The following is a 917,119-nucleotide window of genomic DNA, read 5'->3' on the forward strand; positions in this document are numbered from 1 at the left end:
AGACCGCCGCGCAGATCACCGCGATCGCCGCGGCGCTGCTGGCGAGCGCGAGCGGCCCGGTGCTCGCCACCCGGGTCGGCGCCGAGGCCGCCGCGGAGGTCCTGGCGGGCCTGCCCGGCGGCGCCTACGACCCGGGCGCCCGGCTGCTGTGCTGGCGCCCGGCCGCGCCGGGCCTGCGGCCCTTCCGGGTCGCGATCGTCACCGCCGGCACCTCCGACCAGGCCGTCGCCGACGAGGCGGCCGGGACCGCCCGCGCGCTCGGGCTCGCCGTCGAGCCGATCCGCGACGTCGGCGTGGCCGGCATCCACCGGCTCCTGGCCCACACCGATCGGCTGCGCGCCGCCGACGCCGTCGTCGTCATCGCCGGGATGGAGGCCGCCCTCGCCAGCGTCGTCGGCGGCCTGGTCGACGCCCCGGTGATCGCGGTGCCGACCTCGACCGGCTACGGCGCCGCCCTCGAGGGCGTCACCGCGCTGCTGGGCATGCTCAGCTCCTGCGCCGCCGGCATCACGGTCGTCAACATCGACAGCGGGTTCGGCGCGGCGATGGCCGCCTTCCGGCTGAGCCGGGCCCACCGGCGGGCGCCGGCATGATCGTCTGGCTGAACCCGGTCGGCGGCGCGAGCGGCGACATGCTGCTCTCGGCGCTGCTCTCGCTCGGCGCGCCGGCCGGCGCGGTGCGCGACGCCGTCGCCTCCACCGGCCTGCGCGGCTGGGAGCTGGAGGTCACCACCCGCGACGCCGGCTCGATCCTGGCCACCGGGGTCCGGGTCCGCACCGTCGACACCGCGACCGCCCGCTCCGCGCGCGAGGTGCTCGACCTCGTCGCCGCGGCCCGCCCGGAGCCCGTCGCCCGGCTGGCCGTCCGCGCCGTGTCGGCGATCGCCGCGGCCGAGGCCGGCCTGCACGGCGTCGGCCTCGACGAGCTGCACCTGCACGAGCTGGGCGGGCACGACACGATCGTGGACATCGTCGGCGTCGCCGCGGCGCTGCACGCGCTCGACGTGACCGAGATCGTCTCGGCCCCGCTGCCGCTCGGCGCCGGCCTGGTCGACTCGCGGCACGGCCCGCTGCCCGTCCCGGCCCCCGCGACGCTGCGGCTGCTCACCGGGATGGCGGTGACCGGCGCGCCGGTACAGGCCGAGACCGTCACGCCGACCGCCGCCGCGCTGCTGCACGCCGCCGAGGTCCGCTTCGCGCCGATGCCGCCGATGGTCGTGCGGGCCAGCGGCTGGGGCGCGGGCACCCGCACCCTGCCGGACCGCCCGAACGTGCTCGGCGCCGTGCTGGGCGAGCCCATCGGCCGCACGGAGGGCGGGCTTTCGCCGATGACCCTGATCGAGACCACGGTCGACGACGTGACCGGCGAGGTGCTCGCCTACACCGTCCAGGTCCTGCTCGGGCTCGGCGCCGCCGACGTGTGGATCGTCCCGGCCATCGGCAAGAAGGGCCGCCCGGCGCAGGTGGTGTGCGTGCTCGCCCCGGACGACCTCGTCGGCGCGCTGGAGGGCCGGCTGCTGGCCGAGACCGGCAGCCTCGGCGCCCGCCGCACGCGCGTGGAGCGGCACGCGCTGCCCCGCTCGGCGGGCGCCGTGCCGGTGGCCGGCACGGCGGTGGATGTCAAGCGCGGGCCGCACCGCGCCAAGCCGGAGTACGAGCGGCTCGCCGAGCTCGCCCGGGCCACCGGCCGGCCCCTGCGGGAACTGGCGGCCCTGGCCGAGGCGGCCGCGGCGGAGGAACGGGAGACCGGCGGATGAACAACGGCGCGATCTACGACGTCTACGCCCTGCGGCAGGCGACGTCGTCGCGGCTCCCGCTGAGCCGCTGGTACCACCGCTACGACGTCTACGGGGAGCCGGACGGGCCGTGCCCGATGGACTTCTCGTTCTGGGTCGCGCGCGGCGCCGGCCGCACCGTGCTCGTCGACTGCGGGCTCGGCGCGGAGGTGGCCCGCCGCAAGGGCATCGACGGCGCCATCGACGCCGCCGAGCTGCTGGCGCGGGTGGGCGTCGACCCGGCGAGCGTCGACCACGTCGTCCTGTCGCACCTGCACTTCGACCACGTCGGCAACGTGGACCTCTTCCCCAACGCGACCTTCACCCTCGCGCGGCGCGAGCTGGCCTTCTGGACCGGGCCGGCCGGCGACCTGCCCGCGCTGTCCACGCCGGTCGTCGCCGAGGAGGTCCGCGCCGTGCTCGGCCTGCGCCGCGACGGCCGGCTGCGGCTGGTCGAGGACGCGGAGACGCTCTTCGACGGCATCCGGGTGACCCGGGTCGGCGGCCACACCCCCGGCCAGCTCGTCACCGAGGTCGACACCCGCGCCGGGCGGATCGTGCTCGCCTCCGACGCCGTGCACTTCTACGACGAGCTGCGCCGCAACCGCCTGTTCGCCGGGTGCAGCTGCGTCGAGGAGCAGCTGGACACCTACGACCGGCTGCGCCGCGCGGCGGACGAGCCCGGCACGACCGTGGTCCCCGGCCACGACCCGGCCGTGGCGAGCGGGTTCGAGCTCGTCGCGCCGGACTGCGTAGACCTCACCCGCCCGCGATCCGGTGCCGCCGATCGACGCGCGTAGCCTTGAGGTTGCCCATGGACGTACCTTCCAAGCGTGGCGACCGGGCGGCGCGTTCACCGCTGCGGCGACGGGTGTCGTCGTACCTGTTGCCGGCGGCTCCCCCGCCGATCGCGACCGGGATCGCCGTCGCCGCGCTGCTGATCACGCTGGAAACGCTCGTGCCCGTGGTGGTCGGGCACCCGTCGGAGGAGGCCGAGCGGGCCGCGCTCTACCTCGTCGGCGTCGTGGTCACGGCGAGCGTGTGGGGCGCGGCGCTGGGGATCGCGACCGGCGTGGTCAGCACGATCGCGTTCAACGTCTTCCACGTGGCGCCGGTCGGGCAGCTGCACCTCACGCCCGAGCGCGACCTGGTCCAGGCGACAATCTCCGCCGTGGCGGCGCTGCTGGTCAGCGGGCTGGCCCGGCTGGCCCGGACCCGGGTGGCGGAGGCGGACCGGCGCCGCACCGAGGCCGACTTCGCCGCCGAGCTCACCCGGCTCACCCTGAGCCACGACGATCCCGGGACCGGCCTGCGGGCGGCGTCGCAGCGCCTGGCATACCAGTTCGGCCTGCGGTACGCCGCGATCGACCTCGCCGGCTCCGGCCCCGGGCCGCCCGAGGGCGCCACCGTGTTCGGGCTGTACAACGGCCAGGTCCCCATCGGCACGCTGAGCGTGCCCGCCGACACGCCCGCCGCGACGCTGCAGCGCATCGAGTACCGGCTGGTGCCGTCGCTGCAGGCGGCGATCCGCGCCGCGCGCGACCGGCAGGACATGGTCGCCTCCCTGCGCCGCAGCCAGCGCGAGACCGCCGCCCTGCTGGACGAGCAGGCGGCCCTGCGCCGGGTGGCGACGCTGGTGGCCCGCGGCAGCGCGCCCGACGAGGTGTTCGCCGCGGTCACGATGGAGCTGCACCGCCTCCACAACGGCCTCCGCACGGCGCTGCTGCGCTTCGAACCCGACGGCACGGTGACCCGCCTCGCCGGCTGCGACGAGCACGGCCACACCGTGACCCCCGGCGACAACTGGCCGGTCACCGGCGTCAACGTCAGCGGCGCGGTCCGGCGCACCGGCCGCTCCGCCCGGGTCGACAACTACGACGCGACGTCCGGGCCGATCGCCCGCGACCTGGTCGGCCAGGGCATCCACTCCGGCGTGGGCGTGCCGGTCGTGGTCGAGGGCGCGCTGTGGGGCGTCACGCTGCTCACCTCCTCCCGCTCTCTGCGCCCGACGATCCCGGCCGACGCCGAAGCGCGGCTGCGGGGCTTCACCGAGCTCGTCGCCACCGCGGTCGCCAACGCCGAGAACCGCGCGCAGCTAATCGCCTCCCGGGCCCGGCTGGTCACCGCGGCCGACGAGGCCAGGCGGCGCATCGAGCGGGAGCTGCACGACGGGGTACAGCAGCGGGTCATGTCCCTGGCCCTGAACCTGCGCCTGTCCGAGGGCTCGGTCGCCCCCGACCAGCCGGCGTTCCGGCACCTGCTCTCCAGTACCGTGCAGGCCCTCAACGAGATCCACGACGACATGCGCGAGCTGGCCCGCGACATCCACCCGCAACTGCTCTCGCAGCGCGGCATCGTCCCGGTGCTCAAGACCCTCGGACGGCGCTGCAGCGTGCCGGTGGAGCTCGATCTGCACATCGAGCAGGAACGGCTGCACGAGCGGACCGCCGTGGCCGCCTACAACGTCGCGTCGGAGGCCCTCACCAACGTCGCCAAGCACGCCAAGGCCTCGGTGGTCAGCGTGGTCGCGGAGACCGACGCCTCGACGATCCGCCTGGCGATCCGCGACGACGGCGTGGGCGGCGCGGACCCGGGGCGCGGCGGCGGGCTGACCAGCCTGCGGGACCGGGTCGAGGCGCTGGGCGGCCGGATGACGATCGTCAGCCCGCCGGGGCGCGGCACCACGCTGACCGTGACGCTCCCCCTGGCCGCCACCCAACCCGCGGACCCGGACCACACCGACGACCCTTCCGCCGGCCGCGACGCCGCCCCGGCGGACCCGCACGGCACCGCTGCCCCCTCGAACCGTGGCACGCCGCCGGCAGCGACCCGACCCGCGGACCCGCCAGGCGCCGACCGCCCGCCACCTCTCCGCCACCCACCTGCCGGCCCGGACGGCGCCGACCACGCTGCCCCGCTCGAACCGTGACACTCCCCGCGCCGCCACCTAACCCGCGGACCCGCACGACGCCGACCACGCTCCGCCTCGCTACCCACCCGCCAGCCCGACGGCGCCGACCACGCTGCCCCTGGCCGCCACCCCCTGACCGCGTCGGCGGACCCGCAGACACGGAGCGCGCCGAGCGTGGCGAGACCCGCCCCGGCGCGCGGCTGCGACCGGAAGTCTCCGCGATCATGCCGGACCGGGCACCGACACCACCGGTTTCTCATGATCACGGAGCGAACGTGTACACCTGCGTACCGTAAGTCTCCACGATCATGGCAAACCCGCGGTGCGGACGCGGCACGACGCATGATCGTGGAGACTTCCTGTCGCACATCGCGCCGTTATCGGACTTTTCGCCTGTCGGGGTATAAATCCGAAAAGTCGTGGCGCGGAGCGCCCGACTTTTCGGTGGGCTACGCCGGAGGGGCGGTGCTGTCGCGGACGACCAGCTCGGTGGCGAGTTCCAGGCGGGGCGTCTCGATCTCCTCGCCCTGCACCAGGCGCAGGACGGTGCGGGCGGCGAGCAGCCCCATCTCGGCGAGCGGCTGGCGGACCGTGGTCAGCGGCGGCGAGGTCCACCGGCTCTCCGGCAGGTCGTCGAAGCCGACCACCGACACGTCGTCCGGCACGCGCAGCCCGCGCCGGCGGACCGCCTCGTAGGCGCCGAGCGCCATCTGGTCGCTGGAGGCGAAGATGGCCGTGGGCGGGCGGTCCAGCCGCAGCAGGGCGTCGGCGCCGGACCAGCCCGACTCGTGGTAGAAGTCGCCCGGCTGGATCAGCTCCGGGTCGACCTCCAGGCCCGCGGCGGCCAGACCGGCGCCGTAGCCGTCGAGCCGGGCGCGGCTGCACAGCAGGCGCTTCGGGCCGGCGATGAAGCCGATCCGGCGGTGGCCCAGCGACAGCAGGTGTTCGGTGGCGCTCAGGCCGCCGGCCCAGTTGGTCGCGCCGATCGTCGGCACGTCGGTCGGGCCGACGCCGGCCGGGTCGACCACGGTGAGCGGGATGTTGAGCCGGCGCAGCTCGGCCTGCATCGGCGGGGTCACATCGGAGGTCACGAAGATGACGCCGTCGGTCGCGCGGGCGCGCAGGTTCGACAGCCACTGCCGGGCCGAGGCGGACCGGCCGTGGATCGCCGAGACGACGGTACCGATCCCGGTGGCGTGCGCGACCTCCTCGACGCCCCGGATGATCTCCACCGCCCACGGGCTGTCGAGGTCGTTGAAGACCAGGTCGATCAGGCCGGCGCCGACCCGGTTGCGAGTGGCGCGGCGGCGGTACCCGTGCTCGCGCAGGATCGCCTCGACCCGCTCCCGGGTCTGCGGCGCGACATCGGAGCGGCCGTTGAGCACCCGCGACACGGTCGGCACCGAGACGCCGGCCTCGCGCGCGATCGCGGTGATGGTGACCCTGCCTGCGTCGCCGACGGTCACGACCATCCCTCCCCGCATCTTTCCGGAAAGGGATCCGGAAGGTCGTCGCGTACGCGCCGACCATACCGCCCTGGACACGGCCGGGGCCACACGCGCTGGGCGCGACGGTCTTCCGGAAGCCTTCCGGGAATCGCTGACTGCCCGACCGCGGCGGCTCAATACCGACGCCACCGGCAGACCTCAACGACTGTCGATCCGGGACGCCCGCCACGCCCCCGATCCTCCGGCCGCCGGACGCAGGCGGCCGGGCCCGGGGGCGGGGCGCCGCAGCGGCGCACGATCGCGGCGGCGTCCTCGCCCCCGGTCAGGCGGCGGCATGGCGCAGGGTGCCGGTGAAGGGGCCGTGGCCGGTCAGCTCGGCGGTGCACGCGAAGCCGCGGACGCCGTCCATGAACTGCCAGATATAGCCGGAGGTGTACCGCCGGTCGCCGGCTCCCGTCCACGCCGCCACGGCCGGCGGGCAGAGCTCGTCCTGCAGGTCACGGATCTGCCCGCCCGTCGGCGCGGTCATGAAGACCGGGGTCAGGTCGCGGACCAGGGTCACCTCGTCGGTGTGCGGGCCGGAACAGGGCACGATGATGATCGTGGTCAGGTCCGTCGTCTCGGCGAGGCAGGAGCCGACCTTGAGCGTGGCGAAGACCTCGGGCAGCTTGGCGTCCGGGCCGCCGTCCGGTATCGAGGTGACCGGAGTCCACGGCAGCCGGGCGGCGGTGGTTTCCGGGACGGGCCCGCGCGTCGCGACGGTGGCGGCCGGGGCGGCCGCGTCACCGGACTCCGGCGCGACGACCGCGGGCGCGGCGGGCCCGGTGGGAGCGGCGGCGGTGGGAGCGGCCTCGCGCCTGGCCCGGTTCTCGGCCGCCAGCAGCCCCAGCCCCGTGCAGCCGCAGATGATGGCGACCACGATCGCCGCCACGATGGCCAGGTAGCCGCCGACCCCGATCCCGCCGCCCTGGACCGGCATCGGCTGGGGCGGCGGGGTCCAGGTGCGCCAGGGCGCCGGGACCGGCTGGGGCACCGGTGTCTGGTGCCGCCGGATCTCGGCCTCCGAGACCTTCGCGTCCTGAACCCAGGCCTCGTCGAAGACCGGGCCGTCGGGCTCCTCCATCCGATCATGATCGCCGCGGCTACCCCGCGTGCGCAGCCCCGATCCGCCCGCCGGCGCAACTGCTCATCGGCTTGTCATTCGGCGTTCAGCGGGCCGGGTCCGCCTCGGTTCGCGGGTCGGTGGCCAGCAGGGACCAGACCTCGGAGTCGTAGCGGGCGCCGCCGTGCACGTACGACCCGCGCAGCACCCCGTCGCGGCGCATCCCGACCCGCCGGGCCACGCTGGAACTCGCCGTGTTGTCCGGGCGGCAGCGCCACTCGACCCGGTGCACCCCGCGGGTGCGCAGCGCCCAGTCGATCAGCACCCGCACCGCCGCGGTGACCAGGCCACGGCCCTGCCCGGCCGGCTCCGCCCAGCAGCCGATCTCGCACACGCCGGCCGCGACGTCGAAACTCACGAACATCGTGCCGCCGACGAGCGTGCCGTCGAGCCAGATGCCGTACAGCCGCCCAGCGTCGGCCGCGGCGAGGTCCGCGTAGCGCTGCAGCGTCACCCGCGCCGAGGCGAGGTCGGTGCTGCGCGCGGCCCACGGGATCCAGGGGTCGACGTTCGCCCGCGCACGATCGATGTGCGCGAGGAACTCCTCGGCCTGCCACGGCTCCAACGGGCGCAACTCGGCCCCGCCACCGAGAGGGACGCTGAACATGATCCTGACCGTACCGTGCCCGCTCCCCCGCCCGGCCCCCGCCGTCGCGGCGGCCTCATCCGCCGGATCCCGCCGCCCGCACACCCGGGCCGCGCCCTGCGTTCGCCACCGTTCCCGCGCCACGCGTGGGCGCGTGGCGATCCAGGGCGGGCGCCACCCTCGGGCGAGCGATGGATCGCTTGACTCCAGCGGGCATCGCGACCAGAACCGTCCGCGATCATGCTGCAGCCACCGCCCGTATCGCGAGTTTTTCGTGATCGCGGAAGATCGATGTACTCATAGGTACCTTATGGTTCCGCGATCATGAGAAACCCGCCTCACGGCAGCAGGATTCGCATGATCACGGAGAGATTCGTTCGCTTCGACCACGGCCGGCCGGTGCCACCGGTGCCACCGGGGGCGCCGGGGGCGCCGATGCCATCGGCGCCGCCGGCAAACGCGGCCAGCGCCGCGGCAAACGCGGCCGAGGCCGCCGGGCCCGCCAGCCGGCGCCATCGATGCCGCTGACCAGGGCCGCCGGGCCCGCCGGTAAGTCACGACGCCTGGCGGCGTCATGACTTACCGGATTTATCCCCTGACAGGGTATAAGTCCGAAAAATCAGGACACGAAGTGTCTGGATTTTTCGCCCGAACGGCGCGGAAGCCCACCAGCCGGCGCTACACCGCAGGCCAGACGAGCAGCACCGCGCAGGGGGCGTGGTCCACGACGAAGCGGGTCCCGTGGCCCAGGCTGTGCGGGCCCGGATGACCCGGATCGCCGTCCCGCGCGACGATCAGCAGGTCGGCACCAAGCTCGGCGCAGGCCGCCACCACCGTCCGCTCCCCCGGCCCCGGAAGCGCCACCGCCGTGGCCGGCCGGGCCAGGCGAGCCGCCGCCGCGGCGAGCAGGTCCTCCTCGGCCGCCCGGGTCAGCGCCGAAAGCGCCGCCGACGGGTCCGGGTGGCCGCGGCCGAGCAGCCCGGTGAAGGCTCCCCGCACGTCGTCGGGCAGCGCCGGGTCAGCGGCGTGCAGCAGGGTGATCCGCGCATCGGGCGGGGCATGCCGGGCGGCGGCGTCGACGGCCGCCTCCCAGACGCCCTCGACCAGCCAGACGAGCACGTTCATAGCCCCGAGACTCGCAGACCCGCCCACAGCGCCGCCACCGCCGCGACTAGGCCGGCCGGCACGGTGAGGGCGCCGAGCCGCAGGAACTGCGCCGCCGAGGGTGCGGCGTCCCGGGCATGCAGAATCTGCCGCCACAGCAGCGTCGCCAGGCTTCCGGTGTACGTCAGATTCGGCCCCACGTTCACCCCGATGAGCACCGCGAGCAGCAGGGCGGGCGAGTGCTGCACCGCGGGCAGCAGGACGAGGGTGGCCGGCAGGTTGTTGAGCAGGTTGGCCAGCAGCGCGGCGAGCCCGGCCGCGGCGAGCAGGCCGAGCAGGGTGGGTGCGGCGGGCGCGGCCGCGTCCACCAGGCCGCCGAGGCCGTGGCGGCGGACGGCCAGCACGACGACGCCGAGGCCGAGGACGAAGGCGCAGAAGGCCGGGTTCGCCGCCCGTACCACATCCGTGGCCCGCAGCCGGCCGCGGCGGGCGAGCGGGACGGCGAGCGCGATCGCCCCGGCCAGGGCCGAGAACGCCGGGTGTACCCCCACCGGCTCCCCGGCCGCGAACCCGGCGAGGGTCGCGGCGAGCACCACGAGCGCGTAGCGGGGCGGCGGGACCGGCGAGCCCGGCTCCGGGTGCGCGCCGACGGCCAGGTCGGCGGCGAAGAACCGGCGCAGGACGGCGTACTCGACGGCGACGACGGCCAGCCACGGGGCGGCCATCAGGCCGGCGAACGCGGCGAAGCTCAGGCCGCTGGCCGCGAACGCCAGCAGGTTGGTCAGGTTCGACACCGGCAGCAGCAGCGAGGCGGAGTTGGCCAGGTGCGTGCAGGCGTAGACGTGCGGTGCGGGCCGGGCGCCGATGCGCAGCGCCGCGGCCAGGACCACGGGGGTGAGCAGCACGACGGTGGCGTCGAGGCTGAGCACCGCGGTCACCAGGGCGGCCGCGGCGAACACCGCGGTCAGCAGGCGCCTGGGCCGTCCCCGGCTGTGCCGGGCCGCACGGTCGCCGATGTACGCGAACACGCCGTGCGCCTCGGCGAGGTACGACAGCAGCAGCACGGCCGCGAGGAACCCCACGGTGGGGCCCAGCGCGCGCAGCTGGGAGACGGCCTCGCCGGCCGGGACCAGTCCGGCGACGACCGCGACGCCCGCCGCCGGCACCGCCGCGACCGCCTCGGGCAGCCCGAACGGCCGCGCGATCGCGAACCCCAGGACCGCGACCAGCAGCACCACCGCGACGACGACCGGCATTGGTAGTCAGGGGCGCGGTGCCCTTGCGGGTCCGTCTCCCCATCCCCCTTTCAATTCCGTGCATGCGGTTTTCCCGCACACGGCTTACCGATGATCTTCCTGACTGTGCTACGCGGTCCTTGGATATCGGACGGTGCCACGTAACCGGTGCAGGCCCAACCCGTTGAACCAGTCCTCGGTCCACTGCCAGGCCTGCCGGGCACGCAGGCTGCGACCACGCTTCTTGATCATCAAGCGTTGCAGCCGCCACACCACGTACTCGTCAACCTGACGGAACTTGGAAGCAGCATTGCCGGTCCGGAAGTAGTTCCCCCAGCCACGCAGGATCGGGTTCAGGTCCTCGATGACGATCCGAATGTCCCGCACACCGAGCCTGTTCCGCCCGGTACGAGCCCTGACCTTCTCCCGCACCCGCTGCATCGCCCGCTGAGCGGGCCAGCGGTGCAGGTAGTAGCGACGCACTCGCCGCTGCTCCCACAACCTGCCCGACATCCGGGCGCGGAAATGGCAGCCAAGAAAATCGAACCCTTCCCGGCCTTCTCTGAGATCTACTATCCGAGTCTTCTCCGGGTGCAGCCGCAACCCCAGATCGGCCAGGATCTGCCCAACCGCGTCCAGAGCCGCTCTGGCCTGCGCCGCACTGCGGCACAACACCACACCGTCATCGGCATAGCGCACCAACTCACCCACCCCACGGGCGGACAGTTCGGTGTCCAGAACGTGCAAGTAGATGTTGGACAGCAGCGGCGAAATCACTCCACCCTGCGGCGTGCCAGCGACCGTCCGCTCGACACTCCCGTCCACCATCACACCCGCCTGCAACCACAGACGGACCAGCTTGAGCACCCGCCGGTCCGACACCCGCCGCCCCACCAACTCGATCAACCTGGCATGGTCGATCTCGGTGAAGAAACTCCGGATGTCGAACTCCGCGACAAACGTGCAACCCTCGATGAAGCCAGTACGCACCCGCTCCATCGCCTGCGTCGCCGACCGCTTCGGCCGGAACCCGTACGACACCGACAGAAAATCAGCCTCGAAGACCGGTTCCAACACGAGCTTGGCCGCCTGCTGGGCCACCCGGTCACGGACGGTGGGGATACCCAACGGCCGCCTACCACCATCTGGTTTCGGAATATCCACCCGGCGCACCGGCGCCGGACGGTACGTGCCCGCGCGGAGGTCACAGGCCAACTCCTCGAGCATCCGCTCGACCCCGTACTCCTCCACCGCGTCCAGGGTGACCTTGTCCACCCCGGCCGCGCCACGATTGCTCAGCACCCGCCGCCACGCCTCCCACAGGACGTCACCCCTGTGAACACGGTCATACAGGGCGTGGAAACGCCGCTCCGAGGACTGCTTGGCCGCAGCCCATAGCTTGCGTTGCAGTTCTCGCACCTTCCCCACCGACGGCAACAACCGCCACCGGCCGGGATCGGCAGGCGAAGACCTGCCGGGGTCGTTGGACCGGGCGGTCCCGGTCATGCCCTGACGCTTACCCGCTCCCCAAGCACGATCAAAGTGAGGGCCCTTCCCTCCCGGCGCGTTCTGCTGCACGCCGATCCCCGGTACTACGACCCCCTCGGACTCCCGCTGCACTCCGGACGACTTCACCATCGGCTTATACGCCCGGTCTCTTGCCCGACGAAGGCGTGCGCAGACGGGCCTCTCCTGTTCCGGACCAGACCGTGAACGCGTGCCACTCCCCCTACCCCGGAGGGACCCAACAGGCTTAACCCCGGAACGAGGCCCGCCAGGCATGGCCTTCGCCGTGAAATGAGCGGCTCGGCTCCCCCATTGTGGCTGTGACGAGGCTGCAGGATTCGCTTCACGCTGCGGCCCGCGTTCTTGCTCCCTCCAAAAAGGCTTTCGACACCCCGCTCAGCCCGCCACCTCTCGACGACGAACCGGGGCCTGCTACCGGGCGCTCCGGTACCTACCCGGACGGGACTCACACCCGCTGGCCTGATCCAGCTTCCAGGACGCACCACCGCGGCAGCCTACGGCCGCTCCCCCGACGCCGCCCGCCGGACCCGGTCAGCCGGTGGCCAGGGTCACCAGGAGGGCCGGGTGGTCGGTGGAGAGCGCCATGTCGATCGCCGTGCCGGCGGCGACCGTGAACTCCTCGCTGGCCAGCACGTGCTGCACCGCGCCGTCGTCGGCCCGCCGGTAGCCGGGGACGCAGGAGGCGGCGGCCTGCGGCAGGTTGAGGTCCCCGGCCACGACCGTCGGCACGTAGCCGCCAGCGGCCCGGACCGCGGGGACGGCGACGCCGAGCAGGTAGCCGCACTGGGCGAGGGCCACCGCCCGGCTGGTGTTGGCGAGGTGGGTGGTACAGGCCTGGAAGCCGCCCGGGGCGTGCACGCACAGCCAGGCGCGCTCCTCCGGGTCGTGCCGGTCCTGGTCGTCGTCCGGATACAGCCCGCCGTGCACCGTGTAGTCGCGCAGCGGCGCCGGCAGGCGGGCCAGCAGCCCGATGCCGAACGACCGGCCGTTGCGGCACTGGAACGCCGCCCCGGTGCGCCGGTCGCCGGCCGCCTGGAAGGCCCGCACGACGGTCTCGCCCGGGTAGAGGCCGGCCAGCACCGCCCCGATCGCGTCGACGTCGTCCTGGCAGATCTCGTTGAGCGTGACCACGTCGGGTCGCTGCGCCCGCACCGCACCGGCCGCGGCCGGCACCGCCCGCCCGGTGTAGCAGCCGGCCCAGCCGCTGTCGCACAGGTTCATCTGCAGCACCCGCAGCGGCCGCCGGCTCGCCGAGCCCGGCACCGGCGTCGCGAACAGCACGGCGGCCCCCACGCACAGGAGCAACGCCGCCAACCGCCGCACCCCGCGCCGGACCATGGCGGAAGTGTATCGATGTCTAGCCGGGCCGCGGGGTGGGTAATGGTCCGGACGTGAACGATGACGACCCGCGCGAGCGCCTGGAGGCGCTGCCCGACGACGAGCCGGACGACGCCGACTTCGCCGCCGAGCACGAGGACAGCACCTTCGCCGACGAGACCCGGGGCGGGCCGGAGCGGTCCGAGGAGCCCGAGAGCCCGCGCGGGCGGGCCGGGATGGACTGAGCCCGCAGCCTAGGACGGCAGGCCGGCGGCGGCCTGGCGGAGCCGGTCCGCCGTGCGCGCCGCGCCGAGGGCGGCCATGGTGTCGTCCAGCGGCGGCGACACCGGCTTGCCGACCAGGGCCAGGCGCGCGGTCATGAACGAGCGGCGCCGGTTCAGGCCGAGCTCGCCGACCACGCGGTCCAGGGTCGGGGTGATCTGGGCCGGCTCGAACGGGTCGAGCTGCTCCAGGTTCTTCGCGAAGGCCTCGAGCGCGGTGCGGGCATCGGCCGGGGGCAGGCCGTGCTTGGCCAGGTCCGCGGGCAGGATCTCGACGGCGTCCGCGGCGAGCCAGTCGAGCTGATCGGCCAGCTCCGACAGCTTCTTCGTCCGTTCCCGCAGCGGTACGACCAGAGTCCGGACGTCGTCGACGCCGAGCCCGGCGGGCAGGAACGGCTCGGCCGCCCGCAGGAACTCCTCGTCGCCCAGCGCGCGCAGGTAGTGGCCGTTGAGCCAGTTCAGCTTGTCGATGTCGAACACCGGGCCGACCGGATTGACGCGGGCGAAGTCGAAGGACTCCACGACCTCGTCGAACGTGAAGATCTCCCGCCCGTCGGGCATCGAGTAGCCCATCAGGGCGAGGAAGTTGACGAGCGCTTCCGGAAGGTACCCCTCCTCCTGGAACCACTTCAGCCGGGCCGCCGGGTTCTTCCGCTTACTGATCTTGGACCGGTCGACGTTGCGGAGCAACGGCATGTGGGCGTAGACCGGCACCGGCCAGCCGAGCCAGCCATACAGCAGCAGATGCTTGGCGGTGGAGCTGATCCACTCCTCGCCGCGGATCACGTGCGTGACGCCCATCGCGTTGTCGTCGACGACGACCGCCAGGTGGTACGTCGGGAAGCCGTCCGCCTTCAGCAGCACCTGGTCGTCGGGCTGCGGCGGGGTGATCTCGCCGCGGATGAGGTCGGTGAAGGAGATCCGGGCCTCGTCCGGCACCAGCATGCGGATGACCGGCGTCTCGGTGAAGCCGGGCAGCTCCGCGCGCTCCTCGCGGGTCTTGCCGTAGCACATCCGGTCGTAGCCGGTCGGCATCTTCAGCTGCTGCTGGCGGTTGCGCATCTGGGTGAGCCGCTCGGACGAGCACCAGCAGTGGTACGCGTGCCCCGCGGCGAGCAGGCGCTCGGCCACCTCGCGGTAGGTGGGCAGCCGCTCGGACTGCCGGTACGGCGCGGCCTCCCCGCCGACGTCGGGCCCCTGGTCCCAGCCGAACCCGAGCCAGTGCAGGGTGTCGAAGACCTGCTGCTCGCTGCCCTCGACGTAGCGGGTGCGGTCGGTGTCCTCGATGCGCAGGATGAACTGCCCGCCGTGGCGCCGCGCGAACGCCAGGTTGAACAGGGCGGCATACGCGGTCCCGACGTGCGGGTCGCCGGTCGGCGACGGGGCGATGCGGGTGCGTACTTCTCGCTCGGTCCCAGGTGTGCTCACCAACGTAACAATACGGCGGGCCCACGTGCGGCCCGGCGCCGGGCCGTCGCTGTCAGCTTCGCGGGTCAGCCGAATATCACCACCGCGGGCAGCATGGTCCGCAGCGGCTCGCCGACGTCGTCGACGCCGCGGCCCTCGAACATCAGCACCAGCGTGATGTCCTCGGCGACCCACGCGCAGACCGTCAGCTTGGCGCCGCCGCGGTCGGCCGGTGAACACTCGGCGACCCCGCCGATGAACCCGGGGTCGACCGGGGTGTGGGCGGTGACGGTGCCGCCGGTGATCTCCCCGGCGAGGCGGGCGGCGAACGGGCCCACCTGCCAGAGCCACCCGCTGCCGAGCGCGTTGGCGCTGCCTCCGGCGAGCAGGGCGGACTGACCGGACGGGTCCTTGTACGTGGCGGCGACCGGGTCCGGGACGCCGTCCTTCGCCAGGGCCTGCCGCACCTGATCCTCCTGGGCACCGCCCGGCGCCTTCTTCCAGGAGCCGATCGTGTCCGGCGTGACGAGCCGCAACCGCTTCGAACCGCTACCGCCGCCGCTGCTCGCCGCGACCGGCACCGATGCGGCCGGGCCGTCGTCCCGGCCCGCCAGGATGGTCCCGACCCCCACCCCGGCCGCCACGACCACCACGGCGGCCGCGATGGCCAGCCCCACGATGAGCCCCGTCCGCCGCCGCGGCGGCACGACCGCCGGCGGCGCCCAGACGGGCGGCGGCCCGTAGCCCGGGTAGGCCGGATACCCCGCCGGGGCGGGATAGCCCGGCGGGACAGGATAGCCCGGCTGCGCGGGATAGCCCGGCGGGACGGGATAGCCCGGCTGCGCGGGAAAGCCTCCCGAAACCGGCTGCGCCGGGTAGCCGGGCTGCGCCGGATAAGCCGCCGTGCCCGGCTGCGCCGGATAAGCCGCCGTGCCCGGCTGCGCCGGATAAGCGCCCGGCACCGGCTGCGCCGGATAGGCCGCCGCGCCAGGCTGCACCGGCTGCGCGGGATAGGCGGCCGGAGCCGGCTGCGCCGGGTGAGCCGCTGTGTCCGGCTGCGGCGGCGGGGCCGGCTGCGGTGGGTTCGGGTCGGCCATGGACGGGCTCCTCGATCGGGATCCGGCGGCGCGGTCCGCCGAATCATAGAGGCCCGCCGGGCTTTCAGCGTGCCCGATCGCGCGTGATGAAGAAGCCGCGAATCGCCCACAGGGCGCCGAGCACGACGGCGCCGACGATGGCGAAGGTGCCGATCGCGGACGAGTCCAGCACCGCCAGGATGGCGCAGACGGCGCCGTAGGCGACGGACAGGGAGAGCATGATGCGCATCGTCAAACGTGGATTCATGCCGACCATGCTGGCCGCCCGGGGGCGCGGCGCGCTGCGGCCGGTGGTCGGCGATCGATATCCGACGACGGTTGGATGCGCGAGCGGTGGCCGGCGCGCGATCCTGGAGTGATGACCACCGTCGAAGCCGGCGCCGACCCCGGGCAGCACGAGTGGCACCGGCTGGCCGTCGCCTGGCACGCGGCGTTCGCCGGGCTCACCGCGCTCACCGCGGCGCTGATCGCGGTCGACGACTCGCTGGGTCCGGGCCGCCGGGCGCTCGGCGTCGTGCTGGTCGCCGCGCTCGCCGGCTGGTATCCGCTGGCCGGCGCCCGGCTGCTGCGCCGGCCGCGCACCGGCGGCGGCTGGCTCTACGTGGCGGTAGCCGTGGGCCTGTCCACCGCCGTGTTCGCCGTCGCGCCGGCCGGCGCGGTCCTGCTGTTCATGCTGTTCCCACACGTGTGGGCGATGCTGCCGCCGCGCCAGGCGGTGGCCGGCTCGGCGGTCGCGGTGGCCGCCGACGGCGTGGTCATGGCGGTGCGGGTGGCGACGCCGTCGCGGATCCTCGGCGAGGTCGTGGTGCCGATGGGTCTGGCCCTGCTCACCGCCCTCGCCGTCGGCCTGTGGATCAGCCGGATCATCGAGCAGAGCGCGCGCCGGGCCAGCCTGCTCGCCGAGCTCGAGGCCACCCGGGCCCGGCTGGCCGAGGTGAGCCACCGGGCCGGCGCGCTGGCCGAGCGGGAGCGGATGGCCCGCGACATCCACGACACCGTCGCGCAGGGCTTCACCAGCGTTCTGCTGCTGCTCGACGCGCTGGAGGCGGAGCTGGCCGAGGGTCAGGACGCGGCCCGCGGCTACCTGGAGCGGGCCCGCGACACCGCCCGGGAGAACCTGGCCGAGGCCCGCTCGCTGATCGAGGCGGCCACCCCACCGGCGCTGGCCGGGACGTCGCTGCCCGGGGCGCTGCGCCAGGTCGTCGCGCGGGTCAGCCCCGACCTGCCGGCGGGCGCGGCGCTCACGGTTGCCGGCTCCCCGCGCGCCCTGCCACCCGACCGCGAGGTGGTCCTGCTGCGCGCCGGCCAGGAGGCCCTGGCCAACGTGCGCCGGCACGCGGGGGCGACGAGGGCCGAGGTGCACCTGGAGTACACCCCGAGCGGACTGATCCTGCGGGTGAGCGACGACGGCCGCGGGTTCGACCCGGCCGCCTCCCCCGGCGGCTTCGGCCTGTCCGGCCTCCGCGAACGCGTCACCGCCGCCGGCGGCGCCCTGGACGTGCGCAGCAGCGCGGGCGCGGGCGCCACGGTCACGGTAGAACTGCCGGCATGAACACCGCCACGGACCCGCGAAGCCCACTCGACCCGCGCACCAGCCCGGGCGCGACGGGCGACGCGCGAATCCCGCGCGGCAGCACGGGCGTGCCGGAGCGGCGGGCATGAGCGCGGCCGGGGACGTGCGGATCCTCGTCGTCGATGATCATCCGATCGTGCGGGAGGGACTGCGGGCGGTGCTGGAGCGCGAGCCCGGGCTCACCGTCGAGGCGGACTGCGGCAGCGGCCTGGAGGCGGTACGCCTCGCCGAGCGCCTGCGCCCCGACGTCGTGCTCATGGACCTGCGCCTGCCCGACCTCGACGGCATCGCCGCCATCGAGCGCATCGCCGGCCGCGGCCACGGCGCGGTGCTGGTGCTCACCAGCTATGACACCGACGGCGACGTGGTGCGCGCGGTGGCCGCCGGCGCGATCGGCTACCTGCTCAAGGGCTGCAGCCGCGAGGAGCTCACCTCCGCCGTGCGCACCGCGGCCCGAGGCGGCACCGCGATCGCCGCGCCGGCCGCGACCCGGCTGATCCGCGGCATGCGCGGCGACGTGCCCCGCCTGACCGCCCGCGAGCTGGACGTGCTCCGGTGCATCGCCCGCGGCCTGTCCAACCCGGAGACGGGCCGCGAGCTGTTCGTGAGCGAGGCGACGGTGAAGAGCCACCTGATGCGGATCTTCGACAAGCTCGGGGTGAAGGACCGCACCGCCGCGGTGACCGAGGCCATCGCCCGCGGCCTGCTCCCCCCGCCCACCGCCGGCCGCTGACCATTCCGCGGGCCGGCCCGCGCCGCCGGCACGTCATGCCGGATTTTCGCCCGTCAGGCGAAAAACCGGACCCGGCAGCCAGGCCCAGTGCCGTCATAGCCGAGCGCCGCCGACCCGACGTGCGCCGCGGACGCCGCGGGTGGAGGGCGCGAGCCGACAAGGGCCGGTGAACGACGGGCGTCACCCGCAGGCGGTGAGTTCACCAACCCGAAACCCATGACGGGTAGCGCACCCGATAGAGTCCCGCCATCTTTGACGACGTTGATCCCTTCATCGGTACCGCCGCGACCGACCTGCCGCCCGCGCACGGTCTGGCCGCCACATGGTGGTGGCCGAAGCCGCAGGTCGGCAACACGCACCCCGGCGCCACCTCGCCCATGGGCATGGTCTCCGCCTGTGCGTACTCCGGGGCGTACCCGACCGGATACGGCCGGTACACCAAGAACACCGAGGGCGTGCCCGAGGAGATGTTCGACCGGCTGCAGGCCTCCGGCTTCACCCACTTCCAGCAGTCCGGCACCGGCGCCATCCGCAAGTACTACAACTACGTCCGGGTCACCCCGATGGTGCAGCAGCTCGACGAGCTCGGCAGCTCCTGGCCGCTGTACGACGAGGTGGCCGAGGCCGGCTACTACGCCGCGACCCTCGACACCGGCGTCCGTTGCGAGATCACGGTCGGCACGAAAGTGGCCGTGCACCGGTACACCTTCCCCGAGCACAGCAGCGCCCGCGTGGTGATCGACCTGTCCTGCGGCGGCCTGGCCATCGATCTGGGCCGGACCGTCCCGCTGCGCGCGCACGCGGAGAGCCTCGGCCACGGCCACGTGCAGGGCACGGTGGTCATGGAGGGGGTACCGCTCTCCGTGCACGCCGAGCTCGACAGCCCGGGCTGGCGGCAGATGCTGTGGTACGACCGCCGGCTCATCGACGGCGGCACCCGGCTGGACTTCGACAGCATCCGGCCCACCACGCTGCGGCCCTTCGGGATGCTGTACATGGGCCCGACCGTGGCCGGGCAGACCGTCGAGCTGCGGCTGGGGTTCTCGCTGCGCGGCTGCGAGCAGGCCCGGCGCAACCTGGAGCAGGAGTGCGGCCAGGCGCGGCGCGCGTTCGACCGGGTCCGCACCGGCACCCGGGAGCGCTGGCACGACCACCTCGAGCGGGTCAAGGTGGAGGGCGGCACGCCGGCCCGGCGCACGGTGTTCTCGACCGCGATGTACCACTCGCTGATCAAGCCCTGCTTCGCCGACGACGAGAGCCCGTGGTGGCCCGCCTCCGGGCCGTTCGCGTTCGACGTGTGCACGATGTGGGACATCTACAAGACCCAGCTGCCGCTGCTCGGCGCGATCGCCCCGGACCGGTCGCGCGACCTGCTCGAGTCGCTGCTCCGGGTGTGCGAGGAGGACGGCAACTTCCCGATCGGCTACCGGATGGCCCGCGGCGCGGACCGGTTCTTCCGCCAGGCCAGCGCGCTGGCGCACACGGCGCTGGCCGACGCGCACGCGCTGGGGCGGCCGGGGCTGGACTGGAGCTGGGCGCTGGTGCACATGGTCGACGACCTGCGCCGGCTCTACGGCGAGGACTTCTTCGAGCACGGCGTGGTCCACCCGATCACGCACACCCTCGACCTGGCCTTCGCCCACTACTGCACCGCGAAGGTGGCCCGCTCGCTCGGCGACGCCGGGCTCGCCGACGACCTCGAGCGGCGCAGCCGGGGCTGGGTCAACGCCTTCGACCCGGGCACCGGGCTGCTGCGCGACTCGGAGTTCTACGAGGGCGGCAAGTGGAACTACTCGTTCCGGCTGCTGCACGACATGGCCGCGCGGATCGCGCTGGGCGGCGGCGACGAGGCGTTCGTGGCCAACCTGGACCGGTTCTTCGGCTACGACGCCGCCCCGGTGAAGCAGCCCGGCCAGCGCCCGCAGCCGGCGGAGATGGCGGCCGGCTACGCGCTGAACCGGTTCGAGGGGCTCAACAACGAGCCGGACATGGAGGCCCCGTGGGCCTACCACTACGCCGGCCGGCCCGACCGCACCACCGAGATCGTCCACGCGGCGCTGACCTGGCAGTTCGGCACCGGCTCGGGCGGGCTGCCGGGCAACGACGACTCCGGCGGGCTGAGCTCGTGGTACGTCTGGGCGTCGCTCGGGCTGTTCCCCGTCGCCGGGCAGAGCCTGTTCCTGATCAACGCGCCCGCCTTCGAGCGCGGCGCGATCCGGGTCGGCGAGCGGGAGTTCGTCGTGGAGACCAGCGGGCACCGGGAGAAGCCGATCGGCGCCGACGGGATCGACTACGACCCGGCGCCGCAGTACGTGCAGTCGGTCACCCTGGACGGCCGGCCGCTGGAGGCCACCCACCTCACCGCCGCCGAGGTGCACCGCGGCGGCGTGCTGCACGTGCGGCTGGGCCCCAAGCCGACCGCCTGGGGGCGGCGGGTGCGCCCGCCGTCGTCGTCCGATCCACGAGACAGGGCCGAGGAGCCGAGATGACGTACCCCAGCCGCCGTCTCGTCATCGTCGTGCGGGCCGACCCGGTCATCTGCGGCCACGCCGGCGAGGCGCGCAACCTCGCCGAGGTGGCGCTGACCCGCGGCTTCGACGACGTGCGGCTGCTGACCTGGCCGATACCGGCGCTGCAGGCGGCCGGGCTGCCGCTCAAGCCGCTGGACCGGCTGCTGCCGTACAGCCCGGGCATCACCGTGGAGCGGCCCGAGCCGGTCGGCGACTACCGGGTGCCCGACGGGCGGCATCTGGCCGGGCTCACCGGACGGCTGGTCGAACTGCTGGCCGAGCCGGTGCCGACCACCTGCCTGTCGATGTACCTCGTGCCGCACGCCGCCGTGGTCGCCGACGCGCTGAGCGCCGCCCGGGCCGCCGGGTTCGACCCGGACGTGCGGACCATCGCCAAGGCGGTCGGCTCCGACGTGACCAACGTGATCCGCTCCTGCCTGCGCGAGGACCGGCTGGGCGCGGCGATCGCCCTGTTCACCACGTTCCTGGGCAACGACCGGCTGGTCGCGGTGTCGCAGTACACCAAGGATGAGATCGTCGCCGCCGCCGAGCAGGTCGACGCCCGGTGCGGCACCGGGTTCGCCGAGCAGTCGCGCCGCCGGGTGGAGATCGGCTACCCGCCGATCGACGTCTCGGCGTACCTCGACCTGGACGAGGCCGACGTCGACGCGGCCCTCGCCGCGCGCGGCCTCGAGCGCGACGGCTACATCCTGTTCCTGTCCCGGGTGGCCCGGGCCAAGGGCATCTACGACCTGGTGATCGCCTACGGCCAGATGCACTGCCGGTCCCGGGTCAAGCTGGTCGTGGCCGGCACCGGCCCGGCGCTGGAGCACGTGCGGGCGATGGCGAAGGAGGACGACCGGGTCATCTTCCTCACCGACGTCGACGACGAGGAGAAGCCGCTGCTCATGCGCGGCTGCGCGGCGTACGCCCTGCCCACCCGCCCGGAGCCGGACTTCGTGGAGACGTTCGGCATCGCCCTGGCCGAGAAGCTGCTGGCCGGCGGCGGCCCGGTGGTCACCACGCTGACCGGCGGCACCGGCGAGGCGATCGGCGACGCCGCGGTCATCGTCGAGCCCGGCGACGTGGGCGGCCTGGCCGCGGCCCTGGACCGGGTGGTGCTGGAGATGTCCGACGCGGAGCGCAAGGACCTGGAGATCCGCGGCCGGGAGCACGCGATGTCCTTCGAGCGCACCGCGGTCTTCGACCGGCATTTCCCGCCGGCCTGAGCGTACCGTTGACCCGGGAGGCATCATGATCGTCACCCGGGATGCGATGCCGGTGGGCGTGCCGCCGATGGCCGCCTACGAGCACCTGCTCCACCTCAGCGAGCTCCCCCGGTTCGGGTCGGGGGTGATGAGCCTCGCGGCGCTGGACGAGCGCAGCGCCCACCTGGTGCTCGACCTCGGCGGCCGGCGGATCGAGTTCGTCGCCGAGGTCGCCGAGGCGGAGCCGGGCCGGTTCGTGCGCCGGCGGGCCCGCGGCACCGCGGCGCTGGTCGAGTCCTTCTGGCTGGAGCCGCTCGGGGACGGGCGGACCAACGTGGTCGCCGTCGTGGAGCTGGATGAGGCCCAGATCGCCCTGTCCGACGCGCCGACGGTGCTGCACAACCGGCTGTTGGAGGACCTCAAGGGATTCCGGCGCTTCTGCGAGGAGTTCGCCGCCACATAACCGGAGACAGGATCTCCTCTTTGCCGTACGATACCGGAGACGACATCTCCGGTATCGCGGTGAGGGGACGACCATGACGGAAACGGTGCTGGTCACCGGCGGCACGGGCTACGTGGCCGGCTGGTGCATCGCGGCGTTGCTCCGGCGGGGGTACGACGTGCGCGCCACCGTGCGCGGCCCGGCCAAGGAGCAGGCCGTGCGCGACGCGGTGGCGAGCGTCGCCGACCCCGCCCGGCTGAGCTTCGCCACGGCCGACCTGACCGCCGACGCCGGCTGGGACGAGGCCGTCGACGGCGTCGCCGGCGTGCTGCACGTCGCCTCGCCGCTCGGCGACGACACCGCCCGCGACCCCGGCGCGCTGATCGTGCCCGCCCGCGACGGCGCCCTGCGGGTGCTGCGCGCGGCCGCCGCGCACGGCGTGCGGCGGGTGGTGCTGACCTCGGCCGCCAACGCGGCGAGCCCCGGCTCGTACCGCAGCGAGGGCGTCACCGACGAGACACTGTGGACCACCGACGGCCCGGCGCTGCCGGCGTACCGCCGCTCGAAGACCCTGGCCGAGCGCGCCGCGTGGGACTTCGCCGCCGCCCACGGCGGCACCGAGCTCACCACCGTGCTGCCGGGCGCGGTCTTCGGGCCGATCCTGTCCACCGCCACGCTCGGCTCGGTGCGCATCATCGAGCGGATGGTCCGCGGCGACCTGCCCGGCGCGCCGCGGATCGGCCTCGAGGTCGTCGACGTGCGCGACGTGGCCGACCTGCACGTGCGCGCCATGCTGTCGCCCGACGCCGCCGGGGAGCGTTTCCTGGGTACCGGTGAGTTCATCTGGATGCGCGACATCGCCCGCATCCTGCGCGAAGGCCTCGGCCCGGCCGGCGCCCGCGTCTCCACCCGGCAGATCCCCGACGCGCTGGTCCGCCTCGCCGCGCTGCGGGACCGCTCGCTGCGCTCGATCACGGTCTCGCTGGGCCGCCGCAACCGGCACACCACCGCGAAGGCGGAGCGCCTGCTGGGCTGGCGGCCCCGCCCGGCCGCGGAAACCGTCCTGGCGTGCGCGCGCAGCCTCATCGAGCACGGCGTGGTACACCCGGAATAATCGCCCCATGACCGAACGGGCCCCGCGCAAGGACTCCGCCCGCAACCGGGCCCGGCTGCTGGCCGCGGCCCGGGAGGTGTTCGCCGCGCGCGGCTTCGAGGCCACCCTCGACGACATCGCCCGGCACGCCGGCGTCGGCACCGGCACCGCCTACCGGCACTTCCCCAACAAGCAGGCGATCGCCGCCGAGGTCCTGGCCGACGCCACCGCGGCGATCCGCGACGACGCCACCGAGGCGCTGGCGCTGCCCGACCCGTGGGCGGCGCTGGCGGCGTTCTTCGAGCGCACCGCCGCCCGCCAGGCCGCCGACCGCGGCCTGTACGAGACCCTGACCGGCCAGGGCAACCCGGACGAGCAGGCCCGGATCTGGCCGCAGGTGATCGCCGCGGTGACCCAGCTGTTCGACCGGGCGCACGCCGCGGGCGCGATCCGCGCGGACGCGGCGCCGCAGGACATCGCCGCCGTCTTCGCCATGCTGGGCCCGGTCTTCGACATGAGCCGCACGACCGGCGTCGATTTGTGGCGGCGGTACCTCACGCTGCTGCTCGACGGCCTCCGCCCGGCGACCGCGACCCCGTTCCCGGTGCCGCCACCCCCGCCGGAGCTCCTCGACGCCCTGCTGCGCTCCGGCAAGCACCGCGGCTGACCGGCAGGCCGCGTCGCACCGCCGCTCAGGCGCCGACGACGAAGTCCTCCATCTCGTGCAGCAGCGTGCGCAGGTCGGGCAGCGACAGGGAGCGGGTGTCGACGTCGACGGTCATGCGTACCACATCAGGCACGTCCTCGACGGTGACCATGAGCTTCGGGCCCAGGAAGGTCAGCGGCTCCTCGGCCAGCACCCGGGTCTCGGCCGGCGCCGGGCCGGGGTCGCCCGGCGCCGGCGGGCGGGGCCCCCGGCGGTCGTTGTAGAGGCAGGTCAGGTCCAGGTGCTCGGCCCGCTCCCGGATCATCCGCTCGGTCAGGTCGGCCCGGGCCGCCGGGTCGTAGTAGGCATACTTCGACGCGCTCATCGATGCCGTGCGGGCCCGGGCCACCGCCTCCGCGGCGCTCACCCCGGCCACGTCGAGCACGCACAGGCCGTCCTGGGTGATCGGGCTGACCACGTCGCGCAGGCCCGGGCGGAAGCGGTTGCTGATGATGCCGATGGCGACGAACGGCCCGTGGCCGGGCCGGACCCGCTCGAAGCCGGCGGCGAACGCGGCGAGCAGCACCCAGGCCGGGTCGGCGCCGAGCCGGGCGCAGAGGGCGTCGGAGGCGAGGTGCATGGCGCGGGACTGCCAGCGCAGCCGGCAGAAGATCGGGTCGCCGCGGTCGACCGGGTCGCCGAACATGCTGGCCGGGATGGTGCGCAGGTGCGCCTCCCAGTACCGCACGGCGGCCGCGGTCTGCCGCGCCGACGCCGGCTCGAGTTGGCGGCGGGCCAGGTCCAGCGGCTGGTCGGCGGTGTACGGCCCGGCCGGCTCCCCGGTGCGCGGGTCACGCCCGGCCAGCTCGCGCATCATCACCGCGATGCCGCCGAGGTCGGCCGCGATGTGGCAGATGAGCACGACGACGTGGGTGACGGCGCCGCCGCGGCGGACCACGCCCATCCGCAGCGGCCACTCCTGCTCGTAGTCGAACTTGCGCTGCCGCCACTCGTCGGCCAGGGCCTCGGCGACCGCCGCCGGGTCCGGCCCGCCGTCGGCGTCGACGACCTCCAGGGCGGTCTCGCCCGAGCCGTACACCTCCTGCGTGACGGTGCCGTCGTCGGCGAAGCGCAGCAGGGTGCGCATCGCGGCGTAGCGGCTCATGAAGAAGCGCAGCTCCGCGGCGAAGTCCCCGGTCGTGCGCCGGTCGGTGACCTCGACCACGCCGCCCATGCTCATCGACGAGTCGGACTCCACCATCGCCGCCCAGACCTGCCGCTGCCCCCAGGCCAGCGGCCCGCTCCCGGCGCCGGGCCCCTCGAACGGCACGATGATCCGCTCCGACAACTCCTGCGCTCCCAGCTCCCCGCGGTGTCCCGGCCGGCGGTCCGGCATTCGCTCTGGTGGATGCTCGCACACGACCCGGCCGCTGTGATCCGCCGTTCGGCGGTTGTTCACCGGCCGGCGGGTGTGCGCGGCTCGCAACGGCGCGGTAATCGGCAAAGACATCGACGTTCATGAACGGAAAGCACGATCGGTCGATGGTCACCCGGCGCAGCTTTCTTCAATCGGTAGGCGTCTCCGGCGGGGCCGGTGCGCTGTTCGCCACGATGGGCGCCCTCGGGCTGGCGCCGACCGAGGCGCAGGCCGCGCCGCCGTTCCGCGCGCCCTCGCCGGCCGACTTCCGCCTCACCGGGCGCTCGGCGCGCAAGGTGGTGGTCCTGGGCGGCGGCATCGCCGGCCTGACCACCGCCTACGAGCTGGGCAAGGCCGGCTACAGCTGCACCGTGCTGGAGGCCCGCCCGCGCACCGGCGGCCGGAACTTCACCGTGCGGGGCGGCACCGAGCAGAGCGACCTCGACGGCTACGCCCAGCGCGCCCGGTTCTCCGACGGCATCTACATGAACGCCGGGCCGGCCCGCATCGCGCAGTGGATGGTCACCCTCGACTACTGCCGCGAGCTGGGCGTGCCCGTGGAGGTGTTCACCAACCAGAACGCGAGCGCGTTCATCTACAACGAGTCGGCCGGCATGACGCCGGGCAACGCGGTGCGGTACCGCACCGCCAAGGCCGACGTCTACGGCTACGTCTCCGAGCTGCTCGCGAAGGCGACCGACCAGGGCGCGCTGGACGCCCGGCTCACCGCCGACGACAAGAGCCGGCTGCTGTCGTTCCTGCAGAGCTTCGGCGCGATCGGCGGGCCGGCGAGCGGATTCGCGTACACCGGAACCGAACACCGCGGCTATGTCAGCGATCCGGGCGCGGGCAACGACGCCGGCGTCGTGCTCGGGCCGCCGCCGTCGCTGTCGGACGTGTTCGCCAGCAACGTGGGGCGGTACTTCTCCTTCGAGTTCGGCTACGACCAGGCCATGCTGATGTTCCAGCCGGTCGGCGGGATGGACCAGATCCCGCGCGCGCTGACCAGGGCGATCGGCGAGCACAAGATCGAGCTCGAGGCCGTCGTCACCGGGCTGACCGGCACCGCCACCGGCGTGGAGGTCACCTACACCCAGCACGGCCGGGCCCGGCGCATCACGGCCGACTACTGCGTGGCGACCCTGCCGCCGCACCTGCTCGCCCGCATCCCGCACAACCTCGGCGCCGACATCACCGCCGCGCTGAGCGGCTTCCGGGTCACCAACGTCGGCAAGATCGGCCTGGAGTACCGCAGCCGCTGGTGGGAGACCGACTACAAGATCTTCGGCGGCATCACCGAGACCGACCTGGACCTGCAGCACATCTGGTACCCCTCCTACGGCCACCTCGGCGAGCGCGGCCTCGTCATCGGCTACTACAACACCGGCAGCGCGGCGAACGTCTACAGCGCGCTGTCCCCGGCCGACCGCGAGGCCCGGGCGGTCATGCAGGGCGTGAAGATCCACGGCGACAAGTACCGCACGGAACTGGCCCACTCGTTCTCGGTGGCCTGGCACCGCACCCCGTACCTCGAGGGCGGCTGGACCTCACCGCCCTACTCGGCCCCGGGCTACCAGCTGCTCCTGCAGCCCGCGGGCCGGGTCTACTTCGCCGGCGACTGGCTCAGCCACTCGGTGGCCTGGCAGCACGGCGCCTTCGTCTCGGCCCGGGCCACGGTCGGCGCCCTCCACCAGCGGGTCATGACCAGCTAGCGCCCGGCCCCGGCAGGCTGCGCAGCGCCGGGAGCACGTCGCGCGCCACCTGCTCCAGCACGGTCTCGCTGCCGGCGTACCAGCTGTCCGCCCGCGGCCAGTGGGTGATCACCTCCGTGAAGCCCAGCTCGGCCGCGCGGCCGGCGGCGTCGGCGAAGAACTGCGCGCTGGACAGGGAGAACACCGGCGCGGCGTCGAGCGACAGCAGCCGGTCCAGCTCGCCCGGCCCGCGCCCGGCCCCGGCCTCCGCCTCGCCGAACCGCTTGGTCAGCTCGTCCACCGAGCGCCACCACTCGGCCAGGTCGTCGCCGCGCCGCCCGGTGGTCACCCAGCCCCGGCCGAACCGGGCGGCGAGGCGCATGGAGCGCGGGCCGTTCGCCGCCACGACGAACGGCACCCGGGGCCGCTGGACGCAGCCGGGGGTGCTGCGGGCGTCCACCGCGCGGAAGTACCGCCCGGCGGCGTCGGCCTGCCCGTCGCGCAGCAGCCGGTCGAGCAGGGTCACGAACTCGGCGAAGCGGTCCACCCGCTGCCGGGGCGACAGCTCGGGCAGGCCCAGCACCGCGGCGTCGTAGCCCTCGCCGCCGGCCCCCAGGCCCAGCGTGACCCGGCCCGCGGAGATGTCGTCGAGCGCGGTCACCTCGCGGGCGAAGTGCACCGGATGGCGGAAGTTGGCCGAGGCGACCATGGTGCCGAGCCGGACCCGCGAGGTGACCGCCGCGGCGGCCGTCAGCACCGGCACCGCGTCGAACCACGGGCCGTCGACCAGGTCGCGCCAGCCGATGTGGTCGTACGTCCACGCGCTGTCGAACCCGAACTCCTCGGCCATCCGCCACTGGCGCGCCGCCTGCGCCCACCGGCGGTCGGGAAGGATCACGATGCCCACTCGCACAGCGGACACGCTACCGCCAGGCCCCGGCGGGCGGGCGGCGGCGCGGCCGGGCATAGTCTGGAGCGCATGGCCGACGCCGACGACGTGCGCAGGCTGGCGCTCGGCCTGCCCGACGTGGTCGAGATCGACAGCGAGGGCTTCGACTTCCGGGTCGCCGACAAGGGTTTCGTGTGGTCGTATCCGGAGCGGCAGCCGGGCAAGCCGCGGGTGATCCGCACCGACGTGGCCGTGCTCTACGTCGGCGACGAGGCGGAGAAGCAGGCGCTGCTGCTCGGCGAGCCGGAGCGGTTCTTCACCACCCCCGCCTACGACGGGCTGCCGCTGGTCATGCTGCGGCTGGCCGCGGTCGACGGGGAGCGGCTCGCGGAGCTCGTCACCGACGCCTGGCGCATGCGGGCCGACCGCTGAGCCGGCCGCGTCACGGGCCGGCCAGGGCGGCGCGCCACGGGTGAGCCGGGGCGGTCAGCGCGAGCCCGTCGTCCAGCCAGCGCCGCTGGTCCGGGGCGAGCAGCGGCAGCACGCCGCGGAAGTCGGCCTCGTCCTTGTCCCGGGCGTGCTTGGCCTTGAACAGCAGCGCGATCTCCGGGATCAGGTACGGCACGCCGTCCGGGGTGCGGCGGATGATCTCCGCATACGGGCGGCGGATGCGCGCGTCGCGCCGGCAGATCCACACGTCGCCGGCGTGCGGCTCGCGGAACACGTCGAGGCGCCAGCGGGCGGCGGCGCGGTCCCAGGCCCAGGTCTGGTGGCTCACGGCCAGCGCCTCGGGAGTGGCCGGGACGACCGCGCCGTCGTCCGCGACGTAGAAGTCGCAGTCGGGGAAACGCTCGGCGACCCGGGCGAAGCCGGCGGCCGGCACGGCGATCTCCAGGTCGCCGTGCGGGCGGGACGGCGCGCCGCGGAACAGGTCGAGGGCCCAGCCGGCCGCGACGCACCACGGCAGGTCCAGGCCGGCGAGGCGGTCGGCGACCGCCCGCGGCGGCCACGCGTCCCAGGCATCGAGGTCCGGCGTCACCCGAGGACCGTACCTGGCGTCGCCGGCGCCGCCCCGAGGCGGTGGCAGGGCGGACGTATGTCTCCGTGATCATGCTGCCCACGATGGCCGCACCCCGGGTTTGCCATGATCCCGGAGACTTTCGGTACACAGGCGTACATCACCACTCCACGATCATGAAAAACCGTTGGTGTCGGCGGTGGGTGCGGCATGATCGCGGAGACTTCCGGTCCCTGCGCCGTGCTCCGCGGCCGCCGGCGCCCGGCATCGGGACGCGATCGCCGACCGCGCCCCGCCCAGCGCGTCGGGAGCGCGGCACGCCGTGCCCGACCGGCCGGGCACCACCGGATGCGTCCCGCACTCAGGCGGGGACGGGCGCGGCGAGCAGCGCGGCGAGGCGGTCGGCGGGCACCGGGCGGCAGAAGTGGTAGCCCTGGGCGTAGCGGTAGCCGAGCTCGTGCAGCCGCCGGGCCTGCTCGGCGGTCTCCACGCCCTCGGCGACCGCGTCGACGCGCAGGCCGTCGGCGATCTGCAGCAGCGCGGTGGCGATGACCGCCGGCGGGCCGCCGGCGCAGATCTCCTCCACGAAGCTGCGGTCGACCTTGATGACGTCGACCGGGCAGGTGCGCAGCAGGCCGAGCGAGGAGTGGCCGGTGCCGAAGTCGTCCAGGGCGATGCGCAGCCCCATCGCGGCCAGGGCGCGGACCGACGTCAGGGCCAGCTCGTCGTCGAAGACCGCGGTCTCGGTCACCTCGATCGTCAGCCAGGCCACGTCGGCGCCGCTCTCGGCGATGATCCGCCCGACCGTGGCCGGGAAGTCGGGGTCGCGCAGCTGGCGGGCCGAGACGTTGACCGACACCGTGACCGGCCGGCCGCCGGGGCCGGCGGCGCGCAGCCGGACCGCCTGGGCGCAGGCGCTGCGCAGGACCCACTCGCCGAGCGGGGCGATCAGGCCCGTGCGCTCGGCGACGGGGATGAACACCGACGGCGGGACGGCGCCGCGATCCGGGTGCGACCAGCGGACCAGGGCCTCGACGCCCGTCGTGGCGCCGGACGGCAGCGTCACGATCGGCTGGTACACCATGTGCAGCTGACCGGCGTCCAAGGCCCGGCGCAGCTGCGCGCCCAGCCGGGCGTCCTCGGCGGCGGCCCGGTCCAGCTCGGGCGTGAACCGCGCGATGCGGTGCTTGCCCCGGTCCTTGGCGGCGTACATCGCCACGTCGGCGCGGCGCAGCAGCTCCGGCGCGTCCACGGCGGCGGCCGCGTAGGCGGTGGCGTCGGTGAGGCCGATGCTGGCCCGGACCATCAGCTCGGCGCCGCCGGCGGCGAGGGGGTGCTGCAGCGCCTCCGCGACCCGGGCGACGAGCGCGTCGGCATCGGCCGGGCCGGCGTCGGCGAGCACGGCGAACTCGTCGCCGCCGAGCCGCACGACCGTGCCGAGGTCGCCGACGACGCCGGTGAGCCGCTCGGCGACGGCCCGCAGCAGCTCGTCGCCGACGTTGTGCCCGAGCCGGTCGTTGACCAGCTTGAAGTCGTCGAGGTCGATGAGGGCGAGGTGCAGCCGGTGCGGCGGCACGCCGGCCGCGCCGTCCATGCACTGCTGCAGCATCCGCCGGTTGCCCAGGCCGGTGAGGGTGTCGTGGGTGGCCTGCTGCTCGAGCAGGTCGTGGGCCTCGCGCAGCTGCGCCACGGTGCGGTCGACGGTGGCCAGCAGCCGGGCGTTGACCCGGAAGGCGTGGATCTGGCGGACCACGACCACCATCGTGAGCAGCACCGCGCCCGCGGTGAGCACGCGGGTGTCGGTGCCCGGGTCGGCGAAGAGCAGCAGGCCGTTGGCGGCGGCGACGGCGAGGTACGGCGCGATGCTCCACCGCCGCGCCCGGGCCGGCGGCGGGGGCAGCGCGGCGGCCCGGCGCTGCCGGTCCGCGGCTAGGAAGATGAACACGCAGGCGACCGGCACCGTGATGTGAGCGTCGCCGATCGCCGGGAAGGACACCAGCGCCGGCGCGAGGGTCCCGGACGCGGCGGAGGCGGCGGTGGCCAGGGCCAGCATGCGCAGCGCGCCGCGCTCGATCGCGCCGATGCCGGTGGCGGACAGCTTGACGAACACGGCGATGGACGCGCAGCCGCAGACCACGGCCACGACGGCCGGCCACACCGAGCCGACCACCCGGCCCCAGGCGTCGCCGTGGCGGAACGACAGGTGCCAGGCGAACAGCGCGACGGTCACCATGACCGTGCCGCTGTCCAGCACCAGCTGCAGCGGGCCGAGGCGCTGCGCGGCGGTGCCGGGCAGCCGCAGCAGGCCCCACTGGGTGACCGCGGAGGCGGCCATGAAGCAGCCCAGCGTGAGCGCGCTCAGGTGCTGCGACGGTGCGCCGGGGCCGGACAGGGCGTCGTGGGCGTTGCTCAGCGCGCCGGCGCCCAGCATCACGCCGGCCAGCGCCACGCACCGCCAGAAGTTGCGTGCGGCCCGGCTCAGCCCGGGCGCGGCGGACGCCCGCCAGCACTGCCACGCCGTCGCGCCGGCCAGCACCGGCATGGCCACCCAGCCGACCAGCGGCGCCTCCCACCGGCGCAGCAGGGCCCCGGCCAGCCAGGCCGCGAGCACCGCCGCGGCCGCGGCGCCGACCAGCATCGACCCGGTGGGCCGCAACGGCCGCACCATCCGCTCGTCGACTGCCACCGCACGATCCTCTCCGACAACCTGGTCCCCCGGTAATCGGCCGGTGCGGCAGCAAGCTAAGGGGTCCCGGGGCCGGTCAGGCCCGAGCGCAGCACGGCCGCCGCCCGGCGCAGGTCGGCGGTGACCGCCGAGCGCAGCCGGGCCGAGGTGGCGGCCCGGCCGAGGTGCCGGCCGATGCTGCGGAACTGCACCGGCCACAGCCCGAGCAGGGCGGTGGCGGCGGCCTGCGGCCCCGGGTCGTCCGCCCGGCCGCCCCACCGGGCGGCGAGCCGCTCGGCGGCGACGGCGACCAGCCGCTCGGCCATGTCGCGCTGGTAGGCGCGCAGGGCCGGGGTGGACTGGATCAGCGCCCCGAACCGGCGGAACCGGTCGGCGGCCACGGCCCGGTCGGGCTGGTCGTCGAGCCAGGCACACAGCGCGGCGAGCTCGTCGCCGAGCACGCCCACCGCCGCGTCGAGGGGCTCGGTGTCCGGATCGGCCAGCGCGACCCGCAGTGCGGCCTCGGTGGCGTCCGGGTGGTCGAGGATCAGCGACTCCTTGGTCGGGAAGTAGTTGAACACCGTCTTCTGCGACACGCTGCACGCGGCGGCGATCTCGGCGACGCTGACGTTGTCGAAGCCGCGCTCCAGGAACAGCTCGGAGGCCGTGTCGGTGAGCAGCTGGCGGGTCTGGCGCTTCTTGCGCTCGCGCAGGCCCTCGGCGCCGCCCGGGTCGGCCGCCGGGCCACGCAGGCCCGCCCAGTCCACGGTTCGCGCGTTCACGGCGTCAATCCTAGCGTTGCGTCATTTTTATAGCGGCCACAAAGTTCCGCGCACGGCGTCAGGGGGCGGCGAGGGCCTCCGTCGGGGAGAGGCGGGCGGCGCGGACGGCCGGGTAGGCGCCGGCGAGCGCGCCCACGGCGGCGGCCAGGGCCGGGGCCAGGGCGGCGACCCCGGCCGGGATGGCCACCGGCCAGCCGCGCCAGGCCGAGTAGGCCGCGGCGGCCAGGGCGCCCGCCGCCGCGCCGGCCAGGCCGCCGGCGCCGCACAGCACCACCGCCTCGACGAGGAACTGGGCGCGGATGTGGGCGCGGCTCGCGCCGAGGGCGCGGCGCAGGCCGATCTCCCGGCGCCGCTCCAGCACCGACAGGGCCATGGTGTTGGCCACGCCGACGCCGCCGACGGCGAGGGCCACGCCGGTCAGGGCGAGCAGCAGGGTGTCGAACGCGTCGCGGGTCAGCCGCTGGGCGGCCAGGGCGTCGGACGGGCGGCCGACCAGGACGCCGTTGCCGTACGTCGGCGGCGACAGCGTCCGCGGCAGGACCGCCCGCACGTCCTCGACCGCGTCGTCGCGGGCCCGCACGTAGACGACCGTGGGGTGGCCGTCGAAGCCCAGCTCGGCCTTGGCCGCCGGCCAGCCGACGAGGGCGGCCCGGTCGAGGTCGGGGGCGAGCGGCAGGGGGGCGAGGACGCCGATGACGGTGAACCAGCGGCGGCCGATCCACACCTGCGGCCCGCCGCGGGCGGAGGTGATGCCGAGGCGGGTGGCGGCGACGCTGCCGAGCACGACGGTCGGCAGGGCGTCGGTGGCCGGGCCGAGGAACGCGCCGGAGTAGACGGTGCCGCCGAGCGCGCCGAGCAGGTCGCCGGTGCCCGCGAGGACCGCGACGCCGGTCGCGTCGCCGGTCGGGACCAGGTCGGAGCGGCCGATCGGGGCGTGGGTGTTGCCCACCGCGGCGGCGTGCGTGACCGGCGGGATGCGCCCGGCCCACGCCACCGCCTCCTCGGGCAGGCTGACCGGGGTCACCGTCTGCTGGGCGGGCTCGGCCCGCAGCAGGTTGGTGCCGAGCGCGGCGAGCTGCCGCTCCAGCGCGCCCTGTCCGGCCGCCGGGATCGCGGTGACGAGCAGCATGGTGGCGGCCCCGACGGCGATCGCGAGGCCGGCCAGGAACGCGCGCAGCGGCCGGGTGCGCAGCTGCAGCACGCCGAGGGCGAGCAGGTCGATCACCGCCGCTCCTCCCCCACGATGTGCCCGTCGCGCAGCTCGATCCGCCGCGGCAGGGCGGCGGCCAGGGCCAGGTCGTGGGTGATGACGGCGATCGTGGTGCCCTGCGCGTTGAGCTCCATCAGCAGGTCCAGCACGGCCCGGCCGGTGGCGGTGTCCAGCGCGCCGGTCGGCTCGTCGGCGAGCACGACGTCGGGGCCGTGCACGACGGCCCGGGCGATCGCGACCCGCTGCCGCTCGCCGCCGGACAGCTCGTGCGGGCGGTGATCGGCGCGGTGGCCCAGCCCGACCCGCTCCAGCGCGGCCCGGGCGAGCCCGGCCCGGTGGCGGCGCGGCACGCCGGCGTAGAGCAGCCCGGCCGCGACGTTGGCCGCCGCGGTCAGCCCGTCGGCGAGGTGGAACTGCTGGAAGACGAAGCCGATGCGGCGGCCGCGGAGCCGGGACAGGGCCGTGTCGCCCAGCGCGGTCACCGGTTGTCCCGCGATGGATACGGTACCGGTGGAAGGCCGGTCGAGCGTCCCGAGCACGTGCAGCAGCGTGGACTTGCCCGAGCCGGACGGCCCGACGATGCCGAGCAGTTCGCCGGCTTCGACGGCGAGCGTGACGCCGTCGAGGGCGCGGACGCCGCCGGGGTACACCCGGGAGACGTGCTCGGCGTGCAGTACCGGCGTCACGAGGCCACCACCACGGACAGGCCCTCGCGCAGGCCCGGGCCGCTGACCTCGACCAGGCCGCGGTCGAACATGCCCAGCTGGACCGGCACGAGCGGGCCGCCGGTGAGCTGGACCGCGTAGCCGCCCTCCCGCAGCGCGACCAGCGCGCCGACGGGGACGGCGAGCACTCCCTCGCGGTGCCGGCCGGCGAAGCGGACCCGCACGTCGGGGCCGGCGAGCCCGTCCGGCGGCGGGCCGTCGAGCGCGACGACCACGGCGGCGGTGGACTTGCCGCCGGCCGGGTCGGCGACCGGCGGGCCGACCTCGCGCACCGATCCGCCCGCGGTCGCGCCGCCGGACAGGACGACCTGAACCTTGGCGCCGGCCGGCACGCCGTGCGCCTCGGCGGCGGCCATCGGCACGGTGACCACGGTTTCGGTGCCGGTGACGGTCATGACGGTGTCCCCGGCGGCCGCGCCGACCTGGGTCTGCACGGTGGCGACGCGCACCGGTGCGGGCTGCACGACGACGTCGCCGGCCGTGACGATCCCGGTCTCGGGCACGCCGAGGGCGCGCTGCCACTGCTTGACGGCGGTGATGGTCTCCGGGGTGAGGTGCTCGTCGGGCAGCCGGCCGGGGCGCAACCCGAGCGCGGTGAGGTTCTCCTCCAGCACCTGCACGTCGGGGCCGTCGAGGCCGGGCTTGTCGAGGGTGCGGTAGAGCGGGGTGGCGCCGACGAACAGCACCACCGGTCTGGCGTCGACGGCGTAGAGGCGCTCGCCGCGGCCGATCCGCGTGCCGGGCGCCGGCAGCCAGGTGATGGTGCCGGTCAACTTTCCGGGCAGCGGTCGTTCCGGGCCATAGCCGATGCTGCCGTCGTACTCGTGGGTGTCGGTCAGGTCGGTGCGCACGACGGCGGCGGAGGCGGCCGGCCGCGGCCCCTGGGCCGGCGGCGGTCCGGCCGGGCGGTGGTGCAGCAGCGCGACCGCGGCCGCGGCGACGAGCAGCGCCGCGGCCGGCAGCGGCCAGAGCCGTCTCACTTGGCGAACGCCTGGGTCTCGCACGCCTTGCTGACGGTGTCGAACGTGTCCTCCGGCGTCTCGGCGTTGATCCCGGCCTTGTCCAGGCATTGCTGGTACTTGTGGTGCTGCTCCTCGTAGTCGGGGTTCTTGGCGGGATCGAGCTGCGGCGGTTCGATCGGCTTCTTGCCCTCGCACGCGGCGAGCGCGGCCTTGTCCTGCTCGGTGGGGCCGTTGGCCATCATCCGGCGCAGGTCGGCGACGCCGTTGGTCTTGAGGCAGTCGAGGTACGCCTGCTGGATCTGCTTGCGCTCGGCCATGCTCATGTCCAGCCGCAGCTGCACGCCCGTCTCGGCCGAGGTGCTGGGCCGGGCCGGGGCCGGCGCGCCGGCGGAGGTGGTGACCAGGGTCGGCACCTGCGGCTGCTGCTCGGCGGGCCCGGCGCAGGCGGCGAGGGCGCCGGTGCACAGGGCGGCGAGCGCGAGCCGCGCGATCTTCGTTGGCATGCCGGGAAGGCTGCCGGGCGGTTATGAAGAACCTGTTGTCGTCCTGTGCGCATCCGATGCTCCGGCGGGCAGCCGCAGCTCGAACGTGGCGCCCCGCCCCGGCGCGCCGCGCGCGGCGACCGAGCCGCCGTGGGCGAGCGCGATGCCGCGCACGATGGCCAGGCCCAGGCCGCTGCCGCCGGTGGCCCGGCTGCGGGACGGGTCGGCCCGCCAGAACCGCTCGAAGACCAGCGGCAGCTGGTCGGCATCGAGGCCGGCACCGGTGTCGGCGACCTCGAGGACGACCTCGTCGCCGGCCCGGCGGCCGCGCAGCGTGACGGTGCCGCCGGGCGGGGTGTGCCGCAGCGCGTTGCTGAGCAGGTTGCCCAGCGCCTGGCGCAGCCGCACCGGGTCGGCGCGGACCGTCAGGCCCGGCTCGGCGTCGGCGGACACGGTGACCCCGCCGGCCGGGTAGGCGGCGGCGACCTGGCCGAACAGGTCGGCGACGGCGACCGGCGCCGGGTGCACGGCCAGGGCTCCGACGTCGGCGAGGCTCACGTCGCGCAGGTCGTCGACGAGCCGCTGCAGCAGCAGGGTCTCCTCCAGCAGCGACGCGACCAGCTTGGCGTCCATGGTGGTGAGCCCGTCCTGGGTGGCCTCCAGCCACAGCCGCAGGTTGGACAGCGGCGCCCGCAGCTCGTGCGAGACGTCGCTGAGCAGGTGCCGGCGCTGCTCCTCGGTGCGCTGCAGGTGCTCGGACATCTCGTTGAACGCCGCGGTCAGCTCGCCGACCTCGCCGCCGGCGCGGGCCGTCACCCGAGCCGTGCGGTCCCCGGCCCGCATCCGCCGCACCGCGCCGGTCAGCGCCCGCACCGGCCGGGCCAGCCAGCCGGCCAGCGCCACGGCGACCAGGATCGCGCAGGCCAGGATGGCCGCGGAGGCGCCGGCCAGCTGCAGCCGGGCGGCCCGGGGCAGGCCGGACGCGGCAGGGGCGAGGCCGCCGGGCCCGGCGAGGTAGAGCAGGGCGGCCGGTGCCACGTAGGGTCGCAGCTGCTCGCGGCGGGCGGCGGCGAGGCAGTCGTCGACCGCCGCGCGGTCGGCCGGCGACGCGGCGGCCGCGACCCGCCACTGCCGGTCGAAGCTCAGCCGGACCCCGTCCAGGCCCTGCCGGTGCAGGCAGCCGGTGGCCAGGTCGGTGAGCGCCTGCAGGGCGTCGTTCTCGGCGGCGGTCGGCCGCTGCTTGGGGGCCGGGCAGGAGCCGGGCCGGGTCAGGTCGGGCTCGACCCGGGCCCGGCCGGTCGGCCCCTCCACCACCTGCACGGCGAAGCCGATCCGGCGCAGGCAGGCGGCGTCGGCGTCGACCGCGGTGCGGGTGGCGGCGCGGTCGGCTTCGGAGAGCCGGAACGGGCCGGCCGCCCGCGGGTCGATGCGGTCGCCCGGGTCCGTGGGCAGCAGCGCCACGTCGACCGAGAGCGGGTCGACGACCGCGGCGGGCACCGACGGTACCCCCGCCGGATCCTGCGCAGTGTCGGCGATCGTCCGCCCGTCGCGGGTGCGCAGCACGACCCGCCGCCCGGTGGCCCCGGCGAGGTCGTGCACGATCGGCGCGACCCCGTCCCAGCCCGGGTGCGTGGCCGCCCAGCCGAGCAGCACGTCGTAGACGTGCGTGTCGCCGGCGAGCGACTCGCCCTGTTCCTGGCGCAGCACCTCGGTGGTGCGCGCCACGGACACCCAGGCCGTCGCCCCGATCGCGAACACGGCCAGCGCCACGACCCCGGCCAGCGTCCGGCCGAACAGCCCGATCCTCATCGGTCGTTGAGCTTGTACCCGACGCCGTACACGGTGACCAGCCGCGCCGGCCGGTCCGGCTCGGGCTCGATCTTGCGGCGCAGCTTCATGACGTGCACGTCGACGGTGCGCTCGGTGATGAAGTCGCCGAGGCCGTGCACGGCGGCGAGCAGCTGCCGGCGGGAGAACACCCGGCCCGGCTGCGCGGCGAGGGCCGCGAGGATCGCGAACTCGACCGGCGTGCAGTCCACCAGCCGCCCGTCGACGGTCACCTCGTGCCGGGCCGCATCGACGTGGACCGGCCGCCGGCTCGCCGCGGGCCGGGCCCGGCGCAGCAGCGTGCGCACCCGCGCGACCAGCTCGCGGGCGCTGTACGGCTTGGTGACGTAGTCGTCGGCGCCGACATCGAGCCCGAGCAGCAGGTCGTCCTCGGTCGACCGGGCGGTCACCATGATGATCGGCACGTCGGACTCGCGGCGCAGCGTGTGGCACACGGCCAGCCCGTCGACGCCGGGCAGCATGAGGTCGAGCACGAGCAGGTCGGGCGGGCGCCGCCGGGCCGCGTCGAGCGCGGTGCGCCCGTCGCCGGCCACGTCGACGGCGTGGCCCTCGCGCTCGAGGTACAGCCGCACCGCCTCGGCCTGCTTGGGGTCGTCCTCGGCCACCAGGATGTACGCGCACACGCCCGCGAGCCTACGGGGAACCCTCAGCCGCGGCCGTGCCGTGCCGATAGAGCGGTGGAGACCGCCGGTCCGGGGGCCGGCGGCGCGGGGAGGGGACCATGGCCGAATCGTCGCGCCGGTGGACGCTGTGGTCCAGGAGCGGCTACCGGGGGCCGAGCGACCTCAGCCCGCACCACACCGGCTTCGCGAGCCCGCCGCCGGCCGACGCCCCGCCGGTGCCCGCCCCGGCCGCGCCCGGGAGCTTCAGCGCCCTGGTCGCGCCGGCCACGGCGGTGCCGGCGACCGTGCCGGCGACGGTACCGGCGATGTCCGCCCAGCCGGCGATGCGCCCCGCGGTGCGCGCGGCCGCGGCCGGGGCGTCGCTGATCGACCAGATCATCGACGCCCGTGCGGTGCAGATGCAGTTCCAGGCGGTGCACGACGCCGACTCGGCGCAGGTCGTCGCGTTCGAGGCGCTCGCCCGCGGCCCGGCGGGGCCGCTGCACTCGCCGCTGCAGCTGCTGTCCGCCGCCCGGGCCGTCGGCCGGCTCGGCGAGCTGGACTGGGTGTGCCGGACCGCAGCGTTCCGGGCGATGCTCGACGCGGGCCTGCCGTCGTCGGTGTCGCTGCTGGTCAACGTCGAGTCGGACTCGCTGATCGAGCCGTGCCCGCCCGACCTGCTGCCGATCGTCGCGGAGGCCGAGCGCAAGCTGCGGGTGTTCGTCGACCTGTCCGGGCGGGCGGTCTCCCGCTACCCGTGCCAGGCGCTGGAGACCGCGCGCCGCGCCCGGGCCGCGAACTGGGGAGTCGCCATCAACGACGTCGAGTTCAGCGCGGGCGGCGCCGCGCTGCTGCCGACGCTGGAGCCCGACGTGGTCAAGCTCAACCACCACCTGATCGCCAGCGGGCTGCCGCAGGCCAACGCCGCGCTGCTGGCCGCGATCGGCGAGGCGGAGCGCACCGGCGCGGCGGTGCTGGTCGAGCAGGTGGAGACGACCGACGCGGCGATGGTGGCCCGGGCCGCCGGCGCCCGCTACCAGCAGGGCCACCTGTTCGGCACGCCCGGCGGGCTGCCGGCGCACCTGCCGCAGCCGGTGGCGCCGCTGCCGCTGCTGCACGAGGACGGCGCCCCGACCGCGGCGACGCCGTGGGAGATCCTGGTCGAGCGCGGGGCCCGGTCGATCGCCGAGGTCGGCCAGGCCGGGCTGGACCACCTCATCATGGCCACCGCGACCCAGGTCACCGGCGGCGACCAGCCGCCGGTGGCGGCCCTGGTGACGCCGGCCGGAGCCGAGTTCGAGCCGGCCCGGCAGGCGATGTTCGCCATGCTGCTGGAGCGGTGCCCGCTGATCATCGCGCTGGGCCAGCACGTCGCGGCCTGGAACGACTGGCGGGTCCGGGCGGCCGACCTCACGCCCGGGCATCCGCTGACCGACGAGACCTGCTTCGCGCTGCTGTCGCCGAGCGTCGCCGTGGTCGTCGCCGCGCGGCAGCGGCAGGCTCATCGCGGTACCCCCGAAGTCTGGGACGTCGCGGTGAGCCAGAGCCCGGACCGCTGCCGCGCGGTGATGCGCCAGCTGCTGGCCACCGTCGACACGCTCGCCGGCGGAGTGCACAGCTATTGGTGAGCGGTTCAGACGGCCTTGCCGGGGTTCAGGATGCCGTGCGGGTCGAACAGCCGGCGCAAGCCCTGCTGGAGCTCGTGGCTGCGCGGGCCGAGCTCGTCGCCGAGCCAGCGGCGCTTGAGCGCGCCGACGCCGTGCTCGCCGGTGAGCGTGCCGCCGAGGTCCAGGGCGAGCCGGAACACCCGCGACGCCGCCTCCCACGCCTGCGGCGGCAGCTCGGGCGCGGACCGGTCGACGACGATGATCGGGTGCAGGTTGCCGTCGGCGGCGTGCGCGACGGTGTGGATCGCCACGCCGGTGTCCGCGGCGATCGCGGCGATGCGCCGCACCGCCTCCGCCAGCCGCGACCGCGGCACCGCGATGTCCTCGATCAGCGGCCGGCCGAGCGCCTCCAGGGCGGGCAGGGCGCGGCGGCGGGTGGCGACCAGCGCGTCGGCCTCGGCCGGCCCGGCCGCCCGGGTGACCGCCCCGCCCGCCTCCGCGAGCAGCTTCTCCACCGCGTCGGCCTCGGCCTCGGCGGCGGCGCCGTCGGTCTGCACGAGCAGGAACGCGCCGCCGCGCCGGTCGCCGAGCGCGGCCAGGGTGGCCGCGTCGAGCAGCTCCGCGACGGCGGGCACCACGCCGGCCTCGGCGATGCGGGTGACGGCGCCGGCCGCGTCCTCGACGGTGCCGAAGTACGCGGCGAGGGTCGCGGTGGCCACCGGGACCGGGCGCAGCCGCAGGGTGGCCCCGACGATGACGCCGAGGGTGCCCTCGGAGCCGACGAAGAGTCCGGTCAGGTCGTAGCCGGTGACATTCTTGAGGGTACGGCCGCCGGTGTGCAGCAGCGTGCCGTCGGCGAGCACGACGTCGAGGCCGAGGACCGCGTCACGGGTGACGCCGTACTTGGCGCAGCGCAGCCCGCCCGCGTTGGTGGCGATGTTGCCGCCGATGGTGCTGATCTCCAGGCTGGCCGGGTCGGGGGCGTAGCGCAGCCCGTGCGCGGCGGCGGCCCGGTCGAGGTCGGCGGTGATGACCCCGGGCTCGACGACGGCGACCCCGTCGGCCGGGGAGATCTCGCGGATCCGGTCCAGCCGCCGCACGTCGAGCACGACGCTGCCGGCCGGGGCGGCGGCGCCGCCGGACAGGCCGGTGCCCGCGCCGCGCACCACCACCGGCGTCCGCCGCTCGTGCGCGGCCCGCAGCACCTCCTGCACGTCCGCGACGCTCGCGGCGAACGCGACCGCGCTCGGCCGGCCGCCCGGGTCCCAGCCGGACCGGTCGAGCCGGTGCGCGTCCAGGACCTCGGGGTCGGTGCTCCACTCCACCGTCACGCCGCCGCCCGCGGGTCCGGGCCGGTGGCGACCGGCCGGCCGGGGTCGTTCGACCAGGCCGACCAGGAGCCGGGGTAGAGGGCCGCGGCGAAGCCGGCGACGGCCAGCGCCGCGATCTCGTGCGCGGCGGTGACGCCGGAGCCGCAGTACACGCCGACCGGCCCGGCGCCGGTGACGCCGAGCGCGGTGAAGCGCTCGCGCAGCTCGCCGGCCGGGCGCAGCAGCCCGTCGGGGCCGAGGTTGGCGGCGGTCGGGGCGCTGCGGGCGCCCGGGATGTGGCCGGCGCGCGGATCGACCGGCTCGGTCTCGCCGCGGTACCGCTCGGAGGCCCGCGCGTCCAGCAGCACCCCGTCGCGGGCCAGGGCGGCCGCCTCGTCGGCGGTGAGCGTGGGCAGGTGCCCGCCGGACAGCGTCACGTCGCCGGGCGGCGGGCTGACCGGGCCGGACTCGACGTCGAGGCCGGCCGCGGTCCAGGCGGCCAGGGCGCCGTCGAGGATCCGCACGTCGGCGACGCCGGCCCAGCGCAGCAGCCACCAGGCCCGGGCCGCGCTCGTGCCGCCCGCGTCGTCGTACACCACGACCGCCCGGCCGTCGGTGAGCCCCCAGCGGCGGGCCGCCGTCTGCAGCGCCTCGACGGCGGGCAGCGGGTGCCGGCCGTCGCGGGGCTCGCCGTGCCCGGCCAGCTCGGTGTCCAGGTCGACGTAGACGGCGCCGGGGATGTGCGCCGCGGCGTGGTGCTCGCGGCCGTGCCGGTCGCCCAGGGCCCAGCGCACGTCCAGCAGCAGCGGCGGGTTCGCCCCGGCCAGCTCGTCGTGCAGCCCCTTGGCGTCGACCAGCACGGCGGGCTGGGCGCCGGGCAGCCCGGGCAGGGTCCGGGCCAGGTCGTCGTCGCCGAGGCTGCCGGGCGGGGTGCCCTCGCGGGCGGCCCGGGCGAGGCGGGCCTGCACGGCGGCGTTGTACGGCGCGTCGTGGCCGTGCAGGCGGGCCAGCAGGACAATCTCGCCGGCGAGGAAGTCGGCCTCGCTGGGCACCGCGCGGGCCAGGCTCTGCCAGGTGGAGCTGCCGCCGCGGTCGTACCCCTGGATCGGCCGGATCTCCAGGTTGCCCTCCGGCGCGGCGGTGTCGACGCCGGCCGCCGCGAAGACCGCGGCCGCCTCCTCGCGCAGGGCGGCCGCGGCGGCGGTGCGCAGCGGGCTCGGCCGGTAGAGGGCGTCGAGGTTGTAGGCGAGGTTGCCCAGCAGCTTGCCGGCCTTCCAGCGGGCGATGTCGGGCACGACCCGCACCGCCCAGCGGCCCGCCCGCAGGTCCTTGGCGACCACGGCGACCCGCTGGCCCGAGCCGTGGCTCGCCGCGCCCAGGTAGACGGTGCCGACGGTCGGCTCGGCGGGCGAGACGACCTCGCCCGGGGTGACGTAGGTGGCCGGGATGAGCACGGCCGCGTCGATGACGTGGGCGAAGCGGCGCAGCGCGGGGCGGACGTTGTCGAGGCCGTTCTGCAGCAGTACCACCGTGAGCTCCTCGGCGGCGGCCCGGGTGGTGCCGGCAACGGGCCGCCACGCCCAGGCGGCCAGCGCCGCCTCGGTGTCCTGCGACTTGACGGCCAGCAGCAGCACGTCGCCGGGGCGCAGCTCGACCTCGTCCGGCCCGCCGGCCACCGGCACCGGCAAGCGGTGCACGCCGTCGGGCCGCACGTAGTCCAGGCCGCGCTCGCGCAGCAACTCCAGGTGCCGCCCGCGGGCGATGAGCAGCACGTCCCGGCCGGCCCGGTGCAGCTCGGCCGCGGTGGTCGCACCCACCGCACCGGCGCCGACGACGATGTAACGGGTAAGGGTCATCAGGGTCCTTCACGGGGCTCGGTGGGCGGCACGAGGTGAACCCTATCGGACTAGTAGGAGTTTTGATAGGCTCAGCTCGTTCGCAGCACCGCCAGCGGAAGGCAGGACCGAGCCGAATGAGTGCGCCGACCGTGTTGTCCCCCACTGACCTGCGCCGGGTGTTCGGCGCGTTCCCGACCGGCGTCACCGCCGTCGCCGCGATCGTCGACGGCACGCCGGTGGGCCTCGCCGCGAGCTCCTTCACGTCCGTTTCCCTGGACCCGCCGCTGGTCTCGGTGTGCATCGCGCACACCTCGACCACCTGGCCGGTGCTGCGCCGGGCACCCCGGCTGGGCGTGAGCGTCCTCGGCGCCCACCAGGAGCACCTAGGCCGCCAGCTGGCCCAGCGCACCGGCAATCGCTTCGCGGGCGCGACCTGGCGGGCCAGCGTGGCCGGCGAGATCCTGCTCGACGGCGCCTGCGCGTGGCTGGACTGCAGCATCTACGACGTCTTCCGGGCCGGCGATCACGACATTGTGGTACTCCGGGTGCACGACCTCGACGCCGACCACGACGTGCCGCCGCTGGTGTTCCACCGCAGCTCCTTCGGCCGCCTGGGGTAGCGCTCCTGTTTGTCGTACCCCCGGCTTTTGTCGTGCCCGGTTTTTGTCGTACCCCCGGAGCACAATCCACCGTGCAGACGATGGAGGGGAGCACGACATGATCGGCACCTTGGAGATGGTGGTCCTCGACGCCGCCGACATCACCGGCCTGGCCGCGTTCTACCGCGCGCTCGCCGGCTGGGCGGACACCGAGGACACCGACGAGACCTGGATCACGCTGAGCACGCCGGACGGCTGGCGGGTAGCGTTCCAGTCCGCCCCCGACCACCGCCCACCGCAGTGGCCGGGCCAGGAGCGCCCCCAGCAGGCCCACCTCGACCTGCAGGTCCCCGACCTGGAGGCGGCCCTGACCCACGCGGAGTCCCTGGGCGGCACCCTGCTGCGCCGCAACGAGACCTGGCACACCGTCGCCGACCCGGCCGGCCACCCGTTCGACCTGTGCCTCAACCCCGGCACTCCCGCCGTTACCTTGATGGGCGTGATGCTGGACTGCCCCGACGCGAAGCAGCTGAGCCACTTCTACGCCGACCTGCTCGGCAAGGCCCTGACTTACGAGTCCGACACGGCCGCGATGATCGGCACCCCCGACGCCCAGCCGCTCCTCTTCCAGCAGGTCACGGACTACTCGGCGCCCCGCTGGCCCGACCCGGCGTTTCCCCAGCAGTTCCACCTGGACGTGGCCGTCGAGGACATGGACTCCGCCGAGCGCGCCACGCTGGCCCTGGGCGCAACCAGGCTACCGGGCGGCGGCCGAGAGTTCCGCGTGTTCGCCGACCCCGCCGGCAAGCCCTTCTGCCTCACCAAGCACGAATCCTGACCACCCACGCCTCCCCGCCGCCCACACCTCCCAGCCCACCGCGCCTCCCCGCCGCCCACGCCTCCCAGCCCACCACGCCTCCCCGCCGCCCACGCCTCCCCGCCACCCGCGCCTCCCCGCCACCCGCGCCTCCCCGCCGCCCGCGCCTCACAGCCACCCGCGCTTCCCAGCCGCCCGCGCCTCGGCGACGCACTCGAGGCCCTCGACGACGGTGGGCCGCGAGCGCGAGCGTGCGCGGCCCAAGCCCACCGCGGCCCAAGCCCACCGCGGCCCAAGCCCACCGCGGCCCAAGCCCACCGCGGGCCCGGACCATCCACGGCGCCTAGCCACGGCCGGCCCGGGCCGCCCATGGCTGGTAGCCGCCCGCGGCCCAGACCACCACGGCTCCTGGCCGCCCGACCCGGCGCCGTGACTTCCGGTCGCGGATACCCGGCACCGATGCCCCGACCACGGGCCGCAAGCCCACCACGGGCGACCAGGGGCGGCAGGCTCACCGGGCCGGGGAGTCACCGCGCGCCACAAGCCCACCGCGCGCCACAAGCCCACCGCGCGGACAGCAGGCTCACCGTGGGCCACAGGGTCACCACGGGCCGCAAGCCCACCACGGGCCGCGGGCGACGACCGGGCAAGGGCCGCTGCGGGGCCGGCCGCGCGCTACGGGCCGCCGGGCGCCCGGGGCGACAGCGGACCACTGGCCGCCGGGCCCCGACCGCCGCGAAGGACGGCGCAGCGACCGGAAGTCTCCGCGATCATGCCGAACCCTGCACCGACACCAACGGTTTTTCATGATCACGGAGTGCTGATGTACACCCGTGTACCAAAAGTCTCCGGGATCATGGCAAACCCGTAGCACGGCCACCGCGAGCATCATGATCACGGAGACATACATCCGGCTGTCCGCTGCCGAGGCCGGCGATCCGGCCGTGGAGGGACGGCACCAAGCCATTTCCGGAACCCAGCGCGTGCCGGGTCGAGCCGCGAAGAAGCTCGCCCCCGCCGCGCAGCCGCTGCAGTGCCCGGTGCCGGAGGCGCGGCAAGGGAGCGGTAGCCCTCGCATGGGTAGCGACCATCGCCAATGTCGAATGGGTGGGGAAAGTCCGGGGGAAACGATTCCGTATGTAAGTTTCATGCGGGGTCCTGGAATGCCCGGGTGGCCATCCTGGCGGGGGCCGAACGGCGGTGGTACGGAAACTGTTCAGCCACAAGGATCGATCTGGTCAGTCGTCGTCGCACGGGAGTGTCGATGGTGCAGTTGATCCCGCTCGATCCGGTGCCCGTGCGGTTTCAGGGGTGGCGGGCGGCCGCCGGGCCGCTGACCGTCGGGCAGCTCAACATCGGCAAGTGGCTCGCCGATGCGCCGCACGCACCGGCGGCGATGCTTGACCAGGCGTTCGTGGTGCCGGACGGGGTCACCGTCGGTGATGTGGCCGAGTGCTTCGGGGTGCTGCTGTGCCGGCACGAGGCGCTGCGCAGCCGGTATCTGCTCGGCGAGCCCGGCGAGCAGCGGGTGCTGACCGCCGGCGAGGTGCCCATGGCGGTGTACCGGGCGGCGCCGGGCGAAACGGCCGCGTCGGTCGCGGAGCGGATGGTGGCGCTGACCCGGGAAAAGCCGATCGACGTGGCGGTGGAGGCACCGGTGCGGATAGCGGTCGCCGTGCGCGAGGAAACCACACGCGAGCAAACCACACGCGAGGGAACCACACGCGAGGAAGCCGCACACGAGGAAGCCGCACACGAGGAAGCCGCACACGAGGAAGCCGCACGCGAGGGAGCCAAGAGCGAGAAAGCCAGGCGCGGAGCCGTGCGCGAGGGAGCCGCGCGGGACGGGGGCGTGCGGGACGGGGGCGTGCGGGACGGGGGCGTGATCGCCGCCGTGGCCGTGTACTCACATCTGGCCGTCGACTTTCAAGCCCTGGTGATCCTCGGCCACGAGTTCGACGTGATGATCCGCGACCCCGCGGCCCGGGTGGTCGGAGAGGCCCGGCAGCAGCCGCTCGACCGGGCCACCGTGGAGCGCAAGCCGTCGCACCGGCGCCGGCTCGACCAGGCGCTGCGCTACTGGGCGCGGCAGATCGCGGCCGCGCCGGCCCACCTGTACGCCCGGCCGCGCGTCCGCGCCGCGGGCGGCTCGGGGGCGTGCGGCATGTCGTCGGCGGCGGCCGCCAGGGCGCTCGACCACATCGCCGCGCGGACGCAGGTGAGCCGGCCCACGATCGTGCTCGCCGCGGTGTGTGCGCTGCTGTCGCGGCGCACCGGGTACGGCACCACCCAGTTCGTGATGCTGTCGGCGAATCGGTTCGAATCGAGCCTGCGCGGGTACGTCGGCACGCTCGCCCAGTCGACGTACGTGTCCGTCGAGGCGGGCGAGGCCGGCTTCGACGAACTCGTGCGGCGCTGCTTCGGCGCGGTGCTGCAGGCCGGGCTCCACGGGGCGTACAACGTCCACCGCCAGCACGAGCACGCGACCTGGCTGGCCAACGAGCGCGGCATCGCGCCGACCTACGAGCCGCTGTTCAACAGCGTGGTCGTGGACACCCGCGGGTTCGACTTGCCCGGGGCGGACGGTCCGGCCACGCCGACCCGGCTGGAGTGGGCGGACCTGCCGCCGACCGACATTCTGCTGCGCTTCGATCTCGGCCAGGTCGACGGCGAGGTGATCGCCCGGGTGTGGAGCGGCGACACCGGCAGGGTGACCCGCGAGGAGGCCACCGACCTGCTGCTGGCGCTGGAGCGGCTGCTCGTCGCGGCGGCCGGCGGCGACCTCGATCACGCGGCGACCGTCGCGGCGCTGGGGCTGCCGCCGATCGAGCGGCCGACGGGCTGGCTGCTGGTCGACCACTGCTGGGTGGATCTGGCGGAGGTACAACTCCTGCTGGACGAGGCCGTCGCGCCGGCGCCGGCCCGGGTCTTCGCCGACGCCGGCGGCGAGCCGCTCGTTGCGTTCGTCGCGGCCGCCGGGGACGGGCCCGCCACCCCGGCCGAGGCCCACCGGCGCTGCCTGGAGCTGCTGGCGGGCCGGCACGCCGCGATGGCGCCCCGGCGGTACGTCATCACGGACGACGCCCCGGCGGACGTCACCAGCCTGGAGGCGTGGCAGGCCCGGGCGGTGCACGCGGAGGGCCCCGGCCGCCGCTGAGCCCGGGCGGTCGGCGATGCTGGATTGGCACCGACCGGCCGGCACCGAGGAGTACCGCATGATCTTCATCACCGTCAAGTTCCGTGTCCTGCCCGAGCACGCCGACGCGTGGCCGTCGATCACGGCGGACTTCACCGCGGCGACCCGGCGCGAGCCGGGCTGCCTGTGGTTCGACTGGTCCCGCAGCCTGGACGACCCGAACGAATACGTGCTCGTCGAGGCCTTCCGCGACGACGCCGGCGCCGCGCACGTCGGATCGGAGCACTTCAAGGAGGCGCAGCGCACGTTGCCGCGGTACCTCGCCGAGACCCCGCGGATCGTCAACGTCACGGTCCCCCAGGACGACTGGTCGGAGCTCGGCGAGCTCGCCGTCGACCGCTGAGCGCGCCGGCGGCCGGTCAGCGGACGGGGACCCAGCGATACTCGACCTCGGGGCGGCCGGCGCCGCGGTAGCGCAGGTGGCGCACGACCGCGCCCTGCTCGGCGAGGTGCTCCAGGTAGCGGCGGGCGGTCACCCGGGAGGCCTGCAGGCGCTCGCCGACCTCCGCGGCCGACATCCCGGCGGAGGCGGCCCGGACCAGGCCGGCGACGGCGGTCAGCGACTCGGGGCTCATCCCCTTGGGCAGGTGGGCCGGGTCCTGGCCGCGCAGTGTGGCGAGCAGGCCGTCGACCTCCTGCTGGCCCGTGACGGCGTCGGCGGTGGCCAGTTGCTCCCGATATTGGCGGTACCGCTCGAGCTTGTCCCGCAGCGCCGCGAAGGCGAAGGGCTTGAGCAGGTACTGCACGATGCCCTGGGACACGGCGGCGCGGACCACGTCGAGGTCGCGGGCGGAGGTGACGGCGATGACGTCGGCCGGGTGGCCGGCCGCGCGCATCGCCCGGACCAGGTCGAGGCCGTGCATGTCGGGCAGGTTGAGGTCGAGCAGCACGAGGTCGACCGGGGCCTTGCCGAGGGTGCGCATCGCTTCGGCGGCGGTACCGGCACGGCCGGCGACCGTGAACCCGGGCACCCGGCCGACATACATGACGTGGGCGTCGGCCGCGATCGGCTCGTCCTCCACCACCAGCACCCGGATCACGCGGCACCGACCGAGGGGCGGTGCAGCCGGACGGTGAAGACCGCGCCGTCGACGTCGATGCCGCCGCCGTGGCGGTGCACGGCTTGGCCGACGAGGGCCAAGCCGAGGCCGCGGCCGGCCGGGCCGCCGGCGGGCTTGGTCGACCAGCCGCGCTCGAAGGCGCGGGCCACGTCGGCCGGGTCGAGGCCGGGGCCGCTGTCGGCGACGCGCAGCACCACGTCGCCGTCGCGCAGCGCGGCGGAGAACTCGACCCGGCGCGGCGGCGGGGCGGCGACCGCCGCGTCGATGGCGTTGTCGAGCAGGTTGCCCACGATCGTGACGAGGTCGCCGGCGGGCAGCACGGCCTCGGGTACCTCCGCGTCGGGAGCCACCACGAGGTCCACCCCGCGCTCGCTGGCCTGGCTCGCCTTGGCCAGCAGCAGGGCGGCCAGCACCGGCTCGCGCACGGCGCCGACGACCCGGTCGGTGAGCCGCTGCGCGACCGCGAGCTCCTGGGCGGCGAAGTCGAGGGCCTGCCCGGGCCGGCCGAGCTCGATCAGCGACAGCACGGTGTGCAGCCGGTTCGCGGCCTCGTGCGCCTGCGCGCGCAGCGACTCGGCGAAGCCGCGCACCGAGTCCAGCTCGCCGGTGAGCGCCTGCAGGTCGGTGTGGTCGCGAAGGGTCACCACCGTGCCGCCCTCCCCCGCGGACGCCTGGTTGATCACCAGGATGCGGTCGCCGGCCAGGTGGATCTCGTCGGTGCGCGGGCGGCCGTCGGCGAGGGCCTCGGCGAGGGCGCCGGGCAGGCCGGCCGCGTCGACGGGCCGGCCGAGCGCGGCGTCGCCGAGGCCGAGCAGCCGCCGGGCCTCGTCGTTGGCCAGCAGCAGGCGGCCGTTGCGGTCGAGCAGCAGCAGTCCCTCGCGGACGGCGTGCAGGACGGCGTCGTAGAACTCGTACATCCGGGCCAGCTCGGCCGGGCCCAGGTCGTGCGTCTGGCGGCGCAGCCAGCGGCTGATCAGCCACGACCCGGCGCCGGCGACGAGCAGGGCCAGGCCGGCGGTGACGATCAGCGACGGCAGCCGGTTGCGCACGTCGCGGGCCACGGAGGTGAGCGTGATGCCGACCGAGACCAGGCCGATCACCTGGTCCCCCGAGCGGACCGGGACGACGGCGCGCATCGACGGGCCGAGGGTGCCGGTGTAGGTCTCGGTCAGCGCCCGGCCGCGCACGGCGTCGTCGATGCTGCCCAGGAAGTGCCCGCCGATCTGGCGGGGGTCGGGGTGGGTGTACCGGATGCCCTGGGTGGTCATGATGACCACGAAGTCGACGGCGGCGTCGCCGCGGACCCGCTCGGCGAGGGGCTGCAGGGCGGCGGTTGGGTCGGCGGCGGCGAGGCCGGCCCGGACCGCGGGCGAGTCGGCGACGCTCCACGCCACGCCGAGCACCTTCTGCCGGGCGGCGTCGAGGCCGGCCCGGTCGGCCTGCACGTAGGCGCCGACCAGGGTGCCGCAGACGAGCACGGTGATGACCGTGAGCTGGAGGCCGAGCAGCTGGCGGGCCAGGCTCCAGCGCCGCGGGGCGAGCGAGCGGGACATACGGGATGGTGACACGCCGGTCGTGCGCCAGTCACGTGTACGAAATGAACGAAATAGTGACCCAGGTCACTGCTGCTTCCATGCTCGGGCGCATGGCAACCGCCGATATCGCGCCCGCGCCGCCCCGCCGGCGCGACCGCACCCACATCTTGTATCTCGCCGTCATCGTGGCGGTGATCGCCGGTGCCGCCTTCGGGCTGCTCGCGCCGCACGCCGCGCTGCAGCTGAAGCCGCTCGGCACCGGCTTCGTCAACCTCATCCGCATGATGATCAGCCCGATCATCTTCTGCACGATCGTGCTCGGCGTCGGCTCGGTGCGCAAGATCGCGCGCGTGGGCAAGGTCGGCGGGCTCGCCCTGGGGTACTTCCTGGTCATGTCGACGGTCGCGCTGGCGATCGGCCTGGTCATCGGCAACCTGCTGCACCCCGGCGCGGGCCTGGACCTGACCGCGGCCGGCAAGGCGGCGGCGGCGAAGCAGGCCGCGAGCGGCTCCGGCTCGACCGTCGACTTCCTGCTGGGCGTCATCCCGACCAGCCTGTTCTCCGCGCTGACCTCCGGCGCGGTGCTGCAGACGCTGCTGGTGGCGCTGCTGGTGGGCTTCGCGCTGCACAGCATCGGCCGCTCCGGCGAGGTGATCCTGGCCGGGATCGGCCACCTACAGCGGCTGGTGTTCCGCATCCTCGCCATGATCATGTGGCTGGCCCCGATCGGCGCGTTCGGCGCCATCGCCGCGGTCGTCGGCGCCGGCGGCTGGAAGGCCCTGGAGAGCCTGCTGCAGATCATGGCCGGCTTCTACCTGACCTGCTTCCTGTTCGTCTTCGTGGTCCTCGGCGCGCTGCTGCGGGTGGTGGCCGGGGTGAACATCCTGTCGCTGCTCAAGTACCTGGCCCGCGAGTTCCTGCTGATCCTGGGCACCTCGTCGTCGGAGTCGGCGCTGCCGCGGCTGGTGGCGAAGATGGAGCACCTGGGCGTGTCGCGCACGGTCGTCGGCCTGACCGTGCCCACCGGGTACAGCTTCAACCTCGACGGCACGGCCATCTATCTGACCATGGCGTCGCTGTTCATCGCCGACGCGCTGGGCCGGCCGCTGAGCATCGGCCAGCAGATCTCGCTGCTGCTGTTCATGATCATCGCGTCCAAGGGTGCGGCCGGTGTCACCGGCGCCGGCCTGTCCACGCTGGCCGGCGGCCTGCAGGCACACCGGCCGGAGCTGGTCGACGGGGTGGGCCTGATCGTGGGCATCGACCGGTTCATGTCCGAGGCCCGGGCGCTGACCAACTTCGCCGGCAACGCCGTCGCCACGGTCCTGGTCGGCAAGTGGACCGGCGACTTCGATCGGGACCGCTGCGCCGAGGTCCTGGCCGGCCGCGCGCCGTTCGACGAGCGCACCATGCTCGACGATCCCCATGAAGACCCGGCGGCGGTACCCCCGAAAGAACCCGCCCTCGCCTGACTCCCACCGCATCCATCTCACGGCTCCGGGTCCTTTCGGCCCGGAGCCGTGTCGTGTTCAATTCCCGGCGGTGCGGAACTGCGCGACCAGGACCTCGATGCGGTCGGCGGCATGTCCCGGGCGTAGCCGGTCGTTGCGGCCGAGCATGGCCAGTCCGTGCAGCGCCGCCCACAGGACCTCGGTGAGCGTGTCGACGTCGCGCGCGGTAGCAACGGTGGCGACCGCCGCGCGCAGTTCACTGAACGCCTCGGACAGCGGCGCCGGGGTGTCCTGCGCGGCGAAGCGCAGTCGCGTGGACCGGGTGAACATCGCGTCGTAGAGCGCGGGGTTCGTCGCGGCGAAGTCGCTGTAAGCGGCGGCGGCCCGGCCGACCTCGTCGCCGGGCGCGGCGCCGCCGCGGCGGGCCGCGCGCAGCGTCTCGGCGAGTTCGCCGAAGCCCTCCAGTGCGACCGCCTCGACGATGTCCTCCATCGACCCGAAATGCTTGTACAGCACCGGCTGGCTGTACTCGATCTCGGCGGACAGCCGGCGCGTGGTGACCGCATCCCAGCCTTCACGCTCGGCCAGGGTGCGTGCTGTCGCCGTGATGAGCCGGCGACGGGCGATGCGCTCGCGCTGCCGGCGGTCCTCGATAGCCATACCCGACTGTAGCACTGCTAGCCATACTAGCGGCGCTATTGACGCGAGCGCGTCGGGTGGTTAGCGTTGCTAGCGCTAGCAACGCTAACCGTCATGAGGAGACCGCCATGACCACACCCGAACACCGGCTCGCCGACCTCTTCGTCGAGATGATCAACACCCACGACCCGGACGTGGTGGACCGATTCGTCGCCGAGGACTACCGCAACCACAACGATTTCGTCGCCGACGGACGCGAGGCCAACCGCCAGTTCTGGACCGCGTTCCTCACCGGCCTGCCCGACGTGAGCGTCACGATGGAAGACCTGGTCGTCTCCGGTGACCGCGTGGTGGGCCGCTTCATCTACCGCGGCACCCACACCGGGGACCTGCTGGGCTTTCCCGCCAGCGGCAAACCCGTCGAGATGCGCAGCATCGACATCTGGCGCGTCCAGGACGGCATGTTCGTCGAGCACTGGGACGAGCTGAACCTCATGCAGATGTTCCAGCAGATCGGCGCCCTGCCGCCGCTCGGCGGCCCGGAGGCCCGGGCATGACACTGCTCTCGCAACTCGCCGCGCTCCTGGCGATCGTGAGCACCGGGATCGTCTACGGCACCGATGCTTTCTGCGCGATCGTCCAGCGACCCGCCCTCGCGCGGGTCGACGACACCACCCTCACCGCGATCATGGGCAACGTGCACCGCTTCGGCGACCGGCGAATGCCGGCTCCCGGAATCCTCGGCCTCGTCGTCGCCGCCGCCGCAGCCGTGCTCGCCGCAGTGGCCGGCCACCCCGCCGGATCGGCGACCGCGGGAGCGGCGTTCCTGCTGCTGGTCGTCTGGGTGCTGCTCTACCTGCGCATCAGCGCACCCATCAACCGCCGGCTCACCGCGGCCGCCGACGCCCACGAAACTCCCGCCGACGCCCGCGCCTGGCAACGGGACTGGGACCGCATCATCGTCCCCAGAGCGGTCCTGCAGGGCCTGGCCGTCCTCGCCCTGGGCGTCAGCCTCATCAGCTGACCCGGCACCCTGTCCGCGCTGAAATGGGTGTGATCGCCGCCTTCACGGCGGCGCATCACACCCCTGCGGACGGTCAGTCCCAGACGACGTAGGAGCAGTAGCGGTTGGCCTTGGCGCGGTACATCGCGAGGTCGGCGCGGCGGATCAGCTCGGCGATGGTAGTGGTGCCGCCGTCCGCGGTGGCCACGCCGATCGAGGCGGTGACCGTCAGCTCGGTGTCGTCGATGGTCATCGGCTCGGCGATGGCGTCGGCGATCGCGCTCACCGGAGCCGTCCAGTGCCCACCCGGGCCGGGCCCGGCGGGCGGCGTCTCGGTGAGGATCGCGGCGAACTCGTCGCCGCTGAGCCGGACCGCCAGGTCGTTGCCGACGCAGCGGGACAGGCGGCCGCCGACCGTGCGCAGCACCTGGTCACCCACGGCGTGGCCGTAGCGGTCATTGATCGGCTTGAAACCATTCAAATCGAGCACGACGACGGCGCACCGACCGGTGCGGCCGAGGAGCTTCGGACCCAGCGCGTTGAGGCGCCGGCGGTTGGCCAGGCCGGTCAGCTCGTCGTGATTGGTCTCCCACCACAGGGCCGCGCGCTCGGCCTCCAGCAGCGCCACCTGGGCCCGCAGCCGGGCCAGCTCCGCTTCGACTCCAGCGTCGCCGGCCTGGTCGCCCTCCGGCGCGGCCACGACGCCGCGGTGGGCCTGGCTGAGGATATCCATCGATGTCCTCTCTGATCCGCTGCGAAGGGGGGCGACCGGATGACAGACGGTCCGGCGGGCCTGGGGGCCACACCGGATCACGACGGTTATCATCGCGCGGCAGCTTCCAGCATGCAAGATTTCACGGAGGAAGAGTTCTAAGCGACATTTTGGTGCTGGATCTTGATCGCTTACGCTCGGTACGCAAAAATTTCACGACGAACGAAGAAAACCGAGCTATCCCGATCTTACGCACCAAGTTGTCCGATTTTGTACCGCGCCAAGGACACCCCCAGTAACTGAGCGTGACAGGCCCTAAACGCTCGCTACAGGCCCGCGGCGCGGAGCGGCGTCGGACACCCCTGGCCTAAAGGAGAACAGCAGGATGCACGGCGACAGCAAATGGATCATGTCGAGCCGGTCGACGGGCAACGGCGGCAGCTGCGTGGAAGCGCGCCGGCACGCGGGCCAGATCGAGGTGCGCAACAGCAAGCGGCCCGACGAGAGCACCGTGTGGTTCACCGTCGAGGAGTGGGACTCGTTCCTCGACGGCGCGAAAAAGGGCGAGTTCGACGGGCTGCTGACCGACTGAACCGCGGCCGGCGTCAGGGCTTCTTGCCCACGCCCGCCCAGATGCCGCCCGGCCCGGCCGGCTGCGGCTGACCGGACGCGGGCCCGGGGCTCCACTCCTGCGCCCAGACCACGCCGGGCTCCTGGATGTCGACGCCGGCGAAGAGCCGCTCGACCTCCGCGCGGGTGCGGGTCGTGCCGGGCGTCGCGGTCCGCCGCTGGTAGACGTTCTCCGTGATCGTGCTCTGGTCGATGGCGGAGAACGTCTCCTTGGCGGTGTGCGACACCACCAGGTAGCTGCCGGACGGCAGCGCCGCGACCAGCTCGGCGGTGGCCTCCTCGCCGACGCGGTGGTCGGGGATGAAGTGCAGCACGGCGGCCAGCAGCAGGCCGATCGGCTCGCCGAAGTCGAGGATCCGGCGCACCTCGGGGTGCTCCAGCAGCGCCCGCGGCGCCTGCAGGTCGCCGCGCACCGCCGCCGCCAGCCCGTCGTCGGCGAGGATCTCCTGGCCCTCGGCCACGGCGACCGGGTCGATGTCGGCGTAGACGACCCGGGCCTCCGGCTGGATCTTGCGCGCGACGGAGTGCACGTTGTCGACGGTGGGGATGCCCGCGCCCACGTCGAGGAACTGGCGGACGCCCTCGCCGGCCAGGTACCGCACCGCGTTCACGACGAAGCCGCGGTTGGCCCGGGCGGCGTCGCGCACGAACGGGAACATCTTGACGACCGCGTCGGCGGCCGCCCGGTCGGCCGGGAAGTTGTGGATGCCGCCGAGGTAGTAGTCGTACATCCGGGCGGCGGTAGCTGCTTTGCGGGCGGCCGATGAGGACTGCTCGTGCATGCTGGTCATTCCGCCCGTTCCGTCGGCGAGGCAGCGGTGCTGCTGGTGGTGGTCGTGTTCATCGAAAATCCGTGATCGGCACCGACGCCTCGCAGATCAGCGAGAACACCCGTCGATACTCCTCCACCTCGGCCGGCTCCTCGAGATAGAGGGCGCCAAGGTGTGATTCGAGGTACACCACGTCGGGGTCCTCGGGATCCTCGAAGTCCATGATCCGGAACGCGCCGGCCATGGCCGCGTGCGCGCCGGCCGACCAGGGCAGCACTCGGATCTCCACATTCTGCTGCTGGGAGGCCTCGCGCAGGTGCTCGATCTGCGCGGCGAGCACCTTGGGGCCGCCGACCTCCCGGCTCAGCACGCCCTGGCCGAGCACCGTCGTCAGCACCGGCTTGGGGTTGCGCGCGGCCAGCGCGGCCTGGCGCTGCATCCGCAGCTTCACGTGCCGGTCGGCCGCCTCGGCCTCGACCGCCTGCTCGGCGCCGTAGACGGCGCGGGCATACTGCTCGGTCTGCAGCTCGCCGGGGACGACCTCGCCCTCGTAGGTGCAGATCCGCTTGGCGCTCGCCTCGAGCCCGACGTAGAGCTTGAACCAGTCGGGGATGACCGGGTTGGCGTCCCACCACTCCTCCTGGGACGTGCCCAGGGCGAGCTCGGACAGCGCGTCGGTGATGCTCTCGTCGACACCGTAGAGCCAGCACAGCGCCCGCACGTTGGCCACGGTCACCGGCGTCTTGCCCGTCTCGATGCGGTGCAGGGTCGGCTCGGAGATGCCGAGCTTGGCCTCGGCCACCTCACGCCGGCTTTTGCCGGTCGCCACCCGCAGCCGCGTGAGCCGGCGTCCCAGGGCCCGGCGGACGACCCGTTGCCCGGTGACCGGCACGCTCCCACCTCCGTACGCAACGCTGCGAAGCCGAACGGGTACTGCCGGCCCACACCATACCTCCGGTACTTCAGGCCCGAACATCACCCCGGGGAACAACTCAATCACCCGAACGGGCGGCTCTGTCCGGGTCTTTGCTCAGCCCAGGGCCTGGGCGAGCAGCAGTCCCGCGGAGGCGGCACCGAGCCCGGCGACGAGCGACGCGACGACGTTCATCACCGCGTAGAAGCGGGCCCCGTCCTGGGCCAGCCGCAGGGTCTCGTAACTGAACGTCGAATACGTGGTGAGCGCGCCGCAGAACCCGGTGCCGAGCAGCGCGGTGAGCGCCGGGTTGGCGGGCAGGCCGGCGACGAGGCCGAGCAGCGCCGAACCGGCCACGTTGACGGTCATCGTCCCCCACGGGAACACCGAGTCGTGCTTGGCCTGGATCGCCCGATCGGTGAGGTACCGCAGCGGCGCCCCGACCGCGGCGCCCAGCACCACCAGCAGCAGTTGCGTCACCGGGCCACGCCCGCCGTCTCGGCGCCGCGCCCGGCCCACCGGCGCACCACCGCGGCGGTCGCGGCGCTGCCCGCCCACACCGCGAGCAGGGCCCCGACGAGCGTGACCGCGAGGTAGGCCAGGGCCACCCAGGGCGCTCCCGCCGCAGCGGCCCGCTGGATGTCGACCACATAGGTGGAGAACGTGGTGAAGCCGCCCAGCACCCCGACGCCGAGGAACGGCCGCAGCAGCCGCCGCCCGGCGAACACCTCGGTGACGAACACCATCAGCACGCCGATGAGGAAGCAGCCGGACACGTTGGTCAGGAACGTCGACCACGGGAAGCCGCCGGGGTCGTGCGGCCAGGCCAGCGCGAGCCCGTAGCGGGCGAGGGCCCCGCAGACACCGCCGGCCGAGATCGCCGCCAGCACGGGCACCGGGCTGGGCCGCAGCTCCACCCGCTCGGCCGGCACGTGGAGGTCGACATCGGCATCCACCGGGAACGCATCGCGCTCGATCACACCCACTCCTCCCTACCAGGGCACACCGCAGCACTCTGGCAGGGACCGTTGGCATCGTCGCGGTTCACCCCGCCGCGCGGGGTCGGCGGGCCCCACCGCCGTCGGCGCCGCTCGCGGCGGCGCCACCACCAGCCTACCGGATTCTCGTCACGGCATGGCGAGCGCGGGCCTCGGCGCGGCGTGCATGCGCCGGTCGACGACCAGCACCAGCCCGGCGGCCAGGGTCGCCGCGGCGGCGAGCACCAACCAGAAGGGTACGGCGCCGCCGACGAGGAACACCGCGACCGGCGGCCCGGCGGTGTTGCCCACCTGGAACACCGCCCAGGCCGCGCCGGTGGAGCGGCCCAGGGCGCCGGCCGGGGCCAGCCGCTCCAGCAGGGTGTAGAAGGCGGGGCTGTAGGCGCACTCGCCGAGCGCGAACGTGACCATCATGGCGACCAGCAGCGCCACCCGGGAGCCGCCGGCCAGCCCCTCGGCGGCGTAGCCCAGCAGCCAGGCACCGGCCCAGGCGAGCAGCATGACGATCAGGGCGCGGGTCTTGTGCACCCGCTCGACCCAGCGCGACACCGGCAGCTGCCCGGCCAGCACGACCAGCGTGGCGACCGCGTACAGGCCGCCGACGAGGGCGGTGGAGCCGGACAGCTCGGTGCGGACCGCGAGGGGCACGCCGCTCTCCACCTGCGCCAGGCCGAACGTCACCAGCAGCAGCTGCGCGACCAGCAGCAGCGTGTAGCTGAGCCCGGGCCGGAACCGCACGGGCCGGGCCCGCCGCAGCGCCGGGTCGCCGGCCGGCAGCGGCACCCGGGCGGCGACGATCACCGCGTACACCGCGCAGCTGACGCCGTTGGCCGCGCACAGCCAGCGGTAGGTGCCGGCGCCGGCCGGGCCGAGCAGCAGGCCGCCGAGCCCGGCGCCGGCGCCCAGCCCGAGGTTCAGCGCCAGGTACCGCAGCGACATCGTGCGGACCTTGACCGCGTCGGTGGCGCTGAGCCGCGCGATGATCGGGATCACGGCCGGCAGGAACAGGCCGGTGCCGGCCCCGATGACCAGCAGCGCCGCCAGCTCGGCCGGGTAGCCGGAGCCGACCGCGACCAGCAGCCAGCCCGCGGCCTGCACGAGCAGCGCGCCGATCGCGACCGGCCGGGGCGAGTGCCGGTCGACCAGCCGGCCGCCGAAGACGGACATGGGCACGGCGGCGCCGGCCAGCACGAGCAGCAGCACGGCGGTCGCGCCGCCGGACAGGCCGCGGAACTGGTGCAGGTAGATGGCGAGGAAGGGATAGCACAGCCCGGTGCCGACGGCGGACACGCCGTATCCGGCCACGAACCACCACGCCGGCCCGCTCAGCCCTCGCATGGCACCTCCCCCGCCGCCGTCGCCAGATTAGTACCCGGCGACCTCGCGCACGTCGTCGGACAGCGGCCCCTCCGGCCGCCGACGGCGGTTGACGGCTCACGACGACGGCGTGGGCGGCGCCGACCCGGAGCGCGGCTCGGCCCTGGTCGGCCTCGGGCGACCGGGTCGACGCCCTGGGCGGCCGGATGATCCTGGCCAGCCCACCCGGCGCCGGCACCACCCTCGACGTGGAACTGCCCATCCCCGCCGATTGACCCGCCGCCCCGCCACGAACCCGGGCCGAATCGGACGAAGCCATCGGGCATCACGACCGAAACTCTCCGCGATCATGCCGAAGTCGCCGCCGCATCACGCGTTTTCCATGATCACGGAAGGTCAATGTACCCATAGGTACCTTATGTCTCCGCGATCATGAGAAACCCGCCGCGTGCCAGCAGGAGCCGCATGATCGCGGAGAGATTCGTTCGCTCCGGCCGCGCGCGGTAAGCCACGACCCCCGGCGCCGTCATGACCGAGGACGTTCCGTTCCGTTCCGAGCCGGGCCGAGCCGGGCGAGCCGAGCCGGGCGAGCCGAGCCGGGCGAGCCGAGCCGGGCGAGCCGAGCCGGGCGAGCCGAGCCGGGCGAGCCGAGCCGGGCGGTCAGGGCATGGCGGTGAGGGTTTGGACCAGTTCGTCGATCACGTGGTCGTTCGCCGGCTCGCGGGTGGCGAGGATGCGGTACCAGATGACGCCGAAGACGATGTCGGCCACCGTGCCCGGCGACAGCCGCGGCGGCAGGTCGCCGCGGGCGCGGGCGCGCTCCACGACGATGGCCAGGGCGTCGCGACGGCGCTGCAGGAACGCGGCGCGGAACCGGTCGCCGAACTCGGCGTCGATCTGGGCGTGCGCCATCAGCGCCCGCAGCGCGTCCGGCACCCGCCGGTCGCGGCCGAGCCGGAAGCTCGCGGCCAGGAAGGCCCGTAGGTCAGCGGCGTAGCTGCCCTCGTCCGGGATCGGGATGTGCAGGTCGGCCTTGGTGGCCAGGGCGTCGAGCAGCACGTCGGCCTTGGACGGCCACCACCGGTAGACCGTCTGCTTGCCCGCGCCCGAGCGGGCGGCGATCCCCTCGATCGTCAGGCCGGCGTAGCCGACCTCGCCGACGAGGCCGATCGCCGCGGCCAGGATGGCCAGCCGGGTGTCCTCGCTCCGGCGGCGGCCGGGGCGGCCCGGTGCAGGTTGGACGGTCACGGAAGCCATGCTAGCTTTTCCGAGACGAGACGTTCCGGTTCGAAATAGGAGACTCGCATGAGCATGAACACCGCGCTGGTGGTCGGGGGTACCTCCGGCATCGGCCTGGCCACCGCCCGCCGGCTGCACGCCCTCGGCACGGCGGTCCACGTGGTGGGCCGCGGCAAGCAGCGCCTGGACGAGATCGCCGAGACCGACCCGGGGCTGATCGGCCACCGCGCCGACGGCGGCGACCGGGCCGAGATCGGCGCGGTCGTCGAGGCGATCGGCCGCATCGACTGGCTGATCGTCGCGCTCAGCGGCAGCGAGGGCCCCGGGCCCATCGCCGACCTGGATCTCGGCATGCTGCGCCGGGCCTTCGACGCGAAGTTCTGGGCCCACCTGACGACGATCCAGGTCGCCCTGCCGCAGCTGAGCGGCACGGGCTCGATCACGCTGCTCGGCGCGATCAGCGCGCGGGCCGCCATGCCCGGCACCGCGGGCATCGCGGCGATCAACGGCGCCGTCGAGGCGCTGGTCAAGCCGCTCGCCGTGGAGCTGGCACCGATCCGGGTCAACGCGGTCTCCCCCGGCGTGGTCGACACCCCGTGGTGGAGCGGCTTCCCCGAGGACGCCCGCCGGGAGACCTTCGCCCAGTTCGCCCGGGCGCTGCCCAGCCGGCGCATCGCCACCGCGGACGACATCGCCGAGGCCACCGTCCTGGCCGCGACCAACCTCAACATCACCGGCACCGTGCTGGAGATCGACGGCGGCGCCCGGCTGGTGTCCCTGGGCTGACCGGGCCCGGCGAGCAGGATCAGCGGGCGGCGGTGGCGGCCGATTCCAGGACCAGGTCGCGGGCGTCGGCCAGGCCGACGGCGAGGGCGCCGAGCAGCACCGCGTCGGTGCCGAGGGTGGAGACCTCGATGCGCGGCGGGCGCAGGGCGACCAGGTCGCGCAGCCGCTCGGCGACCGGCGCGACGAGCAGGTCGCCGGTCTGGCTGCCCACCCCGCCGCCCAGGACGACGAGCTCCGGGTCGAGCACCGCGGTGATGCCGGCCAGGGCGTGGCTGACGTGGTCGACCTCGCGCGAAACGGCCAGCCGCGCGGTCTCGTCGCCGGCCCGCGCGGCGTCGAAGACCTCCTTCGCGCCAGCCGCGTCCAGGCCCAGCCGGCGGGCCGTGGCCACCACGCCGCCGGCCGAGGCGACCGACTCGAACATGCCGCGGCGGCGGGCGGCCGGCTCGCCGGTCAGCGGGTCACCCTCGCCGACCGGCAGGTAGCCGATCTCGCCGGCCGCGCCGCGGAACCCCCGGTACAGCCGGCCGTCGATGATGATGCCCATGCCCGTGCCGGTGCCGATGGACACGTAGACGAAGTGCCGCACGCCCCGGCCCAGGCCGTAGGTCGCCTCGCCGACCGAGGCCAGGTCGATGTCGTTCTCCACGACGTAGGTCGAGCCGGCGATGCCGGCCAGCCGCTCCACGCTGCCGCGGCGGTTCCAGCCGGGCAGGTTGGGCGCCAGGTGCAGCGCGCCGGTCGCCTTGTCGTGGATGCCGGGGGTACCGAAGACCGCCAGGGTGATCTCGTCGCGCCCGATGCCGGCCGTCGCGGCCAGTTCCTCGGCGAGCCGGGTCAGCTGCGCCACCAGGTCGCGGGCCCGGGTGCTGCGCGACGGCTCGTCCTTGCGCGCCACGATCCGCCCGACCAGGTCGGCCAGGGCGACCCGGACGTAGGAGCGGCCGACGTCGACGGCGAACACCCAGCCCGCCTCCGGGCGCACCTCGTAGAGCGCCGCCGAGCGGCCGGCCGCACCGGCCCGCACCCCGACCTGGCGCAGCAGCCCGGCCCGCTCCAGGTTGGCCAGCGCCCCGGCGACCGTGGGCTTGGACAGCCCGGTGCGCTGGGCGAGCTCGGGCCGCGACACCGCGCCGACCCGGAAGGTCTCGGCGAAGACGGCGCGCTCGTTCATCACCCGCAGCACGCTCGTCGTGCTGGCGGTGGCGGTGGTCTGCACGGGGTACAGCGTGCCACACGAGTTCGGCAGGGTCCCTTATCAATTTTGTAAAGGACCTTGCCAAGGGCGGCGCGGGTGGCCGAACATGCTCGCGAGTACCCCCCGAAGGAAAGGTGCCCTCCGTGAGAGCCAGATGGTTCGTCGCCGTGATGACCGTCGCGGCCACCCTCGCCAGCGGGTGTGGCGGCAGCACCGGTGACCAGCAGGGCGGTGGGGACGCGCCGACGATCGCGCTGTTCCTGCCGGAGTCCAAGACGACCCGCTACGAGGCGTTCGACCGGCCGCTGTTCGAGGCCAAGGTCAAGGCGCTGTGCGCCGGCTGCAAGGTGCTGTACGCCAACGCCGACCAGGACGCGGCCAAGCAACAGCAGCAGGTGGAGGCCGCCCTCGCCCAGGGCGCGGACGTGCTGGTGCTCGACGCGGTCGACGCGAGCGCGGTCGCCTCGCTGGTCAACCAGGCCAAGCAGAAGAAAGTGCCGGTCATCGCCTACGACCGGCTCATCTCCGGGATCTCCTACGAGTACTACGTCTCCTTCGACAACGTGCGGGTCGGCGAGATGCAGGGCCAGGCGCTGCTCGACGCGCTGAACAAGGCCGGCACCGCGGCCAGCGGCCAGATCGTCATGCTCAACGGCGCGCCGACCGACCCCAGCTCGGCCGACTACAAGAACGGCGCGCACAAGGTCCTCGACGGCAAGGTCAAGATCGGCCGGGAGTACGACACGCCCGACTGGAGCCCGGACAAGGCCCAGCAGGAGATGGAGCAGGCGATCACGGCGCTGGGCCGGGACAACATCGTCGGGGTGCTGTCGGCCAACGACGGCATGGCCGGCGGCGCGATCGCGGCCATGAAGCGCGCCGGCTACACCGCCCTGCCGCCGATCACCGGCCAGGACGCCGAGCTCGCGGCGGTCCAGCGGATCCTCACCGGCGAGCAGTACATGACCATCTATCTCGACATCCGCACCGAGGCCGAGCAGTCCGCGGAGCTGGCCGTCGCGCTCGGCCGGGGCGAGAAGCCCTCCGCGCCGACGAAGGTCAACAACGGCACCGCCGACATCCCGACCTTCCTGCTCTCCCCGACGGCGGTCACCGCCGACAAGATCAAGGACACCATCGTCAAGGACGGCTTCTACAAGGCGGCCGACATCTGCACCGCCGGACCGGTCGCGCAGGCCTGCGCCAAGGTGGGAATCCAGTAGTGCTCGCCGCCTCCGACGTCAGCAAGCGGTACGGCGCGGTCCAGGCTCTCGACGGGGTGAGCCTGGACCTTCCGGCCGGCCAGGTGGTCGCCCTGGTCGGCGACAACGGCGCCGGAAAGTCCACCCTCGTCAAAGTTTTGTCCGGAGTGGTACCGGCGGACCGCGGCACGCTCGAGCTGGACGGCGCCGCGGTGCGCATCGCCACGCCGCACGACGCCCAGCGCCTCGGCATCGCCACCGTCCACCAGGACCTCGCCCTGTGCGAGAACCTCGACGTCGTCGCCAACCTCTTCCTCGGCGCCGAGCGCAACCGGTTCAGCGTGCTGCGCCACATCCCCATGGAGCGCGCCGCCCGCGACCTGCTCGCCTCCCTCGACGTGCGGATCCGCGACATCCGGGTGCCGGTCGCGATGCTGTCCGGCGGGCAGCGGCAGTCGGTGGCCATCGCCCGGGCGCTCATCGGGCAGCCCCGGGCCGTCATCCTCGACGAGCCCACCGCCGCCCTCGGCGTCGAGCAGACCGCCCAGGTGCTGGGCCTGATCCGCCGGCTGCGCGAGCGCGGCCTGGCGGTCCTCGTCATCTCCCACAACCTCGCCGACGTGCGGGCGGTCAGCGACCGGATCGCGGTACTGCGGCTGGGCCGCAACGCCGGCGACTTCGTCACCGCCGGGACCAGCCCGGAAACCGTCGTCGCCGCCATCACCGGCGGATCCACACCTTCGGCGCCCGTCGCGCCCGCCGACCCGGGGAGTGCCGCATGACCACGCTGACGCAGCTGCTGCGCCGGCCGCTCGCGCCGCCGCGGGGCGACCTCGGCGCCTGGCCGGTGGCCGGCGGCCTAGTCCTCATCGCGATCGTCTTCGGCTTCCTCAACGACCGCTTCCTGTCCGCGGAGAACCTCACCAACCTGGCCCTGCAGATGGCCGCCACCGGCACCATCTCCCTCGGCGTCATCATGGTGATCCTGCTGGGCGAGATCGACCTGTCGGCCGGCTCGGTGAGCGGCCTGTGCGCGGTGGTCATGACGATCCTGTCCGTGCGGCACGGCTGGAACCCGGTCGCGGCCGTCGCGGTGGCGCTCGGCTGCGCCGCGCTGATCGGCCTGCTGCACGGCTGGATGTTCACCCGGCTGGGGATGCCCTCGTTCGTCGTCACCCTCGCCGGGCTGATCGGCTGGCAGGGGCTGATGCTCTACCTGCTGGGCCGCGGCGGCACGATCAACCTGCCGTTCGAGGGCTTCCTGGCCGGCCTCTCGGACACCTGGCTGCCGCCGTGGGCGGGCTGGCTGCTGGCCGCGCTCATCGTCGCCGCCTGGGCCGCCGGCGCCGTCGTCGACCGCCGGCTGCGCCGCGCCGCCGACCTGCCGGTGGGATCGGCGTTCTGGCCGGCGGCGCGCCTGGCCGGCCTGGCGGTCGTCCTCACCGCCGCCGTCCTGGTGCTGTCGTCCGACCGGGGGGTACCGCTGCTGCTGGTCATCTTCGGCGCCCTCGTCGTCGGCCTGGACCTCCTCCTGCGACACACCGTCTTCGGCCGGCACGTCTACGCCGTCGGCGGCAACGCCGAGGCGGCCCGCCGCGCCGGCATCGCCGTCACCCGGATCCGCATCCTCGCCTTCGTCGCCTCCGCGACCCTGGCCGCCTTCGGCGGTGTCCTGGCCGCCAGCCGCCTCGCCGCCGTCAACCAGAGCTCCGGCGGCAGCGACACGCTGCTCATGGCGATCGCCGCCGCGGTCATCGGCGGCGCGTCGCTCTTCGGCGGCCGCGGCCGCCCCTACGCGGCCCTGCTCGGCATCCTGGTCATCCAGTCGATCACCAACGGCATGCTGCTGCTCAGCGTCGACTCGTCGGTGCGGTACATGGTCACCGCCGCCGTCCTCGCCGTCGCCGTGGCGATCGACTCGCTCGCCCGCCGGGGTCGCGCGCGGTGACGCGGCAGGTACTCGCGATCGACTTCGGCGGCACCAAGGTCGCCCTCGGCACGGCCGAGGCCGGCGCGCCCGACGCCCACCCGCAGACCGTCGTGCGCCTGGACACCCGCGGCGCCGACGGCGCCGAGCAGGCCGTGGCCCGCGCCCTGGCCGCCGCCCGCGACCTGCTCCCCGCCCCCGCCGCGGTCGGCGTCGCCACCTTCGGCGTGATCCGCGACGGCGTGGTCCGGCTCGCCCCGAACGTGCCCGGCTGGGAAGGCCTGCCGCTGCCCGCGCTGCTGCGGGCCGAGTTCGGCGACACCCCGGTCGCCATCGACAACGACGTCAACGCCGGCGCCGCCGCCGAACTCCGCTGGGGCGCCCTGCGCGGCGTCAGCACCGGCCTCTACGTCAACGTCGGCACCGGCCTGTCCGCCGCCCTGGTCGCCGGCGGCCGCGTCCTGCCCGGCGCCAACGGCGCCGCCGGCGAGATCGGCTACCTGCGCGACGGCCCCGCCGCCCCCGCCTTCGCCGACGGCCACGCCCCCCTCGAAGAGACCGTCTCCGGCAGCGCCCTGGCCCGCCGCGGCACGGCCCTGCTCGGCCGCCCGGTCACCGCCGCCGACCTGTTCGACCTGCTCCCCCACGACCCCGCCGTCGCCGCCCTGCTCGACGAGCCGCTGGACACCCTCGCCCGCACCGTCGCCAACCTCAGCATCGTGCTCGACCCGCAGCGCGTCGTCCTCGGCGGCGGCCTGCTCGGCGCCGCCGGGCACATCCTGCCCCGGGTGGAGGCCGAGCTGGCCCGGTCCGTGCCGTTCCCGCCGGAGCTGGCCGCCGCCTGCTTCGTCGACGACGCCCCCCTCATCGGCGCCCTCTCCCTAGCCCTTACCGCCGCCGCCTGACCACCCCGCCACCCACAGCTGATGGTCAGGCGGGCCGCGCGGACTGGGCGTCGGTGGCCACCGGTGCGGCACCAGCGATTCGCCCCCGGTGCGGCGCGGCGGTGCGGACGGTGCGGATGTCGCACCCGCCGGGCGCAACCTCCCATCCGCGCGGCCGGGCCGGGCGGATGAAAGTCTCCGGGATCATGATGCCCGCGGTGACCACACCGCCGGTTTGCCATGATCCCGGAGCCTTTCGGTACACGGGTGTACATCACCACTCCGTGATCATGAAAAACCGTTGGTGTCGACGCCGGGTGTGCATGATCGCGGAGACTTCCGGTCGCTGCGGCGGCCAGCGCCCGACGGGTGGGACGTGATCGCCGACCGTGCCCGCCCTCGGACGCACAGAACAGGCGCCGCCGGAGCTGGCCGCCGCCTGCTTCGTCGGCGACGCCACCCTCATCGGGGCGTTGTGGCTTGGCCTCGCCAGCGCTGGGTAGTCGGGTATCCTGGAGCGGCGAGGGGAGTACCTCCAACGGACCGACCCGGTCAGGACGAGCCGTCCGCGCGGCTCCCGGGCGGTCGCCCGCCGGGTGTGGGTGAGCGAGACCTCGGACGTGCAACGCCGCGTTCGAGGGGGAGTCCCGAATCATGCCCACCCAGTCCATCGCCTCACCCCAGCTGTGGCTGGTCAGCGTCGCCGTCCTGCTCGGGCTGCTCGCGCTCGACTTCGTCCTGACCCGACGGCCGCATGACGTCGGGATGCGCGAGGCCGTCGGCTGGTCGGCGTTCTACCTGGCGCTGCCGGCCGCGTTCGCGGTGTACGTCTGGCTCGCCCACGGCGGGCAGGCCGGCATCGAGTTCGTCACCGGCTACGTGGTGGAGAAGTCGCTGTCGGTCGACAACCTGTTCGTCTTCATGCTGCTGCTCACCGCGTTCGCCGTGCCCGGGCCGCTGGTGCAGCGCGTCCTGCTCTACGGCATCGCCGGGGCGCTGGTGCTGCGTGCGCTCTTCATCGCCGCCGGGGCCGCGCTGCTCGCCGCCGGCTCGTGGGCGTTCCTGCTGTTCGGGGCGGTCCTGGTGGTGACCGCGGCGAAGGTGCTGCGCGACGCGCTGCGCCACGAAGAGGAGCGGGCCGGCCCCGGCGAGCCGCGGGCCACCCGGCTGCTGCGCCGGCTGATGCCGGTCACCGACGACTACGCCGGCGCCCGGCTCACCGTGCGCCGCGCGGGCCGCCGCGCGCTGACCCCGATGGCCCTGGTCGTGGCCGCCGTATTCCTCACCGACGTGGTGTTCGCCGTCGACTCGGTGCCCGCGGTGTACGGCGTGACCAGCGACCCGTACCTGGTCTTCGCCACCAACGCGTTCGCCCTGCTCGGCCTGCGCGCGCTGTACTTCGTGCTGCGCAACGCCCTGCGCCGGCTGCGCCACCTCAACCACGGGCTGGCCGTGATCCTGGCCTTCATCGGCGCCAAGCTGGTGTTGCACTGGGCCCACACGGTGTGGCCGGGGGTCCCGGACGTGCCGACCGCCGCGTCCCTGGCCGTGATCGTGCTGACCCTCGCCGTCGTGACCGTGACCAGCCTGCGCCGGCCCCGGCCGGCGGGCTAAGGCTTGTGCTGGTCGACGCCCTGGCTGTTGCACTGCCGGCCGCCGTTGATGCAGTGCTCGACGAGCTGGGCCTGGCGGGCGGCGTCCCAGCCGTTCATGAAGTCGTAGTGGAACGTGTAGGAGGGGCCGGAGGAGTACTGCAGGCCGGTGGTGACGCCGCCCGGGAGCTTGTAGGGCACCTTCAGCTCGAACATCGGCAGCGGCACCGGATGGTCCTTCGGGCAGGCGCCGTCGACCGGCCAGGCCATGTGCGAGCGGTGGTCCGGGCTGTCCAGGTGCACCCCGTCCCAGCAGCTCGGCGCCTGCAGCCGCACGATGAGCGAGGAGCCGTCCGGGCAGGACGCCGGGATGTCGTTGCCCAGGTAGCCGCCGCAGCTCCAGGTGCCGCCGAACTGCCGCGCCGACGGGGTCTTCAGGTCGCCGACGATGAGGCGGAACCCGGCCGGGAACGGCTGCACGGTGCGGTAGTCCTTGACCCCCGACTTGTAGTAGACCGTGACCTGCTGCGGCGGCACCGGGGCGCCGCCCTGCAGCAGGGTCGGGAACCAGTACGACGAGGCGTCCCGTTTCTCCTGGCAGGAGCTCTGGCCGCCGCGCAGCGAGTCCGGGGTGGAGCTCGCGTCGACGGCCGGGTTGCCGACGAACGTGTGGTTGTGCGAGGCGCCCGGCAGGCCCGGGAACACGATCGGGTCGTCGCTGCGCCGCTGGGTCTCGGTGCAGTTGGCGGGGAACTCCCGGTACTGCGCCTGCGGCGGCTTGTCGGCGAACGTCTTGACCGGCTGCGGCGACCCCGTCGGCACGCTCGGCGCGGTGGCGGAGGCGGCGGCGGAGGGCGCCGGGGCGGACGCCGCCGGCGGGTCGGCCGAAGCGGGGTTCGACCGCTCAGCGACGGCGGCAGCACCCGACGGGGAACTGCACCCGCCCAGCAGGACAAGCACCGCCAGGAGCGGTCCGAGGTGGCGTCGGGGCACGGCGAAGAGGCTAAAGGGCCCCGGCGGGCCGCGTCATGAGCCTTAAGGCCCAGACGCGGCTACCAGTGGTGTACCGTCGCCGCGGAATTCCGGGTGATCATCTCCGAGCTGGTGTGGTGGAAGACCGACGACACCGCGACCCGGCCCGGGCCGATGAGCCGCAGCCACACGTTGCGCTGGCTGAACGACGAGCGCCAGGAGAACTGCTGGGTGCCGCGCGGATACTCCAGGTGCAGGTGCATCTGGACCGACACGTCGCGGTAGAGCAGCGCCCCCGGCTGGACCAGGATCGTCTCCCCCGGCGCCAGGTCACGCAGGAACGTGTTGCCGGGCGAGTGCAGCAACAGCAGGCCGGGGGCCTGCTGGGCGGAGAACAGGTCGCCGAACTGCCCCAGCGGGTAGTGGGTCTCCTTGTCGTCGCCGCTGCCCGTGGTGTACCACACGTTGGTCGGCTGCCACGTGTAGGCGATGTTGCCCGTGGCCGTGAGGAACCGGTGCTCGCGGGTCCACACGTGCCGGCCCGGCGTCAGCGGGAGCGCGATGAGCTCGCCGGCGTGGTCCCCGGACAGTGCCACGTGGCCGGGGCCGCGCGCCTCCACCATGATCAGCGGCAGGCCGGCCAGCATCCGGTTCCAGCCACCCGCGAGGGACGTGTTGCTCAGCTGTACCGACGGATCCGTCCACAACAGGGCGTGGTGGGAGAAGTAGATCCATTCCTGGCCGGACAGGGTGAAGTCGGCGACCGGGACATACTTGCCCTCGATCTGCACCCGCGACTGGCCGAACTGGATGCGCGCCATGTCCTTGATCGGCGGCTGCTCGATCCAGCCCGACCGGGTCACCACCTGCCGGACGTCCAGCGCGGCGCCGCAGCTCGGGCAGGACGGGCCGGCCGGCGGGTGGGACATGCGGCAGTACCGGCAGACGATGTACCCCTCGGTCATCGGGACCTCATTCCGAGTGGTGGTGGACGTACATCGACTGGATGCCGACCCGGCCCGGGCCGGTCATCTCCGCCAGGTACATGCCGCGGCGCATCAGGCCCGTCTTGACCGGCATCTGCACCGCCTGCATGTTCACCGAGGCGTCCTTGTACAGGAATCCGCCCGGCTCCACCAGGATCTTCTCCCCCGGCCGCAGCCAGCGCTCGAAGACGTTGCCGTAGCCGTGCAGGACCAGCAGCCCCGGCGCGGCGGTCGTCACGAAGCGGTCGAGGTACATCCCGTTGCCGCCGTGCAGCACGTTGGCCAGCCCCTGGATGCGGATGAAGTCGTAGCCGATGGTGTGCGTGGCCAGCAGGAATGCGTGCCCGCGCACGTCGAGCTCCATGCCCGGGTGCAGCGGCAGCACGACCAGCTCCCCCGGCGAGTCCCGGGAGAACGCGACCCGGCCCGGCCCGTGGGCCAGGGTCAGCACGAACGGCATCCCGCCGAACACCCGGCGCATGCCGCCCTGGGTCGGCATCGCGGTGACCGGGGTACCCTCATCCTTCCAGAGCAGGACGTGGTGCTCGAAGTACACCGCGTCGCCCGGCGCCAAGGCCATGTCGATGACCGGCACCAGCTCGCCCTCGACCTGCGCGACCGAGTTCGAGAACCGGAACTCGGTCATGTCACGCAGCCGCGGCGCCTCCCGCCAGCCCGAGTCGCTGACCAGGTTCGCCACGTCCAGGGGCGCGCCGCACGTCATGCACGACGTCGCGCCCGGTGCGTTCTGTAATCGGCACCACTGACACTCGATCCGCTCCACGCCGCGGAACGTAGCAGATCAACCTGAGAGCTCGGCCGAGTTGTGCAACGCGTCGTGCAACGCCGCGCGCGAGCTGATCCCGAGCTTCGGGAAGACCCGGCGCAGGTGCGCGCTCACCGTGCGGTGCGACAGGAACAGCCGCTCCCCGATCTGCTTGTTGGTCAGCCCGGTCGCGGCCAGCTCGGCGATCTGGCTCTCCTGGAAGGTCAGCCGGGCCGGCTCGGCCGAGCGCTGCGCCGGCGGCCGAGCGGCGGCCACCCCCGTGGCGCGCAGCTCGTTGCGGGCCCGCTGGGCCCACGGCCGGGCGCCGATCCGCTCGAGCGTCTCCAGGGCCGCCCGCAGGCGCAGGCGGGCCCGGCCGGTGTCGCGGGTGCGGCGCAGCCACTCGCCGTAGGCGAGCTGGATGCGGGCGTGCTCGAACGGCCACCGCTCCGCCTCGGGCAGGCTCAGCGCCGCCCGGAACAGCGCGTCGGCCCGCTCGTCCGGCGCCGCGAGCGCCGCCGCCCCGGCGGTGATGAGCGCGGTGCGCGGGGAGATCCTCGGGATGCCGATCCGCTGCGCCGCGGCCACGTGCTCGGCCGCCTGCTCGGTCCGGCCGGTGCGGACCGCGGCCTCCACCAGGTCCATGACCGTCCAGCGACCGGGGATGCCCGGCGACGGCTGCCCCGGCGGGTTGATCAGCGACGCCTGCAGGAACGCCTCCTCGAAGTCGCCGTGCCCCAGCGCGGCGATCGTGCGCGCCTTGCGGGCGAACGCCTGGGTCATGCCGACGCCGCGGGCCGCGGCCCAGGCGCCGATCTCGTCGGTGAGCGCGTAGCTCTCCCCGACGTCGCCGCGGGCGGCCGCGAGGAACGCCAGATGGCTGCGCACCTGCCCCTCGAACAGCTGGTAGCCGTGCGCCCGGGCCACCTCCAGCCCCTCGGTCAGCAGGCCCTCGGCCTCGTCCCAGCGGCCGCGGTAGGCGGAGTCCACGCCGAGAACCAGCAGGCCGGAGATGACCATGCCGTAGGCGGTACCGTCCCGCTCGGCGTCGACGGCCCGCCGCACCGCCGGCCGGAAGTCGCCGAGCGCGTCGACCCGCAGGGCCGCGAAGGCCAGCGGCGTGAGCTGCCAGGAGCCGGTGCCGCAGGCCAGCCCGTCGATGACGGCGACGATGCGCTCGCGCACCGGGTACGGCGGCCGGGCCGGGTCGGTGATCGCGTCGTAGCACAGCCGCAGCGGCGTGACACCGTCCGGCGTGTACCGGTCCATGGCCTTCTCGACCAGCTGCCACAGCTCGGGCCGCGCACCGTACTCGCACACGAACATCAGCGCGTGCAGCGTGTCGTCGATCCACTCGCTGGATACCTCGACGCAGTCGCCGGCCCGGTCCAGGGCCTCGGCCAGCAGGCGGTAGCCGGTGTCGATGTCCCCCTGCGCCTGGAACAGCCCGACCGCGACCGCCGCGGCGGTGAACACGGCACCGTCCGGGCACTCCCGCGCCTGCTGGATCTGCTCCAGCAGCCCGGTCGCCCGCTCCAGCGGCCCGGCCACGCTGGCCAGCGAGGCCGCCTCGACCAGCCGGCGGAACCGGTCGGTGGGCTCCGGGCTGAGCTCGCTGGCCCGCACCATCGCGGCCAGCGCGGCGGAGGCGCTGCCGCCGCGCTGGGCCGCGCGGGCCGCCTCCTGCAGCTCCATGGCGACCTTCTCGTCCGGCGCCACCTCGGCCTCGGCCAGGTGCCGCACCCGGCGGGACGGGTCGCCCACCAGCGCGTCGGCCAGCGCCCGGTGGGCCGCCCGGCACTGCGCCGGATCGGTCCGCTGCACGACCGCGGCCCGGACCAGGGGATGCCGGAACACCAGCCGGTCGCGGACCGGGTCGCGGTGCAGCACGCCGGCCGCCTCGGCCGGCGCCAGGTCGTCGGCGCCCGCGTCGCCGGCCCGCCGGACGAGGGCGAGGTTCGCCCCCGGCTCGAGCGCGGCGAGCAGGAGCAGCCGCCGGGTGTGCTCCGGCAGGTCGTCCAGCCCCGCGCCGTAGGCCTCCTCGAGCCGGGCGCTCAGCCGCGGCGAGGCCGGCAGCGGCTCGTTGCCGGTCAGCTGCCGCTCGCTCAGCGCCCCGGCGAGCTCCAGCAGCGCGAGCGGGTTGCCCGCGGCCCCGGCCGTGATCCGCCGGCGCACTCCGGCGGCCAGCCCCGGATAGCGGTCGTCGAGCAGCGCCGCGGCCGGCTCGTCGGCCAGCGGCCCGAGCCGGAACTCGGGCAGCCGGAGCTGGTCGAAGACGCTCCGCGCCCCGGCGGCCAGCAGCGTCACCGGCGCACCGCTCAGCCGGCGGGCCGCGAACGCGAGGGCGGCCGCGCTGTCGGGATCGACCCAGCGCACGTCGTCGAGCGCGATGAAGAGCGGCCGCTCGGCCGCGGCGCACTCCAGCAGGGCCAGCACGGCGGCCGCGGCCACCAGCTGGTTCTCGGTTCCGCTCGCCCCGTTTTCGCTCGCCCGGCCGAGGAGCCGGTCCAGGGCCGCGCGCTGGTCCGGGGCGAGCCGGTCGGCGTGACCGCGCAGCGGGTACAGCAGCTGATGCAGCGTCGAGAAGCCGATGGCGGACTCGAAGCGCACCCCCGCGCCCCGCAGCACCCGCATCCCGGCCGCCTCGGCCCGCTGCGCCGCGACGCGCAGCAGCGCCGTCTTGCCCACACCCGGCTCGCCGCGCAGCAGCAGACCGGAGCCGTCCGGCCCGGCGACCAGCCCATCGACCAGCCGCAGCTCCTCGTCGCGGCCCACCAGGCGCTCGTGCGCGGTCACCGAGGCCTCCATTCTCGCTGTTTGTCCGGTTTATGGGGGTACTCGGCATTCGTCCGTTGAAGCCGCAAGCGTAATGGGTGATACGCCCGGCGACGAACCAGCTACTTTGCCGGCGGATACGGTCAAATGACCCATGCCGGACCGTCCCCGCCGGTCGCAGGCTTACGGCATGACCCTTGCGATAACCCCGGCGACGCCGCGCACCGCGCCACCGGCGCCACGCCCGCGCCCGGCCGCACGGCACCTCGCCACCCTGCCCGCGATCCAGGACCTCACCGTCCCCGGCGGCCCGCTGAACCAGACCTGGCTGCGCATCTTCCGCCCCGCGAGCACGACCGGCCCCCTGCCCGTGATCGTCTACGTCCACGGCACCGAGACACCGTTCGCCGACCCGGGCACCCGCCGCAAGGCTTTCCGCCTGGCCACGAACGTCAAGGCCGCCGTGATCCTGGTGGACTATTCCCTCGCCCCGACGGCCCGGGTCCCGATCGCGCTGGAGGAGGACCGCGCCGCGGTACGGTGGGCGACCGCACACGGCACCCCCTACGGCCTGGACGGCACCCGGATCGCCCTGGCCTCGGACCCGTCGGCCGCCACCCGCGCCGAGGAACTGATCCTGACCGCCGACCGGGACGGCGACCCGGTGCCCTCGGCCCACGTGGTCTGCGAGCCGGGCGCGGGCTCACTGCTCCGCGCCGCCCTCGCCGCCTGACCTTGACCGGCGGCGGCGGATTGACCGTAACGGCGCCAATATTGGCCGTAACGTCGGCAATGCGGCGAGACGCAGTTCATATCGAGGCGGGCCCATGTCCCGGGTTAGCCTCCGCTCAAGCACGAGCGGGGGTCCGGCGGCGACCGAGGCAAGGTGGGCATGGACCTGTTCGACAAGTTCACGGCCGGCGCGCACGACGACCCGATCGTCCGATTATCGCGTGACATTCACGGCATCGCCGCGTTCCCCAAGCTGACCGGGGCGATCGGGCGGGAGATGCGCTACGGCGGCCGGCCGCATGTGGTGTGGAGCCTGAACAACTACCTGGGGCTGGCCAACCATCCCGAGGTCCGGGCCGCCGACGCCGAGTTCGCCCGGCGCTACGGCCTCGGCGCGCCCATGGGGTCGCGGATGATGGCCGGCGAGACGGACGACCTCGAGCACCTCGAGGCCGAGCTCGCCGACTACGCCCGCAAGCCGGCGGCGATCTTCTTCAACTTCGGCTACCAGGGCATGTTCTCGCTGATCGACGCGCTCGTCACCAGGTCCGACTGGATCGTGTACGACGCGGCCAGCCACGCCTGCATCATCGACGGCGTCAGGCTCCACAAAGGACGCGGGCGCACGCGGGCGTTCCCGCACAACGACGTCGAGCGGCTCGAGGCGCAGCTGGCGCAGGTCCAGCGGCGGCGCCGGGCGGACGAAGGGCTGCTGGTGATCGCCCACGGCGTGTACGGCATGTCCGGCGCCCAGGGCCGGCTGCGCGACATCGCCGGCCTGAAGGACCGCTACCAATTCAGGCTCCTCGTCGACGACGCTCACGGCTTCGGCGTGCTCGGGCCACGTGGCGGCGGGACCGGCGAGGCGCAGGACATCCAGCACGGCATCGACCTGTACTTCGCGACCTTCAGCAAGGCCGGCGCCGGCGTCGGGGCGTTCGTCGCCACCGACGAGCGGGTCGCCTGGCGGCTGCGGTACACCATGCGCTCGCAGATCTTCGCCAAAGGGCTGCCGTGGCCGGTCGTCGCGGGCAACCGCGTGCGCCTCAACCTCATCCGGACGCGGCCCCAGCTGCGCGCCAAGGCCTGGGCGGTCGCGTCCGCCCTGCAAGACGCGCTGCGCGAGGCCGGGCTGGACATCGGCGCGCCGGCCAGCCTGGTGACGCCGGTGTTCCTGCCGATGGAGCCCGAAGCGGCGGTCCGGTACATCGCCCGGATCCGCGCCGACCACGGCGTCTTCTGTTCCGTCGTCAGCTATCCGGTGGTACCGCGCGGCACCGTCCAGCTGCGCCTGATCTCCACCGCCGAGCACGAGCTCGCCGACGTGCCGCGGACGGTCCACGCGATCACCACCGCCTACCGGGATCTGCGCGCGGCGTAGTCACACCCCGGTGTCAGGCAAGGTCACCGGCGGCCCACCCGCGATGTCACGCCGCGGGCACCCTCCGGGCCCCGTGATCGGCTCGTACCATCGGCTGGTCCACGCAAATCCTGCCCGCCGGCACGCCGCTCGCCGCCGCGTCCGCCTCGCGGTTCCTTGGCGTGCGCGCGCCGATTCCCGGAGTTCTCATGATCATGCACAGACCCGCCGCCGCGGCCGGCTCCACCGCCAAGCTCACGCCCATCACCGGCCCGCCGGTGACCGCCCGCCGCGAGGTGGTCGCATGAGCCGCCTGCGGGTGCTGCTGTTCGGCGCCAACGGCTTCGTCGGCGGCCACGTGCGCGCCGCGCTCGCCGCCGACGCGCGGGTCGCCGGCCTGACCAGCCCGCCCCGCGACCGGCTCGACCTCGTCGCCGACGACCTCGGGGCGGTGACCGCGCTGGTCCGCGAGGTCCGCCCGGACGTGGTCGTCAACTGCACCGGCCGGCTCTGCGGCACGGGGTACGACCTCGTCCAGGCCAACACCCTGGTCACCGCCCGGCTCATCGAGGCGGTCGCGACCGCGGTGCCGGGCGCGCGGCTGGTGCGGCTGGGCTCGGCGGCCGAGTACGGCGTGATCGCCCACGGCGTCGGCGTGGCCGAGGACCACCCGTGCGCGCCGGTCGGCGAGTACGGCGTGACCCACCTGGCCGCGACCCGCCTGCTGGAGCTGGCCGCCGCGGCCGGCCGGGTCGACGGCACCACGCTGCGGGTGTGCAACCCGGTCGGCGCCGGGCTGCACCGCGAGAACCTGCTCGGCCGGGCCGCGATCCTCATCCGCGACGCCCTGGCCGGCGCCACCGGGCGGGTGACGCTGGGCCCGCTGACCGCCTGCCGCGACTTCGTCGACGTGCGCGACGTGGCCTCGGCGGTGCTGGCCGCGGTGACCGCGCCGGACCCGGGCGCCGGGGTCGTCAACATCGGCAGCGGCCGGGCGGTGACGGCCCGCTCGGCCGTGCGCCGGCTCGCCGAGGCGGCCGGCTACACCGGCGCGATCGTCGAGCAGGGCGCCGGGCCGGCCCACTCGGCGGGCGTGGACTGGATCCGCGCCGACATCGGCCGGGCCGAGGCGGTGCTCGGCTGGGTGCCGACCCACGAGCTGGAGGAGTCGGTCAAGGCGATCTGGGTCGCGCTGGAGGCCGGGGACCGATGAGCCGCCGCCGGACACACCACATGGCACCCACCGTCGACGAGCCCGGCGTGGCCGGCGCCCCGCGGCGGGCCGCCGCATGACGGCGCCGCTGCTCGGCGGGGCCGGCTTCATCGGCCTGCACCTGGCCCGCCGGCTGGCCGGCGACGGTCACGAGGTGTGCGTCGTCGACGACTTCTCCCGCGGCCGCAACGACCGCGCGGGCCGGGTCGTGCACATCGGCGACGACACCGCCGAGACCGGCATCGGCGACCTCGCCAAGCTCGTCCTGCGGGTCACCGGCGGCGGCCTCGAGCCGGTCCCGGGCGCGCCGGGATCGGTCGACCGCCGCTGCCCCGACCTGACCCTGCTGCGCGCCCTGACCGGCTACCGACCGGCGGTCGAGCTGGAGGAGGGCGTGCGGCGCACGGTCGAGTGGTACCGGAGGTGGGCGGCGCTGTGAACGCCAAGGCACCGATCGTGTTCTACTACGGCGCCGGCCGCCTCGACGAGCTGCGCCACTACCGGCGGGTGGTGCTCCAGCCGGAGTTCTACCGGCTGGCGGACCTGCGGCTGCTGCGCATCGACGGCACCGAGCCGCTGGCGTACCTGTCGCTGTCGGAGGACCAGGGCCCGCCGGCGCCGTGGCAGCGCCCGGAGCGCAACCCGGACCGGGGCGGGGCGTTCGTGTATGCCGGCCACCCCGAGTGGAGCGCGCACGTCGTCGGGCAGGCCCGGGCGGCACTGGAGGCCGGGTTCGCCGGGCTGTTCCTGGACACGCTCAACGTCGAGCTGACCTACCCGGAGGACCTGCCGCACCTGCTGCGGCTGGTGGCGACGCTGCGGGCGGCGGCCGGCCGGGCGTACATCCTGGCCAACCGCGGCTTCGGCCTGCTGCCCGGGCTCGCCGAGCACGTCGACGGGATCCTGTTCGAGTCGTTCTCGGCCCACTGGACCGGCGGCGGCTACGGGCCGTGGCCGGCCGACATCCTGGCGGGCCACGCCCGCATCGCCGAGGACCTGCCGAACTACGACCTGGACCTGTTCGCCCTCGACTACGCCGACACGCCCGGCCTGGCCGACTTCGCCCGCCGCCGGGCGGCCCTGTTCGGCATGCACTGCGTGATCAGCGACCGGGCGCTGTCCTGGATCTGAACGACGGCCTAGTAACCCGAGGGCAGGCGGGGGGTGTAGTGCTCCTCCAACGCGGTGATCTCGTCGCCGGTCAGGTGGATCGCCAGCGCCGCGACGGCGTCGGCCAGGTGGTTGGGCTTCGTCGGGCCGACGATGGGGGCGTCCACGACAGGGTTGTGCAGGACCCAGGCCAGGGCGATCTGGGCCATGGGTACGCCGCGGGCCTCGGCGATGCGCTGGACCGCGTCGACGATCGGCTTGTTCTCGTCGCCCCGGTAGCGGTCGTGCAGCGGGTCGACCTCGGCGCGCCTGGTGGTCATGTCCTCCCACGGGCGGGCGAGGCGGCCCTTGGCGAGCGGGCTCCACGGCAGCGACCCGACGCCCTGGTCGGCGAGCAGGCCGAACATCTCCCGCTCCTCCTCGCGCTGCACGAGGCTGTACTGGTCCTGCATCGACACGAACCTGGTCGGGCCGGCGGCCTGGAGCTTCGCGAACTGCCACGCCCACATCGACGACGCCCCGATGTAGCGGGCCTTGCCGGCCTTCACCACGTCGTGCAGCGCCTCCATGGTCTCCTCGACCGGCGTCTGCGGATCGAACCGGTGGATCTGGTAGAGGTCCACGTAGTCGGTGCCGAGCCGGGACAGCGACCCGTCGATCTGCTCCATGATCGCCCGCCGGGACAGTCCCGAGCCGCCCGGGCCGTCGCTCATCGGGAAGAACACCTTGGTGGCCAGCACGATCGACTCGCGGTCGGCGTACTTGCGGATGGCCCGCCCGACGATCTCCTCCGAGGACCCATGGCTGTACATGTTCGCCGTGTCCCAGAACGTGATCCCCAGCTCCATCGCCTGCCGGAAGATCGGCCCGGCCTCGTCGTCGGTGAGCGTCCAATGGTTGGACCCGCGATTGGGCTCCCCGAAGCTCATGCACCCGAGCGCGATCCGGCTGACCTTGAGACCCGAGCTGCCCAGACGTGTGTATTCCATGCGTTCAACCTAGCCCCGCCCGCCCATCGCCGAACCACCACGGACGCGGCGCGGCTCAGCCGTAGGCGTGCAGGTAGGTCAGCACCGCGCGGACCCGCCGGTGGACGCCGTCGTCCGGGGTCAGGCCCAGCTTGGCGAAGATGGCGCCGACGTGTTTGTGGACACCGTTGTCGCTGATCACGAGCCGCTCGCCGATGGCCCGGTTGTCCAGGCCCTGCGCCATGAGGGCAAGCACCTCGCGCTCGCGCGGGGTGAGCGCGGCGACCGGGTCGCCGCGGCGGGTCAGCAGCTGCGCGACGACCTCCGGGTCGAGCACGGTGCCGCCGCCGCCGACCCGGCGCAGCGCGTCGAGGAACTCGGCGACCCGGGCCACGCGGTCCTTGAGGGTACTCGAACACCGGCATCCTGCTCGCCGACATGATCATCGAGCGGGTCACCGGCCGTCCGCTGCGCGCCGAGGTGACCGACCGGATCATCCGGCCGCTCGGGCTGCGGCACACCGTGTTCCCCGGTACGGCGCCCGGGCTGCCCCGGCCGCATTCCCCGGCGTACCAGGTGTTCGCGGGCCCAGCGGTGGTCGACGTGACGGTGCAGGTGTCCAGCGACCCGGACGCCGTCCTGGCCACCCCGGCGGACCTTGCGACCTTCTTCCGCGCCCTGCTCGGCGGCCGGCTGCTGCCGCCCGCGCAGCTCGCCGAGATGCGGGACACGGTGCCGCTGGAAGGCGGCGTCGCGGCCATCTGGCCCGGCGGGCGGTACGGCCTGGGCCTGGTCAGCCGCCCCCTGCCCTGCGGCGGCCTGCGCTGGGGACACGGCGGGGGCGACGGCGGGTACATCACGGTGATCGGCGTCTCGGCCGACGGCCGGCGCAGCGCGGTGGTCTCGATGAACACCGCGCTCGCCGACGCGCCGGAGCGGCTCATCGCGCAGCAGCGCGCGGCCGACACGCTGGTGGACGGGGCACTGTGCCGGGGCTGAACCGGCGAACCGCTGGTCGCCACCGGGCCGGGGCCGGACGGACCCCGGCGACGCCGGCCACCGCACGCCGGCGCCCGATCTCGCCTACGATCGACGTCATGGTCATCGATCTCGGCGACGGACGGCAACTCGAGGTGCTCGTGGTCGGGCCGGACGGCGGGCGGCCGCTGGTGCTGCACCTCGGCACCCCGTCCGGGCCCGTCGACGTGCCGGCGCTGACCGGCCCCGCGGCCGAGCGCGGGCTGCGCACCGTCATCTGCGGCCGGCCGGGCTACGCCGGCTCCACGCCGCGGCCCGGCCGCACGGTCGCCGACGTGGCCGGCGACGTCGCGGCGGTGCTCGACCGGCTCGGATACGACCGGTTCGTCACGCTCGGCTGGTCCGGCGGCGGCCCGCACGCCCTCGCCTGCGCGGCGCTGCTGCCCGGGCGCTGCGCGGCGGCCGCCACCCTGGCCGGCGTGGCGCCCTACGGCGCGGCCGGCCTCGACTGGCTCGCCGGCATGGGGCCGGAGAACGTCGAGGAGTTCGGCGCCGCCGCCGCCGGGCCCGAGGCGCTCACCGCCTTCCTCGACCAGGCGGCGGCCGGCCTGCGCGGGGTGACCGGCGACGAGATCGCGGCCGCGCTCGGCGGCCTGGTGCCGCCGGTCGACGTCGCCGCCATCACCGGCGTCTTCGCCGACTCCCTCGCCGAAGGCTTCCGCTCCGCCGTCTCCACCGGCACGGCGGGCTGGCGCGACGACGACCTCGCGTTCGTCCGGCCGTGGGGCTTCGAGCCGGCCGCGATCACCGTCCCGGTCGCGGTGTGGCAGGGCGGCCAGGACCTCATGGTCCCGCCCGCCCACGGCGCCTGGCTCGCCGCCCACATCCCGGGCGCCGACGCCCACCTCGACCCGGCCGCCGGCCACATCTCCCTGGTCAACGCCGCCGGCCCGATCCTCGACGCCCTCCTCACCGCCGCCGGCCAACCCTGACCTCGCCGCCGTTTTCGCCAGCGCGCGGAGACGCGGACGTGAGCGTGGCACAGTGTGCGGGTGACGATGACGTACGCGCTGGTGCACGGCGCCTGGCACGCCGGGTGGCACTGGCAGCTCGTCGCCGAGGAGCTGCGCCGGCGCGGGCGGCGCGCGGTCGCCGTCGACCTCCCGGCCGACGCGGGCGCGCTGGCGGCGGCGGAGGCGGTGGCCGCCGCGCTCGGCGACGACGACACCGGGCCGGTCACCGTGGTCGCCCACTCCATGGGCGGACTGGTCGCGCCGGTCGTCGCCGACCGGCTGGCCCGGGCCGAGGCGGTGGTCTTCGTCGCCGGTCTGCTGCCCGCGCTCGGGACGAGCTGGGACGAGCAGGTCGCCGCCGCCGAGCGCGGATCGATCATCCTGCGCGGCCTGTCCGACGGCCAGGCCGCGCACGGCGACGACTCCTCGTCGTGGGCCGACGAGGACAAGGCCATCGCCCGCTTCTACGCCGACGCCCCGCCCGGCCTGGCCCGGTCGGCGGCCGCCCGGCTACGCCGGCAGTACTGGACCGTCATGCACGAGACGTGCCCGCTGCCGGCGTGGCCCGACGTGGAGTACCGCTCGATCGTCTGCACCCACGACCGGGTGGTCAGCCCGGAGTGGTCGCGCCGCACCTTCCGCGACCGCTTCCACCGCGCCGCCGTGGACCTCGACAGCGACCACTCCCCGTTCCTGAGCCACCCGGCCGCCCTCGTCGACCTGCTGCCGGCCTGATCCGGCCGGCCTGATCCGCGCGGTCAGCGCCCCGCGGTGGAGATGACCCGGCCGTCCCAGGCGGCCCGGGCGCCCGAGTCGCCGATGCGGTAGATGTCGAACACGGCCAGGCCCGCCACCACGACCGCCACCACCGCGACCGTCGCGGTCACCGCCGCCGAGCCCGGGGCCAGCAGGCGCCGGGACAGCAGGGTGCGGCCGCCGCCGGCCTCCCGGTGCCGCCACCAGATCACCAGGGCCAGCAGCGCCACCCCGAACGCCGCCCAGGCCGCGGTGTCGCCGAGCTCGACGTGCTGGCGCAGCGCGGCGCTGGACGGCACCCGCCGCTCCAGCCACTCGCCCGCGTCGGTGGTGACCGGGGTCAGCACCAGCACGACACCGGCCAGCGCGAGGTTGGCGCCGGCCAGGCGGCGGCGCGCGGCCGGCCACACCGCGGTGAGCACCAGCAGCAGGCACGACAGCGGCAGCAGTACCACGATGGCGTGCACCAGCAGCACGTGGGCCGGCAGGCCGTTCACGCTCGTCACGACGCATTTCCCTTCCGGGGCGCGCCCTGCGCCCCGCCCGGGGCCGAAGCGTAGAGATCGTTTCTTGGGGTTCTCCAATTTCGCCGGGGCACGCTGGCCGCCATGAGGGAAGGGTTCGCGGTGCGGTACGCGACGGCGGGGGCCGCGCTGCTCAGTGTGCTGGTGGTGATCGGCCTGTGGCTGGCCGGCGGCGGCCCGCAGGCGGCGTCCGCGGCGGGCGGGGCGCTGACCACGGCCGGCCGGCTCACCGGGCTGGTCGGCGCCGATCTGCTGCTCATCCAGGTGCTGTTGATGGCGCGGGTACCGTGGGTCGAGCGCGCCTACGGGCAGGACGCGCTCGCCCGCCATCACCGGGTGGTGGGCTTCGTCTCGCTGTGGCTCATGCTGGCGCACGTGGCGCTCATCGGCGCCGGCTACGCGCGCAGCGCCGGGGCGGGGCTGCTGACCGAGTTCTGGGACCTGGTCACCGGCTACCCGGGGATGCTGCTGGCCACCGCGGGCACGGTGCTGCTGGTCGCGGTGGCCGGGCTGTCAGTGCGCGCGGCCCGGCGGCGGCTGCGGTACGAGAGCTGGCACCTGATCCACCTGTACGCCTACCTCGGCGTCGGGCTGGCGCTGCCGCACCAGCTGTGGACCGGCAGCGACTTCCTCGCCACGCGGGTCGCCGCCGCCTACTGGTGGGGCCTGTGGGGCGCCGCGGCCGCGGCCGTCGCCGTGTTCCGGTTCGGGCTGCCGCTGTACCGCAGCGCCTACCACCGGCTGCGGGTCGAGACCGTGGTGAGCGAGGCGCCGGGCGTGGTCTCGGTCTACCTGCGCGGCCGGCGCCTGGAGCGGCTGCCCGCGCGGGCCGGGCAGTTCCTGCTGTGGCGCTTCCTGGACGGGCCGGGCTGGACCCGGGCCCACCCGTTCACGCTGTCCGCGGCCCCGCGCCCGGACCTGCTGCGGATCACCGTCAAGGACCTCGGCGACGGCAGCGCCCGCATCGCGCGGCTGGCGCCGGGCACGAGGGTGCTGGTCGAGGGGCCCTACGGCGCGCTCACCGCGGAGCGGCGCACCCGCGACAAGGTGCTGCTCGTGGCGGCCGGGGTGGGCATCACGACGATGCGCGCGCTGCTCGACGACGTCGCGCCGGCCGCGGCCACGACCCTGCTGTACCGGGTGCGCACGCCCCGCGACGCGGTGTTCCGGCGCGAGCTGGACAGCTTCGCACACCACTACGGCGTCCGGGTCGTCTACCTCGCCGGGCGCCGCGACCGCGGCGGATCGTGGCTGCCGGGCCGCTCCGGGTCCGGCGGCGACCTCGCGCAGCTGCGCCGGCTCGTGCCGGACGTGGCCGACCACGAGGTGTTCCTCTGCGGTCCGCCGTCATGGATGGCCGCGGTACACCGCACGCTCGGCCACGCCGGCGTCCCGGCCGGGCGCATCCACGCCGAGCGGTTCGCATGGTGACCCGCCAGCCGGGCCCGGCCCGGATCGTGCTCTTCGCCGCGGCCACCATCGTCTGCCTGGTCCTGCTCTTCGGCTACCGGACCAGCCTGGGCGGCACGCCCCCGTCGCAGCTGGCCGGCGCCCAGCCGCCCGGCGTGGTGAGCGCCGCGCCGGGCGCCACCGCCGCACCACCGGCCCCGCGGTCCTCGGGCGGCGGGGGCACGCCGGCGGCCGGCAACCTGACCGTCAACGGCACCGTCGCGCAGACCCGGTGGGGGCCGGTACAGGTCCAGGTCAGCATCGCCGGCGGCAAGATCACCGACGTGGTCGTGCTGCAGCGGCCGTCCGGCAACCGCCGCGACGAGCAGATCAACGCCTACGCGCTGCCCCGCCTACGGACCGAGGTCCTGCAGGCGCAGAGCGCCCGGATCGACACCGTCTCCGGCGCCACGGTCACCAGCGACGGCTACGTCGAGTCGCTGCAGGCGGCCCTGGACAGCGCCCACTTCGGTCGATGATGCGAGAGTTGGAGCCATGACGGAACCGGCCGGGGACGGCACCCGGGTGCTCGTCGTCGAGGACGACCGCCCGCTCGGCGCGCTGCTGCTGCGGATGTTCGCCGCCCAGGGCTACCGGGCGGAGCTCGCCCCGGACGGCCAGCGCGGGCTGCACCTGGCGCTCAGCCGGGAGTACGACGTCATGGTCATCGACCGCGGACTGCCCGCCATCGAGGGCCTGGACCTGCTCGGCCGGCTGCGCCGCTCCGGCATGACCACGCCCGCGCTGATCCTCACCGCGCTCGGCACGCTCGCCGACCGGATCGGCGGGCTCGACGGCGGCGCCGACGACTACCTGGTGAAACCGTTCGAGGTCGAGGAGCTGCTCGCCCGGGTGCGGGTGCTGGCCCGCCGCCGGGCGCAGTCCGCGGGGGTGGTACCGGTCGGCGACGCCCGCTTCGACCTCGTCACCCGCGCCGTCACGACGCCCGGCGGCGACGCCGTCACGCTGTCGGGGCGGGAGAGCGACCTGCTGCGGCTGCTCGCCCAGTACCCGTCCCGCGTGTTCACCCGCGACGAGATCGTGGCCCGGATCTTCCCGGAGACGGCCACCGACTCGCTCGTCGACACATACGTGCACTACCTGCGCCGCAAGCTCGGCGCCGACGTCGTGCGCACCGTGCGCGGCGTCGGATACCGGCTCGGCGCCCTGTGAGCGCGCCATGAGCCGGGCCGCCACCCGGCCGGACGACCCGGAGCGGGTGCCGCGGGTTCCTGGCCGGCTTCGCACCCAGCGCGCCGCCCGGCCGAACGGCCCGGACCGGGCGCTGCTCGCCCACGCGCGCCTGGTGCTGGGGCTGCAGGCGGCCGCCGCGATCACCGTCACCCTGCTCGTCGTCGGGGCCCTGACGCTGCTCGTGGTGGAGCGCGGGCAGCACGCGCAGGCCGACGAGCTGCTGCGGCACACCGCCGCCACCGAGGAGGACCTGGTCGACCCGCCGCCGGGCGTGTGGCTGTTCGACCAGGGCCCGGACGGCAAGGTGCGCGGCACCCCCGGCGCGCCGGACGAGCTGCCCGACCAGCCGGCGATCGACCGGGTGCGGGCCGGCGGCCCCACGGCGACCACGAAGTTCGAGACCGACGACGGGGACTTCCGGGTGCTGACCCAGCGCCGCGGCGAGCACGTCCTGCAGGTCGTCGCCAGCATGGGCAACGAGCACTCCGAGCGGCGCCGGATGCTGGCCGCGCTGGGCGTGTCCGAGCTGGCCGGCCTCCTGATCGCGTTCCTGTTCGCGGTGCTGCTCGCCCGCCGGGCCACCGCGCCGCTCGTCGACGCGCTGACCCGCCAGCGGCAGTTCGTCGCCGACGCCAGCCACGAGCTGCGTACCCCGCTGACCCAGCTGCACCTGCGCGCCCAGCTGCTGCACGCCGACCTGCGGGCCGGGGCCACCGGCCCGTCGGTGACCGAGGACGTCGAGCAGCTGGTCGTCGGCACCCGGCAGCTCGGCGAGGTGGTCGAGGACCTGCTGACCTCCAGCCAGCTGCCGGAGCGCCGCCCCGACCCGGGCACCGCACCGGTCGACCTCGCCGCGGTCGCCGCCGGCGTCGTCGCCGAGCACGCCGCCCGCGCCCGCGAGCAGGGCGTCGAGCTGACCCTGGTGCCCGACCCGACCGGCCCGCCGGCGGTCCGCGGCCGGGAGGCGGCGCTGCGCCGGGTGGTCACCGCCCTGGTCGACAACGCCCTGAACCACACCCCGCCCGGCGGCCACGTCACCGTCGAGCTCGGTGCGGCCACCGCGCCCCGCCGGGTCGTGCTGGTGGTGCGCGACGACGGCTCCGGCTTCGACCCGGCCGACGCGGACCGCCTGTTCGCCCGCTTCGCCCGCGGCCACGGCGACCACCGCCGCTTCGGCCTGGGCCTGGCCCTGGCCCGCGAGGTGGTGACCGGCCACGGCGGCACCATCGAGGCCTGGGGCCGCCCGGGCCAGGGCGCCGCCTTCACCGTGACCCTCCCCGCCGCCCGCCCCTGACCGACCCCGTCGCCCCTAATGGCCCCGTCGCCCCTAATGGCCCCGTCGCCCCTGATGGCCCCGTCGCCCCGAGCCGACCCCGCCGGGCCTGACCCGACCCCGCCGACCCGCGGGACCACCCCGCCGGCCCACCGGACAAGACCGCCGGCCCGCGGGATCGCGCCGCCGGCGGCTCACGGGATCGCGAGGGTGAGCTTTCCGCCGGGATGCCCGGCCTCGCTCTCGGACTGCGCGGCGGCCGCCTCGGCGAGCGGGTAGGGGCGGCGGTGGGTGATGCGGACCCCGCGCTCGGTCACCCACCGGGCCACCTCCTCGAGGTTCTCCCGGGTCTGCTCGCCGCCGACCGCGAACGGGATGCCCAGGGCGAACGCGGCCTCGTCGGCAATGGTGATGATCCGGTCCGTGGTGCCCCGCAGCTCGATCGACCCCGGCAGCAGGCCGTGCCCGGCGGCGTCGTAGACGGCGTCCACCGGCCCGGGCGCCGCGGCGCGGACCCGGTCCGGCCAGCCGTCGCCGTAGACGACCGGCACGACGCCCAGCGCCCGCAGGTCGTCGTGGTGCCGGGCGCTCGCGGTGCCGATCACCGTCGCGCCCAGGGCGAGCGCGACCTGGGCCGCGAACCGGCCGGTCGTCCCGCCGGCGCCGTGGATCAGCAGCGTCTCGCCCGCGCGGATGCCCAGCGTGCCGAGGTCGCGGAGGGCCGACGCCCCAGCGATCGGCAGCGTCGCGGCATCCGCCCAGGACAGGGCGGCGGGCTTGGGGGCCACCTTGCTCGCCAGCGCGTACTCGGCGTACGCGCCGGTGTCCGCCCACCCGAAGACCTCGTCGCCCACCGCCGGCTCCGCGCCCGGGCCGGCGGCATCGACGACCCCGGCCAGCTCCAGGCCGGGCGTGTAGGGAAACGTGACCGGGACCCGCCCGTGCAGGGAGCCGCTGCGCAGCTTCCAGTCGGCCGGGTTGACCCCGGCCGCCCGGACCGCCACGCGCACCTGGCCCGGCCCGGGCTCCGGCAGCGCGACGTCGGAGAGTCGCAGGACGTCCGGCCCGCCGTATTGGGAAACGATGATCGCTCGCATGGTCCGGAAGTCAACCCGCCGGCGGTACCGCGCCGGCCCGCTCGAACGAGTGGTCTTCGCTAGCCGCACGAGCAGGCCGGCTCCCCGCGGCCCCGCCTACCCTGGGATCATGGACGCTGCCTGGTCCGACCCGCGCCACGTGCTCGACGTCGTGGAGCGGCTGCTGTCGGTGCCCCGGCCCGAGCTCTACCGGCTGTTCTCCGCCGAGCTGGCCACGCTGATCCCGCACCGCGCGTCCGTGATCCAGACCGGCGACTGCGCCCGCACCCCGGTCGGCGTCTCCGGCGATCCGGCAATCGCGGAGGCCGTCACCGGCACCGAGTTGCTGCGCCTGGCCGACCGCGGCGAGCCGGGCCGGGCGCTGCTGGTCGACGGCGTCCTCGGCGGCGCCGAGCGCCGGCTCGTCCTGCTCGCCTCCGCCCCGGCGGCCGGCCCCGGCTCGATGCTGGTGGTGGTGCCGGAGGAGGCCGAGCCGCCGGCCGAGGCCCTGGAGGTGGCCGCCCGGCTGTGGTGCGTGCTCAGCACCGACCGGGCCGGCCGCGCCGCCGCGCAGGCCCCGGACGTCCTGGCCGGCAACCTCGCCGCGGCCGCCGCGCGGGCGGAGACGATCGCCGACCTCGGCCAGACGTACTCCACCACCTTGACGACGCTGCTGGCCGTGCTCAGGTCGGCCCGGCTCACCGACCCCGTCGCCCGCCGCACGGCGACCGACCTCGCCGCCGAGGCGCTGATCGACCTGCGCGCCGTGGCCGAGCGCGACCAGGCCCTGTCCTGCGAGCCGGCGGCCGCGGCGTTCGCGGTGCTCGAGCACCAGCTCGCCTACCTCGTGCGGCACACCGAGGTCGACATCGCGCTGGTGCGCCCGGCCGGTGACGGGCCGGTCCCGCAGGACATCGCCCACACCGCCCGCACGGTGACGCGCGGCCTGGTGCTCGCCGCCGTCGACCGCCCGGGCACGAGCCGGGTCCGCGCCGCCTGGCGGCTGGACGGCCCGGCGCTCACCATCACGGTCCGCGACGACGGCCCCGACGTGACCGGCGCGGCCCCGGCCCACGGCCTGACCCGGCGGCTCACCGCGCTCGGCGGCGACTGGGACGTCGACGCCGTGCCCGGCTGGGGCACGACGGTGACCGCGACGCTGCCCCTGACCGTCGACGCCCCGGGCGAGCTACGCCCGCTCGACGGCCTCAACCCCCGGGAGATCGAGGTGCTGTCGGGCATCTCGCAGGGCCTGCGCAACCGCAGCATCGCCGAGCAGCTCCGGCTCAGCGAGCACACGGTGAAGTTCCACGTGCGCAACATCCTCGAGAAGCTCAACGTGACCTCCCGCGGCGAGGCCGCCGCCCTGCTGGCCCACGCCCGCCGCTCGAAGCCCTGACCGCCCTGCCGGAGGCGCGCCCCAGCCCCGGCCCGGGGCCGACGCGGCGCACGCCCGCGGCCCGACGCGGGGGCCACGTCCGCCGGCGTGATGCATGAGTTGGCCCGAGCACCAGCGTGGTCGTGCTGCCCCGAGCCGCACCCTCACGCCACGGGGCCGACGAAATGTCTCCGTGATCATGGTCCCCACTGTGGCGACACCACGGGTTTTTCATGATCCCGGAGACGTTTGGTACCCCTGAGTACATCAACACTCCGTGATCACGAAAAACCGTGGTGTCGGCAGCGAGTTGGGCATGATCGCGGAGACTTCCTGTCGCTGCGCTGCGCGCTGCGGCCGGGCGGCGGCAGCCCGGGGGCCGGCGGACCCGGCGCGGCCAACAAGATCAGAGCGCGTCGGGGTGGGCGGACAGCGGGACGAGGGCGGGGAGGTCGCAGGTGCTGGGGACGGTGACCGCGGCGCCGGTCTCGGCGGCGGTCTGCAGGCATTCCATGATGTCCAGGACGTGGTAGGCGAGGTCCGCACCGGCCCGGTGCGGGGTCCCGGTGCGCAGGGAGTGGGCCAGGTCGGCGACGCCGTAGCCGCGGGCGGCGTCGCGATAGCCGGCGCGGTCGGGCAGTTCGGTCCACTCGCCGGTGGCGCCGGTGAAGAGGTGGACCGGGCCGGCGAACTGGTTGGGGTCGGGCAGGCCGAGGGTGCCGTCGCTGCCGTACACCTCGATCCGGGGCAGGCGGCCGGTCCACACGTCGAAGCTCATCAGCAGCGTCGTCAGCGCGCCGGAGGTGTGCTCCAGCACGCCGGTCTGGTGGGTGGCGACGCCGACCGGGAAGACCGTGCCGGCGCGCGGGCCGGCGGCGATCGTGCGGGCCCGCCGCGGGGTGGCGGCCATGCCGGTGACCCGGCGGACCGGGCCGAGCAGGGTCACCAGGGCGGTCAGGTAATACGGGCCCATGTCCAGCAGCGGGCCGCCGCCCGGCTGGTAGTAAAACTCGGGGTCCGGGTGCCACAGCTCGTGGCCGGGGGTCACCATGAACGCCGTGGCGGCGACCGGGGTGCCGATGTCGCCGGCGAGCAGGCTCGCCCGGGCGGTCTGCACGCCGGTGCCGAGCACCGTGTCGGGGGCGCAGCCGACGGCCAGGCCGGCGCCGGCGGCGGCGGCCAGGACCGGGCGCGCCTCGGCGGTGGTGGCGGCCAGCGGCTTCTCGCCGTAGACGTGCTTGCCGGCGGCCAGCGCCGCGAGGGCCACGGCGGCGTGGGCCTGCGGCACGGTGAGATTGAGGACCAGGTCGACGTCCTCGGAGGACAGCAGGCCGGCGGTGGGCACTGGAAGTACCCCCGGGAAATCGGCGGCCAATGCGGCGGCCCGCGCCGGGTCGAGGTCGGCGACCCGGGTCAGGGCGATCCCCGGCAGGCGGGCCAGGGTGGTGGCGTAGGCGGCGCTGATCTTCCCGGCGCCGATGATCCCGACGCTCAGCGGCACGCCCACGCCAGCCCCCGCATGATGATCTCCTCGTGCTCGGGCACCTCGAGGTCCTTCAGCTCGTGGCCGACGGTGGTGACGAAGACCCGCCCGGCGCCGAACCGGGTGGTCCACACCACCGGCACGGCGACGCCGTCGACGTCGGTGACCGCGTGGACCTCGATGGCCGGGTCGACGTGGATTTGGTACCGCTCCGTATGCACATCGAACGGGCCGATCCCGGCGACCACCGGGTGCCCGCTCACCGGCCGGACCTGGTAGCCGACGAACTCCGGCGGGTGGTGCACGAACTGGCCGCCGGTGATGCGCTGGTAGCCGGTCGACTCGCGGAAGGCGTCGATGAGCCCGCCGTGCCAGCCGGCCAGGCCCGTGCCGGCCCGCACCGCGGCGTCGAGGCCGGCGAGCTGCTCGGCGGTGATGGTGCCCATCGTCCAGCACTGCACGATCAGGTCGGCGCGGCCCAGGAGGTCCGCGTCGCGATAGGTCTCGAGGGTCGTGACGACCTCGTGGCCCTGGGCCCGCAGCCGGGCCGCGAAGCGGTCGGTCGCCTCGATCGGCCGGTGGCCCTCCCAGCCTCCGCGGACCACCACCACGACGCTCACAGCGATCTATGTTACCCGAATCCCGGTGACGGGCGGGCGATCCGCCGCGGCCAGCCGGTCGCCGAGGTCGGAGCGGCGGTAGAGCACCGACCGGCCGTGCCGGGCCCGGACCAGCAGCCCGCCCGCGTGCAGTGCCCGCAGGTGCTGGTTGACGGCGGTGGTGGTGACGCCGAGGCGGGCGGCCAGCTCGGTGGACGACGCCGGGGTGCGCAGCTCGACGAGCAGCCCGGCCCGGGTCGCGCCGAGCAGCCCGGTCAGCGCGGCGGGCGCGGTCAGTGCCTGCGGCTCCCACAGGGTGGCCGCGCCGCGGGCGGTGTACAGGATCATCGGCGGCTCGTCGGGCGAGACGGGCGTGGAGGCGTTGACCGTCCACAGCGACGGCACCAGGGTCAGCCCGCCGGTGGCCGGCCGGGCGTAGTCGAGCCGGGACCGCAGCCGCACCTCGACCACGTTGCCGGCCAGGCGAACCGTGCTCGACAGGCCGGCGAACATCGCGGCCAGCCCGCGCTGGGCGATCTGGCGGCCGCGGAAGGTGACGTCGCCCTCCAGCAGCGCGCGCATCCGCGGCCAGTGCGGCTCGAAGCAGCGCCGCCAGTACTCGGCGAGCGCGTCGACGATCCGGGCGAGCACCCGCGGGGCGGCGCCGCGCAGCGGAGCCGGCAGCGGCCCGGTGCCGTGCACGGCCCGCAGGTCCCGGCGGACCGCGGCCGGGTCGGTGCGGGCCAGCCGGGCCAGTTCGTCGTCGAAGCGGGTCAGCGGCGAGTACGGGCGCGGGTTGAGGAAGTCGGGCGTCCACAGCCGGGCGTCGGTCAGCCCGAGGAGCACGGCCTCGTCGAGGCCGGTGCGGGTCTCCTGCAGCGCGTGCAGCCAGCGCAGGTGCAGCGGGAAGCGGCCCGGGTCGCGCCAGGCGCGCAGGGACAGCACCAGCTCGTTGAGCGGCGACACCGCGAACCGGAGGTCGGCCAGGTCCATGCCGACCAGCTCGTAGCGGACCATGAAGCACAACGCTACATCGTTGGTGCCGGGCGGCGGTGCGCTGCGACAACTGTCGGGTGTCTGTTCTGGCGAGCTCCCATCCCGTCGCCCGCGCGCTGACCTGGGCCACCGTGTCCGCGTCGCTGTCCAAGGGCGTGTTCTTCGGCGTCAGCGTGCTGTTCTTCACCCGCGTCGCCGGCTTCACCGCGACCACGGTCGGCATCGGGCTGACCGTGGCCGGGGGCGTCGCCGTCGGGGCGGCGCTGGGCGCGGGCTACCTGGCCCGGGTGGTCGGCGCGCGGCGGGTGCTGCTGGCCGCCACCGCCGGGCAGGGCCTGGCCCTCGTCGCGTACCTCGTGGTGCGCACGCCGGCCGAGTTCGTCGCCGTCGCGAGCGCCGCGGTGGGCCAGCAGGCCATGCAGCGCACGGCGCTGTCGACGATGATCGCCGAGTCGTTCACCGGCCCGGACCGGGTCGAGGTGCGCGCCCGGCTGCGGGTGGTCACCAACGTCTGCATCGGCCTGGGTACCGCCCTGGCCGCCGCCGCACTCGCGATCGGCACGCGGTCCGCGTACCTGGTGGCGATGCTGGTCACGGCGGCGCTGCTGTTCGTGTCCGCGTTCTCGCTGCGCGGCGCGCCCGACGCCGCGCGGCCGGGCGGCGCGGCGGGGTCGCCGCCGGGCCGGCGCCGCTCGCCGCTGCTGGACCGCACCTACCTGGCCGTCACCGGCCTCTACGCCGTCATGACCATGCAGTTCGGGCTGCTGACCGTGGGGGTGCCGCTGTGGGTGGCCGGGCGGACGCAGGCGCCGGCGGCGACCGTGGCGGCGCTGCTGGCCCTGAACACCGCCATCGTCTCGCTGCTGCAGGTCTGGGCGGCCCGCGGCGCGACGGATCTGCGCTCGGCCGGGCGGGCGGTGGCCCGGGCCGGTGCGCTGCTCGGGCTGGCCTGCGGGCTCTACGCCGGCGCCACCGGCACCGCGCCCGTCGTCGCCGTGGCGGCGCTGACGCTGGCGACCGTGGCGCACAGCCTCGCCGAGGTGCTCGGCGAGGCCGGCGCCTGGACCCTCGCGTTCGAGCTCGCCGACCCGGCCGACGCCGGCGCCTACCAGGGGGTCAGCCAGACCGGGATGGCGCTGGGCTCGATGCTCGCGCCGCTGGTGGTGACCGCGACCGCGATCGAGCACGGCCCGGCCGGGTGGGCGGTGCTCGGCGCGCTCTTCGTCCTCGCCGGGCTGGCCACGCCGGCGCTCGTCCGGCGCCACGATCGGGCTCAGGAGGCGGGCAGCAGCCCCAGCCGGTGGGCGTAGGCGGCCGCCTCGGTGCGGGTGGAGACGTTGAGCTTGGCCATGATGTTGGACACGTGGACGCTGGCCGTCTTGGGGCTGATGTACAGCGCGGTGGCGATCTGGCCGTTGGAGCGGCCCTCGGCGACGAGGCCCAGCACCTCGCGCTCGCGGTCGGTGAGCCGCAGCCGCAGGTCCGGCTCGGACCGGGGGGCGCCGACCGGGTCGGTCGCGCCGCCGGCCGGGTCGGTCCCGCCGCCGGCCGGGGCCGCCATGCGCAGCCGGGCGCGCCGGGCCAGGTCCCGGATGTCCTCCGCGGTGACGACGGCCAGCTCCTCGGCCAGCCGCAGGCCCTCCGTGGCGGTGGCGGCGGCCGCTGCGGCGGCCGCCGGGTCGGCCGCCTGGGCCTCCGCGAGCCGATACAGCGCGTAGCACAACAGGAACGCCTCATCGGCGGCCCGGGCCGCCTCGACCGCGCCCCGCCAGGCGGCGACCCCGCCGGACCGGTCCAGGCGGGCCACCTCGGCGGCGACCAGGGCGCGGTAGGCCAGCGTGGGCGGGGTGGGCGACGGGATGGTGGCGAGGGCCTGCAGCGCACCCCGGTGGGCGCCGGCGCTCGCCCGCGGCGTGCCGGCGGCGTCGGCCTCGATCCGCATGCCCAGCCACAACAGCGGCCAGATGTAACGCACGTAGACGCCGGTCATCGGCTGGCTGAGCTGGGCCTGCAGGCATCGCCGGGCCTCGGCCAGGTCGCCGCGGACGCGGGCCAGCTCCGCCTCGATGTAGACCATCGGGGCGGTGAACTGCACCTCGATGCCGTGGCCATAGTGCCGGCGGGCCTCGCGGAGGTCCTCGTCGGCGCGCTGCGTGTCGCCCTGCCACACCGCGAGCTCGGCCCGCAGCAGCAGCACCGTGCTGGCGAAGGTGCCGGTCGGCTCGTCGGTGAGCGACTCGGTGATGAGGTCCATGGCCTCACGCCAGCGGCCCAGCCGCAGTAGCGGCTCGGCCAGGTTTCCGGTGATCATCGCGCCCCACGAGCGGGCCAGCCCGGTCCGCGCGGTGAGCGCGACGCCGGCCCGGGCGACCTCGACCGCCTCGGTGTGCCGGCCGAGCATGGCCAGGGCGTCGGAGAGGTTGGTGTAGCCACGCACGGCGATGTGGTACCGCTGATGACGCTCCGCCAGCCCCAGCCCCTCCCAAACGGCGGCCAGTCCGTCGGACGCGTCGCCGAGGTAGGACATGCAGCTGCCGAGCGTGACCAGCGCGTCGGCCTGCTGGTCGACCGCGCCGGACTCGGCGGCGGCGGCGACCGCCTGCCGGGCCGTCGCGGTCGCGCCCTCCATGTTGTCGATCCGCATGAGCGAGTTGGCCAGCGACGCCAGCACCACCGCGTGCAGCAGCGTGACGGGCTGCTCGGGCAGCAGCGCGAGGGCGTCGCGCAGCTGGCCGACCGCCTCCTCGTCACGGCCCAGCCCGCGCAGCATGAACGCGCGCCGCTCCACCACCTGGGCCCGGCGCAGCGGGTCGGCGACGGCCTCCGGATCGGCCAGCACCTCGTCGACGATGGACAGCCCCCGGCTCATCTCGCCGACGGCGAAGGCCGCCTCGGCGGCCAGCACGTTGACCGCGGCGCGGTCCCGGCCGGCGCGCTCGGCCGCGTCCGGGACGCGGTCCCAGATCTGCATCGCCCGCTCCAGGTGCCGCAGCGCCTCGGCCGGGGCATACGCGGCGGCGGCCTGCTGGCCGGCCTGCACCGACGCGGACAGCGCCCGGGGCAGGTCCAGCGCCGCGTACCAGTGGTGGGCCAGCGTCGCCGCGACATTCCCGTCGTCGCCGAGCAGCGCCGGGTCGCCCGACAAGGCCGTGCCGTAGGCGGCGTGCAGCCGCACCCGCTCGCCGGGCAGCATGTCGTCGTAGAGCGCGTCGCGGGTCAGCATGTGCCGGAAGGCGTAGCCGTGGCCGGAGTGGTCGACCACCAGCAGGTGGTGCTCGACCGCCTCGCGCAGCGCCGGATACAGCCGCGCCTCGTCCACCCCGGCGACGACCTCCAGCAGCCGCTCCTGCACCGACGGGCCGGCCACGGCCGCGGTGCGCAGGACCCGCTGGGCCGTCTCGGAGACCGTCTCGGTGCGGGCCAGCAACACGTCGCGCAGCGACGGCGGCAGGTCGCCGGGGTCGGCGCCGGTGTCGACGGCGGCCAGGATCTCCTCGACCAGGAACGCGTTGCCCTGGGAGCGCTCGAAGACCACGTCGACGAACTGGGCGGACGGCGCGCCGGCGCGGATGGCCCGCAGCTGCTGGCCCACCTCAGCCCGGCTGAACCGGCCCAGCTCGATGCGCTCCACGTTGCGGACGCGCTCCCAGGCGGTGACCACCGGGCGCAGCGGGTGACGGCGGTGCAACTCGTCGGAGCGGTACGTCAGCACCATCAGCACGCCCAGCTCGCGCAGCGTCTGCACCAGGAAGACCAGCAGGTCCAGCGTGGAGCGGTCGGCCCAGTGCAGGTCCTCGACGACCAGCAGCAGCGGCCGGCTCACGACCAGCCGGGTGATCAGCCCGAGCACGTGCTCCAGCAGCTGCGTCGGCGAGCCCTCCGGCCGGGCGCCCTGCGCATCGTCGGGGGCCAGCTCGGGCAGCAGCCGGGCCAGCTCGCTGCGGGCCGGGCCGAGGCAGATCTGTAGGTCCTCCACCGGCGTCGAGCGGGCGATGGTGCGCAGCATGTCGACCAGCGGCGCCAGCGGCAGGCCCTCGCCGCCGAGCTCGACGCAGCCACCGGCGAGCACCCGCACCCCCGCGTCGGCGGCGATCCGGGAGACCTCCTGGACCAGGCGGCTCTTGCCGATCCCCGCCTCGCCGGCGACCAGCGCGACCACCGGCTCCCCGGCGGCGGCCCGGTCGAGCAGTGCGCGCAGCCGCCCCAGCTCCGCGCGGCGACCGACCAGGACCGGACTGACCAACTCGCGGTTCACTCCCGAAACCGTACACCCCTTTGCTGTTACGGAAGTTTGCCGATCACCGATATCGCACATAGACAGCGGTAACACCAGCTCCCCCGGAGGAGGCCGAACATGCCTCGAACCATTCCCCTACTGCTCGGCGGCGCCCTGGCCGTCGCGCTCGTCGCGCCGGTCGCCCCGGCGCAGGCCGGCAACCCCCTCGCACCCGTCTCCGGCGCGTTGGCCACGACGCTGGCCACCGCGCCGGCGCCCGCGCCGATCCCGGTGTTCGTGCACGGCACGAGCATCGGCGCGGCCCGGCAGGCGGTCGCCGACGCCGGCCTCACGCTCGTCACGACCTGGAACAAGATCGGCGTCGCGGTGGCCCGCGGCACCGCCGGGCAGATCGGCGCCGTCCGCGCGCACGGCGGCGTCACCTACGTCGAGGGCGACCAGCCGCTGCGGCTGGACCTGTCGACCTCCAACGTCGCCACCCGCGGCGAGCAGGCCCGCGCCGAGCTGCGCGACGGGCAGGGCCGGCCGGTCGACGGCCGCGGCGTGTCGGCGGCGATCATCGACACCGGCGTGGACGGCACCCACCCGTTCCTGCGTGACGCCGACGGTACCAGCGCGGTGAAGCTCAACCTGAAGAACGTCTGCGGCCCGCTCACCGACCTGGGCCTGCCGCTGCCGCTGCCCAACGACCAGTGCTTCGCGGACCTGACCGCGGTCAACGACACCGACACGCTCTCCGCCGGTGGGCACGGCACGCACGTGGCCGGGATCGTCGCCGGCCGGGACACCACCCTCACCGACGGCACCCACCTGCACGGCGCCGCCCCCGGCGCCACGCTGATCAGCCTGTCGGTCGGCGCGGGCCTGTCCATCTTCGGCGCGGACAGCGCGCTGAACTGGGTGCTCGAGCACCACCTGAACCCGTGCGCGGGCTGCCCGCCGATCCGGGTCAGCAACAACTCCTACGGTCCCGGCGGCGGCGGGGCGTTCGACCCGGACTCGGCCACCACGAAGTTCCAGCGGGCGCTGGCCGCCGAGGGCGTGGTCACCGTCTGGGCGGCCGGCAACGACGGCCCGGACAACACGGCGACCAACCCGCCGGGCCAGGACCCGACCCCGGGGATCGTCATGGTCGCCTCGTACGACGACCAGGGCACCGGCACCCGCGACGGCACCGTGTCGGACTTCTCCAGCCGCGGGGCGGCCGGGCAGCCGCAGACCTACCCCGACGTCTCGGCGCCGGGATCGAACATCACCTCGTCCTGCCGGCCGTACCTGCCGATCTGCTCCACCGGCCTGGACCCGCGCAACGGCCCGGGACCGCTGGACGTCGCCACGTTCAACACCATCAGCGGTACCTCGATGGCCACCCCGCACGTGGTGGGCATCGTGACCCAGCTGTTCCAGGTCGCCCCGGGCGCCACCCCGGCCCAGGTCGAGGACGCGCTCAAGGCCACCGCCCACAAGTTCACCGACGGCGCGGCCTACGAGCCGGCCGGCCCCTACACCACCTCGGTCGACAAGGGCACGGGCCTCGTCGACGCCTACGCCGCGGCGACCCGGCTGGGCGCCGCGCCGGCCTGACCGAAATCCGACAAACCGGCCCTTCCGCGCACCCGCGCGGGAGGGCCGCTGTCTACTGTGGACACCATGACCATCCGGTGGCTCCGCGACGACCACGACATCTACTACGACGCCTCCGACATCTTCGGCTACGCCGCCGAGGGCGGCGCCTGGACCGACCGCTGGCACGTGGCGCACGACTCGGTCGAGGTCGGCGACGTCTTCTACCTCGTGTGGCCCGAGCACAAGAACCAGGTGCAGGCCCGCGCCGTCGCGGTCGCCGCCGCCGCGGACGACGACCCCGGCCGGACGGGCCTCGGCCCCGCCTACTGCGCCGACCTGTGGGAGATGGAGCTCGACGACGGCCCGGCGATGTGCGTGCGGATCGAAATCGAGTCGGCCGCCGACATGGACCACGAGCTCGCCCTGCCCGACCTGGACCTGGCCGCCGTCGAGTCCGGCGACGTGATCCCCGCCGACCTGGCCGCCGACCTGGCCCGCCGCTGGGACGCGCACGTCGACGGGCTGCTCGCCACCGGCAAGAGCCTCCGCCGCGACCCGGAGGCCGCCCGCGCCGCGGATTGATCCCCGCGCCGGTTTCCCGCGTACACCAGGGCAGCCACGCCTCACGCCCGAGCGACGCTGAGGAGGTGCCCGCGTGGCCCGATGGAAACGACGCAAGGACAACGCGGCGGACGCCGACCGGGACGCCGCCCCGTGGGCCGGTAACGCCCGGGCGGCGCCCGGGCCGGACAAGTTCGCCACCCGGGAGACCGCCGCCGGGGTCTTCCGGCGTCCGCCCGCGCCGCAACACCCGCGCCCGGAGCCGCCGCCGCGCCCCGCGGCGCCGCCCGCGGATCCGGCGCTGCCGGATCCGGCGCCGTCCGTCGGGCTGGATGAGGCGCGCCGGCTCTCGGTCCGGCCGCTGCGCACGCCGGCGCCCGCGGTGACGACGATCCGGGTGGAGGCGGTGCCGGTCGACGGGTTCGAGTACGAGACCGCCGTCCCGTGGCACAGCGAAGCCGCCCAGGACACCGCTCCCCCGCCCGCCGGTCCACCGCCTGTGGTCCCGCGGCCCCGGCCCGGACCGCCGTCGCGGGTGCGCTTCGCGCCGCTCGGACCGAAACCGGAGCCGCCGACCATCAGCTGGCTCGACGAGTGACGCCCCCGCGCGGTCACGGCCGGGCGAAGTACATCTCGAGGCGCTGCCGCTCGCGGGCGAGCAGCTCCTGCCAGAGGGCGTCGAACTGCTCGGCCGGGATGTCGGAGTGGTTGGTGTTGTACTCGGAGTAGTCCTCGTAGGCGTGCTCGAGCCGGCCCGGGCCGGCGGCGGCGCGGCGTTCGGTCCACTCGCTGCGCTCGCCCAGCGGGGTGTTGGGCAGCGGCAGGTAGCGGTAGGCGTCGAAGACGAGCCCGGGGGTGCGGTCGATCATCTCCAGGGTCGCCGCCACGTCCCGCGCGGTCTCGCCCGGCCAGCCGATGCCGATCGACGCCCGCACCACGAGCCCCAGGTCGAGGGCGCGGCTGACCAGGTCCGGCACGCCGGTGCGGACCGAGCCCTTGCCGAGCGACTTGCGCACAGCGGGCGACGCGGTCTCGATGCCCACGTAGAGTGCCCGGAAGCCCGCGCCGTGCATGCGCCGCAGCAGCGCGGGGTTCTCCAGATCGGTGAGCTGCACGTCGCAGCCGTACTCGAACGGCGCCCCCTCGGCGATGTTGAGGTCGCAGAAGCGCCGAACCCGCGTCTCGGGCCGGTCGACGAAGCAGTCGTCGACGAAGTAGAACCCGGACGCGCCCGCCGTGTCGTGCAGCCGCTGCAGGTCGGCCATCAGGCGGTCGGCGGAGACGTAACGGAACCGGGAGCCCGGGTACTGCGCGTTGAGGTAGCAGAACGTGCACCGCCGCGTGCAGCCCCGGGCCGAGGCGACGTGCATCGCGTCGACGGTCATGTTGGGCCACAGCTCGGCCGGCTTGACGTAGTCGCGCAGCGGCCCCCACCAGGCCGGCACCCCGATGCGGTCCAGGTCGGGCGTCTCCGCCGGGCCGAGGACGCCGCCCGGCCGCTCGTCGGTGGCCAGCCAGTCGGCCAGCGCGGTCTCCCCGTCGCCCCAGAACACCGCGTCGAGGCCGGCCCACAGCGGGTGGGCCGGGTCCGGGAACGACGAGACGAGCGGGCCGCCGGCGACGACCGTCGTGTCCGGGGACTCGCGGCGCACCACGTCGACGACCGCGCGGAAGCGGGCCGCGCCGAGGCCGAGCTTGCACGTGATTCCGACGACGGTCGGGCGGTGCCGGCCCAGCGCCGCCGGGACCGCGGCGGCGACGTCCTGGCCGTTGAGGTCGAGGACCTCCACCTCGTGGCCGCGGCCGAGCAGCTCCGCGCCGAGCATGAGCGCGCCCCACGGCGGGAACACCAGCGGGTTGCGGTCGGCGTAGATGCCCGGGTGGACGAGCAGGACCCGCTCGGGCGCGGCGCGCCGGGCGATCCTCATCGCCCGTCCCCGGCGACCCGGGTCCAGTCCGCCGGGGCGAGCGCCGTGCCGTTCCAGCGCGGCGGCGCGCCGTCCGGGTCGCCCGGCCACACCCGCATCCACACCGGCTCGCCGCTGAGCCCGAGCCCGGAGGGCAGGGTCGGGCGGCGCTCGGTCGGGTCGAAGAACGCCGGTCCCCCGTCGCGGTGCACGACGAGCGCCTCGTGGTAGACGAGGACGTCGCTGAGGATCCAGGCCGCGGAGCCGGTGCTGTCCAGCCACGTCTCGCGCCACAGCGCCGTCTCCTGGGCCGCGGCGCGCTCGCAGATCTGCAGGCGGTCCGCGCGCACGCCGCGCTCCCGCAGCAGGTGCCAGGTCAGGTCGGCGAACACGCCGCAGTCGACGTCGCGGGCCTCGGCCAGGTCGCACCAATGCACCGGCCAGGCGATCGGGCCCCACCGGAAGTACCGGTGCGGCCACGAGATCCCCTCGGTCGGGCCCGGCCCGCGGTGCAGCTCACGCTCGGCGCGGTCGCGGGCGAGCAGCCAGTCGTGGAAGGTCGCGCAGTCCTCGCAGCCGGTGTGCTCCGCGATCGTCGACGGCGGCTGCGCCGGCAGGGTGTACGTCATCGCTCAGGCTCCGAACCGGTAGCTCATGCTCGCGTCGTAGGCCCCGGCGCCGAGGAACGCGAGCCGGTCGCCGGGGGCGAGGCCGGGCGGGACGCGCAGCCCGACGCGCGGGCGGTCGTGCTCCATGCACAGCCGGCCCCAGACGGCGTCGCCGCCGCGCGGCAGCTCGCGCCAGCCGCCGGCCGAGCGGGCCCGCCACAGCACCGGGGCGAGCTGGGTGGTGCCGTCGGCCAGCTCGGCGATCGACGCGTCGACCACCACGGCCGTCTCCTCGCGGGAGCGCCGCACGTCGAGCACCGAGGAGACGACGACCATCGCCGGCTCCACGACCGACTTGCCGGGCTCGATGAGCAGCTGCTCCAGCGCCGGGAACGCCGCCGCCGCGTGCCGCGCCGCCGCGGTGAGCACCGCCCCGGCGGTACCGTCGTCGAGCTGGCGGGGCGACCAGCCGCCGCCGAGGTCGAGGACCCGCACGCCGGCCCCGGCCGCCCCGGACACGCCCGCCGCGAGCGCCGCCACCGCCTTGAACTCGCGCAGCCAGGCGTCCGGCCCGATGCGGCTGGGCGCCAGGTGGAAGTGCACGCCGAAGCGGTGCTCGCCGGCCAGGTCGCGGACCCGGCGCACCGCACCGGCATAGGTGGCGGGCAGGTCGGCGGCGACGCCGAACCGGGAGCGGAAGCCGACCGGCGCCAGGCGCAGCCCGAGCGTGCCGGTGCCCAGCCAGCCGTCCGCGAGCAGCGTCCGGGTGACGTCGAGGTCGTAGAGCGAGTCGGCGAAGACGGCGAAGAACCGCCGCTCGCCGAGGCCGCCGGCCAGCGCCTCCCGGTGCCACCACTTCCCGGGCCCGTTCAGCACGAGATCGGCGCTGCCGAAGCCGCTGTCGACACAGCGCTGCGCCTCCGGCAGCGAGATGCACTCGGCGAGCAGCCCGTGCTCGCGGGCCAGCTTGAGCACGCGGTCGTCGGGGTTGGTCTTCACCGAGTAGGCGACCCGCATCGGCACGCCGGCGGCGCGGCCGGCCCGCTCGGCGACGTCGGCGGCCAGCCGCAGCCGCCGCTGCAGCCGCTCCTCGAGGAAGATCCGCACCGGCGTGGGGCCGGCGTCGTCGAGGAGGTCGCCGAGCCCCTCGCCGAGCGGGTCGCGGACCGGCCCGGGGTCGCCGGCCTCGGCCGGGCGCGGGGCGGCCAGCCGCCGGGCCAGCGACGGCATGCCGGACGGGTGACCCTTGCCCACCGACGGCACGCCGGGCACCGGGCCGTCGGAGCTCTCCGGGACGCCGACCGGGAACCGCGCCGGGATCTCCTGCACCACCCGGACGAACTCGGCCGGGCCGGGCCGGACGGACGGCCGCCACGGGCGGCCGGTCGCGGCGGCGACCAGCGCCGCCGGCAGGTTGATCCCGGCGATCGTGGCGCCGTGGATCCAGGCGGGGAACCGGGGGTTGATGTCGACCAGGTGGCGCTCGCCCGTGCCGGCCTCGCGCACCATCTCGATCTCGCCGCCGCCCGACCAGGCGGTCCGGGCGACGAAGCCGGCCAGGCGCTCCCGGTCGGCCCCGGACAGCTCGCCGATGCGGCCGCCCCAGGTCTTGCCCTCCGCCGTGGTCTGGGTCTTGGTCATGTGGCACGCGCCGAGCAGGTCGCCGCCGAGCGCGGCGAAGGCGATCGACTCCTCCGGGCCCTCGACGTGGGCCTGGACGAGGGTGCGCCGGTCGCCCCAGGTGCGCCTGATCCGGGCCATCGCCTCGACCAGGTCGGCGAGGCCGAACACGGGCAGCGCCTCGTAGCGGCCGCCCTTCACCCACACCCGCCAGCCGTGGGCGGCCACGAACGGCTCCGCGTCGGCCGGGGACGCCACGACGACGGAGGGCGGCACGGCCAGCCCGAGTCCGCGGGCGGCGGCGACGGCCGGCTTGCGCACGTGCTCGAAGGCCTCGGCCGGGGGCGCGAGCAGCCCCGCGGGCCGCGGCCGCGCCCCGGCCAGCACCTCGGCCTCGAGGTCCAGCCCGGGGATGAGCACCGCCGAGCGGGCGGCCAGCAGGCCGGCGACCACCCGGGCGTGTGCCTCCAGCGAGACGTGCTCCCAGCGCGGCATGATGTGGACCGCGTCGAACAGATCGGCGTGGGCGCCGGTCGACTCGGTCGAGTAGTCCAGCGCCTCGATCGCGGCGCCGGGCCACGCGGCCCGCACGGAGCGGGCCACGCCGAGCCCCGGGGACGGGTTCACCCCGCTGTGTACCCCACTCACCACGACCGGCGGCCAGGCGCGCAACGGGACCTCCCAGGCGGGCGGACCTGCGGCGCGACCGGCAGTGCGGCCCAGGTCGGACGGACACGTGAGCTCACGGTAGGCAGCGCCGGACGGGGGCGGCAATCGGTCGAGCCAGCATGAGGTCCGGCCGATCGACGGGCCCGTTCCGACAATGTCCGCCCGGCAAAGTGTCCGCGCTCGGCCCCGGCCGCCGGGGTCAGCGGCGCACGTCGGCCGGGCCGCGGTGCAGCGGCAGGCCGGCGGCCTGCCAGGCCTCGACGCCGCCGGCCAGGTCGGTGGCGCGGTGCAGGCCGATCCGGCGCAGGCTCTCCGCGGCCAGGCTGGAGCTGTAGCCCTGACGGCACACCACGACGATCTCGACGTCGTAGCCGGTGGCCTCGGGGATGCGCGCGTCGCCGGCCGGATCGAGCCGCCACTCCAGCACGGTGCGGTCGATGACCAGCGCGCCGGGCAGTTCGCCGGTCTCGGCGCGCTGGGTCTCCGTGCGGGTGTCGACGATGAGGGCGCCGCGCCGGCCGGCGGCCGCGGTCTCGTGCGGGGTGTACCTCCGGACGCCCCGCCGGGCCTCGGCCAGGACGGCGTCGATGCCGGTCGCGTGCTGAACGATCACGACCCGATTCTGCCGGTTCGTGCTCATCCGCGCTCACCCCGGGCGGGGTGAGCGCGGATCGCTCAGAGGTAGCCGAAGGCGGGCGGGAAGACGAACACCACGATCCAGGCCCAGATCGCATACACCGGCAGGTAGCCGGTCTGCCAGCGCTCCAGGGCCGCGAACCGGGCGCGCCGGCGGATCAGGCCCAGCAGCAGCCAGGCCGACCAGGCGAGGTTGACCAGCAGGATGACGTTCTCGCCCAGCGCCGCCGCCTTGTTGGGGGTCGTGCCGTAGCCGGTGATGCGGCCGGTGATCTCCACCAGCACCAGCACGTCGATCACCAGCGCGCTGACCACGAGGGCGAGCTGGAGCCGGTCGAACAGGCCGGGCGGGGCCAGCGGGTCGCGGGCGGACAGCGAGTACAGCAGCAGCCCGAGGACCACGACGAGCAGCAGGTCGAACAGGATCAGCGCCTCCCGCTCGACGTTGATGCCGTGGCCGGTCCAGCCGACGGCGACGAGGAAGGCCAGCAGGACCGCCGTGAACAGTGGCGTGAAGAGCCGGGTGAGCACGGGGGCGATGTTCTCGACCACGCCCTGCTTGACCTCGACCAGCCAGCCGGCCACGACCAGCCCGGCCACGGCGCCGCAGGGCAGCAGCCACTGCGAGACGAAGGTCTCCGGGTCGACGCCGATCGCCGCGAAGGTGCCGACCACGAACCCGGTCAGCACGCCGCCGCCGAGGCCGAGCAGGGTGAAGTAGATGAAGCACTCACCGGTGAACCGGATGAAGTCCATCCGCCGGCGCGACGAGCGCAGGTCGTCGGCGACGTAGGCCAGGCCGACCACCAGCCACAGTGCGATCGGCAGGTGGATCACGGTCAGCACCACCGACTGGGAGTCCTCCGCGAGCGGATAGACGTTGGCCGCCACGGCGCCGAGCGCGAACAGCGCCACCAGCACCCCGATCAGCGCCGGGCGGGCCCGGCGACGCCAGGCCAGGAAGGCGGCCAGCCAGGGCAGCGCGAAGAGCCCGGCGTTGCGGCCGTAGAACGCGACGTCGTCGTCCAGGCGCATCCCGAACAGCTCGGGCGCCTTGATCGAGGCGGCCGCCCCGGCGGCGCAGGCGACCATCACGACCAGGTCGAGCCGGGACCGGCGGCGCTCGGTGGCCGGGCCACCGGTATCGCCGTCGAGCACCAGCTGCTTCCAGAGCCGCTCCGAGTGCTCGCGGGCGAACTCCCGGGACAGGTCGTCGAGGCTGCCCATGCGCTTGACCGCGACCAGGAACGCCTCGTCGGCGCGCAGCCCGGCCCCGATCAGCTCGTCGACCGAGCCGCGCAGGTGGTCCTCGAGCTCCTCCGCGTCGGACGGACCGAGCTCCCGCCGGCGGCGCACGTAGCGCCGCCACTGTTCGAACTGGCCCTCCAGCTCGTCCTGCTCGCCGGCCGTGGTCATACCCCGCCCTCCGGGATCGCGGTCAGCGGCCGGAAGTCGCCGGGGCCGGCCCAGATCTGGCGCAGCGCCGCCACGACCGTGTCCCACTGGCGGCGCTGCTCGGCGAGCTCGGCCATGCCGTCGCCGGTGATGCGGTAGTACTTGCGGCGCCGCTCGCCGGCGACCGCCTGCCAGTTCGCCTCGACGTAGCCGAGCCGCTCCAGCCGGTGCAGCAGCGGATAGAGCAGCCCCTCGGTCCAGTCCAGCTGCCCACCGGACAGCTCGTTGATCCGCCGGAGGATGGCGTAGCCGTAGCTCTCCCCCTCGGCCAGGATGCCCAGCACCATCGGCGTCGCCGAGGCGGCGACGAGATCCTTGGTCACCTTCACGCGGCCCCTCCCATTGACCCTAGAAGCACAATGCATCGTAGTTCTAGGTAAAGGCGCCGCACAAGGACTACGGGTTGTAGATCCGCTTGGCCCGCCCGCTCATCTCGGTGTTCTGGAATGCGACACACTCATAGCGGTCGCCGTGGTTGCGCAGCGTGTACGTCTGGAACTTGTCGAACGCGATCGGGCTCGCGGTGCCGATCCCGCCGGCGGTCACCACGACGGTCGTGGTGTCGTCGACCGCCCGCACGTTGATCGGCTTCACCACCATGCGGGTGCCCTGCTGCCACTTCGTGAACACGTCGTGGTGCGTCGCGGTGATCTCGGCCCGGCCGAACATCACGTCCCCCAGGAAGATCACGTAGGACGCGTCCTCGGCGAACTGCTCGCCGTAGCGCCGCGCGTCCCCGGCGTCCCACGCCTGCCGGACCCGGTCGAGGAAGCCCTCCACAGTGTCGGTCATCGCCATACCCTTCCAATAGAAATCGTTCCGATTGAAACTATATTTGTTGGAAAGATTTCACAAGGGGGTACGGTGGGCCCATGCCGAGGTCACCAGCGCCGATCCGCAGCGGCCGGGACGAGCCGCTCGGCTTCGTGATCGCCTCGGTCGGCCACGCCGCCGCCTCGGCGTTCGTGGCGGCGCTGGCCGAGACCGGGCTGCACCCCCGGCACTTCGCGGTGCTGCGGGAGCTGCGGGCCGGCGAGGCCCGGTCGCAACAGCAGCTGGCCCACGCCCTGGGCATTCCCGCCAGCCGGGTCGTGGGCCTGCTCGACGACCTGGTCGGCCGCGGATATGTCGCTCGGCGCGAGTCCCCGGCCGACCGCCGGGTCAAGCTGGTGACGCTGCTGGACACCGGCCGGGAGGTGCTCGATCAGCTGATCGTGCTCGCCGGCCGCTCGGAGGCCCGGGTCACCGCCGGGCTGTCCGAGGCCGACAAGTCCGAGCTGCGCCGCCTGCTCGGCATCGTCTACGACAACGTCGCCATCGAGGAGGACGGCGTCCGCGCCAGGGTCTGGTGATCCGCGCGGGGACGCCAGTGCATGAACTTGGCGTAGGCGACGACGAGGACCGCCAGGATCAGCAGCGCGCCGGTCAGGCCCACCGCCGCGACCAGCGGCCCGGCCAGCAGCGAGCCGACCACGATCCCGCCGATGCTCACCGGGAACGCCAGGCCGTAGGCGCGGCCCAGCACCTCCGGGTCGAGCGCCTGGGCCAGCAGCGTGTCGGCCGCGATCGTCACGACGATCCCGCCGGCGCCGGCGACCACGGACAGCAGCACCGCGGCGAGCGTCCACGGGACGACCGCGAGCAGCGCGCACGGCGCCGCCACCGCCAGCAGCGCGGCGCACACCGCGTATCGGGGCCGGTCGGCGACGAGCCGGGGGGCGATCGCGGCCCCGGCGAGGCCGCCGACGCCGTAGCCGGCCAGCAGGTAGCCGTAGCCGCCGTCACCGGCGCCGAGCCGCTGCGCGATGAGCAGCAGCAGCACGCTCAGCGCGCCGTACACCAGGCTGCCCACGGTGTCGGCGCCGACCAGGCGCAGCACGAACGGCTGGCGGCGCAGCGCGGTCGCGCCCTCGCGCAGCTCGTGCAGCACCGTCGCGGCCTTCGTGGTCTTCTCTGGGGGCGCGAAGAGCGCGCCGGCCGGCAGCGCGGCGACGATCACGGCCGACGCGGCGAAGGTCAGCGCGTTGCCCAGGAAGGCCGTGGCCGGCGAGCCGAGCACGAGCAGCACCGCGCCGGCGGCCGGGCCGGCGATGACCGACGCCGAGTCGATGACGCTGCGGGCGGAGTTGGCCGCGGCGAGCTCCGCGCCGCGCACCAGCCGGGGCAGCGTCGCGGCCACCGACGCCGGGTAGACGGCGGCCGCCGCCGTGGACAGCGCCGCGAGCACCGGCGCCAGCAGCACCGGCAGGCCGAGGCCGACGACCGCGGCCAGCAGCAGCATGAGCCCGGCCCGTGCGATGTCGGACCAGATCATCAGCCGGCGCCGGTCGTACCGGTCGGCCAGGACCCCGCCGAACGGGCTGAGCAGCACCATGGGCAGCACGCGGGCCGCGGTGGTGGCCGAGGCCCACAGCACCGAGCCGGTCCGGTCGTAGACGAACGCCACCAGGGCGAGGTTGTAGAGCCAGTCGCCGATCTGGGAGACGGCGAGGGCGGCCAGCAGCCGCCGCAGCAGCCGGTTGTGCCGCAGCACCGAGCGCATGGTCGCGTCCATGAGGGAGTCCGCCCTTCGGGTGGTGGCCGCCGGCGGCGACCGTTCCCTCTGAACTGTTCGCCTAAGGCGGCGGCCCGCGCATGAGGTGATTGCCGTATCCGCGCCGGCCGCACCGCCTTATTGACGCCTTATCGGCGAGCGACAGCCGCGGCCAACCGCCGACGCCCGGGTGCCGGACGCCCCCTCGCCGCAGTGCTCGACCGGCGCCTGGCCACCGGGACCACGGCGCTGCGCGTGCGGGGCTCCGCCGCCCCGCCCCGCGAGCCCCGCTGACCCCGGTCAGCCGGCCGGGCCGGTCGCCAGCCGTACCGTCGCGATGCGCTGCCGCCCCGCGCGGTCGACCACGGCCAGCCGGACCACGTCGCCCGGGTGGCGGGTGTCGAGCACCGTCGTGAGCGCGGACGCCGAGCCGACGGCCTGGCCGTCCACCGAGCGGATCACGTCGCCGGTGGTCAGCCCGGCGCGCTCGGCCGGGCTGCCGGAGATCACCCCGGTCACCGCCACGCCGCCCCCCGCCCCTTGCGCGTCCGCGGTCGACACGCCGAGCAGCGCGGTCGGGCCGATGTGGATCGTCGAGGACGCCTCGCCGGCCTGGATCTGCTGGGCGATGCCGATCGCGGCGTTGCTCGGGATCGCGAAGCCGGTGCCGCCCGCGCTCTGGTTCCGCTCGTCGATGAGGGCGGCGGTGTTGATGCCGATGAGCTTGCCGGTCCGGTCGACCAGCGGGCCGCCGGAGTCGCCGGGCCGGATGTCGGCGGCCACCTCGATGAGCCCTTCGAGCCGCCGCGAGCCGCCGCCGTCGGGGTCCTGGGCGTTGACCACGCGGTTCAGGCCGGTCACCTGGCCGGTCACCGCGGCCGGGGTACCGCCCGCGCCGCCGGCGTTGCCGACCGCGACAATCGGGTCGCCGACCTTGACCCGGGAGGAGTCGGCCAGGCTCAGCCGGGGCAGGCCCGCCGCCCCGGCCAGCTGGATCACGGCGATGTCGTGGGAGCGGTCGTAGCCCACGACGCTCGCCTGGAAGGTGCGGCCGTTGGCCACCGCGACGCCGCTGATCGACGTGGCGCCCGCGATCACGTGGTTGTTGGTCAGCACCAGGCCGGTCGCCGACAGCACCACGCCCGTGCCGGCCGCCCGGGAGTTGCGCAGCCCCAGGTCGCTGGTGATGTTGACGACGCTACGGTTCACCGACTGGACGATGGCCGCGGTGTCCAGCGGCGCCGCCGGCGCCGCCGACCCACCGGCCGACGCCGCGCCGGTGGGTTCGTCCGTGGTCGCGCCGGGCCGGGCGGGCGCGGCCGCGCCCGGCTGGGCGCCGCCGGTCGCCCGCGGGGCCGGCGGCTGGGCGCGCGCCCCGGCGAGCAGCACCACCCCGGCGACGCTGGCCGCGCCGGCCAGGCCGACCACCGCGGCGCCGCCGGCGACCCAGGCCAGCCATCGCCGGCCGCGGCGGATCGGCGACCACTGCGGCTCCGGCGGCCCGTGCCACTCCGGTGGCCGCGGGGGTGGCACCGGCCCGCCGTCCCAGCCGCCCCAGTGCTCGGGGCCGTACCACCCAGGGTCGCGGTCCGGCACGGCGGTGACCGGGACCGCGGTGACCGGGGTCGCGTTGTCGCGCGCGACCGCCACGCCCTGCGCAAAACGCGAAGCTGACATCCTGTGTCCCCCACCGCCGATCCGCCGTCACCCGCTACCTGCCACTACGGCTGCGGACCGGCAAATGGTTCGATACGGATCACGACTCGCGTTTCGGCGGCGGCGCGGCGGGTACCGCGGGTGCTCATGTGGCAAGCGATCAGGGGCATCCTGGCCGGTGCCGCCGCCGGCGCGGCGGGCACGACGGCGCTGAACGCGGCGACGTACCTCGACATGACCTGGCGCGGCCGGCCGGCCTCCAGCACGCCCGAGGAGACGGTCGAACGCCTCGCCGACAAGGCCGGGCACCCGGTCCCCGGCGAGGGCGAGACCCGCGACAACCGGCTGAGCGGCCTCGGCGCGCTGTCCGGCGCCGCCACCGGCGTGGGCATCGGCGCCGCGGTCGGCGCGCTGCGCGCGCTCGGCGTCCGGGTGCCGCCGGCCGCCGGCGCGGTCCTGGTCGGCGCCGCCGCGATGGCGGTCACCGACGGCACGATGGCGGCGCTGCGGGTGAGCGACCCGCGGACCTGGCCGGCCTCGTCCTGGCTGAGCGGCGCCGTGCCGCACCTGGCCTACGGCGCGGTCACCTGCGCCACCCTGGACGCGATCCTGGCCCGCCGGCGGGCGCTGCCCGGCCGCTGAGCCGGCCGGGCAGCGTGCGGCCCCGGTCACGTGCCGGCGGTCCAGGTGGTATCGGACGAGTAGCCGGCCTTGCCGTCGTCGTTGCGGTCGGTCAGGGCGTCGTGGATCACCCGGGCGGTCCCCCGCCATATCGGAAGCAACATCGATTTCCTCCCATCGTTGCTGGTCCCGGCCAAGGTAGGCGGGCGCGACGGGTGCGGGCATCGGTGCTAACACGGACCGGGGCGGGCCGGGCCTGTCGGGAAATGGGCAGCTCAAACGGCCACCGCGGCGCCTCGCAGGGCCTCGGGGCCGGGGCGCGTCCGGGCGCGGACATCGGCCCGGACGCGCGGCCCGATCAACCGGCGGCGGAACGGAAGGTCGGGTAGTAGCCGCCGGACTGCCCGGCGGCGGTGGGGTGGTAGGAGACGCTGATGTCGAGGATGTTCAGCGCGTGCAGCCACTTCTCGCCGTAGCTGCACAGCTGGTGCCCGACGAAGATCGAGCGCACGTCGGCGAACTTGAACCCGGCCGCGGTCGCGGCCGTCTTCGTGGTGTCGTCGAGCAGGTTGATGCCCTCGTCGAGCTTCGCGCGGGAGTTCGCGCTGAGCCCGATGCAGACCGTGCCGAGCTGGTAGAACACCGGGTAGCCGACGACCACGACCCGGGCCGAGGGCGAGCGGGACCTGATGCCGTTGTAGACGGCGGCGAGCTTGGCCGGCAGCTCGTTGCGTACCTTGTTCTCCGCCGTCTGCACGGCGGCGACGCAGTCGGACTCGCCGAGCAGCACGCAGGTGGTCATGATGCTGGAGAATCCGATGTCGTTGCCCCCGATGGTGACGCTGACCAGGGTGGTACTGCTGGACAGCGCCGCCAGCTGGCTGTTGACGACGTCGGCGGTGGTCGCGCCGGAGCAGGCGACCGAGCGGTACGAGGCGGGGTGGACGTTGGCGTTGTACAGCACCGGGTAGGCGTTGTTGCTGCGCTGGCACGAACCGCTCTCGGAGGTGTAGCTGTCCGCGCCGACACCGGACGCGTAGGAGTCACCGAGAGCGATGTACCGGTCGGAGGCGGACGCGTGGGCGGGCGCCGCGAGGGCGAGCGTGGTGCCTAAGCCGGCCACCACGCTCAGGGCGAGGGTAACGAGACGGGATCTCCGCACTTCGCACTCCTGTTGCTGGAGGGGTGTGTCCGGAGATTGATATCAAGCTATGAAGGCGGAGAGGAAGATCGACTTACGCCACCTGATCAGAGGGACTTATCCGCGCAACCCGCGCGGTTAGGGCATGAGGAGCCGGGTGCAGATGGTCTCGAGCGCCGCGGTGGCGTGCGGGTTGCGCCGGAGGTGCGGGGTGCGGGCGGCGTCGTTGGCGATGCCGAGGACGGCGTGGACGCGGGCGCGCGCGTGCGTGGGATCGACGCCGGGCCGGTCGGCGCGCAGCAGGTGGACCCACTCGCTGATGTAGTCGTGCTGGGTCTGGCGGGCCCGGTGCTGCCCGGCGCCGGGCAGGTGCCCGATCTCGGTGATGAGCAGGCTGACCAGGTCGTGGTTGGCGTGCGTGAAGGCGAGGTAGGAGCGCACGAGCCGGTGCAGCGCCTCGATCGGGCTGCCGGCGGTGCGGTAGGCCGCGGACAGGTCGGTGAACAGCACGGCGGCGCCCCGGTCGAACGCCGTGTTCAGCAGGTCGATCTTGCTCGCGAAGTGGTTGTAGATGCTGGGCCCGGCGATGCCGACGGCGGCGCCGATGTCGTCGTTGCCGACCGCGGCGTAGCCGTGCGCGGCGAACAGCCGGACCGCCTGCATGAGCAGCGCCTCGCGGCGGGAGTCGGGCACGAGCCCGGCCGGCGCCGGGCCGGGCGGGGCCCCGGGCAGGCCGGCCGGCACCGGGCTGTCGAGCACGGCGGCGGCCAGGCCGGCGAGCAGCTCGTCGTGCTCGGGCCGGGGCAGCTCGAGGCGGTGGAACGAGGGGCTGGTCAGCACCGCGACCAGGCACCGGGCGAGCAGGTCGGCGGCCGGGCCGCCCAGCTCGGGGCGCAGGTCGCGGACCCGGGCGGCGAGGCCGCGCTCGACGGCGTTGATGCCGGCGAGCACGGCGGCGCGGTCGTCGGCGGGCAGGTGCCGGGCCTCGCGCTGCCAGAGCACGCCGAGGTGCCGCTCGTCCAGGGCCAGCGCGGCCAGCCGGCGCAGCGCCGCGGCCCGGTCGCCGACGTCGAGATCGTCGACGAGCTCCCGCAGCGGCGCCACGCCGGCGGCGATGACCTCGCGCAGCAGGTGCTGCTTGCCGGGGAAGTGCCGGTAGAGCGCGGACGGCCCGATGGCCACGGCCTCGGCGATGTCGCCGACGCCGACCTGGTCGTAGCCGCGGCGGACGAACAGGTCGGCCGCCGCGGCGAGGATGAGCGTGCGCCGGTTGCGCGGCCGGGTGCCGCGGGCCGGAGCGGCCGGCGGGTTGTTCGTGGTCAACTATCGAACCTTCACTTACGGATCGGTCAGCCTTGACTGGCGCAGCATACACGATGATAGTGATTGGCAGCACGCTTCCAGACATTCACTAAGGAAGGAGGGAGGGCTCGTCATGCCGACCGTTGCGAGCACCCTGCGCACCACCGCCCGGCGGGTCCCCGGCGCCGCGGCGCTGAGCTTCGGCGAGCGCACCTACACCTACGCCGAGCTGGACACCGCCGTCGACCGCACCGCCACCGCGCTGGCCGGGCTCGGACTCGGCAAGGGCGACCGGTTCGCCCTGATGGGCACCAACTCCGACCGGTTCGTGATCGCGTTCTACGCGGCGCTGCGGCTCGGCGCGATCGTCGTGCCGGTCAACCCCACCGCCGCGCCGCCGGAGCTGCGCTACCTGCTGGAGGACTCCGGCGCCGCCGTGCTCGCCCACGACCCCGCGCTGGCCGCCACCGCGCGCGCCACCCCCGCGAGCACCAAGCAGGTCCTGGCCCTCGACGAACTGGCCGCGCTGTCCGCCGCGACGGACCCCGCCCCGGTCCCCGACACCGTCGCCGAGACCGACGACTCGCTGATCCTCTACACCTCCGGTACCACCGGAAAACCCAAGGGCGCCCTGTTCGACCACCACCGCACCACGTGGGTCGCGTTCAACACCGTGGCCACCTGCGGCATGCGCGTCGGCGACCGGTTCCTGCACGTGGCGCCGCTGTTCCACGCCGCGCAGCTGTGCATCATGCTCGTCCCCGGCACCATGATCGGCGCCAAGCACGTGATCCTGCCCGCCTTCCAGCCCGCCGCGGTGCTCGACGCCATGGAGGCCGAGCGGATCACCATGTTCTTCGGCGTGCCCACCATGTACCAGTTCCTGCTGCGCCACCCCGGCGCGGCCGAGCGCGACCTGTCCGCGTGGCGCACCGGCCTGTTCGGCGCCGCGCCCATGCCGCCCTCCGCCGTCCAGCGGCTCACCGAAACCTGGCCCCGGGTCAACTTCATCCAGCTCTGCGGGCAGACCGAGGGCGGCCCCGGCGGCATCTACTGCGACGTCGACCAGGTCAAGGCCCGCCCCGACGCCAGCGGCCGCCAGCCCCTGCCGCTCACCGAGGCCCGGGTGGTCGACCCCGAGGGCAACGACATCGCGCCCGGCGGCGTCGGCGAGCTGCTCCTGCGTGGCGAGACCATCATGAAGGGGTACTGGCACAAGCCCGCCGAGACCGCCGACGCCCTCCGCGACGGCTGGCTGCACACCGGCGACCTCGCCCGCCTCGACCCCGACGGCTACCTGACCCTGGTCGACCGCCTGAAGGACCTCATCATCACCGGCGGCCACAACGTCTACTCGGTCGAGGTCGAGAATGCCCTGGCCGCCCACCCGCACATCACGGACGTCGCCGTCATCGCCCGCCCCCACCCCGACTACGGCGAGAGCATCATCGCCGTCATCACCCCCGCCGCCGGCACCACCCTGACGCTGAGCGACGTCAAGGCCTTCTGCGCCGACAAGATCGCCGACTACAAGATCCCGCACGACGTCGTCATCGACACCATCCCCCGCAACCAGTCCGGCAAGATCCTCAAACAGCGGCTGCGCGAGCAGCACGCCGCCGCCGCGGAGCGCTGAGCATGCCCACGACCGAAGCCGCACGATTCAACGCCGCGTTACCGTCACTGGCACCGCGGTACCACCAACTCGGCATCCACGTCGTCGAACTCTCCGAACGGCACGTCGTCGCCACGGTGCCCCTGGAGGGCAACGTCAACCACTTCGGCGCGATGTTCGCCGGCGCCCTGTTCGGCGCGGCCGAGCTGCTCGGCGGCGCGCTGTTCACCGCCGGCTTCGACTTCGCCACCGCCTACCCGCTGGTGCAGGAGTTCACCATCCGCTTCCAGCGCCCGGCCCGCACCGACGTGACCGCCCGCGCCCATCTCGACGCGGACACCGTCGCCCGGCTCCGCCGCGAGCTGGCGGAGGCGGGCAGGACCTCGTTCACGATGGACGCGGAGCTCACCGACGCCTCCGGCGAGGTCGTCGCGGCGACCACCGCCGTCTACCAGTTCCGGACCGCCGACCGCAGCACCCGCACGTGAATCACGGCGTCCTTGACGTCATACCAGTGCCGATTCCGGAGGCCGAGTGCGGAGCCGCGCAGGTGTTCGAGTCGGACCGTTGGACGTGCCGGGCCGATCAGGCGGCTGGTGTGTCGAGGTCGGACATGTCCAGCACGAAGCGGTAATGGACCTCGCCGGCGGCAAGCCGGTCCAGGGCTGTCTCGACGTCGCTTGAGGGGAGGACTTCGACATCAGCGGCGATCCGGTGCTCGGCGCAGAACTCGAGCATCTCGACGGTCTGCCGCAGGCCGCCCGTGCCGGAAGAGGTGAGCCTTTTCCGGCCGGCGCCGAGTTCCCACAGTTTCGGCCCGACGAGCAGGGGATTGCCGAGCACGCACAGCGTGCCGTCAAGGCCCAGCATGCCGATCAGCGGTGTGAGCTCGTGGTCGGCCGAGATGGTGTCGAGGATGAAGTCGAAGCGGCCGCGCGCGGCGGTGACCTGGGCGTCGTCGGTGGTGACGAGAAGCTCGGTGGCTCCGAGGCCCTTGGCGTCCTGCGCCTTGTTTCCGCTTCGGCTCAGGACGGTGACCTCCGCGCCCAGCGCGGCGGCGAGTTTGACGGCGAGGTGGCCCAACCCTCCGAGACCGGCGACGGCGACACGGCTGCCGGGGCCGACGCCGACGGCCCGCATGGGCTCCCAGACGCTGACGCCGGCGCACATGAGCGGCGACGCCGCGGCCGGGTCAAGCCCCGCGGGCAGGTGGAAGGCGAACTTCTCGCGCAGCACGTACTCGCGGCTGTAGGCACCCTTCGTGGGGGTACCGTCGATGCGGTCGATGCCACCGTACGTGGTGGTCGGGCGGTTGTAGCAGTAGTTCTCCTGCCCGGCCAGGCACATGGCGCACTCGCCGCACGAGTCGATGATCGTGCCGATCGCCACCCGCTCGCCGACAGCGAACCCGGTGACCGCCGGGCCGACGGCGACCACGACGCCGGTCGCCTCATGCCCGGGCACGAGGTCCTGCTCGCCGAGCATCCCGTGGATGCGGTGCAGGTCGCTGTGGCAGACGCCGCAGTAGTCGATGCGCACGGCGATGTCGTCCCGACGCAGGTCGCGCCGCTCGATGGTGACGCGGGTCAGCGCGTTGGTGGCCGGGTGAAGGCTCTGCCAGCCGGTGGTCGTCCTCATGTGCGGTCCTTCTCCTCGAAACGGAATATGGGTTCACTATAACACTATCCTGAAGCCAGATTCCGGTTTAGTACACTGATGCCAATGGCCTCACGACCGAACCCCTCGCCCGCCTCCCGTGCCCCGCGCCGGGACGCGCTCCGCAACGATGCGATCCTCATCAATGCGGCCCGCGCGGTCTTCGCCGAACAGGGACCGCAAGCCAGCATGGAATCCATCGCATCCCGCGCCGGCCTCGGCGTCGGGACGATCTACCGGCGGTTCGCGAGCAAAGATGCGCTGCTCGATGCCATCGCTCAGCTCTTCATCGAGGAGTTGGACCAAGCCGCCGCGGCCGCGCTCGAGGACCCGGACCCCGGCGCCGGACTCGAACGCTTCCTCGAGTTCGTCGGAGTCTTCAACGCCGAAAAACGACGCTACGCCGCCGCCTTGACCGACCGGGTCTCCGGCGACGACGTGAGCGCGCAGACGGCGGAAAAGGTCCGTCAGCTGACGGCGAAGGCGGTCGACGCGGGGATGCTCGCGCCGGGCGTGACCGGCAACGACATCAAGGCGCTCATCATCGCGCTCCGAGGGGTCGTCGCCGCTTCGCTCGACGGAGACGACGCCGCTTGGCGCCGCTTCCTTCGTATCCACCTCACCGGACTCCGCACCGGCCGATGACACGGAGGCCGGGCGGCGGCCGGCCCGGGAGCCCTCGCTCCCGGGCCGGTGAGCGGGTCAGGTGCCGTAGACCTGGAACGTGAACAGGGAGTAGCCCCATTGGGTGGCGCGGGTCGTGCCGTAGATGCGTACGTATCGGCCTGAGGCGGACAGGGCGGTGTTGTCGTCTTCGCCGCCGTTGCCGCCGGTGACGGATCGGGCGGTGGTCCAGGTCGTGCCGTTGGCTGAGGTCTGGATCTGGTACGCCGAGCCGTAGGCGGCCTCCCAGAGCAGCCGGACCCGGTCGATGGTGTGCGTGGCGCCGAGGTCGACCTGGATCCACTGCGGGTCGGCGAACGCGCTGGACCATCGGGTGGTGCTCGACGCGTCGACCGCGTTGGACGCCGGGAAGTTCGCGTTCTCCACGCTGGAGGCGGTCGCCGGGTGGTTCAGGGCCAGGTCGGCCGGGGGCGGGGGTGGCGGGGGCTGGGTGCCGACCGAGCAGTCGCCGGTGCCCTGGGCGGCGTAGCGGATGCCGCCCAGTAGCAGGGTCCGGAAGCCCGCCTCGCTGTAGCTTGCCGGTGTGTGGCCCATGCCGGTGTAGAACGAGCGGCCGCCGTCGTAGGCCCGGCACCAGGTGTTGGGGTGGTCGGCGCCCATCGTGCCGCCGCTGTACGTCGATTCGTCCAGGGTGGTCAGCACGTGTACCTGCGGGCGGGGGTTGGTGCGGTAGTTGTACCACTCGTCGGTGCGCGACCAGGCGGCCGGCAGGCCGGCCGTGGCGGGGTGGGCCGGGTCGGCGATGCGGACCGTCGCGGCCTGGATCGCCGGGTGGCTGGCGAAGTACGCGCCGACCAGGTTGCCGTACCAGGCCCAGTCGTACTCGGTGTCGGCCGCGGCGTGCACGCCGACGTAGCCGCCGCCGGCGCGGATGTAGTTCTCGAACGCGGTCTGCTGGGCCGCGTTGAGCACGTCGCCGGTGGTGGACAGCCAGATGACCGCCTTGAACCGGGCCAGGTTGGCGGCGGTGAAGGCGTTGGCGTCCTCCGTGGCCTCGACCGCGAAGTTGTTCGCGGCGCCGAGCTGCTGGACGGTGGTGATGCCGGTCGGGATCGAGTCGTGGCGGAAGCCGGCGGTCTTGCTGAACACCAGCACCGTGAAGTCCGGTGCGGCGTGGGCCGGCACGCCGGTCAGGCCGAGCGCGGCCAGGACGAACACAAGGCAGAAGGCCAGTCTTCGCAGCATGGTTCGGTGTCTCCTCTCAGGAGCCGTAGACCTCGAAGCTGAACAGGGAGTAGCCCCACTGGGTGGCGCGGGCCGTGCCGTAGATGCGCACGTACCGGCCCGAGGCGGACAGGCCGGTGTTGTCGTCCTCGCCGCCGTTGCCGCCGGTGACGGACCGGGCGGTGGTCCAGGAGGTGCCGTTGCTCGAGGTCTGGATCTGGTACGCCGAGCCGTAGGCCGCCTCCCAGAGCAGCCGGACCCGGTTGATGCTGTAGGTGGCGCCCAGGTCGACCTGGATCCACTGCGGATCGGAGAAGGCGCTGGACCACCGGGTGGTGGCCGACCCGTCGACCGCGGCCGATGCCGGGTAGGTGGCGGCCTCGGTGCTCGACGCCGTCGCCGGCTTGTTCAGGGCCAGGTCGGTCGCCGGGGCGGCGCCGGTGGCGAACGTGAAGCTGTCCAGGTCGAACAGCGCGGCTGTGCCGGTACCGGCGAAGGTGAGGTACAGCGAGGTGGTGCCCGCCGGCGCGCCGGAGATGGTGCCGCTCACCGTCGTGAACGTCTCCCAGCCGCCGGTCGGCGCCACGGCGGCCGAGCCGATGACCGTGCCGGTCGGCGAGCCGGTGCGCAGCTGCAGCGTGCCGCCGGTACCACCGGAGGAGACCCGGGCGGTGAACGACGTGGCGTTGTTGAGCTTGTAGGGGTCGAACTCGATCCAGTCGCCGTTGTTGATGTCGCCGACGGTCTGCCCGCCCTCGGCCGCGGTCTTGGCGAACTTGTTGATGCCCGACGACGTCTTGAAGTGCTCGGCCTGCCGGTGCTTGGGCGCGAGGATGTTCTGCGCGTGCGTGGTCAGGCCGCCGTTGTCGGTGTACTGCGCGTCGAAGATCGGGAAGATGTTCGCCGCGTCGTCGTGCTCGCCGTCGACCGGGATGGTGATCGTGCCCGAGCAGCCGGTCTGCGAGCTGATCTGGTGCGCGTGCTGGTCGTGGCCGAGCACGTAGTTCATCGTCACCCGGGAGCAGTCGACGGTGCCGTCCTCGGGGTCGGTGACGGTGACGCTCCACGGCACCGCCTCGCCGAAGGCCGCCAGCTGCCCGGAGGCCGGGCTGGTGACGGTGACGGTGGGCGCGGTGTTGCCGACGCTGATCGGCACGCTGGCCGTGCCGGTGGCGCCCTGCGGGTCGCGGACCGTCAGGGTGGCGACGTAGTTGCCGTTGGTGGAGTACGTCTTGGCCGGGTTCGCCGCGGTCGACGTGGTGCCGTCGCCGAACGCCCACGAGTAGGTCAGCGCGCCGCCCTCCGGGTCGGTCGAGCCGGCCGAGGAGAAGGTCACGGTCAGCGGCGCCGCGCCCGAGGTCTTGTTCGCGCTCGCGACGGCGGTCGGGGCGCGGTTGCCGCCGGCGCCGACGTAGTCGTAGCGGTACAGCGCCGAGTTGGCGTCGCCGTTGAAGTACCCGGTGCCGTAGTCCAGCACGTAGAGCGACCCGTCCGGACCGAACTGCATGTCCATGACCTGCTTGCCGTTCCACGGGAAGGTGTCGATCGCGCCCGGCGAGCCATCCGCGTTGACCTTCACCGGCTTGATCCAGCCGCGGCCGAACTCGCCCGCGAAGAACATGCCGTCCAGCGCCGCCGGGAACTTCGTGGCCGAGGCGTTGGCGGCGTCGTAGTGATACACCGGGCCGCCCATCGGCGACTCCGAGCCGCTGCCGAACTCCGGCGGGCTGCCGGCATCACCGGCGTAGCGGATCCAGGCCGGCTTGGCCGGCGGCAGGGTGGTCAGGCCGGTGTTGCGGAACGAGTTGTTCGTCGGGCCGCCCGCGCAGTTGAACTTCGGGCCCGTCGCGTTGGTCGCGAAGTCCCACTCGTTGTAGGTCTCCGTGGTGGTGTTGGTGCCGGTGCAGTACGGCCAGCCGAAGTTGCCCGGCGCGGTGATCCGGTCGAACTCGACCTGGCCGGACGGGCCGCGGTTCGCGTCGGTGGTGCCCGCGTCCGGGCCGTAGTCACCCAGGTAGACCACGCCGGTCGCCTTGTCGACGGTCATCCGGAACGGGTTGCGGAAGCCCATGGCGTAGATCTCGGGCCGGGTGCCGGCGGTCCCGGGCGCGAACAGGTTACCGGCCGGGACCGAGTAGGTCCCGTTCGCGTTCACCTTGATCCGCAGCACCTTGCCGCGCAGGTCGTTGGTGTTGCCGGCGGTACGCTGCGCGTCGTAGGCGGGGTTGCGGTTCGTCCGCTCGTCCAGCGGGGCGTAGCCGTTCGACTCGAACGGGTTGGAGTCGTCCCCTGTGGACAGATACAGGTTGCCGGCCGCGTCGAAGTCTAGGTCGCCGCCGACGTGGCAGCACATGCCGCGGCTGGTCGGCACCTCCAGGACGGTCACCTGGCTGGCCAGGTTGACGGTGTAGTCGGCGTTGAGCGTGAACCGGGACAGGCGGTTGACCCCGGTCCAGGTGGTCCAGTCGGCGGCGGTACCGCTGGCCGGCGCGTCGCCCGCCGGCGTGCTCAGCGGCGGCGCGTAGTACAGGTAGATGTAGCGGTTGCCGGCGAAGTTCGGGTCCGCCGCGACGCCCTGCAGCCCCTCCTCGTCGTGCGTGTACACCGGAATGGTCGCGATGACCGCCGTGTTGCCGGCCGCGTCGGTCCGCCGCAGCGTGCCGTCCCGGGCGGTGTGCAGCACCGACCGGTCGGGCAGCACCGAGATGGCCATCGGCTCGCCGGTCTCGGCGACCCCCTTCGCGAGGGTCACCTGCTGGAAGTCCGCGGCGTTGATGGCCGCCGCGGCCGGTGCCGCCGGCGCGGCGAGGACCCCGAGTCCCGCGGCCACCGGCAGCAGGGCGACCGCCATGGGCCGCCATCGTTGGTTTGCGTACTGTCGCCTCACTGTGTCCCTTCCTGACCGCATTCGCCAGGCAGGGCGCGCGCCGCCGCGCCACAACCGGGGCCGGCCGCACCGCGACCACCGGGATCGAGCCACTCCGCCGTCCGCGCCGACGGATCATGCAGAGAGCGCTCTCCCAAGCCCGTGCGAGCCAGACTAGGAGCTATCGATGGATGTGTCCAGATGTTTCGACGAGATCCGCCGAACTTCTGCCGGATCAGCAAAAAGTCGACCGCCAGGCGGCACGGCGGCACGGTCGGCGGTAAGCGTGCGCCAACTGCGTCGCCGCCCGCCCCTCTGCGCTCCGCGAACCCCGGCTCAGCGACCGGAAGTCTCCGCGATCATGCACAACCGGCGTCGACACCAACGGTTTTTCATGACGCTTCTATAGGGAAGGTGATCGGGCCCGGGGTTCGTGATCCGCTAGGTTCGATGCCGGTGATCTTGGATGACTCTTCCGTGATCTGACCACCGTGTGGTGTGTCTTTCGCATGACGTGTCGACAAGGTCACCGGCGTCGGCCCAGCTCGCTGTCCCTTGGCCTGATCAGAAGCCTGTCCGTGCTCAACCACGTGACTCATCACAGATGTGCCATGGCCAGCACCGTGTTCCCGGGCCGACGCCGTTGCAACGGCAGCGCTCATGGAAGGAACCACCGTAATGACCATGGTGACAGATCGTCGGGGCCGGCGTCGCCGGGCAGCGCCCGCCGGCCAGGGCGGCCGGGCTGTGTCCACCGCGTGGGTGGTCGGGGTCGACACCCACACCGACACCCACACCGCGACCCTGGTCGACGAGGTGAGTGCGGTCCTGGCCCAGACCGAGGTCCCGGCCACCCCGGCCGGCTACGCGCAGGTGCAGGCCTGGGCGCAGCGGCAGATCCCGGCCGGGCAGCGGATGTTCTGGGCGGTGGAGGGCACCCGTTCGCACGGGCACGGCCTGACCCGGCACCTGCAGGCCGCCGGGTACCGGGTCGTGGAGGCCGTGAAACCCGAGCCGGCCCGCCGGCGGCGGGGCAAGTCCGACCCGATGGACGCCACCCACGCCGCCCTGGCCGCGCAGGCCGTGGAGCGGGACCCCGCCGCCCGGCACGCCGAACCCCGCGCCGACGGCCGGCGGGAGGCGCTGCGGATGCTGCTGGTCACCCGCCGGCACGACTCCGACGTGCGCACCGCCACGGTCAACCTGTTCAAATCGCTGCTGCTCGGCGCCGGGCAGCTGCGCGAGACGCTGCGCGGGCTGACTACCACCCGGCAGGTCCGCGCCGTGGCGGGCCTGCCCGACGACCCGGCCGCCGACCTGGAGACCCGGGTCCGGCTGCAGGCCCTGCGCCGGGCCGCGGCCACCATCGCCGAGCTGGACCGGGCCATCGCCGCGGCCGAGAAACAGCTCGCCGGGCTGGTCAAGCAGGCCTGTCCCGGCCTGCTCGACCAGCCCGGCGTCGGCCCGGTCACCGCCGCGACCCTGCTCACCGTCTGGTCCCACCACGGCCGTATCCACAGCGAGGCCGCGTTCGCCGCGATCGGCGGGATCAGCCCCCTACCAGCCAGCTCCGGCCGGGTCGTCCGGCACCGGCTCAACCGCGGCGGTGACCGCGCCCTCAACACCGCCCTGCACACCATCGTCACCGCCCGCCGGCGGATGAAACACCCACCAACCAGCGACTACATCACCCGCCGCACCACCGAAGGCCTCTCCAACAAAGAAATCCTTCGATGCCTCAAACGCTACGCCATCCGCCAGCTCTACCGCTTCCTGGAAGCCAACGCCGTCGACGCTTGACAAAACCCTTCACAGATCACGGAGTGTTGATGTACACCCGTGTACCGAAAGTCTCCGGGATCATGGCAAACCCGTAGCTCGGCCGCCGCGGGCATCATGATCACGGAGACATACATCCGGCCCCGGCCACCCGAGTTCCGCAGTTCGGGGCTTGATCTAGATACCGTTTGAGGCGTTAGCGCTGGTCGCGGGGTTGGCGAGCCGCCCCTGAGCGGAAGATGCCTAGTAACACGCTTCGGCTGACTACTGAGCGTTGAGCTGGGCCGATAGGTATATGATCTAGAGCTGTGTATGTACGAACGACATCACGGCGGACCAAAGACGGCAGCGAGGTGCGGTATCTACAGCTCGCGCACAACGAGTGGGACGCGGACGCCGGGCGGTCGCGGCCGCGGATCCTGTTCTCCTTCGGCCGTGAGGACCAGCTCGACCGCACCGGGATCGAGCGGCTGATCGGCGCGTTGTCCCGGCTGCTGGACCCGGCCTCGGCCGCTGCGCTGACCGCGCCGGCCGATCTGGCGGTCACCGGCTCGCGGCCGCTGGGCGGGACGTTCATCCTGGACGCGTTGTGGCGCAGGCTGCGGATCGATGCGGCGGTCACCACCGCGCTGGCCGGGCGGCGGCTGGATGCGGCGGCGACCGAGCGGGTGCTGTTCGCGCTGGTCGCCAACCGGGCCCTGGCCGCCTCCTCCAAACTGGCCGCGACCGGCTGGATCAGCAACGACGTGCACATCGACGGGCTGGCCGAAGTCTCCGACGACGCCTGCTACCGGGCGATGGACGCGCTGGTCGACGTGGACGCGCGCGTGGCCGAGCAGGTCTACTTCGGGGTGACCGATCTGCTGAACCTTGAGGTCGACCTGCTGTTCTTCGACACCACCAGCACCTACTTCGAACTCGACGAACCCGATGAGCCGGTATGGCGCGACGAGCACGGCCGCGTGGTGGACGCCGGCGATCCGGTCGCGGTGCGGCACGCGGGGTTCCGCTCGTTCGGCAAGTCCAAGGACTCCCGTGACGACCTGCCGCAGGTCGTCATCGGCATGGCCGTCACCCGCGACGGTATCCCGGTGCGGGTGTGGTCCTGGCCCGGATCGACGGCCGACAGCAAGCTGATCCGGCAGGTCAAGAACGACATGCGCGCCTGGTCGCTGTCCCGGATCGTGTGGGTCGCCGACCGTGGCTTCTCCTCATCGGGCAACCGCCGTGAGCTGATGCGCGGCGCCGGCGGCTACATCATCGGCGAGAAGCTGCGCTCGGGGTCACCGGAGGTGCAGGCCGCCTTGTCCCGGCAAGGCCGCTACCAGCACGTCCGCGAGAACCTCCAGGTCAAAGAGGTCAACATCGGCTCCGACGACCGGTTCGTGCTCTGCTACAACCCCGAGCAGGCCGTCCGCGACGCCGCCACCCGCGAGCGGATGATCGCCCAGCTGGAGCAGGCGATCGCCGGCTCGGACACGCTCACCGGCACCGAGCGCGCGAAGCTGGAGGGCGTCATCTCCACCAAGCCGCACCTCAAGCGGTTCCTGCGCACCACGCCCGGCGGGCTGCTGCGCATCGACAAGAAGAAGATCGCCGCCGAGGAGAACCTGGACGGCAAGTACCTCCTTCGCTGCTGCGACCCGAACCTGTCCAGCGAGGACATCGCCCTGGGCTACAAGCAACTGCTCGAGGTGGAACGCGGCTGGCGCGACATGAAACAGATCATCGACCTGCGCCCGATCTACCACCGGCTAGAGGAGCGTATACGCGCCCACGTGCTGCTGTGCTGGCTGGCGCTGCTGCTCATACGCGTTGCGGAGAACACCTCCGGACAGACCTGGCAACGCATCCGCACCGAGGCCGACCGGCTGCACGCCGTCACCTTCACCGGCCCGGCCGGCACCTTCCGGCAGACCACCGAGCTCACCAAGACCCAGCGCGACCTGTTCACCGCGCTCGCAATCGACCCGCCCAAGCGAGTCCAGGCCGCCATCCCAGCCGCCTGACCGCCGAACCCCAGGTCAAGACCTCGCCACGGCCTCCGACCGCCTAGACACACGCCCCGTCACCAGCCGAGGGCGCATTTCCGCACGTCACCAACCGGATCCGCGGCCTATTCAACACCCCTACCTGCGGAACTCGGGGGCCATCGCAGATCGGATTGCGCCCGACGGGTGGGGCCGGCCGCGGGCCGCCGGTGTCCCACACGTCGGGCGCTGCCGCCGCACCCCGATCATCGGCGCCGGCGCTCTCGTAGGGCTCGGTTCCGCGCGGCCCGCGGTGTCGACGACGGCGACGGCCAGGGCGGCTGGACCGCGATCGATGGGCAAGGGGCCGCCGAACGCCCCGCGGGGGGTGCAACCCGGATGGTGGGTCGGGTGCACCTAATAGGCGAGGAGGTGCGGATGGCCGGCGGGGAAGACGAAGAGCAACGGCAGTTCCGGGAGTACTTCACGGCCCGGCACGACACTGTCCGGCGCACGGCCTACGTGCTGTGCGGGGACTGGCACTGGGCCGACGACCTGACCCAGAGCGCGTTCATGCGGCTGGCGATGAGCTGGCGCAAGGTGCGCGACCGCGGCGCGCTCGACGCGTACGTGCGGACGTGCCTGGTGCGGGCGTACCTGTCCGAGGCGCGGCGGCACTGGCGGCGGCGGGAGTCCAGCGTCGCGGAGCCGCCCGAGCGGGCGGCGCCGGGCGGGGAGGACGGGGCCGAAGGGCGGCTGGCCTTCGCGGCGGCGCTGCGGCGGCTGGCGCCGCGGCAGCGGGCGGTGCTCGTCTGCCGGTTCTACCAGGATCTCGACGTCGATGCCACGGCGGCGGCGCTCGGCTGTTCGGCCGGGACTCCCAAGGGTCGATAGATGCTACCGTCAACGTTATCCGGTAGGGACATTGATCGGTAGGTGTTTCTGATGGTACGGCGAACCCCCCGCCCTCGGAACCAGGTGCGGTTCGACACCAAGGCTGACCTGCTCGCCGGCGGCGCCGAGGTGCGCTCCGCGCGGTACCAGCGGGCCAGTCAGGACAAGAAGGAACAGGGCAAGAGCGTCACCGACCAAGGCAAGCTGAACAAGGCCGAGATCAGCCGGTATTCCTGGACCGAGGCGGATTCGTTCACCGACAACGACCGCTCGGCGTCACGGTATGCGACCAAGGAGCGGCCGGATTTCGAGCGGCTGATCGAGGGCATCCAGGCCGGCAAGTTCGACGTCCTGGTGATCTGGGAGATCTCCCGCAAGGAACGCGACTTGGCGGTGTATGTCAAGATCCGCGACATGTGCACCGCGATTGGGCTGTACTTCTGGCTGGTCGGCGGGGTGCTGTACGACTTGCGGGACAAGAACGACCGGATGATGCTGGGCTTCCAGGCGGTGCAGGCGGAGTGGTTGGCCGACTCGATCCGCGACAACGTGCTGCGCGGCATCGTCGGTGCGGCCGAGGCGGGCCGCCCGCACGGGCGGGTGGCCTACGGGTACCGGCGCATCTATCACCAGCGCACTCGGGCCCTGGAGCGTCAGGAGTTGGATACCGAGATCCGTGAGGCGACCGGCCGGGACGGCGCGGTGACGAAGTACAGCAACGCTGGGATCGTGGAGGAGATCTTCGACAAGGTGGGCTCCGGCACCCCGCTGATCGTGGTCGAGCGCGATCTCAACAACCGCGGCATCCCATCACCGCAGGGGGCGCAGTGGCGGCGCGGCATCATCCGGAAGATTGCGATGAACCCGGCGTACATCGGCAAGCGGGTCCTGCGTGGGGAGATCGTCGGAGAAGGGATCTGGCCGGCGATCGTGGACGAGGAGACGTACTGGGCGTGTGTGCGGCTGTTGGAGGACCCGTCGCGGGTCACGACGAAGCCGGCGCGGGCGGTTTACCTGCTGTCCTACATCGTGACCTGCGGAGTGTGCGGTGGTCAGGTGTCGTGTAGCCGCGGGCAGCCCAAGCGGCGTATCGGCGCGTACTACCGGTGCCTGCCCCGCAACTGCGTGCGGGTGAAGATGGAGCCGTTGGACGAGTTGGCGGAGCGGGCGGTGGTGGCCTGGTTGGCGCAGCCCGAGGTGTTCGACCTGCTGTCCGGTGGTGAGGACGACGAGACGGTGAGCCGGGCCCGTGCCGAGGCGGAGCGGTTGAAGGCCGAGTTGGAGGAGTTCAAGCAGCTCGCCTCGATCGGCGAGGTGAAGGCGGTCGACTACGCGCGGATCTCACGAGGGCTGGAGGCGCAGATCGCCGAGCAGGAGAAGATCTCGGCGGAAGCGGCGATCCCGCCGGTCCTGCGCGGGCGCATCGGCCCGGAAGCGGTCGCGGCGTGGGCGGCGTTGGACGGGCAGGTGGCGGTCAAGCGGGACATCATCCGCACGGTGGCGCAGATCAAGCTGTTGCCGCCGGTGGACGGGGACACGACGTTCGGGCCACGCCGCGTGGAGTGGAAGTGGCGGTTCGGCTCCTCGGACGCGGACGTGGCGTGACCTGCGGAAGCCTCGCGGCGCGTTGATGTGCGCGGGCCGGCAAAGTTGGGGATCGCCTCGCCTACCGCAGTAATTTCCGCTGGAGTTCTCGGACGCTTCGTCACCCCCGAGCTTGTTGCCCCGGCCAGCCGGGCCAAATGCCATCCCACGTCTGGGTACGGTGCCTCCCCAACGCTCTCAAGGCCCCTCGTGAAGCAGATCGCCACGCGCGATACCCGGCAGGTCATACCCGTCCATCCGGGCCATATCCGCCTTGGCCTGTACGAGTTGCCCGCCCTTCCTCGGACCGTCGATCGCTGGCCGTGGCCAGCCGTCGTACTCGTGGTCTCCTACGACCCACGGATCGCGAATGCCGACGGCGGCCCCAGTCGCCATGAGCCTGGCGGGCGTCGGTATGGCTCGTCATGGTTCGGCGATGCGTAGGCGCGTCAGGATGTCGGCCACCTCTTGGGTCTCCTCGTGGTCCGGTCCGTAGACGACCAGGAGGTCTTGGTGCAGCGCCGACAGCTGAGTTGCCGCTTCGGCGGCCTTGCCCTCGGACAACAGCAGCATCCCGATGTTGCGGCGCAGGTCCAGAGCGGTGGGCGTGGCGTCCCCGCCGCGATCGCGGATCCGGGTGAGCACCTCGTTGAACTGCCGCAGCGCCGCCGATGCCTCACCGAGTTCGGCGCGGCAGTAGGCCGCCTGCCGTAGGCAATCGAGGGCTTCTTGGCTGTCGGGGCCCGCGATACGCACGTATACGGCCTCGAGCGCATCGAACTCGGGCAGGGCCCGCCGGAAGTCGCCTCCGATGACGAGGATGGCCGCCCGGCGTGAGCGCAGCGGAAGAACCCGTGGGTTGTCCGCACCGAGTGCTGTCGCGGCGGTGACGATCACGTCATCGAGTACCTCTGCGGCCTGAGCGAAGCGTTCCTGGTCCAGCAGCGCGGCCGACTGGGCCTTCGCTGCTTTGATGGCTTCCGACAGCCCGGCGTCCGGTACCAGGGCCGGCTGATTGTTCGGCTCGATATTCGTCGGCGCCGGCGTGGTCGGCATGGCCAGCCGGGACCGGGGCGCGTTGGGCCGGCGGTACAGCAGTGTGGGATCCGGTATGCCCTGCGGGACAGTCGCAGCAGCGGGTGTCGGTGTACCGGGCAGCGGAAGGAATGGCAGCAGGCGTTCGTAGACCTCGTACGCATCGGCGGGCCGCTGCTCCGGCACCTTGGCCAACAGGTCGAGCACGAGCTGCTCCACCGCCTCAGGTACATCGGGACGTAGCTGCCGCACGGGCTGCGGCGGTTCCGTGACGTGTTGGTGCATGAGCTGGAATTCGTTGCCGCCGTTGAACACGGGTTGGCCGGTTAGCAGCTCGTGCAGCAGGCAGCCCAACGCATAGAGGTCGCTGCGCGGCGTGATCCGCGTGCATTGAATCTGCTCAGGCGACATGTACCGGCTGGTCCCGATCGGGTTGCCGGTAGCCGTCAACCGCGTGACGTCGGTGCGCAGGATGGCCGCGATGCCGAAGTCGAGCAGCTTCACGCTGCCCGACTCGGATACCAGGACGTTGTCCGGCTTGAGGTCACGGTGCACCACCGGGATCGCGTGGGCGTGGGAGAGCACGGTGCAGATCTGTGCGGCGATGGCGGCCGCCCATCCGACGGGTAGTGGCCGTTGCGGGTCGATGAACGCGCGGAGCGAAGTGCCCCGGACGTACTCCATCACCAAGTACACCCGGTCGTACGGACGGTCCAACACCGCGTCGTACACCTGCGGCACCCCGTGGTGTTGAATCCGTGCCGTGACCCTGGCCTCCCGCCGGAAGCGCTTGGCGAAGTCCTCGGCCTGTTCCTGCGTCGCGACCACGTCGGTGCGGATCAGTTTGACTGCTACCTCGCGGTCGAGGACCGCGTCGTAGCCCCGCCATACTTGACCCATGCCGCCGGAGTTGATGGAGTCAAGCAACTCGTACCGGCCGGCGACGGCTTCAGGGGGCACAGCTCTCCCGGTCTCCCGCGTCAATGTGATTCACGATGGCGCATCGTTCTCGGCGTGATCCCACCATGAACCAGTGTCGCGGCTGTCACGCTGCGTCGTCCAGACCTTCCTGGCGGCGGATCAGTTCCCAGGCTGCCCGCCGGGCGCTGCGATTCAGCGAGCTGCGGTACTCCTGGGCCGGGTCGAAATACTTACGGCCGAGATCCGCGATCGTATCGAAGTGCTCCATCATCTTGTCCTCGAATACATCGTCGAAGACGTGGCCGAAGCCCTCCTCGTCGTTGGCAACCGCGGCAAGGCGCACCTTTGGGTCGGCGACGGCCTCCGAGAACGGTTTGACCACATCCTGCTCCGTGAACTCGGTGCCGAACCGCTCGTTGAACTTCTCGATGAGTTCCGACAGCAGGGACTTCTCCGATTCCCTGGCGCCGCCCGATCCGTCGCCGAATCCCTTCATTACCGTGGGACCCTCTGGTCGCAGGCTCACGTCGTGCTCGCCGGTCTTGGCGACCCGCAAGTGGCTCAAGTCGACCTCACCGATGTCGACTGCGCCGTCCTGCCGACGTGGCAACCGGTTGAGCAGATGCCGACCGTAGAGGTACAGCTGTTCGAGGTCGGCGTCGCGGTATGGGACAATTTGTGACAGGAAGCCGTACTTGCGGACGTAGTCGGTCAGGTCGGCGCGGAACCCTTCTGCGGCCTCGGCGTCCTCCTTGTCAGCGCTGTTCAACAGCGCGGCGAAGCGACCGACGGCCGGGTTGAGGTGGCGGTAGAGCTCCGCGTGCAGCCGTTCCCACTTGGCGGTGCTCCCGGCGGCCTGCTCCTCGGCAGCCAGGTATGCCTCGACGAACTCCTGCATCTCGGCGGCGGCAAGCAGGTCCGCGCCCATCACGCGGCTCTGCGCGGTGTAGAGCAGGTTTGGGTCGGTCGGAAGGGTGGCGGCCTCTTCGAAATACGGGCGGAATGCGTCGGCGATATCCTCGGCGTCGTTGACGAAGTCCAGCACCGCCAGGTCGGCCTGCGTCTTGCGGTCGGCGGTCCGGTTGAGGCGAGAAAGCGTCTGCACCGCGGCGATACCGGTGAGCTTCTTGTTGACGTACATCGTCGTCAGCAGCGGCTGGTCGAAGCCGGTCTGGTACTTCTCGGCGACCACCAGGATCCGGTACTCACGCTGCCCGCCTGCACCGCCGGTCTTGTCGTCGGCGCGCGCGTAGGCGAACGCCTTGGGCAGAGCGCCCTCCGGCAGACCGCTGTTCTCCTTTGACTCGGTCGTCTCCTCGTTGGTCTCCGGCAGGGTCAGCGAGCCGGAGAACGCGACCAGCACACCCAGACCCGCATACCCCCGGTCGTCGATGTACTTCTTCAACGACCGGGACATCTGCACCGCGCTCTGCCGGGAGGCGGTCACGACCATCGCCTTGGCCCGCCCACCGAGCCGTCCGGCGGTGTGCGCCCGGAAGTGCTCGACGACGATCTGCGCGTGCTGCGCGACGGTGGAGGAGTGCGTCAGCGCGTAGCGGGCGAGCAACGGGTTCGCCTTCTTCGGATCGACCTCTGTGTCGTCAGCGTTGCGGTTGGCCAACCGCCAGTACGTGTTGTAGGTGACGTAGTTGCGCAACGGATCAAGGATGAAGCCTTCCTCGATGGCCTGGCGCATCGAGTAGGTGTGGAACGGCCGGTAGGTGCCGATCTCGTCGAGGGTGCCGAACAGTTCGAGGGTTTTTGCCTTGGGCGTGGCGGTGAATGCGAAATACGACAGGTTGGGCGCCATGCTGCGCTCAAGGGCCCTGCGCTTGAGCTTGGCCTCGGTGCTGTGGGCGGCATCTGGGGCGGCCTTGGCAGTGACCGCGCCGTCATCCTCGGAGTCCGAGTCGAGGCCCAGGTCGCGCAGGACGGCGCGGACCGAGGTGGCTGCGTCACCAGACTGTGAGGAGTGCGCCTCGTCGACGACGATCGCGAACCGCTTGCCGTGAATCTCGGTGGGGTTACGCCGTAGGTAGTCCACCAGAGCGGGGAAGGTGTGCACGGTGACCGTGACGATCTTGCCCGTCTCTCGCGACAGCGCCTGGGCGAGTTGCTCGGACTTCGCCCCGTGCCGCTCGTCGATCTTTACAACGAGGCCGGCGGTCTGCTCGAAGCTGCCTACGGTCTCGCGCAGCTGTGCGTCGAGGTTGCGTCGGTCGGTGATGATGATGACCTTGTCGAATGCAGGCGTGCCGGGTTCTACGCCAGCGGCGACTGCATCCGGGTCGAGGGCCGCCGCGTCACTCAGGGTGTGCAGGGACGACAGTCGGTGTGCCAGCCAGGCGATGGTGTTCGACTTGCCGGAACCTGCCGAAGCCATGACCAGGTAGTTCTGTCCGGCTCCATACCGGGCGACACGCGCGACTAGCTGCCTCACCGCGTGCCACTGGTGGTACCGCGGGAAGATCAGCGTCTTGCGGACCCGCCCGTCGGCACCCTTCTCCCTGTGCAGGTGGACGAAGCGCTCCAGCAGGTCGAGCCAGTTATCGCGCTGCCAGATCTGTTCCCATAGGTACGAGGTGGCGTACGTGCCGGGTCTGGTGGGCGGCGGGTTGCCCTTGCCGCCGGGTCGACCTGGCCCCTCGGACCCGGTGTTGAACGGCAGGAACCTGGTCTGCTTGCCGCGTAGCTGGGTGGTGACGAAGACGAGATCGGTGTCAACAGCGAAGTTCGTCACTACCCGGCGAGTGAAGATCAGCTCGCTGGGATCGCGCTCAGTACGGTACTGCTCCTTGGCATGCTCGACGTTCTGCCCGGTCAGCGGGTTCTTCAGCTCGGCGGTGGCGACCGGGATGCCGTTGAGGAACAGTGTCAGATCGAGCCGATTACCCTGGTCGGCCTGTTTGGTGGCGTACGGAAGCTCGCGGACGACGGTGAGTCGGTTCTTGCGGTAGTCGTCGAGGATCGCGTCAGACTCTACGAATGACGGCTTGAAGTACGCCACCCGGATGAGGACCCCACGGTCCTTGACACCTTTGCGCAGCACGTCGAGCAGCCCGTCGGTGGCGATCGCCTGATCAAGTCGGCGAGCGAAGCCGGCCTGTGCAGCGTCCGGGTCACCGCCATACATTGCGATCAGCTCGCCCCACTCGGCCGCCTGAGTGTCTCCGATGAACTCGAACAGCCACCCTGTATCGAGCGCGAGTTCTTGGCGGTAGTTGGCCGAACCAAGCTTCCACCCGTTGTCTACCAAATGTTGCACGATCGCGTCACCGAATACAGACTCATGGTGCACAGAGCTCATGACTCAGTCCTCGATTCCTCGCCCGGAAGCGGTCGACACGTCGATCTGTCCGGTCACCGCAGCGGTGACCAGCGCCCTACGCCGCTCAGCCAGCAATGCGAATTGCGCGTCCAGTGCCGCCACGAGCCGATTCGTTTCCTCGCGGACGTCCCGCCAGTTCTGTATGGCCTGTCGCTGTTGGACGAGCGTGAAGACTGGTACGGGGAAGTCGAGAACCTTGGAGCTGCTCGTGGTTGCGATTCCCACTTGACTAGACGTCATTCGAAAGTAACAACGCCCGTGTATCGAGGCCAATAGAGCGACAAGGAATTCGGGCAGCAGCTTCGCGTAATCGGTGCGAATTGCGAAGATGTGGTTCTGGTGCACCATGCCAGGTATCTCATCGCACCACAGCGCACCGCGCCCGAGGTTATCCGGATTCCCGTTTGCCTCTGTCATGACAACATCGCCTGCGCGAAGCGTAGACCGTAGCGCCATCTCCTGCGGTAGAGTGATGTGTTTGATCTCGGCTAAGTCGAGCCGCTCACCCTGGACGTTCGCCACGCGAAGATAAGGTACTTCAACCTCGTCCCCATTTACGACGCGAGCGCCATGGACAGTCACCCCATTCTGGACTCGAGCAAGGTAACCGAGCCGCGCAAGAGGCGTGGTATCCGGCAACCATGGCCATGATTGACTCCGAGCCGAGTCGACAGTGATCCCAGGAATGACATACTCCGAGAGAGCGGCCGAGTATCTCTCCTGTATCCGCATCGACTGTCCCTGCCGCAGCACGGCAAGCCTGTCGATTCGACCGACCTCGGTGTCGAGGAAGTCGGCGATCCGGCGCTGCTCGTCGATTGACGGAAAGTGAACCGATAGGTTGCGGAGCAACTCGTTGTCAATTTCGATTTGGTTCGGTCGAACACCCCGCGAAAGCCGCGCGTACTCGTATGTGTAGGCATCGGAGCGCAGGAGCCAATTTAAAAACTGAGCGTCTTCCCCATGTCGAGGTCGGAAGCATATGTAGTGCCCTGAAACTATTCCGCGGTACGGTGAAATCCCGACAGCACCCTGCCACGCCTTCATTCGATTGACTATCAGCCAGCCTTGGTCAATAAGCTGGTATATATCGCGATTCTCGGCTGTCTTGTTGTAATTGTCCTTGCGGTCGTCCTTCCGCACGACCCCGTAGTTCCGATACACGCTCAGCATCTCCTCGTCTGGATGGCCCACGTCCTTGATGCGATCAAAGAGGGACCACAGCGGAGCGCTACGCCACGACACCGGCCAGTTCACCGGAGTTCGATCCGCTGATGGTCCCAGATGGCTCGGCGCACTCATCGCGTGACCTCGCCGAGTAGCGACTGGATTTCCACCTCAAGAGCCTTGAGTTCGGCGTCGATCTCGGGGAGAGGGCGGGGTGGCTTGTAAACGTAGAAGTGCCGGGTGAACGGGATGTCGTAGCCAACCTTTGTCTTGGTGTGGTCGATCCAGGCGTCGGGGACATGCGGCAGCACCTCGCGGCGCAGGTACTCCTCGACGTCCTCCTCCAGCGGCACGTTCTCGTAGTCGCGCAGCTCCGAGTCCGGCTCGACAGTGTCGCCCTTCATCTGCACCTCGCCCTCGGGGTCGCGGACGCCGAGCACATCGCGCAGCGCGACCAGGAACGGCTGCTTCGACGGCCAGAGCATCCGGGCGGCCCGCATCGCCGTACGCACCCCTTCGAAGGCCGCCAGCCTGGCCTGCCACCGCGTACCGGTGAGCTGTTTCAGCACGTCGATGAATTTTTCGATGTCGATGTGCTTGGGCAACGCCTTGGAGGCAATCGTCGCGGCTAGGGTTTCCTCGGTGACCTCGAAGCGCAGCTTCAGCGGCCGCTCGACGGTGATCCGGCGGTAGCCGAAGTCCTTGTTGCTGAAGACCTTCACCTTGCCGTGCAGCGGGTGGTTCGGGTCGGCGGCGACGTCGAGAGCCTCAGTGTAGAGCCGGGTGATCTCGGTGATTTGATCGTCGATGATGTACTTGCGCTTGTCCCCCAGTGATTTTCGCATCTTTGCCCAGTAGTCGCGAGCGTCGAGGAGGACGACCTTGCCGCGGCGTGCCGGGTCCTTGCGGTTGGTGACGATCCAGAAGTACGTGGAGATGCCAGTGTTGTAGAAGAGCTGGTCAGGCAAGGCGACGATGCCCTCCAGCCAGTCGCTCTCCAGAATCCACTGCCGGATGCGCGACTCGCCGGACTCGGCGCCCCCGGTGAACAGCGGCGAGCCGTTGAAGACGATGGCCACACGGCTGCCGCCCTTGCCGCTCGCGTCGATCGGCTTCATCTTCGAGATCATGTGCTGGAGGAAGAGCAGCGATCCGTCGTTGATGCGCGGTAGCCCTGCGCCGAAGCGGCCACTCTCGCCCAGCGTCTCGTACTCGCGCTCGATGTCGTCCTTGACCTTCTTCCACTCCACTCCGAACGGCGGGTTGGCCAGGAGGTAGTCGAAGTGCTGACCCCGGTGGCCGTCGTCGCTGAACGAGTTGCCGAACTTGACGTTCTCGGCGTCTCGGCCGTCGCCCTTCAGCATCAGCTCGGAGCGGCAGATGGCCCAGGACTCGGGGTTGAGTTCCTGGCCGAACACCCGGACGGTGGCATTGGCGTTGCGTCGGGTGATGTGTTCCTGTGCGGCGGTGAGCATGCCGCCGGTGCCGCAGGCCGGGTCCAGGACTGTGCGGGTTACGCCGGGCACGCTGAGCGCGTCGTCGTCCGGGGCGATGAGCAGCTCCACCATCAGCTCGATGACCTCGCGCGGGGTGAAGTGCTCACCGGCCGTCTCGTTGGACTGCTCGGCGAAGCGGCGAATCAGTTCCTCGAAGATGTAGCCCATCTGGTGGTTGCTGACCAGTTCCACTGGTCGACCGTGGTCGTCGGTGACGATCGTGCCGTCCTTCATCTGGTATGGATGCAGGTCGATGTCGGCGAAACGCCCGACGACGAGGTAGAGCAGGTTCGCCGCGTCCAGCTTCCTGATCTGTGCGGCGAACTCGTAGCGCTCGAAGACTTCCTGCGCGTTCGGGGAGAAGGCGCCGAGGTACGCGAGCAGGTGTTTGGCGGCCTGGCTGTGGTCCTTGGCGATGCGCTTGAGGGTGTAGCCGCTGGCGTTGTAGAAGCTGTGACCGGATGCCTTGCGCAGCCAGCGGTCCAGGTCGGCGACCTTGCTCCTCATCTGCTCGGCTGTCTCCAACACCTTGTCCCTGGTGGGCTCCAGCACGCACTCCAAGCGACGCAGAACGGTGAACGGCAGGATGACCTTGCCGTAGTCGGACTGCTTGTAGTCGCCGCGCAGCAGGTCGGCGACGGACCAGGCGTGGTTCGCCAGTTCCGTGTGCTTGCTGTTGTTCACAGGTGATTCCTTCCAGGGAGCGCATCGGCAGTGCGTTGAAGTTTGCCGGGTGAATGGCTCAGGAGTTGGTAGCGCGTTCCGTGTCGGGCGGCGAAAGCGAGCCGGTCGTAAGCCCTAGAGCTAGCGACCGGGTCGTTTCGTCGGCGAGTCGTTTGGCAAGATCGGCGGCTTGCGTCAGTGCGTGCAGGTGGCGAAATGCCTGGCCGTAGCGGCGCTGCTCGTCGAGCGGGAGCAACGGCACCCGAAGACGGCGTACGTCGAGTCGGAGGATCGAGGTGCCGGTAGCGGCACCGTGCAGGTTGTCCTCAGCGGAGAGGAATCCGACCAGGAACCACGGGTCGAGTCTTCGCGGATCGGGGCGGAGGAGATACATGCCACGGTCAAGCGCTCTCCAACCTTCGCCCCCCTCCACGACCTGGGCGGCTTGCCCTCGGACGCGTAGTACCTCGGGCAGCAGCACATCGCCTGGCCGGATCTTGATCTCCTCGTCAGGCGTGTCGCTCGAATGTTGCCCCCGGGCGCCTCGGCCCCCGGCCGGATGGCGCAGCAAGACGAGGGCACCGCCGCGGATGAGATCGGCCAGGGCGGCGCTACGCCACGACCGCCGTTCGGCACCGGTGGCGGGCCAGGCAGCGCTGCTGAAGCGGGCCAAGCAGCGGGCGGCCCGGTCTAGCCGATTGCTCAGCGTGTATGCGTCGTTGGCGTGCTCGGCAGGCGTCATGGTCGACGGGACGGTTCGGACGTGACGTGCCGGACTTAGGTCAACGGATTCGTTGAGCAGGTCGACGACGGCGACCGCACGGGCAGTGCCGGGCATCGTTGAGAAGCCATCGGGGCCGACGGTGAATGACCGCCATGCCTCGACGACGGCGCGGTACAGCGCCTGCCACTCCACTGGCGTTCGGCGCGTAGGGGACGACCGGGGAGGATGGCCCGCCTCTAGGCCGGTGGGGTGGGTCCACTGGTCCGGCTGCACGTCGTGACCTTCGATATTGGAGGCGTCGACGAACAGAACGCTGGCCGGGGCACTACCCCGTTCATGTGGGCGCGTCAGCAGCCACAGGTGCAGTCCGACGTGTAGGGCTGTGGCGCCAACCGGCAGAGCGACGACTCCGCGTAGCGCCCCCCGACGGATCAGTTCGGCGCGGATACGGCGACCGGCGCTGCGGTCTGCAGCGGCCGGCGGCATCAGCAGAATCGCCATGCCGCCGGGAGTCAGGTGCGCGAGGGAGTGCTGAACCCAGGCCAATTCGGACTCGATCTTTGGCGGGAGGCCGTATGCCCAGCGCGGATCGTACGCCAGTTCGTCGTGTCCCCAGTCGCGGTCGCCGAAGGGTGGGCTGCAGAGCACCGCGTCGGCCTGCAAGTCGAAAAAGTTGTCGGCACGCAAGCTGTCGCCCGCCGTCACCCGACACGTCGGAGCTGATGACAGCAGGGCAACTCGTACCGCCGCATGAGCCGCCTGTGAGGTGGAGAGGTCCTGGCCGAAAATGTGCTGGGCGCCTCGCTCGCCGGCTGCCACGAGAAGATTGCCGGCGCCGCAGGCCGGATCGTAGACGGTGGCTGGATAGCTGCCGTCTGGCCGAGTGACTAAGTCGACCACGAGTTCGGCGAGCGGGGCCGGGGTCTGGACGATCCCCGTGATCCCGCCTTGCTCGCGCGCGCGTTCGGCCAGCACATCAAGGGCCGCCGCTGGGCCTTGCTCCTGCACGCACTGCAGAAGTGCGCAGATCGTGCCGGCGTCGTCGGCGCTGTAGACCGCTGCGTTCACCCCGGGCACGGTGTCGGTGTAGGGAGAGACCAATGCCCGCGCTCGCTGCGCTAGTTGCGGAGCGGGAAGAGCGGTGACGGCGACGAGTTCGTCGTTGGGGAGTGCGTTGGCCACCAACACCAGCGGGAACAGCGCGTTGACGTTGGTGCTGGAGGTGCGTAGAGCAAGGCGCAGCTTGTCGACGCCCGATCCGGTCGGTAGTTGGCCACGGGCGGCCAGCCACTCCTGAACGGCAGTCAGGTCGTAGGTAGGGCTGGTCTCGCTGCCGCCGACAGGGGCGGGGAAGTCGGGATGGCGTCGACGCCAGTTGCTCACCGTGGCGCGGGTGACGCCGGCCAGCCGGGAGATTTCGGCGGCGGTCACACGGCTTGAAGGTGGCATCGCTGGGTCCCCTCATAGATGATCGCTAACCCTACACACTCGCATGTGTCGAGTCAACGTTTGACAGTGCTTTCATGTCATGCTCTCATGGAGTGCGTTCAAGGTCTGGGCCATGATTGGTCCGGCGAGTTGCCAGAGCCGTGGCCCGCCGGGCGCCGAACTGCGCCCGGCCGCTCATCAGCACAGTGAGATGTCGCGCGTGAGGGCGTGACGAGTTCTCATGCCTCCCAGTCTCCCGGCATCAGGTCGGGCGAGGTCAACCGCGAAGGGCCTGTCCATGTACGAATCCACGACTCATACGCTCGATGACGACAAGCGCGGCGCCAGCATCCGTCGGCGCGGCGTGCGCTCCCCGAACCGCAACAGTGCACAGGGCCGCCGGATCGGCGGCACCTACCGCACCACGCTGTACCGCCTCGACGGTGTCCCGCCCAACCCGGACGGGCTCAAGGGCGCCTTGAACCACCGGTACCTGCGTGAACAGGACTTCGAGATCACGCCGACCGCGATCGCCGACGCCCCGGCACTCCTCGTGCACGGGCGGGTGCCGCGCGACCAGGCGGACTGGTGCCCGATCATCACGGGCCTGACCGGCAACCACATCGCGGTCGGGTACAGCAGTGCCGGAGGAGCGATCCTCCTTGCCGTCGACGCGGTGGTATACGCCCTCACCTATGGCACGGTGGGCCGGCACATGGTCAACCCCGATCTCTTCGACCCTGGATTCGGTATCGGCTTCGCCATCCGTGCCGTCGGGGCCGAGCGGGTCGTGCGAATCACCCGCAGGTTGCTCGCCTCCACCGGACGGGTGGACCGGAGTCTCGTGCCGGGCGGTTCGCACATCCGTCAGTTCAATATCGAACACTGGGGTGAGATCATCGGTCAGCTCTGCGGCACGCTGCTCAAGAACCCGCGGCTGACAGTCACGCGGCTGACCAAGCGTCCGGTGTCCGTTGCTGGTGCCAACTCGCTGCAGATCCCGCTCAGCGTCGACCCGGCCGGCCTGCTCGACGACCTCCGCGAGATCACGCGGGTCTGTGCGGCTGACACGCCGTCCCCCGAACTCGAGTTCATCGCTCAGGTCCGCCCGCTGCCGAGTGGTGCGCGGACTGAGGAACTCGACCAGCACCTCGACGACCTGCTCGGGCAGATCGACCCCGAGGACCTCGGACTGACGATGCCGACCAGCCAGGTGGAACACGAGCCGTTCGCCGCGGCGTACCAGATCAAGATGACCGGACACCGCCGCGTCTACCGGTCCGATCTCGACCTGGACACCATCCTCGGCCGGGTCCGGACCCGGCCGGCGGGCATGCGGCTCAAGACGCTGAAGGGCGGAACCATCGCGCTCTGCCCTGAGTCGACCGGCGGCGAGCCGCTGGCGGCGCCGGAGCCGGTGCACAAGTGGATCACGGCCGAGGTCGTCCACGGTGCCGCTCGTATGATCTACCAGGAAGGCAAGTGGTACGAGATCGGCGAGCACCACCTCGACTTCCTTCGCAGCGAGATCGAGGAAATCCTCGACCGGCGCTCCACCATCACCCTCCCGCCGTGGACGAGCGATCTGGACAGCGAAGACGCTTACAACAAGCACGCTGCCAAGCACGGCTTCGTGCTGCTCGACAAGCGGCTGTTGAACACCCGCCAGCACCCGTACGGCATCGAAGGGTGCGACCTGCTCGGGCCTAACAACGAGCTCATCCATATCAAGCGCGCGGGTCGGTCCTCGCCGCTAAGCCACCTGTTCCAGCAGGGCGAGGTGGCCGTCGACGCGCTCCGCCACGAGCGTGACGCACGCGTCGCGCTGGCCAAGATGGTACGGGCCGCCGACCCGAGTCGGACTTTCACCGCCTCGTTCAAGCCGAAGAAGGTCGTGTACGGCATCGCGCTTGCCTCGGGCAAGCCGCTCACGGCGAAGACCTTGTTCACGTTTTCGCAGGTGGCCCTCTACCGGGCCGTTCGGCGGCTGCGCAGCGACGGCGTGGATGTGGAGGTCATTGGGATCCCGTCGCATTGACCCTTTCGGTGACCGAGCCGACCTGCTGCCCAACGACAATGCCGAACTGCTTGACGACGAACGCGATCAGCATTGCGCCGAAGCAGCAGCTGAGGCCACCAGGCGCGGCGTCGTCGCCCCTGGACTGCGCGCTCCTCTAACGTCCGCGTCGGTGCGCCTCTACCGACAACGGCCCCATCGTAAGGCGGGCGATCTGCGGTACGCATCGACTGCCGTAGACTTTCGACATCGATGAATTCGCCGGTACGTGGGCCCGCGCTGCTCTAGCGCGATCGGCCCCTGGCTCAGGCCGCCGTTCAACGGCCACGACGAGCGGGCCGGGTGCCACGAGCCAGACGGTGGTCGCGTGGCACCCGGTGCGGTCCGGTTATGCGGCTGGTCGTTGAACGCGGCGCTTGTTGAGGCGTAGCAGTCGGGAGAGGCGGGCGCGCTGGTCTTCGGTCATCGGGGGCGCGGAGGCGGCCAGTTGCTGGATCCAGTCCTCGATGGCCGGGTCGGTCAGGTGTCGGGCCATGGGCAGGGTGCCGCGTGCCTGCGGGTGGCCCGGTGTGTTCTCATATGGAGTTTGGTCGATTCTTGCGGCGGTCGCCGGTTTGGCCGTCGTTGCGCTCGACCTGTCGGCTTCGAGGCCGGACGGGTCGGGAGCCGTCGTGCGGTGGTCTGGGTTGGAGTGCGCGGCGGGCGGCCGCTGTTGTGCAGTGCGGCGAGCCCTCGGTTCGCCGGGCCTGCGTTGAGGCATGGTGCTCCTAGTGGCGGGGTCAGAAGGCTGGTGGTGTAGCGGATCGACAGCATGGGTGTCGACATCCCCCTTTCTTGGCTTGACTTCGAACGGCAACGCTCCACGGAGCCGTTACGGGTAAAGGTTGTTAGTGGCCAGCCGTACCTTGCGGCAGCTATCGTCACGGGCAGATCCCGAGAGGCGAGCACGCGAGACGGGGACGGTGCGTGGGTGGGGAGGGGTTCGATCCGCGGGCGAGACGGGGTCGGCGGCGACCGGTCTCGCCCTTGGCATGGCCGCGGAAGGGCCAAGACCGACTGTCGCCGTCACCACAAACTGACGGGGATTCGCACGGCACGGCAAATCAGTACAGGTCCGGCGAGTGGCGGGCACCGTTACCGGTCGCGCAGCACCGCCGCGATACCCAATTGGGCGCTTCGATGTTGGACCGGTTCCTTGCCTGGCGTTGGAATCGGCGATGGGAGAGCGGCGGGCGCGGCACGGCGACGAGCCCGGCGGTGGGTTGCTGTCCAGCGGAATGCTGGTCGCGTTCACCGCGGGGCTCGCCGCGTGCCTTTCGGTGCCGGCTAGGATAGGTGTCTATCCGGCCGGGTGCGGGCAGTGTTCGTGGTCGTCGTCGATTGTGTAGACGCTGAGTAGCCGTACGGCCCGGCGGACCGCGGTGTGCGCTGGCTGTGTCGGGCCGCCGTACAGCAGCATGGCGTGCAGGTCGGCGACGACTGCGATCACCGGTTCGGTCCGGATGGCCCGGCGCGGCGAGCCGTGCAGTGTTTCCTTGGCGAACCGCCAGGATTGCTCGCTGTCGGCGATGTCGTCGACGGCGAACACGTGTGTCCGCAGGCCGCGGAGGTACTGGTCCTCGCCCGACTGGGTGTGCTGCTTGGCCGGTGGCTCGGCGGCGAAGACGCTCAGTAGCCGTACGGCCCGGCACAGTGTGCGGTAGGCGTCGGGCTCTGGAACCTGTTCGTCACGTAGCACGGTGAGCAGCTCTTGGACGACGGCGATGACCGGGATGGTCTGGACCGCCTCGTCCGGCGTGCCTCGCAGCCACGCGGCTGCGAACCATTCGGCGTCTCGTGATCGAGTTGTCGAGTTGTTGTCTGGTGTCGATGTTGTCATCGGTCTACTTCTTTCTTGGTAGGACTGCCGCCCCGCGTTCGGGGCGGCTTCCCGGTCGGAGATGACCGGGCCGGCGTGGGCTCGTCGCGATGCCGAGCGTGAGTGCTGACAGGGTTGATCTTGTTGGTGCTCCTTTCTGCCCGCAGCGGGGCGCTCCGGATAGTGGGTTGGTAGCGCTGCCGCCAGCGGGTCGCGCGAGTGGACTCGGCGCAAGGCGGTCTTGGGCAGGCTCGGGTGGCGGTGGCGGTGGCGGACACCGCGGCGTGGTTGTTCCCCATCCGCAGAGCGGAACGGCGGCAACCGTTCCGCAGACGCTCCCCGCCCGTTCCGCCCCTGCTGTTCCGCGTCGGTGTTCCGCCCGGCGACGGCACGGTTGACCCGCCCCGCGGAACGGAATCCGGCGGCGACGGGCGCGTGGGTTCCCCATCCACCGGCGGGACGGCCGCTGACGCCGAGGTTGTCGTGCTGGCGTTCCTCCGGAACCGATTCCACCCGTTCCCGGCGCGGCTACGGCAAGGGTGATCGAGTCGCACCGGAGGGATGCCAAACGGCCAACCGTTCCGGCACGGTCACGGCACGGCGACCCCCAACCTTGCCGCTGCCGCACTGATTCAGTGACGCCGCGCAGAAGCGCGGCGCGACCGTCGCCCGGCTCGCGGTCGCCATCGGCGGCATGGTGGCGCGGACGAGCCGGTGCCGGCCCGCCCAGGAGTCGCGACGTTGGACAGTGCGGCTCACCCGCTCACCGGCCGCGGGTGAGCAGGAAGGTGGCTGACGGGTCAGGTCGTGGCAAGATCCAGTTGGGTGGTAGGACCGACGGGCCCCCAACTGGGGGTCTGGGTACCGACCCAACTGGCGTGCTGCCCGCCCGGTTGGGTACCCAGCCACCCAATCCAGTTGGGTGACGTTTATGACTGTCTATTGTCGCCCGGGGCATGGCTGCTCGCCGGTGGGCCAGCTCGGCGGGCGGCGCGGGTTCTGCTCACCCGAACCGGGCCGGCCGCGTCCATTGCGTGCTCGCGTCCAGCGACACTGGCGATTCGCAGGACCACCCGGCTGGACCGCGAATCGTTGTCCCTTGCGGCTCACGCTGCCCGCCCGTGCATCGGGTCGTCCGGGTCGTCGTTCTCCTCGGCGTCGAGCTGGTCGGCGATGTCGTGCGGTGGCGGGGCCGAGGGTAGTTCGGCCAGCCGCAGCGGACGGTCGTGGTGGCCGCGGGGCAGCCAGATCGCGTCCGCTGGGCCGGCGCCGATGCGGCGGGCGTGGTCGCGGGCGGCGGTCGCCACGGGTACCCGCACACGGACGTCGCGCAGCAGGTCGTGCAGGTGCTGCTCCCGGCGGCTGCTGTGCAGCCAGAACAGCACCGGCCAGCGCGGTGCGCCGTTGACGACGAACTCGCCATAGCGTGCCAGCTTGGCCACCAGGACCGACAGCTTCTCGCTCCCAGTATCGTGCTCAACGAAGAACGTCGATGCGTTGTGGTCGTCGCGCCACACCCCGAACCCGTCCGGCCGGACCGGCATGCGCAGGTACGACACGAACGCACCGACCTGTTGGCATTGCCGGTCGCACCACCAGCGCAACAGCGCCGCCTGCGGGTGCGTCCGGGCGTGGCCGGCCAGGTCGATGAAGAATTGGTTGAGGCCCAGCAGGTGCGCCAACCCGGGCCCGTCGATGAGCGCCCGACGGCGGGCGGCGTACAGGTCGGAGCGGGGCAGTTCATCGCCCCGGCTGCTGGCCACGACCTCGACACCCAGCGGGCTGAGCAGGAACCGCCAGGGGTAGGAGCCGCCGCCCTCCCGCAGCGGCCGGGTACGCTCCACCAGGCCGAGCCGGTGCAGCACCCGCATCCGCCGAGCAGCGACATCCTGGGAGGGAAACAGGGCGTGGCTGATCTGGACCGAGGTGAGTGTGCCGTGATCGTAGAGCCAGGACAGGAGTTGACGGTCGCGGCGGGTCAGTTGGGACTGCACCCGCAGCAGCGACTCACCCGCGTTGAGCCGACGCATACGCATCACCTCCCTGCCCACCCCGGCAAGAAGAGGACCCCCAGGTCCGTCGCAGGGCCTGCCCGCGGTGCTGACATCCCGCGTGAGCAGCCCGGTTGGGTACCGGCGGGTGTCGTTCTCGGTGTCGTCTTCTAGTCGGACGCCAACCGTGGCACCAAGCCGACCAGCAAGCACGACAGCCAACTGGGCCGCGCAAGCGATGCTGGCACAGCCGCCCGGCCACGCCTGCTACGCCGCGGACGTCGGCTGGCACGTCCCGGCGTCCACCGTGCACGATGCCGTCGCCGGCGGTGCGACCGTTGTCGAACACCGCCGCCGCAGCCGATTCGACGGCCCGGATGTGATCGTCTTGGAGACGCTCGATCGACCACCGCTCATCAGGGGTCGGTCGACGTCGTCGTGTGGCCTGTTCCAGCAGAGATGAGCCGGGCCGTCCTCGGCGTGCGGGATCCCTGTGGCCGGAATGGCCGTTTGTCGCAGTCATGTAGACCAGTCACCTTTCGATCAGTTCCGGCGAAGGCCGTCTGGCCTACGCCGGTAACGAATGGAGGTCGGGAGTTCACCCAGGTACTCAGTGCTGGGGAACACCCGGAGACCAACAGAGTGAGGACCCGGGCCGAACGCGGCCAAGCCGGTCCGATGTGGACGGACCGTTGGGTAGCCGGCGTGCGGCGTGTGCGGTGCGGGCACCCAACCAGTTGGGTGCCCGAGGTACGATGCCCATCCGCCGGGAGCGGGGCTGGTCAGCGCATGGTGGCGGCCTGGTTGATCAGTTCGCGGGTAGCTCGGCCAGCCGTACGTGGGCGGCAGGGTCGGCGCCGGCGACGCTCCAGATCGCCTCGGCCGGGCTGACGGCCTGGCCATACCGGCTCCAGGTGGTCGCCGCCACGGTCACCGGCAGCGCCGCCACGGCCAGGGCCTGATGCAGCTCGTGCTCGCGCACCGCGCTGCGGGCGAGCACCAGGATCGCGGTGACCGGCACGCCGCGGGGCACATCGCGGTAGCCGGCGAGCGCCCGAGCCGGCGGTGGCGGTGGCGTCTCGGCGGACGGGGATGGCTCGTGATGATCGACGTGCAGCAGGAACCGCACCGCGACGCCCTGCTCGACCCACACCCCGTACGCCTGCGGGCGCACCCCGCGAATGTCGTGATCGCCCAACCAGGTCACCGTGTCCACGCGGCGTCGCCACCGGTACAGGTGCCCCTGCGGCGCGGCGGCCAGGCGGGCGAAGAACTCGTTGACCTCGCTCGGCTCCCGGCCGAGCATCGCCGGCACCGGTCGGCCTTGCTGCCGCAGCCGCTGTTCAACAGCCCGCAGCCCGGCGGCCGTGGCCTCGTAGGAGGCCAGGTGGGTGCGGTCAGTGCCGTAGACGAACCGCCCGACCAGCCCGGCGCGGACCAGCGTCCCCAGGTGGCGGACCGCCGTCGGACGGCTGTCGAACAGCAGCCGGGTGACCTGGCTGGTGTCCAGCACGCCGTGTTCGGCTAACAGGCCCAGCAGCGCCCAGTGCCGCGGGCCCAACGCGTGCAGCGCCGCGTCCCGTTGTGCCGCCGTGACCGGCGGCATCGACCAGTGCGGCCTGAGCCGGCTGTGTCGCGCCACGCCACCCTCCGAACATCCGTAACCATCATCCAGCCTCGATCCGCTGCGGGCTCTCGGACTCTTTCGCGCCCCGCCGAACGAGCATCTTCTTGACCACCAAGGGCTCCCTGGGAGCGCTCCATCGAGGGTCGCTGTCCAGCGTATCGGCCGAACGGACGAGGACGAACGGGAACAATAGCCTCAAACGATGTGCTTGACGGGGCGGGCGCGGACTCCAGGGGCGAACGCATGGTCCCGACAGTTCCGGCAGCCCTGATGGGACAGCGCGGCCTGAGCCGGCACTACGGCGCTCCACCACCGAACACCCGTGACAATCGATCATGCCAACCGATCCAGTCCGAGGTTCGCGGAGCGTTTCTCGCTGCCAACCGAACGAGCATCTTCGTGACCACCAAGGGCTCCGTGGGAGCGCTCCAATCGGGGTCGCTGTCCAGCGTATCGCCCGAACGGACGAGGACATATCCCTGCAACGGCAGAGAATCGCCGCCGGTCAAGGTACGACGTGGATTCCGGACCACGCGCTCATCCCGACATTTCGGCTTCCCCGAGCGCGGTCGGAGTCGGCGGACCTCGTTCGATACGGCCTGGGGCACCGAGCCGGGGCCCCCACCCGTTCTCCACCGGAACCCGTGGGGCAAGGGGGTTCCGGGGGGCTCGGTCGTGCCGCAACCCGGGGTCTGTCGGCAGAGCCGAGGTCCGCGTTGCTATCCGGTGACCCGCCGACGTGGCGGTCTGCGGGCCAAGCCGGCGAGCAGCCCGGCACGATTGGGTTGGCTGCCCAGGTCCGGGTCGATGTCGGGCTCGGGGCCCGCCAAGCGGTGGTCCATGCATCGCAGCCAACGGTCCACGGCGGTGAGTCGGCGATCCCCGGTCAGCCAGGGTACGCGGTGTGCGCCTACTCGGCGGCACCCCTCAGCGCCGCGCGGAACTCATCCATCCCGTTGAACGCCCCAGCAAGCGGGGCGGGTTCGGATGGTACGGGGATCCAGTCACAGGGGTCAGGCTCGATGGCCGGGCCGGGTCACGGTCGTGGTCGAGGTCCGTGGTTGTCGCTGCGAGGGTCGTCGGGCAGTGGGCGGTCCGCGTTACAGCGGGTCAGGTCCCGGAAATGCCGCCAGGTGCTGGTGCTGCGGTCGTGGAAGGCGGGCGTGCGGCAGCTGATGCCGTCGCAGCCGGGGGCGTCGAGTGCATGCAGCAGCCCGGTCATCTCGGCGAGCGGGCCGGCCACGGCGGCCAGGTGTGGATCTGATTCCGGCGACAGGGAGTTGGGTGTCATTGGATGCCTGCCGCGGGGTGTGGGGCGGGGGTGGCGGCGATCAGGATGTGGTGGGCGAACACGGGTGTGTCGTGGGCGATGCAGTGAGCGGCGATGGCGTCGGCGGTGAGCGGTGTGGCGAGGCCGTTGCGGGGCCAGATGCGCAGCTGGGCTCGGGGCCGGCCGTGGTGGTCGGGGATGACGTGGACCGCGGCGGCGGCGATGTCGGGGTGGGCGGTGATGGTGCGGCGCAGTGCGGTGCCGCGGAGGCGTTGTCCGGTGGGGCCGAGGTAGTGCTCGGTGGGTTCGAGGCGGTGCAGGGTGAGGCGCAGGCTCGAGGTGAGGGTGCCGATGTCGCCGTTGGTGCGCCAGGCGGTCGGGGGTGGGCAGGGCTGGTCGGCGCAGTGGGCGGTCGTGGTGCTGGTGGTGCTGGCGGCTTCGATGAGTCCGGCGGTTCCGGGTGGGGTGGGTTCGCCGGCTGGGTCGACGGTGCGCAGCCGCAGGCCGGGCAGCGTCGTGAGCGCGGTCGCCGGCGCGCCGGTCAGGGTGGTGGCGCCGTCGTACCCGGGTGCGTGGTACCAGATGGTGACAGCGGCGTCGGTGATGGTGGCGAAGTCGTCCAGGTGGTTGGCGTCGGGTGGGGGCACGGTGGCTGGGACGACGACGTGGCGCAGGGTGCGGGTGGCGGTGCCGAGCCAGCCGGGCCGGTGTTGCCGGTGCTGTAGCAGGGCTTTGATCTGGCCGGGGGCGAGTACTGCCCAGTCCGGGCGGGTGTGCGTGGCGGTGTGCAGCCAGCCGGCGGGGATGAACTGCGGTTGGAGGACGACGGTGCCGCCGGTGAGCAGGTGCCGGATGGCGGTTTCGAAGATCGCGGCGGCGTGCAGTGGTGCAGCGATGAGTGCGGTGCCGCCCGGGGTGAGGCCGATCGCGGTGCCGACCCGTGGGTTGGTGGGTGGCTCACCGCCGGCGGTCCAGATGTGCCGGCCGCCGTACGCGGTGGTCAGGTGGGCGCGCCACGGCTGACACTGGTGGGTGGTCTGCGCGGTCTGGGCGATGGCGGCACTGATGGTGGTGGCCCGGATGCCGAGCGGGATCGGTAGCGGGATGGCGCCGCACAGCCAGACGGCGAGGGCTTCGGCGATCGTGCCGGCGGCGGGTTGGGCCAGGATCGGCACGATGCCACCGCTGGGCTGGCGCTGGGTGACGTGCTGGTAGGCCAGCTGCCACAGCTGCGCGAATGTGACCGTGCGGTCACGTTCGATGACCGCGATGCGGTGTCCGTCGGCCGTGGCGAGCTGCCGGAACCGGTCGGTGATGGCGTGCGTGGTGGCCGTACCGGCAGCGGACTGCACCAGGTTCGTCGAGCTCATGGACGACTCGCCGGTTCGGATGCGGTGCGTGCGCTGCCGTTGGCCAGGTGCCGCGGCGTGGTCAGCCCGCCGGCGTGGTCAGCCCGGCCGAGCTGACGATCGCCCCGGTCCGGGGCTGGTGCCGCGGCCAGGGCGGCGGCGAGCGCTGCGACAGTCAGCAGCTTGGTGGCGTTGGTGAGCCAGCGAGGCCGCTGCGGGGACTGGTTGCGGGCGTTCCACCGCGGTGGCGGGCCCGCGATGTGGCCTGCTGCGGGCGGTCGACGGTTGATCGGCTCGCCGGGTGGGGGCTGCCACGCGGCTTGTGCGGCAGCGGGGAGCAGGTCGAGGAACGCTGGCTGTCGCCGCGGCGGGTGCAACCGTGGCTGGTGTGGCCCTGTCGTCGGCGTCGGTCGGTCGGCGCCGGTTCGGAACATCAACGTTGATCCTCTTCGTGATCGGCTTTGAATGGTGGGCGGGCCGCCCGCGCCGCGTGGAGCTGCGAGGTGAGCGCGGTGCGGGCGGCCCGAGGGTAGGGCCGGCGGCGGCCTCCCATCCGAGCCCGGATCCCGGATGGGACGGCACGGGCCGCCGTCGGCCCGACCAGGGAGACGCCGTCGCGGACGGCGTCTCCCGGTGGGGGTGCGGTCCGACTGGCACGAGAGGGGTTCGGGCCGCGCCCGTGTCGGATCGGCCTGGGCGCAGGGCGAGCCGGCGGGTTACAGCTGCTGGGTCGGGTTGGGTGGGCGATGCATCGGATACAACGCGACGCCGTCGCTGAGCAGGACGGGTGGCAGCGACCGGAAGCCATGGCGGCGGTACAGCGCAGCGTTACGGTCGCCGGTGGCTTCGAGGTAGACGCTACGGCCGGCGATGTCGAGCCGGCCGAGACGGTGGCGCAACAGCTGGGTACCGATGCCCTGCCGTTGGTGTTTGGGCACGACGGCGAGGTAGGCCAGGTATTCGTGCGGGCCGAGCGGGTGATGCTGGTCCATGGCGGCGTCGAGGGCGGTGAACCGTTCGGTGTGCGGGTCGCAGCAGTTGGCGAGGCGCTGCTGGTAGTTGGGGATGGGCAGGCTGAACCGGGTTTGGACCGCGGCCCAGACGGCAACGCCGTGGAATGCGTCGTACACCTCGACGCGGACGTTGGGTTGGGCGAGGAACCCGTCCAGGAGCAGCCCGAAGTAGCCGGGGTATATCGCAGCCCGTTCGTGCGGGTCCGGGACCAGCCAGCCGGCCAGGTCCCCGCCGTGGAACGCCTCCGCGAGGGCCGCCGCGAGCAGCGGCTGGTCCGCCGCACTCGCGGTCCAGATCGTTTCCGGCCCGGTCATCGGCCCGGCCCTCGCGGCGACCGGCCGTCGGTGCTCGCGCCGGCGGTGCCAAGCGAGCCGACCGCCCCGGGCAGTGCCGCGGCGGGCGTGCCGAGGCCGCCGGTGTCCGGACCGGCCTGGCCGATGGCGGCGTACGCCTCGGGCCGGACCGCGCGCAGGTAAGCGGCGCGGGCCGCGCCGAGCACTGCGACGACGGCGAAGCTGGCCGGCAGGGTGTATCGCCATACCGAATCGGCGGGCACGCCGAGGAGCAGGTCGAAATGCTGCCAGGTCAGCACCAGAATGACACCGAGCAGTACCGCGGCCAGCGCTGGCGCCACCGCAGCGGGCCACACGCCGACCCCAGCGCGGCGGGGGGCGGGCTGCGTCGCGAAGTACGCGACCACCGCGGCAGAGGTGACGGTCATCAGGATGAGCACGCCGAACCCGCCGAGCACGGTGATCCAGAAGAACAGGTTGATGAACGGGTCCCAGCCCTCGACCGCGAACAGCACCAGCACCATGGCGGCGAGGATGGTTTGAGTCAGCGAGCCCCACACCGGGGCGTTGGCCCGGTTGAACCGCCCCAGCCAGCGGGGCAATACCCCTTCGCGGCCGAGGGCGAAGGCGTACCGGGCGGAGGTGTTGTGGAAGCTCAACAGCGCGGCGAACAGGCTGGTGCAGAACAGCACATGCCCGGCGTCCAGCCAGATCTGGCCCAGGTACGGCTGGGCGAGCACGAACGGCAGCTCAGAGGTGTGCTTGGTGGCCAGGTCGATGACCTGGGTGGGGCCGGCGGCGTCGGCCATCGCCCACGAGCACAAGGTGTACACCAGCATCGCCACGGTCAGCGTGATGTAGGTGGCCCGGGGCACGGTCCGGGTCGCGTTGCGCGCCTCCTCCGAGTAGACGGGGGCGGACTCGAACCCGACGTAGCCGGCGATCGCGGTGCAGGCGGCGACGCCAAACCCGGCGAAGGACAGATGTGCTGGCGACAGTGCGTCGAATGTCGTCTGACCGCCGGCCGGGTGGGCGACGTGGACCACGGCGAAGACCAGTACCACGACCAGTTCGCAGGCGAGGAGGATGGCCAGGATGGTGCCGGACAGCTCGACCTGCAGCAGTCCCAGGATCGCGACCAGCAGCCACGCCCCGCCCGCGAGGAGCCACCAGGCGATGTCGACGCCGAACCGGGCTTGGAGGAAGACGTGCAGGACGTAGCCGAAGCCACCGAATAGTCCGATTTGCATAGCGTTGTAACTTTCTAACGCAATCATGGCTGCGGCGACACCGGGGATACGGCCGAGGCCAGCGGTGATGTAGCTGTAGAACGCGCCGGCGTTGATGATCTGCCGGGACATCGCCACGTACCCGACCGAGAACACCGCCAGCACGGCGGCGACCGCGACGTAGGCCAGGGGCATCTGGATGACGCCGGTGACCGCCCAGCCGCCGGTGGCGCCGCCGAACACCACCGTGGCCGGGGCGACCGCGGCGAACGCCGCCGCGATCAGCCGGCCCAGGCCGAGCCCGGTGCGTTCCAATGACGCCAGGACATTACTGGGCCGGCCCCGCTGGACCGGCGCCTGAAACGCTGCAGACATGAACAGCTCCTCATCACGAGAAAAGGTGTTGCAAGACAGGACAGAAGCGCGAGGGGTCAGCGGCTGGCCATGACCGCCGAACCGACCACCGCCGCGGTATGCGCGAACAGCTGCTGAAACAACGGCCGGGTACCGGCGACCACCGTGTCGAGATACGACTCGGTGACGCGACCGCCGCCCTCCACCGCCCGCAGATGCAGCCCGGTCACCTTCGCCAACCCAGCCAGCACCGCATCAGGCTCGGTGAACGCGCGCTGCTCCACCAGGAACACGTGCAGCCGGGCTGCTGGCCAGCCGGCGACATTCGGGTCCACCGGGCGGTAGACGGTCCGGGATCGGCCCAGCAGCTTGCGGTCCTCCAGTTTGACCACCAGCCGTCGGCGCAGCATCCGCTCGGCCACCGCCTCGTACGACGTGTGTGCCAGGTGCCGCAGCCAGACTTGCACCGGCAGCCGCTCCTCGCCGTGTAGCTGGTCCAGCACCTGATGCGTCAACGCGTCGCGGGGCGGGAACTCCGTCACCGGCACTACCCTGTGGTGCTCGTCGAACCCGATCCGCTCCTCCAGCAGCAGCTCCGCCAACAGCGCAGCCGCCAGCCCGATCGCGACGACCCGGTACGGCGCCAGCAGCCGACCGGATCTGTCGTGATGGCTCAGCAGCCAAAAGTCGGTCGCCGCGAGCGCCGGCGGCGGCCGGTACGCGTGCGTCATTGCAACTCCAAGCTCAAGCCGCAGGAAGGTGCCGATTCCCTGCGGCGGCGAATGGGACGTGGTCCAGTGGCGCCGAGGCGGGTGAATCTCTCACCGGACCGGCCTCGGAGGCATGAGGCCGATCTGGCGCCGCACCCGCCCCGGCTGAGTTGGATCGCCGGTGTGCCTCACTTCGGTCAGGACAGCGACGGCGATCGCGATGACCAGTCGACCAGGTGGTCGCGCGAGTGGGAATGATCGATGGCCGTGAACAGCGGGAACGCTGTGAACCGTTGCGTGAACTCCGTGAACTCAGCTGTCGCCGGTCGCGCAGGAGAGCTGGGTGATGACAATGGACCGGTGCGGGTACTAGTGCTGGGCGGCACGTGGTTTGTCGGCCGTGCTGTCGTCGAAGATGCGACGGCACGGGGTCATGACGTGACAGTGTTCAACCGGGGCGTCACTGCGGCGCCGCTCCCGATTAGCGTTCGCCGGATTGTCGGCGATCGTGAGTCGGAGGTCGATATTCGGTCACTGGCTCGGTCTGGCCCGTGGGACGTCGTCGTTGACGTCAACGGGAGCGTGCCGGCCGTGGTTCGACGGTCCGCCAGCGTGCTCGCCGACGTTGCCGAGCGTTGTGCGTTTGTGTCGACGATCTCGGCGTACCGGGATTGGCCTCACGCTCCAGTCGACGAGGAGTCGCCGATCTGGGACGCCGACCCCGACGACGATCCGGGGACGCGCCGGTGGGATCCGGATGCGTACGGGCCGCTGAAGGTGGGCTGTGAGATTGCCTCCCGGGAGGCGTTTGGGATGCAGCGGCTGCTGCTGCTTCGGCCGCATGTGGTGTTGGGTCGCTACGAGTACGTCGGACGGCTGCCGTGGTGGCTTGCGCGGATGTGGCGGGGCGGTCAGGTCTTGGCCCCCGGACCTGATCGAGCGATCCAGCCTGTTGATGTCCGGGACCTTGCCCTGTTCCTGCTCGACCGTGTCGAAGACGGCGAGTGTGGATTGTTCAACGTGGCCCCGCGGCCGGAGGCGGCCACCTACGGCGACATGCTGTACGCCTGTATGAAAGCCACCGCCGCGTCCGACGGACTTCCGGTGGACCTGGTCTGGGTCGACGAGAACTGGCTGGTGGGCCAAGGGGTCACGCAGTGGACGGAGCTGCCGCTCTGGCGCAATGCGGCGGCTCCCTGGGGCATGAGGGTCGACCGCGCTCACGCGGCCGGTCTGCAGTGCCGCCCGCTGGCCGAAACGGTTCAGGACACGTGGGCCTGGCTGCGGGACGGAGGCCGTGCCGTCGACCATGAGCGTTTCGACGAGCATGGCATCGCGGCGGAAAAGGAGTCGGCGATTATCGGACGGTGGATGCGTCGGTCAGCGTCTTGATGAATGCCCGGTTGATCGACGGGTCACGTCCGGCGACGTAGCGTGCCGTCGGCTGGTACCCGATACCGGTAAACAAGCTGAGCGCGGCGGTGTTGCGGACGCCGGTTTCCAGGATGGTCCGGCGGGCGCCCCACGCGACCGCGGCACCTTCCAGGCGGTCGAGCAGAGCGTGACCGATGCCTTGTCCGCGCGCCGCCGGAACGACGTACGTTTTCTTGATCTCGGCGGTGGCCGTTGTTCGGTCATGCCAGCGGCAGCCGCCGCACCCTACCGGCTGGTCACGCTGGTAGGCGACGATGAAGATGCCGTTGGGTGCGCGGTACTCGTCTGGCGTGAGGTCAACGGATTCAGCGAAGCCGTATCGCCCGCATTGTTCCTGGTAGAAGGCGGCCAGCAGGCGCACGGCATCGACATGGTCGACTGGGCGTTCGACGAAGGCGACCTCGCCGGCCAGCGCAGCCCAGTCGGCGGGGATGGAAAGATCACTCGTCATACAGTCGATAATGCCTCATCGAACTGCGGTAGGAACTCAGCGACGATCGGGGAGCGTGACCGCCGGGCCAGGGCGGGTCGCAGTTGCCGCAGGTAGTTGCGTCCCCGCGGCGACTGCACGATCGGCAGGAGTCCGATGCCGGATCGCAGCGCGTCGACGGCCTCGGCCAGGTCCCCACGCCGCAGATGGGCCTGCGCCAGAAAGCTCGTGTGAAGTACTCCCGAGCGGGCGTACGTCGGCCCGCTCTCGTCCCTCAGCGCGGTCATCCTCGCGACCGAATCGGCGAGAAGCCCGATTCCTTCCGACAACAGCCGATCGCGGCTCGTGGAGGTCCGTTCGGCGAGCACGACCAGCCCCTGGCCAGCTTCCGCGGCCAGTTGCATCGGACTGAGGTAGTACAGGAACGACGGTCCCGCCTGCGCTCGGCCACGTTCCAGCAGCTCGGCGGCTCCGTCGGCACAGCGCCGGAATCGGGCCAGATCACCATCGGCCGCCGCCGCAGTCGCCTCCCGACCAAGCAGACGCGCCCGCAGGATCGGATCGCTGGTCCGACACTCGGCAGTGGCAGCTTCCGCTAGCCGCACGGCTTCCGGACCGTGGCCGGCGAACGCTGAGACGTAGCTCAGCATGCCAATCGCATTTGCAGCTCGATCGTGCGCGTCGAGTGCCCGGCACACACCTACGCTGAGCAGGAGATACCGCTCTGCCGAGCCGTACCGGCTCGAATCAAAATGCAACCAACCGAGCAATTGGGCAAGGTCAGCCACGATCGTGAGCAGCCTTCGACCGGTTGCCAGATCGTAGTTTGCGTACTCAACGAGATCGACGATGTTGCGCAGTTCAGCGGTGACGTACCGCAGGCTCAGCGCTCCGCCGCCGTGCCGATCATCCAGGCGTCGCAACGCGGAGACATGCGCCTCGATCAGGCCGACCTGTTCGGGGAGCACGTGTTCATGACCGGCGCGATTCCGGGCGACCAGGACCGCGCCGTGCAGTTGGTCCAGGACCGCTGCCGTCAGATCGGCACCCGAGGCGTCATCGACAGGGCTACGCGGGGTCGGTGAGGTCGTGGCCAACTCGCTGAGCTCCCGGACGAGATCGTCGAGATGCGTCACTGTGTCCAAACCGGTCGCCGCCGACCGCCCACCATGTGCCGGTCCGCGACCGGGCCACAGCTGTTCGACAGTGACGGTGAAGCCCAGTCGGTCGGTCAGCACCGCGGCCGCGACATCGGGGATCGGAGGGCGAGGGCGGAACCCTCGCTGAATCCATGAGTAGCCAGCTGTCGGGTCCAGCCGCAGACGGTCCCGACCCTGGCTGGACAGCCGCGTGTTGATCGCATTCACGAGCTGACGCGGCCCCCAATCCGCCAACCGCAGCAGATCAGCCAGCGCGGCGGCGGGAGTGTCACTCATCGGCGTCTCCCTATCCATCGATTCCATCGCAGAGTAGCGGAACCGTGACACGCGCGTCTGGCCCGAACTGCGGGCTCGTTGAAGTTCACGACGTTCACGGGACCCTATTCACAGTTCCCCACATTCACGGACCGGGGGTCTGCCCGATCGCCGTGGCGATTGCTGGACTCGAACGGCGGACAGCTCGACAACGGATCCAGGGGTGAATCGAATGCAGGTGGCGATCGATCTGCGATCCGATCATGGCTTCTGGGCCTTCGCCGCGCGTCACCGGTCATTGCTCGACCTCCGATTTCCGACCGTGTCGCTCGTGGAGATCGCCGACGCCCGCCACGCCGTGCAGGTGCTGCGCACGGCAGAGGCGTATTTCGGGTGGCGGTTCGCCCCTGCCTGGTTCTCGGTCGCATCCAGGTTGCGGTGGATCGCGAGTCCGGCGGCCGGCGTCGATCACCTGCCGCTGCACGAGGCCATCGAGCGCGGGGTGACGGTGACCCGGTCGTTCGGATTTCACGGCACACCGATCGCCGAGCACGTCATGGGCCTGGTGCTCGGGTTCGCGCGCGGCCTGTTCGTCGGCATGGCGAGGCAGCGCACCGACCTGTGGTGGAAGTCGGACATTGCCGCCAGCTTCTTCGACGTGTCGGGCGCAACGATGACGATCGTGGGCTGCGGTTCGGTGGGAAACGACGTGGCCCGGCTGGCCCATGCCTGCGGCATGACCGTACTCGGCGTCCGCCGGACCTTGCCGCCCACCGACTCCAAGCCTTCGCCCATCACGGGCTGGTTCGATGCTTCGCGGGTGGAGGAGGCATTGGCGCAAGCGAAGGTCGTCGTCAACCTCCTTCCCGCCGCCGCAGACACGATGAGGTTCTTCGATGAGCGGCGGTTCGCCACCATGCCGCGCGGCGCGGTGTTCATCAACGTTGGTCGGGGTTCCACCGTGGACGAGCCTGCCCTGACCGCCGCACTGGCGCATGGGCATCTCGCCGGGTGTGGGCTTGATGTGACGGCGCGCAAGCCCCCGCCGATGAATGATCCGCTGCGTCAGCATCCGCGCGTGGTGCTGACACCCAAGACGTCCGTATTCAGCCACCGGTACATGGACCACGCGGTGGAGTTCTTCGCCGACAACCTGGATCGCTACCTGACCGGTAGCCCCCTGCGTGGCCTGGTTACCTCGCCGCTCGTGGCAATTCAACCGGCGCCGACTACCGAGGGAGCATGACGTGTCTGATGTGCTGTCGATCGACGACGAGCGCGAAGAGCTTCGCGCTCGATTCGCCGCGACCGGTCGCAACCACCCGTACCTGGCATTCACGGTCAACTCGATCTGCGATCGGGACTGCGTCTTCTGCAAGCCGCGCTGCGTGGAGGACTACGGCCCGAAGGACCAGCCCCTCGAGGTCGCCGACTACGAGGCGATCGCCCGCGTGGCCGGCCAGTGGGGTGTTCGCAAGGCGCACCTGTCCGGCGGGGAACCTACGTTGCGTACCGACATCCTTGGCATCCTCGCCGCTCTGCGAGACGGACTCGGCGCGAACGCGAACATCGGCATCACCACGCACGGCAACCTGCGCCGCAGCTTGACCATAGAGGCGATGCACGACGCGGGTCTCACCTACGTCAACGTCAGCATCCACAGCCTCGACCCGAAGCACAGCGCGGACATCATGGGCGGCGGTGACCCGGCCCGCGCGCTGAACACCGTCCAGGCCGCGCTGGACCTGGGCATGCAGGTAAAGATCAACTGCGTGCTGCAGCGCAGCTACCTTGACGACGCGTTCGCCGTGCTCGACCTGGCCCGCGCGTTGCCGATCTCCGTGCGACTGATCGAGTTGCAGAACATCGGACCGGCCACCCTGCTCTTCCCCCAGGAATTCATCTCGGAAGTCGAGGTGACCCAGCGACTGGCCGACCTGTACGCCAACGCGGACGACGTCAGCCGCGCCGCGCTGGGCGTACGCAGCCCAGGCAACTACGTGCGACCCGCCGGGTGGGCTGGCAGCTTCTCCTTCATCTCCAACTCCAGCTGCGCGACATGCTCAGACGCCAACCGCATCAAGATCACACCGACGGGAATTGCACGACCGTGCATCCTGCATAACCGAGACCTCGAACTCCGCGAGTACCTCGACGACAACAGACTGCACCACGCGTTCGTCCGCCTGTTCACCGCAATCCTGGAACGCGACGCGAATCCGGCCTGGCGCGGCTACCACTACGTCGACTACGACCTGCGCTGGGACCGCATCGAGCGCCCCACAGGCGTCCAGGTGCTGCCCCTGGTACCTGTGAACGCCCTCGGGCCGCGGTGCAGCGCCTCGGCCGAGTCCACCAACGGGGGTGGCATGTGCGGCCACCGCTGATCAGTCCCTCCCGCAATGGCAGCACCTTCGACGCCGCCCCGCTGACCAGCTATGAGGCCATTGGGGCGCGCTACGGCCACAAGCTCGCCGGTCGCCTGGGCACCCACGTCACGGTGACGAAGAAGTGGCAGGATACCGACCTGGTGTGGCCTCACTCCGACATCGACCTGCGCATCGTCATCGACGAACCGCCGGCTGACTGGTTCAGCTTCAACAAACAGCTTGCGCATCTGCAGCGGGAGATGGTAATCGCCGATCCGATCCTGCGGCGCGTTCTGGAACACCCCCCGGGTTGGGTGTTCCTGCGAGGCGAGGTGGACGCAGATCTGGTCCCCGCTGCCGAGGTCGCCACGTGGAGCCACAGCTTCGGTGACCGCGCCGCGGTCGACCGTTGGCGCAAGGAAGCCCTGGCCCGACCGTGGAGCGCAGAAGACGAACGGTTCTACCGGGCCATCATCAGTGCGCGCGTCGGCGGCGCGTACCGGCTGGAGGCCGACTCCGCCGAGAATGTGGTGCTCGACGCCGAGCGGTACGGCGCACACTGCGTGTGCTGGCACTACCTGGCGCCCATGGTCTTCGCGACCGTGAGTCTGTGCACCCGCCGACGCATGTCGGGCAAAACTGAGGCCCTACACGCCTCCGCCGTCTCCGCGGCTACGGAGTTCCTAGCGTTGGCACATACGGGATACCGCGACGCCTCGGCATCCCCGGCACTACTCCGTCAGGCGCACGAGGCGATTGCTTCGCTGCCCCCGGTGCCCGAGCGCGTGCGGTCAGCCAGCACGCCGACATGGGCCGAAGTGGTTAGCGCGGTCGGTGCACTACGCTGCCGGATCTCCCGCTACTCCTACTACCTTTCACCACCGCCACTGGCCGAGACCGGATACCTGATCGACCGGGAAACCAAGGACCTGCACGGCGCGATCCGAACCCTTCGGGCAGCACGCCCTATGCTGCCTGCACCGCTGCGTACGCTGACCGAACAGTTCCTTCGGCTCGCACCTCCACCGCCGACCACCCCACAATCGCTGCGCCACTTCCTGGACAACGCCGCCGCCGAGCTCGAGGTCGTTCAAGCGCTGTTCTCCGCCAACCTCGCCGACAGCGCGGGACTGGCATCATGACCGCGCCGGCCACGCGCCCAGACGGCCGGGTCCTGACCACCGCGAAGATCAAGATCACGACCAAATGCAACCGGGACTGCGACTTCTGCATCTTCGCCGCCCGCAACCAGGGCGCGAACATGACCCGCGCCACCTTCCAGGCGATCCTCGACAAGCTCGCGACGATCCCGTACCACCAGTTGCACATCAACGGCGGAGAACCCACCGTCCACAAGGACTTCGTGACGTTCAGCCACGACGCCCGCGCCGCGGCGGCCGGTCGCCTGACGGTGCTCGGAACGAACGCCATCACCATCGCCCGCAACCGCCGACTGCTGAACACCGTCGTGGCCTGCTACGACCAGGTGCTGATCGGCTGCGACGACGAACATCACAACTACGAGCACGTCGCGCAGGTCGTACCCGTCCTGACGGCGCACGGCACGACCGTGGTCGTCAACAGCGTCCTGGAGGCCATCGCCGGCGAACGACTCCGCTGGCTGGCCGACCTGTGCCAAGCGCACGGCGCGATCCACGTGACCAACCACGTCCACCACATCGACGTCGGCCAACCATCCAACACCTTGCGCGGCCTATGCCACCGCAACCGCGACCGGCACCTGATGATCCAGGAAGACGGCTCCTGCTACCGCTGCTTCAACGCGATGGCGGCCGTCGACAGCGAATTCAGCGTGTGGGACGACGACTTCGCCGACAAGCTGTTTGCCGAGCGCACCGATCACTACCGCTTCTGCTTGAAATGCCACGAGTACACCGACTCCGGCATCCCGCCCGGTCCCACCTCGCCGACCTTCATACCGCTGTCCACGATCAGCCGAAACGGGGGAACGCGATGAGCGTCGCACTCGGCATCAACTTCCACCACGACACCGCCGCCGCCCTGATCGTCGACGGCCAGATCATCGCCGCCGAAGAGGAACGCTGGAGCGGCGTCAAGCACAACCGCACCCGCCGCGAGGATTACCTGTCCACCCCCGACCAGGCGCTGCGCTACTGCCTCAACGCCGCCGGCATCACCGCCTCCGACGTGGACACGGTATGGGCGGCCTCGATGGCGCCATCACCAGCGACCGGCGCATGGGCGAGTACCGAGCGCACCCAGCTTGCCCGTCTGCTGCCGCGCCCGCTCGGTGATCGACTGCGCCTGCTCAGCCACCACACCGCCCACGTGCTGTCGGCGTTCCCACTGGCCGAGGCCGACCACGCCGCCGGACTGGTCGTCGACGCCGGCGGCAGCGCACTCGGCGCTGACCTCGCCGGACGCGAACGCATCAGCGGCTATGACTTGACCTGGTCCGGCTGGGAACGCGTCCACCACGCGCCCCCAACCTATGAACCCGCCACTGCGGGCGGTCTGGTGCGCCGCAGCCACTCCCTCGGCCACTTCTACCGCAACCTCGCGGTGCGGTGCGTCGCGCCGGGGGACGAGCCTGAGGGCAGCATGATGGCACTGGCCGCGCTCGGAGATCCGTGTCGGTACCGCAACGAGCTCCGCGACCTGGTCCAGCTCGGCACCGCCGGCCAGATACGCATCCACCCAGCCGTGGGCTCCTACAATCTGGACGCTCCCATCCGGCTCGGCGGACGGGTGTGGAGCCGTGACACCGTGGCGGCCCACTCCGAGCAGGACCGCGCCGATTTGGCCGCCGCAGCCCAGGAGCTGTTCGAGGACGCCGTCGTCCACGTCGCCGCCCACCTACGCCGCATCACGGGAGCCGATGCCCTCGTGTTCGCGGGCGGTTGCGCGCTCAACACGCGACTGAACGCCACCCTCGCCGAGCGGGCCGGATTCGCCACGCTCTACGTGCCGCCCGCTCCGCACGACGCCGGCACCGCACTCGGCGCCGCCCTCTATGGCTGGTGCTTCGGCCTCGGCCTGCCCGCCCCAACCGCTCCGGTCGACGCAGCCTGGGGACCACAACCCGGCAACGTCGACCCATCGCAGCTACGCACCATCGCCCACCACGTAACCACCGGCCTCGCCCACGACGAGCTGATCCACCGGGTCGCCGGCCTGCTCGCGGACCAGTGCGTCGTCGGCTGGGTCCAGGGCGGCATGGAGTTCGGGCCCCGCGCCCTCGGCCACCGCAGCATCCTCGCGCACCCTGGCAGCCAGCAGATACGAGACCGAGTCAACCAGCTCAAGCAGCGCGCGTCCTACCGTCCCCTGGCACCCGCCGTACTCGCTGACCAGGCCGCCACGTATTTCCAAGGGACGGTGGACGCCTTCATGAACCGCACCGCCCTCGTGCGCCCCGACCAGCGAGGACGGCTGGCCGCCGTCACCCACGTCGACGGCAGCGCCCGCGTCCAGGCTGTCGCCTACGGCCACGGCGCTTTCCGCGATCTCCTGGAGGCATTCGCCCAACGCAGCGGCATACCTGTGCTGCTGAATACCTCGCTGAACCTCAAGGGACGCCCGATCATCCGTACCGCGCAGCAAGCTGTCGAGGCGTTTGTCACGCTGGATCTGGATGCCCTCGCCGTGGGCGACACGCTGATCGTCCGCGCCGGCATCCCCACCGACCCGCTGACCACGCCAACCCTCGCGTCGCGCGGAGCAGCGCGATGACCCCCGCGCAAATCACTGCCCGTCTACACATCGACGCCTGGCATACGCCCGATCGCGAACATGGTCTTCGGGCCGTCCAGCTGGCCGACCGCGTCTACAAGGGCGCCACCCGAGACCACGGAACCCCGTACATCGAGCATCCGGTCGCTGTAGCCGAGATACTCCGTGACGAAGCCGGCCTGTACCAGCCACGGACACTCGTGCTCGGGCTGCTACACGACGCCCTCGAAATCCGATGCGATGCGGTCGCGGAGATCGCCGACGAACTCGGCCTCGCCACCGCCGAGGCACTCCGTGCGCTGACCCCTGACCATCGCCTCGCCGGACGCCCCCGTGGCCCCGGCGACGACGACGCCTACCACCGCAAGATCGCAGCGCTGCCTGACGAACTGCTCGCCGTCAAACTCGCCGACCGCGTCCACAACCTACGCGACCTCCCGGCCAGCGCGAACCCCGACCGCACCCAACGATTCCGCACCCAGCTCATCGACTTCTACCTCCCACTGGCCCGGACCCGAGCAGCGACGAGTCCGGCCATCGACGCCCTGGCGACCACGCTCGCCGCTGACGTAGCGACTGCGGGTTTGATGTTGTGACTGGCGACCAGCAGCGGCGTATCCATGGAATTGACCGGCCGGAACCGGGGCGTCGATCCGTGCTCCTATGATCCACATCGCAATGGGCGTTCACCCCGCCGTGACCACTCGCCGTGCCTGCGCCAGCTCATGACGGACAGCCACGATTGCTAACCTGACACAGCGTGCCGTAGTAGATCCATGATCAGATTCGACCTGGAAGCGAGACTCACCACCGATGCTGGACCGCGCGGTCATCGACGCCCTGTTCCCCGCTGACCTGCCCGAGCCCGAGCAGTGGGAACAGCAGTACCCGCCGCGCCAGCTGCCCGAGGCCGCCCAGGTCACCCGGTTCGCGCCGTCACCCACCGGGTTCGTGCACATCGGCGGCATCTACACGGCCACCATCGACCGTGACGTCGCCACGCACTCCGGCGGCGTCTACCTCGTACGGATTGAGGACACCGACCAGTCCCGTGAGGTCGAAGGTGCCCTGACCCAGTTCGCTCGCGGGTTTGAGTACTTCCACCTCGCCGCTGACGAGGACGACGGGCACGGCGCGTACGGCCCGTACCGCCAGTCCGACCGCGAGCGCATCTACCTCACCTACGTGCGGCACCTACTCCGCCAGGGCAAGGCGTACCTGTGCTTCGCCACCAAGGATGAACTCGCCGAGATCACGGCCCGCCAGCAAGCGGCGAAAGTGCCGCCGGGCTACTACGGACGGTGGGCCATCTGGCGCGACGCCGACCCAGCCGACGTGGCTGCCAAGCTCTCCGACGGCACCCCGTACGTCGTGCGGTTCCGCGCCCCGGACGACGCCGCGAAGCGACGGGTCCGTTTCACCGACGCCATCCGCGGCGAGCTGGAGCACGAGGCCAACCGCAACGACACGGTCATCCTCAAATCGTCCGACCAGTCACCCCGGCTGCCGACCTACCACTTCGCCCATGCCGTCGATGACCACCTCATGCGCGTGAACCTGGTCGTCCGCGGCGACGAATGGATCTCCTCGGTGCCCCTGCACCTACAGCTGTTCGACGCGCTCGGGTTCGTCCCGCCGACGTACGCGCACATCGCGCCGCTGATGAAGCAGATCCCCGGCGGCAAACGCAAGCTCTCCAAGCGCAACGACCCCGAAGCCAGCGTCGACTTCTACCTGCAAGCCGGCTACCCCGCCGAGCCAGTCCTCTACTACCTGCGCGGCCTGGCCAACGGACGACTCGCCGAAATGCCGCTCGACGCCGCACTCACCACACCGATCCGGCTGGACCAATGCGGCGCCGCCGGCCCGCTGGTCGACCTGGTCAAGCTCGAAGACATCAGCGCCGACTACATCGCCACCCTCACCAGCCGGCAAGTCTTCGACGCCGTCCGCGCCTGGGCCACCCAGCACGACCCCGAATTGGCCGACGCGCTCAACACCGAAACCGACCTCGCACTCCGTGCCATCGCAGTGGAGCGCGAAGGCGTCGACAACCCACGCAAAGACCTGCACAAGTGGTCAGACTTCCGCCCTGCCTACGGCTTCTTCTTCCCCCAGCTGTTCACCCCGCTCGCCGGCACCAACGACCAGCGCATCACACCGCTCGGGGTCGCGCCCGACGTCGCCACCAGCTTCGCCCGTGACTTCGCCGACGGGTACGAACACCGTACCGACTCGCAGGAATGGTTCAACCAGCTCCGCGAACTGGCCGCAACGCACGGCTTCGCCCCGACCGCCAAGGAGTACAAGAACAACCCGGACGCATACGCCGGCTCGATCCGCGAAGCCTCTCAACTCGTCCGCGTCGCGCTGACTGGCTCCACCCGCAGCCCTGACCTACACGCCATCACCCAGGCGCTCGGCGCCGACGAGGTCCTGCGCCGCCTGAGGGCGCTCGGAGTTTGAGTCAACGAGGCCGATGGTGAGCTCAAGGAACGGATCGCCAACTCCGGTTCGGCGTTCGCATATCTAGGCGCGATCCTTCGATCCAGTGTCGTGACGTGAATTGACCGGGCTATATGGCCGTTCCGCTTGCCGCACGCTGGGTGTCGGGGCGGATGGTCCCTGCACGGCTCGTCACGCCATGCAACGAATCGATCACCCTGCTGTCATGAGGATCCGCAGCGAGCGACCTCATACCCGGAACGGAGTACGCCTTCCGGGTGATCGTTCGCGCCACGCCGTGCGGAAACTTGCTTCGCTCAGATGCTGGCCCGATACTGCTTGAGGCTGTTGCCCAGTTGATCGCACGCTTATGTCAGTGCGTCGTGATCGACTCGGGCCAACCGCACAGACGTCTTCCAGTGGGACCGGCCTTCGCTGCAGCGAGCGGCGCCTGACCCGACTGGAATCCTGTGGGACCCGTAATGACGGGACGTCCGTGCGGATCGCTGCCAGCCGCAACGCTAAGGAGTCCGACCGGGTCAACTATGCCCGGGCGCTCCGTCGTGGGCGGCTGGTCGAGGTGAGTAATGCAGAGCGGCTTGCTGTCGCACCGAGAGGACAGGCGCGGCCGTGTTTAGTCTCAGCGCGATTCGCGCTACGTCCGTTGCTGCCGCTCGCCCTCCAAGCGATGCGAGCGATCCAGTGCTTGCCGAATTGGCCGGACGGGAGTTCCGCTTTGCTGTCCCAGGCATACCGCCTGTCCGACTACCGCGAGACCGTCAGTCGCTGGACAACATCTGGAAGACGATCTCCCATCCGCCGGCCGGACATGCCGAAGCCGCGTGGCATCCGGCGGTCTGGACCGCTCTGACCCTCCCCACGACGTGCATTCCCCTCACGCCAACGCAGGGCGCCGATCGCGCGTTTGCCAGCGTTGCGACCGTCGACCTGCCTAATCGTACACCTGTTCTGGCGATTGTGAAGGTCTCGTTTGCGGCGATGAAGTCGCGGTTCGCTCCGCCTGTTGTTGCCACCGCGTCAGCCACTGTGGTGTCGGGCGTGGACGAGATGGCCGAGCAGCTTGAGGAACTCTTCGTCCAAGCACTGCCGCAAGCGCGTTCGGCTGCTCAGCGGTCGTCGAATAAGGCGATTTGGTTGGGCGGTGGCAGCACGGTTGCTGCGATCGATGTGACGTGGCGCACCCGTATCGAGGCCATGGGCGCGGCCATGGGGCTACGCATCGAGATTGTTGAGGACCCGGCCCGTCACGTACGTGATGTCGAGGCGAACTTGGGGCGGGCCACTCCACCTGCATACATGTTGATGTGGCGGTCCATGTCCCGTGGCGCCGAGAGGCTCGTCGACACCTTCTGTCGGATATGTCTGGACGGGGCTGTGGTTCAGTTCGACGAAGCCAACTTCCATGATGCTCTCGTCGAAGCTCGCCTGGCTCTAATCGAACATGGACGGGCCGAGCCCCCGATCAATGGCGGAGGCGGCCGCCGGCCGCCTGTGGCTGGGGAGGAACGGTTCTACATCAAGACAGGTGGGTCGAAGGCCGGCGACCGACTGGTCGAGGTCGCCGACTGTGGCCACGAGCAGTGGGGCGGCGACGCCCGACGTAAGGCGCCGCGTGCTTTGATGGGCGTGCAACGGCTTGAAGGTGTTAGCCCCGAGTCCTTGTTTCGGTGCGCGAAGTGCAGCAAGCACCGCTGGCGTGCCCGGTTTTGAGGGACCGAGCGTCGAGATGGTCGCCGAGAGAACGAGCACGGCGCATGTCACCAGGAAGGAGACGCCACAAGGTGTCAAGCGACTCAGTTGTTCGGCTCGTAAGTGAGCGGCTGGCAGCAAGCGACTTGCCCGCCGGACCACGGCGTCTCGCTCTCGCCGCAGTCCTCGGAAAGCCGACGCTCGATCGGGCGATTACGTCACCGCGCGAGCCGATCGCCGCGATGGTGGTGGACGAGGCTAGTCCCTCGCCGCGTCAAGTCTGGCTTAGGAGCATCACGGTCGGTGGCTTCCGTGGCGTAGGACCGGCGACAAGGCTGCCTCTCGACCCAGGACCGGGTCTCACACTAGTCGTTGGGCGCAATGGTTCGGGGAAGTCGAGCTTCGCTGAGGGCGCTGAGGTCGCGCTGACCGGTCGTAACGATCGCCTTACGACCAGTCCCGCCGAGTGGCGCAAGCAGTGGCGGAACGTCCACGACGGAGGAAACGCCGAGGTCGCTGTTGAATTACAGGTCGACGGTGACAGCCGCCATCTGACGGTACGACGTCGATGGACCGGCAAGGATATCGGCGATTCTGTGTCCGCAGTGGAATGGGACGGGGTTGAGCAGGGCGGACTGTCGGAACTCGGCTGGGATGAGGATCTCGACCGGTACCGGCCTTTCCTGTCCTATGACGACCTCGGCAAGGTCAGCGGCAAACCGAGCACCGGGTTCGATCGCCTCATTGCAGTGCTCGGACTTGAGGCCATTACTCACGCGCAGAACTTTCTCATGGAGGTGCGCGGCGAGTTGGCCAAAAAAGTTACCGCACCGCGGGAGGTATTTCCAGAGCTGATTAAGGATCTTGAGACGATCGCCGATGACCGGGCCCGGCGCGCCTTGCAGGCGCTGAAGGCGAACCCGCCAAACATGTCCGCCGTGCACGAGGCGCTGGCTGACCAGCGCGACATGGGCAGCGACTCTGCCCGCGCCGTTCTGAATCGCCTCGCCTCGCTGTCAGCGCCGGACGACAGCGCGGTCCATGCAGCCGCCGAGAGGCTACAGGTCGCGGCTGAAGCTGTTGAACAGGTCAAGGGCACGGACGCGGACGATGCGAACCAACTGGCGGAACTCCTTGAAACAGCCTTCGCGCACCACGCCTCGCACGGCGACGGTCCCTGCCCGGTCTGCGGCAAGGGCGCACTCGACGCCGCTTGGCGGGAGCGCACTACGGACCAGATCACGCGCCTACGCAAACGCGCTTCAGCCGTCACGGCCGCGCGAAAGGCCCTCCGTGACGCCCTGAGTAGAGCACACCGGGTCATTCAGGCTGTGCCCAGTGAACTCGTGCGCGAGAGTCCGGACGGTGTGGATACCGCTGAGGCTGCGGCAGCCTGGCAGGCGTGGGCTGCTCTCACTGCCGAGGCCGACGGCGCAAGGCTGGCGGCCGGGCTGAACGGCCTGCTACCTCAGCTCATGCAAAGCATCGCAGCGGTCCGCGATGCAGCGACTGAGCGCCTCCGGCGTTTGGAAGACGCGTGGCGCCCCTTTGCCGGCCGACTGCAGCGGCTACTCGACTTGCACACCGAGGCCGAACAGGCACGGCCCACCCACGACGACGTCGCAGTGGCCCTCGACTGGATCAAAGATGAAGCCGAGCGTCTCCGCGACCTGCGACTCGCCCCTTTTCGTGATCAGTCTTCACGCATCTGGTCAGATCTTCGCCAGGAGAGCAACGTTGATCTTGGAGCCATCGCCTTCGCAGGCTCAGGCCCGACAAAACGGAAGCTTGAACTGCCGGTCAGGATCGACGGCGTCGCCGGCGGCGTCTCGATGCTCAGCAACGGCGAGCTACACGCTCTCGGGCTAGCGTTGTTCCTACCGCGAAGCACGGCACCGGACAGTCCGTTCCGATTCGTTGTCATCGACGATCCAGTGCAGGCAATGGATCCCACCAAGGTGGAAGGGCTTGCAAAGGTCCTGCACGAGACGGCCCGCCACCGTCAGGTCGTAGTCTTCACCCACGACGACCGACTCGCGGATGCGCTGCGACGCCTGATGCTTCCCACGTACATCCTTGAGGTCGTACGTAGGGAGGGCAGCAACGTCGAGATCAAGCCGAACCTCGATCCCGTCCGACGCTACCTCGCCGACGCCCGCCAGATCGCGCGCACGGACCGGCTGCCCGAAGACCTGGCCGCTATTGCAACAGTCGGAAGTTGCCGGGACGCGATCGAGGCAGCGTGCCAGCGCACTGCTCGCCGGCGCCTGCGCGCCCAGAACGTCTCTATCAGGGAGATCGACGAAAGGCTCCTTAAGGCACAGACGACCAACCACCGCGTCGCCCTGGCGATGCTCGGTGACAGCCGCCGCACCGGGCAACTGATGACGGCCCTCAACAGACTGGTCGGTGAGCCGTGGGCAGCGGACGTCCTCCGCGACGTCCGCGAAGGAGCACACCATCCACGCGCTGAGCTCGACCGCATCATCAACGACAGCGAGCGCCTGTGTGACCTGATCATTCAGGCTGGCGAATCATGACCGCCCCGAGCGAGAACTCCTCGCTACTCCGGAAACATGGAGTTGGGGAACCCTGGTCGGCGCTCGCCTGCGCGGACCGACTGCTACGAGAACCGGACCCCAGCACCGCTGGGCTTTGGCCCCGCACTGCCGCCCGCCTAATACGTGTCGCACTTGAGCAGGCCGTCGACCGGTACTGGACCATTGTCCGGCCAGAAATGTTGGACTGCCCCATCGCGATGAGGCTACTCATTCTCGAGAACGTGCTAGGCCGGGCAGAAGCGCGCGACACATACCTCCTTTGGTCCCAGCTTTCCGACGCGACTCACCCCCATCCGTACGAGCTGGCACCTACCGTCAGTGAGCTACGACGCTGGCACATCGACGTCAACCGTCTGGCTATCCAACTCGACTCGGACCCGGCTCCAGCATCCGGAACAACATCCCGCCTGCAACAGAGCAGCAGACATACCCAGCCGATCAAAGGATCTTTAGGCGAACCACGACCCTCACTGTCGAAGAACGAATGAAGCGGTTACGCGCGACGGCTCGTCGAGTCGCACGTGCCCGACATCGTGGTGACCCGCCCGGGCCACCACGACGCGGGATACAGCGATGCTCAGTGTCGAGCCGCGTAGCTACTGTCCGACTACGGTCGTGGAAACGACCTCCGCCTCTTCGGACTGCGGCGTTGGGCTGGCTCCGGGTCTATCGTTGAGGATCTTCCGCAGGGTCACGGCGCGGGCGTTGGACACCCTGTGACCGTCGGCGCGGAGTTGGTCGGTCAATGCCTTGTGAGTCAGTGGCCGACCCTGACGGCGGAGCGCCTGCTGTGCCGCGGTCGCCGCCGGGAGCAGGTGCGCCACGTCGGGGGCCGTGCCCGGATCGCTCGCGCGGCCACGTCGCGGGCGCTTGGCTTGGCTCGCGTCGTCGCCGCGTGTCGCTATGGAGCCCGCTGCCTTACCGTCGCTACGGCGCTCCACGCGATGACGGTCCGACGCGCCGGTTGCGTTACCGGGCACTGCCGGATTGATCGGCAGAACTGACTGGGGCGCGGTGACCGGCGCGGGCAGCGCGGGCTGACGGGTAGCTGGCAGGACAGGTGTCATCCGACCCAGGGCGATCTTGACCATGACCAAGAAGCCGAGCGCCGGCAGCGCGGCAGCCAGCCAGCCGATCACCGACCGCTCCGCCTCGACCACCTGCGCGGCGATCGACAGCGTCACCGCGCACACCAGCACCACTGCCGGAAAGTGCACCGACTTGTGCTGGCGTTTACGCCGGCGGATCTCCAACCCGCTGGCACCAGACATCAGCTCCAGTACGACGGCATCGGCCCAGGCCAGCCAACCGCCCTGGCCATGCGCGGTGGCGAGGTTGTGGACATGGGTAAAGCTCGCCGCACCAGCGGCGCCACCGATGGCGAACATGATGATGATCTGCACGATCCCCTCGGCGCGGCTGGTCCGAGTCTCCAGATCACCCGTGGTTGCTGGGGTGGTCATCCACGCTCACCTCCTTGGTGAGCGCGGATAGGTACGCCTGGACCTGCGCCGCCTGCTCGGCTTCGCCGATCTGGCTTAGGTTGGCCAGGAATCCGCCCAGTTCTGCGGCGTGGTCCGTGGTCAGGTGGAGCGAGGCGCTGATCGGCAGCCAGTCGCGCTCCAGACCGGAGAACTCCAGGTCGACGTAGGTAGCGGTTAGCCACCGGGCGTGCGCCTGGTACAGACTTGCGGTGACCTCCAGTCGCTGGCTCGCGCTCCCGGGAGCGCTGAAGGTGGTCGGGGTACTGCGGTGCGCCTCTCCCATGGATGTGGATGGCGTTGCGGTGCAACGGTTTCGGTCACACCAGGTGGGGTGCTGGACGTGGTCCAGATTGTGTGAGCTTTTTTCGCTCATTGACTACGGTCAAGAGCCAGACGGCCCGGGGCCTGGCCCGGCTGCGGCAACTACTGGAGGAGGACGGGGCGATGACGGCGGTCGGTGATGGGCGATGAGCGGGCTGCGGACGTTGTTCGAGGAGCTGGCCGGCGCGGACGGGCCGCCGACGCGGCTGCGCGCCGACGAGGTGTACGGCGCGGCGCGGCGCCGGCTGCGGCGGCGGCAGGCGGCCTGGACGGTGACCGGGGTGGTGGCCGGCGGGCTGGCGCTCGGCCTGGGGCTGCAGGGCCTGCGGCCGGTGCCGGCGGTGCCGGAGCCCGTGCAGACCGGCGGCGGCGCCGGGCCGGTGGTGTCGGTCGCCGCCACCGACGCCGAACACCTGTACGCGGGCGTGCGCACGTGCGGCGGGGACGACTGCCCGGCCCGGCTGATCGGGTCCGACGACGGCGGCCGCACCTGGACGGTGCGGCAGGAGGACTTCGGCGACGGCGAGGTCGACGCGCCGGCGCCCGGCGTGCTGCTGCACACGACCGAGTCGATGGGCGATCCGAGCGGGGCCACCGGGCCGAAGCTGATCCGGCATCACCACGTCAGCACCGACGGCGGGCGGACCTGGCGTGAGCTGCAGCGGGTTGCCGATCCCGTGGCGGCGGTACCCGGCAACGGCTGGCTCCAGTGCGCGCCGACCTCCCTCGACACGCCGTGCAAGCTGCTGGCCGTCGACCCGCAGACCGCGCGCATGGCGCCGCTGAGCGCTCAGCCCGGCCTGGACGTGAACGCGACCGACGCCGCGCCGGCCTCCTCCGGGCCGTGGGTGATCGGTATCAGCGACACTCACCAATATGCGCTGGCCCTGACCCGTGACCGCGGGCGCACGTGGTCGGTGCACGCCTTCGACGAGGCCGGCGCGGTGCAGGTCACGGCGGCCAGCGCGGACGGCGTCACGGCGTACGCGATCGTCTCGAAACGCACCGACACGGCGGAGCCGGGGGCCACGGCCGCGCCCGGGCCGGCCGCGGCGGTGCTGCGCACGACCGACGGCGGTGCCACCTGGCAGGCGGTGGACCCGGGCCACACGCTGCCCTCGGGCACCGGCTACTACATGGACGGCGACGCGTACCTCGCCGCCGACGGCAGCCACGTCGTCCTGCTGCGCTCCGACGACCGGCAGCGCTGGTTCGTCAGCGGCGACCGCGGCGCCACCTACCGGGAGGCGCGCCCGAGCGGGCTCGGCGAGCACATCACCCTGTCCGGCCAGCGGCCACCGGTCCAGACCGCGGTGCCGGGCGTGTACCTGGCCTTCGACGACCGGGCCGCCTACCGCTCCACCGACGGGCTGAGCTGGACCCGCATCCCGATCGAGCCCGTCCGCTGACGGCCGCCGGGCCCGGCGCGCCCGGGCCCGGCGGCTTATGGTTGCGGTGGGGAGAGCGAGGGGGCGGCAGGTGGGTGGGTTCACGGCCTTGGTCGGCCACTACGGCTATCTGGGCCTGGCGGTGCTGGTGCTGATCGAGGGGTTCGGGGTGCCGGCGCCCGGCGAGACGGCGATCATCATCGCCTCGGGGTTCGCCGGGCACGGCCGGCTCAACGTGTTCGCGGTCGGCGCGGTCGCGTTCGCGGCGGCGGTGACCGGCGACAGCATCGGCTACTGGATCGGGCGCACCGGCGGACGCCGGCTGATCCTGCGCTACGGCCGGTACGTCCGGCTGACCGAGGAGCGCCTGGCCCGGATGGAGCGCTTCATGACCCGCCGTGGGCCGATCATGGTGGCCGTGGCCCGGTTCGTCGAGGGCCTGCGCCAGCTCAACGGCGTCGTGGCCGGCGCCACCGGCATGCCGTGGCCGCGGTTCGTGACGTTCAACGCGATCGGCGCCGCCCTGTGGGTCGGCGCCTGGACGACCGGCGGCTACCTGGTCGGCGACCACATCCCGGCGATCGAGGCGGCGGCCGGCCGCTACCAGTGGTATGCCGTGGCCGGCGCGGTCGTCGCCGTCGTGGTCTGGCTGGTGCTGCACCGGGTGCTGCACCGCCGGGGGCCGGCCCCGGACGAGGCCGGCCCCCGGCGCAGCCGCGCTCAGGCCGAGTAGCCGCGCGACGCCACCCAGTTCGCCATGGGGTAGGTGGCCATCCAGTAGGTCCGCGGGCCGAACATGCCCGACGGGTCGGCGATCTGCACCTGCCGGCCGTGGTCGCGGTAGGCGACGATCGTCACGAAGTGCCCGCCCCCGAACTCGTGGTAGGTGCCGCCCACGTCGGTGGCGCCGCCGACGATGTTGGCCACGACCGCGCGCCCGGAGGTCACCGCCGCCACGACGTCGCGCTGCAGCCGCTCGGCCTGCTCGCCGTCGGCGCGCTGGCCCGGGATCCAGTGGGTCTGGTACTCGTCCTTGCCCAGCGCCGCGTTGAGCACGTGGGTCGCGTTGTCGGCCGAGTTCGTGCCGTTGACGGTGGTGCCGAGCCGCCGCGCCACCTCGTCCTGCGACATCGAGATACCGTTCGAGGTCAGGGCGATGCGCGTGGACGCGGGCCCGCAGTAGTAGAAGTTCGGCTGATACTGGAAGTCGTAGGACACGGCCTGCTCCGCGGGCGCGAGGTCCAGCGGGTCGGGCGCGGGCGCCGAGGCGGTCGCCGTCGGCGGGTGCGTCGCTTCGGCACGCAGTGCGGCGGTGCCGGTGTCGTGGGCGCCGGCCGGCGCCGTGGTCTGGCCGAGCAGGGTGGCCGTCGTCACGGAGACGGCGGCGAGCGCGCCGGCGCCGAGCAGCGCGCCGATGATTCGTCGGTGCATTGAGGGGTACTCCTGAAGCTGAGCCGATTCGGGCATGGTCGATCGCGCGCGCAGCGTCATCCGCCGGCGCCGTAGAGAGCACGGCGTCGCTGGACGCTATTCGCGCAACAATAAGAAATGTCGAGGGCCGATACCTGGCCCTTCGAAACCGGGGCGTCAGTCCCCGGTGCGGCCGGCCATGCCGAAATGTGCCGCCAGGCGCCGCGCTATGGGCGGCGGGTCGTTCTGGGCGTTGTACACCTTGCAAAACTCCTTCCGCGACCGCCTACCGGGTTAGCTGACGGATTCGGGCGGGAAGCTCGCCCTACCACGGCCATGAGGCCGATGGATTCACCCCGGAACTACCTGGGTCCCCGGCTCGCGCAATGCGACTCGGCGGTTCTGTGCCGGCGCCGTCCATTTACGGCAAACGACCAGCTCAGACGGCCTGACATTACTGGTCGGTACCGATTCTGCCAAGCCCTTGGATTTCGCCGATTTCTTTAGCCGCGCGCCGGCCGGGTAGTCGAATCCGGGAGGCTTTCGGAATGGAAAGGAGTTCCTCGATGGGCGAGACGCACTCGACGGCCGACGACATCGTCTACGACCTGGTGAGCATCCAGTACCACGCGATGAAGGGCGCGTATCTCTACACGAAGTACGCCGACGACGCCCATGAGCACGATGACGTGCGGGCATTCATCGACCAGGTGTGCCGCGAGGATGCCGAGCGGGCGCAGCGCGCCCACGAGCTGCTCGGCCGGATCACGACGCGCCACCACGCCGGCGTCGGCTGATGCCGCCCGGCAGTCCACCGGCGGCCGCCCGGGCTCAGTCCCCCGCGGCCGCCCTTTTCGCCGCGTCGTACGCCAGGTGCAGGAAGTCCGACCCGGCCACGGCCGTGGCCACGCCCATGCCGAAGCGGGTCAGCCGCGGCGCGAACACCAGCCCCGCCGCGAGGCCGCCCGCGACCCACACCCCGGTGCAGAAGGGGCAGGTGAGCAGCTCCCCGAGCGCGTGCCGGGCGCCGTGGCCGCGCGGGCTCTCGTTGAGCTCGGCCTCGCCGGCCGGCTCCTCGAAGCGGGTGAACGGCGCCCGCAGCGGGCTGGTCACCGCGTCCTTGGTGATCAGCCGGGAGAGCTTGTGGGTCGACACGGCCAGCAGCGCCACGTCCCCGGCCGAGGGCCGCACCGGCAGCTCGCGCCCGGACAGCCGGGCCGCGCCCGCCACCGCGCCGGCCGCCGCCGCGAACACGCCGAGCACGGTCGCGTAGCCGCGCAGGGGCCGCTCGTCGGGGGCTTCGCGGGCGTACTCCCGCGCGGTGCGATCGATGTCCACCATGGCTGGTCGCCTACCCGGTCACCGCACCACGGAAACACCGCCCCCGCACCCGCGGGTGAGGTGGCCCGCCGCGACCGCGGACTAGCGTTGGTTTGATCGCTTCGAAGGGATTGGTCATGTCGGGTACACCCTTGTTGGCCATCATCGTGGTCGTGGTCGTGCTGATCGTCATCGCCCTCGTCGCGACGTCCATCGGCCGGTACCGCCGCTCGAAGGCCCTGCGGCGCCGGTTCGGCCCCGAGTACGACCGGGCGGTCTCCGAGCGGCCCAGCCGCCGGGCCGCCGAGCGCGACCTGCAGCAGCGCGAGCGCCGGCACGCCGAGCTGTCGCTGCGCGACCTCGAACCGCGGCAGCGGCAGCGCTACGCCGACCAGTGGGAGCGCACGCAGGCGCACTTCGTCGAGGAGCCCGAGGCCGCGACCCGGGAGGCGGACGCCCTGGTGACCCAGGTGATGGCCGAGCGCGGGTACCCCGTCGACGACTTCGACACCCGGGTGCAGGACCTCAGCGTCGAACACTCCGAGACCCTCGGCCACTACCGCGACGCCCACGAGATCAACAAGGTGAACGAGCGCGGCCAGGCCTCGACGGAGCAGCTCCGCCAGGCGCTGATGCACTACCGGGTCCTCTTCGCCGACCTGCTCGGCGACCGCCCGGGCGGCCGCACCGCCGCCGGCCACGGCTGACCCCGGGCCTCTTCACGGAAGGTGGGATCGCCATGCGCGACAACAGCTCCTCCGACCCGAGGCGGAGCGGCCAGCGGCCCTCGGGCCCCGGCCCGGCGCCGACCGGCGGCGCCGGGGCCCGCCCGATGCCCGGACCCCCGCGGCCCGGCCCCGGCCAGCCCCAGCCGGGTCCCGCACAGCCCCGTCCAGGTCCAACACCGAAGCCCCCGCCGGGTCCCGCACAGCCTCGGCCCGGTCCCGCGCAGCCGCAGCCCGGTTCACCGGAGGACGCCACGGCGACCGGCCAGGAGGGGATCTGGGACGCCGAGCGGGCCGACGAGTTCCGGCACCGCTGGCACGACGTGCAGACCCACTTCGTCGAGAACCCGTCGGGCAGCCTCACCGAGGCCCGGCAGCTGCTGGACGAGGCCGTGCAGGAGCTCACCACCAGCGTCCGCAACCGCGAGGAGGAGCTCGAGCGCAGCAACGCCCGCGCCTCGGACAGCACCGAGGGCATGCGCTCCACCGTGCTGCAGTACCACCAGCTCCTCGACCGCCTGCTGTCCGTCTGACCGGGTGGAATCCGCGGAGGGCGCGGGCCGTTCGCGCGGTTGGCGGACAGAATGGGGCGATGGAGACGATGACCGCGTGGCGCGTCGAGCGGCCCGGGCCCGTCGCGACGCACCCGCTGCGCAAGGTGTCGCTGCCCGTGCCGGAGCCGGCCGCCGACGAGGTGCTCATCCGGATCCGCACGTGCGCGGTCTGCCGGACCGATCTGCACCTGGCCGAGGGCGACCTGGCGCCGCGCCACCCCGGCACGGTGCCCGGGCACGAGGTGGTCGGCACGGTCGAGCGGCTCGGGGAGGCCGTGTCCGGGCCGCCGGTCGGCACCCGGGTCGGGGTGGCCTGGCTGCGGTGGACGTGCGGCCAGTGCAAGTACTGCCTGCGCGGCGCCGAGAACCTGTGCCCGTACTCCCGCTACACCGGCTGGGACGCCGACGGCGGCTACGCGCAGTACTGCGCCGCGCCGGCCGACTACGTCTACCGCCTGCCCGACGCATATTCCGACGACGAGGTCGCGCCGCTGCTGTGCGCCGGCATCATCGGCTTCCGCGCGCTGCGCCGGTCCGAGCTGCCGCACGGCGGCCGGCTGGGCATCTACGGCTTCGGCGCCTCGGCGCACCTGGCGGCGCAGGTCGCGATCGCCGAGGGCGCCACCGTGCACGTCGTCACCCGCGGCGAGGCGGCCCGCGAGCTGGCGCTGTCGCTGGGCGCCGCGTCGGCGTCGGCGACCGAGCCGCCGGAGCCGCTCGACGCCGCGATCCTGTTCGCCCCGGTCGGCACCCTGGTCCCGCCGGCCCTGGCCGCCCTGGACCGGGGCGGCACCCTGGCGATCGCCGGCATCCACCTGACCGGCATCCCGCCGCTGAACTACGCCGAGCACCTCTTCCAGGAGCGCCGCCTGGTCAGCGTCACCGCGAACACCCGCGACGACGGCCGCGAGTTCCTCGACATCGCGGCCCGCCACCGGCTCCGGGTGACCACCACCGCCTACCCGCTGGCCGAGGCCGACCGGGCCCTGGCGGACCTCGCCGCCGACCGCTTCTCCGGCGCCGCCGTCCTGCACTGCGCGGAGGACGGCGTCAGCTGACCGTCCGGCGGCGCAGCCGGCGCGTGACCAGGACGGCGGCGGCCGCGGCGAGCAGGAGGGCGCCGATCACGGCGGCGATCCGGACGGCCGCGTCGCGGCCCGGGCCGGCGCCGTCGTCCGCGGGCGCCCCGGTGAGGCTCCAGTCGTGCCGATGCCGCCCGACCGGCGCCCAGTCTGCCGATCCCGGCGCGAACGCCCGGGCGATGATCAGTGATCGGCACCTGACCGCGGCGTGAACAGTGCGTACGCCCGCCGGCTCCCGATCGAGCGCCCTCGTTTTCGGGGCCCGGCAGCGGGGTACCACCGCCGAACAAGACAACCGGGGACGGCGGGAGGGCCTGGGACCGTGAGCGACGACGTGGAGCCCCGCACGCGGTGGCGGCCGAGCCTGCTACCGCGGTGGTACGCCGGCATCGTGGTGTGGCTGCGCTGGCTCGTGGTGGCCGGCTGGCTCGCCGCGGCGGCCGCGTCGGTGGTCTACCTGCCCACGGTCGGCCAGGGCGGCAGCGACCTCGAGCAGCTGGTGTCGGCGGACAACCCGGCGGTGCGCAGCGAGCTGCGCTCGTTCCAGCGGTTCGGCTTCCCGCTGCTCAGCCGGGTCGCCGTGGTCCAGCGCAACCCGGGCGGGCTGCCCCAGGACGTCCAGGCCGAGGCGGTCCAGCGCGCGCAGGCGGTCAGCGACGGGACCTACACCGACGCGGCGCCGATCCGGGCGGCGGTACCGGTGATGAACACCCTCGGGCTGTTCCCCGGCTCGGCCGAGGACGGCACCACGATCGTCACGCTGCTGTTCACCGACCCCGACGTGACCTTCGCCGACCAGGTCGCCGCCGCGCACCGGTTCGTCGCCGCCCACTACGGCCCCGGCGACGCGGTCGTGGGCATCACCGGCTCGGTGCCGGCCCGGGTCGAGCAGACCCGGATCGTGCTCTCCGCGGTGCCGCGGCTGGAGCTGATCACCGTCATCGCGGTGTTCCTCATCGTCGCCGTGGCGTTCCGCTCGCTCGTCGCGCCGCTGGTCGCGCTCGGCGTCGCCGGGGTCGCCTCGGTGCTCACGCTGCACGTCGGCGGGGCGCTCGCGCAGCGGCTCGGCGTGCCGGTACCCCAGGAGACACAACCACTGCTCGTCGCGCTGCTGCTCGGCGTCGTCACCGACTACGTCGTGTTCTACCTCTCCGGCGTGCGCCGCCGGCTCGCCGCCGGGGAGCCGCGGGTCCGCGCCGCCCGCCAGGCGACCGCGCGGTTCACGCCGATCATCGCCACCGCCGGGCTCACCGCCGCCGCGGGCACGGGCGCGCTCGTCGTCGCCGGCTCGCCCGCGTTCCGCGCGTTCGGCCCGGGCATGGCCCTCGCCATCCTCATCGGCGTCATCGTGGTCGTCACGCTCGTCCCGGCCCTGCTGGGCATCCTCGGCCCGGCGGTGTTCTGGTCGCCGCTGCGGCGCACCAGGACCGCCGCCGACGACGCCGTGCCGGTGGGCAGCCGGCTGTGGGCGCGGCTGCTCACCCGGCGCTGGTTCGCCGCCCCGATGCTGGTGCTGTGCGTGGCCGGGCTGGTGCTGGCCGCGCTGCCGGCCCGCCACCTCAAGCTGGGCGTGTCGTTCGTCGAGGCGCTGCCGGCGGACAACCCGACCCGCGCGGCGGCGAACGCGGCCGAGACCGGGTTCGCCCGCGGGATCCTCGCGCCGACCGAGGTGCTCGTCGAGGGCGACGGCGTGGCCGGCCGCACCGCCGAGCTCGCCCGGCTGCAGCAGTCCCTCGCCCACCTCCCCGGCGTCGCCGCCGTGCTCGGCCCCGGCACCACCGGCCTGCCGAAGAACTTCGCCGTGTTCCAGTCCCCCGACGGCGGCGCCGCCCGGTTCCTGCTGGTGCTCTCCGACGAGCCGCTCGGCGCCCGCGCCGTGGACACCGCCGCCCGGCTCGACCGCGCCCTGCCCGGCCTGCTGCACGCGGCCGGCCTCGGCGGGGCGCACGCGAGCCTCGGCGGCGACACCGCCATCGCCCAGGTCATCGTCGCGCAGACCGAACACGACCTGGGCCGCATCGCGCTCGCCGCGCTCGCCGCCAACCTGCTGTTCCTGATGCTGTTCCTGCGCGCCCTGGTGGCCCCGGCCGGGCTGCTGGTGTGCAGCGTGCTGGCCATCGCCGCCACGCTCGGCCTGACCACGTTCGTCTTCCAGGACGTGTACGGCGCGGACGGCCTGACCTTCTACGTGCCGTTCGCCGCCGCCGTGCTGCTGGTCGCCCTCGGCTCCGACTACAACATCTTCGGCGTCGGCCCGGCCTGGCGGGAGGCCCGGGCACGGCCGCTGCGCGAGGCGCTCGCCCTCACGCTGCCGCACTCCGCCCGCGCGATCCGCACGGCCGCGTTCACCCTCGCGGTCAGCTTCGGCCTGCTGCTGCTCGTGCCGCTGCGCCCGTTCCGGGAGCTGGCCTTCGCCCTGTCGGTCGGCGTGCTCATCGACGCCTTCGTGGTGCGGTCGCTGCTCGCACCGGCGCTGCTGAGCCTGATGGGCTCCGCCGCCGGCCCCCAGCCAGAACCCCAGGCAGAGGCCGAACGGGAGCGCGCGCTGGCCTAGTGTGTCGCGCCGTAAATTTAACGATCACCTGACCCGCTCACCGGCCCGGGAGCGAGGGCTCCCGGGCAGGCCGCCGCCGCACCGAGGGCGTGATGTCCGTCTTCGACGGCGACCCGCAACTGCCGACATCGCCGACCGCGATGCCCACCGGGGGGCCAAGTTGGTGCCCGGCCGGCGCGCCCCAGCGCCCCGCGGCGGGGCACGATCGGCGATCACGTCCCGCACGGCGGGAGGCGCACGCCGCGAGGCACGCCACAGCGACCGGAAGTCTCCGCGATCATGCGCAACCCGGCATCGACACCAACGGTTTTTCATGATCACGGAGTGCTGATGTACCCCTGTGTACCAGAAGTCTCCGGGATCATGGCAAACCCGGTGTGCGGTCGCCGCGGACATCATGATCACGGAGACATACGGCCCGGCCGCGCAGATCGGATGGTGTGCCCGGCGGGTGAGACATCCGCGCGGGGCCGGCTTCGGGGCGGGCGCATCCGGCGAGCGGCAAAACCAGGGCGGCGGCGAGGCGGCGGAGCGGCACGGGGTGGTTCTGCGGTCGCGGCGCGGCGCGGGGCCGGGCGGCGCGAGGCGGCGCGAGGCGAGGCCGGGCGAGGCGGCGCGGGGCCGGGCGAGGCGGCGCGGGGCCGGGCGAGGCGGCGCGGGGCCGGGCGAGGCGGCGCGAGGCGAGGCGGGGCCGGGCGGGGCCGGGCGAGGCGGGGCCGGGCGAGGCGGGGCCGGGCGAGGCGAGGCCGGGCGAGGCGAGGCCGGGCGAGGCGGGGCCGGGCGAGGCGAGGCGCGTCAGGACACCGACTCCGACAGCAGGGCGCCGAGTTCGTCGCGGTCGCCGCCGGCGAGCAGGTGCAGCAGCAGGCCGCGCAGCAGGGCCAGGGTGGCGGTGGCGCGGCGCACCGCGGCCGGCTCGGGCACGCCGGGCTGGGCGGCGGCCAGGGCGGCGACGAGGTCGCCGACCGACCGCTCGGCGAAGCCTGCCCACGGGCCGGGGTCGGCGCGGGCGGACTGGGCGAACGCCTCGAAGAACAGCCGGACCAGGCCGCGGCGGTGATCGGCGGCGACCCAGTCCCAGAGCCTTTCCACGACGGTGTGGTACTGCGCGGTGCCGGGCACCACCGTGTCCCGGATGAACGCCAGCTGCTCCTCGCGGGCCATCGACAGGACCTCCCGCACCAGGCCGTCCTTGGAGCCGAACAGGTAGAGCAGCACCCGTGGGCTGGATCCGACGGCGGCGGCGAGCGGGCGCAGCGAGAGGTCGGTCAGGCCGTGCTCGGTCGCGTACCGGTAGGCCGCGGCGAGCAGCTCGGCGCGGCGGGCGGAGCCCTCGGCGGGTGGGCGTTGCGGCGCGCTCATACCGAGGAGCATACTGAAACAGTCGTTTCAGTTGAAGCCGGAGGGGTACCGTGCCCGATCTCGCCCATCGCACCGCGCTCGTCACCGGCTCCGCGCGCGGCCTCGGCCGGGAGATCGCCCGCGGGCTGGCCCGGGCCGGCGCGCACGTGCTGGTCAACGGCCGCAACCCGGACACGCTCGCGACGGTGGTCGCCGAGCTGCACGGCCAGGGGCTGCGCGCGGACGCGGCGGCCTTCGACGTCGCCGACCCGGACGCCTGCGCGGCGGCCCTCCACGGGCTCGCCGCCCGCGGCCTGGCGCTCGACGTGCTGGTGAACAACGTCGGGCAGCGCAACCGGCGGGCGCTGCCGGAGGTGACCCCGGACGACCTGACCGCGATGCTGCGCACCGACCTGGTCTCGGCGTTCACGCTGAGCCGGCTGGTGGCCGGCGGGCTGGTCGAGCGCGGCGCGCCCGGCCGGATCATCAACGTCTCCTCGGTGCTGGCGCAGCTGGGCCGGGCCGACGACGTCGCCTACAGCGCGGCCAAGGCCGGGCTCGAAGGCATGACCCGGGCCCTGGCCGCCGAGCTCGGCCGGCACGAGATCACCGTCAACGCGGTCGCGCCGGGCACGTTCGCCACCGAGACCAACGCCGGGCTGGCCGGCGATCCACAGTGGACAGAGTGGCTGCGCCGGCGGACCGCGCTCGGGCGGTGGGGGCGGCCGGAGGAGATCGCCGGGGCGGTGGCGTTCCTGGCCGGCGACGCCGCGTCATACATCACCGGCCAGACCATCGCCGTGGACGGCGGCATGACCGTCACCTTCCACGCCGCCGCCCCCTAGCGAAACGCCGCCGCCCGGAGCGAAAACGCCGCCGCCCCGTGGCGAAAACGGGATCAGCGCATGATGCGCGGCTTGCCCTTCGGGATCGCCTCGACGGTGGAGCGCGGCAGGTTCAGCGTGTCCGCGGCGACCTGCGGCGGCGTGTTGGCCATCCACTGGCTCAGCGAGATGTCCTCGAACCGCGGGTTGCGGAACATCTCCAGGAACACCAGCGGCTCGTCGCCGGTGTTCTCGATGTAGTGGCCGTAGGCGAACGGCACGTAGCCGACGTCCCCGGCCTGGTAGTCGAAGGTGCGGTTGAGCCCCGAACTGGCGAAGACCCCCATCCGGCCCTTGCCGCGGATCCAGTACTGCCACTCATCGTCGGTCGGGTGCCAGTGCAGCTCGCGCAGGGCGCCCGGCTCCATCTCGACCAGCGCCGCGCTGATCGTGTCGGAGGCGGCGAAGTTGCGCGAGTCGGCGACCTTGGCGGTACCCCCGTCGAAATGCTCCGGCTCCTGGGCGTGCAGGCTGTGCTTGAACGTGCGCGGCACGTCGCCGGTCGGGCTCAGCACGTGGTCGCTGTCCAGCGGCGGCGGCACCTGGCCCGGGAAGATGTACTTCTCCTTGTCCGGCAGCGCGTCGAGCTGCTCGGCCGACCAGCCGAAGTTCTTCGCGATCACGCTGCGCGGGGTGTGCGCGAAGTAGTCGCTGATCATGAACGTGGAGTTCTCCGAGAACATGCCGTCGTCGAAGACCAGCAGGAACTCGACGCCGTCGTCCAGGGCCTGGATGTGGTGCGGCACGCCGCGCGGGAAGAACCACAGGTCGCCCTGCTGGACGTCGTCAAGGAAGTTGCGGCCCTCCTGGTCGACGGCGCCGATGCGGCAGCTGCCCTCCAGCACGTAGGCCCACTCCGACTGCTTGTGCCAGTGCAGCTCCCGGTAGGCGCCCGGGTTGAGCTTCATGTCCACCCCGGCCAGTTCGGTCGCCACCGGCAGCTCCCGCTGGGTGACCTCCCGCGTCCAGCCGCCCTCCTCGAGGCGGGTCGCCGCCCAGGACATCGAGAACTTGAGGTTGGGCACGGTGCCGTGGTCGGTTTCCGGGGGTACGAGCAGATCGGGGTTCTGCCGGTCCAGCTCGACGTTGCGCGGGCCGGTGTCGGTGCCGCCCTTGCGCCCGCGCTTGGGCTGCGGCAGCGATTCGGTGTTCGTCATCGGTACTCCTCTCGGACGACTGCGGTCTGCGGGTCGGGCGCGCCGGTGCCCGGCGACAGGCCGGACAGCGCGCGCAGCAGCGGTACACCTCCCAGAACGGCGACGGCGGCGGGAATGGCCGCGGTGGCGAAGGCGAGCGCCAGCACGGTGGCCGGCGCCGCGCCCAGCACGATCGCCAGCAGGCACGAGCCGGCGGCGGCGAGCAGCTTGACCCGGATGCGCGGGATCGAGGGCACGGGAGCCTCACAGCATGAGCAGGACCGGCAGCGACAGGCCGGCCGCGGCGACCACGAGCCCGGCGCCGGCCGCGACCCTGGTGGTCAGCACGGCGTTGACCAGGCCGCCCATCACCGCCCGGTCGCGGCAGAAGTAGACGAGCAGGAACAGCGCCACCGGCACGCCGAGCGAGATGACGACCTGGCTGAGCACCAGCAGCGCGGTCAGCGGCGCCCCGGCCAGCAGGGCGGCCAGCGCGGGCAGCATGGTGACGAGCCGGCGCACCCGGCTGGGGATCTGCCGGCCGAGGAAACCCTGCATGACGAAGTCGCCGGCGAGGGTGCCGATCCCGGACGACGACACGCCCGAGGACAGCAGCAGCACCGCGAACGCGAGCGCCGCGGCGCCGCCGAACTGGGCGGCGATCCGCGCGTGCGCGTCGAGGATGTCGCCGCTCCAGGCGCCGGCGGTGGCCGCGCCGAGCCCGGCGCCGAGGGCGATCAGCGCGACGTTGACGACGGCCGCGCCGCCCAGGGCGATCCCGCAGTCCAGCCGCAGCGCCTTGCGGATCAGCCGGGACGCCGGCCGGCCCGGGCGGGACGCGACGCCGGTGGCGGGGCGGCGGGCGATGGCGGAGTGCAGGTAGATCGCGTGCGGCATGACCGTCGCGCCGACGATGCCCATGGCCAGCAGCGCGCTCCCGGCCCCGGCGAAGCGCGGGACCAGCCCCCCGGCGAGGCCGGCCGCGGACTGGTGCCCGACCGTGACCACGTCGTAGAGCACGCCGGCGCCGACGAGCAGCAGCGCCGCGACGGTCAGCAGCTCGAACCGGCGCCGCCCGCGCTGGCGCAGCTCCAGCAGCACCATCGACAGGGCGGCGGTCACCAGCGCGGCCGGGGCCACCGGCATGCCGAACAGCAGCCGCAGCCCGATCGCCGCGCCGACGAACTCGGCCAGGTCGGTGGCCAGCACGACCAGCTCGGCCTGGGCCCACAGCAGCAGCGACGCCCACCGGGGCAGCCGTTCCCGGCACAGCTCCGGCAGGCTGCGGCCGGTGGCGATGCCGAGCTTCGCGGCCTGGAACTGCACCAGCAGCGCGACCAGGCTCGCCGCGACGACGACCCAGACCAGCAGGTAGCCGCTGGTGGCGCCGGCGGTGAGGTTGGTGGCGACGTTGCCCGGGTCGACGTAGGCGATGGCGGCGACCGCGGCCGGGCCGAGCATCGGCGTGAGCCGGGCCGCCCGCCGGGGTCGCGCCGGGCGGTGCCCGGCGGCGACCCGTTCAGTGACGGCCGGGTCCGTGGACGTCATGTACCCAACGGTGGCCGCCGCCGCGCTGGTTGCCCTCACCTGCGAGCGGGAGCGCCCCCGGCCCGGCCGTTGGTGGCTGCTCCGCGACGACGGGGAGCCTGCCGGCCGGGTCCGTCCTCGTCGACGACGCGCTCGGCTTCCGGTGTGAAGCGGCGGCCGAGGGGTAGAGCCGTGCCGGTCCTGACCACGAACATCGGGAGTGGCAGCGTCATGGCGGAATGTACCGTTGGTGAATACCTCCTGCGCCGTCTGCGGGAGATCGGGGTCGGGCACGTGTTCGGCGTCCCCGGCGACTACGAGCTCGAGTTCCTCGACCAGATCGAGGCGGCGGACGGCATCGAGTGGGTCGGCAACTGCAACGAGCTCAACGCGGCCTACGCCGCCGACGGCTACGCCCGGCTCAACGGCATCGCGGCACTGGTCACGACGTTCAGCGTGGGCGAGCTGAGCGCGCTCAACGGCATCGCCGGCGCGTTCGCCGAGTCGGTGCCGGTGGTGTCGATCGTCGGCACCCCGGCGACCTTCGTCATGCAGGCCCACCAGCAGGTCCACCACACCGCGGGCGACGGCAACTTCGCCCGGGCCGCCCGGTGCGCGGGCGAGTACACGGCCGGCCAGGCGCTGCTCGACCGGGACAACGCGGCGCTGGAGATCGACCGGTTGCTCGCCCTGTGCTGGCTGTTCAAGCGGCCGGTGTACCTCATGCTGCCCTCCGACGTGGCGTACCAGCAGATCGAGGCGCCCTCGTCCCCGCTGCCGCTGCCCGAGCCGACCAGCGACCCGGCCATGCTGGCCCGCTTCACCGACCGGGCCGCGGCGATGCTGCGCGGCGCGGAGTCGGTCGCCGTCCTGGTCGGCCACGAGGTCGACCGCTACCGCATGGCGCCCCAGGTGATCAAGCTCGCCGAGGCGATCGGCTGCCCGGTCGCGGCCCTGAGCATCAGCAAGGGCGTGTTCCCCGAGGACCACGACCAGTACGTCGGCCTCTACGCGGGCGGCCTCGGCGACCCGGAGGTCCAGCGGACCGTCGAACAGGCCGGCTGCGTCATCGCCGTCGGCGCCCAGTTCGCCGACACGATCAGCGGCGGCACCACCGGGCACATCGAGCCGTCCCGGATCATCGCGGTACACCCGATGTCGTCCACCACCGCCACGACCGCCCACCCGCACGTCGCCATGGCGGACGCGCTGAGCGCCCTGGCCGGCATGGACGCCCGCAATCCGGCCGGCATCGCCCCCCGCCGCCACCCGACCGCGGCGGGCCATCCGTCCGGCTCCGGCCCGCTCATCCAGCAGCGCTTCTGGGCCAGAATGGCATCGTTCTTCGAGCCCGGCGACGTGGTGATCGCCGACCAGGGCACCTCCTACGCGGGCTGCTGCGGCGTGCCGCTGCCACGGGACTGCACCTTCATCGGCCAGCCGCTGTGGGGCTCGATCGGCTACACCCTGCCGAGCCTGCTGGGCACCATGCTCGCCGCCCCCGGCCGCCGCCACGTGCTGCTGATCGGCGACGGCTCGCTGCAGCAGACCGCCCAGGAACTCTCCACGCTACTGCGCCGCGACCTGAACCCGATCATCATCCTGACCAACAACGACGGTTACACGGTGGAGCGCTACATCCTGGGCGCCGACGCCGCCTACAACACCATCGCACCGTGGCGCTACGACCGCCTGGTCGAGGCCTTCGACCCCACCGGCACCGCGGTGACCTTGCGGGCCACCACGGAACAGGACCTGATGACGGCCCTCGACACGGCCGCCGCCACCCGCGACCGCCTGGTCTTCATCGAGGCGGTCATGGACCGCATGGACGGCCCCGACTCCCTGCTGCGCCTGGGCAAGGCCATGGCCGGCGCCGACTACCAGGACGCGACCGCCGCCTGACCCTTCAGGTGCCGGTCCGGCGGCGGGCCTCGCGCACGGCCGGCATGTTGGCCTCGGCCCAGGCGCGGACCGCCGCGAGCGGGCCGTCGAGCGTCCGCCCGAGCTCGGTGAGCGAGTACCACGTGCGCGGCGGCACCGCCGGCTCGACGCGGCGCGTGACCAGGCCGTCCGCCGTCAGGCTGCGCAAGGTCTGCGACAGCATCTTGTGCGAGATCCCGGGCGCGGCCCGGCGCAGCTCGGCGAAGCCGCACTCCCCCGGGTACGCGTCGGCCAGCACCTTGACCAGCATCGACGTCCAGCGGTCGCCGATCCGGTCGAGCAGCTCCCGGGTCGGGCAGGCGGGGCTGAACAGGTCACCGGTTACCCGGCGCTCACCTGATGTCGGCGAAGTGCCTTCTTGATCGTCCACGGCGCGCTCTCCCAAGGTGTATCGCGTGGACAAGGCTACTGACCGAACCGGGACGATACGGGTTGCGATCAACGGGACCGAGCTGGCGGTGCGGGTGAGCGGCACCGGGGCGCCGCTCATGCTGCTGCACGGATGGCCGCACACCGGCCGGATCTGGGACGGCGTGCGCCCGGCCCGGCGCCGCAGGATCGTGCCCGACCTGCGCGGCCTGGGCGACAGCGCGCCGGCGGACGACGGCTTCGACGCCGCGACAGCCGCGGCCGACCTCATCGGCCTGCTGGACTTCCTGGAGGTCGAGACGGTCGAGGTGGCCGCGATCGACGCATCCGTACCGACGGCCTTTCTGCTCGCGATGCGCCATCCCGAGCGGGTGACCAGGCTGGTGCTGATGGAGGGCACCGTGCCCGGCCTGGCCGGCGGATTCGACCCGCCGCCGTGGTGGTTCGGCTTCCACGCCGTCCCCAAGCTGCCCGAGACGCTCATCGAGGGACGCGAGGACGACTACCTGGGCTGGTTCCTCCGCCGCGTCGACGACCCGGAGCTGCGAACGGCGCTCGTGGACGCCTACCGCGGCCGGCGCAGACTGGGCGCGGGATTCGGTTTCTACCGCGCGCTGGACCGCACTGCCGAGCTGGTGCGCGCCGCTCTGGCCGGCGGACGGCTGCACGTCCCGACGGTCGCCCTCGGCGGCAACGTGGTCGGCGAGCGCCTGCACCGCCAGCTCGAACCGATCACCGACAACCTCCGCGGCGAAATCCTCGAGCGATGCGGTCACATCGTCCCGCTGGACCGTCCGGACGCCCTGACCGACCTCCTGGCCGGCTGACCCGCGCCCGCGATCGGCTTGTTTCAGCGGGCATCGCGACCGGAACTCTCCGCGATCATGCTGTAGCCGCCGCCCGCACCACGCGTTTTCCATGATCGGGGAAGGTCGATGTACCCATGGGTACCTTAAGGCTCCGCGATCACGAGAAACCCGCCGCGCACCGGCGTGAGCCGCATGATCACGGAGAGATTCGGTCGCCGGATTGCGGTTGTGGTGCCGGAGGGCCGGCCTGGGACAGCGGTGTCAGCCCAGCCAGTCGGTCTTCGCGCGCATGGTGGTGTCGACCGAGCCGGCGGCGCGGAGCAACTGATCTTCGGGCATCCGCGCGCCGCCGGGGCCTGCGGCGCCGCCGACGTCGACTCGCGTGCCGTCCTCCCACGTGCGGGTCGGCAGGGTGACCAGCCTGACGTCCGGCGCTACCGACGGTACGGCCGAAGGGCTGGGCGAGGAGGGCACGTCCGCCGGGATCCTGGTGAACGTCCCGCCGCGGTCCGGCGCCAACAGGACGGTCGCCAGCACGGCCACCGCCGCGCTCTTGTCGGCTAGTACGACAGCCCGGGTTCGTTATGTAGATGATTGTTGATGGGTCTGCCGGGTCGGCGTGTCTGCCGGGCGTAGGACGGCAGGTTTTCCACGAGTGCCTTGACGTGGTCGGAGATGGCCATTGCAGCGTGGTCGCCGTCGATGCGGGGCATTCAGGTTGTGCAGCTCTGCGTCGTAGCTCCAGAACACGTCGGGTCGCCGGGTGGTGCCATCGGCGTCGAGCAGCTTCGCGGTCAACTCGATCAACGTCTTGACACGGCCGACGCGGCCCGGACCCGCGCGGAGGGCAGTGGCCTCGGCCTGGCCATCGCCTGAGAGAACGCGCGCCTGCACGGCGGCCACATCCAGGCCGCCAACCACCCCGACGACGGTGCGGTCGTCACCGCCAGCCTGCCCGTGAAGACCGCGCCGCCGCGGCCCCGTCAGCGGGTCAGTTCGACTGGCGGTAAGTGAGGGTGAAGTTCTCGCCGTTGTTGGTGATGGGGCCCACATCGGCCAGGTTCTGGCCGTTGTTCCCGGTCATCAGTATTTTGGTCAGGCCCCAGTACGACCCGTTGGCCACCAGCCCGGTGCTGGCGCCACTGCTGTCGACGGCCTGGATCTCGCTGAAGGTGGCCGGTGTGAAGCTGGAGAGGTTCTGACCGTTGTCGGCCTCGAGGATGGCCTCGGCGCTCATGTTCTGGCAGACGTACCCGGACGGGCATGGCTCGGTCACGTTGAACTTGTGGTTATTGTCGTTATGGGTCAGGTCGGTGAGGGCCAGATTCCAGGCCCCGCCGACGTACTTGACCAGCATGGAGATCGTGTCCCCGGGAACGACGTTGAACTGGTACTGCACCCCGTTGGGGAGCATCTCCCACCAGGCCCGGAAGGCGGGGCCGCCAATTCCGCAGTTGGTGGAGATGCCGACCTGCTCGACCGTGTTGCTGTGGGCCGTGCCGTAGCTGTAGCCGTCGAGCCCGATCCAGAAGGATGCCTTGGAGCCGGGCGACGTGCAGGACACAGGGGGGACCGTGAACTTGCCGGTCACCTGCCGGAACCCCTCCGAGTGGCCAACCAGCACATAACCCGCCCAGTAGGAGTTGGTGACGGCGGCCGCCGCCGAGGTGACCGACGCCAGCACCAGGGCGGCGGTCAGCGTGGCTACAGCAGTCAGTGATCTTTTCCATTTCATCGGAGGCGCCTTTCGTCGGGGAATCTGAGGCACCACCCAGACTCACATCGATGCCGAGGGGACGCCACCCCCGCCGCTGCCACCCGACCGGCGAACTGAACCCACCAGGGCATCCAGGCACCCGTCACTTGCCACGCTGGTGTGGCTGTGTCTGCCGGGTCGGCGTGTCTGCCGGGCGTAGGACGGCCGCCACGTGATCATCAGCGACTTGTGGAGACAACTTCTGATTTCGTGGCGGCCGCTGGCGACGGCGTAGACGCCGAGGGGTGGTTGGCGGAGTTCGACACCGGGTTCGCGGCGATCGCTGGCCGGTTCGGGCGGGTGGAGCCGCGGTGGCAGGCCAGAGCGTTCCTGCTCGGCGTGTTGTCCGATGTGGACACCCGGTCGTGTTGGCACGGGCGTAGCCCGGGGTAAGGGGCGGCAAGCGCGAGGGCGGTCCGGCGGCATGCCGCTGGCCGGAGCTTGCTGACCCTAGAGCGTCGGCCAAGTATTCGTCGGATCTCTTCGGTGTGGCGCTGTTGAGGTGGCCAGCGCACGTGGTAGGCCGGGTTGGTGGGCGGTAGGCGCCTGTGTGGACCCGGGAGTGGGGTTGGTTGATGCGGCCGGGGGTGTGGCGTCCGGCGGTGGAGTTGTCGGCGGCTGAGGCGCAGATCGTTCGGCGGGTGCGGCGGGCGAAGCTGTTCGTGATGTTGCGGCAGCGTCGCCATGAGTTGTTCGACGAGCAGTTCCAGGAGGAACTGGCCGGGTTGTACGGGCCGGGGGTGAAGGGGCAGCCGCCGGTACCACCCGCGCGGTTGGCTCTGGCCACGATCCTGCAGGCGTACACCGGTGTCTCGGATGACGAGGTGATCGAGGCGCTGGTGATGGACCGGCGCTGGCAGTTGGTGCTGGACTGCCTCGACGTGCAGGAACCGCCGTTCGCGAAGGGCACGTTGCAGAATTTCCGCAACCGGCTGATCGGCGCGGACCTGGACCGGCGGTTGATCGAACGGACCGTGGAACTGGCCGCTACCCCGGCGGCGGGGCGGGCGTTGCGGGCGGCGTTGGACTCCAGCCCGTTGTGGGGAGTGGGCCGGGTCGAGGACACGTTGAACTTGATGGGACACGCCCTGCGCAAGGCCCTGGGTGTGATCGCGGTCCAGCAGGGGTGGGGGCTGGCCGAAGGAACCGCCGGGGGGATCGGGGTGCTGGCCGGGCAGGCCGGTGCGCCGGTCCTGGCCGGGTCGAGTCTGAAGGCGGCCCTGGACCTGGACTGGGACGACCCGGCCGCCCGCGACCACGCCCTGGCCACGGTGCTGGGGGCGCTGGAGGCGGTGGCCGGGTTCGTGGCCGCCCAGCCACAGCCGGCACCCGCCGCGGTGGCCGCGGTCGCGGTGGCCCGGCAGGTTCGCGACCAGGACGTGGACACCGATGCCGGCACGCTGCGTCGTGGGGTGGCCAAGGACCGGCGGATCAGCGTGGAAGACCCGGACATGCGCCACGGCCGCAAATCACGCTCCAGGCTGTTCGACGGGTACAAGCGGCACGTGCTGCGCGACCTGGACACCGGTCTGATCGCCGCGGTCGGGATCACCCCGGCCAACGTGCCCGAGGCGACGGTCACCGACGCCATCACCGCCGACCTGGCCGCCGCGGACACCACCCTGGCCGAGTTGCACATCGACCGGGCCTACCTGCCCTCCACGCTGGTCCGCGACCGCGGCGACACCCTGGCGATCTTCTGCAAGGCGTGGCGAGTCCGCAACAGCAACGGCCGCTACACCAAGACCGACTTCCGGCTGGATTTCGACCGCGGGCAGCTGACCTGCCCCAACCAGGCGACCATCCCGTTCACCCCGGGCAAGACCGTCACGTTCCCGAAGGCCACCTGCGCCGCCTGCCCGCTGCGGAGCCGGTGCACCACCAGCAGCAGCGGACGCAGCATCGCCGTCCACCCCGATGAGGCACTCCTGGCCGAACTCCGCGAGCGGCAGGCCACCCCGGCCGGGCGTGCGCAACTCCGCGAACGCGTCGCTGTCGAGCACGCCCTGGCCCACATCGGCCACTGGCAAGGACACCGCGCCCGCTACCGAGGCACCCGCAAGAACCTCTTCGACCTCCGCCGCACCGCCGTGGTCCACAACCTCCACATCATCGCCCGCCAACCCGACCAGACAGCCGCCTGATCGATTACTTGGCCGACGCTCTAGTAGGGGTCGCCGCAGACTCGCCAGGTGCCGTCCGTGTCCTGGACGACCGGGATGTAGCGGGCCTCTCCTGTGCCGTCGGTAAAGTTCAGGTGCAGGTTGAACACGAACCGCTCGGCGAAGGTCGGACCGGCCACGGGCGTCTCGGGCGCGTTGACCTTGCTGGCGAGCTCCAGGTCTTTAATCTTCTTCTGTCGGGAGACGTACGCGGTGAAGGCAGCCGCGTCGAATCGGTCTCGGGTCCCGCTGCACAGTTCGCCATAGGCGTCGTCCGTCGCTCCGGCACGTAGGTGATCGACGAAGCTGAGCAGCACATCACGAGCGGCGGTGTCGGTCGGCCCGCTGCCACCGCAGCCACCGAGCACGCTGAGCAGCACGCCACCGACGGCAACTTTCCCGACCCCCGTCATCCGCATGTGTTCATTATGGTCGCTCAATATAAGATGCAGTGCGATCGTCAGCGTAATCGCGCTCGCCTCATCACCTTTCCGCTCATGAGCCGCCGTCCGGGCTGTTCCGCCGGCGGTTCGGCATTGTCAGGTCGTCACGTTTGCACCGTGGACCGCCACAGACGAAGGGCTCGGTGGCGGAGCGGCTGGGGCAGCCGCGGGGAATCCTTCATGTCGGTTACAGATCTTGAATGGTGTAGCCCGCCTGCCGGTTGTTACCGGAAATTCGCAATAACGCGCCCGTACCACGCGTTTCTCATGATCGCGGAAGGTCGATGTACCCATGGGTACCTTAAGGTTCCGCGATCACGAGAAACCCGCCGCGCACCGGCGGGAGCCGCATGATCACGGAGAGATTCGTCCGCTCCAGCCCCAGCCGGGGCGCGAATGCGGGATCGTCGGCGGTGGCCTGCCGCTGGGCCGCAGCGCGAGCCTCGCGGAGTTGGTTGCGAGGTGGCGCGGAACGCGGGATCGCGGTTGTGGTGCCGGAGGGCCGGCACCACAGCCGTAGCGGTGCGGGCTAGCCGCCGAGCGAGGCGGCGGCCGAGGCGATGGCCGTGGCGAAGGTGCTCACCTCGGTGTACACGCCCGGGTAGTTGGGGCGGGCGCAGCCGTTGCCCCAGCTGACGATGCCGACCTGGATCCAGGCGTTGGCGGCGTCGCGGCGGAACATGGGGCCGCCCGAGTCGCCCTGACAGGTGTCGACGCCGCCGGCGGCGTAGCCGGCGCAGATCTCGTCGCTCGGGATCAGGTCCGGGTACGAGTTGTCGCACGTCGAGTCGGGCACGAACGGGACCGTGGCCTTGAGCAGGTACCGCTGCTGCGCCCCGCCCTCGGTGGCCGCGCCCCAGCCGGCGACGGTGAACGTGCCGGTGTTGTAGGTGGTGTTCGTCGCGATCGGCAGCGTGGCCAGGCCGGTCACCGGCGTGGCCAGGCGGATCAGCGCCCAGTCCTTGCCGTTGCCGTTGTAGCCCGGCGCCCGGTAGACGTAGTTCGACTTCACCGTGATGCGGCTGGACGACTACAGGTCGACGGCGCCGAGGGTCGCGGTGATGCTGGTGTTGGTGCCGGTGCGGCTGACACAGTGCGCGGCGGTCAGCACCAGAGTGCTGCTGTAGAGCGCGCCGCCGCAGCCCATCGACAGGCGCACCATGAACGGGAACTCGCCCTGCGCGGCGCGCGTGCCGCCGACGACCGATTCCTGCGCCTCCCGGGCGTGGGCGACGCCGGGCGCGATGCCGGCGAGCGCGACGACCGCGGTCAGCACGGTCAGGAGCCTTCGAACCATCCGGTAGCCTCCCCTACGAGTTGGATGTGGGAAAATGCTAGCCATCGAATCGACATCTTCCGATATAAGATCTGGCTCATATCCCGGCCCGTAGGCATGCGGCGGCGGCGCTTCGTAGAGTTCGGTCCATGCTGGACGACACCGAGCTGCTGGCCCCGGCCGAGCAGCGGGCCTACCGGCTGCTGGTGCGGCTCTCCGCGGCGCAGGCCGACGACCTCGCCGGCGTCGCGGCGATCCCGCCGGACGACGCTCGGGCGCTGCTCGAGTCGCTGCGCGCGAAGGGGCTGGTCAAGGGCGGGCCCGTGTTCGAGCCGCTGCCGCCCGACGTCGCGCTCGGCGACGCGCTGCTGCAGCAGCAGCGCTCGCTGGAGACCGCCCGGCAGGTGGTGGCCGGGCTCAGCGAGGAGTACCGCGCCGCCGCCCGCCGCCGCCGGGCCGACCACCTGGTCGAGATCGTGGTCGGCGCGGCCGCGCTGCGCGGCCGGCTGCGCGACATGCAGAACACGGCCCAGCAGGAAATCCTGTGGTTCTGCCGGGCCAACCCGATCGCGATGAGCGGGCCCGACAACGCCGAGGAGAGCCCGGCGCTGGACCGGGGCGTGCGCTACCGGGCGGTCTACGAGCGGGCCCTGCTGGAGATGCCCGGCGAGCTCGACAGCGTCACCGACGGGGTCAGCCGCGGCGAGGAGGCCCGGGTCACCGAGACGCTGCCGGTCCGGCTGGCCATCGCCGACCGCTCGATCGCCATCTGCCCCCTCGTACCGGACGTCGAGCTCGGCGTCGGCGAGCCGACCGCGGCCCTGGTCCGGCGCAGCGAGCTGCTCGACGCGCTCGTGGCGCTCTTCGAGTGGCAGTGGGACCACGCCTCGCCGCTGCTCGCCGGCCGCGACCGGGACGACGGCGCCGCCGGGCGGGGGCCGGCCGCGGCGGAGCGGCTGCTGCTGTCGCTGTTCGTCGCCGGGTTCCCGGACAAGTCGATCGCCTCGCAGCTCGGGGTGAGCAAGCGGACGGTGCAGCGGCGGCTGGAGCGGCTGATGGCGGTCGCCGGCGTCGACACCCGCACCGCCCTGGCGTTCGAGGCCGGCCGGCGCGGCTGGCTGAAGCCCGCGACCGACGTCCCGGCGCAGGTCGGCCCGCGCACCGCCGCTGAGGTGGAGGACTGAACGGCGGCGCGCGGGCCGTGGGGTCGGGCGGGGCCGGCGATAGGGGGCGCCGGCCCCACCCGACGTCTAGCGCGTCATCACAGGTCCGTGTGCCCGGATGACCGGATAGCGCGCCATCACCGCCCGTAGGCCCGGATGACGGTCTGCGTCACCGCGTTGCCCGCCCGGTCGGTGGCGTGCACGCGGAGCGAGACGCTGCCCGTGCCGCCGGGGATGATGGCGACGGAGCAGCCCCTGGTGCCGGCGCCGAAGGTGAACGCCGGGGTCCAGGTCGCGCCCTCGTCGGAGGACACGGCCGCGGTGAGCGCGGTCGAGCCGGGCACGCACAGCGAGATGAGGTGCGGCCGCCCGCCCGCCTTGCCGGACAGGTCCACCGGCACGCCGTAGTCGACCCGCAGCAGCGGCAGCGCCGCCGGGGTGCTGGTGTGGCCGGAGCGGAAGTCCCACACGGTTTCCGTGCGGGTACCCCATTCCCACTCGGGTCCGCCACGCTGCGTGGTCATCGTGAGGCGGTACGCCGCCGGGCCCGGCGGCACGGTGACGTCCTGCCAGCCGTCGCGCGGCGTGGCGAGCGGCGCGCCGTCGCGGGTCAGCGTGACGGTGGCCCGGTCGGCCTCGCCGACGCTGTAGTGGCCGTCGGCGTCGACGTACTCCGGGATGCGCAGCGCGAGCACGTCGCCGGTGCGGCTCGTGCCGTCCAGCGGGGCGGGCCGCACGACCGGGCCGTACCACGTCTCGGTGGCGTGGCCCGGCCGGTAGCTGACCGGCGGCCCGCCGACCCCGGACTCCAGCGGCCCCCAGTCGCTCCACGGCAGGTCGGCCGCGACCAGGTGCTGCCAGACGGCGTCACCGGCGGAGACCCACTCCTCCCGCTGCGACGGTGCCGCGACGGTGCGCGAGGTGTCGTTCCAGGCGTACTCCTGCCACGGCTGCCAGCCGAAGCGCTGCTCGGCGGTCCAGCCGAAGCCCCCGTTGTCCGCGTAGCGGCTGGCGATGCGCATCGAGTTGGCCTCCGTCACCCGGTAGGTGATCTTCGCCGGGACCTGCCCGCGCGAGACCTGGAACACGTCGTACAGATAAGGACTCGACGGCGTCAGCGTGAGCTGCAGCGTCGCCCGTCCGGTGGCGGCCCGGGCCAGCAGCCGCTGCCCGAGGTCGCTCGGCGCGACGAGCGCGACCGCCGGCTCCCGCTCGCCCTGCGGCGTCCAGTTCGTCCACGTCGACTGGTCCGGCGGGCGGATCACGATGACGACCGCCGCGCCCTTGGCCGCCGCCGCGGCGATCTGGTCCTCCTCGCTGACGTCCGGTGACGGCGGTACGACCACCGCCTTGCCCCGCACGTCGCCGCCGGTCACCAGCGGGAAGCGGCGCGGGCCCGGGAACGTCGGCGAGCGTCCGAGCAGGCGCAGCGGCAACTGCCCGGCAAGGCCGTCGGCGGACGCCCGCACCAGCGGCGCGACGAGCTGCCAGCGGGAGGAGAACTCGAACACGCCCTTGGCCACCTTCGCCGTCGGGGTCACGTTGACCTGCCCGACGTTGCTGAAGTGCATGACGCCGTGGTCGATCTCCCGGCCGCTGCCGGTGACCCGGTGCACGTAGTAGCTCAGCACCGTGCGCTGCTCCGACGGCTGCGGCGTCTCGATCCGCACCGGGGTGCCCTTGCGCGCGTCGAGCAGCACCGTCAGGTCGGCGCGGACCGCCAGCTCCGGGATCACCAGCAGCGTCGCCTGGTCGTCGGCCGGGCCGCCGTCCTCGAGCACGGCGTGCAGCAGGTAGGTGCCCTCCTCGACCTCGTACACCGCGCCGCCGGTGGGCAGCCAGGACAGCGTGTCGAAGCGCCGGTCGTCGCCGAACAGGGTGAACACCGGGACCGCGACCGGGTTGCCGGCCCGGTCGACCGCCCGCACGGTGACCCGGTGGTACGGCCGGTCCAGGGTGACCCCGACCGCGGTCGTGGTGCTCACGCCGCTCCCGGTCGCCGTCACCCAGCCGCTGAACCGGCCGGGCGTGAGCCTCGCCAGGTCCAGCCGCAGCGGTACCGTGGCCGTGCCGTGCGCCGGGACCGTGACGGTACCCGCCGGGAAGGAGAACGCGGCGTCGCTCATCGCCAGCGACAGGGTCGCCGCCGCGGCGCCCGCGTTGGTGAACGTCAGGTCGCGGCTGAGCACGCCGCGCTCGCTCGAGTCGTGGACGCCGAAGCTGACCGCGCCGGTCGCCGACACCGGCTGCGTGACCGCGCGGGCCACGTCGACCCGGCCGGCGCCCTGCTCGTACACCGTGCCCGAACCGCGATGGGCGGTGCTGACCAGGCCGTCCTTCAGCTGCGCCCCGGTCCAGTCCGGATGCTCCTGGGCCAGGATCGCCGCCGCGCCGGCGACGTGCGGGGTCGCCATCGAGGTGCCCGACGCCGCCGTGTACCTGTCGTCGACCGGGTCGCCCATCGTCGTGCCGGCCGCGCGCGCGGCGACGATGCCCACGCCCGGCGCGGTGATCTCCGGCTTGACCCCCTCGTCGCCGAGGCGCGGGCCGCGGCTGGAGAAGTCGGCGAGGGCGTCGGCGCGGTCGACGGCGCCGACGGTCAGCGCGGAGTTCGCCGCGCCCGGCGTGCCGACGGTGTGGTCGCCGCCCTCGTTGCCGGCGGCGATGACGAACAGCGCGCCGGTCTGCGCGCTGATGCGGTCCACGGCCGCGCTCATCGGGTCGGTACCGTCGGTCGGGTCGCCGCCGAGGCTCAGGTTGACCACGCGCGCGCCCTGCGCGGCGGCCCACTCCATCCCGGCGATGATCCAGGAGTCGTACCCCGAGCCGTCGTCCCCAAGCACCTTGCCGACCAGCAGGTCCGCGCCCGGTGCCACGCCCTTGCGGCTGCCGCCCGACGCCGCGCCGCTGCCGGCGACGATCGACGCCACGTGCGTGCCGTGCCCGAAGCGGTCCGCGGTGTCCGGGCTGCCGCTGAAGTTCTGCAGCTGGCTGACTCGGCCGGCCAGGTCCGGGTGGCCGCTGTCGACGCCGGTGTCCAGCACGGCGACCTTTACGCCCTTGCCGTCCAGCCCCGCCTGCCAGGCGGCCGGCGCGCCGATCTGCGCGGTGCTGCGGTCCAGCACCGGGTGTACCTTCGCGTCGAGCCAGATCCGGTCGATCCCGCCCGCCATGGCCCGCTGGGCACCGGCGGCCGGCTGCTGTCGCTGCTGCTTCCAGAACTGCGTCAGCGACGCCTTCTCGGGCCGGATCGCGGCCCCGCCGATGCTCGGCAGCGCCCGCGCGTCGCCGCTCAGCAGCCGCGCGCCGGGCGCCGGCTGGGCCCCGCCCGCGTACTGCACGATCAGCGGCAGGCTCGACGCGGCGCCGTCGGCGTAGCCGTCCCGGACCAGCTTCTCGACGTCGAACAGGCTCGCGTCGAGCCGGTGGGTTTCGAGGTACGGCACGACGTCGCTCGGCAGCACCCGCAGCCCGCCGTCGACCTCCAGGGTGTGGAACGTGACGCCCTCCCGCCCGGCGCCGGGCCGGACGCTGGCCGCGACCTTGCCGTTGCCGGCGGGCGCCAGCGACACGACGTCACCGGTGATGAGCGTGACGGTCGCCGCCGGCACCGCGGCGCCGCCCGCGCCGGAGCTCGACGGCTCGGGCGCGGCGGACGCCGGCGCGGACACGGCGGACGCCGCACCGGCCAGGGCGATCGCGCAGGCCGCGATGGCGGCGGCGCGACGCAGGGACAAACGCATGGTGGGCGGCTCCTCGGGGGACGTCGGGCGCTCCTCGGGTCACGAAGAAGCGACAGCCGGAAGTCTGGAGCCCGAACGTTTCGCGCAATACGGGGCACACCTGCCGCAGAGCGGACATGGCGCAAAGTGGACAGCCGGCCCCTTTGTCACCGACGTGCCGAACCGGCCATTTCGTTGCGTCGATGTCCCGTCGTATTTGTCACGTTGAATCCGCCTTTGACGGCTCGTACCGTGGCCGGGTGAGCATGGAATTGACCCGCCGGGCCGCACTCGCGGCCGGCGCCGGAGCGGCCGCGGCCCTGGTCGCGGGCGGCACGGCCGAGGCGGCTCCATCGGGGCTGCCGCCGGCGGAGTGCATCCGCCGGACGTACACACAGCAGAAGGCCCGCGCCGGGGGCGTCTGGTATTCGCACGTCACCCGCGTCGACGACACCGGCGCGCTGCACAGCGTGATCGAGGACGACGCGGATCACGTGGTGCACGGGTACAGCGTGCAGAAGCTCGCCGTCGCCACCGCCGTCATGGACAAGATCGACCGCGGTCAGCTGCAGCTCGGCCAGCGGCTGGACCTGCAGGCCGACATCATCCTCGGCGGCAGCGGCATCTACTTCCTGCACACCGTCTGGGGCGACGAGATCACCATCGCCAACTTCCTCACCGCGATGCTGCTCGTGTCGGACAACACGGCGGTGCGCATGTGCGGCCGGGTCGTGCCGGCGCTGGAGATCAACGAGATCCTCGCGGCCAAGGGCTTCGTGAGCACCCGGGTCGAGCCGGTGGCCAACCCCAACCGGTTCCTGCTGGGCACGACCACCCCGCACGAGATCACCGACCTGCTGACCCGCCTGGCGAACAAGACCCTGCTGACCCCGGCCTCGTGCGACTTCCTGCTGGGCATCCTGCGCTGGATCAACGGCTACCACGACGGCATCCGGCGCACCATGTCCTCGGACGAGCGCAGCCGCGTCGCCACGAAGTACGGCGCCGACTTCAACACCCTGGGCGCGGCCCGCCACGAGGCCGGCATCATGTTCGGCGCCGACGGCGCGCCGGCGCTGGTCTACGGCTTCTTCGCCGAGGGCCTGCCCGACCTCGACAACTACGGCGCCACCCATCCCGCCGTGCAGGCCCACGCGGTCCTCGGCCGCACCCTGTTCGACACGATCGCGACCACGACCGTGCCCGGCGCCCGGGCCAGGACGACCGTGCCCCGATTCCGCCCGGTGGACGGCGGCTGACCTCGCCATAATGGGCCGGTGATCGAGAAGTTCAACCCACCCACCGTCCACCAGCCCGCCGGCTACAGCCACGTCACGATCTCCACCGCCGGCCGCCTCGCCCACCTGGCCGGCCAGTGCCCGCTCGACCTGTCCGGCGCGGTGATCGGCGAGCCCGGCGACTACGCCGCCCAGACCGACCAGGTGATCGTCAACTGCCTGGCGGTCCTGGAGGCGGCCGGCGCCACCCCCGCCGCCGTGGTCCGCTCGGTCGTCTACGTGGTGAGCCCGGACAGCACCGTCCTGGCCGAGGTGTGGCGCCGGCTGAACGCGTCACCGCTGGCCCCGGCCTTCACCACGGCCAGCACCCTGCTCGGCGTGGCGTCGCTGGGCTACCGCGGCCAGCTCGTCGAGATCGACCTCACCGCGGCCCTGGACTAGCGTCGGACCCCGACGCGGCCCGGTGACGGCGCCGCGCCACGGCGCTCAGCGGTCCGCGAGGTACTCGTCGGCGAGCTGCCGCGGGGCGCGCGAGAGCCAGCCGTCCTCCAGAACCTCCCGCAGATCCGGAAGGTGTACCTCCTGGAGCTGGACGAGCACCGCGGAGTACCCGTCGAAATGCGGAATCGTGAAGAAGCCCGCCCGGCCGACGGCGAGCACCGCCTCCTTCTCGCCCAGGTCGGCCACGCGGATCGCGACGATCGGGCCGCCCGGCGGCGGCTCACTGCCGAAGCGCTTCAGGTCGGCCTTGCTGAACGGCCGCTCCCACGCGAACGCCTTGCCGCCCACCGACCAGCCGCGGGCACCGGTGCGGGCGTCGACGGCCTCGGTCGTGCCGGGCAGCCGGGCGGCCAGCTCGGACACCTGGTCCAGGGTCACCATGCCCGCACGCTACCCCGAATCCGCGCCCGCCGCGGGCGGTCACCAGGCGAAGCGTTCGCGGTGCAGGCGGGCCTGGGGCACGCCGAGGCGGTGGGCGGCGCGCAGGACGGTGTCGGTCCAGGCGTCCGGGCCGCAGACGTAGACGTCGTGGTCGGCGATGTCCGGGGCGAGGGAGCGCAGCGCCTCGGCGTCGTCGTACTCCGCGTAGGCCACCGGCAGCCAGGAGCCCTCCGCGGCGCGCGGGCCGACGAGCGGCACGAGCCGGACGCCGCGCTCGCGGGACAGCCACTCCAGCTCCGCGCGGAACGCCACCTCCTGCGGGTGCCTCGTGCGGTACACCAGGGTCGCCTTGCCCTGGCCGTAGGGCAGGTCCCACAGCAGCGCGAGCAGCGGCGTCACCCCGACGCCGCAGGCCAGCATCGTCACCGGGCCGCCGGAGTAGGTGTCGGCGGTCATCCGGCCGTACGGGCCCTCGATCAGCGCCCGGGTGCCGGCCCGCAGCGCGGCCACCCGGGCGGTGCCGTCCCCGACGGTCTTGACCGTGATCCGCAGCCGGTCGGCGCGGGGCGGGCCGGACAGCGAGAACGGGTTGCCGTGCATCGCGTCGGGGCCGTCCAGGAAGCGCCAGACGAAGTACTGCCCGGCACGGGCGGGCAGGCGGTCCAGGCGCCGGCCGGTGAGGTACACCGAAACCAGGCCGGGCGCCTCGGTCACCACCCGGTCGACGGTGAGCCGGTGCCGCAGCGTCCGCCAGACGGGCAGGCCGACCCGGAAGACCAGCGTGGCGCCCAGCGCGACCGCGTACGCCGTCCACCAGAACGCCCGCGCCGCCGGGCCGCCCAGGTCGGTGCCCAGCAGCAGTTCGTGGGGCAGCGCCAGGATGATGCCGGCGTACGCGTACAGATGCAGCAAATGCCACGACTCGTAGCGCAGCCGGCGGCGGGCCGCGCGCAGCGACGTCGCCACCACCACGACCAGCGCCACCAGCCCGAGCACGGCCGGCACCATGCTGGGGTTCACGGCCACCAGCATCCACAGCCGCCGCAGCGGGGCGGCGCCGGCCAGCGCCAGCGTCACGTGGGCCAGCAGCAGCACGAACGACGCGAACCCGGTGCGGCGGTGCCAGCGGGCCAGCCGGTCCCGCCCGTAGGCCCGCTCCACCCACGGGATGCGCGCCATCAGCACGACCTGGGCCAGCAGCAGGTCGGCCGACCACAACGCGGCCAGCCGGCCCGCCGCGGCGAGCCCGGGTGCGGCGGTGTCCCGGCCGGCCACCCACAGCGCCGTGACGACGACCAGGCTGAGCGCGGCGACCAGTTTCGCCGTCATCGATGAACCCTTTCCGAACGAGGGACGGCCCCCGCCGTCGTGGCGGGAGCCGTCGTGCCGTGCAGGATCGAGGTGCTTGGATCAGCCGCCGGTGAAGCTCGGTGTGGTACCGCACTTCGCCTTCGCGTCGAGGCAGATCTTCACCAGCGGGCCGAGGCGCTCGGGCTGCCAGGCGTTCATGAAGTCGCCGTGCATCGAGGAGGCCATGCCGGAGGACAGCGCCAGGCCGTCGCCGCCGAGGGACTCGTAGTTGACCATGAAGGACAGGTTGGGCACCGCGACCGGGTACTGCCCGGTGCACTTGCCGTTCTGCGCCCCGCCCATGTGCGACTTGTGGTCCGGCGAGTCGATGTGCTTGCCGTCCCAGCAGTCCTGGAAGGTCAGCTGGAAGATCAGGTTGCCGCCGGCGGCGCACACCGGCCAGTTGCCGTCGGCGCTGCGGCCCACCTCGGCGCTGCCGGCGCACCAGAACTGGCCGCTGGCCCCCTTCGGCGTGGCCACCTGCCGCTTCGCGTCGCCCTGGACCATGACCAGGCCGGGCGGGAAGGGCACGGTCGCCGACGGGTCCGGCAGGCGCGACCCGTAGTACACCCGGAAGCTCTTGATCTTCACCGGCTGGCCGTTCCTGGTCAGCTGGGGCACCCAGTAGGCGCTCTTGTCGCCGGCCGCGTTGCAGTTGTTGGCGCGGCCGGACAGGTCGGCCGTCTTCGTGGTGGCGTCGACCGCCGGGCCGAAGAAGGTGTGCATGTGCGAGGCTCCCGGCAGGCCGGGCAGCACGATCGGGTCGTCCTTGGCCTCGCCCGACACCTGGCAGTCGGTGTGGAACTCCGCGACCCGGGTCGTGCCGGCCGGGACGGGCAGCGGCTGGATCGCGTTGAACGCGGCCAGCTCCTGCTGCCATTTGGCCTGGTCGACGTCGACCCAGCCGGCCGCCGGGGCGGGCGCGGAGGACGACGTGCCCCCGGTCGGCGGGGCGGCGGTGGTCGGCGGCGCGACGGTCGCGGTCGCCGGGCCGTGCGAGGGGGCGGCGCCGCCGCCGAGCTCGAACCAGTTGACGTTGACGAAGTCGGAGCGCTGGGCGCTCTTCATCACCGCGACGAGGGTCTGCGGCCCGGCCGGCACGGTGGCCGGCTTGGCGGTGACGGTCGTCCACTTCTGCCAGCCGCCGGTGTACGCCACCGGGAACGTCGCCAGCAGCGCCCCGCCGGGCGAGCCGAGGTGGAGCTCGACCGACCCACCGGCCCGGTTGTTCGCGGCGATCCGGGCACTGAGGTCGCCGCCGCCGATGGTCACGTTGTCGTACTGCATCCAGTCGCCGTCGGCGAGCCAGCCCACGTTCTTGCCGCCGCCGGTGTCGCCGGTGTTCTCGGTGCGCGCGCCGGACTGCGCGGAAAAGGACTCCGCCTCCAGCTTCGCCGCGGGATTGATTTCACCGGCGGACGCGGCGGCGATGTAAATGCCGCTCGCGCCGAGCGCCACGACCACGGCGGCGCCCAGCAGCACACGGGTCTTCCTGCGCATTTCGATCCTTTACCTCTGCCGTATCGGCACGTCACGGGTCGTTGCGCCAGCAAGTATGCGGACGCCCGGATCCTTTTTTCAAGAGCTAAAGGAAGACTTACAGAGGCCCCATTCAACGGCCCCAGCCAGGCCGATGAATCGCTTTCAATTACAGTTTTTCCGAACCACTTTCCTTAATTTCTCCTTAAACTTCCACCGCCCCTTCGCCCGCACGGCACACGCGGTCAGCGCCCAATCGTGCCGGTCGATACCAGGCGACCGCCACCACGGTCTGGACCTCGCCGAACCGGGCGCCCGGCAGCGCGGGACGTCCCGGATCTATCGCCCTCCGGGCGAAATATCCGATAGGCCCGGCCACGGCGGTGAAATGTCTCCGCGATGATGCTGCCCGCAGCAGCCGCACCCCGGGTTCGCCATGATCCCGGAGACTTTCGGTACACGGGGGTACATCACCACTCCGTGATCACGAAAAACCGTTGGTGTCGATGCCGGGTCGCGCATGATCACGGAGACTTCCTGTCGCTGCGCTGTGCGCCGCAGCGTGCAGCGCCCGCCGGGATACCGCCTTTGGGGCGACAGACGGGACTCGAACCCGTGTGATCCGGTGCCACAGACCGGCGCGACTGCCTCTGCGCTACTGTCACCATCGCCCGCGTCACAATCGCAGGAAGTCGGGCCAGCAGGATTTGAACCTGCGGCTTCGGCGTCCCAAACGCCGCGCTCTGCCAAGCTGAGCTATGACCCGTCGCCAATCGCGGTGACCCGCGAAAAGAACGATACGGACCCGCGAATCCGTCCGGCAAACCATTTCCGCCCGCAACGGTAGAGTCGTAGCGTGCCCGAGCTGGTCCCGCCGACCGTGCGCCTGCACCGGGCGTGGCTCGACGCCCGGGCCGAGTGGGGACCCGGGCAGCACGAGGACGGGTTCGGGCTGAGCGCGTCCGATGAGGTCGACTCGCCGGAGGGGTTCGCGGACTGGGTGGGGCGGCTGGCCGCCCAAGCGGATCCGGCGCGGACCATTGCCGTGGGCCGGCATCGGTGCACGTACCGGTGGATCGTCGAGCGCGACCGCGTGCTCGGCGCGATCGCGCTGCGCGACGGTGACGACGACTACGTGCGGTGGGCGGGCCACATCGGCTACGGCATCCGCCCGTCGGCCCGCGGCCGCGGCCTGGCCGCCTGGGCGCTGCGCCGGATGCTCGACGAGGCCCGCGCGCTCGGCCTGGACCGCGTCCTGGCCGTCTGCGTGGCCGGCAACCTCGCCTCGGCCCGGACGATCGAGCGGTGCGGCGGCGTCCCCGAGACCGGCACCGGGCCGGCCCGCCGCTACTGGATCGCGCTCTAGGTGGTGGCGATGCGGAAGGCCGGGTGGTCGGCCGGATCGGGGAAGGCGCGGAACCCGGACGTGACCGTGGGCATCCGGCGGTGGCGGTCGAGGTAGGCGGCCAGCACCGGCGGGCGGGCCGGTAGCGGGAGCTCCTCGGCGGTGAACTCCTCCACGTGCTCGCGCCGGGTCAGCCGGCCGTGGCCGGCCGGTACCACGCGCGCGGTAGGCGGGCCGTGAGAAGGTACCCCGGTGGACGTACCGCATGAGGTGCCGGCGTGGTTCTGGGACGTCATCGAGGCGCACAAACCCGGCACCGCGAGCCTCGCCGGCTGGCTGCGCCGGGCGGCCGAGGACGAGATCGTCGCCTACCAGCTGGCGTACGAGCTGGCCGCGGAGGAGGTCGCCGACTACTGGGACGGGCCGGTCGTCGACGGGGTGCAGTACTCGGAGGACGACACCGAGGACCTGTGCAAGTGGGTGGTCGCCCAGGGGCGCGCGGCGTGGGCGGCGGCCCGGTCGGGGCCGGAAGGCATGGCGGACGCGGTGCGCCGCTACACCGCCCGGGACGCGGCGGAGGCGTGGACGCCGGACGGGGCCGCCCACGCGATCTTCCACGAGCGGTTCCACGCGTCGCTGCACGAGCGGATGACGGCGGCCTGGGACGCCGAGGACGGCGCGTGAACGGCGTCGCCCCGGCCGCGGAGGGCGGCCGGGGCGACGGTGGAACAGCTCAGGCGACGTCGAAGCGGTCCAGGTCCATGACCTTGGCCCACGCGGCGGCGAAGTCGCGCACGAACTTCTCCTGCGCGTCGTCGCTGGCGTAGACCTCGGCCAGGGCGCGCAGCACCGAGTTCGAGCCGAAGATCAGGTCCGCGCGGGTGGCGGTCCACTTCAGCTCGCCGGTGACGGTGTCGCGGCCCTCGAACACCTCGGCCTCGTCGGTGGTCGGCGTCCAGGTCGTACCGCCGAAATCGACGAGGTTGACGAAGAAGTCGTTGGTCAGCACGCCCGGCCGGTCGGTGAACACGCCGTGCTTGGACTGGCCGGTGTTGGCGCCCAGCACGCGCAGGCCGCCGACGAGGACGGTCGTCTCCGGGGCGCTCAGCGTCAGCAGCGAGGCCTTGTCGATCAGCAGCTGCTCGGTCGGGCGGACCTGGCCCTTGCCCAGGTAGTTGCGGAACCCGTCGGCCGTGGGCTCCAGCACCTCGAACGACTCGGCGTCCGTCTGCGCGGCGGTCGCGTCGGCGCGGCCCGGGGTGAAGGCGACCTCCACCGGCTGGCCGGCGGCCGCGGCGGCCTGCTCGACGGCCGCGGCGCCGCCCAGCACGATGACGTCGGCCAGCGAGACCCGCTTGCCGCCGGTCTGCGCGGCGTTGAACTGCTGCTGCACGCCCTCCAGGGTGCGCAGCGCGCGGCGCAGCTGGTCGGGGTCGTTGACCTCCCAGCCGATCTGCGGGGCGAGGCGGATGCGGGCGCCGTTGGCGCCGCCGCGCTTGTCGGTGCCGCGGAACGTCGAGGCCGACGCCCAGGCGGTCGCGACCAGCTCGGAGACGCTCAGGCCGGAGCCGAGGATCGAGGCCTTGAGCGCGGCCACGTCGGCGGCGTCGACCAGCTCGTGGTCGACCGCGGGGACCGGGTCCTGCCAGATCAGCGGCTCGGCCGGGACCTCGGCGCCGAGGTACCGCGTGATCGGGCCCATGTCGCGGTGGGTGAGCTTGAACCACGCCCTGGCGAACGCGTCGGCGAACGCCTGCGGGTTCTCGTAGAAGCGCCGCGAGATCTGCTCGTAGATCGGGTCGACGCGCAGGGCGAGGTCGGTGGTGAGCATCATCGGCGCGTGCCGCTTGGCCGGGTCGTGCGCGTCGGGCACCAGGGTGGCCGCGGCCGGGTCGGTCGGCTTCCACTGGGTGGCGCCGGCCGGGCTCTTGGTCTGCTCCCACTCGAAGCTGAACAGCGTCTCGAAGAAGCTGTTGTCCCACTGGGTCGGGGTCGGCGTCCAGGCGCCCTCGAGGCCGCTGGTGATCGCGTCGCCGCCCTTGCCGGTGCCGTGGGCGTTCTTCCAGCCCAGGCCCTGCTCCTCGATCGGGGCGCCCTCCGGCTCCGGGCCGACCTTCGCGGCCGGGCCGTTGCCGTGCGCCTTGCCGAAGGTGTGGCCGCCGGCGATGAGCGCGACGGTCTCCTCGTCGTTCATCGCCATCCGGCCGAAGGTGTCGCGGATGTCGCGGGCGGCGGCGAGCGCGTCGGGGTTGCCGTTGGGGCCCTCGGGGTTGACGTAGATGAGGCCCATCTGGACCGCGGCGAGCGGGTTGTCGAGCTTGCGGTCGCCGGTGTAGCGCTTGTCGCCGAGCCAGGTGTCCTCGGCGCCCCAGTTGACCGGCTCCGGCTCCCAGACGTCCGCGCGGCCGCCGCCGAAGCCGAAGGTGGTGAAGCCCATCGACTCGAGCGCGACGTTGCCGGCCAGGATCATGAGGTCGGCCCAGGAAAGCTTCTGGCCGTACTTCTTCTTCACCGGCCACAGCACCCGGCGCGCCTTGTCGAGGTTGCCGTTGTCCGGCCAGCTGTTGAGCGGGGCGAAGCGCTGCTGGCCGGCGCCGCCGCCGCCGCGGCCGTCGCTGGTGCGGTAGGTGCCGGCGCTGTGCCAGGCCATGCGGATGAACAGCGGGCCGTAGTGGCCGTAGTCGGCCGGCCAGAAGTCCTGCGACGTGGTCATGACCTCGGTGATGTCGGCCTTGACGGCCGCCAGGTCCAGGGTCTTGAACTCCGCGGCGTAGTCGAAACCCGTGCCGTTGGGGTCGGCCTTCGCCGAATTCGGGTGCAGGACGCTCACGTCCAGCTCGTTCGGCCACCAGTCCCGGTTCGACCGGGCGCGCGCCGGGCCGCTCAGGTTGTCAGTTGACACGTTCTCTCCTTGCACTCACAAGCGGTTGCCGGTCGCCGGCGGTTCTGCGGGACCGGGCGGATCAGGTCGTCGTGGTGGTCGCGGTGTGGCACCGCGGGCACAGGCCCAGGTAGACGATCTCGGCTTCGTCGATGGTGTAGCCGTGGTCGCCGGACGGGGTCAGGCAGGGCGGGTCGCCGGTGGCGCAGTCGACGTCGGTGATGTCGCCGCACGACCGGCACACGGCGTGGTGATGGTTGTCACCGACGCGCGCCTCGTAGCGGGTCGCGGAGCCGGGCGGCTCGATCCGCCGCAGCAGGCCCGCGGTGGTCAAGGCGTGGAGGATGTCGTACACCGCCTGCGTGGACACCTCACCGAGGCGCTCGCGCACGGCGGCGATGATCGCGTCCGCGCCGGCGTGCGGGCGCTCGTGCACCGCCGCGAGCACCGCCAGCCGCGGGCGGGTGACCCGCAGAGCGGCCCCGCGCAGCAGAGGCTCGGCGTCGAACGTTGCGCGCACGGTGAGAGTCTGGACCATTAATCTGGAATCAGTCAAGAAAGACGCGCGGCGTGTCTACCGCGCGGTCCAGCCCCCATCGACCAGCAGCGTTTCGCCGGTGACCAGGCTCGCGGCCGGCGACACCAGGAACAATACGGCCCCGGCGACCTCCATCGGCTCACCGATGCGGTGCAGCGCCGCGATCCGCTCGACCACGTCGGCGCGGTGTGCCGGGTCCGCCAGGTACTCCCGCGTGCCCGGCGTGTGCACGAACGTCGGCGCGACGGCGTTGACGGTGACGCCGTGCTGCCCCCACTCCACGGCCAGGCAGCGGGTGAGGTGCGCGATGGCGGCCTTCGTCATGCAGTAGACGGACTCGCCGGGCAGCGCGACCGCGCCGGCCTGGGAGCCGATGTTGACGATCCGGCCGTACCCCTGCCGCAGCATCACACGGCCGGCCGCCTGGCTGGCGAAGAACGTGCCCTTGAGGTTCACCGCGAGGGTACGGTCGAAATCCTCCTCGACCACGGCCTCGGCCGGGTTGGCCGGCGCGATGCCGGCGTTGTTGACCAGGATGTCCAGCCGGCCGAACCGCTCGACCACCGCGTCGACCGCGGCGCTCACCTGGCCGGTGCTGGTGACGTCCATCTGCAGCGGCAGCGCCCGCCGGCCCAGCGCCTCGATCTGTGCGGTCAGCCCGCCGTCGGCGGCGGCGTCGCGCAGCCCGAGGGCCACGTCGGCGCCGGCGTTGGCCAGGGTCAGCGCGATGGCGTGGCCCAGGCCACGGGCGGCGCCGGTCACCAGGGCCACCTGCCCGGTCACATCGAAGCGGGGGAAACCGTCCACGCCGGGAGCCTAGCGGTGACGGAGGCGACATCGGGCTTCCCGGTGGGCTATACGCGCGTATAGTGGACTGTCGGGTTGAGTAGCAGCTAGTACACGTGTGTAGAGGCGGTGGTTTTCATGGCGCGACCGGTTGGGGAGCCGGCGTTCGAGGATCTGACGGCCCGGGCGCGGATCCGCGACGCCGCCATCCGTCTCTTCGCCGAGCGGGGCATGGACGGCACCACGGTCCGGGACATCGCCCGGGCGGCCGGGGTCTCGCCCGGGCTCCTGCGGCACCACTTCGGGTCCAAGGAGGCGTTGCGGGAGGAGTGCGACCGCTACGTGGTGGACCAGAGCATGAAGATCAAGGAGCAGCTCATCCTCGAGGACCAGGTGACCAGCCCGAGCTTCCTGCCCTCACAGCACCCGACCATCCTGGTCTTCTACAAGTACTTCACCCGGGCCCTGCTCGACGGCTCCAGCCGGGCCGCGGGGCTGTTCGACGACATGGTGGTGATCGCCGAGCGGTGGATCGCCAAGAACTCCCCGGAGATCACCGAGGACCCCCGGGCGTTCGCGGCCGTGCTGATCGGCATGCAGTCCGGGCTCCTTGCCATGCACGACCACGTGTCCCGGGCGCTCGGCGCCGACATCTTCAGCCCCGAGGGACACGTGCGCATGATCGGCGCGCTGACCGAGTTCTACTCCCACCCGCTGCTCGACACCGAGTTCGTCACCAAGGCCCGCCAGGCGCTCCAGGCGCTGCGGGCCGCCAACCCGCCGACCGCCCCGGGGACGGACCCCGGGGCCGAAGGAGCATGAGGATCATGACCGAGGCGATCCGCACAGACGCACTGGTCAAGACATTCGGGCGCACCCGTGCGCTCGACGGGCTCGACCTGGCCGTGCAGACCGGGGAGGTGCACGGATTCCTCGGGCCCAACGGCGCCGGGAAGTCCACCACCATCCGGGTCCTGCTCGGCCTGCTCCGCGCCGACGCCGGCACCGCCCGGCTGCTCGGCGGCGACCCGTGGCGCGACGCCGCGCAGCTGCACCGCCGCCTGGCCTACGTGCCCGGCGACGTCACGCTGTGGCCCAACCTGTCCGGCGGGGAGGTCATCGACCTGCTCGGCCGGCTCCGCGGCGGCCTCGACCTCCGGCGCCGCGCCGACCTGCTCGAGCGCTTCGACCTCGATCCGCGCAAGAAGGCCCGGACGTATTCGAAGGGCAACCGGCAGAAGGTCGCCCTCGTCGCCGCCCTGGCCTCCGACGTCGAGCTGATCGTCCTCGACGAGCCCACGTCCGGCCTGGACCCGCTCATGGAGGAGGTCTTCCGGCAGGTGGTCCGCGAGGAGCAGCAGCGCTCCGGGCGCACCGTCCTGCTCTCCAGCCACATCCTCAGCGAGGTCGAGGCGCTCTGCGACCGGGTCACCATCATCCGCGACGGGCGGGCGGTCGAGACCGGCACGCTCGCCAGCATGCGGCACCTGACCCGCACCTCGATCCAGGCCGAGCTGGCCGGCCCGGCGACCGGGCTGCAGGCGCTGGCCGGCGTGCACGACCTGCGCACCCAGAACGGCACGGTGCGATTCGACGTGGACAATGCCGCCCTGGATGGGGTACTGCGCGAGCTCACCACGGTCGGCATCCGCAGCCTGACCAGCCAGCCACCGACCCTGGAGGAGCTGTTCCTGCGCCACTACGACCGCGCGCAGGAGGGCACCGAGGCCCGCACGGGGGTGGCCCGGTGAACTCGCTGACGGGGACCCGCGCCCTCGCGCGGCTGGCGCTGCGGCTCGACCGCGTGCGGCTGACGGTCTGGGTGCTCGGGCTCGCCGTGATGCCGATGGGCACCGCGGCCAACTACTTCAAGCTGTATCCGACCGAGGCCGACCTGCTGGCGGTGAGCGGCGTGCTCACCAACCCGTCGCTGGTCGCGCTGAGCGGCCCGCTCTACGGCGTGTCGATCGGCGCGCTGACCGTGTGGAAGATCGGCGTGACCGAGTTCATCCTGGTCGGGCTGATGAGCATGCTCACCGTCGTGCGGCACACCCGCACCGAGGAGGAGACCGGCCGGCTGGAGCTGCTGCGGGCCACGGTGATCGGCCGGCACGCGCCGCTCACCGCCGCCCTGCTCGTCGCCGCGCTGGCGAACGCGGCGATCGCCGTGCTGGCCGCGCTCGGGCTGATGGCGACCGGCCTGCCGGTGGCCGGCTCGTTCGCGTTCGGCATCGCGACCGGCCTGTTCGGGCTGCTGTTCGCGGGCATCGCGGCGGCCGCCGCCCAGCTCACCCAGAGCGCCCGGGCCGCCAACGGCATCGCGGCCGCGGTGCTGGGCGCCACCTACCTGCTGCGCGCCGTCGGCGACACCGGGCCGACGTGGCTGAGCTGGCTGTCGCCGACCGGCTGGGGGCTGCACGTGCGGGCGTACGCGGCCGAGCGCTGGTGGGTCGCGGCCCTGTTCGCGGGCTTCACGGCCGTCTTCGCCGCGGTCGCCTACGCGCTCGCCGACCGCCGCGACGTCGGCGCCGGCCTGGTCCCGGAGCGCCCCGGCCCGGCCACGGCCGCGCCCGCCCTGCGCAGCCCGTTCGGGCTGGCCTGGCGGCTGCACCGCGGCCTGCTGCTGGGCTGGACCGTCGCCCTGGCACTGTCCGGCGCGGTGATGGGCGGCGCCGCGGTCGGCATCGGCAACCTCGACTCGCCCAACCAGCAGCTCACCGACATCCTGACCCGGATGGGCGGGCGCAGCGGCCTGACCGACGCCTTCCTGGGCGCGATCTACGGCTTCATCGGCATGGTCGCCGCCGCCTACACCATCCAGGCGACGCTGCGGCTGCGCCAGGAGGAGAGCAGCGGCCGGGTCGAGCCGCTGCTGGCCACCCGGGTCGGCCGGCTGCGGTGGGCCTGGAGCCACCTGACGTTCGCGCTGCTGGGCACGGCGCTGCTGCTGGCCGTGGCGGGCCTCGCCGGCGGCCTGGTGTACGGCGCCCAGGTCCACGACGTCGGGGGCGAGGTGGGGCGGCTGCTCGGCGCCGCCATGGTGCAGCTGCCGGCCGCCTGGGTGCTGGCCGGCCTGGGCACCGCCCTGATCGGCCTGGCGCCGCGGTTCAGCGCCGTCGTCTGGGCCGGGCTCATCCTGTCCGTGCTGCTGGTCGAGCTCGGCGCGCTGTTCGGGCTCAACCAGTGGGTCATCGACGTCACGCCGTTCGCCCACGTGCCGAAGCTGCCCGGCTCGGCCTTCACCGTCACGCCGGTGCTGTGGCTCACCCTCGTCGCCGCCGCCCTGGCCGCGGCCGGCCTGGCCGGCCTGCGCCGCCGCGACATTCCGGTCGCCTGAGTCGTCCGGCCGTTGTCCCGCCGCTCAGCGGCGGGACAACGCGGTGTGCGGGGAGCGGGTACGGTTCCGGCCGTGGTCACCTTCCCGGTCGATGACGTCACCCCCGCCGTCGCCCCGCTGCCGGAGCGGCCGCTCGGGGAGCTGTTTCCCGGCGCCCTGGCGGTCGGCGGCGACCCGGCGCTGCCGGTGCTCGACCCGGACGGGGTGCACCCGCTGCTCAGCGCCGTCGCGCGGGCCTTCGCCGAACATCGGCCGCTGGTGCTGTCACCGGACGCGGTGTGGCTGACCATCGCGCAGGGCGTCGCCCAGCACGTCCGGCTGCACGCCGAGCGGCTGCGCGGCCGGCTGGTCCGCCACACCGGCAAGCGGCGGCTCGCCGTGTCGGTCGACGGCGCGATGCCGCACGACGCCGCCTCGTGGGCGCGCCTGGCCGGGGAGTTCGCCAAACTGCTGGCCGCCGAGATCGACGATGCCGAGCTGTTCGGGTGCGACTTCTCCACGAGCACGGACGTCGAGCGGACGGCCGGGCGGGTGGTGCTGCTCGACGTCTACTCGCCGTATTTCTCGCTGTGGCTGATGTGCGTCTGCGGCATCCCCTCCGTCACGCTGACCGGCACGGTCGAGGACTGGCGGCGTATCCGCGCCCGGGTCGACGCGATCGCCGGCTTCGGCCTGGAGACGTGGTGCCGATCGCTCGCGCCGATCGCCGACGAGTTCGTCCGGGCCGCGGCCGGCGACCCCGACCCGCAGTTCTGGCGGCGGATCTACAACCCGGCAGACGCCTACGGCGGCGATGTCATCACCGGCTGGGTGGCCCGCTTCTATCCGTATCTCCAGGGCATCGCCCTCGACCGGCCGAACGCGTTGCTGGAGCTGCCGATCGGCGAGCCGCGTGACGTGACCGCGAAGCCGGGCGGCTCCTACAAGGGCCCGGGCATCCGCAGCACCTCGGTCCCCGCCGTGCTGTCGCGCGTGGTCGTCAACGTCAACGATCGGCCCGGCGGCGACAACCGGGCGGTAGCCCTGCACGGCGGCCTGGTCGGCGTCGCCCAGGACCCCGGCGGGGCGCTGCGGCCGATCGCGGGGTGGTATCTCGCGCCGGCCGCCGTCGAGATCGACGACGTGGCCGACCGGATCGTGCGTGACCACGCCACCACGCCGGCGCAGGACCTGCCGGACGAGGGGCCCGCCGACGTGATCGCGCTCTACCACCGCTTCGGCTCCGCGACCCTGTTCGGCGGCCGCTGGCGACTGGTGCCGGCACGCGAGCGCCGCCCCGTCGACAGCGGCGTCGCACGCCTGCGGATCGACACGCTCATCGAACTGGCCGACGGCCGGACCATCGCCTCGGCGATCGACGACGCCACGACGACCGAGCACTGGGTGCTGTGCCGCGTGGCGCAGGCCGCCGAGCCGGGATTCGTGCGCGTGTACCGCCTGCTCGACGACCCGGCCGACGTCCCGGTGCTCGGCACGTCCCTCGCCACGCTGCTCGCCGCCGCCCTGGACACCGACGGCGACGTCGCCCACCTCGAAACCGGCCGCCTCCAAGACCTGGGCCCGTCGACCCGACGATCGCCAACACCGACGCCTCCCGCCTGACCTCAGGCGAGGGGTCGCGCGAGTCCCAGCGCGGCGCGATCAGGTCCCACGCGGCGGGCGCTGCTCGCGGCGGAGGACAGCACAGCGACAGAAAGTCTCCGCGATCATGCCGAACCCGGCACCGACACCAACCGTTTTTCATGATCACGGAGCGGCGATGTACACCCGTGTACCACAAGTCTCCGGGATCATGGCGAACCCGCGGTGCGGCCGTGGCAGGAACCATGATCACGGAGAGATACATCCGCGCCGGCCGCAGCGAACGGATGTTCGCCCGACCCGCCGTGCACCACCGGCGGCCATCGACGCGCCTGATGCCTGACATCAACCACGATCAGGCGCCGGCCATCGCTCATGCACCGCGCCGGCGGCGGCGCGGCGCAGTGCAGTTGCGCTGGAACCCGGAGGCCGACGACTACGGGTGACCGCGGAGCCGGCCGGCGGCCAGCAGCGGTGACGGCGGCCCTCCCCGAGGGGAGGGCCGCAGCCTCCGCGAAAACGCAGCCTCCGCAGGAAGTCAGCGCTTGGCCTCGGCCACCGCGGCGCGGAGCCGGTCGGCGCTGGCCGGGGTGCCGACCGGGTCGTCGAAGGTGCCGTAGGGCGGGCCGTAGGCGGGCTGGCCCGGCTCGACCCGCCAGCTCTCGGCGAGCGGCCCCACGTCCACCGCGTCGTAGCCGATCGCGTCGAGGAACGCCGTCGCGGCCGCCTTGGCCTCGGCGTCGTCGCCGGCGATGGTCAGCGCGGTGCGGTCGGCCGCGCCGGCCGGGCGTGGCAGGGAGCCGAGGTGCTTGAAGAAGATGTTGTTGAACACCTTCACCAGCCTGGCCGTGCCCAGGTGCCGCTGCTCCAGCTCCGCGCTGGTCAGCCGGCCCTCGTCCAGCTCGGCGAAGTGCCCGTCGCGCTGCGCGTAGTAGTTGTTCGTGTCCAGGACCACCTTGCCGGCGAGCTGCTCGACCGGCAGCTGATTGAAGGCGTGGAAGGGCACGCTCACCACCACGATCTCGTCGGCCGCGGCGGCGGCCCCGGCCGAGGTCTCGGCGCGGGCGTGCGCCCCCAGCTCGGCGACGACCTCGGCCAACGTCTCCGGCCCGCGGGAGTTGCTCAGCACCACGTCGTAGCCGGCGCTCACCGCGAGCCGCGCCACCGTGCCGCCGATCGACCCGCTGCCGATGAAACCAACTGTTGTCATGTCAACAGCCAACTCTCGGAGGCCCGGCCGCATTTCCCCCCGAACGTGCTATCTCGATCACGACGCGCGAAAGTCACTGCCCGGTAGGTAGTCCGGGTGACGCGGCCCGGTGCGGGACCGCGTTCGCGCACAGCCGGTCTCGGCGGCGTGGCCCTCGCCCGCGGTGCCGACGTCGCCTACGACTCCGCGGTCGCGCGGGTGAGCGCCCTGTGGACCCGGCTGTGGGTCCGCCTGTGGACAACTCGGCGGAGCGATTGCGCAGGCAGGGGTGGTTGTGCCCGGCGTTGTCCACAGGGTGGGGCCGAAGTTATCCACAGGATTCAGGTGGCGCCGAGCAGCAGCCTGTGGATACGGGCGAGGAACTCCCCGGCCGCCTCGGCGTCGACGCGGCGGCCGGCCGACCGGCTCTCGGCGTGGCTGTCCAGGGCCGCGCCGATCAGGGCGGCCTCGGCCGGCAGGCGCTCGATCGCCCAGGCGGCGGCCGCCCGCTTCGGGTACCACGTGCGCTCGCCGTGCCAGCGTAACGCCCGGCAGGCGTTGAGCACCGCGTTGTCGCCATGCTCGCCGAGGTGCTCCAGCTGCACGGCGACCGACTCGGCGACGACCGGCTGCAGCACGCGGGAGCGGACCCGGGTGACCAGCTCCGGGAACGGCGGCCCGATCAGGGCGCGGCGCTGCTGGCGGACCATGTCGCGATCAATGGGGTACCAGAACGTGAGCCCGTCGCCGGGGTCGGTCTCGGCCTTGAAGGGCAGTTCGGCGCCGGTGTTGAGGTTGAGCACGAACCCGGCCTCGGTGGACAGGCGCGCCAGCGTCGCGCGGTCGTAGAGCACGAGCTCGAGTCCGGTGGCGGGGCACGGCAGCGCCTCGTGCGAGAGCAAGGCGATCACGGCGGCGATGTCCTCGGCCGCCGGCCGGTCGGCGACGGCGACGAGGTCGACATCGCTGCGGCCGGGAACGTACGCGTCGAACGCGAGCGACCCGGCCAGGTAGACGCCGACGAGCCGCCCGCCGAGGATGCCCTGCAGCCGGTCGACGACCGCGCCGAGGTAGGCGTCGAGATTGCTCACCGCTCAGTTGTAGTCCGGTCGAGCCACTCCTGTAGTCCGGTCGAGCCACTCCGCCGCCGGCGGGCCGCCGTCGCGGTCCCGGGGCGGTCGGTGGATCACCGGGAGCGGTGTGCCGGGCCGGGTTCTCCCGGCCCGGGCCACCGTCCGGGCAGGACTACTTCTTCTTGCCCTTCTTGTCCTTCTTCGACTTCTTGGACTTCTTCGCCATGGCACATCACCTCCCAGGCTTGCGCGGCTGACAAGACACTACGACCAAACTCCCGGTAAACAAAGGGTTTCGCGCAGATCGCACCGAACCCACCGACCGTCTTCGATCATCCACTATGGACTGTCGAGGATCTCTCCGGTGAACGGCGAACGCTTGTGGTGCCAGCTTGATGCGGGTTCTGCATTCGGTACAGTCATGGTGAAATGAGGTGAGCATGGCTGCATTGAACAGTGGTCGCGAATATCACGCGCCCCGGCGTGTCGCGCAGGCCACAGCCACCCGGGAGGCGATCGTGGACGCCGCCGGGCGCCTCTTCGCGCGGCACGGGTATGCGGCGACCGCCATGGCGGCCGTCGCGGAGGAGGCCGGGGTCGCGGCGAAGTCGGTGTACGGCGTGGCCGACAAGGCCGGCCTGCTGCTGCTCGCGGTGGAGCGGGACGCCGCGGCGGGCGGCACGGAGGACGCCCTGGAGGCGCTGCTGCGACGCTATCCGCTGCTGCGGGCGTTCGAGGAGGCCGCCGCCGCCGAGCCGGTGCTGCGCGAGCCGTGGCGGCGGCACGAGCGGCACCGGCGGGCCGAGGTCAAGCGGCTGGTGCGGGCGGCGGCCGAGGCGGGACGGCTACGGCCCGGGCTGACCGTCGGGCGGGCCACCGACACGCTGTGGGCGCTGGTCACCTGGCACGCCGTGGCGCTGCTCGTCGAGCAGCGCGGCTGGAGCCGGGCCAAGCTCACCGCCTGGCTGGAGCAGCAGGTCGACGCCGTGCTGAGCGGCCCCGCGGCGCCTGCGCCGGGCGACGGCGGACCGCGGGTGGCGTCGATCACTCCGAGCGGCCGGAGGGAGACAGGAGGGTAAGGACCGGGCAGGCTTACCCGCATGACCGTCGCCGCCCCGGCCGCCCGCAAGTTCGCGGCGCTGCGCAACCGCGACTGCCGGCCGTATCTGTTCGGAGCGGCGCTCGCGATGATGGCCGACAACATCGAGCACGTGATCACCTACTGGGTGCTGTGGGAGAAGTTCCATTCCGAGGCTCTGGCCGGCTTCCAGGTGATCAGCCACTGGGTGCCGTTCCTGCTGCTGTCGGTGTGGTTCGGCGGCCTCGCCGACCGCTACGACTGCCGCCGGGTCATCCAGGCCGCCCAGCTGCTGTTCATGACGGTCTCGCTGCTGTGGGGCATCCTGTTCGTCACCGACTCCCTGCGGATCTGGGAGGCGTGCGTGCTGCTCGTGCTGCACGGCATGGCCGGCTCGCTGTGGGGCCCGGGCGAGCAGCTGATGCTGCACGATTTCGTCGGCGACGAGGAGCTTCCCTCGGCGGTACGACTCAACGCCACCTTCCGCAGCCTCGGCATCCTGTTCGGCCCGGCGGTCGGGTCGGTGCTGCTGCTCAACCTGGGCCCGACGGCCGGCATCTTCGTCAACATCGCCTTCTACCTGCCGCTGACCCTGTTCCTGTTCCGCACCAGGTTCACCGGCCACACCCGCCACGCCGCCGGCCAGGCCCAGCGTGTCGGCCTCTTCGACTCGGTCAAGGTCCTGCGCCGCGTCGCCGGCGACCACACCCTGGTCAGCATGATCATCCTGGCCGGCCTGGCGTCCTTCTTCGTCGGCACCTCCCTGCAGGCCACCATGCCCGTCTTCGCCGGCGACCTGGGCAGCGACAGCACCGACATCTACGGCGTCCTGCTGTTCGCCACCGGCGCCGGCGGCGTCCTCGGCGGCATCCTGCTGGAGGCGACCGGCCGCATCCGCCCGACCGTGCGCGCCGCGGTCGTCACCACGCTGATCTACGGCGCGAGCAGCCTGCTGTTCGCGCTGACCCGCAACTATCCGCTCGCCGTGATCCTGCTGTTCATCGGCGGCGTGGCCAGCCTCGCCTCGATGTCCATCGGCCAGACCATGACCCAGCTCCTCGCCCCGCCGGCCGAACGCGGCCGGGTCGTCGGCGTCTACAACGTCTCCGCCAACGGCCTGCGCGCCGGCAGCGGCGTCACGGTCGGCGTCCTGGGCCAGGCCATCGGCGTCCACTGGTCGCTGGCCCTGAGCTCCGCCGCGCTGTGCGCCGGCACCGGCCTGGCCGCCCTCTACACCCGCCGCGGCCACCCCGCGCCCGCCCCGACCAAGCCCGAGAACGCCGCCGCCCCGGTCCCGGTCGCGCCGCCGGACGCCTGCTGCTGACCGCGATCCGTCCGGGCCGCGACCATGGCCGCCGCGCCGGTCCGCCGGCCGCTCGCCGAGGCCGCGCACGACATCCTCGGCCCCGCGCGGGTCCGGTGCGAACCCAGTAGCTACCGCGCTGCACCGGCGCGCAACTCGTGTGTCCGCCGGTCGGGCCGATCTGAACTCCGACGGCGCGACAAGGGGCGGGCCGCGGAACCGGGGAGGAGGCCGCCGTGATCGGTGCTCACGCGGTGAAGGCCGGCGCGCGCGCCAAGCACAAGGGCGGGCACGAGGAGGCCGAACACGACAACCACGAGCGGTGGCTGGTCTCCTACGCCGACATGATGACCCTGCTCATGGTCCTGTTCATCGTCCTGTTCGCCATCTCCCAGATCGACCAGCGCAAGTTCACCGAGCTCAAGAACGGCCTCGCCGTCGGCTTCGGCGCCCCCACCATCGCCTTCAACGGCAGCGACGCCAGCCTCCTGGAATCCGCCGACGCCGACTCCCCCATGGACCTCGCCTCCGGCCTCGGCGGCACCACCAGCGACGCCACCGCCATCAAAGCCGCCATCGCCGCCAACGAGCGCGCCCAAGCCTCCCAGCGCCAGGCCGCCGCCCAGGCCGAGGTCAAGAACTTCGACCAGATCAAAGCCCAGATCACCGCGGCGCTCACCCAAAAGGGCCTGCAGGACCAGGTCCAGTACAGCATCGACCAACGCGGCCTCGTCGTCACCGTCGTCACCACCAGCATCGTCTTCAACGGCAACGACGCCACCCTCCTGCCCGCCGGCCGCACCATCATCGACGCCATCGGCCCCGCCATCACCTCCCTCCCCAACGCCATCGAGGTCGACGGCCACACCAACCAGCTCCCCGGCGACACCGGCGCCTACCCCTCCGGCTGGGAACTGTCCACCGCCCGCGCCGCCGCCGTCGTCCGCGCCCTGCACACCGACGCCAGCATCGGCGAAACCCGCCTCCAGGCCGCCGGCTTCGCCGACACCCGGCCCCTCTACCCGCCGACCGACCCCCGCGCCACCACCGGCAACCGCCGCGTCGAGATCATCGTCCTGTCCAACCTTCCCGCCGACACCCGGGCGCTGCTGCCCTCGGCCACCACCAGCAACTGACGAGGGAGGCACACTGCCATGGCCAAGACCACCACCGAGGAGACGCCCACCAAGGGCGGCCGCAAGAAGCTCATCATGATCGTCGCCATCGCGCTGGTCGCCCTGGTCGGCGGCGGCATCGGCGGTTACCTGATGTTCGCACCGAAAAAGGCGACCGCCGAGCCGGCCCCGAAGCCGGGCGTGGTCGCACCGCTGGACGCGATCACCATCAACCTCGCCGACGGGCACTACCTCAAGCTGAAGATGACCCTGCAGGCCACCACCGAGGTCGCCGAGGCCCCGGACGGCAGTAAGGCCCTCGACATCGCGATCGAGGAGTACAGCGGCCGCAAGATGGACGAGCTGATGAGCAACGCCGAGCGGGACCGGACCAAGCAGGATCTGGTCGGCAAGGTCGTCAAGGCCTACACGGTCGGCAAGAAGCAGCAGGTCATGGACATCTACTTCACGACCTTCGTGATCCAGTAGGGCACGGCCGGCAAGGGCGCCGCGGGGACACCGCGGCGCCCTTGCGGTGTGCTATGGCAGGGTCCAGCGCTGGTTGGCCGCCCCGGTGCAGGACCAGATCTGCAGCTGGGTGCCGTCGGCGGAGCTGGGGCCGGTGGCGTCCAGGCACTTGCCGAGGGCCGTCAGGCTGCCGTCGGTACCGGCGGCCCACTGCTGCGCCGCCGTCCCGTTGCAGTCGTAGAGCTGCGCCTTCGTCCCGTTCGCCGAGTTGGCCCCGGCCACGTCCAGGCACTTGCCGAGCGCCCGCACGGTGCCGTCGGTGCCGACCGTCCACTGCTGCGCCGCGCTGCCGTTGCAGGTGTACAGCTGCACCTTGGTCCCGTTGGCCGGGTTCGCGCCGGCGACGTCGACGCACTTGGCGCCGTAGCCGACGATCTGGCCGGTGCGGGCCGTCGGCGTGCCGCTGTCCGCACCCGCCCACAGGTACGTGCCGGCGGTCTTGGCGGGCAGGGTGCTCGACACCTGCTGGGAGCCGACCCGCAGGGTGAACGCCTGGCTGGCCGAGGTCTGGTTGACCACGACCGTGACCAGCGTGCCGTCCGGGTTGAGGAAGGCCACGTTGGTGACCGTCCAGGTCGAGCCGTAGCCGGTCGCCACCCGCCGGGCGCCCGGCTGCACGAACTTGGAGAACTGGGCGATCAGGTAGTAGTCGGGCAGCGCCCAGTAGGTGTCGCGGTTCGCCGGGCTCTGCACCAGCATCGTCGGGTCCGGGGAGCCCGACCACCGCTCGGGCGCCCGGTTCTGGTCCAGCATGCTGACCCAGCCCTCGTAGAGGGTCGCCGAGTTGCGGAAGTACTGCACGATGCGGTCGGCGCCCGAAGTACCCCAGACGGAACGCTCGGTCATGAGCACGTCCTTGTCCGGGTAGTTGGCCTTCACCTGGGCCATCGCCGTCGGGTCACCGCCGTAGTCGTGGAAGGCGACGCCGTCGACCGAGCCGTAGGCGTCGCTGTGGGCGCTCGCGGTGCCGAGCACGCCCTGGGCATACGACACGCCGTCGCTGAAGTTGTGGTCGAAGGCCCAGATCTTGACGGTACCGAGCGCGTTGCCGTTGAGCTCGGTCCGCAGCGCCTTGGCGAGCTGCCGCTCCTGGTCGGCGCTCACCAGCATGCCGGGATAGTCCGGCGGGGAGAACAGCGGCTCGTTCTGCAGCGTGAGGGCGTAGATAGGGATGCCCTGCGCGGCGTACGCCTGGATCGCCCGCCGGTAGTAGGTGGCCAGCGTCGGGATGTAGGTGCTGTTGAGGCTGCCGCCGATGATGGCGTTGCTGGTCTTCATCCAGGGCGGGGCCGACCAGGCGCTGGCGAAGATCTTGATGTTCGGGTTGATCGCGAGCGCCTGCTTGAGCACGGCGATGATGTTGTAGTCGAGGTCGCGCTGGATGGAGAAGCGCGACAGCGACGGGTCGGCCGCGCCGTCGTCGTAGGTGTAGAAGTCGTGCGACGTGAAGTCGCTGGTGCCGAACGTGATCCGGATGACGTTGAAGCCGGCCCCGGCGGCGGGGTCGACGAGCGTGCGCAGGGCGCGGTCGCGTCCCGCGGCGCTCATCCGGGAGAGGTTGTACACGGTGGATTCCTCGAGCGACGATCCGACGCCGAGGATGCTCTGGTACCGCGTGTTCGTGTCGACGCTGATCGTGGCGCTGCCACTCGCCGCGCCGATCGGCAGGTCGGCCTGGCGGGACAGCTGGTAGGGGGTGCCGGCGAGGCCGGTGGCCGGGTTGGTGTACCAGTTGCCGTTCTTGGGTTCGTAGCCGGCGGTGCGGGACTCGGAGCTCCAGTAGACCTGGACGGCGGTGGCCGCGGCCGAGGCCGGGAGCTGGGCGGATGTGAGCAGGGCGGCCGCAGTGGCCGCCACGAGCAGTGCAGACAACGGCCGGGTTGGGACCATTGCACGCCTCCTGGCGGGGGGCTTAACTTCGGGACTTGTATTAAGCCTGGTCGCTATACATCTGTCAATGTTCCTAACAGATACGTTCGGCCCCCGCCATGGACCGCCGCGGCGGCGATTGATTAGCGTCTGGGCATGAACGTGCTGCACAACCGGCTGTGCAAGTCCGGCAAATGGTTCGAGACGGTCGAGCGGCGGCTCCTGCCGTGGGCGCTGCAGGACGTGCCGCTCGGCGCGCGGCTGCTGGAGATCGGGCCCGGGTTCGGGGCGACGACCCGGGTGCTGGCCCGCAGTACCGACGCGATGACGGTGGTCGAGGTGAACCCGAAGCTGGCGGAGCGCCTGCGCCGCGACGGCCCCGGCAACGTGACCGTCGTGGAGGGCGACGGCGCCGCGATGCCGCTGCCGGACGCCGCCTTCGACTCGGTGGTGTGCTTCACGATGCTGCACCACGTGCCCTCGGCCTCGCAGCAGGACCGGCTGCTCGCCGAGGCACGGCGGGTGCTGGCGCCCGGCGGGGTGTTCGCCGGCAGCGACAGCCTGCCGACCCCGCGCTTCCGCCTGCTGCACGTCGGCGACATCATGGTGCCGGTCGACCCGGCGACGCTGCCGGAGCGCCTGGAGCGGGCCGGCTTCACCGACGTGCGCGTGTCCACACTGGACAACCGGCTCCGCTTCCGCGCGGTGGCCGCGTGACCCGCCCGCAGCCGACGGCACCGCGGTCTTCACGTGATCGACGCGCCGGCCCCGGCCCGCGCCCTGATCGTGCCAGTTGATGATCAGGCTGCCGCCGGCGGCCATCGCAGGCTGGACGCCGACCCACACGGCGGGGCGGGCGCAACCTGCGATCCGCGCGGCCAGGCCGGATGAAAGTCTCCGCGATCATGACGTCCGCGGTGACCGCAGCACGGTTTTTCATGATCCCGGAGACTTTCGGTAGACGGGGGTACATCAGCGCTCCGTGATCATGAAAAACCGTTGGTGTCGACGCCGGGTTGCGCATGATCGCGGAGACTTCCGGTCGCTGCGCCGCACACCGTCCGACGGTGGGACGTGATCGCCGATCGCACCCATCGCGGGGCATTGGCAAACGCAGGCCGGACGCCGCTTGGTCGCCGGCGGGCATGTCGGTCGGCGGTGCCGGGCGCGGGCGGAAGCACGGCAGCCACGGGCCAGCCACCCCCGGACCGCACCCGGCGCATCACAGCCGTGCCGGCGCCGGTCCGTGGCGGACACGCCAAGGTCATACCCACGCCGGCGGATGTGAGCGCCTGTAGCCGCCATAAGCGCACGCCGGCGGATGCCTGTAGCCGCCACCGGATATGTCCGCCGCTCCGCGACGGACATATCCGACATTTCGGTTATGCACCGATCACCCGCATGGTTGGAATAAATGGTTGCCCGCAAGCGCTAAGGTTTGCGTTGTCGGGGTTGTCGAGTGGAGGGAGCCGGCCGTGCAATATCGCACCGTCGTCGTGGTTCCCCGCTCGCAGCACGAGGTGATCCGCGTGTCCCGCTGGCTCCCGGTGCCCGCTCGCGCGGCGGCACTGGGGCGTCCCGCGCGCGGCTGACCAGCGGCCCCGCGGGGCGAAATCGCGCTGTCCGGTCCAAGTGACGAGCCCATGAAGGGGCAACAGTGCGCACCGACCTCGACCGCGTCCGAAACATCGGCATCCTGGCCCACGTGGACGCGGGCAAGACCACGACCACCGAACGGATCCTGTTCGCCACCGGCGCGACCTACAAGCAGGGCGAGGTGCACGACGGTACCACCGTCACGGACTTCGACGCGCAGGAGCGCGACCGGGGCATCACCATCTTCGCCGCCGCGGTCAGCGTCGACTGGCGCGGCCACCGGGTCAACCTCATCGACACGCCCGGCCACGTCGACTTCGCCGACGAGGTGGAGCGGTCGCTGCGGGTGCTCGACGGGGCGGTCGCCGTGTTCGACGGCGTCGCCGGCGTGGAGCCGCAGAGCGAGTCCGTGTGGCGCCAGGCGGACCGGTACGGCGTACCCAGGATCGCCTTCGTCAACAAGCTCGACCGGGCCGGCGCCTCCCTGGAGCGGGCGGTGGCCTCGATCCGCGACCGGCTGCACGTCACGCCGCTCGTGGTGCAGGCACCCGTCGGCGTCGAATCCGGCTTTTCCGGCGTAACCGATTTGACCGAAATTTCGGAAATGTCGGCAACGCTGGTCGAGCAGGTGGCCGAGCTGCACGCCGGGGCGTTGGAGGAGTACGTCGAGACAGGCACGCTGACCCGCGAGACGCTCCGCCGCGCGCTGCGCGAGCTGACGCTGTCCGGCGCCGCGGTCGTCGTGCTGTGCGGCTCCGCGTACCACGACATCGGCATCCCGGAGCTCCTCGACGCGGTGGTGGCCTACCTGCCCTCGCCGCTCGACGTCCCCGCGGTCCGCGGCGAATGGCGGGGCGCCGACGAGCGGCGGCCGGCCGACCCGGACGCGCCGTTCGCCGGGCTCGTCTTCAAGGTGCACGCCGCGCCGACGGGCCGGTTGACCTATCTGCGGGTGTACTCCGGGACGCTGCGCAAGGGCATGGAGGTTCTCGAGCCGAACGAGGCTACTACCGAGCGCGTCTCGCGGATCCTGCACGTCCAGGCCGACCGGCACACCGACGTGCCGCGGGCGGTCGCGGGCGACATCGTCGCGGTGATCGGGCTCAAGCACGCCCGCACCGGCGAGACGCTGTGCGACCCGCAGCACCCGCTGGTCCTCGAACCGCCGTCCCGGACGACCCCGGTCGTCTCGGTGGCGATCGAGGCCCGGACCCGGGCCGACACCGGCCGGCTGGCGGTCGCGCTGGCCCGGCTGGTCGAAGAGGACCCGTCGCTGGTCGTCGACACCGACGCCGAGACCGGCCAGACGGTGCTCAGCGGCATGGGCGAACTGCACCTGGAGGTCGCGGTGGAGAAGATGCGGCAGACCAGCAACGGTCTGGCGGTCACCGTCGGCCGCCCCCAGGTCGCCTATCGCGAGACCGTGGCGCGCGGCGTCTCCGGCCTGCTCTACCGCTATGTGCACCAGCGCGGCGGCGCCGGGATGTACGCCCACGTGACCATCGACGTGGCACCGTCGAGCGAGGACTTCGTTTTCGAGTCGACGGTGGTCGGCGGCCGGGTGCGCAAGGAGTTCGTCGAGGCGGTCGAGTCCGGCAGCCGCGACGCGCTCGCCGCGGGCCCGATCGCCGGCTACCCGGTCACGGGCGTGCGGGTGACCCTCACGGACGGCAGGATGCACGAGAAGGACTCGTCGGAACTGGCCTTCCGCCTGGCCGCCCGGGAAGCCCTCCGGCAGGCGTTCGCCGAGTCGGAGATGGTACTCCTGGAGCCGATCGTGGAGGCCACCGTCACCGTCCCCGAGGAACTGGTCGGCGGCGTCCTCGGCGACCTGTCCGCGCGCCGCGGCCGGGTCACCGGCTCGACCACGCACGCCGGCACGGTCGTCGTCACCGCGGAGGTCCCCCTGGCCGAGCTGTTCGGCTACGCGACCCGCCTGCGCAGCCGAACCCAGGGCCGCGGCACCTTCACGACCCGCCCGGCCGGCTACGCCCCCGCCCCGGCGAACGCGCTGACCCGGTAACCAACCGGGCACAGCACACCCCGGGGCGTGCACACCCCGGGGCACCGCACCGCCGCCGCACCGCACCGCACCGCCGGGGCACCGCACCGCCGGGGCACCGCACCGCCGGGGCACCGCACCGCCGGGGCACCGCACCGCACTGGCGGGGCACCGCACTGGCGGGGCACCGCACACCCCGGGCGCCACCCGGCCCGCTCCGGGCCCGACGAGCCGGCTAGCAGGAGGCGGCCAACCGACCCGGCACTCCCCCGGCCGGGTCGGTTGGCCACGCCCGGGCCTCGGCTCGCACACGGGTCGGGTAACCGGACAGGCACCGTGTGTCGCCTCGCGCATTGGCGAATACCGGCAATTGCTCAATGCGGTAACCGCGAGTGAGCCGACGCTCGGCGAACGATCGATCACGGACGGTGCCGCATTTATCGCAATAACGTATGTCGATAATGGCGTCCACCCGAAATCGGCTGGGAGGACCGGACCGCGCGGGTCAGTGGAACAGCGAGCTGACCGACTCGCCGTTGTGGATGCGGCGCAGCGCCTCGGCCATGGCCGGGGCGATGGACAGCACCCGCAGCTTCGGCACCCACTTGTCCTTCGGCAGCGGCACGCTGTTGGTGCACACGATCTCCAGCACGTCCGGCTGGTCCTGCAGGCGCCGCAGTGCGTCGCCGGTGAACAGGCCGTGGGTGCAGGCGACCCGGATGCTCGCCACGTTGCGCTCGCGCAGCCGGTCGATCAGCTCGAACACGGTGCTGCCGCGGGCGATCTCGTCGTCGAGCACGATGACGTCGCGGCCCTCGATGTCGCCGATGACCGTGCTGATCACCACGCGGTCGTCGGAGAAGCGCTGCTTGGCGCCGGCGGCCACCGGTACCGACAACATCCGGGCGAACGCCGAGGCCGGCTTCGCGTTGCCCAGATCGGGCGAGACGACCACGCTGTTGGAGACGTCGTGGCCGCGGAAATGCCCGGCCAGCTCGCGCAGCGCGTGCAGGTGGTCCACGGGCACCGAGAAGAACCCGTGGACCTGCGGCGAGTGCAGCGTGAGCGTGAGGACCCGGCTGGCGCCGGCCGCGGTGAGCAGGTCGGCGACCAGCCGGCCGCCGATCGAGATGCGCGGCTCGTCCTTCTTGTCGGAGCGGGCGTAGGCGTAGTGCGACATGACCACGGTGGTGCGCGCGGCCGAGGCGCCGCGGGCCGCGTCGAGCATGAGCAGGAGCTCGACGAGGTGCTCCTGCACCGGCGGGACGAGCGGCTGGATCAGGAACACGTCCCGCTCGCGGCAGTTGGCCTGCAGCTGCACCTCGAGGCAGTCGTTGGCGAAGCGGTCCACCCGCACGGGCAGCAGTGGCACCTCGAGCTGCGCGCAGATCTCCTCCGCGAGCGCGGGGTGCGCGCTGCCACTGAACACGGCGATGTCACGCACGGGAAAGACTCCTCCGGGGCGGGGACGGGGGTGGGTCATCCCGTTGATACCACACCCAGCCGGCGGTCCCGCTGCTGCGGCGCGTCGTCGGCCGGGCAACGGCCCCGCCGGACGTACCGGTCGAGGAACCCGGCCACCGCGTCGCGGACCGGCAGCGGCGCGCCGCGGCGGGCCAGCACCGACTGGGCGGCGGTGAAGCAGGCCAGGGCGGCCGCGGCCAGGGCCGGGTCGGTCAGGCCGTCGCGGGCGGCGGCCAGCCAGTCGCGGTGCCGGCGCAGCGGGGAGCGCAGGTGCTCGGTGGCGTCGGCGGCGGCCTGCGCGCCCTCCGGGTCGTCCAGCAGCGCGGTGACGACCGCGACCGGCACGACCCAGTCGTCACCGGCCTGCTGGTCGATCATCCGCAGCTCGAGGTAGCCGCGGGGGCGCACCGGCGGGACCAGGGTGCCGAGATGGCGCTCCAGGTCACTGAGAGTGACCGGGCGGGGGCCGTGGCCGCGCAGCCAGTCGCGCATGGTCAGGCCGGTCGGGACCAGCCAGCGGCCGGCCGGGTCCGGGTCGTCCTCGGCGGGGGCGACCATGGCCACCTTGGCGGCGAGGGCGTAGCGGGCCCAGGCGGCGCGCGGGTCGGCGCTGCGCCGCGGGGCGCGGGTGCGGGTGCTGTCGGTGGCGAAGCGCAGGCCCTGCCGGTAGGAGGCCCAGCGGCGGCCGGACTTCGTGACGTACGGCGAGTTCGCGAACGCCGCCATCATCACCGGGCCGATGGCGTCGGCGAGCCACCAGCGCCGGGCGAAGTGCGACCACTCGTCGGCCTCGGACGCGTGCTCGTCGGTGCCGGCGTCGAGACAGACCTGGATCGACGCGGAGTTGGTCATCACGGTCCGGCCCCGCGCGCCGGCCCGGTCGTGGTACTCGGCCAGGGCCACGTAGCGGGGGTGGTCGGTCACCAGCCGTGGCCGGCGGGCGGTGTCCAGGCCGGTGCCGTCCAGGTAGAGGCCGTGCTCGGCCAGCTCGGACCGGACCAGGGCCAGGTCGGCGGCGAGCGCGAGCATGCACTCCGTCATGGACGCGCCGACGGCGCTGGACAGCTCCAGCTGCCCGCCCGGCTCGATCGTCACGCCGCTGCCGCCCGGCAGCGGGTTGCCCAGGTGCGCCAGCAGGCCGAGCAGCCGGGCCGGGGCCGGCCGGTGCAGCGGTTTGCGGGGGTCGCGCACGCAATACTCCAGCTCCACCCCGACCCGGCCGACGGGGCCGACCCGGAACCCGGCGGCGGCGACGTACGCGGCGGCGGTGGTTTCGGTGAGGAGGAGGTTGGCGGGTGTCGTGTCGTTCACGGCGGCCTCCCGGAAGAAGGGTGCAAGCTACCCAGGGCGGTGTTGCGAGAGACAAAAGTGATCGTTCAGTTCGCGGGTGTGACGGCGGGCCCGGCCGGCGGCGGGGGTGCCGGTCGAGGTGCACTCAATTAGGAGGTCATCGGGGCGATATGTCCAGTGGTGCAGGACAACGCGCGATGAACTCTGGATGGGAACGGGCTGGATAAACACAGCGCGGAAACGTCAAAGGACGCTTACCAGGGGCTGGCGAAATCCTGGGTCCAGAAGGGCACGCCACGCCCGTCGTAGGCCACCGCGACGCCGATGTTGCGGAACCGGCAGTTGAGGATGTTGGCGCGGTGGCCGGGGCTGTTCATCCACGCGTTCATGACGGTGCGCGCGTCGTGCTGACCCCAGGCGATGTTCTCGCCGTAGGCCGACCAGCGGTACCCGGCGGCGCGGACCCGGCTGCCGGGCGAGCCGCCGCCGGGCGAGCCGTGCGAGAAGTAGCCGCGGCCGGCCATGTCCCGCGAGTGCAGCCAGGCCGCGTAGCTCAGCCGCGCACTCTGGGTGACCGGCCCGCAGCCGGCCCGCGCGCGCACGCTGTTGGTGATGGCGACGACCCCGCGGACCAGGCCGCTGTCGGCGGCGAACGCCGGCCCGGCCTGGATCGCGGCGCCCGCCGCGACGACGCCCGCGACGAGGGCTACGGCGACACCTCTCCGGAATCCCATCTCACCTCCACGAAGTAGGGCAGATGGGCTGAAACTACGGACCGGCGCTGTTGTACGTCCCGGATCTGGGCAAAAGTCAGCTTTTGCCGCCGGGATGCGCTACGGCGCTCAGCCGGGCGCCGTCCGGGGCCCGGCCGGGCCGTGGAAGTTCACTCCTGAGGGTGAGCAGCTCCTCGACCGGGGTGCGGGCGCCGAAGCGGTACGCCCGCTCGTAACCGGCCGCGGGCAGCACGGCGCGCAGGGCGGCGTCGGTGGCGGCGCGCAGCGGCCGCTCGCAGGCCGGGGTCGGGGCGCCGATCTCCCGCCGTACCACATCGGCGGCTCCCAGCAGCGCGACGGCATGGGCCGGATCGCCGAAGCGGCGACGGCACTCGGCGAGGGCCTCCAGCACGCTGGCGGCGCGCCACGTGTCGCCGACCCGGCGGTGCACCGCCAGGCTCGCTCGCAGCCGCTCGGCCGCCGCCGCCAGCCGGTCCTCGGCCAGCTCCACCCGGCCGAGCAGGTCCTGCGCCCAGCCGACGCCCTCCGGGAAGGCCAGCTCGGTGAACCGGTCCAGGGCCTCCACCAGGTGCCGCCGGGCGGCGGCCTGGTCGCCCCGGTAGTGCGCCAGCGCGCCGAGGTGGACCACCGCCGACGCCGCAGACTCGGCGTCGGTGTGCTCCCGCAGCGCGGCCCGGCTGGCGGCGAGCAGCTCGTCGGCGGCGTCGAGGTCCCCGGACAGCCAGGCGGTGGCGCCGGCCAGCTGCGCGGCCCGGCCCTCGCCCCAGGCGTCGCCGGCCGCGCGGTAGAGCTCCCGCGCCTGCTCGAGGTGGGCGCGTGACGGCCCGTAGCGAGCCCGTTCCCGCTCGACGCTGCCCAGCAGCATGAACAGCCGGGCCCGCGCCGCCGGCTCGGCGCCGGTGAGGTCGAGCGCGCGCCGGGCGAGCCCCGCCGCGGCCGGGTAGTCGCAGGCCAGCAGGGCCAGGTCGGCGGCGGCCGAGGACGCGGCGGCGCGGGCCGCGGGCGCGGCGTCGGGGCGCCGCTGGAGCGCGTCGGCCAGCCAGTCGCGGCCCTGGGAGTACCCCCCGGTGAAATGCTGGAAGGGGGCCATCGCGGCGGCCAGGCGCAGCTCCGCGTCGTCGCCGCTGCCCGGCCGGGCGGCCAGACGGTCCAGGGCGGCGCGCAGGTTGTCCTGCTCCAGGGCGAGCGTGCGCAGCCAGTCCCGCTGCCGCGGGCCGCGGACCCCGGCCGCCGCCCGCTCGGCCAGGTCGAGGTAGAAGGCGGCGTGCGCGTCGCGGGCGGCCTCGGCTTCCCCGGGGTGTTCGGCGAGGCGCGCGGCGGCATAGGCGGCGACGGTCTGCAGCATCCGGCGGCGGTACCGCTCGGGCGTGCTCACCAGGGACCGCTCGGCGAGCGCCTCGACCAGCCCGGGCCGGAACGCGGGCAGGATCGCCGCCGCGGCCGGGCTCCAGCCGCCCTGGAACACCGCCAGCTGGCGCAGCAGGGCCTGCTTGTCCGGCGACAGCAGCTGGTAGCTCCAGTCCAGCGCGGCCCGCAGCGTGCGATGGTGCTCGGGGCCGGCCGCCTTCGCGTCGGCGAGGACCCGGAAGCGGTCGGCGAGCAGCCGGTGCACCTCCGGCACGGACAGCAGCGCGGCCCGGGCCGCGGCCAGCTCCACCGCGAGCGGCAGCCCGTCCAGGGCCGCGCAGATCGCCGCCGCGGCGGCCCGGTGCTCCGGCGGCAGCGGCCGTCCGGTGCGCTCGAACATCCGGGTCTCGAACAGCCGCAGCGCCGTGTCCCCGTCCAGCGGCGCGACCGGCAGCACCGTCTCGTCGGGCAGCCCGAGCGGCTGACGGCTGGTCACCAGGAGCCTGATTTCGGGGTGTACCGCGAGCAGCCGCGCCGCCAGCCCGGCCACCCCGGCCGCGACGTGCTCGCAGTTGTCGAGGATCAGCAGCGGCGCCCCGGCGGCGTCCGGGGCCCGCAGGGTCTCCAGCAGCGCGTCGAGCTCGCCCAGGTCCGGGCGGCGGGCCACGCCGAGCGCGTCGAGGACGAACCCGGCCGGCTCCTGCGCCGGCCCCAGCGTGGCGAGGTCCGCGAACCGCACGGCCCCGCCCGCGGCCGCGCCGACCGCGATCGCCACCCGGGTCTTGCCGCTGCCGGCCGCGCCGACGAGCGACAGGAGCCGGCCGCCGCCCGGCCGCAGCAGCCGGGCGGCGGTGCGCACCTCGGCGTCCCGGCCGACCAGCGAGGTGAGCGGCGCGGGCAGCGTCACGCTCGCCGCGGGTTCCATCCGGCGACTGTACCGGCCGCGATCCGCCCATCGTCCATCTGGACGCCTGCCATATGGCACACAGTCGGGAGCGGCGCGTCGCGGCGGACGGCGGCGGCGGGTGCCCGGGTAGCGTGGGCAACGCAGTCCCCAGCCCCCAAGCTGAGCGTGCCCTGGGAGTAAGCCGTGGCGTTCCTGGTCGAGATGCCCGACGGCGGCTACCTCGAGGTCGAGGAGCGCGACGACCTCGCCCCCGACGACGAGGCGGTCGTCGGCGTCCTGGGCGCCTCGCCGCTGGAGGGCACGGGCCTGATCACCTTCGGTGCCGCGGTCCGCACCGGCCTGGCCGAGCAGGAGCAGGACGACTTCGCCGACTGGCTCTACGACCGCGTGATGATGTTCGCCGAACTCGGCGGCGAGATCGACGGCTGGCTGCGCCGCGACGACGGCACCTGGGAGGTTCGCGCGTATCGCGACAGCCCGATCTGAGCTGCAACCTATGGCTGGCCCGTATCCGTCTTCAGGGACGAAACGTCGCCGCACATATCGGGGGGATATTGTGGCGCGCCGAGGGACAGTTGCGTCGGGGAGTGGTATGGCGAAGAAGCGCGGGAAGAAAGACCCCCTGTGGGCCCGGTTGTCCCTGATCTTCGGGGCGCTGCTGCTGCTCATCAGCGGAGGCATACTCGTCGGTGGCAATCTGTTGCTGAATCACTACGGCGACCAGATCACGCACGAGGGCGGCCTCGGTGACGCGGCGGCGGCGGGCGCAACCATCGACGGGCCGATCACCCTGCTCCTCGTCGGCATCGATGAGCGGGTCAACAACGAGGCCATGGGTGCCCGCTCCGACTCGATCATCATCGCCCATGTGCCCGCGTCCCACGACGCGGTCTACATGATGTCGATCCCGCGTGACACGCGGGTGCACATCCCGGCGAACAAGGCGACGAAGTACAACGGGGGCACGGACAAGATCAACGCGGCGTTCCAGTTCGGCTACCAGAACGGCGGCGGCCGCGACGGCGGGCTGGCCCTGCTCGCCGAGACGGTCAGCGCCCTGGCCGGCGGCATGAAGTTCAACGGGGCCGCGATCGTCAACTTCGACGGGTTCAGCGGCCTGGTCAAGGCGCTCGGCGGCGTGCACATGTGCGTCGACGAGGAGACCACGTCGATCCACACCGGCTGGAACACGAAGACCAACGTCGAGGGCGTGCCGTACAACTTCAACGCCGACGGCATCCCGACGACGCTGAAGCCGAACATGCGGCCGCAGGTGTACAAGGTCGGCTGCCGCGACTTCGCCGCCTGGGAGGCCCTGGACTACGTCCGCCAGCGCGACAAGCTGGCGAACAACGACGGCGACTACGGCCGCCAGCGCCACCAGCAGCAGTTCATCAAGGCGATGCTGAAGAAGGCGACGAGCACCGGCGTGATCAGCAACCCGATCAAGGTCAATCAGATGCTCGGCGAGGTCGGCAAGGCGGTGTCGTTCTACAACAACAAGGTCTCGCTCGCCGACTGGATCTTCACGCTCAAGGGCATCAATCCCGACGGGATGGTCACGCTGCGCACCAACAACGGCCAGTACAACGCCCAGACCGTCAACGGCCAGTCGTTCGAGTCCCTCGACCAGAACGCGCAGGACCTGCTCAAGTCGTTCAGCGACGACACGGTCGCCGCGTTCGTCGCGCAGCACCCGGAGATGATCGCCAACGACGCGGCGACGCCCGCCTCCACGCCGACGCAAGGGGGCCGCTGACCGGCGCCGATGTCATGACGATGACGTGGATCACGGGGTAGCCGCGCGTCGCGCTCACGACTGCGGCGCACTGGCTACCGTGATACACAGTCCGTGCGGATTCGGTACGGACGGGTGTCCGCGCGGATGTTTGGCGAGGGGGACGAGTTGGGCGCGCTGCAGCGGTTCGAGAAACGGCTCGAGGGCATGGTCGAGGGCACCTTCGCGAAGGTGTTCAAGGGCGTCGTGCACCCGGTCGAGGTCCTCAACGCGATGCAGGGCGAGGCCAACGCGAACCAGACGCAGATGACCGGCGGCCGGATTCTCGTCCCCAACCGGTACATCATCGCCCTCGCCCCGGCCGACCATTCCCGGCTGGCCCCGTTCGCCGCCGCGCTGGCACAGGAGCTGGCCCAGTCGCAGGCCGAGTACGTCGGCGAGCAGGGCTGGGCGGTCTACGGCGACATCGTCGTGGAGATCACGCGCGGCGACGACCTGGAGACGGGCCTGTTCCGGGTCCTCGCCCAGGTGTACACCGGGGGCCAGGTCGCGCCGGGCGAGGGCACCGGCGTGCGCCTGGTCACCGCGGACGGCCAGAACTACCCGCTGGCCCAGGGCGCCACCATCATCGGCCGCGGCGAGCAGGCGTCGCTGCGCCTCGCCGACGTGGGCGCGTCCCGCCAGCACGCCCGGGTGGAGTACGACGGCAACCGCGCCGTGTTCACCGACCTCGGCTCGGCCAACGGCTCCATGGTCAACGGCCGGCGCGTCGACACCGTCATCCTGCACCCCGGCGACGAGATCACGATCGGCACCACCCGCCTGTCGTTCCGGGTCTGAACCCGAGCGCCGGGCACGGGGACCGCGGCTCGGCCGTGTGCGGGGGTCCGGGCCGTGCGGGATGATGGCGGCATGGTCGACAGGCCGGACGTGCTGCCTTCCGCCGACGTGCTGGCGATGCTCGACGCCGACCCGCAGGGCTGGGCGTTCGCCCGCGCGGTGCGCTCTGGCGCGACCGGCGAGATCGAGGACTTCGAGCTGCTGTACCTCAACGACGCCGGCGCCGGCTACCTCGAGCGGCCCCGCGAGCAGCTGCTCGGCCGGCGCTACCGGGCGATGTGGCCGGACACGGTCAACGAGGCCACGCTGCCGCTGTACCGCAAGGTCGTCGACGGCCGCGAGCCGGTGACCCGCACCGTCTACTACGACCGGCCCGGCCTCACCGGGCACTTCGAGCTGTGCATCGGGCCCAGCGGCGACGGGTTCGCGGTCCGCTTCGTCGACCTGCGCTCCGTGCGGCTCGGGCCGCAGTCGGCCGGCGGCACCCGGCTCTACGACGTGCTCGACGCCGGGTTCGACGGGTTCACGCTGCTGCGCGCCGTGCGCGGCGCGGACGGCGCGGTGACCGACTTCGTGTGCGAGTACGTCAACCGGCCCGGCGCCGTGCTCACCGGCCGCTCGGTCGAGGACACCATCGGCCGGCGGTGGAGCGAGCTGGCCGGGTCCGGCGGCGCCCGGGGCCTGCTGGAGCGCTGGGTGGGCGTGGCCGAGACCGGCCGGCCGTGGCGGGAGCGGCTGCGGTACCCGCAGCTCGGCCAGGTCTGGGAGGTCAGCGCCGCCCGGGCCGGCGACGACGCGGTGGCCGTGTCGTTCCGCGACGTGGCCGCGCAGGTGCGCCAGCAGGAGCGGCTGGAGCACAGCACCGCGCAGGCGCGCCGGGCCGTGGAGCGCAACGCGGCGCTGCTCGCGGTCACCTCGGCGCTGGTGGCGGCCAGCACCGCCGCCGACGTCTCCGCGGCCATCGGCTCGGTGCTGCGCCCGTCCGCCGGCGGGCAGGGGCTGGCGCTGCTGCTGCGCCGCGACGCCCAGCTCGTCCTGCACTACCACGCCGGCTACGACCCGCAGACGGTCGAGCGGCTCAGCACGGTACCCCTGACGCATGCATATCCGGCGACGGACGTGGCGCGCACCGGCCGGGCCCGCTTCCTGAGCAGCCCGGCCGAGTTCGCCGCGGTCCAGGCCGGCGGCCCCGGCGACCCGATCCCGTCCGGCGGCCGCCAGGCGTGGGCGTTCCTGCCCCTGGCGGTGGCCGGCGACGTGCTCGGCACGCTCGTCATCGGCTACGGCGCGCCCCGCGAGTTCGACGACGACGAGCGGGCCAACCTCGGCGCGTTCGCCGCCGTGTGCGCCCAGGCGATGCAGCGCGCGCTGCTGTTCGAGGCGCAGGCCTCCATCGCCGGCGAGCTGCAGCGCGCCCTGCTGCCGGCCGAGCTGCCCGAGGTCGCCGGCCTGCGCCACGCCGCCCGCTACCTGCCCTGGACGCACGGCGCCGACGTCGGCGGCGACTGGTACGACGTGATCCCGCTCGGCGGCGACGTGGTCGCGATCGTCATCGGCGACGTGGTCGGGCACAACGCCACCGCCGCCGCCATCATGGGCCAGGTCCGCAACGCGCTGCGCGCCTACGCCGCCGAGCGGCACAGCCCCGCCGTGGTCATGCAGCGGGTCAACCGGCTGCTGCTGGACCTGCAGCCCGACGCCGTGGCCACCTGCTGCTACCTGGAGCTGCACCTGGCCGAGGGCACCGCGACCGCGGTCCTGGCCGGGCACCCGCCCCCGGTCCTGCGCACCGCCGCCGACACGGGCACGCTCGCGCTGCGCGCCGGCCCGCCGCTGGGCGTCAGCGCCGACGTGCGCTTCAACGAGACCACCTTCCTGGTGCCCGGCGGGGCCAACGTGCTGCTCTACACCGACGGCCTGGTCGAGGACCGCCGCTACCACCTCGACGACGGCCTGGCCGACCTGTGCGACGCCGTGCGGGCCGCCCCGTCCACGGACCCGAACCGGATGCTCGACCACGTGCTGACCGCCGGCGTCGGCCCGCGCCCGCGCAGCGACGACGTGGCCCTGGTCTGCCTCGCCGTCGACCCGCGCCCCGAGCCGCCCGCCACCGCCCACCCGTCGGCGCAGCGGCGCTTCCGCGGCGACGCGGTCAGCGCGTCCGCGGCCCGCCGCTTCGCCGCCGACATCCTCACCGCCTGGGGCGAGCGCCGCCTGGTCGACGACACCCTGCTGCTGCTCGACGAGGTCATCACCAACGCCATCCAGCACACCGTCGGCGCGGTCGTGGTCCGCCTCGAGCTCGCCCCCGCCCGGCTGCGCGTGTCGGTGGCCGACCGCAGCGAGCGCCCGCCGAGCCCCCGCCCGGCCGGCGCCGACAGCGAGAACGGCCGCGGCCTGCTCATCGTCGCCACCGTCGCCGCCGCCTGGGGCAGCATCCCCAACCCGGCCGGCGGCAAGGAGGTCTGGTTCGAACTCGCCCGCCCCTGACGGCGCCCGCCGGTGGCCCCCACTAGGATGCGGGTCCTGCGGTGCGACACGGATGGAGACTGCGGTGAGCGGAGCATCGGACTGGACCGAGCGGGTCGACACGACGGTCGCACACCCCGCCCGGCGGTACGACTACTGGCTGGGCGGCAAGGACAACTTCGCCGCCGACCGCGAGTCGGGCGACGCGATCGCCGCCGCGTTCCCGCACATCCGCACCGCCGTGGTCGAGAACCGGGCGTTCCTGCGCCGGGCCGTGCGGGACCTGGTCCGCGACCACGGCATCCGGCAGTTCCTCGACATCGGCACCGGCATCCCGACCAGCCCCAACGTGCACGAGATCGTGCAGGGCGTCGCCCCCGAGTCGCGGGTCGTCTACGTCGACAACGACCCGATCGTGCTCGCCCACGCCCGGGCGCTGCTGACCAGCTCGCCGGAGGGCGCCACCGCCTACGTCGACGCCGACCTGCGCGAGCCCGAGCGCATCCTCGCCGACCCGGCGCTGCGCTCCACCGTCGACCTGTCCAAGCCGGTGGCGCTGATCCTGGTGGCGGTCGTGCACTTCCTGCCCGACGAGGACGACGCGCACGGCATCGTGCGGCGGCTCGTCGACGCGCTCGCCCCCGGCAGCTACCTGGTGTTCTCCCACGCCACCACCGACGGCCTCGCGCCCGAGCTGACCGCCCAGATCCAGGCCGGCCGGCACGGGCCGGGCAAGCTGCGCGACCGGGCCGAGTTCGCGCAGTTCGTCGGCGGCCTGGAGCTGCTCGAGCCCGGCATCGTCTCGGTCGCCGAGTGGCGGTCGGCCGGCGAGCCGGAGCCGCGGCCCACGTTCGATCAGGTCGCGGTGTGGGGCGCGGTCGCCTACAAGCGGTGAGATCCGGCGGCGGATGGGTAATCCCATTCGTATGAAGGATGAGAACGCCACGATGGGCACGACCGGGACGCCGGGAGGCGACGGGGCGTCGCGCATCGACGAAGAGGACAAGGCCAACGGCTCGGCGCAGGGCATCCACACGCCGTACGGGCTGGGTGGGGAGCCGGACGATCCGGCGCTGCCGTTCGACCGCCGGATCAGCTCCGACGACAAGCTCCACCTGCCCCGCAACGCCACCCAGCGCGGCTGATCGCTTCTGGTCGGTTTTATTGATCAGCGCTCGGTGGTTTACGGTGGGTTGAACAAGCGCTTGGTCAACCGCGGAGCTCGTGGTACCGGCGCAGCAGGAGGCCCTCGCGCAGTGCCCAGGGGCAGACGTCCAGGGCGCGCAGGTCCAGGGCCTCCATCACGGTCTCCGCGGTCACCGCGCCGGCCAGCAGCTGGCGGGCGCGGGCCGGGGCGACGCCGGGCAGCTTCGCCCGCTGCCGCGGGGTCATCTCGGCCAGCCGCGGCACCCAGCGGCGCAGCTCACGGCGGGTGAGCCGGTCCCGCTCGCCGGTGAGGCGGGCCAGTTGTTTGAACGTCTTCGAGGTACCGACGATCCGCTCCGGCCGCGGCCCGCGGGCCAGGTCGGCGGCGACGGGCCCCAGCATCGCCAACACGTGCCGGCGGACCCGCTCCACGGCCGCCCGCCCGGCCGGGTGCTTCGGCAGGAAGCGACGGGTCAGGCTGCCCGCGCCGAGCGGCAGCGACACGGCGAGGCCGGGCTCGTCGCCGGCACCGGCCGCGATCTCCATGGACATGCCGCCGATGTCGAGCAGCAGCAGCCGCTCGGGCCGGGCCAGCCAGCGGCGCACCGCATGGTACGTGACGCGGGCCTCGTCCTCGCCGCTGAGGGAATGCAGTTCGACCCCGGTCGCCTCGCGGACCCGGCGGCGGATCTCCGCGTTGTTGGTGGCGTCCCGGATCGTGGCGGTGGCCAGCGGGATCAGGTCGGCCACGGGATGCCGGCGCGAGGCGGCGACGGTGCTGGCGACCGCGGACACGACCCGCTCGACGCCGTCGGCGGTCAGCGCCCCGTCGGCGGTGACGGACTCGGCCAGCAGCGTGGGAGCCTTGAGGCGGAACACCGGCAGCGGCGGCTTGCGGGGGCGCGCCTGCACGATCTGCAGGTGCGCGGAATTGGACCCGACGTCCAGCACGGCCAGCAACACGGTGTACCTCCTCACGCAAAAAACTCCACATTAGTTGATGCGCGCGGCCGGTTACCCGTGTTGTCGCTTTCCAAACAGTTTTCCCCTTTCTACACGTATCCGATAAGTCCGAAAAGTCCGGCGGCTCCGCCGCCGGACTTTTCGCCTATATCACGATTTTTCGTGATTGTTGGACGGCTGGCCGCGGCCCGGCTGCCGGCCGCCGGCCCGGGCACGCCCGTTGTCGCGCAAACCGGTAATGCCGATTCCCGGCGCAACCGCAAATGGGACGGCCGGTCTCGGCCCGGCCGCCGGCCGGGGCACCCACGTTGTCACGCAAACCGGTAATGCCGATTCCCGGCGCAACCGCAATTGGCTACGGTTGATCCGTGACGTCGCAGCCGCTGTTCACGCAGGAATTCTGGAACAACCCCCACCCCGTGTATGCCGCGCTGCGGCAGGAGGCGCCGGTGCACCCGGTGACACTGCCCAACGGCATCGAGATCTGGCTGGTCACGCGATACACCGACTGCAAAGCGGCGCTCGCCGATCCGCGGCTGTCGAAGCGCCAGGGCGCCGGCGACAACGCGCGGAAGCTCGACGCGGCCGTGCGCAACCCGCTGACCAGGCACTTACTGGCCAACGACCCGCCGGACCACACCCGGCTGCGCCGGCTCGTGTCGAAGGCGTTCACCACCCGGCGGGTCGAGGCACTGCGGCCGAGAGTCCAGGGCCTCAGCGCCGCGCTCATCGCGCCGCTGCGCGAGCAGGACACCGCGAACCTGGTCGAGGATTATGCGGTACACCTTCCAATTCAGGTCATCTGCGAATTGCTCGGCGTGCCCGTGCAGGATCAGACGGACTTCCGCCGCTGGACGTCGGTGATGGTGTCGGCAACGGTCAGCGGTGCGGGGATCGCCGAGGCGTCCGCCGCATTCGTCGGCTACCTCCTGCAGCTCATCGCCCGCAAACGCACCTCACCCGCCGACGACCTGCTCAGCGCGCTGATCGCCACGCGTGACGAGGGCGACCGGCTCAGCGAGGACGAGCTCACGTCGATGGCGTTCCTGCTGCTGCTCGCCGGTCACGAGACGACGGTGAACCTGATCGGCAACGGCATGTACACGCTGCTCACCCAGCCCGACGCACACCGGCGGCTGCGCGAGGACCCGGCGCTGATCCCGGCCGCTGTCGAGGAGTTCCTGCGCATGGAAAGCCCCGTCGAAACGGCTACGTCACGCACCGCCACCGAGCCGGTCACCTACGGCGGCGTCACCGTTCCCGCCGGCGCGATGGTCGCCATCTCCTTGCTGTCCGCCGACCGCGACCCGGACCGCTTCCCGTCCCCGGACAGTTTCGAATTGGACCGCCCGGACAACCAGCACCTCGCTTTCGGGTACGGCATCCATTACTGCCTCGGCGCGCCGCTCGCCCGGCTGGAGGCGCTCATCGCGTTCACCGACCTGCTGGCGGCATTCCCGAAAATGCGGCTGGCGGTGCCGCCCGAGGAATTGACCTGGCGCCCAGGCACCCTCATTCACGGCCCCACAGCGCTGCCGGTGCTCCTGTAGCCGGACCCGTTCTCCACCTCGGCCCGCCGGTTCACGGTCCGCGGACGCCCGCTTTCCGCCTCGGCCCGCCGGTTCACAGTCCGCCGGCGCCCGCTTTCCGCCTCGGCCCGCCGGTTCACGGTCCACCGGCGCCCGTTATCCGCCTCGGCCCGCCGGTTCGCCCCGTTTTCCGCCTCGGCGCGGCGTGCGGTCGCGGCCCGCCGGCACCGCCGGGCTCAGGCGAACTGTTGCGTGCCGACCACGGAGAGCAGCGCGAGCTTCTCGGCCGCGTCCGTGCCCTGTGTCGGGGTCAGCACGATGAGCGTTTGCCGCTGGTCGGGGGTCACCAGGGTCTCGCAGTCGACGTGTACCAGCCCGACCTGCGGATTGCGGATCCGTTTACGGTCGGCGCGGCGGACCTGCACCTCGTGCTCGTCCCACCGGGCGGCGAACTCGGGGCTGGCGGCCTTGAGGCGGCCCACGAGGCGTACCACATCGGCATCACCGTGACGGCGGGCCGCTGCCGCTCTCAGGTCCGCGACGATGACCCGAGCGTGACGCTCCTGCTCGTCCTCGGGATGCAGGGCGCGCTGCGACGGATCGGTGAACCACCGATACGCGTGGTAACGCTCGTCGCCACGGAACCGTCTGCCGTCGCCGAGCAGCAGGGCCGCCATGCGGTTCTGCGCCAGCGTCTCACCGAGGTCGGACATGACGTGCGCGGGCGTGTCGCCGAGCAGGTCGAGCATGCGCAGCAGCCCGGCCCGCGCGTGCGCCTCGGCACCGGCGGACGGCGGCGGCCGATGCCCGGCGAGGTGAAAGAGGTGGTCGCGCTCGTCGTCACTGAGCCGCAACGCCCGGGCCAGCGCGTTGAGCATCTGCGCCGACGGCTGGGCGCTGCGCCCTTGCTCGAGCCGCACGACATAGTCCGTCGACATGCCGGCCAGCAGCGCCACCTCCTCCCGCCGCAACCCAGCGGTCCGCCGGCGCGGCCCCTCGGCGAGCCCGACGTCGCCCGGCTGGATGGCAAGCCGCCGCCGGCGGATGAAGTCGGCCAGGTCGTCGCGCTGCATGGGATCAATCGTGGGCCGTATGCGGGGTTCGCGGCCAGTGCTCAGCCAAGGAGCGCCACTCCCACCCGGCCCGAACGCCGGCCCTGCGCCGAACGCGCCGCCGCCCACCCCACCCCGCCCCGAACGCGCCGCTGCCGACGCCGCCGGAAGTTCCCTCCCGGCCTTGAATTACTGAATTGCGAATTACCGGCAATCCGCTGACGGTTGACGGTGGTGTTGAGGACCGCCGGGTATCCGCTCCCCTGGCGCCGGGGTCAGTCGGGCATGTGCCCGCCGGCGCCGAGGATGAAGGCGACCAGGCCCAGCACGGCGACGATCAGGGCGGTGAGCTTGGTGAATCGGCCGGTCGGGTCGGAGACGGTGACGTTGAACCAGCCGCGCGGGTCGACGCGGACCCGGATCTTCTCGCCGACCTTCGGCTCCGCGTCGAGGAAGCGCAGCTTGCCGAGGTCCTTGCCGGTGGCGCGGTCGGCGACCTCGTACACCGGGAACTGCTGCTCCGACACGCCGCTCAGGCCGCGCCCGACCTGGGTGACCACGGCGTCGGTCGGCGTGCCCTGCCGCGACATGTACGCGGGCAGCACCAGCAGCGCCGCCAGCCACGACGCGAACGTCAGCACCAGGAGCATGACGACCCGGTTGCCGGCGTTGTGGTCGGGGGCGCCGAAGCGGTACAGCAGGTAGCCGGGCACGGCGGCGAACAGCGACAGCGCGGAGCCGATCGCGAGCCACGTGAAGCCGCGGCCGCCGGCCACGGTGCCGGTGAGGACGACGAAAGCCGTGGTGACGGCCAGCGCGACCAGCGTCCGCCAGATTCCCTTGAACAGCGCGCCCCACGGATAGCGATTCACGAGTGGCACGGTAAGCGATCACCGGTCGGCGCGCTGCCCCCGGGGTTGACCGAATCGGATTATCAGCAATCGATGGCACCCGCTACAGCCAATAGTCGGCTGGCGACGGAGCGGCACGGTCAATCATCGGCAGCGAACGGAGCCGGCTACGGCCGATCATCAGCAACCGGTGGAGCCGGCTACCCTGCGTACCGCCGCCGAATAATCGGGAACCGGGGACATCGCCGCGGCCAGGCGCAGGAACGGCAGCGCCTCCTTCGGGCGGCTCTGCCGCTCGAGGGTACGGCCCAGCAGGTGGCACGCGTAGTGGTCGCTCGGGTCCCGGTCGACCAGCGTGCGCAGGTGCTGCTCGGCCCGGTTGAGCTGCGCGGACGCGAAATAGGCGCGCGCCAGCCACAGCCGCACCTCGGCGTTGGTGGGCTCTTCGTCCAGGACGGTGGACAGGATCTTCGCCGCCTCGATCGGGTCACCGGCGTCGAAATAGAGGACTCCCCTGCGGTACTCGGCGATCACGTCGTTCATGGCAGGTTGCAACGCGTCGCCGGGCCGGGGTTGTTCCCTCAGTGAGCCTTTATCCACCCTACGAGGTCGTCGAGGACGCGGTCCTGTTCCGGTTCGTTGTACACCTCGTGGTGTAGTCCCTCGTACACGTGGAGTGTCAGGTCCTTCGATCCGGCCCGCTCGGCGATGAGCCGGCTGGACTCGGCGTCGACGAGGCCGTCCTCCGAGCCGTGCAGCACCAGCGTGGGCAGCGTGAGCTCCGGCAGGCGGCGTTGGAAGACGGCCATCTGGGTGAGCATCGCGCCGCCGAGGCCGGCCGGCACCTTGCCGTGGTGCACGAGCGGGTCGGCGTCGTACTTCGCGACGACCGCCGGGTCCTTCGAGATCAGGCTGGACGGCAGCGACTGCACCGGTGCGCCGGGCGCGATGCGGCCGAGGACCTTCGCCACCGCGATTGCCGGCTTGGGGATGCCCTTGCCCGGCACGACAGGCGTGCCGGAGATGACGAGGCCGCGCAGCTCCGCTTGGTGATCGAGCGCATACGCCAGGGCGACCATCGCGCCCATGCTGTGCCCGATCAGGAACGGCACCTGGCCGGGGTGGCGCCGCCGCACCTCGGCGAACAGCAGATCGAGGTCGTCCGTGTACTCCGCGATACGGCGGGCGAGCAGGCGCCGGCCACCGGAGCGCCCGTGCCCACGGTGATCAGGCGCGTACACGGCGAGACCGAGGTCACCGAGCCGCGCGATGACGTGGTCGTACCGCCGGGCGTGCTCGCCCATACCGTGCGTGAGCACGGCGACACCGGTCGTGTCCGACTTGGGGAGCCAGGCGTCGTATACGATCTGGACGCCGCCACCGCCCGTAAGCGTGAGTTCATCGCGCTGCATGGCAGCATGGTGCGCTCGGTTGCAGCCCTCCGCAAGGCACCGCGCGCGCCCGGCCCGCCGCAGGTCGGGGTGGCCCGACCGTAACCGGCTCACGACCGTCCGTGGGCCCGGGCTCCGGGTGACCACATATCGGGCGCGGCACGCCGCGAGGCACGGCGCAGGGACCGGAAGTCTCCGCGATCATGCGCAACCCGGCGTCGACACCAAGGGTTTTTCATGATCATGGAGTGCTGATGTACCCCTGTGTACCGAAAGGTTCCGGGATCATGGCAAACCCGTGGTGCGGTCACCGCGGGCATCATGATCACGGACAATTTCAGCCGCCGGCCCGGCCGGGCGGATCGGAGGTCGTGCCCGGCGGGTGCGGCATCCGCACCGTCCGCCGCCTCGCGCCACACCCGGGGGTCGGCGGCGACGACCGATCGCGGCCCCAGGGTCACCGGCAAACAGCGGGTGACCAGCGGGTGACAGCGCGACCGCCAAAGGGCCACGGCGCGACGACGAACGGCCGATCGCGGAGGGCGTGGGTCATTCCAGGCGCTCGGCGGCGCTGCGCTCGATGCAGAACTCGTTGCCCTCCGGATCAGCCATCACGGCCCAGCCGGTACCGTCGGGGCGTCTGAAATCACTGACGAGAGAGGCGCCCAAGGCAAGCACGCGCTCGACCTCCGCGTCGCGGGTCGCGTCCAGCGGCTGTACGTCGAGGTGGACACGGTTCTTGCCGGACTTGGGCTCGGGGACGCGGATGAACAGCAGGCCGGCGGAGCCGTCCGGGGCGAGGATGAGCGCCTGATCATGTGTGGGCAAGTTGGGATCGTTGGGTTGCTCGGTGTAACCGGTGACCGCAGTCCAGAAGAGGGACAGGCGGTACGGGTCGGCGGAGTCGATCGTGATGTGCCTGATGCGGACCGTCATTGCGTCAAGGTATATGTGACAAGGGTGTTGCCGCCGAAGGGAGCCGAAGGTTGCTGACAGCTGGCCCGGTGTGGACGGCCTCGGCCGACAGCCCGCAGACGCAGACGCAGACGCCCGCGCCGTTACTCGGCGGCGCCGAAGAGGTGCTGATTCTCACCCACCACTGTGACCTGGCGTTCGTCGAGGAGTGCGTGCGGCCCGCGCGGGCGGCCGGGGCGCGGATCACGGTGTTGTACGACGCCACGACCGCCAATCCGCCAACCGACAATCCGGCAATCGGTAATCTGGCAATCGGGGCGACCGGCAATCCGGCAACCGGCATGGCCGGTAATCCGGCAAAGGACGCGACCGGCAATCCGGTAACGGGCAGCATCGTCGGTAATTCGGTAATGCGTGACGGAGGGTCACCGGTCGACGACCTGCTGCCGATTCCGGTCGTGTGCCGCTCCGGCGGGGCGTTCCGGGCGCGGGTCGTAATCTCCGCGTCACCGAGCGCGGCGGCGATCTCGATCGGCTCCGGAGACGCGACCGCCGACGGCTGGCAGGGCGGCGCGACCGCGTGGACTCACCTGAACGTCGGCGGGGCGACGGTGCCGACGCTGGTCACGGACCTCGCCGAGTGGCTGGTGCGCCTGCCCGAGCAGCTGTGGATCGAGCCGATGGGCGTTGAGCGGCTCGCTGCGGTCGCCCGGCTGCTGACCGCCCGGCCGCACGTCGCCGAGCCGGATGAGCCGCTGCTGCTGACCAACGACCTGGTACCGATCGTCGAGCAGTTGCCGTTCCCGTCCGGTGCCGACCGGCTGAGCGTGAGCGCGGCCGCGTTCGACCCGGCCGGGCGGGCGCTGGCCGAGATCATGACGAACGTGCGCCCGGCCCGGGTCCGCGTCCTGCTCCCCGCCGGTGTGCGCTGCGATCCCGACGGCCTGACCCGCGCGCTGGCGGGGCGCGTCACGGAACTGCCGCCGGGCGGGCCAGCGCCGTCGAATCCGGCGGCGCCCGCGAATCCGGCGGCGGCTCAGGTCAGCTTGCAGACGCCGACGTCGCAGCCGTACCTGCAGATCGGCGCCCTCGAATGGTGGGCCGATGGCGCGGGGGTCCTGGTCAGCGGCGGCCTGGACTGCACGCCCGAGGCGCTGCTGTGTACGAGCGCCGACCCCGGCGGCAACTGCGAGCTCGCGCTGCTCCAAGAGGTGACCGCCTCGCTCCTCGACGTGCCCGAGGCGCGTGAAACCGCCCTGGACGACCCGGACCTTCGGGTATGTCCGGCCGAGACGCTCCCGCCGCCCGTCCCGCGTGTGCTCGGCGTGCGCCTGCACGGCGACCGCGTCGAGGCGAGCCTGGTGGCGCCCGGCACGACGGCGCCCGACGGGCTCGTGGTGAGCGCCGGCGAGGCGGCGATCAAGCTGCCGTGGACGGGTGCCGAGGGCAGGCTGCACGTGTACTCCACCGAGGCTCCCGCCCTGGAGACCCGCACCGCCCAGGTGCGTGCGGCGGACGGTGCCGAGCTGGGCACGGTGCTCGTCACGGACGTGGTCGGGGCCGTTACCCGGTTCAGCCATCCGTCGCCGCTGGAGTCGCTGTCCGTGGCGGCCGTGCTCGCCGACCCGGGCCGGCTCGATGCGCTGTTCGCGGCGATCGCCCAGCTCGCCTCGGGACGGACCGCGCGCCACGGCGAGCCGCCGGCGCAGCGCCGCGCCCGCGAGGAGGCCCGCCTGCGCAGCATCGTCGGGCCCGCCCTGCTCGACCTCGCCTTCGGCCGGACCGTGATCCGTACCACCGGAACCGACAAATCCGGACAAAACACGATAAATCCGGAAGGAACCAACGCCCTCGCGACGGGAACAAGCGGTGCAGCGGGGACAGCCGCCGCAGGACAGAGCGGCGGCGGGAACATAGGCGGCGTTGCGGCACAGAGCGGCGGAAACACCGGCAACGCCGCAGGACAGAGCAGCGGGAACGTAGACGGCGCCGCAGGACAGAGCGGCGGCGGGAACACAGGCGGCACCGCGGCACAGAGCAGCGGGAACGCAGGTGGCGCCGCAGGAGGCGAGGCCGGGCTGGCGGCGGTGATCGGGGCCCTCGAGCCGGCGCGGCGGGACCAGGTCCGCCAGCAGGTGCTGCGGCTCGGTGGCGCGGCCGTCGGGTGGCCGCTGCCCGCGCGGCTCGCCGCGTTCCGGGTCGTGCTGGTGCTCGCCGCGGGCGGGCTCTGGCCCGCGCCGCAGGACTGGACCCCGCTCGTCGCCGCCGGGCTCGACTCGCTCATCGCGGCCGGCGACGAGGCGTTCGCGGCCGAGCAGGCGGCGCTGGCCACGGTCGGGATCGCGGCCGTGCACCACGGGCACCTGCTGGCGCCGCTGGCCGGGTTCGAGGACCTGCGGGCAGCCGTGCGGCTCGACCAGGAGGCGCCCCAGGATCTCGTCGAGCGGTACGCCGACGGGCTGGCCGGCGCGGTGCTCGGCGAGCGGTTCCGCGCCGAGGACATCACCGCCGACGCCGGGGAGCTGCTGGTCCGCTCGGCGTTCGACGACGCCGTCGACGCCATCCCCGGGTCGGTGGGAGTGGTCCAGCGCGGCGACGGCGGCGGGGTGCTGGTGGAGACCACGAAGGACCCGCGCCGCACGACGCTGCTGGTGCTGGACCTGCTCCGGGACTTCCCGGACACCCACGTCACGGTCCGGGGTACCGCCGGAACCGAAACGCACGGCTGGTGGAACGGCCGGCGCCTGGTCCTGCTGACGCCGTTCGGCGGCCGCTGGCGCGGCTCCCTGTGGCCGGGGCTGATGACCGGCATCGCCACCTACGCCAAGGGCGCCTCACCGCTGCCGCCGGCCGGCCGGACCTGGATCACCGAGGTACCCCAGCTGGAGGAGAGCTAGAAGCCGCGGGCCAGCCGGTAGTAGGCCGCGTTCCAGCGGATCTCCTTGGCGAACTCGCGGGTCGTGGTCGCGGCGTCGATGACGAGCAGCTCGGTGCCGGCCATCTCGGCGAGGTCGTGCAGCTCCTCGACGCCGACGGCCTGGGACAGCACGGTGTGGTGCGGGCCGCCCGCGGTCAGCCACGCCTCCGCGGAGACACCGAGGGACGGACGGGGGCGCCAGACGGCCCGGGCGACGGGCAGCCGGGGCAGCGGCGCGCCGGGCGGCACGACGTCGATCTCGTTGGCCACGAGGCGGAACCGCTCCCCCAGGTCGGCCAGGCCGAGCACGACGGCGGGGCCGGGTGCGGCGTCGAAGACGAGCCGCACCGGGTCCTCGCGGCCGCCGATGCCCAGCGGGTGGATCTCGCAGGACGGGGTGCCGGCCGCGATGGAGGGGCAGACCTCGAGCATGTGCGCGCCGAGGATGACCTCGTCACCGGGCGTGAGGTCGTAGGTGTAGTCCTCCATGAAGGAGGTACCGCCGCCGGGCGCCATCGCCTTGAGCGTGTGCACGAGCACGGAGGTCTTCCAGTCGCCCTCGCCGCCGAAGCCGTAGCCGTCGGCCATCAGCCGCTGCACGGCCAGGCCGGGCAGCTGCCGCAGGCCGCCGAGGTCCTCGAAGTTGGTGGTGAAGGCGCGGTACCCGCCGGCCTCCAGGAACGCGCGCAGGCCGAGCTCGATGCGGGCGGCGTAGCGCAGCGAGTCGGCGCGCTCGCCGAGCAGCGCGGCGGCGACCCGATAGGTGTCGGCGTACTCCTTGACGAGGCGGTCGACCTCGGCGTCGAGGGCGGCGTCGACCGCCTCGACGAGGTCGTTGACGCCGTAGGTGTTCACGGACACGCCGAAGCGCAGCTGCGCCTCCACCTTGTCGCCCTCGGTCACGGCCACGTTACGCATATTGTCGCCGAAGCGGACCAGGCGCAGCGAGCGCATCGCCGCGTAGCCGGCGGCGGCGCGGGCCCAGGCGCCGATGCGCCGGGTGACGCGCTCGTCGGACACGTGCCCGGCGACGGTCTTGCGGGCCACGCCGAGCCGGGACTGGATGTATCCGAACTCGCGGTCGCCGTGCGCGGCCTGGTTGAGGTTCATGAAGTCCATGTCGATGTCGGCCCAGGGCAGTACCACATTGGCCTGGGTGTGCAGATGCAGCAGCGGCACGCGCAGCGCGTCCAGCCCGGCGATCCACATCTTGGCCGGGGAGAAGGTGTGCATCCAGGCGATGACGCCGATGACGTCCGGGTCGTTGCCGGCCTCCAGGCAGACCCGCAGGATGTCGGCGGCCGAGGTGAGCACCGGTTTCCACACGATCCGCGGTCCGATGTCGGGCGCCTCGCCGAGCCGCGCGGCGATCCGGCGCGACTGCGACGCCACCTGCTCCAGGGTCTCCGGGCCGTAGAGGCCCTGGCTGCCGGTGAGGAACCAAATCTCCTGCGTCATCGCACGCCTCTCTGGCCGTAAACGTTCGTGTACCGGTCGTGCAGCGCGTCGACCGCCTGGGCGGGCAGCCGCTCCACGGGGCCGAGCTGCCGGGCGAGGTGCATGGTCCGCGCCACGTCCTCGCACATCACGGCCGCCTTGACGGCGGCTTTCGCGGTGGTACCGATGGTGAAGGGCCCGTGCTGGCGCATCAGCACGGCCGGCGAGCGGTGCCCGGACAGCGTCTCGACGATCCCCCGCCCGATCGCGTCGGAGCCGATCAGCGCGAACGGCCCGACCGGGATGTCGCCGCCGAACTCGTCCGCCATCGCCGTGATCGAGCACGGGATCGGCTCGCCGCGGGCGGCCCAGGCGGTCGCGTACGGGCTGTGCGTGTGCACGACCCCGCCGACATGCGGCATGTGCCGGTACACGTAGGCATGCGCCTCGGTGTCCGACGACGGGGCGTGCTCGCCCTCGACGAGCTTGCCCTTGAGGTCGCAGACGACCATCGTGTCCGGGGTCAGCTCGTGGTAGCCGACCCCGGAGGGCTTGATCACGAGCAGGTCCTCGCCGGGCACCCGGGCCGAGACGTTCCCGGCGGTCCAGGTGACCAGGCCCCACCGGATGAGCTCGGCGTGCAGGGCGCACACCTCGGCGCGCAGCCGCCCGATCACCGGGACACCTCCTCGCGCAGCGCCCGCAGCCGGTGCAGCACGTCGTTCCCTCCACGTCCGAAATAGTCGTGCAACGCCCGATATTCGGCATACAGCGCGTCATAGGTGTCCGCGGCCGAGGCGTCGGGGACGTAGGCGTCGGCGACGACCTTGCCCATCGCCGCCGCGGCGGCCCGGATGTCCGGATAGGCCCCCGCGGCGACGGCGGCATGCATCGCCGAACCCAGGGCCGGGCCCTGCTCCGAGCCGATCACCGAGATCGGCCGGCGCAGCACGTCCGCGTAGACCTGCATCAGCAACGCGTTGCGCAGCAGGCCCCCCGCGGCGATGAACGAGGTCACCGGCACGCCGGAGGACTCCAGCGCCTCGACGATCGTGCGCGTGCCGAAGGCCGTCGCCTCGACCAGCGCCCGGTAGACGTCCTCGGGCCGGGTGGCCAGGGTCTGCCCGACGATCACGCCGGACAGGCCGTGGTCGACCAGCACGGACCGGTTGCCGTTGTGCCAGTCCAGCGCGACCAGGCCGTGCTCGCCGGGCCGCTGCGCCGCGGCCAGCTCGGTCAGCCGCTGGTGCGTGGTGCCGCCGGCCAGCAGCGTGTCCACGAACCAGCCGAAGATGTCGCCGACGCCCGACTGGCCGGCCTCGTACCCCCACAGCCCGGGGATGATGCCGTCCCGCACCACGCCGCACATGCCGGGCACGTCGGCCAGGTCGGCACCGCTCATCACGTGGCAGGTGGACGTGCCCATGATGGCCACCAGCTGCCCCGGCTCGACGGCCTTGGCGGCCGGCGCGGTCACGTGCGCGTCGACGTTGCCGACCGCCACCGCGATGCCCTCGGGGAGCCCGGTCCACGCGGCGGCCCGCGCGGTGAGCGAGCCGGCCCGGCCGCCCAGCGGTGCGAGCGGACCGTCCACCTTGGACACCCAGTCGCCGAGGCCCGGGTGCAGCGCCGCGAGGAAGTCCTTCGACGGGTACGTCCCGTCCTGGAACACGCCCTTGTAGCCGGCGGTGCAGGCGTTGCGCGTCTCGGCGCCGGCCAGCTGCCACACGATCCAGTCGGCCGCCTCGATGAACCGCTCGGCCCGCGCGTAGATCTCCGGCGCCTCCTCCAGCACCTGCAGCGCCTTGGCCAGCTGCCACTCGGCGGAGAGCTTCCCGCCGTACCGGGAAAGCCAGAACTCGCCGCGGGAAGCCGCGAGGTCGTTGATCCGGTCGGCCTGGCCCTGCGCCGCGTGGTGTTTCCAGAGTTTCGGGTACGCGTGCGGCTCCTCCGGCAGCACCTCGCACAGCGGCGTGCCGTCGGCGAGCACCGGCAGGAACGTGCAGGCGGTGAAGTCGGTGCCGATCCCGATCACCGCCGCCGGGTCGACGCCGGCCGCCGCCACCGCGGCCGGGACGGCGTGGCGCAGCACGCCGACCCAGTCCGCCGGGATCTGCAGCGCCCAGTGCGGCGGCAGCGCCCGGCCGGTGGCGGGCAGGGTGCGCTCGACGGCGCCGTGCCGGTACTCGTGGACCGCGGTGCCGACCTCCGCCCCGTCCGCGACCCGCACCACGACGGCGCGACCGGACAGGGTGCCGAAGTCGACGCCGACTACGTATCGCACAGTCCGCCCCTCCGTTGGTTAACGTTCACATCGGCCCGCCGATGACGACAGCAGCGGCGGTATTTCGAGAGTGTTAGCGTTCTCATGACGGGCGTCAAGTAGCGCCGGTCGCAAAGTTGGCAGAGGGAGACACGGCGTGGCCGCAGCGATCGGACCGGACCGCGGGCGCCCGGGCCCGGTCGCGCACAGCGGCGCCGCCCCCGGCCCGGACGTGGTCGAGCCGCGGCTGCGCAAGGCCGGCCTGCGCGACGTCGCCCGGCTGGCCGGGGTGTCGCACCAGACGGTGTCCCGGGTCCTCAACGACCTGCCGAACGTGAGCGCCGCCACCCGCGAGCGGGTCCTGGACGCGGTCCGGGTGCTCAACTACCGCCGCAACCTCGCCGCGCGCACCCTGGTCACCAGCCGGTCCGGCACGATCGGCCTGATCGGCTTCGAGACGACCCTGGCCGGACCGGCGTCGATGATCTACGGCATCGAGACCGCGGCCCGGGAGTCCGGCTACTACGTCAGCATCGCCACGGTGCGCTCGCTGGAGCGCCACGCCGTGCTCGACGCGATGGAGCAGCTGTGCGCGCAGGCGGTCGAGGGGATCATCGCGATCGCGCCGAAGAACTCCGTCGCCGATGCGCTGACCCAGGCGCCGGCCGGCACCCCGGCGGTCGGGGTCGGCGGCGCCGACGACGGCCCGGTGCCGATGCTGCGGGTGGACAACGTGCGGGGCGCGAGCCTGGCCACCGGTCACCTGCTGGAGCTGGGTCACGCGACGGTACACCACGTGCCCGGCCCGGCCGACTGGCCGGAGGCCCGCGATCGCATGGACGGCTGGCGGCGCACGCTGCACGCCGCGGGCGCGCCGGAGCCGCCGACCCAGCCCGGCGACTGGAGCGCCCGCTCCGGCTACCTGCGCGGCCAGCGGCTGGCCGCCGACCCGCGGGTCACGGCGGTGTTCTGCGGCAACGACCACATCGCGCTCGGCGTGCTGCGCGCCTTCCACGAGGCGGGCCGCCCGGCGCCGGCCGGGGTGAGCGTGGTCGGCTTCGACGACACCCCGGAGTCCGGCTACTTCCTGCCCCCGCTGACCACGGTCCACCAGGACTTCGCCGAGCTCGGCCGGCGCAGCGTCGCCCTGCTGCTGGCCCGGCTGACCGGCGCACCGGCACCGCCGCCGGTCCACCTCTGCCCGCACCTGGTGGTGCGCGCCTCGGCGCGGTGAACGCTCAGGAGCGCGGCGCGGCGCTGCTGCGGCGCAGGATCAGGGTGGGCGCCACCCGGGGATCGGGCGAGGGCCGGTCGGGGCCGTCGGGCAGGTCGGCCTCGATGAGCCGCAGCAGCGCGGCGATGCAGCGGCGCCCGACCTCGTCGAAGTCCTGCCGGATGGTGGTCAGCGGCGGCGAGAGGAACTCGGCCTCGGGAATGTCGTCGAAGCCGACGATGCTCACGTCGTCGGGCACGTGGATGCCGCGCTCGTGGAAGGCGCGCATCATCCCCAGCGCCATCTGGTCGTTGCCGGCGAACACGGCGGTCACATCGCCGCGGGCCGCCAGCTCCAGGCCGGCGGCGTAGCCGGAGCGGGCGCTCCAGTCGCCGGTCATCAGCTTCGGCGCGGCCAGGCCGGCCTCGGCCAGGGCGGTCCGCCAGCCCTCGATCCGGCCGTGGGTCTCCAGCCAGTCCCGCGGGCCGGACAGGTGCCACACCCGGCGGTGGCCCAGCTCGATCAGGTGCTGCACCGCCATCCGGGCGCCGGTGACCTGGTCGACGGAGATCGCCGGGATCTCCCCGCCGACGTCGGACTCGACGGCCACCGCGGCCATGCCCAGCGGCATGTTGTGCAGCGCCGCCGCGGCCGCCGTCTGCGGGGCGATGACCACGACACCGGCCACCGACTGGTCGGCCAGCGCGCTCAGCGCCGACACCATCCCGGCGTGGTCGACGTGCTCGAGCGTGACGATGCTGACCCCGTAGCCGGCCGCGCGGGCGGCCCGCTCGATGCCCAGCAGCGTGGACGCCGGGCCGTAGAGGATGGTGTCGAACGAGACCACGCCCACCACCCGCGACCGGCGGCCGGCCAGCCCGCGGGCCATCGCGTTGGGCCGGTAGTTGAGCTGGCGCACCGCCTCGAGCACCCGCTCGCGGGTGGCCGGGCTCACGCTGGGATGATCATTGAGGACGCGGGACACCGTCTGATGGGAGACGCCGGCGAGCCGGGCCACGTCGTTCATCACGGCGGCCCGGTTGTGGCTGCTAGCGCGCATGTCCCTCCCCTGCCGCTGCCGATGTTAGCGCTGCCCGGGCCGGCGGCGCGCGGAACCTCCGCCCGGCGCGTCCACTGTGGAGCACACCGGTCGATGTAATGTCGGGCGGCAGGACGGGGCGAGCGACGGGAGATCGCTGTGGGATTGCCGGAGTGGGTGCCGGAAGGCGTGGACATCACCACGCCCAACGCGGCCCGCGTCTACGACTACACGCTGGGCGGGTTCCACAACTTCCAGGTCGACCGCGAGTTCGCCGAGGAGGCGCAGCGGGCCTGGCCGGGCATCTACCAGCTGGCCCACGCCAACCGGTCGTATCTGGGCCGCGCCGTGCAGTTCCTGGCCGGGCTCGGCGTGCGGCAGTTCCTCGACATCGGCTCGGGCATCCCGACGCTGGGCAACGTGCACGAGGTCGCGCAGGCCATGATCCCCGACGCCCGGGTGGCGTATGTCGACATCGACCCCGTCGCGGTCGCCCACAGCCGGCACATCCTGGCCGGCAACCCGCACGCCATCGCGATCAGCGGCGACCTGCGCCGCCCGGACGAGATCCTCGCCCACCCCGAGGTCCTCGGCCTGCTGGACTTCTCCGAGCCGGTGGCGCTGCTGCTCATGGCTGTGCTGCACTTCGTGCCCGACGACGACGACCCGGGCGCGATCGTCCGGCAGTTCGACGAGGCCGCCGTGTCCGGCAGCTACGTCGCGCTGTCCCACGGCATCCCGGCCGGCGCCCAGGCCGACGCCCAGGACCAGGTCAAAACCCTCTACCAGCGCACCCCGACCGCGATACACGTGCGCACCCCCGAGCGGGTGGTCGGCCTGATCGACGGCTTCACCGTGGTCGAGCCGGGCCTGGTGCCGATCACCGACTGGCGCCCCGACCCCGAGGACGACGAGCCGCCGCAGCCGGCCGTGTTCGCCGCCGTCGCGCGCAAAGATCCCGCGTGATGCGCGAGTAATACGGGTAAGGCTGGATGTCCCCCGGCGTGTGCAGCAATAATTACCTGCTGCACACAGTCCAGGAAAGGCTGCCCGCATGACGGAGCCCGCACATCCCGCCGGCCCGGCCCTCGCCGCGTTCGCCGCCACCTGGAACCGCGCGCTGCCCGAAGGCACCAGCTTCGTGCGCGGCGGCCGCTCCCGGCGCCGCGGGCTGCTGGAAGGCTTCGCCGACCGGCTCGTCGCCGCGCTGCGCAGCCCGGACTTCGACCGCCGGGCCGGCTACGGCGTCGGCCAGGACATGGTGTACGCCTCGATGGCCGACCCGCGCATCCTCGCGGTCAGCCTGCGCGTGCTGCGCGAGGGCCTGCTCCCCGCGGCCGGCCTGACCGCCGCCGCCGGGGACCGCCTGGCGCAGCTGCTCGACGAGTTCGCCCACGGCTTCGCCACCGCCATGCGCGCCCAGGTGTGGGCCGCCGCCGAGTCGATCAACCGCGGCGAGCGCGCCGCCTGGCGCGACCGCCAGCGCGAGCTGGAGGGCCAGGTCCGCCACGCCCTGCTGCACGACCCGCTCACCGGCCTGCCCAACCGCGCCGCCCTCACCACCCTCCTCGACGGCCTCACCGCCGCCGTCGTGCCCTCCGCCCGGCTCGGCGTGTGCGTGATCAACCTGCGCCGCTTCGGGGCGGTCAACCAGCTGCTCGGCCACGACGCCGGCAACGTGCTGCTCATCGGCGTCGCCGAGCGGCTGCGCGCCCTGGCCGCCGAGCGCGGCGACCAGCTGGCCCACCTCGGCGGCGACACGTTCGTGCTCGTCGTGCCGGACACCACCGGCCCCGACGACGCGATCAAGGCCGCCGACGCGGCCCTGCACGCCCTGCCCAGCCCCTGGCACGACATCCCCGTCGCCGGCCGCGCCGGCGTCGTCGAGCGCGCCGCGTCCGGCGCCGGCGCGGGCGAGCTGCTGCGCGAGGCGGCGATGGCGCTGGACTGGGCCCGCCACGACGAGACGGCCTGGGCGCTCTACAACCCCGGCCGCGCCACCGCCCACCTGCGCCGCCACCAGCGCGCCAACGCCCTGGCCGACGCGATCTCCGCCGGCGCGGTCACCCTGGCCTACCAGCCGATCGTCCGCCTCGAGGACCACGCGATCGTGGGCATGCACGCGCTGCCCCGCTGGGTCCACCCCGCGACCGGCCCGGTCCCGGGCGCCGAACTGCTGGCCCTGGCCGAGCAGAGCGGCCTGCTGATCCCGCTCGGCCACCGCCTGCTCGCCGACGCCTGCGCCCGCGCCGCGGCCTGGCAGCACACCGAGACGGCCCCGCTGGTCAGCCTCGACCTGACCGCCGCCCAGCTGCGCCACCCGGACCTGCTCAGCACGGTCGTCGCCGCGCTGGACGGCACCGGCCTGCCCCCGGCGAAGCTGCACCTGGCGGTCCCCGAGCAGGCGCTGCACGACCCGACGGACGCGATCGCTTTCGCGCTGGACGGCCTGGACCGCATCGGCGTCCGCCTGGCGGTGACGGACGTGGGCATGGGCCACGCCAACCTGGCCGCGACCCCGGTGCACAGCGTCCGCCTGGACCCGCAGCTCATCACCGCACTGACCCCGACCGCCCCGTCCCACCGCTCAAACCTCTCGATGGCGACGTGGCTCATCGCGATGTTCCACGACCTGTCGATCTCGGTCACCGCGACCGGCGTCGACCAGCGCGACCAGGCCACCGCGCTGCAGGTGCTCGAGTGCGACCACGCGCTGGGCCGCGCCCTGGGCATCCCGATGGTCGCCGACGCCGCCGACACCCTGTTCGGCCTGGCCTTCCCACCCGACCGCCCAGCCGCATAGCGCGCCGCCGCCCCCGGCCCTGCCCGCCCACCAACCGCCCCAGCACGGGCGCCGCCGCTGGCGGCTAGCGGCTGGCCGCTGGCGCCACAACTCTCCGCGATCATGCACCCGCCCACGACGACACCCAGGCTTTTCATGATCGTGGAGACATATGGTACCTATAGGTACACTTCCACTCCGCGATCATGAAAACACGTGGTGCGCTCGGTGACTCCGTCATGATCACGGAGACTTACGGTCGCCTTCCGGGCCCGCGCGCGAGGTGGTGAGGCCCGGGGCGGTGAGGCCCGGGACGGTGAGGCCCGGGGCGGCCTCCTTGCCGCCGCCGCGATGCCCGCCGCGGCGCATCGCGGCGACGTCAGCGATCCGTCGACGAAGCTGTGACGGAGTGCGAGCAGGGTCAGGCGCCGAAGCGGCGGCGGGCGCGGAGGAAGACGACCGTGGCGCCGCCCAGGAGGGCGACCGCGGCGCCGCCCAGGGCCAGGGTGGTGCCGGAGACGGCGCGGCCGGCCGGGCGGGCCTGGGTGCCGTCGGTGACCGCCGCGGGCGCCGCGACCGCGCTCGGCGGGGGCGGGTTGTGCAGGGCGGCCGCCTCCTCCGCCGTGACGAGGTGGCCGACGGACGCGCCGGCGGGCAGACCGAAGCCCCAGTCGAGCAGCGTGGTGCCCTGCTTCCAGGCGCGGGCGGGCACGATCTCCGCGCCCATGATCGTCACCACCAGGCGGCGGCCGTTGCGGGAGGCGGCGCCGACGTAGGTGTGCCGGGCCTCGTCGGTGAAGCCGGTCTTGCCGCCCAACGCTCCGGGGTACTCCGTGAGCAGCTTGTTCTCGTTCTGGATCTGGAAGCCCTTGGGGTCCTTCGGCGGCTGCGCCGGCCACTGGAACACCGGCGCCGCGTCGTACTTGACGAAGTCGGGGCGGCCGAAGTCCTCCCGGGCGATGAGCGCCAGGTCGTAGGCGCTGGTGAACTGGTCCGGGGCGTCGTAGCCGGACGGCGTGACCGCGTGCGTGTCGTCGGCGCCGAGGCGGTGCGCCTCGGCGTTCATCGCGGCGATCGTCGCCGGCACCCCGCCGTCGCCGCCGCCCACGCGGGCCAGGGTGGTCGCGGCGTCGTTGCCCGACTCCAGCAGCAGGCCGTACCACAGCGTCGACACCGGGTACTTCCCGCCGACGATGATGCCGACCAGGGAGCTGTCGGCCGGCAGGTCCACGTCCTCGGGGGTGGCCTCGACGACCTGGTCCGGGTTGAGCTTCGGCATCACGGTCGCGGCCAGCAGGAGCTTCTGCACGCTGGCCGGGCGGCGGCGCTCGTGCGGGGCGCAGGCGCCGAGCACGGCGCCGGTGTCGAGGTCGGCGACCACCCAGGCCATCGCCGAGGTGGTCGGCGGCGCCGGCGCGCCGGCGGGCGCGGCCAGGCCGGTCGTGCCGAGCCGGTCGCCGCCGACGGTCGGCGCGGCCGGGTCGCGCGGGGGCGGCGACGGCGTGGGCGGGACGGTCGGCGTCGTCACGTACGGACACGGCACGACCGTCGCCGGCGGGCCGGCCGCCGGCGAGCCCGCCGGCGACTCCAGCGCCGGCACCGGACCGGCGGGCAGCAGCGCGGCCAGCGCGGCCGCCGCGAGACGCCAGACTCCCATGCCGCGCAGCCTACCGAGGCGCGCGGGGCGCCGCCGGGGGCGTCGCTAGGCTGCCCGGGTGGATTGGGTCGAGGAGTTCGTACGCACCGAGGTCACCCTCGGCCGGCGCACCTGCGCCGAGATCATGATCGAGCTGACCGACGAGGGCGATCGGGAGCGGGCCTGGCCGGTGGTGGCCGAGGCGTTCGCCGAGCACCTGGCCGCGCAGGCGGACTGGCCGGCGGTGACGGACAACGACCGGGTCACGGCCGCGTTCCGGCGGCTCGACGCGGACGGCATCCTGGCCCGCGAGGGCTTCACGTCGACGATCAGCGACGGGCGGTACGAGATCCACGGGCTCCTCCGCCATCGCCCCGAGGCCCGCGGGTACGCGTTCTACCACCGCCAGGACGAGGGCACCTGCGCGGCGGGCGGCGGGCTGCTCGTCGCCTACGGCGCGCGGACCGGCGACGGCGACACCGCGGCCGTCGGGCGGGAGGTCGCGGCGGCGCTGGCGGCCGAGGGGCTCGATGTGGACTGGGACGGCGACCCGGCCAGCCGGATCCGGGTCCGCATGGCGTGGCGGGTCCGCCGGACCGGGCCGCTCGCGGCCGCACCGCCCGCGCCGCTGCCCGCCGACGGCGACGAGCGCGTCGGCGTCGACCGGTGGGACTGGTCCGGCCCGACCGAGCCGCCGCTCGGGTCGCAGTCCGCGGCCGTGCTCGCCGGCGCCTACCTGCCGCTGCTGCCGCCCGGCGCCCGGGTCAAGGTCTTCGGCGACCGGGCCGCGGTGGAGTTCACCCGCGACGGCGACGAGCTGGTCGCCGCGACCTCGATCATGGAACTGCCGGACGGCCCCGACGGCGAGCCGGTGTTCCGCGACGAGCCGGCGGTGCGGGTCCCGGCCGGCGAGGCGTGGCCGCTGCTGCGCGCCCAGATCGCCAAAAGTAAACGCACCCAGATCGCCGAAAAGTAAACCCAGCGCGGCCACCTGGCCGAGCGGTGAACCGGGCGCGACGCCACGGAGTAAGCCCCACAGGGCAGGGGATACCGCGACTGCACCGCAACCGCACTCAGGAAATCCCCCGGAGGTCCGATCGAGTGGCCATGTCGGACAGTGCGCTGGAGCAGCACGAGAGCGAGTACCGGGCCCGCCAGATCAGGCTCGGCACGTGGATCGGGGTCGGGGTGATCCTGATCGGGGCCGTGCGGGTCCAGCACGACTGGCACGGCGGCCCCTGGCTGGTGGCGCTGTTCGTCGCGATCGCCGCCGTGCAGGCCGTCGTCGGCGTGTTGCCGTGGCAGCGGTACGTCACGCGGCCCCGGCTGCCCGGCGCGCTGCTGATCTGGTGGCTGGCGAACCTGGGCGTGCTGCTGGCCTTCACCGTGTACGACGCGGCGGCGCTGGCCATCTACCCGGCGGGCGTGACGCTGCTGCTCACCGCGACCGCGTCGGTGGCCACCGAGCGGTGGGTGATGGTCCTCGGCGGCGCGAGCGTCGCCGGGTACCTGGGCCTGGTGGCGACCCGGGAGCGGCCGGTGACCGCCACCCTGGCCGCGCTGACCATCGCGCTGATGCTGGCGGTGACCTGGTTCAGCGCCCGCACCGCCAGCAACCGGCGGCGGCTGGACGCGGCCCGGCGCACCGCGGAGCGCAAGGTCGAGGCGCTGCTGGAGAACTCCTCCGACGCGGTCATCGCGGTGCAGATCGGCGGCGGCGTCACCTACGCCAGCCCGTCGGTGCGCACCGTGCTCGGCTACGACCCGAGCTTCGTCACCAGAGAGCTGCTGCTGGACATCACGCATCCGGACTATCTGGCCACGGCGATCAAGTGGTGGCAGTCGGTCGCTGCCGGCCCGCCCGGCTACACCGCCAAGGCGGAGACCAGGATCCGCCGCGCCGACGGCACGTGGATCCACGCCGAGGCGATCGCCGCGAACCGGACCGGTGAGGAGCCGCTCAACGCCGCCGTCATCAGCATCCGCGACATCACCGGGCGCAAGGAGCTGGAGGAGGAGCTGACCCGGCAGGCGTTCGCCGACTCGCTCACCGGCATGCCGAACCGGGCGCTGTTCCGCGACCGGCTCGAGCACGCGATCGCCCGCAACCGCCGCGGCGGCGGGCGGATCACGCTGCTGCTCGTCGACCTCGACGACTTCAAGCTGGTCAACGACAGCCTCGGGCACACCGCCGGGGACCTGCTCATCGCCAGCACCGCCCTACGGCTGCACCAGCAGCTGCGCGCCGCCGACACGCTCGCCCGCCTCGGCGGCGACGAGTTCGCGATCCTGGTCGAGGACATCACCGAGGTCGAGGCGATGGACCTCGCCGAGCGGCTGCTCGCCGCGATCCGCCGGCCGCTGCGGCTGGGCAACCGGGAGGTGGTGTGCTCGGCGTCGATCGGCGTGGCGACGGCGAAGGCCGGCGACGGCGAGGACGGGCCCGACCCGGGCGAGCTGCTGCGCAACGCCGACCTGGCGATGTACGCGGCCAAGGGCGCCGGGCGGGACCGCTTCGCGCTGTTCGACCCCGGGATGTACGCCGAGATCATGCGCGAGGCGGAGGAGCGGGCCGAGGTCGAGCACGCGCTGGCCCGCGACGAGTTCGTGGTGCACTACCAGCCGATCGTGGACCTGCCGACCAGCCGGCTCATCGGGGTGGAGGCGCTGGTGCGCTGGGAGCACCCGGTGAAGGGGCTGCTCGGGCCGAACACGTTCATCCCGCTGGCCGAGGCGACCGGGCTGATCGTGCCGCTGGGCCGGTGGGTGCTGCGCCAGGCGTGCGAGCAGCTGGCCGTGTGGCGGGCCGAGTTCCCGGCGGCGGAGGGCATCCGGGTCAACGTCAACCTGTCGGCGCGGCAGTTCCAGCACGAGGGGCTGGTCGAGGAGGTCGCCACGATCCTGGCCGAGACGGGCGTCGACCCGCGGCAGATCGTGCTGGAGATCACCGAGTCGCTGCTGATGCAGGACACCGAGTCGACCATCACCACCCTGGGCCGGCTCAAGGCTTTGGGGGTACGGCTGGCGATCGACGACTTCGGCACGGGTTACTCGTCGCTGTCGTACCTCAAGCGCTTCCCCGTCGACATCCTCAAGATCGACCGTTCGTTCGTCGACGGGATCACCACGCAGCAGGGCGACGCCACCCTGGCCGAGGCGGTGGTGCAGCTGGGGCGGGCGCTGCAGCTGCAGACGGTGGCCGAGGGCATCGAGACCGCCGAGCAGTGGTCGGCGCTGCAGGATCTCGGCTGCGAGTTCGGGCAGGGGTACCTGTTCGCCCGGCCGGGCGCCGCCGAGGCGATCTCGTCGATCCTCGCCGGCGCCCGGTTGTAGCCGCCGCTCAGCCGCCGATGGAGAAGGGCTCGCCGTACACGTGCCAGCTCAGCGGCGGGTTGAGGTCGAAGTTGCCGGCGGCGAGGAACACCCGCTGCTCGTCGTCGACCCGGCTGGTGTCGCTGTGCGCCTCCTCGGTCTGCATGGCCGCGACCCGGGCGTCGAGGAACGCGTTGAGGTACGTCGCCTCGTCGCCGCCCTCGGTCGGGGTCTTCGCCTTGGCCATGGCCGTCGCGCGGATGCCGCCGAAGCTGACCGGATCGCTACCGGGGCCGTGCATGACGATCGCGTCGTAGTAGATGAACTGGCCCAGTGTGCCCAGCCCGTCGGCCTTGGCCTGGTTGACGGCCGGGTTGAAGTACACCCGGTCCCGCTCGTCGTCCTGTGCCCGCTGGAAGTCGGGGTCGGCCGCGGCGGCCTTCCAATCGCCGGTGAAGCCGGGGTCGAGCCCGTCGTGGGAGTCGCCGCCGTTGACGCTGCGCAGCGCCGGCAGGTACTTGGCCAGCACGTTGTCCGGGACCCGGTCGGTGTAGAGCTGGACCAGGTCGAGCATGTCGCCGGTGCCGGAGCAGAAGCCGACGATGCCGGCGGTGTAGCCGCGGCCGTCGCCGATGTCCTGGATGTACTGGTACTGCGCCCGCCAGTCCAGCGACGAGTTCTCGGCGGAGGACACCAGCTGCATCGCGATGTCCTTCTTGTCCGGGTCGAACAGGCCGTCGCCGCTCGCCTGGCCCGGCGGATCCGCGCCGGGCGGATCGGCGGGGGGCGGATCGCCGGGCGGCGGATCGGCGGGCGGGCCGGCGTCGCCCGCGGCGCCATAGACCTTGAACTCGTAGAGCGAGTAGCCCCACTCGGTGCCGCGTTCGGTGCCGTAGAGGCGCACGTAGCGCCCGGAACCGGTCAGCCCGGTGAGGTTGTCGCCGCGGCCGTCGCCGTCGGCGGTGCTGGAGATGACCTGCCAGGTATCGCCGTCGGCGGAGGTCTCGATACGGTACGCCTTGCCGTAGGCGGCCTCCCACCGCAGCTTCACCCGCGTGATGCCGTGGACCGCGCCGAGATCGACCTGGATCCACTGTGGGTCGGACCCTTCCTCGCTGCCCCACCGGGTGTCACCGTCGCCGTCGAAGGCCAGCTCGGGGCCGAGCTCCGGGGACTCCACCGACGACGAGGTGGCCGGCTTGCCTTGCGAGAGCAGGGTGTCGGTGGCCGCGTCGGCGCGCTGCACGACCACGACCGCGGCGACGGTAGCGACGGTGAGCAGGGCCCCGGCGCCGAGCCCGGCCCGCCAGAGGGGATGCTGCACGAGGCGCCTCCAGGGTTGACCTGTCAAATAACCTCTCTGACAAATCCTAGATAGGCGTACCTCTATTTCAACGTCCCGAAGTCGGGACACCACCCGCCGGGGACAGGCGCCGCCGGGGCGATCCCCGCCGGCGCCCGGACCCGGGACGTATCAGCTGCTGATGGTGTAGGGGTCGCCGTACACCTTCCAGCTCAGCGGCGGGTTGAGGTCGAAGTTGCGGTTGTTGAGGAACACCCGCTGCTCCGTGTCGACCCGGCTGGTGTCGCTGTGGGCCTCCTCGGTCTTCATGGCCGCGACCCGGGCGTCGAGGAACGCGTTGAGGTACGTCGCCTCGTCGCCGCCCTGCGCGGGCGTCTTCGCCTTGGCCATGGCCGCCTTGCGGATGCCGCCGAAGCTGACCGGGTCGGTGCCGGGGCCGTGCATGACGATCGCGTCGTAGTAGATGAACTGGCCCAGCGCGCGCAGCCCGTCGGCCTTGGCCTGGCTGACGGCCGGGTTGAAGTACACCCGGTCCCGCTCGTCGTCCTGCGCCTTGGTGAACTGCGGGTCGGCCGCCGCCGTCTTCCAGTCGCGGGTGAAGTTGGGGTCGAGCCCGGCGTGCGAGTCGCTGCCGTTGACGTTGCGCAGCGCCGGCAGGTACTTGGCCAGCACGTTGCCCGGGACCCGGTCGGTGTAGAGCTGGACGAGCTCGAGCATGTCGCCGGTGCCGGAGCAGAACCCGATGATGCCGGCGGTGTAGCCGCGGCCGTCGCCGATGTCCTCGATGTACTTGTACTGCGCCCGCCAGTCCAGCGAGGAGTTCTCGGCCGAGGACACCAGCTGCATCGCGATGTCCTTCTTGTGCGGGTCGGACAGGTCCTTGCCGCCGGGGGTGGGGGTCGGGGTGGGGCTCTTCGTCGGCGAGGTCGTCGGCGAGGCGGATGCGCTGCGCGACGGCGACGCGGAGGCCGACGGCGAGGCCGATGCCGTCGCCGAGCGGGAGGCGGACGCGGACGGGGTCGGGGTGGACTCGGTCGCGGTGCCGTACACCTTGAACTCGTACAGCGAGTAGCCCCACTGGGTGCCCCGGGCCGTGCCGTAGAGCCGCACGTACCGCCCGGAGCCGGTCAGCCCGGTCAGGTCGTCGGTGCCGCCGTCGCCGGTGGTGGTGCTGTAGATGCTCTGCCAGGTGTTGCCGTCGGCGGAGGTCTCGATCCGGTACGCCTTGCCGTAGGCGGCCTCCCACTTGAGGTTCACGTGCGTGATGCCGCGGGTCGCGCCGAGGTCGACGCGGATCCACTGCGGGTCGGACCCTTCCGCGCTGGCCCACCGCGTGCCGGTGTCGCCGTCGAACGCCAGCGCGGCGCCCAGCGACGAGGACTCCACCGACGACGAGGTGGCCGGCTTGCCCTGCGAGAGCAGGGTCTCGGTGGCCGCGTCGGCGCCCTGCATGACCACGACCGTGGTCACGGTGCCGACGGTGAGCAGGGCCGCGGCGCCCAGGCCGGCCAGCCTGAGGGGGTGGTTCACGAGGCGCCTCCAGAGATCTGTTAAGTAACTTGCCTGACAGATCTTGGGATCGGATTGCCTCAATGTCAAGGGCCCTAAACGAGACTTCATTTCACGTTATGGTTCACCCGGCGTAGCACATCTTTACGGTATTTGATCGGATTGGCCGGATATGCCCGATCAGCCCGATCCGAGGGCGTCGTAGGCCTCCCGCGCCGCGTCGACGTCGCCGGCGTGCCGCTCGGCCCACGCCGACACGACCGCCAGCAGGCTCTCACCGAGGACCGCCAGGCGGTACCGCCGTCGACCTTCCTGTGCGGCGACGACCCCGGGGCCAAGCGGACGGTGACGGGGCTGCTGGCCGGCCTGGGCTGGGCCCCGGAGTGGATCGTCGGCCTCGGCGGCGTCGCGAACGCCTGGTGGCCGGAGTCCTTCGTGCTCATGGTCCGGCCGCTCGTCGCCGCCCTGGGCCCGGTCCCGTTCGCGCTGGCGGTCGCGCGCTGAGGGTAACCCCTGGTTCCGCGACGGACGGTGACATCGGACAGAATGGCGGGGTGACGCACAGCATCGAGGACGACTGGGTTGCCCGCTTCGCCGACGAGGTCATCGCATCCGCGCAGGACCGCGCGCCGGGCAAGCCGATCGTCTGCGCGTCCGGCCTGAGCCCGTCGGGCCCCATCCACCTGGGCAACCTGCGCGAGGTGATGACCCCGCACCTGGTCGCCGACGAGATCCGCCGGCGGGGCTACGACGTGATGCACCTCCTGTCGTGGGACGACTACGACCGCTTCCGCAAGGTGCCGGCCGGGGTCCCGGGCGTCGACGAGTCGTGGGCCGAGCACATCGGCCGCCCGCTGACCTCGGTCCCGCCGCCGCCCGGCAGCGCCTACGGCAGCTGGGCCGAGCACTTCAAGGCGGCGATGGCCGAGTCGCTGGAGCGCCTCGGCGTGCGGTACCGCGGCATCAGCCAGACCGAGATGTACCGTTCCGGGGCGTACACCGAGCAGATCCTGCTCGCCATGCGGGAACGGCAGCACATCGACGGCGTGCTCGGGAAGTACCGCACGAAGATCGCCCCCGAGGAGAACGACGAGGACGGCGAGAGCGTCGCCGGCTACTACCCGTACCGGCCGTACTGCGGCGTCTGCGACCGCGACACCACCACCGTCACCGCCTACGACGACGCCACCACCGAGCTGACGTACACCTGCTCCTACGGCCACGGCGCGACCATCCGGCTGTCCGAGCACCGCGACGGCAAGCTGGTGTGGAAGGTCGACTGGCCGATGCGCTGGGCCTACGAGGGCGTGCACTTCGAGCCCTCCGGCGTGGACCACCAGTCGCCGGGTTCCTCGTTCGTGGTCGGCTCGCAGCTCGTCGCCGAGGTCTTCGGCGCCCGCGCCCCGATCGGCCCGATGTACGCCTTCGTCGGCATCGCCGGCCAGGCCAAGATGAGCAGCTCCCGCGGCGGCGTGCCCACCCCGGCCGACGCCCTGCGCATCATGGAGGCCCCGCTGCTGCGCTGGCTCTACAGCCGCCGCCGCCCCAACCAGTCGTTCAAGATCGCCTTCGACGACGAGATCCAGCGCCTCTACGACGAGTGGGACACCCTCGGCCGCAAGGTCGCCGAGGCCACCGCCCCGCCGACCGACGCCGCCGCCTACTTCCGCGCGATCGGCACCGCCACCGGCCCGCTCCCGGTGACGCCGCGCCCCCTGCCGTACCGCATGCTCGCCTCGGTGGCCGACATCACCGTCGGCGACCCGGCCCAGATGCTGCGCATCCTCGCCGACGTCGACCCCGGCGACCCGATCCTCGACCTGGACGAGGCCCGCCCCCGCCTGGACTGCGCGGCCTACTGGGTCGCCACCTACGTCCCCGACGACCAGCGCACGCACGTCCGTACCGCCCCCGACACCGACCTGCTGGCCGAACTCGACGACGAGCAGCGCGCGATGCTGGCCCTGCTGGCCGAGCGCCTGGAGGACAACTGGTCCCTGGGGGGCCTGACGACGCTGGTGTACGGCGTGCCGAAGATCCGCCTGGGCCTGCCCATGGACACCAAGCCGACCCAGGAGCTGAAGGTCGCCCAGCGCGCCTTCTTCTCGCTGCTGTACCGCCTCCTGGTCGGCCGCGAGTCCGGCCCCCGCCTGCCCACCCTCCTGCTCTCCCTCGGCGCCCCCCGGGTCCGCACCCTGGTCGGCGCCTAGCCCACGCCCCGCGCGGTGCACAGGCAGAAGGGTTTGCCGACCGGGTCCAGCAAGACGCGGCAGGTCGTGCCGTTGCCCGGGGCCCGCGTGGCGCCCAGCGCCAGGGTGGCCTCCTCGGCGGTGTCCAGGTCGTCGACCAGGACGTCGAGGTGGAGCTGCCGCGGGTGGGCCGGGTCGGGCCAGCGGGGCGGGTTGTAGCCGTCGACCCGCTGGAACAGGATCGGCTGCGCGCCGGCCTCGCCGATCATCGCGTAGCCGTCGTCGTCGTTGTGGGTCAGCGGCTTGCCGAGCAGGTCGGTGTAGAACAGGCTCAGCAGCCACGGGTCCGGGCAGTCCAGGACCGGCGCGAGCAGCTCGAAACCCGCGCCGCCGGGCTGCCAGTTCAGGTCGAAGGGGTGTCCCGCCGGGTCGGCGACGGTGAACCAGCGCTCGTTGCGCCGCAGCAGCGTGCCGCCCAGGTCCAGCGCCCGCTCCAGGGCCGGCTCCAGGTCGGGGACGCGAAGGTCCAGATGCGCCTGCTGCGGGCGCTCCTGGCCGGGCCACTGCGGCGGGCGGTGGCCGGGGGCCGGCTGGAAGCCGACCGTCCAGCCGTCGCCGGCGCGCAACGTGACCCGGTCGTCGCCGGCGTGGGTCTGCTCCCAGCCGGTCAGCTCGCGGTAGAACGCGGCCAGGCCCCGGTGGTCGGCGGCGTCGAGGACGACCGCGTCCAGCTTCCCGATCATGTGACGAGAATATGGGGGTACGCCGGCGCCGCCGCGCTTCAAGCGTCTGGTCGGATGTGGAACTGTCGGCGGTACTGCAGCGGCGAGACGCCGACGTGGGCGCGGAAGTGGTGGCGGAGCAGGGTGGCACTGCCGAGACCGACGTGGCGGGCGATGGCCTCCATCGACAGGGCGCCGCCTTCGAGGAGTTCCTGCGCGCGGGCGACTCGGCGGCTGGTGAGCCACGCGTACGGGGTGCCGCCGGTTTCGGCGTGGAAGCGGCGCAGCAGGGTTCGGGGCGAAAGTGTGGCCCGGCGGGCCATCGATTGCAGCGTGTGCTGGTCGGCGAGGTGCTCGTCGAGCCATTCGAGCAGGCCGGCGAGGCTGCTGCTGGCCGCGGGCAGCAGGGGGCGCTCGAGGAACTGGCGTTGCCCGCCGTCGCGGTGCGGGGCGACCACCATCCGCCGGGCGATGCGCCCGGCGATGGCGGGACCGAGTTCGGTACGGATCAGGTGCAGGCAGGCGTCGATGCCGGCGGCCGTGCCGGCACTGGTCACGACGCTGCCGGCCTGCAGGTAGAGGGCGTCGGGGTTGACCAGCACGTCCGGGAAGCGGTGTTGCAACTGGGGGGCGTAGCGCCAGTGGGTCGCGCACGGTCGGCCGTCCAGCACGCCGGCTGCGGCGACGGTGAAGGCGGCCGTGCATACGGCCAGGACGTAGGCGCCCCGGTCGACGGCGGCCCGCACGGCCGACAGGACCGCCGCCGAGGGCGGGTGGTCGATGGGGCCGGAGGGCAGGGCGATCAGGTCGGCCTGGGCGCAGGCGGCGAGCCCGCGTCGCGCGGTGACATGCATCCCGCCGGCGACGGGGAAGCGGGTACGGGGGTGTTCGGCGCAGACCTGGTAGTCGAACGCCGGCACGCCGTCGTCGCTGCGGTCGATGCCGAAGACCTCGTGCAGCACGCCGAGTTCGAACGGTGCCATCGGGGGCTGGAGGATCACGCGGACACGGTGCAGAACCACTCGGCCATGGTGTCACGATGTTTGCGAACCTGGTCGCTGCCGCCACTGTCGCCGCCGCTCGCGGCGCCGCAGGATGACGCCGTGACCGACAACCCTGAAACCTCGGCGGCGGAACCTGTGGCGATGCGGCGGTGGCTGACCGCCGGTGACGGCATCGACAACCTGCACGTGGCCCGCGCGCCGCGGCCCGAGCCCGGGCCGCGGCAGGTACTGATCCGTGTCGAAGCGGTATCACTGAACTACCGCGACCTGCTCGTCATCAACGGCGAGTCGACGTGGCGGCCGGACCGACCGGTCACCCCGATTTCCGACGCCGCCGGCACGATCACCGCCGCCGGAGCGGAGGTGACCCGATTCGCGGTCGGCGACCGGGTCTCGCCGATGTTCCTGCCGTACTGGCGGACCGGCCCGCTGACCGCGGAGGTCTACCACTCACCCACCGGCGGGCCGGTGGCTCCCGGCGTCCTGGCCGACTACATCGCCCTCGATCAGGACCGTATCGAGGCCGCGCCCGCCACGCTCGACATCGCCCAGGCCGCGACCTTGCCGGCCGCGGCGCTGACCGCGTGGCACGCCGTCGCGCTCCGCTGCCGGGTCGCTGCCGGCGACCACGTCCTGGTGCACGGCACCGGCGGCGTCGCCCTGTTCGCCCTGCAGTTCGCGGCCGCACTCGGCGCCCGGGTCGCCGTCACCACCAGCAGCGCGCAGAAGGCCGCACGGCTCACCGCCCTCGGCGCGGCACACGTCGTCGACTACCGCCGCAACCCCGACGTGGCCCAGCAGATCCTCGAATGGACCGACGGGCGCGGCGTCGAGCACGTCATCGAGACCGTCGGCGGCGCGAACCTGAACCGGTCACTGCGTGCGGTGCGCATCGGCGGATCGATCGCATTCATCGGATTGCTCGCCGGCCGCAGCGCTTCGATCAACACCTACGAGTTCGTCACCAAGAACGTCGATCTGCACGGCATCGAGACCGGCTCCGCACAGATGTACCGCGACATGACCCGCTTCATCGACGACCATCACGTCACTCCGATCGTCGACTCTACCGGGGCATTCACCGACATTCAGCCCGCGCTGCATCGGCTCGCGGCAGGCGCCCACTTCGGCAAGATCGTCCTCCTCGCCGACCACGAACCGTCGCACTGACGTGCCCACGCGGCCAGGCGCCGGGCCGCTAGGAACGGTAGGGCCGGAAGAACGCGCGCAGCTCCTCGGCGTACACCTGCGGCTCCTCGAACGGCGCGAAGTGCCCGCCGCGGGGGTGCTCGCTCACCCGCACGGTGTTGGCGACCCGGTCCAGCCAGGCGCGGGGCGGCCGCACGAGGTCGGCGGGGAAGAGCGAGAAGCCCGAGGGCACCTCGACCCGGCGGGCGTGCTGCGCGGGCGGGATGGCGCCGTTCACCCGGTACATCCGGATCGCCGAGCCGATCGTGCCGGTCAGCCAGTAGATGGTGACGTTGGTGAGGATCTCGTCGCGCGTGAAGGCGCGCTCGACGTCGCCGCCGCAGTCGCTCCACGCGCGCAGCTTCTCCACGATCCAGGCGGCCAGCCCGGCCGGCGAGTCGTTGAGCCCGACGGCGGCGGTCTGCGGCTTGGTGCGCTGCATGGCGGCGTAGGCGCCCTCGGCCGCGGCCCAGCCGGCGGCGCCGTCGAGGAAGTCGCGCTCCTCGGGCGTGAGGTCGGCCCGGTCGCCGAGGAAGACCGGCAGGCCCGCGTCCATGCGATGCACGGCCACGACCCGGTCCGGGTGGTCCAGCGCGAGATAGCGGCTCACCCCGCTGCCGATGTCCCCGCCGGCCGCGCCGAAGCGCTCGTAGCCGAGCCCGCTCATGAGCTCGGCCCACAGCCCGGCGACCGCGACGGTGTCCGGGGGCGTCCCGGCGGGCCGGTCGGAGTAGCCGTAGCCGGGCAGGTCCGGCACGACGACGTCGAAGGCGTCGGCCGGGTCGCCGCCGTGCGCGCCGGGGTCCGTCAGCAGCGGGATGATTTTGGTGTACCGCCAGAAGGAGTCGGGCCAGCCGTGGCTCAGGATCAGCGGCAGCGCTGCCCCGGCCGGCGCGTTGGCGCGGGTGTGCACGAAGTGGACCCGGTGCCCGCCGAGCGTGGTCCGGTAGCGGGGCAGCCGGTTCAGCGCCGCCTCCTGCGCCGGCCAGTCGAAGCCGTCGGCCCAGTAGCCGCAGAGGTCCCGCAGGTACGCCACGTCGGCACCCTGCGACCATCCGGCATCCTCGGGCGCGTCCGGCCACCGCGTCGCCCGCAGCCGCGCCCGAAGATCGTCGAGGGCGGCGGGCGCGGCGCTCCCGGCGAACGGCTCGGTCATGAGCGGTACGGTACGCGATGATCGGCCGCGTCGAGGACGATCCGGCCGCCGGGCGCAGGCGCGGCGACGCCCCGGTCATTCCCACCGCCCATGGTCTCCATCACAGGGTTATGGGACTCTTGTCCCGTCCCTCTGGTAGCGTGCGACGGGACAAAGTTTCATCACTTGCGGGAGACCTTCCATGCGCGTCTTCGTCACCGGTGGCACCGGCCTGATCGGGTCCGCCGTCGTCGCCGAACTGCTCGGCAACGGCCACACCGTCCTCGCCCTCGCCCGCTCCGACGCGTCCGCCCTGGCCGCCGCGGCGGCCGGCGCCGAGCCGCTCCGGGGAGCCCTCGGCGACCTGGACATCCTTCGCGCCGGCGCGGCTCAGGCCGACGGGGTGATCCACCTCGCGTTCGCCAACGACTTCAGCAGCCCCGAGGCCCTCGCGAACGCGATCGCCGAGGAAAGCGCCGCCCTGGCGACCCTCGGCGAGGAACTCGCCGGCAGCGACCGCCCCCTCGTCACCGTCTCGGGTACGCCCTATGCGCCGGGCCGCGCCTCCACCGAGTCCGACCCGGTGCCGACCGACGGGCCGGTCGGCGGTCGCGGCCGCGCGGTCGCGGCGATCCTGGACCTGGCCTCGCGCGGGGTCCGGAGCACGGCGGTACGCCTGCCGCGCACGGTGCACAACGAGGGCACTGGCGGGTTCGCCGGCCTGCTGACCAACATCGCACGCCAGACCGGCGTGTCCGGCTACCCGGGCGACGGCACCCAGCGCTGGCCGGCCGTGCACGCGCTGGACGCGGCGGTCCTCTTCCGGCTCGCCCTGGAGCGGGCACCGGCCGGTAGCTCCTGGCACGCCGTGGCCGACGAGGGAGACCGGGTGCGGGACATCGCCGCGGTCATCGGCCGCCGGCTGGACCTGCCGGTCGAGTCGGTGGCACCGGAGACGTACGGCCCGCTCGGCCCGATCTTCGCGACCGACCAGCCCGCGTCCAGCACCCACACCCGGCAGGCCCTCGGCTGGGAGCCCAAGCACCCGAGCCTGCTGGAGGACCTGGAGCACATCCAGCCCTGACGAGCCGCAGCGTCACAACCAACAGGAGGCCCCGTCATGGTGGCAGTGGGCCGCCGCCGACGGCGTCCCGGCCCCGACCTCCGCCATCGTCGGAAAGATCACCGGCGCACCGGCGCGCACCTACGCCCAGTGGGCCACCGACCACGCCGACGACTTCCGCTGAGCCCGACCGCCGAAACTCTCCACGATCATGCTCAACCAACGACCGACACCAAGGGTTTCTCATGATCACGGAGCCAAAACGTACCCATAGGTACCATATGTCTCCGCGATCATGAGAAACCGGCACATCCGTCCAGCCACGCGCATGATCGCGGAGCGAAACAGCCGCCGCAATCCGACGCCCGGGCGCGGCAGTGGCCGGGGCGGGGCTGGCCAAGGCGGGGCGGCGCCGGCCACGTCGAGGCGGGCGGCGCGGGCCGAGCCGGGCCAAGGCGGGACGGGGCGTGACGGGGCGGAGGCCGAGGCGGCGCGGGGTCGAGGCCGAGGCGGGCTGGGGCCAACCCGGGCTGGGCCAAGCCCGGCCGGGCCGGAGCCGGAGCCGAGCCGGAGCCGAGCCGGAGCCGAGCCGAGGCCGAGCCGGAGCCGGGCCGGAGCGGAGCCGGGCCGAGGCGGGGCTAAGCCGAGGCGGGAGCGGGGCGGGGAGTGGTCAGGCGGACAGGGCCTGGACCAGGTCGGCGATGATGTCCGATGGCTCCTCCAGGCCGACGGAGACGCGCAGCAGCGAGGCGTCGACCGAGTCCGACGTGCCGCCGTGGGAGAAGATCAGCGACGCCGGGTGGGTGATCAAAGTCTCGAGGCCGCCGAGGCTCACCGCGTTGCGGGCCAGGCGGGTGGACTGCAGGACGCGCAGCGCGGCGGCCGGGGAGTCCACGGTGAAGGAGAGCATGCCGCCGAAGCCCGTCATCTGGCGGCGGGCCAGGTCGTGCTGGGGGTGGGTGGGCAGGCCCGGGTAGTGCACGGCGCGCACGCGCGGGTGGGCGGCCAAGGCCTCGGCGACCGCCTGGCCGGCGGCGTTGTGCCGGGCCATGCGCAGCGGGAACGTGCGCAGGCCGCGGGCGAGCAGCCAGGCCTCGAACGGGTGGCAGACCGGGCCCAGCACGCGGGCGGTCTCCCAGGCGCGCTCGACCAGCTCGGCGCGGCCGGTGACGACGCCGGCGGTGACGTCGCTGTGGCCGTTGAGGTACTTCGTCGCCGACTGCACCACCAGGTCCGCGCCCAAGGACAGCGGGCGGGTGTTGTACGGCGTGGCGAAGGTGTTGTCCACGATCAGCAGGGCGCCGGGGGCGGCGGCGCGGACGGCGGCCAGGTCGGTCAGGGTCATCGCCGGGTTGCTCGGGGTCTCGGCGTAGACGACGTCGGCGCCGGAGGCCGCGGCGGATGGCAGCGACTCCTGCGGTACCAGGGAAACCTCGACACCATAGGCGGGCAGCACGTCGCGCAGCAGGGTCAGCGCGGCCGTGTAGTGCGCCGTCTGCGCCACCACGCGGGCTCCCGCGCGCAGGTTCGACAGCAGCGCCGCACTGATCGCGGCCATGCCGCTGCCCACCAGCAGGGCGCGCTCGGCGCCGTCCAGGGCGGCGAGCATCGCCTCCGCCTCGGCCGCGTTCGGGGAGCCGTAGCGCGTGTAGTACCCCACCGGCGCGACCGCCCCGGCGATCTGCGCCGCCTCGGGTGTGCGGGGCAGGTCGTAGGTGCTGGTCTGGTAGACGGGGGTGACCACGGGCGTGCCGCCGGGACGGGGGCCGGCGACCGGGTGCAGGAGGTCGGTCATGTTCATGGCCCCAGTATCGCCGTGCCCGATTTGCCACTAACGAGAATTTTGTTCGCTATGGTGCGAGCATGCGACATAGATGGGTGGCCGCCCTGCTCGTGGCGGCCGTGCTCGGCGCACCGGCGAACGCGATGGCCGCGGAGACGCCGCAGACGGTCGTGATCCAGCCCGGCGACACGCTGTGGGGGCTCGCCCACCGCAACGGCACCACCGTGGCCGAGCTGCAGCGGCTCAACAACCTCGGCACGTCCACCCTCATCCGGGTCGGCCAGACGCTCGTCCTGCGCGACGACGCGGCCGCGGCCCGGGCCCGCAAGGTGGCCACCGCGATCGCCTACGCCAAGGCGCAGCTGGGCAAGCCCTACCGCTTCGCCACCGCCGGGCCGGACACCTTCGACTGCTCGGGCCTGGTGATGCGGGCCTGGGAGGCGGCCGGCGTCCGACTGCCCCGGGTCACCTACGACCAGATCAACGCCGGCGAACGGATCACCCGCGACCTGCTCGCGCCCGGCGACCTGGTGTTCACCAACAACGGCGGGCACGTGGAGCTGTACATCGGCGACGACCAGGTCGTCAACGCCGGCCACACCGGCGTGTCGGTGCACCTGCAGGCGCTGCCGCGCGAGGAGCAGGTCGTCGCCTACGTGCGGCTCACCGCCGCGTGACACCGACCCGCACCGTCCACCAAAGCTCACCACCGCGTGACACCGACCCGCACCGTCCGCCAAAAGCTCACCGCGGCGTGACACCGACCGGCACCGGCCGCCAAGAACTCACCGCCGCGCGACCCGCTCCTGGGTGAGGCCGGCCAGCACGGCGCCCAGGGCCGACTCGGCGGCGCCGATCGACGGGCCGCGGGAGCCGAGCGCCGCCGGCACGACGGGCGGCAGGGCGGGGCGGCGCCAGGCCATGGCGGCCCGCCGTACCGCGGCGGCGATGGCTTCTCCGGCGATCTCCAGCAGGTCCACGCCCAGGCCGCCGAGCGTGACGACCGCCGGGTCGAGGGCGTTGAGCAGTGCGCCGATGCCCCGGCCGAGAGCCTCCGCGGCCTCGGCCACGGCGGCGCGCGCGGCCGGGTCGTCGGCCCGGGCCGCGGCCAGGACCTCCCCGGCGAAGGCGCGCGGGTCGTCGGGGGCGGGACGGCCCAGGCTGCGGGCCATGGCGCGGCCGTCGACGGTGAGGTCCCAGCAGCCGGCGGCCCCGCACGGGCAGCGCAGGGCCGGGTCGCCGAACGGCACGTGCCCGAACTCGCCGCCGGCCCCGGCCGCGCCGAGCACCGGGGCGCCGTCGACGAGCAGCACGCCGCCGACGCCGACCTCGACGGTGAGGTGCAGCGCGACCGGTACCCCGCGGGCGGCGCCGCGCAGCGCCTCGGCGACGCCGGCCAGTGACGCGTCGTTACCCACGGTCAGCGGCAGGCCGCCGGCCAGCCCGGACAGGTCGACGTCGCGCCACTGCAGGGTGGCGGCCTGCACCACGGTGTGCCCGCGCACGGTGCCCGGCAGCGCGACGCCGACCGCGGCCAGCCGGTCGCCGCAGGCGGTGCGCACCTCGTCCAGGGCCGCGCCGACCGCGGCGAGGACCTCGCCGGGCGCCCCGCCGCGGTGGCGGTGCACCGGCGCCGGGGCCAGCTCGCCGCCGATCGCCGCGGTGGTCACCGTCCAGGTCGCGTGGGTCAGCTCCACCACCGCCACCAGCGGCCCGTCGGGGTGCGGCACGAGCACGGTGCTGGGCCGCCCGCGCCCGCCGGTCTGCGGCGCGGCCCGCTCGCCCAGCAGCCGCGCGGCCCGCAGCCGGCCCATGATCTCGGTCGCGGATCCACTGCTCAGCCCCAGGCTCGCGGCCGCCTCGGCGCGGGTCACGCCGGGGTGAGCGTGCGCGTGGCGCAGCAGCGCGAGCGCACCCTGCACCCGCAGTGCCTCGGCCCGCATCGTTGCCATCGCGCGCTCCTCACGATTATGCTCGTCTGACGAGTTTATTTAACCTTGGGGGTACGGGCAACATGCGGCGCTTCGCGGCGGTACTGCTGGACATGGACGGCACCCTCGTCGACTCCGACCGTGCCGTCGAGCGCGCGTGGCTCGCGTGGGCCGCCGAGGCGGGCGTCGCGGCCGAGACGATCGCCCCGCACATGCACGGCAACCCGGCCGCGACCACGATCGGCAAAGTGCTGCCCGGCCTCGACCCGGCGGGCCTGGAGCTGGCCGCCGCCCGGCAGCTGGAGCTGCAGTACGACGACCTCGACGACGTCGTGCCGACCCCGGGCGCGGGCCGGCTGCTGCTCGCCCTCAAGGAGCTGGACCTGCCGTGGGCGGTCGTGACCAGCGCCGACCGGCGGCTCGCGGCGGCCCGGCTGGGCGCGGCCGGGATCGCGCCGCCGCTGCTGGTCACGTTCGAGGACACGCCGCGGGGCAAGCCGTTCCCGGATCCGTATCTCGCCGCCGCCGCGAAGCTCGGCGTCGCCCCGGCCGGCTGCCTGGTGGTCGAGGACTCGCAGCCGGGCATCGACTCCGGCCGCGCGGCCGGCGCCGCGATCGCCGCGCTGCGCGGCCTGGACGGCGACCTGCGCCTGCGCGACCTCGGCGACCTGGCCGACGCGCTGCTCTCCGACGCCGCGTGAAGCCATCGCGACTCGCCGATCTCGGCGACGAACAGCATGCCGCGGCGGTCCCACGCCATGCCCTCCGGGTTGCGCGCCGCGTGCAGCGCGCCGCGTGCAGCGCGCCGCGTGCAGCGCGCCGCGTGCAGCGCGCCGCGTGCAGCGCGCCGCGTGCAGCGCGCCGCGTGAAGCGCGCCGCGGCCGTCCGGCGACCGCTGACGCGTCAGCCGCGCAGGTAGGCCAGCACCGCCCGGACCCGGCGGTGGTCGTCCTCGTCCGGGTGGAGGTCGAGCTTGGTCAGCAGGCTGCCGATGTGCTTGGCCACGGCCGCCTCGGACACGAACAGGGTGCGGGCGATCGCCGCGTTGGACCGGCCCTCCGCCATCAGCCCGAGCACCTCCCGCTCGCGGGGCGTGAGCCGGGCGAGCGGGTCGCGGCGCCGGCTGAGCAGCTGGCGGACCACCTCCGGGTCGACCACGGTGTGCCCGCCGGCGACCCGATCGAGGGCCTCGACGAACTCGACCACGTCGCCGATGCGGTCCTTGAGCAGGTAGCCGATGCCGGCGGTGCCGGGGCGGGCCAGCTCCAGCAGCTCCGCGGCGTAGGTCTGCTCGACGTACTGGCTCACCACGAGAATCGGCAGGCCCGGGTGGTCGCGGCGCAGCCGCAGCGCGGCCTGCAGCCCCTCGTCGGTGAACGTCGGCGGCATGCGCACGTCGGTGACCACGATGTCCGGGCGGTGCTCGCGGACCGCCGCCTCCAGCGCCGCGACGTCGCCGACGCCGGCCGCCACCCGGTGCCCGAACCGGGCGACGAGGCTGACGATCCCCTCCCGGGTCAGCACGTCGTCCTCGGCGACGACCACCCGCCGGCCGCCGCCGGCCCCGCTAGCGGGCGGGCTCATCGGCGATCGCACCGGCGAACTCGGCCTGCAGCACGGTCGGGCCGCCGGGCGGGCTGGACAGCGACACCGTGCCACCGACCGCGGCCACCCGGTCGGCGAGCCCGGCCAGGCCGGTGCCGGCCGCGGGATCGGCGCCGCCGACGCCGTCGTCGCGGATCCGCAGCAGCAGCCGGTCGCCGTCGAGGGTCGTGGTGACCGACGCCCGGCTGGCCCCGCTGTGCCGGGCCACGTTGGTGAGCGCCTCGCCGACGACGAAGTACGCGGTGACCTCGATCGAGCGCGGCAGCCGGCCGGGCAGCCGCACGTCGACGTCGATCGGCACCGGGGAGCGGCCGGCGACGTCCTGGACGGCGGCGGCGAGCCCCCGGTCGGTGAGCACCGGCGGGTGTACCCCGCGGATCAGCTCCCGCAGCTCGGTGAGCGCCTGCTTGGCCAGCTCGTGCGCCTTGGCCAGGGGCTCGCCGGCCGGCGAGCCGGGCGCGGTCTCCAGCCGGGCCAGGCCGAGCTGCACGTTGAGCGCGACGAGCCGCTGCTGGGCGCCGTCGTGCAGGTCGCGCTCGATGCGCCGCCGCTCGACCTCGAACGCGTCGACGAGCCGGGCCCGGGACCGGGTCACCTCGACCAGCCGCTCGCCGAGGCGGTCGCTGGCACGCGGGCCGAGCAGCGCCCGGGCCATGGCGGCGCGGGCGCCGGCCCAGGCGGTGACCACGTAGGGCGCGGCGGCCAGCAGGGCGGCGCCCATGAGCATGCTGACCAGTTGCGCCGTCGCCGTGGCGGACGGGTCGTGGAGGGGGTTCGACAGGGCGTACACCGGAAACCACAGCATGCACAGCACGACCACCGCGTCCAGCCAGCACAACACCGCGACCGACACGGCGACGTAGCCCACCGCCCGCCAGGTGGCCCCCTCGCGCAGCCACCGCCGCGGGCCGGTGCGGCCGGGCAGCGGGTCGCGGTCGACCAGGCGCAGCCGCCGCCGCTCCAGCCCGCCGAACACCAGCGCGCCGGCCACGACCGACACCGCGACGGCGACGAGCAGGGCCGCCGGGCGGTCGATGCCGTAGCGCAGCAGCAGCGCGATCGCCGGCGCCCCCGGCAGCGCGCCGGTGACCAGGTACAGCGCCGACCGCCACGGCCACGAGCCGCGCAGCAACCGGGTCGGGCGCATGGTGAGCGCGTCCAGGGCGGTACGGACCGGCATGTCGCTCCACGCTACCTGCGCCCGGCGGCCGGCACGGTAGTGCTGGATATACCGCCGAACTCGACCGGGCTCCAATGTGCCGGCAGGCCCCGGCAGGCAGGCTCGACGGCGTGACGACAACGACCGAATCGGCCGCCCGGGCCGAGTCCGTGTGGAAGGTGTACGGCAGCGCCGCCGCCGAGGTGACCGCGCTGCGCGGCGTGGACGTGGCCCTGGACCGGGGCCGCTTCACCGCCATCATGGGCCCGTCCGGGTCCGGCAAGTCCACGCTCCTGCACTGCCTGGCCGGCCTCGACGCGGTGAGCCGCGGCGCGGTGTACGTCGGCGGCACCCGGGTCACCGGGCTGCGCGACGCCGAGCTGACCCGGCTGCGCCGCGAGCGGATCGGGTTCGTCTTCCAGCAGTTCAACCTGCTGCCCACGCTCACCGCGCAGGAGAACATCGGGCTGCCCCTCGCCATCGCCGGCCGCAGGCCCGACCCGGCCTGGTTCGGCACCGTCGTGGACGCCGTCGGCCTGCGCGACCGGCTCGGCCACCGGCCCGCCCAGCTCTCCGGCGGCCAGCAGCAGCGCGTCGCCTGCGCCCGGGCCCTGCTCGGCAAACCCGAGGTGATCTTCGCCGACGAGCCGACCGGCAACCTCGACTCCCGCTCCGGCGCCGGCGTCCTCGCCTTCCTGCGCCGGTCGGTCGACGAGCTCGGTCAGACCGTCGTCATGGTCACCCACGATCCCACCGCCGCCGCGCACGCCGACCGCGTCATCTTCCTCGCCGACGGGCAGATCGTCGACGAGCTCGCCGCCCCCACCGCCGACGCCGTGCTCGACACCATGAAGCGCCTCGACACCGGCGGGGTGGCCCGATGATCCGGGCGACCCTCGCCGGGCTGCGGGCCCGCAAGCTGCGGCTGCTGCTGTCCGGACTGGCCGTGGTCCTCGGCGTGCTGTTCGTGTCGGCCGCGCTCGTGCTCACCGGCACCCTGGGCCGGTCCCTCGACAACCTCTACGCCGGCCTCTACGAGGACACCGAGGTCCGGGTGACGGCCCAGCAGGTGCTGCCCGGCACCGGCGAGGACGCCGAGACCACCCCGGTCCCCGCCGACCTGGTCGGCAAGGTCGCCGCGGCCGGCGGCGTGGCGTCCGCGACCGGCGTGGTCAGCGAGGACGGCGCCCGGCTCATCGGCGCCGGCGGCAAGACCGTCCCCGCCGCCTTCGGCCGGCCCCGGCTCGGCACCAACTGGACCGGCGAACGCGGCCCGGAGCGGCTCGTCGCCGGGCGCGGCCCGCAGGCCCCGGACGAGATCGCGATCAACGGGGCGCTCGCCCGGGCCGGCAAGGTCCACCTCGGCGACCGGGTCGGCGTGCTCACCCAGCGGCCCAAGCAGACGTTCACGATCGTCGGCATCATCGGGTACACCGGGAATCGCGACAGCCTCGGCGGCGCCTCCGAGATCGCCTTCCACGAGTCCGTGGCCTCGGAGCTGATGCTCGGCCGGCCCGCGGTCTACACCGCGATCGACGTGCGCGCCGCCCCCGGCGTCGCACCGGCCGAGCTGCGCGACCGGCTGCGCGCCGCCCTCGGCACCGGCGTGTCCGTGCAGCTCGGCGCCGACCTGCGCGCCCAGCAGGCCGCCGCCGCCAAGGACGACCTGTCGGTCACCGGCCAGATCCTGCTGTTCGTCGCCGCGATCGCGCTGTTCGTCGGCGCGTTCCTGATCCTCAACACGTTCTCGATCACGATCGCGCAGCGGACCCGGGAGCTGGCCCTGCTGCGGGCGCTGGGCGCGGCCCGCCGCCAGGTGATCGGCGCGGTACTGCTGGAGGCCGCCGCGACCGGGCTCGTCTCCTCGGTCGTCGGCGTCGCCCTCGGCGTGGGCGCCGGCGCGCTGCTGATCCGGCTCGCGAACACCGCCGGCGCCGGAGCGCTCGGCCTGGGCGCACCGGCCGTGCCGGCCACCGCCGTGGTCGTGCCGTTCGCGGTCGGCCTGATCGTCACCGTGCTCGCCGCCGTGACCCCGGCGCTGCGCGCGGCGCGGATCCCGCCGGTCGCGGCGCTGCGCGAGAGCGCGACCGCCGACCGCCCGCTCACCCGGCTGACCGTGGCCGGCGCGATCGTCGCCGCCGGCGGCGCCGCGCTGCTGATCGCCGGGTTCGCCGGCGGCACGGACGACATCCCGCTGGGCACCGTCCTCGGCGGCGTGCTGGTCGCGTTCGTCGGGGCGGCGCTGCTCACGCCGGTCGTCGCCCGCCCCGCGGCCGCCCTGATCGGCCGGCTGTTCGCCTGGTCGGTCGCCGGGCGGCTGGGCCGGCTCAACGCCGGGCGCAACCCGCGGCGCACCGCGATCACGGCGTCGGCGCTGATGGTCGGCATCGCCCTGGTCACCGGCGTGAACGTGGTACTGACCTCGGCGACGGCGAGCTTTCAGCGCACCGCCGGCGACTACTACCGGGCCGACCTGATCGTCAGCGACACCACGAGCAGCGGCCGCCCGCAGACGTTCGACCCGGCGATCCTGGACCGGGCCCGGGCGCTGCCCGGCGTGGCGGCGGTCGTCGGGGAGTACCCCGACCTCGTCGTGATCGACGGCCACCGCGGCTCCGTCACCGCCGTCGACGACCCCGCCGCCTGGGCGTCGATGGTCCACGTGACGCTGCGCAGCGGCACGCTCGGCCCGCTCGGCCCGGACCAGTTCGTCGCCGACGCCGGCAGCGCCGCCGAGCAGGGCCTGCGGGTCGGCTCCCCGGTGCGGTTCACCTTCGCCAGTGGCCGGCAGCGCACCCTGACCCTGGCCGGCACCTACTCCAGCGACTGGTCGGACGGCTGGATCCTGCCCGGCTCGGTGGTGCCGGAGCTGTCCCGGCCGCAGCCGACGATGGCGCTGGTGCGTCTCTCCCCCGGCGCGTCCGTGGACGACGCGCGGCACCGGATCGGCGCGCTGCTGGCCGACAGCCCGGAGATCGTGGTCAGCGACCGGGCCGGCTTCGTCGGCATCGTGACCGGCGTCTTCGGCACGGTCCTGGCGCTGCTGCAGGTGCTGCTGGGGCTGGCGCTGCTGATCGCGGCGCTGGGCGTGGTCAACACGCTGGTGCTGTCGGTGCTGGAGCGGACCCGGGAGCTGGGCCTGCTGCGCGCGATCGGCCTGGACCGCCGCCGCACGGTGTGGATGGTCGCGGCCGAGGCGATGGTCATCTCCATCTTCGGCGCCGCGCTCGGCCTCGCCGTCGGCGTCGGTCTCGGCGCCGCGATCGGCCGGGCGCTGCACGGCGAGGGCGTCACGCACCTGGCCCTGCCGTGGGCGTTCATGGGCCGCTACCTGCTGCTCGGCGCGGCCGTCGGCGCCCTGGCGGCGGTGCTGCCGGCCGTGCGGGCCGCCCGTACCGACGTGCTGCGGGCGATCTCGCACGAGTGACCGCTCAGGCTGGGCGGGCGTGGATGGCGAGGAAGTCGTCGACGGCCCGCCCGGCCTCCGCGGCGCCGTCGGCGGCGATGGTCAGCAGGGCCGTGCCGTGCAGCGAGCCCGGAACCAGCGTCAGCGTGCGGTTCGCGGCCGGGGTGGCGTCGCTCAGCGCCCGGGCCGAGGCGGCGTACTGGCTGTCGCCGGTCGCCGCGACGTACAGCACCGGTGCGTTGATCTTCGGCACCGCCGGCAGGGCGTTCTCGCCCGCGTACCGGTCCGGGGCGGACAGGCTGATCACCGCGGCCGGCGGCGGCTCGAGCCCCGCGGCGGCGACCAGGCTGGCGGTGCCGCCGCGGGACGCCCCGACGAGCACCACGTCACGGCCGCCCTTGGCCCGCGCGAACGCGGCGGCGGCCGCGACGTCGCCGGAGTTGGTCGCGGCGCCCGGCCGCCCGGAGCGCCCCTCGCCGTGGAAGTCGAAGGCGAGGACGCGGTACCCGGCATCGGCCTCCCGCTTGGCCCAGCCGAGCCAGGAGCAGCCGGTGGCGCTCGCCTGCGGCGCGAGCACCAGCGTCACCTGCGCCCGACCTCCGCCGAGCAGGTACGCGGCCAGATACGTCCCATCCTGCCCGGCGAACGCCACCTGCTTGTCATTGAGCTCCGGGTCGGCGCACAGCCGATCGGCCGGACTCGGCGCCGGCGGTGGCGCCGCTTTCACCGGCGCTTTCGCGCACGCGGAGAGCAGCAGCAGGCAGAGGACCCCCGTGACAAAACGCATATCGATGCGACCAACGAGACGCCGATCCGGTTGCATCACCAGACCATGGTGACCTCGTTGCGATAGTTGACGTACCCGGCCCGCAGGAACGCCTCCGCCATCGGCACGTTGGTCACGTCGGTGGTGGCCCGGATCCGCGGCGCCGCGCCCGGCGGCTGGGCGGCGAGCACCCGCGTGCCCTCGGCGAGCACGTCGTCGATGTAGCCGCGGCCGCGGTGCCCGGGCAGCACGCCGATGTAGGCGATGATCAGTCCGTAGTCGTTGCGCGCCGGGAAGACGAACCCGACCGGGTCGCCGCCGGGCAGCGTCGCGACCCGCCACCAGTCGCGCGGGCTCGGGTACCGCGCCAGCTCGCCGTGCAGGTGCGCGGCCGCGACGTCACCCGCGGCGTGTCGGCGCAGGTCGGCCCGGCTGTGCGCGTCGAGGGTGCCTTCGAGCGCCGCGGTCAGCAGCGCGAGGGCTTCGCCCGTACCCCCGAAGCTCCTGAATTTCAGGCGGCCCGAACCGGCGGGCAGCGGCGCGCCGCGGCGCCACTCCATGTTTCGCCGCTCCACGAGCGGCCGTGCGCCGAGCCGGCCGAGCACCGCCATGCGCGCCTCGACGTCGCCCGGATCGTCGCGCCAGCCCGCCGGCACGAACCGCATGTACTCCGGCGGCGTCCCGCCCACCGCCGCGAGGGCCGTGCGCACGAGCTCCTCGGCCGCAGCGTCCCCGCCGACGACGAAGTCGAGGATGTCCATGAGGTGGGGCTCGGCGGCTCCGGCCCGCGACCACCAGGCGACGCGCGCCACGAGCCGCCCCTCGTCGAGCGCCACCCACATCCACCCGGTCCGCCGCCGCCCACCGGCGAGGTCGTCGGGTATCTCGTCATTCAGCGTGTACGGCAGGCTGAGGAACAGGTCGAGCTCATCCGGCCCGGCGATCGGGCGGAAGGTCAGTGCCATGCGCGGCTCCAATGCTGGGCGCCCGTCCACTGCGGGAACCGGGCGCGTGCTGCTTCGCGGACATCTCCGGCTCCTCCTTCCTGGCGCTCATCCGCCGCCGCCGATGGTCTTACCGGCTCTTCGCTCGCCCGGCAACGGCTTTTCGCATGATCCCGGAGAGATTTGTTCGCTCGCGCCACCGCCGGAAGTGCAGTGGATAAGTCACGACGCCTGGTGGCGTCATGACTTATCCGACATTTCGCCTGTCAGGAGATAAATTCGGTGGGAAGCGCTGCCCGCCCGCGCGAAGCGCCACCCGCTGACGTGGTGCACGAGGGCAGCGCCCGATCGTGGTGGTTCCCGTCGGGCAGATGCCGTTGCAGGCTGGTGTCGATGGCAGCCGGTGGGGCAAGACCGGTCATCGGCACCGACCCTTTGGCGGCGCGGCGGGGCGGACGCTGCGGATGTCGCACCCCGTCGGGCGGACCATCCGATCTGCGCGGCCGGGGGCGGACGGATGTTTCCGTGATCATGATGCGCGCGGTGGTCGCGTACCGGGTTTGCCATGATCCCGGAGACTTGTGGTACATGGGGGTACATCACCACTCCGTGATCATGAAAAACCGTTGGTGTCGGTGGCGGGTTGTGCATGATCGCGGAGACTTCCGGTCGCTGCGCCGCGCTCCGCGGCGGCCAGCGCCCGGCGGGTGGGACCCGATCGTCGACAGCGCCCCGCCCAGCGCGTCGGGCCTCGGCGGTACTGCTGCGCACCCTCCCGCCGCGGCGCGCGGGCGAGCCGGGCGCCTGGCCGCCGATGCGCGCGATGATCCGCGAGGGATGGCGGTTCGTGGCCCGGCACCCGGTCATGGCGCCGGGCATGTGGACGGCGACCGCGGTCAACTTCGTGTGCGGGGCGCAGCTCGCGCTGTTCCCGCTGTACCTGGTCCGCGACCTGCACACCCCGCCCGGCGCGGTCGGCGCGCTGCTGGCGGTCGAGGGCGCCGGCACCCTGGCCGGCGCCGCGCTGACCCCGCGGATCACCGCCCGCCTCGGCACCGCTCGCGCGCTCGTGGTGTCCTCCTTCGTGGCGCTGCTGGGAGCGATGATCATTCCCGTGGGTACCGCCTGGGCCGCCTACGCCGCCTTCGTGCTGGGCAACGTGCTGTTCGCCGGCGGCGTGGTCGTGCTCAGCGTCACCACGCGCACCTACCGGCAGCTGGCCACCCCGCCGGAGCTGCTGCCGCGGGTGGTGGCCACGGTCCGCTTCGTCTCCTGGGGCGCGATCCCGGTCGGCGGCGTGCTGGCCGGCCTCGCCGCCGACGCGGCCGGGGCCCGCGCCGCCCTGTTCGCCTTCGGCGCCGCGGCCGCGCTCGCCCCGCTGGCCCTGCTGCGCTCCCCGATCCGCCGGCTGCGCGACCTGGCCGACCTCGCCGGCACGGCGCTACCGGCCACCGGCTGACGCGCGACTCACACCGGCTCGCGCCGTTCGGCGCGCAGCACGGTACCGAGGTGGTCGGCGGCCCCGCACAGCGCACCCACGGCGTCGGCGACCACCGCGTCGCCGGTGCCGTGGTCGCGCCCGCGCACCGCGAGCAGCTGGATCAGCACGCCCAGGGTGGTGGCCACGGCGTCGTCGACCGGGTCGGGCCGGCGGCCGCGCTGCCGGGTGACGCTCTGCTGCACCCAGGCCAGCCGCGCCGCCTGGAGCCGATCGGTGGGCCCGGCCCCGGCCGCGTCCCGGTCCGCCTGCCAGTGCAGGTCGGCCCGGTCCTCGACGTCGAGCCCGGCCAGTGTCTCCAGGGCCTCGAGCCGATCGACGAGCGCCGCGGCGATGTGCGCCAGCAACTCCGCCCGGCGCCGATCGTCGGCGTGGTCCTTCATGATGTACAGCGGGTCGCCCGGGATCCCCAGGATCGTCATCACCCGCAACAGGTCCTCGGTGCTGGGCAGCGGTGCCACCCGGCCAGCGTAAGCCCCCCGCATCCGCCGCGGCCTGTGAGGAATCGCGCCTTCCCGGGCCACCGACCGCCAATACCGTGAATCGTCAACAATGGGACCGGAGAGAGGGCCGTCGTCGGCCCGCACCAGGTTGCACCGTAGGCTGTGTCGAATTCGTGGCGGCGGAGCCTCCCGCCGACCCGATACCTTCCTGTGCATAGGAGGTGGGCACGGTGTCGCAGGGTGCGAACGGGGAAGACGAGTTAGGCCGTCGAAATGCCTGGCTGTACTACTTGGTCGTGGGCGGCCTCGGCATCGTGCTGCTGCCCTTCACGGTAGCCCAGCACACCGAGATCTGGCCGGTGCTCGCCGCGCTGGTGCTGGTCGTCGTGACCGCGGTGGTGAGCGGTGTCACCATGCTGCGCCGGCCGAAGCCGCATTCGTTCGCCGTCCGGCCCGGCGAGTTCGTCGCGCCGCCGGCGTATTTCCAGCTCGCCGCCAACGCCGCCGCGATGCCGCCGATCGTCGGTGTCCTGCTGGGCATCTGCTACGACGACGAGTCGTGGGGCGTGTTCACCTGGATGCTGTTCGCCGTCACGCTGGCGTTCGCCTACGCCGTGGTCTACACGCTGGTCATGCTGGTGCGGGGCACCGGCCGGCTGATCCTGCGCCCCGACGGCCTGACCGTCGTGGACAGCCTGGCCACCTTCGACGTGCCGTGGGAGGCCATCATGACCGGCCCGCTGCCCACGGTCTTCGGCGTCGGCCGGATCGGCGTGCTCTGGCCCGAACTGGTCCGGGTGCACGGCCTCGGCCGCAAGCGCAACGTGCAGCGGATCCAGTTGCAGCTGCAAACCTCGACCGTGCACCGGGAGTTCCTGCACGACACGGTCAACCACTACCTCAACCACCCGGAGGACCGTTCGTCGATCGGCACCCGGGAGGGCCAGGACCGCCTGTTCGGCGCCCTGCACCTGCAGGTGTCCGGCTGACCGGGCCGAGCCGGCCGGCGTAGGGCCGCGGCGGCCCGCGGTCAGGCGGCCATGCCGAGGGAACGCAGGTGGCGGGCCTCGCGGGCGGAGCGGGCCAGGGCCTGGCTGGTGCGCGGGCCGGCCACGCCGTCGACGAGCAGGCCGGCGCGGGCCTGGAAGCGGCGCAAGGCCTGGCCGACCTCGGCGTCGAACGCGCCCGGGCGCAGCAGGCCGACGTCGGCGAGCAGGGCCCGTACCTCGCGCGGGTCGGCCGGGGGCACGGCCTCGCCGGTGGCGCTGACGGTGCCGGCCAGCGCGGCGCCGACGACGGTGAAAATGCGGCGTACGGTCATGGTTCGAGTGTCCGGCCCCCGGGCCCGGGCGTCGTCAGGGGAAACCCCGCGAAGCTACCCCGAATTTCCCGGTTCGAGGTTTCCCGGTTCGAGACTTCCCGGTTCGAGGTTTCCCAGTTCGAGCGCGGCGCGGACCGGGTCGTCCTGGAAACGGCTGGCGAACGCCTCGCGCAGCGTCCAGCCGGCCCGCAGCAGGGCCCGCTGGCGTTCCAGGTGCGCGGCGTCGCCGTCGGGGTGCGGGGCGCAGAGATAGCCGACGCCGTCCACGACGAGGTCGACGGACCACTGCCCGACCCCGTAACCGACCCGCACGTCGCGGCCGGCCGCCTGCAGTTCGGTGGCCAGGCGCCGCGCCCACGGTACCGCCGGCGGATCGGCGCCGTCCGGATGCGCCGAAGGGCTCTCGGCGTGCGCCAGGAACTCCGCGACCAGGCCGGTGCCCCCGGTCAGGGACGTGACCACGATCAGCCGGCGGCGGGCGCGGGTGGTCATGACGTTGAACAGGTTCGGGTCGGCGGCGAAGCGCTGCCGGGCCGGGGTGTCGGCGTCGACGAGGCCGAGCGAGACGACCACGATGTCCGCCTCGCCACCCTGGAACGCGTGCACGGTGCCGGAGCGCAGCGCGAGCCGCTCGATCTCCTCGACGCTGAACTCCTGGAGCAGGGCGGCCTCGATCGCGTCGGCCTGGGCGCGGAACGGGGTCACCACGCCGATGCCGGTCTCCCCCGCCGCGGCCAGGTCGCGCACGGTCCGTACCGCCGCGTCGACCTCGGCCCGGTTGACGCCGTCACGGACGGTGGCCTCCGGCACGCGCACGACGTCGATGGCGTCGGTGCCCTCGGCGGCCGGGGTGCGGGTCATCAGCGACAGCCGGCCGGCGTAGAAGCGGCGGGCGGCGAACTCGATGAGGTGCGGCGCGCAGCGGTAGTGCTCGCCCAGCCAGGTCACCGGGGCGGCGCCGACGGCGACGTCGTACGCGCCGCTGCGGCGCACGTCGATCCGGTCCGGCAGGCCGTGGCGGGCCAGGGTGACGGCCACGTCGACGTCGGCGACGAACGACACGAACCGCAGCTGGTTGGGGTCGCCGGCGACCAGCGCACGGCGGGCCCGGGCGAGCACCGGCGCGGCCCGGATCTGGTCGATGTGCGCCGCCTCGTCCAGGATGACCAGGTCGAACAGGCCGGGCGTGGGCGGCAGCAGGTCCTCGACGTCGGCGACCGTGCCGACCCACAGGGGCAGCGCCCGGACCAGCGCCGGGCCGTCGAGCGCGGCGAGCGCCTCCCGGCGGCGGTTGCGGCCGGCCCGCAGCGCGGCGGCCAGGGCGGCGGCGCTGCGCCGGGCGTCGGCGCCCCACCGGCCGGCGGCCGCGGCCGCGTCGCGCATCGCCGCGCCGGCCGCCTCCCGCAGGCGGGCGTCGGCGGCGAGCAGGGCCGGCCATACCGCGGACAGGTCGGTGCCGCCGTTGACCGCGAGGGTGGCCGCGGCGCGGTCGGCCTCGAGGGCCTCCAGCAGGGCGGGCAGCCGGTCCGGCGCGGCGCCGCTGAGCCTCCGGACGCGCCAGTCGCGCAGGTACCGCGCCCGCAGCGCCCGCCGGGCCCGGGCCGCGTCGAAGCCGGAGGCGAACACCCGCGGCGCCTCCGCCCGCAGGCCGGCCAGCAGCGGCTCCCACACGGCCATCGTCGCGGCCCGCCGCTCGACGCACAGCGCCGCGCCGATCCCCCGCTCGAGCGCCTCGACGGCGGCCGCCGCGGCGGCGACCTCGTCGCGGCGGGCCTGGACCTGCTTGGCGGTCACGCCGCCGGGCCGCCCGGCGCCCAGCGCCAGCGCGATCCGGTCGCGCCGCTCGGCGTCGCCGAACAGCACCGGCTCGGCGCCCGGGTACCGGCCGAGCAGCTCGCCGAGCACCTCGGCGGCGTGCGGCGCCTGGGTGGCGACGAGGACCGAGCCGCCGCGGTGGACGGTGTCGAGGGCCGCGGCGACGACGGCGTGGCTCTTGCCGTTGCCGGGCGGGCCGGAGACCACGACGACGCTCTCCCGCCGCGCCCGCCGGACCACGTCGCGCTGGGCCCGGTTGAGCGGCAACGGGGAGTACACCTCCTCCTCGACGGTCTCGGCGGGGACGGGATTCTCGCCGTAGACGCGGGCCAGCGCGGTCTGCTCCAGCCCGGCGCGGGCGGCCCAGGCGCGCAGCGTGTCGCGCAGGCCGGCCGAGGAGACGTCGCGGACCACGTACAGCGCGGCTGCGGCCTGGCCGAGCAGTTCCCCGTCGGGCAGCCGGGCGATCGGGGTGTCGTCGGCGGCGATGCGGTCCGGCTTCAGCCCGGCCGCCTCCGCGGCGGTGCCGACCCAGGCCGCGGTGCCGGTCGCGGCGAGCCAGGCGGCGGTGCCCAGGCCCGGCGCGGACTCCAGCACGGCGGCCAGCTCGCGGTCGCCGATGAGCGGCGTGACCTCGAGGTCGCCGGCCGGCACGACCCGGTGGCCGCGCAGTCCGCCGGCCCGCTCCAGCCGGACCGGCTGGGCGACCAGCGGCAGCCGCAGCTTGCGGACCGACCCGTCGACCTCGGCGGTGCCGAGCAGCCACGCCCAGCCGCGGCGCAGGATCCGCTCGTCGCGGTGCAGGGCGTCGAGCGCGGCGAGCCGGTCGGCGGCCCGCCCGCGCGGCGCCCGGTCGGGCTCGGCCAGCCAGAGCAGCGGCTGGTCGCCGCGGGCGACGTCGAGCACCCGCTCCCGCCCGGCCGGCGCGAGGTCGGCGAGCGCGGCGAGCACCCGGCCCGGGTCCAAGCTCAGCCGACCTCGACGATCAGGCCGGCCCGGTCCAGGCGCGCGGCGGCGAGATCCTCGGCCGGCACGAAGAACGACAGGTTGGCGATCTCGCCCCAGGCGGTGCCGTCCTCGGCGTCGAGCTGCAGCAGCGGGCGGCGGCCGGGCGGGTCGGCGTCGTGGTCGGGCCAGCCGAGCAGCCGGTGGCGCGGCGGCTCGCCGAGCACGTCGGTGAACACTTCGTAGCCCTCCATCGCGCGGCCGAGGTCGGTGTCGGAGTACTCCCGCAGCGCCGGCCCGAACACGTCGGGCAGCGACGGCGCCGCCACCCCGCCGAGCGGCAACGCCGGGATGACCGCGGTGTCCAACGGCGCTTCCCGCTCCGCCGCGCCGCCGGCGACGTGTAGCACCCGGCAGGCGGCGTGGCCGCCGACGTCCTCATACACCACGTCGGCGAACCGGTCGTCGTAGAAGAACAGCAGCTCCCCGTCGCCGGGCAGCGGCCACGCCTCCCGGGGCAGCAACTCGGCGACGGCCGCGCAGTCGATCCGGGCGGCCAGCGTCAGCGCCCCGCCGGGGACGGCGGGCCAGTCCTCGCGCGGCGGGAGGGCCGGCAGCCCGCCGTACCACCCGATCGGCATGCCCTCGCCGACGGCGAGGACCAGGGAAGGCCGGGCCAGCTCGACGACCCGCCGGGCGAACTTGGGCCAGGCGGAGCGCTCGGCGGCCGCGTGGAGCGCGGTCAGGTCCACACCCGCGCATGCTAGCGGTCACCGGCACCCCGCGGTGGGCTCAGTCGTCGGACTTCTTCTTGGTCGTCCGCTTGCGAGCGGCCCGCTTGCGCGGCCTCGGCGCCCCGGAGGCCAGCTTGGTGTACGTCAGCATGTTCGCCAGCCCGATGCCGACCGCGGCGAACAGGACCTGGATGCCCAGCTCCCACCAGCTCCACTGGATCTTCCACACCTTGACGACGGCCTTGTCGTCGAGGTTGACCAGTTCCGCGACCAGCGTCCCGAGCAGCGCCGCACCGACCCCGATCAGAAAGGTGATGAACACGCCGATGTTCTGCTTGCCCGGGAGCACAAGCCGGCCGAGCACGCCGATGAGCAGCCCGATCGGAATCGCGACCCAGAAGTCGTTGATGTGCATGTAGTCCCGCGCTCCCCTCGCGTATGGTCGAACGGGACCGTACACGATCACGTCCGCGGGCCAGAGACGGGTGTCAGTCACCGCGGCCGCCTGGGCAAAAGCAAGAGCCTGACTCGGGCCGCGTCACTTGCAGACCGTTCCTCCCGCGAGACACCGCTCGGGCCTTGACGGCCCTCCCTGCCACCCCCGCGGTGCCAAGCCCCGATAAGTCGGGCGCTCCGCGCCACGACTTATCGGACATATCACGATTTATCTCGATGCGCCCGACTCTCGCCGCGGACGGCCACAGCTCAGGGACGGCCCAGCGCGGCAGCGGCCGACCTCACAACCCGACCCCGCGTCGCCCTGGAACCCCCGCCGCACCGCAACAACGGCTCCCCACCGGCGCCGGCAGCTACGACCGCGGGCGCGGACGCGCCGTGCACTTGGCCTGTGGAGGGAGACGGCGCGGCCGGCAAGGCCCGCGAGATCGCGGCCGGTTTGACGCCCGGCGACGCGGACGCGCCATGCACCGCGGCCGGCTTGCCGCGAGCGCCGCCGCGCAGGACTCAGGGCCGGCCGAGATCGTCTCGCGGAGCGTGGCCCGGCCGACCTCCTGCACACCGAGCAGCGCCGCGCCGTCGCCGCCGCGCAGGACTCAGGCGCGGCCCAGCGTGGCCAACGCGGACGCGCCGCGCACCGCGGCCCGCTTGCCGCCGGCGCCGCCGCGCGCGGCTCAGGGGCGGCCCAGCGTGGCCAAGATCGTCTCGCGGACCGTGGCCCGGCCGGCCTCCTGCGCGCCGAGCAGTGCCGCGTCGTCGTGGATCTGCGTGGCCGCGATGGTGGTGTCCAGCGGCGCCGCCTCCGCCAGCGCGGTGGCCACCGCCTCGCCCAGCAGCGGGCCGCCCGCCTGCCCGACCTCCCCGCCGATGACGACCAGCGGCGGATCGAGCACCGCGACGACCGCCGACAGGCCGACCGCGATCCGACCGGCGAGCACCGAGACGAACTCCCGGGCCGCCGGGTCGCCGCCGCCGGCCCGGGCGACCGCGGACGCCATTGTCCCGGCCGCGCTGGGCGCCGAGATGCCGTGCGCGGCCGCCAGCTCCAGCACGGCCGCGCCGCCGACCAGGTCCTGGAACGAGGCCCGCGCGGCGCCGGGAACGGTCATCGGCATGTACCCGATCTCGCCCGCCCCGCCGCGCGCCCCGCGCAGCAGCGTGCCGCCGAGGTCGATGGCCAGGCCGAGGCCCGCCTCACCGAGCCACAGCAGGGTGAAGCTCTCCGCGTCCCGCCCCGCACCGCGGGCCCGCTCGGCCACGGCGGCGAGGTTGACGTCGTTGTCGACCCCGACCGGCACGCCCAGCCGCCGGCGCAGCTCTTCCACCAGCCCCGGCCGCCCCCAGCCGGGCACCTCGACGTGGTGCAACACGTCGCCGCGCGGGTCGTACGACCCGGCCACCGCGATCTGCACCTGCGCCACCGGCTCCCGGGCGACCCCGGCCTCCTTGCACACCGCCTCGACAGTGTCCACGACTCCGGCGACGGGGTCGGTCCGGGCGAAGTTGACGGAGGACTCCAGCCGCCCCCGCACGACCCCGGCCAGGTCGGTCACGGCCGCCGTCACCGTCGGTGTGTCCGCGTCGCCGCGGTCGCGCACCGAGAGCGCCACCGCGTAGGCGGCGTCGGCGTTCACGGCATACACCTCGGCGTTCGGCCCCGGCCCGGCGCTCATGTACCCGACCACGCTGACCAGCCGCGCCTCGGTCAGCCGCCGCAGCGCCTCCGAGATCGTAGGCTTGGACAGCCCGGTGAGCTCGCGCAGCTCCCCACGGGTCAGCGACCCGCGTTCCAGCACATGACTCAGGGCGGCCGCGTCGTTCATGGCCCTGAGCAGCTTCGATGATCCGCCGAGGTGCGTCATGGTGGCTCGAACCGTATTTGCGCCCTCAACCTGGTGTCAATCACGGATCTGACCCAATCCCCCTTAACCACCAAAAAGGACGCCTCGCCGTCGGCCCACCGCCCAAAATCCCCCACAATCATGCGAAAACCCAACACGACACCAACCCCTCTTCATGATCGCGGAGCCAAAACGCACACATAGCGACATCATCCCTCCAAGATCACCACAAACGAGCCCTCCGGGGACGGACCGGCGCAGCGCCCACCGCAGACGGACCGGCACAGCGCCCATGCGACCGGTCATCGCGACTTGCCGGCCGCAGCCGGAGCGACCGAATCTCTCCGCGATCATGCAGCTCCCACCAACGCGCGGCGCTTTTCTCATGATCACGGAGCCTTGGGGATTTAAGCGCCATCGGTGATCTTGGTTGCGGATCGGTAACGGGGGTGCAAAAAGGGCGGCTGTCTTGGCATGATCCAGATCGACCAAGATCAGGAAACGCCAAGCCAGCCGTTGGAGATCATTGTGCCGCACCCGCTGGGTGTCCCATCATCCGCCCCCGACCAGGCACTGCGGGCGCTGGCCGAGTTCCGCACCGCGGTGTACCGCTGTTTCGGCCGGTGGGCGGACACCCTGTTCGAGCTGGTCGATGCCCTGGCCGGGGGCGGGCGGGTGGGGTCGGTGGCAGAACTGACGTTCGAGCCGGTGCTGCGCCGCGGGCACGGCAGCGTGTACCAGGCCCTGGAACACGGCCAGGTGCACCCGGCCGCGGCGGGGACGTTGCTGGCCGGGCAGGTCCGGCCCGGCCGGGTACTGCTGCTGGGGGTGGACAGCTCGAAGTTCCCCCGGCCGGACACCCGGTACGTCCCGGACATCGGCATGCAGTACGCCGCCGAACGCGACCACACCGGCGGGTCGCCGGCAGTGCCGGGCTGGTCGATGCAGTGGGCCTGCCAGGTCGGCCTCGACACCGGCCCCGGCGCCGCATCCCCCGCGACCGGCGGGGCGGGTGGGGTGGGGCGGGGGTCGTGGGGCCTGCCGGTGGACGTCCGGCGGATCGGCACCGCCGACAACGCCAACGAGGTCACCGCCGCCCAGATCACCGACGTGACCACCCGGCTGCACGCCGCCGGCACCGCGACCGCCGGGGTGCCGCTGGTGTTCCTGCTCGACGCCCGCTACTGCCCGATCTACCTCACCCAGCACCGCCCCGACAGCGCCCAACTGCTCGTGCGGCTGCGCAGCGACCGGGTGTTCTTCGCCCGCCCCCCAGCAAAACGCCCGGGCACGCCCGGCCGGGCCCGCAAACACGGCCCCCGCTTCGCCCTCGACGAGCCCGACACCTGGCCCGCCCCCGACGCCGAACACACCACCACCACCAGCGCCGGCGCCGGCGCCGGCGGCACGGTGCGGACCCGGGCCTGGCACCACTACCACCCCGAACCCCGCCAACGCCGCAAATGGACCGGCACCGACATCATCGAGGGCACCCTGATCCGCCAGGACCACACCACCCCCGCCGGGCGCACCCAAGTCTGGTGGCTGTGGTGGGCCGGCCCGCCAGGCAGCTTCGACCTGCCCATGCTCGCCGAGGCCTACCAACACCGCTACACCATCGAACACGTCTTCCGCTTCGCCAAACAAGACCTCGGCTGGACCCGGCACACCCCCCTCGATCCAGACCAGGCCGAACGGTGGACCTGGCTGGTCGCCCTCGCCCTCGCCCAACTCCACCTGGCCAGACCCCTGGCCGCCGACCGGCGCCTGCCCTGGGAACAACCCTGCCACCCCGACCGGCTCTCCCCCCGCCGGGTCCGCCGGGTATTTCGCCATACTGTCGCCGCCCTGCCCACCCCGGCCCGTGCGCCGAAACCCGCCCGGCCCGGCCCCGGCCGACCCAAAGGATCGACCAACAAGAATCCCCGAACCCGCCAACCCGTGATCAAGAAGGGCCGACCCGCCAACACCGGCCACCCCAAAGGCCACAACCCCAACGCCACAACCAAACCAAAGACTTAAATCCCCAAGGAGCCTTAAGGTACCCGTGGGTACATCGACCTTCCGCGATCATGAAAAACCCGTGTGCGCACGGCGATTCGCGCATGATCGCGGAGAGTTCCGGTCGCGGTGCCCGATACACGGCCGGAGCCAAGCCGATCGAGGGGCCCGCCCGAAGGCCAAAGCCCGCTCACCCTCCGCCGAATACCCGCATAGACGACATTCCGCCTGTCAGGCGAAAAGTCGGATAAATCCGGGCACGGAGTGTCCGGATTTATCCGGACATACAGCGGTGGCAGGGCGGCTGGCGGAGAGGGAACGTGGGATGTGAGGGGGTGCGTCATGCTGCTGGAACACAATCCGATCGTGGTCGGCGTCGACGGGTCCACCGCGGCCCTCGGCGCCGTGCGGTGGGCGGCCGACGAGGCGGCGCGGCACGGGCGGGTGCTGCGGATCGTGCACGCCATGTCGTGGGAAGGGACGGCCGACAGCCAGGGGCTCGTGCTCGACGCCGCCGTCGAGGCGCGCGACTGGCAGCCCGGCATCGCGGTGGAGACCATGACGGTCGGCGGGTCACCGGCGCGCGTGCTGCGGGAGCAGTCGCGCACGGCGGCGCTCGTGGTCATCGGCGGGCGGGTGCACGACGGGGGGTTGTTCGACGCCTCGGTCGGCGCGCACCTCGCCAGCTACGCGCACTGCCCCGTGCTCGTGGTCAACAACGGCTGGCGCTGGGCCGATCCGATGTCCGCGCTGCCCCGGCACGCGCCGGTGGTGGTCGGGGTCGACGGGTCGCCGTCCAGCCAGCGGGCGCTCGTCTACGGCTACGGCGAGGCGGCGTCCCGCCACGTGCCGCTCATCGCGCTGCACGCCGGGCGGCTGCGGCCGCACGAGGTGGTCGCCGCCGAGATGGAGCCGTGGCTGCGCCGGCATCCGGAGGTCGAGACCCGCTTCGACTGCCGCGACACCGGCGTGCTGGAGACGCTCACCGAGGCCGCCCGCACCGCGCTGATGCTGATCGTCGGCGCGCACCGGGTCGGGTGGTACGAGCAGCCCCACCCCAACCCGGTGACCCAGATGGTCGTGCAACACGCCGCCTCGCCGGTCCTGGTGACCCGGAGCGTCTGAACCGGCACAACGGCTACGCCGGGACGGGGTCGAGGCCGAAGGCGCCGCCGGGGCGGCAGCGGGACAGGCGGCGGGCGGCCAGCCACACGCCGCGCACCGCGCCGTGGCGCTGGATGGCCTCGGCCGCGTAGTGCGAGCAACTGGGCGAGAACCGGCAGCAGGGTCGTTCCCGCTTGGCGCTGACCTCGCGCTGGTACCGCCGGATCGCACCCACCAGCGGCCCGTCCGCCGACGCCGCCGAGCGCGGCGCCCGGGCCACCGTGAACAGCATGCTCGGCAGGGTCATCAGCCCCAGCATCAGGCAGCTGCCGTCGATCGCCTCGCCGATGCAGCAACCGGCCTCGAGCAGGCAGGCGTCGCGCAGGCAGCTGTTGCCTCCGCCGCCGTAGTCGCGTTGCCGGGCGTACCGCCGGCCCCTCCATCGATTTCGCATGACTCCAGTGGTAGCGCTCCGGCGCCACCAGTAAGGGAAACCCCCGGCTCAGCTGGCGCTGCCCTCGCGCGCCTCCTGGAACACGCCGTCCGCGGCCAGCTCCGACAGCACCGCGTTGAGCTCGTCGATCTGCTCGTCGGTGTTGGCGGCGGTCATCTGCACCCGGAAGCCGACCTGGTCGCGGGGCACGCCCGGATACGGCGCCAGGGTCACGAACAGGCCCCGCCGCCACAGCCGGTCGGACACCTCGACCAGGTCGCGGTCCAGCGCGATCGGCAGCTCGATGATCGGGGTGTCGTCGGTGTTGGGGGTGAAGATGCCCAGGCCGCGGACGTGGCCGAGCACGCGCATGGTCATCCGGTAGAGCTCGGCGCGCAGCTTGTCGCCGCGCTCCTCGTTGACGTCGAAGCCGGCCAGCACGGTGGCCAGGGACGCGACCGGGGACGGGCCGGAGTACAGATACGGCGCGGCGGCGGCCTTGAGCCGGTTCTTGAGGACGGTGGGCACGGCGAGGAAGGCCAGCAGCGACGAATACGCCTTGGAGAAGCCGCCGACGAGCACCACGTCGTCGTAGCTCTCCCCGAAGTACCGCACGATGCTGTTGCCGGACGTGCCGTATGGGCTGGTCTCGTCGTCGCGCCGGGCGCCGATGACGCCGAAGCCGTGCGCGTCGTCGACATAGAGCACGGCGCCGTAGGAACGGCACAGGTCGAGGTACCGCGGAATCTCGGGAATGTTGCCGGTCATGCTGTTGACGCCGTCCATGCACACCAGCACCGGTCCGCCCGCCGCGGCGGCGCCGGGCAGCAGCTCGGCCAGCTCGTCGAGGGTGTGGAACCGGGACAGCTCGGCACCCTGGGCGCGGGCGAACACGCAGCCGTCCCAGATGGTCTTGTGCGCCCGGGCGTCGACGAGGACCGTGCCCTCCCGGGCGAGCACCGGGATCACGGAGAGGTGGATCTGCGTGATCGTGGGCAGGACCAGCGCGTCGGGCGCGCCGAGCAGGCCGGCCAGCCGCCGCTCGATGCGCGGATACAGCGCCGGGTTGCCCAGCATCCGCGACCAGGACGGATGGGTGCCCCACCGGCGTAACTGCTCCTCGACCGCGCCGATGATCTGCGGCTCCAGGTCGAAGCCCAGGTAGTTGCAGGAGGCCCAGTCGGTCAGCCAGTGGCCGCCGACGCGGATCCGCCGGCCGTCGATCTCGTCGATGACGGCGTCGTAGAAGCGGGTCTCGGCGCGGAGGCGGGCGATGCCGCTATAGCGGGGGTCACGGTCGACCCCGGTCGCGAGCTGCTCGGTATGCACGTGTCCCCCCGGATCTCTCAGGCCGCGGTGCGGCCTCCCCGTTGAGACCCCGAAGCATCGTCCGACAACCATTCACTCGCGTCACCGTAGCTCAGCGGTCGCGAGAACAAGTAACCTTGACCGTGGTCACAGCCCATCGACTTGAGCAGTTCCCGCTCCGCACCGGTCTCGATGCCCTCGGCCACGACCTGCAGCTTCAGGATGCGGGCGAGCTGGACGATCATGTCGACGACGGCGTGCTGCTCGGCCGAGGAGACGACCGTGTCGATGAAGCTCTTGTCCAGCTTCAGCACGTCGACGGGCAGCCGGCGCAGGTACGACAGCGATGAGAAGCCGGTGCCGAAGTCGTCGATGGCGATGCGTACCCCGGCCTGCCGCAGCGCCTCGAGCTCGGCGGTCACCTCGCCGTCGTCGTGCAGCAGCAGGCTCTCGGTCATCTCCAGCAGCAGCCCGCCCGGCGGCAGCCCCATCCGGTCGATCTCGGCCAGCACCCACTGGGCGAAGTCCGGCGTGCGGAACTGCCGGGCCGAGACGTTGACCGAGACGTAGATCTCCTCGTCGGGGTAGGAGATGCGCCACTGCGCGGCCGACTTGATCGCGTTGCTGAGCACCCACCCGCCCAGCGGCACGATCAGCCCACTCTCCTCGGCCACCGAGATGAACTCGTCCGGCGGGACCGGGCCACGGGTCGGGTGGTTCCAGCGCACCAGCGCCTCGAAGCCGCGGGTCCGGTCGTCGGCCAGCGTCACGATCGGCTGGAAGTGCAGCAGGAACGCCTCGTCGGCGATGGCCCGGTCGAGGTCGGCGCGCAGCTTGTGCCGCTCCACCACGGCGCTGTGCAGCGACGACTCGTAGCGCCGCCAGCGGTCCCGGCCGGCGTCCTTGGCGACGTACACCGCCAGGTCGGCGTGGCGGAGCAGGTCCTGCGCGCTTTCCGCCTCGGCGGTGGTGGCCACGCCGATGCTGGCCGTGGCGGTGACGGTACCGTGCGCCAGCTCGAACGGCGGCTTGAAGCTCTGCAGCACCCGCTCGGCGACCCGCTCCACGTCGGCGGGCGTCCCGGCCCGGCGCACCAGCGCGGCGAACTCGTCGCCGCCCAGCCGGGCCACCGTGCCGGCCGCGCCGTAGGAGCCGTCGACCGCCCGCAGCGCCTCGGTGAGCCGCTGCCCGACCGCGACCAGCAGCGCGTCGCCGGCGCCGTGCCCGAACGTGTCGTTGACCACCTTGAAGTCGTCGAGCTCGACGATGAGGACGCCGACGGTCGCGCCGGTCTCCGCGCCGGAGGCGACCGCCTCCTGGACCCGGGTCAGGAACACCTCGCGGTTGGGCAGGCCGGTGAGCGCGTCGAAGGTGGCCCGCTGGTACAGCTCGGCCTGCAGCCGGCTCCGCTCGGTGACGTCGCGCAACGTGACCACCACCCCTCGCACGGTCGGCTCGTCGCGCAGGTCCCGGAACGTGGCCTCGACCAGGGCGGGCCGCCCGTCGGCGCCGGTGACCTGCAGGTCGTCGCCGGGCCGGTCGGCGCCGCCGGTGCGCACCTCCTGCAGCCGGCGGGCCACCTCGGCGACACCGCCGGCGGCGAACGCGTCGGGCAGGGCGGTGCCGACCAGGTCCGTGCCGAACAGCACCTGCGCGGACGGGCTCGCATACTGCACGAGGTCGTCGGCGGCCACGATGAGGATGACGTCGGTGGTGTTGAGCACGAGGGTGCGGAAGTACGCCTCGCTGTTGCGCCGCCCGATCTCCTCGCCCAGCGCGATGCGCTCCAGGGCCATCGCCGCCTGGGTGGCCAGGATCTGCGCGGCGTCGGTGAGCCCGACCAGCCCGACCTCGCCCGCGGCGACGTAGAGCGCCCGCTCGGCGGCCCGCCCGTCGGCCAGGGCCAGCGGGCAGCACAGCGTGACCTCGAACTCGCCGAGCGCCTCGGCGAGGGCCGGGTCGAGCGAGGAGGTGTACGGCATCGACACCCTCTCGCCCAGCGCCGGGCCGAGCGCCACGGCGTGGGCCCGCCCGGCCGGCAGCAGGTCGGCGACCGCGTCGCGGACCGTGTCCAGCACCGCGCCCTCGTCGGTGGCCATGAGCAGCGCGGCGCCGGCGCTGCGCAGCCGCCGCTCGCGCTGGACGGTGAGCCGCTGTGCGCGCACGGCCCGGCCCAGCCGCAACAGGACCAGACCGGACAGCAGCGCCGACACGGCGGCGATCGCGACGGCGTCGCGCACCTGGCCTCCCCGCATCTCGACGAAGAGCACGACCGGGGCGATGAACAGCGACAGGCCGAGCAGCAGCAGCCGCCCAAGCCGCTCGTCGCCGGCGCGCTGCACCTGCGGCTCGGTGAGCTGCCGCATCGAGGGGTGCAACGCCGCGCCGCCCCACAGCGCGTAGAACGCGGCCCAGCCGATGTCGATCGGGCCGCCGGTCGCCCAGTCCCCCGAGAGCTGGCTGAGGCCGTACCCCACGTCGGAGGCGAGCAGGCCCACCCCGCCCACGGCCAGCAGCGCGACGGCGGTGTTGAACCGCACCGAGGCGATCAGCCGCGCGCCGACCAGCAGCACCACGATGTCGGCCAGCGGGTACGCGATCGAGATGCTGCGGTCCAGCGGGGACATCCCCGGGTTGTCCACGTAAGGGCGGATCAGGAAGATGTACGACAGCAGGCCCAGCCCGGCGGTCAGCGTGATCGCGTCGAACAGCCCGGCCGGGTCGCGGCGCACGACGCCGAGCCGGTAGAGCCAGGCCAGCGCGGCCGCGATCAGCACGTACATCGTCAGGTAGAACCCGTCGGCGACGGACGGGAAGCCGGAGCGGTGCAGCAGCCGGGTCAGCACGTCGGCGGCCAGGTCCCCGGTGATGAAGCACGCGACGGCGCCGGCCAGCAGATACCACGGCGCCCGGCGGCGCGGGCGGTGCAGGTGGACGCCGCCGAGGATCGCCGCGACGCTCGCGTAGCCGATCGCCGACCACAGCAGCGGGTGCAGCGCGGGCAGCGCGAAGTTGGCGGTCACGAGGACCACCATCGCTCCGGCGTAAACCGCCAGCACCCGCCGTGCCGACCCGCTCACTCGCAGCTGCCCTTACCCGATTCCCTTGTGCTGTCCCGCGTTTGCCCGCGGCGAGGCAGACGCTACCCAGTTCATTGCCGAATGAGGAGTACCTGGCAGGATCGTTCCGAGCGGCCCGCACGACGTTTTTCACGTCAATTGCGCATTTGGCGGTTTAGATGGTACTGCCCGATGCCCGTCACATCTACGCCGCGCAACCATCTCATTTACGCTCGGCAACCGACTTTGCGATTCATTCACGCAGGGTTCGATCACTGTCCGCTTTGGAACAACTCGGCACGGTGATCATGCAGATGCATTTTGGAGCTACCGCGATGTCCGTCGTGGTCCGGACCGTAACTCCCGTGGCCTCACCGTCCGCGGGTAGTCACGGCCGGCTGGCGCCGCGCACCCGGTGCGCACTACTGGATCGCCGCCAGGAACGCGTCCGCGATCGGGCCGGTCACGTCGGTGCCGGCACCGACACCGGTGACGTACACGCAGTAGGCGACGTCGCCGCGCACCCCGGCGCTCAGGCCGGCAGCGGTGAGCGTGCCGGAGACGGCCGGCCCGGCCGGCCCCGGATCGCCCGGCGCGGGCGTGCGGACCAGGGTGGGCTGCTGCCAGTGGCCGCGGGCGAGCGCGGCGGCCGCGGCCGCGTAGCCGATCGGCGCGGCGACCACGCCGTCCGGGCCGGACCGGCCGGCGAACACGTCGGCGCCGATCCGCCACGGCGCGCCGACACCGAGCGCGGCCGGGTCGGCCGGCCAGCCCGAGGCGGCGCCGGGGACCTCGCCGAGCAGCGCCAGGTCGTAGCCGGCGGCGTCGGGCCCGTTGGCGACGGCGAGCACGGCGCCGTCGCCGATCCGGATCGCGACCAGCGCCGACGGCTTGGCGGTGCCGGCCACGGCCGCGTCGGCGGCCTGCTGGACGCGCGCGTCGATGGTGGTGGCGACGGTACCGCCGGCGGCCGCCGGGGCGGTGAACAGCGGCTCGCCCGCCTGGCCCGAGGCCGGGTCCACCGGCACGACCGAGAGTCCGGGCCGGCCGCGCAGGAGCGTGTCGTACCGCCGCTGCAGCCCGGTCAGCCCCGCGACGTCACCGTCCTTGAGCGAGCCGCCGGAGGCGTCGATGAGCTCCTTGGTGGCCGGCCCGGAGGTGCCCAGCAGCGCCCGGGCGAACGTGCGGGTCAGCGGCAGCGACAGCGACCCGGTGCGGGTCCGCACGCCGTCGGTGCCGGTCAGGTCGCCGGCGACCTCCGTGTAGTCGGTCTTGCGCAGCGTCACCACGTCGACGAACGCGTCGGGCTTGGCCGCCCGGATCCGGGCCGGCAGGCCGGCGAGGTCGACGTCGACCTTCACCGAGCGGAACACCAGCGACAGCCGCTGCACCAGGGCGTCGACGTCGGGGACCCGCTGCGGCTCGACGCCGACGTAGACGACGGGCACGTCGCCGACGATCGCGCTGCCGTCCGCGGCGGTCACCGTGCCGCGCTGGGCCGGGCTGGTGCGCAGGGTCAGCCGCTGCCCGGTCTCCAGGCTCGGGTGGACGGTCTCGGCGCCGAAGTACAGGTGCCAGCGCCCGCCGAGCAGGCGCGCGGCGAGCTTGGTGTCGTACGCCCACGTCCGCCCGTCCGGCAGTGGCCACGACACGCCGACGCTCAGGGACGCGTCGGTGTGGTCGACGGCGGCCTTGCCGTGCGCGGTGAGCGCCGGCCGGCGCGCGGCGAGGTCGCCCTCGGCGCCGGCCAGGGTCGCCTTCGCCTCGGCCGGGTCCAGCGTGCGGCCCTGCGGCGTGAGCAGGTCCGGCAGGCCGGTGAAGTCGGCCTGCCGCCAGGCGCTGAGCAGCGCCGCGAACCGGTCGTCGACCGAGGGCCCGCCGTCGCCGCCGTCACACGCGGCGACGCCGGCCGCGAGCAGGGCCGGCGCGACGAGCAGCAGCAGTATCCCCCGCAGCCTCCGCACGCGCCGACCCTATCCCGGTCATGCCGTCAGCCTCGACACGGAGCGCATCTTGTTCATCGCGTCAAGCGCGGCAACCTTGTAGGACTCCGCGAGCGTCGGGTAGTTGAAGACCGCGTCGACCAGGTAGTCGACCGTGCCGCCGCAGCCCATCACCGTCTGTCCGATGTGGACGAGCTCGGTCGCACCGGTGCCGAACACGTGCACGCCGAGGATCTTCCGGTCGTTCGGCGACACGATGAGCTTCAGCATGCCGTAGGAGTCGCCGATGATCTGGCCGCGGGCCAGCTCCCGGTAGCGGGAGATGCCGACCTCGAAGGGGATGTTGTTGTCGGTCAGGTCGTCCTCGGTGCGCCCGACGAAGCTGATCTCCGGAATCGTGTAGATCCCGATCGGCTGCAGCTCCCCCATCCCGCCCACCGGCTCGTCGCAGGCGTGGTGGGCGGCCAGCCGGCCCTGCTCCATCGAGGTGGAGGCGAGCGCCGGGAAGCCGATGATGTCGCCGACCGCGTAGATGTGCGGCACGTCGGTGCGGAAGTTCTTGTCGACCGTGATCCGGCCGCGCCCGTCGGCGGTGAGCCCGGCCTTGTCCAGCCCGAGCAGGTCCGACGCGCCCTGGCGGCCGGCCGAGTACATGACCGTGTCGGCCGCGATCCGCTTGCCGCTGGCCAGCACCGCGACGGCGTGCCGCCCGTGCCGCTCGACGGCCGCGACGGACTCGCGGAAGCGGAACGACACCGACAGGTCCCGGAGGTGGTACTTCAGCGCCTCCACGATCTCGAGGTCGCAGAAGTCGAGCATGCGGTCGCGCCGCTCGACGACGGTGACCTTCGTGCCCAGCGCCGCGAACATCGACGCGTACTCGATGCCGATGACGCCCGCCCCGACCACGACCATGGAGCTCGGCACCTTGTCCAGGTTGAGAATCCCGTCGGAGTCGATGATCGTGACATCGTCGAAGTCGACGCTCTCCGGCCGCGCCGGCCGGGTACCCGCCGCCACGATGATCTTCTCCGCGGTCACCTCCGACTCGCGCCCCTGATCGTCCTCCAGCGCGATGGTGTGCGGGTCGACGAACCGGCCGGTACCCTGCAGCAGCCGCACCCGGTTGCGGGCCAGCTGGCTGCGGATGACCTCGATCTCCCGGCCGATGACGTGCGTGGTCCGGGCCCCGAGGTCGCCGACGGTGATGTCCTCCTTGACGCGGTAGCTCTGCCCGTACATCTCCCGCTGGTTGAGGCCGGTCAGGTAGAGCACGGCCTCACGCAGTGTCTTGCTCGGGATGGTGCCGGTGTTGATGCAGACCCCGCCGATCATGTTGCGCCGTTCGATGACGGCCACCTGCCGGTCGAGCTTCGCCGCCGCGATGGCGGCCTTCTGCCCGCCCGGGCCGGAGCCGAGGACGAGGACGTCGAAGTCGTACATGGTCCACAGTGTCCCGGCACGCCCGGCGGCCGTAAAGATGCATACGGTTATGGTCGTCGCCGTGAAACGACTTCTTCAGCGGGTGGCAACACGCCTAGGCTTGCGCCGCCCCCAGCCGGCCCCCGCCCCGAAGCCCCGCCCCGCCCCTCCGAAGCCCGCACCCCCGAAGCCGGCACCGCCGAAACCCGCCCACCCGATCCCCGGCCCGCCCCCGAAGCACGAGACGCAGAAGCTGCTCGCGTACTCCCCGAAGCTCGACGGCGACGCCGACCCCGGCGAGGTAGTGTGGACGTGGGTTCCCTACGAGGAGGACCCTACCCAGGGCAAGGACCGCCCGGTCCTGGTCGTCGGCCGCAAGGGCACCGCCGTCCTGGCCTTGATGCTGTCCAGCCAGTCCGACCGCGACGGCCAGCACAACTGGTTCGCCCTGGGCCCCGGCACCTGGGACCGCGAGAAGCGCCCAAGCTGGGTCCGCCTGGACCGCGTCCTGACCGTCGACGCCGACGGCATCCGCCGCGAGGGCGCCATCCTCGACCGCGCCCGCTTCGACAAGATCGCCACCGAACTCCGCTCCGCCTACGGCTGGTCCTGACCCCCTCCCAACCGCCCGCCTGCCGCGCCGTCCCTCCGACCCCCGGCTGCGCGGCCAGGTCCGGCGCGGCCCGTCCCGGCACGGCCCGGCCCGGCCCGGCACGGCCCGGCACGGCACGGCACGGCCCAGTCCGACCCGGCGGCGCGGGCATGACGGGCACAGAACCGGCCAACGCTGGGTCACCTCCGGCCCAGCCCGAGGCCACGCGGCCGCCGCAATGAACGACAAAAGGCCCAGAAACCGACAAATGCGGAAAAATCACGACGTTTCTCGGCGTTGTGGCTCAGCGGACGCGGCTGGAGCGGACGAATCTCTCCGAGATCATGCGGCCCCCGCCGACGTGCGGCGGGTTTCTCATGATCGCGGAACCTTCAGGTACCTATGGGTACATCGACCTTCCATGATCTGTGAAAACGCGTGGTACGAGGACGACTTCGGCATGATCCTGGAGAGTTCCGGTCGTGATGCCCGTCGCCGAACGTCAGGGGCGGACCGGCGCCGCGGGCAGCATGGCCGCCAGTTCCCCGCGCAGCACCGCCGCCGCCGTGTCGAAGTCGGCCGTCTGCGTCGCCTCGCCGGAGCGGTCCTCCACCCGCCAGGTGCCGTCCGCCGACGAGGACAGCGTGACGCTGGCCGGCTGCAGGCCGCGCTCGAAGTCGGCGGTCGACGCGGCCGTGAAGGTGGCCAGCGCCGGGCGGTGCCGGTGCAGGAACCGGTCCGCCACCGCCAGCAGCGGCTCGGCCGGGTCGGCGCCGGGCGCGATCGGCGTGATGTCGTAGCAACGGTACGCCCGGGCCACCACCAGCACCCGGATCCGCTCCGCGTCCAGCAGCAGCGCCCCGTCGGCGTGGTCGTCGGCGGTCAGGCCCACCTGCACGAACGCGCGCGGGCGGTGCAGGCCCGCGGCGACCGCGGCGACCGCGGGGGCGAGTTCGAGCCGGCTGCCGTCCACCGGGGCGGCCAGGTGCCGCAGCAGCAGCGAGCCCAGGCCGGCACTGAGCACCGCGTCGGCGCGCTCGGCGTCGGAGAGGCCGAGCAGCCGCGGCGTCTCCCCCGGCCGATCGCCGCTGGCCAGCAGGAACGACAGCTCCGCGGCGGTCATGCTGAGCTGTTCGGTGGCGGTACCGTCCATGGTGTCCATCCCGTAGCAGGCGTGGTGTAACGGCGCGGCGCCCCGCCCCGCCGTTTCCGGTTCGGCGCGGGTACACCGCGTCGCAGTGCACAACGCCACCGTGCGCCACGGGTCACGCACCGGATTTCCGGCCGGGCGCGGGATCGCGGCCCAGGCGGGCGGGGTAGCATGCCGCCAGCCCGACGGGAGAGGGACGGATTTGACGCATCGCAGCAGGCCACGGGAGCTCGCATGACCGACGGCATCGCGACCGCCGCCGTCGGCGGGTGCATCGTGGTCACGCCCGCCGGCGCGCTGGACGTGTCCACCTCGCCCGATCTGCACGCCCTGCTGCACAAGACCCTCGACGACGGGGCGACCCGGCTGGTGCTGGACCTGACGCAGGTGGAGTTCATCGACTCCACCGCGCTGCGCGTGCTGGTCTCGATCCACAAGCGGCTGCGGGAGTCCGGCGGGTTCGCCGTGGTCTGCCCGCACGCCCGCCTCCGGCGGATCTTCGACCTGACCGCGCTCGACCGGGTGCTGACGCTGACCGACACCGTCGATGAGGCCCGCGCGATCCTCGAAACCTAACGCGGCTGCAGGGCGCGCGGGTGGCGGATGCCCGGGTGCCCCTCGGGCAGCGACCGGCGCAGCACCCACCAGCTCAGCGCCAGGCACGCGGCGACCAGCGGCCAGGTGAGCACGGTCTGCGCGGCGGCCAGCCAGAGCACGGCGTTGGCCCACCACAGCGGCACGAACACGGCCAGCCGCACGAGGTACTGCCCGACCCACACCCAGCTGGCCCGCTGGTAGCCGCGCAGCAGGTCGGGGTCGGCCCGCCAGCGCGTCTTCTGCCCCAGCACCGTGCCCACCACCAGCCCCAGCAGCGGCCACCGCACCAGGATGCTCGCCACCCAGGCCAGGGCGCTGGCCGCGTTGGTGAGCACCCGCACGGCGAAGAAGTCCGCGGCCCGGCCGGTGCGCAGCGCCACGAGCGCGCCCAGGCACACCACGAGCAGGCTGAACACGGCGCCGATCGGGCGGCGGCCCGCCGCGATCCGCCACCCGGCGACGCCGGCGCCGGCGAGCACGGCCACGCCCGCACCGAGCGGGATCGAACGGCCGCCGGCCAGCCAGCCGGCGGCGAAGCCGATCACCGGTACCGTGGTCTCCACGGCCGACCGCCATCCGCCCAGCAGGTCGCTGAGGGACTCCCCATCTTCACGCGCCATCGTGCCCCGTCCCGATCAGGCAAACGAAGGTAAGCCTGCCCTACATCGGACGGTACGAGCAAGTAACCGGAACGCTCAACGTTATGGTTTCGGCGGCCGAGAAGCACTGACAGAATGCCGACGCAGAGAACGGACAATTAGCGAAAGAATCGGACGCATAATCACCGATGGCCATCGGTTGATGACGTTCGGTCCCGGCATTGCGAAATCGCCATTCGTTCGGGCTATTCCGGCTCGCGACCGGGGTCGATATGGTCCCGCCAGCCGAACCGGAGGTTGGGAAAGATGCGTTTGCGCAGAGCGCGCAGGAATCGGGCGATCGGCGCGATCGCCGCCCTGTTGCTCGGCCTTTTCGTGCTCGTCTCGCAGCCGGCGCCTGCCGTTGCCGACACGTTCGCGAGCCCGGGCTTCACCACCGAGGTGGTGGCCACGTTCGACAAGTACTCGCTGGTCGGTGAGGCGTTCGCGCCCGACGGCCGGCTGTTCGTGTGGACCAAGCCCGGCGTCGTGTGGGTGGTCAAGAACGGCCAGATCCTGTCGACGCCGTTCCTGAACCTGACCGGCAAGGTCAACACCTACGACGACCGCGGCCTGTGGGGCCTCGCGTTCGACCCGGACTTCGCCAACAACGGGTTCGTCTACCTGACGTACGTCTACGAGAACACCAGCAACCCGAACGACTCGGGCCCCAAGACCGCCCGGCTGACCCGGGTGACCGCCAACCCGGCCAACCCCGACGTGTCGCTGGCCGGCAGCGAGACGGTGATCCTGGGCAGCGTCACCACGGCGCCCTGCCCGCCGGCGCCGGCCGACTGCATCCCGGCCGACGGCAGCAGCCACACCATCGGCAACCTGCAGTTCTCGCCCGACGGCACGCTGTTCCTGGGCAACGGCGACGCCGACGACGCCACGCAGGCCGACCCGAACTCGCTGCTCGCGCAGGACCTCAACAGCTACCGGGGCAAGATCCTGCGGATCAACAAGGACGGCACCGCCCCCGCGGACAACCCGTTCTACGACGGCACCAACTCGGTGAAGTCGAAGGTGTACCTCTACGGCGTGCGCAACCCCTTCCGGTTCTCGCTGCAGCCCGGCACCAACCACATCTGGTTCGGCGACGTCGGCTGGAACAGCTGGGAGGAGATCAACGACGGCGTGCCCGGCGGCAACTACGGCTGGCCCTGCTACGAGGGCAACAACCCGCAGGGCAGCTTCCAGGTCCGCTACTCGCAGTGCCAGGCCCTCGCCGCCTCGGCGGTGACCGCGCCGTACCACACCTATGACCACAGCGTCGGCACGGCGGCCATCGGCGGCCCGTTCTACACCGGGACGCTGTACCCGCCGCAGTACCAGGGGAATTTCTTCTTCGCCGACTACTCCGGCAACTACATCAAGCGCGTGACGTTCGACGCCAACCACAACCCGACCGGCGTGCAGCCGTTCGCCACGAACATCGAGGCGCCGGTCTCGCTCGCGGTGGGCCCGGACGGGATGATCTACTACCTGTCGTTCACCACCGGGCAGCTGCGCCGGATCCGGTTCAACGGCCCGTCGGCGACCGCGTCGGCCACGCCGATGTACGGCTACTCCCCGCTGCAGGTGCAGTTCTCCAGCGCCGGGTCGGAGGACGCCGGCGGCGGCACCCTGACGTACCTGTGGGACTTCGGCGACGGCACCACGTCGACCGCCGCCAACCCGGTGCACACCTACACCTCCGCGACGGTGAAGACCTACACCGCGCGGCTGACGGTCACCGGCGCGGGCAGCCTGACCTCGACCGCGACGACGACGGTCACGGTCGGCAGCATGCCCCCGATACCGACGATCACCGCGCCGCTGAACAACACCGTCTACCAGCCCGGCCAGACGGTCAACTACGCGGGCTCCGCGACCGACCCGGACCAGGGCCCGCTGCCGGCCAGCGCGCTGAGCTGGACCGTGCTGCTGCACCACAACACCCACGTGCACACGTTCGTGGGCGGCACCGGCACGTCGGGCAGCTTCGTGGTCGAGGACCACGGCCCGATCGGTACCTTCTCCTACGAGGTCATCCTGACCGCGACCGACAGCAGCGGCCTGACCTCCAGCACCAGCGTGCTGCTGCCGATCGGCTCGGACGCCCAGCCGCCCACCGCCCCGGGCAACCTGACCACGGCGGTCAACGGCTCGCAGGTGAACCTGAACTGGACGGCGTCGACCGACAACGTCGGGGTCACCGGCTACAAGGTGGAGCGCTGCCAGGGCGCGGGCTGCACGAACTTCGCGCAGATCGCCACCCCGACCGGCACCACGTTCGCCGACACCGGGCTGACCGCCAACACCACGTACCAGTACCGCGTGGCGGCGACCGACCCGTCGAGCAACACCAGCCCCTACTCGAACGTCGCGACGGCCACGCTGGGCGGCGCGCCGACCCAGCCGAGCGGCCTGGTCGCCGGCTACACGTTCGACGCGGGCAGCGGCACGGCCCTCGCCGACATCTCGGGGAACAACAACAACGGCACGATCACCGGCGCCAGCTGGGTGGCCGGCAAGTACGGCGGGGCGCTGAGCTTCAACGGCTCGGCGAACGTCGTGAAGGTGCCGTCGTCGGCGTCGCTGAACCTGTCCGCCGGCCTGACCCTGGCCGCCTGGGTCCAGCCGACCGCGTCGCAGCAGGGCTGGCGGACGATCATGCAGAAGGAGGACAGCGCCTGGTTCCTCAACGCGAGCAACGACGCCGGGCCGCTGCGCCCCGCCGGCGGCGTGACGTCGACCAACGGCAGCGACGCCGCGGTGTCGGGCCCGACGGCCAGCCCGCTCAACCAGTGGACGCACGTGGCGCTGACGTACGACGGATCGAACCTGCGCCTGTACGTCAACGGCACGCTGGTGACCACGAAGGCCAAGACCGGCGCGCTGCAGCAGACGACGCAACCGCTGTCGATCGGCGGTAACACGCCCTACGGCGAGTACTTCACCGGGCTCATCGACGAGGCGAGGGTCTACAACCGGGCGCTCACCGCGGCCGAGGTGCAGACGATCATGAACTCGCCGCTGGTGCCGCCGGTGGTGGACACCACGCCGCCGTCGACGCCGACCGGGCTCACCGCGACCGCGGCCGGCGCGACGCAGGTCAACCTGTCCTGGCCCGCCGCGACCGACGACGTCGGGGTGGCCGGCTACCAGGTCGAGCGCTGCCAGGGCGCCGGGTGCACCAACTTCGCCGCGATCGGCACCGTGGGTACCAACGCCTACAGCGACACCGGCCTGACCGCGTCCACGGCCTACACCTACCGGGTGCGGGCCGCCGACTCGGCCGGGAACCTCGGCGGCTACTCGCCGACGGCGTCGGCGACCACGACCGCGGCCGCGGACACCACGGCGCCGAGCGCGCCGGCGGGCCTCGCCGCGACCGTGGCCGGCAACACGCAGGTCAACCTGACCTGGACCGGCTCCACGGACAACGTCGGGGTCACCGGCTACCGCATCGAGCGCTGCTCGGGCGCGGGCTGCACGAACTTCACGCAGATCGCCACGTCCACGACGACGACGTACTCGAGCACCGGCCTGACCGCCGGCACCGCCTACCAGTTCCGGGTGCGGGCCACCGACGCCGCCGGCAACCTCAGCGGCTACTCGAACGTCGCCGCGGCCACGACGACGTCGACGGACACCACCGCGCCGTCGGCACCGGCCGGCCTGGCCGCGACGGCGGCGAGCCCGACGCAGGTGAACCTGTCCTGGACGGCGGCGACCGACAACGTCGGGGTCACCGGCTACCGGGTCGAACGCTGCACCGGGGCCAGCTGCACGAACTACGCGGAGATCGCGCAGCCCACGACGACGACGTACGCCAACACCGGGCTCTCGCCGAGCACGGCGTACCGGTACCGCATCCGGGCGACGGACGCCGCGGGCAACCTGAGCGCCTACTCGTCGGTCGTGTCGGCGACCACGCCGGCGCTGCCCGACTCGACGCCGCCGTCCGCCCCGTCCGGGCTGACCGCGACGCCGAACGGCACGCAGGTGGGCCTGGCGTGGACGGCGTCGACGGACAACGTCAGCGTCGCCGGCTACAAGGTGGAGCGCTGCACCGGCACCGGCTGCACCGACTTCGCGCAGGTGGCGACGCCGACGACGACCTCGTACACGGACACCGGGCTGGTGGCGAACACGACCTACCTGTACCGGGTCGCGGCCACCGACCCCACGGGCAACGTCAGCGCCTACTCGGCGACCGCGTCGGCGACGACGAGCAGCGCGCCGACGCAGCCGACCGGGCTCGTGGCCGGGTACACGTTCGACGCGGGCAGCGGCACCACGGTCGCCGACTCCTCCGGCAACGTCAACACCGGCACGATCACCGGCGCGACGTGGACGACCGGCAAGTACGGCGGGGCGCTGTCGTTCAACGGCTCGGGCAACGTGGTGAAGGTGCCCTCGGCGCCATCGCTCAACGTCACCACCGGGCTGACCCTGGCCGCCTGGATCCAGCCGACCGGCAGCCAGTCCGGGTGGCGCACGATCATGCAGAAGGAGAACGACGGCTGGTTCCTCAACGCCAGCAACGACACCGGCCCGCTGTACCCGGCCGGCGGCATCACGGACAACACCGGCAGCACCGGCTACTGCTCGGCCACGTCCGCGGCGCCGCTGAACACCTGGACGCACGTCGCGCTCACCTATGACGGCAACAACCTGCGGTTGTACGTCAACGGCACGCTGGTGTCGACGCGGGCGAAGACGGGCGCGGTCCAGACGACCACCAACCCGTTGTCGATCGGCGGCAACACGCCCTACGGGGAGTACTTCAAGGGCCTCATCGACGAGGTCCGGGTGTACAACCGGCCGCTGACCCAGGCCGAGATCCAGACGGTGATGAGCACACCGCTGTCGTGAAGTAGGGAACCAGGGGGCCCGGGCGCTTTGCCCGGGCCCCTTTCCGCGCTCAGCCGTGGTTGACGGTGAGCGAGTAGAACTTCACCTTGGCGCCGTTGGTGGTGCTGTCCGAGGACGACTGGTTGTACGAGCCGGCCTTGAAGTACATCCCGTACTGGTTGAACGACGACGGGATCGGGTAGCTCGTGGTGCTGCCGTTGATGGTGAGCTTGACCGTGTTGCCGCCGGAGACCGCGATCACGTAGCTCCACTTGACGCCCAGCGGCACGTTGCCGACCGGGTGCAGGTCCTGGCCGCCGTCGGGGGACACCTCGGTGCCGAGGTAGATGTCGCCGTTGGGCCGGTAGTACAGCTCCACCAGCGGCTTGGTCGACGGGCCGCCGCTGCCGAGGTGGATCTGCCCGACGCAGACGTTCTTGGTCACCGACGGGATGCGCAGGGTGGCCGAGAGCTTGTGCGAGCCGGACAGGCGCCAGTCGGCGGCGCTGCCGTCGGCGTTCATCTCGCGCAGCTCGGAGCGGGCGTAGTTCGAGTTCGGCGTGGTGACGCCCTGCTCCGGGGCCCAGAAGGTCATCGAGCCGTCCGTCTTGTCGGTGAAGAAGTACGCCGGGTTCGTGTACCCGTTCGGGCCCTTCAGCTGCGCCGGCTGGATCGTGGTGGGGGCGCCGGGGCTGCCGACCGGCAGCTGCAGCTGCCAGATGGACAGGTCGAAGTTGCCGCCGGGCGCGACGTTCGGGTTGAGTCCGCTGCTTGGCGTGGTCGGCGTGGTGGTACCTCCCGGCAGGGTCCAGGACTGGTTGGCCGCGCCCGTGCAGGACCAGATCTGCAGGCGGGTGCCGTTGGCCGAGCTCTGGTCGGTGGCGTCGAGGCACTTGCCCGAGCCGGTGTTGACCAGGGCGGCACCGGAGCCGGTCCACTGCTGGGCGGCCGTGCCGTTGCAATCGTAGAGCTGGACCTTGGCGCCGTTGCTGGTCGAGGCGGCGGTCACGTCGAGGCACTTGCCGAGGGCCCGGACGGTGTTGTCGCCGGTGCCGACGGTCCAGCTCTGGGCGCTCGTGCCGTTGCAGTCGTAGAGCTGGACGGCGGTGCCGTTGGCGGTGTTCGCGCCGGCGACGTCGACGCACTTGCCGCCCAGCCCGGTGATCGGGCCCGCCGTGCTGGCGGTGGCGGCGGTGATGCCGAGGACGCCGAGCGTGGCGACGACCGCGGTGGCGGTGAAGGCGATGAGGAGCTTGGAGCGGCGTTTCATGGGCGGTCCAACCTTGATGGGGGGATCAGGCAGAGTGTCTGCCAATTAACCGCGCCATCGATGCCCGTGTCAATGTTTAGGAAACTTAATTTAACGTCTTCTCAGCTCCGGGGCAGCGTCGCCGGGTCGATCAGCGCCTCGGCGTCGTCCCCGGCGAGGTCCTGGCGCAGCTGGTCCAGGCGGCCGAGCAGGGAGACCGAGTCCAGCACGGCGAGCGCGGTCGGAAACACGCTGTGCACCCGCTCGACCGCGGCGATCAGCCCGGAGCGCAGCGAGGCGTCGTCGACGTCCTCCCCCTCGATGCGCGCGGTCAGCAGGTCGGCGAGCGCGTGGACCAGGGCCCGCAGCGTGTCGCGATCGAGCGCCGGCGGCTCCCCCGGCCGGTCGTAGAGCCGATCCACGGCCAGCGAGATCGCCCGCACCTGCAGCGTGACCCGGACCAGCCACAGCTGCTCCCGGCGGGCCCGCTCGACCTCCCGGCGCAGCCGCCGGGTGAACAGGTTGAGCAGCGTGACCTCCTCGACGCCGGCCACCGCCGTGCCGGCCTCGGCGCCGGTGTCGCTGAGCCGGCGCGACGCGGCGATCCAGTCGTGCCGATCGCCGGGCCCGAGCGGCTCCTCGGCGCCGGCCCGGGCGCCCAGCTCGTCACCGATGTCGCGGAGCACGCCCGCGCAGGCCAGGGCCCACCCGTCCAGCGTCAGGCGGATGTGGGCGGTGCGCGGCGGCTCCGGCACGAGCACGGCCACGGCGAGCCCGACGACCGAGCCGATGGCGACGTCGGCGAAGCGCCACTGCCCGTAGCCGTGGGCGACCGGCGCCAGCACGAGCACGGCGAGCGTGGCGATGGTCAGCTGGTTGCGGGCCAGCGGCGTGTTGGTGATCTGCCGGGCCACGGCGAGCGCGATGAACACGGCCGGCGCCAGCGACCACCAGGTGAGCCCGAGCAGCTGCGTCCAGGCGATCGCCAGCGCGGTGCCGACCAGGTTGGCGAACAGCAGCTGCAGCCCGGTGGCGATCGACCCGAAGACGCTGGCCTGCAGCGTGAGCACCGCGATGACCGGCGCGAAGAGCACCGCCGCGTTCTCCCCGAACTGCTTGGCGAGCACCCAGGCGATCGTCGCCGCGAGGGTGCTCTTGACGACGGTGAGCCAGCTGGGCCGGCTCTTCGGCACGCTGGCGAGCAGCATGCCGAGCGGCTCGGTCACGACGGCGTGCGGCCGGCGCGGCCCGCCCTGTGGTTCGCGTGGCACACCGCAATCCTCTCACCGCGCCCGCCCGCGCGGCGGCACGGGCGCGCTATGGTCCACGCGTGCGGCACTACGACCATCCCAACCTGTTCAACTTCCGCGACCTGGGCGGCTACCCGGCCGCCGGCGGGCGCACGACCCGCTGGCGGCGACTGTTCCGGTCCGACTCGCTGAGCCGGATCGACCCGGCCGACGCGGGCTCGTTCACCGCGCTCGGCGTGCGGACCGTCATCGACCTGCGCCGGCCGCGCGAGATCGAGCGCGACGGGCGCATCCACGCGTTCGACGGCCTGCGGTACCACCATCTGAACCCGATCCACGCCGAGTGGGACGACGCCACCGACCACGACGAGCCCAGCGACGAGCGGTGGCTGGCCAACCGCTACCTCGACCTCGCCGAGCACGGCCACGCGGCGATCAGCGCCGCGGTGGAGGTCATCGCCGACGCCGACAACGCGCCGGTCGTCGTGCACTGCGTGGCCGGCAAGGACCGCACCGGCGTGGTGTCGGCGGTCACGCTGGCCGCGCTCGGCGTGCCCGACCCGGTCATCGCCGCGGACTACGCGCTGACCAGCGCCGCGACCGAGCGGACCACGGCCTACCTGCGCGCCCTCAATCCCGAGATCGCCAAGATGCCGCAGCGGTGGCTGCTCTCCCCCGCCGACGCGATGCTGCTGTTCCTCGCCGACCTGCGCAGCCGCCACGGGTCGGTGCGGGGGTACCTCGGCCTGCCCGACGCCGTCCTCACCCGCCTCGAGGCGCATCTGCTCGAGGAGCCGCCGGCCTGACCGCAAGGTCCACTGTTCGGTCGATTGCCGGTCGTCCGGCGGGTTGACATAGTGCCCTCGCACCATTCACGGGGGAGGCACAGTGAGGCGGATCGCGCTGCTGGCGTGTGCCGTCGTCGCGCTGGGGGCGGGCGGCTGCGCCGCGCGCCCCGCGGGCGCGGACGGCGACCTGACGAACGGCTGGACCATGCTCGCGGCGGCGAAGGTGCCCGAGCCGGCGGCCGGCGAGTGTCACGACTCGGCCGGCTACGCCGACTACGACACCTCGGCCTGGGAGATGCCCGGCCCGGCGGCGCCGTGCGACGGGCCGCACCAGATCGAGGTGGTCTCCGTCGGGCAGGTGCCGGCGGAGCTGGCCAAGGCCGACAAGCGCCCGGAGCGGCCGGCGTTCGCGTCGCTGTACCCGGCGTGCGAGCGGGCGGCGGCCGATTACCTCGGCGGCGACTGGCAGAGCGGCAGCACGTATCTCTACGTGCAGCCCCCCACATACGCCCAGTGGCGGGGCGGCGCCCGCTTCTACCACTGCGACGTGGCCGTGATCGCCGCCGACAACTTCACCGTGACGCGGTACGACAAACCCTTCAAGGACGCCGTCAGGCCCGGCGGACCGCTCGCCCTCGGCTGCGCCAACGGCACCGGCGGCGACCAGGACACCCTGTTCCGCGCGGCGGAGCCGGTGGCCTGCACCGCGCCGCACGACCTGGAGTTCGCGGGCTCCATCACCGCCCCGGCGGCGGCCGTCTTTCCCGAGAGCGAAAAGGCGGCCGACGCCGTCTTCGGCACGGCCTGCGACGCCAAGCTGCTCTCGTACCTCGGCATGACCCGCGCCGCCTACGCCCGCCAGCGCGACGTCAGCTCGGTCTGGTGGCGCACCTCGACCAAGACCGGCTGGGACGCCGGCGAGCACTCCGCCCGCTGCTACTTCTACGTCGAGCACCGCAAGGTCAGCCGCTCCGTCAAGGGCAACGGCAACGCCACGATCTGATTCCCAGCATCCGGGAGCGCTCCCGGGCTGCTAAACGCATTCAGCTCGGCCGAATGCATGAGGTCGGGCCCGAACCGGCGGACCGCGTCACTTCCATGGTTCAAACTGCATGTCTTGAGGGAGGTCGAGGCATGGTCACGGGGCGGGTGACACTACAGGACGTCGCGCGGAGGGCCGGCGTGTCCCGCACGACGGCGTCGTTCGTCCTGACCGGCCGGCGCGACATGCGCATCTCGGTCGACGCCGAGCAGCGGGTGCTGCGGGCCGCCCGCGAACTGGACTACCGGCCCAACCTGACCGCGCGCAGCCTGCGCACCAAGCACACCCAGACGATCGGCCTGGTCTCCGACACGATCGCCACCGACGCCTTCGCCGGCGAGATCATCCGCGGCAGCACCGCGGCCGCCCTGACCCGCCAGCACCTGATCTTCCTCGGCGAGACCGAGGGCGACCCGGCCACCGAAAAGCGCCTGGTGCAGGACATGCTCGACCGGGGCGTCGACGGCTTCCTCTACGCCTCGATGTACACCCGCGAGATCCGCATCCCGGCCGCGCTGCGCGGCCACCCGGTGGTGCTGGTCAACTGCCTGTCCCGGGTCCGCGCCCCCAGCGTGGTCCCCGACGAGCGCTCCGCCGGCCGCACCGCCGCGACCGCGCTGCTGGAGGCCGGCCACCGCGACCGCGTCTACGTCGTCGGCGAGAGCGCCCCGCACGTGTGGGCCGCCCACCACCGCCGCGCCGGCATCGACGAGGCCTTCGCGTCCGCCGGCACGTCGATCGCCGGCTCCATCGAGTCCCCCTGGTGGCCCGAGCCGGCGTACGACGCCGTCCGCGCCTTCCTGGCCGCCTCCCGATCGGCGTCGGGCCGGGCGCCGTCGGCCTTCATCTGCCTCAACGACCGCCTCGCCTTCGGCGCCTACCAGGCCGCCGCCGACGCCGGCCTGCGCGTCCCCGACGACCTGTCGGTCGTCGCCTTCGACGACTCGGACCTGGCCTCCTGGCTGCGCCCCCGCCTCACCTCGCTGGCCCTGCCCCACTTCGAACTCGGCCGCCGCGCGGTCGAGCTCCTCCTGGACGGACACGGCCCGCCGTCCGCCGGCGTGCACCCGGTCACCATGCCCCTGCGCCGCCGCGACTCGATCGCCCCACCCGCCCGATAAAGCGGTTGCCGCCCGCCCGGCGGGGCGGTCGCCGCTGCACCTCCCCGATCGCTGACCCGGGAGCGGGGCATTAGGGCAGGTCGGCGGTGTTGCCGGTGGTCTCGTCGAGCACCATGACGCGCTGGCCGTCGGGCGGGCGGTGCCGCGGCGTGGCGAGGACGGCGCCCAGCCGGGTCAGCGGGTCGCGCCACCAGGACCCGTCCGGCATGCCGAAGAGCGAGGCGTCGAGCTCCGAGTGGACCGTGACGTCGAGGTCGTACCACACGTGCTCGCCGGCGGTCAGCTGCGGGGCGCGCTCCGGGCCGGCGTCGACGGTCGTGGCGCGGGACAGCTCCGTGTACCACATCCCGGAACGGATCACGTCGGCCAGCGGGCGCGGCGAAGGCATGGCCGGCGCGGTGACCCGCGCGCCGCTGACCGCGGCCGACAGGCCGCCGCCGCAGTGCAGCGTCAGCTCGACGGAGGGCGCGTAAGGCGCGAGTCGCAGCAGGTCGGCGGCCGTCCAGGCGGCGATGACGAACGGCCAGTCGGACGCCGGATACGCGCCGAAGTACATTCCCGGGTTCGCCTTCACCGAGGCGGAAACCGAGCGGACCCGTGCGCGCAGGCGCGGTAACCCAATGTCACCCACGCGCCAGATTCTGGCAGTCGCGCCAGTCGATGCCCACCCCCGATCGGACCCTAACCGACAGATTTAACACAAGCGGAGCCGTCACCAGGGCAGGCCGCGCAGGTCAATGAGGCCGTCGGGCCAGTCGGCCAGGCCGCGGCGGCCGGGGCGGACCAGGGTGGGCTGGAGGCCCTCGCGGATCGAGCGCGCGTCGGCCACCGCGAGGTGGCGGGTCGGATTCGCCACCGGGGTCCAGCCGGTGCGCACGTAGAACCCGGCGACCGCCTCCCGGCACTGCACGAAGCCGAAGTCGGCCGCGAACGGCCCGGCCCGCAGGCGGGCGTCGAGGGCGCGCATCAGCTCGGCGCCCAGGCCGCTGCCCCGGTGCGACGGGGCGACGGCGACGTCGCCGACGCCGGCCACCAGGAGGTCGCCCACGGCGGTGCCGACCGTGCGGCGCTCGAAGCCGAGGTGGGCCACGGGGCTACCGCCGGCATCGGCGAGCCAGATCCGCGCCTCCTTGCGGGCCCAGCTCGCCGGCCACGACCGGTCCGGCTCGAACTCCGGGCCTGGGAATGCGGCCCGCAGCAGCCCCGACAGGGCGGCGTGGTCGGCGGGCGTCAGGGCGGTCTCCCACCGCACGGCGACGTCCATCAAGGTCACATGAACTTGCGCGCCGAGCTGTCGCGGTTCTGCGCGGCGGGCGTGTCGCTGAAGGCGCGGCGCAGCACCTCGAGCTCGCTGCGGCGCTGCTCGGTGACATCGCGCAGGGTGGCGACCATGCCGCGGACCAGGCGGTCGTCGCGCAGGTCGCGGAAGATCACCTCGACCAGGACGCGGGTGCCGTCCGGGCGGCGCAGGCTCCACAGGTCGCGGGTGCCGTCGCGGTCCTCGGCGCCGGCCCGCTCCAGGGTGCGCTGCACCTGGGCGCGGTCCTCGGGGGCGACGATCTCGCGGAGTGTGGCGAACGGGGTCGGCCAGATCCCCAGGACGTCGGCGACCGACGGGCTGGTGTAGCGGATCCGCTGGTCGTCGTCGAGGACCAGGACCACGTCGCTGCCGTGCTCCGTGACGGCGCGCAGATACTCGTTGCTGTCCCGCCGGCTCGCCACCTCGGTCAGGCTGATGCGGGCCAGGGCCAGCGCGGCCTGGCCGGCCACGATGGACACCGCGTCGAGCGCGGTGACCAGGTCGCGGCGCTGGCCGGCGACGTAGAGCACGCCGGCGTCGAGCGGGCAGACCAGCACGTGCTCGTACTCCGCGAGCTTGGCACTCCACAGCGGCGCGATCTTGCCGACCGGCTCGATCCGCGGCGCGGAGAGCTCGCCCATCGGGAGCAGGTCGGTGAGGCTGAAGTCGACGACGATCGCGTGCGGCGCGCCCTCCGGCAGCAAGGTGCGCACCGCCGCCTGCACGGCCGCGGCGACCTGCCCGGCGTCGGCCGCGCCGACCAGCACGGTGCCGGCCTCGCGCAGCGCCCGCTCGCGGCGCAGGGCGCTGGCGTGCTTGCCGACCGCGTCGCTGAGCCGGACCACCAGCACCACGAGCGTGATGCCGGACGCGATCGCGATGAACGGGCCGTCGTGCACGCCGCCGGTCATCGCCTGCACAAGCAGCAGCAGCGGCGCGAACGCGACGCACACCAGCAGCAGCGCCATGCCCAGGCCGTGGACGGGCTCGCGGGCGGCGCGCACGGGGCCGGCGGCCGGCGCGGTCAGCCGGGCCATCGACGGCAGCAGCGCGGACGCGCCCCACGCGGCGTAGAGCACGACATAGGCGAAGTCGGCCGGGCCGCCCGGGGACAGCCCGCCGGACGACTCGGCGACACCGTAGGCCACGTCGCCGGTCAGCATCCCGGCCGCGCCGACGGCCAGCAGGATCGCCGAGGCGTTGCGCGGCGCGGCGGTCACCAGCCGGACGGTCACCACCAGCACGACCACGTCGCCCAAGGTGAACGCGGCCTGCATCGACCAGTCGGTGGCGGTCATCGCGGTGCCGGCCAGCCGCGGCGAGGCGATGAATGCCCAGCCGGCCAGCAGCGCCGTGGTGCCCAGGGCCACCAGGTCGAGCAGGCGGGACCGGTCGTCGAGGGTGACGCTGCGCCGGGTCAGCCCGACGAGCGCGACCGCGACGATCGGGAACATGGCCAGGTAGGCGAGGTCGGCGGCGACCGGCGGCTCGCCGCCGTGCGGCGAGGCCAGGCCGTAGCAGAAGTCGCCGGCCATCATCGCCAGCAGCGCCCCGGCGAGCCACCACCAGGGCCCGGAGTGCTGCGGACGGTTGCGCGCGACGCCGGTGACGACGGCGCCGGCCGCGCACAGGCCGATGCCGGCCCAGCCGACCGAGTCGAAGGCCGGCCAGACGAACACGATCGCGGCCGATGCCGTCATGAGCACGGCATAACCGGCCAGAATCCGTTTGTCGCCCAATCCGCCCATCGACATCCTCACGATAGATAACGTTTTCTATACCACAGCACGAACGATCAGCCCAAGGCCACCAGGCCCCCCCAGGAGCAACAAAGTCACCCATTCGCGTCAGAACTGGATTCGGTACATCATGAGTCGGCAACGTTCCGCCTCAGTGAACAGACGCGAACTTCCCCGTAGTATCCACGCCCTCGGCAGCGACGACACCGCGCCCACAGCGCGGCAGCGGAATGCCGGGCAGCGGGCGGTCCACAGTGGACAGCCACCCGCCCGACCCGGCCCCTCCGGGGCGGACGAATGTCTCCGTGATCATGACGCCCGCGGTGACCGAACCACGGGTTTGCCATGATCCCGGAGACCTGTGGTACACGGGTGTACCTCAGCACTCCGCGATCATGAAAAACCGTGGTGTCGATGCCGGGTTGCGCATGATCACGGAGACTTCGCCGCGCCCGACGTGACACCCTACGCGGCCGTGTGGTGTGTCACCGGCCGGTATGGTCAGGGGCCGCGGCGGGGTTCGCTCTGGTGTGGACGTCGTGGTGATCGGGGCCGGCCAGGCGGGACTGTCCGCGGCGTACTCGCTGCGGCGGCGCGGCCTGGCGTTCGTCGTCCTGGACGCCGCCGACGGCCCGGGCGGCGCCTGGCGCTCGCGGTCGCCGTCGCTGGGCGTCGAGTCCCTGCACCGGATCTTCGACCTGCCGGGAATGCCGTTCACCCCGCCCCCGTCCGGTTCGGCCGCGACGGTGGTCTCGTCCTATTTCCGGGGGTACGAGCTGAGCCTCGCCCTGCCGATCCTGCGCCCGGCCCCGGTCCGCTCGGTGACGCGCACCGGCGAGGGTCTGCTGGTCACCACTGCGGCGGGCGGCGAATGGCAGGCCCGGTTCGTCATCAACGCCACCGGCACCTGGACCGCGCCGTATCTGCCGTTCTACCCGGGCATCGGCGAGTTCGCCGGCCGCCAGCTGCACTACGCCGGGTACCGCGGCCCGCAGGAGTTCGCCGGCCGGCGGGTGCTGGTGGTCGGCGGCGGCAACTCGGCGATCCACGTGCTGGCCGAGCTCCCCGACGCCTACTGGGTGACCCGCCGCGAGCCGGTCTTCCACGAGGGCGAGTTCACCGAGGACTACGGCCGCGAGGTCGTGGCCCGGGTCGCCGAGCGGGTCGAGGCCGGCCTGCCCCCGCGCAGCGTGGTGAGCGTGACCGGGCTGGGCTACACGGCCCTGGCCCGGGCCGCCCTGGAGCGCGGCGCGCTGGTCCGCCACCCGATGTTCGACCGCCTGGTCCCCGGGGGCGCGATGTGGGGCGCGCACTTCGAGCCGTTCGACGCCGTCATCTGGGCCACCGGCTTCCGCGCCGCCCTGCCCCACCTGGCCCCGCTCCACCTGCGCGAGCCGGGCGGCGGCATCCGGATGTCCGGCACCCGGGTCGTCCGCGAGCCCCGCCTGCACCTGGTCGGCTACGGCCCGTCGGCCAGCACCGTCGGCGCCAACCGGGCCGGCCGGGCCGCGGTCGCCGAGATCGCCGCGCAGTCGCACGCGCCCGCCGCCGCACTGCGGTGACCCGCACCGCGGCGCTCAGAGATCCAGCAGCTCGACGGTCACGGTGGCGGTGTCGCCCGGGGACAGGGACTCGGCCTTGCGCACGGCGGCCTTGACCGGCAGCACGTAGGCGCCGTCGCCGCCGCCCGGGAAGATCGACGTCTTCCAGCTGGTGGTGCCGATGCGGACCCGGACCCGCACCGAGCCGAAGCCCCGCCGGCCCCCGGCCGTCGCGTCGCGGATCTCGTCCGAGGCGTCCACCGGCAGGCTGACGAACGTCCAGGTATCGGCGCGGCGGGCGTCCCACACCCACAGCGGCGCCGCGAACTCCACGACCATCGGCCCAGCCTAGGGCAACCACGCCGACCGGCCGGCGGATCAGTGGTCGTCACGCAGTGCCGGCGTCCCGGCGGCGCAGTGCACCTCGGCCTCGACCCGCACACCGGCCGCCCCGCCACGGCGCTGCGCTCGGTCACCGTCGTGGGCCCCGGCCTCGGCCGGGCCGACGCCTACGCCACCGCGGCGGTGGCCATGGGCCGCGCCGCCCTGCGCTGGCTGGCCGAGCTCGCCGACCGCCACGGCGACGAGTCGGCCGTCGTGACCGAGGACGGTGAAGGCTTCTGCTCCGCCGGCCTGCCGTTGCTCCCCGTCCCGGCCCCGCCGGCCTAGGGAACCACGGTGACCATCGGCTCACCCGATCCGAAGCTCGCGGGACAGCCGCGCGACGAGCTCGTCGGGCTCGACGCCGAACCGGCGGAGCATCCCGCTGCCGGTGCCGGCGCCGTCCGAGGCGATGGCGTAGAGCACGTGGGACGTGCCTAGCAGATGGGCCTGCGTGACCGCCGGGGCATTGGTGCGCACCGCTTGCCGGATCGCCTCCCGGCGCACGACCAGTTCGACCGGACCACCCCAGCGGCGCCCGGCCAGCAGGCCCGGCAGCCGGGCGACCGACCGGCGCGCGCGACTCGACGAGGCCAGCGCGTCGAGCAGCCCGAGTCCTACGACCGCGTCCGCGTTCGGCTCGCCGTTCGCGAACGGTTCCGGGCCCGGCGGTTCCCGGCCGCCGACAAGGTGGCGCAACAGCAGGGCATGGCTGACGTGGCGGGTGCTCCTGGTTTCGTACGCGGCCGCGAAGGCCGCCAGGAGCCCGGATCGAACCGCCGCGTCCCAATCGGGGCCGACCGCCTCGACCCAGCGGCGTGTCCGCTGGCGCGCCCTCCAGGTCGCCTCGCGCAGCGTCGCATCCACCTCAAATTCAAGATCCGCCAGCGCGGCGGCCTCGAGGTGCGGTGACGGTACGGACACACGGGACGCCTCCGGGGCGGCGCCCCGCCGCATGAGCTCCCGCGCCACGGCCGTGGCAGCCACGGTCGGCGTGCCGGTCCGCCAAGCGTCGCGCACGCACTTGGCGAGGGCGAAGACCACCGCTGCCGACGCAACCGCGAATCGCCTGGTACTGGTCATTTCCCGGGCCTACCCGCCGGCCTAGGGAACCACGGTGACCGGCCAGCGGCCGGACTTGACCAGGCGGACGGCGAGCGACCCGACGAACCGGTGGCCGAAACGCCGCGACGCGCCGACCACCACCGCGTCGGCGCGCAGCTCGGTGGCGATGCGCACGAGCTCCTGGTAAGGGTCGCCGCGCACCGCGATGAACTCCGTGGAGATGCCCGCGTGCAGGGCGCCCTCCCGGACCTGGCGGCGCATGTCCTCGACGGACTCGCTGATCGCCTGCTCGACCGCGCCCGCCGCCTCGGCGATCAGGCGGCTCGCGGCCGGGGCGCCGGTCACGTAGACCACCACGAGCCGGGCGCGCTGGCGGCGGGCCAGCCCGGCGGCATACGCCCCGGCGCGCATCGACGTGTCCGACCCGTCGACACCGACCACGATGACCTTCGGTCCGTCGGTCCCGAGTTCGAACTGCACGCGAACAGCATGCCGTAGCCGATCGCCGCTGTCCTTTCGGGGCGGTGGCCCCACGAGCCGTGGTTCAGATGGTGACGGGCAGCGATTCCAGGCCGCGCAGCACCCGGGTGGTCCGGCGCCGGGGTTCGCCGTCGATGCGCAGGTCGGGGTAGCGCTCGAACAGCATCCGCAGGCCGATCTCGCCCTCCAGCCGGGCCAGGGCCGCGCCGAGGCAGTAGTGGACGCCGCCGGAGAACGACAGGTGGTCGCGGGCGTTGGGGCGGGTCACGTCGTAGGCGTCGGGGTCGGCGAAGACGGCGGGATCGCGGTTGGCGCCGGCGAGCATCGCCATCACCACCTGACCGGGCTCGATACGCCGGCCGCCGAGCTCGGCCGGGCGTTGGCACACCCGGGCGGTGAGCTGGACCGGCGAGTCGTACCGCAGCGTCTCCTCGACCGCATTGGGCCAGCGCTCCGGCCGGTCGCGCAGCACGGCGAGCTGGTCGGGGTGGCGCATGAGCAGCCAGGCGCCGGTGCCGAGCAGGTTGACGGTGGTCTCGAAGCCGGCCGCGAGCAGCAGGCCCGCCGTGGCGAGCAGCTCGTCGTCGCCGAGGTCGTCGAGCTGGACCAGCTGGCTGAGCAGGTCGTCGCCCGGCTCGCGGCGCAGCCGGGCGAAGTGCCCGCGCATCCAGGTGTTGACGTGCTTGATGTTGATTTCCGTGCGGCGGTACTGCCGGAACGCCAGCCCCATGTCGAGAGTCGGCGCGGCGGCGTTGCCCCAGGCGAGGAACTGGCGGCGCATGTCGAGCGGGATGCCCAGGATCTCCGCGATCACCGTCACCGGCAGCAGCGCGGCGAAGTCGGCGACCAGGTCGGCGGGCTTGTCGCGGAGCAGCTCGGCGCAGGTCGCCTCGATGCGCGGGCGCAGCCCCTCGATCGCGCGGGCGGTGAACACCTTCGAGACCAGGCGCCGGTAGCGGGTGTGGTCCGGCGGGTCGACCACGAGCATCGAGGGCGGGTCGACCGGTCCGATCGGGGAGCTGCGGCGGCTGAAGCGGAACATCAGCCCGACCGGTGCGGGCAGCCGGCGGTCGGTGAAGCCGACACCGAAGGCGTCGTTGCGCAGCACGGCGCCGGCCAGGTCGTGGTGGGCGGTGGCCCACATGAGCCGCCCGCGCACCAGCGGCGCGGTCTCACGGACGGTGCGGTAGAACGGATACGGGTCGCGGCGCACGACCGGGTCGAAGAAGAAGCGGGCCTGCGGATCGCCCTTGCGCGCGGCGGTCTTGATCGCCGCCCGCATGAACCCGTGCTTTGTGGCCCAGCGGACCGCGGTACCCGGCAGCATGCCACCACCCCCTTGGTACCCCACGGTACCAAGGGGGTCCGGCCTGGTCCACCTACTCGCCGGCGCGCAGCGTGAGCTCGGTGATCTCGCTCGGGGCGAAGACCCGGAACGGCGGTCCCCAGAAGCCGGTGCCGCGGCTGGTGAACAGCTGGGTGCGCGCCCCGTGCCGGGTCAGACCCTGCACCACCGGCTGGTCGACGCGCACCAGGTAGTGGAACGGCCAGATCTGCCCGCCGTGGGTGTGGCCGGACAGCTGCAGGTCGACGCCGTGCGTGACGGCGGCGTCGATCTGCTTCGGCTGGTGGGCCAGCAGCAGCACGGGCAGCTGCGGGTCGGCGCCGTCGAGGGCGAGGGCGTGGTCGGCGCGGTGGCCCTCCAGTCCCGAGCCGGCCGCGGTGCGGTCGTCGACGCCGGCGACGACGAGCCGGTCGCCGCCGCGCTCGACGACCAGGTGCCGGTTGTGCAGCGGCTCCCAGCCCAGCGTGCGCATGTGCCCGAGCCAGCCGTCGGCCTCGCCGAAGTACTCGTGGTTGCCGGTGACGTACACCCGGGCCAGCCGCGCCCGCACGTCGGCCAGCGGCGCGGCCTGCCCGGTGCGCTGGGCCACGGTGCCGTCGGCGATGTCGCCGGTGTGCGCGACGATGTCGGCGTCGAGCCGGTTGACCACCTCGGTGACCCCGCGCGACCAGGCGGCCCGGTCGATCGGGCCGTAGTGCGTGTCGGTGAGCAGCACGACCCGCAGGCCGTCCAGCCCGGCACCGAGCCGCGGGATGCGCACCTCGACGCGGCGCACCCGCGGGATGCGCATGGCCTCGCGGTACCCCCAGATCCCGAGCCCCAAGGCGACGACCGCGGTGGAAGCCGCCGCGACCCGCGAGCGCACCGGGTCATCGACCCCGCCGGCCAGCAGCGCCAGGCGCAGCAGGTCGCCGGCCAGCGCCCAGACGAACAGGATCCACACGGCGCCGAGGATCGTGTCGCCGGTGCGGGCCGCCCAGTCGACGCCGCGGCCGTGCCCGAGGAACATCGTGACCGGGAACACCACCAGCGCCAGGCCGAACACGACCGTGCCGAGCACTTGGACGACGCCGGGCCACTGGTTGCCGGCCATGACGAGCGACCACCAGGGCACCCCGAAGAGCAGCGCGAGCACCAGCGTGATCGTCGCCGCGAAGACCAGCGGCCGCAGCAGGGAACGCCGTCGCACGGCCGCGCCGGGTACCGCCTCAGTAGTTGCCATGGGGCCATGATGGCACGCGGTGACCGAAACCGGTTTGCCTCCGGACACCCCGGGTAGCCGGCCGTGCATGGCACGCTTCGGCGACGAGATCGTGGACCTGGCCACCCCGCTGCAGGACCCGGGCGACCTCGACGAGCTGGTCGAGCGGTGCGCGGGCGCGCGCGTGGTGATGATCGGCGAGGCCACCCACGGTACCCACGAGTTCTACTGGTGGCGGGCGGCACTGACCCGGCGGCTGATCGCCGAGCGCGGCTTCTCGTTCGTCGCCGTGGAGGGCGACTGGCCGGACTGCGACCGGGTCGACCGGGCCGTACGCTGGCGGCAGGACACCTCGGCCGACCCGCGCCAGGCGCTGCTGGAGTTCTCCCGCTGGCCCACCTGGCTGTGGGCCAACGAGGAGGTGTCCGACTTCGCCCGGTGGCTGCGCGGGCACAACACCGGCCTCGAGGAGCCCGAGCGGCAGGCCGGCCTGCACGGGCTGGACGTCTACTCGTTGTGGGAGTCGATGCGGGAGATCATGGTGTACCTGCGCGAGCACGATCCCGCGATGGTGCCGATCGCCCTGGACGCGTACCACTGCTTCGAGCCCTTCGCCGAGCGCCCGCAGCACTATGCGCTGGCCACCCGCTTCGTCCCGCTGAGCTGCGAGAATGAGGTCATCGACCTGCTCGTGGCGGTGCGCCGCCGCGCCGCCCAGGACGGCGAGGCGTGGTTCTCCCCCTGGCAGAACGCCGAGACCGTCGTCGACGCCGAGCGCTACTACCGCGCGATGCTGCGCGGCGGCTCCGAGGCCTGGAACATCCGCGACCGCCACATGGACGACACCCTCACCCGCCTGCTGGAGCACTACGGCCCCGGGTCGCGCGGGGTGGTGTGGGCGCACAACACGCACATCGGCGACGCCCGCGCCACCGACATGGTCGTGCGCGGCGAGGTCAACATCGGCCAGTTCGCCCGGGAGCGGTACGGCCGGGAAAACGTCGTCCTGGTCGGCCTCGGCACCCACGCGGGCACGGTCATGGCCGGCGATTCCTGGGGCGCCCCGATGCGCGTGATGCCGGTCACCGCGGCCCGCGGCGGTTCCGTGGAGCACGCCCTGCACCCGACCGCCCCGCCCCGGGCGGCGTTCGTCTTCCCGCCCCGCGACGCCCCCCGCCCGGACCTGCTCACCGCCTGGCAGGACCACCGCGCGATCGGCGTGGTCTACCACCCCCAGGACGAGCACGACGGCAACTACGTCCCAACGGTGCTGGGTGACCGCTACGACGCCTTCCTGTGGTTCGACCAGACCCAGGCCCTGTGGCCCCTGCACACCCGCCGCACCGACGAACTGGAACTGGAAACCTTCCCCGCCGGCGTGTAGCCCCTCCCTTGCGACCCGGCACCGACACCAACGGTTTCGGGGAGCGGACGCCGGCCGGGGGCGGCTCGGGTGTGGGCCGCGCGGATATCGTTGGGCCGATGGGGCGGCTTGGTGTCACGCGGGGGCAGATCGAGCGGGCCACCGAGCGCCGGCTGGCCGGTGACTGGGCCGGGGCGTGCGTGGCCGCCGCCGTCGAGGTCGGGTTCGACCTGCGGGGGCTCGCCGACCGGCTGGGGTCCGCCTTCGCCGCGCGGGTCGCGGGCGACCTGCCGTATCTGGCGCCGGACCTGCTGCGGTGGCACGCGCTGCGGCTGCGGGCCGAAACCGCCGCGGTGGAGCAGGCGCTGCGGGCGCACGGCGTCGGGCGGGAGGCGGTGCTGCCGCTGTGGATCCACGAGGACGGGCGGCGGGCGGTGGCGCTGCACATGGGGCGGCTCCCACCGTACCGTTGCCGGATCGGCGAAACGCTCCCCGGCGCCTTCGCCGTCGAGCTTGGACTGCACGACAGCCCGGAGCTGTGGGACGTCCGCCACGCCGCCGCCCTCCTGGCCCGCTGCGGCGGCGTGACCAGGCTGCCGTTCTTCGCGGCCGACGGGACCCGGCTGGCGGCGGACGACCTTGAGACCGGCTCGCCGGAGGGGCGCGCGGAGCGGATGCACCGGCTGCTGGCCGGCGGGCGGGCGGCCGAGGCGTGGGCGGCGGCCGGCTTCGAGGTGGAGCTCACCGAATCGGCCTCCGCCGCCCTCGCCGACCTCTCCCCCGGCCTGTTCACGCTCGCCGCCCTGGCCCGTCGCACGGCGGCGCGAACCGGCGCCGCCGCCGTCCGGCTGACCCCGGCCCGCGCCTGGTCCTGGCCGGTCCGCCTGGTCCTGGACCGCCTCGACAACCCGGGCATCGCTGGCGACCCGAGCAAGGCGGGCGGCGGGCGGCTGCGGGCCGTGGGGTTCGACGCCGAGTGGCTCGGCGGGATTCCGGCGCTGCCGGTGGCCGCCCAGGACCGCCCGGCCGACTTCGCCGATCTCGTCGACGGCCGCATCGTCCCCGCCGGCCTGCACCCGCTGGTCGCCGCCGCGCTCTTCCCGGCGCTCCCGACGATGCCGGGGCCGGCGCCGCTGGGCCTGCCGGAGCCGTTCCGGGTGCGGTGCGAGGGCGAGTGGCACCGGGTCGACCCGGCCGCCGGCACCGTCGAGGTGGCGCATCCGGACGGGCACCTCGATCGCGAGCTGGCGATGCTGGTGCTGGGCGGGCCCGCCCCGACCGGCTGCGCCGCGGCCTACCTCGGCTGGCGCCGCAACGGTATCCGCCTGCCCCGCGCGCTGCGGCAGTTCCGCGCCCGGCTGCTCGCCCGGATCCAGCACGGCGAGGCCGATACCCTCGAGGCGCTGCTGGACGCGGGGCTGGACCCGCGCCTGCGCGCCCCGATCGGCCGCAACCTGCTGCACCTGCTGCCCTGGCTGGAACCCGAGCCGGCCGCGCTGGCCCTGCTCCCCCGCCTGCTCACCGCCGGGCTGGACCCGGCCGAGCCGGACCTCAACGGCGACCCGCCGGCCGTGCTCGCCCGCCGCCTCGGCGGCCACGACGACCTGGCGGCCGCCCTCGAGCTCGCCGCCCTGCACCGCAGACCGAACCAGGCATTCACCAAGGAGTAGCCCGTGCGGATCGAGGTCGAGAACGAGTCCGTGCTGCGGTTCGGCACCGGGTCGCCGGTGCGGGCGGCGTCGGCGATAGCCCCGCTGGGCGACGGCTGGCTCGTCGCGCAGGACGACGCCACGCACGCGGCCTGGTACCGGCCGGCCGGCACGACCCCGGTCCGGGTCCTGCCGGCGGTGGACGGCCACGAAGTGTTCAGCTCCGCCGCCGGCACCAAACACCTCAAGCCCGACTTCGAGGCGGCGTGCGCGGTCGAGGCCGGTGTGCTGCTGCTGGGCTCGGGCTCCACGCGCGCGCGGATGCGCTCGTCGCTGGTGACGACGGCGGCGGACGGGCCGGGCTTCGCCGTGGCCGACCTGACCGGGCTCTACGACGCGGTCGCCGGGGCGCTCGGCACGCCGGCCGGCCGGCTCAACCTGGAGGGCGCCTGCCGGCAGGGCGACCGGCTGCGCTGGTTCCAGCGCGGCAACCCCGCGGCCGGCGTCCCGTCGGCGAGCGTCGACGTGGACCTGCCGGGGCTGCTGCTGGCCGCGACCGGGCGGGCCGCCCCGGAGGCGGTCCGGGTGGACCGGGCCCGGCCGTACGACCTCGGCGCGGCCGACGGGATCCCGCTCGCGGTGACCGACGCCGTGGCGCTGCCGGACGGCCGGATCCTGCTCAGCGCCGCGGCCGAGGACACCCCCAACCCGGTCGACGACGGGCCGGTGGTCGCCGCCGCGCTGGCCCTGCTCGACGGCGACCGCGTCACCGCGGTCACCGCGCTGCCGCGCCGCGGCGGTGCGGTGCGGAAGGTCGAGGGGCTCGCCCTGCACAGCGCCGACCACCGCGACGGCCTGCGGCTCCTCGCGGTGGTCGATGCCGACGATCCGGAGGTCCCGTCGGCGCTGCTGCACTTACGCGTGCTCTGGTAGCGAAGCGATCAGCCGGTGGCGCGGGGGCGGGTGGTGACGGCGGAGAGCGGCGTCGCCACGTGCTCGAGGGCCTTGCCCTCCGCGTCGACACCCAGGACGATCTCCACCACGCCGCCGATGACCATCACGGCGGCGCCGATCAGGTAGCCGATGAACAGCTTGCCCGGGTCCGTGCCCTCGCCGATCAGCCAGCCGTAGAAGACCGGGCCGATCGCGCCGAAGCACTGGGCGATGGCGAAGAACACCGCGATCGCCTGCGCCCGGATCTCCAGCGGGAAGACCTCCGAGACGGTCAGGTAGGCCGAGCTCGCGCCCGCGGAGGCGAAGAAGAAGATGACGCACCAGGCCAGGGTCTGGGTGAAGGCGTTGAGGACACCCGCGTCGAACATCCAGGCCGAGATGGCCAGCAGGGCGCCGGAGAGGATGTACGTCCCGGCGATCATCTTGCGCCGGCCCCAGGAATCGAAGAGGTGGCCGAGCAGCAGCGGGCCGGCCAGGTTGCCCAGCGCGAAGGCGATCAGATAGATCGGCGTCTGCTCCGCGTCGACGTGGTAGAACTTCGACAGGACCAGGGTGTACGTGAAGAAGATCGCGTTGTAGAGGAACGACTGGGTGATCATCAGGGTCGCCGACAGGACCGATCGGGACGGCATCCGCGTGAAGAGCACCCGGAGCAGCGACAGGTAGCCGTGGCTCGCGGCCGGGCGGACCTCCAGCGCGTGCGACTCGTCGACCGGGGCCAGGGTCTGGCCGGAGGCCTCGACGTCGCGCTCGATCTGCGCGATCGCCTCCTCGGCCTCGGGCTCGCGGCCGTGCATGATGAGCCAGCGGGGGCTCTCCGGCAGGTGCCGGCGCAGGTTCCAGATCAGCAGACCGATGATCGGGCCGATGAGGAAGCCCAGCCGCCAGGAGATGTTCAGCGAGATGTGGTTGAGCAGCACGTACGTGCCGAGGGTGCCGATGATGGCGCCGCCCCAGTAGGTGCCGTTCACGCCGATGTCGACGCGGCCGCGGTACCTCGCCGGCATCATCTCGTCGATGGCGGAGTTGATGGCGGCGTACTCGCCGCCGATGCCGGCGCCGGCGATGAACCGGGTCAGGTACAGAAAGACCAGGCCGAACAGGTCGTTGCCCCAGGTCAGGGCGGTGAGCGCATTGCCGGCCAGGTAGACGCCGAGGGTGACGACGAAGAGGTTCTTTCGGCCCAGGGCGTCGGAGAGCCGGCCGAAGAGCAGGGCGCCGAAGACCTCGCCGAGCAGGTAGACGGTGGCGATCGCGCCGACCTGCGTGCTGGATAACGCGAGCGTCTCCTGCTTGTTGAGTACCGCCCCGACCGCGCTGGCGATGGTGATCTCGAGCCCGTCGAGCACCCAGGCGGTGCCGAGGGCGAGGACCATGCGGGTGTGGAAGGGGGCCCAGGTGAGTCTGTCGATCCGCGCCGGGATCAGGCTGCGGATGATTCCGCCGGCGGGGGCGGATGCCGAACGTGTTTCAGCCAATGTGCACCTCCAGGGAAGCACCTGTGACTGGACGTGCCCGGTGCGTCAGATATCAAAACCCGCCACTTGACGGAACGGGTCCGATCGATAAGGCTGCTAGCTGAGAGAGCGCTCTCTCACACCGCCCGCGACCACCGCCCGCCAGCACCGGTCCACCGCCTGATCCGGCGCGTCTTCAGCAGGCGCGGCGTCGGTCGTCGACGCCCAACCCACGTCAGGGAGCTGCCTTGATGTTCACCAACTCCAGACCCACCGCCCCCACCGACATCGACAAACGTCAGAAGTCCAAGCGCCGCCCGTTGATCGTGAGCGCGCTCTCCGTAGCGGCGCTGCTGGTCGGCTACGCAGCGTTCACCATCGGCAACGCGAGCGCCGCCAGCACGCTGCTGTCGCAGGGCAAGCCGACCACCGCCTCATCGACGGAGAACGCCGGCACCCCCGCCTCGGCCGCCACCGACGGCAACACCGGCACCCGCTGGTCCAGCGCCTTCGCCGACCCGCAGTGGATCCAGGTCGACCTCGGCCAGACGGCCACCATCGACCAGGTGGTGCTCAACTGGGAGGCGGCCTACGGCAAGTCCTTCCAGATCCAGACCTCCGCCAACGGTACGAGCTGGACCAACATCTACAGCACGACGACCGGCACCGGCGGGGTGCAGACCCTGGCCGTGTCCGGCTCGGGCCGCTACGTGCGGATGAACGGCACCGCCCGGGGCACCGCCTACGGCTACTCGCTGTGGGAGTTCCAGGTGTTCGGCTCGTTCTCCACCACCGGCTGCAACACCGCCAACGCCGCACAGGGCCGCCCGGCCAGCGCCTCCTCCACGGAGAACGCGGCCACGCCCGCCTCCGCCGCCTTCGACGGCAACACCGGCACCCGCTGGTCCAGCGCGTTCAGCGACCCGCAGTGGATCCAGGTCGACCTGGGCTCCACGGTCACCGTCTGCGGCGTCGACCTGAACTGGGAGGCCGCCTACGCCTCGGCCTTCCAGATCCAGGTTTCCGCCGACGGTACGAACTGGACCAACATCTACAGCACGACCACCGGCACCGGCGGGGTCCAGCAGATCACCGCCTCCGGCTCGGGCCGCTACGTGCGGCTCAACGGCACGGCCCGGGGCACCGCCTACGGCTACTCGCTGTGGGAGTTCGCGGTGCACATCACCGGCACCCTGCCGACCACGCCGGGCAACCCGCCCACCAGCAACCCGCCGCCGGACCAGTTCTGGGGCGACACGAGCGGCATCCCGGCGGCGCAGAACGTCGTCATGCTGAAGATCCTCAACCGCACCAACGGCCGCTACCCGGACAGCCAGGTGTACTGGAGCTACAACGGCACCGTGCACTCGATCGCCGAGCAGCCGTACTTCGACATGCCCGCCAACACCGCCGGCCGGATGTACTTCTACGTCGGCAGCCCCAACAGCCAGTACTACGACTTCATCGAGTTCACCGTCGGGCCGGCCGTGTTCAACGGCAACACGACGAGGGTCGACGCGTTCGGCCTGAAGATCGCGATGCGGCTGCACGCCAAGGACGGCTACGACGTGCAGGTCGGCGAGGACTACCAGACCTTCACCGAGACGCGTGAGGCCACCTTCGCCAAGTTCATCGCGGAGGTACCCCAGGAGTTCAAGGTCCTGGCCCAGTCCCAGGCGCCCTACCGGATCATCGCGCCCGGCAGCGACCCGACCTTCCGCGCGGGCGGGGTGAACCAGAACTACTTCACCGCCTACGCCCAGCAGTACGGCATCAACGCCCCGACCTCGGACGTCTTCGGCTGCGCCGGGGTGCTCGCCAACGACCCGGGCAACTGCGCCGCGCTCAACCGGCACGTGCGCCAGCTGCCGCAGTCGGACTGGTCGACGCCGAGCCTGTACTACCAGGCGGCGCCGGCGAACTACTACGCCCGGTTCTGGCACGACCACGCCATCAACAAGCTCGCGTACGGCTTCCCCTACGACGACTACGCGGGCCAGTCCTCGTTCATCTCGCACGGCAACCCGCAATACCTGCTGGTGGCCGTGGGCTTCTAGGCCCGAAGGCCCCGGAACGGGAGGGGTGGCGCGGATCACCGCGCCACCCTTTCTTCAGCCCAGGTTTATCAGTCTAGGTTTACTATATGGAGACCGAGAACACCGCCGCCGCGCTGCAGATCGCGGTGGGGCGGCTGGTCCGGCGGCTCCGGCAGACCCATGTGCCCGGCGAGCTCACCCTCGGCGAGGCCTCGGTGCTGTCGCGGCTGAACCGGGGCGGCCCGACCACGCCGGGCGAGCTGGCCACCGGCGAGCGGATCAAGCCGCAGGCCATGGGGACCACCCTGCAGGCCCTGGAGCAGCGTGGCCTGGTCTCGCGCTCGCCCGACCCGGGCGACGGCCGGCGGGTGCTCATGACCATCACCGGCGAGGGCCGCCGGCTGCTCACCGACCGCCTCCAGCTGAAGACAAAGGCGCTGGCCGAGGCGATCGGCCGGCTCACCGACGACGAGCGGCGGTCGCTGGCCGAGGCGACCCGGCTGCTGGAGCGACTGGTGGAGGAGCTGTGACCGCCGCGACCCTGCAGCAGACCAGGCCCGACCGCTACAAGTGGATCGCGCTGTCCAACACCACGCTCGGCATGCTCATGGCCACGATCGACGGCTCGATCGTCATCATCTCGCTGCCGGCCATCTTCCGCGGCATCGGCCTGGACCCGCTCGCGCCGGCCAACATCGGCTACCTGCTGTGGATGATCATGGGGTACCTGCTGGTCTCCGCCGTGCTGGTGGTCGCGCTCGGGCGCCTGGGCGACATGTTCGGCCGCGTCCGGATGTACAACCTCGGCTTCGGAATCTTCGCCGTCGCCTCGGTGGCGCTGTCCTTCGACCCGTTCCACGCCGGCGGCGGCGCGCTCTGGCTCATCATCTGGCGGATCGTGCAGGCCTTCGGCGGCGCGATGCTGACCGCGAACTCGGCCGCCATCCTCACCGACGCGTTCCCGGCGAGCCAGCGCGGCATGGCGCTGGGCATCAACCAGATCACCGCGCTCGCCGGGCAGTTCCTCGGCCTGCTGCTCGGCGGGGTGCTCGCGGTGTGGGACTGGCGGGCGGTGTTCTGGGTCAGCGTGCCGGTCGGGGTGGTGGGCACGATCTGGTCGTACCGCAGCCTCCGCGAGACCGGCGAGCGCCACAAGGCCCGGGTCGACTGGGCCGGCAACCTCACCTTCGCCGCCGGCGCCGCGCTCATCCTGGCCTCGATGACCTACGGCATCCAGCCCTACGGCGGCCACCCGACCGGCTGGACCAGCCCCAGGGTCCTCGGCGGCATCGGCCTCGGCGTGGCCCTGCTCATCGCGTTCGTCGTCATCGAGTCCCGGGCCGCCGAGCCGATGTTCCGGCTGGCCCTGTTCCGGGTCCGCGCGTTCGCCGCCGGCAACCTCGCCGCGCTGCTGGTCTCGGTCGCCCGCGGCGGCATGCAGTTCATGCTCATCATCTGGCTGCAGGGCATCTGGCTGCCGCTGCACGGCTACGCCTTCGAGGACACGCCGCTGTGGGCGGGCATCTTCATGCTGCCGCTGACCGCGGGCTTCCTCATCGCCGGCCCCGTGTCGGGCTACCTCTCCGACCGCTTCGGCGCCCGGCTGTTCTCCACCACCGGCCTGCTGCTGGTCGCCGCGAGCTTCGCCGGCCTGCTGCTCATCCCGGTGAACTTCGCCTATCCCCTCTTCGCCGCCCTACTGCTGCTCAGCGGCCTGGGCCAGGGCATGTTCTCGGCGCCGAACACGTCGGCCATCATGAGCAGCGTCCCGGCCAACCAGCGCGGCGTCGCCTCGGGCATGCGGGCCACGTTCCAGAACGCCGGCACGTCCCTGTCGATCGGAGTGTTCTTCTCGCTGATGGTGGCGGGGCTGGCCAGGGCGCTGCCGCAGACGCTCACCTCGGGTCTTTCCGCCCAGGGGGTACCGCACGACGTCGCCGCCTCCGTGGCGTCCCTGCCCCCGGTGAGCACCCTGTTCGCCGCGTTCCTGGGCAGCAACCCGATGGAGCACCTGCTGGGCTCGTCGGTCCTGGCGGGACTCCCACCGTCCAACGCGGCCACGCTGACCGGCCACGAGTTCTTCCCGAACCTCATCGCCCAGCCGTTCCACGACGGCCTGGTGGTCGTCTTCGGCGCCGCCACCGCGATGACCCTGCTGGCCACGGCCGCCTCGGCCTCCCGCGGCCGCCACGTCCGCCAGCAGTGACCCCAGCGCGCCCCCATCGCGACGACGCTCAAGCCACCGGCAGCCGCCACCCACGCGCCGGCCCGGCGATCGTGCCGCCCGGTCCGCTAACCGAAAAGTCGGGCGCTCCGCGCCACGACTTTTCGGATTTATACCCTGACAGGGGAAAAATCCGATTCACCGCATGCCGCACAATCCGGTATCGGATTTATCGCCCGTCAGGGCATATGTCCGACTGGCCGAGCATTAAGTCTCCGCGATCATGCAGGCCGCCGCCGCGACACCCCAGGTTTTTCATGATCACGGAGCGATACGGTACTCCCGTGTACATCAGGACTCCGTGATCATGAAAAACCGTGGTGCACGCGGCCGGTCGAGCATGATCCGGAGACTTAAGGTGCGCCGGATAACGGGCCGGCAGTCCCGCCCGTCGCCGACCGCCAAGGCCACGACACGCAACCGCCACGACACGCAACGGCCGCGACAGCGAGCCTGCGCCGAACACCGAACACCGACCGCGCGAGCGACGGGCCCCGCCAATCGCCGACCGCCAAGGCCACGACACGCGGCTGCCGCGGCAGCGGGCCGGTGCTCAGCGCCGACCCGCGACCGGCCGGCCCGCCAGTCGCCGACCGCCAAGCCCGCACAGCCACCGCCGGTCAGCACCGCCGGTCAGCACCGCCGGTCAGCACCGCCGGTCAGCACCGCCGGTCAGCACCGCCGGTCAGCACCGCCGGTCAGCACCGCCGGTCAGCACCGCCGGTCAGCACCGCCGGTCGGCACCGCCGGTGGCTGCGGTCCCGGGTCGGCGGCGGAGCACCGGGTGTCCGGCATGCCCGAGGTGCCCGGGATGTGCAGATCCACTCGGCCCACGAGCCGCGCTTATCGGATTTATCGCCTGTCAGGGTATAAATCCGAAAAGTCCGGACACGAAGTGTCTGGACTTTTCGGGGCCGCGTTGCGGCATCCCGCCGTCGAGTGGGCAGGCTGCGGCTCAGACGGGGATCAGCGTGAACAGGGTGCGGCCCTGGTCGTCCGGCCACACCTTCGCGGTGAGGGTGGCGTCCAGGGTCGGGTAGGCCGCCCGGACCGCGTCCGAGGCGCCCTTGGCCGACACGAGGTAGTAGTGCACGTTGTGGCCCTTCGGGTCGGCCAGGATCGTGGCGAAGTCGCGGTCGGAGGTGATCACGAACTGCCGGGGGTGGCGGCTGGCCAGGATGATGGCGTACGAGTACGCCGCGTCGGTGAGCACCGAGCCGTCCGGCAGGCCCAGCGCGTCGATGTCGGCGCCGATGCGCAGGTGCTGCCGGGCCAGGAAGCGGGTCTGGGCGGCGCCGCCGGTGGTGAGGAACGCCGACTCCTCGCGGGCCAGGTCCGGATTGCGCAGGGTCAGCCCGGTCGACGGCACCGCCACGGCCACCGCCAGCAGGGCCGCGACGAGGCCCGCGGCCCGCACCCGCGGGGCGGGCGCCGCGGCCGGCCGGGACAGCAGGACCCCGACGAGCACGATCACCAGCGGCACCACGGCGATCTGGAAGCGCAGCCAGCCGAACGAGCTACCGACCAGGAACGCGCCGTTGTCGAAGACGAGCACCGAGCCGAGCACGGCGACCGGGGCCAGCGCCCGCACGTCGCGCCGGCGTAGCGCGAGGAAGGCGGCCACCAGCGCCACGACCACGGCCAGGGGCTCGAGCCCGGCCAGCTGCTGCGCCGCGTAGGAGGCCCGGTCGGCCAGGGTCGAGCCGGTCACCGACTCGATCGCCGTCCGGTTGGCCGCCACCTGGGCGGCGTTGCCGTATTCCGAGGAGAACGTCGCGAACCACTGGTTGCCGACGATCCGCCCGCACGCCGCCCACAGCCCGACCGTCACCAGCATCGGGAAGATCGCGAGCACCGCGTCGGTCTGGGCGATGCCGAGCCGGCCCGACTTCCGGTCGCGGTTGCGCCACCAGCTCACCGCGAACACCGCGACCGGCGCGGCCAGGCCGGGGGCGAGGGCCTCGTAGCGGCTGCCGTAGGCCAGGCCGAGGCTGAGCCCGAGGGCCACCAGCCGCTCCGGCTTGGCGTCGTCGAACCAGTGCAGCAGGGCGTGGGTGGCCAGCATGAGCGCGAAGAGGAACAGCGCCTCGCTCATGCCGTTGCCGGCGTACCAGAAGATCATCGGGTGCAGCGCGAACAGGGCGGTCAGGATCAGCCGGGGCGCGCGGGCCAGGCCGAGCCGCCGCAGGATGTCGCGGGTCACCGCCACGGTCGCGGCCATGAAGACCGCGGAGACCAGGGCCGCGACGAGCCCGTCGCGGACCAGCGCCGGCACGAGCGCGCCCAGCGGCAGGAACGGCAGCAGGATCAGCGACGGCAGCGGGTTCCATACGATGCCGACCGCGGCCAGGTGCGGATCGCGGCTGAACAGCACGTAGTAGGCATTGGCGATCCGGCTGATCGAGTCCTGGGGGATGAACTGCTGCCGCCACATCCACCACGCCAGGGCGAGGTACACCACGAGTACCACCGCGAAAACGACCCGGCCCTCGGTGAGCCGGCGCCGCCGGGCAACCGGTGCGATCCGCGGCGGCCGGACCTCCCCGGCAGCGAGCGTGTCAGTCGCCATGCGCCGCCGCCCCCTGCTTCAGGTGCAGCCCGTGGGTGGTCTTCTCCCAGTACGACGGGCTCAGCAGCAGCTGCAGGGCGGCCTTGACCGCGGCGATGCTCATCATCGCCCAGTAGGCGGGCGAGATGAGCGCCGACCAGAGCAGGTTGGGCCGGTCCATCTGGCGCACCACGAGCACGTTGAGGTAGATCACCGTGATGTTGCCCAGCACCATGCACAGCAGCCCGAGGTAGTAGACGGGCGTGACGAACAGGGTCTGGATGGCGTGCGGCCGGGCGATCACCCACAGGATCGTCATCGCCCAGAACACGGGGTTGAGCAGGGCCGTCAGCGGGGTGCCGCCGACGAAGAAGTTGAGGCAGAGCAGGCCGCGCCAGCCGAGCTGGCGATACGTCTGCCGGGGTGCGCGCATGTGGACCAGCCAGGTCATGAGGTACCCCTTGTACCAGCGGCTGCGCTGCTTGACCCAGTTGATGAAGTCGGAGTTGGCCTCCTCGAGGGTGACCGCGTGCAGCACGCCGACCTTGTGGCCCAGCCGGGCCAGCCGCATGCCGAGGTCGGCGTCCTCGGTGACGTTGAACGGGTCCCAGGCGCCGAGCTCGCGCAGCGCCTCGGTGCGGAAGTGGTTGCTGGTGCCGCCCAGCGGGATCGGCATGCCGAAGGCGACCAGCCCGGGCAGCAGCGACCGGAACCAGGCCGCGTACTCCAGCGTGAACCAGCGCGTGATGCGGTTCTGGTAGGTGTTGAAGTACCCCAGCTCGGCCTGCAGGCAGGCGTAGTCGGGGCCGAGCCGGGCGAGCGCGACGGCGGCCCGGCGCAGCTGCAGCGGCTCCGGCCGGTCCTCCGCGTCGTAGATGGTCACCAGCTCGCCCCGGGCCAGCTGCAGGCCGTAGTTGCAGGCCTTGGGCTTGGTCTGGGGCTGCGACGGCGGCACGATCACCACCTGGATGGGCGAGCCGGCCGGCAGCTGGGCCCGGGCGGCCGCGATCGTCTCGGCGTCGTCGGCCTCCAGCAGCAGCTTGACGTCGAGCCTGTCCGCCGGGTAGTCCAGGTCGCCGAGGTGCTCCACGAGCAGGTGGATCACCTCGGGCTCGCGGTAGGCCGGCACGAGGACGGTGTAGACGGGCAGCTCGTCGTCGGGTGTGGCGAGGGCCTCTTCGTTGCTCACCCAGACCCGGTGCTCCTGCCGGCCGGCCGCCCAGACCAGCGCGACGCGGAAGGCGATGGCCCCGCCGTACACCACCGTGATGAGCCCGATGAGCACCTGCAGCGTGCCGACCGGCCGCCACACCAGGGCGGCGGCGACCAGCACCGCGACGGCGGCGAGGCCGACCTTCTGCACCCGGGTCAGCACCACGTGCGCCGACAGCGCCGGCCAGAGGGTGCGCAGCCCGTCGATGCTCGCGACCAGGTGCCGCTCCTCGCGGCCGGGGACCTTGCTGACGCCGACGGCGGTCACGGCCGGCCCTCCGCGCTCGTGCCGGCGTCGTCGTGGTAGAGGCCCGAGACGATCGGCGAGCCGGGCACGCCGAGCAGCAGCGCCGCGACGGCGAGGGTGGCGAAGGCCAGCCGCCCGCGGGGCACGTAGTGCGGCCGCCCGTCGCTGCGGCGCTCCGCGACCGCGGCCGACCAGCGCCAGGTGAACGCCGCCACGGTCAGCCCGAGCGCCGCGTCGAAGGCCAGCGGTACTCCGCCCAGCAGCCGGATGGCGAGCGCGACGACGGTCAGGACGGGCAGCGCGGTCGCGACGCCGAGCGCTCCGCGCCGGGTCGGCCCGAAGCAGCTCAGCGCGGCCAGCAGCAGGCACAGCAGCGCGATCCAGGCCGGCGCGCCGCCGAGGCCGCGCAGCGCGTCGGCGACCGGGTCCGGGGTCGCCCCGTCGATCGCCAGCAGCGGCAGCACCAGCGCCCAGCGCAGCCGCGCCGCGGTGCGCGTGCCGAGCAGCAGCACGGTCGCGGCGGCGAGGAACGACACGAACCCGAGCAGCGTCCAGCCCGAGGTGGCCCCGCCCGGCGGCGCGAGCGCGGTGAGCGTGCCGGCCGCGAGCAGCAGCGCGGTCGCGATCAGCCCGTCGACCTGCCGGTCGTGCACGTCGGGCTCGGCGTCGGCGGCCTTGAGCCGGCCGACCAGCAGGGTCGCCCCGGTCAGCAGCGGGATCACCAGCGGCACGGCCGGGCCCGCGTCGAGCAGCCCGCGCCAGATGGACACCGCCACCGCGGGGAACGCGGCGAACGCGAGCACGACGCCGAGGGCGAACCTGATCCGCACCGAGCGCCGCCCGGTGCTCAGCGACGGCCGGCCGATCGTGGCGAGGCGCAGCCCGGCGAGGTGGCGCAGGAAGCGCAGCCCCTCGCGCAGGGACGCCTTGCTGTCGCCGGCCGCGCGGGGCCGGAACGTGTAGGGCACCTCCTCGACCCGCTGCATGCGGGCCCGCACCAGGATCTCCAGCAGGATCTTGTAGCCGACCGGGCGCAGGGCGGCTCCGGCCAGCGCGGCGCGGCGCACGGCGAAGAAGCCGCTCATCGGGTCGGACACGCGGGCCAGCCGGCGGGGGAAGACCAGCCGCGCGACGGTGCCCGAGGCCCGCGAGACCAGCCGGCGCCAGGCGCCGCCGAGGCCGTCGGCCCGGCCCTGGCCGGCGTAGCGGGTGGCGACGACCGCGTCGGCCCCGCCCCGGATCTCGACCGTGGACTCCTGGTCGTCGGCGCGGCGAGGCCGGACGCCGGTGCGCTCGAGGATGGCCGGGAGGGTCTCCGGCGGGTGCTGCAGGTCGCCGTCCATGACGACGACCCAGGGCGCCCGGGCGGCCGCGATGCCGGCGACGACCGCGCCGCCCAGCCCGGCGGTGCGCTCGCCCCTGGGCCGGTGCAGCAGGCGCACCCGCTCGTCGCCGACGCCACGGATCTCCTCCGGCGTCGTGTCGTCGCTGTCGTCGACGAACACGACCTCGAACGCCGTGTCGTGCAGGACGGTTTGCAGCCGCGCGACCAGCGGGCGCACGTTGTCTGCCTCGTTGCGGGTCGGTACGACGATCGTGACCTCGGGCCGCGGCCCTGATTCGGGGTCCGAACGTTGCCCCGGCGGGGACCATTCCTCGTCGAGCAGCGTGCCACCCATCCGAACTCCGTCCTCCTGCTAGATCTTCGCCTGGCTGTACGAGACCGTGGCGCCGACGAACGCCTCGTAGTACTCGACGACGACGGTGTGCGCGCCGGCGGTGAGCGGCACGTCGGCGGTGTAGGTCGTGGGGCCCTGGTCGACCCAGCCGTTGATCACGACGTGGCCGTCGACGCTGACCCGGACGCCGTCGTCGGCGGTGACGGTGAGGCGGTAGGTGCCGGCGGCGAGGGTCTCGGTCCTGGTCCAGCGCACGGAGAACTCGTTGACGGGGATGCTCGGGGCGGGCGAGCCGTCGCCCCAGTTGAAGTCGATGGCGCTGTCGGTGCGGGTCAGCGCCGGGGTGCCGGAGAGCGTCTTGTTCGCGAAGTACTCGCCGGTGAACTGGTCGCCGGGCGCGGGCGGCGCGTCGGTCGGGGCGTAGGACAGCCGGGCGACGGCGCCGACGAACGCCTCGTAGTACTCCATGACGATGGAGTGGGTGCCCTCGGCCAGCGCGAGCGTCGCCTGGTGCGGGGTGGGGCCCTGGTCGACCCAGCGGTCGACGACGAGGGCGCCGTCGACGTAGAGGCGCACGCCGTCGTCGGCGGTCACCGTGAACGCGTAGGTGCCGGCCGCGAGCTGGGTCGTCTGCGTCCAGCGGGCGGAGAACTGGTCGGCCGGGATGGCCGGGTCGGGCGAGCCGGTGCCCCAGTCGTCGTCGACGGCGTCCTCGTCGCGGGTGACGGCGGGCACGCCGCTGAGGGTCTTGTTGGCGAAGTACTCGGCGTGGAACGGCGCGGCCGGGGTGACCGCGCCGATGCGGTGGTAGTCGAAGGACAGCAGTGCGCCGACCGCGTTCTCGTAGTACTCGACGCGGATCGTGTGGGTGCCGCCGAGGACCACCTTGTCGACACTGAAGGGGGCGTTCTGGTCCCGCCAGGCATCGACGATCAGGCTGTTGTCGAGGTACACGCGCACGCCGTCGTCGCTGGCGCCGCTGAACCGGTAGGTCCCGGCGGCGAGGGTGTCGGTGCGGGTGAAGCGGGCGACGAAGTGGTCGGCGCCGATCGGCGCGCCGGGCGAGCCGCCGCCCCAGTCGAAGGCGATGGCGGCGTCGGTGCGGGTCAGGTCGGGGGCCCGGGCCGGGATCGCCGGGGTGGTGGTGTTCCAGAACTGCGAGCTGTACGCCTCGGGCGCGGGCAGGTCGCCGACCTTGGTGTACACCAGGCGGACCTGCGCGTCGCCGGCGTTCTCGTAGTAGTCGACCTGCACCGTGTGCGGGCCGCCGTCGAGCGGCACCTGGGCCGTATACGTCTGCGGTACGTGGTCGGCCCACTGGTCGATCACCCGCACGCCGTCGACGGCCACGCGGATGCCGTCGTCCGCGGTCGCGGCGAAGGAGTACACGCCCGGCTCGACGGTGAGGTCCCGGCTCCACCGGGCCGCGAAGTGGTCGGGGTCGATCCCCGGGCCGGGCGAGCCGGCGCCCCAGTCGAAGGCGACGTCGTCGTCGGCCCGGCTGAGCACCGGCGAGCCGGACGGCATCGCCGGCGCGTTGCCGGTGCCGGGCGTGTTCCAGTACTGCCCGGTCCAGCTCAGGTCGGGCTGGTCGGTCGTGCTGTCCCAGAACAGCTTGGCCACCGCGGCGGCGCCGCCGTCGTAGAACTCCATCTTCAGCGAGTGGTTGCCGGCGGCCAGGTCGGTGACGTAGTCGTGGGCTACGCCGGCCTGGTCGTGCCACTCGTTGATGACGAGCCGGTCGTCGATGAACAGCCGCACCCCGTCGTCGGTGACGGTGGTGAAGCGGTACCGCCCGGCGGTGAAGTACTGCGACTTGGTCCACCGCGCCGAGAACTGGTCCTTGCTCACGCCGGGCCCCGGCTCGTCCGGCCACACGAAGTCGATCTGCGGGTCCTGCCGGGTCAGCCGCGGATTGCCGGACAGGGTGGTGTTCGACCAGTACTGCCCGGTGAAGGTGCCCGACGGCGCGTAGCTGGCGGTGTAGGTGGTGGCGGTCTCCGGCGTGGTGATGGTGTGCCGGATCGCCTTGCCGTCCGACCAGCCGGTGAAGTGGTACACCACGCCGTCCGGGCCGAGCACGCTCGGCGCCGCCGCGAGCTCGCGCTGGAAGCCGCGCACCCCCTCGACGGTGGTGGGCGTCGCGATCGGGATGCCGTCGACCTCCATGCCCAGGCCCGGCGGCGAGGTCTGGAAGGTCATGGTGGTCTTGAGCGGGTTGATCCGCACCGACTGGGTCGCGGTCAGCCCGTTCTCGTCGGTGGCCGTGACGATGATCTCGTACCAGGTGTCGGCCGACGGCTCGCCCGTGCGCGGGATGGTGAACGAGCCGACCCGGCCGGTCAGCGGCCCGACGAACGGGTGGAAGTGGGTGCCGTGGTGCAGCCGCACCTCGGTCTTGATCTTCCCGTCGTCGAGGTCGAAGCCGGCGGCGTCGTTGGCGAACGCGTTGTAGGTGATCGTGTCGCCGGCCCGGTAGGTGGAGCCCTCGGCCGGCACCGCCACCCGCAGCGTCGGCGGCACGCCGACCTGGATCACCAGCGGTGTGGCCGCGGCCGTGTGACCGCCGGTGTCCGACACGGTCAGCTGCACCTGATACACGCCGATGCTGCCGTAGACCTTGGCCGGGTTGGCGTCGGTGCTGCTCGTGCCGTCGCCGAAGTCCCAGTGGTACGTCAGCGGGTCGCCGTCGGGGTCGGAGCTGCCGGCGCTGGAGAAGTGCACGGTGAGCGGGTCGATCCCCTTGACCACGTCGGCGGTCGCGTTCGCGGTCGGCTGCTGGTTGCCCAGCGAGTAGCCGATCCGGTAGAGCCGGCCCGGGAAGTAGGTCAGGTAGTACAGCGAGCCGTCCGGCGCCTCTTTGAGGTCGACGACCGCGCCCGCCGTGGTGTCGAAGTCGTGCACGGCGGTGACGTTGCCGGCGGGATCGAGGTCGGCCCGCTTGATGAAGCCCTTGGCGTAGTCGCCGAAGAAGAGGCTGCCGGAGTACTCGGGCGGGAACATGCTCCCCCGGTACACCGGGCCGCCGGTGACCGACGCGCTCTGCCCGTTGTGCGGATAGGTGTAGATCGGGTTGATGTACCCGGCACAGTTGCTCGCGCACATGCCCTCGTGCAGCGGCCAGCCGTAGTTGCCGCCCTTGACGATGTGGTTGAGCTCCTCCCAGCTGAAGTCGCCGACGTCGCCGCCGTAGAGCTCGCCGGTCGAGCGGTCGAACTGGAACCGCCACGGGTTGCGGAAGCCGTAGGCCCAGATCGCGCCGAGCTTGCCGGGCTGGCCGTAGAACGGGTTGTCGGTCGGGATCGAGCCGTCCTTGTTGATCCGCAGGATCTTCCCGTGCGGATTGGACAGATCCTGCGCATTCGGCGGATAACCATTGTCACCCACCGCGAAGTACATTTTTCCGTCCGGACCGAACCGGATACTGCCGCCGACGTGCAGTTCCTGCGAGGGCGACTGGGTCTGGAAGATCAGATACGGCCCGTCGGTGCCCACATCGCCTGACGCGTCGAATCGCACCAGCCGATTGAGCAGGTCGAGACCGGTGTAATAGAAATAGACGTAGTTGTTGTCGACGCCGAAACCCGGGTCGAACGCGACGCCGATCAGGCCGCGGTCACCGGAGGCCACCGACGGCAGCTCGGCGAACGGCTGCGGCAGGAGCTGACCGTTCTTGACGATCTTGATCTTGCCGGTGCGCTCCAGCACGAAGATCCGGCCGTCGGGCGCGATCTCGAAGCCGGACGGGCCGTCCAGCCCGGCGCCGACGACCAGCGAGGTCTGGAATCCCGGCGGCGGCGCGGCGCGCGCCGGGCTCGCCGGCACCACGATCGCGGTGGCGGCCAGCAGCGCGACCGCCAGGGCGGCCCGCCCCCCTCGCCACACGCCGATCGCAGCCATCCGTGCCCCCTGCCGAAATCCCGCCGGAAAAATTGCCGAACGCGCGGTCAATTAGGCGCCCGGCGACAATCGCCCGGCAAGACGGGCAACCAGAAATTTACGATCGCGCCGGCGGGCCCGGGCGGCTACGTGAACAGCACCTCATCGGCACGAATGCTGCAATTCGGCCACCGCCTCCGGGACGGCGTTTTCGCCGGGTACGCGGATCGTTCACGGCCGTCATCCGCCGGAATTCGGCCGGAAATATAACGGCCAGAAACGCGCGATGTCGGAAAGCCGTCATATCACCCGGACGGACGACGGCCCCATCGTCCGGAATGGACGACGGGGCCGCCGCGCAGCCGAGGCTAGATCACGCCCCGCCGCCGCCCGGCTGGACGACGCCGTTCACCGTGAGGGTGTAGGGCGCGTACTGCTGGACCTGCTCCGTCGGCTCGTCGTAGGCGACGACCGCCACGACCTTCGGGAACAGCACCAGCAGCGCCAGCTCGATCCAGTTGAGATCGAAGCCGCTCTTGCCGTTGAACTCGAACTGCCAGGCGAACGAGTTCGCCTCGTCGATGCCGATGAGCTTGACGTTCCAGTTCTTCACCGTGACCGGCTTGATCTGCGTCGGCGACTTGAACGGCGCCAGGCTGGAGCCGTCGCTCAGCAGCGTGCCGCCGAGCGTGATGTCGTCGAGCAGCAGACCGCCCTCGTTGACGCCGCCGTCGCTGACGTAGCGGAACGACAGCAGGATCGACTTGCCCGCATAGGCGGACAGGTTGAACGTGTGCTGCTCGAAGCCGTTCGTCGTGCCGTTGAGGCCCGGGCCGAGCGGCCCGTCGACGGTCTTGTCACCGGGGATCGACGTGTAGGTGCTGCCACCGTCGGTGGACACCTGCACGTAGCCGTAGTCGTAGGTGAGCTCGGCACCGTACTTCGCGAGGAAGGACAGCGTCGGGTTGGTGGTCGGCACGGTCACCTGGAGGACCGCGGCCGCGTCGGTGTTGTTCGCGTTGCCGGAGAACAGCACCGGGTTGCCCGCCCGGTCCGGGTCGTTGTTGACCACGGTCCAGGCCAGCGGCAGCGTCGGCAGGGTCTTCGCGCCGCTGAACTTCAGCGAGCGCAGGTCCTTGCCGGCCAGGGCCTTGCCGTTCTTCTGCAACAGGACGTAGTCCGCGCCGTTGGGCGCGGCGCCGGGCACGCTGTAGGACTGCGGGTTGGCCAGGTTGACCGTGGACCGCAGGCTCTTGGACGTGACCTTCTTCTTCTCCGCACCGAGGACGATGCCGTACTTCGCATCGCCGACGAGCTTGTCCAGCAGCACCATGCTCTGGTAGTCGTGCAGGACCGTGTACGCGTCCTTGGCGCCCTCCGCCTTCACGGCGGCGTCGAGGCTCGCGATGCCCTGCAGCGCACTGTCGCGGTGCAGCCGCTCGATGATGTCCTGACCGAAGCGGTCGTAGAGGTACAGCATCAGCTCGTAGGCGTTGCCGTAGTCGGCGAGCACCCCGTTGCCGTTACCGCCCTCGCCCCAGAGGTTGAGCGAGTTCTGGGCACCGCCGCAGTCGCGGGGGTTCGGGTTGTACGGCGTCTGGATCGGGCCGTACCCCTGGAAGCAGTACAGGTGGCTGTCGCCGCCCTTGTCGAAGACCGTCTTGGTCCCGTCGACGTAGCCGGTGAGCGTCTGCGCGAAGTCCGAGAGGCCTTCGTTCATCCACGTCACCTCGGCCGGGTCCGAGTAGTACTCGACGAGGTGCTGCCACTCGTGCGCGAACGTGCCCTCGTAGAGGCGCGGCCGGCCCGGGCGGCTGGTGCACAGGTCCGACGTCGGCTCGTCCGGCGGGTTGGCACCGGTGCGGTGCGCCCAGTCGTACGCGTCGATCGTCATGACGTTGCGGTCGAACAGCTCGTTGAACTGCGAGGAGAAGAAGCCGGCGATGTAGGTCGGGGCGGCCGGGAACGTGTAGTAGTTGTCGTCCCGGACGTTGTCGACCAGCGTCACCGTCTTGTTGCCGGCACCCGTGTAGACGCCGCCGTTGCCGTTACGGTCCGGGCCGAGCAGCGCGTTGCTGCCGTCCCGGTCCGGCGGGGTGGCGAAGGCGGCGGTCTCCTTCGGGTACATGTTGGTGTCGAACTCGTGGATGAAGCTCGCCACCTGGGCGTCGGTCACCGTGGTGGAGTTCGGCACCGCGCTGCGGCAGTCGCCCGCCGGGAACGAGGTGTCGACGGCGACCCAGACCTCGATGTGCTCGCCGACGCCGCGCAGGACGTAGTCCTTGCGGTACAGCGTGCCATTGAAGTCGTCGGAACCCAGCCACTGACGGACCGTGCCGACCGGCGGGGTGTCCGCCGCGGCGAGCGTGGAGCGCTGCTGCGCCTTGCCGCTCGCCATCTTCGACGTGTCGACGACCTTGCCGTCGAGCGTGAAGGTCTTGCGGGTCATCTCCCGCACGTCGGACGGGGCCGCCGATGCCGTGGCCGGGGCCTTCGCCGGCGCCGCGAGCGCCGGCACCGCCGGCAGCGCGACGAGCGCGATCGGCACGGCCAAGGCGACGGCCGCGGACGTGGCCAGGCCTTTTCTCACCATGGAGCCTCCTAGCGACGGCGCGCGGCACCGAGCGGGATTACCGCTGCGGCCCGGCGCGCCGGGTTCGGGATCGTATTGACACCGCACACTATCGTCGCCGTCGACATAGGCACGCATCGCATCGAACGCCGAGGGTTTTCGCAAGGGGTGAGCGGGGTTGCCGAGGGTCGCCGAATCGTGATTATCGTCGATGTTCGGCACACGGCGGGACCGGCCAGCGGCCTCCATCACGCAGGGTGACCGATGGAGCGCGGCTATCTGTAGACCCGGACGCACGAACCGGTCAGCAGGTTGCACAACGGGGCGAATTTCGACCGGAAAAGGTCCGAGAGGGCCAGTGCCGCCGCCGTCCGAAGGATCACAGCCCGCGACGTCCGGTGGTCCGGCCACCCTCCGGACGGCCGGGCTTCCCGGCTGGACAGCCGTTCACGCACGGTCACCGCGGACCGTATCGTCGGCGTATGGCAGCCCTGACCCTCGCAGTGGAACGACTCGCTGCCGCCACGGTGCTGTCCTGTCACGGGGCGCTGGTGGCGGCCAGTGCGATGCAGCTGGAGACCGCGTTGTCCCAGGTGCTGCTGCGGCCGCAGGTACGGATCGTCGTCGACCTGGCCGCGGTGGCCACCATGGACTGCACGGCGCTGATGATGCTGCGGGTAACCGCTGGCATCGCCGCCGAGCAGGGCGGATCGCTGGTCCTGGCCGGACCGGCCCCGCAGGTGGTAGTCACGCTGCGTGAGGGCGGGACGCTCAACACCATTCCGACGTACCGCTCCGTGCAGGCCGCCCTGGACGGCGACGACAGCGCGCTGATCACCGAACCGGCCGCGCCCGCGACGACGCCGTGGCCGATGAACCGGGCCGACCGCCGCTCCGCGTAGATAATCGGGACATGGCGGCGCAGCACCTGCGGTGGCGGCCCGCGCCGGCGGTGCGGCCGTATGCGGACTGGTACACCGGCTACGACCAGCGCGGCATGCCGCCGGGCCGGCATCGGGGGCTGCCCTCGCCGTACCTCACCCTCATCGTGACGCTGTGGGAGCCGTTGCGCATCGCCGCGCACCCGGACCCGGCCGCGCCGGCCGGCAGCTACGAGACGCTGGTCGGGGGCCTGCACACCACCCCGGCGATCGTCGCGGCCGGCGGGGCGGGCATCCAGGTGGCGCTGTCGCCGCTGGGCGCCCGGGCGCTGCTCGGGCTGCCCGCCGGCGAGCTGGCCGGCCGCGACCTGGACGCCGGGTGCGTGCTCGGCCCGCTCGCCGCCGAACTGCGCGAGCGGGTGTGCCTGACCACTGGCTGGGCGGAGCGGTTCCGCATCGTGGACGAGGTGCTGACCCGCCGGGCCGACCCGGCGTGCGCCCCCGCGCCGGAGGTGACCTTCGCGTGGCGGCGGCTGTGCGCGACCGGCGGGACGGTCGGCCCGGCCGAGCTCGCCGGTGAGACCGGTTGGAGCGCACGGTACCTCTCCCGGCGCTTCGGCATCGAGATCGGCCTGTCGCCGAAGGTGGCCGCGCGGGTGACCCGCTTCGACCGGGCGCGCCGCCGGCTGCAGGACTCGGGCGGCCGCTACCCCCTCGCGGAGCTGGCCGTCGCGTGCGGCTACTACGACCAGGCCCACCTCACCCGCGAGTTCTCCGCCCTGGCCGGAGTGCCGCCGGCGCGCTGGTGGGCCGAGGAGTTCCGGAATGTACAAGCGCCGGTGGACCTGGCCGGGGCAGGCTCGGCGGATGACCGATGACAGGACCCCGCCGCCGCAGGTGTGGCCGACGTTGCGGGCCACCGACGCCCGCGCCCTGATCCGTTTCCTGGTCGACGCGTTCGGCTTGCGGGAGATCGCCGTCTACGGCGACGGCGACGTCGTCGAGCACGCCCAGCTGGCGTGGCCGGAGGGCGGCGGCATCATGCTCGGCAGCGTGCGCGACGACGGCTCGCCGTGGCAGCTGCGGCCCGGCGGGTTCGGCTGCTACGTGGTGTGCTCGGCTCCGGACGCGCTCTACCGCCGGGCGACCGCGGCCGGCGCGACGATCATCCAGGAGATGAACGAGACCGACTACGGTTCGCGGGGCTTCGCCGCCCGGGACCCCGAGGGCAACCTCTGGTCGTTCGGCACGTACCGCGGGGAGCCCGTCGCCTAGGCTCCCCGGCCCGCGGTGACCAGCTCGCCGAGCAGGCGCTTGAGCTCGGCGAGGTGGTGCTGGGGGTAGCTGCGGCCGGCGGGGTCGACCACGCGGCGGACGCCGCGCAGCAGGCGCCAGGCCGTGTCCGGGTGGCCGAGCTGGGCCAGGGCTTGGGCCTCGAGCCAGTCGCAGTACTCGCCGTCGACGCCCGCGTCGCGCAGCTGCCGGGCGAGGACGACGACGGCCTCGTCGTGGCCGGCGCCGAGCAGGAGCCGCGCCAGCGCGTCGGTGCCCAGGATCCATTGTCTGGTACGGGGGGCCAGCTCACGGAGTCGCTCGAACGCGTCGACCGCCGCCTGCCGGCGCCCGGCCCCGACGTAGCTGCGCCCCAGGTCGAGCAGCGCGGTGGCAATTTCGGATTTGTCGGATATTTCGCTTAGGGTGGCCTCGGCGAGTCCGGCGTTGCGGGCGGCCTTGCGCCGACGGGTTTCGGGGTCCGCGTAACCGAGGTGGACCAGGTGCAGCGCGTCCCGCGGCACCACGGGCCATTGGGGCATCGGCTTCGCGGCCGGCTCGGCAGCGGACGGTTTGGCGCTGGGCGCCTCGGCGGTGGGATCGGCGGTGGGCGTCAGGCGCTCGTGGACGCGGCCCTCCCAGTGCATAGCGGCCGGGCGGAACAGGCGCGGGGTGCGGTGGGTGTAGGGCAGTTCGTCGTGCCGGTTGTCGATCTCCACCAGGAACGCGCCGGCCGGCGCCGCCCGCAGCAGATCGCGGAGCCGCTCCGGCGCCGCGACGGCCCGCTCGTCGGCGTCGACGCTCAGCACCCAGTCGGGGCGCCCGGCGGCGCCGACGGCCGCGTTGCGCGCGGCCGCGAAGTCGTCGTGCCACTCCCCTTCGCTGACGGTCGCGCCGAGCGAGCGGGCGAGGGCGACGGTGGCGTCCACCGAGCCGGTGTCGTGGACGTGGACGCCGTCGACGACGCCGCCGAGGGCGGCGAGGCAGCCGGAGAGGTTGGCCGCCTCGTCCCGGACGATGAGGACCGCGACAAGGTTCACCCCCGCCGGATCGGCCAGCGCCGCCCTCGCTTGAGGGAACCCGCGGGGCCGGTTCAGCCGCTGACCCCCGCCGCCGCTTCGGCGGGCCGCCCGTTTGGAGACGGTCGCGCCGAAAAGCGGGCGGCCCCACGCGGCCGGGGTCGGAGCCTGACCGGCCGGCCGCGAGCCGCGCGGCCGGTCAGCGGCCGGCGGCGGCGTGATACTGGTCGACAATCTCCTGCTTGATCCGGCCGCGGTCGGAAACCTGGAATCCGGCGCCTTGTGCCCATTCCCGGATGGCCCGGTTCTGGTCGCGGTCGCCGCGCGTCGTGCTGCGTCCCCGGCCGGCGGCGGTTCGGGCCCCAACGGTCGCGCTGCGGCCTACCTTGGTGCCGGCGGAAATGTAGGGCTTGAGCGCCCCGCGCAGTTTCTCCGCGTTCTTCTTGGACAGGTCGATCGAATACTGCACGCCATCGAGGCCGAACGTCACACTCTCATCGGCCGGCTTGCCGTCCAGATCGTCGATCAGTTCCTGAATGACACGCTTGGCCATGCCGGCCCGCCTCCCGTGAGCGCTGGGACGTACCTTCGAAAAACCGAAGCCAGTGGAAACAGTATCGCCAATAAATTCAATCCACGCCAGATAGCGGCGGAAAACAGTTCTTCACCGATCGTGTCGGTTCAATTACGGGTCCGCCCTCCTTCAGGCTACCCTCTCCGGGGTGAGCACACCCCCGCTGGACTGGGGCCGGCTGCTGGTCGCCCAGCTCGAGTTCTACTGGGACAACCACCTGTGGCCGCGGCTGAATGGGCTCACCGACGACGAATACTTCTGGGCGCCGGTGGCCGGCTGCTGGAGCATCCGGCCCGGGCCGGACGGGTTATTCCGCACCGACGGCCCGGCCACCCGGCGGCGGCACCCGCCGCTCACCACCATCGCCTGGCGCATGATGCACATCGCCGTAGGGTGTTTCGCAACCCGGACGAGCACGTTCTTCGCCGGGCCGGGCTCGGCGCACCCCGACGCCGACATGTTCGATCCGCGCCATGTGCCCGCGGATCTGCCACACACCGCCGCCGACGGCGTGTCGTTCCTGCACGACACATACCGGCAATGGCACGATCACATCGCCGACCTCGACGACACCTCGATGCGAACCCCACTGGGACCCAAGGGCGCCTATTTCTCGGCCGAACCGATGGCCGCACTCATCGCCCACATCAACCGTGAAACGATGCACCACGGCGGCGAGATCGGCCTGATGCGCGACCTTTACGCCGCCCTGCGCCGCACCGCGCGCCCCTGACGGCCCGCCCACCGCCGCACGACTCCGGCTCACCGCTCGAGCTCCGGCCGCAGCGGCTCACCCCGCCGCCGATGGCGGGCCAGGTCGTGCCGGGGCTGGGTGCGGGCGAACGGGCGAGGCGACCGGCGGCGGCGCGGCGGGTCAGGACGGCAGCGGCGGGCAGGCGGCCAGGATCGCCTCGCTGATCGCGTTCTGGGCAACGGCGCCCCCGTGGCCCGGTTCGACGAGATTGGTCAGGTACGCCACCGCCAGGCGCCGGGTCGGGTCCGCCCAGGCGACGCAGACGTTGCTGCCGTTGTGGCCGAAGGCGCGTTCGCTGCCCGTGCGGCCCATCGGCCGCGGCCGGGCCGGGTCCAGGCCCGGGCCGCCCAGCTGGAAGCCGTGCGACCAGCGGATCGGCAGGCCGATCCGGGCGTCGATGGTGCCGTCGCTGGTGGGGGTGGTGGCCACGGCCAGCGACGCCTCGGCGAGCACCCGGGCGCCGGAGAGCTCGCCGCCGCGGACGAGCGCGGTGTACAGCACGGCGAGGTCGCGGGCGGTCGTGGAGACGCCGGCGGCCGGGATGACGGCACGGCGGGTGGCGCGGCGGTTCACGAACGCCTGCACGGCGCGAGGGCCCGGGCCGCGGCCGCGCAGCGGCACGTGCCGGGGCCAGTGCTCGTCCGGCAGGCCGAGGTGGGTGTCGCGCATGGACAGCGGGCCGAGGATCTCGGTGCGCAGCAGTCGCTCGATCGGCTCGCCGGTGACGCGGCGCAGCAGCTCGCCGAGGAGGAAGCCATAGCTGACGTACTGGTACGCCGGGCCCTCGCCGGCCGGAAACCGGGGGCGGGCGCGTTCGACGGCGCGTACCGATGCCGCCCAATCGGTCATCGAGAGCGCGTCCTGCAGCGTCGAACGCGCGACGGGCAGGCCGGAGCGGTGCTGCAGCACGTGGCGCACGGTGATGCCCGACTTGCCGTTCGCCCCGAACCGCGGCCAGTGCGCGGCGAGCGGGTCGTCGAGCCCGAGCGCGCCCCGCTCGGCGAGGCGGTGCACGAGCAGCGCCGTGAACGGTTTACTGGTGGAGAAGATCCAGAAGAGCGACGTTGGCTCGCAGCCGTACCACCGATCGAGCACGACCTCGCCGTCGCGCACCACACACAGCTGGGCGGCCCCGCCCCGATCCCGGGCCAGGCGGGCGGCGGCCTCGAGCCCCGCGCGGTCGACGTCGCCGGTGTCGCGCTCCGCCCACTCCAGCACGGCACCCAACGTACCCCCGTTCGGCACCCGGCCATCGCCCGGCCGGATGGCACAGCCCCGCGAATCCTGGCAATAGCCTGGCAAAGCCTCCGCCGCGCGGGCCCCCGGCCGAACTCAGGCCCGACCACGGCAGCCACGACCACGGACGGAGCAGGACGTGACCTCGATCAGCGGTGTCAGCGCCATTTCGGGCGCGTACGGCGCGGCCTACGACCGCAAGGATCCGCTCGCCACGGTGGCTAGGGCGCTGAGCCTGTCCACCGGCGAGCTGAAGCGCCAGCTGCGCGACGGCAAGAGCCTCAGCGACGTGGCCTCGGCACAGGGCGTCTCGCACGACGACCTGATCGCCGCCATCAAGGCGGGCCGGCCGAGCAACGCGCCGGCCAACCCGTCCGGCCTCTCGGACGACGAACTGGCCGAGAAGATCGCCGACCGGAAGGGATCGCCCGGTCGCCGGGCGGGCCTGGAGCGGCTGAGCGCGGCGCTGGACACGGACGCCGGCCAGCTGACGAGCCTCAGCGCCGCGGACCTGGTGAAGAAGCTGCGGAGCCGCGGCTACGACCTGGACCAGCTCCGCTCGGTCCTGAACAGCGGCGACCTCCTGGACGTCAACGCCTGACCCCCGCCGCGCCCGTCTCGGCCTCTCCCCCGTCGGCTGGCTCGGCCCGGCGCGGCGCGGTCGGCGATCACGCCCCACACGCCGGGCGCTGCACGCCGCAGAGCACAGCGCACCGACCGGAAGTCTCCGCGATCATGCACAACCCGGCACCGACACCAACAGTTTTTCATGATCACGGAGCGCTGATGTACCCCCGTGTACCACAAGTCTCCGGGATCATGGCAAACCCGCGGTGCGGCCACTGCGAGCATCATGATCACGGAGACATTCGTCCGCGCGAATCGAATGGTGCGTCCGGCGGGTGCGACATCCGCACCGTGCGCACCGCCGCGCCGCCCCGGGGCGGGCGGACGAGGCGGCCACTGCACGCATCCGCATCATGATCACGGAGACATACAGCCGCCCCCACCCCGCGCAGATCGAATGGTGCGCCCGACGGGTGCGACATCCGCGCCGCCCGCACCGCCGCGCCGCCCGCACCGCCGCGCCGCCCGCACCGCCGCGCCGCCCGCACCGCCCGCACCGCCCGCACCGCCCGCACCGTCCCGGGGGCGGCGCCGATGATCGCCGCGCCCCGACCGGCGGCCATCGACGCCCAGCGCGGACGCGACCCCGCCCGCCTTCCCCTGCGGCCCACGGGGTCCGCACAACCTCGCATAACCGAAATGTCGGATTTATCCGTCACGAAGTGGCGGATAAATCCGACAAACCGTATTCGCCGGCCTACGACGTGACGCACCGGCCGTGGCCGGGCGGCCGAATGCAGCCGAATCTCTCCGCGATCATGCGGCTCCCGCCGGCGTTCGGCGCGTTTCTCATGATCGCGGAGCCATAAGGTACCTATGGGTACATTAACCTTCCGCGATCATCAAAAACCCGCGGTGCGAGCGGCGGCGAGGACATGATCGCGGAGAGTTCTCGTCGTGCTGTCCGATGCCGGCGCCGCGCGCGGACGTCGCTGCCCGCGCGCGGTCGTGCAAAGGCGTGCACAGCGGAGCGGTCAGTGGCCCGGGGTCTCGGCCAAGGTTGTCGCGCCGGTCATGATGGCCACCGCCTCCGACATGGTGTGGGACTTCGGGGTGATGACGCCCGCGCCGCGGCCGAGCCGCTGCACGTGGATCCGGTCCGCCACCTCGAACACGTGCGGCATGTTGTGGCTGATCAGGATGACCGGCAGGCCGCGGGCGCGGACCTCGCCGATCATCTTCAGCACCTGGTTCGACTCGCGGACGCCGAGGGCGGCCGTCGGCTCGTCCAGGACGATCACCTTGCTGCCGAAGGCGGCCGCGCGGGCCACCGAGACCGCCTGCCGCTGGCCGCCGGAGAGGGTCTCGACCGGCTGGGCCATGTTCTGCAGGGTGCCGATACCCAGGTCCGCGAGGGCCTTGGCGGCGTCGGCGCGCATGCCTTTCTTGTCCAGCATGCGCAGGACCGAGCCGAGGAAGCCGGGGCGCCGGCGTTCCCGGCCCAGGTACAGATTGCCGGCGATGTCCAGGGCCGGGGCGACGGCCAGGCTCTGGTACACCGTCTCGATGCCGGCGTCGCGGGCGTCCTGCGGGCGGCGGAAGTGCACCGGGCGGCCGTCGAGCAGGATCTCACCGGCGTCCGGCACCAGGGCGCCGGTGAGACACTTGATGAGCGTGGACTTGCCGGCGCCGTTGTCGCCGATGACGGCGAGGACCTCCCCCGGATAGAGGTCGATGTCGACGCCGTCGATGCCGACCACGCGGCCGAAGGTCTTGACCAGGCCGCGGGCCGACAGCACGGGCGTCGCCGAATCCGCGGCCGTCATGCGCGCACCTTCCGGATCCACTGGTCGACCGCGACCGCGGCGAGGACCAGCAGGCCGACGGCGAGGACACGGTACTGGTCGTCCACGCCGGCCAGGGACAGGCCGCTGCGGAAGGCGCCGACGATGAGTGCGCCCAGGAGGGTGCCGAGCACGGCGCCGCGGCCGCCGAAGAGGCTCGTGCCGCCGATGACGACGGCGGTGATGCTCTCCAGGTTGGCGTCGACGATCGCGTTGGGGCTGGCGGCGCCGGCCCGGCCGATGAGGATCCACGCGGTCAGGCCGTAGATGGCGCCGGCCAGGGTGTAGACGCTGAGCAGGACCCGGTCGACCCGGATGCCCGCCAGCCGGGCCGCTTCCTTGTCGTCGCCGACGGCGTAGACGTGCCGGCCCCACGCGGTGTTGGCCAGCGCGAAGCCGACGGCGACATACAGCACGGCGACCAGCACCACGCCCACCGTGATGTGGAAGCGGCCGACGTTGAACGTCTCCCCGGTCCAGTTGACGAACGCGGGCAGGTCGACCTGCTGCACGCTCTGGCCCTTGGAGTACAGCAGGCCGATGGCGGTGAAGACCGACAGCGTGCCCAGCGTGACGATGAACGGCGGCAGCCCGAGCCGGGTGACCAGGGTGCCGTTGCACAGCCCGGCCACGATCCCGACGGCGATGCCGATGACCACGGCCAGGACGCCCGGGATCCCGTTGCCCTCGGCCAGCTTCGCCGAGAGCATCATCGCCAGGATCGTGATCGCGCCGACGGACAGGTCGATGCCCGCGGTGAGGATCACCAGGGTCTGGCCCACGGCGAGGGCGCCGATGACGGCGACCTGCTGCAGGACCAGCGACAGGGAGTTGGGCGAGGCGAAGCGCGGGTTGATCGCGGAGAACACGATCACCGAGGCGACGAGCACCAGGAACGGGCTGATCGCCGGGTACCCGTGCAGCAGGTGCTGGACCCGCTGCAGGGGCGACTGCCGGCGCAGCGCGAACTGCTCGGCCGCGGTGCTTGCGGTCACTTCTTGCCCCAGCACAGCTCCGTACCCTTGGTCGTGTCGATGGAGTCGACGCCGCTGACGGCCTTGTCGGTCACCAGGGCGACGCCGGTGTCGTAGAAGTCCAGGCCCTGGGTCACCTGCGGCTTCTGGCCGCCGGTCGCGATCGCCTTGATGGCCTTGACGCCGAGTTCCGCCATTTTCAGAGGGTACTGCTGGGAAGTGGCATTGATGAGCCCGTCCTTGACCTGCTTCACGCCGTCGCACCCGCCGTCAATCGACACGACGATGGCGCCCTGGACGTTCGCGGCCTTGAGGGCCTGCTGAGCCCCGACGGCGGCGGGCTCGTTGATGGTGTAGACGACGTTGATCGCCGGGTTCTTGGTCAGGCAGCGCTCCATGGCGGTGCGGCCGCCGTCCTCGGCGCCGTTGGTCGGCTCGTTGCAGACGATGGAGTACGACCCGCCGGAGTACTTGCCGGTCTTCTCCTCGTCGCCGTTGCGCTTCTTGTCCTTGGGGTCGATCCCCATGCCGGACAGGAAGCCCTGGTCGCGGTTGTAGTCGACGGACACGATCTTGTCGTTGAACAGGTCGAGCATGGCGATCGTGGCCTGCTTGCCGTTCAGCGACGCGGCGGTCCACTTCCCGATCAGCTCGCCGGCCTTGAAGTTGTCGGTGGCGAACGTGATGTCCACGGTGGACGCCGGGTCGGGCGGGGTGTCGAGGGCGATGACGTAGAGCCCGGCGTCGCGGGCCTTCTTGATGGCGGGGTTCACGCCGGGCCCGTTGGGCGTGATGAGGATGCCGGCGTCGCCGCGGGCGATCGCGTCCTCGATGGCCTGCACCTGGCCGGCCTCGTCGCCGTCGGCCTTGCCCGCGGCGACGGTGAGCTTGACGCCCTCGGCCGCGGCGGCCTGGCGGGCGCCGTCCTGCATGGTGACGAAGAACGGGTTGGTCGAATTCTTGGTGATGAGCGCGACGGACACGCTCCCGCCACCGCCGCCGCCCTTGTCGTCGTCACCGCACGCGGCGACGGGCAGGACGGCGAGGGTCGCGGCGGCGAGCAGGGTGGCGGCCCGCCGGGCTGTGTGCTTTCCCATGTCCGCTCCTCCGGGATTGACAACGTTGTCAGGACACTTTCGATTGGCCACGTCATGGTTGTCAATAAGAGCAGTTCCAAGATCCTATGTAACGATTGAGAAACACGCACGCCACGATGACAACGTTGTCAGTCCGGCAGGCGTGCGGTACGTTGTGCGACCGTGGACGCCCGACCGACTCTCCGCGATGTCGCCCAGCTGGCCGGGGTCAGCCCGAAGACCGTCTCACGCGTGGTCAACGAGGAGAGCGGGGTCAGCGCGGCCAAGGAGGGCCGGGTCCGGCGGGCGATCGAGCAGCTGGGGTACCGCCCGAACATCACCGCCAGCCGCCTGCGCCGTTCGGGCGGGCGCACCGCCGCCATCGCCGCCCTGCTCGAGGACATCGCGAACCCGTTCTCCTCGGTGCTGCACCGGGCCATGGAGGACGTGGCGCGGGAGCGCGGCGTGCTCATCTTCGCCGGCAGCGTCGAGGAGGACCCGCAGCGCGAGCAGGCCCTGGTCCGCGAGTTCGCCCGGCGGCAGGCCGACGCGCTCGTCATGGTGCCGGCCGGGGAGAACCAGGCGTACCTCACCCGCGAGCTGACGCCCGGCACGCCCGTGGTGTTCGTGGACCGCCCGCCGGTGGGCCTGCACGCCGACGCGGTCCTCGCCGACAACGAGGCCGGCGCCGCGGCCGCCGTGCACCACCTCGTCGCACACGGGCACCGCGACATCGCCTACCTGGGCGACCTGCGCTCGATCGCCACCGCCCGGCAGCGTTTCACCGGCTACCGGGAGGCCTTGGTCGAGCACGGAATCCGCCTGGGTACCGCACACGTCGCCCACGACCTGCACACCGCGGAGGAAGCCGAGGCGGCGGTGCTGCGCATGCTCGACGCCGACGACCCGCCGACCGCCTGCTTCAGCGCGCAGAACCTGGTCACCCTGGGCGCACTGCGGGCGCTGCGCCGCCGCGGCCGGCACACCGCGGTCGCCCTCGTGGGCTTCGACGACTTCCCGCTGGCCGACCTGCTGCAGCCCGCCGTCACGGTGGTCGCCCAGGACCCGGCGGCGATGGGCCGGCTCGCGGCCGAACTGGTGTTCCGCCGCCTGGACGGCGAGTCCTGGGAGCCGGCGACGCACGTGGTCGCCACCCGGCTCATCCCCCGCGGCTCTGGCGAGATCCGCGGCCCGCAGGCTGTTTCCTAGCCTGGCTGTTTCCTAGCCTGGCGGCGACTCCGTCGCAGCGCGCCGGGGGGTTCCCACCCCGGACCCCCCATGGCCGCTGCGCGGCCACTGGCTGTTTCCTAGCCTGGCGGCGACTCCGTCGCAGCGCTGCCGGGGGATTCCCACCCCGGACCCCCCATGGCCGCTGCGCGGCCACTGGCCGCGCTTCGCTGCCAGACCGCTCGCTGTCCGCGCTTGCCCGCGTCAGGTTCCGGGGGAGTTGGCCCAGGCTCCGCGGACGCGGGCCCGCGGGGCTTTGTTCTCGGCACCGCGGACGCGGGTCCTCGGGGGTTTGTTCTTGGCACCGCGGACGCGGGTCCTCGGGGGTTTGTTCTTGGCGCCGCGGACGCGGGCCTGCGGGCTTTGTTCTTGGCACCGCGGGGCTGGCAGCGCCGGGGCGCCCGTTCAGGGCAGGCCCGGTGCGGTGTCTCGCGGGAGGAACGGTCTGCATGTGACGCGGCCCGAGTCACGAAATGTAAGGCCGCTGTGTGGCCACGTGGCCGCGCTTCGCTGCGGCCACGTCCGCCCGCTCGTCCCAACGCCCCGGGGCGGGCACGATCGGCGATCACGTCCCACGCGTCGGGCGGCTGCAGGCTGCGGGGCCCGGCGCAGGGGCCGGAAGTCTCCGTGATCATGTGCACCAGCGCATCGACACCAAGGGTTTTCATGATCGCGGAGTGTTGATGTACCCCTGTGTACCACAAGTCTCCGGGATCATGGCAAACCCGGTGTGCGGTCACCGCGGGCATCATGATCACGGAGACATACGTCCGGCTCGGCCGCGCGGATCGGCGGTTGCGCCCGACGGGTGCGACATTCGCACCGGTCGGCCGCGCCGACCCGGGTCTGGCGTCGATGATCGCTTGCGCCCCGCCGATGGCCACCGACGCCCAGCCCGCGCCGGCCGCCGGCTGACATCAACTAGCACGATCAGGCGCTGGCCTCATACGCCACGCCGGCGGACGTGACCTTCGCTGCCAGACCCACCGCTGTCCGCGCTTGCCCGCGTCAGGTTCCGGTGGGCTTGGCCCGGGCTCCGCGGACGCGGCCCTGCGGGGTTTGTTCTTGGCACCGTAGACGCGGGCCTGCGGGGTTTGTTCTTGGCACCGCGGGGCTGGCAGCGCCGGGGCGCCCGTTCAGGGCAGGCCCGGTGCGGTGTCTCGCGGGAGGAACGGTCTGCATGTGACGCGGCCCGAGTCATGAAATATCCGGTAAATCGGGCGGAGAGCCGGGCCGTCGGGCGTTAATTGGCGACTTACTTTAACTATTAGGGTTGTTTACCTTGTGCCGTGCGTCATCGATGCCCGATGATGCGACGGAGCGGATCCGCCCATCCCCTCCCGCCTACCCGAAGGAACCCCCAACCGTGCGCAGAAAGCTGGCGCTGGCAGCGCTTGCCCTGTTGACGGTGGTGGGGGTGGGCCTCGCGATCCGGCCCGCCCTCGCCGCCACCCCGTTCAAGGTGCTCGCCTTCTACAACGGCACCTGGGACGCCGCCCACATCGACTTCGACAAGGAGGCCAAGGACTGGTTCCCGCAGCAGGGCGCCCAGAACGGCTTCACGTGGGAGGCGACGACGGACTGGAGCCGGCTCAACACCGGCAACCTGGCGCAGTACAAGGTGATCATGTTCCTGGACGACGCGCCGCCGACCGCGCAGCGCGCCGCGTTCCAGCAGTACATGCAGAATGGCGGCGCGTGGATGGGCTTCCACGTCAGCGCGTGGACCGACAACCCCGGCTCCTGGAGTTGGTACTACAACACCTTCCTGGGCTCGGGCGCGTTCGTGACCAACACGTGGGAGCCGACCAGGATCACGCTGAAGGTCGAGGACCGCAATCACCCGTCCACGGCCGGCCTCCCGGCCACCTTCACCTCCGCCGTTTCCGAGTGGTACTCCTGGAGCAACGACCTGCGCCAGAACTCCAACATCGACATCCTGGCCTCGGTCGATCCGAGTAGTTTCCCGGTGGGTACCGATCCCAACCAGTCGTGGTACAGCGGCTACTACCCGATCCTGTGGACCAACCGCAACTACAAGATGCTGTACGCCAACTTCGGCCACAACGGCATGAACTACAGCACCAACACACGTACCTCGTCGACCTTCGAGAGCGCGAACCAGAACCGCTGGATCATCCAGGGCCTGCAGTGGCTCGCCGGCCAGAGCACCACGCCGCCGACCACCACGCCCGCGTCGCCGTCCCCGACCGCCTCGAACGGCCCGATCCCGCCCGGCAACTGGTACGGCGTCGTCAACAAGAACAGCGCCAAGTGCGTGGACGCGCGGGCCGCCGGCACCGCCAACGGCACGGCGATCCAGCAGTACACCTGCAACAACACGACCGCGCAGCAGTACCGTTTCCAGCCCACCAGCGACGGCTACGTGCGCATCGACAACCGTAACAACCCGGCCGAGTCGCTGGATGTGACCAACCGGTCCACGGCCGACAACGCGCCGATCCAGCTATGGTCTTACAGCAGTGGTACGAACCAGCAGTGGCTCCCGGTCTCGGAGGGCGGCGGCTACTACCACTTCGTCAACCGCGCCTCCGGCAAGTGCCTCGACACGCCCGGAGCGTCCACAGCGGACAGTGTGCAACTCGTGCAGTACTCCTGCAACGGCACCGGCGCGCAGTCGTTCCGGCTGGCCCAGGCCGCCTGACAGTTTACCGGTCCCGGGGTCCGCTTCGGCGCCCCCGGGACCGCTCATCGACGGTGCGTTGAACACACGTCACCGACCGTCGATACCCCCGCCACGAGCGCCCGGAAGTGTCGGTGGTGCGCGGTAGGGTGCCGGGGTGACCGATCAGCAGACCGCACCGCCCGCCCGCCGGCTGGGCCGCTGCCTGCTGATCGGCGACACGACCACGACGGTGCCGGCGCCTCCGGGCTGGCTGGCGATGGTGGTCTCGCCCTCGCTACCACCGGGGACCGACCTCGCCGGCCCCGTGCTGGCCGATCCCCCACCCGAGGGCCTGCTCCTGCTCGGCGCGGCCGACGAGGTCGCGGCGGAGCTGGCCGGCACGGCCGCCCGGCCCGTGCTGCGGCCCGGCGGTCCGGTCGTCGCCACGCCCGAAGGCATGCTGTTCACCCCCGGCGGCACCTGGTGGCGGCACACGCCGGGCGGCCGCCGCGTCGCCGCCGGCCCGCGCTGGCCCGCCCCGGCGTGGCAACCCCTGATCCCCGAGCAAACGCCGTGGCCGGTCGCCGCGCGCCCCGTGCCGTGCGGCTGGCTCCTGCCCGCCGGCGACTCACCAGAAGTGCCGAGCGCGGATCCCGGCCGTCCGCCCCTGCCCGGGATCGAACCGACAGCCGCCAACCCGGCCACGGCGACCACTGCGGACCCCGGCCATCCGCGACCGCCGGCCGGTCACGCGCCGATCACCGCCGACCTGGCCAGCGCGGTGGCCGTCGACCCGGACCGTCCGCGCCTGCTGATCGGCCCATCCCTGACCGGCGACGAGCTGGCCGCGGCGCTGCGGGCGCTGCCGCCCGCGGTGCGTCCCACGGTCGACGTGGTGCCGCTCGCCCCCGGCCAGGGCGCCGGCCGGGCGGTGACCGCGGCCGCCGCCCAGGCGCTGGGCGAGCCGATCCGCCTGGTCAACGGCGTGCCGCTGCACACCCCGTCCGGCGAGATCGCCGTCTACGCGCTGGACGCCGCCGGCCGCCCGGCCTGGGCCGAGCCGGCCTGGCTGCTGCGCCTGCTGCCCGGCGGCCAGGAGGAGGTGCTCGCCTCTTCCCCGCCACAGCCGTCCCTGCGCGCCGTCGACGCCGCCACCTATGCGATGGACCTCGGCTGGCTGGTCCACCTCTCCGGCCGCGGCATCCACGCGGAGCCATCCGGCCCACCACGCCCGGCCCGGGGCCGCGCCGAGGTGCCGGCCCAGCGCCCACCGGTCGTCGTCGAGCTGAGCCTCGACCTGTCCACCACCCGCCGCCCCCACACCACACCCGAGCCCGCCGCCGGCACGTCCACGCCGTCTCCAACGACCACCGAGCCGGCCGCCCACCACACCACCGCCACCACAGACCCAGCCGCACCGGTCCCCGCCGACGCCAGCGACACCCCGGCAACCACCACCCAGCCCGCCGCCCACCACACCACCGCCACCACAGACCCGGCCGCACCGGCCGCCGCCAACGCCAACGACACCCTGGCGGCAAACACGGGCCTTCGCGGGCTCGTGGGCGCGGATGCGACCGGGCGGCACGGGTGCTACAGCGTCGTGGTGGGCACCCCGGGCCTCGACATCAACGACCTGCTGTGGCCGGTCCTGTCGGCGCTGTTCACCGCGCTGCTCCCGGACATTCCGGCCGCGGTCGAGATCTCCGTCGCCGGCAACGCCACACCGTGGGGCCTCGCCGCGGCCAAGGAACTCGCCGAGCGCCACCCCGGCGTCCCGATCGATGCCCCCGTCGACACCAGCGCAGGCTCCACCGTCGCGACGGTCGACGTCGACGCGGTGACCGGCGCCGAGCCGGCCGCCGGCATCCCGGCCGCCGCCTCAGCCATGACCGCCTCAGCCATGACCGCCTCAGCCACCGCCGCCTCGGCCACCGCCGGCGCGGCCACCGCCGGTGGGGCCATGGCCAGCGCGGCTATCGGCGGCGCGGCCATCGCCAGCACGGCCATCGCCGGTCGCGCCATCGGCGGCACGGCCATCGGCGCGCGGCCATCGGCGGCGGGGACCGTCGGCGGTGGTGCGGCAAAGCCGTTCCTGCCGGCCGAGCTGCTGCCCCTGGCCGGCACGCCGGCCGCGACCGAGTCCGCCGGGCGCACCGCTGCCCGGCGCCGCCCGCTGCTGATCGCCGCGGCCGTGCTGGTCCTGCTGCTGATCGGGGTGGGCGTCGCGGCGGCGTGGCCGGGCCGGGGCGGCGGCCTGAGCAGCAGCACGTCCGAGCAGCCGAGGTATGAGCCGGGCGTGGCACCGGCCGCACCCGGCGCGTCCGGCGACGCCTCGGCACCGAGGCGGTCCTCGAGCCCGGCCCGCGCACGTTCCTCGGCATCCGGTGCCCAGTCGGCGAGCCGATCCGGCGGCGGCTCGGCCAGCGCACCGGCCGGCCCGCCGATCGGCCCGGCCGCGACGAGCGCGACCCCGAGCCAGACCCAGCTCAGCCTCGGCGACGGCGTCAACCTGGCGGCCGGCCGGAGCACGAGCGAGAGCAGCCACAACGACGTCTACGGCTCGGCCAACATCACCGACGGCGACCCGACGACCTACTGGGAGAGCCGCAACAAGGCGTTCCCGCAGTGGGTGCAGGTCGACCTGGGCACCGCGGCGGACCTGCGCCGGGCGGTCCTGCGCCTGCCGCCGTCGTCGGCGTGGCCAACCCGCACGCAGACCATCGAGTTCCAGGCCAGCGGCGACAACCGGACATACACATCGCTGGCCGGCCCCGCGTCCTACACGTTCGCACAGTCGTCCGGCCAGCGCGTGACGGTCCCGCTGCCGGGCGGCCAGTGGCGGTATGTGCGGCTGGTCTTCAGCTCCAACACGGTCTGGCCGGCGGGCCAGCTGTCGTCGCTGGAGCTGTACCGAACCTGAGCCCCCGCGGGCCCACCTGCCACCCGCTCACACCGTCGCCCGAGACCATCCGCCCGCACCACCCGCCCCACCATCGCCGCCGCGACGCCGCCACTGCTCGCGTTGCCCGAGCAGCGCAGCCCAAACAGCGCGGCCCGAATGGCGCGGCCCGAATGACGCGGCCGAGTCGGCCTGCTCCGAGAAGGCCGGTGCGGACGACGAAAGTCTCCGTGATCATGCACGCGATCGTCCGACACCACCGGTTTGCCATGATCGCGGAGACATATCGTACCTATAGGTACATAAACGCTCCACGATCATGAAAAACGCCTGGTGTCGACGGCGGGTCCTGCATGATCACGGAGACTTACGGCGCGGCGTCCCGGTGGGCGGGACGGCGCTGAACGGAACGGGGTGGGGTGGGCGGCTCGGGGAGGGGCCGATGCCCCTCCCCGGGCCGGTTCCCCCCCAATTACGCGCAGGTCGAGCCGTTCAGCTTGACGCCCGAGGGGGCCGGGCTCGACGGGCCGTTGGCGGTGTAGCCGATCGTCGTCGATGCGCCCGGGGCCAGGGACGGTGCCCAGCTCGGCGCCTGCGCGGTGATGGTCGTGCCGGACTGGGTCACGGTGGCGTTCCAGCCGCTGCTCAGCGTCACGCCCGACGGGACCGTCCAAGTAGCGGTCCACGGGTTGAGTGTGGTGGTTCCGCTGTTCTTGACGGTGATGCTCGCCTGGTAGCCGCCCTGCCACGCGTTGTCAATCTTCACGGTGGCGGTGCAGCCGCCGGACGGGGGCGGCGTCGACGGGGACCGCGAGGCCGACGGGGAGACCGAGCCCGACGGCGAGGTGGGCGGGGTGGAGGTCGGGCCGGTGCCGCCGCCGACCGGCGGGATGAGGTACGGCTGCAGGATCGACTGCTTCTGCTGGTTGACCGTCTTCCAGTCGTCGCCGACGATGCCGCCGGTGTCGCCGGAGTTGGGGTTCCACGACCAGTAGGTGAAGTTCATGCCCGTGACGCCGGTGCCCATATAGGCCATCAGCTTCTGCAGCCACTGCACGTCCTGCGGGTTCTGCAGGGTGCTGCCGAACTCGCCGACGAGGACCGGGGCGATGTTCTGCCGCTGCAGGTAGCCCCAGAACTGGTCCCAGATGCCGGGGAGGTTGTCGGGGAAGCTCGGGTCGTCGAACCAGGTCTGGTGGTAGACGGAGTTGGCGTACTCGTGCGCGGAGTACACGAGCTTGTTGGGCTTGTTGAGCCGCACCGGGAACTGGCCGGCCTTCGACAGGTTGCCGCCCCACCAGCCGCACGGCTCGTCGGGGATGTTGTCCCAGGCGTTGGCGTTGCCGCCGCTGGGGCAGCTCACGCCCTCGACGACGATGAGCCAGTTCGGGTTGGCGTCCAGGATCGCGTTGCCGGCGCGTTCGGCGGCCAGGCGCCAGTCGCGGGCCGTGTCGCCGCAGCCCCAGCAGGCGCCGGTGCCGTTCGGGTCGGTGCCGTCGGCGTGCGGCTCGTTGTGCAGGTCGGCGCCGATGACGGCCGGGTTGTTCGCGTAGTGGCGGGCCAGCATCTGCCAGTTGCTGATCCACGTCGACTCCGGGGTGGCCGAGACGTACCACAGCGCGCTCTGCCCGGCGGCGGTCGGGCGGTGCCGGTCGAGCAGGATGCGCATGCCCTTGCCGCCGGCGTAGTCCACGACCTTGTCCAGGATCTGCAGCGGCGTGAGGCCCTGCAGGTCCGGGTTGCTGTACCCGTCGACGCTGTTGGCCTGCGCGCCCGGCTTGAGGGCGTCGTCGGAGTACGGCACCCGGATCGTGTTGTAACCCAGGCTCGCCATCTGGTCGATGTGGTCGCGCCAGGGCCGGGCCCACAGCCCGTGGAAGGTCTTGTTGTCGGTCTCCATGCCGAACCAGTTGAGGCCGGTCAAGCGCACCCTGGCGCCGGTGGCGTCCACCAGCTGCGCGCCCTGGGTGCTCAGATAGCCGGTTCCGGTGCCGCCGACGGCAGCGACCGCCTGGCTGTTCAGCCCGATGACGGCGACGGCGCCGGCCAGGGCCATGCTGCTGGCCGCGACGGCGGCCCAGAGTCTCCTCATGGAGAGTTGTTTTAGGAGCCGGATGTGGTACGACCCAGTGCCTGTCGATCCACAACGGTAAATGCCCAGCTCAGGGCGGTACCCCCGGCGAAACTTACACGGTCGGCAGGGCCGCCAGCAGCTCGGTGTGCGCGTCGCGGATCTGCGCCGCGGCGGCCTTGGTCGCCGGGTCGAATCCGTTCTGGCCCTCGGACGTGGACAGCGACACGGCCGCGGTCAGGTGCTCGCGCAGCAGCGCGACCGCCTTGGCCGGGCGCTGGTCGGCGGGGGCGTCGCGGATCGCGGCGAGGTCGGCGTCGAGCACGATGCCGGGCAGGTCGTGCCCGGCGTGCAGGGACGGGTCCTCGAGCGCCCCGCCGGCGGACAGCGCCGCGCGCAACGCGACGAGCTCGCCCTTGTGGCCGTCGGCGGCGCTCGCGGCCACGGCCTGCAGCGCCGGCATGTCCCGCATCGCGTCGAACAGCGGCAGCGCGCTGTTGTCCAGCGAGATCATCAGCTGCAGGTACGCCAGGTCGGTCGGGTTGAGCGAGACGCTCATCAGCCCGCCGTCGGGCGGCGACACGAGCGGCGGCCCGGCGGGCTCGTGCGCGGGCCGGGCCCAGAGCACGACCACGGCGAGCGCGGCGACCAGCACCACGGCCACGCCCAGCAGGCGGCGCCAGAGGTCTCGGCGCAGCACCTCCTCGCCGACCGGCGCGGCGTCGTCGACCGGCGGATCCGCCGGCGGCCGCGGTGCCTCGGCCGCCGGCGGCGTCACCGGGGCCGGTTCGTCCACGGCCGGCGGGGTGCCGTCGTCCGTCGCGAGGGCCTGCAGGGCCACGCTCGCGCCGTTGATGTGCTCGTCGCCACCCGGGGTCGCGCTGCTCACCGTGTGAACGTAATTCCAGGCGGCTGGGAGTTCTATTAGCTGCGCATTAAGTTGTTCCGATGATTTTCGAGACCCGCGAATAACGCTTTTAAGGCCGATATAAGGCTGCTCTGCACAACGGCTCAGCCGCCGACGCGGGTCACCTCGCCGTGCGGGGCGTTCTGCCACCACATGCAGTCGACCAGATACGCCGCGCTGCCGTTCGCCGCGACGAACTGCACGACGAGGCGGCTGGGCTCGGTCTGCCCCTGCGACACCGAGTAGCCGTCGCGGGGCGTCGCGGTGACGAGCGAGACGACGCCGGCCCGGATGCGGACCACGGCGTCGCCGCCGTCGGAGCGGAACGACTTGAGATACACGTCCACGCCGTCCTGGCCGGTCGACACCGACCAGCCGTCCACGACCCGGGGCGGCGCCGTGCTGGTCTGCGCGGCGCTGGTCCGCGGCGCGGCGGGGGCGCTCGACGGGGGCCGGGTCGTCGCGCCGGCGGCGCTGGTCCGCCCGGCCGCCGACGAGATGTCGACCGGCGGTGGCGGCAGGGTCTGCGTGACGACCGCCCGGTTGTCCCGGTCGTCGGTCGCGGCGAGCGGCACGGAGTCGGACGGCACGGCGGTGCGCAGCACCGGCCGCAGCGCCAGCGATGCCACCGCGATACTCGCCGCGGTGGCCAGGCACCACACCGCCAGCGGCAGTGCGTCGCGTCCAACCCGCATACATCGATCCTCTCATGTGGGCCCGCACCGCCGGCCGGGCCGGGTCACGCTAGCGTGTTCGCCATGCCGCTCATCCTGCTCGTCGAGGACGACATCGCCGTCTCCGGCGCTCTGTCCCGGGCGCTGACCGATGCCGGGCACGTCGTGCGCCCGGTCGGCAACGCCGGCTCGGCGCTGCGCGTCATCGCCACCGACCCGCCGGACCTGGTCATCCTCGACCTGGGCCTGCCCGACATGGACGGCCTCGACGTGCTGCGCATGCTGCGCGGCATCTCCAACGCCCCGGTCATCGTGGCGACCGCGCGCCGCTCCGAGCGCGACATCATCCGGCTGCTCGACGCGGGCGCCGACGACTACGTCACCAAGCCGTTCTCCAGCGCCCAGATGTCGGCGCGGATCAATGCGGTGCTGCGCCGCGGGCAGGCCGCGCCCGGCCCGGCCGCGCCGCCGGCCGGGGTGACCGTCGGTGGGCTGCACGTCAACCCGCAGCAGCGGGCGGCGTCGCTGGAGGGCCGGCCGCTGCAGCTGACGAAGAAGGAGTTCGATCTGCTGGCGTACCTCGCGCAGCGCTCCGGCCGGGTGGTCAGCCGCCGGGAGCTGCTGACCGAGGTGTGGCAGCGCCCGGACAGCTCGGGCGAGGACCAGACGATCGACGTGCACGTGTCGTGGCTGCGGCGCAAGCTCGGCGAGAGCGCCACCGCCCCGCGGTATCTGCGCACCTTCCGCGGGGTCGGGGTGATGCTCGTCGACCCGGCGCAGGCGCAGCAATGAGAACGGCCCTGATGCGCCTGTCGTTCGCGATCACGTCGATGATCGCGCTGGCGTTCCTCGTGCCGCTGGCGTACGTCACCAAGCAGATCGCCCACGACCGGGCCCTGGCCGAGGCGCGGTACCAGGCCGACGCGATGGTCGCCGCGCTCGCCTCCGCGCCCGGCAACGGCTCGGGGTCGCTGGACCGCGCCGTCGCGACCGTCCCGGCCGGGCAGACCGGCCGGCTCGCGGTACACCTGGTGGGAGAGCCGACCATCGGCACGAGCCATGCGGTGCCGTCCGACGTGGACCGGGCCGCCCGCCAGCGCCGTTCGCTGACCACCGACGCGCCCGGCGGCGTCGCCTACCTGCAGACCGTCGTGCTCGACGGCGACCGCACGGCCGTGGTGGAGGTGTACGTCTCCGACGCCGACCTCAGCCAGGGCGTCGACGCGGCCTGGCTCGCCCTGGCCGGCCTCGCGGTGCTGCTGGTCGCGGGCTCCACGCTGGTCGCCGACCGGCTCGGCGCGCAGATCGTGCGGGCCACCCGCAAGCTCGCCGACGGTGCTCGCGCGTTCGGCGACGGTGACCTGCACGCCCGGGTCGAGCCGGAGGGCCCGCCCGAGCTGCGCGACGCCGCCCGCAGCTTCAACCGGATGGCCGATCAGATGGTCGCGTTCGCCGACGCCGAGCGGGAGCTGGCCGCCGACCTGTCGCACCGGCTGCGCACCCCGCTCACCGCGCTGCGCCTCGACGCCGACGCGATGCCGCCGGGCCCGATCGGCGAGCGGATGCGGCAGGCGTTCGACGCCCTCGACGACGAGATCGAGCAGATCATCACCGCCGCCCGCCGCTCGGCCGCGGACCGTCAGCCGGAGACCACCGACCTGGTCGAGGTCGTCGCCGACCGCCTGGCGTTCTGGTCGGTGCTGGCCGAGGACCAGAACCGGCCGTGGCGGGTCACCGGCGGCCACGAGCCCGTCTACCTGCCGGTGTCGGAGTCGGACCTGATCTCGGCCGTGGACTGCCTGCTGGGCAACGTCTTCCAGCACACCAGCGAGGGCACCGCCTTCGAGGTGCACGTCTCGGCCCGCGGCCTGTTCGTCGACGACGCCGGCCCCGGCATCGCCGACCCGGACCGCGCCCTGCGCCGCGGCTCGAGCGGCGCCGGCTCCACCGGCCTGGGCCTGGACATCGTCCGCCGGGTCGCCGAGACCGCCGGCGGCCGCCTGTTCATCGAGCGCGGCCCGCTGCACGGCGCCCGGATCGCGATCGAGCTGGACGCCTTCGCACCCGAGGTGCCCGCGCCCCGCCCGGCCCGCAAGATCGTGCGGTGACGCGGTGTCTCAGGCCACGCGATACCGCTCGATCAGCTCGTCCATCACCTTGTCCAGCCGCTCGTCGACGACCTGGCGGGCCGGGTCCTCGTCGAACCAGGCCACGATCTCCCGCGCCCCGCGGTGGAACGGGATGGTCGCCACGTAGTCCGGCACCAGCGCCTTGACCTTCGCGTTGTCGAACACCATCGAGTGCGCCTTGTCGCCGAGCATCCCGGCCCCCCAGTCGGGGTCCGCCGCCGCGATCGCGTCGGACGGCACGTGGACGATCTTCGCCGTGGTGCCGAGCGCCGCCGCCAGGTGCTCGGCGATCTGGTTCCACGTCAGCACGTCGTCGCCGGTGATCTGAAACGTGTCGCCGATCGCCCGCGGGTGCCCCAGCAGCGGCACGAACGCCTTCGCGAAGTCCTCGTGGTGGGTCAGCGTCCACAGCGAGGTGCCGTCGCCGTGCACCACGATCTCCTTGCCCGCCCGCATGCGCGCCGGCACCGTCCAGCCCCCGTCGAACGGGACGAGCGTGCGATCGTAGGTGTGCGAGGGCCGCACGATCGTCGCGGGAAAGCCCTTGTCGCGGTACACCTGCACCAGCAGGTCCTCGCAGGCGATCTTGTCGCGACTGTACTGCCAGAACGGGTTGCGCAGCGGCGAGGACTCCACGACCGGCAGCCGAGCCGGCGGCGTCTGGTAGGCCGAGGCCGAGCTGATGAAGACATACTGCCCGGTGCGCCCGCGAAACAGCTCGATGTCGGCGTGCACGTGCTCGGTGGTGAACGCGACCCAGTCGACCACCGCGTCGAAGGTATGCCCGGCGATCGCCTCACGCACCGACCCGGCGTCCCGGATGTCGGCGTGCAGCACGTGCGCACCTTCCGGCAGCGGCCGGGTGGCGGTCGCGCCACGGTTGAGCACATAGAGGTCGATGCCGCGCTCGACGGCCAGCCGCGAGCACGCGGAGCTGATGATGCCGCTGCCGCCGATGAACAGTACCTTCACCGCCCGCACACTACTCGCCGCCCACCCGCCCCGCCGCCCCGCGCGGCTCCCCGCGGCCGCCGCGGGCGGGGACGATGACCTCCAGCAACACGGCGTTGGTGGGTGCCGGCGTCAGCGGCGCAGCAGGGGGCGGCTCACCGCGACGATCAGCGCCGCGATCGCCCCGGCGAACCACAGCAGCGCGACCTGCGGGCTCACCAGCTGCGTCAGCACGCCCAGGCCCAGGACCGGGACGGCCAGCCCGAGGTACCCGCCGAGGAACAGCCCGGCCAGGGCCTCGCCGCGCACCGCGGGCGGGGCCAGGTCGACCACCGTGGAGATGGTGCCCTTGAACAGGGCGCCCGCGCCGGCGCCGGCCACGGCGCCGCCGACCAGGAAGGCCGGGAGGCTCTGCGCCCAGACCGCGGCGGTGACCGTGGCCAGGCCGGCGACCATGAGGATCAGGCCCGCGGCCACCTGGTCGCGCAGCGAGCGGCGGCGCAGCAGCACCTGGGCGACGGCGCCGCTGCCGAAGACCAGGCTGGCCACCGCGCCGGCCAGGGCGCGGGACGGGTGGTGCAGGGTGCCGGCGACGAATGCCGGGGCCAGGGATGTGAACAGGCCCAGGACCGAGAGGGCGGCGAAGGCTCCGGCGGTCGCGGCGAAGTACCGCGGGCGGGTGGCGGCCGGGACGTCGACGCGCTGCGGGCGGTACCGGCGGCGGTGCGTGGCGACCGTCTCCGGCACCAGCGACACGGCGATCGCGGCGAGCAGCAGCAGGCCCAGGAACACCAGGTACGGCGTGCGCAGCGGGGCCGGCGCGTACTGCGCCAGCAGGCCCGAGACCACCGGGCCGAAGGCGAAGCCGCCGAGGTTCGCCACGGTCGCGACGAGGTCGCCGCGGGCGCGCCCGGCGCCGGGTCGGGCGGCGGCGTGCAGCTCGGAGAGGTGGGCCGTGGCGGTGGCGGTGATCATGCCGATGCCGAGGCCGGACAGCACGCGGGCGACGAGCACCACGCCGAACGAGGTCGAGGTGAGGAACAGCGTCGCGGAGACCGCCTCCAGCAGGACAGCCGGCAGCAGCACCCGGCGGCGGCCCAGCCAGTCCGAGACGTGGCCGGCGAGGAAGAGGCTCGCGATGACGCCGAACGCGTAGGCGGCGAACGCCACCGTGACACCGATCGTCGAGTAGCCGTCGTGGCGCTGGTACAGCGCCCAGAGCGGCGTCGGGATGACGGTGAACGCCAGGGAGACGGCGAAGGCCAGCGCGATCGCCCAGAAGCCCTGCTCGTGGCTGAGCTTGCGATCGCGCCCGGCCGGACGGGCCGCCGGGCGGGACAGGACGGTGGTCATGCCGCCACTGTGCCCGGACGGTACCAGCACCAACCACGAATCTTCGTGCTGGGCATCATCACGAAATGCGATGATGCCGGTCATGGAGCTGCGGCACCTGGTGTACTTCGTGACCGTCGCCGAGGAGCAGAGTTTCACGAGGGCGGCCGCCCGGCTGCGGGTCGTGCAGTCCGGCGTCTCGGCCGCCGTCCGCGCCCTGGAGCGCGAGCTCGGCGCCCGGCTGTTCGAGCGCAGCTCGCAGCGGGTGACGCTGACCGACTCCGGCGCCGCGCTGCTGCCCGCCGCCCGGGCCACCATCGACGCCGCCCAGGCCGCCCGCGACGCGGTCGCCGAGGTCCGCGGCGGCCTGCGCGGCACGCTGCGCATCGGCACGCTGCTGTCGGTCGGCATCGTCGACCTGCCCGGCCTGCTGGGCCGGTTCCGCGCCGAGCACCCGGCCGTCGACCTGCGCCTGCGCGCCGCCCCGACCGGCTCCGAGGGCCTGGCCACCGCCCTGCACGAGGGCGAGCTCGACGTGGCGTTCCTGGCCTCCGCCGGCCGGGCCGCGGCCGGCCTGTCGGTGCGCGTGCTGACCGCCGAGCCGATCGTGGCGGTGCTGCCGGCCGCGCACCCGCTCGCCGACCGCCCCGAGGTGACCCTGGCCGACCTGGCGGACGAGCCGTTCGTGGACTCCCCGCTCGGCTACGGCAACCGCACCGAGGTGGACCGCGGCTTCGCCGCCGCCGGCCTGCGCCGCCGGGTGGCGCTGGAGGTCGCCGACGTGTCCACGATTCACCAGTACGTCCGCGAGGGCCTGGGCGTCGCCCTGGTCCCCCGCTTCGCCGTCGCCGACGCATCATCCGCCGTCCGCGTCCGCCCGGTCACCACCCGCCTGCGCTGGGACTTCGCGGTCGCCACGGCCGCCACCCGCCGCCCGAGCGCGGCCGCCCGCGCCCTCCTCGCCCTGGTCGACGACTTCCGCCGCTGACCGCACGCGCCGCAGGCAGGGCGTCGGTGAGCCACGAGCGCGGTCCTCGGCGCCGGTCCGCGGCGGCGTGGCGCGGCGGACCGGTGCGGCTGTCGCACCCGCCGGGCGCAACCTCCGGCCGAGCCGGACGTATGTCTCCGTGATCATGATGCCCGCGCTGACCGCACCACGGGTTTGCCATGATCCCGGAACCTTTCGGTACACAGGGGTACATCAGCACTCCACGATCATGAAAAACCGTTGGCGTCGACGCCGGGTTGCGCATGATCACGGAGACTTCCGGTCGCTGCGCCGTGCTCGCGCTACCGCGACCGAGCTCAGCCCCGCGGCGTAACCGCGAGCGTCAGAGGGAAGCGAACCACTTCCGGGCGGCGGCCACGCCGCCGGAGGTGCTCAGGGCGACCATGAGTGCCGCGCGGGCCTTGCCGGCGGGCAGGCCGCGGGAGCCGATGGCGCCCACGCCCGCGGCCAGGCCGTTGCCGGCGGGCAGCAGCGCCAGCTCGGCGTCGGGGACGCGGCTGCGGGAGGCGATCACCACCGGGATGTCCCACTCGGTCAGGTCGCTGATCGCCGCGAGCAGGCTCGCCGGGACGTTGTAGAGACCGGTGCCCTCCAGCACGATGCCCCGCGCGCCCGCGTCGGCGGCGGTGGTGAGCAGGATCGGGTCGATTCCGGGGTACACCTTGATGAGCGTGACATTGGTGTCGGGGATGCCGGTCGGCGCCGGAGGGCGGGGTGGCGGGGCGGCCAGGCGCTCGACGCGGCCGCCGCGGACGCGGGCGACCGGGGCGTGCGGGGCGGACGTGAGGGCGGGCCGGTTCAGCGCGTCGGCGAGGGTGACCCAGCGGGCGGCGTGCAGCTCGCCATCCAGGCAGACCACGGCGCCGAGGCCGGCCGTGGCCGGGTCGGCGGCGGCGGTGAGGGCCGCCGCCAGGTTGGCCGGGCCGTCGGTGTCCGGGTCGTCCAGCGCGCGGGTGGCGCCGGTGAGCACGATCCCGCCGCGGCCGGCGGCGGGGCCGGCGAGCAGGTCGGTGAGGTAGGCGGTGTCCTCGATGGTGTCCAGGCCGTGGGTCACCACCACCCCGGCGTAGCCCTCGTCGGCGAGCGCGGAGCGGGCGCGGCGGGCCAGCATCAGCATCGTGGTCGGCTCCATGTCCCACCCGGGCTCGGCCATGACGTCCTCGGCCTCGACCCGGGCGCCCAGGTCCGAGGCCGCGGCCAGAGCCGAGGCCGGGTCCGAGGCCGAAGCCCGGGCGGCGGGCACGGTCGCGAGCAGCTCGGCGGCGGTGGCGACGCCCGCGTTGCCGGGGCGGCGGCGATAGGCGATGACGTCCTTCGTCGCCAGCAGCAGGACCCTACGCACCGGCGATGCCGGCCCGGGTCAGGTGTTCCGGCACGACGACCCGGGCGAACAACTCCTCGCTGACACCGCGGCGCATGGCGGCCTCCTTCAGGGTCAGGTCGTCCTCCATGGCGAGGTGGGCGATCCGGGACGCCTCGTCGTAGCCGATCACCGGGGACAGCGCGGTGACCATCATGACCGACCGGTCGACGTTGTCCCGCAGCCGGTCCTCGTCGAGCCGGGCCCCGTCGACCAGGAACCGGCGGAGGTGGTCGGTCGCGTCGCCGAGGATGCGGATCGAGTGCAGGACGTTGCTGATGACGATCGGGCGGAAGGCGTTGAGCTCGAAGTTGCCCTCGCTGCCGGCCATCGCCACCGCCGTGTCGGAGCCGATGACCTGGATGCAGACCATGAGCATGGCCTCGGCCTGGGTCGGGTTGACCTTGCCCGGCATGATCGACGAGCCGGGCTCGTTGGCCGGGAGGTCGAGCTCGTGCAGGCCGGTCCGCGGGCCGGAGCCGAGCCAGCGCATGTCGTTGGCGAACTTGAACAGGGCGACCGCCACGCCGCGCAGGGCGGCCGAGGTGCGCACCAGGGCGTCCAGGGAGCCCTGGGCGGCGAACTTGTTGGGCGCGGTGACGAACGGGCGGCCGGTCAGGGTCGCGATCAGCTCCGCGGTCTCGACGGCGAAGCCGGGCGGGGCGTTGAGTCCGGTGCCGACCGCGGTACCGCCCATGGCCAGCCGGTACAGGCCGCTCATGGTGGCGGTGAGGAAGGCGAAGGCGTCCTCGAGCTGCGCCGCGTAGCCCGACCACTCCTGGCCGACGGTCAGCGGCGTGGCGTCCTCCAGGTGGGTGCGCCCGACCTTGACCACGCCGGCCCACTGGCGGCTCTTCCCGGCGATGGCGTCGTGCAGCCGGGTGAGCGGCGGCAGCAACTGTTCCTCGATCGCGGTCACGGCGGCGATGTGCATCGCGGTCGGGAACGTGTCGTTGGACGACTGGCCCATGTTGACGTCGTCGTTGGGGTGCACCGGCGTCTTCGAGCCGAGCCGGCCGCCGGTGAGCTGGATCGCCCGGTTGGCGATGACCTCGTTGACGTTCATGTTGGACTGGGTGCCGGAGCCGGTCTGCCAGACGTACAGCGGAAATTCGGTGTCGAGGTCGCCGGCGATCACCTCGCCGGCGACCCGGGCGATCAGGTCGGCCTTCCACGTGGGCAGGCGCCCGGCGCGGCCGTTGACGGCCGCGGCGGCCTGCTTGACGTAGCCGTAGGCGTGGTAGACGGCCTTGGGCATGCGGTCGTCGCCGATCGCGAAATGCACCAGGGAACGCTGGGTCTGCGCGCCCCAGTAGCGCTCGGCCGGGACCTTGATCGTGCCGAGGGCGTCGGTCTCGGTGCGGGTGCCGGTCGCCGTGATGCCGATCGGCACGTCGTGGATGGTGGGCGCGGCGTGCCGGCGGCTCGGTCGGCGCTGGGCCATGCTCGCTCACCCGGCCTTGATCGGGCGGTACTCGGGCCACCACATCGCCTGGCGCACCTGCCGCGCGGTGTCGGTGAGCGACGCGCGGGCGAGGCCCTCGGCGGCGGCCTGGTCGGCCACGGCGGTGGCGGCGGCGGCCGACACCTCGCGCAGGTTCTCCACCTGCGGCAGCAGCGAGGCGCCGGGGCTACCGGCGTCGACCAGGGCGGCGACGGCGACGGCCGCGGCGTGGAACATCGCGTCGCTGATCCGCCGGGCCCGGGCGACCACCGCGCCCAGGCCCAGGCCCGGGTACAGCAGGGCGTTGTTGGCCTGGCCGATGGCGTAGGTGACGCCCTGGTGACGGACCGGCGGCACCGGGATCCCGGTGGCGACCAAGGCCCGGCCGTCGGTCCACGGGATCAGGTCGGCGGGCATCGCCTCGATGCGCTCGGTCGGGTTGGACAGCGGGAAGATGATCGGCCGGTCGGCGTGCCGGGCCATCTCCCGCACGATCGGCTCGGTGAACGCGCCGTGCACGGTGGAGGTGCCGATCAGCATGGTCGGCTTCGCCCGGGCGACGACCTCGGCCAGCCCGATGCGCCCGTCGCGGGACCAGCCGGCGACCTCGCCGGCCGGGCGGGCGTATCGCACCTGGAAGTCGCGCAGGTCGCGCAGGTCGTCGGTGAGCAGGCCCGGCCGGTCGACGCACCAGATCCGCCGGGTCGCGGTGTCCGGGTCGGCGCCGTCGCGCACCATCGCGTCGCGCAGCTGGTCGGCGATGCCGGCGCCCGCGGTGCCGGCGCCGAAGACGACGACGCGCTGGTCGCGCATGCGGGTGCCGGCCACCCGCAGGGCGCCGAGCGCGGCGGCGAGCACGATGGCGCCGGTGCCCTGCATGTCGTCGTTGAACGTGCACACCCGGTCCCGGTAGCGCTCGAGGATGCGCCGGCCGTTGCCGGGGCCGAAGTCCTCCCAGTGCAGCAGGGCGTTGGGGAAGAGCTCGGTCGCGGCCCGCACGTAGGCGTCGATGAAGTCGTCGTAGCGGCGCCCGCGGATGCGTTCGTGGCGGTTGCCGATGTACTGCGGATCCCCGAGCAGTTGCGGGTTGTCGGTGCCCACGTCGAGCGAGACCGGGATGACCCGGGCCGGGTCGATGCCGGCCGCGGCGGTGTAGACGGCGAGCTTGCCCACGGCGATGTCGATGCCGCCGACGCCCCAGTCGCCGATGCCGAGGATCTCCTCGGCGTCGGAGGCGACGATGAGGTCGACGTCGCCGGCGCCCATCCCCAGGTCGGCGAGGGCGGTCTCGATCCCGTCCGGGTCGTCGATGGAGAGGTACACCCCGCGGGGGCGGCGGTACTCGTGGCTGTACTTGCGGATCGCCTCGCCGACGGTCGGGTCGTAGACCACCGGCAGCATGCCGCGCAGGTGCTCGGCCAGCAGCCGGTAGAACACGACCTCGTTGTTGTCCTGCAGCATCGCCAGGAAGACGTTCTTGTGCAGGTCGGTCGGCTGTTCGCGGTACTGCTCGAAGACGCGGCGGACCTGCTCGTCCAGCGACTGCACCGCGGGCGGCAGCAGCCCTTGCAGCCCCAGCGCCGCCCGCTCCTGGCGGGTGAACGCCGTGCCCTTGTTCAGCAGCGGCGTGTCGAGCACCTCCGCACCGCGGGCCGTGGTGACGTAGCCGTCACCCTCGGTCCGGAACTTCCGCCTCCCCGACACCAGCGTCGCGGCAGTCATCGCTCGCCCCCTCGCGTGCAGTCGACGCGCCTTCCTGTACCCGACGCCGACGCCCTACACCTGGATCCGCTCCTCGATGCGCTCGATGCGCCGCACCAGCGGCTCCAGCTGCGCGCGGACGACCTCGGCCAGCTGATCGGCGGCTGGGGTCTGGGCGCGCAGGTGCACGTAGCCGGCGAGCGCGGCGCTCACCGCCCGGCGGGTCAGGCGCAGCTCCGCGCCGAGCGCGCGTAGCTGCCGCCCGGCGGCGCCGTCGGGCTCGGCGGCCAGGCCGAGCAGCAGGTGCTCGCCGCCGACGTAGTTGTGGCCGAGCGCGGTCGCCTCGGTGACGGCCAGCTCGAGCGCGGCGGCGGCCGGGGCGCTGAACCGGCGCCGGTCGTCGCCGGCCACCGGGGCCTCGTCCGCGGTGACCGCCACGATGGCGGAGGGCTCGATCTCCAGCGCCCGCAGCACGTGCAGGGCGAGGTTGCCGCCCTCGCTCAGCAGGCCGTGCAGCAGGTGGCCGGTGCCGACCGCGGGGGCGTCCTCGGCCCGGGCCCGCTCGACGCCGAGCCGCAGGGCGGTGCGGACCCGCGCGGTGAACTGCGGCAGCCGGGCCGCCAGGGTCTCGTCGTCGAGGTCGCCGACGACGGTCTCGCGGATCGCGGTCAGCCGCCGGACCGCCAGCTCCAGGGCGCGCTGGCAGACCGCCGAGACGGGCACGCCGGCGGCGCGCACCGCCTCGGCGAGCTCGTCCGGGAGGTACACGTTGATTTTCGGCATAACCCTTGTGTACCCCCACTGGGGTTACACGTCAACCGTGCGCCCGCGCGGCCGCCTCCACCCGGGCCCGGTAGGCCTCCCACCACGCGGGGTCGTGGCTGCTCAGGTTGTCGGTGCCCGGCCGCCAGCCGGCCGCGCCGTCGATGAGCTCCCGCACGATGTCGGCGTGGCCGGCGTGGCGGTCGGTCTCGGCGACGAGGTGGACCAGCACCCGGTGCAGCGTCACCTCGTTGCGCGCCGGGTCCCACCAGGGCACGTGCCCGACCGCGTCGAGCTCCAGCGCCTCGACGGTCGCGTCGGAGTGCGCCCAGACCCGCCGGTAGAGCCCGACGATGTCCTCCCGCGACTCCTCGGCGGTCGCCCACATGTCGTCGTTGCTCTCGCCGTTGTCGTCCTGCCAGGGCGGCGGCTCCGGGAAGGGCCGCCCGAACGTGGCGCCGAGATAGCCGGCCTCGACCCAGGCCACGTGCTTGACGAGCCCCAGCAGACTGGTCCCGGTCGGCACCATCGGCCGGCGGATGTCGTACTCCGAGAGCCCGTCGAGCTTCCAGACCAGGTTCTCGCGCCCGGTCTGCAGATATTTGCGCAGGTCGTCCTTCGCGTCCGCGTTCATGACAGCAATCTCAGCAGCAGTTCGTCGAAGGTCGCGAGCTGGTCCTCGGTGAGCTTCGCGAACGACTCGGTCAGCACCTGATTCAATCGCTGCTGGCCCTGTTCGCGCAGCTGGTCGCCCTTGGGCGTGATGCGGTGGCGGACCGCCCGGCCGGGGCCGGGGACGCGCTCGATCAGGCCGCGGTCGATCATCCGGGTGGCGAGCGTGCCGAAGGACTGGTCGGTCTGGAAGGTCAGCTGGGCCAGGTCGTGCAGCGAGGCGCCGGGGTTGCGGTGCAGGTGCCGCAGCGCGTCCCACTGCACCAGGCTCAGGCCCAGCGGCGCGAGCGCGGCGTTGGCGGCCCGGTGGTGGCGCATCTGCAGGCGCTTGATCGACAGCCCGATCTCGGAGATTGCCCTGGTCATGCCGCTACTATACCAGCACCCTTATATCAGGTTGCTTATCTCAACATGCTGATATAAGGTCCCTGACATGAGCGCCCACCCGAACCGGACCGTGGCCTTCGCCTGCCTGGCGATGCTGGTGTCCTACCTGCCGTTCTCGGCGGTCAACGGCGCGCTGGGCGCGGTGGCCGCGACCACCGGGGCCGGCACCGGCCGGCTGCAGTGGGTGTCGGACGCGTTCGCCGTCGCCCTGGCCGCGGCGGTCCTGCCGGCCGGGGTCCTCGCGGACCGCCTCGGGCGGCGCGCGGTGACGCTGGCCGGCCTGGCCGGCACCGCGCTCGGCGCGGCGATCGGCTGGGCCGCCGGCGCGGCCGGCGGGCCGTCCGCGATCGTGGCGCTGTGGGTCGCGCAGGGCGTCGCCGGCCTCGGCGCCGGCGCCGTCATGTCCGCCTCCCTCGGCCTGCTCGCGGCCACCGCGCCCGACGCGCCGCGGCGGGCCCGCTGGATCTCGCTGTGGGCCGCGGCGACCGTCGGCGGCCTCGGCCTCGGGCCGTTCCTGGCCGGCGCGGTCGGGCGGTGGTGGTGGCTCTATCCGCCGATCGCCCTGCTCGCCGCGGTCGCCGCGGCGCTGGGCTCCGGCGTGGCCGAGTCCCGCGCGCCGCGGCGGGGCCCGGCCGACCCGGCCGGGCAGGCCGCCGTCGCGGTGGCCGTGGCCGCGCTGGTGTCCGGCGTCATCGAGGGCGGCACCGCGGGCTGGACCGCCCCGGCCACCCTCGCCGCGTTCGGCGTGGCGGCGCTCGCGGTCGTCGCGCTCGCGGCGATCGAGCGGCGGGCCGCGGCGCCCCTGCTGCCGCTGTCGCTGTTCGCCTCGCGCGGGTTCGCCGCGGCCGGCCTCGCCGCGACCGTGGTGCTGTTCGCCGTCGGCGGCGGGCTGTTCTTCCTCAGCCTCGCGCTGAGCCGCCAGCACGTGGGCCAGCTCGGCATCGCGCTGCGGCTGGCCTGCCTGTTCGCCGGCAACGCGACGGCCGCCGTGGTGGCCGGCCGGCTGCAGCGGCGGTGGCCGTCACGCGCCATCCTGCTCGGCGGCCTCGTCGTCGCCGCCACCGGCGCCGCCCTGCTGCTGACGCTGCCCGGCGGCGACCCCGCCGCCGGCCGGCTCTCCGCGCTGGGCTGGCGGCTGGCGATCCTCGGCGCCGGCGCCGGGCTGGTCATGTCGACCAGCTCGACCGTCGCGGTCCAGTCGGTGCCGGGCGCGTTCGCCGGCCTGGCCGGCGCGGCCAACAACGCCGTGCGCCAGATCGGCGCCGCCCTCGGCCCGGCCGTGCTCGGCGGGCTGCTCGCCGGCGAGCCCGCCGACGCGGTGCGGGCCTGCGCCACCGCGCTGACCGCCGCCCTGTCCCTGACCGCCCTGATTTCCTTTCCACTGCTCATGACCAGGAGGACCACCGCATGAACACCACCGTGACCCACACCGAGCGCGGCACCGGACGAGCGATCCTGCTCCTGCACGGAGGCGCCGGCCCGCAGTCGGTGACCGGCTTCGCCGAGCGGCTGGCGGCCGAGCTTCCGGCCCGCGTGATCACCCCCGCCCACCCGGGCTTCGACGGTACCCCTCGGCCGGAAACCGTCGCGACCGTCGCCGACCTCGCCGCCGTCTACGACGCGTTCCTGGACGACCTCGACCTGCACGACGTCACCGTGATCGGCAACTCGATCGGCGGCTGGATCGCCGCCGAGCTCGCCCTGCGCGGCTCGGCCCGGATCGGCCGGGTCGTGCTCGTCGACGCGGTCGGCATCGAGGTGCCCGGCCACCCGGTCGCCGACTTCTTCAACCTCACGTTCCCGCAGATCGCGCAGGCCAGTTACTACGAGCCCGAGCGGTACCTCATCAATCCCGACACGATGAGCGAGCAGGCCCGGGCCGTGATGGCCGGCAACCGCGCCGCGCTGGCCGTCTACGCGGGCGGGCCGGCCATGGCCGACCCGACCCTGCAGCCGCGGCTCAAGGGCCTGACCTACCCCGCCCTGGTGGTGTGGGGCGACAGCGACCGCATCGTCGACCCCGACTTCGGCCGGGCCTACGCCGAGGCGATCCCCGGTGCGCGGTTCGTGCTGCTGGAGCGCACCGGTCACCTGCCCCAGATCGAGAGCCCCCAGGCGCTGCTGGCGGCCCTGCGGGCCTTCACCTCGTGAGGCTCACCGGGAGCGGCCGGCCCGGCGCTTGGCCCACACGTCGAAGGCCACCGCGGCGAGCAGCACCAGGCCCTTGACCAGCATCACCCGCTCCGGCGGCGAGCCGATGAGGGACATGCCGTTGTTGATGACGGCCATGATGAGGCCGCCGGTGATGGCGCCGACCACCTTGCCCACGCCGCCCTGCACGGCCGCGCCGCCGATGAACGCCGCGGCGATGGCGTCCAGCTCGAACTGGTTGCCCGCGGTCGGGCCGGCCTGGTTGAGCCGGCCGGCGAAGATGATGCCGGCGATCGAGGCCAGCAGGCCCATGTTCACGAAGATCCAGAACGTGACCTGCTTGACCTTCACGCCCGACAGGCTCGCCGCCTGCAGGTTGCCGCCGACGGCGTAGATGTGCCGGCCGAAGACGGTCCGTTGCGAGACGAGGGTGTACGCCAGGACCAGCGCCGCCAGCAGCACGAGCACCCACGGCAGGTTCTTGAACCGGGCCAGCTGCACGATGATGTACATCAGCACCAGCGACGCGCCGGCGATCTTCGCGACGAAGACCGGCAGCGAGTCGACCTGCTGGCCGTAACCGAGCCGGCCGCGGCGGGCCCGCCATTGCACGACCACGATGCCGGCCACCGCGGCCAGGCCGACCAGCAGCGTGAACAGGTCAGCGCCGCCGAGCGGGCCGAGGCCGACGTTGTTCAGGAAGCCCGGGGTGAAGCCGTTGGCGAGCGTGCGCACGTCGTCGGGGAAGGGGCCGATGCCCTGGTTGCCCAGCACCGTCATGGTCAGCGCGCGGAACACGAGCATGCCGGCCAGGGTCACGATGAAGGCCGGAATCCCGAAGTACGCGATCCAGAAACCCTGCCAGGCCCCGATCAGCGCCCCGGCGACCAGGGTGATCGCGATCGCCACCGGCCAGGGCACGTCGAGGTTCACCATCAGCACCGCGGCCAGGGCCCCGGTAACGGCGACGACCGAGCCCGCGGACAGGTCGATGTGCCCGGCGATGATGATCAGGATCATCCCGATCGCGAGGATCAGGATGTAGGAGTTCTGCACGACGATGTTCGAGATGTTCTGCGGCTCCAGCAGCGAGCCCTGGGTCAGGATCTCGAACAGCACCACGATCGCGGCGAAGGCGATGTAGATGCCGCTCTGGCGCAGGTTCACCGAGAACCGCGTCGCCGGCGTCACGGCCGGCTCGACCGCGGGCTCAACCACAGTGGTCAATTTCAGTCCTTCAATCCGGGTTATTCCTTGATGCGGGTCATGAGGCGCATCAACCGCTCGGGCGAGAACTCGGCGCGCTCGACCGAGCCGGTGATCCGGCCGGCCGACAGGGCGTAGATCCGGTCGCAGATGCCGAGCAGCTCGGGCAGCTCGGAGGAGATGACCAGGACGGCCTTGCCCTGCTCGGCGAGCCGGTTGATGATCGTGTAGATCTCGTACTTGGCGCCGACGTCGATGCCGCGGGTGGGCTCGTCGAGGATCAGCACCTCGGGGTCGGTGAAGATCCACTTCGCCAGCACGACCTTCTGCTGGTTGCCGCCGCTCAGCGTGCCGGTGACGGTGCCGACGCCCGGCGCCTTGATGTTGAGGCTGCCGCGGAAGTTCTCGGCGACGCGGTACTCCCGGTTGTCGTCGACCCAGCCGCGCACCGACAGCTTGGACAGCGCCGCGCCGGAGACGTTGCGCTGGATGTCCTCGATGAGGTTGAGCCCGTAGCGCTTGCGGTCCTCGGTCGCGTAGGCGATGCCGTGGCCGATCGCCTCCTCGACCGTGCGCAGCGCGATCGGCCTGCCGCGCTTGAACACCCGGCCGCTGATGTTCACCCCGTAGCTGCGCCCGAAGACGCTCATCGCGAGCTCCGTCCGCCCGGCGCCCATCAGCCCGGCCAGCCCGACGATCTCGCCCGCCCGCAGGGTCAGCGAGGCCCCGTCGACCACCCGCCGCCCGGGCTGCGTCGGGGAGTGCACCGTCCAGTCCTCGATCCGCAGCACCTCCTCGCCGACGTCGGGGGTGTGCGGCGGGAACCGGTGCTCCAGGTCGCGCCCGACCATGCCGGCGATGATCCGGTCCTCGCCGACCCCGCCCGGCGCGTGCATGTCGAGGGTCTCGATCGTGCGCCCGTCACGCAGGATCGTGGTGGCGTCGGCGATCGCCTCGATCTCGTTGAGCTTGTGCGAGATGATCACGCAGGTGATGCCCTGGTCGCGCAGGCCGCGCAGCAGGTCGAGCAGGTGCGCGGAGTCCTCGTCGTTGAGCGCCGCGGTGGGCTCGTCGAGGATGAGCAGCCGGACCTCCTTGGACAGCGCCTTGGCGATCTCCACCAGCTGCTGCTTGCCGACGCCGATGTCCATGGCCGGGGTGACCGGGTTCTCCCGCAGCCCGACCCGGGCCAGCAGCGCGGCCGCGTCGGCGTTGGTCTTGTTCCAGTCGATCAGGCCGCGCTGCACCCGCTCGTTGCCCAGGAAGATGTTCTCGGCGATCGACAGGTAGGGGATGAGCGCGAGCTCCTGGTGGATGATGACGATCCCGCGCCGCTCCGAGTCGCGAATCCCGTTGAAGTGACAGGGCTCGCCGTCGAAGAGGATTTCCCCGGTGTACGTCCCGTGCCCGTACACCCCCGAGAGGACCTTCATCAGGGTCGACTTGCCGGCGCCGTTCTCCCCGCAGATGGCGTGGATCTCGCCGCGGCGCACGGTGAGGTTGACGTCGTCCAGGGCGGTGACGCCCGGGAACGTCTTGGTGATGCCCCGCATCTGCAGGAGGGCCTCGGACACGCTGTTCTCCCTTACGGCACCGCCGGGGGCCCCGTGGACCCCCGGCGGCGCGCCGGCTTACTTGAGCTGGCTCTCGGTGTAGTAACCGGAGTCGACGAGCACGGACTTGTAGTTGTCCTTGTAGACCACGATCGGGTCGAGCAGGTACGACGGGACGACCTTCTTGCCGTTGTCGTAGTCCTTGGTGTTGTTGACCTCGGGCTTGCCGCCCTTGAGCACCGCGTCGGCCATCGTGACCGTCACGTCGGCGAGCTTGCGGGTGTCCTTGTAGATCGTCGCGTACTGCTCACCGGCGATGATCGACTTCACCGACGCGACCTCGGCGTCCTGGCCGGTCACGATCGGGTACGGCTGGCCGGCGGTGCCGTAGCCCGCGCTCTTGAGCGCCGAGAGGATGCCGATCGAGAGCCCGTCGTAGGGCGAGAGCACGCCCTGCACCTTCGTGCCGCCGTTGTACGTCTTCGTGATGAGGTCCTCCATGCGCTTCTGGGCCGTCGCCGGGTCCCAGCGCAGGATCGCGACCGTCTTGAAGTCGGTCTGGCCGCTCTTCACCACGAGCGTGCCCTTGTCGATGAAGGGCTTGAGGGTGTCCATCGCGCCGTTGAAGAAGAACGTGGCGTTGTTGTCGTCGGGGGAACCGGCGAACAGCTCGATGTTGAACGGGCCGGTAGCGGTGCCGTCCGAGCCGTCCTCCTTCTTCAGGCCGAGGCCGACCAGCAGCGAGGTCGCCTGCTGCACGCCCACCTTGTAGTTGTCGAAGGTGGCGTAGTAGTCCACGTTCGGCGAGTTGCGGATCAGCCGGTCGTAGGCGATGACCGGGATGTGCTTGTCGGCCGCCTCCTGCAGCTGCGTGGTGATGGCGGTGCCGTCGATCGAGGCGATGATCAGGACCTTGGCGCCCTTGGTGATCTGGTTCTCGATCTGGTTGACCTGCGTCGGGATGTCGTTCTCGGCATACTGCAGGTCGACCTTGTAGCCGAGCTTCTCCAGCGCGGCCTTGACGTTGTTGCCGTCGGCGATCCAGCGCTCCGACGACTTGGTCGGCATCGTGACGCCGATCAGCGAGCCGGCGCCGGCGGTGGCGGCGGCGTCCTTGTCGGCGGTTTTCTCGGTCGATCCGCAGGCGGTAACGCCGAGCGCGACGGCGAGGCCCACCGTCGCCGCGGCGATGCGCGCGAACTTCATCCTTCTCGTCTCCTCGCAGGCAGCATGCTGCGGCCAATCGGCGGCGTGGGATGTGAACGCTGCCAACGGCGCGATTTCAGGTTCGTTGCTGGGGCGTTGCCGCCACAGTGTTAACGCTCACAAAGAGGGGTGTCAAGACGAGGGCGGCGATCGTGATCTGGCCGTTCTGCGCGCCGGGCCGGCATGTGACGATTGGGCCCATGCGCCTGCTCAAGGGTCTGACCGAACACGCACCGACAGTGTCCGTCGCCGATCGCGCACTGTCGGCCGACCAGCTACTCAGCGCCGCCGCGGCCGTCGCGGCCGACGTCGGCGGCGCCGCGACGGTCGCGGTCGACGCCACCGCCACGCTGGAGACGGTCGTCGCCGTCACCGGCGCGCTGCTGGCCGGCGCCGCCGTCGTGCCCGTGCCCGCCGACGCCGGCACCGCCGAGCGCGAGCACATCCTGCGCGACTCCGGCGCCGCGCTGACCCTGGGCAACCGCCCCGAGCTGTTCGCCGCGCCGGTGCCGGTGGACGTGACCCGGCGCTCCGGCACCTCCTACCCGGCGCCGGCCGGGGACGCGGTCGCGCTCGTCATGTACACCAGCGGTACCACCGGGGCACCCAAAGGCGTCGAGCTCACCCACGCCGCCGTCGAGGCCGGCCTGGACGCGCTCGCCGACGCCTGGGCCTGGACCGCCGAGGACCGGCTGGTCCACGGCCTGCCGCTGTTCCACGTCCACGGGCTGATCCTCGGCGTGCTCGGCGCGCTGCGCACCGGCTCGTCGCTGGCGCACACCGGCCGGCCGCACCCCGCCGCCTACGCCGCCGCCCGCGGCACCCTCTACTTCGGCGTGCCCACGGTCTGGTCCCGGGTCTGCGCCGAGCCCGCCGCCGCCCGCGCGCTGCGCCCGGCCCGGCTGCTCGTCTCCGGCAGCGCGCCGCTGCCAGCGCCGGTGTTCGAGCGGCTGTACGCCCTCACCGGCCACCGCCCGGTCGAGCGCTACGGCATGACTGAGACCCTCATCACCGTCAGCAGCCGCGCCGACGGCGAGCGCCGCCCCGGCCAGGTGGGCGTGCCGGTGGCCGGCGTGCGCACCCGGCTCGTGGCCGAGGACGGCACCGAGGTGCCCCGCGACGGCGAGACGATCGGCGAGCTGTGGGTCGACGGCCCGATGCTGCTGCGGCGGTACCGCGGGCAGCCGGCCACCGCGACCCGCACCCCCGACGGCTGGTTCCGCACCGGCGACCTGGCCCGCATCGCCCCCGACGGCTGGCACCGCATCGTCGGGCGGGCCTCGACCGACCTCATCAAGTGCGGCGGGTACCGTATCGGCGCCGGCGAGGTCGAGGACGCGCTCCTGGCCCATCCGGCGGTGCGCGAGGCCGCGGTCGTCGGCCTCCCCGACGCCGACCTGGGCGAGGCGGTGACCGCCTACGTCGTGCCGGAGGGCACCGCCGTCGCCGAGCGCGACCTCATCGATTTCGTCGCCGCACTCCTGTCGATCCACAAGCGGCCACGCGCCGTACACTTCGTGGACGCACTGCCCCGAAACGCCATGGGCAAGGTGCAGAAGAAGCGCTTGATCGGTCCTATGCTGTAGGCAGACTTTTCGTTTTTGTGGGTGGTGGTTCGTGGTGGAGACGGGCAGGATTCTGCGGTTCGACGAGGTTCGTGGCTATGGTTTCATCGCGCCGAACGCCGGCGGCGAGGACGTGTTCGTCCACGCCAACGACTTCGGCGACCAGCGCCACCTGGTCCACCCGGGGATGCGGGTGGAGTACGAGGTGGAGGAGGGCGACCGCGGCCTGAAGGTCGCGTCGGTCCGCATTCTCGACGCGCCACCGCGCCGCGAGCACGCCCGCGCCACCGCCAGCCCCTTCGCCGCCGGCACGGCCCCGTCCGGCACCGCCGAGGACGACGGCCTGTGTGACGTGCTCTCCAGCCGCGAGTTCTCGGCCGAGGTGACGGAGCTGCTCATCCAGCACGTGCCGACGCTGACCGGCAGCCAGATCACGCAGGCCCGCCAGCACCTGGTGAGCTTCGCCCGCAGCCACGGCTGGGTCGAGAGCTGACCTCGCGTTCCTCGGCTTCGCCCGGGGGTTAGCGGGTCACTTCGGGAGGCGGGCGCTGGCGGCGGCCCGGTTCTGCTCGACCTGCCGGGCCAGGTCCTTCACGCTCGGGCTGGTGCCGTTGGCGACCTCGGCACCGGCCAGGCGGGCCAGCTGGTCAAGGTGTTCGCGCAGGCAGTCGGTCGCCTGGCGCTCGAAGTCGGCCCCGGAGGCGGCCCGCATGGCGGCGAGCCGGTCCGCGTCGACGAGGCCGGGCATCTTGTGACCCTTGTGCGGGTTGTCGCTCGGCAGCTTGGCCGCCGCGGACAGCCCCCGCAGCCGGGGCAGCTCGGCGTCGTAGACGCCGCGCAGGTCCCCCGCGAGCCCCACGAGGCCCGGGTCGGCGGAGCGTTCCCTGACGAGGTCGAGCACGGGCAGCAACTGCTCGTCCATCGGGATCATGAGCTCGACCCAGGCCAGATCCGTGCCCCCGAACTCCGCGGCGGCCGCGACAACGCCCGGCGGGCTCTGCGGCCGGCCCGGCGCCGGCGAGCCACAGGCACCGGTGAGCAACAAGACAACGACGAGCAGGATCGGCGCGGTCGGCCGTGGCGGCGGTCGGCGTCGCATGGCGGTCAACTCCTTCCGGTGGTCCAGTCCGGCGGAGGCGGAACCTGGTGGATCGGGCCGGACGGGCGTCACGAACCCGGGCGTAGCGAGCAGCGGAGGCGGAACGAGGCGGCGCGGGCGGGCTGTGGAGCGGGCGTCACGGACACAGCGGGCGGCGGAGGCGGCTGGCGGAGGCGGGCGGCGGTGAGCGGGACACGGCAGGCGTTGGAGCGGGCGTCACGAACGCGGACGCGGCGGGCGGAGGCGGAAGAGGCGGCGGAAGAGGCTGGTGGAGGCGTGCGGAACCTGGCGGCGGTGGAGCGGGACACGGATGGGCGGGCCGGGTGCGGAGGGGCGGCGGGCGGCTGGCGGCTGGCGGCTGGCGGCTGGCGGCTGGCGGAGCGTGGCGGGCGGTGGAGCGGGACAGGGGTCGGGCGGGCCGGGTGCGGCGGGCGGAAAACGGTGGAGTGGGCTGCCGTTGCGGCGGCCCGGGGCGCCCAGAGCCCCGTCGCGGGTCGCCGCAACGGCGAGGTCGGGCCGGAGGCGGGTCGGTGCTCGCATCCGGGCCCGGTGGCGGAAACCCCAACCCGGTCACCGCCACGACAGTTGGCCGGAGCGTCCGGAACCCACCCTGACGCCACTGCCGGCCGGCATCCGCCGATGCCCTCCCAGGGGCATCCACAACGCCCCGGCGGCGGCCCCCGCCTGGATGGCCGTCCGCGCATCGCCGTTGCCGAACACCGGCCGGGCAGCCCAGCAGCCCCCGTCGAATCCGCCGACAAGCCGCGCTGGCCGCCCCGGAGAGCCCGCCCCACCGGCACCCGATCCGGCTGGAGAGCGCTCTCCTACGGACGAGTCTCCCGCCCGGCCCGGGCGGTGTCAACCAACGAAAAGGGCCGATCCGTGCCTTGACGATGCCCGGCCGGCGCGGCAAACTCGACCCTACGGGAGAGCGCTCTCCCAACATCACCGGGCCGACGCCGACGGGCGAACACCACCGAGCCACCGGCACGCGTCGCTTGACCCCCGCGTCGCGGCGCGTGCCTGGTCCGGCCGCCGAGGCGCCCCACGGTTCCAGACAGCGACAATCGCTTCGGGTCGGCGTCCAGCCGCCCGGTGCCCTTCAGGGTCTGTCCCCGGCGCCGCGGGGCACGGCGCAGCGACCAGAAGTCTCCGCGATCATGCCGCGCCCGCCGCCGATACCAACGGTTTTTCATGATCACGGAGTGAACATGTACACCCGTGTACCACAAGTCTCCGGAATCATGGCAAACCCGCCCAATCGCCACGACGGGCATCATGATCACGGAGACATACGTCCGGCCCGGCCACATCGATCGGACGCTCGCCTTCAGCGCGGCGAAGCGCTCCCGCCGGCGCGTGGTGGCGATGGTCCGGGAGCCGGCGCGCAATAACGTGAAATGTCGGATATGTCGGGCCGACGGAGGAGGCCCGACATATCCGAGCGGCGGACTCAGACGGTGCGGACCTCGCGCAGGGTGTGGGCCGCGACCGCGGCCATCTCCGGCGTCCCGGTCGCGTCCGCGGCGATGGCGGCGCCCATGTTCAGCGCCCAGCCGCGGGCCCGCTGCCAGGTGTCCTCGTCCACGTCGACGCCGGCCCGGAACTCGGCGCGGGCCGGTGCGTCGAAGACCAGCCAGGCCGCGGCCAGGTCGGTGGCCGGATCGCCGGCGGTCAGGTCGCCGAAGTCCAGCACCGCGCTCAGCCGGCCGTCCGGACCGATCAACAGGTTGCCGGGGTGCGGGTCGCCGTGGACCCACAGCGGCGGGCCGGACCACTCCGGCACCGCGACCAGCTCGTCCCACAGCGGGCGCAGCGTGAGCGGCACGCGGCCCGTGGCGAAACGCTCCGCCATCGCCGGCCCGCGGGTCGACAGCGGCACGCCGCGGACCGGGTTGGCCGGGGCGCCGGGCGGGGCGGGCACGTGCAGCGCGGCCTGGAACTCGGCCAGCTGGGCGGCGAACGCGGCGCGGGGCGGGACCGGCGTGGCCGCGGCCACCGTCCCGGCCAGCCACGGGGTGATGCTCCACGGCCACGGGTACCGCGGCGACGGCACGCCCACCCGGACCGGGGCCGGCACCGTCACCGGCAGGACCGCGGCCAGCGAGGGCAGCCAGCGCTGCTCGTTCAGCACCAGGTCGACGGCGACGCGCCGGCGGGGCAGGCGCACCGCCAGGTCGGTGCCGAGCCGGAAGATGGCGTTGTCCCAGCCGGCGGCGACCAGAGTCAGCGGGGCGTCGAGGTCGGGGTGCTGCTCGCGGACCAGGGTGCGGGCCAGGGCCGCATCCACCGGGATATCGGCATCCATCGCGGCAGATTACGCCGACTGACGCACGACGAGCTTCGGGTCGAAGATGACCGACTCGACCCGCAGGGACGGATCGTCGATGCGGGCCAGCACCAGCCTGGTCGTCTCGGCCGCCATGTCCTCCAGCGGGTGGCGGACCGTGGTGAGCTGGGGCCGCGCGTCCAGCGCCGCGCTGCTGTCGTCGAAGCCGACGACCGCGACGTCGTCGGGCACCCGCAGGCCCTTGGTGCGCAGAGCCATCACCGCGCCCTGGGCCATGAGGTCGTTGGCGACGAAGACGCCGTCCAGGCCGGGGTACTTCGCCAGCAGCTCGAGCATGGCCGACTCCCCCGACTCGTAGGTGAAGCCGCCCTCGACGATCGGGAACCAGGCGTGGCCGTGCCGGGCCAGGGCCTGCCGGAAGCCGGTGAGCCGGTCCTGCGAGGCGGGCACGTGGGCCGGGCCGGTGATCATGCCCAGGCGGGCGCAGCCGCGCTCGATGAGGTGCTCGGCGGCCAAGGCGCCGCCGGCGTCGTTGGCGAGGTCGACGTACGAGATCGGCACCGGCTGCGCCGGGCGGCCCACTAGCGCCGCGGCCAGGCCGGCGTCGCACAGCTGCTGGGGCAGCGTGTCGTCGGGGTGCAGCGACAGGACCACGGCGCCGTCGGCCTGCCCCTGGCCCAGGTCGCCCACGAGGCGGGTGCGGGCTTCCTGGGTACCGACGATCTGCAGCGCCAGCTGGATGCCCTTGGGCCGCAGCACGCTCATGACCCCGCCGACGATCCGGCCGAAGAACGGGTCGGCGAAGAAGCGGCGCATGAACGGGTCGTCGTCGTGCGCGACGGCGTCGGAGACGACCAGCGCCACGGTGCCGCTGCGGCGGGTCACGAGCGAGCGGGCGGCCCGGTTGGGCACGTAGCCGGTGGCGTCGACGGCCTGCCACACGATCTCGTGCAGCCTCGGGTCGACGTTGCGCACGCCGTTGATGACGCGCGAGACGGTGGCCCGGGAAACCCCCGCGGCCTCAGCAACGTCTTCCAGGGTCGGTCGCCGCTTTTCGCTCATCACGCGCTTTTATAGCACGACGCGGAAAGCGCTCTCCGAGCCGAAGCCCGGAGAGCGCTTTCGCCTCGGAATCGGTTACCGGTATACGCCGAACTCGTAGAGCGAATAGCCGTATGTCGTGCCGCGGACCAGGCCGTTCATCCGCACGTACCGCGCATTGCCGGCGACGTTGATGTCGTCGAACCCGCCGTCACCGGCCGTTGTCGAGTAGATCGTCGTCCAGTTGGCGTTGTCGTCGGAGGTCTGGATCTGGTAGCTCTTGCCGTACGCCGTCTCCCAGGCCAGGAAGACCTTGTTGAAGGTCTGCTTGCTGCCCAGGTCGACGGTGATCCAGGCGGTGTCGACCCACTCGCTGGCCCACCGGGTGCCGTAGTTGCCGTCCACCGCGTAGGAGGGCAGCTGCGCGCCGTTGGTGCCGGTCGGCTGGTAGCTCGACGCGGTCGCCGTCTTGTTCAGCGCGATGTTGGTGCCGGGGATCGACGGCGCGGTGACCTTGAACGAGCGGGTCTCGATGCCGACGTTGCCCTGGCCGTCGTAGGCGTACACGTAGATCTTCCACACGCCGAGCGTCTCCGGCGCGGTGACGGTGAACGTGCTGCCGTTCTGGGTGAAGTTGAGGTTCCGCAGCCCGGTGCCGCCGCTGATGTACTTGTCGCTGGCCATCAGGTTGTAGCGGACCGTGTCGCCGTTGGGGTCGTTCACCGCGACGTTGACGGTGAACTGGCTGGCCGCCGGCACCGCGGTCTGGTTGCTGACCGTCATCGACGTGATCTGCGGCGCCGTGTTGGGCAGCGCGCTGCCGCTGTAGGCCTGCTTCAGCGCGCCGTACCCGAGCCGGCGCCAGCCGCCGCCGTAGGTGTTGAGCCACACGCCGCCGAAGTCGTTCTCCAGCCCGTAGTGGAACTCGGTCGCGCCCAGGGCCACGCCGGGGTGGGACTTGATGGCGTTCCAGCTGGCCGTGTAGCCGTCACGCTTCTGCAGGTCGGTCGGCTCGGTCGGCACCCCGTTGACGTCGTTGGGCACCTCCCACTCCCCCGACGGGCCGGCCTCGGTGACGACGTAGGGCTTGGTGTACCCCCCGTTGATCCAGTCCTGCTTGACGTTGCCGATCGCCCCGTAGGAGTTGACCGCGAGCAGGTCCAGGTTCGGCGAGTACTGCTTGTAGTAGGGCCAGGCGCCGGTGTAGGCGTCGGTCGAGGTCACCGGGTGGTTGGGGTCGGCGGCGTGGATGGCCACGGCGAGCTCGTCGACGAACTTGGCGTAGGCGACCCGGCGGGCCTCCACGTCCGCCGCGGACAGGCCGTGGTCCTGCATGGTCAGGATGACCTCGTTGCCGACGTCCCACATGAGCACGCCCGGGTTGTTCTTCAGGGCGTTGACCCGGTTGACGACCTCGGTCTTGGTGGCCGTCTTGTAGGCGGTGTCGTTCACGTAGTCGGCGCCCTGGTTGAGCCAGTGCCCGACGATCACCTTGATGCCCTGCTGGGCGGCGCGGTTGAGCAGCTCCGGGGTCTGCGCGTCGTCGACGCCCCAGGTGCGCACCGTGTTGACGCCCATGTTGTGCAGGTCGCGCATGTACCCGTCGGCGGCGCCCTGCGGCGGGCCGTAGGTCAGGCCGCGGACCTCCCACGGCTGGCCGCCGACCTGCAGCTGCCAGTTGCCCTGGCTGCCGGTCACCTTGACCACGCTCGGGCCGCCCGGCGTGGCCGGGTCGGTCATCGCGGCCGGGGTGGTGCCGGTCGCCTTCGACACGGTGACCGAGTCGACCGAGAGGATGCCGCCGGAGGTGGTGTTGGCCGTCGGGGTGGTGAAGCCCGCGATGGCGTTGGGCAGCGAGCCGCCGACCGACAGGTCGAGGCGCAGGTAGAAGCCGTGGTGTACGGCGGCGTTCCACGCGGTCACGCCGACCTGGCTCTCCCGCACGATCCAGGACTGCTTGCCGTCGAGGTAGAAGCGGATCTCCTCGTCGGTCTTCGTCCGGTCGATGACCTGGGTGTACTCGTGGTAGCCGGTCTGGCAGCCGACGCAGCTGGCCAGGCCCGAGGAGCGGCCGTTGTACTCGCCGCACGGCCCGTCCGGCGCGGTGGCGCAGTGCAGGGTCTGCGCCAGCTGGCTGCGGCCGTTGACGTCGGTCATGATGTCGGTCTCGCCGACGCCCGGCCAGTTGTTGTAGTTGCCGCGGTACGCCGCGCCGGTGGCCCGGAAGGCCGGCCAGTAGCCGGCGGCGTTGGCCACGTCGGGCTGCTTGATCAGCGCGGTGAACTTCACCTGCTCGCCCGGGTTGGCCTGGAAGTCGGTGCGCTGGGTCTCCAGCCGGCCGGAGGTCCAGTTGCCGGCGCCGTCGCGGACGGCCTTGACGTTGAGCTTGCCGGCGCCGTCGAGGTAGACGTTGGCCGTGCTGGTGCTGGCCGTCTCCACCTCGCCGGTGCCCCAGTTGGCGGCGCCGCCGGGGAACTGCGTGCCGGTGCGCAGCAGCCAGTTCGCCGCCGACGGGGAGGTGTTGGCCGCGCCGTCGAAGGTGTCGGTCCACACCGTCGTCCAGCCCGGGTCCTGGGTCGGGGAGGTGGACGGGGTCGGCGACGGCGTGGGCGAGGCGGTCTGCGTCGGGCCGGTGCCGCCCGCGTACACCTTGAACTCCCACAGCGAGTAGCCGTAGCCGCCGACCCGGACGGTGCCGTACATGCGCACGTAGCGGCCGGAGCCGGTCACCGGGATGGTCTGCGTGCCGCCCGTGCCGGAGCTGGTCGAGTACACGTCGGTCCAGGCGGTGCCGTTGGCCGAGGTCTGGATCTGGAAGGCGGTCGCGTAGGCGGCCTCCCACTGCAGTACCACCTGGCAGACCGACGTCGTCGCGCCGAGGTCCACCTGGATCCACTGGGGGTCGCTGAACTGGCTGCTCCACCGGGTGCCCGGGTCGCCGTCGAACGCGTAGTTCGCCGCGTTCCCGGCGGCCTCGGCCGAGGAGGCGGTGGCGGTCTTGCCCTGGGCGACGTTCGTGCCGGTGTCGCAGGCGCCGCCGGTGGGGTTGGTACCGCTGAACGAGCCGTAGACCTTGAACTCGTACAGCGAGTAGCCGTAGCCGCTGCCCCGGACCGTGCCGTACATGCGCACGTAGCGGCCGCTGCCGGTCACGGTGAGCGTCTGCGTGCCGCCGGCGCCCGTCGTGGTCGAGTAGACGTTGGTCCAGTTCTGGTCGTCGGCCGAGGTCTGGATCTGGAAGGACTTGCCGTAGGCGCCCTCCCACTGCAGCGTGACCTGGCTGATCGTGGCGGTCGCACCGAGGTCGATGCGGATCCACTGCGGGTCGCTCCACTGGCTGCCCCAGCGGGTCCCGTCGTTGCCGTCGTTGACGAAGCTCGCGGCCAGGTCGTCGGACTGCACCGAGGAGGCGGTGACGGGCTTGCCTTGCGAGATCAGGCTGTCGGCCGCGCGCGCGAACGGCGCGACCACGACGGCGACGGCGGCGACGACGGCAAGCACCAGGGCGATGCGCCATCGCGAAGTGAGGAGCGTCCGCCAGGCGGGGGCGGACGTGGGCGCCGGATGCACGAGAAGGCTCCTTGCTGGGGTGTCGGGAGGCGCTGTGGCGGTTGTTGGAGAGCGCTCTCCAATAGGTCGCAGTGTTGCCCCGCGGTTTCGGCCGTGTCAAGTGCTCCGGCCATCTCCCGGCCCGGAACCTTGACACCCGGGCACGCCGAGTCGCAGTCTGGTCACACCGGCTTGGAGAGCGCTCTCCAAGCCGTCTCGCAGTGATGACTATCGACGACGACTACCGACACGGGGTGATCGTGTGAGCACGACGGCGGTCCCGGCCACGCAGGGCCGGCTGGCCTTTCCCTCGAACTTCTGGTGGGGCGCGGCCACCGCCGCCTACCAGATCGAGGGCGCGGTCGACACGGACGGCCGGACCCCGTCGATCTGGGACACGTTCGCCGCGCAGCCGGGCCGCATCGACGGCGGCGACACGGGCGCCACCTCGACCGGGCACTACCGGCGGTACCGCGAGGACGTGCGGCTGATGGCCGAGCTGGGCCTGTCGGCCTACCGGTTCTCGGTGGCCTGGCCGCGCATCCGCCCGGCCGGCGGTGCCGGCGTCAACGCGGCCGGCCTGGACTTCTACGACCGCCTGGTCGACGAGCTGCTCGCCGGCGGCGTGCGACCGGTCGCCACCCTCTACCACTGGGACCTCCCCCAGGAGCTGGAGGACGCCGGCGGCTGGACCAACCGGGACACCGCGCTGCGCTTCGCCGACTACGCCGCGGCCGTGGCCGGCCGGCTGGGCGACCGGGTCGCCATGTGGAACACGCTGAACGAGCCGTGGTGCTCGGCGTTCCTCGGCTACGGCACCGGCGGGCACGCCCCCGGCCGCCGCGGCCACGTCGGCGCGCTGACCGCGACCCACCACCTGCTGCTCGCCCACGGCCTGGGCGTGGCCGCCCTGCGCGCGGCGAACGTGGCCGGCCAGGTGTCGGTCGCCCTGAACGCCGGCGCCGTCCGCCCGCTGACCTCCTCGGCCGAGGACGCCGACGCCGCCCGCCGCATCGACGGCCTGCTGAACCGGATCTTCTTCGACCCGATCCTGCGGGGGGTATACCCGGCCGACACCATCGAGGACACCCGCGACCTGACCGACTGGCACTTCGTGCACCCGGGCGACCTGCCGGTCATCGCCGCGCCGCTCGACGCGATCTGCGTGAACTACTACCAGCCCGACCTGGTCAGCGCCGCACCGGCGGGCCGGCTCGACCACGGCACGCCGTATCCGACCGCGCAGGCCGTGCAGTTCCACCCGACCCCGGGCCCGGTGACGCACATGGGCTGGTCGGTCGACCCCACGGGCCTGCGCGACCTGCTGCTGCGCATCCGCACCGACTACGGCGACCGCCCGATCTACGTGACCGAGAACGGCGCCGCCTACGACGACCACGTCGAGCCCGACGGCGCCGTGGACGACCCGGAGCGCATCGGCTACCTGCGCGGCCACCTGGCCGCGGTGCACGAGGCCATCACCGCCGGCGTCGACCTGCGCGGCTACTTCGTCTGGTCACTGCTGGACAACTTCGAGTGGGCCTTCGGCTTCAGCCGCCGCTTCGGCCTGATCCACGTCGACTACGCGACCCTGGCCCGCACGGTGAAGGCCAGCGGCCGCTGGTATGCGCGGGCCATCGCCGACAACGCCATCGACGAGCCCCGCACCGGCGATCAGCGGGCGGAGTCCGCCTGACGCCGGGGCGCGGCCCGGTCCGCGGGCTCCGCCGGCAGCGATCCCAGCAGGGCGAGGGCGTCGGCGCTGGGCGAGCCCGGCCGGGCGTGGTAGACGACGAGCAACTGCCCGGCGGCGCCGGTGACGGCGAACTTCTCGTACTGCAGCTCGAGGTCGCCGACCATCGGGTGGCGCAGGTGGTGCACGCCGCCGCCCGGGTGCGGCTTGGCGTCGTGGCGGGACCAGAGCCGGCGGAACAGGTCGCTCTTCACCGACAGCTCGCCGACCAGCTCGGTCAGGCGCGGGTCGTCGACGTCCGGACCGACCATCACCCGCAGGGCGGCGACCAGGCTGCCGACCCGCTCCGGCCACCCCGGCAGGAACTCCTGCGCGGCCGGATCGAGCAGCACCGAGCGAAGAATGTTGCCGCCCGGGGCGAAGATCGGCGACAGCGACACGGCGAGCCGGTTGGCCGCCAGCACGTCCTGGAACGGCCCCTGGACGTACGCGGGGGTGCCGTGCCAGGCCGCGAGCAGCGATCGCACGCCCGGCCGGACCCCTTCGGGCCGCCGCCGGGGCGCCTGCGGGGCGCCGAGCGCGTGCAGGTGCGCGGTGGCGTCCTCGTCGAGGCCGAGCGCCCGGGCGATCGCGGCGAGCACCTGGGGTGAGGGGCGCCGGTCGCGGCCCTGCTCGAGCCGCGTGTAGTACTCGGTGCTGATCCCCGCGAGCATGGCCAGCTCGTCGCGGCGCAGCCCCGGCACCCGCCGATGGCAGTTGTCACGCAGCCCGACGTCCTCGGGCCGGATCAGCTCGCGCCGGGCCCGCAGGTACTCGCCGATCAGGTTCACACCGACGACCATATGCCGGTTCCGGCCCCCGCCGGGTAGCCCTGGCGGCACCCCCCTCATCAGGGCAATGGCCGGTTCGCCCGATTCGCCGCACGCTACCGGCATGGCATCACGAACCTGGCTGATCACCGGCGCCAACAGCGGCTTCGGCCGGCACCTCAGCGAACAACTGCTCTCCCGCGGCGACCGCGTCGTGGGCACCTTCCGCGCCCCCGGCAGCGTCGACGAGCTGTCCGCCCGCTGGCCGGACGCCTTCCGCCCGGCCCGCCTCGACCTCACCGACCCGGCCGGGATCACCGCGGTGGTCGACGCGGCTTGGGCCGCCCTGGGCCGCATCGACGTCGTGGTCAGCAACGCCGGCTACGGCCTGATGGGCGCGGCCGAGGAGCTGACCGACGATCAGGTGGTACACCAGATCGCGACCAACCTGACCGGCTCGATCCGGCTGATCCGGGCGGCGCTGCCGCACCTGCGCCGCCAGGGCGGCGGCCGGATCCTGCAGCTGTCCTCGGTCGGCGGCCAGGCCGCGTGGCCGGGCGGCTCGCTCTACCACGCCACGAAGTGGGGCGTGGAGGGCTTCGCGGACGCACTGGCGGGCGAGGTGGCCCCGTTCGGCATCGGCGTCACCATCGTCGAACCGGGCAGCGCCCGCACCAACTTCCGCTACGGCGGCTCGGTGCTGGCCGAGCGCATCGAGGCCTACGACGGCACGCCCGCCGCCGGCATCCGCCGCATCCTCACCGAACGCACCACCGAGGGCATCGGCGACCCGGCCCTGATGGCCACGGCGATGATCGCGAGCGTCGACCGGGACCCGGCCCCGCGCCGCCTGGTCCTGGGCAGCGACGCCTACCAGGCCATCGAGCAGGCCCTGACCGCCCGCCTGGAGGACCTGCACACCCAGCGCGAGCCGGCACGGGCGACGGACGCCCCGCCGGAGGGCGTGACCATCAGCGGCCCGGCCGACCTCGACGCCTAGCATTCCCGCGGCGTGCTGGCCGCGCGGGCGTTCGTGAGCGGCCTGTTGCCGCCCGGCCGGACGTAAGGCCTGCTGGCAGCCGGCGGAGGAGGCCGGATGCCAGCAGCCGGCCGGCCGGTCCCGGGCCCCGTGACCCGGATCAGAACGTGTACGGCCCGAACCGGCCCCGCCGCCACCGCGGCCAGGATCAGTAGCACCCGGTCGGCGCCAGCGCCGGGAACTCGACGGCAACCGATCGGCGCGATCCAAAGCCGGTGACCGAGCGGATGGTGACAAGGGTCACCGCGATCACTAGTGTGTAGCGTACGTTACATACAGGAGGTCGCATCGTGGTGGAGACATCTGTCAAACCCGTCCTCGTGCTGTTGCACGGCGGAGGACCGGGTGTCGACGCCGCGAGCAACTGGCGCACCGTTCTGCCCCGGCTCGCCGAACGCTTCGACTGCGTCGCGCCCGACCTGCTCGGCTTCGGCACTCGGGTCGACCCGGCCGCGAATGACCTGCCACGAGGCCCGGCCGCGTGGGCGCAGGCACGCGCCGGTCAAATCCTGCGACTCCTCGACGGCCTGGAATCGCGTCGCGTCCACATTCTGGGCAATTCGGCCGCCGGAGGGGCGGCGGCCCTGGCGCTCATCGCGTCCGCCCCGGACCGCGTCGACCGAGCCGTGGTCATGGGCGGCGCCGGCACCGGGACGCTGCCCGCCCGCGTGCCCTTCTACGACGAGCCGACGCGCGACTCGATGCGGGCGACGCTGGGCCGTCTCGTCGCCGACGAGAACGAACACCTCGACCTGTTGGCGGCCCTCACGACGCTTCGGTACGAACAGGCGCTGCGCCCGGGGGCGGAAGCGGCGTTTCGCGCGATGTTCGACCCCGGCACCGGCCATCGCGGGCCGCCCGAACTCTCCGCTGTCACCCGCCCGGTCCTCGCCCTGCACGGCGAGTGCGACCGCGTTGCGCCCCCCGACGTGTCGAAGCGCCTGACCGCGGCCTTACCGCAGGCTCAACTGGAGATCGTGGCGGGCGCCGGCCACTGGATCCATGTCGATCGTCCGGACGAATTCTGCGATCGTGTAGAAAGGTTCCTCGTGCCATGAGTCGCGCAGGTAACGACCCGGAAAACATCAGCGTTCTCGTGGTCGGCGCAGGACCGACCGGGCTGACCCTGGGGATCGATCTGGCCCAGCGAGGGGTGCCGTGCCGGATCGTCGAGGCCACGACCGAGCGGCCGGTGAACCCGCGGTGCAACACCACCTCGGCGCGCTCGATGGAGATCTTCCGGCGGCTGGGGCTTGCCGACGACGTACGCAGGGCCGGTCTGCCGAACGACTACCCGACCTCGATCCAGTACCGCGCGACCCTCCAAGGCGCCGAGCTCTTCCGCATCCCGTTTCCCTCCTCCGGCGAGGTGCTCAGCGGTGCCGGGCGGGCGCAGTGGCCGACGCCGGAGCCGCAGCACCGGATCTCCCAGCTCTATCTCGAGCCGATCCTGGAGCGGCACGCCCACCGCACGCCCGGATTGACCGTCGAGCGGGGCTGCCGGCTGGTCGATCTGCGCCGGCACCCGGACCACGTCGAGGCGATCGTCGAGTCCGGCGGACAGACCCGGATGCTGCATTGCGAGTACGTGGTCGGGTGCGACGGCGCCCACAGCGCCGTGCGCCGCAATCTCGGTATTCGCTATCACGGGGTCGAGGCTCTCCAGAAATTCGTGTCGACGTTCGTGCGATCGGCCGAATTGGGGCGGCTGGCGGCGCGGGACCCGGCCTGGACCTACTGGACGTTCGGCCGCGGGCAGTCGTCGCTCATCGCCATCGACGGCCACGACCGCTGGCTCAACCACGTCGCCTTCGACCCGGACCACGACACCGACGACGAGGATCCCGAACAGCTGCTCGAGCAGGCCGTGGGCGGTCCGATCGAGCACGAGGTGCTGGGCGTGGTGCGGTGGACCGGACGCCAGCTCGTCGCCGAGACCTACCAGCAGGGCCGGGTATTCCTGGCCGGCGACGCTGCGCACATCTGGATCCCGGTCGGCGGTTTCGGGATGAACACCGGAATCCAGGACGCGATCACGCTGGGATGGATGCTCGCCGCAGTGCACCACGGCTGGGCACCGCCGGAGTTGCTGAACGCGTACGAGCTGGAGCGTAAGCCGATCGGGGAGCAGTTCGCCGCCGCCGTGGGACGAGCCGCGCGGGCCTCCTTCGCCGAGGTCCCGGCCGGCATACACGCCCCCGGCGAAGCCGGCGACCGGGCACGGAGCGAGTTCGCCCGGCGCCTGGCGACGACCGAACCGCAGCGGTACTCCCCCGACGGCTTCAGCTTCGGCTACCACTACGCGAATTCGCCACTCGTGCTCGGCGGGGACGAACAGGCCGCGGTCGAGATGGGCGCCTACCGCCGCCAGGCCCGGCCGGGATTCCGGCTGCCGCACGTCTGGCTGCCCGACGGACGGTCCGTTCTCGACGCGCTCGGTGCGGATTTCACGCTCATCCGCACCGGGGACGAGGGGGACGCGGGCGCCTGGTCGGCCGCGGCGGCCGAGCTCGGCATTCCCCTGACCGTGCTCGATCTTCCGCGACGGTGGCCGGAGAGCTTCCCGTCCGAGCTCATCCTCGTCCGCCCCGACCAGCATGTTGCCTGGATGGGGGCCGCCGGCACCCGGCCCGGCGACGTCCTCGGCGCCGTGATCGGCCGACGCCTCGTTTCCCCGGCGTCCTGACCACAACAGGAGACGAACCACATGGCATACGCACTAGGGATCGATGTGGGTGGCACGTTCACGGACGCCGTCGCATCGGACGGAGTCGATCGGATCGTGTCGGCGAAGACGCACACGACCCCGCCGCAGCGCGAGGTCGGCGTCATGCGCGCCATCGAGGAGCTCGCCGCCGAGCTCGGCATCGACGTCAGCGAGCTGCTCTCGCAGACCGACTTCATCGCGCACGGCACGACGGCCTCGATCAACGCCCTCGTCCAGGGCACGGTCGCCGATGTCGGGCTGATCGCCACCAAGGGGCATCGCGACTCGATCTACATCATGAACGCCGAGGGCCGCACGCTGGGCCGCTCGGCCCACGAGATCCAGGACACGTTGCGGCGACGCAAGCCGGCCCCGCTGATTCCGAAGTACCGCGCGCTGGAGGTCACCGAGCGCATCGACTACGCCGGCAAGGTGCTCGTCCCGCTCGACGAGGACGAGGTCCGGCGGGTCGCGCAAGCGCTGGTCGATCAGGGCGTCGAGGCGATCGCGGTATGCCTGCTGTGGTCGTTCAAGAACCCCCGCCACGAACTGCGGATCCGGGAACTGATTCACGAGATCGCACCGGAGATGTACGTCACGCTCTCCTGCGACGTCAGCCCGCGCATCCGCGAGTTCGCCCGGACGTCCACGACGATCATGAACGCTCAGATCGGCCCGCGGCTGCGCACCTATCTTGCGCCGTTGCAGCAGCACCTGGAGGACGCCGGCCTGAAGGGACCGCTGCTGGTCATGCAGAGCGAGGGCGGCACCATCACCGCCGACCGCGCCCCGGAGCACGCCATCACGACGGTCGGTTCGGTGCTGTCCGGCGGCGTGATCGGTGGCCAGCGCCTGGCCGCACAGCTCGGGCACCGCAACGTCATCACGACCGACGTCGGCGGCACCACGTTCCTGGCCGGGCTCATCGTCGACGGCGAACCGGTCATGGCGCCCGGCTCGATCGTGAACCAGTTCCCGATCAACGCCGCCACGATCCGCGTGCACACCATCGGCTCGGGAGGCGGCGCGCTCGCATCCGTGGACGCCGGCGGCAACCTTCGCCTGGGCCCGCAGAGTGCCGAGGCGGTCCCCGGCCCGGCCTGTTACGGCAACGGCGGCACGAAGCCGACCAACACCGACGCCAACCTCGTGCTGGGCATCCTCAGCGAGCGCGGACTGCTCGGCGGGCGTAAGCCGCTGCGGGCGGACCTCGCCCGGCAGGCCATTCGCGAGCACGTCGCCGAGCCGCTCGGTCTCACGGTCGAGGAGGCGGCGATCGCGATTCACGAGGTGCAGAACGCCCAGGCGGGCGACCTGCTCCGCCGCGCCGTGGTCCAGGCCGGTTACGACCCCCGCGACTTCGTCGTCTACGCATTCGGTGGCGCCGGGCCCGCGCACTGCGCCGGTTACTGCCAGGACCTCGGCGTGCGCGAGGTGGTCGTACCGCTCGGTCCGGTCGCGTCGGCCTTCTCCGCGTACGGGCTCGCCGCCTCGGACGTCGTCGTGAGCGCCGAGCACTCGGATCCGTCGGCGTTCCCGGTCGATCGGGCCGTGCTCGAAGCGCACTTCGACCGGCTGCAGGCCGAGCTCGACCGGGCGCTGGATCGGCAGAAGGTGAAATTCCACGAGGTGACGCTGCAACGCGAGGTGGATCTCCGTTACTCGATGCAGGTCTACGAACTCTCCGTCCCGGTGCTCGACGGGACCTTCACCGAGCACACCGCGCAGGAGATCCTCGATCGCTTCGAGCACCTGTACGAGCGGATCAACGGTTCGGGCGCCGGCTACCGGGAAGCGGGAGTCCAGGCCATCACCTACCGCATGCGGGCGAAGGCGAGCCTGGGCTTCCCGGTCGTGCTGCCGGCGATCGAGGCGGCGGACGGGCCGGACCCGGCCGCGGCCCTGCTCGAACAACGCCCGGTGTGCCTGGACTCTCAGACCGGCTACCTGCCGACCCCTGTCTACGACTATTCGCGGCTGCGGGCCGGCCACGAGATCGCCGGTCCGGCGATCGTCGACGTGCCGACCACGGTGGTCGTGATCCCGGCCGGCGTCACCGGACGCGTCGACCGCCTCGGCAATCTCGTCATGAGCTACCAGTGAGGACCCCCGCCATGCGCGCCACCATTCCCGGGTCGGAGATGTTCACCAGCCGTCCGCTCCACCGTGCGGAGATCCTCGAGCGGATCTCGCCCCGGCTGGCCCTGCACGAGATCGACGAGCAGCGGATCGACGAGGTGAACGCCCTCACCTACGAAGTGGTCCGGCACCGCCTGTGGGCCATCACGCAGGAGATGGGCGAGACGCTGCGTCGGATGTCGGGCTCGCACGTCGTCACCGAGTCCAACGACTACAACTTTTCCATCTGCGACGAGATCGGCGAGCAGGTGCAGGTCGGCACCTACAACATCGGCCTGATCGGCTCGATGGACCTGGCCATCTTCTGGACCCTGCAGAACCGCAGCGACAATCCCGGGATCGCCGAAGGCGACATGTTCCTGTGCAACGACCCGTGGATCGGCGGCGGCCTGCACCAGAACGACGCCGCCATCCTCGCGCCGATCTTCTACGAGGGAAAGCTGTTCGGCTGGACGACCGCGATCGCGCACCAGGTGGACCTGGGCGGCTCGCGACCGGGCTCGTTCAGCCCCTCCGCCCACGACGTGTTCGGCGAGTCGGTTCCCACCCCACCCATCAAGGTCGTGCGGGAGGGGGTGTTGCAGCGGGACGTCGCCGACGCGTGGGTGCGCCGGTCGCGCCTGCCGCACCTCGTCGGGCTCGACCTGCGGGCCAAGATAGCGGCGAACAAGAACGCCGCGGAGGGCATCCTGCGGCTGATCCACAAGTACGGCGCCGACACCGTCAAGGCGGTCATGCGGCGCATGATGAACGATGCCGAGACCCGGCTGCGGGACAAGCTCCGCGGGCTGCCCGACGGCACCTGGTCGGCGGTGGGCTATCAGGAGCAGTCGCAGACCGGCGACCGCGGCCTGCACGCCATCAAGGTGGCGATGACCAAGCAGGACGACCGGCTGATCTTCGACTTCCGCGGCACCGCCGAGCAGACCGGGATCATCAACTGCCCGTACCCGGGCCTGCGCGCCGGCATCGTCTTCACGCTGCTGCCGTTGCTGGCCGGCGACATTCCCTGGGCCGCCGGTGGTCTCATGCGGTGCTTCGAGATCGTCACCGACGAGCACACCATCACCAACGCCTCCTTCCCGGCCGCGGTCGGGAAGGGACCCTTCGGCCCGGCGTGGGGAGCCGGCAACCTCGTCGCCGAGGTGCTCGCGAAGTTGCTGGACGCCGAGCCCGCGCACCGCCAGGACGTCCAGTCGATCTGCAACGGCACCACCGATCTGTGTGTGGTGTCCGGCGTCGACGTCCGCGGCGGCAACCGCAAGGGTTTCGTCTCGCCGATCTTCGACGTCATGGCCGGTGGCTACGGCGCCCAGGTGCACTATGACGGCGTCGACACCGGCGGCCGATTGATCATCCCCGCGGCCCGGGCACCCGACGTCGAAATGACCGAGTACCTCTACCCGCTGGTCGCGCTCTGGCGCCGCGAGCAGACCGACTCGGGCGGTCCCGGCCGGCAACGCGGCGGGATGAGCGGATCCGTCTGCTACGTGCAGCACCCGGACCAGACCGACCCGATGTCGCTGGTCGTGTCCGGAACCGGGAAGGTGGCGAATCAGAACGTCGGTCTCGCCGGTGGCTACCCCGGCAATTCCCAGCTCGACCTCGTCATCCGCGGCATCGACCTGCCCCAGCTTGCCGGGGCGCGGACCATTCCTGCCGCGCTCGACGAACTCGGTGGCGAGGTGGAGGTGCTGCCGTGCGAGGGCGAGTCCGCCCTGGGCCGCGGCGACGCCCTGTATCTGCACTGGCAGGCGGGCGGAGGATACGGCGACCCGCTGCTGCGTCCGGCCGAGAGCGTCCGCGAGGACGTCGTGCAGTTCCGGGTCTCGGCGAGCGCCGCGCAGGAGATCTACGGAGTCGCGCTGCGCGAGAACCTCGAGGTCGACGTCCCGGCCACCCGGAAGTCCCGGCAGGACTTGCGGCGACGGCGCGCGGCCGGGGCCGGCCTGCCTGCGGACAGCGTCACGTCCGTACCCGATCAGCCGACGCTCGGTGACGCACGCCGTCTCGACGACAACCTCGCCGTGGTGGCATCGGCAGGCGGCACGTCGGTCGCCTGCGTCCACTGCGGCGAGGTGATCGGGCCGCTCGCGGACGGAGCGTTCCTGAGGTCGCTGGCCCGCCGGGATGCGCCGGTGCCGGAGGCGGGCCCGCAGATCTGGCCGGATCCGTCGGCCTACACCGACACCGAGATCGTGTTCCGCCAGCTGTTCTGTCCGGCCTGCGTGACCGCCGTCTACTCCCGGGTCGTGCCGGTCGACCACCCGCTGCCCACCGACGTTCTCCGGTCGTTCGCATGACGCCCGGAGCGAGCAGGGCGCTCGTGAGCATCGAGGGGCTGACCAAGTCCTTCGGTGCCACGCGGGCGCTGGACGACGTGAGCCTCACGATTCACCCCGGTGAGGTGCTCGCGGTGGTCGGACACAACGGATCCGGCAAGTCGACGCTGGTCAAGCTCATGGCCGGTTTCCACACCGCGGACCACGGCACGATCGACCTGCACAGCGGGCCGGGCCGACCGACCGAACTGCGGTTCATCCACCAGGATCTCGGGCTGGTCGAGACGCTCTCCACCCGCGAGAACCTGGGGCTCGGCAGCGGGCGGAGCACAGCGCCGTGGTTGCCGTTGCGCAAGGCGGCCGAGCGGCACCTGGCCCGCGAGCTCACCGCCCAGTTCGGCGTCGACTTCGACGTCGACGCCCTGGTCCGGGAGCTCTCGCCGGCGGAACGGACGATCGTCGCGATCGCCCGCGCCCTGCGCGGCTGGGACCAGGACAAGAACGTGGTGCTGATCCTCGACGAGCCGACCGCCGCGCTGCACGGCGCGGAGGTCGACCGGCTCATGGCGGTCGTCCGCCGGGTGGCCCAGCGCGGGGCCGGCGTGCTGTTCATCTCGCACCGGCTCGACGAGGTGCTCGGTGTCGCGGACACCGTCCTGGCGCTGCGCAACGGTAAGGTCGTCGGCAACCTGCCCCGCGTCGAGGTCGACTATGCGGGCCTGGTGGAGCTGGTCGCGGGCGCAGAACTCCAATTGCCGGGGCGCCGGGACGTCACACGCGGCGAACCGATCCTTCGCGTACGCGGTCTGGCCGGTCGATCGATCGTCGAGCTCGACGTCACCGTCCACGCCGGTGAGATCGTCGGCGTGGCGGGCATCCTCGGGTCCGGCCGGGACGAGGTCTGCTCCATGATCTTCGGCGGCCGGCGGCGCAGCTCCGGAACGGTCGAGCTGACCGACCATCCGCTCGCCCCCGGGGACCTGCAGGAGTCGATCCGTCGCGGCGCGGCGTTCGTGCCGGGGGATCGGCACCAGGACGGCGCCGTGATGACCATGACCGCCACCGAGAACCTGATGGCGGTGCGGGTCCCGGGCACCGAGAGCCGCTGGCGGCGCCTGCGGAAGGGCCATGAGGCCGACGAGTCGGCGAAGTGGTTCTCGACGTGCGGCGTGGTCCCGGCCCTGCCCTCGATGGAGCTGTCCCAGTTCAGCGGCGGCAACCAGCAGAAGGTCGTGCTGGCCAAGTGGCTGCGCACCCGGCCACGGCTGCTGCTGCTGGAGGAACCCACCCAGGGTGTCGACGTCGGCGCCAAGGCGGTGATTCACCGGCTGATCGCCGAGACGGCCGGCGCCGGAACGGGCGTGCTCGTCGCCTCCTCCGAGGCCAAGGAGCTCGCCGAGCTGTGCGACCGCGTCCTGGTGCTGGCCGACGGCGTGGTCACCGCCGAACTCGAGGGGGCCGAACTGACGGAGGCCCGGATTCTGCAGTCGAGCGTACCCGCATGACCGCAACCGACACAGGAGAGCGCGAGCGCATGACCGCCGTCAGCCCCCCGGCACCTCGTAACGCATGGCGCGACCTGCGCCGCGCCCTTGCCTTCCGCAACATCAGCGCGATCTACATCTTGGTCGTGATGGTCGTGCTGTTCTCGATCCTGGCGCCCGACACCTTCCCGACCCTCGACACCGTCCGGATCGTCCTCACCGACCAGGCATTGACCGCGATCCTGGCGATCGGTCTCGTCGTTCCGCTGGCGGCGGGGGCCTTCGATCTTTCGATCGGCTCACAGCTGGGCCTCGCCGCCATCGTCGTCGCCTGGCTGCTGGCCGATCAGCACCTCGGGCTCTGGATGTCGATCGCCGGTGCTCTGGCCGTCGGTGTCGTCGTCGGTCTGGCCAACGGCCTGCTCATCGTCAAAGCGAAGATCAGCTCGTTCATCACCACACTCGGCATGAGTTCGGTCGTGCTGGCGGCGATTTCCTGGATCTCCCACGACGCCCAGATCCTCGACCTCGGCAACGACTTCCAGGCGATCGCGACCCATCAGATCTTCGGCATCTCGGCGTCGGTCTACCTGATGGTCGTTCTCGCCGCCTGCGTCTGGTACGTGCTCGACAACACTCACCTCGGCCGGGCCGTCTACGCGACCGGAGGCAACGCCGGCGCGGCCCGGCTGTCCGGCGTGCGCACCGACGTGGTGGTGGTGCTGAGCATGGTGGCCTGCTCGGTGCTGGCCGCCGTCGCGGGCATCCTGCTCAGCTCGTCGCTGGCGACCGGCGACCCCACCGTCGGACCCGGCTACATGCTGCCGGCGTTCGCCGCGGCGTTCCTCGGCTCCACACAGTTCCGCAACGGCCGCTTCAACGTGCTCGGCACGGTGGTCGCGGTGTATGTCCTCGCTACCGGAGTGAAGGGGCTTCAACTGGCCGGCGCGCCGGTGTGGATCCCCGAGCTCTTCAACGGCGTCGCGCTGCTGCTGGCGGTCGCTGTCACCCGCCTGCGGAAGTCGCCCAGCCGCGTCAAGGCCTGATCCCCTCCAACACGAAGGAACACCCCCTATGAGAACACGCATGCTCGCACTCGGCAGCACGGCGCTATTAGCGACGCTCGCATTCATGAGCGGCTGCGGGGGCAACCACGACAAGGCCGCCACCGCCGCCATCCCGCCGGACGCGAAGCAGAAGGCGCAGGATCTCATCGCGCCGCTGATCGGCAAGCCGAGCGCCTTTCCCATCACCGAGCCGCTCAAGTCACCGGTGCCTGCCGGAACGCGAATCGCCTACGTCGACAACGGCAACGCCCTGGTGTCGCTGATCTACAAGCTGATGCAGCCCGCGGCCAAGGAGCTGGGGGTCGAGCTGTATGCGGTACGCGCGGGCACCTCGGCAAGCGGCGTGCAGAGTGCCTTCAGCACCGTCGTCCAGCAACGTCCCGCCGCGGTCATCAACACCGCCATCGACCCCGCGCTCTGGGACAACCAGCGTCAGCAGCTCGTGAGCGCCGGCATCCCGGTGATCTCGCTGGGCACCGTCGCCGGCGCCGGCTCCGGGCTCGTACAGCCGAACGGCGAGGCCGCCTTCGAGAAGCAGGGACGGCTGCAAGCCGCCTATCTGGTCGCCAACAACGACAAGGCGGTCCATGCGGTGCTATACGTGCACACCGAGCTCGCGTATGGAACCGCCGTCCGGCGCGGCTTCGAAACCGAACTGAAGGAACTGTGTCCGGACTGCAAGGCGCGGGTCGTACAGATTCCGATCACCGAGGTCGGGAACAAGGCGCCGGAGCGCATCGTGAGCGACCTGAGGGCAAACCCCGACACCGACGCGATCGCCTTCCAGTCCTCGGCGGTCGCCACCGGACTGCCCGCCCAGCTCAAGGTCGCCGGTCTGGAGAACATCCAGATCGTCGGCGCCAACCCGCTGCCGACGAACCTGCAATACCTGAAGGACAAGCAATCCACCGTCGAGCTGGGGGCGGACCTCAACACGCTGGCGTGGACCGCCATGGACACCGCGGCCCGGCTGATCACCAAACAGACGCCCCCGCAGAACGTGCTCAACGGCGAAGCCCTGGTGCAGCAATTCCTGCGACCGGAGGACATCACCTTCGATCCGACCCCCGGTTTCTCGGCCTATCCGGACGTCGCCAACCGATTCAAGGCGCTGTGGGGCAAGTAAGGTCACCGATGGCTCGACCGTCCCGTCAGCCGGTCGGCCGCAGATCTATGATGATCAGATGACGAACGGTGATGGCGCCTCGAGCAGCCGCGATGTGATCCTCGCGGCTGCTCGCACCTTGGTCTCGAGCCGTGGCTACGACGGCATGCTCATGTCCGAACTCTCGGCGCGCTCCGGGCTCCCCGCCAGTTCGATCTACTACCACTTCGGCAGCAAGCTGGGCGTGCTGGGCGCTTTGCTCGAGCGCACCTTCGAGGAGCTGCACGCGTCGTTCCCGAGCCCGTCGTTGTTCGACGACCACGAGCCGGTCGAGCGTTTCGAGCTCTGGTTCACCGCGGCGTGCGCAGCTCTTGATCAGCGGCCGGACTATCTCCGTCTGCTCCTGGCGGTCTGCGTGGGCTCGCATGTCGACATCGATTCCGTGCGGGATATCGTGCGCCGCATTCGTGCCTACGCCCATGCCTCCTGGGTGGACGCGCTGACGCCGATCTTCGCGTCGGCCGGCGGCGACGCGGACAAGGACTTCATCGACCAGCTGGCCGTCATCGGCCGGGCGATGACCGACGGCCTGTCGGTGGGCACGAGCTTCGAGGGCACGACGCACAGCGCCCACGTGGCGCCGTTCGTCGCACTCATCCGCAGCCTGGCCGCCCAGCGGGCGCAGACCCGGTAGATCGCCGCCGCACACGGTGGCCGCCGGCGAGGTGGGTCACCTCACCGGCGGCCGCATCGACCATCAGGCCTGAGCGAACGGATTCGCCTCAGCGTGCCGGTGACCCCACACGTCGGGGGCGCCGAAGTCGTGCGGGACATAGTCGTCGCCGACCTGAATGCCGCCATAGCCGATCTCGAGGTGAAACCCGCTCGGGTTCTTCACGTAGAACGAGATCGCCTTGTCGTTCATGTGGCGGCCGAGGCTGATCGAGATCGGCACGTCGTTCGCCTGCGCGCGGTCGAAAGCGCGGCCGACGTCGTCGAGCGAGCCGTGCTCGATCTCGAGGTGGTGGATGGCCGTCGTCTCGGCGTTGGCCAGCGCGATGCTGTGGTGAGTGCGGTTGCACCGGTAGAAGAACACGCCGGGCGCGCGGTAGTCGGTCAGCTTGAACTCGAGCACCGACCCGTACAGTTCGCGCATTTCGGGGAGCTTCGGGCTGATGAGCACCAGGTGCCCGAGGCCGATGACGCCCGGCGTCGCGGCCGCGGGCCGGCCGGGGCGGTGCGTCCGCTGCTCTCCGAGCGCGAGCTCGACACGGTAGCCGACCGGATCGGTGAACCACCGCAGCACGACGGCGCCACGGGTCGTCGCCTCGTCCGCCGCGGCCTCCTGGACATCGAAGCCGGCGTCGGTCAGCCGGTGGGTCAGCCGGTCCAGCTCGGCGGGGCGATCGACGATCCATCCGATGTGACGGGGACGGTCCTCGGCCGACTGATACAGCGCCAACCGGTACTTGAACTCGTCGAGCTCGAGAAGCGCGACCTCTTCGGTGCCGGACTTTTCCCGAGTGGTCAGGACTCCGAGGGTACGGTCGAACAGGTCTGCCCAGGAAGCGACGTCCGAGACGTTCAGGCCGACGTACCCCAGCTTGCTGATTCCCACGTTTACCTCACGCTTTCGACATGGCAGAACCGGGTCCGCCGGACAGGAATTCCCGGACGATGTGGTTGAAATCGTCGGCCCGCTCGTACTGAACCCAGTGACGGCAATGCGGAAGGACCCGGAGTTCGGCGTCAGGGATGCCGTTGAGGATGGGGCCCGCCCAGGTCAGCGGCACGGTCTGGTCCTCGCGTCCCCACACCAGCAGCGTGCTGGCCCGGATGCGCGGCAGATCCGGCGTCAGATCGCCGAAGTTCGGCGGGATCGGCAGCTCCGGGTGGACGGCCAGGCTGGACCGGTAGCGCTCGTCGATCAAGGCCTCGGTGGCCAGTGCCTCGTCGTAGACCATGAGGTGGACGAACTCGGCCATCGCGTCGCGGGACGGTCGCTGCGCCGCCATGTATCCGAACAGGTGCTCCAGCCCGATCGGCCACGGCGGAACGCTGGGCGGCAGGACACCACCGGGCGCCATCAGGACAAGGCGGTCCACCCGTTCCGGCTCGGTGATCGCCATCCGCATCGCCACCCCACCGCCGTAGGAGTTGCCGACCAGGTGGGCTCGCTCGATCCCCAGGGCGGTCATCACCCGGCTCACCGTCTCGGCGGCGTGGAACAGCAGCGGCTGATCGGTGTGGCGCGGCGACCCGCCCCAGCCGGGCAGGTCCAGCACGATGTTGCGGTAATCCGCGAAGGCCGGAAGGTTGCCGCCGAAGTTGCTCATGCCGGTGGCGCCAGGCCCGGAGCCGTGCAACCAGATCACCGCGGGTCCCGTACCGAACTCGGTGTAGCCCACTTCGGCGTCGCCAAGGTCAACGGATGTCGTCATGCTCATCTCCAGCGGTTGTATGTAACGCTCACTATAATGAGCCGTGTCAGCACGCCACAAGGAATCCGCGGGGCCCGGACCAGTGGATCTCGCCGTGCGCGAGGGCACCGAGGTGGCTACGCAGCGAAGATCGGCGGCCGCCGGCAGTTGGGTCGCCGTCCCGGCCCGGCCAGCCGGATGCCGCTGCGATCCGCGCGGAGCCGCCGCGAAACTCCCGACGTCAGATGTGGTCGAGGGGGAAGGTGGCCCGCAGGGAGGTGCCCTGACCGACGGGGCTGTCGACGGTCATCGCTCCGCCGATGGCTTCGACCCGGTCGACAAGACCAATGAGTCCAGAGCCGCAGTGCAGCGTGGCACCCCCGACCCCGTCGTCTCGAACCGACACCCGCAGGGAACCGTCGTCGAGGATCGCGTCGACGCACACCATGGACGCCTGGGCATGTTTCGCCGCATTGGCCAGCGCCTCGGCCACCACGTAGTACGCCGCGGCCTCGACCGCATCGGGAAGCCGGTTGTCCACGTGCATGTTCAGCTTCACCGGTACTGCGGAACGGCGGGCCAATGTCTTCAGGGCAGCCGGCAGACCGCACTCGGTCAGGATCGTCGGGTGGACGCCACGCGAGATCTCCCGGACGTCGTCCAGTGTTCCGGCCAACCCGGTCACGACCGCGGCGAGACTCGCCCGCGGCTGCGACATCTCCGTCGGCAGGTTCGCCTCAACCTGGCGCACGTCCAGCCCGAGCGAGATGAGGCGTTGCTGGACGCCGTCGTGCAGGTCGCGCACGATCTGCTGGCGCGCCTGGTCGATCGCGAGTACGACCCGGGCCCGCGATGCGAGCAGGTCGGCACGGGACTGTGCGTTCGCGACGGCGGTGCCGATCAGATCGGTGTACTCGGCCAGGCGGGCCTCGGCGCCGCTCGGCAGCGGATCTTCGCCCGTGGTCGCGGCTGCGACTATTCCCCACAGACGGCCCTGAACACGAATCGGGGCGCCGATCGCCGCGCGTACGCCCCGCGAATGCAGACTTTCGGCGATCGGGCCGGGGAGCCCCTCGTAGCTGTCGATGCGGGCAGGCCGGCCGGAACGCCAGATCAGCCCGGAGAGATTGTGACCGTCCAGCGGGAACCGCGCGCCGCGTACAAATTCCGGCAGTTCCCGGCCGGGTAGGTTCCAGGAAGCGACCACCGTTACGGTCCCATCGGCTTCGTAGCGCACGATGCGCGCCGAGTCGGTGCGAATGAGCCGCCCGAGTTCCTCTGCGACGGCCGCCAGCAATTCGTCCGGCCGAGACCCTTGTGCGACGAGCGTTGCGACGCGCCGCAGTGCGGTCTGCGTCTCAACCAGATGTGAAAGCTCGAGGGTGTGGCGCTCGAATGAGGCGGCCATGGTGTTGAAGGAATGTTCGAGCCGACCGATCACGGTCTTGCCGGTCTCGGGCATGCGGGTGCGCAGATCGCCACCTGCCAGCCGGTCCGCTATGAGGGACGCCCGGCGGATACACCGGGCCATGACCGAGATCCGGAATCCGCCGATGACAGCCAGGGTGAGCGTCAATGCCGCCAGAACTGCGACGGTCGCGATAACCACACCGGCTTTCGCCTCTATTCCGAATCAGTACGGCCCCCTCCCCCGTTGCGCCAGTTTACTGCGACGCGAGACCGACCACCGCCGGACAAAGTCCACACCGCAATTGGCGAGGCGACCGACGGGAATCCGGAAGACGCTCTCAACCGTTCTTGGCACCGCGGACCTGGCAGCGCCGGGCCGCCCGTTCAGGGCAGGCCCGGCGCGGTGTCTCGCGGGAGGAACGGTCTGGAAGTGACGCGGCCCGAGCCAAAATCTCGGTCTTGGACGGGTACCGGGTCAGATCGAGCGCATGCACCAGACGGCCTTGCCGTCCGGGGTCGGGCGGGTGCCCCAGCGGTCGCACAGGGAGGAGACCAGCTGCAGGCCGCGGCCGTGTTCGTCGTAGGGCGACGGGCGCTGCTTGCGGGGCAGGTACGGCAACGTGTCGTGCAGCTCCAGCACCACGTGCGTCTGGGTGCGGCGCAGGCGGAGCTGGATCGGCGGGCGGCCGTGCAGCACCGCGTTGGCGGTGAGCTCGCTGACCACCAGGACCATGTCGTCGACCACCCGGGCCGGGGCGTGCCAGCGGCGCAGCGTGGTGTCGACCAGGCGGCGGGCGTCGCGGACGGCGCGCTCGTGGGCCGGGATGTGCTGGATCACCGACTGTTCCTCGCCGGGCTCGCCGACGACCCGGGTCAGCAGCACGGTGATGTCGTCGTCCGGGCCGTCCGGCAGCAGCGTGTCGACCAGGTGGTCGGGGGCGTCGGCCAGCGGGCCGGCCAGGTCGCCGACCAGGGCGGCCAGGGCGAAGATGCCGCTGTCGAGGTCGCGGTCGCGGTGCTCGACCAGGCCGTCGGTGTAGAGGGTGAGCAGCGAGCCGACCGGCAGCTCGACCCGCTCCTCGGCCAGCGTGATCGGGCCGGTGCCCAGCGGCGGGCCGGACGAGGTCAGCGGGCGGGGCGCGGCGCCCGGCAGCAACAGCAGCGGCGGCAGGTGGCCCGCGTTGGCGTAGGTCAGGCTGCGCTCGCCCGGGTCGTACACCGCGTAGACGCACGTGACGATCTGGTCCTCGCTCAGGTCGCGCACGACGCCGTCGAGGTACTCCAGCACGTCGGCCGGCGGCAGGTCGAGCCGGGCGTAGGCGCGCACCGCCGCGCGCAGCTGGCCCATCACGGCGGCGGCCGGCACGCCGCGGCCCATGACGTCGCCCATGACCAGGGCGGTGCGGTCGGCGCCGAGCTCGATCACGTCGTACCAGTCGCCGCCGACCTGCGTGCCGGCCACGCCGGGCCGGTAGTAGGCGGCGACCTCGAGGTGCTCCGGGGCGATGGTCAGCGGCGGCAGCAGGCTGCGCTGCAGCTGGTCGGCGATGCGGTGCTCGCGGGCGGCGGCCTCCTGCGCGGCGGCCGCGGCGGCGACGGCCTGCTCGCCCCGGCGCTGCTCGGTGATGTCCTGGTTGGAGCCGCGCAACCGGACCGGGTTGCCGGCGGCGTCGCGCTCCAGCTCGCCGATGGTGCGGAAGATGCGCATCTCGCCGCCGGGCATCCGGACCCGGCACTCGTAGTCCAGCGGCGCCCCCTCGACGGCGGCGTCGATGGCCGCGTCGACGCGGTCGCGGTCGTCGGGATGCACGCGGCTGTTGATGAGCTGCCGGCCGTGCTCGTCGAGTAGCTCCGCGGCGGTGACGCCGAACTGGCGCAGGAACTCCTCGGAGCCGCGGATGTCGCCGGTGGCCAGGTCCAGCTCCCAGGAGCCGACGGAGGCCAGCCGCTGCGCCTGGTCCAGCAGCTCGCGGTTGCGCTGCAGCTCGTCGCGGGTGCGCCGGATGCGGTCGAACTCGAGGTTGGCCCGCACCCGGGCGCGCAGCTCGCGCGGGCTGAACGGCTTGATGAGGTAGTCGTCGGCGCCGGCGTCGAGGCCCTCGACGGTCGCCTCGTCACCGGCCCGGGCGGAGAGCATGATGACCGGCAGGTGCCCGGCGGCCTCGTCGGCGCGCAGCGCGGCGATCAGGCCGAAGCCGTCGAGCGCGGGCATCATCACGTCGGTGAGCACCAGGTCGGGCGGCTCCGCGCGCAGCCTGCGCAGTGCCTCGGCGCCGTCGGCGGCCTCGGTGACGCGGTAGTCGGCGTCGAGGACGCGGCGGATGTACTCGCGCATGTCGGCGTTGTCGTCGACGACGAGGACCCTCGGCGCGCCGGGGTCGGGCTCGACCGGGGGCGGGCCGGCGAACGGCGCGCCGATCCACCGGTCGACCTCGGCCAGGAAGCCGCGCACCTGGGTCGCGGTGTCGCCGCCGGCGGCCGGCGAGGCGTCGGCGGCGGTGTCCGGGCCGTAGGGGATGCGGACGGTGAACGTGCTGCCCTCGTGCGGGCGGCTGCGCACGCCGACGGTGCCGCCGTGCAGCGCGGTCAGCTCGGCGACCAGGGCCAGGCCGATGCCGGAGCCCTCGTGGGTGCGCGACCGGGCGCCCTGCACGCGGTGGAAGCGGTCGAAGAGGCGCAGCTGGTCGGCCGGCTCGATGCCGGCGCCGGTGTCGGCGACGCTGAGCTCGACGCCGTCGCCGTCCGGGACCAGCCGGACGGTGATCGAGCCGGTGAACGTGAACTTGATCGCGTTGGACAGCAGGTTGAGCGTGATCTTCGCCCACATCTCGTGGTCGGCGCGCACCGGCCGGGGCAGCGGCGGGCAGTCCACGACGAGCTCCAGGCCGGCCCGCTCGGCCGCGGACGCGAACATCCCGGCCAGCTCGGTGGTGACCCGGGCCAGGTCGAGCGGCTCGAGGCGGGCCTCCAGCCGCCCGGACTCCAGCTGCGAGAAGTCCAGCAGCGTGTTGACGAGCTTGTGCAGCCGCTCGGCGTTGCGGCGGATCACCTCGAGCCGGCCGCGGTGCGCGCCGGGCAGCGGCGCGGCGGTGTCGGCCAGGGCGTCCTCGGCCGGGCCGAGCAGCAGGGTCAGCGGGGTGCGGAACTCGTGGCTGACGTTGGTGAAGAACGCGGTCTTGGCCCGGTCCAGCTCGGCGAGGCTCTCGGCGCGGCGCCGCTCGCCCTCGTAGGCGCGGGCAGTGGCCAGCCGGGCCGCGATCTGCCCGGCGACGAGGTCGACGAACCCGGCGTAGGCGGCGTCGAACGGGCGGTACCGATTGAGGCCGGCGACCAGGAAGCCGTAGGGCCGCCCGCCGCCCGGCCGCGGCAGCGGCACGAGCCGCGCCTCGGTCGGCGGCTCCTCCCAGGCGCCGGACGGCAGCCCGGTCAGCCCGCCGATGGTGAGCGCGGCGTCGGCGACCGGCCACACGGCCGGGTCGGCGCACGGGTGCCCGGCCGGCACCCCGGTCGAGCCGGCCAGCTCGGTCTCGTCGCCGTCGTCGACGAGGAAGGTGAGGGTGAACGGCAGGTCGTCGGGGCGGGCGCCGAGGTGGCGGGCGACGGCGCCGAACAGCTCGGCCTCGCTCTGCGTCGCGCCGAGACCGGCGCTCAGGTCGCGCAGCGTGGCCATGCGTCGCTCGCCGATGACCCGGTCGGTCTCCTCGTTGACGACGCAGAGCATGCCGGCGATGGCGCCGTCGTCGTCGGTGAGGGGGCTGTAGGAGAAGGTGTGGTACGTCTCCTCGATGTACCCGCTGCGGCTCAGGAACAGCCGCAGACCCTCGTCCCAGGTGGCCTGGCCGGTCTCCAGCACGCTGCGGATCCGCGGGCCGGCCTCGTCCCAGGCCTCGGCCCACACCTCGTGCGACGGGCGGCCCAGTGCCCACGGGTACTTCTTGCCCAGCGTGTCGCGCCGGTAGGCGTCGTTGCACAGGAAGGTCAGCTGCGGCCCCCACGCCATCCACATCGGGAAGCGGGAGCCGAGCATGACCCGCACCACCGAGCGCAGGCTCGACGGCCACGACGGGGGCGGACCGAGCGGGGTCGCCGCCCAGTCGACCGCGCTCAGGTCGCGGCTGACCTCCGTGTCGCCGAGGAACGGTCCGGCCGGGGTATCGCGCATCCCGTTCAGCCTACGCATATCGGCGCCGGTTGGGCAGCGGCGGCGGAAGCGCCATCGACCGTCCGGAGTGGACGATCAGCCCCTGGGACCCGCCCCGGGCGGTGCGGCCGCCCCCGTAGCACATCGGCCGCACCGCCCAGGGCGGATCGGCGGGTACCACTAAGATCGTATATGATCACGATCGTATACGATCGTCCCGGTCGGGTGGGGCCCTGTCAACGGTGGATGTGGCGCGTGCACGCTGAGCCGTCCAAGCACGAGATCGCCTACCGCGAGATCCGCGCGCGGATCGTCGACGGTCGCTTTGGCCCGGGGTACCGCCTGGTGCTCAGCAGCCTGGCCCGGGAGCTGGACGTGAGCCCGGTGCCGGTGCGCGAGGCGATCCGGCGCCTGGAGGCCGAAGGCCTGGTCCGGTTCGAGCGCAACGTCGGGGCCCGGGTGACGACGCTGCGCGACGACGAGTGGGAGCGGCTGGTCGAGATGCTGGCGCTGCTGGACGGCTACGCCTTCGCGGCGGCGGCGCCGCGGGTGACGCCGGCCGACCTGGCCGAGGCGCGCGACCACAACGCGCGGTTGCGGACCCTCGCCGCGGCGGAGCCGGTCGAGCACGCCGAGGTGATGCTGGTGCACCGCCGGTTCCACCGGGTGCTGTACCGCTGCTGCGGCAACCGGTACGTGATCGAGTCGCTGGACGGGGTCTGGGACCGCATCGACGCGTCGCGGGTGCTGGTGACCCTGTATCCGTCGCTGCGGCTGCGGGCGGCGGTGGAGGAGCACGACGCGCTGCTGGACCGGCTGGAGCGGGGCGGGGACTCGGCGGCGGAGCTGGAGGCGTGTGCCCAGGAGCACAACCTGAACGCGATCCGCGCGATCCGGGATCATGCCGGTACCGAATCAGCGGCCGGGCAGTAAGAAGACCGGCATCCACGGGGGAAGATGCCGGTCTCGCCCTTAACTATACGACGCTCTCACGTGTCCCGCCAGTGGCAGGAACATGACGGTTTTGTCACCGCACTCCGGCCGGCACCTTGGGCACCCGCAGGCCGCGGGGCAGGGTGGGCTCGTTGGCCGCGAGCTCGACCTCGAGGAAGCTGGTCTCGTGGCGTTCGGCCTCGTAGGCGGCGTGCCCGCCGCGCAGGCCGAAGAGCCGCTTGGACAGCAGGATGTAGAGCACCGCGACGATGTTGATCACGAGCGCGCCGACCCGGGTGAACGTCATCTTCTCGGTGATCTCGTAGATCTCGATCGGCAGGCCGAGCGAGGTGGCGACGACGGCGAAGTACTCGCCCCAGCGCTTGAGCAGCCACAGGCCGGCGCCCTCGATGAGCTGGAGCGTGCCGTAGAGGGCCAGGCCGGCGGCGACGTAGAGCAGCGTGCTGGACTCGGCCTCGATGACGGTCCGGATGGTGTGGATCATCGCGGAGTCCTCGAACCTCCACCCGACCTTGTCCATGAACGGGCGCAGCAGCGGCAGGTCCTCGTTGAAGGCGCGCTCGACGCCGTCGCGGTGGGTGCGGAAGTGGAACACGCCGTAGGCGGCGGCCAGGCACAGCAGGCCCTTGATGAACCGCTCCAGGGACAGCAGCCGCAGGATGAGCGCGTCGCGCAGGGCACGGCCGCGCAGCACGATCGGCGCCGACTGGGCCGGTCCGGTCCGGTTCGGCTCGCCGATGACGAAGTCCCCGCACCGCAGGCAGCGCCACGCGGCGCCGACCGGCGTGCGGGCGTGCAGCTTCTCGCGGAACTCGTCCTCGGTCGGGGCGTAGGTCACGTGGCCGCGGCGCGCGCAGGTGCGTAGGTTCCAGTCCACGCGACCTTGATACCGCATGCGCGCCATCGGCGCGTCGTTCACGTCGGCTTTACGGCTTGCGGGAAGTCGCGCTGGTCGATGCCGGCCAGGCCGATGCCGACCGGCACCCGCGGGGAGGCGTGCTCGTATCGGCTGGTGGCGACCAGCAGGACGCCGACCAGGGTGGCCGCGATGATGCCGTCGAGCCAGTAGTGGTTGGCGGTGCCGACCACGACGAGCATGGTGAGCAGCGGGTGGGCCAGCCACAGCCAGCGCCACCGGGTGCCGGTGGCGTGGATGAGCCCGGCCGCGATGACCAGCGCCCAGCCGACGTGCAGCGACGGCATGGCGGCGTACTGGTTGCTCAGCGTGTCGGTCTGCGGCGGACCGTACACCGACGGGCCGTAGACCTCGGCGGTGTCGATCAGCCCGAGGCTGCCGAGCATCCGCGGCGGCGCGAGCGGGAACAGGAAGTGGATCAGCAGTCCCATGCCGGTGAGCCAGGCGAGGATGCGCCGGAAGCGCAGGTAGTGTTCCGGCCGGAACCAGTACATGTAGACCAGGAACGCGATCGTGGCGGGGAAGTGCACGACGGCGTAGTACACGTTGGCGGCGCGGACCAGCGCCTCGGCGCTGAGCAGGAGGTGCTGGAGATCGGCCTCGTCGGGCAGGCGCAGCGCGCGCTCGAGGTGCCAGATCAGGTCGGCGTCGGCGTAGGCGTCGCCGACCCGGCCGTCGACCACGACCCGGCCGGCCTTGTACGCCAGGAAGAGGCCGAGGACGAGCAGCAGCTCGGCCCAGGCCCGGGGACGTAACCGGCTGGTGTTCTCGCGTTCACCTACCACCGTCCCCGTGTTCATCAGCCGACGTTACCTGATGTTGCGGCCTCCGCAATATTGCTGATCGGGCACCCTTGGCGTGTCCTGCATCACGAGTTTGTTTATGCTTCAAATTTTTGAGGGGGTTTCATGAGCACTCGCGCCGATCTCGCGATCAGCGCCCTGCGCAAGGGCCACGACGACCTGTCCACCCTGGTCGCCGGCTTGACCGAGGCGCAGCTGACCGGACCGTCCGCGGCCAGCGAGTGGGACGTCTCCCAGGTGGTCAGCCACCTGGGCAGCGGCGCCGAGATCAACCTGGAGGCGGTGCAGGCGTCGCTGGACGGCCGGCCCGCTCCGGAGTTCGAGTTCAACAAGGGTGTCTGGGCCCGCTGGGACGGCATGACCGCGCTGGAGCGGCAGGCCGCGTTCCCGGAGGCGAACCGGCGGCTGGTCGAGGTCTACGAGGCCTTCACCCCGCAGCAGCGCGAGGAGCACCGCATCGACATCGGCTGGATGCCGGAGCCGGTCGACGTCGCCACCTCGGCGCTGCTGCGGCTCACCGAGTTCGGCTACCACGACTGGGACGTGCGGGCCTCGTTCGACCCGGCGGCCACCCTGGCGCCGGAGGCGGCCGCGCTCATCAGCGAGCGGGTCGAGGGGCTGTTCGGCTGGATCGCCAAGCCGGCGAACCTCGACGGACGCACCGCGCACCTGCTCGTCCGGCTCACCGACACCGGCGAGAACCTCGGCCTGCGCCTGGCCGACCCGGTGGCGATCACCGAAGCACCCGAGACGCCCGACGGCGAGCTGTCGCTGACCCTGGAGGCGTGGCTGCGGCTGGCCGCCGGCCGGCTCAAGCCGCCGTACATCCCGGCGGACGTGGCGGTCACCGGCCCCATCTCGCTGGAGGACCTGCGGGCCGTCTTCCCCGGCTACTGACCGGCGCGGTGCCGCGGGCCGGTCACCCGGCCCGCGGCACCGCCGCGGCTGCTGCCGCTACTTCTTCTGCAGGCAGAGGACGTCGCCCTTCTTGCCCTGCTCGCCCTCCCAGTAGACGCTGGTCGTGTCCGGCCACGGGTCGCAGACGCTGGAGATACCGATGGTCGACTCGATCTCATCCTTGTCGGCGACCTTGCCCAGCACCGTGAAGTCGGCGTCCGCGCTGGTGCAGTCGACGATCTTCACCGAGTTCTCACCGGTCTGGTGCAGGCAGTCGCCCGCCTTGGCGTTGCCCGCCGCGTCGCGGCTGAAGAACCAGCCGAGGCCGCCGAGCACGGCGAGCACGACCAGCAGCGTCACCAGGATCGTGATCTGCCGGCGCTTGCCGCCCCGGGCCTGTGGTGCCGGTGCGACCGGCGGGACCGGAGCGACCGGTGCGACCGGAGCGTCCGGCGGAACCGGCGGGACCTCGGGCTGCGCGGGGTTGGTCATGATGGAGCCTCCCGGATGGAATGTGTACCGGGTAGGCGTACAGGGCCGGGGCGGCAACGGCTCGCTTTAGTCCGAATTCCGACGCTGCGCCCCGAACTGTGCGCTCAGTGCTCCATCGGCCGTCGCAGGGAGTAGGTCACCGCGTGCAGCCGGTGCGGCTGACCGATGATCATCGCGGCGCGATCGTACGCCTGCCAGCCCTCGGCGCCGGCCCGGTTGAGGTGGCGGAGGTCGTTGAAGCGCTCATCCGTGCCCCAGCGCTGCACGCCGCCGGGGTGGTGGAACACCGCGTCCCAGTCCTCGAACTTGTCCGTGCCCAGCGTGCCGGCCGCACGGTACTCCAGTCGCGCGTACTCCCATTGCGTCACGCGGTCCATCATGCCGGACATCGAGCCGTTCCACCGTCACGGATTCACGTGAAGTAGCGTCGAGGGATGGAACGGCAACGCGATCGCGACGCCGCCGGGCGCGCCCGCAACGCCCGCCCGCGCGACGAGCTGGGCCGCCCGCTGCCCCGCGGGGCGGCCGGCGTGCCGACCATGCCCGACGACCTGGAGGTCACCCCCGACCAGGCGCTGGAGCAGGCGCAGCGGCTGCTGGACGAGGGCCGGCCGTTCCACGCGCACGAGGTGCTGGAGGCCGCCTGGAAGGCCGCGCCGGCGGCGGAGCGGGAGCTGTGGCGGGGCCTGGCCCAGCTCGCCGTCGGCCTGACCCACGCCCGGCGCGGCAACCCGGCGGGCGCGGCCCGGCTGCTGGAGCGCGCGGCGGCCCGGCTGTCGGCGTACCGCTCGGCCCCGCCGCACGGCGTCGACGTGGCCGGCCTTTCGCGGTTCGTGGCCGAGGGCCGCACCGACACTCCTCGGCTGCGGGCTTAGCGCTCGTCCTCGGCTGCGGGCCTGGCGTTCGTCTCGGCTGCGGGGCTCAGCGCTCGTCGACAACCCGGCGCATCTTCCCGGCCGATCGTTCGACGGCGCCCGGCTCCAGGACCTCCACGCGGATCGCGACGCCGATCGAGCCCTTCACGGAATGCGCCAGCGCGGCGGCGCCGGCGGCGGCGGTTTCGGGGGTGGCGTCCGGGCGGCGTTCGGTGCGGACGGTCAGCACGTCGAGGCGGTCGTGGCGGGACAGGACGCACTGGAAGTGGGGCGACAGGGCCGGCTCGCGGAGCAGCAGCTCCTCGATCTGGGTCGGAAAGACGTTGACGCCGCGGACGATCATCATGTCGTCGCTGCGGCCGGTGAGACGCTCCAGGCGGCGCATGGTGCGGGCGGTGCCGGGCAGCAGGCGGGTCAGGTCGCGGGTACGGTACCGGATGACCGGCATCGCCTCCTTCGTCAGCGAGGTGAGGACCAGTTCGCCGCGTTCGCCGTCGGGCAGGACGGCGCCGGTCCGCGGGTCGACGATCTCCGGGTAGAAGTGGTCCTCCCAGATGGTCAGGCCGTCCTTCGTCTCGGCGCACTCGTTGGCCACGCCAGGGCCCATGACCTCGGACAGGCCGTAGACGTCCACCGCGTGCATGTCCAAGCGGGTCTCCAGCTCGGCGCGCATGTCCTCGGTCCACGGCTCGGCGCCGAGGATCCCGACCTGCAGTGAGGTCTCGCGCGGGTCGAGGCCCTGGCGGATCATCTCGTCGAGGATCGCCAGCAGGTACGACGGGGTCACCATGATGACGTCGGGGCGCAGGTCGCGGATGAGGGTCACCTGGCGCTCGGTCATGCCGCCGGAGACGGGCACGACCGTGCAGCCGAGGCGCTCGGCGCCGTAGTGGGCACCGAGGCCGCCGGTGAACAGGCCGTAGCCGTAGGCGACGTGCACCACGTCGCCGGGGCGGCCGCCGGCGGCGCGGATCGAGCGGGCCATCAGGGCGGCCCAGGTGTCGATGTCGGCGGCGGTGTACCCGGCGACCGTGGGCCGGCCCGTGGTGCCGGACGAGGCGTGGACGCGGGCGATCCGCTCCCTCGGCACGGCGAACATGCCGAACGGGTAGTTCGCGCGCAGGTCGTCCTTCGTGGTCATCGGGAATCGCGAGATGTCCGACAGCTCGGACAAGTCGCCCGGCTTGACACCGGCAGCGTCGAAGGCGGCCCGGTAGTGGGGGACGCTGGCGTAAGCGTGGTGCAGCGTGGCCCGCAGGCGGACAAGCTGCAAGGCGGTCAGCTCGTCGCGCGAGGCGGTCTCGATCGGTTCCAGGGTGCCCGGGGCGGGGGTGACGTCGCGCACATCAACATCCTGCACCCGCAGCTCAGCTCCCGCGTGCCCGCGATCACTCCCAATCCACCGGAGATGATCTTTCTGAATCGATACAGTAGGCGCCAGGGAAAACCCCCGAAGGGGGAACCATGGAGACCGCGACCAGCCGCGTCCGCGCCGCCGTCGCCGAGCGCGCCGAGGCCCGCCGGGCGCGCCGGCGCCTGGCCCGGGAGATCGCCGCGTACCGCACGCCGGCCGAGCGCCTGGAACTCGACCTGATCCTGGGCCGGCACACCGAGGAACAGATCGCCGAGATCGACGCGATCCTGCGCGAACAGCGCGCCGCGGCGCTGCTCGATCGCTACAACGCCACGTCGCTGGACCTGACCTAACCGCCTCAACGCCACGCCGCCCCACTTCGACCCAGCCACTTCGACCCAGCCACTTCGACCCGACCGCACCAACACCACGCCGGTCGCCCACCCGAGCGCCACAACACCAGGCCGCCCGACCTCACCCGAGCACCGCGCGACCGAGCGCCACAACACCACGCCGCCCGACCTCGCCCGACCACCGCGACCCGAGCACCACAACACCACATCGCTCGGCCTCGCCTGACCACCGCACGGCCGAGTGGGGCATATGCGAAATGTCGTATAAATCCGGCCACGGAGTGGCCGGATTTATACGACTTGGAACCCTAAACTGGGTGCGGTGGCAGGCCGCTCCGCGCCTAGGCCTCCTGCATTGCGCCCGCTCACCGATTCAGCGCCGCGCCCCGACCCCGATTCGCGGCGAGCTACCACCGCCGCTCGCCCACCCGCCCATCCGCTCGTTCGCCGCTCGCCCGCTCGCCGCCCGCTCGCCGCCCGCTCGCCGCCCGCCCCGCCGCGACCGGAAGTCTCCGCGATCATGCCGGACCGCCACCGACACCACCGGTTTTTCATGATCGTGGAGAACTTATGTACCCCTGTGTACCAAATGTCTCCACGATCATGAAAAACCTGCGGTCCGGCCGGAGCAGCACGCATGATCACGGAGACTTACCGCCGGTCCGCCGCCCGGCTCACACCGACTTACCGGACATGTCGCCCGTCAGGGTATAAATCCGAAAAGTCGCGGCGCGGAGCGCCCGACTTTTCGTCCCGCCCCTGGCACCGCGGACGCGGGTCAGGAGAAGGAATGCTGGGCCGCGTCGACCGTGTCGTACAGCGCGAACACCTTGTCCAGCGCGGTGATCCGGAACAGCCGCCGCACCCGCTCGTCGGGGCACACGACGGCGAGCCGGCCGCCGGTCTCGCGGGTGCGGTTGTAGGCGCCGATCAGCACGCCGAGCGTCACCGAGTCCAGGAACGTGACCGCGGACAGGTCCACGATCAGCGTCCGGTGGCCGTCCAGCGCGGCGGTGACGGCCTCGCGCAGCTGCGGGGCGTTGGCGACGTCGAGCTCGCCCTCGGCGCGGACCAGGCCGTGGCCGCCGACCGTGTCGATCGTGAAGGACACGCCTCACCGTACCGGTCACCGGCGGCGCCGCCGGGGGCGGGTCGCCCCGACGCGCTAGTGTGGTTCGACCTGGGTCGGAAGGGGCACGATGAGCGGCGGACCGGCGGTGCCGATCGAGATTCTCCTCGTCGAGGACGACCCCGGTGACGTGCTCATCACCCGCGAGGCGTTCGCCGAGCACAAGGTGCGCAACCGGCTGACCGTGTGCAGCGACGGCGCCGACGCGCTGCGGCTGCTGCGCCGCGAGGGTACCTACGCAGCCGCCCCGCGCCCCGACATCATCCTGCTCGACCTCAACCTGCCCGGCGTCGACGGGCGCGCGGTGCTCGCGGCCGTGCACGCCGACCCCGACCTGAGCCGCATCCCGGTCGTGGTGCTGACCTCCTCCACCGCCGAGGAGGACTTCCTGCGCGGCAACGAGCTGCGCGTGGACACCTATATCGCCAAGCCCGTCGACTTCGCCGGCCTGATGCACGTCGTGCGCCGCATCGAGGCGTTCCACATCAGCGTGCAACGTTCAATGCTTTCCTGACTCGGGCCGCGTCACTGACGGACCGTTCCTCCCGCGAGACACCGCGCCGGGCCTGCCCTGGACGGGCGGCCCGGCGCTGCCAGGTCCGCGGTGCCAAGAACGGCCCGGCTCACGGCCCGGGGTCGGGCAGGGCGGCCAGGATGGCGGCGCGGGTCGGGCGGCGGTCGATCTCCATGAAGCGCTGCGGGCCGGCGATCGGCGCGAAGCCGCTGCGGCGGTACACCTCGTGCGCGTCGCGCGTGCCCAGCAGCAGCCGCTGGACTCCGGCGGCGGTGAGGTCCTCGACCATCGTGTCCACCAGCCAGCCGCCCAGTCCCCGGCCGCGGTGCGCGGCGTCGATGTACACGTCGCAGATCCAGGCGAAGGTGGCGCCGTCCGTGACCACCCGGCCGAAGCCCACCTGCGCGCCGTCCGCCAGGATCGAGTAGGGCACCGAGCCGTCGATGGAGCGGGACACCACGTCGTACTCGCGGCCGGCCGCCCAGTACGAGTCCTCGGACAGCCACCGGTGCACGACGGCCTTGTCGACCCGCGCCCGGTCGGTGCTCAGCAGGTACCCGTCACGCACGCGCTCGCTCACGCGCCGCACGATATCCACACGGCCGGCGCCGCGTCGCGGGCCAAAGCCGGGCCGGCGGACCGGCGGGTAAATTCGGCGGGTGTACTTCTCCAGTGACAACACCGCCGGGGTGCACCCGGAGGTGATGGCGGCCATCGCGGCGGCCAATGCCGGGCACGCGCCGTCCTACGGCGCGGATCCGGTCACGGCCCGGGCCCGGCAGCTGTTCCGGCGGCACTTCGGCGAGCGGGCCGAGACCGTCTTCGTCGCCACCGGTACCGCCGCCAACGTCATCGCCCTCGCCGCGCTGCTGCGGCCCTACGAGACCGTGCTGTGCGCCGAGTCCGCGCACATCGTCACCGACGAGTGCGGCGCGCCGGAGCGGTTCACCGGCGCCCGGCTCACCACGGTGCCGACCGCCGACGGGCGGCTCGATCCGGATCAGGTGGCCGCCTTCGCCGGCTTCGGCGACCCGCCGCACTCGCCGCGGCCGCGGGCGGTGTCGATCGCGCAGCCGACGGAGCTGGGCACCGTGTACTCCCTCGCCGAGTTGCGCGCGATCGCCGACGCGGCGCACCGGCACGGGCTGCTGCTGCACGTCGACGGGGCCCGGCTGGCCAACGCGGCGGTGGCGCTGGACACGAGCCTGGGCGAGCTGGCCGCGTGCGGGGCCGACGTGGTGTCGTTCGGTGGTACCAAGAACGGCGCCCTCGCCGCCGATGCCGTCGTCTTCCTCGATCCCGCCCTGGCCGAGCCGACCGGGCTGCTGCAGAAGCAGGCCATGCAGCTGATGTCGAAGGCGCGGTTCATCGCCGCGCAGTTCGTGGCGCTGCTCGACGGAGATTTGTGGCGTACCAACGCGGAAATTGCCAACCGCACGGCACTGCGGCTGGCGTCGGTCCTCGCCGGCCACCCCGGCGTCGAGGTGCGGTATCCGGTGCGGACCAACGGGGTCTTCGCCGAACTGCCCGCGCCGGTCGCGGATGCGCTGCGCGGCTACGGCTCGCCGTGGGGCCCGCCGGGCCGGCTGGTGCGGTTCATGACCGCGTTCGACACGACGGAGGCCGACATCGATGGATTTGCCGCCGTCCTTCACGCACCGTTCACCCAGTGATCGATCGTTCGGGCCGTGTGGCCGATGCCCGCTCCGCATCGGCGTTCCTACATTGACCCGGTGACCTTCGGGGGACACCGCCTCGGCATCGACTTCGGCACCCTCACCACCGTCGCGGCGCTGGCCGGACCGGACGGGTCGATCCGCCCGCTGGTCCTCGACTCCGACCTGCCCTTCGGCGCCGGCCGGGACAGCACCGGCGTCGAGCCGGTGGCCGCGGTGCTGAGCCGGGTGGCGACCGCCGCCGGTGCGGCCGGGGTCACCCCCGCGACGGTGCTCACCCACCCGGCCACCTGGCACCAGGACCGGCGGCGGCGGCTCACCGACGCGGCGCGGATGGCCGGGCTGGGCGAGCCGGCGCTGCTGCCCGCGCCGATGGCCGCCGCGCGGTACTACACCGCCGTCCTCGGCCGGCCCGTCCCGGACGGCGGCTGCCTCGTGGTGTACAACCTCGGCGCCGGCTCGTTCGCCGTCAGCGTGGTGCGCCAGGCCGCCGACGGCTTCGCGATCGCCGCCGCCGACGGGCTGCCGGACGCCGGAGGCCTGGATCTCGACGCCGCGGTGGTACGCCTGGCCCGGACCCGCACCGCGGCCGACCCGGCCTGGGAGCGGCTCGACCGCCCGCGCGGCCCGGAGGAGGCCGCCGCCCGGCTGCGGCTGTGGCACGGCGCGCGGGTCGCCCGGGAGGAACTGTCCGCGGCGCCGGTCGCGGAGCTGTACGTGCCGCTGGCCGGCGCCCTGCACATCACCCGCGAGGATTTCGAGCGCGCCGCCGCGCCGGTGCTGGACCGCACGGTCGAGCGGACCCTGGCGGTGCTGCGCGACGCGCGGGTGGCGCCGCAGGACGTGGCCGGGGTGTTCCTGACCGGCGGCGCCACCCGGACGCCGATCGTCGCCGAGCTGCTGCACCGGGTGCTGCGCATGGCGCCGGTCACCGTGGAGCACCCGGACCTCGTCGCCGCGTACGGCGCCGTGCAGTCCCCCGGCCGGACCGCGCCACCGATCGCGGCCCCGTCGGCGGCCCGCCCCCGCATCAAGCCCGCCCTGCTGCACACCCTCTCCCCCGGCGGCATCGTGCGCGGCGCGCCGCCGGTCAACGCCATGGCGATCAGCCCCGACGGCCGGCTGCTCGCGGCCGGTGGCGACGACCGGCGGGTCCGGGTCTGGGACCTCGCCGCCGGCCAGGTCCGGCTCACGCTCGAGCACGACGGCCCGGTGCGGGCGGTGGCCTTCGCCCCCGACGGCACGCTGCTCGCCACCGCCGGCGGCCACCCGCGCCGCCCGGCCCGCACCCTGCGCGTCTGGCAGAGCGCCGACGGCCGCCGCCGGCAGGCGTTCGACACCGAGCCCGGCGGCCCCGCCGCGGTGGCCTTCCACCCCGGCGGCCGCCTGCTGGCCGCGGCCGGCTCCGACGGCGCGATCCGCATCTACGACCTGGCGGACGGCCGCGAGTCCGTGCACCGCCCGCCCGGCGCCGCGGCGATCCACGCCCTGGCCTTCTCCCCCGACGGCGCGCTGCTGGCCTCCGCCGACGACGCCGGCCGGGTCGCGCTGCACCACGGCGGCCCCGTGCTGCCCGGCCACCGCGGCCCCGTGCTGGGCGTGGCGTTCAGCGCCGCGGTGCTGGCCAGCGCCGGTGCCGACGGTTCGGTACGGCTCTGGGAAACCCCCACCGGCACCGCCCGAGCCACCCTCGAGGGCCACACGGACCCGGTCGCCGCCGTCGCGTTCAACCCGGCGGGCACGCTGCTGGCCAGCGCCGGCCTGGACACGACGATCCGGCTGTGGGACCCGGCGACCTGTGCCCACCTGTTCACCCTCGACGGCCACGACGGCGCGGTGCGCGCCCTCGCCTTCACCCCCGACGGCGCGGTACTGGCCTCGACCGGCGCCGACGGCGCCGTCCGCCTCTGGAACGTCTCCGGCCGCCCCTGACCCGCGCCGGACTGAACGGATGCTCAAATCATCCGGATGGTGACAGTATCTTGGGCGTGGACGATGATCAGCGGCGCATGGACCGGCTCTCCCGGGCGGAGAACCAGCGGCGCACCCGGGCCCGGGTGCTCGACGCCGCGCGGGCGGAGTTCACCGAGTGCGGCTACCGGGACGCGAAGATCGACGCCATCGCCGACCGGGCCGGCCTGACCCGCGGCGGCGTGTACTCGAACTTCCCCGGCAAGCGCGCCCTCTACTTCGCCGTGCTCGCCGAGGACGCCGGCCGCCCGCCGCTGCCGCCGTCCACCCCGCCCGGCCGGACCGCGCGCGAGGCACTGGGCGTGTTCGCCCGCGGCTGGCTGGCCCGCCTGCCGCTGATGGCCGACGAGCCGCACAGCCCCGCCCGCCTCGGCGCCGACCTGCTGCCCGAGGTGCTGGCCGACGAGCGCACCCGGGTGCTGTACGTCCAGCTGATGCGCCTGTCCGCGGTCCTGCTCGGCCGCTCGCTCGAGCTGCTGCACCCGCCCGCCGGCCGCCGGGTCGGCGTCGCCGGCAGCGTGCTGACGCAGCTACACGGGGCGAGCCAGCTGGCGGCGGTGGGCTGGGGGTTCGTCGAGGAGTTCACCGTCGTCGCCGCCTGCGAGCGGCTCGCCGGCCTCGACCCGGAGCGCCCGTGGCTCCCGCCGCACCTCGCCCACACCCCGCGGGCCCGCCCCACCGACGAGCCCTGGGCGCCGCCCACCGTCCACGACGCCATCCGCGACGAGCCCTGGTCACCGGGCGACGGGATCGTGACGGTGGTCGGCCTGCACCGGCTCGCCATGATCGAGGAAGCGGTGCGGTCCGCACCGGCCGGCACCCCGGTGACCGCGGTGCTGGTGACCGGGGCGCCGGACGAGCTGTCCAACCTGGCCCGGCTGGTCCTGGCCGACCTGCTGGCCTGCCTGCGCCCCGCCTTCCCGCCCGCGGCCTGGCCGGACGTGCGGCTGGTGCACGACCCGGCCGGCGAACTCGCGGCGGCGGCCGGGGTCGCCGCCGTAAGCGACGCCACCGAGGCCGCGATCCGGCTGCGCGCCGGCCGGATCGTCGCCCGCGCCGAGGGCTTCGGCGCCGGCCACGCCGCCGCCTCCGCCTGATCCGCGCGACACCGCCAGCGACGCGAGGAACACGGCGTTGTCGCCGAGCCCACGCCCGACGTCGAGCACGTCGCCGCCTCCGCCTGATCCGCCCGACACCGCCAGCGACGCGAGGAACACGGCGTTGTCGCCGAGCCCGCGCCCGACGTCGAGCACGTCGCCGCCTCCGCCTGATCCGCGCGACACCGCCAGCGACGCGAGGAACACGGCGTTGTCGCCGAGCCTGCGGCCGACGTCGAGCACGTCGCCGGTGAACTCGCCGGCGTCGGCGCCAACGGGCCGGATGCGGTGCGGCACGAGACCGCACAATCATCCAAGCCGGTGCCGACGATAGGCTGGCAACCTACTCAATACTGTCGATGACGGCGACCCGCCGCGCCGACGAGGCGGCCTCCGGGCTGCGCGAAACCCGGTCGAGTGACGCGGCACCGAGCCGTCGGCGCGACGCGACCGGCCGTTCAAGAATCGGACGTTGTCCGGCGCGGCGGGCGGATGCATACCGGCAGGTCAGGCCGGGCGGGGCCGGCGCGGGAAAGGGGCGGCGCCGATCGGAACTGTTCATCGGGCGCACCCGTACCGGTCAGATTACACTCATGATCTTGTATTTATCGATGTACACCATATGTCGTCATCCCTGCCCACGAAGGGGGAGTTTCATGTCGATCCGCCGGGTGGTGTTCGCGACCGCGACCACCGCCCTCGTCGCCGCCGGCCTCACCGCCGCGGCGCCGCCGGCGCAGGCCGCCACCAGCGTCCCGCGCTTCGACCACATCGTTCTCGTCATGTTCGAGAACAAGGCCTACTCCCAGATCAGCGGCTCCGGCAGCGCCCCGTACTTCAACTCCCTGGCCACCCAGGGCGCGAAGTTCACCAAGTCGTACGCCATCACGCACCCGAGCCAGCCCAACTACATCGCGCTGTTCTCGGGCTCCGCCCAGGGCGTGACCAGCGACGACTGCCCGAAGAACTTCACCGGCACCAACCTGCACTCGCAGCTGACCGGCGCCGGGCTGACGTTCACGGGCTACTCGGAGTCGATGCCGTCCAACGGCTACACCGGCTGCTCCAGCGGCAACTACCAGCGCAAGCACAACGGCTGGGTCGACTTCGGCAGCGTGCCCGCGGCGTCGAACCTGACGTACGCGAACTTTCCGTCGTCGTCGAACTACGCCGGCCTGCCGACGGTCGCGTTCGTCTCGCCGAACATGTGCAACGACATGCACGACTGCTCGGTCGGCACCGGTGACACCTGGCTGAAGAACAACCTCGACGCCTACGCCCAGTGGGCCAAGACGCACAACAGCCTGCTCATCGTGACCTTCGACGAGGACAACCGGCTGGCGCTGAACCAGATCTTCACGATCTTCGTCGGCGCGCACGTCACGCCCGGCTCGTACTCGGAGAAGATCAACCACTACAACGTCCTGCGCACCATCGAGGGCGCCTACGGCCTGCCCGGCATCAACGGCGCGGCAAGCCTGTCCCCCATCACGGACGTCTGGTCCTGACCCGCCCCGTGGGCGCCCCCGCCGCCGGGGCGCCCACACCCCGCGAACCGTGTGAGGCCCTCGTGTACCTGTCCACAGTGGACAAACCGGCGACCGCCGCCGCACCGGCGCCGGTCAAGGCCCGCATCGCCGCGACGGTGCTCGCCCTCGGCGCGGTCAGCCTGATCACCGACGTCTCGGCCGAGATGGTCACCGCGATCCTGCCGCTCTACCTCATGCTCGGCCTCCACCTGGGCCCGCTCGGCTACGGCGTGGTCGACGGCCTCTACACCGGCGCCACCGCGCTGCTGCGGCTCGTCGGCGGTTACCTGGCCGACCGCGTCCGCCGCCGCAAGGCCGTGGCCGCCGTCGGCTACGGCATCTCGGCGGTGGCCAAGCTGGGCCTGCTGGCCGCCGGCTCCTCGGTGCCGCTGCTCAGCACCGTCATCATCGCCGACCGCGCCGGCAAGGGCCTGCGCACCGCCCCGCGCGACGCGCTCATCACCCTGTCGACCCCGCCCGACCGCCTGGGCCGCGCCTTCGGCGTGCACCGGGCGATGGACAGCGCGGGCGCCTTCGCCGGCCCGCTGGTGGCCGTGGCCGTGCTCACCGCGTCGGCCCAGTCCTACGACGCGGTCTTCGTGACCAGCTTCTGCATCGCCCTCCTCGGCGTCTTCGTCCTCCTCACCTTCGTCCCCGACCACCGCGGCCCGTCCTGGCCCGCCCCCACGACACCGCCGCCCACGCCGAGCCGCGCGCCCACCCCGAACGGAACCGCCGCAGCCCGAACCCGCACCGCCACAGCGACCGCCACGGACCCGGACAGCCCCACCGCGACCACGGACAGCACCACCGCAGCCGCGGTCGGCACCGCCCCGGCCACGGACGGCACCGCCAGCACGCCGAGCCACACCGCCGCAAGCCCGCACGGGACCGCCACGGCCGTCGCCGCCGACGGCACCGCCACCACGCGGAGCCACACCGCCACGAGCCCGCACCGCACCGCCACGGACGCGGACGGCGCCGACGCGGACCCGGACCGGATCGTCGCGGACGCCAACGGCGCGCCAGCGGGCCGAGACGATGGTGGCAAGCCGACCGCGCGAGCCGCGCTGGCGCTGCTCGGCAGGCGCGACTTCCGGCTCGTCGTGCTGGCCGCCACCGTCATGGGCCTGGCCACCATCGGCGACGGCTTCGTCTACCTCGTGCTGCAGCGCCACAACGACCTCGCCGTGGGCTGGTTCCCGCTGCTCGCCGTCGGCACCAACCTCGCCTATCTCCTCCTCGCCGTGCCCGCCGGGCACCTCGCCGACCGCATCGGGCGCGGCCGCGTCTACCTCGCCGGCTTCGCGGCCCTCGTCGCCGTCTACCTCATCCTGGCCGCCGGCCTCGGCGGCACCGGCGCGCTCGTGGTCACGGTGGCGCTCTACGGGGCCTTCTACGCGATGACGGACGGCGTGCTGATGGCCGTGGCCGGGCCGCTGCTGCCCGAAGCGCTGAAAACCACCGGCATCGCCCTGGTGCAGAGCGGTCAGTCCCTGGCATACCTGGCCTCCTCGGTCCTCTTCGGCGCCGCATGGCAGCTGTGGGGCCCCGGACCGGCGCTGCTCGCCGCGGCCGGGACCGCCGTCGCGGCCCTCTGGCTCGTTGCTTCCATTCTCCTGCGAGGTACGACAAAAAATGCGTAAGATCTTATGGACGTCGATTGCTGTCGTGGTGCTCGCGGGCGCGGCCGCCGGCTATGTCCACCGCGCCGCGCACCGCAACGACGCCGCGGCCGCGGCCGCCGAGGCGGTCGACATCTCGCCCGGCCCGAAGCTGCTCGTGCGCAGCACCGCCGACGGCGCGATGGGGCACCTCGCCGTGGTCAGCGCCGCCGACCCGCGGGGGCCGCGCAAGACGTCGGCGGTGAGCTGCAACCGGGTGTACGCCGCCGCCGGCACCGCGATCTGCCTACGCCCCGACGGTCCGCTGGCCACCTACCAGATCGCCGTGCTCGGGCCGCACCTGCAGGAGCTCGACAGCTACCCGATGGTCGGCGTCCCGAACCGCGCCCGCGTCTCCGCCGACGGCCGGCTGGTCACCTGGACCGCGTTCGTCACCGGCGACTCGTACAACGGCGGGCAGTTCTCCACCCGTGTCGGCGTGCTCGACACGCGCACCGGCGACCTGCTGGTCGACACGCTGGAGTCGTTCGCGCTGACCCGCGACGGCCGGCCCTACCAGGCCGCCGACGTCAACTACTGGGGCATCACGTTCGCCCGCGACGACACGACGTTCTACGCCACGATGTCGACCGCCGGCCATCGGTACCTCGTGCGAGGCGACCTCACCGCGCGCACCGTGCGCACCCTGGCGGAGAACGTCGAGTGCCCCTCGCTGTCGCCGGACGGCACGAGGATCGCCTTCAAGCAGGCGGTGGACGGCGACCCGGTCAAGGGCTGGCGCCCGGCCGTGCTCGACCTGGCCACGCCGCACCCGACGACGCTGGCCGAGACGCGCTCGGTGGACGACCAGATCGCCTGGCTCGACGACCACACCGTGATGTACGCCCTGCACCGCGACGCCGACCACGCCGACGTATGGTCCCTGCCCGCCGACGGCGGCGGCGCCCCGGCCCTGCTCGTCCCGGACGCCGAGTCACCGGCCCACCTGAGCTGAGGCCGATGGGCTAGGCTGCGGAGCGCGGCTCGCACCCGACCATGCACGAGGGAGAGTACGGCGGATGACGACCCTGCTGACACTGGAGAGGCGGGTGGGCAGTCTGGAATCGATGGCCCACCAGCAGCAGCTCATCAATGGCGACGTCGCGGAGACGCTCACGTATCTTCGGGGCGCGATCGGTGAGCTGTCGCAAGAGGTGCGGGGCCTGAAGTTCGACATGAGGGAAGTCAAGGCCACGCAGTCCGAGCACAGTGAACTGCTTCGGGCGATCTTGGCCAAGCTCGACGAGCGCTGACCCCGGGTTCTCATCCAACGGCCCAGCTCTTCACCCATGGAGAGCTGGGCGGCTCCGTGAGCGGCGGGCGCGGTGGCAGACTGGCCCAGTGCGGATCACGACCCTGGGCGAGCTGGCTGTGGACGGCAACCCGGTGCGCGGGGAGCGCCTCGCCGCCGTCGTCCGCGCCCTGATCGACGCCCGCGGCCGCACCGTCACCCCGGCCGGCCTCGCCGAGGCGGTCTGGGGCGGCACACCGCCGGAGGACGCGCCCGGCGCCGTCCACGCGCTGATCGGCCGCGCCCGCAGGCTGGGGCTGCCGGTCGCCGCGGCCCCCGGCGGCTACCGGGTTCCCGCCGAAGCCGTCGAGCTGGATACGGTACTGGTCAAAAGCCGCCTCGGCGAAGCCCGCGCCGCGCTGCACGGCGGACGGCCCGGCGCCGCGACCGAGCCGGCCGGCGCCGCGCGGGAGCTCTTCCCGGCCGTGCCCGAGCTGGACGATCCGGCGACCGCCGCCCTGTTCGCCGAGGTGGCCGCGGTGCGGGCGGAGGCCGCGCTGGCGCTCGGCGAGCCCGCCGACGACGCCGACCTGCGCCGGCTGGTGGAGCGCACCCCGCCGCACGAGCCGTCCGCCGCCCTGCTGCTGCGCGTGCTCGCCGCCCAGGGCCGCCACGCGGAGGCCATCGACGTGGTCGAGCGGCTGCGGACGGCGCTCGCCGAGGCGTACGGTACCGATCCGTCACCCGTGGTCGCCGAGACCCACCTGGCGCTGTTACGCGGCGAGCTCGGCCCGGCCCCCGACGCGAGACCGCAGGCCGCGGAGCCCGTGCCGACGCGGGCGGTCCGGGCGCTGCCGGTGGCGTGGCGGCGGGCGGCCACCCCGATGCTCGGCCGCGAGGACGACGTCGCCGTGGTGCGCACCGCCCTGCAGCGGGCCCCGCTCGTCACCGTCGTGGCCGCCGGCGGCGCGGGCAAGACCCGGCTGGCCGCCGAGGTGGCCCGGCGCACGGTCTCCGACGGCACACCGGTCTGCGTGGTGGAGCTGGCCGGCCTGCGCACCGGGGCCGAGGTGCTGCCCGCGCTGCTGGCCGCCGCCGACCCCGCGCAGCGGGGCGAACCCGGCGCCCGCACGACGGCCGAGCGCCTGCAGGAGATGACCGGCCTGGTCGTGCTGGACAACTGCGAGCACCTCCTCGACGGCGCCGCCGCGGTGGTCGCCGACCTGGTCGCCGCCGCACCCGAGGCCACCGTGCTGGCCACCAGCCGGGCGCCGCTGGGCCTGGCCGGCGAGGCGGTGCACCGGCTCCGCCCGCTCAGCGACGCCGCCGCGGTGGAGCTGCTGACCGCCCGCGCCGCGGCCGGCGGCGCGATCCTGCCCGATCAGCCCGGGAAGTCCCGAATCGAAGCGGATCTCGTGCTGCGGCTGTGCCACCGCCTCGACAACCTGCCGCTCGCCCTGGAGCTGGCCGCCGCCCGGCTGCGGCACATGCCGATCGAGGACGTCCTGGCCGGCCTCGACGACCGGTTCGGGCTGCTCGACGACGCGCTGCGCGGCCTGCCCGAGCGCCACGCCGGCCTGTGGGCGATGGTCGACTGGAGCCGGGAGCTGCTCGGCCCCGACGAGCGGCGGCTGCTGGAGCGGCTCGCGGTGATCCCCGCGCCGTTCACCGCCGAGGCCGCCGAGCGGGTGACCGGCCTGCCCCGGCAGCGACTCGCCGTCCTGGTGGAGCAGTCGCTGCTGACCCTGCAGCAGGGCGACGACGGCGCGGCGCGGTACCGGATGCTCGAGACCGTCCGCGAGTACGGCGAGGCCCGCCTCGACGCGGCCGGCGACCGCGGCGCCGCCCTCGACGGGCTGGTGGCGTGGGCGCGCGACGAGGCGGTCCGGCTGCACACGATGATCCAGGGCCCGGGCCAGCTGGCCGCCTACGCCCGCTGCGCCGCGGAGCAGGACAACTTCGTCGCGGCGCTGCGCCGGGCGGTGGGCCACGACCCGGCGGCCGCCGTCGACGTGGCGGTGGCGCTGTTCCACCTGTGGACGGTGCGCGGCCTGCACGTGGAGGTGGTCCCGTGGGCGGCCGCGGCGCTGCAGGCCGACGACCCGGTGGCCCGGCGGGAGGGCACGCTGATCCGCGACGCCGACCCGGACCGGCTGACCTGGCTGGGCGTGCTGACGGCGCTCAACGCGTTCGCCGCCGACGCGCACCGGATCTTCACGATCGCCGCGCGGCTGCTGCGGCGGCTCGCCGAGTGCCGCCCGGGCGAGGCGTCGCCGCGGGCCACCGCGCTGGCCTGGGTCGTGCCGGCCCTCGCGACGCTGGACTTCGAGGGCGGCCTGCGCTCGGCGGACCGGCTGATCGCCCACCCCGACCCGTACGTGCGCGGCTTCGGCCACTGGATGCGTGGCGCGATCCGGGACAACCGCGGCGAGGCCGCGACGGCGCAGCAGCGCATCGCCGACTCGGAGCTGGCGTACCGCGCCTTCGAGGAGGCCGGCGACCACTGGGGCATGGGCATGGCCGCGCAGGCGATCGGCACGCAGGGCGGGCCCGGCGCCACCGAGTGGCTGCGCCGCGGCGCGTGGCACATGGAGCAGTTGGGCGCCGCCGACGACGCCGGCTCGATTCTGGTGCAGGTCGACGTGCAACTGGCCCTCGCCGGCGACGACGCGGCCGCCGAGCGGTTGCGGGAGGTGATCCGCTCGCCGCGGCCGGCCCGCCGGGGGCCGCTGGTCATGGACACCGCCCAGGCCCACCTCGGCCTGGCCGAGCACGCCTGGCTGCGCGGCCGGCCCGGCGAGACGGTGGCCGAGGGCGAGCTGGCGGCGGCCACCGCGGACGCCGTCGGCCGGCAGTGGCCCCAGATGCGGATCGTGTTCGCCGTCGCCGCGGCCGTGCTGCGGCTGCGCGCGACCGGATCGGCCGGGGCCGGGCGGGCCACCGAGCTGCTCGACGGCGTCTGGGACGAGGCGATCTCCTCGATGGACATCCCGGTGCTGGGCTCGTGGGCGCTCGGCGTGGCGGTGCTGGCCGCGCACCGCGGCGAGGCGGACGCGGCCGGGGAGCTGTGGGCGCTCGGCGAGCGCTGCGGCGCCAACGTGATACACCTGCTCAGCCACGACCGCGACGCGCGGCTCGAGCAGGTCCTCGGCGGGGCCGAGGAGCGCGCCGCCCGGCTTGACGCATGGCTCGGGCGGCCGATGACCGAGGTCACCGACCGCCTCCGCGAGCTGGCCGACCGGCAGCTTCACACCTTCCGCCGGTAGGCCCACAGCGCCAGCGGCATGAACACCGCGACCAGCGCCGCCGACCAGCCCAGCGTCCACCACACGTGCACCCCGTAGCCGGGCGTGCCCAGGAACAGCCCGCGCATCGCCTCGACCAGGTGGGTGAGCGGGTTGTTGCGCACGAACCCCTGCATCCACCCGGGCAGGGTCCGGGTCCCGACGAACACGTTCGAGGCGAAGGTCAGCGGCAGTACGACCAGGAAGCCGATGCCCTGCACCGCGCCGGAGGTGCGGGCCAGCATGCCGATGAACACCGGCGCCCAGGACAGGGCCAGGCCGAACACGACGGCGAGCAGGCAGCCGGCGACCGCGTGGACCACATCGGTGCCGACGCGGAAGCCCATGAGGTAGGCGAACACGAAGGTGGAGATCGACACCAGGACGTACCGCACGACGTCGCCCAGCACCGCGCCGATCAGGGGCGCCGCCCTGGGGATCGGCAGGGACCGGAACCGGTCGAAGATGCCCTTCTCGATGTCGGTGTTGAGGTTCACGCCGATCGAGATCGAGCCCATGGCGATGGTCTGGGCCAGGATGCCCGGCATCACGAACTGCAGGTAGCTGTGGGTGGAACCGGAGATCGCACCGCCGAAGATGTACACAAAAATGATCATGAAAAGACCGGGCTGCACGGTGACGTCGATCAGCTGCTCGGGCGTGCGCATGGTCTTGATGAGGCTGCGCCGGGTGAGCTCCAGCGAGTGCCGCACCAGCTTGAACGGCTTGGGCGCGGGCCGGTTGAGGGCGATGGTGGTCATACGGACACCTCCGAATTGGATACCTCGGCAACTGGCTTCTTGGACGTGAGGGAGAAGAACACCTCGTCGAGCGAGGGCAGGTGCAGGGAGAGCTCGGTCACGACGATGCCCTCGGCGGTGAGCCGGGCGACCGCCTCGGCCAGGGCCATGTCGCCGGCGACGGGCACGGCCAGCACGCCGGCGCGGATCTGGTCGGCGGGGGTGCCGGACGAGACGCCGGTGAGGATTTCGGCGGTACGGGCGAGGTCGCGCGCGTCGGCCGGGCGCACCTCGAGGGTCTGGCCACCGACGATGCGCTTGAGCCGCTCGGGCGTGTCGTGGGCGATGACCCGGCCGTGGTCGATGACCGTGATCTCGTCGGCGAGTGCCTCCGCCTCCTCGAGGTACTGCGTGGTCAGCAGCACCGTGGACCCGTCGCGCACCAGGGTGCGCACGACGTCCCACATGTCCTCGCGCTTGGCCGGGTCGAGCCCGGTCGTCGGCTCGTCGAGGAAGATCACGTCGGGCCGGCCGACGAGGCTCGCGGCCAGGTCGAGGCGGCGGCGCATGCCGCCGGAGTAGGTCCTGGCCGGCCGGTCCGCGGCCTCGGTCAGGTCGAACCATTCCAGCAGCTCCGCGGCCCGGGCCTTGGCGGCGCTCCGGCCGAGGTCGAGCAGGGCGCCGAAGAGCACCAGGTTCTGCCGGCCGGTCAGGTCCTCGTCGACCGAGGCGTACTGCCCGGTGAGCCCGATCGCCGAGCGCACCCGCTGGGCCTCGTGGACCACGTCGTAGCCGCCGATGCGGGCCCGGCCGGCGTCCGGGCGCAGCAGGGTGGACAGGATGCGCACGGCGGTGGTCTTGCCGGCGCCGTTGGGGCCGAGCACGCCGTGCACGGTCCCGCGCGGGATGGCGAGGTCGACGCCCTGCAGGGCCCTCGTCTCCCCGAAGTGCTTGACGAGGCCCTCGGCCTCGACCATCAGATCGTTCGTCATGACCAGAACGGTCCCCGGCGGCGCCGACATGGACCCGACACGCGACCGACACGCCCCGACACGGGCCGGATGTGCGTGCCGCCGGTACCGTGGCGGCTCATGAGCACTACCGAGGTCAACACCGGCCGGCGGGCCGCCCAGAAGGTGGGGCAGCTGATCGGCCGGGTGCTGCTGCGGATGCAGGCGGGCGAGCGCCTCCCGCAGCTGCTGACGCGCCCCGAGGAGGAGGCCGCGGTGATGGACTGCGCGCTCTACGTGCGCGGCGCCCGCCAGCCCGGCCGCCCCGCGTTCGCCGACGCCTACTCCGCGGCCCGCCGCCGGCGCAACGGCTTCGTCTGGCTGGGGCTGTTCGAGCCCGGCTGGGCGCAGTTCACCGCGATCGCCGAGCTGGTCGACGTGGACGAGGCGACCGTCGACAAGACCCTCGCGGTGGACCGGCGCCCGGCGATCGAGCGGCGCGGCGATGTGACGGTGCTCACGCTGCGTACCGCCCGCTATGTCGAGCACGCCCAGCTGACCGAGACCTCCGAGGTGGTCGACACCGGCGCGGTGACGCTGCTCATCGGCCGGCACTTCGTGGTGTCGGTGCGCCACGGCGGGGCCGGCGCCCTGGCCGACGTGCGCGAGCAGCTGCAGCAGCGGCCGGCCCTGCTCGGGCAGGGGCCATGGGCGGTCGGCCTGGCCGTCGTCGAGCGGATGGTCGGCATCTACGACGACGTCGCCGGCCAGGTCGAGCAGGACGTCGAGAAGCTCGAGGAGACGGCGTTCCTGCGCCAGGGCGGCTGCGACGTGCAGCAGATCTACCAGCTCAAACGGGAGCTGGTCGAGTTCAAGCGGGCGGTACTGCCCTTGCAGCAGCCGCTGCGGCAGCTGACCGCCACGTCATCCGACGTGCCGCCGGGTCTGCGACAGTACTTCTCCGACGTGTACGGCAGGCTCAACCAGGTGGTGGAGCGGGTCGGGTCCTACAACGAGCTGCTCGACTCGATCCTGCAGGCCCGGCTCGCGCAGGTCGGGCTCGACCAGAACAATGACATGCGCAAGATCGCCGCGTGGGCCGCGATCGCCGCGGTGCCGACGGCGATCGCCGGCATCTACGGCATGAACTTCGACCACATGCCCGAGCTGCACTGGCGCTTCGGATACGGGCTGGTGGTCGGTCTCATGGCGACCGCGATGGTGATCCTGTACCGATCGTTTCGCAAGTCCGGCTGGCTGTGACAGCGGTAAGAGGAGCCATGACCACCACGCCCGAATATCTGCTGCCGGCCCGGGTCGACAGCCCCGCGCCGAAGGAGCGCCCCGGCGGGCCGCTCGGCCGCTGGCTGCTGGAGCACCGCGTCGCCCCGGTCGGGCCGGAGAGCGACGAGGCACATGCCAAGCCGCAGGCCTGGTGGAAGGTCATGTCGCTGACCGGCGTCGACTACTTCTCGACGCTGTCCTACCTGCCGGCCATCGCCGCGCTCGCCGCCGGCGCCCTCTCGCCGCTGGCCACCCTGCTCATCGTGGCCCTGACGCTGCTGGGCATGCTGCCGATGTACCGGCGAGTGGCCAAGGAGAGCCCGCACGGGCAGGGCTCGGTGGCGATGCTGGAGCACCTGCTGCCGTTCTGGCGCGGCAAGATCTTCGTGCTGGTCCTGCTCGGGTTCGTGGCCACCTCGTGGATCATCACCATCACGCTCTCGGCCGCCGACGCCTCGGTACACATGATCGAGAACCCGGTGTTCCCGCACTTCCTGCACGGTCACGCGGTGATCATCACGATCGTCCTGCTGCTGATCCTGGGCGGGGTGTTCCTGCTCGGCTTCAGCGAGGCCGTCGCCGTGGCGATCCCGCTCGTGGGCGTGTTCCTGCTGCTCAACGCGGTCATCGTGGTGGTCGGGCTGGTCGACGTGTTCACCACCGCCGGGGCGCTGTCCGACTGGCGGCACGCGCTGACCGCCGAGCACGGCGGCGGGTTCGGGCTGCTGCTGCCGGCGATCGTCGCGTTCCCGTCGCTGGTGCTGGGCCTCTCGGGCTTCGAGACCGGGGTCAGCATGATGCCGCTGGTGGCCGCCCACGGGGCGACGGCGGCCGAGCGGCAGGCGTCGCGGCTGCGCAACACCAAGAAGCTGCTCACCACGGCGGCCGCCGTCATGTCGGTGTACCTCGTCGCCACCAGCTTCATCACCACGGTGCTGATTCCGCAGGAGGCGTTCGAGGATGGGGGTCCGGCGGCCGGCCGGGCCTTGGCGTACCTGGCACACGAGAAGATCGGTGAGGCCTTCGGCACCGTCTACGACATCAGCAGCGTGCTGATCCTGTGGTTCGCCGGTGCGTCGGCGATGGCGGGGCTGATCAACATCATCCCGCGGTACCTCCCCTCCTATGGCATGGCGCCGGAGTGGGGCCGCGCGGTCCGCCCGATCGTGCTGGTCTACACCGCGATCAGCGTCGGTATCACGATCGCGTTCGGCGCCGACGTCAACGCCCAGGCGGGCGCCTACGCCACCGGGATCCTGGCCATGATGGTCTCCGGCGCCGTCGCGGTGACGATCTCGGCGCTGCGGGCGAAGCAGCGGGTCGCCGGAGTGCTGTTCACGATCCTCACGCTGATTTTGTTGTACGCCCTGGGCGCGAACGTCGTCGAGAAGCCCGACGGCATCCTCATCTCCGCGATCTTCATCGCCGGCATCGTCGTGGTCTCGCTGATCTCCCGGGTGAGCCGCACCACCGAGCTGCGCACCGACGCGATCGAGTTCGACGAGACCGCCCGCCGCTTCGTCACCGAGTCGATCCGCAACGACGGCGAGCTCAACATCGTGGCCAACCGGCGGCAGGCCGGCGACCGGGCGGAGTACGAGGGCAAGGAGTCCGAGCAGCGGGGCCTCAACCCGGTGCCGCGCCGGGCCGACGTCATCTTCCTGGAGATCACCGTCGTCGACCCGTCCGCGTTCAGCGGCACGCTGAGCGTGCACGGCCACGACATCGACGGCTACCGCGTGCTGCGCGCCGACAGCCCGGCCGCGCCCAACGCGCTCGCGGCGATCCTGCTGGCCCTGCGCGACGCGACCGGGGTGCGCCCGCACGCCTACTTCGAGTGGGCCGAGGGCAACCCGCTGGGGCACCTGTTCCGGTACCTCATCCTGGGCCGCGGCGACACGGCCCCGGTGGTCCGCGAGATCATCCGCGCGGCGGAGCCCGACCCGGCCAAGCGCCCCGGCATCCACGTCGGCGGCTGAGCGGCGCGGAAATGGGCGCGCGCGGTCCGGCCGGGCGTACTACTGTGTACGCGACTCGGGGGAGGCTGCAAATGCGCGTGTCCACGCAGGTCCGGCTGGTCCACTGGTCGGTCACCCTCGCCGCGGCCTTGCTCGCGGTCGACGTCGCGCTGTCCGCGGCCGCTCTGATCCACCTCAACCGGCAGCACTTCCGGCTCGTCTCGGAGAGCCAGCTCGTCCAGGTCCACACCGACCTGCTCAACAACGCCGGCACCGCGGCCGCCGGGGTGATCGTGCTGGCGGTGCTGGCCGTGTTCATGCGCCGCCCGTCCAACAGGGTGCGCGCCGCGGTCTGGATCATCGCGCCGGTGCTCGCCCTCACCGTCCTGTGCTTCCTGGTCGGCGGCCCCGAGTGGGCGGTGGCCCCGACCGGCGAGGAGCCGGCCGCGCTGCGGGCCGAGTATGCGCAGGCCGTGCCGGACTGGTACACGGTCCCCCACGGCACCGCCGGGCTGGTCGCGGCCGCCCTGCTGATCTTCGTGGCGGCGTTCATCGCCCGGGCCGACCTGCGGGAGTACTACATGGACGGCGGCGACGCGGGCGAGCGGTACCGCTCGTGGGTGGAGCGCACGGGCGGACAGTGAGCTTTCGGGGGTACCCCCGAAAGCTTTAAGGTGTCGCCGTGAGCGATCCATCGCCCCCGCCCGGTCCCGCGCAGGGCCCGCGGCCGCCGGCCTGGAACCGGCCCCAGCCGCCACCACCCCCCGCCGCCCCGGCGCCGCCCCTCCCCGCGGCGCCACGCTCGGTGCCCACCGGCGGATACGGCGTCCCGCCCGGCCCGCAGGTGCCGCTGGCCCGGCGCATCCCGGACAACCTGCCCTTCGTGGCCCGGCCGAGCGGGGTCAAGCGGGCCCTGGTGCTGGTGCCGATCGGGCTGCTCGCGCTGTTCATCATCGGCTGCCCGGCCACGCTGGTGCTCACCGCGGACGGTCCCGACCACACCAGCGGCGACATCGTGGCCCTGGTCGCGATGCTCGCCTGCCTGGCGATCGTGCTCGCCGGCGTGATCGTGCTGCAGATCTTCCTGGTCACCTCGGGCGGGCCGGTGCTCGCGGCCGGGCCGGCCGGGCTGTGGATCAAGACCCGGCCCACCCGCGGGCAGGCGATCTGGCTGCCGTGGGAGGCGGTCGAGCAGGTCCGCCGGCGGCGCTGGATGCTGGAGAAGATGGTCGTGGTCAAGCCGCGCGACCCGCGGATCGAGGGCAACCTCGGGGTCTTCACCGCCATCGACTCGGCGGCGCTGAAGCTGTTCTACGGGTCGGGCTTCACGGCCACCCTCAACTTCGCCGACCGCTCCGAGGACGAGATCCTCGCGGCGCTGCGGGAGTACAGCGCGGGCCGGACGGCGTTCAACATCTAGCCTGCGCCGGCCGCCCGGGCGCTCGCGCGCCAGCACCGCGAAGGCCTCCGCCGCCGCCGGGATCGCCGGCGGAGCGTTCCCCGCGGCCGCTGTACGAAAAGTCGGGCGCTCCGCGCCACGACTTTTCGGATTTATACCCCGACAGGGCATATGTCCGACTCGGCGACCGCTTCGCGTGTGCGTCAGATCACGGGATGGCGCCGGGGCCGCACGTTGTACATTCGTTCGAACCTGGCCGGGCTCGCCCCGGTCCTGGTGCTGCCGTGGCTTTTGGGTTTTGCGCCCGACTCGCGGCGCGCGGGTGCCACAAAAATGTCAGACCCGGCGACTACGCTCGCGGGCAGCACGGAGAACAGGACCACTGGGGAGACGAGCCGAGTTGACCGCACAACCCGAGACCTTGTATGGAGCTGACGACCTCACGCTCCTCGAAGGGCTGGACGCCGTCCGCAAGCGTCCGGGCATGTATATCGGCTCGACCGACAGTCGGGGCGTCGCCCACCTGTTCAACGAGATCGTGGACAACTCCACCGACGAGGGCATCGCCGGGCACGCCACCCGGGTCGAGGTGACCCTGCACGCCGACGGGTCGGTCCAGGTCGACGACGACGGGCGGGGCATCCCGGTCGACATCCACGCCAAGTCCGGCATGTCCGGCGTCGAGCTGGTGCTGACCCGGCTGCACGCCGGCGGGAAGTTCGGCGGCTCGGGATACAAGACCTCCGGCGGCCTGCACGGCGTCGGCGCCTCCGCGGTCAACGCGCTGTCCACCCGCTTCGACGTGACCGTGCGCCGCGACGGCAAGGTGCACCACATGGCCTTCCAGCACGGCGTGCCGGGCGACTTCGACGGCGCGGGCGCGTCGGCGAAGTTCACCCGCCGGGGCGGGCTCACGGTGCAGGGCCGGATGAAGAAGGGGTCGCCGACCGGCACCTCGACCCGCTACTGGCACGACCCGCGCTACTTCGAGACCGGCGCCGCGCTCGACCCGGAGGCGGTGCGGGCCAAGCTGCGCAACACCGCGTTCCTGGTGCCCGGCGTGACCTACGTGCTCAAGGACGCCACCCAGGGCTCGATCACCACCGAGACCTTCCACTACCCCAACGGCCTGTCCGACATGGTGGAGTTCCTCGCCCCGAGCGGCGACAAGCCGGTCTGCGGCACGCTGCTGATCAACGGCGAGGGGCACTACAAGGAGAACGCCGCCGACGAGAACGGCGTGATGAAGGCCAACGTCGAGCGCCGCGCCGAGGTCGAGATCGCGCTGCGCTGGGGCACCGGCTACGACCGGGTCGTCGAGTCGTTCACCAACACCATCCGCAACATGCACGGCGGCACGCACCGGCGCGGGTTCGAGCGCGGCGCGCTGCGGGCGCTGACCGAGGTGATCCGCAACACCCGCGGCCTGCTGCGGCCCAAGGAGGACCTGCCGACCCTCGACGACGTGCTCGAGGGCATGACCGCGGTCATCCACGTGCGCATCCCCGAGCCGCAGTTCACCTCGCAGACCAAGGACGAGCTGTCCACCGCGCCGGTGACCCGGGTCGTGCAGCAGGTGGTCGAGCAGCAGCTCAAGGCCTGGGTCGAGGCGCGCAAGACGAAGGTCGAGGCGCGCACGGTGCTGCAGAAGATCGTCGACGCGGCCCGGGTGCGGCTCACCCAGAAGCAGCAGAAGGACGCGGCCCGGCGCAAGACCGCCCTCGAGGGCGCGTCGATGCCGGCGAAGCTGGTCGACTGCCGTTCCACCGGCGTGCAGCGCAGCGAGCTGTTCATCGTCGAGGGCGACAGCGCCCTGGGCACCGCCCGGATGGCGCGCTCGTCGGAGTATCAGGCGCTGCTGCCCATCCGCGGCAAGATCCTCAACGTGCAGAAGGCCAACATCCAGCAGGTCCTCGACAACGCGGAGTGCTCCGCGATCGTCCAGGTGCTCGGGGCCGGCTCCGGGCGCACCTTCGACCTCGAGGCGATGCGCTACGGTCGCATTCTGATCATGGCCGACGCCGACGTCGACGGCTCGCACATCCGCACGCTGCTCATCACGCTGTTCGCGAAGTACATGCGGCCGGTGATCGCCGACGGCCGGCTCTATGCCGCCGTCCCGCCGCTGCACAAGATCGTCACCAAGGGCCGCAACCCGGAGACGATCTACACCTACACGCAGGCGGAGATGACCAGCACCGTGGCCCGGCTGGAGCGGGCCAACCGGCAGGTCGTGACGCCGATCCCGCGGTTCAAGGGCCTCGGCGAGATGGACGCCGACGAGCTGTGGGAGACCACGATGAATCCGGCCACCCGGGCGGTGCGGCGCATCACGCTCGACGACGTCGAGGCCGCCGAGGAGGTCCTCGAGCTGCTGATGGGCGAGCGGGTCGAGCCCCGCCGCAACTGGCTGATCGACGCCGCGCCGCGGGTCGACCAAGAGACGATCGACGCCTGAGACCGGAAGGCCACCACTGCACCATGGCACGCAAGACGACCAAGGCGACCAAGGCCGACCTGTCCGCTTTCGATCAGGCGGGCGCGCGGGTGCTCAACAACCCGCTGACCACCGAGGTGGAGGACTCCTACCTCGAGTATGCGTATTCGGTCATCCACTCCCGGGCGCTGCCCGACGCCCGCGACGGGCTCAAGCCGGTGCACCGCCGGATCCTCTTCTCGATGAGCGAGCAGGGGCACCGCCCCGACCGGGGGCACGTGAAGTCCTCCCGGGTCGTCGGTGACGTGATGGGTAAGTACCACCCGCACGGCGACAGCGCGATCTACGACGCCATGGTCCGCATGGCGCAGGACTTCTCGCTCAACGTCCCGCTCATCGACGGCCACGGCAACTTCGGCTCGCCCGACGACGGGCCGGCCGCCTCGCGATACACCGAGGCCCGCATGTCCCGGGAGGCGATGCTGCTCGTCGGCGAGCTCGACGAGGGCACCGTCGACTTCCGGCCCAACTACGACGGCTCGCTGGAGGAGCCGGCGGTCCTGCCCGCCGCGTTCCCCAACCTGCTGGTCAACGGCTCGTCCGGGATCGCGGTCGGCATGGCCACCAACATGATCCCGCACAACCTGGCCGAGGTGGTGGCCGCGGCCCGCTGGCTGATCAACCACCCGACCGCGTCGCTGGACAAGCTCATGGAGTTCGTCCCCGGCCCCGACCTGCCCACCGGCGGGCTGCTGCTCGGCCTCGACGAGGTGCGCAAGGCCTACGAGACCGGCCGCGGCGTGGTGCGCATGCGCGGGCGGGTCGAGATCGGACTGCTGGAGGGCAGCCGGGGCCGGCAGGCGATCACGGTCGTCGAGCTGCCCTATGGCATCGGCGCCGAGAAGGTCATCGAGAAGATCACCGACGAGGTCAACAAGACGAAGCGGCTGCAGGGCATCGCCGACGTCAAGGACCTCACCGACCGGGAGAACGGCACCCGCCTGGTCATCGAGTGCAAGGTCGGCGTCAACCCGCAGGCCCTGCTCGCCGACCTCTACCGGCTCACCCCGCTGGAGCAGTCCTTCGGCGTCAACAACCTGGTCCTGGTCGACGGCCAGCCGCAGACCCTCGGGCTCAAGCCGCTGCTCGAGGTGTTCCTGGAGCACCGCTACGAGGTGGTGACCCGGCGTACCCGGTTCCGCCGGCAGAAGCGCCTCGACCGCCTGCACCTCGTCGACGGCCTGCTCATCGCCCTGCTCGACATCGACCGGGTGATCGCCCTGATCCGCGAGAGCGAGAACGCGGCCGCCGCCAAGGCCGGCCTGATCAGCGAGTTCGGGCTCACCGAGATCCAGGCCACCTACATCCTGGACACCCCGCTGCGCCGGCTCACCCGCTACGACCGCATCGAGCTGGAGGCCGAGCAGGAGCGGCTCAACGAGGAGATCACCGCGCTCAGCGAGATCCTCGACGACGAGAAGGTGCTCAAGAAGGTCGTCTCCGACGAGCTCGCCGCCGTGGTCAAGGAGCACGCCCAGCCGCGGCGCACCACGCTCATCGACGGCGACCTCAAGGAGGTGCTGGCCGCCTCGGTGCCCGCCGGCCCGCTGGAGGTCAACGACGACCCGTGCCAGGTGCTGCTGTCGGCGACCGGCCTGGTCGCCCGCACCGCCGCCGAGTCCGAGGAGGCGCCGGAGGGCAGCCGTAAGGCCGGCCGCGACAAGCACGACACGGTCCGCGCGATCGTGCACACCACGGCCCGCGGCCAGGTCCTGCTGGTGACCAGCCGGGGCCGCGCCTTCAAGGTCGACGTCCTGCCGCTGCCGGTCCTGCCCGAGCAGCCCGGCACGGTGTCGCTGCGCGGCGGCATGTCGTGCGCCGAGCTGGTCCCGCTGGAGTCCGGGGAGCGGGTCGTCACCCTCGCCCCGCTCGCCGACCGCGACTCCGGCTCCCCCGGCCTCGCCCTGGGCACCCGGGCCGGCGTGGTCAAGATCTGCGCTCCGGAGTGGCCGGTCCGCGCCGACGAGTTCGAGGTCATCGGCCTGCGCGACGGCGACGAGGTGATCGGCGCCGGCTGGCTCACCGACGGCACCGAAACCCTGGCCTTCGTCAGCTCCGACGCGTCGCTGCTGCGCTTCCCCGCCTCGCTGGTCCGGCCGCAGGGCCTGAAGGGCGGCGGCATGGCCGGCATCAGCCTGGCGCCGGAGACCGAGGCGATCTTCTTCGGCGCGGTGAACACGAAGGACCCGCAGCACGGCGAGCCGATGGTGGTCACCGCGACCATGGGCAACGCGAAGGTCACGCCGCTGCGCCTCTACCCGGCCAAGGGCCGGGCCACCGGCGGCGTCCGAGCGCAGCGCTTCCTCAAGGGCGAGTCACACCTGGTGCTGGGCTGGGTCGGCCCCCGGCCCGGCGCGGCCAACGCCAAGGGCGATCCGCGCGACCTGCCGGCGCCGGACTCGCGGCGCGACGGTTCCGGTGCGCAGCTGCGGGCGCCGGAGCTCGTGGGGCACCTGGTCGAGCGGAGCTGACTCTCCGGCTGCCGCCCTCCGGGCCGGGCCGGGGGCACCCGGGGGGCCGGGGCCGGGGGGCACCGTGCGCCCCTGCCACGGCGTTGGCGAGTGGTCCTGGTCGTGGGGCAGGTGCCGGCTGCGTTAGTGGCGGGCACGGCGGGCGTCCTGGGCGGGCTTTGACTGCCGCTCACCGCCCCCCGGCGACCGGCCCCGCCTGCCCACGGCCTTCGCGCAGTGGTCCAGGTCGTGGGGCAGGTGCCGGCTGAGTGGGTGGTGGGCGCGGCGGGCGTCCTGGGCGGGCTTTTGACTGCCGCTGACTGGCCGTCGACCGACCCGGCCCGCCGCAGCCTTCGCGCAGTGGTCCGGGGCGTGAGGCAGGTGCCGGCTGCGTTAGTGGCGGGCACGGCGGGCGTCCTCGGGGGCTTTGACCGCCGCTGACTGGCCGTCGACCGATCCCGCCTGCCACCGCCTTCGCGTAGTGGGCCCGGTCGTGGGGCGGGCGCCGGCTGCGTGAGCGGTGGGCCGCGGCGGGCGTCCTCGGCGGGCCCTTACTGCCGCTCACCCCCGTCGACCGACCCCGACGCGCGCCGGGCGGGTGCTGGCCGGCCAAAACTCTCCGCGATCATGCAGAACTCATCGTCGCACCACGAGTTTTTCATGATCGCGGAGTGAAACTGCACCTGGGAGTACATTTTCGCTCCGCGATCACGAAAAACTCGGTGTTTTCCGGTGGGGCGCGCATGATCACGGAGAGTTGTAGCTGCTGGGTCCGGGTCAGGCGTGTAGGGCGTTCACCAGTTCGGCGGCGGTGCGGTCGCACGCGGTGCGGAGGTCTGAGAGTAGGGCTCGGCCGCGGTCCAGGTCGCCGGTGCGGGCGGCGTGGTGGATTTGTTCGCACAGCACGGCCAGCTGGATGGCGCCGACGGTTTCGCTTGAGGTCCACAAGGTTTCGGCGGCGGAGGCGGCCTGGCGGGCCTCGCCCCGGCGGAGGGCGGCCTGCACGCGCATGCGCCAGGACGGGAGTTCCGCCAAGTATGTCTCCACCACCGTTACCACCTCCTTGTGGTCGCCGTCCAAGGTTCGGCTCAGGCGGGTCAGGGCGGCGGGGCGGACCACCGGGGTTGGTGGGGCGGGCGGCGCTGCCTCGCGGTGGCCCTGGGTGGCGGCCACGATCGCGGCGCGCAGGTGTTCCAGGTCCAGGGGCTTGGTGAGGAAGCCGTCCATGCCGGCGGCGTGGCACTCCTGGCGGTGGCCAGGTGAGGCGTCGGCGGTCACCGCGATGATCGGGGTGTACCGGGGCGGGTCCAGCTGCTGCTCGGCGCGCCGGATCCGCCGGGCCGACTCCACGCCGTCGATGTCGGGCAGGTGGCGGTCCATCAGCACGACGTCGTAGGCGCCGTTGAGCACGGCGTCCACGCCGGACTCGCCGTCGGTGACCACGTCCAGGCGGTGGCCGAGGCGGGCCATCTGGCGCTGGGCCAGGATGCGGTTGACCGAATTGTCCTCGACCAGCAGCACGTGCAGGGTGCGGTCGGCGGGCTCGGGGCCGGGGAGCGGGTCGGGGGTCAGGACCTCGGTGCCGAAGGCGGCGTCGAGCGCGATCACCGTGCCGCGCTCGTCGCTCCGGGATACCGTGAGCGTGCCGCCGAGCTGGCGGGCCAGGCGGCGGACCAGGAAGATGCCGACGTGCTGGGGGTCCGCGGAGAGCACGTCGGCGGCGGCGGTGTACTGGCCCAGGGCCTGCTCGTTCAGGCCGGGGCCGTCGTCGGAGACGGTGAAGCGGACCCGGACCGGGGTCTCGTTGAAGGCGCTGAGCCGCTCGGCGTAGACCTGCGCGTGCCGGGCACCGTGACCGACGGCGTTGGCGACCAGCTCCGTGAGCAGCAGCCGCAGGGCGTGGACGTCGCCGTGCAGCACGGACGGCAGGTACGGGTTGGCGTCCACCACGACGGCGGCGGTGCGGTCGCCGGCCTCCAGCGCGATCTCGCGCAGCAGGTCGTGCGGGCCGAACGGCTGGGGCGGGGCGGGCGCCTCGCCGGTCAGCAGGCGCAGCAGCACGGTGAGCCGTTCGCTCGCGGCGAGCAGCTCGTCGCCGCTCTCGCGGGCGTCGTTGACCAGGTGGCGGGTCTCGCCGTCGAGATCGGTGCCGGACAGCAGCTCCAGGAAGCCCAGCAGCGAGTGCAGCGGCGTGCGCAGGCCGTGGCCGACCGCCCGGGCCAGCAGCCGACCGGTCGCCGCGACCGCCGGATCATCCTGCGACATCACGACCATCCCCCAAAGCTCGTCGGAAGCCGGTGGCTCCCGACGGGCTCATCGGCGGGGGCGGGACGGATCTGAGGGCAATGCCGGGATGTGGTCGTCCACGAGGTCGAGCAGGCGGCCGATGTCGACGGGCTTGGACACGAACGCGGTGGCGCCGGCCTGGGTCAGGCGGCGTTCGGTGCCGGGGGCGAGGTCGGCGGTGACGATGATGACGGGGGTGTCGCGGAGCACCGGATCCAGGCGGAGCGCGGCCAGCACCTCCTCGCCGCTGCGGCCGGGCAGGTGCAGGTCCAGCAGCACCAGGTCGGGCCGCTGCTCGACGATGAGGTCCAGGCCGGTGTCGCCGTCCGGGGCGACAAGCAGCCGGGCGTGCGGGCGCCGGCCCAGGATGCGGCGCATGAGCATGACGTTGGAGGAGTTGTCCTCGACGTAGACGATGGTGTGCGTCGTGCCGCTCCCGGACTCGTCGGCCGGCGGGGCCGGTGGCTCGTCGGGCAGGCCGGCGGGGGGCGCGGCCATGGGCAGGTCGACGTAGAAGGTCGAGCCGACGCCGAAGACGCTGCGTACGCCGATCCGCCCGCCCATCGCCTCCACGAGGCTGCGGGTCAGGGCCAGGCCGATGCCCGAGCCGTCGACCTCCGAGCGCTCCGCGCCGATCCGCTCGAAGGGCAGGAACACGTCGTCGAGCCGGTCGGCGGGGATGCCCCGGCCGGTGTCGGACACCTCGATGCGCAGCCAGCCGTGCGGGGCCGGCAGGCGCGGCGGCGCCTCGGTGGTCAGCTCCGCCCAGGCGATGCGGACCTCGCCGCCGTCGCGGTTGTACTTCACCGCGTTCGACAGCAGGTTGACCAGCACCTGCTTGAGCCGCTGCCGGTCGGCCACCACCGGGCGCCCGGCCGCGTCGCCGCGGGTGCGCAGCGCGACCCGGCGGCGGGCGGCGTCGGCGCGGACCAGCTCCAGGCTTTCGCGGGCGGTGTCGTCCAGCGTCACCGGCTCCATCGACATCGACAGCCGGCCGGACTCGATCCGGGACACGTCCAGGGCGTCGTTGATGAGGGCGAGCAGGTGCCGGCCGGCCCGGGCGATCATCGTCAGGTTCTCCGCGTCCTCGCCCTGCAGTTCGGCGTACTCCAGCAGCTGGGTGAAGCCGAGGATCGCGTTGAGGGGCGTGCGCAGCTCGTGTGACATGCGGGACAGGAACTCGCTCTTGGCGCGGCTGGCCCGCTCGGCGATGTCGCGGGCGTGCTCGGCCTCGTCGCGGGCCTGCTCGGCCGCCTCCCGGGCGGCCTGCACGTGCGCCTCGGCGGCCTTGCGCTCGCTCACGTCGTGCAGCACGCCGGAGAAGCCGGCCAGGTCGCCCTCCGCGTCGAACACGGCGCGGCCCTTGACCTCCATCCAGCGCACGTCGCCGCCCTGGGCGAGGAAGCGCACCTCGCGCACACCGGGCGTGCCGGCCATCGCGGCGGCCATGTGCTCCATCGCGAGGGCGCGGTCGTCGGGGTGCACGTTGGCGAGCGGGTCGGCGCCGACGGTGTTGGCGACCGGGTTGCCGGTCAGCTCGTACCACGCCTTGTTCACGTAGGACAGCGTGCCGTCGGGGCCGATGCGCACGATGACGTCGCCGACCTCGTCCAGCACCGAGCGGTACCGCAGCTCGGAGGCCTCCAGCCCGGCGATGGCGCGCTGCGCGGCGATCGCGCTCGCGCACAGCTCCCCGAACGGGGCCAGCAGCTCCTCGATGCCCTCCGGCCAGCCCGCGTGCCCGTCCAGGCCCTCGAACCGGGCGGCGCCGATGAGCCGGTCGGCCACCCGCAGCGGCACCAGCACGACGTGCTGCGAGCCGTCGCCGGCGAACCAGCGGTGGGCGGGGCCGGGCTCGTGCACCGCCTCCAGCGGCACGGTGCGCCGCTCGGCGGGCAGCGGGTCGATGCCCGGGGCCCGCCACTCCTGGCTGACCTCGAGCTGCCGGTGCCCGGGCGTGATGCGCCACAGCGACGCCCGGTCGCCGCCGACGACGGCGCCGACGTCGGCGAGCGCGCGGCCGAGCGCGGCGTCGACGTCGTGCGGGGCGAGGTGGACGAAGCCGATCGCGAGCCGGGCCAGCAGCGCGCTGAACTCGGCGCGCTCGTCGGCGGTGATCGGGCGCGGATGGTGTACCGAAGGCCGGAAGACGCTGGTCACGGTCGACTCAATCGACCAGCGCGGGGCGAATCTGAACACGGCGTGGCGATATTCACACGCCGGTGGGCTCAACCGGGCGCGCGAGAGGACCGATGGGGGGTCATTGCCGCGGCCGCGGGGGCCGCGGCAGCCGCCCGTGGAGGGGATCGCATGGCCAAGGCCGACGAGGTTCTGCAGGCGTTCGACGAGGTCATTTCCGATGGGGTACGCCGGGGTATGCTGCACAACGTCGCGGAGGACGAGCGGCTGGACGGCCGGCTGGTCACCCTCGGCGGGCGGCCGGTGGTCAACTTCGGCTCGTGCAGCTACCTGGGGCTGGAGACGCATCCGGCGCTGCGCGCGGGCGTGGTCGACGCGGTCGAGCGCTACGGCACCCAGTTCTCCTCGTCGCGGGCCTACCTGTCGGCGCCCGGCTACGCCGAGGCCGAGGCGGAGCTCGCGGCGCTGTTCGGCCGCCCGGCGATCCTCACGCCGAGCACCACGATGGGGCATCTCGCCGCCCTGCCGACCGTGGTCGGCTCCGACGACGTGCTGCTGCTCGACCACCAGGTGCACCACAGCGTGCAGACCGCGGCGAAGCTGGTCCAGGCCCAGGGCGCCCGGGTCGAGCTGGTGCCGCACAGCGACCTGCGCACGGTGCGGCGGCGCATCGAGGAGCTGCGCCGGTCCCACCGCCGGATCTGGTATGCCCTGGACGGCCTCTACAGCATGTACGCCGACTTCGCCCCGTTCGAGGAGCTCGACGCGCTCGTCGCCGAGCACGGTCAGCTGTGGCTCTACGTCGACGACGCCCACGCCTTCTCCTGGACCGGCCGGCACGGGCGGGGCCGGGCGCTGGACGCCCTCGACCCGGCCACTCTGGAGCGCAGCGTCGTCGCCGGCTCGCTGAACAAGTCCTTCGCCGCGGCCGGCGGCGCGGTCACGTTCCCCGACGCGGAGCTGCGCCGGCGGGTGTTCACCGTCGGCGGCCCGCTGATCTTCTCCGGCCCGGTCCAGCCGCCGATGCTCGGCGCGGTCCTGGCCAGCCTCCGGCTGCACCGCACGCCGGAGGTCGCCGCCCGGCAGGAGCGGCTGCTGGACGTGATCCGGCTGTTCAACCGGCTCGCCGCCGAGCGGGCGCTGCCGGTGGTGAGCCTGAGCGAGGCGCCCATCCGCTGCGTCGGGGCGGGCCGGCCGCAGGTGGCCTACAACCTGACCGGCCGGCTGCGCGACGCGGGCTACTTCGTCGACACGGCCACCTTCCCGGCCGTGGTCGCGAAGCGCTCCGGCGCGCGGATCGCGCTGACCGCCCACCACACCGACGAGGACGTCGCCGGGCTGGTGGACGCGCTCGCCGACGCCCTGCCCCGGGCCCTGGCCGAGGAGGGCGACAGCGTGGAGACGCTGCGCCGGGCGTTCCACCGGCAGCTGGCCGGCCGCCCGATCGGCGCGCCGGAGCAGCCGCTCGTACAACGCCAGCCGTTGTTCCTCGAGCACCACACCACGATCACCGCGATCGAGCGCGGCGAGTGGGACGCCATGCTCGGCGGCCGCGGCGCCTTCGACTGGCAGGGCCTGCGCGCGCTGGAGGACGCCTTCGGCCAGGTCCGGGACCTGCAGCCGGAGCACCGCTGGCGGTTCCACTACTGGCTCGTGCGCGACCCCGCGGCCGGCGGCCGGCCGGTCGCCGCGACGTTCTTCACCACGGCCGTGTGGAAGGACGACATGCTCGCCGCGCCGCACGTGTCGGCCGAGATCGAGCGGCGGCGGGGCGCCGACCCGCGGTACCTCACCTCGACCATGCTCGGCATGGGCTCGCTGCTCAGCGAGGGCGACCATCTCTACCTGGACCGCACCCGCGACTGGCGGGCGGCGCTGCGGCTCATCCTGGCCGCGGCCCGGGCCGAGGAGGACGCGGCGGGCGCGGCCGGCGTCGTGCTGCGCGACCTGCCCGACGGCGATCCCGAGCTGCACGAGGTGCTGCTCGGCGAGGGATTCGCCCGCGTGCCGTCGCTGGACACCTGGACCCGCCCGATCGACTTCGCCGACGACGAGCAGTTCCTGGCCGGGCTGCCCAAGAAGGCGCGGTACCACCAGCGGGTGAACGTGCTGGCCTGGGAGGACCGCTACGACGTGCGCCGCTACCCGGGCGGCAGCCCCGAGGCGGCGCTGCTCGGGCCGCGGGAGCGCGACCACCTGTACCGGCTGTACCGCAACGTGCACGCCCGCAGCCTCGAGCTCAACGTGTTCCCGCTGCCCCGGCGGCTGCTCGACGCGCTGCTGCACCGGCCGGGCTGGGAGCTGGTCGCGCTGTCGCTGCGCGAGGCGCCGGCCGAGGGCCCGGTCGCGTTCGCGATGCAGCACATCGGCGCCGACCACGTGCAGCCGCTCTTCGTCGGCCTGGACTACCGGTACGTCGCCAGCCACCACGCCTACCAGCAGACGCTGTGGCAGGCGGTGCGCAGCGCCCAGCGGCACGGCGCCGGCCGGGTGTTCTACGGCATGAGCGCGGACCTGCAGAAGGCCCGGTTCGGCGCGGTCCGGGAGAAGCGCTGGGTGTACCTGCAGTCGACCGACGGCTACCAGCTCGACGTGGTGCACCAGCTCGGCGAGCAGCTCGCCGTCCCGGCCGCGTGAAGTAACCGGCAATGTCGACCTAATTAGTGGACAAAATCGGGTTCGATCGGCAAACTGCTCTGCATGGACCCACTGTTGGCGTTCGCCGGGCTCGGGGTCGGCGTCGTGGTCGGGCTGACCGGCATGGGCGGCGGCGCGCTGATGACGCCGATCCTCGTGCTGTTCTTCGGGGTGCCGCCGCTGGCGGCCGTGTCCAGCGACCTGGCGGCCAGCGCGGTCATGAAGCCGTTCGGCGGGTTCGTGCACGCCCGGCGCGGCAGCGTCAACTGGGGGCTGGTGCGGTGGCTGTGCCTGGGCAGCGTGCCCAGCGCCTTCCTCGGCGTGCTGCTCATGCGGGCGATCGGCGACGGGGACCGGGTCCAGGACGTGGTGCGCGTCGCGCTCGGCGTGGCGCTGCTGCTGGCCGTGGCCGGACTGATGATCAAGGCGTACCGCAAAGACGAGACGGGAGGCGCGGGGGCGGCCCCGGCCATTCGGGTCCGGCCCGTGCCGACGCTGCTGCTGGGCGCGCTCGGCGGGCTGGTGGTCGGCATGACCTCGGTCGGGTCCGGTTCGCTGATCATCGTGATCCTGCTCGCGCTGTATCCGGCGCTGCGCCCGCGGGACCTGGTCGGCACCGACCTGGTGCAGGCCATCCCGCTGGTGCTCTCCGCGGCGCTCGGGCACGCGCTCTTCGGCGACCTGCAGCTCGACCTCGCCGCGGCGGTGCTCATCGGGTCGGTGCCGGGCGTGCTGATCGGGGCGCGGCTGTCCGCCCGGGCGCCAGCCGGCGCGGTGCGGGCGGCGCTGATCGTGGTGCTCCTGGCCAGTTCGCTGAAGCTGTTCGAGGTGCCGACGGATCTCGTGCTGCTGCTCGTCGCCCTGGCCACGGCCGTCGCGGTCGCCGAAGGGGTGAGGCGGCGGGGCCGGACATCCGGGCAAGCTCGGGGCGGCGCGGACGAGCCGGCCCGGGAAGGGGCAGAATCAGGCAGTGGAGTGGTACCACGCTGACTCGCTAGGAGTTTCCTGATGCCTCGGCTCAACCATCTACCCGAGTGGTCTGCGCTGGCCAAGCACCGCGCGGAGCTCGGCGAGGTGCACCTGCGCGACCTGTTCGCCGAAGACCCCGACCGGGGCAGCCGCTACTCGGTGCAGGTCGGCGACCTCTACCTCGACTACGGCAAGCAACTGGTCACCGACGAGACCCTCCGCCTGCTGCAGGACCTCGCGGCCGCGCGCGGCGTCTTCGAGCTGCGCGACGCGATGTTCCGCGGTGAGAAGATCAACTTCACCGAGCACCGGGCGGTGCTGCACGTCGCGCTGCGGGCGCCGCGCGACGCCGAGATCATCGTCGACGGCGAGAACGTGGTGCCCAAGGTGCACGCGGTCCTCGACCGGATGGCCGCGTTCGCCGACCGCATCCGGTCCGGGGAGTGGACCGGCTACACCGGCGAGCGGATCACCACCGTCGTCAACATCGGCATCGGCGGCTCCGACCTGGGCCCGGCGATGGCCTACGAGGCGCTGCGCGCCTACACCGACCGCTCGCTCACCTTCAAGTTCGTCTCCAACGTCGACCCGGCCGACCTGCACGAGGCGGTGCACGACGCCGACCCGGCCCGCACGCTGTTCATCGTGTCGTCCAAGACATTCACCACAATCGAGACGATCACCAACGCCACGGCCGCGCGCACGTGGCTGCTCGACGCGCTCGGCGATGACGCCGCGGTGGCCAAGCACTTCGTCGCCGTGTCGACCAACGCCGGCGAGGTCGCCAAGTTCGGCATCGACACGACGAACATGTTCGAGTTCTGGGACTGGGTCGGCGGGCGCTACTCCTACGACTCCGCGATCGGCCTGTCGCTCATGATCGCGCTCGGGCCGGACGGGTTCCGCGCCATGCTCGACGGGTTCCACAGCATGGACGAGCACTTCCGCACGGCTCCCCCGGAGTACAACGCGCCGCTGATCCTGGGCCTGCTCGGGATCTGGTATCGGGACTTCCACGACGCCCAGACGCACGCCGTGCTGCCGTACAGTCACTATCTGTCGCGTTTCACGGCCTATCTGCAGCAGCTCGACATGGAGTCCAACGGCAAGTCCGTCGACCGCGACGGCAGGCCGGTCGAGTGGGCCACCGGCCCGATCGTGTGGGGTACCCCCGGCACCAACGGCCAGCACGCGTACTACCAGCTCATCCACCAGGGCACCGCGCTCATCCCGGCCGACCTGCTCGGCTTCGCCAGCCCGCTCGCGGAGCTCGGTGAGCTGGCCGGCCAGCACGACCTGCTGATGGCCAACCTGTTCGCGCAGGGCCAGGCGCTCGCCTTCGGCAAGACCGCGGAGCAGGTCGCCGCGGAGGGCGTGGCCGAGGCCGAGGTGCCGCACCGCACCTTCCGGGGCAACCGCCCGACGACCACGATCCTGGCGAACGAGCTGACGCCGGCGGTGCTCGGCCAGCTCATCGCGCTCTACGAGCACAAGGTCTTCGTGCAGGGCGCCATCTGGAACATCGACTCGTTCGACCAGTGGGGCGTGGAGCTGGGCAAGGTCCTCGCCAAGCGGATCGAGCCCGCGCTCACCGCCGCCACGCCCGACCTGTCCGCGCTGGACTCCTCGACGTCGTCGCTGGTCGGCAGGTACCGCGCGCTGCGCGGCCGCTGAGCCGCTCCCCCGGCGCGGGGCGGCACCTGGCCGCTCCGCGCCGACGTATGGTCGACTGGTGATCAAGGACGCCGACCTGCGCTCGATGACGCCTGAGGAGCGGGCCCACCTGGCCCGGCGGCTGGCCGTGCTGGCGCCGCCGGTCACCGACCGGCCGCCCGCGGTGGCGGAGCGGGCCCGGCGCCGGTTCGTCATCGTGATCGGGGTGGCCAGCGCGCTGCTGATCCCGTGGGTGGCGGTGCTGGCCGCGACGCTGCCGCCGCGGTACCTCGCGGGACACTGGCGGGCCACCTGGGTCGGCTTCGACATGGCCGTCGCCGCGACGCTGGGCCTCACCGCCTGGGCCGCCCTGCGCCGCCGGCAGATCATGATCCTGTTATCGGTGGTGAGCGGGACGCTGCTGGTGGCGGACGCGTGGTTCGACCTGATGACCGCCGCCGGCCCGGACCGGTGGGTCAGCCTGGCCACGGCCCTGATCGTCGAGCTGCCGCTGGCCGGCTGGCTGTACTTCGCCTCCCACCATCTGGTGCTGCTGAGCATGCGCCGCGTGCTCATCCTGTCCGGCCAGTCCCCCGACGTCTCCCTGTGGCGGCTGTCGCTGTTCGGCGTCCCTCCGCACCGCTCACGGCCGGCGGTCCACCAGCACTGAGGCGGCGGCGGTGTCGACCCGCAGGGCGTAGCGGTCGGCGGCGGCGTCCCAGCCCTGGCCGGCGATCGTCGTGCCGCCGGTGAGGTTCTGCCTGGTCTGGTCGTCGACGCGCGCCTCGCCGATCGTGCCGGTCGCGCCCAGGGTCAGCTGCGCCGGGGGGCCGGCGGGAGCGTGCACGGCCAGGCGCCCGACGCCGCCGACGTGGATGGCGAGGGTACCTTCCGGCTTCGGCACGGTGACCTCGAGCTCCTGGACGCCGGCCTGCACGTCGACGCCGGCGAGCCGGCCGCCGGCGAAGTCCACGACCTGGCGCAGCCCGCCGCCGGCCAGGGTGAGCTGCCAGCGGACGGTGTCGTTGAGGTACACGTGCACGGTCGCCTGGCCGGCGATCTCGGTGCCGTTGAGCCGCAGGCGGATCGTGTCGGCGGCCTCCTCGGCGATCGGCTCGACTTTGCTGCCGGGCAGGGTCGAGGCGCGGTACAGCAGGTCGCCGAGCGGCTCGCTGTGGATGATCACCGACTCGACGCCGCTGACCACCTCCAGCCGGGCCGACTGCCGGCCGCCGAGCGCGCCCTCGACGCTGTGCACCGTCTCGTGGACCGGGGGCGGCGGGTCGGCCCGGCGGGTGGCGATGACCAGCCCGGCGAGCACCAGGACCACGGCGGCGAGACCGACGACGAACCGTTTCCTCACCTGGAGTACCCCTTCGAAACGACGATGCGGTGCCCGCACCCGGCAGGCGCGGGCACCACGCCGGAACCCGGCCGGATCAGGGACTGGTGCAGGTCAGCGCCGGCGCCGTCGCGGGCGCGGTGCCGGTCGCGTTGAAGCCGAACGACGTGCTGGCGCCCGGGCCGAGCACCCGGTTCCAGTCGACGTTCGTGACGGCCACGTTGGGCGGCTGGCCGGTGAGCGTGCCGTTCCAGGGCGCGCCGTCGAAGCCCTGCCCGCCGGTGTACGTCCAGCGCACGGTCCAGCCGTTGAGGGTCGGCGAGCCGTTGTTCTTGACGGTCACCTCGCCCTGGAAGTGCCCGGCCCAGCTGATGTCGTTGGTCTTCCACGTGGCCGTGCAGCCGCCGCCACCGGTCGGGGGCGGCGACGAGGAGCGCGACGGCGACGGGGAGACCGACCGGGACGGCGACGGCGACACCGACCGCGAGGCGGACGGCGACACCGACGGCGAGCCCGGGACCGACCGGGACGGCGAGGCGCTGGGCTGGCTGCCGCCGACGCCGGTCACCTCGCCGTGCCCGCCGTCGAAGACGACGTCGGAGCAGCTGAAGAAGTTCTCCTGGCTGTCCGAGCGGACCCACTGGATGTAGAGGATGTGCCGGCCGGTCTTGCCCGCCGGCAGCGTGGTGTCCCAGTAGTAGTAGTTGAAGCCGCCCGGCCCGCCGGACTGCGGCGGGTCGGTCGCGCTCCAGAACGGCTCGAGGTCGCCCCAGGCGAGCGGGGTGAGCGGGTTCCAGCCGTCCTTGGTGATGTACATGTGGAACGTGCCGGGGTGTGCGGCCCAGTTGCTGTAGTGCAGCTGGATCGTGGACCCGGCGGTGAGGTGCGTGGTCGGCCAGTCGGTGCGCGCGGCGTTGTAGGCGGCGTACTTCGTGGTGCCGCCGCCGCAGATCTGCCCGTCCGGGATGAAGCCGGTGGTGCGCCCGCCGGCGTCGGAGCGCAGCACGCCGAACCAGTCGTAGAGCGGCTGCTGGCCGCCCTGCGCGACGGCGTCGGCGCAGGCCGGGTTGGTCGGGATGATCTGCCCGTTGGCCCGCAGGCCGTCGACGTAGCACAGGTAGGTGCGGCTGCCGGGCACGAGCGCGACGCCGTGCGCCCGGGCCGGTCCGGGCGCGACGAGCACCGCCGCGGCGAGCGCCGCCACCGCGGCCACGGCCGCCGGCAGGGCGCGTCTGGAGAGTGTTGCCAAGGTCGGGTACCTCCAAAGTCAGGGGCGCGGCACGGTCGCTCGGCTCCCACGAGGTAGCCGCAGTGTCCGCACCGCCGCCCCGACCTGGCAAACATGATCTTGAATGTATGCGTGGCGGCCGTGAAACTTACCGGGGCAGCACGCCCAGGAGGGTGGCGGTCAGGGCCAGCTTCAGCGAGTCCTCCAGCTCCAAGTGGAAGCGGGCCAGGTCGGGCTCGGCCTGGTACGCCGCCTGCAGGCTGGGTGGGGGTGTGCTGTACGCCGACAGCGCGCCGGCGACGAGCAGGGTCTGCAGGCTGAACAGTGCCGCGTTCTCGCCCAGCTCCGGCAGGTACTGCTGGAGCAGGGCGGTCATGGTCGCCAGGCGGTCCAGGGAGGCGCGCTTGTAGCGTGCCACGACCTCGACGGAGACGTTGTGCTCCAGGACGCTGCCCTGTGCGCCGAAGAGGTCGCACAACACCCCCCGGCCGGAGAGTGAGCGGCCGAGGATCCCGGCCACCGCGGCCGCCCGCTCGGCCATGGGGAGATGCTCGTCGATGCCGGCGGCGAGCTCGCCGGCCAGTTCGGTCAGCCACTCCCGCAGGAAGTGGTCCAGCAGTTCCAGCAGCACCGCCTCGCGGGACTCGAAGTAGCGCAGCACGTTCGGCTTCGCCAGGCCGACCCGGCGGCTGAGCTCGTTCAGGGTGACCGCGGCCACGGGCATCTCGTCGAGCATCGCCGACGCAATGTCGAGGATCGCCCGCCGGCGGATCTCCCGCTGCTCTTCGGTCCGCGCCCGCTGGAACGTCACGATCACCAGCCTAACTTACGTACCTGCGGTACGTTGACAACGTACCGAAAGTACTTTAACGTCGTCAACACAAGATACCTTCGGTACGTTAGCCGGTTGGGAGCCTGACATGAGCGAGCAGTGGACGACAGCGAACATCCCGGACCAGCGCGGGCGGGTGGCCGTGGTGACCGGGGCCAACACCGGACTGGGGTACGAGACCGCCAAGGCGCTCGCCGAGCACGGGGCGTCCGTGGTGCTCGCCGTGCGCAACGTCGAGAAGGGCGAGCAGGCCGCGGCCCGCATGACCGGCGACGTGACCGTGCAGGCGCTGGACCTGACCTCGCTCGACTCCGTCCGGGCCGCGGCGGCGGCGCTGCGGTCCCGGCTCGACCGGATCGACCTGCTGATCAACAACGCCGGCGTGATGTACACCCCGAAGCAGACCACCCGGGACGGCTTCGAGCTGCAGTTCGGCACCAACCACCTCGGCCACTTCGCGCTCACCGGGCTGCTGCTGGACCTGATGCTGCCGGTGCCCGGCTCGCGCGTGGTGACGGTCAGCAGCACCGGCCACCGCATCCGGGCCGCGATCCACTTCGACGACCTGCAGTGGGAGCGGTCGTACAGCCGGGCCGGCGCCTACGGTCAGTCCAAGCTGGCCAACCTGATGTTCACGTACGAGCTGCAGCGCCGGCTCGCCGCGCACGGCACCACCGTCGCGGTGGCCGCGCACCCCGGCCTGTCCAGCACCGAACTCGCCCGCAACACCCCCGCGGCCCTCCGGCTTCCGCTCACCTGGCTCGCGCCGCTGATCACCCAGACGCCGGCGATGGGCGCGCTGCCGACCCTGCGCGCCGCCACCGACCCCGGCGCGCTCGGCGGCCAGTACTACGGTCCCGGCGGACGCAACGAGGTCATGGGCCACCCCCGGCTGGTCACCTCCAGCCCGGAGTCGTACGAGGTGGCCGTCCAGCAGCGGCTGTGGGCCGTCTCCGAACACCTCACCGGCGTGAAGTTCCCCGTCGTTCAGCCCAAGCAGAACTCGTTTCCCTCCGGATCGGCCATCACGATCTAGCCCACGCTGGTAGGAGGCGCCGGCTCGCCGCGGCAGTCATCGTCGGTGAGGAAGACCTGGGCCACGTTCCCGGTCATGGTCGCCAGGTCGGCCTCGCCCGCCGGTAGGCGGCCAGGTCGCCGCGGCCGGCGTCGAAGGCGTCGTAGACACGCGCGAGACGCGGGTGGGCGAAGATCGCATCCGGCACCCGGCGACCATATTGCGGATGCGCGGCGATGGTCCATTGGGTACCAATGTCCGCATGCCGCAGTTGCGCCCGCCGACGGTACGCGTGCACCGATCCTTCGTCGCCGCCATGGCGGAGTTCCGCGCCGAGGGCCGCGGCGGGCCGGCCGACATCAGCGCGATCGCCGGCGAGCTCCGCGAGTTCGGCCCGCACTGGTCGGCCCCGGAGTCCTTCCGCACCTTCGTCGAGCACCTGCACGCCCAGGCGCGCGAGGACTCCCCCCGCCCCGAGGGCCACGTGCCGGCGACGACGCTGTGGCTGATCGACGGCGACGAGTACCTCGGCCGCGTCGGCATCCGGCATCGCCTGACCCCGAGCCTGCTGGAGGTCGGCGGTCACATCGGCTACGACGTTCGCCCGTCCGCCCGCCGCCGCGGCCACGGCACCGCCATGCTGCGCGCCGCGCTGCCGGTCGCCCGCCGGCTGGGCATCGACACCGCCCTGCTCACCTGCGACGCCACGAACACCGCCTCCCGCAAGGTGATCGAGGCCAGCGGCGGCGTCTTGGAGGACCAGCGCGGCGACAAGCTGCGCTTCTGGCTGCCGACCGCCTGACTCCGGCCGCGTAGTGTTCCTCGCGTGGAGGCGCGCAGGAGGCAGGCCGCCCGCCCGGTGCGGCGGGTCGAGCGGGATCCGGGCGCCGAATGGGACGCGGACGCGTGGTGGGCCCGCATTCCCGCCGTCCGCGCGGTGCTGGACGCGGGGCTGGACCTGCCGGCCGGCGTGACGTTCCTCGTCGGCGAGAACGGTTCGGGAAAGTCGACGCTGATCGAGGCGCTGGCGCAGGCCTACGGCCTCAACGTGGAGGGCGGCTCGCGGGCCGCGATGCACCGCACCCGGCCCACCGAGTCGCCGCTGGGCGCGGCGCTGCGCCTCGTGCGCAGCCCGGGCGGCCGGGGCGACGCGTACTTTCTGCGCGCGGAGACCACGCACGGCCTCTACACCTACCTGGAGGCGCTGCCCGACTCGCCCGACTCGGATCTGCACGAACGCAGCCACGGCGAGGGATTCCTGGCCGTGCTGGAACGCAAGCTCGCCCGGCCGGGCTTCTACCTGCTCGACGAGCCGGAGGCAGCCTTGTCGTTCACCTCCACCCTGAGCCTCATGTCCCGCCTGGCGGCCTTGGCCGAGGCCGGGGCGCAGATCGTGGTGGCCACCCACTCCCCGGTGCTGACCGCCCTACCGGCCGCGACCCTGCTGGAACTCGGCGAGCACGGCATCCGGACGACGGCGTGGCCGGACCTGGCCGTCGTGGACCACTTCCGCGCGTTCCTCGAGCGGCCCGACCGGTACCTGCGACACCTGCTCCACTGATGCGCGCGGATCACGTCCCGCCGCTGCCGTACGGGCGCGTGAGGATCTCCAGGTTGTGCCCGTCCGGGTCGTCGAAGTACACACCACGACCGCCGTCGCGGTGGTTGATCTCCTGCGGGTGATCGTGATGCGGATCGGCGTAGTAGGCGACCCCGGCCCGCTGGATCCGGCCGAAAACGGCGTCGAACTCGTCCTCCGTGACCAGGAACGCGTAGTGCTGCGGGGTGATGGGCTCGCCGCCGGTGTCCATGAAGTCCAGCGTGACGCCGTTGCTCACCTCGACCGGGACGAAGGGGCCGAAGCGAGGACGCACCGGCAGCCCCAGCATCGTCGCCAGGAACCTGGCTGAGGTCTCCTTTTCCCGGGCCGCGACGATCGTGTGATTGAGTTGTACGGACATGGCCTTGCCTCCCGACTCCTGCGCTACTCCGCATGGGCTACCCCGCGACGACTCCGGAACACCCAGTTCCCGCGACGTCCGTGGACGGCGAGCCGGACATCCGTCGAGTCGCTGACGTACATACCGTCGAGCGCCTGCACTAGATTTGATTGGATACCCCGCTCGACACTGCGTGAGCCCGGAGCGACGCACCCCGCGAGGCGCGGCACATCGACCGGAAGTCTCCGCGATCATGCTGTACCGCCGCCGACACCACCGGTTTTTCATGATCACGGAGCGCTGATGTACCCCCGTGTACCGAAAGTCTCCGGGATCATGGCAAACCCGCGGTGCGCCACCGCGGACATCATGATCACGGAGACATACGTCCGACCCGGCCGCGCAGATCGGAGGTTGCGAACATCGCAGGGCCCGGCAGCTGCCACGCGGCGGCACGACCACGCGGTGATCACCGTCGATATTCCGTTGCGCGGCAGCAGGTCGTGGGGCTGTGCCGGTTGACCTCGCCGGCTGGCTGGGCGGGTCGGACGGCGGGCGGCCGTCGCCGGGCGCCTATGGTGGTGGGCCATGAGCTGGTTCGAGTCGCCGCCGCGGGGCCGGTTGCCGGCCGCGCACAACGATGTCACGCCGGTGTACTGGACCTGCCGGTGGGACTGAGCCCGGCGATCGTCGGCCTGGACGCCGAGGTTCCGCCCGGCGCCGTCGTGGTCGTCATCGACGTCATCCGCGCGTTCACCACCGCCGCGGTCGCGTTCGAGCGCGGCGCGGCGGACATCGTCTGTGTGCCGTCCGTCGACGCCGGCCGGGCGCTGCGGCGGCGGTACCCGGACCGGCTCCTGGTCGGCGAGAGCGGCGGGCGCAGGCCGGCGGACTTCGACCTCGGCAACTCGCCGCTGGAGATGTCGGCGGCGCGGGTCGGGCGGCCGGCGGCTGATCCAGGCGACGTCGAACGGCACGCGCGGCCTCGCCCGCCACCCGCGCGCGGCGGCGCTGCTCGCGGTGTCGGCGCCGAACGTCGCCGCGACCGCCCGCTGGATCGGCGCCAACCATGCCGGTGCCCCGTGCGCGCTGGTGTGCACCGGGGACACCGCCGAGGACCTGGCCTGCGCCCGGTACCTCGCCGGCCTGCTCGGTGGGGCCGGGCCGAGCCCGGCGGATCTGGTCGCGGGCATCCTGGCGGGCGCCGCCGAGCACGCCCGCGGCTACGCCCGCCTTCCCGCGCCGGACCGCGTCGACCTGTCCGGCGACATCCCGTTCTGCCGCGACGTCGACCGGTCCGCGTTCGCCATGGTCGGCGACGTCGGCCCGGACGGCGTCACGCTGGTCACCGTGGCGTGCTGAGGCTCTCGGCGAGGCCGGCGAGCCGGTCGAGGGAGGCCCGCAGCTTGTCCGCGGTGGTCGCCCGGGCGCGGGGAATCCGCTGCTCGTCGGTGAGGTCGGTCCAGTCGTACGTGTGCGTCACCCGCGTGTGCCCCGCGTCGATCGGCTCGAGGACCCACCGCCACAGGTGCCCGAACGGCGGCCGGCCCGGCTCGCTCGGCCGCCACGCGATGCGGCGTTGCTCCTCGAACTCGACCACGTGGTTCTCGCGGACGTTGCCGGTGGTGAGCCCCATGACGAAGACGTCGCCGGCGGCCCGGACCCGATCGGTGGACCGGGCCTCGGCGAGGTTGTCGTTGCCGTCCCAGCGGGGCTGCTGGACCGGGTCGGCGATGAGTTCGAAGATGTCCGCGGCCGGCGCGGCGATGTCGCGGGCGGCGGTCACGATGTGCTCGGGTTCGTGGGGTTGGGTCACCGCCGTATCGAACCACGGCCCGGGCCCCCGAAAGGGGAGCCCGGGCCGGGCGGGGCTCAGTCGACGTCGACCGCGGCGGCGGCGAACTGGGCCGAGTAGAGGCGGGCGTAGGCGCCGCCCGCGGCGAGCAGGGAGTCGTGGGTGCCCTGCTCGACGATCGAGCCGTGCTCCATCACCAGGATCAGGTCGGCGTCGCGGATGGTGGACAGGCGGTGGGCGATGACGAAGCTCGTCCGGCCCGCGCGCAGGGTGCTCATCGCGCGCTGGATGAGCACCTCGGTGCGGGTGTCGACGGAGCTCGTGGCCTCGTCCAGGATCAGGATCGTCGGCTCGGCCAGGAAGGCGCGGGCGATCGTGATGAGCTGTTTCTCGCCCGCGCTGACGCCGGCGCCCTCCTCGTCGATGACCGTGTCGTAGCCGTCGGGCAGGGTGCGCACGAACCGGTCGGCGTGGGCGGCCTCGGCGGCGGCGGTGATCTTCTCCTGGGTGGGCTGGTCGGCGCCGTAGGCGAGGTTCTCCGCGATGGTGCCCTGGAACAGCCACGTGTCCTGCAGCACCATGCCGATCTGTTCGCGCAGCTCGTCGCGGGTCATCGTGGCGATGTCCACGTCGTCGAGCAGGATCCGGCCGCCGGTCAGGTCGTAGAACCGCATGATCAGGTTGACCAGGGTGGTCTTGCCGGCGCCGGTGGGGCCGACGATGGCGACCGTCTGGCCCGGCTCGACGCTCAGCGACAGGTCCTCGATGAGCGGCTCGCCGGGCTTGTAGCGGAACGAGACGTGCTCGAACGTGACCTTGCCGCGCACCTGCTCCGGGCGGGCCGGGTCGGCCGGGTCGGGGCTCTGCTCGGGGGCGTCGAGCAGCTGGAAGACCCGCTCGGCGGAGGCGATGCCGGACTGCACCAGGTTGGCCATGCTGGCGACCTGGGTCAGCGGCTGGGAGAACTGCCGGGAGTACTGGATGAACGCCTGGACGTCGCCCAGCGTCATCGCGCCCGAGGCCACGCGCAGGCCGCCGACGACGGCGACGAGCACGTAGTTGATGTTGCCGATGAACATCATCGCGGGCTGGATGAGGCCGGAGATGAACTGGGCCCGGAACGCCGAGTTGTAGAGCGCGTCGTTGTGCTCGGCGAAGGTCTGGGCGGCCTCCTGCTGCCGGCCGAAGATCTTCACCACCGAGTGGCCGGTGAACATCTCCTCGATGTGGCCGTTGAGCCGGCCGGTGCTGGCCCACTGCTTGACGAACTGCGGCTGGGAACGTTTGCCGATGCGGGTCGTGACGAACACCGACACCGGCACGGTGATCAGCGCGATGACGGCGAGCAGCGGCGAGATCCAGAACATCATGACGAGCACGCCGATGATGGTCAGCAGCGAGGTGAGCAGCATGCTCATCGACTGCTGCAGGGTCGTCGCGATGTTGTCGGTGTCGTTGGTGGCCCGGGAGAGCACCTCGCCGCGCGGCTGCTCGTCGAAGTAGGACAGCGGCAGCCGGGACAGCTTGTCCTGCACCTGCTCGCGCAGCCGGAAGACGGTGCGCTGCACCACGACGGTGGTGAGCCGGGCCTGTAGCAGGCCGAAGACCCAGGCGAAGAGGTACACCACCGCGACCCACAGCAGCACCTGCGTCAGCCGGTCGAAGTCGATGCCCCGGCCGGGCACGAGGTTGTCCATGCCGTTGACCAGGTCGGCGAAGGAGTCCTGGCCCTGGGCGCGCAGCGCCTCCACGGCCTGCTGCTTGGTCGTGCCGGCCGGGATCCGCTTGGAGATGATGCCCTCGAAGATGACGTCGGTGGCGTGGCCGAGCAGCCGCGGGCCGGTGACCGACAGCCCGACGCTGGCCACGCCGAACACGACGATCGCGGCGACGACGAGCCGGTCGGGGGCGAGCATCTTGAGCAGCCGTTTGGCGGAGCCCTTGAAGTCCTCCAGCTTCGCCGGGGGGCCGCCGGCCATCATCATCCGGCCGGGGCCGAAGGCCGGGCCGCCGCCGGGGCGGGCGGCGCCGCCCGCGGGGCGATTGGGTGCCGTCATGCCGCCGCCTCCTGCTCGGTGAGCTGGGACAGGACGATCTCGCGGTAGGTGGCGTTGTCGTCCATGAGTTCGTGGTGGGTGCCGCTGCCGACGACCCGGCCCTCGTCGAGCACGACGATGCGGTCGGCGTCGCGGATGGTGCTGACCCGCTGGGCGACGATGACGATCGTGGCGCCGGCGATCCCGGTGCGCAGCGCCTCGCGCAGGGCCGCGTCGGTGGCGTAGTCCAGGGCCGAGAACGAGTCGTCGAACAGGTAGATCTCGGGCCGGGCGACCAGGGTGCGGGCGATCGCCAGGCGCTGGCGCTGCCCGCCGGAGACGTTGGTGCCGCCCTGGGCGATCGGCGCGGCGAGGCCCTCGGGCATGGCCCGCACGAATCGGGCCGCCTGGGCGACCTCGAGGGCCTGCCACAGCTCGTCGTCGGTGGCGTCGGGCCGGCCGTAGCGCAGGTTGCTGGCGACGGTGCCGGAGAACAGGTACGGCTTCTGCGGGACCATGCTCACGGTCCGGGCCAGCAGCGCGGGGTCGAGCTCGCGCACGTCGACGCCGTCGACGAGGACCGTGCCGCCGGTGGCGTCGAACAGCCGCGGGACGAGGTTGAGCAGGGTCGTCTTTCCCGCGCCGGTACTGCCGATGATCGCCGTCGTCTGGCCCGGGTGCGCGATCAGGTCCACGCCCGCGAGGACGGCCGACTCGGCGCCCGGGTAGTGGAACGACACGCCGCGCAGCTCGAGCTCGCCGTGCACGGCGACGCTGGTCACCGGCGCCGCCGGCGGGTGGACGCTGGACTCGGTGTCCAGCACCTCCTGGATGCGTTCGGCGCACACCTCGGCCCGCGGGATCATGACGAACATGAACGTCGCCATCATCACCGACATGAGGATCTGCATGAGGTAGCTCAGGAACGCGGTCAGCGCGCCGATCTCCATGCCGCCGCTGTCGATGCGCTGCGCGCCGAACCACAGCACGCCGATGCTGGAGGCGTTGAGCACGAGCATGACGGTGGGGAACATCAGCGCCATGAGCCGGCCGGTGGCGAGCGCGACGTCGCGCAGCTCGGCGTTGGTCTGCTCGAACCGGCGCCGCTCGTGCTCGTCGCGGACGAACGCGCGGATCACCCGGATGCCGCTGATCTGCTCGCGGATGACCCGGTTGACCAGGTCGATGCGCACCTGCATGAGCCGGAACAGCGGCCGCATCTGTATCACGATGAGCGCGATGAGGCCGATGAGCACCGGGGTGACCACGAGCAGCAGCCCGGACAGCGGCACGTCCTGGTTGAGGGCCAGGATGATGCCGCCGACGCACATGATCGGCGCCGAGACCATCAGCGTGAACGTCATCAGCACCAGCATCTGGACCTGCTGGATGTCGTTGGTGCTGCGGGTGATCAGCGACGGCGCGCCGAGCTCGCCGACCTCCCGCGCGGAGAGCCGCTGGACCTTGTCGAACAGGCCGGCCCGCACGTCGCGGCCGAGGGCGGAGGCGGTGCGGGCGCCGAAGTAGACCGCGGCGGCCGAGCAGACGATCTGCACCAGCGTGACGGCGAGCATGAACCCGCCGTAGCGCAGGATGTAGCCGGTGTCGCCGGTGACCACGCCGTGGTCGATGATGTCGGCGTTGAGGGTGGGCAGGTAGAGGGTGGCGAGCGTCTGCACCAGCTGCAGCAGCACCACCAGCGTGATCGGCCCGCGGTAGGGCCGCAGGTATGTTCGAAGCAGACGGATGAGCATCGGTCAGGCAACTCCAGGATCGGCGGGACGTTTCAGCAGGCCGTCGAGCAGGACCGCGACGATCTCGTCGGGTGTGAGCAGGCCGTCGTCGGTGGGCAGTTCGCCGCGCACCGCGCTGACCACGAGCGCGAAGAGCAGCCGTGCGGTGGTGTCGGGGCTGCGCCGCAGCTGGTCCCGGTCGGGCTCGATGAGCGCGGTGACGGCCTCGGTGAGGCGGCGGCGGCCCTCCAGCAGCGCGGTGAAGGGCGACTCGTCGGCCGGAACCTGCATGGTGCGGGCGAGCATCATCAGCGGCGCGGAGCCCTCGACCCGGCGGATCAGGATGGCGGCCGCGTCGCTGAGCCGCTCCCGCAGGCCCGCCTGGGGGTCGATCGCCGACAGCGCCCGCAGCACCGGGCCGGCCTCGAAGGCGCTGCGCAGCGCGGCGGAGAGCAGTGACGCCTTGTCGGGGAAGACGCCGAAGATGGTGCCTTCGGCGACGCCGGCGGCCTCGGCGATCTGCCGGGTGGTGACCGCGGCGCCGTGGGTGCGCAGCAGCGGCAGGGTGGCGGCGATGAGCGCGGCCCGCCGCTCGTCGGGCGCGAGGGCCGGCACGCGCCGCCGCCGGGTCTGCTGCTGATTCACGCGCACCACTGTAATGAGCGAGCACTCACTCAGACAACCAGTTTTTCCGAGAGCGAACGGTGCAACCCCGTTGCAACGCTGTGTAGCCGGCCGCGGCTCCTGGGTATACCCACGATGTTGGCAGTGCGAGTGTCGAGGAGGAAAGGCCGCATGAGCGACGTCGACGAGGAAGCCCGGCTGTCGGCCGTGCACAGCTACGGGGTGCTCGGCGCGGCGCGGCCGCCGCAGCTGGACGACCTGGCCCGGCTGGCGGCGTCGGTGTGCGGCACCCCGATGTCGGCGGTCTGCCTCGTCGACCGTGACCGTCAGTGGTTCGCCGGCAAGACCGGGATTGCCGAGGACGAGACGCCCCGCGACATCTCGTTCTGCGCGCAGACCATCCCGGCCCGCGCGCAGCTCGTGGTGCCGGACGCGCGTGCCGACGAGCGCTTCCGGGCGTACCGTAACGTCATCGGCGACCCGCACGTGCGCTTTTACGCCGGATCGCCGCTCATCGACGACGACGGCTACGCGCTCGGCGCGCTCTGCGTCATCGACGACCGGCCCGGCGACCTCGCCCCCGGCCAGCGGGAGGCGCTGGGCACGCTGTCGCGGCAGGCGGCCGGGCACCTGGCGCTGCTGCGCAGCCGGCTGCTGCTGGCCGAGCTCGGCGACGAACTGGCCCGGGCGACCCAGCGGGAGGAGGACCTGGTCGCGACCATCTCCCACGAGCTGCGCACGCCGGTCACGGCGATCCAGGGGTACCTCGAGCTGCTGGCCGAGGACGAGCTGCCGGACGGCTGCCACCGGCTGGTGGAGCCGATCCAGCGCAACGGCCGGCGCCTCGTCGGCATGGTCGAGCACCTGCTCACCGGCGCCCGCCCGGCCGGCGCGCCGCTGCCGCTGCACCGCACCCCGGTCGAGCTGCACGTGCTGCTGGCCGCCGCGGTCCGCTCGTGCGCGCAGCTGGCCGAGCCCCGCGGCGTGGAGGTGGTCGTGGAGCCGGCCACCCAGGCGTCGGTCGTGTCGGTCGACGCGGCCCGGCTGACCCAGGCGGTGCAGCAGCTGGTCCGCAACGCGATCCTGTTCAGCCCGCCCGGCGCCGCGGTCACGGTCCGGGCGGTGTACTCTCCGGCGCCGGCGATCGAGGTCTGCGACGCCGGGGTCGGCATCCCGGCCGACGAGCTGCCGTATGTGTTCCAGCGGTTCTTCCGCGGCCGCCACGCCCGCCGGGAGGCGGTGCCGGGCGTCGGCCTGGGCCTGCACATCGCCCAGGAGGCCGCGGCGGCGCACGGCGGCCGGCTCACGCTGAGCTCGGCCGGCGCCGGCACCACCGCCCGCCTGACCCTGCCCTAGCCGGCGGTGATCGCCCCGGACGGGCAGTTCAGCGCCGCCTCGCGCACCGCGTCGCGCAGCTCCGGCGGCGGGGTCTCGTCGAGCACCACCACCAGGCCGTCCTCGTCGCGCTGATCGAACACCTCGGGCAGGCGCAGCGCGCACTGGCCGGCCCCGACGCAGACGCCGGTGTCCGCGGTGACCTTCATTGTCTCCTCCACCGCCTCACCAGGTGACCGGTACCTCGTCCACGCCGCCGGTGAGCCGGTTCGCGCGGACCTCGATGTCGTCGACCCCGACGGCCAGGCGCAGCCCCGGGAAGCGGCGCAGCAGCGCCGGGAACACGGTGCGCAGCTCGGTGCGGGCCAGGCTGGCGCCGATGCACACGTGCCCGCCGTAGCCGAACGCGAGATGCGGGTTGGGCCGGCGGTGCGGGTCGAACGCGTCGGGCTCGGCGAACACCGTCTCGTCGCGGTTGGCCGAGTTGGCGGAGATGATGACCGCCTCGCCGCGCGCGATCGTGACGCCGCCGACCTCGACGTCGTCGTGCGCGTACCGCAGCAGGCCGAGACCGCCGGGCGCGCTGATGCGCAGGATCTCCTCGACGGTCGGCTGCACCTCCGCGTCGAGGTCCGCGGCGAGACGGTCCCGCCGGCCCGGATCGGCCAGCAGCAGCAGTACCCCCAGATCGATCCGGGTCGACGTGGTCTCGTGCCCGGCGAAGAGCAGCCCGGCGCACAGCCGGGCCAGCTCGTCCTCGGTGAACGTCGGGTCCTGCGCCTGCGCGGCGACCAGGTCGGAGATCACGTCCGGGCCGGGCTCGCGCCGCTTCGCCGCGGCCAGGCCCGCCGTGTAGGCGCGGAACTCGGCCATCGCCGCCTGCGCGTCGGCGCCGCCGTCGATGCGCCCGACCCGCTCGGACAGCCCCCGGAAGTGGCCGCGGTCGGCGTAGGGCACGCCGAGCAGCTCGCAGATGACCAGCACCGGCAGCGGGAAGGCGAGCAGCTCGTGCAGGTTGACCGGCGCGCCGGGGCGCGCGTCGCGGGCCGCCTGCATGTCGTCGAGGCACTGGCCGGTCAGCTCCTCGATCCGCCCGGCCAGCCGGCGCATCCGGGGCGCGGAGAACGCCGGCACCAGCAGCCGCCGCATCCGGGTGTGGTCGTGCTCCTCGGTCTCGTAGTCGCCGGACGGGCCGTCGAGCACGGCGGCGTGCGAGACCCGGGACGCCTGCCGCGGCACGGGATGCGAGCGGCCGAAGCGCCGATCGCCGAATATCTGCCGCGCCTCGGCGTAGGCTGTGACCAGCCAGGCCGGGTCGCCGGCGGGTGTGGTGACCCGGGTCAGCGGCGCCTCGCGGCGCAGCACCCGGTAGAGCGGGGCGATCTCGAGCACGTTGGGCCGGTCGAACGGCAGCCGCGGCGCGGCCTGCGTGGTGGCGGTCATCGGGACACTCCTCCGTCGCGCACCTTCAGCGAAATTCGTCGATGTCTGCGAGGTTACTCACGTGGCGCTCCCGGGTCCAGGCTTGCCGAACATCGCGATCGCGGTCTCACCCGCCAGGGAGGGCCGGGATCTCCTCCCCGGCCCGGGTGTCCGGCCCCCGGCCCCGGGTAGAGCGGCGGCCGTGCTGACGAACCTCGCCCACCTGGACTCGCTGCGGGTCCGCCTAGCCCCACCGGCCGGCGCCGCGCACACCACCTACCGCCTCGACGACGAGCCCGAGGTCGAAGTGGTGTGGACCTACGCCGGGCGGCTGCCCGACGGCAGCTACCTGCCCTGCGGCGGCGGCGAGCGCACCAGCGCCGGCGGCGCCTACAGCCAGGGCGCGTTCAACGCCGACGACATCGCCCGCGCCGCCGTGGTGTACCTGCGGCACTGGCGGGCCACCGGCGCCACCACCAGCCGCACCGCGGCCCGAGGGCTGCTGCGGGCGCTGTGCTTCCTGCAGACCGCCCCGGCCGACGACACCGACCCGCGCGCCGGCAACGTCGTGCTGTGGCAGCAGGCCGACGGCCGGCTCAACGCCAGCGCCGAGCCGGTCGAGGCGCCCGACCCGTCCGACAGCGCCGAGTCGGCCTGGCTGGCCCGCACCATCTGGGCCCTCGGCGAGGGCTACGCCGCCTTCGCCGAGGACGAGCCGCCGTTCGCGGCGTTCCTGCGCGCCCGGCTGCGGCTGGCCACGGCCGCGGTGCGACGGCAGGTGCTGTGCCGCTACGGCCAGTGGCGCCTCGTCGACGACACCGCCACCCCGGCGTGGCTGATCGCCGACGGCGCCGACCTGACCGGCGAAGCGCTGCTCGGCCTGTGCGCCTACACCGCGGCCGGCGACGACGAGGACGCCCGGAAGGTCGTCGAGCAACTCGCCGAGGGCGTCGCCGCGATGCGCACCGGCACCCCGTGGACGTGGCCGTTCGGGGCGGTGCTGCCCTTCGGCCGGTCACGGACCGAATGGCACGGCTGGGCCGGACTGGCCCCGGCCGCCCTGGCCCGCGTCTACGAGGTCTGCGGCGACCTGCCGGCCCGCGACGCCGCCCTGGCCGACGCGGCGTCGTTCACCCCGCACCTGCTCGTCGGCGGCGGCCCCGACAACCTGCGGGTCGCGCTGCCCGGCGCCCGCGAGGCGCTCACCCTCGACGGGGTGCAGCTCGCCTACGGCGCCCACTCGCGGGTCGAGTCGCTGCTGGCCACCGCCCGGGCGACCGGCCGGTCGGCGCTGCGGACCCTGGCCGGGGTGGCCGGGTCCTGGTTCTTCGGCAACAACCCGGCCGGCGCCCCGATGTACGACCCGGCCACCGGCGTCACCTACGACGGCATCGACGTCGACGGCACCGACGGCCCGGACCCGGCCGAGCACCTGGCCCGCGGCACCGTCCACCGCGACGCCGGCGCCGAGTCGACGATCCACGGGCTGCTGACGATGCTCGCCCTGGACGCCGACCCGCACGCGGCGGCGATCGCCCGGATCGCCGAGCCGACCGTCCGCATCGAAGGAGCGGAGATGCACTCGATGGCCCTGGCCGACCCGCTGACCGGCGCCCACCTGACGCTGCTGCGCAGCATGGCCACCAGCACCCGCGCCGCCGACGTGGTCGTGCCCGGCGACGCACCGGCCACGGTCAGCGTCAACGACCCGGCCGGCGAGGAGCTGGAGCACTACGCCACGACCGCCGGCCGCATCCGCGTGCTCGTGGCGGCCGGCGGCTTCACCACGGTCGTCCAACCGGGCGCCGCGGCCGCCTCGGACGTGCCTTGAAGGAGAAGACGCAAGGTCACTGCGGCGTCGGTACCACCACGAGGCGGGCCGCCTGCGGATCGCCCTTGATCCCGCCGACCCCGACCTCGGCGCCGACGGCGACCTGATCGAGCCCGGCCCGCGCCCCGCCCGCCACGACCCGGGTCTGACCGTCCGTGGCCCAGGTGAGCGTGAACCCGTCGGCGGAGCGGACCGTCAGGCCGGCACCGTCCTTGGCGGTCACGCTGCCGCGCTGCACGACCACGGTCCGCGGGCCCGCCTTGGTCTGCACGACCACCTCGCCGTGCAGCACGTGCCGGCGTAGCCGTGGCGTCCGGTGCCCGGCCGGGCCCTGGACGGGCACACCGGTGACGGCGAGGGCGGCGGCCTCGGCGCCGCCCTCGGCCCCGTCGACGCTGACCGTCCGCAGGCCGTCGCCCGGCCGCCGCAGCCCGCACCCGGCCAGGCCGAGCACCAGGCAGCCGCAGAGCAGGACGGTCAGGACACGGTGCTGGTTCATGGCCGGCACTGTCCCGCCCCGCGAGCAGCGCCGGGTCAGCGCAGTGTTCGGGTCCGGTAAGCGCTCGAGTCCAGCAGCCGGAACAGGGTGAGCCACTGCTCGGGCCACACCAGCCCGACGGGCGTGCCGGGGCGCAGGCGCAGCGCCCGGAACGCGGCCGCCACCCGGTCCGGCGGGTGCCGGCGGCCCAGCGAGGCCTGCAGCGATCCGCCGACGCCGCTGAAGCCGAGATGGACCATCCGGCGGTACCGTTGCAGGCTCTGCGGCGGCACGAGCGCCTCCGGCCGGCGGGTGAGCCGCAGGATCCCGCCGTCGACGGAGGGCACCGGCCGGAACGCCTGCCGCGGGACCCGCCCCGCGAGCCGCCATTCGACCTCGGGCCACGTCTCGATCGTGAGCCGGGACCAGCGCCCGTAGTCGCCGCTGCGCTTGCGGGCGTACTCCAGCTGCGTCAGCAGGGTCGCCGCGGTCAGCGCGGGCGCGTCCAGGCACCAGGCGACGACGGCGGCGGTGAGCGCGTACGGGATGTTGCCGACCACGGCGAACGCCTCCGCCGGCGCGGGCGCGGCCAGGAAGTCGCCGGTGCGCACGGTGAGCCCGTCCCGCCGCGGGATGGCCGCGGCGAGCCCCGGGTCGACCTCGTAGGCGACGACGTGCCCGGCCCGGCGCAGCAGCTCGGCGGTGAGCCGCCCGCGCCCGGCCCCGACCTCGACGACGAGGTCGCCCGGCCCGAGGCCGGCGGCGTCGGCGACCCGGCGCACCGCGCCCGGATCGGCGAGAAGGTTCTGCCCGTAGACCCGACGGGCACGCGGGTGTGCTTCGCGAAAGCGGGACATGACCAGGGTTTCCTGTCGGCGGACAGGCGCCGTCGCGGCCCCCGTCCGGCGCTGGCGGCGGACGCGGAAGGGCCCTGGTCGATAACGGTCTTACGGCGGCCCGCTCACCGTCCCCTCGGGACGGTCGGGCGGTGCGGGCGTCAGACCTGGCGGACCAGGGCGCGACGCCGGATGCGCATGCGCGCGGCCGGCATCAGCGCCGGCGCGAGGAGGGCATGCGTCGTGGTCATGCGCCGACCCTATCAGAGCGGCGGTCCGGCATGATGCTCCCCGTGACGGTCGCGGTCGGGGGTCAGCGGATCTTCGTGCGGACGGTGCCGGCCCAGGAGCGGCCGTTCGTCCTGTTCCCCTCCGTGGGCGAGTACCCGGTCTACGACGACGCCGTCTACGACGCGTTCGACGCGCCCGACCGGCGGATGCACGCCTACCGGTCCGCGATCGCGGCCGCCGCCCCGGGCCGGACCGTGCTCGACATCGGCACCGGCCGCGACGCCCTGTGGGCCGTGGCGGCCGCCCGGGCCGGCGCCCGGCACGTCTACGCGATCGAGGCTCAGCCCGGCGCGGCGGCCCAGGCGCGCCGGGCGGTCGCCGGCCACGGACTCACCGGCCGGATCACCGTCATCGAGGCCCGGTCCACGGCCGTGCGGCTGCCGGAGCCGGCGCAGGTGTGCGTCTCCGAGATCATCGGCAACGTCGCCTCCGCGGAGGGTGTCATCGCCGCCCTCGCCGATGCCCGGCGCCGCCTCTGCGCCCCGGACTGCGTGTGGATCCCGGCCCGCGCACAGACCTGGGTCGCCGCCGTCTCCTGGCCGGCTTCCTCCGCGGCGGGCGAACCGGACCATGCCGTGGCCGCCGAGAGCCTGCCGTATCTGCGCCGCATCTTCGAGTCCGTCGGCCACCCCTTCGACCTGCGGCTCTGCCTCGCCGGCCCGGTCGCCGACCTGCGCATCTCGTCCGCCGCGGCGGTGGAGTCGCTCACCTTCGGCAACGCCGGCGAGCCACCGCCCGCGAACGCCCGCGGCACCACCGGCCTCACCATCGACGCCGGCCGGGCCCGGCTGACCGGCCTGGTCCTGTGGACGCGCGTCGCCGTGTCGCCCGGCACGGCGCAGATCGACGCTCTCACCGGTGACACGCGCGGCTGGGCCCCGGTCTACGCCCCCCTGTCGCTGACCGGCCTCCCGGTGCGCCGCGGCGACCGCCTGCGGGTCACCTTCGAGCGCCGCACCAGCGACGACGGCGTCCACCCCGACTACCGGCTCACCGTAGCGCTCCCCGATGACCCCGGCACCGAGGCGCTGTCCTGGACCAGCCCGCACCACGGCCACGAGTTCCGGCGGACACCGCTGTACCGCCATCTGTTCCCCCAGCCACGGCCGTGAGCTCGCGCGATTCCCGAGGGCGTGGACGCGGCCCGCGTGGCCCTGGAGCCGGTCCGCTCGGAGCCCTCCCCGAGCATCAGCGCGGACCCGCGGCGCCAACCTCCGGTCCACGGGATCCGTCTATGCGGTATGACTGATCAGACAACGGCGCGGCGGCGCCGCAGGGTGTGGTCGCTGGCCGCCGCGACCGCCGTCGTCCTGCTCGCGGTGGGGCTGCGTCCCGCGGCCGCCTGGCCGGAACCGGGGGCGTCCGGGCCCTACCAGGTGAGCGAGCTCGACTACAACCTCGGCGACACGGCATTCCACGTGCCCGGCTTCCACCAGTCGCAGGACACCTCCCCCCTGGCCGGCATCGAGCTGGCCGCCGACGTCCACTACCCGGCCGGACTGCGCGGCGGCCCGTACCCGCTGGTGGTGCTGCTGCACGGCTACTGGGCGACCTGCGACGACCACGCCGCCGCCGACATCGCGGCCCGGGGCGAGGCCGCCGCGGCGACCACCACCGACCCGGCCGAGCTCGACCGGCTGTACCAGGAGATCACCGCCGCCTACACCAAGCTCTACCAGTGGCCGTGCCCGCCCGGCACCCCGGCCCTGCCCAGCTTCCGCGGCCTCGACTACGTCGCGCACCAGCTGGCCGCCCACGGCATGGTGGTCATCTCGATCAGCGCCAACGGCATCAACGCCGGCCAGATCGGCGACGCGGCCGACAACGCCCGCGCCGCACTCATCAACAAACACCTGGACATGTGGCGCCAACTGGTACGCACGGGCGGCGGCCCGCTCGCCGGGAAGCTCACCGACCCGGGCACCCACCGGCCGCGAGCCGTGGACTTCACCGGCCGGGTCGACCTGCACCGCGTCGGCACCCTCGGCCATTCCCGGGGCGGCCGCGCGGTGGCCTACCAGGCCGCCGACGTCCACCGGGCCGGCATACCGTCCGGGGTACACATCGCCGCGGTCCTGGCCCTCGCCCCGGCGGGCGCCGGAACCGCGACCGAACCCGGCTCACCCGACGCGCCCGCCTACCGGGTGACCTCGGCACCCCTGGCCGTCTGGCTGGGCACCTGCGACGGCGCCACCGGCGACCAGGGCCAGGACTACGTCGACCTCGCCGCCGGGCACACGACCGACCCCGTGTACCGCTGGCGGGTCTCCGGTGCCAACCACAACTTCCTCAACACCGAATGGTCCCCGTCCAGCGGCCGGGCGACCGCCGCCGACGACTTCGCCCAAACGGCGGCCGCCCACGGCCTCACCCGGCCGGGACCGGGGCTGTGCGGCGAGATCCAGTCCTCGCCCGCCGCGGCCCCCAGCCTCTCCTGGACGAACGTGACCCGCCAGCTCACCGAGGCCCGGGAACGACAGGTCGCCGCCGGGTACATCACCGCCTACTTCACCCGCACCCTGCTCGGCGACACCGCGCAGGAGGCGGCGATCAGCGGCGCCGCACACCCGTACGCGGCGATCACCGCCATCGACGCGTCCCGCATCGGCTGACCGTCGCGGCCGGGCGCCGCACCGCCCGGCCGCTACCCGGCGTAGGTGATCAGCTCCAGCAGCGACCCGTCCGGATCCCGGAAATAGACACTCGTGCCGGGCCCACGCCCGCCGTTGCGGGTGACCGGGCCCGCCTCGACCTCGACGCCGTGGCGGCGCAGGTGCTCGATCGCCGCCTCCGCACTGCCCGGCCACACGAAGCACAGGTCACTGCCACCCGGCACGACCGGCGGACGCGCCACCAGGGTCCCGGCATCCACGCCCGGACCGTGGACGTTGAGCTGCTGATCACCGAACCGGAACGCGACCCGCCCGTCAGGGTGGTCCACCACCTCGGCACCCAGGACGTCGCGGTAGAACACCGCCGAGCGTTCCCAATCACTGACCGCGATCACACAATGGTCGAGCCTGATCCCCCCGTCGCGCATGCCCGGACCCTACCCCGCGACCACCGCCGCCGTGGTGCCGTTCCGGCCCCGCTCACACATCGGTCAGCGGGGTCTTCGCGGGCTCGTCGAGGCGCAGGATCGTTTCCTCGATCTCCGCACTCCGCGCCCCGGCGAACGAGATCTCCGTGCCGACGACCGCGAACCCGGCCCGCCGCAGCACCCTGAGCGACCGTACGTTGTCGCTCGCGGCACGGGCGAACAGCGGCCGCACGCGAACCGACGCCAGCAGCAGGGCGAGCGCCCGCCCGGCGATGCCCCGGCCCCAGCACGACCTGTCGATCCAGTACGTGACCTCGGCATCGCCGTCAACGACGAAACTGCCGACACTACCGACGAGCCGCCCATCGACGGTCACCGCCCGGATCGTCACCTCGGGCGACGCCCTGACCTTCGCCATGTGCGCATCGAAGGCGGCCCGGTCATCGGGATCTCTGGCCACGAAGGCGGCCATCCGCACCGACTCGGGATCCCGCATCTGTTCGAACAAGGCATCCAGGTCGGAGTCCTCGACCGGGCGCAGCCCCACCTCAGCCATGCGTGCCTCCGTCGATCGGCAACTCGGGGACGTTGTAGGGGTCGACCAGGCCGCTCAGCCGCACCGCGTCAACGACGGCGGGGTCGAGCAGCAGCGCCGTTCCCTCGTTGCCGCCGCAGTACAGCGTGAAAACCCGCGCCGTGGCCCCGCACTCTGCCAGCAACTCGTTGACGACCGCCAGCGGCCGCACCGTTGCGGAATGCCACGCTTGCCGGCCCGACCAGTCCGCCGGCCCCCAAACCCGGCACCGCCGGCCGTTGATGTTCAGCACGTACTCGTCGTCGTCGGACGTCGGCAGCCGCACCACCTCGACCCGCAGCTCGACGCCATGCCGACGCAGCGCGGGGGCCATCGCACGCAGCAATTCCTCCACGCCGCCCTCGGCGAGATCCTCGCCGTCCGCGAAGAACTCCAGCCCCTCGAACGCGTCGCCCATGAACGGATACTCGCCACCGGCAACCGCCCGCATCTGCTCGCCGGCCGCGGCCGCAGACAGGTGGCTCCAATGCCCGAGCTCCAACAAGGTGCGAGCCAGCCGCGGCCACCCGCCGTCGCTGCGACGACCGGCGCGAGAGCGTCGTGCCGTCGCGGCGCCGCGACTCCGCCAGAACATCACGTCACGCTAACTGATCGGGACGCCGGCCGGCTCGGGGTCGTCCTGCAGGAAGCCGGCGAAGGCTCGAGGCCTCCTCGACGTCGGTTACCTCCACCCGGAAATGCCGCTCGGGCGCGCCTTCCCTGCGCTCGAGCGCATACCAGCCCGGCCGGGTGCCGGCCCGTTCGCCGTAGCCGACGCCCGACAGCTGGGCGCTGACCACGCAAGCGGTCCGCGCCGGCACCCGCCCGCCGGCGACGGTGCTCTTCGACGAGGGCGTCTTCGACATCCTCGACGAGCGCGGCCACACCGCCGACGACCTGTGCACCACGTACCTGGGCAATCTGGTCCTGCGGCACCCGACGCTGCGCCAACTCGCCGACCTCGAGCCGGGCTCGATCGCCACCGCCGCACCGGACGGCGCCTGGCGGCGGGCCCCGCTGTCCGAGCGGCACCGCACCGACAGCGTCGAGGGCTGGGAACGAGGCACCGCTGGTCTCGGCTGAGGCGTGGTTGGCACGTCGTCGGGCCGCCGGCCCGCCTCTCCTACCGGGCGCGGCCGACTCGCCGGACGCGGACGGCACCTCGGCACCTCGATCCGGCGCCCGGCACTGTGCGTCTCCTGCGGCACGCGGTGTTTGATGTCCTAGGAAGCTAGGATTTAAAGCCACCGCGCCGCCCCGGATGTCTCGCCCGTCGGGCGAACGTGCGATCGGTGTGGCCGGGGCGGCCGTATGTCTCCGTGATCATGACCCCGCCATGGCCGCACCACGGGTTTGCCATGATCCCGGAGACTTGTGGTACACGGGCGTACATCAACGCTCCGGGATCATGAAAAACCGTTGGTGTCAGCAGCGGGTGCAGCATGATCGCGGAGACTTTCGGTCGGCGTGCTGTGCTCCGCGGCGTGCGGCGCCCGCGGTGGGCGACTGGACGCGCAGCGCACGGGCAGCACCGGCAGCACGGTCGCCAGGGGGCATGGCGGCGCCGGTGGTGGTGGTCGCGGGTGGCGGCCGCCCGCGATCAAGCGCTCGCCACCCTCACACACCACGCCAGCGGGCCGTGGCCCGCCCCACCACGCCGGGCGGGCGGGCAGGGGTCAGGCGGACGGGAGCTGCTCGATGCGCCGCGGGATCAGCAGGACCACGAGCAGGCTGCAGACGCCGACCACGGCGACGGCCAGGAAGACGTTGTGGGTGGCCGCGTACAGGCTGGCCCGGACGTAGTCGGCGACGTCGGCCGGCACCGAGCCGCCCTTGAGCACGATGCTGGTCGCGTCCGCGCCCGAGGTCAGTGCGGGGCGCACGTCCGGCGGGGCGGCCGCGAACCGCCGGTCCAGGGTGGTGTTCGCGATCGCGCCGAACACCGCCACGCCGACGGCACTGCCGATCGAGCGGGCGAACATGTTGGTGCCGGTCACGACGCCGCGGCGGTCCCAGCCGACGACGGACTGCACGGCCACGAGCGTCGGCGCGGCCGTGAGACCGAGGCCCATGCCGACGATGAAGCAGGCCAGGGCCAGCATGGCGATCGTGGTGCCCTCGGAGAGCAGGAAGCACAAGCCGGTGCCGACGATGATGATCGCGGCGCCGGACAGGGCGGTGTTGCGGAAGCCGATCCGCAGGTACACCCGGCCGGACATGGCGGCCGTGACCGGCCAGCCCAGCGTCACCGCCGCCACGACGAACCCGGCGAGCACCGCCGAGGCGCCGAGCACCCCCTGGGCGAAGTTCGGCACGTAGGAGCTGAGGCCGATGACCAGGGCGCCGACCGTGACCGAGGCGAGGTTGCCGCCGATGAGGGTACGGCTGCGGAACACCCACAGCGGCAGGATCGGCTCGGCCGCGCGGCGTTCCACCAGCACGAACGCCGTCACCAGGACGGCGCCGAGGACGAAGATGACCACGCTGGGCGCGGACAGCCAGGCCCACGTGATGCCGCCCTCGAGCGTGCCGAGGATGACCAGGGTGCACCCGCTGATCAGCAGTCCCGCGCCGAGGTAGTCGATGCGGTGGCGGCGGCGCTCCACGTTCTCGCGCAGGTGCCGCAGCAGCATCCACGCCGCGGCCAGGCCGAGCGGCAGGTTGACGAAGAAGATCCAGCGCCAGGAGAGGTACTCCGAGAAGACCCCGCCCAGGGTCGGCCCGATGACCGACGCCACGCCCCACACGCCGGCGACGTAGCCCTGCACGCGGGCCCGTTCCTCGACCGTGTACAGGTCGCCGATGATCGTCATGCTCATCGGCTGGATCGCGCCGGCGCCGATGCCCTGCACGGCGCGGAACACGATGAGCGTGAGCATGCTCCACGCGGCGCCGCACAGCACCGACCCGGCCAGGAACACGCCGATGCCGAAGAACATGACCGGCCGGCGGCCGAGCGTGTCGGCGAGCTTGCCGTACAGCGGGGTGGTGACCGCCGCGGTCAGCAGGTAGACGGAGAACAGCCAGGGAAAGTGCGCGAACCCGCCGAGATCGCGCACCACCGACGGCACGGCCGTCGCGATGATCGTGCTGTCCAGTGCGACCAGGCCGGTGGTGAGCATGACCGAGCCGAGCACCGGGCCGCGCTCGGAGCGCAGCCCGATCCCGCCGGCCCGACGGGTGAAAGTGGCCTCCTGCATAGCCACACCTTACGATGATTCGGTACCGGTGGAGATCGGCGCCCGCGCCGGCCGGGCGCGCACGTGGACGCGCTCCCCCTGCGGGCCGAAGAGGCTCAGCACCTCGGTCAGCGTGTCGGTCGGGTTGGCGAACCAGTGCGGCGTGTGCGTGTCGAACTCGGCGGCCTCACCGGCCGCCAGCAGCAGGTCGTGGCCGCCCAGCACCAGGCGCAGGCGGCCGGAGATGACGTACAGCCACTCGTAGCCCTCGTGCGACTGCGGCGTGGGCGGCCCGGGCGGGGTGTGCGGCGGGTACAGCAGCTTGAAGGCGTGCGGGGCGCCCGGCCGGCGGGTCAGTGGGAGGTATGTCACACCGTGGCGGACGATCGGTTCGGGGTGGACCCGGGGGTCGTCCGGGTCGGCGGCGCCGGCCAGGTGGTCCAGCGTCACGCCGTGCGCCCGGGCGATCGGCAGCAGCAGGTCCAGGGCCGGGCGGCGCTGCCCGGACTCCAGCCGGGACAGGGTGCTGACCGAGATGCCCGTCTCGGCCGACAGCGCGGTCAGGGTCATGGAGCGCTGCTCGCGCAGGCGGCGCAGGCGCGGCCCGATGTGCTCGTCCATGCCCCCAGTTTGCCATTCTGGCAAGGATCTTTGCCGATGGTGTACCCCTGACGCAGAGTCGGCGGCATGGATGAGCGATACGACGTGATCGTGATCGGCGGCGGGGCCGCAGGCCTCAGCGGTGCGCTGACCCTGGCCCGGGCGCGGCGGCGAGTGCTGGTCGTCGACGCCGGGCAGCCGCGCAACGCCCCCGCCGCGGGCGTGCACAACTACCTCGGCCGGGAGAACACGCCGCCCGGTGACCTGCTGGAGATCGGGCGGGGCGAGGCCGGGCGGTACGGCGCCGAGTTCGTCGCCGGGACCGTGACCTCCGCCCGCCGCGACGGCGACGACGGGTTCCGGGTGACCCTCGCCGACGGCTCGGCCCGCCTCGCGCGCCGGCTGCTGGTCACCAGCGGGGCGACCGACGAGCTGCCCGACATTCCGGGCCTGGCCGAGGGGTTCGGCCACTGGGTGCTGCACTGCCCGTACTGCCACGGCTGGGAGGTCCGCGACCGGCCGGTCGGCGTGATCGCCACCGGCCCGCTCGCCGCGCACCAGACCCTGCTGTGGACGCAGTGGACCGGCGATCTCGTGCTGTTCACCAACGAATGCGAGGTGCCGGACGTGCCGGCCTCGGTGGCGGTGGTCGGCGGGCGGGTGAGCAAGGTCGACGAGAGCGGCGTACACCTGGCGGATGGACGGCACGTCGAACGGGAGGCCCTCGTCGTAGCCACGAAGGTGGAGGCGCGGGCCGGGTTCCTGGCGGAGCTCGGGCTCGGCACCGCCGGCGTGGAGATGCAGGGCGAGGTGGTCGCGACGCACGTCCCGGCCGACCCGATGGGCCGGACCGAGGTGCCCGGCGTGTGGGTGGCCGGCAACGTCACCGACCCGATGGGGCAGGTCATCACCGCGGCGGCGGCCGGCATGCGCGCGGGCGCGGCGATCAACATGGATCTGCTCGCTACCCCGTGACGGCGAGCACGGGCACCGGCCCGCTCGGTACCGTGTGACGGGTGAGCACCGGCGAGGAACGCGACGGGGTCGCGCTGACGAACCTGGACCAGCCGCTCTTCGAGGGCGCCGGCGCGACCAAGCGCGACCTCGTCGACTACCTCGACGCGGTGCACGACCGGATCCTGCCGGTGCTGCGCGACCGCCCGCTGTCGGTGGTGCGCATCATGCGGGGCCAGGACGCATTCATGCAAAAGAATGTTCCGCGGTACACCCCGGAATGGGTCAAAACCGTGCACATGTGGGCCGAATCGTCGAAGCGGGACGTCGCCTACGCCCTGTGCGACGACCGCCGCACGCTGCTGTGGTTCGCCAACCAGCGGGCGGTGGAGTACCACCCGACCCTGATCCGCGCCGGCGACTGGGCGCACACCACCCACCTGGTCCTCGACCTCGACCCGCCGGAGGGCGACGCGTTCGGCCTGGTCGTGCGGGCCGCGCACCTGGTCCGCGAGGTGCTCACCGGCGCCGGGCTGCGCGGCGCGGTGAAGACCAGCGGCGCGAAGGGCGTCCACGTCTTCGTGCCGATCCGCCCCGCCCCGATGGAGGACGTCGCCGCCGCCACCCGCGCCGTCGCGGCGCGCGCCGAGCGCCTCGACCCGGCGCTGGCGACCACGGCGTTCATCCGCGAGGACCGCCACGGCAAGGTCTTCGTCGACCCGACCCGCTCGGGCGGCGCGACGGTGGTGTCCGCGTACAGCCCGCGGCTGCGCCCCGGCTGCCCCGTGTCGTACCCGCTGGACTGGCCCGACCTGGACGCGGTCTCGCCGCGCGACTTCACCGTCCACACCGCGCCGGGCCTGCTCGGCGCCGCCGACCCGTGGTCCGCGCACATGCCGGCCCCGCAGGACCTCCCGGCCGACCTGATCGCGGAGGGGCACACCATCCCGATCCCCCGCGTCCAGGCAATGCACGAGGGCAAGCGCCGCGCCCGCGCCAAGCGCGAGGCCGCCGGCTGATGCGCGTCCGGATCGACCCGCCGGCCGAGGCGTGGGCCGCGCGCGGCGGCGCCCTGGCCGCCGAGGTCCACGCCGCGGCCGGGCCGCTGTCGCTGGGCGTCGCGCACATCGGCAGCACGGCGATCCCGGGCATGGCCGCGAAGCCGGTGTACGACCTGCAGATGCGCGTCGCCGCGCTCTCCCCGGCGCCGTGCTCGGCCCTGGACGAGCCGCTGGCCGGGCTGGGTTTCGCCCGCCGGCCCTACGAGCGCGACCACGTGCCCGCCGGCCGCCCGGACCCGCCGTCGCGGTGGCGCAAGCGGTGCTACACCCGCGGCGCCCCGGAGCCGGTGAACCTGCACATCCGCCTGGCGGGTTCGCCGAACGAGCGGCTGGCGCTGCTGTTCCGCGACTGGCTGCGGGCGCACCCGGCGGCCGTGGCCGCGTACGCCGCGTTCAAGCTGGTCCTCGCCGACCACGTCGCCGATCTGGGCCCCTACACCGACGTCAAGGACCCGGTGGTCGACCTCGTCGTCGCCGCGGCCGAGGACTGGGCCGCCGCGACCGGCTGGACAGTGACGTACGAGACTCCGGGCGGCTAAATCGGGAGAGCGCTCCCCCGCCGTCGCGTAAGGTGCCCACGTGGCTCTGGGGATTAGCGTCGACCCGGCCGGGAGCGTCGCCGGGCGGACCGGGCGCACGCTGGTACCGCTCGGCGTGATGTTCTTCTTCGTCGGCCTGTCGATCGCGGTCGTCGGCCCGTTCCTCTCGCTGTTCCTCAGCTCCGAGGTGCACGCCGGCCCGGCCCGCGTCGGCGCGTTCCTGGCCGCCGGCCCCCTGGCCATGGTCGTCTCCTCCTCGGCCCTGGGCCGGCTGTCCGACCGCCGCCCGATCCGCCGCCGCCTGCTGCTGACCGCCGCCGTGGCCGGCTGCGCAAGCTCGGCCGCCACCGCGTTCGTGCGCGACTACTGGCTGCTGTTCGCCCTGACCGTCACCGTGACCGCCCTCAGCGGCGCGATGTTCCCGCAGGCCTTCGCCTACGCCCGCGAGGTGCTGCAGCAGCGCGGCTCGACCCGGGCCGCGATGGCGATCAGCACCCTGCGCATGCTGTTCTCGATCGCCTGGGTCGCCGGCCCGCCCGTGGCCGCGTTCCTGCTCCAGGCCGGCGGGTTCCGGGTGTTGTACCTCACCGCCGCCGCCATGTACGCCGTCGCCGCCGTCGTGGTGCTCGTGCGCCTGGAGGAGGTCTCCCCACCGCCCCACGCCGAGCGCCCACCGGCCGCCCGCGCCGGCGTCACGGTCCTCGCGATCGTCACCGCCCTAGCCCTCATGCAGGCCGCCGGCGTCCTGGGCGTGCAGGCGATGTCGCTGTACCTGGCCCACGTGCTGCACGCCCAGCTCCGCGACGCCGGCCTGATCCTGGGCCTGTGCGCCGCGCTGGAAATCCCCCTGATGCTGGCCTTCGGCGCCCTGTCCACCCGCTTCCCGCTGCGTCACCTGATCATCCTGGGCAGCTCCGTCGGCGTGGTCTACTACGCGCTGGTCACCCTGGCCGCGCACAGCTGGCAGGTCGCCGCCCTGCAGGTGCTCAACGCGAGCTTCATCGCCGCGGTCCAGGGCCTGGGCATCTCCTACGTCCAGGAACTCCTACCTGGCGAACCCGGCCGCGCCGCAACCTTGGCCGGCAACGCCTTCCCGATCGCCGGCATCCTGGCCGGCCCGCTCCTGGGCCTGGCCGCCCACCTGGGCTACCGGTACGCCTACGCGGCCGGCACCGCCCTCTGCCTCAGCGGCGTGGCCCTCTTGCTCGTCACCGGCCACCGCCACCCGACCGCCACCCCGGCCGAGCCCGTCGCGTTGGACACCCGCGCCCCGTCGCCCGCGGCCTGACCTGCGGAGCCCGTCGCGCTGGACGCCCCCGCCCCGTCGCCCGCAGCCTGACCTGCGGAGCCCGTCGCGCCGGACGCCCCCGCCCCGTCGCCCGCAGCCTGACCTAGAGGCGCACGCGCCGCCCACCGACGCCTGACCGTATCCACCCGCCGCACCGCATCCACACCGGCCACCGCGGCCTAGCGCGCCGCGACCGGCGCACCGCTGTCGCACCGCCTCCCGCCGCCGAACGAAGATCGCGACAGTGCCACGTTCGAAAACCGTGACACTGTCACCGTCGACGACCTCGACACTGTCACCACCAGAAACGTGACAGTGTCACCGTCGACGACCTCGACACTGTCACCACCAGAGACCCTGACAGTGTCACCGCCTGAAACCATGACAGTGTCACCGTCGAGAACCGTGACAGTGTCACGGCCAGGACGCGTGAGGGTGTCACGTCGAGAACCGTGACAGTGTCACCGCCAGAGACCATGACACTGTCACCGTCGGGAACCTCGACACTGTCACCGCCAGACCGTGACACTGTCACCGTCGAAATCGTGACAGTGTCACTGTCGTAGACCGTGACACTGTCACGGTCGTTGAAGACCGTCGGCGCCGAGCCCGGCACACCCCGCCCCAGCCGGAACCGTGAGGTCCGCAACTCCCGCTGCAGCCAGTCGCAGCACCGGCACCGCTGACCCCATCTGCCGACCGAACATAACTCTCCGCGATCATGCGCGTTTCCGTCACGAAGCTGCTGATTTCCATGATCGCGGAGAGTTTCTGCACCTATAGGTACATGGACCATCCGCGATCATGAAAAAGCGTCGCGCGCGACTTGAGTCGCGCATGATCACGGAGAGTTTCTGCCGGGGGCCGGCACGGCGTGTCGGCATGTGCACGACGTTGCATAACCGAAATGTCGGATATGTCCGTCACGGAGTGGCGGACATATCCGGAACCGGCGGAGTTGCCGGGCAAAGGAGACGGAGACGGGGGACAGGATGGGGACGGGCTAGCTGGAGATGGCGCGGCGGCGTTGTTTCTTGGCGCGGTTGCCGCACGCGTCCATCGAGCACCAGCGGCGGCTGCCCGGGCGCGACGCGTCCAGGAACAGGGCGTTGCAGTCCGGGTCGGCGCACTCGCGCACCCGGTCCAGCATCGGCGACGTCACCAGGTCCAGGGCGTCGCGGGCGACGAGGGCCAAGGTGCCCGTGACCGCATCGTTGGCGTACCAGCGCAGGTCGCCCCGGTCGTCCAAGCCCGGCACCGGGATCGTGCGGGCCGCCGCGGCGTTCACCCGGTCGCGGGCCGACGGCGGCGCGGAGGACAAGGGGCGGCCGGCGCGGGCCGTGGACAGCAGGTCGTAGACCGCCTCGCGCAGGACCCGGGCGTCTTGGACGATCGGGGACGGCACCACGCAGCCCGGCATGGGGGCCACCGGGCCGCACAGAGCGACCCAGGCGGCCAGGGCCGGGCCGTCGGGCAGGTCCTCAACCTCGTGACCCGTGCCGCGGTGGCGCTGCGTCCGGATGAAATCCAACGATAGCCGTCCGGCTCCCGGTCGGAAATCCATCCGCCCACCCTAGGCCCTCAGCGCAGTGTGGCAACAATGTCACGGAGGGCCGAACGGACGGCGTCGGGGCGCTGGACGTGGAAATACTGGTGCGAAGCGCCCTCGATCTGGCGTTGTTCGCCTCTTGGTACCGATGCCGCGATCGCCGCGTGCAGCGAACAAATGCCGCCGTGGGCGCGGGCCAGCAGGTCGGGAGGCAGGTGCTGGGCCCACAGGGGGTTGGGGTCGGCGGCGGTGAGCACGATCAGCGGCACGTCCGGCAGCGGGCCGCCGGCGGCCAGCTCGGCGTAGACCTCGTCCTCGAGGTTGCGGCCCTCCACCAGGCCGGTCCGCCAGTTGGACAGGCGGTGTTCGACCAGCGGTGCGCGGATCTCGGGCGGCCACTCGGCGTACAACCGCAGCAAGGCGGCGCGGGAGGCGGACAGCTGCTCCTCGGTGAGGTCGGGCAGGTTCTCCCAGGTGGGCTTGAGCTGTTCGTTCATGGCGACCACCTCGGGCGGCAGGTAGCGCAGGACGTCCTCGTGGCCGGGGTCGACGAACAGCAAGCCGGCGACGTCGGCGGGGAACAGCTGGGCGAAGCGGCGCGCGTAGACGGCCCCGATGGAGTGGCCGGCCAGGACGTAGGGACCGGCGATCCCGGCGGTCCGCAGCGCCGCACGCAGCTCGGTCGCCACGGCCGCCGCGGAGCGGGGCAGGTCGGCCGGGTCGCTCCATCCCGTTCCGCCGCGGTCGTAGGCGATGGCGGTGGTGAGCTCGCCGGCCTCCTTGACGACGTTGTGGTACTCCAGGCCGACCAGTCCGGCCCCGGGCAGGAACACGACCGGCGGGGAGCCCTCGCCGGCCCGGTAGAGCGCGATTCGCCGCCCGTCGACCGTCACGAATGTTCTCATGTCTGCGAACATTAGCAGCCGTGAGAACATATGGGAATGGACCCCGTCGAGCTCCTGCTGCACCCGGTGCGGCTGCGGATCGTGCACGCCCTGTCCGGCGGGCGCACGCTGACCACCCAGCAGCTGTGCGAGCGGATCGGCGACGCGTCGAAGGCGACGGTGTACCGCCACGTCGGGCTGTTGGTGGAGGCCGGCATCCTGGAGGAGGCCGGGCAGCAGCGGGTGCGCGGCTTCGTCGAGCGCCACTACCGGCTGCACCGGGAGCGGGCGACGATCAGCGCGGAGCGGGCCGCGGCGGCCACCCTGGACGACCACCGGCGGGCGTTCGCCGCGGCGATGGCGGCGCTCCTGGCCGAGTACCACGCCTATCTCGGCACGCCGGCCGCCGACCCGGCCGCGGATCAGGTCGGCTACCGCCAGCACGCGGTGTGGCTCACCCCGGCCGAGCGGGAGGCGCTGATCGCGGGCATGCGCGCCGCGATCGTGCCGCACCTGGGCAACGAACCGGCGGCGGACCGGGCGCAATACCTGCTCAGCCCGATCCTGTTCCCGATCTCACGCGGCGAGCGCGGCGAGCGCGGCGAGCGCGGCGAGCAGAGCTCAGGCCGTGCGGAGGCCTGAGCGGCCGTGACGGCGAGCGGTGCGGCGGCCGGAACGCATAGGTTGGTACCCATGACACAGACGACGACGCGACTGACCGGCTACGCCCACGGGGGCGGGTGCGCGTGCAAGATCCCGCCCGGCGAGCTCGAGGCCGTCGTGTCCGGCCTGGTCGGCACCGCCGTGCCGCAGGGGCCCGGCGAGCTGGTCGTCGGCCTCGACGACGGCGACGACGCGGCCGTGGTCACCCTCGCCGGCGGCACCGCGATCGTGGCCACCGCCGACTTCTTCACCCCGGTCGTCGACGACGCCTACGACTGGGGCCGGATCGCGGCCGCCAACGCGCTGTCCGACGTCTACGCCATGGGCGGCCGGCCGGTCGTCGCGGTGAACCTGCTGGCCTGGCCCCGCGAGGTGCTGCCGATGACCCTCGCCGCCGAGGTGCTGCGCGGCGGCCTCGACGTCGCCCGCGAGGCCGGCTGCCACGTCGCCGGCGGGCACTCGGTCGACGACCCCGAGCCCAAGTACGGCATGGCCGTCACCGGCATCGCCGACCCGCACCGCCTGCTGCGCAACGACCGCGGCCGCCCCGGCCTGCCGCTCACCCTCACCAAGCCGCTCGGCATCGGCGTGCTCAACAGCCGGCACAAGGCCACCGGCGAGCCGTTCCCGCACGCCGTCGCCGCGATGACCACCCTCAACCGGGCCGCGTCCGAGGCGGCCCTGGCCGCCGGCGCCGAGTGCGCCACCGACGTGACCGGGTTCGGGCTGCTCGGCCACCTGCACAAGCTGGCCCGGGCCAGCGGCGTGACCGCCGTCGTCGACGCCGCCGCCGTGCCCTACCTCGACGGCGCCCGGCAGGCCCTCGCCGACGGCTTCGTCAGCGGCGGCACCCGGCGCAACCTCGACTGGGTCCGCCCGCACCTGGACGCCCCCGGGATCGCCGAGGACGAGCTGCTGCTGCTCGCCGACGCGCAGACCTCCGGCGGCCTCCTCGTCGTCGGCGAGCTGCCCGGCCACCCGGTCGTGGGCGAGCTCGTCCCGTTCGCCGGTGTCACCCTACGGGTGCGCTGAGTCAGCTTCCTGACGGCGCGGTCACCCCTCGGTTCCGGAGCGCCTCGGCGGCTTCGGCGCCCGTCGCAGACCGTGACAGCGGTGGTGCTCAAGGGCTGATCCGCCGCCGGGCCGCGGCGGGGTGCTCAGCCCCGCTGCGGCTCCACCACGTACTTCGGGTCCTTCGTCGAGGCGACGCCGGCCTCGAAGATGCCGAACCGGGTGGCCAGGGACCCCGCCAGCAGCGCCGCCCCGGACAGCGCGGACAGCGCCCGGCTGCGCCGGCCGAGCAGCGCACCGGCCGCCCCGGCCAGGTTCAGCGCCCGCGCCGCGCGCAGCAGCCGGCCCGCCCGGCCGGTGCGGTAGGGCTCCGACACCAGGCCCAGCCCGGTCTCGAGCCGGTGGGTGGCGGCGATTTCCAGGGCCACGCCCGCGACCGCGAGGGCCCGCGCCGGGCCGCCCTCGTGCGCCGGCGCGCCGATCAGGCCGACGGCGGCGCCGCTGGCCAGGGCGCTGCCGGCGAACGCGAACGGCAGGTCGGACCGGGCCGCGTGCCACGACGGCGCCGCGGTGTCGGCGATCAGGACCGCGGTGTAGGTGGCCAGGCCCGGGGCGAGCGCGGCCGCGCCCAGGCCGGCGGCCCGCCCGGCGCCGCCGACGAACCCGCGGGGCCGGGCCTCGCTGGCGGCGGCCAGGCCGGCGGCGCCGCCGAACGCGCTGAGGATCCAGGTGCCGACCGACATCGGCGACGTCGGCTTGGCCACCCGCAGCATGTGGTGGAAGCGCTCGGGCCGGCCGAGGTCGTTGATGAGGAAGTAGGTGCTCGCGCCGACCGCGCCGAGGGCGGCCAGCCGGGCCGCGCGGCGGGTCTTCGGCCGGCCGGTCAGGTCGGCGCCGGCGGCGAGCAGGGCGCTGCCGGCGGCGAGGCCGCCGGTGAAGAGGTACGCCGGGATGTCGTGTTTCCACACCGGCGCCTTGAGGATCGGCCGGCCGTAGTACGAGCGGAACTCGGCCTTGGGGACCCTGATCTCCTCTTTCACGGGCGCCTTCCCAGGAACGCCACGGCCACCGCCGCGGCCATCGTCAGCGCGGCCAGGCCGGCCCGCTTCCACATCTGCGGCAGGTCGCGGGTGCTGGCCACCGGGGCGGGCGGCAGGCCGTACACCTCGGGCTCGTCGAGGAGCAGGAAGAACGCGCCCTGCCCGCCGACCCCGTCCTCGGGGTCGTGGCCGTAGAGCCGTGCCTCCGGGCGGTCCAGCTGCTCCAGCCGCGCCTGGGCCCGCTCGCGCAGCTCGTCGAGGGGGCCGTACTGGATCGACTTGGTCGGGCAGGCGGTGGCGCAGGCCGGCTGCAGCCCGTCGCCGATGCGGTCGTAGCACAGCGTGCACTTCCAGGCCCGGCCGTCGCCCTCGCGCCGGTCGATGACGCCGTAGGGGCAGGCGGAGATGCAGTACCCGCAACCGTTGCAGATGTCGGCCTGCACGACGACGGTGTCGAACTCGGTGCGCAGGAGCGACCCGGTCGGGCACACGTCGAGGCAGGCCGCGTGCGTGCAGTGCTTACACACGTCCGACGACATCAGCCAGCGCATCTCCCCCGGGGCGTCCGGCGCGGGCTGCTCGATGAAGGCGACGTGCCGCCAGGTGTTGGCGTCGAGCTGGCCGGTGTTGTCGAAGGACATGCCGAGCAGGTCGAACCCGTCGGCCGGCACCGCGTTCCACTCCTTGCAGGCCACCTCGCACGCCTTGCAGCCGATGCAGACGCTGGTGTCGGTGAAGAAGCCCATCCGCCGTGCCGGTGCCGTCACAGCCCCGCCCTCCGGTTGTAGTCGTCCACGAGCGCGCGCAGCGCCGCACCCCGCGGGCGGCGGCCGGGCCGCACGTCGCAGGTGCCCACCTTGGTCTCCTGGATCAGCACGTTGGGGTCGAGCACGATGCCGACGAGGTCGTTCGCCGAGTCGCCGCGGACCAGCCCGGAGCCGCCCCAGTGGTACGGCAGCCAGATCTGGTGCACCGGCCGCCCGTCGACGCGCAGCGGCCGCATCCGCTGCGTCACCATGACCCGTGCCTCGATCGCCGACCGGCTGGTGACCACGTGCGCCCAGCCGAGGTGGGCCAGGCCCCGCTCCTGCGCCAGGGCCGGGGAGACCTCGACGAACATCTCCGGCTGCAGTTCCGAGAGGTACTCCAGGGTGCGGCTCATCCCGCCCGCGGTGTGGTGCTCGGTGAGCCGGCTGATGGTGAACACGAACGGGAACACGTCGCTGTGCACCGGGTTGATCGGGTTCTCCGAGCGGTGGTACTGCTTGCGGGTCGGGTTCGTCTGCTGCGGGTACAGCGGGTTGGCGATCGGCGACTCGGCCGGCTCGTAGTGCGTCGGCAGCGGGCCGTCGACCAGCCCGCTCGGCGCGAACAGCCAGCCCTTGCCGTCGCCCTGCATGACGAACGGGTCGTCGCCGGCCAGCGCCGCCGACCCGGACGCGCCCGGGTCCGGGCGGTACGTCGGCGGCTTGGTCTTCTCGAAGTCGGGCACGTCGGGGCCGGTCCACTCGCCCTTGTCCGGGTCCCACCAGATGTACCGTTTCCGCTCGCTCCACGGCCGGCCGTCGGGGTCGGCGGAGGCGCGGTTGTACATCATGCGCCGGTTCATCGGCCACGCCCAGCCCCACTCGAGGCCGACCGGGTCGTCGGCGGAGGCGGGCGTGCGGCGGGCGGCGTGGTTGACGTCGCCGGCGTACACCCCGGAGTAGATCCAGCAGCCGCAGGCCGTGGACCCGTCGTCCTTGAGCTGCGCGAAGCCCGGCACCACGGCGCCCGTGCGCACGTCGAAGCCGTTGATCTCGCGCAGTACCGCCGACGCGGACGGCTCGTCGTGGACACCGTGCGTGGGGTAGTCCCAGGCCAGGTCCCGCACCGGCCGGTCCCGCTCCAGCGCCGAGCCGGCCAGCCGGGCCTTGAGCAGCTTGCCGAGGTGGTAGAAGAACCACAGCTCGGAGCGGCAGTCGGCCGGCGGGTCGACGGCCTTCTCCCGCCACTGCAGCAGCCGCTGGGTCTGGGTGAACGTGCCCTCCTTCTCCACGTGGGAGGCGGCGGGCAGCAGGAACACCTCGGTCTTGCACTGCTCGGGCACGATCTCGCCGGTCTCGACCTCGGGGCCGTCGCGCCAGAAGGTGGCGCTCTCGATCTCGTAGAGGTCGCGCACGACGAGCCAGTCCAGCTGCGCCATGCCCAGCCGCTGGGCGCGGCCGTGCGCGGAGCCGACGGCCGGGTTCTGGCCCAGCAGGAAGTACCCCTTCACCTTGCCGTCGAGCATGTCCAGCACGGTGCGGTAGGTGCCGTGGTCGCCGGTCAGCCGCGGCAGGTACCCGTAGCAGAAGTCGTTCTCCGCGGTGGCCGCGTCGCCGAAGTACGCCTTGAGCAGGCTGACCGCGTAGGCGCGCGCGTTGCCCCAGAAGCCCTTCTGCCCGGGGTGGCGGATCGCGTCGACCCACTCGCCGAACGTGTCGTGCGTGCCCGCCGACGGCATCGGCAGATACCCGGGCAGCAGGTTGAACAGCGTCGGGATGTCGGTGGAGCCCTGGATGCTGGCGTGCCCGCGCAGCGCCATGATCCCGCCGCCGGGCCGGCCCATGTTGCCCAGCAGCAGCTGGATGATGGCGCCGGTGCGGATGTACTGCACCCCGACCGAGTGCTGCGTCCAGCCGACCGAGTAGACCAGCGCGGTCGTGCGCTCCCGGCCCGAGTTGCGGGTCCACGCCTCGCAGACCTTCGCGAACTGCTCCGGCGGCACGCCGCACACCTGCTCCACCATTTCCGGGGTGTACCGCGAGAAGTGCCGCTTCAGGATCTGGTACACGCACCGCGGGTGCTGCAGCGTCTCGTCCCGCCGGGTGTCGGCCGGGATCGGCACGCCGTGCGACTCGTGGCGCATCGCCGCGGCGGTCTCCCGGGTCTGGTGGCCGTGCTCCGTCTCGTGCTCGTGGCCCTCGTAGCGCCACGACGACGGGTCGTAGGCCGCCTTGTCCACGTCGAAGCCGGAGAACAGCCCGTCGAGGTCCTCGGTGTCGCGGAAGTCCTCGCCGACGATCGTGGCCGCGTTGGTGTAGGCCACGACGTACTCGCGGAAGTCCAGCTCGTTGCTCAGGATGTGGTTGACCACACCGCCGAGGAACGCGATGTCCGACCCGGCCCGGATCGGCACGAACATGTCGGCGACGGCGCTGGTGCGCGTGAACCGGGGGTCGACGTGGATGACCGTCGCCCCGCGGGCCTTGGCCTCCATCACCCACTGGAAGCCGACCGGGTGGGCCTCGGCCATGTTCGAGCCCTGGATCACGATGCAGTCAGCGTTGGCCAGGTCTTGCTGGAAGCCCGTGGCGCCGCCGCGACCGAAGCTGGTCCCCAGACCGGGGACGGTGGCGGAGTGTCAAATCCGGGCCTGGTTCTCGATCTGCAGTGCGCCGATCGCCGTGAACAACTTCTTGATCAGGTAGTTCTCTTCGTTGTCCAGCGTGGCGCCGCCGAGGCTGGCGATGCCGAGCGTGCGGTTGAGCGGCCGGCCGTCGGCGTCGGTGTCCTGCCAGGTCTCCTCCCGCGCGGCGACGACCCGGTCGGCGATCATCTCCATCGCCGTGTCGAGGTCGAGGTCCTCCCAGTCGGTGGCATAGGGCCGGCGGTACTTCACCCGGGTCGCCCGCAGCGGGCTGGTCACCAGGCTCTTGCTGGCCGAGCCCTTCGGGCAGAGCCGGCCGCGGGAGATCGGGCTGTCCGGGTCCCCCTCGATCTGGGTGACCTTGCCGTCCTTGACGAACACCCGCTGGCCGCAGCCGACCGCGCAATACGGGCACACGGACTTGGCCACCGAGTCGGCCTGCGTGGTCCGGGCGGTGATCGCCTCGGTGCGCGCCGACCGCACCGCCGCGCCGCGGCCGGTATGGTCCGGCCCGGTCAACTGGCGATACACCGGCCAGCGCCGCAACCACTCCATGCGCGCGACTCTACGCTCTTGACGAGCATTAGGCTCGGCGAGTGATCGCCGGCTGCCGTGTCCTCCTCCTCGCCGACACCCACGTGCCGGCCCGGGCCCGGGACCTGCCGGCGGAGGTGTGGGCCGCGGCCGAGGCCGCCGACCTGGTGATCCACGCGGGTGACTGGGTGGCCGAGCCGCTGCTGGACGCCCTGGAGGCGCGGTCGCGGCGGCTCATCGGGGTGTACGGCAACAACGACGGCCCGCCGCTGCGCGCCCGCCTGCCCGAGATCGCTTCGGAAACCGTCGCCGGCGTCCGGCTGGCCGTGGTCCACGAGACCGGCCCGGCCGCCGGCCGCGAGGCCCGCTGCGCCGCCCGTTTCCCCGGCCGCGACCTGCTCGTCTTCGGCCACTCCCACATCCCGTGGGACAGCGTCGCCGCCGGCGGCCTGCGGCTGCTCAACCCCGGCTCCCCCACCGACCGCCGCCGCCAGCCGCACGCCACCTACCTGACCCTGACCCTGGCCGGCGGCGCGATCAGCGACGTGCTCCTGCACCGCATCGCCCGCTAGCGCCCCAGACCACCGCGTTCCTGCTTCCTGCGCGACCCAGCCGGCGTCCTGCCCCGCCACCCCCTGGTCACCACGGCGGCTTCCCCGACGGCAGCTGGCCCCGACTCGCCCGACCCACGCCCTCGCCGGGCCCGGCACCCCCCTTGGGCGGCAGCCGATCCCAGCCCACCGACGCCATGCACCCGCGCTGCCCCAAGCCGATCCCGGCGCCGCCGGACCCATGTCCTCACCCGGCCCGACGCCGCCACGCCGGCGCGCTCCCGCTGCCTTGGTCGTCCCCCCAGCCGCTGGCCGACCCTGTGACGACCGACCGCCGCCGCCGAATGTCTCCGTGATCATGCTCGACCGGCTGTGTGCACCGCGGGTTTCTCATGATCCCGGAGTGATCATGTACACCTGGGTACCGTAAGGCTCCACGATCATGAAGAACCCGGCGTTTCGCCGTGGCGGCGTGCGTGATCACGGAGCGATAACGCCGACGAATCGGATATATGCGTCGTCAGGGTATAAATCCGAAAAGTCGTGGCACGGAGTGCCCGACTTTTCGGATGGCCAGCACGGTGCGCGCGTTCCGGGGCACCGGCGGTATGACCGGGTCCGGGGCGGGTAGCTCCCCGGACCATGACGACAGTTGAGCAGGGCACCGTGATCGTGACCGGCGCGAGCCGCGGCATCGGCGCGGCGATCGCGAAGCGGCTGGCCGGCGACGGGTACGGCGTGGTCGTGAACTACGCCGCCGATCAGGAGGGGGCCGAGTCGGTCGTCGCCGACATCCGCCGGCGCAAGGGCCGGGCGGTGAGCGTGCAGGCGGACGTGGCGCAGCCGGACGACGTCGCCCGGCTGTTCGAGCGGTCCCGCAGCGAGCTCGGGCCGCTGGCGGCGCTGGTCAACAACGCCGGGACGCTCGGGCCGGAGGCGCGCGTCGAGGAGCGCCGGCCGGACGAGCTGGCCCGCCTCATGCAGGTCAACGTCGTGGGTCCGATGCTGTGCGCGAAGCACGCGGTGCAGCAGATGTCGACCACGCACGGCGGGGACGGCGGGGCCATCGTCAACATCGCGTCGGTGGCCGGGCGGACCGGTGGCATGCCGGGCTCCGTGCCGTACGCCACCACCAAGGGCGCGATCATCACCTTCACCCACGGCCTGTCGAGGGAGGTCGCGGGCGAGGGCATCCGGGTGAACTCGGTGTCGCCCGGGATCATCGAAACGGAGATGTCGGCGTCGACGTCGTGGGCCGAGGAGGCCGCGCAGACCACCCCGATCGGGCGCTACGGCCGCCCGGAGGAGGTCGCCGACGCGGTCTCGTGGCTCGTCTCGCCGTCGGCCTCGTTCGTCACCGGCAGTGACATCGAGGTGTCGGGCGGCCGGTGACCGCCTAGTGCTTGCGCTCCTCGCCCGACTCGGCGCCGGCGATGACCGTGGCCAGGGCGGCCCCGTCCTGGACCGGCGGCACGTCGGCGGCGGCCGCCTGGCCCGGCTCCGCGTCCTTGGGTGCGGGGCCTACCGCGGCGGCGAGCAGGGCCGAGTTCGGGATGTTCAGCGGCCCGTCCGCGGTCTCCAGCATGGTGTACAGCAGCCCGGCCGACACGATCACGCCCACGTGCGGGCCGTTGATCGCGCCGGACATGACCCGGACCTGCTGGCCGGGCACATACGGCCGGGCGAAGAGCAGCACCAGCCCGGCGAACAGGTTGCCCAGCACCGGCTGGGCGGCCAGCCCGACGACGATGCCGGTGATCGCGCCGCCGACGAGCAGCTGGCGCAGCTGGACACCGAGCAGGTCGCACACCGCCAGTGCGGTGATCAGGTAGCCGCCGAGCAGCACGAACAGCCGCAGCGGCGTGCCGGCCACGGCACCGGCCCGGGCCACGGCGATGCGCTGGACCTCGCGGGCCGCGGTCCGGGTGGCGGCGAACCCGGATATGGCCGTGAGCAGCCCGCAGCCGTAGGCGATGAGCCGGACCCGCAGCTCCTCGGCGTGCACGCCGCCGATGTCGTGCCCGGCGATCAGGGCGGCCAGGGCGATGGCGCCGAACACGACCGTGCGGCGGAAGTCGGGCCGGACCCGCAGCTCGATGACGCGCAGCGCGTCGAGCGTGTCCGGCGGCGCCACGTCGGCCACCGCCTGGACCAGCTCGAGGTTCGCCCGGGGGCCGGGCAGACCGCTGTTGCCCCGCAGGTGGGCGGGCCAGGCGGCCGGTGGGAGCTCCCGCAGTACCGCCGCGTGCTCGTGACGACGACCCATGCGGGCACAGTAATCGCTCAGCCGGTGAACGCTCGCGGTTCGACGAGGACGAGCCAGTTTCCGCTGTTGTCGCGCATGACGGCCTCGACACCGTAGGGCCGCTCCTCGGGCTCCTGCAGGAACACGACGCCCTTGGCGGTCAGCTCGGCGTGGGTCTTGCGGCAGTCGTCGACCCGCAGGCCGAGCCCGCCCATGCCGCCCTTCTCCAGCTGCCGGCGCACGAACGCGGCGGCCTCGTCGTCCAGCGGCGGCCCCGGGGTCATCAGCGTGACCTCGAGCTGCGGCTGGGAGGGATGACGGACGGTGACCCAGCGGAACTCACCCATGGTGACGTCGGAGGCCGCCTCGAACCCGAGCACGTCGACGTAGAAGGCGCGGGATTCGTCCTGGTTGAGGCAGTACTGCGTGACCAGCGAGATGTTGGAAATCATGCCCGCGAGGCTACTCGGCGTGACCTTCGCCGCCTTCTCCAAAATTGCTCTTCAGCACGCCGGCCATGAACAGCCAGCACCCGGGGATGTGCGGCGCGCCGGCCTTGGCCCAGCGGTTGCGGTACGCCACCGGGCTCTCACCGACGATCCGGGCGAACCGCGCCGAGAACGAGCCCAGGCTGGTGAAGCCGACCGCCATGCACACCTCGGTGACGGTAAGGTTGGCGTTGCGCAGGAGGTCCTGCGCCCGCTCGATGCGCCGGCGGGTCAGATAGCGCATCGGCGTCTCGCCGTAGGCATCTTCGAAACACCTGATGAAGTGGTACTTCGAAACAGCCGCGACGGCGGCGACCGTGCTCAGGTCCAGCGGCGCCCGGTAGTTGCGGTCGATGTGGTCGCGCGCGCGGCGCAGGTGCGGCAGCAGTTCGACCGGAACCGTCACCCCGTCACTCTAGTGCTTCCCCCCTGCCCCGCACTTCAGCGCCTGTTTCCCGCTTGCTCTCGCGCCGTGCTTCGGTGCCTGTTTCCCGCTTGCTCTCGCGCCGTGCTTCGGTGCCTGTTTCCCGCCAATCCCCGCTTCGGCGCTGTTTCCCTCCGCTTCGCGCTTGTTTTCCCGCCGCTCCGTGCGTCTTTCCCGTTTCCCGCCGCTCCGTGCGTCGGCGCCTGTTTCCCGCCGCTCCGCGCTTCGGCGGTGATCGAAGTCTGCGAGGGGTCGCGCGGAAGGTCACCCGTCCACTAACGTGGCCCCCGCGCGCCGCTGCCGGGCGGCGCGCACACCGAGAATGGGGAGCTTGCACAGGTGCGCGGCCGGCGATCGGTATTCACCATGGTCAGTGCGGTGGCCGCACTGCTGATGGCCGCGCTGCTCGGGGTCGCCGCCTGCGACGGCGACAAGCCGCAGCACACCGCCCAGCCCGCGGCCTCCTCCGCCGCCCCGGCGAGCGCCGCACCCAGCCCGACGCCGTCGCCGACCCCTTCCGCCTCGCCCTCCCCCAAGCCCCCGGCGTCGCCCCGCCCCTCCGCCTCGACCTCGCGTCCGCCCTCGACCAAGTCCCCCGCCGGCGGGTTCACCGTCCGCCCGCCGGGCACCGGCCAAGGCCCCGCCGGTTCGCTGAGCCGCACCCAGGGCACCGACATCGCCCTCACCTTCGACGACGGCCCCGACCCGGTGAACACTCCCGCCATCCTGAAGATCCTGCGCGACAACGGCGTGAAGGCCACCTTCTGCATGGTCGGCTTCCGCGTCCGCGACCATCCGGAGCTGGTCCGCCAGATCTACAACGAGGGCCACACGCTGTGCAACCATTCGTGGCAGCACCTGACGGACCTGGCCAAGCGCGACCCGTCGTACATCGACTGGGACCTGAAACACACCAACGACATGATCCACGCCGCGGCCGGCCCCGACGCCCCGATCAAGTACTTCCGCGCCCCCGGCGGCAACTTCACCCCTGACCTGGTCGCCAAGGCTAAGTCACTCGGCATGGACTCCATCTACTGGGACGTCGACCCGAAGGACTGGGACCACAAGCCGGACTCCTCCGACGCCGCCCACATCTCCCGCGTGATCGCCCAGGTGAAGTCCCACATCCGCCAGGGCTCGATCATCCTGTCCCACGACAACGGCCAGCCCGACACCATCGTCGCGTACCGCACGCTGATCCCCTGGCTGAAGCAGTACTTCACCCTGGAGTGCCTGCCAACCTAACGGCACCCTCCACAGCCACCCCCACATCGCCGAACCGTGACACTGTCACCGTCGAAAACCGTGACAGTGTCACCATGCCCAACGGCGACAGTGTCACCTGTCCGCCAAGCCCGCACGGCTCCAACCTCAACGTCCCCGCCGCCGCCGGACCGCAACCGTGACACTGTCACCATCGAACACCCTGACACTGTCACCGTCAGAGACCGTGACACTGTCACCACCAGCAACCGTGACACTGTCACCATCGGACACCGTGACACCGTCACCACCAGCAACCGTGACAGTGTCACCACCAGCAACCGTGACAGTGTCACCGTCAGGAACTGTGACAGTGTCGCCGTCGGAGACCGTGACAGTGTCACGGTCAGAGACGATGACAGTGTCACGGTCCCCGAAGACCGCGCGCGCCGAGTCCGGCCGCGCCGCCTGCGGCTCCGCCACGGCAAACGCGCCCCAATCGTCGGTCCTGTTGGTCGCGCGGCACTAACTCTCCGCGATCACGCGCGTTTCTGTTGCGACACCGCGGTTTTCCATGAGCGTGGATACTTTTCGTACTTATAGGTACATAGACCATCCGCGATCATGAGAAACCGGCGTGCGCGTGTTGGGTTGTGCATGATCGCGGAGAGTTACAGCCTCCATGCCGTCCCGCGCGCCGGCATGTGCGCATCTACTCATGACTGAAATGTCGGATATGTCCGTCACGGAGCCGGCCATAGAAGCCCATGGTCAGCCAACGGACACGACGAGCAACAACCGGCCGTGAACACAGTGAAGAGAGCGGGCGACGATCAGCCCGGGGCTGCAGGGGCGGTGGCGCGGAGCAAGAAGCCGCCCCCGTCGCGGCGGCCGACTGTCAGGGTGCAGCCGGCGGCGTCGAGGCGCTCGCGCAGGCCGGCGAGACCGTGGCCGGTAAGTCCGTGGTTGACGAGGCCGTGGCCGGTGAGTCCGTGGCCGGCGGTGCCGTGGCCAGCAGTGCTCTGGCCGGAAGTGCTGTGGCCGGCAGTGCCCTGGCCGACAGTGGTGTGGCCGGAAGTGCCCTGACCGACGGTGCTGTGGCTAGCAGTGCCCTGACCGACAGTGCCGTGGCCAGCAGTGCCGTGGCCAGCGGTGGGGGTGGGGGGCTGGGCCGCCGGGGCCGGGCCGCGGCCGTCGTCGGAGATCTCGACCGCGTCGTGGTCTAGGCGGATCCAGCAGTGCTTGGCCTCGCTGTGCCGTACCACGTTGGTGACGCCCTCGCGCACGACCCAGGCGAACAGCTCCTGACGCCCCGGGTCGACCGCCTCGCCGGTCACCGGGACGTCGGCCTCGATGCCGGCCGCGTCGAGGGCGCTGCGGGCCGAGGCTAGCTCGTTGGACAGCGACATCGCCCGGTAGCCGGCCACGGCTGCCCGCACGTCGACGAGGGCCTCGCGGACCAGGCGCTGGATGTCGGCGAGCTCGGCCTCGGCGCGGTCCGGTGCTAGCTGCACCAGGCGGGCGGCCAGCTCGCTCTTCACCGATACCACGGTCAGCGAGTGGCCGAGCAGGTCGTGCAGGTCGCGGGCGAAGCGGTTGCGCTCCGCGTCGATCGCCAGCCGGGTGATCTCCTCGCGCGCGGCGGCCAGCTGGGCGTTGCGCTGCACGACCCGGGTCACGCCCCACACGGCGAGGGCGGCGACCAGGACGGCGAAGGTCAGGTCGACGCCGCTGTCCCAGCCGGGCACGACCCGGGGCAGGACGAACGCGGTCAGGCCGGCGCCGCTCACGATGCCCATCGCGGCCCGGGCCGGGAAGCTGAAGACGGACACGACGCCGATGTACACCAGCGTGGTGAGCCCCGACTCGCCGACGATCAGGGTCAGGATCGCGGCCAGCGCGACCATGCCGGCCAGGCGTACCACCGTCCAGGGCAGCACCAGGCCGGCGCCGGTGGTGCGCATCTGCTGCCGCGCGGCCCGGAAGGTGTCCAGGTAGAGGGCGCAGAAGCCGGCCGCGGCGAGCAGGCCGACGACCCGCTGCCAGGTCTCCGGGCGGTGCCAGGCGTCGAGGAACGGGCCCGCCATGTAGAACAGCCAGACCGCCGTCCACATCCAGAAGAACCTGGGTGGGGAGCGGCGGCTCGGCGGGGTCGGGGGCATGTCGAACACGGTAACCGAGGGCTAGGCGCGGGCGGTGTCCACGCGGAACCGGCGCAGCGCGATGACCGCGAGGACCACGGTCCAGCCGGCCAGCACCGCGATCGCCTGGCCGTCGATGTGGCCGTGGTCGAGCGGGCTGCGCGCGACCTGGCCGGTCCAGTACGACGGAGTCAGCTTGGCGATGTACTGCAGCGCGTCCGGCATCAGGTTGACCGGCACCCACAGCCCGCCGAAGGCGGCCAGGGTCAGGTTGATCAGCGCGGAGACCTGCTGGACGCTGTCGGGCTTGGCGAGGTACCCGATGACCACCCCGAGCGCCGCGAACGGCAGCGAGGCGAGCCAGGCGCCAGCGAAGCACAGCACCCACTCGGCCGCGGTGAGCCGCACGTGCAGGCCCACGGCCCCGACCACGAACGTGATGAGCACCGGCAGCACCCCGACGAGCAGCGCGAGCAGCACCTTGTTGAGCACGTAGGCGGCCGGCGAGAGCGGGGTCAGCCGCAGCGTGCGGTTCCAGCCCAGGCCGCGCTCGACGGCGATGGTGCCGCCGCTGGAGATGGCGGCGGTCATCGCGCCGAAGAGGGCCATGCTGACCATGACGTACTGCTTCGCGTCCGCGTCGCCGCCGACGGACACGCCGCCGATGATGAGCACGAGCAGGGCCGGCATCAGGGTCGAGAAGATCACGACGCGCTTGTTGCGGAACAGGCGGACGGCTTCCAGCCGCAGGTAGGTGAGGTTCACTGGGTGCTCCCGGCAACGGTGAGGGCGATGAAGGCGTCTTCGAGATTGCGGCTGGTGACCTCGATGTCACGGGCGTCGGTGGCGGCGAGCAGTGCGCGCAGGGCGGCGTCGGAGTCGTCGCAGTGCAGCAGCACGACCTCGCCGCGGGACTCGACCCGGTCGACGCCGGGCAGCGCGGCCAGTCCGGCCAGGTCCGCGCCGGGGATCGCGGCCCGGATGGTGCGGCCCGACACGGCCGATTTGATTTGTGCGGCGGTACCGTCGGCGACGATGCGCCCGGCGCGCAGCAGCACGATGCGGTCGGCGTAGTCGTCGGCCTCCTCGAGGTAGTGCGTCGCGAAGAGCACGGTGCGGCCCTGCGCGGTCTCCGCGCGCATCGAGGCCCAGAACGCGCGCCGGGTCTCCACGTCCATGCCGGTCGTCGGCTCGTCGAGGACCAGCAGGTCGGGGTTCACCACCAGGGCCATCGCGAAGCGGATCCGCTGCTGCTGGCCGCCGGAGAGCCCGGCCACCCGCTGGCCGGCGAACTCGGCCACGCCGGCCCGCTCCAGCACCTCGCCGACCGGGCGTGGGTTGCGCTGCAGCGCCGCGGCCAGCCGTACCGTCTCCGCGGCGGTAAGGTCCGGCAGCAGCCCGCCGCTCTGCATGAGCGCGCCGACCGCGCCGCGCCCGATGGCCTTCGCCGGCGCGTCGCCGAACAGCCGCACCTCGCCGGCGTCCGGGCGCAGCAGCCCGAGCAGCATGTCGATGGTGGTTGACTTGCCCGCCCCGTTCGGGCCGAGCAGCGCGACGACCTCGCCCCGGCGGATCGTGAGGTCAAGGCCGTCCACGGCGGTGAGCTCGCCGAACCGCTTGGTGAGGCCGGTCAGCTGGACTGCTTCGTTCGTCATGCCAACAGCATCGCCGGGAGCCGATGCCCATGCGGCTGCATCGCGTCACCCGCTCCCCCATGACAGATGTCATGCGGCGACCGCCGGGCCGGCCGCCGGTCGCCCGCGACATGCTCGCCGCCGGCCGCATCGCCCACGCCCGCCGACCTCCCCCGCCGACCTCCCCCGCGGGCCGCACACCTCGGACGGCGCCGCCGGTCCGAAGGGCCGGTCCCGGAATCCGCCGGCGGCGGCCGTCGCCCGCACACCCCCGGACGGGCGACGCCCGTTCGAAGGACGGCGCCCGGAATCCGCTACGGGCAGTGACGGTGGACGGCACCATGACGGTGCCCTCTCCCCACCGTTTCGGAGCCCTGACACCGATGCCGGCGAACTGGATGCAGCGGCGCGCGGCAGAGCGCCAACTCCGCCGGGACGCGACCGACAACCTTGCCACGGCGCCATCCTCATCCACCATTCCCGAGTTGCTCGGGCCCGCTGGCGAGCACCTGGACCGCGCCTCGCTGCTGGACCGCCACGGCGAACACCTCTGGCTCCTCGCTGTCCCGGGCGCGAACGGCCCGGGCGGCGGCGGTGAGGGCACGGGTGAGCCGCTGTCGTGGCTGCTGCGGGCGGCCTGGCGGCGCGCGGCCGGGGATCCGGCGACGGCGCAGCGGCCGGTGCTGGTCGACCTCGCCGCGCTGGCCGCCGACGGCCCGGTGACCGCCGACGCGGTCCTGCGGGCCGTCACCGCCGGCGAGGCCCCGCCGCACGGCTACCTCGCCCTGGTCACCGGCCTGGATACCGCCGGCGGCGCCGTCCGGGCCGCGGTCGCCGGGCTGTCCGGACCGTTGGCCCGCCTCGCCCCGGCGTCGACGATCGTGACGCTGTCGCACGCCGAGCCGGTGCCGGGGTTCCACGTTCCCGCGGTGGTCGCGCCCGACGCCCCGCCCGTACTCACCGGCGCCCGCACCGAGCCGGCGGCCTGGAACGACCTCGCCGCCCGCCTGCGCATCCAGCGGCCCTGGCCGGCGGCCCTGCTCGCGGCCGCGGTCACCGCCTGCGCCGGCGCGCCCGACGCGCTGCGCTGGCGCATCCTCGACGACCTGGCCGCGCTGCCCGACCGCCGCCTGCTGTTCCGCGCCGCCCTCGCCGGGAACGCGTGCGACGACGACGGCGTCCTGCGCGCCGCCCGCACCGAGATCGAGTCCCTGGCCGGCACCCCGGCGTCGGCCCGCGACCCGCTCTGGCTGTCCCGTCTGCTCTGCGTGCTCCCCGTCCTCGACGCCGCCGCCCCAGCAGCCCACGACACCGCCCCGGCCGCGGGCCGGCCCGCCGAACCACCCGCAGGCCGGGCCGCCGCGTCCGGCGCCATGGCGGCGGACCAGGCCTCGGAACACGGGGCGGCAGCTCCCCCGGCCCGGGCGGTGCTGCTGCGGCTCAATGCGACCGGCCGCCCGGGCGCGGCGCCGCTGGCGCTGCTGGCCCGGCGCGACCCGGCCGGGGCGATCGCGGCGGCCGAGGAGTCCGGCGACCCGCTCGACCTCGACGCCGTCGCGCGCGCCGCCGACGACCGGGCGGTGCTGCGCGCGATCCTGGGCCGGTGCGCGGCGGTGCCCGGCTGGGAGACCGCGCTGGTGTATCGGGCGCAACTGCAGCCCGGCGTCGCGGCGGCGCTGCTGGCCGGGCGCGACACCGGCCCGGGCGCGGGTCCGGTGCCGGCCGGGCGGTGGCGCGGCTACCGGCTGACCCGCGGCACGGTCTACGGCCGGCTGCTCGACGACGTCCTGGCCCGCCCGTGGAGCTGGCCGCCGTACGCCGCGCCGCTGCTGTTCACGCTGCGCCGGATCCGGCCACCGGCCACCGTCGCGCCGGTCGTCACCGCCACGCTGCCGGGCGCCGCGGGCGCGGCCCTGGTCGCCGCCCTCCTCGTCCTGGCCGTCGAGCGCCTGACCGCCGGCCCGATCGCCCCGGCGGCGGCGAGCGTCGCGGTCGCCGCGGGCCTCGCCGCCGCGGCCGGTGTCCTGGCCCGCCGCCTCCGCGCCTGGCGCGCGCCGGTGCCCGGCGCCGACCCGGCCGAAACCGCGAACAGCACCACCGAAACCACCCCAACCGGCGTCACCCCCTGCCGCCTGCACGCCCCGCACCCGCCCACGCCCGGCGCCGCCGCAGCGGAAACCGGCAACGACCAGGCCGAAACCGCGCCGGCCGGAATTGCCGAGGACCAGATCGTGACCACATCCGAGTGCGCGCGGTGCGAGCGGGTGGTGGGGGTGCGGCGGGAGTACGTGCTCGCGGGCGTGCTCGGGCTCGGCGGGCTGCGCCTCGCCGGAGTCGTGCCGGGGCGGGTCGCGGTGGACGAGCGGCTGCGGCGGGCGTGTGTGCGGGCCGGGGTGCCGGAGGCCGAGATCGCCCACCTGCTGCGGGTCCTCGCCGCGCGGCGCGGGGCGCATGGAGCGGCACCGGTGGTACCGGAGCAGGCATTTCGAACGGACGAACGCGAGCCTAGCGGCGGCTGAGCACGCGCGCGGTCAGGTTGCGGGCGGCCAGGCCCAGGCGGGTCTTCGGCACGACCAGCGCGGCGGCCCGGCCGGCGCCGCGGACCTTCGCGTCCGTGCGGATGCGGTGCTCGGTCTCGTAGCGGCGCAGGCCGTCGGCGATGCCGTGGCCGGCCAGGGCGGTGGCCAGGGTGTGGCCGCCGGCGATCGCCAGGCTCGAGCCGTCGCCGAACAGCGACACGCATGACGCCGCGTCGCCGACCAGCGTGATGCGGCCGCGCGACCAGGAGGAGAGGTGGACGCGGCTGACGCTGTCGAAATACGGGTCGGCGCCGTCGAGCCGGCCGAGCAGCTCCGGCACCCGCCAGCCGGCGCCGGCGTATGCCTCGGTCACGATCCGGCGGTGCTGCGCGGTGTCGCGGTGGTCGAATCCCGGGATCGCCGGGCCGCGGAAGATGAAGGCGAGCAGCGCGGTGCCGCGGGCCGGGTGCACGGACACCAGCCGGCCCGGTTCGTTGTAGGCCAGCACGTCGGACGGGTCCTCGGCGGGCTCGTCGAGGGGCAGGGTCGCGACCCAGACGCCGAGGTGGCTGACCAGGTCCGTCTCGGGGCCGAAGGCGAGCCGGCGCACCGTGGAGTGCAGCCCGTCGGCGCCGACGACGAGGTCGAAGCGCTGCGGGGCGGCGCGGTCGAAGGTGACGTCGACGCCGTCGGGGTCGGGGGCCAGGGCGGTGATCGTGTCGTCGAAGCGGAACTCGGCGTGGTCGCGGGCCGCCTCGAACAGCACGCCGGCCAGGTCGGCGCGGGGGATCTCCAGCGCGCCGGGCTCGGTCTGCATGGGCAGGCGGGCGACGGTGCGGCCGGCGCCGTCGACGACCCGCATGCGGGTGGCGTGCGTGGCGTGCTCGTGCAGGGCGGGCAGCACGCCCATGTCGGTGGCGACCGGCAGGGCCGGGCCGCGCACGTCGACGGGGTTGCCGCTGGAGCGCTGCCCGGCCGAGCGCTCCACGACGGTGACCCGGAATCCGTTCCGGGCGAGCCAGTAGGCGGCGGTGGTGCCGGCGACGCCGGCGCCGCTGACGAGGACCGAAGGTTGCATGCCCCCAACGCTATCCGCATTGAGTGCAAGTTTGCAATGAGTGCGACTTCACATTCGATGCGATAAGGTGTACCCCATGTCGCTACGGGAGCTGAAGCGCGCGCGGACGCGGCAGGCGCTGGTCGACGCGGCGGTCGAGCTGTTCGAGCGGGACGGCTACGAGCAGACGACCATCGCCGACATCGCCGCCGCCGCGGAGATCGGGACGCGCACCTACTTCGGGTACTTCGCCACCAAGGAGGACCTGCTGTTCCCGGAGAACGACGTGCGCCTGGGCGCCGCCGTCGCCGCGATCGCCGCCCGTGGCCCCGGCGACGGCCCGGCCGACGTGCTGCTGCGCGCGCTGCGGCAGGTCGGCGAGGACAGCGACGACATGACCGGCCGGCTCGCCGCGCTGCGGATGCGGCTCATCCGCCAGGTGCCGTCGGTGCGCGGCCGGGCGCTGCAGATCCAGCTCGACGCGCAGCGGCAGATCGCCCGGCACCTGGCCGGGGCGTTCCCCGGCCAGCTGGACCTGATCGCCGCCGCCGCCCTGGTCGGCGCCTTCGTCGGCGCGGTCACCGGCGCCCTGCAGGAGCTGCTCGACACCGCCGAGCCCGAGGACCCGCAGCAGGTCCGGCTGGCGGTCCAGCAGGCGACCGAGATCGCGCTGCGCCCCTGGCTCGCGCGTTGATCCGCCGTGCTGGGAAGGCCCGACCTGGACGAGGTGGCCGCGATGTCCGGCGACGTGAACCGCTACGGCATGGGCTCCACGCGCGACGTCGTGCCCCGCTACGGCAAAGGTCTCACCGGCTGAGGCGGCCGGCGGCCCGGCACGCTCAGCGCGACCGGTCGGCGGCCCGGTCGACGACGATGCTGAACTGGTCGATGCCGCGGATCAGGGCGGCGAGCTGGGCGAAGTCGACCGGCTTGCGGAAGTAGAACTCCGAGGGCACGCCGAAGTCGCGCAGCAGCTGCTCCTCCAGCGGGGAGCCGGTCAGCACCACGACGGTCAGGTCGGACAGGCGCGGGTTGCCCAGCACCCGGTCGAGCACCACCCGCCCGTCGACGCCGGGCAGGTTGAGGTCGAGCAGCAGGATGTCGGGGGTCGGCGCGCCGGCGTGGCGGCCCCGGGACTCCAGATACTCGATCGCCTCCAGGCCGTCGCCGAGGACGGTCAGCGGGTTGCGCAGCCGGTGCGCGCGGAACTCGTCGAGGGTATACGCCACGTCGCCCGCGTCGTCCTCCACCAGCAGGATGTGCGCGAGCTCCATGTATTCCCCAATTTGTTGCAGCTGTGCAATATTCGAGGGACACGATAGTGCACGTCGGGACGGACGGCCACCCGATGCCATGCAACCATTGCCCGGTGACAAGCACCGAACCGCTCGCCGAGGCGCTGATGGCGGTCAGCCGCAGCATGGTCGCGCTCGCCGCCCGCAGCCTGACGGCGGCCGGGGTGGAGGTCACGCTCACGCAGTACCGCGTCCTGGTCCTGCTCGCCGGCGACGGCCCGCAGCGCGGCGCCACGGTCGCCAAGGAGCTCGGCGTGGCCCCGTCGACGCTGACCCGGATGTGCGACCGCCTGGTGCGCCGGTCGCTGGTCCAGCGCTTCCACCGCCACCACGACCGGCGCTCGATCTGGCTGGGCCTGACCCCGGCCGGCCGCGACCTGGTCGGCGAGGTGATGCGGGCCCGCCGCCGGCAGATCGACGCGCTGATCGGCGCCGAGGGCCTGGCTGCGTCACCGCCGCAGCTGGCGCTGCTGCACGCGTTCGTGCGGGCCACGGGCGAGCTGCCGGACGCCGAGTGGTGGCGGCGCTGGGACGTCTCCGCCGACCCGGTGGACGGCGCGGTGGCGATCTACTCCCACCGAACGGGCCACGCGGGCTGGGCCGAGCGGCGCTGACCGGCCGAGGCGGGCCGCGGGCCGAGGCAGGCGCGCACCTCGGCGAGCAGCTCCGCCTCGGTGAACGGCTTCGCGAGCAGCGTGACCGACGGGTCCAGGGTGCCCTGGGAGGCGAGGATCGGCTGGGCGTACCCGGACATGAACAGCACGCGCGTGCCGGGCCGCAGGCCGCGGACCCGCTCGGCGAGCTCCTTGCCGAGCATCTCCGGCATGATGACGTCGGTCAGCAGCAGGTCGACGCCGCCCGGCCCGCCGACCACGGCCAGGGCCTCGGCGCCGTTGGCGGCGGTGATCACCCGGTAGCCGTTGCGGGCCAGGATGCGCCGGGTGACCTCGCGCAGGGCGTCCTCGTCCTCGACGACCAGGATGGTCTCGCCGGCGCCGTGCTCGGCGCTGCCCGCGCCCGGCGTCCCCGGCCGCGGCTGGTCCGGGCGCTGGTCGGTGACCGGGAAGACGGTGGTGACGGTGCTGCCGTGGTCGGGCCGGGAGCCGATCGCGATGGCGCCGCCGGCCTGCACCACGATGCCGTAGACGGTGGCCAGGCCCAGGCCGGTGCCCTGGCCCTTGGGCTTGGTGGTGAAGAACGGCTCGAAGGCCCGGTCGATGACGTCCTGGGTCATGCCGGTGCCGCTGTCGGTGACCCGGATGACCGTGTGGTGCCCGGCCGGCAGGTCCCAGCCGGACCGGTGCCCGGGCTCGAGCGCCAGGTCGTCGGTCTCGATGCTCAGCACGCCCCCGGTCGGCATCGCGTCGCGGGCGTTGACCGCCAGGTTGACCAGGATCTGCTCGATCTGGCCGGGGTCGGCCAGGATCGGCCCGACCGTGGGGCTGAGGTGGGTCACCAGCGTGATGTGCTCGCCGATCGTGCGGCACAGCAGCTGCCGCACGTCGACGACGATGTCGTTGACGTCGATCACCCGGGGCCGGGCCACCTCGCGCCGGGCGAAGGCCAGCAGCTGGTGGGTCAGGGCGGTGGCCCGCTCCGCGGCCCGGCGGATCTGGCCCACGTCGGCGCGGGCGGCGTCGCGGTCGGTGCGGTCCCACCGTTCGCTCTCCAGCACCTCCTCGACGAACGCGAGGTAGTTGAGGATGACGCTGAGCAGGTTGTTGAAGTCGTGGGCGACGCCGCCGGCGAGCTGCCCGAGCGACTCCAGCCGCTGCGCCTGGTGCAGCTGCCGCTCCAGCCGCTCGCGCTCGGCCTGCGCCTTGAGCCGTTCCCGGTCGGCCTGCGCCTCGAGCCGCTCGGTGACGTCGCGGACCGCGGCCGAGACGAGCAGCCCGTCGTCGGTCTCCAGCGCCGACAGGCTGATCTCGGCCGGGAACTCGGTGCCGTCCTTGCGGCGGCCGGCCAGCTGCTTGCCGGCGCCCATCGGGCGGGCGACCGGGTCGGTGAAGTAGCCGCTGCGGTGCCGCGGGTGCTGCTCCCGGGCGGCCTGCGGCACCAGCAGCTCCACCGGCTGGCCCAGCAGCTCGTCGCGGCGATACCCGAACAGCCGCTCGGCCTGGGCGTTGACCAGCACGATCGTGCCCGCGGCGTCGACGCCCAGCACCGCGTCCGGTGCCGCCTCCAGCAGGCCGCGGAACATCGCCTCGGCCCGCTGCCGCTCGGAGGCGTCCCGGGACACCGACGCCACCCCGACGATCGAGCCGGTGGTGTCGCGGATCGGCGACATCGCCAGCGACACCGTGATCCGCCGGCCGTCGGCCCGGACCCGTTCGGTCAGGTACTGCTCGACCTGCTCGCCGTTGGCGATCCGGGCCAGCAGCGCGTCCTCCTCGGCGAGGCGCTCCGGCGGGTACAGCACGTCGACACGGCGGCCGAGCATGACCCCGGCCGGGTAGCCGTACAGCCGCTCGGCGCCCGGGTTCCAGGTGGTGATGACCCCGGCCAGGGTCTTGCCGACGATGGCGTCGTGCGAGGACTGCACGATCGCGGCCAGCTGCGCCTGGGCCTCCGACGCCCGCTTCCACGCGGTGACGTCCCGCACCCCGGCGACGACCAGCTGCTCGCCCTCCACCTGCAGCGTGGACAGCGAGATCTCGGCCGGGAAGGTGGTGCCGTCGCGGCGCCGCCCGGCCAGCTCCATCCCGGCGCCCATCGGCCGGGCGTGCGGGTCGGCGAGGTAGTCGCGGCGGTGGCCCGGGTGCACGGCGCGGGCCGCCTCGGGCACCAGCAGCTCCACCGGCTGGCCCAGCAGCTCCCGGCGGGCGTAGCCGAACAGCCGCTCGGCCTGCGCGTTGACCAGCACGATGACGCCCGCGGAGTCCACGCCGACGATCGCGTCGGGCGAGGCTTCCACCAGGCCCGCCGCCTGAGCCGACCATTCCACCGCCACGGGGCGTCACCACCTCAGCACAGCCAACCGGCAGTCTTCATCGAACCACGAACGGCCCGCTCTTGATCACGGAATGCGGCGATCCCGTCACGGTGTGGTCAGGGTGAACGAGAACGTGGCGCCGCCGCCAGCCTCGCTGGTGGCCCAGACGCGCCCGCCGTGGCGGTCGATGACCCGCTGTACCGTGGTCAGGCCGATCCCGGTGCCCGGGAACTCGGCCGCGTCGTGCAGCCGGCCGAACGGGCGGAAGAGCTGGTCGGCGTGCTCGGGCGGGAAGCCGGCGCCGTTGTCTCGCACGTAGAAGACCGGGCCGTCGCAGCCGACGTCGATCGCCGGGTCCGGGGCGCGGCCGGTGAACTTCCAGGCGTTGCCGATGAGGTTGGTGTACACCACGCGGATCAGGTCGGCGTCGCACGCCGCGCTCATCCGGGCCGCGACGGCGACCCGCACGGCCCGGGACGGGTCGCGCTGGCGCAGCTCGTCGACGACGTCCTCGGCCAGCCCGGTCAGGTCGACGTCGCCCCGGCGGATCTGGCCGCGGTTGGCCCGGGCCAGCGACAGCAGCGCGTCGATGAGGGCGTTCATCCGCATCGCCGCGGCGTGGATGCGGCCCAGCTGCTCGGCGGCGTCCGGGTCGGCGTCCTCGGTGAGCAGCTCGCTGTAGGTGATGATGGTCTGCAGCGGCGAGCGCAGGTCGTGCGAGACCGAGCCGCTGAAGGCCTCCAGCTCCCGGTTGCGCCACTCCAGCTCCTCGACCAGCTCGGCGCGGGTCTCGGCGAAGCGGCGGGCGGCGCGCTCCTCGGCCGCCTCCATCTCCCGGCGCACCAGCTCGTCGCGGATCCGCCGGTTCTGCTCGTGCAGGTGCTGGCGGCGCAGGTGGGCGCGGACGTGGGCGCGCAGGGTGCCGGTGCCGTCGGCCCGCTTCACATAGTCGTCGGCGCCGGCGGCCAGGCACTCCAGCAGCGCGTCGTCGCGGCCCACGACGATCACCGGCATGTCGCGCAGCCCGGGCACGGACCGGATGCGGTCGCACAGCTCGCGGCCGTCGATCTCGGGCAGGTGCAGGTCGACGACCGTGCAGTCGGCGGGCTGCACGGCGAGCATGGCCAGGGCGTCGTCGGCGCAGCGGGCCAGGATCGCCTCGTAGCCGTCCTCGTGCAGCAGGCCCGCCATGCTCGACAGCCGGCCGCTGTCGGCGTCGACGAGCAGGACCCGCGCCGGGCGGGCCCGGCCGGCCTCGGGCAGCGGCAGGGCGGCGGCGCTCTTGCGCAGTACCGCCGCCAGCTTGGCCAGCACCACGGCCAGGTCCTCCTGCTTGCGCACGAACGCGTCCGCGCCCGCCTCGAGGATCTGCAGCTCGGTGGTGTAGTCGTCGGCGGCGGTGAGCAGCAGGCACGGCACGTTGCGCAGGGCGGCGTCGAGGCGGACCCGGCGGATCACGGTGGCGCCGTCGATGCCGGGCAGCACCCCGTCGACGATGATCGCGTCCGGCGGCCGGGCGGCGGCGATGCGCAGCCCCTCCTCGCCGCTGGCCGCGGTCGTCACCTCGTAGCCGGCCGGCTCCAGGGTGTGCCGCAGCAGCTCGCGGTAGGTGCGGCTGTCGTCGATGACCAGCACGTGCCGGTGGTGCTCCGCGCCCGGGCCGTGGCGCAGCAGCTCGCGGGCGCGGGCCACGACCACCGGCGCGTCGTAGGGCTTGCCGACGTAGTCGTCGGCGCCGGTGCGCAGGGCCCGCAGCCGGTCGTGTACCTCCGCCTCGGTGGACAGCAGCAGCACCACCGCGTCGGCGTGGCTGGGATGGGCGCGCAGCCGGCGCAGCAGGTCGACGCCGTCGCCGTCGGGCAGGCGCACGTCGAGCACGGCCACGTCGAACTGCTCGGCATCGAACGCGGCGACGGCGTCGGCGCTGTCGGCGCACAGGACGGTCTGGAAGCCGTCGGCCTCGAACGCGTCGTGCAGGTCCATGCGCACGGTGAGGCTGTCGTCGACGATCAGGACGGTGTTCGCCACGCGAGCCTCCCCGAAAGCGCCCCCGGGGACCGGCGGCCCACCGCGGCGAGCCGCGCGCCGATCTCCTCGGGCGGCAGGACCTCCGCCGCCGCGCCCAGCGCCGCCGCCTCCCGGGGCATGCCGTAGACGACGCAGCTGCCGGCGTCCTGGGCGTACGTGACGGCGCCGGCCCGGCGCATGGCGAGCAGCCCGTCGGCGCCGTCGCGGCCCATCCCGGTCAGCAGGCACCCGGCCGCGTTGCCGCCCAGGTCCATCGCGACGGACTCGAACAGCGCGTCGACCGCGGGCCGGCAGGAGTGCCGGGGCGGGCCCGCGCTGAGCTGCAGGTGGCCGCCGCGGACCAGCAGGTGCCGGTCCGGCGGGGCCATGGTGACCCGCCCGCCGAGCGCGGACAGCGCCTCGCCGCCGCGGGCGTAGCCGACCAGGCGGCCGGTCTGCTCAGCGAGCCAGCCGGTGAACGCCTGCGCGAACGCCCCGCCCGAGGCGAGGTGCTGCACGTAGAGCACCGGCACCGGGAACTCGGCCGGCAGCGCGCGCAGCAGCCGCACGATGGCGCCCGGCCCGCCGGTCGAGGCGCCGACGGCGATCGCCCGCACCCCCGGCGGCGGGCCGGGGGTGCCGGCACCGTCCGGGTGCGGCGGCGGGACCGGCAGCCGCCGGGTGACCACCCGGATCCGCGAGACCACCTTCACCGCGGTGCGCAGCCGGTGGCCCCAGGTGTCGTCGGAGGCGTCGCCGCGCGGCTTCTCCAGCACGTCGACGGCGCCGGCGGCGAGGGCGTCGTAGGTGGTGAACAGCTCGCGGCGGTCGGCGGAGCACACGACCAGGATCGGGGTCGGTGCGTGCGCCATGATCTGCTCGGTGGCGGCGAGTCCGGACATCACCGGCAGGACCACGTCCATGGTGATGACGTCGGGGCGCAGCCGGCGGCACAGCTCGACCGCGGCGGCGCCGTCGGTGGCCTCGCCGACGATCTCGAACCCGTCGGCGCGGGTCAGCGCCTCGCGCAGGAACTGGCGTACCGTGGCAGAATCCTCCACGACGAGCACCCGGATCATGCCGGCGCACCGGCCAGCGCGCGGATGTGGCCGAGCAGCTCCTCCTGGTCGAACTCGCTCTTGACGATGTAGGCGCCGGCCCCCGCGTCCAGCCCGCGGCGGCGGTCCTCGGCCGAGGCGCGCGAGCTGACCAGGATCGCCGGCACGTCCCGCTGGGCCGGGTCGGCGCGGGTCTGCTCGACGAAGGCGAAGCCGTCCAGGCCGGGCATGTCGATGTCGACGAGGAACAGCGCGTAGCGGCGGTGCCGGGCCCGCTCCAGGGCCTCCTCGGCCGAGGCGGCGAGCTCGACCCGGTAGCCGGCCGACTCCAGGATGCTGCGCTCCAGCATGCGGGTGGTCAGCGAGTCGTCGACCACCAGGATCGGGTCGAGGCGCGCCGGTTCGCCGGGCGCGGCCGGCGGCGGGCCCGGGGTGCGGGCCGAACCGGCCGCGTCGGCGAGGCCGACCGGGTCGAGCACGATCCGCGGGTTGCCCTCGGCGTCGATCGACACGCCGCCGACCACCGGCGAGGCCGGCGCGAGATCCGGCAGCGGCCGCACGACCAGCGTCGAGGTGCCCAGCAGCCGGTCGGCGCCGACCGCGATCGGGCGGTCGCCGGCGGCGAGCACGACCGCGACGCCCCGCCCGTTCGGCCCGGTACCGCCGCCCGCGGCGGCCAGCACCCGGCCGAGCGGCAGGAACGGCAGCACCCGCCCGTCGTGGGCGAGCGCGCCGGCCGCGGCCGCGGCGGCCGCCTCGACGCCGGGCAGCAGCACGCAGGTGCGCACCGCGTCCAGCGGCAGCGCGGCGAGCACCCCGCCGGCCTGCACGACCAGACCGGACAGGGAAACCAGCGACAGGGGTACGACCAGCTCGACGTCGGTGCCCCGGCCCGGCTCGGTGTGCACGGACACCTCGCCGCCGAGCCGCTCGGCGACGTCACGGACGGCGTCGAGCCCGATGCCCCGGCCGGACACGCCGGTGACCCGCTCCGAGGTGGAGATCCCGCCCTGCATGAGCAGCCGCATCAGCTCGCGCACGTCGGCGGCGGCGCCGTCGGCGACCAGGCCGCGCCGCTCGGCCTGCCGGCGCACCGCCTCGAGGTCGAAGCCGCGCCCGTCGTCGCGGCAGCGGAACGCGGCGAACCGGCCGCGGCGGCGCACGTCGACGCTGACCCGGCCCTGCGCCGGCTTGCCGGCGGCGAGGCGCTCGGCCTCGCTCTCCACGCCGTGGCTCACCGCGTTGCGCACCACGTGCAGCAGGGCGTTGCCGGCCTGACCGAGCACGTGCGGGTCGAGGCGCAGGTCGCCGCCGTGGCTGTCGAACTGCACGGACTTGCCCTCGGTGCTGGCCACGTCGTAGACGGCCCGGTGCAGGGCGGCGAGGACCTGCTCGGCCGGGACGAGCCGGAGCCGCTCGGCCCGGCCGCGGATGTCGTCGAGCTCCCGCTCCACCTGCTCGACGGTCTCGGTGAGCTGCCGGCCGAGCGCGGTGAGGTCGCTCGCCAGGCCACCGGCCAGGCCCGCGCCGCGCTCGGCGGCGCCGGTGCGCAGCTGCTCGGCGAGGCTCTCGGCGGTGCGCCGGGCCCGCTCGACGGTGGCCGCCTGACGGCGCAGCGGCGCGAACCGGGCGTGCGCCTCGTCCACGGCCTCCAGCAGGTCGTCGACGTCGGCGGCGGCGCCCCGCCCCGGCTCGGGCACCGGCTGGTCCTCGCCGGCCGCCGGCCGGGCCAGCGGTTGCAGGGCGGCCACCAGCTCCGACATGGTGTCGGTGAGCCGCAGCAGGTCGCCGACGACCGCGGCGGGCACCGGCTCGGCGCCGTCGCGGTAGGGCACGAGGATCTCCTCCAGCGCGTGCGCCGCGTCGGCGAGGGCGGCCTGACGCACCACGCGGGCGGCGCCCTTGAGGGTGTGCGCGTTGCGCAGCAGGCCGGCGACCGGCTCGGGGCCGGCGTCGCCCTGCAGCTCGAGCACGCCCCGGCCGAGCTGGTCGACCAGCTCGCGGGCCTCGATCCGGAAGTACCGCAGCGGATCCTTGGGCTGGGTCATGTGCCGTTGTCCGCCGTGACCAGGCGCAGCAGCGACGTGGACAGGCCGGTGAGGTGGGCGGCGGTCTGGCGGGTCTGCACCGCGCTGGACTCGCTCTCCTGCGTGACCCGGGCGGTGTCGGTGACCGCCACGTTGACCTGCTCCACGGCGGTGGTCTGCTGCTTCGTCGACAGCTCGATCTCGCGGGCCGACTCGGTAGTGGTGGCGACCAGGTCGGCGATCTGCTGGAACGCGGCGGTGACGGCGGTGAACTGCCGGGTGCCCGCGTCGACCGCCTTCGCGCCGGTCTCGGTGGCCATGACGGTGGTGTTCACCGCGCCGCGCACGTCCTCGATCAGGGCGCGGATCTCCTTCGCCGAGCCGGCGGTCCGGTCCGCCAGCTTGCGGATCTCGTCCGCGACGACGGCGAAGCGCCGCCCCCACTCGCCGGCCCCGGACGCCTCGATGGTGGCGTTGATGGCCAGGATGTTGGTCTGCTCGGCCAGCTCCGAGACGAGGTCCACGACGCCGCCGATCTGCTGGGAGCGCTGGCCGAGCTCCAGCATGTGCTGCACGATCAGGTCGACCTGGCGGCGGATCGCGGCGATCGAGGCGCGGGCCTCCTCGATGGTGGAGTCCCCGGAGCCGGCCGCCGACGCGGTCTCCTCGGCGACCTTCGCCACCCGCTGCGCGCCGTCGGCGATCTGCCGGGAGGTGATGAGCAGCTCCTCGATCGTGGTGGTGATCTCGCTCATCGCGGTGGCCTGCTCCCGGGCCCCGGTGGCCTGTTGCCCGGCGGACGCCTCCAGCTGCGCCGACGAGCTGCGGATGTGCCCGACGGTCCCGGCCACCTGGCGGGCCAGGGCGCGGCTGAGCGAGATCCCGGTGATGGTGCCGAAGACGACCGACGCCAGCTTGATGGCGATCACCACGGCGATGGTGACGTTCGCCCGGGTCGACGCGGAGCGCTGCCCGGAGCGCACCTCGGCGTCGAGCCGGGCGGTCAATGCGGTGATCTGCCGGTCCAGGGCGTCACGCAGCGGCGCCACACCGCTCTCGAAGGCGGCGCTGATCGCCGTCACCTCGGCGCCGGGCCGGTCGCGCTGGGCGAAGACCGCCTGCAGCGCGTCCTGGTGGCGCTGCTCGCCGGTCACGGCCTGGTCGAGCAGGTCCCGCTCGGCGGGGTCGTCCAGCACCCCGCGTACCCGGTCGACCGCGGCGGCGAACTGCTGGCGGGCGGCGGCGACCTGCTGCACGTAGCGCTGGTCGCCGGTGAGCAGGTACGCCCGCCCGGCGCTGCTCTTGGCCTCCACCGCCACCCGCAGCTCCTGCGCGGCGGCGAGCCCGCGCACGCCGACGTCGATGACCCGGTCCTTAGCCGCGGAGACGGTGCTCAGCGCCCAGACGGTGAGCGCGCCGGTCAGCACCGTCAGCGCCGCGGTGATGGTGAAGCCCAGGCCCAGCCGGCGCCCGAACGTCCATTGTCGTGCCATTGCCTACCGGTCCTCGGGTGTGTGCGGCGGGGCGGCGACCCGCCCGACCGCGGTCTGGACGGCCGCGCGCACGGCCGGGACGTCGACGATGGGCCGGGCCCCGCCGGGCAGCGGGACGATGCCGCGCAGGCAGCCGTGCGGCCCGTGCCCGGCGGCCTCCTCGACCAGCCCGTCGCGGGGGACCCGCAGGTGGCCGTCGAGCTCCTCGAAGGCGAGCGCCACCGGCGGCACGCCCGCGGCGAGCACCAGCCAGCGCGGGACGTCCCCGTTCCGGTCGGATACCGCGGGGGTACCGCCGGTGCCGAAGACGGCGGCGAGGGCGTACACGGGCACGATGGAGCCGCGGAAGCCCGCGACGCCGAGCAGCGCCGGCAGCGGGCCGGGCAGGCGGGTCACCGGCCGGTCCGGGAACAGGCCCGCCGCCTGGGTGAGACGCAGGGCGTACCGCACGCCGCCGGCCCTGATCGCGAGCAGGTCGTCGTAGCCGGCGACCTCGCTGCGGGGCGGGTCGGCGAACGAGCGGTCGAACTCCGCGCGCAGCCGGGCGAGCCGCTGCTCCAGGCTCCCGCCCTGCTTCGCCGGTCCGGCGGTGGTGGTCATGACACGGCCGCCAGTTCGGCGCGGCACAGCGCGATGAGGGCGGCGCGGCCGAACCCGCCGCCGAACAGCGCGATGCGTTCGGCGGTCTCGTCACGCAGGAGGCGTACCGCCCGGTCGAGCTCCACCTCGGCGGTGCGCCGGTCGTCGAGACGCCGGGCGAGCAGCCCCAGCCGCAGCCGCGGCATCGCGAACCCGGCGTCGAGCTGCGCCGCGATCCGGTGGTGCCGCTGCGCGGCGGCGTGGTCGTCGTCGCCCTCGCAGCAGTCGGCGAGCAGCTGGTGCGCGTCGGCGAACAGCGAGTCGCGCTCCAGCAGCCGCCGGCACAGCTCCGCCGCCCGCCCGGTGTCGCCGAGGTGGGCCAGCGCGCAACCGCGCACCAGCCACGTGTCGGGCCGGTCGGCCTCGGCGCCGGTGATCGCGTCGAGCACCCGCAGCGCGTCGCCGAACCGCTCCGCCTGCAGCAGCCGGACCGCCTGCTCACGCGGCCGCGGCCGCACCACCGGCACCGCCTCGGCCTGGCGCGCCACCGATCCCGCCTCGGGCTTGCGCGCCACCGATCCCGCCTCGGGCTTGCGCGCCACCGGTCGCGCCTCGGGCTTGCGCGCCAACTCCCGCCAGTCTCCCGGCGCTCCCTCGCGGCGGGCCGTCTCGCGGCGGTCTCCCTGAGCCGTCTCGCGGCGGTCTCCCGGCGCCGTCTCGCGGCGGTCTCCCTGAGCCGTCTCGCGGCGGTAGTAGAACGTGCCGTGCGAGTGGTGGACCGACAGGCCCGGGGGCCGGCTGCCCAGCGTGTCGGTGTGGCCGAGGAAGAGGTACCCGCCCGGGGTCAGCGCCCTGGTGATCCGCTCGACGACCGCCCGCCCGGCGTCGGGCGTGAGGTACATGAGGAGGTTGCGGCAGAACACGACGTCGTAGGTGTCCGGCGCGAACAGCAGCAGGTCCTCCCGCGCCACGTTGTGCTCGACGAACCGCACCCGGCCGCGCAGCCGGGCGTCGATCTCGACGCCGTCATCGCCGGCCTGGAACCACCGCCGCCGGGCCGCCTCGGGCGTCTCGCGCAGCGACCAGGTGGAGTACCGCCCGGCCATCGCCTTGCGCAGCGCTCCCCGGTTGACGTCGAGCCCGACGATCGCGGTCTCCCACCCGTCGGGCACCCGCCCGGCGACGACCATGGCGAGGGTGTACGCCTCCTCGCCCGTGGAGCAGCCGACCGACAGCAGGTCGAGCCGCCGGTCGCCGGCCCGGCCCCGCAGCCGCTCGGGCAGCGCGACCTGGTCCAGCACCCGGAACTGCTCAATGTTGCGGAAGAAGTACGTCTCGTTGACGGTCAGCGCCTCGGCGAGCGCGGCCAGCTCGGCGGTCCACGCGGTGGCGAGCCGGTCGAGGTAGCCGCGGTCGCTGAGCCCGTGCTGGGTGGCCCGCTGCTGGAGAATCTCGGCGAGCAGCGAGTCCTTCTTGTCGTCGAACGCCATACCGAGCCGCTCCGCGAGCAGCCGGCGCAGCCGCTCGACGCCCCCACCGTCACGCACCGGCACCTCCCGCACCCGGCCCCTCCACCCCGCCGACGGAGGAGGTCACGAAAAGTCCGGCGCAAGCACCTGACTTTTCGGACATATCATCATTTTTCGCCCCGTGCGCCGAAGAGGCGATTTGGGCGAACTCGGACCCGTCGACGCTGTCATCTCCGGTGCGGGCAGGGTCCACGGCGGCGGGCGAAGGCATGTCCGCGCGACGTTCCGCCGCCGCGCCAGCGGGCTCCGCGCCGACCCACGGAACCGCAGCGCCGCGACCCGCCGCGGCAGGGTCCGCGCCCACCCACGCAACCGCGACCCCGTGACCGGCCGCCGTGGCAGCAGGGTCCGCGCCGGCCGGCGGAACCACAGCGCCGCGACCCGCCGCCGTGACAGCAGGGTCCGCGCCCACCCACGCAACCGCGGCGCCGCCGCCGGCCGCCGTCGCGGCGGGGTTCGCGGCGGCCGGCGGAACCACGACCTCGCGCAGGAACCGGTCGATCTCAAGGTTGCCGCGCAGGAAGAGCAACGGCCGCCCGTCCAGCACCCCGACGCCGACCACGAGCGATCCGGCCGCGGGCGACCGGCCGACGGGATCCGGCGCGACCGCGCGCACCCCGACCACGTCGCCGGTGGCGAAGGCGACGGTCCCGTGTCCGGTCGCCGTCGTGACGAAGCGGGTCGGGCGGGCCGCCGGGTCGCCCAGGAGGCGGGCGGTGTCCACGACCGGCACCGCCGCACCGCGGATCACCGCCACCCCGAGCAGTGCGCCGCCGCCCGAGGCGACCGGCTGCACCGGCAGCGGGCGTACCGTCTCGACGACGTTGGCGAGCGGCAACGCGCACAGCACCCGCCCCACGCCGAAGATGAGCTGATCCTGCATCCGCATCACCCTGCCCCGCCCGTCCGTCACCCGCGCTGGGCACAGGATATGACGGCAAACGCGGCAAATGATCGTTTTGCGGCTTCCACCCGGGGCCGATTCCGCGGCGCGGTTGTTCTAGGGTCGGGCGCATGGAGACCGTGCACCGTCCCGCGGCCCGGATCGTCTGCCTCGACGTCGACCAGCGGCTCCTGTTGCTGCACTGGCGCGACCCGTCCGACGGCTCATGGCTGTGGGAGCCGCCCGGCGGCGGCATCGACCCGGGCGAGACGCCGCTGCAGGCCGCCCGCCGCGAGCTGGTCGAGGAGACCGGGCTCGACCCGGCGGCCGTGCTGGAGCGCTGCGAAGACGTGGAGCGCGACCAGCGGTGGAACGGCAAGCGGCTCGTCGGCGTCGAGCAGTTCTTCCTCGCCCGCTTCGGCGCCGAGCGCCCCGCGCTGGTCCGCACCGGCCTGCTCCCCGACGAGCAGCAGAGCCTCCACGACCACGCCTGGGTCGACCCGGCCGGCCTCGCCGGCCTGCCGGACCGCCTGGAGCCGCCGCGGCTCGCCGAGGTCGTCGCCGCCCTCGTCGCCCCCGACCCGCGAGGCCCCTGGCACCGCTAGCGCGCCGAAATCGCCGAAATGTCCCGGCCCGCAAGAGGGCGAGCAGTCGGCGGTGGGTCCCGGCGGCGCTTTCTTTCCGCGATCATGCCGAGGAGCGTCCCGAATGGCGGGATCTCCATGATCGTGGAGCGACGATGTACCAGGAGCGGCACTATCACTCCACGATCATGAGGATCCCAGCCAGTGGACGCTCCCGGCGCATGATCACGGAAGCAAAACGTCGCACCGGCCGCACGCCGCATCGCCCGCACGCCGCACCGGCCGCAGGGGCCACCAGCGCCGCGCGCGCGGCGGGCGGAGCCGACGGGGGGCGGGGGCGGGGGGCGAAGCCGCCGGGGGGCGAAGCCGCCGGGAGGGGCGGAGCCGCCGGGGGGCGGGGAGCGGAGCCGCCGGGGGGGGGGGGGCGGAGAGCGGAGCCGCCGGGGGGCGGAGAGCGGAGCCGCCGGGGGGGGGCGGAGAGCGGAGCCGCCGGCCGCGCGCGGCAGGCGGAGCCGCCGGGGGTCGCGCCGCTCTGGATCGGCGGGGTTGAGCCGGCCCCTGGAACCGGCGGGCGTAGAGGAGGGCACAGGCCTTAGCGCGGGGACCGGATCAGCAGGCTCGCGAGAACCTCGTCGGGGCCGATGGTGCAGTACACGTGCGGAACGTCGGCCCGCCAGCTGATGTGCTCGCCCGGCCGCGCGACCAGCGGCGCGTCGCCGGGACCGGCTCGCAGGACACCCTGGTAGACGGTGACGTGCTCGGTCACCCCGGTGGCGTGTGCGGGCGAGTGCTGGACGACGCCGGGGCGTACCCGCATCCGGAGCAGCTCGAACGTCGCGCCCGGCTCCTCGAAGACCTCCAGCAGGGTCGCGGTCACCGCCGCGCCGCGCACGTCGGCGGCGGCCTCGGGCGGATCGCCGGGAGCAAGGACCAGAGCCGTCAGCGGTACCTCCAGTGCGCCCGCCACCGCGTAGAGCGTCTCCAGGGTCGGGTTGCGGGTGCCGTGCTCCAGCCCGGACAGGGTCGCCTTGCCGATGCCGGCGGCGCGGGCCAGAGCCGACAGCGACCAGCCGCGCGCCTCCCGCAGCCCGCGCAGCCGCGCGCCCACGGCCGCGTCGAACCGGCCCGCTCCGCCGTCGTCCATCCGGCCCCTCGCCCCGCCGTCGTCCACCCGGCTCCTCGCCCCGCCGTCGTCCACCCGGCCCCTCGCCCCACAATCGTCCACCCGGCCCCTCGCCCCGCCGTCGCTCACCCGGCCCCTCGCCCCACAATCGTCCACCCGGCCTTGTCCCGCTGTCGTCCACCCAGCCGCCCGCCCGGCCAGCGTGCGCCCGGCCGCGTGCCCCGCCAGCGGACACCCGGCCGCCAGCCCCACCAGCAAACACCCGGCCGCCGGCGCCACCGGCGGACGCTGGCCGCTCGCCCCGCCGGCCGATGCCCGGGCGCCGGTCCGGCCAGGGTCCGTCCGGCCGCTTGTCCGGCCAGGGTCCACCCGGCCGCTTGTCCGGCCAGGGTCCACCCGGCTATTGTGGCGTTCCGTTTACGGAACGATCAGGAGGCGTCATGCGCCGCGGGCTGCTCCCCCCGATCCTGGCCGGCCTGGTCAGCGCCGTCGTCGGCTACGCGAGCTCCTTCACCGTGGTCCTGGCCGGCCTGCGCGCGGTGGGCGCCACCCCGGCCCAGGCGGCCTCCGGGCTACTCGCGCTGTGCCTCGGGATCGCGGTGACGGCGATCGGGCTCGGGCTGCGGTACCGGATCCCGATCTCGATCGCCTGGTCGACCCCGGGCGCGGCCCTGCTCGTCGCGACCGGCCCGGTGCCGGGGGGCTTCCCGGCGGCGGTCGGCGCGTTCCTGGTCAGCGCCGCGCTCATGGTGCTGGCCGGGCTGTCGCCCTGGCTCGCGCGGGCGATCGCCGCCATCCCGCGCCCGATCGCCGGGGCCATGCTGGGCGGCGTCATCCTGAGCCTGTGCACCGCCCCGGTGCGGGCCGCGGTCGCGCTGCCGCTGCTGGCCGCGCCGGTCATCCTGACCTGGGCCATCCTGTTCCGGTACGCCAGGAGCTGGGCCGTGCCGGGCGCGCTGCTCGCCGCCGTCGCCGCGATCGCCGTCCACGGCCCGGGCGGCTCGCTCACCGGCGCCGCCCTGCGCCCGGCCGGGGTGCTGGTCGCCCCGGCGCTGAACGCTTCGGTGGTGGTGAGCATCGCGGTACCGCTGTTCCTGGTCACCATGGCCGCCCAGAACGTGCCCGGCATGGCGGTCATGGCCACCTACGGCTACACGCCCCCGCTGCGCCCCCTGCTCGTGGCCACGGGCCTGGCCAGCGCCGCCGCGGCCCCGTTCGGCGGCCACGCCGTCAACCTGGCCGCGATCACCGCCGCCCTGACCGCCGGCCCCGACGCCCACCCGGACCCGCGCCGCCGCTGGATCGCCACGGTCGCCCTGGGCGCCGGCCAGGCGACCCTGGGCCTGGGCGCGTCGCTGGCCATGGCCCTGGTCCTGCTGTCCCCGCCGCTGCTGGTCACCGCCGTGGCCGGGCTGGCCCTGCTGCCCGCCCTCGGCTCGGCCCTGGCCACGGCGGTGACCGAGCCGGAGGGCCGCGAGGCCGCCGTCGTCACGTTCGTGGTCACCGCCTCGGGCGCCACGATCCTGGGCATCGGCTCGGCCTTCTGGGGCCTGCTGGCCGGCGGCCTGACCGCACTGCTGCTGCACCGCCGCCGCAAGCCCGCCTCCACCGCCCCGCCCGCCAAGGCAGAACTCACCCCGGAGCCGGCCGCCCGGTAACCCACACCGCTGCCGCTACGCGGCGTAGCACCACAGCGCGATGACGACGTCGCCGTAGTCGGTGCCCTCGGCGAGCGTGACCCGCCAGCGGGTGCCGGGCCCGGTGACCGTCACCGGGATCGGCGTGGCGACGGTCGCGTCGTACCTGGTCAGGCCGTCGATGTCGGTCTCCGGGTCCGCGTCGAGGGCGAGCGGCGTGAGCACCGCGACGCCGGCCGCGTCCGGCTGCGGGGCCTCCACGGTGAGCGCCGCCGGGCCGGACCGGGCCTGGACGAAGCAGGCCACCTTCCACACCCGCAGGTCGGCCGCCCGCAGCGCGAACGGGAACTCGGACCGGTCGATGCCGATCTCCTGCGGCGTGCCGGGCGACGTGGTGAGCCGGTGCCAGACCGACGGAACCTGCCGCCGCAGGCTGATCGTGCGGACGAGGCCGCCGGTCAGCGCCGCGGAGCCGAGCAGCGAGCGGAGGGCCTCGGTGGCGGCCGTGCCGAGCGACTCGCCGCCGTCGCGGGCGGTGTACCGCACGTGCAGGATGAGGTCGGAGATGGTCTGGTAGTCGAAGGCCCGGAAGTCGCGGGGCAGCTCGAAGCGCCACCTGGAGATCGCGCCGCAGCGCTCGAACGGCAGGTACAGCTCGTCGCGGAAGTTCAGTTCGAACAGGCCCGGATCGCTCTGGGCGGTACTGGTCGCGATGGACTGCACCGGGCCGGACTCGACGAGGAACCGCGGGTCGTCCGTCCCCTCGGCGTAGGGACGGGCGCCGGCGCCGACGCGGGTCCGGCTGCCGAGCAGCGTCAGCGTGCCGGCCACGCTGCGGTACGGCCCGACGACGCACGGGACGGTGACGCTCACCGACTTGATCCGGCGGAAGTAGTGGCCCGGGAAGTCGATGTCGTAGGCGCTCTCCGGCACGTCGAACGTGCATGTCCCGGTCTGGCGCAGGCGCAGCAGCTCCAGCGGGTTCAGCTCGCTGAGCGGCAGGTGCTTGGTGATCTCCAGCTCCCGCTCGTCGCCGTTGTGGTACGCCGCCTCCAGCCGCTTCAGGTCCAGCGCGAGCTGCTCCGCGGCGAGCAGCCCCCGGCGCGAGTTCTCCCACGCGGCCGGCCGGACGATGCCGGGCGCGGCGCCGCCCAGCTCCCTCGCCAGGGCGCGCTCGGCCACCTTGGTCATCTCGTAGGCGAGCTGGAACGCGGCCGAGTGGGCCTGCCCGAGCCGTTCGCACATCCACTGGTACAGCTGCTGGTTGGTGAACTTGCCCGCCAGGAACTGCTCCGTCCGCCGGGAGCTCTCCACCTGCAGCGTGTGGGCCGCGACCGCCCGCCGGGCGAGGTCCACGCGGATCTCGGCGGCGAGGATCTGCTTGTCGATCTGCTCGATCTCCCGCGCGGCCAGGTTGGACTGGAAGATCCAGTCGTCGTAGCGGCGCTGGTGCCCGCCGACGACCGAGCCCCGGTTGGCCTGGAAGCCGGCGTTGCTGGCCAGCAGGGAGAAGAACTGGCCGACCGCGCCGAGCCCCGAGCCGACGTTGGTACCGCCGAACGTCACGGTCTCGTTGAGCCACATGGTGCTGAAGTTCGGCACCATGTGGGCGATGCCGGAGGCGACCTGGAAGCCGCCGCCGATGAGGGTGAGCGTGTTGCCCAGCGCCATCCAGTCCAGCTGGTCGGCCTCCTCCAGGGAGAGCCCGTAGCCGCGCAGCTGGGGGTCCAGGTTGGCGGCGCTGCCGGCGAGGAGCAGCCGGGGCGGCTCGGTGGCGAGCATCTCGTGCTCGGCCGGCTGGGTGAACTGCTCCCGGCCCAGCAGCCGCTGGTAATGCCGGTACCGGGTGAGGGCCGTCTGCCGGGTCTGCCGCGTGGCGTCGAGCACGGCCGCCGCCTCGTCCAGCTCGCGCTGCCGGGTGGCCGCCATCAGGTCGAGCAGCGCCACCTCGTCGGCCGCGCGCAGGCGGGCCAGTTCCTCGCCGTCGCGCTGCTCCAGTGCGCTCAGCAACTGGGCGCCGAGCGCGCGCACCTCGGCGGTGAACTCGGCCGCCCGTTGCAGCGCGACGACGAACCGGCGCCGCGGCGCGGGCGCGGCGGCCTCGTTGACCACGGCGTCGACGTCGAGGCCGGCGGCGACCGCGCGGACGAACAGCGCCGGATCGATGGCCGGTTCGTACAGGGCGGGCTGGCGCGCGATGCCGTCGATGTTCTGGCTCGCGCGGATCTTCGTGAGCCGGTCCTCCACCGTGGACCGGAGCGTCTCGATGCGGTCGTTCGGCGGGATGCAGAAGGCGAGCGAGCCGGTGGAGCGCAGCTTCTGGATCGTCTCGGCCAGGTCGCTGCCGCCGGGGCTCACGACGCCGTGCTCCTCCAGCCACCGCAGGAACTCCAGCCACGCCTTGACCAGCGGCGTGTCCGCCAGCGACACCCAGGCGTCGGAGAAGTCGTCCCAGCGGTCGGCCAGGGCGGCGTAGGTCAGCGGGTCGATCGGTGGCGGCTGTTCGGGCATGACCGGCGGGCGCGGCCCGAGCAGCTGGGCGGCGAGCAGGTACAGCTGGGTCGCCTCGTTCATCGACTCGAGGGTGTCGCGGCGGAACAGCAGGTCGCCCCAGGCGAGGTAGATCTCGACCGCCTTGAAGAGCACCATCCACTGGAAGGCGCGGGTACGCATGCGCGCGATGCCGTGCGGCCGGAAGGGGTGCTCGCGCCAGAAGTCGATCTGGGCGCGGAGCGTGTCGGCCCGCGCCGTGTCGAGCGTGCCCTTCGCGTACTCGGTGAGCAGGTCGTCGATGGCGGGGGCGGACTCCTCCCGGAAGGGCCGGAACCGCCAGGCGTGGGACGGCGTCGGGCCGGCCGCCGCCGGATCGAAGACGAGCCGCAGCCAGCGCAGCGCCTCGGCGTAGCGCTGCTGCGCGGCGAAGGTGGTGGCCACGAGGAACGGGATGTGCAGGTACAGCTCCCAGTCGTAGGTGCTCGCGGGGTTGGACGGCGCGAACTGGGCGTCGCCGTCGGCCAGGGCGGTCGACACGCTGCCGCCCGGCGCGATCTGCCCGAGCATCGCCTGCACGTGCGAGACGGTGTCCTGGGGGCCGAGGTCGAGGGTTTCGCCGCCGGCGGTGATCGCGGCCAGCGCGTCGCCCGCGAGGTACTCCGAGGCGGGCAGCAGTGTCCAGAAGCCGTCCGGCCGCTGCAGCAGCAGCACGGCGGCGTCGGCCTCCTCGACATAGAACGGCGGGCCGAGCTGCGGCTGGCCGCTCGCGGCGCTGCCGACCGCGAAGAAGCCCAGCAGGCTCGTCTCCCGGGTCAGCTCCCAGGCGCCCCACGTGATCGCGGTGGTCGCCGTCGGGCCCTCCCGGAAGCCCGACGACTCGTGCGTGGTGTTGTCGAGGTCGACCGGCAGCTCCATGCCGTCGCCGGGCGGGCCGCCGCGGAGCCCGAGGCTGTTCGCCCACTCGAACGACGCGAGGTGCATCATGCGGATCCGCCGGTTCGGGTCGAACCGCGGGTCATTCCCGGCGATCGGGTACCGCTTGCCGAGGCGTAGCGTGTTGTTCTGCAGCGGATTCAGCCTGATCGGCCCGTAGGAGTCCGGCACGCCCGCCACGGTGATGCGGATGCTCACCTCGGCCGAGGCCTCGACGATCTTCTGGATCGTCTGGGGGATCCGCAGCGTGACGCTCGCCGTGCCGTTCTGCACCAGCAGTACCATCGGCGCATTCAACAGGGGCCACTCGGGAGAGCGCATGCCGTAGGTGTAGCCCGCGGCCTCGTAGTCGATCTTCCAGCTGCCCCAGATCTCGACCCGGGCCTCGTCCATGGCGAAGTAGCCCGGGCCGGTCTGCGTCTGCAGCTCGCCGACGACCTGCACCTCGATCCGGTGGGTCGTGAACGTCGTCCCGGGGGTGACGGTGGAGAAGCTCATCTGGGTGCCCACCGGGATCGGGTCCACCGCGTGCGCGGTGACGCCCGGCTCCTGGGCGCCGTACACCCGCAACTGCGGCACCCCGCCGTGGTCCTGTACCCGCAGCGCGAAGCTGACCTGCTCGTTCTTGTTCACCAGCACGGGGTGGTGCATCCGCTCCCGCCACTTGCGCGGCGCGGACCAGCCGTCGTCGGTGCGGAAGCACCACAGCAGTTCGACGTCCCAGTAGGCCGAGTCCGCGGTCGCGCCCTGCTGGTCGACCGACCGGCCCACCTGCAGCCACGCGATGTGCGGGCGGCCGGCCCGCACGAAGCAGACCACGTGCTCGGTGTTCGTCACCGACTCCACCGGTTCCCACGGCGTCCAGTAGCGCGACGCGTCCGCGACCGTCCACTGCCGATAGAAGAACCGCAGCGGGTGGTCGGACGAGCGGCCGACGACGTGGATGAGGGCGGCCGTGCCGGAGGTCGCCTGCCGGTACATGGCCCGGATCGTGAGCCGGCCGAGATCCTCCAGGCCGGCGAGGTAGTCGGCGACCAGGGAGATGGCCCGCTCGGTGGTGAGGTCGCCCTGCAGCAGTTCGCCCTCCAGCTTGCCGAACAGGTGTGACTTGTCGTCCCGCAGCGACGGCTCGAGCCAGTTCTCCGGGTACAGGAAGACGCGCCGGTTCGCCTCCCACGCCTGCCCGCCGGTGACCCAGGCCGCCTGGCGGGCCAGCGCGGCGAGGGCGCCGGCCGGGCCGCCCTCCAGGTTGAGCAGCAGGCGCTGGATGTACAGCTGGGTCGAGCTGATCGCCTGCTTGATCCGGCTGGTCCGCAGCCGGGGGCCCATCTCCACGTCCAGCAGGTATCGGGCGTGCAGCTCGGCCGCGTCGCGGACGCCGTCGCGGTGCACCAGGTACGCCACGAGGGCCGCCCGCTGCCGCTCCCGCAGGCGCGCCGCGGCCTCCGCCGCGACGGCGGTGGCGGCCCGGCCGGGCACCAGTCCGCGCGCGGCGGCGGCCGCCGGCTGGTCGAGCCCCGGCGCGCAGAGGAGCGCGATCGCCGGGCCCGGCGCCCGCAACCGGCGCAGGATCAGCGCGGCGTCGGCGATCCGGCGCAGCACCGCCGGGTCGCGCAGCCGGTCCGCCCCCGTCACCGCGCCGCCGGTCGCGAGCAGCGCCGCGAGGTCGTCCGCGGGCACGTCGAACGCGTTGGCCAGCACGGCGACGCCGTCCTCGGCGGACGCCGCGGTGCGCACCCGCTCCAGTGTCGCCCCGCCGCCGGGGATCAGCTCGCGCAGCGCGAACAACGTCGCCGCCGCGCGCCACTCGGCGAACTGCGACGCCGGCCCGGTCGTGGCGAGGCCGAGCAGGTCGAGCCCCTGGAAGCCATCCGTGCCGGACAGCCACCCGGCCTCCGCCGGCAGCATGCCGAGCCGGCGGACGAGCAGGCCGGCCCGGTCGATCGGGTCGAGCGCGAGCAGCGGTCCGGACAGGGCGTCCTCGGCCCGCACGTCGCGGATCGCGACGCCGAGCAGCTCGTCCGAGGCGAGCGCGCCGACGATGTCGACGGGCGGGGCGGCGGCCTCGGCGGCCCCGTCCAGCGCGTCCAGCAGCCGTTCGTCCACGCCCGTGCGGACGCTCAGCATGCGCACCGCCCGCTGCCGGCGCAGCGGCACGACGAGGGCGTCCTGGACGGCGGCGTACCGCTGCTGCGGCGCGGCGCGCTCGATGAAGAGCCGCTGCACCGCGTCCGCGTCGAGCAGCCGGCGGCTCGCCCGCGGCTCGGTGTACGCGTCGGACGCCGCGACCAGCGCCTGGACCGCGGCCGAGTACCCGGGACTGTCCACAATGGCCGTCAGCGCGGCGACGTCGGCCGCCGCCGGATAGCCGAGCAGTACCAGCTCGCGCAGCACCGGGTCGTAGCTCAGCGGGGCCTGCGCCAGGCCCAGCGCGGCCGGCACCCCGACCAGCGGGTCGATCGCGTCCCGTACCTCGGTCTCGTTGGTGGCGCCCACCACCCACGAGCGCAGCCGGCGCGCGTCGCTCGCGGTGAGGAACCCGTCGATCTCGACCCGCCCGGCGCCGGTCGCCCGGACGGCGGGGCCGAGCCCTTCGGCCGGGACCGGGCGCGGGGCCTGCCCGTCGCGCGGCGCGGGCACGTCGAACCGGAGCGGCCGGGTGAGCCGGGGCGGCGCCACCGACTGCAGCCACCGGGTGAGCGGCCGGATCCCGTCGCGCAGCGCGTCCCACCGGGTCCGCAACGCGGCGGCGGGGGCGGCGAGACCGGGAAGCTGGGCCAGCGCGTCGAACTGGGCCGCGGCCGGGATCCCGGCCAGCCCGACCACGTACCGGCCGCCGCCCGCCGCCGTGACGGTGAACGGTCCGGCGCCGGCGACGGCGGGCGGAGCCGCGGCGGTGACCGTCGCCTCCAGCGGGGGCCGCGCGGCGAGGCCGAGCCAGTTCCCCTCGCCGTGGATGACCCGCTCGATCAGCCCGGCGGGCCAGCCGGCCGCGCCGAGCAGCGCGCGCAGGGCGGGCTCGGCGACGTCGCCGCCGGCCGGCTGTACCTCGCGCAGGCCGGCCTGCAGGTCCGCCAGCCAGCGGAGCTGGTCGAGCCGGCGCGCGGCGAGCGTGGCGTCGTCGGGGCCGGTGCCGACGAGGCACCACGACAGCTCGTCGATGGGCAGGCCCGACGCGCGTACCGCGTCGAGGGCGTCGACGAACTCGAGGATCCGCCGCCCGGCCAGGTCCACGGCCGGCGGCGCGCCGGGCAGCGGGGTGATGCCGGTGAGCCGCTGCAGCACCCGGCTCGGGCGCGGACCGATGCCGAGGGCCCGCGCGAGCGACGCCTGGCGGTACAGCGCGCCGAGGTTGTCCAGGGACAGCGCGTCGGGCACCACGGCGAGCGGGCCGGAGCCGATCAGCTCGGCCAGCTCCACCGGCGGCAGGCGCAGCGCGGCGCTGAGGTAGGCCAGCCGGTCGGTCAGCGTTTCGTGGGCCGGGTCGGGGACGCCCTGGGCGGTGAGGTACGCGAGCTCCGCGCGGGCCGGGTCGAGCGCGAAGTCCGCGCCGCCGAGGCCGCGCAGCTTCGGGTCGAGGTACACCTCCTCGTACAGCGACGGCAGGGCCGGCGAACCGTCCCGCTCGTGGTCGGTGTACGGGCTCGTCTCGAGGGCGCCGAGCCAGGCGGCGATGACCCGCACCGGCGCCTTGGTGCGCGCGGCCAGCTCGTGCACGTGGCCGAGCGCCTTGGCCGCGGCGTCGCCGGCGAGCGGGGCGGTGCCCGGGCGGGCCAGCGCGCGGAGCACCAGGTCGGTGTCGCGGACCGGCCAGCCGGTGATGCGGCGCAGGCGCAGGAAGCGCTGGAGCCGGTCGAGGCTCTCCTGGCCGAGGCCGGTGACGGTGACCCGGCTCGCCTTGCACTCGTACTCCGGGTCGAGCCGGGCGCCGGGCGCGGCCTCGGCGAGGTAGCGGGTGCCGAGGATTGCGAGCAGGGTGGGTGCCTCGATCCGGGCGCGGTCGAGCAGGACGGAGAGCCGGCTGAGCGCGCCGATCCAGTCCGGGGGCACGGGCGCCGCGGCGTCCTGCGGGTCGGTGAGGCCGTTTCCGGCCACCTTCAGGCCCCACAGCCGCGCGACCTGGTCCGCGGTGCCGGCCGGCGCGGTGACGAGGTCCATCGTGGCCGGTGCGCAGCCGAGCGTCTCGCAGGCGTCGTCGACGGTCGCGTACCGGCCCGCGGGCGCGAGCGCGCGGAGCAGGTCGAGCCGGGTGGTGCCGGCGATGGCGAGGCAGGCGCGCACTTCCTCGCGGAACAGGTCGAACGGTAGGTCGGCCGGGAACACGGCGCCGGCCAGCCGCCGGTACGCCTCCGGGTCGCGGTGCTCCGGGAAGGCGCCGTCGCTCTCCTCGTCGGACGAGCTGTAGGTGAGCCCGAGCAGCATGGCCTGGTCCGGCGAGTAGGCGACCGTCGCGCCGACCGGCGCGGTCAGCGTCCAGCTGCCGAGCGCCCCGGCCGGTGCGGCCGCGTTCGCCGTGACCGTGTAGCTCAGCGGCGGCAGCAGGTTCGCCAGGTACTGGAACACCTGCCCCGCCCCGAGCAGGCCGGCCGTGATCAGCACTAGGATGCCGGGCTGCACCTGCTGGGCGCGGATCTCGGTGCCGTCGGCCCGCAGCAGGCGGATCGCGCCGACCGGCCCGCCGCCGTAGAGCTCGACGACGACCGACCGCACGAGCGACACCTCGTACTGCTCGGCGCCGTCGGTGCGCGGCACCGCGGTGACCGCCGGTACGCCGGCGACCGGCGCCTCGGGCTCCGGGGCGAGGAGCGCGAGCAGGCCCGGCGGCACCTGCCCGGCGGCGAGCGCCTGCCGCGTGGCGTCGATGTCCGCCTCCGGCACGGGCAGCTGCTGCGGGGTCGCCGCGCCGCCGGACCGCACGGCCACCATGAAGCGCCGCCACAGGTGGGCCGGCAGGCGGCGGGAGCCGTTGCGCAGGATGAAGCCACGCAGCGGCGGGGTCGTGGGCGCCACCGTGTCCAGCACCGCGACGGTCACCGGCTCGTCGAGGTCGGCGCCGTGCTGGGTGAGCTCGGCGAGCAGCGACGCCGGCGCCGTACCGGCCAGCAGCCGGTCGGCCTCGCCCGGCCCGAGCGTGATCGGCGCGGACGGGAACGCGGCCGCGCTCTCCAGGATCTCCAGCACGAGGTCCACGTACGGCAGGGTGGTGTTCGTGTTCGCGCAGGTGAGCTCGATCTCGGTCAGGTCGGGCCGGCGCCCCTTGAGCCCGGCGCCGAAGCCGGCGCGCTCGACCGTGTGGATCAGGTCGACCAGGTACGCGGCCGGCGACAGGACACTGCGGCACTGCCCGCAGGCGCAGGCGGACCCGTCGCCGAAGAGCTGCGCGATGCTCGGGTACCCGTTCGCCGCGCCGGCCGGGCCGGGCCCCGAGGTGACGTACGTTCCGGCGGCGGCGCCGAGCCGGGGTGCCATCGTGGTGCCCAGCGCCAGCGCGCCGGCCACCATGACCTGGGCGCGGGCGTGCAGCGCGGAGACCCGCCACTCGGGCAGCCGGTCGCGCAGCCGCGCCACGGCGTCGGCCCGGTCACGGGAGGCGAGCTCGGCGAGGTCGCCGAGGCCGGCGTCGACGAGCGCGGCCAGCTCCACCTGGTTCGCCCCGGCCCGCAGCAGCCGCTGCGCGGTGAGCAGGCCCGCGCGCAGTTGCGTGTCGCCGGCGAGGCCGGCGCCGGACAGGTACGGCTCGACCGCGGTGTCCACGAGGTGGAAGCCCGGGTGCTCGCCGAGGAACCCGGCGACCCGGCCGGCCGGGAACGCGGCATGGCGCAGCAGGCCCGCGTCCAGCCGCGCCTTGAACGTCGCCGACGGGTGCTGCCGCTCGACGCCCCGCGCCAGCTCCGTCGCCGTCGCGAGCGTGGCGCCGGCCGCGGTCGCGGGCGCGCCGTCCGGGAGGGCCGACGCGGCGATCTCCAGCCACTGGTTGGGCCGGAGCGGAGCGAGGTGGGCGAGCGTGCCGTCGTGCCCGTCCGGCGTGCGGTCCCGCAGGGCCCGGACGAGGCCCGGGTCGCCCCGCGTGACGTCGCCGATGGCGAACACCAGGCGGACCTCGCGCACCTGGTCGTCGCCGAGCCCGGCCGTCCCGGGCAGCCGCCGCCAGAAGCCGTCGGTCGCGCCGCCCTCCTCGGCGTGCAGGCGCGCGATCGCCAGGGCGGCGCGGTCGTCCGGGCGCCGGTCGGCCGGGATGGCGCGCAGCAGGTCCCCGAGGGTGGCCGGCCGGCCCCCGTCCGCCGGCCGCAGCCGCTGCCGCGCCTGCAGCTCGAGGACGGCCCCGATCAGGGTGGCGCGGTCCGGCGGCGCCGGGATGAGGCCGTCCCGCGCGGCGCCCGCGATCCGGCCGGCCAGCTCGGCGGCGGGCCGGTCGAGCAGTGCCGCCAGGTCCGCGGCCGGGTCCGGCCCGGCCAGCGCGAAGAACACCGCGGGGGTACTCGCGACGCGCGCGACCGGGTCGTCGCCGGCGATCCGCTGGGCCGCCTCGGCCAGGGCGGCGGCCCGGGCCAGCCGCGAGACGCGGGCGGGCTCGACCCCGCTGGTACCGGAGAGGTAGGCGACCTCCCGGTCGGTGCCGACGCGGGCGAGGCTCGTCCCCTGCAGCGCGGGCTCGACCCGGCCCCGCACGTCGTCGTACTCGGTGCGCGGCTCGGCGGTGGCGACCGTGAGCGGCACGAGCTGGACCGGCCCCGCCCCGTACACCACGGGCGACGCCGCGACCGGACTGTCGCCGCCGGCCGCGAACGCGCGCACGACCAGGTCGGCCGCGGGCTTGCCCGGGCGGCCGAGGTCGTGGACCGAGTAGTGCAGCTCGTACCGGCCGTCGGCGTCGGTCGTGGCCGTACCCTCGACCGCGGAGTCGCCGGCCAGGTTGGCGTCGTAGGCCCGGACGACCAGGCCGGCCACGGGGCCGCCGCCGGGCGCCGTCACCCGCCCGAGCACGGTCCGGCCCGGCTGGTCGCCCAGCGCCGCGTCCGCCCGGTCGCCGGTGCGCGCGTCGAGCGAGCCCGACGGCTCCAGGTGGACGGACTCCTGCCAGCGGCGCAGCGCCGCCGCGGTGCCCTCGCCGAACGCGCCCCGCGCGGCCTCGGCCGCCGGCACCGCGGTGCCGAGCAGGCGCAGTGTCGCATGCAGACGGCGCACGTCGTCGCCGCTGTCGCCGACGCCCAGCCGGGTGAGCGGCTCGCTCATCTGTCCCACCTCACGGGGTCCTCACGGTCGCGGATAGAAGTAGAAGTCCACCCTCTGGTTCGCCTTGCCGACGCCGGCCTCACCGGGCATCGTCGTGATCCGGTCCTCCGGGACTCCGGCCTTGATCAGCGCGTCCTTCACGGCCCGGGCGCGGGCGTCCATGATGGGGCCGACCTCCTTGTACACGGCCGGACTCCGCCCGCGGGGCTTGCCGCCCGCCCATTCCGGCCACGCGTACCTGCCCTCATAGCCGACATGTGCCTCGATCCCGACGTTGAGGCGTGGCTCCCGCTTCAGGATGTCCGCGACATGCTGAATGTCGGTGACGTAGTCCTTGTCGCGGAACTCCGCGACCGACGGGTCGTCGAACACGGGGCGCACCGTCTTGAACTGGATCGACGTGGACTCGTATTTCGGCGGTGGCGGTGGCGCTTCGTGCTGGCGGACAACCTTGCCGAAGATGTCGACCGGCGGGAACACCCACGTGGGCGCCTCCCGCCGGGGCGCCTTCCCGAAGATGGTGACCTCGTCGAACACCATCGGGGGAGACTCACCGGCCGGCTCGGAATGGTCGGCCGGCGGTGGGGGCGGCGAGGTTTCGGGCTCCTTGGCCGGCACCGGTTCCCCGGGGTCCCGGTGCACCAGCGGCTTCCGGCTGGGTTCGCGCTCGGTGGCCGGGGCGGCCTCGGGTTTCGGGCCGTGCACGATCCTCGGCGGGTAGGCGTACACGTCCTCGCCCTCCCGCCAGACCTGCGGCCCCTCCAGGGTGTCGTTGTAGGAGTCCGCCTGAGCGGAGCCGCGGCCGGACTCGTCGAGCAGGTCCTTGAGGTCGTCGAGGGTCGGCGCCTGAGGCTTGCCGGCCGGCGGCGCGGCGCCCGCGTCCGGCCGCAGCTCGTCCGTCACGACCGGGGCCCGGCCGTCCGGATCGGCCAGGATGATGGGATTGCCGCGGCAGTAGTAGTACCCGTTGACGTCGGGCAGCGGGTCGACGGAGATCCACCGGCCCAGCCACGGCGCCGCGTACCTGGCGCCGTGGTAGTACAGGCCGCTCTCCTCGTCCCGCTCCTTGCCGGCGTACCGGTAGCGTTTCGCCGTGCCGCGCACGTCGGTACGCACCGCCTGGTAGGTGGTGCTGCCGTAGGGGGCGTACTCCTCGTAGGAGATGATCCGCGCCAGTTCGTCCAGCTCCAGGCGCACCGAGCCGAGATGGCCGCCGAGCTGGTAGCGCACGGCCAGCGCCGGCGTCCCGTCGTCGACGTCGTTGCGGGTCTCCACCAGCGCGATCCGCTGGTCACCGTCCATCACGTGCAACGTCTCGCGGACCAGCCCGGCGTCGTTGCCCGAGAGCTTCCGGTAGACCTCGAACCCGCCGAGGTAGAGCCGCTCCTCCTTGAGCGCCCCGCCGGCGCCCACGGTGACCTTGCGAACCCGCTGCCCGCCCGCGTCGTAGGCGTAGTAGGTCCGCTCGCCCCGCCGCTCGGTCCCGTCGGCGTCGTCCGGGCCGACCGCCTGCCGCCGGGTCATGCGGAGCCGGTCCTGGAAGTCCCACACCAGTTCCCGCAGGTGCGCCAGGCGCAGCAGGTTGCCGTGCGGGTCGTAGCCGTCGCCGTCGACGCTGAGGGTCTCGGTCGCGCCCGCCACGGTCGTGGCGGACAACCGGTTGCTGCGCCGCGCGACGCCACCGGCGTCCCGGTCGTCGAGCTGCGTGGCCTCGTCATAGGTGTACGTCCGCGTCCAGGCGAGCGCGCCCGGACACGCCGCGCCGTGGCGCATCGCAAGGAGGTTGCCGGCGCGGTCGTACTCGTAGGTCTCGCAGTAGCGGCCCATCGCGGCGCCGTCGCCCGGGTGCGGCAGCCCGCTGCGCCGGGCATCGCGGAAGGAGTGCGGGATGCCGGCGCCGCCCGCCTGGCCGACGTGCTCGCGGCCGAGCGCCTGGATCAGCCGGTACACCGCGTCGTAGGTGTAGTCGGTGGACGCCTCGACGACCTGGTTGCGGAAGAACACGGCCTGCTGGGCGTCGTCGCGGATCCGGGTGACGTTCCCGGCCGCGTCGTGGGTGAGGTACAGGTCCTGCAGACCGCCGGTGGAGAGCCGCACGAGGCGGAAGGTGTCCGGGTCGTAGGCGTAGGTCGTCGTGACGCCGTTGCGGTAGGCGATCTTCGTCCGCCGTCCGTGCGCGTCGTAGTCGATGCGGTCGACGCCCACGGCCGAGGGTGGCTCGGCCGCCGGGTCCAGCAGGCCGTCCGGGTCGCCGGCCCGGCCGGTCCACACGTCCAGCCGCCGCACCTGGTTCGCCGCGTTGTACACCGGCTGCACGACGTTGCGCCCGGCCGCCGCCCGATCCGGATGCGGCGCCAGCAGCTGCACCGGGCGGTCGAGGGCGTCGTAGCGGGTCTCGGCGACGAAGCGCTCACCCGGCGGTTGTGCCGACCCCCAGTCGACCGCGGTGGTGAAGGCCGCCGTGACCTCGCGCGCCTGCCGCGTCACGTTGCCTTTGAAGTCGTACCCGTGGGTGAGCACGCCGGCCCCGTCGAACTGCCGGAACACGCGGCCGCGCAGGTTGCGCGCCGCGGCGCCGGTCTGCCCCTCGCCATACTCCGTCCGGGCGTACAGCACCGGCCCGGCCAGGGTGCCGGGATCCGAGAGCGTGGGGCTGAAGCCCTGCACGAAGTACCGCACGGGCCGGCGCAAGGCGTCGTACTCGGTCCGGAAGCCGTGTCCGCGGCCGTCCCACGCCCGCAGCGGCCGCCCGGTCACGTCGGGCAGGATCCACCGTTCGCCACCCTCCATGCCGGACTGCCGGGTGCGGTTGCCGAGCATGTCGTAGTCGTAGGTGACGACCGTGCGGCCCTCGGCGTCGACCAGCGCCCGCTGGTTGCCCTCGATGTCGAACACGGCGCGCGTGTCGAGCCGGATCGGGCTGCCGTCGGCGGCGAACCCGTTGTGGGCGCGGGTCAGCACCGGCCGGCCGAGCGGGTCGAGGTGGACGGCGGCCGGCGTGTCCGCGTGCGCGGCCGCTTTGGCCGCCGCGTCGGCCGGGCCGGCGTCCGCCCCGGCGCGCTGCCGGCGCGCCAGCCAGGTCTGCCAGTCCGGGTCCTCGCGCTCGAAGTGGCGGCGGACCAGCGCGGCGATGTCCGGGTCGGTCCGGGGGTCGCCGGTCTGCTCGCCGTGCGCCGCGGCCGTGTCGTTCGCGTCGTAGCTCAGCTGCCGCCACGGGTCGAACACGACCTTGCCGTAGGTGTGGTCCGGGTGGAGCGTGGCGACGACGCGGCCGGCCGGGTCGTAGAACAGCGTCGTCGCCACCCCGATCCGCGCCTCGAAGTCGCACCGGTGGGTGTCCGAGAAGAACGGCTCGTACTGCCGTACCGGCTTGCCCTTGTTGTTGAAGACCGTCCAGCCGGTGCCCGTCCACGGTCCCGGGTCCGCCTGCGTCTTGGTCTGGATCTCCCGGCCGAACCCGTCCGAGTAGGAGAACGCGTGCTGCACCTCGGTCCGGGCGCCGGCGGCGAGCGCGGACTCGTGCGTCTGCCGCCGCAGCGCGTACACCGCCGCGGGGGCGGGCCGCGGGTCGCCGCTCGTGCGCTGGTACGCGAACAGGTCCTGGATCAGGCGCGAGGTCGCCCGGCCCAGCAGGGCGTGCGGGTCGGCGAACGGGTCGGCGAACGCCCGGCGCACCTGCGCCGGGGTGAGGTTCGCGGCGAACCCGGCGAGCTCGTCGCCCTCGCCCCGGCCGGCTCCGGCCGGGCCCGTCACGGCGGTCGCGACGACGCCGCCGAGCGCGTCGAAGGCCACCGCCGAGCGGTTGCCGTTGGCGTCGGTGACCAGCTTCGGGGCCAGCACGCGGTAGTCCAGCTCCGCGGTCACCCGGTTGCCCAGCGCGTCCGTGGTGGCCACGGTCCGCAGGTCGTGGGGGTCGTACCCGACGGCGGACTCGGTGGGAGCGGCCTCGGTGTGGAACGGGTCGCGGTGCCGGTGGGGCAGGAAGAAGTGGCGCAGCGCATGACCGAGCTCCTGCGCGGCGGGGCCGTAGAACGCCCGGCCGGCGGGGACCCACCAGGCGCCGTCGCCGTCGAGGTCGACGTACCCGCCCCGGCCGGCCGCGTCGGCGCCGACCGGCAGCACCGCCGCGGCGTCCGCGGGCAGACGCTCCGCCCCGCCGGTCGTCCCCGCGTACGTCCGGCTCAGCAGCCCGGGGGTGAACGCGAGCCGGTACCGCTCGAAGGGCACGGCGCGGCCCTCGATCCGGCCCCAGTCGCACGGGCCGCTCAGGTCGTCCTTGCGGTAGCGGATCCGCTCGTGCCCAATGAGGCGCCGCTCCGGCCGCCCGCCGGCCGGCTCCTCGGCGTACTCCAGCCCGTCCGCGGCCGCGATTGCCGCCCGCACCTGCCGGGCGGTGAACCGCGCCTGGCCGGGCGGCAGGTCCAGGCCGGTGAGGTGGTACGTCCGGGTCCGGAACGGCGCGGGGAGACGGTGGTCGTCCGGCGTCTCGGCGGAGCTCACCAGCGCGTTCGTGTACGCGGTGTCGGCACAGGTGACGTGGTGCCGCCGCTGCTCGTCGCGCACCTCCGGCGGGAGGTCGCCGTCCGCGGCCCGCCGGCCGTAGGCGATCCGCGCCGAGTGGGTGACCTGGCCGAAGGGGTTGACCTCGAGGGTCATCGCGTGGGTCACCCGCGGGTCGGCCGGATCGCGCTCGTACCGGCAGCCGAGCACTTCGGACGGATGGGTCAGGAACACCGCGTGGCGGTTGGCGTCCTGCGGCTGCACCAGCCGGATCGCGGCGCTCTCCATGGCCACGAGGTACGGGTGCTGCTCCCGGGCCGAGCCGTCGAGCCCGTAGACCTCCTGGCGCAGCATCGAGCCGCGCAGCGCGCGGCCGGCCTGCCGCTCCTCGTCGATCGTGAGACCGGCCGGCAGCCACGGGTCGTCGAGCAGGCCCGGCTCCCGGTAGTACTCCCGTTCGTACCGCCGCGCGGCGCCGCCCCGGTCCGGCGGGATGCCGAGATGGAACCACGTCCGGGTCAGGACCGGCGGCACGGGCGCGGACGGCTCCGGGTCCGGCCCGGGTGGCGGCGCCGACGGGTCGTACTCCTCGGTGTCGTACCGGTCGACCCGGCCGAATCCCCGGAACTCCCGCTCGGCGCCGTCGAAGTACCCGTGGTGGTACTCGTACCGGCTGACGAAACGGTTCCGGCTCACCAGGTCGGTCGTCTCCACCCGCTCCACCACGTGGACCGGGAACGGCAGGCGGGAGATCCACGGCTGCCCGAGCTCCCGGTCCGCGAGGTAGTACCGCGTGGAGGACGTGTACCCGATCGTCGTCCGCGCCCCGAGGTTGTTGCGGACCTCGACCAGCAGGTGCGGCTTGCCGGCCGCCATCAGCCTGATGTAGCGCAGCGGAGCGCCGGCGTCGGCGGGCAGCGGCGACGACCACACGAGGCAGGCCGTCCCGTCGCCCAGCAGGTCCACGACGGACACCGCCGAGGTGCCGTCGGTGAGGGCGAAGCCGGTCACGACGACCGCGCCGGTCCACCGGTTGCCCGACTGGTTGAGGTAGGCGCTCGCGCCGTCGCGGCCGAGGTAGACGATGTCGGTGACGCCGCTGCCGTCGATGTCCGCGAGCCGGATGCGGTGCGGGTCGAACTGGTCCCCGTCGTCGAACCGCGGCGCGTTCTCCATCACGATCCGGGCGCCGAACCGGCCGTAGCCGAGGTTCGGCCAGTAGCAGACCGCGCCGTTGGTGATCCGGACGAGGTCCACCAGACCGTCGCCCGACATGTCGGCCACGAAGACCGAGTCCGTCCCGTCGGCGAACACCAGGCGCGGCCCGTCCTCGTCGTCGAGGGGATGCACCGCCCGCCGCGGCGGCCCGAACCCGTCCTCGGCCAGCGACGGATGCCAGGTGAACGCGGCCTGCCCGGTGATCAGCACGTCGGCGCGGCCGTCGCCGTCCAGATCGATGAGGCGCAGGTTCGGGTCGTCCCAGCGGAGGTTGGGCATCGAGGTGAACGCGCGGTGCGGCGCCCAGTCGCCGTCCTCGGTGCGCTTGTAGAAGCCGGCCGCGTCCCCGTCGAGCTCGACCAGGTCCAGGGCGCCGTCGCCGGCCAGGTCCAGCAGCCGCCGCCGGGCCGGGCCGGCGACCGGCCGGCGGGCCACCGGTTCGAGGGCGTCGAACCGGCCACCGCCCAGGTTGCGCTTGTACCACCAGGCGCCGCCCTGGTCGGTCAGCACCCCGGAGAGCCCCTCGGCGTCCAGGTCGAGCCACAGGTACTCCTCGGCGAGCCCGGCCGGGAGGTTCGCGGCGCTCGTGGCGCCGAGCGTGCCGGCCTCGGTGTCGATGACCGGCCGGCTGTAGGCGAACTCGACCGCCGGCATCGACTGCTTGAGGTAGCGCACGTATCGCTCGTCGTGCGGGCCGGCCGTCACGCCGGGGGCAGCCCGTTCGTAGCCGTGCCGGGTCGCGGACACCAGGAACGAGGCGAACCGGGTGCTGCCGGCGTGCGCGAGCTCCGCGCCGGCGGGCGCGGTGGGGTCGAGGTCGGCGTACCCGAGCTCGAGGGCGCGAACCAGGCACGGCTCCGCGCCGAGCTCCGGGATGCGGTGGAACATCAGCACCCGGTGGCACCGCCGGTAGGTGCGGATCTCGAAGCCCGCGCGGTAGGTGGAGAAGGGGTCCGGACGGACCGGCCACGGACCCGCGCCGGCCGGTGCGGCGTGGCTGTACCGGTGCTGCTCGTCCGCCGGGGTGCCCGGGTCCGGGGGCAGGTCGGCGTAATGGCCCTCGCCGTAGTCGAAGACGACCTCGAAGAGCCAGTCGTCGCGGCGGTCGCCGGGCGGCTCGGGGTGCAGCCGCGACACCACGTTGCCGTACCGGATCGACTTGAGGTACCGCTGGGTCGTGCACGGCGCCCCGCGGCGGTGCCGCTCGTAGGACAGCTCCGGCCGCACGCCCGCGCCGTCCTCCGCCTTGTACGTGTACCGGATGCCGTTGCCTTTGTCGTCGTAGCGCTCGCAGATCAGCCAGCTGAAGATGTCGGCCTCCGCCGCGCTGTCGAAGACGCGCGAGTCGCGGTCGCGGCCGTAGACGGACGTGACGTTGTCCGGCGTGATGACGCGCCAGAAGACGTCGGCCGGGTCGGCGCCGGCCCAGCGCTCGATCCTCGCGAAGGATCCCTCGGTCCGCGGACGGTAGCGGACGATGTGGTACCCGTCGCGGTCGTCCTCGTCACGGATCGGCCGTTGTCGCGCGTCCCGCTCGAGCTCGCCGGTCCCGGTCAGCCGGAAGGCGGGCACCAGGTCCTCGGCGCCGAAGAGGATGAACACGTCCGACTCGGCCGCGTCGTCGTAGCGCGGCAGGCCCAGGTCGGTCTTGCGGGTGATGGCGGGCAGGTCGATGCTCCAGCCCAGGCCGAACGGGCCGTTGCCCCGCCCCGAGTCGTACGAGAGCGCCAGCTCGGGCTGCAGGCCCGGCCGGCCGGCGCTGATCGGCAGGGGCAGGCTGAGGGAGCCGGTGCCGGTCAGCGGGTTCGCCTCGAACTTCTCGCCGATGCCGCGGATGGCGCCGCCGCCCTTCGGCAACGCTATGGCCGGCGCGGCGGAGCCCGCCGGGCCTTGGCGGATCGGGTCGGATGATCCGTCCGGCGGACCCGCGGACTGTTCGCCGGGTGCCTGTGGGTGCGCCACGGTGCCCTCCTGCCGCGACTTCCCGTGCGCTGGTGGAGTGGGTTGACCGGCCACCGCGGAACACACTGGGTGCCGGTGGTGCGAGGAGGCGCTGGAGCGTCGCCAAGCTATCAACGACGCCGCCGGAGGGTCAACGACAGATCAATGACTCTGGGGTGTCAGGCCCGGCGGTAGACGTCCACCTGCGGCAGGTCGCGGTCGCGGTGGTGGCTATCGGTGTATCAGGGAGGAGTAGTCGGCCTCGGTGAGCGGCTCGCGGGTGATCGACCCGTCGGCGCTCGGCACGTCGATCGGCTGGCCGTCGTGGGCGAACTGCACCGAGCTCACGTCGGCGCGGGCGGCCAGGGTGCAGACCACCTGGGCGTAGGCCAGGATCTCGTCGTTGCGGATCGAGCTGTCCGCGGCCACCTCGACGACCGCGATGCCGTCGCGCAGCTGGACGCCGGTGATGAAGTCGGTGCCGGACAGGGCGCTGTCCAGGCCGTTGTCGCGCTCCTGGGGCGTCGGGCCGGCGATGAGGTCGTCCAGCTGGCGCTCCGGCGAGGGCGGCACCGCCACCCGGCGGTCCACGATGACGAGCTCGTTGTCGCGGACCAGGTACAGCCGCTCGACGAAGGCGCCGGGCCGGGCCGTGCCCACGGCGATCGGGCCCTCGAACGAGCCGACGACCACCGACGGCTGGATGGTGCGCGGCTCGCTCTCGGTCGGCACGCCGCAGCCGGCCAGCAGCAGGGCCGAGGCGAGGACGGCGGGGCCGCGGCGGAGGCTCATCGCACGACCCCCGGAAGCTCGACCCGGAACCGCGCGCCGCCGCCCGGCCGGTCGAGCACCAGCACCCGCCCGCCGTGCGCGGCCACGTGCTGCGCCACGAGGGACAGGCCCAGGCCGGTGCCCGCGTCGTTGCCCCGCGCGCCCGCGGTGCGGCCCCGCACGAACCGGTCGAAGATGGCCTCCCGGTCGGCCGGGCTGACCCCGGGGCCCTCGTCGTCGACCTCGATGATCCCGTCCCGGCCGGCGGACTCCAGGCGGACCGCGACCGGTCCCCCGCCGTGCGTCACCGCGTTGTCGAGGAGGTTGACGAGGACCTGCTCGATGCGGCGGCGGTCGACGGTCCACCGCGGCCCGTCGCCGGCGGGTCCGCAGTGGACGATCCCGTCGGGCAGGTTGCGCCGCTGCACCGTGCGCCGGGCGAGCTCGCCGACGTCAACCGGGGCGAGCTGGGCCGGCAGGTCGCCGCGGGAGAGCTCCAGCAGGTCGTCGACGAGCGACTGGAAGCGGGCCAGCTCCTCCACGACGAGGCCGGCCGCGGTGGCGGTGCGCTCGTCGAGCTTGTCGCGGCGCCGGTCGAGCACGCTGGCCGAGGCGGCCAGGGTCTGCAGCGGCGAGCGCAGCTCGTGGCTCACGTCGGCGGCGAAGCGGCGGTCCCGCTCGATGCGCCGGGACAGCTGGTCGACCATCTCGTTGAACGACGTCGACAGCCGGGCCAGGTCGGGGTCGGTGGCCGGGTCGAGCCGGGCGCTGAGGTCGCCGGCGGTGATGCCCTGGGCGGCGTCGGCGACCGAGCGCAGGGGGCGCAGGACGTAGCGGGTCGCATACCAGCCCAGTCCCGCGCCGGCCGCCGCGACCGCGGAGGCGACCAGGGTGAGCACCCAGCCCATGGTGCGCAGGGTCTGGTCGAGCTCGCGCAGGTAGTCGACCTCGTACAGCGACGTGGTCGAGGTCAGGGCGATGCCCACCACGACCGCCGGGACGCCGTCGATGCGGACCCGCTGGATGCCCTGCCCGCTGGAGCCGACCAGGCGCTGCAGGCTCGCCGGCACGGCGGAGGGCGCGCCGCTGTCGGCGTTGCGGGCGTACCAGTGGTTCTTGTGCAGCACCAGCACCCGCCGGTTGCCGCCGGTGTCCAGCGAGCGCAGCATGGCGGCGAAGTCCGGCCGGCCGGTGTTCATCCCCGCGGCGACGACCCGCGCGTCGAACGTGGCGGAGCGGATGGTGGAGCGCTCCCGGCCGCTGATCAGCGAGCTGCGGGTCAGCTCGTAGGAGACCAGCGCCATCGACGCGGAGAGGGTGAGCGCACCGGCGGCGAACCCGGCCATCACCCGGGTCCGCAGCCCCGCCCGCAGCCTGGTCATTTCTGCAGCTTGTACCCCATGCCGCGCACGGTCACGAGATACCGCGGCTGCTTGGAGTCCTTCTCGATCTTCTGCCGCAGGCGCCCCACGTGGACGTCGACGAGCCGCTCGTCGCCGATGTCGTACTCCCACACCCGCTGCAGCAGCTGCTGGCGGCTGAGCACCAGCCCGGGGTGCTCGGCCAGCTCGCACAGCAGCCGGAACTCGGTGCGGGTCAGCGGGACCTGGGCACCGGAGATGCGCACCTCCCCCGCCTCCGGGACGATCTCCATGTCGCCGAAGACCAGGCTGGACATGGCCTGCACGGTGCGCCCGCGGCGGCGCAGCGCGCGCAGCCGGGCCGAGAGCTCCTTCACCGCCACCGGCTTGACCAGGTAGTCGTCGGCGCCGGCCTCGAGCGCGGCGACGATGTCGTGCGTGTCGTCGCGGGCGCTGATCACCACGATCGGCACGTCGTCGCCGCGGCGCAGCTGCCGGATGCACTCGAACCCGTCGACGCCCGGCAGCATCAGGTCGACCAGCACGGTGTCGGCCGGCTCCTCCCGCTGCGCGACGAGCCCCTCCTCGGCGCTCGCCGCGCCGCGCACGGCGTATCCCTCGTCCTCCAGCGCCAGCGACAGCGAGAGCCGGATGCGGTCGTCGTCCTCGATCACCAGCACGCCTGCCATACCCGCATCATGCCGGGCCGCTCACCCTCGCGACCACCTGGGACGCTCCCGGCGGTCGAAGTCATGCAACCGTCACACATCCGGGAAAGGTTCGCCACACCGCGGCCGAACGCTGGAACCGTCGCCACCCACGACGGGAGTCAGACATGCAGCGCGTCACCGCCGGACGCACCACGCCGACGATCGAGGTCATCGTGACCGAGGAGTTGGACGCGGCATCGGTACCGCGATTCTCCACGCTCCTGCACGAGGCGGCCGACCTGCATCCGGAGCACCTGGTCGTGGACCTCGCCGGGTGCCCGTTCGTCGACGCGGCCGCGATCGGGATGCTGCTGGACGTGCACCGCCGGGTCTGGTCCGACGGCGGCCGCCTCACGCTGCGCGCCCCGCTCCCCCGGGTCGTGCGCACGCTGCGGCTGGCCCGGGTGGACCATGTGCTCCAGTTATCCGATATTCCCGACATTTCGGATTTGTAGGTTAAGTCGGATTTGTAGGTTAAGAAGGCGTCAAGTTCGCGGTGATCTCCGGAAGCGAGGCGGGGTGAGGGGGTAGCCTCCGCTGTCGTGGCAGGACGGCAGCAGGTGAGCCTCGCGCTCGTCATCGGCGCGCTGGGCGTGGTGTTCGGCGACATCGGCACCAGCCCGATCTACACCTTGCAGACCCTGTTCAACCCCCACGACCCGCACCCGGTGCCGGTGAGCACGGAGAACGTGTTCGGGGTCGTCTCGCTGGTCTTCTGGTCCGTCATGATCATCGTCACGGTGACCTACGTGCTGCTGGCGATGCGCGCCGACAACGACGGCGAGGGCGGCATCCTGGCCCTGATTACGCTGCTCAAGCGCCTGGTCGGCGGCCGGGGCGGGCGGGTCGCGGCGATCCTGGCGGGCCTGGGCATCTTCGGTGCCGCCCTGTTCTTCGGCGACAGCATGATCACCCCGGCCATCTCCGTGCTGTCCGCGGTCGAGGGCCTCCGGGTGGTCGAGCCGTCGATGGACGAGCTCATCGTGCCCATCACCGCCATGATCATCATCGCGCTGTTCCTGGTGCAGCGGCGCGGCACGGCGGCCGTCGGGCGGGTCTTCGGCCCGGTGATGATCCTGTGGTTCGTCACCATCGGGGCATGCGGGGTGGCCGGCATCACGCGGTACCCCCAAATCTTGAAGGCACTCTCGCCGACCTATGCGGCCGGGTTCCTGGTGGGCCACTTCGACGTGGCGTTCTTCTCCCTGGCGGCGGTGGTGCTCGCGGTCACCGGCGCCGAGGCGCTGTATGCCGACATGGGCCACTTCGGCCGCCGCGCGATCACCCGGGGCTGGCTGTGGCTGGTCTTCCCGGCGTGCGTGCTGAGCTACCTCGGGCAGGGCGCCCTGATCCTGCACGACCAGGCGAACATCGCCAGCCCGTTCTTCCTGCTCGTGCCCGGCTGGGGCCGGCTGCCGCTGGTGCTGCTGGCCACCGCGGCCACGGTCATCGCGTCGCAGGCGGTGATCACCGGGGCCTACTCGGTGGCCTCCCAGGCGGCCCAGCTGGGCTACCTGCCGCGGTTGCGGGTCACCCACACGTCGGAGTCGCAGATCGGGCAGATCTACGTGCCGTGGATCAACTGGCTGCTGATGGTGTCGGTACTCACCCTGGTCTTCGCCTTCCGCAGCTCGGCGGCGCTGGCGTACGCGTTCGGCATGGCGGTCACCGGCACCATCACGATCACCACGCTGATGTTCTTCTACATCGCCCGCCACAAGTGGCGCACGCCCCGCTGGGCCATCGGCATCGGCGCGGCCGTGCTGCTCGCCGTCGACCTGCTGTTCTTCGCCGCCAACCTGACCAAGCTCGTCCACGGCGCCTGGCTGCCGCTGCTCATCGGCGTCACCGCGTTCACCATCATGACGACGTGGCAGAAGGGCCGCGAGATCGTGACCGCCGAGCGCCAGCGCCGGGAGGGCTCGCTGCGCGAGTTCGTCGACCGGCTCCGCACCGGCGGCGCCCTGACCCAGCGGGTGCCGGGCACCGCGGTCTTCCTCAACCGCGGCAAGGAGACCGCGCCGCTGGCGATGCGGGCCAACGTGGAGCACAACCACGTGCGCCACGAGCACGTCGTCATCATGTCGATCGAGACGCAGCCCATGCCGCGCGTGGCCGAGGAGGACCGCATCTCCGTCGACGACCTGGGCTACGCCGACGACGGCATCGTCCACGTCACCGTGCGCCTCGGTTACATGGACCGGCTGGACCTGCCGACGGCGCTGCGCCGGCTGGACCCGGAGCTGACCGAGGGCCTGCCGAGCCACGAGGAGGTGTCGTACTTCCTGTCGAAGATCGAGCTCCGCATCGGCGCCTCCCCCACGATGGCCACCTGGCGCAAGCGGCTGTTCATCGCCACCTCGTACATCACCGCCGACGCCGCCGAGCACTTCGGCCTCCCCCGCGATCGCACCGTCATCATGGGCTCCCACATCGAGGTCTAGCCGCGCCGCACCGACCTCCGCACCCGTCAAAGGCCCGCCCGCACCACCGGCACCCGCCTGCCCCGACCGCGACGCCCGGCCCGCACGTCAAAACGCCCGCGGCGCCGCAACACGAACTCTCCGCGATCATGCAACGCCCGCCACGGACACCAACGGTTTTTCATGATCACGGAGCGTTGATGTACCCCCCGTGTACCACAAGTCTCCGGGATCATGAGAAACCCGTGGTGCGGTCATGGCAGGAATCATGATCACGGAGACATACGTCCGCCCCGGCTGCACCGATCGGACATTTCGCCCCGACAGGTGAGACTCGACGGACGCCCTGCGCCTGCCGGCGGGCGCGGGCGCGGACGCCGGCCCAGGCCCGCTAGGCCGGGGGCGGCGCGGCGGCGAGGCCGGTGCAGCGGCCCAGGTCGGCGAAGCGCTTCGTGGCGGCGGTCGCGGCGGTGCCGGTGAGCGGCTTCGGCTGGCCGGTGCCGGACACCACCGCCGGGACGAACTCGGCGCCGACCACCGACCGGCCGCGCACCCGCACGTTCAGCACGCCGGTGTCGGCCGAGCCGACGTACCAGACGAAGTTGCCGAGGCCGTAGGCGACATACGTGCGGCCGAGCCACCCGGCGCCCTGCAGCACGTGTGCGTGCGCGCCGATGACCATGTCGGCGCCGGCGTCGGCGAGCGCGGCGGCGAACTGCTTCTGGTCGGCGTTGGGGCAGGAGACACGTTCGGTACCCCAATGGTTGAACACGACCACCAGGTCGGCCTTTTCCCGGGCCGACCGCACCGCGGCGACGGCCCGCGGCACGTCCCACGCCATGGCGATCCCGGGGGTGGCCGGGCCGGCCTTCCAGCTCTCGGCCAGCGTGTGGATCTGGCTGAAGCCGAGGATCGCCACGCGGACGCCCCGCACCGTGAGGATCAGCGGCGCGTATGCCTCGTCGATCGTCCGGCCGCCGCCGAAGACCGGCACCCCGGCCGCCGCCGCGCCGTCGAGCGTGTCGGCGAACCCGACCCGGCCGTAGTCGAGCGCGTGGTTGTTCGCGATGGTCACGGCGTCGATGCCGGCCGCTTTGATCGCCTGGTACGCCGTGGCGGGCGCCCGGAAGTGGAACTCCTTCGGCTCGGGCGTGCCGCGCGTGGTGACGGCGGTCTCCAGGTTGACCACGGCGAGGTCGGCGGCGGACAGGACGCTCGCCATCGGCCCGACCGCCGTCGCCGGGTCCTTCAGCAGCGCCGCCGTGCGCTCGGTGAAGTGCACGTCGCCGGCGAACGCCAGGGTCAGCTCGACCGGCGCCGCCGACGGCGACGGCGACGCCTGCGCCTGCGCCGTTGCCGGGCCCGCCGCGCCCGCCGGAGCCGATCGCGACGCCGGCGCGGCCGCGTCGCAGGCGGCGAGCAGCACGGCCGCCACCACCCCAACCACCCGCAGCAGCTTCACGGCGCCCAGCGTAGGACAGCCGCCGTCCATTCTGGCGGTCAGTGGCGGTGGGTGTGGTCGGGCTGGGTGGGGTCGCCGGGGTGCTCCGAGCCGGGGGCCAGCACGACGCGGTCGCGGAGCTGGAGGTCCAGCCAGCGGGCGAAGGCTCGCGAGCGGGCCGCGGTCAGCAAGGTGGCCGTGAGGTCGGGGGTGGCAGCGGGCTCGGCGGCCACCACCGTGAAGCGGTCCGGGCCCGCGGTCACCACCGCGCCGGGGCGGGCGGCGAAGAGCAGGGCGCCGTGTGGATCGTCGCGGCGGATGCGGTACGGCCGGCCCCCGTTGACCGGCCGGCCCGCGCGGAGGTGCCGGATCAGCCGGACCTCCTCGCCCGCGCGCTCCGCGAGTTCCGGGTTGGCGGCGCGGAACGTGGCCTCCTCGGCGGCGGTGACGGTCACCCCGGCGGTGACCGCGGCGAACACCCCGGCGCCGTGCGGCGAGCCGGCCAGGGCGGCCGCCGCGACGCTGCCCAGGGCCAGCCGGTCCACATAAGACGGTGGGCCGGAGGGGGTGAGGCCGCGGCGGAGGGCCTCGGTGGCCAGGATCGCGCGGACCACGAGCGCCTGCACGACCCAGCGGCGCAGCTGGCGGCCCTCGGCGGTGCCCGGTGTCGGCAGCGTGGGGCCGGCCGGGCCGCGGTACCGCTCGGCCAGCTCCGCGTCGACCAGCGCGCCGTCGAGCGGCAGCCCGTCGACCCAGGCGGCGATCACGGCGTGACCACGAGGCGAACGGGGGCGGTGTAGGCGATCCGGCCGTACCACATCAGCTTGACCAAGGCCCACCAGTGGCCCAGTGCCGAACCCGCCACCTCGAAGCTCAGGTCGGCCGTTGCCCCGGCGGCGACCGCGAACCCCCGCCGGGCGGGCTCGAGCATGTCCCAGGTGCCCCACGGGCTGATGAGCTGGGCCTCACCGCGGATCGGGTACGGGGCCGGGTTGGTCAGCCGCACCACGACGGTCCCGCGTTGGCCGGGGCGCAGGGTCAGCTCGGCGGTGTCCAGCTCCGCGGTCAGCGGCTCGACGCCGGCACCTACGGCCAGCGCGTCCTCGACGGTGCCGCCGGCGTAGTCCAGGCGGGCCGTCAGGAAGCCGCCGGGAACGGTGCCGGGCGCGACGGTGACCGTGAAGCGGGTCCAGCCGCCGGGCGCCAGGCGGACCGGGCGCTCGAACGGGTCCGCGCTCCAGCCGGGCGGCGCCTCGACGCGGACCGTGCCCTCGTACACCTCCTCGGTCAGCTCGCTCGCCACGGTCACCTCGTAACCGCCGTCCCCGCGGCGGTGCAGGTGAACGGCGACGGGCTGGTTGCCGATCGGCGCCGGACCCTTGTTGTGCAGCCAGTACCGCGCGAACACCGGCTGCACCGGCTCGGCGCGCGGACCCAGCTCGACCGGCCCCGCGCCCGAGGCGGCGGCGAGCGTGACGGTCGCGATCTCGTAGGGGCCGAGGACGCCGGGATCCCCGTCCCGCGGGCGTTCAAGGAGGTCGGCCGCGCCGGCGACGGACAGTCCCGGTCCGGCGATCTCCACCGTGGCGGCCCGGCCGTGCGGCTCGGCGAGCCGGGCGGTGACGCCGTTTCGGGGTTCGGCGGTACTCCCGGAGCGACCCGCCGCGAGCGGGTCCCCGCTGACCTTCAGCGCGGCGAGCACGGCCCCCGGCGACACCGTCAGCAGCGCCGCCGTCGCCGGCAGCCGGCCCGGGTGCGGATCGGCGACGACGGCGGTGAGCGGGCGGTCGTAGTCGTGCGCGGCGGAGGTGATACCGCCCGCGCGCCAGTCGCCGTCGGCGGAGGCGATCGCGTACTCGAACGTGTGCGTCCAGTGCTGCAGCGCGAACGCGGACCCGTCGGGCGCGGTGCGCCGGGGCGGGTCGATCCACACCCCGGTCGGCCAGCCGGTGCAGGAGCGCAGCAGCGACAGGTGCAGCCCGCCGTCGGCGGAGACGGCGAACCCGGGAATGCCGCGGTTGAGCACCGCCACCGTCCGGTCCTCGAACGGCTCCGCCGGCGCGAGCGCCTCCGGCTGTACAACCTGGATCCGCGCGTCGGCGAGGTCGTCCACGAGCGCCGCGACGGCACCGGTGCCGGCCACGAGCAGGACGGGGAGGTCCCGCAGGCCGGTGAGGTCGGCGCCGGGCGTCCAGACCCGGGCCAACGGCTCGGCGGCCGGCACCCACACCCGCGCCGCGCCACCGGCGGCGAGCTGCCGGTCGAACTCGGCCCGGTGCTCGGGGCCGGCCGCGTCGAGCAGCGCCTCGGTGAACGCGGTGCGGCCGACCGCGATCCGCACGTCGGGCAGGTTCGAGTCGAACTCCAGGCGGCCGTAGCGCGGGCCGGCGGCGGTGGTGCAGGTGGCGGTGACGCCGGCGCGGACCAGGGCGACGGCGAGGTCGCGGCCGAGGGTGGCGGCCGAGGGCGGGTCGGGCAGGATCAGCTCGGCGATGCCGAGGGCGCGGTGGGCGACGCGGCCGGTGGCCGGGTCGGTCAGCGTGACCCGGGCGGCGGCGCCGGAGCCGAACCAGCGGTAGGCCGGATTGTCCAGCGTCCACGGGTGCCGGGCGGTGTCGGCGTCGGGGTGGGCGAAGCCGCGGCCGACGACCGCGCCGGCCACCTCCGACAGCGGCAGCCCGCCCGGCACGCCGAGCGGCCAGCGGACCCGGACGAGCTGGTCGTGGCCGGTGAAGTCGTCGATGCGGGTGACGCAGTCCAGCCTGGCCACGCCCCGCCAGGCGGTGAGCGTCTGGGTGTGGCGCACCGGGCCCGCGGCGCCGCGGACGGTGATCCGCTCGCCGATCGGGGACCGCTCCAGTAGTACCGAGGCCGGCGCTTCGGCGGACCGGGCCACCGGCGCGCCGGTCGGCAGCAGGTGCCACGGGCCCTCGTGGAACTCCGGGTGTTCCGGATATTCGTCGTAGATCAGGAGCTCGTTGCCGAGCCGGTCCCCGGGCAGCAGCTGCCGGCCGGTGGGCAGCTCGGTGAGGGCGGTGACCGCGCCGCCGCGCGCCGGGTCGACGGTGACCCGGTAGCGGTCGCCGGTCGCCGTGTGCCCTTCCGCGGCAGTCCAGCGGGGCGTGTCGGGGGCGGGCATCAGCCGGTAGGTGCGATGGCCGACGGACGGCACGTCGCGGGCCACGAACGTCAGGCGGCGGCCGTCGAGGACGGCCGGCACGGTGGCGCCGCCGCCGGCCGGGTCGGCCAGGCGCAGGCCGCCCCGCCAGTGCGGCGGCAGCTCGACGGTGACGACGTCGGTGCGCGGCCACGACGAGGGGTTGTGCACGAGTACCGCCGAACCGGGCCCGGCGGTGTCGACCTGCTCGCCGAGGTGGGCGAGGGCCCGGGTGCGGACCGTGCGGGCCAGGTCGAATGCCTCGCGCCAGCCGGCGAGGAGGTCGAGGTACACCTGATCGGACTCGGTGCCGGTGATGGCGTCGTGGTGTGCGCCGTACACCAGCAGCCGCCACGCCTTGTCGAGGGCCTCGATCGGGTAGCGGGCCGAGCCGTGCACGGCGGCGAGGGTGGCCCACTGCTCGGCGTCGAGCAGCAGCCCCTCGACCGCGCGGTGGGCCTGCTTCGTGTCGATGTACGACACGTCCTTGCCGGTGTAGACCGGGTTCATGTCGCGGGTCTGCGGGCTGGGCGCGGTCAGCTCGGCGCGCACCGCGGCGAAGAAGTCGCGGGGCAGCGCGCAGACCAGCCGCGGCCACACGTAGCGGCGGGCCCAGTCGCGGTGGATCTCGGTGAGCCACTTGTTCGGCGGCGAGTAGTCGGTGCCGACCGGCAGCAGGACGTTGCGGGTGGCGGAGACCGGGCGCAGCAGGCGGAACAGGCGCAGGACCGCCGCCTCGGCCGCGTCCAGGGTGGGCGCCGAGTCCATCCACCAGCCGGCGCTGTAGTGCGCGGGCATGTAGCTGGTCAGCAGGCCGCGGCCGCTGGGCGCGATCCACTCGAACTCGCTGGGGAACTGCATCGCCGAGGCGTCGGTGACCGGGTCGGGCGGGGTGCGCATGAGCGGGCCCCACTGGTGGAACGGGCCGCGCGCCCACGAGCTGGAGGTCAGCCCGGCGTCGGCCATCAGGCCGGGGAACTGCGGGTCGTGGCCGAAGGCGTCGAGCTGCCAGGCGGTCCGCGGGTCGCCGCCGAGCACGTCGCGCTGGAAGCCCAGGCCGTGCACGACGTTGCGGATGGTGGTCTCGGCGCCGGTCAGGTTGGTGTTCGGCTCGTTGTAGGTGCCGCCCATCAGCTCCAGCCGGCCCTGGGCGAGCAGCCGCCGGATCAGCTCGCGGTCCTGCGGGTGGCTGGACCAGTACGGCTTGAGGTAGTCGACCTCGGCGAGCACGAACTTGTAGTCGGGGTCGCGCCGGGCGAGCTCCAGGTGGGCGCGGATCAGGTCGAAGCCGGTGTGCTGCCAGGCCTCGCGATACCGCTGGGCGTCGGGCAGCGCGTCCCATTCGCTGGTGTAGGCGGCCTGCGTGTTCCACCACACGGGGTCGTAGTGGAAGTGCGACACCAGGTGCACGGTCCAGCCCGGCTCGGCCGCCTCGATGGTGCCTTCGGCGCGGGCCGTGCCGGCGCCGCAGGTCGCGGTCACGGCCACCGGCACGGTGCCGCCGGGAGGCAGCCCGACCTCGGCGGCGGCGGCGCCGCCGGGCCCGGCCACCACCGTGGCCACGGCCCCGGCCGGGTCGACCGTGAGCCGCACGGCCGCGCCCGGCGGGGCGCCGGCGACGGCCACCCGCAGCACCTGGAGGGGGCGTTCGGGGTCGCCGACGAACAGGTCGGTCGACTCGATCGCGGTGATCCGCAGGGCCATCGGGGGTCAGCGCTCGACGAGCGTGGTCAGGTCGACCGGCCGGCCGGTGCGGAACGACTCGTTCGCGCCCAGCCCGGGCAGCAGCGCGGACAGCCCGTCCTCGGCGGTGGCCCGGTCGTCCGCCTGTTGCTTGTCGCCGTCGAGCAGCGCGGCCAGCATCCGCTGGTCGCCGCCGCCGTGCCCGGCGTGGTCGAAGGCGGGGACCTCGGCCCGCGACGGCGGCCGCCACAGCGGGCGCACCAGGATCCGCGCCTCGCCGGCGGTCTCGGCGGCCTCCTCGCCGTGGACGGCACCGCGGGCCGAGGTGGTGACCCCGGGGGCCGGGCGGGTCCACGCGGCCTCCTCGACCTCCAGCTCCAGGCGGCCGCCGGTGCCGTTGAACATGACCCGATAGCCTTCCCAGGGCGAGTAGGCGGTCAGGTGGTACGACATCGAAGCCCCGGTGTCGTAGCCGATCAGCAGGGCCATGTCGTCCTCGATCGTGATGCCGTCGCCGAACACGTTCTCGTCGCGGATGTAGCCGGAGTCGGCCTCGGCGTCGAGGTACAACGCCCGCAGGGCCGGGTTGTCCTCGAGCCGGATGGCGAACGGGTCGTCCCGGGCCTCGGGCGAGCCGTGGGCCCGCACGTAGTCGCGGGCGTAGCCGTTGCGCCTGCCGTTGGCGGCGCCGTAGAAGCCGAGCCGGCCGCGGCCGTAGACGGAGACCGGGCGGGCGCCCAGCCACCAGTTCACCAGGTCGAAGTGGTGGCTGGCCTTGTGCACCATCAGGCCGCCGGAGTGCTCGCGGTAGCGGTGCCAGCGGCGGAAGTAGTCGGCGCCGTGGCGCACGTCGAGCAGCCACTCGAAGTGCACCGAGAGCACGTCGCCGATCGCGCCGCCGCGCAGCACCTCGCGGACCTTGGCGTGCACCGGGTTGAACCGGTAGTTGAAGGCCACCGTCAGGTCGCCGCCGGTGGCGTCGACGGTCCGCATGATCCGCCGGGCCTTCTCGGCGGTGGTGGTCATCGCCTTCTCGGTGATCACCCGCGCCCCGGCCCGCAGCGCGGGCACGATGTAGAGGTCGTGGGTGGCGTCGGTCGAGGTGACCACCACCAGGTCCGGCGCGACCTCGGCCAGCATGGCGTCGAAGCCGGCGGGCGCCCAGGTGCGGGCCGGCGGGCGGCCGTGCTCGGCGAGCAGCGCGTTGTGGAACGCCATCCGGGTCGGGCTGGGATCGCACAGGGCGACCACCTCGTAGGCCGGGCGGGTGGCGAGCCCGGCGTTGAACAGCTGGGCGCGGTGGCCCGTGCCGACGATGGCGACCCGGCTGGCTGGCTGCATGACGGTGCCCCTTCCGTGAGGTGCGGTGGACCGGTCCACCGGCGAGGACGCTAGCAGTGGACCGGTCCAACAACAAGCCGTACGCTATGCCGCATGGTGCGGCCAGAGCTGAGCAAGGCGAACGCGCTGATCCTGCACGGCAAGCCCGGCAAGGCGGAGTTCTACGACCCGGCGGTACCGTCGCCGAGCAACCACCACTGGCTGCCGTGGCTGGCCAAGCAGCTCATCGTGCGCGACATCCCGGCGCACACGCCCGAGATGCCCCTCGCCTACGCGCCGCACTACCCGGCCTGGCGGCGGGAGCTGGAGCGGCACGACATCACGCCCGGCACGCTGGTGGCGGCGCACAGCTGCGGCGCCGGGTTCCTGCTGCGCTGGCTGAGCGAGCACCCGGAGGTGACCCTCGGCCGGGTCGTGCTCGTCGCGCCGTGGCTCGACCCGACCGGCCGGCAGGCGCCCGGCTTCTTCGACTTCACCCTCGACCCGCACCTCGCCGCGCGGACCGACTCCCTGACCGTGTTCCACTCCGACGACGACTTCGACGACATCCAGGTGAGCGTCCGCACGATCCGCGCCTCGATCGCCGGCCTGCGCTACCGGGAGTTCCGCCGCTACGGGCACTTCGGCCGCACGACGTTCCCGGAGCTGCTCGCCGCCCTCGTCGACTGACGGCAGGTTACCGGGCAGAGCCCGCGGGAGTTCCGGCGCCGCGGAACGGGAAGTGCCGGCGCGGGTCGTAGTCCGGGACCGGCTGATAGCGGTTGACGCCCTCCTCGCCGCGCAGCCGGAAGGCGCTGGGGTACGGCTGCTCGTCGCCGACGATGCGGGTCGACGTCGGGATGTAGCGGATGGTCAGCCCGCACCGGCGGCGGGCGCTGGTGTTGGCGTTGCTGCTGTGCACGATGTTCGGGTGGTGCACCTCGACGTCGCCGGGCCGCAGGACGACGTCGACCGCGCGCGCCTCGTCGACGTCGACCGCGATCTCCTGGCCGAGCACGTTGTCGACCTCGGTGTTGGCCCGCATCGCGGCCATGTCCATCGTGTGGCTGCCCGGGATGAGCCGCACGCAGCCGTTGTCCGGGGCCGAGTCGTCGACGGCCAGCCAGAGCGTGACCACCTCCATCGGCTCCAGCGGCCAGAACGCGCCGTCCTGGTGCCACAGGACGGGCTGGCCGGAGTACGGCGGCTTGCTGATGTAGTGCGACGCGAACAGCGCGATGTCGGGCCCGACGAACAGCTCGGCGATGTCGACCAGCCGGTCGTCGCTGATGAGCCGGATCCAGAAGGGGTCGTCGCGCAGGAACGTGTGGCCCAGCTGCTCCGGCCGGACCTCCGGGTGGTGGCGCCGCAGCCACTCGACGTGGTCGCTCGCCTCGGCGATCAGTTCCTGGTCGATGACGTCGCGGAAGATGGTGTACCCGTCGGTGCGGTACTGCTCAAGGGGTGTGGCGGTCATGGCGTCACCTTCCCGCCCGCGGGCCCGCGGCAATAGGCACTCCCCGCGCAGGAACTAGTACTTTGTTGATGTGGGCCTGAGGCTGGAGCGGTTCGAGGACTACGCCCTCGGCCGCCCCTACCACGCCGCGCTGGTCGAGCTGCGCGGCCGCTCCCAGCCGCACGGCCACCGCGACTACTACGAGGTGATGGTCGTCCTCGACGGCGACGGCCGGCACGAGCTGTCCTCGGCGCACGGCCCGCCCGCGGTCCGCCCCCTGCACCCGGGCGACGTGATCCTGGTCCGCCCCCGCGACCGGCACACCATCGCCGGCGCGGTCAGCTTCTACAACATCGCCTTCCCGGCCGCCGGCTGGCGCGCCTTCGAGGGCCTGGCCCGGCTCGACCCGGCGTGGGACCGCTCGCTCGCCCCGCCCCAGCGGCGCCTGCCCGCCGGCGACGGGCGGGCCGCCGACGCCTGCGCCGCGGTGCTGCGCCGCTTCCAGGACGCGCCCGGCGAACTGGACCTGATCCGCTTCTGGACCGACATCGCCCCGCTGCTGAGCCCGCCCCCGCCCGGCGACCCGCGCCCGGTGGCCACCCCCGGCTGGCTCACGCACGCCGTCGCCGAGATGGGCCGCGAGGAGCACCTGCGCGCCGGGGTACCGCGGCTGCAGGCCCTCGCCCACGTCAGCCCGGCCCACCTGACCCGCAGCATGCGCCGCTTCTACGGCACCACCCCGACCGCCTTCGTCGCCGAGCTGCGGCTCCGCCACGCCGCGACGCTGCTGGCCACCACCACGCGCCCGGTGACCGACATCGCCTACGCGTGCGGCTTCTCCAGCCCGTCGTACTTCACCCGCCGCTTCCGCGAGGCCCACCACACCGCGCCGAGCCAGTTCCGCCGCGCCGCCGCCCGGGCGTTCGTCCCGTCCTGACCCGGCCGCGACCGGATCGGCGCCAGCCCGCCGCGCGGTGCGTCAGGGCACCGGTGCCGCGTCCGTGGCGGGGGTGGTGCGCCGCCGCAGCGCGGCACCGCCCGCGTGCAGGACGGCGGACGCGATGACCGCGGTCGCCACGAAGGACGCGGGCACGAAGTTCGTCACGTCCTCGCCGGAAAAGGCGGCGCGGACGCAGACGACGGCCGTCGCGGCGAACAGCCCACCGACGGCTCCCCGCATGGCGGCCGGCAGGAGGCGCCGGTGCTCGAGCCCGGCGACGACGGCGCCGAGGACACCGACGGCCTGCAACGTCCACCAGGCCGGCCCCGACCATCTGATCGTGAGGCCCATCAGAACGCCGAACACCGCCGGGGCGACGATCAGGGAGAAGGCCTGCCGGCCCCGGGAGAACTCGGCGAACAGCGGTTGCGTGCGGGCCGCTCTGGCTTTGCGCTCGTCGTTTGCAGGCATGTGTCGGACCTCCTCCACGCCGACGGACCGGGATCGGCGGCCGGTCAACCCTCGGCGGCGTGGTGACGCGAGACACACCATACTATGACGTGCACCACAGGGACAACATCCCAACATAGAGTCTGGATCGACGTGTACGCCGACGGCGGCGGCCGGGATCGCGTCAGGCGGTGCGCTTGCGCGGGCTTGAGCCCTTGCGGTTCCCCGCGCCGTTGCGGCGCGCCTCGACCGCGGCCGGAACGGCCCACGCGTCGGCGAGATGCGTGTCGAACACGGCCGCCAACGACTGCAAGGCCCCGTCGAGGTCGACGCCCTCGGGGTCGACGAGCCACTGGAGGTGGATACCGATCACGGCTCCGTTGAGCGCGATCGAGACCTGGCGCTCCCGCTCGGCCGCGACGACGGCGTCGACGCCGGCGGGGCGCTGCAGGCGCAGCCACCGCTCGAGGCCCTTGCGGCGCCGGTCGAGGAACTCCTGATACTGGGCGTGGACCACGCCTGTGCTGCTCATCGCCTCGGTGAGGACCATGAACATCAGCGCCGAGTTGCCGCTGCGCACCCAGTCCGCATAGTCGCGCACGACCTCGGCCAGCGTCGGAATCGTTTCATACCGGTCCGGGCCCAGGAACCGGTCCACGGCGCGTTCGAAGACCGCCATCACCAGGCCGTCCTTGTTCGTGAAGTGCCACGGGATGCTGCCCCGGCTGATCCCGGACCGCTCCGAGATGTCCACGAACGAGGTCCGGTCGAATCCGCGCTCGGCGAACAGCGCCTCGGCCGCATCGAGGATCCGACGCCGGCTCTCCTCGCCGATCTCGTCGATGCGACGCCGTCCCGGTGAACTCACAGTCGTCATCCTAGAGCCGGGCCACGAGCCGCGACCTGCGGGTCTGCGGCGCCCCGCCGTCACCACCAGCCCTGGCGCTTGGCCCAGCCGAGCAGGGTCGCCGACATCACGGCCATGATGACCAGGACCGCGACCAGGTGCGGGGCCTGGGTGTGGTCGCTGACGATGAGGTTCATGCCGTAGACCGACGACAGTGCCGTGATGGGCAGCGTGATCGCGGCGATCACGGCCAGGCGCTCCGCGGCGATCGTCATCTTGGTGTCGGTACGGGCCTTGTAGAACTCGATGACGCCCTGGAGGTACTCCCGCTCGCCGTCGGCCACGCTGCGGACCCGGCCGAACTGGTCCACCACGTCGGTGACCAGGTGCACCGACTCCGGCGGCACCGAGCGCGGCAGGCTCGCCAGCCGCCCGTAGATCGCCCCGCCCAGCGCCGCCATCGTGCGGACCGCGAGCAGGCCGTGGCGGGCCTGGAACAGCTCCTCCAGGAACTGCTCCGGGTTGCCGAGGTGGCCGGCGGTGACCCGCTGCTCCAGCCGCCACACCTCGGCCGTGACGTCCTCGACCAGGGTCTCCTGCAGCCGGCTGATCGACGAGACGATCGCGTAGGACAGCTCGAAGCCCGAGGCCGGCACGAACCGCCCGGACTCGACGCGGCGCAGCACCTCGCGAGTCTGGCGCAGCGGCACGTCCGGCGGGACCGCGGGGTTGGTGGGGCCGTGGACCGTCACGAGGTACCGCTCCCCGATGAACTGATCCAGCTCGACGTAATGCACGTGCCCGCGCGAACCGAAGTGCGGCGCGTGCAGGATGACGAAGACGTGGCCGGGGTACGGATGGATCTTCGGCACCCGGTTGCGCACGGACGCGTCCCGCAGCGCGAGCGGGTGGAAGCCGAACGCCTCCCCCAGCGCCTGCACCGCCTCGCCGTCGCAGGTGGGCACGTCGACCCACACCAGCCCCTCGTCCCGGGCCAGCAACGCCGGCAGCTCGTCCACGGCGTGGGTGGTGACCCCACCGGGCATGATCAGCCGGACGTCCATGCACGCAGCATGCCAGCCCCCGCCACCGCCCGCCAGGCAGCCGTCAGGCCGGCCGGCCTAGGCCGGCCGGCCTGCGTCAGGGTCGCGTCCGCCGGCGTGGTGTATGAGGCCAGCGCCCCCCCGCGGCCGCCGCAGGATGGGCGTCGACGGCCCGGCGGGCACAGCGGTCCTCGCGCCGACCCCGGGCGGCACGGCGGGCGGATGTATGTCTCCGTGCTCATGATGCTCGCAGTGGCGTGGCACGGGTTTTTCATGATCCTGGAGACTTGTGGTACACGGGGGTACATCGCCACTCCGTGATCATGAAAAACCGTTGGTGTCGGTGTCTGGTTCGGCATGATCGCGGAGACTTCGTGTCGCTGCGCCGTGCGGCACGGCGCGTAAACCACCGAACCGACCGCCGCCTCCCATCAACCAACACGATCAAGCGCTGACCGCCTCCGTACACCGCGCCGGCGGACGTGATCCGGCGTCAGGCCGGCAGGCCGGTGCCGCCGGCCACGGCGATGTCCTGGCCGGTGATGTAGGCGGCCCGCGGCGAGGCGAGAAACGCGACGAGCTCGGCGACCTCCTCGGCGGTGCCGAACCGGCCGAACGGGATGTGCGCGGCCACGGCCCCGCGGGCCTCGGGCGGAACGCCCAGCTTGTCCCAGATCTCGGTGGTCACCGCGCCGGGGCTGACCGCGTTGACGCGGATCCGCCGGGGCGCCAGCTCGAGCGCGAGCGACGGCACGAGGGCGAGCAGGGCGCCCTTGCTGGCGGAGAGGGCGGACGCGCCGCCGCCCCGGCCGGCGCCGATCGTGAAGGTCACGCTGGCGCCCTCGTTGAGCAGCGGCAGCGCCTTCTGCAGCGTGAAGAACTGGCCCTTGACGTTGACCGCGAACAGGTCGTCGAAGGTGGCTTCGTCGTACCCCTCGATCGGCAGCGGACGGGAAACGCCGGCGTTGAGGAACAGCACGTCGAGGGAGCCGAACCGGTCGCGGATCTCCTCGATCACGCCGTCCGTGTCGGCCGGCGAGCGGATGTCGGCGCGCCGGACGAGCACGCCGTCGGGCAGGTCGCGCCCGGCCGCGGCGACCGTCTCCGGGTTGCGGCCGGTGACGACGACCCGGTACCCGGTGGAATGCAGCAGCGCGGCCGTCGCCCTGCCGATGCCGGTGGTACCGCCGGTGATCAAGGCTGTGCGTGAGGTCATGTCGTCACGGTAGGTATCGCGCGGCCCACGCGTCCAAGACCTGTTGATCATCGGGTGATACCGCCCAGGCATCGCGGGTAGCCTCGGGCGGGTGGACGTCGACCTGCGCCTGGTGCGCTACTTCACGGTGGTCGCCGAGCACGGCAACTTCCACCGGGCCGCGGCCGCCCTGCGCACCGCGCAGCCGTCGCTCAGCCGGCAGATCCAGCGGCTGGAGCGGGACCTGGGGGTGCGGCTGTTCGAGCGCACGAGCCAGGGCAGCCGCCTCACCGCGGCCGGCGCGGCCTTCCTGCCCGAGGCGCGATCCCTGCTGCGGGCCGCCGACCGGGCGGTGACCCGGACCCGCTCCGCCGGCGGGCCGGGCGCCCTGACCATCGGGTACACCGGAAATCTCATCGTGACCGCGGCGGTGCGCGAACTGCGCCGCCGGCACCCCGGCGCCGGCGTGCACACCCGGCACCTGGCGCCGCCGGAGGTCCCCGTGGCACTGCTCGACCACCGCGTGGACGCGGCCGTCGCCCGGCTGCCGTTCCCGACGGCCCGGTTGAGCGTGACGGTGCTGTACGAGCATCCCCGGGTGCTGGTCGTGCCCGCGACGCACCGGCTGGCCGGCAAGGAGTCGATCGGCCTGGCCGACTTCGCCGACGAGCCGCTGGTCCGCACGTCCGACCCCGAGCTGGACGCCTTCTGGCGCATCGACCCGCGCCCCGGCGGCGAACCGGCCCCCGACGGCCCGCTCGCCACAACCGTCGAGGACAAGCTCGAGCTGGTCGCCGCCGGCGACGCCTTGGCCCTCGCCCCGGCCGGCAACGAGTTCGCCGCGCTGCGCCCCGACCTCACCGCCGTGCTGGTGGACGGCATCGAGCCGTGCCGCGTCGTGCTCGCCACCCGGGCCGGCGAGCGATCCCGGCTGCTCGACGACTTCCACGAGATCGCCACCACCCTGCTGCAGGGCGTCCCCGCGAACTTGGTGCGGCGCCCCCACCCCGGCCCGGCCGCCTGAGCCACGACCGCCGCGGCACCTCGCGGTCCCCGGCCACCCCGCAGCGCGCCGGACGGCCGCGTGGTGGCCGAGCCGGTGGACCCGCGCGCCGGCGCGCACCGCGCCGGCTCACCGAGGCAGGCCCGTCATCCGGTCGAGGATCAGGTTCACGTCCGCCCGGGTCCACCCGATTGCCGGATCGATCGGCACCAGCAGCTTGGGCGCCGCCCGCCCGGCCGCCCACCGCGGTGTGTTGCCGGTGACGGCGCCGGATGGTCAGGTGAGGAAGCCGGCCAGGGCGGCCGTCAGGGCGTCCGGGTTCTCCTCGGCGACGTGGTGGCCGGAGTCGATCGGGTGGCCGCGCAGGTCGCCGGCCCACGGGCGCCAGACGGCGAGCGGATCGCCGTACAGGTCCTCCATGTCGTCGCGGGTCGACCACAGCACCAGGGCCGGGCAGCGGACGGTACGGCCGGCGCGGCGGTCGGCCTCCTCGTGCTCGCGGTCGATGCCGAGGCCGGCGCGGTAGTCCTCCAGCATCGCGCGGACGGTGGCCGGGTCGTGGATGGCCTCGCGGAACTCCCGGTAGTTCCCGGCGCCCATGGTCTGCGGGCCGGCCTCGGCGTACCAGGCGTCGGGGTCGGCGCCGATGGCGCGCTCGGGCTTGTCCGGCTGGGCGAAGAAGAACCAGTGGTACCAGTCGTGGGCGAACTTCGCGTCGCACCTCGCGAGGGCCTCGCTGATCGGCACGCCGTCGATGACCACCAGCCGGCGCACCGCGTCGGGGTGGTCGAGGGCCAGCCGCAGCGCCACGTAGCCGCCGCGGTCGTGGCCGGCCACGGCGAAGCCGGCGTGCCCCAGGGCCTGCATCAACCGCAGCAGGTCGCCGGCCACCGCGCGCTTGGACTGCTGGGCGTGGTCGGGGCGGATCGGCGCCTTGCCGGAGCGGCCGTAGCCGCGCATGTCGGGACAGACGACGGTGAACCCGCGCGCCACCAGCCGGGGCGCGACGCGATGCCACGTCGCACCCGTGCGCGGATGGCCGTGGATGAGCAGGATCGGACGGCCCTGCCCGGCGTGGCGGACCCGCAGCTCCACCGCCCCGACGTCGATCCGCTCGTCCGCGAAACCCTCGAACATCGGCCGATCGTAAGCTCACCGACGAGGCTAGCGGGCCGCGGCGCCCGAGAGTTCCGCGTGCGGCTCGTGGGTGGCTTGCGGTGCGGGGCGGCGGCGGGCGGTGGTGAGCACCGCGGCGGCCGACGCGAGCGTGAACGCCGCCACCGCGGCGAAGGCGATCAGGGTCGCCCGATCCGGGTGTACCACCGACTGGCCCCGCTTGGCCTGCCAGCTCAGCACCGCGAACACGCCGGTGTAGCCCAGGGCGGCGACGCCGACCAGCCGGGCGCGGACCCGTTCGTCGCGCAGCCAGGCGTGGCGGGCGGCGAGGACGCTCAGCGTCGCGGTGAGGAACAGCAGCACCTGGATGGCGTGCAGGCCGGCGAAGTGCGGCACCCGCAGGTCGCCGCCGGTGGTGCTCCAGTCCGTGAGGGGCATGCCGTGGCCGTCGGGGTCGCCGATGCCGTGGCCGCCGACCAGGGACACCGCGTGGCCGTTGGCGTCGGTGACCGTGCGGGGCCGCGGGCCCGAGGACTGGCTGAGCCACAGGGCCACGATCATGCTGGCCAGGGCGAGGCCGAGGCCGGCGCGCAGGGCGCGGGTCAGGGCGCGGTCACCGGTGCGCTGGATCAGCACCAGGATCGCGATGGCCAGCGTGGTGAGCAGCAGCGGCATGATGCCGAAGGAGAACACCGTCTGCACGGTCCGGGCGACCGGGTCGGTGTTCTCGTTGAAGTGGCTGAAGGTGCCGCGCGCGGCCGCGTAGGCGACGGCGCCGACGTCCAGCACCCCGGCGACGGCGAACACGGTGCCGAGCCACCAGCCGAGGCGCCGGCCCCTGCGCAGCTTGGTGAGCAGCCACGACAGGGTCAGGGCGTAGGCCCCCATGGCGAAGCCGAACTTCAGCGGCTTCACCCAGATCGGCTCGTCCAGCAGCAGGCGGTCGTCGGCGAGGACGCCGGCGGCGCAGACCAGCGCCAGGGTGAACATGAGCGTCGCGTTGGCGAGCAGCGGGCGGTGCCAGCCGCGCATCGCGCGGACCGCCGTGGTGAGCAGGGTCATGGCCATCAGCCTGGGCGAATGCCGTCCGGGGAACCATCCGATCCGCCCCCGGACCGGCTCGGGGGTTAACCCCAGTGCCGACCGGCGGCCGGGCGAGGAGACCGCGGCCCGGCGCTAGACCGGGTCGGCGGGGGCCAGTGGGACCTCGAGGCGCTCGGCGAGTTCGTCGTACGAGACGCCGAAGAGCTCCCGCACGACCGCCGTGCCGCCGGTGAGGTCGATCGTGGCCACGTCGGTGTAGATCCGGTCGACGCAGCCGCGGCCGGTCAGCGGGTAGGTGCACGCGGGCACCAGCTTGGGGGTGCCGTCCTTGGCGAACATCGTCATCATGACGAAAATCCGCCGGGCGCCGGTGGCCAGGTCCATGGCGCCGCCGACGGCGGGGATGGCGCCGGCGCCGCCGGTGTGCCAGTTGGCCAGGTCGCCGCCGGCGGAGACCTGGAAGGCGCCGAGCACACACACGTCGATGTGGCCGCCGCGGATCATGGCGAAGGAGTCGGCGTGGTGGAAGTAGGAGGCGCCGGGCCGCTCGGTGACCGGGATCTTGCCGGCGTTGATGAGGTCCTCGTCGATCGGGTCGTCCGGGCCGCCGGTGGCCGGCGGTCCCATGTGGAGCATGCCGTTCTCGGTGTGCAGCACGACCCCGGCGGCCGGGTCGAGGTACTGCGCGACCAGCGTCGGCAGGCCGATGCCGAGGTTGACGACCGCGCCGGGCGGGATGTCCCGCGCCACGCCGGCCGCGATCTGTTCCTTGGTACGCCCGCTCACACCCGCACCACCCGATCGACGTAGATACCTGGCGTCACCACGGCCTCCGGGTCGATGCTGCCGGTCTCGACGATCTCGTGGACCTGCACGGCGACGGTCGCCGCCGCGGTCGCCATCACCGGGCCGAAGTTGCGGGCCGTCTTGCGGTAGACCACGTTGCCCATCCGGTCCGCCCGGTGCGCGCCGACCAGGGCGAGGTCGCCCCGGATCGGGTACTCCAGGACGTAGGTGCGCCCGTCGATCTCCCGGTGTTCCTTGCCCTCGGCGAGCAGCGTGCCGGCGCCGGTGGGGCAGTAGAAGGCGCCGATCCCCGCGCCCGCGGCGCGGAGGCGCTCGGCGAGGGTGCCCTGCGGCACCACCTCCAGCTCGATCCGGCCGGCGCGGTAGAGCCCGTCGAAGACCCACGAGTCGGACTGGCGGGGGAACGAGCAGATGACCTTGCGCACCCGCCCGGCGGCCAGCAGCGCGGCGAGGCCGGTGTCGCCGTTGCCGGCGTTGTTCGACACCACCGTGAGCCCGGTGGCGCCCTGCCGGATGAGCGCGCCGATCAGCTCGGTGGGCATGCCGGCCATGCCGAAGCCGCTCACCAGCACCACGGATCCGTCCGCGACGCCGGCCACGGCCTCGTCGGGGCTCGCGCAGATGACGGTCACGGCCGGCCCCCGCGCACGTTCTCCAGCACCACCGCGAGGGCCTGCCCCACGCCGATGCAGATGGCCGCCACGCCCCACCGCTGCCCGCTCTCGCCGAGGCGCTTGGCCAGGGTGCCGAGGATCCGCGCGCCGGACGCGCCGAGCGGGTGGCCCAGCGCGATGGCGCCGCCCTTGGCGTTGACGATCGCCGGGTCGATCTTCCAGGCGTCGACGCAGGCGAGGCTCTGCACGGCGAAGGCCTCGTTGAGCTCGACCGCGGCCACGTCGGACCAGCCGATGCCGGCCCGGGCCAGCGCGCGGTCGGCCGCCTCGACGGGCGCGAACCCGAACATCTGCGGCTCGGTCGCGGCGGTCCCCCGCCCGGCGATGCGGGCCAGCGGCTCCTGGCCGATCCGGTCGGCGGCCCCCGCCGAGCCGATGAGCAGGGCGCCCGCGCCGTCGCTGAGCGGGGAGGCGTTGCCGGCGGTGATGGTACCGTCGGGGCGGAACGCCGGCTTGAGCGCGGCGAGCCGGTCGGCGTCGGTGTCCGGGCGGATGCCCTCGTCGCGGTCGAGGCCGGCGCCGGGGACCGCGGTCACCAGGTCGGCGTAGAAGCCGTCGTTCCACGCGGCGTGCGCGAGGGCGTGCGACCGGACGGCGAACTCGTCCTGCCGCTCCCGGTCGATGCCGAATCGCTCGCGCAGCTGCTCGTTCGCCTCGCCGAGCGCGACCGTCCACTCGGCCGGCATGCGCTCGTTGACCAGCCGCCAGCCCAGCGTCGTGGACACCGCGGTGACGTCGCCGGCCGGGAATCCGCGGGCCGGCTTGGGCAGCACCCACGGCGCGCGGGTCATCGACTCCACCCCGCCGGCCACGACGATCTCGGCGTCGCCGGTCTCCACCGTGCGCGAGGCGATCATCGCGGCGTCGAGGCTCGAGCCGCACAGCCGGTTGACGGTGGTGGCCGGCGTCCGCACCGGCAGGCCGGCCAGCAGCGCGGCCATCCGCCCGACGTTGCGGTTGTCCTCGCCGGCCTGGTTGGCGCAGCCCCACACGATGTCGCCGATGCCGGCCGGGTCGAGCCGCGGATACCGCGACAGCAGGGCGGCCAGCACCCCGGCGGCGAGGTCGTCGGTGCGCACGCCGGCGAGCGCACCGCCGAAGCGGCCGAACGGGGTCCGCAGCGACCCGTACACGTAACTTCCGGTCATCGCCTCACGCTAACCACCGGCACTCGGAGGTTCCAATACTGAATCGGGCCAGATTGGTAGGGTGCGCTTATGGATGTGCGGCAGCTTCGGTACTTCACGGTGCTGGCCGAGGAGTGCCACTTCGGCCGCGCCGCGGCCCGCCTGCACCTGGCCCAGCCCGCGCTGTCGCAGCAGATCCGCCAGCTCGAGCGGGAGCTCGGCGGCCCGCTGTTCATCCGCTCCACGCGCCGGGTCGAGCTGACCGACGCCGGCACGCTGCTGCTGGCCCGCGCCCGCACCATCCTGGCCCTGCTCGCCCGGGCCGAGGACGAGCAGACCCGGCTCGCACAGGGCCACCTGGGCCGGGTCGCGATCGGGTTCATCGGCACCGCCACCTACCACTCGCTGCCGGGCGTGGCCCGGCAGGTCCGCCGCGAGCTGCCCGGCCTGCAGCTGGACCTGCGCGGCGAGATGCTCAGCCCGGACCTGCTCGCGGCGCTGCTCGACCACATCGTGGACATCGCGGTGACCCGCCCCCCGGCCGACCCGGCCGGCCTGCGGATCACCCCGCTGCGCAGCGAGCCGCTGATCGCCGCCCTGCGCGCCGACGACCCCCGGGCCGCCGCGGACACCGTCGACCTGACCACGCTGGCCGGCGATCCGTTCATCGCCCACCCGTCCGGGCAGCGCTCCTCGATGTACCAATGCATGATCGACACCTGCCGTGCGGCGGGATTCCACCCGGCGGAGGTGATCGAGGTGCGCGAGACGTCGACGCTGGTCACCTTCGTCGCGGCCGGGCTGGGCGTGGCCCTGCTGCCCGAGTCGGTGCGCGCGCTGCGCATCGACGGCGTGGCCTACCGCCCGCTGGCAACGCCCTCGATCCCGGTGGAGCTGGTCATCGCCACCCGGGCCGAGCCGCCCGCGCCCGCCGTCGCCCTGGTCGCCGGCATCGTGGAGACCTGCATCCGCGCGGGCCTGCCCGGCGCTAGGCCTTGATGGCGCCGGCCAGGCCGTTGACGAAGAAGCGTTGCAGCAGGACGAAGAGCACGATGATCGGGACCAGGGTGATGACCGAGCCGGCGCACAGCAGCGTCCACTGGGTCGAGTTCTCGCCGATGAACGCATACATGCCGACCGACAGCGTGCGCTGCTCCGGGCGGGCCAGGGTGAACACCAGCGGGATGAAGTAGCTGTTCCAGGCGCTGATCGCGGTGAACAGCCCGACGGTGGCGAGCATCGGGCCGGACAGCGGCAGCATGATGCGCCAGAAGGTCTGGTGGAAGCCGGCGCCGTCCACGCGGGCCGCGTCCTCCAGCTCCTTGTCGATCGTCTGGAAGTACCCCATGAACAGGAAGGTGCCGAAGACGACGCCGCCGGCGGCCTGCACGATGATGATCGAGAAGAGCGAGTTCAGCAGGCCCAGCCGGTCCATCAGATCGAAGATCGGGATGATCGTGTACCCGTGCGGCAGGAACAGCGTCGCCGAGATGAGGAACAGGCACAGGCTGCGGCCGGGGAACGGGGCGCGGGCCAGCACGTAGCCGGCCATCGCGGTGACCACGAGGGTGGCGGCGCAGGTGCCGAGCGTGATGAGCAGGGTGTTGACGAAGTACGTGCCGAACGAGGCCTCGGCCCACGCCTGCTGGTAGTTGCTCCACAGCAGCTGCGAGGGCAGCGGGTTGAGGCCGCGGCCGAAGAACTCGTCGGTGTCCTTGAGCGAGCTGCCCAGCGTCCACAGGAACGGATACATCCAGGCGAGGCCGCAGACCAGCAGGACGGCATGGGTCATGATCATCGCCAGGCTGGGCCGGCGGCGCCGCCGGGGCGCCGGCGCCGGCTTCGTCGCGGGTTCGGTCACGGGCATCGTGGCCACGGAAGACATGCGGGACCCCTTCCTTACTGCTGCCGCGCAGGCTTACCCGCCCTGCGCCGCGCGAGCGAGCGCAGGACGACGACCTGGACCACCGAGACCGTGATCAGCAGCATCCCGTAGAAGAACGAGGCCGCCGACGCCAGGCCGACGTCGGGGTCGGCCCCGCCGCTGCCGCCGAACGCCAGGTGGTAGATGTAGGTGTTGACGACCTCGGTGGCGAAATACGGGCCGCCGTTGGTGAGCACCTGCACGATGTCGAAGACCTGAAACGAGCCGACGAGCGCGAGCAGCAGGATCACCGCGCCGACCGAGCGCAGCATCGGCACGGTGACGTAGCGGAACTGCGCGATCGCGCCGGCGCCGTCGAGCTTGGCGGCCTCGTAGAGCTCCTCGGGGATGGTCTGCAGGCCGGCCAGGAAGTACACCAGGTTGTAGCCGAGCGTCTGCCAGATGCCGACCACGATGATGATGCCCATCGCGAAGCGCGGATCGCCCAGCCAGTCGACGTAGCCGTGGATGACGTGCAGGTCGCGCAGGATGCCGTTGATGACGTCGCCGAAGTTGGAGAACAGCAGCTGGATGACGACGCCGACGACCGCCGCCGAGGTGACCACCGGGAGGAAGAACACCGTGCGGTAGAACGACGTGAACCGCAGCCGCTGCTGGTTGAGCACCAGCGCGAGGGCCAGGGCGAGCACGAGTTGCACCGGCACCACGACGGCGACGTAGAGGAAGGTGTGCCGCACCGCGCCCCAGAAGATGGCGTCGCCGATGATCCGCCGGAAGTTGTCCAGGCCGACGTACTGGCTCGGGTCGCCGATGCCGTTCCACCGGTAGAGGGTGTACCCGAGCGACGCCCCGATGGGATAGACGATGAAGACCACGAGCAGCGTCATCATCGGCAGTACGTATACGTATGACCAGCGGGCGGCCCATATCCGGCGCACGGGGTCCTCAGCTTTCGTCGGTTCGACGGCCGCCGGGTCGGCGTGCAACCCGGCGGCCGCCCCGGATCAGGAGGTCTTGTTCTGGTACGGCTTGGTCGGGTCCCAGTCGGCGAACGTGAAGTCGGCCGCCGAGACCTTCGCGCCCGCGCCCGCCGCGGCCGCGATCGCGTCGTCCTGGGCCTTGTTGAGCCGCCCCTCCAGGTCGCGCAGCGCCGCGCCGACGTCCTTGAGCTGGCCGGTGTAGAGACCGGCGGCCACGTCGTTGATGTCCGGCTTGACGCTGGCGACCTTCACCTTGGCCACCTCGGGGTTGCGCACCTTCGGGTCGGGCCCGGGCAGGTTGGTCTTCGCGGTGCCGACATACTGCGCGAACGGCGCGAAGGTGACCAGCGACGGGTCGTTGTTCTCCGGATAGACCGACAGGCCCAGGCCCGCCTTGACCCAGCGCCGGCCGGCGTCCTTGCTGTAGAGCCAGTCGAGCCAGGCGAAGGCCGCGTCGGGGTTGGCGGCCTTGGCGGAGATGCCGAACATCCGGCTGCTGCTGCCCTGGCCGTAGTAGAAGTACCCCTGCGGCGTCTCCGTCGGCGAGGGCAGCGTGACCAGGCTGTAGTCGGTGAACTTCGCCTGGGTCCAGGTCGCCTGGCTCCACACGCCGTTGACGATCATGCCGAACTTGCCCTGCGAGAAGAAGGCCCGGGCCTGCTCGTCGGAGATGCTCATCGAGGTGGGGAAGATGAAGCCCCGCTGCTTCCAGTCCAGCAGCAGGCCCAGGAAGTCGGCGTAGTTGCGGTCGCTGCCGTAGGTCCACTTGCCGACCCGGTAGTCGAGGGAGTTGGTGCCGCCGACCGAGCCGGCGCCGCGGCAGAACAGCTCGACGAGCCAGGCCAGGGCGCCGTTGCTGGCGTTGCCGAAGCCCAGGCCGAAGGCCTTGCCGCCGGACTTGGCGGTGATCGCCTCCGCCGTCTTGGTGACGTCGTCCCAGGTCTTGGGGAGTTTGACGGTACCGTCCGGATTGGTGATGCCGGCCTGCTTGAACAGCTCGTGGTGGCAGTAGAGCTGCAGGTTGGAGCCGGCGCCGTTGAACGGTGCGCTGTAGGTCTTGCCGCCGAAGACGTTGCCGCCCTCGGCGAACCAGCCGGGGCCGAACCGGGCCTTCCAGCCGTCGTTGGCCCACTTGTCCAGCGGCAGCAGCCAGCCGGAGCTGACCTGCTCCTCGATCGCCGGGGTGCGCGGCAGCTGGAACACGTCGGGCGCGGTGTTGCTGCGCACGGCGAGCGAGAGCAGGTCCGGATACTTGTCGGTGACCTGCGTGGTCTTCTTGATCGCGGTGCCGCCGTGCGCCTGCTGGAAGAGCTTGATCTCCTCGTCCATCCAGGCGGCCTGGCTGACCAGCCAGTCCCAGCTGGTCACCTGGGAACCCTCGGACGACGTGTCGTCCGAGCCGCAGGCGGCCAGCGCGGAGCCGATGGTGGGTGCGAAGGCCGCCGCGATCGCGGCCTTCATCAAACTACGTCGGTTCATGATCGTTCTCCTGAGCAGCAGGTTATACGCACTGGGGTGTCATCGCGGTGACGGTCACGCTCTGCCCGCCCAGCTGCCAGGTCACCGAGGAGCCGGACGTGAAGGGCACGGCCACCCGGCGGGGCCGCTGGAAGGGCAGGAACGCCACCGGCTGGCCGCGATCGGCGGGAGCCGGGGTGAAGGTGTTGGCCGCGCCGATCGGCACCGGCAGCCCGAAGGCGTTGGGGTTGTTGTAGCCGAAGTACGCCGTGTAGGCGTTGCCGCCGGCCGGTAGCACGCACACGTCGCGCGGCACGACCTTCGAGAACGCGGTCTCGTCGGTGCCGGCCGGCTGCAGGGCGGCGTCGTCGACGTAGAGGTCGTCGGCGCCGGCCGTGGTGCTGATCCACCACTCGGCCTTGGTCAGCGTCTTGGTCCAGCTCAGCTGGACGTTGTTGGCCGACACCTGGGTCCACGCGCCGGCCGTGACGGTGCCCTGGGCCATCGGCACGCTCGAAGAGGTGCCGTCGCTGAAGGACAGCTTCGCCTTGATCAGCGCCGTCGTCGGCGGTGCGCCGTCGGCCAGCCGGATCCACGCCGAGGTCTTGTAGCTCGCGCCGTTGGTGAGCTGCACGCCCTGGGCCGGGCCGGCCCACTCGTAGGTGCGGTTCGTGGCCCGCAGCGCCTTGCCACCGGTGTGCACCGGCGAGGTCACCGCGCTCGCCGTGCAGGGCGAGAAGCAGTACCAGCCGGGGGCGGTGGTCTCCACGTCGCCGTTGCCCAGCAGGTCCACGCCGGCCGGCGGCGAGGCGTGCACGTTGAACACGGCGTCGTCGACGAGCAGGTCCGGGGTGCCGGCGGTGGTGTCGACCCACCACTCGGCCCGCGTGTAGGAACCGGGGAAGGTCACCGGCACGTCGCTCGCCTTGACCTGGGTCCAGCCGGCGTCGCTGACCTGGGCCGAGCCGAAGCCGATCGTGTACTGCCCGGTCGAGGTCCACACCTTCAGCCGGATCTCGGCGGTCGCGGTGCCGGGCGTGGCCAGCCGCACGTAGGCGGAGGCGTCGTAGCGGCCGTTGAGCCCGACGGTCACGCCCTGGGCCGGGCCGACCCAGTTGGCGGTGCGGCCGGTCACCTTGAGCGCGCCGGAGCCGGCGTGCGTCGGGCTGCTCGCCACCGAGAGGCTGCCGCAGGCGCCGAGGCAGTACCAGCCGCTGGTGCTGCCGCCCTCGGCGTCGCCGTTGGCCAGGGTGTTGAGGTTGCCGGGCAGCTTCGGGGTGACCCAGGGCGGCGCCGGGGAGGCCGGTGCCGTGCCGACGGTCGGGGTGAGCGCCACCTCGTCGAAGGTGCAGGACAGCCCGGCGGGCACGCCCGGGTTCTGCCAGAGGAATGTTTCCGCCCAGCCGGTACCGCTGGGCGGCGTGAACGCGGCGACCTTCTGCGTGTAGGCGGTCTCGTCGCGATAGTTCAGCGTGTACTGGAAGCTGGTCGTCCCGGGCGCCGGCCCGCCGCGCACGCCGATGTAGCACTGGTTGCCCGGCCCGCTGGACTTGCCCCAGCCGGTCAGCGTGTAGCTGGTGCCGGGCGTGAGGCCGAGCACCGGCTGGCTGAGCCCGCCGCCGGTGGCGCTGACCGTGGTGCGGGCCGCGCCCGAGCCGCCGATCGCGTCGCCGACCGGCGCCGCGCCCGAGGCGAGCGGCGTCCAGCCGTTCGTGCCGTGCTCGAAGCCGCCGCCGGGCAGCTTGTTGCCGTCGCCGGTGCGCACGCTGATCGGGATGCCGTCGGCGACGACCTTCACGGTGGCGCCGGCGTTGGTCGGCATGCTCACCGCGACCTGCTTGGCGACGCCGTTGACGGTGACGGTGACGAGGTAGTCGCCCTGGAAGCCGCGGACGCTGTACCGCCCGGACTGCGCCGTCTTGCCCGACGCGTTGGTCCACCACTGGTGGAACAGCAAATCCTGGAGCACCTGGAGGTTGGGCTTGGGCGTCCAGTCGGGCCGGTAGTAGGCGACCAGCGGGTTCCAGATGTTGTTCTGCCAGAAGCCGAAGCTGCTCACGCCGGTGATGTCCGGGTAGCTGTACGCCATGGTGAGGAAGTCGCGGGTGTAGTCCGCCTGCAGCTGCTCGTCGTCGGTGGCCACGTCGAACTCGGTGATCTTCAGCGGCAGGCCGAGGTTCGCGTAGCGGTCGAACAGGGCGGGCAGGTCCTGCGGCGGGGTGAGCTGCAGGCCGGTGAAGTGGCCCTGGATGCCCAGCGCGTCGACCGGCGCGTGCTGCGCCTTGAGCGAGGAGAGCAGGTCGTAGACGTACTGCTGCTTGCGCAGGTTCCAGCCGTTGTCCTCGATGAGGTCGTACTCGTTGAGGTACAGCTCCGCCTGCGGGTCGGCCTGGCGGGCCAGGGTGAACCAGCGGCCGATCTCGGCCTGGCCGAGGATGTCGGTGACGTTGTGCTCCGAGTACGGCTCGTTGACCACGTCCCACTCGCCGGCGATGCCCTTGAGCGCGCCGGCCTCGTCGGTGACGTGGGCGTCGATGCGGGCCCGCAGCGCGGCCGGGTCGCCGGCCAGGTTCTTCACGTCGGGCGGCATCAGCCCCCAGGAGCCCCAGACCAGGTTGTGCCCGTGGACCTTGATGTCGTTGTCCCGCAGCCACTCCAGCGCCGGCAGCGTGCTGCGGGTGCGCAGGGCCTGGTCCTCCCAGTAGTTCCACTTCAGGTCGTTGCCCAGGGACAGCGAGTTGAAATTGCCGGTGACCGCGTCGCGGTACTTCGCGCCGTCCGGCGAGTCGGACAGCAGCCACTGCGCGGACGCGGCGGTGCCGAAGTCGAACGCGTGGTCCTGCATCTTCACCGAGACGTCGGCATCGGGCACCGGGTGACCGGCGGTGTCGACCACGTCGACGCGCAGGTCGCCCTTGCGGTACTGGTCGATGCGGGCCGCGGCGGACGCGCGCCAGGCGGCGTTGCTCTCCCGGCCGGCGTAGGTCACCGCGGGCCAGCCGGCCGGGCTGCCCGGGCCGTAGTCCAGCACGGACACCCCGGCGATCTGCAGCACCTGCGGGCCGTAGCCCAGCCACAGCTGGAAGTGCGCGTCGCCGGGCCCGTAGTTCTCGGCGATGCGGAACGGGAACTGGAACTTCTGCCACTGCGCGCCGAGCTTCAGCGGGGCGTTGGCCGACTTGGTGTAGCTGCCGCCGTCGCGCTCGAAGATGAAGGTCGCCTCCCCAAAGCCACTGCCGGCGTCGGTGCCGGCGATCGGCTGGACCGAGCGGGCCCAGAAGGTGGCCAGGGCGGCGTCGCCCTGCGCGACGGTGCCGGCGATGTCGGCGCCGAGGGCGATCTCGTACTCGCCGTCGAGCCCGGCGCTGTGCGGCGCGGCCGTGGTGGTGACCTGCAGTGCCTGGCTGAAGTCTGGGTTGCCGGTGATCGGTACGAGCTGCGTGGTGGGCGGGGTGTCGCCCTTGACCTGGGTGAACGCGGTCAGCGGGTCGGCCGGCATGATCTCGGCCGGCGGTGCGGCGTGCGCGGGATCGGCGGCCAGGACCGCCGCGGCGCCGACCAGCACGGCCACGAGGCCGGCCGCGATCGGTGGGCGGAAGCGTTTCATGAGCGATGCCTTTCCAGTGCTGGTGGCAGCGCTTCACCGACGCTGGTGTCCACATGGGACACAGCGGTGGGCGAAGGGTGTTGGGGTGTGTGCTAGCGCTGGGTGCTGATGTTCGGTCCGAGCCCGCTCCACGGCCGGTGCGTCTCCGGCCGGGGCTCGGCGGTGCGGGCCGGCGGGTAGGGCGCCGACGGGACCCGGGCGGTGCTCTCCCGGACGATCAGGCCGGTCGGGAGCGTGATCACCGGCTCGGTGCCGCCGCTGCCGTCGATCATGGCGAGCAGCATCCCGGCGGCCGCCATGCCCATCTCCGGGAAGGGCTGGCGCACCGTGGTCAGCGGCGGATGGGTGTCGGCCGACGAGGCGATGTCGTCGAAGCCGACGACGGAGATGTCCTGCGGCACGCGCAGGCCGCAGTCGATCGCCGCCTCCATGACCGCGTAGGCCGTGTTGTCGTTCTGCGCGACCACCGCCGTCGGCCGGTCCGGGCCGGTGAGCAGCTCACTCACCCGCTCCCGGACGGTCGGGGCGTGGAAGGCGCCGGCGGCGGTGAGCCGGGGATCGGCGGCGATGCCCGCCTCGGCGAGGCCGTCGAGATAGCCGCGGTACCGGTCCTGGCAGCACGCGTACTCCATCAGGCCCTGCACGCAGGCGATGCGCGTGTGCCCGAGCTCGATGAGGTGCCGCAGCGCGATCCGGGTGCCGTCGTAGTTGTCCGCCCGCACGGACGGCAGCCGCGACGGCGTGGCGAGGGTGTTGACCAGCACCACGGGCAGCCCGGAGCGGTGCAGCTGCTCCAGCGGCTCGAGGGGCTGGTCGTGGGTGACCACGAGCAGGCCGGCGGACAGCCCGGAGGCGGTGATGCGCTCCACCAGCGGGCCGTAGTCCTTCTCGTTGGTCGCGGTGTACAGGATGATCTCGTACGGCGACGGCTCGAAGACCGACGCGACGCCGTAGTTGACCGCGGCGACCATGTGCCAGGTCAGGCCCGGCACGATCATCCCGATGAACGGCGTGCGCCCCTTGGCCAGGGCAGTCGCCGCGGTGCTGGGGGTGTAGTTGTGGCTGCGCATGACCTCGAGGACCCGCTCGCGCGTGGCCGGGTCGACCTTCGGGCTGTTGTTGAGCACGAGCGAGACCGTGCTCTTGGACAGCCCGGCCAGCTGCGCGATGTCGCGAATCGTCAGCTTCGGCATGCCGGCCCTCCGTCATGGCTCCAGGTACCCGTGGTGTGGGCTCCATTGTTGGGGTACGTGCCTCCGCCCGGGGAGGCACCGTGGGGATCACTGTTTTCGCCGGTCGCGTTGGATCGGTCCAACGCCTGAGCCGGACGCTAGCAGTGGACCGGTCCAATGGCAATCCCCCAGTTCCCGGCCCCGGCCGTTGCGCTCGCCGCGGGCGGGATGGCAAGCTCGCAGTCTCAAGCCGTCACGGGCCTCGCCGGTCACCGACGCTTCGTTGAGGAACCGGCATGACCGCAGGCTATTCGCTGCCCGACTTCGCCTTCGACCTCCGCCGCCACGCCAACCCCGACCAGGCGTGGGTGAGCAGCGGCTGGACCGCCGTGCGCGCCGTGCCCGGCACGGTGTGCGGGGCCGGCGGCTGCTTCGCCCCGCCCTACGCCGCGCCGGACAGCGCGCTGACGGTGACCCTGGAGGTCGACGGCCGCCCGGTCGACGACGGCGTCCGCCCCGGCATCGCCGGCTTCGGCCGCGGCGTGCTGAGCTCCGGCGGCACCTGGCGGCCGGACCGGATCGAGCGGAGCGGGACGTTCCACCAGTACGGCGACGGCGGCCTCGTCTCGCTCGCCGTGCGCAGCCGGCTCACGCCCCGCCACGGCGCCGGCGGCTACACCCTGGAGGTCACGGTCGGCAACCGCGCGGACCGTGAGGCCGAGGTCCGGCTGCTGCCCCGGCTGTCGGCCGGCCGGCCGATGCGGGTGCCGCTGGCCGAGTGGGGCTGGATGCCGCCCCGGCCCGAGGACCCGGCGACCGGGGCGGCGACGCTGACGCTGACGCACGGCACCCTCGAGGCCCGCATCCCGGCCGGTGGCTCCGCCGGGTTCGTGCTCGGGGTCGAGCTGGGCACCGGGGGTACCCCCACGGAAAACCCGGCGGACTGGGCTCGTGACGCCACCGCCCGCTGGGAACGGCGCCTCGGCACCGCCCTCGCCGCGGTCCCCCGCCTGGAGACGGACATCCCGGGCCTGGACGCCTACTGGCGGCGCAGCCTGGCCAGCGGCCTGGTCTGCCTGTGGGACAACCCGTCGTTCGTTACCAGCCCGTTCGTGGCCACGTCGGGCATCGACGGCGGCGCACTGTGCGCCTACATGTGGGACACCGGCGGCTACGCGCCCAACGTCCTGGCCCTGATGCTCGGCGACACGGCGACGGACCTGCTGGAGGCCCTGCTGAAGGCCGACCTGACGCAGCACTACGCGATCGCACCGGACGGCACCGGCCTGGGCGTGGCCTACGCCTACAGCGGCTGGTCCCTGGTCACCCTGACCACCGCCGTCGCCGCCCAGCGCGGCATCGCGCCCGGCCTGGTGGAGCGCCTGCACGACACGATCGCCGCGCTCGACGCCCGCTTCCCGGCCGCCGGCGAACTGCGCGACTACGGCACCCAGCACAACCTGCTGGAGATGCGCGGCGCCGGCTGGGAGCACGTGGTCGCCAGCCCCAACGCCGAGCGGGCCGGATACCTCGACGCCCTGGCCGCCCTGGCCGAGGCCTCGGGCGCGGTACTGCCGGTCGCCGACCTGCGGGCCACCGCCGGGCGGGTCCGCGCCGCGGTCGCCGCCGAGCTGTGGGACCCGCAGGCCCGCTGGTTCCGCAGCCGCTACCCGGACGGCCACACGGAGCTGGCCTACTCGATCCAGGCCTACGACGCCCTGCGCGCCGGCGCCTGCACCCCCGACATGGCCGAGGCCCTGCTCGACCGCATCCGCCCCGGCGCCTTCCTGGGCACCTACGGCGTGAGCAGCGTCAGCGCCGAGGACGAGCGCCACTACGAACTGGGCGACACGGACTGGTCGGGCGGCGGCGCCTACACCGGCGAGGCCCCGCAGCTGGCCCTGACCCTGTGGGAACTGGGCCGCCCCGCGCTGGCCTGGACGGTCCTGTCCCGCCTGCTGTGGATGGGCGAGCACTACCCGTACTTCCCGCAGGAGCACTACGCCGACCGCCCGGCCGCACCCCCCACCGGCCGCCGCGCCAACGTCATCGCCGGCCTCACCGGCGCCGAGGCCATCCTGCTGGGCCTGGCGGGTATCCGCCCCCGCCCGGACGGCGGCCTGCTCATCGCGCCGCCACCACCCCCTGGCAACCTCACCTTGCAGGGCCTACGCTGGCGCGGCCGCACCATCGACGTCGAGTGCACTCCGACCGGCACCCAGGTCACCGTCGACGGCCACGCCGTCTCCCCCGCCCCCGTCGTGCTGCCCGCGCCGTAGACCAAGCCTTGGAGGCAGCCATCGCGACCGAATGGACCAACGACCTGGCCATCGAGCGCTGGGGCGCGATGCCCCGCGACGCACTGCGGGCCACGGCCCGCGACGGCGACTTCGCCAAGCGCCACCTGATCAACCCGGTTCTCCTGCGCCTGCTCGGCGACGTGACCGCGCGGCGGGTGCTCGACGCCGGCTGCGGCAACGGCTACCTCAGCCGGATGCTGGCCGGGCGCGGCGCCCGGGTCGTCGGCGTCGAGCCCGGCCGGTCGCTGTTCGACTTCGCCGTGGAGCGGGAGACCGCCGCGCCGCAGGGCATCCGGTACGTCCGGGCCGACCTGTGCGCCCTGCCGGACCTCGGCCCACCGTTCGACGCCGCGGTCGCCAGCATGGTCCTGCCCGCCGTCCCGGACTGGACCGGCGCCATGCGGGCGTGCGTGCGCGCGCTCAAACCCGGCGGCTTGTTCGTCTTCACGGTCAACCACCCGTGCTTCGAGCGGCTGTGGTCGTCGTGGCGCCGGCACGGCGAGTACCGCACGGACTGCTACCTCGCCGAGTACGAGATTCCCGGGCCCAGCGGCGTCGACTTCCACCGCACCGTCTCGGCCTACCTCAACCAGCTCATCGGCCTCGGCTGCCGGCTGACCGAGATCGCCGAGCCCGGCCTGACCCCCGAGGCCGCCGCCGACGGCCCCGACGGCATCGACGCCTACGTCCACCTCCCGAACTTCCTCATCGTCGCCGCCCGCCGCGCCACCTGACCCCGCCGCCCGCCGCGCCACCTGACCCCGCCGCCCGCGCGGCGATGGCCGCCGGTGGGGCACGATCCGTCATCGGCGCCGGCCCCTGGGCGGCGCGGCCGGGGCCGACGTCGCGGATTTCGCACCCGCTCGGCGCGATATCCGATCCGCGCGGCCCGGCCGGATGTATGTCTCCGTGATCATGATGCCCGCGGTGACCGCACACCGGGTTTGCCATGATCCCGGAGACTTGTGGTACACGGGGGTACATCAGCGCTCCGCGATCATGAAAAACCGTTGGTGTCAGTGCCAGTTGCGCATGATCGCGGAGACTTCCGGTCGCTGCGCCGTGCTCGGCGGCGTGCAGCGCCCGCCGCGGGAACGTGATCGCCGATCGTGCCCGGCGGATCACGCCTGAACGTCGGTCTGTGCTCTGGGTGAGCGGCGCGTGTGGGGCCGGTGAGCAGTCCGCGTGAGCCTTTCGGTCGAGGGGGAAAGGCGGCCCGCGCCAGCCCGGGCCCCAGCGCGGTGCGCGGCCGCGTCGCGAGTCGAGCGCGCCGTCACGCGCGGCGCGCTTGTGATCGGCGCCGCCGGTGCTGCCGACCGGAGCTGCCGGCGCTTGCTGGGCGCGGAGCCGACGGTCACGCGTTCCGCTCGCGCGCGGAGGTGGGCGGGCGGAGGCCGGTCAGGCCGGGGCGGTTCCGGTCACCGCCCAGGCGCGGGCGGTGAGTGGGATGGTCCCGTCCGGGCCGGAGGGCAGGCGGGCGCGCAGCAGGTCGCGCAGGGCGGTGCGGTGGTCCTCGGTGAGGGACGCGACGTAGCCGGGCGCGGGTCCCTGGCCGCCGAGGAACGGGCGCCAGAAGTCGGCGAAGCCAGCGAACACCGTTGCGATCTCGATCTCCCGCACCGTCACCGCCCGCAGGCCGGCGGCGGTCCACAGGTCGGTCAGCGGCCCGGGGTGGCAGAGCGGGAAGCGGCGGCCCTCGTCGCGGTCGGCGGCGGGTGGGTCGAGGGTGGCGGCGGCGTCCCAGAAGTACCGTAACATCGCCATGCCGCCGGCATAGTCCCAGACATAGGCGGCCACCACGCCGCCCGGCGCGGCCAGCCGGGTGAGCTCGGCGGCGGCTCGGCCGGGGTCGGGCACGAAGTTCAGGGCCAGGCCGCTGACCACCGCGTCGAACGTGTGGTCGGCGAAGGGCAGCGCCCGGGCGTCGGCGGCGCAGAACGACGCGCGGCCGGGTGGCACGCGGGAGCGGGCGCTGGTCAGGAAGCCCGCGGACGGGTCGACGCCGGCGAGCCGGGCCGGGTCCGCCAGCGCCGAGATCCGGGCGGTCAGGGCCCCGGTGCCGCAGCCGACGTCGAGCCAGCGCCGGCGGGCGGGCACGGCCAGCCACTCCAGGAACCGGTCGGCGACGCGGACGCTCCACCGGCCGACGTACGCCTCGTAGGCATCGCCGAGCGCCCACACATCGCCGCCCACGGGGGTGAGCGTAGCGGGCGCGGGCACGCAGGTGACGCGGGGTGAACCGGGCGCGGAGCGCCCGGCCGGGGCGCGGACCCAGGCGATAGGCTGGCAACAGCGCATTTTGCGGTGATGGTCCCGATTGAGCGGATTCGGGTGATGTGTACCGCACGCCCGCACCGGGCCGGCACCGCGGGTCCGGAACGGAGGTCACCGTGCCCGGTGGACTGGTTCGCCGGCTGGCCGCTGCCAGCGGGCTGCTCATCCTCGTCCTGGTCGCGGTGCTCGTCGCCGCCGTGGTCGGCATCCGTGACCAGCGCGCCGCCGACCAGTGGTCGGACCACTCCGCCGCGTTGCTCGACCTCGACGCACGGGCGGAGCGGCTGGTGCTGGAGCTCGACCGCGCCGAGCGACGCTACCTGGCCACCCACGACCCGGCCGCGCTGCGCGAATGGCAGACCGAGCGGGACGGCCTCACCGACGCGCTCGCGCGCCTGGAGCGGCTCGCGCACGACCCGGGCGAGGCCCGGCTGGCCCACCGGACCGTCCTCGACGGCCAGGACTACGTCGCCGAGCAGACGGAGCAGTTGCAGGGCCGGCCCACGTCGGGACAACAGGCGAACGAGCGGCGCATCGCGCTGGTGCGCGGGGAGCTCCAGCGGCTCGCCGCGGACGAGCGGCGGCTCGCCGCGCAGCACAATCGGCAGGCCCGGGCGACCATGCAGCGCACGATCGTCGCGATCGTGGTGGGGCTGGTTTTCGCCGTGCTCGTGACCGGGTGGATGCTCAAGTACCTCGTCGGCGTCGTCGTCCGGCCGGTGCGCCGCGCGGTGGCGATGGCCAGCCGGATGGGCCGCGGCGAGCTGAACGCCAGCGTGCCGGAGCGCGGCGCCGGGGAGATCGGCGAGCTCAACCGCGCGCTCAACGCGATGAGCGGCTCGGTGCGCGGCCACGTCGAGGACCTGGCGCGCTACGGCCGGACCCAGGCCGCGCTGCGCCGCATCGCCACCCGGGTGGCGCGCGGCGAGGGGCAGCGCGAGGTGCTCGACGGCGTCGCCGCCGAGATCGGCCAGCTCATCGGCGCCGACACCGCGCACATCGTGCGGTTCGAGGCGGACGACGAGGGCACCATCATGGCCTCGTGGGCCGGGGCCGGCGTCGCGGTGCCCACCGGCACCCGGCTGCAGCTGGCCGGCGACAACGTCGCGGCCGTGGTGCGCCGCACCGGCCGGGTCGCCCGGATGGACTCCTACGACGAGGCCGCCGGCCCGCTCGCCGCCCGGCTGCGCCGCAGCGGCGTGCGCAAGGCCGTGGGCGCGCCGATCCGGGTCGAGGGGCGGCTGTGGGGGGCGGTGGCGGCGGCCGTGATCGGCAAGCGGCCCCTGCCGGCGGACACCGCGGAGCGGCTGGCCGACGCCACCGAACTCATTGCGACCACGGTCGCCAACGCCCAGGCGCGCAGCGACCTGGCCGCCTCCCGGGCCCGCGTGGTCCTCGCCGCCGACCAGGCCCGCCGGCGCATCGAACGCGACCTGCACGACGGCATCCAGCAGCAGCTCATCGCGATCGCCATCGACGCCGGCGAGGTGGAGACGGAGGTGCCCGACACCGAGCCACAGCTGCGCCAGCGGGTCGCCGCACTGGTCCAGCGGCTCACCGGGGTGCTCGACGACCTGCGGGAGATCTCCCGCGGGATCCACCCGCCGCTGCTGTCCGAGCGCGGCCTGCGCTCGGCGCTCAAGAGCATGGCCCGGCGCAGCCGGCTGCCGGTCGAGGTCGACGTGCGGGTGGACCGGCGGCTGCCCGAGGCGGTCGAGGTGGCCGCGTACTACATCACGGCCGAGGCCCTCGCCAACGCCACCAAGCACGCCCACGCCTCGCACGTGCGGATCGAGGCGGAGGCCGACGAGGAGGTGCTGCGGCTCACCGTGCGCGACGACGGCACGGGCGGCGCCGACCCGGCCCGCGGCTCCGGGCTGGTCGGGCTGACCGACCGGGTCGACTCGCTCGGCGGCACCCTCAGTGTGCACAGCCCGCCCGGCGAAGGCACCTGCCTGCGGGCGGAGCTGCCGCTGGGGCTGACCGCGCTGCCCGGCTGAGCGCGCCGAGCCGGCAACCGTTCAGGCGATGGGGCGCAGCTCCGCCACCACCCGGGCGGTGGCCGGGGTCGGGATGCCCAGGCGGACGCCGGCGTGCAGGACCGAGCCGCCGATCGCGTCCAGCTCCAGCGGGCGGCCCGCCTCCGCGTCGCGCAGCATCGACGACTTCATCTGGGCCGGGACCAGGTCGAGGATGCGCAGCACCGCGGCCGGGTCGGTGTCGCTGCCGCTGGCGTTGGCGACCGCGGCCACCTCCTGCACCACCTCCACGAGGTCGGTGCGGCGGGACTCGCGGGCCGTGCCGATGCTCGCCCGGGCCGCGGTCGTGATCAGCGCGAGGGGCGCCAGCAGGGCGAGCTTGTCCCACAGCACCTCGGCCTCGCCGGAGCGGAGCGTGACCTCGAAGCCGGCGGACTCCAGCAGCGCGGCGACCTCGGCCGCGCCCGGGCCGGCCAGCTCGATGCCGGAGAACTGGCTGGTGTGCTCGATCCGGCCGGGGGCGACCCGGGTGGACTCGACGCGGATCGCGCCGGCCAGGACGCGGGCGCCGGGATAGCGCTGCCGCAGCGTGTCCATGTGGTCGACGCCGTTGAGCAGCGGCAGGACGGCGGCGCCGGGCAGGGCCGGGGCGCGGTCGAGGGCGGCGTCCAGCGACGCCGCCTTCGTGGCCACGATCGCCAGGCCGACGGGGGCGTCGAGGGTTTCGACGGCTCGGGCCAGCACCGCGAAATCACCGAACTGCACGCTCTGCACGCTCAGGCCCGAGGCGTTGAGCACCGCCGCGGTCTCGGGGCGGGCCACGTAGACCACGTCGTGACCGGCGCGGGTCAGCACCGCGCCGAGCAGGCCGCCGACGCCGCCCGGGCCGAGGATCGCAACGTCCGCCATCTGGCTACAGTAGCTTGTCCAGCGTGATCGGCAGATCGCGCACGCGGCGGCCGGTGGCGTGGAAGACCGCGTTGGCGATGGCCGGGGCGACGCCCACCAGGCCGATCTCGCCCACCCCCTTGACCCCGACCGGGTTGAAGCGGTCCGGGCCGCCGACGAACTCGACGTCGAGGTCCGGCACGTCGGCGTTGACCGCGACGAGATAGTCGGAGAAGGTGGCGTTGGCGATCCGGCCCGTGTTCGGGTCGGTCACGGTCTCCTCCAGCAATGCCATGCCGATACCGCCGGTGGTACCGCCGATGATCTGGCTGCGGGCCGTCTTCGGGTTGAGGATCCGCCCCGCGTCCACGACCGTGGTCAGCCGGGCCACCCGGATCGTGCCGAGGTCGGCGTCGACATGGACCTCCACGAACCGGGCGGCGAACGGTCCGGCCGGGGCCAGGCCGGTCCGCTCGGCGGTGGCCGGCGCCGCCGAGGCGTCGGCGGACAGCTCGGTCAGGCCGAGCCGGTCGAGGACGGCGGCGTAGGGCTCGCCGCGGGCGTGGTCGCCGGTGCGGTGCAGCCGGCCGGCGCTGACGGTGATCTCGGCCGGGTCCACGCCGTGCAGCGGGGATTCCGGGTCGGCGACGGCCCGGCGGATGAAGTCGGCGACCAGGGCGGCGCAGGCGGCGTGCACCGCGCTGCCCAGCGACGCGGTCATGCCCGAGCCGCCCTGCATCGGCGCCGGCGGCAGCTCAGTGTCGCCGAGGCCGAAACGCACGCGGTGCAGCGGCAGGCCGAGCCGGTCGGCGGCGAGCTGGGTCATGACGGTGTACGTCCCGGTGCCGATGTCGGTGGCGGCGCTGCACACGTAGGCCTGGCCGGTCCGGTCGATCGTGGCCCGGGCCGAGCAGGCGGCCTGGAACCAGAAGAAGCTCACGCCGGCCATGCCGTAGCCGACGAGGATGTCGCCGCGGCGGGTCGAGCCGGGCCGCGGGTCGCGGTCCCACCAGCCGAACCAGTCGGCGCCGTGGGTGTAGCAGTCCCGCAGCGCCTTGCTGGACCAGGGCAGGCCCAGCTGCGGGTGCCGCTCGGCGTAGTTGCGCAGCCGCAGCTCCACCGGGTCCATGCCCAGGGCGTAGGCCAGCTCGTCCATCGCGCACTCGAGCCCGAAGTGGCCCTGCGCGTCGCCGGGGGCGCGCATCGAGGTGGGCACCGGGATGTTCAGCCGGCGCTGGACGTCGACGGCCGTCACGTTCGGGCAGGCGTACCCCACCGTCGAGACGGTCGTCACCGACTCCGGCCCGTTGTCGTCGTTGACCGCGACCGGCTGCACCGACGTGTGCTCGATCGCGACCAGGGTGCCGTCGCGGCGGGCGCCGAGCCGGACCCGCTGCACGGTCGCCGGGCGGTGCCCGACGCCGGTGAACATCTGCGGCCGGCTCAGCACCAGCCGCACCGGGCGGCCGACGTGGCGGGCGGCGAGCGCGGCGAGCACGACGTGCGGCCAGACCCGCAGGCCGGCGCCGAAGCCGCCGCCGACGTACGGCGCGAGGACCCGCACCCCGCTCTCCGGCACGCCGAACGCGCCCGCGAGGGCCTCGCGGGTGGAGTCCGGCCACTGCGTCGAGTCGTGCACGGTGAGCCGGTCGCCGTCCCACACCGCGACGGTGGCGAAGAGGCCGAGCGGGTTGTTCGTCTCGTCGGGGGTGGTGTACTGCGCGTCGTGGACGACGTCGGCCCCGGCCATCGCGGCCGCGGCGTCGCCCCGGTGCACGTCGCTGCCGAACGGGTCGGTCACCTCCGGCGCCCGGGGGTCGTCCAGCGACAGGATCGGGTCGGCCGGCTCGTAGGAGGCCACGACCCGGCGGGCGGACTCGAGCGCCGCGTCGGGGGTCTCGGCGACCGCCATCGCGATGTACTGTCCATGGTGGACGATCCGGTCGTCCTGCAGCGGCGGGGGCGGCTGGTGCCAGGCCCAGGTGTCCGGGCCGCGCTCGACCCGCGGCGCGTTGAACGGGGTGAGCACCGCCAGCACGCCGGGCACCGCGAGCGCCGCGTCGGTCTCCACCGCGCGCAGCCGGCCGGCGGCGATGGTGGAGCGCACCAGCGCGGCGTGGGCCATGTGCGGATAGGCGACGTCGATGGAGTACTCCGCGGCGCCGTGCGCCTTCGCCGGCCCGTCGACCCGGTCGACGGCGGCGCCGAGCACCGGCGGCGGTTCGAGCACGGTCACGACAGCTCTCCCGTCGTCATCCGCAGCGCGCGCACCAGCGTGCGCCGGGCCAGCTCCACCTTGAACTCGGTGCCGGGCACGGTGAACGGGTCGCGGACCGCCGCCTCGGCCGCGGCCCGGAACGCCTCGTCGCCGGGGCGCTCGCCGCGCAGCAGCTCCTCGGCCCCGCGGGCGCGCCAGGGCACCGTGGCGACGCCGCCCAGCGCGAGCCGCGCGTCGGTGATGACGCCCCCGCGCACCACGACGGCCACGGCGGCGGAGGCGAGCGCGAACTCGTACGACGCGCGGTCGCGGACCTTCAGGTACGTCGACCGGGTCCCCTCCAGCGGCACCGGCACGTCCACGGCGGTGATGAGCTCGCCGTGGCGCAGCACCGTCTCGCGGTCCGGCGCCGGGCCCGGCAGCAGGTACAGCTCGGACAGCGGCACCTCCCGCGGCCCGTCGGTGCCGCGCACGTGCACGAGCGCGTCCAGGGCGGTCAGCGCCACCGCCAGGTCCGAGCCGTGCGCGGCGATGCAGGCCGGCGACGCGCCGAGGATCGCGTGCATGCGGGCGGGGCCGGCCACCGCGCCGCAGCCGCTGCCCGGGGTGCGCTTGTTGCAGGCCGGCTCGGCGGCGTCGCGGAAGTAGCGGCAGCGGGTGCGCTGCAGCAGGTTCCCGCCGATGGTGGCCATGTTGCGCAGTTGCACCGACGCCCCGGCCAGCAGCGCCAGGCGCACCAGCGGCAGCCGGGCGGCGACGGCCGGGTGCGCGGCGAGGCGCTCCATGGTGGCCGTCGCGCCGATCCTGAGGATCGGTGTGGTGGCGGTACCGATCAGGGAGATCTCGTGCAGCGGCAGCCGGCTGATGTCGACCAGGCGGGTCGGGGCGATGACCCCGTCCTTGACCGCCAGGTCGAGCTCGGTGGTGCCGCCGGCCAGGTAGGCGGCGTCCGGGTCGGCGCTGACCAGCGCGACCGCGTCGGCGGCGTCGGCCGGCCGGGCGTAGGCGAAGCGGGTCATCGGCCGGCCGCCTCCCGGATCGCGGCGACGATGTTCGGATAGGCGCCGCAGCGGCACAGGTTGCCGCTCATGTACTCGCGGATGTCCGCGTCGGTGCCGGCCCGCCCCTCGTCGATGAGGGAGATCGCGGAGAGCACCTGCCCGGGCGTACAGTATCCGCATTGGAAGGCGTCGTGGCGCACGAACGCCTCCTGCACCGGATGGGCGCCCCCGAGCCCCTCGACCGTGAGGACCTCGCGCCCGTCGCACTGCGCGGCCAGGGTCAGGCAGGACAGCACCCGCCGCCCGTCCAGGTGCACCGTGCAGGCCCCGCAGGCCCCCTGGTCGCACCCCTTCTTCGGCCCCGTCAGCCCCAGCCGGTCGCGCAACGCGTCGAGCAGCGTCACCCACGCCGGCACGTCCAGCCGCTCGTCGCGGCCGTTCACCCGCATCCGCACGGCGACCGACGCGCCGCCACTGTGTTCCGTCAACCCGTTCATGATGGGCCGCCGCTACCCGCCGGCCCGCACCGCAAACCGTCCGGAGGTACCGTGACCCGCAGGTTCGTGCTCACCGGCGCCCCAGGCGCGGGAAAGACCACCATCGCCCGCGCGCTGCGCGAGCGCGGCCACCCGGTCGTTGACGAGGCGGCCACCGACGTCATCGCCGAGTGCCCGGCGCTGGAGGCGGACGGCCCGGCCTTCCTGGACCGGATCGTGGCCGTGCAGCGGGCCCGCGAGCGCGCCGCCCGCGGGCCGGTGCAGGTCTTCGACCGCTCGCCGGTCTGCACCCTCGCCCTGGCCGTCTACAGTGGACTGGCGCCGACCGCCGCGCTGGCCCGCGAGGCGGCCCGCATCGAGCGCCGCGCGGTCTTCCAGCGCCGGGTGCTGTTCGTGCAGCTGATGGGGTTCGTCACCCCGACCGCCGCCCGCCGCATCACCCTCGCCGACGCCGAGCGCTTCGAGCGCATTCATGCCGAGGTGTACCGCGAGCTGGGCTACGAGCTGGTCGAGGTGCCGCCGGCGCCGCTGCCCGAGCGGGTGGCGCTCGTGGAGCGGATCATCGCGGCAGCCGGCTGACCGGCTAGGTTTTCGGCATGGAGGTCTTTCCGCCGGCGCGGCTCACCACGGCGCGGCTGGTGCTGCGGCCGTTCACCGCGGCCGACGCCCGGGACGTGCACGAAGCGTGGCAGGACGAGGCGTACATCCGCAGCGCGCCGGTGGGTTACCCCTACGCGGGCGCGGACCTGCCGACGGCGGTGTCCTGGTGTACCACCGGCATCGAACAGCGCCGGACCGAGGGCAAGGGCGTCGGGTTCGCGCTGGCGCCCCTGGACGGCGGCCGGCTCGCCGGCCACGTGTCGCTGTTCAACACCGACTGGACGGCCCGCTCGACGGAGATCCACTACTGGACGTCGCCCTGGGCGCGCGGGCACGGCTACGCCGCCGAGGCGGCCGCGGCGGTGGCCCGCTGGGCGTTGACCGAGCGCCGCCTGGAGCGGGTGCAGCTGCAGGCGTACACCGGGAACGCGGCCTCCCGCCGGGTGGCGGAAGCGGCCGGTTTCCGCTTCGAGGGCGTGCGGCGCAACGTCGAGCCGACCCGCGCCGGCCCGCGCACCGACATGGCCGTCTACAGCCTCATCCCGGCCGACCTCATCCCGACCGGCCGGTTGATCATGTGAGCAAGGCCATGGGGTGAAAACCCTAGTTACCAAGTAGATTATCTGGGGTTCGTGACACCCGATCACAGCGAAGGCGGCCACCGTGTCCCCGTCAGCCCCACCGTCAGCGTCCCCGGCGGTCGTCGAGCGGGCGCGCTCAGGCTGGCCGGCCTGGCGGGCGGCGCGGCTGGCCGCGGTGACCGCGCCGACCGGCAACCTCGCGCTGACGGAGACCCGCTGGCCGGCCCCGGGTGAGCCGGCGGCCCGGCCGCCCGGCGGCCTGCCCGGCGGGGTGACGGTGACCACGCTGCAGCGGCGGCACCTCACCACGGGCGCGGTGGAGCACGGCCTCCGCGTCTGGGACCCCCACTCGCCGGCGATCGCACACTTCGAGACGATCGAGGCGTTCCCGTTCGATCCCGCCTGGGTCGTCGAGGCGCGGTTCACCGCCGCGGCCGAGCCCCGGCTGGTGCCGTTCGAGCACCTGCGCGACAACGGGCTGACCCGCGACCTGGCCGTGCCCGGCGACATCCGGTTCACCCTCGACGGGGTCGAGCACTCGCTCGACGCGTTCGACGACGACGGCACCCTGCTGCTGGTCTTCGGCGACCGGACCAATGGGCGGGACAGCTACGGCGGCGGCCGGTTCCTCAAGGTGACGCGGGGCGCCGCCGAGGACACCGTGGTGCTCGACTTCAACCGGGCGTTCGTGCCGCCCTGCGGCTTCTCCGGGCAGTACAACTGTCCGCTCCCGCCGCGGCAGAACCGGTTCGACCGGGCCATCGAGGCCGGCGAGCGGTTCCCCGTCTTCCGTGACGGCTTCCAGGTGCACTGAAGCCCCCTTTCGTAGGAGACATCGTGAGCAAGACGCGCACGGCGCTGCTCGGCGCCGTCGTCGCGGCCGCCCTGGCGCTGGCCGCATGCGGCACCTCCGCCGACTACCCGTCCGGCGGCGGTAGCCCCGACCCCAACGCGACGATCCAGATCGGCTCCCTCTACGAGCCGCAGAACCTCGACAACACCGCCGGCGGCGGCCAGGGCGTGACCGAGGCCTTCAACGGCAACGTCTACGAGGGCCTGTTCAAGCTCGGCGACGACGGCAAGGTGTCCGGCCTGCTGGCGAGCGACGCCAAGGTGAGCCCGGACGGGCTGACCTACACGTTCACCCTGCGCGACGGCGTGAAGTTCCACTCCGGCAAGGCCCTGACGGCCAAGGACGTCAAGTACAGCATCCAGAAGGTGGTCGGCCCCGACTCGAAGTCGGCCCGCAAGAGCAGCCTGCCGAAGATCACCGGCATCGCCGCCCCGGACAACCGGACGGTGACGGTGACCCTGGCCGCCCGGTCCATCTCGTTCGTGTACAACCTCAGCTACGTCTGGATCGTCAACGCCGACGCCAAGAACCTCGGCACCACCGAGGACGGCACCGGGCCGTACCGGCTCGACGGCTGGAAGCGCGGCTCGTCGCTGACGCTGCAGAAGTTCCCCGGCTACTGGGGCACCCCCGCCGCGAACGCCGGCGTGGTCTTCCACTACTTCACCGACGCGAGCGCCCTGAACAACGCGCTGCTGACCAACGCGGTCGACGTGGTGACCTCGCAGCAGAGCCCCGACGCGCTGAGCCAGTTCCAGGGCAACGCCGGCTACAAGGTGAGCAACGGGCAGTCCACGACGAAGCTGCTGCTGGCCTTCAACGACCGGGTGGCGCCGTTCGACAACGTGGCCGTGCGCAAGGCGGTCACCTCGGCGATCGACAACAGGAAGCTGCTGCAGTCCATCTGGGGCCAGTACGGCACGCTGATCGGCTCGATGGTGCCGCCCAGCGACCCGTGGTACCTCGACCTCACCCACATCAACCCGTACGACGTGGCCAAGGCCAAGCAGGAGCTGGCCGCGGCCGGCTACCCGAACGGCTTCACGTTCAGCCTCGACACGCCCAACTACGACCCGCACCCGACGGTCGCCACGTTCGTGAAGTCGGAGCTGGCCAAGGTCGGCATCACGGTGAACATCAACGTCATCACCGCCGACGACTGGTACACCAAGGTCTACAAGAACCGGGACTTCGCCGCGACGCTGCAGGAGCACGTCAACGACCGCGACGTGGTGTGGTACGGCAACCCCGACTTCTACTGGGGCTACAACAACCCGCAGGTGACCCAGTGGGTCCAGCAGGCCGAGCAGGCCGACTCCGAGCAGGCCCAGACCGAGCTGCTCAAGAAGGTCAACCAGCAGATCGCCGAGGACGCCGCGAGCGACTGGCTGTACCTCTACCCGCAGATCGTGGTCGCCTCGTCGGCGCTGTCGGGCTACCCGGTGAACGGGCTGAACTCGCAGTTCTACGCCTACGGCATCACGAAGCGGGCCTGACCGCCGGCACCGATGGCCAGCTACCTGCTGCGGCGCACGGCCCTGCTGCTGCTCACCCTGTTCCTGGCGAGCGTGGCGCTGTTCGTGCTGCTCCGGCTGCTGCCGGGCGACCCGGCGAACGCGCTGCTGTCGGTCGGCGCGACCGACGAGCAGATCGCCGCCGCCCGGCACCAGATCGGCTCGGACCGGCCGCTGCTCGCGCAGTTCTGGTCCTGGCTGGGCCGGCTCGCCACCCTCGACCTGGGCACGTCGTTCGTCAGCACGCTGCCGGTCGGCCCGCAGATCGGCGCCCGGCTGGTCGTCACCGTGCCGTTGACGCTGGCCGCCTTCGTGCTGGCGGTCGTGATCGCCGTCCCGGTCGGCTTCGTCGCCGCGCACCGGGCCCGGACCTGGTACGGCGCCGCGCTGGGCGTCCTCGCGCAGCTCGGCATCGCGGTGCCGGCGTTCTGGCTCGGGCTGCTGCTCATCGCGCTGTTCGCCCTGCGGCTGCGGGTCCTGCCGGCCGGTGGCTTCCCCACCGGCGACTGGGCCGATCCGGCCCGCGCCGTCCGGTCGCTGGTGCTGCCGGTGGTGACGGTGGCCCTGGTCATGTCCGCCTCGCTGATCCGGTACGTCCGCTCGGCCACCCTCGACGTGCTCGGCAGCGACCACCTGCGCTCCGCCCGCGCGCTGGGCTCGTCGTTCGCCGGCGCGATGTGGCGGCACGGGCTGCGCAACGCGGCGGCGCCGGTCGTGTCGATCCTCGGCATCGAGCTCGCCACGACGTTCCTCGGCGCGGTCGTGGTGGAGAGCGTGTTCGCCCTGCCGGGACTGGGCAGCCTGCTGGTGCGGGCCATCGCGCAGCACGACTACCCGGTCATCCAGGGCGTGCTGTTCGTCAGCACGTTCGCCGTGCTGGTGATCGGGTTCCTGGCCGACGTCGCGCAGCGGCTCATCGACCCGCGCCTGCGCCACGGCCTGTCGGGGCGGCGGCCGTGAGCGCGGCCCGGCGCCGCTGGGTGACGCTCGGCGTCGGCGGCGCGCTGGTCGGGTTCGTCGTGGCCGGGGCGCTGCTGTCGCTGCTCTGGACGCCGTACCCGGCCGCGGACACCACCGGCGGCCGGCTCGACCCGCCCACCCTGTCCCACCTGCTCGGCACCGACAAGCTCGGCCGTGACCTGCTCACCCGGCTGATGATCGGCGCCCGGATCGCCCTCGCCGTCGGCGCCGGATCCGTCGCCCTGGGCGGGCTGCTCGGGGTCACCGCCGGCGTGGTCGCCGGGTTCGCCACCCGGTGGCTGGACGACACCGTCGCGGCGCTGCTCGACATCCTCATCGCCTTCCCGACGCTGCTGCTGGCGATGCTCGTCGTGGCCGCCCGCGGGGCCTCGCTCGGCTCCGCGATCGTCGCCATCGGGCTGGCCATGTCGGCGATCGTGGCCCGGCTGAGCCGCATCCTCGTCAAACGGGTGCTGGCCCAGGACTTCATCACCGCCGCCCGCACCTGCGGTACCACCCGGATCCGCATCGTCTTCGAGCACGTCCTGCCCAACATCTGGCCGACCTTGGCGGTGAACCTCGCCCTCCAGTTCGGCCTGGCCGTGCTGGCCGAGGCGAGCCTGTCCTACCTGGGCCTCGGCCCGCCGCCGCCCAACGCCTCCTGGGGCCGGATGCTGCAGGAGGCACAGGCCACCGTGCTCACCGCGCCCGTGGGCGCGATCGCGCCCGGCGTGCTGCTGGTGCTGCTCGTCGTCGGCGTGAACCTGGTCGCCGACGGGCTGCGCGAGGTCGCCGACCCGCAGCGGAGCGTGCCGCGATGAGCCTGCTCGAGGTCGCCGGCCTGACCGTCGCGACCGACGACGGCCGCCCGCTCGTGCGCGACCTGTCCTTCACCGTCGACACGGGCGCCCGGTTCGGCCTGATCGGCGAGTCGGGCTCCGGCAAGTCGCTGACCGCCCTCGCCGTGACCGGCCTGCTGCCGGCCGGCCTGCGCGCCACCGGCAGCGTGACGCTCGCCGGCACCGAGGTCATCGGGGCGAGCGACCGCCGGCTGAACCGGGTGCGAGGGGCCGCGGCGGCGATCGTGTTCCAGGAGCCGCTCACCGCCCTCGATCCGCTGATGCGGGCCGGTCGGCAGGTCGCGGAGCCGATCCGCCGCCGGCAGCGGCTGCGCGGCGCCGCGCTGCGCTCGGCGGTGCTGGCCGCGCTCGACGAGGTCCGGCTCGCCGACCCGGAGCGGGTCGCGCGGGCGTATCCGCACGAGCTCTCCGGCGGGCAGCGCCAGCGGGTCGCGATCGCGATGGCCCTGGCCTGCCGTCCGGCGCTGCTCATCGCCGACGAGCCGACCACGGCGCTGGACGTGACGGTCCAGGCCGACGTGCTCGCCCTGCTCGACCGCCTCGTCGCCGACCGGGGCATGGCGCTGCTGTTCATCGGCCACGACCTCGCCGTGGTCGCGCGCGTCACCGACACGGTGCTGGTGCTCTCCCAGGGCGCCGCGGTCGAGTCGGGGCCGCTGCGCGAACTCATCGCCGCACCGTCCGATCCCTTCACGCGGGCCCTGGTCGACGGTGCCCGCCGGCTCGACGACGCGCTGCCCCGGCCGGTGCCCGGGGAGGCCGGATGAGCGCGGCACTGCTGGAGGCGCGCGAGGTGGGCTTCGCCTACCGCGGCGGGCGGCCCGTGCTGGCCGATGTCTCGGTCGAGGTGGTACCGGGCCGAAGTCTCGCCCTGGTCGGCGAGTCCGCGGCCGGGAAGACGACGCTGCTGCGGCTGCTGCTCGGCCTGGCTCGCCCGACGACCGGCCAGATCCTCTTCGACGGCGCGCCGCTGGTGCCGGACCGGCGGTTCCGGCGCCGGGTGCAGACCGTGTTCCAGGATCCGTACTCGTCGCTCGATCCCCGGCGGCGCGTCGGCCGGATCGTCGCCGAGCCGCTGCGCTCGCTGCGGGTGTTCCGGGCCACGGGCGCCTCGCGGGCGGCCCGGCGCGCCGCGCTCGACGAGCGGGTCGCCGAGGCCCTGCGCGCGGTCGGTCTGCCGGCCGACATCACCGACCGGTACCCGCACCAGTTCTCCGGCGGCCAGCGCCAGCGCATCGCCATCGCCCGGGCGATCGCCTGCGAGCCGCGGGTGCTGCTCGCCGACGAGCCGGTCAGCGCGCTCGACGTGACGACCCGGGTGCGCATCATCGACCTGCTCGCCGAGCTGCGCGAGACCCGCGGCCTGACCATCGTCATGGTGTCGCACGACCTCGCGGTGGTGGCGAGCCTGTGCCAGCACACGGCGGTGCTGGAGCGGGGCCGAATCGTCGAGCAGGGCCCCACCGCCGCCGTCCTCGGCGCGCCCGCCCACCCCTACACCCGCCGCCTCATCGCCAGCGTGCCCCGCCTGCGCGCGCGCTCGCCGCGCGCGCCGCAGGACGGCGACTGAACACGGCGGGGCCCGGTGTCAGCGGCACCGGGTCAGGGCTTGCGGGCGACGCCGCCGTAAACGGCGACCTCGGCGTCGGTGGCGGCCAGGTTGACGGCGGCGTCGGGGCGCCAGCGGGTCACCAGGGGCAGGCCGGGGTCGAGCAGGTCCAGGCCGTCGAAGAAACGGGCGATCTCGGCGCGGGAGCGGACCCGCAGGGTCACGCCGTCGCGGGCGAAGATGGCCGCGACGCGGTCCCAGGCGTCCGGGTCGAAGTCGCCGGTGAGGTGGGACAGGGCCAGGTAGCTGCCCGACGGTACCGCGTCCAGCAGGCGCCGCACGATCTCGTACGGCCCGTCGGCGTCGGCGACGAAGTGCATGATCGCCACGAGCACCACGGCCACCGGGCGGTCCAGGTCGAGGACCGCGCGCAGCTGCGGCGAGGCCAGGATGCGCTCGACGTCACGCAGGTCCGCGTCGACGTAGCCGGTGCGGCCCGGCGGCGCGCCACGCAGCAGGCCGGCGGCGTGGGCCAGCACGATCGGGTCGTTGTCGACGTAGACGACCCGGGCGTCGGGCGCGACCGCCTGCGCCACCTCGTGCACATTGGGCGAGGTGGGGATGCCGGTGCCGATGTCGAGGAACTGCCGCACGCCCCGCTCCCCGGCCAGGTGCCCGACGACCCGGCGCAGGAAGGCCCGGTTCTCCCGGGGCGGCACGCGGCTGGCCGGGTTGGCCCGCAGGCCCTCCTCCGCCGCCCGCCGATCCACGGGGTAGTTGTCGCGGCCTCCGAGCAGGTAGTCGTACACCCGGGCGGGGTGGGCCCGCTCCATTGCGCCTGGCATGTCCGTTCTCCGCGCCTCGGTTGCGGCTACCCCGTCGCTGCGCATCCTAGGCGGGCAACCTGAGAACGGCCCGTCGGCTCAGGCGTCCCAGAACTCGCCCGGCGGGCGGGTGGTGGGGTCGGGGTGCTTGTCGTGCTCCTGGGCGCGCAGCTCGACGCGGCGGATCTTGCCGGAGATGGTCTTCGGGAGGTTGGCGAACTCCAGGCGGCGGACGCGCTGGAACGGTGACAGGTGGGCGCGGCAGTGGGCGAAGATCGACCGGGCGGTCTCCTCGGTGGGTGGCCAGCCCTCCGCGAGCACGACGTAGGCCTTGGGGACGGCCAGGCGCAGCGGGTCCGGCGACGGTACCACCGCCGCCTCGACGACCGCGTCGTGCTCGATCAGGACGCTCTCGAGCTCGAACGGTGAGATGCGGTAGTCGGAGGCCTTGAACACGTCGTCGGCGCGGCCCACGTAGGTGATGTAGCCGTTCTCGTCGCGGGCGCCGATGTCGCCGGTGTGGTAGTAGCCGCCGGCCATCGCCTCGGCGGTGCGCTCCGGGTCGCCGTGGTAGCCGGTCATCAGGCCCAGCGGGCGGTACGCCAGGTCGAGACAGATCTCGCCCTCGTCGGCGGGCTCGCCGGTGGCGGTGTCGATGAGGACCACCGAGTAGCCGGGCACCGGGCGGCCCATCGAGCCGGGCTTGACCGGCTGGCCGGGCGAGTTGGCGATCTGGACCGTGGTCTCGGTCTGGCCGAAGCCGTCGCGGATCGTCACGCCCCAGGACTTCTGGACCTGCTCGATGACCTCCGGGTTGAGCGGCTCGCCGGCGCCGACGACCAGGCGCGGTGGCGTGGCCAGCTGGGTCAGGTCGGACTGGATGAGCATGCGCCACACGGTCGGCGGGGCGCAGAAGCTGGTCACGCCGCAGCGGTCCATCTGGCGCATCAGGGCGGCGGCGTCAAAGCGCGTGTAGTTGTAGATGAACACGCAGGCCTGCGCGTTCCAGGGGGCGAAGACGTTGCTCCAGGCGTGCTTGGCCCAGCCGGGCGAGGAGATGTTGAGGTGCACGTCGCCGGGCTGCAGGCCGATCCAGTACATCGTGGAGAGATGGCCCACCGGGTAGGACGCGTGGGTGTGCTCGACGAGCTTGGGCCGGGCGGTGGTGCCGGACGTGAAGTACAGCAGCAGCGTGTCGCGGGCGTCGGTCGGGCCGTCGGGCGTGAACGTGTCGTCGTCGGCCAGGGTGTACGGCCGCCAGCCCTCCGCCTCGCCGCCCACCGCGATCCGGGTGACCTCCGGCCCGACCTCGGCGAACTTGGCGGCCGCGGCGGCACCGGCGACGATGTGCCGGGCGCCGCCGCGCAGCACCCGGTCGCGGGCGTCGGCCGCGCCGAGCAGCGGCGTGGCCGGGATGATGACCGCGCCGAGCTTCATCGCGGCGAGGATCGTCTCCCACAGCTCGACCTGGTTGCCGAGCATGAGCACGAGCCGGTCGCCGCGGCGCACGCCCTGGGCGCGCAGCCAGTTCGCCAGCCGGTTGGACCGCTTGGACAGCTCGGCGAAGGAGAACCGCTGCTCGCTGCCGTCCTCCTCGACGATCCACAGCGCGGGCGCGTCGTTGCCGGCGGCGATGGTGTCGAACCAGTCCAGCGCCCAGTTGAAGGTGCCGAGCCGGGGCCAGCGGAACCGCTCGACCGCGGCGGCGTAGTCCTCCCGGGTCGCCAGCAACAGGTCCCGGGCCTCTTTGAACGACGCGTACGACATGATCGCAGCGTACGTTCGCCGGGGCGGCAGCGGCAGAGTCCAAGCGCCCCTTGACGCGGGAGGTCAGAGCTGGTCGTTCACCGCCTCGATCAGCCGGCGAGCGTCGTGCAGATTCCATGCTTCGATGTGGTCACCGAACATCTGACCGGCCGAAAGACGAGTAGAGTCACCTGCGATGAGCGGCAACCTCACGGTCGTGCTGATCACCGTCGCGGTGATGCTGAGCGTCGTGGTCTGGTTCGACCGGCGCTGCCTGGCCGACCTGGCCCAGACCGACGACGGGGAGCTGCGCCACTTCGACCGCAACACGTGGGCGCTGATCATCGTGCTGTCGTTCCCGATCGGGCCGGCGCTCTACGCGATCTACGGCAAGGGGCCGGGCCGCTACCGGTAGCTCACGCGGCGCGGGACATCCGCAGGCCCGCCAGCGGGAGCAGGCCCGCGCCGAGCAGGATCGCGGCGAGCGGGAGCAGGTCGAGGTTCACCGCGATCATCAGGAACGCGAACAGCACCGCGACCGGGCTCCAGGCCGGCAGGCGGCGGGCGCGGACCAGCTGGCCGAGCAGGACCAGCGTGCCGAGCTGGAAGGCGAGCGGGCCGGCGATCCGCAGCGGGTCCGGCAGCGGGGCCGCGTCGGCGAAGGCCGGCGAGAGGTCGCCGGCGATGACCCACAGGAAGGCGGCCGTCCCCGCGAGGGCGGCGATCGTGGCCAGGTTGGCGGCCAGGCGGTTGCGGAAGTCGCGGTAGGGCAGCAGCCCTCGCACGCCGACGCTCAGCGCGCCGAGCAGCGCCATCGCCGCGAAGAACATGACGTGGCCGGCGTTCCACAGCCAGCCGCCCTGGTCGTGGCCGCCGTCGAGGCCGTCGATGAGGCGCAGCGCGCCGTAGCCGAGGAGCAGCACCGGCGCGGCGAGGGCGGCGGTGCGCACGAGGGGCGAGGTGGTCATGCCCCGAGCCTCGCCCCCGGGCCCGGATCGGACATCCGGGGAGAACCCGGACCGTACCCGGAGCTCAGCCGCCGAACTCCCCGGCGATCGCGGCGAGCAGCCCGTCGCACCACGCGGCGAACGGCGCGCGGTCGCCGCGGACCGGGTGCACGCGGTTGCTCAGCACCACCACGCCGTAGCCGCGGGACGGCTCGAACCAGATCCGGTTGCCCACGAACCCGGAGGCCCCGAAGCCGTCCGCGCCGGCCCGCGGGCCGCCGAGGCCGCGGGTCGGGTGCAGCCACCAGCCGGCCCCGAAGCGCTCGCCCGCGCCGTCGCCGGCCAGGCACGCCGGGCGGTCGTCGAGGTGGGTGCGGGCGGCCGCGGTGACCAGGGCGAGAGTGCCGAACGCCCCGGCGTGCCCGGCCGCGCCGCCGAGCGCGGCGGCGTTCTCGTCGTGGACCTCGCCGACGATCAGCCGGCCCCGCCACGGGCAGCGCTCGGTGGCCACCGCCGGCGCGACCGGCCCGCCCATCCGCAGCCCGGTGCGGCGCGCGGCGAGCCCGGCGAGGGAGTCGCCGGAGAGCTCCTCGACGAGCCGGCCGAGGATGATGTACCCCAGGTCGCTGTACACCGGCCGGACCGACGACCGCGGCGTGTCCAGCGCGGCGTCCACAATGGACTCGCCGCGCAGCGTCCGGTAGAACTCGGCCGTGGCGGGCAGCCCCGAGCGGTGCGCCAGCAGGTCGGTCAGCGTCGCGCCGGCGGCCGCCCGCCCGGCCGCGCGCGGCCACAGCTGCCCGATGGGCCGGTCCCGCGGCACCGGCAGGGCGAGCACCTCGGGCAGGGTGACCAGGACCTTCGTCAGGCTGGCCAGGTCCCACCAGCAGTCCGGCGTGGCGGGCCGGCCGGTGCTCAGGTCGGCGGTGCCGTGCACGACCTGGGCGCGGACGCGCTCGCGATCGAAGACGGCGACGGCCACGGCCGGCATCGGCGCGCGCGAGGCGGCCGCCTCGACGAGGGCGGCGAGCCCCATCTCAGCCCACCGCCGCGAGCAGGGCCCGGGCGGCGCGGATGGCCGAGCGGATCTCCTGCAGGCAACGGTCCGCGGCCGCGGCCCCGCCGGGCTGGGGCGGATGGGCCAGCCGGGGGTCGAAGCCGACGGTGTCGATGCCGCAGCGGTACCGCAGCCCGAGGATCCGGATCGCGTCGCAGTGCTGGAACGGCACGTAGATCGGCGAGGTCACGACGAGGATCCGGTCGCCCGGCCCCGGGTGGGCCCCGGCCGCCCAGAACTCGTAGGTGTCCGCGGTGTTCGCCCGGTGCGCGGCCGGGTCGCCGGGCGGGGCGACGAGCACCGGTACCGCCCGGCCGCCGAACGCGGCCCGCACGCCCGCGGCGAGCGCGTCGGCCTCGGTCCGGCAGCGGCCCAGGCCGGGCAGGGCGCGCTCCTCGGCGCTCAGCGGGCGGAGGCTGCCCAGCGCCGCGATCCCGCCGACCCGCAGGGCGCCGGCCAGCCGGGCGGCGTGGTCGGCGCGCTGCAGGCAGGACCGGGCGAGGCCGCCGAGGATGAGCAGGTGGGTGTACTCCCGGTGCGCCGGCTCGCCGGACCCGGCCAGCCCGAGCGCGGCCGCGGCGGCGAGCCCGGCGGCGGCCAGCCGCGGGGGCAGCTCGACCCGGACCCGGTCGCGCTCGGCGCCGCCCAGGCGGCCGCGGAAGTTCCAGTGCTCGTCGGAGAACGCGTCGAGCCAGCCGAGCAGGCCCGGGGTGTCGCACCCGGGCAGCTCGCCGCCGAACGCCGCGACGAGGTCGCGCATGGCCGCCGAACCCGCCCAGCGGTGCAGCTGGGCGGGCAGTGCCGCGGGGTCGAGCCCCGGCGGGCACTCGGGCAGCGACCCGGTTACAGCGTCTCCTGGACCGCCGTGAACACGTCGTAGCCGTGGATCCATGCCACATTGTCGGGCAGGGACAGCAGCCGTGCGTTGCGTTCCTCGGTGGCGGGACCGTCGGGCAGCTGGAAGCAGGTCGCGTTGCCGCGCGAGCCCAGCTGGATCTGCCGGGTGCGGGCCTTGCGCACCTGCTCGTAGCGCTGCAGCGCCTCGGCGACGCCGAGCCCGTCGGCGGTAAGGTAGGTGGCCAGCGCGCCGACGTCCTCGAGGGCCTGGTTGCTGCCCTGGCCGGCGTGCGGCAGCATCGGGTGGGCCGCGTCGCCGAGCAGGGTGACCCGGTCGGTGCTCCACTTGCGCAGCGGCTCGCGGTCGTAGAGGGCCCAGCGGCCGGTCTCCTCGACGTTGCCGAGCATGGTGGTCACCGTGTCGGTCCAGCCCTCGAAGGCGGCGACCGCCTCGGCCGGCTCGGCCTTGGCCGACCACGACTCGAGCGTCCAGTCCGGGTCGGGCACGTAGGCCACGAAGTTGATGCCCTCGCCGCCGCGCACCGGGTAGCAGACCAGGTGCCGGTTGGGGCCGAGGAAGAAGGTCAGGCCGAACTTGTCGCCGCCGGGCACCTTGTCCACCGGCACCACGCCGCGGAAGCAGGTCATGCCGGAGAACACCGCCTCGTCGGGGCCGGTGACGTGCTGACGCACCGCGGAGCGCAGGCCGTCGGCGCCGATCAGCAGGTCGGCCTCGACCTTGCTGCCGTCGGCGAACTCGACCTCGACGCCGTCCGGGGACTCGTTGACCGCGACCGCGCGGCGGCCCAGCTTCGGCTGCCCGGCGTACCCCTCCAGCAGAACCCGGTGGAAGTCGGCCCGGTGGATGCCGAGGAACGGGCCGCCGAAGTGCTCGTCGTACCAGTCGCCCATCGGGTGCTCGTAGAAGATCTCACCGGTCTGCCAGTGGTGGAACTCGATGCGCTGCAGGTTGGACGACGCGTCGCGGATGGCCTGGCCGATGCCGATGGCGTCGAGCACGCGCATGCCGTTGCCGCCGATCGACACCGCGGCACCGATCTCGCTCAGCTCGCTCGCCTGGTCGTAGACGTCGACCTGGAAGCCCTTCTGCTGCAGGGCGATGGCCGTGGTGAGGCCGCCGATACCGGATCCGACGATGGCGACGCGCAGTGGTGATGGACTCATTTCTTCTCCACTGAGTGCGAGGGGGTACAAAAGGCGCAGTGGGCGACGGAAGCCTATCGAGGCGTCCATCGGGTGCCTAGCGCCGGGTGGTGAATCTTTCATCGAATTTTGCCTGTACCCATGCCCGCACGCCCGCTCGGAATTGTCAATGCGCTGGTCAGCGGCCTTCAATCCGTCAGCAACGACAATTGTCGATGGAAACGGGGGAGAGCTACGGCGTCGGCGACGACACCCTGTGGTTCGACGACGTGGCGATCGGGGTCTCCCGCGTCGGCTGCTGAGCGCGATATCCGGTTCCGGGCACCCGTGGGTGCCCGGAAACCGGCGCCGCCTGTCTTGCCGTTTTCGGGTGCCGAGGCGCGCCGGGCCGACGCTACGACCGGCACGGGCGGAGTCAGCTCAGCCGTTTGTAGAAGAAGCTGCAGTCCTCGAGGGTGCCGGACGGGTCGGCGGCGTAGTCCGGGACGATGCCGTAGCGGGTCCAGCCGGCCGTCTCGTACAGCCGCTCGGCCGGGCTGCCGGTGGCGGTGTCGAGCAGCAACAGGGTGGCGCCCGCGCCGGCGGCGGCGCGCTCGGCGGTCCCCAGCAGGGCGCGGCCCAGGCCCAGGCCGCGAGCCCGGCTGTGCACCATGAGCTTGAGGACCTCGGCGCGGTGCCGGCCGTTGGGCTTGGGCTCGAAGGCGAGGCTGACCGTGCCGGCCACGCCGCCGGAGTCCTCGGCGATCCACACGTTGAGGGTGCCGTCGCGCACCGCCGGCTCGCGGGTGCGCCACCAGGCGGCCGCCTCGCCCGGGCCGAACGGGTTGCGGAAGCCGACCGAGGCGCCGTGCGCCACCACGTCGGCGAGGACCGCGGCGAGGGCGTCGACCTGCTCGGAGTACCCCTGCGGCGGAACACGGCGGATCGCGGGCAACCTGGGCTCCTTCAGGGCAGGACGATGAGGATGGCGTAGCGGGCGGCGGCCGGGCCCGGGTTGACGAACCGGGACGCGCCCCACAGCCGGTAGCGCAGGCAGTCGCCGGGCCGCAGCGCGTGCCGGGCGTCGCCGACGGTGAGCTCCAGGGCGCCGTCGAGCAGCCACAGGTGGTGCTCCAGGCCGTCGACGGGCGGCCGGTCGTAGGCGATGTCGGCGCCGGGCTCCAGGACGCCCTCGATCACCTCGCCGCGCAGGCCCGGGTGCGGCGGCGACACCGAGCGGCGGGTGAAGCCGGTCTCCCGGTCCCGCCACACCGGCTGCCGGCCGGCGGGCACCAGCTGCGGCGGCTCCGGCTCGACCTCGGCGAGCAGCCGGGACATGGGCCGGCCGTGGGCGGCGCAGAGCCGGCCCAGCAGCGCCGCGGTCGGGCTGATCTCGCCGCGCTCCAGCCGCGACAGGGTCGAGCGGCTCACCCCGGCCCGCTGCGCCAGCTCCTCCAGCGACCAGCCGCGCTCGAGGCGCAGCTGGGCGAGGCGGCCGGCCAGCCGGGCCTCCAGCAGATCCGGCTCCATTCCCATATCCGGGACGATATCCCAGATCCGGGATGACCGTTCATGTGGTGGTCGTCACGCCGCCGGGCCTGGGAGCATTCCCGCCATGACGGAGGTCTCTATCGAAACCCGCCACGGCGACATGCCCGCCTACGTCGCCGCGCCGGCCGGGGCCGGCCCGCACCCGGGGGTGGTCGTGATTCACGACGCCATGGGCATGGGCAACGACACCCGCGCGCAGGCCGACTGGCTGGCCGGCGAGGGCTACCTCGCCATCGCGCCCGACCTGTTCTTCTGGGGCCGCCGGATGACCTGCCTGCGGACCATCTTCAGCGACGTGCGGCGCCGTTCGGGGCCGACCTTCGACGACGTGGAGGCGGCCCGTGGCTGGCTCGCGGCCCGGGAGACCTGCACGGGCCGGATCGGGGTGATCGGCTTCTGCCTGGGCGGCGGGTTCGCGCTCCTGCTCGCGCCCGGGCACGGGTTCGGCGCGGTGAGCGCCAACTACGGCACGGTGCCGAAGGACGCCGCGGAGTACCTGCGCGGCGCCTGCCCCGTGGTCGGCAGCTTCGGCGCCCGGGACCTGACCCTGCGCGGCGCCGCGGACCGGCTCGAGTCGGCGCTGACCGCGTGTGACGTGCCGCACGACGTCAAGGAGTACCCCGGCGCCGGGCACGGCTTCCTCAACGACCACGCCGCGGCCGGCGACCCGATCCCGTTCGCGGTCCGGATGACCGCGCCGATCATGCGCTACGGCCCGCACGAGCCGTCCGCCACCGACGCCCGGCGCCGGATCACCGAGTTCTTCGCCACCCACCTGCGCGATTAAGTCGCTTGCCTAAAGGTTTTAGGGAGTCGTACGGTCGGCAGCGTGCGACCGCTGACCGAACCCGACATCCGCGCCGCCTTCGTCAACTGCTCCCGGGGCGAGGCGCAGCGCGTCCACGTGCCGCGGGACCTGGCCGAGCGCCCGTGGGACGTGCTGGACTTCCTGGGCTGGCGCGACCCGGGCGCGCCCGACCGGGCCTACCTGGCCGCGGAGCACGGCGGGCGGCTGGTGGCCGTCGCGCTGCGCGCCGCCGAGCAGCGGGGCCGCCGCTTCGGCCACCGCGGCATGTGCTCGCTGTGCCTGACCACCCACCCCGGCAGCGGGGTGACCCTGATGACCGGCCGGCTCGCCGGGAAGGCCGGGCGCAACGGCGACTCGGTCGGCGTGTATCTCTGCGCCGACCTCGCCTGCCCGCTCTACGTGCGGGGCCTGCGCCGCCCGGGCGCCGGCGCCCGGCTCGACGAGACGCTGTCGGTGGCCGAGCAGGTGGCCCGGCTCGGGGGCAAGCTGTCGGCCTTCCTCGACCGGCTGGTCGGCGACGAGACGCTCGTGCTGTGACGCGCGGCTGAGTGATTCACAGGTTTCCTCAGCCTCGTCACAACCGGCGCGCGCACGCTGGGCGGCATGGCGGTGACGGAAGCATCGAGATTCGTGCGCTGGTACGCCTACGCGGGGTGCCTGGCGGTCGTGCCGTTCGTCGTCGAGGCGTTCCGGCTGCCGTGGTACGGCACGGCGGTCGTGGTCGCCGCGGCGCTGGCCGCGTGGGCGCTGCTGCTGACCCTCATCCGGCCGGCCGCGGCCCTGGTGCCGCTGGCGGCGGTGTGGGCGGCGGCGGCGCTGCTGACGGTGTACGGCACGATCGCCCTCATGCTGCACGGCACGGTGAGCGCGGGGGCGCTCGCCGCCGCCGGCTACGGGTGGGCGCTCGCGGTGGCGGCGCTGTCATATCAGCGGCGGTACAGGGCGGCGACCCGCTCGGCGGCCGCGGCGAGCATGGCCCGCAGCTCGGGCGGGGCGAGCACCTCGGCCTCCGGGCCGAGGGCGAGCAGCTGGGTGTAGGCGACGGCGACCGACTCCGCCGGCAGCGCCACGGTGACCCAGCCGTCGGCGTCCGGCGGGCCGGCTCCCCCGGCCGCGGCGCGGTGGGCGACCGCCTCGACGGCGAAGCGCAGCATCCGCAGCCCGGCCGGGCTCAGCCGCACCGTCACCGTCTCGGCGAGCACGGCGCGCTCGAACTCGGCGGCCCGGCGCGCCCAGAACGACGGCAGGTCGAAACCGTCGTCGCGCTCGAAGCGCGCGCCGGTCTCCCGCACGGCCCGGACCCGGTCCAGCCGATAGGTGCGCGCGCCGGCCTCGACCCGGCCCACGAGGTACCAGATCCCGGTCTTGAGCACGAGCCCGAGCGGCTCGACGGTGCGGGTCACCTCGCCCGCGCGCCCGCCGTAGGTGAGCGTGACGGTGTGGTCCTCCCACACGGCCCGGGCCAGCTCGGCCAGCAGCGGCGGCGGCTCGGCCTCGCGGAACCAGCCGGGCGCGTCGAGGTGGAAGCGCTGCCGGGCCCGCGCCGAGGCCGCGCGCAGGCCGTCGGGCAGCGCGGCGGCGACCTTCAGCTGCGCCGCCGCGAGCGCCTCGCCGAGCCCCATGTCCCGGGCCGGGCCGGGCAGCCCGGACAGGAACAACGCCTCGGCCTCCTCCCGGCTGAGGCCGTTGAGTTTGGTGCGGTACCCGTCCAGCAGCCGGAAGCCGCCGGCCCGGCCCTGCTCGGCATAGACCGGCACGCCGGCGGCCGACAGGGCCAGGATGTCGCGGTAGATGGTGCGCTCGGAGACCTCGAGCCGCCCGGCCAGCTCCGCCGCGGTGCGGGTGCCGCCCGCCTGCAGCAGCAACAGCAGGGAGATGAGCCGGGAGACGCGCACCGGCTAACGGTAGCCCGCGGGGTCGGCCGGGCGGCCGGGCCCGACGACCTCGGCGTCGTAGCGCCACCAGTCGGGGCGGCTGCCGTCGGCGTCGGTGAAGCCGTACTCCTTGGCCAGGCCCGCGCTGGACAGCGACGCCCCGTTGAAGCGCGCCATCCGCGGGTCGGCGGCGAGCGCGGCGACCGCCCGGCCGACGTACACCGGCGACTCGGACATCGCGAAGTGCGGGTCCTTCGCCACCCCGTCGCGCCAGCCGGCCTCGGTCACCCCGAAGTGGTCCAGCATCAGCTCGGAGCGCAGGAAGCCGGGGGTGAGCGCGACGGCGGTGCCGCCCAGCGGCCGCAGCTCCTCGGACAGCGCGAACGCCATCCGCAGCACGGAGGCCTTGGCCAGGTCGTAGAAGAACGAGACGCGGTACCGCTCGGCGTTGTATTCCGCGGTACCGTCGGTCATCTCCACGACCAGCCCGCCCGGCCGGCGCACGAGCAACGGCAGGGCCGCGTGGCTGGTGACGATGTGCGTGTCGACGGCCAGGCGCAGCAGGCGCAGGCCGCGCTCCAGGTCGTCCTCCCACAGCCGCTTGTCCCAGGCGAACATGCCCTCGGCGCCCCAGATGTCGTTGACGAGCACGTCGAGCCGGCCCCGCTCGGCGTCGATGCGGCCCACGACCGCGCGGACCTGGGCCGGATCGAGGTGGTCCGCCTGGATCGCGATGCCCTCGCCGCCGGCCCGCGTGACCAGGTCGGCGGTGTCCTCGATGGTCTCCGGCCGGCCGTACTCGGAGCGCTGCGCGCGGGTGGTGCGGCCGGTGCAGTAGACGGTCGCACCGGCCGCGCCGAGCTGCACGGCGATCTGCCGCCCCGCGCCGCGGGTGGCACCGGCGACGAGCGCGACCCGCCCGCGCAGCGGTCCGTCGGCTGATGTCATTCCGTCGGCTGGTGTCATTCCGTCGGCTGGTGTCATTCCGTCGGCTGGTGTCATTCCGTTGGCTGGTGTCATTCCGTTGGCCGGTGTCATGCGACCCGCCCCGGCCCGCTGGTTGTGGCCGCGCGGCCGCCCGTTGCCCGCCTGGTTATGGCCCTGCGGCCGCCCGTTGCCCGCCTGGTTGGTGTCATGCCGCCCACCCTGGACCGCTGGTTGTGGCCCTGCGGCCGTCCGTTGGTGTCATGCCGCCCACCCTCGCCCGCCTGGTTATGGCCCTGCGGCCGCTCGTTGCCCGTCTGGTTGGTGTCATGTCGCCCACCCTGGCAGCAAAACCTGACAAGGTGCGGCAGGGTTTGCGCACTTCGGAGCTATATTCGCCGACATGGACCCGCTGCGGCGGCGGTTGCGGGCGGCCGGCCTGCCGGTCGCCGCCGTCACCGCGACCACCGGCGGCGGCGCGGCCGCCCGCGCCGGGATCGTGACCTTCGACGACGGCTCCGCGCTGTTCGCCAAGACCGTGGAGACCCCGGTCCCGGGCCTGTTCGAGGCCGAGGCCGAGGGCCTGCGCGCCCTGCGCGACCAGGGCGGCGTCACCGTCCCCGACGTGTACACGGTCGCGCCCGACCTGCTGCTGCTCTCCCGTCTGTTCCCCCGCCCGATCGGCCCGGTGTTCTGGGAGCGCCTCGGCCGGATGCTGGCCGCGCTGCACCTGTCCACCCGCGCCGCATCCGGCGGCCGCTTCGGCTGGCACCGCGACGGCTTCCTGGGCCGGATGCGCCAGGAGAACGCCTGGAACACCGACGGCCACCGCTTCTTCGCCGAGCGCCGCCTGCTGCGCTGGCTGCCCGAACCGCTCGTCGCCGAGGCCCTCTCCCCCGCCGACCGGGCCGCGCTGGAGCGGTTCTGCGCCAAGCTGCCCGACCTGATCCCGGCCCAGCCGCCGGTGCTGACCCACGGCGACCTGCGGACCGAGAACGTGCTGGCCGCCCCCGACGGCGGCCCGGCGCTCATCGACCCGGCCGTCTCCTACGGCTGGCCCGAGACGGACCTGTCGGTGCTGTGGTGCTCCCCGCGCCCGCCGGAGTCGCAGCGCTGCTTCGCCGCCTACGCGGAGCTGGCCCCGCCCGCACCCGGCTGGCGCGACCGGATGCGCCCGCTCTACCTGCACGAACTGCTCAGCACGATCGCCCACGGCGACGACACCTGGGGCGCCGCGACCTTGGTACGCGAGATCCTCGCTCCCTTCCGCCCCCACGCCGGCGCCGGCCCGGACCTGACTCCCCAACGCGGCCAGTAGCACACCCGCCGACCAGCCGAATCTGGTCCGCGGCGCCGACCGGGGCACGCGGTCGTCCCGCCGCCCCCGGGCGGGTCGGAAGTCGTGGACGTCGCACCCGCCGGCCGCACCATCCGATCGCCACGGCCAGCCCGGACGTATGTCTCCGTGATCATGCATGGTGCCGCAGCCGGACCCCGGGTTTGTCATGATCCCGGAGACTTGTGGTACACGGGTGTACATCAGCGCTCCGTGATCATGAAAAACCGTTGGTGTCGGTGCCAGTTGCGCATGATCGCGGAGACTTCCGGCCGCTGCGCCGTGCCCCGCAGCGGCCAGTGCCCGACATGTGGGACGTGACCGCCAATCGTCCCCACCCCGGCGCCCGGCGCGTAAGGACGCGCGGGCCCAGCACCACGTGGTCGCCGACCGGCATGGCGGCCAGCGACGCCGGCTCCCGAATGGCGCCGGCCGGTGCGAGGCGCGGGCAGAGCACAGCGGCGATAGCACGACGGCCCCGGCGCACAGTAGTGCGGACTCCCTCGACGCACCGCAGCACTCGACGCGCACGGTAGCGCATAGCACTCGACGCACGGCGGCGCACAGGCGCACGGGGCGCGGCCGCGCGCAGGCGCACGGGGCGCGGCCGCGCGCAGGCGCACGGGGCACGGCGGCGCGCAGGCGCACGGGGCACGGCGGCGCGCCAGCGGTCGGCGGGCGCGGTAGGGCATCGATGGCCGGGCTACGATTGCGGCGATGGACGGCGTCACCATCGATCTCGACCGGCCGGCCCCGGTGGCCGCCGACGAGGCGCGCGGGCCGTTGCTGCCGACGCTGCGCCGGGCGACGCCCGCCGTCCGGGCGGTGGCGCTGGTGCTGCTCGCCCTCGGTGTCGCCGTGCCGCAAAGTCCGGCGCCGCGGCTGAGTGTGGGGCGGACCGTCCCGCTGCCGAGCTTCTGCACCGGCACGCCGATCCCGGGTGGGCGGCTCAACCTGCTGCGGGGCGACACCTACATCATCCTGGACGCCACCACGAACACCATCATCAGCACCGGTCCCTGCCCGCATCGGACCGCCGGCGACTGAGCGCCTTCTCCTTGTGCACGTGCAGTGTGCAACTGCGATATCCATGCCCCGCATTTTGCCCGTCGGGTACGACAGTTTTCGGGCTGCGCGCGGTGGGTACGCCGTGGACGCGACGAAGGAGGAGATGTGCCGCAGCACGAGATGCGCCTGCAGTTCTCGCTGGACCTCCCGCGGGACGCGGCCCTGGTCGGCGACGCGCGGCGGACCCTGGACGGGGCGCTGGCCGGGGCCGGTGTCACCCAGGACTGCCGCGACGACATCCGGCTCGCCCTCACCGAGGCGTGCGGGAACGTCGTGTCGCACGCGAACCTTGCCACGCAGTACCACATCGACGTGACGGTGGACGGGGGCGAGTGCGTGATCGAGGTCACCGACGACGGCGGCGGTTTCAACCCGGAGCGGGTGGCGGCGCGTGAGCCCGACCGGCTCGTGGAGAGCGGACGTGGCCTGCACGTCCTCGCCGCGGTGGTGGAGCGCCTCGACGTCGTGTCGGTCGAGGACACCGGGACGCTGGTGCGGTTCAGCAAGCACCTGACGTGGGACAACGCCGGGCGCGAGTAATCGGCCGTTCGGACGTATGCTTACCCGGACGAAAGTACGACCCAATACCTCGGACGAAAGGGCAGGACGCCGATGCAGGTCACCTCGACGGTCTCCGGATCGCGCGCCGTGGTCGCCGCGAGCGGGGAGCTGGATGTCGCCACCGCTCCCGAGCTGCGCGGATACCTGCACAAGCTGGTCGACGAGGGCGCGTCGACGCTGGTGATCGACCTCAGCGACGTCGGCTTCCTCGACTCGACGACGCTGGGCGTGCTGATCAGCGCGCACAAGCGGCTGGCCGAGTCCGGCGGCGTGGTGGAGCTGGTCATCCCGCACGCGCGGCTGCTGCGCATCTTCCAGATCACCGGGCTCGACCGGGTGTTCACCATCCACTCGTCACTGCCCGACAACGCCGTCCAGTGACGGGCGGCCGTAGGCGGCGTTGAGCACCTGCATCGCCGCCCCGGCCGCGATGACGTCGTCGCCGAGCGCGGAGACCGACACCCCGACCGTGAGCCAGTCGGCGCGCGGGACTTGTAAACGTACCGCCGCCGCCACCTCGTCGACATAGACGTCCCGGTGCCGCAGCAGGTCGGCGCCGGCCAGCACGACGTGGCCGACGTCGGTGGTCTGCAGCAGGTTGACGACCCCGACGCCGAGCAGCCGGGCCGCGAGCGCCACGTCATCCGCGGCGACGGCCCGGTCGTGCAGCACCTCGAGACAGCCGTCCCGCCCGCACACGCAGCGGGGGCCGCCGAACTGCACGACGGTGTGGCCGAACTCGCCCGCGTTGGTGTGCGCGCCACGGTAGGCCGCACCGCCCAGCCACAGGCCCGCGCCGATGCCCGACTCCACCATGATGAGCACGCCGTCGCGGAAGCCGGCACCGCGGCGCCACGCCTCCGCGGTCACCCCGGCCGTGACGTCTTTGTCGAGGTGTACCGCCATGTGCAGGCGATCCGCGGCAAGTTCCCGCAGTGGTACGTCATGCCAGTGCCGCAGCCGGTGCGCGTCGCGCACGATGCCGTTGGCGTGGTCGAGCGGGCCGACCATGCCCAGGCCCAGGCCCACGATCCGGACCGGGTCGACCGGGTGGCGGCGCAGCAGCTCGGCGCGCGCCTCGCCGATCCGGTCGAGCAGCTGGCCGGGCGTGAAGTCGGCGGGCAGCGGCGCGACCGCCCCGGCCACCACGGAGCCGACCAGGTCGGTGAGCACCAGCCGGACGCGGGTGCGGGTGACGTGCACCCCGATCGCATACCGGCTCGAGGCCACGATCCGGTAGATCGTGGCCGGCTTGCCGACGCCCTGGCGGCGCACGCCGGCGGGCTCGATCAGCCCGTCGCCGGCCAGCCGGGCGAGCACCTTCGACACGGCCTGCGGGGTGAGACCGGTCGCGGCCACCACCGAGGAGCGGTCGAAGCGCGGGGCGGTGCGGGCGAGGCCGACCACGAGCGCGTCGTTGTACCCGCGCAGATAGCCGAGGCCGGCGCCGGGCGTGTCCACGACCACAATCCTATAACGCAACAGCGTTGCTAAACTGCCCGGCATGGAGGACCTCACCGCGGTTCGCCGCTGGACCGCGCTGCTGGCCCTGTCGCTGGGCGGCTTCGGCATCGGCCTCACCGAGTTCGTGGCCATGGGCCTGCTGCCGGACATTTCCCAGGATTTACTGCCGCAGTTGTACTCCCAGTCGCCCGCGAAGGCGGTCGCGCACGGCGGGTGGATGATCACCGCCTACGCGCTCGGGGTGGTGGTGGGCGCGCCGACGATCGCCGCCCTGACCGCGCGGCTGCCCCGCAAGACGCTGGTGGTGGGGCTGCTGGGGCTGTTCACGTTCGGTACCGTCGCATCGGCTCTTGCTCCTGGCTTCTGGCTGGTTCTGGTGGCCCGCTTCGTCGCCGCCCTGCCGCACGGCGCCTACTTCGGCGCGGCCGGGCTGCTCGCCGCGTCGATCATCGGCCCGGGCAGCCAGGCCAAGGGGTTCGCGGCGGTGCTCGGCGGGCTGACCGCCGCCAACGTGGTCGGTGTGCCGCTGATCACCCGGCTCGGGCAGGCGGCCGGCTGGCGCCCGGCGTATCTCGCGATCGCCGCGATGTTCGCCGCCACGCTCGTGTTCGTGGCGCTCACCGTGCCGAAGGCGCCCGCCGACCCGGCCGGGTCGCCCCGCGCCGAGCTGGGCGCGTTCCGCAGCCCGCAGGTCTGGCTGGTCGCGGTCACCGCCGCGGTCGGCTTCGGCGGCTTCTTCGCCATCGACAGCTACATCGCCCCGGTCACCACGCACGTCGCCCACCTGCCCGAGGGCGCGGTGCCGTGGGTCCTGGTGGCGGTCGGCCTGGGCATGACGGCCGGCAACGCGCTGGGCGGCTGGGCCTCCGACCGTAACCTGCGCCGCAGCCTGCTGGGCGGGTTCGTGGTGTTCATCGCGGCCATGGCGGCGTTCGCGGTGCTGGCCCACAACCGCTACGGCCTCTTCGCCGGCGCGTTCCTCATCGGCGCGGCCGGGCTGTTCCTCGGCCCGGCCATGCAGTCGCGGCTGATCGGCGTCGCCCCCGGCGCGCAGCTCATGGGCGCCGCGGTGAACCAGTCGGCGATGAACATCGCCAACAGCCTGGGCGCGGCCCTCGGCGGCGCGGTGATCGCGGCCGGCTGGGGCTACGTGGCGCCGAGCTGGGTCGGCGCGGCCCTCGGTGTGGCCGGCTTCGCCCTCGTCGGCCTGAGTTACGGCTTGGAGTCTTTTTGTCGTACCCCGGCGCTAGTCTCCCGGCATGCTCACACGGGGGGATGACGCAATGGCCGGACGGGGCGGAACGGGCCGAGGACGATGCCGCGGCCGGCGCCGCCCCGCACGGCGAACTGGGTGCCGACGCGCAGTGCCCGGCCGGCGATGTGGACCGGGCGGCGCACCTCGTAGATCGACGAGAACGGCGGCTCGAAGTAGCAGCTGTCGCCCTGCCGCGGTATGTGGTACCACAGCTCCCCGGCCTGCACTCCGGCCTCCACCTGCGCCTGGATCGCGAGCGTCGCGGCCGGGTCCGGGTCGGTGCGCCACATGTCGGCCACCGCCCGCCGGGCGCGCGGGTCGCGCTGCCACTCCGCCAGCGTCGCCCGGTCGGTCATGCACCACACGTCGAAGCGGGGACCGGCCAGCAGCGACGGCATCGCGGCCAGCTGCCCGACGCGAAACCACAGCTCCAGCGCGCGGCGCAGGTGCTGCTCGATGAGCTCGTGCAGCCCGGCGTGGTGGCGGCCGGTGCGCAGCCCGGCGGCGTAGTCCACGGCCGCGCCCGCCTCCGCCGTGTCCTGGCGCAGCCGGTTGACCGCGGACTCGTGCTGCGGCGGCACGCCGGGGCGCACGAGCGCGTGCAGGGCCACCTCGGCGTGCTCGCGGACCGGCGCGACGGCGGCCTGCATGGCGGCGAGGTGCTCGGGCGGGCAGGCGTCCGTCTCGGCCCACGCCGGCAGCGGCGCGGGGAGCATGATGTGCATCGCGACGTCGTATTCGGGATTCGCCCGAGCCTGCCGGGCCCGCGAGACCCACTCGCCGACCGCGGCCAGCCACGCCGCCGCCTGGTCGAAGGTCACCGCCGGCACAAACCCGGCGGTCCCCGGCCGGGCCGCGTAGTCCGCGTCGAGGAGGGTCTCGCCGAGCGTCTGCAGGACAAACGCGTTCCAGGCGGCGAGCAGCTGGCTGCCGGCCGCGACCGGCGCGCTCCAGACCGACGGGAGCCGCTCGCGCAGCTCGTCGGCGGCGAGGATCTCGTCGTAGGCGACCCGCCCGGCCGCACGCAGCGCCTCCAGGTAGGCGGCGTCGCGCTCGCCGGACAGCCCGGCCCGTAGCCGGGTCAGGAAGCCGGGAGCGCCGTGATCCACCACGGCCACAGGGTAAGGCGACCGGTCCAGTCCGCCGGGCCGGCGCGGCCGGCGGCCCCGGGTTGCCGGCCTGCGCGGGTGGCGGGGCGGCCCCGGTCGACTGCGGGTGCGGGTGGTGCGGGCGCCTTGGGTTGACCGGCCTGTTGCGGGTGGCGCGGTGGCCGTGGGTCAGACGGCCCGGGCGGGCGGTGCCGCGACCTCGGCGAGGTCGCCCATGTCGACGCCCGCCTGGGCCAGCAGCTCGGCGACCCGGCCGATGGTCAGGTAGTCGACGATGTTGTCGCGGTGGATGAGGCGGTACCATCGACCGCCGCTGGGATGCCGCACGACCTCGACGCGCCAGTCGCCGCCGGGCGTCTGCATCGCGCCGATGACCTTCACGCAGCGAGGCTAACCCGCCCCTTGACCTGCGCAAAGACGAGATCCACAACTACACCGGTGTAGTTCGCGCGGCTTCCGGCCGGCGGGGCGAAGTCAGTCAGGCGCCCCGAGCGCGTCACGCCGCCGTCGACATGCACATCGGCGGTGGCCGCCCCGACCTCACCGCCGTCCCGCTGCACGGCGTCGAACCGGGTCACGTCGTCGTGGCCACCCCGGGCCGCGGACCGCGGCCGGCTGGTGGCCGCGTTCCGCACGTCGGCCCGGGACTGCCTCCGCAGTTAGGCCGTGTTTCGGCGTCAGACGCGCACGGCCACGGCGTGGAAGCGGTGGGGCGGGTCGTCGTAGCTCCGTCAGCCGCGCACGGCGACGGCGTGGAAGCGGTGCGGCGGGTCGTCGTAGCTCCGTCAGGCGCGCACGGCCACGGCGTGGAAGCGGTGCGGCGGGTCGTCGTAGCTCGTCAGGCGCCAGCCGGCGCGGGCGGTCGCGGCGCGCAGGACGGGCTCGGCGAGGGGCTCGTCGGGGCGCAGCGGGCGGCCGTGGCGGGCGGCGAGGGCAGCGCGGCCGGAGGGGTGGAACAGCACCAGCCGGCCGCCGGGGCGGGTGATCCGGGCGAGCTCGGCCAGGCCTGCGTCCACGTCCGGCAGGTGGTTGACCAGGCCCGCGGCGAACACGGCGTCGACGCTGCCGCCGGCCAGGGGCAGGCGGCGGGCATCGGCGAGCAGCAACGCCGCGGCGCAGGTGCCGGCGCGGTCCCGGGCGGCGGCGAGCATCTGCGGCGTGAGGTCGATGCCGATGACGGTACCGTCCGGGCCGACCGCGCCGCGCAGCGCCGGCAACGCCCGGCCGGTGCCGCAGCCGACGTCCGCGACGACGCCGCCGGGCGCGAGGCCGGCGTCGGCGACGGCGGCCGCATAGGCGGGCAGGTCGTCGCCGAACCTGGTGTCCCAGGTGGCGGCGCGGGCGGCGAAGAACGCCTGCGATTCCGAGCGGTACCACGACTCGCCGGCCGCGAGCGCCGGGTTGAGGTGGCGCAGCACCGGCCAGGCCGGGTCGTGCAGGTCGACCACGGCGTCGGCCCGGTCGCCGGCGTATCCGCCCGGCGACGGAACCCCCGGCATCGGGCCGCCCGACGCCGGGCCGGCCGGCGCGGTGCGGACCCAGACGGTCAGGTGCCACTCCCCGGCCGGCAGCCGATCGATCCAGCCGGCGCCGTCGGCGACAACCACCGCGCCGGGCGGCCGGTCCTCGCCGGAGGTGGCGCAGGCCGCGGCGGGCAGGCGCACGCAGGGCCGGCCCGCGGCCCGCAGCCCGGCGGCGAGCCGATCGGCGAACACGCCGGCGCTGCCGTCGAAGCCGTCGACCGCGACCCGGGCACCGGCGTCGCCGGGCAGCGCGGCGATCAGGTGGGCGAGCACGGTCGACCACCGGTCATGCTGCTCACCGCTGCGCCCGTTCACCCCGTCGCCGACCATGGCTCAATGATGCAGATGCGGCACCGGAAAGGCCAGCCGCCGCCGTGAATGCGGGCCGGAAAGGCGATTCTCCATCGCAGATGCGGACGGTAGGGTGGTCCGCGTGACGGTGTTCCGGATCGGCGAAGCGGCCGAGCTGCTCGGGGTCAGCGCGGACACGGTCCGGCGGTGGATCGACGCCGGCCGGCTGCCGGCGGCCCGCGACGAGCACGGCCACCGCACGATCGACGGTGCCGAGCTGGCCGCGTTCGTCCGGGGCCAGGGCAGCGAGCCCGACGAGCGCTCCGAGATGTCCTCGGCGCGCAACCGGCTGCGCGGCATCGTCACCGCCGTGGTGAAGGACACCGTCATGGCGCAGGTCGACATCCAGGCCGGGCCGTTCCGGCTGGTGTCGCTGATGAGCCGGGAGGCGGTCGACGAGCTCGGCCTGCAGGTCGGTTCGGTTGCGGTGGCCGTGATCAAGTCGACCACGGTCATGGTGGAACGCGCCACGCCGCCCGTGGCGCATCGAGGGAGGATCACAACGTGAAAGCCCATCGCCTGCGCGTCTCCATGATCGCCGTGGTGGCCGGTGCCCTCGTGGCCCTGACCGGCTGCGGCGGCAACGACACCGCCACGACCAGCCCGACCGGGGCCGCCGCGAGCGGCAGCGCCACCTCCACCGGCGTCACCGGCACGGTGAACGTCTTCGCCGCAGCGTCGCTGACCGAGTCGTTCACCAAGATCGGCAAGGACTTCGAGGCGGCGAACCCGGGCTCCACGGTCAAGTTCAACTTCGCCGGCAGCTCGGCCCTGGCCACCCAGATCAACCAGGGCGCCCCGGCCGACGTGTTCGCCTCCGCCGCCCCGGCCAACATGAAGACCGTCACCGACTCCGGCAACGGCGACGGCACCCCGACCACCTTCGTGAAGAACCAGCTGGTCATCGCCGTGCCGAAGGGCAACCCGAAGGGCATCAAGGGCCTGGCCGACCTGATCAAGCCCGGGGTGAAGGTCGCCCTGTGCGCCGAGCAGGTCCCGTGCGGGGCGGCGGCGAAGAAGGCGCTCGACACGGCGGGCGTCAAGCTGACCCCGGTGACCCTGGAGCAGGACGTGAAGGCCGCCCTGTCCAAGGTGAAGCTCGGCGAGGTCGACGCCGCGCTGGTCTACCGCACCGACGCCAAGGCCGCCGCGGGCGACGTCGAGGGCGTCGAGTTCGGCGAGTCGGCCAACGCGATCAACGACTACCCGATCGTGGCGCTCAAGAACGCGAAGAACGCCGCCGGCGCGAAGGCCTTCGTCGCCTACGTGCTGTCCGACAAGGGCAAGGCCGTGCTCACCGAGGCCGGCTTCCAGGCACCCTGACCGTGACGGACACCGATCGGAACGCGGCGGCCCGGCCGGAAGCCGGGCCGCCGCGGCGCAAACGGCTCGGGCAGCGGGCACCCGCCGGCCTGCTCGTGCCCGCCGCGCTGGGCCTGCTGTTCCTGGTCCTGCCGCTGGCCGGGCTGCTGGTCCGCGCGCCGTGGACTACGCTGCCGCAGCGGCTGACCGACCCGGCGGTGCTCACCGCCCTGCGCCTGTCGCTGCAGTGCGCCACCCTGGCGACGGCGATCTGCCTGGTCTTCGGCGTGCCGCTGGCCTGGCTGCTGGCCCGGGTCGAGTTCCCGGGCCAGCGGCTGGTCCGCGCGCTCATCACCGTCCCGCTCGTGCTGCCCCCGGTCGTCGGCGGCATCGCGCTGCTGCTGGTGTTCGGCCGCCGCGGGCTGCTGGGTGAGTGGCTCGACCGTACCACCGGGATCACGCTGCCCTTCACCACCACCGGCGTCGTGCTCGCCGAGGCGTTCGTGGCCATGCCGTTCCTCGTTATCGCCGTCGAGGGCGCCCTGCGCGCCGCCGACCGCCGCTACGAGGAGGCCGCCGCCACCCTCGGCGCCGGCCGCTGGACGACGTTCACCCACGTGACGCTGCCCCTGGTCGCGCCGGGCATCGCCGCCGGCGCCGTGCTGGGCTGGGCCCGCGCGCTGGGCGAGTTCGGCGCCACGATCACCTTCGCCGGCAACTTCCCCGGCGTCACCCAGACCATGCCGCTGGCCGTCTACCAGACCATGGAGGGCGGCGACCTCGACGGCGCCGTGGTGCTGAGCCTCGTGCTGCTCATCGTGTCCGTGGCCGTCCTGGCCGGGCTGCGCGAGCGCTGGATCACCGCCGCGTGACCGCCCCGCCGCCGGACGCCCCCCCACCTCCGCACGCGCCACCTCCGCACGCGCCACCTCCGCACGCGCCGCCTCCGCACGCGCCGCCGCCGGACGCGCCGCTGCTGGACGCGCGCCTGGTCGTCGACCGCGGCGGCTTCCGCCTCGACATCGCCCTGCGCATCGCCGCCGGTGAGGTCGTCGCGCTGCTCGGGCCCAACGGCGCCGGCAAGACCACCGCGCTGCGGGCCCTCGCCGGCCTGCAGCCGCTCGGCGACGGCCACGCCACCCTCGCCGGCAGCGACCTGGACCGCCCGGCCCGCCGCACGTGGATCCCGCCCGAGCGCCGCCCGATCGGCGTCGTCTTCCAGGACTACCTGCTGTTCCCGCACCTGACCGCCCTGGACAACGTCGCCTTCGGCCCCCGCCGGCACGGCCTGGACCGGCGGGCCGCCCGGGCCCGGGCCGAGACCTGGCTCGCCCGCGTCGGCCTCGCCGAGCACGCCCGCCGCAAGCCCCGCCAACTGTCCGGCGGCCAGGCCCAGCGGGTCGCCCTGGCCCGCGCCCTGGCCGTCGACCCCACCCTGCTGCTGCTCGACGAGCCGCTCGCCGCCCTGGACGCCCGCACCCGGCTGGACACCCGCGCCGAACTGCACCGCCACCTCGCCGGCCACCCGGGCGCGACGCTGCTCGTCACCCACGACCCGCTCGACGCCCTCGTGCTCGCCGACCGGCTCGTCATCATCGAGGACGGCCGCGTCGTGCAGGACGGCGACGCCGCCGCCGTCACCGCCCGCCCCCGCACGGACTACGTCGCCCGCCTCGTCGGCCTCAACCTCTACCGCGGCCGCGCCGACGGCACCGCCGTCCACCTGGCCGGCGGTTTCACGCTCACCTGCGACGACCGCCTGCACGGCGACGCCTTCGTGGTCTTCCGCCCGGCCGCGGTCGCGCTGCACCCCGACCGCCCCGACGGCAGCCCCCGCAACACCTGGCCGGCCACCATCGCCGGCATCCAGCCCAACGGCGACAACCTGCGCGTGCAGCTCGACGGCCCGATCAGCGCCGCCGCCGACATCACCCCGGCCGCCGCCGCCCAGCTGCGCCTCGCTCCGGGCCAGCCGGTGTGGGCCGCGGTCAAGGCCACCGAGACCCACGCCTACCCCGCCTGAGGCCGCCACCCCGCCCGCAGTCACGGCCGCCGAGGCCCACGCCACCCCGCCTGACGCCGCTGCCCCGAGCGCGGTCAAGGCCGCCGCGGCCCACGCCACCCCGCCTGACGCCGCTGCCCCGGGCGCGGTCAAGGCCGCCGGGGCCTACGCCTGCCCCCGGCTGCGGCCGCCGCCCCGGGCGCGTGCAATGCTGGCCGCGTGACCGGCTTTCGGCCCGATCTGTATCGCGGTACCGCCGGCTACTACGACCGCTTCCGGCTGCCCTACCCCGACGGGATGGTCGCCGACCTCGCCCGCCGCGCCGCACCGTCGGGCCGCGGGCGGCTGCTCGACCTGGCGTGCGGCACCGGCCAGCTCGCGTTCCCGCTGCGCCGCTGGTTCGCCGAGACGTGGGCGGTCGACGCCGAGCCGGACATGACCGACGTGGTCCGCGCCAAGGCGGCCGCCGCCGGCGCGGCCGACGTCCGCCCGGTCACCGCCGCCGCGGAGGAGCTCGACGCCGCCCCGGAGAGCTTCGAACTGATCGTCATCGGCAACGCCTTCCACCGCCTCCGCCGCGCCGCGGTCGCCGAGCGCGCCCACGCCTGGCTCAGCCCCGGCGGCCACTTGGCGCTGTGCTGGTCGACCTCGCCGTGGGCCGGCCCCGCGGACTGGCAGCGGACCCTCGACCGCCTGCTGCGCCGGTGGCAGCACACCCTGGGCGCTGGCGGCCGCGTCCCACCGGGCTGGGAGCGCGACCGCCAGCAGGACCCGGACCACGAGCTGCTGTCCCGGGCCGGCTTCGAGCTCGCCGGCCGCCATGAGTTCACGGCCGAGCACCGCTGGACGATCCCGGACCTCGCCGGACACATCCGGTCGACCTCGTTCCTCCCGCCGCCGGTGCTCGCCGGCCACGCCGCCGACTTCGACGCCGACCTCGCCGCCGAGCTCGGCCGGCACAGCATCGACGGCCACCTCACCGAGACGGTCGGCTTCGCCTACGACCTGGCCCGCAAGCCAACTTCCACCTGACTGACACCCACCACGCGGTGCGGGATGCCACCGACTGCGGACGGTGCGGATGTCGCACCCGCCGGGCGCACAACCTCCGATCCGCGCGGCCGGGCCGGATGAAAGTCTCCGTGATCATGATGCTCGCGCTGACCGCACACCGGGTTTGCCATGATCCCGGAGACTTGTGGTACACGGGGGTACATCAGCACTCCGTGATCATGAAAAACCGTTGGTGTCGATGCCGGGTGCGCATGATCGCGGAGACTTCCGGTCGCTGCCCCGTGCCCCGCGGCGCACAGCTGCTCGACGGTCAGCCGCACCGGGCGGCGGTCGGGCCCGGAGCAACAAGAAGCAGCGGGCGGGTTACGGCTTGATGCGGGCGGGGGTCGCATGGCCAAGAGCGACCGGCAGCAAGGGCACGGGGCTTGATGCGGCAGGGTCGTGGGGGCGAAAGAGATCGGAGACGGCGGGCACCAGGGCGGTGCCGCGGACGCGGTCAAGCCGGACGCGGCGCCCCGGGGGCGGTGATGTCGGGGGGCGGGGCGGGGTCAGGTGTGGTCGGTGGGGCGGATCGGGACGACGAGGTAGCGCAGGTTGGCGGTTGCGGTGGTCAGCTCCGTGGCGCGCAGGGCGGGCTGGATGCGGAGCTGGACGGGGTCGCCGGGGAAGGCGTGCAAGGCGTCGGACAGGAGGCGGGTCTGGTAGGAGCGGGTTGCCTGGCCCATGCGGATCGCGGCCTTCACCGTCTCCTCGGACTCGCCGCGCAGGGGGTCGGCGGCGCGGACCAGCAGGGCGCCGTCGATCGACTGCAGGGTCACGCGGCCCTGGTCTCCCGCGTACGCGGTGGCGCGGTCGACGGCGTGGGCCAGGGCGTCGGCGTCGACCTCGGCGATGCACTCCGGGGTGGTGTCGAGCAGGCGGTCGAGTTGGGCGTCGGGGAACGTGTCGCCCAGGGTCGGCGTGGTGACGCTGCCGCCGGGCCAGGACAGGGCGAACAGCTCCGGCGCGACGTGCAGGGCGACGGCGTCGGCGCGGCCCAGGACCGGGGCGATCCGGGCCAGGAGGCTCGCGGGGACCAGGGTCTCGAACCGAGCCGGGACCTCGAACCCAGCCGGGACCTCGAACCGAGCCGAGACCTCGAACCCAGCCGGGGCCTCGACCCGAGACCGGGCCTCGAACCGAGCCGGGGCCGCGAGCTGAGACGGAGCGGGCAGCGGAGGCGGGGCGGCCGGTGGGAGAGGGGCGTGCAGCGGGACGGTGGCGGTGGCCAGGCGGTAGCGGTCGGTGGCGAGCAGCGACAGGCGGCCGCCGGCGGCGCGCAGGCGGACGCCGGTGAAGATGGGGAGGGCGTGCTCGCGGGAGGCGGCGCCGGCGACCGCGGCCGCGGCGGTGCGCAGGGCGGGGCCCGGGGCGTGGGCGGACTCCGGGGGCAGGGTGGCTGGTGCGGGCCAGGCGTCGGGCAGCGTGGGCAGGGCGAACCTGGCGCCTGGGACGCGCACGGCCAGGCGGCCGCCCTCGCCAACGAGACGGGCCTCGGGCGGGTCCAGGCCGGCCAGGGTGTCGGCCAGGCCGCGGCGGGAGACCAGGGCCTCGCCGGGGTCGTGGACCGTGGCCGGGACGTGCAGCCGGACCACGAGCGCGCCGTCGGTGGCGGTCAGGGCCAGGCCGGTCTCGTCGGCGCACAGTCGCACGGCCGCGTGGACGGGCTGCGGGGACCGGCCGGTGAGCAGGCGGACCAGGAGCGCGGCGGCCTCGGCGAGGAGGCGGACCGGGGCGGTGACGTCGAGAGCGCGGGTCATGGGAGGAACATAGCGAGGGGGTACGACAAAACGGTGCCGGTCAATGCGGCAGGGGACGGAAGGCACGCAGGCGGAGGCTGTTGGTCACCACGAAGACGGACGACAAGGCCATCGCGGCGCCGGCGATCATCGGGTTGAGCAGGCCGGCGGCGGCGACGGGGAGGGCGGCGACGTTGTAGGCGAAGGCCCAGAACAGGTTGCCGCGGATCGTGCCGAGGGTGGCCCGGGCCAGCCGGATGGCGTCCGCGGCGGCGAGCAGATCCGGGCGTACCAACGTCAGGTCGGCGGCCTCGATCGCCGCGTCGGTGCCGGTGCCCATGGCCAGGCCCAGATCGGCCTGGGCCAGCGCCGCGGCGTCGTTGACCCCGTCGCCCACCATCGCGACCACCCGGCCCTGGGCCTGCAGCCGGCGGACCGCATCGACCTTGCCTTCGGGCAGTACCCCCGCGATGACCTCGGCGATGCCCACCTCGTCGGCGACCGCCCGGGCCACCGCCGGTGTGTCGCCGGTGAGCAGGATCGGGGTCAGGCCCAGGGCGCTCAGCCGCGACACCGCCGATGCGCTGGTCGGCTTGACCGCGTCGGCGACCGTGAGCGAGCCGCGCACGGCGCCGTCCCAGCCGACGAGGATGCCGTCGTCGTCCTGCGCGTCGATCCCGTTTTCGCGCAGCAGCTGGGCGCGGCCGACGATGATTTTGCGGCCGTCGACCTCGCCGCGCACGCCGAGGCCGGGCACGCCGGAGAATCCGGCGACCGGCGGCAGCGGGCCGAAGCGCGCCTCGGCGGCCTGGGCGACCGCCCGGCCGACCGGGTGCTCGGAGGCGTGCTCGACCGCGCCGGCCAGGCGCAGCAGCTCGTCGGGGTCCTGGCCGTCGCGGGGAGTCACCGTGCGCAGCGCGAGCCGACCGGTCGTGACCGTGCCGGTCTTGTCGAGCAGGATCGTGTCGGCCCGGCGGGTGGATTCGAGCACCTCCGGGCCCTTGATCAGCACGCCGAGCTGGGCGCCGCGGCCGGTGCCGACCAGCAGCGCGGTCGGCGTGGCCAGGCCGAGCGCGCACGGGCAGGCGATGATGAGCACGGCGACCGCCGTCGTGAATGCCGCGGTGGTACCGTCCCCAGCCGCCAAATGGTAACCGAGCGTGGCCACGGCGAGCACGACGACGATCGGGACGAAGACGCCGGAGATGCGGTCGGCGAGGCGCTGCACGGCGGCCTTGCCGCTCTGCGCCTGCCGGACGAGCTCGCCGATGCGGGCCAGCTGCGTGTCGGCGCCGACCCGGGTGGCCCGCACGATCAGGCGGCCGCCCGCGTTGACGGTCGCGCCGGTGACCGCGGCGCCGGGGGCGACCTCGACCGGGATGGACTCGCCGGTGAGCAGGCTCGCGTCGACGGCCGAGCTGCCCTCCTCGACGACGCCGTCGGTGGCGATCTTCTCCCCCGGCCGCACGACGAAACGGTCGCCGACGCTCAGCTGGGCGATCGGCACGCGGCGCTCGGTGCCGTCGCGGAGCACGGTGACGTCCTTGGCGCCCAGCTCCAGCACCATGCGCAGGGCGGCGCCGGCGCGGCGCTTGGCGCGGGCCTCGAAGTAGCGCCCGGCCAGCAGGAACAGGGTCACGCCGGCGGCGGCCTCGAGGTAGATGTCGCCGCTGCCGTCGGTGCGCTCGACGGCGAACGTGAACGGGTGGGTCATGCCGGGCTCGCCGGCGGTACCGAGGAAGAGGGCCCACAGCGACCAGCCGAAGGCCGCGAGGGTCCCCATCGACACCAGGGTGTCCATGGTGGCGGCCGCGTGCCGGAGGTTGACGGCGGCGGCGCGGTGGAACGGCCAGCCGCCGTAGACCACCACCGGGGCGGCCAGGGTCAGCGACGCCCACTGCCAGTAGTCGAACTGCCACGCGGGCACCATGGCCAGGAGGATGACCGGCACGCTCAGTACCGCGGAAACCCACAGCCGGGTGCGCAACGTCTCGAGCTCGTCCCGCGGCGCGGGCTCGGACGGCGGGGCAGGGACGGTGGCGGTGTAGCCGGTCCGCTCCACCGTGGCGACGAGGTCGCCCGGCGTGATCGTCGCCGGATACTCGACGTTGGCGCGCTCGGTGGCGTAGTTGACGGTCGCGGTGACGCCGTCCATCCGGTTGAGCTTCTTCTCGATGCGCATCGCGCACGAGGCGCAGGTCATGCCCCCGATGGACAGCTCGATCCGCCTGGTGGCGGGCGGTGTCATGTCAGGCCGCGATCGCGTATCCGGCCTCGTCGACCGCGGCGCGCACCGACTCCGGGTCGAGGGGCCGGTCGCTGGTCACGGCAACCTCGCCGGTGGTCAGGTCGACGTGGACGTCGCTCACGCCCTCCAGGCGCCCGACCTCCTCGCTGACCGCACTCACGCAGTGCGAGCAGGTCATGCCGGTCACGGTGTACGTCGTCAGCATCGCGGCTCCCTCGTCTACCCCCTAGGGGTACCAAATCTACCTCACAATAAACCCCCACCGGGTATGAAGGTCAAGCATGGCGAACGTCACTGGTTGAGGTCACCCGGAACTGTTCGTGTCAGGCGTACGTCAGTCGATGGGCACGATCTGCGCCGGGCCCCATCATTGGCGCATGTTCGGACGCTTCCGGCACCAGCCCGCCGAGCCCGACGGGCCGCCCGACCTGCTCGCGCTGCCGCCGGTGCCGGTGGGGCACCCACTGGGGCTGGCCGCCGTGCCGCCCGACCTGCTCGGCGCGTACCTGCGCCACCCGGTCACGTCGATCGGCGCCCTCGACCTGCTCGGCCCGGAGGCGACCGGGTTCGTCGGCGACGCCATCCGCCGCCGCCTGCGCGAGGGCGGCGTCGGCGGGCCGGGCCTGGAGCCGGGCGAGCTCGTCGCCGGGCAGAACGCGGCCCGGATCGCCCGGATGCGCGCGCAGGGCATCCCGGAGGAGAACATCCGCCAGATCCAGGCGATGGCCGCGGCGAAGGCCGCCGAGCGCCAGGCCTCGGGCTGGACGGTCCGGTTCGCCAACGACACCTACGCCTCGGTGCAGCCGCAGCGGCACGGCCCGGAGGCCACCGGGTTCCAGTCGATGCAGCACCGGTACCGCCACCAGTACTCCCGCACGGAGTCCGAGGAGCGGGGGGAAAGCCTGTTCGCGTTCGCGATCCAGCAGGTGCGCAACGCGCCCTACGAGTCGTACCACGACGGCGGCACGCTGACCGCGGGCGGCCGCGGCCTCGACGTGACGGTCCAGTCGGCCGGCCTGCGGTCCAACCACTTCGTCGAGATCCTGGCCGGCCTGGGCGCCGTGACCCTGCGCGTGCTCGGCGCTTAGCGGGGGCTATCCGGTGGGGACGCGGAAGGTCCGCACGAACGCCTCCGGGCCCCGCTGCCAGGTGTGGAGGGTACGGTCGGCGAAGGTGCGTGCGGTCTCGCAGACCTCGTCCAGCGGGTCGAGCTGGGCCAGGGTCTCGGGCCGCTCCAGCCCGGCGGCGATCCGGGCGGACAGGCCCTGCCGGGCCAGTCGCAGCAGCCCGCGGGCCAGGTCGCGCACCAGGTACGGCCCGACGGTGGCGCGCAGGCCCTTGACCGCCACGTCGACCGCGGCCAGGTCGAGCTCGTCCGCGGTCAGGCCGCCGAGCAGCTCCCCCGCGGCGGCCCGGGCGCCCGGGTCGTAGACGAGGCCGGCCCACAGCGCCGCGCCGGCGCCGAACCACGGCCACGGCGGCGCGTCGGACAGCCGGGTCTCCAGCGTCCGGCGGACCCGCACGTGCGGCCAGACCTGGCTCAGATGCAGCTCCCAGTCGGCCTCGGTCGGATAGCTGCCGTCGCCGAAGCCCTCCCGCATCGCCCGCCGGAACGGGATGGCCGGGGCGGCCACGTGCGAGCCGCCGACCAGCCGGTAGATCATCGGCAGCCGCGCGGCCCAGTCGACCAGGTCGTCAACGCCCGCACCGGCGTCGAGGGCGACGCTGAGCACGCCGCAGCGGCGCGGGTCGAAGCGGCGCCAGTACTGCATCCGCCGGGACAGCACGCCGGTCTCCGCGCCTGCGGCCACCGGCGAGTTGACGAACAGCGCGGCGACGACCGGCGCGGCCCGCACCAGCAGCCGCAGCTTCTCCATCAGGTCGCCGTCGCCGACGTAGTCCAGCGTGGTCTGCGCCGACAGGATCAGGCCCATCACCTCGTCGGCGTGCCCGCCGTCGGGGCCGAGCTCGCGGAAGTAGTCGCGCATGACCCGCACCCGCGGCTTCGGGTTCCACGCGATGTCCTGCGCGGCGGCGAACGGCACGATCCCGCCCGTGATCAGCGCGAGCCCGTGCCGGGCGCCGACGGCGGCCGCGTCGAGCAGGTTCTCGCGCACGTCGGCGACGGCGGCGGCCACGGTCGGCAGGGCCGCCGAGGAGTACTCCAGCGCTCCCCCGGTCTCCAGCGTGAACGTGCCGCCGCCGGGCACCGCGGCGCCGACCGTGTAGGCGCCGTCGAGCACCGGGATCGCGGCGTCGGCCCGGACCAGGCCGTCGAGCAGCGCCAAGGCCTGCGGATAGGTCGCGTTGCGACGGGTCTCCAGGTCGATCAGCCCGACCTCGACCTCCAGGCCGATCGCCTCGGACCGGCCGGGCGGCGCGGTGAAGATGCGCCGCAGGTCCAGGGCCCGCAACGTGTCCGTGTCCGCCACCCCGGCCTCCTCGACAGGCGCGTTACCGCGGGCAATCGTACGCCGCCGCACAGTGAGGAAACTGTCCGCCCGCGGTCAGTGCAGTGGTGGGAGGCGTTGCGGCCGGCCCAGCACGTCCGCGAACAGGTCGCCGCGCTCGGCGAGGCGGGCGCCGATCGTGCGGATCGTGAACCCGTCGGGCCGCAGCCCCGGGTCGTCGAGCTCGTCCCAGTCGATCGGCGCCGAGACCGGGGCACCGGCCGCCGGCCGCGGGCTGTACGGCGCGACGAGCGTCTTGTTCACCGCGTTCTGCGTGAAGTCCAGCCGGGCGAGGCCGGCCCGCCCGGAGCGTTCCCAGGCCCAGCTGACCAGGTCGGGCACGACCGCGCCGATCGACCGGGAGAGCCGCTCCACCCACGCCCGGGTCTCGGCGAACGTGGGCCCGCGCTCGACCGGCACCCAGATCTGGATGCCCCGCCGCCCGGTCACCTTGGCCCGCGCGGCGACGCCGAGATGCTCGAACGCGGTGCGGTGCAGCCGGGCGAGCGCGAGCAGGTCCGCCCACGCCGTGTCCGGCCCCGGGTCGAGGTCGACCAGCGCGTACGTCGGCAGCTCGGGCCGATCGGTCAGCGACGTCCACGGATGCCATTCCAGCCCGCCGAAGTTCACCGCCCAGACCAGCGCCGCCGGCTCGTCCGCGACCAGGTACTCGGTCCCCGACTCCGGCTCCCGCCACCGGGGCAGCCACCCGGGCGCGTGCCCCGGCAGCGCCTTCTGCCAGAACCCGGCCGCGTCGGAGCCGTTGGGGAAGCGGTGCAGGTTGAGCGCGCGCCCCTGCAGATAGGGCAGGACGGTCGGGGCGATCTGCGCGGTGTACCGCAGAATCTCCCGCTTCGTCACCGGCGGGCGGCCCGGGAACAGCACCTTGTCGAGGTTGGTGACCCGCAGCTCACGGCCGAAGACGTGCCACCGCCCCGATGAGCCGAGCTTGTCCAGCTCGGCAAGCTCGTCATCATCGGCCGCCGGGCCGTCCGCTGTGTGACTTGCCGCTTTGAGGGGTACCGCCGCTTCGGCCGCCGGCAGGTCCGAACGCCACATCAGCTCGGGGTCGTCCCGCACCTCGTCGCTGGACCGTCCACTGAGGACAGAGAGCGGCAGCGCGGCCGGATCGAAGCCGGGGACGGCATACTCGTCGCGCTTGTGCATGAGCAGCCAGTCGTCGTTGCGGGTACGCACGATGACGAACTGCCCGCGCAGCTTCTCCCCGCGCAGCTCGATGTGCAGCTCCCCGGCGGCGAGCGCGGCCGCCGGGTCCGGGTCCTTGTACGGCACCCACGTCCCGGCATCCCACACGATCACGTCCCCGCCGCCGTACTTGCCGGCCGGGATGATCCCTTCGAAGTCGACATACTCCATCGGGTGGTCCTCGACCCGGAACGCCGCCCGGCGCACCTTCGGGTCCAGCGAGGGCCCCTTCGGCACCGCCCAGCTCACGAGCGCGCCGTCCACCTCGACGCGAAAGTCGTAGTGCAGCCGCCGCGCCCGATGCAACTGCACGACGAAGCGGCGCGGGGGCGGCTCCGGTCGCGAATCGGCCACCAGCCCAGTCAATCCCGCCCCGCCCGCCCCGGCAACCGAATGCCCCAATCCCACCCCACTCCCCCGCCACCCAGCCGGCCCGCCGGCGACCGCGATCTCGGCCTGCACGTCCAGGCCCGCACGCCGAACGCGATCCGCGTTCAGGTCCACACGGCCGGCGCCGCACGCCGCGGAGCACGGCGCAGCGACCGGAAGTCTCCGCGATCATGCGCAACCCGGCACCGACACCAACGGTTTTTCATGATCACGGAGCGCTGATGTACCCCCGTGTACCACAAGTCTCCGGGATCATGGCAAACCCGCGGTGCGGCCACGGCGGGCATCATGATCACGGAGACATACGTCCGCCCCGGCTACGCCGATCGGATATTCGCTCGGGGACCGCGACGCGGGCGCGAGCCCCACGCGCCCAGGCCCAGGCACGCCGGCGGGACGCTCGGCGCGCGAGCCCCAGGCGCGCCGCGAGCCCAAGCGGCGCGAGGCCCAAGCGGCGCGAGGCCCAAGCGCGCAAGCCCAGGCACGCGGGCGGGACGCCCGGCCGCGCGAGCCCCAGACGCCGCGCGAACCCGAGCGGCGCGAACCCGAGCGGCGCGAACCCGAGCGGCGCGAACCCGAGCGGCGCGAACCCGAGCGGCGCGAACCCGAGCGGCGCGAACCCGAGAGCGGCGCGAACCCGAGAGCGGGAGCGGGTCAGGCGGGGGTGGAGCGGCGTGAGGCGGTTTCGGCGCGGACCGGGCTGGCGCGGCTGCTGCGGATCAAGGTGCGCAGGGCGATGGCGGCGGACGGGGCCAGGTCGGTGGCGGCGAGGTCGTCGGCCAGGATGCCCGCGTCGCCGAGGTCGTAGCGGCCGGCCAGGATGGTCACCTCCACGTGGGCGGCGGTGCCGGTGACGTCGGGCAAGGTGCCGTGCCAGTGCTGGTGCAGGCGGTCGGTGAACTCGATGCCGGCCTCCTCGGCCAGGGCGCGGCGGGCCGCCTCCTCGACCTGGGCGCGGCGGGTGGCCTCGATGACCAAGGGGTGGCGGGGGCGGTCGTCGGTGGAGGGCGGGCCGGGCTGCAGGCGGGCGGCCGGGAGGGCCCACTGGCCGGGCTCGAACGGGGCCGACGGCGAGCGGCGGCGCAGCAGGACGGCGCCGGCCGGGTCCACCAGCAGGGCCAGCGCGAGGCGCAGCGGCGGGGCGGTCGGGGACGGCAGGCGGCCGAGGGCGGCGAGCACGCGGTGGCGTAGCAGGGCGTGCTGGCCGCGGCAGCGGGTCGGGGGGCCCTCCGGGACCGGGACGGGCGAGCCGCCGGCGACCAGCTCGCCGGGGCGGAACTGGTCGCGGGTCAGGTCGAGCTCGGTGCCGTCGGGCAGGCGGTTCCAGTAGTGGTGACCGGCGGGCTCCCCGCCGGCGGTCACCCGGCCGTGCAGCAGTTCCCCGCCGAGGACCTCGCGCACGACCAGCGCGGTCGGGCCGCACTGGCCGCGGGACGGGTTGCCGGGGTGCCAGTCGGCGAGGTCGGACGGGTCGCAGGTGTCGGGACCCCAGGAGCGCAGCAGCACGGGGAGCAGCATGGGGGGCATCATGCCGGAGGGGTACGACAAAAAATCGTCATCCCTGGTCGTGCCAGTGCCGGAACAGCGCGAGCTTCTGCCGGGCCCGGGCGTCGACGGCGGCGCCCAGGCCGTTGGTCTCGGTGAAGAAGGCGATCGCCGCGGTCAGGTCGCCGCACTCCTCGATGAGGCGCTCGCGCAGGTCGGAGCCGTCGTAGTACCGGTCCTGGCCGGAGACGCCGATGAGCTTCGCCAGCACCTGCACGACCTCGCCGGCCTCTTCGGCCAGTTTCGCCAGGCCCGGCCAGGTCTTCGAGCCGATCTCGTAGGGACCGGCCGGACCAAACTGATGATCTTCCACGCGCGCAAGAGTAGTCGCGTGGTACGGGCGAGGAAGGTCACGCCTCCGACGGCATCAGGATCCACAGGATCGGGTAGATCAGGATCTGGCTGCCGGGGATGAGCAGCAGCACGAGCACGAACAGCAGCCGGGCCATCCACGGGTCGAGCCCGAAGCGCTGCCCGAGGCCCGCGCACACGCCGCCCAGGACGCGGCCGTGCACCGGCCGGACCAGACCCTGCCGGCGCATCGAGCCGTACACGGATTCCATCGTCTTCTCCATTCACCGTCTCGAACAGGTCCCCGCAAGCATGCGGACGGTGGCGCCCCGGGCGCATCAGGGCACGGCCCTGGCCCGCCCCTGAGAGCCGTCCCGTACGGCCGCGAACCGCTCGATGATGCCGAGGTTGAACCGCTCGTGCCGGACCGGCGCGAAGCCCAGCTCCCGCGCCCAGCGCAGCGGCCGGCGCCGGAAGTGCTCGCCCTGCAGCGGCACGGTCACCGCGTCGACGAGGACCTGCAGGGCGAGCACGGGCGGTACCGTCGAAGGAACATGATCGGCAAGCAGGAGCGTGCCGCCGGGGCGCAGGACCCGGGCCATCTCCGCGATCGCGGCACGCCCGTCCGGGATCGCGCACAGGCCGAAGCTGCACAGCACCGTGTCGAAGGACGCGTCGGGAAACGCGAGCGCCTGCGCGTCGCCGAGCCGCAGGTCGGCGGTAAGGCCCAGGTCGGCGGCGCGGCGGCGGGCCTGCTCCAGCATCGCCGGGCTCCACTCGACGCCGGTCAGCCGGACCCCGGGCGGGTAGTGCGGCAGGTTGAGCCCGGTGCCGACGGCGACCTCGAGGGTGTCCCCGGTGGCCTGGCCGGCGAGCCAGGCCCGGGTGTCGCGGAAGTAGCGCCGCTCGGCGATGCCCATCCGGCGGTCGTAGTCGGCGGCGTGGCGGTCCCAGAGCCGGCGCAGCCGCTGGTGCCGCCGGTCGGTCTCATTGAAGGACATCGAACCAGGATAGGGCGTCAGTCGGGGTCGGTGGCGAGTTTGGCGTGCAGGTGTTCGTCGTAGCGGGCGCCGTCGCCGTAGGTGTAGGCCTCGCGCAGCACGCCCTCCAGGGGGAAGCCGGCGCCGTGGGCGACCCGGCAGGAGGGCGGGTTGGCCACCGCGTGGGCCAGCTCGATGCGGTGCACGCCGACCACGTCGAAGGCGAAGCGGGTCGCGGCGCGCACCGCGCGGGTGGCCACGCCGCGGCCGCGGGCCGGCGGGGCGGTCCAGTAGCCGATCGAGCCGTTGCCCGAGTGCGCCTCGACGCGGATCGAGACCGAGCCGAGCAGCGGGCCGGTGCCGGAGGGTGCGGCCTCCGCGACCACCCAGGCGACCCGCAGGCCCGCGGACCAGTCGGCGCGGTCGCGGATCCAGGCCAGGGCCGCCGCGTCCGGGTCGTCGTCGTGGACCGGCGGCGGGTTCCACTGGCGCAGCTGCGGGTCGGCGAACGCGGCCACGACCGCCGCGGCGTCCGACGGGTCCGGCGCCCGCAGCACCAGGTCGCCGAGCTCGATGACGACCAGGGACGGCGGGATCGCGACAGCGGTCATGCCAGCAGCGTACAAACGACGATCCCCGGCCGCCGGGGCCGGGGATCGTCGAGTCGCGGTGCTACGGCTGCGGCTCAGAGCGCGCGCCGGCCGCGGCCGCTGATGCCGGCGACCAGGGCCACGCCGACGGCCGCGAGCAGGACCTGGACGAGCAGCTCGCCCCAGTCGATGCCCGGCGTGTCGGTCGAGATGCCGATCGCGTTGGCCAGCACCGTGCCCAGCAGGGCGGCGATGACGCCGACGACCATCGTGACCAGGATCGACATGCTCTGCCGGCCGGGAACCACCAGCCGACCCAGCGCACCGACGATCAGACCGACGATGAGCGCCGTGATGATTCCGGTGACAGTCACTGCTCCTCCTCAGGGGGTTTTCTTCAGCGTCGACAAATGGATTCCCGCCAGGTCGCCGGCCCAAACACGGCATCGATCGGGTGGCTTCGTGGCGATTTGTCCGCGCGCCGGCCTATCCCTGCACAGACTGGTGGTACCGGAAGCGAAGCATGCGATCGCACAAGCTCACCGGCAGCCAGGTGACCTCCCCCGGTGGCCGCGGGGGACGGCCCGACACGGCGGTATGGTGCCGGCCGCATCCACGGCCCGCGGCCGGCACCATGCCCGGGAGTTACGGCTGCTGGAAATCCGTCGTGTCCACCACGTGGCCCGATCCGTCCTCGGCGACGGCGGTGGGTGGCGTGCCGGCGCCGGTGGCCCAGAAGATCCGCAGCTCCGGGTGGGCGGTCCAGGCGGCCGAGCCGTGGGTCCTGCCGCTCATCTCGACGGTGGCCGCGGGCCCGGCGTAGATGCCGACCGTGACGGTGCCGCCGCCGGCCAGGTCGAAGGTGTTGTACCCGCCGTAGAACCCGATCGCGAACGGCGGCCGGTGCAGCCCCGCGATGGGCTTCAGCTCGGTCACGGTGCCGGCGCCGTCGTCGCTGCCGGCGTGGGCCGTGGCCGCCCGGTCGTCGCCGTCGAACCAGAACACCAGCTCACCGCCGCCGGACAGGGTGTGGCCGGTGTGGATCCACTCCCCGATCGGCCGCGCGGTGCCGTCCCGGTTGACCCCGCCGTCGCTGCGCTGGATGTCCGTGCCGGTGCCGAGCACCGCGCCGCCCGGGCCGCGGGCGGTGAACACGGCGTCCGGCGACGGGCCGTCCACGGCGCCGGTCGGCCGGGCGGCGACGCCGCCGCGGCGGACCCAGAACATCGTCGCGTCCGGCACGCCGGGGATCGGCGCCGTCGAGGCGGCCGTGGTACTGCCGCCGGCGGTCACCTCGACGCCCGCGCCGGCGGCGCCGAAGACCCCGTAGTCGATGAGCCCGCCGTGGCGGTCGTCGACCTCGAGGACCGTGCCGAACCGGCCTGGCGCCGGCGCGACGCCGCCCTCCAGCCGGCGCGTGCGACCGCCGGCATCGATCAGTCCCCCGCTGACGCCGTTGATCTCGTCCTGGTACCAAACCACGAACTCCTGGTCGCCGACGTTCAGCCCGGTATGCCGCACCGGTCCGGCGGGCGGCGGCAGCGACGGGTCGGGGACCCACGGCACGACGGTGGCGGGCCGGTCGGTGGGCATCGGCGCCGGGGACGGCCCGCCCGGCCCGAGGGCGACGGCGGCGCCGGCCGCGAGCACGGGCACCAGGAGCGCGGCGAGCCCGCCGAGGCCGATGCGCCACCGGCGGCGGGCGGCCGCCGCCCGGATGTCCGCGTGGGTCAGCCGCGTGGTCCGGCCCTCGGCCTCCTCGGTGAGGGCCCGGCGCAGCTCTTCGGTGGTGTACATCACGACGCTCCTTGCTGCTGCTGGTGGCGGCTCAGGTCGGGGTCGACGCGCAGCTTGCGCAGCGCGCGCGAGGCGGCGCTCTTGACCGTGCCGAGCGCGACGCCGAGCTCGTCGGCGACCTGCTGCTCGCTCAGGTCGAGGTAGTACCGCAGCACGACGACGGCCCGTTCGCGCCGCGACAGCTGCCGCAGCGCCCGGACCAGCCCGGCCCGGTCCGCCACCGCGTCGGCCGGGTCGGCGCCGCCCGCCGCCCGCTCGGGCAGCTGCGGCATCGGCCGTTCCCTTCGCCGGTATCGCCGCCACCAGTCGCTGTGCAGGTTCACCAGGATCCGGCGGGCGTACGCATACGCGTCCCCGCCGTCCAACCGCTCCCAGGCCGTGTAGGTGCGCACGAGCGCGTGCTGGGTCAGCTCCTCCGCCTGGTCCGGATCCTGGCTGAGCAGGTACGCGACCCGATACAGCCGCTGCGCCCCGGCGGCCATGAAGGCCGCGAACTGCGCGTCGTGGTCCGGTCTTCGCACGTCGGCTCCTCCCCGTCGTCCCCTTTCCCCTCCCTACTGCGCAGGGCCGCGAAAGGTTCCGCCGGCGAGCCGTCAGGCTTTGCGGCGCCCGGCCGCCAGCCAGCCGCGCACGCCGAGGACGCCGACCACGCTGCCGACGGCGAGCGAGACAGCGATGAGCACGGCGTGCACCCAGAAGAACCCGGTGGGCGCGCCGGCCGCGTCCCAGGCTCGGTCGTCGCGCCAGATGGCGAGGGCGAACCTGGGCCAGATGACCCAGCTCCACACGCCCACCGCTACCAGGAACACCGACCAGCGCCGCGACAACACCACCCTGGAAGTATGCCCGCCCGCTCAGCGCAGCTCGTAGGACAGGACCCGGCGGAGCGCGGCGAGCACCTCGGACGGCGGGAACCGCTCCAGGGCCGCGGCCTCGGCGCGGCGCACGGCCGGGCCCAGGCCCGCCGGCGGCGCCTGCCGGACCACCGCGACCAGCCAGGCCTCCAGCAGCGTCGGGTCGTCGGGCAGGACCAGGTCGGTCCCGGCGGGCGCGGGCGTCGGCTCGGCGCCGGTGGGCAGGGGCGCGCCGGCCGAGGCGTACCCGGCCGGGGGCACGCCGATCCGGTACGGGTGCACGCAGGTCGGGGTGCCGGTGGCGGCGCTGACCCGGTAGCCGCGGCGCGAATCGTAGGGGTGCTCGGGGCCCGGCCGCGCGGCGACGTCGAAGCGCCCCAGGGCGAACGCCTGCGCGGGGCAGGCGACGCAGGTCGCGTCCCGGATCTCCGCGGCGGTCGGCAGGGCCACCTGTCGCAGGCTACCGTCTGCCGGGTGCTCATGCGCCTGGATGCAGGGCTCAGGCGTAGAGGCGCAGGTCGGCGATGCTCCACCAGTTTCCGGCGCCGGCGGTGGCGGTGACCCGCACGAACCGGGCCCGGGTGGGTCGGAGGTCCACATTGGTCAGCTGGCCGGCCCCGGTGCCCTGGGCGGCGGTGCGCCAGGTGGTGCCGTCGGTGCTGGTGGACAGCCGCCAGCCGCGGGCATAATCGCCGACGCTCGCGCCGCTGTCGATGGCGACCCGGCGGAAGGTGCGCGCGGTGCCGAGGTCGATCTGGAGGTACTGCCCGGGAGCCTGCGCCGCGCCGCTCGACCAGCGGGTCGCGCCGTCGTCGTCGATGGCGAGGGCGGCGTCGGGGCCGGCCGGCGACGACGTGGCGGTGGCGCCGGCGGTGGACAGCAGGCGCAGCCCGTCGTCGAACGCCCGGTCGCGCGGCCAGGTGAACGTGGCGAGCGAGCCGCCGGGCAGGGTGTAGTCGAACGAGCGGGCGCCGGCCGCGACGGTGAAGGAGCGCGGCGCGTCGTTCTCGTTGTGCACCACCAGGACCGTCGAGCCGTCCGGGTTGCGGAAGGCGACGTCGGTGATCTCGCCGTTCCAGCCGGTCGTGCCGAAGTTCGTGCTGGCGATGCGGACCGCGCCGGGCCGGACGAACTTGGCCAGGTGCCCGATCGTGTAGTACTCGGCGTCGGTGGTCCAGGTGCCGTCGGGCTGCACGGTGATCAGGCCGGTGCAGGTGCCGCAGCCGCCCAGGTGCGGGCCGCCGGTGGCGTCGAGGGCGAGGTTCCAGGTCACCGCGGACTTCGCCCAGTTGCGGGTGACGCCGACGGTGATGGTGCGGGCGTGCCACTTGAGGGTGTCGGTGAAGTACTGCGCGGGCGTGTCGCTGGGCCCGTGCGAGCCGGAGCACTCGGTGAACCAGATGCCCCGGTCCGGGAACGCGTTGTGCAGCGCGGTCATCGCGCTCGGGTCGCCGTAGTAGCAGTGGTACGCCGTGCCGGCCAGCCACTTGGCGGCGTCACCGGAGAGCAGCTTGTACGGGTAGTCGGTCTCCGGATCCTGGCCGGGCGGGGTGTTGGCGACGTCGTTGGGGTGCGTCTGCCAGTTGTGGTCGTAGCCGAGGATCTTCGTGCGCGGGCTGACGATCCGCAGCAGCGGCCCGAGGATGCCGATGACCTTCGCGGCCTGGGTGGTGTTGAGCCCCATGACCGGCCCGCCGCCGGCGTCGCGGTTCTGCGGCTCGTTCTGGATCGACAGGTAGTCGACCGGCGCGCCCGCGGCGGTGTAGGCGAGCACGAACCGGGTCAGGTAGACGGCGTACGCGGCGTACACCTTCGGGTCGTCCTTCAGCTCGCCGCTCGCGAGGGAATCGCTGGTCTTCATCCACGCGGGCGGACTCCACGGGGTGGCCATGATCTTCAGCTGCGGGTTGAGCCGGCGGGCCTCCCGCAGCAGGGGCAGCACCCGCGCCTCGTCGTGGGCGATGCTGAAGTGCGCGAGGGCGAAGTCGGTCTGCCCGGGCGGCACGTCGTCGTAGGTGTAGTGCTCGGCCTCGGCGGTGAAGTCGGAGGCGCCGATCGGCTGGCGCAGGAGGCTCACGCCGGCCCCGCGGGCGGGGTCGAACAGGGCGCGCATCGCCTCGGCCCGCCGCTGCGGCGTGAGCCGGTACAGCACCGCGGCCGACGAGTCGGTGATCGAGGCGCCGAAGCCGTCCATGCTCTGGTACGTCCGGCTGGGGTCGACGGTGATCGTCGTCTGGCCGCTGGGCCGGGTGCCGAACGGGACGGCGGCCCGCTGGTGCAGCAGTTCCGCCCGGTCGATGGTGGTCACCCAGACCGGCGCGGCCGGCGCGGTGGCGGCCTGCGCGGCCGGCGCCCCGGCGAGCCCCGCCGCGACCACCGCACCGGCGGCGACCAGGCCCAACGTCCTCCGCTGCATCGCGACGCTCCTCCGCATGGTCCGGCCTGTAACAAATGAAACACACCCGTAACGAACCGTGGCACAGCACAACACCGGGCCATCGCCGCTGTCAAGAGTCACGGGTCGATGGCCCGGCGCCGGGCGTTTCATTTGTTCCAGGACTGTCATTACCGGTCACGCCGGAGATCCCCGAGCCGGTTAGCATCCGGCCCATGGCCGACTCGCCCGCGGCGCACGCCGCCGTCCAGTACGCCGGCACCGACCGCCGGCTCGCCGCCCGGATCGTGCTGCACCAGCGCTACAGCACCAACCGGCAGGGCTGGTTCGACTGGCTCGCCGAGCGCCTGCCGCTGTCCGGCGACGTCCTGGAGGTCGGCGCCGGCACGGGCGCGCTGTGGGCCTACGCCGGCACCGCGGCGCTGGGCAGCCTGACGCTGGTCGACTTCTCCGCGGCGATGGCCGCCCGCCTGGCGGGCGTGCCGGGCGGCCGCGTGGTCCGCGGCGACGCGACCCGGCTGCCCTTCGCCCCGGCGAGCTTCGACACCGTGATCGCCAACCACATGCTGTACCACCTCGACGACCCGGCGGCCGGGCTGCGCGAGTTCGCCCGGGTGCTCCGCCCCGGCGGCCGCCTGGCGGTGACCACCAACGGCGCCGGCCACCTGCGCGAGCTCGACGCGCTGGGCCCGGCGATCGGCCGCCCGGACCTGCGCCTGGAGGGCCGGCTCGCCAACTTCACCGCGGAGTCCGCCCCGGCCCTGGTCGGCGCGGTGTTCACCGGCGTGGCGGCGCAGCGCTACCCGGACGACCTGCGCGTGCCGGTGGTGGAGCCGGTCCTGGCCTACCTGGAGAGCCTCGCCGACACCCCGCTCACCACGGCCGAACGCGCGGCCGCGACGGCGCTGGTCCGCGCCCGCATCGACGCGACCGGCACCTTCCAGATCGGCAAGCACAGCGTCCTGGTCACCGCCACCGCCTAGCCATTGGTCTACCGCGGCCCGGCCCCGGACCGGGTGGAGCCCGTCCGGAGCCGGCGGAACGCGGCGGCTCGTCGGTGGATGCCGGCAGGCTAGATGGCGGCCTGGCGGAAGCGGCCCTCGATGGTGGCCGCCGCCTCGGCGCGCAGGGCGGACGGCAGGCCGGCGATGGCCGGGGCGCGCCAGGCCAGGTCGAGCAGGCGCGGGGCGGTGACGGCGAAGACCGGCGCGGTGAGGCCGTACCGGGCCGCCTCCACCCACTGCCCCGCGGCCGGCGCGCACACCTCGCGCGCGGCGTCGGCGACGGCGTCGTCGCTCAGCAGTGCCGTGAGGACCGCCACCGGGGCGAACCAGTCGGCGACCGGCTGGGCGTCGAGGTAGCGGATCTGCAGGTGGCCGCGCGGGCGCACCAGCGGGTAGAGGGTGCCGAGGTGGTAGTCGAGGTCGTCGTACGTCGGGCGGCCGGCGCCGGGCAGCGCGCCGCCGATCCAGTCGGCGAACGTGATCCCGGCGGGGACCGTCCAGCTGCCGGTCGGGCGGCGCACGCACAGCAGGGGGGCGCGCAGCGCGTAGCGGGCCCAGGCCGCCGCGGGGTCGGGGCCTACCGGCACGGTGCCGGCGCGGGCGGGGTCGATGCCGTACCAGGCGCGCATCCGGGTGGACGCCCAGCCCGTGGCGCGGCCGGCGTGCAGGGGCGAGTTGGCGAAGACGGCCAGCAGGGTCGGGCCGATCTCGTGCGCGGCGGCCCAGCGATCCGCCAGGCCCGCGGCCGGGCCGGCGTCGAGGTCGGGGCGCAGGCCCGCGGTGCCGCACATCATGGTGCGCCCCTCGCCGCCGCGGCGGGCGAACGAGGCGGCCATCGCGTGGTACCGCGGCGAGTTGAGCAGCCGCCGCGGCGCCCGGTGCGCGTCGATGCCCGTGCCGGCCAGGCGCAGCCCGGCGGGCTCGAGCCGCGCGGTCAGCTGGGCGAGGTCCGCGGTGACGGCCGCGTGCAGCGCGGCCAGGCCGCCCTGCGGGCGGGCGGCGAGGGTGAGCTGGCCGCCGGGGCCGGCGCTGAGCACGGCGCCGCGGTCGAGCGGGCGGCCCGCGCCGAGGGGCGGCGGGGCGTAGGGTCCGAGCGCGGCGGCGAGCGCCGCGGTGTCCAGCGGACGGGTGGGGTGTGGCCCGTGGTGGACGACGTGTTCGATCTCGGTGCCGACGGTGGTCGGTGGCCCGGTCTTGAAGCAGATCGACGCGATGTATCCCTCCGCGTCGTCGATCCGCCGGATGCCCTCCTGGGCGGTAGCGGTCCTCATGGGTCGGATGCTACCCCGAGTAAATCGATCGGAACAGTAGGTGACTGAGCGTCAACCGTGCAGTCCCGCGTGATGGTTTCCCAGCTCGGGCGTCCGATCAGGCGATGTCATATGACCGACTTGCCGATCATGCGTGCGGCGGGCAAGAGGTACAAAAAAAGGTGGAACACCGGGTTTGCTCACGACCTCGACGAGGGAGTCTGTGCCGATGGCTGGCATGGTGCCGTTCACCAACAACTACTCGGACCACTCCACGCGCGAGGGGTATCAGTTCGAGTTCAACTGCATGCGCTGCGGCAACGGATACTCCTCCACCTTCCAGCACTCGGTGACCGGGTTCGGCGGGCGGCTGCTGCGCATCGGCGGCGACCTGCTCGGCGGCGAGGTCGGCAACAAGGCCGCGCAGGTCGGCTGGGACGCCGAGTGGATGCGCGACGGGCTGCGCGGCTCGACCCGCGACAAGGCCCTGGCCAAGGCCGCCGCGGAGATGCAGGCGTATTTCACCCAGTGCCACCGCTGCGGCCAGTGGGTCTGCCAGCAGGTGTGCTGGAACCACGAGCGCGGCCTGTGCACCAGCTGCGCGCCCCGCCTCGACCAGGAGATCGCCGGCATGCAGGCGGCCGCCCAGGTCAACCAGCTGCACGAGCAGATCCAGCAGGTCGACTGGACGAAGAACGTCAACTACCGCGACCAGGCCGTGGGCCGCTGCCCCTCCTGCATGAACGAGACCGGCGGTGGCAAGTTCTGCCAGCATTGTGGTACCCCGCTCGCCGCCGCGCCGGCCCAGCAGAAGCGCTTCTGCGGCAACTGCGGCACGCCGAGCGTGCCGGGCGCGATGTTCTGCGCCGAGTGCGGCACGTCGACGGCCTGACGTGCGCTTCCGCCTCATCGCCGACGGCGGTGCCCTGCTCGACGAGGGCGACGGCACCGCCGAGATGGCCGGCGGCGCCCTGGTGGTGACGCCCGAGACGGGAGCGGTGCTGCGGGTCGCCCCGGCCGACGTGGTGGAGATCAGCGAGCCGCAGCCGTACACGGTGCGCCTCGCCCTCTCCGACGGCGCCCAGTTGGAGCTGACCCGCCTCGGCACCATGCGCACCCAGCTGCTGGCCGAGCTGACCGAGGCGCGCACCGCCGACACCGAGCGGGTGCTGCTGCTCGACGGGGTCGGCACCCCGGAGGCGTTCCCCGGCCTGGCCGACGGCTCGCCCGCGGAACTGCGCCTCTACGACGACGCCCTGATCGTCATGCCGACCGGCGGCCTGCCCGAGAAGGTCCCGTATCCGTTCATCCGGGGCGTGACGACCGACCACAGCGGGTACACCATCCACATCAACGTGCCCGGTCGCCCGCCCATCGTGGTGGGGCGCCTGGCCCGGCGCACCGGCGAGTTCCTCGAGCTGCTGCGCCAGCGCACCGGCGCCGCGTCCGGCCGCACCGCGCACTTCCTCGCCGCCCTCCTGCCCGGCCTCGGCCCGGTCGCCCTCCGCTCGGTCGCCGCCCTCCTGCGCGACGGCCTGGCCGGCGCCCGCACCGACCTCGACGCCATCGACCCGTCCGTCTTCCCGGCGCTGCTGGAGGCCGCCGGCCTGCCCTCCCGCGCGGCCGGCGCCCGGCACCTCACCGGCCTCGGCCCGACGTGGATCGGTTTCAAGCAGACGGTTTCGGTACAGCGGGCCGGCTCCGGCGCGAGCCCCTGGCGCGACTCGGCCCGCCCGCCGGTGCTCGACCACGACGCCGGCGCCGGCTCCTTCGCCCCCGGCCTGCCCGGCATGTTCGGCGCCGGCATGATGTCCTCCGGCTTCGACGCCCCCTTCACCACCTACGGCCCGCCCCTCGCCTACGGCCTGCTCGGCATGGCCGGCGCCTTCACGACTCCCTACGCCGGCGGCCCCCACCTCCCCCGCGCCGTCTTCCCCCACGAGCGCGTGACCCCGGCCTCCACCGACTACGACGCGCTGACCGTCGCCGGCGACCCGGCCGTGCTGGCGTTCCTGCTGTGCCTGGTCCCCGGCGGACACCTGGTCTACGAGGTGCTCAACGCCGACGACCACGCCACCTACGTGTTCACCTGCCGCGACACCGACCAGGTCGCCCAGCTCAACCGCGCCCTCGACCTGCTGGGCTTCCGCGTCGAGGGCATCTCCTCCGACGCGGACTCGGCCGGGTCGCGCTACCGCAAGGCCGCCCAGCGCCTGCCGGCCCTGCGCATCCTCCGCGAGCGCTTCACCGGCCGCGCCATCCACACCGACGACTGGTCCGGGCAACTGCGCACGCTGACCGCCGGCTGACCGCACCGGTCGCGTACCCTGCGGGGCACCCTCGTCGCATCATCCGAACGGAGAACCGCCGGTGTCGCACCGTGCTCGCGTGTTCGCGCTGCCCGTGGCAGCGCTCTCGATCGCCCTCCTCACCGCCTGCGGCGGCGGCGCGGAGCAGGGCTCGGCCGCGGCCCCCGGCACCACCGGCGCGCCCGCGGCGCCCCCGTCGGCCGGTGCCGGCGGCCCGAGCGGCGGCGCGACCGGTGGCGCGACGAGCGGCGGGAAGGCCGCCGAGTGCGAGACCGCCGACATCAAGCCGGAGCTCATCCTGCAGCCGGACCGGACCAGCGGCCAGACGTCCATGGCGATGCTGCAGCTGACCAATACCGCGTCGCACGCGTGCACGCTGTCGGGCTGGGCCAAGGTGACCCTGACCGACGCGGCCGACGACCCGGTGCCCGTGCCGACCGAGAACGTGTCGCAGCCGGGCGGTCCGGTCGGCGTCGAGCTTGCCCCCGGTACCACGGCATCGGCCGGCATCAAGTGGACCGGCTGCGACAAGGCCGACCCGGCGTGCGGCGTGGGCAACGGCCTGTCCGTCTCGCTGCCGGACGCCAAGACCGCGGTGCCGGCCACCCTGACCGGCTTCCCGCCGCCGGAGAAGGTCGCCATCACCATCAAGTCCCTGCAGGTCGGCACCATCCAGCCCAGCCGCCAGGGCGTCGTGGCCTGGTAACCGCGCTACGGGGTGGTTGCGGCCACGGCTTCGGCGGTCGCAACCACCGCACGGTCGTGGCGGGGCAGGAGCAGCGGTGTGCCGAGGAGCAGCAGGCCGGCCGCGGCGATGGCGATACGCGGGGTGGTGACCTCCGACAGAATGCCCCAGGCGGTGGTACACACGGCGATGGCCGCGCTGGTCGTCACCGACCAGGCGGAGAGAACCCGGGTCAGGCGGGCCGGGTCGGTGGCCTCCAGGCGGTAGGTGGCCAGGACCGGGTTGAAGAGGCTCGAGCACGCGATGAGGCCGAGTTCGGTGGCCATGACGATCAGCAGGCCGGGGATGCCCGGGCGGATGAACGCCAGGCCCAGGGGCCAGCAGGCGCGGGCCACGCCGACGACCCGCAGCACCGTCCACCGGCCGTAACGGGCCACGGCGCGGCGGGCCAGGCGCGAGCCGACCAGGCCACCGATGCAGGGCACCGCGAAGGCCAGGCCGTACTGCCAGGCGGGGAACCCCAGGCGGCCCAGCATCAGGAAGCTCAGCGGTGGCTCGGCGGCCATGATGAGGGCGTTGACCGCCAGGACGTTGAGGAACAGCGGGCGCAGGGTGGAGTGGCGCAGGATGTACCGCCATCCCTCGATGAGGTCGCCGAAGCCGAGGCGGCCCCGGCGGGCGGGCGGGGGTTCCTCGGCACCGCCGATCGCGGCGATGCCCAGCGCCGACAGCAGGTAGCTGGCGGCGTCGGCGGCGACGGTCGTCACCGGGCCGAGCAGTCCGATCGCGGCGCCGCCCAGGGTCGGGCCGACGACGGTCGCGGACCAGGTGGTCGACTCGAGGCGGCCGTTCGCGGTCAGCAGGTCTCCCGGTGACACGACGGTCTTGAGGTAGACGCCGCTGGCGGCACCGAAGGCGATCTTCGCCGCGGCGGCGATCACGGAGACGGCGACGAGCTGGGCGAAGGTGAGCACGCCGAGCCAGTAGGCGACCGGGATCGAGGCCATGGCCAGGAACCGGATCAGGTCCATCGCGATCAGCACCGGGCGTTTGCGGCGGAACTCGACCCACGGCCCGAGCGGCACGGCCAGGATCGCGCCCGCCGCGAGGCCGCAGGCGGACAGCAGCGACACCTGGGCGGCGCCGGCGCCCAGCGCCGTGATCGCGATGAACGAGAACGCCCCGAAACCCAGCCAGGTGCCGTAGGTGCTGACCGCGTAGGCGGCCCACAGCCACGCGAACCGGCGACCCAGTGCCGTAGCGATGCTCACCGCGACATGCAACCAGGTGCCGCGCCGGCGCTCAAACGACTGGCCGGCGCGCCGTCCCGCCAGTTACGACCTGCGCCGCGTCCCGGTCGTCGACCCGACGCGCACCCGGTGCCGGCCGCCCTGCTCGCGTTCCTCCGGGCCGGCTACGAGTCCCGGAGTCGCGACGGCGAGTGGTGGCCCAACTGGGCCGGGTGAACGGCGGGTCAGGCGGCCGGGCGCCAGCCGAGGGCGGGGCCGAGGCGGGTGGCGATGTCGGTCAGGATCTGCTCGTAGTCCTCCGGCTGGAAGGTGAACGGCAGGGCGAAGGCGACCTCGTCGACCTCGCGGAAGGCGGCGTGGGCGTAGAGCCGCTCGGCGATCTCGTCGGCCGGGCCGACGAGATCGACGGCGAACATCATCCGGCCCGGGCCCTGCGGGGTCGCGGTGCGCGGGGTGCGCTTGGCGGCGTACTCGGCGTACTTCTCCCGCTGGGCGGGCGTGGCGCTGTCGGTGGGGATGACGACCAGGCCCTGCGACACGCGGGCGCGCTCGCCGTCGGGGTGGTGGGCGCGGAACGCGCGGATGTGGGAGCGCTGGATGGCGGCGAAGTCGGGCGCGGGGTCGTCGGGGTCCTCGGCCTTCACCACGCTGCTCGTCAGCAGGTTCATGGCGTGCTCGCCGGCCCACTGGGCGGAGCGGAGGCTGCCCCCGCCGTACCACATCCGGCTCCGCAATCCCGGCGAGTGCGGCTCGACGCGGTCGGAGAACACCTCGAAGCCTTCGACGCCGCCGCTGTCGGTCGCGGGCTTGCCGGCGATGAACGACAGCAGCCGCTCCACGCGGCCGTAGGTGAAGTCCTCGGCGTCGCCGGTGTCCGGATACAGCGCGGCGCCGACCCGGTCGTAGTGCATCGGCGGCCCGACGCTCAGGCCCGGGTTGAGCCGCCCGCCGGAGAGCAGGTCGACCGTGGCCAGGTCCTCGGCGAGGCGCAGCGGGTTCTCCCAGCCCAGCGGGATGACCGCGGTGCCCAGCTCGATCCGGCTGGTGCGCTGCGACGCGGCGGCGAGCACCGCGACCGGCGAGGAGATGCCGTACTGCAGGTGCCGGTGCCGCACCCAGGCGCTGTCGAACCCGAGCCGCTCGCCGAGCGCGATGACCTCGAGGGTGCTGCGGTGCCCGGCGGCCGGGTCGGCCGGGTCGAACAGGCCGATGGTCAGGAAGCCAAGCTTCCGCAGATGCTGCTCCGGTAGCGGCACGACGGCTCCTCCGCGTGAAAGTTGCACTGAACGGTACTGCGCCGCCCGGCATCTTCCGCCAGCGGGTATAGCTGACTAAAGTCAGGCGTATGGACGTTGATCTGGTGGCCGCGGTACGGCGGTTCAACCGGACGGTGACCCAGCGGGTCGGTGCGCTGGACGACGAGTACATGGCCCGCGGGCGCCCGCTCGGCCAGGCGCGCGTGCTGTGGGAGATCGGCCCGGACGGTGCCGAGGTCGCGGGGCTGCGGGCGAGGCTGGGGCTCGACTCCGGCTACCTCAGCCGGCTCCTGCGGATCCTGGAGGCGGACGGCCTGGTGACCGTCGGGGCCGCGCCGGACGGCGGCGACGCCCGGGTGCGCTCGGCCGCGCTGACCGAGACCGGCCGGGCCGAGTGGGCCGAGCTCGACCGCCGCTCCGACGCGCTGGCCTGGTCGATCCTCGAGCCGCTCGGCGCGCCGCGGCGGGCCCGGCTCGTCGCCGCGATGGCCGAGGTGGAGCGGCTGCTCGTCGCGTCGATGGTGACCATCGGCCCGTGCCCGCCCGGCGATCCGCGGGCCCGCGCCTGCGTGCGCGCGTATGCCCGCGACCTCGCCGCGCGGTTCCCGGACGGGTTCGACCCGGCGCGCAGCGTGCCGGTGCGCGACGAGGAGGTGACCCCGCCGGCCGGGGTGTTCCTGCTGGCCACGCTCGGCGCCGAGCCGGTCGGCTGCGGCGCGGTGAAGCTGCACCCGGGCGGGCCGGCGGAGATCAAGCGGGTGTGGGTCTCCGGCACGGTGCGCGGCCTCGGCGTCGGCCGACGCCTGCTGGGTGAGCTGGAGGCGTATGCCGCGCGGCGGGGCTGGACGCAGGCCCGGCTGGACACCAACCGGAGCCTGGTCGAGGCGATCGCGCTGTACCGCTCCGCCGGCTACGACGAGACCGCGCGCTACAACGACGAGCCGTACGCCGACTTCTGGTTCACCAAGCCCATCGCCGCAGGGGTCCTGGACTGAGCGACCGGCAGACAACGAAGCGCCGCCCAGACGGTGGGCGGCGCCGATTGCGGAGGGCAGCGCTTGGCGGTTCGGCGTGGGAGGCCGGCCGGGGGGAAGGTCAGGACTCCAGCGGGCGGCGGGAGATCGCGATGACGGACTGGCCGAACGGCGGGCGGAAGCCGCGCTCCATGAGCCGGGTCATCGGAGCGACCGTGGTGTCGTAGAACTTGACCATCGGGCCCGGGCCGGGCATCTGCTTGAGCAGGCAGGTCGAGACGTAGTACCCGATCAGGCCGAGCGAGTTGGCGTAGTGCAGCTTGACGATCTCCAGGTCGGCCGCGTCCAGGGCCGCCCGCATGGTTTTCTTGGTGTAGCGGCGCACGTGGCCGGTGGCGATGTCCGCCGGGCCCATCGCGAAGGGGAACGCCGGGACGACGATGATGACGTAGCCGCCGGGCCGCACCAGCCCGCGCATCGTGCGCAGGCCGCCGATGTCGTCGTCGATGTGCTCCAGCACGTTGTACGACACCGCGGCGCTGTGGTCGCCGCTCACGTCGCTGGGCAGCAGCAGCTCGCGGACCACCACGCCGGGGTGCTCGGCGAAGCGCTCCTTCAGCGCGACGATGCGCCCCGAGTCCGCCTCGGTCAGCGTCATCCGCGGCGCGTGCTCGAGCCACTCGGCCGCGTAGTCGCCGAGGCCCGCGCTGACCTCGATCGGATGGTCACCGAGGTAGGGCGTCGCGAACGCCACGAACCACTTGCGATGGTTCTTGGCCATGGCGAGACCCTCGAGCACCTCCGACTGGACGGCCTGGTCGCCGAGGATTGCCGGATCCAAATTCGGCACTCTGCCCTCCTAGGTGAAAACTGATCATGTCTGGCAGCAGAACCGGCGTAGTGTATCGGCGCTGATCCTTCGCCACCAACCCCTGCACCGCAGGTCGCACGCCATCTATGGTGTGACGGTGAAATTCGGGGAGAAGCTACGTGGCGCCGGTACCACGGTGGTGGTGCTGGTGAGTTATCTTGCGGGCGCCGTCACCCTCCTGCAACACGTCTGGGCGCATCCCCAACAGAGGATCTTGGCCGACAACGGCCAGGACCAGGTGTTCTTCGAGTGGGTGCTGACGCACGCGGCCCGGTTCTTCACACACGGTGACAACCCGTTCTTCACCGATCAGCTCAACGCACCGCTCGGCGTCAATCTCATGGCGAACACGTCCGTGCTCGGGCTGGCGCTGCCGCTGGCCCCGATCACGTTACTGTTCGGCGCGGGTGCCACCTTCGTGCTGATCGACACCATAGCGCTCGCCGGCACCGCGGCGGCGTGGTACTTCGTCCTTTCCCGCCATGTCGTCACCTCCCGCCTCGCCGCCTACATCGGCGGACTCTTCTGCGGCTTCGCGCCCTCGATGATCTCGCAGAGCACCGGCCACCCGAACATCGCCGGCCAGTTCCTCATCCCCTTCATCGTCTGGAACGTGCTCCGCCTGCACCACCCGGGCCCCGTGCTGCGCCGGGCCCTGGTGCTCGCCGCGCTGGTCGTCTACCAGTGCTTCATCAACGAGGAGGTCCTCTTCCTCACGGCGGTCGCCCTGCTGGTGTTCCTGCTCGCCTACCTGCGCCCCCGCGAATACGCCCCGATGGCCCGCGCGGCCCTGCCGGCACTCGGCGCGGCCGGCGCGCTCGCCGCAGTGATCCTCGCCTATCCGCTCTACCATCAGTTCTTCGGCCCGCAGGCATATCACGGCCTCCCCGAATTCGTGCACGGATTCAGCAGCGACCTGGCCTCGTTCAAGGAGTTCAGCCGCCGCTCGATCTTCGCGCCGCCGGACATCGCGACGATCGAGAATATGGGCGGCCCCACGGAGGAGAACACGTTCTTCGGCTGGCCGCTGCTCGGCCTGCTGCTCGCCGCCGGCGTGGCACTGTGGTGGCAGCGCGCGGCCCGCGCCGTGTTCGTCACGGCCGCGGTGTTCGCGGCGCTCTCGCTCGGCACGAAGATCCGGTACAAGGGCGAGGACACCGCCTGGACCGGCCCGTGGGAGTGGCTGCACGGCCTGCCGCTGTTCAACTCGGTGGTCCCGACCCGGATGGGCGTGGCCCTGGCCCCGCTGTTCGGCGTCCTGCTGGCGCTGCTGATCGACCGCTACGTGATCGGCCTGGCCCCGGCCGAGGACCCCGCGCCGCCGGTCCGGGTGTCCCCGGAGATCGAGGCGGCCCTGGCCGCCGACCCGCTGCCCGCCGAGACCGCGACCCCCGCCGAGGCCCTGCCCGCCCTCCGCGAGGCGGCACTGCCCGACGCCCGCGTGGCTTCACTGCCCGACACCCGCGTGGCCGAGCCCGAGCCGATCACCGAGCCCGACCGCCCCTACGTGACCGCCCACGCCGACACCCAGCCCGACACCCACGCCGGCGCCGAGGCCGAACACGCCCGGGAGCGCACCGCCGTAGCCGTCGAGCCCGACACGATCGACAAATCGGTTATGCCGGAAAAGTCGGTCGGCGCGGTGGACGTCAAGACCGAAGTCCGAACCTCCCGCGACGAGACCACGCCGCTCGCCCGCTGGATGTGGGCCGTGGCTCTGGTCCTGGCCCTGTTCCCCCTGATCCCGACCCCCCAACCGGCCGACGAGCGCGGCCCGGTCCCGGCCTTCTTCGCCACCGACGCGTGGCGCCAGGAGATCCCCGAGAACAGCACGGTCGTCCTGCTCCCGCTGGGCTGGTGGGAAGGCCTGGACGCCATGCAGTGGGCAACCAGGGAGCACCTGGACTTCAAGATCGCCGGCGGCTACTTCCTGGCCCCCGACCCGAACGACCCGACCAAGGTCGCCCGCTTCGGCCCCACCTCCCGCCCCACGATGGACCTCATCAACGGCGTCGGCAACGACGGCACCGTCCCCCAGATCACCCCGGACCAGATCGCCCAGGCAAGAACCGACGTCGCCTACTGGCACGCGAACGTCCTGCTCCTCCCCGACCGCCACGCCAACAGCGACGCAATCCGCCAAACCGCCGACCAGCTCTTCGGCCCGGGCCACCACGTAGCCGACGTCTGGCTCTGGAACGTCTGAGGCAGCACCCCTGCGGCCGGCGGCGGCCACCACGGCAGCGCGTCGCCGCCCGCCGGGGCGGCACAGCGCTCATCGACGCCGACCCCCGATGCGGCGCGGCCAGCGCCGGACGTATGTCTCCGTGATCATGATGCCCGCAGTGGCCGCACCACGGGTTTGCCATGATCCCGGAGACTTTCGGTACACGGGTGTACATGGACACTCCGTGATCATGAAAAACCCTTGATGTCGGCGGCGACTGCGGCATGATCACGGAGACTTCCGGTCGCCGCGCTGTGCCCCACGGCGTGCAGCGCCCACCGCGCGGGAATCCGACCGCCGACCGCGCTCGCCACGCACCGCCTCCGCGCTCCGCGCTTCGCGCGAGCCCCGCCCGGACGGACAACGCGGTCGCCGGCGGGCATGGGCAGCGCGAGCGGGCCACGGCCCGTGACCCGAGTCTCAGCAGGCCCCAAAAAACCACTGCCCCACCGCAACCTGGGCCGCGACCAGCGCCAAACGTCGGACAAGGCCCCAGGGAGCGTGCGGGCCCCCGGCCCCCCCGGAGGAGGGGGGAAAGGGCGAAGCCCAGACGAGAGAACCCCTCACACAGACCGCAACAAAGCGGCGAACTCCTCAGCCGCCATAACCCGAACCCCCAGCTCAACAGCCTTGTCAGCCTTGGACCCGGCGCCCTCGCCGACCACCACGAGGTCCGTCTTCTTGGACACCGAGCCAGACGACTTCCCGCCGAGCCGCTCCACCGCCTCATTTCCCTCGTTGCGCGTCAGGCCCGGCACCGAACCGGTCACCACGACCGTCATCGGCGACCCGTCCTCCTTGCGCAGCGGCAGCGGCAGCGAGCCGGCGGGTGCGGAAGGCCGCGGCTGGAAGTCCGGCTCCGCCATGTTGACGCCGCGCTCGGCGAGGCGCTCGATGACCGGGCGCAGCTCGGCCAGCTCGGCGGCGATCGTCACGGCCCGCTCCGGACCCACGCCCTCCACCTCCTGCAGGTCGGCGACCGTGGCGGCGAGCAGCGCATCGATCGCGCCGAAGTGGCGGGCCAACCGGCGCGACATCGAGCGGCCCGTCATCCGCACGCCCAGCCCGGTCAGCACCCGCGACAGCGGCTGCGACTTGGAGGACTGGATCGCGGCGACCAGCTTGGCCGCGGAGACCTCGCCCATCCGCTCGAAGCCGGCGAGGGTCGCCGCGTCGAGGTCGTAGAGGTCGGCCGGATCGGTGACCAGGCCGGCGGCGACGACCGTGTCGACCAGCTTGCCGCCCAGGCCCTCGATGTCCATGGAGTCGCGGGCCGCGTAGTAGAGCAGGGCCTCGTGGGCGCCGCAGGCGCGGCCGCGGGTGCAGCGCCAGCGCTTCTGGGTGCGGTCGATCTCGCCGTCGCAGCGCGGGCAGCGGGCCGGCGGCTCGAACGGCACCGAGCCGGCCGGGCGCTCGTCGAGCTTGGCGCCGGTGATCTCGGGGATCACGTCGCCGGCCCGGCGGACGAAGACCGTGTCGCCGGGGCGGACGTTGCGCCGGACCAGGTCGTCGAAGTTGTGCAGGGTCGCCGAGGTGACGATGACGCCGCTGATCTGCACCGGCTCGAGCACCGCGACCGGGGTGATGACGCCGGTGCGGCCCACCTGGACCTCGATCGCCTTGAGCCGGGTGGTGCGGGTGTCGGCCGGGAACTTGTAGGCGATGCCCCAGCGCGGCGCCCGGCTGGACGAGCCGGCGAGGTCGCGGTCGGCGGGCTGGTCGGCCTTGATCACGGCGCCGTCGATGCCGTAGCCGAGAGTGCCCCGGCCGGCCCGCAGCGCCTCGACGGCGGCCAGGATCTCCTCGATGCCGGCGCAGACCGGCATGCCGGCGGTCGAGGCGACGCCGAGCGCGGCGAGGGTGGCCATGGCCGCCGAGTGCGGGCCGTCGCCGAGGCCCTGCACGCCATATGCCAGGAAGGAGAGCGGCGCGTCATAGGTGCGGTCCTGCGCGCGCAGGGTGCCGGCCGCGGCGCTGCGCGGATGGGCGAACGGCGGCTCCCCGGCGGCGGTGCGCATGCCGTTGGCCACCTCGAAGTCGCCCTCGGTCATGAACACCTCGCCGCGCACCTCGATCGTCACCGGCTCGGTCAGCCGCTCCGGCAGCCCGGCCGCGCGCCGTGCCTGGCCGGTGACGTCCTCCCCGGCCCGCCCGTCGCCGCGGGTCGCGACCTGCACCAGCCGCCCCTCCTCGTAGCGGGCGGCGATGGCCAGCCCGTCGATCTTCGGCTCCACGGTGAACCCGGCCGCGGGCCGGCCGAGCAGCCGCTCCAGCCGGGCCGCCCACCGGTGCAGCGTGTCGGCGTCGAAGACGTTGTCGAGGCTGAGCATCGGCTCGCTGTGCACGACGTCGCCGGCCACGCCGCCGCCGGCCGCGACCACCTCGGTCGGCGAGTCCTCGGGCTTCCAGTCGGGACGGCCGGCCTCCGTCGCCGCGATCCGCGCCATGAGCGCGTCGTAGTCCGCGTCGTCCATCGCCAGGTCGGGGCCGCCGTAATAGGCGGCGGCGGCCTGCCTGACCTGGGCGATCGCGGCATCGTAGGCGGCGGGGGTGTCGAACGGTTCGGCCATGGGTCGCAGCCTAACGAGGGGGTACGACAAAAATGGGCGCCATGCACACCGACGAAGATTCCTGCATCGAGCTGGCCGGGCGGATCGCCCGCGGCGACCTCATGCTCGGCCTGCTGCCGCTGGAGGCGGCGGACGAGGTGGCGGCCGGGCTGAGCGCCGCCGGCCGGGCGGGCAGCGCGCGGGCCTGGCGCGAGCTGGGCCTGGCGTACCTCGCCATCGACGGCGACCGCCTGCCGCCCGTCGGCTGGGCGGCCGACCTGCCGTTCCCGGACGGCGTCGACGACACCGGCGGCCGCGCGCTGCGCTGCTTCGCCGAGGCCGCCCGGCTCGGCGACCGCGACGGCGCGCTGATGTTCGCCGCGTCCACGCGCGAAGCGTCGGCCGCCGCCCAGGAGGCGGCCCGCGAGCTGCTGCGGCCCCACGCGGACGCGGACCCGGCGGCCGGCTACGCCTACGGCCTGCTGGAGCAGTGGCTCGGCCGCCCGGGCGCGGCGATCGAGCACCACCTGCGCGCGGCCGGGCAGGGCGACGCCGACGCGGCCTTCGAGCTGTACGCGCTGTTCTCCACCGGCGAAGGCGTCGAGCGCGACGAGGCCGAGGGCCAGCGCTGGCTGGCGGTCGCCGCGGAGCTGGGCCAGGACCGCGCCCTGTACAACGTCGGGGCCGCGCACGCGACCGGCGCCAACGGGTACCCCCTCGACATGACAATGGCCGTCGACTTCTACACGCGTGCGGCCCGGGCCGGCAATTCCCGGGCCGCGGCCACCCTCGGCGTCATGCACCTCACCGGCGAAGGCGTGGCCGAGGACCGCGACCAGGCCCGGGAGTGGTTCGAAACGGCCGACGACCTCGGGCACCCGGTCGACGAGTGGCTGGCCCACCTCGGCCTGCGCCGCCCGTAGCGCGAGGCGCAGCGCTAGGGCGCCCGGCCGGCCCGCAGCCAGGCGAAGTAGTCGTCGAGGTGCTGCGGGTGCATCATCCGGTTGACGACGCCGCTCCACCGCGGCGGCGGCTCCCGGCCGGGCACGCGTCGCTCATACGAGCTCCGGCAGTCCCAGGAGCACGCGGCGGGCGGCGCGGGTCAGTATGGTCCGGTCGGTCGCCGCGGCCAGGGCGTCGCCCGGTGGCGCGGGTTCGACGAAGGCGATGTCCAGGTGCAGGCCCCGCAGGGTCCGCTCGGCGACGGGGCCGGCGTGGCTGCCCGTCGGGGTGCGCACGCCGCCGATCAGCAGCAGCGTCGGGCGGCCGGCGGGGACCGCGCGGGCCACGGCCAGCGTCGGCGTGACGAGGGTCAGGCCGGGCACGCCGGCGACCAGCGCGGCCAGGCGCGGGGCCAGCCGGCGGCCCGAGACGCCGATCGCCATGCCGGGCTCGACCAGGGCGGCCGCGGCCCGCACGCCGGCACCGGCCGGGGCGGGGAGGGTGGCCGCCGGCGGCAGGGCGGCGGCCAGCGGCACGGCGCCGCCGTGGACGCGGCGCAGCAGGCCCCGCTCGGCCAGGGCGGACAGGTCGCGGCGGATGGTCGGGATCGAGACGCGGAAGCGCCCGCTCAGCTCCCGCAGGCCGACCCCGCCGCCCCGCCGGGCGGCGGCCAGGATCTCGGCGCGGCGCACCTCGGCGAGCATGTCAGGGCTCGTCCCGCAGGACCAGGACGGCGCCGGCGGCGACCGTCGCGCCGCGCACCTCGGCGGGGGCGGTGCCGTGGTTGATGGCCACGACGTACGGCGGGCGGCGCACGAGCTCCACGGTGGCCGGCAGGGCGGGGCGCGCGGACAGGCCGGCGTCGGCGTACACCCGCTCCAGCAGCCGGGCCAGGTCGGCGCCGCCGAGACGGGTGGAGACGTACCAGGCCGCGCCGCGGCCGCGGGCGTTTCGGGTGACGGCCGGGCCGGCCGGGGCCGGGCCGTCCACATAGGACAGGACGGTCTCGGCGCCGGCCGGGTGGACGTCCTCGGCCCAGACGTCGGCGGCGGAGCCGTCGGAGAGGGTGACCCGCTCGCCGGCCCGCAGCGGCAGGAACTCCTCGACGGTGACGCCGAGCAGGTCGCGCAGGGCGCCCGGGTACGGCCCGCCGGGGACGGTGTCGTTGGCGTCCACGATGCCGGAGAAGTACGACACGAGCAGGGTCCCGCCGCCGGTGACGTAGGCCTCGAGGTTCTTGGCGGTGGCGGGCGTGGTCAGGTACAGCGACGGGACGACGACGAGCGGGTAGCGGCCCAGCCCGGCCTCCGGGTGCACGAAGTCGACGGTGAGGTGGGCCTCCCACAGCCGGGCGTAGTAGGCCTCGACGCGCTCCCGGAAGGTGACGTCCTGCGACGGGCGCCACTCCAGCTCCAGGGCCCACCACGCCTCCCAGTCCCACACCACGGCGACGTCGGCGGCGACCCGGGTGCCGCGCAGCCCGCCCAGGCCGGCCAGCCGGGCGCCCAGGTCCGTGACCTCGCGCCAGATGCGGGTGCCGGTGCCGGCCTGGGGCAGCATCGCGGAGTGGAACTTCTCGGCGCCGAAGCGCGAGGCCCGCCACTGGAAGAACAGCACGCCGTCGGCGCCGCGGGCCACGTGCGCCATGCTGTTGCGGGCCAGCTCCCCCGGGCGCTTGGCGATGTTGCGGGGCTGCCAGTTCACCGCGCTGGTCGAGTGCTCCATGAGCAGCCAGGAGCCGCCGCCGGCCAGGCTGCGGGTGAGGTCGGCGCACATGGCCAGCTCGACGTGCCGGTCCTCGCGCTCGGAGGCCAGGTAGTGGTCGTTGGCGACGATGTCGACCTCGGCGGCCCACTTCCAGTAGTCCAGCCACTTGCAGTTCGCGATCATGAAGTTGGTGGTGATCGGTACGCCGGGCGAGTACCCCCGCAGCACGTCCCGCTCGCGCCGGAAGTTCGCCAGGTGGGTGTCGGAGCTGAAGCGCAGGTAGTCCAGCTGCTGCGCGGGGTTGACCGCGGTCGGGGCCAGCCGCGGCGGCTCGATCTCCGCCCAGTCGCCGTAGCGCTGGCCCCAGAAGGCGGTGCCCCAGGCGGCGTTGAGCGCGGCCAGGTCGCCGTGTTTCGCCCGCAGCCAGCGCCGGAACGCCTGCGCGCAGGTGTCGCAGTAACAATGCGGGTTGACCCCGGCGAACTCGTTGTGCACGTGCCACAGCGACAGCGCGGGGTGGTCGCCGTAGCGGCGGCCGAGCTGATCGGCGATGTTCGCCGAGGCCGCGGCGTACTCGGGCGAGTTGGGGCAGAAGCTCTGCCGGCCGCCCTGGCCCAGCGCGTGCCCGGCCCGGTCGACCAGGCGGGCGCCGGGGTGCAGCCGGGCGAACCAGGGCGGCGGTGCGGCGCTCGGCGTGCCGAGGTCGACCCGGATCCCGGCCGCGTGCAGCAGGTCGAGGACGCGGTCGAGCCATTCGAAGGTGTACCGCCCGGGCTGCGGCTCCAGCAGCGCCCAGTTGAACATGCCCAGGCTGACGAGGTTGACCCCGGCCTGCCGCATGAGCGCGATGTCCTGCGCCCACACCTCCTCCGGCCACTGCTCGGGGGTGTAGTCCCCGCCGAAGGCGAGCCCTGTTTCGAGCATCAACGTCTCCCGACCGTGAACGTTCCCAGACAACGATCGGGACTCTAGCAAGTATTGACACCGTGCACGAGTGGGCCAAAACTGTGAGCGCTCACGGTCGTACACCCCCCGTTTGAACGGCGACTACGTGATGGAGATCCCCATGAAGCGCACCACGCGCGCACTGCTGGCCGCCACGGCGACCGGCGCACTGCTGCTGAGCGCGGCCTGCTCGGGCAGCGCCGAGGACGGCGGGAAGGTCGAGCTGACCTTCTGGTCCTGGGTGCCCGGCATCGACAAGGTCGTGGCCCGGTGGAACGACGCCCACCCCGCCGTGCACGTCACGGTCAGCAAGCAGGCGCAGGGCGACGAGGAGGTCACCAAGGTCCTCACCGCCAATAAGGCCGGCAACCCGCCGGACCTCTTCCAGGCCGAGTACCAGGCGCTGCCGACCCTGGTGAGCAACGGCGCGGCCGGTGACATCGCGAAGTACACCGGCGATGTCAAGGCGAAGTTCGCACCGGGCGTGTGGAGCACCATCACGCTCGGCACCGACGCGGTGTACGGGATCCCCCAGGACTCCGGCCCGATGATGCTCTACTACCGCCAGGACGTCTTCGCGCAGCTGGGCCTGAAGGTCCCGGCGACGTGGGACGAGTTCGCGCGGACCGCCAAGGAGGTCCGGCAGAAGGACCCGAAGCGGTACCTCACCACCTTCTCCGCCGCCGACCCGGGCTGGTTCGCCGGGCTGGCCCAGCAGGCGGGCGCCAAGTGGTTCGGCGTCTCCGGCGACACCTGGAGCGTCACCGTCGACGACGCCGCCACCAAGCGGGTCGCCGACTTCTGGGGCGGCCTGGTCGCCTCGGGCGACATCGACAAGCAGCCGATGTACACCCCGGAATGGAACAAGGCCCTGAACGACGGCACCCTGATCGCCTGGCCCAGCGCGGTCTGGGGTCCCGGCGTGCTCACCGGCAACGCACCCGACACGGCCGGCAAGTGGGCCATCGCCGAACTGCCGCAGTGGAGCGCGGGCGAGCACCGGACCGGCAGCTGGGGCGGCTCGTCCACGGCCGTCGCCGCGAAGTCCAAGCACGTCAAGGAGGCCACCGAGTTCGCGATCTGGCTCAACACCGACAGCGCCGCGGTCACCGGCCTGATCACCGAGGGCGGGATCTACCCGGCCGCGACCGCCGCGCAGTCCGGCGGCGCGCTGGCGAAGCCGCCCGCGTTCTTCGCCAACCAGCCCGAGTTCTACACCCTGGCCCAGACGATCGCCGGTACCGCCGCCGGGGTCACCTGGGGCCCGAACGTCAACGTCACGTACGCCACCTACAAGGACGCGTTCGCCAAGGCGATCACCGACCGGACCGCGTTCTCCGGCGCCGTCGCGGCGATGCAGCGCTCGACCGTCGCCGACCTGCAGCAGAACGGCTTCAAGGTCGCCGGATGAGACCGCGGGTGCCGTACGCCTTCCTCTCCCCCGCCATCGCGCTGTTCGTGCTGTTCATGGTGGTGCCGATCGGCTACACGGGCTACCTGTCCGTGCGCCGGGTGCGGGTCAGCGGGCTCGGCCTGGGCGCGGCGGCGCGGACCGAGTCCTTCGCCGGGCTGACGAACTACCGGCAGGTGTTCGCCGACGCCGAGTTCTGGCACTCCGCGCTGCGGGTGCTGATCTACGGCTGCCTGCTGGTGCCCACCATGCTCGGCCTGGCCCTGCTGTTCGCGCTGCTGCTGGACCTGCCCCGGGCGCGGGCCCGGCGGTTCGCGCGGATCGCCATCTTCCTGCCGTACGCCGTGCCCGCGGTGATCGCGAGCCTCATGTGGGGGTTCATGTACCTGCCGTCGGTGGGGCCGGGGCAGTACCTGCTGACCGCGGCCGGACGGCACCCGCTCGACCTGCTCGGGCCGGTCACCATCTACGGCTCGGTGGCCAACATCGCGCTGTGGGGCGGCACCGGCTTCAACATGATCGTGCTGTTCACCGCGCTGCGGGCGGTACCGGGCGAGCTGTACGAGGCGGCCCGCATCGACGGCGCCACCGACTGGCAGATCGCCTGGCGGATCAAGATCCCGCTGCTGACCCCGGCGCTGATCATGACCTCGGTCTTCTCGCTCATCGCCACCCTGCAGGTGTTCAGCGAGCCGACCACGCTGCGCCCGCTGACCAACGCGCTGCCGTCGAACTGGACCCCGCTGATGAAGATCTACCAGGACGCGTTCGCCCGCGACGACATCCACACCGCGGCGGCGGCCTCGGTGGTGCTCGCCGCCGCCACGCTGGTGCTGTCGTTCGGCTTCCTGCGCTTGGTGCAGCGCCGCGCCTTCGGGGCCGAGTCGTGACCGGCCGCCGGCCGGCCGTCCTGCCCACCGCGGCGCTGCTGGCCGGGGCGGTGTACTGCCTGCTGCCGATCGTGTGGGTGCTCACCGCGTCGACGAAGACCAACGCCGATCTGTTCCGCACGTTCACCCTCGCCCCCGGCGGTGCGCTGCCCGGCAACGTCGGCGAGCTCTCGCGGTACCAAGGCGGCATCTACTGGCGATGGATCCTCAACACGGCGCTGTATGCCGGCGGCGGCGCGCTGCTGTCCACCGCGGTCTCCGGGCTCACCGGGTACACCCTCGCCAAGTACCGCTTCCCGGGCCGCGCGGCGGTGTTCAACGTGCTGCTCGCCGGCGTGCTCGTGCCCGCGGTGGTGCTCGCCATCCCGCAGTACCTGCTGCTGGCCGGGCTGCACCTGACCGACACCTACTGGTCGGTGCTGCTGCCGAGCATCCTCAGCCCCTACGGCATCTACCTGGCCCGCATCTACGCGGGCGCGGCGGTGCCCGACTCGCTGATCGAGGCGGCCCGCACCGACGGCGCCGGTGACCTGCGGATCTTCCGGAGTGTGGCGGTACCGTCGATGCTGCCCGGCCTGGTCACCGTGTTCCTGTTCCAGTTCGTCGCGGTCTGGAACAACTTCCTGCTGCCGTTCATCATGCTCACCTCCGACGACAAGTTCCCGGTGACCGTCGGGCTCTACACGATGCTCAACCAGGGCAACACCACCCCGGCGCTCTACACCCTCGTCGTCACCGGCGCGCTGCTGTCCATCCTGCCGCTGGTCGCGCTGTTCCTGACGCTGCAGCGGTACTGGCGGGTCGACCTGATCTCCGGCGCCGTCAAAGGGTGACCCTGAGGCAGAATGTCGAGGTGCCAGAACCTCGCGAGCCCCGGCGACGCCCGGCCCGCCGCCCCACGATCAACGACGTGGCGGCGGCGGCCGGCGTGTCCCGGGGCACGGTGTCCCGGGTCCTCAACGGCGGCCACGACGTCAGCGACGCCGCCCAGGAGGCGGTCGAGCGCGCCATGCGCAAGACCGGCTACGTGGTCAACCAGCACGCCCGCAGCCTGGTCACGCAGCGCTCGCAGTCGGTGGCGTTCATCCTGTCCGAGCCGCAGGAGAAGCTGTTCGAGGACCCGAACTTCAACGTGCTGCTGCACAGCTGCACCCAGGCCCTGGCCAAGCACGACATCACGCTGCTGCTCACGCTGGCCGGCACCCTCGAGGACCGCAAGCGCCTCGGCCGCTACCTCACCGGCGGCCACGTCGACGGCGCCCTGCTCGTGTCCACCCACAGCGGCAACCCGCTCATCCCCGAGCTGCTCGCCCGCGGCCTGCCGGTGGTGGCCTGCGGCAAGCCGCTGGGCTACGAGCGGCAGGCCGCCTACGTCGCCGCCGACGACCGCGACGGCGCCAAGCAGATGGTGGGCTACCTGCGCTCCACCGGCCGGCGGCGGATCGCCACCATCACCGGCCCGCTGGACACCTCCGGCGGCGTGGAGCGGCTGGCCGGCTACCGCGACGCCTACGGGGACGCCGCCCCCGAGCTCATCGCGCACGGCGACTACACCCGGGCCGGCGGCGAGCAGGCGATGGGACAGCTGCTGGCGCGGGCCCCCGACCTCGACGCCGTCTTCGTCGCCTCCGACCTGATGGCCGCCGGCGCCCTCACCGCCCTGGCCCGCGCCGGCCGCCGGGTGCCGGCCGACGTGGCGGTGGGCGGCTTCGACGACAGCCAGATCGCCACGACCACCACGCCCCCGCTCACTACCGTGCGCCAGTCGTACCCGCGCATCGGCGCCGAGATGGTCCGCCTGCTGCTCAGCCTCATCGACGGCGAGAGCCCGGCCGCGGTCATCATCCCGACGGAACTCGTGGTGCGCGAGTCCGCCTGACGACCGCGGCCGGGCGGCTTCAGGACTGGGCGACCAGCCGGTAGGACTGGGCGCCGGTGTTGTTGCAGGTCCACTGCTGCAGCTGGACGCTGTCGGCGGTGGACGAGTTGGGCACGTCCAGGCACTTGCCGCTGTTGCGGCTCACGAAGTGGTAGTACCCGCCGCCCTCCGAGACGGGCAGCCACTGCTGGTTGTTGCCGCCGCCGTAGCCCCACAGCTGGACCACCGCGCCGTCCGCCGTGGAGACGCCGTTGACGTCGAGCACCTGGGCGGTGTTGTTGCGGTTGTTGATGCGCACGTAGCCGTTGCTGGTCGGCTGGAACTGGAACTGCTGGGCGTAGGTGCTGTTGCAGGTGTACTGCTGGATCGCGGTGCCGTTGGCGGTGCCGGCCGCGCGGGCGTCGACGCACTTGCCGCTGGTCTTGTCCACCACGCTGTACCACGTGCCGGACGGGATCGTCGTCCCGCCGCCACCGCCGCCGCTGAACGGGCTCAGCACGATCGCCGCCGAGCGCGGGTCGGAGTCGGTCGCCAGCGACTCGAAGTGCCCGACGTCGTCGAACGGGAAGGCGTAGGCCCGGCCGTCGGCCATGTTCGCGTGGATGATCTTCGCGTACTGGTTGGTCGGGTTGTTCTGGTAGAACCCGGCCGAGTTCAGGTCGGGCTGGGTGTCGACCGTGCCGAGGGTGCCGCGGTTGAGCGCCGCGCACAGCGTGCGCGAGATCGGCCCGATGACCTGGTCGTTGGGGGCCGGCAGGTTACCGGCGCAGCCCCACACGTCGGAGCTGGACGGCTTGTTGAACGAGGTCACCACGGCGCCGGAGGTGTTCGTGAAGGTCATGACGTTGCCGCTGGTCCGGCCGAAGTACTTGGTGTTCGGCTGGTCGGCGAACGGCACGACGGTCAGCGTCTTGGCGGTGTACGCGTTCCAGGCCGACGTGATGTACGAGTCCTGCAGGGTGCCGCTGAGCAGGCCCGCCCCGGCCGCCTTGGCCGGCGACAGCACGCGCAGCACGGTGCCGTCGGAGCGGGTGACGACCGAGTTGGCCCAGCCCGACTGCGCGCGGACCTGGTTGATGACGTTGTTGCGGCCGTCGGCGACCAGGTCGCCGGTGCGGCTGGTGGCGCCGCTCGCCCCGGTGACCGAGACCGCGTGCGGGATCGCGAACATGTCGACCTGGGTGCTGTTGATCCACAGGCCGGAGTCGCCGTAGGTGAACTCGCTCCAGTCGAAGAGGATGTTCTGGTTGGGGTCGCCGGCCGCCCAGGGAGCCGGCTGCACGAAGCCGTCGGTGGTGATGAAGAGCTTCAGCTTCTCGCCGAACGCGAAGTACACCCGGCCGGAGAAACCGCGCGGGAACTGCAGCGTGGTGCTGCCCCCGTTGCCCGGCCCGGCGATCGAGACGTCGGGCGCCGGCACGGGCGGCACGGCGCCGCCGCTCCAGGGGGTGAACGTGCCGGCCGCGTTGACGTAGCCGAGCCGGCCGGTGTTGGTGTTGGTGCCGATGACGTACAGATACACGGCTTCGCCGCGGCCGGTGCTGTTGGTCACGGTGACCGGCAGCAGGTTGGGCCCGATCGCGTGCGCGGCCGGGGCGGCGGCCACGAGGCCGGCGGGCAGCGCCAGGGCCAGCGCGCCGAGCAGGCCGGTGAGCTTGCGTTTGCGGAGCATCGAGGGGTGTCCTCCCTTTCCGGACGATGCCACCCCGGGACCGACCGGCGCCCGGTGTTGGCAGCCGGGGCGGGCATGAGAGAGCGCTCTTCCAGCTCGGGTGATGAGGGCGGGGCAGAGCCTTGAGAGCGCTCTCACCATATCGATCGGTAAAGATTATTGTCAATAAGGTGTTCAGACGGCGGTGACCTTGACATCGTCGATGTGCACGGTGGTGGCGTTGCCGGTGAAGCCCAGCGCCCCGGCGGCGCTGAGCTTTCCCGTGCTGTCCTTGAACTCCACGACGTCCTTGCCGTCGACCGCGATCGAGTACGTGCCGGCCTTGGCCACGACCCGCACCGAGTACCAGGTGGTGGCCGTGACCGGGTAGGACTTCGACGCCGACGTCGGACCGCCGTCCGCGGTGCCGGCCGTGCCGAGGCGGCCGTCGCCGATGACGGCCTTCTTGTCGATGGCGTAGAGGTACGCCCGCACGAACCGGCCGCCGGACACGTGCAGCATCAGCTCCGACTCGCCCTGGCCCTCCAGCATCGTGCGGAAGCTCACCGCGACGTCGGCCGGCAGGCTGCGGGCCGGGGTCAGGGTCAGGGTCGGCCAGCTGCCGCTGCCGACCAGCTCGCCGTCACGGACCGACCAGGTGCCGCTCACCGGGCGCCAGGCGCTCTGCAGCGCGGTGCCGCCGAACTCGTCGTGGAAGAGCAGGTTCGGGTCGTCGAGCGCGGCGCCGGCGCCCGGATCGCGCTCCCACGGCCGCACCGCGACCACGACCGCCGCGACGACCGCCACGATCGCCGCGGCCGCCACCAGCGCGATCGTCCTTCCGCGGCCGGTGCGCGGCGCCGGTGCCGGGGCGGTCACGACCTGACCGGCCGGGGGCGTCAGGTCCGCGGGCAGCTGCGCGCTCACCGGAGTGCTGATCGGCCCGCTGATCGGCCCGCTGATCGGGAACGCCGCGGAGACGGGGAATGCCGCGGGGACGGGGAATGCCGCGGGGACGGGGACGGCCGAGGTCGCCGGGGCCTCGGCCGGGAGGTCGGCGAGGGCGCCCTCGGCGACGACGAGCTCGGGCTGGTCGAGCACCGTCGGCGCGATGCGCAGCGTGCGGTGCAGCAGGGTCGCCGCCAGCGGCATCCGGGACGAGCCGCCGACCAGGTAGACCCCGCCCACCTGTTCGGGCGGCACGGCCGCCTCCCGCAGCGCGGCCAGCGTCAGCGCGGCGGTGCGCTCGAGGTGCGGCAGGGCGAGCCGGTCGAGCTCCTCGCGGGTCAGGTGCACCCCCGCCTCGATCAGCGGCACGTGCAGCTCCACCGACGCGTGCCGGGACAGCTGCTCCTTCGCCGCCCGGGCCGCGCTCCACAACTGCTGGCGGTGGCGCTGGTCCGCGACGGTCCGCGGCCAGTCCAGCCGCTGCCACAGCGCGGCGGCCTCCGGGGTCTGGGCGCGGGCGTGCGCGACGACCGCCGCGTCGAGGTCGAGGCCGCCGACGTCGTCGAGGCCGGCGGTGGCCAGGGTGGTGAACCCGCCGGGGTCGGCCCGCAGCACGGTCACGTCGAACGTGCCGGCGCCGAGGTCGTACACGACGAGCGACTTGCCCGGCGCGGGCCGGTGCCCCGGAATGCCGGCGAAGTAGGACGCGGCGGCGACCGGCTCGGGCATCAGGCGCACCCCGCCGAGCCCCGCCCTGGCGGCCGCCTCGGCCAGCACGGCCAGCCGGACCGGTCCCCACGTGGCCGGATGGGTCAGCACCACGTCACCCGGGGCGCGGCCGGCCACCCGCCCGGCCTCGCCGGCGATCCGGGCGAGCAGCGCGGCGAACAGGTCGGCCACGGCCACCTCGCGGTCGCCCAGCCACACCGTGCCGTCGTCGATGCGCCGCTTCGGGTTGCGCTCCAGGCCGGCCGGGTCGCCGGCGGCCGCGCGCTCGGCGTCCTGGCCGACCAGCAGGGTGCCGCCGGGCGCGGCATACACGGCGGAGGGCAGCAGCGGCGAGGCGTCGAACAGCAGCGGCCGGACCCGCCCCGACGCCTCCGCCAGCACGGCGACGGTGTTGGAGGTCCCCAGATCGACGGCCAGCCCGCCATGTCCCACGTTCACGCCTCAACCTACGGGCCGCCGGGGCGCGCTGTACATTGCCGACTCGGCCAGTCCGCGCCGGGCCTCACGGGTGCAGCACGCCGGCCAGGAAGCGCAGCCGGGTCGCGGCCTGGAACGTCTCGCCGCCCTCGTGGCCGTTGAACTCGTAGACCTCGATCCGCTTCGGCCCGCCGTAGTTGTGGTAGGCGCCGAACACCGTCGAGGGCGGGCAGGTGGTGTCCATCAGGGCGGCGCTGAACAGGGCCGGGGCCGTGGCGCGCTTGGCGAAGTTGACGCCGTCGAAGTACGACAGCGTGGCGAAGACCTGCTCGACGCGGTCGCGGTGGACCTTCAGATAGCCGCCGATCTCCGGGTACGGCCCGGTCATGGCCCGCTCGGCGGCGCGGCGCATGTCGCACAGGAACGGCACGTCGGGCGCGGCGGCGGCCAGGCCCGGCACCAGGCCGGCGACGGCCAGGGTGAGGCCGCCGCCCTGGCTGACCCCGGTGACGGCGACGCGCTGCGGGTCGACCAGCGGGTGGCTGCGGGCGGCGTGCACGGCGCGGACCGCGTCGGTGACGACCCGGCGGTAGAAGTACTTGGCCGGGTCGAGGACGCCGCGGGTCATGAACCCGGGGTGCTGCGGCCCGCTGCCCTGCGGCGCGACGTCCTCGGTGTCGCCGCGCCGCCAGCCGCTGCCCTGCCCCGCCACGTCCATGAACAGGTGTGCGTAGCCGGCCGAGGCGTAGAGCAGGCAGTCCTCCGGAAGCCCGCGGCCGCCGTTGTACCCCGGAAACTCCACCACGCACGGCAGCGGCCCGCCGGCGCCGGCCGGCACGACGAACCACGCCTTCACCGGGCGGCCCTCGTGGCCGGGCAACGTCACGTCGTACACCTGCAGGGTCTTGAGGCTGGTCGGCACCGGCTCGAAGACCGCCGACCCGCCGGACCGCTCCGCGTCCTGGAGGACCCCGGCCCAGAAGGCGTCGAAGTCCGCGGGCTCCGGCGCGGTGCTGCGGTATCCGGCGAGCTCGGCGAGGGTCAGATCGGACAGCGGCACGGCGGTTCAGCCTTTCGGACCTGGGGGGGGCGGGGCGGGGCGTCTGGTTCATCGGACCTGGCGGCGGGGCGACCGGGGTTCATCGGGACTGGGGCGGGGCGACCGGTTCAAGATACCGCTCCCGGTCCGTTTTCCCGCTCCGCGAAACGGGACCGCGGCCACCGAAGCCCGTCGATAACCTCCGATCAACAGCCCCGCCCCTCTGCCCGATCCAGAAGGACGTGACTCATGCGTAGCCTCTCCCGTCTCCTGCTCGCCGCCGCCGTCGGAGCTGCGGTCGCGGCGGCACCGGCCGCCCCGGCCCTCGCCAACCCGGCCTGCGGATCCACGATCACGGCCAGCATCACGCTGACCGCCGACCTCACCTGCGCCGGCGACGCGCTGATCGTCGGGGCCGCCGGCATCACCGTCGACCTCGGTGGGTACACCATCATCGGCAACGGCACCGGCACGGCCGTGCGCAGTTCCTCCGCCAACGACGTGACCGTGGCCAACGGCGGCATCAGCGGCTTCGCCCTCGGCTTCTACGGCTTCTCCTCGAAGCGCCAGACGCTCAGCGGCCTGACCATCCAGGGCGGCACCGCCATCCGCCTGCTCAACGCCCAGGACTCGACGGTGCTCGCCACCACGGTCACCGGCGCCCAGGTGCAGGTGCAGCAGACCACCGGCGTGACACTGAGCGGCGTCACCCTCGACCACGCCCCGCTGGCCGCCTTCGAGGCCAACAGCCTGACCGTGACCCTGAGCGGCCTGACCGACGGCGCGGTCTCCATCGGCGAGTCCAACTCGGTGCGGCTGACGCAGAGCACGTTCACCAGGGCCCCGATCACCTACAGCGCGGTGTCGAAGGACATCCTCATCCAGGACAACACGATCCAGGGCGCCACCGAGGGCGTGCGGATCGACACCACCGGCACCGGCGGCCGGATCCTCGGCAACGACTTCACCGGCAACCGGATCGGCGTGCGGACCAAGGTGAACGATCTGGCCACCATCTCCGGCACCGTCATCTCCGGCAACACGTTCACCGCCAACACCGCCGCGGGCGTGCTCTTCGAGGCCACGACCGTCACGGGTGCCCCGACGGCATCGGTCTCCGGCAACACCTTCGACGCCAACGGCTCGGCGGGCGGCGTCACCGACCGGCTGGCCCGCCCGGTGGCCGACGGCGCCCACTTCGCCACACCAACCGGCGCCGCCATCACGGTGGCCGGCAACATCACACTGCACAACGCCGCCTACGGCATCTTCGCCGACCCGTCAACGGTCATCGACGGCGGCGGCAACGACTCGACCGCCGACCCCCTCGGCTGCTCGGGCGTGGTCTGCACCTGACACACGCCGCCCGGTTTCGGCCCGCCCGTCCAGGTCCGTCACGCGTGGACGGCCGGGCCGCGCCATCGCCCCCGCGCGGCGGCCGCACTCACCGCGGCCGCCGCCTCTCGCCGGCCTCGCGTCTTTCGTCACGGCCGGCCGAAGCCCCTGTTGTTGGTTCACGGCAGCGGGCGGCGCCCCGCGAAGCCCCTTGCCGCGCGTGCGCCACGGGCCGCGGCGGCCCCTTTGTTGTTCACGGCAGCGGGCGGCGCCCCGCGAAGCCGAGGTCGACGCGGTGGTACCAGCTCAGCTCCGCATCCCCTTCGAGCCAGCACAGCAGCACGTCCTCGCCGCCGAGCTCGGCCGGGAAGTCCAGCAACAGCGGCGCCAGCCCCTTGAGCGAGGCCCCGCTCTCGCGGATCTCGGTGATGAGCTCGTCGAGCAGCGCCTCGGCCGCCTTGAGCTCGGCCATGCCACCCAGCGCGGTCGGCGGCCCGCCCGGGCTGAGCGCCGCGGCCAGCTCGGCGGCGTCGGCACGCACGACGACCAGCCGGTCCAGCGCCGGGCGGATACGGGCCAGCTCGGCGCGGGCCCGGGCAACGGTGAACTGCGCCATGCGGTGAGCCTGCCACCGCCCGCCGCCGCCCCGCCCGCGGGGTCCCAGCCACCCAACGGCACGCCGGCCCACGCCCGAAACGCCCCGAAACGCCGGCCACCAGGCCCCAGCCACCCAACCGGTCACGTCCGCCGGTGTGGTGTATGAGCTTGGTGTGTCCGCCATGGACCGGCACCGGCACGGTCGATGCGCCGCGTGCGGGCCGATGCCGGCCGACCCGCACCGTCCGCGCTCCGCCCGCACCCCGGCACCCGCCCGCGCCGCTTCCCGCGATGCCCGCCGGCGGCCACCGGCGCCCGGCCTGCGCGTCCCAACCGGCGGGCACGGTCTGCGATCACGTCCCACCGGTCGGGCGCTGCACGCCGCGCGGCAGGGCGCAGGGACCGGAAGTCTCCGTGATCATGCGCAACCCGCCATCGACACCAACGGTTTTTCATGATCACGGAGCGCTGATGTACCCCCGTATACCACAAGTCTCCGGGATCACGGCAACCCGGTGTGCGGCCACGACGGGCATCATGATCACGGAGACTTTCATCCGCCCCCTGGCCGGGCAGATCGGATGTTGCGCCCGGCGGGTGCGACAGCCAAGCATCCGGTCATGGCCGATGAGGTCAGGTTCTGCAGGTTCGGTGGGCTGGGATGCCGGGTGACATCGACTGTGGACCTGGCAGGTTTCGCACTGCTAGAGTGCGATTTTCGCGGTTTGTTAGCTGGCAATCTGTCGTATCATCCGGGAGTCGGCGTGGCCCTGCCCGGTCATCCTGTCCGGCCGGGCAACGAAGATCGGCCGGCCGGTGGCACTCTCGTACACCTTCAGGTCCTTGGTCCGTTGCGGGTGTGGTGCGACGGTGTCGAAGTGGATGCCGGTCCCCGGCAGCAGGCTTATCTGCTGGCCTTGCTGCTGGCCCGGGTGGGCAGGCCAGTCAGCACGAGCGAGCTGATGGACCTGATCTGGGACTACGAGGTCCCCAGCAGTGCGCTCAACGTCATCCACAAGTACGTCGGCGCGTTGCGGCGACTGCTCGAACCCGCGGTCCCCGCCCGTACACACGGTTCCTACCTGCACCGCCGCGGAAACGCCTACCTGTTCACCGCACCCCCCGGCACCCTGGATCTCGTCACCTTCCGGGAACTCGTCGAGACGGCCAAGGAGGCCCTCGCACAGCAGCGCCCTGAAATGGCGCTCGATCGCTATGTCGAATCGCTCGGCCTCTGGCGGGGCCGTGCGGGCGACGGGTTCACGCACAGGTCAACCGCGCTGCCGATCTTCGCCGCCATCGACGACGAGTTCTACGCCGCGTGCACTGAAGCGGCCGAACTGGCCGTGTCGCTGCGCCGACCGGCACGGGTGCTGGCGGCGTTGCAGCTGGCCGCATCGATGGCGCCGTTCCACGAACCCGTCCAGGCCAGCCTCATCTCCACTCTCGGGGCGGCGGGACGTCAGACGGAGGCACTGTCGTTGTTCCGCGAGTTCCGCGCCCGCCTTGCCGACGAGCTCGGTATCGATCCCGGCCCGGAGCTGCAAGCCGCACACCTGCGAGTGCTGTCGCAGCCCTCGGCGTCGCCGCTCGTGGCGCGTACGGACGGTGGGGGTGACGGCGCGTCGGTACGAACGGCAGCTGGGCTGGTCGGCCGGGCCGAGGAACTCGCCTTACTGCGGCAATCCGTCGAGATGGCATTCGCCGGCCGCCCAGCGCTCCGCATCGTCGAAGGCGAGCCGGGCGTGGGCAAGACCCGCCTGCTGCGAGAGATCGCCACCGAAGCGAGCCGGCGTGGCGTGCTGGTCGTGTGGGGTTCATGTCTGGAAGGCGACGGAACACCGTCGATGTGGCCCTGGGAACAGACGCTCCACCCGATTCTCGACAGCCTGCCCGCGCCGTTGCGGGAGAAGTGGCTCGCCAGTGAGGTCGGCGGCCTCCTCGAATCGCGAGACGACGATTATGCGGCCGCGCCGGCGATTCTCGACAGCGGTGCGCAGTTCCGACTGTTCGAGCAGGTCGTCACCGTCGTCGGGCAGGCCTCGGCGCCACGGCCCATGCTGCTGATCGTCGATGACCTGCAGTGGGCCGACGCCGCCTCGCTCCAGCTGCTCGGCCACCTGGCGGGCCGCCTACCCGCCGGGACAGTGATCATCGGTGCGCTGCGCGATCGCGCACCCACACCCGGCTCCGGCCTGTCGCGGGTGCTGGCTGAGGCCAGCCGGCTGCCGGGTCACCGCAGGATCCGGCTCGGCCCACTCGGCTTGACCGACGTGACCGAGCTCATCCGCCGCGAAACCGGCCACGATCCCGGTGCCGAGGTCGCCCGCGACATCCATGTCCGCACCGCCGGCAATCCGTTCTTCGTCCAGGAGCTGTCCCGGCTGCTCAGCGACGGCGGCTCGCTCGGCGACGGCGGCGCATCAGCACGGGCCGGAGTGCCGGGCACCGTGCGAGACGTCGTCCGCGATCGGATGACCGGTCTCGACGACAGCGCTCACAGCCTGCTGCGCATCGCCGCGGTCATCGGCCGCGACCTGGACCTCGACCTGCTCGCCCGCGCGATCGGCGTCGACATCGCGGACTGCCTCGAACGCCTCGAACCGCTGCAAGCACTCGGTCTCCTGGAGACCAAGCCGGAAGACCCGTTCTCGTGGCGCTTCGCGCACGACCTGGTCCGCGAGTCGGTCACCGAGACCACCGCGCTGCAGCAGGCCGTCCAGCTGCATCTACGCGTCGCCGACGCCCTCGAACACATCCATGCGGACGACGAGTCCGTCGCCGAACGCCTCGCCTACCACCTGCGGGGCGCCGGCCCCCTGGCCGACCCGGGTCGCACCGCGAAGGCACTGGCGCGCGCCGGTCGCCGCGCGGCTACCAAGCTCGCGTTCGCAGCCGCCTATCGGAACCTGGAATCGGCTGTCCAGATCGCCCGGACCGCAGGGCTGCTGGAACTGGAACTGTCCGTCCTGTCGCTGCACAACCTCCTCGCCGTCGAGCCCCCGGGATTTGGCGGCTCGACGTTCGATCTGCTGGAACGGGGCGCATATCTTGCCGGCAAACTCGGCCGCGAGACGGCCGCCGCCGAGTTTCTCTTCTTTCGGATGACCGGGGCCTACGTCAACACCGAGAAAGACCGTGGGATGTGGGCTCGCCGGCTGCATGAGCAAGGCCAGGCGTCCGCGGACCCGATCATCCAGGCGTACGGCCGGCAGGCCTGGGGCCTGTACCAATGGGACATCGGCGACATCGGCGCGGCGTATCAGTGTTTCAGCTGGCTAGGCCATACCACTACGGACGGCGTTGCCTCGCTGCTCGCGAACTCCGCCGACCCGCACCCAGGGCCGGCTCAGGAAAGCCTGTACCACCTTGCCAGCCAGGTCGGGGGTGCCCCGATTCGACGCCGGCACGACCTTGGACGTTGGCGGATCCCGGATGAGTGGTTCGGCTATCTGGGCGTGATCACCGCGCTGCAGGGCGATGTCGAGACGGCGCGGTCCCTGCTCGGCACGGTGTACCAGGCCGAGGGAGACACTTTTGAGATGTCGGGCTGGACCCGCTACCAAACCATGGCCGCCTCGATGGCCGGTGACGCGGCCTGGGCGATGCACGCGACCGAGCGGTGGGTCGCGGCCGACGCCGACCTTCCCGGCGTCACGCAGGAAGCCTACATACGGCTGGACTGGTACTGGGCCCGTGCCCTCACCGGCGACGACCCGGCCGGCAACGCGGCCAAGGCCGAACCTCTCCTGGCCGCGACCCTGCACGACCCGCCACGATGGGGCCTCGCCTACTGGCACGGACTGATCGCCGAGATGTGGCTGGCAGCCGAGATGCCCGACCAGGCCGCGACCGCCCTCGACCGGGCCGACCAGGCCATCAAGGCCCACGGCCAGCGCTATGCCGAAGGACTTCTCCTGTTGCTGCGCGCGCGCCTGCTGCACGCCCGCGGCGAACCCGTCGACGTCGTACGAGCCGCCGCCGACGAAGCCCGGGTCCGATCCGGCGAACGGGGGGCCCACCTCTTCGCCCGCCGCGCCGAGAGGTTCCTGGCCGATCTCGAGACGCAGACCAGCGTGGCAACCGGATGAAGGGCCGGCTACGCGTCTCGGAGCAGGCCCAGGCCGGCCAGGCTGGCCGCGGCGTCCAGGATCGTCTCCTCGATCGGCCGGGGCCGCCAGCCCAGGACCTCGCGTGCTTTCGCGCTCGACGCCCGGCGGGCCACGCCCAGGTCCGGAACGACCGTCGCGAAGCGAGGGCTCACCCGCGCGCCGAGGCGGATCGCCCAGTCCGATGCCGTTCGGGTCGGCACCTTGCGGGCCGCCGGGCCGAGCCATACCCGCAGCAGATCCGCGATCTCCGGTAGCGACGCCCGGCTCGACCATCGCGCGTGGCCGTCGACGAGATCCACAACCTGACCCTGGCCACCCGCAACGGCGTCGAAGTCTCCGACACCCTCAAACTTCTCCGAACGAATCCCGGCAACGTTCATCTATGCCGGCATCAACGTCGAGAAAGCCGGCCTGTTCTCCGGCCGTCCGCGGCAGCCAGATCGCCGGTCGCTTCACCATGATTCCGACCACCCCGTTCCCACGTACCGCCGAATGGAACAGCCTCATCGCCACCATCGAGGACGCGCTGCGGCTCCACCGTCACCAACCCCGGAAGCCTGCTGAAGCTCACTGACTACCTGCACCACCGCACCGCCGGCATGACACGATGAACGGGCCGCGGTGCGAGAGTGAGCATCGATGTCGCTGCGTCCGACTGAGTATCGACGAGCCGCCGACGACTACGCTCTAGCAGTGAGTCTCGCAGACCGCCCGCTGAGTTTCGCTGTGATCAAGGTGTTGACGTGCTGGCCGGGAATCGTCGGGGGGAACCCACCGACGGCGGCGGATCTCGCGCTGCTGCCACCCTTCTTCAACGAACTCCTCGATGAGCTGCCCTGGTGGAACCAGGCCTGGCGAGTGACCCAGGTAGAGCCCGCTTACCCGCTCGAGATCGCCAGCAATCAGTCGCGAACCGTCACGAGGTTTACCGAGGTGTCCGTCCCCGGCACGGTGAGCCGCGACGCCGGTGAGGAACTGCCGTTTTCCGCGCGCGTCCGGTTCAAGGACAACCGGTTGACCCGGTTCCAGGCGAAGATCGGTGACGTCATCCTGGGACCGGGATCCACGGCAGCGGGCAAGCGGGAGCCACATCCTTTCGGCGTCGTACTCACACAGCTGATGAAACTGCGTGGAATCTCGATCATGGAGATGGCCACGCGGTGCGGGCGAGCGCAGTCGACCATCCGCGGGGTTTGCAGTGGAAGTCGGAATCCGCACCGGATCCTGGTCGCCGAGCTTGCCGAAGGACTGGGCATGCCGGAGGAAGACCTGCTCGCCATCGCGGGGCTCGATGTTCACCCCTGACAGTTCCGATCGCACGGCCGAGCCCTCGGCGAGCGTCCAGCGTTAGCCCTCACCGAAGGCGACGATGAGTTGGCTCTTGTCCATGGGACGTTTGATGCACACAGCAACCCTCCCGGGTTGTGATCTTGGCTTCCGCTCATGCCGATGAGCGCGCGTGCAGCGTCGTTGTGAAAACGTTCGCAAGAATGGCGCCGGCGGCTCGTTCGGATAATGGGTGGAGCGTTTCGCGCCTGACATTTCGCAGCGACGGCGTTGACGCGTCGGCGGGTGCGATGTGCCGCTGCCTACAGGTCCGCTCGTTGCCGCGGTGGCGGGCCAGCGCGGCGGGCCGGGTGTGCACCGGGGCTGGCGGACCGGGCTGGGTCGATCGGCGCCAGGCGTCTGGTCCGGCACGGTGGTGTGGTGGTCCGGACTGGTGTCACGCGCGCGAGGTCCGGCCTGTTCAGTAGTTGTTTCCGGGGTCGGAACGGGCGCCGTCTCGGGCGCCGTGTCGTCCCGCCGATCCTCGACGGTGGTCGCCGGTGGGGTGGTGCCGTGGATGCGGCGGAGCTTGTCGGCGTGACGTCTGGCCAGCCCCCAGGCCCGGTGTCGTTCGTGTTCCCGGCGGAATTCCTCTTTTGCCGGGCAATAACGGCGCGACCTGGTCCGGTCGCGCATGGCAGCCAATTCGCTCCTGGTAAAAAGCTGTAGCTGCGCCATTCATTGATTCTCCCAGAACCCTGCCGCAACCACCGCCCCGACCATCGACGAAGAATGTCAAATTGCGCACGCTCATGCCGCTGACGGTCTCATGCCGATCGGCGCCTGTGACACCGAGTGCGTCCTGAAACGACCACCTGGCGGGGGGTTGAGCTGCGACCGGCGGCGCCGGTGTCGCGGCATGTCTGAGGACCGCCGGAAGCGGGTACCCCAGAGGTCATGTCCAGCTACACGGTGAACCCTGCGCGGTGGAGCGAGCCAACCGCCTGATCGACGCGAAGCAGTATGTGCTGGAGAGCGACTGGCGCGAGTCCCAGCCGCGGGCCGACGACGAGCATGCGTTTCTCGGCCGGCACTCGTGGGCGGATGACGCCGAGTGGCACCTGGCCTTGACCGACGGCGCGACCGACGAGACCAAGGCCCGCTCCGCGTTCGTGTACGGCGACCTACGCCGCGTGCACCGCACGGGCCTCATCGCCTGCGTCTACCGTGCCGCCCAGTGGCGACACAAGGCGGTCGAACTCGCGGCCCACGACCTGCTGCAGCGCCTCGACAAGGCGGCCGGCATCGACGTCGGCTGACATCGGGTTGCGCGCCGACGCTGCCGACAGGCGGATGTCGGCCGTTCGGTCCCTCAGGTCCGAGGGCCTGTCCGGCGGCGACCTCGTCAAGCCCTCCGGCCGGCGCAACCCTGGTGTCCTGGGAGGCCGGCGTACCGCCGCCGGACCCGAAGTAGCAGGGCCCTTCGTGGCCGCTACGCTTCACCACACCTGCGACTGGAGGACCACGAAATCATGAGCGAAGCGTACGTCACCCTCGACGACAAGGACCTCAACGGCGACGGCGTCGTCGACCAGGCCAAGATCTACACCCTCGACGACGGCGCCAACGTGCTGGAGGCCGACACCGACGGCGACGGCGAGGTCGACCTCATCGCGATCGACGCCGACGGCGACGGCGTCTACGAGGAGACCGTCGACCCCGCCACCGGCGAGTCCACGGACCTCACCAACTCCTGAGCCGTGGGCCGCACGGCCCCGGGTCCCCGGCCAGCAGTCACTGGCCGGGGCCCACGTTGATCGGGACGAGCCGGATGGTTGGGAGGGTCAGGCGACCCGACCGTGGCCGTCGGAGCGGCCGACGCAGGCCAGCTACGTCGTGCAGCTGGCCGCCGTTGCGCAACGGTTCGCGACGCTGCGTGCGGATACCTCGAGCCGCGGGCGATGGTGTCAACGGACGACCGACGCGCAACCCGTGAGCTGGTTCGAGACAGCGCGGCCAGACGTGCGGTGGCCGACTCGAAGATCGCCGCGACAGCGCGCCGCACCACCCCCTCGCGGGTACGGCGCGCGGCCCAGCCGTCCGTATCGCGGGAGGCAGCGGACGTTCACGCACTGGGCGGGCGGGCCGTTCGCCGCCGCGACGTTGCCGCCACCGTCGTGCACGCCCGCATTCATGTTTGCCAATGTCTTGGGTCAGCGGGCGTGAGGCCGGCGTTCGTACGATCGTTGATGTGAAACGCGTGCTTCTCGCTATGGTGGCTGCGGCCACCGGCGGCGTGGGATCTCTGCTTGCCGTGGCAGCGCCGGCTTCGGCCACCACCACTTACTCCGACGCTCCGCTCGTGTCGTGGGCCTACACCGACTCGGTGCACCCGACCACGTCGTACGTCAACCCGACCGATGACGTGCCGCTCGGCGCCTGGGCCGACTCGGCCGGTGTCGTGCACGAGTCGCGGGTCTACGCCACCTTCGACTTGTCCTCTTACAACGGCGAGCACCTGCTCGCCGCCCACCTGTACTTCAAGGAGGAGCAGGCCACCGACTGTGTCGACCGTGACGTGCAGGCCTGGGTCACCGCCGCCTCGACCAAACCCACGTGGGCGAAACCGCCGGCCGAGACCATGCTGCTCGGTACTTACGGTGGCGCCCAGCTCTGTCCGGCCTCGGTGGGCATCGACCTGTCGGCCGAGCTCGCCCGGGCGCAGGCTACCCACCTGACCAAGGTCACCATCGAGCTGAAGGTACCGGGCGCCGCCGAGAGCAATGTCGCGCTCGGCCGGCTCCTGTCCTCGCAATACCGGGTGCGGCTCTCCATCGGCGACAACACGGTGCCGGCCAAGCCGACCGAGCTGTACAACGGCTTCCGGCTCTGCGACGGCAGCCAGCAGTACCTCAGCACGCCGACCCTGCGCGCGCGGGTGATCGACCCCGACCCGCAGGACACCGGGCAGCTCACCGCCACGTTCGCGGTCTGGCCGGCCGCGCAGCCCAGCCAGCGCACCACGCTGACCAGTGCGAACCTCAGCACCAACTGGGTGACCGCGGTGACGGTACCGCTGTCATCGATCGTCGACGGCACGCGCTACGCGTGGCAGGTGCAGGTCAGCGACGGTACCGACACCTCAACCTGGTCGAAGACGTGCTACTTCACCGCCGACAGTACTCGGCCGGCTACGCCCACGGTGACCTCCACGAACTACCTGACCAGCGAGTGGTCGCCGGTGGGTGTACCGGGCCACTTCACGTTCTCGGCCGCTGGCTCGACCGACGTCATCGGCTACGCGTACAGCTGGAACAACTACCCCGGGGTGCTGGTGTACAGCATCGGCTCGTACGGCGTGCCGATCTGGACCGATCCGTTCGGGTCGACGCCCGGCCTGGTGCGGGCGCCCTCGCTGGGCGGCCCGGTCGCGGTCGATCTGTCGCCGACCAGAAGCGGGCCGAACACGCTGTACGTGGCGAGCATCGACCGGGCGTACAACGCCTCGACAGTGACGCAGTACCAGGTCATGATCCAGGACAGCGAGCCGACGGTGACCGAGGTGGGCACCGACAACGGCCCGAACAACCCGATCACGCTGAAGCTGTCGCCCAACGCGAACGTCACCGGCGTGGCCAGCTACACCTACCAGGTCAACTCCAATGCCAAGGTGACCGTGCCGGCAGCCGCCGACGGTACCGCGACGATCTCCGTCACGCCCACCTACTACGGCCAGTTCAGTGTGGCCGTCACGAGCACATCGGCGAACGGGTTCGTCAGCACGCCGGACAACTTCTTCCTGTACATCAGCAACGAGCCGAAGGTCAGCTCGGACGTCTACCCGGCAGCTGACGCGAACGGGGACGGCGGTGGCGGGGTTGGTGTGCCGGGCACCTTCGCATTCGCCCCGGGCATGCCGGGCGTGACGACCTACTATTACTCCGTCGACTGGGGCGACACCCAGACACTGACCACCGGCGCCGACGGTACCGCGAGCTTCACCTGGACGCCGGACACCGCCGGCTACCACCAGATCGAGGTGTACTCGATCGACGCGACCGGCAACCAGTCCGACTACAACTTCTACGACTTCGTGGTCAACGGCTGACGACCTCGGGCCCCGGCCACCGGCCGGGGCCCACCGGGTTGCCCGGCAACGGGTTCATATCGCGGGCGCATATGCCGACGCAACGGCAGGGTGGCTTGCGTGGAGGTCCACCGTTCGACCCCGCGACCCGGGAGGAGCTTCGCCCCGGCCATCGCCGAGCAGGTGACCGTCCATGACCTGCTGGCCGGTCTTCCCGGCTCACCCCCCGGCCGAGGATGGGCAGCGCGTCTTCGCAAGGCCAGGACGAAGTACACGCGTATTTACGCGCTGTGAGCTGTCAAGGGCGTTACCCAGTGCGCGTGCAGCAGCCGATCGGGCCAACGTGAAGGCCAGCCCGCCGCGAATCCTCGCCCCGGCCGGGCAAGACACCCTTCTGCCCGATTCACCGGACTTTTACCACGGCCCGAACCCGTTGCGCCCACTCGTCGGAGGCATCCGGATCTGCCGCTGTGGTCGTGCTCGCGCCGACCGCAGTCGTCACTCTGTCGCGTTCTGGGCTGCCTCGAAGTGCCTCGGCACCTCGCGGCGCAGAGTCGTGACCATGTCATCAAGTTCCTCGTCCGACAGGTTCGCGATCGCGAAAGGTAGCCCGGCCAGCAGGACATCAAGAGTGATCTTCGGCGTCGCGAGTTCGTCCCACTTCCGCAGCTGTGACAGCACCGTCGATATGGCGACGACGGCCAGGCCAGGATCAGTGCGCCACATCCAAGCAAGCACGGTCCCGAACGCATCGCCGAGGTGCACGACGTTGCCAGGCGTCCACGTCTGCAAGGTCTTGTGAGCGGTGTCATCGGCAAGGCCGGTAACGAGGTGCGTCAGGACCGTGCGAGGGACACTGACGGGCGGCAATGCGTTCAAGGAGGCCTCCAGGACACGACGGAGCTGCCGCAGCCAAAAGTATCCGGGACATCGCACGTTGTCGAAGTCTTGAGACGACTGTCGAGTTCGGCTCCGGTCATTGGGCTCCCGCCCGGGCGTTCTGCGAGGCCGATTGCCGGAATCTGCGACCGCACGAGCTCGACCTCTGACGCCGGGCCTGCCTAGATCTTGGCTTACGCTCACGCCGCGAAGCGATCACTTGGACCAGGCCGCGCCGCAGGCTCGCCAACGCGCGCGCACCACCGAATGCAAGGCCCAGGCCGCAGCCACACACCATGCCCCTTCGGTCCGAACGATCAACGCGATCGCGGCGGGCAACGATCCGGCCCGCGGCTTCCGCAGGCTGACCCACTCGACCACATCATCACGGCGTACGGGTTCGGCGAGATCTCGCCCGCAGCGCAGGCTCGCCTCACCAAGCGTGCGGGAGGCGAGTCGCCTCCCGCACGCTTTGTATGCGTTAGCAATCGCCGCCAGTGGACGACGTCATGATTGACACCTCGCGCACGTGGGTGAGGTCAACCGCCGGTGCCAGTTCCACACTGCTGGCATCCGCCGCCTTGGCCGAGGAGGCTCGTCCAACCGTAATGGCGCCGACATGGTCATTCGGCTGGCACGGATCCGGCATCACAACACGATTTCCGGCACTCACCGTATATTTCTGTTCACCTGTCGGTATGCGCTCCATGACGACACTCGTGCCGGTGCCACGCACCGAGCCCGGCACATCGCTGATGTCGGTGTGAGCCGGGCCGGCGAATCCGGTACTGGTAACCAGGTCAATTGTCGCTTCGCCACGCGTGACGTCAACTGCGGTCACGCGTCCGACCAAACCCTCGGCCACAACAGCGAGCTGGCCTCGCCGCACCGCCTGGATCTGCTGGACAGCCACAACGATCTGCTGGCCGGTTTCAGCCACCACCTTGCCCGGCACCGCTCGCGCGTCGTCGTCGGCACCGCCGTCGCCTTGCACCTCGAACACCTTTGTTGTTTTGGCCAGCAGTCGATTCGGCTTGACAAATCCGGAGATGGTCGTTGATTGCGCTGTCGCGGCCAGCGGGAACCTCTGGACAACAAGGCGGCCGGTCGGCGCGTCGGGATCGCCGATCATCTCATCATCGATGATCGAATTCGAGACTCGCACTGTAGTGACACCTGGCATGGCAACAGCGATGGCGTAGGTACCAAAACCATCCGTACTGACCGCTCCGACCGGTCCGGTCAACCGGGGACTGACCAGGCTGATCACCTCAGTCGTGACCGGGTCGGGTGCGGGCCGATCCGCCCGTAGCCGCAAAGCCTCAGCCGCACTCACATCACTGGTGAAGAACGCCAACCGCGCGACACCCTGCTTGTCGTAACCCTGCAAGACCGCGATCGAGTGCAATTGTTGGTCGTTCCGCATCGCCACGAAAGCCCGGACGGCGGTGTGCGGCCCTCCTGTCCCGACAGCATCCCAGACGTCCGTGGCCTCACGTACCAGACCGGCATCGACGTCACCGACAGCAGACCAGCCCAGGAACGGGCCATCCGGGGGTGGCGCGGCAAGCTGTGGCGCCGAGCCGAATCCGACCACCCTGAACATGGTCACCAGTACCGCCACACACACGGCGGCCGCCGCACCGGCGGTCACACGCCGCCGCCGACGAAGCCGACGTGACCGCCGCATGACCTTGTCTTCGTAACCCTCGACAGGTTTCACCGGCTCGGCCAGGGCAGCAAGGCGGTCACGCAGCTCTGTCTGGCTATGCATACCGCACCTCGTGTTCAGCTGTGGCGTCGACCTCGACCCAACGCTGGCGGAGAGCCCGCAGGCCCCTGGACGAAAGACTCTTGACCGTGCCCACCGAACAGCCCAACGCCAGCGCCGCGTCCTGCTCGGACAGGTCTGCATAGAAGCGCAGGACGACCGCGGCACGCTGTCGTGCCGGCAGAGCATCCAGCGCCCGACGCAGCCAGTCCCGCTGTTCCACCCCCACGTGCTCGTCCCGGGCCTGCCGTTCCACCAGCCGGCTGAAGGGCTGCTCCCACCAGGCCCGGCGGCGCCGCGCGCTGAGGTACGTATTGATCAGCGTCCGTTGCACATAGTTGTCGATTCCTTCCGACCGCTGCAGACGCGACCACACCACGACCGTCTTCGCCAACGTGGTCTGCACCAGGTCTTCGGCTCGGCCAGCATCCCCGCAGAGCAGAAAGGCCTCATGAAGCAAACGACCGTAGCTAGCCCTGACGAAGGCTGTCACCTCCTCGTCGTCCTGTCTGTCCATGCTTCCTCACCATCCTCGCCGACATCCTGATAGCAACTACCTACGCAGTGACCGCATTGAAACGTTGCCGCCAGAAAGAAGTTTCTCGTCCAATTTGCCGAGCACGTCACGGCTCCGGCGGCAGCAACACGGGACGACCGCCGCGTTTCGAACACCGATCGCGGCGGCGAACGGCCCGGTCCAGTCGGGTCGCGACCTGAGCCGGCGTTCTCCGCGAACCAGGCCGTCAGTTGACGCTTCCGCCCCGAGCTGTACCTCTTCCCGTAGAGCCCGGCGGCTGCGGCGCGCGGTGGACCTCAGACGTGAGCGGCGATCCGCAAGAGCAGCCGCCGCTCACGAATGCGTCGTGGTACCGGCACCGCAGCGCTCCCTCCCTGGCGTATGCGAGGGAGCGGCGCAGGCGCGCAGGTTCTCACCCTTTGTTCAGCTGCCGGGCGATGCGCCGCCGGTACGTCTCGTCGGCCAGGTAACGGGCGGCGTAGACGGTGCGGCGCAGCGCTTCGTACTCCTTGATCGCGCTGGTAACGCGTTCTGCTGCTCCTTCGACGAGCACAACTTCCCGACGACCGGCGCCGCGGTGGCGTGTCCATCCTGTACCGACTCAGCGACCCGCAGCAGGTCGTCCCACATGTTCGTGACCAGGTCCCAGTTGAGCCGCCGGGTCAGCAGTGCGCCGGCGCGTGGGTACCGGTCGAGGTGCCCGAGCCGAACGCGCGGGTCAGCGGCAATCGGTGGTGGTAGTTGACCACGGCGGCGTTCGCGAGCGACGCTGGCGGAGCCGGCGTGGCACAAGTCCTGATCACACTCGGCACTTTCGCAGTACTCGCGGCGGCTACTGTGGCGATTCGAACGCTGGGAGCGAGACGGCGGTGACCGACGCACCTCGGACCCATCGCAGTGGCGGCCACGGATAGCTCGACCATCCGCACATGCCGCTGGGCGCGTGTGGCGCCCACAGACGTGATTGCACCGTGTGACTGGCATTCCGGCCGGGGGCATACGCGCAGGCTCGGATGCCGTCATGCGGCGAGGCGCTCACAAGAGGCTTGGGCGCGATGGGTCCAGGTGGTTGAGTCGGCGCCGTTCAAACAAGGTCTCGAGCGCCTCGACGCCGTTCGCTCGTTTGTACTCCCGCTCGGTCGACGTGATCGGAATGAGCCAGGCAACGGTCGTGCGGCCGTTGTCCCACTCGAATGCATGGAACCCGTCGGCCTCCGGATAGGGGAACGACAGGAAGCCGTGGTCCAAGCCCGATCCATCCCAGAGCTCCATGCCGAAGTTGACGGTGTGGCCGAGATCCAGGCGCGCGCCGGTCAGGTGGTAGTGGGCGAGCATGTGGAGAAACTCCACTGCGCGCAGGTTTTGCTCCGGCGCAAGAATGAAGGCCTCAATGCCGTCCGGCTCGCCGTTGCTCATGCCGACAGTGGCGTAGCACCAGGTTCGCTCCCGGTGGAATTCCAGTACCTTGAACCAGGACGGCAACTCGCCGACCCGGCCAGCACTCAACCGGTGTGGCCGGGGCGTGACCTGCCAATATGCAGCGAGATGCGCCATCGCGTGCTTCTCGTACGTCACGCGGCCCACCTCCGAATCCGTCCGGCCGCGACAACCCCAGCCCCGCCGCGAGCGAATGCTGAAACAGTACGCGATCATGCGGCAAATCCGGCTCGATCGCCGCGCTGACGGCCGTGGCCTGACGCCAGCCTGGCTTCCCCATCATCGACGGGTCATGTTCGCCGAGTGGTACCACGATTGGTTCCAAGCGCTTGATGAGCACCCAGCGAACGCTTGATCACGTTCGCGCTCATGCCGCGAACAGATCGCCTCGCGGCGCTGTCACGCTGGAAGTCCTGTCGTCTACGGTTGTTCGCGTGGGGCAGGCTGAGATCGTCGGGCAGGGGCTGATCGAGCCATGCCCGCAGTGCGGCGCGCCACTGCTTTCCGTCCCGGGTCAGATTGTCGTCGGGGACCGGCTGGAGTGGTCGATCTCGTCCACCTGCAATGGCTGCAAGGCCCAGATCGAGTACTGCGGAGCAGACGAGATGCCCGAGGAGTTCCGTCAGGTTGTGCTTGCCCGGGACGGTGTCGCCCGGGTCCGGATCGACCCGGAGTCCGCGCGTGCGCTGCGGGTTCCGATCCTACGCGTGCTCCGACGCTATGGCGCCACCGTCGACGAAGCGGCCGACACCTTCAGGCGCCTGGCCGGCGCCGGCCTCACGGGCACTCAGGCCGAGATGCGTCTGCTCGCCGACCGCCTGGACGCGGTCAACGCGGCGACACGGCTGGATCGGTAACAGGCGACAGCTACCTGGGTGGCAGAATCCGCCTGTGGCAGCCGACGATGCTGCCGATCGAAGCCGGTTGGCGGTTCTTCTTCCAGCTCGACGGCGGTGACGGTTCCGGCCCGGAAGACCCGTACGCGCTGAACTTCGGCGGCGGCACGGGGTATGCCTTTGTCAGCCCGGACCGCCGGGAAGGACGATTCTTCTGGGACTGCGTCTGAACCACCGCCCGCTGCGGGTCGCGATGCGATCTGTTCGGCACCCGGACAAGATCATGTGCGCGGACCTGTCGCTGTCCGGGTGCGACGCGATGCCGCAGATTTTGGGAGGTTCGCCGATGGGCGGTTCGGGGCTGACGGGGTGATCGCGATCGAGCCGACCCGAGGGCCGGCGGCCCGCCACGGACTCGCCGTCGGCGAAGATGCGGTCGCGTAGCGCCTCGAGCTCGCGCAGGGTGTGGGTGGCGTCGGCGATCTCGACGCATTGCCCGCCCGCCTGCCGGACGATCCACGCGTCGAACGCCCGGGACGGCTGCGATACACCCGGACCAGGTCCGCGGCCGTGTCCATCCCGCGCCGGTGCAGGCATCGGCGAACTGCTGCCGGCCGCCGTCGTCGATGCGCTGCAGCAGCCCGTTGAGCGCCCCCGGTTGGCCGCGAACGGCGTGAGGCCGGGAACGACCGCAGTGGCCTGCGGCCCGGCGCAACCGGACGTGCGCGGGCCCGACGACGCGGCCACCGACGAGCACCGCGACTGACCGGACACCGGTGTTGCCAAGCCCAGGCGAACTCACGGATCTGCCGCTGGGCGCGCGCTGGGCGTTGCCGCCCGCCACGGTTTCCTCCCGCCGCGCTCGTATGAGGGACTGGCGGCTCACGCGGTCGAGTCGCGGTCGGTGCCAGCAGAGTGGAGTGTTACCTGGACGCCCGCCGCAGTCAGCTGCTTCGCCAGGATCGCCATCTCCGCGGGCGTCCCGGTAAGCCCATGGCCGGTAAGGGCCGCATACGCGTCGGCTACATCTGCGATCGTGGCACCTCGCCTGCGCAATACGGCGAGGGATCGTAGCCGTAGCTCCCGGTTCTCGTCCGGATCGACATGCAACCGCGTGAGCCCGACCCGGGCGACGACGGCCTGCCTGACGATGCTGTCGAAGTTGTCGAACTCGGCTGGCGACGCACACGACTCGTCGGTGTAGCCGCAGTCGGCGCACCGCGACGTGGCAGTCCATACGACCCGGTCGCCTTCGACAGCTTCCGCGACGTGAAGCGAAACCGCTCCCCCGCAGCTTGGGCATGGCCCCTCAAGATCGCCGCAGATCAGTACCGCCACACTCACAGCAAGACCGTAGGACCGCCGGACGACAACGGCATCCCGATTTGCAACCTCCGCAACACCGCAGGCACGAGCCGGTCAACGATGTGTTGATCAGCTGCGCGCTCATAGGGACTCCCCGGAGCCCGTGACAACACATCCGGCGTCGCCCCGTCTGCCATTCCGCCCTGAACATCCAGTCCGGTGAGCGAAGGTAGCAGCGACGCATAGCCGAGCCCGCCGAATGCGAACGGGCCCAGCACGAGCGACAACCCACAAGCAGCCGTCGTCGACCTCGGCCTGTGCGGCCACCGCCGATACCGGCACGGACTGACGCCACCGGGTGGTTCATCTACGATGCCGCCATGTCCAGGGACTGGCGGGCCGTCACGGTGCTGTGCGTCGCCATCATGCTCGGTGCTGCTGCGTGCACGTCGAGCCCACCGCACCAGACCGCCGGGGCGGCGCAGTCCGCCGCGGTCGAGCCCAGTACCGCCGAGTCCGCGGCGGCGAACCAGAGTCCCGCCGCGTCCGGCGCCACGCTGAGCCGGCGGGCCCAGTCTTCGCCGACGCAGGTCGCCACCACCGTCGCGGCCACGACCACCAAGAAGCCGACCTCCGGAGCCCCACACACCACCACCGCGGCAGCGGCCGGCGTCCGCGTGACGTCGGTCAGCTTGCGGCTCGAATACGCCAAGTGGGCGGGTCTCTGCGATCCGACCATCACGGTCCATTTGCAGCTCTCGATGACCTTCAGTGCGAGCGACACCTTGATCAGGAGCACGATCCAGCTGCACTCGAGCGACGGGCACGACCCGGCACCGCGCTCCTTCGTCGTACTGCCAGAGTACAAGGACTCGTTCAGTCCGAGCCTGACGTACGACGTCAGCGTCGACCCGGCCAGCCCGAAGCGCACCATCGACTTCTGGGTCGAGACGCTCGAGCCGAACCACATGACCTCCGCCCGTACCACATACACCATTGACTGCCACCGCTCGTGACGGCAAACCCCTGACGGCAACTGTCAGAGCGATGTGAGCGTGCGCGCCGAACGGGCGCTGTATTTCCCGAGCTCCGTGTCGATACGGGCATTCGTCGCCACTCAATGTCACGTCAAACGGGGCCTCGACCATTGCGGATCGGCTGACTCGAACTCGACCACGCCGAAGCCGACGTCGTCATCGCCACCCTCGTCGAGGCGACCCCGGCCCCACGCCGGGTGATCATCATGTCCCGGGACGGCGACTACTACCAGCTGATTTGCCTCTGCCACAACGTGCGTCGATCGTCGCGGCGCGCGAGCAACCCTGACCGGTGATCTCAGCAGACGGTCGCGGCGAGCAGGCGCACTTGCCCGTCATCTGGGTGGTGCTGCGGACGCCTTGCTCAACGCATGCTCGCCGCGACCGCCGCGTTCTGGCACAACCACGTCACGATCAGCCTGTGACCAAGTCCTTGATCGCGTAGAACCATCAACCTCGGTTTGGGCCTACTCGTCTAGGCTTCCGCCGGTGTTCACAGGGCTGGATGACATCGACTGGGAATCGCTGAGGCATGCCTACGGCTCGGCGGAGGACGTGCCGGGATGGGTGCGCGGCCTGGTCGATCCCGATCCGGCGGTGCGCGAGGAGTCCCTCGACGCCATGTACGGCGCGGTCCACCACCAAGGAGATATCTACGACTCCACGGTTGCCGCGGTGCCGTACCTGATCGAGGCTCTGACCGCGCCGGGCCTGCCTGGCCGGGAGAGGATCGCGGAGCTGCTCACCAGCATCGCCAAGCTCAGCGAATGGCCGGACGAGACCGAACTGGACGAAGGCGGGGCCGAGATGCTCCGTCAGGCCGTGCGGGCCAACGCGCTCGCCATGGCTGCGGCACCGACCCTGGTCCGCCTCACCGACGACCCCGACCCCGCGGTGCGGGCCGCGGCGCCGAAGCTTCTCGTCGCCGTGACGGCGAAGGTTCCCGATCTCGCCGGTCTGCTCATCGGCCTGCTCGGCACCGAAGACGACGCCGGAGTCCGTAGGGGGCTGTCCGACGCCTTGGGCAGCCTCGAACTCGGTGACGACGCGATCGGCCACCTGCTCGGCCTGGCCCGGTCCGCGCCCGCCTCCACCGCGCTGGCCGCTCTGATCGCGGTGACCCGCAATGACCCGCACCGGGTTCCCCTCGACGGCGTGCCGGATCTCATCGCCCGTGCCTACGCCGAGGAAGGCCCGCACGGGAATCCGCAGACCCGCACGAAGATCGCCGAAGCGGCCACCGGCGCGCTGGCGGCCGCTCTGCAACCGCTGTTCCGCGCCGAGATCGCGGCAGACCGGAGGTTCAACGTCTCGACCAACTCGTGGTCGACCGCCCAGGTCACCGACGACGAGCGGCTGCTCAAGCTGTGCCGGGCTGTCGCCTGGCCAGGTCCGACCTGTCGTCTTAGTTAAGGGCCGGGTAGCCGCTTTCCGCGGCTTCAACCGGAGGGCGCATTGGCTACGGTCCCCAATCGCGACGACCTCGATCCGCAGATCTGGGGTGCCGAGACGATCCGGAGTTGCAGCGTCTGCGACGGGCCAATCGAACCGCTACAGCTTCGGCAGGTATGGATCTCACTTCGGGCCGCGACCGACGTGTTGCCGCTGTTGGTCAACGCCTGTTCCGAAGCCTGTGTCCGAGCGCTTCCGGCTCCGCCAGAGGGTTACGTGGCTACGACGCATCAGGGCGGCCGCAGCGTCCCCCAACCTGACGTCCGGCCGAAAAGTTCGATGTCCTGGTGATCAATAAGCTGCAATACTGTCCAGACCATGGTGGTGCGACATCCCGCGGGGAGCTGAAGGCAATTGACCGAACCGCCGAAGTTTCAATACGTCCCGCTTCCGCCCGTGAACACGTACGCCATCTTGGCCGCTGTGTTCGCCTTCGTCGTCTTCCCGCCGCTAGGGATCTACTTCGGGCGCAAGGCCAAGGAGCAGATCGCGCAGAGCGGAGAACGCGGGATCGAACTGGCCAACGTAGGCATCATCGCCGGTTGGATCCTCAGCGTGTTCTACGGGTTGTTCATGATCGTATGGTGCGGCATGGCCGGCACCATGGTCTGGGGCGCATTCAACGGAGCTAACTGAGTATCAGCCCTGGGCCGGGTACGCAGAATCCAGATCGTCGGCATACACGGCCCAGTGGAAATGTCCCGGGGTGCCGGCGCCGTTAACGGTCCGCCGAACTCTTGCGGGTTGGTCAAACCCTGGCGAACCTCGATCGACGCCGAAGCCGCGTTGCCCGCCATCGCTGTCGGAGGGCAACGCCGCCATCGGGACGCTAGGACCGGCCGGGGGCGTAGCCGCCCATCAATGCGCGGGCAGCATCCATCGGCCGGCCTGCGGTTGCCGACGCCTTTTCAGCGTCGGCTGTCGCTGCCTGCACCTGCTTCATCATCTCGCGAAGATTGTCCGGGGCGTTGTAGCCGAATGTCCGCTCGAAGGACTGGTATCCCTCGATCGAGGACTGGGCGCTACGGGGGATCATCTTCTCCTTGAAAGCGAGGAGCGCAGCCTCGATGTTGTCGGGATCGGCGGCGATCATCTTTGCCAGCTCGGCACCGTCGTAAAGCGCCCAGTTCGCCCCGTCCCCGTCCGGCGGCGTCAAGTGTGCGGCATCGCCGACAAGCATCACGCCGGATACCTGCTTCCAGGCATGGCCGAGCGGAAGACCCCAGATCGGACGGGACACCGGGATTGTTTCGCCGCTGGTGATGAGCGCGAGAAGTTCTGGAGCCCACCCTTCTCCCAATTGCTCGGCGATGTAAGGCAGCGCGCGGTCCTTATCCGAGAAGTCCACCTCTGGCTTCCAGTCGACAGGCTTCTTGAGAACGACGTAGGTGTGGATCACGTCGTTGGCCTCGCGGTGCCCGAAGATCCCCTTGCCGGGCATCATCGCGAGCATCGCTCCCTGGCCGACCAAGTCAGCGCTTTCCTTGTGACGATTCTCGACGTCATGCAGGAACGTCTCGACCCAGACGGTTCCCATATAATCCGGCGTAGCACCCGAAAGGTACGTGCGAACCTTCGACCAGGCGCCGTCGGCGCCAATCAGTACGTCGGTCTCGAGTAGCAGCCCGTTACTGAAGTGAACGATGTGCGTGCCGTCGCTTCCGGGGCTTACCTTTTCAACCTTGTGGTTCCATTTGATGGCGCCATCAGGTAGTGACTCAAGCAGAATTCTCCTGAGTTCACCACGAAGAACTTCAGGGTTTTCCAGCTTTCCGTCGTCGGGCATCTCGCCGATGACCTCACCGTCTGGACCGAGGAACCGCATTGCCTCGCCGCCCATGTTGATGATCGAGCGGAACTCATCGAAGAGCCGGCACTCTTTCAGGGCAACCTGCCCGTTGAAGTCATGGATGTCCAGCTGGCCCCCTTGAGTGCGGGCGCTCGGCGAAGCGTCTGCTTCGTATACGGTAGACGCGATGCCGTGAACATAGAGAACGCGAGCAAGCGTCAAACCTGCCAGCCCGCCCCCGATGATTGTTATTGACTTGTCCACAGCAATGGCTCCCCTCGGAACGATGTCAGATCACCGCCGCGTCGTGCTCTGCCTGCCTTCACGAGCCGCCCTGCGAGCATGGCGGGTGTCACCTACACGGCGGCGATACGGCGGCGATACGGCGGCGTCATCCCATCCTTGGGATGAAATCGAGAGCTACGCACGCAGTCCTGCACGCCGGCTTCACCCCGGTGCTGGGCGGCAACGTCGCAGACCTTTCTGGCCGCTCAGCGCTTCCGCCGAGACTTGAGGGGCGCGGCGGCCGGGTGAGCGATGATGGCGGTGTGCTCATTACGACTCTCGGCCCGCTGGCGGTGGACGGCCATCCGGTGAGAGGCGACCGTCTCGCGGCGGTGATCCGCGAACTCGTGGATGCCCGGGGCCGTACGGTCTCCACCGGCGGCTTGATTGACGCGGTCTGGTCGGACGCCCCGCCCGATGATGCCCGGAAGGCAGTGCAGGCTCTGGTTGGGCGGGTCCGCCGGCTCGGTGTGCCGGTTCTCGCCGCGCCGGGCGGGTACCAGATCCCGGCCGATGAGGTGGAGATCGACGCCGTCACGGTCCGCGTGCTGGTCGATCGCGGCCGGCAGGCTTTGGCCGCCGGTGACGCGGCCGGAGCGCGAGATCGCGCGGACCGGGCGAGGGCGTTGTTCCCGGAGGTCCCCGAGCCGGCTGAGCCGGGCACTGCACGGCTCTTCAGTGATGTCGTGACGCTGCAGGCGGAGGCTGCGCTTTCCATCGGCGGTCCCTTCGACGAGACGGATCTGCGCCGTCTGAGCTCCAGAACACCCCCCGACGAGCCGGCCGCCGCCTTGCTCGTACGGGTCCTCGCGGCGCAAGGACGCGACGCCGAGGCGCTCGAAACGGTGGAGCACGTACGGACCGAGCTTTCCCGGCGGTACGGCGCCGACCCGTCACCAGTGCTCACCGAAACTCACGTAGCCCTGCTGCGCGGGCAACTCGTGGCCGCGCGCCCCAGGATGCTCGCCGATCTGCCCGCGGGCTGGCGCCGGGCGGCGACCCCTTTGGTGGGCCGCGACGAGGATGTGGCCGCCATCGGCCGGGCGCTGCTGGCCGCGCCGCTGGTGACCATCGTCGCCGCCGGCGGGGCCGGAAAGACCCGGCTGGCCGCCGAGATCGCCCGCTCCGTCAGCGGATCTCGCCCGGTCCACGTCGTCGAACTTGCTGGTCTACGAACGCCGGCCGAGGTGCTGCCTGTCGTCCTTACGGTTCTGCCCGGCGCTGACGCCGGCGGCCGACTGCTGGAGCCCCGGACGGGCAGCCTCGAGGCCGTCGACGCCGACCTTGACGGGCTCCTCATCCTCGACAATTGCGAACACGTCCTCGACACCGTGGCAGCCATCGTGACCGACCTGCTGGCAGTGGTGTCGCCCCGGTTCAGCGTGCTCGCCACCAGCCGGGCGCCGCTGGGCTTGGTCGGTGAGGTCGTCCACCGGTTGCCCGCGCTACCCGACGATGACGCGCTCGCGCTGTTGGGAGCCCGCGTACGGACCGGCGGAGCGGAGCCGAACTGGGATCGGGACCATGCAGTGACCCTCTGCCGCCGGCTCGACAACCTGCCGCTCGCCCTCGAGCTGGCCGCCGCCCGGCTGCGATTCATGCCGATCGAGGACGTGCTGGCCGGCCTCAATGACCGGTTCGCGCTGCTCGACGACGCGCTACGCGGACTACCCGATCGGCACGCCGGCCTGTGGGCTCTGGCGGACTGGAGCCGCAAGTTGCTCGACCCGGCCGAGCAAGCCCTGCTCGACTCGCTGGCAGTCATCGCGGCACCGTTCACCGCGGATCTCGCGCAAGCCGTCGTGGGTGGCACCGACGTGCGCCGGGGCCTGTCGATCTTGGCTGAACAGTCCCTGCTTCAGCTGGACGACGGCCGCTATCGGATGCTGGAGACTTTCCGCGAGTACGGCGAGGCCAGACTCGACGCCGCCGGCCGCGAGACCGCCATGACCGGGCTGGTTCGCTGGGCGAAGGAGCGAGCGGTGGCGTTGACCGCCGATTTCGTCGGCCCGGCCCAGGTCGAGGCGCTGGACGACTGCGCGGCAGACCAGGACAATCTGGTCGCCGCCCTGCGCTGGTCGCTGGACCACGACGATGAACCCGCCACCGTCGACATCGCCACCGCCCTGTTCCAGCTGTGGACCGTACGAGGCCAGCACGTCGAGGCCAGCGCGTGGGCCCGTCCCCTCCTTCACGTCGACGACCTCATCGCACGTCGCCGGTCGACAATCCTGAACGGCAAGGTCACCGGCCGTGCCCTGCCGCACGCCGACCGGCTCGCCTGGCTGTGCGTGCTGATCGGCCTCAACGCTGGAATCACCGGCACTAACCGGCTCAACGGGCTGGCCCGTCGCGCCCTGCGAACCTTGTTCGCCGAGCGTCCCCGCGACGTCTCACCCCGAATCGCCGCGCTGGCCGCAGCGCTGCCCGGGCTCGGACAGGCAGATCCCGACACGAGCCTGGCCGACACCGCGACACTCATCACCCACCCCGACCCGTACGTGCAAGCAATGGGGTACTTCATCAGGGCCGTTCTCGGCGAGAACGGTGGTACCCGGTACAGCGCGCTCGGCGACGGTGAGCTGGCCTACCGACGGTTCGAGGCAATAGGCGACCACTGGGGAATGGGGATGGCCGCCCACGCCGCCGGGCATGCGACTGACGCCGGCGGCCGGCACGGCGACGAGTGGCTGCGCCGCAGTGAACGGCACCTGAAGCTGGTCGGCGCAGCCGAGGACGCCCGATCGACTCGTGTGCTCCTCGACGCGCAGCTGGCCCTCGCCGGCGACATCGAGGCCGAGCGCCGGCTGCGCGAGATCGCAGGCTCGGACAACTATGACGGGACGGACGTCTGCCAAACTCACCTCGTTCTGGCACAAGTCGCGTGGCGGCACGGACGACCTGACGAGGCCATCACGCATACCGACGCGCTGCTGCGAGCGGCAGCCACCGTCCCCAGTACGGGTTCGGCGCCGTCCTCCACCCTGTTCCGTATCGCAGCCGTAGTCATCGATCTTTGGATCGCCGGGGCCGACTCGGCGAGGGAAACGGTCGCCAGCGGGCATGCTCGAGCCCTTGACGCCCTGCGGTACACCCGTGCTGACGCCCAGGCCTCCGGCGACCGCCCGCTTCTCGGCGCTTGGGCGATGGGTGGCGCCGAGCTGGCCGCCCTGCGCGGTGACACCGGAAAGGCGCGGGAACTGTGGGCGCTGGGGACGCGCGCCGGCGCGAACGTCAGCCGGTTCTTCCCGCAGGGACAAGGCACTCGTCTCGAGGCCGCCTTGGGCGACCGCGAGAACCGCGAGCCCTTGCTGGCCGAGGCCGGGCGGCTGACCAGAGCCGCCGTCTGCGATCGCATCCACGCCCTGATGGAAGACCTGCTCGCCTGAGCCGGCGCAGCGCCACAGTCGCGGCCAGTTGCGGGAACCGGCGTACCCGGCGGACCAATCGAAGGGCGCTGCCGTGTCGTTGTCGCGCATGCCTGTCACCGCCAGTGTTGCGCTGATCGGCAGACCGACGTCGCCAGCGATCCACAGAGATCATCGCGCTCCGTCGATCGGTGAGAGGAACATGGTGGTGCGCAAGCACGCCCCGAGGTTTTCAGGCCGGCGACAGCGCCGCCGGGCAGGCGGCCGATGACGGCGATCTGTCCCGGTGCGCCCTTCGCGATCATCGCTCCGGTTTCGGTGTCGGTCGCCTGGGCGCGCACGCTACGGACCGTCACGCAGGTGACTGCCAGGCTCACTGACATGCCGATGAGCGCGCGTGCAGCGTCGTTGTGAAAACGTTCGCAAGAATGGCGCCGGCGGCTCGTTCGGATAATGGGTGGAGCGTTTCGCGCCTGACCTTTCGCAGCGACAGCGTTGACGCGTCGGCGGGTGCGATGTGCCGCTGCCTACAGGTCCGCTCGTTGCCGCCGTGGCGGGCCAGCGCGGCGGGCCGGGTGTGCACCGGGGCTGGCGGACCGGGCTGGGTCGATCGGCGCCAGGCGTCTGGTCCGGCACGGTGGTGTGGCGGTCCGGACTGGTGTCACGCGCGCGAGGTCCGGCCTGTTCAATAGTTGTTTCCGGGGCCGGAACGGGCGCCGTCTCGGGCGCCGTGTCGTCCCGCCGATCCTCGACGGTGGTCGCCGGTGGAGTGGTGCCGTGGATGCGGCGGAGCTTGTCGGCGTGACGTCTGGCCAGCCCCCAGGCCCGGTGCCGTTCGTGTTCCCGGCGGAATTGTTCTTTTGCCGGGCAATAGCGGCGCGACCTGGTCCGGTCGCGCATGGCAGCCAATTCGCTCCTGGTAAAAAGCTGTAGCTGCGCCATTCATTGATTCTCCCAGAACCCTGCCGCAACCACCGCCCCGACCATCGACGAAGAATGTCAAATGGCGCACGCTCATGCCGCGATCCGGTCGCAACGGACCGTGATGGCGGGTTGGGTCCCGGCTCGGGGACGAGTTGTGGGATCCGCCGGCGGTGGTCAGACGGTGAGCCTGCCATCGAGCCACCACTCCAGATACGTGGCCAGGCTCGGGGCCACCATCGTGCGGCTGTCTGTTTCGTGGTCCCAGACGAACACGTCGGCCGGGCGGTCACGCATCACGAACGCGAACTGGTCGCCGTTGCCGGCGTCGGCGAAGAAGAGCATCGGCTCGAACGGCATGTATAGCCCGGCGAGCGTGGCGTCGTTCCGAAGGTCCAGGTTGTCGGCCGCGATTCGCGCTGCCGGCCAGATGAGCCCCAGGCCGTACTCGCCGTCGACGCCGTCGCTCTCGCGCAGGAGCTCGGCGAGGTCATGCGGCAAGTCCTGCCCCAATGCCAGCTCGCAGGCGCGTAGCGTCGATGCGGATGCGCCGCCGTGGAAGGTGACCTCAGCCGTCCACCCCGAGATCCGCTCGCGCCACATGATCGACAGCATGGCACATCGACGATCGGCGCGCAGTGCGTCACCTGCCGTGATTCCGCACGTCAGGACCCGTTCCTGCCGTCGACTGCTCTGCACTAGCGAGGACGCGGACACTCGCAACGCCGCAGGGGTGTACCAACCCCGCGAACGTTCATGGACAGCGCGCTATCCGGTCGTCGCCGGGCCGGGGAGACAGTTCAGAGCCGACTTGCGGAACTCGTCCACCAGGACGCTGTCCTCGACCGGCCGGGTCACCATCACGGCCTGACAGGGCGGGATGCCCTCGATCGGGATTGTCATCAGGTCCGGGCGGATGAGACCGCTTCGATCGCCGCGCGGATGCATGACGACGGCCTTGCCGCTCGCGACCAACTCGAACTTGTCCCGGACGGTGTGCACGGCCGGGCCGGCGAGGAGCCGGCCACCTTCCGGGCGCTCCGGCCACCAGAAGGCCAGCCACTCCGCGGAAGCGCCGGGGATGACGAAGTCCACCATCGGTTCCTCGGCGAAGTCGGCCACCGTGACCGAAGCCCGCCCCGCCAGCCGATGGGAGACGGGAACCACGAGCACCCGCGGATCGTCGTAGAGCACCGTGACGCGGTAACCCTCCATCGGTAACGCGAACGGCTGCCACGCGACCACCACGTCCACCCGGTACTCCGCCAGGGAGCGGACGTCCTCCCAAGTCAGATAGCGGGTATGGATCTCCGCGTCGGGGAAGCGCTCACGCAGGTCGCGGACCGCCGGGGTGATGACGAAGCCGGGTGCGTAGCCGATAGTGATCCTTCCCGATGTCGCAGCGGCCCGAACGTTCGTCACGGCGTGTCGGGCGGCCCCCAGCAGGTCATTCGCCTGCGCGAGGAAGACCCGGCCGGCCGCGGTGAGCCGGCTGCCATGGGCGTTGCGGTCGAACAGCCGGACACCGAGCTGCTCCTCGAGACGCTGGATCTGACGGCTCAGCGAAGGTTGCGCGACGCGCAGCTCGGCAGCCGCCCGGCCGATGTGCTCATGTCCGGCGACGACGGTGAAATACCGCACCAGCCGCAGGTCGAGATCCGCCATGGCTCCAGATTTTAGCCAGGTTCACCCGACCAGCGGCGACGTCGAGAGGCTCCGATCGGTACGCTCCGCACCCTGCGGATCGCTCCGCGGCCCGGCAGAGCCAAGGGACGGTGAAGAGCCATCCATCTCACCCCTGCTGGGCGGCGAGCGCCTCGAGGAGGGCATCGCGAGCTGCCTCAGCGACCATCCGGTCTTCGGCATCCGCACCCGAGCTGACGCCGACCGCACCGACGAGCCGACCGCGGACGATGAGCGGCACGCCGCCGACCATGTCGTGAAAGTCGATCCAGGTTGTGCTCTTGTCGAACGGCGCCATCGGCAGCTTTTCGGATTCGAGCGCAATAACCGTGAGTTCCTCGGCCAAGGCGTCGCGGGCGGAGTCTGAAAACGTACCGACCGGTGAGTTGACATAGATCAGTGGCATGACGCCGACCTTCCTACCGGGGATCGCAGCAGGGCCTTTCGTGGCAAAGCCACCGCGTTACGCGCGGCCGGCCGGCGGTTGTTCCTTGCGCCACCGGTCGGGCCGCACGTCATGAATCCGCTAGTATGTCACCACTGCCTTGAACCGGATGTCACCGTTGGCGACCCGGTCGTAGGCCTCTGCCACGCGCTCCTTGGGGAAGAGCTCGATCATGGGGGTGACCGCGCCGCGCGCGACGAAGTCGAGCGCCTCGACGAGGTACTCGAAGCCGTTGTGAGCGGAGCCGATGATCTGGTAGCTGTTGGACACCAGCGGCAGCGCCGGCAGTGTCATCTGGTCGGTGGCGATGCCCATCATGACGACCTTGCCCCACGGGCGCAGACCGTCCATCGCGCCGGCGACGGCGGCGTGGTTGCTGCTCGTGTGCATGATCAGATCAGCTCCGCCGGCCGCTTTGAGCCCCGCCCCGTCCGTGACGACCTCGTCCGCGCCGAGTTGCCGGGCGAGGTCCTGCTTGTCGGGGCTGTGCGTCACCGCGGTGACGTGGTAGCCGGCGGCCTTCGCGTACTGGATCGCGAGGTGGCCGAGACCACCGATACCGACCACGGCAACCCGCCCGGAGGGCTTGGCGTCCGCGCGACGGAGGGCGGCCCAGACCGTGAAGCCGGCACACAGGGTCGGTGCGGCCAGTTCATAGGACACGGCGTCCGGCAGCAGCACCGTTCCGTCGACGTCGGCCACGATGTACTCCGCGTGCGCACCGTCGACGTTGACACCGGTGAGGATCGGGTTGGCACAGTTGGCGGCGGTGACGAAGCTGTTGGGGTGCTGCTCACGGCAGAAGTCGCACTTGCCGCACCGCTTCTGAACCATCGGGATCCCGACGCGATCGCCGACCTTGCGCTGGGTGACGCCCGCCCCGACGGCGACGACCTCGCCGACGCCTTCGTGCCCGAGGACCAGCGGGAACTCGCGGAACGACAACGTGCCGTTCGCCATCCACACGTCCGTGCCACAGATCGCACACGCGTGGACGCGCACCAGCACCTGGTTGGGCCCGGCCTCCGGCCGATCCACGTTCTGCAGCTCCCACCGGGCATGCACCTTGGGAACAACGACCGCCTGCATCTGGGTAACCAATTTCCACTCCTCCTTGGTCGGAACCGGCACGCGAGTGCGGGTTCGGGCTCGTTTACACAGGCCATCGCTGGCCCTTCCTGACGTGGGACGCGTGTTCCCAAGACGCCTACGGCCGAGATCGCGCAACTGCGCGGTGGGTCTTGTCGGCCGCCGAGATGAGCCAGCTCTTCTCAACCGGATGTGCGGGCCGGAGTGGCGCCTTCCTTGCCACGCGGTGCCAGGACCGGACGCCGCCTGTTCAGGCGGCTGTCACGAAGTCGAGCAGCGCCGTGTTGACCTCGGCGGCATGGGTCCACAGCAGGCCGTGAGGGGCGCCGTCGATCTCGATGTACCTGGCCCCGGGCAGGGCCTCATGGAACGGCCGCCCAGTCGAGTCGATCGGAAGGATTCTGTCGGCCGTCCCGTGCAGGATCAGTGCCGGCTTGCTCTGCGGCACGCCGGTCGCGTTGTCGTCGCGCTGGACGAGGAACGGCTCGAGGGAGGCGAGGAAGGCGAGCTTGGCGACCCGATCGTGACCGTGGATGCGGACGTACCGGGCCAACTCGCCGGTGCCCATCGAGAATCCGACCAGGATGACGTCGCGCAGGTCGAGCGTCTCGAGCACAGTGTGGAGGTCCGCGGCGAAGGTGTCGTAGTCGTAGCCGGTACCGACCTTGCTCGACTGCCCGAAGCCGCGGCGGTCGTAGGTGATCACGCGGAAGCCGGCGCCGATCAGCTCACGCGTCTGCAGCTCCCAGCTGTGGCCGCTCAATGGATATCCGTGGATCAGGACGACGGGCTGACCGCTGCCGTGATCCTCGTAATAGATATCTACCGGCGCACTGTTCTCGGCGCCGACGGTGACGGTAGCCAAGGCGTTCCTCCTGGATTGGGCAGACAATCGTTCCTGTGGCACGTTCAGCCGACCCGCGGCACGCCGCGAACCGGCTGAACCGCTAGACTGCTGCTGAGTCGTGTATCGGGTCGAACGACAGGAACATCTCCGCAGGCGCCAGGAGTACAACTCCGGCCGTCTCCTTGACCGTCGTGCCGGGCACGATGGAGAAGTTCGTCAGGCGGCGCAGCAGGCGGTCGAAGGCAACCTCGATCTGGAGTCGGGCGAAATGCTGGCCGATGCAGCGGTGGATCCCTACTCCGAAGGCGATGTGAGGGTTCTTCTGGCGGTCGAACCAGAGCTCGTCCGCGTGCTCGAACTTCGTCTCGTCGCGGTTGCCCGACTGCCAATGCACCGCCAGCCGGTCGCCTTCCTTGAGCGGACAGCCCAGCAACTCGTTGTCCTTGGTGACGGTGCGGCCCATGACCGAGACCGTCGAGGTGTACCGCAACAGCTCCTCCAGGTCATGCTTGACCCACTCGGGCCGGCGCAGCCGCTGCTCGAAGCCGGGAAGTTCGGCGAGATACCGCCCGATATGGGCGATCGCGCCGCGGGTCGTGTCCAGGCCGCCGAGCAACAGGACGGTGACGACACCGAGCTGCTCGGCGCCGGAGAGGGGACGGCCGCCGTCGACTCGAGCGGTGACCAGCGATTGCAGAACGTCGTCCCGGCCGGAAGGGCCGGCGGCCCGCTCCTCCAGGATCTCCGCGGCAACGCCCGCCACTCGCGCGTAGGCCGTCTGGTCGCCGGTGGCTACGCCGGTCACCGCTTGAATCGCGAGCTCCATGCGGGTCTCGTTGTCGTCGTCGATCACGACGCGAGCCAGCGACCCGGCCGTGAACGGGATCGCGAACTGACTGACAAACTCGACCTGGCCCTTGTCGATCACGTCGTCAATCAGTGAGTCGGCCAGTCGCCGCATCTCCGGCACGTACCGCTGAAGGAACGACCGGGAGAAGTATGGGTTGAGGAACTGCCGGAAGTCGCGATGCAGTGGCGGATCGAGATCCAATGGTGGCAGCGGGACCGGGACGTGGTGGACGCCCGGGGTCGAGGAACTGAAGACATCCGGGTGCTCGCCGATCGTCCGCAGGTCGTCGTACCGGCTGACAACGTATTGACCGCCGTCGTAGCCTGAGCGGACAACCGGGCACTCCCCGCGCGACCAGGCGAGCTCCTGCGGGAGACGCTCGCAGTCCTCGTGGCGGTACCAGTCCAGGTGCTCGAAGAACTCGAGGTGCGGGCCAGTCATAACTCGAAATCCGCCTTTCGATCGGGTCCGGTGCCTGGCATCAGGTCACCCGGCGGCAACGTCCCGGTCATGAACTGGGAGATCATGGGATAGACGCTACGAACGCCCGGACATACGCGTCCAAGACCTCTTCTGTATCCGTTTCATGCAAAACATGCATGTTGCAGCTCGCGGCAAGGAGCCAAGACGGCCCAATAGATAGCGATCGCACCGACCTCGGGCCGCGATGACGGCACGCGGTGCTGAGGGCTCGTCGGGGAATCGGAGCAGCAGGATCGCGGAGACCATGGCCGCCAGCGCCGCAGTATCACGAGCCCACCGGAGCACCCGAGACCGCCGGCCGGGCTTGTGGCGTCGCTCGGCTCGGCCCGTTCGCAGGAAGGCGTACATGCCGGCGGGGCCTCGCCAACGCCTTGCCGCCCAGAACAGGCAGGCGACGAATTCCCACCCGAAGACTGCGGCGCCGATCCGTAGTGCAGTGCCGGGCGGATCCAGCTCGTGGAAGCCGCCGATGCGAAGGGTGCCAAGGGCAGCAGTGCCGGCGAAGACCGCGCTCACCGCCGCCACCACGGCGTACAGGCCGAGCATGACGAGCACACGCTTCGGCGGCGTGTTCAGAATCGACCGGCCGTCCGCACCCACAGCACCATTGAAACGGCTACGCGCTCGCGACCGTAGCCCGTGGCTGTCACCCACGGTCAACAACGCTACGAAGATCGCTGATGTCTCGATGCCATGCCACGTCATGCGTCCAGACCGCACCAGCGACCGACCGACGAACACCATCCGACCGCGTTCCTACTACACGACACCCGACGCGGTCGGCGACCGGTGGTTGCCATGCGGTAGCCGCGAACCTCGGCTATGACGACCTGCGATCCGAACTGACGAGGGCCACATTCCAGTCGGCAACCGCACAGCGATCTCGGCATCCGGTCATGCCGCTGCAGGAGTGAGCGCGTCCGTTTGCTCATCCACACAGGCCGCGAAGGGATCGCTTGGACCAGACCCCGCCACGCGCCCGCCATCGTGAAGGCCCCGTCGAACACCTCGACCGGACTGGGTGCTACGTCGCCTTGCCGGCGGGTCTCGAACGCTTTTGTCCCGGGGGCACCGATCGTAGCTGTCCATCGACCGGTTGACCCGGCGACGCCGCGGCCGGGCCAAGGATAGGAGCCGTGACCGATGGATACGCGATCGAGACGCACGGCCTGCGCAAGACCTACGGCAGCCACCACGCGGTGAACGGGCTCGATCTCGCCGTCGCGCGTGGCGAGGTGTTCGCTCTGCTCGGGCCCAACGGCGCCGGCAAGACCACGACGGTCGAGATGCTCGAAGGCTACCGCAAACGCGACGGCGGTGAGGTCCGCGTGCTCGGCGAGGACCCGCAGCGGCGCACGCTTGCCTGGCGTGCGCGGATCGGCATCGTGCTGCAGTCCACCGGCGAGTTCGAGGAACTCAGCGTCGAGGAGGTGGTGCGGCACTTCGCCGCCTACTACTCCGATCCCGACGAGCCGGCCCGGGTGATCGAGCGGGTCGGGCTGCAGGACAAGCGCAAGGCCAGGGCGAAGGTGCTCTCCGGGGGTCAGCGCCGCCGGCTCGACGTGGCACTGGGCATCATCGGCCGGCCGGAGCTGCTGTTCCTGGACGAGCCGACGACCGGCTTCGATCCGCAGGCCCGCCGGGAGTTCTGGGAGCTGATCCGCGACCTCGCCGCCGGCGGTACCACGATCCTGCTCACCACCCACTATCTCGACGAGGCGGAGACGCTGGCCGATCGGGTCGGGGTGATCGCCGGCGGCCGGCTGATCGAGGTCGCCACCCCGGCGTCCCTCGGCGGCCGGGGCAGTGCGGCCGCGAAGGTGCGCTGGACCGGGCCGCACGGCCCGGAGGTGCGCGACACCGACACGCCGGCCACCTTCGTGGCCAAGCTCGTCGACGAGTTCGGCGGCGAGGTGCCGGACCTCGTGGTGAGCCGCCCCTCACTGGAAGACGTCTATCTGTCGATGATCAAACCCACGGAGGACCAGTGACCGCCCTCACCATCCGGCTCGGCCTGCTGCGCAGCGGCCTCGAACTGCGCCAGTTCTTCCGTGGCCGCGAGTCGGTCATCTTCTCGTTCGCGCTGCCGATCCTGCTGCTGGTCGTGTTCGGCTCGGTCTTCGGCGGCCAGGATCTCGCGCCCGGCGTGACCCTGACCCAGTACTTCGTGGCCGGCATGATCGCCGCCGCGCAGCTCACCAACGGCTTTCAGACCCTGGCCATCCAGATCCCGATCGAGCGCGACCGGGGCGTGCTCAAGCGCCTCGCCGGGGCCCCGATGCCGGCCGCGTCGTACTTCATCGGGAAAGTGGTCATGGTCTATCTCATCGGGATCGCCGGGTGTGTGGTCATGCTCGCGATCGCGACCGCCTTCTTCCATGTGGACCTGCCCACGACCGGCCAAAAGTGGTGGACGTTCGCCTGGGTGTCGCTGCTCGGCATCGCCGCCTGCACCTTGTGCGGCATCGCGTTCTCGTCGATCCCCCGGGAGAGCAAACGGGCGCCGGCGGTCGTCACGCCCGTCGCGCTGGTCCTGCAGTTCATCTCCGGTGTGTTCTTCGTCTTCACCGACCTGCCGGGCTGGATGCAGCAGATCGGCGCGCTCTTCCCGTTGAAGTGGATGGCGCAGGGCATGCGCTCGGTGTTCCTGCCCGGCTCCTACGCCGCGAACGAGCCGGCCGGCACTTGGGAACTGGGCCGGGTAGCCGTCATGCTGGTGGCCTGGGTCGTGATCGGACTGGTGCTGTGCCTGCTCACGTTCCGGTGGACCACCAAGGAGGACCGTTGACCGCTGCGGAGCAGGCCGAAGACGCCTGGGACCGGTACCGCGTCGCCTGGCACTTCCTGGCCACCGCGGTGCCGGTGCTCACGGCCGCGGTGATCTGGTCCGACAGCGGCCTGCCGACAGTCCGACGCGTGCTGGCGAGCGCCTTGCTGCTGCTCATCTTGGCCTGGTACTGGTGGCAGGGCGCCCCGGCGCTGCGGCGCACCGACGACCGGGCCGGCTCCCTCCACCTCGCCGGCGAGATGCTGCTGTTCGCCGGGGTGCTGGCGGTGTCGATGGCCGCGATGTTCCAGCTGGCCGTGCTGACCATGCAGATCTTCATCACCCTGCGTCGCTGGCGGGACCGGTTGGTGGCGCTCGGCGCGATCGCCACCGTCTGCGTCGCCGGCACGGTGTGGCACAACGGCCTTACGTCCGACACCGCGGTCACGCTCGCCGCACTGCTCTTCGCCCCGCTGCTCATCGGCACACTGTTCGGCGCGTACATCTCGGCCGTCATCACGCAGAGCCGGGCCCGCAGCGTACTCATCGCCGAGCTCACCGAGACCCGCGTGCAGCTGGCCCGGGAGCGGCACGACGCCGGGGTGGCCGCCGAACGGGAACGGCTGTCGACGGAGATCCACGACACGGTCGCGCAGGGCTTCACGAGCATCCTGATGTTGACCCAGTCGGCCCGGATGACGCTGGACCGCCCCGACGTCCTGCGCGAAAAGCTCGACCTCATCGAACGGACGGCGCGGGAGAACCTCGCCGAGGCGCGTTCGCTCGTCGCCGCGCTCTGGCCGCCGGACCTGCACGCCGGCACTGTCGCCGAGGCGCTGGAACGGATGGCGCAGCGACACACGCGCGACACCGGCGTGCCGGTCAGCGTCGAGGTCACCGACCCCGCCACTCCCCCACGGCCGGAGCACGGGCCGGTGCTGCTGCGTGCGGTGCAGGAGGCGCTGATGAACGTGCGCCGCCACGCCAACGCCGCCACGGTGCGGATCGTGCTGACCCCGCACACGATGCGGGTCATCGACGACGGCCGAGGCTTCGATCCCGAGCAGGACCACGCCGGCTACGGCCTGCCGGGGCTGCGCAGCCGGGTGTCCGGCTTCGGCGGTAGCTGCACGATCGAGTCGGCGCCCGGCGCCGGCACCACGGTCCGGGTGGTGTTGCCGGCGTGACCGTGCGGGTGCTGCTGGCCGACGACCACCCGGTGGTCCGTGTCGGCCTGCGCGGCATGCTCGAGGTGAACGACGACCTCCAGGTCGTCGGCGAGGCGGCATCCGGCCGGGAGGCATTGACGCTGGTCGCTGCCTTGCGCCCGGACGTGGTACTGATGGACCTGCGGATGCCCAGCATCGACGGGGTCGAGGCGACCGAGCGGATCGCCGCCCGGTTCCCGCAGACCCGGGTGCTGGTGCTGACCACCTACGACACCGACGCCGACATTCTGCGCGCGATTGAGGCCGGCGCCGTCGGGTACCTGCTCAAAGACACCCCGATGGGCCAACTCCTCGACGCCATCCACGCTGCCGCACGCGGCGAAGCGGTGCTGGCGCCCCCGGTTGCCGCTCGGCTGGCCACCCGGACCCGGGGCCCGGCCGTCGAGCAACTGACCCCGCGCGAGGTCCAAGTGCTCGGCCTCGTCGCCCTTGGACTGTCCAATGTGGAGATCGGGCGGGCGCTGTACATCGGCGAGGCAACCGTCAAGACCCACCTCGTGCGCGCGTTCGGCAAACTCGGCGTCAGCGACCGCACCGCGGCCGTGACCGCCGCGCTCAGCCGCGGGATCCTGCGCCCGCCCTCGGGCCCGCCCTAACCCGTCCGAGCAGGAACCGGCGCAGTGTCGGTATCGGCGCGAGTCACGGCCGTTTTCCATGCTCCGGGGACCCGCCCACGACACCACCCGCGGGATCCCGCCCACGACACCACCCGCGGGATCCCGCCGACCGGACCGCACGCCGGGCCACGCCCGGACGCGCAGCGACCAGAAGTCTCCGCGATCATGCCGGACCGGCCGCCGACACCAACGGTTTTTCATGATCGCGGAGCGAACATGTACACCCGTGTACCGAAAGGCTCCGGGATCATGGCAAACCCGTGGTTCGGCCACGGCAACACGCATGATCACGGAGACATTTGGCCGCCCAAGTACCCTCGTATCGCCAATAACGGATATTTCGCCTGTCAGGGTATAAGTCCGAAAAGTCGTGGCGCGGAGCGCCCGACTTTTCGATCAGCGGTGCGCGATGGGGGCCGGTCGCGGTCAGCCGATCAGGTGTCGGGGTGCGGGCCGGTCGGGCCGGTGGCGACCCGCGTTCGGGCGTGATCCCGCACCTCGGGCGGCCAACGACCGCGGCGGATGCCATGATGTCTGAGCGGATACCGGGCGAGGAAGGGGCCGCGGGCGCATGGCGCGGTTCGAGGCGGTGACGTCGCTCGACGGGGATCGGGCGGACGTCGTGCTGTCCGGCGAGTGTGACCTCGCCGCCCGGGACGACTGCACCGCCGCGCTGCTCGGCGCGGTTCGGTCCGCGCCCGCGGTGGTCGTCGACCTGGGCGCGGTGACGTTCCTGGACTCCACCGGGGTGCACGCGCTGGTGACCGCGCACCAGGCGGCCCTGGCCCGGGGCGGGTGGATCAGCGTGGTCAACGCCGCCGGGATGGTGGCGCACGTGCTGGAGATCACCGGCGTCGCGGGGCTGCTGCGCGAGCGGGGTGGCGACGATGGGTGATCCGGTGCGCGGCGAGTCCATGGTGTATGCGTTAGTGTCCGACCTGGCGGCGGTCCGCGCGTTCGTCGCCGCCCGGGCCGTCGCGCTCGGCCTCGAGCCGGCCCGGGCCGACCTGCTGACGCTGGCCGTCAACGAGCTGGCGACCAACACGTTGCAGTACACCCGGGAAGGCGGACAGGTCCAGCTGTGGACCGACTCCGGGGATCTCGTCTGCGACGTCGTCGACCAGGGGCCGGTGCGCGCCTTCGGCGGCGGGATGCCCCCGCCCGACGCGGTGCGCGGGCGCGGGCTGGCGATCGTCGAGATGGTCTGCGACCACGTGGCCGCCTTCGCCAGCAACCGCGGCACCGTCGTCCGGATGCGGCTCGGCCTGGCGTAAAAGCGTAAAAGGCGGAGAAGGCGGAGAAGGCGGAGAAGGCGGAGCCTAGAGCACCTGGATGGCGAGGGTGCAGGTGTCGTCGTCGGGGCTCGGGCGGTGCAGCAGCGCGCCGATCAGGCGCAGCGGGTCCTCGCCGGGCCGGCCGGTCGCCGCGGCCAGGGCGTCGGCGACGTCCTGGATGCTCCGCGCGATGTCGGCCGAGCGGCGCTCCACCAGGCCGTCGGTGTAGAGCAGCACCACGTCGCCCGCGGCGAGCGGGGTGCACGCCACCGGGTAGCCGGCGTCGGCGTCCGCGCCCAGCAGCAGGCCGGCCGGGGGCGGCAGCTCGCCGGCCGCGCCGGCGCGGGCGCGCAGCGGGGGCGGGTGGCCGGCCCGGGCCCAGGACAGCGTGCGGGCCGGCGGGTCGAAGACGCCGACGATCGCGGTGCCGGTGAGTGCGAGCTGGACGCAGAGGCGGTTCATGTGGCCGACGATCGCGCCCGGATCGCGGATGCCGATCGACAGCCAGGCGACGAGCGCGAAGCGCAGGTGGGCCATGCCGTTCGCGGCCTCGAGGCCGTGGCCGGCCAGGTCACCGACGGCGAGGACGACGAGGCCGTCGGGCAGGGTCTGGGCGTGGTACCAGTCGCCGCCGACCCGCAGCGCGCTCTCCGCCGGCAGGTAGCCGACGGCGGCGCGCAGCCCGGCCAGCGGGAACGGCTCCCGGGGCACCGGCTGGATCAGCTGCTGCAGCTGCCCGGCGAGGCGGTGCTCGGCCAGCGCCGTCATCTCCCGGTTGCGCAGCTGGTCGCTGAGCCGCTCGATGGCGCTGCGGGCGTCGGACCGGGCGGTGACGTCCTGCACGACGGCGTAGATCTTCAGCGGCGCGCCGGACGGGTCGCGCACCACGTCGGAGAGGATCCGCAGGTGCTTGACCGCGGCGCCGACGCGGAAGCGCACGGTCACGTCGGAGCTGCTGCCGCTGTCGAGGCTCTGCCAGGCGGGCTCGGTCATGCTGCGGTCCTCGGGCAGCACGGCGGCGCTCTGCTCGGCCCGCGACATCGGGCCCAGCGCCGGGTCGCGCTCGAAGATGCGGTACATCCCGGCCGACCACTCGCTGCGGCCGGCGACGAGGTCGTACTCCGCCCAGCCGAGGATGCCCAGCAGCTCCGTGCGCTCCAGCCGGCGGTCGGCCTCGTCGACCCGCCGCCACCACACCAGCAGCCCGTCCAGGGCGCGGTGGACGGTGATCTCGAACCGCGAGTCGGCCACCACGCCCACGGCGTGCCCGCCGTAGTGGAAGTCGGCCAGCGTGGCCGGCCTGCCGGTGTCGAGCACACGCAGGTAGACAGCCCACAGCGGCCCGTCGGGCAGGCCCGGGTACAGCTCGCCGAGCAGCCGGCCGACCCGCCCGATGCCACGGCCGTAGATGTCATCGCCGTGGCCGCTGGTGGCCGCGATGCGGAAGTCGGCGACCCGCCCGCCGGCGTCGCGCACCGGGCGCAGCCAGGTGCAGCCGGCCGGCACGACCGCGAGGACCTCCCGCACGACCGCCGCGACGGCGTCGGGGTCGTCTGCCATCCCCGCAGCCTATCGGCATCCGCGAGGGAAGTGGCGCAGCGCAGGACGCACGGCCGCCGCGGGCGCGGCGGCCGTGCGGGCCGGGCGTCGGAGCTCAGCTCGCCGCGCAGGTGGGCGTCAGGCTACCGGCGGTGCCGGTGCCCTGGAAGCCCCACTCGGCGTACTGGCCCGCGTTCACGTGCCCGTTGTAGGACACGTTGGTCCAGCTGGTGCCGGACCGGTTGACGTTCCACGCGTTGGTCACGCTCACCCCGGAGGGCAGGGCGAGGGTGACGTTCCAGGCGTTGATGGCGGCCGACCCGGCCGTCACCCGGACGGTGGCGACGAACCCGCCCTGCCACTGGTTGAGCGACACCGTCGCGGTGCACCCGCCCGGTCCCCCGCCCGGGCCGGACGGTGAGGGCGACGGTGACGACGGGGGCGAGGAGGACGCCGAGGGCGACGACGGCTGCGAAGGACCGGAGCCGTTGAGCCCCATGAACGCGATCGCCATCGCCGCCTGGCCGGCCAGCGGCAGCGAGTGCCCGACGCCGTTGATGCTGATGCCCTCCACCGGCGGCTGGGTGGTCGCGTTGCCGTAGCGGGTGCGGGTCCAGCCCGGCTGCGGGGTGTCGGTCGCGACCGGCGTCTGGCTGACGCCGAGCACGTTGGTCCACTGCTTGATCTCCTCGCCGAAGTTCGGATAGGCGAGGGTCGTGTCGGCGGTACCGTGCCAGACCTGCATCCGCGGCCGCGCTCCGGTGTAGCCCGGGTAGGCGGCCCGGACCATGTCGCCCCACTGCTGCGGCGTGTAGATGCGCTGGCCGCCGGAGCACTGGCTGTTCCACGACGAGCCGTCGGTGGTGGCGAAGCAGCCGAACGGCACGCCCATGAACGCGGCGCCGGCCTTGAACACGTCCGGGTAGTCGCCGAGCAGCACGTTGGTCATCATGCCGCCCGACGAGGCGCCGGTGACGTAGACCCGGTTCGCGTCGGCGTTGTAGTGCTGCTCGGTGTACGTGACCATGGACATGATGCCGACCGGGTCGCTGCCGCCGCCCCGCGTGAGCGCCTGCGGCGACGACACGTCGAAGCAGGAGCCGCTGCGGGTCGCCGACGGGTAGACCACGATGAAGCCGTAGCGGTCGGCGAGCGAGGCGAACTCGGTGCCGGAGTAGAAGGCCGGCCCCGAGCCGGTGCAGTAGTGCACGGCGACCAGGATCGCCGGGCGCGACTGCACGGTGCTCGGCACATAGATGTACATCCGTAGATTGCTGGGATTGCCGCCGAACCCGATGATCTCCGTCAGCGTCGCCGCGGCGGCCGGCCGGGCGAGGACGAACACCCCGATGAGCGCGGCGGCCAGCGCCGATGCGCCGGCGATCAGGCGTCGCAGCATGTCAGCTCCCCGAGCAGCTCGGCGTCAGGGTGCCGGCGGTGCCGCCCGCCTGGAAGCCCCACTCCGTGTACTGCCCGGCGTTGACATGGCCGTTGTACGACACGTTGCTCCAGCTGTTGCCGTTGCGCGTGACGTTCCACGAGTTGACCACGGTCGCGCCAGACGGCAGGGCCAGCGTCACCGTCCACGCGTTGATGGCGGCCGATCCCGCGGTGACCCGCACGGTGGCCACGAAACCGCCCTGCCACTGGTTGACCGAGACCGTGGCGGTGCAGCCGGCGCCGGGGTTGCCCGGGTTCGACGGCGAGGTGGACGGCGAGGGCGAGGTGGAAGGCGACGGCGAGGTGTTCGGCGTGGTCGGCGGCGGGGTGTTGCCCGGGCCGTTGAGGGCGTTCAGCACGGACGTGTACGCGGGCTTCTTGTTGCCGCTGCCGTCGAACAGCAGCGGGCTCTCGCCCGAGCGCCACGAGTCGCTGTCGCGCACACCCCACACCGTGATGCCGACGCAGCGCGAGACGTTCATGCACGCCTGGGTCATCGCGGAGTACTGCGTGGTCGACGCGTTGGTGACGTCGGCCTCGGTGAGGGCGACGTCCACGCCGAGCGCGGCGAAGTTCTGCAGGGTGGTCTGGAAGTTGCTCGGCAGCGAGCTGCCGCCGGTCATGTGGGTCTGCAGGCCGACGCAGTCGACGGGCACGCCACGGGACTTGAAGTCCCTGATCAGGTTGTAGACGCCCTGCGTCTTGGCGTACGACCAGTTCTCGATGTTGTAGTCGTTGTAGCAGAGCTTGGCCGACGGGTCGGCGGCGCGGGCGGTGTTGAACGCGACCTCGATCCAGTCGTTGCCGGTCGCCTGGAGGTTGGACTGGCGGCGGGTGCCGTCCTCGTTGAAGGCCTCGTTGACCACGTCCCAGTAGGGGAGCTTGCCCTTGTAGTGGGCCATCACGCCGTTGATGTGGTTGATCATCGCCGTGCGCAGCGAGCTGCCGCTGAGGCTCTGCATCCAGCCTGGCTGCTGCGAGTGCCAGGCCAGGGTGTGGCCGCGGACCTTCATCCCGTTCTGGGTGGCCCAGTTGTAGATCCGGTCGGCGTTGGTGAAGTTGAACTGGCCCTGCGAGGGCTCAGTCGCGTCGATCTTCATCTCGTTCTCGGGCGTCACCATGTTGAACTCGCGGGCGGCGATGGTGGTGTACGCCGAGTCACTGAGCTTGCCGGCGCTGATCGCGGTGCCGTAGTACCGCCCCGACTGGGCCGCCGCGGCACCGAGTGTGGTGGCGGCACCCTGTGCGGCGGTCGCGAACCCAACGATGGTCGCGATCGCAGCGGCAGCAGCCACCGCGATCGCCACCCGGGCCCTTACCTTCTTCATGTCGGGAGACCTCCGAACGTTTCGACGTCCGCTGATGTGCGGACCGCGCTCAGCATTCCCGGAAATATTCCGGAACGAAACGGTTCGGCCGGTCTGGCCAGGTCAAAGGCGTTATCGAAAATGCGATTCGTGAAACTTACGTTCAGCCCTTCACGGAGCCCGTCAGGCCGCCCACGATGTGCCGTTCGGCGAATACGAAGAAGCCGATCGCGGGGATCATCGAGGCCGCCGTGTACGCCAGGATCTTGGCGGTGTCCTGCGAGTACTGCGTCTGGAACGCCGCGACGCCCAGCGGCAGCGTGAAGTCCGCCCGGTCGGACAGCACCAGCATCGGCAGCAGGTAGGCGTTCCAGCTGGTCACGAACGCCAGGATGGCCACCGTGGTCAGCGCGGGCCGGCTCAGCGGGAGCAGGATCCGCCAGAAGAAGCCCAGCCGGCTGGCCCCGTCCATCGCCGCGGCGTCCTCCAGCTCGCCCGGGATGGCGTGCATGAACGGGCGCAGGATGACGATGGTGATCGGCAGCGAGAACGCCGCCTCGGGCAGGGCCACGCCGAGCGGTTGCTCGAGCAGGTTCAGCTGGCGCAGCAGCAGGTACATCGGCAGCGCGGCGGCGGTCAGCGGGAACAGCAGGCCGATGGTGAACAGCGTGTAGAGCCCCTCGCGGCCGGCGAACCGGTAGCGCGACAGCGCGAACGCCGCCATGGCACCGGTGGCCACCGCGAGCACGGTCGCCACGACCGCGATGAACGCGCTGTTGCCCATCGCCCGCCAGAACACGCTCGAGCTGAGGACCTCGGTGAAGTTGCCGAACACCCACGGGTGCGGCCAGCCGGCGGGCGCTCTGTTGATCTGGGCGTTGGTGCGGAAGCCGCCGATGATGGTGAACAGCAGCGGGATCACCGTGACCCCGACGACGAGCAGGGCCGCCAGGTAGGTGAACGGGGTGCCCAGCGTCATGGCGGGACGGCGCCTGGGCGTGACGGTCACTGCCATAGCGGTCACTCCACGATCCGAGTCAGTGCGCCCTGGGTGTCGCGGCGCATCGCGAAGCGCTGGTAGATCAGCGCGAAGATGAAGCACACCGCGAAGAGCACGACCGCGACGGCGCTGCCGTAGCCGAACTCGTAGCGGCTGAAGCCGTGGTCGAGCAGGTAGGTCGCCATCGTGCTGGAGGCGTTGGCCGGGCCGCCGAGCGTCATGATCCAGACGAGGTCGAACAGCTGCAGCGAGCCGATGATGGACAGGAAGATCCAGATCCGGATGGTCGGCCCGAGCAGGGGCAGCACGATGCTGCGGGTGGTCTGCCACGCGCCGGCGCCGTCGACCGACGCCGCCTCGCGCAGCTCGGCCGGGATGCCCTGCAGGCCGGCCAGCAGCAGGATGATGCCGAAGCCGAGGTACTTCCAGGTGCACACCACGAACAGCGTGTAGAGCACCAGGCTGCTGTTGGCGAGCCACTCCTGGATCAGCCCGCCCAGGCCCACGGCCTTGAACAGCTGGTCGACGAAGCCGCCCGGCTGCAGCATGAGCAGCCACACCACGGCCGTGATCGCCTCGGAGAGCACGTACGGCGCGAACACGATCAGCCGCAGCACGGATCGGCCCCGGATCCGGCGGTTGAGCAGCAGCGCGATCGCGATGGACAGGGGCAGCTGGATGGCCACCGACAGCACCGCGATGATCAGGTTGTGCAGCAGCGAGTTCAGGAAGACGTCGTCGGAGAACACCCGCGTGTAGTTGCCGAACCCGTACCAGGTGCGGGGACTGAACCCGGTCCACTTGTAGAAGCTGTAGTAGACGGCCGCCGCGATGGGCAGCAGGACGAAGCCGATGAACAGCACCAGCGCCGGGGTCAGCAGCAGCGTCAGCTCCAGCCGCTTGGCCCGGCGCCCGCCCGGCCGGCGGGCCGGTCGCGATGCCGCGCGACCGGCCCGGGCCGATGGTGCCGCCTCGACGGCGATACCACCTGTTTGCGTCATGCTGAACCAATCACTTGTTCGCGACGGCCTTGGTGAAGGCGTCGACGATGCCCTGCGGGGAGCCCTTACCGGCGAAGAAGTCCGCCACGGCGTCGTTGAGCGCCTGCCCGACGCTGGTCGGCAGCGCCTGGTCGAAGTACACCTGGATGTACGGCGCGCTGTTCAGCGCCTCCTGCACCGTCTTGAGCGACGGGTCCTGGATCGCGGTGATCGCCTGCGGGTTGGCCGGCAGCGTGGCGGTGCTGCTCTGCACCAGCTTGGTCTGCACCTCGGTGCTGGCGATGTACTTGAGGAAGTCGGCGCAGGCCGGCCCGGCCTTGACGCTGCACGAGAAGCCGTCGCCGCCGCCGAGCGCGGTGCCCGCCGTGCCCTTGCCGCCCTCGACGGTCGGGAACGGGAACCAGCTGAGCTTCGAGGCGAACTGCTTGTCGTCGGTCAGCGGGATCATCGTGGGCAGCTCCCAGTCGCCCTGCAGCTCCATCGCGGCCTTGCCGTTGGCGACCAGACCGGCCGAGCTGCCCGCGCCCTGCTGGGCCGGGGTGCCCAGGAACGCGTCCTGGAACGGGTTGGTGGCCAGGAACGCCTTGAGGTCCTCGCCGGCCTTCACCCAGCACGGGTCGTCCATCTTGAGGTTCTTGACGGTGTTCTGCACGACGTCGGTGGAGCACTCGCGGATCGCGAAGTAGGCCCACCAGAACGCGTCGGGCCACTTGTCCTTGCTGCCGACCGAGATCGGCGTGATGCCCTTGGCCTTGAGCTTGGTGACGGCGTCGTTGAGCTCGGTCATCGTCTTCGGCGGCGCGGCGATCCCGGCCTGCTCGAACAGGTCCTTGCGGTACCAGAACCCGACGACGTGCAGGTCGTAGGGGATGCCGTACTGCTTGCCCTCGACCTGCCAGCCCTTCGCGGCCGCTCCGAGCTGGCTGATCCAGCTCGACGTCTGGGCGGTGATGTCCTGGATCTTGCCCGACTCGACCTGCGTCGCGAGCGCGCCACCGCCCCACTGCTGGAAGATGCTCGGCGGGTTGGGCGACTGCAGCGCCACCGAGATCTTCGTCTTGAGGGCCTCGTTCTGGGTCGGCTCGACCTTGAACGTGACGTTCGGGTGGTCCTTGTGGTACTGGTCCGCGATCGACTGCCACGCGCTCAGGCCCGGGTCCTGGGCTTGGTTGTGCCACCAGGTGAGCGTCACCGGGGCGTTGGCGTCGGTCGGTGCGCTACTGCTGTCGTCTCCGCAAGCGGTCAGGGAGGGGACCGCCATCGATAGTGCGATGGCGACTGCGGCCAGCCTCCGTGGGGTGCTCAGGCGGACGTTCAAAGTGATCATCTCCTGACGGGGGCGTGGGCGAGCTCACGGGCTCGGCCCTCGATGACCGCAGAGTCTCGCCTTTGTTACGGCGATTGTCAATCGTTGTCGATAACGTTATCGGACGTTATTGTGCCCTCGTGAAACCCAGCTCCCGAGTCACGATCCGCGACGTGGCGGCCACCGCCGGCGTCTCGGTCGCGACGGTGTCCAAGGTCCTCAACGCCCGCTACGGCGTGTCCGCGGCCACCAGCGCCCACGTCCAGGCCGTGATCCGCGAGCTCGGCTACGAGGCCAGCCTCGTCGCGCAGAGCCTGCGCAATCACAAGACCAACGTGATCGGCATCCTCGTGGCCGACCTCGAGCCGTTCAGCACCGAGCTGCTCAAGGGCGCCGCCAAGGCGATCAAGGGCACCGGATACGAGCTGGTCGTCTACTCCGCCGGCGGGCGGACGGTGGACCACGCGGGCTGGGAGCAGCGCTACCTCTCCCGCCTGTCCGGCACCCTCGTCGACGGCGCGGTGCTGGTCACCCCGACCGTCGTCGACGTCGAGTTCGGCCAGGCGGTGGTCGCCGTCGACCCGCACACCGGGCCGACCGGACTGCCCACGGTGGACTCCGACAACCTGGCCGGCGCGCGCACCGGCGTGCGCCACCTGCTCGACCTCGGGCACCGGCGGATCGCGCTCATCGGCGGCCGGCCGGACCTCGAGTCGGCGAAGCTGCGCGAGCAGGGCTACCGCGACGAGCTCAGCGACGCCGGCATCGAGGTCGACCCGGAGCTGATCCAGCCCGGCAACTACGACGCCGAGGACTCCACCGCCGCCGCCCGGCGGCTGCTGGAGAGCCCGGACCGGCCCACCGCGATCTTCGCCGCGAACGACATCTCGGCGCTCGCGGCCATCGAGGTCGCCGGCGCCATCGGGCTGAAGGTCCCGCAGGACCTGTCGGTCGTCGGCTTCGACAACGTGCCCGAGGCGGCCCTGGCCAACCCGCCGCTGACCACCGTCGAGCAGCCCATCTCCGAGATGGGGCACCGCGCCATCGACCTGCTCATCCAGCTGATCCACGGCGAGCAGGTGCAGAACACGCACATCCGGCTGGCGACGCGCCTCGTGGTGCGGCAGTCGACCGGCGCAATCTGAAATTTTGGCGAAACGGAGCGAACCAGCGTGACAGACAGCGGCGCCGCCGGAGCGTGGCGGGATGCCACGCTACCCATCGATGCTCGGGTAGCGGACCTCATGGCCCGGATGTCGCTGCGCGAGAAGGTCGCGCAGATGTACGGTGCCTGGCTCCACGTCGACGAGACGGCCGGGGAGGTCGCCCCGCACCAGAGCGACCAGGCCCCCGACCCGATCGACTGGCCCGAGCTGATCCGGCACGGGCTGGGCCAGGTGACCCGGGTCTACGGCTCCGCGCCGATCGAGCCCGCCGCCGGCGCCCGGCGCGTGGCCGACCTGCAGCGGCAGATCATCGACGCCGGGCGGTTCGGCCTGCCGGCGATCGTGCACGAGGAGGTCCTCACCGGCTTCGCCGCCTGGAAGGCGCCGATCTTCCCGGCGCCGCTGTCCTGGGGGGCGAGCTTCGACCCGGCGCTGGTCGAGCTGATGGCCGCGCACATCGGCGGTACCATGCGCCGCCTCGGCGTCCAGCAGGGCCTCGCCCCCGTCCTCGACGTCGCCCGCGACCTGCGCTGGGGCCGCGTCGAGGAGACCATCGGCGAGGACCCGTACCTCGTCGGCACCATCGGCTCGGCCTACGTGCGCGGCCTGCAGTCGGCCGGCGTCGTGGCCACCCTCAAGCACTTCGCCGGCTACTCCGCCTCGCGCGCCGGGCGCAACCTCGCCCCCGTCTCGATCGGCCCGCGCGAGCTCACCGACGTGCTGCTGCCCCCGTTCGAGATGGCGCTGCGGGCCGGCGCCCGCTCGGTGATGAACAACTACACCGACATCGACGGGGTGCCGGTCGCCGCCGACGCCACCCTGCTCACCGGGATGCTGCGGGATCGTCTTGGCTTCACGGGTACCGTCGTGTCGGACTACTTCGCGGTCGCGTTCCTGGAGACCTTGCACGGCGTCGCCGCCGACCGCGGGGAGGCCGCCGCGACGGCGCTGCGGGCCGGCATCGACGTCGAGCTGCCCGGGGTGAACTGCTACGGCGGCCCGCTGCTCAAGGCCCTGGAGGCCGGCGACGTCGACGAGGCGCTGATCGACCGCGCGGTGGAGCGGATCCTGCGGCAGAAGTGCGAGCTGGGCCTGCTCAACGCGGACTGGAGCCCGGAGCCCGAGTTCCTCGCCGCCCCCGGCGACCTCGACGACGCCGCGGCGCGCGACATCGCCCGCCGTCTCGCCGAGCGGGCCGTCGTGCTGCTGCGCAACGAGGACGCGGCGCTGCCGCTGCGCCCCGGCACCCGCCTCGCCGTCGTCGGGCCGGGCGCGGCCGGGCCCGACTCGCTGTTCGGCTGCTACTCCTTCCCGCGCCACGTCGGCGTGCACCACCCCGGCCTGGACCTCGGCGTCGCCGCACCGTCCATCGTGGACGCGCTCGGGCCGGACTTCGCGCTGAGCTACGAGCTCGGCTGCCCCGTCCTCGGCGGCGACGACGAGGGCATCGCCGCCGCGGCCCGCGCCGCAGCCGGCGCCGATGTCTGCGTCGCGGTCCTCGGCGACCTGGCCGGCCTGTTCGGCCTGGGCACCTCCGGCGAGGGCTGCGACGCGGCCGACCTGCGCCTGCCCGGCCGGCAGGAGGAGCTGCTGGAGGCGCTGCTGGCCACCGGCACCCCGGTCGTGCTGGTGCTGCTGGCCGGCCGGCCCTACGAGCTGGCCCGGCAGGCCGACCGGCTGGCCGCCGCGGTCTGCGCGTTCTTCCCGGGCGAGGAGGGCGCGGCGGCCGTCGCCGGCGTGCTCACCGGCCGGGTCAACCCGTCGGGCAAGCTCCCGATCGGCTTCCCCGGCGACGGCGCCGCCCAGCCCGCCACCTACCTGGCGGCGAAGCTGGCCCGGCGCAGCGAGGTGTCCACAGTGGACCCGAGCGCCCTGTTCCCGTTCGGCCACGGCCTGTCCTACGCCGACGCGGAGTGGGGCCCGGCGGCCCTGCGCTCGCCGGACGGCTGGGCCACCGACGGGGAGGCCGAGCTGAGCGTGCCGCTGCACAACCCGTCGCAGCGCGCGGTCAGCACGGTGGTGCAGGTGTACGCCCACGACCCGGTCGCCTCGGTGGCCCGCCCGGTGCGGCAGCTCATCGCCGCGCCGCGGGTCGACCTGGCCCCGGGCGAGTCCCGGACACTCGTCGTCACGCTGCACGCCGACCTGCTGTCCTACACCGGCCGGGACGGCGCCCGGGTGGTCGAGCCCGGCGACGTGGAGCTCCACGTCGGCCGCTCCAGCACCGACACCCACACCACCCTGCGCGTCCCGGTCGTCGGCCCCCGCCGCGAGGTCGGCGCCGACCGCCACCTGCACCCGGTCGCGACGCTCCTGCCGTGACCCGGCCGGATTGACCGGCGTTCCGGGCCAGGACTTCGGCGCCCTGGCCCGGTTCGCCTCGGCGCCGCCCAGCCCTGGGCGGTCAGCGCGGCCGGCCCGGCCACGAAGGCGACCCGGCCCGGTTCGCCTCGGCGCGGCTCAGCCCTGGGCGGTCAGCGCGGCCAGCCCGGCCACGAAGGCGACCCGGCCCGGTTCGCCTCGGCGCGGCTCAGCCCTGGGCGGTCAGCGCGGCCAGCCCGGCCACGAAGGCGTCCGGGCTCGGGCTGCGGCGCAGCAGCGCCCGCTGGCGGTCCGCGCCGGTGCCGTGGTGGAGCAGGCGGGCGAGCGCGCGGTGGACCACGGCCGCATCGCCTGACTCGGCGAGCGCCGGCCCGATCTTGCGCAGCAGCGCGCGCAGGCCGTGGCCGGTGAGCCCGTGACGGGCGGCGGTGGCGAGGTCCGCGTCCGGGTCGGCGGCGCACCGCGGCTCGGCGGCGCGGTCCTGGCGGACGTCGTCGATGAGCGTGGCGACCAGGGCCCGGACGATCCCGGCGAGCAGGACGGTGTCGGCGACGTCCAGGCAGGTGTCGGCGACGCGGATCTCGATTGTGGGGTACCGGCCGGACAGCCGGGCCAGCAGGTGGACGCCGCCGACGTCGAGCGCGGTGCCGGCGGCGATGAGCCCGGCGACCGCGCGGTCGTAGTCGGCGGCGTCGGCCCAGACCTCGGGCGCGCGAAACGTCGGCCAGTGCCGGCGCGCCGCGTAGCGGGTGCTGCCGTAGCCGCTGTCGGCGCCGTCGCGGCAGGGTGAATTCGCGGTCAGCGCGAGCACCGGGGCCAGCCAGGGTCGCAGCCGGCCGAGGACGGCGACGGCCAGGTCGCGATCGGCCACGCCGACGTGGACGTGGCAGCCGCAGGTGCCGGCGGATGCCGCGGTCGCGTCCGGGTAGCGGTCGGCGAGGCGGCGGTACCGCGGCTCGTCCGTCACCGCCTCGAGCGGCCCGCGTCGAAAGGGTGGCGCCCCGGCCGCGACGAGCCGCGCGCCGTTGAGCTCGGCGGCGCGCGCGGCGGTCCGGCGCAGCTCGGCGAGCTCGGCCTGCAGCGACCGCAGGCCGGTGTGCACGCCGGTGACCGTCTCCAGCTGATACGCCGTGTACTCGTGCCGCACCCGGTCGTCGCCGCCGGTGACCCCGAGCAGCCCGGCCGACACCGGTGCCACCGCGCCGTCCGGCTCCAGCAGCAGGAACTCCTCTTCCACGCCGACGGTGAGCATTCGCCCCGCCTCCCCCCACGACCCATGTCTCGCGTCTCTTTGGGTGAGCTTCGCCCCGGCCCGCGTCACCGCACGTCATCCCGGGCGGGTGAGTGGCCCGGGTTGGCCGAGTGCCGAGGATGTGGGCAGGAGGTGCGTGATGTGCCGATGGCTCGCGTATTCGGGATCGCCGATTCTGCTCGCCGAGCTGCTCTACAAGCCCGAGCACTCGCTGATCGACCAGAGCATGCACGCCCGGCTCGGGGTGGGCACGACCAACGGTGACGGGTTCGGGGTCGGGTGGTACACCCCGGACGGCCCGGCCGAGCCGACCCTCTTCCGCGGCATCGGCCCGGCGTGGGGGGACGAGAACCTGCACGAGCTCGCCCACTCGGTGCGCTCCGGGCTGTTCCTGGCCCACATCCGGGCCAGCACCGGCACGCCGGTCCAGCAGACCAACTGCCACCCGTTCCGGCACGGCCGGTGGCTGTGGCTGCACAACGGGCGGATCCGCGGGTACACCCACCTCAAGCGGAGCCTGGTCATGGCGGTCGACCCGGAGCTGTTCCCGGACATCAGCGGCTCGACCGACTCGGAGCTGATGTTCTACCTGGCGCTGACCTACGGCCTGGAGCGCGACCCGGTCGGCGCCGTCCAGCGCATGGTCGGCTGCGTCGAGGCGGCGGGCCGCCGGCACGGCATCGACAATCCGATGCAGATGACGGTGGCCACCACCGACGGCGAGCGGCTCTACGCGTTCCGGTACTCCAGCGAGCGCAACAGCCGGTCGCTGTACTGCAGCACCGCCGTGGACACGCTGCGCTGCATGTATCCGGAGAACCAGGCCCTGCAGCGGGTGTCGGACCAGACCCGGATCGTGGTCTCCGAGCCGCTCGGCGGGCTGGTCGGCGCCTGGCAGCCGGTCGCGGAGTCCAGCTACGAGATGGTGAAGCCGGGCGTGGACGTGGCCGGCCCGTTCGAGCCCGCGCTCTGCTGAACCGCCGGTTGCGGTGTGGCCGCGACCGGGGTCGCCCCGCGCGGCACGGGCGCCGCCGCATGCCGGGGCGCGGGCGCGCGGCGGCGCGGGGGCGGGGCCCAGGGCAGCAGCGCGGGCCGGCGGCGGGCGGCGACGTCCTCCACCCAGCCGAGCGCCAGGACGGCGACGGCTAGCAGGACCAGGGCCACGGCGAAGTAGCCGTCCTGGATCAGGGCCGGGCCGAGCTTCCAGACCTGCAGCCGGTCGCCGACGGCGAAGCACAGCGCGATCGCGACGTTGTGCCACAGGTAGATCGTGACGGCCCGCGCGTTGAGCAGCGTGACCAGCGCGTCGAGCGGCCGGATCCGGCGCAGCCAGCCCATCGCCGGCGCGGCCCGCAGCACCAGCAGGACGAAGCCGAGCGAGTACAGCGCGTTGCCGAGCGGGATGTCGTTGAGGTTGCCGGCGCCGTCCTCGCCGGGGTGGGTCACCGCCCAGCCGGCGCCGGCCGCGATGAGCCCGGCGGCCAGCCCCAGCAGCAGCGGCAGCCGCAGCCGGCGCAGTGCCCCGGTCCGGTGCGCGAAGCCCGCGCACCAGCAGGCGCCGTAGGTGGCGACGTCGATCACGACCGCGCCGGCCCGGCTGTCGGACAGGGCGTCGGCGATCGGGCCGGCCTGGGTGATCGCGAGGACCGCGAGCGGCAGGGCGATCGCCAGCAGCGGCAGCCGGCGGAACAGCCACCACGCGGCCGGGGAGAGCAGGACGAGCCAGAGGTACGTCACGAGGTACCACAGGACGACCGTGGCGTCGGCGGCCCAGTCGCTGCCGGGCGGGTCGGCCAGCGGTACCACCCAGAGGAACAGCGAAGGCACGTCGGGCGTCCAGCCCTGCCAGATCATCACCGGCACGACGATCAGGCCCATGACCCACAGGGCCGGCAACAACCGCCGGACCCGGCCCCGGATGGCCCGCGCCCCCGACCGCTCCAGGGACGCGGCCATCAGCGACCCGCCGAGGGCGAACATGACGCCCATGGCCGGCAGCGCGTAGGTCAGCCAGGTGAGGCTGAACATGTGAAACACCACGACCCGCGCGATCGCCAGGGCGCGCAGCGCGTCCAGGTAGCGATCGCGGCCCCCCGCATGCGTCATGCGGGCATCATGTCGGCCCGGATCGGGCGGCCTGTGCGGATTCGCGCGGAATGGGCCGATCGGCCGACCCCGATGGAGTGACCCGAATTGTCCCCTTGTTAGGCGTGCGCCGCCGCGACCTGCCCATCAATGAGCCAACGGCCCCGCAGCGACCTGAGTCCAAGTATCAGCATCCCGGCCGCGCACAGCACCACGATCGAGGAGATGATCGGGAAGATCACCGGCAGGGTGACGTGCGACTGCAGCAGCACGAGCAGCACTGTGATGATCAGGCCCGGTGCGGTGCCGACGGCGACGCCGATCGCGGCGACCGCGACCGCGCCGAGGACGCCGGCGATCACGATAAAGCGGTCCGGCACGCCTCCCGCGCCGGGCGAAAGCTCCGCGACGCCGCTCGCTTCCGCTCACACGACCGCCTTGACATCTCTGGAACTACGTTCCAAACTATCCCTGGAACGACATTCCACGTCCACATCGTCTCCTTGAGCCGAAGGCAGGACCCGTCATGACGCGCACCGTCGACGCCGCCGGCGGCCACTGGGTCCGATCGTGGGCCGCCGCACCGCAGCGGGCCGATCAGGATCTCCCCGACATCGCCGATGCGACCCTGCGCCAAGCGGTGCGCATCAGCTGCGGGGGCAGCCGGCTCCGGATCCGGTTCACGAACGAGTTCGGCGGAACCGGGGTGACGATCGGAGCGGCACGCGTGGGCATCGCGGGCCCCGACGGGACGGTACTGCCGGGCAGCGACCGCGGCCTCACCTTCGCCGGCGCCCCGTCCAGGTTCGTCCCGGCCGGAGCCCCCGCGATCTCGGACCCGGTGGATCTCGTCGTTCCGGCCCTGGCCACCCTGGTCGTCAGCGTCTACCTGCCCGGACACGTCAACGACGTCACCGGGCACAACCTCGTCGCCGGGCCGGGCTGGATCATCCCCGGCGACCAGACCTCGGCCGCCGGCCTGCCGCCCGCCGCCGAACGCCTGGACGGCCGGGCGCTGCTCTCGGGCGTCGAGACGCTCGTCCCCTCCTCCGCCGTGGGCATCGTCGCGATCGGCAGTTCCGTCACCGACGGGGCCGGCGCGACCAACGCGGCCGGCGGCGGCTGGCCCGAGCAGCTCGCCGCCCGGTTCGCCGCCGCCTCGAACCGACCGGCGGCCGTCGCCAACCAGGGCATCAGCGGCAACCGTCTCCTCAACGACGGCTTCGGCGCGTCGATCCTCGCCCGGTTCGACCGCGACGTGCTCGCATTACCCGGGGTGACGCACCTCGTCCTGCTCGGGGGCATGAACGACATCACCTTCTCCATCGCGCCCGGCGAGGTGGACCCGGAGTTCGCCGGGATCATGACGACCGATGCACCGATCGGCACGGCGGACGTCATCGCCGCGTACCGGCAGATCATCGAACGGGCGCACGCGCACGGCGTGGCGGTGTTCGGCGCCACGCTCACGCCCTGCGGCGGTGCGGGCTCCAGCACCCCGGACGGCGAAGCGGCCCGCCAGCACGTCAATGACTGGATCCGCGGCAGCGGAGCCTTCGACGCGGTCCTCGACTTCGACGCCGTGTGGCGCGATCCCGAGGACCCCGCCCGTATTGCGGCCGGCTACGACTTCGGCGACCACATGCACGGCAACGACGCCGGCTACCGAGCGCTCGCGGACTCGATCGACCTCGGGCTGTTCGACTGAGCCCTGTCGAGCGTCCACGCTAGGTGCCGTCCGGGGCGCAGGCGATGATGCCGTCGGTGACCATGTCCAGGGCCCGGGCGACGGCGGCCTGCTGCAGGTCGGCGGGCATGTCGCGCATCGGGCCGTCGAGGAGCAGCTGTGCCATGCCGTGCACGGTGGCCCAGGCGGCGAACTCCAGGAACGGGCGGCGGCCCGCGGCGATGACGCCCGCCTCGGCGAGCCGGTCCAGCAGGTCGACGAGCATCCGGAACGGCGGGGTCTCCATCGGGTCGACGGCCGGGCGGTCGGCGCCCGGGCCCGCGACGATCGGCGTCATGTGCGCGAACGCGGTGTGGAACAGGCCCGGGTTCTCCAGGGCGAAGCCGATGTAGCCCCGGCCCAGCGCGAGCAGCCGCTCCCGCAGCTGGTCGACCAGCTCGCCCTCGGCCGGGGCGCGCCCGACCTCCTGCTGCATGCGCCCGGCGAGCTCCAGCAGGGCGCAGTCCTTGACCGCGTGGATGAGGTCCTCGCGGTTGCTGAAGTGGCGGTACGCCGCGGTCGGCGAGACGCCGATCTGGCGGGCGGCCTCGCGCAGCACGACGGCATCCGGGCCGCCGCCGCGGGCGAGCTCCAGCGCGGCGCCGGTCAACGCGTTGGCCAGGTCGCCGTGGTGGTACGAGGGGCGGGTGATCTTGCCGGATTGCACCTTCATAGTCTGCCTCATGTTGACAACGTTCACATCCTGTGCGATGTTTACGGCGTTAAGTTTACAGCGTGAACATGAAGGGGGACAGACCCGTGTTGTACCGGTACGGCACCTTCATCCACCGTCGCGCCCGGCTCGTGCTGGTCGTCGCGGTGCTCCTGCTGGCCGCCGCGGCGGCGGCCGGCGCAGGCGTCTTCGGCCGGCTGGAAGGGGGCGGCTTCGACGACCCGGCGTCGGAGTCGTCGAAGGCCCAGCGGCTCGTCGACGAGCGCTTCGGCGGCCAGCCCAACCTGGTGCTGCTCGCCCACGCGGCCGGCGGCTCGGTCGACACCCCGGACGCCAAGTCGGCCGGTCAGCGGCTCGCCGATGAGCTGGGGCGCGAGCCGGGCGTGCGGGACGTGGTCTCCTACTGGGCCACCGGCGTGCCCGAGCTGCGCTCCGCCGACGGCGCCGACGCGCTCGTGCTGGCCCACATCGACGGCGACGACACGCAGCTGCGCCAGCGGGCCGAGGCGATCATCGGCCGCTACGCCGTCGACGGGCCGGAGCTCTCCGTGCGGGCCGGTGGCCTGGCGGCGACCAACGTCGACGTCAACGACCAGGTCGCGCGGAGCCTGGCCATTGCCGAGGCGATCGCCGTACCGCTCACGATGCTGCTGCTCATCATCGTCTTCGGCAGCGTCGTCTCCGCGCTGCTGCCCCTGGCCATCGGCGGCGTCGCCATTGTCGGCACGTTCGCCGAGCTGTCCGCGCTGGGCGCGGTCACCGACGTGTCGGTGTTCGCCATCAACCTCACCACCGCGCTCGGCCTGGGGCTGGGCATCGACTACGCGCTGCTCATGGTGAGCCGGTTCCGCGAACAGCTCGGCGCGGACACGCCGGTCGGCGAGGCGCTCGCCTCGACAGTGGCCACCGCCGGGCGGACCATCCTCTTCGCCGCCGCCACGGTCGCCACCGCGCTCACGGCGCTGCTGGTGTTCCCGCTGTACTTCCTGCGCTCCTTCGCCTACGCCGGCATCGGCGTCGTGGTGATCGCCGCGTTCGGCGCCCTGGTGGTGGCGCCCGCGCTGCTGGCGGTCCTGGGCCGCCGGGTGGACGCCGGCCGCCTGCCGTGGCGGCGGCGCCCGGCGACCACCGCCGGCGAGCCGTTCTGGGGGCGCCTCGCCGGTGCCGTCATGCGCCGCCCGGCGCTGGCCGCGCTGCCGGTCGTGCTCGGCCTGCTCGTCGCCGCGAGCCCCCTGGCCCACGTCGCGTTCGGCACGCCGGACGAGGGCGTGCTGCGCCCGGGCAGCGCCGGCCGGCAGGTCGGCGACCGGCTCGCCACCGGCTTCCCCAGCAACCAGCAGGCGGACATGGACGTCGTGCTCGACGGCGCGGTGAGCCGGGCCGACCTCGCCGGCTACGCGCAGCGGCTGTCCACACTGGACGGCGCGGCGCAGGTGTCCAGCAGCGCCGGGGTGTACCGCGGCGGGACCCGGGTCGGCGAGGGCAACCCGGCGCTGGGCCGGCCCGGCGCCGAGCGGCTCACGCTGAGCAGCCGGCTCGCCGTGAAGTCCGACGCGGCCCAGCGGCTGGTCCGGCAGGTGCGCGCGGCGCCCGCGCCGGCGACGGCCTACGTCGGCGGCGTCGACGCGGCGCTCGTCGACACCCAGCGATCCATCGGCGACCGGCTGCCGCTGGGCATCGCGATCGTCGTGCTCGCCTCGTTCGTGCTGCTGTTCCTGTTCACCGGCAGCATCGTGCAACCGCTGCGGGCGCTGCTGCTCAACGTGCTCGGCCTGTCGGCCACCATGGGCGTGCTGGTGTGGATCTTCCAGGACGGGCACCTGTCCGGCTGGCTGGACTTCACGCCCCGGCCGATGGACACCGCGATGACGGTGCTGATGTTCTGCATCGTCTTCGGCCTGTCGATGGACTACGAGGTGTTCCTCATCGGGCGCATCGCCGAGCTGCACCAGCGCGGCCTGCCGACCCAGGACGCGGTGCGGGCGGGGCTGGCCCGCACCGGCCGGATCGTCTCCGCGGCGGCGGCGCTGCTGGCGGTGAGCTTCTTCGCCTTCGGTACCAGCACGGTCAGCTTCCTGCAGATGTTCGGCATCGGCAGCGGCGTGGCCATCATCGTCGACGCCACGCTGATCCGCGGCGTGCTGGTCCCGGCGATCGTGCGCGGGCTGGGCCGGCTCAACTGGTACTCCCCCGCCCCGCTGCGCCGGCTGCACGCGACGGTAGCGTTGCGCGAGGCATAGGGGCATGCTGTGCAGGCATGACGAACTCTTCCGCGGCGCCCCTCGATCCGGCCGGCATCGAGGCGGCGCTGCGGCCGTTCGGTGCGTCCACCACGCTCCCCGCGGCCGCCTACACCGACCCGGCCGTGCTCGCCTGGGAGCGCCGGCACCTCTTCGCCGGCGCCTGGACCTGCCTCGGCCGGCTCGACGAGCTGAGCCGGGGCTGCACCCAGCGGGCGGTCACCGCCGGGGACGCCGGCGTGCTGCTGACCTTCGGCGCGGGCGGCGTGCGCGCATTCGCCAACCTCTGCCGGCACCGCGGCCACGAGCTGCTGCCCGACGGTGCGGCGGCGGACCGACCGGCCGCCGTCTGCCCGTACCACGGCTGGTCCTACAAGCTCGACGGCTCCCTCGCCGCCGCGCCGCACATGGCCGGCGTGGCGGCGTTCGACCCCGACCGGCTCGGCCTGGTCGAGCTGCCGGTCGCGGTGTGGCACGGCTGGCTGCTGGTCAACGCGGCCGCGGCCGCGCCGCCGCTTTCCGACTACGTCGGCGCGCTCGAGGAGCTCATCGCGCCGTACCACCCGGAAAGCCTGCACCTCGGCGCGCGGCACCAGTATCAGGTCGCCGCCAACTGGAAGGTGATCCTCGAGCAGTACCACGAGTGCTACCACTGCCCGCTCATCCACCCCGAGCTGTGCCGGGTCTCGCCGCCGGCCTCCGGCAAGAACTGGGCGCTGCCGGGCGCGTGGGTCGGCGGCGCCATGGACCTGCGCGAGCACGCGGAGACCATGTCGCTGGACGGCCGCGGCACCGGCGTGTTCATCGACGGCGCCCCGCGCCGCACGATCCTCTACGTGGCGCTGTTCCCCAACCTGATCATCTCCGCGCACCCCGACTACGTGATGACGCACCGGCTCACGCCGGTCGCGCCCGACCGCACCGACATCGAGTGCAGCTGGTACTTCCCCGACCCGGCCGTCGACCCGGCGTACGCCGCCGACTTCTGGGACCTCACCAACCGGCAGGACTGGGCGGCGTGCGAGTCGGTGCAGCGCGGCATCGGCTCCCCGCACTACGTGCCCGGGCCGCTGGCGGACAACGAGGACGCCGTGTACCAATGGGTCGCCCTCGTCGCCGCCGCCTACCTCGACCCGCAGGGTGCCCTGGCCGATCACTGCTCGCAGCCCTGACAATCAGGCGGAGCCCGCCAGCCACTCCTCCAACTCGGCCGCATACCGCGCCGCGAACCGCGGGTTCCACCGCCGGAAGTACACGCACGTGGCCAGCGAGTGAATGGCGTTGCCGAGCCGGATCCGCGCCGGCCAGTCCGCCGGCAGCGGGCACACCTCGTCGTAGGCGGCCAGGAACGCCGCCCGCCCCTCGGCGAAGCCGGCGAAGACGTGCTCGTCGAGCTTGCCGAACTCCATGAACCGGTCCGCGTACTTGCCGTGCTCGAAGTCGAGCAGGCAGACGATCCGCCCGTCGCGCAGCAGCAGGTTGGGCGGCCACATGTCCCGGTGGACCAGCCGCGCCCCGTCGTCGCCGCCGACGGCGTCCACGGCCCGGTGCAGCGCCGCGCCGAGCCGGTCGCGCCCGGCCGAGGTGAGATCCCCGGGCGCCTGGGCGAGCTTGCCGTCGATGTGGGCGTGCAGGAACGCGCGGGCGTCGGGATACTTGACGGTACCGAGGACGTCGCCGTACCAGTCCCCGGCGCAGGCGTGGACCCGCCCGACCAGCCGCCCCAGCTCCGCGGCGAAGGCCAGCCGCTGCCCGCCGTCCATCCCGTCCCAGGCGTCGGCGGCCGGTGTACCCTCCTGAAACTCCTGCACCAGCAGCGGCGCGCCCAGCCGGTCGCTCCGCGGCACGAACGCCCGGAACCGCACCACGGGCACGCCACCCTCGGCCGCCCGCCGCGTGGCGGCGATGAGCCCGCGCAGGTGCTCCGGGTCGGGGTCGCGCACCGGGGTCTTGACCAGCAGCCGCCCCTCGTCGGTGTCGGCGACCCACTGCCGGCTGGTGTGGCCGCCGTCGAGCCGCCGGATCCCGCCGACCCGCACCCCCGGGCAGGCCTCGACCAGCGCCGCCCGCACGACATCGTCCCCGATCGCCGTCTCCGTCATCGTTCCCCTGTCCCAGACCGCTGGAGTACCCCATGATGCCCGAGCTGACCGGCCGCCGACGCATCCCCTGGACCGCGCTCCCGCCCGGGATCCGCTCGGCCGTCGAGCGCCGCCTCGGCACCCGGGTCACGGCCGCCGCGGACCGCCCCGGCGGCTTCTCCCCCGGCGTCGCCGCGACCCTGCACCTCGCCACCGGCCGCGCGGTGTTCGTCAAAGTCACGCGCAGCGACCCCGAGGCCGGGTTTCATCGCCGGGAGATCGCGATCAACCGCCGCCTGCCGCCGGCCGCCCCGGTCCCCCGCCTGCTCGACGCCTACGACGACGGCACCTGGGTGGCGCTCGTGTTCGAGCACGTCGACGGCGCCCTGCCGGCCCAGCCGTGGCACCCGGCCGACCTGACCCGCGCCCTGACCGCGGCCACCGCGGCCGCCGAGGCGCTCACCCCGTCACCGATCCCCGCAGCGGAAGCCTCCCGCCCCCGCCTGACCGGCGGCCCGTTCACCGGCGACACGCTGCTGCACGGCGACCTGTACCCGTTCAACATCCTGCTCACCCCCGACGAGGTCCGTCTCGTCGACTGGCCGCACGCCTGGGTCGGCCCGCCCTACGGCGACGTCCTGACGCTGCTGTCCACGGCCCCACTGAGCGGCCTGAACCCGGAGCCGTTGCTGGCCGCGAACCCGCTCACCCGCGGCGTAGCCGCCGAGGAGATCGACGCCTACCTGGCCGCCCAGGCCGGCTACCTGCTCCGCCTGGCCGCCACGGCCGCCCCGTCCACCGACCCGGCCCTGCGCACCATGGCCGCGACCTTGGGCCGCTCCGCCCTGCGCTGGCTCCGCGTCAGGAGCGGCGGGCAACAGCCATTCGTCAGGAGCGGCGGGCAACGGCCATGAGGAACGCCCCGACGAGGAGAGCGACGGCGCCGAGCACCGCCCACACGGTCATGATGAGCCAGTTGCCCGACTCGGACCCGATCTCGACCCGGATCCCGATGATGGCCAGCGCCGCGAAGGCGAACAGCCCGATGCCGACCGGCCGCGCCCACGTGTTGGTTCCTCCTGCCACAGCGCCAGTGAACCACGCCCACGCAACCGGCGACGCTGGATGCGGTTGCGCCGCCTTCCGCCCGGGCAGCCACGTCGGCCCGAAGCGAGCCGGGACGATAGCCACGCGGCCGGCCGTCGCGGACGTATCCCCGTCGCGCCGAACATCCGGTCGGCGCGCCCGGGACCGGACGTATGTCTCCGTGATCATGCTGTCCGCGATCGCCGCACCGCGGGTTTTTCATGATCCAGGAGACATTCGGTACACAGGTGTACATGAACACTCCGTGATCATGAAAAACCGTTGGTGTCGCAGCCGGTTCGGCATGATCGCGGAGACTTCTGGCCGCTGAGCTGCGCTGTGCTTGCGGCGCTGTGCTCCGGGGGTGCAGCGCCGGCCGTGTGGGACCTGATCGCGACCCGCCGCGTGGAACCTTGATCCCGGATCGCGGATCACGCCCGCCGTGCCCGGCCCGGACGCGCAGACCCGGGCATCGCGGCGCCGGCGCGCATGGCGCCGCTGGCGTCGCCGGTTCGCGGGCGCAGCGCAGGCGCGAGGCCCGGCGCGGGGCGCGGACGCCAGGCCGGCGCGGACGCGGCGCAGGGCGCGGACGCGGCGCAGGGCGCGGACGCGGCGCAGGGCGCGGACGCGGCGCGGGGGCCCGGCGCGAGGCGCAAGCGGGGCGCAGCGCAGGCGCGAGGCCCGGCGCGGGGCGCGGGCGCCAAGCCGGCGCGGGCGCGGACGTGGTGCCCGGCGGGGACGCGGGGCGCGGCGGGAGCGCGGGGCACGATGGCTGCGGGCGGGCCATGCCGGCCGCGCGCGGAGCCACGGACGGGCCGGCGGCGGCCGTGGCGGGCACGGCCGGCAGTCGCTCCGCGCCAGGCGGCGCCGCACGGCCCAGGGCACCGCCACGCGCGCGCGGCGCTCGGGGATGGGGGTCAGCCGAGCTTCACGGTTACCCCCCGGTCGCGCAGGTCGGTCAGGACGCGGGCGTTGTCGAACGCGGTCAGCATCGGGATTTCTTCGCCCGAGCGGCGGACGGACTGGACGCACCTGAACGTGCGCAGCGCGGGCATGTCCGCGAGCGCGGACAGGTCGACGGCCCACGGGGCCGTGCCCTGGCCGTTGCCCCACAGGTGCAGCTCCTCGATCGCGGTGCCGGCCAGCGGGCCCAGGTCGGTGACCGCCTGGTGCCCCAGGCGCAGCTCGCGCAGCGCGGGAAGCCGGGCGAGCGGGCCGACGTCGGTGATCCCGAATCCGCCGTCGAGGTCCAGGCTGCGCAGGCCGGTGCAGCCGGCCAGGGGCGTCAGGTCGCTCACCCGGCACAGGTCGAGGCCGAGCTCCTCCAGCGCCGGCAACGCCTCGGCGATGCCGGCGAGCGACTCGATGTGGAACTCGTCGCTCTCGCCGTCCCAGTAGGTCCAGATCATGCGGATGACCCTCGGGCCGCCCGCGTACCAGTACAGCCGCCGGACCGAGGCGACCTGCTCCCGGGAGACCGGAATGGCCAGCAGCGCGTCGGCCACCTCGTCGCGATACCGGTAGTCGCGGTCGTCATCGTCATCGTCGTCGGTGTCGGCCGGGTCGAGGGTCCGGTTGAACGCCTCGAGATCGAACGGTGGCAGCACCCCCGATTCCAGCAACGCGTCGACGACCGCGAGCCGCAGGTTCACATCCTCCACGTGTTTCCGCCTCCCTTTCGCGGCGAACCCGGGACCGGGAGCCGGCAGACCCCGGCCCCCGCCCTGCTGTCAGACGAGCCGGCGGATGTCGCCGCGGGCGCGGTAGAAGCCGCCGCGGGTGGCCTCCCGGACCTCGGTGACCACGTAGCGGGCGTTGGGCTCGCGGATGCCCTTCGGGAACTGGACCTGCCAGTCCTGGTGGTAGCCCGGGCTGACGACCCGGATGCGCAGCCGCCCGCCCTCCTCCACGCACTCCACGACCACGCCACCGGCGGCGTCGGTGGCGACCTCGACCGTGGTGGACGGCGCGACCCGGTCCATCCGCGCCGGCGCCTTCACGTCGACGAACTCCGGCACCACACCCTGCTCCGCCGCCCGCACCGCCTCCTCGCTGGCGTCGATGCAGGCCAGCGAACCGTCGGTGGTGACGATGTAGAGCTTCTCGTCGTGATACTGCATCGAGTAGGCGCTGCCGCAGCCCGTGCCGAGCTTCCACAGCCGCTGCCCGTCGGCAGCGAAGCAATAGACCGAGGAGCGGTGGTCGCCGGCGAACACGTAACGCCCGTCGGGGGCGGTGGCGTTGGAGAAGACCGTGTCGTCGCAGCGGTAGGTGACGCCGGGGCGGCCGTCCTTGCCGAACTCGAGCACCGAGTTGGACGACATGCCCGCGTAGACCTTGTCGCGCTCCTGCCAGCCGAACAGCACCGCGCCGTTGGTGCCCCGGTGCCAGCGCTCGTCGCCGGTGCGCCAGTCGTAGCTGGTGACGCCCTGGCTGTGGCCGTGGTAGACGGCGGTGGCGTCGCAGCGGACCATCCAGCCCGACTGGCCGCGGCCCTGCCGCCGCCACAGGAACTCGTCCTCGTGGTCGATGCTGCACACCCCGCCCTTGGCGTCGGAGACGCCGAGGATGCCGTCGTGGATGTCGAGCCAGTAGATGTCGATGTCGGGGGCGATCGCGTAGGCCAGCCGGGGCACCTTGCCGGACAGGTCGTAGACGTTGCCGTCGTCGCAGCCGGCATAGATCCAGGCGTCGTCGGCGACGATGCACTTGACACCGTCGGGCAGCTGGAACTGCCGCTCCACCGTGGCGTCGTGGCGCAGGACGGTGATGGTGCCGCTCTCGTTGCCGACCATGCACCCGTCGTCGTCGATGAAGATGCCGAAGGCGGGGGCGCCCGAACGATATTTCCACAGCACCGGAGCGGTCTTCGCGGTCGAGCGCTGGCTGACGATCACCCGCCGGGTCACCGACCGCGGCGCCCGCTGCCCGGGCACCGCCGGCGCGTAGCCCTTGCGCACCTTCTCGCCGATCTTCTTCGCCGCGTCAGCCAGCGCCTTCGTCGAATCGGCATAGGTGGTGGTCTTCGTCTGCCCGGCATCGCCGATGCGCCCGTAACGGACCGACATCTGGTTGCCGTCCACAACGACCTCGTAGAACTTGTGCGCGCTCCCGGATTCCTCGGACAGCTCCAGATACGTCGTCTGCGGCATCGGCCGGCACCTTTCTTTCGATGAGGGGTCGGCGACAGCCTAGCGACGGGGTACGACAAAAAATCGGGGGCCGGATAATGGTCGGATGCCGCAACTGCGTGAGGCCCTCGACACGGTGCTGCAGGACGTGCCGCCGGCCCGGCTGACCGACTCGGTGCGCCGGCTCATCGAGGTGTACCGCGGCGGCCTGCCCGCCGGCGAGCCCCTGCTGCGCAACATGGTCGACGCCACCGCGTATGCGGCCTACCGCATGCCTGCCACGCACGCCGCCGTCGCCGCGGCGCTCGCGCGGCTGCCCGGCCTCGCCCCGGACAGCCACGTCGACCTCGGCGGGGGCACCGGCGCGGCGGCGTGGGCGGTCCGCGACGCCTACGGCCCGATCACGACGACCGTTTTGGATCAGGTGCCGGAGGCGCTGAAGCTGGGCGCCCGCATCGCCGGGAACGAGGGCATCGCGTGGCAGCAGTGGCGCCTCGGCGAGCCGGTGCCCGGCGCCGACCTGGTCACGGCGGCATACGTGCTGACCGAACTGGACGAGCCGCAGCAGGAAGAGCTGGTGGCGCAGGCGAGCGCGGCCGCGACGAGTGCCGTGGTGCTCATCGAGCCCGGGACTCCCCCGGGGTACCGCCGAATCCTCAACGCCCGCGACCGGCTGATGGCCGCCGGCTGGCAGATCGCCGCGCCCTGCCCGCACCAGCTCGGCTGCGGCCTGCAGGGGCGGGACTGGTGCCACTTCGCCGCCCGGGTCAACCGCTCCGCGCTGCACCGCCGGCTCAAGGACGCGAGCCTGGGCTACGAGGACGAGAAGTACACCTTCGTCGCCGCCACCCGCGGCCCCGCCCCGACGGCGCCGGGCCGCGTCGTGCGGCATCCCGCGTTCCGTAAGGGCCTCGTCACGCTGCAGGTGTGCCGGCCCGACACCGCGGTCGGCCCGGTGCTGGTGCCCAAGCGGGAGGGGCCGCTCTACAAGGCGGCCCGGGACGCGGAATGGGGCGACCAGTGGCCGCCCCATTCCCTGCCGTGAACCGTTACGCCTGGTCCGCCACGAAGGCCGAGACCCAGGCCAGCGACGCGTTCCAGTTGATGGTCAGCTCGTTGGTCGACCAGGACTGGATGTCGTCCATGTAGCACAGCTGCGGCTTGCAGCCGCGCAGTGCGGCGCCGGCGACCTCGTCCTGCAGCTGCGAGTTCGGGCCGCCGGCGAGGCTGCCGCGCGGCGGGTTGGGCAGCTTCGGGTCGAGCTCGTGGGCGTACCACCGGCTGTGCTGGTTCTTCGAGGCCTTCTCCCCGTAACCGGTGACGTAGGACTGGTTCAGCGCGTTGCGGCCGAGGATGTAGTCCATGCCGGACATGACGCCGTCGCGGTAGGCGGCCTTGCCGGTGACGTCGGACGCGGTGGCCACGACGGCCAGGTTGTTGAGGATCTGGCTGTTGGAGCCCCAGTCGTACCCGGTGCTCGGCGCGTACGGCTGCCCGTAGGCCTGCCCGGCCATCACCTTGAGGTAGCGGTCGGCGCCGTCGACGACGCTCTGGCGCACCCGGTCACGGTCGATCAGCTTGTTCGGCACGGTGGCCAGGTCGAGCCGGGCGAGCGCGGCGGTGTTCTGCCAGTCGAAGGCCCGGGCGAACACGTCGGCCTTGTGCAGCGGGGAGGCTAGCACGGCCGAGGAGTACTCCTTGTCGCCGGTGGTGAGGTACAGCTCGGCCGCGGCCCAGTAGAACTCGTCGGACACGTCGCTGTCGGCGTAGGCGCCGCCGCCGGTCGAGTCGGAGTCCGGCGCGTACATCGTCGGGTGCGCCAGTGCCGCGGCGTAGGCGGTCTTGGCGGCGGTGAGCAGCTTCTCGGCGTACCCCTTGTCATAGGCGCCGAACACCCGCGCGCCCTGCGCGGCCGCGGCGGCGAGGTTCAGGGTGGCCGCCGTCGAGGGGGCGTGCAGCTGCCGCGGCTGGGTGTCGGCGGCCGGGTCGGTCGGCAGGGCGGTCCAGCCGGCGTCGGTCACCTTGTGGTGCGCCATGCCGGCCAGCGGCTGCCCGGCCGGGACCTGCATCTTGGTCAGGAAGTCGAGCTCCCAGCGGGCCTCGTCGAGCACGTCGGGGGTCTTGCCGCCGGCTTCGGGCAGGCGCAGGGCGCGGGCCTGCGCGGCCTTGGGGGAACGCTCGTAGAGGCTCATCAGCTGGGCGACGGAGATGCCGCCGTTGACGACGTACTTGCCCTGGTCACCGGCGTCGTACCAGCCGCCGGTCACGTCCAGGGTGTAGTTGCAGACACCCGGCTGGCAGGGCACCTTGCTGTCGCCGCCGCCGGGGGTGTCGGCGGTGTGGCCGGCCTTGCGGGCGTAGCCGGGGGCGATCTGGTCGGCGATGTCGATGCCGCTGCGCTGCGGGTAGTAGAAGGAGAGCGAGTCGATGCTCAGCTGCTGATAGGCCTTCGGGTCCAGGTCGAAGGGCAGGCTCGACTTGCCGTCGACCTCGAGCGTGTAGGTGCGGCCGGCGCCACGGTACGAGCTGAAGTCCACGACGTGCGTGTTCTGCCCGGAGCTGGCGTCCATGCCGTGCGGCTGCGACTTGCCGGAGGCGACGACCGTGCCGGCGTCGTCCTTGAGCTGCCAATCCAGCGGCTGCGTGGCGTCGGAGATGACGGTGGCGCGCTTCGGGCCGTCGGGCAGGTAGCCGACCTGGTTGACCCGCACGGGAGTGTCCGGGATGTGGTCAGGCGTGGCGGGAAACGCGTAGGCGCTGTCGGTGCCGACGGTGCCGGTCAGGCCGCCCTCGTGTCCGGGTCCGGAGAAGACGATCGGCAGGGTCACCGCCGGCACGGCCACGATCACGGCGGCGGCGGCAATGGCGGCCAGGCGGGCTTTGCGGGAAACCAGGAAGGCGGGCAGACGCACAGCTCTCCTCGGTGGTCGGGGTCAGGGGGTCCACGCCGCGGCAGGAATTCGGGTGATGGAACGGATGATTGCCGCGCGTTCTGGCGAACCTAGCGGCCGACAAGCCGCATGAAAAGGACAAAAACCCCTCTATGTGATCTAGACCACATGAGAGGGGCAACATGGCACAAAAACTCCTACAACTGCAGGAGTTCATTTGGTACTGCCGGACGCCGTATATTCCTACTAAGGCATATAGCACCTGGAGGAGCGATGTTCGATCCTGGACCGACCGCCGAGGTGAGCTACGCCGCCGCCCCGGACGGGCGCTGGACGCTGCGGTTCGTCCGCGACCTGCACCACCCGCCGGAGCGCGTGTGGCGGATGCTCACCGAGCCGGGGCCGCTGTCCCGGTGGGCGCCGTTCACCGCCGACCGCGACCTGGGCACGCCCGGGCCGGCGACGCTGACGATGATCGACGGGGACACGGCGCAGCCCCTGGCCGCCGAGGTGCTCCGGGCCGAGCCGCCGAGCCTCCTGGAGTACACCTGGGGAGAAGACCTCCTGCGGTGGGAACTGGAGCCCGCCGGTGACGTCACGCGGCTGACGCTGTGGCACACCCTCGCCGACCGGGACTTCGTGTCCAAGGTCGCGGCGGGCTGGCACCAGTGCGTGCGGGTCATGGAACTGGACCTGGACGGCACCCCGCACCCGCCCGTGCGCGGGCAGGACGCGCTCAACTACGGCTGGGCCGACCTGGAGGCGGCCTACCGCAAGACGCTCGAGTTGTAGCAGTTCACTGTGCTCTACACGACAGGTATACACAGCATGTATACCTGTCGTGTAGAGTGTTCGGCATGTCCATCGGTCAGGCTTTCCTCGGGCTGCTCGAGGCCCGGCCCCGCCACGGTTACGACCTGAAGCGGGCCTATGACGAGCGCTTCGGCACCGATCGCCCGCTCGCCTACGGGCAGGTCTATGCGACCCTGTCCCGGCTGCTCAAGCACGGCCTGGTCAGCGTCGACAGCGTCGAGTCGGGCGAGGGGCCCGACCGCAAGCGCTACGCGATCACCGACGCCGGGGTCGCCGATGTCGAGCGCTGGCTGGCCCAGCCGGAGAAGCCCGAGCCATATCTGCAGAGCACTCTCTACATGAAGGTGGTCCTCGCGCTGCTCAGCGGCCGCCCGGCCGCCGGCGTGCTCGACGTCCAGCGCGCCGAGCACCTGCGCATGATGCGTGAGCTGACCCGCCGCAAGACCGCGGGCGACCTGTCCGACCAGCTCATCTGCGACCACGCGCTGTTCCATCTCGAGGCCGACCTGCGCTGGCTGGAGCTCACCGCCGCGCGCCTGAGCGAGCTCGCCGGGCTGGTGACCCGGTGACCGCCATCCTGCGGGCCGAGGACCTGCACAAGACGTTCGGCGCCACGCCGGCGCTGGCCGGCGCCTCGATGTCGGTCGCGGCCGGCGAGATCGTCGCCGTGATGGGGCCGTCCGGTTCCGGCAAGTCGACGATGCTGCACTGCCTGGCCGGGATCATCCGGCCCGACGCCGGCCGGGTCTGGTATCGCGGCCAGGAGCTGTCGGCCCTGTCCGACGCCCGGCGCAGCGCGCTGCGCCGGGGCGAGTTCGGCTTCGTGTTCCAGTTCGGGCAGCTGGTGCCCGAGCTGACCTGCCTGGAAAACGTGGCGCTGCCGCTGCGGCTGGACGGCACGCGCCGCCGCGAGGCCGAGCGGCGGGCCCGGGAGTGGCTGTCCCGGCTGGAGATCGACGACGTGGCCGGCAAGCGGCCCGGCGAGGTCTCCGGCGGGCAGGGCCAGCGGGTCGCGGTCGCCCGTGCGCTGGTCACCGGGGCGCGGGTGGTGTTCGCCGACGAGCCGACGGGGGCGCTCGACTCGCTCAACGGCGAGCGCGTGATGCGGCTGTTCACCGCCGCGGCCCGGGACAGCGGCGCCGCGGTCGTGCTCGTCACGCACGAGGCGCGGGTCGCCGCCTACTCCGACCGCGAGATCGTGGTCCGCGACGGCCGCGCGCTGGACCTCTCGCTCGATCTGGAAGGCGCCCGATGAGCGTGCGGAGGTGGCTGCCCGAGATCGGGTTCGGGGCCCGGCTGGCCCTCGGCGGCGGCCGGGAGGGCCTGCTGCGCACCGGGCTGACCTCACTCGGCGTCGGGCTCGGCGTGGCCGTGCTGCTGCTCGCGGTGTCCGTCCCGGGCATCCTCGACGGCCGGCACGCCCGCACCGACGCGCGCGACGACATGCACCTCGGCGACCGCCCGGCGAAGACCGACACGACCGTGCTGTCGATGCCGGTCCTCAGCTCGTATCACGACCGCCAGGTGACCGGCCGGTTCGTGCGCGCCGAGGGCGCACACCCGGTCCTGCCGCCGGGCGTGTCCGCGCTGCCGCCCGACGGCTCGATCGTGGTCTCCCCCGCACTGCGCGACCTGCTCGCCTCGCCAGACGGCGCCCTGCTGCGGCAGCGCTTCCCGCAGCCGATCGCCGGCACCATCGCCAAGCAGGGCCTGTCCGGCCCCAACGAGCTGTATTTCTACGGCACCCGCGGCGACCTCGACATCGCCTGGCCCGGCGTCATGCGGGTGGCCGATTACGGCTCGCCCAGCGTGAACGACCCGCTCTCCCCGGTCCTGCTGCTCCTCGTCGTGGTCATCTTCGTGGTGCTGCTGATGCCGGTGGCCATGTTCGTCGCCGCCGCCACCCGCTTCGGCGGCGAGCAGCGCGATCGGCGGCTCGCCGCGGTCCGGCTCGTCGGCGCCGACACCTGGATGACCCGCCGGGTCGCCGCCGGCGAGGCGGTGGTCAGCGCCGCGTTCGGCGTCGTGCTCGGCGGCGCGCTCTTCCTGGGCGGCCGGCTGTTCGCGGAGCGCCTCGAGCTCGCCGGGATCAGCGTCTTCGCCACCGACATCGCGCCGGCGCCGGCGCTCGCCGTGCTGATCGTCGTCGCCGTGCCGCTCGCGGCGCTCGCCATGACGCTGCTGGCCCTGCGCCGGGTGGTCGTCGAGCCGCTCGGCGTGGTGCGCAAGGCGGCCGCCCGCACCCGCCGGCGGATCTGGTGGCGGCTGCTGCTGCCGCTGGCCGGCCTCGCCCTGCTCGTGCCGCTGATCGGCGGGAAGCCGGAGCGGTTCAACGTCTGGCAGGCGGCCATCGGCATCATCCTGTTCCTGTTCGGCGTCGCCGCCCTGCTGCCGTGGCTGGTCGACCGCGTCGTCGGCGCCCTCGGCGGCCACGGCGGCGTGTCCTGGCAGATCGCCGTGCGCCGGCTGCAGCTCTCCGGCGACAGCGCCCTGCGGGCGGTCAACGCGGTCGCGGTCGCCGCCGCCGGCACCATCGCGCTGCAGATGGTCTTCGCCGCGGCCGAGGCGCAAAACACGGCGGAGAGCCAGCAGGACACCGCCCGCGCGCAGGCCGTCACGGTCCTGACCCCGGCGCCGCCACTGAGCACCGCGAGCACCGCGGCCGAGGCCGACGCGGCCCTGCGCGCCACGCCGGGCGTCACCGCCGTGCACTCCTACACCGCGGTGTGGTCCCAGTCCGGCGACACCTACATCGAGGTGGTGGTCGCCGACTGCGCGACCCTGCGCCTGCTCGCCGACCTGCCCTCCTGCGCCGACGGCGACGCGTTCGTGTTCCCCCAGGCCACCGCGGCCAAGGCCGACCTGGCCGGCAACCCGATCGGCCTCGGCGACGACGGCGCGACCAAGTGGACCGTGCCCGCCCGCCTGCTGCCGGCCCAGGCGATCCGCGACCCGTATGGCACGCTGCACGAGGGCCTGCTCCTCACGCCGTCGATGGCCCCGTCGACCATGCTCGACGCGCATGTCTACGCGCACATCTACTCGTTCATCGGCCTGGACCAGTCCGACCCGGACGCCCAGGAGCGCCTGCGCACCGCGGCGATCGCCATGAGCCCGACCACGGACGTCTCGATCCTGCGGGTGGTGCGGGTCAGCAACACGTTCGCCAGCATCCGCCGCGGCCTGTTCGCCGGCGCCACGGTCGTGCTGGTCCTGGTCGGCCTGAGCCTGCTGGTCGGCACCCTGGAGCAACTCCGCGAGCGCCGCCGCACCTTGGCCGCGCTGGTCGCTTTCGGCACCCGCCGCGGCACGATGGCCTTCTCCATCCTGTGGCAGACGCTGCTCCCGGTCGCCCTGGGCCTGCTGGTCGCCGCCGCCCTGGGCCTCTCCCTGGGCGCCGCCCTCCTGCGCATCGTCGCCGTCGACGTCTACCTGGACTGGCCGGGCGTGGCCACCGTCACCGCCTTGGCCGCCACCGTCGTCCTGCTGGTCACGCTGGCCAGCCTGCCGCCGCTGTTCCGCCTGATGCGCCCCGACGGCCTCCGCTTCGAGTAACCCGCGCCGGGGCCGGCCCACCAAGCCCGGCCGGCCCCGCCGCACCACCCAGCCCCGCCGCCCAGCCCGCCCGGCCGCCCACCCGGCAGCCCAGCCACCCCGCGGCCGATCTCCCGCAGGCCAGCCACCCGGCGGCCGATCTCCCGCAGGCCAGCCACCCCGCAGCCCAGCGTCAGGCAGCCTGGCCGCCCACCGCCTCGCCGCCCGGCCCATCCAGCAGCCCCGCAGCCCATTCACCCCGCGACCCACCACCCCGCAGCCCAGCCACCCCCCACGACCCACCGCCCCGCAGGCCAGCCACCCGGCGCCCGCAGGCCAGCCACCCGCAGCTCAGCCACCCCCGTGGCCCACCGTCCGGCAGGCCAGCCACTCAGCGTCCCCACCCGGCGGCCCTGCCACCAGCGGCCCCGCCGCCAGCCCACCCGGCGACCCACCGTCCGGCAGCCCAACGGTTCAGCCCCCACCGCCCGGCAGCCGGCTGCGGCGCGGCAGCCCAGCCCACGGCTCCGCAGCCCAGCCTGGCTACCAACCGCCGCGCCGTTCAACCCGCCCGAGCCGCGACCGGAACGGCTTCCGCCTTGTGATGACCGGCGGCCTTGGCCCGTCGCCGGGATGCAAATGCTCGCGAAACCCACGCCGCTGAGACCGCGGCGGACAAAACTCTCCGTGATCAGTCACGTCATTGCGCCGACAACTCGATTTGCGCTGATCTTGGAGACATATGGTACCTATAGGTACATTTACACTCCGCGATCATGAAAAACGCGTGGTGCCGAAGGCGGGAGCAGCATGATCACGGAGACTTCCGGTCGCTGCACCACACCTGCGCTCGCGGACGGCGGCGCGAGTGGTCCGGAACAGCCTGGGCAGCATCGGCAAAGCGACCCCACAGCGGGGCCGCGGCGGCGAGAAGCGGCTCCGGTGACGCCCGGCTCGGCCAGCGGCCAACTTTCGGCCGTCAACCGGTCCGGCTCCGGACCCAGTCCGCCACGCGCCGCGCCGACCGCTCGGGCGGGCCGTCGTCGGTGCGCACCACGGCCGGGATCGTCGCCCGCAGCTGGGCGGCGAACGCCAGGTGCCGGTCGATCGCCCGCTCGCGCCATCGCGAGCGGGCGGCCAGCCGCTCGGTACGCACGTCGTCGGCGCAGTCCAGCACCGCGAAGTGCAGCTCACCGACCCAGCGGCGGCCGGGCAGGTCGTCGAGCTGCTCAGGGGTATACGGCCCCAGCAGGACAGTGTGCCGGCCGCTCTGGGCGGCGCCGTGGGCCACGCTCAGCCAGGCGTCACGCAGGGCGGGCCAGTCGACCTCGCCGAATTCGCAGGCGCGCTCGAACGGCCCGATCAGCCAGTCGGCGTCGAACACCAGACAGTCCGGCAGGGCGGCGACGAGGTGCGGGAACACGGCCGTCTTGCCAGATCCGGACGCGCCGGTGACGACGAACAGCGGCAGGCGCCGGGCCGGTTCGGCGGCGCCGCAGACCGGGCAGACGGCCTGGTCGCCGCTGGGCGCCATGACGATCGGCTCGTCGCAGCGCTGGCAGTAGTGCACGGCCCGACCCTAACCCGCGGCCTCACCGCACCACGGCCTCACCGCACCACGGCCTCACCGCACCACGGCCTCACCGCACCACGGCCTCACCGCACCACGGCCTCACCGCACCGCGACCTCACCGCACCACGGCCTCACCGCACCCCCACCGTGCCTCGCAGCGACCTCGCCGCACCGCAGCCGTCCGCGGCACCGCAGCCCCGCGGCACCCCCAGCATTGCCAGGATTTCGGCGGCCCCGCGGCTTCGCCACGGCCTCACCGGACCTGGCGCCCTGCGGCCTCACGGACCTGCGGCCTCACGGACCTGCGGCCTCACGGACCTGCGGCCTCACGGACCTGCGGCCTCACGGCCACCCGCCGCATCACGACCTTCGCCGCATCACGACCGAGTCGGGTTCCGGAGCAGGCGGGCGGTCCCGCTCGGAGCGGGCGGCCCCGAGGGCGGCCGGGGCGGACGGCCGCATCAAATCAGGCGAATGGTTGATAACCGATAAGTCGGATAAGTCGCGGCACGGAGTGCCCGACTTATCCGATGTCCGTCAGCCGATCAGGCGGGTGAAGAAGTCGCCGAACCCGGTGCCCAGCGCGCCGATGAGCCCGCCGATGCTGCGGACGACCTTGGCCGCCGCGTCCGGGCGGAATGCAACGAACCAGACGATGAAGACCCCAGCGGCCCACGTCAGTGTTTTTTTCAGCGTCATTGACCTTATTGACCTTGCCCCGTGCGATGCATTGGTGTATCGAACACCAAGGTAACCCCGCCGGGGCGGGGTGGAGGGCGAAATGGCCGCCTGGGTTGGCATACTCGCAGAGATGTCCATGCCGCCGGGAGTCCGACGCCTGCCGCTCGAGGCCGGGGTGTACCGCTTCCGGGACGACGCCGGCCGCATCCTCTACATCGGACGGGCCACCCAGCTGCGGGCACGCGTGGCGTCCTACTGGTCGGATCTGCGCGACCGGCCGCGCCTCCGCCGCATGGTACCCCTCGTCACCGGCGTCGAGGCGGTCGTGTGCGACTCCGTGCACGAAGCGGCGTGGCTCGAACACAACCTGCTGACCCGCCGCAAGCCCCGCTGGAACCGCACCCGCGGCGGCCAGGAGTCGACCGTCCACATCGGACTCGACGCCGGGTCGGCCGCGCCCGGGCTGCGCGTCATCTACACGCCCGCGGCCGGGTGCTTCGGCCCCTACCTCGGCGGGACGCGCGCCCGGCAGGCCGTGTCCGCGCTGCACCGGATCCGGCCCTTGGCGTACACCGGAGCGAGACTCACCGGCGCCGAACTGGAACTGGCCGCCAAGCGCGGCATCACGCCCGCGGACCGGGAGGCGCTCGCCGCGTCCGTGGCCGCGATCCTGCGCCGCGAGCCGGCCGCCATCGCCGCCGCCCGCGAGGACCTCACGGCGCTGCGCGACCGGGCCTCCGCGGGCCTGTCGTTCGAGCTGGCGGCGGAGATCCACGAAGAGCTGCACGCGTTGGACTGGATCACCAGCCCACAGCGGGTGTCGTCGCTCAAGCCGGTCGGCCTGCGCGCGGCGGGCTGGGCCGACGGCCAGTTGGTCATCTTCACGGTACGCCAGGGACGCCTCGACGAGTGGACCCGCCGCCCTTGCACCGAAGCGCGCGCCCAGCGCTACCTGGCCGCCACGCCCGCCGAGTGGCGCAACTTCGCCGCCCGCGCCGCGGAACTGGCCGCCACCCTGGAAACCGCGGCCTGACGACGGCTCGCCAGCCCACGCGGCGACACCGGCCCACGTCCCGGATCGGATCCGGCCCGGGTGAACGAATGTCTCCGGGATCATGCACGTTGCCACGGCGGAACACCGGGTTCGCCGTGATCGTGGAGACATACGGTACGCGGGGGTACACGTTCACTCCACGATCATGAGAAACCGGTGGTGTCGGTGGCCGGTCCAGCATGATCACGGAGACTTCCAGTGTAACTATTCAGGTGGTTGGCGGCAGGGACTTGATCGTCTGGGTGGTTTAGGGCACGGTGTCCGTTGTGAGTGCCGGTCCGCGTCCCAGCTATGACGAGTTGGCGGCGTTGGTGGTGGTCCAGGCTGAGCAGATCGCGGTGTTGCGGGCGCGGGTGGCGGAGTTGGAGCGGCGGTTGGGGCTGGACTCGCACAACTCGTCGAAGCCGCCGTCCTCGGATGGGCTGGGGAAGCCGGCGCCGCGGTCGCAGCGGCGGGCGGCGGGCCGCCGGGCGGGCAAGCAGCCCGGCGCGCCGGGTGCGGCGTTGACACAGGTGGATGAGCCGGATGCGGTGGTGGATCACCGGCCGGTGGCGTGCGCCGGGTGCGGTGAGGTCCTGGCCGGTGTCGCGCCGGTCGGGTTCGAGGCGCGGCAGGTGTTCGACCTGCCGCCGATGCGCTTGGCGGTGACCGAGCACCGGCTGTGGCGGTGCGCCTGCGCGTGCGGGACGCACACCACAGCCGCGGCGCCGGTGGGGGTGGACGCGCCGGCGCAGTACGGGCCGTCGATCGCGGCCCTGACGGTCTATCTGCTGGTCGGCCATCACACGCCGGTGGACCGTACCGCGCAGATCCTGGCTGATCTGTTCGGTGCGGCGCCGTCGGCGGGGTGGATCGCCGGGCTGACCGGGCGCGCCGCGACCCGGCTGACCGGCTTCACGCAACGGCTGCGGCAGGTCCTGCGCACCGCGGCGGTGGTGCATTTCGACGAGACCGGGCTGCGGGTGGCCGGCCGGCTGCGGTGGCTGCACGTGGCCTGCACCCCGCTGGGCACCTTCTACCACCTGGACGACAAACGCGGCCGGGACGCCATCGACGTCATCGGTGTGCTCACCGCGCTGGGCGCGGGCCAGACCGCGGTCCACGACGGCTTCAAGTCGTACCTGCACCCCGCCTACGACACCGCCGGGCATGCCTTGTGCAACGCTCACCACCTGCGGGAACTGGACGGCTGGGCCGAACACGACCCGGCCCACACCTGGGCCGGGACCCTGGCCGGGCTGCTCCGCGAGGGCAAACACCAGGTCAACCAGGCCGTCGCCGCCGGCCGGGACCGTCTCGACCAGACCGTCCTGACCGATCTGCTGCACCGCTGGGACCAGGCCGTCCAGGCCGGCTACGCCGCCAACCCACCCCCACCAGCGGCGGCCGCGGCAAGATCCTCGCGCTGATCGACCGGATGCACGGATTCCGGCGCGAGATCTGGCGCTTCGCCCACACCTTCACCGTCCCGTTCGACAACAACCAAGCCGAACGCGACATCCGCATGGTCAAAATCCAGCAGAAGATCTCCGGCGGCTGGCGCACCCCCACGGCGCCCAGCACTGGCTGACCGTGCGCAGCTACGTCTCCACCGTGCGCAAAAACGGCCTGCACGTCCTCACCGCCCTGCGCGACGCCCTCACCGGCAACGCCTGGCTCCCACCCCAACCTGAATAGTTACCTTCCAGTCATAGCGTGGAGCCGGGATGGCACTCGCCGCGACCGAGCGGCGGCACGACGGGCCCGCGCCAGGATCGGGCGGCGGCACGACGGGCTCTCGCCGCGATCGGGCGGGCGCACGGCGGACCCGCGCCGCGACCGGGCGGCGGCACGGCGGACCCGCGCCGCGACCGGTTCCCGCGGCGATGCCGGCGAACGCGGGCGAGAGTTCCGCCCACATCGGATTTTCCACCTGTCGGGGTATAAATCCGATAAATCCGGACACGAAGTGTCTGGATTTATCGGGTCAACGCCGGAGGGGTCAGGTCGCCGTGCGCAGGCGGTCCCGGACGGCCTGCAGCTGGGCGGTGGTGACGCCGTGGGCGAGCAGGTAGTCGGGCACGTCGTCGTACGCCTCGTCGATGCGCGCCAGCGCGGCGCGGATCGTGGCCGGCTCGCACTCCCCCGGCCGCTCCCAGCAGACCGCCGAATAGGCGTAGTCGGCGGCGATGACCTCGTCGGCGACGCCGGCCAGCCGGAGCAGGACGGCGACGAGCAGGCCGGTGCGGTCCTGGCCGGCGGCGCAGTGCACGAGCACCGCGCCGGCGGGGGCGTCCGCGACCGCGCCGACCGCGGCGGCTATGTGCGGGGCGTTGCCGATGATGCTCGCCTTGTACACGTCCGCGATCGGGGCCAGGTCCGGCAGGTCCCGGGCCGGGTCGTTGACCTCGTCGACGAACGGCATCAGACGGTACAACTCCTCACCGGACAGCACGCTCGGCAGCGCCGCGGCCTCGGCGGTGCCGCGCAGGTCGATCACGCGCCGCACCCCGTGCGCCCGCAGCGCGGCGAGGCCCTCGGCGGTGAGCCGGTGCGGGGAGTCGGAGCGCACGAGGGCCCGCTCGCGCACGGTGCCGCCGTCGGCCGTGGGCAGGCCGCCCAGGTCGCGCACGTTGCGGCAGTCGGGCCAGTGCAGCCGGTACCGATCCATGGACAGCATGACGGGAGCCTATCGAGCCGGCGGCGCCGGTCCCCGCGGTTGGCGTCGCGGGGGCCGGCGGGTCCGCGGGGCGTCAGCTCACGGAACAGGCGGTACCGTTGAGCGTGAACGCCGCCGGCTTGGCGTTGGTCGCGTTGTTCCAGCTCGCGATGAAGCCGAATTCAACGGTACCGCCGTTCGCGCCGATGGTGCGCGTGTAGTCGGCGTTGGTGACGGTCACGTTCGCGCCGCTCTGCAAGGCGACGCCGCCCCAGATCTGGCTGATCGTCTGGCCGTTGGGGTACGTCCACGTGAGCGTCCACCCGTTGACCGCGGCCGGCGAGTTGTTCGTGATCTTCACCGCGCCCTGGAACGCTCCGCCCCACTGCCCGGCGACGCTGTAGGCCACGCCGCACGCGCCCGCGGAGACCGACGGCGACGCGGAGCGCGACGGCGACGACGAGGCCGACGGTGACGTCGAGCGCGACGGCGACACCGAGGGCGAGGCCGACCGGGACGGCGAGACCGACGGCGAGGCGCTCGCGGAGGACGACGGCTGCGGGCCGGTCCGGTCGCCGTAGATGATGCCGCGGCCGTTGGTGCCCAGGTACACCCGGCCGAAGACGCGCGGGTCGCCGGTGATCGCGTCGCCGATGTTGCCGTACTGGTGCTGGTCGTCGTTGATCCGCAGCCAGGAGGCGCCGGCGTCGTCGGAGCGGAAGACGCCCTTGACGCCGTCGACCTGCCCGACCAGGAACACGGCCGGGTTGGCGCGCCCGGGCGCGGCCTTGCCGAAGCCGACCGCGCTCGCCGCCTGCGCCGTGGCGACCTTGGCGAACGACGCGCCGCCGTTGGTCGAGCGCAGCAGCCCGCCGTCGCCGCCGGCCAGCCAGATCTCGCCGGTCGCGCCGGCCACCGCCTTGAACTTCGCGGTCGAGGGCAGCCCGGTGGCCGCCGCGGCGAAGCTCGCGCCGCCGTTGTGGCTGACGTAGAAGGTGCCGGAGGAGTACCCGTAGAAGGTGCTCGGGTCGACGCGGTCGGACTCGACGATCGCGTTCTGCGGGATGCCGCTGGACTGCGTCCAACTGTTGCCGAAGCCGACGCTGTACACCACGGGGCTGTTCTTCGGCGCCCACAGGAACCTCGAGCCGTCCGCGGCGGCCGCGATGGTACCGCCCTCGTTGATCCCGCCCGGTTCGCCGCCCTGGAACCAGTTCGTGCCGCCGTCGGTGGAGAACGCGGCGTGGCTGTCGTTCGGCCGGTCGGAGTCGGTGAAGTTGCCCGCCCGGACTAGCACGCTCGGGTTGAGCTCGGCGTAGTCGAGGCTGGTGGTCGAGGTGAAGACCGGCCCGGTGAACATCGCCGGCGGTACCGTGTCGAGGCTGGTGTGCCGGAACCCGCCGATGTCGCCGAGCGCCGAGACCAGCGGCGCCCCGGCCGGGGGGCTGATCAGGTCGAGGACGGCGGTCTCCTCCAGGCCCGGGGCCATCGGCTTGATCGTGATCTGCCCGCCGGCGTCCCAGGTGGTCAGGTCGGTGCTGCCGTAGATCGTGGCGCCCGTGCCGTACATGAACCGGTCGGCATTGAACGGATCGATCTCGAGCGACTCGTTCATCCAGCCCAGCTTCGGCGTGACCTCCGGGGGCTGCGGATTGGTCCCGAAAGTGAGCCACGGCGAGCGGCTGATGTCCATCTTGTACCAGTAGCTGCGGCTGGGGTAGCTCGTCCAGTCCCAGATCCGCGTCCACGTCGCCCCGCCGTCGGTGCTGCGCCAGAAGATCGCGTCCGGCCACCACGACACCTGCGTGGCGACCATGATCGTGTTCGGGTGCTGCCGGTCGATCGTCAGCCCGCTGTAGCCGAAGTAGTCGTCGCTGCTGCTCGACGGGATGGGGCTGATCTGCGTCCAGGTCCCGGTCGCGGTGGCGTATTTCCACACGTCGCCCTTGCCGCCGTCGTACGGCCCGCCGGTATCACTGGTCGCGAGGTACAGGAAGCCGCCGCTGGTGTCGAGCACGCCCTTGTGGGCGATGTACCCCGTCGGCTGCCCCGCCAGCCGCGCCCACGTCGCGCCGCCGTCGGTGCTGCGGTACACAGTGTTCTGCTTGTCGGCGACGCCCACGTAGATGGTCTGGGTGGCGCTGCCGACCGAGCCGGTGCGCTTGTCGAAGGTCACCCAGACGACGCCTTGGTTGTCCGTGAGGTACCCGTTGCTGTCGCTCGGATCCTGAACGTAGTTGCCGGGGTTGGGAAAAGCGGTGACCTTCGACCAGCTGACCCCAGAATCGGTGCTCCGCCACAGCCCGTTGCCGCTGGGCGCCCCGAAGTACAAAATGGAATTCTTGTTGGGATCGATGGCCAGCCGCTCGCCCATGCCGCGCCCCGGCATATTCCCGCCGAGCTTGAACGGCAGCGGCGTCGCCTGCCAGGTCGCCCCCTTGTCCGAGGAGCGCAGCATCGCGCCGTTGTTCGGATCCCAGGAGTTGGTGTACATCCCGACGGCGGCGTACACCTTGTTCGGATCAACGGCGTCGGTGGCGAGGCTGACCACCCCGTTGTACCCCCAGTTGTCCTGCCCGACCCAGTCCAGCAGCGGCACCCACCGGTTCGTGGCCGCATCGAGCCGGTACGCCCCACCGATGTCGGTGCGCGCGTACACCAGGTTGGCCTGCCCCTGGTTGAAAATAATCCCCGGGACGAATCCGCCCCCTTCAATCTGCACATTCTTGAACGCATAAGGGTCGGCCGCCGCCGCCCCGGCCGGCCGCGCCCCGCTCTGCACGGCAACCCCGATGGCCGCGACCGCCACGACCAGCACGCCCCCGACGCTGAGCCTCACCGATCTGTTTCGCATGCGCGGATGTTGTGAGCGCCCTCAACTCGTGGTCAAACCCCCGACCCGCGCAGGCAGGTCAAACCCCCGTACCCCATGAAACTCTCACGCACGCTCCATCCCGCTTTCGTCTCCCGCACCGCGGCTAACCGCGCGCCGCGTTGCCCACGACCCCGCAGCTTGGCACGACTCGGCAGCTTGGCCTCGCGGGGTTTCTCGCCCGGCCTTGCCCACGACCCGGTAGGTTGGCCCGGATGAAGAGGGCCCGCCCGTTGATCGCGTTGGCCGTTGCGCTCGCCGTCGGCGGCTGGCTCCTGGCCGCCCGCCCGGCAACGCCCCGGACCCCACCCGGCTCCCCGACCGCCACGGCCGCCCCCGCCGCCAAGCTCCCCACCCCGCACAGCATGCCGGCCAAGCTCACCGACGGCGCCGAGTACACCCCCCTCTTCTACGTCGACGCGACCACCGCTGTCGGCACCGCCCCCACGCCCGACGGCTCAGCCGACCGCCTGATCCTGCGCTCCTCCACCGGCGACCGCGAACTCCGCCGCTTCCCGCAAGACCGCTACGCACAGTTCCTGGGCTTCACGGCGTCCGCCGGCACCCTGTACTGGGCCGAGTCCGCCGCCACCCAGGCCGGCCCCTACGAGACCCGGCTCTGGCGCGCCCCGCTGGACGGCTCCGCCCCGCCGGCTTCCCTAACCGCCAACACCGGCGCCGCGGTCTTCTTCGACTCCGAATACGACCTGGTCATCGCCGACAACCGGGTCAACTGGGTCGCCGCCGACCCCGACAACTCCCAGCGCACGGAGCTGCGTAGCGTACCGATCACCGGCGGCCCCGTCACCACAAAGGCCTTCGACGGCCGCTTCCGCCACACCACCTGGCCCTGGCTGCTGAGCGTCGACGACCAGGCCCCCCTGCAGCTGGCCAACCCGTTGACCGGCGAACGCCGAACCGTCTCCCGCGCCGCCGCCGAATCGGTAGTCTGCACGCCGGAATGGTGCCGCTCGATGGTCCTGGGCGCCGGCCGCAGCCTGTTCGACGCCCGCCACCCCGACGGCTCCGCCCGCCGCCGCATCCCCGGCGACCTGACCGCCGTAACGGTCGACACCGCAATTGCCGGCCACTACGAGATTTTCACGCAGCTCAGCGGCGATCGCGTCGCCCTGGTCGCATACGACTTGACAACCTCCACCATCCAGCCCCTAGCCGCCGACACAGGCGTGACGTCCGCCCGGGCCGGCGTGGTCTGGTGGGCAGACCGCCCCGCCAACCCGACAACCTGGAACGCGATCGACCTCCGCGCGACCCCCACCGCCGGCTGAGCCCGTCCCAAGCCGAACCACGAAGCGCCGCTACCAGGCAGCCACAACACCAACGCGCGCCCACCTCCGCACCGCCGGGTCAGCCGGCGAACGCGGGCACCAGCCCACCACCAGTCTCGACGACGACCATCCGCTCCTTGCCGAGCCAGCGGGGCAATCCGCTCGTCGCGGGCCCGATGACGACGCTGCTGCGGTCCGGGTTCTCGCTCGTCGCCGACCGCGCTCGTCGCCAGCCCCGCCCGTCGCCGACCCGATCGCCCGTCGGCCAGCTCACTCGTCGGTCGGCTCGCTCGTTGTGCGGGCTCGGTGGTTTGGCGGGCTCGCTCGTTGTGCGGGCTCGGTGGTTGTGCGGGCTCGGTGGTTTGGCGGCCTCGCTCGTTGTGCGGGCTCGGTGGTTTGGCGGCCTCGCTCATCAGCCGACTCGCTCGTTGTGCGGGCTCGCTCGTTGGCCAGTTCGCACATCAGCCGACTCGCTCGTCGCCGACCCGTTCGCTCGTTGGCGGGCACGCTCATGAGCCGGTCGCGTCGTTAGCCGGCTCGCTGTTAGCCGGCCAGTTCTCGGATCAGCGCGCCACGAGCACCGCAACCAACGCAAGCGCCCCTGGCAGCGCCTGCACCAGCAGGATCCGGCGGTTGGCGGTTGCCGCACCGTACACCCCGGCGACGATCACGCAGATCAGGAAGAACACCTCGAAGGCCAGGTTCGAGGCAACCAGCCCATACACGAGGCCAGCAGCCAGAAACCCGTTGTACAGCCCCTGATTCGCCGCAAGCGCCTTGCTCTCAGCAGCAAACTCCGCCGTCGTACCGAACGCCGCCCGCGTCCGCGGCGCCGTCCACAGGAACATCTCCAGAACCAGGAAGTAGAGGTGCAGAGCAGCAACAAGCGCAACAAGCACATCGGCGACGATCTTCACGCCCGAGAGCGTACCCGCACCGTCAGCCTCAGCTCCCGCCTGTGTTCAATTCGGCCCCTGCCAGTCTTCAGCCTCCGCTCCTGCCCCTCTTCAGTTAGCGGTCCTGCCCGCCTCAGCTCTGGTTCTGCCCGCCTTCAGCTCTGGTCCTGCGCGCCTCCTCCGACTGCTCGGGAACCTGTGTCTTCTGGGTGTCCACATCTTCCTCGTGCCCGTGGCCGATCAGCCCGTCCACCACCGCGTCGATGGGCTGCGCGATGTAGTCGAACGCCGGCACAGCAATCTCTTCCGCTTCGTCCCGGATGGTGGCGAGGTCGATGGCCTCGTCCACCCGCGGTACTCCGATGTGATCCGTCTTCGCCATACAAACCCGATATCCGCCTCCACCTCCGCGCAAACCACTCGACGTCCCCGGGTCTCCCATCGATCGGGTTACGCGGGCCGACTGACGACCCGGGCAGTCCCATCGGCATGCCGACCACTCCGACCTCGTGGCGTCACTCCGATCTCATCTGGGCAAATCACTCCCATCTGATCGCGTCAAACGCGGCGGCGACGTGTGGCCACAGCGCCGCCGGGTCCCCCTCGGCGAGCTCGCGCCCCGTGTAGTAGCAGGCCAGCGCCAGGCGCGGCGCCAGCACGGCGGTCTCCGACGAGGCGCCCCGCTCGGCAAGCGCCTTGCGCATCCGCTCGGCGAACATCCGGTGCTTGCGGGCGTGGCGGTCCTCCAATTCCGGGTTCTCGGCGAGCAGCCGCTCGCGCTGGACATACTGCTCGGGGTCGCTCGTCACCCCGGCGCAGATCCGCTCGGCAACGGCCCGCAGGAGCCGGAGCGCCTCACCGAAGCTCGGCGCTCCCCCGCGCTCAGTGCGAGGCAGCTCCAGCCCGTCGAGCCACTCCCGCTCGCCGGCGAACACGACCTCCTGCTTGTCGCCGAAGTAGCGGAAGAAGGTCGTCCGGCCCACCTCGGCCCGCTCCGCGATGTCGGCAACGGTCACCTCGGCATACCCGCGCTCCGCAAACAGGTCATACGCCGCCGCGACGATCTCTTCTCGCGCCCTTTGCTGCTTACGCTCCCGCAGCGACACCTCGTGAACGGCCACGGGAACAGTCTAGCGTTCTTGAACTCAGTCCGCTACGGTACCCAGTACCAAAACGAACTCGATACCAAGGAGGCAGTCATGCGAGCGGTGCAGATCAGGGAGTTCGGCGGTCCCGAGGTCTTGCAGGTGTATGACCTGCCGGACCCCGATCCCGGGCCCGGCGAACTGCTCGTGGAGGTCGCACGATGCGGGGTCAACTTCGCAGACTCGCTCCTGCGCGACGACGGCTACATCGCCCCGACAACGCTGCCGGTGATTCCCGGCTGCGAAGTGGTCGGCCGCGCGCCCGACGGCCGGCGGGTGGCCGGAATGGTTCCCAGCGGCGGCTACGCAGAGCGAGTGGCCGTTCCGGAAGCGCACCTGTTCGACGTCCCCGACGAGGTCGACGACGTCGAGGCGCTCGCGCTGCTCGCACAAGGCCTGACGGCATGGTGGCTGATCAACCACACGACCCGCGTCCAGCCGGGCGAGACCGTCGTCGTTCACGCCGCAGCCGGCGGCGTCGGCTCGCTGGCCATCCAGCTGGCCCTGCTGTCCGGCGCCGGCCGGGTGATCGCCGCGGCCGGCACGCCCGAGAAGCGTGCCGTAGCCATCACGCTCGGCGCCGACAACGCGGTCGACCCCGCCGCCGACGACCTGACCGCCGAGCTGTGCGCCGCCAACGACGGCGAGCAGATCGACGTGGTGCTCGAGATGACCGGCGGCCACGTCACCGACCAGAGCCTGGCCGCGCTGGCACCGCTCGGCCGTCTCGCCTTCTACGGCATGGCCAGCGGCGTCGAGCCGTCGAGCGTGCCGCCCCACAATCTCCAGCGCCGCTCGACAACGGTCAGCGGCTTCTGGCTCAAGCACGCCCTCGCCCGCCCGGAGCTGCTCGCCAAGGCCTACGCCGAGCTCTGTTCCTTGGCAGCAAACGGCAGCCTGCGGGTCATCCACGGCGGCGACTACGGCATGTCGTTGGTGGGCCGCGCCCACGAACACCTTCGCGACCGCCGCACCATCGGCAAGCTCGTCCTGGACCCGAGCCGATGACCGGCCGCCAACGACCCCGGATGCTCTCCACCGAGCCAGACCGCAATCGCCAGATCCGATCCAGGTGCCGACCCGCCCGACCACCCAACACCAACCCCCCTACCCACCAAACCGGAGCCCGCCCGCCCCCTGCCACCCGGCCCAGGCGCCGCAAGCGCACGGCCGCGCACTTGCCGGCTGCCGCGCCCCGCCGGTGAGGACGGCGTGCGGCACCAATGCCGCCGGTGCACTCCGCCCGCGGAGGCCCGGCCCGCCGGCGGCCCGGAACCGGCACTGGCGGGCAGGCCATAGTCGCCGTGGCGGCCGTGGCCTGGCCGCCCGCGCGGGCCTGGCACCAACGCGGCCACGGCGCTGCGCCTGCGCCTGCGCCCGCGGACCGGGCAGGCCATAGTCGCCGTGGCGGCCGTGGCCTGGCCGCCCGCGCGGGCCTGGCACCAACGCGGCCACGGCGCTGCGCCTGCGCCCGCGCCCGCGGACCGGGCACGCCGGCCGGTCCGCGCAGCACCCGACTGCAGGCCGGACGCGGCGGCCGGTCCGCGGAGCACTCGGCTGGAGGCCGGGCGCAGCGGCCGGTCGACGCAGCACCACCCGACTACGGGCCCGACGACGGCACACCCGAATGCAGGCCGGACGCGGCGGCCGGTCGACGGCGCACCACCCGACTGCAGGCCGACGGCGGAGCACCCGGTTGGGGGCCGACGACGGCGAATCACCCCGCTGCGGGCGTCACGTCCGCCGGCGTGGTCTATGGGTGGCCGGCGCCTGATCGTATTGATTGCTGCCAGAACGGTCCAGGCAACGGGAGTGCTCACCCACCCGCGGCTACCAGGCACCGAGTCTGCCAGCGGCTGACCTGGCAGCTCCCGTTAGGCGGCATGGCGGCCACTGCAGCTGGGTGTCGATAGCCGCCGGTGGGGCACGGCCGTCATCGGCGCCGGCCCCGGGCGGTGCGGCAGGTCGCGCGTTGTGGATGTCTCGGCCGTCGGACGAACCTCCGATCGGCGTCGCCGGGCCGGACGTATGTCTCCGTGATCATGCTGTCCGCGTGACCGCACACCGGGTTTGCCATGATCCCGGAGACTTTCGGTACACGGGGGTACATCAGCACTCCGTGATCATGAAAAACCGTTGGTGTCGGTGGCGGGTCGGGCATGATCGCGGAGACTTCTGGTCGCTGCGCTGTGGTCCGCGGCGCGCAGCGCCCGCCGCGGGAGGCGGCTGTCAGGAGCCGACGATGACCTGCGTGGTGGGCTCTTCGTCGTCGGGTGGTCGCGGCGGCGGGCCGTGCTGAGGAGAGGAGGGCCGGGGCTGGTAGTCGAACGGCGTCAACGGGGCTGAGAACGGTGGGATCGCTGGGGAGGCTGGTTCGTCGTCGTCATCCGGCACGACCTGGGGCACCACGCGGTGGACGGTGGCCAGGACCGTTGCGATCATCAGGCCCGCGGTGCCGGCGATGCCGAGGGCGCCGCCTGCGTAGGCGGCGAAGAGGCGGCGGCGGCTCAGGTCGTCGACGGTGCGGGCGATCACCCCGTCGGTCAGGTACAGGGAGAGCAGGGCGCCGGCCAGCAAGCCGGCGGAGATCAATGCCAGGAAGGTGGCGGTGTAGGTGCTGGCGGGGCCGTAGCGTACGCCGCCGTGGCTGCCCTGGGCGATGACGATGAACAGGCCGGCGATCGCGGCCCAGGCACCGACGACGAGCAGGGCGGCCACCGCGTCGCTCGGGCGGTGCCAGCCGGCCGACAAGGTGGCCACGCCGGCCAGGGAGGTGAAGACCGCGCCGATGAGGGCGACCGGGCCGCGGGCCCTCGCGGGTACCACCAGGACCAGAGCGACGGCGACCGAGGCGGCGATCGTGGTGTGGCCGCTGGGCAGGCTGTTGCCGGCCGCGGCGCGCTCCGGGTCGACGCCCAGGTCGGGGCGGAAGAGGACCGCCTTGAGGAGCTGGGTGGTCGCGTTGGCGCCGCCGATGAGCAGGAGCGCGCCCGCCGCCAGGGCGACCCGGCGGCGGGCCAGGGCGATGAAGCCGATGGCGATCGTCGCGGCGGTGAGCGACACGATGGAGATGCCGTTGAGGGTGTTGTCGACCAGGCTTTCGACGCGGGCGCGGCCGATGCTGTTGCCGGTGATCGCGACGTAGTCCAGCAGCTGGCCGTGTTCGCTGTTGACGAAAAACCGCCAGACCGCCAAGGCTGACGCCGCCTCCAAAGCGGCCGCCAGCAGCAGCCACAGTGCCAGACCGATCGGCCACCCACGCATGGCTGGCAAGATAGCCCACTTCGACCAGTTGCGCTCAGAGCGATCCTTCTTGCTTCGGTGGTACCGGGTGAGGTCGGCTTTCACGCATGCCCTCGACGCCGTACGGTCCCGTGCTGAGCCACCCCGTCCTACGCCGCGTGCTTCCGGGGCTGGCGGTCTCGGCCCTGGGCGACGGCATGTCGCTCGTCGCGGTCGGGTGGCTGGCGCTGCAGCTGGCCCCGGGCGGGAGTCGCGGCGCCTGGGTCGCGGCCGCGGTCGCCGCGTACTCGCTGCCGAGCGCGCTCGGCGGGGTGCTGTTCGGCCGGTACCTCAAGGATCGCAGCGGCGCACAGCTCGCCGGCTGGAACGCGGTCCTGCGCGCGGCGTGCCTCGGTGCGGTCACGGTCGCCTATGTGGCCGGATTCCTGCAGATCGGCTTGTACGTCGTGCTGCTCGCGCTGTCGTCCCTGCTGGCGGCGTGGGGCTCCGCGGGGCGGTACACGCTGATCGCCGAGCTACTGCCCCAGGAGCATCACCTGGCCGCGAACAGCCTGATGACCGCGATCGGCGAGTTCGCCACGATCGTCGGGCCGCCGCTGGCCGGCGTGCTCATCGGCTGGTCGAACGCGGCGGCGGTGATCGCGCTGGATGCGGCCAGTTTCGCGGTCCTGGCCGCGACATACCGCCTAGCCATGCCCAAGCTCTCCTCGACACCGCTAAATAATGATAAATCCGGAAAGTCCGGACACAGAGTGTCTGGACTTTCCGGAACAAAAGCCACCGCAGCCAGGACCACGACCAGCCAAGCCGGCCCAGCCAGCACGACGGCCGGCCCAGCCAGCACGACGGCCAGCCCAGCCGGCACGACAGCCGACGCGGAGAGCACGACGGCCGACGCGGACAGCGCCGCGGCAAACGCAGTCAGCACCGCGGCCGCCGAGGCCGACGCGGTGGCACAGACGCAAGACGAGGCGGAGGCGACGAGCGAAGCCCAAGCCGAAGCGGCAGCGACGCGGCGGGCGCTCATCGGGCTGTCGGTGGTGTTCTTCCTGCTGTTCGGGCCGTTCTACGTCGCCCTGCCGATCTACGTCGCCGACGAGCTGCACGCCTCGGCCACCGTGCTCGGGTTGTACCTCACCGCGTTCGGGGTGGGGGCGGTCGCGGGCGGGATCGCCACCGGGTACCTGCGGCGGCTCCCGCTGTGGCCGACCGTCGTCGGCATCGTGATCGCGTTCGGCGCGGCCCTGCTGCCGCTCGGGCTCGGGGCGCCCGCGGCGGTGGCGCTGCCGGCGTTCGCGGTCGGCGGGCTGTGCTGGGCGCCGTACCTGCCGACGGTCATGGCATTGTTCCAGCGGACCACGCCGGCCGGGCGGCTCCCGCGGGTGCTGGCGACCTTCGGATCGATGACGGTGATCGCGGTACCGCTCGGTACCGCGATCGGCGGGCCGCTCGTGACCGCGTTCGGCGCGCGGCCCACGCTGCTCGGATGCGCGATCGGGACGATCGCGCTCGGCGTCGTCGGGGCGTCTGTCATGATCTGGGGGTATTTCGGCGGTACACGGGAGAAAACGCACCCCGCTGGGTACATACAGCGTTGACCGCAACAAAGGGGGCGTGCGCATGGGGCTCGTTGGCTACCTGGTGGAAGCGACCGACGGCGAGGTCGGCGCGATCGACCGGCGGACGTACGACGGACGGCAGGTCCTGGTGGCGGACGCCGACGGCGCGCTGCTGCAGGTGGACGTGAACAGCGTGGAGCGTATCGACCACCGCGACCACCGGGTGTACCTGGGCGTCAGCCGGGGCGACCTGCGCCGCCGCTGACGGGCGTCAGCCGGCGGGACCGGCCCGGGGCGCGATGATCTGGCCGGTGTAGGCGACGGCGTCGAGGTAGGCGCGGGCCGCGTCCTGCACCGGCAGCGGCGCGGCGAGCAGCATCGGCAGGTCGGAGGCCTCGTATGCGGCCACGAGCGACAGCAGCTCCCCCAGTGGCCCGGCCCCGCGGACGAGCGCGTCGGTGACCTCGCCGGTCAGCGACAGCCGCACGGCGAGCTCGGCGGCGGCCTGGCCGAGCAGCTCGGCGACCGCGGAGACGAGGCCGACGGTGAACGCGGCCTCGGGCGGCAGGCCCATCCGGCCGGCGATGTTCTGGCACATCCGGGCCCGGGTGATGGCCCCGGACAGCTGCTGGGTTCCCGGGTCGTCCAGATCGCTGACCAGCATGAGGATGGCCCAGTCGCGCAGCCGGTCGACGCCGAGCAGTAGCACGGCCTCGTGCACGGAGGCGACCCGGACCGGCAGGCCGAGCGAGTCGGCGTTGGCGGCCGCCATGAGCCGCAGGCTGAGCGCCGGGTCGCTGGTGACCAGGGCGACCACCCGGGCGAGCGGAATGCCGGGGCCGACCAGCAGGCTGAGCAGCTCCACCCGGGCCAGCCGGGACGGTGACAGCGCGGCGGCGCTGACCACCTGCGGGCGGCCCAGCACGTAGCCCTGGAAGTAGTCGAAGCCCAGGGCCCGGGCCCGCTCGAGCTGCTCGGGCGTCTCCAGCCGTTCGGCGATCAGGTTGATGCCGGGGTACCGCCGGCAGCGGGCGACCGTCGCGGCGAGTTCGTCCGGCGGGGTCTCCAGCACGTCGATCTTCACGTAGGTGGCCAGTTCGAGCAGGGGTTCGTGGCCGAGGCCGAAGACGTAGTCGTCGAGCGCGATGCGGTACCCCTGCCGGACCAGACCCGCCACGGCGGACACCACGGCGTCGTCGATCCGCACGGTCTCCAGGACCTCGAGGACCACCTGCTCGGCGTCGAAGGGCAGCGGCAGGTCGCCGACCAGGAACTCCCGGGTCAGGTTCACGAAGCACAGCCCGCGCCCGCACAGCGGCTCGATGCCGATCTCGGTGAACGCGGTGATGATCACCCGGCTGGTGGCGTAGGCGCCGCGCTCGTCGGCCTCGACCGCCTCGGCGTCGCCGCGGAAGAGCAGCTCGTAGCCGTGGACGGCGCCGTCCGCGGCGAAGATCGGCTGGCGGCCGACATGGACTGCGCCGGAAGCGGGAAACATACCGCACACATCGTCTCCACCGGCCGCGATCTGCGGATTTCCGCGGGGGCGGGGTCGGTCAGGCGGCGCCGGCCAGGGCGTGGACCTTCCAGCCCAGGTCGGGGAAGCCGGCCGCGACCGCGACGTGGGCGCTGGCGGTGTTCGCCGGCTCGTGCAGATAGGTCGGTACCGCACCGGCGGCGACGATCCGCCGGGCCGCCCGGGCCACCAGGCGCCGGGCGAGGCCCTGGCCGCGGGCCCGTTCCTCGGTGCCGACGGAGATCTCGATCCCGGTGGGGTCGTGCGGCTTGAGCCCGACGCCGGCCAGGTACTCCCCCGTGCCCGGCTCCCGGGCGACGAGCACCTCGCCGGGGAACGGCCGCAGCCAGTCGGGCAGGCCGGGGCCGTCGGACGGCTCCCACGCCCCCGCGTCGGGCAGGCCGGCGGGCGCCTCGCTCCAGCGGAAGATCCCGGCGAAGAAGTGCTGCTCGGGCCGGCCGACGAGGGCCGGCAGCCGCTCGGCCAGCGCCGCCTCGGCCTGGGCCGGGTCGAGCCCGGCGACCAGGGCGGCGACGGCGTCGCGGCAGGCCGGCGGCACGGAGAGCACGCCGCGGCCGGCCGCGTCGGTCACGCCGAGGGCGCGCTGCTCGCCGCCGTCCCAGCGCGGCTGCTCCCGGCGGGGGCTGCCGACCACGACCAGCGTTTGCGGGGGCGGCCAGTCGCCCAGCCAGGCCCGCAGGAACCGTTCGAGCACCAGCAGATCCTAGGCTGTGCTTCAGCCCTGGACGCGGTACTGGGCGTTGAGGGCCTCGGCGACGCGCTTGGTCCACTCGGCCGGGCCGTCCACGGCCCAGTTGTCGCCGATCGCCATGTACAGCGGCACCCGGCGGCCGGACAGGGCCGTCCACTGCGCCTCGACGTCGCTGTGTGCCGCATACACCCCGATGCCGACCTCGGCGCCGGCGGCCGTGCAGCGGCCCTGGCCGAGCGCGTTGCCGGCGCCCTCGACGGCCTCGTAGCCGGTGCACTCCAGCCCGCGCCGGTCGAGGTAGTCCACGAGCGCCTGCGGCGACGGGAAGCGCTGCGGCGGGGACTCCGCGGCGGCGGCCGGCTCCCGGTCGATCCGCCCGATCAGCACGGCGAGCAGCGCCCCGGCCAGCACGACCCCGGCCGCGAGCAGGGCGATGAGCAGGGCGGGCGGACGGTGGATGTGGTGCTCCCGCGGCGGCGGGGGCGGCAGCGGCTGCGTCGCCTCGGGGTCGTGCGGCCCGAGATCGTGCGATCCGGGATCGAGGGGGTGTTCCAGGGTCTGGCGGGGCGGCTGGGTCACGCGAGATAGCTAACCCGGGGCGTTCGGGAACGCGGCACACCCGAACGGGCAAACTTTGCGCAAAGCCCTATGGACATCCGCACATCCCCCGGCCGGACGACCCCGGACCGGCGCTCAGGCCGGCGGCAGGGACACCGCGATCTCCTCGCCCAGGGCCGCGCCGCCGAGCAGCTCCAGGCCGTCGCCGCTCCAGAACCGGCCCGGGTCGTACCAGTTGGCGCGCCGTCCCTTGGCGAGCAGGCCCATGTCCTCGTAGGTGACCGCGACCACCTCGGCGCAGTAGGCGGTCTCCAGGGTGCCGGAGGTCTGCTCGCGCAGGTGCGGCAGGCGGCCCTTGAACCAGCGGCCGGCCAGCCGGGCGGTGGACGGGAACGGGGTGCCGTCCAGCCGGGCGATCGTGCGCAGTACCGCATCCTCCATCGCGGCATTCGCCTCCGGGAACAGCTGGCGCAGCCAGGCGCGCTGCCCGTAGCGGCGGCCCCACACGAGGACCGCGTCGCGCAGGTCGTGCAGCTGCACGCCGCGCTGGTGACTGCCCGTCCACCGGTCGGGCAGCGAGCGGCCCAGCTCGGCGTGCCACATCAGCGGCGGCAGGTCGTCGAGGACGACCGCCATGCCGACGTGGTTGACCGGGCTGTTGGTCAGGGTCTGGATGGCGCGGTCGGCGGTCGTACGGCCGCGGAACACCCACACGTCACCCGTGCGGGTCATCCGCACGGCCTCGTCGAGATCGACCATCACCGGCATTACCCTAGGGGCTCATGCGCATGAAGTGGTGGAAGGTGCTCGGGCTCGCGGGTGTCGTCGGGGTGGCGGCCACGGGCGTGCTGGTCGTGCGGGCCGAGCGGCGGCGCCTGGCGTACACCCCGGAAGAGGTCAGGGCCAAGCTCCGGGAGCGGCACGCGGTCGCGGCGGCCCCGACGAGTCGCGGCTCACGTACCGGTGATCAGGAAGGTCACATAGGGTAGGGACCGTGCAGCCACAGACTTCTCAGGCCGACCCGCTGCGGGTCCTGTTCCTCGAAAACATCCACCCGATCGCGGTCGAGCGGATGCGCGCCGAGGGATACGAAGTGGAGACCGTCGGCCGCGCCCTGGACGAGGACGAGCTGATCGCCCGGCTCGACGGTGTCCACCTGCTGGGTATCCGGTCCAAGACGCAGGTCACCGCCGCTGCGCTGTCCGCCGCGACGCAGCTGCGCGCGATCGGCGCGTTCTGCATCGGCACCGACCAGATCGACCTGCGCAGCGCCGCCGAGTCCGGCATCGCGGTGTTCAACGCCCCGTTCTCCAACACGCGCAGCGTGGTGGAGCTGGCCATCGCCGAGATCATCGCGCTGACCCGCCGGCTCACCGAGAAGAACGCCGGCATGCACGACGGCGTCTGGAACAAGGACGCCGAGGGCTCGCACGAGATCCGCGGACGGTCCATCGGCATCGTGGGCTACGGCAACATCGGCACGCAGCTGTCGGTCCTCGCCGAGAATCTCGGGCTTCGGGTGTATTTCTACGACACGTCGGAGAAGCTCGCGCTCGGTAACGCGGTGCGCTGCAACTCCCTCGACGAGCTGCTCGAGGTCGCCGACATCGTCACGCTGCACGTCGACGGGCGGCCCGGCAACAGCGGCTTCTTCGGCGAGGAGCAGTTCGCCAGGATGCGCCCCAAGAGCATCTTCCTCAACCTCAGCCGCGGCTTCGTCATCGACCACGACGCCCTGGGCCGGCACCTCGGCAACGGCCACCTCGCCGGCGCCGCCGTCGACGTGTTCCCGAAGGAGCCCAAGGCCAAGGGCGACGAGTTCGTCTCGGCGCTGCGCGGCCTGCCCAACGTCATCCTGACGCCGCACATCGGCGGCTCGACGGAGGAGGCCCAGTCCGACATCGGCTCGTTCGTGGCGGAGAAGCTGCACAAGTACATCGCGGAGGGCTCCACGACGCTCAGCGTCAACCTGCCCTCGCTCAACCTGCAGCAGGCCCCGGAGACGCACCGCATCGCCCTGCTGCACCACAACGTGCCGGGCGTGCTCGCCGACGTCAACAGCATCTTCGCCGGCCACAAGGTCAACGTCGAGGGCCAGATCCTGGCGACCCGCGGTGAGTACGGCTACCTCCTCACCGACATCGCCATCGACTACCCGCAGGACATCCTGGCCCAGCTGGCCGGCATGGCCACCACGGTCCAGGTCCGCGTCCTGTCCTGACCCGCGTCGCCGCGCCGGTAGAGTGCGCGGGTGTCGCCTCGTGAGCTCGTCGTGCTGGGCACCGCCAGCCAGGTGCCGACCCGGACGCGCAACCACAACGGGTACTTCCTGAGCTGGGACGGCGAGGGGATCCTGTTCGACCCGGGCGAGGGCACCCAGCGGCAGATGGCGCACGCCGGGGTGGCGGCGGGCGACGTGACCCGGATCTGCATCACGCATTTCCACGGCGACCACTGCCTGGGGCTGCCGGGCGTGATCCAGCGGATCTCGCTGGACCGGTCGCCGTGCGAGGTGCAGGCCTACTTCCCGGCCGGCGGCGAGCGGTACTTCGACCGCCTCCGGTACGCCACCCCGTTCCACGACCGCGCGAATGTCACGAAACATCCGGTTACCGCCGACGGCGTGATCGCGCAGACCGACCGGTTCCGGATCGAGGCGCACGCGCTCGACCACGGCATCGAGGCGTTCGGCTACCGGCTCGTGGAGGCCGACGGGCGGCGGATGCTGCCGGACCGGCTGCGGGAGCGCGGCATCGTGGGGCCCGACGTCGCGGTGCTGCAGCGGACCGGCATCCTGCGGGGGGTGCGGCTGGAGGAGGTGAGCGAGCCCCGGCGGGGGCAGCGCTTCGCGTTCGTGATGGACACGCGGCTCTGCGCCGGCATCGGACGGCTGGCCGACGGAGCCGACGTGCTGGTGATCGAGTCCACGTACCTCTCCGAGGACGAGGGACTGGCCGTCGAGCACGGGCACCTGACCGCCCGGCAGGCGGCGCGGGTGGCCGCGGAGTGCGGGGTGGGCACGCTCGTGCTCACCCACTTCTCGCAGCGCTACGACGACCCGTCGCGCTTCCGGCGGGAGGCGGAAGCGGTGTTCGACGGCGAGGTTGTCGTGGCCGAGGACCTGATCCGGGTCAGGATCCGCGGCTGAGGCTCGGGGCTAACCGGTCGTGAGTCAGTCACATTCCTTGCAGATCGGCGCGCCGTTGCGTTCGCGGGCCAGCTGGCTGCGGTGGTGCACGAGGAAGCAGCTGGAGCAGCGGAACTCATCGCCGCGCATCGGGACGACGGGCACGGTCAGTTCTTCGTCGGGCAGCTCCGCGCCCGGTAGCTCGAAGCCTGCCTCGCTGTCGTCGACGTCGACCGATGACGACTGCACGTTGGACCGGCGGGCAGTGAGCTCCTCGAGGCTGTCCTCGGCGAGGTCGCTGCTGACCGGGTGGCGCGGCGCGTCGTAGTCGGTGCTGATGGCCATGGCGTTCACCCTCTCTTGGTGACTTGGTGGTGCAAAGAACGCCGCCGGCCTCGGATGTGTTCCCGACCGACATGAATGAATCCCGGTGTGGCCCGACTCACGCCGATTCACGGGGAACGGCGCCGTTTCGGTCCACTGTGGACTTATCAACAGCGGCAGCGCCAACGAGGCTACCTCGCCGGGTCGCCTATCCGCCGACTTTTGCCGTACTCCGCGGACATGTCGCCGGGCCACACGGAAAACCGCAGCTCAGGACCCGTCGCAGACCATTCGGCCGAACACGGCGGTGGCAGCCGCGGCCGCCTGCGCGCACTACAGTGCTACGGCATGAACCTCCCCGAACGGGCTCAAGTCGTCATCATCGGCGGCGGCGTCATCGGCACCTCCGTCGCATACCACCTGGCCAAGAGCGGCGTCACCGACGTCCTGCTGCTGGAGCGGGACCGGCTCACCGCCGGCACCACCTGGCACGCCGCCGGGTTGATCGTGACGTTCGGGTCGCTGTCGGAGACCTCGACCCGGCTGCGACAGTACACCCGCGACCTCTACGCGTCCCTGGAGGCGGAGACCGGGCTGTCCACCGGGCTGCGGCAGTGCGGCTTCATCGAGCTGGCCGCCGACGAGGGCCGGCTCGAGGAGTACCGCCGGGTGGCCGCCTTCAACCGGCACCTGGGCGTCGACGTGCAGGAGATCTCCCCGGCCGAGGTCCGCCAGCTGTTCCCGCTCGCCCGCACCGACGACGTGCTGGCCGGGTTCTACGTGGCCGAGGACGGCCGGGCCAACCCGGTGGACGTGACCATGTCCCTGGCCAAGGGGGCGCGGCTGCGGGGCGTGACGATTTTGGAAGGGGTACCGGTGACCGGGACCCTGCGCCGCGGGGACACGGTCACCGGGGTGCGCACGCCGTTCGGTGACGTGGCGGCCGAGACGGTCGTCAACTGCGCCGGCATGTGGGCCCGGCAGCTGGGCGAGGAGGCCGGCGTGAGCGTCCCGCTGCAGGCCGCCGAGCACTACTACCTCATCACCGAGCCGATCGAGGGCGTCAGCGCCGCCCTGCCGGTGCTGGAGGATCCGGGGTCGTACGGGTACTTCCGGGAAGAAACCGGCGGCCTGATGGTCGGGCTGTTCGAGGGGCGGGCGGCGCCCTGGAGCGTCGAGCGGGTGCCGGAGAGCTTCTCGTTCGGCACGCTGCCACCGGACTGGGACCGCATGGCGCCCTACCTGGAGGCGGCCATGGCCCGCATCCCGGTGACCGCCACCGCCGGGGTGCGCACCTTCTTCTGCGGGCCGGAGAGCTTCACGCCCGACCTGGCGCCGATCTTCGGGGAGTCCCCGGAGCTGCGCAACTACTTCGTGGCGGCCGGGATGAACTCGATCGGCATCCTGACCGGGGGCGGGATCGGCCGGGCGCTGGCGACCTGGATCGCCGACGGCCGGCCCGACGTCGACGTGACCGGGATGCACATCGACCGGCTCCAGCCGTACCAGCGAAATCGCGACTATCGTCGCCGCCGGACCGTGGAGGCCCTGGGCCAGGTCTACGCCGCCCACCTGCCGAACAAGGCGCTGACGTCGGCCCGGGACGCGCGCCGCTCCCCGCTGCACGCGGCCGTCGAGCCCCTGCGACCGTATCGGCGGGACGTGTCGGGCTGGGAGATGCCGGACTTCTACGAGTTCTCCGGCAATGTCGTACCGTCGTGGGGACGCCCGGACTGGTTCGGCCAGTGGGCGGCCGAGCACCGGGCGGCCCGGGAGGACGCCGTGCTGATGGATATGTCGTTCATGGCGAAGTTCCTGGTCCAGGGGCGGGACGCCGGGGCGGCGCTGGAGGAGCTGTCGGCCAACCGGGTGTGCCAGCCCGGGCGGGTCACCTACACCCAGTGGCTCAACGAGGGCGGCACGATCGAGGCCGACCTGACCGTGACCCAGCTGGACGAGGACCGGTTCTGGGTGGTCGCCTCCGACACCGCGCACCGGCACGCGCTGACCCGGCTGCGCCGCCACCTGGGCGACCGGCACGCGTTCGTCACCGACGTCACCTCGGGCTGGGCGCAGATCAACGTGCAGGGGCCGCGGTCGCGCGCGGTGCTGGAGGCGGCCGCCGAGGCCGAGGCCGGGCTGCCGTTCCGCGGCGCCGCCGAGATCGAGATCGGGTACGCCCGCGTGCTGTGCCTGCGCATCACCTACGTCGGCGAGCTGGGCTACGAGCTCTACGTCCCGGCCGAGCAGGCGGTGCACGTGTACGACCGGCTCGTCGCCGCCGGGGCCGGGCACGGGCTGCGCCACGCCGGGCTCAAGGCCCTCGCCAGCCTGCGCATGGAGAAGGGGTACCGCGACTACGGCCACGACATCGACAACACCGACCACGTGCTGGAGGCCGGGCTGGGCTTCGCGGTGGCGCTGGACAAGGGCCACTTCATCGGCCGGGACGCGGTGCTGGCCCGGCGGGAGCGCGGGCCGCTGACCCGGCGCCTGGTCCAGGTGCTGGTCACCGACCCGAAGGCGCTGCTGTTCCACGGCGAGGTGGTGCGCCGCGACGGCCGGGACGTCGGCTACGTGCGGGCCGCCTCCTACGGCCACACCCTCGGCGGCGCCGTCGGCCTGGCCATGCTCGACGCCGGCGCCGACCCGCTCGACCAGGCGTGGCTCGACGCCGGCGCGCTCACCGTGGAGATCGCCGGCGCCACCTATCCGGCCCGCGCCTCGCTGCGCCCCCTGTACGACCCCACCGGCGAACGCGTCCGGTGACCGCTGATCATCGGCCATTCGGGCAAAATCTCACGCCAGGTAGTCATTTGCACACATCCTGTTTGGTGGGCGGGCCGCGATGGGCGCGGCCCGCACATCACGGGGGAGCACGAAGGATGCAGATCAGCAGACTGGGCCACACCGCGGTCGCGCTCGGCCTGGGGCTGGCGATGGCGGTGACCACGGGCGCACCGGCCTCGGCGTCGGGCACGTACTCGTTCGCCGGCGTGACGGACTGGGACAACGACGGCAACACCGACATCGTCGCCCGCGACCCGAACGGCGACCTGTGGCTGTTCCCGGGCGAGTCGACCCGCGCGCCGTCCTCCGCCAAGCCGGCCCAGATCGGCAGCGGCTGGAACGGCTACACCTTCACCGGCCTGGCCGACTGGGACAACGACGGCAACCAGGACATCATCGCCCGCACCGTCTCCGGCGACCTGCTCCTCTTCCCCGGCGCCTCCCTCCGCGGCGTGGCGACGACGCCACCGGTGCAGATCGGCCTGGGCTGGAACGGCTACACCTTCGTCGGCCTCGCGGACTGGGACAAGGACGGCAACACCGACATCGTCGCCCGCGACCTGAGCGGCGAGCTGTGGCTCTTCCCGGGCCAGTCGATCCGGGGGTACAGCACGGCGGCTCCGGTGCGGCTAGGCTCGGGCTGGAACGGCCTGGACTTCGCCGGCATCGCCGACTGGGACAAGGACGGCAACACCGACATCATCGCCCGCGGCACCCTGGGCGAGCTGTTCCTCTTCCCCGGCGAGTCGACCCGCGCCCCCTCCACGCAGCCCCAGGTCCAGATCGGCACCGGCTGGAACGGCTACGACTTCGCCGGCGTGACCGACTGGGACAACGACGGCAACCAGGACATCCTGGCCCGCATGACGAACAACGACCTGTGGCTCTACCCGGGCGAGTCGACCCGCGCCCTGAGCGGCCAGCCCCCGGTCCAGATCGGCACCGGCTGGTAGCGCCCGCCACACCCTCGGCCCAGCCAGCCGCCGGCTCGACTCCGCCCGACCGGCTCTGCCCGTCGGCTCCGGCCGCAGCCGGCTCGGCTCGATCGGCTTCGGCCGTAGCCGGCTCGGCTCGATCGGCTTCGGCCGTAGCCGGCTCGGCTCGGTCTCGCCTCGACCGTGACCGGCCAGGCTCCGGCCCGGCCCCGGCCCGCGGCTTGGCCGGGCTTGGCCCAACTGCAGGCTAGTCGGCACATACCCGAAATATCCGATAAGTCCGGCGACTCCGTCGCCGGACTTATCGGATTTATCCGTCGGCGCCGGATTCGATCGCTTTCTCCGACCCGAAGGCCGGGCCCGAGGGGAAGGCGACTCCGGGGCGGCGCGGCCGGGGCGGGTGAATGTCTCCGTGATCATGATGCCCGCAATGCCCGCGCTACGGGTTTGCCATGATCCCGGAGACTTGATGTACACGGGTGTACATCAACGCTCCGTGATCATGAAAAACCGCTGGTGTCGGTGCCCGGTTTGCATGATCACGGAGACTTGTGGTCGCTGCTCCGGGCTGCGTGGCGGGCGGCGTCCGACATGTGGGACGTGGTCGCCGATCGCGGCGTCCCGGGGGTTGGGGCCGGCCGCGCTCAGTCCGCGAAGCGGTGGCGGCCGGGGTGGGCGGCCCAGGCGGCGCCGACCGGGGGGCGGAAGTCCGCCACCGCGGCGTGGTAGTCGCGCAGCAGCCGGGCGATGGCCACCAGGCCGGACTTGCGGGCGGCGTGCGCCCAGCCGGCGGTGCCGGACTCGCCGTCGAGGCGCCGGACTCGCCGTCGAGGTAGGAGAGCACCTCGCGGCCCTCGGCGTCGACGCCGAGGAAGCGGGGCGCGTGCGGGAATCCGGCGGCCTCCAGGTGACGCAGCAGCGCGTGGACCGACGGGCTCCACGGGTGCAGGGGCCGCCGCACGGTGTCACCGATGCGCACCACCGCCCGGTGCGGGTCGCCCTGGAGGAGCTCGACGCACGCCACCGTCCCGAAGGAGCTCGATGCGCACCATCGTCCCGGAGGAGCTCGATGCGCACCACCGTCCTGGAGGAGCTCGATGCACACCATCGTCCCGGAGGAGCTCGATGCGCCCGACGGTACCGGGAAGCCGCGGGGATGTCCCCCGCGTGCCTGATGTTCGCCCGCCGTTCCCGGCCGCGACAGGAGCCGCCGCGAGAGTGACCTCCATGTTCACCCGACGCCAGCTGCTCACCGGCGCTGCCGCCACCACCGGCGCCATCATCCTGCCGCTGACCGCGGCCGACCCGTCCGCCGCCGAGCCGGTGCGCGGCGGCCACGGCGGGGACCACCACGGCCCGGACTCGCCGTTCGCGCTCGGGGTCGCCAGCGGCGACCCGCTGCCCGACGGGGTCATCCTGTGGACCCGGCTGCTGCGGGGCGGGGCGCCGCTGCCGGCGCGGCCGGTCGAGGTCGCGTGGCAGGTGGCCCTCGACGAGCGGTTCCGCCGGGTGGTGCGGGCCGGGCGGGTGACGGCGCTGCCGCAGCTGGGCCACTCCGTGCACGCCGACGTGCGCGGGCTGCTGGCCGGGCACGAGTACCACTACCGCTTCCGCGCCCTCGGCGAGCTCAGCCCGGCCGGGCGCACGAAGACCGCGCCGCCGCCGTCCAGCGACGGTGGGCGGCTGCGCTTCGGCATCGTCAACTGCCAGGACTTCCAGAACGGCTACTGGCCGGCCTACACCGGCCTGGCCGCCGAGGACCTCGACGTGGTGCTGCACCTGGGCGACTACATCTACGAGTACGACCCGCACAGCGCCTTCGCCGACCGCAACCACACCACGCCGCACACCCCCGGCCTCGACCAGCTGCAGACGCTCGACGACTACCGGGCCCGGCACGCGCAGTACAAGGGCGACCCGGCGCTGCGGGCCGCGCACGCCGCCTTCCCGTGGATCGTCACCTGGGACGACCACGAGACCGAGAACAACTACGCCGGGCTGATCGACGAGATCGACGACACCGGCGCGCAGCACCAGTCGCCGGACCGGTTCGCCAGGCAGCGGGCGGCGGCGTACCAGGCCTACTACGAGCACATGCCGATCCGCGCCAACCTCAAGCCCGGCAGCGCCGACCTGCGGATCTTCCGCCGGTTCGACTTCGGCCGGCTGGCCCGGTTCAACGTGCTCGACACCCGGCAGTACCGCACCGATCAGCCCGGCGGCTTCCCGGGCGACTTCGGCCTGATCGAGGCCGGCACCGGCAACACCGCCGGCACGCTGACCGGCGAGGACCAGGAGCGGTGGCTGCGCGACGGCCTGGACCACTCGCCGGCCCGCTGGAACGTCATCGCCCAGCAGGTCATGATGAGCCGCACGAAGCTGCCGAACCCGACCGGCGGCGTCCCGCCGCTGCTGGCCAACCTCGACCAGTGGGACGGCTACGCGCCGCAGCGTACCCGGCTGCTCAAGCACCTCGCCGACGCCCGGGTGAAGAACCCGGTGGTGCTGGCCGGCGACATCCACTCGAGCTGGTTCAGCGAGCTCAAGGTCGACTTCGACCGGCCCGAGCAGGCCCCGGTGGCGGTCGAGTTCACCGCCACGTCGGTCAGCTCGGACTTCCCGATCGCCTTCGACGCGCCGCTGAAGCAGGTCAACCCGGTGCTGAACCCGCACGTGCAGTACTTCGACGGCTCGCGCCGCGGCTACCTGCGCTGCGAGGTCGGCAAGGACCTGTGGCGCACGGACGCGCGCACCGTCGACACCATCGCCACGCGCACGGCGCCGGTGTCGACGAGCGCGTCCTACGTCGTCGAGGCCGGAACCAATACGCTCAGCAGGAGTTGAGCATGGTCTGCAGCGCGGACTTCTCCGCGGACTGCAGTTTCAGGCTCCAGGTGTACTTCACGCTGATCCACATCCGCGCGTAGGTGCACCGGTACGACGCCAGGGGCGGTTGCCAGGCCGACGGGTCCTTGTCGCCCTTGGACTGGTTGACGTTGTCGGTCACGGCGATGAGCTGCGGGTGGCTCAGGTCGTTGGCGAAGCTCTGCCGCTTCGAGGTGGTCCACGCGTTCGCGCCGGACTTCCACGCCTCGGCCAGCGGCACCACGTGGTCGATGTCGACGTCGGAGGCGGCCGTCCAGGTCGCCCCGTCGTAGGGGCTGTACCAGTTTCCGGAGGTGGCCGAGCAGGAGCTGTTGGTGACGACCGACGTGCCGTCGCGCTTGAGCACGGTCTCGCGGGTGTCGCACGAGCCGCTGATGGTGATCCAGTGCGGGAAGAGGTCGCGGGAGTACCCGCTCGTGGACCCCTCGGCGGCCACGGTGAGCGTGTTGAGCTCCGACTGCGCCGTGGCCTTGGAGGGGATCCCGGGCGGTGTCGCCCCGGCCGGTGCGCCCGCGACTGCCCCCGCCACGACGACGCCACCGGCGCCGAGCAGCACGGCGGCGACGAACCGCCCGATCCGAACCATCGACATGCCTGCCTCCTTCAATGATGTTGAAAGCAGAATATCGAGGCACATAAATGCCAGGTAGCCGATCGGTGGCCGATTTGCGTACTAGCCACCAAAGGTCCGGAATCGGCGACCCTTGACTCCACCCCGAACGTGTCGCCCCGGCTGCCGAGGGTGAACGATCGGGCCTTCGGTGTGCCGTCTATGACCTCCGCCAACGACACTGACGAAGCTCGCTGGCAGGATGTGAGGGTGCGTCAGTTCCGGACCCTGGCTATGCGGGTGCGCTCCCCCGAGGCGAGCGCGGCGCTGACGCACGCCGCCCAGCGCATCGGCCTGCCGGTCGAGCAGCTGCCGGGCGACCCGGCCGAGGTGAAGGGGCTGCACTCGGCCGACGGGGTGGCCTGGCGGGCCGCGGGCGGCTACCTCACCACGCTGATCGCCGGCGGCGCCGACGTCTGCCTCTACGGCGCCTCCCCGTCCTGGTTCGCCGCCCTGCCCAAGGACGTGACCGGCCGGGACATCCGCCTGGTCAGCGTCGGTGAGGCGCCCGACGTGGTCGGGCCACGCCCGGCGGTGGCCAAGCTCGCCGACGAGAAGCACCCGGCGTTCTCCGCCGCGTGGGTGCGCAACGCCGACGACCTGCGCAAGCGGCTGCGGACCGCGCGGCTGCCGGCCGACAGCACGCTGATCATCATGGACCACTGGCTGGACCTCGCCTCGGAGTACCGGGTGTTCACCATCGGGCGGGAGCCGGTGGCCTGGTCGCCGTACCTGGTCGAGGGCGAGGAGTGGAGCCCGTCGCTGCGCATGCACCGCGCGTCCTGGCACGAGGAGGCGGCGCAGTTCGTGGCGATGATGCTCGCCGAACTGCCGGCGCCGGACGTGCCACCGACCGCGGTGATCGACGTCGGGCGCACCGACGCCGGGCAGTTCGCGGTGCTCGAGGTCAACAACGTGTGGAGTTCCGGGCTCTACAGCTGCGACCCCGACGGCGTGCTGCGGGCCGTGCTCGCCGCCAACGACCCCGACTGCGCCCCGCGCTGGCGCTGGCAGCCGGCCCCGGCGCTGGGCGCCTGAGCCCGTGCCCGACCTCGCCGCCCGGCTGCGGATCGAGTTCCACTGGCGCGGCGGCCCGGACGTGGTCTTCGCCGACATCACCGAGTGGTGGCGCGACCCGGTCGTCCTGCGCGACCTGCCGCCGGCCCTGACCGCGCTGGTCCCGGGCCCGGTGCCGACGGTCGTGCTCGGCCCGGCCTCCCGCGGCACGCTGCTCGGCGCCCTGATCGCCGCCCACCTCGGCGTCGGCCTGGTCGAGGTGCGCAAGAACGACCGGATGGCGCTGCACTCGCCGTTCCACATCGCCCGGGACCTCCCGGCCGGCTACCACGAGGGCGGCGCGCGGCTGAGCTTCCGCCGGGCGCTGGTCCGCCCGGACGACCGGGTGCTGTGCGTGGACGACTGGGTGGAGAGCGGCGGGCAGGCCCTGGCGATCCAGGACATGGTGGCCGAGATCGGCGCCGCGTGGCTCGGCCTGGCCTGCGTGGTCGACGACCTCGGGGACCGCGCCGAGGTTCGGGCCCGCCTCGGCGTGCGCGCCCTGCTCACCGCCGAGGCGCTGCAGGCCGACTGAACCGGGTAACTCCGGGCCCCTTTCGAAACATCGGAATCCTTGACTGCGATCAGCTCCGCTCGTATCGTCAGCGAGTGTTAACCGCTTAATCAACCCTCCCCGCCAGGAGGTCACGATGTACCGCAGAACGCTTGCCGCCACCCTCGCCGGCGCGCTCGCCCTGACCGGCTTGGCCGGCTGCGGGGGCGGCGACACCGGCGGCGACGGGAAGATCGGCGGCGAGATCACCGTGCTGACCCAGCGCACGGACATCGTCAACACGGTGTTCGCCGGCTACAAGCAGACGTTCGAGGCGAAGTACCCCGGCACCACGGTCAAGTTCGAGGCGATCACGGACTACGAGGGCGAGGTCCGGGTCCGGATGAACACCAAGAACTACGGCGACGTGCTGCTCATCCCCAACTCGGTCAACACCGACCAGCTGCCCGCGTTCTTCGAGCCGCTGGGCACGGTCGACGAGCTCAAGGACAAGTACCGCTTCGTGCGCACCGAGCAGACGTACGACGGCAAGGTCTACGGGCTGGCGATCACCGGCAACGCCCAGGGGTACGTGTTCAACCGGAAGGTGTGGGCGCAGGCCGGCATCACGCAGCCGCCGAAGTCGCCGGAGGAGTTCCTCGCCGCGCTCAAGGCGATCAAGGACAAGACCGGCGCGATCCCGCTGTACACCAACTACAAGGACGGCTGGCCGCTGGGCCAGTGGGAAGGGGCCCGCGGCGCGATCAGCGGCGACCCCGACGCGGCGATCAAGCTGGCCCGCGACGACGCCCCGTGGGGCCCGGGCAAGGAGCACTACATCCTCGACTCGCTGCTCTACGACGCGGTCAAGGCCGGCTACACCGAGCCCGACCCGGCGACCACGAACTGGGAGCAGTCCAAGGGCCTGCTCGGCACCGGCAAGATCGCCACGATGATGCTCGGCTCGTGGTCGATCGTGCAGATGCGGCAGGCCGCGCCAAGTACGGACGACATCGGCTACTGGCCGTTCCCGCACCAGGTGGACGGCAAGTTCTACACGGTCGTCGGCGGCGACTACAAGAACGCGATCAACCGCAACTCGAAGAACAAGGCGACCGCCCGGGCCTGGATCGACTGGTTCACCGACGAGTCGAACTACGCCACCGACCAGGGCGGCGTGTCGGCGCTGAAGAACGCCGCGATGCCCGCGACCCTGGCCGACCTGACCGCGGTGAAAACCGAGTTCATCGAGCTGAACCCGGCGCCCCCGGGCGAGGAGGGGCGGGCCGACAAGATAGGCAACTCGGCCGAGATCGCGCTCTACGACGGCAAGTACCGCCAGGGCATCGTCGACGCGGCCCGCGGCGCGAAGAACGAGTCGAAGGACCAGCTTTTCGCCGATCTCAACAAGAAATGGTCGCAGGCGCGGGCGAAGCTCAAGTGAGCACCCGCCGCGGCCGGCTCACGCCCTACGCATTCCTGGTCCTGCCGCTGGCATTCCTGGTCGCGTTCACATACATCCCGGTCGCGAACATGTTCTGGTACAGCGTCACGTCCTGGGACGGGCTCAGCCCCACGAAGGATTTCGTGGGGCTGGGCAACTACGTCGAGATCTTCACCCGGCCCGAGCTGTTCGGCGTGCTCAAGGTCAGCCTGTACTACGTGGGCGGCGCCGTCGTGCAGATCCTGCTGGCGCTCTATTTCGCCACGGTCCTGAGTTTCGACACCCGGTTCCGCACCGTGTTCAAGGGCGTCATCTTCTTCCCGTACCTCATCAACGGCGTCGCCATCGGCATGATCTTCCTGTTCTTCTTCCAGCCCGGCGGCACCCTCGACTCGGCGCTGTCCGCCTTCGGCCTGGGTGACCTGAGCCAGCAGTGGCTGGGCGACCCGTCGGTGGTCAATTACTCGCTGGCCGGCACGTCGATCTGGCGGTACCTCGGACTGAACTTCGTCCTGTTCCTGGGCGCTGTCCAGTCGATTCCGGCGCACCTCTACGAGGCCGCCGAGCTCGACGGCGCCGGCCGCTGGGCGCAGTTCCGGTACATCATTCTGCCCGGTATCCGCCCGATCGTCGGGCTCTCCTTCATCCTGGCGATGTCCGGCGCCCTGTCGGTGTTCGAGATCCCGTTCATCATGACCGGCGGGGCGAACGACAGCGAGACGTTCGTGATCCAGACCGTCGACATGGCGTTCAAGTACTACAAGCTCGGGCTCGCCTCGGCGATGGCCGTGGTGCTGCTGGTGATCATCCTGCTGGTGACGTGGCTGCAGCGGCGGGTCGCCCCGGACGAGCAGGCGACCCTGTCGTGAGGGCGGCGCTGAAGTACCTCACGCTGCTCGGCGCGACCGCCGTCGTGCTGCTGCCGCCGCTGGTGCTGGTGTTCGCCTCGCTCAAGACGCACCAGGAGTTCGCCACCACCGGGCCGTTCGACCCGCCGCGGGACTGGCTCAACCTGCGCAACTACGCGACCGCCTTCACCCAGGGCCACATGCTGCGCGGCTTCGCCAACACCTCGATCATCCTGGCCGTGTCGCTGGCCGGCACGGTGCTGATCGGCTCGATGGCCGCCTACGCCATCGACCGGTTCGACTTCCGGCTGCGCTCGGCGGTCATCGCGCTGTTCACGCTGGCCACGCTGGTGCCCGGGGTGACCACGCAGGTGGCCACGTTCAAGGTGGTCGACACGCTGGGCCTCTACGACACCCGCTGGTCGGCGGTCGCGCTGTTCCTCGGCACCGACATCATCGCGATCTACATCTTCCGCCAGTTCCTGCGCGGCATCCCGACCGAACTGGACGAGGCCGCGGCCCTGGAGGGCGCCGGCCCGTTCACCATCTACCGGAAGATCATCCTGCCGCTGCTGAAACCGGCGATCGCCACCGTCGTGATCATCAAGGGCATCGCCATCTACAACGAGTTCTACATTCCCTTCCTCTACATGCCCTCCCAGGAGCTCGGCGTCATCTCCACCTCCCTCTTCCGCTTCAAGGGTCCCTTCGGCGCCCAGTGGGAGGTCATCTCGGCGGGAGTCATTCTGGTCATCGTCCCGACCCTCATCGTCTTCCTGCTGCTGCAGCGCTTCATCTACAACGGCTTCACGGCAGGGGCAACCAAATAGCGTGTATGGTCCGCAGCGATGACTGAGCAGCAGGGGCGGGTGACGATCCGGCAGGTCGCGGTGCACGCGGGCGTGTCCGAGGCCGCCGTGTCCTATGCGCTCAACGGGCGGCCCGGCGTCTCCGAACGGACCCGGGAGCGGGTGCTGGCCGCCGCGCGCGAGCTGGGCTGGACGCCGAACATCGCCGCGCGCTCGCTCGGCACCGCCCGGGCCAACGCGGTCGGCATGGTGCTCGTCCGGCCGCCGCGGGTCATGGTGGTCGACTCGTTCTTCACCCAGATGCTCAGCGGCGTCGAGGCCGAGCTCAACCGCGGCGACGTGGCGCTCGTGCTGCACCTGGTCGACGACTTCGCCGAGACGATCGACGTGTACCGCCGGTGGTACGCCGGCCGGCACGTCGACGGCGTGATCCTCACCGACCTGCGCCACGGCGACCCGCGCCCGGCCGCGCTGCGCGCCATCGGCCTGCCGGCCGCGGTCATCGGCGGCGGCCCCGACCTGTCCGGGCTGAGCTCGGTGGACGCCGACGTGGCCGGCACCGCCCGCGGGATCGTCGGCTACCTGCGGGCGCTGCGGCACCGGGTCGTCGCGCGGGTCGCCGGGCCGCAGGAACTGCTGCACACCGGGCAGCGCGACGCGGCCTACGAGGCGGCCGTGGAGGAGCTCGGCGAGATCAGTTACCAGGTGGTGTACACCAACTACAGCGCCGCCGACGGCATGCGCGCGACGCGGGAGCTGCTGAGCCTGGCCGATCCGCCGACCGCGCTGGTCTTCGACAACGACGTCATGGCCGCGGCGTCGCTGAAGGTCGCGCACGAGATGGGCCTGGCCGTGCCGGCCGACTTCTCGGTCGTCGCCTGGGACGACTCCGACCTGTGCCAGATCACGGTGCCGGAGATCACCGCCGTGACGCAGAGCCCGGCCCTGCAGTCGGAGCTGACCGCCCGGGCGCTGCTGGCCGCGCTGGCCGGCAACGGCGAGACGCACGTGACGCTGCCGCCGGGCACGCTGACCGCCCGCCAGTCCACCCGGCCGCCGCGATCGCGCGGTTGACACCGCTTCGCGCGCCGAAATAGGGTTCAGCTTTCGGTTACTTATCCGGTTCAGTTCGGGAGTTCTCCATGCCTGCACCGCGGCCCCTGCACACCGGCTGGACCGTCCGGGCCGCCGAGCCCGGGGCCGTGGCCTTTCCCGCCGCGGTGCCCGGCTGCGTGCACACCGACCTGCTGGCCGCCGGCGCGATCCCGGATCCGTTCCTCGACGACAACGAGCGGCGGCTGCACTGGATCGGCCGCTCGGCCTGGCTCTACGAGACCACGTTCGACGCGGAGGGGCTGCGCGGCGACCGGATCGACCTCGTCGCCGACGGGCTGGACACGGTCGCGACCGTCGAGCTCAACGGGGTCGAGGTGGCCCGCACGGCGAACATGCACCGGGAGTACCGCTTCGACGTCGGCGCCGTGCTGCGCCCCACCGGCAACGAGTTGCGGGTGCGCTTCGACTCCGCCTACGACTACGCCGAGTCGGTGCGCGACGCGGTCGGCCCGCGGCCCAACGCCTATCCTGAACCGTTTCAGTACATCCGCAAGATGGCCAGCAACTTCGGCTGGGACTGGGGCCCGACCGTGGTCACCGCCGGGATCTGGCGGCCGATCGGGCTGGACGCCTGGTCCACGGCGCGGCTCGCCGCGGTGCGCCCCCTCGTCACGGTCGCCGGCGGCACCGGCACCGTGGAGGTGCGGGTCACCGTCGAGCGGGCCGCCGACCGGCCGCTGACCCTCACCGCCGCGATCGGCGGCCACGAGGCCACCGCCGAGGTGCCGGCCGGCGCGACCGAGGCCTCGGTCCGGGTCGAGGTGCCCGGCGCCGAGCTGTGGTGGCCGCGCGGCTACGGCGAGCCGCGACGCTACGAGCTCGACGTGACCCTGCGCGACGGCGACGGCGCCGTCCTCGACGCCTGGCGGCGCCGGGTCGGGTTCCGCACGGTCGAGCTGGACACCGGGCGCGACGCCGACGGCACCCGCTTCGTGCTGCGGATCAACGGCACGCCGGTGTTCGCGCGCGGGGTCAACTGGATCCCCGACGACGCGTTCGTGACCCGGGTCGGCCGGGAGCGCTACGCCGAGCGGATCGGCCAGGCGATCGCCGCGGGCGTGAACTACCTGCGGGTGTGGGGCGGCGGGCGCTACGAGAGCGACGACTTCTACGACCTGGCCGACGAGCTCGGCGTGCTCGTCGGCCAGGACTTCCTGTTCGCCTGCGCGGCGTACCCGGAAGAGGAGCCGATCGGCGGCGAGGTCGCCGCGGAGGCCCGCGAGCAGGTGGTCCGGCTGATGCCGCACCCGAGCCTGGTGCTGTGGGTGGGCAACAACGAGAACATCTGGGGCTTCCACGACTGGGGCTGGCGCGAGGAGCTGGCCGGGCGCACCTGGGGCGAGGGCTACTACCTCGGCGTGCTGCCGCGGATCGTCGCCGAGCTCGACCCGACCCGGCCCTACTGGCCCGGCACCCCGTATTCCGGCGATCCCGCGATCCACCCCAACGACCCGGCCCACGGCACGACCCACATCTGGGACGTGTGGAACACCCACGACTACCGCCACTACGGCAGCTACCGCCCGCGCTTCGCGGCCGAGTTCGGCTTCCAGGCCCCGCCCACGTTCGCCACGCTGCGCCGGGCGGTCAGCGACGAGCCGCTCGCGCCGGACTCGCCCGGCGTGTGGTACCACCAGAAGGCGACCGGCGGCAACGAGAAGCTCGCCCGCGGCCTGCAGGGCCACTTCCCGCCGCCGCAGGGGTTCGACGACTGGCACTGGGCCACGCAGCTCAACCAGGCCCGGGCGATCGCCTTCGGCGTCGAGCACTTCCGCTCGCTGCGCCCGCTGTGCACCGGCACGATCGTCTGGCAGCTCAACGACAACTGGCCGGTCACCTCGTGGTCGGCGGTCGACGGCGACGGCCGGCGCAAGCCCCTGTGGTACACCCTCCGCCGAAGCTATGCGGAGCGGCTGGTCACGCTGCAGCCGCGCGACGGCGCCCCGGCGCTCGTGGCGGTCAACGACACGCTGTCGCCCTGGCGGGCCCGGGTGGAGGTGCGCCGCCTCACCTTCGCCGGCGACCCGCGCGCCAAGGCCACGATCGAGCTCGACGTCCCGCCCGCCGGCGCGGCGACGGTCACGCTGCCCGCGGAGCTGACCACCCCCGACGACCCGGCCGCGGAGCTCGTCGTCGCCGACGGCGCCGGCGAGCGCGCCCTGTGGTTCTTCGCCGAGGACGTGGACCTCGCCTACCCGGCCCCGGCCGCCGACGTCACGGTCCACCCGGCCGGCGACGGCGTCGACCTGGAGATCACCGCCGGCACCCTGCTGCGCGACCTGACGGTCTTCGCCGACCGGGTCGACCCGGCCGCCACCGTCGACCGCCAGCTGCTCACCCTGCTGCCCGGCGAGTCGGTCACGCTCCGCGTCCGCGGCACCGCCGAGACCGGCCCGGCCGTCTGGTCCGCTCCCCCGGTCCTGCGCACCGCCAACGACCTGGTCGTCAGCGCCAGCGCTCACCCCGGCGGGTCACGGAGTTCGAGTACACGTACCCCCACGGAATAGTCACCACGATCACGACGATCCAGAGGACCTCGCCGGTCAGGTCGCGGGTGGCCGCGTCCATCCGGTGATCGAGCCAGAGCGGCAGCGCGACGACGCCGAGCCAGATGGCCTTCCACGCCACCTCGAACAGCATGATCGGCAGCAGCCGCACCGGATACCGCAGCCCGAGCAGGCCCAGCAGCGACATCCCCACCAGCATGCAGACCACCGCGCTGTCCATCAGCGGCCACGGCCGAGGCCGCGGCACCGCCGCCCGGCCCGGCTCCGGGCGCCCTCAGCCGCCGCGAGACCGGCGTCGCCCGGCTGGTGGCCGAGGGGCTGAGCAACCGGGAGATCGGCGCCCGGCTGTTCATCTCGGAGCGCACGGTGGAGAGCCACGTGCGCAGCATCCTGACCAAGCTCGGCTTCACCTCGCGCACCCAGATCGCCGGCTGGCTCGCCGCCCAGGACCACTGACCGGGGCCGCCCCGACCGGCACTGCCCACGCCGCACGGCGGTCCCACCTCGGGCAAGCCCTCGACCGGCGTGATTCCAGCGGGCCTCGCGCCTCACGGCTCGCGCCTCGGGCCTCAGGCCTCGCGGCTCGGGCCTCGCGGCCAAGACTCTCCGTGATCATGCCGAAGCCGCCGCCGTATCACGGGTTTTTCATGATCGTGGAAGGTCAATGTACTCATAGGTACCGTAAGGTTCCGCAATCATGAAAAACCCGCCCCGCACTGCCGGGACCTGCATGATCACGGAGAGATTCGACCGACGGCGGCCAACCACGGCAACGAGTCGCGATCGAATACTGTTCGCGCATCGCCCAAATCATTGCCCTTTCTCTCTCAAAATTAAAATGCTTTTGCTCTTGCTTTAGTCCCAAACCCGTATACGTGCTGGCTGCGATGTTCACGGAGCGCGGCGCCACGGTGCGCTGCCCCGCCCGTGGTTGCAGTGGTCACGCCGGCCAGAGCAAAAGCAAAAAGCAAAAAGCGATTTAAATCCAAGAGGGAAGAGCAATAAATTTGAGCTGTACGCGAAGAGTCTACGAACGCGACTCGTTGCCGTGGCTGGCCGCCGTCGGTGTCGATCAGAGTTTGATGGGCCGCCGCAGGTTGGGCAATGGGCGCCTCGGTGGACAGCGGCCGGCTACCTGTCGAGCCTCGGCCTCGTGCGGCAAGGGCCACGGCGGTGCCGGCGGTCGTCGCTGAGTTCTTGGCGTACCGTGCGCCCGTGGGTTTCTTCGGGACGTTCGTGCTGGCGCGGTCCGACCGTCTCCTCGCTAACGAGGAGGCGACGCTCGGTTTCGGATATCAGCATGAGCGTCTGTACGAACTCGGCCGGGGCTGGCAGCTGCTGGAGACGCGGGGCATTGCGGACCGGCAGGACCTCGCTGCCGCCAGCGAACGGTTCGTCGCCGCCACGGGTGGTGGCGTGCTCGCCGCGTATGTGAACGACGGCAACTGCATCGGCGTCCATGGGCGGACGCCCGAGGGCTGGACCACGTCGTTCCACCTGCCGGTCGACCAGGCTCCGTGCACCTACCGGCATCGCCCTCGGCCGGCGGCGCGTACGCGGGAGGCCGTCGGCGCCGATCTCGAGCAGTGGGCCCGCAACGCCGGGCTGACTCCCGTCCCGGAGCAGGTCCGGGCCATCGCGGCCTATGACTATCGCGGTAATTCCGGCTGGGGCCACGAACTGCCGCTCGAACTGCTGCCGGCGCTCGGTCTGCCCGGGGCCGCCGAACCAAGCCCGACCTTGATCGATCTTGAACAACCGCCCTGGTGCGCAATCGTCGGTTCCAGCGGGCTGGCACGGCAGGCGTGGGGACGCAGGAGCTACCGTGACAGCCGCGATGCAGCGGATAGCGAGTCTTCGGCCCGGAACAGGAATGGGAACGCGCGGCTATCGCGCTCGAGGCCGACATCTGGGCCGCCAGGCATCGCCAGAGCGCCGACACCACGACATTGCGAGAACGCGCCGGCCGGCTACTCGAGGCTTGCCGAAACGACAAGAGCGCCGTGGTGTACCGCTGGCGCAGCTGAACTCACCGCAGACATCGACGCCGCTCCCGTCAAACGGCCCGCCGCAAACGGTGCCGGGCCACGAGCGCGACGCGGGTCATTCATGAGTGCGGTGACCAACTGGGCCCAGCGTGACGAGTTTGTCGCCGACGGTGGCGTCGGCGCGCCGGCCGCGGCGGTCAGTAGCGTGCGGACCACGGCATGCAGGTCGCCCGCGTCGAGTGTCCGAATGCTGCACCGGGATCGCTCATCCCGCTGTGCCGTGATCGGCGCGCCGACCGGCCAACGCTCCAGAGCGTTACGCATGGGCATGCTTTCCGCAGGCGTGCTTTCATGGCGGGGTGGACGACCCGGAGCGGTGGTTTCGGCGCGGCGATGAGCTCGCCGACGAGGGCGCAGCGGCCGAGGCCGAAGCGCTGGCGCTGTTGAACGCGGCGGTGGCGGCCGGCTACGGGCCGGCCCGGGTCCGGCTGGCCGAGTTCCTGCTGCATCAGTATTCGAGGGCCGACGCCGCCTCCCACGCGGAGGCACTGCGGTTGCTGGGCGAAGCGGTGGCGGCCGATGTGCCGGGTGCGCGGCACATGCTGGGCGTCACGCTCTGGGACGACGGGGTGCTGGACGGGGCCGAGGATCTGCTGCGCGCCGCGCTCGCGGACGGGGACCTGGACGTGCAGGTGAACCTGGCCGGGCTGCTGCACCAGAAAGGCGACGACGCCGCAGCGTTCGCACTGCTGCGGCATGCGGCGGAGCGCGGCGACGGGCCGGCCTACTGGATCGTGATGCGGCTACTGCCGCCACACAGCCGGGCCGCCCGGGAGGTGACCATGGCCTACGAGTCGGCGACATCGCCGGAGGAGCGGCCCGTGTGCGTCCTGCTCCCCGCCGGCGCATGGGAACTCGACGCCTCGGCGCTACCGGTCGACTAACACCTCGGCGATCTAGGCATCCGCACATGCCGCGAGTACCGTGCGGCGGTCAACTCGAAGATCGTCACGCTTAGTGGTCGTTCGCCCAACGGTGCACCGCGACATCGCCTCGCGCTCATGCCGATGAGCGCGCGTGCAGCGTCGTTGTGAAAACGTTCGCGAGAATGGCGCCGGCGGCTCGTTCGGATAATGGCTGGAGCGTTTCGCGCCTGACCTTTCGCAGCGACGGCGTTGACGCGTCGGCGGGTGCGATGTGCCGCTGCCTACAGGTCCGCTCGTTGCCGCGGTGGCGGGCCAGCGCGGCGGGCCGGGTGTGCACCGGGGCTGGCGGACCGGGCTGGGTCGATCGGCGCCAGGCGTCTGGTCCGGCACGGTGGTGTGGCGGTCCGGACTGGTGTCACGCGCGCGAGGTCCGGCCTGTTCAGTAGTTGTTTCCGGGGTCGGAACGGGCGCCGTCTCGGGCGCCGTGTCGTCCCGCCGATCCTCGACGGTGGTCGCCGGTGGAGTGGTGCCGTGGATGCGGCGGAGCTTGTCGGCGTGACGTCTGGCCAGCCCCCAGGCCCGGTGTCGTTCGTGTTCCCGGCGGAATTCTTCTTTTGCCGGGCAATAGCGACGCGACCTGGTCCGGTCGCGCATGGCAGCCAATTCGCTCCTGGTAAAAAGCTGTAGCTGCGCCATTCATTGATTCTCCCAGAACCCTGCCGCAATCACCGCCCCGACCATCGACGAAGAATGTCAAATGGCGCACGCTCATGCCGCGAGTCGTGCGCGGCCTGCTGGTACGTCCGTCACCCTCCGCGCGGTGCTGAATCGCCGGTGAACGTCAACGGCTTCGCCTTGATCGCCATGCGGGGCCTGCTCGGCTGCCTGCGGCGCGAGCGTCGGCGAGGAACCCGGCCACCGCGTGCTGAAAGTCCGCGGCAAGGGGGACAAGGCCGTGCTGGTCCCGCTGCCACCGGCGGTGCCTCGAGCGATCGACCGCGCTCGGTTCGGCAGCGGTTGCCGGGGACGGGTCGGCCACCCGACGGTGGCCGGCCGCGCCTCGTCGTCCCTGGGCATTCGCGGAGTCTGGGAGGCATTGCCTAGGATCACTGTCCAACGGCCGCCTCATCGGAGGGCATTCCTGATGACCGATCCCAAAATCGACGCAACCCGGCCGAGTAGCGCTCGGGTATGGAACTACCTCCTCGGCGGCAAGGACAACTTCGCCGTCGACCGGGAGCTGGGCGAGGCGCTCCGCTCGGCGAACCCGGAGATCGCGGCCGTCGCCAAGGCGCAGCGGAGGTTCCTCAACCAGGCGGTCACGCTCCTCGCCGGTGAGGTGGGCATCCGGCAGTTCCTGGACATCGGTACCGGTCTCCCGACGGCCGACAACACCCACGAGGTCGCGCAGCGAGCGGCACCCGAGTCACGGATCGTGTATGTCGACAATGATCCGCTCGTGCTGGCGCATGCCCGCGCGCTGCTGACGAGTTCACCCGAGGGGGAGACCGCGTACGTCGACTCCGATGTGGAGGATCCGGAACGGATCCTCACCGAGGCTGCCCGGACACTCGATTTCAGCAAGCCCGTGGCGCTGACCATGATCGGCATCCTGGGCAACGTCGCCGACTACGCCGAGGCCCGCTCGATCGCGGAGCGGCTGCTCGATGCCGTGCCCTCGGGCAGCTACCTGGCGGTGAGCGACGGGACAAGCACCAGCGCGCGGAGCGTGGAGAGCCAGCGGGTCGCCAACCAGAGCGGACACCCGTACAACCTGCGCACGCCCGAGGAGATCGGTGGCTATTTCCAGGGCCTGGAACTGCTCGAGCCCGGCCTGGTGCCGACGTCGCTGTGGCGGCCTGCGCCGGGAACAGCACCGGCCGCCCTCGACGTGTACTGCGCGGTAGGCCGCAAGCCTTGATACGCCACTTGGTCGGACAGTTACCGAACACGTGGAGGATGTCGGTGAGGTTGCAGCGCCGCGCGTCGCCCAGATCCGGAAACGCGAACGGCTCGGCTGCGGCGTCGAGCTGGTCGAGGATCTCGACGGAGCTAGGGGAATAGTTCCGGGCAACGGATCTCGACCGCCGGTGGCGGAACGGTCCCGTGTCAGTTCAGGGTTGGCAGCGCACCGGCACCGAGCCCCTTCAGGCTGGTCTGGACCTTGCTCGCGTAGGGCACCAGCGCGAAACACCGCTGGGTGTGCTCGCCGGCCTGCCACTGGTCGTTGCTCAGGCCGGGCCAGGTGACGCGGATGTCGGTGCGCTGGTCGAACTGGACCTGGCCGAGCCCGAGGAACGCGGCCGCCTTGGTCCGGCAGGCGGCGGTCATCGCCGTCGCGAGTTCGTCGTCGGTGGGGCGGGTGGCCCCGGCGACGGGAACCGTTCCGATGTATTCGCCGGCGTGCGGCTGGTCGCAGCGGCCGGTGCTGAGGCCGTTCAGCGTCTGGTACCAGCCGTCGGAGCTCGGCTGCGAGACCACATCCACGCAGTGCAGCTGCAGATCGAGGAGGTCGGTCATGTTCGTCCGGCCGGCCAGGGCGCCCAGCAGCGGGCCGGAGCGGCCGGACGCCAGCCCGGTGGATACATCCTCGAACACGTAGGCGGTACAGACGGCGGCGCGCCCGCCGGCGGCCCACGACGACGTGTCGGGCAGCGCGACGTGGATGCCCAGCCGGGCGTCGTGCCAGTCGCCGCCGACGTAGCGGCTGACCGCGACGCCACAGTCGGCGTACGCGGCCACGTAGGCGTCGCTGCCCGGGGCGGGCGGCGCCACACCGTCAGGCAGTGTGCCGGCGGTGACGACCTCCCGCCGTGTGGCCGACGGCAGGCGGTTGGTTCGCTGCGGTAGTAGCGAGGGCTGAACGGGCTCACGGGCTTGCCGGTGAGGCACTGCCCGGTGACCGGCCCGGCGGACCCGGCCGTGGGAGGCGCCGTGGACGACTGCGGTTCAGCCGTCGCGCCGGGACGACACGCGGCCAACCCCAGCACGAGCACGGCCATGCCCAGGGCCGCCGGCTTCCCCATGATCTGGAGACTACCGACGCCGGGCCGGACCCAAGCCCACAACCATCAGTCCGGCAGTCGGCGCTTCGGCCTCCTGCGACGAAGCGGACATCAGGGGGCGGTCTCGGCGGCGCGGGTGAGGAGGGCGGTGCGTTCGGGCTCGGTGTGGGCCAGGGTGGCGGCGCGGCGGAAGAGGGCGGCGGCGCGCTGGAGGTCGCCGGCCTGCGCGATCTTGGTCTTGGCCCGGGTCAGGCGGCGGGTCATCGTCGCCTCGGTGACCGGGAAGGCGCGGGCGATGTCGGCGGTACGGACGCCGCAGACCGTGCGGAGCGTCAGCGCCACCCGGGCCTCCAGCGGCAGCGCCGGGTGGCAGCAGGTGAAGATCAGTCGCAGCCGGTCGTCGGCGAGGCCGCCCGGGGGCGGCGGTTCGGGGTCCCCGTGCTCCAGCACGGCCAGTTCGCGCAGCTTGGCCCGCTCGAGCGTGGCCCGGCGCAGCACGTCGACGGCGCGGTTGCGGGCCGCCGTCATCAGCCACGCCGCCGGGTTGTCCGGCACGCCGGCGGCCCGCCAGTGCTGCAGCGCCGATGCCAGGGCCTCCTGCGCGCAGTCCTCGGCCAGGTCCCAGTCGCCGGTGAGCCGGATGAGCGCGCCCACGATCCGCGGATAAGCCTCAGCCGCAGACGCCGCAGCGGCCGCCGAAACAGCGCTCGCGGCGGCGGCCACCAAAAACGCCGCTGAAGACGCGGCCGGGGAAGTCGGCGAAGCGGCGGGCGAGGGAGCGGTCACTGCTCGAAGTCGGCGAACGGCCGGATCTCCAGGCGGCCGCCGCGGGCCATCGGGTGGGTCCGGGCCACCTCGATCGCCTCGTCCAGGTCGGCGCATTCCAGCAGGTCGAAGCCGAGGATGACCTCCTTGGTCTCGGCGAACGGCCCGTCGGTGACCAGCAGGTCGCCGCCCCGGACCCGGACCGTCGTGGCCGTCGACGCGGGTGCCAGGACGGCCCCGCGCACCCGGCGCCCGGCCTCGTCGTTCTCCCGCACCCAGACGTCGATGTCCGGCTCGTCCGCCGTGTCGGTGTCGGGCTCGGCGTCGCTGCAGACGAACATGAGGTACTTCATCGGGCTCTCCTCACAACCGTTGGACTCAACCCTAGAGACGGACGGGCCCGACGGATCCGGACAGCGCCGGCCGGGCAATTTCAGCCGGGGCGCTGCGCCAGGCCGTCGGCGACCAGGCGCAGGCCGTAGCCCTTCGACGACTCCGGCAGGCGCTGCTCCATGAGCAGCGCGCCGGCGATCACCGCGTGCAGTTCGGTGGTCGTGAGGTCGGCCCGGACCGCGCCGGCGTCCTGGGCCCGGCGCAGCAGCGCGGCCAGGGCCGTCTCCAGGTCGGCACCGGCCGCGTGGATCGCCGCGCCGACCTGCGCCGGGTCGGTCAGGGCGGCGGACAGGGCCAGGTTCTGCCCGGCCTCGGCGGCGAGGCGGTGGAAGAAGTCGTAGAACGCCCGGCCCGGGTCCGGGGCGTCCGCGAGGTCCCGGGCGCCGGCCGCGAGGTCGGCCAGGCGGTCGGCGATCACGGCGGCGAACAGGGCGTCCTTGGTCGGGAAGTGGCGGTGCACGGTGCCCGGGCCGACGCCGGCGCGGCGGGCCACGTCGTCCAGGCTCACCGCCGGGCCCTCCGCGGCGAAGGCCTCCCGGGCCGCGGACAGCACGCGCTGGCGGTTGCGGACGGCGTCGGCGCGCGGCCGGCGTTCTGGCATGCGGTACCCCCCACCTTGAAAACGGGGTCATCGCCCCGGTAAAGTCTCGCCGAGAACCGGGGCGCAAGACCCGGATATCGGGAGGACAGGCTGAGCATGATTATCGTGACCGGGGCTAACGGCCCCTTCGGCCGGCTCGTCGCCGAGCACCTGCTCACGCTGGTGCCCGCGGAGGGCGTGGCGGTCAGCGTGCGCGACGCGGCGGGCGCCGAGGCACTGCGCGAGCGCGGCGTCGACGTGCGCGAGGCGGACTTCGGGCGGCCCGAGAGCCTCGCGGGCGCGTTCGCCGGGGCGGAGACGGTGTTCGTCAACGGCACATACGCCGGCGCCGCGCCGGACGTGCGCGGGCCGCAGCTGCGCGCCGCCGTCGCGGCCGCCCGGGCCGCCGGCGCCCGGCGGATCGTCGTCACCAGCTGGCAGGACTGCGACCGCAACCCGGTGCCGACGCTGACCGACTTCGCCGATACCGAGGCGGCGGTACGCGCGCAGCCGCTGCCCTGGACGCTGGTCCGGGTCGGCTACGGCCTGGCCACCACCCTGGCCCGGGACGTCGTCGCGGCCCGGCGCGACGGGGTGCTGACCGCCCCGGCCGGCGACGCCCGGGCCGCCGTCGGCGCGACGCCCGACCAGGCCGAGGCGGCGGCGCGGATCCTGGCCGCGGACGGTGCGCACGACGGGGCGCGCTACGACCTCACCGGACCCGACACGGTCGGCTGGGCCGAGCTCGCCGAGCTGGCCGGGCCCGGCATCGAGTACCGGCCGGAGAGCGAGGCCGACTTCCGCGCCCGCTGGGTGGCCAAGGGCTTCCCGGAGGCGGCCGCCGACCAGCTGCTCGCCCTCTACACCGGCTTCCGGGCCGGCTGGGCCGGGACGGTGACCGGCGACCTGGCGGCCCTGCTCGGCCGGGCGCCCACGCCGGCCCGGGAGGCGGTGCGGCAGGCGGTCGACGCCTGGGCGTGGGGCTGACGGCGGCCCAAATCGGACGGAACATGGCGGGACGGTGAATCCGGACCGAACGGCCGGGGCAAACGGGCGGTCCGGGTCACGCGTGCTCCCCCGCCGGCGGCTAGGCTGCAGAGCTTGTGGCGATGCTTTGCGTGACCTGTGGAGCACCCGGCCACGCCACCCGCGGCATCAACCTGTGCGTCCGGCACGGCGGCGTGCCGTCCGCCGCGTATCTCGCCGCGCTCGTCGGCGACCCCGGTCCCGGGCCCGACGAGACCGTCGCGGACGAGGCGGCCGCGGCCGAGGACTTCGAGGAGCTGCCGGACCGGCCGCCGGTCGCCCTGCGCGCGTACACCTGGCTGTTCCTCGCCGTCACCGCCCTGCACGTGGCGCTGCTCGTGCTCGACCTGTGGGTCCTGGGCCGCCAGGACACGCTGCTGCGCCGGTGGGAGGCCGACCCCGCGGGCGCCGACCAGCCCGCCGGCGGCTCGATCCTCGACCTCGCCGACCGGGTCGCCGGGGCGGTGACCGTCGCGCTGTGGGTGACGCTGCTGATGTTCGCGGTGTGGTTCGGGCTCGTCGGGCGGGCCGCCGACCGGCTCGGCCGGGACCGGCGGACGGTGCTACGGCACTGGACGTACCTCGGCTGGCGGCTGGCGCTGGTCCCGCTGGTGCTGTACCTGATCGCCGAGGCGGCCCGCGACGAGACCCGGCCCCAGGATCCGGCGGCGTTCGTCGCCGAGGCGCTCACGGTCGGCCACACCGCCGCCATGTTCGCCGCGCTGCGGATCGTGATGCTCGCGCTGCTCTGCGCGTTCGTGCTCGTGGTGTGGCGGCGGCTCAACCCGCGTCATGCTCCATCCACCACTCTGTGAACTCGCGGCACTGGCCCACCGTGTCCAGGCGGATCAGCCACAGGTTGCTGTAGACCGCGGTCGGGTAGGTCGTGGTGCCCTGCACGATGCTCAGGTCCGGCCCGACGGTCACCGGGAACCAGCTGAACGCGGTCCGGCCGGGCGCGTCGGCGTGCGTGAGCCACTCGGCGACGATCGCGGCCCGGCCCCGCCACGGCTCGCGGAACGGCGCCGGGTAGTAGGCGGCGTCCTCGGCGAACAGCGCCCCGATGTCCGCCGGTTCGTTGCTGTTCCATGCCCGCACGTAACCCTCGACCCACTGGGTTACGGCCTCCAGATCCGTCATGGGCTATTCGTACACGTAGGCTTGGGGCCGTGGCGAGGTACTTCGACGTGCACCCGGACAATCCGCAGCCGCGGCTGCTGCAGCAGGTCGTGGCGCTGCTGCGCGACGACGGCCTGATCGCCTACCCGACGGACTCCTGCTACGCGCTGGGCTGCCAGCTCGGCAGCCGCCCCGGGCTCGAGCGCATCCGCGACATCCGCCGCCTGGACGACCGGCACCACTTCACCCTCGTGTGCCGCGACTTCGCCCAGCTCGGCCAGTTCGTGCAGATCTCCAACTCGGTGTTCCGGCTGGTCAAGGCCGCGACCCCGGGCAGCTACACGTTCATCCTGCCGGCCACCCCGGAGGTGCCGCGCCGGCTGCTGCACCCGAAGAAACGCACCGTCGGCGTGCGCATCCCGCAGCACACCGTGACCCAGGCCCTGCTGGCCGAGCTCGGCGAGCCGCTGCTGTCCAGCACCCTGCTGCTGCCCGGCCAGGACGAGCCGATGACCCAGGGCTGGGAGATCAAGGAGCAGCTCGACCACCAGCTCGACGCGGTCATCGACGGCGAGTGCGGCACCGAGCCGACGACCGTGGTCGACCTGTCCGAGGACGAGCCGGAGATCCTCCGCGTCGGCGCCGGGGATCCGGCCCGCTTCGAGTGACGGCCCCGGCCGCCAGCCAGCCGGTCAGCGGCGGCGGATGTCGTCGAGCCGGTCGAGCAGCGCCTCGACGTGGCCGGGCCGCGAGGCGAAGTTGCTCACGGCCACCCGCAGGTAGGTGCGCTCGCCCGGCCGGCACGTCGTCACGTAGAACTCGCCGCCCTCGACGAGGGTCCGCTGCGCGTCCTCGTTGAACGCGTCGACCTCGGCGTCGCCGTGGCCCTCCCCCGGCGGCAGCAGCCGGAAACAGCAGATCGGCACGGTGGGCTCGGCGAACAGCTCGAAGCCGTCGCGGCGGCGCACCAGCTCGGCCAGGTGCCGGGCCACGGCGAGGTTGCCCAGCAGGAGCTCGGCGTAGCCCTGCCGGCCGAGCTGGCGCAGCGCCAGCCAGAGACCGAGCGACTTCCACGGCCGCGCCCCCTCGGGGCCCATGAAGACCATGTCGATCTGGTCCTCGATGCGCCAGTAGTGCGCGCCGCCGCGGAAGCTGCGGGCCGCCTCGGCGCTGTCCCGGGTCAGCAGGCACCCCAGCCCGTAGGGCACGAAGAACCACTTGTGCGGGTCCACGGTCACCGAGTCGGCCCGGGCCAGGCCGGCGAACGCGGCCCGGGTCTCGGGCAGTGCCGCGAACGGCGCGCCGGCCGCCCCGTCGACGTGGAACCACATGCCGTGCTCGGCCGCGAGGTCGGCCAGCGCGTCCAGCGGGTCCACCGCCCCGGTCGCGGTCGCCCCGGCCAGGCCGATCACGCAGGCCGGGGTGTGGCCCGCGGCGATGTCCCGCAGCACCTGGTCGCGCACGGCGGCGGCCGGCACCGCGCCGTGCGGGCCGGCCGGCACCAGCCGCAGCGCGGCCCGCCCGACGCCGAGGATGTCCAGCGCCCGGGCGATCGAGTAGTGGCTCTCGGTGGAGGCGTAGAAGGTGGGCCGCACGGCGCTGCCGGCGACGCCGGTCTCCTGCGTCGCGCGCCCCAGGACGACGTCGCGGGCGAGCTTCAGGCCGGCGAGGTTGGCCGCCGAGCCGCCGGAGGTGAAGACGCCCGGCAGTGCGCCCGGGGCGGCGGGCGGGTAGCCGACGAAGTCGGCCACCCAGGCCAGCGCCTCGCACTCGAGGGCGGTGGCCGCCGGCCCCATCCGCCACGCGGCCGGGCTCTGGTTGAGCAGGGCCGCTATGGCGTCGCCGAGCACCGCGGCCGGCAGGGGCCGCGGGTGGAAGTAGCCGAAGTACTGCGGGTGCGCCCCGTTGGCGTAGCCCTCGTCCAGGACCAGGCGGCGGACCTCCCGCAGCGGCTCCGACAGGCCGGTGCCCTCCTCCGGCAGCGCGCGGGGCCGCCGGGCCAGCGTCTCGACCGCCGGCGTGGCGGCGAACGTGGCGAAGCGGGTCGGGTCGCGGTGCGCGAGCAGGAAATCGCCGAACTCGGGCCCGATCGCCGCCAGGACGGCTTCCCAGTCCGGGATTCGCCGATCAGCACCGTCCACGTGGGCAACGTACGCCAACCGCCGGTATGCGCTGCACATCGACGACGGTGACCAGTTCCACATTGCCACCGTGCCGGTCGTGATCTATGTTCGCGTCGGCGAGCGTCCGCGGCATTTCCGGCGGATCTGTCGAGAGTCGCGGCGATGTCATCGACACCGTATTCCCTGTACATCGAGTTCCCCCGCCTCAGCGCGCACTGGGATCAGCCGGGCTGGCCGTTCGGCGTGGTCGTCGCCGCCGGATTCCAGGCCGCCGAACTGTGCCTGCGGCTGGTCGAGGAAGCGCTGGCCGACGCCCGCCCCGAGGCGTTCGCCGAGCGGCGGCTGCGCCGGTACGTCGCGCTGCTCGCCGACGGCCTTGCCCTCGAGCGGGAGCTGATCGCGGCCGAGCCCGCCGATCCCCCCGAGCCGTTCCTCGACCGCTCCGCCGGGCCCGCCGAGGCCGGCGCCGGCCTGCCCACCGGCTTCGCGGCGCTGGACCGCCTCGACCCCGCCGCGCTGGAGCGGGTCGCCCGCGCCTTCGGTACCCCCGCGCACTACCGCATCGGCGTCGAGGAGCACCTCGCCGCCGCGTGCGGCCGCCACGGCGTGGCCGGCCCCGTGATCGACGCGTCCCGGCCGCGGCTGCGGTACCGGTCCGTGGTGCGGCCCGACGTCGTCCGCGCGCCGCGCGCGGTCCCGCCGTCCGGCCCGGAGGACCACCTCTTCCGGATCGCCCACCAGATCACCGAGTGCTGGCTGCGGGTCGCCCGGCACTACCACGACGACGCCGCCCGGCTGGCCGGCGAGGGCCGGTGGGAGCCGGCGGCGGCCCGGGCGGAGTCGGCGGCCCGGGCGATCGACCTGGCCTCCGCCGCCGGGCAGCTGCTCGAGCTGATGAACCTGGCCGATTATCACCCGCTCAGCGTGCGGCTGCGCGACGCGAGCGGCGCCCAGTCCCCGGCCGCGCAGCGCCTCGCGCTGCTGTCCCGGGACCTGATCCGCCCGCTGGTGGCGGCGCTGGCCCGGCAGGGCCGCTCCCCGGCCGACCTGCTCGACCGGCCGGGGACCGCGCTGGCCGAGTTCCGCTACCTCCACGCCGTGCAGGCGGTCGCGAAGAGCTGCCAGGCGTTCTTCTTCATGCACTACCTGCTCGTCACCAACGTGCACGGCGCGCACGGCGCCGGCACGCTCGGCTACGCGATCCGCGGCATCGGCGAGCGGGCGATCCGGCCGCCCATGCCCGATCTCGACCTGGAGCGGCACCAGCTCTCGATGATCATGCATCTGCGGCACGCCGCCGAGGAGGGCGTCGACATCCTGCGGGCCGAGACCGGCGACGGCCCGGCCGCGGATCCGGACCCGGACGCGGTGCCGTGCCCGCCGGAGACGATCCGGGCCGCCGTCGAGGCCTACTTCGCGTCCGTCTCGGACGCCGACGCCGAGGCGTGGGCCGGCCTGTTCGCCGCCGACGGCCAGTTCCGGCTGCTGCCGGCGACCCGGCCGTACCGGGGCCGGGGCCACCTGACGACCGGCTTCCGGTCCTTCGCCGCCCTGTTCCCCAAGATCCGGGCGAGCTACTCCGAGCTGTCCATCGACGGGGCGGGCGCGGCCGTGCGGTGGGAGTTCGACGCGGTGAGCTTCCTCGGCTCGCCGGTGCGCTTCGGCGGCACCGAGCGCTTCCGGTTCGGCCCGGACGGACTGATCGCCTCGGCCACCGCCGAGTGGGATGCCCGCGCCGTGGCGGACCAGGTCTGGGCGGACCGGAAACGGCCCTGAACGCCGGTCAGGCACCGGCGGTCACGGGCTCGCCGCGGGCCTCGGCCGAGGCGGCGCGGACGTCGGCGGCGACCTCGCCCAGCACGCGGCGGACCCGGCCGAGCGCGGCCCGGTCGTCCGGGCGGGCCGACAGGGTGCGCAGGTCGGGCCGCAGGCCGGTGAGGGCGTCCACCCAGTCCAGCTCGCGCCGGCGGTGGAAGCGGCGGATCGCCAGCAGCGGCGCGGCCGCCTCGCGCAGGGCGGCGATGTGCCGCTCGGCCGGTCCGAGGTCGCCCGCCGACAGGCCGTCCCGGATCGCGCGGAGCGCCTCGGCGGTGCGCTTGCGCAGCACGGCGCCGGTGCGGATCGGGGCGAGCAGCGTCGCCGGCAGGATCGCGCAGAGCGCGCCGGCCACGACGCCCAGCAAGCGCAGCGCGAGCAGCGGCAGCGCGTCGGTGGCGCCCGTGCCGAGCAGCGAGTACAGCAGGGCCAGCGCCGCCGTCACGCTCGCGGCCCACCAGGCGTAGGCGTACTGGCGCAGATAGAAGCCTGCCGCGAGTACCACCAACAAGAGCACGACCGCCAGGGGACGGCGGTCGCCGATGGCGAAGGCGACGGCCGTCGCGACCAGGGTGCCGCCGAGCGCGCCGAGGGTCCGGTGGGCGCCGCGCAGCAGGGCCTCGCCGCGCGAACGGGCGGCCGCGCCCACCGTGTAGGCGCTGATCACCAGCCACGGCCAGTGCTCGCCGAAGAACGCCTGGCCGGCCGCGAAGGCCAGGGTGAGGGCGAGCGCCGACTGCACGCCCCGCCACACGTGGATCCGGGGCGCCGCCGTGCTCGGCGGTTCCTCTGCCGCGGTGGTACCGGGCATCAGCCGGGCGAGCAGCACATACGCCTCGGCCACGAACACCGCCAGCGTCGCCCACGCCAGGGTCCGTAGCGGATGGCCGGTCGGGTCGATCGGGGCGATGAGCATGCCGATCAGCGGCAGGACCAGGGCCCGGCCGAACCGCCCGGCGGCCGGGCCGAGCGCCCGGGCGGCGGTGGCGCCGGCGACCGCGACGACGAAGAACGCGTCGCCGTAGGCGTGCCCGGCGTGGAACAGCACCGCGAACACGGCGACGACCACCGCGCCGACCGGCACCAGCAGCAGCCGCCACGGGCTGTGCCGCTGCGCCGAGCGGCCGGCCATCAGGCTGACCGCGGCACCCAGCACCACGATGCCGACGCCGGTGTGCGCGGCGCCGCCGATCGGCGCGAGGGTGACGACGGTGGCGAGCACGGGCGCGAACCCGGCGACCGCCGGCCAGATATTACGCACCTGCTGAATATCTCAGCGGGGTACCGTGAGCGTCAAGCTCCTTCGACCTCGCTCCGACAGGGCACCGTGGAACCCGATCCGGATCTCAGCGCCGCCCGCGCGGTGCGCCGAGCCACCCAGCGGCTCTCCCGCCGGCTACAACTGCAGCGCGCGGCCGAGGGGCTGAGCCTCACGAAGATCAGCATGCTGGGGCACCTGGCCCGCCGGGGCCCGTTGACGGCCGGCGCGCTCGCCGCGGCCGACCGGCTGCAGCCGCAGTCGGTGACCCGGGTGCTGGCCGACCTCGAGACCGACGGGTACATCACCCGCCTGCAGAACCCGGCCGACAAGCGCCAGCGGGTGTTTTCGATCAGCGACCCGGGACGGGCCGCGCTGGCCGCCGACATGCGGGTGCGCGACGAGTGGCTCGCCGGGGTCATGCACGACGAGGTGAGCGCGGACGAGCGCGACGTGCTGCTGCGCGCCGCCGCGATCCTGTCCCGCCTCGCCGACCTGGACTGACGCTCCCGCTACTCGGCGGGGAACGCGGCCGCCTCCGCACCGATCGTGGTGTCCGGGCCGTGGCCGGTGTGCACGACGGTCTCCGCCGGCAGGGTCAGCAGCCGCGCCCGGATCGAGCGCAGGATCGTCGGCCGGTCCGAGAACGATCGACCGGTCGCGCCCGGCCCGCCCTCGAACAGCGTGTCCCCGGAGAACAGCGCGCCCAGCGCCGGCGCGTGCAGGCACACCGCGCCCGGGCTGTGGCCGGGAGTGTGTAGCACCGTCAATGCGATACCCGCTACGGTGAGCGCCTGGCCGTCGGCAAGGTGCGTGTCCGGTTCGAGAGCGGGGTGCTTCATGTGCCACAGCGGCAGGTCGTCGGGGTGCAGCAGGATCGGCGCGCCGGTGCGCAGCGCCACCTCGGGCGCGGCATCGATGTGGTCGTCATGACCGTGGGTACACACGATCGCGACGGCGCGGCGGTGGCCCAGGGCGTGCAGGATCGCCCCGGCGTCGTGAGCGGCGTCGATGACGAGCGCCTCCTCGTCGTCCCCGACGAGCCACACGTTGTTGTCGACGTCAAAGGTCTCGCCGTCGAGCGAGAACGTGCCCGACGTGACCAGCCGCTCGATGCGCACCATGAGGGCAAAGCCTATGCGGTACCGTCCGGCCGCGCGCCGGGGCGCCCCGCACTCCGCGACGACGTGCAGGCCGGGCCGTATTCGTACCGCGTCCTGCGCCCGGCCTACCCGCTGACCGGCGCCGTGCTCACCCGCGCCGGGGAGTTGCGCGTGCCCCGCCGCACCGCGCTGCGGATGCTGGCCCTGGCCGAGCTGGCCGGGGACCGCACCCTGGTCGCGTTCCCGCTGCGCGACCCGGCCGGCATCCCCTACGACCTCGTGCTCGCCGACGAGTCCCTGCGCTTCCCGGCCGAGCGCTGGTCCGACATCCGGCAGCGGCTCGGCGCCGGCCACCCGGAGCGCCACCTCCCGCAGGCACTGGCCGCCGGCCCGCCGCCGCGCCGCGCCCCGCAGCCACGGCCCGCGGCGACCCGGCACGCCCTGATCGTGCCGCTCGACGCCCACCGCACCGACCTGGCCCGCCTCCGCCGCGGCGAGCTCGACCTGGGCCACCTGCGGGTTTCCCTGACCGGCTGAGGCCGGGACCGGACGGGGCGGACAGCGGCGGCCCGTTCCGGCATGATGTCCGGCGTGATTCGCCTCTATGGACTGCTGTTCCTCATCGACCTCGTCATGCTGCTGGTCGCGCTGATCGACTGCCTGTCGACCGACGAGCACCAGGTGCGGAACGTGCCGAAGCTCGCCTGGGTGTTCATCATCCTGCTGTTCTCGCCGGTCGGCTGGATCGCCTGGTTCGTGGCCGGCCGCCCGCAGCAGGCCGGCGCGGGCGTCCGGCCGGGCGCGCAGTGGCGGCCGGGCGCGGGCTTCCCGGAGGACCAGCGCCCACAGCCACGGCAGCGGCCCTTGGCCCCGGACGACGACCCGGCGTTCCTGCGCGACCTCGCCCGCAACCGCCAGGCGGACGAGGAGATGTTCGCCAAGTGGGAGGCCGACCTGCGCCGCCGCGAGGACGAACTCCGCAAGCGCGACGAGCCCAAGGACCAGTAGGCCGCGTTTCTCGCGCCCCGGCGCGGCCAGCACCGGTCGGCGCCCGCCGCCGCGGGACCCCGCGCCGCCAGTGTCGCGCGGCCCGGCACGGCCCGGCGCGGCCCGGCCCGGCACGGCCCGGCGCGGCCCGGCACGGCCCGGCACGGCCCGGCGCGGCCCGGCGCGGCCCGGCTCGGCGCGGCCCGGCTCGGCGCGGCCCGGCGCGGCGCGGCCCGGCTCGGCGCGGCCCGGCGCGGCGCGGCCCGGCGCGGCGCGGCCCGGCGCGGCGCGGCCCGGCGCGGCGCGGCCCGGCGCGGCGCGGCCCGGCGCGGCGCGGCCCGGCGCGGCCCGGCTCGGCGCGGCGCGGCTCGGCGCGGCGCGGCTCGGCGCGGCGCGGCGCGGTGCGGTGCTGAACGGCGCGGCCCGGCGGCGCGGGCGCGGAGTGGTGGTGGGCGGTTACAGCAGGGCGAGTGCGGCGTCGCGGGCGGTGGTGCTCGCCGGGAGCAGTGGCAGGCGGACCGCCGGGGTCGGGATGCGGCCCTGCGCGTGCAGGACGGCCTTGATGACCGAGGGGTTCGGCTCGGCGAACAGGGCCGCCGACAGCCGCGCCAGGCCGGCGCCGAGGCGGCGGGCCGTGGCCGGGTCGCCGCGCCGCCACGCCCCGAGCAGCGCCACGTAGTCCGCGGTGGCCACGTGCGCCGAGGCCAGGATGCCGCCGGCCGCGCCCAGGGCAAGCAGCGGTGCGATCACCGCGTCGTCGCCGCCGAGGATCGCGAAGCCTGCCGGCGCGGCGGCCAGCAGTGCGACGGTGTCGGCGGAGACCGGGCCGTCGGCGAGCTTCATGCCCACCACGTTCGGGATCGCCGCCAGCTCCAGCAGCGCCGGCACGGACAGGGCCTGACCCGTGCGGTACGGGACGTGGTACGCGACGACCGGCACCGGCGACGCCGCGGCGACCGCCCGGAAGTGGGCCAGCACGCCGGCCTCGCCCGGGCGGGTGTAGGGCGGGACGACCACCATCGCCGTCACCCCCGGCGGCAGGGCGGCGACCTCGGCCGCGCAGGCCGCGGTCGCGCTGCCGCCGACGCCGACCAGCAGCGGCGCGCCGAGCCCGCGGCAGACCTCGATCACCTCCGCCCGCTCGGCCGGGCCGAGCGTCGCCGGCTCGCCGGTGGTGCCGAGCGCGACCAGACCGGCCGCGCCCGCGGCGAGCACCGACTCGGCCAGCGATCGCAGCGCCACGGTGTCCACGGCGCCGGCCCGGTCGAACGGGGTCACCAGCGGAACGTAAATGCCTTCCATGCCAACAGCCTCGGCGGTACCGAGCGCCAGGTCCAGTTCACGATCACACCGTCGAGCGTAAGCTGTGCTGATGCTCGACGTCCGGCGGCTGCGCCTGCTGCGCGACCTGGCCCAGCACGGCACGATCGCGGCGGTCGCGGCCGCGCACACCTACACGCCCTCGGCGGTGTCGCAGCAGCTCGCCGCCCTGGAGCGGGAGGCCGGCGTGGCGCTGCTCGCGCGCACCGGCCGGCGCGTGACGCTCACCCCGGCCGGCCGCACGCTCGTCGCGCACGCCGAGGAGGTGCTCGCCGCCCTGGAGCGGGCCGGCGCCGCGCTCGCCGCCACCCGCGAGGGCCTGTCCGGCCCGCTGCGCATCGGTGCCTTCCCGACCGCGATGCGCACCCTGCTGCCGCCCGCCCTGGTCGCGCTCGCCGAGGCCCACCCGGCGCTCGAGCTCACCGTCCACGAGCTGGACCCGGCGGCGGTACCGCCCCTGCTGCGCGACGGCACCCTCGACGTGGCCCTGGTGCACGACTACGACCTCGTCCCGATCGAGCCCGACCCGGCCCTGCACACCGCGCCCCTGCTCGACGAGACGATCTTCATCGCGGCCACCGGCCCGCGGGGCCTCGCGCAGTGCCGCGACGACCCGTGGATCCTCGCCAGCCCCGGCACGCTGTGCCACACGATGACCGAGCGGGCCTGCGAGGCGGCCGGCTTCGCCCCGCGCGTGCGCCACCACGCGGACGACTTCGTCACCGTGCTGACCTTCGTCGCCGCCGGCCAGGGCGTGGCCCTGGTCCCGGAGCTCGCGGCCGCCGACCCGCCGCCCGGCGTGGTCCTCACCCCGCTGGACTTTCGCCGCCGCACCCGCCTTGCCTACCGCGCGGGAGCGGCCCACCACCCCGCCGTCGCCGCCTTCGCCGCCGCCCTCTCCCCCGTTCCCTGACCGCACTCGCCTCGCCCACCGCGCGGGCACGGCCCGCCACCCCGCCGTCCGCTCTCCCTTCTCTGACCGCACCCGCCTCGCCTACCACGCGGGAGCGGCCCACCACCCCGCCGTCGCCGCCGTCCGCTCTCCCTTCTCTGACCGCACCCGCCTCGGCCACCGCGCGGGCGCGGCCGACCGCGGGGCCGTCCGTCCGCCGCGGCCGTCTTGCGGATCCGGTGGGCGGCACGCCGGATATTGCGGCTCGGCATCGCGCGGCCGCCGCGGTCGCGGGCGATCCAGCGGCTCGAGCGGCTGGGGGTGGCGCCGCTGAAGCGCACCAACCGCTGCGCGCGACGCGCGCGGTGAGGGGCGGGCGCTACAGGCGGGTGGCGGTGTGGATGAAGTGGGCGAGGGGGCGGGAGCGGCTGTGCGGGGGCCAGGCGATCACCGTGGTCACCGGCGGGGCGTCCACCACCGGGACGGCGGCCAGGTCGCCGCGCAGGTGGGCCCGGCACGACTCCGGCAAGACCGCCACCGCCCGGCCGAGGGCAATCAGCTGGTACAGCTGGGCGTTCTCGTGCACCTCCGGGCCGGGGCCCTCGGGATACGTGCCGTCGCGGTCGGGCCAGCGCGGCATCGGCAGGCCGGGCAGGTCGGCGAGGTCGGCCAGGCGCAGGTGGGACCGGGTGGTGAGCGGGTGCCCGGCGGGCAGGATCGCGACCTGCCCCTCCGTGCTCAGCTCCTCGGCGTCGAACCCGGCCGTCGAGTCGAACGGCAGGTGCAGCAGCGCCACGTCGGCGCGGCCGTCGCGCAGCAGGCGCTCCTGCTGGGCGACGCCGCACAGGACCACGTCGACGGTGACCGCGCCGGGCTCGGCGGCGTAGGCGTCCAGCAGCTTCGGCAGCAGTTCGCCCGAGGCACCGGCCTTCGCGACGAGGACCAGGCCGGCCGCCCCGCCATCGGCCCGGGCGGCGCGGCGGGTGCGCCGGTCGGCGGCGTCCATCGCATCCAGGGCCGCGCGACCTTCCCGCAGCAGCACCTCCCCCGCCTCGGTCAGCGCGACCGCCCGGCTGGTGCGCTCCAGCAGCGCCACCCCCAGCCGCCGCTCGAGCCCCTGGATCGCCCGCGACAGCGGCGGCTGCGCGATGCCGAGCCGTTGGGCCGCCCGGCCGAAGTGCAGCTCCTCGGCGACGGCGACGAAATACCGCAGCTCCCGCGTCTCCATGCCGCCCACGGTACCGCCGCGAAAACCGGATCGATACCGGACGGGTATCGCCGGCCACCCAACGGGTGTTGGAGGGCGCGGCCGGGCGCGGACAGGATCGAAACCATGAGCGAGACGACAATTGCGCTGGTCACCGGCGCGAACAAGGGCATCGGATACGAGATCGCGGCCGGGCTGGGCGCGCTCGGCTGGAAGGTGGGAGTCGGCGCCCGGGACGACGCGCGCCGCGAGGCCGCCGTAGAGAAGCTGCGCGCGGCGGGTGTCGACGCTTTCGGGGTACCGCTCGATGTCACCGACGACGCGAGCGTGACCGCCGCCGCCGAGCTGATCGAAGGGCAGGCCGGCCGCCTCGACGTGCTGGTCAACAACGCCGGCGTGACGGGCGGCGGGTCGCAGCTGCCGACCCGGGCCGACCTCGGGGCGGTGCGCACGGCGGTGGAGACGAACGTGATCGGCGTCATCCGGGTCACCAACGCGATGCTGCCGCTGCTGCGCCGCTCGGCGTCGCCGCGGATCGTGAACATGTCCAGCAGCGTCGGGTCCCTCACCCGGCAAAGCGACGGCGGCGCGGCCCAGACCACGGGCCCGATCTCGATCGCCTATTCGCCGTCGAAGACGTTCCTCAACGCGGTCACCGTGCAGTACGCCAGGGAATTGCACGACACGAACATCCTCATCAACGCCGGATGCCCCGGTTACTGCGCGACCGACCTGAACGGCTTCCACGGCGTGCGCACCCCCGAGCAGGGCGCGGCCATCGCGATCCGGCTCGCGACCCTGCCCGGCGACGGCCCGACCGGCGGGTTCTTCGAGGACGCCGGCACGGTGCCCTGGTAGCGGCGGCTCACGTCCCGGCCAGCCGGTCCCGCAGCCACAGGATCAGCACCTCGGCCTGGGCCTGCTGGAACCGGCGCAGGGTCGGCAGGCCCGGGGGCGGCGGCTGCAGGGCCCGCTCGGCGAAGAACCCGGCCAGGCCGGCCAGGCAGCCGGTCACGGCGTCCGGGTCGGCGTCGACGACCGCGTCGTCGATCCGGCCGCCGTACAGCCGCACGTTGAGCAACAGGGACAGCGTGTCGAACCAGGCGGGGCCCACGCACGCGTGCGGCCAGTCGACCACCGACACCGAGCCGTCGGCGCGGATGACCAGGTTGTCGGCGCGTATGTCGCCGTGCACCAGGCGGTCGCCCGCGAGCGCCGCCAGCCCCCGGTCGGCGAGGCCGGCGAGCAGGTCGAGGCGCCCGGCCGCCCACGGGTCGAGCGAGGCCGGCGGCGCGGCCGCGAGCCGGCGCCAGCCGCCGAAGTCCTCGGCGGAGCCCTCCCGCAGCGACGGCAGCCCCGCGATCGGCACGGCCACCTCGCGCAGCGTGCCGAGCACGGCGGTCAGGTCGGCGGACTCCCAGGGGGTGCGGGGCAGCCGCCCCACCACATCCTCGAAGACCAGGGCCACCCAGTCTCCGTCATCGTGTACTCCGAGCAGGCGCGGCGCCGGCACGCCCGCCGGCAGCAGGGCGGCGATCCGGGCCTCGGCCCGGTGCATGACCGGGCTGTGCTCGTTGAGCGCCGCCCCGACAGCCTTGACGAACGCCCGCCGCCCGCCGGCGGTGACCACACGGTCGGCCGTGCCGGGCGAGAACCCGCCCGGCTGCGAGACCGCCCCGACCACCGGCTCCCCCAGGAGACCCTCGATCCCCTCGCGCACGGAACCGGGCAAATCCGCCCAACCGATCCGTACCCCCGAAGCTTGAACCATCGGCCGATCGTCGCTGTGCGCCACACGTTCGGTCCACCGGTTTCCCCCCAGTCGGAAACTCGACACGCCATCGGTCTGCGCCGATCCGACCGCCCTGAACAGGTCAAACGCCGTTCGGGGCGCATCGTGCGGGCGCGCCGGCGCAACCGGCCCGAAACACTGTGACGGGTGGCACGTTCGGGGGATTCCCTACGGCGATACAGACCGTAACGTCGGAGACATCGCACTTTGCAGGCAACCGAGGGGGAACACTCCATGAGCGACATCGACACCGGCGACAGCTACGGCGACGCGGGCCACGACGTCGACTACGGCCACTACGCCGAGGGCCAGGAGCACAACGCCCTCGACCAGCTGCACCAGGACCACGGGTCCGAGGCCGACTACAACAACCAGTACGGCGTGTACGAGCAGGACCACCACGCGGCGGAGTCCACCGACTTCTCGCAGGGCCACCACGTCGAGTACGACCAGCCGGCCGCGGTGCACTACGAGTCGGACGACTTCACCAACTACAGCCACGACGCGACCTCCGACGACCACGTCTTCGCGGCCGAGGGCTCGGAGAACTCGCACCAGGCCGAGTTCGACAACCTCGACGCGCTCGAGCAGCGCTTCGACGCCGCCTTCGCCGAGGGCACCGAGGTCCACGGCGGCGAGGGCCAGCTCGGCGTCGCCGACCGCTGACTCCCAGCCCCCACCGGCGGCGGCCCCTTGCCGCCGCCGGTGTAGCCGCCCGGCTACACTGAGCATCGCGTTTTTCGGCGTGTGGTAGTGTGCTGAAGCTGTCCGGCGGCACCACCTCTGGCGACGGGCACGGAAATCTTGCGGTGCGCCGCCTTCACCCGCGACCCATCGGGCGGCAACCCGGCCGGCGTCGTCCTCGACGCGACGGGCCTCTACGCCGAGCGCGCCGGCGTGCTCCGCCTCACCGCGTCGGTCGGCGAGATCGCGGTCGCCACCGAGACCGTGACGGACGCCGCGATCACGACGGACAGCGGGCTCACAGCGGGCGCCGAGATGCCGGTCGGCGCCGGGGTCGCGCGCCCCTCGGCCAGATTGCGTCCGGCGGTCCGATCGGCGTTCGCACCGGGATCGCGGCCGGCGGTCCGATCGGGCCCCACGGCCAGAGCGAATCCGGCGGCCGGGACGGGGCCGGCGGCCAGGGCGGGGTCGGCGCGGGGACCGCGGACGGCGGGAGCGGGGTGGACGGCGCGATCGCGGGTGGCGCCGACGCCGTTGGGCAGCGGCTGAGCGCCACGCTGCGCAGCGTTGCGCCGGCGTCGCGGGCGATCGGTGACGACGTGCTTGGGCGGCTGTTGAGTGCGCTGCGGTATCGGCCCGAGGAGCTTGACGCGGCGCTGCCGGTGCGGGCTGCGTACGCCGGGGCGTGGCACCCGATCGTCGCCGTCGCCAGCCGCGAGCGGCTCGCGCGGCTCGACTACGACGAGGCGGCGCTGGGTGATCTCATGGCCGGGCAGGGGTGGACCACGGTCGACCTGGTGTGGCGGGAGAGCGAGACTGTCTTCCACGCGCGCAACCCGTTCCCGCCCGGTGGGGTCTACGAGGACCCGGCGACGGGGGCGGCCGCGGCGGCGCTCGGTGGGTACCTGCGTGAGCTCGGCGCCGTGCGGGTGCCGGTGACGTTGCCGATTCATCAGGGGCACGGCATGGGGCGGCCCAGCCTGCTGCGGGTCGGTCTCGAGGCCGGCCCGAGCGCCTGCGTCGCCGTCGCTGGCACCGCTGTCCGAATCGGACCCTACGGCTCGATATAGCCGGAAATATCCCACAATAATGCGCGATGGCGGGCGAATCCGGTCGGAACGGATGCCGTCGATCAGCGCGAGCTGCTTACGGTCTGTCACACGACGGGACGCTCCGGCGCTGAGCCGGGCCGGCGGGAACCGCAGCGCTGCTGCCGATCATGGTGAGTGCCACCTCGGGCACCCGCTGCGACCGGAAGTCTCCGTGATCATGAAGAACACGCCACCGACACCAACGGTTTCTCATGATCACGGAAGGAACGTGTACACCTGGGTACCACAAGTCTCCACGATCACGGCGAAGGGGCGATCGGCTGCGGCGACACGCATGATCACGGAAACATCGCGTCCACGTCGGCGCCCACTCGCCGCGCTGCCGCTGCCAACGCCGCCGCAAGAGTCGTGATAAGTCGGGATTGGCCGAATCCGGCGCCGGAACGAAATGCGACGGGCGGCAAGAGCGAAGAGCGTTGGCCGATGCGGAGCCGCGGGAAGGGCTGAACTTTCCGCGGGCATCGGCCAACGCTCACGTGGCGCGGGGACAGGCGGCGTCCCCGGCGCAGCGGCTCAGCAGCTGGAGGCGAACCCGATCACCGCGACCGAGTTGCACGAGTAGTTGAACGGTGCCTGGAGCGTGAACGACGACTGGTTGCCGTTGCCGATGCCGACGTTGTAGCCGGTGTTCCAGTCGCCGCCGTTGTTGGCCGCGTACGCGCCGCCGCCGTTGCCGTTGTCGTAGCCGTTCGCGTTGGCGCCGCCGTTCTTCTTGTGCTTCTTGTGCTTGACGCCGTTGCTGGCCCCGTAGCCGTTGGCGCCGCCGGAGCCGTTGGAGTAGCCGGCGCCGCTGAAGGCGCCGCCGCTGCCGTTGTAAGCGAACGCGCCGCCGTTGCAGTTCGCGCTGGCGAAACCGATGATCGCCAGGGAGTTGCCGCAGATGTTCACCGGCGTCTGGATGGTGGTCGAGCTCTGGTTCCCGTTGAAGAAACCGACGTTGGGACCACTGTCCCAGTCCGCGTGGGCCGCGGTGCCGGTGAGCGCGAGGCCACCCATTGCCAGCGCTGCGACCTGCACCGACCGGATGAGCCAGCGTTTCATGATGACGACCTTTCGACGAGTGATCGACGGGGAACGTCCGTCGCGCCCTCCACCTAACCCGAAATGCGAGCCCTGGACGGATATTTCGTGAAATCACGTCACGCAATGCACCCGTACGGTGACATAACGTAGCTGCCGGTACACTCGAGATCGATGACCAGTTGGTATGAGTCCCACATCGACCGGCAGATCCGCGAGGCCCAGGAGCGCGGCGAGTTCGACGACCTGCCCGGCGCCGGCCGGCCGCTGCCCGACCACGGCGAGCTCTACGACGAAGACTGGTGGATCAAGGACCTGGCCCGCCGCGAGCGGCTTCCCGGCGGCATCCCGCCCACGCTCCGCCTGCGCCGCGAGGTCGAGGACTTCCCGGAGGCGCTGCCGAAGTTCAAGAGCGAGGCGGCGGTACGCCGGGCCGTCGCGGACCTCAACGCCCGCATCGAGCGCGCCAAGCGCGGCCTGATCGAGGGCCCCAGCACCATCCTGCGCCCGCTGAACCCCGACGAGGCCGTCGAAGCCTGGCGCAACCGCACCTAGAAACCATTGACACGGGGGCACGCGGGCGCATAACTTTCCCAGCACTGTTAGTCAATCTGCCTATTAGTTGGGTGGGGAAGCGGTGGCCGTCGGCGGGTCCTCCAAGCTGCTCAAGGCGCTCAATGAAGCGGCGGCGCTCGGGCACCTGCTCGACCACGGTGAGCTGACGCGGGCCGAGCTGCGGCGGCTCACCGGGCTGTCCAAGCCGACCGTGTCGGAGGCGATCCGCCGGCTGGCCGAGGCCGATCTCGTGGTCGGCGTCGGGCACGAGACGGGGCGGCCCGGGCCCAACGCGGAGGTGTACGCGGTCAATCCCGACGCGGCGTACGCGGTGGCGATGTCGGTGCGGGACCACGCGCCGGCACTGACCGCGGCGCTCTACGACCTGCGCGGTGTGCAGCGGGCCCGGCTCGAACGAGCCGTCGACTTCGCGGGCACCGATCCGGCGGCGGCGGTCGGCGCGGCGGTCGGGGCGCTGTGCACGGCGGCCGGGGCCCGGCGGGCGTCGGTCGCCCACGTGCAGCTGGCGGTGGCCGGGGCGTTCGACCCGCGGGACCGGGTCATCCACCACGTCGACGTGCCGGGGTGGAGCCGGGCCGGGCTGGTGGACGAGCTGGCCGCGAAGCTGCGGTGCGAGGTCGGCGTCGACAACGACGTCAACCTCGCGGCGCTGGCCGAGCGGGCCCACGGGGCGGCCGCCGGCGTCGACGGGTTCGCGCTGCTGTGGCTCGGCGACAGCGGGCTGGGCCTGGCCATCGACCTCGGCGGCGGTGCGCTGCTGCGCGGCGCGCGCGGCGGCGCGGGCGAGATCGGCTACATCCCGGTCGGCGACGGGGACTTCCACGACCTCGTCGGGCCGGACGCGGTGCGGGCCCTCACCGCCCGGTACCAAACCCGAAACGACCTGCTCCAGGAGCTCGCCGGGCGGATCGTGCTCGGGCTGGCGGCCGTGGTCGCGGTGCTCGACCCGCCGCTGGTCGTCATCGGTGGCGAGCTCGCCCGGGTCTACGGTGAGCCGCTCGGCGAGGCGGTCACCAAGGCCATGTCCCACGCCGCGCCGCTGGAGACGGCGATCGCGGTGAGCACCGTCGACGGCGACGCTCCCCTGCTGGGCGCGGGCGACGCGGCGGTGAACGCGGTGCGGGAGAGCCTCCTCGCCGCCCTGCGCAAGCCCACCCCCTGAAGTCCTAGCCCTCTGGAAGTGAGGACCCCGTGCGTCGCATCCTCGTGCTCGCCGCGGCCGTCGCGCTGACGGCCGCGTGTACCCCGGCGCCGAAGGACAAGCCGATCGCCGACGCCGGCGCGGAGGCGTCCGGCACCGTCGAGTTCTGGCACTTCTTCACCGACCGGGAGGCGGAGGCGATCGACTCGGTCGTCGCCGACTTCCAGGCCAGCCACCCGAAGATCAAGGTCGTGGTCAAGTCCGGCCAGGACGACTCGAAGATGACCCAGGCGATCGGCGGCGGGCAGGGCCCGGACGTCGGCCTGTCGTACTCCACGGACATCGTCGGGCAGTTCTGCTCGTCCGGCGCCTGGCTCGACCTCGCGCCGTATATCGCCCGCGACAAGGTGTCGATGGACGCGTTCCCGGCGACCGTCAAGCAGTACACCGAGTACAAGGGCAAGCGCTGCGCCATGCCGGTGCTCGCCGACGCCTACGGGCTCTACTACAACAAGCAGCTGTTCGCCGAGGCCGGCATCGCGAGCCCGCCGAAGACCCTCGACGAGTTCGCCGAGGACGCGAAGAAGCTCACCAAGCGCTCCGCCGACGGGACCATCGAAACGGCCGGGTTCCTGCCGCTGTTCGGCTTCTACGAGAACACGCCGTCGCACCTCGCCCCGATGGTCGGCGCGCAGTGGCTCAAGGCCGACGGCTCGTCGGCGATCGGCGGCGACCCGGGCTGGCCGCAGCTGCTGCAGTGGCAGAAGAGCCTGGTCGACTGGTTCGGCTACGACAAGCTGGAGGCGTTCCGGGCCGGGCTGGGCGACGAGTACTCCGACGCCAACGCCTTCCAGAAGGGCCAGGTCGCGATGGCGATCGACGGGGAGTACCGGATCGCCTTCGCCAAGGACCAGGCGCCCGGCCTGCAGTTCGGGGTCGCGCCGATGCCGGCGTCCACATCGGACCGTTACGGCTCCGGGTACGTGACGGGCAACGTGATCGGCATCTCCAGGACCGCCAAGAACCCGGAGGCGGCGTGGGAGCTCATCAAGTACCTCACCACCGACACGAAGGCGATCGTCAAGCTCGCCAACAGCCTGAAGAACATCCCGTCCACAAAGGACGCCCTGGCCTCGCCCGATCTCAAGCTCGACGCCGAGTTCAAGACGTTCATCGACATCTTCAACCACCCGAAGACCACGACCACGCCGCCGTCCTCGGCCGGCCCGGCCTACCAGGAGACGTTCCAGACGTTCTGCGACAGCTGGCAGAGCGGCAAGGCCGGTGACCTGCCGGGCGGCCTGGCGTCGGTCGACAAGCAGATCGACTCGCTGCTGCAGCTGGGCGGGTAGCGGTGCACCATCGGCTCCGCCACCGGCTGACCGTCGCCTCGTTCATGGCGCCGGCGGCGGTCGGCATCGTGGTGTTCTTCGGGTACCCGCTGGTGTCCGCGATCTACTTCTCGTTCACGAAGTTCGATCTGCTGACCGTGCCGCAGTGGGTGGGGCTGCGCAACTACCGGCACATGGCCGAGGACGCGCAGCTGGCCACGGCGGCGCGCAACACGCTGTGGTTCGTGGTCGTCATGGTGCCGGCCCGGATGCTCGGCGGGCTGGGCAGCGCCGTGCTGCTCACGAAGCTGCGCCGGGGTGCCGGGGTGTACCGCACGATCTTCTACCTGCCGGCGCTGGCCCCGCCGGTCGCCGCGACGCTGGCCTTCGTGTACCTGCTCAAGCCCGGCGTCGGCCCGGTGAACTCGGCGCTGTCGCACCTGGGCGTGGCCGGGCCGCTGTGGTTCAACTCCCCCGACTGGTCCAAGCCGTCGCTGGTACTGCTGGGGCTGTGGGGCGTCGGCGACGTCATGGTGCTCTACCTGGCCGCCCTGCTCGACGTGCCGGCCGCGCAGCTGGAGGCGGCCGCGCTGGACGGCGCCAACGCGTGGCAGCGATTCCGGCACGTGACCCTGCCACACATCCGGCCGGTCGTCGTGTTCACCGCGGTCATCGGGGTCATCACGACGCTGCAGTACTTCACCCAGGCCGCCGTCGCCGCGTCCGCCGCGAGTGGCCAGGCCACCACCGGCGCCGGCATCTCCACCACGTTCGGCTACCCGGAGGGCTCGACGTTCACCTATCCGCTGTGGCTGTACGTGGTCGGGTTCCGCTACCAGGCGCTCGGCTACGCCAACGCCCTGGCCGTCGTGCTGTTCGTGGTCGCGTTCGCGGTGTCGTTGCTGCTGCTGCGTCGTACCGTCAACCCGGAGAGCGCCGCGTGAACCCGAAACTGGTGTGGGTGGCCCGGCACAGCCTCGCGATCGCGCTGTGCCTGATGTTCGTCGCGCCGGTCGGCTTCCTGCTGCTGACCAGCTTCATGAGCGACGCGCAGGCGCTGACCGCCTCCTACTGGCCCTCGCCGTGGCACCCTGCGAACTATGCGGAGGTGTTCCGGCGCACGCCGATGCCGCGGTACCTCGCCAACACGGTCCTCTACGCGAGCCTGGCGACGCTGTTCATGCTGCTCTCCAGCGTGCCGGCCGCCTATGCCCTGGCCAAGCTGCGGTGGCGCGGCCGCGGCGCCGTCCTCGTGGTCATCGTCTGCATGATGATGATCCCGCCGCAGGTCACGACGGTGCCGCTGTACCTCATGTGGGCAAACTACGGCCTGACCGGCACCCTGTGGCCGCTGGTGCTGCCGATGCTGTTCGGCGACGCGTTCTCGATCTTCCTGCTGCGCCAGTTCCTGGTCACGATCCCGGGCGAGTACCTGGACGCGGCCCGGGTCGACGGCTGCGGCGAGTGGCGCACGCTGCTGCGCGTGGTGCTGCCGATGGCCCGGCCCGGCATCGCCGCCGCGGCGCTGTTCCAGTTCTTCTACGCCTGGAACGACTACTACGGGCCGCTGCTGTACACCAGCGAGAACGAGCGCAACTGGACGCTCTCGCTGGGCCTGGCCTCGTTCCGCACGCTGCACCATGTGCAATGGAACCTGGTGAGCGCGGCGACCATCGTGACCATGGTGCCGGTCGTCGCGCTGTTCTTCTTCGCGCAACGCGCCTTCGTGCAGGGCGTGACACTGACAGGAGTCAAGGGTTGAAAATCGCCGTCGTCGGGGGCGGGTCCACCTACACCCCGGAGCTCATCGACGGGTTCGCGCGGCTGGCGCCGTTCGCCTCGGAAATCGTGCTGCTGGACCCGGCCCGGGAACGGCTGTCCGTCGTGGGACAGTTCGCCGAGCGCGTCCTGCGCCACCACGGGAGCCCGGCGAAGCTGCGCTGGACCTCCGACGTCGGCGACGCCCTGGCCGGGGCGGCCACGGTGGTCATCCAGCTGCGCGTGGGCGGGCAGCGGGCCCGGATCAGCGACGAGACGTTCCCGCTCGCCTGCGGCTGCGTGGGCCAGGAGACGACCGGCGCCGGCGGCTTCGCCAAGGCCCTGCGCACGGTTCCCGTGGTGCTCGACATCGCCCGCCGGGCCGACCCGGGCGCGTGGATCGTCAACTTCACCAACCCGGTCGGCATCGTCACCCGGGCGCTGCTCGACGACGGCCACCGCGCCGCCGGCCTGTGCAACGTGGCCATTGGGTTCCAGCGGCGCTGGGCCGAGGCGCTGGGCGTGGACCCGGCCGCGGTCACCCTCGACCACGTCGGGCTGAACCACCTGACCTGGGAGCGGGCCGCCTACGTCGACGGCGTCGACCGGCTGCCGTGGCTGCTGGAGCGGGGCCTGGCGGAGATCGCCGCCGGCCTGCAGCTGCCGGCCGAGGTGATCGCGGCGCTCGGCTGCGTGCCGTCGTACTACCTGCGGTACTTCTACAGCCACGACGCCGTCGTCGCCGAGGAGCGCGGGCAGCCCACCCGCGGCGAGCAGGTCGCCGAGATCGAGCGGCGGTTGCTGCGGATGTACGCCGACCCGGCGCTGACCACCAAGCCCGACCTGCTCGGGCAGCGCGGCGGCGCGTTCTACTCCGAGGCGGCGGTCGGGCTGATCGCGTCGCTGCACCAGGACGACGGCGGCATCCACGCGGTCAACGTCCGCAACCGCGGGTTCCTGCCCTTCCTCGCCGACGACGCGGTCATCGAGGCCACCTGCCGGGTCGGCGCCGGCGGCGCCACGCCGCTGCCCGCCCCGCCGCTGCGCCCGGAGCTGGCCGGGCTGGTCGCCGCCGTGTCGGCCTACGAGGAGCTGGCCGTCGACGCCGCCCTGCGCGGCGGCCGCGACCGGGTCTACCGCGCGCTGCTGGCCCACCCGCTCGTCGGGCAGCACGACACGGCGGCCCGGCTGACCGACGACCTGCTGGCCGCCAACCGCGACCACCTGGCCTGGCTGTCGTGACGCTCCGGCTCTACGCCGCGGCCGACGGGGGCAACTCGAAGACCGACGTGGTCCTCGGCGACACCACCGGCCGCGTCCTGGCCCGGGTCACCGGCCCGACGACGTCGCCGCACGTGCTCGGCCTGCCCGCGGCCCTGGCCCAGATCGCCGGCCTGGTCGAGGCGGCCCGGGCGGCCGCCGCGCTGCCGGCCGCGGCCGAGCTGGCCCAGCTGTCGGTGTACGTGGCCGGCGCCGACCTGCCGGTCGAGGTGGAGCGGCTCAACGCCGGCGTGGCCGCGCTGGCGCTGGCCGGCGCCGCGACCGTCGACAACGACCTGTTCGCCCTGCTGCGCGCCGGCACCACCACCCCCGACGCGGTGGGCGTGGTGTGCGGCGCCGGGATCAACGCCGCCGGCCGCCGCGCCGACGGCGCCACGTCCCGGTTCCCCGCCCTGGGCCAGCTCTCCGGCGACTGGGGCGGCGGGCAGCACCTGGCCGCCCTGGCCCTCTACCACGCCTGCCGGGCCGAGGACGGCCGCGGGCCGGCCACCGCGCTCACCGGGGCGGTCCGCGCCCACTTCGGCCAGCCCACCGTGGAGGCGGTGAGCATCGGCCTGCACCTGGGCGAGCTGCCGACCGAGCGGCTGGACGAGCTCTGCGAGATCCTGTTCGCGGTCGCCGCCGCCGGGGACGACCTGGCCGGCCGGGTGATCCGCCGCCAGGCCGAGGAGATCGAGGCGCTGGTGCGGGTCTGCGCCGGGCGGCTGGACCTGCTCGACAAGCCCTACACCGTGGTCCTCGGCGGCGGCGTGCTGACCGCCCGCCACCCGCAGCTGCACGAGCCGGTGCTGGAGCGGATCGCGGCGCTGTCGCCGAAGGCGACCGTGACGGTGCTGTCGTCCCCGCCGGTGGCGGGCGCCGCGCTGCTGGCCCTGGACGCGCTGCACGGCGGTACCTGCCCGCCGGAGGTGGAGGCCGCGGTCCGCGCCGCGGTGTGAGGTGACTCTCAAACCTGGCCGATCGGTCAACATCTGACCGATCGGCCAGGCATGCTGTCCGGAGCGGGTCCTGACCGATCGGACAGCGTGGGAGGTGAACCCCCGGTGATGGCACGCAGCAACACCCGGGACGAGATCCTGCTCTCGGCGGCGCGGCTGTTCGCGACCGCCGGCTACAAGGGCACCTCGCTGCACGACATCGCGGTCGACGTCGGATGCTCCAAGGCCGCCCTGCTGTATCACTTCGACAGCAAAGAGGCGATCCTCACCGAGATGTGCGCGCCGGCCATCGCCGAGCTCGAGCAGCTGCACGCGCGGCTGGGCGAGCTGGACGGCGACGAGGCCCGGCCGGCCGCGATCGAGGGTTTCGTGGATCTCTGCCTGCGGTACCGCAAACAGATCCAGGTCATCTACGGGGACCTGCCCGCACTGCTGCAGCAACCCGCGTTCCAACGGGTATACGAGATGACGCAGACACTCTGCGCGATCCTCGCCGGCCCGGACGACACGCCCGTGTCGCTGGTGGCGGCCAAGCTCGTGCTCGCCGGAATCCCGGCGATCGCGTTCGGCATCGACCACGACATGCACGGCCACACCGACGAAGAGATGCGCGCCGCCCTGTTCGAGGCGGCGACGCGAGCCCTGGCACCGCTCACCCTTCGCTAACCGTTAGGACACGAACGTCATGGCTACTGTGCTCTACCGGCTCGGCCGGGCCGCGTTCCGGCGCCGCTGGCTGGTGCTGATCCTGTGGATCGTGGTGCTCGGCGGCCTCGGCGCCGCCGCGGCCGCGTTCCACGGCCCCACCTCCAGCGACTTCACCATGCCCGGCACCGAGTCGCAGCGCGCGATCGACTCGCTGAAGCAGCAGTTCCCGGAGGCCAGCGGCGCCACCGGCACGATCGTCATCGAGGCGCCGCAGGGCGCGACGCTCGCGGCCGACGCGAACAAGGCGGCGGTGATGGGCCTGGTCCAGGAGGCCAACAAGCTGCCCGGCGTGGTCGGGGCGTTGGACCCCTACAGCACCAAGGCGCTGACGCCCGACGGGCGGTATGCCCTGATCACCGTGCAGTTCACCGACCGCGCGGACAAGGTCACCAAGGACCAGCGCACCGCCTACGAGGCGACCGGGGCGGCGGCCCAGGAGGCCGGGCTGCGGGTGGAGCACGGTGGCGAGGTCATGAACACGGAGCCCCAGATCGGCGGCAAGGAGGGCATCGGCGTCGTCATCGCCCTGGTGGTGCTGCTGGTGACGTTCGGCTCGATCGTCGCGGCCGGCATGACGATGCTCAACGCGCTGCTCGGCGTCGGCGCGGGCATGGCCGGGCTGTTCGCGCTGTCCGGCGTCGTGCACCTGACCAGCACCGCGCCCGTCCTGGCGCTGATGCTCGGCCTGGCCGTCGGCATCGACTACTCGCTGTTCATCAGCTCCCGGCACCGCCAGCACCTGCTGGAGGGCCTGGCGCCCGAGGAGGCGGCGGGCCGGGCGGTCGGCACCGCCGGGTCGGCGGTCGTGTTCGCCGGCGCCACCGTGGTCATCGCGCTGGCCGGCCTGGCCGTGGTGAACATCCCGTTCCTGACCGTCATGGGCCTGGCCGCGGCCGGCACGGTCGCCGTCGCGGTGCTGGTCGCGATCACGCTGCAGCCGGCGCTGCTGTCCTTCGCCGGGCACGGGATCCTCTCCCGCCGCCAGCGCCGGGCGGTCAAGGACGGCACGGCGCACCACACCGAGGGCTTCGGGTTCCGGTGGGCCCGCTGGATGATCCGCCTGCGGGTGCCGGTGATCCTGGTCGGCGTGCTCGGCCTGGCGGCCCTCGCCATCCCCGCCTCGCACATGCGCATCGCGCTGCCCGGGGCCAGCGCCGGCCCGGAAGACACCCCGGCCCGCAGGGCGGCGGACCTCATCGACCAGGGCTTCGGCCCCGGCTTCAACGGCCGGCTCGCGCTGGTGATCTCCACCGACTCGCCCGACGTGACCAAGGAGAAGGCCGGGCAGGCGGTCCAGCAGCTGCAGGGCACCGAGAACCTGCTCGCCGCGACCCCGCCGAACTTCAGCCGCGACGGCAAGACCGCGCTGGTGGCGCTCATCCCGAAGACCGGCCCGACCGACGCGGCCACCGAGGACCTCGTCCACGCGGTGCGGGCCAAGGTCAAGGCGATCGGCGGGGCCGACTTCGCGGTCACCGGACAGACGGCCGTCGGCATCGACGTGTCGGAGAAGCTCTCCGACGCCATGCCGATCTACCTGCTGCTGGTCGTCGGTTTGTCGGTACTGCTCCTGATGCTCGTCTTCCGCTCGATCCTGGTGCCGCTGAAGGCCGCGGCCGGATTCCTGCTCACCGTCGGCGCGACCTTCGGCATCACCGTGCTGGTCTTCCAGGACGGCCACCTGGGCTCGCTGGTCGGGCTGGATCAGGCCGGGCCGCTGGTGAGCTTCCTGCCGATCCTGCTCATCGGCATCCTGTTCGGCCTGGCCATGGACTACGAGGTGTTCCTGGTCTCGCGGATGCGCGAGGACTACGTGCACGGCGACACGCCGCGGCAGGCCACAATCAACGGCATGGGCCACGGCGCCCGCGTGGTGACCGCGGCCGCGATCATCATGGCGTCGGTGTTCGGCGGCTTCGTCCTGGTCGAGGACCCGATCATCAAGTCGATGGGCTTCGCCCTGGCGACCGGCGTGGCGATCGACGCGTTCATCGTGCGCATGTCGATCGTCCCGGCGGTGGTGTCGCTGCTCGGCCGGTCCGCGTGGTGGCTGCCGCGCTGGCTCAACCGCGCACTGCCCAACGTCGACATCGAGGGCGAGCGCCTGCGCAAGCACCTGGCCGCCGAGCCGGTCAAGGAGCCCGTCACGGTATAACCGGGACTCGATCCCGCTAAATCGTGAAATGTCCGATAAGTCCGGCGCGCCAGCGCCGGACTTATCGCGTTTCCGCGGTCCGCACCACCGCGCTCACCAGGTCGTGCCGGGGCGAACGCGGGCGTCAAAGTCTGGACAAGAACAGTTAACAAACCTAATAATGGCGACCACCGTCGATGGAGGTCGCCCATGAAGCGCGTCGCGCTCATTCTTGGCGCCGCTGCACTGCTGGTCACGGGGATCTTCGTGGCCACCAACGCGTACGCGGCCAATCTGCTGTCCAATCCCGGCTTCGAGAGTGGCTCGCTGTCGGGCTGGGCGTGCACCGGCAGCGGCTCGGGGACGGTCACGTCGCCCGTGCACTCCGGGTCGTACGCCCTCAACGGCAACGCCACCGCCTCCGACAACGCCCAGTGCACGCAGACCGTCACCGTCCAGCCGAACACGGCGTACACCCTCTCCGGCTGGGTCCGCGGCAACTACGTCTACATCGGCGTCACCGGCGGCGCCTCGACCTGGACCCCGTCCGCGACCGCCTACACCCAGCTGACCGTGCCGTTCACCACCGCCGCCGGCCAGACCTCGGTCCAGGTCTACCTGCACGGGTGGTACGGCCAGGGCGTCTACAACGCCGACGACGTCGCCCTCGACGGGCCCGGCACGCCGCCCACCACCACCCCGCCGACGACCTCCTCCCCGTCGCCGTCGAAGTCGCCCTCGGCCTCGCCGTCGCCGTCGCATTCGCCGTCGACCAGCCCGTCCACGAGCCCGACGCCGCCCACCGGGCTGCCGAAGCACGCCCTCATCGGGTACCTCCACGCCAGCTTCGCCAACGGGTCGGGCTATGTGCGCATGGCCGACGTGCCGGCCGCCTGGGACGTGATCGACCTCGCGTTCGGCGAGCCGACCAGCGTCACCTCCGGCGACATCCGGTTCAACCGGTGCTCGGCGAGCGAGTGCCCCAACGTCGAGTCGGACGCGGACTTCCTCGCCGCCATCAAGGCCAAGCAGGCCCAGGGCAAGAAGGTCCTGCTCTCGATCGGCGGCCAGAACGGGGAGGTCCAGCTGACCACGACCGCCGCCCGGGACGCGTTCGTCTCCTCGGTCGGCGCGATCATCGACCGGTGGGGCCTGGACGGGCTCGACGTCGACTTCGAGGGCCACTCGCTCTACCTCAACGCCGGCGACAGCGACTTCCACAACCCGACCACGCCGGTCATCGTCAACCTGATCAGCGCGCTGAAGTCGCTGAAGGCCAGGTACGGCAGCAAGTTCGTGCTCACCATGGCGCCCGAGACGTTCTTCGTGCAGCTGGGCTACCAGTTCTACGGCGGTACGAGCAACGGCGACAACCGGGCCGGGTCCTACCTGCCGGTCATCTACGCGGTCCGCGACTTCCTGACCATCCTGCACGTCCAGGACTACAACTCCGGCCCGATCTGGGGGCTGGACGGGCAGTACCACACCATGGGCGGCGCCGATTTCCTCATCGCCATGACCGACATGCTCAAGGCCGGGTTCCCGGTGGCCAACACCGGCCAGACGTTCCCGGGCCTGCGCCCCGACCAGATCGGCATCGGCGTGCCGGCCGCGGTCAGCGCCGGCAACGGCTACGTCGCCCCGGCCGTGGTGCAGAGCGCCGTCACCTGCCTGGTGTCGGGCTCCGGCTGCGGCGGCTACACCCTGCGCGGTGGCACCTCGCCCGCGTTCCGCGGCCTCATGACCTGGTCGATCAACTGGGACCGGTACTACAACTGGGAGTTCCAGAACGCCCAGCGACCGTTCCTGAACTCCTTGCCGTAGGTTTCACCGGGTGAGCGCACTCGAACTGGTGAGCAGCTGGCCCGTGCAGACCGCCGCCGTGGCGGTCGTGGACGCCAAGGGTGTCCGCGACCGCTACGGCCCGGACACCGCCCTGCCGTGGGCGTCGGTCACCAAGCTGCTGACCGCCCTGACCGTCCTCATCGCCGTCGATCGCGGTGACGTGCTGCTGGACGAGCCCGCCGGCCCCGAGGGCGCGACCGTGCGCCACCTGCTGGCCCACACCTCCGGCGTCGCCTTCGACGAGGGCCAGATCCTGGCCGCCCCCGGCCGCAAGCGCATCTACTCCAACCGCGGCTTCGAGCTGCTCGCCGACTTCGTGCTGACCCGCACCGGCGGCACGTTCGCCGAGCTGATGACCGAGTCGGTGCTGCGCCCGCTCGGCATGGGCGGCACCCGCCTCGAGGGCTCCCCCGCCGCCGGCGCCATCGGCCCGGTCTCCGACCTGGCGCTGCTCGGCCAGGAGCTGCTCGACCCGTCCCTGGTCCCCGACCTGATGCCCGAGGCGACCACCGTGCAGTTCCCGGGCGTGTCCGGCGTGCTGCCCGGCTTCGGCCGGCAGGACCCGAACGACTGGGGGCTGGGCTTCGAGCTGCGCGACGGCAAGTCGCCGCACTGGACCGGGGCCCGCAACAGCCCGCGCACGTTCGGCCACTTCGGCCGGACCGGCACCTTCCTGTGGGTCGACCCGGCCGCCGGGCTGGCCCTGGCCTGCCTGACCGACCGCGACTTCGGCGAGTGGGCGGCCGAGGCGTGGCCCGCCCTCTCCGACGCCGTCCTCAGCGATCAGGCCGGCTAAGGGCGCAGGCCGTTCACGACGAGGGTGCAGACGTCGGCGAGGAGCTCCTCGCGGCCGGGGCGGTCCCACTCCTCCACGTGGGCCGGGTGGTGGAAGGCGTTGGTCGCCTCGAACACGGCGCGGGCCATGGCGGCGGTGTCGGCGACGGCGAAGTCGCCCGCGGCGACGCCGTCGGCGAGGATCCCCTCCAGCTGCGCCAGCAGGGCCGCGACGTGCTCGGCGGCCACCGCGCTGTGCTCCAGCACCAGGACGCGGTAGGTCGCGAACAGTTCCGGATCGGTCCTCGCCGAGCGGCGTTTCATCTGGTACAGCCCGGTCAGCCAGGCGCGCAGGCGCTCCGGCGGGCGCAGGTGCGCGTCCCCGGCCAGCGCGGCCAGCTCGCCGCCCCCGCGACCCAGGAAGCGGCGGGCCACCGCCTCGCGCAGCGCCGCCTTCGAGGAGAAGTGCCGATACACGGCCGCGTGGCTGACACCCAGCGATCGGGCCACGTCCACCACGGTCGCCTTCGACGGGCCGAACCGCCGCAGGACGTCCTCGGTGGCCAGCATGATCGTCTCGGCGTCCAGGGCGGCCATCATCGCGTGACCCTAGCGCTCGCTGTCGAGCATGGCGAGCTGCGGCGCGGCGTAGCGCTCGCCGGCCACGGCCCCGGGCGGTACCGCCTCCTCGATGGCGGCCAGGTCGGCGCCGGTGAGGGCCAGCCCGGCCGCGGCCACCGCGTCGGCGATCCGGCCCGGCCGGCTGGCGCCGACGAGCGCGACGACGGCGTCGCCCTGTGCCAGTACCCACGCCGTGGCCAGCTGGGCGACCGGCACGCCGCGGGCGTCGGCGACCGCGCGTAGCCGCTCGACCAGGGCCAGGTTGGCGGCGAGGTTCGCGCCGTGGAAGCGCGGCAGGTGGCCTACCTCGCCGCCGCCGGCGTAGGCGCCGGTGAGCAGCCCGTGCGCGAGGACGCCGTAGGCGGTGACGCCGATGCCCAGCTCGCGGCAGGTGGCCAGGATCGAGCGCTCCGGGCCGCGGCTGAACAGCGAGTACTCGATCTGGACGTCGGCGATCGGGTGCACGGCGTGCGCGCGGCGGATGGTCTGCGCGCCGACCTCGGACAGGCCGATGTGGCGGACCCGTCCGGCCTCGACCATCTCCGCGATCGCGCCGACGGTGTCCTCGATCGGCACGGCCGGGTCGAGCCGTGCCGGGCGGTAGATGTCGACGTGATCGGTGCCGAGGCGCTGCAGGGAGTAGGCGAGGGCGCTCTTGAGGTACACCGGTCGCGTGTCGAGCCCGACGAACGCGCCGGCGGGGTCGCGCAGGGCGCCGAACTTGTCGCTGATCACGACGCGGTCGCGGTCGCCGGTGCGCAGCGCCCGGCGGATCAGCCACTCGTTGTGGCCGTTGCCGTAGAAGTCGGCGGTGTCGAGCAGCGTGATGCCGGCGTCGATCGCGGCGTGGATCGTGGCCACGCTCGTCGTCTCGTCGGCGGTATCGGTGGACATCTGGTTGCAGCCGAGGCCGATCGAGGCCACGCGGGGGCCCTCGGTGCCGAGTCGTCTCATCTCCACGCGGGAACCGTAACAGATTTCAAATTCTGTAACTACTAACCGCAGTAATACCCCGGCGGGCGACAAATCCGGTATATCCGGTCACGGAGTGGCTGGATATACCGGATCTCTCCGCTCCAGCGCGGCTCAGGACCAGGCGGTCGTCGACCAGTCGTCGGCCGACCAGTAGTGACCGGACCAGTAGTGCCCCGACCAGTAATGGCCGGTCCAGTACTGCCCGGACCACTCCGGGTCGCTCCACGAGCCGTTGCCGGTCCACGGCGTGCCGGCCCAGGTGGCGGCGGACCAGGTGCGGGAGGTGTACGGCGGCACCCAGCGCTGGTTGTCCTGGTCGCCGCAGTCCCAGATCTGCAGCTGCGTGCCGTTGGCCTGGTTCCAGCCGGTCACGTCCAGGCACTTGCCCGAGCCCACGTTGACCAGCTGCCGGGCCGGCGTGACCTGCCAGAGCTGGGCCGGGGTGCCGTTGCAGCCGTACAGCTGGACCTTCGTGCCGTTGGCGGTGCCGGCGGAGGTCACGTCCAGGCACTTGCCCAGGGCCCGGATCGAGCCGTCGGGTTGGAGCGACCAGTACTGCGCCGGCGTGTTGTTGCAGTCGTAGAGCTGGATCGGCGTGCCGTTGGCGGTGCGCCGGTTCATCACGTCGACGCACTTGCCCGCGTAGCCCGAGATCTGGCCGGTGCCGCCGTCGCCGCCGGCGCCGGTCCACGTGTCGCCGGCCATCCGGTAGCCCATCCAGACCCCGCCGCTCCACGAGGCCTGCCGCCCGGCCTGGGCCGCCCACGCCGCGCTGCTCCACGGGCCGAAGATGCTCCGCTCCCCGGACAGGGCGACCCCGTCGACGGTGAGGTGGTTGCCGCCGCGGGTGGTCTCCAGCGGCCCGGTGCCGTTGCCCTTCGCGAACGTCTGGGTCATCGCGGGCGTGGCCAGCGCCGCCGACCCGGCCACGTTGAGCTCCCGCAGGTTCCGCCCGGCGGGCAGCGCCGTCGCGCCCCGGACGAGCAGCGCCTTGACCTGGTCCGGGGTCAGCCCGGGCCGCTGCTGCAGCAGCAGCGCCGCGGCCGAGGAGACCACCGCCGCCGCCTGCGAGGTGCCCGAGCCCTTGAAGCCGGTGGCGCCGACCCGGGCGTTGGGGTACTGCGTGTCGACGTAGGAGTTGACGTCGCGCAGCGACACGATCGAGGTGCCCGGCGCCAGCAGGTCGACCTTGCGGGCGGCGGCCGAGCCGTTGGTGAACGGCGCGATCGTGTCGTCGGCCGTGGTCACCGTCTGGTTCGTGGTCGACGCGCCGACCGCCACGACGAACGGGTCCATCGCCGGGTTGGTCAGCGCGGCCGTGGCGGCGCCGTCGTTGCCGGCCGCGATGACCACCACGATGCCGGCCTGCCAGGCCTGTTCGACGGCGTACATCAGCGGATCGACGGTGGAGGCCGACATCCCGGCGGTACCGTAGCTCAGGTTGAGGACCCGGATCGGGTTCGCCGGGTCGTAGTCGCGGTTGGCGACCACCCAGTCGATCGCCGCGATCATCTGCGACACGTCCGCCGCGCCGGTCGCGGTGCCGACCTTGACCGACGTCACCTTGGCCCGCGGCGCCAGGCCCTCGGTGCCGGCGGCGGTGTCGTTGCCGACCATGATGCCGGCCATGTGCGTGCCGTGGCCGAACGTGTCGAGGTAGCGCAGCTGGCTCGACTGCGACTCGAACGACAGGTCGGGGCCGTTGACCACCTGCCCGGCGGGCAGCCCGGTGACCGGCGCGATGCCGGTGTCGACCAGCGCGATGCCGACGCCCTGCCCGGTCAGCGCCGCGGCCGGCCCGGCGTCGGCCCGCACGATCGAGCGGACGCTCCGCACCGTCGTGCCGGCCCCGGCCGGCCACTCGTCGGCGAGAAAGCCGGCGCCGCCGCCGGCCGCGGCGACCGCTTCCGCGCCGGCCGCGGCGACCGGGTCCGTACCGGCCACGGCCGCCGGGTCCGTACCGGCCACGGCCGCCGGGTCCGTGCCGGCCGGCACGGCCGTCGCCGTCCCGCCCGGGGCGAGCAGCCCGGCCGCCACCGCGGCCGCCAGGGCGCCGGCCGTCAGAGGTTTCCTCATGCACATCTCCCCATCCATGGAGCACGGACGCCCTTCCAGCGCACGTCCGAGTCACCACGATGGGCCGCCTGTCACCGAAAGTCACTGGTCCGTGACGACTTCGCGCCGAACGCCCGACAGGCGCTGTCGTCGCTTCGGCGGCGGTACCGTCGAAGCGCCCGACACCCCTCACCCTCGGCGCCCTGTTCGCTGCTCCGGATCCCCCGCCGGCCGCCCTGGCTTCCCTCCCGGGCGCCACCCGGGCCGGGACCGCCGTTGCCCACCGCCGTCGCCCACCGCCGGGAGCAGCTCGTCGAGCCGGGCTCCGCACCGGACTTTTCCGACATTTCACGATAATTGATGATCCTGAGCGCGGGCGGCCGGCGCGGCTCAACGCCCCGGGCCGGCATCACGTCCCACACGTCGGTCGCCGCACGCCGCGCAGCCCAGCGCAGCGACCGGAAGTCTCCGCGATCATGCGCAACTGGCACCGACACCCTCGGTTTTTCATGATCACGGAGTGCTGATGTACTCCCGTGTACCAGAAGTCTCCGGGATCATGGCAAACCCGTGGCGCGGCCACCGCGAGCAGCATGATCACGGAGACATACGTCCGCCCCGGGCTGCGCCGATCGGATATTCCGCCCGACGGGCAAAATATACGAAATGTCCGCCCTGGCGCGCCGCCCTGGCGCGCCACCCTGGCGCGCCAGCCTGGCGCGCCACCCTGGCGCGCCACCCTGGCGCGCCACCCTGGCGCGCCACCCTGGCGCGCCACCCTGGCGCGCCACCCTGGCGCGCCACCCTGGCGCTGCGCGCCAAGGGACGTCATAGCTGGCGGCCGCGTGGGCGACAAATGCGAAATGTCGGATAAATCCGGGCACGAAGTGTCTGGATTTATCCGGATGAAACGGGCCGGCCGGGGGCGGGCCTCAGTAGCGGGCCTCAGTAGTCGGCCAGGCAATGCAGGGCCTCTTCGAGGAGGGGTAGCAGGGGCACGGGCGGGTCGGACTGCAGCCAGCGGTAGGTCGCCGCGTCGCAGGCCGCCGCCACGGCGCCGCCGATCACGTCCGGGAACAGGGAGGACGGGGGCAGGCGGAGGCGGTCGGCGATCGCCGAGGACAGTGCGCGCTGCATGGCGGCGCGGACGCGCAGGTACTCGCCCTGCATCGCCGGGGTGGAGAACACCAGGCGCAGGCCCTCGATCCAGACGCGGTCCGGGACGTGCTCGGGGACGGCGCCGCCGGCGAGCTCGGTCAGCATCGTCGCCGTGATCGCGTCGCGCAGCGGCTCGGCCGGTGGGCGGGCGCGCAGCGCCTCGCCGGCCCGTTGCGCGCGGTCCACGGCGAGGGCGCAGATCGCCTCGGCCTTGCTCGAGAAGTAGTTGTTGAAGGTCCGGGGTGACACGCCTACCTCGGCCGCGATGTCCTCGACCAGCACGCCCTCGAAGCCGCGCTCGACGGTCAGGCGCAGGGCGGCGAGGGCCAGTGCGCGCCGGGTCGCCTGCTTCTTGCGCTCGCGCAGGCCCGGTTCCATGCCTCAAGCGTAACGATACATGCGCGTCACGCAAGGTTTCGGATCACGCAACAAAGGATATGCCTTAAGATCCGCAGTCGTACCGCCGATGAGCCCATGGATTCGAGTGCGCTTGGGGGTGAGCATGCAGACGCTCGCCCGTCCCGTGCGCGACTGGCTCTGGATGGTGCTGCTCGGCGTCGGGACCGCCGCGACCGTGCTGTTCACGCTGGGCCTGCTGTCCGAGGCCGTCGTCTTCCCGCTGATGGGCGGGCTGTCGGTGCTGTGCTGGGCGCTGGGGCCCCGGCTGCACGACATCCGGCCGCGCCGGCCGTGGTGGCTGCTGTCCGCCGCCGGGTTCTTCTTCCTGACCGGCGTGGTCGTGCGCGGGCTGCTGGCGGACCGGCCGTATCCGCTGGCGCAGCTCGGCGACGCGTTCTCGGTATGCGGGTTCGGGTTCTTCATCGCCGCGATGCTCACGTTCCTCAACCGGTGGGGCATGGACCGGCGCGCGCTGCTGGACGGGCTCATCGTCTGCATCGGCGCGGCGATCGCCTCGACGCTGCTGTTCGTGCTGCCGGCCACCGCGATCGCCGGGCGGCCGCTGCTGGTCAGTGTGCTGGCCGGGCTGTACCCGCTGCTCGACGTCGTGGTCGTGCTGCTCGGGGTGAACCTGGCGTTCACCACCGCCGTGCGCCAGCCCGCGTTCGTGCTGCTCGGCGGGATGATGGTGCTGATCTTCGCGGGCGACCTCGGCTACGCCGTCATCGGCCGGGGCGGTGACGTCAACGGGCCGCGGCTGATGACGCTGCCGTTCCTGCTCGCCTTCACGCTCGGCGGGGCGGCGCCGCTGCACCCCAGCGCGCGGGCGCTCGGCCGGGCCACCCCGCTGCCGATCCAGGCCTGGTCGCCGGCCCGGATGGCGGTCATCGGGCCGGCCGTCGCCGTGCCGTTTCTGCTCGAGGTACTGCTCAATCATCAGTCGCCGCTGGCACGCTGGATCCTCGGGGTGGGCGGCGCCGCCATCGTCGCCCTGCTGCTCGTGCGCGCCTCCGACGCGGTGCAGAGCCACGCCGCGGCACAGCGGCGCTTCGAGCACCAGGCGACCCACGACCCGCTGACCGGCCTGCCCAACCGGCGCATGCTCGCGCTCATGGTCGAGCGGCGCCTCAGCGAGTCCGGGCCCGGCGACGTGTGGATGTTCTACCTCGACCTCGACGGGTTCAAGCTGGTCAACGACTCCTGGGGGCACCCGGTCGGGGACCGGCTCATCACCGAGGTCGGCGGCCGGCTGCGCCACGCGCTGCCCGCGCAGGCCACGGTCGCGCGGGTCGGCGGCGACGAGTTCGTGATCGTGCAGCGGTGCACCGAGCCGGAGGCGATGGCGGCCGCGCGGCGGATCATGGAGTGCGTCGAGCGGCCGCTGCTGCTCGACGGGGCCGAGGGCGCCACCGCGGAGGTCGTCGTCGGCGCGTCGATGGGCATCGTGCGGGCCGAGCGGCACGACACCGCCGAGGCGCTCATGCGCGACGCGGACACAGCGATGTACCGCGCCAAGGAAGAGGGCCGCAACCGCTGGACCGTCTTCGACGCCTCGATGCGCGACGCCGTGCGCGAGCGGGTCGAGATCGAGGTGGCGCTGCGCGCGGCGGTCGCGCAGGAGCAGCTCTCGATCGAGTACCAGCCGATCGTGGACCTGACCACCGACCGGCCGGCGGGCGCGGAGGCGCTCGTGCGCTGGCAGCATCCGGTGCGCGGGTGGATCGGGCCGAACATGTTCATCGCCGTCGCCGAGGACGCCAACCTCATCTCCGCGCTCGGCGCCTGGGTGCTGCGCGAGTCGGTGCGCCAGCTGGCCCGCTGGCGCGCCGCCGGGGTGGTCGACGAGGACTTCTGGATGTCGGTGAACGTCTCGCCGCGCCAGCTCGGCGACGCCGGGTTCGCCGACCGGCTCGCCGTGACCCTCGCCCAGGCCGGGGTGCCGGCCGGGAACCTGGTGCTGGAGATCACCGAGTCGGTGATGGTCGAGGGCGGCGAGCTCACCGAGCGGCTCCTGCGGCGGCTGCGGGACATGGGCGTGCGCATCTCCGTCGACGACTTCGGCACCGGCTTCTCCGCCCTGGGGTACCTCCGCCGCCATCCGGTCACCGGCGTGAAGATCGACCAGTCGTTCGTCGGCGGACTCGGCGGCTGCGTCGAGGACGAGGAGATCGTGCGGGCCGTCGTCGCCATGAGCAGCGCGCTCGGCCTGAGCGTCGTGGCCGAGGGCGTGGAGACCACCGCCCAGCGCGATGTCCTCGCCGCGCTCGGGGTGCCGCTGGCCCAGGGCTGGCTGTGGGGCCGGGCGGTGCCGCCGGACATCTTCGCGGCGGCGTGGGCCGTGCCCGTCCCTCATTGGTGATCACTCACCCTTTCCATCCGTTGCGGGGCCAACGCGTTGCCGTGCCGCGCTGGCCCAGGCGCAGGCGACCAAGCCGCCCCTGCCGGCCACGGACTCCCTGCAGGCCCTGGCCGCAGACCCGCCCCGGCTGCGGCACGCCGAGACGACCAGCCCACGCGACCGCAAACGCCACCCAGGAGATCTGGCGGCGGAAGGTCGCCAGCTATTCCGGCAGGGTCGCCAGACGCTCTTCAACGCCTAGCGCGCCTCAAGGCGGACATGGCATTGGCCAGCGTATATCGGTGGGTCGATGGGCGGGGTGGGTCAGAGCGGGCGGATGCCGTTGGCCAGGATGGCGAGCAGGCGGTCGGCGCGGCCCGGGCTCGGGGCTCGCTGGGCCGCCCAGGCGATGCCGGTCGCGTGGGCGAACAGGTCTGACGCCTCGATGTCCGCGGCGACGGTGCCGGCGGTCTGGGCGCGGACGAGCAGTTGTGCGGCCGCGTCCCGCATCTGTTTGCAGGAGGCGTAGAGCGGCGAGTCGCTGTCGCGCATCGTGGCCATCACCGGGTCGGGCAGTCCGCGGTACATCTGAACGTACGTCAGGAACTCCCGCAGCCAGTCCAGCAGTGCGGTGTCGGTCGGTGTGGCGGTCATGAGCCGCTCGGCGGTGGCGGTGAGCCCCTCCAGGCGCTCGTGCAGCACCGCCTCCAGCAGCGCGTCGCGGGTCGGGAAGTTGCGGTACATGGTGGCGTTGCCCACACCTGAGTCCCGGGCGATCGCGTCGAGTGGGACGTCGATCCCCTGTGCGCTGAAGACGCGGTGGGCGGCTTCGACGAGCCGCTCGCGGTTGCGGCGGGCGTCGGAGCGCCGCGGCCCGCCGGTCGTCGTGGCTGCGCCCATCTCGCTCCTCGAACTTGCGTACTCGACAACTGGGGAGTCTCCCCAATACTGTACCGTACGTAAGTGGGGAAGCTCCCCAGTTGCTGGTACGTACGTCATTGTCGAGTACGGAGGGCGAACATGGCCGAGCGGATAGCGGTACCAGAGACATCGACCGGACGAAGCGAGGTCAAAGCCGGCGGGGGCGCCATCGCACTATTCGTCATCGTCGGCTTCCAGCTGATGGTGATCGTCGACGGCACGATCGTGAACGTCGCCCTGCCGGCGATCCAGCACAGCCTCGGCTTCACTGTCACCGGCCTGTCCTGGGTCGTCAACGCCTACGTCCTCGCCGTCGGCGGCCTGCTCCTGCTGGGTGGCCGGGCCGGTGACGTGTTCGGCCGGCGCCGGATCTTCGTCGTCGGTGTCGCGCTGTTCACCGCGAGTTCCCTGGTCGCCGGCCTCGCCACGACGCCCGGGTGGCTGATCGCCGCGCGGGCCGTGCAGGGCGTCGGGGCGGCGCTGGCCGGGCCCAGCACCCTGGCGCTGATCGCCAACAACTTCGCCGAGGGCCCCGAGCGGCACCGGGCGCTGGGCGCGTTCTCCGCGGCGGCCGGCGGCGGCGGATCGCTCGGCATCATCGCCGGCGGCATGCTGACCGAGTGGGCGTCCTGGCGCTGGGTGATGTTCGTCAACGTCCCGGTCGGCCTCGCGGTGCTGCTGCTCACGCCGCGGCACGTGCGCGAGTCCGAGCGGCACCCCGGGCGCTTCGACGTCGCGGGCGCACTGACCTCAGGTGTCGCGCTGACCGCGCTGGCCTACGGCTGCGTGCGCGGAGCCGGAGAAGGCTGGGGCGACCGGTGGAGCATCACCGCCTTCGCCGCCGCCGCGCTGCTGCTGCTCGCCTTCGTTGCCGTGGAGCGGCGCGCCGCGGCCCCGATCGTGCCGTTCAGCCTGCTGTCGCAGCGCAACCGGACGGCCGCGTACGTGAACATGCTCGTGATCAGCGGGGCCATGATCGGCGTGTTCTACTTCCTGACCCTGTTCCTACAGGAGACGCTGCGGTTCTCCGCCCTGGAGACCGGGTTCGCCTTCCTCACCATGACGGTGCCGCTGTTCGCCACCGCCCGCATCGCCGCGGCCCTGCTGGCCCGGACCGGGGCGAAGCCCGTCACCGTCGTCGGTACCGCGCTGATCACCGCCGGCATAGCATGGCTCTCATTTCTGGACGCCGGCAGCGGCTTCGCCGGCGGGGTGCTCGGGCCGCTGGTGCTCATCGGCGCCGGCATCGGGCTCACCTTCATGCCGCTCAACAGCATCATCCTGGCCAACACGCCGCCGAAACACACCGGCGCCGCATCCGGGCTGCTCCAGGCGATGCAGCGGGTCGGCGCCTCGGTCGGCCTCGCCGTGCTGGTCGCGATCGCGGCGCAAGCGGACGGCCAGGCCGAGCAGGCCGCCCGGGCGTACCAGGCGTCCACGGTGCTCGTCGGCATCGCGCTGTGCATCGCCCTCTTCGTGATCACCCGGCCCGCCCGCAGCGATGACGAGACGACGCGCACCCCTACGCAGTGAGGCGGGCCACGTAGCGCTTCTGCCACGGTGTCTCGACAGCGTGCCGGTCGTAGCGGCCGTGAAGATTGCACCGCCCGCAATCCGAACAACATTCACAGAGAAGGCAGTATGAAGCGCCCGTCGCGGTGGGCGAACCCGCCGCCCTTCGGTCAGACTGACGGGATGACGGAAACGATCACCCGGGAAGACGCGTACCTCTGGCTGGAAGACGTCGAAGGCGAGCGGGCACTGGCCTGGGTCCGCGAGCGCAACGCGGAGACCGCCGCCGCCCTGACCGGCAATGATCGCTTCACCGAGCTGTGCGACGGGCTGCGCGCCGTCCTCGACGCCGACGACCGCATCCCGATGATCGCCTGGCACGGCGAGCGCGTCTACAACCTGTGGAAGGACGCCGAGCACCCGCGCGGGCTGTGGCGGCGCACCACCCTCGAGGACTACCGCAGCCCGGAGCCGGCCTGGCAGACCGTGCTCGACCTCGACGCGCTCGCCACCGCCGAGGGCGAGAACTGGGTGTGGCAGGGGGTGACGTTCCTGCGCACCGGCCCGCTCGCCGGCGAGCGCCGCTGCCTGATCGCGCTGTCGCGGGGCGGCGCCGACGCGTCCGTGGTGCGCGAGTTCGACGTCGACACGCGCTCGTTCCTCGCCGACGGGTTCACCCTGCCCGAGGCGAAGAGCGACGTGAGCTGGATCGACGAGGACCGCATCTTCGTCGGTACCGACCTCGGCCCCGGCACGATGACCTCGTCGGGCTATCCGCGGCAGGTGCGGGTCTGGCGGCGCGGCACGGCGCTGGCCGACGCACCGGTGATTTTCACCGGTACCGAGAGCGACGTGTCGGTGCGCGCCTCGACCGACCCCAGCGCCGAGGGCGAGCGGGCGATCGTCCGCCGCTCGCTGGACTTCTTCCACGCCGAGCGGCACGTCTACGCCGGCGGCGAGCTCACCCGGATCGACGTGCCCGACGACGCCGGGGTGGACGTGCACCGCGAGTGGCTGCTCATCCGTATTCGCACCGACTGGCACGTCGGGGGTACCACCCATCCGGCCGGCACCCTGCTCATCGCCCGGCTGGAGGAGTACCTGGCCGGCGGCCGGGACCTGACGGTGCTGTTCAGCCCCGACCCGCACACGTCGCTGTCGTACACCGACTGGACCCGCACCGGCCTGATCCTGGTGCTGCTCGCCGACGTGCGGAGCCGGCTCGAGCTGCTGCGGTACGACGGCGGCGAGTGGCACCGCACGGTGCTGGGCAGCGAGCTTGGCCAGACCGACGTGTGGGACACCAACGCCGACGCCGACGAGCAGTACCTGCTGCAGTCCAGCGGCTTCACCCTGCCGCCGACGCTGCGCCACGGCGTGCTCGGCGGCGGCGCGCCGCAGACCCTCAAGCAGGGCCCGGCGTACTTCGCCGCCGACGGGATCACCACCCGGCAGTTCTTCGCCACGTCGGCGGACGGCACGCAGGTGCCCTACTTCGTCGTTAGCCGGCCGGACGCCGGCCCCGGCCCCACCCTGCTGTCCGGGTACGGCGGCTTCGAAGTGTCGCGCGTCCCGGCGTACAACCCCATCATCGGCCTCGGCTGGCTGGCCCGCGGCGGCACGTATGTCGTCGCCAACATCCGCGGCGGGGGCGAGTACGGCCCGGCCTGGCACCGCTCGGCGCTGCGGGAGAAGCGGCCGCGGGCCTACGAGGACTTCGCCGCGGTCGCCGCCGACCTGGTCGAGCGGGGCATCACCACCCGCGACCAGCTGGGCATCGAGGGCGGCTCCAACGGCGGGCTGCTCATGGGCGTGATGCTGACCCGCTACCCCGACCTGTTCGGCGCCATCGTGTGCGCGGTGCCGCTGCTGGACATGCGCCGCTACCACCTGCTGCTGGCCGGGGCGTCGTGGATGGCCGAATACGGCGACCCCGACAACCCGGACGACTGGGCCTACCTGTCGCTGTTCTCGCCCTACCAGAACGTGCGCGACGGCGTGCCCTACCCGCCCACCCTCATCACCACCTCGACCCGCGACGACCGGGTCCACCCCGGCCACGCCCGCAAGATGGTGGCCCGGCTGCGCGAGCACGGCAAGGACGTCACCTACTACGAGAACATCGAGGGCGGCCACGGCGGCGCGGCCGACAACGCCCAGCTGGCCTACAAGTGGGCGCTGGCCTTCGAGTTCCTGTGGCGGACCCTGTCAGGCGACCGCTAGGGCCACGCGCTCCTCGGCGGCGACGTGCCGGCGGGTGGTGCGGCGGTAGCGGTACACCTGGACCGCGCCGACGCCCCACAGCACATACTGCACCGCGAACGCCCACCGGAAGGCGCCGAGCGACGGATGCTCGGCGCCCGGCGCGGTCTGCAGGTCCAGCAGCACCCCGACGGTGACCGTGAGCAGGATCGAGGCCACGAAGCTGCCGACGTTGACGATCCCCGTCGCCCCGCCGATGCGGTTGGCGGGGTTGTAGGAGCGCGCGTAGTCGAACCCGATCATCGAGCCGGGCCCGTTGATGGTGAGCACCAGCACGAGCCCGATCAGCAGCCACAGCGGCGCCCGGCCCGGCCACAGCAGCACCACGGTCCAGGCCAGCGCCGAGGCGCCGACGATGCTCAGGACGAGGTTGGAGCGGTGGTACGGCAGCCGCCCGCAGAAGTGCCCGACCACCGGCCCGAGGACCAGGCCGCCGACGGTCAGCAGGGACAGCAGCAGCGCCGCCGTGTCGGGCGCGAGCCCCTCCCCCTGTGTCAGGAACGGGTAGCCCCACAGCAGCGCGAACACGCCGCCGGAGAACCCGGTCACGAAGTGCGTCCACAGCCCCAGCCGGGTGCCCGGGTGCGCCCACGACGTGCGCAGGCCGAGCTCCCGCCGCAGGCTCGGCGCGGGCACGCCGTCCGCCTTCGGCGGATCGCGCAGCACCGCCACCACCATCAGCACCGCGACCGCGCCCAGCCCCGCCGCGGCGACGAACGTCACCGTCCAGCCGGCGTGGCGCAGCAGGAGCACGAGTGGTACCGCCGAGGAAAGCGCACCCAGCTGGCCCACCATTCCGGTCAGCTGGACCATGAGCGGATTGCGCCGGGGCGGGAACCACAGCGCGACGATGCGCAGCACACTGATGAACGTCATCGCGTCACCCACACCGATGAGCACGCGCGCGGCGATCGCGGTGCCGATGTCCCCGGCGAAGGCGAAGACCAGCTGCCCGGCGAGCATCAGCACCCCGCCGGCGGCCAGCAGCCGGCGCGAACCGAACCGGTCGAGCAGCACGCCGACCGGGATCTGCATGCCGGCGTACACCGCCAGCTGCGCCACGGACAGGATCGACAGCAGCGCGGTGCCCACACCCAGGCGCTCGGCGGCGGAAACCCCGGCCACGCCGAGGGAGGAACGGTGGAAGACGGCGACAATGTACGCGAGGAGCCCGACGCTCCACATGAGGTAGCGGCGCATAGCAACCTCGACGCTATCGGTCCGCGACCCGATCACGACGATTATGTGACGCCCTCAACTGTGGGTTTGCAGACACCGCCTACGCTGTCGGGGTCTGCTTTGCCGTTTTGAGGACAGTCATGACCGACCTGACCGCCCTGACCGACCGGCCCATCGCCTGGGAGCACTCCGGCGACGGCGAGTTCCCGTACCACGCCGAGATCGACGGCCGGACGCTCACCGTGCGGGTCAACGACTTCCCGGCCGAGCCGCTCTACACCCTCATCGTCGACGGCGCGGAGCTCGCCGACCTCGACGACTGGCCGTCGACGTGGCGCCGCCCGCCCATCCCGAACCACCTGCTCGACCTGATCGCCCGCCCGGTGACCACCACCCTGCTGTGGACCTGGGCCCGCCGCATCTGCGGCGTGACCACCGAGCACGCCGCCGAGGTCGCCGCGTTGCTGGGCCTGCCCGCCCCGACCCAGGACGAGTTCGGCCGCCTCTTCGTGCACCCGAGCCCGCCCGGCACGGCCTGGCTGCAGCTGTCCATGAACGACCGCGCCGGCCTGGCCTCGGTCGAGATCCGCTTCACCGAGCCCGCCCTGACCCGCGCCGACCTGGACGCCTGCTTCGGCGCGAGCCAGAATGTGCCCCGCGTGCACTGGGACTCCCCGTACCTGACCGCCCACCGCGTCGCCGTCGCCGACGCCCCGTTGACCTGCACCCTCTTCGCGAAGTTCCACGAGGACCCGCACCCGGAAACCCGCTCCTTCGAAATCCTCCTGCGCCGCGACCACCACTGACTCGTTACTGCGTTGCCACAATGCGCAACATCGGCCGCCGGCGGGGCGGTGCCCGGCGCGGAGCGACCGCGGTGCCCGGCGCGGAGCGACCATGGTGCCGGGCGCCACGGACCTGCACCGGCACGCCGGCACACCGCCGACGCCGGCCGCCGGCGGGCATGGCGGCCAAATGGTGCCCGGCCTGCGCGTCCCGACGCGCCGGGCGGGGCGCGGTCAGCGATCTGGCCGCCATCGCCATCGATCCGAGGCCACTCACATGGCGATCCTTGGCCCGCCGCCGGTGCCGTACCACCGGTAAGCTGACGGCCGATGCCGGAAACCCGCCAAGCTTCCCTGCCGCCCGCGACGCTCTGGGTGGCGACGTCTCATGGCGGGGGCTGGATCCCGCACGGCTTCCACCTCCACACCCACTCGCACGCCCACGGGCAGCTGGTGTACGCGGCCGCCGGCGCCCTGGCCACCACGACCGAACGCGGGACCTGGGTCGCCCCGGCCAACCGGGTGACGTGGACGCCGCCGGGGTTCGGCCACTCCCACCGCTTCTACGGCAGGACCGACGCCCGCCTCGTCGCCGTCCCCGCCGACCTCTGCGACGCGCTCGTGGCGCACCCCAGCGTGTTCGCGGTGAGCCCCTTGCTGCGCGAGGCCCTCCTGGCCCTGACCGATCGGCCGGAGACCCGGCCCGGCGCCTACGAACGGCTCCGCGCGGTGGTGATCGACGAACTCGCCGAGACCCCCGAGCAGTCCCTGCACCTGCCCGAGCCCCGCGACGACCGGCTGCGTGCCGTCACCGATCTCCTGCACGCCGATCCCGGCCGGGCCGCGACCCTGGCCGAGCTGGGACGAGCCGCGGGGGCGAGCGAGCGCACCCTCAGCCGCCTGTTCCACAGCGAGCTCGGCATGAGCTTCCACCGCTGGCGCACGATCCTGCGCATCCACCACGCCCTGGTCCATCTCGCCGACGGGCGGTCCGTCACCGAAACCGCGACGGAGTGCGGGTGGTCGAACCCCTCCAGCTTCATCGACGCGTTCACCGAGGTCGTCGGGCAGACGCCGGGTCGGTACCAAGCAGACTCGAGGTAGCCCGGGAAGTTGGCGGCTTTTCGGCATTCGGTGGCCGTTCACCGGTTGGCGGTATCCGCTGCCGAGGCCACAGTGGTGCTCGTCCACGCACTGGCCGCTTGCTTCAGGGAGGCACGGAAGTCCATGAATACCGCCGTCGTTATCGTGGGGGCCGGGGTCGCCGGCCTCACCCTCGGCAATTTCCTGCAGCGCAACGGCATCGGCTGCATCATGCTGGAAAAGCACAGCCGGGAGTACGTCGAGCAGCGGCAACGGGCCGGGACCATCGACAGCCGCGGTGTGCGCATGTTTCGCGAGTGGGGGCTCGAAGCGGTGGTGGAGGGTGACCCCATCCCGCAGGCGGAAGGCGGCTTCTTCATCGACGGAGCAGAGCTCCCGGTCGAGTTCGAGGACGACGACAACAGCGACAGTCGCTTCTGCCCCCAGCAGGTCCTCGTCCGCAACCTCACGGACGTGTTCCTGCGCGGCGGCGGAGACCTGCGCTTCGAGGCCGTCGACGTTTCCCTGGAAGGCGTCGACGGCGAGCGTCCCGTGGTGCGCTATCGCGACGCCGCCGGTTCGACGACGGTCATCGGTTGCGACTTCGTCGCCGGGTGCGACGGCGACCGGGGCGTCAGCCGGGCGACCATCCCCGCCGGCGCCCTGACGCGGTACGCCCACGAGTACGGCTATGCCTGGCTGAGCGTCCTGGCCGAGGTACCGGCGAATCCCTCCGGCATGGCGATCCACTCTCGCGGGCTCGCCGGCGTGATCCCCCGCGGCGCGACCGCCAGTCGCCTCTACCTGCAGATCCCGCTCGACGACACCGTCGCGCAGTGGCCGGACGAGCGCATCTGGCGCGAACTGGACGCTCGGTTCGGCACGCCGGTGGCGACCGGCCGGATCATCGACAAGCAACTCGTGCCGCTGCGGAGCGTGGTGTACAGCCCGATGAGCTACGGCCGGCTGTACCTGCTCGGCGATGCGGCACACATCGTCCCCCCGATGAGCGCGAAAGGCATCCACCTGGCCCTGTACGACGCCGAGGTGTTCGCCCGGGCCGTCATCCAGCGGATCCAGAAGGACGATGCGAGCCTGCTCGACAGCTACTCCGAGACCTGTCTGCGCCACATCTGGAACTATCAGGCGTTCGCCGCCTGGATCACCGAGGTCATGCACAATGCCGGCGATGCCTCCTACGCGGGAGAGTTCCGCAAGCAGATCGCCCGGGCGGAACTGCAGCGGCAGTGGACCTCCCCGGCGGCGAACCGCCTGTTCGGCGAGCTCACCGCCGGCGTGAACTAAGCACGGCCTTGATCGGGGCGGTCTTCGCGGCCGCCTCGGCGACCTCGGCGTCCGGGTCGCTGTCCCAGACGATGCCGCCGCCGGCCCACAGGTGGGCGCGGCCGTCGGCGACGGCGACCGTCCGGATGGTCAGGCCCAGGTCGACCTCGACGTGGCCGTCCGGGCCGTGGCCGAGCCAGCCGCAGGCGCCCATGCTCGGGCCGCGGCCGACCGGTTCGAGCCGGGTGGCCACGTCGATCGCGGCGAGCTTCGGGGCACCGGTCACCGAGCCGCCGGGCCAGACCGCGCCGAGCAGCTCGGCCAGCCCGACGCCCGGGGCGAGCCGGGCGCTGACCGTCGACTCGGCCTGCCACAGGCCGGACCAGCGGCGGATCGCGAACAGTTCCTCGACGCGCACCGAGCCGACCTGGGCCACCCGGCCCAGGTCGTTGCGCTCCAGGTCGACGATCATGACGTGCTCGGCGCGCTCCTTCGCCGAGGCGAGCAGGTCGGCGCGGCCGGCCGGGGTGGCGGGGCGGGTGCCCTTGATCGGGCGGGTGACGGCGCGGCCGCCGGCCACGGCCACCAGGGTCTCCGGGGAGGCCGAGGCGACCCACCAGCGCTCGCCGCGCAGCACGCCGCCGTAGCGGGCGCCGGGCAGCGCGGCGACGCGAGCCAGGGCGGGGGCGGGGTCGCCGGCGAACGGGGCGGCGGCGTGGCCGACGAGGTTCACCACGTAGACGTCGCCGCGGGCGATGGCGGCACGCACCTCCTCGACCGCGGCGGCGTGCTCCCCGGGAGTCCAGCTCGGCGTCCAGTCTCCGGCGGGGCCCGAAGCAGGGCCGGCGCCAGGTGTCCGATTCCCGACAGTTCCGACAGCTCCGGATGGCCGAGAACCCCCGGACGGGTGGGCAGTTTCGTCGTGGGCATAGGCGATGGCGACGAGATCGGGCACGGACGGGGCCGGGGATGACGTCACGGAGGGTGGCGACAGTAGCACCGCGATCCCACAGACGGAGGAGTCTGTCACCCTCCGTGTTGCCCCGAGGTCACTCACCGGTACTCCGTGTGATGCCGCGAAGGCACTCAGCAAGAACAGAGGGTCACCACCGTCACCAACCCGCCACTCGATGCGGGAGCGTTCCCAGACGCTCCCGCGACAAGCGGCGGGTAGCCCGGGCGGGTGAAGATCCACAGTCTCGGGCCAGTACCCGACGACCGGTCCTAGTGTGCTCATACGAAGGGTGGATTATCCCCAAAATGTGTCGTCACATGTTCGGAATAGTGTCGTTGGCCGTAGTAGCGTGCATCACTGGTCAAGTGAACAACCACACAGACCTCAACTGAATCTCTCAATCGGAGACCCCCGATGCTCTGCCAGCACCAGCCAGCCTGTCCAACCGCCGCCGACGTCGACCGTGAGGCCGCCCGGATCACCCACAGCCACCCTGAGCAGGGCTGGAGCCTCCTATGCAACGGTGTGATCGTCTTCGAGGACACCGGCGAACTGCTCCCGGACTGCAGCGTGATCGAACCGCACCGGGGGCCGGCGCCACACACGCTCGTCGGTGCGGCGTAGCGTAACGCTGTGTAGTTAACCCGCCGTCACTCTTCGTAAGCAGAGGCCGGTGGGCACGAGCAGACCAGGTTACGGTCGCCGTAACTGTCGTCGATCCGGCGGACCGGCGGCCAGTACTTCGCCTCGCGGGCCGACGCGCTCGGGAAGGCCGCCACCGACCGCGGGTAGGCGTGCTCCCACTCGTCGGCCGTCACGACCGCCGCCGTGTGCGGCGCGTTGACGAGCGGGTTGTCGCCGGCGGGCCACTCGCCCGCCGCGACCCGGTCGATCTCCCCCTTGATCGCGATCATCGCGTCGCAGAAGCGGTCCAGTTCGCCCAGGTCCTCGCTCTCCGTCGGCTCGACCATGAGGGTGCCGGTGACCGGGAACGACATCGTCGGGGCGTGGAAGCCGTAGTCGATGAGCCGCTTGGCCACGTCGGCCACCGTCACGCCGGTCGCCTTGGTCATCCCCCGCAGGTCGAGGATGCACTCGTGGGCCACCAGGTCGTCGGCGCCGGTGTAGAGCACCGGGTAGTGCTCCCGCAGCCGGGCCGCCACGTAGTTCGCCGCCAGCACCGCGATCGCGGTCGCCTTGGTCAGCCCGTCCGGGCCCATCAGCCGCAGGTACGCCCAAGGAATCGGCAGGATCCCGGCGGAGCCCCACGGTGCCGCCGACACCGGGCCGACCGCGGCGTCGGTGGTCAGGAACGGATGCGACGGCAGGTACTTCGCCAGGTGCGCGCGCACCGCCACCGGCCCGACGCCGGGCCCGCCCCCGCCGTGCGGGATGCAGAAGGTCTTGTGCAGGTTGAGGTGCGACACGTCGGCGCCGAACTTGCCGGGCTTGGCGTAGCCGAGCAGCGCGTTGAGGTTGGCGCCGTCGACGTAGACCTGCCCGCCCGCCTCGTGCACCTTGGCGCACAGGTCGGCGATGGCGGTCTCGTACACCCCATGGGTCGACGGGTAGGTCACCATGATCGCGGCGAGCCGGTCGCGATGCTGCTCGATCTTCCGCTCGAGGTCACCCAGGTCGACGTTGCCGAGCTCGTCGCAGGCCACCACCGCGACCCGCAGGCCGGCCATGACGGCACTGGCCGCGTTGGTGCCGTGGGCGCTGGACGGGATGAGGCACATGTCCCGCTGCGCGTTGCCGTGATCGAGGTGGTACGCCCGGATCGCGAGCAACCCGGCCAGCTCGCCCTGCGATCCGGCGTTGGGCTGCAGGCTCACCGCGTCGTAGCCGGTCACCTCGGCCAGCCAGCGCTCCAGGTCGCCGATCAGGCGGCGGTACCCCTGGGTCTGCGACGCGGGCGCGAACGGGTGCATGTTGGCGAACTCGGGCCAGGTGATCGGCTCCATCTCCGCCGTCGCGTTGAGCTTCATCGTGCACGAACCGAGCGGGATCATGCCGCGGTCGAGCGCGTAGTCCTTGTCGGAGAGCTTGCGAAGATACCGCAGCATCGCGGTTTCCGAACGGTGGCTCGAGAAGACCGGATGGGTCAGGTACGCCGAGGCGCGGCGCAGCTCGGCCGGCATGACGTCGGTGGTGTCGAGCTCGGTGACGTCGACGTGCGAGAGCCCGAACGCGGCGAGCACGTCGCGCACGTGGCCGAACGTGGTCGTCTCGTCGCAGGCGATGCCGACCCGGTCGGCGTCGACCCGGCGCAGGTTGATCCCGCGCGCGGCGGCCGCCTCGACGATCTGTCCGGCCTGGCCCGGTACCACCGCGGTGACGGTGTCGAAGAACGCCCGGTGCTCGGCGGTGACCCCGCCGGAGCGCAGCCCCGCAGCGAGCCGGACGGCCATGTCGTGGGTGCGGGCGGCGATCGCGCGCAGCCCCTCCGGCCCGTGGTACACCGCATACATGCTCGCGACCACGGCGAGCAGGACCTGGGCGGTGCAGATGTTGCTGGTCGCCTTCTCCCGGCGGATGTGCTGCTCGCGGGTCTGCAGGGCGAGCCGGTAGGCGGGCGCGCCCCCGGCGTCGCGCGACACGCCGACGAGCCGGCCCGGCAGCGTGCGCTCCAGCCCCGCCCGGACCGAGATGTAGCCGGCGTGCGGCCCGCCGAAGCCCATCGGCACCCCGAAGCGCTGCGCGCTGCCCACGGCGACGTCGGCGCCGATCGCACCCGGCTCGCGGAGCACGCACAGCGCCAGTAGGTCGGCCGCGACGGTCACGATCGCCCCGCGCTCGTGGGCCCGCGCGACGAGCGCCTCGTGGTCGCGCACCGCGCCGGACGCCCCCGGATACTGCAGGTGCAGCCCGAAGAACTCCTCCGGCAGCTCCTCCACGGCCACGTCGACCACGCGCACCTCGATGCCGAGCGGCAGCGCCCGGGTCCGGATCACCGCGAGGGTCTGCGGCAGCGCGTCGGCGTCAACGACGTACACGTCGGACTTGACCTTCGACGAACGCCGCGCCAGCGTCATCGCCTCGGCCGCCGCGGTCGCCTCGTCGAGCAGCGACGCCCCGGCGACCGGCAGACCGGTCAGGTCGGCCACGACGGTCTGGAAGTTCAGCAGCGCCTCGAGCCGCCCCTGACTGATTTCCGGCTGGTACGGCGTGTAGGCCGTATACCAGGACGGGTCCTCGATGACGTTGCGCCGGATCACCGGCGGCGTGTGCGTGCCGGAGTAGCCGAGCCCGATCATCGACACCAGCGGCCGGTTGGCCGACGCCAGCGCCCGCAGCTCGGCCAGCACCTCGGCCTCGGACGCCGCGAGCGGCAGGTCCAGCGGCTCGTGCCAGCGGATCGAGCCCGGGATCGCGGCGCTCATCAGCTCCTCGACCGACTCGTAGCCCACGGTCTTGAGCATGCGGGCCTGCTCGTCGGCGGAGGGGCCGATATGCCGGGCGGCGAAACTCGTCATAGCCACACTCTCTGGTTCGCGTCTGGGAGGACAGGGGCGGTGCGATGCGCTCCCTCCCCCTCTGTCGCAGACTCCAGAGGCGCCAACCCGTCGCGGTCCTTTTGCCTGAGAGGTTCCGGGGAGGATTTGCCCCTTCGGCGCCGGTCATCCCAGGGGGCAACCGGTCTCTCGCGCGCGGGTGTTGTCGGCCCGCCTACCCTACCTCGTGTGCAGGACTTGACCATCGTGTCGTCGCACACGATCTACTCGGCGATCGTGGGCTCCCGCGCCTACGGCCTGGCCGGTCCGGATTCCGACACCGACCGCCGAGGCGTCTACGCGGCCCCGGCGGAGCTGTTCTGGCGCCTGGACAAGCCACCCACCCACGTGGAGGGCCCGCTGCCGGAGCAGTTCTCGTGGGAGGCCGAGCGCGCCTGCACCCTGGCCTTGGCGGCCAACCCGACCGTCTGGGAATGCTTGTCCTCGCCGCTGGTCGAGCACATCACCGACGCCGGCCGCGCCCTGCTCGACCTGCGCCCCGCGTTCCTGTCCCGCCGCGCCGCCCGCACCTACGGCGACTACGCCCGCGACCAACTGGCCAAGCTCACCTCGGTCAAGGCCCGCACCGGCGAGGTCCGCTGGAAGCAGGCGATGCACATGGCCCGCCTCCTGCGCGCCGGCGCCCACGTCCTGCGCACAGGCGAGGTCCTGGTCGACGTCTCGGCCGCCCGCGACGAACTGCTGGCCATCCGCCGCGGCGAGCTGAGCTGGGAGGATTTCGTCGCCCTGGCCGCCGACCTGGAGTCGGACCTGGCCCGCGCCGCCGCCACGACCACCCTCCCGGACGAGCCGGACCGCGGCGCCGTGGACGACTTCCTGTTCGCCCTCCGCTCTCCCGCCCCGCCCCCTGCCCCGCCGGTCACTCAGCCCTCTCCCGTCCCGGCCGCGGGCACGCCAGCCCAGGCAGGCACTTCCGAGCCGGACCCGGCCGCGACCACGAACGCGCCGCCGCACGCGGGCACCGCAATGCCCGACCGGCCCGCGACCACGAACACGCCGCCGCACGCGGGCACCGCAATGCCCGACCGGCCCGCGACCACGAACACGCCGCCGCACGCGGGCACCGCAATGCCCGACCGGCCCGCGACCACGAACACGCCGCCGCACGCGGGCACCGCAATGCCCGACCGGCCCGCGACCACGAACACGCCGCCGCACGCGGGCACCGCAATGCCCGACCGGCCCGCGACCACGAACACGCCGCCGCACGCGGGCACCGCAGTGCCCGACCGGGCCGCGATCACGGGCGCACCGCCGCATGCGGGCACCGCGCCGGACCGGGCCACGGCCGCGGGCGTGCCGTCCCGGGCCGGCGCGGCCTCGCCGGGCCGGGCAGCGGCGCCGGGCAAGTCCATGGCGGAGGCGGGCGTGCCGGAGTGGGCGGGCGAGGTGGCGGATGCTCACCCCTATCCGCTGATCTTCGCGACGGTCAGCGGGGCCCACCTGTACGGGTTCGCGTCGGTCGACTCGGACCTCGACCTCCGCGGGTGCCACGTGCTGCCGCTGGAGCGGGTCGTGGGCCTGGAGACGGGCCCGGACACGGTCCAGACCGGCGGCGAGCGCGACGGCATGGAGCTGGACGTCGTGAGCCAGGAACTGGCCAAGTTCATCCGGCTACTGCTGAAGCCCAACGGCTACGTCCTCGAGCAACTCCTCTCTCCGCTGGTGATCCGTACCTCGTCGCTGCACGAGGAGCTGAAGTTCCTGGCCCCGCACTGCCTGACGCCCGAGCACGCGCGGCACTACCTGGGCTTCGCCGCCGGGCAGTGGCAGCTGTACCAGAAGACCGGCGAGCTGAAGCCGGCGTTGTACACGCTGCGCGTCCTGCACACCGGCATCCACCTCCTGCGCACCGGCGAGGTCGAGGCCGACCTGCGTGTGCTCAACACCCTCCCCTACGTTCCGGACCTGATCGAGGCCAAGCGCGCCGGTGAGCACGACCTCCTGCCGCCCGCGGTGGTCTCCGCCGAGGTCCTGACCGCGGACGTGGCGCGGCTGACCGCGGAACTGGAGGCCGCCCGCGACGCGTCGAAGCTCCCGCCAGCGCCGTCGGCCGGGCCGGCCCTGCACGACCTCCTGATCCGCACCCGCCTGTCCGATACGCCGACGAAGGCCACGGCATGACCGATTTCGATCACCCGCCGTCCCACCCGACATCGCCGCCGCCGTCAACCCAGGCATCACCGCCGCCGTGCTCGGACGGAGCGGCGCTGTCAGGCAGACCGGTGCCAGAGCGGCCAGGCGGACCATTGCCGTCGGACACACGGAAGCCATCGGACCGACCGGAGTCGGCACGCTCGGGCGGAGCGGGGCCGTCGCCGGAGCGGGCGGCGGTCATCGCGGCGTTCCACGGCGGGCTGGACGGGCCGTCGTGGCGTATTGCGGGCTGGGGCAGCGCCAGGTTGCAGCGCGTCCGGTTCGACGCGCTGGTCCGGACGAGCGGCTACCGGGGCGGCACCGTGCTCGACTGGGGCTGCGGGCCCGGTGATCTCTACTTTTTCCTGCGCTCCATGAACCTCCCGCTGGCATACGCCGGCGTCGACATCGACCCGCGCATGGTCGAGCTGGCCCGGTCTCGTGGTGTGCCGAATGTCGAGCTGCTCTCGCCCGGACGTGCTCCCGTCGGCGAGGTCGACTACGTCTTCGCCAGCGGGATCTTCCAGTTTGCCGATCCCGCTGACCCGTTCTACTACCTCGACATACTAGAACACGCGTACGACATTTCTCGACTGGCCGCCGCCGCGAACTTTCTCAGCGGGCAGCGCCGGGAGGAGGATCGGGCCGAGGACGAGTTGTACGCCGATCCGGCGGTGCTGGCGCGGTTCGCGGGGGCGCTGACGGACCGGTGGGTGATCGACCACGGCTACCACCCGGCCGGAGCCGACTTCACCATCGCGCTGCTCAAACAGCCCAGCTGAGCGACGAATCAAACAGCCCAGCTGAGCGACCAATCAAACAGACCAGCTGAGCGACCAATCAAACAGCCCAGCTGAGCGGCGAAGGAAACAGCCCAGCTGAGCGATGGAAGAAACAAGAGCCAAGCGACCTCAGGTAGCGCGGCACCGGGCGGAGTTGGGGTCCAGTTGCAGCAGCGAGGAATCCACCGCCTCGAAGTCGGAGCCGGTCAAGGACTTCAGGGCGTCGAGCTGCGAGTTGCTCCACCGGTCGTCCTGAGCGCCGGAGAAGAACCAGGGTGAGCCGTTGTCGGCCAGGATCGCGCCGTAGGTCTTCAGGGCCTGTGCGACCGCCCGGGCCTGCGGCGGGAACTTCGCGATGTCCACCGACGCCTTGAGCCGGAACCGGGCGCCCATCGGCGGCAGCGACTGGTCGGTGGCCGACGACGCCGCGTGGCGGGCCGGCCAGACGTACCCCTTGCGGGTCTTCGGCGCCGTGAAGCGGATGGCGTGGTCGATCTTGCCGGCGGCGGCCTCGTCGGCGCGGGGCAGGCCGGGCAGGATCGGCAGGCCGGCCGCGTCGGCGGAGGTCCAGCCGGGCTTGCGCAGCGCGTTGCCGCGCAGGTCGAAGATCGCCCCCGAGCCCGCCTTCCAGGTGCCGTCGGGGTTGGGGTGGGCGTCGAACAGCTCGTACACCTTGCAGACCGACGTGTCCTGCAGAATCACGTGGCGGTCGCCGGTGGCGGACGCACCGCCCTCGACGCGGGCGTTCTTCGGGATCGGGTACGGGCCGGGGTCGCTCTCGCCGGCATACGCGAACGAGACCTTGACCTTGGCCTGACCGGCCGGTACGGCGGTGATCGGGATGCCGAACGCCGGGCCGAAGTCGGGATGGGCGTGAGCCGTGGCGCCGATGCTCGCGACCCAGGCGGCGGAGTCGCGGTGGACGGGCAGCTTGGCGACGTTGGCGTGCCACACGTTGTCGGCCGGGAAGACGGAGCACGGGGCCGAGGGGGAAGGCGCGGCGGAGACGGGCGGGGCCGGCGAGGACGAGGGCGAGGACGAGGCAGGCGAAGCCGCCAACGGTGCGGGAGAAGCGGCCGGGGCCGAGGAGCATCCCTGGAGTACCAAAGCCGCCAGAATCGCCGCCGGAAACTTCATGGTGCGGGACGCTACCCGGCGGGCCGCGGCGCCTCCACAAGGTCACCCGGGCGGGCTGTTAGCATTCCCGGCGTGGCAGACGGGCAGGGTCTCGGGCCGGTGCTCACCGTCCCGAACCTCATCAGCTTCACGCGCCTGCTCGGCGTGCCATTGTTCCTGTACCTCTTCCTCGCCACCGACGCCACCGGCTGGGCGATCGCCGTGCTGGCCGTCGGCGGGCTGAGCGACTGGGTCGACGGGTTCGCGGCGCGGCGGCTCAAGCAGGTCAGCCGGCTGGGTGAGCTGCTCGACCCGCTCGCCGACCGGCTCTACATCCTGGCCACGCTGATCGCGCTGACGGTCAAGGACGTCGTGCCGTGGTGGTTCACGATCGCGCTGCTGGGCCGCGAGGCCGTCATGGTGCTGTGCCTGGTCGTGCTGCGGATCCTCGGCCACGGGCCGCCGCCGGTGCACTACGTCGGCAAGACCGCCACCGCGATCCTGCTCATGGGCTTCCCGATGATGCTGCTGGCGCGCTTCAGCGAGGCGGCCCGGCCGTGGGCGCTGCCCAGCGGCTGGGCGCTGCTGTGGTGGGGCATCGTGCTGTACTGGGTCGCCGCCGTGCTGTACTTCATCCAGGCGGGCATCCACGTGCGGGCCGGGCGCGCGGCGGCTGCCGGCGCGTCGTGACCTCGCCGCGCCGCGACGACCTGCTCGGCGAGCTGTTCCGCAACCCGCTCGACCCGGGGTACGCGGCCGCCGCCGCCCGCCGCGGCGGCGCTCCCCCGCCGAGGTCCGGGCGCTGGCTGACGGCCGCGGCGATGCTGATCATCGGCTTTCTCCTGGCGGTGGCGTACCACCAGGTCGTGGCCGCCGCCCCGGGCACCACGAAGGCCCGCGACGACCTGGTGGCCGACGTCCGGTCGCGCCAGCGCGCCGCCGACGACCTGCAGCGCCGCGCCGCCGAGCTGCGCGACCAGGTCGACCAGGCGCGTGACAACGCGCTCGCCGACAGTGACAGCGCGGCCCGGCTGAAGAACCTCGCCGCCGCCAACGGCACCGGCAAGGTCACCGGCGACGGGGTCGCGGTGCGGGTCGCCGACGCGCCGGCGCAGGTCGACCCGGTGACCGGGCAGGCCGCGGCGGACAACCTCGGCCAGGTGCTCGACCGCGACCTGCAGGACATCGCCAACGGGCTGTGGCAGGCCGGCGCCGAGGCGGTCGCGGTCAACGGGCAGCGACTGACCGCGACGAGCACGATCCGGGCCGCCGGCGGCGTGATCCTGGTCGACTTCCGGCCGGTGACCAGCCCCTACGAGGTGACCGCGATCGGGCCGCCGGACATCGCCGACACCTTCGGCGGGTCCGCCACCGCGAAGCGGTTCAAGCGGTACGTCGAGGAGTACCGGATGCAGTTCAGCGTGAAGAAGCGCACCAACCTGACCCTGGCCGCGGCCGCGGAGCCGCCGCTGAAATACGCGACGACACCCTCTGGAGGTCCCACGCGATGATCGCCGTGATCGCCCTGGTCATCGGGGTTGCGGCCGGCATCTTCCTCGAGCCGACGGTACCGATCGGGCTGCAGCCGTACCTGCCGATCGCCGTGGTGGCGGCGCTGGACGCCGTCTTCGGCGGGGTGCGGGCCAAGCTCGACGGTATCTTCGACGACAAGCAGTTCGTCGTGTCGTTCGTGTCGAACGTGCTGGTGGCGGCCCTGATCGTGTACCTGGGCGACAAGCTCGGCGTCGGTGGTCAGCTCTCCACCGGGGTCGTCGTCGTGCTGGGCGTGCGGATCTTCGGTAACGTGGCCGCGATCCGGCGGCACCTGTTCAAGGCGTAAAAACGTGAAACTTCCGGCCAATCTCGTTATCGCGGTACTGCTCGCACTGCTCGGCTTCGCAGTCGCCGTGCAGTTCAAGGCGGGCGGGTCCGACAAGGAGCTGTCGTCCGCGCGGCCCGAGGACCTGGTGCGCATCCTGTCCGACCTCGACGCCCAGCAGCAGCGGCTGCGCGGCGAGATCAGCGACCTGGAGGAGACGCAGCGTCAGCTCGACTCGGGCGCGCAGGGCCGCGACGCCGCCCTTGCCGAGGCCCGCAAGCGCGCCGATGAGCTGGGCATTCTCGCCGGAACCGGGCCGGCCGAGGGCCCGGGTCTGCAGATCGACGTCACGCAGGGTACCGATGCCATAAAGTCTGAAACGATCCTCGACGCTGTCGAAGAGCTCCGCGGCGCCGGGGCGGAGGCGATGCAGATCTCCGGAGCCGGCGGTCCGGCGGTCCGGATCGTGGCCTCGACGTACTTCGTGGATGCCCCGCAAGGGGGTCGGCTCACCGTCGACGGGACGACGCTCGCCCCGCCATATACGATCACGGTCATCGGAGGGCCGGACACCATGCGGACGGCGCTGAACATCCCGGGAGGGGTCGTGGACAGCGTTCGCCAGCGTGGCGGTACGGTTTCCGTGCGCGAAGCGGATCCGGTGCACGTGACCGCGCTGCACACTGCCGGTGCCTTGCAATACGCCAAGCCCGCCTGAGCCTGAAAGGGTCGACGTGATTCCCGAGGATCTGCGGTACACCGCCGAGCACGAGTGGCTCGCCCCCGCCGCGGAGGGCGCCACCTTCCGGGTCGGCATCACCCACTTCGCGCAGGACTCGCTCGGCGACATCGTCTTCGTGCAGCTGCCCGAGGCCGGCGCGGTGTTCCAGGCCGGCGACGCGCTCGGCGAGGTCGAGTCCACCAAGAGCGTCTCGGAGATCTACGCGCCGGTCGCCGGCGAGGTCGTGGCGGTGAACCCCGAGCTCGCGAGCGCCCCGGAGCTGATCAACTCGGACCCGTACGGCGCCGGCTGGCTCGTGGAGCTCAAGGCGGCGGACCCGGCCGCGGTCGACGCGCTGCTCGACGCCAAGGCCTACGAGGAACTGACCGTCGCCTGAACGAATTTTCCGCCGAATCCTGCCGCGCGTCCCGTTGACCCGCTATTCCGGGCGTGACTAGGCTCGCTCAGCCAACCGTATGCGCTCGCGGTCTTCGAATGCATCCGGCCGGCCCTGACATACGACCGTGAGGTGGTTCGATGACGCGCCCAGACGACGAGTTTCCCCCGCTCGACGTCACTTCCACGCTCAACCTTGGCGCCATTGAGGATGCCATCGAGGGCCCGGACAACGACATGGTCCCCACGCGCATGTCGGGTTCGCTGCCGCCGGGAACGGCTCTGCTCGCGGTGCGCCGCGGCCCGAACGCGGGCGCGCGCTTCCTGCTCGACCACGACGTGACGACGAGCGGCCGCCACCCCGACAGCGACATCTTCCTCGACGACGTGACGGTCTCCCGCCGCCACGCCGAGTTCCACCGCGAGGGCGGCACCTTCACCGTGCGCGACGTCGGCAGCCTCAACGGCACGTACGTCAACCGCGAGCGTGTCGAGGCCGCCACGCTGAGCAACGGCGACGAGGTCCAGATCGGCAAGTTCCGCCTCGTATTCGTGGCAGGACCGCGCCCCGACGAGAGCTGAGGCGATGACGGCGTCCGCGGCCGCCTGGAACTCCCCCACCCCGGGTGACGACGTCACCCGGGGCGAGCGTCTCATGAGCATCGGCGAGGTGCTCGCGCACCTGCGCGCCGACTTCCCCGACGTCACCATCTCCAAGCTGCGCTTCCTGGAGACCGAGGGCCTGGTCGAGCCGCGCCGCACGCCCGCCGGGTACCGCAAGTACACCTGGACGGACATCGCCCGGCTCCGCTACGTGCTGACCGCCCAGCGCGACCAGTACCTGCCGCTGCGGGTGATCCGCGAGCACCTGGCCACCATGCGTGAGCCGCTGACCCAGGTTCCCGAGGTGGTACCCCAAGAGGCCCCCAGCGAGGTCCGGCTCACCCGCGACGAGCTGCTGAACAAGACCGGCCTGAGCGAGCCCGCGCTCAAGGCCCTGGAGGACCACGGCCTGCTCAAGCCCCGCCCCGGCAGCGGCTACGACGCCGACGCCTTGGAGGTCGCCACGGCCGCCGCGCGCCTGGCGGAGTTCGGCCTCGAGCCGCGGCACCTGCGCGCCTACCGGGCCGCCGCCGACCGCGAGATCGGCCTGTTCAGCCAGCTGGTCACCCCGCTGACCAGGCAGAACAGCCCCGCCGGCCGGGCCCGCGCGGCCGACACGGTGCACGAGCTGGCCGCCCTCACCCAGCGCATCCAGGCCGCCCTGGTCCGCGCGGGCCTCCGGGAGATACTGGGCAAATAGCCCGGTCAGCTTTGGACATTTCGCCCGGCGAAGGCCGGGCGATCTTCGCCACTCGGCACAGAACAGCGGCCTTGCGAGTGGCACGACTGCCGGGGGGGCCGTGTAACGTGACGGGAGAGGCAAGTCGACACGGAGGCGGCAGTGCGAGAGCTGAATGTGGTCGGAGTTCGCGTGGAGCTGCCTACCAATCAGCCCATCGTGTTGCTCAAGGAGGTCGACGGCGACCGCTACCTGCCGATCTGGATCGGCGCGGTGGAGGCGACGGCGATCGCTTACGAGCAGCAGGGGGTCAAGCCGGCCCGGCCGCTCACCCACGACCTGATGCGCGACATGCTGGCGGCTTTGAAGACGCCGCTGCACGCCGTGGAGATCGTGGAGATGCGCGACAACATCTTCTACGCGGAACTGGTCATCGGCGACAACGTGCGCGTCTCGGCCCGCCCGAGCGACTCGATCGCCCTAGCCCTGCGGGTCGGCGCCCCGATCCGCTGCGCCGACCAGGTCCTGACCGAGGCCGCCATCGTCATCCCGGACGAACAGGAAGACGAGGTCGAAAAGTTCCGCGAGTTCCTGGAGCAGGTCCGCCCGGAGGACTTCGCCGGCTGACCCACCCGGTCCCCAGTCGCCCAGCACCTGGCCCAGCCCGCCCGCGTGCTGGGCGATGCGTGATGTACGGAGCGGACCGCAGCGGCTCGGTGCGGCGCACCACGACTTTCGTAACGCACGGTAGTTTGTTGCGCTCACTTCAGCGAACGGGCCTTGCGCATGGCCATTCGCCGGGTAGCGTCGATGCCACTGGGCCTTGGGTCGGGGCGATTTACCGGGTGGGCGCCAGCCCGTCTCACGCCGCCACCGCTCCGGCTCAGCTAGTCCGGATCGGCGGGTCAGCGAGCCGCTCGCTAAGCCCGCGCCGCGGACGGCTCGGCGGCACAACGGCCCGGTGGGTCGGCACAGCGAGCTCGGCTCGGTGGGTCGGCTTGGCTCGGTGGGTCGGCTCAGCACAGCGGCGTCGGCTCGGCTCCGTGGCTCGGCTCGGCTCCGCGGGTCGGCTCGGCGCAGCGACGTCGGCTCGGCTCGGTGGGTCGGCGCAGCGGCGTCGGCTCGGCACAGCGGGTCAGGTCGGCACAGCGGGGGTCGGCGGGTCGGCACAGAGGGGTCGGCTCGGGTGGATCGGCGCAGCGGGTTGGCGGGTCGGCGCAGCGGCTCCGCTCGGTGGGCCGGCGCAGCGGGTCGGCGGTGATGTCGGCCACCGTCGCCGGACGCCGGTCCGGGGCCGTGGTCAGGCGCGCGCAAACTTTCGCGCACCGGCACGCGGCGTGTCGCGGCGTTACCTCCCCGCAGACCCTCAAGGTGCGCTATAGGGTTGCGGGTGTTGACGCTGGAGGTGGGTCGCAATGCAACAGCCGCCCGATCCCGGGATACCTGGCCATGCCGATGAGCACGCCGAGGTGACGCCCGACTACCCGGGTTCCCTAACGGCCACCGGCACCGCCTCGGGGCCCGGCAGCCCGGGCTCCCGCGTAGGGGGCGACCCCGCCACCGCCGCAGGACCCGGCACCGCCTCGGCGGCCGGCGGCCCGGGTTCCCGCGTGGCCGGCGACACCCACGCGGCCACGAGCGCCGGCGCTGCGGCAATGCCGGGCGCTGCGGATGCGGACGACGTGGGCTACCGCGGCCCGACCGCCTGCCACGCGGCGGGGATCAGCTACCGCCAACTCGACTACTGGGCTCGCACCAGTCTCGTGGTTCCCTCCGTTCGTGACGCGGCCGGCTCCGGCAGCCAGCGCCTGTACTCGTTCCGCGACATCGTCGTGCTCAAGGTCGTCAAGCGCCTCCTCGACGCCGGTGTCTCACTCCAGAACATCCGCAAGGCGATCGACACCCTGCGCTCCCGCGGCGTCGGCGACCTCGCCGGCATCACCCTCATCTCCGACGGGACCACCGTCTACGAGTGCCGCTCCCCCGAAGAGGTCGTCGACCTCCTCCAGGGCGGGCAGGGCGTGTTCGGCATCGCGATCTCCGGGGCGTTCAAGGAGATCGAGGGCACCCTGTCGCACCTGCCCGCCGAGGCCGCCACCACCGGCGAGGAACTCCCCGCGCCGCCGGCCACCGGCGACTTCGCGACGGACGACTTCACCGGCGGCGACGAACTCGCCATGCGCCGCGCCCGCCGCCGCGCCGGCTGAAACCCCCCGGCGGCGACGAACTCGCCATGCGCCGCGCCGGCCTGACCCCCGGCGGCCGGCGCCCGCCTGCTCACAATCGGCGGCTGCCGTCGCTCGCTGAGCTCGGCGGCCGACACCCCGCTGGCTCCGGAGCCGGCTGGCGTTGCCGGCGGGGCCGCGGTGGACCAGGCCCTGGGGATGGACGGCAGCTTCGGCGGCGGTCTCCGCGGGCCGTCCCCAACCGTGGCGTCCCGATTGAGCCGGGCCGACGCGGCCGAAGGCACCACGCACGCAGGCTCCAAGGCAGCCTCGTGGCGGCGCGGAACCCGCGCACGGCGCAAGGGCACCGCACGCTCGTCGGCAGGTCGGCCTATGGCGGCGGGCGGGCGCATCCGGGCGCAATCGGGTCCGGGCAGCGCGGCGAAGAGCCGAAACTGGAGCACCCATCACGTTTGCGAGCTGGCCCTAGCACCATGCCGCCGCCACGTTCGTTCATGCCGCCAAACTTAGAACAGGGGTACGACAAAAACGGGGCGGCCGTGGCATAGGCCGCGAGGATCGGAGACGTGCTCGCCGGGCGGCGGGCGGCCACGCACTGGGATCACTGCCAGGCGCTGGCGCGGCGGTTTCCGGACATCACGGTCGATCCGGACCCGATCTTCGTGCGCGACGGGCGGGTGGCGACCTCGGCCGGCGTCACCGCGGGCATCGACCTGGGCCTGACGCTCGCCGCCCGGATCGCCGGCCCGGAGGTGGCGCAGGCGATCCAGCTGGCGATCGATACGACCCGCGGCTGCCGTTCGCCGCCGGCTTGCCCGTCACGGCGCCCCAGGAGGTGGTCGGCTTCCTGCGGGCCAACCGGCATCTGGTCATCACGCCGTAGGCTTCCTGTTCGTGACGTTCCACGGCTGGCCGGTCGAGGCACTCGAGTTCTACGACGGGCTCGAGGCGGACAACTCGAAGACGTACTGGACCGCGCACAAGGCGGTCTACGACGACCTGGTGCGCGGCCCGATGAGCGAGCTGCTCGCCGAGCTGGAGGCCGAGTTCGGCCCGGCGAGGATCTTCCGGCCGTACCGCGACGTGCGCTTCAGCGCCGACAAGTCGCCGTACAAGACCTCGTGCGCGGCCACGTTCGAACGCGGCGGCTATCTCCAGCTGACCGCGGCCGGCCTGGCGGCGGGCGCCGGCGCGTACATGATGGACCCGCCACGGCTGGCCCGCTTCCGCCAGGCGGTCGCGGACCCGTCCTCCGGCGAACCTCTGGAGTCGATCATCGCCGACCTGGAGGCGCGCGGCTGGTCGGTGACGTCGCATGAGCAGCTCAAGTCGGTACCGCGCGGCTTCGACAAGGAGCATCCCCGGGCGCACCTGCTGCGGCACAAGGGCCTGATCGCCTGGCATCAGTTCCCGCTGAAGCCGTGGCTCGGCACGGCCAAGGCCCGCGCCCACGTGGAGCAGTTCTTGCGCGGGTGCGGGCCGCTGCAGGACTGGCTGGCGACACACGCCCGGCCCTAGTCAGATTTTTTGTCGTACCCCTGTTCTAAAGTGTCGGCATGAGCGGGGGTGGCGCCGGTGAGTGATCAGGTCGGCTGGGAAGCCTGGATGGCGGAGGCACACGCTGCGGCTACCTTGTTGCGGCGGCGCCGGAGGGAGGCGCGGGCCGCGACCCGGTCCGAGTTCGCCGAGGCACGGCGGCACGGCCTGCAGGCTCGCCATGCCGCGAAGCTCATGCGGCTGGACGCCCGGGCTCGCGACCGCGACGCCGGGCTGACCGGGCGGCCTCACGAGGCGCCCGCCCCGGTCCGCGCGCGCGATCGCGACGCCGGGCTGACCGGGCGGCCTCGCGAGGTGCCCGCCCCGGTCCGGGCGCGTGACGACCGGCTCGCGGGGCGGCCCCGCGCGCCGGTCGACCATGGCCCGGCCGACGGGCGCGTGGACAACGACCCGGTGGAGCGGACGGGCGTGGCAGTCCACCACCGCGGGACCACCGACCGCCTGGGACGGGCCGGCACGCCAGCCCACCGGGCCGTCCACTCGGCAGAGCGGGCCGGCCTGGGCGTTGATCCCGACTGCACTGCCACGCCGACCGGCGTCAGTGATGGCGCGGGGGTGGGCGAGAAGCCGGCGGCGGCGCAGCCGCCGGAGCCTGCAGCGGCGCAGAAGTCCGCAGCACAGCAACCGCCCGGAACGGCCTCGAAGCGACAGGAGTCGGCAGCGCCACATCCGCCCACGGAGAACCATGGACCCACAGCACCGGCGCCCCAGACACCACGAGGTCAACGGCCCTCCGCGGCCAACGGGACCGGCCCGGCCTCACCGCCGCAGGGCAGACCTCGGGTCCGCCGCAGCTGGGGAGGCCACTCGGGCGGCAGCGGTTCGACGCGGCGAGCGCGACATTGTTGGGGACCGCCTCGGCGCGGACGAGCGCGGGGCGGGTCCCGAAGGCCGGACGACCGCGGAGGACACAGGACAAACCGCGCTCCAACTGCGGTGCACCGGGCCGCCACCGTCGTTGTGGGCGCGCCACGGACCGTGAACGCTGGGGGCGCTGGCCGCCGGGGAGCACGGGCGTGGCGACCGGAAGTCTCCGCGATCATGCGCAACCCGGCACCGACACCAACGGTTTTTCATGATCACGGAGTGGTGATGTACGCCCGTGTACCGAAAGGCTCCGGGATCATGGCAAACGCGTCGTGCGGTCATGGCGCACATCATGATCACGGAGACATAGGTCCGCCCCGGCCGCGCAGATCGGATGGTGCGCCCGGCGGGCGGCATCCGCAACGTCCGGCCCGCCGCGCCGCCCAGGGGGTTGGAGCCGATGGGCGCCGCGCTCCGACCGGCGGCCATCGACACCCGGCCTGCGGCGGTGGCCCGACCTGAACTACCACGATCACGCGCCAGCGGCGCGACCCCGGGCGGCTTCGAAGGCAGGAGGCACAGCGACGCTCCGGCGCGGCACCGGCTCGCTGGCGCGGACCCGGCGGGCCGGTTCCCCGGGTGGGCTGGGGCGGGCAGTGCGACGGAAGAGGGGTGATTAGCGGCGTTCTACAGCGGCCATCAGGACATCGAAGGGGGCGGCGGCGGCTTTTGCGGCGGCCTCGCGGGCGGCGGCTTCTCTCGCGACGGCTTGCTCGGTCCAGTAGGAGGCCTCGGCGCGGATGGCGGCTCTGGCGGCCTCGGCACCGGCCTGCCAGGCGGCCTCGTCGGCGGCGACTTCGGCGGGGCAGGCCGAGCGGTCGCCGACGCCCGCGGAACTGGCCGAGCGATCGCCGACTCCGCCGGGGCCTGCGGCGCTGGCTTGGCGATCGCCGGCGTCGGCTGCGCTGGCCAAGGAGTCGTCGGCACTCGCTGGGCCGACCAGGCGGTCGCTGGCGCCGGCGGAGCCGGGCTGCCGGTCGCTGGCGTCGGCGGAGCCGGGCTGGCGGTCGGCGGCGCCGACCGAACCGGGCAGGCGACCGCTGCCTGACGCCGAGCCGGGCAGGCGGTCGCTGGCGCTGGTGGAGCCGGGCAAGCGATCGCTGGCAGAGGTCGAGCCGGGCAAGCGGTCGGCGGCGCCGAGGGAGCCGGGCAGGCGGTCGCTGGCAGAGGTCGAGCCGGGTAGGCGATCGGCGGCGCCGACGGAGCCGGGCAGGTGGTCGGCGGCGCTGGCGGGGGCGGATAGGCGGGCACCGGGGCTGGAGGTGGCCAGGTGGGCGCCGGGGCTGGTGGGAGTGGACGGGCGGGCGCCTACCGGGACCGCTGGAGGGTCGGCCAGGAGGTTGCCCGGGGGGACGAAGACCACCGGGAGGCCGCTGCCCACGAGGGCGGCGTGGCGGCGGGCCTCGAAGGCTGGGGACTCGTCGATGGCGGCGCCGTAGACGGCGGCGGTGCGGGCTGCGGTGGCGCGCCAGGAGTGGTGTTCGCGGACCATCTGGCGGGCGCGGGAGGCCAGGCTCTGGGCGAGCATCGGGTCCTGCAGCAGAGCGGTCACGGCGTCGGCCAGGCCGTCGGGGTCGCCGGCGGGGAAGCGGATGCCGGTGACGCCGTGTTCGACGATCGAGGCCAGGCCGCCGGTGGAGGCGACCAGGAGAGCGGCGCCCGAGGCGGCGGCCTCCAGAGCTACGGTGCCGGTGGGCTCGTAGCGGCTGGGCATGACGAAAGCGTCGGCCGCGGCCAGGACGGCGGCCAGGGTGGGCTGGTCCAGGGTGCCGGGGAAGGAGACCGCGCGGTGCAGTTTCAGGCGGCGGGACTCCTCGATCAGGGTGCCCCGGTAGTCGCCGTCGCCGGCCACCACCGCCCGGGTGCCGGGGTGGCGCTCGCGGATGGAGGGCATCGCGGCCAGGAGGTCCTGCACGCCCTTCTCGGCGATGAGGCGGCCGGCGTAGACGATCAGGGGGCCCTCGCCGGCGAAGCGGAGGCGTGCGGAAAGCACGGCGCGGGGCTCGGCGGTCCAGATGTCCGGGTCGATGCCGCTCGGCACGACGTCGACGCGCTCGGCGGGGACGTCGAACAGGTGCTGGACCTCCCAGCGCAGGTACTCCGTGGGCACGATCACCCGGCAGGCCTCCGTGCCGAGCCACCACTCCACCGAGTGCACCGAGCGGCTGGTCTCGCCCGGCAGGTAGCCCTGGTGGCGGCCGGCCTCCGTGTCCTGCAGCGTGGCGACGAACGGGATGCCGAAGTGTTCCTTGAGGGTGACCGCGGCGTGGGTGACCAGCCAGTCGTGGGCGTGGATCACCTCGTAAGCCGACGGCGGGGCGGTGCGGATGGCGGCCTCGGCGAGCAGGTGGTTCACCGCCATGGTGTGGCCGAGGTCGGCGTCGTCGAAGGGGGGCAGCGCGGCGGCGCGGACCACCCGGACGCCGCCGAAGGTCTCGTTGGCGGGGGTGTCGGGGTGGTGGCGGCTGACCACGGTGACCTCGTGGCCGCCCGCGACCAAAGCGGTGGACAGGGCGGCGATGCGGCCGTGGCGGGCGTCGCCGGAGGCGGTTATGTCAACACTCGACGGAAAATCCCAGGCGATCATCAACACGCGCATGACGGATACCTCTCGTCGCCGACTGTCACCGTAGCGCGTTCCGGCGCTTGCGCGGACCGGCTTCGCGGGCCAATTTTGGTTTTGCCGATGCCTGGTGCAAGTTGCAGTTCTGCCTGATCACCGCGCGGGCGTGCAGCAGTGCCGCGACCGAGCGGGCCGAGAACGGCGCGCCGGTCGGGCGGTGCGGCGCGTCACCCTCCGCGATCTCGCTGACCGAGCCCAGCCCGTGCTCGGTCAAATGTCCCGTCAGGGCGTCCAGCAGCGCGTCCACCGGACGGCCGGCGGCGCACATCGCGTCGACGTACGGCCCGAGCCACCACGGCCACACCGTACCCTGGTGATATGCGGTGTCCCGGGGGACCACGCCGCCACGATGGTGCCCCGCATACCCGTATTCGGCCGGCGCAAGCGTCCGCAATCCGACCGGCGTCAGCAGGGATTCGCCGATGGCGCGCAGCACGTTGTCCCGCAGCTGTGGCTCGTCGGCGGCGGGGGCATAGGGCAGGCTGAAGGCGAGCAGCTGGTTGGGGCGCAGCACGGAGTCGTCGTGCACGCCGCTGCCGCCCTTCGGGTAGGGCGCGGGGCCGGCGTCGACGATGTCGAAGAGCCAGCCGTCGGGGGCGCGGAACCGCTTGACGAACTGGGCCCGCACCGCGTCGCGGCGGGCGTGCACGACCGAGGCGTCCCGGCCGCACCGCTCGCGCATGGCGGCGACGGCGCCGAGGGCGTTGGCCCACAGGGCGTTGAGCTCGACCGGCTTGCCGTCGCGCGGGGTCACCGCCTTGGGCGGGCCGTCCGCGCGGCCGAACATCGCATTCATCCAGGTGAGGCCGGCGTGGTCGGCGTCGAGGGCGAGCAGGCCGTCGAGCGGGTCGACGACGACCCCGTCGCGGGTGCCTTTGGTGTACGCCGCGACGACCCCCTCCACCGCGGGCAGCAGCTCCTGGCACAGCGCGGTGTCGCCGGTGCGGGCGATGTGGCGCTCGACGGCGTGGACATACCACAGCGGGCCGTCGGCGTTGTTGAGCTCCTCCTCGCGCATGCGCACGCCCAGGCCGGCGTGCGCCTGCAGCAGCCGGCGGCCCTCGGCGTGGCGGCCGGTGTGCAGGAAGAGGCCCTCGTAGGCGGTCATCGTGTCGCGCAGGTACGAGCCGAACCACGGGTAGCCGGCGACCACCGCGGGCGCGCCGTCGCCGGACGGGTCCGCGACGATGAACTGGTCGGCGGCCTGCACCAGCAGCCGGTCGGTGGCGTCCCGGGCGCCGGCGAGGCGGACCAGCTTGCGGGCGCGCCGGCGGGCCTCGTCGACGATCGCGGGGCCGGCCGGCAGCGGCGCGTCGAGGTCGCCGGAGCAGGCGGTGACGGTCAGCGTCTCGCCGACCCGCAGGGTGGCCTCGAACGTGCCGGCGGCCCACAGGTCCTCGACCGGGTTGAGGCCGCGGGCCGCTTCCTCGCGGTGGTAGGCGCCGTGATACCAGATCCCGGTCGGCTTCCAGCCGGGCCCGCCGAGCCGGTAGGCGCCGCCCTCGGCGACCATGCCGTCGAATGCCAGGTCGGGGCCCTCGTGGGAGCGCTCCGAGTCGGCCTCGCGCCAGGTGCACAGCGCGGTCAGCGTGAGGCTGACCGAGGCGCCGGGCGGGGCGGCGACGAGCCGGTGCACGACGGCGACCGCGTTGCGGCCGTAGGTCATGGCGACCTCGCGCTCGAGCACGAACTCGCCGATCCGCCAGCGCCAGCGCGGTACCGAATCCGTGATGTCGAACGACGACAGGTGCGTGTGCCCGGCCGGATCCACCGCGCCGGAGGCCCACTCGTGCACCGCCAGGCGGACGTCGGCGCCGCCGGGCAGGCCGAGGACCGGGTCGAGCGCGGCGAGCGCGACGCGGCGCTGCGGCGTGACGAGCAGCGCGTGGTAGCGGCGCGTGCGCAGACCCGCGACCGTGCCGCTGGCGTATCCCCCGAGCCCGTCGGTGACCAGCCACTCCGACTCGAACCCAGCCGCCGCGCCGCAGGCATGCGGGCCGAAGGTCATCACCGATCCTGGGGGCATGTGCCCAACTATGATCCGTTCCCCCTCGCTTGAAACACACGCCACGACCGAATTCGCCTGAGGTTCATCCCGAAACCCTGTCGGAAATCCGACGGCCCACCGGGCACGATTCATTATCGAGTGTGGTGGGCATATCCCAGCCAGCTTCGCGCGTACCCGCGCGTGAACTTTCGACGCACGTAACACTGTGGCAACGGGCACCGCGTTGAACCGCGGTGCAAGGCAAGAGAGCAGGAGCGAGTATGCAGGTCTGGCCGGGCAACCGGTACCCGCTGGGGGCGACCTACGACGGGCAGGGCACCAACTTCGCGATCTTCAGCGAGGTGGCCGACTCGGTGGAGCTGTGTCTCTTCGACGACCACGACCACGAGGACCGCGTACGGCTGGTCGAGGTGGACGCGTTCGTGTGGCACGCCTACCTGCCCGGGATCGAGCCGGGCCAGCGGTACGGCTTCCGCGTCGACGGGCCCTACGATCCGGCCCGGGGCTTGCGGTGCAACCCGCACAAGCTGCTGCTGGACCCGTACTCGAAGGCGATCGACGGGGACATCAGCTGGGACCCGGCGGTGTACGGCTACGACTTCAACGACCCCGAGCGGATGTCGACCGCCGACTCGGCGCCGTTCATGCCCAAGGCCGTGGTGGTGAACCCCTACTTCGACTGGGGCAACGACGCCGCGCCGCGGGTGCCCTACCACCACACCGTGGTCTACGAGGCGCACGTGCGGGGCCTCACGATGCGCCACCCGGACGTGCCCGACGAACTGCGCGGCACGTACGCCGGCATCGGCCACCCGGCCATCGTCGAGCACCTCAAGCGGCTCGGCATCACCGCGCTGGAGCTGCTGCCGGTCCACCACTTCGTGCACGACCAGCGGCTGGTCGAGGTGGGGCTGTCCAACTACTGGGGCTACAACACGATCGGCTTCTTCGCCCCCTACCACGGGTACGCCCGCCGGCATCGCGGCCAGCAGGTGCAGGAGTTCCGCGGCATGGTGAAGGCGCTGCACTCGGCCGGCATCGAGGTCATCCTCGACGTGGTCTACAACCACACGGCCGAAGGCAACCATCTGGGCCCGACGCTGAGCTTCCGCGGCATCGACAACGGCCACTACTACAAGCTCGAGGACGACGACAACCGGCGCTACACGGACTACACGGGCACCGGCAACAGCCTCAACGTGCGCAACCCGCACTCGCTGCAGCTGGTGATGGACTCGCTGCGCTACTGGGTCACCGAGATGCGCGTCGACGGGTTCCGTTTCGACCTGGCCTCCACGCTCGCCCGCGAGTTCTACGAGGTCGATCGGCTGTCCACCTTTTTTGAAGTGGTACAGCAGGATCCGGTCGTCAACCAGGTCAAGCTGATCGCCGAGCCGTGGGACGTCGGCCCGGGCGGCTACCAGGTCGGCAACTTCCCGCCGCTGTGGACGGAGTGGAACGGCCGGTTCCGCGACACCGTGCGCGACTTCTGGCGCGGCGAGCCGGCGACGCTGGGCGAGTTCGCCTCGCGCATCTGCGGCAGCGCCGACCTGTACCAGGACGACGGCCGCCGCCCGTTCGCCAGCATCAACTTCGTGACCTGCCACGACGGCTTCACGCTGAACGACCTGGTGTCGTACAACGACAAGCACAACGAGGCCAACACCGAGGACAACCGCGACGGCGAGAGCTACAACCGGTCCTGGAACTGCGGCGTGGAGGGGCCGAGCGACGACGCGGCCATCAACGCGCTGCGGGCCAAGCAGCGGCGCAACTTCCTGACCACGCTGATGCTCTCCCAGGGCACCCCGATGATCTGCGCCGGCGACGAGCTGGGCCGCACCCAGCAGGGCAACAACAACGCCTACTGCCAGGACAACGAGATCAGCTGGATCGACTGGAGCACCGTCGACGAGCAGCTGCTCGCCTTCGCCCGGGGGCTGGCGCTGTTCCGCGAGCGGCACCGCGTGTTCCGCCGCCGCCGGTTCTTCACCGGCCGGCCGGTCGCCCGGGCCGAGGGCACTCCCCTGCCGGACGTCGCCTGGTTCGCCACCGACGGGCGGCTGATGACCGAGGAGGACTGGGACAACCACTTCGGCCGGGCGCTGATGCTGTTCGTCAACGGCGAGTCGATCACCGAGCGGGGCTCGCACGGGGAGCGGCACGTCGACGACTCGTTCCTGCTGTGCTTCAACGCCTGGCACGACCCCCTCGAGTTCGTCGTCCCGCCGCAGGAGTTCGGCAAGGAATGGGAGCTGGTCATCGCGACCGCGACCGGCCCGGCGCGCGACGGTGTCTCCTACACGGCCGGCGGGACGATCACCGTGCCGGACCGGTCCCTCGTCGTGCTGGACCGCACGGTATGAGGGAGCCGACAGCCACCTATCGGGTGCAGGTCCGGCCGGACTTCGACCTCGACACGACCGCCGGGCTGGCCGGCTACCTGCGCGAGCTGGGCGTGAGCCACCTGTACTCGGCGCCGTTGCTGACCGCGACCCCCGGCTCGCCGCACGGCTACGACGTGGTCGACCCGCGCCAGGTCAGCCCGCAGCTGGGCGGGGCGGCGGCGCTGGACCGGCTGGTGGCGGCGCTGCGGGCGCACGGCCTAGGCCTGATCGCCGACATCGTGCCCAACCACATGGGCCTGTTCGCCCCGGCCGCAAACCCGATGTGGTGGGACGTGCTCAAGCGCGGCCGGACCAGCCCCTACGCGGACTGGTTCGACATCGACTGGGACGCCGGGCCGATCGTGGTGCCGGTGCTCGGCTCGCCGTCGCTGGACGAGCTGCGCGTTTCCGAGAACCAACTGTGGTACTACGAGCACCGCTTCCCCATCGCCGAGGGCACCGAGGGCGGCACGCCGCAGGAGGTGCACGACCGGCAGCACTACCGGCTCGTCTACTGGCGGGAGGGCAACGAGCGGCTCAACTACCGGCGGTTCTTCGCCGTCACCGAGCTCGCCGGGCTGCGGGTCGAGGACCCGGCGGTGTTCGAGGGCACGCACGCGGAGATCCTGCGCTGGGTGGCCGAGGGCCTGGTCGACGGGCTGCGGGTGGACCACCCCGACGGGCTGCGCGATCCCGGCGGCTACCTGGCGCGGCTGCGCGAGCGGGCCCCGGACACCTGGCTGCTGGTCGAGAAGATCCTGGAGCACGGCGAGCCGCTGCCGCCGCGGTGGCCGGTCGATGGCACCACCGGCTACGACGCCCTGGCCGAGGTCTGCGGACTGTTCGTCGATCCGTCGTTCCCGGAGGAGTCCGAGAGATCCTGGGCGGAGGAGGCTCACGAGCAGAAGCTGGACGTCGCCCGCCGCCTCTTCGGCGCCGAGCTGCACCGCTTGGCCCGCGTCGCCGCCCGGCCGGGCATCGAGGACGCCCTGTCCGAGCTGTCGGCGAATTTCTGGATTTATCGGACGTACCTGCCCTACGGCGCCGAGCAGCTCGACCAGGCGCTCGAGGCGACCCGCAAGCGGCGGCCCGACCTGGGCGACACGCTCGACGCGCTGGCGCCCAGGCTCAGGGACCCCGCCGACGAGCTGGCCCAGCGGTTTCAGCAGCTCACCGGCGCGGTCATGGCCAAGGGCGTGGAAGACACGGCGATGTACCGCTGGAATCGGCTCATCGCCTTGAACGAGGTCGGCGGCGACCCGTCCCGCCGCGGCGTGGAGCCGGCGGAGTTCCACGACGCCGCCGCCGGCCGGCAGCGCGACCGGCCCAGGGGCATGACCACGCTGTCCACCCACGACACGAAGCGCGGCGAGGACGTGCGGGCCCGCCTGGCGGTGCTCAGCGAGGTCCCCGCCGAGTGGGCCGCGGTGCAGCAGGGCTGGCGGGCGGTGGCGCCTCTGCCCGACCCCTCCTTCGAGGACCTGTTCTGGCAGACCATCGTCGGCGTCTGGCCGATCGAGGAAGAGCGGCTGCGGGGGTACTTCGAGAAGGCCGCCCGCGAGGCGAACCGCTCGACGTCGTGGGACTCCCCCGACGCCGAGTTCGAGGGCGCGGTCCGCGCGACCCTCGCCCGGGTCTACGCCGACGGCGAGCTGCGCGCGGAGGTGACCGGGTTCGCCCGCCGGATCACGCCGTTCGGCTGGAGCAACGCGCTGGGCCAGAAGCTGGTGCAGCTGACCATGCCGGGCGTGCCGGACGTGTACCAGGGCACCGAGCTGTGGGAGAACTCGCTGGTCGACCCGGACAACCGGCGCCCGGTCGACTTCGCCGAGCGCCGCGACCTGCTGACCGCGCTCGACGCCGGCCTGCCGCTGCCGCCGGTCGACGTCTCGGGCGCGGCGAAGCTGCTGCTCGTCAGCCGGGCGCTGCGGCTGCGCCGGGACCGGCCGGAGCTGTTCGGCGGCTACCAGCCGGTGGCCGCGGCCGGGGCCGCCGAGCGGCACGTGGTGGCCTTCGACCGGGGCGGGGCGCTGAGCGTGGCGACCCGGCTGCCGGTCGCCCTGGCCAACGCGGGCGGCTGGGGCGACACCGAGCTGAAGCTGCCCGGCGGCGAGTGGACCGACGCGCTGACCGGGCGCGCGGTCGCGTCTCCGGCGGTCGGCGACCTCCTCGCCACCTACCCGGTCGCGCTGCTGGTGAGGGGCTGACGATGGAGTTTCGCGTCTGGGCGCCGGCGGCGCACCGGGTCACGCTGCACTGCGGTACCGAATCCATCCCTATGACCGCGGACGGACAGTGGTGGACCGCCGAGCGCCCCGCGGAGCACGGCACCGACTACGGGTTCTCCCTCGACGAGGGCGAGCGGGTCCTGCCCGACCCGCGCTCCCGCTGGCAGCCCGCCGGCGTGCACGAGCGCAGCCGGGTCTACGACCACACCCGGTTCGCCTGGGACGACGCCGGCTGGACCGGCCGCCAGCTGGCCGGCGGCGTGGTCTACGAACTGCACGTGGGCACGTTCACCCCGGCGGGCACGTTCGACGGGGCGATCGAGCGGCTGCCGTACCTCAAAAAACTCGGCATCGACCTCGTCGAGCTGTTGCCGGTGAACGCCTTCAACGGCGACTACAACTGGGGCTACGACGGCGTCGGCTGGTACGCGGTCCAGGAGAGCTACGGCGGCCCCGACGGCCTGAAGCGCTTCGTCGACGCCGCCCACCGCCACGGCCTCGGCGTCCTCATCGACGCCGTCTACAACCACTTCGGCCCCTCCGGCGCCTACGCGCCGCAGTTCGGCCCCTACCTGTCGGCCGGCGCGAACACCTGGGGCCGCTCGCTCAACCTCGACGAGCCCGACAGCGGCGAGGTCCGCCGATACATCATCGACAGCGCCCTGCAGTGGCTGCGCGACTACCACGCCGACGGGCTGCGCCTCGACGCCGTCCACGCGCTGGTCGACCGCGGCGCCACCCACCTGCTGGAGGAGCTCGCCGCCGAGGTCGACGCCCTGTCGACCGCGCTCGGCCGGCCGCTGTCGCTGATCGCCGAGTCCGACCTCAACGACCCTCGTCTGATCACCGCGCGCGAGGCCGGCGGCTACGGCCTGACCGCCCAGTGGGACGACGACGTGCACCACGCGCTGCACGCGATGCTCACCGGAGAGCGCCAGGGGTACTACGCCGACTTCGGCTCCCCGGAGTGCTTCACCAAGGTCTGGGAGTCGGCGTTCTTCCACGCCGGCACCTGGTCGTCGTTCCGCCGCCGGGTGCACGGCCGGCCGGTCGACCGCGCCCGCATCCCCGGCCACCGGTTCGTGGTCTGCCTGCAGAACCACGACCAGGTCGGCAACCGGGCCACCGGCGACCGGCTCACCGCGACGCTCTCCCCGGGCCTGCTCCGCGTCGCCGCGACCCTGCTGCTGACCTCGCCGTACACCCCGATGCTGTTCATGGGCGAGGAGTTCGCGGCCCGCACGCCGTGGCAGTTCTTCACCAGCCACCCGGAGCCGGCCCTGGCCGCGGCGGTGGCCAACGGCCGGCGGGAGGAGTTCGCCGCGCACGGCTGGCCGCCCGGCGACGTGCCCGACCCGCAGGACCCGGAGACGTTCGCCCGCTCGCACCTGGACTGGGCGGCCCAGGACCTGGCGATGCTGGAGCTCTACCGGCGGCTCATCGCGCTGCGCAAGCGGCTGCCGGGCCTGTCCGACCCGCGGCTGGACCGGGTGAAGGTGGTCCACGACGACGGTGTCCTGGTCATCCGCCGCGGCGAGCAGGCGGTGGTGGCGAACCTGACCGCCGACCCGCGCACGGTGCCACTGCGGGCCGACTGCGTGCTGTTCGCCACCGACGAGACCACGCTGCTGCAGTCCGGCCTGCTCACGCTCCCCGGCGAGTCCGCCGCGATCCTGTGATCGGCCCTGCCAACGCCCGCTGTATGTCTCCGGGATCATGCTCGGCCGGCGTGTGTCACGCCGGGTTTTTCATGATCACGGAGCCTTGATGTACGTGGGTGTACCGTAAGTCTCCGCGATCATGGCAAACCGGGGTTTCGGCGGGGTGACCTGCATGATCACGGAGACTTACGGTCGTCGCGAAAAATCCAGACGCTTCGCGTCCGGATTTTTCGGACTTATGCCCTGTCGGGGTATAAATCCGAAAAGTCGTGGCGCGGAGCGCCCGACTTTTCGGACAGCGGCTGGCCGACAGGCTCACCACACCACACCACACCACGCCACGCGGGTCGTGGCGCACAGAACCCGACTTTTCGGACAGCGGCCGTGCGGCAGGCTCGCTACGCCGCGCTGCGCGGCGCGACGACACGTCGGCTGAGCGAAGCCGCGGCCGCCAAGCCCAGGGACCCGGGAGCGCGCGGCGCGACGACGCGACTGAGCGGCGGCACTGAGCCGCAGGCGCCAAGCCGCACGGCCGCAAGGGCGCCCAGGCGCGGAGCCGCGAGCGCCCAGGCACGCGGGCGCGAACGCCAAGCCTCGCGGGCGCGAACGCCAAGCCTCGCGGGCGCGAACGCTAGTGGCGCGGAAGCGCGAGCACAGCGCGAAGACGCGGGATGAGCGGCGGCGCCCAGGCGCGGAGGCCCAGGCGCGGAGGCCCAGGCGCAAGACGTGAACGGCAGGCCGCGCGGAAGGCGCGGGTGCGGGAGCGGGGCTGAGGGCGGCCGGCGCGGTGCGTGGGCCGCAGGGCGGGCTGTGGTGGTTGCGGTTAGCGGCGCTGGCGGGTCACGGTGGTGTCGTCGGCGATGGTGAGTTCGCCCCACTCGGTGCCGGCGACGTAGGGGTAGCGGCCGGGGCGGAAGGCGCCGTCGGTCCAGGCTGGCAGCAGTGACCAGCCGGCCATGGCGCGCACGTAGTGGTCGCCGCACTCGACCTCGTTGAATGGGTTGCGGCGGGTGCCGTCGTAGCGGCCCCTTACCCCGTTCACGATCGCCAGGCCGAGCTCCGGCAGGTCCTCGTAGAAGCAGTGGGCGGCGACCTGGTACTCGACGCCGGTCCAGACCTCGTCGCAGTAGCGTAGTGGGACGGCGGGGCGGCCGCCGTGTGGCCAGCTGCAAACTACCAGGCCGGTCTCGTCGCCGTCGGCGAACTCGCGGTAGCCGTGCGGTTCGAAGTGGTGCCTCAGGTTGTACTTCACGATCGAAGCCAGCGCCGTGCGGACCCGGTCGGCCGGCAGGAGGTGGCCCAGCCCGAGCTGGTGCGCCCACCACTGGCCTAGCAGCTGGTCGGACAGGCAGCCGGCGCCGAAGTCGTAGGCCTCGCCGGTGGGTGGCTGGGCGTAGAACTCGCCGTTCCACAGGAGTTCGTCGTACGCCGCCGACGCCTGCACGAACCTGTCCTGAAATTTCGACTCAAGGCCGAGTATTCCCGACATTTCGTGCATGGCCCGGAGCGCGGCGAGCCACAACGCCCCCACGAACATGTTCGGGCCGTGCAGCGAGATGTCGTACGTGACGGGCTGGTCGCCACGCAGCACCCCATCGCCCGATTTGTCCCACATTTCGGAAATATGCGACATGAGCCGGTCCAGTGACGGCCACTGCGAGCGGAGCCAGTCAACGCCGGCGCCGTCGAGGACGCTGCGGTAGGTCTTCAGGATCGCGCCCAGCATGCCGTCCAGAGCGGGGCGCTCCGGGCCGCCGATCGGCACCCCGTGCAGCTGCGGCAGGTACAGCGGCAGCACCACCCGGTGCGGGATCGACCCGGCCGCGTCCTGGATCGCGAACTCGGTCTCGCGCATGTCCCGCCCGAGCGCCGGGAAGAGCCGGGCCAGGGCCTGCTCGTAGTTGAAGACGTGGTTGCAGTTGAGCGGGCAGGAGCCGCCGGCGTCGCCGTTCCAGTTGCGGGTCGACGCGCCCAGTGCGCCCTCGAAGCCGTAGGTGCGCCCGTCGGCGGTGCGGAACACGCTCGGCGAGCGCACCAGCGTGCCCTGCGCGGCGATCACCTCGCGCAGCGGCTCGGGCAGGTCGCTGCCGGCGACGGCGTCCGCCCAGGCGTGGGAGGCCGCGTCGAGCCGCTCCCGGTCGGCCAGGTAGGCGTCGAGCACGTCGAGCGCGCCGCCGAACCGGGTCGCGTAGTGGTTGCCGACCCAGAACCGGGTCGGCCCGTACGGGTGCTGCGGGCCGAAGCGGTCCATGTCGGCGTACCGATTTGGAAACCACCAGGCGTGCACGATGTCGATGGTGGTCCGCTCCCCCGGCGCCAGCGCGAACGCGACGGCGGCCCCGGCGTCCCAGGTGTGCCCGGCCGGGCTCGGCCCGCTCGGCGCCCGCATCGGCGACGGCCCGTGCGCGAGCGCCGCCCGCAGCGCGGCGCCCGAGTAGTCGCCCAGCTGCGTGGGCGTGACCAGCTTCGCGGTCTCCACGAACCGCAGCAGCGCGGCGGCGTCAAGGGCCCGCGGCAGGATCGCGGCCGGCGCGTCGGTCCACAGCAGCAGTTCCCCCGCGGCGGGGTCGTCGTCGGCCAGCGCCGGGTTGTCCATGAGCACGCCGCTCTGCCCGGGCCGGCGCAGCACCCGGTTGACGTTGCCGCCGTAGCCGGCCCCGCGGGTGCCGGCGATCGGGGTGACCCCGTCCCAGCCGGCCGCGTTCTGCAGCGTGCCGAGCAGGAACCCGTGCCGGAACTCCGCGCTGTCGTTGGTGAGTGTGAACCGGTAGCGCACCAGCGGCAGCGAGCTGGCGTCGGCGTCGAGCGGCACGAACGGCGTGTGTGCCTCGAGCGACACGGCCAGCGGCAGCGCGGGGTCGTGGTAGGTCACCCGGGCGAAGGGGTACGCCGCCTCGAACGTGGTCGACTCGACGTACGGCCACAGCGGCGGCTCGTCCCGGTCCGGCACCTCGGCGTCGGAGACGTTCGCGGCCGGCCGCGGGTGTGGCGCGATCGGCGCGGAGCGCAGCAGCCGCACCACGTCGTCCGGCGGCTCGAGCGAGGAGACCCGCAGCGCGAAGAAGCTGTCCGGCAGAAACCCGCGATGGTTCGGTACCCCGGACAGCTGCCACTGCCGCAGCGCCCCATCCCCGCAGAGCGCCACATGGCCGGTGCCGATGCCACCGAGCGGGAACGCCACCGCGCGCCGGGCGTCCCCGGTGTAGACCGCCACGCTGTCTCCTCAGGCCATCATGAAATCGATTTCACGGAACGTAGATCTTCTCCCCGCCGGTGTCAAGCCGCGTGCGCCGAAGGCGCACTGACCAGGTGGCCACCCAGGCAGCGCTGCGACGAAGTCGCCGCCAGGCTGGCTACAGTGCTGGCCGTGGCCGCGAAGCGGCCATGGGGGGTCTGGGGTGGGAACCCCCCAGGCAGCGCTGCGACGAAGTCGCCGCCAGGCTGGCTACAGTGCTGGCCGTGGCCGCGAAGCGGCCATGGGGGGTCTGGGGTGGGAACCCCCCAGGCAGCGCTGCGACGAAGTCGCCGCCAGGCTAGTTACAGTGTTGGCCCATGGCCACGATCTACGAGGTAGCCGCGCTCGCCGGGGTATCGCCCGCAACCGTGTCGCGGGTGTTCAACGGCATGACGGTCTCCCCGGAGAAGCAGCGGGCCGTGCGCGAGGCCGCCACCAAGCTGGCCTTCACGCCCAACAAGACCGCGCGCCGGCTGCGCAAGCGCAGCTCCGAGGTCGTCGCCCTGCTCATCCCCGACATCGAGAACCCGTTCTTCACCGCGCTCGCCCGCGGCGTGGAGGACCGGGCCCAGGAGTCGGGCTTCTCCGTGGTGCTGTGCAACACCGACGACGACCCCGGCAAGGAGCTGCGCTACCTGCAGATCGCCGCCTCCGAGGAGATGGCCGGGGTCATCCTGGCGCCCGCCTCGGACGAGGTCGACCTCGGCGCGATCGCCTCGCTTGGGCGGCCCGTGGTGGCCGTGGACCGCACCACGCCGTACCCGGTCGACGCGGTCAAGGTCGACAACCGGGCGGCCGGCATCGCCGCGACCGGGGCCCTGTTCGACGCCGGGTACCGCCGGGTGGCCTGCATCGCCGGCCCGGCCGGGATCGAGGCGACCGAGGACCGGTTCCTGGGCTGGCGGCAGGTGGTCACCGCGCGCCGCGCCGCGCTGCCGGAGGACTACCTGCGGCACGCGAACTTCCGCGCCGACGGCGGGCACGCCGCCATGCGGGCCCTGCTGGACCTGCCGGAGCCGCCGGACGCGGTGCTGACCACGAACAACCTCATGGGCGTCGGCGCCCTGCAGGCGATCGTCGAGGCCGGCGTCGACCCGGCGAAGTTCGGCCTGGCCGTGGTCGGCGAGCTGCCGTTCATGTTCCTGACGCCGCCGGCCGTGGTGCAGGTGCGGCTGCCGGCCCGGCACCTCGGCACCACCGCCGCGACGATGCTGCTGGAGCGCATCGCGGGCGACGCCCAGCCGCCGCGCACGGTCGTGCTGCGCGCCGAGCTGGCCTGACCCGGTCCAGAACGAGACCCTTCCGTTACCGACCTTGCTGCAATCGATACCAGAAGAAAAGTTGCCTGATCAGGGCCGATAGAAAGCATCCCTGGAGGACTCCTTGACGAAATCGATTTCTTGGACTTCACTGTGCCCACCGCACCGCCTCCCAACCGCTTCCCAATCCGAGAGGGACGCAGGCACATGAACACCCCGTTACGCAAGATCGCGCTGCTGGGCGCGTCGGCCGTGCTGGCGGTATCCGCACTGGCGGGCTGCTCCAGCGGTTCGGACGCCTCCTCCGGCGGCGACAAGACGCTCGAGATCGCCTACTGGGACTACGGGCCGGCCGCCGAGAGCGGCAACAAGGCCACCGCCGACGCCTTCATGGCCGCGCACGCGGGCGTCAAGGTGACGCTCACGCCCGTCGCCGGCGAGAACTGGGGCACCTACTACGCGAACGTCGCGACGCTGATCGCCTCCGGAAAACACCCCGACCTGATGGTCATCTCCGGTGAGGGCGCCCAGTTCGTGCACGCCAACAACCTGGTGCTGCCGATCAACAAGTACCTGGACAAGGACGCCGACGCCAAGACGCTCACCGGCGACATCGCCAAGGGCCTCATCGACGGCTTCACGGTCAAGGGCGACGTGGTCACCCTGACGTACGGCTGGAACGACATGGTCGTCTACTACAACACCGACGTATTCAAGAAGATGGGCGTGGAGCCGCCGAAGGCCGACTGGACCTGGGACGACTTCAAGGCCACGGCCAAGAAGCTGACCGCGGACACCAACGGCGACGGCAAGCCCGACCAGTACGGCTTCACCTGGGCCAGCAACGAGATCTTCCCCGGCATCATGCCCTGGGTGGCCAACGCCGGGGGCAACCTGACCAGCGACGACGTGTGCAAGCCGACCGCCGACAGCCCGCAGGTGCAAAAGGCCGTGCAGTTCCTGCGCGACCTCATCACGCAGAACATCGCGCCCGCCCCGATGCCGATGAGCGACGTGTTCACCCGCTTCCAGAACGGCCAGATCGCCATGTTCGGCGCGGGCCGCTGGCCGATCGCGACCTTCCTGCCGGCCGGGTTCAAGGCGTTCGACATCCAGCTGTACCCGAAGGGCGACACCTACAAGACCGTGTTCGGCGGCGCCGGCTACCCGATCCTCAAGTCGTCGAAGAACCCGGACCTCGCCTGGGAGTACCAGAAGTTCACGGTGAGCACCGACATCGAGAAGGAGTACGTCGGCACCCCGGACAAGCCCGGCGACTCCATCCCGTCGCGGCGCTCGCTCGCCCAGACGATCTCCAAGGTCGGCGTCCCGCCCGCCAACTCCGACCTGTACTACGACAGCATCGACAAGTACCCGACCCTGGTCCCCTACCCGGCGCCGGCCAAGTACAGCGCCTTCGAGTCGACCGTCCTGCGCAACCTGCAGCTGATCTTCGCGGGCGAGAAGAGCGTCCCGGACGGGCTCAAGAACATGCAGAGTGAGCTGAGCAGCATCGTCACCTGCTGAAAAGGCTGAGTAATGACCACCAGTACCGAATCCGGCATCACCCCTCCGGCCGTGGTCACCGACCACGGCCGGAGGGCCCCGGCCAGACGCAAGCGCAAGGACGGCCTCGCCGCACTGGCCTTCCTGTCCCCCTCGATCGTCACGTTCCTGGTCTTCGTGTTCGCGCCGACCGTGGGCGTGCTGTACCTGAGCTTCTACGACTGGAACCTGCTCAGCGACGGCGAGTTCGTCGGCTTCGACAACTTCGACCGGCTGGTGCACGACGGCCGGCTGCTCGACGTGTACGGCTCCACCACCTACATGGCGCTGGTCATCCTGGCCGTGAACGTGGTCGTGGGCCTGCTGCTGGCGGTGCTGCTGGAGACCCGGATGCCGCGCTGGCTGCGCGGGTTCTTCCGGCTGTCGTTCCTGTTCCCGTTCGTGGTGTCGGCATCGGCGGTGGCACTGATCTGGCGGTTCCTGCTCAACAAGGACCTGGGCCTGGTCAACTACCTGATCGGGCTGACCGGCGCCGGGCGGATCGACTGGCTCGGGTCCTCGGCGTTCGCGCCGGTGTCGGTGATCGTGGTGAACTCGTGGAAGACCATCGGGTTCTCGATTCTGGTGTACATCGCGGGCCTGCAGTCGATCCCCGACCAGCTCAAGGAGGCCGCGATCGTCGACGGTGCGAATGCCTGGACCCGCTTCTGGCGCATCACGTTCCCGCTGCTCTCGCCGACGATCTTCTTCCTCGTCGTGATCAACACGATCAACTCGTTCCAGATCTTCGCCGAGCCGCGGGTGCTGACCCAGGGCGGGCCGGGCGATGCGAGCCGCACGATCGTGGAGTACCTCTACGACCGCGCGTTCGGCGACTTCGACCTGGGCTACGCCTCCGCCATCGGCATCACCTTCATGCTGGTGCTCATCGTGCTCACCGCGATCCAGTTCCGGCTCTCCCGCAGATGGACCTTCTACGAATGAGCCGCCTCCTTTCCCGCATCGCGACCTTCGTGATCCTCACCGTCGCCGCCCTGGCGATCACCGCGCCGTTCCTGTGGATCTTCCGCGGCGCGTTCTCCGCCTCCGACGCCGAGCTCTACCGCCTGCCGCCGACGTTCGCCCCCGACAACCTCACGGTCGGCAACTTCGGCAAGGTCACCGACCAGGTGCCGTACTTCCGCTTCTTCCTCAACTCGATCATCGTCTCGACGACGATCACCGTCGCGCAGCTCATCACCTGCTCGACCGCCGGCTACGCCTTCGCCCGGATGCGCTTCCGCGGCAAGGGCCTGCTCTTCGCCGTCGTCATCGGCTCGCTGATGATCCCGATCCAGGTCACCATCGTGCCGCTGTTCCTGGTCATGTCGAAGCTGAACCTGACCAACACGCTGTGGGCGCTGATCCTGCCGGGCATCTTCAGCGCTTTCGGCATCTTCCTGCTGCGCCAGCACTTCCTGGCGCTGCCGGTGGAACTGGAGGAGGCGGCCCGGCTGGACGGCGCCGGGCACTTCCGCATCTTCGCCGGAGTTATCCTGCCGCTGTCCGGCCCGTCGATCGCGACGCTGGGCATCCTGTGCTTCACGTACTGGTGGAACGACCTGCTGCTGCCCCTGGTCATGATCAACGACACCGAGCGGCAGACCCTGCCGGTCGGCCTGGTGCTGCTGGCCGGCCGGTTCTCCACCGGCTCGCTGGGCACCATCGCGGCCGGCATCGCGATGGCGATCGTCCCCGTCCTGGTGGTGTTCATCGTCGCCCAGCGCTACATCGTGCAATCGATCGCATCGAGCGGATTGAAGCTGTAAATGGACAACCCCACCCTGCCCTGGCTGGCCTGGTCCGGCGCCACCGCCACCTGGCACGAGCTGCCCCGCACCCTCGCCGCGGGCGCCGTCACCGCGCTCGCGGCGGCGCCCCTGGCGGCGGCGCTGCTCACCGGCGCGCCCGGCTGGCTCGCCGCGGCCGCGACCCTGCCGGCCGCGCTCGCGCTGACCGGCCTGGCCCGGCTCGCCGCCGCGACCGCCCGCGGCGAGACCGCCCATCTGGCCCTGGTGCGCCGGGCCGATCCGGTGCTCGCCGTCCTCCTCTCCGCCGCCGGCCTGGCGCTGATCGCCCCCTGGGGCGCGGTGCCGGCCGCGGCGGTCCTGCTTGTCGGGCCATACGCGCTGGCCTACGGTGCGGTTCGAGACCGGCGCGGCCTGGCGGCGCTGCGCGGCGGGGTCATCCTCGCCGCGTACCGCCCCGCCTGGACGCTCACCCTCGCCGCGATCGCCGTGCTCGGCGGGTTCGCGGTGGCCGCCTCGGCCGGCGTCCTGGCCGTGCTCGCCGCGCCGCTGGTCCTCACCATCGCCGCCCGCCAGACCGCCGCGCTGCTGGACGAGATCGACACCATCCAGGGCGGTGCGCGGTGAACATCGACCCGGAGCTGCTCGGCGGGATCGCGGGCACGCTCACCCCGCAGCTGCCCGACGGCCCGCTCGACGTGGCCACGGTCCGCGCCATCGACGACCGGCGCCGCGCGACGAACCCGCTGCCGGCGCCGGCGGTCCCGCCCGAGGTGGTCCGTGACGGCGGCGTCGAGCTGCGGGTGCACGGCACCGGCCGGGTCTGCGTGCTGTGGATCCATGGCGGCGGCATGTACCTCGGCTCGGCCCGCAACGAGGACGCGTTCTGCTGCGACCTGGCCGCCGAGCTCGGGGTCGCGGTCGCGGCCGTGGACTACCGGCTGGCGCCCGAGCACCCGTACCCGGCCGCGCTGCACGACTGCCGCGCGGCGCTGGACTGGTGCGCGTCGCACCACGACCGGGTCGTCGTGGCCGGCGCCAGCGCGGGCGCGGGGCTGGCGGCGGCGCTGTGCCTGCTGAACCGGGACGAGCAGGGGCCGGCGATCGCCGCCGCGCACCTGTACTACCCGATGCTCGACGACCGCGAGACGCCCAGCTCCCGCGAGCTGGCCGACGCCCCGGTGTGGAACCGGCGCCTGGCCGACGTCGCGTGGGCGGCCTACCTCGGCGGGCGCCCCGCCGACGGCCTCGCCGCCCCGGCCCGGGCGACCGACCTGCGCGGCCTGCCGCCGACGTACCTCGACACCGGCGACTGCGACATGTTCCGCGACGAGGACGCCGACTACGCGCGGCGGCTCGAAGCGGCCGGGGTACCGACCCGGTTCGAGCTCGTGCCCGGCGCGGTCCACGCGTTCGAGGCGATCGCCCCCGACGCCGCGATCAGCCGGGCCACCCGCGCCCGCCGCCTCGACGCCCTGCGCCGCAGCCTGGCCGAGGACTTCCGGACGTGGTGACGATCTACGAGGTGGCCGCCCGGGCCGGGGTCTCCCCGGCCACCGTCAGCCGGGTCATGAACGGCGCACGGGTGTCCGCCGAGTCGGAGCGGCTGGTCCGGGCCGCCGCCGCGGAGCTGGCGTTCACGCCGAACCGCACCGCCCGGCGGCTGCGCGGCCACCGCTCCGCCGTGATCGGGCTGATCATCCCCGACATCGAGAACCCGTTCTTCACGGCGCTGGCCCGCGGGGTGGAGAACCGGGCCCGGGCCGCCGGCTACTCGGTCGTGCTGTGCAACACCGACGACGACCCCGGCCGGGAGGCCACCTACATCGCCATCGCCCTCGCCGAGCACATGGCCGGCGTCATCCTCGCCCCGGCCGACGACGCCAGCGACGTGAGCCGGCTGGTCGCGCACCACCGGCCGGTCGTCGCCGTCGACCGCAGCCTGGCCCGGTCCGACGTCGACGCGGTCACCGTCGACAACCGGGCCGGCGGCCGCTCGGCGGCGGAGTCGCTGTTCGCCGCCGGATTCACCCGGGTCGCCTGCATCACCGGGCCGAGCTCGGTGGAGACCGCCCAGCTGCGCATGGCCGGCTGGCGGCAGGCGGCGAGCCGGCGCGCCGGCACCGACGGCGCGGACCTGGAGGAGCTGCTGCGCTACGCCGACTACCGGGTCGACGGCGGCCGGCAGGCGATGGCCGACCTGCTCGCCCTGCCCCGCCCGCCGGACGCCGCGGTCGTGGCCAACAACCTCATGGCGGCCGGGGCGCTCGACGCCCTGCACGACGCCGGGCTCGCCCCGCCCGGCTTCGGGCTGGCCGTCTTCGGCGACCTGCCGTTCGCCTCGTTCGGCCGCCGGGGCATCCGGGTCGTCGACCTGCCCGCCCGCGAGCTCGGCGAGGCCGCCGCCACGCTGCTGCTGGAGCGCATCGACGGCGACGACGGCCCGGCCAAGACGGTGGTCCTGCGCACCCGAGACCAGGAGCGGCGATGAGCCTCTTCCTCGGTGTCGACATCGGCACCTCCAGCAGCAAGGGCGTCCTCGTCGACGGCGACGGGCGGGTGCTGCGCTCGGCGACGCGCGAGCACGCCGTCTCCCGGCCGTACCCCGGCCACGTCGAGATGGACGGCGAGATCTGGTGGGCCGAATTCGTCTCCCTCGCCGAGGAGCTGACCGCCGGCCGGCGGATCGTGGCGGTCGGGGTCAGCGGCATGGGGCCGTGCGTGCTGCTCACCGACGCCGCGGGCACGCCGCTGCGCCCGGCCATCCTCTACGGCGTCGACACCCGCGCCACCGCCCAGATCGAGACGCTCACGCGGCGGCTCGGCGGCGCCGAGGCGATCCTGGCCCGCTGCGGATCGGTGCTCTCCTCACAGGCGGTCGGGCCGAAGCTGGCCTGGCTGGCCGAGCACGAGCCGGAGACGTTCGGCGCGGCGCGGCGGCTGTTCATGCCCGCGTCCTGGCTGGCGTACAAGCTCACCGGCGCCTATGCGCTGGACTTCCATTCGGCGAGCCAGTGCACACCGCTGTTCGACACACACACGCTGCAGTGGTACTCCGAGTGGGCCGGCCCGATCGCCCCCGCGCTCGAGCTGCCGCCCCTGGCCTGGCCCGGCGACCCGGCCGGCACCACGCGCGAGCCGATCGCCGGCATCCCGGCCGGCACCCCGGTCATCACCGGCACCATCGACGCGTGGACCGAGGCGGTCAGCGTCGACGCCCAGCGGCCCGGCGACCTGATGCTCATGTACGGCACCACGATGTTCCTCATCGCCACCGTCGAGCGGCCCTTCGCCGAGGTCGTCACCAGCCCGGCGATGTGGGGCACGGTCGGCGCCTACCCGGGCACCCGCAACCTGGCCGGCGGCATGGCCACCTCCGGCGCGCTCACCGCCTGGCTGCGCGAGCTGACCGGCGCCGACTACCCACAGCTGCTGGCCGAGGCCGAGGCGTCCGGGCCGGGGGCGCGGGGGCTGCTGATGCTGCCGTACTTCGCCGGGGAACGCACCCCGCTGATGGACCCCGACGCCCGCGGGATCGTCGCCGGCCTCACGCTCAGCCACACCCGCGGCGACCTGTACCGGGCGGCGCTGGAGGCGACCGCGCTCGGCGTGCGGCACAACGTCGAGGCGCTGCGCGCGGCCGGCGCGCCGATCCGCCGGGTCGTCGCCGTCGGCGGCGGCACCCGGGGCGGGCTGTGGACCCGGATCGTCAGCGACGTCACCGGGCTGCCCCAGGTCGTGCCGGCCGTCACCATCGGCGCGGCCTACGGCGCCGCCTACCTCGCCGCCCGCACCGCCGCGCCGGTGTCGATCGCGGACTGGAACCCCGTCGCCGAGACGGTGGAGCCGGACCCGGCGAACCGGGCCGGCTACGACGAGCTCTATGGGCTCTACCGCGACCTCTACCCGGCCACCCGCACCATCGCCCACACGCTCGCGGCCCGCCAGCGACCGCGCGCGTGACCGTCTCCCGGAGGAACCCATGAGCACCTACGCCCTCCCCCTCGCTCCGTCCCGCCCGGCCGCCGAGCCGAACACCGCCTTCCTGATCGCGAGCGGCGACCTGCGCCCCGCCGCGAACCGGGCCGGGTGGCCCACCCAGGTGGCCATGGAGGCCGCCGTCACCGCCGCGTTCGCCGAGCTCGGCTGGACGGTGCGCCGGGCGCACCCGTTCGACCCGGGGGCGGGGCACGGGTTCATCTCCAGCCAGCGGATGGGCCTCGAGGTGTTCAAGACGATCCCGTCGGACGCGCCGCTGATCGTGGCCGAGGCGGTGTGGCAGTACAGCCACCACGTGCTGGCCGGGCTGCGCACCCACCGCGGCCCGATCCTCACCGTGGCGAACTTCGCCGGCGACTGGCCGGGGCTGGTCGGGCTGCTCGGCGTCAACGCCGGCATGGCCAAGATGGGGGTGGCGTACTCCACGATCTGGTCCGTCGACTTCACCGACGACTGGTTCAAGACCGGCATCCGCGGCTGGGTCGAGACCGGCACCATCGCCCACGACACCTCGCACGTGCGCGACCTGCCCGCCGCGCTGCCCGGCACCGCCGAGACCGAGCTGGGCCGGGCCCTGGCCGCGCAGCTGCTCGCCGACAAGGCGATCCTCGGCGTCTTCGACGAGGGCTGCATGGGGATGTACAACGCCATCATCGACGACGAGCTGCTCAACCCGATCGGCATCTACAAGGAGCGGCTGTCGCAGAGCGCGCTGTGGGCCGAGATGCAGCGGGTCAGCGACGCCGAGGCCGACGCGGTCGGCGCCTGGCTGCTGGCCAAGGGCATGACCTTCCAGCTCGGCACCGACGAGGCGACCGAGCTGACCGAGGCGCAGCTGCGCTGGCAGTACAAGATGTACGTCGCGGCGCTGCGCATCAGCGACGACTTCGGCCTCGACGCCGTCGGCATCCAGTACCAGCAGGGGCTCAAGGACATCTGCCCGGCCTCGGACCTGGCCGAGGGCCTGCTGAACAACGCCGACCGGCCGCCGGTGACCTCCCGCGACGGCTCCCGGGTGCTGTGGGAGGGCCGGCCGCTGCCGCACTTCAACGAGGCCGACGAGGGCGTCGCCGTCGACGCGCTGCTCACCAACCGGATCTGGACCGCGATGGGCCTCGACCCGGCCACCACCCTGCACGACGTGCGGTGGGGCGAGGACTTCGACGGCCAGTTCGTCTGGGTGTGGGAGATCTCGGGCTCGGTGCCGGCGTCGCACTTCGCCACCGGCTACGCCGAGGCGGTCGGCTGGCGGCAGGACCCGGTGTACTTCCCGCTCGGCGGCTCGACGATCAAGGGCATCTGCAAGCCTGGCGAGGTGGTGTGGAGCCGCGTCTTCGTGCAGGGCGGGGCGCTGCACGCCGACCTGGGCCGGGCCAGCGCGGTGTCGCTGCCCGAGGAGGAGTCCGAGCGCCGCTCCAAGGCGACCACCCCCGCCTGGCCGATCATGCACGCCGTCCTGCACGGCGTGACCCGCGACCAGTTCATGGCCCGGCACAAGGCCAACCACCTCAACGTCGCCTACGCCCCGGACGCCGCCACCGCCGACAAGGCGCTGCTGGCGAAGGCGGCCCTGTTCGCCGCCCTCGGGGTCCAGGTGCACCTGTGCGGGGACGTCACACTGCCGAGCTGAACAGCTCCGCGATCCGCCGCATGCGCGGGTCCCCGGTGAGCTCCTCCAGCGGCAGCGGCAGCGGGATCCGCCAGTTCGGGTACTGCCCGGTGGTGCCGGGCAGGTTCGGCTGGCGGGTCTCGCCGAGCACGTCGTAGGGCGAGGCGAGCAGGATCCGGCAGGGCGTGCGGGCCAGCAGCCGGTGCATGGCCACGACCAGCTCGGCGTCGGTGCTGTCCGGCCCGGCGAGCCCCTCCTCGGCGAGCAGCTTGAGCAGCGCGTCGCGGTCCTCGTCGGCGTCGGCCCGCTCGTCCGCCTCGGGGCGGGTCAGCACGCCGGCCTCGGCCCGGGCGCGCACGTGCTCGCCGGTGAGGAAACCGGCCGCGGTGGGCAGGTCATGGGTGGAGATGCTGGCCATGGCGCCGGCCGGCCACCGCCGGGGCGCGAGAAACGCGCCGTCGTCGCCGCGGGTGAACCACAGCACGGCGGAGCCGAGGATGTTGCGCTCCCGCAGGGTCCGCGTGACGACCGGCTCGACGGTGCCGAGGTCCTCGCCGACGACCACCGCGCCGGCCCGCTCCGCCTCCTCGACCAGCACGCCGAGCATGGCGGCCGCGTCGTAGTGCACGTAGGCGCCCTCGGCGGCGCCGCGGCCCGGCGGGATCCACCACAGCCGCCACAGCCCGGCGACGTGGTCGACGCGCAGCCCGCCGGCGTGGGCGAGGATGCCGCGCAGCAGGTCGCGGTAGGCGGCGTAGCCGGCCGTGGCGAGCCGGTCGGGCCGCCAGGTGGCCAGCCCCCAGTCCTGCCCCTGCTGGTTGAACGCGTCGGGCGGCGCGCCGACCCGCACGCCCTGCGCGATGACGTCCTGCATCGTCCAGGCGTCGGCCCCGCCGGGGTCGATCCCGACGGCAAGATCGTGAACGATCCCCACCGCCATGCCGGCCGCCGCGGCGTTGGCTTCCGCGAGCTGTTCGGCGCACCGCCGCTGCACCCACACATGGAACGCGCGCCGTTCGGGGTCGGCCGCCGCATACGCCCGCTCCCCCGGCCTGCGTAGTTCCTCGGGCCATTCCCGCCAGTCGACGCCGTGGACTTCGGCGAGCGCCGTATACGTGGCGAAGTCCCGCAACGCCCGCTCCTCGCCGGCCCCCCGGCCCCCGCCCGCGGCACCGTCGCCCACATCGGACATATCCGAAATTTCGCGGAATAGCGCTTTCAGTGCGGCGTGCTTGGCTCGCCACGCCTCGCCGTAGTCGATCAGCTCGCGGTTCGGCGGGCGGAGCGCGTCGACCTTCGCACGCAAGGCCGCGTCGGCCGCCGCATACTCCGGGAGGTTCTCGATGCGCAGGTAGAGCGGGTTGACGAAGCGGCGCGACGACGGCGAGTAGGGCGAGGCGGGCAGCGGGTCGACCGGCGCCACCGCGTGCAGCGGGTTGACCAGGATCGCCCCGGCGCCGGACGCCGCGGCCCAGCGGGCGAACGCGGCCAGGTCGGCGAAGTCCCCGGCGCCCCACGAGCCGGCGGAGCGGACGCCGTACAACTGGATCATCCACCCCCACGTCCGCGGCACCTCCGGCAGGACGCGCGGCGGCAGCAGCGCCATCACCGCCCGCACCACGTCGGGATCGATGTCGACGCGCCGGTGGCCGGCGGTCTCGTACCAGGTGGCCACGCCGCGCGCGGCGGCCTCGTCCTCCAGCGTCACGCCGCCGTCATACCCCCACGACCTGGTCGCGAAGCACGAGGCTCGGCACCGACTCCGCGCCGACCAGCTGCAGGGCCTGGCGGACAGCGCGCCGGCAGCGCACGACGGTGTGCCGGTTGGGGCGGGACGCGGCGAACCGCACGATGATGCCGGCCCCGGCGGCGTCGACGAAGGTCAGCTCGCTGGCGTCGAGCATGACCACCGAGTCGGCGGTGCCGACCAGGTCGAGGATCGAGGGCAGGGAGCCCGCGTTGGAGGCGTCGAGCTCGCCGATGAGCCGCAGGTGGGCGCCCCAGCCGCCGAGCGTGAAGCGCAGCAGCGGCCCGGGGTGCCCGGCGCTGAGCCGGCCGAGCAGTTCGGTGCCGAACTGGCGCCGGTCGTAGAGGCACAGGCCGGTGACCCGCGGGTCGCCGAAGAACCGGTTTACCCGGTGCTCGTAGCCGACCAGGTCGGCGGGCGTGTAGCCGGCCCGCTGGGTCCAGACCATGTCGCCGGCCACGGAGATCGCCTGATACCCGGCGGCGAACGTGCCCTCGGCGAGCCCGGCGAGGGTGGAGAGCATGTCGGCCACGCCGAACAGCGGGCCGCCGAACGTCGAGCCGCCACCCGACGACGACCCGGCCGACGACGACCCGCCCGACGACGACCCGCCGGACGCCGCCGTTACGCCACCCGCCGGCAGCCGGGCACCGGTATGACCGGTGTCGAAGCGCAGCACGGAGAACTGGCCGGGGGCGGCCCCGGACGCGGCGGCGGCCAGGGCCCGCGCGAGCTCGGCGGATGCGGTGTCGAGGAAGATCACTACCCGGTGGCCGGCGGCGACGGCCCGGCGCACGAACCCGGTCAACAGGGTCCGGCACTCGTCGTCGGCGGAGTAGGTCAGGGTCGCGTGCGAGGAGAACACGCCCGGCCAGGCCTCCTGCTCCGCGCTCCGGTCCGGCACCGCTCCACCCTACGATGCCGGCCCGGGCCCCGCGATCGCCTCGCGGCCCAACCGGGCCCGGACATTACTCAACCGTAACCGTGAAACTACTCAGCCGTTGTATCGGTTTATGACGGTGGTCGATCAGAGCCGGGGTGCGTCGTCGGCCGCGTCGTCGGCGAGGGCGGCCGGGCCGACGATCAGCGGGTCCGGGGTACCCACGAGATCGACATCCTTGCCCTCGTAGTCGAACCGGCTCAACACGTGCCGCATCGCCTCGAGCCGGGCGCGCTTCTTGTCGTTGCTCTTCACCACGGTCCACGGCGCGTCGGCGGTGTCGGTGTAGAAGAACATCGCCTCCTTCGCCTCGGTGTAGTCGTCCCATTTGTCGAGCGAGGCGAGGTCCATCGGGGAGAGCTTCCACTGCCGGACCGGGTCGACCTGGCGGATCAGGAACCGGGTGCGCTGCTCGTTGCGCGACACCGAGAACCAGAACTTGACCAGCCGGATGCCGGAGCGGACCAGCATCCGCTCGAGCTCGGGGGCCTGGCGCATGAACTCGAGATACTCGGCGCGGGTGGCGAAGCCCATCACCCGCTCGACGCCGGCCCGGTTGTACCAGGACCGGTCGAAGAGCACGATCTCGCCGGCCGAGGGCAGGTGGTGGACGTAGCGCTGGAAGTACCACTGCGTGGACTCGCGCTCACTGGGCTTCTCCAGGGCCACCACCCGGGCGCCGCGGGGGTTGAGGTGCTCCATGAAGCGCTTGATCGTGCCGCCCTTGCCGGCCGCGTCGCGGCCCTCGAAGAGCACCACCAGCCGCTCGCCCCGGTCCTTGATCGTGTTCTGCAGCTTGAGCAGCTCGATCTGCAGCAGCCGCTTGATGTGGTCGTACTCCCCGCGCGTCATGCGCTCCGGATACGGATAGTCCTCCCGCCACGTGTCGACGGGCTGCCCGTCCTTGCGCAGCAGCACCGGGTCGTCGTCATCGTCGTCCTCGACCAGGTAGTCGTCGAGCGAGAGTTCGGTCATGTTCATGTGGTACCCCAAGCCCCGGCGGTTCACCACCTCCGGGGCTTGAACAGCGCCTTACCGGCCGCTATTACTGGTACCCCCGGATCTCCTTGAACGCGGCCGGCAGCGACCCGGTCCGCGCGTCGAAGGACTTGCCCCCGGTGAGGTCGGCGACCTTTTGCATCTCGCCCACGTTGCCCTCGCCGAAGAGGATGGTGAACACCGGCACCTTCGGCAGCTGGGGCAGCCGGGCCTGGAAGGCGTCGACGTTCGCGCCCTTGGTGAGCTCGCCGTCGGTGAGCAGCACGATCGAGGTGAACCGGTCCGGGTCGTCCTTCATCAGCGCCGCGGCCTGGTCGTAGGCGACGAACAGCGCGTCGTAGATCGCGGTGTCGCCGTTGGCGCTGAGCCCGCCGGCGTAGGAGCGGATCTGGTCCAGGGCCGGCTGGATGTCACCCTCCGGCACGTCGAAGCGGCGCACCTCCCCCGGCTTGGTGCTGAACGGCACCATGATCACCTGTTCCCGGCCGTTGAACCGGCTGAACTGCCCGGACAGGCTGGTGTCGGCGCCGGTGAGCCCGACCAGGGCGGTCTTGAGCCCCTGGATGCGCTCCCCCTTCATCGAGCCGGACAGGTCCAGCACGTAGATGGTGCGGGCCGGCTTGCGCAGGGCATCGCCGAACGCGCCGATGAGCGCGTTGGCCGCGTCGAGCTTGCCGGGAAACGGCAGCTCCGGCAGCGGCCCGTCCTTGGGCCCGAAGCCGGCGGCGAGGGACACGCCGGGCACCGCCGGCCGGCGCCAGGTCCTGGCCATGATCTGCTGCTGCACGCTGGGCCGGCGCAGGTAGTCGGCGACCGCCGCGTAATTGGTCTTGGTCTGCTCCGAAACGCCGGCCAGCAGGGTGAGCGGATAGTCGGCGGTGACGACCCCGTCGGAGGGGTACACCACGGTCAGCGGCTCCGGCAGCTTGCCCGAGGCGTTGAGCGACAGGATCACCGACTCGTAGTTGACCAGCCCGTCGACGGCCTTGCCATGGTCGGCGGCGTTCTTGACGAACGCGTCGGCGAGCCAGCCCGACGAGCCGGCGGTGAGGCTCTGCCCGGCGAAGAACGCCCGCAGCCGCGGGGTGAGCGGGGCGATCTGCTCGGCGGTGAGCGCCGCGCCGGTGCCGGCCAGCGCGGCGGCGACCCCGACCAGCGCGGAGAAGCCGGAGTTGGAGCTGGCCGGGTTGGTCATGCCGTAGGTGAACTTGTGCTCGCCGGCGGCCACCGCGATCTCGCTCCAGGTGGGCCGGTGGTCGGTCCAGCCGAGCTGCTGCGCGACCGACTGGCGCAGCCCCAGCACCACCGGCGAGGTGGCGACCTTGGTGGCGGTACCGATCTTGTCGCCGGAGCCCGGGTGCAGCTGCAGGTAGCGGTTGCTGGCGAACCAGATCGCGTCGTACTGCGTGGCCGCGTTGCCGGACACGACGTTCTCCACGCCGTCGAGGGTGCCGGTGGCCTGCAGCTTCACCTCGACCCCGGTGGCCTGCCTCGCCCCGTCGAGGACCGGCTGCAGGTCGGCCAGCTCGCTGCTGGCGAGCACGCGCAGCGTGCCGGAGCCCTTCAGGAAGGGCCCCTCGCTCGCGATGGACTTGGCCGGGTCGCCGCCCGTGCCGGGCGTGCAGGCGCCGAGCAGCAGCGCCGCGACGACGAGCAGGGCAGCATTCCGCCGCCTCATGACATCTTCTCCTCGAGCCGGTCCAGCAGGGTCTTCAGGTCCGTGAAGCCGGGGCTGGGCACCGCGGCGCCGATCGTGCCGGGCAGCGGCGCGTCGCCGGATCGGGCCTTGGCCAGCACCGGCGCGCTCAGCGCCGTGTCCGCGGTGCGGAAGCCGTGCTTGGCGGCCAGCCGCTGCAGGCCGGGGTCGGTGGCCAGCAGCCGGGCGACCTGCACGCCCGCGGCGGTGAGCGGCACGATCGTGTGCTCGCTCACCAGCGTCGGCGACGGGTACATCAGCGTCTGCCGGGCGGTGAACCCCTCGTTGACCGCATGATCGACGAACTGGGCCTCGTAGATCAGCACCAGCGGCGCCGAGTCCATGCCGCGGCGCAGGTAGCTCTCGAACGGCTCCTCGCTCGTCGTGTCGACCGCGCCCTGGTCGGTGAAGAGCTTGGCGACCGCGCCGAGGTCGTCGCCGGTGGCCTGGTCGGTGAGCCAGGCGAACATCGCCGCCGAGTTGGAGTCCGCGGGCCGGGTCGTGGCGACGAGCACGTTCTGCCCGACCGGATGGATGAGGTTACCCGGGATGTCGGTCCACTTCACGTTGCGCCGGTTCGCGTCCGCGAGGGCCTTGAGGTCCAGCCGCCAGACCTTGGTGGCGGGGTCGAGCCTGGCCAGCTGGGCATTCTGGAGCAGGTCGACGATCGGCTGGAAGGTGGCGACGGCCAGCGGCGAGGTGAACACGACCACGTCGTCGCCGGCCGGGTTGCCGTGCGCGCGGACCTCCTCGGCGGCGGCCTTGCCGCTAGGGAACGCGAAGTCGTAGCCGGCCGCGCGGCTCGGCATCTGCCGGGAGCCGGCCGGGTCGGCCCGCACCGCGAAGCCGTGACTCGCCAGGGCCCGCTTGACCTCGGGGTCGTCGAAGAAGGGCTTCTTCTCGGAGCCGACGATGGCGCTGACCGGCGTCAGGTCGCCGGAGCCACGGGCGGAGCGGCCGAGCAGGTTACCCACGACGGCGCCGATGACGGCCAGCACGAGCACCAGGACGATCAGTGGACCGGTCCGCTTCACGCCCCGATTCTGCCCTTCGCGCGCAACCCCATCACGGTAAGCACCTGTTCAGATGCCGTTCACTTTGTCCACTATGGACAATTCCACCTGATCGGGCGACACGATCCGCCTCACTCGATGTCATACTGGCCCGCGTTCGTTCGCACACCCACACCCCACGACTTCGACCGCGGACGGTTACCGGACCATGACCAAGCCCCAGTCGGGACTCCCCGCGCCCGGCGTGGCGCTGCGCGCTCTGGTGCTCCTGCTCGCCGCCGGCCTGCTCGCTGGCGCCGGCTGGTTCGTGCTGCGCGACCAGGCCGGCAACGCCGGGGACGGCACCGACTGCCGGACCACGCTGCGCGTGATCACCGCGTCGTCGTTCAGCAACGTCGTCTCCGCCGCCGGCCGCACCCTGCGCTCCGGCCGCGACTGCGTCCTGCTCGACGTCACCAGCGCCGACGGGCGCCCCGCCGTCGGCCAGCTCGGCCAGGTCTCCGCCGACGTGTGGATCCCCGACGACGACGCCTGGGCCGCGCTCGCCCCGCCCGGCTTCCTGGTGCCCACCGACAAGGGCGGCGCGCTCGGGGCCGGGCAGACCCTGGCCACCAGCCCCATCTACATGGTCACCGACCAGCCCACCGCCGAGAAGATCAAGTCGGCCGGCGGCGGCTGGCTCGCCCTGGCCAACCTCCTCGACGCCAAGGGCTCCGGGGTCCGCCTGGTCGTGCGCGACCCGTCGCTGTCCGGCGACGGCCTGGTCGCCGCCGGCGCCGTCGGTGAGGCGGTCTGGCTGGACAAGGGCATGGACGCCTCCTCCCTGGCGCTCAACACCTCGATGGCGGTGACCCGCACGGTCAACCACGACCTGGCCGCCACCCCCAACGAGGCCGGCGAGGTCGGCCTGGTCCCCGAGTACGCGCTGCTGCCGACCATCCGCCTCGCCGGCCCCGGCCGCACCTACCTGGCCGGCGCCGACCACACCGCGCTCATGCGGTACACCTGGCTGCCCTCCGCCGCCGCGGCCCGGGACCCGCAGCGGGCCGCGGCCCTGCGGCGGCTCTTCGACGCGTTCGCCGGCACGGAGGCTCGCCAGGCCCTCGCCGCGGGCGGCCTGCGCGCCCCCGGCCAGGCCCGCCCGCCCTTCGACGGCGCCGCCGCGCTGCCCGAGCCCACCGCCCAGCCGTTCGACGTGCTCGCCGCGCACCACATCCAGCACATCTTCGCCACCTGGGACCCGGAGGACCGGCGCAGCAACCTGCTCATCATCGTCGACATCTCGGGGGTGGCGTCGAGCCCCGGCACCTCCTCCAGCGCCCCGCCCGGCGGCCGCCAGCAGCCGATCGACGTGGTCCGCACCGGCTGCCGGGTCGTGGGCGACCTCATGCCGGTCGGCTCCGTCCTGGGCCTGTGGGAGGTGAGCCCCGGCCAGCCCGGCGGCTACCGCAAGCTGCTGCCGTCCAACCGCCTCGACGACGTGTCCCGCACCGCCTACGGCCGGGCGGTGACCGCGCTGAGCGTCCACAAGGCGGGCGCCGGCCTGTTCGACACGATCGTCGCCGGCTACCAGTCGGTCCGCGACGACTGGCACGACGACATGTTCAACCAGATCTTCATCCTCACCGACGACCAGAACAAGGACAGCGCCAACGCCCAGGCCACGGCCGAGATGGTGCAGAAGCTGAGCGGGCTGAAGGACACGGAGCGGCCGATCACCATCAGCGTCGTCGTGCTGGGCCGCAAGGACGCCGCCGACCGCTTGAAGACCGCGCTCCAGCCGATGGGGGCGTACGTCGACAACGCGGTCAGCGCCGACGACGTGCAGGCCTCGTTCATCCACGTGGTCGCCGGCGGCCTGCACGAGTAGCCACCGCCCAGCCCTCGGTGATGCCTCTTCGCCGCTGGCATCGGTCGGCCTGGGACGCCTCGCGAGGCTGGACCAGGCCGCGCCACCGCGGCCGGGCTGGTCGCGGCCACGCGGCCACGCGGCCACGCGGCCTCAAGCCAGGCCCGCTCGGGTCAAGCGGGGCCGAGCCGGGCCGGGCCACGCCAGGGCGAATCGGGCGCTCCGGGCCGAGCCGGGCCGCGTGTTGGCGAATCGGGCGAGTCCGGCCGAGTCGAGGCGGATCAGGGCGGGCGCGGCGAAACGGGGCGGGTCAGGACGGGGTGGTTGGGGAGTCGAGCCAGGCGTTGATCAGGTCGGTGAAGTCGCGGCCGGTCTGGCGGTTCACGAAGGCGGTAAAGGCCGCCCGGTCGCGGGCCGTGCCGGCGTTCTGGGTGGCCCATGCCCGGGCCAGCGCGAAGAACCGCTGGTCGCCCAGCGCCTTGTGGATCTGGTGCAGCATCAGGGCCGGGCAGAGGTAGACGTTGTTCTCCGCGAAGCTGTCCGCCCGCGGATGACCCGGCGGGCCCAAGCGGTGGCGCAGGTCGGCGTCGGCGGCGCGGGCCTGGCGCTCCCAGCGGTCCATGCCGCCCGAGACGCCGTCCTGGCGGTACAACTCCTCGGTGTAACTGGCCCAGCCCTCGTTGAGCCAGACGTCCTGCCAGGTCGCCGGGCCGACCTCGTCGCCGAACCACTGGTGGGCGAACTCGTGCACGAGCACGCTCGAGGCGACCGCCGCGTCCTTCACCACGTCGGCGCCGACGGTGATCATCTGCTGGGTTTCCATCGCCGACTGCGACGGCACCAGTACCACGCCGATGCTCGGGAACGGGAACGGGCCGAACCGGTCCTCCAGCCAGCGCAGGTAGTCCGGTGTGCGGCGCAGCGCGGCGAGCCGGGCGGCGTCGTCTCCGGTGCGGGTCCACAGCGTCACCGGCAGGTTGCCCGGGCCCTGCACCTCGGTTTTGGTGTACTTCCCCACCGCGAGCGTGGTCAGGTAGCTCGCCATCGGCGCCGCCGAGGTGTACCGGAACGTGTCGCCGTCCTGCCCCTGCGGCGTCCCGCCGGCGATCGCCGCCCAGCCGTCCGGCACCGTCACCGCGATGTCGTACAGCGCCTTGTCCGACGGCTGGTCGTTGGCCGGGTACCAGGTCGAGGCGCCATAGGGCTCCTGCATCGTCCACAGCTCGCCGTCGGCGGTGACGGTCAGCCCGAGCGGCTCGACGTCGCCGCGGTGCGACGGCATCGGCACCGTCGCCGGCGTGCCGTTGTAGGTCACGACCAGCGTCGCGACCGCTCCGGCCGGCAGCGCCCGGTCGACGACCAGGTCGCCGTCGCTCACGCGCCCGGTCGCGGCGGTGCCGTCGACGCTGATGTTGCCGATGGTGTACGCCGGAGAGAAGTCCAGCCGTACCGTCGAAACGGCAGTCACCACCCGTAACCGGATAGTCGCCGTGCCGGTGAGCCGCCGGGGCTGCGGCGCCCAGTCCAGCACCAGGCCGTAGTGCAGCACGTCGAGCGCCGGGTTGCCGTAGGCCGGATAGATCGGGTCGGCGACCGGTGTGGAGGTGCCGTCGCGGTTGCCCTGACCCGCCGCGTCCGCGCTCGCCACGGAGACCGGCAGCGGGCGCGCCGCCACGGGCTGGGAAGTGGAGCACCCGCCGGCGAACAGCACGGCGGAGACGACGACGGCGGCAACGGCTCGGGCGGGGGCGCGGCGCACCGGCCCAAGGTTAACCACAGCCCAGCGCGTCCCGGAGGGCCGCGAGGTTCGCCCGCATGACGGTGAAGTACGTCTCACCGTCCTCGACCCCCTCGATCGGGTCGAGGACGGCGGCCTTCGCCCCGATCTCCCGCGCCACGGTCTCCGACAGCTTGGGGCTGACCAGCGACTCGAAGAAGATCGTGGTGACCCCGTGCGCACGGGCGAGCCGGGCCACGTCGCGCACCTGCCGCGGCCCGGGCTCCTCGTCCGGGCTGATCCCGGTCACCGGCACCTGCACGAGGTGGTACCGCGCGGTCAGATACCCGAACGCCTCATGGCTGGTGACCACGTCGTGCCGGGCGCAGCGGGCGAGCCCAGCCGAGTACTCCTCGTCGAGCTCGTGCAGCCGCGCCACCAGCTCCGCGGCCCGCGCCCGGACCCCGCCGGCGGCCGCGGCGTCCACGTTCTCCGTCAGCCGCCCGGCCAGCCGCTCCACGATCGTCGCGAGCCGCACGGGGTCGAGCCACACGTGCGGGTCCCCCTCGGTGAGCGCCTGGACCTTGCCCACGTCGAACGTCTTGCCCCGGTCCCCCAGGTCGATCGCCTCGTCGACGGCCGGCTGGAACCCGCGCAGGTAGACGACCAGGTCGGCGTCCTCGATCCCGGCCAGCTGCCGCGGCTGCAGCTCCAGGTCGTGCGGCTCGGCCCCGGCCTTGGTCAGGTTGTCCACGACGACCCGGTCCCCGCCCACCTGCTCGCTGATGAACTGCAGCGGATAGAACGCGGCCACCACCCGCACCCGCCCGTCGGCGGGCTGCGCGGGCCGGGCACATCCGGCCAGTACCAACAGCCCCATCACAACCGCCGCCACCCTCCCGAGCATGCCGACAGTCTCGCTGGCGATGACAATCATTGTCAAAAACCCTGGGCCTATTCAACCGGCTCACCGACCACGGCGCGCTGCCGGGTGCGGCGCCTGGTCGGCGGTGACGCGGCCGAGCCGGGCGACCGACGGGCGAGACTGACCCGCGCGGAGGACGTCGTGCCGGAGCGCACGGCCTAACCGATGGCGGCCAGCAGGGACGCGTAGGTGGCGTCCGGGTCGCCCTCGATGCTGGGGACCAGGCGGGTGGCGGGGCGGGCGGCGATGACGGTCTGCAGGCGGTCGTACATCTCGCCCACCTCGGCCTGGGTCACCGCGGGGCCGGGGCGCGGCACGAACCGGCGCAGCGCGCCCGCCCGGGTCTCCACCAGCGCGACCTCGACGAACGGCACGCCGGCGGAGCGGGCCAGCGCCTCCAGGCCGAGGACGAACGGCAGGCGGCCGAGGAATTGGGGTACCACCACCTCATGACCGGACGCCAGGTGCACCTCCGCGGCCGCCAGGGCGATGCGGCGGGCGAGGATCCCGCCGTTGGCCGGATCCGTGGGCCAGGCGCCGATCAGGTCGCGGACGCGGTCCACGTCGAGATCCAGGGTCATCGGGCGCGCGTCGGCGTAGCGGCGGGCCAGCGTCGACTTGCCGCAGCCGGGCGGGCCGTTGAGCAGAATGAGGCGCACGGCGGCCAGGCTATTAGGTTGGGGACATGAGCAGCAGCGGGCTCGCCTATGCCAGTGCGGCCGGGCGGTGGGTACTCACCGCCACCATTCTCGGGTCGGGCATCGCGGCCATCGACGCGACCGTCGTCGGCATCGCGCTGCCCGCGATCGGGCGGACGTTCGGGGCCGGCCTGCAGACGTTGCAGTGGGTCGTCACCGCCTACACGCTGAGCCTGGCCGGGCTGCTGCTGCTCGCCGGGGCGCTGGGCGACCGCTACGGGCGGCGGCGGGTCTTCGCGATCGGCGTCGTGTGGTTCGCGATCGCGTCGGTGCTGTGCGGGATCGCGCCCACCGCCGAGGTGCTCGTCGCGGCCCGGGCGCTGCAGGGCGTCGGGGCGGCGCTGCTGACGCCGGGGAGCCTGGCGATCCTGCAGGCGTCGTTCCGCGCCGACGACCGCAGCAAGGCGATCGGCGCGTGGTCGGGGCTGGGCGGGGTGGCGACCGCGATCGGGCCGTTCGTCGGCGGCTGGCTGGTCGGGCTCGGCGCGTCGTCCTGGCGGCTGATCTTCGCGATCAACGTGCCGATCGCGGTGGCGGTGGTGTACCTCACCTGGCGCCACGTCCCCGAATCCCGGGACGAGGAGGCGTCCGGCCGGGTCGACCTGCTCTCCGGCGCGCTCGTCACCGCCGGGCTGATCGGCGTGACGTTCGGGCTGATCGAGGGCCAGGCGCTGGGCTGGGGCAGCGCCCCGGTCCTCGGCGCGCTCGCGGGCGGGGCGCTGCTGATGGCGCTGTTCCTATGGCGGCAGACGCGGCTGCCCCACCCGATGCTGCCGCTGGAGCTGTTCGGCTCGGCGCAGTTCACCGCCACGAACGTGGTCACCTTCATCATCTACGGCGCGCTCGGCGGGGCGCTGTTCCTGCTGCCGATCCAGCTGCAGCGGGTGGCCGGGTACTCGCCGCTGGAGGCCGGCGTCTCGCTGCTGCCGGTGACGATCGTGATGCTGCTGCTGTCGGCCCGCTCGGGGGCGCTGGCCGCCCGGATCGGCCCGCGGCTGCAGATGAGCGCCGGGCCGGTCGTGGCCGGCTGCGGGATGGCGCTGTACGCCCGGATCACCGCCGGCGGCGGCTACCTCACCGAGGTGCTGCCGGCGGTGCTGGTCCTCGGCCTGGGCCTGTCGATCACGGTGGCCCCGCTGACCTCGACGGCGCTGTCCTCGGCGCCGTCGACCCACGCCGGGATGGCCTCGGCGGTCAACAACGACGTGGCCCGGGCCGCCGGGCTGATCGCGGTGGCCGTGCTGCCGGCCGCCGCCGGGATCAGTAGCGCCGCCTATGCGTCGCCCGCGCTGCTGTCGTCCGGTTTTCATCGGGCGGTACTCATCTGTGCCGCCCTGTGCGTGCTGGCCGGGCTGCTGGCCGCGGTGACGATCCGCAACCCGAAGGCCCCGCCGCCCAGGGAGCGGCCCTGGCGCTCCTGCGCCCTGGACGCTCCCCCGGCGGCGGTGCTCAGACGGGCTGCGGCTGCGGCACCGGCGTCTCCTCCACCGACGGCTGCGGGGTCCTGATCCGCCGCAGCGTCGCCAGGGCGATCGGCACGCCGGCCGCGACCAGGACGGCCGCGATGACCAGCGAGAACTGGTAGCCGGACAGGAAGCGGTGCAGCTCGGCGCCGGTCGCCGCGTGCTGCCGGTTGGCCAGGATCGCGCCCAGGATGGTGATGCCCAGCAGGCCGAACACCTCGCGGGAGACGTTGAGCAGACCGGAGGCCATGCCGGCCCGGGCGGGCGGCAGGGCGCCGAGGACCACGTTGTTGAGCGGGACGAGCAGGCCGCCGCCGACGCCGAAGACGGCGAACCAGGGCAGCAGGTCGGTGTACCCGGCACCCTCGCCGACCGTGGCGAGCCCGGCGACGCCGATGGCCATGAGCGCCATGCCGGCCGCGACCGCGGGTCCGGCACCGAAGCGGGCCTCCAGCCGGGGCGCGAGCGTCGCCATCACGGCCATGATCAGCGCCATCGGGATGAACGCGGAGCCGGCCTCGGTCGGGGAGAAGCCGAGCACGTTCTGCAGGAAGATCGCGGTGAAGAAGTAGATGCCGAAGACGCCGAACGCCCACAGGCCGATGGTGGCCAGGCCGCCGCTGAACACCCGGGACCGGAAGAAGTTCAGGTCGACCATCGGGTGCTCGGTGCGGGCCTCGACGAACACGAAGGCGATCGCGCTCGCCGCCGCGAGGGCGAAGGCGCCGAGGATGACCCCCGAGGTCCAGCCGCGCTGTTCGCCCTCGATGAGCGCGTAGGTCAGCGCGAACAGCGCGACCGAGCTGGTCGCGAGGCCCGGCAGGTCGAGGGTGCGGTTGTGGCTGCGCCGGCCGGGCGGCAGCGAGAGCCCGCCGATGACCGCGGTGGCCACCCCGATCGGGGCGTTGATCAGGAAGATCCAGCCCCAGGAGGCGTGCTGGCTGAGGTACCCGCCGGTGAACGGGCCGATGGCCAGGGCGAGCGCGCCGACCGCGCCCCAGACGCCGATCGCGGCGCCGCGCTCCCGGGGGTCCGGGAACAGCTCGGTGATCAGCGCGAGGGCGGTCGGGGTGAGCAGCGCCGCGCCGACGCCCTGCAGCGCCCGGGCGCCGATGAGCACCTCCTGGCTGCCGGCCAGGCCGGCGGCGACCGAGGCCGCGGTGAAGATCGCCAGCCCGGCGAAGAAGGTGCCGCGCATGCCGAGCACGTCGGCGAGCCGGCCGCCGACCAGCAGCAGGCCGGCGAAGACCAGGATGTACGCGCTCGCGATCCACTCCAGGCCGGAGATGCTCAGGTGCAGGTCGCGCTGGATGGACGGCAGCGCGACGTTGACGACGTTGTTGTCCAGATAGGTCATGAGCGTGCCCAGGGCCACGGCCACCAGGGCCAGCCAGCGGTTTCTCACGATGCTTCTCCCCTATACGGCGTACATGTACGTTGTATAGGAGAGACCGTACGTTGTACAGTTGTCAAGTGCCGCCCGCCAAGAACACCCCCGATCGCCTCACCCGCACCGCGGTGGCCGAGCGCGCCCTGCGCATCGGCGACACCGAGGGCCTCGACGCGATCACCATCCGCCGGCTCGCCCAGGAGCTCGGCGTCACCCCGATGGCGCTCTACTGGCACTTCAAGAACAAGGACGAGCTGCTGCAGGGCATCACCGACCACGTCCTGGCCGGGGTGAGCCCCGACGGCGGCGCCGCCGGTCCCTGGCCGGTCCAGCTGCGCGCCATGCTCGAGGCCCTGGTCCGCGCCATGCGCGCGCACCCCTGCCTGCCCGAGCTCATGCACGCGACCGACGTCAAGGTCGTGGAGAGCTTCACCCGGGCCACCGAGGCCGCGCTCGGGCTGCTGACGGCGGCCGGCTTCAACCTGCAGGAGGCCTACTGGGTGGCCACCTACCTGATGTACTCCGCGCTCGGCCTCGTCTCCGCGCAGCCCGGGTGGCCCGTCTCGGTGCAACCGGATCAGGCCGACGAGTGGCTGCGCCGGAGCCGGATCAGGATGGAGAGCCTGCCCGTGGAGCGGTTCCCGCACATGGTGGCCCTGGCCGACTGCTACCGCACCCAGCCCGACCTGGACCGGTATTTCGCCTTCGGCATCGACCTGGTCATGGGTGCCGTGGAAAAAATGGCTGCGGAGCGCCCGGTAACATCGCAGTGACCATTTCTTCCCGACCACAAAGGTGCGCGGCAGCATGCTCGACATCGAGTTGATTCGCAAGGACCGGGCCTCGGTGGAGGCCGCTCTGTCCAAGAGGCTCGACCCGTCCGAGGTGTCCCGCGCGCTGAGCGGCATCGCCGAGCTGGACAAGCAGCGGCGCGAGCTCATCGGCGACATCGACGCCGAGCGGGCCCGGCGCAAGGAAGAGGCCCGGGCGTTCGCCGCGGCCAAGGCGGCCGGCCAGGCGGTCGAGGCCGGCGCCCGCGACGCCAAGGCGGCCCTGCAGGAGCTCGAGGACCGGCTCGCCGGCGTGCAGGAGCGGCTCACCACCGCCATGAGCGAGCTGCCCAACCTGCCCAGCGACGACGTCGTGGCCGGCGGCAAGGAGGCCAACCAGGTAGTCAAGGTCTTCGGCGAGGCGCCGAAGATCGACAACGTCCGCGATCATGTACAGCTGGCCACCGAGCTCGGCCTGGTCGACTTCGAGCGCGGCGTGAAGCTCGGCGGCTCCGGCTTCTGGATCTACACCGGCTGGGGCGCCCGCCTGGAGTGGGCGCTGGTCAACTGGTTCATCGACCGGCACTTCGCCAGCGGCTACCAGTTCATGCTCCCGCCGCACCTGCTGCTGGACTCGGCCGGCTACGCCGCCGGGCAGTTCCCGAAGTTCTACGACGAGGTGTTCCACATCGCCGCCGACGAGGACGAGCGGGGCCGCTTCCTGCTGCCCACGTCGGAGACCGCGATCCTGGGCGCCTACCAGAACGAGATCTTCGACCCGGCCGACCTGCCCCACAAGGCGTATGCGTACACCCCCTGCTACCGCAGCGAGAAGGCCGGCTCGCACTCCGACGAGCGCGGCACCGTGCGCGGCCACCAGTTCAACAAGGTGGAGATCTTCCAGTTCACCACCCAGGAGGACGGCGAGCAGACCCTCGAGGAGATGGTCGACTACGCCGAGGGCCTGGTCGACTCGCTCGGCCTGCACTTCCGCCGCTCGCTGCTGGCCGCCGGCGACGCCAGCGCCTCGATGCGCAAGACCATCGACATCGAGGTGTGGATGCCCAGCACCGGCAAGTACAAGGAGGTCTCGTCGGTCTCCTGGGCCGGCGACTACCAGGCCCGCCGGGCCGGCATCCGCTACCGGGTGCCCGGCTCGAAGACCAACAAGTTCGTGCACACGCTCAACGGCTCGGCCCTGGCGACCAGCCGCATCTTCCCGGCCATCCTGGAGCAGTTCCAGCAGTCCGACGGCTCGGTGCTGGTGCCGGAGGTCCTCCGCGACCGGGTGGGGACCGATCGCATCACCCGCCCGAAGAAGCGCTAGAGTGGTGGGGCACGAAGGGGAGTAGTCCTCAACTGCCCGGTCGACATACTGGCGCCACTCGTGGTTCCCGGCCGCGCGGCTTCCCGCGGGAAGCGGACGAGACTTTCGGCTCAGCTGTCGGCACGGCCGTCCTCCGGGCGGCCACATTTACGCTGGACGGCCGGGTCGAGGCCGTCCAGCCACCTCCCGGTCCTCCGGGAAGGGTTCACACGTGGGCGGTTTCCTCGCGGCGCTGGTCATCAGCTTCGGCGTCATCTTCGTGGCCGAGCTGGGCGACAAGTCCCAGCTGATGGCGCTGACCTTCGCCACCCGCTTCCGCATGATGCCGGTCCTGATCGGCATCACGGTCGCCACCGCCGTCGTGCACCTGGTCTCGGTCGCCGTCGGCTACGGTCTCGGCGCGGCACTGCCGACCGGGTGGATCTCGCTGGTCGCCGCGCTGGCGTTCGTCGCCTTCGGGTTCTGGACGCTGCGCGGCGACACGCTCACCGACGATGAGCGCACCAAGGCCGAACGCACCACCCGCTCCGCGATCGTCGCCGTCGCGGTGTCGTTCTTCCTCGCCGAGCTCGGCGACAAGACCATGCTCGCCACGATCACCCTCGCCACCCAGCACGGCTGGCTGGGCACCTGGATCGGCTCGACGGTGGGCATGGTCGCCGCCGACGCCTTGGCCATCGTGGTCGGCCGCCAGCTCGGCCGGCACTTGCCGGAGCGGGCCGTCCGATATGGCGCCGCCGCCCTGTTCTTCGTCTTCGGCGCGTGGCTGCTGGTGGAGTCGCTGACCGAGCTGCTCTAGCGCTCCCTGCTTGCGGGATCCGTGACCACGTCGTGCGTTGCGCGCCGCAGCGGCCGGAAGTCTCCGCGATCATGCTGTACCCGCCGCCGACACCAGCGGTTTTTCATGATCACGGAGTGGGGATGTACACCGGTGTACGTAAAGTCTCCGGGATCATGGCAAATCCGTGGTGCGGCTTTGGCGGGGGCATGATCACGGAGACATTCGGTCGGCGCGGGCCCCCAACCAGACCCTCCATGGCGGGTCTGCGAGCACCCGGTTCGCGCTGCGGGCACCCGGTTCGCGCTGCGGGTACCCGGTTCGCGCTGCGCGGTCGGGTTCGCGCGAAGTGCGGTCGGGTTCGCGCGAAGTGCGGCGGAAGGCCGACGGTCGGCCCTGCGTCCTGGGCGCGGTCCCCTGTCGCGCCTCCGGCGAAGTGGCTGAGGCCCCTGTCGCGCCTCCGGCGCCGTGGCTCGGGCCCCTTCTTGCGCCTCCGGCGCAGTGGCTCAGGCCCCCCATCGCGCCTCCGGCGCTGTGGCTGAGGTGCCCTCTTGCGCCTTCGGCGCGGTGGCTGAGGTTTCTTGTTGCGCCTCCGGCGCAGTGGGTGCGGCCGTAAGCTAGCCACGCGCGACTCCGTCGCGGCGCTAACCCTGGGGGGTTCCCACCCCAGACCCCCCCATGGCCGCTCCGCGACCACTTCTTGCCGCGCTGCGCGCCCCTGCGTCCTGGGCGCGGCCCCCTACCGCGCCTCCGGCGCTGTGGCTGAGGTGCCCTCTTGCGCCTCCGGCGCTGTGGCTGAGGTGCCCTCTTGCGCCTTCGGCGCGGTGGCTGAGGTTTCTTGTTGCGCCTCCGGCGCAGTGGGTGCGGCCGTAAGCTAGCCACGCGCGACTCCGTCGCGGCGCTAACCCTGGGGGGTTCCCACCCCAGACCCCCCATGGCCGCTGCGCGGCCACTCTTTTCGCGCTGCGCGCCCCTGCGTCCTGGGTGCGGTCCCCTCTCGCGCCTTCGGCGCTGTGGCTTGGGCGCCCTGTTGCGCCTTCGGCGCAGTGGCTCAGGACCGCCCGGTTGCGCCTCTGGCGCGGGTGCGGGTTAGCGGGCGCAGCGGCCGCAGGTGCCGAAGATCTCCAAGGTGTGGCTTACCTCGGTGAAGCCGTGTTCCTCGCCGATTCGGTCGGCCCAGCGTTCCACGGCGGGGCCTAGCACCTCTACCGTGCGGCCGCAGCTGCGGCAGACCAGGTGGTGGTGGTGCTTGTCGCTGCAGCGGCGGTAACGGGTGTCGCTGCCCGGGACCTGCATGACGTCGATCTCGTTGGTCTCGGCGAGCAGCTGGAGGGTGCGGTACACGGTGGTGAGGCCCACGTTGGCGCCCCGCTCGCGGAGCATGACGTGCAGCTCCTGGGCGCTGTAGAAGCCGTCGACGTCGCCCAGCAGCGTCATGACGGCGTCGCGCTGCCGCGTGTTGCGGCGGACGGGGTGCGAGTCGAGCTGCGCATCCAATTCGCGGGCCTGGTCATTCACCCGAAAAGCTTAGCGTAGCCTTACTCCATTGCAGTGCCCCGGTCACCGGCAATCTCGTTCGCGGCCTGCAACACAGGCCGCGTAGGCTGAGGCCAAATCCGATCACTTGCACGTGATAGTTGCGCGTCTGGGGGGAACTCGTGGTCCAACAGGAAGCCGCCGTGGCCGCTGGAGGCGGTCGGGCGCCGGCGAAACTCGACGCCGCGGTGCTCAAGATCGCGGGCGTGATCGTCCTCGGCGCGATCATGTCGATCCTCGATGTCACCGTCGTGAGTGTCGCGTTACCGACGTTCCAGCGGGAGTTCGACGCGACCTACGCCAAGGTCGCGTGGACGATGACCGGCTACACGCTGGCACTCGCCACCGTCATCCCGCTGTCCGGGTGGGCGGCGGACCGCTTCGGCACCAAGCGGCTCTACATGCTGGCGCTGCTGCTCTTCACCGCCGGCTCCGGGCTGTGCGCCACCGCCGGCTCCATCAACGAGCTCATCGGCTACCGGGTCCTGCAGGGCCTCGGCGGCGGCATGCTCATGCCGCTGGGCATGACCATCATGACCCGGGCTGCCGGCCCGGCCCGGATCGGCCGGCTCATGGCGGTGCTGGGCATCCCGATGCTGCTCGGCCCGATCGGCGGCCCGATCCTCGGCGGCTGGCTGATCGACGCGGCCAGCTGGCACTGGATCTTCCTGATCAACCTGCCGATCGGCGCGATCGCCCTGGTCTACGCCGCGATCGCGCTGCCGAAGGACCACACCGAGCCCTCGGAGTCCTTCGACTTCCTCGGCATGCTGATGCTCTCCCCCGGCCTGGCGTTGTTCCTCTACGGCATGTCGTCGCTGCCCGAGGCGGGCACGATCACCAAGGCCAAGGTGTGGGTGCCGATGCTCGTCGGCGCCGTCCTGGTCGTCGGCTTCGTCCTCTACTCGTTCAAGCCGAAGCACCCGCTGCTGGACCTGCGGCTGTTCCGCAACCGCAACCTGACGGTCGCGAGCCTCTCGCTGTTCGTGTTCATCATCGCGTTCATGGGCGCGGGCCTGCTCTTCCCGAGCTACTTCCTGCAGGTGCGCGGCCAGACCACCCTGCACGCCGGTCTGCTGATGGCCCCGCAGGGCCTCGGCGCGATGCTGACGATGCCGATCGCCGGCATGCTCTCGGACAAGCTGCCGGTCGGGCGGACGGTGCCGTTCGCGATGGCGCTCATCGCGGTGGGCTTCTTCAGCTTCACCCAGGTCGGCGTCGACACGTCCTACGTGATGCTGTGCGGCTCGCTGTTCGTGATGGGCCTGGGCATGGGCGGCACCATGATGCCGATCATGACCTCGGCGCTGCGCACGCTGACCAGCCATGAGGTGGCCCGCGGGTCCACGTTGGTGAACATCCTGCAGCAGATCGGCGGCTCGATCGGCAGCGCGGTCATGTCGGTGATCCTCACCAGCCACCTCAACGACTCGGCGAAGATCCCGGGTGCGGTCGACCCGAAGAGCGGCGCGACGCTCACCGAGGCGCAGATCGCGATCGCCTCGCACGATCCGGTCTCCGGCCCGCAGATCCTCAAGCAGTTCCCGCCCGACGTGATCCACCGCGGGCTGCAGTTCGTGGCCGACTCGTTCGCCTCGACGTACTGGGTCGGCTTCTTCCTGGTGCTGGCGACCTTCATCCCGATCGCGTTCCTGCCGCGCAAGCGGGAGGTCTCGCACCTCAACGACGACGTGGCCGCGGAGGCCCCGGCGCCGGTCGTCATGCACTGACCCGAACACCTGCGAGCACCGACGAAGCCCCGCCGCCGTCCGCGGCGGGGCTTCCTGGCTCAGGAGCCCTGGCCGGCCAGCACCGGCGGCTCGGCCGGGGCCGGCTCGGGCGGAGTGCCGCGGCGCAGTACCGCATAGGTGAGCAGCCCGACCGGGATGATGATCCAGCAGGACAGCAGGCGGTAGACCAGCATCGCGGCCGCCGCGGGGGCCTGCGCGGCGCCGGCCGAGACCAGGCCCGCCAGCAGCGCCACCTCGACCACCCCGATCCCGCCGGGGCTCAGCGGCACCTGCCGCACCAGCTGCACCGTGAGATAGACGGTGGCCAGCCGCACCAGGCTCACGTCGATGCCGAACGCCGCCGCGGTGGCGGCTAAGCAGGCGAGGTCCAGGCCCCAGTTGACGGTGGCGTGCACCAGCGACAGCACCCACGAGCGCGGCGGCAGCCGGCGCAGGTCGTAGAGAGTGCGCCGCACCGCGGCCCGGCCGCGGCCAATCCAGCCCGCACCCGGCGGCTCCGGCGCGTCGTCCTCCGCGGGCGGCTCGACCGGGCCGCGGGTGAGCAGCCAGTCGAGGGCGAAGGTCAGCGTGGCCGTGGCGAGCAGCCCCAGCACCAGCACCAGCGTGTCGGTGTTGCCGGTGGCCCCGCCGCGCGGGATGAGCACCACCGCGCCGTACATCAGCACGAGCGCGACCCCGGACAGCACGCTCGAGAGCACGGCCACCGCGCCGGCCGTGCGGCGCGTGGCGCCCGCGGTGCGGAACTGCCGGAACGCGTAGCCGGCCGACACCGCGGAGCCGGCCGGCAGGCTGAACGAGATCGCCGAGCGGGTGAAGCTGACCGCGACCGCCCGCGGCACCGACATCCGCACGCCGAAGCCGGCCAGCAGCCGCCGCTGCTGCAGGGCGAAATGCCGCAGGGACGTCATCTCCGCGGTGGCGGCGAGCACCAGCCACCACGGGTGCGCCGAGCCGAGCGCGTGGGCGGTCTGCCCCAGGTCGGGCAGATTGTCCTCGAGCGTGACGCCGGCGACGGCCAGCACGGCGAGCAGCCCTGTGATCCGCAGCACGGTCCTGGTTCGCACGCCCACGAGATCAGGTTCCCATCCGCCGGTAGCGAATTTGCCGCTTCGCTCAGGTCGTTCTCAGTTGCGCTCGTCACGTGCGGGACGTGGCAGGCTGATGAACATGAAGCGGCTGTCAAACCTCGACCTGGACGACACCTTGCCCAAGGACGTGGCGCTGGACCGGCTCACCGCGGCCCAGGAGCGGCTGCTGCGGCTGCGGCTGACCCTCGGCGGGCAGATCGGCGGCAGCACGCTCGGCCCGCCGTTGTGCGTGCTGTTCGAGGGCTGGGACGCCTCCGGCAAGGGCGGCTCGATCAAGCGCCTGGTCGACCACCTCGACCCGCGGCACGTGCGGGTGGCCCAGTTCGCCGCGCCGACCTTCGACGAGAAGCGGCACCACTTCCTGTGGCGGTTCTGGCCGGTGCTGCCGGGCTGGGGCGGGATGACGGTGCTGGACCGTTCGTGGTACGGCCGGGTCCTGGTCGAGCGGGTCGAAGGCTTCGCCACGCAGGAGCAGTGGACCAGGGCGTACGACGAGATCGTCGAGTTCGAGCGCACGCTGGCCGCCGAGGGCATGATCCTGGTGAAGCTGTGGCTGCACATCTCCGCCAAGGAGCAGCTGCGCCGGTTCCGCAGCCGGGCCGCCGACCCGCTGCGCTCGTGGAAGCTCACCGACGAGGACTGGCGCAACCGCGACAAGCGCCCGGAGTACAAGCGGGCGGTCGAGGACATGCTGGCGCGCACCGACCACCCGGCGGCGCCGTGGCACGTCGTACCGGCGGACGACAAGCCGACCGCGCGGGTCGTCGTGGTGGAGACCGTGTGCCGGGCGGTGGAGGACGCGCTGGGTTTGGGTGGAGCGCAAACGGGTGATTGATGTGCGCATGGACGACATCACCGCGCTCATCCTCGACGACCACGCCGCCTTCCGGCGCGGCTTCGCCCGCCTCGACGACGCCGAGGGCGACGAGCAGCTCGCCGCCATCTGGGCGTCCCTCGCCCTGCACCTGGACATCCACGCCGAGGCCGAGGAGCTGATCCTCTACCCGCAGCTGCTGCGCAAGCGCACCGACGACGCCGAGGAGGAGACCGACGACGCGATCCGCGACCACAACAAGATCCGCGACGCGATCGAGGCGTCGAAGGGGCACCCGGCCGGCTCCGGCGAGTGGTGGAAGGCGGTCTGGGACGCCCGGCGGGAGAACAGCGAGCACCTCGCCGAGGAGGAGGACGAGGTGCTGCCCGACTTCCGCCGGCACGCCGGCATGGAGCTGCGGCTGGAGCTGGGTAAGCGCTGGCTGACCTTCTACGGCGAGCACCCCAGTGGCCGGGGGCTCGAGTTCACCGACAAGGATCCGAAGCGGTACATCCAAGAGAACAGTTGAGTGTCGGGGGCATGATGTCCCGGTGAAGCGTGCCCGAATCCCGGATTGGTTCGCCGTCGGACTGTTGCTCGTGGCCGCCCTGTGCGCGGTCGCCGCGGTCAGCGCGGCGCTCGGTGCGCGGGTGCATCCGCTGCGGGCCAGCGTCGACGCGCTGCTGATCCCTGCGCCGCCGAACGTCGGCTACGCCGCGTTTCTGGTGACGCTCGCCGCGGGCGTGCACAACCGCAAGCACATCACCCTGTGGCTGCTGGCGATCATCTTCGCGCTGCAGGGCCTCTACGACGCGTTCGTGCTGCTCGACGTCGGCGAGCGCGGCGAGGAGGCGCACGAGCTGCACCTGCCCTGGCACGGGGTGGCGGCGGCGACGACCAACCTGATCGTGACCGCCGCGCTGCTCGGCCTGCTGTGGCTGGGCCGGGGCGAGTTCCGGGCCCGGGTCCAGCGGGCCAGCCTGCCCAAGGCCCTCGTCACGCTGGGTGTGCTGCTGCTCGCCTTCACACTGGTCGGCTGGGGCCTGCTGGAGCTGTTCCCGGGCTCGCTCGGGCCGGGGATCGCGCGGCTGGGGTACAGCGGCCGGATCGTGCTCGGCGGCGCGTTCGCCTTCGACGTGGGCCGGCACGGGCGCGCGCCCGGCTGGGTCAACCTGGTGCTCGGCACGTTCGGCGCGATCGCGCTGTTCTCCGCCCTGTTCGCGCTGCTGCGCTCGCAGCGGCTGATCGCCACGCTGGACGAGGACCAGGAGCGCACCGTGCGCCGGCTGCTCGCCGAGCACGGCGAGCGCGACTCGCTGGGCTACTTCGCCACCCGCCGGGACAAGGAGGTCATCCTGTCCCCGTCGGGCCGCTCGGCGCTGACCTACCGCGTGGTGTTCGGGGTGTCGCTGGCCAGCGGCGACCCGCTGGGCGAGCCGGACGCCTGGCCGCCGGCGATCGAGGCGTGGCTGCGGGAGGCGCGGGAGTACGCCTGGACGCCGGCCGCGATGGGCGCGAGCGAGGAGGCCGCCACCGCGTACGCCCGGGCCGGCCTGCGGGTCATCGAGCTCGGCGACGAGGCCATCCTGCACGTGCGCGACTTCGACCTGGACGCGCCGCGGCTGCGCCAGGTACGCCAGGCGGTGCACCGGGTCGAGCGGGCCGGCTACACGGTGCGCATCCGCCGGCACGCCGACATCCCCGCCGAGGAGATGGCCCACACCATCGAGCTCGCCGCCCGCTGGCGCGACACCGAGACCGAGCGCGGCTTCTCGATGGCGCTGGGCCGCCTCGGCGACCCCAACGACGGCCGGTGCGTGCTGGTCGAGGCGCACGATCGCGACGGGCGGGAGGTGGCGCTGCTGTCGTTCACCCCGTGGGGGATCGGCGGGCTGTCGCTGGACCTGATGCGCCGCGACCGCTCGTCGGACAACGGGCTGATCGAGTACATGGTGGCCGCGCTCATGCGGGAGGCGCCGCGCATCGGGGTGCACCGGGTGTCGCTGAACTTCGCGGTGTTCCGGGCGGTGTTCGAGGAGGGCGCGCGCATCGGCGCGGGGCCGGTGCTGCGGCTGTGGCGGACGGTGCTGCTGATGGCGTCGCACTGGTTCCAGCTGGAGTCGCTGTACCGCTCGAACGTGAAGTACCACCCGCAGTGGCTGCCCCGGTTCCTGTGCTTCGAGGACGTGCGGGACCTGCCCAAGGTCGGGCTGGCCTCCGCCGCCGCCGAGGGTTTCGTGGTGGTACCGCGGCTGCGCACGCTGCTGCGCCGGGGCGTGACCGCGCCGTTCGTCGGCGACCGCCGCGAGCTGATCATGCCGGAGTCGGAGACGCTGCGGCTGGCCGCGCCGCCCGAGCCGCGCCGGCCGGAGCAGGTCCGGGTGCGGCTGGCGAAGCTCGACGCGCTGCGGGCCGCGGGCGTCGAGCCCTACCCGCCGGGCTTCCCCCGCACCCACGAGCTGGCGCAGGTCCGCGCGGCGCACCCGGCACTGGGGCCGGACGCGCACACCGGCGACCGGGTCGCCGTCGCCGGGCGGGTGGTGCGGCTGCGCGACCACGGCGCCCTGTGCTTCGCCACGCTGCGCGACTGGACCGGCGACCTGCAGGTGATCCTGCGCGACCCCGGGTTCGCCGGCACCGTCGACCTCGGCGACCACGTCGGCGTGACCGGCGAGGTGGGCACGTCGAAGCGGGGTGAGCTGTCGGTCTTCGCCGACGGCTGGCGGCTGACCGCGAAGTGCCTGCACCCGCTGCCGGACAAGCACCGGGGCATGGCCGACCCGGAGGCGCTGGTCCGCCAGCGGCACGTCGACCTGATCGTCAACCGCCCGGCCCGCGACCTGGTGCGCACCCGCTCGGCGGTGACGTTCGCGCTGCGCAGCGCGCTGCACGGGCGAGGCTTCGTCGAGGTGGAGACGCCCGTGCTGCAGCCGGTGCACGGCGGCGCCAACGCCCGGCCGTTCGTGACCCACAGCAACGCCTACGACATGCGCCTCTACCTGCGCATCGCGCCGGAGCTGTACCTCAAGCGGCTCGCCGTCGGCGGCGTCGAGCGGCTCTTCGAGATCGGCCGCAACTTCCGCAACGAGGGCGTCGACGCCACCCACAACCCCGAGTTCACGATGCTGGAGGCCTACGAGGCGTACGGCGACTACACCACGATGCGCGCCCTGGTCCGGGAGCTGATCCTGGCCGCGGCCGGCGACCGGCCGGTGCTCGAGCGCGGCGGGACCGTCGTCGACCTGCGCGACGAGTGGCCGGTCGTGCCGGTCTACACCGCGGTCAGCGACGCCGCCGGCGCCGAGCTCACCCCCGGCACCTCGGTGGCGGAACTGCGCGAGCTCGCGGAGAAGCTCCAGGTACCGTGGCAGGAAGCCTGGACGCACGGGCAACTGGTGCTGGAGCTCTACGAGCACCTGGTGGAGAGCGCGACCGTGGGCCCGACCTTCTACACCGACTTCCCGGTGGACGTCTCGCCGCTGACCCGCCAGCACCGCCAGGATGCTCGCCTGGCCGAGCGCTGGGACCTGGTCGCCTTCGGCATGGAGCTGGGCACCGCCTATACCGAGCTGGTCGACCCGGTCGAGCTGCGGGCCCGGCTGACCGCCCAGTCGCTGCGGGCCGCGGCCGGCGACCCGGAGGCGATGGAGCTCGACGAGGACTTCCTCGACGCCTTCGAGTTCGCGATGCCGCCCAGCGGCGGGCTCGGGCTGGGCGTGGACCGCCTTGTCATGTTGCTGACCGGCCGGACGATCCGCGAGACGCTGCCCTTTCCGCTGGTCAAACCGGGCCACCGGACGGAACGCTGAGCAGCCGGGCCGCGAGGTGGCGCATTGGCCTGCGCTAAACCGTGACAGCAGGGATAGAATCTGGAACGGTTCAACATAACGATCATGCATCGAAAATCCCCCGGGGCGTTTGCCGTCCCGGCCGAGGGGAAACGCGGTCCGAATGGCCGATGAGAGCCCAACCCTGGACCTGCTGGAGCGGCTGGCCGCCGCGCCCGACAGGGTGACGTTCGACGCCCTCGTCCGCCAGCTCGGGCTGCCCGAGGGCGTGCTGCGCGGCCGGCTGGACCGGCTCGTGGCCCGCGGCTGGGTCGAGGCCGACCCGGAGGGCACCTCCTACGCGATCGGCGTCGGCGCGTTGCGGCCGGGCAGCGCCTACCTCTACGGCGACCGGACCACGCGGCTGGCCGGGCCGATCCTGACCCGGGTGCGCGACCAGCTCGACGAGTCGGTGCGGCTGGTGCGCCTGGACGGCACCGCGATCGTCTGCCTGGCCAGCCGGGAGGCCTCGCACGACCCGGCCGGGCCGCAGATCGGGCGGCGCTATCCGGCACTCGCCTCGGCCAGCGGCCGGGCCATCATGGCCCAGCGCAACCGGGGCGAGGTCGACGCGATGCTCGACGCGGGCGTGGAGGCGCACACCGTCGACTCGGCGGTCGACCGGGTCGCGGTCTACCGGGCGCTGGGCGAGGCCCGGGTGCGCGGCTGGGCCTACGAGCGCGGCGAGCTGGTGCCGGGCGTGGGCTGCGTGGCCGCGGCGGTGCAGACCGGGCGGCAGCCGGTGACCGACGCGATCAGCGTCGCGGTGCCCCTGTCCCGGCTCACCGACGAGCACACCGAGGACGTGGCCGCCAGCGTGCAGCGCGCCTCCCGCGAGCTCGCCGCCGCCCTGCTGGGCTGAGCCCGGCCCCCGCACTCGGGCAGACAACTGTGCCCGAAATGCGGAAATTCTCTCATCTGCCGGGTCTCGCGGCGACCGGCGTGTTTGGCTCTGCGTCGGAGGTGCCACGGCAGCGCAGCCGTGGCGGACGACGGGGGAACCACCATGCTCAAGCACAACCGGATGCTGCCGGTGATCGGGGCGACCACCATGCTGGCGACGCTGCTGGGCGCGCCGGCGCACGCGGCCGAGGCCGCCGGGGGCGGGAGCGCCACATTCCAGGCCGCCCGGCCCGGGCCCGGCCCCGGGCCCGCGTGCAAGGAGCTGACCGTGAACGGCGGCTTCGAGACGCCCAAGCTCGGCGGCAAGAAGTACAACCTGTTCGACGAGGACGACGTCCCGGCGTGGGGTACCGACGACCCGGCCGGGAAGATCGAGATCTGGAGCGGCGCGATGGGCGTGCCGGCCCGCTTCGGCACGCAGTTCGCCGAGCTCAACGCGACCGGCCAGGGCAACTCGATCTACCAGGACATCAAGACCAGGCCCAACACCCGCATCTACTGGTCGTTCTGGATCCGGGCCCGGGACTCCTCGGGCGGCAAGGACATCGACGCGACGCAGATCCATTTCGGCAAGACCCCGAAGGACGACGGCAGCGTCAACGGCGTCGGCTCGGCGTTCGCCTATGCCAACTCCTCCGACGACGTGCGCTGGAAGCGGCTCCACGGCTGGTACAAGACCGGCCCCGGCCAGACCTCGACCCGGGTGACCCTCACCGCGGTGGACAGCGCCGCGACCGACCCGGGCTACGGCAACCTGGTCGACGGGCTGACGATCGTGGAGAACCCGAACTGCATCTGACGCGGAGGTGGCCGGTCGGTGCGCGAGCCTGCGCATCGACCGGCTTCATTCTTTGTCAAGCGGGGGTGAACTAGGTCGCATTGCATAAGCCACTTCTATAAGCGCGTGATACGAATGGAGACATGCCCGCTGCTCGTACCGCATTGGATCCTGCGCGGCTGACGGTCGCCATCGAACGGGTCTTCAGCCTCCTGCGGCAGGGCAACCCCCCGAACGACATCAGTCTCACGGCCGCCTCGACGCTGCGGCGCCTGGAGCGCGAAGGACCACGGCGGCTCACCGAGCTCGCCACCGCGGAGGGCGTCACCCAGCCCGCGATGACCCAGCTCGTGCAGCGCCTGGAGCGGGAGGGGCTGGCCGACCGGGCCACCGACCCCGCCGACGGCCGGGTCGTGCTGGTGCGGGTGACGCAGGCCGGCGTCGAGCTGCTCGCCCGGCGCCGCGCCGTGCGCGCGGAGCACCTCGCCGGACTGCTCGTGGACCTGTCCGAAGAAGACGAGGCGCTGATCGCGGCTGCGCTGCCGGCGCTGGAGAGGCTCGCCAAGTGACCGACACACTTGAGGCGTCGAAGAAGTCCGGCTTCCGCGGGGCGCTGGCCGCCGGCGCCGACCACCCGCACTACAAGTGGGTGGCGCTGTCCAACACCACGCTCGGCATGCTCATCGCCACGATCAACTCGTCGATCGTGCTGATCTCGCTGCCGGCCATCTTCAACGGCATCCACCTCAACCCGCTCAGCCCGGGCAACGTTTCCTACCTGCTGTGGATGCTGATGGGGTACATGCTCGTCAGCGCGGTGCTGGTGGTGACCCTGGGGCGGCTGGGCGACATGTTCGGCCGGGTGCGCATCTACAACCTCGGCTTCGCGCTGTTCACCATCACCTCGATCGCCCTGTCGCTGGACCCGTTCAACGGCGGCAACGGCGCCCTGTGGCTCATCGGCTGGCGGGTGCTGCAGGCCGTCGGCGGCGCGATGCTGATGGCCAACTCCGCGGCGATCCTCACCGACGCGTTCCCGGCCGCGCAGCGCGGCATGGCGCTGGGCGTCAACATCGTCGCCGGCATCGCCGGCTCCTTCATCGGCCTGGTCGTCGGCGGCGTGCTCGCCGAGTGGGACTGGCGCGCGATCTTCTGGGTCAACGTGCCCATCGGCGTCATCGGCACGCTCTGGGCGTACCGCTCCCTCCACGACACCGGCCTGCGCCGGCCCGGGCGCATCGACTGGTGGGGCAACCTGACCTTCGCCGCCGGGCTCACCGCGCTGCTGGCCGGCATCACCTACGGCATCCAGCCCTACGGCGGCCACAGCCAGGGCTGGACCAACCCGTGGGTGCTCGCCGGCCTGATCGGCGGCGTGGCGATCCTGGGCGTGTTCGCGCTCATCGAGCGGCACGTCGCCGAGCCGATGTTCCCGCTCGGCCTGTTCAAGATCCGGGCGTTCTCCTCGGGCAACGTGGCCGGCCTGCTCGCCGCCATCGCCCGCGGCGGCCTGCAGTTCATGCTGATCATCTGGCTGCAGGGCATCTGGCTGCCGCTGCACGGCTACAGCTACGAGTCCACGCCCCTGTGGGCCGGCATCTACCTGCTGCCGCTCACCGTGGGCTTCCTCGCCGCCGGGCCCATCTCCGGGCACCTGTCGGACAAATACGGCCCCCGGCTCTTCGGCGCCGTCGGCCTGCTCGTCATGGCGCTGTCCTTCGGCGGCCTGCTGATCCTGCCGACCGACTTCAGCTACTGGGCGTTCGCGCTGCTGGTCTTCCTCAACGGGCTCGGCGGCGGCCTGTTCGCCGCGCCCAACACATCGCAGATCATGTCCAGCGTCCCGGCCCACCTGCGCGGCGCCGCGTCGGGCATGCGGGCCACCTTCCAGAACGCCGGCATGGTGCTGTCCATCGGCGTGTTCTTCTCGCTCATGATCGCCGGCCTGTCCAGCTCGCTGCCGAGCACGCTCAGCACCGGCCTGACCTCCCAGGGTGTGCCGGCCGCGGCGGCGAACCAGATCGCCGGGCTGCCGCCGGTGGGCACGCTGTTCGCCGCGTTCCTCGGGTACAACCCGATCCAGTCCCTGCTCGGCCCGCAGCTGCTCGGCCAGCTTCCGCCGGACAACGCGGCGACGCTGACCGGCCGGGAGTTCTTCCCGCACCTGGTCGCGGGCCCGTTCCACGACGGCCTGGTGATCGTGTTCTGGCTGGCCATCGCGATGGCCGTGATCGGCGCGCTCGCGTCGTTGATCAAGCCCGCAAAGCACCAGATCGGCGACACCGCCGCCTGAGTCTTCCACTCGCACGACCGCCGCGCCGGTACAGCCACGGGCCGCGCCGCGGCACCACGGGCGGGCCGGTCACCCCGGGGAGTGGGGTGCCGGTCCGTCCGTGTTTTCCAGCCCGTCCCGGCGCCGCCGCAGGAAGGCGCGCTCGACCTCGTTCTCGCACCGGGCGATCGCGGACTCGTAGGCGTCCCGGGCCTGCCGGGTGCGGCCCAGCCGGCGCAGCAGGTCGGCCCGGGCCGCGTGCAGGTAGTGGTAGCCCGCCAGGCGCGGGTCGGTGGCCAGGCCGTCGATCAGCGCCAGGCCGGCCGCCGGGCCGTCGAGCATCGCCACGACCACGGCCCGGTTCAGCGCCACCACCGGCGACGGCCAGGCGGCCAGGAGCAGGTCGTACACGTCGCGCAGCTGCTTCCAGTCGGTCAGGGCGTAGGCCGGGGCCTCGGTGTAGAGCGCGGCGATCGTCGCCTGCAGCGCGAAGCGGCCCGGCCGGCCGCCGCGCAGCGCCGCGCGGACCAGCCCCAGGCCCTCCTCGATCCCGGGCCGGTCCCACTGCCCGCGGTCCTGCTCCTCCAGCAGCAACAGGTGCCCGTCCGGGCCGACTCGGGTGGCGCGGCGGGCGTCGTGCAGCAGCATCAGCGCCAGCAGGCCGGTCGCCTCGCGCTCGTCGGGCATCAGCGCACACAGCGTCCGGGCCAGGTCCAGGGCCCGCTCGACCAGGTCCGGGCGCAGCAGGTCGGGCCCGGTCGGGGCGGCGTGGCCGGTGGTGAACACGAGGTGGACGACGGTGAGCACGGCGTCGAGGCGCTCCGGCAGCTCCTCGGCGGTGGGCACCCGGTAGGGGATGCGGGCCGCGGCGATCTTCTTCTTCGCCCGGGTCACCCGGGCGGCCATCGTGGGCTCGCTGACCAGGAACGCGTGCGCGATCTCGGCCGTGGTTAGCCCGCACACCAGCCGCAGCGTGAGCGCGAGCTGTGCTTCGCGCGCCAGCGCGGGATGGCAACACGTGAACACCAGGCGGAGCCGGTCGTCGGGAAAGGTCGACATTTCGGATATTTCCGATATTTCGGGTACGACGAGCAGCGGGAGTTTTGAGCGCAGTGTTGCCGCCCGCTTGTGCGCGTTCAGGGCGCGGCGCTGGGCGGCCGTCGTCAACCACGCACCCGGGTTGTCCGGCACGCCCTGGCGCAGCCAGGCGTCCATGGCCGACACGTAGGCGTCCTGCACGCACTCCTCGGCCAGGTCGAGGTCACGCGCGACACGCACCGTCGCGGCGAGCACCCGGGCCCACTCGCGACGGTGCGCGTCGGCGATCGCCGACCGGACGTCGGCCGCTTCCGCCAACTCGCTACTCTTCCGGCAACTCGCTACGCTTCCGGCAACTCGCTACTCTTTCGGCGCTCGCTACTCGAAGACCATCACCGGGCGGACCTCGACGCCGCCGAACGGCGCCGGGCACAGCTTGGCGATCTCCAGCGCCTGGTCGAGGTCCTTCGCCTCGATCAGGTAATAACCGCCGAGCACCTCCTTGGTCTCCACGAACGGCCCATCGGTGACCACGTCGCCACGAATCGAGGTCGCGGTCGGCGTCGGCTGGAGCGCGTTACCGCCCACGAGCGTGCCACCGAGCTCACCAACCTGCTCGGCGAACCGGTTGTGCGCGACCATCGCCTGCTCCCAGACGGCGGGGTCGGGGTTCTCGTAGCCGGTCTCGTCCTCGTAGATCAGGATCAGATACTGAGCCATCGGACTCTCCTTGAGCTGCGTAGTGGTGTCACTGTCACCTCTACGTCAATCAGACCGCGACCGAATCGACAGCCCGATCAGATTTTTTTGCCCCTTCCAACCTTGCTACACCGCGTCGACGCCCTGTAACGCTTCGGAGTCCAGTTCCCGGGCGCCGGGCCTGGGCGGCGGCGGCCGGGCTGAGGCCAGGGCCGGCGCGACCATAAGTCTCCGTGATCATGCCGGACTACTCGCCCATACCAGGCGTTTCCCATGATCACGGAATGAAAGTGTACATATAGGTACATTAAGGCTCCGGGATCACGACAAACCGGTGGCGTCGGACCGGCCTCAGCATGATCACGGAGACTTACGGCCGGACCGCGGTGGCCGCACCGGTGGTCAGTTGCCGGAGCAGCTCGGCCGAATCGTGCAGGTTCGTCATCTGGACGAATCGGCCGTCCCTGACCTTGTAGATGGCGTACTCGACGATCTCGAACGAGGCGCCGGAAGGAGGAACACCGAGCCACTCCTTCACCGGAGTGCCGGTGTTGATCGCGCGGACGGCGATGCCGTCCCGGTCGAACAGCAGTTCCTTGAGCTCCCAGTGAATGTCCGGAACGGCGTCGACGATGCCCTTCAGGACCCTGACGACGGCGTCCCGGGTGCCGGGCTCGCCGCCCAGCAGGACCTCGTCATTGATGAACTCGTCCATGCCGTCGAACTCATGGGCGTTGAGCGCCGCGGCGTAGCGCATGTACCAGTCGCGCAGACCGTTCTCGGTCATCGGATTGCCCCTTCCTGCTGCACCGCTCGGTAGCGGAGCATCGCTGACCTGCACGTATTTCGGCACCGATCGGTGCCGAATGAGACCCTAGCACTTCGGTACCGATCGGTGCACAAGAGGCGGGATGCTGTGATGGAGCAGGCACGGCTGGGCCGGGCGAGCCGCGCCGACCCGACCGAAGCCATGCCGCCGCTGACCGGGAACGCGCGACCCGGCCGGCGCGGCGGCTTTGCTACGGTCGGGTCGATGCACACCCCACCTGACGACGAGCTCGCCGCCTTCGTAGCCGGCCTGCCAAAGGCCGAGCTGCACGTCCATCACGTCGGCTCGGCGACGCCGCAGACGGTCGCCCGGCTCGCCGAGCGCCACGCGGGCGACACCCCGGTGCCGGCCGATCCGCAGCTGCTGGCCGACTACTTCACGTTCACCGACTTCGCGCATTTCATCGAGGTGTACCTCACCGTCGTGGACCTGATCCGCGACGCCGAGGACGTGGCGACGCTGACCTACGACATCGGCGCCGGGCTGGCCGCGCAGAGCGTCCGCTACGCCGAGCTGACCTTGACGCCGTACTCGTCGATCATCCGCGGCATCCCCGCCGAGGCCTACTGCGAGGCGGTCGAGGACGCCCGCGCCCGGGTGGCCCGCGACCACGGCGTCGAGCTGCGCTGGTGCTTCGACATCCCCGGCGAGGCCGGCGTGCCGTCGGCGGACGTGACCCTGGAGACGGCGCTCAAGCAGCGCCCCGCCGGCCTGGTCAGCTTCGGCCTCGGCGGACCCGAGCGGGGCGTGCCGCGGGAGTGGTTCGCCCCGCACTTCGCCGCCGCCCGCGCCGCCGGGCTGCGCAGCGCCCCGCACGCCGGCGAGTCCACCGGCCCGGCCACGGTCTGGGACGCCCTGCGCCACCTCGGCGCCGAGCGCATCGGCCACGGCATCGCCGCCGCCCAGGACCCGGAGCTGCTGGCCCACCTGCGCGAGCACGACATCGCGCTGGAGGTGTGCCCGACCTCCAACGTCTGCACCCGCTCGGTGCCGTCGCTGGCGGAGCACCCGCTGCCCACCCTGGTCGCCGCCGGGGTGCCGATCACGATCAACTCCGACGACCCGCCGATGTTCTCCACCACGCTCAACCAGGAGTACCTGGTGGCGGCGCGGCTGCTGGGCCTGTCCCGGGCCGGGGTGGCCGACCTGGCACGGGCCGGGGTGCGGCACTCGTTCCTGGACGAGCCGGGCAAGGCCGCGCTGCTGGCCGAGATCGACGCCTACACGGCGGCGGCCACCAGGTAGGTCCGCATCCCCGGGTCGTCCGGCTCGGCCCGCCCGGTCAGCCGGCCGTGGTTCGCGGCCGGCGAGCCGGCGAGGTCCCACGTCACGTCCGCCCAGCCGGCGTCGCGGAACAGTCCCGCCGGGTCGTCCGTGCAGAAGGGCGGGCTCAGGTGGTACCGCCGCCGCGACTCGATCATCGGCTGGAGCGACGGCAGCCGGAGCAGCCCCGTGCCGAACACGTCGGCCAGGAACCGCCCGCCGCCGGTCAGCGCGGCGGCACCGGCCAGCAGCGGACCGACCGCTGCCGCGGGCAGGTGGAACAGCAGCCCCTCGGCCAGCCACAGGGTCGGCGCGCCCGGGTCGAAGCCGGCGCCGAGCAGCGCCGGCCCCCAGTCGCCGCGCAGGTCCGCCTCGACGATCCGCACCGCGCACCCGGGCCGGGCCGGGATCCGCTCGTGCTTGGCGGCCAGCAGCACGGGCAGGTCCACCTCGAACACGGTCGCGCCGGCCGGCAGCGGCAGCCGCCAGGCCCGGGTGTCGAGCCCGGCGCCGAGCAGGACGAGCTGCCGCAGCCACCCGGCCGCGGTGACGGCGTCGTCGAAGTACCGCGTGCGCACGACCAGGAACGGGTTGTCCGGCCCGGCATCGGCCCCGCCGGCGAGCACCTCCGCCCACGGGTCCTCGAACAGCCGATCCGGCCGCGCCGACTCCCGCGCCCGCACCGCCGCCGTCCACCGCGCCGAACCCCGCTCCACCCGCGCGACGCTACCCCCGGCGACCCCTCGCGCGGCTTCAGGGCTCGAGGGCGAGGGCGATCTCGCGGTAGCGGGAGACGGTGACCAGGTGCACGCCGGCGAAGGCGCCGGTGGCGCGGACGGCCTCGAGGTGTTCGCAGGCGGCGGCCACGCCGTGGCGGGGGTCGGCCTCGACGCGGTCGACGAGGGCGGACGGGATGTCGATGTCCGGGATCGTCGCCGACAGCCGGCGGGCCATCCCGGCGCTGGCCAGGACCAGCACGCCGGCGTACACCGGCTGGGTCAGGGCCGTCTCGTCGCGCCAGCGCAGCAGGGCGTCGAGGGAGAAGGACATCTGGGCGAAGACGAAGTCGGCGTCGCGCTTCCAGGACGGCACGCGGCGCAGGCCCGCGGCCACGCCGATGCGGGGGCGGGTGAAGCCGGGGCGCTCCCCCATCGAGCGGGCCTCGGCCATCATCGTGCGCACGGTGAGGTCGGCGGCGCGGTCGCCGGCGGTGGGCTTGTCGCCGTGCACGAACAGGAACTCGTCCACGCCGTAGGCGGCGGCGGTGAGCATGTCGCGCTGGAAGCCCAGCAGGTTGCGGTCGCGGGAGTTCAGGCAGGCGATGCTGCGCCCGCCCATCGCGGCCACCTCGTGCGCGACCGCGATGCTGGACACGGTGGCCCGGCCGATGTGGTTGTCGGGGATGAGGAACGCGTGCGCCACCGGGCCGAGCACGCCGATCTGGTGCCGCACGTGGCGGATGTCCGGCCGCGTCGGCGGCTCGATCTCGCAGACGATCTCGAAGTCGCTCCCCACCCCGACACCCTAGAGCCTCAGCACGAGGACCCCGCGCGCACCGGGGTCCCGTCCGGTGCAGGGCTCAGCACGGGATCAGTTCCGTGCGGCGCACCCGCACGCGCGTGCCGTCGGTCAGCGTGACCTCCACCCGGCCCGCGGCGTCGGTGTCGCCGAACGCGTAGATCTCCTTGCCGTCGTGCTCGGCGAGGTCCGCGCGGCTCGGTCGTAGTACCCACTTCAATTCCGGCAATTTGCCCATTTCACCCACCCCCACCGGAAACGGTACGACGCGCGGCCCCGCCCCCGCGGCAAGCGCGCGGGGGGGCCCCCGTGTGAGTGAGCGTCAGCCCTCGTGGGTGAGCTGCGCGCGCAGGGCGCGCAGGGCGCCGGCCAGCAGGCGGGAGACGTGCATCTGGGAGATGCCCAGCTCGGCGGCGATCTGCGACTGGGTCAGGTTGCCGTGGAAGCGCATCGCGATGATCCGCTGCTCGCGCTCCGGCAGCTTGGCCAGCAGCGGGCGCAGCGCCTCGCGGTTCTCCACGTTCGCCATGTCGGCGTCCTCGCCGCCGAGCAGGTCGCCGAGGCCGTTCGCGCCGCCGTCGCCGCCGTCGCCGACCGGGGCGTCCAGGGAGAGCGCGCGGTAGGCCTGGCCGCAGTCGAGGCCCTCGATGACCTCCTCCTCGCTCACGCCCAGGCGCTCGGCGAGGTCGGTCACCGTCGGCGAGCGGCCCAGTTGCTGGGCCAGGTCGCCGGAGACCTTGCCGATCTCCAGGCGCAGCTCCTGCAGGCGGCGCGGCACGCGCACGTCCCAGCCCTTGTCGCGGAAGTGGCGCTTGAGCTCGCCGACGATCATCGGGATCGCGTAGCTGGTGAACGCGGCGCCGCGGGTCGGGTCGAAGCCGTCGACCGACTTGATCAGGCCCAGGTTGGCCACCTGGACCAGGTCGTCGAACTGCTCGCCACGGTTGCGGAACCGGCGAGCCAGGTACTCGGCGAGCGGGATGTACAGCTCGATCAGCCGCGCCCGCACGCGATCCCGGTCGGTGCCGGCGGGCAGGTCGGCCAGCAGCGACAGCAGGGCCCGGGCCTGGGCGTCGTTCTCGCGGGTCGCGCGGGTGCCGTGCGACTGCTCGTCGGTGTGCTGGTGGGTGCTCCGCACGTCAATGCTCATGGCAGGATTCAGCCTTTCCATCTGGTACCGCATGACCGGCGCCACGACATGTCCCGGTGCACGCCTCGCGCATCCGGGGTTTCGGTGGTGTACGAGCGGGAACCCCTGCGGCAGGGCAGGCGGGCACGCGCGCTCGAATCCGGTCGGGTGACGCTGCGGCGCCCATGTCTTGAGCGCCGGCGCAGTTCCTCCGGCGTCGCCACGCTTCCGGGTGGCCCGCCGCTGTCTGGACGGGACCCGGCCGCACGAGGATGAACTCACCCGTGCGAGGTGGGACGAGTACACCTTACAAGAACTTGCCGTACAGCAAAAGTCACGGGGGTCAGTAGGGTGACGGTTATGCCGATCGATGCCACGGTCCCGAACGTCGCCCGGATGTACGACTACTACCTCGGTGGCTACCACAACTTCGCCACCGACCGGGAGGCCGCCGAGAAGATCCTGGCCATCTTTCCCGACACGCCGGCGGCGGCGCGGACCAACCGGCGGTTCATGCAGCGGGCCGTGGCCTACCTGGGCCGGGAGGCCGGCGTGCGGCAGTTCCTCGACATCGGCGCCGGGCTGCCGACCCAGGGCAACGTGCACGAGCACACCGACGGCCGGGTGGTGTACGTCGACAACGACCCGGTGGCCGTCGCCCAGGCCCGCGCCCTGGTCGAGGGCGACGAGCGGGTGTCGGTGGCGCTGGCCGACCTGCGCGAGCCCGAGGCGCTGCTGGCCGACCCGCACGTGCGCGACCACCTCGACCTCGCCGAGCCGGTCGCGATCCTGCTGGTGTCGATCCTGCACTTCGTCCCCGACGAGACCGACCCGTGGGGGCTCATCGCCCGGCTCCGCGACGCCACCGCGCCCGGCAGCCACCTCGTCGTGTCGCACCTGACGCTCGACGGCGTCGGTGAGGCGCCCGCGCAGGAGGGGCGGCAGGTGTACCGCCAAGCGAACGCCCCGATCGTCCCGCGCACCAGGGCCGGCATCGAGCGGCTCTTCACCGGCTACGACCTCGTCGACCCGGGCCTGGTGTGGATCGGCCGGTGGCGGCCCGACGCGGCCGGCGGCGAGCAGGTCTCCCACGGCTACGGCGGGGTCGGCGTCAAGCGCTGAATCGACGGATTCGGCGCCGGTCACGCGGCGGATGGGTCGCTGACGGCAATCTCACAGTGACCCACCACCGGGGCGTGGTGCTCCGAAGTCCTCCCGCAGGCGGTTCGACAGCCCGGACCGCCCCGGATGTGGGAGGACCACACAGATGCGACTCGCAACCGTCCTGCGGGCCGGCGCCGCCACGGTGGTGGCCGCCGGCGTCGCGCTCGCCGGTCTCGGGCCGGTCACCTCGTCCGCGTCGAGTCACCGGGAGGCGCCGCTCATCGCCGCCGACCCGGCGGTGGACAACACCGACCTCTACGCGTTCGTGAGCCCCGAACGGGCCGGCTACGTCACGTTCATCGCCAACTGGCAGCCGTTCGAAGAGCCCAACGGCGGGCCGAACTTCTTCCCGTTCGCCACCGACGCGGTGTACCTCATCAACGTCGACAGCGACGGCGACGCCAAGCCCGACGCCGTGTTCCGGTGGACATTCCAGAACGTGGACAACCGCGGCGGCGACACGTTCCTGTACGCCAACGGCCCGGTCACCTCGCTCGACGACGAGAACCTGCTGTTCCGCCAGACGTACACCCTGGAATCCTCGTTCCACGGCGAGCCGTTCAAGACCCGCATCTCCGGCGCGCCGGTCGCCCCGTCCCGGGTCGGCGCGGCCACCATGCCGGACTACGCGAAGCTGCGCGCCGACGCCAACAAGCGCCTCCCGGGCGGCTGGAACGTCTACGCCGGCCAGGCCGACGACCCGTTCTTCCTCGACCTGCGCGTCTTCGACCTGCTCTACGGCGGCGACCTGAGCGAGGTCGGGCAGGACACCCTCGCCGGGTACAACGTCAACACCATCGCCCTGCAGGTGCCCTTCTCCGACGTCGCGCTCAAGGGCGACGCCAAGCGCAACCCGGTGATCGGCGTCTGGACCACCACCGAGCGGGCCAAGACCCGGATCACCGGCCCGGCCGCGGCCGGCGGCGACATCCGCAACGCCGAGCGGGTGCAGGTGTCCCGGCTGGGCAACCCGCTGGTCAACGAGGTCGTCGTGCCGGCCGAGCTCAAGGACGCGTTCAACTCGATCAGCCCGGACAAGGACGCCGGCATCCCGGCCGTCGTCAAGCGGGTCACCGAGCCGGAGCTGCCCAAGCTCATCGAGGGCATCTACAAGGTTCCGGCCCCGGCCACGCCCCGCGACGACCTCACCGAGATCTTCCTGACCGGCATCACCACCAAGGCCAACGGCCCGATCAAGGCGGACCTCAACTCGCAGCTCAACAACGCCGACGTCAACCCGGCCGGCTTCCGCCCGTCGGAGATGCTGCGGCTCAACCTCGGCGTCCCGGTGACCGCGCAGCCGAGCCGGCTCGGCGTGCTCGGCGGCGACCTGCAGGGCTTCCCCAACGGCCGCCGGCTCACCGACGACGTCGTGGACATCTCGCTGCAGGCGGTCGAGGGCGCGGCGGTGACCGGCAAGCCCGTCGCCGCGCTGGCCGCCGGCGACAAGGTCGACGCGAACGACAACGCGTTCTCGGGCGAGTTCCCGTACCTCGCGCTGCCCAACACGTCGGCGGTCAACAAAGGTGGCGGCACGGGCGGCGGAGCGGTCACCGGTGGCACCGCCGGCGGCACGGGCGCCTCGCCGGCCGCGGAGAACCCGAACACCAAGCCCTCGGCCTTCGAGTCCGGCATGGGCATGACCGCGGTCACCGTCGGCACGTCGGCGCTGGCCGCCGGCCTCGGCGCCGCGCTCTTCCTCGGCTGGTGGCGGCGCCGCCGCTCCCCGCTGTCCTGACGACCGTCGACCCGGGGCGGGCGTGCGGCCCGCCCCGGCCTTTCCCGAGGAGGATGCAGTGCGAGTTCGGATGATCCTGACGGTGGTACTGGCGGCCGCGCTGCTCTTCGGGCTCGGCGCCGTCGCCGGGCGCACCGGGGGTACCCCCGCGGCGGTTTGGAAGGAAAGCGCCGAAACGGCCCGGCCCGCCGCCAAGCTCCCCGCGGCCATCGCCGCCTACCAGGAGCGGCTGCGCAAGGTGCCCGGCGACTGGACCACCTGGGCGGCGCTCGGCTCGGCCTACCTGGACCAGGCCCGGGTCGGGGCCGACCCCTCGTACTACCCGAAGGCCGAGGGCGCGCTGCAGCAGTCGCTGCAGGTCCGCCCCGGCAACCCGGGCGCGCTGGCCGGCCTCGGCGCCCTGGCCAACGCCCGGCACGACTTCGCCGGCGCCAGGACCTACGCACAGCAGGCGCTCGCCGCCGACCCCTACTCCGACACCGCCTACGGCGTGCTCGCCGACGCCGAGACCCAGCTCGGCCACCCCGCCGAGGCCACCGATGCGGTACAGCACATGCTGGACCTGCGGCCCGGCCTCGCCTCCTACACCCGGGCCTCCTACGACCTGGAGCAGCACGGCCGGCGTACCGAGGCCATCGCCCTCATGCGGCAGGCGCTCGCGGCGGCCACCGAGCCCGCCGACATCGCCTTCTGCCACCAGCACCTCGCCGCCCTCGCCTGGGCCGCGGGCGACCTGGCCACCGCCGCCGGCGAGGTGGGCCTCGGCCTGGCCGCCGACGACACGGTCGCCGGCCTGTGGCAGCTGCGCTCCCGGCTCGACGCCGCCGACGGCCGCCTCGACGCCGCCCTGGCCGACCTGGACAAGGTCGTCTCCCGCACCCCGACCGTCGACGCGCTCATCGAGCAGGCCCGCATGCTCACCGCCGCGGGCCGCGACCCCGGCCCTGCCCTGCGCCTGGCCGAGGCCGCACACCAGCTGTTCGTCGCCAACGGCGGCACTGACGACCTGGGCGGCTCCGCCCTGGCCCTGGCCTCCGGCAAGGTCGAGGACGCGGTGCGGCTGGCCGAGCAGGAGTGGGGCCGCCGCCAGTTCGCCGAGGTCGCCGACGCCGTCGCGTGGAGCCTCAACGCCGCCGGCCGCCCCGCCGAGGCGCTGCCGTTCATCCAGCGCGCCGAGGCCCTCGGCCAGCTCGACCCGATGGTCGCCTACCACCACGGCATGATCGCCCTGGCCACCGGCGACCGGGTGACCGCGAAGCTGCAGCTGCAGCTGGCGCTGTCGCTCAACCCGCACTTCTCCCCCATCGACGCGCCGGCCGCCCAGCGCACCCTGACCACCTTGGAGCCGTGAGATGCGCCGCCTGCTGGTGCTGGTGTTCCTGCCGATCCTCGCGCTGGTGCTCGTGCCGGGCACCGCACACGCCCACCCGCTGGGCAACTTCTCGGTCAACCAGCTCGCCGAGCTGACCTTCACGCCGTCCGAGGTCGCGGTCGCGGCCACGGTCGACTACGCGGAGCTGCCGACGCTGCAGCAGCCGTCGCTCTCGGCGCCGGCCGAGTGCGCGGTCTTCGCCTCGGCCTTCACCGTCCGGGTCGGCGGCACCCCGCTGACCTGGCAGATCGGCCCTGCTTCCCTGGTGTACTCCGACGGCGCGGCCGGGCTGCGCACCAGCCGGCTGTCGTGCGCGCTCTCCGCGCCGGCCTCGCTGTCGCCGGCGGAGTCCACGGTCGACGTCGCCAACCGCTACCGGGACGATCGGGTGGGCTGGCGGGAGCTGACCGCTACGGCTTCGGGGGTACACCTGGTGTCGTCGCCGCTGCCCACCGCTTCCCGGACCGACGGCCTGCGCAGCTACCCTGACGACCTGCTGTCCTCGCCGCCGGACGTCCGCACGGCCTCGCTGCACCTAGCCCCTGGCGGCGCCACGGTGGCCGCGCCGTCCACGCCCGCCGCGGCGCCGCTGCCGGGTTTCCTGGGCCGGATGGAGGCCGTGCTGCGCGGCTGGGTGGGCGAACGGTCGCTCACGCCGTGGGTCGGCTTCTTGGCGGTACTCCTGGCGCTGCTCCTGGGCGGCGCGCACGCCGCGCTGCCCGGGCACGGCAAGACGGTGATGGCGGCGTACCTCGCGGGCCGCCAGGGCCGCCCACGCGACGCCCTGGCGGTTGGGGCGACGGTAACCTTGACCCACACCGGCGGGGTGCTGATCCTGGGCCTGCTCCTCACGACGGTGGCCGGCCTGGCCGGCGAGGCTGTGCTTTCGTGGCTGGGCGTGGTGAGCGGCCTGCTGGTAGCAGCCGTCGGCGTGGGCATGCTCCGCCGCCTGCGCTCCTCTCGTGCGGGTCACACTGTTGGTTCGGGGCACTCGCACTCGCATGGTTTGGGCGAGTCGCACTCGCACTCGCATGGTTCGGACCACGCGCACTCGCATGGTTTGGGCGAGTCGCATTCGCATGGTTCGGGCGAGTCGCATTCGCACTCGCATGATCACGACCACGTTGAGGCGGGGCGGCCGAGCCGGCTGGCCATCGTCGGCATGGGCATCGCGGGCGGTCTGGTGCCCAGCCCGTCTGCCCTGGTCGTCCTGCTGGGCGCGATCGCCCTGGGCCGCACCTGGTTCGGCATTCTGCTGGTACTGGCCTACGGCGCCGGCATGGCCGCCGTCCTCACCGCCGCCGGCCTGCTGCTCATCCGGGTCCGCGACCGCTGGTCCGGCCGCCTCAACCTGGGCGCCCGCCTGTCCCGGCTGACCCACCTGGCCCCCACCGGCACCGCCGCCCTCGTCCTCCTGGTCGGCTCAGCCCTGGCGGTCCGCTCCTTCGTCACTCTGTGAATTGGATCCGAAACGCCCCGAACCGGGGGCGGACGCCGGTCGCGGGCGGGCGGTATGGTGTCGGTGGGCAGCGCGCCTGCCCGCGCCTTACCCGGCCGCCCACGCCGACCGGGCCCGAGGCCAAGAGGCTCCGACTCAGCGCACCGTTCCGGGCACCCCTGCCCGGCGGAGGCATTCGCCGTCCGATCGGTGCGAGCGTGGGTCGACGCCGGAGGACTCGCCATGGCCGCTGAAGCGCAGGACCAAACTCCCCCATCCACCCCCGACGCCTTCCCGTCGCCGCCCCCTCCGGCGGCACCAACTCCACCCTCGGCAGCCCCTTCCGACACGCCTCCACCTGCACCACCTTCACCCTCGGCAGCCCCTTCCGACACGCCTTCACCCGCACCACCTGCACCCTCGGCAGCCCCTTCCGACGCGCATGCGCCTGCACCGCCTCCACCGCCGGCGGCCACCTCCGACGCGCCTCCGACCGCACCACCTCCACCGCCGGCGGCCGCCTCCGACGCGCCTCCGACCGCACCACCTCCACCGCCGGCGGCCGCCTCCGACGCGCCTCCGACCGCGCCGCCTTCACCGCCGGCAGCCCTTGCCGATGCGCATGCGCCCGGGTCGCCGCGCCGGGCCGCCGCCCGCGCCGAGGCACCACCGCCCGGCACAGCTCGCCGCGGGGCCACCTCCCCGGAGCCGTCGCCCCCGCACCCCTCACCGACATCCGGCGGGCCGTCCGATCTGCCACCGAGCGGGCCACAGCCGGTCGGAGCGCCGCGAGCCGAGGCGCGGCCGCGGGCGGGATCGCGATCCGGGCGGGACCGGGCCCGGCGCCGGGCAGTGCGAGCCCACGCCGCCCAGACCGGGCTCGCCTACTCGGCCGCGGCCCGCCAACTCGCCGCCGCCGGCCTGGGCCCAGGCGAGACGCTCGGCAACGCAGGCCGCACGGTGTACCCGGTCGCGCTGTCCCACGGCCGCTGGACCGTCATCGCCCGCGAACTGCGCCCAGCCGACGCCAAGCTCGCCGGCACCCGCGAGGCCGCCCGCCTGCCGTCCGGCCGCGCCCACCACCTGACCGAGCGCTTCCCCCCGGGCGAGACCAACGGCACGATCTTCTACGGCGGCGAGTTCCGCACCGAGCTGCTGGCCCTGGTCTATCTGGCGGTGGCCCACGAGTCCCCCGGTCTGGTGCCGCCACCGCTCGACCTGGCCTGGACCGCCGAACTGGGCGAGGAAACCGCCGTCGACATGGCCTGCGCCGACGCCGACCGCGCCGCCCGGGCTCTGCTCGCAGACGGCGCCGCCGCCCGCTGGCACCGCATCGACTCGGCCCTCACCGCCGCCCAGCACGACCCCGACCCGGCCACCCGCTACGCCGCCGACCTGCTCACCCTCGCCTACCGCCGCCTGAGCACCCCCGTCGCCGACCCCGCCGGCGAACCACACGTGCCAACCGCCCCATGGCCCGGCGTCCGCCAAACCCTCGACGCCCTCCTGGTCATCGCCGACGACGGCCACGCCCCAGGCACCCGCATCCGCCTACCAGGCCAAGCCCCCCGCCCCGAGGGCACCCTGCTCGGCGCGCACTGGCCACCAACGGGCTCCCCGACCGCGTACGACATCGCCCTCGACAACGACCCCACCGTGCACACAGTCCAACCGTCGGAAATCGTCATCCTCCCAGCCCAGGAGTCGGATGCCCCAGCCCTGACCCACTGACCCCCGCCCCCGCAGCCCCGCCCCCGCAGCCCCGCCCCCGGGCCCGAGCCCGCAGCCCGGCGCCCGGCCCGAGCCCGCAGCCCCGCGCCCGGCCCGAGCCCGCAGCCCCGCGCCCGGCCCGAGCCCGCGGCCCGAGCACCGCAGCCAAGAGCCCCGCGACCCCGAGCACCGGCAGCCCGAAGGCACCGGGTCGCCCCAAGCCCGAGCTCGGTGCCGCGTGCGCCGCGCCGCGGGCACCGCGCGTGTCCCCAGCGCTGCGGCCTGAGCGCGTGTCCTACGCCCGGGCACCACGCCGCGGCCCGGGCACCGCGCCGCGCACACCGAGCTTAGGGCGCCGTGCGCCGAGCCCGGCACCGGACACCGACCGCGTGCACCAGGGCACCGGCGCCGTGCCCTGAGCGCGCGACCTATGCCACCGGCACGCGCCCCCAGCCACCGCGCCGCGCCCCCCGCGCCCCCGCGCACCGCGCACCGCGCACCGAACCCGACGCCGGGCACCGGGCACCGGGCACCGGGCACCGGGCACCGTATGTCTCCGGGATCATGCGCTGCGCCACTTCGACACCACGGGTTTTTCATGATCGCGGAGACATACGGTACCTATAGGTACATTTTGACTCCACGATCACGGAAAACGGCCGTTACGTAAGTGGCTCAGTCATGATCACGGAACGTTATCGTCGCTGCGCCCCCGCGACATCGGAGCGCCGAGGGCATCCGGCGCGGTATCGCTTGGGCGCGGGGGTCACGTGGCGCTGGTCGGGCGCCGGGCGTCGCCCGCCGTCGGCCGCGACGGCGGTTGGCGCGTGGTGGCGCAGGCGGGCCGAGCATTGCACGGCGTCGATTGCGCGTCGGACGTCGGGGCGTGGGTGGCGTGAGGGTTGGGTGGGGTGGGGGTTTGAGTGGGGTGGGGGTTTGGGCGGTGGGTTGCTAGGCGACTGCGGCCGGTTTGGGGGTGGTTGGGCTCGGGTGGGCTGGTGCGGTGGTGAAGGTCAGGGCTGCGTCGGGGGTGGCGTCGATGGTCAGGGTGTCGCCTGGGGTCAGTGTTGCGGCCAGGAGGCGGGTGGAGAGTTCGTTTTCCAGCTCGCGCTGGATGGTTCGGCGTAGTGGGCGGGCGCCCAACTGAGGGTCCATGCCTGCGGTGGCCAGGTGGTGGCGGGCCTGGTGGGTGACGGTCAGGGCGATGCCGCGGGAATGCAGTTCGGCGGTCACTCGGGACAGGTGGCGGTCGACGATTTGCAGGAGGTGGGGCTCGGTCAGGGGGTGGAAGACCAGGACGTCGTCGATGCGGTTGAGGAACTCGGGGCGGAAGTGGCGGTGCAGGTCGCGGGCGTATTGGGGGGCCGCTGAAGCGGCCGCGTGCGCGGCGCTCCAAGCGCTCGAGGCAGCCGCGTGGCCGGGGCTCCAAGCGCTCGAGGCGGCCGCGTGGGTGGGGCTCCAGGCGCTCGAGGCAGCCGCCGCGGGGCTCCGGGCGCTCGAGGGTGTGGCGGTGAAGCCGGCCGGGGTGGTGGAGGTGCCCAGGTTTGTGGTCAGGATCAGGATCGTGTGGCGGAAGTCGGCGCGGCGGCCCTGGGCGTCGGTCAGGTGGCCGTCCTCCAGGATTTGGAGCAGGGCGTTAAAGACGTCCGGGTGGGCCTTTTCGATCTCGTCGAACAGGATGACGGAGAACGGGCGGCGGCGGACTCGTTCGGTCAACTGGCCGCCGTCGTCGTGGCCCACGTAGCCCGGTGGGGCGCCGATCAGGCGGGAGACCGTGTGGTGGTCGTGGTACTCCGACATGTCGAGTTGGATCAGGGCGTCCTCGGTGCCGAACAGGTGCTCGGCCAGGGCCTTGGCCAGGGAAGACTTTCCTACGCCCGAGGGGCCCGCGAAGATGAACGACGCGGTTGGGCGTTTGGGGTCGGACAGGCCGGCTCTGGTGCGGCGGATTGCCTGGGAGACCGCCGTCACGGCGTGGTCCTGGCCCACCACGCGGCGGTGCAGGGCCTCCTCCAAGGCCAGCAAGCGGGTCGCTTCGGCGGCGGACAGGGTGCCGACCGGAATGCCGGTCCATGCCGCCAGCACCTCCGCGATTCGGTCGCGGTCGACCACGGGGCGATCGAGCGGCAGCAATCCGGATGCATCGGATGAAACGGGATAGTTCGGCTGCCCAGCAACAGCCGGCGGGCGAGGGACGTCCGGCAGCCGGCGGACTTCAGACGGCACGGGAGTGGACGGCACGGGAGTGGACGGCACGGGAGTGGACGGCACGGGAGTGCGAAGCGAGGAAATGGGAGGCGAGGAGATGGGAAGCGAGGAAGTGGGAGTGGACGTGGGAAGGGCGGAAGCGGCGAAGGCTATGTGGGCGCGGGCGCCGGACTCGTCCAGCAGGTCGATGGCCTTGTCCGGGAGGCGGCGGTCCGGCAGGTAGCGGTCCGACAACGTGACGGCGGCGGTCAGGGCGGCGTCGGTGTAGGTCACGCCGTGGTGCTCCTCGTAGCCGGGGCGCAGGCCGCGGAGGATCGCGATCGACTCAGCCACGGTGGGCGGGGGGACCTCGACCTGCTGGAAGCGGCGCTCCAGGGCGCCGTCGCGGGAGATGTATCGCCGGTACTCCTCCGTGGTGGTGGCGCCGATCGTCTGCAGGCCGCCGCGGGCCAGCAGCGGCTTGAGCAAGGAGGCGGCGTCGATGGCGCCCTCGGCGGCGCCGGCGCCGACCAAGGTGTGGATCTCGTCGATGAAGATGATGACGTCGCCGCGGGTGCGGATCTCGCGGATGACCTTGCGGAGGCGCTCCTCGAAGTCGCCGCGGTAACGGGAGCCGGCGACCAGGGCGCCCAGGTCGAGCGAATACAGCTGGCGGGCGGCGAGCGCCGCTGGGACGGTGCCGGCGGCGATGCGCTGGGCCAGGCCCTCCACGACGGCGGTCTTGCCGACGCCGGGCTCGCCGGTGAGGATCGGGTTGTTCTTGCGGCGGCAGGTGAGGATCTGCACGACCCGCTCGATCTCGCGCTCGCGGCCGATCACCGGGTCGAGGGCGCCGTCGCGGGCGGCGGCGGTCAGGTTGTGGCCGAACTGCTCCAGCGTGGGGCTGTGAGCCGTGCCGGCCGGGTGCCCCTCAGGCGCGCCGGAGATGCCGGAGCCGGCCGGGTCGGTCACGGTGCCGGTCAGGCCGTCGGTGACCTGGGCGCGGATCGCGTTGGCCGGCACGCCGAGGCGGGCCAGGATCTGGGCGGCCACGCCCTCGCCCTCGCGGACCACGGCGAGCAGGACGTGCTCGGTGCCGATGTGGTTGTGGCCCAGGCGGAGCGCCTCGCGCAACGCCAGCTCCATGACCTTCTTGGCGCGCGGAGTGAACGGGATGTTGCCCACCGGCGCCCGGGTGCCGGTGCCGACGATCTCCTCGACCTGGGCCTGGACGGCCTCCCGGGAGACGCCGAGGGCGCCCAGCGCGGCCGCGGCCAGGCCATCGCCCTCCTGCAGCAGGCCGAGCAGCAGGTGCTCGGTGCCGACGTAGCTGTGGTTGAGGGTGCGGGAGGCCTCCTGGGCCAGGACGAAGACCCGGCGGGCACTGTCGGTGAAGCGCTCGAACATCGTCATCGACGCCTTCCGGCGGATGCGACGCCTGAGCAACCGCACCCGCCCTCGTGGTGAAGGGAGGATGCGCTGAGTCGAAGCCTCTTGGCCACAGCGACGCCGCAACGAAACGAACGGCGCCGCAGGAGCGGCTCGGGCAGGCGCGCTGCCCGAGATCCACCATATATCGCATCGGGGTGGCCACCGTTCCGCTGAGAGCGAAGCGGGGTGATACAAGAATGCGGTGACGGCAATGACGCTGTTCCAGCGGACCACGGGTCCCCTCGGCGCGCCCTTCCTGCTGCTCGGCGGGTCGCTGGGCAGCAACCTGGACATGTGGCGGCCGCAGCTGCCGCGCTTCGGCGACGGGCTGCGGGTGGTGCGCTTCGACCACCGCGGGCACGGCGGCTCGCCGGTGCCGCCCGGGCCCTACTCGATCGAGGACCTCGGCCGCGACACGCTGGCGCTGCTGGACCGGCTCGGGATCGAGAAGGCGTCGTACTGCGGGCTGTCCCTCGGCGGCATGGTCGGCATATGGCTGGCCGCGCACGCCCCGGAGCGCGTCGAGCGGCTCGTGCTCATCTGCACCAGCGCCTACCTGCCGCCGGCCGACAGCTGGCTGGCCCGGGCCCGGCAGGTGCGGGCCGGCGGGATGGCCCCGGTCGCCGACGCGGTGCTGGGGCGCTGGTTCACGCCGCGGTTCCGGGCGGCGTTACCGGCCCGGGTCGCGCCCTACCGGGCGATGATCGCCGCCTGCCCGGCCGAGGGCTACGCGGCCGGCTGCGAGGCGATCGCCGCCATGGACCAGCGCGCCGACCTGGCCCGCATCGCCGCGCCGACCCTGGTCATCGCGGGGGCGGACGACCCGGCCGCGCCCGCGGAGCACGGTGAACGCCTCCATGCGGGCATCCGGGGCAGCCGCCTGGTGGTGGT

The 917,119-nt window shown here is 72.8% G+C and carries 763 protein-coding genes, 2 tRNA genes, 15 pseudogenes and 2 riboswitches (2 of these 782 cut by a window edge); of the genes and pseudogenes, 379 read left to right on the forward strand and 401 right to left on the reverse strand.

Annotated features, from left to right (window positions below):
• The 4 genes in view from larB to ACQPXD_RS29750 are tightly spaced (at most 14 nt apart) and all read left to right on the forward strand, a layout consistent with a single transcriptional unit that may run on beyond the window.
• On the forward strand, nt 1-593 hold the 3' portion of the coding sequence (gene larB, locus ACQPXD_RS29735) for a nickel pincer cofactor biosynthesis protein LarB (RefSeq protein ID WP_432824618.1). The gene continues 85 nt to the left of window position 1, outside the view; the window shows 593 of its 678 coding nt (coding positions 86-678); its start codon lies off the left edge, out of view; it ends in the stop codon at nt 591-593.
• A complete protein-coding gene (gene larC / locus ACQPXD_RS29740; RefSeq protein ID WP_432824619.1) occupies nt 590-1,756 on the forward strand; it encodes a nickel pincer cofactor biosynthesis protein LarC in 1,167 nt (388 codons plus the stop codon). The genes larB and larC overlap by 4 nt, the downstream gene beginning before the upstream one ends.
• On the forward strand, nt 1,753-2,574 hold the full coding sequence (locus ACQPXD_RS29745) for an N-acyl homoserine lactonase family protein (protein WP_432824620.1): 822 nt from the start codon (nt 1,753-1,755) through the stop codon (nt 2,572-2,574). Before larC ends, ACQPXD_RS29745 begins: the two co-directional genes overlap by 4 nt.
• Nucleotides 2,575-2,588: 14 nt before the next feature.
• Nucleotides 2,589-4,703, forward strand: coding sequence for a DUF4118 domain-containing protein (locus tag ACQPXD_RS29750; RefSeq protein ID WP_432824621.1), 2,115 nt, complete (start codon nt 2,589-2,591; stop codon nt 4,701-4,703).
• Nucleotides 4,704-5,134: 431 nt separating this feature from the next.
• Here the strand turns inward: ACQPXD_RS29750 and ACQPXD_RS29755 are convergent, their stop codons facing one another.
• The 7 genes from ACQPXD_RS29755 to ACQPXD_RS29785 form a co-directional block, all read right to left on the reverse strand.
• Complete coding sequence (locus ACQPXD_RS29755; protein ID WP_432824622.1) at nt 5,135-6,157, reverse strand: LacI family DNA-binding transcriptional regulator; 1,023 nt, start codon at nt 6,155-6,157, stop codon at nt 5,135-5,137.
• Nucleotides 6,158-6,455: 298 nt separating this feature from the next.
• Complete coding sequence (locus ACQPXD_RS29760; protein ID WP_432824623.1) at nt 6,456-7,256, reverse strand: hypothetical protein; 801 nt, start codon at nt 7,254-7,256, stop codon at nt 6,456-6,458.
• An 85-nt stretch (nt 7,257-7,341) separates the two neighbouring features.
• Nucleotides 7,342-7,902, reverse strand: coding sequence for a GNAT family N-acetyltransferase (locus ACQPXD_RS29765; protein WP_432824624.1), 561 nt, complete (start codon nt 7,900-7,902; stop codon nt 7,342-7,344).
• Between the two features lie 657 nt (nt 7,903-8,559).
• Nucleotides 8,560-9,006, reverse strand: a complete 447-nt coding sequence (locus ACQPXD_RS29770; protein ID WP_432824625.1) for a universal stress protein — start codon at nt 9,004-9,006, stop codon at nt 8,560-8,562.
• A complete protein-coding gene (locus ACQPXD_RS29775; RefSeq protein ID WP_432824626.1) occupies nt 9,003-10,241 on the reverse strand; it encodes an SLC13 family permease in 1,239 nt (412 codons plus the stop codon). Before ACQPXD_RS29775 ends, ACQPXD_RS29770 begins: the two co-directional genes overlap by 4 nt.
• Nucleotides 10,242-10,349: 108 nt before the next feature.
• Nucleotides 10,350-11,726 carry a group II intron reverse transcriptase/maturase gene (gene ltrA / locus ACQPXD_RS29780; RefSeq protein ID WP_432824627.1) on the reverse strand — a complete coding sequence of 459 codons (1,377 nt, stop codon included), beginning with the start codon at nt 11,724-11,726 and terminating at the stop codon, nt 10,350-10,352.
• A gap of 552 nt (nt 11,727-12,278) precedes the next feature.
• Nucleotides 12,279-13,085, reverse strand: a complete 807-nt coding sequence (locus tag ACQPXD_RS29785) for an endonuclease/exonuclease/phosphatase family protein (RefSeq protein ID WP_432824628.1) — start codon at nt 13,083-13,085, stop codon at nt 12,279-12,281.
• A 53-nt stretch (nt 13,086-13,138) separates the two neighbouring features.
• Between ACQPXD_RS29785 and ACQPXD_RS29790 the strand changes: the two genes are divergently transcribed.
• The gene (locus ACQPXD_RS29790; RefSeq protein ID WP_432824629.1) at nt 13,139-13,309 is read left to right on the forward strand and encodes a hypothetical protein; all 171 of its coding nucleotides are present in this window, start codon (nt 13,139-13,141) and stop codon (nt 13,307-13,309) included.
• Between the two features lie 9 nt (nt 13,310-13,318).
• Here the strand turns inward: ACQPXD_RS29790 and gltX are convergent, their stop codons facing one another.
• The 3 genes from gltX to ACQPXD_RS29805 all read right to left on the reverse strand — a co-directional run bounded on the left by gltX (nt 13,319) and on the right by ACQPXD_RS29805 (nt 16,069).
• Complete coding sequence (gltX, locus tag ACQPXD_RS29795; protein ID WP_432824630.1) at nt 13,319-14,773, reverse strand: glutamate--tRNA ligase; 1,455 nt, start codon at nt 14,771-14,773, stop codon at nt 13,319-13,321.
• A 65-nt stretch (nt 14,774-14,838) separates the two neighbouring features.
• The gene (locus tag ACQPXD_RS29800) at nt 14,839-15,849 is read right to left on the reverse strand and encodes a hypothetical protein (RefSeq protein WP_432824631.1); all 1,011 of its coding nucleotides are present in this window, start codon (nt 15,847-15,849) and stop codon (nt 14,839-14,841) included.
• Between the two features lie 64 nt (nt 15,850-15,913).
• The gene (locus ACQPXD_RS29805) at nt 15,914-16,069 is read right to left on the reverse strand and encodes a hypothetical protein (RefSeq protein ID WP_432824632.1); all 156 of its coding nucleotides are present in this window, start codon (nt 16,067-16,069) and stop codon (nt 15,914-15,916) included.
• Here ACQPXD_RS29805 and ACQPXD_RS29810 point away from each other — a divergent pair.
• The 8 genes from ACQPXD_RS29810 (at nt 16,068) to ACQPXD_RS29845 (ending at nt 24,075) form a co-directional block, all read left to right on the forward strand.
• Entirely contained in the window at nt 16,068-16,208 is a 141-nt protein-coding gene (locus ACQPXD_RS29810) for a hypothetical protein (RefSeq protein WP_432824633.1), read from the forward strand. The two genes, ACQPXD_RS29805 and ACQPXD_RS29810, sit on opposite strands and share 2 nt — an antisense overlap.
• Nucleotides 16,208-17,401: a sensor histidine kinase gene (locus ACQPXD_RS29815; RefSeq protein ID WP_432824634.1), complete on the forward strand. Its 1,194-nt coding sequence runs from the start codon at nt 16,208-16,210 to the stop codon at nt 17,399-17,401. The genes ACQPXD_RS29810 and ACQPXD_RS29815 overlap by 1 nt, the downstream gene beginning before the upstream one ends.
• Nucleotides 17,402-17,507: 106 nt before the next feature.
• Nucleotides 17,508-18,155 carry a response regulator gene (locus ACQPXD_RS29820; RefSeq protein ID WP_432824635.1) on the forward strand — a complete coding sequence of 216 codons (648 nt, stop codon included), beginning with the start codon at nt 17,508-17,510 and terminating at the stop codon, nt 18,153-18,155.
• Nucleotides 18,156-18,466: 311 nt separating this feature from the next.
• Nucleotides 18,467-20,644 carry a glycoside hydrolase domain-containing protein gene (locus ACQPXD_RS29825; protein ID WP_432844006.1) on the forward strand — a complete coding sequence of 726 codons (2,178 nt, stop codon included), beginning with the start codon at nt 18,467-18,469 and terminating at the stop codon, nt 20,642-20,644.
• Complete coding sequence (locus ACQPXD_RS29830; protein ID WP_432824636.1) at nt 20,641-21,894, forward strand: glycosyltransferase; 1,254 nt, start codon at nt 20,641-20,643, stop codon at nt 21,892-21,894. Before ACQPXD_RS29825 ends, ACQPXD_RS29830 begins: the two co-directional genes overlap by 4 nt.
• A 25-nt stretch (nt 21,895-21,919) precedes the next feature.
• The gene (locus ACQPXD_RS29835; protein WP_432824637.1) at nt 21,920-22,336 is read left to right on the forward strand and encodes a hypothetical protein; all 417 of its coding nucleotides are present in this window, start codon (nt 21,920-21,922) and stop codon (nt 22,334-22,336) included.
• Between the two features lie 73 nt (nt 22,337-22,409).
• Nucleotides 22,410-23,429 carry an NAD-dependent epimerase/dehydratase family protein gene (locus ACQPXD_RS29840; protein WP_432824638.1) on the forward strand — a complete coding sequence of 340 codons (1,020 nt, stop codon included), beginning with the start codon at nt 22,410-22,412 and terminating at the stop codon, nt 23,427-23,429.
• Between the two features lie 7 nt (nt 23,430-23,436).
• Nucleotides 23,437-24,075 carry a TetR/AcrR family transcriptional regulator gene (locus ACQPXD_RS29845; protein ID WP_432824639.1) on the forward strand — a complete coding sequence of 213 codons (639 nt, stop codon included), beginning with the start codon at nt 23,437-23,439 and terminating at the stop codon, nt 24,073-24,075.
• Between the two features lie 25 nt (nt 24,076-24,100).
• Here the strand turns inward: ACQPXD_RS29845 and ACQPXD_RS29850 are convergent, their stop codons facing one another.
• Nucleotides 24,101-25,402, reverse strand: coding sequence for a condensation domain-containing protein (locus tag ACQPXD_RS29850; RefSeq protein WP_432824640.1), 1,302 nt, complete (start codon nt 25,400-25,402; stop codon nt 24,101-24,103).
• 194 nt (nt 25,403-25,596) lie between these two features.
• On the opposite strand from ACQPXD_RS29850, the gene ACQPXD_RS29855 reads away from it, so the two are divergent.
• Nucleotides 25,597-27,183 (forward strand): flavin monoamine oxidase family protein, encoded by a 1,587-nt coding sequence (locus ACQPXD_RS29855; protein ID WP_432824641.1) that lies wholly within the window; start codon nt 25,597-25,599, stop codon nt 27,181-27,183.
• Here ACQPXD_RS29855 and ACQPXD_RS29860 read toward each other — a convergent pair.
• Nucleotides 27,170-28,075 (reverse strand): LLM class flavin-dependent oxidoreductase, encoded by a 906-nt coding sequence (locus ACQPXD_RS29860; protein WP_432824642.1) that lies wholly within the window; start codon nt 28,073-28,075, stop codon nt 27,170-27,172. The genes ACQPXD_RS29855 and ACQPXD_RS29860 overlap by 14 nt on opposite strands.
• A 66-nt stretch (nt 28,076-28,141) precedes the next feature.
• Here ACQPXD_RS29860 and ACQPXD_RS29865 point away from each other — a divergent pair, with 66 nt between their 5' ends.
• Nucleotides 28,142-28,483, forward strand: coding sequence for an MmcQ/YjbR family DNA-binding protein (locus ACQPXD_RS29865; RefSeq protein WP_432824643.1), 342 nt, complete (start codon nt 28,142-28,144; stop codon nt 28,481-28,483).
• Between the two features lie 10 nt (nt 28,484-28,493).
• Here the strand turns inward: ACQPXD_RS29865 and ACQPXD_RS29870 are convergent, their stop codons facing one another.
• From ACQPXD_RS29870 to ACQPXD_RS29910, 9 genes are all read right to left on the reverse strand, one after another.
• Nucleotides 28,494-29,090, reverse strand: coding sequence for a nucleotidyltransferase domain-containing protein (locus tag ACQPXD_RS29870; RefSeq protein WP_432824644.1), 597 nt, complete (start codon nt 29,088-29,090; stop codon nt 28,494-28,496).
• A gap of 340 nt (nt 29,091-29,430) precedes the next feature.
• Nucleotides 29,431-31,755 (reverse strand): putative bifunctional diguanylate cyclase/phosphodiesterase, encoded by a 2,325-nt coding sequence (locus tag ACQPXD_RS29875; protein ID WP_432824645.1) that lies wholly within the window; start codon nt 31,753-31,755, stop codon nt 29,431-29,433.
• Nucleotides 31,756-31,811: 56 nt separating this feature from the next.
• The gene (locus ACQPXD_RS29880; protein ID WP_432824646.1) at nt 31,812-32,516 is read right to left on the reverse strand and encodes a TetR family transcriptional regulator; all 705 of its coding nucleotides are present in this window, start codon (nt 32,514-32,516) and stop codon (nt 31,812-31,814) included.
• Nucleotides 32,517-32,574: 58 nt separating this feature from the next.
• The gene (locus ACQPXD_RS29885; RefSeq protein WP_432824647.1) at nt 32,575-33,741 is read right to left on the reverse strand and encodes an ABC transporter permease; all 1,167 of its coding nucleotides are present in this window, start codon (nt 33,739-33,741) and stop codon (nt 32,575-32,577) included.
• Entirely contained in the window at nt 33,738-34,412 is a 675-nt protein-coding gene (locus ACQPXD_RS29890) for an ABC transporter ATP-binding protein (RefSeq protein ID WP_432824648.1), read from the reverse strand. The genes ACQPXD_RS29885 and ACQPXD_RS29890 overlap by 4 nt, the downstream gene beginning before the upstream one ends.
• Entirely contained in the window at nt 34,409-35,431 is a 1,023-nt protein-coding gene (locus ACQPXD_RS29895; protein WP_432824649.1) for a peptidoglycan-binding protein, read from the reverse strand. The genes ACQPXD_RS29890 and ACQPXD_RS29895 overlap by 4 nt, the downstream gene beginning before the upstream one ends.
• Nucleotides 35,428-35,916 (reverse strand): hypothetical protein, encoded by a 489-nt coding sequence (locus ACQPXD_RS29900; protein ID WP_432824650.1) that lies wholly within the window; start codon nt 35,914-35,916, stop codon nt 35,428-35,430. Before ACQPXD_RS29900 ends, ACQPXD_RS29895 begins: the two co-directional genes overlap by 4 nt.
• A gap of 21 nt (nt 35,917-35,937) precedes the next feature.
• The gene (locus ACQPXD_RS29905; RefSeq protein ID WP_432824651.1) at nt 35,938-37,704 is read right to left on the reverse strand and encodes a sensor histidine kinase; all 1,767 of its coding nucleotides are present in this window, start codon (nt 37,702-37,704) and stop codon (nt 35,938-35,940) included.
• The gene (locus tag ACQPXD_RS29910; protein WP_432824652.1) at nt 37,701-38,366 is read right to left on the reverse strand and encodes a response regulator transcription factor; all 666 of its coding nucleotides are present in this window, start codon (nt 38,364-38,366) and stop codon (nt 37,701-37,703) included. Before ACQPXD_RS29910 ends, ACQPXD_RS29905 begins: the two co-directional genes overlap by 4 nt.
• Nucleotides 38,367-38,464: 98 nt before the next feature.
• Between ACQPXD_RS29910 and ACQPXD_RS29915 the strand changes: the two genes are divergently transcribed.
• Nucleotides 38,465-39,973 carry an EAL domain-containing protein gene (locus ACQPXD_RS29915; RefSeq protein WP_432824653.1) on the forward strand — a complete coding sequence of 503 codons (1,509 nt, stop codon included), beginning with the start codon at nt 38,465-38,467 and terminating at the stop codon, nt 39,971-39,973.
• A 5-nt stretch (nt 39,974-39,978) separates the two neighbouring features.
• Here the strand turns inward: ACQPXD_RS29915 and ACQPXD_RS29920 are convergent, their stop codons facing one another.
• From ACQPXD_RS29920 to ACQPXD_RS29930, 3 genes and pseudogenes are all read right to left on the reverse strand, one after another.
• Entirely contained in the window at nt 39,979-41,283 is a 1,305-nt protein-coding gene (locus tag ACQPXD_RS29920; RefSeq protein WP_432824654.1) for an FAD-binding oxidoreductase, read from the reverse strand.
• On the reverse strand, nt 41,280-42,143 hold the full coding sequence (locus tag ACQPXD_RS29925) for a sulfurtransferase (protein WP_432844008.1): 864 nt from the start codon (nt 42,141-42,143) through the stop codon (nt 41,280-41,282). The genes ACQPXD_RS29920 and ACQPXD_RS29925 overlap by 4 nt, the downstream gene beginning before the upstream one ends.
• 132 nt (nt 42,144-42,275) lie before the next feature.
• Nucleotides 42,276-43,118: pseudogene (locus tag ACQPXD_RS29930) on the reverse strand (ketopantoate reductase family protein); the annotation flags it as partial.
• A gap of 131 nt (nt 43,119-43,249) precedes the next feature.
• Between ACQPXD_RS29930 and ACQPXD_RS29935 the strand changes: the two are divergent.
• From ACQPXD_RS29935 to ACQPXD_RS29950, 4 genes are all read left to right on the forward strand, one after another.
• Nucleotides 43,250-43,720, forward strand: a complete 471-nt coding sequence (locus tag ACQPXD_RS29935; protein WP_432824655.1) for a flavin reductase family protein — start codon at nt 43,250-43,252, stop codon at nt 43,718-43,720.
• 97 nt (nt 43,721-43,817) lie between these two features.
• Nucleotides 43,818-44,537 (forward strand): VOC family protein, encoded by a 720-nt coding sequence (locus tag ACQPXD_RS29940; protein WP_432824656.1) that lies wholly within the window; start codon nt 43,818-43,820, stop codon nt 44,535-44,537.
• Nucleotides 44,538-45,780: 1,243 nt separating this feature from the next.
• Entirely contained in the window at nt 45,781-47,673 is a 1,893-nt protein-coding gene (locus tag ACQPXD_RS29945; protein WP_432824657.1) for a hypothetical protein, read from the forward strand.
• A 58-nt stretch (nt 47,674-47,731) separates the two neighbouring features.
• Nucleotides 47,732-48,055, forward strand: a complete 324-nt coding sequence (locus ACQPXD_RS29950) for a putative quinol monooxygenase (protein WP_432824658.1) — start codon at nt 47,732-47,734, stop codon at nt 48,053-48,055.
• Between the two features lie 16 nt (nt 48,056-48,071).
• Here ACQPXD_RS29950 and ACQPXD_RS29955 read toward each other — a convergent pair whose 3' ends face one another.
• Nucleotides 48,072-48,752 (reverse strand): response regulator, encoded by a 681-nt coding sequence (locus ACQPXD_RS29955; protein WP_432824659.1) that lies wholly within the window; start codon nt 48,750-48,752, stop codon nt 48,072-48,074.
• The gene (locus tag ACQPXD_RS29960; protein ID WP_432824660.1) at nt 48,749-50,326 is read right to left on the reverse strand and encodes an ATP-binding protein; all 1,578 of its coding nucleotides are present in this window, start codon (nt 50,324-50,326) and stop codon (nt 48,749-48,751) included. The genes ACQPXD_RS29955 and ACQPXD_RS29960 overlap by 4 nt, the downstream gene beginning before the upstream one ends.
• A 92-nt stretch (nt 50,327-50,418) precedes the next feature.
• Here ACQPXD_RS29960 and ACQPXD_RS29965 point away from each other — a divergent pair, with 92 nt between their 5' ends.
• Nucleotides 50,419-51,780, forward strand: coding sequence for a cation:dicarboxylate symporter family transporter (locus ACQPXD_RS29965; RefSeq protein WP_432824661.1), 1,362 nt, complete (start codon nt 50,419-50,421; stop codon nt 51,778-51,780).
• A gap of 57 nt (nt 51,781-51,837) precedes the next feature.
• On the opposite strand, the gene ACQPXD_RS29970 is transcribed toward ACQPXD_RS29965, so the two are convergent.
• Nucleotides 51,838-52,419 (reverse strand): TetR/AcrR family transcriptional regulator, encoded by a 582-nt coding sequence (locus ACQPXD_RS29970; protein WP_432824662.1) that lies wholly within the window; start codon nt 52,417-52,419, stop codon nt 51,838-51,840.
• Nucleotides 52,420-52,526: 107 nt separating this feature from the next.
• On the opposite strand from ACQPXD_RS29970, the gene ACQPXD_RS29975 reads away from it, so the two are divergent.
• On the forward strand, nt 52,527-52,955 hold the full coding sequence (locus ACQPXD_RS29975) for an ester cyclase (protein WP_432824663.1): 429 nt from the start codon (nt 52,527-52,529) through the stop codon (nt 52,953-52,955).
• Nucleotides 52,952-53,422 carry an anthrone oxygenase family protein gene (locus ACQPXD_RS29980; protein WP_432824664.1) on the forward strand — a complete coding sequence of 157 codons (471 nt, stop codon included), beginning with the start codon at nt 52,952-52,954 and terminating at the stop codon, nt 53,420-53,422. Before ACQPXD_RS29975 ends, ACQPXD_RS29980 begins: the two co-directional genes overlap by 4 nt.
• Before the next feature lie 73 nt (nt 53,423-53,495).
• Here the strand turns inward: ACQPXD_RS29980 and ACQPXD_RS29985 are convergent, their stop codons facing one another.
• Nucleotides 53,496-54,134 carry a GGDEF domain-containing protein gene (locus tag ACQPXD_RS29985; protein ID WP_432824665.1) on the reverse strand — a complete coding sequence of 213 codons (639 nt, stop codon included), beginning with the start codon at nt 54,132-54,134 and terminating at the stop codon, nt 53,496-53,498.
• 364 nt (nt 54,135-54,498) lie between these two features.
• On the opposite strand from ACQPXD_RS29985, the gene ACQPXD_RS29990 reads away from it, so the two are divergent.
• Nucleotides 54,499-54,705, forward strand: a complete 207-nt coding sequence (locus tag ACQPXD_RS29990) for a DUF397 domain-containing protein (RefSeq protein WP_432824666.1) — start codon at nt 54,499-54,501, stop codon at nt 54,703-54,705.
• A 13-nt stretch (nt 54,706-54,718) separates the two neighbouring features.
• Here the strand turns inward: ACQPXD_RS29990 and ACQPXD_RS29995 are convergent, their stop codons facing one another.
• The 6 genes from ACQPXD_RS29995 to ACQPXD_RS30020 form a co-directional block, all read right to left on the reverse strand.
• Complete coding sequence (locus ACQPXD_RS29995) at nt 54,719-55,534, reverse strand: SAM-dependent methyltransferase (RefSeq protein ID WP_432824667.1); 816 nt, start codon at nt 55,532-55,534, stop codon at nt 54,719-54,721.
• A gap of 49 nt (nt 55,535-55,583) precedes the next feature.
• The gene (locus ACQPXD_RS30000; RefSeq protein WP_432824668.1) at nt 55,584-56,405 is read right to left on the reverse strand and encodes a helix-turn-helix domain-containing protein; all 822 of its coding nucleotides are present in this window, start codon (nt 56,403-56,405) and stop codon (nt 55,584-55,586) included.
• 138 nt (nt 56,406-56,543) lie between these two features.
• The gene (crcB, locus tag ACQPXD_RS30005; RefSeq protein ID WP_432824669.1) at nt 56,544-56,906 is read right to left on the reverse strand and encodes a fluoride efflux transporter CrcB; all 363 of its coding nucleotides are present in this window, start codon (nt 56,904-56,906) and stop codon (nt 56,544-56,546) included.
• Nucleotides 56,903-57,406 (reverse strand): fluoride efflux transporter FluC, encoded by a 504-nt coding sequence (locus ACQPXD_RS30010; protein WP_432824670.1) that lies wholly within the window; start codon nt 57,404-57,406, stop codon nt 56,903-56,905. The genes crcB and ACQPXD_RS30010 overlap by 4 nt, the downstream gene beginning before the upstream one ends.
• A 147-nt stretch (nt 57,407-57,553) precedes the next feature.
• Nucleotides 57,554-58,762, reverse strand: coding sequence for an MFS transporter (locus ACQPXD_RS30015; protein ID WP_432824671.1), 1,209 nt, complete (start codon nt 58,760-58,762; stop codon nt 57,554-57,556).
• Nucleotides 58,763-59,401: 639 nt separating this feature from the next.
• Entirely contained in the window at nt 59,402-59,989 is a 588-nt protein-coding gene (locus ACQPXD_RS30020; RefSeq protein WP_432824672.1) for a TetR/AcrR family transcriptional regulator, read from the reverse strand.
• A 57-nt stretch (nt 59,990-60,046) separates the two neighbouring features.
• On the opposite strand from ACQPXD_RS30020, the gene ACQPXD_RS30025 reads away from it, so the two are divergent.
• On the forward strand, nt 60,047-60,766 hold the full coding sequence (locus ACQPXD_RS30025; protein ID WP_432824673.1) for an SDR family oxidoreductase: 720 nt from the start codon (nt 60,047-60,049) through the stop codon (nt 60,764-60,766).
• A 19-nt stretch (nt 60,767-60,785) separates the two neighbouring features.
• Here the strand turns inward: ACQPXD_RS30025 and ACQPXD_RS30030 are convergent, their stop codons facing one another.
• Entirely contained in the window at nt 60,786-61,985 is a 1,200-nt protein-coding gene (locus ACQPXD_RS30030; protein ID WP_432824674.1) for an ROK family transcriptional regulator, read from the reverse strand.
• Between the two features lie 122 nt (nt 61,986-62,107).
• Here ACQPXD_RS30030 and ACQPXD_RS30035 point away from each other — a divergent pair, with 122 nt between their 5' ends.
• The 5 genes from ACQPXD_RS30035 (at nt 62,108) to ACQPXD_RS30055 (ending at nt 67,591) form a co-directional block, all read left to right on the forward strand.
• Nucleotides 62,108-63,187, forward strand: a complete 1,080-nt coding sequence (locus ACQPXD_RS30035; protein WP_432824675.1) for a sugar ABC transporter substrate-binding protein — start codon at nt 62,108-62,110, stop codon at nt 63,185-63,187.
• Nucleotides 63,187-63,948, forward strand: a complete 762-nt coding sequence (locus tag ACQPXD_RS30040) for an ATP-binding cassette domain-containing protein (protein ID WP_432824676.1) — start codon at nt 63,187-63,189, stop codon at nt 63,946-63,948. The genes ACQPXD_RS30035 and ACQPXD_RS30040 overlap by 1 nt, the downstream gene beginning before the upstream one ends.
• Nucleotides 63,945-65,114, forward strand: a complete 1,170-nt coding sequence (locus tag ACQPXD_RS30045; RefSeq protein ID WP_432824677.1) for a sugar ABC transporter permease — start codon at nt 63,945-63,947, stop codon at nt 65,112-65,114. Before ACQPXD_RS30040 ends, ACQPXD_RS30045 begins: the two co-directional genes overlap by 4 nt.
• A complete protein-coding gene (locus ACQPXD_RS30050; RefSeq protein ID WP_432824678.1) occupies nt 65,111-65,998 on the forward strand; it encodes an ROK family protein in 888 nt (295 codons plus the stop codon). Before ACQPXD_RS30045 ends, ACQPXD_RS30050 begins: the two co-directional genes overlap by 4 nt.
• Nucleotides 65,999-66,631: 633 nt before the next feature.
• On the forward strand, nt 66,632-67,591 hold the full coding sequence (locus ACQPXD_RS30055) for a TerC/Alx family metal homeostasis membrane protein (protein ID WP_432824679.1): 960 nt from the start codon (nt 66,632-66,634) through the stop codon (nt 67,589-67,591).
• On the opposite strand, the gene ACQPXD_RS30060 is transcribed toward ACQPXD_RS30055, so the two are convergent.
• Genes ACQPXD_RS30060 through ACQPXD_RS30075 form a run of 4 tightly spaced genes read right to left on the reverse strand, consistent with a single transcriptional unit; the run spans nt 67,588 to nt 73,089 of the window.
• The gene (locus tag ACQPXD_RS30060; RefSeq protein WP_432824680.1) at nt 67,588-68,562 is read right to left on the reverse strand and encodes a DUF1996 domain-containing protein; all 975 of its coding nucleotides are present in this window, start codon (nt 68,560-68,562) and stop codon (nt 67,588-67,590) included. The genes ACQPXD_RS30055 and ACQPXD_RS30060 overlap by 4 nt on opposite strands.
• A 59-nt stretch (nt 68,563-68,621) precedes the next feature.
• Complete coding sequence (locus tag ACQPXD_RS30065; RefSeq protein ID WP_432824681.1) at nt 68,622-69,506, reverse strand: AIM24 family protein; 885 nt, start codon at nt 69,504-69,506, stop codon at nt 68,622-68,624.
• A 7-nt stretch (nt 69,507-69,513) separates the two neighbouring features.
• Nucleotides 69,514-70,311 carry an AIM24 family protein gene (locus ACQPXD_RS30070; protein WP_432824682.1) on the reverse strand — a complete coding sequence of 266 codons (798 nt, stop codon included), beginning with the start codon at nt 70,309-70,311 and terminating at the stop codon, nt 69,514-69,516.
• Between the two features lie 18 nt (nt 70,312-70,329).
• Nucleotides 70,330-73,089 carry an AAA family ATPase gene (locus ACQPXD_RS30075; protein WP_432824683.1) on the reverse strand — a complete coding sequence of 920 codons (2,760 nt, stop codon included), beginning with the start codon at nt 73,087-73,089 and terminating at the stop codon, nt 70,330-70,332.
• Nucleotides 73,090-73,258: 169 nt separating this feature from the next.
• On the opposite strand from ACQPXD_RS30075, the gene ACQPXD_RS30080 reads away from it, so the two are divergent.
• From ACQPXD_RS30080 to ACQPXD_RS30100, 5 genes are all read left to right on the forward strand, one after another.
• Nucleotides 73,259-73,801: an alpha/beta hydrolase gene (locus ACQPXD_RS30080; protein ID WP_432824684.1), complete on the forward strand. Its 543-nt coding sequence runs from the start codon at nt 73,259-73,261 to the stop codon at nt 73,799-73,801.
• Nucleotides 73,802-73,960: 159 nt separating this feature from the next.
• Complete coding sequence (locus tag ACQPXD_RS30085) at nt 73,961-75,181, forward strand: aminotransferase class I/II-fold pyridoxal phosphate-dependent enzyme (RefSeq protein WP_432824685.1); 1,221 nt, start codon at nt 73,961-73,963, stop codon at nt 75,179-75,181.
• Between the two features lie 283 nt (nt 75,182-75,464).
• Nucleotides 75,465-76,373 (forward strand): NAD-dependent epimerase/dehydratase family protein, encoded by a 909-nt coding sequence (locus tag ACQPXD_RS30090; RefSeq protein WP_432824686.1) that lies wholly within the window; start codon nt 75,465-75,467, stop codon nt 76,371-76,373.
• A 76-nt stretch (nt 76,374-76,449) separates the two neighbouring features.
• The gene (locus ACQPXD_RS30095) at nt 76,450-76,812 is read left to right on the forward strand and encodes an NAD-dependent epimerase/dehydratase family protein (RefSeq protein ID WP_432824687.1); all 363 of its coding nucleotides are present in this window, start codon (nt 76,450-76,452) and stop codon (nt 76,810-76,812) included.
• Entirely contained in the window at nt 76,809-77,504 is a 696-nt protein-coding gene (locus ACQPXD_RS30100) for a hypothetical protein (protein ID WP_432824688.1), read from the forward strand. The genes ACQPXD_RS30095 and ACQPXD_RS30100 overlap by 4 nt, the downstream gene beginning before the upstream one ends.
• An 8-nt stretch (nt 77,505-77,512) precedes the next feature.
• On the opposite strand, the gene ACQPXD_RS30105 is transcribed toward ACQPXD_RS30100, so the two are convergent.
• On the reverse strand, nt 77,513-78,472 hold the full coding sequence (locus ACQPXD_RS30105; protein WP_432824689.1) for an aldo/keto reductase: 960 nt from the start codon (nt 78,470-78,472) through the stop codon (nt 77,513-77,515).
• Nucleotides 78,473-78,527: 55 nt separating this feature from the next.
• Nucleotides 78,528-78,857: pseudogene (locus ACQPXD_RS30110) on the reverse strand (response regulator transcription factor); the annotation flags it as partial.
• A gap of 32 nt (nt 78,858-78,889) precedes the next feature.
• Here ACQPXD_RS30110 and ACQPXD_RS30115 point away from each other — a divergent pair.
• The 3 genes from ACQPXD_RS30115 (at nt 78,890) to ACQPXD_RS30125 (ending at nt 81,177) form a co-directional block, all read left to right on the forward strand.
• Complete coding sequence (locus ACQPXD_RS30115) at nt 78,890-79,450, forward strand: serine hydrolase (protein ID WP_432824690.1); 561 nt, start codon at nt 78,890-78,892, stop codon at nt 79,448-79,450.
• Between the two features lie 98 nt (nt 79,451-79,548).
• Nucleotides 79,549-80,421, forward strand: coding sequence for an alpha/beta fold hydrolase (locus ACQPXD_RS30120; RefSeq protein ID WP_432824691.1), 873 nt, complete (start codon nt 79,549-79,551; stop codon nt 80,419-80,421).
• A gap of 66 nt (nt 80,422-80,487) precedes the next feature.
• A complete protein-coding gene (locus ACQPXD_RS30125) occupies nt 80,488-81,177 on the forward strand; it encodes an alpha/beta hydrolase (RefSeq protein ID WP_432844010.1) in 690 nt (229 codons plus the stop codon).
• A 23-nt stretch (nt 81,178-81,200) separates the two neighbouring features.
• Here ACQPXD_RS30125 and ACQPXD_RS30130 read toward each other — a convergent pair whose 3' ends face one another.
• Nucleotides 81,201-81,704: a DUF2231 domain-containing protein gene (locus ACQPXD_RS30130; RefSeq protein WP_432824692.1), complete on the reverse strand. Its 504-nt coding sequence runs from the start codon at nt 81,702-81,704 to the stop codon at nt 81,201-81,203.
• Nucleotides 81,705-81,806: 102 nt separating this feature from the next.
• Between ACQPXD_RS30130 and ACQPXD_RS30135 the strand changes: the two genes are divergently transcribed.
• Genes ACQPXD_RS30135 through ACQPXD_RS30150 form a run of 4 tightly spaced genes read left to right on the forward strand, consistent with a single transcriptional unit; the run spans nt 81,807 to nt 85,659 of the window.
• Nucleotides 81,807-83,153: a ferredoxin reductase family protein gene (locus tag ACQPXD_RS30135; protein WP_432824693.1), complete on the forward strand. Its 1,347-nt coding sequence runs from the start codon at nt 81,807-81,809 to the stop codon at nt 83,151-83,153.
• Entirely contained in the window at nt 83,147-83,650 is a 504-nt protein-coding gene (locus ACQPXD_RS30140; RefSeq protein ID WP_432824694.1) for an FMN-binding protein, read from the forward strand. Before ACQPXD_RS30135 ends, ACQPXD_RS30140 begins: the two co-directional genes overlap by 7 nt.
• A gap of 16 nt (nt 83,651-83,666) precedes the next feature.
• Nucleotides 83,667-84,344, forward strand: coding sequence for a response regulator transcription factor (locus ACQPXD_RS30145; protein WP_432824695.1), 678 nt, complete (start codon nt 83,667-83,669; stop codon nt 84,342-84,344).
• Between the two features lie 7 nt (nt 84,345-84,351).
• Nucleotides 84,352-85,659, forward strand: coding sequence for an ATP-binding protein (locus ACQPXD_RS30150; RefSeq protein ID WP_432824696.1), 1,308 nt, complete (start codon nt 84,352-84,354; stop codon nt 85,657-85,659).
• Nucleotides 85,660-85,832: 173 nt separating this feature from the next.
• On the opposite strand, the gene ACQPXD_RS30155 is transcribed toward ACQPXD_RS30150, so the two are convergent.
• On the reverse strand, nt 85,833-86,735 hold the full coding sequence (locus ACQPXD_RS30155; protein WP_432824697.1) for an NADP-dependent oxidoreductase: 903 nt from the start codon (nt 86,733-86,735) through the stop codon (nt 85,833-85,835).
• A 109-nt stretch (nt 86,736-86,844) separates the two neighbouring features.
• Here ACQPXD_RS30155 and ACQPXD_RS30160 point away from each other — a divergent pair, with 109 nt between their 5' ends.
• The gene (locus ACQPXD_RS30160; RefSeq protein ID WP_432824698.1) at nt 86,845-88,113 is read left to right on the forward strand and encodes a helix-turn-helix transcriptional regulator; all 1,269 of its coding nucleotides are present in this window, start codon (nt 86,845-86,847) and stop codon (nt 88,111-88,113) included.
• A gap of 385 nt (nt 88,114-88,498) precedes the next feature.
• Here the strand turns inward: ACQPXD_RS30160 and ACQPXD_RS30165 are convergent, their stop codons facing one another.
• Genes ACQPXD_RS30165 through ACQPXD_RS30175 form a run of 3 tightly spaced genes read right to left on the reverse strand, consistent with a single transcriptional unit; the run spans nt 88,499 to nt 91,191 of the window.
• Nucleotides 88,499-89,599 (reverse strand): Gfo/Idh/MocA family protein, encoded by a 1,101-nt coding sequence (locus tag ACQPXD_RS30165; protein WP_432824699.1) that lies wholly within the window; start codon nt 89,597-89,599, stop codon nt 88,499-88,501.
• Nucleotides 89,584-90,195: a ThuA domain-containing protein gene (locus tag ACQPXD_RS30170; protein WP_432824700.1), complete on the reverse strand. Its 612-nt coding sequence runs from the start codon at nt 90,193-90,195 to the stop codon at nt 89,584-89,586. The genes ACQPXD_RS30165 and ACQPXD_RS30170 overlap by 16 nt, the downstream gene beginning before the upstream one ends.
• Before the next feature lie 6 nt (nt 90,196-90,201).
• Nucleotides 90,202-91,191: an HTH domain-containing protein gene (locus tag ACQPXD_RS30175; protein WP_432824701.1), complete on the reverse strand. Its 990-nt coding sequence runs from the start codon at nt 91,189-91,191 to the stop codon at nt 90,202-90,204.
• 56 nt (nt 91,192-91,247) lie between these two features.
• Here ACQPXD_RS30175 and ACQPXD_RS30180 point away from each other — a divergent pair, with 56 nt between their 5' ends.
• On the forward strand, nt 91,248-92,480 hold the full coding sequence (locus tag ACQPXD_RS30180) for an MFS transporter (protein ID WP_432824702.1): 1,233 nt from the start codon (nt 91,248-91,250) through the stop codon (nt 92,478-92,480).
• Here the strand turns inward: ACQPXD_RS30180 and ACQPXD_RS30185 are convergent.
• The gene (locus ACQPXD_RS30185; protein WP_432824703.1) at nt 92,444-95,425 is read right to left on the reverse strand and encodes a helix-turn-helix transcriptional regulator; all 2,982 of its coding nucleotides are present in this window, start codon (nt 95,423-95,425) and stop codon (nt 92,444-92,446) included. The genes ACQPXD_RS30180 and ACQPXD_RS30185 overlap by 37 nt on opposite strands.
• A 99-nt stretch (nt 95,426-95,524) precedes the next feature.
• Here ACQPXD_RS30185 and ACQPXD_RS30190 point away from each other — a divergent pair, with 99 nt between their 5' ends.
• The 3 genes from ACQPXD_RS30190 (at nt 95,525) to ACQPXD_RS30200 (ending at nt 98,132) form a co-directional block, all read left to right on the forward strand.
• The gene (locus ACQPXD_RS30190; protein ID WP_432824704.1) at nt 95,525-96,991 is read left to right on the forward strand and encodes a S8 family serine peptidase; all 1,467 of its coding nucleotides are present in this window, start codon (nt 95,525-95,527) and stop codon (nt 96,989-96,991) included.
• Nucleotides 96,992-97,057: 66 nt separating this feature from the next.
• Nucleotides 97,058-97,555 carry a hypothetical protein gene (locus tag ACQPXD_RS30195; RefSeq protein ID WP_432824705.1) on the forward strand — a complete coding sequence of 166 codons (498 nt, stop codon included), beginning with the start codon at nt 97,058-97,060 and terminating at the stop codon, nt 97,553-97,555.
• A 73-nt stretch (nt 97,556-97,628) separates the two neighbouring features.
• A complete protein-coding gene (locus ACQPXD_RS30200; RefSeq protein WP_432824706.1) occupies nt 97,629-98,132 on the forward strand; it encodes a hypothetical protein in 504 nt (167 codons plus the stop codon).
• 13 nt (nt 98,133-98,145) lie between these two features.
• Here the strand turns inward: ACQPXD_RS30200 and ACQPXD_RS30205 are convergent, their stop codons facing one another.
• From ACQPXD_RS30205 to ACQPXD_RS30235, 7 genes are all read right to left on the reverse strand, one after another.
• Complete coding sequence (locus ACQPXD_RS30205; RefSeq protein WP_432824707.1) at nt 98,146-99,462, reverse strand: B12-binding domain-containing radical SAM protein; 1,317 nt, start codon at nt 99,460-99,462, stop codon at nt 98,146-98,148.
• The gene (locus ACQPXD_RS30210; protein WP_432824708.1) at nt 99,459-100,070 is read right to left on the reverse strand and encodes a hypothetical protein; all 612 of its coding nucleotides are present in this window, start codon (nt 100,068-100,070) and stop codon (nt 99,459-99,461) included. The genes ACQPXD_RS30205 and ACQPXD_RS30210 overlap by 4 nt, the downstream gene beginning before the upstream one ends.
• A 3-nt stretch (nt 100,071-100,073) precedes the next feature.
• Nucleotides 100,074-102,341 carry a hypothetical protein gene (locus ACQPXD_RS30215; protein WP_432824709.1) on the reverse strand — a complete coding sequence of 756 codons (2,268 nt, stop codon included), beginning with the start codon at nt 102,339-102,341 and terminating at the stop codon, nt 100,074-100,076.
• Between the two features lie 196 nt (nt 102,342-102,537).
• Complete coding sequence (locus ACQPXD_RS30220) at nt 102,538-102,951, reverse strand: rhodanese-like domain-containing protein (RefSeq protein ID WP_432824710.1); 414 nt, start codon at nt 102,949-102,951, stop codon at nt 102,538-102,540.
• Nucleotides 102,952-103,013: 62 nt separating this feature from the next.
• A complete protein-coding gene (locus tag ACQPXD_RS30225) occupies nt 103,014-104,390 on the reverse strand; it encodes a permease prefix domain 1-containing protein (protein WP_432824711.1) in 1,377 nt (458 codons plus the stop codon).
• On the reverse strand, nt 104,387-104,758 hold the full coding sequence (locus ACQPXD_RS30230) for a PadR family transcriptional regulator (RefSeq protein ID WP_432824712.1): 372 nt from the start codon (nt 104,756-104,758) through the stop codon (nt 104,387-104,389). The genes ACQPXD_RS30225 and ACQPXD_RS30230 overlap by 4 nt, the downstream gene beginning before the upstream one ends.
• Nucleotides 104,759-104,825: 67 nt before the next feature.
• Nucleotides 104,826-105,221 (reverse strand): SgcJ/EcaC family oxidoreductase, encoded by a 396-nt coding sequence (locus ACQPXD_RS30235; protein ID WP_432824713.1) that lies wholly within the window; start codon nt 105,219-105,221, stop codon nt 104,826-104,828.
• An 80-nt stretch (nt 105,222-105,301) separates the two neighbouring features.
• On the opposite strand from ACQPXD_RS30235, the gene ACQPXD_RS30240 reads away from it, so the two are divergent.
• Entirely contained in the window at nt 105,302-105,781 is a 480-nt protein-coding gene (locus tag ACQPXD_RS30240) for a MarR family winged helix-turn-helix transcriptional regulator (protein WP_432824714.1), read from the forward strand.
• Here the strand turns inward: ACQPXD_RS30240 and ACQPXD_RS30245 are convergent.
• Nucleotides 105,730-106,983 carry an MFS transporter gene (locus tag ACQPXD_RS30245; protein ID WP_432824715.1) on the reverse strand — a complete coding sequence of 418 codons (1,254 nt, stop codon included), beginning with the start codon at nt 106,981-106,983 and terminating at the stop codon, nt 105,730-105,732. The two genes, ACQPXD_RS30240 and ACQPXD_RS30245, sit on opposite strands and share 52 nt — an antisense overlap.
• A 279-nt stretch (nt 106,984-107,262) precedes the next feature.
• Nucleotides 107,263-108,639 (reverse strand): S1C family serine protease, encoded by a 1,377-nt coding sequence (locus ACQPXD_RS30250; protein WP_432824716.1) that lies wholly within the window; start codon nt 108,637-108,639, stop codon nt 107,263-107,265.
• 126 nt (nt 108,640-108,765) lie between these two features.
• Here ACQPXD_RS30250 and ACQPXD_RS30255 point away from each other — a divergent pair, with 126 nt between their 5' ends.
• Nucleotides 108,766-109,260, forward strand: coding sequence for a hypothetical protein (locus tag ACQPXD_RS30255; protein ID WP_432844012.1), 495 nt, complete (start codon nt 108,766-108,768; stop codon nt 109,258-109,260).
• A 337-nt stretch (nt 109,261-109,597) separates the two neighbouring features.
• On the opposite strand, the gene ACQPXD_RS30260 is transcribed toward ACQPXD_RS30255, so the two are convergent.
• Both ACQPXD_RS30260 and ACQPXD_RS30265 read right to left on the reverse strand, forming a co-directional pair.
• Nucleotides 109,598-110,401: an SGNH/GDSL hydrolase family protein gene (locus tag ACQPXD_RS30260; RefSeq protein ID WP_432824717.1), complete on the reverse strand. Its 804-nt coding sequence runs from the start codon at nt 110,399-110,401 to the stop codon at nt 109,598-109,600.
• Nucleotides 110,402-110,518: 117 nt separating this feature from the next.
• The gene (locus ACQPXD_RS30265; RefSeq protein ID WP_432824719.1) at nt 110,519-111,703 is read right to left on the reverse strand and encodes a TetR/AcrR family transcriptional regulator; all 1,185 of its coding nucleotides are present in this window, start codon (nt 111,701-111,703) and stop codon (nt 110,519-110,521) included.
• A 112-nt stretch (nt 111,704-111,815) separates the two neighbouring features.
• Between ACQPXD_RS30265 and ACQPXD_RS30270 the strand changes: the two genes are divergently transcribed.
• Both ACQPXD_RS30270 and ACQPXD_RS30275 read left to right on the forward strand, forming a co-directional pair.
• Nucleotides 111,816-113,318: a class I adenylate-forming enzyme family protein gene (locus ACQPXD_RS30270; RefSeq protein WP_432824720.1), complete on the forward strand. Its 1,503-nt coding sequence runs from the start codon at nt 111,816-111,818 to the stop codon at nt 113,316-113,318.
• 2 nt (nt 113,319-113,320) lie between these two features.
• Nucleotides 113,321-113,785: a YiiD C-terminal domain-containing protein gene (locus tag ACQPXD_RS30275; RefSeq protein ID WP_432824721.1), complete on the forward strand. Its 465-nt coding sequence runs from the start codon at nt 113,321-113,323 to the stop codon at nt 113,783-113,785.
• 97 nt (nt 113,786-113,882) lie between these two features.
• Here ACQPXD_RS30275 and ACQPXD_RS30280 read toward each other — a convergent pair whose 3' ends face one another.
• Nucleotides 113,883-114,935, reverse strand: a complete 1,053-nt coding sequence (locus tag ACQPXD_RS30280) for an NAD(P)-dependent alcohol dehydrogenase (protein ID WP_432824722.1) — start codon at nt 114,933-114,935, stop codon at nt 113,883-113,885.
• An 84-nt stretch (nt 114,936-115,019) separates the two neighbouring features.
• On the opposite strand from ACQPXD_RS30280, the gene ACQPXD_RS30285 reads away from it, so the two are divergent.
• Entirely contained in the window at nt 115,020-115,598 is a 579-nt protein-coding gene (locus tag ACQPXD_RS30285; RefSeq protein WP_432824723.1) for a TetR/AcrR family transcriptional regulator, read from the forward strand.
• Between the two features lie 57 nt (nt 115,599-115,655).
• On the opposite strand, the gene ACQPXD_RS30290 is transcribed toward ACQPXD_RS30285, so the two are convergent.
• The gene (locus tag ACQPXD_RS30290) at nt 115,656-116,822 is read right to left on the reverse strand and encodes a ThuA domain-containing protein (protein WP_432824724.1); all 1,167 of its coding nucleotides are present in this window, start codon (nt 116,820-116,822) and stop codon (nt 115,656-115,658) included.
• Between the two features lie 16 nt (nt 116,823-116,838).
• A complete protein-coding gene (locus ACQPXD_RS30295; protein WP_432824725.1) occupies nt 116,839-119,652 on the reverse strand; it encodes a PQQ-dependent sugar dehydrogenase in 2,814 nt (937 codons plus the stop codon).
• A 762-nt stretch (nt 119,653-120,414) separates the two neighbouring features.
• Between ACQPXD_RS30295 and ACQPXD_RS30300 the strand changes: the two genes are divergently transcribed.
• The 4 genes from ACQPXD_RS30300 (at nt 120,415) to ACQPXD_RS30315 (ending at nt 125,915) form a co-directional block, all read left to right on the forward strand.
• Nucleotides 120,415-121,467, forward strand: a complete 1,053-nt coding sequence (locus tag ACQPXD_RS30300) for an IS110 family transposase (protein WP_432824726.1) — start codon at nt 120,415-120,417, stop codon at nt 121,465-121,467.
• A 287-nt stretch (nt 121,468-121,754) separates the two neighbouring features.
• Complete coding sequence (locus ACQPXD_RS30305) at nt 121,755-123,455, forward strand: IS1634 family transposase (RefSeq protein ID WP_432824727.1); 1,701 nt, start codon at nt 121,755-121,757, stop codon at nt 123,453-123,455.
• Nucleotides 123,456-123,854: 399 nt separating this feature from the next.
• Nucleotides 123,855-124,310 carry a sigma-70 family RNA polymerase sigma factor gene (locus ACQPXD_RS30310; RefSeq protein WP_432824728.1) on the forward strand — a complete coding sequence of 152 codons (456 nt, stop codon included), beginning with the start codon at nt 123,855-123,857 and terminating at the stop codon, nt 124,308-124,310.
• 51 nt (nt 124,311-124,361) lie between these two features.
• Nucleotides 124,362-125,915 (forward strand): recombinase family protein, encoded by a 1,554-nt coding sequence (locus ACQPXD_RS30315; RefSeq protein WP_432824729.1) that lies wholly within the window; start codon nt 124,362-124,364, stop codon nt 125,913-125,915.
• Between the two features lie 402 nt (nt 125,916-126,317).
• Here the strand turns inward: ACQPXD_RS30315 and ACQPXD_RS30320 are convergent, their stop codons facing one another.
• The 5 genes from ACQPXD_RS30320 to ACQPXD_RS30340 all read right to left on the reverse strand — a co-directional run bounded on the left by ACQPXD_RS30320 (nt 126,318) and on the right by ACQPXD_RS30340 (nt 136,659).
• On the reverse strand, nt 126,318-127,889 hold the full coding sequence (locus ACQPXD_RS30320; RefSeq protein WP_432824730.1) for a protein kinase domain-containing protein: 1,572 nt from the start codon (nt 127,887-127,889) through the stop codon (nt 126,318-126,320).
• An 85-nt stretch (nt 127,890-127,974) separates the two neighbouring features.
• Nucleotides 127,975-131,157 carry a type I restriction endonuclease subunit R gene (locus tag ACQPXD_RS30325; protein WP_432824731.1) on the reverse strand — a complete coding sequence of 1,061 codons (3,183 nt, stop codon included), beginning with the start codon at nt 131,155-131,157 and terminating at the stop codon, nt 127,975-127,977.
• A gap of 3 nt (nt 131,158-131,160) precedes the next feature.
• On the reverse strand, nt 131,161-132,435 hold the full coding sequence (locus ACQPXD_RS30330) for a restriction endonuclease subunit S (protein WP_432824732.1): 1,275 nt from the start codon (nt 132,433-132,435) through the stop codon (nt 131,161-131,163).
• A gap of 41 nt (nt 132,436-132,476) precedes the next feature.
• Nucleotides 132,477-134,525 carry a type I restriction-modification system subunit M gene (locus ACQPXD_RS30335; RefSeq protein ID WP_432824733.1) on the reverse strand — a complete coding sequence of 683 codons (2,049 nt, stop codon included), beginning with the start codon at nt 134,523-134,525 and terminating at the stop codon, nt 132,477-132,479.
• A 58-nt stretch (nt 134,526-134,583) separates the two neighbouring features.
• The gene (locus ACQPXD_RS30340) at nt 134,584-136,659 is read right to left on the reverse strand and encodes an N-6 DNA methylase (protein ID WP_432824734.1); all 2,076 of its coding nucleotides are present in this window, start codon (nt 136,657-136,659) and stop codon (nt 134,584-134,586) included.
• 295 nt (nt 136,660-136,954) lie between these two features.
• Here ACQPXD_RS30340 and ACQPXD_RS30345 point away from each other — a divergent pair, with 295 nt between their 5' ends.
• A complete protein-coding gene (locus ACQPXD_RS30345; protein ID WP_432824735.1) occupies nt 136,955-138,694 on the forward strand; it encodes a DUF6119 family protein in 1,740 nt (579 codons plus the stop codon).
• 367 nt (nt 138,695-139,061) lie between these two features.
• Here ACQPXD_RS30345 and ACQPXD_RS30350 read toward each other — a convergent pair whose 3' ends face one another.
• The 9 genes from ACQPXD_RS30350 to ACQPXD_RS30390 all read right to left on the reverse strand — a co-directional run bounded on the left by ACQPXD_RS30350 (nt 139,062) and on the right by ACQPXD_RS30390 (nt 150,389).
• The gene (locus tag ACQPXD_RS30350; RefSeq protein WP_432824736.1) at nt 139,062-139,208 is read right to left on the reverse strand and encodes a hypothetical protein; all 147 of its coding nucleotides are present in this window, start codon (nt 139,206-139,208) and stop codon (nt 139,062-139,064) included.
• A gap of 804 nt (nt 139,209-140,012) precedes the next feature.
• Entirely contained in the window at nt 140,013-140,552 is a 540-nt protein-coding gene (locus ACQPXD_RS30355; protein ID WP_432824737.1) for a hypothetical protein, read from the reverse strand.
• Between the two features lie 1,085 nt (nt 140,553-141,637).
• Nucleotides 141,638-142,561, reverse strand: a complete 924-nt coding sequence (locus ACQPXD_RS30360) for a replication-relaxation family protein (RefSeq protein WP_432824738.1) — start codon at nt 142,559-142,561, stop codon at nt 141,638-141,640.
• 769 nt (nt 142,562-143,330) lie between these two features.
• On the reverse strand, nt 143,331-144,164 hold the full coding sequence (locus ACQPXD_RS30365) for a replication-relaxation family protein (protein WP_432824739.1): 834 nt from the start codon (nt 144,162-144,164) through the stop codon (nt 143,331-143,333).
• A gap of 1,021 nt (nt 144,165-145,185) precedes the next feature.
• Nucleotides 145,186-145,440 (reverse strand): hypothetical protein, encoded by a 255-nt coding sequence (locus ACQPXD_RS30370; RefSeq protein WP_432824740.1) that lies wholly within the window; start codon nt 145,438-145,440, stop codon nt 145,186-145,188.
• On the reverse strand, nt 145,437-146,789 hold the full coding sequence (locus ACQPXD_RS30375; RefSeq protein WP_432824741.1) for a hypothetical protein: 1,353 nt from the start codon (nt 146,787-146,789) through the stop codon (nt 145,437-145,439). Before ACQPXD_RS30375 ends, ACQPXD_RS30370 begins: the two co-directional genes overlap by 4 nt.
• A 695-nt stretch (nt 146,790-147,484) precedes the next feature.
• Nucleotides 147,485-148,096, reverse strand: coding sequence for a GNAT family N-acetyltransferase (locus ACQPXD_RS30380; RefSeq protein WP_432824742.1), 612 nt, complete (start codon nt 148,094-148,096; stop codon nt 147,485-147,487).
• Nucleotides 148,093-149,679 carry an APC family permease gene (locus ACQPXD_RS30385; RefSeq protein WP_432824743.1) on the reverse strand — a complete coding sequence of 529 codons (1,587 nt, stop codon included), beginning with the start codon at nt 149,677-149,679 and terminating at the stop codon, nt 148,093-148,095. Before ACQPXD_RS30385 ends, ACQPXD_RS30380 begins: the two co-directional genes overlap by 4 nt.
• Before the next feature lie 56 nt (nt 149,680-149,735).
• The gene (locus ACQPXD_RS30390) at nt 149,736-150,389 is read right to left on the reverse strand and encodes a GOLPH3/VPS74 family protein (RefSeq protein ID WP_432824744.1); all 654 of its coding nucleotides are present in this window, start codon (nt 150,387-150,389) and stop codon (nt 149,736-149,738) included.
• 339 nt (nt 150,390-150,728) lie between these two features.
• Between ACQPXD_RS30390 and ACQPXD_RS30395 the strand changes: the two genes are divergently transcribed.
• On the forward strand, nt 150,729-151,760 hold the full coding sequence (locus tag ACQPXD_RS30395) for an NAD-dependent epimerase/dehydratase family protein (protein ID WP_432824745.1): 1,032 nt from the start codon (nt 150,729-150,731) through the stop codon (nt 151,758-151,760).
• Here ACQPXD_RS30395 and ACQPXD_RS30400 read toward each other — a convergent pair.
• Nucleotides 151,726-152,253, reverse strand: coding sequence for a GNAT family N-acetyltransferase (locus ACQPXD_RS30400; protein ID WP_432824746.1), 528 nt, complete (start codon nt 152,251-152,253; stop codon nt 151,726-151,728). The genes ACQPXD_RS30395 and ACQPXD_RS30400 overlap by 35 nt on opposite strands.
• Nucleotides 152,250-153,668 carry a hypothetical protein gene (locus ACQPXD_RS30405; RefSeq protein WP_432824747.1) on the reverse strand — a complete coding sequence of 473 codons (1,419 nt, stop codon included), beginning with the start codon at nt 153,666-153,668 and terminating at the stop codon, nt 152,250-152,252. Before ACQPXD_RS30405 ends, ACQPXD_RS30400 begins: the two co-directional genes overlap by 4 nt.
• Nucleotides 153,669-153,879: 211 nt before the next feature.
• Here ACQPXD_RS30405 and ACQPXD_RS30410 point away from each other — a divergent pair, with 211 nt between their 5' ends.
• The 9 genes from ACQPXD_RS30410 to ACQPXD_RS30450 all read left to right on the forward strand — a co-directional run bounded on the left by ACQPXD_RS30410 (nt 153,880) and on the right by ACQPXD_RS30450 (nt 166,425).
• Nucleotides 153,880-154,893, forward strand: a complete 1,014-nt coding sequence (locus tag ACQPXD_RS30410) for a D-2-hydroxyacid dehydrogenase (RefSeq protein ID WP_432824748.1) — start codon at nt 153,880-153,882, stop codon at nt 154,891-154,893.
• 1 nt (nt 154,894) lies between these two features.
• Nucleotides 154,895-156,034 carry a radical SAM protein gene (locus ACQPXD_RS30415; protein WP_432824749.1) on the forward strand — a complete coding sequence of 380 codons (1,140 nt, stop codon included), beginning with the start codon at nt 154,895-154,897 and terminating at the stop codon, nt 156,032-156,034.
• A complete protein-coding gene (locus ACQPXD_RS30420; protein ID WP_432824750.1) occupies nt 156,019-157,158 on the forward strand; it encodes a hypothetical protein in 1,140 nt (379 codons plus the stop codon). Before ACQPXD_RS30415 ends, ACQPXD_RS30420 begins: the two co-directional genes overlap by 16 nt.
• Nucleotides 157,155-157,994 (forward strand): radical SAM protein, encoded by an 840-nt coding sequence (locus ACQPXD_RS30425; protein WP_432824751.1) that lies wholly within the window; start codon nt 157,155-157,157, stop codon nt 157,992-157,994. The genes ACQPXD_RS30420 and ACQPXD_RS30425 overlap by 4 nt, the downstream gene beginning before the upstream one ends.
• Entirely contained in the window at nt 157,991-159,730 is a 1,740-nt protein-coding gene (locus ACQPXD_RS30430) for a carbamoyltransferase family protein (RefSeq protein ID WP_432824752.1), read from the forward strand. The genes ACQPXD_RS30425 and ACQPXD_RS30430 overlap by 4 nt, the downstream gene beginning before the upstream one ends.
• Nucleotides 159,727-160,326 carry an HD domain-containing protein gene (locus ACQPXD_RS30435; RefSeq protein ID WP_432824753.1) on the forward strand — a complete coding sequence of 200 codons (600 nt, stop codon included), beginning with the start codon at nt 159,727-159,729 and terminating at the stop codon, nt 160,324-160,326. The genes ACQPXD_RS30430 and ACQPXD_RS30435 overlap by 4 nt, the downstream gene beginning before the upstream one ends.
• 217 nt (nt 160,327-160,543) lie before the next feature.
• The gene (locus ACQPXD_RS30440) at nt 160,544-162,196 is read left to right on the forward strand and encodes a glutamate--tRNA ligase (protein WP_432824754.1); all 1,653 of its coding nucleotides are present in this window, start codon (nt 160,544-160,546) and stop codon (nt 162,194-162,196) included.
• A 681-nt stretch (nt 162,197-162,877) separates the two neighbouring features.
• Nucleotides 162,878-163,906, forward strand: coding sequence for a hypothetical protein (locus tag ACQPXD_RS30445; RefSeq protein WP_432824755.1), 1,029 nt, complete (start codon nt 162,878-162,880; stop codon nt 163,904-163,906).
• A 221-nt stretch (nt 163,907-164,127) separates the two neighbouring features.
• Complete coding sequence (locus ACQPXD_RS30450; protein ID WP_432824756.1) at nt 164,128-166,425, forward strand: AAA family ATPase; 2,298 nt, start codon at nt 164,128-164,130, stop codon at nt 166,423-166,425.
• Nucleotides 166,426-167,042: 617 nt separating this feature from the next.
• On the opposite strand, the gene ACQPXD_RS30455 is transcribed toward ACQPXD_RS30450, so the two are convergent.
• Entirely contained in the window at nt 167,043-167,834 is a 792-nt protein-coding gene (locus ACQPXD_RS30455) for a DUF2637 domain-containing protein (protein ID WP_432844014.1), read from the reverse strand.
• Nucleotides 167,835-167,883: 49 nt separating this feature from the next.
• Nucleotides 167,884-168,213 (reverse strand): hypothetical protein, encoded by a 330-nt coding sequence (locus tag ACQPXD_RS30460; protein WP_432824757.1) that lies wholly within the window; start codon nt 168,211-168,213, stop codon nt 167,884-167,886.
• A gap of 184 nt (nt 168,214-168,397) precedes the next feature.
• Between ACQPXD_RS30460 and ACQPXD_RS30465 the strand changes: the two genes are divergently transcribed.
• Both ACQPXD_RS30465 and ACQPXD_RS30470 read left to right on the forward strand, forming a co-directional pair.
• Nucleotides 168,398-169,660 carry a hypothetical protein gene (locus ACQPXD_RS30465; RefSeq protein ID WP_432824758.1) on the forward strand — a complete coding sequence of 421 codons (1,263 nt, stop codon included), beginning with the start codon at nt 168,398-168,400 and terminating at the stop codon, nt 169,658-169,660.
• A gap of 70 nt (nt 169,661-169,730) precedes the next feature.
• Nucleotides 169,731-170,372 (forward strand): DedA family protein, encoded by a 642-nt coding sequence (locus ACQPXD_RS30470; protein WP_432824759.1) that lies wholly within the window; start codon nt 169,731-169,733, stop codon nt 170,370-170,372.
• Here ACQPXD_RS30470 and ACQPXD_RS30475 read toward each other — a convergent pair.
• Nucleotides 170,360-171,070, reverse strand: coding sequence for a C39 family peptidase (locus tag ACQPXD_RS30475; RefSeq protein ID WP_432824760.1), 711 nt, complete (start codon nt 171,068-171,070; stop codon nt 170,360-170,362). The two genes, ACQPXD_RS30470 and ACQPXD_RS30475, sit on opposite strands and share 13 nt — an antisense overlap.
• Before the next feature lie 247 nt (nt 171,071-171,317).
• A riboswitch (cyclic di-AMP (ydaO/yuaA leader) is annotated at nt 171,318-171,458 on the reverse strand.
• A 157-nt stretch (nt 171,459-171,615) separates the two neighbouring features.
• Here ACQPXD_RS30475 and ACQPXD_RS30480 point away from each other — a divergent pair.
• Nucleotides 171,616-171,846, forward strand: a complete 231-nt coding sequence (locus ACQPXD_RS30480) for a hypothetical protein (RefSeq protein WP_432824761.1) — start codon at nt 171,616-171,618, stop codon at nt 171,844-171,846.
• 34 nt (nt 171,847-171,880) lie between these two features.
• On the opposite strand, the gene ACQPXD_RS30485 is transcribed toward ACQPXD_RS30480, so the two are convergent.
• Nucleotides 171,881-172,390: a DUF1360 domain-containing protein gene (locus ACQPXD_RS30485; RefSeq protein WP_432824762.1), complete on the reverse strand. Its 510-nt coding sequence runs from the start codon at nt 172,388-172,390 to the stop codon at nt 171,881-171,883.
• Nucleotides 172,391-172,506: 116 nt separating this feature from the next.
• On the opposite strand from ACQPXD_RS30485, the gene ACQPXD_RS30490 reads away from it, so the two are divergent.
• From ACQPXD_RS30490 to ACQPXD_RS30500, 3 genes are read left to right on the forward strand one after another with little or no spacing between them, the layout of a single operon-like run.
• Nucleotides 172,507-173,076, forward strand: coding sequence for a hypothetical protein (locus ACQPXD_RS30490; protein WP_432824763.1), 570 nt, complete (start codon nt 172,507-172,509; stop codon nt 173,074-173,076).
• Nucleotides 173,077-173,108: 32 nt separating this feature from the next.
• Nucleotides 173,109-173,627 (forward strand): hypothetical protein, encoded by a 519-nt coding sequence (locus tag ACQPXD_RS30495; protein WP_432824764.1) that lies wholly within the window; start codon nt 173,109-173,111, stop codon nt 173,625-173,627.
• 59 nt (nt 173,628-173,686) lie between these two features.
• On the forward strand, nt 173,687-174,706 hold the full coding sequence (locus ACQPXD_RS30500) for a zinc-dependent alcohol dehydrogenase family protein (RefSeq protein ID WP_432824765.1): 1,020 nt from the start codon (nt 173,687-173,689) through the stop codon (nt 174,704-174,706).
• On the opposite strand, the gene ACQPXD_RS30505 is transcribed toward ACQPXD_RS30500, so the two are convergent.
• Nucleotides 174,699-175,010: a hypothetical protein gene (locus tag ACQPXD_RS30505; RefSeq protein WP_432824767.1), complete on the reverse strand. Its 312-nt coding sequence runs from the start codon at nt 175,008-175,010 to the stop codon at nt 174,699-174,701. The genes ACQPXD_RS30500 and ACQPXD_RS30505 overlap by 8 nt on opposite strands.
• Before the next feature lie 42 nt (nt 175,011-175,052).
• Between ACQPXD_RS30505 and ACQPXD_RS30510 the strand changes: the two genes are divergently transcribed.
• Complete coding sequence (locus ACQPXD_RS30510) at nt 175,053-177,284, forward strand: MMPL family transporter (protein WP_432824768.1); 2,232 nt, start codon at nt 175,053-175,055, stop codon at nt 177,282-177,284.
• A gap of 795 nt (nt 177,285-178,079) precedes the next feature.
• Here ACQPXD_RS30510 and ACQPXD_RS30515 read toward each other — a convergent pair.
• Nucleotides 178,080-178,646, reverse strand: coding sequence for a TetR/AcrR family transcriptional regulator (locus tag ACQPXD_RS30515; RefSeq protein WP_432824769.1), 567 nt, complete (start codon nt 178,644-178,646; stop codon nt 178,080-178,082).
• Between the two features lie 50 nt (nt 178,647-178,696).
• Here ACQPXD_RS30515 and ACQPXD_RS30520 point away from each other — a divergent pair, with 50 nt between their 5' ends.
• Entirely contained in the window at nt 178,697-179,470 is a 774-nt protein-coding gene (locus tag ACQPXD_RS30520) for an SDR family oxidoreductase (RefSeq protein ID WP_432824770.1), read from the forward strand.
• Between the two features lie 53 nt (nt 179,471-179,523).
• Here the strand turns inward: ACQPXD_RS30520 and ACQPXD_RS30525 are convergent, their stop codons facing one another.
• The 3 genes from ACQPXD_RS30525 to ACQPXD_RS30535 are packed head-to-tail and all read right to left on the reverse strand — an operon-like array spanning nt 179,524 to nt 182,193.
• Entirely contained in the window at nt 179,524-180,666 is a 1,143-nt protein-coding gene (locus ACQPXD_RS30525; RefSeq protein WP_432824771.1) for an oxalate decarboxylase family bicupin, read from the reverse strand.
• The gene (locus tag ACQPXD_RS30530) at nt 180,663-180,902 is read right to left on the reverse strand and encodes a hypothetical protein (protein ID WP_432824772.1); all 240 of its coding nucleotides are present in this window, start codon (nt 180,900-180,902) and stop codon (nt 180,663-180,665) included. The genes ACQPXD_RS30525 and ACQPXD_RS30530 overlap by 4 nt, the downstream gene beginning before the upstream one ends.
• A gap of 7 nt (nt 180,903-180,909) precedes the next feature.
• A complete protein-coding gene (locus tag ACQPXD_RS30535; RefSeq protein ID WP_432824773.1) occupies nt 180,910-182,193 on the reverse strand; it encodes an Nramp family divalent metal transporter in 1,284 nt (427 codons plus the stop codon).
• 210 nt (nt 182,194-182,403) lie between these two features.
• On the opposite strand from ACQPXD_RS30535, the gene ACQPXD_RS30540 reads away from it, so the two are divergent.
• Nucleotides 182,404-184,077: an alpha-keto acid decarboxylase family protein gene (locus ACQPXD_RS30540; RefSeq protein ID WP_432824774.1), complete on the forward strand. Its 1,674-nt coding sequence runs from the start codon at nt 182,404-182,406 to the stop codon at nt 184,075-184,077.
• Nucleotides 184,078-184,081: 4 nt separating this feature from the next.
• Here ACQPXD_RS30540 and ACQPXD_RS30545 read toward each other — a convergent pair whose 3' ends face one another.
• The gene (locus tag ACQPXD_RS30545) at nt 184,082-184,486 is read right to left on the reverse strand and encodes a winged helix-turn-helix transcriptional regulator (RefSeq protein WP_432824775.1); all 405 of its coding nucleotides are present in this window, start codon (nt 184,484-184,486) and stop codon (nt 184,082-184,084) included.
• A gap of 25 nt (nt 184,487-184,511) precedes the next feature.
• On the opposite strand from ACQPXD_RS30545, the gene ACQPXD_RS30550 reads away from it, so the two are divergent.
• Complete coding sequence (locus ACQPXD_RS30550) at nt 184,512-185,312, forward strand: alpha/beta fold hydrolase (protein ID WP_432824776.1); 801 nt, start codon at nt 184,512-184,514, stop codon at nt 185,310-185,312.
• A 243-nt stretch (nt 185,313-185,555) separates the two neighbouring features.
• Here ACQPXD_RS30550 and ACQPXD_RS30555 read toward each other — a convergent pair whose 3' ends face one another.
• Entirely contained in the window at nt 185,556-185,837 is a 282-nt protein-coding gene (locus tag ACQPXD_RS30555; protein WP_432824777.1) for a hypothetical protein, read from the reverse strand.
• 132 nt (nt 185,838-185,969) lie between these two features.
• Between ACQPXD_RS30555 and ACQPXD_RS30560 the strand changes: the two genes are divergently transcribed.
• A complete protein-coding gene (locus tag ACQPXD_RS30560) occupies nt 185,970-186,170 on the forward strand; it encodes a hypothetical protein (RefSeq protein WP_432824778.1) in 201 nt (66 codons plus the stop codon).
• Between the two features lie 115 nt (nt 186,171-186,285).
• Here the strand turns inward: ACQPXD_RS30560 and ACQPXD_RS30565 are convergent, their stop codons facing one another.
• Nucleotides 186,286-187,029: a G1 family glutamic endopeptidase gene (locus tag ACQPXD_RS30565; RefSeq protein ID WP_432824779.1), complete on the reverse strand. Its 744-nt coding sequence runs from the start codon at nt 187,027-187,029 to the stop codon at nt 186,286-186,288.
• A 270-nt stretch (nt 187,030-187,299) separates the two neighbouring features.
• Between ACQPXD_RS30565 and ACQPXD_RS30570 the strand changes: the two are divergent.
• Together ACQPXD_RS30570 and ACQPXD_RS30575 are read left to right on the forward strand one after the other, a co-directional pair.
• Nucleotides 187,300-187,422: pseudogene (locus ACQPXD_RS30570) on the forward strand (IS701 family transposase); the annotation flags it as partial.
• 203 nt (nt 187,423-187,625) lie between these two features.
• Complete coding sequence (locus tag ACQPXD_RS30575) at nt 187,626-189,194, forward strand: IS1182 family transposase (protein WP_432824780.1); 1,569 nt, start codon at nt 187,626-187,628, stop codon at nt 189,192-189,194.
• A gap of 20 nt (nt 189,195-189,214) precedes the next feature.
• Here the strand turns inward: ACQPXD_RS30575 and ACQPXD_RS30580 are convergent, their stop codons facing one another.
• Together ACQPXD_RS30580 and ACQPXD_RS30585 are read right to left on the reverse strand one after the other, a co-directional pair.
• Complete coding sequence (locus tag ACQPXD_RS30580) at nt 189,215-189,631, reverse strand: hypothetical protein (RefSeq protein WP_432824781.1); 417 nt, start codon at nt 189,629-189,631, stop codon at nt 189,215-189,217.
• A 553-nt stretch (nt 189,632-190,184) separates the two neighbouring features.
• A pseudogene (locus ACQPXD_RS30585) lies at nt 190,185-190,997 on the reverse strand (S1 family peptidase).
• Nucleotides 190,998-191,080: 83 nt separating this feature from the next.
• Between ACQPXD_RS30585 and ACQPXD_RS30590 the strand changes: the two are divergent.
• On the forward strand, nt 191,081-192,115 hold the full coding sequence (locus ACQPXD_RS30590) for a helix-turn-helix domain-containing protein (RefSeq protein WP_432824782.1): 1,035 nt from the start codon (nt 191,081-191,083) through the stop codon (nt 192,113-192,115).
• Nucleotides 192,116-192,231: 116 nt separating this feature from the next.
• Here ACQPXD_RS30590 and ACQPXD_RS30595 read toward each other — a convergent pair whose 3' ends face one another.
• Entirely contained in the window at nt 192,232-195,837 is a 3,606-nt protein-coding gene (locus ACQPXD_RS30595; protein ID WP_432824783.1) for a S8 family serine peptidase, read from the reverse strand.
• Nucleotides 195,838-196,082: 245 nt separating this feature from the next.
• On the opposite strand from ACQPXD_RS30595, the gene ACQPXD_RS30600 reads away from it, so the two are divergent.
• Together ACQPXD_RS30600 and ACQPXD_RS30605 are read left to right on the forward strand one after the other, a co-directional pair.
• Nucleotides 196,083-197,075 (forward strand): serine hydrolase, encoded by a 993-nt coding sequence (locus tag ACQPXD_RS30600; protein ID WP_432844016.1) that lies wholly within the window; start codon nt 196,083-196,085, stop codon nt 197,073-197,075.
• Between the two features lie 18 nt (nt 197,076-197,093).
• A complete protein-coding gene (locus ACQPXD_RS30605) occupies nt 197,094-197,495 on the forward strand; it encodes a RidA family protein (protein ID WP_432824784.1) in 402 nt (133 codons plus the stop codon).
• A gap of 45 nt (nt 197,496-197,540) precedes the next feature.
• On the opposite strand, the gene ACQPXD_RS30610 is transcribed toward ACQPXD_RS30605, so the two are convergent.
• The 5 genes from ACQPXD_RS30610 to ACQPXD_RS30630 all read right to left on the reverse strand — a co-directional run bounded on the left by ACQPXD_RS30610 (nt 197,541) and on the right by ACQPXD_RS30630 (nt 201,531).
• Nucleotides 197,541-197,936 (reverse strand): MmcQ/YjbR family DNA-binding protein, encoded by a 396-nt coding sequence (locus tag ACQPXD_RS30610; protein ID WP_432824785.1) that lies wholly within the window; start codon nt 197,934-197,936, stop codon nt 197,541-197,543.
• 39 nt (nt 197,937-197,975) lie between these two features.
• A complete protein-coding gene (locus tag ACQPXD_RS30615) occupies nt 197,976-199,265 on the reverse strand; it encodes a ferredoxin reductase family protein (RefSeq protein ID WP_432824786.1) in 1,290 nt (429 codons plus the stop codon).
• Nucleotides 199,266-199,346: 81 nt separating this feature from the next.
• Nucleotides 199,347-200,786 (reverse strand): DUF1996 domain-containing protein, encoded by a 1,440-nt coding sequence (locus ACQPXD_RS30620; protein WP_432824787.1) that lies wholly within the window; start codon nt 200,784-200,786, stop codon nt 199,347-199,349.
• 568 nt (nt 200,787-201,354) lie between these two features.
• Nucleotides 201,355-201,430: transfer RNA gene (locus ACQPXD_RS30625), tRNA-His, on the reverse strand.
• Between the two features lie 27 nt (nt 201,431-201,457).
• Nucleotides 201,458-201,531, reverse strand: a tRNA-Pro gene (locus ACQPXD_RS30630).
• A 90-nt stretch (nt 201,532-201,621) separates the two neighbouring features.
• Between ACQPXD_RS30630 and ACQPXD_RS30635 the strand changes: the two genes are divergently transcribed.
• A complete protein-coding gene (locus tag ACQPXD_RS30635) occupies nt 201,622-202,131 on the forward strand; it encodes a GNAT family N-acetyltransferase (RefSeq protein ID WP_432824788.1) in 510 nt (169 codons plus the stop codon).
• On the opposite strand, the gene ACQPXD_RS30640 is transcribed toward ACQPXD_RS30635, so the two are convergent.
• Entirely contained in the window at nt 202,128-202,328 is a 201-nt protein-coding gene (locus ACQPXD_RS30640) for a hypothetical protein (RefSeq protein WP_432824789.1), read from the reverse strand. The two genes, ACQPXD_RS30635 and ACQPXD_RS30640, sit on opposite strands and share 4 nt — an antisense overlap.
• Nucleotides 202,329-202,362: 34 nt before the next feature.
• Here ACQPXD_RS30640 and ACQPXD_RS30645 point away from each other — a divergent pair, with 34 nt between their 5' ends.
• Nucleotides 202,363-202,794, forward strand: coding sequence for a hypothetical protein (locus tag ACQPXD_RS30645; RefSeq protein WP_432824790.1), 432 nt, complete (start codon nt 202,363-202,365; stop codon nt 202,792-202,794).
• Between the two features lie 49 nt (nt 202,795-202,843).
• Here the strand turns inward: ACQPXD_RS30645 and katG are convergent, their stop codons facing one another.
• The 3 genes from katG to ACQPXD_RS30660 are packed head-to-tail and all read right to left on the reverse strand — an operon-like array spanning nt 202,844 to nt 206,336.
• On the reverse strand, nt 202,844-205,027 hold the full coding sequence (gene katG, locus ACQPXD_RS30650; RefSeq protein ID WP_432824791.1) for a catalase/peroxidase HPI: 2,184 nt from the start codon (nt 205,025-205,027) through the stop codon (nt 202,844-202,846).
• A 46-nt stretch (nt 205,028-205,073) separates the two neighbouring features.
• Complete coding sequence (locus ACQPXD_RS30655) at nt 205,074-205,511, reverse strand: Fur family transcriptional regulator (RefSeq protein WP_432824792.1); 438 nt, start codon at nt 205,509-205,511, stop codon at nt 205,074-205,076.
• Between the two features lie 54 nt (nt 205,512-205,565).
• Nucleotides 205,566-206,336 (reverse strand): SDR family NAD(P)-dependent oxidoreductase, encoded by a 771-nt coding sequence (locus ACQPXD_RS30660; protein ID WP_432824793.1) that lies wholly within the window; start codon nt 206,334-206,336, stop codon nt 205,566-205,568.
• 117 nt (nt 206,337-206,453) lie between these two features.
• Between ACQPXD_RS30660 and ACQPXD_RS30665 the strand changes: the two genes are divergently transcribed.
• From ACQPXD_RS30665 to ACQPXD_RS30685, 5 genes are all read left to right on the forward strand, one after another.
• The gene (locus ACQPXD_RS30665) at nt 206,454-207,137 is read left to right on the forward strand and encodes a TetR/AcrR family transcriptional regulator (protein ID WP_432824794.1); all 684 of its coding nucleotides are present in this window, start codon (nt 206,454-206,456) and stop codon (nt 207,135-207,137) included.
• Nucleotides 207,138-207,142: 5 nt separating this feature from the next.
• Entirely contained in the window at nt 207,143-208,066 is a 924-nt protein-coding gene (locus tag ACQPXD_RS30670) for an ABC transporter ATP-binding protein (protein ID WP_432824795.1), read from the forward strand.
• Nucleotides 208,063-209,652, forward strand: a complete 1,590-nt coding sequence (locus ACQPXD_RS30675) for an ABC transporter permease (protein WP_432824796.1) — start codon at nt 208,063-208,065, stop codon at nt 209,650-209,652. Before ACQPXD_RS30670 ends, ACQPXD_RS30675 begins: the two co-directional genes overlap by 4 nt.
• Nucleotides 209,653-209,724: 72 nt before the next feature.
• On the forward strand, nt 209,725-211,254 hold the full coding sequence (locus ACQPXD_RS30680) for a DUF4419 domain-containing protein (protein ID WP_432824797.1): 1,530 nt from the start codon (nt 209,725-209,727) through the stop codon (nt 211,252-211,254).
• A 212-nt stretch (nt 211,255-211,466) separates the two neighbouring features.
• Nucleotides 211,467-211,679: a hypothetical protein gene (locus ACQPXD_RS30685; protein ID WP_432824798.1), complete on the forward strand. Its 213-nt coding sequence runs from the start codon at nt 211,467-211,469 to the stop codon at nt 211,677-211,679.
• Between the two features lie 92 nt (nt 211,680-211,771).
• Here the strand turns inward: ACQPXD_RS30685 and ACQPXD_RS30690 are convergent, their stop codons facing one another.
• Nucleotides 211,772-212,443, reverse strand: a complete 672-nt coding sequence (locus tag ACQPXD_RS30690; RefSeq protein WP_432824799.1) for an NADPH-dependent F420 reductase — start codon at nt 212,441-212,443, stop codon at nt 211,772-211,774.
• A gap of 320 nt (nt 212,444-212,763) precedes the next feature.
• A complete protein-coding gene (locus ACQPXD_RS30695; RefSeq protein WP_432824800.1) occupies nt 212,764-213,513 on the reverse strand; it encodes an aminoglycoside adenylyltransferase domain-containing protein in 750 nt (249 codons plus the stop codon).
• A 422-nt stretch (nt 213,514-213,935) separates the two neighbouring features.
• Between ACQPXD_RS30695 and ACQPXD_RS30700 the strand changes: the two genes are divergently transcribed.
• The 4 genes from ACQPXD_RS30700 to ACQPXD_RS30715 all read left to right on the forward strand — a co-directional run bounded on the left by ACQPXD_RS30700 (nt 213,936) and on the right by ACQPXD_RS30715 (nt 217,480).
• Entirely contained in the window at nt 213,936-214,574 is a 639-nt protein-coding gene (locus tag ACQPXD_RS30700) for a TetR family transcriptional regulator (protein ID WP_432824801.1), read from the forward strand.
• 21 nt (nt 214,575-214,595) lie between these two features.
• Nucleotides 214,596-215,897, forward strand: coding sequence for an MFS transporter (locus tag ACQPXD_RS30705; RefSeq protein ID WP_432824802.1), 1,302 nt, complete (start codon nt 214,596-214,598; stop codon nt 215,895-215,897).
• 215 nt (nt 215,898-216,112) lie between these two features.
• Nucleotides 216,113-217,012: a flagellar motor protein MotB gene (locus ACQPXD_RS30710; protein WP_432824803.1), complete on the forward strand. Its 900-nt coding sequence runs from the start codon at nt 216,113-216,115 to the stop codon at nt 217,010-217,012.
• An 18-nt stretch (nt 217,013-217,030) separates the two neighbouring features.
• Nucleotides 217,031-217,480: a flagellar basal body-associated FliL family protein gene (locus ACQPXD_RS30715; RefSeq protein ID WP_432824804.1), complete on the forward strand. Its 450-nt coding sequence runs from the start codon at nt 217,031-217,033 to the stop codon at nt 217,478-217,480.
• A gap of 51 nt (nt 217,481-217,531) precedes the next feature.
• Here the strand turns inward: ACQPXD_RS30715 and ACQPXD_RS30720 are convergent, their stop codons facing one another.
• Nucleotides 217,532-219,409, reverse strand: coding sequence for a ricin-type beta-trefoil lectin domain protein (locus tag ACQPXD_RS30720; RefSeq protein WP_432824805.1), 1,878 nt, complete (start codon nt 219,407-219,409; stop codon nt 217,532-217,534).
• Nucleotides 219,410-219,544: 135 nt separating this feature from the next.
• Here ACQPXD_RS30720 and ACQPXD_RS30725 point away from each other — a divergent pair, with 135 nt between their 5' ends.
• Together ACQPXD_RS30725 and ACQPXD_RS30730 are read left to right on the forward strand one after the other, a co-directional pair.
• Nucleotides 219,545-220,105, forward strand: a complete 561-nt coding sequence (locus tag ACQPXD_RS30725; RefSeq protein ID WP_432824806.1) for a class I SAM-dependent methyltransferase — start codon at nt 219,545-219,547, stop codon at nt 220,103-220,105.
• A 940-nt stretch (nt 220,106-221,045) separates the two neighbouring features.
• Nucleotides 221,046-223,007, forward strand: a complete 1,962-nt coding sequence (locus ACQPXD_RS30730) for an elongation factor G (protein WP_432824807.1) — start codon at nt 221,046-221,048, stop codon at nt 223,005-223,007.
• A gap of 484 nt (nt 223,008-223,491) precedes the next feature.
• Here ACQPXD_RS30730 and ACQPXD_RS30735 read toward each other — a convergent pair whose 3' ends face one another.
• The 4 genes from ACQPXD_RS30735 to ACQPXD_RS30750 form a co-directional block, all read right to left on the reverse strand.
• Entirely contained in the window at nt 223,492-224,430 is a 939-nt protein-coding gene (locus tag ACQPXD_RS30735) for a ribose-phosphate diphosphokinase (protein ID WP_432824808.1), read from the reverse strand.
• A gap of 35 nt (nt 224,431-224,465) precedes the next feature.
• The gene (locus ACQPXD_RS30740) at nt 224,466-225,761 is read right to left on the reverse strand and encodes a glutamate-cysteine ligase family protein (RefSeq protein WP_432824809.1); all 1,296 of its coding nucleotides are present in this window, start codon (nt 225,759-225,761) and stop codon (nt 224,466-224,468) included.
• A gap of 233 nt (nt 225,762-225,994) precedes the next feature.
• A complete protein-coding gene (locus ACQPXD_RS30745) occupies nt 225,995-226,474 on the reverse strand; it encodes a CAP domain-containing protein (RefSeq protein WP_432824810.1) in 480 nt (159 codons plus the stop codon).
• 76 nt (nt 226,475-226,550) lie between these two features.
• Complete coding sequence (locus tag ACQPXD_RS30750; RefSeq protein ID WP_432824811.1) at nt 226,551-228,746, reverse strand: ATP-binding protein; 2,196 nt, start codon at nt 228,744-228,746, stop codon at nt 226,551-226,553.
• Between the two features lie 165 nt (nt 228,747-228,911).
• Between ACQPXD_RS30750 and ACQPXD_RS30755 the strand changes: the two genes are divergently transcribed.
• The 6 genes from ACQPXD_RS30755 (at nt 228,912) to ACQPXD_RS30780 (ending at nt 234,920) form a co-directional block, all read left to right on the forward strand.
• On the forward strand, nt 228,912-229,214 hold the full coding sequence (locus tag ACQPXD_RS30755; RefSeq protein WP_432824812.1) for a hypothetical protein: 303 nt from the start codon (nt 228,912-228,914) through the stop codon (nt 229,212-229,214).
• 106 nt (nt 229,215-229,320) lie between these two features.
• On the forward strand, nt 229,321-230,487 hold the full coding sequence (locus tag ACQPXD_RS30760; protein WP_432824813.1) for an LCP family protein: 1,167 nt from the start codon (nt 229,321-229,323) through the stop codon (nt 230,485-230,487).
• Nucleotides 230,488-230,613: 126 nt separating this feature from the next.
• Nucleotides 230,614-231,306, forward strand: coding sequence for an FhaA domain-containing protein (locus tag ACQPXD_RS30765; protein WP_432824814.1), 693 nt, complete (start codon nt 230,614-230,616; stop codon nt 231,304-231,306).
• A gap of 72 nt (nt 231,307-231,378) precedes the next feature.
• Entirely contained in the window at nt 231,379-233,796 is a 2,418-nt protein-coding gene (locus ACQPXD_RS30770) for a SpoIIE family protein phosphatase (RefSeq protein WP_432824815.1), read from the forward strand.
• A 52-nt stretch (nt 233,797-233,848) separates the two neighbouring features.
• Nucleotides 233,849-234,670 carry an SAM-dependent methyltransferase gene (locus tag ACQPXD_RS30775; protein WP_432824816.1) on the forward strand — a complete coding sequence of 274 codons (822 nt, stop codon included), beginning with the start codon at nt 233,849-233,851 and terminating at the stop codon, nt 234,668-234,670.
• A 31-nt stretch (nt 234,671-234,701) separates the two neighbouring features.
• A complete protein-coding gene (locus tag ACQPXD_RS30780) occupies nt 234,702-234,920 on the forward strand; it encodes a hypothetical protein (RefSeq protein ID WP_432824817.1) in 219 nt (72 codons plus the stop codon).
• 64 nt (nt 234,921-234,984) lie between these two features.
• On the opposite strand, the gene ACQPXD_RS30785 is transcribed toward ACQPXD_RS30780, so the two are convergent.
• A complete protein-coding gene (locus ACQPXD_RS30785; protein WP_432844018.1) occupies nt 234,985-235,884 on the reverse strand; it encodes a Ppx/GppA phosphatase family protein in 900 nt (299 codons plus the stop codon).
• Nucleotides 235,885-236,252: 368 nt separating this feature from the next.
• On the opposite strand from ACQPXD_RS30785, the gene ACQPXD_RS30790 reads away from it, so the two are divergent.
• Nucleotides 236,253-237,434 (forward strand): cytochrome P450 family protein, encoded by a 1,182-nt coding sequence (locus tag ACQPXD_RS30790; protein ID WP_432824818.1) that lies wholly within the window; start codon nt 236,253-236,255, stop codon nt 237,432-237,434.
• A gap of 215 nt (nt 237,435-237,649) precedes the next feature.
• On the opposite strand, the gene ACQPXD_RS30795 is transcribed toward ACQPXD_RS30790, so the two are convergent.
• From ACQPXD_RS30795 to ACQPXD_RS30815, 5 genes are all read right to left on the reverse strand, one after another.
• Entirely contained in the window at nt 237,650-238,486 is an 837-nt protein-coding gene (locus ACQPXD_RS30795) for a helix-turn-helix transcriptional regulator (RefSeq protein WP_432824819.1), read from the reverse strand.
• 254 nt (nt 238,487-238,740) lie between these two features.
• On the reverse strand, nt 238,741-239,337 hold the full coding sequence (locus tag ACQPXD_RS30800) for a hypothetical protein (protein WP_432824820.1): 597 nt from the start codon (nt 239,335-239,337) through the stop codon (nt 238,741-238,743).
• A gap of 159 nt (nt 239,338-239,496) precedes the next feature.
• The gene (locus tag ACQPXD_RS30805) at nt 239,497-239,859 is read right to left on the reverse strand and encodes a tetratricopeptide repeat protein (protein WP_432824821.1); all 363 of its coding nucleotides are present in this window, start codon (nt 239,857-239,859) and stop codon (nt 239,497-239,499) included.
• Nucleotides 239,860-239,897: 38 nt separating this feature from the next.
• On the reverse strand, nt 239,898-240,728 hold the full coding sequence (locus ACQPXD_RS30810) for an alpha/beta hydrolase (RefSeq protein WP_432824822.1): 831 nt from the start codon (nt 240,726-240,728) through the stop codon (nt 239,898-239,900).
• A gap of 528 nt (nt 240,729-241,256) precedes the next feature.
• On the reverse strand, nt 241,257-241,643 hold the full coding sequence (locus ACQPXD_RS30815) for a VOC family protein (protein ID WP_432824823.1): 387 nt from the start codon (nt 241,641-241,643) through the stop codon (nt 241,257-241,259).
• A gap of 50 nt (nt 241,644-241,693) precedes the next feature.
• On the opposite strand from ACQPXD_RS30815, the gene ACQPXD_RS30820 reads away from it, so the two are divergent.
• Nucleotides 241,694-244,519, forward strand: a complete 2,826-nt coding sequence (locus ACQPXD_RS30820; RefSeq protein WP_432824824.1) for a hypothetical protein — start codon at nt 241,694-241,696, stop codon at nt 244,517-244,519.
• Here the strand turns inward: ACQPXD_RS30820 and araA are convergent.
• The 3 genes from araA to araB are packed head-to-tail and all read right to left on the reverse strand — an operon-like array spanning nt 244,516 to nt 248,260.
• Nucleotides 244,516-245,997: an L-arabinose isomerase gene (araA, locus tag ACQPXD_RS30825; RefSeq protein ID WP_432824825.1), complete on the reverse strand. Its 1,482-nt coding sequence runs from the start codon at nt 245,995-245,997 to the stop codon at nt 244,516-244,518. The two genes, ACQPXD_RS30820 and araA, sit on opposite strands and share 4 nt — an antisense overlap.
• Entirely contained in the window at nt 245,994-246,653 is a 660-nt protein-coding gene (locus ACQPXD_RS30830) for an L-ribulose-5-phosphate 4-epimerase (RefSeq protein WP_432824826.1), read from the reverse strand. The genes araA and ACQPXD_RS30830 overlap by 4 nt, the downstream gene beginning before the upstream one ends.
• The gene (gene araB / locus ACQPXD_RS30835) at nt 246,650-248,260 is read right to left on the reverse strand and encodes a ribulokinase (protein ID WP_432824827.1); all 1,611 of its coding nucleotides are present in this window, start codon (nt 248,258-248,260) and stop codon (nt 246,650-246,652) included. The genes ACQPXD_RS30830 and araB overlap by 4 nt, the downstream gene beginning before the upstream one ends.
• A gap of 241 nt (nt 248,261-248,501) precedes the next feature.
• On the opposite strand from araB, the gene ACQPXD_RS30840 reads away from it, so the two are divergent.
• A complete protein-coding gene (locus tag ACQPXD_RS30840; protein WP_432844020.1) occupies nt 248,502-249,473 on the forward strand; it encodes a LacI family DNA-binding transcriptional regulator in 972 nt (323 codons plus the stop codon).
• 4 nt (nt 249,474-249,477) lie between these two features.
• Here the strand turns inward: ACQPXD_RS30840 and ACQPXD_RS30845 are convergent, their stop codons facing one another.
• Nucleotides 249,478-250,512, reverse strand: a complete 1,035-nt coding sequence (locus ACQPXD_RS30845; RefSeq protein WP_432824828.1) for a LacI family DNA-binding transcriptional regulator — start codon at nt 250,510-250,512, stop codon at nt 249,478-249,480.
• A 138-nt stretch (nt 250,513-250,650) separates the two neighbouring features.
• Between ACQPXD_RS30845 and ACQPXD_RS30850 the strand changes: the two genes are divergently transcribed.
• Together ACQPXD_RS30850 and ACQPXD_RS30855 are read left to right on the forward strand one after the other, a co-directional pair.
• Nucleotides 250,651-251,457, forward strand: coding sequence for an SAM-dependent methyltransferase (locus ACQPXD_RS30850; protein WP_432824829.1), 807 nt, complete (start codon nt 250,651-250,653; stop codon nt 251,455-251,457).
• Between the two features lie 88 nt (nt 251,458-251,545).
• On the forward strand, nt 251,546-253,294 hold the full coding sequence (locus ACQPXD_RS30855; protein WP_432824830.1) for an EAL domain-containing protein: 1,749 nt from the start codon (nt 251,546-251,548) through the stop codon (nt 253,292-253,294).
• Between the two features lie 400 nt (nt 253,295-253,694).
• On the opposite strand, the gene ACQPXD_RS30860 is transcribed toward ACQPXD_RS30855, so the two are convergent.
• A complete protein-coding gene (locus tag ACQPXD_RS30860; protein WP_432824831.1) occupies nt 253,695-254,930 on the reverse strand; it encodes a D-alanyl-D-alanine carboxypeptidase family protein in 1,236 nt (411 codons plus the stop codon).
• 58 nt (nt 254,931-254,988) lie between these two features.
• Here ACQPXD_RS30860 and ACQPXD_RS30865 point away from each other — a divergent pair, with 58 nt between their 5' ends.
• Together ACQPXD_RS30865 and ACQPXD_RS30870 are read left to right on the forward strand one after the other, a co-directional pair.
• A complete protein-coding gene (locus ACQPXD_RS30865) occupies nt 254,989-255,885 on the forward strand; it encodes a DUF6891 domain-containing protein (protein WP_432824832.1) in 897 nt (298 codons plus the stop codon).
• A gap of 131 nt (nt 255,886-256,016) precedes the next feature.
• Nucleotides 256,017-258,242 (forward strand): putative bifunctional diguanylate cyclase/phosphodiesterase, encoded by a 2,226-nt coding sequence (locus ACQPXD_RS30870; RefSeq protein ID WP_432824833.1) that lies wholly within the window; start codon nt 256,017-256,019, stop codon nt 258,240-258,242.
• Nucleotides 258,243-258,249: 7 nt separating this feature from the next.
• Here the strand turns inward: ACQPXD_RS30870 and ACQPXD_RS30875 are convergent, their stop codons facing one another.
• Nucleotides 258,250-259,545 (reverse strand): chitosanase, encoded by a 1,296-nt coding sequence (locus ACQPXD_RS30875; RefSeq protein ID WP_432824834.1) that lies wholly within the window; start codon nt 259,543-259,545, stop codon nt 258,250-258,252.
• A 150-nt stretch (nt 259,546-259,695) separates the two neighbouring features.
• Complete coding sequence (locus ACQPXD_RS30880) at nt 259,696-261,054, reverse strand: chitosanase (RefSeq protein WP_432824835.1); 1,359 nt, start codon at nt 261,052-261,054, stop codon at nt 259,696-259,698.
• A 213-nt stretch (nt 261,055-261,267) separates the two neighbouring features.
• Between ACQPXD_RS30880 and ACQPXD_RS30885 the strand changes: the two genes are divergently transcribed.
• Together ACQPXD_RS30885 and lysS are read left to right on the forward strand one after the other, a co-directional pair.
• A complete protein-coding gene (locus tag ACQPXD_RS30885) occupies nt 261,268-261,537 on the forward strand; it encodes a hypothetical protein (RefSeq protein WP_432824836.1) in 270 nt (89 codons plus the stop codon).
• Between the two features lie 50 nt (nt 261,538-261,587).
• Nucleotides 261,588-263,243 carry a lysine--tRNA ligase gene (gene lysS, locus ACQPXD_RS30890; RefSeq protein ID WP_432824837.1) on the forward strand — a complete coding sequence of 552 codons (1,656 nt, stop codon included), beginning with the start codon at nt 261,588-261,590 and terminating at the stop codon, nt 263,241-263,243.
• Here lysS and ACQPXD_RS30895 read toward each other — a convergent pair.
• Both ACQPXD_RS30895 and ACQPXD_RS30900 read right to left on the reverse strand, forming a co-directional pair.
• On the reverse strand, nt 263,240-263,965 hold the full coding sequence (locus tag ACQPXD_RS30895) for a VOC family protein (RefSeq protein WP_432824838.1): 726 nt from the start codon (nt 263,963-263,965) through the stop codon (nt 263,240-263,242). The genes lysS and ACQPXD_RS30895 overlap by 4 nt on opposite strands.
• A gap of 38 nt (nt 263,966-264,003) precedes the next feature.
• Nucleotides 264,004-264,927 carry a helix-turn-helix domain-containing protein gene (locus ACQPXD_RS30900; protein ID WP_432824839.1) on the reverse strand — a complete coding sequence of 308 codons (924 nt, stop codon included), beginning with the start codon at nt 264,925-264,927 and terminating at the stop codon, nt 264,004-264,006.
• Between ACQPXD_RS30900 and ACQPXD_RS30905 the strand changes: the two genes are divergently transcribed.
• Entirely contained in the window at nt 264,898-266,118 is a 1,221-nt protein-coding gene (locus ACQPXD_RS30905; RefSeq protein WP_432824840.1) for a zinc-dependent alcohol dehydrogenase family protein, read from the forward strand. The genes ACQPXD_RS30900 and ACQPXD_RS30905 overlap by 30 nt on opposite strands.
• A gap of 28 nt (nt 266,119-266,146) precedes the next feature.
• On the opposite strand, the gene ACQPXD_RS30910 is transcribed toward ACQPXD_RS30905, so the two are convergent.
• Nucleotides 266,147-267,292, reverse strand: coding sequence for an epoxide hydrolase family protein (locus tag ACQPXD_RS30910; RefSeq protein ID WP_432824841.1), 1,146 nt, complete (start codon nt 267,290-267,292; stop codon nt 266,147-266,149).
• 181 nt (nt 267,293-267,473) lie between these two features.
• Between ACQPXD_RS30910 and ACQPXD_RS30915 the strand changes: the two genes are divergently transcribed.
• A complete protein-coding gene (locus tag ACQPXD_RS30915; protein WP_432824842.1) occupies nt 267,474-268,355 on the forward strand; it encodes an SDR family oxidoreductase in 882 nt (293 codons plus the stop codon).
• Between the two features lie 649 nt (nt 268,356-269,004).
• Here ACQPXD_RS30915 and ACQPXD_RS30920 read toward each other — a convergent pair.
• On the reverse strand, nt 269,005-270,135 hold the full coding sequence (locus ACQPXD_RS30920) for a trans-sulfuration enzyme family protein (RefSeq protein WP_432824843.1): 1,131 nt from the start codon (nt 270,133-270,135) through the stop codon (nt 269,005-269,007).
• A 62-nt stretch (nt 270,136-270,197) separates the two neighbouring features.
• Between ACQPXD_RS30920 and ACQPXD_RS30925 the strand changes: the two genes are divergently transcribed.
• Nucleotides 270,198-270,794 carry a C40 family peptidase gene (locus ACQPXD_RS30925; RefSeq protein WP_432824844.1) on the forward strand — a complete coding sequence of 199 codons (597 nt, stop codon included), beginning with the start codon at nt 270,198-270,200 and terminating at the stop codon, nt 270,792-270,794.
• Nucleotides 270,795-270,902: 108 nt separating this feature from the next.
• On the opposite strand, the gene ACQPXD_RS30930 is transcribed toward ACQPXD_RS30925, so the two are convergent.
• On the reverse strand, nt 270,903-272,069 hold the full coding sequence (locus ACQPXD_RS30930) for an ROK family protein (RefSeq protein WP_432824845.1): 1,167 nt from the start codon (nt 272,067-272,069) through the stop codon (nt 270,903-270,905).
• 62 nt (nt 272,070-272,131) lie between these two features.
• Here ACQPXD_RS30930 and ACQPXD_RS30935 point away from each other — a divergent pair, with 62 nt between their 5' ends.
• Nucleotides 272,132-272,749 (forward strand): HAD-IA family hydrolase, encoded by a 618-nt coding sequence (locus tag ACQPXD_RS30935; protein ID WP_432824846.1) that lies wholly within the window; start codon nt 272,132-272,134, stop codon nt 272,747-272,749.
• Nucleotides 272,750-272,951: 202 nt separating this feature from the next.
• Here the strand turns inward: ACQPXD_RS30935 and ACQPXD_RS30940 are convergent, their stop codons facing one another.
• Both ACQPXD_RS30940 and ACQPXD_RS30945 read right to left on the reverse strand, forming a co-directional pair.
• Nucleotides 272,952-273,632, reverse strand: a complete 681-nt coding sequence (locus ACQPXD_RS30940; RefSeq protein WP_432824847.1) for a response regulator — start codon at nt 273,630-273,632, stop codon at nt 272,952-272,954.
• Entirely contained in the window at nt 273,616-274,833 is a 1,218-nt protein-coding gene (locus ACQPXD_RS30945; protein WP_432824848.1) for a sensor histidine kinase, read from the reverse strand. The genes ACQPXD_RS30940 and ACQPXD_RS30945 overlap by 17 nt, the downstream gene beginning before the upstream one ends.
• Before the next feature lie 74 nt (nt 274,834-274,907).
• On the opposite strand from ACQPXD_RS30945, the gene ACQPXD_RS30950 reads away from it, so the two are divergent.
• Nucleotides 274,908-275,696, forward strand: coding sequence for an ABC transporter ATP-binding protein (locus ACQPXD_RS30950; protein WP_432824849.1), 789 nt, complete (start codon nt 274,908-274,910; stop codon nt 275,694-275,696).
• Nucleotides 275,693-278,239, forward strand: coding sequence for an ABC transporter permease (locus ACQPXD_RS30955; protein WP_432824850.1), 2,547 nt, complete (start codon nt 275,693-275,695; stop codon nt 278,237-278,239). Before ACQPXD_RS30950 ends, ACQPXD_RS30955 begins: the two co-directional genes overlap by 4 nt.
• A gap of 4 nt (nt 278,240-278,243) precedes the next feature.
• Here ACQPXD_RS30955 and ACQPXD_RS30960 read toward each other — a convergent pair whose 3' ends face one another.
• Nucleotides 278,244-279,005 (reverse strand): alpha/beta hydrolase, encoded by a 762-nt coding sequence (locus ACQPXD_RS30960; RefSeq protein ID WP_432824851.1) that lies wholly within the window; start codon nt 279,003-279,005, stop codon nt 278,244-278,246.
• Between the two features lie 35 nt (nt 279,006-279,040).
• Complete coding sequence (locus ACQPXD_RS30965; RefSeq protein ID WP_432824852.1) at nt 279,041-279,949, reverse strand: GNAT family N-acetyltransferase; 909 nt, start codon at nt 279,947-279,949, stop codon at nt 279,041-279,043.
• A 730-nt stretch (nt 279,950-280,679) separates the two neighbouring features.
• Between ACQPXD_RS30965 and ACQPXD_RS30970 the strand changes: the two are divergent.
• A pseudogene (locus tag ACQPXD_RS30970) lies at nt 280,680-281,387 on the forward strand (MFS transporter); the annotation flags it as partial.
• An 8-nt stretch (nt 281,388-281,395) separates the two neighbouring features.
• Here the strand turns inward: ACQPXD_RS30970 and ACQPXD_RS30975 are convergent.
• A complete protein-coding gene (locus ACQPXD_RS30975; RefSeq protein WP_432824853.1) occupies nt 281,396-281,887 on the reverse strand; it encodes a hypothetical protein in 492 nt (163 codons plus the stop codon).
• A 212-nt stretch (nt 281,888-282,099) separates the two neighbouring features.
• Here ACQPXD_RS30975 and ACQPXD_RS30980 point away from each other — a divergent pair, with 212 nt between their 5' ends.
• Entirely contained in the window at nt 282,100-282,858 is a 759-nt protein-coding gene (locus ACQPXD_RS30980; protein WP_432824854.1) for a hypothetical protein, read from the forward strand.
• Nucleotides 282,859-282,899: 41 nt separating this feature from the next.
• On the opposite strand, the gene ACQPXD_RS30985 is transcribed toward ACQPXD_RS30980, so the two are convergent.
• The 5 genes from ACQPXD_RS30985 to ACQPXD_RS31005 form a co-directional block, all read right to left on the reverse strand.
• Nucleotides 282,900-283,190, reverse strand: coding sequence for a peptidoglycan-binding protein (locus tag ACQPXD_RS30985; RefSeq protein ID WP_432824855.1), 291 nt, complete (start codon nt 283,188-283,190; stop codon nt 282,900-282,902).
• A 54-nt stretch (nt 283,191-283,244) separates the two neighbouring features.
• Nucleotides 283,245-285,971: an AAA domain-containing protein gene (locus tag ACQPXD_RS30990; protein ID WP_432824856.1), complete on the reverse strand. Its 2,727-nt coding sequence runs from the start codon at nt 285,969-285,971 to the stop codon at nt 283,245-283,247.
• Nucleotides 285,972-285,973: 2 nt separating this feature from the next.
• Entirely contained in the window at nt 285,974-286,702 is a 729-nt protein-coding gene (locus ACQPXD_RS30995; RefSeq protein WP_432824857.1) for a DUF1963 domain-containing protein, read from the reverse strand.
• 40 nt (nt 286,703-286,742) lie between these two features.
• On the reverse strand, nt 286,743-287,099 hold the full coding sequence (locus ACQPXD_RS31000) for a GlsB/YeaQ/YmgE family stress response membrane protein (RefSeq protein ID WP_432824858.1): 357 nt from the start codon (nt 287,097-287,099) through the stop codon (nt 286,743-286,745).
• Between the two features lie 715 nt (nt 287,100-287,814).
• Complete coding sequence (locus ACQPXD_RS31005) at nt 287,815-289,002, reverse strand: ROK family protein (RefSeq protein ID WP_432824859.1); 1,188 nt, start codon at nt 289,000-289,002, stop codon at nt 287,815-287,817.
• A gap of 507 nt (nt 289,003-289,509) precedes the next feature.
• Here ACQPXD_RS31005 and ACQPXD_RS31010 point away from each other — a divergent pair.
• Nucleotides 289,510-291,003: a transposase gene (locus ACQPXD_RS31010; protein WP_432824860.1), complete on the forward strand. Its 1,494-nt coding sequence runs from the start codon at nt 289,510-289,512 to the stop codon at nt 291,001-291,003.
• 321 nt (nt 291,004-291,324) lie between these two features.
• A complete protein-coding gene (locus ACQPXD_RS31015; protein WP_432824861.1) occupies nt 291,325-292,107 on the forward strand; it encodes a universal stress protein in 783 nt (260 codons plus the stop codon).
• Nucleotides 292,108-292,120: 13 nt separating this feature from the next.
• On the opposite strand, the gene yidD is transcribed toward ACQPXD_RS31015, so the two are convergent.
• The 5 genes from yidD to sthA form a co-directional block, all read right to left on the reverse strand.
• The gene (gene yidD / locus ACQPXD_RS31020) at nt 292,121-292,540 is read right to left on the reverse strand and encodes a membrane protein insertion efficiency factor YidD (protein ID WP_432824862.1); all 420 of its coding nucleotides are present in this window, start codon (nt 292,538-292,540) and stop codon (nt 292,121-292,123) included.
• A 48-nt stretch (nt 292,541-292,588) separates the two neighbouring features.
• Nucleotides 292,589-293,848, reverse strand: a complete 1,260-nt coding sequence (locus ACQPXD_RS31025; RefSeq protein ID WP_432824863.1) for an aminotransferase class I/II-fold pyridoxal phosphate-dependent enzyme — start codon at nt 293,846-293,848, stop codon at nt 292,589-292,591.
• Between the two features lie 17 nt (nt 293,849-293,865).
• Nucleotides 293,866-296,862, reverse strand: coding sequence for an EAL domain-containing protein (locus ACQPXD_RS31030; protein WP_432824864.1), 2,997 nt, complete (start codon nt 296,860-296,862; stop codon nt 293,866-293,868).
• 446 nt (nt 296,863-297,308) lie between these two features.
• Entirely contained in the window at nt 297,309-298,850 is a 1,542-nt protein-coding gene (locus ACQPXD_RS31035) for an NTF2-like N-terminal transpeptidase domain-containing protein (protein ID WP_432824865.1), read from the reverse strand.
• An 18-nt stretch (nt 298,851-298,868) separates the two neighbouring features.
• Nucleotides 298,869-300,272 (reverse strand): Si-specific NAD(P)(+) transhydrogenase, encoded by a 1,404-nt coding sequence (gene sthA, locus ACQPXD_RS31040; protein ID WP_432824866.1) that lies wholly within the window; start codon nt 300,270-300,272, stop codon nt 298,869-298,871.
• 61 nt (nt 300,273-300,333) lie between these two features.
• On the opposite strand from sthA, the gene ACQPXD_RS31045 reads away from it, so the two are divergent.
• Complete coding sequence (locus ACQPXD_RS31045; RefSeq protein WP_432824867.1) at nt 300,334-300,864, forward strand: type II toxin-antitoxin system PemK/MazF family toxin; 531 nt, start codon at nt 300,334-300,336, stop codon at nt 300,862-300,864.
• Nucleotides 300,865-301,345: 481 nt separating this feature from the next.
• On the opposite strand, the gene ACQPXD_RS31050 is transcribed toward ACQPXD_RS31045, so the two are convergent.
• Nucleotides 301,346-301,996, reverse strand: a complete 651-nt coding sequence (locus ACQPXD_RS31050) for a hypothetical protein (RefSeq protein WP_432824868.1) — start codon at nt 301,994-301,996, stop codon at nt 301,346-301,348.
• Between the two features lie 231 nt (nt 301,997-302,227).
• On the opposite strand from ACQPXD_RS31050, the gene ACQPXD_RS31055 reads away from it, so the two are divergent.
• Complete coding sequence (locus ACQPXD_RS31055; RefSeq protein WP_432824869.1) at nt 302,228-302,569, forward strand: STAS domain-containing protein; 342 nt, start codon at nt 302,228-302,230, stop codon at nt 302,567-302,569.
• Here ACQPXD_RS31055 and ACQPXD_RS31060 read toward each other — a convergent pair.
• Nucleotides 302,566-303,210, reverse strand: a complete 645-nt coding sequence (locus tag ACQPXD_RS31060; RefSeq protein ID WP_432824870.1) for a DUF3159 domain-containing protein — start codon at nt 303,208-303,210, stop codon at nt 302,566-302,568. The genes ACQPXD_RS31055 and ACQPXD_RS31060 overlap by 4 nt on opposite strands.
• Before the next feature lie 285 nt (nt 303,211-303,495).
• On the opposite strand from ACQPXD_RS31060, the gene ACQPXD_RS31065 reads away from it, so the two are divergent.
• Entirely contained in the window at nt 303,496-308,091 is a 4,596-nt protein-coding gene (locus ACQPXD_RS31065) for a LamG-like jellyroll fold domain-containing protein (RefSeq protein WP_432824871.1), read from the forward strand.
• Nucleotides 308,092-308,140: 49 nt separating this feature from the next.
• On the opposite strand, the gene ACQPXD_RS31070 is transcribed toward ACQPXD_RS31065, so the two are convergent.
• Nucleotides 308,141-309,340, reverse strand: a complete 1,200-nt coding sequence (locus ACQPXD_RS31070) for a polysaccharide lyase family 7 protein (protein ID WP_432824872.1) — start codon at nt 309,338-309,340, stop codon at nt 308,141-308,143.
• Between the two features lie 101 nt (nt 309,341-309,441).
• Complete coding sequence (locus ACQPXD_RS31075; RefSeq protein WP_432824873.1) at nt 309,442-310,590, reverse strand: FUSC family protein; 1,149 nt, start codon at nt 310,588-310,590, stop codon at nt 309,442-309,444.
• Between the two features lie 59 nt (nt 310,591-310,649).
• Between ACQPXD_RS31075 and ACQPXD_RS31080 the strand changes: the two genes are divergently transcribed.
• From ACQPXD_RS31080 to ACQPXD_RS31090, 3 genes are all read left to right on the forward strand, one after another.
• Entirely contained in the window at nt 310,650-311,375 is a 726-nt protein-coding gene (locus ACQPXD_RS31080; protein WP_432824874.1) for a tyrosine-protein phosphatase, read from the forward strand.
• 82 nt (nt 311,376-311,457) lie between these two features.
• Nucleotides 311,458-312,360, forward strand: a complete 903-nt coding sequence (locus ACQPXD_RS31085) for a septum formation family protein (RefSeq protein WP_432824875.1) — start codon at nt 311,458-311,460, stop codon at nt 312,358-312,360.
• Nucleotides 312,361-312,491: 131 nt separating this feature from the next.
• Nucleotides 312,492-313,520 carry a LacI family DNA-binding transcriptional regulator gene (locus ACQPXD_RS31090; protein WP_432824876.1) on the forward strand — a complete coding sequence of 343 codons (1,029 nt, stop codon included), beginning with the start codon at nt 312,492-312,494 and terminating at the stop codon, nt 313,518-313,520.
• A 70-nt stretch (nt 313,521-313,590) separates the two neighbouring features.
• On the opposite strand, the gene ACQPXD_RS31095 is transcribed toward ACQPXD_RS31090, so the two are convergent.
• The 3 genes from ACQPXD_RS31095 to ACQPXD_RS31105 form a co-directional block, all read right to left on the reverse strand.
• Nucleotides 313,591-314,151, reverse strand: coding sequence for a hypothetical protein (locus ACQPXD_RS31095; protein WP_432824877.1), 561 nt, complete (start codon nt 314,149-314,151; stop codon nt 313,591-313,593).
• Between the two features lie 81 nt (nt 314,152-314,232).
• On the reverse strand, nt 314,233-314,784 hold the full coding sequence (locus ACQPXD_RS31100) for a GNAT family N-acetyltransferase (protein WP_432824878.1): 552 nt from the start codon (nt 314,782-314,784) through the stop codon (nt 314,233-314,235).
• A gap of 5 nt (nt 314,785-314,789) precedes the next feature.
• Nucleotides 314,790-316,520 carry a PAS domain-containing protein gene (locus ACQPXD_RS31105; RefSeq protein ID WP_432824879.1) on the reverse strand — a complete coding sequence of 577 codons (1,731 nt, stop codon included), beginning with the start codon at nt 316,518-316,520 and terminating at the stop codon, nt 314,790-314,792.
• Nucleotides 316,521-317,089: 569 nt separating this feature from the next.
• On the opposite strand from ACQPXD_RS31105, the gene ACQPXD_RS31110 reads away from it, so the two are divergent.
• Nucleotides 317,090-318,121: an FAD-dependent oxidoreductase gene (locus tag ACQPXD_RS31110; RefSeq protein ID WP_432824880.1), complete on the forward strand. Its 1,032-nt coding sequence runs from the start codon at nt 317,090-317,092 to the stop codon at nt 318,119-318,121.
• A gap of 15 nt (nt 318,122-318,136) precedes the next feature.
• On the opposite strand, the gene ACQPXD_RS31115 is transcribed toward ACQPXD_RS31110, so the two are convergent.
• On the reverse strand, nt 318,137-318,439 hold the full coding sequence (locus ACQPXD_RS31115; RefSeq protein ID WP_432824881.1) for a DUF1905 domain-containing protein: 303 nt from the start codon (nt 318,437-318,439) through the stop codon (nt 318,137-318,139).
• A 78-nt stretch (nt 318,440-318,517) separates the two neighbouring features.
• Here ACQPXD_RS31115 and ACQPXD_RS31120 point away from each other — a divergent pair, with 78 nt between their 5' ends.
• A complete protein-coding gene (locus tag ACQPXD_RS31120; RefSeq protein ID WP_432824882.1) occupies nt 318,518-318,769 on the forward strand; it encodes an FAD:protein FMN transferase in 252 nt (83 codons plus the stop codon).
• A 21-nt stretch (nt 318,770-318,790) separates the two neighbouring features.
• On the opposite strand, the gene ACQPXD_RS31125 is transcribed toward ACQPXD_RS31120, so the two are convergent.
• The 4 genes from ACQPXD_RS31125 to ACQPXD_RS31140 all read right to left on the reverse strand — a co-directional run bounded on the left by ACQPXD_RS31125 (nt 318,791) and on the right by ACQPXD_RS31140 (nt 322,593).
• Nucleotides 318,791-319,564 carry a hypothetical protein gene (locus ACQPXD_RS31125; protein WP_432824883.1) on the reverse strand — a complete coding sequence of 258 codons (774 nt, stop codon included), beginning with the start codon at nt 319,562-319,564 and terminating at the stop codon, nt 318,791-318,793.
• 21 nt (nt 319,565-319,585) lie between these two features.
• Nucleotides 319,586-320,026, reverse strand: coding sequence for a universal stress protein (locus tag ACQPXD_RS31130; protein WP_432824884.1), 441 nt, complete (start codon nt 320,024-320,026; stop codon nt 319,586-319,588).
• 64 nt (nt 320,027-320,090) lie between these two features.
• Nucleotides 320,091-321,353 carry a cytochrome P450 gene (locus ACQPXD_RS31135; protein ID WP_432824885.1) on the reverse strand — a complete coding sequence of 421 codons (1,263 nt, stop codon included), beginning with the start codon at nt 321,351-321,353 and terminating at the stop codon, nt 320,091-320,093.
• A gap of 52 nt (nt 321,354-321,405) precedes the next feature.
• Nucleotides 321,406-322,593 carry a metallophosphoesterase gene (locus ACQPXD_RS31140; protein ID WP_432824886.1) on the reverse strand — a complete coding sequence of 396 codons (1,188 nt, stop codon included), beginning with the start codon at nt 322,591-322,593 and terminating at the stop codon, nt 321,406-321,408.
• 67 nt (nt 322,594-322,660) lie between these two features.
• Between ACQPXD_RS31140 and ACQPXD_RS31145 the strand changes: the two genes are divergently transcribed.
• The 3 genes from ACQPXD_RS31145 to ACQPXD_RS31155 all read left to right on the forward strand — a co-directional run bounded on the left by ACQPXD_RS31145 (nt 322,661) and on the right by ACQPXD_RS31155 (nt 326,517).
• Nucleotides 322,661-323,956, forward strand: coding sequence for an erythromycin esterase family protein (locus tag ACQPXD_RS31145; RefSeq protein ID WP_432824887.1), 1,296 nt, complete (start codon nt 322,661-322,663; stop codon nt 323,954-323,956).
• Between the two features lie 98 nt (nt 323,957-324,054).
• Nucleotides 324,055-325,605 (forward strand): hypothetical protein, encoded by a 1,551-nt coding sequence (locus ACQPXD_RS31150; protein WP_432824888.1) that lies wholly within the window; start codon nt 324,055-324,057, stop codon nt 325,603-325,605.
• 3 nt (nt 325,606-325,608) lie between these two features.
• The gene (locus ACQPXD_RS31155; protein ID WP_432824889.1) at nt 325,609-326,517 is read left to right on the forward strand and encodes a DUF6910 family protein; all 909 of its coding nucleotides are present in this window, start codon (nt 325,609-325,611) and stop codon (nt 326,515-326,517) included.
• Nucleotides 326,518-326,525: 8 nt separating this feature from the next.
• Here ACQPXD_RS31155 and ACQPXD_RS31160 read toward each other — a convergent pair whose 3' ends face one another.
• Complete coding sequence (locus tag ACQPXD_RS31160) at nt 326,526-328,016, reverse strand: MFS transporter (protein ID WP_432824890.1); 1,491 nt, start codon at nt 328,014-328,016, stop codon at nt 326,526-326,528.
• Nucleotides 328,017-328,246: 230 nt separating this feature from the next.
• Between ACQPXD_RS31160 and ACQPXD_RS31165 the strand changes: the two genes are divergently transcribed.
• The 3 genes from ACQPXD_RS31165 to ACQPXD_RS31175 all read left to right on the forward strand — a co-directional run bounded on the left by ACQPXD_RS31165 (nt 328,247) and on the right by ACQPXD_RS31175 (nt 332,237).
• Entirely contained in the window at nt 328,247-330,052 is a 1,806-nt protein-coding gene (locus tag ACQPXD_RS31165) for a discoidin domain-containing protein (protein WP_432824891.1), read from the forward strand.
• Between the two features lie 86 nt (nt 330,053-330,138).
• Entirely contained in the window at nt 330,139-330,561 is a 423-nt protein-coding gene (locus ACQPXD_RS31170) for a MarR family winged helix-turn-helix transcriptional regulator (RefSeq protein ID WP_432824892.1), read from the forward strand.
• A complete protein-coding gene (locus ACQPXD_RS31175) occupies nt 330,558-332,237 on the forward strand; it encodes an MFS transporter (RefSeq protein WP_432824893.1) in 1,680 nt (559 codons plus the stop codon). Before ACQPXD_RS31170 ends, ACQPXD_RS31175 begins: the two co-directional genes overlap by 4 nt.
• A gap of 973 nt (nt 332,238-333,210) precedes the next feature.
• On the opposite strand, the gene ACQPXD_RS31180 is transcribed toward ACQPXD_RS31175, so the two are convergent.
• The 5 genes from ACQPXD_RS31180 to ACQPXD_RS31200 form a co-directional block, all read right to left on the reverse strand.
• Nucleotides 333,211-334,824: a hypothetical protein gene (locus ACQPXD_RS31180; protein ID WP_432824894.1), complete on the reverse strand. Its 1,614-nt coding sequence runs from the start codon at nt 334,822-334,824 to the stop codon at nt 333,211-333,213.
• Complete coding sequence (locus ACQPXD_RS31185; protein ID WP_432824895.1) at nt 334,814-336,283, reverse strand: glycosyltransferase family 2 protein; 1,470 nt, start codon at nt 336,281-336,283, stop codon at nt 334,814-334,816. The genes ACQPXD_RS31180 and ACQPXD_RS31185 overlap by 11 nt, the downstream gene beginning before the upstream one ends.
• Complete coding sequence (locus tag ACQPXD_RS31190; RefSeq protein ID WP_432824896.1) at nt 336,280-337,941, reverse strand: glycosyltransferase; 1,662 nt, start codon at nt 337,939-337,941, stop codon at nt 336,280-336,282. Before ACQPXD_RS31190 ends, ACQPXD_RS31185 begins: the two co-directional genes overlap by 4 nt.
• A gap of 18 nt (nt 337,942-337,959) precedes the next feature.
• Nucleotides 337,960-341,841, reverse strand: coding sequence for a PA14 domain-containing protein (locus tag ACQPXD_RS31195; protein ID WP_432824897.1), 3,882 nt, complete (start codon nt 341,839-341,841; stop codon nt 337,960-337,962).
• Between the two features lie 352 nt (nt 341,842-342,193).
• On the reverse strand, nt 342,194-344,413 hold the full coding sequence (locus tag ACQPXD_RS31200; protein WP_432824898.1) for a choice-of-anchor J domain-containing protein: 2,220 nt from the start codon (nt 344,411-344,413) through the stop codon (nt 342,194-342,196).
• A gap of 461 nt (nt 344,414-344,874) precedes the next feature.
• Between ACQPXD_RS31200 and ACQPXD_RS31205 the strand changes: the two genes are divergently transcribed.
• Genes ACQPXD_RS31205 through ACQPXD_RS31215 form a run of 3 tightly spaced genes read left to right on the forward strand, consistent with a single transcriptional unit; the run spans nt 344,875 to nt 346,548 of the window.
• The gene (locus ACQPXD_RS31205; protein ID WP_432824899.1) at nt 344,875-345,294 is read left to right on the forward strand and encodes an STAS domain-containing protein; all 420 of its coding nucleotides are present in this window, start codon (nt 344,875-344,877) and stop codon (nt 345,292-345,294) included.
• Nucleotides 345,295-345,305: 11 nt separating this feature from the next.
• Nucleotides 345,306-346,151, forward strand: coding sequence for a helix-turn-helix domain-containing protein (locus ACQPXD_RS31210; protein WP_432824900.1), 846 nt, complete (start codon nt 345,306-345,308; stop codon nt 346,149-346,151).
• On the forward strand, nt 346,141-346,548 hold the full coding sequence (locus ACQPXD_RS31215) for a VOC family protein (RefSeq protein WP_432824901.1): 408 nt from the start codon (nt 346,141-346,143) through the stop codon (nt 346,546-346,548). Before ACQPXD_RS31210 ends, ACQPXD_RS31215 begins: the two co-directional genes overlap by 11 nt.
• On the opposite strand, the gene ACQPXD_RS31220 is transcribed toward ACQPXD_RS31215, so the two are convergent.
• Together ACQPXD_RS31220 and ACQPXD_RS31225 are read right to left on the reverse strand one after the other, a co-directional pair.
• Nucleotides 346,545-347,585: a glycosyltransferase gene (locus ACQPXD_RS31220; protein WP_432824902.1), complete on the reverse strand. Its 1,041-nt coding sequence runs from the start codon at nt 347,583-347,585 to the stop codon at nt 346,545-346,547. The two genes, ACQPXD_RS31215 and ACQPXD_RS31220, sit on opposite strands and share 4 nt — an antisense overlap.
• Before the next feature lie 178 nt (nt 347,586-347,763).
• Entirely contained in the window at nt 347,764-348,117 is a 354-nt protein-coding gene (locus ACQPXD_RS31225) for a histone-like nucleoid-structuring protein Lsr2 (RefSeq protein WP_432824903.1), read from the reverse strand.
• Nucleotides 348,118-348,286: 169 nt separating this feature from the next.
• Here ACQPXD_RS31225 and ACQPXD_RS31230 point away from each other — a divergent pair, with 169 nt between their 5' ends.
• Nucleotides 348,287-348,871 (forward strand): DinB family protein, encoded by a 585-nt coding sequence (locus ACQPXD_RS31230; RefSeq protein WP_432824904.1) that lies wholly within the window; start codon nt 348,287-348,289, stop codon nt 348,869-348,871.
• Between the two features lie 141 nt (nt 348,872-349,012).
• Here ACQPXD_RS31230 and ACQPXD_RS31235 read toward each other — a convergent pair whose 3' ends face one another.
• The gene (locus ACQPXD_RS31235) at nt 349,013-350,110 is read right to left on the reverse strand and encodes a serine hydrolase domain-containing protein (protein ID WP_432824905.1); all 1,098 of its coding nucleotides are present in this window, start codon (nt 350,108-350,110) and stop codon (nt 349,013-349,015) included.
• Between the two features lie 157 nt (nt 350,111-350,267).
• Here ACQPXD_RS31235 and ACQPXD_RS31240 point away from each other — a divergent pair, with 157 nt between their 5' ends.
• A complete protein-coding gene (locus ACQPXD_RS31240) occupies nt 350,268-350,729 on the forward strand; it encodes a hypothetical protein (RefSeq protein WP_432824906.1) in 462 nt (153 codons plus the stop codon).
• Nucleotides 350,730-351,729: 1,000 nt separating this feature from the next.
• On the opposite strand, the gene ACQPXD_RS31245 is transcribed toward ACQPXD_RS31240, so the two are convergent.
• The 3 genes from ACQPXD_RS31245 to ACQPXD_RS31255 are packed head-to-tail and all read right to left on the reverse strand — an operon-like array spanning nt 351,730 to nt 354,610.
• Nucleotides 351,730-352,521, reverse strand: a complete 792-nt coding sequence (locus tag ACQPXD_RS31245) for an ATP-binding cassette domain-containing protein (RefSeq protein ID WP_432824907.1) — start codon at nt 352,519-352,521, stop codon at nt 351,730-351,732.
• Nucleotides 352,518-353,534 carry an ABC transporter permease gene (locus ACQPXD_RS31250; protein WP_432824908.1) on the reverse strand — a complete coding sequence of 339 codons (1,017 nt, stop codon included), beginning with the start codon at nt 353,532-353,534 and terminating at the stop codon, nt 352,518-352,520. Before ACQPXD_RS31250 ends, ACQPXD_RS31245 begins: the two co-directional genes overlap by 4 nt.
• Nucleotides 353,531-354,610 carry a substrate-binding domain-containing protein gene (locus ACQPXD_RS31255; RefSeq protein ID WP_432824909.1) on the reverse strand — a complete coding sequence of 360 codons (1,080 nt, stop codon included), beginning with the start codon at nt 354,608-354,610 and terminating at the stop codon, nt 353,531-353,533. Before ACQPXD_RS31255 ends, ACQPXD_RS31250 begins: the two co-directional genes overlap by 4 nt.
• Before the next feature lie 162 nt (nt 354,611-354,772).
• Between ACQPXD_RS31255 and ACQPXD_RS31260 the strand changes: the two genes are divergently transcribed.
• From ACQPXD_RS31260 to ACQPXD_RS31275, 4 genes are all read left to right on the forward strand, one after another.
• Nucleotides 354,773-355,798 carry a LacI family DNA-binding transcriptional regulator gene (locus ACQPXD_RS31260; RefSeq protein ID WP_432824910.1) on the forward strand — a complete coding sequence of 342 codons (1,026 nt, stop codon included), beginning with the start codon at nt 354,773-354,775 and terminating at the stop codon, nt 355,796-355,798.
• A gap of 768 nt (nt 355,799-356,566) precedes the next feature.
• A complete protein-coding gene (locus tag ACQPXD_RS31265; protein ID WP_432824911.1) occupies nt 356,567-356,731 on the forward strand; it encodes a hypothetical protein in 165 nt (54 codons plus the stop codon).
• Between the two features lie 451 nt (nt 356,732-357,182).
• Nucleotides 357,183-358,481 (forward strand): ThuA domain-containing protein, encoded by a 1,299-nt coding sequence (locus ACQPXD_RS31270; protein WP_432824912.1) that lies wholly within the window; start codon nt 357,183-357,185, stop codon nt 358,479-358,481.
• A gap of 136 nt (nt 358,482-358,617) precedes the next feature.
• Nucleotides 358,618-361,365, forward strand: coding sequence for a discoidin domain-containing protein (locus ACQPXD_RS31275; protein ID WP_432824913.1), 2,748 nt, complete (start codon nt 358,618-358,620; stop codon nt 361,363-361,365).
• 451 nt (nt 361,366-361,816) lie between these two features.
• On the opposite strand, the gene ACQPXD_RS31280 is transcribed toward ACQPXD_RS31275, so the two are convergent.
• From ACQPXD_RS31280 to ACQPXD_RS31290, 3 genes are all read right to left on the reverse strand, one after another.
• On the reverse strand, nt 361,817-363,436 hold the full coding sequence (locus tag ACQPXD_RS31280; protein WP_432824914.1) for a cellulase family glycosylhydrolase: 1,620 nt from the start codon (nt 363,434-363,436) through the stop codon (nt 361,817-361,819).
• A gap of 94 nt (nt 363,437-363,530) precedes the next feature.
• Nucleotides 363,531-364,304, reverse strand: coding sequence for a hypothetical protein (locus ACQPXD_RS31285; RefSeq protein ID WP_432824915.1), 774 nt, complete (start codon nt 364,302-364,304; stop codon nt 363,531-363,533).
• Between the two features lie 122 nt (nt 364,305-364,426).
• A complete protein-coding gene (locus ACQPXD_RS31290) occupies nt 364,427-365,017 on the reverse strand; it encodes a hypothetical protein (protein ID WP_432824916.1) in 591 nt (196 codons plus the stop codon).
• Between the two features lie 63 nt (nt 365,018-365,080).
• Between ACQPXD_RS31290 and ACQPXD_RS31295 the strand changes: the two genes are divergently transcribed.
• Nucleotides 365,081-365,788 carry a response regulator transcription factor gene (locus ACQPXD_RS31295; protein ID WP_432824917.1) on the forward strand — a complete coding sequence of 236 codons (708 nt, stop codon included), beginning with the start codon at nt 365,081-365,083 and terminating at the stop codon, nt 365,786-365,788.
• Entirely contained in the window at nt 365,785-367,104 is a 1,320-nt protein-coding gene (locus tag ACQPXD_RS31300) for a HAMP domain-containing protein (protein WP_432824918.1), read from the forward strand. Before ACQPXD_RS31295 ends, ACQPXD_RS31300 begins: the two co-directional genes overlap by 4 nt.
• Before the next feature lie 9 nt (nt 367,105-367,113).
• Here the strand turns inward: ACQPXD_RS31300 and ACQPXD_RS31305 are convergent, their stop codons facing one another.
• Both ACQPXD_RS31305 and ACQPXD_RS31310 read right to left on the reverse strand, forming a co-directional pair.
• The gene (locus ACQPXD_RS31305; RefSeq protein ID WP_432824919.1) at nt 367,114-368,097 is read right to left on the reverse strand and encodes an NAD-dependent epimerase/dehydratase family protein; all 984 of its coding nucleotides are present in this window, start codon (nt 368,095-368,097) and stop codon (nt 367,114-367,116) included.
• A gap of 111 nt (nt 368,098-368,208) precedes the next feature.
• Complete coding sequence (locus ACQPXD_RS31310; RefSeq protein ID WP_432824920.1) at nt 368,209-369,429, reverse strand: MFS transporter; 1,221 nt, start codon at nt 369,427-369,429, stop codon at nt 368,209-368,211.
• Nucleotides 369,430-369,511: 82 nt separating this feature from the next.
• Between ACQPXD_RS31310 and ACQPXD_RS31315 the strand changes: the two genes are divergently transcribed.
• A complete protein-coding gene (locus tag ACQPXD_RS31315) occupies nt 369,512-370,396 on the forward strand; it encodes a LysR family transcriptional regulator (RefSeq protein ID WP_432824921.1) in 885 nt (294 codons plus the stop codon).
• 343 nt (nt 370,397-370,739) lie between these two features.
• Here ACQPXD_RS31315 and ACQPXD_RS31320 read toward each other — a convergent pair whose 3' ends face one another.
• The 6 genes from ACQPXD_RS31320 to ACQPXD_RS31345 are packed head-to-tail and all read right to left on the reverse strand — an operon-like array spanning nt 370,740 to nt 376,722.
• Nucleotides 370,740-371,759: an asparaginase gene (locus tag ACQPXD_RS31320; protein WP_432824922.1), complete on the reverse strand. Its 1,020-nt coding sequence runs from the start codon at nt 371,757-371,759 to the stop codon at nt 370,740-370,742.
• Nucleotides 371,752-373,221: a class II fumarate hydratase gene (locus ACQPXD_RS31325; RefSeq protein ID WP_432824923.1), complete on the reverse strand. Its 1,470-nt coding sequence runs from the start codon at nt 373,219-373,221 to the stop codon at nt 371,752-371,754. The genes ACQPXD_RS31320 and ACQPXD_RS31325 overlap by 8 nt, the downstream gene beginning before the upstream one ends.
• Before the next feature lie 6 nt (nt 373,222-373,227).
• Entirely contained in the window at nt 373,228-374,943 is a 1,716-nt protein-coding gene (locus ACQPXD_RS31330; RefSeq protein WP_432824924.1) for an NAD-dependent malic enzyme, read from the reverse strand.
• Nucleotides 374,944-374,997: 54 nt separating this feature from the next.
• Entirely contained in the window at nt 374,998-375,705 is a 708-nt protein-coding gene (locus ACQPXD_RS31335) for a Clp protease N-terminal domain-containing protein (protein ID WP_432824925.1), read from the reverse strand.
• Nucleotides 375,706-375,736: 31 nt separating this feature from the next.
• The gene (locus tag ACQPXD_RS31340) at nt 375,737-376,318 is read right to left on the reverse strand and encodes a DinB family protein (protein WP_432824926.1); all 582 of its coding nucleotides are present in this window, start codon (nt 376,316-376,318) and stop codon (nt 375,737-375,739) included.
• Nucleotides 376,315-376,722 (reverse strand): MarR family winged helix-turn-helix transcriptional regulator, encoded by a 408-nt coding sequence (locus tag ACQPXD_RS31345; RefSeq protein ID WP_432824927.1) that lies wholly within the window; start codon nt 376,720-376,722, stop codon nt 376,315-376,317. The genes ACQPXD_RS31340 and ACQPXD_RS31345 overlap by 4 nt, the downstream gene beginning before the upstream one ends.
• Nucleotides 376,723-376,789: 67 nt before the next feature.
• On the opposite strand from ACQPXD_RS31345, the gene ACQPXD_RS31350 reads away from it, so the two are divergent.
• On the forward strand, nt 376,790-378,154 hold the full coding sequence (locus ACQPXD_RS31350; protein WP_432824928.1) for an MFS transporter: 1,365 nt from the start codon (nt 376,790-376,792) through the stop codon (nt 378,152-378,154).
• Nucleotides 378,151-378,894: an alpha/beta fold hydrolase gene (locus ACQPXD_RS31355; protein WP_432824929.1), complete on the forward strand. Its 744-nt coding sequence runs from the start codon at nt 378,151-378,153 to the stop codon at nt 378,892-378,894. The genes ACQPXD_RS31350 and ACQPXD_RS31355 overlap by 4 nt, the downstream gene beginning before the upstream one ends.
• 3 nt (nt 378,895-378,897) lie before the next feature.
• Here the strand turns inward: ACQPXD_RS31355 and mmsB are convergent, their stop codons facing one another.
• From mmsB to chvE, 3 genes are all read right to left on the reverse strand, one after another.
• Nucleotides 378,898-380,112, reverse strand: a complete 1,215-nt coding sequence (gene mmsB / locus ACQPXD_RS31360) for a multiple monosaccharide ABC transporter permease (RefSeq protein WP_432844026.1) — start codon at nt 380,110-380,112, stop codon at nt 378,898-378,900.
• 29 nt (nt 380,113-380,141) lie between these two features.
• Entirely contained in the window at nt 380,142-381,653 is a 1,512-nt protein-coding gene (gene mmsA / locus ACQPXD_RS31365; protein ID WP_432844028.1) for a multiple monosaccharide ABC transporter ATP-binding protein, read from the reverse strand.
• A gap of 78 nt (nt 381,654-381,731) precedes the next feature.
• Nucleotides 381,732-382,859: a multiple monosaccharide ABC transporter substrate-binding protein gene (gene chvE, locus ACQPXD_RS31370; protein ID WP_432824930.1), complete on the reverse strand. Its 1,128-nt coding sequence runs from the start codon at nt 382,857-382,859 to the stop codon at nt 381,732-381,734.
• 200 nt (nt 382,860-383,059) lie between these two features.
• On the opposite strand from chvE, the gene ACQPXD_RS31375 reads away from it, so the two are divergent.
• Nucleotides 383,060-384,445 (forward strand): AMP-binding protein, encoded by a 1,386-nt coding sequence (locus ACQPXD_RS31375; RefSeq protein ID WP_432824931.1) that lies wholly within the window; start codon nt 383,060-383,062, stop codon nt 384,443-384,445.
• 31 nt (nt 384,446-384,476) lie between these two features.
• Nucleotides 384,477-384,917 carry a cold-shock protein gene (locus ACQPXD_RS31380; protein ID WP_432824932.1) on the forward strand — a complete coding sequence of 147 codons (441 nt, stop codon included), beginning with the start codon at nt 384,477-384,479 and terminating at the stop codon, nt 384,915-384,917.
• Between the two features lie 36 nt (nt 384,918-384,953).
• Here the strand turns inward: ACQPXD_RS31380 and ACQPXD_RS31385 are convergent, their stop codons facing one another.
• The 4 genes from ACQPXD_RS31385 to ACQPXD_RS31400 all read right to left on the reverse strand — a co-directional run bounded on the left by ACQPXD_RS31385 (nt 384,954) and on the right by ACQPXD_RS31400 (nt 392,424).
• Nucleotides 384,954-385,523, reverse strand: a complete 570-nt coding sequence (locus tag ACQPXD_RS31385; RefSeq protein WP_432824933.1) for a DUF305 domain-containing protein — start codon at nt 385,521-385,523, stop codon at nt 384,954-384,956.
• A 1,453-nt stretch (nt 385,524-386,976) separates the two neighbouring features.
• A complete protein-coding gene (locus ACQPXD_RS31390) occupies nt 386,977-387,831 on the reverse strand; it encodes an aminoglycoside phosphotransferase family protein (RefSeq protein ID WP_432824934.1) in 855 nt (284 codons plus the stop codon).
• 9 nt (nt 387,832-387,840) lie between these two features.
• Nucleotides 387,841-388,875: a LacI family DNA-binding transcriptional regulator gene (locus ACQPXD_RS31395; protein WP_432824935.1), complete on the reverse strand. Its 1,035-nt coding sequence runs from the start codon at nt 388,873-388,875 to the stop codon at nt 387,841-387,843.
• Nucleotides 388,876-388,950: 75 nt separating this feature from the next.
• Nucleotides 388,951-392,424, reverse strand: coding sequence for a galactose-binding domain-containing protein (locus tag ACQPXD_RS31400; protein ID WP_432824936.1), 3,474 nt, complete (start codon nt 392,422-392,424; stop codon nt 388,951-388,953).
• A 241-nt stretch (nt 392,425-392,665) separates the two neighbouring features.
• On the opposite strand from ACQPXD_RS31400, the gene ACQPXD_RS31405 reads away from it, so the two are divergent.
• Nucleotides 392,666-394,099, forward strand: coding sequence for a GH1 family beta-glucosidase (locus ACQPXD_RS31405; RefSeq protein WP_432824937.1), 1,434 nt, complete (start codon nt 392,666-392,668; stop codon nt 394,097-394,099).
• On the opposite strand, the gene ACQPXD_RS31410 is transcribed toward ACQPXD_RS31405, so the two are convergent.
• Nucleotides 394,078-394,926, reverse strand: a complete 849-nt coding sequence (locus ACQPXD_RS31410; protein WP_432824938.1) for a helix-turn-helix domain-containing protein — start codon at nt 394,924-394,926, stop codon at nt 394,078-394,080. The genes ACQPXD_RS31405 and ACQPXD_RS31410 overlap by 22 nt on opposite strands.
• Nucleotides 394,927-395,029: 103 nt before the next feature.
• On the opposite strand from ACQPXD_RS31410, the gene ACQPXD_RS31415 reads away from it, so the two are divergent.
• From ACQPXD_RS31415 to ACQPXD_RS31455, 9 genes are all read left to right on the forward strand, one after another.
• On the forward strand, nt 395,030-395,905 hold the full coding sequence (locus tag ACQPXD_RS31415) for an SDR family oxidoreductase (protein WP_432824939.1): 876 nt from the start codon (nt 395,030-395,032) through the stop codon (nt 395,903-395,905).
• A gap of 329 nt (nt 395,906-396,234) precedes the next feature.
• Nucleotides 396,235-397,002: an alpha/beta fold hydrolase gene (locus ACQPXD_RS31420; protein ID WP_432824940.1), complete on the forward strand. Its 768-nt coding sequence runs from the start codon at nt 396,235-396,237 to the stop codon at nt 397,000-397,002.
• The gene (locus tag ACQPXD_RS31425; RefSeq protein ID WP_432824941.1) at nt 396,999-398,630 is read left to right on the forward strand and encodes an FAD-dependent monooxygenase; all 1,632 of its coding nucleotides are present in this window, start codon (nt 396,999-397,001) and stop codon (nt 398,628-398,630) included. Before ACQPXD_RS31420 ends, ACQPXD_RS31425 begins: the two co-directional genes overlap by 4 nt.
• A 21-nt stretch (nt 398,631-398,651) precedes the next feature.
• Nucleotides 398,652-400,754, forward strand: a complete 2,103-nt coding sequence (locus ACQPXD_RS31430; RefSeq protein ID WP_432824942.1) for a hydantoinase/oxoprolinase family protein — start codon at nt 398,652-398,654, stop codon at nt 400,752-400,754.
• 11 nt (nt 400,755-400,765) lie between these two features.
• Nucleotides 400,766-403,093 (forward strand): hydantoinase B/oxoprolinase family protein, encoded by a 2,328-nt coding sequence (locus tag ACQPXD_RS31435; RefSeq protein WP_432824943.1) that lies wholly within the window; start codon nt 400,766-400,768, stop codon nt 403,091-403,093.
• A gap of 23 nt (nt 403,094-403,116) precedes the next feature.
• On the forward strand, nt 403,117-404,577 hold the full coding sequence (locus ACQPXD_RS31440; RefSeq protein ID WP_432824944.1) for a sugar ABC transporter ATP-binding protein: 1,461 nt from the start codon (nt 403,117-403,119) through the stop codon (nt 404,575-404,577).
• Nucleotides 404,574-405,602 (forward strand): ABC transporter permease, encoded by a 1,029-nt coding sequence (locus ACQPXD_RS31445; RefSeq protein WP_432824945.1) that lies wholly within the window; start codon nt 404,574-404,576, stop codon nt 405,600-405,602. Before ACQPXD_RS31440 ends, ACQPXD_RS31445 begins: the two co-directional genes overlap by 4 nt.
• Nucleotides 405,603-405,642: 40 nt before the next feature.
• Nucleotides 405,643-406,749: a sugar ABC transporter substrate-binding protein gene (locus tag ACQPXD_RS31450; RefSeq protein ID WP_432824946.1), complete on the forward strand. Its 1,107-nt coding sequence runs from the start codon at nt 405,643-405,645 to the stop codon at nt 406,747-406,749.
• Nucleotides 406,750-406,807: 58 nt separating this feature from the next.
• Entirely contained in the window at nt 406,808-407,422 is a 615-nt protein-coding gene (locus tag ACQPXD_RS31455) for a TetR/AcrR family transcriptional regulator (protein WP_432824947.1), read from the forward strand.
• Nucleotides 407,423-407,485: 63 nt separating this feature from the next.
• On the opposite strand, the gene ACQPXD_RS31460 is transcribed toward ACQPXD_RS31455, so the two are convergent.
• The 4 genes from ACQPXD_RS31460 to ACQPXD_RS31475 form a co-directional block, all read right to left on the reverse strand.
• Nucleotides 407,486-408,346, reverse strand: coding sequence for a VOC family protein (locus tag ACQPXD_RS31460; protein WP_432824948.1), 861 nt, complete (start codon nt 408,344-408,346; stop codon nt 407,486-407,488).
• 7 nt (nt 408,347-408,353) lie between these two features.
• Nucleotides 408,354-409,229, reverse strand: coding sequence for an alpha/beta fold hydrolase (locus ACQPXD_RS31465; RefSeq protein WP_432824949.1), 876 nt, complete (start codon nt 409,227-409,229; stop codon nt 408,354-408,356).
• 160 nt (nt 409,230-409,389) lie between these two features.
• Nucleotides 409,390-410,757, reverse strand: coding sequence for a GAF domain-containing protein (locus ACQPXD_RS31470; protein ID WP_432824950.1), 1,368 nt, complete (start codon nt 410,755-410,757; stop codon nt 409,390-409,392).
• Between the two features lie 276 nt (nt 410,758-411,033).
• A complete protein-coding gene (locus ACQPXD_RS31475) occupies nt 411,034-414,720 on the reverse strand; it encodes a SpoIIE family protein phosphatase (protein WP_432824951.1) in 3,687 nt (1,228 codons plus the stop codon).
• A 234-nt stretch (nt 414,721-414,954) separates the two neighbouring features.
• On the opposite strand from ACQPXD_RS31475, the gene ACQPXD_RS31480 reads away from it, so the two are divergent.
• On the forward strand, nt 414,955-415,632 hold the full coding sequence (locus ACQPXD_RS31480) for a GntR family transcriptional regulator (RefSeq protein ID WP_432824952.1): 678 nt from the start codon (nt 414,955-414,957) through the stop codon (nt 415,630-415,632).
• A 94-nt stretch (nt 415,633-415,726) separates the two neighbouring features.
• Here the strand turns inward: ACQPXD_RS31480 and ACQPXD_RS31485 are convergent, their stop codons facing one another.
• Both ACQPXD_RS31485 and ACQPXD_RS31490 read right to left on the reverse strand, forming a co-directional pair.
• Nucleotides 415,727-416,530 carry a DUF2127 domain-containing protein gene (locus ACQPXD_RS31485; RefSeq protein ID WP_432824953.1) on the reverse strand — a complete coding sequence of 268 codons (804 nt, stop codon included), beginning with the start codon at nt 416,528-416,530 and terminating at the stop codon, nt 415,727-415,729.
• A 38-nt stretch (nt 416,531-416,568) separates the two neighbouring features.
• On the reverse strand, nt 416,569-417,369 hold the full coding sequence (locus tag ACQPXD_RS31490) for a phosphatase PAP2 family protein (protein ID WP_432824954.1): 801 nt from the start codon (nt 417,367-417,369) through the stop codon (nt 416,569-416,571).
• Nucleotides 417,370-417,477: 108 nt separating this feature from the next.
• Between ACQPXD_RS31490 and ACQPXD_RS31495 the strand changes: the two genes are divergently transcribed.
• The gene (locus ACQPXD_RS31495) at nt 417,478-418,269 is read left to right on the forward strand and encodes a maleylpyruvate isomerase N-terminal domain-containing protein (RefSeq protein ID WP_432824955.1); all 792 of its coding nucleotides are present in this window, start codon (nt 417,478-417,480) and stop codon (nt 418,267-418,269) included.
• 57 nt (nt 418,270-418,326) lie between these two features.
• Here ACQPXD_RS31495 and ACQPXD_RS31500 read toward each other — a convergent pair whose 3' ends face one another.
• On the reverse strand, nt 418,327-418,761 hold the full coding sequence (locus ACQPXD_RS31500; protein WP_432824956.1) for an LppU/SCO3897 family protein: 435 nt from the start codon (nt 418,759-418,761) through the stop codon (nt 418,327-418,329).
• A gap of 104 nt (nt 418,762-418,865) precedes the next feature.
• Nucleotides 418,866-419,129 (reverse strand): hypothetical protein, encoded by a 264-nt coding sequence (locus ACQPXD_RS31505; protein WP_432824957.1) that lies wholly within the window; start codon nt 419,127-419,129, stop codon nt 418,866-418,868.
• A 66-nt stretch (nt 419,130-419,195) separates the two neighbouring features.
• Between ACQPXD_RS31505 and ACQPXD_RS31510 the strand changes: the two genes are divergently transcribed.
• On the forward strand, nt 419,196-419,636 hold the full coding sequence (locus ACQPXD_RS31510) for a DUF309 domain-containing protein (protein ID WP_432824958.1): 441 nt from the start codon (nt 419,196-419,198) through the stop codon (nt 419,634-419,636).
• Nucleotides 419,637-419,682: 46 nt separating this feature from the next.
• Here the strand turns inward: ACQPXD_RS31510 and paaK are convergent, their stop codons facing one another.
• Complete coding sequence (paaK, locus tag ACQPXD_RS31515) at nt 419,683-420,996, reverse strand: phenylacetate--CoA ligase PaaK (protein WP_432824959.1); 1,314 nt, start codon at nt 420,994-420,996, stop codon at nt 419,683-419,685.
• Nucleotides 420,997-421,100: 104 nt separating this feature from the next.
• On the opposite strand from paaK, the gene ACQPXD_RS31520 reads away from it, so the two are divergent.
• Nucleotides 421,101-421,343, forward strand: a complete 243-nt coding sequence (locus ACQPXD_RS31520) for a hypothetical protein (RefSeq protein WP_432824960.1) — start codon at nt 421,101-421,103, stop codon at nt 421,341-421,343.
• A gap of 778 nt (nt 421,344-422,121) precedes the next feature.
• Here the strand turns inward: ACQPXD_RS31520 and ACQPXD_RS31525 are convergent.
• Complete coding sequence (locus ACQPXD_RS31525; protein WP_432824961.1) at nt 422,122-422,454, reverse strand: STAS domain-containing protein; 333 nt, start codon at nt 422,452-422,454, stop codon at nt 422,122-422,124.
• A gap of 88 nt (nt 422,455-422,542) precedes the next feature.
• Between ACQPXD_RS31525 and ACQPXD_RS31530 the strand changes: the two genes are divergently transcribed.
• Nucleotides 422,543-422,986: a response regulator gene (locus tag ACQPXD_RS31530; RefSeq protein ID WP_432824962.1), complete on the forward strand. Its 444-nt coding sequence runs from the start codon at nt 422,543-422,545 to the stop codon at nt 422,984-422,986.
• A 109-nt stretch (nt 422,987-423,095) separates the two neighbouring features.
• Here the strand turns inward: ACQPXD_RS31530 and ACQPXD_RS31535 are convergent, their stop codons facing one another.
• Complete coding sequence (locus tag ACQPXD_RS31535; RefSeq protein WP_432824963.1) at nt 423,096-423,566, reverse strand: GNAT family N-acetyltransferase; 471 nt, start codon at nt 423,564-423,566, stop codon at nt 423,096-423,098.
• Between the two features lie 79 nt (nt 423,567-423,645).
• Here ACQPXD_RS31535 and ACQPXD_RS31540 point away from each other — a divergent pair, with 79 nt between their 5' ends.
• The 8 genes from ACQPXD_RS31540 to ACQPXD_RS31575 all read left to right on the forward strand — a co-directional run bounded on the left by ACQPXD_RS31540 (nt 423,646) and on the right by ACQPXD_RS31575 (nt 435,420).
• Nucleotides 423,646-424,659: a threonine aldolase family protein gene (locus ACQPXD_RS31540; protein ID WP_432824964.1), complete on the forward strand. Its 1,014-nt coding sequence runs from the start codon at nt 423,646-423,648 to the stop codon at nt 424,657-424,659.
• 60 nt (nt 424,660-424,719) lie between these two features.
• On the forward strand, nt 424,720-426,594 hold the full coding sequence (locus ACQPXD_RS31545) for an Hsp70 family protein (protein WP_432824965.1): 1,875 nt from the start codon (nt 424,720-424,722) through the stop codon (nt 426,592-426,594).
• Nucleotides 426,595-426,650: 56 nt separating this feature from the next.
• A complete protein-coding gene (locus ACQPXD_RS31550; protein ID WP_432824966.1) occupies nt 426,651-427,730 on the forward strand; it encodes a TetR/AcrR family transcriptional regulator in 1,080 nt (359 codons plus the stop codon).
• Nucleotides 427,731-428,386: 656 nt separating this feature from the next.
• The gene (locus ACQPXD_RS31555) at nt 428,387-429,238 is read left to right on the forward strand and encodes an alkaline phosphatase family protein (RefSeq protein WP_432824967.1); all 852 of its coding nucleotides are present in this window, start codon (nt 428,387-428,389) and stop codon (nt 429,236-429,238) included.
• Nucleotides 429,239-429,300: 62 nt separating this feature from the next.
• Entirely contained in the window at nt 429,301-430,905 is a 1,605-nt protein-coding gene (locus ACQPXD_RS31560) for an MFS transporter (protein WP_432824968.1), read from the forward strand.
• Entirely contained in the window at nt 430,898-431,878 is a 981-nt protein-coding gene (locus ACQPXD_RS31565) for a hypothetical protein (RefSeq protein ID WP_432824969.1), read from the forward strand. Before ACQPXD_RS31560 ends, ACQPXD_RS31565 begins: the two co-directional genes overlap by 8 nt.
• 64 nt (nt 431,879-431,942) lie before the next feature.
• Complete coding sequence (locus ACQPXD_RS31570; protein ID WP_432824970.1) at nt 431,943-432,176, forward strand: hypothetical protein; 234 nt, start codon at nt 431,943-431,945, stop codon at nt 432,174-432,176.
• An 88-nt stretch (nt 432,177-432,264) separates the two neighbouring features.
• Nucleotides 432,265-435,420, forward strand: coding sequence for a BTAD domain-containing putative transcriptional regulator (locus ACQPXD_RS31575; RefSeq protein WP_432824971.1), 3,156 nt, complete (start codon nt 432,265-432,267; stop codon nt 435,418-435,420).
• Here the strand turns inward: ACQPXD_RS31575 and ACQPXD_RS31580 are convergent.
• Both ACQPXD_RS31580 and ACQPXD_RS31585 read right to left on the reverse strand, forming a co-directional pair.
• Nucleotides 435,402-436,199: an ABC transporter permease gene (locus ACQPXD_RS31580; protein WP_432824972.1), complete on the reverse strand. Its 798-nt coding sequence runs from the start codon at nt 436,197-436,199 to the stop codon at nt 435,402-435,404. The two genes, ACQPXD_RS31575 and ACQPXD_RS31580, sit on opposite strands and share 19 nt — an antisense overlap.
• On the reverse strand, nt 436,196-437,170 hold the full coding sequence (locus ACQPXD_RS31585) for an ATP-binding cassette domain-containing protein (protein ID WP_432824973.1): 975 nt from the start codon (nt 437,168-437,170) through the stop codon (nt 436,196-436,198). Before ACQPXD_RS31585 ends, ACQPXD_RS31580 begins: the two co-directional genes overlap by 4 nt.
• A gap of 99 nt (nt 437,171-437,269) precedes the next feature.
• On the opposite strand from ACQPXD_RS31585, the gene ACQPXD_RS31590 reads away from it, so the two are divergent.
• From ACQPXD_RS31590 to ACQPXD_RS31615, 6 genes are all read left to right on the forward strand, one after another.
• Nucleotides 437,270-438,391, forward strand: a complete 1,122-nt coding sequence (locus ACQPXD_RS31590; RefSeq protein WP_432824974.1) for a magnesium and cobalt transport protein CorA — start codon at nt 437,270-437,272, stop codon at nt 438,389-438,391.
• Between the two features lie 17 nt (nt 438,392-438,408).
• Nucleotides 438,409-440,391: an amino acid transporter gene (locus ACQPXD_RS31595; RefSeq protein WP_432824975.1), complete on the forward strand. Its 1,983-nt coding sequence runs from the start codon at nt 438,409-438,411 to the stop codon at nt 440,389-440,391.
• Between the two features lie 71 nt (nt 440,392-440,462).
• Nucleotides 440,463-441,014, forward strand: coding sequence for a hypothetical protein (locus ACQPXD_RS31600; RefSeq protein WP_432824976.1), 552 nt, complete (start codon nt 440,463-440,465; stop codon nt 441,012-441,014).
• A gap of 38 nt (nt 441,015-441,052) precedes the next feature.
• Complete coding sequence (locus tag ACQPXD_RS31605) at nt 441,053-441,790, forward strand: hypothetical protein (protein WP_432824977.1); 738 nt, start codon at nt 441,053-441,055, stop codon at nt 441,788-441,790.
• A 379-nt stretch (nt 441,791-442,169) separates the two neighbouring features.
• Nucleotides 442,170-444,227, forward strand: a complete 2,058-nt coding sequence (locus ACQPXD_RS31610; protein ID WP_432824978.1) for a DNA gyrase/topoisomerase IV subunit B — start codon at nt 442,170-442,172, stop codon at nt 444,225-444,227.
• A gap of 23 nt (nt 444,228-444,250) precedes the next feature.
• Nucleotides 444,251-446,737, forward strand: a complete 2,487-nt coding sequence (locus tag ACQPXD_RS31615) for a DNA gyrase/topoisomerase IV subunit A (protein ID WP_432824979.1) — start codon at nt 444,251-444,253, stop codon at nt 446,735-446,737.
• Nucleotides 446,738-447,493: 756 nt separating this feature from the next.
• Here ACQPXD_RS31615 and ACQPXD_RS31620 read toward each other — a convergent pair.
• Together ACQPXD_RS31620 and ACQPXD_RS31625 are read right to left on the reverse strand one after the other, a co-directional pair.
• Entirely contained in the window at nt 447,494-448,981 is a 1,488-nt protein-coding gene (locus ACQPXD_RS31620; RefSeq protein ID WP_432824980.1) for a response regulator, read from the reverse strand.
• Nucleotides 448,982-449,029: 48 nt separating this feature from the next.
• Nucleotides 449,030-451,162 carry an ATP-binding protein gene (locus ACQPXD_RS31625; protein ID WP_432824981.1) on the reverse strand — a complete coding sequence of 711 codons (2,133 nt, stop codon included), beginning with the start codon at nt 451,160-451,162 and terminating at the stop codon, nt 449,030-449,032.
• Nucleotides 451,163-451,312: 150 nt separating this feature from the next.
• Here ACQPXD_RS31625 and ACQPXD_RS31630 point away from each other — a divergent pair, with 150 nt between their 5' ends.
• The 4 genes from ACQPXD_RS31630 to ACQPXD_RS31645 all read left to right on the forward strand — a co-directional run bounded on the left by ACQPXD_RS31630 (nt 451,313) and on the right by ACQPXD_RS31645 (nt 457,070).
• Nucleotides 451,313-453,778, forward strand: coding sequence for an aminotransferase class I/II-fold pyridoxal phosphate-dependent enzyme (locus tag ACQPXD_RS31630; RefSeq protein ID WP_432824982.1), 2,466 nt, complete (start codon nt 451,313-451,315; stop codon nt 453,776-453,778).
• 63 nt (nt 453,779-453,841) lie between these two features.
• Nucleotides 453,842-454,768, forward strand: a complete 927-nt coding sequence (locus ACQPXD_RS31635; RefSeq protein ID WP_432824983.1) for a sulfite exporter TauE/SafE family protein — start codon at nt 453,842-453,844, stop codon at nt 454,766-454,768.
• Nucleotides 454,769-454,786: 18 nt separating this feature from the next.
• On the forward strand, nt 454,787-456,421 hold the full coding sequence (gene pgi / locus ACQPXD_RS31640; protein ID WP_432824984.1) for a glucose-6-phosphate isomerase: 1,635 nt from the start codon (nt 454,787-454,789) through the stop codon (nt 456,419-456,421).
• Nucleotides 456,422-456,479: 58 nt separating this feature from the next.
• Nucleotides 456,480-457,070, forward strand: coding sequence for a hypothetical protein (locus tag ACQPXD_RS31645; protein ID WP_432824985.1), 591 nt, complete (start codon nt 456,480-456,482; stop codon nt 457,068-457,070).
• Here ACQPXD_RS31645 and ACQPXD_RS31650 read toward each other — a convergent pair.
• From ACQPXD_RS31650 to ACQPXD_RS31660, 3 genes are all read right to left on the reverse strand, one after another.
• Nucleotides 457,044-457,763 carry a hypothetical protein gene (locus ACQPXD_RS31650; protein ID WP_432824986.1) on the reverse strand — a complete coding sequence of 240 codons (720 nt, stop codon included), beginning with the start codon at nt 457,761-457,763 and terminating at the stop codon, nt 457,044-457,046. The genes ACQPXD_RS31645 and ACQPXD_RS31650 overlap by 27 nt on opposite strands.
• A gap of 76 nt (nt 457,764-457,839) precedes the next feature.
• Nucleotides 457,840-458,991: a lytic polysaccharide monooxygenase gene (locus tag ACQPXD_RS31655; protein WP_432824987.1), complete on the reverse strand. Its 1,152-nt coding sequence runs from the start codon at nt 458,989-458,991 to the stop codon at nt 457,840-457,842.
• A 127-nt stretch (nt 458,992-459,118) separates the two neighbouring features.
• Complete coding sequence (locus tag ACQPXD_RS31660; RefSeq protein ID WP_432824988.1) at nt 459,119-459,787, reverse strand: TetR/AcrR family transcriptional regulator; 669 nt, start codon at nt 459,785-459,787, stop codon at nt 459,119-459,121.
• A 103-nt stretch (nt 459,788-459,890) separates the two neighbouring features.
• Between ACQPXD_RS31660 and ACQPXD_RS31665 the strand changes: the two genes are divergently transcribed.
• From ACQPXD_RS31665 to ACQPXD_RS31675, 3 genes are all read left to right on the forward strand, one after another.
• Nucleotides 459,891-460,838 carry an SDR family NAD(P)-dependent oxidoreductase gene (locus tag ACQPXD_RS31665; RefSeq protein WP_432824989.1) on the forward strand — a complete coding sequence of 316 codons (948 nt, stop codon included), beginning with the start codon at nt 459,891-459,893 and terminating at the stop codon, nt 460,836-460,838.
• Between the two features lie 241 nt (nt 460,839-461,079).
• On the forward strand, nt 461,080-461,619 hold the full coding sequence (locus tag ACQPXD_RS31670; RefSeq protein ID WP_432824990.1) for a GNAT family N-acetyltransferase: 540 nt from the start codon (nt 461,080-461,082) through the stop codon (nt 461,617-461,619).
• 24 nt (nt 461,620-461,643) lie between these two features.
• Entirely contained in the window at nt 461,644-462,378 is a 735-nt protein-coding gene (locus ACQPXD_RS31675) for an AAA family ATPase (RefSeq protein ID WP_432824991.1), read from the forward strand.
• Nucleotides 462,379-462,388: 10 nt separating this feature from the next.
• Here ACQPXD_RS31675 and ACQPXD_RS31680 read toward each other — a convergent pair whose 3' ends face one another.
• On the reverse strand, nt 462,389-462,778 hold the full coding sequence (locus ACQPXD_RS31680; protein WP_432824992.1) for a VOC family protein: 390 nt from the start codon (nt 462,776-462,778) through the stop codon (nt 462,389-462,391).
• Between the two features lie 554 nt (nt 462,779-463,332).
• On the opposite strand from ACQPXD_RS31680, the pseudogene ACQPXD_RS31685 reads away from it, so the two are divergent.
• Nucleotides 463,333-463,626: pseudogene (locus ACQPXD_RS31685) on the forward strand (2-phosphosulfolactate phosphatase); the annotation flags it as partial.
• Nucleotides 463,559-464,119: a 2-phosphosulfolactate phosphatase gene (locus ACQPXD_RS31690; RefSeq protein ID WP_432824993.1), complete on the forward strand. Its 561-nt coding sequence runs from the start codon at nt 463,559-463,561 to the stop codon at nt 464,117-464,119. The pseudogene ACQPXD_RS31685 and the gene ACQPXD_RS31690, both read left to right, overlap by 68 nt.
• Here ACQPXD_RS31690 and ACQPXD_RS31695 read toward each other — a convergent pair.
• Genes ACQPXD_RS31695 through ACQPXD_RS31710 form a run of 4 tightly spaced genes read right to left on the reverse strand, consistent with a single transcriptional unit; the run spans nt 464,103 to nt 468,966 of the window.
• A complete protein-coding gene (locus tag ACQPXD_RS31695; protein WP_432824994.1) occupies nt 464,103-464,573 on the reverse strand; it encodes an SRPBCC family protein in 471 nt (156 codons plus the stop codon). The genes ACQPXD_RS31690 and ACQPXD_RS31695 overlap by 17 nt on opposite strands.
• A 56-nt stretch (nt 464,574-464,629) precedes the next feature.
• The gene (locus tag ACQPXD_RS31700) at nt 464,630-466,609 is read right to left on the reverse strand and encodes an ABC transporter ATP-binding protein (protein ID WP_432824995.1); all 1,980 of its coding nucleotides are present in this window, start codon (nt 466,607-466,609) and stop codon (nt 464,630-464,632) included.
• Nucleotides 466,606-468,342, reverse strand: coding sequence for an ABC transporter ATP-binding protein (locus ACQPXD_RS31705; RefSeq protein ID WP_432824996.1), 1,737 nt, complete (start codon nt 468,340-468,342; stop codon nt 466,606-466,608). Before ACQPXD_RS31705 ends, ACQPXD_RS31700 begins: the two co-directional genes overlap by 4 nt.
• Nucleotides 468,343-468,345: 3 nt before the next feature.
• Nucleotides 468,346-468,966 carry a TetR/AcrR family transcriptional regulator gene (locus ACQPXD_RS31710; protein WP_432824998.1) on the reverse strand — a complete coding sequence of 207 codons (621 nt, stop codon included), beginning with the start codon at nt 468,964-468,966 and terminating at the stop codon, nt 468,346-468,348.
• A 150-nt stretch (nt 468,967-469,116) separates the two neighbouring features.
• Here ACQPXD_RS31710 and ACQPXD_RS31715 point away from each other — a divergent pair, with 150 nt between their 5' ends.
• Complete coding sequence (locus ACQPXD_RS31715) at nt 469,117-470,301, forward strand: GAF domain-containing sensor histidine kinase (protein ID WP_432824999.1); 1,185 nt, start codon at nt 469,117-469,119, stop codon at nt 470,299-470,301.
• Here ACQPXD_RS31715 and ACQPXD_RS31720 read toward each other — a convergent pair.
• Nucleotides 470,298-470,489, reverse strand: coding sequence for a ferredoxin (locus ACQPXD_RS31720; RefSeq protein WP_432825000.1), 192 nt, complete (start codon nt 470,487-470,489; stop codon nt 470,298-470,300). The two genes, ACQPXD_RS31715 and ACQPXD_RS31720, sit on opposite strands and share 4 nt — an antisense overlap.
• A gap of 16 nt (nt 470,490-470,505) precedes the next feature.
• Nucleotides 470,506-471,723 (reverse strand): cytochrome P450, encoded by a 1,218-nt coding sequence (locus ACQPXD_RS31725; RefSeq protein WP_432825001.1) that lies wholly within the window; start codon nt 471,721-471,723, stop codon nt 470,506-470,508.
• 181 nt (nt 471,724-471,904) lie between these two features.
• Here ACQPXD_RS31725 and ACQPXD_RS31730 point away from each other — a divergent pair, with 181 nt between their 5' ends.
• Nucleotides 471,905-473,533: a hypothetical protein gene (locus ACQPXD_RS31730; RefSeq protein ID WP_432825002.1), complete on the forward strand. Its 1,629-nt coding sequence runs from the start codon at nt 471,905-471,907 to the stop codon at nt 473,531-473,533.
• Nucleotides 473,534-473,549: 16 nt separating this feature from the next.
• Here ACQPXD_RS31730 and ACQPXD_RS31735 read toward each other — a convergent pair whose 3' ends face one another.
• Both ACQPXD_RS31735 and erm read right to left on the reverse strand, forming a co-directional pair.
• On the reverse strand, nt 473,550-474,032 hold the full coding sequence (locus ACQPXD_RS31735; RefSeq protein ID WP_432825003.1) for a hypothetical protein: 483 nt from the start codon (nt 474,030-474,032) through the stop codon (nt 473,550-473,552).
• A gap of 35 nt (nt 474,033-474,067) precedes the next feature.
• The gene (gene erm / locus ACQPXD_RS31740; RefSeq protein ID WP_432825004.1) at nt 474,068-474,868 is read right to left on the reverse strand and encodes an ErmE/ErmH/ErmO/ErmR family 23S rRNA (adenine(2058)-N(6))-methyltransferase; all 801 of its coding nucleotides are present in this window, start codon (nt 474,866-474,868) and stop codon (nt 474,068-474,070) included.
• A gap of 272 nt (nt 474,869-475,140) precedes the next feature.
• Between erm and ACQPXD_RS31745 the strand changes: the two genes are divergently transcribed.
• On the forward strand, nt 475,141-476,250 hold the full coding sequence (locus tag ACQPXD_RS31745) for a 50S ribosomal protein L11 methyltransferase (protein ID WP_432825005.1): 1,110 nt from the start codon (nt 475,141-475,143) through the stop codon (nt 476,248-476,250).
• A 129-nt stretch (nt 476,251-476,379) separates the two neighbouring features.
• Nucleotides 476,380-477,750 carry a hypothetical protein gene (locus ACQPXD_RS31750; RefSeq protein WP_432825006.1) on the forward strand — a complete coding sequence of 457 codons (1,371 nt, stop codon included), beginning with the start codon at nt 476,380-476,382 and terminating at the stop codon, nt 477,748-477,750.
• A 32-nt stretch (nt 477,751-477,782) separates the two neighbouring features.
• On the opposite strand, the gene ACQPXD_RS31755 is transcribed toward ACQPXD_RS31750, so the two are convergent.
• The 3 genes from ACQPXD_RS31755 to ACQPXD_RS31765 are packed head-to-tail and all read right to left on the reverse strand — an operon-like array spanning nt 477,783 to nt 479,257.
• Complete coding sequence (locus tag ACQPXD_RS31755; RefSeq protein WP_432825007.1) at nt 477,783-478,178, reverse strand: VOC family protein; 396 nt, start codon at nt 478,176-478,178, stop codon at nt 477,783-477,785.
• A gap of 52 nt (nt 478,179-478,230) precedes the next feature.
• The gene (locus ACQPXD_RS31760) at nt 478,231-478,734 is read right to left on the reverse strand and encodes a GNAT family N-acetyltransferase (RefSeq protein ID WP_432825008.1); all 504 of its coding nucleotides are present in this window, start codon (nt 478,732-478,734) and stop codon (nt 478,231-478,233) included.
• Nucleotides 478,727-479,257: a hypothetical protein gene (locus ACQPXD_RS31765; RefSeq protein WP_432825009.1), complete on the reverse strand. Its 531-nt coding sequence runs from the start codon at nt 479,255-479,257 to the stop codon at nt 478,727-478,729. The genes ACQPXD_RS31760 and ACQPXD_RS31765 overlap by 8 nt, the downstream gene beginning before the upstream one ends.
• Before the next feature lie 332 nt (nt 479,258-479,589).
• On the opposite strand from ACQPXD_RS31765, the gene ACQPXD_RS31770 reads away from it, so the two are divergent.
• Complete coding sequence (locus ACQPXD_RS31770; RefSeq protein WP_432825010.1) at nt 479,590-479,835, forward strand: hypothetical protein; 246 nt, start codon at nt 479,590-479,592, stop codon at nt 479,833-479,835.
• A gap of 593 nt (nt 479,836-480,428) precedes the next feature.
• Here ACQPXD_RS31770 and ACQPXD_RS31775 read toward each other — a convergent pair.
• Nucleotides 480,429-481,952, reverse strand: coding sequence for an MFS transporter (locus ACQPXD_RS31775; protein WP_432825011.1), 1,524 nt, complete (start codon nt 481,950-481,952; stop codon nt 480,429-480,431).
• A gap of 9 nt (nt 481,953-481,961) precedes the next feature.
• Nucleotides 481,962-482,552: a helix-turn-helix domain-containing protein gene (locus ACQPXD_RS31780; protein WP_432825012.1), complete on the reverse strand. Its 591-nt coding sequence runs from the start codon at nt 482,550-482,552 to the stop codon at nt 481,962-481,964.
• A gap of 66 nt (nt 482,553-482,618) precedes the next feature.
• Here ACQPXD_RS31780 and ACQPXD_RS31785 point away from each other — a divergent pair, with 66 nt between their 5' ends.
• The 4 genes from ACQPXD_RS31785 to ACQPXD_RS31800 are packed head-to-tail and all read left to right on the forward strand — an operon-like array spanning nt 482,619 to nt 486,373.
• Complete coding sequence (locus ACQPXD_RS31785) at nt 482,619-483,506, forward strand: NAD(P)/FAD-dependent oxidoreductase (RefSeq protein ID WP_432825013.1); 888 nt, start codon at nt 482,619-482,621, stop codon at nt 483,504-483,506.
• A 41-nt stretch (nt 483,507-483,547) separates the two neighbouring features.
• The gene (locus ACQPXD_RS31790) at nt 483,548-484,504 is read left to right on the forward strand and encodes a DNA polymerase domain-containing protein (protein ID WP_432825014.1); all 957 of its coding nucleotides are present in this window, start codon (nt 483,548-483,550) and stop codon (nt 484,502-484,504) included.
• Entirely contained in the window at nt 484,504-485,085 is a 582-nt protein-coding gene (locus tag ACQPXD_RS31795; protein ID WP_432825015.1) for a GrpB family protein, read from the forward strand. The genes ACQPXD_RS31790 and ACQPXD_RS31795 overlap by 1 nt, the downstream gene beginning before the upstream one ends.
• Before the next feature lie 40 nt (nt 485,086-485,125).
• Nucleotides 485,126-486,373, forward strand: a complete 1,248-nt coding sequence (locus ACQPXD_RS31800) for an MFS transporter (protein ID WP_432825016.1) — start codon at nt 485,126-485,128, stop codon at nt 486,371-486,373.
• 1,003 nt (nt 486,374-487,376) lie between these two features.
• Here ACQPXD_RS31800 and ACQPXD_RS31805 read toward each other — a convergent pair.
• Both ACQPXD_RS31805 and ACQPXD_RS31810 read right to left on the reverse strand, forming a co-directional pair.
• A complete protein-coding gene (locus ACQPXD_RS31805) occupies nt 487,377-487,904 on the reverse strand; it encodes a CGNR zinc finger domain-containing protein (protein ID WP_432825017.1) in 528 nt (175 codons plus the stop codon).
• 50 nt (nt 487,905-487,954) lie between these two features.
• Nucleotides 487,955-488,827: an alpha/beta fold hydrolase gene (locus ACQPXD_RS31810; protein ID WP_432825018.1), complete on the reverse strand. Its 873-nt coding sequence runs from the start codon at nt 488,825-488,827 to the stop codon at nt 487,955-487,957.
• 36 nt (nt 488,828-488,863) lie between these two features.
• On the opposite strand from ACQPXD_RS31810, the gene ACQPXD_RS31815 reads away from it, so the two are divergent.
• Nucleotides 488,864-489,448, forward strand: a complete 585-nt coding sequence (locus ACQPXD_RS31815) for a helix-turn-helix domain-containing protein (protein ID WP_432825019.1) — start codon at nt 488,864-488,866, stop codon at nt 489,446-489,448.
• A 51-nt stretch (nt 489,449-489,499) separates the two neighbouring features.
• Nucleotides 489,500-490,501 (forward strand): selenide, water dikinase SelD, encoded by a 1,002-nt coding sequence (gene selD / locus ACQPXD_RS31820; protein WP_432825020.1) that lies wholly within the window; start codon nt 489,500-489,502, stop codon nt 490,499-490,501.
• A gap of 125 nt (nt 490,502-490,626) precedes the next feature.
• Here selD and nrfD read toward each other — a convergent pair whose 3' ends face one another.
• The 3 genes from nrfD to fdh are packed head-to-tail and all read right to left on the reverse strand — an operon-like array spanning nt 490,627 to nt 495,466.
• Nucleotides 490,627-491,520: an NrfD/PsrC family molybdoenzyme membrane anchor subunit gene (gene nrfD / locus ACQPXD_RS31825; protein ID WP_432825021.1), complete on the reverse strand. Its 894-nt coding sequence runs from the start codon at nt 491,518-491,520 to the stop codon at nt 490,627-490,629.
• The gene (locus ACQPXD_RS31830; RefSeq protein ID WP_432844030.1) at nt 491,517-492,266 is read right to left on the reverse strand and encodes a 4Fe-4S dicluster domain-containing protein; all 750 of its coding nucleotides are present in this window, start codon (nt 492,264-492,266) and stop codon (nt 491,517-491,519) included. The genes nrfD and ACQPXD_RS31830 overlap by 4 nt, the downstream gene beginning before the upstream one ends.
• A gap of 17 nt (nt 492,267-492,283) precedes the next feature.
• Complete coding sequence (fdh, locus tag ACQPXD_RS31835) at nt 492,284-495,466, reverse strand: formate dehydrogenase (RefSeq protein WP_432825022.1); 3,183 nt, start codon at nt 495,464-495,466, stop codon at nt 492,284-492,286.
• Nucleotides 495,467-495,507: 41 nt separating this feature from the next.
• On the opposite strand from fdh, the gene ACQPXD_RS31840 reads away from it, so the two are divergent.
• Both ACQPXD_RS31840 and ACQPXD_RS31845 read left to right on the forward strand, forming a co-directional pair.
• On the forward strand, nt 495,508-496,017 hold the full coding sequence (locus tag ACQPXD_RS31840; protein WP_432825023.1) for a metallophosphoesterase family protein: 510 nt from the start codon (nt 495,508-495,510) through the stop codon (nt 496,015-496,017).
• A gap of 621 nt (nt 496,018-496,638) precedes the next feature.
• Nucleotides 496,639-497,388 (forward strand): SDR family NAD(P)-dependent oxidoreductase, encoded by a 750-nt coding sequence (locus tag ACQPXD_RS31845; protein ID WP_432825024.1) that lies wholly within the window; start codon nt 496,639-496,641, stop codon nt 497,386-497,388.
• A gap of 4 nt (nt 497,389-497,392) precedes the next feature.
• Here the strand turns inward: ACQPXD_RS31845 and ACQPXD_RS31850 are convergent, their stop codons facing one another.
• From ACQPXD_RS31850 to ACQPXD_RS31860, 3 genes are read right to left on the reverse strand one after another with little or no spacing between them, the layout of a single operon-like run.
• A complete protein-coding gene (locus ACQPXD_RS31850; RefSeq protein ID WP_432825025.1) occupies nt 497,393-498,262 on the reverse strand; it encodes a mechanosensitive ion channel family protein in 870 nt (289 codons plus the stop codon).
• 17 nt (nt 498,263-498,279) lie between these two features.
• Nucleotides 498,280-498,693 carry a VOC family protein gene (locus ACQPXD_RS31855; protein WP_432825027.1) on the reverse strand — a complete coding sequence of 138 codons (414 nt, stop codon included), beginning with the start codon at nt 498,691-498,693 and terminating at the stop codon, nt 498,280-498,282.
• A gap of 10 nt (nt 498,694-498,703) precedes the next feature.
• Nucleotides 498,704-499,135, reverse strand: coding sequence for a helix-turn-helix domain-containing protein (locus ACQPXD_RS31860; protein ID WP_432825028.1), 432 nt, complete (start codon nt 499,133-499,135; stop codon nt 498,704-498,706).
• A gap of 396 nt (nt 499,136-499,531) precedes the next feature.
• On the opposite strand from ACQPXD_RS31860, the gene ACQPXD_RS31865 reads away from it, so the two are divergent.
• Nucleotides 499,532-500,401 carry a polysaccharide deacetylase family protein gene (locus ACQPXD_RS31865; protein WP_432825029.1) on the forward strand — a complete coding sequence of 290 codons (870 nt, stop codon included), beginning with the start codon at nt 499,532-499,534 and terminating at the stop codon, nt 500,399-500,401.
• Nucleotides 500,402-501,192: 791 nt separating this feature from the next.
• Here ACQPXD_RS31865 and ACQPXD_RS31870 read toward each other — a convergent pair.
• The 3 genes from ACQPXD_RS31870 to ACQPXD_RS31880 are packed head-to-tail and all read right to left on the reverse strand — an operon-like array spanning nt 501,193 to nt 504,155.
• Complete coding sequence (locus ACQPXD_RS31870; protein ID WP_432825030.1) at nt 501,193-502,521, reverse strand: sensor histidine kinase; 1,329 nt, start codon at nt 502,519-502,521, stop codon at nt 501,193-501,195.
• Between the two features lie 21 nt (nt 502,522-502,542).
• Complete coding sequence (locus ACQPXD_RS31875) at nt 502,543-503,265, reverse strand: ABC transporter permease (protein ID WP_432825031.1); 723 nt, start codon at nt 503,263-503,265, stop codon at nt 502,543-502,545.
• Nucleotides 503,262-504,155 (reverse strand): ABC transporter ATP-binding protein, encoded by an 894-nt coding sequence (locus ACQPXD_RS31880; protein ID WP_432825032.1) that lies wholly within the window; start codon nt 504,153-504,155, stop codon nt 503,262-503,264. The genes ACQPXD_RS31875 and ACQPXD_RS31880 overlap by 4 nt, the downstream gene beginning before the upstream one ends.
• A gap of 464 nt (nt 504,156-504,619) precedes the next feature.
• Here ACQPXD_RS31880 and ACQPXD_RS31885 point away from each other — a divergent pair, with 464 nt between their 5' ends.
• The gene (locus tag ACQPXD_RS31885) at nt 504,620-506,653 is read left to right on the forward strand and encodes a hypothetical protein (RefSeq protein WP_432825033.1); all 2,034 of its coding nucleotides are present in this window, start codon (nt 504,620-504,622) and stop codon (nt 506,651-506,653) included.
• Here the strand turns inward: ACQPXD_RS31885 and ACQPXD_RS31890 are convergent.
• The gene (locus ACQPXD_RS31890; RefSeq protein ID WP_432825034.1) at nt 506,640-507,731 is read right to left on the reverse strand and encodes an FAD-dependent oxidoreductase; all 1,092 of its coding nucleotides are present in this window, start codon (nt 507,729-507,731) and stop codon (nt 506,640-506,642) included. The genes ACQPXD_RS31885 and ACQPXD_RS31890 overlap by 14 nt on opposite strands.
• Nucleotides 507,732-507,807: 76 nt before the next feature.
• Here ACQPXD_RS31890 and ACQPXD_RS31895 point away from each other — a divergent pair, with 76 nt between their 5' ends.
• Nucleotides 507,808-508,404, forward strand: a complete 597-nt coding sequence (locus ACQPXD_RS31895; protein WP_432825035.1) for a TetR/AcrR family transcriptional regulator — start codon at nt 507,808-507,810, stop codon at nt 508,402-508,404.
• Nucleotides 508,405-508,549: 145 nt separating this feature from the next.
• On the opposite strand, the gene ACQPXD_RS31900 is transcribed toward ACQPXD_RS31895, so the two are convergent.
• Nucleotides 508,550-508,984, reverse strand: coding sequence for a response regulator (locus tag ACQPXD_RS31900; protein WP_432825036.1), 435 nt, complete (start codon nt 508,982-508,984; stop codon nt 508,550-508,552).
• Nucleotides 508,985-509,079: 95 nt separating this feature from the next.
• Between ACQPXD_RS31900 and ACQPXD_RS31905 the strand changes: the two genes are divergently transcribed.
• Nucleotides 509,080-509,619 carry a MarR family winged helix-turn-helix transcriptional regulator gene (locus tag ACQPXD_RS31905; protein WP_432825037.1) on the forward strand — a complete coding sequence of 180 codons (540 nt, stop codon included), beginning with the start codon at nt 509,080-509,082 and terminating at the stop codon, nt 509,617-509,619.
• On the opposite strand, the gene ACQPXD_RS31910 is transcribed toward ACQPXD_RS31905, so the two are convergent.
• The 8 genes from ACQPXD_RS31910 to ACQPXD_RS31945 form a co-directional block, all read right to left on the reverse strand.
• Nucleotides 509,574-511,955, reverse strand: a complete 2,382-nt coding sequence (locus ACQPXD_RS31910; protein ID WP_432825038.1) for a PAS domain S-box protein — start codon at nt 511,953-511,955, stop codon at nt 509,574-509,576. The genes ACQPXD_RS31905 and ACQPXD_RS31910 overlap by 46 nt on opposite strands.
• A gap of 87 nt (nt 511,956-512,042) precedes the next feature.
• A complete protein-coding gene (locus ACQPXD_RS31915) occupies nt 512,043-513,965 on the reverse strand; it encodes a response regulator (protein ID WP_432825039.1) in 1,923 nt (640 codons plus the stop codon).
• The gene (gene cheB / locus ACQPXD_RS31920) at nt 513,947-515,023 is read right to left on the reverse strand and encodes a chemotaxis-specific protein-glutamate methyltransferase CheB (protein ID WP_432825040.1); all 1,077 of its coding nucleotides are present in this window, start codon (nt 515,021-515,023) and stop codon (nt 513,947-513,949) included. The genes ACQPXD_RS31915 and cheB overlap by 19 nt, the downstream gene beginning before the upstream one ends.
• On the reverse strand, nt 515,020-517,050 hold the full coding sequence (locus ACQPXD_RS31925) for a hybrid sensor histidine kinase/response regulator (RefSeq protein WP_432825041.1): 2,031 nt from the start codon (nt 517,048-517,050) through the stop codon (nt 515,020-515,022). Before ACQPXD_RS31925 ends, cheB begins: the two co-directional genes overlap by 4 nt.
• Entirely contained in the window at nt 517,047-518,522 is a 1,476-nt protein-coding gene (locus ACQPXD_RS31930) for a methyl-accepting chemotaxis protein (protein ID WP_432825042.1), read from the reverse strand. Before ACQPXD_RS31930 ends, ACQPXD_RS31925 begins: the two co-directional genes overlap by 4 nt.
• Before the next feature lie 3 nt (nt 518,523-518,525).
• Entirely contained in the window at nt 518,526-519,122 is a 597-nt protein-coding gene (locus ACQPXD_RS31935) for a chemotaxis protein CheW (protein ID WP_432825043.1), read from the reverse strand.
• Nucleotides 519,119-520,648, reverse strand: coding sequence for a CheR family methyltransferase (locus tag ACQPXD_RS31940; protein ID WP_432825044.1), 1,530 nt, complete (start codon nt 520,646-520,648; stop codon nt 519,119-519,121). The genes ACQPXD_RS31935 and ACQPXD_RS31940 overlap by 4 nt, the downstream gene beginning before the upstream one ends.
• Nucleotides 520,641-521,519, reverse strand: coding sequence for a chemotaxis protein CheW (locus ACQPXD_RS31945; RefSeq protein ID WP_432825045.1), 879 nt, complete (start codon nt 521,517-521,519; stop codon nt 520,641-520,643). The genes ACQPXD_RS31940 and ACQPXD_RS31945 overlap by 8 nt, the downstream gene beginning before the upstream one ends.
• A 125-nt stretch (nt 521,520-521,644) precedes the next feature.
• Between ACQPXD_RS31945 and ACQPXD_RS31950 the strand changes: the two genes are divergently transcribed.
• Nucleotides 521,645-522,118, forward strand: a complete 474-nt coding sequence (locus ACQPXD_RS31950) for an NUDIX hydrolase (RefSeq protein ID WP_432825046.1) — start codon at nt 521,645-521,647, stop codon at nt 522,116-522,118.
• 571 nt (nt 522,119-522,689) lie between these two features.
• Here ACQPXD_RS31950 and ACQPXD_RS31955 read toward each other — a convergent pair.
• Nucleotides 522,690-523,241: a helix-turn-helix domain-containing protein gene (locus tag ACQPXD_RS31955; RefSeq protein WP_432825047.1), complete on the reverse strand. Its 552-nt coding sequence runs from the start codon at nt 523,239-523,241 to the stop codon at nt 522,690-522,692.
• 419 nt (nt 523,242-523,660) lie between these two features.
• On the opposite strand from ACQPXD_RS31955, the gene ACQPXD_RS31960 reads away from it, so the two are divergent.
• On the forward strand, nt 523,661-524,878 hold the full coding sequence (locus tag ACQPXD_RS31960) for a benzoate/H(+) symporter BenE family transporter (RefSeq protein ID WP_432825048.1): 1,218 nt from the start codon (nt 523,661-523,663) through the stop codon (nt 524,876-524,878).
• A gap of 15 nt (nt 524,879-524,893) precedes the next feature.
• Here the strand turns inward: ACQPXD_RS31960 and ACQPXD_RS31965 are convergent, their stop codons facing one another.
• The 5 genes from ACQPXD_RS31965 to ACQPXD_RS31985 all read right to left on the reverse strand — a co-directional run bounded on the left by ACQPXD_RS31965 (nt 524,894) and on the right by ACQPXD_RS31985 (nt 545,996).
• Nucleotides 524,894-535,516 carry a neuraminidase-like domain-containing protein gene (locus ACQPXD_RS31965; protein WP_432825049.1) on the reverse strand — a complete coding sequence of 3,541 codons (10,623 nt, stop codon included), beginning with the start codon at nt 535,514-535,516 and terminating at the stop codon, nt 524,894-524,896.
• 21 nt (nt 535,517-535,537) lie between these two features.
• Complete coding sequence (locus ACQPXD_RS31970) at nt 535,538-543,196, reverse strand: SpvB/TcaC N-terminal domain-containing protein (RefSeq protein WP_432825050.1); 7,659 nt, start codon at nt 543,194-543,196, stop codon at nt 535,538-535,540.
• A gap of 210 nt (nt 543,197-543,406) precedes the next feature.
• Nucleotides 543,407-543,967: a GerMN domain-containing protein gene (locus tag ACQPXD_RS31975; protein ID WP_432825051.1), complete on the reverse strand. Its 561-nt coding sequence runs from the start codon at nt 543,965-543,967 to the stop codon at nt 543,407-543,409.
• Nucleotides 543,964-545,328 carry an ATP-binding protein gene (locus ACQPXD_RS31980; protein WP_432825052.1) on the reverse strand — a complete coding sequence of 455 codons (1,365 nt, stop codon included), beginning with the start codon at nt 545,326-545,328 and terminating at the stop codon, nt 543,964-543,966. The genes ACQPXD_RS31975 and ACQPXD_RS31980 overlap by 4 nt, the downstream gene beginning before the upstream one ends.
• Complete coding sequence (locus tag ACQPXD_RS31985; protein ID WP_432825053.1) at nt 545,325-545,996, reverse strand: response regulator transcription factor; 672 nt, start codon at nt 545,994-545,996, stop codon at nt 545,325-545,327. Before ACQPXD_RS31985 ends, ACQPXD_RS31980 begins: the two co-directional genes overlap by 4 nt.
• Before the next feature lie 146 nt (nt 545,997-546,142).
• Here ACQPXD_RS31985 and ACQPXD_RS31990 point away from each other — a divergent pair, with 146 nt between their 5' ends.
• Nucleotides 546,143-546,472: an STAS domain-containing protein gene (locus tag ACQPXD_RS31990; protein WP_432825054.1), complete on the forward strand. Its 330-nt coding sequence runs from the start codon at nt 546,143-546,145 to the stop codon at nt 546,470-546,472.
• An 87-nt stretch (nt 546,473-546,559) separates the two neighbouring features.
• Nucleotides 546,560-548,461: a potassium transporter Kup gene (locus ACQPXD_RS31995; RefSeq protein WP_432825055.1), complete on the forward strand. Its 1,902-nt coding sequence runs from the start codon at nt 546,560-546,562 to the stop codon at nt 548,459-548,461.
• A 370-nt stretch (nt 548,462-548,831) separates the two neighbouring features.
• Here the strand turns inward: ACQPXD_RS31995 and ACQPXD_RS32000 are convergent, their stop codons facing one another.
• The 4 genes and pseudogenes from ACQPXD_RS32000 to ACQPXD_RS32015 form a co-directional block, all read right to left on the reverse strand.
• Nucleotides 548,832-549,902, reverse strand: a complete 1,071-nt coding sequence (locus tag ACQPXD_RS32000) for a CapA family protein (protein ID WP_432825056.1) — start codon at nt 549,900-549,902, stop codon at nt 548,832-548,834.
• Nucleotides 549,903-549,940: 38 nt separating this feature from the next.
• Nucleotides 549,941-550,648: a DUF7158 domain-containing protein gene (locus ACQPXD_RS32005; RefSeq protein ID WP_432825057.1), complete on the reverse strand. Its 708-nt coding sequence runs from the start codon at nt 550,646-550,648 to the stop codon at nt 549,941-549,943.
• A gap of 1,973 nt (nt 550,649-552,621) precedes the next feature.
• Nucleotides 552,622-554,742 (reverse strand): annotated as a pseudogene (locus ACQPXD_RS32010) (glycoside hydrolase); the annotation flags it as partial.
• A 6-nt stretch (nt 554,743-554,748) separates the two neighbouring features.
• Nucleotides 554,749-556,062, reverse strand: a complete 1,314-nt coding sequence (locus ACQPXD_RS32015) for a Gfo/Idh/MocA family oxidoreductase (protein ID WP_432825058.1) — start codon at nt 556,060-556,062, stop codon at nt 554,749-554,751.
• A 93-nt stretch (nt 556,063-556,155) separates the two neighbouring features.
• Here ACQPXD_RS32015 and ACQPXD_RS32020 point away from each other — a divergent pair, with 93 nt between their 5' ends.
• Complete coding sequence (locus ACQPXD_RS32020; protein WP_432825059.1) at nt 556,156-556,731, forward strand: alpha/beta hydrolase; 576 nt, start codon at nt 556,156-556,158, stop codon at nt 556,729-556,731.
• Nucleotides 556,732-556,738: 7 nt separating this feature from the next.
• On the opposite strand, the gene ACQPXD_RS32025 is transcribed toward ACQPXD_RS32020, so the two are convergent.
• Nucleotides 556,739-557,518 (reverse strand): phytanoyl-CoA dioxygenase family protein, encoded by a 780-nt coding sequence (locus tag ACQPXD_RS32025; RefSeq protein ID WP_432825060.1) that lies wholly within the window; start codon nt 557,516-557,518, stop codon nt 556,739-556,741.
• Nucleotides 557,519-557,588: 70 nt separating this feature from the next.
• On the opposite strand from ACQPXD_RS32025, the gene ACQPXD_RS32030 reads away from it, so the two are divergent.
• Nucleotides 557,589-558,434 carry an AraC family transcriptional regulator gene (locus tag ACQPXD_RS32030; RefSeq protein WP_432825061.1) on the forward strand — a complete coding sequence of 282 codons (846 nt, stop codon included), beginning with the start codon at nt 557,589-557,591 and terminating at the stop codon, nt 558,432-558,434.
• 42 nt (nt 558,435-558,476) lie between these two features.
• Here ACQPXD_RS32030 and ACQPXD_RS32035 read toward each other — a convergent pair whose 3' ends face one another.
• The 4 genes from ACQPXD_RS32035 to ACQPXD_RS32050 all read right to left on the reverse strand — a co-directional run bounded on the left by ACQPXD_RS32035 (nt 558,477) and on the right by ACQPXD_RS32050 (nt 561,993).
• Nucleotides 558,477-558,908 (reverse strand): hypothetical protein, encoded by a 432-nt coding sequence (locus ACQPXD_RS32035; protein WP_432825062.1) that lies wholly within the window; start codon nt 558,906-558,908, stop codon nt 558,477-558,479.
• Between the two features lie 163 nt (nt 558,909-559,071).
• Complete coding sequence (locus tag ACQPXD_RS32040; protein ID WP_432825063.1) at nt 559,072-559,755, reverse strand: TetR/AcrR family transcriptional regulator; 684 nt, start codon at nt 559,753-559,755, stop codon at nt 559,072-559,074.
• A 59-nt stretch (nt 559,756-559,814) separates the two neighbouring features.
• Nucleotides 559,815-560,798 (reverse strand): magnesium transporter CorA family protein, encoded by a 984-nt coding sequence (locus tag ACQPXD_RS32045; RefSeq protein WP_432825064.1) that lies wholly within the window; start codon nt 560,796-560,798, stop codon nt 559,815-559,817.
• Between the two features lie 472 nt (nt 560,799-561,270).
• A complete protein-coding gene (locus tag ACQPXD_RS32050; RefSeq protein WP_432825065.1) occupies nt 561,271-561,993 on the reverse strand; it encodes an SDR family oxidoreductase in 723 nt (240 codons plus the stop codon).
• Between the two features lie 91 nt (nt 561,994-562,084).
• Between ACQPXD_RS32050 and ACQPXD_RS32055 the strand changes: the two genes are divergently transcribed.
• Complete coding sequence (locus tag ACQPXD_RS32055; RefSeq protein WP_432825066.1) at nt 562,085-562,996, forward strand: LysR substrate-binding domain-containing protein; 912 nt, start codon at nt 562,085-562,087, stop codon at nt 562,994-562,996.
• 255 nt (nt 562,997-563,251) lie between these two features.
• On the opposite strand, the gene ACQPXD_RS32060 is transcribed toward ACQPXD_RS32055, so the two are convergent.
• From ACQPXD_RS32060 to ACQPXD_RS32080, 5 genes are all read right to left on the reverse strand, one after another.
• Nucleotides 563,252-564,112, reverse strand: coding sequence for an alpha/beta fold hydrolase (locus ACQPXD_RS32060; RefSeq protein WP_432825067.1), 861 nt, complete (start codon nt 564,110-564,112; stop codon nt 563,252-563,254).
• Nucleotides 564,113-564,139: 27 nt separating this feature from the next.
• Nucleotides 564,140-565,153 (reverse strand): hypothetical protein, encoded by a 1,014-nt coding sequence (locus ACQPXD_RS32065; protein ID WP_432825068.1) that lies wholly within the window; start codon nt 565,151-565,153, stop codon nt 564,140-564,142.
• Nucleotides 565,154-565,267: 114 nt separating this feature from the next.
• A complete protein-coding gene (locus ACQPXD_RS32070; RefSeq protein ID WP_432825069.1) occupies nt 565,268-565,921 on the reverse strand; it encodes a 3-oxoacid CoA-transferase subunit B in 654 nt (217 codons plus the stop codon).
• Entirely contained in the window at nt 565,918-566,574 is a 657-nt protein-coding gene (locus tag ACQPXD_RS32075; protein ID WP_432825070.1) for a 3-oxoacid CoA-transferase subunit A, read from the reverse strand. The genes ACQPXD_RS32070 and ACQPXD_RS32075 overlap by 4 nt, the downstream gene beginning before the upstream one ends.
• Nucleotides 566,571-567,764: a thiolase family protein gene (locus ACQPXD_RS32080; protein WP_432825071.1), complete on the reverse strand. Its 1,194-nt coding sequence runs from the start codon at nt 567,762-567,764 to the stop codon at nt 566,571-566,573. Before ACQPXD_RS32080 ends, ACQPXD_RS32075 begins: the two co-directional genes overlap by 4 nt.
• Nucleotides 567,765-567,833: 69 nt before the next feature.
• On the opposite strand from ACQPXD_RS32080, the gene ACQPXD_RS32085 reads away from it, so the two are divergent.
• The gene (locus ACQPXD_RS32085; protein WP_432825072.1) at nt 567,834-568,742 is read left to right on the forward strand and encodes a LysR substrate-binding domain-containing protein; all 909 of its coding nucleotides are present in this window, start codon (nt 567,834-567,836) and stop codon (nt 568,740-568,742) included.
• On the opposite strand, the gene ACQPXD_RS32090 is transcribed toward ACQPXD_RS32085, so the two are convergent.
• From ACQPXD_RS32090 to ACQPXD_RS32110, 5 genes are all read right to left on the reverse strand, one after another.
• Entirely contained in the window at nt 568,732-569,628 is an 897-nt protein-coding gene (locus ACQPXD_RS32090; RefSeq protein ID WP_432825073.1) for a carbohydrate ABC transporter permease, read from the reverse strand. The two genes, ACQPXD_RS32085 and ACQPXD_RS32090, sit on opposite strands and share 11 nt — an antisense overlap.
• Nucleotides 569,629-569,642: 14 nt before the next feature.
• Nucleotides 569,643-570,518, reverse strand: coding sequence for a carbohydrate ABC transporter permease (locus tag ACQPXD_RS32095; RefSeq protein ID WP_432825074.1), 876 nt, complete (start codon nt 570,516-570,518; stop codon nt 569,643-569,645).
• A 114-nt stretch (nt 570,519-570,632) separates the two neighbouring features.
• On the reverse strand, nt 570,633-572,087 hold the full coding sequence (locus ACQPXD_RS32100) for an ABC transporter substrate-binding protein (protein WP_432825075.1): 1,455 nt from the start codon (nt 572,085-572,087) through the stop codon (nt 570,633-570,635).
• 22 nt (nt 572,088-572,109) lie between these two features.
• On the reverse strand, nt 572,110-575,673 hold the full coding sequence (locus ACQPXD_RS32105; protein ID WP_432825076.1) for an endo-1,4-beta-xylanase: 3,564 nt from the start codon (nt 575,671-575,673) through the stop codon (nt 572,110-572,112).
• A 92-nt stretch (nt 575,674-575,765) separates the two neighbouring features.
• Complete coding sequence (locus tag ACQPXD_RS32110) at nt 575,766-576,866, reverse strand: LacI family DNA-binding transcriptional regulator (RefSeq protein WP_432825077.1); 1,101 nt, start codon at nt 576,864-576,866, stop codon at nt 575,766-575,768.
• A gap of 275 nt (nt 576,867-577,141) precedes the next feature.
• Here ACQPXD_RS32110 and ACQPXD_RS32115 point away from each other — a divergent pair, with 275 nt between their 5' ends.
• Nucleotides 577,142-579,124, forward strand: coding sequence for an MGH1-like glycoside hydrolase domain-containing protein (locus tag ACQPXD_RS32115; protein WP_432825078.1), 1,983 nt, complete (start codon nt 577,142-577,144; stop codon nt 579,122-579,124).
• A gap of 8 nt (nt 579,125-579,132) precedes the next feature.
• Nucleotides 579,133-579,879, forward strand: coding sequence for a class I SAM-dependent methyltransferase (locus ACQPXD_RS32120; protein WP_432825079.1), 747 nt, complete (start codon nt 579,133-579,135; stop codon nt 579,877-579,879).
• A 664-nt stretch (nt 579,880-580,543) separates the two neighbouring features.
• On the opposite strand, the gene ACQPXD_RS32125 is transcribed toward ACQPXD_RS32120, so the two are convergent.
• On the reverse strand, nt 580,544-581,338 hold the full coding sequence (locus ACQPXD_RS32125) for a class I SAM-dependent methyltransferase (protein WP_432825080.1): 795 nt from the start codon (nt 581,336-581,338) through the stop codon (nt 580,544-580,546).
• A 197-nt stretch (nt 581,339-581,535) separates the two neighbouring features.
• Between ACQPXD_RS32125 and ACQPXD_RS32130 the strand changes: the two genes are divergently transcribed.
• A complete protein-coding gene (locus ACQPXD_RS32130) occupies nt 581,536-583,419 on the forward strand; it encodes a HAMP domain-containing protein (protein WP_432825081.1) in 1,884 nt (627 codons plus the stop codon).
• 21 nt (nt 583,420-583,440) lie between these two features.
• On the opposite strand, the gene ACQPXD_RS32135 is transcribed toward ACQPXD_RS32130, so the two are convergent.
• Genes ACQPXD_RS32135 through ACQPXD_RS32150 form a run of 4 tightly spaced genes read right to left on the reverse strand, consistent with a single transcriptional unit; the run spans nt 583,441 to nt 587,954 of the window.
• Nucleotides 583,441-584,307, reverse strand: a complete 867-nt coding sequence (locus tag ACQPXD_RS32135; protein ID WP_432825082.1) for a ketopantoate reductase family protein — start codon at nt 584,305-584,307, stop codon at nt 583,441-583,443.
• A gap of 4 nt (nt 584,308-584,311) precedes the next feature.
• Entirely contained in the window at nt 584,312-586,522 is a 2,211-nt protein-coding gene (locus tag ACQPXD_RS32140; protein ID WP_432825083.1) for a xanthine dehydrogenase family protein molybdopterin-binding subunit, read from the reverse strand.
• On the reverse strand, nt 586,519-587,523 hold the full coding sequence (locus ACQPXD_RS32145) for an FAD binding domain-containing protein (protein ID WP_432825084.1): 1,005 nt from the start codon (nt 587,521-587,523) through the stop codon (nt 586,519-586,521). The genes ACQPXD_RS32140 and ACQPXD_RS32145 overlap by 4 nt, the downstream gene beginning before the upstream one ends.
• A complete protein-coding gene (locus ACQPXD_RS32150) occupies nt 587,520-587,954 on the reverse strand; it encodes a (2Fe-2S)-binding protein (protein WP_432844032.1) in 435 nt (144 codons plus the stop codon). The genes ACQPXD_RS32145 and ACQPXD_RS32150 overlap by 4 nt, the downstream gene beginning before the upstream one ends.
• A 99-nt stretch (nt 587,955-588,053) precedes the next feature.
• Between ACQPXD_RS32150 and ACQPXD_RS32155 the strand changes: the two genes are divergently transcribed.
• The 8 genes from ACQPXD_RS32155 to ACQPXD_RS32190 all read left to right on the forward strand — a co-directional run bounded on the left by ACQPXD_RS32155 (nt 588,054) and on the right by ACQPXD_RS32190 (nt 594,940).
• A complete protein-coding gene (locus ACQPXD_RS32155; protein ID WP_432825085.1) occupies nt 588,054-588,581 on the forward strand; it encodes an AAA family ATPase in 528 nt (175 codons plus the stop codon).
• 17 nt (nt 588,582-588,598) lie between these two features.
• Nucleotides 588,599-589,183: a GNAT family N-acetyltransferase gene (locus ACQPXD_RS32160; protein WP_432825086.1), complete on the forward strand. Its 585-nt coding sequence runs from the start codon at nt 588,599-588,601 to the stop codon at nt 589,181-589,183.
• Between the two features lie 82 nt (nt 589,184-589,265).
• Nucleotides 589,266-589,997: a DUF1684 domain-containing protein gene (locus tag ACQPXD_RS32165; RefSeq protein WP_432825087.1), complete on the forward strand. Its 732-nt coding sequence runs from the start codon at nt 589,266-589,268 to the stop codon at nt 589,995-589,997.
• 23 nt (nt 589,998-590,020) lie between these two features.
• Nucleotides 590,021-591,532 carry an ABC transporter substrate-binding protein gene (locus ACQPXD_RS32170; RefSeq protein WP_432825088.1) on the forward strand — a complete coding sequence of 504 codons (1,512 nt, stop codon included), beginning with the start codon at nt 590,021-590,023 and terminating at the stop codon, nt 591,530-591,532.
• A 12-nt stretch (nt 591,533-591,544) separates the two neighbouring features.
• On the forward strand, nt 591,545-592,510 hold the full coding sequence (locus tag ACQPXD_RS32175; RefSeq protein ID WP_432825089.1) for an ABC transporter permease: 966 nt from the start codon (nt 591,545-591,547) through the stop codon (nt 592,508-592,510).
• Nucleotides 592,507-593,331, forward strand: coding sequence for an ABC transporter permease (locus ACQPXD_RS32180; RefSeq protein ID WP_432825090.1), 825 nt, complete (start codon nt 592,507-592,509; stop codon nt 593,329-593,331). Before ACQPXD_RS32175 ends, ACQPXD_RS32180 begins: the two co-directional genes overlap by 4 nt.
• Nucleotides 593,328-594,137 (forward strand): ATP-binding cassette domain-containing protein, encoded by an 810-nt coding sequence (locus tag ACQPXD_RS32185; protein ID WP_432825091.1) that lies wholly within the window; start codon nt 593,328-593,330, stop codon nt 594,135-594,137. The genes ACQPXD_RS32180 and ACQPXD_RS32185 overlap by 4 nt, the downstream gene beginning before the upstream one ends.
• On the forward strand, nt 594,134-594,940 hold the full coding sequence (locus ACQPXD_RS32190; protein WP_432825092.1) for an ABC transporter ATP-binding protein: 807 nt from the start codon (nt 594,134-594,136) through the stop codon (nt 594,938-594,940). Before ACQPXD_RS32185 ends, ACQPXD_RS32190 begins: the two co-directional genes overlap by 4 nt.
• A gap of 32 nt (nt 594,941-594,972) precedes the next feature.
• On the opposite strand, the gene ACQPXD_RS32195 is transcribed toward ACQPXD_RS32190, so the two are convergent.
• Both ACQPXD_RS32195 and ACQPXD_RS32200 read right to left on the reverse strand, forming a co-directional pair.
• Nucleotides 594,973-595,764, reverse strand: a complete 792-nt coding sequence (locus tag ACQPXD_RS32195) for an SAM-dependent methyltransferase (protein WP_432825093.1) — start codon at nt 595,762-595,764, stop codon at nt 594,973-594,975.
• Between the two features lie 78 nt (nt 595,765-595,842).
• On the reverse strand, nt 595,843-597,510 hold the full coding sequence (locus tag ACQPXD_RS32200; protein ID WP_432825094.1) for an AMP-binding protein: 1,668 nt from the start codon (nt 597,508-597,510) through the stop codon (nt 595,843-595,845).
• Between the two features lie 175 nt (nt 597,511-597,685).
• Here ACQPXD_RS32200 and ACQPXD_RS32205 point away from each other — a divergent pair, with 175 nt between their 5' ends.
• Nucleotides 597,686-597,904, forward strand: coding sequence for a hypothetical protein (locus ACQPXD_RS32205; protein WP_432825095.1), 219 nt, complete (start codon nt 597,686-597,688; stop codon nt 597,902-597,904).
• Nucleotide 597,905: 1 nt separating this feature from the next.
• On the opposite strand, the gene ACQPXD_RS32210 is transcribed toward ACQPXD_RS32205, so the two are convergent.
• The 6 genes from ACQPXD_RS32210 to ACQPXD_RS32235 all read right to left on the reverse strand — a co-directional run bounded on the left by ACQPXD_RS32210 (nt 597,906) and on the right by ACQPXD_RS32235 (nt 603,009).
• Nucleotides 597,906-598,457: a hypothetical protein gene (locus ACQPXD_RS32210; RefSeq protein WP_432825096.1), complete on the reverse strand. Its 552-nt coding sequence runs from the start codon at nt 598,455-598,457 to the stop codon at nt 597,906-597,908.
• Between the two features lie 64 nt (nt 598,458-598,521).
• The gene (locus ACQPXD_RS32215) at nt 598,522-599,472 is read right to left on the reverse strand and encodes a serine hydrolase domain-containing protein (RefSeq protein ID WP_432825097.1); all 951 of its coding nucleotides are present in this window, start codon (nt 599,470-599,472) and stop codon (nt 598,522-598,524) included.
• 1 nt (nt 599,473) lies between these two features.
• Nucleotides 599,474-600,253, reverse strand: a complete 780-nt coding sequence (locus ACQPXD_RS32220) for a hypothetical protein (protein ID WP_432825098.1) — start codon at nt 600,251-600,253, stop codon at nt 599,474-599,476.
• An 83-nt stretch (nt 600,254-600,336) separates the two neighbouring features.
• On the reverse strand, nt 600,337-601,515 hold the full coding sequence (locus ACQPXD_RS32225) for an FAD-dependent monooxygenase (RefSeq protein ID WP_432825099.1): 1,179 nt from the start codon (nt 601,513-601,515) through the stop codon (nt 600,337-600,339).
• 394 nt (nt 601,516-601,909) lie between these two features.
• Nucleotides 601,910-602,428: a GNAT family N-acetyltransferase gene (locus ACQPXD_RS32230; RefSeq protein WP_432825100.1), complete on the reverse strand. Its 519-nt coding sequence runs from the start codon at nt 602,426-602,428 to the stop codon at nt 601,910-601,912.
• Between the two features lie 11 nt (nt 602,429-602,439).
• Entirely contained in the window at nt 602,440-603,009 is a 570-nt protein-coding gene (locus ACQPXD_RS32235) for a helix-turn-helix domain-containing protein (protein WP_432825101.1), read from the reverse strand.
• Between the two features lie 79 nt (nt 603,010-603,088).
• Here ACQPXD_RS32235 and ACQPXD_RS32240 point away from each other — a divergent pair, with 79 nt between their 5' ends.
• The 3 genes from ACQPXD_RS32240 to ACQPXD_RS32250 all read left to right on the forward strand — a co-directional run bounded on the left by ACQPXD_RS32240 (nt 603,089) and on the right by ACQPXD_RS32250 (nt 604,870).
• Complete coding sequence (locus ACQPXD_RS32240) at nt 603,089-603,811, forward strand: dienelactone hydrolase family protein (RefSeq protein ID WP_432825102.1); 723 nt, start codon at nt 603,089-603,091, stop codon at nt 603,809-603,811.
• A 42-nt stretch (nt 603,812-603,853) separates the two neighbouring features.
• Nucleotides 603,854-604,369, forward strand: coding sequence for an FBP domain-containing protein (locus tag ACQPXD_RS32245; protein ID WP_432825103.1), 516 nt, complete (start codon nt 603,854-603,856; stop codon nt 604,367-604,369).
• A 66-nt stretch (nt 604,370-604,435) separates the two neighbouring features.
• The gene (locus ACQPXD_RS32250) at nt 604,436-604,870 is read left to right on the forward strand and encodes a hypothetical protein (protein WP_432825104.1); all 435 of its coding nucleotides are present in this window, start codon (nt 604,436-604,438) and stop codon (nt 604,868-604,870) included.
• Here ACQPXD_RS32250 and ACQPXD_RS32255 read toward each other — a convergent pair.
• Together ACQPXD_RS32255 and ACQPXD_RS32260 are read right to left on the reverse strand one after the other, a co-directional pair.
• Nucleotides 604,759-605,727 (reverse strand): helix-turn-helix transcriptional regulator, encoded by a 969-nt coding sequence (locus ACQPXD_RS32255; RefSeq protein WP_432825105.1) that lies wholly within the window; start codon nt 605,725-605,727, stop codon nt 604,759-604,761. The genes ACQPXD_RS32250 and ACQPXD_RS32255 overlap by 112 nt on opposite strands.
• Nucleotides 605,728-605,730: 3 nt before the next feature.
• Complete coding sequence (locus tag ACQPXD_RS32260; RefSeq protein ID WP_432825106.1) at nt 605,731-606,654, reverse strand: SDR family oxidoreductase; 924 nt, start codon at nt 606,652-606,654, stop codon at nt 605,731-605,733.
• Between the two features lie 379 nt (nt 606,655-607,033).
• Between ACQPXD_RS32260 and ACQPXD_RS32265 the strand changes: the two genes are divergently transcribed.
• From ACQPXD_RS32265 to ACQPXD_RS32280, 4 genes are all read left to right on the forward strand, one after another.
• On the forward strand, nt 607,034-607,948 hold the full coding sequence (locus ACQPXD_RS32265) for a fructosamine kinase family protein (RefSeq protein ID WP_432825107.1): 915 nt from the start codon (nt 607,034-607,036) through the stop codon (nt 607,946-607,948).
• 735 nt (nt 607,949-608,683) lie between these two features.
• Nucleotides 608,684-609,013, forward strand: coding sequence for a hypothetical protein (locus tag ACQPXD_RS32270; RefSeq protein WP_432825108.1), 330 nt, complete (start codon nt 608,684-608,686; stop codon nt 609,011-609,013).
• A 126-nt stretch (nt 609,014-609,139) separates the two neighbouring features.
• Complete coding sequence (locus tag ACQPXD_RS32275; RefSeq protein WP_432825109.1) at nt 609,140-609,574, forward strand: ATP-binding protein; 435 nt, start codon at nt 609,140-609,142, stop codon at nt 609,572-609,574.
• A 72-nt stretch (nt 609,575-609,646) separates the two neighbouring features.
• Nucleotides 609,647-609,976, forward strand: a complete 330-nt coding sequence (locus tag ACQPXD_RS32280) for an STAS domain-containing protein (RefSeq protein WP_432825110.1) — start codon at nt 609,647-609,649, stop codon at nt 609,974-609,976.
• Here the strand turns inward: ACQPXD_RS32280 and ACQPXD_RS32285 are convergent.
• Entirely contained in the window at nt 609,950-611,056 is a 1,107-nt protein-coding gene (locus tag ACQPXD_RS32285; protein WP_432825111.1) for an ROK family protein, read from the reverse strand. The two genes, ACQPXD_RS32280 and ACQPXD_RS32285, sit on opposite strands and share 27 nt — an antisense overlap.
• Before the next feature lie 43 nt (nt 611,057-611,099).
• Here ACQPXD_RS32285 and ACQPXD_RS32290 point away from each other — a divergent pair, with 43 nt between their 5' ends.
• On the forward strand, nt 611,100-612,338 hold the full coding sequence (locus tag ACQPXD_RS32290) for an MFS transporter (protein ID WP_432825112.1): 1,239 nt from the start codon (nt 611,100-611,102) through the stop codon (nt 612,336-612,338).
• On the opposite strand, the gene ACQPXD_RS32295 is transcribed toward ACQPXD_RS32290, so the two are convergent.
• The 4 genes from ACQPXD_RS32295 to ACQPXD_RS32310 all read right to left on the reverse strand — a co-directional run bounded on the left by ACQPXD_RS32295 (nt 612,323) and on the right by ACQPXD_RS32310 (nt 615,276).
• On the reverse strand, nt 612,323-613,426 hold the full coding sequence (locus ACQPXD_RS32295) for a hypothetical protein (RefSeq protein WP_432825113.1): 1,104 nt from the start codon (nt 613,424-613,426) through the stop codon (nt 612,323-612,325). The two genes, ACQPXD_RS32290 and ACQPXD_RS32295, sit on opposite strands and share 16 nt — an antisense overlap.
• A gap of 165 nt (nt 613,427-613,591) precedes the next feature.
• Complete coding sequence (locus tag ACQPXD_RS32300) at nt 613,592-613,804, reverse strand: hypothetical protein (RefSeq protein ID WP_432825114.1); 213 nt, start codon at nt 613,802-613,804, stop codon at nt 613,592-613,594.
• Nucleotides 613,801-614,001, reverse strand: coding sequence for a hypothetical protein (locus ACQPXD_RS32305; RefSeq protein WP_432825115.1), 201 nt, complete (start codon nt 613,999-614,001; stop codon nt 613,801-613,803). Before ACQPXD_RS32305 ends, ACQPXD_RS32300 begins: the two co-directional genes overlap by 4 nt.
• Nucleotides 614,002-614,208: 207 nt before the next feature.
• On the reverse strand, nt 614,209-615,276 hold the full coding sequence (locus ACQPXD_RS32310; protein ID WP_432825116.1) for a methyltransferase domain-containing protein: 1,068 nt from the start codon (nt 615,274-615,276) through the stop codon (nt 614,209-614,211).
• 103 nt (nt 615,277-615,379) lie between these two features.
• On the opposite strand from ACQPXD_RS32310, the gene ACQPXD_RS32315 reads away from it, so the two are divergent.
• The 5 genes from ACQPXD_RS32315 to ACQPXD_RS32335 all read left to right on the forward strand — a co-directional run bounded on the left by ACQPXD_RS32315 (nt 615,380) and on the right by ACQPXD_RS32335 (nt 619,633).
• The gene (locus ACQPXD_RS32315; protein WP_432825117.1) at nt 615,380-615,805 is read left to right on the forward strand and encodes a TOBE domain-containing protein; all 426 of its coding nucleotides are present in this window, start codon (nt 615,380-615,382) and stop codon (nt 615,803-615,805) included.
• 23 nt (nt 615,806-615,828) lie between these two features.
• A complete protein-coding gene (modA, locus tag ACQPXD_RS32320; RefSeq protein WP_432844034.1) occupies nt 615,829-616,620 on the forward strand; it encodes a molybdate ABC transporter substrate-binding protein in 792 nt (263 codons plus the stop codon).
• Between the two features lie 89 nt (nt 616,621-616,709).
• Nucleotides 616,710-617,471 (forward strand): ABC transporter permease, encoded by a 762-nt coding sequence (locus ACQPXD_RS32325; protein WP_432844036.1) that lies wholly within the window; start codon nt 616,710-616,712, stop codon nt 617,469-617,471.
• Nucleotides 617,472-617,572: 101 nt separating this feature from the next.
• Complete coding sequence (locus ACQPXD_RS32330; protein WP_432844038.1) at nt 617,573-618,622, forward strand: ABC transporter ATP-binding protein; 1,050 nt, start codon at nt 617,573-617,575, stop codon at nt 618,620-618,622.
• 198 nt (nt 618,623-618,820) lie between these two features.
• Complete coding sequence (locus ACQPXD_RS32335) at nt 618,821-619,633, forward strand: class I SAM-dependent methyltransferase (protein ID WP_432825118.1); 813 nt, start codon at nt 618,821-618,823, stop codon at nt 619,631-619,633.
• Between the two features lie 530 nt (nt 619,634-620,163).
• Here ACQPXD_RS32335 and ACQPXD_RS32340 read toward each other — a convergent pair.
• From ACQPXD_RS32340 to ACQPXD_RS32350, 3 genes are read right to left on the reverse strand one after another with little or no spacing between them, the layout of a single operon-like run.
• Nucleotides 620,164-621,414 carry a hypothetical protein gene (locus tag ACQPXD_RS32340; RefSeq protein WP_432825119.1) on the reverse strand — a complete coding sequence of 417 codons (1,251 nt, stop codon included), beginning with the start codon at nt 621,412-621,414 and terminating at the stop codon, nt 620,164-620,166.
• Between the two features lie 40 nt (nt 621,415-621,454).
• Entirely contained in the window at nt 621,455-623,641 is a 2,187-nt protein-coding gene (locus ACQPXD_RS32345; protein WP_432825120.1) for a heavy metal translocating P-type ATPase, read from the reverse strand.
• A 1-nt stretch (nt 623,642) separates the two neighbouring features.
• Nucleotides 623,643-623,846 carry a heavy-metal-associated domain-containing protein gene (locus ACQPXD_RS32350; RefSeq protein ID WP_432825121.1) on the reverse strand — a complete coding sequence of 68 codons (204 nt, stop codon included), beginning with the start codon at nt 623,844-623,846 and terminating at the stop codon, nt 623,643-623,645.
• 172 nt (nt 623,847-624,018) lie between these two features.
• Here ACQPXD_RS32350 and ACQPXD_RS32355 point away from each other — a divergent pair, with 172 nt between their 5' ends.
• A complete protein-coding gene (locus ACQPXD_RS32355; protein ID WP_432825122.1) occupies nt 624,019-624,729 on the forward strand; it encodes a hypothetical protein in 711 nt (236 codons plus the stop codon).
• A 6-nt stretch (nt 624,730-624,735) separates the two neighbouring features.
• Here ACQPXD_RS32355 and ACQPXD_RS32360 read toward each other — a convergent pair whose 3' ends face one another.
• The 13 genes from ACQPXD_RS32360 to ACQPXD_RS32420 form a co-directional block, all read right to left on the reverse strand.
• Entirely contained in the window at nt 624,736-626,073 is a 1,338-nt protein-coding gene (locus tag ACQPXD_RS32360; RefSeq protein WP_432825123.1) for a glutamate-cysteine ligase family protein, read from the reverse strand.
• Nucleotides 626,074-626,148: 75 nt separating this feature from the next.
• A complete protein-coding gene (locus ACQPXD_RS32365) occupies nt 626,149-627,651 on the reverse strand; it encodes a DNA polymerase ligase N-terminal domain-containing protein (RefSeq protein WP_432825124.1) in 1,503 nt (500 codons plus the stop codon).
• A 690-nt stretch (nt 627,652-628,341) separates the two neighbouring features.
• Entirely contained in the window at nt 628,342-629,205 is an 864-nt protein-coding gene (locus ACQPXD_RS32370; protein ID WP_432825125.1) for a YunG family protein, read from the reverse strand.
• Between the two features lie 37 nt (nt 629,206-629,242).
• Nucleotides 629,243-629,545 carry a hypothetical protein gene (locus ACQPXD_RS32375; RefSeq protein WP_432825126.1) on the reverse strand — a complete coding sequence of 101 codons (303 nt, stop codon included), beginning with the start codon at nt 629,543-629,545 and terminating at the stop codon, nt 629,243-629,245.
• Nucleotides 629,546-629,582: 37 nt separating this feature from the next.
• Nucleotides 629,583-629,795: a PspC domain-containing protein gene (locus ACQPXD_RS32380; RefSeq protein WP_432825127.1), complete on the reverse strand. Its 213-nt coding sequence runs from the start codon at nt 629,793-629,795 to the stop codon at nt 629,583-629,585.
• A 66-nt stretch (nt 629,796-629,861) separates the two neighbouring features.
• Nucleotides 629,862-630,524, reverse strand: a complete 663-nt coding sequence (locus ACQPXD_RS32385) for a class I SAM-dependent methyltransferase (RefSeq protein ID WP_432825128.1) — start codon at nt 630,522-630,524, stop codon at nt 629,862-629,864.
• Between the two features lie 17 nt (nt 630,525-630,541).
• On the reverse strand, nt 630,542-631,114 hold the full coding sequence (locus tag ACQPXD_RS32390; RefSeq protein ID WP_432825129.1) for a GNAT family N-acetyltransferase: 573 nt from the start codon (nt 631,112-631,114) through the stop codon (nt 630,542-630,544).
• Nucleotides 631,115-631,188: 74 nt separating this feature from the next.
• Nucleotides 631,189-631,467: a GlsB/YeaQ/YmgE family stress response membrane protein gene (locus ACQPXD_RS32395; RefSeq protein ID WP_432825130.1), complete on the reverse strand. Its 279-nt coding sequence runs from the start codon at nt 631,465-631,467 to the stop codon at nt 631,189-631,191.
• Between the two features lie 271 nt (nt 631,468-631,738).
• Nucleotides 631,739-632,890 (reverse strand): hypothetical protein, encoded by a 1,152-nt coding sequence (locus ACQPXD_RS32400; RefSeq protein ID WP_432825131.1) that lies wholly within the window; start codon nt 632,888-632,890, stop codon nt 631,739-631,741.
• Complete coding sequence (locus ACQPXD_RS32405; RefSeq protein ID WP_432825132.1) at nt 632,890-633,411, reverse strand: SigE family RNA polymerase sigma factor; 522 nt, start codon at nt 633,409-633,411, stop codon at nt 632,890-632,892. The genes ACQPXD_RS32400 and ACQPXD_RS32405 overlap by 1 nt, the downstream gene beginning before the upstream one ends.
• Before the next feature lie 72 nt (nt 633,412-633,483).
• On the reverse strand, nt 633,484-633,723 hold the full coding sequence (locus ACQPXD_RS32410) for an SCO4848 family membrane protein (protein WP_432825133.1): 240 nt from the start codon (nt 633,721-633,723) through the stop codon (nt 633,484-633,486).
• Nucleotides 633,724-633,744: 21 nt separating this feature from the next.
• Complete coding sequence (locus tag ACQPXD_RS32415; protein ID WP_432825134.1) at nt 633,745-634,194, reverse strand: hypothetical protein; 450 nt, start codon at nt 634,192-634,194, stop codon at nt 633,745-633,747.
• 49 nt (nt 634,195-634,243) lie between these two features.
• The gene (locus ACQPXD_RS32420; RefSeq protein WP_432825135.1) at nt 634,244-636,160 is read right to left on the reverse strand and encodes a discoidin domain-containing protein; all 1,917 of its coding nucleotides are present in this window, start codon (nt 636,158-636,160) and stop codon (nt 634,244-634,246) included.
• A gap of 194 nt (nt 636,161-636,354) precedes the next feature.
• On the opposite strand from ACQPXD_RS32420, the gene ACQPXD_RS32425 reads away from it, so the two are divergent.
• The gene (locus tag ACQPXD_RS32425; RefSeq protein ID WP_432825136.1) at nt 636,355-637,122 is read left to right on the forward strand and encodes a class I SAM-dependent methyltransferase; all 768 of its coding nucleotides are present in this window, start codon (nt 636,355-636,357) and stop codon (nt 637,120-637,122) included.
• An 89-nt stretch (nt 637,123-637,211) separates the two neighbouring features.
• On the opposite strand, the gene ACQPXD_RS32430 is transcribed toward ACQPXD_RS32425, so the two are convergent.
• Nucleotides 637,212-638,414, reverse strand: coding sequence for a glutamate-cysteine ligase family protein (locus ACQPXD_RS32430; protein WP_432825137.1), 1,203 nt, complete (start codon nt 638,412-638,414; stop codon nt 637,212-637,214).
• Between the two features lie 208 nt (nt 638,415-638,622).
• Between ACQPXD_RS32430 and ACQPXD_RS32435 the strand changes: the two genes are divergently transcribed.
• The 3 genes from ACQPXD_RS32435 to ACQPXD_RS32445 all read left to right on the forward strand — a co-directional run bounded on the left by ACQPXD_RS32435 (nt 638,623) and on the right by ACQPXD_RS32445 (nt 641,408).
• Nucleotides 638,623-639,285, forward strand: coding sequence for a zinc ribbon domain-containing protein (locus ACQPXD_RS32435; RefSeq protein WP_432825138.1), 663 nt, complete (start codon nt 638,623-638,625; stop codon nt 639,283-639,285).
• Nucleotide 639,286: 1 nt separating this feature from the next.
• Entirely contained in the window at nt 639,287-640,702 is a 1,416-nt protein-coding gene (locus ACQPXD_RS32440) for a hypothetical protein (RefSeq protein WP_432825139.1), read from the forward strand.
• Between the two features lie 79 nt (nt 640,703-640,781).
• Complete coding sequence (locus ACQPXD_RS32445) at nt 640,782-641,408, forward strand: DUF4232 domain-containing protein (protein ID WP_432825140.1); 627 nt, start codon at nt 640,782-640,784, stop codon at nt 641,406-641,408.
• Nucleotides 641,409-641,413: 5 nt separating this feature from the next.
• Here the strand turns inward: ACQPXD_RS32445 and ACQPXD_RS32450 are convergent, their stop codons facing one another.
• Both ACQPXD_RS32450 and ACQPXD_RS32455 read right to left on the reverse strand, forming a co-directional pair.
• Nucleotides 641,414-642,658, reverse strand: a complete 1,245-nt coding sequence (locus ACQPXD_RS32450) for an MFS transporter (RefSeq protein ID WP_432825141.1) — start codon at nt 642,656-642,658, stop codon at nt 641,414-641,416.
• A gap of 203 nt (nt 642,659-642,861) precedes the next feature.
• Nucleotides 642,862-643,893, reverse strand: coding sequence for an LLM class flavin-dependent oxidoreductase (locus ACQPXD_RS32455; RefSeq protein ID WP_432825142.1), 1,032 nt, complete (start codon nt 643,891-643,893; stop codon nt 642,862-642,864).
• A gap of 89 nt (nt 643,894-643,982) precedes the next feature.
• Between ACQPXD_RS32455 and ACQPXD_RS32460 the strand changes: the two genes are divergently transcribed.
• Nucleotides 643,983-644,888: a bifunctional helix-turn-helix transcriptional regulator/GNAT family N-acetyltransferase gene (locus ACQPXD_RS32460; protein ID WP_432825143.1), complete on the forward strand. Its 906-nt coding sequence runs from the start codon at nt 643,983-643,985 to the stop codon at nt 644,886-644,888.
• 100 nt (nt 644,889-644,988) lie between these two features.
• Here the strand turns inward: ACQPXD_RS32460 and ACQPXD_RS32465 are convergent, their stop codons facing one another.
• Entirely contained in the window at nt 644,989-645,648 is a 660-nt protein-coding gene (locus ACQPXD_RS32465) for a methyltransferase domain-containing protein (protein WP_432844040.1), read from the reverse strand.
• A gap of 187 nt (nt 645,649-645,835) precedes the next feature.
• Here ACQPXD_RS32465 and ACQPXD_RS32470 point away from each other — a divergent pair, with 187 nt between their 5' ends.
• Nucleotides 645,836-647,944 carry a hypothetical protein gene (locus ACQPXD_RS32470; RefSeq protein ID WP_432825144.1) on the forward strand — a complete coding sequence of 703 codons (2,109 nt, stop codon included), beginning with the start codon at nt 645,836-645,838 and terminating at the stop codon, nt 647,942-647,944.
• A gap of 584 nt (nt 647,945-648,528) precedes the next feature.
• Here ACQPXD_RS32470 and ligA read toward each other — a convergent pair.
• Entirely contained in the window at nt 648,529-650,535 is a 2,007-nt protein-coding gene (ligA, locus tag ACQPXD_RS32475) for an NAD-dependent DNA ligase LigA (RefSeq protein WP_432825146.1), read from the reverse strand.
• Nucleotides 650,536-650,576: 41 nt separating this feature from the next.
• Between ligA and ACQPXD_RS32480 the strand changes: the two genes are divergently transcribed.
• A complete protein-coding gene (locus ACQPXD_RS32480; RefSeq protein ID WP_432825147.1) occupies nt 650,577-651,437 on the forward strand; it encodes a tetratricopeptide repeat protein in 861 nt (286 codons plus the stop codon).
• Nucleotides 651,438-651,569: 132 nt separating this feature from the next.
• Here the strand turns inward: ACQPXD_RS32480 and ACQPXD_RS32485 are convergent, their stop codons facing one another.
• Together ACQPXD_RS32485 and ACQPXD_RS32490 are read right to left on the reverse strand one after the other, a co-directional pair.
• Entirely contained in the window at nt 651,570-652,160 is a 591-nt protein-coding gene (locus tag ACQPXD_RS32485; RefSeq protein ID WP_432825148.1) for a DeoR family transcriptional regulator, read from the reverse strand.
• A 1-nt stretch (nt 652,161) separates the two neighbouring features.
• On the reverse strand, nt 652,162-654,087 hold the full coding sequence (locus ACQPXD_RS32490; RefSeq protein WP_432825149.1) for a beta-galactosidase: 1,926 nt from the start codon (nt 654,085-654,087) through the stop codon (nt 652,162-652,164).
• Between the two features lie 112 nt (nt 654,088-654,199).
• On the opposite strand from ACQPXD_RS32490, the gene ACQPXD_RS32495 reads away from it, so the two are divergent.
• From ACQPXD_RS32495 to ACQPXD_RS32510, 4 genes are read left to right on the forward strand one after another with little or no spacing between them, the layout of a single operon-like run.
• On the forward strand, nt 654,200-655,519 hold the full coding sequence (locus ACQPXD_RS32495; protein WP_432825150.1) for an ABC transporter substrate-binding protein: 1,320 nt from the start codon (nt 654,200-654,202) through the stop codon (nt 655,517-655,519).
• The gene (locus ACQPXD_RS32500; RefSeq protein ID WP_432825151.1) at nt 655,516-656,409 is read left to right on the forward strand and encodes a carbohydrate ABC transporter permease; all 894 of its coding nucleotides are present in this window, start codon (nt 655,516-655,518) and stop codon (nt 656,407-656,409) included. Before ACQPXD_RS32495 ends, ACQPXD_RS32500 begins: the two co-directional genes overlap by 4 nt.
• Nucleotides 656,406-657,242, forward strand: coding sequence for a carbohydrate ABC transporter permease (locus ACQPXD_RS32505; RefSeq protein WP_432825152.1), 837 nt, complete (start codon nt 656,406-656,408; stop codon nt 657,240-657,242). Before ACQPXD_RS32500 ends, ACQPXD_RS32505 begins: the two co-directional genes overlap by 4 nt.
• A gap of 20 nt (nt 657,243-657,262) precedes the next feature.
• Nucleotides 657,263-658,288 carry a LacI family DNA-binding transcriptional regulator gene (locus tag ACQPXD_RS32510; RefSeq protein WP_432825153.1) on the forward strand — a complete coding sequence of 342 codons (1,026 nt, stop codon included), beginning with the start codon at nt 657,263-657,265 and terminating at the stop codon, nt 658,286-658,288.
• A 19-nt stretch (nt 658,289-658,307) separates the two neighbouring features.
• On the opposite strand, the gene ACQPXD_RS32515 is transcribed toward ACQPXD_RS32510, so the two are convergent.
• From ACQPXD_RS32515 to ACQPXD_RS32525, 3 genes are all read right to left on the reverse strand, one after another.
• Complete coding sequence (locus ACQPXD_RS32515; RefSeq protein ID WP_432825154.1) at nt 658,308-659,960, reverse strand: beta-1,3-glucanase family protein; 1,653 nt, start codon at nt 659,958-659,960, stop codon at nt 658,308-658,310.
• 174 nt (nt 659,961-660,134) lie between these two features.
• Nucleotides 660,135-662,054 carry an Hsp70 family protein gene (locus ACQPXD_RS32520; protein WP_432825155.1) on the reverse strand — a complete coding sequence of 640 codons (1,920 nt, stop codon included), beginning with the start codon at nt 662,052-662,054 and terminating at the stop codon, nt 660,135-660,137.
• 64 nt (nt 662,055-662,118) lie between these two features.
• Nucleotides 662,119-663,093: an acetylxylan esterase gene (locus ACQPXD_RS32525; protein ID WP_432825156.1), complete on the reverse strand. Its 975-nt coding sequence runs from the start codon at nt 663,091-663,093 to the stop codon at nt 662,119-662,121.
• A 228-nt stretch (nt 663,094-663,321) separates the two neighbouring features.
• Here ACQPXD_RS32525 and ACQPXD_RS32530 point away from each other — a divergent pair, with 228 nt between their 5' ends.
• Complete coding sequence (locus tag ACQPXD_RS32530) at nt 663,322-664,428, forward strand: right-handed parallel beta-helix repeat-containing protein (RefSeq protein WP_432825157.1); 1,107 nt, start codon at nt 663,322-663,324, stop codon at nt 664,426-664,428.
• Nucleotides 664,429-664,660: 232 nt separating this feature from the next.
• Here the strand turns inward: ACQPXD_RS32530 and ACQPXD_RS32535 are convergent, their stop codons facing one another.
• Nucleotides 664,661-665,023 carry a DUF2203 domain-containing protein gene (locus ACQPXD_RS32535; protein WP_432825158.1) on the reverse strand — a complete coding sequence of 121 codons (363 nt, stop codon included), beginning with the start codon at nt 665,021-665,023 and terminating at the stop codon, nt 664,661-664,663.
• A gap of 601 nt (nt 665,024-665,624) precedes the next feature.
• Here ACQPXD_RS32535 and ACQPXD_RS32540 point away from each other — a divergent pair.
• Complete coding sequence (locus tag ACQPXD_RS32540) at nt 665,625-669,095, forward strand: BTAD domain-containing putative transcriptional regulator (protein WP_432825159.1); 3,471 nt, start codon at nt 665,625-665,627, stop codon at nt 669,093-669,095.
• Between the two features lie 8 nt (nt 669,096-669,103).
• On the opposite strand, the gene ACQPXD_RS32545 is transcribed toward ACQPXD_RS32540, so the two are convergent.
• A complete protein-coding gene (locus tag ACQPXD_RS32545) occupies nt 669,104-669,415 on the reverse strand; it encodes a hypothetical protein (protein ID WP_432825160.1) in 312 nt (103 codons plus the stop codon).
• Between the two features lie 394 nt (nt 669,416-669,809).
• Between ACQPXD_RS32545 and ACQPXD_RS32550 the strand changes: the two genes are divergently transcribed.
• The 4 genes from ACQPXD_RS32550 to ACQPXD_RS32565 all read left to right on the forward strand — a co-directional run bounded on the left by ACQPXD_RS32550 (nt 669,810) and on the right by ACQPXD_RS32565 (nt 674,490).
• On the forward strand, nt 669,810-670,421 hold the full coding sequence (locus ACQPXD_RS32550; protein WP_432825161.1) for a helix-turn-helix domain-containing protein: 612 nt from the start codon (nt 669,810-669,812) through the stop codon (nt 670,419-670,421).
• A 947-nt stretch (nt 670,422-671,368) separates the two neighbouring features.
• On the forward strand, nt 671,369-671,701 hold the full coding sequence (locus ACQPXD_RS32555) for a hypothetical protein (RefSeq protein WP_432825162.1): 333 nt from the start codon (nt 671,369-671,371) through the stop codon (nt 671,699-671,701).
• 213 nt (nt 671,702-671,914) lie between these two features.
• On the forward strand, nt 671,915-672,139 hold the full coding sequence (locus ACQPXD_RS32560) for a hypothetical protein (RefSeq protein ID WP_432825163.1): 225 nt from the start codon (nt 671,915-671,917) through the stop codon (nt 672,137-672,139).
• A 605-nt stretch (nt 672,140-672,744) separates the two neighbouring features.
• The gene (locus tag ACQPXD_RS32565; protein ID WP_432825164.1) at nt 672,745-674,490 is read left to right on the forward strand and encodes a hypothetical protein; all 1,746 of its coding nucleotides are present in this window, start codon (nt 672,745-672,747) and stop codon (nt 674,488-674,490) included.
• 477 nt (nt 674,491-674,967) lie between these two features.
• Here ACQPXD_RS32565 and ACQPXD_RS32570 read toward each other — a convergent pair whose 3' ends face one another.
• The 5 genes and pseudogenes from ACQPXD_RS32570 to ACQPXD_RS32590 form a co-directional block, all read right to left on the reverse strand.
• The gene (locus ACQPXD_RS32570) at nt 674,968-675,348 is read right to left on the reverse strand and encodes a hypothetical protein (RefSeq protein ID WP_432825165.1); all 381 of its coding nucleotides are present in this window, start codon (nt 675,346-675,348) and stop codon (nt 674,968-674,970) included.
• A 481-nt stretch (nt 675,349-675,829) separates the two neighbouring features.
• Nucleotides 675,830-677,122, reverse strand: a complete 1,293-nt coding sequence (locus ACQPXD_RS32575; protein ID WP_432825166.1) for a rod shape-determining protein MreC — start codon at nt 677,120-677,122, stop codon at nt 675,830-675,832.
• Complete coding sequence (locus tag ACQPXD_RS32580) at nt 677,115-677,636, reverse strand: SigE family RNA polymerase sigma factor (protein WP_432825167.1); 522 nt, start codon at nt 677,634-677,636, stop codon at nt 677,115-677,117. Before ACQPXD_RS32580 ends, ACQPXD_RS32575 begins: the two co-directional genes overlap by 8 nt.
• Nucleotides 677,637-677,979: 343 nt before the next feature.
• Nucleotides 677,980-678,332 (reverse strand): annotated as a pseudogene (locus ACQPXD_RS32585) (Tn3 family transposase); the annotation flags it as partial.
• 339 nt (nt 678,333-678,671) lie between these two features.
• Nucleotides 678,672-679,211 (reverse strand): suppressor of fused domain protein, encoded by a 540-nt coding sequence (locus ACQPXD_RS32590; protein WP_432825168.1) that lies wholly within the window; start codon nt 679,209-679,211, stop codon nt 678,672-678,674.
• Between the two features lie 296 nt (nt 679,212-679,507).
• Between ACQPXD_RS32590 and ACQPXD_RS32595 the strand changes: the two genes are divergently transcribed.
• The gene (locus tag ACQPXD_RS32595; protein ID WP_432825169.1) at nt 679,508-679,930 is read left to right on the forward strand and encodes a hypothetical protein; all 423 of its coding nucleotides are present in this window, start codon (nt 679,508-679,510) and stop codon (nt 679,928-679,930) included.
• A 47-nt stretch (nt 679,931-679,977) separates the two neighbouring features.
• The gene (locus ACQPXD_RS32600; protein WP_432825170.1) at nt 679,978-680,139 is read left to right on the forward strand and encodes a hypothetical protein; all 162 of its coding nucleotides are present in this window, start codon (nt 679,978-679,980) and stop codon (nt 680,137-680,139) included.
• Between the two features lie 652 nt (nt 680,140-680,791).
• Here the strand turns inward: ACQPXD_RS32600 and ACQPXD_RS32605 are convergent.
• Nucleotides 680,792-681,253 (reverse strand): hypothetical protein, encoded by a 462-nt coding sequence (locus ACQPXD_RS32605; protein WP_432825171.1) that lies wholly within the window; start codon nt 681,251-681,253, stop codon nt 680,792-680,794.
• 341 nt (nt 681,254-681,594) lie between these two features.
• Between ACQPXD_RS32605 and ACQPXD_RS32610 the strand changes: the two genes are divergently transcribed.
• From ACQPXD_RS32610 to ACQPXD_RS32620, 3 genes are all read left to right on the forward strand, one after another.
• Complete coding sequence (locus ACQPXD_RS32610) at nt 681,595-682,230, forward strand: hypothetical protein (protein ID WP_432825172.1); 636 nt, start codon at nt 681,595-681,597, stop codon at nt 682,228-682,230.
• Between the two features lie 510 nt (nt 682,231-682,740).
• On the forward strand, nt 682,741-683,664 hold the full coding sequence (locus ACQPXD_RS32615; protein WP_432825173.1) for a HEAT repeat domain-containing protein: 924 nt from the start codon (nt 682,741-682,743) through the stop codon (nt 683,662-683,664).
• Between the two features lie 393 nt (nt 683,665-684,057).
• On the forward strand, nt 684,058-684,339 hold the full coding sequence (locus ACQPXD_RS32620) for a DUF4190 domain-containing protein (protein WP_432825174.1): 282 nt from the start codon (nt 684,058-684,060) through the stop codon (nt 684,337-684,339).
• A 193-nt stretch (nt 684,340-684,532) separates the two neighbouring features.
• Here ACQPXD_RS32620 and ACQPXD_RS32625 read toward each other — a convergent pair whose 3' ends face one another.
• On the reverse strand, nt 684,533-685,756 hold the full coding sequence (locus tag ACQPXD_RS32625; protein WP_432825175.1) for an FAD-dependent oxidoreductase: 1,224 nt from the start codon (nt 685,754-685,756) through the stop codon (nt 684,533-684,535).
• 143 nt (nt 685,757-685,899) lie between these two features.
• Between ACQPXD_RS32625 and ACQPXD_RS32630 the strand changes: the two genes are divergently transcribed.
• Nucleotides 685,900-689,166 (forward strand): BTAD domain-containing putative transcriptional regulator, encoded by a 3,267-nt coding sequence (locus tag ACQPXD_RS32630; protein ID WP_432825176.1) that lies wholly within the window; start codon nt 685,900-685,902, stop codon nt 689,164-689,166.
• 95 nt (nt 689,167-689,261) lie between these two features.
• Here the strand turns inward: ACQPXD_RS32630 and ACQPXD_RS32635 are convergent, their stop codons facing one another.
• The 8 genes and pseudogenes from ACQPXD_RS32635 to ACQPXD_RS32670 form a co-directional block, all read right to left on the reverse strand.
• Complete coding sequence (locus tag ACQPXD_RS32635; RefSeq protein WP_432825177.1) at nt 689,262-689,528, reverse strand: hypothetical protein; 267 nt, start codon at nt 689,526-689,528, stop codon at nt 689,262-689,264.
• A 715-nt stretch (nt 689,529-690,243) separates the two neighbouring features.
• A complete protein-coding gene (locus ACQPXD_RS32640) occupies nt 690,244-690,681 on the reverse strand; it encodes an SMI1/KNR4 family protein (protein WP_432825178.1) in 438 nt (145 codons plus the stop codon).
• A 153-nt stretch (nt 690,682-690,834) separates the two neighbouring features.
• The gene (locus ACQPXD_RS32645) at nt 690,835-691,731 is read right to left on the reverse strand and encodes a LysR family transcriptional regulator (RefSeq protein ID WP_432825179.1); all 897 of its coding nucleotides are present in this window, start codon (nt 691,729-691,731) and stop codon (nt 690,835-690,837) included.
• Nucleotides 691,732-691,858: 127 nt separating this feature from the next.
• Nucleotides 691,859-692,155 (reverse strand): heme-binding protein, encoded by a 297-nt coding sequence (locus ACQPXD_RS32650; protein WP_432825180.1) that lies wholly within the window; start codon nt 692,153-692,155, stop codon nt 691,859-691,861.
• 120 nt (nt 692,156-692,275) lie between these two features.
• Nucleotides 692,276-693,283, reverse strand: coding sequence for an alcohol dehydrogenase catalytic domain-containing protein (locus ACQPXD_RS32655; RefSeq protein WP_432825181.1), 1,008 nt, complete (start codon nt 693,281-693,283; stop codon nt 692,276-692,278).
• 250 nt (nt 693,284-693,533) lie between these two features.
• Nucleotides 693,534-693,716 (reverse strand): annotated as a pseudogene (locus tag ACQPXD_RS32660) (alpha/beta fold hydrolase); the annotation flags it as partial.
• A gap of 6 nt (nt 693,717-693,722) precedes the next feature.
• A pseudogene (locus tag ACQPXD_RS32665) lies at nt 693,723-694,148 on the reverse strand (alpha/beta fold hydrolase); the annotation flags it as partial.
• An 82-nt stretch (nt 694,149-694,230) separates the two neighbouring features.
• Nucleotides 694,231-695,421 carry a cytochrome P450 gene (locus ACQPXD_RS32670; RefSeq protein WP_432825182.1) on the reverse strand — a complete coding sequence of 397 codons (1,191 nt, stop codon included), beginning with the start codon at nt 695,419-695,421 and terminating at the stop codon, nt 694,231-694,233.
• A 1,178-nt stretch (nt 695,422-696,599) separates the two neighbouring features.
• Between ACQPXD_RS32670 and ACQPXD_RS32675 the strand changes: the two genes are divergently transcribed.
• From ACQPXD_RS32675 to ACQPXD_RS32700, 6 genes are all read left to right on the forward strand, one after another.
• Nucleotides 696,600-697,454: an ABC transporter ATP-binding protein gene (locus ACQPXD_RS32675; protein WP_432825183.1), complete on the forward strand. Its 855-nt coding sequence runs from the start codon at nt 696,600-696,602 to the stop codon at nt 697,452-697,454.
• Nucleotides 697,451-698,251, forward strand: coding sequence for an ABC transporter permease (locus tag ACQPXD_RS32680; protein WP_432825184.1), 801 nt, complete (start codon nt 697,451-697,453; stop codon nt 698,249-698,251). Before ACQPXD_RS32675 ends, ACQPXD_RS32680 begins: the two co-directional genes overlap by 4 nt.
• Nucleotides 698,248-699,417: a sensor histidine kinase gene (locus tag ACQPXD_RS32685; RefSeq protein WP_432825185.1), complete on the forward strand. Its 1,170-nt coding sequence runs from the start codon at nt 698,248-698,250 to the stop codon at nt 699,415-699,417. The genes ACQPXD_RS32680 and ACQPXD_RS32685 overlap by 4 nt, the downstream gene beginning before the upstream one ends.
• Nucleotides 699,418-699,419: 2 nt before the next feature.
• The gene (locus ACQPXD_RS32690; protein WP_432844042.1) at nt 699,420-700,055 is read left to right on the forward strand and encodes a response regulator; all 636 of its coding nucleotides are present in this window, start codon (nt 699,420-699,422) and stop codon (nt 700,053-700,055) included.
• 592 nt (nt 700,056-700,647) lie between these two features.
• Nucleotides 700,648-700,971: an STAS domain-containing protein gene (locus ACQPXD_RS32695; RefSeq protein ID WP_432825187.1), complete on the forward strand. Its 324-nt coding sequence runs from the start codon at nt 700,648-700,650 to the stop codon at nt 700,969-700,971.
• Complete coding sequence (locus ACQPXD_RS32700) at nt 700,964-701,350, forward strand: ATP-binding protein (protein WP_432825188.1); 387 nt, start codon at nt 700,964-700,966, stop codon at nt 701,348-701,350. The genes ACQPXD_RS32695 and ACQPXD_RS32700 overlap by 8 nt, the downstream gene beginning before the upstream one ends.
• A gap of 45 nt (nt 701,351-701,395) precedes the next feature.
• On the opposite strand, the gene ACQPXD_RS32705 is transcribed toward ACQPXD_RS32700, so the two are convergent.
• From ACQPXD_RS32705 to ACQPXD_RS32730, 6 genes are all read right to left on the reverse strand, one after another.
• Nucleotides 701,396-702,910 (reverse strand): PP2C family protein-serine/threonine phosphatase, encoded by a 1,515-nt coding sequence (locus ACQPXD_RS32705; RefSeq protein WP_432825189.1) that lies wholly within the window; start codon nt 702,908-702,910, stop codon nt 701,396-701,398.
• A 94-nt stretch (nt 702,911-703,004) separates the two neighbouring features.
• Entirely contained in the window at nt 703,005-704,288 is a 1,284-nt protein-coding gene (locus tag ACQPXD_RS32710; protein ID WP_432825190.1) for an extracellular catalytic domain type 1 short-chain-length polyhydroxyalkanoate depolymerase, read from the reverse strand.
• 1 nt (nt 704,289) lies between these two features.
• Nucleotides 704,290-705,657 carry an endo-1,4-beta-xylanase gene (locus tag ACQPXD_RS32715; protein WP_432825191.1) on the reverse strand — a complete coding sequence of 456 codons (1,368 nt, stop codon included), beginning with the start codon at nt 705,655-705,657 and terminating at the stop codon, nt 704,290-704,292.
• A 142-nt stretch (nt 705,658-705,799) separates the two neighbouring features.
• Entirely contained in the window at nt 705,800-706,651 is an 852-nt protein-coding gene (locus ACQPXD_RS32720) for a carbohydrate ABC transporter permease (protein WP_432825192.1), read from the reverse strand.
• Between the two features lie 5 nt (nt 706,652-706,656).
• Nucleotides 706,657-707,637: a carbohydrate ABC transporter permease gene (locus ACQPXD_RS32725; protein ID WP_432825193.1), complete on the reverse strand. Its 981-nt coding sequence runs from the start codon at nt 707,635-707,637 to the stop codon at nt 706,657-706,659.
• Nucleotides 707,638-707,647: 10 nt separating this feature from the next.
• Nucleotides 707,648-708,898, reverse strand: coding sequence for an ABC transporter substrate-binding protein (locus tag ACQPXD_RS32730; protein ID WP_432825194.1), 1,251 nt, complete (start codon nt 708,896-708,898; stop codon nt 707,648-707,650).
• A 185-nt stretch (nt 708,899-709,083) separates the two neighbouring features.
• Here ACQPXD_RS32730 and ACQPXD_RS32735 point away from each other — a divergent pair, with 185 nt between their 5' ends.
• On the forward strand, nt 709,084-710,088 hold the full coding sequence (locus ACQPXD_RS32735) for a LacI family DNA-binding transcriptional regulator (RefSeq protein WP_432825195.1): 1,005 nt from the start codon (nt 709,084-709,086) through the stop codon (nt 710,086-710,088).
• A gap of 27 nt (nt 710,089-710,115) precedes the next feature.
• Nucleotides 710,116-712,431, forward strand: a complete 2,316-nt coding sequence (locus tag ACQPXD_RS32740; protein WP_432825196.1) for a beta-glucosidase — start codon at nt 710,116-710,118, stop codon at nt 712,429-712,431.
• A 208-nt stretch (nt 712,432-712,639) separates the two neighbouring features.
• Here ACQPXD_RS32740 and ACQPXD_RS32745 read toward each other — a convergent pair whose 3' ends face one another.
• On the reverse strand, nt 712,640-713,683 hold the full coding sequence (locus tag ACQPXD_RS32745) for a carboxylate-amine ligase (RefSeq protein WP_432825197.1): 1,044 nt from the start codon (nt 713,681-713,683) through the stop codon (nt 712,640-712,642).
• 139 nt (nt 713,684-713,822) lie between these two features.
• On the opposite strand from ACQPXD_RS32745, the gene ACQPXD_RS32750 reads away from it, so the two are divergent.
• Nucleotides 713,823-714,659, forward strand: a complete 837-nt coding sequence (locus ACQPXD_RS32750) for a class II glutamine amidotransferase (protein WP_432825198.1) — start codon at nt 713,823-713,825, stop codon at nt 714,657-714,659.
• Here ACQPXD_RS32750 and ACQPXD_RS32755 read toward each other — a convergent pair.
• Both ACQPXD_RS32755 and ACQPXD_RS32760 read right to left on the reverse strand, forming a co-directional pair.
• Nucleotides 714,599-715,789: an acyltransferase family protein gene (locus tag ACQPXD_RS32755; protein WP_432825199.1), complete on the reverse strand. Its 1,191-nt coding sequence runs from the start codon at nt 715,787-715,789 to the stop codon at nt 714,599-714,601. The genes ACQPXD_RS32750 and ACQPXD_RS32755 overlap by 61 nt on opposite strands.
• Nucleotides 715,790-715,887: 98 nt before the next feature.
• On the reverse strand, nt 715,888-716,148 hold the full coding sequence (locus ACQPXD_RS32760; protein ID WP_432825200.1) for a hypothetical protein: 261 nt from the start codon (nt 716,146-716,148) through the stop codon (nt 715,888-715,890).
• 146 nt (nt 716,149-716,294) lie between these two features.
• On the opposite strand from ACQPXD_RS32760, the gene ACQPXD_RS32765 reads away from it, so the two are divergent.
• Nucleotides 716,295-717,476: an SGNH/GDSL hydrolase family protein gene (locus tag ACQPXD_RS32765; protein WP_432825201.1), complete on the forward strand. Its 1,182-nt coding sequence runs from the start codon at nt 716,295-716,297 to the stop codon at nt 717,474-717,476.
• A gap of 19 nt (nt 717,477-717,495) precedes the next feature.
• On the opposite strand, the gene ACQPXD_RS32770 is transcribed toward ACQPXD_RS32765, so the two are convergent.
• Nucleotides 717,496-718,179: a TetR/AcrR family transcriptional regulator gene (locus tag ACQPXD_RS32770; RefSeq protein WP_432825202.1), complete on the reverse strand. Its 684-nt coding sequence runs from the start codon at nt 718,177-718,179 to the stop codon at nt 717,496-717,498.
• Between the two features lie 56 nt (nt 718,180-718,235).
• Between ACQPXD_RS32770 and ACQPXD_RS32775 the strand changes: the two genes are divergently transcribed.
• Both ACQPXD_RS32775 and ACQPXD_RS32780 read left to right on the forward strand, forming a co-directional pair.
• Nucleotides 718,236-720,407: an MMPL family transporter gene (locus ACQPXD_RS32775; protein WP_432825203.1), complete on the forward strand. Its 2,172-nt coding sequence runs from the start codon at nt 718,236-718,238 to the stop codon at nt 720,405-720,407.
• A gap of 17 nt (nt 720,408-720,424) precedes the next feature.
• Nucleotides 720,425-721,579 (forward strand): aromatic ring-hydroxylating oxygenase subunit alpha, encoded by a 1,155-nt coding sequence (locus tag ACQPXD_RS32780; RefSeq protein WP_432825204.1) that lies wholly within the window; start codon nt 720,425-720,427, stop codon nt 721,577-721,579.
• A 3-nt stretch (nt 721,580-721,582) separates the two neighbouring features.
• On the opposite strand, the gene ACQPXD_RS32785 is transcribed toward ACQPXD_RS32780, so the two are convergent.
• Nucleotides 721,583-722,509: a phosphotransferase family protein gene (locus ACQPXD_RS32785; protein WP_432825205.1), complete on the reverse strand. Its 927-nt coding sequence runs from the start codon at nt 722,507-722,509 to the stop codon at nt 721,583-721,585.
• 32 nt (nt 722,510-722,541) lie between these two features.
• Between ACQPXD_RS32785 and ACQPXD_RS32790 the strand changes: the two genes are divergently transcribed.
• Nucleotides 722,542-723,402 (forward strand): hypothetical protein, encoded by an 861-nt coding sequence (locus tag ACQPXD_RS32790; protein ID WP_432825206.1) that lies wholly within the window; start codon nt 722,542-722,544, stop codon nt 723,400-723,402.
• On the opposite strand, the gene ACQPXD_RS32795 is transcribed toward ACQPXD_RS32790, so the two are convergent.
• From ACQPXD_RS32795 to ACQPXD_RS32805, 3 genes are all read right to left on the reverse strand, one after another.
• Entirely contained in the window at nt 723,377-723,574 is a 198-nt protein-coding gene (locus ACQPXD_RS32795) for a hypothetical protein (protein ID WP_432825207.1), read from the reverse strand. The two genes, ACQPXD_RS32790 and ACQPXD_RS32795, sit on opposite strands and share 26 nt — an antisense overlap.
• A 917-nt stretch (nt 723,575-724,491) precedes the next feature.
• On the reverse strand, nt 724,492-725,235 hold the full coding sequence (locus ACQPXD_RS32800) for a leucine-rich repeat domain-containing protein (RefSeq protein WP_432825208.1): 744 nt from the start codon (nt 725,233-725,235) through the stop codon (nt 724,492-724,494).
• A 69-nt stretch (nt 725,236-725,304) separates the two neighbouring features.
• Nucleotides 725,305-726,726, reverse strand: a complete 1,422-nt coding sequence (locus ACQPXD_RS32805) for a WGR domain-containing protein (RefSeq protein WP_432825209.1) — start codon at nt 726,724-726,726, stop codon at nt 725,305-725,307.
• A gap of 85 nt (nt 726,727-726,811) precedes the next feature.
• Here ACQPXD_RS32805 and ACQPXD_RS32810 point away from each other — a divergent pair, with 85 nt between their 5' ends.
• Nucleotides 726,812-727,750, forward strand: coding sequence for a small ribosomal subunit Rsm22 family protein (locus ACQPXD_RS32810; protein WP_432825210.1), 939 nt, complete (start codon nt 726,812-726,814; stop codon nt 727,748-727,750).
• A gap of 4 nt (nt 727,751-727,754) precedes the next feature.
• Here the strand turns inward: ACQPXD_RS32810 and ACQPXD_RS32815 are convergent, their stop codons facing one another.
• Nucleotides 727,755-729,617: a glycoside hydrolase family 9 protein gene (locus tag ACQPXD_RS32815; protein ID WP_432825211.1), complete on the reverse strand. Its 1,863-nt coding sequence runs from the start codon at nt 729,615-729,617 to the stop codon at nt 727,755-727,757.
• 252 nt (nt 729,618-729,869) lie between these two features.
• On the opposite strand from ACQPXD_RS32815, the gene ACQPXD_RS32820 reads away from it, so the two are divergent.
• The 4 genes from ACQPXD_RS32820 to ACQPXD_RS32835 all read left to right on the forward strand — a co-directional run bounded on the left by ACQPXD_RS32820 (nt 729,870) and on the right by ACQPXD_RS32835 (nt 733,964).
• Entirely contained in the window at nt 729,870-730,388 is a 519-nt protein-coding gene (locus tag ACQPXD_RS32820) for an SRPBCC family protein (protein WP_432825212.1), read from the forward strand.
• Nucleotides 730,389-730,453: 65 nt separating this feature from the next.
• Entirely contained in the window at nt 730,454-730,978 is a 525-nt protein-coding gene (locus ACQPXD_RS32825; RefSeq protein ID WP_432825213.1) for a PadR family transcriptional regulator, read from the forward strand.
• A complete protein-coding gene (locus tag ACQPXD_RS32830; RefSeq protein WP_432825214.1) occupies nt 730,975-731,664 on the forward strand; it encodes an ABC transporter ATP-binding protein in 690 nt (229 codons plus the stop codon). The genes ACQPXD_RS32825 and ACQPXD_RS32830 overlap by 4 nt, the downstream gene beginning before the upstream one ends.
• The gene (locus ACQPXD_RS32835) at nt 731,661-733,964 is read left to right on the forward strand and encodes an FtsX-like permease family protein (RefSeq protein ID WP_432825215.1); all 2,304 of its coding nucleotides are present in this window, start codon (nt 731,661-731,663) and stop codon (nt 733,962-733,964) included. Before ACQPXD_RS32830 ends, ACQPXD_RS32835 begins: the two co-directional genes overlap by 4 nt.
• A gap of 958 nt (nt 733,965-734,922) precedes the next feature.
• Here the strand turns inward: ACQPXD_RS32835 and ACQPXD_RS32840 are convergent.
• Entirely contained in the window at nt 734,923-735,513 is a 591-nt protein-coding gene (locus tag ACQPXD_RS32840) for a hypothetical protein (protein WP_432825216.1), read from the reverse strand.
• Between the two features lie 540 nt (nt 735,514-736,053).
• Nucleotides 736,054-736,215 (reverse strand): hypothetical protein, encoded by a 162-nt coding sequence (locus ACQPXD_RS32845; RefSeq protein WP_432825217.1) that lies wholly within the window; start codon nt 736,213-736,215, stop codon nt 736,054-736,056.
• Nucleotides 736,216-736,327: 112 nt separating this feature from the next.
• On the opposite strand from ACQPXD_RS32845, the gene ACQPXD_RS32850 reads away from it, so the two are divergent.
• The 3 genes from ACQPXD_RS32850 (at nt 736,328) to ACQPXD_RS32860 (ending at nt 738,821) form a co-directional block, all read left to right on the forward strand.
• Nucleotides 736,328-737,230 carry a hypothetical protein gene (locus ACQPXD_RS32850; RefSeq protein WP_432825218.1) on the forward strand — a complete coding sequence of 301 codons (903 nt, stop codon included), beginning with the start codon at nt 736,328-736,330 and terminating at the stop codon, nt 737,228-737,230.
• A 287-nt stretch (nt 737,231-737,517) separates the two neighbouring features.
• On the forward strand, nt 737,518-738,660 hold the full coding sequence (tnpC, locus tag ACQPXD_RS32855) for an IS66 family transposase (protein ID WP_432824394.1): 1,143 nt from the start codon (nt 737,518-737,520) through the stop codon (nt 738,658-738,660).
• A gap of 8 nt (nt 738,661-738,668) precedes the next feature.
• Nucleotides 738,669-738,821: an IS66 family transposase gene (locus ACQPXD_RS32860; RefSeq protein ID WP_432824395.1), complete on the forward strand. Its 153-nt coding sequence runs from the start codon at nt 738,669-738,671 to the stop codon at nt 738,819-738,821.
• 411 nt (nt 738,822-739,232) lie between these two features.
• On the opposite strand, the gene ACQPXD_RS32865 is transcribed toward ACQPXD_RS32860, so the two are convergent.
• Both ACQPXD_RS32865 and ACQPXD_RS32870 read right to left on the reverse strand, forming a co-directional pair.
• Nucleotides 739,233-739,910 carry a tyrosine-protein phosphatase gene (locus ACQPXD_RS32865; RefSeq protein WP_432825219.1) on the reverse strand — a complete coding sequence of 226 codons (678 nt, stop codon included), beginning with the start codon at nt 739,908-739,910 and terminating at the stop codon, nt 739,233-739,235.
• 73 nt (nt 739,911-739,983) lie between these two features.
• Nucleotides 739,984-742,743 carry a cellulose binding domain-containing protein gene (locus tag ACQPXD_RS32870; protein WP_432825220.1) on the reverse strand — a complete coding sequence of 920 codons (2,760 nt, stop codon included), beginning with the start codon at nt 742,741-742,743 and terminating at the stop codon, nt 739,984-739,986.
• 233 nt (nt 742,744-742,976) lie between these two features.
• Between ACQPXD_RS32870 and ACQPXD_RS32875 the strand changes: the two genes are divergently transcribed.
• Nucleotides 742,977-744,050 carry a hypothetical protein gene (locus ACQPXD_RS32875; RefSeq protein WP_432825221.1) on the forward strand — a complete coding sequence of 358 codons (1,074 nt, stop codon included), beginning with the start codon at nt 742,977-742,979 and terminating at the stop codon, nt 744,048-744,050.
• Between the two features lie 79 nt (nt 744,051-744,129).
• Here ACQPXD_RS32875 and ACQPXD_RS32880 read toward each other — a convergent pair whose 3' ends face one another.
• The 4 genes from ACQPXD_RS32880 to ACQPXD_RS32895 all read right to left on the reverse strand — a co-directional run bounded on the left by ACQPXD_RS32880 (nt 744,130) and on the right by ACQPXD_RS32895 (nt 746,067).
• Nucleotides 744,130-744,324: a hypothetical protein gene (locus ACQPXD_RS32880; RefSeq protein WP_432825222.1), complete on the reverse strand. Its 195-nt coding sequence runs from the start codon at nt 744,322-744,324 to the stop codon at nt 744,130-744,132.
• A gap of 289 nt (nt 744,325-744,613) precedes the next feature.
• Nucleotides 744,614-744,967, reverse strand: coding sequence for a DUF1304 domain-containing protein (locus ACQPXD_RS32885; RefSeq protein WP_432825223.1), 354 nt, complete (start codon nt 744,965-744,967; stop codon nt 744,614-744,616).
• Nucleotides 744,968-745,079: 112 nt separating this feature from the next.
• A complete protein-coding gene (locus ACQPXD_RS32890; protein ID WP_432825224.1) occupies nt 745,080-745,295 on the reverse strand; it encodes a hypothetical protein in 216 nt (71 codons plus the stop codon).
• A 190-nt stretch (nt 745,296-745,485) separates the two neighbouring features.
• Nucleotides 745,486-746,067 (reverse strand): TetR/AcrR family transcriptional regulator, encoded by a 582-nt coding sequence (locus tag ACQPXD_RS32895; protein ID WP_432825225.1) that lies wholly within the window; start codon nt 746,065-746,067, stop codon nt 745,486-745,488.
• Between ACQPXD_RS32895 and ACQPXD_RS32900 the strand changes: the two genes are divergently transcribed.
• Complete coding sequence (locus tag ACQPXD_RS32900) at nt 746,056-747,099, forward strand: quinone oxidoreductase family protein (protein ID WP_432825226.1); 1,044 nt, start codon at nt 746,056-746,058, stop codon at nt 747,097-747,099. The two genes, ACQPXD_RS32895 and ACQPXD_RS32900, sit on opposite strands and share 12 nt — an antisense overlap.
• 1,389 nt (nt 747,100-748,488) lie before the next feature.
• Here the strand turns inward: ACQPXD_RS32900 and ACQPXD_RS32905 are convergent.
• Nucleotides 748,489-749,355, reverse strand: a pseudogene (locus ACQPXD_RS32905) (phosphatase PAP2 family protein); the annotation flags it as partial.
• Between the two features lie 137 nt (nt 749,356-749,492).
• Between ACQPXD_RS32905 and ACQPXD_RS32910 the strand changes: the two are divergent.
• Both ACQPXD_RS32910 and ACQPXD_RS32915 read left to right on the forward strand, forming a co-directional pair.
• Nucleotides 749,493-750,932, forward strand: coding sequence for an MFS transporter (locus ACQPXD_RS32910; RefSeq protein ID WP_432825227.1), 1,440 nt, complete (start codon nt 749,493-749,495; stop codon nt 750,930-750,932).
• Nucleotides 750,933-750,954: 22 nt separating this feature from the next.
• Nucleotides 750,955-751,158, forward strand: coding sequence for a hypothetical protein (locus tag ACQPXD_RS32915; RefSeq protein ID WP_432825228.1), 204 nt, complete (start codon nt 750,955-750,957; stop codon nt 751,156-751,158).
• A 6-nt stretch (nt 751,159-751,164) separates the two neighbouring features.
• On the opposite strand, the gene ACQPXD_RS32920 is transcribed toward ACQPXD_RS32915, so the two are convergent.
• The 4 genes from ACQPXD_RS32920 to ACQPXD_RS32935 form a co-directional block, all read right to left on the reverse strand.
• Nucleotides 751,165-752,391, reverse strand: coding sequence for an EAL and HDOD domain-containing protein (locus tag ACQPXD_RS32920; RefSeq protein WP_432825229.1), 1,227 nt, complete (start codon nt 752,389-752,391; stop codon nt 751,165-751,167).
• Between the two features lie 58 nt (nt 752,392-752,449).
• Nucleotides 752,450-753,124 (reverse strand): GNAT family N-acetyltransferase, encoded by a 675-nt coding sequence (locus ACQPXD_RS32925; protein ID WP_432825230.1) that lies wholly within the window; start codon nt 753,122-753,124, stop codon nt 752,450-752,452.
• A 21-nt stretch (nt 753,125-753,145) separates the two neighbouring features.
• A complete protein-coding gene (locus tag ACQPXD_RS32930) occupies nt 753,146-753,700 on the reverse strand; it encodes a hypothetical protein (protein WP_432825231.1) in 555 nt (184 codons plus the stop codon).
• Nucleotides 753,701-753,814: 114 nt separating this feature from the next.
• A complete protein-coding gene (locus ACQPXD_RS32935) occupies nt 753,815-754,447 on the reverse strand; it encodes a hypothetical protein (protein WP_432825232.1) in 633 nt (210 codons plus the stop codon).
• Nucleotides 754,448-754,461: 14 nt separating this feature from the next.
• Between ACQPXD_RS32935 and ACQPXD_RS32940 the strand changes: the two genes are divergently transcribed.
• From ACQPXD_RS32940 to ACQPXD_RS32950, 3 genes are read left to right on the forward strand one after another with little or no spacing between them, the layout of a single operon-like run.
• Nucleotides 754,462-754,668, forward strand: coding sequence for a hypothetical protein (locus ACQPXD_RS32940; protein WP_432825233.1), 207 nt, complete (start codon nt 754,462-754,464; stop codon nt 754,666-754,668).
• 5 nt (nt 754,669-754,673) lie between these two features.
• Nucleotides 754,674-755,900, forward strand: a complete 1,227-nt coding sequence (gene serA, locus ACQPXD_RS32945; protein ID WP_432825234.1) for a phosphoglycerate dehydrogenase — start codon at nt 754,674-754,676, stop codon at nt 755,898-755,900.
• Nucleotides 755,901-755,930: 30 nt separating this feature from the next.
• A complete protein-coding gene (locus ACQPXD_RS32950; protein ID WP_432825235.1) occupies nt 755,931-756,827 on the forward strand; it encodes a ribonuclease Z in 897 nt (298 codons plus the stop codon).
• A 24-nt stretch (nt 756,828-756,851) separates the two neighbouring features.
• On the opposite strand, the gene ACQPXD_RS32955 is transcribed toward ACQPXD_RS32950, so the two are convergent.
• Nucleotides 756,852-757,145 (reverse strand): DUF4193 domain-containing protein, encoded by a 294-nt coding sequence (locus tag ACQPXD_RS32955; RefSeq protein WP_432844044.1) that lies wholly within the window; start codon nt 757,143-757,145, stop codon nt 756,852-756,854.
• 333 nt (nt 757,146-757,478) lie between these two features.
• On the opposite strand from ACQPXD_RS32955, the gene ACQPXD_RS32960 reads away from it, so the two are divergent.
• The 3 genes from ACQPXD_RS32960 (at nt 757,479) to ACQPXD_RS32970 (ending at nt 763,699) form a co-directional block, all read left to right on the forward strand.
• Nucleotides 757,479-759,899, forward strand: coding sequence for an FAD-dependent oxidoreductase (locus ACQPXD_RS32960; RefSeq protein WP_432825236.1), 2,421 nt, complete (start codon nt 757,479-757,481; stop codon nt 759,897-759,899).
• A 116-nt stretch (nt 759,900-760,015) separates the two neighbouring features.
• Nucleotides 760,016-760,873 carry an FG-GAP repeat domain-containing protein gene (locus ACQPXD_RS32965; protein WP_432825237.1) on the forward strand — a complete coding sequence of 286 codons (858 nt, stop codon included), beginning with the start codon at nt 760,016-760,018 and terminating at the stop codon, nt 760,871-760,873.
• Nucleotides 760,874-762,082: 1,209 nt separating this feature from the next.
• On the forward strand, nt 762,083-763,699 hold the full coding sequence (locus ACQPXD_RS32970) for an alkaline phosphatase D family protein (protein WP_432825238.1): 1,617 nt from the start codon (nt 762,083-762,085) through the stop codon (nt 763,697-763,699).
• On the opposite strand, the gene ACQPXD_RS32975 is transcribed toward ACQPXD_RS32970, so the two are convergent.
• On the reverse strand, nt 763,686-764,333 hold the full coding sequence (locus tag ACQPXD_RS32975) for an HNH endonuclease family protein (RefSeq protein WP_432825239.1): 648 nt from the start codon (nt 764,331-764,333) through the stop codon (nt 763,686-763,688). The two genes, ACQPXD_RS32970 and ACQPXD_RS32975, sit on opposite strands and share 14 nt — an antisense overlap.
• A 228-nt stretch (nt 764,334-764,561) precedes the next feature.
• On the opposite strand from ACQPXD_RS32975, the gene ACQPXD_RS32980 reads away from it, so the two are divergent.
• The 7 genes from ACQPXD_RS32980 (at nt 764,562) to ACQPXD_RS33010 (ending at nt 772,624) form a co-directional block, all read left to right on the forward strand.
• On the forward strand, nt 764,562-765,389 hold the full coding sequence (locus ACQPXD_RS32980; RefSeq protein WP_432825240.1) for an ATP-grasp domain-containing protein: 828 nt from the start codon (nt 764,562-764,564) through the stop codon (nt 765,387-765,389).
• Between the two features lie 4 nt (nt 765,390-765,393).
• Nucleotides 765,394-765,942, forward strand: a complete 549-nt coding sequence (locus tag ACQPXD_RS32985) for a phosphoribosyltransferase family protein (RefSeq protein WP_432825241.1) — start codon at nt 765,394-765,396, stop codon at nt 765,940-765,942.
• A 115-nt stretch (nt 765,943-766,057) separates the two neighbouring features.
• Nucleotides 766,058-767,344, forward strand: coding sequence for an ABC transporter substrate-binding protein (locus tag ACQPXD_RS32990; RefSeq protein ID WP_432825242.1), 1,287 nt, complete (start codon nt 766,058-766,060; stop codon nt 767,342-767,344).
• Nucleotides 767,341-768,213, forward strand: coding sequence for a carbohydrate ABC transporter permease (locus tag ACQPXD_RS32995; RefSeq protein WP_432825243.1), 873 nt, complete (start codon nt 767,341-767,343; stop codon nt 768,211-768,213). The genes ACQPXD_RS32990 and ACQPXD_RS32995 overlap by 4 nt, the downstream gene beginning before the upstream one ends.
• Nucleotides 768,210-769,022 carry a carbohydrate ABC transporter permease gene (locus ACQPXD_RS33000; protein WP_432825244.1) on the forward strand — a complete coding sequence of 271 codons (813 nt, stop codon included), beginning with the start codon at nt 768,210-768,212 and terminating at the stop codon, nt 769,020-769,022. The genes ACQPXD_RS32995 and ACQPXD_RS33000 overlap by 4 nt, the downstream gene beginning before the upstream one ends.
• An 18-nt stretch (nt 769,023-769,040) precedes the next feature.
• Nucleotides 769,041-770,075: a LacI family DNA-binding transcriptional regulator gene (locus ACQPXD_RS33005; RefSeq protein ID WP_432825245.1), complete on the forward strand. Its 1,035-nt coding sequence runs from the start codon at nt 769,041-769,043 to the stop codon at nt 770,073-770,075.
• Between the two features lie 68 nt (nt 770,076-770,143).
• Nucleotides 770,144-772,624 (forward strand): glycoside hydrolase family 2 protein, encoded by a 2,481-nt coding sequence (locus ACQPXD_RS33010; RefSeq protein ID WP_432825246.1) that lies wholly within the window; start codon nt 770,144-770,146, stop codon nt 772,622-772,624.
• Here ACQPXD_RS33010 and ACQPXD_RS33015 read toward each other — a convergent pair.
• Complete coding sequence (locus tag ACQPXD_RS33015; RefSeq protein WP_432825247.1) at nt 772,563-772,844, reverse strand: hypothetical protein; 282 nt, start codon at nt 772,842-772,844, stop codon at nt 772,563-772,565. The two genes, ACQPXD_RS33010 and ACQPXD_RS33015, sit on opposite strands and share 62 nt — an antisense overlap.
• An 86-nt stretch (nt 772,845-772,930) precedes the next feature.
• On the opposite strand from ACQPXD_RS33015, the gene ACQPXD_RS33020 reads away from it, so the two are divergent.
• From ACQPXD_RS33020 to ACQPXD_RS33035, 4 genes are all read left to right on the forward strand, one after another.
• A complete protein-coding gene (locus tag ACQPXD_RS33020; RefSeq protein WP_432825248.1) occupies nt 772,931-773,080 on the forward strand; it encodes a response regulator transcription factor in 150 nt (49 codons plus the stop codon).
• 759 nt (nt 773,081-773,839) lie between these two features.
• Nucleotides 773,840-775,009: a hypothetical protein gene (locus ACQPXD_RS33025; protein ID WP_432825249.1), complete on the forward strand. Its 1,170-nt coding sequence runs from the start codon at nt 773,840-773,842 to the stop codon at nt 775,007-775,009.
• Complete coding sequence (locus tag ACQPXD_RS33030; protein ID WP_432825250.1) at nt 774,972-775,556, forward strand: hypothetical protein; 585 nt, start codon at nt 774,972-774,974, stop codon at nt 775,554-775,556. The genes ACQPXD_RS33025 and ACQPXD_RS33030 overlap by 38 nt, the downstream gene beginning before the upstream one ends.
• A 904-nt stretch (nt 775,557-776,460) precedes the next feature.
• On the forward strand, nt 776,461-777,459 hold the full coding sequence (locus ACQPXD_RS33035; protein WP_432825251.1) for an SAM-dependent methyltransferase: 999 nt from the start codon (nt 776,461-776,463) through the stop codon (nt 777,457-777,459).
• Nucleotides 777,460-777,647: 188 nt separating this feature from the next.
• Here the strand turns inward: ACQPXD_RS33035 and ACQPXD_RS33040 are convergent, their stop codons facing one another.
• From ACQPXD_RS33040 to ACQPXD_RS33055, 4 genes are all read right to left on the reverse strand, one after another.
• Nucleotides 777,648-778,313: a septum formation family protein gene (locus tag ACQPXD_RS33040; RefSeq protein ID WP_432825252.1), complete on the reverse strand. Its 666-nt coding sequence runs from the start codon at nt 778,311-778,313 to the stop codon at nt 777,648-777,650.
• 341 nt (nt 778,314-778,654) lie between these two features.
• Nucleotides 778,655-779,197 (reverse strand): sigma-70 family RNA polymerase sigma factor, encoded by a 543-nt coding sequence (locus ACQPXD_RS33045; RefSeq protein WP_432825253.1) that lies wholly within the window; start codon nt 779,195-779,197, stop codon nt 778,655-778,657.
• Nucleotides 779,198-779,325: 128 nt separating this feature from the next.
• Entirely contained in the window at nt 779,326-779,661 is a 336-nt protein-coding gene (locus ACQPXD_RS33050) for a YciI family protein (protein ID WP_432825254.1), read from the reverse strand.
• Nucleotides 779,662-779,741: 80 nt separating this feature from the next.
• A complete protein-coding gene (locus ACQPXD_RS33055) occupies nt 779,742-780,302 on the reverse strand; it encodes a TetR/AcrR family transcriptional regulator (RefSeq protein WP_432825255.1) in 561 nt (186 codons plus the stop codon).
• Between the two features lie 105 nt (nt 780,303-780,407).
• On the opposite strand from ACQPXD_RS33055, the gene ACQPXD_RS33060 reads away from it, so the two are divergent.
• Together ACQPXD_RS33060 and ACQPXD_RS33065 are read left to right on the forward strand one after the other, a co-directional pair.
• Nucleotides 780,408-781,268: an NAD(P)H-binding protein gene (locus ACQPXD_RS33060; protein ID WP_432825256.1), complete on the forward strand. Its 861-nt coding sequence runs from the start codon at nt 780,408-780,410 to the stop codon at nt 781,266-781,268.
• 131 nt (nt 781,269-781,399) lie between these two features.
• Nucleotides 781,400-782,122: a hypothetical protein gene (locus ACQPXD_RS33065; protein WP_432825257.1), complete on the forward strand. Its 723-nt coding sequence runs from the start codon at nt 781,400-781,402 to the stop codon at nt 782,120-782,122.
• On the opposite strand, the gene ACQPXD_RS33070 is transcribed toward ACQPXD_RS33065, so the two are convergent.
• A complete protein-coding gene (locus ACQPXD_RS33070; RefSeq protein WP_432825258.1) occupies nt 782,088-782,447 on the reverse strand; it encodes a nuclear transport factor 2 family protein in 360 nt (119 codons plus the stop codon). The genes ACQPXD_RS33065 and ACQPXD_RS33070 overlap by 35 nt on opposite strands.
• 29 nt (nt 782,448-782,476) lie before the next feature.
• On the opposite strand from ACQPXD_RS33070, the gene ACQPXD_RS33075 reads away from it, so the two are divergent.
• The gene (locus ACQPXD_RS33075) at nt 782,477-783,094 is read left to right on the forward strand and encodes an L-threonylcarbamoyladenylate synthase (RefSeq protein WP_432825259.1); all 618 of its coding nucleotides are present in this window, start codon (nt 782,477-782,479) and stop codon (nt 783,092-783,094) included.
• Nucleotides 783,095-783,118: 24 nt separating this feature from the next.
• On the opposite strand, the gene ACQPXD_RS33080 is transcribed toward ACQPXD_RS33075, so the two are convergent.
• On the reverse strand, nt 783,119-784,567 hold the full coding sequence (locus tag ACQPXD_RS33080; protein ID WP_432825260.1) for a pyridoxal phosphate-dependent decarboxylase family protein: 1,449 nt from the start codon (nt 784,565-784,567) through the stop codon (nt 783,119-783,121).
• A 144-nt stretch (nt 784,568-784,711) separates the two neighbouring features.
• Between ACQPXD_RS33080 and ACQPXD_RS33085 the strand changes: the two genes are divergently transcribed.
• Complete coding sequence (locus tag ACQPXD_RS33085; protein ID WP_432825261.1) at nt 784,712-786,325, forward strand: nuclear transport factor 2 family protein; 1,614 nt, start codon at nt 784,712-784,714, stop codon at nt 786,323-786,325.
• 7 nt (nt 786,326-786,332) lie between these two features.
• On the opposite strand, the gene ACQPXD_RS33090 is transcribed toward ACQPXD_RS33085, so the two are convergent.
• Nucleotides 786,333-787,625, reverse strand: a complete 1,293-nt coding sequence (locus ACQPXD_RS33090; RefSeq protein WP_432825262.1) for an FUSC family protein — start codon at nt 787,623-787,625, stop codon at nt 786,333-786,335.
• Nucleotides 787,626-787,691: 66 nt separating this feature from the next.
• Between ACQPXD_RS33090 and ACQPXD_RS33095 the strand changes: the two genes are divergently transcribed.
• Nucleotides 787,692-788,126 carry a MarR family winged helix-turn-helix transcriptional regulator gene (locus ACQPXD_RS33095; protein ID WP_432825263.1) on the forward strand — a complete coding sequence of 145 codons (435 nt, stop codon included), beginning with the start codon at nt 787,692-787,694 and terminating at the stop codon, nt 788,124-788,126.
• 8 nt (nt 788,127-788,134) lie between these two features.
• Here ACQPXD_RS33095 and ACQPXD_RS33100 read toward each other — a convergent pair whose 3' ends face one another.
• Nucleotides 788,135-788,746 carry an MBL fold metallo-hydrolase gene (locus ACQPXD_RS33100; protein ID WP_432825264.1) on the reverse strand — a complete coding sequence of 204 codons (612 nt, stop codon included), beginning with the start codon at nt 788,744-788,746 and terminating at the stop codon, nt 788,135-788,137.
• Nucleotides 788,747-788,809: 63 nt separating this feature from the next.
• Here ACQPXD_RS33100 and ACQPXD_RS33105 point away from each other — a divergent pair, with 63 nt between their 5' ends.
• The gene (locus tag ACQPXD_RS33105; RefSeq protein WP_432825265.1) at nt 788,810-789,262 is read left to right on the forward strand and encodes a hypothetical protein; all 453 of its coding nucleotides are present in this window, start codon (nt 788,810-788,812) and stop codon (nt 789,260-789,262) included.
• A gap of 54 nt (nt 789,263-789,316) precedes the next feature.
• Nucleotides 789,317-789,733: a PLD nuclease N-terminal domain-containing protein gene (locus ACQPXD_RS33110; RefSeq protein WP_432825266.1), complete on the forward strand. Its 417-nt coding sequence runs from the start codon at nt 789,317-789,319 to the stop codon at nt 789,731-789,733.
• Between the two features lie 435 nt (nt 789,734-790,168).
• On the opposite strand, the gene ACQPXD_RS33115 is transcribed toward ACQPXD_RS33110, so the two are convergent.
• Entirely contained in the window at nt 790,169-791,014 is an 846-nt protein-coding gene (locus ACQPXD_RS33115) for a dihydrodipicolinate synthase family protein (RefSeq protein WP_432825267.1), read from the reverse strand.
• Between the two features lie 70 nt (nt 791,015-791,084).
• Here ACQPXD_RS33115 and ACQPXD_RS33120 point away from each other — a divergent pair, with 70 nt between their 5' ends.
• Nucleotides 791,085-791,945 (forward strand): LysR family transcriptional regulator, encoded by an 861-nt coding sequence (locus tag ACQPXD_RS33120; protein ID WP_432825268.1) that lies wholly within the window; start codon nt 791,085-791,087, stop codon nt 791,943-791,945.
• A gap of 358 nt (nt 791,946-792,303) precedes the next feature.
• Here the strand turns inward: ACQPXD_RS33120 and ACQPXD_RS33125 are convergent, their stop codons facing one another.
• Nucleotides 792,304-793,152, reverse strand: a complete 849-nt coding sequence (locus ACQPXD_RS33125) for a LysR family transcriptional regulator (protein WP_432825269.1) — start codon at nt 793,150-793,152, stop codon at nt 792,304-792,306.
• Between the two features lie 105 nt (nt 793,153-793,257).
• Between ACQPXD_RS33125 and ACQPXD_RS33130 the strand changes: the two genes are divergently transcribed.
• Entirely contained in the window at nt 793,258-793,989 is a 732-nt protein-coding gene (locus ACQPXD_RS33130) for an SDR family oxidoreductase (RefSeq protein WP_432825270.1), read from the forward strand.
• A gap of 7 nt (nt 793,990-793,996) precedes the next feature.
• Here the strand turns inward: ACQPXD_RS33130 and ACQPXD_RS33135 are convergent, their stop codons facing one another.
• Entirely contained in the window at nt 793,997-794,902 is a 906-nt protein-coding gene (locus ACQPXD_RS33135) for a phosphotransferase family protein (RefSeq protein WP_432825271.1), read from the reverse strand.
• 255 nt (nt 794,903-795,157) lie between these two features.
• Here ACQPXD_RS33135 and ACQPXD_RS33140 point away from each other — a divergent pair, with 255 nt between their 5' ends.
• Both ACQPXD_RS33140 and ACQPXD_RS33145 read left to right on the forward strand, forming a co-directional pair.
• Nucleotides 795,158-795,589, forward strand: a complete 432-nt coding sequence (locus ACQPXD_RS33140; protein WP_432825272.1) for a hypothetical protein — start codon at nt 795,158-795,160, stop codon at nt 795,587-795,589.
• A 117-nt stretch (nt 795,590-795,706) separates the two neighbouring features.
• A pseudogene (locus ACQPXD_RS33145) lies at nt 795,707-796,677 on the forward strand (PhzF family phenazine biosynthesis protein).
• 555 nt (nt 796,678-797,232) lie between these two features.
• Here ACQPXD_RS33145 and ACQPXD_RS33150 read toward each other — a convergent pair.
• Nucleotides 797,233-797,760 carry a chaplin family protein gene (locus tag ACQPXD_RS33150; protein ID WP_432825273.1) on the reverse strand — a complete coding sequence of 176 codons (528 nt, stop codon included), beginning with the start codon at nt 797,758-797,760 and terminating at the stop codon, nt 797,233-797,235.
• A gap of 153 nt (nt 797,761-797,913) precedes the next feature.
• Between ACQPXD_RS33150 and ACQPXD_RS33155 the strand changes: the two genes are divergently transcribed.
• The 11 genes from ACQPXD_RS33155 (at nt 797,914) to ACQPXD_RS33205 (ending at nt 810,247) form a co-directional block, all read left to right on the forward strand.
• Nucleotides 797,914-798,294, forward strand: a complete 381-nt coding sequence (locus ACQPXD_RS33155; RefSeq protein ID WP_432825274.1) for a DUF1992 domain-containing protein — start codon at nt 797,914-797,916, stop codon at nt 798,292-798,294.
• A gap of 82 nt (nt 798,295-798,376) precedes the next feature.
• The gene (locus ACQPXD_RS33160; RefSeq protein WP_432825275.1) at nt 798,377-799,477 is read left to right on the forward strand and encodes an ROK family transcriptional regulator; all 1,101 of its coding nucleotides are present in this window, start codon (nt 798,377-798,379) and stop codon (nt 799,475-799,477) included.
• Between the two features lie 29 nt (nt 799,478-799,506).
• Nucleotides 799,507-800,808, forward strand: coding sequence for an ABC transporter substrate-binding protein (locus ACQPXD_RS33165; protein ID WP_432825276.1), 1,302 nt, complete (start codon nt 799,507-799,509; stop codon nt 800,806-800,808).
• 2 nt (nt 800,809-800,810) lie between these two features.
• Nucleotides 800,811-801,731: a carbohydrate ABC transporter permease gene (locus ACQPXD_RS33170; RefSeq protein WP_432825277.1), complete on the forward strand. Its 921-nt coding sequence runs from the start codon at nt 800,811-800,813 to the stop codon at nt 801,729-801,731.
• The gene (locus ACQPXD_RS33175; RefSeq protein ID WP_432825278.1) at nt 801,728-802,549 is read left to right on the forward strand and encodes a carbohydrate ABC transporter permease; all 822 of its coding nucleotides are present in this window, start codon (nt 801,728-801,730) and stop codon (nt 802,547-802,549) included. The genes ACQPXD_RS33170 and ACQPXD_RS33175 overlap by 4 nt, the downstream gene beginning before the upstream one ends.
• The gene (locus ACQPXD_RS33180; RefSeq protein WP_432825279.1) at nt 802,546-803,787 is read left to right on the forward strand and encodes a 6-phospho-beta-glucosidase; all 1,242 of its coding nucleotides are present in this window, start codon (nt 802,546-802,548) and stop codon (nt 803,785-803,787) included. The genes ACQPXD_RS33175 and ACQPXD_RS33180 overlap by 4 nt, the downstream gene beginning before the upstream one ends.
• On the forward strand, nt 803,784-804,764 hold the full coding sequence (locus ACQPXD_RS33185) for an N-acetylglucosamine kinase (RefSeq protein ID WP_432825280.1): 981 nt from the start codon (nt 803,784-803,786) through the stop codon (nt 804,762-804,764). The genes ACQPXD_RS33180 and ACQPXD_RS33185 overlap by 4 nt, the downstream gene beginning before the upstream one ends.
• Nucleotides 804,765-804,872: 108 nt before the next feature.
• Nucleotides 804,873-805,430 carry a TetR/AcrR family transcriptional regulator gene (locus ACQPXD_RS33190; protein ID WP_432825281.1) on the forward strand — a complete coding sequence of 186 codons (558 nt, stop codon included), beginning with the start codon at nt 804,873-804,875 and terminating at the stop codon, nt 805,428-805,430.
• A 19-nt stretch (nt 805,431-805,449) separates the two neighbouring features.
• Complete coding sequence (locus ACQPXD_RS33195; RefSeq protein WP_432825282.1) at nt 805,450-807,627, forward strand: MMPL family transporter; 2,178 nt, start codon at nt 805,450-805,452, stop codon at nt 807,625-807,627.
• Nucleotides 807,628-807,816: 189 nt separating this feature from the next.
• Nucleotides 807,817-809,430: a chitinase gene (locus ACQPXD_RS33200; RefSeq protein ID WP_432825283.1), complete on the forward strand. Its 1,614-nt coding sequence runs from the start codon at nt 807,817-807,819 to the stop codon at nt 809,428-809,430.
• 10 nt (nt 809,431-809,440) lie between these two features.
• Nucleotides 809,441-810,247 (forward strand): serine hydrolase domain-containing protein, encoded by an 807-nt coding sequence (locus tag ACQPXD_RS33205; RefSeq protein ID WP_432825284.1) that lies wholly within the window; start codon nt 809,441-809,443, stop codon nt 810,245-810,247.
• Here ACQPXD_RS33205 and ACQPXD_RS33210 read toward each other — a convergent pair.
• The 4 genes from ACQPXD_RS33210 to ACQPXD_RS33225 form a co-directional block, all read right to left on the reverse strand.
• Nucleotides 810,244-810,825: a TetR family transcriptional regulator gene (locus ACQPXD_RS33210; RefSeq protein ID WP_432825285.1), complete on the reverse strand. Its 582-nt coding sequence runs from the start codon at nt 810,823-810,825 to the stop codon at nt 810,244-810,246. The genes ACQPXD_RS33205 and ACQPXD_RS33210 overlap by 4 nt on opposite strands.
• Before the next feature lie 9 nt (nt 810,826-810,834).
• Complete coding sequence (locus ACQPXD_RS33215; RefSeq protein WP_432844046.1) at nt 810,835-811,800, reverse strand: aldo/keto reductase; 966 nt, start codon at nt 811,798-811,800, stop codon at nt 810,835-810,837.
• 132 nt (nt 811,801-811,932) lie between these two features.
• The gene (locus ACQPXD_RS33220) at nt 811,933-813,897 is read right to left on the reverse strand and encodes a S8 family serine peptidase (protein WP_432825286.1); all 1,965 of its coding nucleotides are present in this window, start codon (nt 813,895-813,897) and stop codon (nt 811,933-811,935) included.
• Between the two features lie 924 nt (nt 813,898-814,821).
• Nucleotides 814,822-815,412 carry a TetR family transcriptional regulator gene (locus tag ACQPXD_RS33225; protein ID WP_432825287.1) on the reverse strand — a complete coding sequence of 197 codons (591 nt, stop codon included), beginning with the start codon at nt 815,410-815,412 and terminating at the stop codon, nt 814,822-814,824.
• A 124-nt stretch (nt 815,413-815,536) separates the two neighbouring features.
• On the opposite strand from ACQPXD_RS33225, the gene ACQPXD_RS33230 reads away from it, so the two are divergent.
• Complete coding sequence (locus ACQPXD_RS33230) at nt 815,537-817,792, forward strand: putative bifunctional diguanylate cyclase/phosphodiesterase (RefSeq protein WP_432825288.1); 2,256 nt, start codon at nt 815,537-815,539, stop codon at nt 817,790-817,792.
• 303 nt (nt 817,793-818,095) lie between these two features.
• On the opposite strand, the gene ACQPXD_RS33235 is transcribed toward ACQPXD_RS33230, so the two are convergent.
• Nucleotides 818,096-818,671 carry a TetR/AcrR family transcriptional regulator gene (locus ACQPXD_RS33235; protein WP_432825289.1) on the reverse strand — a complete coding sequence of 192 codons (576 nt, stop codon included), beginning with the start codon at nt 818,669-818,671 and terminating at the stop codon, nt 818,096-818,098.
• A gap of 120 nt (nt 818,672-818,791) precedes the next feature.
• Here ACQPXD_RS33235 and ACQPXD_RS33240 point away from each other — a divergent pair, with 120 nt between their 5' ends.
• Both ACQPXD_RS33240 and ACQPXD_RS33245 read left to right on the forward strand, forming a co-directional pair.
• Complete coding sequence (locus ACQPXD_RS33240) at nt 818,792-820,225, forward strand: MFS transporter (protein WP_432825290.1); 1,434 nt, start codon at nt 818,792-818,794, stop codon at nt 820,223-820,225.
• 162 nt (nt 820,226-820,387) lie between these two features.
• The gene (locus ACQPXD_RS33245) at nt 820,388-822,427 is read left to right on the forward strand and encodes a prolyl oligopeptidase family serine peptidase (protein ID WP_432825291.1); all 2,040 of its coding nucleotides are present in this window, start codon (nt 820,388-820,390) and stop codon (nt 822,425-822,427) included.
• Here the strand turns inward: ACQPXD_RS33245 and ACQPXD_RS33250 are convergent.
• A complete protein-coding gene (locus ACQPXD_RS33250) occupies nt 822,413-823,666 on the reverse strand; it encodes an MFS transporter (protein ID WP_432825292.1) in 1,254 nt (417 codons plus the stop codon). The two genes, ACQPXD_RS33245 and ACQPXD_RS33250, sit on opposite strands and share 15 nt — an antisense overlap.
• A 119-nt stretch (nt 823,667-823,785) precedes the next feature.
• On the opposite strand from ACQPXD_RS33250, the gene ACQPXD_RS33255 reads away from it, so the two are divergent.
• From ACQPXD_RS33255 to ACQPXD_RS33265, 3 genes are all read left to right on the forward strand, one after another.
• Entirely contained in the window at nt 823,786-824,451 is a 666-nt protein-coding gene (locus ACQPXD_RS33255; protein WP_432825293.1) for a hypothetical protein, read from the forward strand.
• 309 nt (nt 824,452-824,760) lie between these two features.
• Entirely contained in the window at nt 824,761-825,534 is a 774-nt protein-coding gene (locus ACQPXD_RS33260; RefSeq protein WP_432825294.1) for a helix-turn-helix domain-containing protein, read from the forward strand.
• Nucleotides 825,535-825,564: 30 nt separating this feature from the next.
• A complete protein-coding gene (locus tag ACQPXD_RS33265) occupies nt 825,565-826,818 on the forward strand; it encodes a 4-hydroxybenzoate 3-monooxygenase (RefSeq protein ID WP_432825295.1) in 1,254 nt (417 codons plus the stop codon).
• Here the strand turns inward: ACQPXD_RS33265 and ACQPXD_RS33270 are convergent.
• Complete coding sequence (locus ACQPXD_RS33270; protein WP_432825296.1) at nt 826,799-828,034, reverse strand: chorismate-binding protein; 1,236 nt, start codon at nt 828,032-828,034, stop codon at nt 826,799-826,801. The two genes, ACQPXD_RS33265 and ACQPXD_RS33270, sit on opposite strands and share 20 nt — an antisense overlap.
• A 132-nt stretch (nt 828,035-828,166) precedes the next feature.
• Here ACQPXD_RS33270 and ACQPXD_RS33275 point away from each other — a divergent pair, with 132 nt between their 5' ends.
• Complete coding sequence (locus ACQPXD_RS33275; RefSeq protein WP_432825297.1) at nt 828,167-828,376, forward strand: DUF5999 family protein; 210 nt, start codon at nt 828,167-828,169, stop codon at nt 828,374-828,376.
• A gap of 26 nt (nt 828,377-828,402) precedes the next feature.
• Here the strand turns inward: ACQPXD_RS33275 and gcvP are convergent, their stop codons facing one another.
• A complete protein-coding gene (gene gcvP, locus ACQPXD_RS33280; RefSeq protein ID WP_432825298.1) occupies nt 828,403-831,228 on the reverse strand; it encodes an aminomethyl-transferring glycine dehydrogenase in 2,826 nt (941 codons plus the stop codon).
• A gap of 83 nt (nt 831,229-831,311) precedes the next feature.
• Nucleotides 831,312-831,411: riboswitch (glycine riboswitch) on the reverse strand.
• Between the two features lie 33 nt (nt 831,412-831,444).
• On the opposite strand from gcvP, the pseudogene ACQPXD_RS33285 reads away from it, so the two are divergent.
• The 3 genes and pseudogenes from ACQPXD_RS33285 to ACQPXD_RS33295 all read left to right on the forward strand — a co-directional run.
• Nucleotides 831,445-832,098 (forward strand): annotated as a pseudogene (locus ACQPXD_RS33285) (nucleotidyltransferase domain-containing protein); the annotation flags it as partial.
• 522 nt (nt 832,099-832,620) lie between these two features.
• Entirely contained in the window at nt 832,621-833,391 is a 771-nt protein-coding gene (locus ACQPXD_RS33290) for a nucleotidyltransferase domain-containing protein (protein ID WP_432844048.1), read from the forward strand.
• Nucleotides 833,388-834,185: a class I SAM-dependent methyltransferase gene (locus ACQPXD_RS33295; protein WP_432825299.1), complete on the forward strand. Its 798-nt coding sequence runs from the start codon at nt 833,388-833,390 to the stop codon at nt 834,183-834,185. The genes ACQPXD_RS33290 and ACQPXD_RS33295 overlap by 4 nt, the downstream gene beginning before the upstream one ends.
• Before the next feature lie 129 nt (nt 834,186-834,314).
• Here the strand turns inward: ACQPXD_RS33295 and ACQPXD_RS33300 are convergent, their stop codons facing one another.
• Complete coding sequence (locus ACQPXD_RS33300; protein WP_432844366.1) at nt 834,315-835,322, reverse strand: hypothetical protein; 1,008 nt, start codon at nt 835,320-835,322, stop codon at nt 834,315-834,317.
• A gap of 63 nt (nt 835,323-835,385) precedes the next feature.
• On the opposite strand from ACQPXD_RS33300, the gene ACQPXD_RS33305 reads away from it, so the two are divergent.
• The 10 genes from ACQPXD_RS33305 (at nt 835,386) to ACQPXD_RS33350 (ending at nt 843,223) form a co-directional block, all read left to right on the forward strand.
• Complete coding sequence (locus tag ACQPXD_RS33305; RefSeq protein WP_432844051.1) at nt 835,386-835,991, forward strand: CDP-alcohol phosphatidyltransferase family protein; 606 nt, start codon at nt 835,386-835,388, stop codon at nt 835,989-835,991.
• Entirely contained in the window at nt 835,988-836,812 is an 825-nt protein-coding gene (locus ACQPXD_RS33310; protein WP_432825300.1) for a DUF881 domain-containing protein, read from the forward strand. Before ACQPXD_RS33305 ends, ACQPXD_RS33310 begins: the two co-directional genes overlap by 4 nt.
• Nucleotides 836,809-837,141, forward strand: a complete 333-nt coding sequence (locus ACQPXD_RS33315) for a small basic family protein (protein ID WP_432825301.1) — start codon at nt 836,809-836,811, stop codon at nt 837,139-837,141. The genes ACQPXD_RS33310 and ACQPXD_RS33315 overlap by 4 nt, the downstream gene beginning before the upstream one ends.
• A 4-nt stretch (nt 837,142-837,145) precedes the next feature.
• Nucleotides 837,146-837,838, forward strand: a complete 693-nt coding sequence (locus ACQPXD_RS33320) for a DUF881 domain-containing protein (protein ID WP_432825302.1) — start codon at nt 837,146-837,148, stop codon at nt 837,836-837,838.
• A 16-nt stretch (nt 837,839-837,854) separates the two neighbouring features.
• The gene (gene gcvH / locus ACQPXD_RS33325; protein WP_432825303.1) at nt 837,855-838,238 is read left to right on the forward strand and encodes a glycine cleavage system protein GcvH; all 384 of its coding nucleotides are present in this window, start codon (nt 837,855-837,857) and stop codon (nt 838,236-838,238) included.
• A 140-nt stretch (nt 838,239-838,378) separates the two neighbouring features.
• The gene (gene odhI, locus ACQPXD_RS33330; protein WP_350613525.1) at nt 838,379-838,819 is read left to right on the forward strand and encodes an oxoglutarate dehydrogenase inhibitor Odhl; all 441 of its coding nucleotides are present in this window, start codon (nt 838,379-838,381) and stop codon (nt 838,817-838,819) included.
• Nucleotides 838,820-838,892: 73 nt separating this feature from the next.
• Complete coding sequence (gene ftsR, locus ACQPXD_RS33335; RefSeq protein WP_432844053.1) at nt 838,893-839,540, forward strand: transcriptional regulator FtsR; 648 nt, start codon at nt 838,893-838,895, stop codon at nt 839,538-839,540.
• 141 nt (nt 839,541-839,681) lie between these two features.
• Entirely contained in the window at nt 839,682-840,146 is a 465-nt protein-coding gene (locus tag ACQPXD_RS33340; protein ID WP_432825304.1) for a bifunctional nuclease family protein, read from the forward strand.
• Between the two features lie 1,028 nt (nt 840,147-841,174).
• Nucleotides 841,175-841,726 (forward strand): MerR family transcriptional regulator, encoded by a 552-nt coding sequence (locus ACQPXD_RS33345; protein ID WP_432844055.1) that lies wholly within the window; start codon nt 841,175-841,177, stop codon nt 841,724-841,726.
• 873 nt (nt 841,727-842,599) lie between these two features.
• On the forward strand, nt 842,600-843,223 hold the full coding sequence (locus ACQPXD_RS33350; RefSeq protein ID WP_432825305.1) for a DUF2461 domain-containing protein: 624 nt from the start codon (nt 842,600-842,602) through the stop codon (nt 843,221-843,223).
• Nucleotides 843,224-844,745: 1,522 nt separating this feature from the next.
• Here the strand turns inward: ACQPXD_RS33350 and ACQPXD_RS33355 are convergent.
• Both ACQPXD_RS33355 and ACQPXD_RS33360 read right to left on the reverse strand, forming a co-directional pair.
• Nucleotides 844,746-846,728: a glycosyltransferase gene (locus ACQPXD_RS33355; protein ID WP_432825306.1), complete on the reverse strand. Its 1,983-nt coding sequence runs from the start codon at nt 846,726-846,728 to the stop codon at nt 844,746-844,748.
• A 25-nt stretch (nt 846,729-846,753) separates the two neighbouring features.
• Nucleotides 846,754-848,778 carry an amylo-alpha-1,6-glucosidase gene (locus ACQPXD_RS33360; protein WP_432825307.1) on the reverse strand — a complete coding sequence of 675 codons (2,025 nt, stop codon included), beginning with the start codon at nt 848,776-848,778 and terminating at the stop codon, nt 846,754-846,756.
• Between the two features lie 242 nt (nt 848,779-849,020).
• Between ACQPXD_RS33360 and glgX the strand changes: the two genes are divergently transcribed.
• The 3 genes from glgX to treZ are packed head-to-tail and all read left to right on the forward strand — an operon-like array spanning nt 849,021 to nt 855,054.
• The gene (glgX, locus tag ACQPXD_RS33365; protein ID WP_432825308.1) at nt 849,021-851,126 is read left to right on the forward strand and encodes a glycogen debranching protein GlgX; all 2,106 of its coding nucleotides are present in this window, start codon (nt 849,021-849,023) and stop codon (nt 851,124-851,126) included.
• Complete coding sequence (treY, locus tag ACQPXD_RS33370; protein WP_432825309.1) at nt 851,123-853,354, forward strand: malto-oligosyltrehalose synthase; 2,232 nt, start codon at nt 851,123-851,125, stop codon at nt 853,352-853,354. Before glgX ends, treY begins: the two co-directional genes overlap by 4 nt.
• 2 nt (nt 853,355-853,356) lie before the next feature.
• The gene (treZ, locus tag ACQPXD_RS33375) at nt 853,357-855,054 is read left to right on the forward strand and encodes a malto-oligosyltrehalose trehalohydrolase (protein ID WP_432825310.1); all 1,698 of its coding nucleotides are present in this window, start codon (nt 853,357-853,359) and stop codon (nt 855,052-855,054) included.
• Nucleotides 855,055-855,859: 805 nt separating this feature from the next.
• Here treZ and ACQPXD_RS33380 read toward each other — a convergent pair.
• Entirely contained in the window at nt 855,860-858,250 is a 2,391-nt protein-coding gene (locus ACQPXD_RS33380) for a GH116 family glycosyl hydrolase (RefSeq protein ID WP_432825311.1), read from the reverse strand.
• Between the two features lie 338 nt (nt 858,251-858,588).
• Between ACQPXD_RS33380 and ACQPXD_RS33385 the strand changes: the two genes are divergently transcribed.
• From ACQPXD_RS33385 to ACQPXD_RS33425, 9 genes are all read left to right on the forward strand, one after another.
• Nucleotides 858,589-859,551, forward strand: coding sequence for a LacI family DNA-binding transcriptional regulator (locus ACQPXD_RS33385; RefSeq protein WP_432825312.1), 963 nt, complete (start codon nt 858,589-858,591; stop codon nt 859,549-859,551).
• Nucleotides 859,552-859,737: 186 nt separating this feature from the next.
• Nucleotides 859,738-861,057: an ABC transporter substrate-binding protein gene (locus tag ACQPXD_RS33390; protein WP_432825313.1), complete on the forward strand. Its 1,320-nt coding sequence runs from the start codon at nt 859,738-859,740 to the stop codon at nt 861,055-861,057.
• 12 nt (nt 861,058-861,069) lie between these two features.
• The gene (locus ACQPXD_RS33395) at nt 861,070-862,020 is read left to right on the forward strand and encodes a carbohydrate ABC transporter permease (RefSeq protein WP_432825314.1); all 951 of its coding nucleotides are present in this window, start codon (nt 861,070-861,072) and stop codon (nt 862,018-862,020) included.
• A complete protein-coding gene (locus ACQPXD_RS33400) occupies nt 862,017-862,844 on the forward strand; it encodes a carbohydrate ABC transporter permease (RefSeq protein ID WP_432825315.1) in 828 nt (275 codons plus the stop codon). Before ACQPXD_RS33395 ends, ACQPXD_RS33400 begins: the two co-directional genes overlap by 4 nt.
• Nucleotides 862,845-863,450, forward strand: a complete 606-nt coding sequence (locus ACQPXD_RS33405; RefSeq protein ID WP_432825316.1) for a hypothetical protein — start codon at nt 862,845-862,847, stop codon at nt 863,448-863,450. It begins immediately after the preceding gene.
• Entirely contained in the window at nt 863,447-864,337 is an 891-nt protein-coding gene (locus ACQPXD_RS33410) for an alpha/beta hydrolase (RefSeq protein ID WP_432825317.1), read from the forward strand. Before ACQPXD_RS33405 ends, ACQPXD_RS33410 begins: the two co-directional genes overlap by 4 nt.
• Nucleotides 864,331-865,314, forward strand: coding sequence for a LacI family DNA-binding transcriptional regulator (locus ACQPXD_RS33415; protein ID WP_432825318.1), 984 nt, complete (start codon nt 864,331-864,333; stop codon nt 865,312-865,314). The genes ACQPXD_RS33410 and ACQPXD_RS33415 overlap by 7 nt, the downstream gene beginning before the upstream one ends.
• Nucleotides 865,311-866,786 carry an FGGY-family carbohydrate kinase gene (locus ACQPXD_RS33420; protein WP_432825319.1) on the forward strand — a complete coding sequence of 492 codons (1,476 nt, stop codon included), beginning with the start codon at nt 865,311-865,313 and terminating at the stop codon, nt 866,784-866,786. The genes ACQPXD_RS33415 and ACQPXD_RS33420 overlap by 4 nt, the downstream gene beginning before the upstream one ends.
• A gap of 19 nt (nt 866,787-866,805) precedes the next feature.
• Nucleotides 866,806-868,452: a fucose isomerase gene (locus tag ACQPXD_RS33425; protein ID WP_432825320.1), complete on the forward strand. Its 1,647-nt coding sequence runs from the start codon at nt 866,806-866,808 to the stop codon at nt 868,450-868,452.
• Here the strand turns inward: ACQPXD_RS33425 and malQ are convergent.
• The 5 genes from malQ to ACQPXD_RS33450 all read right to left on the reverse strand — a co-directional run bounded on the left by malQ (nt 868,436) and on the right by ACQPXD_RS33450 (nt 874,847).
• A complete protein-coding gene (malQ, locus tag ACQPXD_RS33430; RefSeq protein ID WP_432825321.1) occupies nt 868,436-870,139 on the reverse strand; it encodes a 4-alpha-glucanotransferase in 1,704 nt (567 codons plus the stop codon). The genes ACQPXD_RS33425 and malQ overlap by 17 nt on opposite strands.
• A gap of 7 nt (nt 870,140-870,146) precedes the next feature.
• Nucleotides 870,147-871,082 carry an MEDS domain-containing protein gene (locus ACQPXD_RS33435; RefSeq protein ID WP_432825322.1) on the reverse strand — a complete coding sequence of 312 codons (936 nt, stop codon included), beginning with the start codon at nt 871,080-871,082 and terminating at the stop codon, nt 870,147-870,149.
• A gap of 123 nt (nt 871,083-871,205) precedes the next feature.
• Nucleotides 871,206-872,093 carry a polyphosphate kinase 2 gene (ppk2, locus tag ACQPXD_RS33440; protein WP_432825323.1) on the reverse strand — a complete coding sequence of 296 codons (888 nt, stop codon included), beginning with the start codon at nt 872,091-872,093 and terminating at the stop codon, nt 871,206-871,208.
• Nucleotides 872,094-872,163: 70 nt separating this feature from the next.
• Nucleotides 872,164-873,795, reverse strand: a complete 1,632-nt coding sequence (locus ACQPXD_RS33445; protein WP_432825324.1) for a VWA domain-containing protein — start codon at nt 873,793-873,795, stop codon at nt 872,164-872,166.
• Entirely contained in the window at nt 873,792-874,847 is a 1,056-nt protein-coding gene (locus ACQPXD_RS33450) for a hypothetical protein (protein WP_432825325.1), read from the reverse strand. Before ACQPXD_RS33450 ends, ACQPXD_RS33445 begins: the two co-directional genes overlap by 4 nt.
• 187 nt (nt 874,848-875,034) lie before the next feature.
• Between ACQPXD_RS33450 and ACQPXD_RS33455 the strand changes: the two genes are divergently transcribed.
• A complete protein-coding gene (locus tag ACQPXD_RS33455) occupies nt 875,035-876,696 on the forward strand; it encodes a substrate-binding domain-containing protein (protein WP_432825326.1) in 1,662 nt (553 codons plus the stop codon).
• Between the two features lie 289 nt (nt 876,697-876,985).
• On the opposite strand, the gene ACQPXD_RS33460 is transcribed toward ACQPXD_RS33455, so the two are convergent.
• From ACQPXD_RS33460 to ACQPXD_RS33470, 3 genes are all read right to left on the reverse strand, one after another.
• Nucleotides 876,986-878,434, reverse strand: a complete 1,449-nt coding sequence (locus ACQPXD_RS33460; RefSeq protein ID WP_432825327.1) for a M1 family metallopeptidase — start codon at nt 878,432-878,434, stop codon at nt 876,986-876,988.
• Nucleotides 878,435-878,444: 10 nt separating this feature from the next.
• Nucleotides 878,445-879,299, reverse strand: a complete 855-nt coding sequence (locus ACQPXD_RS33465) for a metal ABC transporter substrate-binding protein (protein WP_432825328.1) — start codon at nt 879,297-879,299, stop codon at nt 878,445-878,447.
• A gap of 176 nt (nt 879,300-879,475) precedes the next feature.
• Nucleotides 879,476-879,976, reverse strand: coding sequence for an AAA family ATPase (locus ACQPXD_RS33470; RefSeq protein ID WP_432825329.1), 501 nt, complete (start codon nt 879,974-879,976; stop codon nt 879,476-879,478).
• A gap of 26 nt (nt 879,977-880,002) precedes the next feature.
• On the opposite strand from ACQPXD_RS33470, the gene ACQPXD_RS33475 reads away from it, so the two are divergent.
• Nucleotides 880,003-881,523 (forward strand): MFS transporter, encoded by a 1,521-nt coding sequence (locus ACQPXD_RS33475; protein ID WP_432825330.1) that lies wholly within the window; start codon nt 880,003-880,005, stop codon nt 881,521-881,523.
• On the opposite strand, the gene ACQPXD_RS33480 is transcribed toward ACQPXD_RS33475, so the two are convergent.
• Nucleotides 881,465-882,883 (reverse strand): MFS transporter, encoded by a 1,419-nt coding sequence (locus ACQPXD_RS33480; RefSeq protein WP_432825331.1) that lies wholly within the window; start codon nt 882,881-882,883, stop codon nt 881,465-881,467. The genes ACQPXD_RS33475 and ACQPXD_RS33480 overlap by 59 nt on opposite strands.
• A gap of 68 nt (nt 882,884-882,951) precedes the next feature.
• Here ACQPXD_RS33480 and ACQPXD_RS33485 point away from each other — a divergent pair, with 68 nt between their 5' ends.
• The 3 genes from ACQPXD_RS33485 (at nt 882,952) to ACQPXD_RS33495 (ending at nt 885,764) form a co-directional block, all read left to right on the forward strand.
• Complete coding sequence (locus tag ACQPXD_RS33485) at nt 882,952-883,641, forward strand: TetR/AcrR family transcriptional regulator (RefSeq protein WP_432825332.1); 690 nt, start codon at nt 882,952-882,954, stop codon at nt 883,639-883,641.
• Between the two features lie 34 nt (nt 883,642-883,675).
• Nucleotides 883,676-884,965: a serine--tRNA ligase gene (serS, locus tag ACQPXD_RS33490; RefSeq protein WP_432825333.1), complete on the forward strand. Its 1,290-nt coding sequence runs from the start codon at nt 883,676-883,678 to the stop codon at nt 884,963-884,965.
• Nucleotides 884,966-885,176: 211 nt separating this feature from the next.
• Entirely contained in the window at nt 885,177-885,764 is a 588-nt protein-coding gene (locus tag ACQPXD_RS33495; protein WP_432825334.1) for a TMEM165/GDT1 family protein, read from the forward strand.
• Nucleotides 885,765-886,832: 1,068 nt separating this feature from the next.
• Here the strand turns inward: ACQPXD_RS33495 and ACQPXD_RS33500 are convergent.
• Nucleotides 886,833-887,180: a Fur family transcriptional regulator gene (locus ACQPXD_RS33500; RefSeq protein WP_432844056.1), complete on the reverse strand. Its 348-nt coding sequence runs from the start codon at nt 887,178-887,180 to the stop codon at nt 886,833-886,835.
• Between the two features lie 242 nt (nt 887,181-887,422).
• Here ACQPXD_RS33500 and ACQPXD_RS33505 point away from each other — a divergent pair, with 242 nt between their 5' ends.
• Entirely contained in the window at nt 887,423-889,009 is a 1,587-nt protein-coding gene (locus ACQPXD_RS33505) for a DHA2 family efflux MFS transporter permease subunit (protein ID WP_432825335.1), read from the forward strand.
• Between the two features lie 59 nt (nt 889,010-889,068).
• On the opposite strand, the gene ACQPXD_RS33510 is transcribed toward ACQPXD_RS33505, so the two are convergent.
• Nucleotides 889,069-890,094, reverse strand: coding sequence for a lysylphosphatidylglycerol synthase transmembrane domain-containing protein (locus ACQPXD_RS33510; RefSeq protein WP_432825336.1), 1,026 nt, complete (start codon nt 890,092-890,094; stop codon nt 889,069-889,071).
• 103 nt (nt 890,095-890,197) lie between these two features.
• On the opposite strand from ACQPXD_RS33510, the gene ACQPXD_RS33515 reads away from it, so the two are divergent.
• The 7 genes from ACQPXD_RS33515 to ACQPXD_RS33545 all read left to right on the forward strand — a co-directional run bounded on the left by ACQPXD_RS33515 (nt 890,198) and on the right by ACQPXD_RS33545 (nt 898,733).
• Entirely contained in the window at nt 890,198-890,953 is a 756-nt protein-coding gene (locus ACQPXD_RS33515; RefSeq protein ID WP_432825337.1) for a polyphosphate kinase 2 family protein, read from the forward strand.
• A 7-nt stretch (nt 890,954-890,960) separates the two neighbouring features.
• On the forward strand, nt 890,961-891,461 hold the full coding sequence (locus ACQPXD_RS33520) for a hemerythrin domain-containing protein (protein WP_432825338.1): 501 nt from the start codon (nt 890,961-890,963) through the stop codon (nt 891,459-891,461).
• A 70-nt stretch (nt 891,462-891,531) separates the two neighbouring features.
• The gene (lysX, locus tag ACQPXD_RS33525; RefSeq protein WP_432844058.1) at nt 891,532-894,741 is read left to right on the forward strand and encodes a bifunctional lysylphosphatidylglycerol synthetase/lysine--tRNA ligase LysX; all 3,210 of its coding nucleotides are present in this window, start codon (nt 891,532-891,534) and stop codon (nt 894,739-894,741) included.
• 142 nt (nt 894,742-894,883) lie between these two features.
• Entirely contained in the window at nt 894,884-895,621 is a 738-nt protein-coding gene (locus ACQPXD_RS33530; RefSeq protein WP_432825339.1) for an IclR family transcriptional regulator, read from the forward strand.
• A gap of 144 nt (nt 895,622-895,765) precedes the next feature.
• Entirely contained in the window at nt 895,766-896,461 is a 696-nt protein-coding gene (locus tag ACQPXD_RS33535) for a hypothetical protein (RefSeq protein WP_432825340.1), read from the forward strand.
• A gap of 122 nt (nt 896,462-896,583) precedes the next feature.
• Nucleotides 896,584-897,009 (forward strand): MarR family winged helix-turn-helix transcriptional regulator, encoded by a 426-nt coding sequence (locus ACQPXD_RS33540; RefSeq protein ID WP_432825341.1) that lies wholly within the window; start codon nt 896,584-896,586, stop codon nt 897,007-897,009.
• On the forward strand, nt 897,006-898,733 hold the full coding sequence (locus ACQPXD_RS33545) for an MFS transporter (protein ID WP_432825342.1): 1,728 nt from the start codon (nt 897,006-897,008) through the stop codon (nt 898,731-898,733). The genes ACQPXD_RS33540 and ACQPXD_RS33545 overlap by 4 nt, the downstream gene beginning before the upstream one ends.
• 69 nt (nt 898,734-898,802) lie before the next feature.
• Here ACQPXD_RS33545 and ACQPXD_RS33550 read toward each other — a convergent pair whose 3' ends face one another.
• The 3 genes from ACQPXD_RS33550 to ACQPXD_RS33560 form a co-directional block, all read right to left on the reverse strand.
• Nucleotides 898,803-900,005, reverse strand: a complete 1,203-nt coding sequence (locus tag ACQPXD_RS33550; protein WP_432844060.1) for an RNA polymerase sigma factor — start codon at nt 900,003-900,005, stop codon at nt 898,803-898,805.
• Between the two features lie 123 nt (nt 900,006-900,128).
• The gene (locus ACQPXD_RS33555) at nt 900,129-900,470 is read right to left on the reverse strand and encodes a YciI family protein (protein WP_432825343.1); all 342 of its coding nucleotides are present in this window, start codon (nt 900,468-900,470) and stop codon (nt 900,129-900,131) included.
• A 349-nt stretch (nt 900,471-900,819) separates the two neighbouring features.
• Nucleotides 900,820-901,236 carry an ester cyclase gene (locus ACQPXD_RS33560; protein ID WP_432825344.1) on the reverse strand — a complete coding sequence of 139 codons (417 nt, stop codon included), beginning with the start codon at nt 901,234-901,236 and terminating at the stop codon, nt 900,820-900,822.
• 246 nt (nt 901,237-901,482) lie between these two features.
• Between ACQPXD_RS33560 and ACQPXD_RS33565 the strand changes: the two genes are divergently transcribed.
• Nucleotides 901,483-902,523: an adenosine deaminase gene (locus ACQPXD_RS33565; protein WP_432825345.1), complete on the forward strand. Its 1,041-nt coding sequence runs from the start codon at nt 901,483-901,485 to the stop codon at nt 902,521-902,523.
• Here the strand turns inward: ACQPXD_RS33565 and ACQPXD_RS33570 are convergent.
• The 4 genes from ACQPXD_RS33570 to ACQPXD_RS33585 all read right to left on the reverse strand — a co-directional run bounded on the left by ACQPXD_RS33570 (nt 902,499) and on the right by ACQPXD_RS33585 (nt 905,209).
• Nucleotides 902,499-903,257, reverse strand: a complete 759-nt coding sequence (locus ACQPXD_RS33570; RefSeq protein WP_432825346.1) for an SAM-dependent methyltransferase — start codon at nt 903,255-903,257, stop codon at nt 902,499-902,501. The two genes, ACQPXD_RS33565 and ACQPXD_RS33570, sit on opposite strands and share 25 nt — an antisense overlap.
• A 37-nt stretch (nt 903,258-903,294) precedes the next feature.
• Nucleotides 903,295-904,056, reverse strand: a complete 762-nt coding sequence (locus ACQPXD_RS33575; protein ID WP_432825347.1) for a methylenetetrahydrofolate reductase — start codon at nt 904,054-904,056, stop codon at nt 903,295-903,297.
• 64 nt (nt 904,057-904,120) lie between these two features.
• Nucleotides 904,121-904,297, reverse strand: coding sequence for a hypothetical protein (locus ACQPXD_RS33580; RefSeq protein ID WP_432825348.1), 177 nt, complete (start codon nt 904,295-904,297; stop codon nt 904,121-904,123).
• A gap of 84 nt (nt 904,298-904,381) precedes the next feature.
• Complete coding sequence (locus ACQPXD_RS33585) at nt 904,382-905,209, reverse strand: RNA polymerase sigma factor SigF (protein WP_432825349.1); 828 nt, start codon at nt 905,207-905,209, stop codon at nt 904,382-904,384.
• A 339-nt stretch (nt 905,210-905,548) separates the two neighbouring features.
• Between ACQPXD_RS33585 and ACQPXD_RS33590 the strand changes: the two genes are divergently transcribed.
• From ACQPXD_RS33590 to ACQPXD_RS33610, 5 genes are all read left to right on the forward strand, one after another.
• On the forward strand, nt 905,549-906,310 hold the full coding sequence (locus ACQPXD_RS33590; RefSeq protein WP_432825350.1) for an SAM-dependent methyltransferase: 762 nt from the start codon (nt 905,549-905,551) through the stop codon (nt 906,308-906,310).
• A gap of 145 nt (nt 906,311-906,455) precedes the next feature.
• Nucleotides 906,456-908,090 (forward strand): DUF4331 domain-containing protein, encoded by a 1,635-nt coding sequence (locus ACQPXD_RS33595; protein WP_432825351.1) that lies wholly within the window; start codon nt 906,456-906,458, stop codon nt 908,088-908,090.
• Nucleotides 908,091-908,148: 58 nt separating this feature from the next.
• Nucleotides 908,149-909,441: a tetratricopeptide repeat protein gene (locus ACQPXD_RS33600; protein ID WP_432825352.1), complete on the forward strand. Its 1,293-nt coding sequence runs from the start codon at nt 908,149-908,151 to the stop codon at nt 909,439-909,441.
• 1 nt (nt 909,442) lies between these two features.
• Nucleotides 909,443-910,921: a hypothetical protein gene (locus tag ACQPXD_RS33605; protein ID WP_432825353.1), complete on the forward strand. Its 1,479-nt coding sequence runs from the start codon at nt 909,443-909,445 to the stop codon at nt 910,919-910,921.
• 831 nt (nt 910,922-911,752) lie between these two features.
• Nucleotides 911,753-912,631: a hypothetical protein gene (locus ACQPXD_RS33610; protein ID WP_432825354.1), complete on the forward strand. Its 879-nt coding sequence runs from the start codon at nt 911,753-911,755 to the stop codon at nt 912,629-912,631.
• Between the two features lie 930 nt (nt 912,632-913,561).
• Here the strand turns inward: ACQPXD_RS33610 and ACQPXD_RS33615 are convergent.
• The 3 genes and pseudogenes from ACQPXD_RS33615 to ACQPXD_RS33625 form a co-directional block, all read right to left on the reverse strand.
• Nucleotides 913,562-913,843 (reverse strand): hypothetical protein, encoded by a 282-nt coding sequence (locus tag ACQPXD_RS33615; protein ID WP_432844062.1) that lies wholly within the window; start codon nt 913,841-913,843, stop codon nt 913,562-913,564.
• Nucleotides 913,844-913,969: 126 nt separating this feature from the next.
• Nucleotides 913,970-914,719: pseudogene (locus tag ACQPXD_RS33620) on the reverse strand (AAA family ATPase); the annotation flags it as partial.
• 249 nt (nt 914,720-914,968) lie between these two features.
• A pseudogene (locus ACQPXD_RS33625) lies at nt 914,969-916,204 on the reverse strand (Clp protease N-terminal domain-containing protein); the annotation flags it as partial.
• 235 nt (nt 916,205-916,439) lie between these two features.
• On the opposite strand from ACQPXD_RS33625, the gene pcaD reads away from it, so the two are divergent.
• Nucleotides 916,440-917,119 carry the 5' portion of a 3-oxoadipate enol-lactonase gene (gene pcaD, locus ACQPXD_RS33630; RefSeq protein ID WP_432844064.1) on the forward strand. The gene runs 79 nt beyond the window's last position, so the window shows 680 of its 759 coding nt (coding positions 1-680); its start codon is at nt 916,440-916,442; the stop codon falls past the right edge of the window.

Source organism: Dactylosporangium sp. CA-092794, from assembly GCF_050948465.1.
Taxonomy (GTDB): Bacteria; Actinomycetota; Actinomycetes; order Mycobacteriales; family Micromonosporaceae; genus Dactylosporangium.

Excerpts from the sequence above, each read along its gene's own strand:
- larC (WP_432824619.1), top strand. The coding sequence starts at position 590 with ATGATCGTCTGGCTGAACCCGGTCGGCGGCGCGAGCGGCGACATGCTG.
- ACQPXD_RS29745 (WP_432824620.1), top strand. The coding sequence starts at position 1,753 with ATGAACAACGGCGCGATCTACGACGTCTACGCCCTGCGGCAGGCGACG.
- ACQPXD_RS29750 (WP_432824621.1), top strand. The coding sequence starts at position 2,589 with ATGGACGTACCTTCCAAGCGTGGCGACCGGGCGGCGCGTTCACCGCTG.
- ACQPXD_RS29755 (WP_432824622.1), bottom strand. The coding sequence starts at position 6,157 with ATGGTCGTGACCGTCGGCGACGCAGGCAGGGTCACCATCACCGCGATC.
- ACQPXD_RS29760 (WP_432824623.1), bottom strand. The coding sequence starts at position 7,256 with ATGGAGGAGCCCGACGGCCCGGTCTTCGACGAGGCCTGGGTTCAGGAC.
- ACQPXD_RS29765 (WP_432824624.1), bottom strand. The coding sequence starts at position 7,902 with ATGTTCAGCGTCCCTCTCGGTGGCGGGGCCGAGTTGCGCCCGTTGGAG.
- ACQPXD_RS29770 (WP_432824625.1), bottom strand. The coding sequence starts at position 9,006 with ATGAACGTGCTCGTCTGGCTGGTCGAGGGCGTCTGGGAGGCGGCCGTC.
- ACQPXD_RS29775 (WP_432824626.1), bottom strand. The coding sequence starts at position 10,241 with ATGCCGGTCGTCGTCGCGGTGGTGCTGCTGGTCGCGGTCCTGGGGTTC.
- ltrA (WP_432824627.1), bottom strand. The coding sequence starts at position 11,726 with ATGACCGGGACCGCCCGGTCCAACGACCCCGGCAGGTCTTCGCCTGCC.
- ACQPXD_RS29785 (WP_432824628.1), bottom strand. The coding sequence starts at position 13,085 with ATGGTCCGGCGCGGGGTGCGGCGGTTGGCGGCGTTGCTCCTGTGCGTG.
- ACQPXD_RS29800 (WP_432824631.1), bottom strand. The coding sequence starts at position 15,849 with ATGGCCGACCCGAACCCACCGCAGCCGGCCCCGCCGCCGCAGCCGGAC.
- ACQPXD_RS29810 (WP_432824633.1), top strand. The coding sequence starts at position 16,068 with ATGATGCGCATCGTCAAACGTGGATTCATGCCGACCATGCTGGCCGCC.
- ACQPXD_RS29805 (WP_432824632.1), bottom strand. The coding sequence starts at position 16,069 with ATGCTCTCCCTGTCCGTCGCCTACGGCGCCGTCTGCGCCATCCTGGCG.
- ACQPXD_RS29815 (WP_432824634.1), top strand. The coding sequence starts at position 16,208 with ATGACCACCGTCGAAGCCGGCGCCGACCCCGGGCAGCACGAGTGGCAC.
- ACQPXD_RS29820 (WP_432824635.1), top strand. The coding sequence starts at position 17,508 with ATGAGCGCGGCCGGGGACGTGCGGATCCTCGTCGTCGATGATCATCCG.
- ACQPXD_RS29830 (WP_432824636.1), top strand. The coding sequence starts at position 20,641 with ATGACGTACCCCAGCCGCCGTCTCGTCATCGTCGTGCGGGCCGACCCG.
- ACQPXD_RS29835 (WP_432824637.1), top strand. The coding sequence starts at position 21,920 with ATGATCGTCACCCGGGATGCGATGCCGGTGGGCGTGCCGCCGATGGCC.
- ACQPXD_RS29840 (WP_432824638.1), top strand. The coding sequence starts at position 22,410 with ATGACGGAAACGGTGCTGGTCACCGGCGGCACGGGCTACGTGGCCGGC.
- ACQPXD_RS29845 (WP_432824639.1), top strand. The coding sequence starts at position 23,437 with ATGACCGAACGGGCCCCGCGCAAGGACTCCGCCCGCAACCGGGCCCGG.
- ACQPXD_RS29855 (WP_432824641.1), top strand. The coding sequence starts at position 25,597 with ATGGTCACCCGGCGCAGCTTTCTTCAATCGGTAGGCGTCTCCGGCGGG.
- ACQPXD_RS29865 (WP_432824643.1), top strand. The coding sequence starts at position 28,142 with ATGGCCGACGCCGACGACGTGCGCAGGCTGGCGCTCGGCCTGCCCGAC.
- ACQPXD_RS29900 (WP_432824650.1), bottom strand. The coding sequence starts at position 35,916 with ATGCCAACGAAGATCGCGCGGCTCGCGCTCGCCGCCCTGTGCACCGGC.
- ACQPXD_RS29905 (WP_432824651.1), bottom strand. The coding sequence starts at position 37,704 with ATGAGGATCGGGCTGTTCGGCCGGACGCTGGCCGGGGTCGTGGCGCTG.
- ACQPXD_RS29915 (WP_432824653.1), top strand. The coding sequence starts at position 38,465 with ATGGCCGAATCGTCGCGCCGGTGGACGCTGTGGTCCAGGAGCGGCTAC.
- ACQPXD_RS29940 (WP_432824656.1), top strand. The coding sequence starts at position 43,818 with ATGATCGGCACCTTGGAGATGGTGGTCCTCGACGCCGCCGACATCACC.
- ACQPXD_RS29945 (WP_432824657.1), top strand. The coding sequence starts at position 45,781 with ATGGTGCAGTTGATCCCGCTCGATCCGGTGCCCGTGCGGTTTCAGGGG.
- ACQPXD_RS29950 (WP_432824658.1), top strand. The coding sequence starts at position 47,732 with ATGATCTTCATCACCGTCAAGTTCCGTGTCCTGCCCGAGCACGCCGAC.
- ACQPXD_RS29960 (WP_432824660.1), bottom strand. The coding sequence starts at position 50,326 with ATGTCCCGCTCGCTCGCCCCGCGGCGCTGGAGCCTGGCCCGCCAGCTG.
- ACQPXD_RS29965 (WP_432824661.1), top strand. The coding sequence starts at position 50,419 with ATGGCAACCGCCGATATCGCGCCCGCGCCGCCCCGCCGGCGCGACCGC.
- ACQPXD_RS29970 (WP_432824662.1), bottom strand. The coding sequence starts at position 52,419 with ATGGCTATCGAGGACCGCCGGCAGCGCGAGCGCATCGCCCGTCGCCGG.
- ACQPXD_RS29975 (WP_432824663.1), top strand. The coding sequence starts at position 52,527 with ATGACCACACCCGAACACCGGCTCGCCGACCTCTTCGTCGAGATGATC.
- ACQPXD_RS29980 (WP_432824664.1), top strand. The coding sequence starts at position 52,952 with ATGACACTGCTCTCGCAACTCGCCGCGCTCCTGGCGATCGTGAGCACC.
- ACQPXD_RS29985 (WP_432824665.1), bottom strand. The coding sequence starts at position 54,134 with ATGGATATCCTCAGCCAGGCCCACCGCGGCGTCGTGGCCGCGCCGGAG.
- ACQPXD_RS29990 (WP_432824666.1), top strand. The coding sequence starts at position 54,499 with ATGCACGGCGACAGCAAATGGATCATGTCGAGCCGGTCGACGGGCAAC.
- ACQPXD_RS29995 (WP_432824667.1), bottom strand. The coding sequence starts at position 55,534 with ATGACCAGCATGCACGAGCAGTCCTCATCGGCCGCCCGCAAAGCAGCT.
- ACQPXD_RS30015 (WP_432824671.1), bottom strand. The coding sequence starts at position 58,762 with ATGCGAGGGCTGAGCGGGCCGGCGTGGTGGTTCGTGGCCGGATACGGC.
- ACQPXD_RS30025 (WP_432824673.1), top strand. The coding sequence starts at position 60,047 with ATGAGCATGAACACCGCGCTGGTGGTCGGGGGTACCTCCGGCATCGGC.
- ACQPXD_RS30045 (WP_432824677.1), top strand. The coding sequence starts at position 63,945 with ATGACCACGCTGACGCAGCTGCTGCGCCGGCCGCTCGCGCCGCCGCGG.
- ACQPXD_RS30055 (WP_432824679.1), top strand. The coding sequence starts at position 66,632 with ATGCCCACCCAGTCCATCGCCTCACCCCAGCTGTGGCTGGTCAGCGTC.
- ACQPXD_RS30065 (WP_432824681.1), bottom strand. The coding sequence starts at position 69,506 with ATGACCGAGGGGTACATCGTCTGCCGGTACTGCCGCATGTCCCACCCG.
- ACQPXD_RS30080 (WP_432824684.1), top strand. The coding sequence starts at position 73,259 with ATGACCCTTGCGATAACCCCGGCGACGCCGCGCACCGCGCCACCGGCG.
- ACQPXD_RS30085 (WP_432824685.1), top strand. The coding sequence starts at position 73,961 with ATGGACCTGTTCGACAAGTTCACGGCCGGCGCGCACGACGACCCGATC.
- ACQPXD_RS30090 (WP_432824686.1), top strand. The coding sequence starts at position 75,465 with ATGAGCCGCCTGCGGGTGCTGCTGTTCGGCGCCAACGGCTTCGTCGGC.
- ACQPXD_RS30095 (WP_432824687.1), top strand. The coding sequence starts at position 76,450 with ATGACGGCGCCGCTGCTCGGCGGGGCCGGCTTCATCGGCCTGCACCTG.
- ACQPXD_RS30105 (WP_432824689.1), bottom strand. The coding sequence starts at position 78,472 with ATGGAATACACACGTCTGGGCAGCTCGGGTCTCAAGGTCAGCCGGATC.
- ACQPXD_RS30115 (WP_432824690.1), top strand. The coding sequence starts at position 78,890 with ATGATCATCGAGCGGGTCACCGGCCGTCCGCTGCGCGCCGAGGTGACC.
- ACQPXD_RS30120 (WP_432824691.1), top strand. The coding sequence starts at position 79,549 with ATGGTCATCGATCTCGGCGACGGACGGCAACTCGAGGTGCTCGTGGTC.
- ACQPXD_RS30125 (WP_432844010.1), top strand. The coding sequence starts at position 80,488 with ATGACGTACGCGCTGGTGCACGGCGCCTGGCACGCCGGGTGGCACTGG.
- ACQPXD_RS30135 (WP_432824693.1), top strand. The coding sequence starts at position 81,807 with ATGAGGGAAGGGTTCGCGGTGCGGTACGCGACGGCGGGGGCCGCGCTG.
- ACQPXD_RS30140 (WP_432824694.1), top strand. The coding sequence starts at position 83,147 with ATGGTGACCCGCCAGCCGGGCCCGGCCCGGATCGTGCTCTTCGCCGCG.
- ACQPXD_RS30145 (WP_432824695.1), top strand. The coding sequence starts at position 83,667 with ATGACGGAACCGGCCGGGGACGGCACCCGGGTGCTCGTCGTCGAGGAC.
- ACQPXD_RS30150 (WP_432824696.1), top strand. The coding sequence starts at position 84,352 with ATGAGCCGGGCCGCCACCCGGCCGGACGACCCGGAGCGGGTGCCGCGG.
- ACQPXD_RS30155 (WP_432824697.1), bottom strand. The coding sequence starts at position 86,735 with ATGCGAGCGATCATCGTTTCCCAATACGGCGGGCCGGACGTCCTGCGA.
- ACQPXD_RS30160 (WP_432824698.1), top strand. The coding sequence starts at position 86,845 with ATGGACGCTGCCTGGTCCGACCCGCGCCACGTGCTCGACGTCGTGGAG.
- ACQPXD_RS30175 (WP_432824701.1), bottom strand. The coding sequence starts at position 91,191 with ATGGTCCGCTACGAGCTGGTCGGCATGGACCTGGCCGACCTCCGGTTC.
- ACQPXD_RS30190 (WP_432824704.1), top strand. The coding sequence starts at position 95,525 with ATGCCTCGAACCATTCCCCTACTGCTCGGCGGCGCCCTGGCCGTCGCG.
- ACQPXD_RS30195 (WP_432824705.1), top strand. The coding sequence starts at position 97,058 with ATGACCATCCGGTGGCTCCGCGACGACCACGACATCTACTACGACGCC.
- ACQPXD_RS30205 (WP_432824707.1), bottom strand. The coding sequence starts at position 99,462 with ATGAGGATCGCCCGGCGCGCCGCGCCCGAGCGGGTCCTGCTCGTCCAC.
- ACQPXD_RS30210 (WP_432824708.1), bottom strand. The coding sequence starts at position 100,070 with ATGACGTACACCCTGCCGGCGCAGCCGCCGTCGACGATCGCGGAGCAC.
- ACQPXD_RS30225 (WP_432824711.1), bottom strand. The coding sequence starts at position 104,390 with ATGACCACGGCCGGCGAGCAGGACGAGCTGGAGGGCCAGTTCGAACAG.
- ACQPXD_RS30235 (WP_432824713.1), bottom strand. The coding sequence starts at position 105,221 with ATGACCGACACTGTGGAGGGCTTCCTCGACCGGGTCCGGCAGGCGTGG.
- ACQPXD_RS30240 (WP_432824714.1), top strand. The coding sequence starts at position 105,302 with ATGCCGAGGTCACCAGCGCCGATCCGCAGCGGCCGGGACGAGCCGCTC.
- ACQPXD_RS30245 (WP_432824715.1), bottom strand. The coding sequence starts at position 106,983 with ATGGACGCGACCATGCGCTCGGTGCTGCGGCACAACCGGCTGCTGCGG.
- ACQPXD_RS30250 (WP_432824716.1), bottom strand. The coding sequence starts at position 108,639 with ATGTCAGCTTCGCGTTTTGCGCAGGGCGTGGCGGTCGCGCGCGACAAC.
- ACQPXD_RS30255 (WP_432844012.1), top strand. The coding sequence starts at position 108,766 with ATGTGGCAAGCGATCAGGGGCATCCTGGCCGGTGCCGCCGCCGGCGCG.
- ACQPXD_RS30270 (WP_432824720.1), top strand. The coding sequence starts at position 111,816 with ATGCCGACCGTTGCGAGCACCCTGCGCACCACCGCCCGGCGGGTCCCC.
- ACQPXD_RS30275 (WP_432824721.1), top strand. The coding sequence starts at position 113,321 with ATGCCCACGACCGAAGCCGCACGATTCAACGCCGCGTTACCGTCACTG.
- ACQPXD_RS30280 (WP_432824722.1), bottom strand. The coding sequence starts at position 114,935 with ATGAGGACGACCACCGGCTGGCAGAGCCTTCACCCGGCCACCAACGCG.
- ACQPXD_RS30285 (WP_432824723.1), top strand. The coding sequence starts at position 115,020 with ATGGCCTCACGACCGAACCCCTCGCCCGCCTCCCGTGCCCCGCGCCGG.
- ACQPXD_RS30290 (WP_432824724.1), bottom strand. The coding sequence starts at position 116,822 with ATGCTGCGAAGACTGGCCTTCTGCCTTGTGTTCGTCCTGGCCGCGCTC.
- ACQPXD_RS30295 (WP_432824725.1), bottom strand. The coding sequence starts at position 119,652 with ATGGCGGTCGCCCTGCTGCCGGTGGCCGCGGGACTCGGGGTCCTCGCC.
- ACQPXD_RS30310 (WP_432824728.1), top strand. The coding sequence starts at position 123,855 with ATGGCCGGCGGGGAAGACGAAGAGCAACGGCAGTTCCGGGAGTACTTC.
- ACQPXD_RS30315 (WP_432824729.1), top strand. The coding sequence starts at position 124,362 with ATGGTACGGCGAACCCCCCGCCCTCGGAACCAGGTGCGGTTCGACACC.
- ACQPXD_RS30325 (WP_432824731.1), bottom strand. The coding sequence starts at position 131,157 with ATGAGCTCTGTGCACCATGAGTCTGTATTCGGTGACGCGATCGTGCAA.
- ACQPXD_RS30345 (WP_432824735.1), top strand. The coding sequence starts at position 136,955 with ATGTACGAATCCACGACTCATACGCTCGATGACGACAAGCGCGGCGCC.
- ACQPXD_RS30350 (WP_432824736.1), bottom strand. The coding sequence starts at position 139,208 with ATGGCCCGACACCTGACCGACCCGGCCATCGAGGACTGGATCCAGCAA.
- ACQPXD_RS30355 (WP_432824737.1), bottom strand. The coding sequence starts at position 140,552 with ATGACAACATCGACACCAGACAACAACTCGACAACTCGATCACGAGAC.
- ACQPXD_RS30360 (WP_432824738.1), bottom strand. The coding sequence starts at position 142,561 with ATGCGTCGGCTCAACGCGGGTGAGTCGCTGCTGCGGGTGCAGTCCCAA.
- ACQPXD_RS30370 (WP_432824740.1), bottom strand. The coding sequence starts at position 145,440 with ATGACACCCAACTCCCTGTCGCCGGAATCAGATCCACACCTGGCCGCC.
- ACQPXD_RS30375 (WP_432824741.1), bottom strand. The coding sequence starts at position 146,789 with ATGAGCTCGACGAACCTGGTGCAGTCCGCTGCCGGTACGGCCACCACG.
- ACQPXD_RS30380 (WP_432824742.1), bottom strand. The coding sequence starts at position 148,096 with ATGACCGGGCCGGAAACGATCTGGACCGCGAGTGCGGCGGACCAGCCG.
- ACQPXD_RS30385 (WP_432824743.1), bottom strand. The coding sequence starts at position 149,679 with ATGTCTGCAGCGTTTCAGGCGCCGGTCCAGCGGGGCCGGCCCAGTAAT.
- ACQPXD_RS30390 (WP_432824744.1), bottom strand. The coding sequence starts at position 150,389 with ATGACGCACGCGTACCGGCCGCCGCCGGCGCTCGCGGCGACCGACTTT.
- ACQPXD_RS30400 (WP_432824746.1), bottom strand. The coding sequence starts at position 152,253 with ATGACGAGTGATCTTTCCATCCCCGCCGACTGGGCTGCGCTGGCCGGC.
- ACQPXD_RS30405 (WP_432824747.1), bottom strand. The coding sequence starts at position 153,668 with ATGAGTGACACTCCCGCCGCCGCGCTGGCTGATCTGCTGCGGTTGGCG.
- ACQPXD_RS30410 (WP_432824748.1), top strand. The coding sequence starts at position 153,880 with ATGCAGGTGGCGATCGATCTGCGATCCGATCATGGCTTCTGGGCCTTC.
- ACQPXD_RS30425 (WP_432824751.1), top strand. The coding sequence starts at position 157,155 with ATGACCGCGCCGGCCACGCGCCCAGACGGCCGGGTCCTGACCACCGCG.
- ACQPXD_RS30430 (WP_432824752.1), top strand. The coding sequence starts at position 157,991 with ATGAGCGTCGCACTCGGCATCAACTTCCACCACGACACCGCCGCCGCC.
- ACQPXD_RS30435 (WP_432824753.1), top strand. The coding sequence starts at position 159,727 with ATGACCCCCGCGCAAATCACTGCCCGTCTACACATCGACGCCTGGCAT.
- ACQPXD_RS30440 (WP_432824754.1), top strand. The coding sequence starts at position 160,544 with ATGCTGGACCGCGCGGTCATCGACGCCCTGTTCCCCGCTGACCTGCCC.
- ACQPXD_RS30450 (WP_432824756.1), top strand. The coding sequence starts at position 164,128 with ATGGTGGTGGACGAGGCTAGTCCCTCGCCGCGTCAAGTCTGGCTTAGG.
- ACQPXD_RS30455 (WP_432844014.1), bottom strand. The coding sequence starts at position 167,834 with ATGTTCGCCATCGGTGGCGCCGCTGGTGCGGCGAGCTTTACCCATGTC.
- ACQPXD_RS30460 (WP_432824757.1), bottom strand. The coding sequence starts at position 168,213 with ATGGGAGAGGCGCACCGCAGTACCCCGACCACCTTCAGCGCTCCCGGG.
- ACQPXD_RS30465 (WP_432824758.1), top strand. The coding sequence starts at position 168,398 with ATGAGCGGGCTGCGGACGTTGTTCGAGGAGCTGGCCGGCGCGGACGGG.
- ACQPXD_RS30475 (WP_432824760.1), bottom strand. The coding sequence starts at position 171,070 with ATGCACCGACGAATCATCGGCGCGCTGCTCGGCGCCGGCGCGCTCGCC.
- ACQPXD_RS30480 (WP_432824761.1), top strand. The coding sequence starts at position 171,616 with ATGGGCGAGACGCACTCGACGGCCGACGACATCGTCTACGACCTGGTG.
- ACQPXD_RS30485 (WP_432824762.1), bottom strand. The coding sequence starts at position 172,390 with ATGGTGGACATCGATCGCACCGCGCGGGAGTACGCCCGCGAAGCCCCC.
- ACQPXD_RS30490 (WP_432824763.1), top strand. The coding sequence starts at position 172,507 with ATGTCGGGTACACCCTTGTTGGCCATCATCGTGGTCGTGGTCGTGCTG.
- ACQPXD_RS30495 (WP_432824764.1), top strand. The coding sequence starts at position 173,109 with ATGCGCGACAACAGCTCCTCCGACCCGAGGCGGAGCGGCCAGCGGCCC.
- ACQPXD_RS30500 (WP_432824765.1), top strand. The coding sequence starts at position 173,687 with ATGGAGACGATGACCGCGTGGCGCGTCGAGCGGCCCGGGCCCGTCGCG.
- ACQPXD_RS30515 (WP_432824769.1), bottom strand. The coding sequence starts at position 178,646 with ATGAGCGCGCCGCAACGCCCACCCGCCGAGGGCTCCGCCCGCCGCGCC.
- ACQPXD_RS30525 (WP_432824771.1), bottom strand. The coding sequence starts at position 180,666 with ATGACGAACACCGAATCGCTGCCGCAGCCCAAGCGCGGGCGCAAGGGC.
- ACQPXD_RS30535 (WP_432824773.1), bottom strand. The coding sequence starts at position 182,193 with ATGACGTCCACGGACCCGGCCGTCACTGAACGGGTCGCCGCCGGGCAC.
- ACQPXD_RS30540 (WP_432824774.1), top strand. The coding sequence starts at position 182,404 with ATGGCGGAATGTACCGTTGGTGAATACCTCCTGCGCCGTCTGCGGGAG.
- ACQPXD_RS30560 (WP_432824778.1), top strand. The coding sequence starts at position 185,970 with ATGGCCATTGCAGCGTGGTCGCCGTCGATGCGGGGCATTCAGGTTGTG.
- ACQPXD_RS30565 (WP_432824779.1), bottom strand. The coding sequence starts at position 187,029 with ATGAAATGGAAAAGATCACTGACTGCTGTAGCCACGCTGACCGCCGCC.
- ACQPXD_RS30575 (WP_432824780.1), top strand. The coding sequence starts at position 187,626 with ATGCGGCCGGGGGTGTGGCGTCCGGCGGTGGAGTTGTCGGCGGCTGAG.
- ACQPXD_RS30580 (WP_432824781.1), bottom strand. The coding sequence starts at position 189,631 with ATGCGGATGACGGGGGTCGGGAAAGTTGCCGTCGGTGGCGTGCTGCTC.
- ACQPXD_RS30590 (WP_432824782.1), top strand. The coding sequence starts at position 191,081 with ATGCTGGACGACACCGAGCTGCTGGCCCCGGCCGAGCAGCGGGCCTAC.
- ACQPXD_RS30595 (WP_432824783.1), bottom strand. The coding sequence starts at position 195,837 with ATGCGTTTGTCCCTGCGTCGCGCCGCCGCCATCGCGGCCTGCGCGATC.
- ACQPXD_RS30600 (WP_432844016.1), top strand. The coding sequence starts at position 196,083 with ATGGAATTGACCCGCCGGGCCGCACTCGCGGCCGGCGCCGGAGCGGCC.
- ACQPXD_RS30610 (WP_432824785.1), bottom strand. The coding sequence starts at position 197,936 with ATGGTGACCCTGGACCAGGTGTCCGAGCTGGCCGCCCGGCTGCCCGGC.
- ACQPXD_RS30615 (WP_432824786.1), bottom strand. The coding sequence starts at position 199,265 with ATGACGGCGAAACTGGTCGCCGCGCTCAGCCTGGTCGTCGTCACGGCG.
- ACQPXD_RS30620 (WP_432824787.1), bottom strand. The coding sequence starts at position 200,786 with ATGCGCAGGAAGACCCGTGTGCTGCTGGGCGCCGCCGTGGTCGTGGCG.
- ACQPXD_RS30665 (WP_432824794.1), top strand. The coding sequence starts at position 206,454 with ATGGCGCGACCGGTTGGGGAGCCGGCGTTCGAGGATCTGACGGCCCGG.
- ACQPXD_RS30670 (WP_432824795.1), top strand. The coding sequence starts at position 207,143 with ATGACCGAGGCGATCCGCACAGACGCACTGGTCAAGACATTCGGGCGC.
- ACQPXD_RS30690 (WP_432824799.1), bottom strand. The coding sequence starts at position 212,443 with ATGACAACAGTTGGTTTCATCGGCAGCGGGTCGATCGGCGGCACGGTG.
- ACQPXD_RS30700 (WP_432824801.1), top strand. The coding sequence starts at position 213,936 with ATGGCTGCATTGAACAGTGGTCGCGAATATCACGCGCCCCGGCGTGTC.
- ACQPXD_RS30705 (WP_432824802.1), top strand. The coding sequence starts at position 214,596 with ATGACCGTCGCCGCCCCGGCCGCCCGCAAGTTCGCGGCGCTGCGCAAC.
- ACQPXD_RS30715 (WP_432824804.1), top strand. The coding sequence starts at position 217,031 with ATGGCCAAGACCACCACCGAGGAGACGCCCACCAAGGGCGGCCGCAAG.
- ACQPXD_RS30720 (WP_432824805.1), bottom strand. The coding sequence starts at position 219,409 with ATGGTCCCAACCCGGCCGTTGTCTGCACTGCTCGTGGCGGCCACTGCG.
- ACQPXD_RS30725 (WP_432824806.1), top strand. The coding sequence starts at position 219,545 with ATGAACGTGCTGCACAACCGGCTGTGCAAGTCCGGCAAATGGTTCGAG.
- ACQPXD_RS30745 (WP_432824810.1), bottom strand. The coding sequence starts at position 226,474 with ATGGGATTCCGGAGAGGTGTCGCCGTAGCCCTCGTCGCGGGCGTCGTC.
- ACQPXD_RS30750 (WP_432824811.1), bottom strand. The coding sequence starts at position 228,746 with ATGGAACCCGCGGCGAGCGTGACGCTGCCCGCGCCGCTCACCTCGCTG.
- ACQPXD_RS30760 (WP_432824813.1), top strand. The coding sequence starts at position 229,321 with ATGGCGAAGAAGCGCGGGAAGAAAGACCCCCTGTGGGCCCGGTTGTCC.
- ACQPXD_RS30765 (WP_432824814.1), top strand. The coding sequence starts at position 230,614 with ATGTTTGGCGAGGGGGACGAGTTGGGCGCGCTGCAGCGGTTCGAGAAA.
- ACQPXD_RS30770 (WP_432824815.1), top strand. The coding sequence starts at position 231,379 with ATGGTCGACAGGCCGGACGTGCTGCCTTCCGCCGACGTGCTGGCGATG.
- ACQPXD_RS30775 (WP_432824816.1), top strand. The coding sequence starts at position 233,849 with ATGGAGACTGCGGTGAGCGGAGCATCGGACTGGACCGAGCGGGTCGAC.
- ACQPXD_RS30780 (WP_432824817.1), top strand. The coding sequence starts at position 234,702 with ATGAAGGATGAGAACGCCACGATGGGCACGACCGGGACGCCGGGAGGC.
- ACQPXD_RS30795 (WP_432824819.1), bottom strand. The coding sequence starts at position 238,486 with ATGCAGCGCGACGACCTGGCCGACTTCATCCGCCGGCGGCGGCTTGCC.
- ACQPXD_RS30805 (WP_432824821.1), bottom strand. The coding sequence starts at position 239,859 with ATGAACGACGTGATCGCCGAGTACCGCAGGGGAGTCCTCTATTTCGAC.
- ACQPXD_RS30810 (WP_432824822.1), bottom strand. The coding sequence starts at position 240,728 with ATGCAGCGCGATGAACTCACGCTTACGGGCGGTGGCGGCGTCCAGATC.
- ACQPXD_RS30815 (WP_432824823.1), bottom strand. The coding sequence starts at position 241,643 with ATGACGGTCCGCATCAGGCACATCACGATCGACTCCGCCGACCCGTAC.
- araA (WP_432824825.1), bottom strand. The coding sequence starts at position 245,997 with ATGACGCAGGAGATTTGGTTCCTCACCGGCAGCCAGGGCCTCTACGGC.
- ACQPXD_RS30845 (WP_432824828.1), bottom strand. The coding sequence starts at position 250,512 with ATGCGCGCTAGCAGCCACAACCGGGCCGCCGTGATGAACGACGTGGCC.
- ACQPXD_RS30855 (WP_432824830.1), top strand. The coding sequence starts at position 251,546 with ATGACGGAGCCCGCACATCCCGCCGGCCCGGCCCTCGCCGCGTTCGCC.
- ACQPXD_RS30860 (WP_432824831.1), bottom strand. The coding sequence starts at position 254,930 with ATGGGAGTCTGGCGTCTCGCGGCGGCCGCGCTGGCCGCGCTGCTGCCC.
- ACQPXD_RS30870 (WP_432824833.1), top strand. The coding sequence starts at position 256,017 with ATGTCGGACAGTGCGCTGGAGCAGCACGAGAGCGAGTACCGGGCCCGC.
- ACQPXD_RS30895 (WP_432824838.1), bottom strand. The coding sequence starts at position 263,965 with ATGATCGGGAAGCTGGACGCGGTCGTCCTCGACGCCGCCGACCACCGG.
- ACQPXD_RS30900 (WP_432824839.1), bottom strand. The coding sequence starts at position 264,927 with ATGGCACCGTTCGAACTCGGCGTGCTGCACGAGGTCTTCGGCATCGAC.
- ACQPXD_RS30910 (WP_432824841.1), bottom strand. The coding sequence starts at position 267,292 with ATGACCGAGCCGTTCGCCGGGAGCGCCGCGCCCGCCGCCCTCGACGAT.
- ACQPXD_RS30915 (WP_432824842.1), top strand. The coding sequence starts at position 267,474 with ATGCGCGTCTTCGTCACCGGTGGCACCGGCCTGATCGGGTCCGCCGTC.
- ACQPXD_RS30920 (WP_432824843.1), bottom strand. The coding sequence starts at position 270,135 with ATGAACATGACCGACCTCCTGCACCCGGTCGCCGGCCCCCGTCCCGGC.
- ACQPXD_RS30925 (WP_432824844.1), top strand. The coding sequence starts at position 270,198 with ATGCGACATAGATGGGTGGCCGCCCTGCTCGTGGCGGCCGTGCTCGGC.
- ACQPXD_RS30930 (WP_432824845.1), bottom strand. The coding sequence starts at position 272,069 with ATGGCAACGATGCGGGCCGAGGCACTGCGGGTGCAGGGTGCGCTCGCG.
- ACQPXD_RS30935 (WP_432824846.1), top strand. The coding sequence starts at position 272,132 with ATGCGGCGCTTCGCGGCGGTACTGCTGGACATGGACGGCACCCTCGTC.
- ACQPXD_RS30940 (WP_432824847.1), bottom strand. The coding sequence starts at position 273,632 with ATGAGCCCGCCCGCTAGCGGGGCCGGCGGCGGCCGGCGGGTGGTCGTC.
- ACQPXD_RS30945 (WP_432824848.1), bottom strand. The coding sequence starts at position 274,833 with ATGCCGGTCCGTACCGCCCTGGACGCGCTCACCATGCGCCCGACCCGG.
- ACQPXD_RS30950 (WP_432824849.1), top strand. The coding sequence starts at position 274,908 with ATGTGCCGGCAGGCCCCGGCAGGCAGGCTCGACGGCGTGACGACAACG.
- ACQPXD_RS30955 (WP_432824850.1), top strand. The coding sequence starts at position 275,693 with ATGATCCGGGCGACCCTCGCCGGGCTGCGGGCCCGCAAGCTGCGGCTG.
- ACQPXD_RS30960 (WP_432824851.1), bottom strand. The coding sequence starts at position 279,005 with ATGCGTTTTGTCACGGGGGTCCTCTGCCTGCTGCTGCTCTCCGCGTGC.
- ACQPXD_RS30965 (WP_432824852.1), bottom strand. The coding sequence starts at position 279,949 with ATGGCACTGACCTTCCGCCCGATCGCCGGGCCGGATGAGCTCGACCTG.
- ACQPXD_RS30985 (WP_432824855.1), bottom strand. The coding sequence starts at position 283,190 with ATGACCGTACGCCGCATTTTCACCGTCGTCGGCGCCGCGCTGGCCGGC.
- ACQPXD_RS31000 (WP_432824858.1), bottom strand. The coding sequence starts at position 287,099 with ATGCACATCAACGACTTCTGGGTCGCGATTCCGATCGGGCTGCTCATC.
- ACQPXD_RS31005 (WP_432824859.1), bottom strand. The coding sequence starts at position 289,002 with ATGACGCACCTCGGCGGATCATCGAAGCTGCTCAGGGCCATGAACGAC.
- ACQPXD_RS31015 (WP_432824861.1), top strand. The coding sequence starts at position 291,325 with ATGCTGCTGGAACACAATCCGATCGTGGTCGGCGTCGACGGGTCCACC.
- yidD (WP_432824862.1), bottom strand. The coding sequence starts at position 292,540 with ATGCGAAATCGATGGAGGGGCCGGCGGTACGCCCGGCAACGCGACTAC.
- ACQPXD_RS31030 (WP_432824864.1), bottom strand. The coding sequence starts at position 296,862 with ATGGTGGTCCTCGTGACCGCCAACTTCGCGCTGCCCGCGCTGCACCCG.
- sthA (WP_432824866.1), bottom strand. The coding sequence starts at position 300,272 with ATGTACGACTTCGACGTCCTCGTCCTCGGCTCCGGCCCGGGCGGGCAG.
- ACQPXD_RS31050 (WP_432824868.1), bottom strand. The coding sequence starts at position 301,996 with ATGGACGGTACCGCCACCGAACAGCTCAGCATGACCGCCGCGGAGCTG.
- ACQPXD_RS31055 (WP_432824869.1), top strand. The coding sequence starts at position 302,228 with ATGACCGACGGCATCGCGACCGCCGCCGTCGGCGGGTGCATCGTGGTC.
- ACQPXD_RS31060 (WP_432824870.1), bottom strand. The coding sequence starts at position 303,210 with ATGGCGCGTGAAGATGGGGAGTCCCTCAGCGACCTGCTGGGCGGATGG.
- ACQPXD_RS31065 (WP_432824871.1), top strand. The coding sequence starts at position 303,496 with ATGCGTTTGCGCAGAGCGCGCAGGAATCGGGCGATCGGCGCGATCGCC.
- ACQPXD_RS31070 (WP_432824872.1), bottom strand. The coding sequence starts at position 309,340 with ATGAAACGCCGCTCCAAGCTCCTCATCGCCTTCACCGCCACCGCGGTC.
- ACQPXD_RS31090 (WP_432824876.1), top strand. The coding sequence starts at position 312,492 with ATGGTCACGGGGCGGGTGACACTACAGGACGTCGCGCGGAGGGCCGGC.
- ACQPXD_RS31100 (WP_432824878.1), bottom strand. The coding sequence starts at position 314,784 with ATGGACGTCGCCGTGCGGTGGGAGACCGCCCTGACGCCCGCCGACCAC.
- ACQPXD_RS31105 (WP_432824879.1), bottom strand. The coding sequence starts at position 316,520 with ATGACGGCATCGGCCGCGATCGTGTTCGTCTGGCCGGCCTTCGACTCG.
- ACQPXD_RS31115 (WP_432824881.1), bottom strand. The coding sequence starts at position 318,439 with ATGGTCGTGGAGTTCGCGGCGCCGCTGTGGGTGTGGGACGCCCGCCGC.
- ACQPXD_RS31125 (WP_432824883.1), bottom strand. The coding sequence starts at position 319,564 with ATGACCAGTACCAGGCGATTCGCGGTTGCGTCGGCAGCGGTGGTCTTC.
- ACQPXD_RS31135 (WP_432824885.1), bottom strand. The coding sequence starts at position 321,353 with ATGCTGCCGGGTACCGCGGTCCGCTGGGCCACAAAGCACGGGTTCATG.
- ACQPXD_RS31140 (WP_432824886.1), bottom strand. The coding sequence starts at position 322,593 with ATGGCAACTACTGAGGCGGTACCCGGCGCGGCCGTGCGACGGCGTTCC.
- ACQPXD_RS31145 (WP_432824887.1), top strand. The coding sequence starts at position 322,661 with ATGGCACGCTTCGGCGACGAGATCGTGGACCTGGCCACCCCGCTGCAG.
- ACQPXD_RS31150 (WP_432824888.1), top strand. The coding sequence starts at position 324,055 with ATGGGGCGGCTTGGTGTCACGCGGGGGCAGATCGAGCGGGCCACCGAG.
- ACQPXD_RS31165 (WP_432824891.1), top strand. The coding sequence starts at position 328,247 with ATGTTCACCAACTCCAGACCCACCGCCCCCACCGACATCGACAAACGT.
- ACQPXD_RS31170 (WP_432824892.1), top strand. The coding sequence starts at position 330,139 with ATGGAGACCGAGAACACCGCCGCCGCGCTGCAGATCGCGGTGGGGCGG.
- ACQPXD_RS31180 (WP_432824894.1), bottom strand. The coding sequence starts at position 334,824 with ATGGCGACTGACACGCTCGCTGCCGGGGAGGTCCGGCCGCCGCGGATC.
- ACQPXD_RS31190 (WP_432824896.1), bottom strand. The coding sequence starts at position 337,941 with ATGGGTGGCACGCTGCTCGACGAGGAATGGTCCCCGCCGGGGCAACGT.
- ACQPXD_RS31195 (WP_432824897.1), bottom strand. The coding sequence starts at position 341,841 with ATGGCTGCGATCGGCGTGTGGCGAGGGGGGCGGGCCGCCCTGGCGGTC.
- ACQPXD_RS31200 (WP_432824898.1), bottom strand. The coding sequence starts at position 344,413 with ATGGTGAGAAAAGGCCTGGCCACGTCCGCGGCCGTCGCCTTGGCCGTG.
- ACQPXD_RS31205 (WP_432824899.1), top strand. The coding sequence starts at position 344,875 with ATGGCAGCCCTGACCCTCGCAGTGGAACGACTCGCTGCCGCCACGGTG.
- ACQPXD_RS31210 (WP_432824900.1), top strand. The coding sequence starts at position 345,306 with ATGGCGGCGCAGCACCTGCGGTGGCGGCCCGCGCCGGCGGTGCGGCCG.
- ACQPXD_RS31215 (WP_432824901.1), top strand. The coding sequence starts at position 346,141 with ATGACCGATGACAGGACCCCGCCGCCGCAGGTGTGGCCGACGTTGCGG.
- ACQPXD_RS31225 (WP_432824903.1), bottom strand. The coding sequence starts at position 348,117 with ATGGCCAAGCGTGTCATTCAGGAACTGATCGACGATCTGGACGGCAAG.
- ACQPXD_RS31245 (WP_432824907.1), bottom strand. The coding sequence starts at position 352,521 with ATGACGGCCGCGGATTCGGCGACGCCCGTGCTGTCGGCCCGCGGCCTG.
- ACQPXD_RS31255 (WP_432824909.1), bottom strand. The coding sequence starts at position 354,610 with ATGGGAAAGCACACAGCCCGGCGGGCCGCCACCCTGCTCGCCGCCGCG.
- ACQPXD_RS31265 (WP_432824911.1), top strand. The coding sequence starts at position 356,567 with ATGATCACGGAGACATACGTCCGGCTCGGCCGCGCGGATCGGCGGTTG.
- ACQPXD_RS31280 (WP_432824914.1), bottom strand. The coding sequence starts at position 363,436 with ATGAGGAGACTCTGGGCCGCCGTCGCGGCCAGCAGCATGGCCCTGGCC.
- ACQPXD_RS31290 (WP_432824916.1), bottom strand. The coding sequence starts at position 365,017 with ATGCGGGTTGGACGCGACGCACTGCCGCTGGCGGTGTGGTGCCTGGCC.
- ACQPXD_RS31295 (WP_432824917.1), top strand. The coding sequence starts at position 365,081 with ATGCCGCTCATCCTGCTCGTCGAGGACGACATCGCCGTCTCCGGCGCT.
- ACQPXD_RS31300 (WP_432824918.1), top strand. The coding sequence starts at position 365,785 with ATGAGAACGGCCCTGATGCGCCTGTCGTTCGCGATCACGTCGATGATC.
- ACQPXD_RS31310 (WP_432824920.1), bottom strand. The coding sequence starts at position 369,429 with ATGACCACCGTCCTGTCCCGCCCGGCGGCCCGTCCGGCCGGGCGCGAT.
- ACQPXD_RS31315 (WP_432824921.1), top strand. The coding sequence starts at position 369,512 with ATGGAGCTGCGGCACCTGGTGTACTTCGTGACCGTCGCCGAGGAGCAG.
- ACQPXD_RS31325 (WP_432824923.1), bottom strand. The coding sequence starts at position 373,221 with ATGGCCCAGCGCCGACCGAGCCGCCGGCACGCCGCGCCCACCATCCAC.
- ACQPXD_RS31330 (WP_432824924.1), bottom strand. The coding sequence starts at position 374,943 with ATGACTGCCGCGACGCTGGTGTCGGGGAGGCGGAAGTTCCGGACCGAG.
- ACQPXD_RS31335 (WP_432824925.1), bottom strand. The coding sequence starts at position 375,705 with ATGCCGAAAATCAACGTGTACCTCCCGGACGAGCTCGCCGAGGCGGTG.
- ACQPXD_RS31340 (WP_432824926.1), bottom strand. The coding sequence starts at position 376,318 with ATGAACGCGGACGCGAAGGACGACCTGCGCAAATATCTGCAGACCGGG.
- ACQPXD_RS31345 (WP_432824927.1), bottom strand. The coding sequence starts at position 376,722 with ATGACCAGGGCAATCTCCGAGATCGGGCTGTCGATCAAGCGCCTGCAG.
- ACQPXD_RS31350 (WP_432824928.1), top strand. The coding sequence starts at position 376,790 with ATGAGCGCCCACCCGAACCGGACCGTGGCCTTCGCCTGCCTGGCGATG.
- ACQPXD_RS31355 (WP_432824929.1), top strand. The coding sequence starts at position 378,151 with ATGAACACCACCGTGACCCACACCGAGCGCGGCACCGGACGAGCGATC.
- mmsA (WP_432844028.1), bottom strand. The coding sequence starts at position 381,653 with ATGCGGGGCATCACCAAGACGTTCCCGGGCGTCACCGCCCTGGACGAC.
- chvE (WP_432824930.1), bottom strand. The coding sequence starts at position 382,859 with ATGAAGTTCGCGCGCATCGCCGCGGCGACGGTGGGCCTCGCCGTCGCG.
- ACQPXD_RS31375 (WP_432824931.1), top strand. The coding sequence starts at position 383,060 with ATGCGCCTGCTCAAGGGTCTGACCGAACACGCACCGACAGTGTCCGTC.
- ACQPXD_RS31385 (WP_432824933.1), bottom strand. The coding sequence starts at position 385,523 with ATGCGACGCCGACCGCCGCCACGGCCGACCGCGCCGATCCTGCTCGTC.
- ACQPXD_RS31390 (WP_432824934.1), bottom strand. The coding sequence starts at position 387,831 with ATGGATGCCGATATCCCGGTGGATGCGGCCCTGGCCCGCACCCTGGTC.
- ACQPXD_RS31395 (WP_432824935.1), bottom strand. The coding sequence starts at position 388,875 with ATGAGCGAAAAGCGGCGACCGACCCTGGAAGACGTTGCTGAGGCCGCG.
- ACQPXD_RS31415 (WP_432824939.1), top strand. The coding sequence starts at position 395,030 with ATGGCATCACGAACCTGGCTGATCACCGGCGCCAACAGCGGCTTCGGC.
- ACQPXD_RS31425 (WP_432824941.1), top strand. The coding sequence starts at position 396,999 with ATGAGTCGCGCAGGTAACGACCCGGAAAACATCAGCGTTCTCGTGGTC.
- ACQPXD_RS31430 (WP_432824942.1), top strand. The coding sequence starts at position 398,652 with ATGGCATACGCACTAGGGATCGATGTGGGTGGCACGTTCACGGACGCC.
- ACQPXD_RS31435 (WP_432824943.1), top strand. The coding sequence starts at position 400,766 with ATGCGCGCCACCATTCCCGGGTCGGAGATGTTCACCAGCCGTCCGCTC.
- ACQPXD_RS31445 (WP_432824945.1), top strand. The coding sequence starts at position 404,574 with ATGACCGCAACCGACACAGGAGAGCGCGAGCGCATGACCGCCGTCAGC.
- ACQPXD_RS31450 (WP_432824946.1), top strand. The coding sequence starts at position 405,643 with ATGCTCGCACTCGGCAGCACGGCGCTATTAGCGACGCTCGCATTCATG.
- ACQPXD_RS31455 (WP_432824947.1), top strand. The coding sequence starts at position 406,808 with ATGACGAACGGTGATGGCGCCTCGAGCAGCCGCGATGTGATCCTCGCG.
- ACQPXD_RS31475 (WP_432824951.1), bottom strand. The coding sequence starts at position 414,720 with ATGCGCGATACCCCGGCCGGACCGTTCCTCGGCGACACGGAGGTCAGC.
- ACQPXD_RS31490 (WP_432824954.1), bottom strand. The coding sequence starts at position 417,369 with ATGAACACGGGGACGGTGGTAGGTGAACGCGAGAACACCAGCCGGTTA.
- ACQPXD_RS31495 (WP_432824955.1), top strand. The coding sequence starts at position 417,478 with ATGAGCACTCGCGCCGATCTCGCGATCAGCGCCCTGCGCAAGGGCCAC.
- ACQPXD_RS31500 (WP_432824956.1), bottom strand. The coding sequence starts at position 418,761 with ATGACCAACCCCGCGCAGCCCGAGGTCCCGCCGGTTCCGCCGGACGCT.
- ACQPXD_RS31510 (WP_432824958.1), top strand. The coding sequence starts at position 419,196 with ATGGAACGGCAACGCGATCGCGACGCCGCCGGGCGCGCCCGCAACGCC.
- ACQPXD_RS31520 (WP_432824960.1), top strand. The coding sequence starts at position 421,101 with ATGGAGACCGCGACCAGCCGCGTCCGCGCCGCCGTCGCCGAGCGCGCC.
- ACQPXD_RS31530 (WP_432824962.1), top strand. The coding sequence starts at position 422,543 with ATGAGCGGCGGACCGGCGGTGCCGATCGAGATTCTCCTCGTCGAGGAC.
- ACQPXD_RS31555 (WP_432824967.1), top strand. The coding sequence starts at position 428,387 with ATGTCGATCCGCCGGGTGGTGTTCGCGACCGCGACCACCGCCCTCGTC.
- ACQPXD_RS31565 (WP_432824969.1), top strand. The coding sequence starts at position 430,898 with ATGCGTAAGATCTTATGGACGTCGATTGCTGTCGTGGTGCTCGCGGGC.
- ACQPXD_RS31570 (WP_432824970.1), top strand. The coding sequence starts at position 431,943 with ATGACGACCCTGCTGACACTGGAGAGGCGGGTGGGCAGTCTGGAATCG.
- ACQPXD_RS31580 (WP_432824972.1), bottom strand. The coding sequence starts at position 436,199 with ATGACCACCATCGCCCTCAACCGGCCCGCGCCCAAGCCGTTCAAGCTG.
- ACQPXD_RS31585 (WP_432824973.1), bottom strand. The coding sequence starts at position 437,170 with ATGACGAACGATCTGATGGTCGAGGCCGAGGGCCTCGTCAAGCACTTC.
- ACQPXD_RS31590 (WP_432824974.1), top strand. The coding sequence starts at position 437,270 with ATGAGCACTACCGAGGTCAACACCGGCCGGCGGGCCGCCCAGAAGGTG.
- ACQPXD_RS31595 (WP_432824975.1), top strand. The coding sequence starts at position 438,409 with ATGACCACCACGCCCGAATATCTGCTGCCGGCCCGGGTCGACAGCCCC.
- ACQPXD_RS31600 (WP_432824976.1), top strand. The coding sequence starts at position 440,463 with ATGCGCGTGTCCACGCAGGTCCGGCTGGTCCACTGGTCGGTCACCCTC.
- ACQPXD_RS31615 (WP_432824979.1), top strand. The coding sequence starts at position 444,251 with ATGGCACGCAAGACGACCAAGGCGACCAAGGCCGACCTGTCCGCTTTC.
- ACQPXD_RS31620 (WP_432824980.1), bottom strand. The coding sequence starts at position 448,981 with ATGTCGCAGGATGATCCGGCGGTCGCGGCGACCGGTCGGCTGCTGGCC.
- ACQPXD_RS31630 (WP_432824982.1), top strand. The coding sequence starts at position 451,313 with ATGGCCAAGGCCGACGAGGTTCTGCAGGCGTTCGACGAGGTCATTTCC.
- ACQPXD_RS31635 (WP_432824983.1), top strand. The coding sequence starts at position 453,842 with ATGGACCCACTGTTGGCGTTCGCCGGGCTCGGGGTCGGCGTCGTGGTC.
- pgi (WP_432824984.1), top strand. The coding sequence starts at position 454,787 with ATGCCTCGGCTCAACCATCTACCCGAGTGGTCTGCGCTGGCCAAGCAC.
- ACQPXD_RS31665 (WP_432824989.1), top strand. The coding sequence starts at position 459,891 with ATGAGCGAGCAGTGGACGACAGCGAACATCCCGGACCAGCGCGGGCGG.
- ACQPXD_RS31670 (WP_432824990.1), top strand. The coding sequence starts at position 461,080 with ATGCCGCAGTTGCGCCCGCCGACGGTACGCGTGCACCGATCCTTCGTC.
- ACQPXD_RS31680 (WP_432824992.1), bottom strand. The coding sequence starts at position 462,778 with ATGTCCGTACAACTCAATCACACGATCGTCGCGGCCCGGGAAAAGGAG.
- ACQPXD_RS31700 (WP_432824995.1), bottom strand. The coding sequence starts at position 466,609 with ATGACGGCACCCAATCGCCCCGCGGGCGGCGCCGCCCGCCCCGGCGGC.
- ACQPXD_RS31705 (WP_432824996.1), bottom strand. The coding sequence starts at position 468,342 with ATGCTCATCCGTCTGCTTCGAACATACCTGCGGCCCTACCGCGGGCCG.
- ACQPXD_RS31715 (WP_432824999.1), top strand. The coding sequence starts at position 469,117 with ATGAGCGACGTCGACGAGGAAGCCCGGCTGTCGGCCGTGCACAGCTAC.
- ACQPXD_RS31720 (WP_432825000.1), bottom strand. The coding sequence starts at position 470,489 with ATGAAGGTCACCGCGGACACCGGCGTCTGCGTCGGGGCCGGCCAGTGC.
- ACQPXD_RS31725 (WP_432825001.1), bottom strand. The coding sequence starts at position 471,723 with ATGACCGCCACCACGCAGGCCGCGCCGCGGCTGCCGTTCGACCGGCCC.
- ACQPXD_RS31735 (WP_432825003.1), bottom strand. The coding sequence starts at position 474,032 with ATGAACCAGCACCGTGTCCTGACCGTCCTGCTCTGCGGCTGCCTGGTG.
- erm (WP_432825004.1), bottom strand. The coding sequence starts at position 474,868 with ATGTCCCGCTTTCGCGAAGCACACCCGCGTGCCCGTCGGGTCTACGGG.
- ACQPXD_RS31750 (WP_432825006.1), top strand. The coding sequence starts at position 476,380 with ATGACTGATCAGACAACGGCGCGGCGGCGCCGCAGGGTGTGGTCGCTG.
- ACQPXD_RS31755 (WP_432825007.1), bottom strand. The coding sequence starts at position 478,178 with ATGCGCGACGGGGGGATCAGGCTCGACCATTGTGTGATCGCGGTCAGT.
- ACQPXD_RS31760 (WP_432825008.1), bottom strand. The coding sequence starts at position 478,734 with ATGGCTGAGGTGGGGCTGCGCCCGGTCGAGGACTCCGACCTGGATGCC.
- ACQPXD_RS31775 (WP_432825011.1), bottom strand. The coding sequence starts at position 481,952 with ATGCAGGAGGCCACTTTCACCCGTCGGGCCGGCGGGATCGGGCTGCGC.
- ACQPXD_RS31780 (WP_432825012.1), bottom strand. The coding sequence starts at position 482,552 with ATGGACGAGCACATCGGGCCGCGCCTGCGCCGCCTGCGCGAGCAGCGC.
- ACQPXD_RS31785 (WP_432825013.1), top strand. The coding sequence starts at position 482,619 with ATGGATGAGCGATACGACGTGATCGTGATCGGCGGCGGGGCCGCAGGC.
- ACQPXD_RS31795 (WP_432825015.1), top strand. The coding sequence starts at position 484,504 with ATGCGCGTCCGGATCGACCCGCCGGCCGAGGCGTGGGCCGCGCGCGGC.
- ACQPXD_RS31810 (WP_432825018.1), bottom strand. The coding sequence starts at position 488,827 with ATGAGAACATTCGTGACGGTCGACGGGCGGCGAATCGCGCTCTACCGG.
- ACQPXD_RS31815 (WP_432825019.1), top strand. The coding sequence starts at position 488,864 with ATGGACCCCGTCGAGCTCCTGCTGCACCCGGTGCGGCTGCGGATCGTG.
- selD (WP_432825020.1), top strand. The coding sequence starts at position 489,500 with ATGACACAGACGACGACGCGACTGACCGGCTACGCCCACGGGGGCGGG.
- ACQPXD_RS31830 (WP_432844030.1), bottom strand. The coding sequence starts at position 492,266 with ATGGGCTTCTTCACCGACACCAGCGTCTGCATCGGCTGCAAGGCGTGC.
- ACQPXD_RS31845 (WP_432825024.1), top strand. The coding sequence starts at position 496,639 with ATGACGACAGTTGAGCAGGGCACCGTGATCGTGACCGGCGCGAGCCGC.
- ACQPXD_RS31850 (WP_432825025.1), bottom strand. The coding sequence starts at position 498,262 with ATGGGTCGTCGTCACGAGCACGCGGCGGTACTGCGGGAGCTCCCACCG.
- ACQPXD_RS31855 (WP_432825027.1), bottom strand. The coding sequence starts at position 498,693 with ATGATTTCCAACATCTCGCTGGTCACGCAGTACTGCCTCAACCAGGAC.
- ACQPXD_RS31870 (WP_432825030.1), bottom strand. The coding sequence starts at position 502,521 with ATGCCCCCGACCCCGCCGAGCCGCCGCTCCCCACCCAGGTTCTTCTGG.
- ACQPXD_RS31880 (WP_432825032.1), bottom strand. The coding sequence starts at position 504,155 with ATGACGAACGAAGCAGTCCAGCTGACCGGCCTCACCAAGCGGTTCGGC.
- ACQPXD_RS31890 (WP_432825034.1), bottom strand. The coding sequence starts at position 507,731 with ATGCAACCTTCGGTCCTCGTCAGCGGCGCCGGCGTCGCCGGCACCACC.
- ACQPXD_RS31895 (WP_432825035.1), top strand. The coding sequence starts at position 507,808 with ATGTCGCTACGGGAGCTGAAGCGCGCGCGGACGCGGCAGGCGCTGGTC.
- ACQPXD_RS31900 (WP_432825036.1), bottom strand. The coding sequence starts at position 508,984 with ATGGAGCTCGCGCACATCCTGCTGGTGGAGGACGACGCGGGCGACGTG.
- cheB (WP_432825040.1), bottom strand. The coding sequence starts at position 515,023 with ATGATCCGGGTGCTCGTCGTGGAGGATTCTGCCACGGTACGCCAGTTC.
- ACQPXD_RS31925 (WP_432825041.1), bottom strand. The coding sequence starts at position 517,050 with ATGACCCAGCCCAAGGATCCGCTGCGGTACTTCCGGATCGAGGCCCGC.
- ACQPXD_RS31930 (WP_432825042.1), bottom strand. The coding sequence starts at position 518,522 with ATGGCACGACAATGGACGTTCGGGCGCCGGCTGGGCCTGGGCTTCACC.
- ACQPXD_RS31935 (WP_432825043.1), bottom strand. The coding sequence starts at position 519,122 with ATGACCACCACCGCCGGACCGGCGAAGCAGGGCGGGAGCCTGGAGCAG.
- ACQPXD_RS31945 (WP_432825045.1), bottom strand. The coding sequence starts at position 521,519 with ATGCGGATGCAGGATCAGCTCATCTTCGGCGTGGGGCGGGTGCTGTGC.
- ACQPXD_RS31950 (WP_432825046.1), top strand. The coding sequence starts at position 521,645 with ATGGAGACCGTGCACCGTCCCGCGGCCCGGATCGTCTGCCTCGACGTC.
- ACQPXD_RS31955 (WP_432825047.1), bottom strand. The coding sequence starts at position 523,241 with ATGGACGACGGCGGAGCGGGCCGGTTCGACGCGGCCGTGGGCGCGCGG.
- ACQPXD_RS31960 (WP_432825048.1), top strand. The coding sequence starts at position 523,661 with ATGCGCCGCGGGCTGCTCCCCCCGATCCTGGCCGGCCTGGTCAGCGCC.
- ACQPXD_RS31965 (WP_432825049.1), bottom strand. The coding sequence starts at position 535,516 with ATGAGCGAGCCGCTCACCCGGCTGGGCGTCGGCGACAGCGGCGACGAC.
- ACQPXD_RS31975 (WP_432825051.1), bottom strand. The coding sequence starts at position 543,967 with ATGAGCCTCCGCCGCGGCCCCGCCGTCCTCGCCTCGGCCCTGCTGCTG.
- ACQPXD_RS31980 (WP_432825052.1), bottom strand. The coding sequence starts at position 545,328 with ATGACCAGGCTGCGGGCGGGGCTGCGGACCCGGGTGATGGCCGGGTTC.
- ACQPXD_RS31985 (WP_432825053.1), bottom strand. The coding sequence starts at position 545,996 with ATGGCAGGCGTGCTGGTGATCGAGGACGACGACCGCATCCGGCTCTCG.
- ACQPXD_RS31990 (WP_432825054.1), top strand. The coding sequence starts at position 546,143 with ATGCAGCGCGTCACCGCCGGACGCACCACGCCGACGATCGAGGTCATC.
- ACQPXD_RS32015 (WP_432825058.1), bottom strand. The coding sequence starts at position 556,062 with ATGCAGCCAGCCAGCCGGGTCGCCATCGTCGGCACGGGCCACCGCGCC.
- ACQPXD_RS32020 (WP_432825059.1), top strand. The coding sequence starts at position 556,156 with ATGGTGCGGCCAGAGCTGAGCAAGGCGAACGCGCTGATCCTGCACGGC.
- ACQPXD_RS32025 (WP_432825060.1), bottom strand. The coding sequence starts at position 557,518 with ATGACCGCCACACCCCTTGAGCAGTACCGCACCGACGGGTACACCATC.
- ACQPXD_RS32035 (WP_432825062.1), bottom strand. The coding sequence starts at position 558,908 with ATGCCTGCAAACGACGAGCGCAAAGCCAGAGCGGCCCGCACGCAACCG.
- ACQPXD_RS32045 (WP_432825064.1), bottom strand. The coding sequence starts at position 560,798 with ATGGACGTCCGGCTGATCATGCCCGGTGGGGTCACCACCCACGCCGTG.
- ACQPXD_RS32050 (WP_432825065.1), bottom strand. The coding sequence starts at position 561,993 with ATGACCTCACGCACAGCCTTGATCACCGGCGGTACCACCGGCATCGGC.
- ACQPXD_RS32060 (WP_432825067.1), bottom strand. The coding sequence starts at position 564,112 with ATGTTCGAGGGTTTCGCGGACGAGCGGATCGACGTCGGGGCGGTGGAG.
- ACQPXD_RS32065 (WP_432825068.1), bottom strand. The coding sequence starts at position 565,153 with ATGACCCTGCTCACCACGGCGGTCCGCGCGATGCGCGGCTGGCACCGC.
- ACQPXD_RS32080 (WP_432825071.1), bottom strand. The coding sequence starts at position 567,764 with ATGACCGGAAGTTACGTGTACGGGTCGCTGCGGACCCCGTTCGGCCGC.
- ACQPXD_RS32085 (WP_432825072.1), top strand. The coding sequence starts at position 567,834 with ATGGATGTGCGGCAGCTTCGGTACTTCACGGTGCTGGCCGAGGAGTGC.
- ACQPXD_RS32090 (WP_432825073.1), bottom strand. The coding sequence starts at position 569,628 with ATGTCTTCCGTGGCCACGATGCCCGTGACCGAACCCGCGACGAAGCCG.
- ACQPXD_RS32095 (WP_432825074.1), bottom strand. The coding sequence starts at position 570,518 with ATGATGACGCTGCTCGTGGTCTTCATCGTCTATCCCATCGGGGCGTCG.
- ACQPXD_RS32100 (WP_432825075.1), bottom strand. The coding sequence starts at position 572,087 with ATGAACCGACGTAGTTTGATGAAGGCCGCGATCGCGGCGGCCTTCGCA.
- ACQPXD_RS32105 (WP_432825076.1), bottom strand. The coding sequence starts at position 575,673 with ATGAAACGCTTCCGCCCACCGATCGCGGCCGGCCTCGTGGCCGTGCTG.
- ACQPXD_RS32110 (WP_432825077.1), bottom strand. The coding sequence starts at position 576,866 with ATGCCGAAGCTGACGATTCGCGACATCGCGCAGCTGGCCGGGCTGTCC.
- ACQPXD_RS32115 (WP_432825078.1), top strand. The coding sequence starts at position 577,142 with ATGACCGCAGGCTATTCGCTGCCCGACTTCGCCTTCGACCTCCGCCGC.
- ACQPXD_RS32135 (WP_432825082.1), bottom strand. The coding sequence starts at position 584,307 with ATGGCGGACGTTGCGATCCTCGGCCCGGGCGGCGTCGGCGGCCTGCTC.
- ACQPXD_RS32145 (WP_432825084.1), bottom strand. The coding sequence starts at position 587,523 with ATGACCCGCTTCGCCTACGCCCGGCCGGCCGACGCCGCCGACGCGGTC.
- ACQPXD_RS32150 (WP_432844032.1), bottom strand. The coding sequence starts at position 587,954 with ATGCGGGTGAACGGCCGCGACGAGCGGCTGGACGTGCCGGCGTGGGTG.
- ACQPXD_RS32160 (WP_432825086.1), top strand. The coding sequence starts at position 588,599 with ATGGAGGTCTTTCCGCCGGCGCGGCTCACCACGGCGCGGCTGGTGCTG.
- ACQPXD_RS32175 (WP_432825089.1), top strand. The coding sequence starts at position 591,545 with ATGGCCAGCTACCTGCTGCGGCGCACGGCCCTGCTGCTGCTCACCCTG.
- ACQPXD_RS32185 (WP_432825091.1), top strand. The coding sequence starts at position 593,328 with ATGAGCCTGCTCGAGGTCGCCGGCCTGACCGTCGCGACCGACGACGGC.
- ACQPXD_RS32190 (WP_432825092.1), top strand. The coding sequence starts at position 594,134 with ATGAGCGCGGCACTGCTGGAGGCGCGCGAGGTGGGCTTCGCCTACCGC.
- ACQPXD_RS32195 (WP_432825093.1), bottom strand. The coding sequence starts at position 595,764 with ATGCCAGGCGCAATGGAGCGGGCCCACCCCGCCCGGGTGTACGACTAC.
- ACQPXD_RS32200 (WP_432825094.1), bottom strand. The coding sequence starts at position 597,510 with ATGTCGTACGCGTCGTTCAAAGAGGCCCGGGACCTGTTGCTGGCGACC.
- ACQPXD_RS32205 (WP_432825095.1), top strand. The coding sequence starts at position 597,686 with ATGAGCGGCAACCTCACGGTCGTGCTGATCACCGTCGCGGTGATGCTG.
- ACQPXD_RS32210 (WP_432825096.1), bottom strand. The coding sequence starts at position 598,457 with ATGACCACCTCGCCCCTCGTGCGCACCGCCGCCCTCGCCGCGCCGGTG.
- ACQPXD_RS32215 (WP_432825097.1), bottom strand. The coding sequence starts at position 599,472 with ATGGGGCTCGCCGCCCTCGTCGAGGCGGCCGCCTCGCGCGCGCCGATG.
- ACQPXD_RS32220 (WP_432825098.1), bottom strand. The coding sequence starts at position 600,253 with ATGCGCGACCTCGTCGCGGCGTTCGGCGGCGAGCTGCCCGGGTGCGAC.
- ACQPXD_RS32225 (WP_432825099.1), bottom strand. The coding sequence starts at position 601,515 with ATGAGTCCATCACCACTGCGCGTCGCCATCGTCGGATCCGGTATCGGC.
- ACQPXD_RS32235 (WP_432825101.1), bottom strand. The coding sequence starts at position 603,009 with ATGGGAATGGAGCCGGATCTGCTGGAGGCCCGGCTGGCCGGCCGCCTC.
- ACQPXD_RS32240 (WP_432825102.1), top strand. The coding sequence starts at position 603,089 with ATGACGGAGGTCTCTATCGAAACCCGCCACGGCGACATGCCCGCCTAC.
- ACQPXD_RS32250 (WP_432825104.1), top strand. The coding sequence starts at position 604,436 with ATGGCGGTGACGGAAGCATCGAGATTCGTGCGCTGGTACGCCTACGCG.
- ACQPXD_RS32260 (WP_432825106.1), bottom strand. The coding sequence starts at position 606,654 with ATGACATCAGCCGACGGACCGCTGCGCGGGCGGGTCGCGCTCGTCGCC.
- ACQPXD_RS32265 (WP_432825107.1), top strand. The coding sequence starts at position 607,034 with ATGGACCCGCTGCGGCGGCGGTTGCGGGCGGCCGGCCTGCCGGTCGCC.
- ACQPXD_RS32270 (WP_432825108.1), top strand. The coding sequence starts at position 608,684 with ATGGACGGCGTCACCATCGATCTCGACCGGCCGGCCCCGGTGGCCGCC.
- ACQPXD_RS32280 (WP_432825110.1), top strand. The coding sequence starts at position 609,647 with ATGCAGGTCACCTCGACGGTCTCCGGATCGCGCGCCGTGGTCGCCGCG.
- ACQPXD_RS32290 (WP_432825112.1), top strand. The coding sequence starts at position 611,100 with ATGGAGGACCTCACCGCGGTTCGCCGCTGGACCGCGCTGCTGGCCCTG.
- ACQPXD_RS32310 (WP_432825116.1), bottom strand. The coding sequence starts at position 615,276 with ATGGTCGGCGACGGGGTGAACGGGCGCAGCGGTGAGCAGCATGACCGG.
- modA (WP_432844034.1), top strand. The coding sequence starts at position 615,829 with ATGATCGCCGTGGTGGCCGGTGCCCTCGTGGCCCTGACCGGCTGCGGC.
- ACQPXD_RS32340 (WP_432825119.1), bottom strand. The coding sequence starts at position 621,414 with ATGACCCGCGCTCTCGACGTCACCGCCCCGGTCCGCCTCCTCGCCGAG.
- ACQPXD_RS32345 (WP_432825120.1), bottom strand. The coding sequence starts at position 623,641 with ATGACACCGCCCGCCACCAGGCGGATCGAGCTGTCCATCGGGGGCATG.
- ACQPXD_RS32350 (WP_432825121.1), bottom strand. The coding sequence starts at position 623,846 with ATGCTGACGACGTACACCGTGACCGGCATGACCTGCTCGCACTGCGTG.
- ACQPXD_RS32355 (WP_432825122.1), top strand. The coding sequence starts at position 624,019 with ATGTTCGGACGCTTCCGGCACCAGCCCGCCGAGCCCGACGGGCCGCCC.
- ACQPXD_RS32370 (WP_432825125.1), bottom strand. The coding sequence starts at position 629,205 with ATGCTGCTCCCCGTGCTGCTGCGCTCCTGGGGTCCCGACACCTGCGAC.
- ACQPXD_RS32380 (WP_432825127.1), bottom strand. The coding sequence starts at position 629,795 with ATGGAATCCGTGTACGGCTCGATGCGCCGGCAGGGTCTGGTCCGGCCG.
- ACQPXD_RS32385 (WP_432825128.1), bottom strand. The coding sequence starts at position 630,524 with ATGTCCTTCAATGAGACCGACCGGCGGCACCAGCGGCTGCGCCGGCTC.
- ACQPXD_RS32390 (WP_432825129.1), bottom strand. The coding sequence starts at position 631,114 with ATGACCGCTGTCGCGATCCCGCCGTCCCTGGTCGTCATCGAGCTCGGC.
- ACQPXD_RS32400 (WP_432825131.1), bottom strand. The coding sequence starts at position 632,890 with ATGTACACCACCGAAGAGCTGCGCCGGGCCCTCACCGAGGAGGCCGAG.
- ACQPXD_RS32420 (WP_432825135.1), bottom strand. The coding sequence starts at position 636,160 with ATGCAGCGGAGGACGTTGGGCCTGGTCGCCGCCGGTGCGGTGGTCGCG.
- ACQPXD_RS32425 (WP_432825136.1), top strand. The coding sequence starts at position 636,355 with ATGGCCGACTCGCCCGCGGCGCACGCCGCCGTCCAGTACGCCGGCACC.
- ACQPXD_RS32430 (WP_432825137.1), bottom strand. The coding sequence starts at position 638,414 with ATGAGGACCGCTACCGCCCAGGAGGGCATCCGGCGGATCGACGACGCG.
- ACQPXD_RS32435 (WP_432825138.1), top strand. The coding sequence starts at position 638,623 with ATGGCTGGCATGGTGCCGTTCACCAACAACTACTCGGACCACTCCACG.
- ACQPXD_RS32460 (WP_432825143.1), top strand. The coding sequence starts at position 643,983 with ATGGACGTTGATCTGGTGGCCGCGGTACGGCGGTTCAACCGGACGGTG.
- ACQPXD_RS32465 (WP_432844040.1), bottom strand. The coding sequence starts at position 645,648 with ATGGCCAAGAACCATCGCAAGTGGTTCGTGGCGTTCGCGACGCCCTAC.
- ligA (WP_432825146.1), bottom strand. The coding sequence starts at position 650,535 with ATGGCCGAACCGTTCGACACCCCCGCCGCCTACGATGCCGCGATCGCC.
- ACQPXD_RS32480 (WP_432825147.1), top strand. The coding sequence starts at position 650,577 with ATGCACACCGACGAAGATTCCTGCATCGAGCTGGCCGGGCGGATCGCC.
- ACQPXD_RS32485 (WP_432825148.1), bottom strand. The coding sequence starts at position 652,160 with ATGCTCGCCGAGGTGCGCCGCGCCGAGATCCTGGCCGCCGCCCGGCGG.
- ACQPXD_RS32490 (WP_432825149.1), bottom strand. The coding sequence starts at position 654,087 with ATGCTCGAAACAGGGCTCGCCTTCGGCGGGGACTACACCCCCGAGCAG.
- ACQPXD_RS32500 (WP_432825151.1), top strand. The coding sequence starts at position 655,516 with ATGAGACCGCGGGTGCCGTACGCCTTCCTCTCCCCCGCCATCGCGCTG.
- ACQPXD_RS32515 (WP_432825154.1), bottom strand. The coding sequence starts at position 659,960 with ATGCTCCGCAAACGCAAGCTCACCGGCCTGCTCGGCGCGCTGGCCCTG.
- ACQPXD_RS32530 (WP_432825157.1), top strand. The coding sequence starts at position 663,322 with ATGCGTAGCCTCTCCCGTCTCCTGCTCGCCGCCGCCGTCGGAGCTGCG.
- ACQPXD_RS32535 (WP_432825158.1), bottom strand. The coding sequence starts at position 665,023 with ATGGCGCAGTTCACCGTTGCCCGGGCCCGCGCCGAGCTGGCCCGTATC.
- ACQPXD_RS32540 (WP_432825159.1), top strand. The coding sequence starts at position 665,625 with ATGGCCGATGAGGTCAGGTTCTGCAGGTTCGGTGGGCTGGGATGCCGG.
- ACQPXD_RS32560 (WP_432825163.1), top strand. The coding sequence starts at position 671,915 with ATGAGCGAAGCGTACGTCACCCTCGACGACAAGGACCTCAACGGCGAC.
- ACQPXD_RS32575 (WP_432825166.1), bottom strand. The coding sequence starts at position 677,122 with ATGCATAGCCAGACAGAGCTGCGTGACCGCCTTGCTGCCCTGGCCGAG.
- ACQPXD_RS32580 (WP_432825167.1), bottom strand. The coding sequence starts at position 677,636 with ATGGACAGACAGGACGACGAGGAGGTGACAGCCTTCGTCAGGGCTAGC.
- ACQPXD_RS32600 (WP_432825170.1), top strand. The coding sequence starts at position 679,978 with ATGCTGCCGATCGAAGCCGGTTGGCGGTTCTTCTTCCAGCTCGACGGC.
- ACQPXD_RS32610 (WP_432825172.1), top strand. The coding sequence starts at position 681,595 with ATGTCCAGGGACTGGCGGGCCGTCACGGTGCTGTGCGTCGCCATCATG.
- ACQPXD_RS32630 (WP_432825176.1), top strand. The coding sequence starts at position 685,900 with ATGAAATCGAGAGCTACGCACGCAGTCCTGCACGCCGGCTTCACCCCG.
- ACQPXD_RS32635 (WP_432825177.1), bottom strand. The coding sequence starts at position 689,528 with ATGTCAGTGAGCCTGGCAGTCACCTGCGTGACGGTCCGTAGCGTGCGC.
- ACQPXD_RS32640 (WP_432825178.1), bottom strand. The coding sequence starts at position 690,681 with ATGCTGTCGATCATGTGGCGCGAGCGGATCTCGGGGTGGACGGCTGAG.
- ACQPXD_RS32645 (WP_432825179.1), bottom strand. The coding sequence starts at position 691,731 with ATGGCGGATCTCGACCTGCGGCTGGTGCGGTATTTCACCGTCGTCGCC.
- ACQPXD_RS32650 (WP_432825180.1), bottom strand. The coding sequence starts at position 692,155 with ATGCCACTGATCTATGTCAACTCACCGGTCGGTACGTTTTCAGACTCC.
- ACQPXD_RS32655 (WP_432825181.1), bottom strand. The coding sequence starts at position 693,283 with ATGCAGGCGGTCGTTGTTCCCAAGGTGCATGCCCGGTGGGAGCTGCAG.
- ACQPXD_RS32670 (WP_432825182.1), bottom strand. The coding sequence starts at position 695,421 with ATGACTGGCCCGCACCTCGAGTTCTTCGAGCACCTGGACTGGTACCGC.
- ACQPXD_RS32695 (WP_432825187.1), top strand. The coding sequence starts at position 700,648 with ATGGCGCGGTTCGAGGCGGTGACGTCGCTCGACGGGGATCGGGCGGAC.
- ACQPXD_RS32700 (WP_432825188.1), top strand. The coding sequence starts at position 700,964 with ATGGGTGATCCGGTGCGCGGCGAGTCCATGGTGTATGCGTTAGTGTCC.
- ACQPXD_RS32705 (WP_432825189.1), bottom strand. The coding sequence starts at position 702,910 with ATGGCAGACGACCCCGACGCCGTCGCGGCGGTCGTGCGGGAGGTCCTC.
- ACQPXD_RS32710 (WP_432825190.1), bottom strand. The coding sequence starts at position 704,288 with ATGCTGCGACGCCTGATCGCCGGCGCATCGGCGCTGGCCGCCGCGCTC.
- ACQPXD_RS32715 (WP_432825191.1), bottom strand. The coding sequence starts at position 705,657 with ATGAAGAAGGTAAGGGCCCGGGTGGCGATCGCGGTGGCTGCTGCCGCT.
- ACQPXD_RS32720 (WP_432825192.1), bottom strand. The coding sequence starts at position 706,651 with ATGGCAGTGACCGTCACGCCCAGGCGCCGTCCCGCCATGACGCTGGGC.
- ACQPXD_RS32725 (WP_432825193.1), bottom strand. The coding sequence starts at position 707,637 with ATGACGCAAACAGGTGGTATCGCCGTCGAGGCGGCACCATCGGCCCGG.
- ACQPXD_RS32730 (WP_432825194.1), bottom strand. The coding sequence starts at position 708,898 with ATGGCGGTCCCCTCCCTGACCGCTTGCGGAGACGACAGCAGTAGCGCA.
- ACQPXD_RS32745 (WP_432825197.1), bottom strand. The coding sequence starts at position 713,683 with ATGCTCACCGTCGGCGTGGAAGAGGAGTTCCTGCTGCTGGAGCCGGAC.
- ACQPXD_RS32750 (WP_432825198.1), top strand. The coding sequence starts at position 713,823 with ATGTGCCGATGGCTCGCGTATTCGGGATCGCCGATTCTGCTCGCCGAG.
- ACQPXD_RS32755 (WP_432825199.1), bottom strand. The coding sequence starts at position 715,789 with ATGACGCATGCGGGGGGCCGCGATCGCTACCTGGACGCGCTGCGCGCC.
- ACQPXD_RS32765 (WP_432825201.1), top strand. The coding sequence starts at position 716,295 with ATGACGCGCACCGTCGACGCCGCCGGCGGCCACTGGGTCCGATCGTGG.
- ACQPXD_RS32770 (WP_432825202.1), bottom strand. The coding sequence starts at position 718,179 with ATGAGGCAGACTATGAAGGTGCAATCCGGCAAGATCACCCGCCCCTCG.
- ACQPXD_RS32775 (WP_432825203.1), top strand. The coding sequence starts at position 718,236 with ATGAAGGGGGACAGACCCGTGTTGTACCGGTACGGCACCTTCATCCAC.
- ACQPXD_RS32780 (WP_432825204.1), top strand. The coding sequence starts at position 720,425 with ATGACGAACTCTTCCGCGGCGCCCCTCGATCCGGCCGGCATCGAGGCG.
- ACQPXD_RS32785 (WP_432825205.1), bottom strand. The coding sequence starts at position 722,509 with ATGACGGAGACGGCGATCGGGGACGATGTCGTGCGGGCGGCGCTGGTC.
- ACQPXD_RS32790 (WP_432825206.1), top strand. The coding sequence starts at position 722,542 with ATGATGCCCGAGCTGACCGGCCGCCGACGCATCCCCTGGACCGCGCTC.
- ACQPXD_RS32805 (WP_432825209.1), bottom strand. The coding sequence starts at position 726,726 with ATGCCGCAGACGACGTATCTGGAGCTGTCCGAGGAATCCGGGAGCGCG.
- ACQPXD_RS32810 (WP_432825210.1), top strand. The coding sequence starts at position 726,812 with ATGCCGCAACTGCGTGAGGCCCTCGACACGGTGCTGCAGGACGTGCCG.
- ACQPXD_RS32820 (WP_432825212.1), top strand. The coding sequence starts at position 729,870 with ATGTTCGATCCTGGACCGACCGCCGAGGTGAGCTACGCCGCCGCCCCG.
- ACQPXD_RS32825 (WP_432825213.1), top strand. The coding sequence starts at position 730,454 with ATGTCCATCGGTCAGGCTTTCCTCGGGCTGCTCGAGGCCCGGCCCCGC.
- ACQPXD_RS32835 (WP_432825215.1), top strand. The coding sequence starts at position 731,661 with ATGAGCGTGCGGAGGTGGCTGCCCGAGATCGGGTTCGGGGCCCGGCTG.
- ACQPXD_RS32845 (WP_432825217.1), bottom strand. The coding sequence starts at position 736,215 with ATGACGCTGAAAAAAACACTGACGTGGGCCGCTGGGGTCTTCATCGTC.
- ACQPXD_RS32850 (WP_432825218.1), top strand. The coding sequence starts at position 736,328 with ATGTCCATGCCGCCGGGAGTCCGACGCCTGCCGCTCGAGGCCGGGGTG.
- ACQPXD_RS32860 (WP_432824395.1), top strand. The coding sequence starts at position 738,669 with ATGCACGGATTCCGGCGCGAGATCTGGCGCTTCGCCCACACCTTCACC.
- ACQPXD_RS32865 (WP_432825219.1), bottom strand. The coding sequence starts at position 739,910 with ATGCTGTCCATGGATCGGTACCGGCTGCACTGGCCCGACTGCCGCAAC.
- ACQPXD_RS32870 (WP_432825220.1), bottom strand. The coding sequence starts at position 742,743 with ATGCGAAACAGATCGGTGAGGCTCAGCGTCGGGGGCGTGCTGGTCGTG.
- ACQPXD_RS32875 (WP_432825221.1), top strand. The coding sequence starts at position 742,977 with ATGAAGAGGGCCCGCCCGTTGATCGCGTTGGCCGTTGCGCTCGCCGTC.
- ACQPXD_RS32915 (WP_432825228.1), top strand. The coding sequence starts at position 750,955 with ATGGGGCTCGTTGGCTACCTGGTGGAAGCGACCGACGGCGAGGTCGGC.
- ACQPXD_RS32920 (WP_432825229.1), bottom strand. The coding sequence starts at position 752,391 with ATGTTTCCCGCTTCCGGCGCAGTCCATGTCGGCCGCCAGCCGATCTTC.
- ACQPXD_RS32935 (WP_432825232.1), bottom strand. The coding sequence starts at position 754,447 with ATGCCGGTGATGGTCGATCTCGACGAGGCCGTGCGGATGACCCGCACG.
- ACQPXD_RS32940 (WP_432825233.1), top strand. The coding sequence starts at position 754,462 with ATGCGCATGAAGTGGTGGAAGGTGCTCGGGCTCGCGGGTGTCGTCGGG.
- ACQPXD_RS32960 (WP_432825236.1), top strand. The coding sequence starts at position 757,479 with ATGAACCTCCCCGAACGGGCTCAAGTCGTCATCATCGGCGGCGGCGTC.
- ACQPXD_RS32965 (WP_432825237.1), top strand. The coding sequence starts at position 760,016 with ATGCAGATCAGCAGACTGGGCCACACCGCGGTCGCGCTCGGCCTGGGG.
- ACQPXD_RS32970 (WP_432825238.1), top strand. The coding sequence starts at position 762,083 with ATGTTCACCCGACGCCAGCTGCTCACCGGCGCTGCCGCCACCACCGGC.
- ACQPXD_RS32975 (WP_432825239.1), bottom strand. The coding sequence starts at position 764,333 with ATGTCGATGGTTCGGATCGGGCGGTTCGTCGCCGCCGTGCTGCTCGGC.
- ACQPXD_RS32990 (WP_432825242.1), top strand. The coding sequence starts at position 766,058 with ATGTACCGCAGAACGCTTGCCGCCACCCTCGCCGGCGCGCTCGCCCTG.
- ACQPXD_RS33005 (WP_432825245.1), top strand. The coding sequence starts at position 769,041 with ATGACTGAGCAGCAGGGGCGGGTGACGATCCGGCAGGTCGCGGTGCAC.
- ACQPXD_RS33010 (WP_432825246.1), top strand. The coding sequence starts at position 770,144 with ATGCCTGCACCGCGGCCCCTGCACACCGGCTGGACCGTCCGGGCCGCC.
- ACQPXD_RS33015 (WP_432825247.1), bottom strand. The coding sequence starts at position 772,844 with ATGGACAGCGCGGTGGTCTGCATGCTGGTGGGGATGTCGCTGCTGGGC.
- ACQPXD_RS33050 (WP_432825254.1), bottom strand. The coding sequence starts at position 779,661 with ATGAAGTACCTCATGTTCGTCTGCAGCGACGCCGAGCCCGACACCGAC.
- ACQPXD_RS33055 (WP_432825255.1), bottom strand. The coding sequence starts at position 780,302 with ATGCCAGAACGCCGGCCGCGCGCCGACGCCGTCCGCAACCGCCAGCGC.
- ACQPXD_RS33070 (WP_432825258.1), bottom strand. The coding sequence starts at position 782,447 with ATGACGGATCTGGAGGCCGTAACCCAGTGGGTCGAGGGTTACGTGCGG.
- ACQPXD_RS33085 (WP_432825261.1), top strand. The coding sequence starts at position 784,712 with ATGTCATCGACACCGTATTCCCTGTACATCGAGTTCCCCCGCCTCAGC.
- ACQPXD_RS33100 (WP_432825264.1), bottom strand. The coding sequence starts at position 788,746 with ATGGTGCGCATCGAGCGGCTGGTCACGTCGGGCACGTTCTCGCTCGAC.
- ACQPXD_RS33115 (WP_432825267.1), bottom strand. The coding sequence starts at position 791,014 with ATGGAAGGCATTTACGTTCCGCTGGTGACCCCGTTCGACCGGGCCGGC.
- ACQPXD_RS33120 (WP_432825268.1), top strand. The coding sequence starts at position 791,085 with ATGCTCGACGTCCGGCGGCTGCGCCTGCTGCGCGACCTGGCCCAGCAC.
- ACQPXD_RS33125 (WP_432825269.1), bottom strand. The coding sequence starts at position 793,152 with ATGGAGACGCGGGAGCTGCGGTATTTCGTCGCCGTCGCCGAGGAGCTG.
- ACQPXD_RS33130 (WP_432825270.1), top strand. The coding sequence starts at position 793,258 with ATGAGCGAGACGACAATTGCGCTGGTCACCGGCGCGAACAAGGGCATC.
- ACQPXD_RS33135 (WP_432825271.1), bottom strand. The coding sequence starts at position 794,902 with ATGGTTCAAGCTTCGGGGGTACGGATCGGTTGGGCGGATTTGCCCGGT.
- ACQPXD_RS33140 (WP_432825272.1), top strand. The coding sequence starts at position 795,158 with ATGAGCGACATCGACACCGGCGACAGCTACGGCGACGCGGGCCACGAC.
- ACQPXD_RS33150 (WP_432825273.1), bottom strand. The coding sequence starts at position 797,760 with ATGAAACGCTGGCTCATCCGGTCGGTGCAGGTCGCAGCGCTGGCAATG.
- ACQPXD_RS33155 (WP_432825274.1), top strand. The coding sequence starts at position 797,914 with ATGACCAGTTGGTATGAGTCCCACATCGACCGGCAGATCCGCGAGGCC.
- ACQPXD_RS33190 (WP_432825281.1), top strand. The coding sequence starts at position 804,873 with ATGGCACGCAGCAACACCCGGGACGAGATCCTGCTCTCGGCGGCGCGG.
- ACQPXD_RS33195 (WP_432825282.1), top strand. The coding sequence starts at position 805,450 with ATGGCTACTGTGCTCTACCGGCTCGGCCGGGCCGCGTTCCGGCGCCGC.
- ACQPXD_RS33200 (WP_432825283.1), top strand. The coding sequence starts at position 807,817 with ATGAAGCGCGTCGCGCTCATTCTTGGCGCCGCTGCACTGCTGGTCACG.
- ACQPXD_RS33210 (WP_432825285.1), bottom strand. The coding sequence starts at position 810,825 with ATGATGGCCGCCCTGGACGCCGAGACGATCATGCTGGCCACCGAGGAC.
- ACQPXD_RS33215 (WP_432844046.1), bottom strand. The coding sequence starts at position 811,800 with ATGAGACGACTCGGCACCGAGGGCCCCCGCGTGGCCTCGATCGGCCTC.
- ACQPXD_RS33220 (WP_432825286.1), bottom strand. The coding sequence starts at position 813,897 with ATGAGGAAACCTCTGACGGCCGGCGCCCTGGCGGCCGCGGTGGCGGCC.
- ACQPXD_RS33225 (WP_432825287.1), bottom strand. The coding sequence starts at position 815,412 with ATGGAACCGGGCCTGCGCGAGCGCAAGAAGCAGGCGACCCGGCGCGCA.
- ACQPXD_RS33230 (WP_432825288.1), top strand. The coding sequence starts at position 815,537 with ATGCAGACGCTCGCCCGTCCCGTGCGCGACTGGCTCTGGATGGTGCTG.
- ACQPXD_RS33235 (WP_432825289.1), bottom strand. The coding sequence starts at position 818,671 with ATGGGCGCAGCCACGACGACCGGCGGGCCGCGGCGCTCCGACGCCCGC.
- ACQPXD_RS33240 (WP_432825290.1), top strand. The coding sequence starts at position 818,792 with ATGGCCGAGCGGATAGCGGTACCAGAGACATCGACCGGACGAAGCGAG.
- ACQPXD_RS33245 (WP_432825291.1), top strand. The coding sequence starts at position 820,388 with ATGACGGAAACGATCACCCGGGAAGACGCGTACCTCTGGCTGGAAGAC.
- ACQPXD_RS33250 (WP_432825292.1), bottom strand. The coding sequence starts at position 823,666 with ATGCGCCGCTACCTCATGTGGAGCGTCGGGCTCCTCGCGTACATTGTC.
- ACQPXD_RS33255 (WP_432825293.1), top strand. The coding sequence starts at position 823,786 with ATGACCGACCTGACCGCCCTGACCGACCGGCCCATCGCCTGGGAGCAC.
- ACQPXD_RS33260 (WP_432825294.1), top strand. The coding sequence starts at position 824,761 with ATGCCGGAAACCCGCCAAGCTTCCCTGCCGCCCGCGACGCTCTGGGTG.
- ACQPXD_RS33270 (WP_432825296.1), bottom strand. The coding sequence starts at position 828,034 with ATGAGCACACTAGGACCGGTCGTCGGGTACTGGCCCGAGACTGTGGAT.
- ACQPXD_RS33275 (WP_432825297.1), top strand. The coding sequence starts at position 828,167 with ATGCTCTGCCAGCACCAGCCAGCCTGTCCAACCGCCGCCGACGTCGAC.
- gcvP (WP_432825298.1), bottom strand. The coding sequence starts at position 831,228 with ATGACGAGTTTCGCCGCCCGGCATATCGGCCCCTCCGCCGACGAGCAG.
- ACQPXD_RS33290 (WP_432844048.1), top strand. The coding sequence starts at position 832,621 with ATGGCGGAGGCGGGCGTGCCGGAGTGGGCGGGCGAGGTGGCGGATGCT.
- ACQPXD_RS33295 (WP_432825299.1), top strand. The coding sequence starts at position 833,388 with ATGACCGATTTCGATCACCCGCCGTCCCACCCGACATCGCCGCCGCCG.
- ACQPXD_RS33300 (WP_432844366.1), bottom strand. The coding sequence starts at position 835,322 with ATGAAGTTTCCGGCGGCGATTCTGGCGGCTTTGGTACTCCAGGGATGC.
- ACQPXD_RS33315 (WP_432825301.1), top strand. The coding sequence starts at position 836,809 with ATGATCGCCGTGATCGCCCTGGTCATCGGGGTTGCGGCCGGCATCTTC.
- odhI (WP_350613525.1), top strand. The coding sequence starts at position 838,379 with ATGACGCGCCCAGACGACGAGTTTCCCCCGCTCGACGTCACTTCCACG.
- ftsR (WP_432844053.1), top strand. The coding sequence starts at position 838,893 with ATGAGCATCGGCGAGGTGCTCGCGCACCTGCGCGCCGACTTCCCCGAC.
- ACQPXD_RS33345 (WP_432844055.1), top strand. The coding sequence starts at position 841,175 with ATGCCGGGCGCTGCGGATGCGGACGACGTGGGCTACCGCGGCCCGACC.
- ACQPXD_RS33355 (WP_432825306.1), bottom strand. The coding sequence starts at position 846,728 with ATGCGCGTGTTGATGATCGCCTGGGATTTTCCGTCGAGTGTTGACATA.
- ACQPXD_RS33360 (WP_432825307.1), bottom strand. The coding sequence starts at position 848,778 with ATGCCCCCAGGATCGGTGATGACCTTCGGCCCGCATGCCTGCGGCGCG.
- glgX (WP_432825308.1), top strand. The coding sequence starts at position 849,021 with ATGCAGGTCTGGCCGGGCAACCGGTACCCGCTGGGGGCGACCTACGAC.
- treY (WP_432825309.1), top strand. The coding sequence starts at position 851,123 with ATGAGGGAGCCGACAGCCACCTATCGGGTGCAGGTCCGGCCGGACTTC.
- treZ (WP_432825310.1), top strand. The coding sequence starts at position 853,357 with ATGGAGTTTCGCGTCTGGGCGCCGGCGGCGCACCGGGTCACGCTGCAC.
- ACQPXD_RS33385 (WP_432825312.1), top strand. The coding sequence starts at position 858,589 with ATGGCCACGATCTACGAGGTAGCCGCGCTCGCCGGGGTATCGCCCGCA.
- ACQPXD_RS33390 (WP_432825313.1), top strand. The coding sequence starts at position 859,738 with ATGAACACCCCGTTACGCAAGATCGCGCTGCTGGGCGCGTCGGCCGTG.
- ACQPXD_RS33395 (WP_432825314.1), top strand. The coding sequence starts at position 861,070 with ATGACCACCAGTACCGAATCCGGCATCACCCCTCCGGCCGTGGTCACC.
- ACQPXD_RS33400 (WP_432825315.1), top strand. The coding sequence starts at position 862,017 with ATGAGCCGCCTCCTTTCCCGCATCGCGACCTTCGTGATCCTCACCGTC.
- ACQPXD_RS33405 (WP_432825316.1), top strand. The coding sequence starts at position 862,845 with ATGGACAACCCCACCCTGCCCTGGCTGGCCTGGTCCGGCGCCACCGCC.
- ACQPXD_RS33420 (WP_432825319.1), top strand. The coding sequence starts at position 865,311 with ATGAGCCTCTTCCTCGGTGTCGACATCGGCACCTCCAGCAGCAAGGGC.
- ACQPXD_RS33425 (WP_432825320.1), top strand. The coding sequence starts at position 866,806 with ATGAGCACCTACGCCCTCCCCCTCGCTCCGTCCCGCCCGGCCGCCGAG.
- ppk2 (WP_432825323.1), bottom strand. The coding sequence starts at position 872,093 with ATGACCGAACTCTCGCTCGACGACTACCTGGTCGAGGACGACGATGAC.
- ACQPXD_RS33445 (WP_432825324.1), bottom strand. The coding sequence starts at position 873,795 with ATGAGGCGGCGGAATGCTGCCCTGCTCGTCGTCGCGGCGCTGCTGCTC.
- ACQPXD_RS33455 (WP_432825326.1), top strand. The coding sequence starts at position 875,035 with ATGACCAAGCCCCAGTCGGGACTCCCCGCGCCCGGCGTGGCGCTGCGC.
- ACQPXD_RS33465 (WP_432825328.1), bottom strand. The coding sequence starts at position 879,299 with ATGCTCGGGAGGGTGGCGGCGGTTGTGATGGGGCTGTTGGTACTGGCC.
- ACQPXD_RS33475 (WP_432825330.1), top strand. The coding sequence starts at position 880,003 with ATGAGCAGCAGCGGGCTCGCCTATGCCAGTGCGGCCGGGCGGTGGGTA.
- serS (WP_432825333.1), top strand. The coding sequence starts at position 883,676 with ATGCTCGACATCGAGTTGATTCGCAAGGACCGGGCCTCGGTGGAGGCC.
- ACQPXD_RS33500 (WP_432844056.1), bottom strand. The coding sequence starts at position 887,180 with ATGACGCTGCTGGGCGACGTCGACGGCTTCTACAGCGCCCAGGAGCTG.
- ACQPXD_RS33515 (WP_432825337.1), top strand. The coding sequence starts at position 890,198 with ATGAAGCGGCTGTCAAACCTCGACCTGGACGACACCTTGCCCAAGGAC.
- ACQPXD_RS33520 (WP_432825338.1), top strand. The coding sequence starts at position 890,961 with ATGGACGACATCACCGCGCTCATCCTCGACGACCACGCCGCCTTCCGG.
- ACQPXD_RS33530 (WP_432825339.1), top strand. The coding sequence starts at position 894,884 with ATGGCCGATGAGAGCCCAACCCTGGACCTGCTGGAGCGGCTGGCCGCC.
- ACQPXD_RS33535 (WP_432825340.1), top strand. The coding sequence starts at position 895,766 with ATGCTCAAGCACAACCGGATGCTGCCGGTGATCGGGGCGACCACCATG.
- ACQPXD_RS33540 (WP_432825341.1), top strand. The coding sequence starts at position 896,584 with ATGCCCGCTGCTCGTACCGCATTGGATCCTGCGCGGCTGACGGTCGCC.
- ACQPXD_RS33555 (WP_432825343.1), bottom strand. The coding sequence starts at position 900,470 with ATGGCTCAGTATCTGATCCTGATCTACGAGGACGAGACCGGCTACGAG.
- ACQPXD_RS33560 (WP_432825344.1), bottom strand. The coding sequence starts at position 901,236 with ATGACCGAGAACGGTCTGCGCGACTGGTACATGCGCTACGCCGCGGCG.
- ACQPXD_RS33565 (WP_432825345.1), top strand. The coding sequence starts at position 901,483 with ATGCACACCCCACCTGACGACGAGCTCGCCGCCTTCGTAGCCGGCCTG.
- ACQPXD_RS33580 (WP_432825348.1), bottom strand. The coding sequence starts at position 904,297 with ATGGGCAAATTGCCGGAATTGAAGTGGGTACTACGACCGAGCCGCGCG.
- ACQPXD_RS33585 (WP_432825349.1), bottom strand. The coding sequence starts at position 905,209 with ATGAGCATTGACGTGCGGAGCACCCACCAGCACACCGACGAGCAGTCG.
- ACQPXD_RS33590 (WP_432825350.1), top strand. The coding sequence starts at position 905,549 with ATGCCGATCGATGCCACGGTCCCGAACGTCGCCCGGATGTACGACTAC.
- ACQPXD_RS33595 (WP_432825351.1), top strand. The coding sequence starts at position 906,456 with ATGCGACTCGCAACCGTCCTGCGGGCCGGCGCCGCCACGGTGGTGGCC.
- ACQPXD_RS33605 (WP_432825353.1), top strand. The coding sequence starts at position 909,443 with ATGCGCCGCCTGCTGGTGCTGGTGTTCCTGCCGATCCTCGCGCTGGTG.